Raw genomic sequence first — 922,746 nt, forward strand, 5'->3', positions numbered from 1 at the left:
ACTTACACCCGTACCCCTATCTTTCTTTTGAACAAGGTGATTTTAATTCCTTTTATTTTTCTGAAGAGATCTTGAGCACCCTCTCCCGCCCCAAAAATATAAGGGTTAGTGATCGGGCAACATTATTTAACCTGCTTATTGGTCTAAACGGCTATACCATATCGACAGGTGTCATTAACTATGAATTAAACAGTGATATCGTTGCTGTTCCTTTGCAGGTGGATGAAAAAATGATAGTGGGTTATATCACTCATAAAAGTGTCACAAATAGCCATTTGGCCAATGTTTATATTGACTATTTAAAAGAAACGATTGCTGAAGAACAGGGCTCGGATATAGTTTAAGGCTATACCAAGATATAGATTTTATGTGTTATCCTATGTCGCTTTCCCCATGCTACACTTACCTTAAAGTTAAGACGGAGGGTCATATAAGGGCTGCTTTCCAGTTGATGAAATTTAAAAAGGCCAGGAGAAATTCGTCGCCTCTTATAGTCCCGAAAATTATTTGAAAAGGGGAGATTTAAATGGGAACTAAGAAAATACCTTTCCGTGCCGATCATGTGGGGAGTTTATTGCGTCCACAAGTGATTCATCAGGCAAGGAAAGATGTCCAAGAAGGCAGACTTAGTGCTGAGGCATTGCGTGAAATTGAAACAACTGAAATCAAACGCATTGTTGATAAACAAATAGAAGTTGGGTTAGAGGCCGTTACGGATGGAGAATTCAGACGTCGTTTCTGGCATACCGATTTTTTGGAGCATCTAAATGGTGTGGAGGGGTTTGTTCCTGATAAAGGCTATGCCTTTAGAAAAGGGGAGACTGAGCGTTATGACATTCGTGTGAGCGGAAAAGTTTCTTTTAATCCAGACCATCCATTTATTAAAGACTTTATCGAATTTCAGAAAATAGTGGCAGGCCGAGCTGTAGCCAAACAAACGATTCCAAGCCCTAACCAATTGTTTAATAAAGGGGTTCGTAATAAAGCAATTTATCCAGACATTGAGGCTTATGCGGATGATGTGATCCAAACGTATCGAGATGTCGTTCAGGCCTTTTATAAGGCAGGATGTCGTTACCTTCAGTTTGATGATGTGTACATCGCCGGGCTTTCGGCACCCGATATCCCATTTAATGATGGTGATGTGACACGCGACACTCTCATTCAATTGGCTTTACGAGTTGTAAATGAAGTTCTGAAGGATAAGCCGGAAGATCTTTACGTGACCACACACCTATGCCGAGGTAATTATCGATCCGATTGGGCATTTTCAGGAAGTTACGATCTAATTGCTCCGACACTTTTTGCTAAAGAACAGGTAGATGGCTTCTTCCTCGAGTATGATGACGAGCGTTCAGGTGATTTTAACCCGCTGTCTTACATTCCTGAAGGCGGTCCTCGCGTTGTGCTTGGACTAATCACTTCAAAATTTGGTGAACTAGAAGATAAAGAAGTGATAAGGGCGCGAATTAAAGAGGCTTCTGAAAAGATACCGTTCGAGCAAATATGTTTAAGTCCGCAATGTGGATTTGCTTCCACACATCATGGAAATGAATTAACCGAGGATCAGCAATGGGAAAAGCTCCGTTTTATTGTTGAGTTATCAAAAGAATTATGGGGCACTAAAGTCAGTACGAATTAACTATTTCAGTAAGGCAGCGGTTGCTCCCGCTGCCCTTTTATATGGTTGAAGAGGAGGATTATTAGCTTTAAATAAAAAATTAGTTTTTCCCCTTTAGCGTGTATCTGTATCTGTAAAAGAATATATACTCAATAAGGCATGTTTCATAAAAAAGACATGCCTTATTTTACGAATTTTAAACCATGTTCAAAGAAAGCTGATAAAGGGATGACCCATAGATAGAGGAGGTACTATAATGGGATAGCTTTCTAGGACAGGATGCCTAAGCTAGTTCTTCAATAAGTTATAAAGCTAGTGAATGAATAAACTTAGAATTAATACAATAATTAAACCAACCACTGAGTTTGTCAGTTCGGATAAGCCCCAAGTCTTGAATGTGTCTTTAAGGGATAAACCGAACGTCTCTTTATATAACCAAAAAGCTGCATCATTAACATGAGTAATCGTATTACTGGCAGATGCCGTAGCTAATACCATGAGTTCCGGGCTAACATGGAAGGTTGGAATTAATGGTCCGACGATGCCTGCTGCCGTAATGGCGGAAACAGTGCCGGCACCGGTTGCTAATCTTAAGATTACGGTAATGATCCATGCAAGAATAAATGGGGAAATAGAAGAATGCTTCATTAATTCTGCTATGTAAGTACCTATACTGGTATCACCAATGATCTGTTTAAAAGCCCCGCCTGCACCAATGATAAACACAATCAGTGTAACAGAAGAAATGGCAGATGAAAATGAATCCATAATATCAGTCATTGATTTGTTACGACCGATACCAAAAGCGACTATAGCAACAAGGACTGCGATTAACATACTAATAATTTCATTTCCAAAGAAATTGATAATTTGATAGGCCACAGTTGCTTTCTCTATCCAAATATTTAAAATCGTTGCTGCAGTAATGATAATGGCTGGAATTAAAGGCACTAACACACTGATGCCAAAGCTCGGCATCTCCTCTTCAGTAAAGGATTTAGGTTTTGATAACAGAGTTGGAATTGGTATCTTGTCCAATCCTTTTAATAATTTTGGAAGAAGAATTCCGGAGCAAAGGATGGTAGGAACCGCAACGATAATTCCTAGAATATACGTCATGCCTATGTTTGCATGATACGCCTGTACTAAAGCGGTTGCGCCAGGTTGTGGTGGAAATAAGCTGTGTGCAGTTGTGGTGGCAGCGATCATAGACATGGCTAAAGGTAAAAAGGGAATTTCAGCCTCGATAGCGATACTTATAATTAATGGTGCTAAGGTAATAAAGGCCACTTCATAAAACATGGCGATACCGAAAATGAATCCGGTAATTATAATGGCCCATTTCACATTTTTCTTTCCAAACTTTTGAATTAATGTTTGAGCAACCCGTTGAGCGGCTCCAGAATCAGTCATGAGTTTTCCGATAACCACCCCAAAAGCTACAACGAGTCCTAAACTGCCAAGTGTTGAACCAAATCCATTCTGAATGGAGACAACTAATTTGTCGAGAGGTTCTTTTTCTAGTAATCCAAGCACAATTGCGGATATGAGCAATGCCAACATACTATTAACTTTAAATTTCATATTAAAATTAACAATATAGCAACTCCAACCGCTAACCATAGTAAAGGCATGTTGGGCCCCCCTAATAAAATTTTTTTAATCTCCAAGTTGGTATATAATAGTTTATTTTGATCCAGCATTCATATGACTGATAATAGAAATCTGTATAAAGCACTTTCCGTACATCATAGTCTTAGGAAATAAAAGAATAATGTTTTTCCTTTAGCTTTAAAGAGGTTAAGGTAAGTATGGAAAAAATAAAAGGATAAGAAACTAGTAATAAAAGGAGAATTGGAATTAATTATTCAAATATATTGACGTAAAAGATTGATATTGGTATTGGTATTTTTTCTTATTAAAACGGTGATTGATGGGATTTAAAAGGCTCTGTCGACTTTTTTAACAAGATAAAAGGAAGTAAAGGAAATTAACTTGTTTGTTCCATCAATAATGGATTAGTTTCAATAAATGTTGTTTTAGAAGACATGTATAATAAAAACGGAAATTATAACAAAAAGCTAAGCCCTTTTTTTAAAAAAAGCTCTGTTAATGTCCACTGTTCACTGTTGCTATTTAATTAGGAGAAAAAGCTCGCGGATTGCCAGTAGAAAGTGGGCCTGTTTTCGCCTGTATTAAAAGTTAATTACTTTTACTTATAATCAACACCTTTCTTTAACAGAACCATAATAAAAGGGATAAAAACAAGTAAGGTCCTCAAAAATCGATTAAAAAAAGTTGGTTCAAAAGCGAAAAAAATATAATAAATACTTGTAATTTTAATTTGAAAGCGCTATACTCCAAATAAAGTTGTAATAAAAGAACATTTATTGTTTTAAAGAAGGGGTTGCAATGGTGGGGGAGCTAAAAGTAGATAAAACGAATTCAGGCATCATAAATCGGGTATTAACAACCAATCTTGATGATTTTATTGAGATTGCGAAGGCACTTTCCACAGATATAAGAGTAAATATTTTTAAGCAGTTGATTAAAGGTAGTATGAATGTCAACGAAATATCAGAGATGTTTGAAATTCCACCCTCTACTGCGGCTGTAAATATTAAGAAATTAGAAGAAGCCAAATTAATTAAAACCGAGTTAATACCTGGTACTCGTGGGACACAAAAAGTTTGTGCTGCTGTTTACAGTCGAATCATTGTTGAAATGGAAGAGGGCTTAGAGTCAAAGAATAATGAAAACTTTGTTCTTACCCCAATGCCAATTGGCCACTTTTTTGACTCTAAAGTTGCACCGACTTGCGGTCTTTTAAATGAGGAAGGAATTATTGGTGAATTTGATGACCCAGGTTCCTTTTTTGACCCTAACCGTGTAAGCGCTAAATTAATTTGGTTTTGTAAGGGGTTTGTTGAGTACCGTTTTCCTAAACAAGCACCACATGGTACGACAATCACCAATTTGGAATTTACAATGGAGATTTGTTCCGAAGCGCCTTTACACAATTTAAATTGGCCTTCAGATATAACCATGTGGATCAATGGGGTTGAAATTGGAACATGGACCAGTCCTGGAGACTTTGGGGGAGAACGCGGGGTATTAACACCATCATGGTGGGGAACAGAAAACAGTCAATTTGGCTTGTTAAAAACATGGCGTGTAAATAATGAGGGTACTTTCATCGATGGAAGGAAGATTTCAAACTGCCAATTAAAAGATTTAAATCTTTTATCGCAATCCTATATAAGTATGAGAATTGGGTTAAAAGAGGATGCCCTTAATAATGGGGGAATTAATTTATTTGGCAAAGGGTTTGGAAACTATGATACCGACATTGTAATGAGACTCGACTATATTCAAAACTAATATTTGAGGGGGGTGATGTAAATAAAAAAAGGCCTAATCTGGTTTTTAGCATTTCTAGTTATATGCGGTGCAGGGGTGACGGCTATCGAACTTCATAAAAAGGGATTTGCAAGTAAGACAATTACTTATACTAACCCAGTTGGTGGTATAACAAATATTGGAGACCCTTTTATTCTTAAAGCTCAGAATAAGTATTATTTATATGCAACCTCTGACCCTTCTGAGGGATTTAGGGTTTGGGAATCTTCAAACTTAGTTGATTGGAGTTTACAAGAAAATTTAGCTTACGATAATCTTGATCAATCAAAAATATGGGCAAAAGGTGATTTTTGGGCTCCTGAGGTAGTTAAACATAATAATCAATATTATATGGTTTACAGTGCACGAAACGAGGGTGGGCATTTGCAGATTTCTATTGCGACGAGTAAAAATCCTCTTGGTCCATTTAAAGACCTAAGTACTGAGATTATTAAAGGAGAAGGTTCCTATATAGATGGAGATATCTTCATTAATTCAGACGGAACACCCTATCTTTATTATGTAAAGGATTGTTCTGAAAATATAATCGATGGAAACCATGTAAGCCAGATCTATGCTCAGAAAATGAATGACAATTTGACAAAAGTATTGGGGGAGCCCAAATTGTTATTACAACCGGACCAAGATTGGGAAGGCTTAAATGGGGATTATCAGTGGAATGAAGGGCCTTATATGCTCAAGCATGACAATAAATATTATTTGATGTATTCGGCAAATTATTTTGCAAGTTCAGATTATGCGATCGGTTATGCTGTGTCTGACAGTCCAATGGGGCCGTTTAAGAAAGCAGAGGAAAATCCAATCCTTAAAAAGGACCTTAAACACGGGATATCTGGACCGGGGCATAATAGCGTAACAGTTGGACCGGATGGAAAAACACTTTATATTGTTTACCATACTCATACCGATCCTAATAACCCAAGTGGTGATCGCCAATTAAATATTGATCGGCTTTATTTTGATTATGGTAAATTGAAAGTTGATGGACCAACTTATTCCCCGCAAAAAATAGTTATTAAATAAATTTAGATTGAAAAAAGTGAATCTTTTATGGAGGGTCAATTATATGAAAAAATGGTTTTCCTCTTTAGCATTATTACTTACTCTTTGTCTTGCGCTTGCAGGTTGTGGAAGTAACAATTCTTCAAATGGTAGTTCTAAAAGCAACAGTGGTGATGATGGAAATAAGGTCATTACTTTGTGGAGCAGTACGACTGGACCAGATGGTCAAAAAATACAAAAAACTATTGATCAATACAATGCTACTAACCCAGAATATAAAGTTAAACTTGTTACTATGCAAGGAACCACTTTTAATAGCAAGCTTGCATCAGTTACACGTTCTGGGCAAGGTGTGCCTGACTTAGCTCTAATTGCTTCTGAAAGCGTTTCTGCTTATCAGAGTCAAGGAATGCTAGAACCTTGGGATCAATATATTAAGGGAACTAAAGTGACTGCATCAAATTATTTAAAAGAAGCTTGGAATGTTGGAACTATTGGCGGTCAACAATATGGATTACCTTCAACTATGGGAACTTGGGTTATGTATTATAATCCTGATTTAGTTAATAAGTACTGCCCAGGCGCTGTAACTAATGGAGTTGTGACTTATAGTTCTATTGAAAAGTGTGGAGCAACAGCTAAAAATGATGGTATTTATTCTTACGGAAACGCGTGGGGAATGCAGAACTTTAATAACCTTTACTTACAGATGGGTGGACATTTCTCAGCTAATGGCAAGCCAACTATTGATACTCCAACAGCAGTTAAAACGATGCAAGAATTTAAAAAAATATATGATGAAGGGTATATGCCTAAAAAAGATGAAAATGCTGACCAATTATTTGAGCAAGGAAAAATTATATTTTTGCCTGAAGGTACTTGGATGTTAAGCGAATTTCAAAAGATTAAAGGCTTTAAGCCAGTTGAAACCTTTACACCTCAGTGGGATGCTTCCCATATTGTTCAAGCAAGCGGTGCTGACCAATTTGTTATGTTCAAGAGTAACGCAAGAACAGATGTAAAAGCAAAAGCTGAAGTTAAATTTATTCAGTGGTTGCAAGGCAACCAACTGACATGGGTTAAATCAGGAGCAAATCCTACTGCTTTAGCTATGTTAAACAACCCTGATTATACGAAGATGCCACAATCTTTCTTAATTAAAGATTCAAGTGCTCGCAATGCTATTAAAATAATTACAGATCCTGGTGCTTCTTATTCCTTTAGCGGAATTGACGGTGCATTTTGGGATATGGTCGACGGGAAAGCAGGTATCAATTCTAAACTAAAAGAAGTTCAACAGACTGTTAATTCTCAGATGGGGCAATAAAAAGGTGAAAAAGGAGGAAGTTCGTTTCCTCCTTTTCTCACTTTTAGTTTAAGAAAATTGAGGTGAGAGCAATGCCACACTCGCATACTGAAGTAGAAGAAAAAATTCAATATAAACCTAAGCAGTCAAAGAAGTTTAAATTAAATTTTTGGCCAGCTCTATTTGTGGGACCACATTTAATTATTTTTATTATCTTCTTTCTTATCCCTTCATTATATGGAATATATATAGCTTTTACAAAATGGAACCTGTTCACCAATCCACAATTTGTCGGATTCCAGAATTTCCATACAATTTTATTTGATAGTCAATCCAGTTTTTTTTCACAGTTTCGTAATGGATTAAAAAACACCTTTATATTTGTAGTGTTCTCTGTACCATTCTGTGTAATTGTTCCTCTATTAATGGCTACAGGGTTATCAGCTAAACCAAAGTTGCATCGCTTGTTTCAATCTATTTTTTATTTGCCCTCTCTTTTCGCGATTTCAGCGGTTATGATTATTTGGCAGTTTTTACTAAGTTTGTCTTATGGACCATTAAAAAACTATTTCCACTTCAATACGGATGTTTTAAATAATCAACCCTATGCTTGGATTGCAATTATTTTAGTCACAATTTGGTGGTCTATTGGGGGTAATATGGTTATTTATTTAGCTGCAATAAACGGAGTATCCAGGGAATTGTTGGAAGCGGCAGATCTAGATGGGGCAGGTTTATTTACCAAGTTCTTTAAAATAACGTTACCAGGTATTCGATACCAAATTTTATTTACAACGGTAATGACAACAATTGCTCAATTCAATATTTATGGGCAGCCACTAATGTTAACTGGTGGTGGACCTAACGAATCAACTAAAGTGTTATTAATGTACATTCAGGGAAATGCGTTTGGTCAGGGGGTTTCAATTGCAGGTATGTCCTCTGCGATGGCGGTTCTTTTAGGAATCTGCATTATGATCGTGTCAGCTTTCCAATTTATTATATTAAGAGATCGAGATTGAGGGTGAAGAACATGAAACAACAAACAACAGTTAAAATCGTGGCATTTATCCTTTTGTTAATTACTGCACTCTTTTGGATAACGCCTTTGATTTGGGCCTTCTTCACATCATTTAAATCAAATCAGGAAATTCAATCTATTGGTTTTAGTTTTCTTCCAATCCATTGGACAATCGGCAATTACAAGCAACTCCTTTTTAATAATTCTTCTGATCCTATTTTAAGATGGTTTCTAAATTCATTAATTATCTCAATTAGTAATACAGCATTAGTCTTAGTCGTTTGTTCGCTAGCTGCTTATGGGTATACGCGATTGACTTTTAAAGGGAGAGACTTGCTATTTACGATTCTATTAGGCTCTATGATGTTCCCAAGTGTTGTGAATATCATCCCGTTATATAGAGTTATGCAGACTTTTGGCTGGGTAAATAATTATTTAGCGGTTATTGTGCCTGGCGCCGCAAGTGTGTTTAATGTTTTCCTAGTCCGACAATTTGCCCTAGGAATCCCTAAAGCACTTGATGAATCCGCAAAAGTGGATGGAGCCAATGAGTTTCAGATTTTCTTTCGTATTATTTTGCCTCTATTAAAACCAGTCTTAACAGTTGTTGCTTTATTTAGTTTTACAGGTTCTTGGAATGACTTCCTGTGGCCATCTATTATTCTTAATAACGTTAATAGAATGCCAATTACCCCTGGGTTGCAATTATTACAGGGTCAGTATTTAACTTACCCAGGATTGGGAACAGCTGGTGCATTGATTGCTTTAATTCCATCTTTATTATTATATATCTTTGCTCAGAAGTATTTTATGCAATCCATGACCCTAACTGCTGGAGTTAAGGAATAGTAAAGTGAGGGAATAAAATGAAACGGACTTTTGAACGAACTGCAATCTATATTGCTTGCATTTGGCAGTTGGTTACGGGGAGCATAACGTTATTTTTCTATTCCTATCACCTCAAGGCTGAAGGTGATAACATGACCAATTTGTCTCCTCTTGAATCGGCAAGCGTTCATTCGGTTTTTAGCAATCTTTATACTTTTACAATTACCTATGGTTTATTTTTCATTGTCTTAGCTATTGTGAATTGTTTATTGACCCGCAGTACTGTTAAAGATCAATCCATTCAATTTAAAATGCCTACCTTTTGGTTGATCTTAGCGGTTATCTATTATTTTTTATCAGATTTTATAAGCGTATTTTTATTCTTGGCAGCAGGTATTATTGCATTTTCTAAAAATAAGCCTACAAAAAATTATTTCGATTTACAGACAGATTAGGTTTCTACACAAGAAAAAAGTGACATCCGAGAAAAAAGGAGTGGAGAAATATGTACCGTCAAGAATATCCTAGACCACAATTTGTGAGAGAACAATGGTTAAACCTAAACGGAGTATGGAGTTTTTCGTTTGACGATGAAAACGTAGGGACCAAAAATAAATGGTTTGACAGCAAAATTTGTTTTGATAATGAAATCAATGTTCCTTTTGCTTATCAAACTAAAATAAGTGGAATTCATGATCCATCTTTTCATGATCATGTATGGTATAAAAAGACCTTCTCACTTAATAAGGATTGGTCCAATCAAAGAATAATATTGCATTTCGGTGCAGTAGATTATAGAGCATGGGTATATGTAAATGGAAAATATGTTGGATTCCATGAAGGTGGACATACCGCATTTTCATTTGACATAACCGAGTATTTAACATGGGGTGAGGAAACAGTTGCACTCCATGTTGAGGATCCCTCAACTGATGAGACCATACCAAGAGGGAAGCAGTTTTGGCAGGAGGAATCAGATGCCATCTGGTATACCCGTACAACAGGGATTTGGCAAACGGTTTGGATTGAGCCTGTCAATTCTAATCACTTATCAAGTTTACGCTTAACTCCGGACGTTGATCAAGGAAATATTAATCTTGAATTTGAAGTATCTGGGGACCATCAAGATACGATGGTTGAGGTTGAAATTAAATTCAAAAATCAACTTGTTGTTAAAGATATGATTCTAGTTATAGAAAATTATAATGCAAGATCGATAAACCTATACAATCAATATATTTTTCGAACTGGCTTTCACCATGAAGGTTGGAATTGGTCACCAGAGAATCCAAATTTATTTGATATCAAATTAACATTAAAGAACTCTAGGGAAATACTGGATGAGGTCCAATCCTATTTTGGAATGAGAAAAATTCATACAGAGAATGGAATGGTGTATCTTAATAACAAACCTTATTATCAAAAATTAGTTTTGGACCAAGGCTACTGGCCAGACGGTTTATTGACTGCTCCGTCAGATGAAGATTTTAAGAAAGATATTATTCTTTCTCGTGAAATGGGCTTTAATGGCTGCCGAAAGCACCAAAAAGTTGAGGACCCTCGATTTTTATATTGGGCGGACAAATTAGGGTATTTAGTCTGGGGAGAATGTGCTGCATCTCCATCTTTTAGTGAAAAAGCAGCTTCTAGGTTAACAAAAGAGTGGGTGGAAATTGTAGATAGGGATTATAATCATCCTTCAATCGTTACTTGGGTTCCTGTTAACGAGAGTTGGGGTGTTCCGTATATTCGAACAAACTCTCAACAACAGCACCATTCTTTGGCGCTCTACCATTTAATCCATTCACTTGACACGACACGCCTTGTTATTTCGAATGATGGATGGGAACTGACGGAAACAGATATCTGTGCTATACACAATTATAATCACGGCAATGAAGAAGAAAAATTAAAATATATGGCATTTGAGGAATCCCTTTCTTCTAAAGATTCAATACTTTTGAGCCGTCCTGCAGGGAGAGGAATTTATGCAAATGGTTTCACTCATAGAGGCGAACCAATCTTGCTGACTGAGTTTGGTGGAATTGGATATAAAGTAGGGGAAGAACAGGGGTGGGGATATACGTCAGTTAAAGATGGTGAGCAATATTTAAAGGACTATGAAAGAATCTTAAATGCTGTTTATGCTTCAAAGATTCTACATGGATTTTGTTATACCCAATTAACTGATGTTGAACAGGAAATAAATGGATTACTAACCTATGATCGAAAGCCTAAAGTTGAGTTGGAGAAAATAAAAGAGATTAACAATAGATGGCATTCAACTATAATCACTGAATAATATTTGTATTAATAAAGAAATTGAGGATGACAGACGTCACTATGATATCTTTTCATCCTCACTTTTCCCATTGCACACGTTTCCTTGTAGGGACATCTTTGACATTCCACGTCGATCAATTATTCACTAAAAACATAGTTAATGTAATTCCGTTACTATATACTGTTCGATTAATATAATTAGTTGTATATCTATTTGGTGGTGGTAATACTTTAATGCTTTTGTTTTCCCATATATTTATTTGGTCAATATTTAAGTAAATTATATTAAAAACAAAAAAAGAACTAAAAAAACCAATAAAGTTTTAAAACCCCTACTAATTATTTTCACTTTTTTTAAGTTATTTAATAAAGCCAATGTAGGCTTCACCTCTAGTAATTAATAATAACCCGTATTTAGACCTCTACATTTTTTTAACATTAATTTTATAATTTTTTTCATTTAAAGAAGCCAATGTTTTCTTAACCTCTTGCATGACGTTTTGCTTTATTGAATTGATATATTTTTCGTTTCCCTTAATATTTATTTCAACAACCTGAGTTTGTGGTGTAACTATAATATGCCTCCTCGCTATTTAATATTTAGTTTATTGTGAGATTAGTATGGCCATACTGGTAAGAAACTATGAAAATACCAGGAGGCCAAACTAAATGAACGCGTTTGATCAGGACTACAATGTCTTTCAAGATGCCCTTAAAATTGAAGAACCATGGTACGTATTTCATCACGAATTAGATCGAGATACTGGTGAACTTCATATTTACTTGGAGTATCGTAGAGGTGCTCTATTTACATGCCCAAATTGTGGGTATGACCATTGCCATGTTCATGACATCCAAGATCAAGACCGAACATGGAGACATCTGGACTTTTGGCAATATAAAACCATCTTGCATGCCAGGATGCCACGTATCAAATGTATAGCGTGCGGTAAAATAAGAACGGTACACATTGATTGGGCAAGACCTGGCGGCGGTTTCTCCTTATTTTTCGAGTCATATGTGATGTCGCTGATGACAGAAATGCCAGTTGCGGCTGTTGCTCGACAAGTGGGTGAACACGACACCAGACTATGGCGTGTCTTTCATCATTACGTGGATAAGGGAATGAAAACCCTTGACTTCTCGAATGTTCAACGAGTTGCATTAGATGAAACCTCAAGTAAGCGAGGACATCAGTATGTGACGTTATTTGTTGATACGGATACCAAACGAGTGATGTTTGCCACAGAGGGAAAGGATTCTGGTACGCTTAAAAAATTCAAAGATTTCCTTGAGGACAAAGGGATTCCTCCGGGACAAATCGAAGAAGCCTGTAGTGATATGTCGCCTTCCTTTATCTCTGGAATCAGAGAGCACTTTCCTGAGGCTCATTTGACATTTGATAAATTCCACATCATGAAACTGGTCAATAAAGCCTTAGATGAGGTCCGGCGACAGGAACAAAGAGAACAGCCGATTCTAAAAAAGACACGTTTCCTTTGGCTAAAAAATCAAGGGAATCTCACCGAAAAACAACAAGAAAAAATGATAAAACTAAAGGACATGGAGTTAAAAACAGGTCGTGCTTACCGCCTAAAACTACTCCTACAAAAGTTATGGATCACCAATCGCTCCATCGCTGGGTTATACTTTGACGAGTGGTTGGATTGGGCCACGCGTTCAAGACTTCAGCCAATGGTTGACGTAGCTAAAACCTTAAAAGCACACAAACCAGGCATTTTAAGATGGTTCACCAGTAGGATGACCAATGGTCTACTTGAAGGGATCAACAGTTTGATTCAAGCAGCGAAACGCAAAGCTCGAGGATACAGGACAACCGAAAATCTGATAGCGATGATCTACGCAACCGTCAATAAGTTGGACTTTGGTTTATTGTATTATCGAGCCTATTAATCCCTTGTTAGCGTATAGACACCTGCTCAACTGCCCAATCGGTTGCCAAGTGCCTTTCTTGACGAGCGATTGGGCAGTTGAGAAACTATGAAAAGCTAACAGGGATAGTAGTCTAGGATTCTGTAACTAGATCTAACAGCTAAACACTAAACGGCGAGGAGCCTATAATATTTGCTTCATACCCTAAATTCTTTAAATTTACCATTATTTCATTGGTTATTTGCGCAGTTTCCTTGTTTTTCTCTATTACCGCATTACTTATGTTTGTCTCAGTATTAGCTTTTACTGGTTTTAAAAATCCTATAAAAGAAATACAGCCTAACATTATACATGCTGAGATAAATATCGGTAGAACCAATTTATAGTTTTTCATGATTTTAACCTCCTTCAAAAACCTCCTTTTAAATAAATTATGCCCGTATTTAGTTTTTATAACAAAATAAGCCCTCCGTAAAAGGAGGGCTCTTTTTCGTAGTAAGATCAATGGAAGGACGGCGAACCTTCATCTCTGGTGACTCACAAAAGCGAGCGTGTGGGGGACCTTTCCCACCTCAAAGACCTTACTATCATTAACTAATATTCGTATTATCTATAAATATAATACCCAAAAATGCTCAATTTGTAAACCTAACCGGACTCTAAATGCTGGAGAACGGAACAATTCTCCCTGTTCTTAACCGTTTTTTAATTTTATCAGATCCATTATGGAGATCGTAAAAACTGCTTAAATAAAGGTAACCAGAAGGATCTAATTTTATCGCCACAAGTAAATGATCAGTTAAAAACTTGTAAAGTTCAATACTGCTCGGCTCTTTAGGATTTTGACCGACATAATCAGGATTAGATATAATGTTTGGTATATCCCTGTGATAAGCAGCAAAAATGGCAGCGTGTTTGTTCTTTATATGCTTAATGGGGTACTGCCGACAAAACGCGGATATTATACGCTAATACATTATTTGGAAATAAAAACCCTGATTTTTCTACGCTAAGCAGAAGAATCAGGGTTTAATATTTTCTTCGTATTCTTTCGTTTTCTTTATTTCCAAATAATGTCATCTTCGAGTAACGCAGTCGTTAGTTAAATATCAAAGCCTTCTACGTCCAAGTCAAAAGAATAATATCTTAGAACTTTCTCATTTAACCAGTTTTCCAAAGGGACAATCCAAGGGCGAAACTTAATGTATTCTTTTACTTCATTAAAACGAACAAACTTAACTTCTACCACATCATCAGGGTCATTATTCTTCAAATCACCTAAGTCCGAAAGGCTAACTTCATAATAAACCTGCAAATACTGACCGTATTCTTTGGTTTTGTATTCAGTTATGAATGCTACATTCTCAACATTATTTATTCCTAAGCCTGTTTCTTCTAAAAGTTCCCTTTTTGCAGTCTCTAAAAAGGACTCTCCGCTTTCTGTTGAGCCTTTTGGCAATGACCATCCATACTTATCACGAACTAAAAGAATTTCATTATTTCTCGCATTTAAAACAATAATGCCACTCGCAAGATGATGGGACATTTTTTCACCTTCTTAATTTTCTTCTTAAAGTAATCTCCCTCTATAAAGAAAGGAAAAGCTGACCGTTACTTCAATAAGGAACGGCGATTGCCTTGTTCCACTAAAGCTTCCGTTAGCTGAATAGAAATTATTCAAAAAGGTGTTTTTTTAACGCATAATATACACCATCTTCATCATTAGATAATGTTACGTCATTGGCTTGCTTCTTTACTTCATCTGGTGCGTTTCCCATCGCAATTCCCATTCCTGCATATTCAATCATATCTAAATCATTAAATTGGTCACCTATTGCAATAATTTCTGATGGAGCAATGTTTAAGCTATTAGCAATTTCCTTTAGTGCATTTGTCTTATTAGCTTTCTTAAACATATACTCTTTCCAAAATTCGTTGCCAACTCTTAATCTCAATTTATTAGGTGGTTCAAGATGTTGCCAACCACCAATTTTAGAAGTGTCCATTATTGAAAACTTCATTACATTCTCAGACAAACTTAATATATCATCACAAGACGTATACTCTATACCAAACTCCTTACAATTTTCTTTGTGGTCTTGATTAATTGTTTCGACATAATAATTAAATGCTGTGACCACAGAAAATTGAACATTTAATTCTCGGCAAACCTTAATGAAATGGGATATATCATTAATTGAAAATGAGTTTTCACAAATTACCTCATTTGTTTTTCCGTCAATAGTGCAAGCACCATCATTGGATACCAATATTCCCTTATAATTGAGCTCATCCATAATTGGTTTTGCTTGCATATAATATCTACCTGTTGCTAAGACAACGTAGACCCCATCATCCAGTGCATTTTGAATAATTTGTTTATGTAAATCGGGTACTTTTCCTTTGCTATTTAACAAGGTTCCATCTATATCTAAAGCCACCATTTTATAACCCAAAAGCTCCAACTCCCACCTTTTTTAACCTGATTAATCACCCAATATAAAAGCAATGCTTATTGAACTCTACTGACCTTTAACGCAATAAGAGCTGCCCACATTGGCAACTCCTTGTTCCACTATTGCCCTCGTTAGTGGAATAATATAAAATCAAAAAGCCACAAAAAAAGGATGTTCTTCCTGATTTAAGCTCTTAATTATTCTTTCTCTAAAGTTAGACCATTTTACCATTTCCAATGCTTGTTCTATGGTAAAAAAGCCAACATCAAGACTCTCATTAGAGGTTTGAAAATCTCCACCTATTGCTTTTGCTAACCAACAAGTTGCACATACATTAGACTCTAAGTTTTGATAAATCCCACAAAACTTTATTACTTCTATATCGATCCCTGATTCTTCTTTAACCTCTCTCTTTACTGCTTCTTCAATGGATTCACCTAATTCAACTTGACCACCTGGTTGCTCCCAACCCCTACGTGGACCATTTATGAGCAGTATTTTACCTTCATCATTTAAAACCACAGCTCCAGCAGAAACATAATGATTTGGACCACTCAAATAATATCAGCCTCTCTGTATATTTTTTATTAACCTGAACCATAAGGAACGGCGACTCCATCTTAAATAAAGCACACCGTTTAACAAGGAATGTTCATCTTTGACTTAAAATAACTAAAAACCAACTGTTTCTTTGATGGTTGACCATTGGATTACAGGTTCAAATTCATTGTCAGTCATCATTGCTCCAACAAGAATATCATCAATGTTATTTTTAACATTCAAATAGTGTTCAAGAGTTAATTTGGTAATTTTTGAGGTATGTAAATCCAATAATTTATTTTTAGAAATCCAAAATAATTCCCCTTCGTCAGAAGGAATAAAGTCACTATGCTCTGTTTCTCCAAAGTAGACATACTGTTGACGTAATTCACCACTATTTTTCTCAAGCAGAATGTATTTCAGCCTAAAGTTATTAATTTCCTCTCTTTTAAATCCTGTTTCTTCTTCAATTTCTCTGTAACTTGCGTCCATTGGAGAATTGAGTTCATTAGTTTCCATATGACCTCCAATACCACCCCAAAATTCAAAATTGAAGATTTTACTCTTTTCTTTCTTCATCATTAACATCTTACCTTGATGAATTAAGAATGCGGTAGCCATTTGACGTACTTCCAACAATAACATCCCTTCCATAATTTCTACTTTTTTATTAAACTATCCTGAACCGATAGTTTAAGTGAAAACATTCACAATTTTTCTTATACTACTTATATATTAACATAAATATCCAATCATCCCTATAAAAGAAAACCCAATAACGGTCGTTTTAGGGAATACTTTCTTGCAATACAAAATAGGGGTGTAACTTCGGTTCCCTAGTTTCGCCAACAAAACGCAAATTTTGTACGCTAAGCACCTTGTTTTATAAAAATGGCCGATTTCCTGTACGCTAAGGAAGGATCGGCTTAATTTTTATTGTCCAAGTGGCCGTAATGAATTTATTTCTGGCACCTTTTTTGAATCAAAGTTATACTCCCCGAGAAAATTAATATGTTCCCATCCCAATGGGGAAACATGCTGTAATAAATCCTCTCGCAAAATTCCTTTTGATTTGAACAATTTAGTGGCTTCTGATAAATAAACAGTATTCCAAACGCTAATGGCATTAATCAAAATGCTTAATGCGCTGGCACGTTGAAGCTGATCTTGTAGTCCGCGTTCGCGTAACTCCCCTCTTTTTCCAAAGAACAACGCCCTTGCTAAGCCATTCATTGCTTCTCCTTTATTTAAACCACGCTGGATTCTACGTCTTAAAGATTCATCTGAAATGTAGTCTAAAATAAAAATAGTCTTTTCAATTCTACCCATTTCTCTTAAAGCAGTGGCCACTTTATTTTGCCGCGAGTAGGAGCCTAATTTCCCCATAATTAGAGATCCTGATACTTTCCCTTCTCGGATTGAGTGAATTAAACGTAAAACGTCGTCATAGTTTTCTTTAATGATCTTCGTATTAATGCGTCCACGTAGAATACCTTCTAACTTTGGATGATCACTTGGGTGACCCATAACATAAAGTTTAGTGTCAGACAAATCACGTAATCGTGGGGCGAATCTAAATCCAAGCAAGTGACTTAATCCAAAAACTTGATCTGTATAACCAGCTGTATCTGTATAATGTTCTTCAATGTTAAGGTCCGATTCATGATGAAGTAATCCATCAATGACATGGACAGCGTCTCTAGCATTTGTGTTAATTACTTTTGTATAAAAGGTTGAGAATTGATCACTCGTAAAGCGATAAATCGTTGCTCCTTTACCTGTACCATAATGGGGATTTGAATCGGCATGTAGGGAAGAGACCCCGACCTGGACTCGCATGCCATCAGATGATGAAGTTGTACCTTCCCCCCAATAGGAAGATAGAGTAAGTTTATGTTGGAAATTAACAAGCGTAGATTGGGCTCTTATCATTGCCTCTTCATACATTCGCCATGTATTTGCCAACTGATGATAACTAATTTTGGGTGTGGCATCTGCCATTTTGGCAAGACCAATGTTGGTTCCCATCGCCATAAGGGTGGCCATGAGGATCTCTTTTTCTTCGCCTTTTGGTTGCCGATTGGTCGAGGCGTGAATAAATTGCTTGTCAAACCCTGTCCAACTGGCTACTTCCATTAATAGATCAGTAAGTTTAATACGAGGAAGAACATTGTAAAGTGATAAACTAAAAGCACGAGCTTCTTCTGGAGTGTCTCTTTCTAATCGATCCACATGAAGTTTCTCCTTTTCAATATTTATTCCTTCTAGTGAATCCAGATTTTTCGAGATCCAGGTAAGTCGCTGATCTAGCGTATTAAACCTCTCTTGAGTGTAATTTTCAGCAGTCGCATTAACAGCCAGTCTTGTTCCAGTGCGTTGGTTAGCCCATTCCTCCTTAGAGACTAAATAATCTTCAAAATCTTTATGTAAACGACTTCCTACAACCCATATATCTCCTGATCGAATGTGATTTTTTAATTCGGTTAAAGCTGCCATTTCATAATATTGACGATTGATATCCCCATTCTCGTCATGGACGTGTTTCATCCAACGTTTAGGAACAAAATCCAGAGGGGCGTCTTCTGAAACCTTTCTTTTACCTGATTGATTCATATCATTTAAAAAGTGCAATGCATGTAGTAAAGGTTCCGAACCTTTAGTAGATCGAAATTCTAATGAGTTTAAGAACGTTGGCGTATATTTTCTAAGATAAGAGAATCGAGAACTTAATAAGTCAAGGTAATCATAGTCCATGGGTCTTGCTAATCGTTTTGCTTCTTCCACAGACTCAACAATTTTATCCCAGGGCATTACAGATTCAAGAGTAGTGAATGGATCTAATCCTTCCTCTCTTGCTTTAATAAGAGCCGTACCTATATCTGCGAAATGAACCACCTTTTCATTGACTGATTTACCGTTTTGTTTTTGTAATTCTTCTTGTGTTTTACGTCCTTTGGATTGTAAAATCATCATCTGGCGATCGTGAATTTCAATTGCTTGATCAATTAAGTCTTGACTAAGGGTCAAAAGATAGGCAACAAGAATTGCATATTTTTTCAGGTCTTTAAATCGACGAAAGGAGTGAGGTTCATATCGAGCTCCAATACGAGCTATTTGAAGAAAACGGTTAGGATGCAGGTCATTAATGGTCGAAGAAAGCTTGAGTTTACGTACAAATTCTAATCGTTCAATCACTTTTAAAAAGGCTTCTGGCGACGATTGCCCTGGAATTTCTCGAAGCCAAGAGAGGAGAGTCCTTTTGTTCTCTACAAAAGGGTCAATTAATTTATCTAACCCTTCCTTTTGCCAATCTGTTAGTGAATAGGTGAGTTGTGTAAAAATTTTTCTTTCTGCACGCTCACGAGTTTCCCATACTAATCTTTCTATGGTTGGAATAGCAGGAAGGATAACTTTTCTTTTACGCAAATTCTTGTCTTATTTCTTCTAGATGCTCGCGACGGGTGGGATCGCGTCTCGCATATAAGGAAAATACCTCTGGTTCAACGTTAAGTTGTTAGCTATAAATTGACAGAGAATTTCTGGCACCTCTTCTATGTCAGATAAAGAGCAGCCTGGATATCTTAAAATACATAATTGAACTGCAAATCCTAGTCGATTGTGATTTCGGCGGTGTCGGTTAATAACTTCAATGTCAGATTCTGAGAGCGTATAATATAAGGCTAATTCATCTTCAGTTGAAAAAGGCAAGCGTAAAAGTTCTTTACGCTGATCAAATGTGAGTAATTCTTTCCCTCTCAAATTTATCTCATCCTTTTCTTTTACATTTTTACCTTTGATAACGCATAAAGTAGCGTATTATAATAGCTTTTTTTTATTTATTTCCCTATATAAAGTCCCTTGTGAAATACCCGTAGCCTCTACAATTTCCTTAATGGAATATTCCTTGCTTTCATACATTCTTAATGCAATAGCAATTTTTGTTTGGTCAACTTTTGGCCTTCCTAATTTTTTACCTCTTTTTCTACTAGCCTCTAAACCTTCTTTTACTCGCTCTGCAATAAGGTTGCGTTCAAGCTCGGCAATAACACACATCATTTGGAACATAGCCTTCCCAGTAGAAGTTCGAGTGTCCATATTTTCCTTTAAAGACACAAATTGAACGTAAGCCCGAAATATAGAAAAAAGCGCACCTTTACGGTACGCATTACAAATAGCCGTATATTCTTGATTTTTTATCAAAAATACGGCTATTTGCCACATTCTAATTGGATATTCTGTGACCAAGGCATATATTGTTTTAGAATTTCTGGATCTCTATGAATATCTAAATTTGGCAGATCAGTTAGTAACTTTACAAGATACTGATAGAAATCGACGCCATTTGCTTGAGCGGTTTCTGCGAGGCTCAAACAAACGGCATTTGCTTGAGCACCAGCTTCACTTACGGAGTGAAGCCAATTTTTCCGACCAATAACACTTGGCCGAATGGCATTTTCAGCCGGATTATTATCAATTTCAATCCGGCCATCATTTAAGAATGCTTTTAAGCCATCCATCCGGTTAAACGTGTACTGAACAGCTTTTGCGATGGCGCTTTTCCCCAAGAATGGTAAGCCTTCAATCCACGCCAGTAATTTATCAACGATTGGCTTTGAATATTTTTGCCGTTGCTTGCGTCTTTTACTCGGAGGTAAGTGCTTGAATTGTCTTTCTAACCGATATAAATCATCACAAAATTTCACACCGGTTTTCCCATTCTTACTTTCTACTTTCAACCAATAACGTCGGACGTGGGCCCAACAATTCGCAAAGGTTACGCCTTTAATTTTGTCATAGGCGGAATAGCCATCGCAGATAATGGTTCCAGAAAAATCACCTAGAAAGTTTTCAAGAACAGAGCGAGAGCGCGATAACGAACTTTGGAACAAAATAATCGTGGGGCCTTGACTAGGGACACTTCGATAGACCCAATTGTAGGCGTTAGTCTGTCCGGATTTACCATCAGATCGGTTAATAATTTGTCCGTAAGTTTCATCAACATGTAAAAGAGATTTAGTCATTACGGCTTGTTTCATTTGTTCGTAAATAAGCAATAACCAATCCTGAGAAACACGGATAACCCAATTTGAAAGATTTTTATCATTGGTTTTTAGACCATATCGTTCCCATTCCTTTACCTGACGATAAAGGGGCAAGTATTGTATGAATTTATCATAGATCACTTTGGCAAGGACACTAGGACTTGCGAGACTCCGTTGAATGGGAGGTTGCGGGGATTTTCCGCGTTTAATCTGTGCTTTTTGATGTAAATCAGTTTTACATTCCTTACATTCATAGGCATGTTCAATGTGTTGAATTTTCTTCATTCTTGCTGGAACAAACTCTGCTTCTTCACGCGTAACGGTGCTACCAATTTCAATCATTTGCCCTTGACAACAGTCACAGACCAAATTTTCAGGGTGATGATGAACAGCTTCTATTTCAATACCGTCGTCCAGTGAATCGTTCCGTTTTTTATTTTGAGCTTTTCGTACAACAGTGTAAGAAATCGTCTGTTGGCTTTGTTCTTCTGTATGCTCAGGTTCGCTAAAAGATGGGTCATCCTCAAATAATGAAAATTGTCCCTCTGGACCGTTATATTTAGATTTCTCGGTTTTTGAACCATATAAACGCTTTGTTAAATGGCGAATTTGCTCGGTTAATGCTTCAATCTGTTTAGTTGATTGATCTAGCTTTTTTGATAGATCCTTGTTTTGTTGATTGGAATGATCCAATTGCTCTTCGAGAAGTCGTATTAACTTCTCGTTATTGTTAGAAGCATTACCCATACTATCACCACTTTTCCGATCGTGTCAGTTCTTCCTATTATACCATCTCGAATAGCGGTTGAAAGATAAAAATCTAATTTAAAATGCACTTGCCTGCGATCTTTGAATGGCTTTGGGTTGCTGGAGCGATAAACCTTCTAACAACCAGCGAAGCTCTTGTTGTGTTAGGTTACGTACTTCCTTTTCATCTTTCGGCCATTGAAGTTTTCCGTTATCCAATCGCTTATAAAGCATGGCAAATCCATTGCCATCAAAATACAAACACTTATATCGATCTTTACTTCGACCAGAGAACAGAAAGATGGAATCCCCATAAAGGTCAAGTTCGAAAGAATCTTGAATCAAAGTTGCGAGACCATCGATCCCTTTTCTCATGTCAGTCTTACCGCAAATAATATAAATGTTTTCCACATTTGTATAATCGTGTTTCATCGATTTTTCAGCTCCCTCATGACCGTTCGGATGATGTGCTCCTCAATGCCGTTATGGAAGGTAATTTCTGTAGTTGCCGTTTTGATCATGCACGTGGGACTTGAGGATAGAGCTAATGATTTTGCTGCTGCAGTACATTCGTTATGTAAAGTAACGGGGACGATAGTCAGTTTTTTCTCTAGCATATTAAAAGCACCTCCTTAAATTAATACATCAATCGTACCAGGAGGTGCTGCTGTTTTATATGCGTGATTTGAATTCGGGCTTACAATTGAACGCCCATATTTTCGAAATCTTGTATGATGTTTAAGATATCAATTGTTTTTCTACCTAACCTTGAAATACTCTCAACGACAACTGTATCCCCAGTACGTATTATATCCATCAATGTTAGTAGGCCTTGGCGTTCCTTTATCGTGCCTGTAAATTTCTCTTCTACTAATTTTTCACAACCATAATCGCTGAGCATGCTAATCTGACGATCAAGATTTTGATCTATTGTGGAAACTCTAGCATATCCAATAATCATAAGAAGCCTCCTATACAATGTAATGATTCCATTGTATAGGAGGCTTACTGTAACTTTTTGTAAAGGTAATTGGTAATAGTTTTTGTAATGATTTTTGGCAATATAAAAACCTTATAAAATCAAAAGGTTAAAACTGTAATGATGTTATTACAAAAAATATAGTTTTTGGTAACTGTTCTGCGAAAATAAATAATTATACGAGGTAGAACCGATTTAGCAGATATCGTATATTCCACGTTTTACCGACAATATCCATTTCTTAAATCTCCAAGAAATGTCGGTTTTACTGTTCAAAAAAATAGATTCCATATTTAGGATAAATAGAATATTATAGAAGAGTAGGTATATTTTGAAAAATACAGATGGAGGTTATTTATGAAACTTTTAATCAGTACTTTATCTCTTTTATTGTTACTAACGATTGGAGGGTTGAGTTCAGCTTTTGCAGATGATACCCCTCAACAAAATCTGCAACCTGGCCAAGATGGATATGTTGGGGCATTAAACGATCGTCCCTCTAACTCATTTACGACAAATTCAACTTCTAATTCTTCAAATGCAATTACCCCGAATATTATGCCTGGTCATTGGTATGATTACGAACCTTCAAGCATTAAGGTTTTGGTAAGAACTGGTAACAACCCAAGTGCCTCTGGGACAGTAAAAACTTACAATTTTGGTACATACCTTGATGATGTACTTCCGAATGAATGGGTAGCATCATGGCCATCTAATTCCCTAAAAGCTGGTGCAGTATCTGTAAGAAGTTATGCGTGGTATTGTACTAATTATCCTAAATATCCAAGTGTCGGTGCAGACTTGGACAATACTGTAAACTCTCAAGTATTTAAATCTGGTTCAGCATTAACCAGCACAACTAATGCTATTAAAGCAACAGTTGATGAGGCATTAGTTAACGTATATACTGAAGTACCTGGTTATTATAAGGCTGGTACATATGGTTCTGGAAGGGATTCATCGAGCTACAACATTAAGAATAACGCATATCAAAATGGTGAACATTATTGGGCCGATCAAGGAAAAACATATACTTGGATGCTCAGTTATTATTACCCTGGAACTTCAATCGTTTATGGTAGTGGAAGCGCATATTAATTAAGTATCTGAATCTCTTTAGGGGGGTAATAACTGCTTGAAACATTTAATTATTGGAGTAATGATTCTTTCATCATTACTTGTATTTTCGGCATGCAGTACAACAACAAAAACCAATACTGAAAAAAAAGTTACTTTAAATCAAGAGCAAAAAAGCACATCTGTAAAAGCAACGGAGACTTCCAGAAGTCAAAAAAGTAATATTATAATATCTTCAGATCCAAAAGCTAAAGAAACCATAGTTAATTTTTACCAATACCTAAACGAGCAAAAATACCACGAGGCGATAAAATTACTTGGTCCTCAGTTACAATTTGAAGGAAATCCCGATAATATCAAATACCTGAAGAATTATAAAAAGGCAACTTTCTTAGAACTAAAGGATATTTCTGATAACCCTGGGCTCATAGACAACGGTTACAGTAATTACTATGCTATTAAAATTTATTATGGGAAAATCAATGTAGAAGTTAGAGATCGCAATTTAGTACCAACCCTAGAAGGTATGAATTACAGGAAGTTTATACTTATTAAGAAAGACAAAACAAGTCCATGGTTAATAGATACAGATGAAGCTACCCCCCCAATTAAATAATAAATAAAAACTGATTTCCTTTGTTGGAGGTCAGTTTTTTTATCTTGACTGGGGCCACCAATAAAAGAATAACTTCAAGAACTAGATTTAATATTGAATAAAAATTGGCATTCCACGACTGTGTTTTTAAGTTCTGGAATGCTAATTTTTTGTTTATCAGGCTGATTCCAAAACTTTACTTTCATAAAACAGTGCCCCAATTTATCTATTTGCCAATAAAATTCATCCTTATGGCCGTTTTTGGACTTATCTCGGATTTACCCCTATTACACCCTTATCGTGGTAATAACAAGCAATTTTTGATTCAACTTGTCTTAACGTTGTAAACACGCGTTTTGTCGATGGTACCCCTAAAAGGGTTGTATTTAATAAGGATATCCCTAATTTACATGAATTTGTTTTAATAAATTAATTTTCAACAAAAAGCTCATTTCTTCTAATAAAAATGAGCTTTTTTAGAGCAGAATTCTTGATATCACTCATATGTGACTTTCATGTTAAAACCAGGTTTCCCTTAGCGTACAAAATTCGCGTTTTGTTGGCGAGACCCCTATATTAAAGTGATATATTTTCCCCAAATAGATTGAAAATAAAATAAGCTATTATATTTAAACAAAAGAAAATAAACAAATATATTATTTTAAACTTCAACCCTTTACTTTTTACCATCCAAATTGAAATTAGAATCCAATATATAATAAATGATAATGCTAAAATTATAACTGGAATAACATATAAATCCCTATATGTCATATATATAAACCAATTATGTTCCCATTCCCCATCTCGAAACGTTTCTACTAATAACCATTTAGAAGCAAAAACCCTCTGTTTAACCATGTAATCAGGTTTTAATTTAGAAAAATTTGTAAAGTGGTTAGGGCTTGTACTAGGTCTACCACTCATATTATAAAGCTCTATTTTGGAAATATATTTATTTTCATTTAGCTTTGCTCTTACTTCTTTCTTAATGTTAGGAGTCACTTTATCTTGTCTGGCTAGTTCGTCAAATAATTGATCAAATATGGAATCTTTTTTATTCATCAACTTCATATTGTATTCATTTATATGTACAGAAACAAAAGTTGAAATTAACAATATTGCAACGGCAACAAAAATCAGCCTTTTACCATTGAGCTTTTTATCAGAATTGAGGATTCTTTGAATTGGATGCATTTCATTTTTATTTTGTAAAGTATCCCTCGAATAATCTGTTGATTTCGCTTTAATTGATATGATCTTGTGTTTCTTTATTCCATCAGAAATCAACTTGTTTTTAGCATTTTCTAAAGCACTAGATTCAGTTTTTGCAGTTACAATTATTGCTTCAATTACAAAGGAGTTTTCTTGATAGTAACTTACTACATAATTGGGCATTTTTCCTCCAGGAATGTTGATGTTATTACTTTCTGATGAATCTTGTTGTTATTTGTGATTGAAAAACGAATAAATTATCCCCCATTTCGCTTTTAATTGCTTTTTTATTGTTCTATCTCTGAAACGTTCCCGGAGTTTAATTTATATACTTTTTGACATAAAGTTTCTATATCTGCTTTATGATGAGACGTTAATAAAATGGTTGCACCTCTTGCATTTTCTGCCTTAATTAATTCATAGACATTTTCAACTGATTCCTCATCTAATCCGTTCATTGGTTCATCTAATAAGATTAGATCTGGTTCTTCCATAATAGCTTGAGCGATAGCGAGCTTTTGTTTCATTCCTAGTGAATAGGCTCTAACTTTCCGCTTATCTTTTGGATCAAGTCCGACCTGTTGCATCGCTAATTCAATTTTTTCTGAAGATATTTTTTGTTGAATATCTGCTAAAAACTTTAGATTGTCGAAACCAGAATAGCTTTCTAGAAATCCAGGTTTTTCTAAAATAATGCGTGCATTTTTTGGAAATGAAATGGTTTGATGTAGGGTCTCTCCCTCTATTTGCACCTCCCCCGATGAAGGTTTTACGAGACCCGAAATAACTCGAAATAGCATCGATTTTCCGGATCCGTTATGCCCAACGAACCCCACAATCGTTCCTTTCTCTATATCCAATGTAACGTTATTTAGTATTTCTCTACCATTGATTTTTTTAGATACACTATTTAATTTAACTGCAGCAGTCATTTAAGATACCCCCTAAGATAAATCCATTTTCTTGGCTTTCATCACGATTAGATTAAACAATACAAAGATGGCAAACAATTCAACGAAAAAAACGAGTGGCAAAAATTGTTTTATTTGGTCTCTCATGCCGTAATAAAGTAGAATATAGGGTTTAATAATTCGTGCACCCGTATAAATGAGAAGACATAAAATTATTATGGCAACTTCAACAGTTGAATAAAGCTTAATTGTCAACCATAACAAAGCATGAATATACATGTTAAGTGACAAGCATAGAAAAACAACAAGCCATTGAAAATCCCAAATTATACGAGCATTAAAAAGTATTGAGATAATAAACGTAGTTGCCAATAATACTAATACATAGCATAAGGTTATCAGTAAACCTGTAACGAATTTTGTTTGCCAATAGAGTCTTAAATTCTTATAGCGCAGGATTTGATAGACTGAAACCATATGAAGTTTGGATTTCCAAATGATTTGTAAGATTATTAAATAGCCCATGCAAATTAAGATCCAATTGATCCATCCTAAAGGTAAATTTCCTGCCGAACCAAATAAAGCCATTAGAACGTAACTTGTAGTTATCTTAAAAGAGATTATCTTATCTAAAGATAACAACATGTCATTTAAAATAGATATCACAAAAATAATTAAACTTAGTTTGAACAAGTCAATTTTTAATAAGCGGAATTCTAACTTCAATAATTTCATTAGCTTACATCCCTACTATAAAAATCTATTCTAACTAACAGATTTTGAACAATATAGGTTAGCGCAACTATTAGAAATAGTAAGCAAAAGATAACGAATGGAATCGCACTTGGTCTTATATTAAAAATGGTTGGTATTACTGCAATTGTAAAACGATCAATGATTACAAGAGAAATAACAATTAGTAATGCCATAATCCTATTCGATCGTAGTTTAATAATAAGAAATAACAATCCGATAAATGTAATCACTAAGTAAAATCGAAGAGCTAATGAAAAAAGAGGAAGAACAGATAACAAAGAATGATGAAAGAAAATAAGATAGATAGTTAAGCTTGACAATAATATAAATAAAGTAAAAAGAAAAGCATTTAATAGAATAGATTCTATTTCATACAAGGCGATTTCACGCCTATAAGTATATCTCCTTATTTTTTCCCAATCGCTTGAGTCACCTTTTATTCCAATAAGTAATATGAATAAGGGATTGTAAAAATATTCAAACCTAATAATTAAGAAGAAGCTATTTATAGGGGATTCTGTTTTAAACCAATTTAGAATTGTGCCTAAAATAAATACTATGAGTATGGTGCCAAGAATTACGATAATGAACCTCATTTTTAACATTAAATCCTTAATTACATACCGTAGTACTTTGTTATTGAACATCAATAATCTTCCTCGCTCCTAAGGAATATATGGATGTAGTAAGAATAAATAATGCAACAAAGTCTATGACAAATGGTAAGTAAGTCAATTTTTCTACGGGCTGCCTCGGATCTAAGAAATTAAAAGGGTCCCAAGATAATAAACCAAGTAATGAAAATATAATCCATATTCCTAAATGGAGACACATTGGTGTGACTAAAATAAGATAACGATTCTTGATAAACAATGAAAAAGCTAAACCAAAACAAGAATAAATGCCTGCATATAAACCACCGATCAAAAAGTAATTGAGCATGTATAAATATGGTGAAATACATAATAATGATGAAAATATTTCTTTTTTTAATGATGGCCCGCTATTAAGTAAAACTGCTTTACCATGAATCATTTTGTTGTAAGATATTGAGAAGTTGGAATAATCCCATGTTCCTGTTATTAAGTTAAATATAACGATACCTATAATCAAGGGAACTATAAATAGCATAAATGGAATGATAAAAGAAAAAACAAATTTAGTAACGAAATAAGAGAAACTATTTTTTCTAGTCAATTGATAATTAAGATTGCCAGTTACCTTTTCTTTAAAAATGGTATCTACTATTGGTAAAGAGACTATAAGTGGATAAATAAAATAATAAAACGATGTAAAAAAATTTGGTGATTGACCAATCCAATATTCCCAAGGAGAAACAAGCGCCTTTGAATCAGGAAACTTAGCGAAACTGTCTTGGGCTATATTATAATCAATACGAAACTGTTTCAGATTGGCCCATAATCCAATGCTGACTAAGAGAATTAATGAACATAAACAAATATAAATTGTCTTATTCGTAAATACTTTCCTAACTTCAACTAACATAGTGTCCTCCGAATCAAGAAAATTTTCGAGAGCGTTTGATAATAAGACTCAAACGCTCTCGTTCCTTTATGGATAGCTTATAGATGAATCTGCTGCAAATGCGCCCTTAACAGTTGGAGTTGCTACACTAAAGTTTGCAGTCCATCCTCTTAAATCAAAGGTTTCATTTGCGTGCTTACCAGAGATTGGAAAGACATAATAAGAACCATCACCTAACGTCGTTTGTACTGATAACTGTTTAGATGAATTCCAAATATCTACATTCACTTTGTAGTCACCACTAACATCATTAATGGTAGTTATTGCACAGGAACTATCGATATTTGTATCACTTTGTAACTTTTTCCAATTTTGCATTATTGGTAGATCCTTAGTAAAACCTTTAAGTGTTGTATTGGCAAAAGCTGGTACGGCACTAAAAGCTATTCCAAAAATTAATCCAGTTAATAAAAATGCCTTTAACTTAAATTTCATGAAGTTAAATCCTCCTCTTCTTTTAATTTATTTAATGAATGCTGGCCAGCGTTTCAATCGCTATTCAAATTATCAATCTATTTAATTTTAGGCTAATATGAAGTAAATAAAAACCCTTTTTTGTAAAAAAAATCTTTTTTATCGATTTTTAAACCAACCTTACCTTCCTCTTAGACCTGATAAGAGTTTTTTGAAATTCCAGTTAACTCCTCAACTTGTTTGTAAAAATGTGTTCCTAATAGATTTAAAGCGTGCCCCCCCATTTAAGTAAGAGTGGGATTTACCGTTCCGTTCCGATAAATTTTAACGTAGCCCAGGTAGTTCAAAACAATAGAAGCGAATTAAAGAAAGTTTACAATTCTGATCTTGCTGCTACTGAATTGACAGGTTAGGTGATCCATATTCAGTCACTAGCGTTGCGTGAAGATAATACTAGTTTGTCAATAGTTTTTAGCTAAAAATAATTATTGTATATTTTGTAATATATGTTAATTTTTGTTTAAAAACACATAAAAAAACCTTATAATCAGGAGGAAGGTAGGTAATCCTGTCCAAATCCTAACTATAAGGAGTTCTCATGGACAAGCATACCATAAATACAGTTTTTAAGGAATACCTCCACCCCCTTAATGGAGAAGTTATCTCAAAGATGGTGGAGATAATGAAGATTGATAAATATGTAAAAAAGCTTGATAGTCTTACCTTTGCGAAGTTGTTTATATTTGCTCAAATCAACCAATTGGAGAGTCTCAAAATAATAAGTAATAAGGTGAATCGTATAAAGAAGCTCCAAAAGGAATTGGGGTTAAAAAGCATTAGTAAATCCCAATTATCTAGGAAGTTATCAGATATCCCATCAGAAATCTTCCAAGCGATTCTCCAACATCTTGTTCAACAGATACATCGAGAGTTTGGAAAAGAACAGGGCGACCGTTTGCTCGGAAAAATCCATCTTATTGATTCGTCAACGGTTTCCTTTTGTCTGAGTCAATATAAATGGGCAGTGTTCCGAACAACCAAAGGCGGCATAAAAATCCATACTCGCGTCGTTTTGTATGGTGAAGAAACAACACCAGATAAAATCATCGTGACACCTGCTCGTCCTGCTGATATGACTCAATTAGATTCGCTAATGGTCATTGAAGAAGGTGCCTTACATGTCTTTGATCGAGGTTATTTTGATTTCGAGAAATTCGATGAGTATTGTAAACAAAATAGTCGTTTTTGCACGCGTATTAAAGATAATACAATCGTCCATGTTATTGAAGAATTGCCAGTAGACCCGTCGTCTAACGTTCTTCGAGAAGCGATCGTTAAGCTTGGAAGAATGAAATATCCTCTTCGACTTGTGGAAACTTTGGATAGTCAAGGCAATAAACTAACCATCGTTATCAATGACGCAAAAATGAGCGCAGACGAAATTAGTGACCTCTATCGAAAACGATGGCAGATTGAATTATTCTTTAAATGGATGAAACAACACCTCAAATTAAAGAAGATGTACGGGACAAGTCAAAACGCTGTATATAATCAAGTTTATATCGCCATGATCACCTTCTGTTTAACCTTATTAATGAAGAAGAAGGTGCATTATCAAGGGACACTTCTCGATATGCTTGATTACATAGTTGATTATTGGTCAAACTGCTTTATAACGTTCTTAAAAGCGCTATTCAAAAAGCCAGAACGCTCTTCATTTGGTAGGCGAAAGCTTAAACACGAACAAATTTTCCAAGATACACTGGCACAATATGAAGAAGGAGAGGTGGACCATTTAAATGATTTAACTTATGATCCAATCTTATAAATGGAAAAAAATGGATAAGGATTACCTTCAAACACCCCCCTTTATCTTTTTGGCTCCTTCGTCATAAAAATATAAGACTGAATTTTCGGTTTTTAATCATTGGAATAATATTACATATTATTCCAATGATTACCGTTGACTTTGTGGCAATTTTTTTATGCAACGCTAGTGATATTCAGTCGACAGTTCGACTTTGTCATCATATATATCGATATATATGATGACATTTTTTTTGTTTGATATATATATAAAGATAGAGATTTTTAATTTTATTATTGTATAATAGATTAGGATTAAGATTAAATTCAACAACATATATATCATTATTGTTGTTGTTGAATTTATTGTCTAAAGGGGTGGGGAATTATGCCAGCTAAAATTATAAATTATTATAGAAAATAACTTAGCCAAATTCCTTATCGTAAAGGAATTTGGCTATTTTAATGGTACATCCCTCTTAACGGATTAGAATTCCGAAGTGTTGTGTGACCTTAAAGAATCAATTTAAGCACTCTTTTTCTTTTCTCCCAATTTTTCGATGTCCTCTAAGCTATGTCCGCGTGTTTCGGGAACGCATGTCCGGATAAATAAAACTCCAAGTAAACAAATGACGCCAAAGATTGCGAACACTGCTTCTTGAGACATTGAAGCGGTCATGATTGGGAATAGCAATCCAACTAAGAAAGAACCAATCCAGTTAAAGGATGAAGCCGTTCCTGATGCCCGTCCGCGAATGACCAGAGGAAAAACTTCTCCAACGATGACCCAAGTTAAAGGCGCCCACGTAAATGAATAAATAGCGACATAGATACTTAAAAAGGCAACGATCATCATTGGACTTGCATTAGGAATTAATGAATTCAATAGTGCAGGCAAGATAAAGGATAGACCCATAATAATTCCGCCCACTGTTAATAAAGTACGGCGATTAAATTTATCCGCAATCAATAGGAATACTAAAGAACCAACTACAAGAATAACCCCTTGAATAATGGGCCACATCAACGCAGAACTAGCTGAATGTCCAGTTGCCTTTTGTACAATCAAAGGAATGTAATAGAAGATAGCATTAGCACCTTGGAATTGTTGAAACGCTGCTACACCGACTCCGGCAATGACTAAATAACGATATTTACTACTAAGTAAAGTACCCCATGATGCTTTTTGATTGGCCTTGATTTCCACTTTGGCCGTTTCCTGAATTTGTTTGATTTCAGATTCAATTTCTTTTTGAGAGCGAATAAACCCTAACACCTTACGTGCTTCATCAAGTTTATTGTTCTTAATTAAAAAGCGTGGTGACTCTGGTAAACGTAATACTCCGAAAAATAAAATTAAAGCAGGAACCGCTGCCAAACTGAGCATTAATCGCCATGCCATTGTTTCAGGTAAATCTCTAAGTAAAAAATCAACAATGTACGAAAGGAGCATTCCAGAGACAATCATTGTTTGATTAATACCTGACAAACGTCCGCGTAAACGTGCAGGTGCCATTTCCGACATATAGGCTGGGACTAAAGCGGATGCAGCACCAACGGCTAGTCCTAATAAAATTCGAACAGCTATCAAGTAATATTGCCCATTATGAGGGGCTATCCCTGATAAAATGGATCCAACCACAAAAATTAAGGCTGAAATCAAGATCATTTTCCGTCGTCCTAAACGATCGGAAAGTTGTCCGGACAAAGCGCCTCCGAAAATAGCTCCAAACATAACGGCGGAGGTAATCCAACCGATAGATCCTGCGCTGTTTTGAAGGTGCCAATCATTTTCTAGAAAAGGCAAAGCACCTGTCATAACACCAATATCGTAGCCAAAGAGAATGCCGCCAAAGGCTCCAAAAAAGTAGATAAAGCTACTTGAGATTTTCTTTTCACCAACCATTAAAGTTCCCTCCTCATGATGTAAAAAACACATTTTATAAAATGTCCATACTAAAATTAGTGAGTGCTAGTTACTAGCTGCCCGCTATCGATGTTAAACCCCTTACAGATAACGGTTCCAATTAGGGGAATATAGAGATAATTTTTACTAGTATGCCTCCACTAACATTAAACCCCTTACAGATAACGGTTTCAGTTTAGTGTGGCGCTTTCATTTGCCCAGCCTTGATAATACAAGTATATTTTTATGTTCGTACATTTGTCAACAATAAAATTATATGTGCATACAAATTTAGCAAAAACTACCTCGCTTATTAACTAAAAGGAAAAAAGGATTCAGACAGATGGTCTATCTACCGAATCTAAATGAAAACCAGAAAATCGATTGAATGATCCGCTGAAGGGTGGTTGGTATTTGGGGAAAGAAGCGGATAATAGTTTAAAAGTTAATGAGGAACTAAAAGTACTTTGAAAGATAGGATGGAGGAATTTGCAGCCTACCTATTCTTTGTGAAAGATAATATAGATGATGCCTGAATGTTAGTTATACAGGATGGATGTTCTTCATAAAAAATATGCAGTTATTAATAATAAATAAGGGGTTGTAAGAATTGAAAATTGGCCATCCAATTCTTTTTGGAGAGGCCAACTAATGTGATTATTTAATTGTTGCTTTGTGGCGACACTTGACTTACTAGTCCAACGACCACCAAATGTAATCCTCTATCGATTTTCCTGCTTAGAAAGTTAGGATTAGGGTGAATCATAATATTAGTGATGAAACTCTTTAAAATTCGTCAGTACCTTCTATATTTAAAGGAGAGGTGCTGTTTTGTTTTTCATGAGCTTATTGGCATTTATTGCTAATGAGCCAATGATACTCGTCACAATCAAGATCTCGGGATATTAGCCCTTTTTGGCCAAGAGGCAAACTTATATATAAAGCACGTTACACCCCATCAATTTTCCTCTAAAATTGATTCTTCTTCGATTAATTCCTTTTCCTTTAATCTTCTTTTTGCCCGCACAAAAGAGACAAAATCGATTAATTCATCATTAGATAAACGTTTTCCATCTATTGAGAGCTTGTGGGAGTGGTTATTAATAAGTGAAGTAATGTCGATAATAGCCTCGGCCTCTTTTGCGCCTAATAAATAATCAACTGTTGTTTGAAATAAATTGGCAATTTGTAATAATGAGTGGAGGGAGGGTTCGCGGTATCCTGATTCGTAACCGGCGTAAGTGCTCTTGGCGATTCCTAGTTTGTCGGCCGTTTCTTGTTGGGACCATTGGCGCTCTTTTCTTAATACTGACAAACGTTCCAGCATGCTCTCGGGCCCCCCATCTTTTAATATTGGATTTATTATAACATTGGGAAATGGACAATACTATAATAAATATACGCGAAACGAGGACAATGTGTTGTTTTTTTGCCAATTAATTATATAATATCTAATATAAATACGCGTTGCGCGTAATTTTTGTCGCAAATAATGGCCGAGCCATTTTTTCGGGCTTCCTCGGTACCTTCCAGTGTCCATTGTGGATAACCAAGGACGCTCTGCGTTTTCTTACTATCTTTATTCAATGGAGATGTTGCGTGTGAAGAAGATTTTGCTGTTAGCTACCGGTGGAACAATTGCCTCTGTTGAGAGAAGTGAGGGGCTAGTTCCAGGATTATCTGTTGAAGAATTATTGAACTTTTTACCTAAATCAAGTGATAGCCATGTTGACGGTAAAATCTTAATGAATATGGATAGTACAAATTTGCAGCCAGAGCAATGGGTAACAATTGCTGATGCCGTCAATAGGCATTATCATGATTATGACGGCTTTGTCATAACCCATGGAACCGATACGTTGGCGTATACATCCGCAGCCCTTTCATATATGCTTCAGGATCTGGAAAAACCGGTTGTCCTGACTGGGTCGCAGGTTCCAATCAGCTTTAGTAAAACCGATGCCAAGAAAAATGTTTCGGATGCCATTCGGTTTGCCAGTGAGGCTATTGGCGGGGTGTTTGTTCTTTTTGATGGCCGGGTCATTCTTGGAACAAGGGCGGTCAAAATGAGAACAAAGAGTTATGATGCCTTTGAAAGTATTAACCATCCATACGTGGCTTACGTAAATGGAAATGAAGTTAACTACCAATGGAAACCTGATCGCAACTCAAAAACGTTTACTTTTAAACCTAATTTATGCACCGATGTCTTTCTGCTGAAATTGTATCCGGGCATGAAGCCTGAGACGTTTGATTTTCTAAAAGATTTATATAAAGGAATCATTATTGAAAGCTTTGGAAACGGCGGCTTGCCTTTTGAAGGAAGGAGCCTGCTTTCTAAAATAAAAGAACTTACTGAAGAGGGTATGCCCATCGTTATTACGACTCAATGTCTAGAAGAAGGGGAAGATCTGCTTCTCTATGAAGTAGGCAGGAAAGTCGCCCAGTATCAAGTGATTTTGTCCGGAGATATGAATACAGAAGCCATCGTACCCAAATTAATGTGGGCACTCGGACAAACTCAATCTCTGGAACAGGTTAAGCAAATCATCGAAACGCCACTAGCTGGAGACTTAACCGTTAAATCAGATAATGAGGATGAAAAATAGACATACGACCAATCTAAAGTTGGCTTGAATAGAGGAGACCCGATAACTATGTCAATCACAATGAGCCCAACACGTACTGAAAAAGATTTTTTAGGATCGAAGGAGGTCCCTGCCGAAGCTTATTATGGGATACAAACTCTTCGTGCGGTTGAAAACTTTCCAATTACGGGGTACCGGATTCATGAAGAATTAATTAAGGCAATGGCCATTGTGAAAAAGGCGGCAGCACTGGCAAATATGGATGTAAAACGGCTTTATTCCGGCATTGGAGAAGCCATTGTCAAAGCAGCTGACGAAATGATTGCAGGTAAATGGCATGACCAAATTATTGTTGATCCGATTCAAGGGGGAGCGGGTACCTCGATTAATATGAATGTGAATGAGGTTCTTGCCAACCGTGCTATTGAATTACTTGGTAAACAAAAAGGCGACTATTTTCAATGCAGCCCTAATACTCATGTAAATATGTCTCAATCGACGAATGATTCCTTTCCGACTGCCATTCATATAGCGGCACTTAACCTATTAGAAAAATTGCTTGCAACGATGGAGGACATGCATGCTGTTTTTCATCAAAAAGCTGAAGAATTCAATCCTTTTATTAAAATGGGACGAACTCATCTTCAGGATGCCGTTCCAATTCGGCTCGGTCAGGAATTTGAAGCTTATAGCCGAGTCATTGAACGTGATATTAAGCGGATCAAACAATCGCGGCAGCATTTATATGAATTAAACATGGGAGCAACTGCTGTTGGAACAGGATTAAATGCAGACCCTCGTTATATTGAATTAGTCGTAAACTATTTGGCAGACATCAGTGGGCTGCCTTTGGTCGGGGCGGAACATCTTGTTGATGCAACTCAAAACACGGATGCTTATACAGAAGTCTCATCGGCATTGAAAGTGTGTATGATGAATTTGTCAAAAATCGCCAATGACTTGCGATTAATGGCATCGGGTCCAAGAGCAGGCCTTGGTGAAATAAGTTTACCAGCAAGGCAGCCAGGTTCTTCTATTATGCCAGGTAAAGTTAATCCGGTTATGGCTGAACTCATTAATCAAGTAGCCTTTCAGGTTATTGGTAATGACCATACGATTTGTCTGGCATCGGAAGCGGGGCAGCTTGAACTAAATGTCATGGAGCCTGTTCTCGTCTTTAATCTTCTGCAATCGATCAGTATTATGAACAATGCGTTCCGAACGTTTACAGACAACTGTTTAAAAGATATTAAAGCCAATGAAGAGAGATTAAAAGAGTACGTCGAAAAAAGTGTTGGCGTGATTACAGCGGTTAACCCGCATCTTGGTTACGAGGTAGCCGCTCGGATTGCAAGAGAGGCGATTTTAAGCGGTGCCCCTATTCGCGAGTTATGTTTGAAATATAATGTGTTGACAGAAGAGGAGCTTAACTTAATCCTCGATCCTTATGAAATGACTCATCCCGGGATCGCGGGGGCTTCTTTATTGGAAAGAGACTAGTATTTTGAGTGCCCCATTAATTTTTTTACAAAACTAAAAGTCTTGTCTTACAGGGGCATAATGACATGCATCCATAAATGGAGTTGGTAGGAGTATGAAGGTTTTACAAGAAACACAAACGATTGTTCGTTATCAGGATCAAACAGGTGAAATAGTTTACGGAATAGTTGAGGGTGAGGAAGTTTTACAATTATCCAGTCCGTTTACTGAAATTGTAAATAACGAACTCAAACTTGATGGTATAAGACATAAATTGAGTGATATAAAAATTTTGGAGCCAGTCGAACCCTCAAAAGTTATTAATTTCGGTTGGACCTATGCTGAGCACGCAAAGGAGACCGGGGGAACGGCAAACCTCAAAGAGCCCTTTTTATTTTTAAAACCGGCATCTTCTTTGATTCCCAATGAAGGAACGATTGTACTGCCGACCGGTGATTTAACCAAGCAGGTAGAAATGGAAGGGGAAGTTGCCCTTATAATTGGGAAGCGCGGTAAAAATATTAAAGAAGAAGACGCATTGGATTATGTCTTTGGATGCACGATCTTTAATGATGTGACGGCAAGAGATCTTACAAAAACCGATCCCCAGTTTACACGAGGAAAAGGCTTCGACACGTTTGGTCCATTGGGTCCTTGGATCGTGACAGGTATAGATCCAACGCATTTACGAATTGTTACAACATTAAACGGAAAAACCGTCCAAGATGGTAATACAGATCAGATGTCCCTTTCCATCCCATACCTTATCAGCTGGGTTTCACAAATTATGACATTAGAGCCAGGCGATGTGTTGGCGACGGGTTCTCCTTCGGGCAGTTGCCCAATGAAAGCAGGCGATGTCGTAACGGTGGAAGTCGAGAAGATTGGTAAACTGCGTAATTATGTTATTTAAAAAGTAGTAGGAAATGGCCGTTTACTTTTCTGTAATGAAAGAGCGTGAACGGATATTGAGTTTTAATAATGAAAAGAAGGCATTAGGGATCCCTAATGCCTTTTTTGTTGTTCTAAGACTGACCAAAAGAGCAAGAATGAGGACGAAATGGTGGGTGATTTCTTGTTAAAATGAGTCCAATAAAACAATTAGAGAAAAGAATTTTATATTAATGCCAGAACTAATCTTAAAAAGGGGAAATCCCTCCATGAAAACTGTTGATTCAGCATAGGCCTATGGTGAGAGTGGGGGAAAGGGAAATTTTGCTCCCGGGTTAAAAGAAGATGATGAGAATAAAGACATTTTGAATCCTATTAATTTCTTTCTAAATAGATTAGCTTTACCTAGACAAACAAAGTGTTCTAAGCTTAAAGAATTAAGAGTAGGACGCTATAGTTGTGGAATGCTCTCTGTGGAGTGATTGCCTATCTAGAAAATAAGAGACCTCTCTTTTGTACGAGAACGATGCTAATGTGAAAGGCAGTGGGTTAAATGGCTTCTAATATCAACTTTACATTTGAAGAGATGTGGGAGAAAATTATCGCTTGTGACCGTAAATATGATGGGCTATTTTTTACGGCCGTAAAAACAACAAGAATATATTGTCGCCCTTCCTGCCGCTCAAGAAAACCCAAAAAAATAAATGTTGAATTTTACTTTGACATGAATAAGGTTGAAAAGGCAGGTTATCGTCCATGCAAAAGATGTCAGCCAGAAGTAGAGCATTCACCCAATATTGTGCTCGTCAGGAATATAGTAGCGTTCCTAGTCAATCATTATAAGCAAAATTTAATGTTAAAGGATATAGCGGATCAAGCCGGGTTAAGTCCTTATTATCTGGAACGTTTATTTAAACAAGAAACCTCTGAGACACCGCGTACGTATCTAGAGAAGATACGTATTGATAAAGCTGTCTATCTACTTAAAAGCACAGATTTGACGAACCTTGAGATTTGCTATGAAGTGGGGTTCCAAAGCCCTTCTAATTTTTATAAAGTATTTCGAAGTTTAAAAAACTGTTCACCAAGCAACTATCGAAAGGAACTTCAAAATGAATTGGATGGATTGTGAATCATCAATAGAAATTTTTCCTCCAAAAGAATTTAATTTTGAGGAGTGTTTAGTTTTTTTGGGAAGGTCTAATCAGGAAGTACTTCATCAAATTAAAGAGGGCTCAGTGTATAAATTAATAAAAGTGGATGACACTTTGATCTTATGTAAAATTGGGGCGTCTCTTAATTCTATGAAGGTTGAGTTTCCAATCAGTATTCCATCTAGCCACGCTCGTCAAAAGGTGGCCGAGTATATCTGGGAATGGTTTGATTTGGATCAGGAATTAGGGGAATTTTATCGATTGGCCGGACAAGATAAGATTTTAGAAACCCTTGTCTATAAATATTATGGACTACGGATTATGTGCATTCCTGATTTATTTGAGGCGCTTGTATGGGCGATTATGGGCCAGCAGATTAATTTGACCTTTGCTTACACATTAAAGAAGCGCTTCGTTGAACAATATGGAGAGAGTCTAACGTTCGAAGGGGAAACGTTTTGGTTATTCCCTTCATTTGAGAAAATAGCTTCGATAAATGTTGATGATTTAAGGAAGCTTCAATTTACGAATAGGAAGGCTGAATACATCATTGGGATCGCTAAAGCTATGGCAGGTGGCGGGTTAACTAAGGACTTATTGCTTCAGATGAAAGATTATCAGCAAATACAAAAATCATTAATGATGGTAAGAGGAGTCGGAGCATGGACGGCAGATTACGTCATGATGAAATGCCTGCACATTACCGCTTCCTTCCCAATAGCCGATGTTGGACTTCATAATGCCTTAAAGAATCTATTAGGTTTAGAGAGAAAACCGTCTATTGAGGAAATAAAGGAGTATGCACTAAATTGGCGAGGTTGGCAGTCATATGCTACCTTTTATCTTTGGAGGTCTCTACATGACAAAAATGTATAAAATGGATTATGAATCACCAATAGGCTTTATAGAAGTAATAGGTACCCATGAAGCTATCGTTTCCATTTTATTTTGCGAAAAGGATAAAAAGGAGAATGGTGTACAGACTGACACTCCTCCGGTTTTAATAGAATGCTATAACCAACTTGATGCCTATTTTAAAGGCAATCGTCGTGACTTTACCTTCCCTTATCAATTGGAAGGGACAAGCTTTCAAAAAACAGTATGGGAAGCTTTAATAGGTATCCCTTATGCGGAAACGGGGTCTTATAAAGAGATCGCCGTTGCCATTGGGAATGAAAAAGCGATCAGGGCTGTGGGAAGTGCAAATGGGAGAAACAAGTTAAGTCTTGTCGTCCCATGTCACAGAGTCATCGGTTCTAATGGGAAATTAACGGGTTATGCAGGAGGTCTATGGAGAAAGGCATGGTTGCTTCATCATGAAAAATCTTTTAAGGGATTATGAGATAAAGGTTACCATTATTTCCTGATTCCCTAGCCAAAACCATATTATTATGGAGCCTTCAACGCACAAAATGGGAGCGGCTCGCCCCCAGAATTGGTGTGATGGAGCCTTCAACGCACAAAATGGGAGCCCCTCTTAAAAAAGTGAGACTCCCATTTTTTTTAATTAAAAATCAAAGTGATCAGGGTCAGGTCCTACTCGGAGGTCCTGATTAAGCTGGTTAATTCGTTTTATATCTTCTTGTGAAAGTTCAAAATCAAATACAGTAGAGTTTTCGATAATCCGATGTTCCTTTGTAGATTTTGGTATAGTTATGACACCGTTTTGCAAATCCCAACGTAAAATGATTTGGGCAACTGTTTTATTGTATTTATTGGCAATTGACAGCAAATCGGGGTGATCCAATAATTGCCCTTGCATTAAAGGTGACCAAGCTTCCAGCTGTATACCATGTTTTTGGCAAAAGGCATGAAGGTCCTTTTGAGTTAATCGGGGATGGTATTCAACCTGATTGATCATGGGTTTTATTTCGGCTTCTTTCATTAATTCTTCTAAATGGTGAATTTGAAAGTTACTCACTCCAATAGCCTTTACCTTTCCTTCTTTATAAAGGGTTTCTAAAGCACGCCATGCCTCTTTATATTTTCCTTCAACAGGCCAGTGAATGAGGTATAAATTCAAATAGTCTAACCCAAGCTTATTTAGGCTTGTCGTGAAGGCGTTGAGCGTGGACTCATATCCTAGATCAGCATTCCAAACCTTGGATGTGATAAACAAGTCATCTCTAGAAATACCTGCTTCTTCTATTCCCTCGATAATAGCTTTACCAACGCCTTCTTCATTTCCATATATGGACGCTGTATCAATACTGCGATAGCCATGTTTTATAGCAACTTTTACAGCATTAATGAGTTCTGGTCCTTCCTCTACTTTAAATACACCTAATCCAAACCATGGCATTTTAATCCCGTTACTTAGTGTTGTTGTCGATTGCAAGTCAATTAACATAAAATAACCTCCTAGTTATTGAAATTTTTTTTGGAATTAAGAACAAGTTTGCTCCAACAAGCTGTTTGCCTTTGGATCTTGTGTCTCTAATCTTCTGCTCCACCCTGTCAACATAACGGCTGCCAGCACCATGAGTGAGCCAATCCAGGTCGTGTGAATAAGACCGAATGAATGGGTAATCAGCCCTCCAAGATAGGAGCCAAGTGCAATTCCAGCGTTAAAGGCAGCAATATTAATGGCGGATGCCACATCAACGGCTGTTGGTATGAATCTCTCCGCCAACATCACCGCATAGAGTTGTAATCCAGGTACGTTCATAAAAGCGAGAAGTCCCATAAAGAAGACTGTCATCAGCGCTATTGATTTATGAGGTGCTGTGAACAAGAAAATAAAGAGAATAATAGCCTGTACAATGAACATATAAAATAATGCTTTAAGTGGATTTTTATTGGTGAGTTTACCACCCAGCATATTACCAATGGCAATGGCAATGCCGTAAATGAGTAAAATAATGGAAACTAAATTTTCTTTAAAGCCAGTAATAGTAACTAAAATAGGTGATAAATAAGTAAAAACGACAAATGTTCCGCCATAACCTAAGGCAGTAATAATAAATATGAGCAACAGTCGGCTGTTCTTTAGTAGTTTAAATTGACTGCTAAAGGCTGTTGGGATTCCTTTCCGTAAGTCAGAGGGCACTAGAATACAGTTGGCAAGAAGAGCGATGATCCCAACGGCAGTAATTAGAACAAAAGCCATTCTCCATCCATATTGTTGCCCAATAAAGGTTCCTAAAGGCACACCCGTAACTGTAGCAATCGTTAGTCCTGAAAACATAATAGAGATGGCACTTGCTCTTCGATTTTCAGGAACTAAATCGGCCGCAATGGTTGAGCCAATTGACATGAAAATACCATGTGAGAGGGCAGAAATAACACGGCCAATAATCAATATACCAATTCCCGTTGCACATGCTGCGATACTGTTACCAGCAATGAAAACGATCATGATTAAAATTAATAAGGTCTTTCGGGGAATTTTTGAAGTAACTGAAGTCAGGACAGGCGCCCCAAAAGTAACTCCTAAAGCATACAAAGAGACCGTTAACCCTGCTATCGAAATGGGTATTTTTAAATCTGATGCAATAAGCGGCAGTAATCCAACACTAATGAATTCTGTTGTCCCAATTGCAAAGGCGCTCATCGCTAATGCTACAAGCGCAAATGTACTCCTTTTTCTATCTTTGGACATGTTCTCCTCCTGTTGTTTTTGGTATTTTATAAGTGAACTTGTAAAAAGTAGTCTATATAGATCATTTCAACCGGCAAATGCTATTATGGGATAGATCGAAATAAAAGGGAAGTACGTACTTTGAAGTGATATAGGCACCTTTTAGTAAGATAGGTACTTTTTAGTTCCTGTCTAATGGAGGAAATAGATGATGAAGAAAAAGAAATACAACATATCAGTTGAAGCAACACTTGAAGTGATCGGTGGAAAATGGAAATGTGTGATTTTATGCCATCTTACTCATGGCAAGAAGCGCACAAATGAATTGAAACGTTTGATGCCTAACATCACGCAAAAAATGTTGACTCAACAATTACGTGAGTTAGAGGAAGATGGCATCATAAACAGAATAGCCTATAATCAAATCCCTCCCAAAGTGGAGTATGAGCTAAGTGACTATGGATGGAGTTTAAAAAGTATTTTGGACTCGCTATGTGAATGGGGAGAAAGACACATTACTAAGGTATATGGAGACAAATTTGAGGTTTTAGAAGAAAATGTTCTTAATGAGCATCTGAAGGAATCTTAAACGGAATCAAAATTGAAAAGGTGAAAAAGATAATAAGCAGGTGAGCTTTTTGGGCAGGACGAGGCTGGGACAGAAGTAGTTGACGAATAGGAAAAACCGAACTTATTCACACCTTTTAACGTGTTGGGTTCGGTTTTTCATTTATAAGTTAAGTCATTGATGAAACGCTAGTCAAAATACATCGCTTTCCGTGTGCACGGCCCAAGCCTCTTCAACAAGGAAAACGCTTGCTTGCGGGGTCTTCTGACACGTGCTGTTCTCGCAGTAGTCTCTGTATTTTGGCTGCGCTTCCTATTTGTTTCTGTCCTTATAAACATTTATTGTTCGGAATTTAGGTCAGTTAGTTTTATTTTGTCCCAACTCTTCCTTGGATCTCCAATATTATGAATTTGCTCCAGGTCTTTCGTCTAATTAGCGATTACCTCGCCTTGTTATGTTAGGTAAATGGACTAAATAATTTTAAAATTACATCAATAATTTTAAGTGTTGATATTTCAATAGTTCTGATGATATAATAAGTTCGTTCAATAGACGAACAAAGTAGGAGGGATTCATAAAATGAAAGGCATTACAAAAACCTTATTTTCAGTTGTAAGCGCTTTGACTGTTTTGGCAGTTGCTGCAGGATGCGGGTCAAGCTCTAACGGTTCACAAAAATCTTCAGGAAAGGCAACGGTTACGATGTGGAGTGACGTAAGCGGGGATGCCAAAACTGCGATTGATAATGAAGTATCTCGCTACAACAAGTCCCAATCAAATATCACGATTGATTCACAATATTTCGAGTCCAATGCTTATAAACAAAAGCTTCAAATTGTTATGGGAGCTAAAAAGGGTCCGGATATTTTCAGTAACTGGGGCGGCGGCCGTTTAAATGACTTCATTAAGGCAAATGATGTTGTCGATATGACATCCTATCTTAAGAATAGCAAAACTAAATATTTGCCTTCCATTATGAAATCGGTTACGTTTGATGGAAAAATTTATGGAGTGCCACACGGTAACATCCAGCAAGTTAACTTTTTCTATAATAAAAGCTTATTCAAAAAATATGGCTTAACACCACCAAAGACTTGGGATGAACTCTTAAGTGATGTGAAAGTCCTTAAGTCAAAAGGAATTGCTCCAATTGCATTAGGCGGAGGAGACAAATGGCCAGACCTTATGTATTTTGAATACTTAGTAGACCGCATTGGCGGACCTACAGTGTTCCAAAATATTCAAGAAGGCAAACCAAATGCTTGGTCTCAGCCTGAAGTTATTCAAGCTCTTAAAATGATGCAGCAGCTTGCCAACGCAGGCGGCTTCGAAAGTGGTTTCAGTTCTGTCGGTTCTGGTAACGGAGAAGACGCAGCTCTTGTTTATACTAACAAAGCAGCAATGTGGTTAATGGGCAGCTGGGGTTACACAAGTATCTTGTCCGATGATAAGAGCTTTATCGACGATGGCAATTTAGGTTGGTTTTCTTTCCCGGCTGTCACTGGAGGTAAAGGTGATCCAGCTGATGTAGCAGGAAACCCAAGTGAATTCTATTCGATCTCTTCAAATTCTAAGAACAAAGATGCGGCTGCAAAGTTTCTTGTAAACGGTAACTTGGATAAGCAAAATGTTAAAGATTTGATTAACATTGGAAACGTTCCGCCCGTTCAAGGCATTGAGTCTCAGTTGAAGCAAGCAAAAGGCGGAGACTACATGACATTCTCTTATGATTTGATTAAAAATGCACCTTACTTCCAACAATCTTGGGATACGGCATTAAGTACTAAAACAGGTAATGAGTTAGATGATGATTTAAGCAAACTATTAATTAATCAAATGACTCCACAACAAGTAGCAGCCGACATGCAGAAGTTTAAAAATTAAAGATTATTTGGCAAGGGGGGGAACTCCCTTGCCAAATTTTTAAATGCTGAGGTGAAACGAGATGGGAACACGAATGAATTGGCAACGCTGGATAATGGTTATTCCAGCATTGGTTTTCTTTGCAATATTTGCAATCATCCCGATGTGTGTGGCGGTTTATTACACCGGATTAAATTGGGATGGATTAACCCCGCCTACTTGGGCTGGATTAAGTAACTGGGTGCAAGTTTTCCAAAATGGGGAGGCTTGGCAATCCACTAGGTTAACAATTGAATTAATGGTGTTATGTTGGATTACCCAAAATCCAATAAGTTTAGTATTAGGTGTATTTATGGCGGGAAAACAAAAACACAGAGCCGTCTTTGGGGTATTTTATTTTATCCCTCTGTTATTTTCGGCAGCTGCAATTGGTGTAACGTGGTCTTATATCTTAAATCCAAACTTCGGACTTGTAGATAGTTTATTAACCGCGTTGGGGGTTAAACAGCCTGTTAACTGGTTGGGAAGTCCTCATCTTGCTTTAATTAGTGTCAGTCTTGTTATTGCATGGCAATTCATTCCATTTAACTCTTTGCTGTATCAAGGTGGAGCCAAGCAAATACCTGAATCTATATATGAGGCAGCCAAAATAGATGGAGCAGGTCCTTTTAGAACTTTCTTTTCGATTACATTGCCCCAATTAAAATATACAATTGTTACATCATCGGTTCTAATTTTAACAGGGACATTGACTTATTTTGACTTGATTTATGTGCTTACGAGCGGGGGACCAGGAACATCCACTCAAGTTCTAGCTATGGACATGTACAAACAAGCCTTTATGAATAACAATATTGGAATGGGTAGCGTCATGGCCATAATTTTAGCTGTGTTTGGGCTTATCTTATCATTACTCATTTTGAAATTTACAGGATTTAATAATATGGAAAGTCAGAAGGAGGGGGCATAAAACATGGCTGCTCACACAAAGATTAAAAGTGGAAAAGGTTATAATGTGGCTTTTACTACTTTTGGTGTCATATGGCTGATTGTTTCTTTCTATCCTGTCCTCTATATTCTAATGTCTAGTTTGCGTACCCAAGATGGGTTCTTATCTGGCGGGCCAACTTGGCTGCCGACCTTGCACCCCACTTTTTCAAATTATGCAGCTGTTTTTCAATCGGGGTTTGGGCACTATTTTTTGAATAGCCTTATTGTTTCGGTCGTTTCAGTTGTGTTTATTGTTCTATTTTCATTGCTTTTGGCCTATGTCATTGTTCGGACCAAAAATCGTGCTGTAAAAATTATTTTCAATGTTTTCTTAGTTGGTTTGGCTTTACCCATTCAAGCTGCTATTATCCCGGTATACATCCTTATTACAAAATTAGGTATGTATGATACGCTTGGAGGAATCATTTTTCCTTCCATAGCATTCGGTATTCCAATGACATTATTGTTCTTAGTGAACTTTGTGAGAGAGATTCCTAACGAATTATATGAGTCAATGGGACTAGAAGGGGCATCAGATTTTCAGATGTTAAGACATTTGGTTACGCCACTAACTATGCCTTCGATCATTTCCATTGCAATCTATCAATTTATCTTAGCCTGGAATAACTTCTTGTTCCCTCTTGTACTAACACAAAGTGATAGTGTTAAAGTTATGCCGCTTGCTGTTGTTCAATTCCAGGGGGATCATACTATGAATATTCCGATTACAATGGCGGCGGTTACGGTCTCTGCATTGCCATTATTGTTAGCCTACATCTTCGGTGGTCGTTATATCCGACGAGGCATGATGGCTGGATTTGGCAAATAAAAACCTCAAAAGGAAACGGTATTCTTGGCTGTTGCTTAAGACTGTCGACAACCCCTAAAGACGGGCTAGTCGATGGTCTTTTTATATTTCTAATTTAGTATAGTTAGGGCGGCCTCTAAATATGCAGGTATCCACGAACCAACAGACGCCGATTAAACGAGGACGAGTTGAAATGATAGATTATGCCGATTATTTTGTACGAAGGATTGGGGGAGTCTCTTTTTAGAATAATCAATAGCTTAGCTAAACAGTTTATGAGGTGCCCTTATAGGTTTCGTTTCTCACTGTTCATAGGCTTTGGATAAAGACAGGCTTTACGTTACGGTAGAAGGAGGCAGTCCGAGGGACATGGCGTTCAATGGATGTATGAGGTATGAGTGAGGTTTAAAAGAAATGACTTCAACCAAGTTACTCACTATATGTAAGGATGGGTGAAGCTTGCCGATTAGAAACAAGTTATGGTTATTTAGGCTTCTTTTGTATTAACTGATACCTGAAGGAACTACCTAAATAATTACAGGCATTCACCTCGGTGAATGCCATGGCTTAAAAAAAGGGATACCCTGTGGTTCGGGTATCCCTTCTAAGTTTAGTTAAATCGCAGTTTGGTTGGCTTGTTCTGTTCCCAATTGTTGATCTTTATTTCTTAAATCAATTTCAATTTGCTCTAAGCTGCGTCCCTTTGTTTCAGTTACATAGAGCGTGACAAAGAAGAAGGCCAAGATCCCCATGACGCCATAAACAACAAATAGCATATTACCAAATCGATCAAGTAGAGACGGGAAGGTTAAAGAGACAAGCAAGTTGGCTCCCCAGTTTGCTACACCACTAATGCCAATTCCGAGACCACGTACGTTAAGAGGGAAGATTTCACCGATCATAACCCAAACAACAGGTCCCCACGTTGCAGCAAAGAAAACGATGTAAACTGCTAAGCAAGCTAATGTAATATAACCTGTGGCGCTAGAATGACCACCAAATTTAGTTAAGAGACCTAGTGCGAACAGACAAACAGCCATTCCGATGCTGCCTATTAAGAGAAGTTTCTTACGGCCAAGTTTGTCCATTAACCAAATAGCAAAGATCGTTACAATAACATTAATAATTCCAATTCCAATGGTACCTAAGAGGGCAGCTGAATCACCTAAACCAACTTTTGTAATGGTAGTTGGCGCATAATAGATAACAGTGTTACAACCTATGATTTGTTGGAAAACAGCAAGTCCAACTCCGACTATTAAAGCAGGGCGGACCCATTTTTGTTTCAGCATCTTCCAACCGCCGTTTTCTTCAGCATTGGTTTTCTTTATATCAGCAATTTCTTTTTCGACGCCAATACCCTTACGCAGATGTTGTAAAATGTTTCGAGCTTCTTGTTCACGATTTTGTTTTAAAAGCCATCTTGGGCTCTCTGGTAAAAAGAGCATCCCAATAAGTAAAATAATACCAGGAACGAAAGCAAGCCCGAGCATCCAACGCCAACCTTCAATAGGGGCAAAGATATAGTTGATAATATAAGCAATTAATATCCCAGTTACAATCATTAATTGATTAAGGCTGGATAATGCTCCGCGAATATTAGCGGGTGCCATCTCTGAGAGGTATAAAGGTACAAGGGCTGAAGCGCATCCAACGGCGATCCCTAAGACAATTCTAAATAAAATTAATACACCAGTACTTGGTGCTAAGGCGGTTCCAATTGCGCCTATACAGAAGATTGCGGCGGCAACCATCACGTTTTTTCGTCTGCCGTATTTATCCGACAAGCGGCCGCTAATCGCTGCACCAATCATTGCACCTACTAATATAGAACTGACGACAATTCCTTCAGTTAATGAAGTAAGACCTAGACTCTTCTTAATGTAGAGGATAGCACCAGAGATGACACCGGTGTCATAACCAAATAGCAATCCACCCAATGCTCCAAAGAAATAAATTAAGGCATTATTGACTTTCATATTTAATCCTCCTAAGTAAACGTATAGTTTTAAAAAGATTATTTAAATTAGTTAATTTGAGATTGAATTCGTTTACATGTTCGCATTAGGCAAACGCTAACAACATTCAATCAATCGATAGATGGGCAAACTCTTGATCAAGGTTCATTTAAATAAAAACGTATACATAATACGTTAAACGGTTACAACGAAACTTTGCGAAACTTAGTTTATTTGATCAACTATGTTTCGTAAATCTAATTTATCACGTCTGGGCAAAAAAATCAATACGCTTTCAATTAACTTTCTATTCTATTAAAAGAAGCACTGAAAAAGGGTGTGAATATTAAGAAGAAAACTACAATGAGGTTTTGCATAAGTGTACCCAAAGATTATAAATGGCATGAATTTATCTTAATTTTAATGATAGGGAAGGAGGGGAGAGGTGTTTGGCGGGGTCAATCAGTTTGAGTAAACATTTTGTGTACGTGTATACAAAATGTTTACTATGAGTGTACAAAAGCGTTTTCAAGTAAACAAACATGTATACTTCCCTTTGTTAAGGGTGTTTGCGTAGTTGTTGTTTTTGTAAACAATAATGTTTACAACGAAACGAAAAAGTTTACAAATAGATTACGGTTCTAATTTCGATCTTGTGACGCATTGTAGAATCTATTAATTTAATATAGGATAAGAGATGGATAGACTAGATTTACATAAAAGTAAAACGAAACTATTAAAAGAAAAGGGATGGTTTTAAGTGTCTAAGACTAGAATTGCGGCTGTAGACGTAGGTAACGACTCAATTAAAGCGATTTTTGGTGAGTTAGAGTACGAAATCAATATTCCTAACATCGTAGCAATAGATACAGAAGATCGCCCGGTAATTGGAATAGAAGAATTAGACAGTAAGAATCCGCTGGATGGAATTCACATCAAGGTACATTCACCAGCTTTAAAAGAAAATAATGAAATCTACCGTGTAGGGAGTTTGGCAACAAAGAGCGGTAATGCTACTGAGTTGGACTTAGGCAGTAATAAATCTGAAGAAGATCAAACATTGGTGATGCTATTTGCTACTCTCGCTCTGGATGCAGTCAAAGAAGAAAATACTGCGGCATTCCCAAGGACAAAAAATGTCATCGATGCGAATTACACATTAGGAACAGGTTTGCCTCTTCGTGAGATAAAAGAAGGTAAGGATGCTGGATATCGCTCCAAATTAATAGGCTCTGTTCATCAAGTGGAGTTTCTTGTAACGCCTAAATATCAAGGGATGAAAGTCAATATTAAATTTGATGAAGTAAAAGTCTATCCTGAAGGTTTTGCGGCTTATATCAATTTGGTGATGGACAATAACTTGAAGATCATCAATAAAGATTTAATTGATAAAAGAATTCTCATACAAGATATTGGCGGATTATCGACGGATATCGCGGTGATAAAAAATCGAACGGTTGATGATGACAGGGCTCAAGGATTCAATCTTGGGGTTTCTGAATCTTTAGACGAAATAAGAGAAGAAATTCGATCAAAGTATGGGATTGAATTAGACAGCCGCCTTGATGTCGTTGAAATTATCACGAGAAAAAATAATCGGAATCACATCATGGTTAAAGGAAGCCGGACAAGTGTTCATGAAATTACTGATCGGATCCTTCTAGAATTGGCCAAAAAGCAATACCGATTATTGCGCAATGTGTGGCAAAAAAATTCCCAAACAGAAATCTGCTATTTTGTTGGTGGAGGTGCCATTGTTTTAAAGGAATACATTAAAACATTAAATAACAATTTAGATGGTTACAATATTGAATTCTTTGAAGATGAAAAAGAGAGCATTTGGATGATGGCCAATGCATATTATAAACTTGTGACTGATTTTGTTAGAAAGAGTCAGAAACAAAAGGTACCTCAAGAAACAGTAAAGAATTCATAAGGTGATTGAATGAAAAAAACGTCTTCCAGTGAGATTCAGAGGGGCCAAGCTATCTCGTTTCGAATCCCGTCTGATACACCTGATCATTTAATAAAACAATTGAGTAAGCTAAAAGAAAGTGAAAGACGAAATTTTTCTAGTAAAATAGCTGAGTTTGTCATGCAAGGAGTCGGTCAGTCTATAACGAAGGAGAGGGAAACGATCACGATTCCCCTCCCCCATAAATTAAATAAGGCCCAAAGGAACTGGTTAAAGCATGAGCATTCTGAGGCCTTACTAGGGAGTATCGTTTATCAGTTATTGTCCAATCCTACCCGAGCAACAGCCTTGTTTACTTCCTTAAATAGCAATGCCTTAGATATCGATGAGGCGCTTTATTTGCAAGGGAATTCGAGTTTGGAAGAAGAGCCGATTGAATGGCCCCATTTGGATAATGATGAGCAGTCTTCGTTTCAAGAGACCTCCGCTACCAAGGATTTGGATGATGATATCGATCAGTTTGAGTTGGAAAGTGAGACAGATCCCCCTCTCATAGAAGCAGAAGAGGAAAGTGATGAAGGGGAAGAAGTAGAAGAGGATCTTGACAGTTTATTAGGAGATTTCCTTGCCAAAATGAATAATTAAGTAAAATAAAGCTGTCCCCACCAATCTTCATTTGAGGGACAGCTTTTTTGCTGCTTAGGAAATTTTCGAACTTGGAGAGAAGGGAATCTCGGCGTTAGCAATTTTGTTCCTTAACTCTTTTTTAGGCGCCTAACGAATTAATAAACGCTTGGACTTCATCTTTTGTTTTTCTATCCTTATTAACTAAACGACCCATTTCTTTTCCTTGATTAAATGCCACAAAGCTTGGAATGCCAAAAACATTTAGATCACTGCATAAGTCAATGAACTGATCACGATCAACATAGTAAAAGGTAAAGCGGCTGTTTTCTGATTCGAGTTCAGGTAAGAAGGGTTCAATAAATCGGCAATCAGGGCACCAATCTGCCGAGAACATGAGGATGACGCGTTCCTGATTAATAATGTCTTCATATTGGTTTATTGATTCCAGTTTATTCAATTTCAAGACCTCCATAAAGTAAGTTAAAATTATCATACAAAAAAAAGCCGCCAACTACAAAATTAGCGGTTTCCCTTAAAGAGTAGCGGAGAGGTTAGTCTAAGGACTTCAAATGGAGTTGTTGCTTTTTTAAAGATCCAGAATCAGAGAAGGCGCGATCGAGCGCATGATTCGACAATGATTGATCAGATGTGACATTTCCTGGGTAATAGTGACAATGTACTACATAGACGGTGAGTTCAGCAGAGGATAATTAGGACGAATAAAATGAAATTCCCGGAATATAATTTAACAAAAACGTTTTCACATAAGGGTTTAATGTAACATATATTACAGTAAAGTTATATATATATTTATATATATTAACTTAATTTAAACCTGGAGGTGATTTCTAATGAAGTGGGCACAGTGGTTAAATGCATTAATTGGGATCTGGTTCATCATTTCTCCTTGGACTCTTGGTTTCAGTCAGATTTCTATGGCAACTACGTTAAGTGTAATCTTCGGTGCAATCCTCCTAATCGTATCTTTTTGGGCAGCAGTACAAGAAAAGGCCGTTAATTGGTCATCCTGGCTAGGCTGGGTCTCGTTAATTATGGGTGTCTTGGTCATCGTGGTTTCGTTCTCCTTTAGCCTCTCTGCAGCAGCTATGTGGACGAATGCCATTCTTGGAGTGATTGTCGTTATCCTAGACTTATTTGCTATGGGTAAGTCAGAGTAAACTCATCACTTGGCCTAGGAACATAGGAATAATAAGTTTGGACTTTTGAGTTCTTAAAGCATTTAGGGCATCCTGTTAAATGGATGCCCTTTAAAGTTTTTTAAAACCCTTTAGAATTGTAAAACACTAGAGATATAGGGTATAATAAAGTTGGATAATGAGAAAATAGGCTCATATCTCTTTTTTATATTTAAGATAAAGATTAATAATGGTTAAAGATGATCTAGAAACTAATGCTAGACTGCAAAGCCAAAATAAGCGACGGGAAATCCTGTCCTTGTTTTGGTTTTTTTAATTGCATATTGTTGACTTAATGTGTGAGCTTAAATGACTTTAAAAGTTGGAAGGTATATTAAGATGCCCAAAGTAAATATACAACTAATTGATGTGGGTAAAAATAAAAAGTTGAAGGAGTACATTAAACAACAAAAGGAAAGTAATTTCAATTTATTTTCCAACAATAAGGAAGCGTTTTTAATTATCGATCGGCATGGCCATATTAGGCATGGAAATGTTTGGTGTTCTCGAATGGCAGGCTATTCTCAAGAAGAACTGCTTAAGAAGTCGATCTATGATTTGGTACCTCAAGAGGATATGTCCCTAAAGCCTTTTTTTAGTGAAGATATAGAGCAGTTTGCAGCTGATTTTTATATAAGAGGTGTAAGAGCTCCATTGCAAATTTCCTTTATTACGATACCTATATTCCATAATGATGAATTAATAGGAAAATATATGGTTTTAAAGGAAAGAAAAAAGGACCAGGAAAGTGAGCGGTCAGATACTCCTTATAACCAGTTGATCGATCATTCACCGTATGGAATTGTCCTTATTAAAAATGAATTAATAATGGATATAAATATGATGGGAAAGAAAATGATCGGGATTGAAGAAAAAAGAGAAGTCATAGGAAAAGATAGTTGTTCTTTAATTCCTGGTTCATTAAGAGAGGAATTTATCAACCGAATCAGATCCATTCAATCGGGGGATCAGATAGAACCTTGGAAACAAAAAATTGTAAAAGCCAATGGACTCATAACAGAGATAGACCTCCAAGCATCTCTTATTTGTTACAAGCATGAGGACATGATACAACTTATCATGAAGGAGTTAGATGGAGAGAGAAGCGTTACGGATTTGTCTTTATACATTGCAACAGGATTGGCCCATGAATTAAAAACACCCCTAATAAGAATAGAAGGCTTTATGGAGCTAATGAGAGTACTCACAAAAAATGAGGACATTTATTATGAGATTATTAAGGAAGATGTACAGCGCTTAAAGGACATAATCAAAGATGTTCTAATAACGGATTACCGCTTGTAGGCAAGAGAGGATATCTGGCCTTCGGAAATTTGTGTGGAAATTAAGTCAATCAAAAAGAAATTGCGATAATTTAAAACAGATGTTACAATAATTGTGACTAATGTCTTATTGTCATTAGTTCGTTAGTATTCATAGCCTTAACTAATTAATATAAAATATATTTTGTATGGTAAATGGTAGAAACTATTAAGTCTAATAGAGAGTCTAATCCATGGCCTAACTTCTATTTATAGAGGTTAGGCCATTTTTTATTATCTAAAGGGGAAATGAAAGTGATTCGAAATCATCAGTTCCAGCAACAAGATCTCCTCAAACTGAGCAGTTCAGTAAGTAAAATAATTAAGCGGTATTTTGGAAAAGGCCCGAGCAATTGTTACGCTACTTTTTATGAAGCGAGATTAACTATATATATTAACAAGTTTGCTACTCCAGCTGAGACTGTTTTGGTTCAAAATAACAAGATCGCTATAGCTCACTCATTTCGAATGGCTGTAATGGAGCATGTAGCAGAAGAAATTAAAGATAAAGTTGATTCTCTCTTTGGTGTCAGATTTGATTCACAATATAGTGATTGGGATTTTGAGTTGGATAGTGGGATTATTATGATGGAAAAGTGCAGTTCAAAGAAAGCGTTCCAAAACGTAGAAATGCCCTTATTAGCCAATCTTAAGAAACAAATCAATCAGGTCAGCGCCTTAGTACATAAGACACCCACAAATATAAGTGTATTTAAGGTAAGTCCCAAATTATATGGGGTAAAATGTGAAGGGGTTATGTATCAGATAGAAAAAACATTGTATGAAAAAGGTCATCTGGATATTTTGCATCAATGTTCAATCGAAATAAAAAAGAATTATCAAAAGCATTTGGATTCATTTGAAAAGGTGTTTGGGAGGACGATTGAAGGCTTATTTATAATTTGGGATTATAAAAATGAAGAGAATTATATCTTCTTTTCACTACAATAAACCTTACACATTAAGGTGAATTTTAACAGGGCTTATTAAACCGACATAAGAAATAGGTAGCTGAAACATGCATAGTGACTGTGCTTTGTGCATTCACCAAATAGTTCTCCAAAAAGTTGATTAAGAAAAAATTATAAGCGTGTATTTAAAACAAGAAGAGACAAATCTAAGCATGAAACCATTGGGGGTTATAAATATAATTAAGCCAATTATGGTAAAAATAGATATAGGAAATGTAAATAAATGACTTAAAACGTCTGTACTAGAGACTAACCATTGTAAGAAATAGGGTATAAAAGATCATAATTAAGCTGTCAATGAAAGAGGGATTAACATGAACCAAGACCTCCTGAATAAGTTAAGCAGCTACATCAGTAAGTTATTAAGAAGTACATTTGGAAGGGGACCGGAGTCCTGCCGTTGTACGATTAATGGGAAATTTATGGTCACTTATATAAACGGTTTTATATCCGCAATGGAAGAAGTCTTAATCAATCAGGGACAGGATGATCAGGTTAAAAAGGCTCGTAATGCAATCATGAACCATGTTCTCGATGAAGTTAAAGGTTATCTAGAATCTTCTATAGGCATTGACATTGAATTCTATTATCATGATTGGAATTTTCCAAGCAATTCTGGAATGATCTTTTTTGTTTTTAACCAAGAGCTAAAAGCGGAAGTAATTCAATCCAAAGTCAATTTAGCAGAACTCGAAAAGGAAGTTGCCCGTATTAGCATGCTCGTTCAAAAAGTACCAGATAAAATTAATATACACGGGATTTCTTCCTCCATCTATGTTGTTGAGCGAAGAGGTATCTTGATTCCAATTGAAAAAGCTTTAATAAACAAAGGCTTTAAAGATGAGTTGATAATAACAAAGGATAGTATAGAAAAATCCTATTTTTTCAGATATGGTAAATTTGAGGATATTTTTCATAAGGAAGTTAAAGATATCTTTATTGACTGGGATCTTAAAGCGGATAAATCGATTATGAGTTTTGTTTTAAAAACATGAATTAATCCCCAACCGACAAGAGTCGGGAGGGGATTTTTTTACTGAGCATTCTCATCATCAACCAAAGTTTATCTACTTAAGAAAAAGTTAAGAATAAGTAACCATAATTGATAGGGGCGATTCAACAATTATTAAGGAGATGGCGATGAAGACCATTTATCTGCATATTGGTTACCATAAAACAGCTACAACCTTTTTACAGCGCATTATTTTTCCAAAACTGAAGCAGCTTAATTACATAAACAAGACCGGTGAAGCCTTAAAAAGAATGAATCAAATTCGGACGAAAAAGCTTACTAAAAAAGAGATCGAGTCGTTTAGGAAATTTATTAACAAAAAGGATAATGGAAAGCCCATTTTAATATCGAATGAAGGGTTTTCAGGAAATCCTCTACATAGCAAAAAAACAAAGAAGCAATTTGAGGTGTTAGAGGATTTGCGAAAGATTTTCCCTCCCTCAGAGTTTGATGTTCATATAATAGTTGGCATTCGCGAGCAAGTCTCTCTCCTCACGTCTCTTTATTTACAATATATAAAAATGGGCGGGGTTCTTGACGGAAGTTCGTTCATCGAGCATTGTCAGCAAATAGGAGTGCTAGAAAACTTCAATTTTTTTCATACCCTGCATAAAATTGAAGAATTATTTGGCCGGGATCGTATGTATGTCATGGTCTATGAAAGGTTTCGCGATCAGTTTCGAGATGAATTGCTCCAACTGTTAAATTATATGGGTGAGAAAGAAATACCTGTGTACAAGGATGAGGAACAGCTTCGAAATAAAAGCCTTGGACAACTTCAATTAACGGTCACCAGAAGACTCAATAAACTTTTTAAAACATCGTTTAATCCTCAAGGGAAGTTCTCTTTCATTGAGGTGCCTGGACTAGGAACGCTCACTCCAAGACGACTTATTCAAAATAAATGGAGTAACAGGATTCATTATAAAAGTTACCGGTTTCCCATGGATAGGCAAACTGCGATCAAAGAAAGGTATGAAACCGGAAATAGGCGACTGTCAGAGGTCTATAACATAAGCTTGCCAGAGAATTATTACAGTGGGACAACAGAAAATGAAAATTAGCTTAATAGAATGCGGAAGGGCCATTCGTTCGAGAATGGTCTTTTTGAGCTTTTAGGGGGGACTCCCTTCTAATGAAAGAAGAACGCTTGAAGTGTCTATCCCCAAATTCAGTTTGACTGATGAATTTGGGACATCATGTCTGTTTTAGTAGCAAGTTTTTATTTGGATATCTGGAGAAGACAAAAGAAGATAAATAAATGAGATATATGAAGAATAAATATAAAGGTGATTCGAAATGAGTTTGGAGAATCATGAGTGTAAGATGAATTCCCAATCTAGAAAGACACACAGGCAGGGTTCTTTTAGAGGTGACTGACTAATTTATATAAGCACTTTTGTGATGAGGAGGAATCCGGAGTTGGAATACGTTGGGAAGAGTGTCATTCGAAAAGAAGCCTTTGATAAAGTAACGGGTAAGGCGAAGTACACGAATGATTATGGTGACCAAGGCACACTTCATGCGAAAATGCTGATCAGTCCTTATGCGCATGCTGCGATTACATCCATTGATTTTTCTGAAGCTTGGAAAGTCCCAGGAGTGAAGGCTATATTAGGGGATGAACCTTTTCCGTTAGTAGGGGAAGCGATTAAGGATAGACCTCCTATTGCCTATAAAAAAGTAAGGTATCATGGAGAACCTGTGGCGGTGGTTGTAGCGGATAATCTCATTTCAGCCAAAAGGGCAGTGGCTGCTATTAAAGTGACGTATGAGCCCCTTCCTGTTGTTAATTCACCCCGTGAGGCTTTTCAGAAACAGGCACATCTAGTCCATGAACACATAGAACGATATGAGAAAAATGAAAGTGTTTACCCAGTTCCAGGGACTAATATAGCTAATTTCACCAAAATTAGAAAGGGAGATCTAGAAAAGGGGTATTTGGAAAGCGATGTGACGGCCGAATTTAACGTGTCTTTTAACCCATCTGACCATGCGGCTATGGAAACGAGAAGTTCAACAGCAGAGATTAAGGCAGACGGAACGGTCGTGATTACGGCTTCTTCACAGGCCCCTTTTGCCATTAAACGATTAATGAATTGGTATTTTGGGATTGAATCGGGTAAAGTCATCGTGAATACACCGCTTGTTGGCGGCGCTTATGGAGGGAAGGCCTCTATTCAGCTAGAAGTGATTGCTTATCTGGCATCAAAAGCAGTTGGAGGCAGACCCGTAAAATTAACGAACACAAGGGAAGAAGATATGATTACTTCTCCTGTTCATATTGGGCTTGATGCCACCATTAAGCTTGGCGCAACGAAGGAGGGCCTGCTCAAGGCGGCCGAAATTACGTTTCTTTTTGATGGCGGAGCCTACTCGGATAAAGCGGTAGATATTAGTGTTGCAGGTGCAGTGGATTGCACAGGCCCTTATCGGATTGACAATGTCTGGTGCAATTCTTATTGCCTTTATACGAATCATCCGTATCCAGGTGCTTTTAGAGGGTATAGTCATTCAGAAGTCCTATTTGCATTTGAAAGGACTATGGATGTACTAGCTGAAAAACTGAACATGGACCCACTTGAGCTTCGTTCTATAAATGCCATTTTACCTGGGGATACATCGCCGACACAAGTGCCGTTGACTGCGAGTACATTAGGGAATTTATCCGAATGCATTAAGCGATTAAAAGAATTAATGCATTGGGAAGACGGCCAGAAGTCCGAAGTTAAGGGCAGGAAGGTGAGAGTAAAGGGCGTTTGCTGTATCTGGAAAAATTCAACTTTTGATACCGATGCGACATCGGGCGTCATCTTAACCTTTAACCCAGACGGGAGCATTAATTTGATGTCGGGTGTTGTTGAGATTGGAACAGGGACAAAGACCGTTCTGGCACAGATTCTAGCCGAACAAATGAAAATGGATGTCCAACAAATCCATGTCAAAATGCTCGTAGATACACAAACAACCCCCGAGCACTGGAAGACGGTCGGAAGCCGCGGTACCTTTATGGCTGGGAGAGCGGTAATTGAAGCGGCTAAGGATGCGAAGCGTCAGTTAAAGGAGCGGGCGGCCTTTGTGCTTCGCTCAAATGTCGAGGACTTGGAAGTGGCAAACGGCAAAGTCTTCCAAGCCGAACACCCCGAGGTGAGTATTGATATAAAAGATATTGCGTATGGTTATACCTTTCCTAATGGTCAAACAATCGGTGGTGAGATCATAGCAAAAGGAACTTATACGTATACCAATGCGACCCATTTGGACCCGGAAACAGGGAAAGGGAACCCTGGTCCCGAATGGTCAGTCGGTGCGCAAGGTGTTGAAGTCGAGCTGGATACGCGTGACTATACGTACCGCATTATAAAGGCCTATTCCGTTATTGATGTTGGGGGAGTACTTAATGAAAAGGCCGCTCTCGGCCAAGTGATGGGGGCCATGAGTATGGGGCTGGCTTTTGGCGGGAGAGAGACCTTTGTTATCGATCGCTATGGGAGAGTTTTAAATCCTCAACTCCGAACTTACCGGCCGCTTCGCTATGGTGAGCAGCCAGAGTATGTCGTCGAATTTGTCAAAACGCCATGTAAAGAAGCGCCTTATGGTGCAAGGGCAGTTGGCGAGCAGGGCTTGATTGGCATGCCGGCCGCTCTTGGCAATTGTTTATCCACGGCAATAGGTGTTCAATTGCGTTCCTTACCTCTAATCCCTGAACAGCTTTGGCGTGCCAGTAAGGAGAAACAACATGCTTCCATTTAATTTTGATTATTTCAAGCCTAAAACGTATCAAGAGGCTGTTAACCTATACCGCCGCTTTAAGGAACAAAACAGGACACCATATTATATTTCAGGAGGAACGGAGCTTCTAACTTTAGGGAGATTGGACCAGGATTATGCGGAAGTCGTTATTGATCTTAAAGGGATTTCTGACTATCAATCGATCGCCTTTAGTGAAGACTATCTCGTGATTGGGGCAGGGGCCAGCTTAACGGACATAGTAGAATCCGATGCTTTTCCCTTGTTAAGCCAAACAGCTGGTGATATTGCCGATCGAACAGCCCGTAACAAAATTACGATTGGCGGAAATATATGCGGGCAATTTTTTTATCGAGAAGCGGTCCTTCCGTTGTTACTTACAGAGTGTTATGTAGGGGTTGTGTCTGAAACGGGCATAACCTATTCGCCCATTCACCCACTATTTAATGGTCACATGATGTTGCAGGAAGGCTCCTTTATCTGTTCTTTATTAATTGACCGCAGCTATTTAACTCTCCCGCATATCAGTATTAAAAGAAGAATGCAGTGGGACATGGGCTATCCGCTTGTCACGGTCGCTGCTCTTAAGACAGATGAGGGCATTCGAATGGCTTTTAGCGGTGTTTGCCCTTTCCCTTTTCGATCAGATGAAATGGAAAGCAGGCTAAACGATACCCAATTACCAATAGAGGAGAGGGTAGAGCAGGCTTTAACCTATTTGCCATCGCCTGTGTTGAATGACGTAGAAGGCTCTTCTGATTACCGCCTATTTGTCTTAAAAAACACGATGTTCGATGCTATCCAGGCCATAGAAGGGAGTGCTCTTGAGTGAATGACCCTATATACACTTTTCTCTTGACTGTAAACGACGAGACAACACGTGTGACGGTTAGACCGGCTGATACATTGTTATATGTCCTGCGGGAGAAACTGGGCCTGACCGGGTCTAAACCGGGCTGTTTGAATGGCGATTGCGGGGCTTGCACCGTTTTAGTCGATGGGGTTCCCATGAAGTCTTGCTTAATGTTAGCGATAGAAGCTGAACAAAAAAAGATTACAACGATCGAGGGACTTCAGGATACCCCCATTCAACGAGCTTTTGTTGAGCAGTTTGCTTTTCAATGCGGATATTGTACATCCGGTTTTATAATGAATTGTCATGCCCTCGTGCAAACGAAGCCGAATGCAACGGAAGCAGAAATAAAAAAATGGCTGGAATCCAATATATGTAGATGTACGGGGTATGAGGAAATTAGCGAAGCAGTTCATTCTGTATTAGGAAACCTTGAGAGAGACACTTAATCCTTTAACTGAAAATAGGAAATAGAAACCCGTCTTTTAGGTCACCTTATTAATGTTTGGAAAACTGATTGGAAGGTGACCTAGATGGATGCACAGCGCGCGAAAGAAATTATAGATTCCCCCAGAACCATTCATGTTTTGTACGATGGGATGAAGGTCTATATACAAAATGTGAATGATGAAACAGAAATTGCAAGGGTTTATCCATTAGACAATCCCGAGTATATTCAAGATGTCCCGGTTGGCGAGTTAAATGAGGTACATTAATAGACGGAACTCATTCGAAGTCTGACGCCAACCTAAAAAAGGATCCTAAAAGCTTACAATAGCTTTTAGGATCTTTTTATATGATTTCCCAAACTTAATCTTTATAAGGGTCGATGGTTTGGATGGTTCCGTCTTCGTTATAGGTTAATTTAGTGTATTTGACGCTTCGTTTATGATCAATACCGCCTGATAAGGATGCATCATGATAAAATAAATACCATTTGTCTTCAACCTTTACGATTGAATGATGAGTTGTCCACCCCATGACAGGATTAAGAATCGTCCCTTTAAAAATATATGGACCTTGAGGATTCTGACTCATGGCATAGACAATTTTATGAGTCGTTCCAGTTGAATAGGAAAGGTAATAATACCCGTTGTGCTTATGAACCCAAGGTCCTTCAAAATAGCGTCGATCTTCATCACCAGCTAAGATGGGATTGCCTTCTTCATCAACAATCGAAATTTCTTTTGGAGCTTCTTTAAAATTAAGCATATCCTCCGTTAGTTCGGCCACTCTTGGACCAATAGCAGGCGCGGTTGGCGCAGGACCTTCCGCATCTGGAACGAAAGAACCTGTCTGCCATTTTTCTAATTGTCCTCCCCATAAACCGCCGAAGTAGATATAAGCCCGGTCATCCTCATCGACCAGTACGGCGGGGTCAATGCTAAAGCTGCCAGGAATATAATTTTCTTGAGGAGCGAAGGGACCGGCAGGGGAAGAGCTGGTTGCGACTCCAATTCTGAAAATCCCTTCATGATCGCGTGCTGGGAAAAACAAATAATAAGTATCATTCTTAAAGGCAGCATCAGGAGCCCATAATTGTTGCTTAGCCCATGGGATGTCTCTTAGATGCAGTGCCTCGCCATGATCGACACAAGGGGAATTAAAATCATCAAGTGAGAGCACATGATAATCCTCCATGGCGTATTGGTCTCCATTGTCATTAGAGGGGCCATCATGGTCAAGGTCATGGGAAGGGTATACATAAATCTTCCCTTCAAACACATGGGCGGAAGGATCAGCTGTAAAGATATGGTCAACTATAGGCGTATTAGGTTTTACAGATTTACTCATTTTACTCACTCCATTACGTTATTTATCAGGATAAAGGGCTTACAAAAAGGAATATCAAAAGTTTGTTTAATAAATAAACTAACTTAAACGTATCACAACTACTCAATATTATCAATATACAAAATAGCGTTACCAATTAGAGTATTCTCGTTACGCCTAACCCGTCAACCGGCCTATTAGAAGGCGGATAGCGAATCCACGTTACGCTCAACTGAAATAGGCGTAACGTCATTCTCTTATTTCGTCATTCTGGCCGGATTCGCGGCGTGTAGCGTATTCTCGTTACGCTCAACGGAAATAGGCGTAACGCCATTCCTTTATTTCGTCATTTCAGCCCAGTTTAGAGGCGTATAGCGAATCCACGTTACACTCAACTAAAATAGGCGTAACGTCAGTTCGTTATTTTTTTATTTTGGCCGGATTCGCGGGGGATAGCGTATTCTCGTTACGCACAACTAAAATAGGCGTAACGTCAGTTCGTTATTTGGTCATTCTGGCCGGATTCGCGGCGGATAGCGAATCCTCGTTACGCACAACTGAAATAGGCGTAACGTCAGTTCGTTATTTTTTTATTTTGGCCGGATTCGCGGGGGATAGCGTATTCTCGTTACGCACAACTAAAATAGGCGTAACGTCAGTTCGTTATTTGGTCATTCTGGCCGGATTCGCGGCGGATAGCGAATCCACGTTACGCTCAACTGAAATAGGCGTAACGTCATTCTCTTATTTCGTCACTTCAGCCCTGTTCGCGGGGGATAGCGAATTCTCGTTACGCTCAACTGAAATAGGCGTAACGTCATTCCGTTATTTTGTCATTTCAGCCGGATTCGCGGCGGATAGCGAATCCACGTTACGCTCAACCGAAATAGGCGTAACGTCAGTCTCTTATTTCGTCATTTCAGCCCTGTTCGCGGCGGATAGAGTATTCTCGTTACGCTCAACTGAAATAGGCGTAACGTCATTCTCTTATTTCGTCATTTCAGCCTAGTTTGGAGGCGGATAGCGAATCCACGTTACGCTCAACCGAAATAGGCGTAACGCCAGTCCTTTATTTTGGCATTCTGGCCGGATTCGCGGCGGATAGCGAATCCACGTTACGCACAACTGAAATAGGCGTAACGTCAGTTCGTTATTTTTTTATTTTGGCCGGATTCGCGGGGGATAGTGTATTCTCGTTACGCGCAACTGAAATAGGCGTAACGTCATTCCCTTATTTCGTCATTTCAGCCCAGTTTGGAGGCGGATAGCGAATTCTCGTTACGCGCAACTGAAATAGGCGTAACGTCATTCCCTTATTTCGTCATTTCAGCCCAGTTTGGAGGCGGATAGCGAATTCTCGTTACGCGCAACTGAAATAGGCGTAACGTCATTCCCTTATTTCGTCATTTCAGCCCAGTTTGGAGGCGGATAGCGAATCCACGTTACGCACAACTGAAATAGGCGTAACGTCATTCCCTTATTTCGTCATTTCAGCCCTGTTTAGCGGCGGATAGCGTGTTCTCGTTACGCTTAGCCGAAATAGGCGTAATGTCAGTTCGTTATTTGGTCATTCTGGCCGGATTCGCGGCGGATAGCGAATTCTCGTTACGCTCAACTGAAATAGGCGTAACGTCATTCTCTTATTTCGTCACTTCAGCCCTGTTCGCGGCGGGATAGCGAATCCACGTTACGCACAAATGAAATAGGTGTAACGTCATTCTCTTATTTCGTCATTTCAGCCCAGTTTAGAGGCGAATAGCGTGTTCTCGTTACACCTAAATAATTGTTGTGTAACGAGCATTACCTACCCGTGAAAATAAGTTCAATTTGGATGTTTAGGGTATAGGCTATCCCATTTTATTCATCTGTTGGCGCCGTAATATGATCTAGCAGTTGTTGGAGTGTAGCTATTCAGCTTAACATTTTCTGGGAAATAAAGATGAATCAAATAAAAAATCATGAGTCTACCAAAAGATAATGGGTAGGATTTAGAGACACTAGAAACAGCCTCTCTTAAGTCTTTCACAATCTGAACTCGTCAAGTGGTCTTTTCCAAATAAAACTTCCTAAAAGAGGGTCAATTAGAAATAGTTTATTAGATTTAGTCATGAAAATTAAAAATAGATATATAGTTATAATAGGGCATTAACTTAAGGGGCAGGTGGTGACGTTGTGGCATGCTGAGAAGACGAGCTAGAACGAGTGGACAAGTCATTCAAAGCACTTATGATTATGAGTCAAAATATGATGATCCAAAAGATGATGAAATCCAATTTGAGCAGGCGGGACAAAGGGTATCCTCGCCGCCTGTCAGACATCAGCTTGTTTGTAAACAAATAGGGGACAGTCTCTCAAAACGCTGTCAGGAGGACTTTGTTTTATTCTATTCTCCTATTGATTTGATTTTTTCAGAGGAAGTCATTGTTCAGCCAGATCTCCTTCTTATTTCCCGTCAGCGTTTTCCAAGCATAGTTAGAAACAGAGGGATTATAGGGCCGCCTGATTTGGTGGTAGAGGTTCTTTCTGCGACCTCTGTTAAAACGGATAAGGTGGACAAGCTGCATACTTATGCCTATCATGGGATTCCGGAGTATTGGATTGTCGACCCTAATTATCAATCTCTAGAAAAATATGTATTAGAAGGGGAATCGTATGGGTTTCCTGTCCTTTTTACACGTGATGAACGTGTGGATTCAAGTACGATCCCAAGCGCTGGGTTTTCAATGAATGAAATATTTGACGATTTGTTGGAAATTCCAGGAGACGATCATTTTTAATTTACTATTAACTCAAAGGGAAGGCTCGGCATTATAATCTGATCAAGGAAAAGTCCAATGCACGTCGCATTGGACTTTTTGCCTGATTTCTAATGGTTTAATTATACACGTTGCTCTTTTCGTGCAACACCGGTTTCATAGGCTGCTTTGACGACGGCAGCGCGGACACGTTCAACGACACGATCATTGAAAACGCTCGGAATGATGTAAGTTTCACTCAGCTCTTCATCAGAAACGACTGAAGCGATCGCTTTAGCGGCGGCAACCTTCATTTCTTCATTGATTTCTCGGGCTCGGCAGTCTAGCGCTCCCCGGAAGATACCTGGGAAACAAAGAACATTATTGATTTGGTTAGGATAATCCGAACGCCCAGTGGCAAGAACTCTTACATATGGCTCAGCCAGTTCTGGATCAATTTCTGGATTTGGATTGGCCATTGTAAAGACAATCGGGTCCTTTGCCATGCTTTTCAGGTCTTCAACAGTCAGAATGTTAGGCGCTGAAACCCCAATAAAAACATCTGCACCTGCAATCACCTCGGATAAAGTGCCTTTCAAATTTTCAGGGTTTGTTCTCTCGGCATATGTATTCCAATAAGGATTGTCATACTGGACATCGCGGTTAATGGCACCTTCGCGATCGACTCCTATAATATTGCGGACACCTGCTGAAAGAAGGATTTTTGTACAGGCTATCCCTGCGGCGCCAATTCCTGTGAAGACAACTTTTATATCTTCAATTTTCTTGTTCGTGATTCTTAATGCATTTAAGAGGCCGGCAAGCAGTACGACGGCTGTTCCATGTTGGTCATCATGAAAAACCGGTATGTCCAGCTCCTTCTTTAAACGCTCTTCAATCTCAAAGCATCGTGGTGCCGAGATATCTTCTAGGTTAATTCCTCCAAAAGCTGGAGCAACTGCTTTAATAGAACGAATGATTTCTTCGGTGTCTTGTGTATCTAAACAGATCGGAAACGAGTCAACATTAGCCATCTGCTTAAATAGCATGGCTTTTCCTTCCATAACGGGCATAGCCGCTAACGGACCAATGTTCCCTAAACCAAGGACGGCGGAACCATCTGAGATGACAGCGACCGTATTTCGTTTAATGGTCAAAGAATAGGCTTTCTCAGGCTCTTCTGCAATAGCTGTACATACCGTTGCGACGCCTGGTGTATACACTCGAGCGAGATCTTCGCGGTTTTTGATTTTAGTTTTAAGAGCCGTTTCAATTTTACCTCCAAGATGCATAAGGAAAGTTCGGTCAGAGATTTGTAAAACTTTAACGCCTTTTAACTGGGAGATCAAGTTGCCTAAGAGTTGACTATGTTTCAGGCCTTGCGCATTGATGGTAATATCTCGAACGGTATGCGTTTTGCTGGATGAAATAACGTCTACCCCAATAATATCTCCGCCAGCGTTACTGATCGCACTTGCTATTTCCCCAAAGGAAGAAACCTCAACATCCAACTGAAGTCGAACAATAATCGTTGTACTGGATCCTGTTCCAATTGCCATATGACCACTCCTTTACTTTTCTATTGTATTTCATCGTAATTTTTTTATGAAGGCAAGTCCTATCATACGTTTTGCCTGAAACACCACTTAAAACGGTACCTGAGAAAAGAGGCAAGTCATGATAGCGCCACCTGAGGGTGAGGTACCACTCTATTTTCCACTTCCCATCCCTATATTAATCTATCTATAAATGATAAGCGCTTACAAACTAAAATTCAATAAGAACATGGGCATTTGAGTAAATGTAACTATTATGGCATCACTTCATTTAAGGAAGAAACGATCGTCACCCAAGCGCGTTTATATAAAGTTGCCTCCAAAGAAGCGTGAAAGCTTAATTTGGAGGCGTGCAGGATGTAATGATTTAGCTATTATCGCTATGCTCTCTGCTAGGTAACTTATGGCTTTTATGAGAGTTCCCTTTTCGCTTACTATTTTTTTTCATTTGTTCTTGTTTCTCATGCAACTGTTCGACGTATTCATGTGTGTCTTCCAATTCAGATCCTCCTCATCACTTTAATCACTCTTAATGTTTCCTTGGTAAGGAATGATCATTCATCAATACCTGAGTGTTTGGGTGTTTTAGCGGAGATGACTAGGAAGAAGAGACGGTTGACAGTGCCCAGTAACCAAGTCGTGTCTTGTATCATTTTCTTAAAGGTTTCTTTTTGCTTGGCTGTTTTCGTAAACTTTGGTGTTTTTTTTGGCTCCAATAAGCTCGCTTTCCGCGGGCAATCCGAGCCTCCTCGGCAAAATACGCCTGCGGAGTCTCGCCTATTTAACCTATTTTTATCAACTAGCAACAATCTTTAAGAAAAGAGCCTTTTGCTTTAATGTTGGCTTCATTTACTTGCTGCCGGTCTGCGATTTCCAAAATGCTCATCGCCCCCCTATTCTCAAAGTTAAGGTTACTGTTTAGACGTAAAAAGACAAAATAAGTTTCGTTTTATTTTTGAAATAGTAGATGATTTTCGAAAAAAGGAACTGAAGTCTTCTTAATAGAGTTAGCCCTGAATGTGGATTCGTGCAATAATGAGTGGGGAGTGACCTCTTGTGGGGCTGTCCCCTGAAATAGAATAGGTAAGGAATGAGGGCGAACAATGAAGGATCTTTCTATAAATACAATCCTCGAGTGTATGGGAGAGTTGTTTTCAGATGAACTATCCATTGCGGTTGCCGATACGAAGGAATATATATTCTATAAGCCTAGTAAGCGAATTGATTTGAGAATTAAGCCAGGGCAACCCATAAAAGAAGGAACAATGGCTTATAAGGCGATACATTCAGGGCAAAAAGTCTCGGAGTTTATCGACCGTGATGTATTTGGGGTCCCTTATCATGGAATAGCCATGCCTTTTCTTAATAACGGTGTGCCGGAGGGGTGCGTCACGGCCATTTATCCGACGTTAACCAATGGAAAATCAGTCGTTACTCTTAAGACATTGGATGGCTGGGTCCCTATTCCTTTTGCAAAAGTCATTTATATAGAAGCGAAAGATAAAAAAACGCATGTTTATGCTCAGGATTTGGAAGGAACTCATAAGTATTCATTAAATGAATTTGAATTCTTTCTTCCAAAAGACTCCTTTATTAGATGCCATCGTTCTTTTATCGTTAATGTTAATCATATAAAGGAAATTTTCCCTGATATCCATTCAACTTTTCTCTTATCCATGAGCAATGGACAATCAGTGCCGGTCAGTCAAACTTATTCCAGTTATTTCCGAAAGTTATTGGGTTTCTAAAAAGTTTCTGCTTGAGGATACACTTTTTCTGTCTCATCCATTTATTTTGTGTTTTATAGTGAAAATTCAAATTTCTCCCATTAAATGGGTAGAATATTTATAACTATTTAACAAAGAAAAGAAGGTTTTACTTATGGATAATAAATGGGAGAGAATCAGAGACCATCGACTTATGGATCGAGTTGTGACACCAGAAGAAGCCGCCTCTTGGATCCAAAATGGGATGACCCTTGGATTAAGCGGCTTTACACGTGCAGGGGATGTGAAGGCGGTGCCCGTTGCATTAGTGAATCGGGTAAAAGAGGATCCGGATTTTAAAGTGAACGTCTATACTGGGGCATCATTAGGTTCAGATATTGATAAGCTTTTTACAGAAGCAGGAATTATTGGAAAACGGCTGCCCTTTCAAGCGGATGCAACGATGAGAAGCGGTATTAATCAGGGTGATCTACTATTTGTAGATCAGCATCTTTCGCATACTGCGGAGCTGATTCGCTCGAATGTGTTGGATATCGATATAGCAATTTTGGAAGCGATTGCAATCACGGAGGAGGGAATGGTTATCCCGACAACCTCCATTGGAAACTCCCTTTCTTTTGCCTTAAATGCCAAAACCGTTATTATTGAGATCAATCTGGCTCAATCCACTCAGCTTGAGGGTGTTCATGATTTATATGCACCTGGCAAACAAGGGGAGAGGCAGCCCATCCCACTAATTAAGGCGGACGATCGAATTGGGACAACGGGCATTTCAATTGATATTGAAAAGATAAAAGGGATTGTTTTCACAAGTCAGTTGGATTCACCTTCATCGATTGTTCCGCCTGATGAGGAAACAGAGCGCATAGCAGGGCATTTGATAGAGTGTCTACGTAATGAGGTCAAGGCGGGCCGGTTGACCAATGGATTGGCTCCATTGCAATCGGGGATAGGATCTGTTGCGAATGCCGTACTCCATGGGCTCTTACATTCAGAGTTTGAAAATTTGGAGGTTTATTCTGAGGTTTTACAGGATGCCGTATTCGAATTAATGGATGCCGGTAAGGTCAGGTTTGCCTCCTGTTGTTCCATTACGTTATCAGAAGACAAAATGAAACAGGTGTTTTCCGAGTTCGAAAAATATCGGGATAAGCTGATTATGCGTCCGCAGGAGATTTCCAACCATCCGGAAATTATCCGCCGTCTAGGTTTGATTGCCATTAACACAGCATTGGAAGTAGATATTTACGGGAATGTTAATTCAACACATGTATCGGGAACTAGAATGATGAATGGAATTGGCGGTTCTGGGGATTTTGCGAGGAATGCCCGACTTGCTATTTTTGTAACAAAATCAATTGCTAAGGGCGGTAAAGTATCCAGTATTGTGCCATTTGTCTCACATGTGGATCATACTGAGCATGATGTAGACATTATTGTCACGGAGTTTGGTTATGCGGACTTAAGGGGTCTTGCGCCAAGAGAAAGAGTCCCTTTAATTATAGAGAATTGTGCTCACCCCATGTACCGTGAGCAGCTTCGGGCTTACTACCAAGAAGCGCTAACACGCGGAGGCCAGACTCCCCATGTCTTAGAAAAGGCACTCTCTTGGCATATTAATTATGCAGAACGAGGAACTATGCTGGATAGTCAGGATAATTCATAAAAAAATATGGCGGGCTGTTGTCATGTTAGCATGATCACAGCTCGCTTTTATTTTTAGGATAAGCCGCTTTTAAAAGAGAAGAATTTTGCGGAAGCCCGCGTGTGAACAAGGCGGGATGATTGCTAGTAAAGCAATTTGGCTAAATTGTAAAATTTTTGTGAAAAAAATGAAAGCGTATTAAAAAACTGTCAACAATCCCTGTGACAAAAGTGTATTTAGAAGTGATTGAATGCCCTGTAGAGTCTACTTATAATAAAAGTGTGAATAACTTTACATCATTTTCAGCAATCATATGGATAGTAGCTTTCTTTATTAAATGAAAGCGTTTCTAAATTACACGGAGGTGCTAAGATGTCAGAAGTAGCACAAACTCGCCCAAGTGTCAGGGTGCGAGTCCAGAGACTGGGAAGTCATTTAAGCGGCATGATTATGCCGAATATAGGGGCATTTATTGCTTGGGGGCTTATAACAGCCTTCTTTATTCCAACAGGTTGGACGCCGAACGCAGATTTAGCCAAACTCGTTACTCCAATGATAACCTATTTATTGCCTCTTCTCATCGGTTATACAGGAGGTAAATTGGTATATGGTGACCGAGGGGCAGTCGTCGGAGCTGCGGCAACAATAGGTGTTATTGTAGGTTCGTCTGTCCCAATGTTCTTAGGGGCTATGATTATGGGCCCTCTTGGCGGTTACTGTATCAAGCAGGTTGATAAGCTGTTTAAGGAACGAATTCCTAATGGTTTTGAAATGCTGATTAATAACTTTTCAGCGGGAATTGTTGGTGCTGCATTAGGTATCTTTGCATTTTTCTTAATTGGCCCTGCAGTCAATTCGCTGAGCCATTGGCTGGCATCGGGTGTTAACTTCCTGATCAGTCACAATTTGATTCCATTAGCCAATATCTTTATTGAGCCGGCTAAAGTCTTGTTCTTAAACAACGCCATCGGTAACGGAATTCTAGTTCCCCTGGGTGCAGAACAAGCGAAAACAGCAGGTAAATCGATACTATTCTTGCTTGAAGCAAATCCAGGACCTGGTTTCGGACTCCTTCTTGCTTATTGGGTCTTCGGAAAAGGCAATGCTAGACAATCTGCCCCAGGCGCGATTATTATCCAATTCCTTGGCGGGATCCATGAGATCTATTTCCCTTACGTCTTAATGCGTCCGCTTCTTATCCTTGCTGTTATGGCAGGCGGTGTCGCTGGTACCTTTACATTTAGCATTTTGCATGTTGGATTAAATGCGGCAGCATCACCTGGTAGTATTTTTGCTGTATGGGCTATGTCTCCAAAATCATCTATTTTAGGGGTTACTATAGGTGTGCTTGTTGCAGCGGCTGTATCGTTCTTAGTATCGGCCCTCATCATGAAGACGACAAAAGATAAGTCGGCTGAAGGAGATTTGACAGCAGCAACATCAAAAATGGAAGAAATGAAAGGTAAAAAGAGCAGTGTAGCAGGTGCATTAACTGGTGCAGGAGCAGCTGAAGCGACTGGTCATATTGCTGGTCTTGATCAGGTTAATAAAATCGTGTTTGCCTGTGATGCAGGAATGGGCTCAAGTGCAATGGGGGCTTCTATCCTTCGAAACAAAGTGAAAAAAGCCGATTTGGATGTAGAGGTCACCAACACATCTATTAACAATTTGCCTGCTGATGCCGATATCGTCTTAACTCACAAAGATTTGACGGATCGTGCAAAGGTTAAATTGCCAAACGCTAGACATATTTCTGTAGAGAATTTCTTAAACAGTCCTAAATATGATGAGTTAGTAAATGAATTGAAAAATAAATAGTCCAACATAAAGGGTTGACCTTCTTAGGTCAGCCCTTTATAAAATGGTGTCAACAACTAATGCGACGAAATTAGATTAACATTCCTTTTGAAACAATAATTTTATTGTATTAATATAGAACTGTATGCCCATAATAATCTAAATTGTGTCAGAGGTCGGTTGGTGAGGTGATTTCATGTACGTGTCGGCGAGAGAAAGAGTCATAATAGAAACACTCCTTTCTCACCATGAGGAAATTACTGTAAAACAGCTTTCTGATGAACTGGGTGTGAGTGAACGGACTGTACATAGAGACTTAAAAGGTGTGGAAGATCTTCTTGAGAGAATTCAAATAAAATTGCTAAAAAAAGCAGGGGTCGGCATACAGCTTGAAGGCAGTCCGGAGAAGTTAGAGCAGCTCCAGCTCATGTTATTTAACCACTCACCGGTAGAGTATACACCTGAAGAAAGACAAACCATCATCCTGTGCACGCTTTTAGAAGCTGACGGTCCGGTTAAACTCGTAGCCTTGGCTAATGATCTAAAGGTGACGATGGTTACAGTCAGTCATGATCTTGATAAAATAGAGGATCGTCTTAACAAGTTTGGGCTTTCGTTACAGAAAAAAAGGGGTTATGGAGTTGAAATTATAGGCTCAGAAAACTCTAAAAGAAGAGCAATGGGCGCCATTATTACGGAAAACATGGACGAGATTGATTTTCTTTCTTTGGTAAGAGAGTCTATACAAAAGCAATCCCATTCCCAGACGGACACGATCTCAGAGAAGCTTCTTGGCCTTGTTGAGAAGCAGAAGCTTGTTATAGTGGAGAAAATTGTTGAGGAAGTAAATAAAGAGCGGGGTTATTTTATAGCCGACAGTGCTTACATAGGGTTAGTGGTTCATCTTGCACTTGCGTTAGAACGGATTGAACGTGGTGAACAAATTAAGATGGATCCGCATTATCTTCAATCCTTGCAGCTTTCACTCGAGTTTCCCATTGCTAAAAGGATGGTTGGGAAGCTTTCAGAGGTTTTTGGGTTAGAGATTCCGGAAGCGGAGATTGGCTATATCACCATGCATCTCCAAGGGGCAAAGTTAAGGCACGATAGAGAATATGTGATGGATACCCAAAATCTAGAAGCATCAGAAAAGGCAACCCTGTTAATAAAGTTCGTCGAAGAACAATATCAGGTCGATTTATCGAGTAATTTCTCACTTTTTTCAGGCCTTGTTACACACTTAGAACCGGCCATTTACCGAATGGAGCAAAACATGGGGATACACAATCCCTTGTTAGAACAAATTAAAAAAGATTATAAAGATTTGTTTGATGTCATCAAGCAGGGCGTTCAAGCCATTTTTACAAATATGGTCGTTCCGGATGAAGAGATTGGTTTTCTTGTCTTACATTTTGGGTCGGCTCTTTTGTCTCGTCCTGATGAGGGACTTAAAGCTTTGGTGATTTGTTCGACGGGAATTGGAACGTCTAAGATGCTAGCTTCTCGATTGAAGCGCGAATTCCCTGAAATCCAGCAACTTAGAAACGCCTCTTTATTTGAGGTCGACCAGTTGGGCACAGAGGATTACGATCTGGTTATTTCGACGATAAGGCTTCTTAATTTTTCTCGTCCTTATATTTTGGTTAGTCCAATCCTCAATCAGGAAGAGATTACAAAAATAAGGACCGCTATTCGTGAAAAGAAGGTTGAGGTATTGCTTCGAAAAGAGCCAAGACCGTCCGCTGAGCCTTTGTTTAAAGTTAATAACTTTAAACGATCGATTCAAATGTTTGATGAAATTAAAAGGATATCCTCTACCATCTTTGATATTCTTCAAGGATTTAAGGTGCTTGACTCTTCAAAGCGCACGCTCCATGAGACGCTTCAAGAGGTGTGCACGAGTCTTGAGGAAGAAGGGACCATTCAAAGGGGAGAGGCAGTAGTTCAGGCTCTTTTTGAAAGAGAACAACTTGGCGGTTTAGGAATTCCACAGTCTAAGCTTGCCTTGTTTCACACAAGAAGTGAAGATGTATTAAGGCCTGTCTTTTTGATTGTGAATTTAAAGACACCTTTTGACGTGATGTCTATGTCACAAGAAAGGATGCCTATTTCAAGGGTGTTAATATTAATGGCTCCTAATCAAATATCTCATCGGGAGTTGGAAATATTAAGTTATATAAGTGCTCTTCTTATAGAAAACAGAGAGAGCATCACCCTGTTTGAGCTAAAGGATGAGGCCCAAATTGCGCAGTACCTAAGCAGTAAGCTGAATGATTTATTTAATTGGAAACTTAAAGAATTGAGGGATTAAGGATGGCATTTGACGTATTAGCATTAGACAATATTCAATTAAACGCGAGCGCGAGTGATAAGAAAAGCGCTATTAAATTAGCAGGGGATCTATTGGTTGAACATGGTTATGTTGACCCAAGTTATGTCGACAAAATGTACGAACGAGAAGAATTAACATCAACTTATATGGGGAACTTTGTTGCCATTCCACATGGTACAGAAGATGCGAAACAAGCTGTCAAACATTCAGGGATTTCGATTGTTCAAATTCCAGAAGGCGTTGACTTTGGCGGAGGAAACATCGTGAAATTGGTATTCGGGATTGCTGGGAAAAATAATGAGCATTTAGACATTTTATCTAAAATCGCGATTGTCTGTTCAGAGGAAGAAAACGTTCAGAAATTAATTGAAGCCAAAACAAAAGAAGACATTGTTTCTCTTTTTGAAGGAGTTGCTGACTAAATGAAAGCCGTTCATTTTGGTGCAGGTAACATAGGAAGAGGTTTTATCGGCAAGTTGCTCTATCAGTCCGGCTACCATACAACGTTTGTTGATGTTAACGGAGCAGTTGTCGACCTACTGAATGAGAAGAAGAGCTATCAAGTCATTCTCGCTGATGAATCCCAGGAAACGGTCTTAGTTGAAGATGTCTCAGCCATTAACAGTCAAACTAATCCTGATGATGTTGTTCAAGCAATCGTTGAAGCTGACCTTGTCACAGCGGCAGTAGGTCCTCATATTTTACCGGCGATATCCGGCTTAGTTGCCAAGGGGCTTCAAGAGCGCTTGGCAAAAGGCGGCAAGCCGCTTAACATTATTGCGTGTGAAAATATGATTGGCGGAAGTTCCCTCTTAAAAGAAAAAGTGTACGAGAAGATCGACGACAATCAGAAAGGACAGTTTGATAAGCATTATGGATTTCCAAATGCAGCGGTTGACCGAATTGTACCCAATCAAAAAAATGAGGATCCATTGACAGTAAAAGTAGAGCCTTTCTATGAGTGGGTTGTCGAAGAGACAAAGCTGGTTGGAGAACGTCCAAAGGTTGAAGGCATTCACTTTGTCAGTGACTTAGAGCCATATATTGAAAGAAAACTGTTTACCGTTAATACAGGCCATGCGTCAGCTGCTTATCTTGGCTACCAAGCTGGAATCAAGACCATTGATCAAGCCATGAGCAATGATGCGATCAAAGAAGCGGTGAAGAAAACGCTTCAAGAAACCGGGCGCGTTTTAATTAAGAGATATGGGTTTGACGAAGCCACACATCAAGCCTATATCGACAAAATCATGAGCCGTTTTGTCAATCCATATATTACGGATGAAGTGACAAGAGTGGGGCGCTCTCCTATTCGGAAGTTAGGACCACAGGATCGGTTAGTGCGTCCGGCTACACAATATATTGAATTATTTGGTGAGCAACCTGAAAACTTAGCTAAGGTGATGGCTGCTGTTCTTCATTTCGATACACCAGATGACCCTGAAGCAGTAGAACTGCAAAATGTGCTAAAGGAAAAGGGTCCTGAAGAAGCGCTTGCCACCTATACAAAATTGCCAAAGGACTCCAGTCTTTTAAAATTAGTGGTTGAGCTTTTCTAAAAGAACAGATCAATCAAGAAGGAGTTAACTATGATTGAAAAAACATTTGAGGTCACTAGTGCCGCTGGTTTACATGCCCGGCCAACAACTTTATTAGTTGCTGAAGCGGGAAAATATAAATCGGACATGCAGCTTGAAAGTGGCGGAAAAAGTGTTAATTTGAAGTCAATAATGGGTGTTATGTCTTTGGGAATCACCCAAGGGACCGTTGTGTCAATAAAAGCAGATGGGGAAGATGAGGAAGAAGCCGTAAAGAAGGTCTATGAGTTGGTTCAAAAAGAGGGGTTGGGTAAGTAATGTCTACCAAAATTAAAGGGATTGCCGCTTCATCGGGTATCGCGATTGCAAAGGCATTTCTTTTGCAAAATGCGAGCAAAGAAGTTGAGAAAAAGACCATAAGTGACCCTGAAAAAGAATATGACCGCTTTGAGCAAGCCGTCACAAAGGCAAAGGCTGAGCTTCAAGACATAAGAGACCGTGCAGAGCGGGAAATGGGTGCTGAAAATGCGGCTATTTTTTCAGCACATCTATTAGTGCTAGAAGACCCGGAGCTGTTATCGAATGTTAAGACTAAAATTGATTCTGAAAAAGTGAATGCTGAATTTGCATTAAAAGAAGTAGCCGCTATGTTCATCTCGATATTCGAACAAATGGATAACGACTATATGAAAGAAAGAGCAGCTGATATTCGCGATGTTTCAGAGCGTGTCATTGCCCATTTGATGGGTGTGACCTTACATTCACCGGCATCGATCCAAGAGGAGGTCATCGTCCTAGCTGAAGATTTGACCCCTTCAGATACGGCTCAATTAAATCGACAGTATGTCAAGGGCTTTGCCACTAATATTGGCGGCAGAACGTCTCACTCAGCTATTATGTCCCGTTCGATGGAGATACCAGCAGTGGTCGGCACAAAAAAGGTCACTGCAGAAATAGAAAACGGAACGCTTGTTATTATTGATGGCATTGAAGGTTTGGTCATTGGGAATCCGACCGATGAACAGATCCAAGCTTACAAACAGAAGAAGGAAGCTTTCGACGCTAACAAAAAAGAGTGGGCCAAGTTAAAAGACCAGAAAACGGTCACCAGTGATCAGCATCATGTCGAACTGGCCGCGAACATTGGGACACCAAAAGATTTGCAAGGTGTAAGAGAAAACGGTGCTGAAGCTATCGGACTTTATCGAACTGAATTCCTTTACATGGATCGAGATAAACTTCCTACTGAGGATGAACAGTTTGCTGCCTACAAAGAGGTACTTGAGGGAATGGAAGGAAAGCCAGTCGTCATTCGTACCCTTGATATTGGCGGGGATAAAGAGCTGCCTTATCTAAACCTGCCGAAAGAGATGAATCCATTCTTAGGCTACCGGGCTATAAGACTTTGCCTTGATCAACAAGACATTTTCAGGACGCAGCTCAGAGCATTGCTTCGGGCAAGTGTATATGGGAATCTTAAAGTCATGTTCCCGATGATTGCAACACTTACTGAATTCCGAGAAGCTAAGGAAATTTTATTAGAGGAAAAAAGGAAGCTTCAAGAAGCGGACACACCTGTCTCTGACACGATAGAGATCGGGATGATGGTGGAAATTCCATCAACAGCTGTGAGTGCTGACCTTTTTGCTAAGGAAGTGGATTTCTTCAGTATCGGAACAAATGATTTAATCCAATACACGATGGCTGCTGATCGTATGAATGAACAGGTTTCCTATCTTTACCAGCCGTTTAATCCTTCGATCTTGCGTCTCATTAAGCTCGTAACGGATGCTGCCCATAAAGAAGGGAAATGGGTTGGAATGTGTGGAGAGATGGCAGGAGATCCTCTTGCCGTGCCAGTTCTACTAGCGATAGGTTTGGATGAGTTAAGCATGAGTGCCTCCTCCATTTTACCTGCAAGAACCCAGCTTCTTAGCCTTTCTAAGGAAGAGGCTGACAAGCATGTTGAGACCCTTCTTAACATGGATACAGCGGATGATGTTGTTAAGTACACAAAAGAGACATTTAAATTAGCTTAAGTGAATTTTTTTTGCACGTCCTCTAAGCGTTTAGGGGGCGTGTTTTTGTTCGCTTGGTCGACAAAAGGGAGCAGGAAAAGAAGACGGTACCCGAAATCGATCGAATAAGGGTGTGTCGTTTTAAACAAACTAACTATTAAGGAAATGAGAAACAACAAGTCGGATCAAATGGGGCATAAGAGAGAGTTTTTTATTTTTATATACGCTAAATAACGGGCTTGGATGCCGTTCTAGTAAGGAGGGGGAACATGTGACTAAAAAAGAAGATAACACGTGGATTGCCGCACAAACTTGGAAGAATCTATTGTTTGCGCATTACCCCGTTACTTATGAGGAAATTCGGCCGTTAGTGCCAGACTGTTTTTCTCTGGATCTTTACAAGAATCAGGCTTGGGTCAGCATTGTTCCCTTTTTAATGACAGGAATCCGGCTGAAGTATTTGCCAACACTACCGTTTACTCCTTCATTTCCGGAATTGAATTTACGCACTTATATAACTTATGAAGGGGAACCTGGTGTCTATTTTTTTACCATGGATGCTGAAAGCAAGGCGGCAGTGGCCATGGCCAAAATCTATAATATGCCTTATCTCTATGCAAAGATGTCCTATGGGATAAAAAATTCGGTTGTCGAGTTTAAAAGTGAACGGATCGACTCTCGTGCCAAAAAAGGAGTCTTCAAAGCGACTTACCAAGGGATGGGTGACACTTATCTTGCGGAACCCGGATCCTTGGAATACTGGCTGACTCAACGCTTTCTTTTTTTTCTCGAAAATAAAGGACAAGTCATTGGAGGACGGATCCGCCATCGGCAATGGCCGCTTCAAAAAGCCAACGTTACGATCCATGAGAACAGTTTAGGGGAGAGCGTTGGAATCACATTAAGTAAGGAGCCGGAAATTGTTGGCTATTGTAAGGAAATTCATGCGGTTAATTGGCTGCCCAAAAGGATAGGGCCTTGAAAGCTGAAGTCCCTTGAAGGACACTTGGCGTAACCTCAATGCTCGTCTGAAAACCGTTCTGACTAGATTTATTAACAAAATGGAATAATCTGTTCGTGAATCGAAATACTAATTTCTGATGAGGCTTTATCTTCCGGGTCCATTTATTTGGTGTGGTGACCAGGAAAGCCCAAATTGGAACTGTATTCAACCCAGTATTAAGAAAAAATGGATGAAGGAGGAATTGAGACAGTACCTTTAAAAAATTTTAAATTAAATACTGAAATCGATTTAATAAAAATTAATAATTTATTTACAAAATACTTAAAACAAATCGGGATAACTTATAGTATAATAGTCATGATTCGACAATGTGTACAATATTACACAATAAAACCATCAAAAACATTGGGGGGGAAATGGTATGAAAAACAAACTGATGTTGCTTTTATCACTTGTTTTGATTATCGGAATAATTTCTGGCTGCGGCTCAAGTTCTAAGTCCGGCCCAGACAAAAAGTCAAATGGTTCTTCAAGCAGCAAGACGATTGATGATCTTAAAGTAAGCTTCGTGCCATCTAAAGATCCAGATCAAATCATTACAGCAACAGATCCACTTAAGAAGCTTCTTAAAGATCAATTGAAAAAAGAAGGCTACACAGTTAACAAGGTAGATATTGATGTCGGTACTACATACGAAGCTGTTGGTGAAGCATTAGACGCTGGCACAACAGATATTGGTTTTATTCCTGGCGGTACTTATGTCCTTTATGACAAAGGTGCCGATGTTATCTTAACGGCTACTCGCGCTGGTTTGAATAATGATTCTGACAATCCAAAAGATTGGAATGATAACAAACCAACTACTGGGACTGACAAACAAGCTAGTTACTACCGCGCTCTTTTCATCGCTGGTCCATCTAAAAAGGGTCAAGAATTAGCTAAAAAAGTAAACAGCGGTCAACAATTAACTTGGAATGACCTTAACAGTGCAAACTGGGCTGTTATGTCTTCATCTTCATCTGCTGGTTACATCTATCCAACCCTTTGGTTACAAGATAAGTATAAAAAAGGTATTACAGATCTCGCCCACGTGACTCAATCTGATTCTTACGGCAGTTCATTTGCTCGCCTTGCTTCTGGTCAAGCCGACGTTATCGTGGTCTATGCAGATGCAAGAAGGGATTTTGAAAAATCCTGGACAACCGACTACAAGCGCTCTAAATCAATCTGGGATGAAACGAATGTCATTGGTGTCACCCAACCGATCTACAATGATACAATCAGCGTCAGCAAAAATGATCCTAAAATGACACCTGCATTCAAAAAGGCACTTCAAGATGCGTTCATCTCGATTGCCAAAACAGATGCTGGTAAAAAAGTTATAGCTGTCTATAGCCACGAAGGTTACAAAGTAGCTAAATCCTCTGACTATGATGGTGAAAGAAAAGCTCAAGAACTTCTTCAAAGCTTAAACAAATAAGTCCGATAATTAACAAGTTCACCTTATTTAAAAACCAAAAAGAGAGCATCTAAAATGGGATGTTCTCTTTTTTCAATCTATGCTATGATAAAATAGTACGTGCTTTCTCAGTTTTTAGAAATTTGCAAGTAAATTTATAGAATGGGGTATTACCATGATTGAGTTTATTGATGTTGAGAAAACCTACCCGAATGGCACAAAAGCCCTTAGCAATATTAATTTGAAGATTGATCAGGGTGAATTTGTAGCTGTTATTGGCTTGTCTGGTGCTGGTAAATCAACTCTGATTCGTTGTATTAACCGGATGCATGATATCACTAGCGGGACATTGAATGTAGATAAGGTTAATGTGACTAAGCTTAAAGGGAAGCAAGTTCGTCGCTTCCGAAGACGTATCGGAATGATTTTCCAATCTTTTAATCTTGTTACTCGTTCAACCGTTATCAAAAATGTTCTCGTATCTTTTGTACCCGATAATTCCTTCTGGCGTAAATTAACTGGATTTTACACAAAGGAGCAGAAAATTAAAGCATTGGAAGCTTTAGATAAAGTAGGCATTCTCGATAAAGCCTATGTTCGCGTTGACCAATTGTCTGGAGGTCAGCAGCAGCGTGTTGCGCTTGCTCGAACACTTGCTCAAAATCCTGATATTATCTTGGCCGATGAACCCATTGCCTCGCTGGACCCAGTGACAGCCAAAATTGTCATGGACGATTTTAAACGGATTAATAAAGAGATGAATATTTCCGTAATCATGAATATCCACCATGTTGAAATCGCTTTAGAGTATTGTGATCGCATCATAGGTATTCGAAAAGGTGAAGTGGTTTTTGATGGGGAAGCATCGAAAGTGACGAAGGAAATTCTCAGTGACATCTACGGGGGCAATCTAGAAGAAGCTTCTTTAGAGGAGAATTCTGCTTATGTATGATAAATTATTTCATCCTAAGAAAGTTGTTCTTCCAAACGGTAAGGTTGTTTTAGAAAAGCGTTCACGTGTCCCTTTTATTTTATTAATTATCATCATTGTAACCTATTTTTCAATTCGCTTTACAGATTTTAATTTTAAAGTTTTAGTGACCCATATTGGAGGATTTTTTACGATTATTGGGCAAATGATCCCTCCGCATTGGTCGTACATTGATAAAATTTGGAACCCTCTTTTTGACACTTTAAAAATGTCCCTTCTTGGTTCCTTGATTGGTGCAGTGCTTGCACTTCCCTTTGCTATTCTCTCTTCTTCAAATATTATTAAGAGTAAAATTGTGGTCGCTGTATTTAAAATCATTCTCAGCTTGCTTCGAACATTGCCAACACTGGTCTCCGCCTTGATTGCGACGTTTATCTTTGGGCTTGGGCCAATGGCTGGGACCGTAGCGATCTTGCTCTTCACTTTATCCTATGTAGGAAAATTGTTGTATGAAGCGATTGAAAATGTCGATATGGGCTCGTTTGAAGCAATGGAGTCCATTGGAATGACTCGAATTCAGGCCTTTCGCTATGCCGTCATTCCACAAGTCCTTCCAAGCTATCTTTCTCAGTCCTTATTCTGCTTTGAAGGAAATGTCCGTTATGCCGCTATTCTCGGGTATGTAGGTGCGGGTGGTCTCGGATTAATTATCAACGAACGCATTGGCTGGCGCGACTATTCAAGCGTTGGAATGGTCATTTTGGTCTTGGTTGTAACGGTATATATTATTGAAACCATCAGTGAGCATTTCCGGAAAAAGTTAATTTAAAGGAGTCGTACGTCCTATGACGACATTAGAAAAACAGCTTAAGTCTGCACCGAACAATCGACTGTATATCTTAACAGTGACAGTGATCGTCCTCGTCCTGTTTGGATGGTCTTTAACCTCTGTTAATAGTATCGATCAAAAGGGGATGAAGGTCGCTGGCAGTATTATCACTGGTATTTTGCATCCTGATTTATCTCTTTTATTAAACGTTTCTACTCAAAGTGTGCTTTATCTGCTTGTTCAAACGGTTGCCATTGCCTTTCTAGGGACATTAGTTGGTGCGATTTTATCCATCCCTTTCGCTTTCTTAGCCGCCTCTAATATCGTGCCTAAGCCAGTTTCATGGATTGTTCGATTATTTTTAATTCTTGTTCGGACAATTCCTGCCATTGTATATGGACTGATGTTTATTCGTGTAACAGGCCCAGGACCTTTTGCAGGGGTTTTGACTGTCGGGATCACGTCCATTGGTATGCTCGCCAAATTATATGTGGATGCCATTGAAGAGTTAGATACACGTGTACTGGAATCTATGACATCAATCGGATGTACAACGTTTGAGAAAATTCGCTATGGGATTCTTCCTCAACTGTTTTCGATCTTTCTTTCCGTCACTATTTATCGTTTTGACATGAATATGCGTGAAGCGTCGATCCTTGGTCTGGTAGGAGCAGGTGGTATCGGGGCACCCCTTATGTTTGCGATGAGTGGTTACAAATGGAATCAAGTGGGCTCCATTTTATATGGACTAGTCATTTTGATCTTAATCATTGAATTTATTTCCAATAAATTAAGAGCCAAGTTAGTAAACGGTTAATACAAAAAGAAGAACAGCGCCTAATGGCTAGCTGTTCTTCTTTTTTTTGTTGAAGTAAAATAAGAACGCCTTACCATAAGACTAGGTCATGGATAAGGCGTTAGGATTAAAAATCGTATTCGGCTTCCTTAGCTTCACGTATTTTAGCTGTAGCTTCTGTCAAAAGGATAGTGTCGTCTATTAATCGTTCGAGTCGATATCTGACATCATCATTAATGATCTCTTTATTGTAAAAATCCTTTTCCTCAATAAAGACATAGGTCTGAACAATGTGGGCTTTCATATAGGCTAAGATTGGTTTTAGCTGGTATTCCGGGATTAAGTAATGCTTGGCAGAACCGGCTGTTACCACAAGGCTTGTTACTTTATCACGAAAGGCATTTTGCGGAAGGAGATCAAACACGTTTTTCAAAGTGGCAGGGATTGATGCTTGGAAAATGGGTGTTCCAATGATAAGGGCATCCGCCTGCATAATGCTTTGGGTGACAAAGGCTGTGTCACCTTCATAGTCAAGATAATTCCTTCCATCGCTGAATTGAAGATCATAATCGGCAAGATCGATTAAGGTGACTTCGGCTTCAGAATACTTGGAATTGAGAATTTCAATGGCTAAATTCATAGCCGTTCTTGTTTTGGAACCAACGTTTGAACCGGATAATACAACCATTTTCAAACTAGCCACCCCCTATTTTTTGGCTGTATATTTCTTAATAGCAGGTAAAATCTCTGTGGCAATAAGCTCTATATTCTTTCTCAGACGATCAAATGGAACACCGCCAAAATCAATTTGGGCTGCGTAGCGCTGGTGGCCATACATTTCGTGCTGATAAAGAATTTTTTCAATAATCTCCTGTGGGCTTCCAATATTCATAATGTTATGGGGATCAATCCCTTGGGCATAGTGCTGTTTTGGAAAGCCTTGACCGTTTGTCTTTTTCATTCCCTCATTAATATGAGGATACGTATCTTTAAGTGCTTGTTGGGAAGTTTCTGCCGCATAGAAGAAACCAGCCGTTGCGATTGGAAGTTCATCTGGGTTATGTCCACCCATTCGAGCGGCCTCACGATAGGCATCAATGGTCCGTTTAAAAATAACAGCAGGACCGCCTAAATGAGCCATGAACATCGGAACACCGGCATATCCAGCTTTAATGGCGCTCGCGGGAGAACCGCCGACAGCACGCCAAATAGGGAGGAAACCATTCAGCGGTCGTGGCAACACTTTCGCATTTCTTAATGGTGCCCGGTACTCCCCTTCCCAATCGATTACTTCATTTTCATTGATTTTAAGCAGGAGGTCAAACTTTTCTTCAAACAAGGCTTCATAGTCGCGCAAGTTATAGCCTAACAAGTCAAAGAGACCGACCCTAGAGGCGCGTCCAGCAATAAGTTCCGCTCTTCCATTAGAAATCAAATCTAAGGTCGCAAAGTTTTCGTAAACTCGAACCGGATCCGATGTACTAATGATGGTTGAGGAGCTGGCAATTTTTATATTTTTGGTAGCTTGAGCGATCGCAGCAAGAACGACGGCATGAGCTTGCGTGACAAAATAATCTTGGTGGCTTTCACCTACGCTAAAGAAATCAAGACCTGCTTCATCAGCAAGTTTAGCATATTCTATGATATGTTGAACCCGTTCATGGGCTGAAATTCGTCCACCTGAAAGGGGGTCAGGCAAGTGGTCACCGAGCGTGTAGATGCCAAATTCCAGGCCTTTGCTCGGATCGATTTTATAGGTTTCCATCATGTGGATTAACGTCCTTTCCTAAACAAGAGATGAAAAAATTGAATAATGGAATAAATGATTCGGAGGCTTACTTACTTATTGTAAGCTAAAAGGATCCTAAAAATAAAACAAACTGCTTATGATTGGTTTTTTATCAACAGTGGCGGTCATGGACGATATCGATCAGAGCAGTAGCTCTCTAAAGATGAGTCCCTATCTAATTAGTATCTGATTTTTTTAATCGCTTATTAATAAAAAAGTGAAAAGCAGCAGTAAAGTTTTAGTTAGGACGGAAACCTGATCTTAGCCTCATCCCCTCTCAGGCTCAATCAGTTGTAGGCGTCGCAAACAGTTCAGCAAGCAGCAAGGTGGCGGCCCCAATGGCCGTGGCATGTTGGCCGAGCTCTGAAGGGAGAACAACGGTATGCTTGGCCTTCTCGGTTAAGACAAGCTTATGAATGGTGCCTCTAAGGCTTTCAAACACAAAGCCTTCCGCTTTAGCGACACCGCCGCCAATAATGATCCGATCGGGGTTAAGTACGTGTATTAAATTCGTTATCCCGACCCCGAGTGCTTTTCCAGCCTCAGCTAGTAACCGTCTTGCAAGTGTGTCCCCAAGTTTCGCGGCTTCATAGATCGACTCTCCTGATAATGGACCGCCATGCTTTGCGTTTTTCAAAAGAGTTTCCTGTCCGTCATTCATTGCATGTATGGCTAGGTCAACTAGTGCAGGGCCAGAAGCAATCGCTTGGAGGCATCCTTCATTGCCACATTGACAAAGAGGCCCGTTCAAATCAATAATCATATGCCCAATTTCCCCAGCTATGGAGTGACGGCCATGAAAAAGCTTCCCGTCATGAATAATGCCTGCTCCAATTCCCCGGCCGACATTGATACACACTAGAGATTGTGAACCGCGCCCTGCTCCGAACCAAAATTCCCCTAAAGCCATGGCTCTAACGTCATTTTCAACTTTTACAAGCACATTAAATTTATCTTCAAGATAATCTTTAATCGGGATATCCTTCAGATGCAGATTAGGAGCGAGTAGGGAGATGCCCTTGTCTACATCCACAATGCCGTGCATGCCAACCCCTATACCGAGTAATTTATCGATATGGATTGGATTTTTTCGTATAAAGTTCTCTATGTTTCTTGCCATAAGCTCAAGCAGGTCTGTACGGGTGACTCCTTTTGGGACGTCATCTTCAGCGGAATCGATGATTTCCCCATTTAAATCGGTCAGAACAAGTTTAATGGAGCTTGGGCCGACATCTAATCCCACCACTTGATAACTGGAAGCATTAATCACCAGTAGGGTTGGTTTACGCCCTCCTTTTGACTCGCCCTGCTCGCTTTCCATAACGAGTTCCATATCCAATAATTCTTTCACGAGGCTGCTAACGGTTGGAGGGGTTAATTGGGTTATTTTTGCCAGATCAGCCCTGGAAATGGGACTGCGCTGTCTAATGGTATTTAAGATAAGAGATCGATTTAAAGATTTCATTAATTGAAAGCTGCCAACAAGTTTACTCATTAGGATTCTCCTTGTACGGTTCCGATTGAATCTTAGTTAATAAATTAACTTTACTTAATAGGAGTATTATACCTTAAATAAGGCGGACGAACATCATAAATAGTATGAAAAGTTCTATAAAAGGGTTGATTCAGCAGCGATCCCAACCTATAATGAAACTAAGTAAAATTAATTAATAAAGTGATTAACTAGTTGGTTAATGCCTACATGACGATTAACGATAATTAAATGAGGAGGTTATGAGCTTGGCTGAATTAAGATATAACCCGCTGCTTAGAGATTGGACGATGGTGTCGGCCAAACGGCAAAACAGACCAAATATGCCTAAGGATTTTTGTCCTTTTTGCCCAGGGTCTGGAAAAGTGCCTGATCATTATGATGTCCATCTTTATCACAACGATTTTCCAGTGCTGTCTGAGAATCCTCCCGTTCCAGATAATGTGGGTGGAAAGCTTTATCAAACAAGAGAGGCTTATGGGCGCTGTGAAGTCGTCCTGTATTCACCGGACCATCATGCAACTATTCCTGATTTACCAAAAGAAAATATGCAAAAGCTTATTCAGTTGTGGTGTGACACCTTCTCCGAGTTAGAAAAGGATCCTAAGCATCAATATGTCATGATTTTTGAGAATCGTGGAGAAGAGGTAGGTGTGACAATGCCTCACCCCCATGGTCAGGTCTATGCATATCCGTTTATTCCTTTAAAGGTTAAGACAGAGCTTTCTTCTTGTCAGGATTATTATGAAGAAACAGGTCATAATCTGTTTGATGTCATGATTGAAGAAGAAAAAGCGTTTGGAGAGCGGGTCATTTTAGAAGGGAAAACCTTTATTGCCTACATTCCCTTTTTTACTGATTATCCTTTTGGTGTTCACCTTGTTTGTAAGACTAATAAAACGGCCATTACAGAGTTTACAAACGATGAGAAGGAAGAATTGGGGAACATGCTCCAAAGCTTAGTTGGAGGTATGGACTGCCTCTATAATCGTTTGTTCCCGTATATGATGGTCATGCATCAAAGGCCGTCAAACCTGGAGGACCCGAAGGACTATTACCGATTCCATATTGAATTTTATCCGCCATTAAGAGACAAAGATAAGATCAAGTACAATGCTTCGTCAGAGACAGGCGGCTGGGCAGCTGCGAACCCAACAAAGGTTGAGGAAACATCTACCCTTTTAAGAGATGCCATACAAGTTTATTTAAAAAAGAAAGGATAGGTTCTTGTGACACAATCCATTGAAAAATCACTCTTACAGAATTTCCAGGAGTATTTTGGGGAGAGCGACCAGCCTGTGCGTCTGTTCTTTGCACCGGGAAGAGTTAATTTGATTGGAGAGCATACCGATTATAACGGCGGATATGTCTTTCCAGCTGCCATAACCTTAGGCACTTATATGGCAGTAAGAAAACGCAATGATTCCAAATATGTGATGAAAAGTGACAATTTCCCAGGTAATCAAGTGGAGATCGATCAGTCGCTAATTGTTAATGATCCCAATGATGATTGGGGCAATTATCCTAAGGGAATTATTAAGGAATTGCTCGAATTGGGGGTGCCGCTTGCAGGAGCGGATCTTTTATATCACGGTAACCTTCCCAATGGGGCGGGCCTGTCGTCCTCTGCTTCGATTGGAATGGTAACCGCTTACGGACTCTCTCAGCTCGTTGATTTTTCTATCTCGACCAAAGAACTTGCCTTTTTGTGCCAGCGCATGGAAAACCGTTTTATAGGCGTCAATACAGGGATTATGGATCAAACCGCTGTTGGCTTTGGAAAGGCAAATCAAGCCATTTTACTTAATTGTAAGTCCTTTGAACTGGAAATGATTCCACTGAATTTAGGCGATTATAAAATCGTGATAACGAATACGAATAAACGCAGAGGTTTGGCGGATTCGAAATATAATGAACGCAGGCAAGAATGTGAAAAGGGATTGGCAGAACTTCAGCAGGTTAAGGCTGGTTTGACTTGTTTAGGGGATTTATCGCTAGAATTATTTGAAGAGCTTGAGGGGACTATTAAAGAACCTCTTATTAAAAAGCGTGTCAGACATGTTGTGACAGAGGACAACAGAGTTCTTCTGGCAGCACAGTATTTAAAAGAAGACCAATTAGAAGCGTTCGGTCAATTAATGATTGCTTCTCATCTTTCGCTTCGTGATGATTATGAAGTGACGGGTGCAGAGCTTGATGCTTTGTTTGAGTCGCAAAAAGCTGCTCCGGGCTGTATCGGGACAAGAATGACAGGAGCAGGCTTCGGTGGTTGTACGGTGAGTCTCGTCAATTCGAATCAATTAGACGCCTTTGAGCAGCAGGTTCAAGAAGCCTATTTTAACAGGACGGGTTTAACCCCTACCTTTTATATGTGTGAAGCAGGACCAGGCGTGCTTGAATTAGAAAAACAATCCAATTGATTTTTATAGAGTTTTTCGAAAGTTGAATCTAGCAGTAGAGGCCGAAAAGGACTAAAATGATAGAATGAGACAAGTTTAATTAAGGGAGACTGGATATGAAGGTTTTATCAGAAGTTTTTGGTCAGTTAGGTCAAGAAACAGTGATGAGTTATACACTCGAGAATAATAATGGGATGGCGATGACTTGCATTAACTATGGCTGTATTATTACGAAGATCCTTGTACCGGACCGGGAAGGGGAATTTGAAAATATTGTTTTGGGCTATGACCATCTTGAAGAATACCTTCACGACTCGCCTTATTTTGGAGCGGTTGTCGGCCGCGTGGCAGGTCGAATAAAAGGGGCCTCTTTTAAGCTGGGTGATCAAGTCTATCAGTTAGCTAAAAATGAATCCCCGAACCACCTTCATGGAGGAATTAAAGGCTTTAGTGATGTCGTCTGGCAGGCAAGCCCGTTTGAGAAAGAAGAGTCAGTTGGACTGGTATTCACTTATACAAGTCCAGATGGTGAAGAAGGGTATCCTGGGACAGTTAAGATGACCGTTACTTATACATTAACCAATGATAACTGTTTTAGAATTGATTATGAGGGAGAAACGGATCAAACCACCCTTTTAAATGTCACCAACCATTCTTATTTTAATTTAAGCGGGGATTTAAAACGGGATATTTTAGATCAGGAATTAACGCTTAAAAGCCATGCGTTTTATGAACTGGATGAAGAATTGCTCCCGACAGGCAAGCTTTTAAGTGTTGAAGGAACACCGTTTGATTTCCAGAATGGGAAGCAAATCGGAGCGGATATTAAAGAAGACCATCCGCAGCTTAAAGTAGGGAACGGCTATGATCATCCATTTCAGCTTTCTGAGAATCATAACGAGGAAATTGTTTTGGTTGATGAGGCAAGCGGTCGTAAACTGACGGTCGAAACGGACCAGCCGTGTGTAGTGGTCTATTCAAGCTCCACCATGGGGGATGATTTAACGATTCGAGGCGTTCAATCGAAACAATACTTAGGCATTTGCTTTGAAACCCAAGGTCCTCCTGATGCGATTCATCACCCTAACTTTGAATCCTGTGTATTAGAAAAAGGCGATGTCTATCGCACATCCACAACGTTTTCCTTTTCTACAATAAAATAAGACCAATCCGAAAAGCCTGATTTAATTGAAATCGGGCTTTTCTGCTTCTATGGGAATTTACGGCCATTCCAGGATGACAACGCAGGAGGCTAAGGTGTCTAATTTTTACAAAAAGAGAAACGCTCAGTCCATTCTTTCCATAAAATAACAGTAATCATTTTGGAAAGGATGATTTTTGTGCCGAAATTAAATGGAATTGATTGTTCGACACGTTTAAATGCCTCATCAATCTCAAAGTTAAAATCAGAAGGGATTAAATATATAGGGCGTTACCTTGGAGACAGTTGGAAGTCTATAGATCGAGAGGAAGCTAAAACTATAATTGACGAAGGACTCAGCATTGTGAGTATATGGGAGACCAACCCCACTTATGCGGATTATTTTACGAAAGCAAAGGGTATATCAGATGCTCAGAATGCTTATTCTTTTGCCCAATCATTAGGTCAACCGACGGGGAGTGCGATTTTTTTCGCGGTTGATTTTGATGCACAAGGTGATGCATTAACGGCGATTTCTGAGTACTTCTCTGGAGTCAAAGTAGGGCTTAAAGGTTCTTATAAGATAGGGGTTTACGGTTCCTATACGGTGTTGAATCATCTGTATAGCGAGAAGGCTTGTGATTTTTATTGGCAAACGACGTCTTGGTCACGAGGGCAGCAGGCTAAGTTCATAAGTATCCTGCAATACAGTCAGGATAGGACTTTGGCAGGTGTGTCTGTGGACTATAATGAGGTTCTAGACGGAAAGGGAGCATGGCGTAAGACCCCTGCAAGTTCTGGAAGCGGAACCCGTTCGTCAAGTTCAACTGCCCAACCCTCAAAGGAATCCACCAAGGAACCTTCAAAGAAATCCTCAAAGGCTACTCCAACCACTTATGTTGTAAAGCAAGGCGACACATTAAATGCCATAGCTGCGAAATTCGGAACAACCGTTCAAAAGTTGGTAAAGCTCAATGGAATAGAAAACCCCGACTTAATCTATGTCGGCCAGAAAATTAAGCTGAAAGCCACTAAAACTAGTTCATCAAAAGCAGGTTCCTCTGAGCCGAGCTATTATACCGTGAAAAAGGGAGACACCTTATCAAAGATCGCGGCGGAGTTTCATACAACCATAAAAGAGTTAATGGCTTTAAATTCGATACAGAACCCTGATTATATCCAAGCCGGTCAGAAGCTGAAGTTGCCTGGATCAAAGGCTAATACGGACTCTCCAAAGTATTATACGGTCGAAAAAGGGGACACTTTATCTGGAATCGCAGCAACGTACCATACAACCATTCAGCAATTAATGAGCTGGAATCACCTTCAAGATCCTGATCTAATCAAGGTGGGGGAGCGACTAAGGGTAAAATAAAAAAGGAATGTGGTAATACAGTCAGTAGACCCTTGTTTTCTTCACAAATAGAAAGACCTGCACTAGTTTCTGCTATTAGTGTAGGTCTTTTTATTTTAGAAGGCGATTGATTGGCGGTAATCAAACTCAAACATATTCAAATGTGTTCTTATAGACTTCAAACTGAACGATGACATTTGTTTTGGTAATATGGTTGATCATGTGAAGCTCTTTGATAAATTCAGTCAATTCATCGTAGGTTGAGTGAAAGGACTGGATTAAAAGCTGGTATTCCCCAGATGTCATCGTCACAAAGCGAATGGCTGGGTGTTTGACCAGAGCTTCTCTTACTTCTTGTAAATGGGTATTAGCGACACTCATTTGACTGATAGCAACCACCTTAATACCTAGTGATATAGGGTTGACTACCCCCGTTACCTTTAGGATGTCGTTATCAATTAAATTTTTGAAACGCGTCCGGATCGTTTTCTCAGTTACTTCAAGACGCTCAGCCATCTCAGAGAAGGACATTCGTCCGTCCTTTGAAAGTAGATGTACAATTCCCTTGTCTAAGTCATCCAAAATGTCTTGTTTCAATAATAGGTCACCTCTCAACTCTTTTTATAATTTCTTAGAATATACGTTTAAATTATAGCGAGAGATGAGTATTCAGCCAATAGTTATTCAATCATCTTCGGATCAAAGGCATCTCTTAGTCCATCTCCTATGAAGTTGAAGGAAAGAACGGTTAAGAAGATCATAATTCCAGGAAATAATGGATACCACCATGCCGTTAGCATAATTGTTATATTTTGGGCATCTTGCAGCATATTTCCCCAGCTTGGTGTTGGGGGCTGAATACCTAGACCTAGGAAGCTAAGGGTGGCTTCTGCCAAGATGACATACCCGATTTGGAGGGTAGCCGAAACAATAATTGGACCGATTGCATTTGGTAAGATGTGAGAGAAAATAATTTTAGAGCTTTTTACACCCATGGTTTTTGCCGCTAGGACGAACTCTCGTGTTCGAAGGGTAAGAAATTCACCGCGAACGAGTCGGGCTGTCCCGGTCCAGCTAAATAAGGCAAAGACAATAATGAGTGTTAATAGACTGCCTTGAAAAATGGTAACAAGCGTAATTAATAGAAATAAAGAGGGGAAGGAAATGATGATATCAACAAAGCGCATTAATAGAGCATCGATCCAACCGCCAAAATAGCCTGCAACCGCTCCAATGACTGTTCCAATTACGATTATACCGATAACCGATCCGAAACTTACCAGTAAAGATATCCGTGCTCCGTATAAAAGTCTTGCAAAGGTGTCACGCCCTAATGAATCCGTTCCTAACCAATATTTTTTGCTTGGCTTAGCCAGTTTATCCAAAAGCTCTTGATGGTCAGGGGAATGATGAGTTAAAAACGGGGCAAAAATAGCAGCCAACACGATAATTAATATAATGATAGACCCAAGAACGGCCAACTTATTTCTCATGAACTTTCTCACTGAAATTTTTAACATCGTTTCTGGTTTCTTGATTGTTACGGTGTTTAACGGAGTGGGTAGTGTGTTGTTAGTTAGTTTCGGTTCAAGCTGTGCCATGGAAATGTCCTCCTTTAATACTCAATTCGTGGGTCGACAATCGCATAAAGAATATCAGCAATGAGGTTACCTATGACAACAAGTGTTGCAGAAATCATAGTAAGTGCCATGATGACAGGATAATCTCGTTGGAAGGCGGCATCAAGGAACAAAAGACCAATTCCAGGCCAGTTAAAGATAGACTCGACAACTACCGCACCGCCAATAAAGGAAGGGATAATCAAACCGATAATCGTAATAACGGGCATGAGACTATTTCGAAGACCATGCTTATACACAACTCGACTTCCTCTAAAGCCTTTTGCTCGGGCTGTACGAATGTAGTCCTGTCTTAATACTTCAATCATGCTTGAGCGCGAATAGCGTGTTAGACCAGCCATATCGGCTGTTGCCAGCACAAAAGCAGGGAGGATGAGGTGATGGATTCGATCCCAAATGCTAAACGGTGCATTCAAAGTTTGGACACCGCCGGCTGGGAAAATCGGGTGCTGAACGGCAAAGAACATAAGAAGGACAAGGCCGATCCAAAAGTTAGGTGTTGCAATACCAAGAAAAGAAACCGTTGTAACGGTGTAATCTGTTATGGTATAAGGCCGTGTTGCAGATAGAATGCCAAATGGAATTGAGATGATAAAGGCAAGAAGAGCAGATACCACCATTAAAAGCAGTGTGTTAGGGAGTCGACTGAGTATTAAACTGCTTACTGTTACGCCTTGGTGAATAAGTGAGTCACCAAAATTCCCTTGCAACATCTGCCATAACCATTTGAAGTATTGAATGTAGACGGGTTGATCAAGTCCATAGGCATGGATAAAAGCTACACGATCTGATGGTTTAATATGCGGATCCATTAATAAAGAGGTAGGGTCACCCGGTGCTAAATGAATGATTGCAAAAGAGATAATGGATATGCCAAGTAATAACGGGATCGCCACCAAAATGCGTCGGATGATGTATGATGCCAAGTCGATCGCCTCCTAGAATCAGGCTAATGGAAGTTGGAAACGGGAAGGAAGAACCTCCCCGTTCCAAGCCTGAGCATTAGTTTTGTTTAATCCACCAATCTTTGATGTGGTAGTAGTCAGCTGCTGAGAGCTGTTGAACATTTTGTAGCTTAGGATTGTACATGATGTGCGCATTTGGATAGTACAAGAAGGAATAAGGTTGATCTTGAGCAATACCAGCTTGAATTTGCTTAATGACTTCTCCGCGCTTCGTTTGATCAGTAATGGATGTGTTTTCTGCCATTAATTTATCCATTGCCGGGTCTGAGTAATGGACAAAGTTGAGACCATTTTCAGCTTGTGAGGAAGCAAAGATTGCTGTTGGATCTGGGTCAACACTAAGAGACCAGCCTAAGATACAGGCATCGAACTTCCATGGTTTTGTCGTAACTTCTTGAATAAAGGCACTCCACTCTTCAATTTTTGGAGTGGCTTCCACACCAATTTGTTTCCACATTTGCTGAGCAACTTGAGCAATTTGCTCACGTGCTGTATTCCCTTGGTTCGTTTTAATAGTGAAAGAGAATTTCTTACCGTCTTTTTCTAATATGCCATCTGGACCAGGCTTCCAACCTGCTTCGGCCAGAAGTTTCTTAGCTTTCGCCGGGTTATAGTCAAAAGAAGGGACATCTGGATTGTATGCCCATTTTTCAAGTGGAGATCCAGGTGTGTTGGCGATTTTGCCATCCCCGTTTAAAACGGATTTAATTATTTTATTACGATCTAATGCATAAGTTAAGGCTTGGCGTACTTTAGGATCTTTGAACAAAGGATTCTGCTCATTATAACCAATGAATGTGTAGTCAAGAGCTAAGGTTGTTTGGATTTTAGCTTTACCTTGCTGGACAAGATTTTGGCCGGTTGCGAGGTCTGTTGATTGAAGATCCATATAATCAATATCGCCAGCTTGGAATTGGGTTAAAAGGGCGTTGGCATCTGGGACGATTTTGTAAGTGATCGTGTTGATGTGAGCCGGACCATCAAAGTAGTCGGGGTTCTTTTCAACCTTTACATATTGACCGTCTTTCCATTCAACAAACTTATATGGACCGGTACCAATTGGGTCTTTCGTGTTGAAGTCAGCCTTATCCATTTCTTTAATAGGCACATCCCCTAAAATGTGTTTAGGTAAAATCCCATAGGAACATGTTGTCGTTAGAAATGGTGCATAGGGTTCCTTTAAAGTAATTTGGACCGTTGAAGAATCGAGAGCCTTGATGTCTTTGATTTGTTCAAAATCAGAACCCCGCGCCCCCGTGTAATCTTTGCTTCTAGGAATGTTATAAGAGAATACGACGTCATCAGCTGTGAAAGGCTTTCCGTCTTGCCATTTGACGCCTGATTTTAAATGGAACGTGTAAGTTAAGCCATCTGATGAAACATCCCAGCTTTTTGCTAAGTCACCGACGGGTTTTAGGTTTTTATCCACCGTTGTGAGACCATTAAAGATAAAGCCTTCAATATCACCGCTTGGTATATCAGTAGAATAGTAAGGGTTAAATGTAGTTGGAGAACCGATCGAACCGACAATGAGGTCACCGCCGTCTTGCGGCTTTCCAGAACTTGTTTTAGTTGAATCCGTGTTTTTAGTGTCCGTTTGACTGCTTGTTTTACTTGTGCTGCCACAAGCGCTTAAGACGAGTGACAGGACAACAACGATAGATAATAAGAGTATAAGTGAACGACTCTTCTTCAAATGAAACCCTCCCCTAAATTAAAATGAGATAAAATGGATGCAAAAACTAACAGCCTATTAGACGAACTTCTGTCCATCCTTCCCCCCTCTCAAGTCAATTCATTATGTAGCACTTATCATCAAGAGTAGAGATGACAAGCGACAAAATGCTCAGTTGATTTTTCTTTAAAGGCAGGGATCACTTCTCGGCAAATATCCATCGCCATTGGACAACGTGTATGGAACACACAGCCGCTTGGAGGGTTGGCGGGACTCGGCAATTCCCCTTTCAAGACAATTCGCTCTTTCTTAGCAACCCCTTCTTTCATAGGCACAGGGACCGCAGAAAGTAAGGCTTGCGTATAGGGGTGTAACGGATTGCTATAAAGTGAATCTTTAGGTGCAACCTCCATCATTTTTCCGAGATACATAACAGCAACGCGATCACTGATATGACGGACAATGCTAAGATCATGCGAGATAAATAGGTAGGTGAGATCAAAGTCTTTCTGAAGATCCTGCATCAGATTAACAATTTGAGCCTGGATGGAGACGTCGAGTGCTGAGACGGCTTCATCGGCAATGATGAGATCCGGACGAAGGGCAAGCGCACGTGCAATGCCAATCCGTTGGCGCTGACCGCCCGAAAATTCATGAGGGTATCGGTTCATAAAACTAGAGTTAAGACCAACCGTTTCAAGCAGTTCCTGTACGCGTTGCTCCCTTTCTTTCCGATTATTAAGAATATTGTGGGTGTGGAGAGGCTCCATCAACGTTTTTTCTAAGGTTTTTCTTGGATTTAAGGAGGCGTAGGGATCCTGGAATATCATTTGAATATCACGGCGAACGGTTTTTCTAAGGTCATTTTCAGAGGCATGTGAAATATCTTTTCCCTTAAAGATAATTTGTCCGTCTGTTGGTTCATAAAGGCGAATAATGGATCGCCCGGCAGTTGATTTTCCACAGCCGGATTCTCCGACAATTCCAACCGTTTCCCCTTTTTTAACCTTTAACGAAAACCCATCCACTGCTTTTACTTGTCCAACCGTTTTTCTCATGACACCGGATTTGATAGGGAAATGTTTCTTTAAATCGTTGACTTCGAGAAGATAATCCTGATTGCTACCAAGGCCATTTTCTTGTGAAGTCTGTGTTTCTGTCGTCATTTCGCGGTCACCTCCACTTGGTCGTATAAGAAACAGCGTACAGAGCGGTTAGGTCCCATCGTTTTGAGTTCAGGTTGGGATTCGAAGCATTTCCCAAAGGCCTTCTTGCAGCGAGGTGCGAAGCGGCAGCCTGCTGGTAAGGCGTTCGGTGATGGAACGTTGCCAGGAATAGATTCCAGCCTTTTGATTTCCCCATCGAGGGAAGGAACAGAATTAATAAGGCCTTCTGTGTATGGATGCAAAGGCTTGGCAAACAAATTGGCGATTTCCGCTTCTTCAACGACTTGGCCAGCATACATGACAATAACCCGTTCGGCGAGCTCTGATACCACACCAAGATCGTGTGTAATAAGGAGAATAGAGGTATTGAATTTCTTGGTCAAATCTTTCATGAGTTCAAGAATTTGGGCCTGAATGGTTACATCTAAGGCGGTTGTCGGTTCGTCTGCAATTAAGAGCTTAGGGTTACAACTCATGGCTATGGCAATCATAACCCGTTGTCTCATTCCGCCTGATAGTTTATGAGGGTATTCATCTACTAAGGATTCAGCCCTTGAAAATCCAACCATTTCTAGAAGTTCAATGGCCTTTTGGCGTGCTTGAGCCCGGGGGATTTTTTGATGATACCTCAACACTTCAATAATCTGTTCGCCAATAGTTAAAACAGGGTTAAGGGATGTCATCGGTTCTTGAAAAATCATTGAGATGTCCTTGCCGCGTATTTTGCACATTTTCCCTTCGGAGGTTTTAACAAGATTGGTATCTTCCAACCAAATCTCACCATCGACAATTTCACCCCCAGGAGTTGGGACGAGCTTCATAATGGATAGAGAAGTCATGCTCTTTCCGCATCCTGATTCACCAACTAAGGCAACGGTCTCTCCTTTTTTAATGGAAAAGTCTACACCATCGACAGCAGGTGTCACCTCTTTTTTTGATTTGAAATAGGTTTTAAGATTATTAACTTTCAATAACGTTGACATGTTAGATCCCCCCTGCAGATTAAGTATGTATAAGATTGCTGACTGAATAAGACCAGTTCTTGAGATTTATTAGATGGTTTAATGTTAACGAGTTAATTATTCGGTCCTGATTTCAATAGCATAAATGCAAAGGTGTGCTTTATTTCGGATTGGTTAAAAAAATTCTATACATTTTTCTAAAATTTCGCAAGTATTAATTTATTAAAATTTCAAAAAATATTTTTCATAAATCGTTACATTATTAAAAAATTATTCCTAATATGTTAAAAAAATACACAATGAGTCGTTTGCTGGCTCGAAAGGAAACTTTCAAGAAAAAGATTCATAGTATACTTGTAACGGGATATCAAATGAATATCCATAACTTTGGCAGATAATCTTTCAAACGGTTCGGATGGTTCCTGAGTTGAAAACAAGAATCTTGCATCCTTTTTATGACTGGGTTAAATTAATAGTGTTAGCCGCTTTGTATCGAATTTGGTGTGATCAGGACAGGGCTAATCGGTTTGCATTTGTTAAACCATCCAACTTGACCAATTAGTAAAGTTTAAGAATGAGAGTGAGAGGTGAGGTCAGGTGCTTCCATTGATGACCAGAGTTAAAATCGTGTCAGACATTTTAAATTTGGACATGCCTATTGGGAAAGAAGCCTACATCATTGCTTATAATCGGCGCGTTGATATTGCCTATAAGTATTTAATTCGGGTTCCATCTATAAAGAAAAATTATTGGGTCGTCGAACAGGATATTCAACCATTAACGGATGCCGATACAACAGAAGACTTCTCCAAAGAGGCTGAAAATGTTCTCATCGACGTCGCTCTTCAAACAAAACAATTTAGTATTATAGATGAGATAAATGATTCAAAAAATCAAAACAAATAAGTCTGATTAAATTCAAATGCAGGGAAATAGTCTTAAAAATAAACACACAGCCAAGAGCAAAAGGCTGTGTGTTTTTGTGAACCGTTCGTTGCATTCATTTGAGAAATTGGAAGTCCTTTTTGGTTTTAGGCGTTTCTAAGAAAGCTTGAAGCAGTGCCTGTGTATTTCGGAGATCCTCAAGGTCAATCACTTCAACAGCTGAGTGTGCGTAACGTGAAGGAATGGATAAAACACCCGTAGGAACCCCTTGCTTTGAGGTATGCATTTCACCTGCGTCGGTTCCGATACCAGGGAATACCTCTAATTGGTAGGGAATTCCTGCTTTTTGGGCAACCTCTTCAAGTTTTCTTCTAACGTGGACGCTAGCAATTAAACTAAAATCCATGACCTTTATCCCAGGTCCTTCACCAAGGGCCAATGAATGGTCCATCATTTCTTCGGGAGTATCGCTTACTGCGGTGGTATCAATGGCAAGGGAGACATCAGGTTCTAATTGATAAGCCGCTGTTCTGGCACCTCGTAGTCCCACTTCTTCTTGGACAGAAAAAATACCATATACAGTGCCTTCTAAAGTCTCACGGTTTAACTGTTTTAATGTTTCATATAGAACGGCGCAGCCTGCACGATCATCAAAGCTTTTCCCAATTAATCGGTGATTGCCGAATGCCTGCATTTCCGTTTCATATGTAATGAAATCACCCACCCCAATACCGAGCTTCTGCACGTCTTCAGCATTATCTACCCCTACATCGATATAGAGCTGCCGATGATTCCTTACCTTTGAAGGGTCATCCCATTTCACCATATGAGCTGAGAGGGTTCCCATGACGCCATAACGAGGTCCGTGCTCCTTTGTTTGGATGACAACTTTACGAGCGAGTAAAAGACGGTCATCATGCCCGCCAAGCTTCTCAAAACGGAGAAGACCGTTTTTCTCAATCTTTTTAACAATAAAGCCCACCTCATCCATGTGAGCTGAGATGGCGACTTTTAATCCCTCTCTTTTTCCTTTGATTGTTACAAGGATATTTCCTAGCCCATCGACGTGCCAATCATCCACCCAATCCTTTACGGAATCAACTATAAATCTTGCTACACCATGTTCATGGCCACACGGACCTGAAATAGACGTTAACGCCTTTAAAAATTCTTCCACAATCTGTCATCCTCCCTTTTAAAAAAATTCAATCTTAAAAAAAGAGCATATTGTGTTTTAATATTTAGAATAGTTTACATGATTTGTTTGTAATAGGACCACTCTAAGGCATCGAGTTTTTTTGGTTGAAGGTTTGAATAAATCAAGGGAGTAACGTTCAAATTAAGATGAATAGGACTTTTGTATAGTCACTTGAGAGCATTGGAATAAGCAATTAGGAGAATGCCGATGTACAAAAAAAGACTGCTCATCTTAGTGATAAGCGTGCTGCTTATGTGTCTAATCATAGGTTCCAAAGGTCTTAAAGCTAAGGTTCCTCCATCTAGCCCTGTGAGCGGAGATATCTACATACACACAATGGCCCCTAGCTTTTCGTTAAAATCACTTAGTGGAAAGACTTATAATTTGGAAATGACAAAGGGTAAGCCCACTGTTATTAATTTCTGGGCGTCATGGTGCGGCCCATGCAATATGGAAGCGCCTGAGTTGTCGCAGCTCTATGATCAATATAAAGGGGCGTTTAACCTTTATGCGGTTAATTTGACGGATACGGAATGGTCCATAAAAGCTGTCAAGGCGTTTAAAGCTCGGTACCAATTTGCTTTCCCAGTATTACTAGACACTGACGGTAATGTTTCAGAACTTTATCACATTCGACCTGTCCCCACTACCGTTTTCTTAAATTCAAAAGGAGAGATAGTGGATCAAGTGCTTGGATATGGCGGTGAAGGAGTCCTCGAAGCTAAACTCCAAAAGCTGCTTAAAGGAGAGACAGACCCCAACTGAGAGGGAGCTGTCCTTAAAATAGTCATTCATTAGCGGCCCGCTTTCCTTCTATCTTGAAGGAAGGCGGGTTTGTACTTTACTTATTGGAAATTTAAATGAACTTATCCCGATTCCTAATGGTCCTTTTTTAATTGAGTAGGTAGGAAACTAGAAATAAAAGGGGTATGTCAATTATGGCGATTAAAATAGATGGAAGAGAAGCATTGACCGATAATGGGCAAATAGTCTTAACTAAAGTGCCAGAAATAACTATTAATTTCTGGATCGCCAAACTACTAACGACGGGAATGGGAGAAGTCTTTTCTGATTTCCTTGTCAAACAAATCAATCCCATAATGGCGGTGGGGCTTGGGGGATTGGGTCTTATCCTTTCTCTTTGGCTTCAATTCACAGTCAAACGTTATATGACATGGATTTATTGGCTGGTCGTTGTGATGGTAAGTATCTTCGGGACCATGGCAGCAGATACTGTCCATGTGGTTCTTGGTATCCCGTACTATATCTCAACAATTGGCTTTATGTTAGGACTATTCATCATTTTCTATTTATGGTATAGAATCGAGCATTCATTATCCATCCACAGCATTTATACAAAACGGCGCGAACTTTTTTACTGGCTGACGGTTTTAACAACTTTTGCCCTTGGAACGGCATGCGGTGATATGACTGCTTCAACTCTCCATTTGGGTTATTTGAGTTCAGGCATCCTTTTTCTAGTGCTTTTCATGATCCCTGCTTTGGGCGTTCGTTTCGCCAATTTTTCCCCAGTCTTTTCCTTTTGGTTTGCTTATATCATGACCCGTCCAGTTGGAGCCTCTTTTTCTGACTGGTTATCTAAACCCAAAAACGGAGGCGGTATGGGATTTGGGGACGGTCAAATTAGTTTAAGGCTAACCATTATCATAATATTAGTAGTGGGTTACCTGCATTTCACGAAGAAGGACCTGAGACTATCAAACTTAAAGTCTGAATAAAAGAAGAGACGCCTGATGGGAGAAGATCCCATGGGTGTTTTTTAACTTTACTTGCCGAAGCCTATACTTCTACTAGGTGTGATGAAAAATAATCTAATAGAAAAAGTTATTTTCGAACCTGAATATTAGGTAAATTTATCGGCTTGATTCGACAAAATTCCATTAAAAAATAGACTTTATTAAAAAATTTGTCTTTTTTAATAAAACCTAGTTGTCAGACTAGTTTTTTTCATATAAATTATAAGTTGGGGACACTTATATGATAAAATAGGTATACTATCCTTTAAATGGAAATGAGGGACACCTAGTTGCTAAAGGGTCTAAACATAGAAGGCAAAGCAATTGAGACGGTAAATATGAAAGGCATAGAGGTCTCCTTGTTAGCGTCCTCGCATGATGGAACCGAAGTTATTCGGCACCGCTTGGAAAAAGGCCATCGCTGGGGCATGACCCCTCAAGAAGGTTGGCAGGCTCTAGAATTTCTTTACATAACAGAAGGAAAACTATCACTTGTTGACTCAGACGATAGGTTTATATTCTCGAAAGGTGATCATCTTTATGGGAATCCAATAGAGGGATTTGCTATGTTTATTGCTGAGGAAGATACTGAGTTTATCTATGTTTGTAGTAAACCAGTTTTTCATCATTATAGTAAGGAAATAAAGGAATTGCTTCGTTTTGCTATTGAAGTAGAAGAAAAGGACGGATATACTTCAGATCACTGCCAGCGGATTATGGAACTTTCTATGGAAGTGGGAAAAGAGATGGAGTTATCACCGTATGAAATGTATTTACTTAATAATGCGTCCTTTCTCCATGATGTAGGCAAAATAAAAGTTCCCATAGAAGTTTTAAATAAAACAACTAAATTGGAGCCGTATGAATGGGAACTAATTAAATCACATACTACATTCGGCCGAGAAATACTTGAACAAACAGGTAATCCAACCTTAGCACAGGTAGGGAAAATTATTGAACAGCATCATGAACGGTATGATGGAAAGGGTTACCCTCATAGTTTAAAGGCATCAGAGATTAACCTGTTAGCAGCCATTATATCTGTGGTTGACTCTTATGATGCGATGACGACCGATCGGGTGTATCAAAAGGCTCGGTCCAAAGAAGAGGCAATTGAAGAAATTGTGAGATGCGGTGGCGAAAGGTATCATCCACTAGTGGTTGATGCCTTTTTAAAAATAATTAATCAATAAGGAGGAACAAGAAAAATGAAGAAATTAATGATTACACTCGTTGCTGTTTTTGGCTTGGCAGTTGTAGCAACAGGCTTTGCTGCGACTCAATCAGCATCTACAACTGGAAATCATGTGGCAAGTAGTGTGCCTCCAGTAGTAATGTATGGCGCTAATAGTATACCTCCAGTAGTAATGTACTAAAACAACCTTACTTAAAACCAGCCTTTTGAAGTCTCTCAGACTATCAAAAAGGCTGGTTTTTTGTTTGAGAAAACTATAGAGTTGTCCATTTATGTCAAATCATGGTAGATCTTTGTCGAGGTTACCCAACTAGCCCATGCAAAATCTTATTTCCACAGTATTTTACTAGCTTTATGCTAGGTCGGACATTAACTTCCTTATTTTGGACATCCCCCTTTATTTAGAATGCCACTTCCCATTTATACTCCTATAAATCAGTCTTATGTTCACCTATTCGCGGTTTTGTTTTAAATAAAGAAAAATAAAATTAGTAAATAAATCATTATTCCGAGTTGACGTATCGGAATATAAGGGTTTTAATAAAAGATAATATTGTTTTTTCTAAAAGTTAGTGGTCATTTGAGAAAGCTATCCTTTTGGCGAGGTGAATAGATTTGCAGTTAAAGGTCATGAATAGTCCTTTTAGTGAAGAGCAAGCCGATACGTTAAACAAGCTGCTGCCAAGTTTAACGGAAACTCAAAGAATTTGGTTGAGCGGATTTTTGGCAGCTGCTCCTCAATCATCAACCGTCTCTGTTCTGTCAGAAACAACAACTAATCTGCAGGCTCAAGAATCCGAATCCGCCCAGGCAAAGCCGGCAACTCGCGTCGTTACCATCCTTTTTGGGTCTGAGACAGGGAATTGCCAGTCGCTTGCAGAAGGGCTTAAGCAGCGGTTAGATGAACGAGGATTTCAAGTGGCTCTATCATCTATGGACGATTTTAAAACAAAAGAATTAAAGAAGGTAGAAGATTTATTAATTATTACAGCAACACATGGAGAAGGCGATCCGCCAGACAATGCGATCTCTTTTCATGAATTTCTGCATGGAAGAAAAGCGCCGAAGCTTGAGGGCGTTCGGTTCGCCGTCCTTGCTCTTGGGGATCTCTCGTATGAGTTCTTCTGTAAAACAGGAAAGGATTTTGACCAACGCCTTGAGGAACTCGGAGCTGAACGCTTATATCCTCGAGTGGATTGTGACATCGACTTTGATGACCCGGCTGCTGAATGGATAGAAGGCGTTTTAAAGACATTGGGAGAAGCGAACCAAGGAGCGGCTGCTCAAACGGCTCAAGATAATGGCCAATCGAGCACGGCTGCATCCGCTTATTCCAGAACCAATCCTTTTAAAGCAGAGGTATTAGAGAACCTCAATCTAAATGGCAGAGGGTCCAATAAAGAAACGCGTCATTTGGAGCTTTCGATTGAAGATTCAGGCCTTTCTTTTGAACCGGGTGACAGTCTTGGAATTTATCCTGAAAATGACACACCATTGGTTGATCAAATCATTAGTGAGATGGATTGGAATCCAGAGGAACCCGTAACCGTCGGCAAACAAGGGGATACCGCTCCTCTGCGCGAAGCTTTACTCCATCATTTTGAGATAACCGTTTTAACGAAGCCTCTATTGGAAAAGGCAGCTCAATACTCTGAGGCTAACGGTCTTCATGATCTATTAAAAGCAGGTCAAGAAGAGGCACTCCGTACTTATTTGGATGGGCGTGACGTGCTGGATCTCCTGCGCGACTTTGCCCCTTGGACATTTGGGGAAAGTGAGTTTGTTCAAATTTTAAGGAAAATGCCTCCGCGTCTTTACTCTATTGCAAGCAGTTATCAAGCAAATCCTGATGAAGTTCACTTAACAATCGGGACGGTCCGATATACCGCCCATGGCCGGGACCGTGCCGGTGTCTGTTCGGCACAAATTGCTGAACGAACGGAACCGGGGGAGTATATCAATGTGTACGTGCATAAAAATCCTAATTTCAAACTCCCTGAAAACCCAGACACCCCGATTATTATGGTCGGACCCGGGACAGGTGTCGCTCCGTTTCGTTCCTTCCTTGAGGAAAGAGAAGAACTTGAAGCGGAAGGAAAAACGTGGCTTTTCTTTGGAGATCAGCATTTTAGAACCGATTTTCTTTATCAAGTCGATTGGCAGCGCTGGTTGAGTGAGGGTGTTCTCACCCGCATGGATGTCGCTTTCTCTAGAGATACTGAAGAAAAAGTATATGTGCAGCATCGGATGCTTGAGAAGAGCAAGGAGTTCTATGAATGGCTTCAAGAAGGAGCTGTTGTCTATATTTGCGGGGATGAGAAGCACATGGCAAAGGATGTCCATGAGACGATCCTCTCGATTCTTGAGCAAGAAGGCGGCCTCTCACGTGAAGAAGCCGAAGCTTACCTGACTGAAATGCGCAAACAGAAACGTTATCAACGTGACGTGTATTAATTCTATTAAATTACTAATGGAGGGGAGAACCCTCCTTTTACTAGAAAGCGGGAGGGAGTTTCACAAATGGCAAAACAAGAAGAACTCGTCCAAGGTGGAAAGCCCAGTGAAATGGAAAAGATTAAAAAAGAGAGCAATTATTTAAGAGGGACCATTGCCGAAGGGCTTGAAGATCGAATTACTGGTGCCATCTCTGAAAAAGATAATCTATTGCTTAAGTTTCATGGGAGCTACCAACAGGATGACCGAGACCTGCGCAATGAAAGGCGCCGGCAGAAGCTTGAGCCTGCCTATTCCTTCATGATTCGTGTCCGTGTTCCTGGAGGCGTCTTGACACCCCAACAGTGGCTTGAAATGGATGCGATCGGGCAGAACTACGGCGGCAATACAATGCGGCTTACGACTCGTCAAACGATTCAATTCCATGGCATCATCAAATCAAATTTGAAAAAAACAATGCAGGATATCAATAAGGCCGTTATGACATCCATTGCGGCATGCGGCGATGTGAATCGTAACGTGATGTGTAATCCGAATCCTTACCAATCGGCTGTTCATGCAGAAGTGATGGAGTGGACGCAAAAAATTAATGATCATCTCCTTCCTCGTACTAAGGCTTATCACGAAATCTGGTTGGATCATGAAAAAGTGGTTGATTCACGCGATGATGAACCTATTTATGGTGAGGTTTATTTACCTCGTAAGTTCAAAATTGGTGTGGCTGTTCCTCCAACCAATGATGTCGATGTTTTCTCACAAGATCTAGGGTTAATCGCGATCTTGGAAGACGGGAAGCTTGCGGGCTTTAATATTTCAGTTGGCGGCGGCATGGGGATGACTCATGGGGATGACACCACCTATCCGCAAATTGGCCGAGTGATCGGCTATAGTCCTCTCGATAAAATTATTGAGGTTTGTGAAAACATCGTTAAAATCCAGCGCGATTTTGGCAACCGTTCTGATCGAAAACATGCAAGGTTTAAGTACACCATTGATTCACGTGGTCTTGATTGGGTGACCAATGAATTGAATGAACGCCTCGGTTGGAAACTTGAAGAAGCAAGAGAGTATCACTTTGATCACAACGGTGATCGCCTTGGTTGGCTTGAAAATGACGGCAAGTGGCATTTCACGATGTTCATTCAAAGCGGAAGAATAAAGGATGTTGAAGGCTACGAATTAATGACAGGACTTCGTGAAATTGCGAAGGTCCATAAAGGGGACTTCCGCGTAACGGGGAACCAAAATGTGATTATTGCCAATGTCTCAGCGAAAGAAAAGGCCAAAATCAATGAATTGATTAAAAAATATGGGTTAACGGATGGGAAACATTATACGGCTTTAAAACAAAACTCCATGTCCTGTGTAGCTTTTCCAACCTGCGGCTTAGCAATGGCAGAATCGGAACGTTACCTCCCATCTCTTTTAGATAAGCTGGAAGTGATCTTGGAAGAGACGGGTCTCAGAGAAGAAGAAATTGTGATTCGAATGACCGGCTGTCCGAATGGGTGCGCCCGCCCTGCGCTTGCCGAAATTGGCTTTATTGGAAAAGCACCAGGTAAATATAATTTGTATTTAGGCGGCGGTTTTGCCGGAGAACGCTTGAATAAGCTTTATAAAGAAAATATTGGCGAAGAGGAAATTCTCGATACACTCCGTCCTATTTTCGAAAGCTATGCCAAAGAACGGCAAGAAAATGAGCACTTTGGTGACTACGTCATACGTGCCGGAATTGTTAAAAAGGTAGAAAACGGAATGGACTTCCATAGTTAAATATAATTAAGACTTTGAGAGGCAACCGTCCTCAAAAGGTCCTTTCATTAGAAAACATGTGTTCACCCAGGTGAGGGCATGTTTTCGCTTTTTGCAGCATCACGTTCGATCCCCTCTACTCGTCTGTTCCCACGAAGATAAAATATTTATAGAGCAAAGGGGTTGAGTTAATTGATTCTTAGATGTATAATTCAAATCGTTCTATTTTAATTCATACTATTTAACTCGGAATAGGGGGAATAAAGATGGCAACATCTCGAATAGATGAAAGTCAACCGTCATCCAAGTCATTGGCTGAGCGATTGCCATCACCACAAAGTATCCTTATTGGTGTGGGGATTATTCTTGCGGTTGTTGTGGATCTATTAGCCTATCATTATGGTGGCTTAAATTTTGCGGTTCAAGTGGTATTAGGTTTATTGCTCGGACTCGCGTTATTCAATGCTCGTTTTGGTTTTACTTCTGCGTTTCGCCGCTTTTTGGCAGTAGGAAATGGAGAAGGAATACGTGCTCATATGGTGATGCTAGCCGTTTCCAGTACTTTTTTTGCGATCGTCTTAGCCAATAAAGCGAGCCTTTTCGGTGGAATTCCGGCAGGCTATGTTTCTCCGGTAGGAACAAGCGTGGTAGTGGGATCCTTTCTTTTTGGGCTCGGAATGCAGTTGGGTGAAGGCTGTGCATCCGGAACGCTTTATCACATTGGAGCCGGAAGAACAGAGAACTACTTTACCATTATTGGATTCGTTGTTGGTTCCGTATTAGGAGCTTGGAATTTTAATTTTTGGGTGAATGATACGCCTCATTTTCAAGCGATTTCTTTGGCTACATCAACCGGTTTAGGTTATACAGGAGCTTGGATCGTACAAATTGTTCTGTTTGCCTTGATTTACTGGATTACATTAGTCGTTGAGAAAAAACGGAAGCCGCCAAAAATGCATATTCCGCCAACGGCAACAGGCTGGAAGCGAATCTTCAGAGGATCATGGCCAATCATGGTTGCTGCTGTTGCACTTGGTCTTCTAAACGGATTAACCCTTTTAGTACGTAATCAGCCATGGGGAATTACGTCTGCCTTTGCTCTCTGGGGATCCAAAATAGCTCTTGCGGTCGGTATTCCGGTTGATCATTGGTCTTATTGGGCGGGTGACAAAGGGGCTGCCTTACATCAATCCATTTTTGCGGATTCGACAACCGTGATGAACTTTGGTGTTATCCTAGGTTCTTTCATTGCAGCGACTTCTGGCGGTTTATTTTTCTTAAGAAAACTGCCATTCAAAATGATTATCGCTTCCCTTCTTGGAGGCTTATTAATGGGGTATGGCGCTCGAATTTCGTTTGGATGTAATATCGGAGCTTACTTCAGCGGTATCTCCTCTTTTAGCGTCCATGCATGGGTCTGGCTTGTTTTTGGCTTTGTTGGATCCTATGTTGCTTTATACATTCGTCCTCTATTTGGGATGAAAAATCCAAAATCAAATGATCATTTTTGTTAAGAGAAAGTGCCCTGACCAGTAGGGCACTTTTTCACTAATAAGCGAAGTGCTGCTTTTGCCTTTTTATAGGATGGACAAACCATTTATAATGAAACTAAAAATGGTGGGTGAGTACATGTTTATTTATAGGAGCGATGAAATTAAGGAGATTGACCGGGATGCGGAAGCAAAGGGAATGGCACCTTTTACATTAATGGAAGTCGCGGGCCATGGGCTTTTTCTTAAAATCGCCAATGTGATACATAAAAGTGAGCCTGTTTTGGTCTTAGCTGGTAAAGGGAACAATGGCGGTGATGCCATTGTATTAGCGCGTTACTTAAATAATCAGGGGTATAAAGCAGACTTGGCATTCCCTTTAGGTCCTCCTAAAACAGAGACAGCCAAACGGCATCTCGATTATTACGAAGCCTCTGGTTATCATGTCGTCCCATGGACACCTGAAATCAAAGTAAGTGGGTGGCTCATAGATGGGTTGCTTGGAGTAGGTGCCAAACTTCCGCTGCGTGAAGAGATAGCGCTGGTGACTCTTTGGATGAATCAGCAGCAAGCAGCAATTATCGCGATTGATCTGCCAACAGGTGTCGATTCCGATACGGGCATGTATGATCCCAATTCGGTAAAAGCAGCTTATACGTTTTCTTTACATGGCTATAAACCGTCAGCATTTTTGCAGTCCGCTTCCGAGCAATTCGGTTCTTGTGAATGCGTCGATATAGGGCTTAAGCCAACAAGTCGGTGGCAAGTCTGGACAAAAGAAGCGGTGAGGGCGACGCGGCCTGATCGCCGAGAGGACAGTCATAAGGGAACTTATGGAACAGGTTTATTGGTAGCGGGGCAGGACGATATGCCGGGCAGTGCCGCCCTTGCGGCGATTGGAGCACTTCGCTTTGGTATAGGCAAGCTAAGTGTGTCCACGACTCGTCATGCTTCTTTGATCATTGGACAATTGGCACCGGAAGCGACTTTTATATATGAACCGCTTGAGAGCGATCATCTAGATGTCTATTCTGCCATTGCTATAGGGCCAGGACGCGATCTGGATGAAGGATTAGAAACGCTTATTGCGAAGGCTTTACAAACAGAAAAGCCAGTTATTTTAGATGCGGGAGCCTTGCAAAAACGTGATTATCCGAAACGAAAGGCTCCGACCATTGTGACGCCTCATCCTGGTGAGTTCGCTCGAATGACGGGCTATTCGATAAAGTCGATCCAATCGAACCGTCTAGAGCTTGCGAAGGCTTATGCGATGGCCAATCAAGTGGTTGTGGTTTTAAAAGGTCAGTATACAGTAGTGGCTTTTCCAGACGGAAGCGGACTGGTTAATCCAACCGGGAATCCAAGCCTTGCAAAAGGAGGCTCTGGTGATACATTAACGGGGTTACTCTTAGCGTCTCTTTCCTTTTATTCCAACTTGAAGGCAGGGGTGGCTAATGCCGTTTACATTCATGGCTTATGTTCAGATGAATGGATTAAGGAGAATGGTGAAACAGCGTTAGTTGCTCATGATTTTGCGAGCCTGCTGCCCAAGGTATTAAAGAAATTCGACATCTAAATTAGAGGAAAAAGTTTATAATAAAGGCTTCAAAGGACTTTAGTCCTTTTTTTGTGCTGAAGTGAGTCTGTTCTTCTAACTTTTAATGTCATAACATCAGGAGTCGAGTGTACGTGGAAAAACATTCAAGTGGTTATCGTTGGGTTGTCTTTGCGGTCGTCATTTTAACTTATAGTCTTATTGTAAGCCAGAGAACGGCACCAGGACTTATTACGGATCAACTGATGAAGGATTATGGGCTGGCTGCTTCAGCCATCGGGTTGCTATCTAGTATTCAATTTCTTGCTTATTCTGGTCTGCAAATCCCCATTGGTCTATTCTCGGATCGGTTTGGCCCTAATATTTTTCTTATACTAGGAACTTTAGTGAATGGGATTGGGACCGTCTTGTACAGTGTAGCGCCGAACGAGCCTTGTCTGTTAATCGCCCGACTATTGGTGGGGGCAGGTGATGCCACTATCTGGGTCAATCTGATTCTCATATTAAGCCAATGGTTCAGGGCGCAAGAGTTTATGAGTTTGATTGGGTTTGCTGGTATGGGCGGAAGTGTTGGTTTTTTATTAGCCACCTACCCGCTTGCAGCTTGGCTTTCTAGAGTCAGTTGGCACGTTCCCTTTTTGGTTGTTGGGATCATCCTCTGTCTCATGTCAGTAGCCCTATATGTTCTTTTAGTCCAATATCCTAAAGGTCGTCTTCAAGGGATTGGGCTCATTCAACCTATCGGGGGAGAGGCGAAGCGGGAAAAGCTTAGAATCGTTCTTTGGCGAGTTATCAAAGAAAGAAATGCTTGGGCAACCTTCTTGTGCCATTTTGGATTAGTTGGAACCTATGTCGGGTTTATCGGTTCATGGGCGGTACCCTATGGCATCCATGTGTATGGGTTAACACGTGGGCAAGCCAGTCAATTAATTATGATCGGTTTAGTGGGTGCGATCCTAGGTGCGCCTGCTTCGACGTGGTTAGCCAATCGATTCGGTTCGATTAAACGCCCGTACTCGATCATTCATATGATTGTGTTTATTTCCTGGGGTATATTCTTAGTTTTTGGAGGTCGACCGCCGTTTGCCCTCTTCATTCTATTATTTTTTATAATTGGATACGGGAATGGAGCCAGTTCTCTTACCTTTGCCGCGGTAAGACGGTTTTTTCATATAAGAGAAGTTGGCGTGGTTTCTGGTTTTGCCAATACAGGGGGCTTTTTGAGTGCCGTCTTATTACCGAGCCTTTTTGGTGCGGTTCTCGACCACTATCCTTCAACTAGTCTAACAGGGTATAAGGTTGGCTTCCTTATTCCTGTGTGCTTTTCATTGCTAGGTATCTTTGGCGGGTTTTTGTTAAAAGAGAGAAAGGTGATGGAGAGTAATTTGTAAAAATGTGGTAAAAGTTGATAAAATGGTACTTAAAAACCTCCGATAAGTGGGGAAAACGAGCTTAATTTTCTCAATACAAATTTCCTAATATAAGGGATACAATAAATATAGAAATGATTTATAGAATCCATGGAGTGGAAACCAGCATGAATGAACAGCTCGTTTTAAAAAAAGTGATAGAAGACATAAGCTCTCGGCTAAATCGTGAGCTTACTAAACAAGAATTAGATGTATTAGTTCAATCCATTTATAAAGTCAATAAGGAAAAGAACCCTCATTTTTGAGAGGGTTCTATTGCTATATGTCTACGATCGATTTCTTCTTTTAATAGTTTTATGAAATCATAGTCTAAGTTGTGTTCTATGGCGAGAGAGTAGGCTTCAATCAATCGGTCATCTGTTAAAAATTCCATTGTTTGTCCCTTCGTTTGGCATTTTATTTACTTATAGTAAGCGAAGCCATAAAATATTTCAATTAAAAGCACAAATTAAACTATTTTTTATTGGATGGCGGGAGGGCTACTGATGAAGCGTGCTCTTTTATTTAGTTTGATGACTGTCTTGTTCCTTGCTTCTTGCGGGACTTCTTCTGCTGCCGTCAGTTCTTCCATTATTGTGGTTAATAAAGGGTATACCAAAAGCCAGAACTCGTATTGGATCCAGGTGTATGATCCGAAAAATGCGAGGGATACCTTTAAGATCATTGTTAAGGATAAAATGGCATGGTCTTTGTTGAAAAATAATCAAGAGTACTTTTCAGTCTATATTAAAAAAGGAAATCAGAATGTCCTCAAACAAATTAGAAATGATTAATTGAATGCATCTAGAACGCTTTTTATAGAGTTGCAGATTATTATCTTATACAGAATCTATTACATCTCATTGTTATGGATCATTAAAAGATGTTTAGGAGCACTCCAAATGAAAAAGAAGTTCGTGTACAAGCATAATGCAATAGAAGAAACGTTATTTATTTATCTTCTCCTTTTTCTCCTAGTCATTTGCCCCATTCACCTTATCATGAATCTGTTTCTTCACTATCCAATTTCAGCCGATTATAAATGGATCGCTGCCTCTTTGTTTTGTTTTTTAGCTTTCTGGTTAGTTTTAAAAAAGATGGCCATTGAGAAAATCAAGTTCATCGTCTTTATCGCGATCGTTTATATGATCGTGTCAAAAATTGGGGTGACGTCGGGTCAGCATGTGCCTTCTTCAGCTTTTTATGTTTTTTTAGGTATTGTTTTGGTCAATTTTCTATATTCTGGGGTGGTGAACTGGACACTGTCCGTCTTACAGCTTTTAATGTTTCTCACGTTTTCCATTTGGAGTCCCTCTAATGGTTATATCTTACCGAGCGTTTTATCCAGATCCGAGTATCGGGATCCTTTTTTTGAAATTCTAATAGTGATGTTCGCGGCGACTATCTTTCTTTGTTCGTACTCTAATGCGCTTCGAAAAGAAAGACAGAAGCTTGAAGAAAAGAACCTTGTGCTTGAGCGTCTTTCAAAGGTGGATGACCTAACGGGGCTCTATAATCGCCGTTTTCTTTTTCAGTATATTGAGTCTTGTAATAAGAGTGAGCAACAGGTTTCGCTGCTCTTATTGGATATTGATAACTTCAAATCGATTAATGACCATTTCGGACATGAGACAGGCGATAAGGTATTAAAGCAGTTTGCGGAATGTCTCTCAAATGGTGTGAAAGGAATAGGAACGGCGGGACGCTATGGGGGAGATGAGTTCCTTGTCATTATTGAAAATGCTGAAACACATCAATTAAAGGATTTGGCGTTGGAACTCCTTAATCAAATCCACTCCTTCCCGTATCCTCATGACATTCGCTTGTCAGTCAGCGGCGGTATCGCTATCCTTGATGGCGACAAGAGTCTGAATGACGTTCTAGCAAGCGCTGACCGACTGCTATATAATGTTAAACGAACAGGGAAGAATAACATTTTATTAAGCGGTGATGCTAGCCCGGTAGCTTTATAAATGGGCTGCTTCTTGAAGCCGTTTGCTGGAGGCTTGGATCAGGCTTAGAGATCGGGGCTAAGCAGTAAAAACGATTAGTGAATCCTGGCTGTTTCAGACTGTCTTTCTCTAAAGAACACGGAGCACCTGCTTGTAATGGATGATCGAAGTCGAATCGGGTGGAGAGTTCCTATCTTGTGACACGTATTGAGATCCTCTACAAGCCTTGGAAATAATGGTTATTTTTCAGACAGAATGTTAGAAAGGACTGTTTCTAATAAAAAGGTATTTGAAGGCCCTTTTCATCTTTTTAATTATGAGTTTAGTCGCATTAAGCTTGTTGGCTTGTGCGGGGCAAAATCAACCAAAATCAAATCTATCCTCTCATTCTAAGAATACGGAAAAAACAAAGTCCTCTAATCCTAGTCCATCAAAGGGCAGCCAGGCTAAAAAGGATGAACCGCCCAAAACGGTTAAAACCGAGGCCACATTGTCAGCAGTAGGGGACGTCTTAATTCACACGCCTGTTTATAAGGACGCTCAGACTGGAAAGAATACGTACGACTTTAAACCCATGTTTACAAAGGTGAAGCCTTACCTTGAGGATTCAGATATCACGTTTGCTAACTCAGAAAGTATTATTGGCGGTGAACAATTAGGCTTATCCTCTTATCCTGCCTTCAATAGCCCTTTTGAAGTGGGGGACGCTTTAAAATCGGTGGGTGTTGATGTGGTTTCAATGGCCAATAATCATGCATTAGATAAAGGGGAACAAGGCATTCTAAATGCAACTAGCCACTGGAAGGATTTAGGAGTCGAGTATGTAGGCGCCAATAGAAATGAGAGTGACGCTCAGAGAATTAGGATTATAGAAAAGAACGGCATTAAGTTTGCTTTTCTGGCTTACACGTTTGGCACTAATGGCATTCAGGTTCCAAACGGGAAAGACTATTTAGTCAATTATATCGATAAGACTAAAATGCAAAAGGATCTGGAAAAAGCAAAAGCAGTTGCCGATGTGGTTGTAGTGAGTCTCCATTTTGGGGTGGAGTATCAACCGATGCCAAATGATGATCAAAAAGATATCGCTCAATTTGCGGTCGATCATGGTGCGGATATCATACTTGGCTCTCATCCCCATGTCCTGCAGCCTGTCCAATGGTTGACCGGCAAGGACGGACATAAAGCCTTTGTTATCTATTCATTAGGGAATTTTTTAGCCGGTCAGGAAACTCCTAATACACAAATTGGCGGGATATTGAAGTTAACCGTTGAAAAAACGCAAACCGGAGACCAGTCCTCTATTCAAGTTACAGATCCTGAATTCCTGCCGACTTATATTACGTACAAAAACTGGAAAAATTTTAAAGTCGTGCCAATGGACCAACTCACATCTAGTGACGCTCCCAATCCTAAACAGATCTATAAAGAGACAAAAGATCGAATGACTCATTGGGTTAAGGATTTGAAGTTTATCAAAACAAAATAAGCATCAAATAGCGTCATTACGAAGCCTGGAAAGAAAGGTGGGAGAATGCGCTATTTTTTTACAAGTGAATTGAGGGAAAAGCCTTTATTGCGCAGGTTGGGGGGGCAATCACCTCCCATGGTGCGCCTTGACGGATCCACCACCACACCAGAAAGCGGAAATAAGAGACCGACGTTACGCCTAAGTTCAAAAACAGGGCCAGAAAGCGGAAATAAGAGAATGACGTAACGCCTATTCCGGTTGAGCGTAACGAGGATCCGCTATCCTCCGCTAAACTGGGCTGAAATGCGGAAATAAGGGAATGACGTAACGCCTATTTTGATTGAGTGTAACGAGGATCCGCTATCCTCTGCTAAACTGGGCTGAAATGCGGAAATAAGAGAATGCCGTTACGCCTATTTCGATTGAGTGTAACGAGGCTACACTATTCTCTGCTAAACTGGGCTGAAATGCGGAAATAAGAGAATGCCGTTACGCCTATTTCGATTGAGCGTAACGAGGATCCGCTATCCTCCGCTAATCGGGGCCTAATCGCGCCAATAAAGGATTGCCGTTACGCCTATTTTGATTGAGCGTAACGAGGATCCGCTATCCTCCGCTAATCGGGTCAGATTGCGGAAATAAGGGAACGACGTTACGCCTAAATTAGATGAGCGTAACGAGGCTACGCTATCCTCCGCTAAACTGGGCTGAAATGCGGAAATAAGAGAATGCCGTTACGCCTATTTCGATTGAGTGTAACGAGGCTACACTATTCTCTGCTAAACTGGGCTGAAATGCGGAAATAAGGGAACGACGTTACGCCTATTTCGATTGAGCGTAACGAGGATCCGCTATCCCCCGCTAAACTGGGCTGAAATGCGGAAATAAGGGAACGACGTCACACCTATTTTTATTAGGTGTAACGAGAATACGCTATCGTCTGCTAAACTGGGCTGAAATGCGGAAATAAGGGAACGACGTTACGCCTATTTCGATTGAGCGTAACGAGGATCCGCTATCCCCCGCTAAACTGGGCTGAAATGCGGAAATAAGGGAATGCCGTTACGCCTATTTCGATTGAGCGTAACGAGGATCCGCTATCGTCCGCGAATCGGGGCCTAATCGCGCCAATAAAGGAATGCCGTTACGCCTATTTCAGTTGAGAGTAACGAGGCTACGCTATTGCCCCGGAAATGGACTTGTTAGGCAAGATAGGCGTAACGAGAGTACGCTAAATTCAGAATGTCTCTTAAGAAGTTATGTCCATGGAGGTTACACTTTTTGTGTGAGGTCTATTATAAGGCAAGTCATTCTGCTTTTCTAGGTTTAATCGGTATGTTCTGATTCTGAGATTGCCACTTGCGATTTTTAATAGTCGGTATTCTGGTGTGGTTAGTTTGTTCAGTAAGCGTCTGGCATAATGGGGGGTTATACCTAGATGGTCGGCTACTTCTTTTGGGGTAATGGGACGGAGAAGGCGGCGAGCAAATCGGACAATCTCTGCTTCAAGCCATGATAGTTCAATAGGGATATCGGTTGAGAGGAATTTACCGATGAAGGAAAGGACAAGCTGCTCGCAAAACTTAGGTTCATCAATAATTGACGGGTAGGCTATGGGGATAAAGATCCAACCATCAAGGGCTAATAATGAATGACGCATACATAGGTCCTTGAATCTTCTTTTATCAAGATCCTTAGCATGTGGACCATACCCTTGTATCTCAATGCCGCCTCTTACATTGCCTGGCATATAAGCGAAATCTAAATAACGGTAACCATTATGGAAATCTTTAACCTCCCATTCGGCATAAAGATGATCAAAATTACCCACAACAGGATACCAGATATGTTTTAGGAATGTCATAGAACCGTGCCCCAGCCCGCTTTTTAATCGTTCACGCCTCCTAAGGTTTTTTTCCTCTTGGATAGATGCCTCCAACCAATTTTGAAATGCTTCATCAAAACGTGACATTTGATCACAAGCCTTTCTTTTTTAATTATAATGGTAAAAATTAGAAACCAAAAGAACCGATGGGTTTAATAAATGAGGTCTTCTTTGTTTGGGGGGGAATCAGGATTCAGCATGGAACGAAGGAAAATTGTTTAGAAAAGGTGGACAGGTAAATAAGTTGTGGGGATTGGGGGGAGCAAGTTAGCGGAATACTGCCGAGGCTTGAGAAAACGCTAAAAAATGAGTTGGGAGAAAGGCGGTTAAATAACTTATTCGTGATTCAAAAAGATTTCCCTTCTTTTAATCTAAAAATATTCCTCTACGTGTTGATTGCGAGTTATTCTTGGCTCCGTGATAGGTTCTTGGGGAAATTTTCATACGGATGGAGGCCCAATTACCGATCTATTGAGCTAGTATTTTACACAAATAGAGTGGTTCATGCCGAAGACGTCATGAGTAAAGATCTAATTTTAGCCGTACAAAAAAAAGACAGTGAACGGTAAGTTCGCTGTCTTTTTCATCAAAGGGATTTGCAAGCGTTCAAAACGCATTTTTCATGTGGCTCGGGATTGAGTAATCCAACGATTCGGTGTCCTTTGCGTTTTAGGAATTGGATGTCAGCCGCCACAAGACGAGGTTCTGAGGCAACGATGACTATCGCCTTATTTGGAATCTCGGAATAATATCTTTTAAGATAAGCTGATGGAATGTTGAGTGCATTGTTAATAGGAGATTTATAGGATTGGTTGAAATCTCGCAAATCAAGAATAGCCATCTGGTCAAGATGGTCAGTTACGCCATTTTTTATCTCGAGGTAAGGAAGCTTTCGCAGATGCAGGGAGTTGAGGTATAGCTTAAGTGCAACACCTACAACCAGAATACCAATTATTATAAACATAATGCCTCCTTCAATCCTGTTTGCGAATAATCTATATAAAGGCTAAAATTTCGCGAAAGTTTTAGGTTAGAATTAACAGGTTATCGGGGTCATTATAACAGCATCTCCTGAAGAAAGGAAATATTAAGTGTTGGCTCTTGAAAGTGTAAGGATTCAGGGGGGTATGGCTTTTTTTTCCAGAAGAGAGGCCCGAGTTGCTTAGCACAAGACTTGAATCCTTATTTCATTCTGGAGCCGATTAAGATCAATAAAATACCAGCAAATATAATAAAAATCCTCATAAAAGAAATTTTTTCCGCTAGGCCTAATACCCCAATGGCAGTCGTGAGGATAAGGATACATGGGCCGACTAAGGCCAAAGAGCTATTAAGAACTAAGGCCTTACTGATATCATTGAGCCGAAATATGAAAATGGCAACCGTGATTTCAATTGTTCCGGATAATACACGAAGCAGTGACATGCCGACAATTGCTTTATCAAATTCATGAAACACCTTTCATACTTCCTCTCTTTTTATATCTGTTTTATTTATATGCTAAGGGTTGTCTCATTTAGGACTAGTTCCGTTAAAAGGGCTGGAGGAAGTGATAAAATGCATCTTATATTATCGGTAACGGTAATTTGGGAAACCTAATGAAACAAGGTATACTTTATTAATTGAAGAACAGTAGAAAAGAGGGATTGGGATGAAGTTATCTGGTCATACGGTTCTTATAACAGGTGGTGCGACAGGAATTGGGCGCGCTTTTGCGGAACGTTTTTTGAAAGCAGGCAGTAAAGTTATTGTTTGCGGAAGACGGGAGACAAGGCTTCAAGAGTTCAAAGAGCAGTTTCCAGAAGCGGCTACTTATTCTTGCGATTTGACCGAGGCTTCTGAAAGAGGGGCTCTTTTTGAATGGGTAATGAAGAACCATCCTGATTTGGACGTTTTGGTGAATAATGCTGGCATTCAGCAGCGGTTCAATATCTTAAAGGCCGATGCGATGAACGAATGGGACTATTTTAATATGGAAATTCGCTCAAATATTGAAGCGCCTTTTCATTTAGCTATGCTCTTTGCTCCGCATTTAGCTGAAAAGAAAGAGGCAGCGATCATTAATGTAACCTCAGGACTTGCTTTTACGCCAATGGCCATAGCTCCGATTTATTCGGCGACAAAGGCAGCCCTTCATTCTTTTACGATGAGTTTGCGGCTCCAATTGTCGCAAACGGCTGTTGAGGTGATTGAAGTTGCTCCGCCAGCTGTCAATACAGACTTAGGCGGCGTTGGTCTGCACACCTTTGGGGCAAATGTCGATGAGTTTGCGGATTCAATTTTTGCGGGGTTGGAAGAAGGGAAATTAGAGTTTGGCTTCGGGACATCAGCAAGAGCGTTGCGACTTTCAAGAGATGAGATTGATGAAACGTGTAAAGCCATGTATGAACGAATGAAATCCTCTATTGAATAATCAAAAAAGCCGATTCATGTCATAAGATGGACAGGAATTGGCTTTTAATTTTTCGGTCTTCTTTCTCGCTTAATTTTCAATTGTTCTATAGAATAATAGATAAAAATCAGGAAAATGGCTCTATTTGAGAGGGTGTTGGGGAATGGGCAATATTATGGAATGTGTACTGCCAGAAGGCTATTTGAATGAGAATAGTCTCTTTCGATGTGAAACGCTCTACGTTGGAACAAATGGACGGAAAGTAGAACGCTTTTTTCTGACGCCCACAGAAAGCTATATTTTTAAGCCGCTCACGAATCCAAGTCAATTCGGCAAAGAGAGATGGATTTATGAACAGGTTTTGCCCGATTTGAAGGTTCCTGCCCCCAAAATCGTAGCCGCCTCTCAGTCGGATAAACCCGAACATAGCTGGATTATTTTTGAGGATATGGGGGCATTGACCCATCAGTTTGAAGAAAAGAGTGTTCTTCAAATGGCGAAAACCATTGCTCATTGGCATGCCTTTCCAATTGATCATCTGAAGGTTTCTGGTCTTCTGGGACCTAAGCCGCCAATTGCTGAAATGATCGAGACGCTATTGGCTGAAAAGAGGAATCGTCTAAACTCGTCATCATTTAAACCCTATCAATCGGTGATAGCTAAAGTATTTAAGCATCTTAATGACTCGTTAAGTCAGGAACTAGTGTTTTCGCATGGTGATCTGCATCTCGGCAATTACGCTGCAAGTGGGAATCGGGTGGTGGTCCTGGACTGGGAGCATGCTCATCTTAACATGCGGTATTGGGATTTGTATCATCTCTTGGATCTTTCCCATCCTTTATTTCCTAAGACAGTCACCTCGGATTTGCGTGAAAAGGCGCTTGACGGCTATTTAGCAGCTGTCGACCAAACAGGGAGAAGGCTTGAGCGGGGGGCTTTTAAAAAGGATTATTACACATTTTCAGCGATCTTCTCGCTATGGATGCTTCTTTTAATCGAAAAGGACTTGAAAAATCCCCCAGAAAAATGGCCAAAGGAGTGCCTGCTTGCACAATGGGATGAAACGTTGACCGCGCTGATTCAATGTGCCGAACGGTTGGAATAGCCATTTGAATTTTTTTGGGCGTTCGGTGGCCTAACGCAGAAGAAGGATTGGGTTATGAACTTTCTCCCTCCTCGTTTTGCCAGCCCTTGCAAACATCGATCCAGTCCTTTGCCGAGGAAAAGGTACTCAAATCATCTAGATTCAGTTCAATGGCTGAATGTCGGCTTCCGCAAGCGGGAAAGACGGTATGAAATCGCTTGAGTGAGACATCTAGGTAAACATCCAAATCATGCGCGAGCCCAAAAGGACAGACACCGCCGATAGCATGTCCGGTCTGTTCTAGCACCTCCTCAGGACTTAGCATGCGTGCTTTCATTCCAAAAAAGTGACGAAACTTTTTATTATCAATTTTAGCATCCCCTGCTGCCACTACTAGGACTGCCAGATCATCAGAGCCTCTAAATGATAAGGTTTTAGCGATCCGCTCAGGCTCCACGCCAATGGTAGCGGCGGCTTCTTCAACGGTTGCACTGGAAGAATCAAATTCCATAATATCATTCTCACGGTTCCACTTTTGAAAATGGGCTTTCACACTTTCTAAAGACATGGCGTTCTCCCTTTCGTTCGTTAATAAAGAAAAGCGGCTAAGTATGAAAAACGATTCTCCCAAGTGGAAGAATCGTTTTGACGCTATTCCCGCAACTTGAATCAATCGGAGCGACAGGATTTGAACCTGCGACCTCTACACCCCCAGTGTAGCGCTCGTACCAAGCTGAGCCACGCCCCGGCATCATAATCTTATCTTACCAATTTATTAGACGGACATCAAGCGAATGATTCTGAAAGTTTAATTATCTCTTGGGGTGTTTTCAAGAGCTAATGGGAGTCTGATTGTTTGTAAGTGGGGTCTTTGAAAAAAGGGGTTCAGGTCAAAGTAAATTGAGCTTCCCCATGTTATAAGGTTTTTTCATCAGTTATAATGAATGAGAATTCTTGGATAGCCCAACTTGAGAGGATCAAATTTGTCAATCCGAGTCAAGCTTCTCAGGTGACGGGCAAATTGAAAGGCTGCAGAAGTAGAAATAGATTTAAAAAAAGGGGAGAAAAGCATGGTTAAGCGTTTTTTTTCGTATTATGTCCCGCATCGGCGACTGTTCATTATGGACTTCACTTGTGCGATTATTGTTGCTATTCTAGAACTGGGGTTTCCGCTTGCGGTTCAATGGTTTATCGATTCTCTGTTGCCGCATGGGAATTGGTCTACCATTGTATCAGTGAGTGCCGGACTGCTTGCACTCTATGTCGTCAGCACGTTCTTACAATTTATCGTGAGCTATTGGGGACATATGCTTGGAATTAATATTGAAACAGATATGAGACAAGAGTTGTTTGAACATGTTCAGAAGCAATCCTTTAAGTTTTTTGATAACGTGAAGACGGGGCATATTATGAGTCGAATTACCAATGACCTGTTTGATATAGGAGAGCTTGCTCATCATGGACCAGAGGATCTCTTTATTACGATTATGACGATTCTTGGTGCCTTTTTAATCATGCTCAGAATTAATATGACTTTGGCTCTTGTGACGGTTTGTGTATTGCCTTTTCTCACTCTATTGATTGTGATTTGTAATTTGAAAATGAATAAATCGTGGGATCGGATGTATGAGGATATTGGGAATGTGAATGCACGGGTAGAGGACAGTGTTTCCGGAGCCCGAGTTGTTCAGTCGTTTACGAATGAGCGCCATGAGATTTCCCTTTTCCGTAAGAATAATCAGACGTATCGAAAAGCCAAGCTTGGCGCTTATTTTACCATGTCCTATAGTGACGCAGGTATTTATATGTTGACTCGCTTTATGATGCTTATTGTCCTGGTGCTCGGGGCTTGGCTGAGCTTTAAGCACAGACTTTCTTATGGGGAACTGGTGAGTTTTGTTTTATATGTAAACGTATTGTTCAAGCCAGTTGATAAAATCAGTGCGTTAATGGAGCTTTATCCAAGAGGCATGGCAGGGTTTAAGCGATTCATGGACTTGTTAAGAGAAGAACCAGAGGTCGTCAATCGTGAGAATGCCATCGAGGCTTCCGAATTAAAAGGTGACATTCAGTTTGAGCACGTCCGATTCCAATATGATGATAATAAACCGGTGTTGAAAGGAATTGACCTAAGGATTCAAGCGGGAGAAACGGTTGCATTTGTCGGCCCGTCTGGAGCAGGGAAAAGTACGATTTGCACACTCATCCCTCGTTTTTATGATGTGAATGAAGGACGGATTACGATAGATGGAATTGATGTTCGTGATATGACGAAGGAATCCCTTCGTTCGCAGATTGGGATTGTTCAGCAGGACGTGTTCCTTTTTACAGGCACATTAAGGGAAAATATTGCTTATGGGAAGTTGAACGCGACAGATGAGGACATACAGGATGCGGCAAGACGAGCCCATCTGGAGGAGTTTATTCATTCCTTGCCGGACGGCTATGAGACCCAAATCGGGGAAAGAGGTCTGAAACTCTCAGGCGGTCAAAAGCAACGTATTGCCATCGCACGCATGTTCTTGAAGAATCCACCCATTTTGATTTTAGATGAAGCAACCTCTGCTCTGGATACCGAGACCGAAATGATTATTCAAAGTGCTTTGAATGAGCTTGCTAAGAATCGAACAACCTTGATTATTGCCCATCGACTGGCAACGATTCGACACGCGGACCGAATCGTTGTCGTCACAGAGGACGGGATTGCAGAGGAAGGCCGTCATGATGAATTAGTGGAAAAAGGCGGTGTGTTCGCAAACCTTCATCGTTTCCAGTACCAAATGCAATAATGAGAATAAAAGGGAGAGAGGCCGTGCCCTAGGAAAGCGATGTAGTTTAACTAGCGTTTCATAACTGACTTAACTTATAAATGAAAAACCGAACCCATCACGTTAAAGGTGTGAATAGGTTCGGTTTTTTCTATTCGTCAACTACTTCTCTGTCCCAGCCTCTTATAGTTTATTTTTCGTGACAAACGTCTAATTCCTAAAGGACAGGGTTCGTTCACTTTGGTTTAAGAATATAGTATATCTGACCATAGAATTTCTTTAGACTATTTCTATAAATATAGATCGTACAAAGTCGGAGGGAGAGCGATGATTGGAGACAATACAAGCAAAAACAGGGGAATGGAAATAGGTATTTATTCTTTAGCCGACTTATCCCCCAATCCTCATACTGGGAAGGCAATCAGTGCCGACCAGCGGCTTGAAGAACTCATTCAAGCGGCAAAACTTGCTGATGAAGCAGGCTTGGATGTTTTTGGATTAGGTGAGCATCACCGTTTAGATTATGCTATTTCGACTCCTGTAGTAGCTCTTTCAGCTATCTCACAAGTGACGAAACAGATCAAACTTACAAGCGCGACGACTGTCTTAAATACAGTGGACCCTGTTAGACTGTTTGAAGAATTTGCAACGCTTGATATTTTATCCAAAGGAAGGGCAGAGATTATTGCCGGTCGCGGGGCATTTGGCGAAGCTTTTTCATTGTTTGGCTATGACCGATCGCATTATGACCAATTATTTGAGGAACATCTGGATTTACTTCAGAAGCTAAATACATCCAAAAAAGTAACGTGGAGCGGGCGCTATCGAACACCCCTTCATGATGCAGAAATTGCCCCTCGCCCTGCCCAGAAAAAGATTCCTATATGGGTTGGCGTAGGAGGAACGCTTGAGAGTGCTTCCAGAGCAGGCCGATATGGAGCGGGCTTAGCGATGGGGATTTTGTTAGGAGACTGGCAACGCTTCAAGGCGCTCGCGGACCTTTACCGGCAGGCGGGTCAACAAGCAGGTTATTCGCCGACTGAATTACAAGTGGGCGTGACCGGTCATGCGTTTATTGGAAAGACGACTCAACAAGCGCTTGATGAGTATTATCCCTATCACGCTAATTATTGGATGACGCTGAATCAGCAACTGGGTAAGCCGACAACACCAGCGATCCGTGACGAATTCAATTTTCAAGCCTCACCCGATCAAGCCTTATTTGTAGGAAGCCCTCAGCAGGTAACGGAAAAAATTTTGCGCCAATATGAAGCGTTTGGGCATCGGCGTTTCTTAGCCCAGATCGACATTGGCGGCATGCCTTTTAAAACAGTTGCCAAGAATATTGAGCTTTTAGCCACCGAGGTTGCTCCTGCCGTAAGAAAAGCAACCCAGTCATAATTTTAAACAGGGTGGTTTGGCAAAACTTACTTATAAAGGGGCCTTAGCCAATTTCTCGAGGCTCCTTTTTATAAATCCGTAATCGGTTCAATAGGTGATATATCCTAGACTAAAGCTGCTCAGGCAATCGAAAGCCATCTCCAATTTTTAGCGAGCCCAGAAACACGGTGGCCTATGAATTATTTGAAGGGACTCGTTTTAGTGAAGGACTGGTTGGACCGGTTACTTTGCTGCTGAATAGTCTCTTTTTTCATTTGAGGGGGGTTTTTGTTAGGTGAATAGGAGCATTTTACATGTAGGGATGTCCTTGTATCGATTCAAGAAACGCGGGCATCCCTTGTTTCTTAGTGAGCTAACTTACTTGCTTTTATTTTTCTGGACTCTAATAAAGTTCAGCCCAACTAGTGTAAGCCCCCCCATGAAGCATGCAAAAACGGCCATGTAAGCACCGTCGGTCATTAGCCCTCACCTCCAAATTGAATCATCATCTTAGGAATTCCCCAAGTGGGTTGAAAACATTAGTGACGGGGTGCAAAGAGGATGATCGAGGCGCCGATTAGGCACACTGCTGCACCGATCCAATCATAACTATCGGGTGTTTTTTTATCGATCCACCAGCCCCATAAGATGGATAGGAAGATAAAAACACCGCCATAAGCGGCGTACACACGGCCGAAGGAAGGAAAAGCTTGGAAGGCAGCAATAATTCCATACAGGATGAGACTAATACCGCCTAATAGGCCTATGTAAAGCGGGTATCCGTCCTTAATCCACAGCCAGATCAAATAACCGCCGCCAATCTCAGTTATACCGGCTAATATAAATAAACCCATTGCCATGAACACTAAAGCGGCCTCCTTAATTAACTATCTCAGTTTATAGTCTAATCGAACTGGCTATATATGTCCTCCCAATGAAATGTTTATTAAAAAAATAAAAAACAAGCACTCTGATTCAATCAAAGTGCTCGTTTCCTGTTTGACCCACTTAGTTCCACCTGCTGAAAATCAAACCATTAAGGAAGGACATTCCCTGCTGCACGGAAGATTTCATACCATTCCTCACGGGTTAAAGTGATTTCGCTTGCTTTCACACAATCGGCTAAACGGCCCTCATTCATAGTTCCAGTGACAGGCTGCATGTTGGCCGGATGACGAAGGAGCCAGGCAATGGCAATCGTTGTGTTGCTTACATCATATTTCTTAGCGATTTCATCAATTTTTTGATTTAATTCAGGGAACTTGTCGTTATCAAGGAAAACCCCTTCAAAGAAACCATATTGGAAAGGGGACCATGGCTGAATCGTGATGTCATTCAACCGACAATAGTCAAGGATGCTGCCATCACGGTTGACTGCAGAATCGTTTTCCATGTTTACATTGAAGCCTTGTGAGATCATCGTTGAATTGGTAATACTCAACTGAAGCTGATTCGCTACAATCGGCTGTTTGACATATTTTTTTAGCAGGTTAATTTGCATAGGGTTTTGGTTGGAAACGCCGAAGTGGCGAACCTTGCCAGAACTCTCTAATTGATCAAAAGCCTCAGCTACTTCTTCTGGCTCAACCAATGTATCGGGACGGTGGAGTAGAAGGATGTCTAAATAGTCTGTTTTCAAACGCTTTAAAATACCGTCAACCGATGCCAAAATATGTTCTTTGGAGAAATCGAACATTCCTTTATCCGGTCTAATGCCGCATTTAGATTGAAGAATGATTTTTTCTCGGACGTCGTCACTCATATGAATAGCATCTGCAAAAATTTCTTCGCATGTCCCGCCGCCGTAGATATCCGCATGGTCAAAGAAATTGGCTCCAAGATCAAGTGCCTTCTGAACAAAACGTTCTGCTTGAGCTTTCTCCAGTGAATTTAAGCGCATGCAGCCTACTGCCACTACCGGTACTTCTAGATTACTAGTCCCAAGTTTAATCGTTCTCAACGCTCATTCCTCCTACTGATAGTCCGCCAAATAGCTAAACTTCACAGCCTAAAGCGGTTTCATTTTTGTATGTAAATCAATGGATGCCTCCATCCTTTATAATTGTGGCACAGAACAGGGAGGAATGACAAGGCGAATGCACTAAAGAAGTGTTAGTTAGCCTTTATTCGTTTTATTGTGAGAGCTGATCCTGTGTAACAAGTTGTTTGTTGGCGTACAAAAGTGTCGGTTGATGAAAAAGAAAGTGAACGACTCTAAGGCTAAGGGTGAGGGGCCGTCGTGCCTTGCTGCTTAATCCCATTATAAAGAGTCCTGGGGCTCTAGCCTTTGAATCTCAACGTCTTGCACGCCATGAAACTGAGCGAATGCCACCAAAGCTTGTGACAGTTTATTCTTAAGTGCAGAGGTGACCTTGATAGAAGGTTCAAGGTGCAGGAAACGGATGATGAGCTTGCCTTCTTTCCGATCGAGCAACGGGTCGACACGGCCAATAAGCTGATTACCATACAGGATGGGCATGGCGTACGGCCCGAATCGGCGCTTTACTTGAGGCGTGTAAATCTCCCATTTGTAATCAAAGTCGAAAAGATCCTGTACACGTTCACGGCTCCAGAGCAGGTTATCTAGAGGCGGTAAAAGGGTGATGGGGCCAATGGGCGAGCGAGATGACGAGGTGTTTGAAAGCTCCACAAGCCGTTCGGCATCTTCTGATAAGATAAAGTAGGGACGTTTGACACCAAATATTTCCAAGGGTATCAACAGCCCTTTTTGGACGCGGTGTTGGACCTCCGCTTGGCGCTTGGCAGCAGGCATCACATCCCAGCCAAAACGGGAATCTCGAGGATCGACGACTCGGTAAGCTCTTATGTATTTATCAATGAGTGCCTCTCGCGCCTTGTCAGTATCAATAGAATGGGCTTTTTCTAATAAATCCTTTGGAAGTGTCTGCTCAGTGATTCCAAAAAAGCGTTCGGTGCCTGAACGTTTGACGACACGAATCAGATCCGCATCGACTAGCAGATTGAGCGCATGAGAAGTTTCCTTTGTCTTAGGAGCTTGGTTGTCCCAATAACCATGGACTTTTGCTTCCGACTTAAAAACGCGTGAAGGGAGCGGCCCTTCTTTTTCCAACTGATCCATGATTCTTTTTACAACCTCTTTCATGGCATCTAATTCGGCTTTAACACGATTAAAGCGGCGCTCGCGAATCGTCTTGAAGAGGGGATAATCCTCAATAGGTAGGGTGCAGGCAGCATTAGCCCAGTATTCAAAGAGCCTTCCCTCGGAAAGAAGGGTGTCCAGTTGGTCAGGTTGAAACCCGGGAATGCGTGCCGCAAGTACGAGATTCTGATTGCGCTCGACCACTGACACGGGATCTAGCTGAACGCATTCTAGCTGCTTGATCACTTTTTCAATAGTATCAAGTGAAGGGCGTCTCTTAACCGTTTTTTTTACTGAAGGAAGAAGCCCTTGTCTCTCAAGAAGAAATCGCCTAATGGCTAACTTGTCCACCTTGAGTGTTGTCATAAATGTCACCACTTCTGTCATAAATAGTTACTTGCATCCATTTTGACTTATTATAACATTTTGTTTTATGAATATAAGTTCAATTTAAAAAGGGTGAGATCTTTATTTATAAAAGTGGTTGATGCTAGCTTCTGTTTCAACTATGATTTGGATTATATAAAAGTAGGGAGGGGGGAGGATGATGGTTTGGGCAGTTCCGTTAAAATTAGTAGTGGCAGCTCTTTTGGGCGGCATTCTAGGTCTGGAAAGAGAGTCTAAGCATAAGCCATTAGGGTTAAAAACCTGCATCGTGATTTCGGTGGCCAGTTGTTTGCTGACGATTGTCTCCATTGAGGTTTCTGTCTCTCATTATACTAATACACTCATTCGTGTAGACCCGATGCGGCTTGCTGCTCAAATTGTCAGCGGGGTCGGTTTTATTGGTGCCGGGGTTATTTTACAAAAAAACGATGCGATTTCCGGTTTAACAACAGCGGCTATTGTATGGGCGGCATCAGGTCTTGGCATTGCAGTAGGGGCCGGCTTTTACTACGAAAGTGTATTGGGTGTTTTATTGATATTCTTAGGGGTTAAGGTCATTCCATTTATTATGAAGAAGATCGGACCGGATGCCCTGCGTGAGCAAGGAATCAAAATTATTCTTTATGATGTCGAATCAGCCGATCTCATTCAGCCCATCGTAGAAGAGATTCGTCAGTTAAACATTCGGACAAAGCAGGTCAAACTATCTGGGACGGAAACCGGCCATCGGATCGACCTTCACTGTATGATAAGCGAAACAGGAGATTACGTGTTTGCCATTTATGATAAAGTGATCAAAATTCCGGGAGTTAAAAGGGCCCAGATTGAAGAGCTTTAATTGAGATACAGCCTGAAACGGGCACGAAATCCAGAGATAGCGTATCCTCGTTACGCTCAATCAAAATAGGCGTAACGTCATTCCCTTATTGGCGCGATTAGGCCCCGATTAGCGGAGGATAGCGTATCCTCGTTACGCTCAATCAAAATAGGCGTAACGTCAATCCCTTATTGGCGCGATTAGGCCCCGATTAGCGGAGGATAGCGCATCCTCGTTACGCTCAATCGAAATAGGCGTAACGTCATTCTCTTATTTTGGCATTTCAGCCCCGATTAGCGGAGGATAGCGTATCCTCGTTACGCTCAATTAAAATAGGCGTAACGTCATTCTCTTATTTCGGCATTTTGGCCGAGTTTAGCGGGAGATAGCGCATCCTCGTTACGCTCAATCAAAATAGGCGTAACGTCAATCTCTTATTTCCGCATTCCGGCCGAGTTTAGCGGGAGATAGCGCATCCTCGTTACGCCTAATAAAAATAGGCGTAACGTCAATCTCTTATTTCCGCATTTTGGCCCAGTTTAGAGGTGGATAGCGCATCCTCGTTACGCTCAATCGAAATAGGCGTAACGTCATTCTCTTATTTTGGCATTTCAGCCCCGATTAGCGGAGGATAGCGCATCCTCGTTACGCTCAATCGAAATAGGCGTAACGTCATTCTCTTATTTTGGCATTTCAGCCCCGATTAGCGGAGGATAGCGTATCCTCGTTACGCTCAATTAAAATAGGCGTAACGTCATTCTCTTATTTCGGCATTTTGGCCGAGTTTAGCGGGAGATAGCGCATCCTCGTTACGCTCAATCGAAATAGGCGTAACGTCAATCCCTTATTGGCGCATTTAGAACTTTTTATCCGAATAATTAGTTTTGTTAACGCTTAAATGAGTGTAGAATGGTATTAGGATTCTTAGACGAGCTTTACAATCTATGGATCTTGTTGATTATGAAAGGGGTTACTTACTGATGACAAGAAAAGTTAAGGTTGGGATTATTGGCTGCGGGGGGATTGCAAATGGGAAACACCTCCCAAGTTTGAGTCGATTAGAGCAAGTGGAATTAGTGGCATTCTGTGATATAGAAGTGGAGAAAGCTCTAAAGGCGAGTGAAAAATATGGGACAAGCGATGCGGCTGTTTACAAGGACTATGGAGAGTTGCTTAAAGATAGCTCGATAGAAGTGGTTCATGTGTGTACACCAAATGCTTCACACGCTGAAATTACGGTTGCGGCACTTGAAGCGGGTAAGCATGTCATGTGTGAGAAGCCAATGGCTATTAATTCTGAGGAAGCTAAGCTAATGGTTGAAGCTGCAAAGCGAACGGGAAAGAAGTTGACAATCGGTTACCAAAACCGCTTCCGTCAAGATAGTCAGTATCTCAAAAAGGTTTGCGAGCAAGGGGATTTAGGCGAGGTTTACTATGCTAAGGCCCATGCCATTCGCAGACGTGCTGTTCCGACCTGGGGTGTTTTCTTAGATGAAGAGCAGCAAGGCGGCGGACCGCTAATCGATATCGGGACCCATGCGCTTGATTTAACGCTTTGGATGATGAACAATTATAAGCCAAAGGCGGTCATGGGCTCGACCTTCCATAAGCTTTCTCAAAACAAGGAGGCAGCCAATGCTTGGGGACCTTGGGATCCTGAAAAATTTACGGTTGAGGATTCTGCTTTTGGTTTTGTAACGATGGAAAACGGGGCAACGATCGTCCTGGAATCCAGTTGGGCGCTCAATACGCTTGATGAAGGTGAGGCAAAGTGCTCACTCAGCGGGACGAAAGCAGGGGCGGATATGCGGGACGGCTTGCGCATTAACGGGGAAGCGTTTGGAAAATTATACACCAAGCAGATCGCTTTAGGTGCAGGCGGTGTTGCTTTCTATGATGGAAATGTAGAATCGGACGCGGATATGGAGGCACGCTTGTGGATTGAGGCAGTCGTCAATGACACAGAGCCATTAGTCAAACCGGAACAAGCACTTGTTGTCACACAAATTTTAGAAGCCATCTATGAATCTTCTAAAACAGGCAAGGCAGTTTATTTCTAAGGGGGGGCAGCCCCCTTTATAGGCTGCCATCTCTTAATCTTTTACTTTTCATCGCCAATCCGGCGGTAAGAGTCTTTGATAGTTGGTTGTGAGAAAGCGGTCATCAACCAAAGTAATTTGCCCAGTGTCCGTTTCTGAGCGAATCAATCGTCCGCCTGCTTGAAGCACTTTGTTAATTCCGGGAAAGACATAGGCATAGTCAAATCCGTTTTTCCCCATTTTATCAAAGTGGGTTTTGATCACATCACGTTCGAGGCCAATTTGCGGGAGACCAACGCCTATTACAAAAACCCCGTTCAAACGGTCTCCCTTCAAGTCAATTCCTTCTGAGAACATTCCCCCAAGAACTGAGAAACCTACAAAAGAGCCTTCTACTCTAGGTTGGAAATGGTTTAAAAATGCTTCGCGCTCCTCTTCAGCCATATTAGGATCTTGTAAGAGGGTCTCAATCTTTCCCTTTATCCGATTGAAATTATCATACAGATCGTCCATGTATTGATAGGACGGAGCAAAGACCAAGTAATTGCCAGGCCGCTTATTGATGGTCTCTTTTAAGAGTTCGGTAATTTTCTTTCTAGTCCGCTCGCGATCCTTATAACGAGTGGATAGGGGGTGAATCACGACCTGAACATTCTCTTTTGGAAAAGGGGAAGAAAGGGCAAGGCTATAGTCTTCATCTTCCTTTCCCAACATGTCTAAATAATATTGAAAGGGTAAGAGCGTAGCGGAGAAGAATACCTTTGAACGAAATCCCTTACTCACTTGCTGCAATTGAAAGGAGGGGTCCGTGCAGAACAAACGAATGTGGAGATCCCCGTTTACGATCTCGGATAATGTGACATATCGCTCATCATAAAGCTTGGACATTCGAATAAATGTTTGAGCGGCAAAATAGGCATCGAGAAGCTCTTCTTTAGTATCACTTTGCCCTTCTTTTAGCAGTTCAGACTCAGCCGTTTCTACGAATTTTTCTAACTTCTCCACCAGATCCTCAGGCATGTCCCGCTCAACTAGCCCACTTGAGTCCACTTTTTTACGCATGTTTAAAAAATAATCGTTAATACCGCGGCTCACCTGATAAAGTGTTTCATCTTTATATTTATAAAGCTTTTCCAAGGAGTAAAAACTTGTTTGTTTGAGTGACGCAGAATACATGTCTCTCGCTCGGTCAACGAGATTGTGCGCTTCATCAATCAAAATCGCGGCTTTCTTTTTCTGCTCCTCGAAATAGCGCTTAAGAGAGACACGCGGGTCAAAAATATAATTGTAGTCACAGATAATAGCATCAGCTTGATAGGCGACATCCAGTGAAAATTCAAATGGACAGATCGTATGTTTTCGCGCGTAGTCTTCAATGGTTTTTCGATCAATGAAGTGATTATTTACTAATAAATCGATCATGGCTTCATTTAAACGGTCATAATACCCATTGGCAAACTCGCAATATTCCTTTTGGCAGATCGCTTTTTCTTTAAAGCAGATTTTTTCCTTGGCGGTTAATGTGACCGTTTTTAATTGGAGTCCGTTAGACTGCATTAGGGAAAAGGCATCCTCGGCGGCTGTTCGAGTGATCGTTTTGGCTGTTAAATAAAAGAAACGCTCAATATGACCTTCTCCAATGGCTTTTACAGCAGGGAAGGCCGTCGACATCGTTTTCCCAATTCCCGTAGGAGCATTAGCAAAGAGATTTCGCCCTTCTTGAATGGTTTTATAAACACTGCCGGCTAATTGGCGTTGTCCAGCACGATAGCTTTTAAAAGGAAAAGGGAGGGCTTGAATGCTTTCGTTCCGATCGGTTAAATGATCCTTCATCAGGACTGCAAATGGGGCAAAGCCTGCGACCATTTCAAGCATAAAATCCTCCAAATCCTCAATGGACCAGACCTGACGAAAGCAGCGCTGCTCGTCTTCCTCTAAATTAACGTAACGAAGCTGAACGGTCATCTGCTGCTGCTGATTTTGGCTTGCATAAATATAGGCATAGCATTTGGCTTGTGCCCAGTGAACAGGGTATTCATTTTCCTCCAGAAGTTCTAGCTGCCTGTTTGTCGATTTGATTTCGTCTATGACAAGGGTGTCTTCTTCAAAAAGAATACCGTCACATCGGCCATCAATTGTAAACAGCAATCCTTCATAGGAAAGCTTGATTTGCAAAGAGACCTCTTTTTGATCCCCGGCGTTATAAAGCTTTTGCACCCTTTGATGGGCTTTGGTTCCCTCTGTCATGGTTGTCACCGTGCGAAACTTGGCGTCAATACTGCCGCTTCGATGCACATATTCCACTAATTGCCGAACTGAAACCATTACACGATTGGTCATAAACATCACCCGGTCATCTATAATTGACTTTTCATCTATTTTAACAGGTTTTAAAGGGGGAGGCTTATATAAAAAGCGTTTTATGGTTTGCAAAACTAAAAGGGCAGACCTAAGCCCGCTATTCGTTACTAGATTTTTTTCTCTTCTTTAATAATTGGGTTTCCGCTTTTATTAAGAGACTCGGTGTATTCGACAACGCCAATTTCACAGCCCTTACCAATTGTCACCCGTTTTCCGCGGACGATGGGTGCGCGAGTGTATTCAAGATTGATCAAGTCGCCTTCAATAACTTCAGCGGATAACTCGCCTTCGTTGTTGACAAAGGGGATGGAGGTTTTTCGTCTGATCAGGATGGTTTCTCCGCCGATTTCTTGAACCTTGCTTTGATTATATTTTAACTGGATGTCGATGTGGCCGGCGTTCAGCATGCCGTCGACCTCCAAGCTGCCTTTTAGTAAAAAGGTTTCATACTCAACATCGCCTCTTACGGTAATGGCACCTCTCACATCCGCATCTTCCCCTTTGAAATCTTTGCCTGTTTCTACAGTTCCGCGTACTTTGGCCTTTTGAACGGCTGCTTCCTCATTGATTGTCAGAGTCCCCGTTAGCTTCATATCTGCTGCATTAACGCTGCCGGTTACCTGTGATTCACCATATATTGAGCAAGTATCCGCCTTTAGAGTGCCTGAAACACGGCTCGTGCCGTAACTTTTGAAGGTTTGCGCTACTACATCACTTGTTATGGACCCCTCACCGCGAATGGTTACTTTATCGAAAGTTCCGCCACCTGAACTCCCGCTTCCATTTATTGAGATGTCATTTAAATCAGTCATCGGTTTTCCTCCTAAAGTTTTCTCGCTTCTTTTACATTTGAACCTTTTGAGTTCTGAAGAGTGCCTGTATATTCAACTAAACCAATGTCACAATTAGGACCGATGATGATATGTTCTCCGCGGACAACTTTGGCATGAGTGCCTTCAAGCTTAATAGTGTTTCCTTCGATTAAATCTGTTTCTAGTTGACCGGAAAGAAAGGGGGTTAAGAATTTTAAGAGTCCCCTTGTTTGAGCCCGAATATGAATATCTTGTCCGCCGATTTCTTTAGCTTTGCAGTTCCCATGGGCTTTAACGATGATTTGATCAGCATTAAGCAGGCCATCGATGGTAAAGGCCCCATCTGTTTTAAACTGCTCTACCTCACAATCTCCATGAATCGAGACTTTTCCATTTATAGTTAGCTCATTGCCTTTGACCGATCCATTCATTGTGGCATATCCGTTAATGGTCATGCGGTTCATCATGACGTCTTTTTCAATGAGCCCTTTTCCATCTATTTGCGCGGAGTCTGTTGATTGGAGACAGCCATTAATAGTTCCGGCACCGCTCATCGCCATTTTTTCTGTGTGAAGATTGCCAGTTACCGTTCCTTTTCCATTACTCTCAAAGGTTTGACAGGCTACATCTCCGACCACTTTGCCGGAACCGTTTAGCTCGACATGTCGAAAGGAACCTCCAGCAGATGACCCCACACCATTAATTGTTAAATCTTCCTTCGATAGAATTTCCATCATAGGTCCTCCTCACATCAATTTGGCTTTTAATTCTTCCATCATTTTTAATAGTGAAAGCTGCATAACAACCTTTGTTCCTTTGTCAAAAAAGAGGTCATCCGCACTTGATACAAGGAGACAGATGGATACACCAAGCTTTCTTAAGAAAAGAAGCACGCCATCCTTTTGTTTGACGGCAGGGTAATGCTGCTCCAGTACGTCAAGCACCAACCTTCCCTCATCTAGCTGGATATTTCCGGATTCAAGCATGCTTTCCAGAATATAGAGGTAAAGCGTTTGGTCCACACTAAAGGGCTTTTCCGGGTTAAGATCTTTGGCATTTTCAAGGAAAAAGGAGAGGACCGCTTGTGAAGCAATGCCCCTTTTTAAAAGATCATCGCTCCCAAGGTTAAGTTCTTTTATATTTGGAGAGAACATGGAGGCAAGATCATCGAGTGACAGATCATCCTTAAGTGTCTGTATTTTTTCAATGCGCTCTAGTATTTTATCTTTTGGGAAGAAGGTTTCCTGGCCGGTAAAAGTTGATTTTCGGATAAACCAATCCTCAGGGATTAAGTTCTTCCGCTTCCAGCGATACAATTGCCCGTAAGAAATGCCAGTTGCCTCGAGCAAGTCCTTTTTTGAGATTAAATCTTGAGTCACCTTAAATTGCTCCCTTCATTAGGTAATAATGTAACATAACAATGTTACGTTTGTAAAGAGGCCTGTTACGCTATTATAGGAGCGATTTGACCAAGAGTTATTTAGTTTCAGAGGAGAGGGTATGAGGAGGAGATATAGAGGGCGCTGTCTAAGTATCAAAGTGAATCTCTATCATGCTAATGATCGGCTAGTAGACGATCTTCGTAAATGCGAAATGGAACAGAAGAACCGTCCCTGTGTTCCATTCCTGCGTTCCATTTTTTAAAAAAGATTGTGAATTGTTTACCGTTTTATTATAATAGATTTTAGGTGATAGGTTTATTTTGAGATGATAGCGTTTTCTGGTGATTTACGGGTTGATTAATCTATAGTTTAAAAGAAACGAGGAGGGGATTTTATGAAAAAACTGGTATCAGGTTTTATAGCTCTAGCTTTGTTTCTCTCATTAGCCATTGGTGTTTCTGCAAAAGGACCAACACATGGAGATATATATCACCAAATTGACCAAGCTAATACGAAAATTCAACAGGATATTGTTCAAGCTGAGCGGCAAGCCAATAAGCTTCTTGATCAATATAATAAATCTGTTGCCAATACAGATTCGCAATCCGCTAAATATGCTCAAAGGACTCAAATCTACCATAATCATCTCGACCAGCTTGTAACTAAACTTCTCGATCAAACAAGTAAAATCGCCTCTAAGACAGAAGCGGCAGCACAAAGCCAAGGAATCACGGTGGAGTCATTCAATGAAACGGTCAATATTACGGGATATGGACAGGTTTTGGTTGATCCTATTCGAGTAGTTGGAAGAAATTAATAAGTTGAACCTTAAACTTAATTCAATATTGTAATAATTAATAATAGAGTTCATAATTCTTTATGAACTCTATTTTTCTAGTGTAGGGGTGTGACATCAATGGAAGGCTTTACGTATGGTAGAAAGGGTTCTTTTTTAGATCAAGTAAAATATGATTTCAATGAGATTCGATTATTGTCACGAGGTGGAAATGTCGAGGTTCTTACACAAACAATTGAAAAAGACAAGCTTTTTTATGTTTATCCATCTGAAAGTGACCATGTGTTCGAATTTTATTTTATTGTCTCAGGAAAGGTGCTCTGTGAATTAGATGATGAAAAAATTGAACTCAATGCACAGGATTATTTTTCCTCAAAAGGCATAAAAGCTCCCGTCTATTTTAAGGCCTTAACTGAAGTGACCCTTCTATGGGTGATTACAGAACCTACATTTATCCATATGAGTGAGGATATTTCATCTTTTATGGAGCTTGTTAAACAAGTTGAGAAAAAAGATCCATATACAGAATTGCACAGTGATCGTGTTGCCAATTATGCGGTTAAGGTAGCACGAAAAATGCGACTCAACCCAAAACAGGTTGATAATCTCATTTTGGCTTCTTATCTCCATGATATTGGCAAAATGAATGTCCCTGAAGAGATACTGAATAAGCCTTCTTCTCTAACCCTTGAGGAGTTTGATTTGATTAAGAAACATCCAAGGGAAGGCGCACAAATGTTAAAAGGGACTTATGATAATCTAGTACCTATTATTGATCAGCATCATGAACGCCTTAATGGAACGGGATATCCAGATGGCCTTAAAGGTGATGCCATTTGTCTTGAGGCTCGCATCATTGCAGTCTGTGATACGTTTGATGCCATGACCGAGGACCGTGCCTATCGAAAGGCCTTCTCAGCCCAATATGCCATGAATGAGTTGAAACGATTGTCTGGCATTCATTATGACGCGGCTGTAGTTGACGCTTTTGAATTGGTATTAAAGGAAGAAGGAAAAATCTAAAAGCAGGTGCCCCTTAAAGATCGGCTGAATCTATTTTAGGCAGCTTTCAAGGTGTCGCAGCGCATTTGCTTTAGGAATTTAAATGGTTGAAGGATTCTAAAAAGATTGATAATATAAAAATTCAGAGGGTTATGTGTGACTGACGATTAAAGTGGGGAACCACAGGGGAGCACATAATGAGAATTGCCGTTCGTCTGGGCACAGGAAGGCAGGGAAGTGTTACCCATGCCTTTTTCTGATTAAATTATTGGAAAAGGATGTTATAAAATGAAACGTGTTTACAATTTTTCAGCTGGTCCATCAATGCTTCCTTTGCCTGTGTTAGAAAAAGCCCAAAAGGAATTTTTGAACTATGCAGATTCTGGCATGTCAGTACTTGAAATGAGTCATCGATCGGGTCTTTTCACCGACATTATCTCTCAGGCAGAACATCTTCTAAGAGAGCTCATGAAGATACCGGATTCCTACAAAGTCCTGTTTATGCAGGGGGGAGCCTCACAACAATTTGCCATGGTCCCTCTCAATCTTCTAGTAAATAACAAAAAAGCAGATTTTGTGAATACAGGATCCTGGTCAAAAAAGGCGATAAGTGAAGCGAAAAAGTATGGAGAGGCCCGCGTTATTGCTTCTTCTGAAGAAGAGGGATTTACCTTTATCCCACAGGTTGACATGAGTTTGATTCATTCAGATGCGGATTATGTTCATATTACAACGAACAATACAATTGAAGGAACTGCCTATTCAGAAATACCGGATACAGGTGGGATTCCACTCGTAGCCGATATGTCATCAAACATTTTATCTGAGGTCGTTGATGTGTCCAAGTTTGGGCTGATTTATGCAGGGGCACAGAAGAATATTGGTCCAGCTGGTTTGACTGTGGTCATCGTTCGAGAAGATCTTATCGGCCGAGCTCAAGAGACCTGCCCAACGATGCTTGATTATAAAACTTTCAGTACAACGAATTCCCTTTATAATACACCGCCAACATTCTCGATTTACATGGCAAAGCTTGTCTTTGAATGGCTTCAAAAATTAGGTGGTCTCCCGGAAATAGAACGCCAAAACCGTGAAAAGGCGGATCTTCTTTATACATTCCTTGAGGAGTCTGAGCTCTTTTCTTCACCGGTCCGACCTGATAGCCGTTCTATTATGAACATTCCTTTTATCATTCCAGGTCGAGAGCTGGATGCACTCTTTGTTAAAGAGGCTAAGGCAGCAGGACTTGAAACTTTGAAAGGTCATCGGTCTGTCGGCGGAATGCGCGCTAGCCTTTATAATGCCATGCCTATTGAAGGGGTAAGAGCGCTAGTTGAGTTCATGAAAGAGTTTGAGGTCCGACATCGTTAACATGACTAGTAGGGAAGGGTGCCTATAGGATTGACTTAAGTAGGCAGCCCTTTTTTAAATATGTAAGTGTTTCTATTATTTTGATTATTGTTTTCTTGAATGGTATATTAACAGTGAAAATGAATAGACCGCCCTGCGAGAGAATGCTAACATCAAATGCTTTAGGTCTAAACTGGAGGCACTTGAGAATGAGTCGGGGGATCAAAGACGATTTCAATGGGTTTGAGCGATTACTAGTTGATGAATTCTGTCAGAAGCTTAATAGAGATCTAACAGGCGAAGAGAGGCAGTTTATAAGTTGGCTAAGTCGGAAAATGGAAGAAGATAGGGAGAAAAATGTGGATTCGTCAGGCTGAGGGTTCGAGTGGGATGTCACGCTTAATGATTTCCTTTTTGAGCAGTTGGATAAAATCCGGGTTAAGTTCATATAGGATTGACTTGTAATAGACTTCGATAAGGAATTCGTTTGAAAGATGTTCCATCGCGCTTCACTCCTAGGTCAAAAGGATGATTTATTCCATAGTTTACCGAAATAAAAATAGGAAATCAATACCATTTTAAATAAAATTGCTAGAGATTGACTTGTAAAATCGAAAAGGCTATTCCTGCTAACCAAATCCATACCCTTTTAACTCGTTGAAAGGGATGGAGGAGGGATGAAGGAATAGCCTCTCTTTGTTACTTGAACCCATCTATTTTAGATAGTTCTCTAAAGGGATAGAGCTCAAAGCCAAAAGTTTAAGAGAATGGCCTTATTTTAAGATTTTTTTCATATAAATTTGCTCAGTAAAGGACTTGAATCCCAGTTCATTAAGTATACTCACTATTTCCGTATTATTAGAACGGAAATTGAAGGTGAAGCGACGGATAGCCAAGTCCAATGGCTGGAACAGCTCTTTTAAACCGAATAGGGCAATTTCGTAGGCATCAGAACGACTAGGAGCTATCCCAGCAGAGAATAGGGCAATCGCACTTAGTTGGCCTTCAGAGTTATATTGTTTTTTATACAGGAAGTAGCCGGCCTCTCCACTAGAATCAGAAATGATAAGCAGCTCTCCATCTTTTCGCAAGGATTGCCATTGAGTTTGCCAAGGAACGTCATCATTAATGATGGATATTCTACTAGCCTCAATAGCCAATCTATTCTGAGCGTTGTAAGAACGGGTGGGCTGCCCTAGTATATCTTTAGACAAGGCTTCCTTGTTTTCAAGGAAAACGAGAGTATCCATGACTGAATAGCCGTATTGTTTGTATAGATTAATCGCCTTTATATTAGATGAAGCGGCTTCTAAGGTGGCAATCTCAATATTGTGTTCTTTATAAAGAGCAATAGCTGCGTCCATTAGGGCTTTGCCCACCCCCTGATGGCGATGCTCTAAGGCAACTCCTGTTCCCCCATTCCAAGCGACCTTTAGTCCATTTATTGTGCGCTGACCATTTAATAGAATTCCAATAGGCTGATGATCCTGAAAAGCTACAAGGGACAACTCTGGTGAAAGCTCTTCGGTGCCAAACCGTTGAATGAAATAATCAAGGGCCATTTTTTGATTATAGAGATAACCTTCGAAGCCTTTGTTCCAAGTGTCCAGTGCCTCAGTGAATGTGAGTTCCTTCAGTGGTTTTATGGTAATCATGGATGATCTCCCTTTTGAAATATTTGGAAAACGAGCGACACCTTTAAAGAACATTGAAGTAAACATAGTTACATGAAAATTCGCTTGCTAGAAGTGAAAAGCTTGGAAACCCCTATTAAAACTGACCTGTCAGTTTTTTTGAGCGCGAGGCTGAAATACAGCCTGAGTTCTTATTCTTTAGTTAGAAGTTTGGATAACGCTAATTGTTCATAGAGTTCTAAGACTTCTTTAAAAGGATAGTCATCTTCTTCGATAAGAAGGTTAATAAAAACGCCATCTTCAAAGGCGAAAAACATTTCAGAAAAATGCTCTGCATTAATGTTCCTGCGAAATTCCCCGTTATCTTGTCCTTCTCTAATAATATCAATTAGAAGGGTACGGTACATCTGTAAGCGTTCAAGCATTTTTTCCTTTAATTCAGGGTAGCGGGAAGCATTTATCCAGAATTCAAGTTGTACGGCTGCCCATTTTCTTGTCGGTTCGCTTTTATAGGGCATGCCTTTCTTAAGCTGAAAGAGTTGCTTCATTTTTTCGGAAGCACTCTTTGCTTCAGCCATGCTCTTCTTAAGGGTCACTAAATCGGCCTCAGTTGCTTTTTCAAGCAAGGTTAAATAGATCTCTTCTTTGCTTTTGAAATAATTATAGACAGCCCCTTTACTCATCCCGCTATGAGTGACAATGTCATCTACTGTAGCGGCATGATAACCTTTTTCAGCAAAACAAGTCATAGCGCTATCCAATAATGCCTTCTTTTTCTGTTCTTTATATTCATCCGACACTTTCGGGGACATTGTTTTCCTCCTTGCTTTAAATCTTAAAAGCCAGTTCGACATATTGGCTTATCCTGGACAAAAAACATCTCGTTAAGGATAGGCAAATAAGAAGAATCGGATACATTAATAAGACCATAACGAAACAAATGATGGAATGGGACACTTCCCATAATAAGGGAAGAGAAGTCCGAGACATTAAGTGAAAGGGCGACATCAAATGGCCCTTCTCCCAAAGCAGCCTTCTTGATGAATCCATCAATAACTTGAACATAGGTATTGGTCTCGTTCTCTGGGTAGAAACGGTCTTGGATCGTCAGTTTTAATCGGCAGGTCACATGTCCAAAGCGGCGATAGGACAGCTGGTTCAATAATAAAGGGATGTTTGTAACCCGATACATAAGACCAACCCCAGAGGTATGTGCTTCATGATAAACATGTGGAATAACTTCATCCGTATCATTCCTAGGGTCATTTAAGAAAAAGTGAAAATCCTCATCTTGTGTATGGATCACTACTCGATTGACTTGGTCTGCTTGGGAATGAAAGAAGGTTGAAAAGGCCTTAAGGGCATCCGGATGGTTATAAATGAGTTCCTCAACTTGTAAATCATTGATCATAGTATTAGTTTCATGAGCTTTTTTAAATGAAAAGGAGAAATAACCGAGCAATTCTCCATTTTCTTCATAGCCAATCACATAGTGACCAGGGCGGGATAATAATTGTTTATACTCACTTTCACTTTTTTCAATCATACCATGATGCTCACTAAAAAATCTTGTATAACAAGCTTTGACCAATGGCTGGTCAACTTGTTTTAAAAAGGAGAGGCGACTCTTATTTTTATAATCATGAAAAGCGGTGGGCTTTATTCGATAGCGAGACATTTTCGTACCATAACCAAATCCCATCTTTTTATAGAAGTCAGGGCGAAATGGGTATAACAGGGTGAGGGGGCACTGCTTCTGATTAAAATGGTTGATAAAAGAGGTTAGAAGCTCTTTAGCAACTTTTTCTTTTTTGTGAAGCAGGTCAACGCCAACAAACCCGACACCTCCAACAGGGTGCCTTTTACCATACAAGTTCATGACAAAATGATGCAATCTCATCGCTCCAATTAATTCTTGATCGTTATAGTAGCCATAGAAGTTGAGAGAAGGGTCGCTTTCCTGCATGGATTGGAATTGGTCAACTGTTACAGAAATACTTTTCTCATCATAAGAAGCTATCCCTGGATAAGCTCCATTTAATAATTCGACTAAACGCGGTATATCCTCTAGTGGAATTTTTTTAATAAGACGGCTCACAGACACTTCTCCTTTGAGGTTATTAATTGGATAATTAAAAAAGACTAATCAGTTTATTTTATTGTCTCCAATTGTATGAGAGTTGTCAATAGAAGCAAAAATAAAAAAATAGAACTTTTTGAATTTTGTAATGGTCAACTAACGTTAATTAAATGATTTAAAAAACAATACCCGATTTGGCGTTGTCAACCACCTCCTCTGTTCCTGATGCAAGGCCTTATCAATAACTGTCATTCATTTAATGTTGTTCTACGTCTCTATCTTGCCTTGTGACCTAGTCCGGATGCCCATTTTAAAGGCCGTTCCCAATTTTAATGATAAAGTTCGAAAATAATTAGTTAGGCGAGTTATTCCGACACAATTCTGTGAATTCCGACGCCTTTCTTCCTCCTTTTTAGGCAAATAGTCCCGATAAAACAGCTGAATTTTTAGTCCAATTCCTCTAAAGCTCGCTTTTTTACTGGAGTTAATTATTTTGTATAAAATGCAGGACCTTTTTTGCAATTATTCATTGGAAATTCGCGAATCGTTTATCTGAAAACTTATATTATTTGATCGTCTGATTAATAGGTGGATTGTTCAGATAGTTATTGTTTGTAAAATAAATTAAATTATACATATAATCATAATAATTAGATTAATTAGGATTGAAACCATTTTATGGCGGTGTGAACTGTGAGTTTTCTAATGGGAAATCAGAAAGAAAAGCGGGCAAAAATACTTAAAGAGGCAACTCGGCTTTTCTCGAAGAAAGGGTTTCCCGGAAACAGCCATTGTCGATAGTGCAACTGCGCTAGCCTATTAGTTTTGGTTCTGTTTTTACCTATTTATCTCTTTGTTCACTGTATTTTTACATAGGGGTTTGGGGGCAAAAGAAGTCCAGAACCAGTCATCTAGATGCTTTTGGATAGGATTGATAGAAAGTGGAGGATTTTGGTAATAAAGAGGTGTGGTTAGCACTCGGGTGTTGAGAGTGCTAGGAGAATAGAGTAAAATAAAGAAAGATAAATTGAGGAGGGATCTCACTTCATGACAACGGAAAAAAGAGAATTTCAAGCTGAATCGAAGCGCCTTTTAGACATGATGATCCATTCGATCTACTCTCACAAGGACATTTTTTTAAGAGAGTTAATCTCAAATGCAAGTGACGCTATTGATAAGATCTACTACAAGGCGCTCACCGATGACCGCTTAACCTTTAACCAAGATGATTACTACATTAAGATTGAGGCTGACAAAGCCGCGCGAACACTGACTATTAAAGATACTGGAATTGGTATGACTGCTGAGGAACTCGAAAGCAATTTGGGGACCATTGCAAAAAGCGGCTCTCTTGCCTTTAAAAAGGAAGTCCAAATGGAGGAGGGTCAATCTATTATTGGTCAGTTCGGTGTCGGGTTCTATTCAGCCTTTATGGTAGCAGATGTCGTTACCGTTTATACAAAATCCCTTGAGAGTGATCAAGGCTACAAGTGGGAGTCAGAAGGCGCAGATGGCTATACGATTGAGCCTTTTAATAAAGCGGATGTTGGAACAAAGATTGTTCTTAAACTAAAAGACAACACAGATGATGAAAACTATGATGAATTTCTAGATGAGTATCGATTAAAGCAAATCATTAAGAAGTATTCTGACTTTATTCGCTATCCTATTAAAATGGATGTGACAGTCAGTAAGCCAAAAGCGGATAATGAAGAGGAGTATGAGGACGTTCTCGAGGAGCAAACGATTAACAGCATGGTGCCGATCTGGCGTAAAAACAAGAGTGAATTAACTGATGAGGATTATGAAGCCTTTTATGCAGATAAGCATTACGGTTTTGATAAGCCGCTAAAACACTTGCACATTAAGGTGGACGGAGCTGTCCGTTATAATGCCATTCTATATATCCCAGAACAAATTCCATTTGATTACTATTCCAAGGAATTTGAAAAAGGTCTTGAGCTCTATTCCAATGGCGTCTTAATCATGGAGAAATGTGCTGAGCTTTTACCGGATTATTTCAGCTTTGTTAAAGGGATGGTGGACTCAGAGGACTTGTCATTGAACATTTCCCGTGAGATTCTGCAGCAGGACCGCCAGCTTAAGCTGATTGCAAAGAATATTAAGAATAAGATTAAGAAAGAGCTTCAAACACTGATTAAAGATGAGCGCGAAAAATATGAAACGTTTTATAAGGCATTCGGCCGTCAGTTGAAGTTTGGTGTCTATAACGATTTCGGAGCAAATAAGGATGACTTAAAGGATCTGCTCATGTTTTATTCGTCTACCGAAAAGAAACTGGTCACGCTGGATGATTATGTATCACGGATGAAGGAAGACCAAAAATACATTTACTATGCCACTGGTGAAAGCTATGATCGGATTGAGAAGCTTCCGCAAACTGAGCTTGTGGCAGACAAGGGCTATGAGATTCTTTACTTCACCGAAGACATCGATGAATTTGCCATTAAGATGCTCATGACTTATGAAGAAAAAGAATTTAAATCGGTTTCTAGCGGTGACCTCGGACTAAATGACGAGTCAGAAAAAGAAACGGAAACAGAGGAAAAAGATAATCAAGGATTGTTTGATAAGATGGGTGATATTTTGGCAGGACAAGTTAAAGCAGTCAAACTGTCAAAACGTTTGAAGTCCCATCCGGTTTGCTTAACAGCAGATGGCGAAGTGACTATTGAGATGGAAAAGGTTTTGAGCATGATGCCGGACAACCAACATGTAAAAGCCGATAAAATTCTCGAGATCAATCCAAACCACGAGGTCTTCCAATCACTTAAAGAGGCCTTTGAAAAGGATCAAGAGAAGCTCGCCCTTTATACTAAGCTTCTTTATAATCAAGCCTTGCTGATTGAAGGCCTGCCGATCCAAGATCCAGTTGCCTTCACAAACGACATTTGCAAAGTGATGGTTTAACAAACAAAAGGTACAACAGCCCTTCCTATGGCTGTTGTACCTTTTTAATGAAACAGGGGGACGGTTCTTGCGTTTCAAAATCTGCAAAAAAAGAAAACTAAAATATACTTAAGAATCTAGACACCAATCTAAGAGAAGGGTGGGATTGTTTGATTACCTACTCAGAGCTTGTCCAAAAGCAGCGAGCCTTATTTAGGAGCGGCCAAACGCGATCATTGGCTTTTCGTACCCAGGCATTGCGAAAGCTTCGTGAGAGCATACGTCGGCATGAACGCGATTTGACAGCGGCGCTCAAACAGGATTTAAATAAATCAGAATTTGAATCGTATTCAACAGAAATCGGTGTGGTCCTAGCGGAAATAGGGTTTACCTTAAAACATCTTAGAAAGTGGATGAAGCCAAGGAAAGTTAAGACGCCTATCACTCATTTGGGGTCAACCGGCTACATCTATCAAGAGCCTTATGGGGTGGCCTTGATTATTGCCCCTTGGAACTATCCATTTCAATTAGCTGTGGCTCCTTTAATTGGGGCGATAGCAGCAGGAAACTGTGCCATTCTTAAACCATCTGAGCTCACCCCTTGCACATCTGCGGTCTTGGCCAAGCTTATTAATGAGGCTTTTCCTGAAGACTACATTAGAGTGATCGAAGGGGAAGTGGAGGTCAGCCAAGCCCTTTTAAAGGAAGATGTTGATTATATCTTTTTTACAGGGAGTGTCCCGGTCGGAAAAATAGTGATGGAGCAAGCTTCAAAGAACTTAACGCCTGTTACGCTTGAACTCGGTGGGAAAAGCCCCTGTATTGTCCATGAGGAGGCTAATCTCAAGCTTGCAGCTAAGCGCATTGCATGGGGGAAGTTTATGAATGCGGGCCAGACCTGTATTGCGCCGGACTATCTGTATGTCCATCAACCTATTAAAGCCCTTTTTTTGGAAGAGCTAACTAAAGCAATAAAAGAGCTGTATGGAGCTCAGCCCATTCAAAATCCCAATTTTACTCATATTGTCAGTGAACGTCACTTTGACCGTTTAACCACCTTCCTGTCAAATGGGGATTTGTATTATGGAGGAGAGACCGACCGGGACCAGCTTGCTATTGCACCTACCATTCTGACCAACCTAGACTGGCAAGCCCCTGTGATGCAGGATGAGATTTTCGGTCCTATCCTTCCTGTGCTGGAGTTTACCTCCCTAACAGAAGTCTTAAATGGGGTGCTTGATCATCCCAAACCATTATCCCTCTATCTTTTTTCTGAGAATCAATCCGTACAGGAGACCGTTCTTCAAACGCTTTCCTTTGGTGGTGGCTGTGTGAATGACACGGTCTATCATTTTGCCTCTCCTTATTTGCCGTTTGGCGGTGTCGGGAGCAGCGGGATAGGCGCTTACCATGGTAAAGGCAGCTTTGACACGTTTAGTCACGAAAAGAGCGTGTTGAAGCAAACGACCCGCTTTGATCTTCCCTATCGCTATCCAAACGTGAAGAATGGCTTGAAAAAAATAAAACGATTCTTGAAATAAAACGAATGTATAAACAACGATTCCTAGCTATTAGTAAACAGGGTGTCCACCGAGGCGGACGCCCTGTTATTTATTCAGATTAATTTAATTTATATTTCCTTATTTTATTATAGAGTGTCACACGTGAAATCCCTAGCATCTTAGCGGCGGCTGACTTGTTTCCGTATGTCTTTTCAAGGGCTTGTTGAATCGTCTTAAGTTCTTCAAGATCCCCTCTTTGTGGAGCAAGTTCAATGGGGAGTGCTTCAGGTTGAGTGGGAGACTTTCTCCCATTCATCAATAGATTATTAGGTAAGTGATGGGGATGAATGCCATCCTCGTCAGCCAGTATGATCATGTGTTCAATTGTATTTCGCAGCTGCCGGATATTTCCCCCCCATGGATGGTGAAGAAACGTATACATGACTTCAGGTGCAATAGTAGGGATAGGACGATGATATTTGTTGGAAAACTCCTGAACGAACAATTGGACAAGCTCTGGAATATCCTCTATACGACTGCGAAGAGGCGGAATTTGAATGGAGACGACATTCAATCGATAATAGAGGTCCTGCCGGAAGGTCCCCTCAGAAATCATCTCCTCCAAATTCCGATTCGTAGCGGCGATGATCCGAACATCAAACGGAATAGCCTTCGTTCCGCCGACACGGTAATAGTCCCTCTCTTGAAGAACACGAAGCAATTTGACTTGAAGATCGAGTGGCAATTCCCCAATCTCATCTAAAAAAAGGGTGCCTCCTTTTGCTAGATCAAATTTTCCTTGTTTGCCTTCTCGAGCAGCTCCTGTGAAGGCTCCCTTTTCATATCCAAATAGTTCACTTTCAAACAAAGAGGCTGGAATAGCGCCGCAGTTCAAATCGACAAAGGGTTTCTTAGCTCTAGAACTGGCTTTATGAATAGCTTGAGCGAAAAGTTCTTTGCCGACACCGCTTTCACCATTAATTAAGACAGAGGCATCTGTTCTGGCCACTTTTTTGGCTAGCGTTATCGCTGACAAGAGTTCAGGACTTCTCCCTTTAATTTTGTGGAAGGGGTCATTGGCGTTAATGGTATCAATTTTTTGCTCAAGAGCTTGAATATAAGCGGTTTGGCTTGCAAGTCCTTCATTTAATCGGACTAAATCATTAATATTGCGTTCAACAGAAAGTCCTCCGACTTGCTGCTTATTGATTTCGATTGGCCTTGTGCTCACTAAGACATGGACATCTGAACGGGACTGGTTATATTGATGCTCTATAATGGTGCCGTTCTTTAAAGTATTCATAAGCATGAGGGATTCCTCTTTGAAGAAATCCGTGATGGGCTTACCGATGATCTCTTCTTGGTCGCATTGGTAGAGCTTTTCGGCGCTTTTGTTCCAAGATAAAACGATTCCATTTTGGTCGACAACGGTTACCGCATCTTCAACCGCTTGAAGAAGGGCTTCATAAAAGTGTGAAGTGGTTTGCCACAAATTATATAACGTGTGAGTCAGGAGAGAGTGCGGAATCCACCCCACATAATCTCCTTTAGAATTTATGAGGGCAATATCCTGACACAACATGGAAGGGTCCAGGGCTGACAAAAGCGTCTCTTGGGAGAGGGTCACCAAATGCTTGCGGGATGGGGTCTCATCCCATGGTAAGGCAATCGCGTTCAGGGTCAGATCAAATGGAATCAAATTTATCGCCTCCATAATAAGTGAGTGGTGAGTGGTGCCTTTTTCTATTAATCTATTAAAAGTAAAATTGAGAAATCAGAGATGGGTTGCTTCATGAATGTGAGCGTCATAGCGTTCTATTTGTGAAACAACCATTTACACGTGTAAATGCTATATTAACATAATCTTTACAATTATGTTTAATTACAGTTTACACTTTATTGGGGAATCCTTTCAATAGCGGGTTTTTAATGTTGGCATGAAAATTGCATAGTAATGGGTAGTAAGAAACGACTAATTATTTGGAGGGATTTAAAAATGGTTACAGCTTACCGTCACGAACCTTTCACAGACTTTACTATAGAAGAAAATAAGCAAGCGATTCAAGAAGCCTTAAGAAATCTTAACAGCCAGCTTGGTGAGCATTTTCCATTGGTCATTGGAGGAGAACGCATTCAAACGGAAGAACAGGTCATCTCCTATAATCCGGCTAATAAGACAGAGGTTATTGGAACGGTCTCAAAGGTGAATAAAGAGTTGGCCGAAAAAGCCATGCAAGTCGCTCTCGAAACCTTTGAAACATGGAAAAATTGGGATCCTGAATCACGTGCGCGCATTCTATTTAAGGCAGCGGCCATTATTCGTCGCCGCAAACAGGAATTCAATGCTTACTTGGTCAAAGAAGGCGGCAAGCCTTGGAAAGAAGCGGATGGTGAAACCGCGGAGTGCATTGATTTCTTAGAATACTACGGCCGCCAAATGCTTCGGTTAAAAAATGGTTCAAAAGTGAACAGCCGGGCCAATGAATTTAACACTTTTACTTATATTCCTCTCGGTGTCGGGATTGTCATTTCACCGTTTAACTTTTCATTAGCGATTATGGGTGGAACAACTGTTGCTGCAATCGTAACAGGTAACACCGTGTTGCTAAAACCATCTGATCGTACTCCTGTTGTTGCAGCTAAGTTTGTCGAGGTAATGGAGGAAGCCGGATTACCGGCAGGTGTTCTTAATTATATTCCTGGTGCTGAGCCAGAAATCGGGGATTATTTGGTTGGACATCCCAAAACTCGTTTTGTTTCCTTCACAGGTTCCCGTGCGGTTGGCTGCCATATCTATGAGCACGCAGCCAAGGTTCAGCCCGGTCAAAAATGGCTAAAGCGGGTTATCGCTGAAATGGGCGGTAAGGATACAGTTGTCGTAGATGAATCAGCAGACATCGATTTGGCTGTTGAATCCATTGTGTACTCTGCATTTGGTTATGCCGGCCAAAAATGCTCTGCAGGCTCTAGAGCGGTCGTTCATGAGAAGATCTATGATGAAGTGCTTGAAAAGTGTGTGGCACTGACTAAGACGTTAACCGTTGGCACCCCTGAGGAAGGTCAATATATGGGGCCGGTTATCGATAAAGGCCAATTCGATAAGATTATGAATTATATCGAGATCGGTAAAGGGGAAGGTCGTTTAGTAACAGGCGGCGAGGGTGATGACTCAATCGGTTACTTCATCCAGCCAACGATTATTGCGGATGTCGATGAAAAAGCACGGATTATGCAAGAGGAAATCTTTGGGCCAGTCCTTGCTTTCTGTAAAGCTAAAGATATGGATCATCTGATGGAGATTGCGAATAACACAGAGTACGGCTTAACAGGCGCCTTCCTTTCGAAAAACCAAGCTCATTTAGAGCGTGCCCGCCGTGAATTCCATGTCGGGAATCTTTACCTTAACCGTGGCTGTACAGCAGCGATTGTAGGGTATCAGCCTTTTGGCGGTTTCAACATGTCAGGAACCGACTCCAAAGCAGGAGGTCCGGATTACTTAATTCAGCACATGCAGGCTAAATCCATTGGTGAGCAGCTTTAATACTAGGGGATTACCCGAATTAGCCGTTTACCTTTGGGCAAACAAGCTCCAAAGGATTTGAATACTATTAAATTAAGAGACTAAAAAACTTTAGGTAAAGTAAATTGATCCCTGAGCGGTGCCGTTAAATTGTCTGTACCGCTCAAGTGTTCTATTTCCCTTAAAATAAGGAGGTTATGTTCATGTTGGCAGCCGTTTCTAAAAGTTTCTTCTATGCCTTATCAGAAAATAAATCATTAAATAAAGCGGCAAAAAAATGGGGATTTAGATTTGGTGCAGGACAGGTAGTGGCAGGAGTAGACATTGAAAGTGCCATTCGAAAGGTCAAGGAATTAAATGATCTAGGGATTACAGCTACACTCGATCATCTAGGAGAGTTTGTTTCAAGCCGTGAAGAGGCCACCGAATCAACCGATTATTGTATAAAAGTATTGGAAGCGATTGCTGAATCAGGTGTGAAAAGTACGCTTTCAGTCAAAATGACGCAACTTGGCTTAGACATTGATCAAGAATTTTGTTTTGAGAATATGTGCCGTATTCTTGAAACGGCCAAAACTCATGATCTATTTGTTCAAATCGATATGGAAGACTTTAAAAGATGCCAAATTACATTGGATATGGTTAAGCGTCTTCGCCAAACGTATGATAATGTTGGAACGGTTATTCAAGGCTATCTTTATCGATCTGAGGAAGATCTTGATCAGTTAAACGGGGTTGTGCTTCGATTAGTAAAAGGGGCTTATAAAGAACCGGCAGAAGTCGCTTTTCAAGAAAAGAGCCAGGTGGATGACAACTATTGGAAGCTTATTCAAAAACGGCTTCTAGAGGGTACGTTTACGGCCATTGGTTCCCATGACCATAACATAATTAATAAAGTTAAAGCCTTCGCCAAAGAGCATCATATACCTAATGATCAATTTGAGTTCCAAATGTTGTATGGCTTCCGAACTGAATTACAGGAACAACTGGTTAAGGAAGGGTATAACATGCGTGTTTATATTCCTTTTGGAACGGATTGGTTTGGTTATTTTATGCGCCGTTTGGCCGAACGTCCGCAAAATGTCAGCTTTGCCTTAAAAGGATTGTTATCAAAATAAGGCAGAAAATAGGAGGAGATGGCACTCCATACCCTCCTAACTTATTTCCTCTATTTTTTTTGAGATTAAAAGAAAGCGCTTTCCGATAGCCTTTTAGTAATAAAATAGAGCTTGCATGAATCTGTTAGGTTAGTAGGAGGTGACAACCGTTTAGATAAATGAGATTATACAGGATAATTAAACCAATAACGAAAGAGGGTATGAGATGAAAACGGAAGTCATTATTGCGTTAGGGATTTACATGGTCGCCATGCTTTTAATCGGATTTTGGGCTTATCGAAAAACGTCCACATTATCGGGCTACATGCTTGGAGATCGTGGTTTGGGTCCCGCGGTGACTGCTTTGTCTGCAGGGGCTTCAGATATGAGTGGTTGGTTAGTGATGGGTTTGCCGGGTGCGATGTATGCCACGGGAATTTCGAACCTGTGGCTACCCATTGGACTTACCATTGGTGCTTATTTTAACTATCGGTTGTTGGCACCAAGATTAAGGACTTATACAGAAGTGGCGAATGATTCGATTACTATCCCGGACTTTTTAGAGAATCGCTTTAACGATAAAACAAATATTTTGCGCCTTGTATCAGGACTGGTTATATTCGTCTTTTTTATCTTTTACACGTCTTCTGGTATGGTGTCAGGTGGAACCCTTTTTCAAAGTGCCTTTGGGTTAAATTACAAAGTCGGCCTTCTGGTTACAGCGGTCGTCGTCTTGCTATACACGCTTTTTGGCGGGTTCCTCGCGGTGAGTATGACCGATTTTGTTCAAGGAACGATAATGTTTATTGCTCTTATACTAGTCCCTGTTATAGCCTTTACTAAAGTCGGTGGTGTACATCCGGTCGTTCATGATCTAAGGACAATTGATCCTTCCCTTTTAAATCTATTCAAGGGGACATCAGTTCTTGGTATTATTGGCTTACTCGCTTGGGGACTAGGGTATTTTGGTCAGCCCCATATCATTGTACGTTTTATGGCCATTAAATCAGTTAAGGAGTTAAAAGCAGCGCGGAGAATTGGAATCGGCTGGATGATTTTAACTTTGCTTGGCGCTTCAGCAGTTGGGTTAGTCGGTATTTCTTACTTTGCTCATCATGGCGGAACCCTTAAAAATCCAGAAACTGTTTTTGTTCAGTTTGCGAATTTGCTCTTTAATCCAATTATCACAGGGTTTATTTTAGCCGCGATGTTAGCCGCGATCATGAGTACGATCTCGTCCCAATTACTGGTGACCGCTTCTGCATTAACCGAGGATTTTTATAAGACGTTTATCCATCGAAAGGATTCTGATAAAGTGTTAGTTTTGGTGGGGCGGCTTGCGGTTCTCTTAGTTGCAGTCATTGCGTTTCTCATGTCTTTAAATCCAAACAATACGATTCTTAATCTTGTCAGCCATGCTTGGGCAGGGTTCGGCTCCGCATTCGGTCCAATTATTCTGCTAAGTTTATTTTGGAAACGCATGAGTAAATGGGGAGCGCTTGCTGGAATGGTTGTGGGTGGTCTAACGGTTATTATTTGGGTATCAACGGGATTATCCAACACGTTATACGAAATGGTGCCTGGGTTTATTCTAAGCTGGGTGGCATCTTGGGTTGTTAGTCTCCTTAATCAGGAGCCCGCTAAAGAGATACAAGATCAGTTTAAGGAAATGGAAGAAAAATTGCATGCTTGATAGATTGAGACGGCGAACAGCCGTCTCTTTACTATTTTTGAGAAGACAGGGATAAGAGTTCCTTTAAGTGGGACAGACATAGACATTTATAGGTTGGAATATGTATTTAGTAGAGGGCTTAGGTGATTTATAAGAGCTTGGGAATCTCCTAAAATCTATATACGGCTTGTCCGTTTAACAAGTGATACACAGCATGAATCAGCGGTCTTAAAGCGAGTTGACTAGAGGGGAGGCCGGTATTTGGGAGCATGGGTTGGACTATGGTTAATCGGAAACCTGGTTTGCACGATTTGGGTGTTGATGGATGCCTCGGAAAAACGTGGAACTAAAATCGGCTGCTTATGGACACTTGCCGTCTTTCTTTTATTCCCAATAGGATTTATAGCTTATGTTTTGGTTCGAAAGACGGATTGAAAATGTCTGGCCTAAAGGAAGGCGCATACATTTTTTTCAGTTGGAAATGATCGACTTATTAAGAGAGAAGTCCGCCATTGAGCACTTGGCAGCAACCTATTGGACCCAAAAATGCGTAGGCCGCAAAAGGTGTTCTTTAGGATAAGCGGCCAAGTTTCAGGAAATCGCTAGTCTCTAAGTTAGCTCTTGATGGAGACTTCAAGAATAACACGAAAGAGGGCCAAAGCGGATTAGAATTTTAATCTAAAAAAGACAGGAGCGAGTAGCGAAACTCATTCCTGTCTTTTATTAAGGCCAATAGCTCCCGATTCGTCACTAGCTGCTGGCTGGACCGCCTGGCTTAAGAGATCTCGAATTTCGGTTAACAGCACCTCTTGGTTAGACGGAGCTGGGGTTGAATCTTGTTCGGCATTCTCTTTGCGTTTAAATCGCAGGTAGATCCTAACGATTAGGAAAAGAGTTAAGGCAACGATGAAGAAATCCACAACCGTTTGAATAAAGGTTCCATATTTGATAACGGCTGTTCCAAAATGGATGTTGAGTTTATCAAAGCCTAGCCCGCCCAATAAAACACCGATGATTGGCATGAGCATATCATTAACGAGTGATGTCACAATTTTGTTAAAAGCTCCGCCGATAATCACGGCAACGGCCAAATCCACAATGTTTCCTTTAAAAGCAAATTTTTTAAAGTCTTGCCACATAGCTTCTCACACCCTTTCTACAACTAACTATTTCTTTTCTTCATATAGTTTATACGTTTGCTAGTTAGAATTAAAAAGGGTACAGAGATATCGGTGTTCTTCGAAATAGAAAAGCGGTCTATCATCCCTAATAAATTCCTTTTTAAATCAAAAGATTAAAGAGTTTTGGATCCTTATTAATTTCGATGTAGGAGTAACCCTGTTTAACCATGCGTTCAATAAGAGGCTGATAATCCTCAGGTTGACTAAGTTCGATCCCGACAAGGACCGGCCCTTGATCCTTATTCGTTTTCTTAGTGTATTCAAAACGGGTAATATCATCTGTTTGACTTAACACGTTCTCCATGAATTCTCGAAGGGCACCGGGGCGCTGCGGGAAGTTAACGATGAAATAATGTTTAAGGCCTTCGTAGATAAGCGAGCGTTCTTGGATTTCCTGCATCCGGTTAATATCATTGTTCCCACCGCTGATGACACAGACGACGGTTTTTCCTTTTATTTTATCCTTATAAAAGTCGAGAGCAGCGACAGATAAGGCGCCGGCAGGTTCAGCGACGATGGCACTTTCATTATAGAGCTCTAAAATGGTGGTACAGACCTTTCCTTCTGGGACAAGTACAATATCATCAAGGAGCTCCTGACAAATCTCGCGTGTCAGTTGTCCAACCTGTCTAACCGCGGCCCCATCTACAAAAGTCTCCAGAGAGTCTAAGGGGATGACTTGGTTATGTTCAAGTGATAACTTCATCCCGGCCGCCCCAGATGGTTCTACGCCAATTACCTGTGTTTGGGGATTAGCACTTTTAACGTAGGAACCGACACCTGAAGCGAGGCCGCCCCCGCCAATTCCTAAGAAAACAAAATCCACTTGGTTGTTCATATCTGTCATTAGCTCAAGACCAACTGTGCCCTGACCGACAATGGTTCGATAGTCATCAAACGGATGGATGAAGGTCATGCCTTGCTGCTCGCACAAGGCTACAGCCTGATTATAAGAATCGTCAAATGAATCCCCTGTTAACACCACTTCAACGGCTTCACCGCCAAATAATTTTACTTGTGATACCTTAAGCCTTGGTGTTGTAGTAGGCATAAAGATTTTCCCTTTAATTCCGAGCGCTTTGCAGGCATAGGCCACTCCCTGAGCATGATTGCCGGCACTTGCACAGACAACGCCTTTTTGGCGCTCTTCCTCAGAGAGGCTCTGAATTAAATAGTAGGCACCTCGCAGCTTAAAGGATCGGACTAATTGAAAATCCTCCCGCTTTAAATAAACCTCACATTCATAGCGTTTAGATAGGATATCGTTTCTTTGTACCGGTGTATGGATCACAATATCTTTTAAGATATGATTTGCAATAAAAATATCCTTTACTTGAATATGCTTCACTTTTGTATTTGTCATGATACGACTCCTTTTTGTAAAATCCAGTTGCAACAGACCACTCCACTCGGAAAATAGGGGAATGATTCATTTTGATATAAAAAATAATAAATATATTCTAACATTTTAAAAAATCTTCTGCCAAGGTTATAAAAGTTGAATTTTTATAAAGGGGATAGCCCTAAAAAACGAACGCTTATAAGAGTCTGCCCTCGGACTGTAAAAGCAAATTCTGATGAAAAATTTTTTTAGCTAATCAATCAACTTTTTCACCACAACCCCTGCTTGAGAAAGCTCAGTGCGAATGAGTTTGGCAAAGCTTAAAGCATGAGGACCGTCACCGTGAAGGCATACGGTATCTGCTTGGATCAATACATCGGTATTTTGCTGTGTTTTAACCTTTCCTTCTAAGACCATACGGATAACCTGTGAAACGGCCTCTTGATCATCCTGAATTAAAGCATCGGGTGAACGTCTAGAGGTGAGCGTCCCATCCTCTTGGTAGGTTCTGTCGGCAAATACTTCGCTTGCCGTTTCGAGTCCAGCATCTCTTCCTGCTTCAATAAGCTTACTTCCGGATAAGCCAAATAGGATAAGGGAGGGGTTATAGTCATGAATCGCCTTAGCAATCGCTAGGGCCATATTGGTGTCAACCGAGGCCATGTTGTATAGGGCGCCATGAGGTTTGACATGCTGCATGTGTCCGCCTGCCACACGGATAAAGCCCTCTAAAGCCCCCAGTTGATAGAGGATAAGGTCATAAATCTCTTGTTCGGTTAGCTGCATCGGTCGTCTCCCAAAGCCGTTTAGGTCTGGAAAGCCTGGATGTGCGCCGATACCAATCCCTTTCTCGACTGCCATTTCAACCGTTTCCCTCATCGTTTTAGGATCGCCGGCGTGGTAACCGCAAGCAATATTTACAGAGGTGACGTAATCAAGCATGTCCCGGTCTTGGCCTAACGTATAAGCGCCAAAGCTTTCGCCAAGGTCACAATTTAAATCAATGCGTGACATAATAGCCTCACTCCTTTTACAGATTCTTGTATCTATTTTTTATAAAGATTGTTTTTGCTCCTTGCGGTGAGCGCGTCATGATAACATGGGAGCAGTTAAATGCCGAAGTCGTTGGTGAATAGCTGTTTTTAATAAAGTAATCTCTTTTTCCTGCTGGATGTCTGCAGTCTGAGCGTCTTCAAGGCTTGTTTCAATAAAACGAAGCGAATCGCCTGGCTTTGTTTGAGCAATCAGCGGCAAATCAACGGTTATGACATGGCCGATACATGGATAGCCCCCGATCGTTCCCCGGTCAGCCAGCAGAATAATTGGCATTCCATCAGGAGGCACTTGTATGGTGCCGGCTTGTATGGGTTCTGAAAGCCTTGAAATAGGAGCCTTTAAGAGAAGCGGTTCTCCCTCTAGACGGTAGCCCATCCGATCAGATTGCGGGGTGACGCGATAAGAGCCATTGAAAAGGGCGCTTTGGGAAGCGGGTGTAAATAACGAAAATTCATAGCTTGGGAGAAGACGTATAGCCGGCTCGTCTTTATAAGAGGGCCGGCTCGCGTGACTAATCCCCCAACTACACTCTATAAAAAAAGGACTGTCTGAGTTCTTAAAGCGATTCAGTATGTAAGCCCTTATGTAAGGATGGATTGGCCCGGTCAATAATCGATCGCCTTTTTTTAATGGCCGTCCCTCCATGCCTCCTAGACGTGCTCTCAGATAAGTGCTTTTACTACTTAGTACGGAAGGAACATCAATGCCACCCGCTATGCAGAGATAGGCGCGGGCTCCTGTTCCTTCTGGAAATCTGAGTTCCGTTCCCTTTTTAACAGCGATCGGCTTCCACATTTGTACAGGGTGGCCCTGAATAAGTGGCTGAAAGGGTCCTCCTGTGATGGCGATTAAAGCATCCTCATCAAACTGGATGATGGCGCCTGTTAAGGTGAATTCCACCCCTGCTTCAGTCTCGGCATTGCCAACTAAGAGATTTCCGATTCGTAACGCAATCGTGTCAACCGCTCCACTGACACTGACCCCTATGTTTTGATAACCGATTCGTCCTGAATCCTGTACAGTAGCCAAAGGGCCGGGACGCTGAACAATAATGGCCATGTTTACCCCTCCTCTTCATACGAAAGAAATTCTTCTTCACTTATGGGGACAAATTGAACGCGATCGCCTGCCTGAAGCCGGCTAGGTTCAGAGGCGGACGGATCAAAGAAGGTCATAGGTGTCCGTCCGATGATTTGCCAACCGCCAGGGGTTTCAAGTGGATAAAGCCCTGTTTGACTGTCAGCAATCCCAATGGAGCCTTTCGGAACCTTTAAGCGGGGTGTTTGCCGCCTTGGTGTATGCAGAGATTTGTCAAGACCGCCTAGGTAAGGAAAACCTGGCGCAAAGCCAATCATATAGACGAGATAGTTGCCGCTCGAATGGCGGTTGATTACCTCTTCAATGGTGCACTGATGGAAGGCTGCGACATCGGCTAAATCAGGTCCATAAGGTTCGCCATAACAAACGGGGATCTGAATTAGCCTATTGTAGGTGGATTCTCTTTCGGTTTTGACCGTTTGATTGATAAGGGTCTCTATTTCCTTTTTTAGTTTAAAGTAGGGTAAAACAAAAGACGCGGGATCGGCGCTGTTTATTTTATAAGGATCATAAGTTATTGTGAGTGATGTATAAGCGGGAACGATTTCTATAATACCCGTGATGGGGGAACTCTTTAACCGCTCTATAAAGTGTTGAACTTGCTGGTGCGTCTTTCTGCTGACTGTGTTTCCAAATCGTATGGTAAGGGCGCGGTCACCAGAAGGAAAGAGGACAACTCCGTCTTGGGAATCGCTCATAAAAGACACCTCCCGATAAATGAGCACATTTTATTTAATACTATCAAAGATTGAAAATAATCCAAGTTTTTTAAAATTAACTAGGGTTAAGAAGTTCGTAATGGTCCCGTTTTTATAATGGAAGTGAGCATAGGATCATTTACATATACTTAGACGTTTATCGGTTAATGGTTTACAATATTCTAAAAAAAAGGGGTGAGCGGTATGCCCAACATTCTGTTAACAGGATTTGAGCCTTTTGGAGGAGAATCGATTAATCCGTCTTGGGAGGCGGTTAAGCAGTTAGATAGAGCAAGTATTGAAGGCCATAACGTCGTGAGTCGGCTGATTCCGGTTGCGTTCGGAACATCCATTGACTTATTAAAGAAGTCTATTGAGGAGTTAAATCCAGCTATCGTTATTGCAGTCGGGCAAGCGGGCGGGAGGTCTGCTATTAGCGTTGAACGCGTGGCGATCAATGTGAGTGATGGAAGGATTCCTGATAATGAAGGCAGACAACCGGTGGATGAGCCAATTAATCCTAATGGGCCTGTTGCCTACTGGTCGACACTGCCAATAAAAGCAGTGGTCAAGGCCATTCGAGAGGAAGGGATACCGGCAGAAATCTCGCAGACAGCGGGTACTTATGTCTGTAACCACCTCTTTTATGGCTTAATGGATAGCTTGGCTTCTAGACGGGACATTCGCGGTGGTTTTATCCATATTCCTTTTATCCCTGAACAGGCTGTTCGTCACTCAGGCCAGCCCTCCCTTGGTTTAAGAGATATCATTAAGGCTATAGAGATAGCGGTTAGAACGACATTAACTTATGAGGCGGATATAGAAGCAATCGGCGGTTCTATCCATTAATTTTTCGACAAATAGAATCTCTTAATGCTATGTGGCATAAGAGATTTTTCTTTTGAATAAAAGGGATTGGAAAGGGCGTTTTCTTTGATTTCTTTCTGTTTTAATGTAAAATTCGGTATAATATAAAAATTAACAAAAAAGATGATCCCTTCTTTTTTAGTCTTTATGATGATAAGGAGCAACTTGTATGAAAAGGCAGTTAATGGAGATTCAACATGAGGTAACGGAGATCTTTAACCATCTTCATCTTCATCCTGAGACCAGCTGGAAAGAAGTTCAAACAACCGAATTTATTTATAAATTTTTAGAAAAGCACGGTGGGAGGGTGACTCGATTCTCTGATACTACTGGGTTAGTTGGCGAAATAGGAGAAGGAAAACGCTGTGTGGCGATTCGCGCAGATATGGACGCGTTATGGCAGGAAGTGGATGGCGTGTTTAAAGCAAATCACTCTTGTGGACATGATGCTCATATGGCCATGGTTTTAGGTGTTTTTTTACTCTTAAAGAAATTAGGGCATGATTTTAGTGGTCGAGTAAAATTTATTTTCCAGCCAGCTGAAGAAGTAGGAATGGGTGCTCTAAAAATGGTTGAAAAAGGTGTGGTGGACGATGTGGATGTCCTCTTTGGTGTCCATCTTCGCCCCGTGCAAGAGCTTCCGCTTGGAAAAGCGTCTTCTGCTATCCTTCATGGGTCGGCTCAATTTATTCAAGGGACGATCCGCGGGGAGGAGATGCATGGGGCGCGGCCGCATTTAGGGACGAATGCGATCGAAGTAGCTGCTTCCATTGTCCAGCACCTAAGTGTCATTCATGTGGACCCAAGAGTGCCTCATTCAATCAAGATGACCAAGCTTCATGCCGGTGGAGATAGCTTGAACATTATTCCTGGGTCGGCTTCGTTTGGCATAGACTTAAGAGCCCAAACCAATGAGGTCATGCAAGAAATTGAAGAGCAGGTCGGCCGTATTCTCCAGCAATTAGCTGAGTTGAACGGAGTAGAAATTACAGCGAAAAAACGGGGGTGGGTCGCTGCTGCAAAGGAAAATAAAGAAGCGGAAGCCATCATGAAAGAGGCCATTGGTCAAACACTCGGTTTTCAGAATGCTGTGCCGCCTTTAGTGACAACAGGCGGTGATGACTTTCATTTTTATACGATTAAACGACCGCAACTTAAAGCGACGATGCTCGGATTGGGATGCGACTTAGCCCCTGGATTACATCATCCAAACATGACTTTTAATCAGGAAGCCCTTTTTCATGGCATAGAGATTCTAACACGTGCAACTCTCTTAACCTTATAATTGAGTAAAACAGAAATCGCAGGGGGCCATTTATTTATGCTGCAGCTAGAGACCATCACACTAACAAAGTTAAAAATGAGGCTTAAATCGCCGTTTACAACGAGTTATGGCACCATGCAGGATAAAGTCTTTTTTCTAATTGAGATAACGGAGGCAAGCGGATTATCAGGCTTTGGGGAATCCGTTGCGTTTACGGCACCTTGGTATACAGAGGAGACTGTTGACACCTCTCTGCATATGATGAAGGATTTTTTGATCCCTTTACTGTTAGAGGCACCAATTGAGCATCCAGATGAGGTGTTTGAGCGCTTCAGAATCATTAGACGAAACAATATGGCAAAGGCTGCTCTCGAGGGGGCGGTATGGGATCTTTACGCGAAGAAGCAAGGCATTAGCCTTACAGAAGCATTAGGGGGCGTTAAGTCAGCTATTGATGTTGGCATTAGTATTGGGATACAAGAAAATCTGGATAAGTTATTTGAAGTCATCGAGGACAATGTCAAAAAGGGCTACCGCCGAATTAAAATAAAAATTAAGCCCGGAATGGATCTCTCCCTTGTTAAAGCCGTTCGTGAGACATTTCCATCGCTGCCTCTTATGGTGGATGCTAATTCTGCTTATTCCCTTGAAGACCTTCCTGTACTGAAACAATTGGACCCGTATGATTTGCTCATGATTGAGCAGCCGCTCTCCCACGATGATATCCTGGATCATGTCCAACTGCAAAAGGAAATCCAAACACCGATATGTTTGGACGAGAGTATTAATTCCTTTGATGATGCCCGGCATGCCATAGATTATGGCGCTGCAAAGGTCATTAATATCAAAATTGGAAAGGTCGGCGGACTTTCAGAAGCGAAGCGGATTCATGATTATTGCTTTGAACGGGGGGTGCCTGTCTGGTGCGGAGGGATGCTTGAAGCAGGTGTTGGCCGAGCGCATAATATTGCTCTAACAACCCTCCCAGGCTTTACGCTCCCTGGTGATACCGCGGCCTCCTCGAATTACTGGGAACACGATATTATTCAGCCAGAGGTGACGGTTGTTAATGGGCAAATACAGGTCCCTATAAAACCGGGAATCGGTTATGAGATAGATCGTGAGGCCGTTCGCGGATTCACGATTGAGGACTACTCCGTTACGAGACGAAAGTAGAACAAGAGTGTTAAGTAAGATAAAAAAATAAGTTTAGTAGAATCACTACAAACCTAAGAATATTTTTGTTAAACTTTAAAAAGGCTTAATTATCAGACGAATTATAATTCTGAAACGAGGGATGATGACCATGTCCAAACAACAAATTGGTGTTGTAGGTTTAGCTGTAATGGGGAAAAACCTTGCTTTTAATATTGAAAGCCGAGGCTATTCGGTTTCCGTTTATAATCGGTCGGAAGAAAAGACAAATCAATTAGTTGAAGAAGCAGCGGGTAAGAATGTAGTTGCGACTTATTCGATTGAAGAGTTTGTCGCTTCTCTTGAAACGCCGCGTAAAATTTTGATCATGGTAAAGGCGGGCGCCCCAACAGATGCGACTATCGAGCAATTGATACCACATCTCGATAAAGGAGATATCCTGATTGATGGGGGGAATGCCTATTTTGAAGATACACGCCGCCGCAGCCAAGCGCTTGAAGCAAAGGGCTTCCATTTTATCGGGACGGGTGTTTCAGGTGGAGAAGAAGGGGCATTGAAAGGGCCTGCCGTCATGCCTGGAGGCAAGAAAGAGGCCTATGAACTCGTCGCACCGATTCTAACGGCAATTTCAGCAAAGGTGAACGGCGACCCATGCTGTACTTATATTGGTCCAGATGGTGCAGGTCACTATGTGAAAATGGTACATAACGGGATCGAATATGGCGATATGCAGCTGATCTGTGAAGCTTATAATCTATTGAAAAATGTGCTTGGTCTTAATGCAGATGAGCTTCATGCTATTTTTAAGGAATGGAATCAAGGTGAGCTTGACAGTTATCTGATTGAAATCACGGCAGACATTTTTACGAAAAAAGATGACGAAACAGGCAAGCCTTTAGTCGACATGATTTTAGATACAGCAGGTCAAAAAGGCACAGGGAAATGGACGAGTCAAAGCGCCCTTGACCTTGGGGTACCTGTCTCCATCATTACTGAATCGGTGTTTGCCCGCTTTATCTCCGCTATGAAAGAGGAACGGGTGGCTGCAAGTAAAATCCTTTCTGGTCCATCTCCATCTTACAGCGGCTCAAAGGAAGAGTTAATTGAGGCGATCCGAAAAGCACTTTATGCAAGCAAAATCTGTTCTTATGCTCAAGGCTTCTCACAAATGCGTGCCGCTTCAGAAGCGAATGACTGGAACCTGCAATATGGCAACATTGCGATGATCTTTAGAGGCGGGTGTATCATTCGTGCGGCCTTCCTTCAGAATATTAAAGAAGCCTATGATCGTGATCCAGAGCTTAAGAACCTTCTCCTAGACCCTTATTTCAAAGAGATTATTGAAGGGTATCAAGGAGCGCTAAGAAAAGTGGTAGCGGTAGCGGTTGAAAACGGCGTGCCCGTTCCAGGTTTTTCAAACGCCATTGCTTACTACGACAGCTACCGTTCTGAAGTCCTGCCGGCTAATCTACTCCAAGCACAGCGCGACTATTTTGGTGCACATACTTACCAGCGAATTGACAAAGAAGGCATCTTCCACACCCAGTGGATGGACTAAAAAAGGGGAGGCTTGGGACAAAACTAAACTAACTGACTTAATACCGAACACTAAATGTTTATAAGGACAGAAACAAATAGGAAGCGTAGTCTAAATACGGAGACGCCAGTGGAAACAGCACGTGTCCGAAGACCCCGCAAGCAAGCGGTTTCCTTGCTGAGGAGGCTTGGGCCGTGCCCGCGGAAAGCGGCGTGTTTTGACTAGCGTTTCACAACTGACTTAATTTATAAATGAAAAACCGAACCCATCACGTTAACAGGTGTGAATAAGTTCGGTTTTTTCTATTCGTCAACGACTTCTGTCCCAGTCTCTTTTTTTCGGGTGATGATGTGAGAGTTATCGGTATTTACTTTTTTGCTGAGTCTATTTGTGTTATTTTATAGGAGTATAACTTGAATAGGAGATTTTTTTTTGAAACCTTTTTTCCGGAATCTCGTATTATTAACCAAAGCAGGTTATTGGCCTACACGCAATTAATAGAAAATCGAGAGTTTCTTTAAATGACTCGTTCCATAAATCCTTTATTAGGAGTGATGAAATGGCTATTTCACTAGTGAAAGGTCAAAAAATTGATTTAACCAAAGGCAATGCGGGGCTTACTTCTTTATTAGTAGGACTAGGATGGGATCCAGTTAAACGCGGTTTCTTCCAGCGTACCCCTAATATTGATTGTGATGCTTCGGTGCTAATGCTGAATCAACAAGGGCGTCTTGAGCGTCAAGAGGATGTTGTTTATTTTGGACATTTAGCAAGCAGTTGCGGGAGTGTTCGCCACACAGGGGATAACATTACGGGGGAAGGCGATGGAGATGATGAACAAATCATTGTCACCCTTAATCAGGTTCCAGACCGAATTCACCGTTTGCTTTTTGTTGTTAATATCTATCAATGTGTGGAGAGAAAACAAGACTTTGGTATGATTCAGAACGCCTTCATTCGGATGGTTGATCAATCAAAAAGACAGGAATTGGCTCATTTTAACTTGTCAGAAGACTATGCAGGAAGAACCGCACTTATTCCAGGAGAGATCTATCGCCATAACGGTGAGTGGAAGTTTAATGCTCTTGGTCAAGCGACGAATGATCGCTCTTTATCGGAAATAGCTCAGCGTTACACTTAATAGATCGAGTAAAACAGCGATCAGGATTTCATTTGTTTAAAAACGATTAAATGGAGGAATGAACGATGACGATTACACTTTCTAAAGGGCAGCGTATTGACTTAACTAAAACCAATCCCGGCTTGACAAAAGCCATTATAGGTCTCGGGTGGGATACGAATAAGTATTCAGGCGGTCATGACTTTGACCTTGATGCATCGGCTTTTCTAGCGGATGCGAGCGGTAAGGTCGTGAATGAACTGGAGTTTGTTTTCTACAATAACATGAAGAGTCCTGACGGCGGTGTGGAACATACAGGTGATAATCGTACGGGTGAAGGGGAAGGGGATGATGAACAAATCATCATTGACTTTCCGAAATTATCCAGTCACATTGAACGAATAGGGATCGCTGTAACGATCCATGAGGCTGATGTACGCAATCAAAATTTTGGCCAAGTTTCCAATGCTTTTGTTCGCGTTGTTAATCCAGAAACAGATGAAGAAATTCTTCGTTATGATTTGGGTGAGGATTTTTCTATCGAAACAGCCGTTATTGTCTGTGAGCTGTATAAACATCAAGGAGAATGGAAGTTCAACGCCATCGGAAGTGGCTTTTCCGGGGGATTGGCTGCTCTTTGCCGAAATTATGGGCTAGATGTGTAAGAGAAGTTTGATTGGCTTCTCTATTAGGCTCACTAAAGGAACATCAAAATAATAGAATGAGTTAAGGAGAATTAAATTCGATGACTGATTTCTTTCATCATCTATTTGCAACCTATGGTCAGTTTTTTTCAGCAAATGCAATAAAGGATATGGTAGCCGATCCAGGCAGCTGGGGCGTTGTCTTAAGTCTTGTGGTTTTAGAAGGTCTGCTATCTGCAGATAATGCGCTTGTTCTTGCTGTCTTAGTTCAGCATTTGCCTAAGAAAAGTCAGAAAAAAGCGTTGTTTTATGGAATTATTGGGGCTTACTTGTTCCGGTTTATTGCGATCGGTATCGGGGTCTTTCTCGTTAAATTTACGCTTATCAAAGTGCTTGGAGGACTCTATCTTTTATGGCTTGCTGGTAAGAACATCTTCAAGAAGGATGATGAAGATGGGGAGGTTGAGAACAAGGGTTTTGGTTTTTGGAAAACAGTGCTTGTTGTAGAATTAATGGATATTACTTTTAGCTTAGATAGTGTTATTGCAGCTTTCGGTGTTTCCAACAAAGTTTGGGTGCTGTTCCTTGGAGGGATTCTTGGGATTTTGATGATGCGCGGTGTCGCTCAGCTTTTCTTATTGCTTATTCAGAAATTCCCAGAGTTTGAAATGACCGCGTTTATTCTAATTGCGATCATTGGGATTAAGATGCTGCTAGGTGCCTTTGGACTTGATATCAGTGAATTTCTCTTCTTTGGCATTTTAGTTCTAGCCTTTCTTGCTACGTTTGTTGTCCATGCTATTAAAAAGGGATCATCAAACCATACCATCAGCAAGTAATCATTTTAGTATTAAAACCAATATAAGGTAAGGGGGATTCGCGAGACTCCTGCGGAAAAGAAACGGCTGTCCCGATTCGGGAAAAGGTAAGAGAGCTTGGCCGTTTTCTGCGGGAATTTAAGCGGATCCCTCTTTTAGTCTCTGGTTTCCGGATGCTTTGTCTATTTAAGCGGAGCGTCCTAGACAAACATAGAGCAAGGAAACAAAGAGACAGCTGGGCAAAAAGACTAGGAAGAAGTTCGGTTTTGCATGCAGGAATGGTATAATAATGATGGATAGAATCAGTGAAAACCCTAGGACTTCTAGGATCGAAATGAATTTGAATAAGAACATTCTGTTGACGAGTGATTTTGTTTCTTCGGAGAGGTGCCGACTCACCTTTTCTTTGAACATCAAAGAACCCCCCTCTATTCTTTACCTTAGAAATATGCAGATAGAGAAAAAGGTGTGACGATGGCGGTTTAGTAGACAAGGGTAATTGAGTCGTGATTCAAGCCGGCAGCCGTCATGATCCGGTCTTAGAGGGGGGCTAATAACCCGCTGTACGTTTAAGTTTGGGGTGGAATGCCCTTTAGGTGTCCAATATGTTCAGGGTTCGTTCTTCCGTATGAAGATAAATTCATTCAACGCTGAAAGATGTTTTCCCTTGAACTCGAATCATTGGATTGGAAAGGAAATGATCTTCTAATGACCATTCAACCTATTCCTGTTGATCTTCAAAAAGAGGATTGGAAAGAGATTCTAAAGAAACCATTGCCCCAAAGAAGCCGTTATCAGTTTGAACAAGATGACCTAATCTTTGAGCAAGTAGCAGGGCTCTTTTTGGGGTGTCCTATAGATGAAGAGAACTATCTGGAAGAGCTGTATGAGCTTGCTTATGAATCTGATTTTCCAGTTGTTTTGCTCAGTGAGACTTTGGACAAAACCATTGCGAACGAAACCTTCCGTGCTGTTCAGAAAATCATGATGATTCATCAGGAACAGAAAGGACTGTCGGTGAATCGATTTGTTGCTTTTATGGAAGGAGAGACCCTTTTTCCCTTAAAAGAAAGACCCGTTATCTATAGACATTTGCGGGTATGCTTTATAAAGATGCTGGCTCATTTTGAAAAACATCATCCCAATGGGTTAATGGATTCGAACTTAAGGCGTGTGGTCGTGGATACGGTAAAGTGGACAAAAAACCATATTGAAAAGTGGTTGAAACAAGATGATCTGGCAGAGCGCGTTCCTGCAATCATTTGGTATGGGGATGCTACAGAGAGCCAAGCTTATTTTTTATATTTTTTAATCTTATTAGGCTTTGATGTCCTCATCTTTCATCCTGAAGGCAAAAATAGTTTATCTGCGATCGGTGTCCAAGGGCTCTCTGTTCATACCTACCCATCGACGATGAAGCTTGTCCCTTTCCCTCATACCCGTCCGGCTCGCAAATCGACGGTAGCCAAAAAGGCGTCTCAAGAGCTCGATGAAGTCCTTCATTCGGATCAGTCACTGCTATATAAGCCTTGGCAATTTCGAAACTATCTCCCAGAAGTTATTACGCTTAAAACAACTTATGATGAAATCTTTTTAATCGCTAAAGAGAAGGCTTTTATTCGACCGAATTTCAAGGCTGCAAATGGTCGGATCTATATTCCAAGCTTATTCGCCAAGGTTTGTGGCATATCTGCTAATCAAAAAGAATTCTGGAGTCGTTTACAGGACTTGAAAGACCAGGAAATGACAGAAGTTATTACTCGCTTTCCTTTTACACCAGAGCCAAGGGGGAGTCAACTCTTCCACTACCGAGAGGCGCTTAAGAATGGTGTGCTCGATCCAGATCATATGGTCCATGCGGCGTGGTGGCGCTATAAGCATCTTCCTAATGGCTTGCAGTTTGGAATGGCTTCTGTGATCTCAAGGTATGTAGAGCTCGCAGCGATCAATAGACGTGAGGATGAAACATTAGAGGACCTAAAAGTGTATTTGTTTTCAGTTGCGCTCGCTATTCCCGAACGCTTCGTGAGGCTCCTTCAACAGTTTGATTACTCACAAACGGTACCCCAAATGATTGTTTTTAATGATGGAAAGAGCGGGAAGTTGTCCCGCGAGGATGCAGCCCTTTTATTACTTATGAATGAAATGGGACTTGACGTGATTTGTTATAACCCGACCGGTGAAAATGACTTAGAGTTTTATCTTGAACCGAAATTATTTGATTCCCATTGGTTAGAGGAAGTCAGTTTTGACGCCTCTTATGATTCTCGTATTTCGACATCAGGCTCACTATTTAAAAAACTTTTCAACAAATTATTATAAAGGAGAAGAGGCAATGTCAATGAATGAAACGAACCTCCAAGTTCTGGATCAGGATAAGAAAGAAGAAGCGCTGCAAAAAGCTAATGAGCTTCGAAACCAGCTTCGCCAACAACCTGAGGTCAAAGAGCTAGCTCGTACTTTAGATGTGAAAGATCAAATTGCTCTGCTTGAATTTGGTAAGGAACCCGCCAATGAAGTATCTAATTTTGCCAGCCGCGTTTTGAACACAGTAAAATCAAGCAGTATGGAAGAGTCGTCTGCCCTTTTGAAGAATCTTGGTAAGATCATGGATAAATTCGATGCCAAGGACTTTGCGGAAGAGAAGGGCTTCATGTCCAAGATCTTTGGTAAAGGAAAGAAGATGATTGATCGGATCATGTCAAAGTATCAAACAATGGGCGGTGAAATTGACAAGGTCTATGTCGAAATTAAAAAGTATGAAGATGAGATGAAAAAATCGACTAACACGCTTGAACAATTGTATGACGAGAATTTCAAATACTATCTTGAGCTCGAAAAATACATCGTCGCTGCTGACTTGAAGGCGGAGGAAATTAGACAGCAAAAGCTTCCGCAATTAGAGGAGAGAGCTAATGCAGGCGATCAGCTGGCAGCTATGGAGCTTGATTCAACGCGCAATGCTTTAGAGCTTATTGAGCAGCGTTCCTATGATTTAGAGATGGCTAAACAGGTTGCTTTTCAATCGGCACCACAGATTCGTATGTTGCAGCGCGGTAATACGAAATTAATTGCGAAAATCAATTCAGCTTTTGTAACGACCATTCCGATTTTTAAAACGAGTCTCATTAATGCGATTGCCGCTAAGCGTCAGAAATTGGTTGCTGACTCGATGAGTGAATTGGATCGTCGCACCAATGAAATGTTGATTAAGAATGCCCAAAATATCTCCACCCAAAGTGCGCAGATTTCTCGGCTTGCAGGAGCTTCCGGCATTAAAATCGAAACCATTGAGGAAACGTGGGGTATTATTGTTCGCGGTTTGGAAGAAACCAAAGCGATTGAAGATGAAAATAAACGTCAACGCGAAGACGGAAGACGCCGTTTAGAAGAAATCCAAGCCAATTACCAAAAGCTGAAAGAAAAGATGGCACCGCAACAATAATAGAGTTTTAAAAATAAAATTTGTATTAAAAAAATGGGATCAGCAAAACTCCTGTGGGTATCGCTAGTGACTTGTGATTCACCCACGGTAAGCGAGCTGATTCCTTTGTTTTACTAGCCCGAGTTGAAGGATATAGGTAGACCTGTTACTTGAAATTTAATCTTGATTCGACAGATTTCCTGGGAAATTCGACAGTATATCTTGATGGATTGTCAGTAAAATGGTGGAATCCTGTTGGATGTCTTGCTTTTGATAGGAGATGTAGGTTACTATAGAGTTAGTTTGCATTTTGAAAAGAGGGTTGTTATGTCAAAAAAATCAATCTATGGATTGACCTATGATCAGTTGACAGATTGGCTCTTAGACCATGGACAAAAGAAATTTCGTTCTCAACAAGTTTGGGATTGGTTATATAAAAAGCGTGTGACGCGTTTTTCAGATATGAATAACATCAATAAGGATCTCGTTCAATTATTAGAAGAGCATTTTGTTCTTCACACGTTGCAAGAAGAGATTAAACAAGCATCGAAAGACGGCACCATTAAGTTTCTATTTAAGCTAGAGGATGGTAACTTAATTGAGACAGTACTCATGCGCCATAAGTATGGCCTGTCGGTTTGTGTGACCACACAGGTCGGCTGTAACATTGGCTGTTCCTTTTGCGCAAGTGGTCTTTTGACAAAAAGTCGTGATTTAACAGCGGGTGAAATCGTTGAGCAAATTATGAATGTTCAACTCCACCTGGACCAAGAAGGACAGGAAGAACGTGTTAGTCACATCGTCGTTATGGGGATTGGGGAACCTTTTGATAATTTCACTAATCTCGTTGATTTCTTAACGGTGGTTAACGATCAACGCGGTCTTGCGATAGGCGCTCGCCATATTACGGTTTCAACAAGCGGTTTGGCTAAGAAGATCTATGAGTTTGCGGATCTCAACCTGCAGGTGAATTTAGCCGTTTCGCTTCATGCACCGAATAATGAGCTTCGCACGCAAATCATGAAGATTAACAAAGCCTTCCCGCTTGAAAAGCTGATGCCGGCTATTGATTATTACTTGGAAAAGACAAATAGACGGATTACCTTTGAATACATTCTTTTACAGGATGTTAATGATCATGAAAAAGAAGCGGTTGAGCTCGCCAAATTGCTTGAAAACAAACGCCACCTGTCTTATGTGAATCTTATTCCTTATAATCCGGTTGATGAGCATAATCAGTATCAGCGCAGTGGAAAAGACAGTGTTCTTGCGTTTTATGATACGTTAAAGAAACATGGGATTCAGTGCGGGATCCGTCATGAACATGGTACGGACATTGATGCGGCTTGCGGTCAGCTTCGGAGCAAGCAGATACGGAAAAGTCAGCGTTCAAAAACACGGACACGCGTAAGCTAAGAAAGCTTGCATGAATCGTATTCCTTGGGGTTAAGAGGCTCAGGAGAATCAGAGATGAGTGCTATTCAAATTTATGATTAAGCTGATCGCATAAAAAATAATCCCTGCCGAATATGGCAGGGATTTTTACTTTCTTAAGTGGAAATGGGCGTTGATTTGACCGCGCAAAAGCTCTTCGCGGATTTTTAACTTTTCTTTTTCAGTTAGAAAATCTTTTTTGATTTCTTGGGTCTGTACGCCTTCTTCGCGTTTATCAGCAATTTTTAGAAGGAGCTCAATATCAGCAAAGGAATATTTCCGTGTTCCTCGCTCGCTTCTTTCGGGAAAGATAAGTCCCCGTTCTTCATAATAGCGAATTTTTCGCTCAGATAAGCCTGTGAGTTCACTAGCGACTCCGATGGTAATGACTTTTTTTTCCTTATATGAAGACATAGTTCCCTCCCATCAAGACCTTCTCTCTGGCTGTCATTTTTTATATTATCTTATTTTTTAGGAGATTTAGCAAACTTAATGTAAGAAAATCTAACAAGGTTTCTGCTGCTTATGGAAGGGTTAGGAACTTTTTGTTAGGAAATAGGCGCGATTCGTGAAGGAAAAGGGAGGATTGGCTAATCATCCCCGAATTTGTTTAGAAACGTGTAAATGGGTGAGCAATTGTTCGAGCTCACTTAATGTGAGTTTACAAATAGAAGGATCGTCTGGGGCTACCATTTCTCCTTTGATAAGCTGTTTGATAATATCTTCCTTTTGTCTTTCAATGGCTGCTCTTAGCTGGTTGATCATAGGGGAGCCTCCTAATACCCGTTTTGTATCTTTCGCAATAGTTCATGGGCCTTGTTTCCGAGCCTAAGGATTAATTCCTCGAATAAGGCATCTCTCTTTAAATCAAGCTGGATAATTTCTTCCGCGAGTTCGCGTTCCTTATGAGAGTGTCTTTCTTTTAATTGTTCCACTATAAACGCCACCTTTTAATAAATTTTGAGTAAGAACGGCAGGATGGGGACAAGGAGTGAAAAGAGAAGGGCTGTTGTGGTCATGGCAACACTTCCCATTGCGCCCTCTTCCTCACCCCAATTCAAGGAGTGATGGGCTCCAAGCATTTGAGCAGAGGTTCCCATGGCTAGGCCTTTTGCGGCTTTACTTTTAATACCAAATCGATTAAGAAGTCTTGGTCCAATGATCAAAGAAACGAGTCCTGAAATAACGACAAATAGAATCGTCGTAGAGGCTAATCCCCCTAAGTCTCCTGATACAGTAAGGGCGATCGGGAGTGTCACCGTTTTAGGGATAAGTGACGCAAGGAGGTTGGTCTGAATGTTAAACAGGTGGGCAAGCGTTATGACAGACCCAATGCCAAATGCCGTACCAGCAGCAACGCCACCAATAATTTTTTTGAAGTCTTTCTTAAGCAAGGACAAATGCTTATAAATAGGTACAGCTAATGCAACGATGGTGAGCTGAAGAAAAGCGTTGACGACAGCATTTCCTTGCTGAAAGGCATTAGAATGAATATGGCATAGGCTAGCAAAGATTAGCAGGGTAAGCGTCACTGTATATAAAGGGTTCAACCAAGGCTTTGACCATTTCCGATAAATCCGAAGAAAAAGCAAGTAAAGAATTAGGGTTAAGGTGAGGCATAGAATGCTTAGATACGATAGACTAATCACGTTTTGTGTCTCCTTTTAGTTTTTCATAAAGCTCGACGGAAAAGGCAGTTCCTAATAGACAACAGAGGCTGCTGATAACCAAAACGAATAAAATATTCCATTGCAAAAAGTGAATCCAACCGTTAGAAAGGAATAAACTGACAATAGGCGGGATAAAGAGAAGGGTGAGATGTTTGATTTGGAAAGAAGCCAATTTTTCGACCCACTCTAACTTTATTACCCCTGTTACTAAACTAAGAAAGAGGAGAAGCATTCCCATCACGCTTCCTGGGAGAGGAAGGTGAAAGAGAGTTTTAATCCCCCATCCGATAAGATAAAAAATTAAGATAATGAGTGGCTGGATCACCAGTTGTCGCTTCATCAAGCCACCTTCTTCCTTTTCGTTGTAATTCAAGTTTAAGGGAGCGGGTAATAAATATCAGTCATTTTGTAATGAAATCTCACATGGTTTTTGATATTCAAGGTATGTTTGTTAGAAAATCTATTGAAAACGCTTTTATGAAGGGAATCAAATAAACTGTGGCGAACGTTTATAGTAGGATTACTGGTAAGTCAAACCTAGAGAAGGAGTGAAAGCTATGAGTGAAAAGTTAGCGATTCAGGATTGTTATCCAGATGATTATGCCTGGTGTTATGGATGCGGCCGTTTGAATCCAGAGGGGCATCATTTCAAAACGTATTGGGAAGAGGACCACACTAAAACGATTTATCAGCCCGACCCGGCTCATACTGCCATACCCGGTTTTGTTTATGGAGGGATCTTGGCTTCTTTAATTGATTGTGCGGGGACAGGGTCAGCTGCCCATGCTCTTCACCGTAAGGAGGGACATCAACTCGGAGACGGCAGTGTTCCACCACGCTTTGTCACGGCTTCATTAAATGTGACCTACTTAAAACCCACGCCGCAAACTGTCCCTCTAACCGTTATTGGTAGGGTCGAGGAGATTCACCCGAAGAAATGGAAAGTACAATTAGATGTTTTTGCACAAGAAGAAAAATGTGTGGTCGGTGAAGTGGTAGCGGTTGTCATGCCAGATACCTTTATAAAACCTATTGATAAGTAAGAAGCTCTAACCTTAACATCCATCTCTTTTTAGATAAAAAATCTCCCAGCTGGAAAAACTAATAAAGAACAAAGCTGGGAGGGTACATATTGATGCATCTAAATATAGCTAACTACATGACGATCATCCTGTTTGTTCTGTTTGTTATTTTAATCGTTTCCGCTTTATCTGCGTTCCTATCTTTATACAAAAAGGATCGTGCTCAAGAGGAACATCCGACTCTCCGTAATTACCCTGTATTAGGAAGAATGCGCTACTTTTTAGAAAAAATTGGACCTGAACTGAGACAATATTTATTTAACAACGACACCGAGGGTAAGCCTTTTAGTCGAGATGATTATGAGCATATTGTAAAAAGTGCTAAATACAAACGTGATGTGGCGGGATTCGGCTCGAAAAGGGATTTTGAAGGAGAAGGTTTTTATTTGCGCAATGACATGTTTCCTTTACAAATGGATGAATTGAAGCGTGATAAAGAGACGAAGGTACAAACGAAAAAATATGTGCTTCTAAAGGACACCTTGTTCACCCAACGAAAGGAAGAGCGGCGCGATGAAGTAGATGATGCTTATTTGCTTCATGAAGAGGACGCGGTGATTATAGGAGAAGGTCGTGTGGCCCATCCTTTTAAAATAAGAGGGCTGATTGGCATGTCAGCGATGAGCTTTGGTTCACTCGGGAACCATGCGATTACCGCACTGTCGAAGGGGCTTGGCCTAGTAAAGGGAACATGGATGAATACTGGTGAAGGGGGGCTCTCTCCTTATCATCTAAAAGGAAATGTCGACATTATCATGCAAATTGGGCCAGGACTTTTTGGCGTTCGGAATGGGCAGGGGGAGTTTGACTGGGACGAATTAAAGAAGAAAAATGAATTTCCGCAAATTAAAGCTTTTGAATTAAAGCTCGCACAAGGGGCAAAGGTTCGCGGTGGTCACATTGACGGTGAGAAAGTCACTCCTGAAATAGCAGAGATTCGAAAAGTGAAGCCCTATCAGTCAATTGACAGCCCAAACCGATTCAATGAGTTCCATGATGTGCCATCTATGTTTGATTTTATGGATAAAATTCGTGAAGTAACCGGCAAGCCTGTTGGCATGAAAATGGTGATGGGTAGCAATGATTCTGCCATTGAGCTTGCCCGTTATATGAAGGAGAGCGGTAAAGGGCCGGATTTTATTACAGTAGACGGTGGAGAAGGCGGAACAGGGGCCTCTTATCAGGAGTTGATGGATAGTGTCGGACTGCCGATTAAGTCGGCACTTCCTATATTGGATATAACCTTAAGGAAGTATGGTGTTCGAGACCGGGTTAAGATCATTTCATCTGGAAAGCTCTTCACGCCTGACCGAGTTGCTGTTGCTTTAGCGATGGGGGCGGACTTAGTCAATATAGCGCGTGGCTTTATGATAACGGTTGGCTGTATTCAAGCACTTAAGTGCCATTCGAACGCCTGCCCAGTAGGTGTTGCCACAACAGACCCAAAGCTGCAGCGTGGTCTTGTCATTGATGAGAAGAAGTATCGAGTGGTCAACTATGTTTTAACTTTGAGAAAAGGGTTGTTCCGCTTAGCCGCCGCTGCGGGAATTGATTCACCTGTCCGGTTTCGCCCGGATCATGTTTGTTATAAAAACGATGTTGGTGAAATCCAAACTCTTGTTGATATTAGAAAAAGTATAGAAAGACGGGTAGAAGAGGCTATGGCTTACCACGAGTCTAAAACGAGTTAACATAAAGAGGGACAGGTTCAGGCAAAGCCGTTGACCTGCCCCTTTCTTATTTAAAGAGCAGGCAATCCGATAAGACGAGTTCTTTGACAGAACAAGTGTGTTTAGTGAGAATGAAAAAAGGATTAGTTACTTACAAAAGGTAATGGATAGGTTTGAAGAATCGAAACAATCTATTTAAGGATTCTGCTCATTCGACCATCGCCTCGTATCTCAAAAGTTACTCGGAAACGTTACTTCGAAGCTTGCTTCACGGCACGTATCGGGGATCTAATGAAATACCGATGCGGCTCAACTTTTAGAAAAACATCCATTAGTCATTTATCATAAAGGGGGATCTGTGTGAAACACTTATTTATTAGAAAGTCAGAAGAAAGACCTGTTTTATTATTATTGCATGGGACGGGCGGGACGGAAGAATCGCTCCTCACGTTAGCTTCAATTATAGATAATGAGGCTTCCGTTTTAAGTGTTAGAGGGAATGTTCTTGAGAACGGGATGCCTCGTTTCTTTAGGCGATTACAAGAAGGGATCTTTGACGAAGAAGACTTGATTGCCCGGACCAAAGAACTGAATGATTTCTTAGACGAAGCGGCAGCGGAGTACAGCTTTGATCGTTGCAATGTCATTGGAGTTGGCTTTTCAAATGGAGCGAACATTGCCGGCAGCCTTTTGTTCCACTATAGTGATGCTCTAAAAGGCGCGATTCTCCATCATCCGATGGTTCCAAGACGCGGGATTGCCCTTCCTGATTTAACGGGCGTCCCCGTGTTTATTGGAGCAGGACATAATGATCCATTGTGTTCTGAAGAGGAGTCCTTGGAGCTGGCTGAATTACTTAAAGAAGCGGGTGCTGATGTTAAACTTCATTGGGAGAATCGCGGTCATCAATTAACACACACGGAAGCAGAGGCCGCTACTAAGTGGTTTCATGAACATTTCTAAGGAGGAGAGCTCACAAGTGTTAGGGATTGATCCAAACCAATTATCGGGTCGGGACAATTATAAATTTTTATCGGGAAGTATTATCCCTCGGCCGGTTGCCTTTGTGACGACGTTATCACCAAAAGGGGTTGTGAATGCTGCACCCTTTAGCTTTTTTAATATAGTGGCATCTGAGCCGCCTCTCATTTCCATCTCTGTACAAAGGGATGGAGAGCTGCAAAAGGATACGGCTGCTTATGCTCTAGAACGCGGCCAATTTGTCGTCCATATCTCAACAGAAACCCATATCGAGGAAATAAATAAAACGGCAAGCCGCAGAGAACGGGAGGAGAGTGAGCTAGACCTGACCTCCCTCCATACAACAGAGAGTGTCAGAGTAGAGGTTCCCGGAATTAAAGAAGCGCCGATTCGAATGGAATGCGTGATTGAAAAGGCACTCGAACTTGGCGGAACCGCTGAACAGGGTCCAACCTGTGATTTACTTATAGGGCGTGTCGTTTATTATCATATTGAAGAATCACTTTATGACAATGGGCGGATTGATCCATTTGGTCTAAAACCCGTTGCCCGGTTAGCCGGTAATGACTACTCCAAGCTAGGAAGTGTCTTTGAACTTATAAGGCCGAAATAGTTTAAGGAGGCCGAGGGGGACGAATCAAGAACCGTGGTTTACACCTAATCCCGAAATCAACCGTTAAAGCAGGGAATAACGTATCGTCGTTGCACTAAAAAAGTTAGGCTTAGCGAGACTACGCTATCCGCCTCGAAATGGGATAATTGCCTAAATAAATTGGCAAAGCGGGTCGATTGAGGGAGTGGGGACAGGCGGGTTTCCGTAAACGGGTGATTGGCAGAAGAAGGAGGGGTATCACGAAATGGTGTTACCCCTTCATTTTATAGCGTATGGCGGCCTTAATCATCTTTGTTCTCGAGGGTCTCGTCGTTTGCGCATCATCATAATGACGGCTCCAACAACCACGCCCATAAAAAGCAGGGCATACAGTGAAACGATCGACAATTTTAAAAAGAACCAGACTAAGAAGGCAATTAAAACCATGACAAATATCCACATGAGGCATTCCTCCTTCCTTTTTTGAAGGCTTTACGTTTAACTCAAATTATAATGAAAGGCTGTTTTCGTAAACTTTGTTGTTTTTTTTAGGCTCCAATAAGCTCGCTTTCCGCGGGCAATCCGTGAGCCTCCTCGGCAAAATACGCCTGCGGGGTCTCACCTGGATTGCTATTCCCGCAGGAGTCTCGCCTATTTCCACCTACTTTATATTAAATAGCAACAATCTTTTAGAAAAGAGCCTAATGAAAAGAGGAGGGCGTACCACCCGTCCTCTTTTTTTGTCCTATCAAAAAGTATAAACTTTCGCGTTTGCGATTATGGACGATAGTATAAGAAAAACTAAAGCATTCGCCAGGACTTGGCGATAAGCCAAGTTTTTCTAAGCGGTTCAGCGTTACTGAACTTGAGAATTAAACGACATGATCCATGCGGAGCCTAGTACGATGGTAATAACAAAGACAGCTCCAAAAATTAGAGCAACGACGTTGTAACGAGGCTTCTCGCTGTCACGAACGTGCATGAAGAAGAAGAGTTGGACAAGAAATTGAAGCACAGCCATGAGCATAATGAGGTTAATCTGCACACGGTGGCTGCCTATATCACCGAGGACGAGCCACAATGGAATTAGAGTTAAGACAATGGAACAGATAAACCCCAATATGTAGGAACCTGCTGAACCGCTGTGCTCTTCTGCATGCTGTGTGTGCTCGTGTGCCATTTACATCACCCCTATTAAATAAACCACTGTGAAAATAAAGATCCATACGGCATCGAGAAAGTGCCAGTATAATCCAACTATGAAAAGCTTACGTCTTGTAACAGCCGTTAATCCATGAATCCCCACCTGAATCAGGATCCCAGTCATCCAAATAATCCCAAGGGAAACGTGGCAACCGTGTGTGCCTACCAGTGTGAAGAAGGCAGATAGAAAGGCACTCCGTGTAAAGCTCGCTCCTTCAAGGGCCAAATTCGTAAACTCATTGACTTCAAAGTAAATAAAGCCAAGTCCCAAAAGGAGAGTGACAATAAGCCAGGCAATCATGGGCTTAACGCGACTTTTGTGCATCTCTAGTGTAGCCAACCCGCTTGTGAAACTGCTGGTTAAAAGCAAGAAGGTCTCAATGATAAAGCCGCGCACGTCAATAATATCTTTTGCTGTGGGTCCTCCGGCATAATTAGTCCGGAGAACCACAAAGGTAGCAAAAATGGATCCAAATAGAAGAACGTCAGAAACAAGGAAGATCCAAAAACCATCGATTTTTATCTGCTCATGGTCCCCGTGATGGTCATGAGCATGGCCGTGACCGTCTGTCATAACGTGGTCCATTAGAGTTCCCTCCCTAAACGTGCTTCGGTCGCGCGGATTTCTTCAACAGGAATATAATAATCCGTGTCATATTGGAAGGAGCGTGTGATCAGACATAATCCAACCCCGGCAAGTCCGATAACACCCATCCAAATCCAATGGAAGGTGAATCCGAAACCGGCAATGAAGAAGAAAACCCCCATGAAAAAAGGAATACCCGAATTTTTTGGATAATGAATCGGTTCAAGTGGTTCTTCTTTAACCAATTCTCTGTAAGCATCCTTTTCATTTTCCTTTTTCGCTTCCCACCAAGCGTCTTTCCCTACTCCTGTTACGTCAGGTACTCTGGCAAAGTTATAGTAAGGGGCCGGAGACGGAATGGACCACTCGAGAGTATGAGCATCCCAAGGATCCCCAGTTGTATCCCGCTCACCGTACTTTATGCTATAAACGATTTGCCAAACCTGAAATAGGAAGCCAATTGCCATGATGAAAGCGCCAATGGTTGACACCAAGTTATAAGGCGCCCAACCGCGGTCCCATCCATAGGTATAAATCCGTCGCGTCATCCCCATAAATCCAAGGGCGTATTGAGGCATGAAGCAGACATACCAGCCAATATTCCAGCACCAGAAGGCCCATTTTCCAAGCGTTAAATTCAGCTTGAAACCAAACATCTTCGGCCACCAATAGGTGAGGCCGGCAAACATTCCGAACACGGTTCCGCCAATTAGAACTTGGTGGAAGTGAGCAATAAGGAAATAGTTGTTGTGATATTGATAGTCCGCAGGGGCAACAGCAAGCATGACACCTGTTGCACCGCCTACTAAGAAACATGGAATGAAACCTAACGTCCATAACATGGGCTCGGTCATTTTAACTCGCCCTTTGTACATGGTGAGCAGCCAGTTGAATATCTTAACCCCTGTTGGAATCGCGATAAGCATGGTGGAGACGGCAAAGAAGGTATTGACATCAGCACCTGCGCCCATTGTGAAGAAGTGGTGAACCCAAGTGAAATAAGAATAGAAAGCGATGAGCATTAGAGATACGACCATTGAAGTGTAACCAAATGTCCGTTTTTTCGAAAAGACACTGACCACTTCTGAAAAAATTCCAAAGGCTGGCAAGACAACAATGTAAACTTCAGGATGCCCCCAGATCCAGAAGAGGTTGACATACATCATCGGGTCTCCGCCACCGGTCATAGTGAAGAAATGCCCACCTCCAAATCGGTCAAGGAATAAGAGAGCCATAACAATTGTTAGGACAGGGAAAGCCGCGATAATAATGATCGAAGTAGCCAAAATGGACCAAGTAAAAAGCGGCATATCCATAAGCTTCATACCAGGTGCCCGCATTTTCAAAATGGTGATTAAGAAATTAATTCCTGTAGCCAAACTTCCTATTCCAGAGATCTGAATGGACAGTATGTAGAAGTTTTCTCCAGGACCAGGATTTAAGGCAAGCTCCGAAAGCGGTGGGTAACCAACCCATCCTGCGTTTGGGGAACCCCCTATAACAAAGGAGAGGTTCAGTAACATAGCCCCCATAAAGAATAGCCAAAAGCTAATGGCATTCAAAAATGGATAGGCCACATCACGCGCGCCTATTTGAAGCGGAATCGCAATGTTCATCATGGCAAAGATGAGAGGCATGGCCATGAATAAAATCATGATCGTTCCGTGCGTGGTGAAGATTTCATTATAGTGCTCGGCTTCCAAGAAATGCATATTTGGATAAGCCAACTGAATCCTCATGAGTATGGCATCGACGCCGCCGCGGAAAAGCATCAGCAGCGCCGCAATGACGTACATGATCCCAATTTTCTTATGGTCAACCGTTGTTAACCATTCACGCCACAACCATCCCCACAATTTGAAATAGGTGAGAACAAATAGAATCCCTAAACTTGCGACGATAATTGAAATATCTGCCCCTAGAATCATCGGGTCACCTGTTACAAAAAAGTGTGAATTATTCATAAGTAACTCCTCCTTTCTCTCGGCTAGTCGGTACCGGACACACCTTCGCCATCTAGACTTGTAATGTCTTTATTCTTGTGCATATCAGTGTGGCGTCCGTATTTTTGAACCATCTTTTCAAAGCTATTTGCAGGGAACGATGAGAACGACAACTGTTTGGAAGTACCCGGTGCTGTAATAGCATCATATTTGGATTGGGTCATCGGCGGAGCGGTGGCTTTGACATGTTTCACCCAATTATTAAAATCGGCTTGAGATTTGGCAATGACGTTAAAACGCATATGGGCAAACTGTTCACCTGTGAAGTTGGCCCCAGTGCCAAAATAGGTACCAGGTTTGTCAGCTTGAAGCCAAAGCCGCATATTCATTCCAGCCATAGAGTATTCTTGACCGCCAAGTTCAGGAACCCAAAATGAGTTCATAGCAGAACCTGAAGTCAACTCAAATTGAACGGGAACACCAGCAGGGATTTCAACATAGTTGACCGTTGCCACCTTTTGATCTGGGTATTGAAAGAGCCATTTCCAATCAAGTGAGGTCACTTGAATCGTTATGGGTGTCTTGCCCGTAACTGGTGGTGGTTTGACCAGGGTGAAAATGGACTTTCCAGTGTAAATAGCTAAAAACGCGACAATTACAATTGGAATCCCCCACCAAATAACTTCAAGGATGGTGCTTTCTGACCAATCAGGCTCATATGGAGCGTTATTTCCGGGTCGGTCCCGAAAGCGGGAAACAATGAAGAAAAGCAAAATCATTACAGGGATAACGACAATCGCACATAGAATCATGGAAAGGATAATTAAGTTATATTCTTCCTTAGCAACAGGCCCTTGAGGGTTGAATACAACATAATTTTTGCTGCATCCCGAAAGAATTGTAGGGATGAGGGCAAACATGATCCATTTTAATGGTCTTAACTTCATCGAGGTTCTCCTCTCTTTTAACAAATTGTTAAAGTAGTGGGTCATGCTTTTAAAAAGAGTAGGGTTTAATAAGGGCGCCCCATTCCATTTGGTCAACACCTGAGAAAATTAAGGTGCATTCTTTTATTTAGAATGTCTAAAGATTCCAAGACTATACAAATTCAGGAGAAAAAAGTTTTGAAGAAGTGACGAAATTTGGAACAGATTATTTGTGTTCCAAGCTTGTCTGGATTTAAAGTAGGTATTGTGAATTTTCTTAAGTATCCACGTCTTTTTTTTCCTCTTTTTAATCATTTATCCGCAGTAAAAAAAGGAAGGGAAACAACGAAGCCTGTGTATTGAATAGTCAGAGTAACCGTGTTAGTTTAGAGGAATGACTTAAAAAACGATACCACTAAATGAACGCGTCTTATTTTATCTATAAAAATTAAGAGACGTTATAAAATAGAGAATGGGGGAGAAAAAGTGCAGGTTTCTTACAACAGAGGGCTAATTGTAGCGGTATTATTAGCAGGCTCTTTTATTGCCATACTCAACCAAACGCTGATGATTACGGCCATACCTCCGATTATGCAAGAAATGCATGTGACGGCTAATACGGCTCAATGGCTGACAACGGTCTTTATGCTTGTTAATGGGGTCATGATTCCGATCAGCGCTTTTTTAGTAGAAAAGTATACAACTAGACAATTATATTTAACGGCGATGATTATCTTTATTATAGGGACGTTGATTGCAGCGGTCGCACCTAATTTTGGGGTTTTATTAGTAGGGCGCGTCGTTCAATCAGCAGGGGCGGGCATCATCTTTCCACTTATGCAAACCATCTTTCTTCTTATATATCCGGCCAATCAGAGGGGGCAGGCGATGGGATTAGTCGGGCTGGTCATTTCCTTTGCCCCTGCCATTGGACCAGCTTTGTCAGGCTGGGTGATCGCCGCCTTCTCTTGGCGCGTTTTATTTATCATTATTTTGCCGATCGCGCTAATCGTTACGGTTGTAGGGGCGATCGCAATGAAAAATGTAACAGAGCAGACGAATCCAAAAATAGATGTCGTCTCCATGATATTGTCGACCTTAGGATTTGGCGGCTTGCTTTACGGCTTTACAGCAGCTGGGAATAATGGATGGGGCAGCAGTTCGACCGTGTTCTCTTTAAGCATTGGCGTCTTATCGCTACTCCTTTTTGTTACAAAACAACTGAGGATGGAGCAGCCGGTCTTGGAGTTTAGAGTATTTCGATATCCTATTTTTACGATTACAACTATTATCGGAATGATTGGCTTTTTGGGGTTGATTGGGTCCGAAACGTTAATTCCTCTTTTTATGCAAAATATGAGAGGTTACAGTGCGATGCAATCGGGAATTGCTATTTTACCGGGGGCATTGATTACAGGCTTTCTATCGCCATTAACGGGAAGGTTGTTTGACCGTTATGGCGCCAAGTGGCTGACAATTAGTGGTCTTATTATTATGACTGTAGCTACCTGGTTATTTTCAACACTCACGGTATCCACAACGATGTTTTTTATTACCATTCTTTACAGCATTCGAATGCTCGGTCAAGTGATGGTCATGATGCCGGCCTCTACAGCAGGGTTAAATGAGCTCCCTAGACGATTAATTCCCCATGGGTCAGCGATGGGGAATACGCTCCGCCAAGTGGCAGCATCTGTAGGGACTGCCATTCTAGTAACGGTTATGACGACAGCAGCAGAAGCGAACGCGAAGGCGCCTCATGGTATGACACCGGCCATTCTCGGTGTAAATCGTGCCTTCTTTATTGTATTGCTCCTAACAGCAGCCGCTTTATGTTTATCTTTTTTCATAAAGAAAACGAGTCCGCCTGAGGAGGAGATACTTCGCCTTCCCAAAACCTCTCGGGCAAAACGGGCCCGAGCCTAAAGTTAAGTTAAAGGAAACACCCAGGTTTGCTATAGAGAAAAATAGATCGTGAAAAGTAAGCCAAATGGCTTGAAAAGTTAAGGGTTCGGGGTTATTCTTGAAAGAAGGAAACAAGAAGATGGTAATGGATACAGGTACCCATATCGTAAAACTTGTTGGGTGCTCTTTTCTTTAATATAAAACCAAGTAATCTGATTTGAATTAGCGGAATTGATGGTCTGATTTTTCGGAAAGCTCGCTTTTTGTTTCGTCTCGGTTACTGATAGAACACTAAAAACGGGGGAAGCTAACCATGATTACTTATAATAGTTGGGGTGAAGCGGCTCATCCAAACTTTTCATACGATGATGCACTAAAAGGAAGTAAGAAGGTTTTGGAATGGGCCTATGAAGAATATGGTGAAGAAATCGTCTATGCCTGCAGTTTTGGCATTGAGGGGATTGTCTTAATTGATTTGATCAGTAAAGTTAATCCGACAGCAAAAGTTGTTTTTCTTGATACGGACTTTCACTTTAAAGAAACCTATGAGTTGATTGATAAAGTAAAGGCGATTTATCCAGCGCTTAATATTGTGATGCAAAAGCCTGAATTAACTCCAGGAGAACAGGCCGTTCAATATGGGGAGGCATTATGGAAGTCGCAGCCTGATCTTTGCTGCAGTATTCGAAAAGTGGAACCGTTGAAAAAAGTATTAACGGGTCCAAAGGCATGGCTTTCAGGTTTGAGAAGAGAACAGTCTGTCACTCGTGCTAATGTTGAATTTCTTAATTTGGATCATAAATTTAAAATGATTAAGGTTTGCCCTTTAATCCATTGGACTGAGGATGAGATTTGGGCGTATGTGAAAGCATTCGGACTGCCTTATAACCCGCTTCACGACCAAGGTTATCCAAGTATCGGCTGTGAATATTGCACATTGCCGGTGGCCGCTGGCGGGGATTCACGTTCAGGTCGCTGGTCTTCGTTTAATAAGACAGAGTGTGGTCTTCATACGAGATGAGACAGGATTTTTAAATAACTAAGGAGGAAGACTCGTGGCAACTTCAGAAAATATTGTTTGGCATTCCACATCTGTTACAAAGAAGGACCGTCAGAAAGCAAGTGGTGAGCGAAGTGCCATTATCTGGTTCACCGGACTGTCCGGTTCTGGGAAATCCACACTGGCTAATGCTGTTGAGGTCGAATTATTTAAGCGAAATGTAAAGACATACCTGCTAGATGGTGACAATATTCGCAGCGGTCTTAACAAGAATTTGGGCTTTTCTGAAGCCGATCGAAAAGAAAACATTCGTCGGATTGGAGAGGTCGCAAAGTTATTTGTGGATAGCAATACCATTGTATTGACGGCCTTTATTTCTCCTTTTATAGAAGATAGGGAAACAGTCCGACAGCTCGTTGAAGAAGGAGAATTTATCGAGATCTATGTGAAGGCTTCTCTAGAGGCTTGTGAGGGCCGTGATCCAAAGGGCCTTTATAAAAAGGCGCGTGCGGGTCAAATCAAGGATTTTACAGGAATTGATTCTCCTTATGAAGCACCCGAGCATCCAGATCTTGTTGTGGATACGGAAAAGGAAACAATCGAAGAATCAACCGCGAAAATTGTGGCGTTTTTAAAAGAGCAAGGAATTATTGAATAGTTAATTGTTCATTTTCAACAAGAAAGAAACCAAGGGAAGGAGGCCGACCGATGCTAGGCAAAGTTTACCTTGTCGGGGCAGGACCTGGTGATCCGGATTTAATCACGGTAAAAGGGTTGAAATGTATTCAGCAAGCAGATGTGATTGTTTACGACCGACTAGTCAATCAGGAGCTGTTAAACGAGGCAAAAGAGCAGGCGGAGTTAATTTACTGCGGTAAGTTGCCCAACCATCATACCCTTCAACAAGAGGCGATCAACCGTCTTTTGGTTTCCCATGCTGAAAAAGGTAAAATCGTGACCCGTTTAAAGGGAGGCGACCCCTTTATCTTTGGAAGAGGCGGGGAAGAAGCGGTTAAGCTTGCTCAGTATGGTATTCCGTTTGAAATTGTGCCAGGTGTGACGTCGGGCTCAGCTGCTGCCGCTTATGCAGGGATACCGCTGACTCACCGAGAATACAGCGGTTCTGTTGCCTTTATAACCGGTCATGAAAAAGCCGGGGAAGTGGATGAAAGCAAGTGGAAAACCTTGGCTAATGGGATCGATACTTTGGCCATCTATATGGGGGTACGGGAGCTGCCCAAAATTGTAGCGAACTTGGTGAAGCATGGAAAAGCCGCTGCAACTCCGATCGCTCTAATTGAATGGGGAACGACATCCAAACAGCGAACGGTCACCGGCACGCTTGAAACCATTGTGAGGCAGGCGGCAGAAGCCAAGATACAAAACCCAACGATGATTGTTATAGGTGAGGTTGTATCTTTACGAGAACAAATTCAGTGGTTCGATTCTCTTCTTAACAAACGGGTTCAGGAGGTCCTGTAATATGCAAGCCGTTCTCTATATCAGTCATGGAACCCGGGTAAAGAGAGGGGTCGATCAGGCTGTCACTTTTATCCAGTCTTGTATCGAGCACGTTCCTGTCCAGATCCAAGAGATTTGCTTCCTCGAATTAGTCAATCCTTCTATTAAAAAGGGAATTGAGAGATGTATTAAGCGCGGGGCTACCGATATATTGATTCAGCCCGTGCTTCTTTTAGCGGCGGGACATGTCAAGCAAGATATTCCAAGAGAAATAGCCGCGATCAGCAAAGATTACCCTGAAATTCGCTTTCACTTTGGTGATCCATTTGGTTGTGATTCTAAGATTATTGATATTCTATCTGACCGAATCTATGAAAAAGGGACTCCAGTCTTGGGGAATTCTGCCGTTTTGCTTGTTGGAAGAGGAAGCTCAGATCCAGATATTCAGGAGGCGTTTAAGGACATTAGTCAGCGCCTATGGGAGAAAGAAGCGATGCCTGTCAGTACTTGTTTTCTAGCAGCTTGTGAGCCTCTCCTTGGCACAGGTCTGAAGAATGCCAAAACCTCTCCCTTTAAGCAAATCTTTGTGATTCCCTATCTCATGTTTACGGGTCTTTTAATGAGGGAGATGGAGGAGGCCATTGAGGCGCTTCAATCTCCTGACCAAACCTTTTATCTTTGCCGGCCTCTTGGTTCTCATAAGAATCTGAGAACAGTCTTGGTGGACCGGGTTATGGAAGGTTTAAATTTAGAAGAGGTTGAAGAAGTAGGATGAGCGGGTATCCAATTGTTTTAGATATTAAAGGGAGAACAGCCCTCATCATAGGCGGCGGCCAAGTGGCTTTTCGAAAGATGGAAAACTTAGTCAGAGGGGAAGCAAGAGTGACGGTCATCAGTCCAAATCTTCACCCTTCATTTAAGGGGTATCTGGAAAGAGGAGAGATGACCTGGATTAAGAGGGACTATGAGGAGGGGGATGAAGAGACCGCTTTTATTGTCATTGCGGCAACTGATGACAAGGCGTTAAATGCAATCATTGCGAAGCGTGTCTCAGATCATCAGCTTCTAAATGTGGTCAGTCAGCCGAGCCTCGGGAATTTTTCCTCACCTGCTCTTGTTACGAGAGGTAAACTGACGATTGCCATTGCTACAGAAGGGGCAAGTCCATTGCTTACCAAAAGAATCAAGCAAGAGCTGGAAGAACGCTTTGAACCGGAATTTGACAAGTATGTGGATTTCCTCGGTCAGTGCCGAGCTCTAATAAAGAACGACCAACTTAAGGAGCAGGAAAAACACCTTTTGCTCAGCGCCTTGCTTGAGCCCATCTATCACTCCGAGGGAGAGCAAAAAAAAGTTCTTGATGATTATGAAGGTTTTAAAGCTAACTATCTATAAGGGCGCAGACTTTTCGATTAATTAGAGGAGTCGGCCTTTTTTACGTTCAAAGAGTAATGCCCGTTGGTACTATCGCGCTTTCCTGTTATTTTAGCAGACGAGTACAAAGCAACGATTATTTTTAAGATTAACGGCTTATTAATGGTGGTTTTGGCTGTTCTATTAATCGCTTGTTCAAAGAGGTCAGACGGTATGATTAGTGTGGTTTAAACAAGAGGATGACCTGTTCGGTTAATCTTTTTTTAGTGATAAAGAATGGTTGACAGCACAGATGTTATCGGAGTAAAGTAATAATTATAATTCCCGTCTGAAAAAGGGGAGTTTGTCCTCTTTAAAAAATTTAATACCTTCTCTTATCAAGAGTAGGCTGAGGGACTGGCCCGATGACGCCCGGCAACCGAAAAAAGGATTTTCCTTTTTCACGGTGCTAACTCCAGCAGAAAATTTTTCTGACAGATGAGGAACTTAACTTCTAGTTTTTAAGATTAGGTCTTTCTCGGTTGGAGAAGGACCTTTTTATTATTTTTAGAGGGCTGAATCTTTGCTTTTGTTTAATCTAAATATTTTTAAAAATAAAAAGGTTTTTTCAATCATTATGCAACATTTGGAGGATGGATAGGGATGAAATTAGAGACAAAATTGGTTCAATCAGGGAATCGGAGGGATCCGCAGACTGGAGCTGTTGTTCTTCCAATCTATCATTCGACAACGTACTCGCATCCGGCTCTCGGGACAAGCACGGGTTTTGACTACTCGAGATTGGATAATCCAACCCGCCGAGCTTTAGAAGAAACCGTCGCTTCTTTAGAAGGGGGTGCGACAGGGCTCGCCTTTGCGTCAGGCATGGCAGCGATTGCTTGTATATGTCAGTTGTTCAAGCCTGGTGACCACATTATCTCAAGTGATGATCTTTATGGCGGTACTTATCGTTTGTTTGAACAGGTTGTTAAACCCTATGGAGTCGACTTTACGTTTGTAGATACAAGGGAACAGTCAGCAATTGCCGAAGCCATTCGCCCAGAGACGAAAGCGATTTTTATTGAGACTCCGAGTAATCCTACAATGAAGATTTGTGATATTCAGGCATGTGTGGCTCTAGCTAAAAAACACGGAATATTAGTTATAGTTGATAATACCTTTTTGACACCTTATTTTCAGCGCCCATTAGAGCTAGGTGCCGACCTGGTTATTCATTCGGGTACCAAATATCTTGGCGGCCATAATGATGTTCTAAGCGGGATCTTGGTCGCAAAGGATGAGGAATTAGGAAAAAGTCTTCAATTCTATCAAAATTCACAAGGGGCTGTTCTTGGTCCGCAAGACAGCTGGTTAATGCTTCGCGGTCTTAAGACGTTAGCGCTAAGAATGGAAGCACATGAGACGAATACAAGACGTGTTGCTGAATGGCTACAGGATCACCCCATTATTAAGAAGGTCTATTATCCGGGGCTAAAGGATCATCCAGGACGTGCCATTCAAGAGAAGCAATCAACGGGGTATGGCGGGATGATTTCCTTTGATGTGGAGAATGCGGAGCTTGTCCCTCACATTTTGAAAGAGTTAAAAGTCATCACCTTTGCCGAGAGTTTGGGTGGTGTTGAATCGCTCATGACGTATCCTGCTGTGCAAACACATGCGGATATTCCAAAAGAGATCCGTGATGCGATTGGCGTGACCGATACACTTCTCCGATTCTCAGTAGGGATCGAACATATTGAGGACATTTTATCTGACCTGGATCAAGCCTTTAATAAAGCGAAGGGGAGCGTGAAACGATGAAGTTTGAAACGTTAAACCTACATACGGGAGTTGAGGTTGATGGGCAAACGGGAGCGGCAAGTGTTCCTATTTACCAAGCCTCAACCTTTCATCAGTTTGACTGGGATCAACCTCCTGAATTTGATTATGCCCGATCTGGAAATCCAACGAGACAGGCGTTAGAAAAAATCATCGCTGAACTGGAGGGGGGAAAGGCTGGCTTTGCATTTGCATCGGGAATGGCCGCAATCACGAGTGTCTTTTTAACCCTTGAAGCGGGAAGTCATGTGGTGGCCTGCGAGGATATTTATGGGGGGGCATTCAGAGCCCTTTCGCAAATTTTTCCTAGACTAGGGATTACAACTACCTTTGTTGACCTTACCGATCTCTCTCAACTAGAGAAAGCGGTCCGTCCAGAGACGAAAGCGATTTATATTGAAACCCCTTCTAATCCACAGCTTCGGGTTATTGACTTAAAAGCAGTGGCTCAATTTGCCAAAGAAAAAGGTCTATTGTCCATTGTGGATAATACCTTTATGTCACCTTATTTGCAGAACCCCCATGCCCTTGGCTGGGATGTTGTGATTCACTCTGCAACCAAGTTTATTGGCGGCCATTCTGATGTTGTAGCAGGACTCGTGACCGTTAACTCAGAGGAACTGTCGCAAAAAGTGTACCAGATTCAAAATGGTTTTGGCAGCATATTGGGTGTTCATGATTCATGGCTTGTGATGAGGGGAATTAAAACCCTTTCAGCACGGATGAAGCAAAGCCAGGAAACCGCGCAAAAGCTTGCCGCTTATTTTGATCAGCATCCGCTGGTTAAGCAGGTGTATTATCCTGGATTAGCGCATCACCCCGGTGCTCTCCTGCATCAATCGCAAGCTAAAGGCCCGGGAGCGGTTCTTTCCTTTGAATTGGAATCAGAAGAGGCGGTTCGCCGTTTAGTCGAACACCTTCGACTTCCGTTGTTTGCCGTCAGTCTAGGGGCTGTAGAAAGCATTCTTTCTTACCCGGCACGCATGTCTCATGCAGCGATGCCGCGTGAAGAACGGCATGCACGAGGGATATCGGATGGTCTTCTCCGATTATCGGTTGGACTAGAAGACACAGATGATCTGATTGCGGACTTCGACCAAGCCTTGGCAGCCATTGCAGCCGCAGCCTCTACAACAAAATAAATAATTGGTGGGGGCAGTCCTCTATTGACAGACTAACTGGTCGATGGGGTCTGTCCCTTCCTATGTCATGTTTTTCTAATTCTAATGGGGAAATGGGACACTGAATTTTAGGTTGCGGCATAGAGTGGCAGTAAGATCATTTTTTAACCCTGAATAAAAAAATAGGAATAGTGAGGTTATGAATGTGTCAAAGCCCTATATAAACCCTAAAATATCACCTGGCATTAAAAAGGGAAATCATTCTCTTGAAAGCCAATCTCCCAAAGTCGTTATTTACAGCCCTTTAAATGAATCGGTGACCCGATTAGAAGAACAGAATCAAGATGCCTTGAGAACCCTCTCTGACCTTAATCAGCTTATTAACAATCTTCTAGAGGTCACGTACATGGATTCCAAAAAAATGGACCAACTCAATAAGCAGCAGGATATATTAATCGACGGGCAGATTGAAGAGAAGCAGGAGAGGACGGAGCAATTAGACAAACTCCAATCGATCCAAAATCAATCCAATGACAAGCAAGAGGAAATGCACTCGCTTTTAAAAGAGGCGATCACTCGGATTCAGCAGAGCTCTGAGCAAATTGAAAGTCTGAAGGCGTCTATCCAGCTTGAAGAACTGAGTCAACGCCTAACGGAAGTGGCGGAACACATCCATGGATTGAAGGAGGAGAAAACAAGCGAGACAGAATCTGTGTTAGAAATGCAGTCTTTGCAAACCCTTCTTCTTGAAGAAATGTCGAGAAAGCAAGCCGAAATAGATAAAGAACAAAGGTCAGGTTTTATGAAGCTGCTTGAGAAATTAAACTTGATTAAACATGAGAATGATAAAAGCCATGATACTCAGCTTGAAAACCAAAAACTCATGGTCGATGCTTTGCATAAACTTATGAATGAAGAAGCTTTCATGAAGGAAATAAATGAATTAACCTCTAAATAAATGGGGAAATCTTGCTGAAGGGTAACGGGTTTGGTTTTGAGGTAGAAAACGTCAACAAATAAATTAAAAGGGATACTAATTCAAGAATGAATGGTATCCTTTATTTATTTCCATTTAAACGAACCCCTTCTTGCTGCAAACTGCTTATAACTGATGGGGGTTCAATAGGTCTTTTCAATTTTTTCAAGTAAATAAATGATTAATAAAATGAGCCAAGCGCCCATTTTAATAGGAATGCTCGCTGTCCAAATGACGGTTAAAACCAACAATATAACTAAGAAAATGACGGAAACACGTGTTGGTTTAAAGGACGTTGGTTGACGCGTCCGCTCTGGAATTAATAAACCAATCATAAAGGCTAAAACGAAAAAAGTAATCGCCCCTATTGTGCTCTGATTCACTAGACCGAATAAACAAGCCATTAGTGCTGAATATAAAAACTTAAAGGCCATCTTCCTTAAAAAAAGTCCCTCGGTTTCCCTCTTTTGCTTCTACAGCAGGATCCCCATCGTTTTTCTCAAGCGGCCCTTTTTTATGGAACAAGTAAGAGATAGATAGGATTAAAAGATAGACTATAGGGCATGTATGGTTTAGACGGACTGGGGGAACTTAAGGAATAGAAAACGGACTATTGGATTGTGGCACTTTCTTAGAAAAAACTCTAAGAATATAAATGTTTTGACTCCTTTTCCGGAAGGCTTGTTTAAACTGTCAAGGGGGAATGGATCGTGAAACTTTCAGGAGAGCAGGTCATTGAACTTCATGGTTTCAATAATTTAACGAAAACCTTGAGTTTTAATATGTATGATATTTGTTACACAAAGACAAAAGAAGAGCGTGAAGCCTACATAGAGTATATCGATGAACAATACAATGCGACGCGTTTAACCGAAATCTTGAATCATGTGTCAGAGATAATCGGTGCCCATGTGCTGAATGTTTCCAAACAAGATTATGTCCCTCAAGGAGCGAGCGTCACTCTTCTCGTTTCAGAGGGACCGATAACAGAGGTGCCGACCGAGCATCTGGCTGAAACGCCGGGGCCATTGCCAAAGTCTATTGTCGATCATCTGGATAAGAGTCATATTACGGTTCATACTTATCCGGAATATCATCCACAGGAAGGAATCTGCACGTTCAGAGCAGATATTGACGTATCGACTTGCGGAGAAATCTCTCCTTTAAAAGCCCTTAATTACCTCATTCATTCTTTTGATACAGACATTATGACAATGGATTATCGCGTTAGAGGCTTCACAAGAGATAAGACGGGGAAGAAGCTTTTTATCGATCATGAAATTAATTCGATTCAAAATTATATACCGGATAACGTAAAAGAAGACTATCATATGATTGATGTTAACGTCTACCAAGAACATATTTTTCATACTAAATGTAAGCTTAAGAACTTTGATCTCAATAATTACCTCTTTGGCTATACAAAAGAAAAGCTCTCGGAGAAAGAACAAATGACGATCACGAAGCAGCTTAAGAAGGAAATGGACGAGATCTTTTATGGGAAGAACATGGGGGTGGAATTTTAAAAGAACAGGCTCATGCACCAGAAGTTGGCATGAGCCTGTTTGTGATTCCAAAGGTTAAGCTTGAGCAAATCGCTTAAGAATTTCAATGATGACTTGAGTAGATTTTTCCATGTTATCAACCGAGGCATATTCGAACTTGCCATGGAAATTCTCTCCGCCAGTAAAAAGATTTGGGGTTGGCAGTCCCATATAGGAGATTTGTGACCCGTCTGTTCCTCCGCGAATCGGCTCAATTTTCGGCACAATTCCAAGTGACTTCATGGCGTCGCTCGCAATATCAACGATCTCCATAACAGGTTCAATCTTCTCACGCATATTGTAGTACTGATCATTCAGTTCAAGGGTGACCGCATCCTGACCGTATTTTTCTTGGAACCCGGCAACTAATGATTGGATGAAAGCCTTCCTTCCTTCGAAGGAGTCACGATCGAAATCACGGATAATATAATAGAGCTTTGTTTGTTCAACATCTCCGTTAAATGAAAGGAGATGGTAGAAGCCTTCATACCCGTCTGTATATTCAGGGGCTTCGTCTTTAGGAAGCTGTTCATGGAAAGCCATAGCGATTTTGCTTGAATGAATCATTTTTCCTTTAGCTGTACCGGGATGCACATTGGTTCCATTAAAGGTTAATTTGGCAGCAGCGGCATTAAAGCTTTCATATTGAAGCTCACCTAGTGGACCGCCGTCAACGGTATAGGCATAAGTGGCATCAAAGGCTTTGACATCAAAACGGTGAGGTCCGCGGCCAATCTCTTCATCTGGTGTAAAGGCGACACGCACTCGGCCATGTTTAATTTCTGGATGGTTCATCAAATAATTCATGGCCGTCATAATCTCAGCAATCCCTGCTTTGTTATCAGCCCCAAGCAGTGTTTGGCCATCTGTTGTGATGAGTGTATGTCCGACATATTGGGAAAGTTCTGGAAAATCCTGCGGCGACAGAACAATTTGAAGGGCTTCATTTAAAACGATGTCGTTGCCATCATAGGCTTCGACGACTTTTGGCTTTACACCTTTACCAGTAAAATCGGTTGCCGTGTCTAGGTGTGCCATGAAACCAATTGTTGGAACATCGTGATCGACATTGGACGGCAATGTGGCCATGACGTAAGCATTCTCATCAACCGTCACATCCTCCATTCCGATTCGCTTAAGTTCGTCCACTAGATGACGGGCAAGATCCCATTGGCCAGGTGTGGAAGGACAGGTTTCACTTTCTTCGTTAGATTGCGTATCGATCTTTGCGTATGTAGTGAGCCGTTCAATAAGCTCCGTTTTCATTATGGTCACTCCCTTTGTCCCATGATCAAATTAACAGATTAATTATATCATGTTTCAAGGAGACCAGTTGGATTCAAATGAGTGGCGATAAATAGAAAAAGTCGATCCAAGCAGATCATTATTTAGACCTGCTGAACCGACCTTTTTTATATTCATATTAGGACTAGCAGCATTTGGTAGGATAGCCGGGATCATTGACCACATTTTGATAAACAGGACGATAAATGTGTTGTGGAACATTAACAATGTTTTGTCTAGTAACAATGACTACAGGGTGAATATAAGGAACGACCCGTGGGACATAACAATCCCTTACGACATATTGTGGCGGACACTCTATTGGTCGGCATTGTTCGTTCATCAATCATCACCTCCATTACTGTTTACTATATTACATGCACGACCAAGGAAAATCGAAACGGACAAACGTCTAGTTATTGAAACATGGGGACGGTTCTCTTGTTTCAAGTAAACAAGAGAACCGTTCCCAAACAAAAAGCTGCCTTAAGGGGCAGCTTTTTATTTACTAATTCAATTAAGCAGGTGTTTCTACTTTATAGCCGGCTTCTTTCCAGGCACCTGTTCCGCCTTCGATAAAGGATACATCTTCAAAGCCCATTAATTTAAGTATATAAGCACCTAGGGCAGCTTGGCCGCCAGCACCGCATGTGATAATGACAGGACGTGTGCGATCGGCTAGGTCTGGGTCACGCAAGTTTTCCGGGAGTTCTAAATCAGCTCGAATAGGAAGCATCCCAAGAGAGATATTTTTACTGCTTGGAATTAATCCGCATGCACCAGCATCTTTTGCATCTTGAACATCAATAATGAGTGTGTTGGGGTTTGATTCCATTTTTTCTTTTGCCTCTGCTGAAGAGATCGCTGGGACATTTTCACGCGCCTTACCTACTAATTCAAGAAAAGTAATACCTTTTGCCATATGTAACGCCTCCTTTAAAATACTTCATTACAATATCCATTATAACGATTTCTATACCTTGACTTCAAAGCGGGAAGACTTATACTTCTGAAAAAAACTGACAGCGCTATCCTCTCAGATAGTCTGTCAGCTCTTTTTTGATTCAATTTATTTCACATTTAATGATAAGCCAAGGCCTTTAGCGACACGTTCACCGTATTCTGGGTCGGCTTTGGCAAAGTGTTCGATTTGACGCTCTTGAATGTCTTTGTTGACAGGCTTCATAGCTGCAACGATGTTGTTGATAAGGCGTTCTTTCTCATCCGCGCTCATTAAGCGATAGAGGTCGCCAGCCTGTGTATAGTGGTCATTGCTGTCATAAGCGACGCTGTCCGCATAACCAGATACTTCAAAAGATGGATGAGCATCTTCCGGTGATTCCGCTGGTCCATTAAAGCTGTTTGGCTCGTAGTTAACAGAGCCGCCGCCGTTGTCGTCAAAGCGCATAAAACCATCGCGTTGGTAATTGTTGACCGCTGCCTGTTTCGCTGCGTTAACAGGAAGAAGCTGATAGTTGCCGCCTAAACGGTAACGATGCGCATCGGCATAAGCGAACAAACGTCCCTGAAGCATTTTGTCAGGAGAAGCGCTAATGCCGGGTACAAAGTTACCAGGGGAGAATGCAGCTTGCTCCACTTCAGCAAAATAATTTTTCGGATTGCGGTCAAGAACCATTTTACCAACTTCGATGAGCGGGTAATCTTTGTGAGACCACACTTTGGTAACATCAAATGGATCAAAGCGATAGGTGTTAGCATCTTCAAGCGGCATAATTTGCACGTAAAGGCGCCATGAAGGGAAATTTCCCTCTTCAATCGAAGCATAAAGATCGCGTGTTGCATAATCAGGGTCTACACCGGCAATGCGCTGAGCATCTTCGGCGGTGAGGTTTTTAATCCCTTGCTCGGTCTTGAAGTGATACTTAACCCAGAACGATTCACCATCAGCATTCGTCCATTTGAAGGTATGACTGCCGTAACCGTTCATATGACGGTATGTAGCGGGTATACCGCGGTCTGAGAAAAGAATCGTTACTTGATGCAAGGACTCAGGAGATAAAGACCAGAAGTCCCAAACCGCATTAGGATCCTTGCAGTTTGTCGCAGGATTGCGTTTCTGTGTATGGATAAAATCAGGAAATTTAATAGCATCACGAATAAAGAAAACAGGGGTGTTATTCCCGACGAGATCATAGTTTCCCTCTTCTGTGTAAAATTTCACAGCGAAGCCGCGCGGGTCGCGCTCTGTATCGGCAGCCCCTTTTTCCCCAGCGACTGTCGAAAAACGAATGAAGAGAGGGGTACGGAGCCCGCGTTCAGATAAAAATTTTGCCTTTGTCCACTTAGTCACATCATTGGTTACTTCGAGGTATCCATATGCACCGGCACCTTTGGCGTGAACGACACGTTCAGGAATCCGCTCGCGGTTAAAGTGGGCGAGCTTTTCAATCAAATGAATATCTTGGATCAATGTCGGGCCGCGGGAGCCAGCTGTCCAAGAATTTTGATTATCAGCAACAGGGGCACCAGAAGCGGTTGTAAGTTTCTTTTGTTCCGTCACGGAATCTCCTCCTTAAAATTCTTTCTTTTATGTCAAAAACTGGCGAAAGGTCAAGTCCCATTAAGGCTTAGAAGGACTTTGGCCTTGTCGGCAGCTTGGACATACTCCTTTAAAGATAATCTGTGTGGTTTGAATCGCATAATCTGTGTCCTGCTCAATTTGGGATGTCCAATCTAAAGGCGGATGGGTGGTTACTTCATCAACCTTGCCGCATATCGTACATTGAACATGGTGATGTTCTTCGGTATTTCCATCGTAGCGGCTCGCAGAATCCCCCAGCTTTAACTCCCGTATAAGGTTCATTTCCGTTAAATAACGGAGGGAGTTATACACTGTTCCATAAGCAAAATGGAGGCCATGTTCATTCAATCGGGCAATGATATCTGAAGCAGTCGGATGATCGTGAGCAGAACGAATCACATCCAGAATGGCCTTTCTCTGAGGTGTTAAGTTGATTGACATATTAGGGCCCCCTTATAACTATATTTTAGACTTAGTCTAAATACAAGTCAATAGCTTTTTGAAAGTGAGTCCAAATATAGTAGTGAGACTTAGGAGGAAAAGCTCGGGTACCGTGAACCTAGGGCTATTTTAGTAGTTAGACGTAACGAGGATACGCTGTCGGCCGCGCAATGGGCCATCCGGGCAAATAGGTGTAACGAGAATACGTTATTACTAAAAAACGAGTTAAAATGACCAGAATCAGAGGGAATAGCGTAATGACGTTACCACTAATCTTGAAATCAGCCTCAAAACTGGCAAATAAGGAATCGTCGTTACACAAAAACTAAATAGACGTAACGTTGTGCCCTAAATAGATAAAAAACCGACCGCTCTCATTTGATCAGAAATGAAAGCAGGCGGTTTTTCTAATAGGCTCTGTTACTAGTGAACCTTTCATAACGAAAAATTCCTAGTAAAAGCAGAGGAAGCAGATCTATTTTGCTTTTATTAGAAGCAATGCCTGACTAATCAACAACGTCATTAACAAAGCCAAAAGCAGTTGTTATAGGGAAATTAAACTAATTTTTTCAGAAAAGGCAGGGCCTCAGTCATGCTTGAAACAACAAGATCGGCTGAATCAGGTGAACCTAGATTGTGATGATCGATATAAATAGTCGAGCAGCCAAGCGGTTGGACAGGACGAATTTCATTGAGCCAATTATCACCAATGCTTAGGATGTTGCTGTACTCAACGTTAAAGGTCTCTTTGACCGTTTCAAAGCGTTCGAGTGTGCGGACTGGTTTGCTTCCATTGAAAAGTTTAAGATGAAAGACTTTATCTAAACCAAGCTTTTGTAAGATCACTTCACTGTCCGCTTCAGGACTATTTGTCAGCAGCACGAGCTTCTTTTTACCATGAAGCGCTTCTAATACCTCTTTAAATCCAGGGATGGGGTCCATCTCATAGTCTGGTCCCATCATATATTCACGTGTTTCAAGGAAAGAGGCTTGTCCTTTTTGGGGGTCAAGGCCATAGTGCAGAGCAACCGAAACAGGAACCCACCATAGGTCCCCTACATTGACAAAACGGACTTGGTCCAACGTGATTGGCTCAGGGTAACGCTCCTGTAATTCATCAGATGAAAGGGGTTCCCCTTCCCACGTAAAGGCCTCTTGAACTCGGTTATCGAGTTGGACCAGTATTAAATCGTTAACGGCGTCATAAACCCGGCCCATTTTCAGCGTATGCTGATCTTGTTTGGCGAGTTCGTAGTCCTTTTTATAATTCGAAAGAACGTCAGGTGAGAGCTTCTCAGTGAGTCTTTCGGCATAATAATCAAAATGGTGGGTGTCTTCATAGAGCGTTCCATCCAGGTCAAAGACAATGACTTCTGTGTTAGATAAATCCATTATAGGCGTCCTCATTTCGTTATATATTATGATGGCTATGGTTTAAAGTGTACCTAAGGTCTTGCCGTATTTAAACAATGGCTTTAGTTACAGTTTACCATTTTTTTAATGACTTTCTATTCATTTCATAAATCCTGCTCTTATGCTTTCGTTGGTAAGGTCCTGAGGTAACAATGAATAGTCAGAAGGTCATAATGGCAAACTATACCAAAAATGAAATAAGGAGGAGCTCTTTTGGATGCCAACCGTGCAAGAGAGATTCTTGAAGCCAATTATATGATTCAAGTAAACTTGGCAGGAATTCCTGTGTTTATTCAAAAAGTGAATGAGGATGGTCTAACTGCACAAGTATTTCCACTGGATGAGCCTGACCATGAACAGGTCGTGACACTCAACCAATTAGAAGAAGGCTAATAGATGAGTTAGGCGGGCACCAAAACTAACTCTATTCGCCTCATCGGATGGCCTGCTTCTATGTAGGAAGCCGTTTAAGCCAATAAGGAATGCTCGTTACACAAAGGCCGATTAGACGTAACGTGGCTACGCTAACCTCCTGCAACTGGGCCGGAATGCCGAAATAAGGGAATGAGGTTACGCCTATTTCGGATGAGTGTAACGAGAATACGCTATCCTCCTCGGATCGGGCAGACGTGCCGAAATAAGGGAATGAGGTTACACCTATTTGGGTTGAGGGTAACAAGGATACGCTATCCTCCTCGGATCGGGCAGACGTGCCGAAATAAGGGACTGACGTTACGCCTATTTTGATTGAGCGTAACGAGGATACGCTATCTGCCGCGAAATGGGCCAGAATGCCGAAATAAGGGACTGACGTTACGCCTAATTCGATTGAGCGTAACGAGGCTACGCTATCTGCCGCGAAATGGGCCAGAATGCCGAAATAAAGGACTGAGGTTACGCCTATTTTGGATGAGCGTAACGAGAATACGCTAACGTCCGCGAAATGGGCCGGAATGCCGAAATAAGGGACTGACGTTACGCCTAATTCGGTTGAGGGTAACGAGGCTACGCTAACGTCCGCGAAACTGGGTGAAATGCCGAAATAAGAGAATGAGGTTACGCCTATTTCGATTGAGCGTAACGAGAATACGCTATCCGCCGCGAATCGGGCCGGAATGCCGAAATAAGGGAATGACGTTACGCCTATTTTGGATGAGTGTAATGAGAATACGCTATCCTCCTCGGATCGGGCAGACGTGCCGAAATAAGGGAATGAGGTTACACCTATTTGGGTTGAGGGTAACGAGGATACGCTATCCTCCTCGGATTGGGCAGACGTGCCGAAATAAGGGACTGACGTTACGCCTATTTTGATTGAGCGTAACGAGGATACGCTATCCTCCGCTAAACTGGGCCGAAATGCCGAAATAAAGGACTGAGGTTACGCCTAATTCGGTTGAGTGTAACGAGAATACGCTATCCGCCGCGAAATGGGCCAGAATGCCGAAATAAAGGACTGAGGTTACGCCTATTTTGGATGAGCGTAACGAGAATACGCTAACGTCCGCGAAATGGGCCAGAATGCCGAAATAAAGGACTGAGGTTACGCCTATTTGGGTTGAGGGTAACGAGGATACGCTATCCACCGCGAAATGGGCCAAAATGCCGAAATAAAGGACTGAGGTTACGCCTAATTCGATTGAGAGTAACGAGGCTACGCTATCGTCCGCTAAACTGGGTGAAATGCCGAAATAAAGGACTGAGGTTACGCCTATTTCGGTTGAGCGTAACAAGGATACGCTAACCTCCGCTAAACGGGCAGGAATGCCGAAATAAGGGACTGAGGTTACGCCTAATTCGATTGAGCGTAACGAGAATCCGCTATCTGCCGCGAAATGGGCCAGAATGCCGGAGTAAAGGACAGAGAATACGCTATCTGCCGCGAAATGGGCGACCTGAGTCATTAAGCGTAACGAGAATCCGCTAAAAATAGAGACTGCTGATGAGATCTGTATGTAATCGAATCGAGGGATCTGCATCGTGACGTCGTCCTTTGTTTTGTCTCTTAATCGTGGGGGGTAACGTATAAATAAAGGCTTTTGCAGGAAAGCAAAAGCCAAGGATTGTCTAATCGTTTATTCGTCTTCTTTAGAGTTTAGATACTCAGTTGGATGTTCAGGTGTTAGATATTCATTTGGAGAAGCGGATTCATCATGCGGGTTATGATTTTTAAACTGTGCTTTTCTTCCGTTGCGATATTCTCCGCCTTCTTGTTTGGTCAGGCTTTGCCCATTATTATCACTTCCAGGCAAGTTGTGACTCGTTTTTTCTCTGCGCTGATCCTTTTTGCCCATCTTACAGACCTCCTTTATTTTCTGATTTGTTAGTTTGGCTAAGAAATAAGCGATTATGCACCCATTCTATTTTTTAATCTTTTATTTCCGACTCTTCTTTTTTATTCTATACTTATGAAAGCAGATGAGAAATGGAGGGTTGAGGATGTTTTCTGAAAGTGCCGAAAACTTATTACTGAATATTCTTTATGTCACCTTGCCATTTTATTTAATTTTTATTTTTAATAAAGCGGACTTCAGTTTTCTTTTTAGTGATTCGGAAGCAGAACAGGTAGTGAAGGCTAAGGAAAAGGCCAAGAAATATCTCACCTTCCTTGGTATGTGTGTCCTTTTTCTTATGATGGGTTTTCCCATTGATGTGGTGCCCAATCACATCTTTGATCTAAGGCAAATACCGATCATCATTGGTTTTCTATATTTAGGCAGGAAATATGGTGTGGTTCTCTTTCTTACAGTCTTAGTGACGCGTTACATAATTGGCGGGAACGGGTTTTATGGAGCCCTTATTACCAATGCAGTCCTGCTGCTGTTATTGTTTCTTTTGGATAAAGTCTATGTAAGAAGCCGCATCAGTCGTAAAGTACTTATTGTGGTTGGGATGACGGTGTTTAGTGGATTGATTATGTTAGCCAATTCATTGATATTTAATGATTGGTTATTTGATAAGGAATCCTTTAGACCCGTTATTGGATCAATTGTTTATTTGACGTGTATTCAATCATTAGGACTTTGTGTTACGATCTTTTCCCTTGAAAAATTTAGAAATGATCAATTAGTGCGTGAACATCTACAAAAAATAGAAAAGTCCCAGATTGTGAGTGAACTGGCGGCTTCTGTCTCACATGAAGTTCGTAATCCGCTAACCGTAACAAAAGGTTTTTTGCAGTTAGCCCTTAAAGAAGACCTCGCGCCAACGGTAAAAGACTACTTAACCATGGCTCAAGAGGAACTGGTTCAGGCAGAAGAGATTATAAGTGATTATCTCACCTTTGCAAAGCCTGCCCTTGATAATCCTAAAGCTCTGTCTGTCAAAGAAGAATTGGAAAACCTAGGGAGGCTATTAAGCCCTTATGTGAATTTAAATGGGATCCGGTTAGAGATTCAAATAGAGGGTGGTTTATATATCCTAGGGGAATCCAAGAAATTTCATCAATGCTTGTCCAATATTATTAAGAATGCTGTTGAAGCAAGCGCTCCTGAAGGGAAAATTAACTTGAAGGCATTGGCCCAAGGGGAGGCGGTTCAAATTATCATCCAAGATAATGGCGTCGGAATGACACAAGAGGTTCTCAGGCGAATTGGCGAACCTTATTATTCCACGAAAGAAAAAGGGACGGGCCTTGGAATGATGGTCGTTTATAGTATAGTAATATCAATGAAGGGCTCCATTAATATTGAAAGTGAACGCGGCAAAGGCTCTGTCTTCACCCTAGCCTTTCCAAAAGCGACTCCTGAGCAAGGGGCAGCCATTTAAAATCGTATAAAACGATAAAGAGGTGGACAGGATGTCAGCACCTGACTTAATTATTCCGACCATTGAAACAGAGCATTATATTTTAAAGCCATTAGAACATAAGCACGCTGAAGCGCTGTTCCTTTTTTTAAGCGACAAAAAAACGATGCAGTTCATCACGCCGCATCCCGTAAAGACCTTGGCAGAGCTAGAGGACCAAATTAATGAACAGTTGGCGGCATTTGAAAATAAAAAGGAAATACCATGGGTTATTCAGGATAAAGCCACGCATTCGATTGTAGGGACGATCCGTTTTCATAAGCTAAGAAGCTGGCACAGAAGCTGTGAGATCGGGGTGGTTCTCTCCCCTCATTTTCAGCAAAAAGGTGTGATGACAGAAATCATGCCTTTCCTGCTGGATTACGGGTTCAAGAGACTACGCCTGAACCGAATCGTTGGTGACATTTTTGCAGGTAACCAAGGTTCCCGGAGATTGCTTGAGCGGTTTGGCTTTCAAAAAGAAGGCGTTATGAGGCAAACGGATTTTGATGGAGAAAGGTTTCATGATACAGTTGTCTATTCCATGTTAAAAGAAGAGTATGAGTTACGGATGGCTTCAGGGACAATCGACTCAAGGAAATGAAAGACAATCACATGATCTCCACATCATTAGTAAAAGAGAGAGGGCTTGTGATGGGATTAAGCACGCAAGAATCACTTAAATTAATGGATGTATGTTTATTAGCGGGAGAGATGCTGCTAAGGTCAGGGGCTGAAACGCATCGTGTCGAGGATACCATGACGCGAATGGCCGCTGCCTATACGGATGCTGCGACTCATAGCTTTGTGACACCAACCGGGATTGTTTTTTCAATTGATAAGGTTGACTCGACTAAGCTGGTACGTATTTTAGATCGCTCGACAAATCTTCATAGAGTTGTTCTTATTAATCAGCTGTCTAGAGAAATGAGCAAAGGATCCTACACCATTGATCAAGCCTATGAGGAACTGCAGAAGATTAAGCAGTCTAATCAAGGCTATCCTTTGGCTATAAAAATTGCGGCAGCAGCTATTTCCAGCGGTTGTTTTTTAATCATGTATAATGGCGTTTGGAATGATTTCCTTCCCGCATTGATTGCGGGCGGCATTGGCTACTCAGCCTTTTCATGGTTTCATTTTCTGGTTAAAATTAAATTTTTTGCGGAATGCTTGGCAGCACTGGTGATTGGCATTATCGCTTTGATCTTTGTGAAGGCGGGCTGGGGGCAGTCTCTGGATACCATTATTATTGGTTCGGTGATGCCTCTAGTCCCAGGAGTTCTGATCACTAATGCCATTCGCGATCTGATAGCAGGGCATTTGGTGGCGGGATTATCCAAGGGGATTGAGGCCTTCCTAACCGCTTTCGCTATTGGAACCGGAATTGCCTTCGTCTTGGCTTGGACTTATGGAGGGATGTCATGATTTGGCAAGCGTTGACCAGCTTTATTGGGTCTCTTATGTTTTGCATTATTTTTAATATCCCAAAATCCTCCCTTTTCAAATGCGGAATAGTTGGGATGCTTGGATGGGTCGTCTATTATGCCATGTCAATCCATCAGATCAATCCTGTTATGGCAACACTCTTTGGGGCTTTTACCGTCGCTATTATTAGTCAAATCATGGCGCGTTTATATAAAACGCCGATGATTATTTTTAGTGTCGCTGGGATTATCCCCCTTGTTCCAGGGGGAATGGCGTATGACGCAATGCGGCATTTTGTCAGTAATGATTATGCGACCGCAACGTCTTTAGCAGCAAGAGCCTTTATGCTTTCCGGTTCCATAGCATTCGGACTCATTTTTTCAGAAGTGCTTAATCAACTGTCCAGAAAAACAGGCAATCATAAACAAGACAACAATTAAAAAGAGATTCTTAATAAAAAACCAGGCCTTTAGCGGACTAGATGTGATGTCCTTTAAGGCCTGGTTTTTATCTACACTCGCCCCCATTTTGGAGGCGGCAAGTCTCTATTTTTGTGTGCAAACGGCTGTTGCCCACCAAATTTAAGGCGGTGTTCCCCATTTTGGTGGGAATCCCGCACTTACCCACCAAATTTGCAGCGACTGCCTCTATTTTCGTGTGCAACTAGCTCTTGAATAATTTCCTGCCGCTTTTACGAGGTTTTTTTACTATAAGGAGGCATAGGTGTAAGCGGTGAGAAGGGAGGCAGGCCAGAATCAAGGTTATTCAAGTAACTGAGGATATGTTCTTCAATAGAGATATCCAGCTGGTTCAATCCGATGTTCCCAAATAAGACATTAAACTCAAAGAAATAAGGATGGCCGTTTACCATCGCGACATCAAAACCTGCATGATCAATCCCAAGCTCATCGGCTACTCTTTCAACCAGGTCAATGGCTTCACGAGGGACCGGATCGTATGAAATTTCACCGCCTTGTGAAACATTATTGAGATGATTGCCATCACGGCCAATCCGCCAATAAGCACCAATAACCTTTTTCCCAACAAGAGTAATTCTCAGGTCACGGTCAATATCGAGCTTTTCTTGAACATATAACACGTCATTGCGTAAAGCGTAGTCACGGAGACCTTTTTCATTTTCAATAAGAAACACACCTCGCCCCATCGAGTTCCGTATTTCTTTAGCGATAAAAGGAAAGGAAAAGGTGTCTAATAGTTGCTCGATAGCACTTGGTGTGCTGGGATGAATCTCGGTATAAGGCATATGCTCAGGACAAATCGCTTGAAACACGCGCGTCATTTCCACCTTGTTATGACCCAAATGATAGGCAGCCATACTAGGAAACACTTTTTTGTGGAGACCGTAGACAAGCGTATTAACCTGCCAATACTCCGGAAAGAGAATCCAATCCGCTTGAAGGATCTCTTCTTTATGACGAAGCATATGCTCAGGTTTTATATATAAACTATCAGGAATACCAACCGTCCGAAGCGGGTTGAATGTGATGAACCTCATGGTGATTCTCCTCTAGGAAAAATGTTATCTAAACGAGATAATTATAAAATGCTTTGCGAAAAAAGCAAGCTTTATTTTAGAGGGGACTGTCCCCCTAAATCGCCTTTTCGGCTATTTTTAAAAAAACTCTCTATATAATGAGGGAGGGACTGACCCCCTTTAATTATTTGGACATGTTGTATATAATAGACAATTAAGTATTTGTTTTAGAGCGTTAATGCGGTGAATGTCGAAAGAAACAAAGAGGTTAATCTAAGAATGGGAGTGACCGAAGTGATAGAATCGGTTGGTTTTATTGGGTGTGGGAAAATGGCACAGGCCATGATTGCAGGGTTGGTTCATTCCAATCAAATTCATCCGAGCCGAATTATAGGGAGTGCCAGGACACAAGAAACGTTAGATGAGGTTAAAGAGGCCTACAATATAGAAACCACATTTAGGAATACAACGGTAGCTGAGTCCGTTGATTGTCTCATCCTATCTGTTCATCCAGGTGGGCATGAAGATGTCATCCAAGAGATCCGAACGGTTATTCGACCCGAAACCATCGTCATAACAGTAGCAGCCGGCATCACAATGAGTCAGGTTGAAGCCTATTTCAATAAAGCGGTTAAAGTGGTGCGGACTATGCCTAATACGCCTACTCTTGTGGGGGAAGGCATGACAGCCGTAAGTGTCAATGAACAAGTCACGGAGGATGAAAAAGAGGCAGTTATTAGCTTGTTATCGCATCTTGGAAAAGTAGAAGTTATTCCCGAAACTCAAATGGATGCCATACCGGCGATAAGCGGCTCCTCACCAGCTTACGTCTATATGATGATCGAGGCCATGGCCGATGGCGGCGTACGGGATGGACTCAGTCGTGACCAAGCTTATCGGTTAGCCGCACAAGCAGTACTCGGAGCTGCTAAAATGGTTCTCGAGTCAGGCATGCACCCAGGCGAATTGAAAGATAAGGTTTGCTCACCAGGAGGAAGCACGATCGCAGCTGTCTCGACCCTTGAAGAAGAACAATTCCGCGGAACCATCCTAAAAGCCATGGCCAGCTGCACCAACCGCATTCAGGAATTAAAGAAATGAAACGCGGGGACGGTTCTTGCGTTTCACGCCAACGCACCCACAGGTTTATATGAATGAACAGCCATCCAAGAGGCGTGCCTCCTGGATGGCTGACTACTTAGAGAACATGATGCTCACGAGCTTTGAGTGTAGCATGTTTTTTTTTATTTGGATTGAACAATTTCCTTTAAACGGGCAACAGGGTTGTTCGTATAAAGGCCACCGTGGTAGCAAAGGACTTTATCAATATCTAGATGAGTTAATTTTTCAACCGACTGCATAGCCGATTCCATGTCAGGTGTGACAGCCTCGCGGGGACCTTGTAACTGGCCGTTCTCATCTACAACTAGGGCGTCACCGGCAATCAAAAGTTTCTCTGATTCGACATAAAGGCTGATATGACCAGGCGTATGGCCAGGGGTGAAGACCACTTTGACACCTGGCAGGAAGCTGAGTTCCTCGCCATCAGCAAGAGCGTGATCGACTTTATTTACCTGAAGCTGAGAAAACTGAGCTTTCATTTTTGCGCCCACTTCTTCAGGCAGTGAGGCAAACATACTTTCAAAGCGAACGGGATCATATTTAATAAGAGGCTTGTCTCCTTCTATGTAAGGGATGTCCTCAGCGTGTGCATACACTTGGACCTTACCCTCAGAAGCTTTTAAAAGCTCTGTAAGACTGCCGATATGGTCGATATCTTGGTGAGTCAGAACAATCTGTTTAACATCAGATAAAGATTTCCCAATTTTGCTGAGGGCATCTTTGAATGCCTCTAATTGTCCGGGTACACCTGTATCAAAAAGTGTGACACCTTCATCATTCCAGATGGCAGTAGGGTAAATAATGCTGGGAGTACCAGAGAAATTCATAGAAAGCTCAAGGGCTTCAACATGATTGCCAATTTTCATAACAAGGTCGTTAAACGACCGTCACCTCCAAAATAAAAATATAGGTCACTTATTATTTTACAGTTAATCTTTTCTATTACAAAAAATATGAGTTCCTTTTCAAACTTTTTCTTATAAAATGGCATTGTTAAGCGCTTTAAATTTTAGTATAATTTTCCTAACTATGAGAGGAGCGTGATGTTTTATGTCGATTGTAAAACTAAGAAGTACTCAGAATGGTAATGGATTTTGCGGGGAGGACTTTTAGAGGTAGTGCCCTTTGGTCCTCCAACTATAAGGAGGAAACGGATTGTTTCATTTGGACGATTTAGGGTATTCCGCTTTCTTTGCGGAACAAGAAAGAACGAAGGATGATCGTTTAAAAGTGGGGCGAGTAGGTCTCGCTTCTAACGGGTTATATAAAGTGTTTTACGAAGAAGGCGAATGCTTTGCAGACGTAACGGGAAAATTTTATCATCATGTCACAGGAACCGCCGATTTTCCTTGTGTGGGGGACTGGGTGCTGTTCGAGCCTCTGCCAGGTGAATCAAAAGGGAGAATTCATAAGCTCTTTGAACGGAAAAGCCTTCTTTCGCGCCAGGTAGCAGGTGAAAGGGTTGAAGAGCAACTCATTGCGGCGAATGTCGACACGGTGTTTCTCGTGAGCGCACTCAACCAAGACTTTAATTTGCGCCGTTTGGAACGCTATCTCACACAAGTCTATGATAGCGGAGCGAATCCGGCCTTTTTGCTAACAAAAAGAGATCTATGTGAAAATGTAGATGAGAACATACGCACATTAGAAGAGATTGCGTTTGGGGTTCCTATTATTGCGGTGGATGCGCTTCACAATGAGGGAATGGAAGCCTTAGAACCTTATATACAAAGGGGAAAAACAATTTCTCTAATAGGCTCATCCGGTATCGGGAAATCAACCGTAGTGAATCAACTGCTCGGTGGGGTTTTCCAAAAAACTCAAGGGATTCGCGAAGAGGACGGCAAGGGGCGGCATACCACTACCCATCGAGAACTTTTTATTCTTCCCGGAGGCGGTGTTGTGATTGACACTCCTGGGATGAGAGAGCTCCAACTCTGGGCTGATGGAGATTCGGCCAAGGCGATCTTTCAAGATATTGAAGCACTTGAAAAAAATTGCCGATTCCGGGACTGCCAGCATAAAGGGGAACCGGGATGTGCGGTAGGGAAGGCCATTGAAAGCGGCGAACTGTCAGAGGAGCGCTATCAAAGCTATGTTAAGCTTCAAAAAGAGTTGGCTTTCCAAGAATTGAAAGAAAAATATGGAACCAACCGTGCTTCACGGATACAATCACAACGGTTTAGAAAATTGAAATAGACAATCAAAAGCTCCTTGAGGATGTTCTTCAAAGAGCTTTTTATTATGGGACTTGGCGGCTTAACGTGGTAGGCGGGACCCTCAAATGGTTTTGAATTTGAAAAGAAGCCTAGAATCTTTATAATAATAAGGGTATTACGTGAACTGGATTAGAGGACCAATTGGAAGAGGTGGATGATAAGTGAGTGTCTTAATCGCTGAAAATCTAACAAAATCCTATGGAGAGAAGCGGTTATTTGATCACCTCTCTTTTACTATAGAAGATCGGGATCGCATTGGATTAATTGGTGTCAATGGTACAGGGAAGTCAACGCTTTTAAAGGCAATAGCGGGCATTGAGCCTGCTGAAATGGGTGACATTCTTCATGCAAAGGCATTCAAGCTCGCCTATTTGCCGCAGGACCCTTCCTTTGATAAAGAAGAAACCGTGCTTGAGTATGTGTTCAGTGGAGACTCCCCAGTCATGAAAACGCTCAAGGCGTATGAAAAAGCTTTATATGATTTGGAACAACGGCCAGAAGATCCGGCTGTTCAAGCGCAATTCTCGAAAGCCCAGCAGAGGATGGATGAAGCGGATGCTTGGACGGCCAGCACACTGGCCAAAACCATCTTAACTCAGCTAGGGGTTAACTTTTTCAATCAATCTGTCCTAGAATTGTCAGGCGGGCAACGAAAGCGTGTGGCAATGGCTCAAGCACTTATTCAGCCGGCTGATCTGTTAATCCTTGATGAGCCGACCAACCATTTAGACAACTCGACCATCGAATGGTTAGAGAGCTATTTGCAGAGCTATCCAGGAGCTCTCCTTTTAGTCACGCATGATCGGTATTTCTTAAATCGTGTGACCACCCGAATTTTTGAACTGGATTCCGGGCAACTGTACCGTTACGAAGGGAACTATGAAGTGTTCCTAGAGAAAAAAGCGGTGCGTGAGGAGAAAGAACGTTCCAATGAGGAAAAAAGGCAAAACACATTAAGGCGCGAGCTTGCTTGGCTCAGGCGGGGAGCTAAAGCACGTTCAACTAAGCAGAAAGCACGCATTGATCGCGTACATGCCTTGCAAGAGGATGAACCGATGCAAAAGGGAGAGGCCATGGATATGGCGCTCGGCTCGCAGCGTCTCGGAAAGAAAGTCATTCAACTTGAAGAGGTAGCGAAAAAGGTCGGTACAAGCCTCCTTTTTCATGATTTTGATTATCTGGTCGTCCCTGGTGAGCGCCTTGGAATTATAGGACCGAACGGGAGCGGCAAGACGACACTTCTGAATTTAATGGCGGGTAGACTGACTCCTGACAGCGGACAAATTGAGATCGGAGAAACGGTTAAAATCGGCTACTACACACAAGAGAACCAAGAGATCAATTTGAATCTTAGAGTTATAGATTATATAAAGGAAGTTGCTGAGGTTGTCACCACAGCTGACGGAATCACGATTACGGTTGAACAAATGCTTGAGCGATTTCTCTTTCCTAGAAGTGCGCAGTGGAATAAGATTAGCCGCCTTTCTGGTGGCGAAAAGCGGAGGCTGTATTTATTAAGGGTGTTAATGGGAGAGTCCAATGTTCTTTTCTTAGATGAGCCGACCAATGATTTGGACACAGAAACCTTAAGCATTCTTGAAGACTACCTTGAACAATTCAGAGGGGTAGTCATTACCGTCTCCCATGACCGCTATTTTCTGGACCGAGTCGTCGAACATCTTCTAGTGTTTAATGGAAATGGGCAAATAGAACGGTTTGAAGGCAGTTATTCAGATTACTTAGAGCAAGGAAGAGAGCTAAGAGAAGCAGTTGTTAATGCGCCGAAACACAAATTGAGTGAAAAAAAACCTCAAAAAGAGAAGCGCAAAAAATTGTCTTATAATGAGCAAAAAGAATGGGCAGAAATTGAAGATAAGATTGCAAAACTTGAAAACCGAGTGAACGAAATTCAACTTGAAATAGAAAAATCAGGCAGCGACGCCGGCAAAGCAGCAGAATTGTTCCGCGAACAACAAACCGCCGAAGAAGCATTAGAAAAAGCAATGGACCGCTGGACAGAACTGTCACTATTAATTGAAGAAATAGAAGAATAACAAAAAGCGCCGCAAGACTGCGGCGCTTTTTCTGTTTGATGGTAGGCGCATAAAAAGTTGGGATGCGCAATCCGAGAAGGTTGGTGAAAAATCCAAGAAGGTGGGGCAAAATCTAAGAAGGTCGAAGAAAAATCCTAGAAGGTCAATCAAAAATCCAAGAAGCTTGCCCCAAAATGCCAGAAGGTTAAACGAGCGCCCCCTCGATAGGAGGAAAATCCAAGAAGGTGGGCGCAAAATCCAAGAAGGTCGAAGAAAAATCCGAGAAGGTCAATCAAAAATCCAAGAAGCTTGCTCAAAAATGCCAGAAGGTCACATTTGCGCCCCTCGATAGGAGGAAAATCCAAGAAGGTGGGCGCAAAATCTAAGAAGGTCGAAGAAAAATCCGAGAAGGTCAATCAAAAATCCAAGAAGCTTGTCCAAAAATGCCAGAAGGTCACATTTGCGCCCCCTCGATAGGAGGAAAATCCAAGAAGGTGGGCGCAAAATCTAAGAAGGTCGAAGAAAAATCCGAGAAGGTCAATCAAAAATCCAAGAAGCTTGCCCAAAAATGCCAGAAGGTCAAATGCGCCGCCAACAATAGGAGGAAACCTCAAACGCTCCCCCGCCACCAAGGCCAATCCCACCAATAAAATGTTAGTTTTTCTGATCTGTGGGGCTGTAATTTTCAATTGGCCAAATGATTTAGTGCTTTCTTGTTGGGACGAATGGTATGATAGTGGGTACAGCATACTAAACTGTAGTGACTAGAAATGTGGTGATCGATAAATGACATTCGACAAATTAGGTGTTTCTCAAGCACTTATTGAAAAGTTAAAAGAACAGGGGATTGCTCAGCCTACCCCGATTCAGGAGGAAGCTATACCGCTTTTATTAAGCGGAAGAGATGTTATTGGCCGTGCCGAAACAGGTTCGGGAAAAACAATGGCATTTGTTCTGCCTATTTTACAGCGGATTCAGCCTGAACAGCATCAGATTCAAGCGCTCATAGTGACACCCACCCGAGAGCTTGCGATTCAAATTACAGCAGAAATTAAGAAGTTAAATCCTGATCCAGGAGCCATACAGTTGCTTGCGGCATATGGCGGGCAAGATGTTGAAAAACAGCTTCATAAGCTGGAAAAAGGCGTACATATTGTGGTCGGGACGCCGGGACGCTTGCTTGATCATGTGAGAAGGGGCACGATCAAATTAGGTGGACTGCGAATGCTCGTTCTCGATGAGGCGGATCAAATGCTTCATTTTGGATTTTTAAAAGAAGTCGAGTCTCTCATACGATTGACGCCAAACAGTCGGCAAACGATGCTGTTTTCAGCGACAATGCCCGATCAAGTGCGTCAATTGTCTAAACAATTTATGCGGAATGCAAAGGACATCCGGATAAAAGCAACGGATGAATTAAAACCTGATATCAAGCAAATCGCCATTGAGACGACAGATCGTACTAAGTTTGACAAGCTTTGTAAAATTATTGATCAATTTCGTCCTTATTTGGCGCTTGTATTTTGTCGAACTAAGCGACGGGCGAGCCATCTTAACGAGTCGTTACTAGGAAAAGGCTATTTGTCTGATGAGCTTCACGGTGACCTGTCACAGGCTAAGCGCGAACGTGTCATGAAGCGATTCCGCGATGCGGAGATTCAAATTCTTGTAGCAACGGATGTGGCCGCTAGGGGTCTAGATGTCCAAGGGGTGACACATGTTATCAATTACGATCTTCCGGCGGACAAAGACAGCTACATTCATCGCATCGGCCGAACAGGGCGCGCAGGTGAATCTGGACTTGCGATTACGTTTGTTGGACCACGTGAGCATGATGAATTTCGGCGACTATATAAAGCAGTCAATGGTCAAATCACTTGGAAGGATATAGATGGAGGGACGCGACCGGCTCCGACTGTTAATGGCCATGACGCCCCGATGAAGTCTGATCGTCGCGAGCGGACGCCAAAGCGAGCTTCCGGAACACAGGGAAGGGAATCGCGAGAACGCACCAGCCGCATGGGTGAAGGGCGTTCTGCCTCTACCTCTAAGGGAAGAAGAGGAAGCGGAAGACCCGGTCAAGAACGTACCCCTGTTAATCGCGAGGAACGTTCGGGGCGACCTGAGCGCAACGATAATCGGCGCCCTTCTCAAAAGCCGGCATCACGTTCAAGAAATTCAAGGCGATCTTCAAGATAAGAGTTAACCGGTTAAGCGCGCATCCTTGGGGAGATTACCGAGGAGGCGCGTTTTAATAGGTAATCTGTCATTAAAGATGCTACAATATTTGTGGTAGTCTGAATAAAGCCTGGGAGGGATTCCATTTGAAAAAAAGACAGCTTGGATCAACCGATTTACATATTAGTGAACTCAGTTTTGGAACTTGGGCCATTGGCGGCAGCTGGGGCCATACAAATGATGCGGAAGCCTTGAGAGGCCTTGAGAAGGCAATGGAGGCCGGAGTTAACTTTTTCGATACGGCTGATGTTTATGGTGACGGCCACAGTGAAGAGCTCCTTGCAAAAGCTACAAAAGGCAAAGAGGACTCCATCTATATTGCGACGAAGTTTTGCCGAGCCGGTGATATCCATGATCCTGCCACTTATTCAAAAGAATCAGTTACGCGTTATGTAGAGGGAAGCCTGAAGCGTCTCCAGCGTGATCAGTTGGACTTGATTCAAATTCACTGTCCGCCATTTGAGATTCTAAAAAATGGGGACGTTTTCAATGTCTTAGATGATCTAAAACAAGAAGGTAAGATCCGCTATTATGGTGTAAGTGTTGAAACGGTAGAAGAAGGGTTATTTTGCCTTGAACAGCCAAATGTCAGCAGCCTGCAGGTCATTTTTAACTTGTTAAGGCAAAAACCGCTTGGTGAGCTGTTTCCTGCAGCCCTTGAGAAAAAAGTGGGCATTCTGGCACGTGTTCCGCTTGCCAGCGGCCTGCTCACAGGAAAGTTTACGAAAGAAGCTACTTTTGAAGCGGATGATCACCGTTCGTTTAATAAAAATGGTGAGGCCTTTAACGTTGGGGAAACATTTGGCGGGCTTGAGTTCGCTAAGGGTGTTGAATTAAGCCAACAGCTTCAATGGATTGCAGAGGGAAGAGGGAACATGACGCGTGCGGCTCTTCGCTGGATTTTGGACCAAGAAGCGGTCACAAGTGTCATTCCTGGCTTTAAAACAGTGGCTCAAGTAGAGGATAACTTAAAGGCAACTGAAGTACCGTCCTTTACAGAAGAAGAACAAGCCCGACTTGCTGAATTTTACCGCGATCAAGTCCATGCACATATTAGAGGGGTTTATTAATTAGCGCCTTTTCGGAATAGATGAGGTTCCCGTGGAAAGCGAGCCAAAAAACAATAAAATTAAATTAAGCTATTTAAAGAAGCCGGTCAGTTTCCTTAATAGGAGGAACTGTGCCGGTTTTATTTATTCTGGGGGAATAGCACACAATATAAGGGGCGAGGAGCATCAAAAATAAAGATTGTTGATGTCCATCTTGAGTAAACAAATTTATAGAAACATGTTATAATGTTGGGGAAAATACCTTTTTTCTAAAGGGTTGTACATACCAGAAGGACATTCGTGCCTTTTCGGTGGATGGTTTCCTCTTAATAAAGTAATAAAAACGGGTCACTAACGCTGTCTATTGATAAAACACTATTTTTTTTAATGGAGGGATTATAGATGGGAAGTCGAAAGTTGGATCAATTTCTTGAAGATAATTTGCAGGATTTAAAATCAAAAGGGCTTTACAATGAAATCGAGCCGCTTGAGAGTGCAAATGGGCCAATGATTCAAATTAAAGGTCAGTCCTTGGTGAATTTATCTTCTAATAATTATTTAGGTCTTGCAACCGATTCGCGCTTAAAAAAGGCGGCGAAGGATGCCATTGAAAAATACGGTGTAGGGGCCGGAGCCGTTCGGACGATTAATGGGACGCTTGATATCCATCTTAAGCTTGAAGAGAAGTTGGCTACGTTTAAACATACGGAGGCAGCGATCGCTTATCAATCCGGTTTTAATTGTAATATGGCGGCTATTTCAGCGGTTATGGACCAGAACGATGCGATTTTGTCTGATGAGCTTAACCATGCTTCGATTATTGATGGCTGCCGCTTATCAAAAGCAAAAGTGATTCGATTTAATCACTCTGACATGGAAGATTTAGATAAAAAAGCAAAGGAAGCAGTAGAGTCGGGCCAATACAATAAAGTCATGGTGATAACGGATGGCGTTTTTTCAATGGATGGGGATGTGGCAAAGCTTCCTGAAATCGTTGAAATTGCCAAAAGGTATGACTTGATTACTTATGTGGACGATGCTCATGGTTCAGGTGTCATGGGAAAAGGCTCGGGAACAGTCAGCCATTTTGGTCTTTCTGATCAAGTCGATTTTCAAATTGGAACCTTGTCTAAGGCCATTGGGGTTGTTGGCGGTTATGTGGCCGGAAAACAAATTCTTATTGATTGGTTGAAAGTAAGAAGCCGTCCATTCTTATTCTCCACCGCTCTGACACCAGCTGATGTAGCGGCTTGCATGGAATCGATTGACCTTTTGCTTGAAAGTACGTCGCTTAATGAAAAACTTTGGGAAAATGGAAGCTATTTAAAGGATGGACTCAAAAAGCTAGGTTTTAATATAGGAGTGAGTGAAACCCCGATAACACCATGTATCATTGGTGATGAGGTGAAAACACAGGCTTTTAGTAAGCGTCTGTATGAAGAGGGCGTGTACGCCAAATCCATTGTTTTCCCAACTGTACCTCGTGGGACTGGCCGGGTCAGAAACATGCCGACAGCAGCCCATACGAAAGAAATGCTGGATCAAGCCTTATCCGTTTATGAAAAAGTTGGGAAAGAACTTGGTGTCATTTAAATTCATACAATACTAATAAATTTATATTTTTTTCGGAGGCCATTCTTGTGGATAAAATACTTGTTACAGGAGCTCTTGGTCAGATTGGTTCAGAACTCACTATGAAGCTAAGGGAGATCTATGGGGCGGATCACGTGTTAGCAACCGATATTCGTCAAATTGAATCGGATGTCGTGCAATCAGGCCCGTTTGAAATTCTAGATGTTACTGATGGGAAGAGAATGCATGAACTTGCCAAGAATTTTAAGGCGGACACAATCATTCACCTGGCCGCTCTTCTCTCAGCAACGGCTGAACGGAATCCGCTTTTTGCCTGGAATTTAAATATGGGCGGTCTGCTTAATGCGTTAGAGGCAGCCAAAGAAACGCAAAGTCAACTTTTTGTCCCGAGTTCAATCGGGGCGTTCGGGCCGTCTACACCGAAAGATCAGACGCCACAGGTGACGATTCAGCGTCCTACCACCATGTATGGAGTCAATAAAGTGGCAGGAGAACTGCTCTGTGATTATTACTTTTGTAAATATGGCGTAGATGCAAGAGGTCTTCGCTTCCCTGGATTAATTTCCTATGTGACACCACCAGGCGGCGGGACTACGGATTATGCGGTTGATATTTATTATCAAGCGGTTAAAACTCGCAGCTATACATCCTTCATAGATAAGGGAACATTTATGGATATGATGTATATGCCGGATGCGCTGCAGGCTGTAGTCCAATTGATGGAGGCAGATTCCGATGCACTTCATCATCGAAATGCCTATAATGTGACCGCTATGAGTGTCGACCCGGAAATGATCGGTGCGGCAATTAGAACGCTTTTACCTGATTTTAAATTGGATTACAAGGTTGATCCGATCAGGCAAGCCATCGCTGAAAGCTGGCCGAATTCAATCGATGCAACGGCGGCCGCTGAAGAATGGGGCTTTACACCTATTTATACGCTTGAGAAGATGACACAAGATATGCTGCAAAAACTCAAACAAAAAGTCGGCTCTAAGTAGAGAGCCGGCTTTTTGCATTTTTAACTAGAGGGTGCCCCTCTAATTAAGAGGGATCAAGGAAAGAGATGTCAGAAAAATGACTTGGAGACCTTTTCAAAAAATGATATATTAAAGGTAATAATTGGTTTTGTAAAGAGATCTAACATAATTGAGATTACTTCCTAACCTATCTTAGTCTTTTTGGTTGGTAAAAAAGATAGATTGTGAAATGGGTTAAATGGAGGACCATTAGCCATATTGCCTTGAGGCTGCCTTATAGTAGACATGGTGCGTTCTTTAGGACGTCTTTTTTTATACTATCAAAACGTATAAGTTGTGCTTAAGATTCTAAGAGAAAAGAAGTGGATTTTTCGCAAAGCATGCATGATGAGAAGAAGTAAAATCATGAAGCAATTAAAGAGAATGATATGAGAAAGCCGAGTTTTTCTAATTAATGGATGGAAGTTCAATTATTCGTAGTAGCAAGGGGAGAGATTTATGGATAGATCTTCAGTAATAGCCCAAAATATGGATAGATCTTCAGTAATAGCCCAAAATAGGATGCTTAATATAAATGTCAATGAGATCCCTAGTATTCATTTTTTATTAGACAGTAACTTGACCATTCAACATCTTTCCCAAAAAGGCATCGAGGTTTTTGAACTTCCTGCTGATTACTACTTACATAAACTTAATTTTATGGATTTAGCTGCATTGACAGACCGAGCGTTGGTCCAAGATTATTTTGAAGTCCTTGAAGAAAATGAGATGAAAGAGAGCGGACTAAGATGCAGACTCGTTTCTCAAACTGGGAAAATAGAGTGGTATGACCTTCAAATGAGGCGCGGTCGAGATTCTGAAAATATAATATATTATAATGTTTATTGTCGGAACTGCACGAATATCGTCTTTTATGAGCAATTTTTGGAAAGCGAAAAAAAGATTATAGAAGCGATTGTGAAAAATTGGGGAATCAATGAGACCATGGATTTGATAGCGACAGAGGTCGAAATGATTACTAGTGGGACTTGTTCCATTATGCTTCTAGAAGATAAGGCGATTCATTTTTCGGCGGCACCAAGCCTATCCGCTGATTTTCATAATTGTGTTCTCGGATTTAAAATTGGTCCTGCTGAAAGTATGATTGGACAATTTTTATATCGACCAAGAGCGATTATGACTCCAGATATTAGACTAGATCCCATTTGGCTCCCTCACAAGGATAAAATTCTTGAGTGGGGCTTTACCGCCTGCTGGTCAAACCCTATCGTCGATCATAGCGATCAAGCAATTGGAGCCCTTGTCATATTTAACAGAGAGCCTCGTTCACCTTCCAAGTATGACCTTAAGGCAATCGATTTATTTTCCCATCTAGTGGAACTCGCGGTCAGGCATCATCAAATTCGCCAATCAGAACTCCAAAAAAGTGAAGAGATATACCGCATGATTGCGGAGAATACATCAGATATCATTGTCCTGTTCGATCGTGAGGGGACGATCACATATGCTTCACCTTCCATTCAAGAAATCTTTGGCTATGCCAACACGCTTATAACCGGAAAGAATATTTGGGATTCTGATATTTATATAGAAACCGAGAATAAAGAAAAGATCATGAAGGCCATTGGCTCCAAAATTAAAATGAACTTTGTCATGGAAACAAGGAACAATGAAGGTCGAAAAATGATTATCGAATCAAGCAGTTCGCCTATTTTAAATTCTGATGGCGAAATTGAAAACTGTGTCATTGTCTCCCGAGATATTACCGAACGCGAGCGGGCAAAACAAGAGATTGAACGCCTCCATTACCAAAATGATTCCATCCTTCATGCGGCCGGAGATGGAATATACGGGATTGACCCGGAAGGCTTGATTATCTTTTGCAACCATTCTGCCGCCACTATTTTGGGCTATGAGGCGAATGCCCTGATTGGAAAGTCGGTGCATCAAATTCTCCATATTCAACAAACGGGTCCGCTTGCGCAAATTCTCCGAACGAGCAAAATTTTGCGCTCTCTAAGAGAAAAAGAAACGTTTCAATCCGATCGGGAACTCTTTGTTCACAAAGAAGGTCACCTTATTCCGGTTGAATTCATTGCCTCACCTATCATGGAACACGGTGAAGTGACGGGAACAGTTGTCACGTTTCGGAATATCTGCGACCGATTAAAGCAGGAAGCGGAAGGGCAAAGAAAAGTGGAGAACTTCCGGAAACAGCAGCAAGCCCTTCAAGAGTTAAATGTGAACATTCATGATTATCCGCTCCATGAGGCGATAAAGATAATGAATGAAAAATCAGTTGAAGTATTGGATATTGATGGCGCAAGTGTCTGGATGTATTCCGAGGACAAACAGGAGTTAGTTTGCCAGGACTTGTTTGAACAGGATAAACAGAAGCATTCGAGTGGGAAACGCTTGGATGTTCTTCCAATCCCCAATTTTTACAAATCCATAAATCAGGATCGCGTATTTGTTTTAGACCGCGGGGATCACCTCTTAAAAGAATTTGTAGCACAGAACTTAAAAGCTAATCAAATTCATTCGGTTGTTGTGGCCCCTCTTTTTACAGGGAAACGATTAATCGGTCTTGTTGCGTTCTCTAAGAAAGAGAATCGTATGAATTGGGATTATGATGAGCAGAATTTTGTTAGAACGATGGCCGACCTTCTTCATTTACTCATTGAGAAGGATGAGCGATTGAAGACGGAAGAATTGCTCCGAAAGACAGAGAAATTGTCTGTTGTCGGGCAGTTGGCAGCAGGCGTTGCCCATGAAATTCGTAATCCATTAACCTCTTTAAAAGGGTTTTTGCAATTAATGAGCGATCGGAACGAATCAGAGGAACAAGAACAATTTTATGAGATCATGTTATCGGAGATTGATCGCATTCATTTTATATCGGGTGAACTCCTGCTGTTAGCTAAACCTCAGGCTCATCACTTTTCTGAAGTTGAACTTGTGAATATGTGTCAGCAGGTGCTTAAATTATTTGAAACAGAGGCCCATCTCCATAATGTTCAATTTGAATTCTATAATCAGATTGAGCACGAGGAGGCATGGATAGAGGGACAGCCTGATCAATTAAAACAAGTGTTGGTTAACATTATAAAAAATGGCATTGAGGCAATGAGCGCTTCTGGAGGAATCATGACGGTTTACCTCCGGCTTATAAATGGCTATTACGAAATAGCGATACAAGACCAAGGGGTTGGCATTTCAGAAGAGCGCATGGAGAAGCTTGGTGAACCTTTCTATACTACAAAGGAGAAGGGGACAGGCCTTGGGCTGATGGTGAGCTACCGCATTATTGAAGCTCATAGAGGAACAATAAAAGTAAAAAGTCAATTGAACGTTGGAACCACGATTAAGGTTCGACTTCCTCAAATAAATAAAAATGGTATAATAACTAACAGTCATTCATAAATGCTCTAAAAGGGTGACCATCCATAGTCATTTTGACACCTTAATTGACGCAGAATGTCCAATTAAGTCTTCAAGGGCATCGTTGTTTTTTTAGCTGCTTATTCTGCAGTTAATGACGATTAAGAAAAGGGGAATTTGTGAGTGGATATTGATCTGGAACTCTTGGAAAAAGAGGTTTTTAAGGAAGTCGTCTTGGAGGGTGATTTTGAGACCATTGCGATTTGGAGCGATGGGGATTGGTCCATCATGGCCTCTCTTCACTATAAAGAAAAAGTTGAAGAGGGCTTTAGTCCGATTTATTATCTGCGTAAGGCAGAGTTGACGTCAACTTTAATGACAACGGATCATTTGGAAGAGCTCATTTTGAGCATTGAATCAGAGCTTAATCAAACTTCCATGCCCATACAAGATTACTCAAATTAAAGCTTGTTTTCTTCTATGTGGGTGGGGTATGATTTGAGAGTGTGACACCCAAGTAAGTTACTTTTAAAGGAGTTGATCAGTCTTGAGTAGTCATCAGATAAACGAACCGGAACCGGAACCCAATTCGTTTTTGTTTTTAGACTGGAGAAGGCTGAGTCTCCATTTTATAGAGCTTACTTGTCAATCGGAAAATAGAAGATGATAGGATAAGAAAAAGAGGGCTTTAGCCATTATAAGTGGAATAGAAGCCGAGTTTTTCTGAAGGATCGGCACTGGACAATAAAGAGATTCTCTTAGTTGTCTGAACCCTTTGCTTTGGAACTCTATAAATTATTGATGAAGCCTTCTTCCAATTTTATTTTATAAAAGCTTATGCCTTATTTGGTTAAACTAATGGATAGGGTTGCTGCTTTTCTTGAGGAGGCTTGCAACATGCTCGAAATTTATTCAACAACGGATACAGGACTGCTGGAGAAACGTGAGGAAATGTCAAAAGGTTGCTGGGTCAACATGGTTCAGCCGACTGAAGAGGAAATTGTGCGTGTTTCAGAAACATTGGACATAGAAGTGGATTTTATTCGGGATGCGCTGGATGATGAAGAGCGCTCGAGAATTGATAGAGAAGATCATCATGTTCAAATTATTGTTGACTTCCCTTATATCACCCATGATGATGCCGGATTCCCGATCTATGAAACGATTCCGATGGGAATGGTCGTCACAGAGGATTATTTTGTCACCGTGTCTTTGCGTGAAACGCCTATTATAGATGATTTTAAACAGCGCAAGGTTCGTTCCTTTTTCACGTATAAGAAAACACGGTTTGCCTTGCAAATTTTATATGCGATCTGCACTTATTATTTAAAATATTTAAAGCAAATTAACAAGAAAACAAATGAGATTGAAAATGAATTGCATCAATCGATGAAGAATAAAGAGTTGTATGCCTTCTTGGCACTGGAAAAGAGCTTGGTTTATTTTACCACCTCTTTAAAATCAAACAAGATTGTTCTAGAGAAAATCTTGCGGGGCCATTACTTGAAGATGTATGAAGAGGATAAAGAACTGCTTGAGGATGTCATCATTGAGAACACACAAGGAATTGAAATGGCAGACACTTACAGCTCCATTTTAAGCGGCATGATGGATGCCTTTGCATCGGTTATTTCCAACAATCTCAACATTGTGATGAAGTTCCTAACTTCGATCACCATTATTTTATCCTTGCCGACAATGGTTGCCAGTTTCTATGGAATGAATGTTGATGCGATTCCCTTCCAACATTCCGCCCATGCATTTTGGATCACCATTTTAATATCGGCTGTTTTATCTTCAAGCGTTGCACTTGTTTTTTGGAAAAAGAAATATTTTTAACAAGAGGCTGGGTTTTGTCCCAGCCTCTTTTCATACTACAACAACATGCACCTGAAACAAAGTTGACTGAAATGGCTTTAAGGTGTTTTTTTATGGGTTGTTTCTATAAGCTTTGCTTAAAGGGAATCCGACTTAGGTCGGAGATAAAAACTCGTCCGAGGTGCGTGGAAGACGACAAAGGCTTCTTCTATACTTGAATCAAGGGGAAGGTCACGATAAGGTGACAATAGAAAGGGATAGTAAGATTAGCTTTACAGTCCGACTTAATGACGATCGTGATCATCTACTTTTTCTAATCAATCCACACACTATAAGGAGGACCTAAGGCAGATGCAATTAACCGGTAAATCAGTAATGGGTATCGTGTTTTTATTAATGGGCGCAGCTATTCTACTCAGAATGGTCTTCGTCCACCTAGCCTTTCTCATCAGTCTCGTCTTAGCTGCAGGATTGATCATTGCAGGCATCAATCAGCTAGTGAAGGGCAGGAAAATGTGGGGTTGGGGAATTCTCCTCTTTGGGCTCTTGGCTGTACTTGGAGCCGCGCATTTAGTTTTTCAATTGTTGCTAGCTTTTATCATTATCTTACTTGGGATCAAGTGGTTAGCACCAAAAAATGTGTGAAAGACCCGTCAGTTGAAGGATTATGATAACTTTAGTCCGAGTTAGGATAAGAATAAAAATAAACAAGGACCAGTTGTGTAAAAAAGAGGCGGATGTTTGAACTGCGAAGATTAGATAGATTCCAATTAAAAGAGAGGAGGCCTTCCAATGGGTCAGCACCAGATTATGGGCATCCTAGTTATTTTCATTGGCGTTGCCATTCTGTTAAATATTATCGGTCTCGCTTCTCTTTTGCTCGGACCGCTTATTTTATTAGCTATTGCTTTATTTTTTATCAAAAGAAAACACCCTATCATCGGGATTATAGTAGCTGTTATTGGGGCGTCGGTTTTTATTAAGCATGTGCTCCATTTTAATATAATAAGCCTTGCCATTTCTCTCGTTTTTGTTTACGCAGGGATTAAGCTTTTGATAGGGCAAGGAAAGGAACGCCGAAGAAAGCCATCGTCTAAAACTCAAAAAGAGAACCTCGACCTTCATTTTGATGAAGAGGAGTCGGACCAGAGCGATGAGGAACTAGACAAGACTAAGAAGGAAAAGAATAAAAAGAGCAGGAAGTCAGAAAAGGACGCCCAGTATGACGCAATCGGGTCCACTGTCCGAAGCTCGTTTATTGGTGATTATCATCTCATGGGCCGTCAGTTCGAACTTGAGGACCTAACGATTCGTAACGGTATCGGTGATGTGAAAATAGATCTGACCAAAGCGATCATACCAGAAGGGGAAACGGTGATCGTTGTTCAGGCTTGGATTGGTGATGTGGATATTTTCGTGCCATATGATCTCGATTTATCTGTCAGCGCTTCGGTTACGATTGGTGACCTTAACATTTTATCTGAGAAGCAAGGCGGCTTTGGCAGACAGGTCACAATAAAAACGAAAGACTACGAGTCATCCTCTCGTCGTGTTCGTTTAATCTTGTCCTTACTTATTGGGGATATTGATGTGAGGGTTCTCTAATGAAGGGAAAACGATTAGTTAATATACAATGGCGATTTATACGTTATTCGATTTGGATGTGTGCCGTTTGTACCCTATTAACAATCGGAATCCTTATGAGCCTTGGACATCTCTCCTTCAAGGATTTTTGGGAGGAGAAACTGTATGGTCTGCCAATGGTTATTTGGCTTCTCTTTGAGTTTCTATGTCTTGGGTTCATCTTTGGCTACACTTATGGGAATCTCTTAAAGAAGCGATTGGAACAGCTCGTTTCCGCGATTCTTTATTTTGAAAGAGGCACATTTTCCTATCGAGTCCCTGACTTAGGAGAAGATGAGGTCGGCCAAGTTGGGGGACATTTGAACCAAATGGCGGGTAAAATTGAAGCGCAAGTAGCAGCCTTGCAGAAACTCTCCTCGGAGAAGGCCTCCTGGAATACCGAAATGAAGCGACATGCGGTGAATGAGGAGCGTCAACGATTAGCAAGGGAACTTCATGATGCGGTCAGTCAGCATCTGTTTGCGATCTCGATGCTGTCCTCGGCCGTCCGTGAGACGCTTAGGAGAGATGTGGATGCAAGTGAGAAGCAAATTGAGACCATCGAAAAATTGGCGGGAATGGCACAAAATGAGATGCGGGCTTTATTGCTTCATTTAAGACCTGCTCATTTGGAAGGAAAGCCTTTAAAGCAAGGCATTGAGGAATTGCTTAAGGAATTTGCGGCTAAGCAGATGATTTCGATTAAGTGGGAAGTGGAGGATGTAAGGGGCTTGCCCAAAGGGGTAGAAGATCACCTGTTCCGAATTGTTCAGGAAGGCTTATCAAATATATTGCGTCATGCGAAGGCTTCCTCTGTTCAACTTCGACTTAACCGTGTCAATCAGCAGCTTTATTTAAAAATAATTGATGATGGTGTGGGATTTCGGCCGGAGAATCGAAAGGCCTCTTCCTATGGACTTAGTTCGATTGAAGAGCGGGTAACGGAAATTGGCGGGGTCTTCGAAATCGTTTCGCTCCCTGGTAAAGGGACACAAATAGAAGTGAAGGTACCCATTATTGAAGGAATTGGCGAGGAGGATGGAACGTGATTCGTGTCTTACTAGTGGATGATCATGAGATGGTGCGCCTTGGGCTTTCTGCTTATCTAGCCTCGCAGCCGGATATTGAGGTTGTTGGGGAAGCCTCAAGCGGGGATGAAGGGGTTCGGTTGGCATTGCAACATAAACCGGACGTTATTACGATGGACCTTGTCATGGACGGAATGAACGGAATTGAAGCAACCCGTCTAATTACGGAGAAGATGAAGGATGCGAAGATTATTGTCCTGACGAGCTTTATTGATGATGACAAAGTCTATCCAGTACTTGAGGCAGGGGCGCTGAGCTACTTACTGAAAACATCAAAGGCCCAGGAAATTGCCGATGCGATTCGTCAAGCTGCAAAAGGGGAGCCTGTACTCGCAACAAAAGTAACAGGGAAAATGCTCAATCGGTTTCGGAACGCTGGACCAAAGCTTCACGATTCTTTGACTGAACGGGAGCTAGAAATTTTAAAACTTATTGCGACCGGCCAGTCCAATCAAGAACTAGCAGACACCCTTTTTATAACGGTCAAAACGGTTAAGAGCCACTTGACCAATATTTTTAGCAAGCTAGAAGTCGAGGACCGAACGCAGGCAGCGATCTATGCCCATCGCAATGGTCTGGTGGAATAGGCTTGCCTTTTCTGCATAGCGAAGCCATTTTAGATTTTCCTTAATCTTGGTTGGACGGATTTGGGAAAACCCGACAAGAATATGCTCATCATCCAGAACCACAAATCCCCTTGTTCACCCTAGGCTCCTATCAAGTTTAAGAAAAGGTCAAAGAAAAACGTGTCACCCCCATTAGGGACTGACACGTTTTTTTATGAACCGAAAATGGTTTGATAAAGGAGAAAAAGATTTAAAGCAATTATGATAAAAGCAATCAGCCATGCGGCAAGGGTGGTCGCTTTTCGGTTGACCAGCTGACCCATCAGTGATTTCCGGCTAGTAAAGACAATCAGTGGGATTAAGGCAAAGGCAATCCCAAAGGAAAGAACAACTTGACTTAAAACAAGAGCATGCGTTGGATTAACCCCCAAAATAATAATTAAGAGCGGGGGGATCATGGTAATAAAACGTCGCAAGTAGACAGGAATTCTTTTGCGTATATAGCCTTGCATGATCACATCACCCGATAAGGTGCCGACTGATGAGCTTGAAAGTCCTGCTGATAGAAGGCCGACCGCAAACAAAATGGCAGCTATAGGTCCCATCAAGTGTCCGAACTGCTTGAAGGCGACGTCTAGATCTTCAATGACCAGGCCGTGTGAGTGAAATAAAGCACTGGCGACGATGAGCATGGCTCCGTTAATCACTCCAGCTATCAACATGGCGATTAAAATATCAATGAACTCAAACTTAAAGATTTTGATGCGCTGTTCTTCATTGTTTCCGACAATCCGCTTTTGTGTAAGTGCCGAGTGCAAATAGATCGCATGGGGCATGACGGTTGCGCCGAGAATACCCGCAGCGAGAAGAATGCTGTTCACACCCTGAAAATGAGGGATGGTCAAACCGGCTACAAGCGGCTGAAGAGCCGGCTGTGCAAAGATCACTTGCACACTGAAAGCAATGACGACGACAAAGACCATACAGGCAATGACCGCTTCTAACAAACGAACCCCTTTTCGCTGCAGTTCAAGAATGATAAAGGAAGCGACAGCGGTTATAAGAGCGGAAGGCAGCATTGGAATTCCAAATAAAAGAGTCAGGCCAAGGGCCGCCCCAATAAATTCGGCAAGATCGGTGGCCATGATCATCAGTTCGCCTTGAATCCAAAGCAGGACAGACGCCCAAAACGGAAAATGATCTCGTGAAACCTCAGGTAAATTTTGTCCAGTGGCAATTCCGAGCTTAGCGGATAAGGACTGAATGACGATGGCCATGATATTTGATAATAGAATGACCCATAAAAGCATATAGCCGTATTGTGAGCCGGCTTGGATATTGGTAGCAAAGTTTCCAGGATCTATATAGGCAACGGAAGCGATGAATGCGGGACCAATGAAAGGGAGAAGGCGTTTCAGTCCTTTTCCTTTAGCAAGGACAGAGTCTAGAGTTTCGGATTTTTTCTTAGATTGATCAAATCCTTTTCTCCGCTCTGCAGTATACAGTTGGTCACTCATATTTGAGCCCCCTTTTTTAGACAATGGTTATTTTTTTGCCCTAAGGCAAAACTAATGTATATAGTAAACAATATGCGAATATCGGGATATTTGCAACACTTTTGTTAGCATTTGGGTCATAATTTTGACTATTTCTCTTGGGAATTTGTATATAAGAAGATATCATCCTTGTGAGTCCAGCTTTTAAGCCTATCTTTTAACATTAATTTGATCCCGCTTAAACTTTAACTTAGTTTAGTTTGGTCAGTTTTTAGACGAATCTAGAAGGAAACTTTTTCATAAAAGTTCATTTTGGATCGATTATGGTATGTGTTAACACGTTTACGATAAAAATAAGGAAAAAAGTAAAGGTTGTATCAAATGCCGGAATTACCTGAAATGGAACATTACAAAAGGGTACTCGTCCCAAGGTTCGCGGGTAAAACACTGACTCATGTCAGGGTTGAACGTGAAAAATCGGTCAATCTTCCTATAGAAAATTTTATAAGCAAAACAGTTGGTCAGTCAATTCAACAGATTAGGCGCAGAGCGAAATACCTTGCCTTCTCTCTTTCAAACGGAAAAATCCTCCTCCTGCATTTGATGCTCGGCGGTAAGCTGTATTTTGGCAAAGAGGCGGACAGCCCTAATCATACAAAACAGATAATGCTTTATGCCGGAGAAGAAGCCTTGTTTTTTATCGGACTTCGATTAGGCTATCTCCATCTGCTCACAGAAGAAGAACTTGCTGCAGAGTGGTCGAACCTTGGACCTGAGCCCTTGTCTGACACTTTTACAGTGGCTGTTTTTATGAAACGGCTTAAGGCAAAGCGAGGGAAGCTTAAAGCCCTGCTTGTCGATCAAAGCTTTGTAGCGGGAATCGGCAATCGTTATTCAGACGAAATTTGTTTCGAGGCAGCCCTTCATCCTGGTCGAACGGCTCAATCATTGTCCGATCAAGAAATAGAAAGTCTCTTTTCAGCTATGAGAGGTGTTCTCTTAAGGGCAATCGATCAAGGGGGCTATATCGATCTCCCCATTTATTTAGGGGACCAAATAACAGGAGGGGCAGAGGAGCAGATGAAGGTCCATCGTCGCGCTGGGGAGGCTTGTATTCGCTGCGGTTATATAATAGTTGAAGAGAAAATCGCCTCTAAGAAGACCTCATTTTGTCCAAACTGTCAGCATTAATCCTTTTTTTCTAAGACTGAATTCTAAAAACGTTTTACTAAGCCCAAAAATGTCTGGTTGCTTTTGGTGTGTCAAAGTTGAAAAAACGGTTTCGAGCAGTCTACAATTGTAGAAAAAGCGGAAAGAGGAATCCAGATGACAAGTATACAAGCATGGCTTGGAAAAGGTCTTACCCCACAAGGCTTTATCGATTGGATGTCTAAAAATCAGGAGACGTTCAAAGACAATTATGGAAAAGTAACCTTTAATGAAGCGGATGAGGCTTTTTTTAACACCTTTAATAGAGATGGGGTTCGCTGCGCCATCATTGCGTCTGATTGGTGCGGAGATGTGGTGAGAAATGTGCCTGTTGTCTTTCAGTTTATGGAACAAGCCGGGATTCCGACTGAAGTTTTTATTTTAGAAGAAAATGATGAGCTCATTCAACCTTTTCTATTATATGGAGGGAAGTCTATACCGGTTGTACTCCTCACTAATGAGAAAGGAGAGGTCATTTATCGGTGGGGACCCCGCCCTGCTTACGTCCAGCAGCCAATGGCGGACTTCAAAGCTCTGAATTTAGATAGGGAATCGGATGAGTATAAGGAAAAAGTGAAGGACGTATACGCTGAAATGATGAAACGGTATGGTGAGGGAACGGGATATTACCGTTATATCATCGATGAGTTCAAAGATGTGCTGGGCAACTTATAAGTGTTAAATAAGGATGCCCTGATGAAAGGAGAGGCCAATGTGACCTATGATGTCATTGTCATTGGAGGCGGGCCATCTGGATTAATGGCCACTGTTGCAGCGGCGAGCTCTGGAGCCAAAGTGCTTTTAATTGATAAAGGGAATAAGCTTGGACGTAAGCTTGCGATTTCAGGTGGCGGGCGCTGTAACGTGACCAACCGTATGCCAATTCCTGAACTGATTAAGCATATCCCTGGTAATGGGAAATTTTTGCATAGTGCGTTTGCCACATTTAATAATGAAGATATTATCACCTTTTTTGAAGGATTAGGCATTCAGTTGAAGGAAGAGGATCTTGGTCGCATGTTCCCTGTGAGTAATCGGGCACAAGACGTGGTGCAAGCTCTTTTGGACAAAATTGAATCTCTAAAGGTTTCGATTAGAACAAATGCCCCGGTTGAAACCGTTCTTTATGAAGAAGAGGGGGCAGTCGGTGTCTTATTAAAAAATGGTGAAAAAATAAAAACACGGGCCGTTATTGTAGCAGTGGGAGGAAAGTCAGTCCCGCAAACGGGTTCAACCGGTGATGGGTATAAATGGGCCAAAATGGCGGGCCACACCATTACAGACCTTTACCCGACTGAGGTTCCTTTGACATCCTCTGAACCGTTTATTCAAAAGAAATTACTACAAGGATTATCTCTTTATGATGTGGCGGTTTCCGTGCTCGACCCTAAAGGAAAACCAATTATCACGCATCAATGGGATATGATTTTTACACATTTTGGATTGTCAGGTCCTGCTGTGCTTCGATGCAGTCAGTTTGTTGTTAAAGCCTTGAAGAAATATAAGACAGAAACCATTGATTTGGCCATTGATGTGAAGCCGGATCAAAATCAAGAAGAGCTCTTTCAATTATTAAATCAGTTAGCTAAAGAAGAACCGAAGAAGGCTCTGAAGAACGTCTGGAAAGGTATTATTCCAGAACGCTATCTTCTGTTTTTATTCGATCAAATGGGAGTTTCACTAGACTTAACGTACCATGAACTCCCGAAAACAGTGGTTCGTCAGTTGGCGGAATGGTTGAAGGGCTTTAAGATACGGGTAAATGGGACACTGCCAATCGAAAAGGCTTTTATTACAGGCGGCGGTGTCTCGCTGAAAGAGATCGACCCAAAATCAATGGCTTCGAAAAAGATGCCAGGTCTATATTTCTGTGGAGAGATATTAGATATTCACGGCTATACAGGCGGCTACAACATCACAGCTGCTTTTTCGACAGGGCATGCTGCCGGTGAACATGCGGCACAATACGCGCAAGCGACAGTGACATCCGTTTAATAAAGCGGGTCTTGATTGAAGAAAAGAGGGATAAGAATGAGTGAGAAAGCAACATTTGCAGGAGGCTGTTTCTGGTGTATGGTTAAGCCGTTTGATGAGCTTCCAGGGATTGAAAAAGTGGTGTCAGGCTATACGGGCGGCCATAAAGAAAATCCCACCTATAAAGAGGTTTGTTCCGATACAACGGGACATGTAGAAGCTGTCCAGATCACTTTTGATCCAGAGCTCTTTCCTTATGAAAAATTGCTTGATCTATTCTGGAAACAGATCGATCCAACTGATGAAGGCGGACAATTTGGGGACAGAGGCGAATCATATAAGACGGCTATTTTTTACCACAATGAGCGCCAAAGGGAATTGGCAGAGGCTTCTAAGGCAGATCTCGAAGCGAATGGGCCCTTCAATAAGCCAATTGTAACGGCTATTCGACCAGCTATGCCGTTTTACCCAGCAGAAGAGTATCACCAAGATTATTACCAGAAAAATCCGTTCCATTACAACCGTTATTATGAAGGCTCAGGGAGGAAAGGATTTACCGAAAGCGTCTGGCGCGTGAAGAAAGATGAGAACGAGCTTCGTGAGCGGTTAACACCGATTCAATATGAGGTGACCCAAAATAACGGAACTGAGCGCCCGTTTATGAACGAGTATTATGCTAATACGCAAGAAGGGATCTATGTTGATATCGTTTCGGGTGAACCGTTATTCAGTTCAACTGACCAATATGACGCTGGATGCGGCTGGCCTAGTTTCACTCGCCCTATACAAAAGGCGTTAATCAATGAGAAGATCGATCAAAGTCATGGTATGATTCGTACTGAGGTCAGAAGCAAATACGGGGACAGTCACCTTGGACATGTGTTTCCCGACGGCCCAGGACCGAATGGGCTGCGCTATTGCATTAACTCTGCCGCCCTGCGTTTTATTCCAAAAGACAAACTGGAAGAAGAAGGCTATGGGGAATACAGCGTTTTATTTAAGTGAAAACAGAAAGCTCTCCTTTTGTAAAAAGTAACTTAGAGAAGGGATTTTTTATACAAAATCTGCTCTTTAAGGAACATTTTACTTGCGGAGGGCTTGTTTTTTTGTTACAGCTTTTATTTTTTTGAAACAGTTCTATCACAATTCCATTTGATTCGGGAGGCTGTTTAAATGAACTTAAAAGGCGACGTTAAAACGAAATTTTCCTTTAATTTCAAGGGGTTATGCAATCGCTAACAAGAGTGAGCGGATTGGGTTTTCAGGCTGGGTGTTGTGAGGGATATCACAATCTAAGGAGAGAATTTGAACGAATAGCGTCGAAATAGTGACAAATTTGTGTAAAAGTTATGATGAAATCATGACACTCACGAAAATGGGGTTCGTGATAGAAAATCTGGTGGTATTATACAAATGCAGTTTCTTCGGGGTGGGCACACGCCATGAAGATTTTCTAATGTATTTTTACAGAGGGGGGAGAGCCTCAATATGAAAGTTGTCAAGTCTGTTTCTAAAGCTTCAGCTCTATTCCTATTATCCTTATTTTTCTTAACAGGATGCGACATCCCAGTCTTACAGCCAAAGGGGCCGGTTGGACGTCAAGAATACCATCTCATTCTTTGGTCTTTTGGACTTATGTCGGTCGTTGTACTGATCGTTTTTATTCTTTTTGCCGTAATGATTATCAAGTATCGTGCGAATCGTAAAGATACGACGAACTACGATCCTGAGAATCATGGGAGTGCCAAGCTTGAGGTATTATGGACGATTATCCCGATTATAATCGTTATTTTAATGGCAGTTCCAACTGTAACGTCGGAATACAACTTGCAAAAAAGTCCGACACCAAGTGTAAAACCGTTAACTGTTGAAGCAACGTCTATTCAATGGAAATGGGTGTTCAAATATCCTGAACAAGGGATATCAACCGTTAATGAATTGTACATTCCAAAAGATCGCCCTATTAAGCTAGTACTTAATTCACAGGATGCGATGGCTTCTTTCTGGGTGCCTTCTTTAGGCGGACAGATTTATACCATGACAGGTATGAACACACATATGTACCTGCAAGCTGATGAGATAGGTACTTTCCAAGGAAGAGCAGCAAACTTTAATGGGAAGAAATTTGCTGATCAAACATTTGATGTCGTTTCACAATCAAGTTCTGATTTTAACAATTGGGTGCAAACCGTGAAATCGACTAAACCAGCACTCACCATGAACGAATACAAAAAGCTTGAAAAACCAAGTGTTGTTGGAAAAATGGCTTTCTCGGCTTATCCTAAGCAGATTTCCAATGATGCAATGAATGCGAAGTTTGGCGGAATGGAAGGAATGCCTGGAATGTCCGATTCCTCTGAATCAAAGTCAAGCGATGATTCAGCGAAGTCTGGATCTAAAGCTGACGACATGTCAGGTATGTCTATGAAGGGAGGCAATTAACAACATGGACCAACTCATGCACTTCCTTACGCATAAGTTCTTTGTAACAGGAGAACCGATGATTTATGGCGCTGACGTTGCCATTGCCGTTGCAACCATCGGGATCCTTTTTGTCCTAACCTACTTTAAAAAGTGGAAATGGTTATGGCGTGAATGGTTGACAACGGTTGACCATAAGAAAATTGGGATCATGTACATTATTGCAGCGATTCTCATGCTTTTCCGCGGGGGGATTGACGGATTGCTCATGCGTTCCCAATTATCTTTCCCAGGGTTGAAGCTGTTGGATGCTCAACACTATAATGAAATTTTTACAACTCACGGAACCATTATGATTTTGTTTATGGCGATGCCGTTTATCATCGGTATGATTAACGTTGCAATGCCGCTTCAAATCGGGGCACGTGATGTCGCTTTTCCTTATTTAAATGCTATTAGTTTCTGGCTCTTCTTCTGGGCTGCTATGCTATTGAACCTTTCATTTGTAATCGGGGGTTCCCCAGATGCCGGTTGGACCAGCTATACACCGCTTGCTGAAAACGGTCTGGATCCAGGGCTTGGTGAAAACTTCTATCTATTAAGCTTGCAAATTACAGGTATTGGTACTCTTGCTTCGGGTGTCAACTTTGCCGTTACTATTTTAAAAATGCGTGCGCCAGGTATGAAGTTAATGCATATGCCAATGTTTACTTGGTCGACACTGATCACATCAGTTATTATTGTGTTCGCGTTCCCAGTCTTAACTGTTGCACTTGCTATGTTAACGATTGACCGTATTTTTGGAGCACACTTCTTTACGTCTACCGCAGGCGGGGACCCTATGATGTGGGCAAACCTCTTCTGGGTATGGGGACATCCTGAGGTATACATTGTTATTCTTCCAGCCTTTGGTATTTTCTCAGAGGTTATGAGTACCTTCTCAGGAAAACGTCTCTTTGGTTACAGTATGATGGTTTGGTCAATGGTGCTTATTTCAGCTCTAAGCTTTATTGTTTGGGTGCACCACTTCTTCACGATGGGTGCAGGACCAGCTGTTAATTCCTTCTTTGGTGTATCAACCATGTTAATTGCGATTCCAACAGGGGTTAAATTGTTCAACTGGCTCTTTACCTTACGTCATTCGAAAATACGCTTTACAGTGGCTCATATGTGGGCACTAGCGTTTATTCCAAACTTTGTTATTGGTGGTTTGACAGGTGTTATGCTTGCTGTTGCACCTGCTGACTATCAATATCACAATAGTTATTTCTTGATTGCTCACTTCCACTATGTCTTAATTGCAGGTACTGTATTCGGTATGTTTGCAGGACTTCATTACTGGTGGCCAAAGATGTTCGGTCACATCCTTGATGAGAAGCTCGGTAAAATTGCTTTCTGGTTATGGATGGTTGGATTTAACGTCTGTTTCTTCCCAATGTACTTTGTTGGTTTACAAGGGATGACACGTCGTATGTACACTTATCCAGCTAATGCCGGCTGGACATCTCTTAACTTTATTGAAACCATCGGCGCTTTCTTGATGGGTATTGGCTTCATCGTTATGGTGTGGATGATTATCTACAGCGCTCGTCATGGTGAACGCGATGTAACAGGCGATCCATGGGATGGTCGTACAATGGAATGGATGACTTCTTCTCCTGCTCCTGAGTACAACTTCGCTACCCTTCCAGACATGTCTGGAATCGACCGTTTCTGGTACATGAAGCAAGAAAAAGGTGCCGTTGAAAAATGGCGCAAACAAAAAATTGAAGAAATTCATATGCCTGATAACTCTGGCCGACCATTTATTATGTGTGTCCTCTTCTTTATAGCAGGCTTCGGTCTCTGTTTCGAATGGATTTGGCTCGCCATCGTTGGTCTTGCAGGAATTCTTCTCTTTATGGTGCTTCGTTCCTTGTTTGATCCAGACGAAGGTCATCATATTCCAGTTGATGTTATTGAACGCACTGAGCGTGAAGCGGGGAGGTTGTAAAAATGTCACATGCAGAAGCGGTTGATCCAAATGTGCCTTTAGAGTACTCAACAGAACATGGGCGCTTAAGAATCTTTGGTTTTTGGGTATTCCTTGGAGCCGAAATTGTCCTATTTGCCACATTGTTTACAACTTATCTCATCTATCTACATCACACTGCAGGCGGTCCAACAGCAAAGGATCTATTTGATGTTAAAGGGTTTACGATTGAAACCTTCTTGCTACTAACTAGTAGTTTTACTTGTGGGATTGCAACACATGAGCTTCGTCGCGGAAATCGCGGCGGGCTGATCGTGTGGCTCATAATCACACTGCTGCTAGGTGCAGGATTCGTAGGTATGGAGATTAATGAGTTTGTTGATTATGTTCATCAAGGGGCAACGATTCAAACAAGTGCGTTTTTATCAGGGTTCTTTATCCTAGTTGGAACACACGGTTGTCACGTTTCTCTTGGTATTTTGTGGATGATTTCAGTTATCATTCAAGTATCTAAGAACGGAATTAATTCAACAACTGCTAGAAAAGCTTTTATTGTCGGGATCTACTGGCACTTCTTAGATGTTGTCTGGGTCTTCATTTTTACAGCAGTTTATTTGACGGGGTTGGTGTTGTAACATGGAAAAAAATCAAACAGCACACTCAAACAGTCACCACGGTTTTCCTTGGAGTCACGTCATTGGTTTTATTTTATCGCTTGTCTTAACAGTTGCAGCGCTATGGATTGCGCTTAGCCTGAATCTGTCAGCGACCTCAACAATGGTGCTTATTATTATTCTAGCGATCTTCCAAGTCTTTGTTCAGCTTTTGATGTTCATGCACTTAAGAGAACAAGAAGGTGCGTTCCAAATTACGGCCATCAGCTTCGGCTTCTTCGTGGCTATTGCCGTTGTTGCTGGATCGATCTGGATCATGGAATACGGTTTATATTAATAGTGAAAGAGACTGTCCTAATGATTAGGGCAGTCTTTTTATATTATTGGTGACTTTTATAGAACAGTTAAAGGGCATTCTAACAAAAGAGAGTGCTTTTTTTGTGCCTATTTTGCCCGGGCTCAGGCAAAATTAGGGCGTGCTGACTGAGACTGTTCACTCGATTTGATTACTTATGATTGAAAATGATTATAATTGATTGATTTTGAAAGTTAAATCGCTTACAATAGGATGTGAGCCAATAGAGGAGGTGTCCGGATGTTAACCCCTGAACGTCATCGGGTCATCCTTGATTTAATAAATAACCAGCGTGTTGCAACGGTACAAGAATTAGCGGAAGCTACCTCAAGCTCAGAATCCACCATACGGCGTGATTTGCTGCAACTTGAAAGTGAAGGCAAGCTGACACGATTTCATGGTGGAGCGGAGAGTGTCAACATGCGATCAGAGGAGACCGCATTCATTGAAAAGGTGAACCAGAATCAATCGGAAAAAGCCGCAATTGGTCAATATGCTGCCAAATTGGTTCAACCTGGAGACTGTATCTATTTGGATGCTGGGACGACCACCGCGCAAATGATTCCTCACTTGAATTTAAATACTATAGTGGTGACAAACGGCTTGTCCGTCGTGGAAAGCTGTCTAATAAGAGGATTAAAAACGTATTTGGTCGGCGGTGAAATAAAAGAAAAAACAAGAGCTGTCATTGGCAGCGGAGCCGTTCTAAGTCTCCATGCCTATCGATTCGATAAATGTTTTCTAGGAATGAATGGGGTTGACCATCTTCATGGGTTTACAACTCCAGACCCAGAAGAAGCGAGTGTGAAGCAAATGGCTTTGAAGCTCGCAACAGAGTCATATGTCTTAGCTGATGCATCGAAATGGGGAAAGGTTTCCTTTTCATTTGTAAGCGATCTCGAATCAAGCACTCTGATTACAAATGCAGTCTCTGATATGGAGAGACTCAGAGCCATTCAGGCAAAAACACATGTAGAAGTGGTGACACAATGATCTATACCGTAACATTGAACCCATCTGTTGATTACTTTGTCCAACTATCGGACCTTAAGCTCGGTGAAGTGAATCGAGTGGTACAAGAGAAGAAGATGCCTGGCGGAAAAGGGATAAATGTGTCTCGAGTCTTACGGAGACTTCAAATAAGCAGTCAAGTTTTAGGATTTATCGGAGGCTTTACAGGTGATTACATTAAGAAGCGTCTAATGGATGAGGGAATTCCGTCTTATTTCATAGAAGTCCAAGGAGAAACTCGAATTAATGTAAAGGTTAAAGCCCAGCAGGAAACAGAGATCAACGGTGAGGGGCCACAAATCAACCCGAATCATATGGACGCTTTGCTGAAGCGATTGGCTCTGCTTGAAGAAGGGGATTGCCTTGTTCTTTCAGGATCAGTTCCAAAAACGATTCCAAACGGCATCTATGAAAAAATGATTAAGCAGGCGGGGGAGAATGGGGCGAAGACTTTGGTTGATACAACAGGGACTTCGCTAAAAGAAACACTTGCCCATCACCCTTTTTTGGTTAAACCCAATCATCATGAGCTTAATGATTATTATCAAGAAACGGCTCAAAGCGTGAAGGAACTAGTGGAATTAGCTAAGCGCCTTTTGAATGAGGGGCCTGAGAATGTCTTGGTTTCAATGGGAGGAGAGGGAGCGCTTCTAGTCAATGAAAGCGGTGCTTATTTAGCCCATGCGCCCGCTGGTGACGTTCAGAACTCGGTTGGCGCCGGTGACTCACTTGTAGCAGGCTTTTTGGGCGCTTATTCAAAGCATGGGGACCTTCTCGAGGCCTTTCAATATGGTGTCGCAGCTGGAAGTGCTACGGCCTTTTCTATGGATTTATGCACGCAGGAGAAAGTGGAATCACTTTATAAAAAAATCGAGATCCAGGCATTGTAAGATCGAAGAGGAGATGACCTATGAAAATTACCGATTTATTATCTATTGATACCATTCAATTAGATTTGGCTGCAAGTGATAAGTCAGGTGTCCTTGATGAACTGGTTGAAAAGCTTGACCGGGCAGGCAAGTTAACGAATAGACTTGATTTTAGAAGAGCAATTGATGCTAGAGAGGCTGAAACGACAACTGGGATCGGTGAAGGAATTGCGATTCCACATGCCAAAACGGCAGCAGTCAAAACACCTGCAATTGCCTTTGGTCGCTCAAAGTTAGGCGTTGATTACGAATCCCTTGATGGGGCACCGGCTCATCTTTTCTTTATGATTGCAGCAAGTGCTGGGGCGACGGATGAGCATCTAGAAACCTTGTCTAAACTCTCAACTTATTTAATTCATGCAGACTTCCGGGAACAGCTCTTACAAGCCAAAACCCCATCTGAAGTCGTGCGTCTATTTGAAGAAAAAGAGCGATCAGAGAGCGAAGAAGCGGAGGAATTCCCTGTTAATAAAGGTGCTAAGAAGTTAGTCGGTGTGACGGGCTGCCCAACCGGGATTGCTCACACTTATATGGCAGCGGATTCATTGAAAATGAAGGCCAAAGAGCTTGGCTATGAAATTAAGGTGCAAACAAATGGATCAACAGGTGTAAAAAATCAATTAACAGAAGACGATATCCGTGAGGCCGTTGGTGTCATCGTGGCAGCAGACACTAAAGTAGACATGGAGCCATTTGTTGGGAAACGAGTTGTCCAAGCACCTGTTACTGCAGGGATTCGAAATCCTGAAGGTTTAATCAATCAAGTGGTTAACGGAGAAGCACCGATTTATAGCGGTAATTCAAGTAAGGGCTACCAAGACAACATTTCAGATGCCAAGGCGGAACGCAAAGCAGGGCAAAATAGCTTTTACCGTCATTTAATGAATGGGGTTTCGTTCATGCTCCCATTTGTTGTAGGCGGGGGGATCTTGATTGCCCTCTCATTCTTTTGGGGGATTCATGCAACCGATCCAAAGTCGCCTCATTACAACTGGCTTTCAGCGACTCTAAATGACATTGGCGCGACACATGCTTTTGCGCTTATGGTTCCCATTCTTGCAGGCTACATCTCTTTTAGTATTGCCGATCGCCCTGGATTAGCACCAGGGGTAGTAGGCGGCTACATGGCTGCAACAAGCGGTGCAGGCTTCTTAGGAGGCTTAATTGCAGGCTTTTTGGCAGGTTATGCCGTACAACTTTTGAAGAAAGTATTCGGTTCTCTCCCACAAGCTTTAGAAGGCCTAAAGCCGGTTTTGATTTTTCCAGTATTAGGTATTGCGATTACGGGGATAATTATGGAACTGGTCGATGTACCGGTCCATGGGTTAATGACTGTGATTACTCATTGGCTAAACCATCTTGGTACAACTAATCTTGCCTTGCTTGGTATGATATTGGGCGGCATGATGGCGATCGATATGGGTGGGCCTTTCAATAAAGCAGCTTATACATTTGGTCTTGCTGCATTAAGCGCGGGCAACTATTTTCCTCAGGCAGCCACAATGGCAGGAGGAATGGTCCCGCCACTCGGGATGGCCATTGCGACAACTCTTTTTGCACGTAAGTTTTCAGAATCAGAGCTCAATGCAGGTCGCACAGCTTATGTTTTGGGGGCGTCTTTTATTACAGAAGGGGCGATTCCTTTTGCCGCTGCAGACCCAATTCGTGTTATAATTTCTAGTATAATTGGTTCGGCCACTACCGGTGCCCTTGTCTCGGGATTCAAAATTGGGCTTCGCGCCCCTCATGGCGGAGTATTTGTTATTCCGTTTGTTAATGGCAGCTCTTTGCTTTATTTGCTCTTTATTATTATTGGGGCTATTATTACAGGGGTTATTTATGGAGTTTGGAAGAAACCAATTATATAATTGGTGAAAACACATTAGGAGGATTTCTATGGCAGTAGAAAAAACATTTACAGTAATTAGTGATTCTGGTATTCATGCACGACCAGCAACAACGCTTGTTCAACGAGCAAGCCAATTTTCATCTGAAATTAACATCGTATCAGGTGACAAAACAGCTAATTTGAAATCTATTATGGGTGTCATGGCAATGGGAATTGGTAAGGGAGCTCAAATTACGATCTCTGCAGAAGGCTCAGACGAAGCAGATGCTCTGCAAGGGGTAGAAGAAGTGTTAAAAGCAGAAGGGTTAGCTGAATAAGTCTGCCTAGATAAAAGCAGGGGGCTCACTTAAAAAGTGGGCGCCTTTTTCTTTTCTCTGGAGACAGATCTTGCTGAAATATACAATAAAAAGCTCTCAAGGAAAATCCTTGAGAGCTTTTTGGGGGGCAAGCAGATCAAGATTGGTTGGACATGTATTATGTCGGCTGCACAATTATAGTAACATGATCTCGCAGGGGAAATTTTAATTATGGGAGCTTTTACATTTTTCTTCGATAATTCTGATTAAATCAAAACATGACCTGAAAACGCTTGATTTGTCATCTGATTTAGCCCTTGCTAGAGTGTCCTGTTACCATGAAAATAAGGCCGATTTGGGTGGGGAGTTGAGACCACCTCATTTCAAGGGCGGATAGCGAATCCTCGTTACGACTAAATGTTTTTGCGCTGCAGGATTGATTCGTTCCGTGGCACCTGTAAGCGCGCCTGAGAGGCCGTCTTCGCCATTAATCACAAAAATTGAGTTCATTTAAGGAAAGTTGTACCATAAAGTTATAGTACTGCAGCAAGTTAAATGATAAGAGGAGGCTTATAAATGGTTCACTCATTGCACGATACGGTGACATTAAATAATGGAGTCAAAATGCCTTGGTTTGGTCTTGGCGTCTATAAAGCTCAGGATGGGAAGGAAGTTCAACAAGCCGTCGAAACAGCACTTGAAGTGGGCTATCGTTCCATCGATACCGCCTCTTTTTACCAAAATGAAGAGGGTGTTGGGCAGTCGATTAAGGCATCGGGACTACCTCGTGAGTCTTTATTTGTCACAACAAAAGTTTGGAATGATCAGCAAGGTTATGAGGAAACTTTAAAGGCCTTTGAAGAGAGCCGAAAGAAATTAGGGCTGGACTATGTCGATCTCTATCTTGTTCATTGGCCAATTAAGGGTAAATACATAGAGACCTATCGTGCTCTCGAAAAACTTTATCAAGAGGGATGGGTGCGGGCAATTGGCGTCAGTAATTTTAAGGAGCATCATCTTGATGATCTGTTGAGCCACACCTCTATCGTTCCAGCGGTCAACCAGATCGAACTTCATCCTCGTTTGACACAAGAAGAAGTGCGCGCCTATTGCAAGGAAAAGGGAATTCAAGTCGAGGCATGGAGTCCATTAATGCGAGCACGCCTTTTTGAAGAACCGACGCTTAATCAATTGGCCAAAAAATATGGCAAGACACCTGCACAAATCATTCTTAGATGGGATTTGGACCGAGGGATTATTACGATTCCTAAGTCAGTAACACCTTCAAGAATTAAAGAAAACGCGGATGTCTTTGATTTTAGGTTAACCGAGGACGAGTTAAAGTTAATTGATGCTTTAAATCAAAATGAACGCACAGGGATGGACCCTGATAAAATGAGCTGAGTTTCTATTAAATGAGGTGGACAGCATGTCACAGAAACGAGTGGTAGTTATAACCGGGGCAGCCAATGGGATTGGAAAAGGGGTTGCCAAGGTGTTTGCTGAAAACAACGATCGAGTCGTTATTGCTGATGTTGTGGATGGAAGCATCCTTCAACAGGAAATCGAGCAGGCAGGGCAAGAAGCGATTTTTATCCAGACGGATGTCCGTGATCCAAAATCCATTGGAAGACTGTTTCAGCAAGTGGAGGAGCTATGGGGTCGAGTCGATGTCCTCATTAACAATGCCGGCGTATCCAGATTTGCGCCCTTTGAGCAACTGACTGTTGAAGTGTGGGAGGATGTGATCCAGACCAATCTAAGAGGGGCCATGCTCTGTGCCCAGGCGGCGTCCAAGCTCATGAAGAAAAAGGGAATTCATGGATCGATTGTAAACATGGCCTCTACTCGTGCCATCATGTCCGAGCCTAATTCAGAAGCTTATGCGGCAACAAAGGGAGGCCTGGTCGCCTTGACCCACGCATTAGCTGCGACTCTGAGCGAAGCGCGAATCACGGTGAATGCCATTAGTCCAGGATGGATTGAAACGAGACATTATGACACCTTGCGTCCCATTGACCATGAGCAGCACCTGTCAAAGCGGGTAGGGACTCCTGAGGATATAGCGCGGGCTTGCCTTTATTTAACGGATCCGCAAAATAATTTTGTAACGGGTATCAATCATGTGGTTGACGGTGGCATGACCCGGAAAATGATATACGAAGAATAAATGTTAGGATCGTTTTAGCTTAAGATTCCTCATTCAAAGGTGCAGCCACTTGATGAGGGTCTGTCCTCAAAAACACATAAAAACATTAAAGGGCGTTCATCCTATTCAAAGAGTCAATTTTTGTTAGGAGGATGGTCTATGAAAAAACATGAGGATGAACCAACCCTTGCTCCGGGAATTGATACAGAAGATGAGCTGAACGATGAAGCTACAGAAGAAGAAATCGAGGAAGGCGACACAACGACGGTAACACGGCTTGTCCTTGATGAAAATGATCCAAGCGGTGAGGATTAAAGGGGGTTCAAAATAGGCTGTCCTTTGGGAGTGGCTTTCCAAAGGGCAGCCTATTTATTTAAGAACTTTTGGGAGAATAGTTAGCAGCCGCTTGTTATTCATCATCGATATCAATCGTGTTCTGGGTCTTCGGATATTTAGGACCGCGAATTTCTAAGATACCATCTCGAAAACGGGCTTTCGTTTTTGAACGGTAGACTCGATAAGGTAATGGAATCGTTCGCTCTGCCTGTTGAAGACGCCTTTCACGTCGATAGTAATTGCTTGCTGATTGATCAATAAAGCGTTCATCGTTTATAACCGCAAGACGAATGCGATCGCCCAGTGTTTCGATATGGATTTGACTCTTCTTAACGCCAGGCAGCTCAGCTTTAACTACCCATTCGTCTTTGGTTTCGTAAAGGTCAACAGGAAAGCTCCTGCCCGTGTTAAAGGGGTGGTTTTGAAAGAAAGCGTCAATGGAGTCCAGAACGCCTCGATATTCTTCATTAATAAAAAATTCATCAATACGGCCTAAAATACCGCCAGAGAAAGGATTCATTGGCGGACCAGGCTGAGGTTGTCTTGGAACAGGTCGATTATTCTCTTCTCGTTCGGCCAAGAGACTCTCTCCTTTCATACTTTTCCTTTTATAGTTTATGAAAAGGAGAAATATCCGGTTATAGGCAAACACCTAAAAAATGCTCAGATATTAAAATGAAAAATTCTTTAAATTCCTACTTGTTTATCGAAGCGCTTTCAATTATAATCTTTTTATGAAAACGATTTCACAACATGGCAAAAAGTTCCTTGGGATTAGGGGGTGTAAAAAAAGGAGGAGTTGCATGACGAGAATTCAAGATGTTGCAAAGCTTGCAGGGTTATCACCGGCTACTGTTTCAAGGGTAATCAATAACCATCCTTATGTTTCAGAAGAGAAAAGGAAATTGGTCCATGAGGCTATGAAGGAACTAGGGTACGTTCCGAATTCAATAGCGAGACAGCTTCGCACCCAAACAAATGATGCTATTGCGGTCCTGATCCCAAGGCTTTCAAACCCTTTTTTCAGCAAACTTGTTGATTCAATGGAGACAATTGCGGCAGAAAACGGCTTTAAGCTGATTGTCTGCCAAACGCGGTCACAGAAAAGCAGGGAAATCACCTATTTAAACTGGTTAAAGACACGGCAAATTGGCGGTGTCATTATGGCCTCGAGTGAAAATGTCTGGGAGGTTATCAAGACCTATTGTGATTTTGGTCCCATTATTTTTTGCAATGAATATCCCCCCTTAACAGAGGCGCCCATTATTTACTTAAATCAATTTGAAGGCGGTTACATTGGAACGAGGCATCTCATTGAACGGGGTCATACCAAAATTGCTTTTTGCTATGCAGGCACTCAATTTACAAATATTAAAGAACGTTACTTAGGATTTAAAAAGGCTCATGAAGAATTTAATCTGCCAATCAATGAGAATTGGATCTTTGATGAAGCTTATGATACTAAGAGCGGTCAAGAAATTTTCTATAAAATTAAGGCACTAAAACAAAAGCCAACGGCCATATTTACTAGCAGCGATGAAGTGGCACTAGGGATTATTGCAGAATCAAAAAAAAATGCTGTTAAGATTCCAGAAGAGCTGGCTGTATTAGGTTTTGATGACCAGCCCATTGCTGAGCTAATGGACCCTGGTATTTCGACTATCTATCAACCGGTTGAACAAATTGGAAAAGTTTCCATTGAATTAATGTTAGACCTATTAAAAGGGGAACAAAAGCCGGAAACGTGTAAATTGGAGCTGCCACTGCATTTGGTGGTAAGAGGGTCAACCTAAGTAAGTGGTACTAGATGTGAAAACGATTTCATATCATGATTGGAGAAGTTCATTCCTAAAGGAGGATTTAAATGAGAGTCAAAAAGTTGAGCGTTTTAATGGTTATTATTTTAGCGTTTAGTCTATTCCTATCAGCTTGTTCGTCTTCAAAGGATAATGCATCTACCTCTGCTTCTGATAACTCAAGCAATGGGAAATCCAGTTCCGATTCATCCAGTAAAGATGTAACGATCGTTTGGGCGCGCGGGAAAGATACAACTAATGCGACAAAAGATATGCTTGCTGCCTTTGAGAAAAAGTATCCTCATATTCATGTCAAAGTACTAGAAGAGCCTAATGATACAGGCAAACAGCATGACGCCTATGTCACCGCTTTTAATGCCAAGTCATCTGCCATTGACGTCATCAATATGGATGTTGTATGGCCGGCAGAATTTGCTCAAGCGGGCTACACGCTCCCACTGGATCGTTTTATCCAACAGGATCATGTTGATTTAAGTCAATATAGTCAAGGGGCTTTGAGTGCCGCTCAGTTTAATGGTAAGCAGTGGGCATTACCGCTCTTTGTGGACGCAGGGGTCTTGTTCTATAGAACGGATCTTGTTAAAACCCCGCCAAAGACTTGGGATGACCTTATAGCTGACGCCAAACAATTACAAGGCAAAAATGGGACTAAATACGGGATGCTTTTACAGGCTGATCAATATGAAGGTCTTGTCTGTAATGCAGTTGAGTATCTAGGAAGCTATGGCGGTGCATTCATCAATAAAGATGGCAAGGTTTCAGTTGACACGCCTCAAGCTATTAAGGGACTTACAGAATTGAAGAAGATCGCTGTGGATTCAGGGATTACGCCAAGTAATATTACCAATTTCCAAGAGACGGATACCGATAATTCCTTTATTCAAGGCCAATCCGTGTTTGCTCGTAACTGGCCATACATGTGGGCAGATGCCAACGATAAAACGAAATCAAAAATTGTCGGCAAAGTTGGAGTTGCCGCTCTTCCTTCTGGTGACGCCGGGACTGCATCGGCTCTAGGCGGCTGGCAGATGGGCATTAACAAATATTCCAAACATCCGCAAGAAGCCTGGAAACTCGTTGAATTTATGACAGGGCTTGAGGGAGAAAAAATTCAATCGATCAGCGGCGGAAGCGCACCTGCCATTACAAGTCTTTACAGTGATCCTGATGTCCTTAAAGCGAATCCATTCTTTAAGCAAAAAGGGTTCCAAGAAGCTGTAGCCAATGCGACTTCACGTCCTGTTGCACCGAACTATCAACAAATCTCTAGCATTATTCAAATCCATGTATCTAAAATGCTCGCCGGTCAAGAAACACCAGCACAAGCGGCTGCTAATATGCAAAAAGAAATGGAAGCGGCAATGAAACAAAGCTAATAAATGGTTGGCCTTCACAAGTTGAAGGCCAACTCTTCTTAAAGAGGTGAGGAGCATGAAGAGACAGAAAGGTAATCGGAGAAAATCAGATTGGAAGGCAGCCTATCTATTAATGGCACCAGCCCTGATCTTAATTTTGGTCATTGCAGTTTATCCAGTCTTGCAATCGATGTATTTTAGTTTGTTTGATTACAAATTAAATGACCCGACTCAATCAAAGACAACCACTCATTATAGTATTGATCTCCAGCGCTATTTAAACGACATGCCCTTCCTAATGGGAGACATTCAGAATGATTTACCTAAAGTTACGGGTAAGGACCACGATGTATTTAATAAGGTGTCCAATCAATTAACGGCAATAGATAACAAGATTAAGAAGGAAACCGGAAGCCGTTATACGAAGGTCAACACGATTCTTAACAACTTTAAAACACCATCAGATGAACTCTCACAAGTAAGAATAAGCAAATCAACGGCCGTTGCCCTTCAGCAAACAGCCAATCAGGTCGAAAAGGAATTAGCACCTTATCAAGATTCGAAAGTCTTGACCAATGCCAAAAAAGATTATGGACTCGCAACAGGCTTAGGAGATGCCCTCATTAAACCGAATTTTATTGGCCTTCAGCACTATAAGACGTATCTCCAAGACCCTAGAATGTGGGCCGCACTCCTTCATACCGTTACGTTTACCATTATTTCAGTGTTCATTGAATTCGTTTTAGGCTTAGCGATCGCCTTGCTAATTAATAAGGCCTTTTTTGGCAGGGGGCTTATACGGGCTACGGTATTGGTTCCATGGGCTGTTCCAACAGCTATTTCAGCCATGATGTGGCGGTATCTCTATGATGGGCAAAGTGGAATCATTGCCAAGTTTTTTCAAAAGATCGGGATTATTCATGATATGGGGACTCTTTTAACCACCACAAATGGCGCTATGTCCTCGGTCATTTTGGCCGATGTGTGGAAGACGACCCCCTATATGGCATTACTCTTACTCGCAGGGCTACAAGTGATTCCAGAATCTCTTTATGAGGCCGCAGCGATTGATGGCGCGAATAAATGGAAACAGTTTGTCCGTATCACCCTTCCGCTATTGAAAACAAGCATTTTGGTCGCTCTGTTGTTCAGAACGTTAGATGCTTTCCGAGTGTTCGATTTAATCTACGTACTGACTGGAGGAGGGCCAGCGAATTCAACCGAAACGATCTCTATTTATGCCTACAAAGTGATGTTTTCACAAACCGACTTCGGAGGCGGTTCGGCGTTATCTGTCATTGTGTTCTTCTGTGTTGCAATCATTTCTATCATATTTGTCAAATTGCTAGGCTCAGAATTATTGCCAGAAGGCTCAAAGAATTAGAGGAGGGGAGAACATGCAAAAGAAAGCTGGCCCATTTTTTTATATATTCTTAGTGTTGTTTGTCTTCGCCGTTATTTTTCCGTTCCTTTGGGTGCTTCTTAGTTCTCTGAAGCCCCCATCGGAGCTATTCGGCAATCAGGCCTTCAATTGGTTTGCAGAGCATCCAACATTGAAAAATTACACAGATGTCTTTTTAAATTATCCGTTTTTAAATTACATGAAAAATAGTTTAATTGTAGCGGCTCTTACAACCATCATTGCGGTACTCTTTGCGTCGTTTGCAGCCTATGCACTTGCCAGGCTTCATTTTCCTGGGAAGACGGTAATATTGGGGTTAACTTTGTCGGTAACCATGTTTCCGCAAATTGCTACTTTATCCCCCATTTATATTATTTTAATGCATCTCGGTCTTACGAATAGTTATATCGGCCTGGTCATTCCGTATATAACTATCACGTTACCTTTGTCAATTTGGATTTTGGTGACTTTCTTTAGAAAGATTCCTCTTGAGCTCGAGGAATCGGCGAAAATTGACGGGGCAACTTTAATGCAAACGTATAGAAAGATTATTTTTCCGCTTGCTGTACCTGGAATATTTACAACGGCAATTCTTGCTTTTATTGCCGCTTGGAATGAGTATTTATTCGCCCTTACGATTAACTCGGACCAATCCCATATGACTGTACCGGTTGGAATTTCAATGTTCTCTGGTCAATACACGGTTCCTTGGGGAGAGATTTGTGCAGCAACAGTAGTTGTAACGGTTCCGTTAGTCGTCCTTGTTCTGATTTTCCAACGCCGAATTGTTTCAGGACTCACTTCAGGTTCAGTTAAAGAATAGACGGGTTCCTGAAGTGCTGCATTAGAGAAAAATGAAATTAAAAGGAGCGTTTTATATGAAAGTTACAGTTTGGAATGAGTTTCGCCATGAGCGAGAGCATGAGGAAGTTAGAAGTGTGTATCCAAATGGGATTCATGAGGTTATTGCCGAATTTTTACAAACGGCGGGCTTTGAAGTTGGGACGGCTACTCTTGACGAACCTGAGCATGGATTAACTGAAGACGTGTTAAGCCAAACAGATGTCCTTGTTTGGTGGGGACATATGGCCCATCATGAAGTGTCAGATCGCATTGTCGACAGGATTCATCAACGCGTCCTTGATGGAATGGGTTTAATCGTCTTACACTCCGGACATTTTTCTAAGATTTTCAAAAAGCTAATGGGGACGTCCTGCGATCTTAAGTGGCGTGAGGCCGGAGAAAATGAACGGTTATGGGTGGTTAATCCCAATCATCCAATCGTCCAAGGAATTGGGGAAACGATTGAGCTTGAGCATGAAGAAATGTATGGTGAGCACTTTGATATCCCAGCACCTGATGAGTTAGTTCTTGTTAGTTGGTTCAAAGGTGGAGAAGTGTTCAGAAGCGGATGTGTGTTCAACAGAGGCCAAGGCAAAATTTTTTACTTTAGACCAGGGCATGAAACATTCCCAACCTATTACCAGGAACCAGTTCAAAAGGTCATCACTAATGCCGCCCGCTATGTAGCACCAGTTAAACGAGACAAACCAGTATATGGGAATGCCCAACCATTGGAATCACTATAAGGAAAGGGGAGAGACTTTTTTGTGGGGACAGACCTTGGCTTATCTATCTAACTAAGCCAAGGTCTGTCCCCTCTAAGTCTGTCTCCTTAATAATTTTGTGGTAATATATAGGATATTCAGTTTTAGGAGGCGGAACAGGTGGAGCAAAACGCAAAGGTTATTGGATTTATTGGGACAGGCGTTATGGGGCAAGGGATGGTTCGGAACTTAATGAAGGCGGGTTATCGCGTTAATGTCTATAACCGAACAAAGTCAAAAGCAGATGCGCTTATTGAAGATGGGGCGGTTTGGATGCCTACGATCCAGGATATTTCTAAAAATTCAGATGTTATTATTACGATTGTAGGCTACCCTAAGGATGTTGAGCAGGTATACTTGGAAGACGGGATCGTGGCCCATGCGAAACAGGGAAGTACCTTAATTGATATGACCACCTCTTCACCAAAGCTTGCTGAGCGTATCTATGAAGAAGCTAAAGCGAATGGGCTTTCGAGTCTGGATGCACCGGTTTCCGGAGGCGATGTTGGCGCTCAAAATGGTAAACTTTCGATCATGGTAGGCGGCGATAAAAACGTGTTTGAAACCGTCCGCCCAATTTTTGAAGCTATGGGTCAAAACATCGTTTACCAGGGGCAAGCTGGGTCCGGTCAGCATACCAAATTAAGTAACCAAATTGCCATTGCCGGAACGATGCTTGGTGTCTGTGAAGCAATCGCTTATGCTGCTAAGGCTGGTTTGGATCCTGATCAAGTCCTAAAAAGCATTGCGGCAGGTGCAGCAGGGAGTTTCTCTCTTTCCAATTTGGCACCGCGCATGTTAAAAGGGGATTTTGCTCCTGGCTTCTATGTAAAGCATTTTATTAAAGATATGAGGATCGCCTTAGAGTCGGCTGAAGAATTGGGCTTATTGACACCAGGACTCGCTCTAGCTAAAAAAAGATATGAAGAATTAGCCGAACAAGGCGGCGAGAATTTTGGTACGCAAGCCCTTTACAAGCTTTATTTATAATACCTTTGCCAATTAACAGGGACAAGCCCCTCCAGACTTCTAGTTTAGAAGCAGGGGGAGCAGGTCCTTGTTCTTTGCTTTTAGCTAAAAATACGGACCAATTAAGAAAGTTAGTCCAAGTACATAGAGTGTCAGACAATAGATCAGGGCGGCTCGGGGTGACCAATTATCTGGCCGCAAGAAATGGGAGAAGAGATATAGGATCACCCAAAAGCCGAGCCCATAAATGATCGAGCGGAAGGCCGGTTCTAAAAACGGAGGCAGCTCTGCAGCGTGGCTTAAAACGTACTGAATCACATCGATCTGCGCTGCTAGAAAGACGATAAGCGATGCGGCCCTTATTCGATCACCATGGCCTTCAGCCCCCAACCATTTGGTTAAGATTAAGTAAAACATAAGCGGCGGCAGTCCTGAGAGAAGCAACAGGATCAGTAAACGGCCCATGTTGTCCATCGTTTGATTGGCCTTTCGAAAACCGTGGATAAGATCAGCAGGTTTAAGACTTAAGCTTTTCTTAGCGAGTTTTGGATCATGACTGGTAAACTGAAGGCGGTTCAAAACAGCTGTCTTTGGGCTGCTCCATAGAATATAATCATGGTTGGAATCGAGCCAGACGGGATGTGATTTTAGACTGAGCGAATCACTTCTTTTGTCAGCGATCCATGTTCCTTGTTGGGAAGGGTGCGCTTCATATAACGTGTGTTCAAAGGATTCTAGAGACCCTCCAACAAATAACAACGATGGCTGATTATTCTTTTGACTAAGCTGTAAATCGTTTATATAGTCAATCGCCGTTCCCGATTTCTCTTTTATTGTGAAAACCTGTGCTTTTGGATGGTTGATGATCCCAGAGTTTATTTGATTGTTTGGAATCGTCGAGCTCTCTAGCTTCACTTTGCCATTCAGCCCCTTAAAGGCCATGATCACAAGCGTATCTGTTTTGGTTTCGGTTACTTGGCTTGTGAGAAGGGTTTGTTCGGCAGACTCCTCTATATAACCCAATTTCATGACTTTATAGCCTTGGTCGCCTTGCGCTTTAACTAGAAAAAAGGTATACCGTTTTGTTTTAGGCTGCTGGGTCGTGATTAACAGAGTTTGCCCATTATCGGTCGAATGAATATCGACTATGGGTGAAGCAAAGCCCGCCATTTCATTGGTTTGACGAGTGGACGGCAGGAATGAGTATAGAAGATTGGACTTGGCATATAAAAGAGTCGAACCTGCCGCCTGGGCATGATCCCATTTTGAGGTGATGAGTACGGACTTCTTATGACTGTAGAAATAGAGCTTATCGGCCTGTTGATAGACAAATTCGTCTTGGTCCCCCCATATTAAAGCTTGAACGGTTCCTTTAACGGTAAAGGGCGTTTGCTGAATGATTTTAAGGGAAGGGTTAAGCTGGGTATAGAAAACGGTTTTCCCCTTTGCTGTATAAATATTAAAAGACGAGCCCGCATTATTAGTCAAGGGAGTAATGGCAGAGTCCAGCGGTTCTGAGGCCTCCAAAGGTCGGCTCCATCCTTCAGCTGGAAGCTTGCGGATACTCATTAATTGCGTATCTATTTGTAAGAAGAATAATAAAAGAATAAAGAGAATGGGAAATAAACCAAACAGGAGTCGCCTATACGTCATGAAAAGAACCTCCGTTAAACAGGATGGTGGAGAACCTGTCCCGAAGACAGGCTTATAGTCAATTAGATGATTGAACATGTAAAATTATGATAAAACCGCTCATACTTTCTTCTAACATATTGGTGGGCTTCATTGTTTTAAGGTATATTAGAATTATTAGAGTTGGTAGAAAAAAGGGAGTGCCTTCTTAAATGGCAAGGATTGGAAGAACTTTTTTAGGAGGGCGTATTGCGAAGAGCTTTCTCGCATCATTAATAACGGCATACATTTGCCAGACTTTTGATTGGCCGCCGCTTTTTGCAGTCATGACGTCCGTCGTCTCCATAGAAAATACCTCATCGGACAGCTTTAAGAAAGGGCTTGTGCGCTTTCCGGCATCAGCTATAGGAGCAGCCATTGCGATGGGGCTGGAGGCTTATTTTGGAGAATCCGCACTATCCTATACGCTTGCGGCGACGTTAACATTGATTGTTTGCATTCGATTAAAGCTGCATGACGGATTAGTCGTGGCCGTTCTGACAGCTGTTGCTATGTTGCCGGTTACATACGGAAATTATTTGGATTCGTTTGTTGTGCGGTTAGGCACGACGTTTACAGGGATCACCGTTGCCACACTCATTAATTATTTCGTCCTTCCGCCCAACTACTACACTAGGATTTTGGAAAGATCCGAGAAATTAGTAAAGGACTCTGCCAAATGGCTTGAACTGTTTTTCTATGGGGAACTCCCCGCTAAGCCCAGACTTCGGCTTGCCTATCAGAGCCAAGTCAAAGAATTGGATACAGCATTTAAATTAGTTCATTTTCAAAGAAGTGAGTGGCGGTATCATTGGCGAGGGAAGAAGAAGCTCCAATTGCTGAATCAATCCCAGCGCCTTTTAGAAATGATCCAGTCGCTTCAGCATCAGTTGGCTGATCTCATTTATGCCTCTTGCTCACCAAGACTTTTTAAAGGGACGGATCACGAAATCCTTTTAAATTATGGGAAAGAGTTAGTCGCTGCTATTGAGCAGATTGAGAAGCCTTTCAGCGCGTCTTATTTAGCGTCATTTGAGACATTGTGTTCATTATATGAAAGAGAAAAAGAAGTGGATGCCCATCAAAATGAAGATCACCCCCAGCTTCATCCAAGAATTAAACTTTTATATGATTTGTTTGATATTCACGATCTAATATGTGATATGAAGAAAAATTATCATAAATCCATTGCAAGAGAGGAGAAGCTGTCACATGATGAGCACACCATTTCCAATCGAGGCCTCGATCGATGAGCTTCAGCAAGCTTTAGAAAAAGGGGAAACGACATCGCTTAAATTGGTTCACTTTTATATGGAGCAAATAGCGACCTATAACCCCGTTGTGAATGCAGTGGCCGAAGTGAATCCAGATGCGGAGGCGATCGCTCAAGTGCTGGACGAAGAACGAAGAGTAAAGGGGTCGAGAGGGCCGCTTCATGGTATTCCGGTTTTACTCAAAGATAATATTGACACAGGCGATCACATGCATACAACAGCCGGGTCTATTGCGTTAAAAGATCATTATGCCAAAGAGGATGCAACGGTTGCGAGCAAACTGCGAGAAGCGGGTGCTATTATATTAGGAAAAGTGAATTTGACTGAATGGGCCAATTTCATAAGTGACCATATGCCAACCGGCTATAGTTCGCGCGGCGGACAAGTCCTTAATCCATACGGACCAGGAAAATTTGCTGTTGGCGGTTCGAGTGCGGGGTCAGCCGCTTCTGTCGCAAGCAACATGGCACCTATTGCGATTGGGACAGAAACATCGGGTTCTATTTTGAATCCAGCCTGTCAAAACAGCTTGGTTGGGATTAAACCAACCATTGGTTTGGTCAGCCGTAAAGGCATCATTCCGATTTCTCACAGTCAGGATACAGCAGGGCCTATTGCTAAGTCTGTCAAAGATGCGGCTATTTTGCTGAATGCCATTGTGGGTGAGGATGATCATGACCCCGTCACGAAGCTTGGGACAACACGTGGTCCAATCGACTATACGGATTTCCTGGATAAAGAAGGTTTGAAGGGAAAACGAATCGGGGTTCCAAGACCGCGCTTTTATGATGAGGTTGAAGAAGGGGTTCTAGCGGTCATCAACCAAGCACTTGAAGAGATGAAGGCGTTAGGGGCAGAAATTATAGATCCTGTGACCATTCCAGAAACAGAAGCAGAAAAGGGCCATGATGTGCTTATCTATGAATTCAAACCCGCACTTAATGCGTATTTAAAAGGGGTTGAGCCGCATGTCCCGGTTCATTCTTTACAAGATCTTGTGGCCTATAATGGGCGACATGCCGATAAGGCGCTCAAATATGGACAGGCTCTCTTTGAAGAGGCAGAACGCACGGAAGGGACTTTAGCGGAATCCGCTTATTTAAAAAGCCGTTTAGCTGACTTAGAGTACTCTAAAGGGATTGATCAGGTCATGGAAGAGCATCAATTAGATGCACTCGTCTTTTTCTCCAGCTGGGGATCAAGTATTGCTGCTAAAGGCGGGTATCCATCCATAGCCGTTCCAGTTGGGTTCTCAAAGGAAGGCGAGCCAATTGGCTTAAGCTTTACAGCACGTGCCTTTGAAGAGCCAAAATTAATGGCCATGACTTATGCGTTTGAACAGGCTTATCCTCACCGATTGCCTCCTGTTTTTGATGGTGAATAGAGTATCTTTTGACCGGCTAGAAAATACTTGAGCAGGACGATAAATTTAATGTGTTCGCTTAACTTATGTGAGGATGATTGAATGAAAAAGCAACCGACCATAGGGTTGATCGATGGCAGTCTTAGGTCTTGTCCTAGAACACCAAATTGTGTGTCGACCAATCATAGTGATTTAAACCGTCATATGCTCCCAATTGACTACAGTGGTTTAACCTTGGATGAAGCCAAGGGCATTTTATTTGAAGTGTTAAAGACCATCCCTAAAGTAGAAGTGGTGAAAGAAGAGGATGGCTATATTCACGCTGAGGCGAAGACGATGGTCTTTGAATACATACAAGATGCCGAATTTCTGTTTGATGAGGACGACAAGCAGCTTCATTTTCGGTCCGCCTCTCGCGTGGGCTATACGGATTTTGGAAGCAATAAACGGCGCATGCAATCCGTTGTGGCCCGCTTTTTGCGCAAACGAGATGAACATCTTGAGAAGCAGGCAGAAACAGACAAGCCTGCTACTTGAATAAACACCTCGCTTGGCAGGCTCGCGAAGGATCTCTTTTAATAGGAGGCTTCCTTTACGGATTATCTCCGAACATGCGGGCCTAGTTGGCTTGTAAAAACGAAAGAAAAAAGGATTGGAAATAATTTCGAGTTTAAAGGCGTTCAAATTGACACATCTTCTATATTGAAAGGGGTGTCAATAATGGACTTTCAAAATCCTTTTAATCCAATTGGAGGGGTTTTTCTAAACGCTGAGCCATTGGATATGAAGCTTGAGCATGACCGGTATGAGGTTTATGTAAATGGAGATTTTGTTGGAATTAAAACCCTTTTGACGCAAAATGAAGAGGTAACCGATTTAAATGATTTCTTGAGAGAGCAAGGGATTAAAGCCTTTCAAGCTAAGACGAATGGTGACCATTATGAGATTCATACGGACAAGATGGAAGAACCAATCAAAGATGCCTTACAGGTTTATTTACAAACTCGATAAAAAAGCAGATGTCCATTTTTTCAGGGGGGGGGAAGATCTCGTTTCTCTGGAAAAATGGTCTTTTTCTTTTTTGTGGGGACAGGCCACTGCTGAAAGAATAACTTCTCGGCAGGGGTCTGGCCACACCACTATAACGAAAGCTCTAATGGGTCAGTGGGTTAGATATGCAGGAGAACAACGGGGTATGGTATGATACGACTAAATAGAGACTGATTAAGGAGGATGAGAAAAATGAAGGTTTTTATGGTACTTGGAACATTAAATGCGTTTCTGTCTATCGCTTTAGGAGCATTTGGAGCGCATGGACTGAAAGATAAGCTCTCTGCAAAGTATCTTGATATATACCAAACAGGGGTCCACTATCATATGATTCATGCGCTTGGGCTTGTTATAGTAGGCATCCTATATATGACGCTAAACAAAAATCAACCGGTTCTGATGACCTGGACAGGGTGGCTGATGTTTGCAGGGATTGTTTTGTTCTCTGGAAGTCTTTATGTCCTTAGTTTAACGAAGGTATCTGTCCTTGGAGCGATCACACCTCTTGGAGGACTTTGCTTCTTAGCGAGTTGGCTGCTTCTAACCATTGCCATTATTAAAGCTTAATTATTTTTGTACATAAAAAAACGCCACAGTAAGGGAATAGCTTACTAAGGCGTTTTTTTTATAAATAAGTAGCAGGTCATCTAACGTCGATAAGGATAAGCGTAATTGACTACACCTTGGAAGACAACGTAATCAAGGTAGATTAAAGGAAGCAGATATCTTGTACCTGTTGCAACCTCTTTTAAAATAAGATGGTCACGTCCAGCGGCTTCAATGGTTCCTTTAAAGGACTTGGATTCATTGCCGCCAGCATGTTCAAAGGTCATATAGACAGTCACTTCTTTGTCTTTGTTCAGGCGGAGAATGTTCTCAATGTACGATTGTTCCTGTGCAGGCAGCGGAAGCGTCCCTCCTTGGGGGGCAGCAGGCGATGTGGCACCAGGTGTCCCTCCAGGAGTCACTGGAGCAGTCGTACTTGGAGGAACTGCTGCTCCAGTACTTGGCGTCTGTGGATAAGGGTAGTAGGGCATCGCACTTGGAGGTGGGGTTCCAGTGCCTTGGTTTCCATACTTTGGATGCAAATTCTGATTAGAGTAGCCGGATGGATAACCGGATGGATAACCAGATGGGTAACCAGTGTATTCTTCAGGCATATGTTTGTTCACTCCTTTATATCATCACCCCTAAAATTAAGGGTTATTGACTAATGAGCCTCTTGAAAGGTTAATAAATAGATGGACAAGTGGAGGCGGTTGTCACATAGAAACAGTGGTCTTTAAAACGACCGGCATTATATTGACCAAACCACTGAGTGCGGCACTCGGCCCCTGAGGCAGGACGGTAATAATAAAGGGAATATTCGGCTGGGTGGTAGCGCAAGCCCTTTAGCACATTTCTTGCTAATTTCTTTTCGTTCTCTCGTGCTCTTTGATAAAAGTAACTATGCTGCGTTGCTTCGAAGCCGCCAGGTGATTGGTAGACCATTTGGGAGATCGTCCTGACATCTTCAAAGTCTAGACAATCTGCCCGAACGCGATTAACCCCTACATTCCCTACTAAGAGTTCACCAAGATCGCCTTGGTCCTCGGCTTCCGCACGCATTAATCGAGCGAGTAAATCGACATCGCTTTCGTTGTACTGAATGACCGCCACGGTGTCACCTCCTGATGTCACTCATGCTGCCTAAATTCATGTGTATGTAAAAGCAGGATAAATATGAACCTGTTACACAAAAAAAGATAGCGCCAGAGGCACTATCTTTGAATGAATTTTAAATTAAGTTTCATCGAATGGGAAATGGACAAACGGGTCATCCGAGTTTTAAAGAGGTTAGACCGTAAGCCTATCCTTCAGTCGTTCTTTGTTTAAAAGGGACCCTACATAAAAGGCGCCAAATTCACCAAATCGCGCACTCACTTCATCAAATCGCATTTCATAGACAAGCTTTTTGAATTGAAGGGCATCATTGGCAAAAAGGGTAACGCCCCATTCCCAGTCATCAAAGCCAACCGATCCGGTGATAATCTGTTTAACTTTTCCAGCATAAGTGCGACCTATTAATCCATGTGATTTCATCAGTTCACGGCGTTCTTCCATTGAGAGCATGTACCAGTTATCGTTTCCTTCACGACGCTTGTCCATCGGATAAAAGCAGACATAATCGGTTTTTGGCAAGATAGGAAAAAGTCGCGGCTTTAATTTCGGTGACTCATAAGGATCGCCTTCAATGCCATTGGCTAGATAATTGCTCAATTCAACAACCGACACATATGAATAAGCCGGAATGGTGACTTCAGCCAGTTTTGTTTTATTAAAGGCTGTTTCAAGCTCATTCAACTCGACCATGGTTGGTCTAAGCCACATAAGCATGATGTCCGCCTTCTGCCCAATGATGGAATAGAAAGCATAACTGCCTTCCTTGTTCTGCTGGACCTGGTCCCATTTATCTAAAAAGGTATAAAATTCTTCTAAGGCTGCTGCACGTTCTTCGTTGGATAAAGCTTTCCAAAGGGTCCAATCAATCGTACGGAAATCATGGAGGCAATACCAACCATCTAATGTTTCTGCTGCTTCTGCCATGTTCGTCACTCCTTTTTCTAGTGGTTCTAGAATAAATAAGTAAGTTGTCTAGCTTTATTGTAGCACACCCATTTAAAAACAAGAAAAACGTGACACATGAGGGATTCAAACATTTAAAGATTACCTAATGCTTTTTCATTCCGTTCCACCATTCGCTCATAAAATCCTTGGAAATCACTCGCTTCTTCAAGTGTTAACTGAGAAGGGACGAGCTCCCCAAATTGGCTAAGCGTGTTATAAAAGTGAAGCATGAGATCTTGTACAGAGATCGGACAGCCGGTAAGCTCTGACAGAGAGGCCATAACTTCAGGACGGACAATCGGATAAGCAAAAGGTGTGTGATCGCCATCAAGGCTGGCTTTATAAAAGTCGCGAATTAGAGCAGCACGTTCGGTCCCGCTGCCTTCCGCACATAGATAAATTTGGACAGCTACCCCATGGCGGAGGCGCCGCTGGGAAATGCCAGCGAATTTTTTTCCATTCACGCTTAAATCATAACGTCCAGGGCAATAGGAGCCAACAATTTCCCGAGCTTCAATATTTTGGCTATATGACTTTAGCATATTTTGGACAAAGCGGGTCATTGTCTCATACCCATCATCGATCGAAATATGGCCTTCTCCTTCAGGCAAAATCAAAGATATATTTAGTACGCCTTCATCGAGCACAACGGCGAGCCCGCCTGAATTTCGCACCACCGTTTTATAACCTTGTGAATGAAGGTGTTCAATGCCTTTTTTGAGATGGGGTAAACGCGTATCTTGAATGCCAAGCACAACGGTATTATGATGCACCCACGTTCGTGCCGCACATGGGGAATCCCCTTTTCCGACGGATTGGCACAAACAATCATCAATCGCAAAGGATTGTTTGGCATCAAAAGAAGGGCCTAGTGTTGTTTGATCAATTATGCGCCATCTTGGCTGATGCAGCATGGACATTTGAAAAACTCCTATACTATTACATTTTCCATTGTTTGAAAATCCTAATTATTATACCACTCTTAAATAAAACTTGGGATAGAATAAGTCGTTTTCAAGGATCGACAAAAAAGGTATAATTAGGACAAATTGACTCACCGTTCTAATCATAAGCGGAGCCAAACAGGGACCCTGAAAACGTTGCTTAGATTAAGGCTTAGATCGTTTAAGCCAGATAGGATGTGACAAAGGATGAAGGATCCTTTTCAACAGCTTAAAGAAGAAAAAGTGTTTAAAGACCCTGTTCATCGTTATATACACGTCAGAGATACTTTGATATGGGACTTAATTGGCACAAAGGAATTCCAACGCTTGAGAAGGGTGAGACAGCTTGGGACAACCTTCTTAACCTTTCATGGTGCCGAACATAGCAGATTTAGTCATTCTTTGGGGGTATACGAGATTACTAGACGCATTGCTGATGTCTTTCAAGGGCGGCCTCATTGGGATAATAGCGAGCGTCTTCTTGCTCTGTCAGCTGCGCTGCTTCACGATGTGGGGCATGGGCCATTTTCGCATTCCTTTGAAAAAGTTTTTGATACGGACCACGAAGCGTTTACACGGGCCGTCATCTTAGGAGATACAGAAGTCAACCAGATCCTAAAAAGGGTAAGTCTTGATTTCCCAGCGAAGGTAGCCGATGTGATTGGGAAGACCTATCAGAATAAACTCGTTGTCAGCCTCATTTCTAGCCAAATTGACGCCGACCGTATGGATTATCTTTTAAGGGATGCTTATTTTACAGGTGTCAGCTACGGTCATTTTGATCTGGAACGTATCTTGCGGGTCATGCGTCCGAAAGAAGACCAGGTTGTTATTAAGCAATCTGGGATGCACGCGGTTGAGGATTATATTATGAGCCGATATCAAATGTATTGGCAGGTGTATTTCCATCCTGTAACGAGAAGTGCAGAAGTCATCCTTTCTAGAATCCTTCACAGGGCTAAAGCGTTAGACCATGAAGGCTTTGTATTTCAGGAAACACCGCAGCTTCTCATCCCACTTTTTAGAGGAGAGATGACTTTAGCGGATTATCTCCAACTGGATGAGTCTGTCATTATGTATTACTTTCAGCGCTGGCAATTCGAAAAGGATCCCATTTTGGCTGATCTATGCGATCGTTTTTTAACCAGGCGTCTTTTTAAATATGCTGAGTTTTCACCATCAAATTTCAATGTGTATGTTGAGTTGAAGGACAAGTTTAAGGAAGTGGGGATTGATCCTGATTACTATTTAATTGTGGATTCGTCCTCAGATCTCCCTTACGATTTCTATCGTCCTGGGGAGGAAGGAGAACGGCTGCCGATTCATCTTCTTATGCCGGACGGTAGGCTTCGCGAACTTTCTCGGGAATCCGATATTGTCGAAGCGATCTCCGGCAAGAAACGAACCGATCATAAGCTCTATTACCCAGCTGATTTTCTTGAAAAGGCTGAACTGCCACCGCAACTCAAACAAGATATTTTAAAGTTGCTGAATAAATAGGAGGGACCAATCATGCTTGATGAGCACGCCAAAGTACTGACGGTGCTGCAATATGCTGGTGAAATCATTGGAAGGAAGAAGCTTCAAAAAATAGTCTTTATCTTAAAAAAGCTCGGGTATCCATTTCGTGAAAAATATGGCTTTCATTTCTTCGGCCCCTATTCAGAAGAGCTGACCCTGCAAACAGAGGAGTTGGATAATCTCGGTTTTCTTAAAGAAACAAAAGAGAAGCAGGGCGGGTATCACCAATATCGGTATGAATTAACTCCCTCTGGTGAGACCTTTTTGCAAAATTTCAAGTTTTCCTTTTCTGGATTGGACGAGCTGGTTACACATCTGAATCAACAGCCTTCCAGGTTTCTTGAGTTAGTCTCAACGGCCTTATACTTTGAACAACTAGACGAGTCTGAGAAGCGAGAGAAAATCAAAACGGTCAAAGCCAAACAAAATTATACCGAGGATGAAATAGATCAGGCATTTGCCTTTATTAGAGATCTCAAAAAACGCTTAGTCTCTAAAACTACTTATTCATAAAAGTTATCAAACTAATAACGAAGCAAAATGCGGGACAGAAGCAGTTGACGAATAGAAAAAGCCGAACTTATTCACACCTTTTAACGTGATGGGTTCGGTTTTTCATTTGTAAGTTAAGCCATTTATGAAACACTAGTCAAAATACGTTGCTTTTCGCGGGCACGGCCTAAGCCACCTCAGCAAGGAAAACGCTTGCTTGCGGGGATCTTCAGACATGTGCGGTTCGAGCAGGAGTCTCCGTATTTTGACTGAGCTTCCTATTTGTTTCTGTCCTTATAAACATTTAGTGTTCGGAATTTAAGTCTATTCGTTTAGTTTTGTCCCAGCCACTTTGTGTTCCTATAAGCTTTTTTAAAAAGCATCTGACAATCACCCCCGTATAAGATTAGACTGACAAAGGGCTCTTAGGAGAGCATGTCCGAATGCGATTTTGGGACAACTTGAAAGAAAGTTGTCCATATCTTGGTTTTATCTGCATATAGTCAAAAGGACAAACTTTTTAAAATGAAGGTGTTGCCATGCCAAATGATTTAACCCTTTTAGCGGCGGTTGGATTGGGCATTCTTCATTCCATGGAGCCAGGTCATGGAAAGGGTGTGATGTCCGCTTATTTGTTATCGACACGTGCTAAAGCACTGCAAGCCTGTTTCTTAGGTTTAATAACGGCTTTATCTCATGCTCTTTCTATTTTCCTATTGGCCGGAATCGCCTCTCTAACGGTTCATCACGTCACTCCCACTGAATGGGTCCATGGTATAGAGGCTTTATCAGGTTTCTTTATTCTGATCATTGGGGTTTTACGGTTGATTCAGAGTGTAAAGCCGCATATTGTAACCGTAGGATCGTGGTCGGGTAAGACTGGTTCGATTATAAGCGCTGCTCATTCCACTGAAGGAGAAAGTCATGACCATCATGATCATGATCACGAGCACCATCATCATTTTCACTATCATCCAAAGAAGGCGCCGACTCGCTTAAGCCAATTTTTCTTAGTCGGGTTTTTGACAGGGATCATTCCGTGTCCAAGCGCTTTAGCGATCATCCTCGCTGCTGTCAGCTCGCATCAGGTGATGGTTGGCATTCAGTTGGTTGCGGCCTTTTCCCTAGGCGGTGCCCTCACTATGGCTAGTCTCGGATATATAATGAGCCGGACGAGCGGCAAAATCAGGGCAATCAATGAAGGGTTTATAAAGCTTTTGTCAATTGGCTCCGCACTGTTAATAATAGGGCTTGGAGCAGCCGTGACCATTAGAGCCAGTATCCATATCTGGCTCTCCATGTAAAAAAACTTTTTTAGTCATTCTGTTGACTTTCTAAAAAAGCTATGTATAATCAAGTAGTATAATAAAACGTGACACAATCAGTGACGAAGAGAGTAGTTGCGAAAGAGGCTATAGCGAATCAGGGATGGTGGAAGCCTGATGTCAATCACGCAATGAACCGCACTTCTGAGATGCCAGTCTGAATGAACAGTAGGGCTCGGCCGGGTCGCTCCGTTAAAGGCTTATGAGTGGATTCCGTTTCATACGGAATAATGAGAGTGGTACCGCGGATGAACAGCATTCGTCTCTTTTTTAATAAAAAGAGACGGGTGCTTTTTTAATTTTTTGGATGGTCTATTACATGTCTCTTTCACATATAAAAAACTCATGAATAAAAAATCAATGACAAAGAGAGTAGTTGTAATCGATTTGGCAAGCGATCCGGGGACGGTGTGAGCCCGGTACAGATCTTACAACGAAACGCACTTTGGAGATGTTCACTCGGAGGCTTGTCAAAGGCTTTAGAGTGGAACGGTTCGCCCCCGTTATAAGGTAAGAGTGGATCCCATAATATGGGGTAATAAGAGTGGTACCGCGGATGAACCCAACACATTCGTCTCTTTTTAAAGAGACGAGTGTGTTTTTTTATTGGGTCAAGAAACGACTTCTTTAGTTAAAAAATAACCGATAATGGTGCTGTCATAGAAGAAATATACGGAATACTGGAAAAAGGCGGTTAATTAAGAGAATAAAATGTGCGGTTTTGGAGGGAGAGGGAAATGAACACGATTAGAGTTGGGATTGTTGGAGCAAATGGGTACAGCGGAGCAGAGTTAATTCGGTTATTATCCGCCCATCCTCACGTTAGCGTTGAGGTATTGATTTCACATTCGACGAGCGGTTTTGCTATAAAAGAGGTGTATCCGCATCTCACAAACATTGTGGAACATACGTTGGAATCAATGGCGGTAGAAAAAGTAGCAGAGCAAGTGGATTTCCTCTTTTTTGCTACACCATCTGGAGTGAGTAAGGATCTTTTGCCAGTGTTTGTCGAAAAAGACGTTCTGTGCATCGATCTCTCTGGGGATTTCCGATTGCATAATGCCGAAAGCTATGCCGAGTGGTACAACCAGGAGCGAACAGATTCTAAACTGCTTTCAAAATCGGTTTATGGACTCACTGAATTTAACCGGGAGCAAGTCCAACAAGCTCGTTGGCTCGCTAACCCTGGCTGTTATCCGACAGCAACCTTGTTAGGTATTCTTCCGGCAATTAAGATGAATCAAATTGAGCCAAAAGGCCTTGTGATTGATGGGAAGTCCGGTGTTTCTGGGGCAGGGAGAAAAGCATCGCTTGCCTCGCACTTTGGAGAAACGAACGAAAATCTCAAAATCTATAAAGTGGGCAGGCACCAACACATTCCAGAAATTGAACAAATGATTGAAACGATAACGGGAGAAGCGATTCCTGTTACGTTTTCAACTCACCTCATTCCGATGACGCGCGGCATTATGTGTACGATGTATGCAAACTTAAAAGCGCCCCTTAAAACGGAAGAGATGGTCGCAAGCTACAAGGAATTTTACCAAAACGATTCATTCGTCAGAGTTAGGGAACCCGGTGTTTTTCCAGCGACCAAAGAGGTCTACGGTTCGAATTTCTGTGACATAGGCCTTCATGTGGATGAGCGAACGGGCCGTGTGACAATTGTTTCGGTGATTGACAATATGGTCAAAGGCGCTGCAGGCCAGGCTATTCAGAACATGAACCTCATGCTTGGCTTTGAGGAAACGACGGGTCTTAACTTTGTTCCTGTGTACCCATAACGACGATTGACAACATAGAAACTAACAAACTATTTTACCACCCCGGGGAGGGTTTAACTTATGACAGAGGCAAAGAGTTTAACGCTTGATAAAGATAAACAAACTAGTTTGACCGTTTTAGATGAAGGCGGAGTGACTTCGCCAAAAGGCTTTCGAGCAAGCGGTCTTCATTGCGGACTCCGCAAAACCCGCTTAGATCTTGGCTGGCTGTATTCGGATGTGCCAGCTGCAGCATGCGGTGTTTATACAACTAACGTCTTTCAAGCGGCGCCGCTGCTTGTGACGAAAGAAAGTCTCAGTCAAGAAAATAAGCTTCAAGCTATATTAGTTAATTCAGGAAACGCGAATGCGTGCACCGGTCAAGAAGGGCTTTCGAATGCCTATGAATCTCGCACTGACTTCGCCAAGCAATTCGGTATTCCAGAACATTATATTTCAGTCGTTTCAACGGGTGTCATTGGTCAGCAGCTGCCAATGGAAAAGCTGAAACAAGGAATTAAGAACATCGGAATACTCGAAAATGACGCGGCTTCTTTTGAAAAAGCGATTTTAACGACCGATACCGTAACGAAGCATCTCGCTGTGGAACTAGAGATTGATGGTAAAACGGTGACGATCGGCGGAGCGGCAAAAGGTTCTGGGATGATTCATCCGAACATGGCAACTATGCTTGGCTTTGTGACAACTGACGCCAATGTCGTTCAAGAAGATCTTTACGACGCATTAAAAGAAGTGACCAATTCAACGTTTAATATGATTACCGTTGACGGGGATATGAGCACAAACGATATGGTGTTGGTTTTGGCGAATGGCCTGGCTGGAAATGAACCTTTATCAAAGGCACATCCAGAGTGGGAGACGTTTAAGAACGGCTTAGCATTCGTGAGTGAGGCCTTAGCTAAGAAAATCGCACGAGATGGTGAAGGCGCGACAAAACTGATTGAAGTCCAGGTTACTGGAGCTCTAGAAGTTGAGGCCGCTAAAGTGATTGCCAAAACAATCGTTGGCTCAAGCTTAGTCAAAACAGCCATTTATGGGACGGATGCTAACTGGGGACGTATCATTTGTGCGGTCGGCTACAGCGGCAAACCGATTGATCCAACTAACATTCATGTGGCAATAGGTCCAGTGGAGGTTGTAAAAGACGGGGTTCCGCTTCCGTTTGATGAAGATATAGCAAAAGCCTACTTAGAAAATGAACATGTACAGATCTTTGTGAATTTGAATCAAGGGCAGCATACTGCAACAGCGTGGGGCTGTGATTTAACGTATGACTACGTCAAAATCAACGCGATGTATCGGACTTAAGGAGGGGGAAACGGTGAAAAAATACCTAGTCATCAAGAGTGGCGGGAGTATTCTTGACCAGTTGCCGGATTCCTTTTATCAAACGATTAAAGAGTTGAGTGAAGGAGATGAGTGGCAGCCGGTTCTAGTTCACGGCGGAGGCCCGCATATATCTCATCTTTTAACACAACTTGACGTTCCCATTGAATTTAACAGCGGCTTGCGCGTTACCAGTGAAGCAGTCTTAGATATTGTTGAAATGGTTTTATGCGGGTCGGTTAACAAACAAATTGTTCGAAATCTTGCGAACGCCGGGGCTAAAGCGCTCGGGATCAGTGGAATGGACGGCTCACTTCTTTATGCCGAACCGATGGATAAAACGGGCAGCCTTGGCTATGTAGGCGAGGTGACAAAGGTGGAACCAAGTGTAATTCAGGAAGTCGTCTCGCTCGGCTATGTACCTGTTGTCGCACCGCTTGCTTTAGGGGAGAACGGCCAACGGTATAACATAAACGGCGATCTCGCGGCGGCGGCTGTCGCCAAGGCACTGAATGGATCCCTCTGCTTCGTCAGTAATATTGACGGGGTGCTTGCCGAAGAAAAGGGCGAAAGAAGTGTTATTCCTGAATTGACTCAAGAGGAGGCAAGCGATCTTATTGTTCAAGGCATCATTTACGGCGGCATGATCCCAAAAGTACAATCAGCTCTCGACAGTCTCTTTGCCGGAGCTCAAGAAGTGGTCATTCTAAACGGATTAAAGGAACAAAGCTTGCGAGAGTTTACAGAAGGCAAACCAGTCGGAACACGATTCGTAAAAGCTTCAACTAAAAAGACGGTACGGAAGTAAAAGGAGGCTGTAAAGATGAGCAGTGAAACGACAACGATTAATCCATTAATGGCGACCTATAATCGCTTCCCACTCACTCTTGTAAAAGGAAAGGGCAGTCATGTTTGGGATGACAAAGGCGAACAATACCTCGATTTTACATCCGGCATTGCGACCTGTAATCTCGGTCACGTTCCTGAGACAGTCAAAAATGCCTTGCAGGAACAGTTGAATAACCTTTGGCATATTTCGAATCTTTACCATATTCCGAGCCAAGAAGCCTTGGCGAAGAAACTCACTGATGTAAGCTGCTTTGATCAAGTGTTTTTTTGTAACAGCGGTGCTGAAGCAAATGAAGGGGCCATCAAGCTTGCACGACGCTATGCACAAAAAGTGAAGAAGACAGACGCTTATGAAGTGGTCACTTTCACGCAATCCTTTCATGGGCGGACGCTTGGAACGCTATCTGCTACAGGTCAACCTAAAATACAGGATGGCTTTTATCCGCTCCTAAATGGATTCCGCTACCTGCCATACAATGATGTGGATGCACTAAAAGATCTTAAAGGTGATAAAACTTGCGCCGTTCTTTTAGAGCTCGTTCAAGGTGAGGGCGGCGTTATTCCAGCGGATGCGGATTGGATTCAAGCGCTAAAGCAAACTTGTGAAGACGAAGGGCTCCTCTTTATGGTCGATGAAATTCAAACAGGAGTCGGGCGGACAGGAACGCTTTTTGCTTATGAGCAATACGGAATTGAACCCGATGTGATGACTTTAGCCAAAGGGCTTGGTAATGGGATTCCAATCGGGGCCGTTTTGGCCAAAGCAGAAGTGGCTCAAGCCTTTGGTCCAGGAAGCCACGGCAGCACTTTTGGCGGTAACCCGATGGCAACGACATCCGGAGTGACTGTCTTAAAGGAAATGACGGAAACGGATGTTCTGGCACATAGCCAAATAATTTCTGAACTTTTATTTGCAGGGTTAAACGAACTTAAAGATAAATACCCCGATCAATTCCTGGATGTCCGAGGAAGGGGCTTATTGGTAGGTGTCCAAACGGCATGTCCAGCAATAGACATCGTCAATAAGGCAAGAGATAAAAAGTTGCTTGTGCTTGTAGCAGGGGCCAACGTCTTACGAATCTTACCGCCGCTTACCGCTACAGCAGAAGATGTCCAAACCTTTTTAAGTATTATGGAAGAGATCTTGAACGAAGGCTAGAAATAGAGGACTTACGGTATTCATCTCCGCGCCTCCCTTGACTCCCTGTAACGGACATTGACTCCGTTACAAGGAGAAAATGCTAGGGCTCTTCGGTGTAACGGACACTGACTCCGTTACAAGGGGAAAAGGAAGGCAACATGAACGAAAAAGTGTTAACGGACTGGATGTCCGTTAGAAATTAGAAACACCGGAAAAAGGGGCTGTAACGGACTGAGTGTCCGTTACAATGCCCGCTCACGGTAATGGGAGGACGTCCTCCCAAAGTCAAACAAAAATGGAGGCAGGCAGAAGTGAAAAAGGGTTATTTAGTCTTGGAATCAGGAGACCTCTTTGAAGGCACTCATGTAGGCCAGCACACTCATACAACGGGTGAAGTAGTATTTAATACAGGGATGACAGGCTATCAGGAAATGCTTACGGATCCTTCCTATGCCGGACAAATTCTCACTTTCTGCTACCCGCTCATTGGAAATTACGGCGTAAATAAGCAGGATGATGAGGGACCGGCCTTGCACTTATCCGGCGTTGTTCTGAGTCACCTGGCCACACAGCCGAGTCATTATTTATCAACCAAAACCTTTTTAAAACACATGAATGATTCAGGCATCCCAGTTTTGGCGGATGTCGATACTCGGGCAGTGGTTAAGAAAATCCGTCACGCCGGAACAATGAGAGGCGTTCTGACGCTTAACCCGGATGACGTTTCATTTACGCCGAAACTGCAAGGACTTGATTTAATCAAAAAGGTGTCTTCTGAAAAAGTCGAGCACTACAAAGGCAGTGGCCCACATGTTGTCTTAATCAATTATGGAAGCAAGAAATCAATCTTAACGGCCTTGCTTCATGCAGGCTGTGAAGTGACGGTTGTGCCTTATCATATAACGTTTAATGAACTTAAGTCATTAAAACCAACAGGTGTTGTCCTGAGCAATGGACCGGGCAATCCGATGGCTTTAAAGCCTTATTTTAACGAAATTAAGAAAATTTCAGAGACGTATCCGACGCTCGGTATTTGTTTGGGCCACCAGCTGATTGCACTCGCCCATGGTGCTGAAACAGAAAAATTACTGTTCGGCCATCGCGGCGGCAATCACCCTGTTAAAGAGTTAGAAACAGGGAAGGTGTGGATGACGTCCCAAAATCACAGCTTTGTTGTCAAAGAAGCAAGCATTGATACAACAAAATTTGAGGTCAGCTATCGCAACGTCAATGACAAGTCAGTGGAAGGGTTAAAAGCGAAGCACTTGCCAATCGAAACGGTGCAGTTCCACCCTGAAGCTCACCCTGGTCCAACTGACACGGAACACATTTTTGATCGTTTTATACACAAGATTAAACATGCAGGAGAGTCTAGCTATGCCATTACGTACTGATCTGAAAAAAGTATTAGTCATAGGTTCAGGCCCCATTGTCATTGGGCAGGCCGCTGAATTTGATTATGCCGGCACGCAAGCCTGTCTGGCATTAAAAGAAGAAAATATCGAGGTCGTCCTCGTTAATAATAATCCCGCTACAATCATGACCGATGAACAAATCGCTGATCACGTCTATATTGAACCGCTGACCCCTGAATCGATCGAAAAAATCATTCAGAAGGAAAAGCCTCAAGGATTAATTGGAACACTTGGCGGTCAAACCGGATTAAACCTCACCGTAGCACTGTCTGAACAGGGCATTCTTGAAAAATATAATGTCGAGCTGCTCGGCACTTCCTTAATCTCCATCCAAAAAGGTGAGGATCGGGAAATGTTTCGCCAATTAATGCTCGATATTGAAGAGCCGATTTGCGAATCAGAAATTATTCATTCTTTTGAAGAAGGGAAAGCCTTTGTCGAACAGATTGGTTATCCGGTTATCATCCGTCCCGCTTATACGCTCGGAGGAGCAGGCGGCGGTTTTGCCAATAACGAAGAAGAGCTTAAGCGAGTTTTAACAAGCGGTCTTTCCGCAAGTCCCATTCATCAAGTGTTGATTGAAAAGAGTATTAAAGGATGGAAAGAGATTGAGTACGAGGTCATGCGTGATGCCAATGATACATGCATCATCGTCTGCAACATGGAAAACATGGATCCGGTTGGTGTACACACTGGCGATTCCATCGTTGTGGCTCCTTCTCAAACGCTGACCGACAATCAATACCAAATGCTCCGCGCTTCATCGTTAAAAATTATCCGGGCGCTCGGCATTGTCGGCGGCTGTAATATTCAGTTCGCACTCGATCCCGTTTCAGAAGATTATGTCATCATCGAGGTGAATCCTCGTGTGAGCCGTTCTTCCGCTTTAGCATCAAAGGCAACCGGCTACCCGATTGCGAGAATGGCGGCCAAATGTGCGATTGGGTTTCATCTGGATGAACTCTTAAATCCTATTACGGGGAATACTTATGCATCATTTGAACCCGCTCTTGATTACATCGTCGTGAAACTTCCGCGTTTTCCGTTTGATAAGTTTACCGAAGCAGATCGGAAGCTGGGCACACAGATGAAGGCAACGGGTGAGGTGATGGCGATTGACCGGACCTTTGAAGGGGCTCTTAATAAAGGTCTTCGTTCCTTAGAATTAGGGCTGAACAGTCTTGAATGGAAGGGTTTTATGAGTGCCTCGGCGGATGAGTTGAAACTTAATCTCACAAATGCAACGGATCTTCGCCTGTTTGCCATTGCTGAGCTATTAAAACGCGGGGAATCCATTGAAACCATCCATGCGCTTACACAAATGGATCCATGGTTTTTATATGGTGTACAGAATATCCTCACCACTGAGAAAGAGCTCAGCAACACTGAATTTGCTCGCTTAACAGTGGATCAGCTCAAATCAGCCAAGCGGATGAACATTAGCGATGCCAGATTGGCACAGCTCTTATCTGTTACCGAAAAAGAGGTTAGTGAAAAGCGTAAAGGCTGGGGCATTCTTCCGGTCTATAAACTAGTCGATACGTGTGCAGGCGAGTTTGTAGCGGAGACCCCTTACTATTACTCCACCTGGCATGGGGAAGATGAAGCGCTCGTCAGTAATCGGCCCAAAATATTAGTCGTAGGCTCTGGACCGATTCGCATCGGACAGGGTGTTGAATTTGATTATTGTTCAGTTCATGCAACATTTGCCGTGAAGAAACTTGGGTTTGAGGCCGTCGTCGTCAATAACAATCCAGAAACGGTCAGCACGGATTATGCCACAGCGGACCGCCTCTACTTTGATCCGTTAACGTTAGAGGATTTACTGCACGTGATTGAAAAGGAAAACGTACAAGGTGTTTTGCTCCAGTTTGGCGGCCAAACGGCGGTTAATCTCGCAGAAAAACTTGAGGCAGAAGGTGTTCCGATTCTCGGAACCACAGCTGACATGATCGACGCATTAGAGGACCGGGAGCGATTTTATAAGGTGTTAAAGGAATTAAACATTCCTCACATTCAAGGAGAGATTGTCGAGAGTCCAGCCGAATTAAAAGAAGCGGCGGGCCGCCTCGGGTTTCCGATCCTTAGTCGACCTTCTTACGTCATTGGCGGTCAGTCGATGTTCATCTTTTATGATGAAGCAGAGCTTGACAGGGCCTTAACGTTTCATTTTCAGGATGACCGCATGTGGCCGCTGCTTGTTGACAGCTACCTTCCTGGTATGGAATTTGAAGTCGATGCCGTCAGTGATGGCAGTGACATTGTTATTCCTGGTATTTTTGAACATGTGGAGCGGGCAGGGGTTCACTCCGGTGACAGCACAGCGATCTTCCCACCTGTCAACTTGCCGGAATCGGTACAGCAGCTAGCGGTTACTTATACGGAAAAGATTTGCAAAGCTTGTTCGATTAAAGGTCTAATGAATATTCAATTTGTGTATGCCAATGAAACATTATATGTTCTGGAGGTTAATCCGCGAGCATCCCGAACGATTCCAATAATTAGTAAGGTGACCGGTTTTCCTATGGTCGAAGCCGCTGTTCGGGTCCAGCTCGGTCAGTCCGTCAAATCCTTTACTAAGGTGCAAGGCTTACTCACGCCGCCTGCCTACTATTCTGTCAAAGCTCCTGTGTTCTCCTCATCCAAGCTTAATGGGGTGGATCCGGTGCTCGGACCTGAGATGAAATCGACAGGTGAAAGCCTCGGTCTCGGTTATTCAGTCGGAGAGGCGCTGACAAAAGCCGTGTTTTTAGGAGAAGCGAATCCTTTCAGTCAATCGACAACTAAGAAGACCATTATTTGTTCGATTAATTCGCGAGAGCTTGAAGAAAGCTATGGTCTTATAAAAGAGCTGATTGAACGTGGATTTGACATGACGGCTACGGCAAAAACGGCTGAGTTTTATGAGCAAAAAGGACTTCCGATCAAGAAAAAGGTCTTAAGTGTTGAGGAAGTGGCTGAGGTCCTTCAATCCGGAGAGGCAGCGGCCCTTATCAATAGTCCGACAAATGGACGGAATCGGTCGACGTTCGGATTTCAAATCAGAGCCGAAGCCATTAGACATAAGGTCCCTTTAATGACCAGTCTCGATACGGTTAGGGCAGCCTTAACCTATGCTAACAGCACGACGAATGACCAAGTCAAAACACTAACAGCTTATCGCCAGGATTCTATGAAGGGAAGTGGCATTTATGTCTAATGCATTAAACGTTATGAAAATGAAGCAGAATCCTTTAACTTTAAAGGGAACTGATTTTATAAAGGTATCTGATTATTCAAGTGAGACTTTGACCGCATTGCTTGAGCAAGCCTATGAAATGAAGCGTCTGCAAAAAGAGGGGATCCCGCATCCTTATCTAAGCGGCAAAATTCTTGGGATGGTTTTTGAAAAATCTTCAACCCGTACAAGAGTGTCTTTTCAAGTTGGGATGAAGCAGCTCGGCGGGGATGCGATTTTTTTGAGCAAAAATGATATCCAGCTTGGGCGAGGCGAAACCATTTCTGATACAGCCAAAGTCCTGTCACGTTATGTGGATGGCATCATGATTCGAACTTTTGAACATGAGAAAATTCTAGAACTGGCAGAGCATGCGGATGTGCCTGTCATCAATGGGTTAACCGATCTTCACCATCCAGCCCAAACTTTAGCGGACCTATTAACGATTTACGAACATAAAGGGCAGTTCAAAGGGCTTAAACTGTGTTATGTCGGGGACGGTAATAATAACGTATGCCATTCCTTAATCGAAGGAGCGGTACTCGTCGGGATGGATGTTTCCGTCGCAAGTCCAGAAGGGTTTGAGCCGAATGCTGAGATTCTGGGTTGGGCCATTCAACAGGCTGAAGTCACTGGGAGCAGCGTGACCGTTACCGTCTCACCGGAGGAAGCAGTCAAAGGGGCAGATGTGATCGTCACAGATGTCTGGACCAGCATGGGCCAAGAAGAAGAAAAAGAAGCACGTCATCAAATCTTCAAGCCTTACCAAGTGAATGCCGAGCTTTGCGGGCAAGCCGATCCAGACTATATCTTCCTGCACTGTCTGCCGGCGCATCGCGGTGAAGAAGTGACAGCCGATATCATTGATGGACCGCATTCGGTTGTCTTCGACGAAGCAGAAAATCGTCTGCATGCACAAAAAGCCATTTTGAAAAACTTATTGGGAAGTTAATCACTTAGAGTATAAAATAAGACTAAAAATTTAAATAAAACCATTAAGAGGAGTGTTATAAAAAAATGGCAAAAGAAAAAATTGTACTTGCTTATTCCGGAGGGCTAGACACCTCTGTATCCGTTAAATGGATCCAAGAAAAATACGGCTATGATGTCATTGCACTGGGCCTTGATGTCGGTGAAGGAAAGGACTTAGAGGCAATCAAGCAAAAAGCGTTAAACGTTGGGGCGATCAAAGCGATCATGATTGATGCTAAAGAGCTTCTTGCCAAAGGTTATATTTTACCTGCTCTCAAAGCAAATGCGATGTACGAAGGCAAATACCCGCTTTCCTCAGCGCTTTCCCGTCCGCTTATCTCGAAGCTTCTGGTGGAAGTAGCTGAGCAAGAAGGTGCGGTTGCAGTTGCTCACGGCTGTACCGGGAAAGGGAATGACCAAGTTCGCTTTGAAGTCTCGATCCAAGCACTTAATCCTGATTTAAAGGTTGTGGCACCTGTTCGGGAATGGGGCATGACACGTGATGAAGAAATCGCCTATGCCGAAAAAAATGGAATTCCAATTCCAATCAATCTCGACAATCCGTTCTCGATTGATGCAAACATCTGGGGACGCGCTTGTGAAGCCGGCGTCTTAGAAAACCCATGGAATGAAGCCCCTGAGGCAGCCTATGACTGGACAAATCCGATTCATTTAACCCCGGATGATGCAGAATATGTTGAAATTGATTTTGTTCAAGGTGAGCCGGTTGCCTTAAACGGTGAAAAGATGGAGCTTGTTCCTTTAATTGAAAAGTTAAATGAGCTAGGCGGCCTTCATGGCGTTGGCCGGATTGATCACATCGAGAATCGTTTAGTGGGCATCAAATCACGTGAAGTCTATGAAAACCCAGCAGCCCTTATTTTAATTAATGCCCATAAAGAATTAGAGTTTTTGACTCTCCCTCGTGAGGTATCTCAATTTAAAGCTCAAATTGATCAAAAAATGGCTCAGATTATCTATGAAGGACTCTGGTATTCACCGCTTAAATCCGCTCTGGATGCGTTCGTGGATGAAACTCAAAAATATGTAACAGGGAAAGTACGTGTGAAGCTTCATAAAGGAACTCACGTTGTAGTGGGACGGACGTCCGATTATAGTCTATACAATGAAGAGCTCGCCACCTATACAAAAGGGGACGCTTTCGATCATAATGCGGCAGTAGGCTTCATCAAACTATGGGGACTTCCAACAAAAGTTTATTCAGAAGTACACAAATCCGAAGAAAAGCAGGAGGGTCAGTCTAATGAGCAAGCTGTGGAGCGGACGGTTCCAGAAGGAAACTAATAAGCTTGTCGAAGAACTGACAGCTTCCATTACTTTTGACCAAAAATTAGCCGATGAGGATATCGAGGGGAGTCTCGCCCATGTCCAAATGCTTGGCGAATGCGGAATTATCCCAGCAGAAGACGCCGAGAAAATTGCTGAAGGTTTAAAGGTTATCCAAAAGAAAATAGCGCAAGGCGAGGTCAACTACCTCGTCGCCCATGAAGATATCCATATGAATATCGAAAAAATGCTGACAGACGAAATTGGACCGGTTGCCGGAAAGCTTCATACGGGGAGGAGCCGCAATGATCAGGTGGCAACCGACATGCACCTGTATATGCGTCGCAAAACGGAAGGACTTATTGAACTTGTTGAAGCGGCGCAAGAGGCCCTCCTCACACAGGCTGAAGCGAATGTAGATACCATTTTACCAGGCTATACGCATCTTCAGCGGGCTCAGCCTATTTCATTTGCGCATCATCTTCTTGCGTATTTTTGGATGCTTGAGCGGGACAAGGGTCGCCTGCAGGACAGCCTTAAGCGAATCAATCTGTTGCCTTTAGGGGCGGGTGCCCTTGCTGGGACAACCTTTCCGATTAATCGGCAGCGGGTAGCTGAATTGCTAGACTTCGATGGGGTCTATCCAAATAGCTTGGATGCTGTCAGCGACCGTGATTTTATAGCCGAATTTTTATCGATTGCTTCGATTATGATGGTGCATCTCTCACGTCTCTCAGAAGAGCTTATCCTTTGGAGCAGCCAAGAGTTTCAATTCGTTGAACTCGATGATTCCTTCTGTACCGGCTCAAGCATGATGCCGCAAAAGAAAAATCCAGATGTTCCAGAGCTCATTCGTGGTAAAACCGGTCGGGTGTTTGGCAACCTTATCGGCCTCCTTACAGTATTGAAAGGGTTGCCGCTTGCTTATAACAAAGACCTGCAAGAGGATAAGGAAGGCATGTTCGACAGTGTTGAAACGCTCGAAGGAGCCCTTATGCTTCTCGCTCCTATGCTAGAAACGATGACTGTGAACACAAAAGCGATGCAGGAAGCCGTGACAAAGGACTACTCCAATGCAACTGACTTGGCTGATTACTTAGTCAACAAAGGCATGCCATTCCGTGAAGCCCATGAAGTCATCGGCCAGCTCGTTCATTACGGCATCAAGCACGGCAAATTTCTATTAGATCTCGACCTGAACGAATTCCAGTCATTCAGCGAGCTCTTCGACGATGCCGTCTATACCGTGCTCAAACCAGAAAACGTCGTCGCAGCCCGAAACAGCGAAGGCGGAACCGGCTTTGACCAAGTCAAAAAACAACTCCAACTAGCAAGAAACGCAGGGACGGTTCTTGCGTTTCATTCCAAGCAATGATTCCTTTTAGGGGGTCATTGTTTTTCTTTTTGGGGACACCGGTCGACAGATTCCCCTCTAACTAGGCGCGAAGGCCCGCTCTTTATAGAAATGAAATGAGCTGTCAGAAAAACAAACAGACCCACGAATCATCCTATGGGATGGGTTTTGGATGATGGTTTCTCAATAAAGTTGGCGATGATAGTGACATAGGACTTGAATGGACAGGCATTGAGCGCTTAAATTAGAAGAGGATGTTTTTTAACATTCATTTAAACTAAATTCAGGATCATTAATTTTGAGTGTGCAGCTCTTTACATAGGATGATTATTGGAGGGTCAAGTCATGAAAAGGAAGATTGTATTAACTGGAGGCGGATCGGCCGGGCATGTGACGGTTAATCTCGCGCTTATCCCAAAACTCCGTGAAGCGGATTGGGAAATCACTTATATTGGCTCAGTCAATGGGATTGAGCGAGAACTTGTAAGCGGGGTCGAGGGAGTCGATTACAAAAGTATTTCAACAGGTAAGCTTCGCCGCTATTTCGACTGGAATAACTTTAAGGACCCTTTTAAGGTGGTAAAAGGAATCTGGGAGGCCTATCGGATTATAAAAAAAGTTAAGCCAGACGTTGTTTTTTCAAAAGGCGGCTTTGTCTCGGTTCCGGTTGTACTGGGAGCCAAGCTGAATGGCGTACCAACCATTATCCATGAATCAGATATTACACCAGGACTTGCGAATAAACTTTCGATCCCCTTTGTAACCAAAGTTTGCACGACCTTTCCTGAAACGGCTAAGGCTCTTCCTGAGGCAAAAACAATCTATCTCGGGGCGGTTATCCGAGAAGAATTATTCAAGGGCGATGCGGCAAAAGGACGTCAATTTACTGATTTTACCAGGACGAAGCCAGTCCTCCTTATTATGGGGGGCAGTCTCGGTGCCAGAAAAATTAATCAGGCGGTTCGCGAAAACTTGGATGATTTATTGAAGGACTTTCAGATTGTTCATTTATGTGGGAAGGGAAATGTGGATGCCTCCCTGTCACGCAGAGGTTATCAGCAATACGACTATATAAAAGAGGAACTGCCAGACCTTCTAGCAATGGCTGACGTGATTATTTCACGAGCAGGCTCCAATGCGATCTTTGAATTTAAGGCGCTGAAAAAGCCGATGCTCCTGATTCCGCTCTCGCAAAATGCAAGCCGCGGTGACCAGGTGTTAAATGCGGAGTCCTTTAAAAAGTCAGGCTTTGCCGATGTCCTTTTAGAAGAAGACTTGAATCCAGAAACCTTTTTAGAAAAAGTGATGACTATTTATGCTAATCGGGAAGCTTATCAGAAGAAAATGGCGGAGGACCAAGGCGAATCTCCGCTGCAAAAACTCTATCAATTGATTGAGACAATGAGCCAATCGTCTTGAGTTATTAGGGTTTAACACTCTAAAGGAGCGGATAGGGGGCCGATTATGCGGCCGCCGCATTAAGGACAACGGCATCACAGAAAGAGGGGGGCCTATTTTCCGAGCCTCTTATGGTGACGTCCAGTGTCTATCAGGGCCACTTTTATTAAAACGATTAGATCATCATACAAGTGAAAATTTGAACATTGTTTGAACATTCTGTGTTGAACTTGTGTCGGCCTTTAATAAGACGTAAACTTAAGTTAAACACACATATTACTAGGTACAGAGCCTCGGGATCCCGTCTTCCCGAGGCTCTGTCCTCTATCGTGACAGCGCTCACCTTAAAAGTTTTAAATTAAGCTAAACAAGAAGGGATTTGCAGCAGACGAGATGTCCGTTACAAACCCCTTGCTTGCGGTTCGTTATTTACTTATCTAAGTCTTACCAGGAAAACAAATGCTTGACCCATTTCACGAGGCCGCCGCTCTTGTGTTGGTCATGCTTAAGCGAATCTGCCCCGTTTTTGCTCTGAGCGTCCTTAGCCGTCTGATCCGATTGGGTAGGTTCGGTACCCGCTAAGTAGTACGTTAATCGTGCGTTCTTTGCATCTTTAGAAGTTAATAAACCTGTGCTTGGGTCAACCCATGCCTTGACAACGCCATCAGGGGCTTTAAAAGCATCTCGCGGCTGTCCTTGAAGCACATCCTCCATATAATTAGCCCAAATCGATTTTGAATATCTTGAATCAGGATAAGTATTGATCGGCTTCCATTGTTTGTAACCCACCCAGACAGAGGTCGTTAGATTAGGTGTAAACCCGACCATCCAGCTGTCTGTGTCCGTTGAGCCCGTCTTAGCTGCAACCGTATGGGTCAGAATCTTACGGACACTGTTTCCTGTCACTGTTGAGTAGCCGTTTAATTTAGGATCAAATATACCCGTCATCATCTGGGATAAGACAAAGCTAGTTGCTGGATCAAGCACTTGTTTGCTGCTTGGCTTCCATTGATAGATCACATGACCGGATCGATCAACGACCTTTGTAATATAGTGCGGGGTCACTCGTTTTCCTAGGTCGGCAATGGTGCTGTAGGCATTTGCCATTTCCAAGACGCTGACTGGCTTCGTTCCGAGAGCGAGAGATGGGATCGGTTCAAGCGGGCTCGTAATGCCCATCTCCTTCGCGGTTGTAACGAGTTGATCCATGCCGATGGCCAGATTTGTTTTCACGGCATATATATTGTCAGACAGGGCCAAAGCCTGCATTAAGGTAATCGGACCGTTCGCATAATACCCGCCATAATTCTCCGGACTATACGGCTTTCCATTATCATAATGAAAAGTCGTTGGCGCACTCAATAAAGTTGTCGACGGTGTGAAATTATTTCGCAGTGCTGCGTAATACAAGAATGGTTTAAAACTGGAGCCTGGCTGCCGCTTACCTTGAACAGCAAGATTATAAGGATCTTCTTGGTAGTTCCGTCCGCCGATCATGGCTTTAACAGCACCTGTTTTAGGATCCATCGTCACGAGGGCTGCTTGAATTTTAGACTTCGGATTAATGACCTTTTTGACCCAATACTCCGCCTTTTTCTGCATATTGGCATCCAAAGTGGTATAGACCTTAAGCCCGGCTGTTGCAATTTGTTCGTTAGTCATGTTTAGCCGCTTGCTTAATTCCTGCTGAACTTCGTCTTGAAAATAGGGGGCCATTTCTTTAGTCCCTTTATGGGTGGTGACTAAAGTTAATTTCTCTTTATAAGCCTTTTCGGCCTGCGCTTTCGTTATGTCCCCGGCATTTACCATAGCATTAAGAATGAGCCGCTGTCTGGCTTTCGAACGATCAAAATCAACATCAGGCGCGTAGTAAGTGGGACCTTTAGGGATGCCGGCTAATAGCGCGGATTCTGCGAGATCAAGGTCTTTAGCATTTTTATTAAAATAGTACTTAGATGCGGCCTGAATGCCATAAGCGCCGTGGCCGTAATAAATCGTATTTAAATAACCTTCTAGGATTTGCGACTTAGAATAGTTCATTTCAAGCCTCATAGTGGTAAAGGCTTCAAGAAATTTCCGCTTCCAGGTTTTGTCATTTGATAGGAACAGGTTACGGGCATACTGCATCGAAATCGTACTCGCTCCTTGCGCCTTGGACAAGGTGGTAACGTCCTTTATTGCGGCCCCTGCCATCCGGCGAAGGTCAAAGCCGTGGTGGTCATAAAAATGTCTATCCTCAATATCAATGGTTGCCTGTTGCAGAGGCTTCGCGATATTTGAAAGTGAAACCCAATAGCGGTTTTGACTGTCATGCTCCGTCTCGCCAATCACTTCATCATTGGTCGAGTAGTAAACCGTTGTTTGCGGGACTTGGATCTTCGGAGCCCCCAGTATTTTCGCATAGAGCCAGAGACTCGCTAGGCAAAAAATGAGCAGGGAACAGAAGATCACGGCGGCACGAAAGGCCCATTTAAGAAAAGTTTTGGCTCGTTGTCTATGTTGTCCTGTCACAATCTCCATGATTGGCACCCTTTCTATGTAGAGCTCTAACATTCTTTAAGTTTAAAAGGTGAGGCACAAGCTCCCTTAAGATAGCTATGGACCGCTGAAAGGTTGTCCTGTTGAGGTTTTAAGTGGTCCAAGCAGCTAGAGGTTTTAGCTAGCACCTGACTTTTGTGAAAAACATGGTTGACTTCACTAACTATGCTTTTTTTTGAGTCCATAAGTGGTTCTATTATTTAATTAAGTATGCTTCAAGAGTGAGGAGATTAAACATGACTCAGCGCGTTTCGTGCGAAAAATAGCGAATGATGTAAAATTATAGTTTGCAATTGATACCTGTTCTACTATACTTTGTATGCTAGGGCTGTTTTTTATCCATATTAGAAAGGTGAAAAGTAAGGAGATTAGACGACCTGAGAAATCAGTAAACCAAGTTTGGTAAGCAATAGAACCCTCTAGGACTCAATTTAAAAATTCCATAGCTTTATATGGTGGTTTTTAGAAAAGCTTGGCTAGTCGCCAGGTGCTCAATGGTGAAAAGCCTTATAGTTTTTCTTATACTATCTTTTTGCAAGCGAGAACGCTGAAAGATTTGACTCTGATAGTATAAAAAATGAAGGAGTGGTTGCTGTGGAGCTTTGGTACACAGAAAAGCAAACAGAGGTATTCGGGATTACTGCAAAGATCAAACAGACCTTACATACGGAACAAACGCCTTTTCAAAAATTGGATATGCTCGAAACCGAGGAATTTGGAAATATGCTGACACTTGATGGGATGGTGATGACAACTGAACGGGATGAATTTGTCTATCACGAGATGGTCGCTCATGTCCCTCTTTTTACCCACCCTCATCCAAAGCAAGTGTTAGTAGTAGGCGGCGGTGATGGCGGGGTTATCCGGGAGGTTGTGAAGCATCCGGAAGTTGAAAAGGTCACCCTTGTCGAAATTGATGGAGCTGTGATTGAGCAATCCAAAAAGCATCTGCCTCATATTGCATCTGCTTTTGATCACCCAAAGGTAGAGGTTATTGTTGGAGATGGCTTCATGCATATTGCGGAAAGCCATAACGAGTATGATGTCATTATGGTTGACTCCACAGAGCCGGTTGGTCCAGCCGTCAAGCTCTTTGAAAAAGGCTTCTATGAAGGAATTTCCCGCGCGTTGAAAGCCGACGGGCTCTTCATTGCTCAGACAGATAATCCGTGGTTTAAAGCGGATTTAATCCGTCAAGTAATAGGCGATGTGAAGGAGATTTTTCCGATTACCCGTCTTTATACCGCAAACATTCCAACCTATCCGAGCGGACTTTGGACGTTTACAATGGGCTCCAAAGTCTATGATCCAATAGAAGTAGAAGAAGGACGGTTCCACGACCTAAAGACGAAGTACTATACAAAAGAATTGCACAAAGCGGCCTTTGTCCTGCCGAAATTTGTTAAGGATTTAGCGGGGGAATAAATGAAAAAAAGGATACAGTATGAAGGTTTAGAGGAGGAACAGATTTGATTTTTGATGAAGCGTATTCAGGTAAGGTATTTATTATGAGCCGGGCGAGTTATGATGACGCTCAGGCGGTTATTTACGGGATGCCGATGGATTATACAGTAAGCTTTCGGCCAGGCTCTCGTTTTGGTCCGGGACGCATCCGTGAAGCATCAATTGGTTTGGAAGAATATTCTCCCTATATGGACCGCCATTTGGAGGAGGTTCGCTACCATGACGCCGGGGATATTTTATTTCCGTTTGGTAATGCGGCCAAAAGTCTTGATTTAATTGAAGGGTATATTGATCAGCTTTTAAAAGACGGCAAGTTTCCTATTGGTCTTGGCGGTGAGCATCTTGTGACCTGGCCAATCATAAAAGCTTTTCATAAAGTGTACCCCGATCTTGTGCTCATTCATATTGATGCCCATGCCGACCTAAGAGAGGAATATGAAGGAGAAACGTTATCCCATTCTACACCTGTGCGAAAAGCCTGTAACCTTATGGGGGCAGAAAATGTTTACTCCTTTGGAATTCGGTCCGGAATGCGCGAGGAATTTGAATTTGCGAAGACGTCGGGCATGACGATGGAGAAATTCGAGGTAGCCGAGCCGCTCAAAAAGCATTTGCCTAAGCTTGCTGGGAGGCCAGTCTATGTTACGATTGATATCGATGTGCTGGACCCGGCTCATGCACCTGGAACAGGGACAGCTGAAGCAGGAGGCATTACATCCAAAGAATTGCTTGAAGCGATCCAGCTTATTGCTCATTCCGATGTGAAAGTGGTGGGAGCTGACCTGGTAGAAGTGGCGCCTCCTTATGACTCAGGAGAGCAAACCTCTATCGCTGCCAGCAAGTTTGTCCGTGAATATTTACTTGGTTTTGTAAAATAAAGGCTTGTCGGTAAACCGTTAAGAAAAAAAGAGAACCTTTCAAATGCAGGAGCCACTGATGGATCGAAATGCCCATTTTAAGTGGCAATTCTTGAGGGGTTCTCTTTAATTTTTATTCTGTTGGAAGTGCCAGCAGGGTGTCTTTAAAAAGAGGCCGCTTTTCTCACATGGAAGCTTCAAAAAGTAGGCTTTTAATAGTATTTTCCGCTTAGCTAGTATAAAATATAGTCTATATACCCTAAAATCTATTTAGGGTTTGTGACGTTTGGTTGGAATCGGGTAAAAGGGAGGATTTTTGTTGTTATGAAGAAGCATTCGATGGATCGAGCGCTTCGTTTTATTCTCATCGTCACACTGCTTTCGATTCCCTTAAGTGCCATCTTTGATGGAGCAACACTTTTTATGAACCAAGTCCCTTGGTTTCTTGGTATTCTAATCGTTATTTTCATTGTCCTATTTGGTGCCTTTTTTGATATGATTGGGGTAGCAGCAGCGGCAGCGGATGAACCGCCTTTTCATGCGATGGCCTCAAAGAAAATTCACGGGGCCCGCTTTGCTATTAAGATTGTCCGAAATGCAGAGCGCGTGGCTAGTGTATGTAGCGATGTAATCGGCGATATAGCGGGTGTATTAAGCGGTGCTGTTGCACTAGCTGTGGGTGAATCAATGGCTCATAATTTTGGTGTTGAGGGTTTTCTGGATGAAGTGTTTTCAATTGCCTTAACTGTCATGGCTACAGCTTTGACAATTGGCGCGAAGGCTTGTGGGAAAACGATTGCCGTTTACTACCCAACCACCATTATTCTTTTTGCTGCCCGTATATCAGGAGATGTTTTCCAGGCTTTTTCTCGAGAGGGCCAAAAGAAAAAGACCAAGAAACGGACGAATGTATAAAAGCCAAAAATTATGGCAACGGTTTTAAGATAAGCTTAACAATTGACGAAGAGCATGAGCGGTGAGGAAGGTATTATGTTAGAAGATATCCAAGTTGCCATTGATTTTACAAGCCGAAGAAAGCATCCGAATGAGCCTGCAGAAACGATTAGGTCTTCAATGAACGGTCAATTGCAGAAAAAGGGTGCCAGTTTCTATTTGAGCTATGTTGAATCAACTCCGGAATTAGGTCAGATGACTCACATGATCAAATTAGCGGATGATCAGGCACTTATTATGCGAAAAGGAACCACTAATATGCGTCTCCCTTTAACTTTGGGAGAAGAAACCACGGGCCAGTATCAAAGTCCTGTGGGGCCATTTGTGATAGCGGCAACTATGAAAGCTTATGAATTTAACTGGGATGAAAAGACCGGGGATGTGTTAATCACTTATGTTCTCCATTTGCAAAATGAATTCGCAGGTGAATTCTCACTCCAGTTTAAGTTAAAAGCCATTTAGTGTAAGCTATATATTGGGATTGGCTTGCTCACCATTTTTTAGACTGTATTCAATAAAATGTGTAAAGAACAAGGCGAAACGCGTTTTCATTCTAATTGGTGGAGATGTGTCTTGTTGTGGGTAAGTCTCAAAACCCATTCTTTTAAAAATACAGCTATTACATAAATCACACGAACGCCTACTCGGGATAAACGGGTCGCTTTAAGGTTTGTCAGGAATACAGGAGGAATTTTGGATGACGACGATCGTCGATAAAGTAAAGCAGCAGCTAAAGCATGAAATAGGACAAGCTGTATTAGCAGCAGGTCTTGCATCAGAGGCAGAGCTCCCAGAGGTTAATTTGGAGGTGCCAAAGGAAAAATCACACGGAGACTATGCCACCAATATGGCGATGCAGCTCGCCCGCATTGCGAAAAAGGCTCCGAGGCAAATTGCTGAGGCCATCGTGGCGCATATTAATAGAGAGAAGGCCTACATAGAGCGCATCGAAATTGCCGGGCCAGGCTTTATTAATTTCTATTTGGATACTCGTTTTTTAACAGCGTTAGTACCAACTGTCCTGCATGAAGGCCATCGTTATGGTGAATTGAATGTGGGTGAAGGAAAGAGCATTCAAATTGAATTTGTTTCAGCCAATCCAACCGGAAGTCTTCACTTAGGTCATGCCCGCGGTGCGGCAGTTGGGGATGTCCTGATTCGCGTGTTAAGAAAGGCAGGCTACAAAGCATCTGCTGAGTATTATATCAATGATGCAGGGAATCAAATTGATAATCTCGCACGGTCTCTTGAAGCTCGTTATAATCAAGCCTTGGGATTTGAGCAGGAGATGCCGGAGGACGGTTATCATGGTCAAGATATTGTTCAATTCGGAAAAGAATTAGCTGAATCAGAAGGGCAATCAATTCGTGAGATGTCTGAGAAAGACCGTCTCCAATATCTCCGTGATTTCGGAGTCCAACGTTTGATTCAAGCTATTCGTAAGGACTTGCAGGATTTTCGAGTACCTTTTGATGAGTGGTTTTCGGAAACGAGTCTCTATCAATCAGGAGAAATTGATACCGTTTTGGAGAAGTTGAAGGAAGCGGGCCATACCTATGAGGAAGATGGGGCATTGTGGTTCCGTTCCACTGAATTTGGGGATGACAAGGATCGCGTTCTTGTCAAAAGTGATGGCAGTTATACGTATTTAACGCCTGATATTGCCTATCATCAAAACAAGCTAAACCGCGGTTTTGACAAGTTGATTAATGTGTGGGGCGCCGATCACCACGGTTATATTCCGCGCATGAAAGCAGCGATTGAAGCGCTTGGTTATTCCAAAGAGCGCCTAGATGTTGTTATTATCCAATTGGTAAGTCTGTTCCAAAATGGTGAGAAAGTAAAAATGAGCAAGCGGACAGGCAAAGCGGTCACCCTTCGTGAGCTCATGGAAGAAGTTGGCATTGACGCGATGCGCTACTTTTTTGCCATGCGAAGTTCGGATAGCCATTTAGATTTTGACATGGATTTAGCGGTATCGAGATCCAATGAAAATCCTGTGTTCTATGTTCAATATGCTCATGCCCGGATCTGCAGCATGCTGCGCCAAGCGGAAGCCTATTTAACGGACAAGCCTGAAGAACTTAGCTTTTCTCATTTAACATCAGAGAAGGATATCGATTTGCTTAAGAAAATTGGGGAGTTTCCTGAAGCGGTGGCCGATGCAGCCGAGCGTCTTGCCCCCCAACGGTTAACGCAATATGTGTTCGAGCTGGCATCGACACTTCACAGCTTCTATAATGCTGAAAAAGTCATTGACTCAGCGAATGAGGAAAAAACAAAAGAGCGGATCGCCTTAGTAAAAGCTGTCCAGATTACCTTGCAAAACGGTCTTGAACTGATTGGTGTTTCAGCACCCGAAAAAATGTAACGAACGATTCCAAACGCCCCTTTCCTAATTGGGGCGTTTTTTTCATGAGAATAAACCTCAAGAATTTGGAAGTCTTGGTAATAAGCTTTTAGGTAGGCTTTGATTCACAGCTTTAGTTCGTGATTAGTTTAGGTCTTTGCAACAAACACTAAGAATGGAGAAGCAATCTCCATTTTTTTAATTTATAAGGAGGTGGCACGATGCCAAAGTTTGAAACCACAGATGGAGTAAAACTTTTTTACGAGTCGGTGGGGGAAGGACAGCCTCTGATTATGATTCACCCCCCTCTAATGGGGCATGTCGTGTTCAAGAACCAAAAAGAATTGGCTGAGCATTACCGCTTAATTTTTCTTGATTTGCGCGGTCATGGGCATAGTGATCGTCATGTTCAGAATGTATCAGTGCCTCGATTAGTTGAGGACCTGAATGAGCTGTTAACTCATTTGAATTTGCAGAAAGCAGCCTTTTTGGGCTATTCAGCGGGAGGAATCATCTGCCAAGCCTTTGCCAGTCATTATCCAGAAAAGGTATCCGCCTTAATTTTGTCAGGTGGCTTTTTGAAAGTGGATTCTCTCTTGTTGGATCTGGAGTTTAGACTGGGTATGGCGCTCTTAAGATGGAAGCGAAGAGGGCTGTTGTCTAAAATCATTGCCAAATCCCATAGCCAAAACCCAAGAGAGCAACAGGAGCTTTTTGATTATGGAACAAAGAATGACCCTGGTGTTGTCGAGGCCATGTACCGTGAACTCAAGAATTATGATGGAACACAAGTGGCCTGGCACTTAGAAAATGTCCCGATCTTGTTGATGTATGGCTCCAAAAGTTATTTGAAACGCTATTCGCAGCAAATGAAAACGCAAATCGACCATGCCAAACTGGCCTACATTGATAAGGGTAATCACCAATTGCCAACTCTTTTTTCTGGGCCGTTCAACAAGATCATTGACCAATTTTTGCGGAATGATACAAAAGCTGCTTTACAATAATACAAAAAGGTCGGCTCTCACTAGATTCTCACTGAGAGTCGACCTTCCTTTTTTTTGAGCACTTTCCAAGCGGCCCTTTTCCTATATCAAAGGAATAAACGGATAACAAAGAGCGGTTTTGCTTTTTTCAATCCAGGATCGCTGTTTTAGATCATCTAGTGTGATCTCGATGGCATTCATGAGGTCATCTTTTGTCTCATTTTCAAGTTTCTGAATGAAGGATTCGTCTTCAATAATAGTGTTCATTTCCAGGTTGAGAAAGAGGCTGCGTTGGTCAAAGTTGGCCGTGCCAAGATAACCTTGTTTCCCATCAATGATGAACACCTTCGCATGGTAGAAGCCGAGATAATAATGAAAGATCCGGGCCCCATTCTCTAGAAGGGGTTCTAGGTAGTGATAGGAAATGGGCTTAACAATTGGGTGGTCTTTTTTTGCAGGCAGAAGAATGGTAATGGCAACACCTCTCTTTAGGAGTTGTAACAGAAGCTCCATAACCCGCTGAGTGGGATTGAAGTAGGGAGATCCAATAAAAATACTCTTTTCTGCTTTTTCAAGCTGTTCAACAAAAAGGTGTTCCAAAGATTTCGTTTCTGGTGTTGCCATAATATGGACAAGTGAGGAGCCTGGCTGCAGCGGTGGGAAGTAATGGGTGTTCGAAACGATGGGAGCGCCAATCGCCTTTTCCCAATCGCTTATAAAACAGTTTTGGAGGTCTATTACATTTTCGCCGGTAACACGGACGTGATAATCGCGCCAATGCCCCATATGGCTGTCTCGGCCAATGTATTCATCCCCAACATTAAATCCGCCAAAATAGCCAATGTGACCGTCGATGATGGCAAGCTTTCGATGGTTGCGGATATTAATGGATTTAAATAAAGATTGCCATTTAGGGCGCTCAGAAAATTGAAGCTCAATCCCTTCTGAACGGATCGATTTTCTAACAGACCTTGGGAGGCCATGACTGCCAATGGCATCTAACAATAATCGAACCTGAACTCCGGACTGTGCTTTTTCCTTTAAAAGGTTAATGATGGTCTTCCCAAGCGCATCCCAGCGAAAAATATAAAAAGACAGATGGATATGATCCGTTGCATGGAGAATGTCATGCTGCAGGACATCAAAAAACTGTCGTCCATCGATAAAAAGTCTCAAATCACTCCTGCGTTTTGGGGGAGGAGAGGCATGAGGTTTCGGCTTAATTTGAAGAGCCCCCTCAATGAGGAGATAAACGGCAAAAATAACCCCGACTAAGAGAACGGTAATTAAAAGGCTGATTAGTCTTATTAACATGAATGAACTCCCCTTTTGTCGTGGTAACAGATGGCGTACTAGTATTAGATTATCCGAAAGTAGGCTTAAATAATTCAATCAGGAAAAAGGAATCGTCGTTACGCTTAAAAAAGTTAGGTGTAACGAGAATATGCTATGCCCCCAAAAAGTCCGCCGATTAGAGCCAATAGTGAATCGTCGTTACGCTTAAATAAGTTAGGTGTAACGAGAGTACGCTATGACCCCGAAAAGGCCGCCGATTGGAGCCAATAGGGAATCGTCGTTACACAAAAATGAATTAGGCGTAACGAGAATGCGCTATGACTCCCAAAATTCCGCCGATTAGAGCCAATAGTGAATCGTCGTTACGCTTAAATAAGTTAGGTGTAACGAGAGTACGCTATGACCCCGAAAAGGCCGCCGATTGGAGCCAATAGGGAATCGTCGTTACACAAAAATGAATTAGGCGTAACGAGAGTACGCTATGACTCCAAAAAGCCCCTCGATTAGAGCCAATAGCGAATCGTCGTTACGCTTAAAAAAGTTAGGCGTAACGAGAGTACGCTATGCCCCAAAAAGTCCCTCGATTAGAGCCAATAAGGAATCGTCGTTACGCTTAAAAAAGTTAGGCGTAACGAGAATGCGCTATGACTCCAAAAAGCCCCTTGATTAGAGCCAATAGTGAATCGTCGTTACGCAAAAATGAATTAGGCGTAACGAGAATGTGCTATTCGCGTTGAAAGGGGTCACTTTGGGAAGTTAGACGTAACGAGATTACACTATTCGGGCTCCTAATGGCCGTTCGAAGCTAAGTGTTAAGAGGAGACGCGCTATATTGGGCTGCAAAAACATGTTGTGCCAACAAGAAGTTAATGGCACGAGCGTTCTGATCTTAGTAATGTGCTGTTTCATAAAAAATAATGAATGAGTATTCACTCAGTTTCATATTCTGTGTTATAATCCATGTAACAGAATATTAGTTGATTTCAGTTTTGTGATGGCTTACATTGTAAAGGGTAAGGGTTTTTATGGATCGAGAGATGGTTTGGAGAAATGGAAAGGAGCTGTAGGGATGATACTGCAACTGGTTAACTGGCTCATTTTTTTAATCGTGTTAGGCTACGGCATTTATTTATTTGTTCATGTTATGAAAACACGTATTGCCTTTATTAAATTAGGAAAAAAGGCAGAGTGGGACCAAACTCTTAAAGAGCGCTTGAACGCCTTTCTTATTTATGTGTTTGGTCAGCGAAAGCTGCTTAAGGATAAAAAGAGTGGGACCATACATGTCATGATGTTTTATGGCTTTATACTGGTTCAATTCGGGGCCATTGATCTTGTCTGGAAGGGGCTCGCACCAGGACATCATTTGCCGCTCGGACCGGTTTATCCTTATTTTAAGTTTTTTCAAGAAATCGTCACTCTGATGATCATTGTTGCAGTTGTATGGGCGTTTTATCGTCGTTATATTGAAAAGCTTGTGCGGCTAAAAAGAGGGTTTAAGGCGGGGCTTGTCCTCTTATTTATCGGCGGTTTGATGTTCTCTGTTTTGATGGCCAATGGACTAGAGATGATTTGGCTTGGGGATCATGCCTCTTGGTGGTCGCCGCTCGCTTCAGCAGTCGCTTATATTTTTCAAGGATTGCCCTCTCAAGCGGCTGAAATTGGTTTCTATATTTTCTGGTGGATGCACTTGTTAGTCCTTTTGAGCTTTGCTGTCTATGTTCCGCAATCTAAGCACGCGCATCTTATTTTCGGACCTGTGAATGTTTTTCTGGGACGTACCCACAAAGTAGGGCGTTTAAAGTCCATCGATTTTGAAGATGAATCGCAGGAGACTTTTGGTGTCAACCAGATCAACGAATTCCAGCAAAGTCAGCTTATTGATTTGTATGCTTGCGTTGAATGCGGGCGCTGCACAAACATGTGTCCAGCAACAGGTACCGGAAAAATGCTTTCGCCAATGGACTTGATCGTCAAATTAAGAGATCATTTAACGCAGTACGGGGCATCGGTTACCTCTCGCACGCCATGGATGCCCGCTTACGCCTTTTCTCATACGACGGCCAATCAGCTGGCCAGAAACAGTCAAATGAGTCAGGGGCAACAAGAAGCTGCCGCTGGTCAAGGCGTTCTCATGGATGGGATCATTGGCAATGTCATTACCGAAGAAGAGATTTGGGCCTGTACGACCTGCCGTAACTGTGAAGATCAGTGTCCAGTGATGAATGAGCATGTGGATAAGATCATTGACCTTCGCCGTTATCTTGTTCTTACAGAAGGAAAAATGGATGCCGATGCTCAGCGTGCCATTACGAATATTGAGCGCCAAGGCAATCCATGGGGCTTAAGCCGCAAAGAACGTGAAAACTGGCGGGAAGGCCGTGATGACATTGAAGTAAGAACGGTTAAGGAAGTTGAAAAAGCAGGGGAAACCTTCGAGTATCTCTTCTGGGTCGGCTCCATGGGGTCTTATGATAATCGCAGTCAAAAAATTGCTCAGTCTTTGGCTAAGGTGATGAATGAAGCCGGTATTTCCTTTGCCATCCTCGGCAATAAAGAAAAAAATTCTGGTGATACGCCGCGCCGGATTGGGAATGAATTCCTCTTCCAAGAGCTCGCGCAAAAGAATATTGAAGAATTCAAGAAAAATGGCGTGAAGAAAATCATTACAGCAGACCCGCATGCTTACAATACTTTTAAAAATGAATATCCGGACTTTGGTTTAGAAGATGTTGAGGTGTATCACCATACCGAACTGCTAGACAGATGGATTAAGGAAGGCAAGATCAAACCAGTTTATCCTGTGAATGAGCGAGTAACTTATCACGATTCCTGTTATCTTGGCCGCTATAATGAGGTCTATGATCCGCCGCGTGAGATTCTAAAGAGCCTCCCGGGCATTGAATTGGTCGAGATGGAACGCAACCGTGAATCAGCTATGTGCTGCGGTGCAGGCGGCGGGATGATGTGGATGGAAGAAAAGGCGGGTCAACGTGTTAACGTGGCACGCACAGAGCAGGCCATTATGGTTAATCCAACCGTCATCAGCAGTGCCTGTCCGTATTGCTTGACGATGATGAGCGATGGAACGAAAGCGAAGGAAGTAGAGGATCAAATTTCGACTTTTGATATCGTGGAACTCGTCGAACGATCCATAACACCTCCAGCAAAAGAAGACCAAGCTGTTTAGGGAAATGTATGGTATACTGAAAATTAGAAAAGGGTGGGGTGAGACGCGCGGTTGTCTGCCCCTCTTCTATGGAACTATGCCGAGCGAGCGTTCAATCAGTTAAAGGCAACCTGATCAATGGACTCTGAGCGGGCGACCCTCATGAAACGAAAACAGACTTAAATGACCGCTATTTTTTTTAATTTACTATGAAAACGCTGTCAAAATAAACTTTATATAAATTAGGAGGAATGATTTTATGACCCATTCTGTAATTGTAAGCGCAGTCAGAACCCCTTTTGGGAAGATGGGGGGCGCATTAAGTCCACTTAAGGCTGTCGATTTAGGGGGAATGGTTATTAAGGAAGCGTTGAGGCGAGCAGAATTAGCAGGAGACAAGGTCGATGAAGTCATAATGGGGATGGTGCTTCAAGGCGGTCAAGGGCAAATCCCTTCTCGTCAGGCTTCCCGCTTAGCCGGCTTGCCTTGGGAGGTTAAAACAGAAACGATTAATAAAGTCTGCGCATCCGGTTTGCGGAGTGTGACTTTAGCGGACCAAATCATTCGTGCAGGCGATGCTGCGATCATTGTTGCCGGCGGAATGGAGTCCATGTCCAATGCTCCTTATTTTCTACCAAATGCTCGCTTCGGGTACCGCATGGGTGACCAGAAAGTGATCGATTTAATGATACATGACGGTCTAACCTGCACCTTCCAAAATGTTCATATGGGGATATATGGAAGCGAGACAGCCGCGAAGTACGGAATTACAAGGGAAGACCAGGATGCCTGGGCGTATAGAAGTCATCAGTTAGCTTCGAGAGCGATTGATCAAGGGATTTTTAAAGACGAAATTTTAGCTGTTGAAGTTCCACAGAGAAAAGGGGAATGCTTGACAGTCGATACGGATGAGGCGGTGCGCCGCGATACAACGCTTGAGAAGCTGCTAGCTCTAAAACCAGCCTTCAGCCCGGATGGAACGGTCACAGCAGGAAATGCACCAGGAATTAATGATGGAGCCGGTGCCCTAGTGGTCATGGATGAACAGGCCGCTGAAAGACAGGGGAAGGAGATCCTAGCGACGATCTTAGCCCACGAAGCTATTGCCGTTGAAGCTAAGGACTTCCCTGAAACACCTGGGCTAGTCATCAATCAGTTGTTAAAGAAAGCGGGTAGAAAAGTCGAGGACATTGATTTATTTGAAATTAATGAAGCCTTTGCGGCTGTCGCTTTAGCCAGCAACAAAATAGCAGAGCTTGATCCTGATAAAGTGAATGTAAATGGAGGAGCCGTTGCGCTTGGACATCCAATCGGGGCAAGCGGTGCTCGAATCCTCACAACACTTATATATGAGCTTAAGCGCCGGGGAGGCGGACTAGGAATTGCCGCTATCTGCAGCGGAGGCGGGCAAGGGGACGCGATCCTCGTCCAAGTCTAAGGCTTTTATAAAAGTTATAAATATACAAAGGTAGATTTTAAAGGGGGATGTAACATGAGTCAATCGATTAGTACGGTAATGGTCATTGGTGCGGGCCAGATGGGTTCTGGAATTGCCCAAGTAGCAGCAGCTTCCGGGTATGTCGTCATGCTTTTTGATACCAATCGGGAAGCCTTGGAAAAAGGAATGGCGGGCATTGCGTCTCGGTTAGCTCGTCAGGTTGAGAAAGGACGACTCAGTGAGGCAGACAGGCAATGCACATTAGCCCGGCTTACAAAGGTCAATAGTTTATCAGCCTGTAAAGATGCGGACTTAGTCATCGAGGCCGTTGTAGAAAATATGGAGGTCAAAACGTCGATTTTTAAGGAGCTTGATTCACTGGCACCTGCTCATGTGATCCTTGCTTCCAACACATCCTCATTGCCTATTACAGAAATCGCCGCGGTCACCAATCGTCCTGAACAAGTCATCGGCATGCATTTTATGAATCCGGTTCCGGTCATGCCATTAATTGAAGTCATTCGCGGTCTGCAAACGTCTGACGAAACGTATGAAATCATTAATGAAGCAGCGGCAAAATTAAACAAAACAGCGGTTCTAGTCAATGATTTTCCGGGCTTTGTTTCCAATCGAATATTGATGCCTATGATAAACGAAGCGATCTATACGGTTTATGAAGGGGTGGCAACGCCAGAAGCGGTCGACCAAGTGATGAAGCTCGGCATGAATCACCCAATGGGCCCACTGACTTTGGCTGATTTTATCGGTCTTGATACGTGTTTATATATTATGGAAGTACTCCAGGACGGATTTGGCGATGATAAATATCGCCCTTGCCCGTTGTTAAGAAAGTACGTCAAAGCAGGCTGGCTTGGAAAGAAAACGGGAAAAGGCTTCTACACCTATTCCTAAATACTTCCACGGGCATTAAAACGAAATTCATAAGAGGGCGGGTGCTAGCATGCATTTTCTCTTTACCGATGAACAAAACATGATGCGTCGCATGGTTCAGGAGTTTGCCAAAAAGGAAGTTGAGCCAGAGATTCCGAGAATGGAGAAAGAGGACCGTTTCCCAATCGAATTGGTAAAGAAAATGGGGGCGTTAGGTCTTATGGGGATTCCTGTCCCTGAAAAGTTTGGCGGCTCAGAGATGGATTTTATCTCATATATCATTGCCATTCATGAGCTCTCAAAAGTCAGTCCTGTTCTTGGGGTGATTCTCTCCGTTCATACTTCGGTCGGCACGTTTCCCATTCTTAATTTTGGAACGGTGGAGCAGAAACAACGGTTCATTCCTAAGCTTGCTTCCGGAGAGGCTATCGGGGCTTTTGCTTTGACAGAATCAGGAGCAGGATCAGATGCCGCCCATCTCCAAACACGAGCGGTTCGAGAGGGAAATGACTATTTGTTGAATGGCTCCAAGCTGTTTATTACGAACGGTGGAGAAGCGGATATCTTTATTGTTTTTGCCAAAACGAACGCCTCATTAGGTCATAAAGGGATCACGGGGTTTATCGTTGAGAAAGGCACCCCGGGATTCACTCATGGAAAAGCGGAACGAAAGATGGGTTTGCACGGCTCAAGCACGGTTCCTTTACAGTTTGAAAATGCCCGTGTACCGGTAGCCAATCGTTTGGGAGAAGAGGGCCAAGGCTTTCAAATTGCGATGGCTAACCTGAACAAAGGACGTATTGGCATAGCTGCTCAGGCGCTAGGCATTGCAGAAGGCGCTTTTGAGCATGCACGCACGTATGCGAATCGAAGAAAACAATTTGGCAAACCGATTGCCTCCCAACAAGCCATTGCTTTTAAATTGGCGGATATGGCCACCCGGATCGAGGCCGCCAAGCTTCTTGTCTATCAAGCAGCCGATCTCGTCAACCGCAACCAAGCTTGTACGAAAGAGGCCTCTATGGCTAAGCTTTGGGCCTCCAGGACGGCTGTCAAAACAGCAATAGAGGCTGTCCAAGTTTTTGGCGGTTACGGTTATACAGAGGAATACCCTGTCGAGCGTTATTTCCGCGATGCTAAGGTGACGGAAATTTATGAAGGCACGTCCGAGATCCAGCACATCGTTATTTCAAAACAACTATTAAATTAGCAAAAGGGGACTAACACAATGAATTTTAAATTAAGTGAAGAACATGACATGCTTCGCAAAATGGTCCGTGAGTTTGCGATTAAGGAAGTTGAGCCAACCGCCGCAGAGCGTGATGAAGAAGAGCGCTATGACCACTCTATTTTTGAAAAGATGGCGGAGCTTGGTCTGGCAGGTATCCCATGGGCTGAAGACTACGGCGGAATAGGCGCGGATTATCTCAGTTACTGCATAGCGGTTGAGGAACTCTCCCGGGTAGACGCTTCAATAGGCGTGCTCCTCTCTGCTCATACGTCACTTGCCAGCTGGCCGTTAAATAAGTTTGGTAATGAAGAGCAGAAACAGACCTATCTTCGTCCCCTTGCCTTAGGAGAAAAAATCGGGGCATACGGTTTGACGGAGCCGGGTTCAGGCTCAGATGCAGGCGGCATGAGGACAACAGCCAAGCGTGACGGAGACGATTATGTGATAAACGGCAATAAAATTTTTATTACAAATGGTGAAATAGCAGATATCTATATTGTGTTTGCGCTGACTGACCCTGAAAGCAAGCACAAAGGAACAACCGCCTTCATTATTGAAAAAGGAACCCCTGGCTTCTCTTTTGGAAAAAAAGAAAAGAAATTAGGCATTCGTTCCTCCCCAACTCTTGAATTAATCTTCGAGGATTGTCGCGTCCCTGCAAAAAATGTTTTGGGGAATGTCGGGGATGGCTTCAAAATTGCAATGATGACACTCGATGGCGGCCGAAACGGGATTGCCGCCCAAGCGGTTGGGATTGCCCAAGGTGCTTTAGACAAGGCAGTCGACTATGCAAAGGAACGCAAGCAATTCGGCAAACCTATTGGAAGCAACCAGGCTATTGCCTTTAAGCTGGCAGACATGGCCACAAAGATTGAGGCAGCCCGTCTATTAACCTATCAAGCCGCCTGGCTCGAAACTCAAGGCCTCCCATATGGCAAAGCTTCTGCTATGTCGAAGCTCTTTGCTGGAGACATCGCCATGGAAGTGACAACGGAAGCCGTGCAAATTTTTGGCGGATACGGCTACACAAAGGATTACCCAGTCGAACGCTACATGCGCGACGCCAAAATCACCCAAATATACGAAGGCACCAATGAAATCCAGCGCCTCGTCATTTCTCGGTACCTATTAAAAGACTGACTAAAACGTGTTAAAACCAAGGGTTGCCCTGGATCCCAAGGGTTGCCCAAGATCCAAGAAAGTTGGCCAAAAATCTGAGAAGGTGGCCGCAAAATCCGAGAAGGTCGGCCAAAAATCATAGAAGCTCACTCAAAAATCGAAGAAGCTCGATCCCAAGTCCAAAGTCAGGTCCAAAATCCAAGAAGGTCAGCCAAAAATCCGAGAAGGTGGCCGCAAAATCCGAGAAGGTCGGCCAAAAATCATAGAAGCTCACTCAAAAATCGAAGAAGCTCGATCCCAAGTCCAAAGTCAGGTCCAAAATCCGAGAAGGTCACCCAAAAATCATAGAAGGTGGCCGCAAAATCCGAGAAGGTCGGCCAAAAATCATAGAAGCTCACTCAAAAATCGAAGAAGGTCGATCCCAAGTCCAAAGTCAGATCCAAAATCCAAGAAGGTCTGCCAAAAATCTGAGAAGGTGGCCGCAAAATCCGAGAAGGTCGGCCAAAAATCATAGAAGCTCACTCAAAAATCCGAGAAGCTCGATCCCAAGTCCAAAGTCAGGTCCAAAATCCAAGAAGGTCAGCCAAAAATCCAAGAAGGTGGCCGCAAAATCCGAAGGTCGGCCAAAAATCATAGAAGCTCACTCAAAAATCGAAGAAGGTCGATCCCAAGTCCAAAGTCAGGTCCAAAATCCAAGAAGGTCAGCCAAAAATCCAAGAAGGTGGCCGCAAAATCCGAGAAGGTCGGCCAAAAATCATAGAAGCTCACTCAAAAATCGAAGAAGGTCGATCCCAAGTCCAAAGTCAGGTCCAAAATCCGAGAAGCTCAATCCAAGTCTCAGCCTCCCCAAAAATCCTAAAGTGAAGGGAGTGAATAATAGTATGGCGCAAAAAAATGTGGAGACGCAGGTCAAGGATGAAGAATTGATTCGCAAGCGGCGCAGTCAGCTTGTGCAGGCGGCTGTAAAACTTTTTACTGAAAAGGGGTTTCATAGAACGACGACCCGTGAAATTGCCAAGGCATCGGGCTTCAGTATTGGAACGCTGTATGAATATATTCGCTCGAAAGAAGATGCCCTCTATTTAGTTTGTGATGATATCTATACTCAATTTAGTGATCGTCTAAGGGATAGTATCGTCTTAAAAGAGGATGGGCTTTCAAGTCTAAAAGAGGCTATTGAGGCTTGTATTGACATGATGAATGACATGCAGGATGAGGTCTTAGTCATGTATCAAGAGGCTAAGTCTTTATCCAAGGATGCCCTCCCTTATGTGTTGAATAAAGAAAATGAAATGGCCTCATTTTTTGGAGATATTTTAGATTATTGTGTGGAATGCAAGGTCTTTCAATTGAGTGAGAAGGAAAAGACGTTGATTTCTCACCAAATCCTTGTCCAATGCCAAATGTGGGCGTTTCGCCGCTGGAGCCTGCATAGGGAGATGACGCTTGAAGAATTTAAGACGATTCAGGTCAAAACGATTTTTAACGGGTTACAAGCCTTCCGTCCTACAGGAACACCTGAACGTTCGAACACGGCCTTTTTATCGAGTTAATCAAAAATTAATAACGTTAAATTTAAGGAAATGGAGGGAAAGGTATGAGTCATGCTTTATATCAGCCTAAGCACCATGTGCGTTTTGTGACAGCCTCTAGCCTCTTTGATGGACACGATGCCTCGATTAACATTATGAGGCGCATTTTGCAGCAAGGCGGAGCGGAAGTCATTCATCTTGGGCATAACCGGAGCGTAGAGGAAGTCGTAAATGCCGCGATCCAAGAAGATGTTCAAGGGATCGCCATTTCATCTTATCAAGGCGGCCATATCGATTATTTTAAATACATGTACGACTTGCTTAAGGAACGCGGAGCCTCTCATATTCGCATATATGGGGGAGGCGGAGGGGTCATTATCCCGAAGGAAATCAGAGAGCTTCATGAGTATGGAATTGCCCGCATTTTTTCACCTGATGATGGGCGTGAACTCGGACTGGAAGGCATGATTAGTATCATGCTCAAAGACTGTGATTTCCCCACCGTAACAGACGTCACCGATGAGGTTGAGAGGACCAAAAAAGGCGATGTGTCCGCTCTGGCGCGACTCATCACGATTGCGGAAAATAGCCCTGAGCTTCTAGAAAAGTTGGAAGAGAAAGAAGCGGCCACTATTCCCGTGCTTGGCATTACGGGGACTGGAGGCGCTGGTAAGAGCTCGTTAACCGACGAACTCGTCCGCCGTTTCATTCGGACGTATCCAACAAAAAGGATTGCCATTCTTTCCATCGACCCAACGAAACAAAAAACGGGCGGGGCACTGCTCGGCGACAGAATCCGGATGAATGCCATCAATCATCCGAATGTGTTTATGCGTTCGATGGCGACCCGACAATCTAAATCAGAGTTATCGAATGCGATTCGTGAGGCTATTCAAGTAACGAAGCTTGCCCCATTTGATCTAATTGTAATTGAAACGAGCGGAATCGGCCAAGGGGATGCGGAAATCACGGATATTTCTGATGTGGCGATGTATGTGATGACGAGTGAGTACGGTGCTCCCTCCCAGCTTGAAAAAATTGACATGATTGATTTTGCCGATCTTATTTGTATAAATAAGTTTGATCGAAAAGGTTCGGAGGATGCGCTCCGAGATGTCAGTAAGCAATATCAGCGCAGTCACCTCTTGTTTAACCATCAGCCAAGCGAGATGCCAGTCTATGGTACGATTGCCAGTCAGTTTAATGATGCCGGAACGAATCGGTTGTTTGCAGCGCTTATGGAAATCATTAGGGAAAAGACGAAGAATGAGGATTGGGTAGTGCCGCATCAAGAGGACTTCAAAGTAAAAAAAGAAAGCGTTATTATTCCGCCAAACAGAACGAACTATCTGAATGATATCGTCCGTACGATAGTCGACTATAAAGCCTTTGTGCAGGAACAAGCCCGATTGGCCCGCCGCGCTTACCAAGTAAAAGGAACGCTTGAGGCGCTAAAAGAAGAAAGAGAGGTGGATCAGGGAGAACTCGCTGTACTCGAGCGTTATCAATGCAAATGGTGGGATCTCCTCCATGAGGATTCCAAAAAGATCCTTGAGAATTGGGATGACCTGAAGGAACAATACGCACAGGACCAATTAACTACTGTGGTACGCGGGAAAGAAATTGTAACAGAGCTTAAAACAAAAAGCTTATCAGGTCTCGCTATTCCGAAAGTCACTTTACCTAAATACCAAGATTGGGGCGACCTATTGACTTGGGTATACACAGAAAATGTCCCAGGCTCTTTTCCGTTTACAGCAGGCGTCTTCCCGTTTAAGAGAAAGGGTGAGGACCCAAAGCGCCAATTTGCTGGTGAAGGGACACCCGAGCGGACGAATCGCCGTTTTCATTACTTGTCAAAGGATGATCCGGCGAAACGCTTGAGCACAGCTTTTGACTCCGTTACTTTATATGGTGAAGACCCTGCCCGCCGACCTGATATTTACGGGAAGGTTGGAGAAAGTGGTGTCAGTGTCTGTACGCTTGATGATATGAAGAAGCTTTATGAGGGGTTCGATTTGTGTGCGCCGTCCACCTCGGTCTCCATGACAATTAATGGTCCTGCCCCAATTATTCTCGCCATGTTTATGAACACGGCTATTGATCAACAGCTTGAGAAATTTGAGGCAGAAGAGGGACGAAAACCGACTCCGGATGAGGCAAAAGAGATAATAGAATGGACGCTCCGAACGGTTCGTGGAACGGTTCAAGCGGATATTTTAAAAGAGGATCAGGGGCAAAACACCTGCATCTTCTCGACTGAGTTTGCTCTGCGGATGATGGGGGATATCCAGCAATATTTCATCGATCATGCCGTACGAAACTATTATTCGGTATCTATCTCCGGTTACCATATTGCAGAAGCAGGAGCAAACCCTATTTCGCAGCTCGCCTTCACACTTGCGAACGGATTTACGTATGTCGAATATTATTTAAGCCGAGGAATGAAAATTGACGACTTTGCACCTAATCTCTCCTTCTTTTTCTCTAACGGATTAGACCCAGAGTATACGGTTATTGGCCGCGTAGCCAGGAGAATATGGGCTACGGTCATGAAAAACAAGTATGGTGCAAACGAGCGGAGTCAAAAATTAAAGTACCATACACAAACCTCCGGCCGCTCCCTTCACGCACAAGAAATTGATTTTAATGATATCCGAACAACGCTTCAAGCGCTGATGGCAATCTTTGATAACTGTAACTCCCTTCATACCAATTCTTATGATGAGGCGATTACAACGCCATCTGAGGAATCGGTTCGCCGAGCGATGGCTATTCAAATGATTATTACCAAGGAACTCGGCTGGTCGAAAAATGAGAATCCACTCCAAGGTTCCTTTATCATTGAAGAGCTGACGGACTTAGTTGAAGAAGCGGTTCTCGCTGAATTTGACCGGATCAATTCGCGCGGCGGTGTTTTGGGAGCGATGGAAGTGATGTACCAGCGCGGGAAAATTCAAGAGGAATCTATGCATTATGAAATGCAAAAGCATTCGGGAGAGCTCCCTATCATCGGTGTGAATACTTATTTGAATCCCAATCCGCCAAAAGAGGAAGAACTCGACTTACAACTCGCTCGTGCGACCCGTGAGGAAAAAGAGCAGCAAATTGCTAATTTGGAGGCGTTTAAAGAAGCGCACATAGAAGAGGCAAGTAGAGCTCTAGAGCGTCTTAAGGAAGCGGCGCTTAATGGTGACAATATTTTTGAAGAGCTGATGAACACTGTAAGGGTGGCAAGCCTTGGTCAAATTACCCATGCACTTTATGAAGTGGGCGGACAATACCGACGAAATATGTAATAAGAAACAGGCAAGTGCCCTGGATAGACGAAAATGACACTCTTAAAGGTTACCGAGAAACGCGAAAAGGACTTCAAGCCATTTTTCTCAGTGATGCAGTATCAATTAACATTCCGTCCTGATAAATTGAAGTGACGTCTAATGCCTAATCGCGAATTCGGGGTCGCCGCCTTCAAGCGCCGAAGAAGACATGCACTGAATCCTCGGGTTAAAGGCTTGAGTGAGCCATGACGCGTCATGAGCGGGATGCTATTATGACTTAAAACAGACGGGAGAGCTTGACTCTCCCTTTTCCTGTTATATAATATACCCTCTAAAGGGAGTTTTTTAGTTTCGGTAACGTTCAGAGCAAGTTGGTTTTTGCTTGGCCTTGGTAGATAAAACTTGAAGAAACGATTTTTTTCGAAAAAAGCCGAAAAAAGTCGGAGGGTTTTTGCCAAAAATGGGGATTAGTATTTGCACTTGCGTCTGAAAGTTTATATAGTAGAGATTAGGATTTCTAAAACGTTCGATTAGTGATTGTTCGAAGGAGTGGGAGCATATGACACACCACGTGTCCGAAAAACCAATCTTAGAAAAAGTATATGAGTTGTTATCCAACGGGAAGCAACCAAGAACTTTTTATGAATTAATTGATGAAGTAGTAGATGAGAAGCTCCAAGGTGAAGGTCGTGCCGAATACTTGGCGCGTCTATATACGAATATGAATCTTGATGGTCGCTTTTTGAGCATCGGTGAAAACTTCTGGGGATTGCGTGCCTGGTATCCAGTCGAGCAGCGTACAGAAGAAGCAGCAGCCAAAATTGCAACAAAACGCAAGCGTCGTAAGGATGACGATGATTATGGCTTCGATGGTTTTGAAGACGACTACGATGATATCGATGACGATCTAGATGTTGACCTTTATGATGATGATGAGGACGATGATAGTGATGACGACGATCTCTTCGATGACGATTCAGACGATTCCTTTGATGAAGATGACGACTTCGTTGATGATGACGATGCAGAACTTGAAGACGACGACCTCGATGATGAGGACGAGGATGACGATGAAGAGTTGTTTGAAGATGATGAGGAAGATAATAAAGATTAAACTGTCTATTGCTATTCATCCTGTTCTTTGGTAAAATGGCATTTGGGCTAATGATTTTAATCCATTAGTGATTATAAATATAGACACCTACAAGTGGCCCCTCATTTAGTGAGGGTGTCACTTTTTTATTTGTTTTTTGACAATTTTAAGTCTTATATCGTGCATCAGAACAATCACTGGTTAACCGAAGATCAAAGTTTTGCTTAAGCGATGTCTTCCTATTGACTGCACCGAGATTTAGGCTTTATTGTAATGGAATTTGAACATACTAATTTTTAAAGGGGGAAACATTGTGGCAAAGTATATTTTTGTGACCGGTGGGGTTGTGTCATCTTTGGGGAAAGGGATTACGGCGGCTTCACTTGGTCGATTGCTCAAAAACAGAGGACTTAGTGTCACGATTCAAAAGTTCGATCCATATATCAACGTAGACCCAGGAACCATGAGTCCCTATCAGCATGGGGAAGTCTTTGTAACCGATGATGGAGCTGAAACGGACCTTGACTTGGGTCACTATGAGCGTTTTATTGATATTAATCTTAGTAAAAACAGCAATGTGACAACGGGTAAGATCTATTCCTCGGTTATTCGAAAAGAACGCCGCGGGGATTATCTTGGGGGAACGGTTCAAGTTATCCCTCATATCACGAATGAAATTAAGGATCGTGTCTTTCGGGCCGCTCGTGAAACACATGCTGATGTCATTATCACTGAGATTGGCGGAACGGTTGGGGATATTGAAAGCCTTCCTTTCCTAGAAGCTATTCGCCAAATCAAAAGTGATGTAGGCCGTGATAACGTCTTGTACGTTCACTGTACATTAATTCCATACTTAAAAGCAGCCGGCGAAATGAAGACAAAGCCGACACAGCATAGTGTCAAAGAACTTCGAAGCTTAGGGATTCAACCAAATGTGATCGTCGTTCGAACAGAAACGGAAATCTCACAGGACATGAAAGATAAGATTGCTTTATTCTGCGATATCGATTCTAAAGCAGTTATTGAATGCCGAGATGCGGAAACACTGTATCAAATTCCGCTTGACTTGCAGGCTCAGCACTTTGATGACATCGTTTTAAACCACTTGAAAATTCAAGCGCCTGAAGCTGACATGATGGAATGGTCGAAGCTGGTTGACCGTGTCCTAAATTTAAGCAAAACGGTAAAAATTGCGCTTGTCGGTAAATATGTCGAGCTCCAAGATGCCTATCTCTCTGTTGCTGAAGCTTTGCGCCATGCGGGTTTTGAATTTGATGCGGATGTCAAAATCAAGTGGATCAATTCTGAAAAGGTAACAGAGGGTAATGTCGAAAAACTTCTCGATGATGTCGATGGGATCTTGGTTCCAGGCGGTTTTGGAGACCGGGGAATTGAAGGTAAAATCTTAGCCATTCGTTATGCGCGCGAAAACAAAGTGCCGTTCTTAGGGATCTGTTTAGGTATGCAGCTCGCTTCAATTGAGTTTGCTCGGAATGTCCTAGGACTTGAAGGAGCACATACTGCTGAAATCAAACCAGAGACACCTTATCCAATTATTGATTTATTGCCAGAGCAAAAAGAAATAGAGGATATGGGAGGAACACTTCGTTTAGGCCTTTATCCATGCCGCATTGAAGAAGGCACGAAGGCTTATGAAGCTTACGGTGAGCCGGTGATCTATGAAAGACACCGTCATCGCTATGAATTTAACAATGAATATCGCGAGGAAATGGAGAAACACGGATTTCTGTTCTCAGGGACAAGTCCTGATGGTCGTCTCGTAGAAATTATTGAAGTAAAGGACCACCCTTGGTTCGTGGCTTCGCAATTTCATCCTGAATTCAAATCACGTCCAACCCGACCACAGCCTCTATTCCTGAATTTTGTTGAAGCATCGTTAAAGCCCATTACTGTAAAATAAAAAATAAGCCGGTCCAAGGTCATTGATGACCTTAGGACCGGCTTTTTCTATATAAAATTTAGCATGATAGAAAATCAACGCAGGAAAACGTGGCGACCGCCTTCGCTAAAGGCTTGGCGGCAACCACTGTTTGTGACCAAAAAATAGGTTATCATCAATCCCTTTTTAAATCGTTAAAGCAAAGCTTGTTCTGACACGATTTCCATCACTGAAAAATAAAGCAGATGATAGGTGAAGAGAAGGGTTAAGCTTTCGGGATGGCCCATTTTTCCAAAATCATCAAATGGAATAAGCGGTTCAGAGACTGGGACGGTTAAGCAGGCGTCGAACAGATCTCCAAACGGATCGATTATATCAGCGGAAAGAATGCCAATAATCTGAGCGCCGGACGGTTTAACCGATTTGATCAGGCGGATTGCCTCGTCTTCATAGTCTTTTTGCAGATAGAGGAGGAGCAAATCCCGTTCCGACAGTTGCTTTGTCGCCTCGTCATTTAAGAGGGGTTGGACGTTCGGCAGGGTGTTTTCACTTTTGGTGGCCTCCATAGATAAGAGAGGGATAGGGCTAAAATCATGGACGAAAATTTGCCCGTCTGAAGCGATTGTTTGAGCCAGTCGTCTCCCTGCCTCTTCAAGAACATCTTCATTTTCTTGGCTTACTTTTTCAAAAACCCCACGAAGCTGTGTAATATACATTTTCATATGTACGACCTCCATTTGTAAAAACATAGATATTTTTGCCTATTTATTGGATAAAAAGAAGGATTTTGGCCTTTTGTCACGAAAGCTATAAAAAGGTGTGTTCACATTGGATTCAAACGATTAAAAAATTAATGAATGACTGAAAGAAATTCTCAGAAACAACCATGATAGTTGAAGCCTAACATATAAATCTTCCTAATCAAAATACAAACTGAGGAGTTAGAGAATAATGGAGAATGCAACGAGTCAAGAGAATCTAGCAAACAAAAAAATATTGATCGTCGATGATCAATTTGGTATTCGGATTTTACTGAATGAAATTTTTCAAAAAATAGGCTATAAAACATATCAAGCAGCAAATGGCGTTCAAGCCCTTAATTTAGTACAGAATGAACGCCCGGACCTTATCATCCTTGATATGAAAATTCCTGGGATGGATGGATTGGAAATTTTAAAGCGAGTGAAAAAAATCGACCAAACAATAAAGGTCATCATTATGACGGCGTATGGTGAGCTGGATATGATTCAGGAGGCAATCGATAATGGGGCAATTACTCATTTTTCAAAGCCCTTTGATATCGATGAGATCATTGCTGCGGTCAAAAATGAGATTGGATAAGAAATCCTTTGTGCAGTCTCATTGAACCGTAAGCTTGAACAGGGCAAATTAGAATGAAAATGGGAACACCCCGTGCTTGGTAATTATTTCTTTTAACCCGTTTATTAAGCGAAGAAAACCCTTTCAATGATAGGGCTGTATTTTTTAATACTTTGGTCTCACGCATGGGTTATTTTCTGTGCTATAATATGGATTGCGATTGTTTAGCATAAGCTTCATTCTGAGATTTTCACACTTAATGTGGTTTGAATTTGAGGAGGGTATTTGTATGCCTATCGTGTCAATGACGGAGATGTTGAATAAAGCGAGAAAAGAGCAATACGCAGTTGGGCAATTCAATATTAATAATTTGGAATTTACTCAAGCGATTCTTCAGGCAGCTGAAGAAGAAAAATCGCCTGTTATCTTAGGGGTTTCCGAAGGTGCAGCACGCTACATGGGCGGCTTCAAATTGGTTGTAGCAATGGTTGAAGCCCTAGTCGAGGAGTATAACGTAACCGTTCCGGTTGCGATTCACTTGGACCATGGCTCTTCTTTTGAAAAATGCATGCAAGCCATTACAGCAGGCTTCACTTCAGTCATGATTGATGGCTCACATTACCCGCTTGAAGAAAATATTGCGCTGACTAAGCGTGTTGTTGATGCAGCACATGCTGTTGGTGTATCCGTTGAGGCTGAGTTAGGCCGAATTGGTGGACAAGAAGATGACCTTGTTGTAAACGATGCAGAAGCTGCTTACGCTATTCCATCTGAATGTAAGCAATTGATCGATGAAACAGGCGTTGACTGCTTTGCTCCAGCATTAGGTTCTGTCCATGGCCCATATAAAGGGGAACCAAATCTTGGCTTTGGACGCATGGAAGAAATTAAGAACATGACAGGTGTTCCGTTGGTCCTTCATGGCGGCACGGGCATTCCAACCAAAGATATCAAGAGAGCCATTGAACTCGGTCATGCGAAAATCAACGTTAATACTGAAAATCAAATCTCTTCTGCTAAAGTTATTCGTGAGGTGCTTGACAGCAAACCTGATCTTTATGATCCAAGAAAATATTTAGGACCAGCTCGCGATGCGATTAAAGAAACCGTCATGGGGAAAATGAGAGAGTTCGGTTCATCAAATAAAGCCTAATGCGTTTAGAATAGATCTTTATTTTTGTTAAAATGGCAGAAACCGTTAATGTTTGTTACCTTGTGTAAATCAGTTCTCTAAAAATGAGCAATGAAATAGACAAGTCCTGTGGGGAATGGGTCCTAGTGAGCCCCGCACAGGCTGTCTTTAGCCGAGGAGGCTTTCGATTCTTCGAGGGATCACGTTTGCCTGATTTTTAAAGCGCAACGTCACTTGAAAATCAGCTGATGCTAGCCTTCCTGTTTTTAACAAAACATATTAATATTGCCAAAAGGCACATGATTTTTTAATGATTTGTAGAAACTATCAAGTAAAAGGTCGTTTTTTGCTTTATGTTTAAGATAAGCGGCTGTTAAGGAAAAGGAGTTCAACATGGAGAAATTATTAATCGAAGGTGGGCATCGCCTCAACGGAACGATTCAAGTGAGCGGTGCGAAAAATAGTGCAGTGGCACTTATACCAGCTGCCATTCTTGCCAATTCGACCGTAACCATTGATCAATTACCCGATATTTCCGACGTACATCTGTTAAGTGAACTTCTAGAGGAAATTGGCGGAGAAGTAAGCTTTGAGGGCAATACGTTGACTGTTGACCCTTCGAAAATGGTCTCCATGCCGCTTCCTAATGGTCGGGTAAAGAAATTGCGGGCTTCGTATTATCTAATGGGAGCGATGCTCGGACGGTTTAATAAAGCGGTGGTAGGATTGCCAGGAGGTTGTAATCTTGGACCGCGCCCTATTGATCAGCACATCAAAGGTTTTGAAGCGCTTGGTGCCCGCATTACAAATGAACAAGGGGCCATTTATTTGCGTGCGGATGAACTGAGAGGGGCGCGCATCTATTTAGATGTGGTCAGTGTAGGTGCCACGATTAATATTATGCTAGCGGCTGTGAGAGCCAAAGGGCAGACTATTATAGAAAATGCAGCTAAGGAACCGGAAATCATCGATGTTGCCACTTTATTAACAAGTATGGGTGCTCGTATTAAAGGCGCAGGGACGGATGTGATTCGGATTGACGGAGTTGACGAGCTTCATGGCTGCCGTCATTCGATTATTCCAGACCGCATAGAAGCAGGGACTTACATGATCCTTGCAGCGGGCATGGGAGAACACGTTGTGATTGATAATGTGATTCCTCAACACGTCGAGTCTTTGACGGCAAAGCTTCGTGAAATGGGTGTGAAGGTTGAGGTCTTAGATGACCAAATTATCATTTCGCAAGGCAATGGCGCTTTTAAACGTTCAGATGTCAAAACACTGGTCTACCCTGGGTTTCCTACGGATTTGCAGCAGCCTTTTACTACCTTACTAACTCAAGCACTAGGGACCAGTCTTGTAACAGATACCATTTATGGGGCTCGATTCAAACATGTTGATGAGCTTAGACGCATGGGTGCAGAAGTGAAGGTTGAAGGAAGTTCGGCCATCATCACGGGTCCGACCCGCTTACAAGGTGCACGGGTAAGAGCGACTGATCTTCGTGCAGGTGCGGCTTTAGTTGTGGCTGGCACGATGGCAGAAGGGATTACCGAGATCATCGGTGTTGAACATATTGATCGTGGATACAGTAAAATGGTTGAGAAGCTTCAAGGCATTGGCGTCAAAATCTGGCGTGCGCCGCTTGCATTAGAAGAAGAAAAAAATGAAATAACGGTTCAGGACTAATATAGAAGTGATCTAAAGTCACCTTTGTGTTGCCGCCAGGGTCATTTTATGACGGCCGATTTTTTTAAGATATAACTTTGTTCAAGACAGCATCTTCAAGCAGGATGCTGTCTTGAAATTATGAGGCATTAGGCGTATAATTGATCGACGTTAGAAGTTTTCTTGCAAAAGGAAAATGTGTAGAAAACCCCACATGTTTCAATTCTAATTTTCTATCAGTCATCATGTTTGCTTGACGTGCCAAGCCGGCACTTGAGCTCTCTCCAATGAACACTTCGCCATTTCCTACAATTAATTGGCATCTAATCATAGCAATTGCATACAGCGTAAAATTAAATAAAGAGTGGTGGCATTATGGCAGTAACATTATCTGATCTTGAAAGTATGACGCTGAAAGATTTATATCAGCTTGCCCGAAATTATAAAATTTCTTATTATGGAAAGTTAACTAAACGAGAACTTATTTTCGCAATCCTTAAGGCTCGGGCTGAACAGGATGGTTTCTCATTTATGGAAGGTGTTCTTGAAATTATTCCTTCTGAGGGTTTTGGTTTCTTACGCCCTATTAATTATTCTCCAAGCTCGGAAGATATATATATATCTGCCTCACAGATCAGACGTTTTGATTTGCGAAGCGGAGATAAAGTATCTGGAAAGGTAAGACCCCCAAAAGAGAATGAACGGTATTATGGGCTTTTACATGTGGAAGCGGTTAACGGCGAAGATCCTGATACTGCAAAGGAACGTGTGCATTTTCCAGCGCTAACCCCCTTATATCCGGATAAAAAGATGACTCTTGAGGTAGACTCCAAGAAGCTTTCGACACGTCTGATGGACATTATAGCACCTGTAGGTTTCGGCCAGCGCGGTCTCATCGTAGCGCCTCCTAAAGCAGGTAAGACGATGCTTCTTAAAGAGATTGCCAACAGTATTACAACGAACCATCCTGATGTCGAGCTTATTGTCCTTCTTGTTGACGAGCGTCCTGAGGAAGTAACGGATATTGAGCGCTCTGTAAATGGCGATGTCGTCAGTTCAACTTTTGATGAGGTACCGGAAAATCATATTAAGGTTTCCGAATTAGTGCTTGAAAGAGCTATGCGGCTTGTTGAACATAAGCGAGATGTTGTCATACTTATGGATAGTATTACTCGTTTAGCGCGTGCCTACAACCTCGTTATTCCACCAAGCGGTCGGACTCTTTCTGGTGGTATTGACCCAGCTGCTTTTCACCGTCCGAAGCGGTTCTTCGGGGCAGCTCGTAACATTGAAGATGGGGGGAGCTTAACCATTTTGGCTACCGCTCTGATTGATACGGGCTCTCGTATGGATGATGTCATCTATGAAGAATTTAAGGGAACAGGAAACATGGAGCTTCACCTTGACCGGAAGCTTGCAGAGCGTCGCATCTTTCCAGCTATTGATATTCGCCGGTCCGGAACGCGTAAAGAAGAACTTCTCCTTGATAAAGAGCAATTGGATACATTATGGTCCATTCGTAAAACAATGGATGATTCCCATGATTTTGTGGAACACTTCTTTAAAAGCCTTAGAAAAACAAAATCCAATCAAGAATTTTTTGACCTCTTTGACAAGGGAAAGAACGGTCAAGCGTAATGAGGCTATAAGCAAGCCTGCACGAAGTCTATTCGATGTTAGGTTTTGAGTGTTGATCTTCGATAATTGAGATCTTGTCCCTGCGTCTACAAGATAATGCTCCGAAGAGGGCTTCCTCGGGACAAGCCTGCACGAAGTCTATTCGATGCTAGGTTTTGATTGTTGATCTTCGATAATTGAGTTCTTGTCCCTGCGTCTACAAGATAATGCTCCGAAGAGGGCTTCCTCGGGACAAGCCTGCACGAAGTCTATTCGATGTTAGGTTTTGATTGTTGATCTTCGATAATTGGATCTTGTCCCTGCGTCTACAAGATAATGCTCCGAAGAGGGCTTCCTCGGGACAAGCCTGCACGAAGTCTATTCGATGTTAGGTTTTGATTGTTGATCTTCGATAATTGGATCTTGTCCCTGCGTCTACAAGATAATGCTCCGAAGAGGGCTTCCTCGGGACAAGCCTGCACGAAGTCTATTCGATGTTAGGTTTTGATTGTTGATCTTCGATAATTGGATCTTGTCCCTGCGTCTACAAGATAATGCTCCGAAGAGGGCTTCCTCGGGACAAGCCCGCACGTAGCCTATTCGAGGAAGATTTTTCATGAGGTTGACTCGGGGGAGTGGGCTTGGTATAATTATTTCGATGTAAACTCTGTTTCTGGAAAAGGGGCAGGGCATAAAGGAGCTGAATGCGATGAAAACAGAAATTCATCCACAATACAATAAAGTACAAGTTATTTGTTCATGTGGCAACGAGTTTGAAACAGGTTCAACGGCTAAAGGTCCAATCCGCGTTGAGGTTTGCTCTGAATGCCATCCGTTCTACACAGGTCGTCAGCGTTTTGCTGAAGCAGGTGGCCGTGTCGATCGCTTTAAGAAAAAATACAATCTTAAATAAGTGGTTGTCCGCAGACAAGGATTCCTTGTCTGCTTTTTAATTAAAAAATGTCTGTTTTTATATAAGATCTTGTAAATAATACCGTAAACAGGTGTTTGTCCAGTTCTGTTAGCAAGAGGGTTTTCAGTACAAATCAAAGGTTAGGAGATTTTAAAGATGCAGAGCCACCCGGGTAGCGTAGAAGTCATTTGTGGAAGCATGTTTTCCGGTAAATCTGAAGAGTTAATTCGTCGCGTCAAGCGTGCAAGATACGGAAAAAAGAAAGTCCAGGTCTTTAAGCCGGTGATTGATAACCGTTATAGTGAGGAAGCGGTTGTTTCACATGATGGAGAGTCGGTTATGGCTATTCCGGTTCAACATGTTGAAGATCTCCTTGATCTTGTGAACGAAGATACGGATGTTGTGGCCATTGATGAGGCCCAGTTTTTTGATCAGACAATTGTTCATGTCGTCCGACAAATAGCGGATCGAGGTTATCGCGTTATTTGTGCTGGGTTGGATTTGGATTTTCGCGGGGAGCCGTTTCACCCCATGCCGGAGCTTATGGCTGAGAGTGACTATGTGACCAAACTGAATGCTATTTGTACAGAATGCGGTGAAACGGCTAGTCGAACTCAGAGGCTAGTCAATGGACAGCCGGCCAGCTACCATGATCCAATTATTATGGTAGGGGCATCTGAATCTTATGAGGCAAGATGCCGTGCCTGTCATGAGGTTCCAGGTCGTCCTGAAGGAATAGTCAGACGTGAAAGGGCAGCCCAGTCTTAAATCTTGTTTTACCGAGGTTTTGACCTTTGGACTTGGCCTATAATATAATAAAAACAAGTATTTTGATGATAACGCCGATTAAATCAATCGGCGTTTTTATTAGACCTTGTGTTTTAACGAATAAAATGGTTGTATGTATCTGATAGATTTAATCAACTATGTCTAATTGTAGAGGTGAGGCACGTGTTTGACCGCTTACAAGCTTTAGAAGATAGATATGAAAAGCTTAATCAATTGCTCTCAGACCCTGAGATCATAAGTGACTCGAATAAATTACGGGAGTACTCTAAGGAATCGGCTGATTTAGAGGAAACAGTCCGAACGTACAGGCAGTTTAAAGAGGCTGAACAGCAATTGAGAGATGCAAAGACTATGCTTGAGGAGGAAACGGACAGTGAGATGAAGGAGATGATTCGTGCTGAAATGAATGAATTGAGCACGGAACTTGAAACCCTTCAAGAACGCCTCAAGATTCTCTTAATTCCTAAGGATCCTAATGATGACAAAAACGTTATTGTGGAGATTCGGGGAGCTGCTGGCGGAGATGAAGCCGCCTTATTTGCCGCTGATTTGTATAAAATGTACACGCGTTATGCGGAATCTCAAGGCTGGAAAACGGAAGTCATTGAAGTTTCTCAAAATGAGGTTGGCGGCTACAAAGAAATTATTTTCATGGTAAACGGAACGGGAGCTTATTCAAAGTTAAAATATGAAAATGGTGCCCATCGTGTTCAGCGTGTCCCAGAGACTGAATCTGGCGGACGCATTCACACGTCGACGGCGACAGTTGCGGTTTTACCGGAAGCAGAAGAGGTCGAAGTCGAAATCCATGACAAAGATGTTCGGGTCGATACCTTTGCTTCAAGCGGACCAGGTGGACAGAGTGTTAATACCACGATGTCGGCGGTCCGGCTAACCCACTTACCAACAGGGATTGTCGTTTCGTGTCAGGATGAAAAATCACAAATTAAAAACAAAGAGAAAGCCATGAAAGTGCTCCGGGCGCGCGTTTACGATAAATTTCAAAAAGAAGCTCGAGCGGAGTATGATGCCAACAGGAAGTCAGCCGTTGGAACAGGAGATCGTTCGGAGCGAATCCGTACTTATAATTTCCCGCAAAGCCGAGTAACGGATCACCGCATCGGTTTAACACTTCAAAAGCTGGATCAGATTTTGCTTGGCAAGCTGGATGAAATTATTGATGCGTTAATTGTCGAGGAGCAAGCTAAAATGATTGAGCAGGCAGAAGCCCAATGAGCAGTAAACGAATCTTTGAAGCCCTGAATTGGGCTTCTTCCTTTTTAAAGGAAAGAGGCAGGGAGGCTAATGCAGCAGAATGGCTTCTCATGTATCGGCTAGAGCTATCCCGTTCCCAGTTGCTCATAAATATGAGGGAGTATTTAGAGGAGAAGGACCGGGAATGGTTTGAAGAAGCAGTCAAACAACATGGTGCTGGAGTCCCTGTTCAGCACATTATGGGAGAAGCTTCCTTTTATGGACGCCTATTTGAAGTCAATTCAGATGTTCTCATTCCTCGTCCTGAGACGGAGGAGCTTATTCAGGGAATTTTGGATCTTCGCCGTCAGCTTTTTGGAGACGCATTCGTATCTTATTGCGATGTAGGGACAGGCAGTGGAGCCATAGCCATTACATTAGCGCTCGAGGACCCAAATGCACATGTCACAGCTGTGGATCTCTCGAAGGATGCCCTAGAGATAGCTAAGAAAAACGCAGTGAAACTCGGTGCGGATATCGCGTTTGAAGAAGGAGACTTATTGCTTCCTTTTGCGGGGCAGAGAACGTTTGATATTGTGGTGTCCAATCCGCCTTATATTCCTTCTTCGGTAGTCGAAGAACTGGATATGCTTGTTCGGGATCATGAACCTCGGCTTGCTTTAGATGGAGGTGAGGATGGGCTAACTCCTTATAGACGGTTAGCAGAGCAGCTTCCTGGTGTCCTTAAGTCTCGTCCTTTCCTTATTGGATTTGAGATTGGTGAAGGACAAGGAGAAGCGGTAAAAGCGTTTTTGCAAGGGGCATTTGGAAAAGAGGTTCATGTTTCGATTCAAAATGATATTAATAAGCATGAGCGAATGGTGTTTGCCTGGATGAATACTTAAGCCTGTCGAAGTTTGACAGGCGTTTTTTTATTATTTTTATAGATTAATAGGTTTAATTTTGAATCTCCCGTCAATACTTGTTCCTAGTTAGATTTTAGTAAGGGCGGGAGAAAAAATGAGACAAAAAAGTATGGCCGCATTCATTCTTTTATTAGCAGTATTTATATTCTTTATGCAATTGGAAAAAAGTTTGGCAGCTCCTTCTGGCGGGCAAAAGATTCCTAAAGATGCGATTCGTCTTCGGATTCTGGCTAACAGCGATTCCGCAAAGGACCAAGCAGTAAAGAGAGAGATTCGGGATCAAGTGAATGCCAATGTGGAAACATGGGTGAAAGATCTTAAAACAGCGAAACAGGCGAAAAAAGTAATAACTGCCCACCTTGACGATATCCGTCAAACGGTGAAAGATAAACTTGATGAGGAAGGCATTAAAATGCCATATACTGTAACTCTTGGAGAGGCTAAGTTTCCGACAAAGATGTACGGTGGTTATGTGTATCCAGCGGGGATCTATCAAGCACTCGTTGTAACATTAGGTTCAGGACAGGGAGCTAATTGGTGGTGCGTCCTATTTCCACCACTCTGTTTTCTTGATTTTGCTAACGGTGATGCAGTCAAGCCTGACCCTCATGCGACGGCGCCTGCTTCAGCGAATACTTCGGTTAAAGGTTCTGCAGGAGAGGATAATCAAGTCCAAGTCCACTTTTTCTTCGTTGATCTGTTTAAAAATATCTTTAGTTTTTTTAAAGGCCTCTTCCATTCGGGTTAAGGATTAGGGCAAAAAATATGGAAAGGTCTAAAGGAGCCCTCTAGCACATAAAATGGTATAGGAAAAACGCAAAAACATGCACTTATCAAACCTTAACGTTTCGTGAACTTGTAAAAGGACGTGCGTGATGCCTGCCCTTTAGGGTGAGGACGGCTAGAATTGGAGGGCTACCAATGACAGTAACCATATCGATGGCCACTGAGATTGACCGGCCTAAAATAAAGACTTTTATTGAACGAGTTGGTTCAGAACTTAGGGATAAAGAGGCGTCACTCATTCAATATTTAGTGGCAAAAGATGGACAGGCAGACATTGTGGGTGTGCTGGGTTTCATCAAGGAAAATGAAACCATCCTTTTAAGGCATCTTGTCATTGATTCAAAGCGATGTGATATGGCAGTGCTCCTTCAAATTATTGAGCATGCAGTCGCCTTTGGGGCATCAAATAAGGCGAAACGGGTTTTATTTCTAACACCCGCACCGGCATCTCTATTTGAACCGCTTGGTTTCTCGGAAATAGAGGAAGAAAAGCTTGAAAAGTCCATTAAAGAATTGCTTCCGCTCGAACAATTAACCGCGCAAACAGCCCGTGTTTTAGTTCGCGAACTTGTTTAGTGATAAAAAGGGTGTGTCCTCTTAGCTGGAGAGGGCATACCCTTTTTGTTATACTTTAAGAAGTCTTTCGATCAAGTGATTAAGCCAAAGATGGGGTGACGGCTACTCTTTGTGAATAGTTTAAAAATCACATCCGTCTTACTTTCGAAAATAGGAATCAAATAAAAAATGAGAGATTTGTTCTTGAAATAGGATTTTATATAAGAGGTGACAGGTAATGACGCCAACAAAAGTATGGCATGTAGAAGCTTCTTCAAAGCTGTTGAATAGCCCCGATTTGATGGAAGCCGCTGATCTGTTAAAGAAGGAAGAGGTTGTCGCCTTTCCTACAGAAACCGTCTATGGATTAGGTGCCAATGCCTATTCTTCAGAGGCAGTTCAGAAAATTTATGAAGCGAAGGGACGACCTTCAGATAATCCGCTTATTATTCATATTGCTGAGGAAGCCATGCTGGCAGAAGTGGCTGCGGTAATTCCAGAATCCGCAAAAAAACTCATCGAACGTTTTTGGCCAGGGCCTTTGACTGTGGTCCTTCCAAAAAAAGGACCCTTATCACCTCTTGTGACGGCAGGATTAGATACGGTTGGTATTCGAATGCCCAATCATCCAATCGCTCTTGCGCTGATTAAACTGGCTGGAGTTCCGCTTGCCGCTCCATCAGCCAATCGTTCAGGCAAGCCGAGCCCCACTCAAGGCCGTCATGTGGTCCATGATTTGAAGGATCGTATTGCGGGTGTTGTTGATGCGGGCCCAACCGGTGTGGGAGTGGAGTCCACGGTCGTGGATTGTACAACCAATCCTGTGACGTTGCTTAGACCAGGAGGGATCACACTTGAGGAATTGGAAGACACCTTAGGCCCTATCCGAGTGGACCCTCATTTGGAAAAAAACACAGCTGTCCCCCGTTCCCCGGGAATGAAGTATACCCATTATGCTCCCAATGCCCCTCTCGTATTAGTGGAGTCTTTTGAAAAACTCGAGAAGCTGCTTAAGCAGGCAAAAGAAGAGGGGAAAGTGGTTGGGATATTAACAACTGAAGAACGGCAATCTTTTTATAAAGAAGCAGATTATGTATTAAGCTGCGGCAGACGCGCTGAACTGGCGACGGTTGCTTCTCATCTCTACGATTGCCTCAGGCAGTTTGATCAACTAAATGTTGATCTTATTTTGAGTGAAGCGTTCCCTGTTAAAGGTGTAGGTGAGGCGATTATGAACCGTCTTCAAAAAGCCGCCGGCGGTAATACAGTCAAGGCTGACTAATGTTAAGAGTCTTTGGGAGGAGTATGCGCTTAAACTTCTAAACGTTTCTGGACATGCATACCTTGAAATGAGGAATGTGAAGGAGGCGTAAGTATGGTTTCAAGTGCATTAATTGGCCAATTCGTGACGCTGCTCATGATGGCCATTGCTCTCGGGATGGATGCTTTTTCCGTCGGCATGGGTATGGGAATGTTGCAGCTGAGATTAAGGCAAATTGCCAAAATTGGATTTGTAATTGGACTTTTCCATGTGCTCATGCCATTTGCCGGAATTCTAATAGGTGAATATTTATCCGAACATTTTGGAGGATGGGCGGCGGTTGCCGGGGGCGTGCTTTTACTATTGTTAGGTGCCCAAATGATATTCTCTTCTTTTCAAAAAGAAGAGGCACCGCTTGTCCAACCAATTGGCTTTGGCCTCCTCCTCTTTGCTCTGAGTGTTAGTCTGGATAGTTTTTCAGTCGGCCTTAGTTTAGGAATTTACCGAGCAAAGGTCATTGTAACCCTCGTCTTATTTGGACTTGTCAGTATGGTCCTAACCTGGGTAGGATTGTTAATAGGAAAAAGATTCCAAAAGGTGATGGGGCAATACAGCGAAGTACTAGGAGGCTGCATCCTATTTGTTTTCGGACTCAAACTCTTGTTAAATTTATAGTTTAAACAAAAACGCCTATTATAGGTGTTTTTTATACGATCAGAAAGAAAAACTTCACGGGAGATTATGGGGATTGTTTTTCGTCGGGCAGTTCTCGTTAGTCTATTTTCTCAAACGGTTATTTTCGCAGGCGATAGCGTATCCTCGTTATGCTCCACCGAAATAGGCGTAACGTCATTCCTTTATTTCGGCACTCCGTCCGAATTTGCGGCGGTGAGCGTGCAAGGGTCTTTTAGTCGGAACGTTGGGCGATTAAAGGTTGCTTGTTTTAGGCCTTTAAATAATCTAAATACTAGATTGATTTAAGCTCAAAAAAATTTTAGTGAAATCAGACGCCTTAATGATACAATAAGTAAGTGTTTAATTGGATAAATTATTTTTGAAATGAGGACAACGATAGGGCAGGATCGGAGGTATGAATGATGAAAGAACGAATTTTATTTGTTTGCACAGGGAATACCTGTCGAAGCCCTATGGCTGAAACGATTTTAAACCATCATGGTAAAGATAGAGCAGAGGCAAAGTCAGCAGGGCTATTTGCTAACAAAGGCCAGGGTGCTAATCCACTGGCAGTGAAGGCTTTGGAGAAATTAGGAATACCGATGGGTGAACACCATTCACAGCCTCTCACTGGGGAGCTTGTGGATTGGGCAACGCTTATCTTAACCATGACACAAAATCATAAACAGTCACTAATTATGGATTATCCAGAAGCTATTGACAAAACCTATACTTTAAAGGAATATGTCTACGACCAGCTTGAACAAAATCGATTTTGGAAGAGCTGGCAAGAAGCGGTCTCAGAGCGAGAGGAAGCACGGCTCATTGTTGACCAATATGCCAAAGAAACAACAGGATTAGATGATGCCAAAAAAGAAGCGGTTGAACGCTTGCTAAAAGCAGAAGAGCGTGTTAAAACATTGGAAGAAGAGATTCCTAATTATGATATTAAAGATCCTTTTGGCGGGGATCTGGAGGAATATCAAACTGTTTCTCGTGAATTAGAATATCTAATTAGGCAATGGATGGAAAAAGAAGAAGAACAAGGCTAAAACAAGGATCACCTAAGAAAGGAAGTCGTTGCGTGGTGGAAGACCTTCAAGATATCGGTCGCCAGTTGGAGACTGTATTAAACGCATTAAATGACGCCATGCCTTTATCACATGAACATATTTTAATCGTTGGAGCAAGTACAAGTGAAGTGATTGGACAGCACATTGGTTCGGCAGGGACCGTTGAAGTAGCAAGTGCTATTTTTGGTGCCTTAAAAAGATTCCAGAGTCAAACAGGTGTTCAACTCGCCTTTCAATGCTGCGAACATCTGAATAGAGCGATCGTGGTTGAGAAAGAGACGGCAAAAGAGAATCGCCTGGAACAGGTTACAGTCGTTCCTGTCAGGTCAGCAGGCGGGGCGATGGCTGCCTATGCCTATCAAAAACTGGATCATCCCGTAGTCGTAGAGGCAATTAAAGGGGATTGCGGGATTGATATTGGGGATACCTTTATAGGCATGCACCTAAAACCTGTTGTGGTTCCTGTTCGCTGTGAGGTTAAAGAAATTGGACATGCTCATGTCACGATTGCTCGAACGCGGCCGAAGCTGATTGGCGGGGAACGAGCGGTTTACCCATCTCGGGAAACGGTTAATCACTTTTGATGACCACTAAAAAATAAAAGGGCTAGGTTAGGGAGGAAGAACGGATGACTTTTTTACAATCACAAGATGAAGCAGTATATGCGGCTATTCAAAAAGAGCTGGGCAGACAAAGAAATAATATTGAACTAATAGCTTCAGAAAATTTTGTAAGTCCAGCTGTTCTAGAAGCAGCGGGGTCTATTTTGACTAATAAGTATGCTGAAGGCTATCCGCAGCGCCGCTATTATGGGGGCTGTGAGTATGTTGATCTAGTAGAAGACCTGGCCAGAGATCGTGCTAAGCAATTGTTTGGTGCAGATCATGTGAACGTGCAGCCGCATTCTGGGGCACAGGCTAACATGGCTGTTTATTTTACGATCCTTGAGCATGGGGATACCGTGCTTGGAATGAATCTTTCTCACGGCGGTCACCTCACACATGGCAGTCCGGTTAATTTTAGCGGTGTTCAATATAATTTTGTCGAATATGGTGTTGATGAAGAGAGCCATCTAATCAACTATGAGGATGTCCGACAAAAAGCGATTGAGCATAAACCGAAACTGATTGTTGCGGGTGCCAGTGCCTATCCTAGAACGATTGATTTTGCGAAGTTTAGAGAAATCGCTGATGAGGTGGGCGCCTACCTCATGGTGGATATGGCTCACATTGCTGGACTTGTTGCAACCGGTCATCACCCGAACCCTGTTCCTTATTGTGATTTTGTCACAACGACCACTCATAAGACACTGCGCGGTCCCCGAGGCGGAATGATCCTTTGTAAAGAGGAGTTTGCTAAGAAGATTGACAAGGCGGTCTTCCCTGGTATACAAGGCGGTCCGCTTATGCATATCATCGCTGCTAAAGCAGTGGCGTTTGGCGAAGCCTTGCAAGATTCCTTTAAAAGTTATTCTGCCCAGATTGTATCGAATGCCCAGGCATTTGCTGAAGCGTTAAAAGAAGAAGGGCTGACACTTGTTTCAGGCGGAACGGATAATCATCTTGTACTTGTCGACCTCCGCAACATTCAGCTGACAGGTAAGGTGGCAGAAAAAGCATTGGATTATGTTGGAATTACAACAAATAAAAATACAATTCCTTATGATCCAGAAAGTCCGTTTACAACCAGCGGCATTCGGATGGGAACGGCGGCTGTTACCACACGCGGTTTTAAGGAAGAAGAGATGAAATTAGTTGCAGGGATTATTGCTAAGGTGCTCAAGAATCATGAGGACGAGAGCATCCTTAAGAAAGCAACCGAAGAGGTTCAAAAACTGACTAATCGCTTTACTTTATATCCTAACTTAGGTTAATAAGCTACTAATAGACTCAATATAGAGGAACCTCGTTGCCCTTTATGTTCGTTTGCGGTAACGGTGTTCCTCTTTTTTGTCTTGTCTGTAAATAAGTTTGAATTGGGTTAATAGGCTGATTTTTTTGCTTTAATACAAGGAAAATGACAAGAGTCTTCTTTAAATTTGAACAATGTGCAAATAAAACAAAGAAACATTGAACTCCGTGTCTTTTTTTTGTAAAATTTGTCGAGAGGCGTTATTTCAATATGAGTTTAATATACCTCGTTTTGAGGAATCCTAGAAAAAAATGCCATTTTAAAATGGCGTCTCAATAGGACTTTTAGACAAGAGTGGAGGAGAAAGATGGGACAAGTAAAGGTTTTAGATCATCCCCTGATTCAGCATAAGCTGACACATATTAGAGATCATCGGACCGGTACAAAAGTGTTTCGCGAACTTGTAGATGAGGTAGCGACTTTGATGGCGTTTGAGATTTCAAGGGATTTGCCGCTGGAAGCTATTACGATTCAAACACCTGTTGCAGAGGCAAAAGCCTATCAGCTATCGGGTAAAAAGCTAGGGGTTATTCCGATTCTTCGTGCTGGCCTCGGAATGGTGGATGGTATATTAAATCTGATCCCTCATGCCAAAGTCGGTCATATTGGACTGTATAGGGACCCAGAAACCCTTCAGCCAGTTGAATATTATTCAAAAATGCCATCCGACATTAATGAGCGTGAACTGATTGTCGTGGATCCAATGCTTGCAACGGGCGGATCAGCTTCAGCGGCATTAACGATGCTGAAAGAAAAAGGGGCTGTCAACATTAAATTAATGTGTTTGATTGCAGCGCCTGAAGGGGTTAAACAAATTCAAGAAGATCATCCGGATGTGGACATTTATCTGGCAGCATTGGATGAGCGTCTTAATGAAAAAGGATACATAGTACCGGGCCTTGGGGATGCAGGAGACCGCTTGTTTGGAACCAAATGATGGAAGTTGGTATTTAACGTAAGAAACGTTCAAGAAACTGCCAAATTTCATTGTAGGAACAAAAGTTGAATTCCATTACAATTAAAGAGGTTGAAAACGAATACTCATGTATGGTTTTTTCATTGACAACCAATAATCAGATTGATAAGATGTCATGGGGCAAGGACAATAAGAGGGCTTTCATTTTTTGCAAATGCTCTACGACTGGATTTCCTATGGGTCATTTTCTCTTTGTTTCAGTACTTGTTGGACATGTATGAACAAGTTATGGGGCTGCACTAATATTGAATTTATCAGAATGGTTTCTGGTGGTTTCAATAATTAGTAGAAACAAAGGGCAAAATGAAGCGTGCTAGGCTCTAAGAAAGCATCAATTACTTTAGGACGAAAAGGGTGGTTCAGGTGAAATTTGATCCGGAAAATCCTTATCGAACTATGGGGTTGATCGGAACACTCGGTGTTGAAATCACGGCCTTTATAATTGGCGGTGTTTATCTTGGAAAATACCTAGATCACGTGCTGAAGACCTCACCGGTTTTTCTTGTAATAGGAATATTTGGTGGAATGATTGTAGGCATTTTGAGTGCACTTTTTACACTAAAAGCATTTATAAAGGATGAGTCACATGAATGAATATACATCGTCACGGCGTCTCGTCCTTATCCTCACAAGCTTCATTTTTTTAGTCTCAATTCTTCTTTGGTATTTAACCCCTGCCAAGTCCTTTGTCGCCGGTTTTATCCTCGGAGGTTTGATCAGCCTCTACAATGTACTTTACCTAGGCAGACGCATAAAGCTTATCAGTCAGTTAATTATAGCGGGATCCCATAGAAGAGCGGGATTAGGATTTCTTAATCGAATTCTAATGGTCGTTTTCGGTGCCATTCTCGTTTATAAATTCCCGGAATGGTTGGATTATCGCTCGTATGTTCTAGGTTTGCCGCTATGCTATATTCTCTTACTGATTGCAACAGGTGTCACAATTAAAAAAGGTAAAGAACCATCATCACGAGAAGGGAGGGATGTTCTTGGAACTGACTCCGAAAATTAAGTTCCTGGGTCTTACATTTGATGTGACCGTCATGATTGGAACGCTCATAACAGCTATTCTAGTGTTGCTCATTGTATTAGTTGCAACACGCCGCAGAGAGATGCGTCCAAGAGGAGCACAGAACTTTGTTGAAATGCTCGTTGAATTTGTTCAAGGGATCACGAACATGATGCTCGATGCCAAGCGGGCCGAACGTTATCTTGGCTTTGCTTTCACAACGTTCCTATTTATTTTTATTGCAAATGAATTAGGAGTTATTGTGATGGTAACAGGGGCTGTACATCATCCGATGCCATCTCTCGGAATTACGGCTGATCTATTAAAGACCAACGATGAAATCAGCTGGTTTAAATCACCAACCTCTGATATTAACGTAACAGTGGCAATGGCTTTTGCGATTACGATTTATGCGCATTTTGCAGGATTGCTTAAGAGTCCAAGAGGATATTTTCGGCATTACTTTGAGCCATATGCTTGGATGTTACCTTTGCACATCATTGATGAAATTGCAAAGCCAACGACCCATGCAGCACGGCTGTGGGCAAACATTTTTGCAGGTGAAGTATTAATCATTATATTGCGAGAAGGAACTTTCTATTTAACGGGAATTCCATTAATGGCATGGATTGGTTTTTCACTATTCGTTGGAGCTATTCAAGCCTATATTTTCACAGTTCTCGCTATGGTTTATATTTCTCAGAAAATAGCAAGTGATCATTAGGATTGGGCTTGTACTAAAGAAGTTAACATCATAACTAAAAATTAATTTGGATCGATATAGGAGGACAATTAATATGTCTATGACAGTAATCGCAGGCGGTATTATGATCGCATTCGGCGCTCTTGCAGCCGGTTTAGGAAACGGTATTTTATTCAGTCGTTATCTTGAAGGAATTGCACGTCAACCAGAAGCACGTGGTACTTTATTTGGACAAGCGATGATCGCTCTTGGTCTTGTTGAGGCACTTCCAATCATTTCGATTGCGTTTGGTCTATTAGTGCTATTCGGCGTCATCGGCGGCTAATTAGTTTTATAGAAAAAAATCAAGTCGAAAGATACCTTATGGCGGCGGGCGCATTCCCGCCTTCTGTTCTACTATCAGAAAGTTTAAATCTCGCTGTTCGCGATTTAAGGATGATAGTATAAGAAAAACTAAGGCTTCCAACATTAAGGGTTTGGCGATAAGCTGAGTTTTTCTAATAAATAAAGAGTTGACCACCTCTGAAGGGAGTGACTGAGGCGTGCTGGAATTCCACTTAGGAAACATAATCTTTCAGTTAGTTGTGTTCTTGATTCTAATGGTTCTTGTATCAAAGCTTGCGGCTCGACCAGTTCTTGGCATGATGAAGAAACGTCAAGACTATATCGATGAGCAATTAAAGAGTGCTGAAGAAAGCCAAAAACAAGCTCAAGAGCTTCTTGAACAGCAACGCGCTGAATTGAAGAGAACGCGCGAAGAATCGAGTCAAATTATTGAAGCTGAGAAAAAACGTGCAGAAGCACAAGCAACTGAAATTATTAATGTTGCCAAAGATCGTGCTGAACGCTTAATAAATGAAGCAAAAGATGAAATTGAGACAGAACGTGTGAAAGCAGTAGCAACGCTTCGCGATGAAGTGGCACACCTTTCCTTGTTGCTTGCATCTAAAGTTCTTGAAAAAGAAGTGGATCGCAAAGCTCATGAAAAGGCGATTGACGACTTTGTCAAACAGGTGGGCGAAAGCCTATGAGCGAAGTGATCGCAAAGCGCTATGCACAAGCTTTATTTGATGTTGCGAAAGAACGCAGCACAGTTGATGCAGTAGAAGAGCAGCTGCAGGTTATTCAGCAGACGGTAAAGGAAAGTAAGGACCTTAATACGATGCTGAATCATCCTCGCATCAAGGGTGAGGATAAGAAAGCGGTTCTCGAACAAATTTTCAAAGATGAAGTGAATGCTGAAGTTCTTAATCTTCTCAAAGTTCTCGTTGATCGCGGGCGTGAAAGCCTTTTGAATGATCTTTCTGAAAGCTACACAGCCATTGCTAATGAGGCGAGAGGGATTGTCGATATGTATGTGACGACAGCAGAGCCTTTGTCTCAAGAAGACGAAGATAAACTTTCCAAGTCATTTGGAAATGTATTGAATAAACAGCTTCGGATCCATTCAAAGGTCGATGCGGGCGTCATTGGCGGTGTCCTTGTACGAATTGGAAACCGGGTTTACGATGGAACATTAGCGGGTAAGTTAACGCGTTTTCATCAGGAAATGAAAGCAAGCAGATAGGGGTGAACGTGACATGAGCATTAAAGCTGAAGAAATTAGTGCTTTGATAAAAAAGCAAATTGAGAACTACGATGCCACGATTCAAGTCAGCGACGTAGGGACGGTTACCGAAGTAGGTGACGGTATTGCTCGTATTCATGGTCTAGATAATGTCATGGCAGGTGAGCTCGTTGAATTCGCCAATGGCGTCATGGGTCTTGCGCAGAACCTAGAGGAAAGCAACGTCGGTGTTGTTATTCTTGGACCTTATCTTGATATTCATGAAGGCGACGAAGTAAAACGAACAGGACGCATTATGGAAGTACCTGTCGGTGAAGAACTTTTAGGACGCGTAGTGAACCCGCTCGGACAACCTATTGACGGCCGTGGTCCTATTAACACAACCCAAACACGTCCGATTGAAGGAAAGGCACCTGGTGTTATGGATCGTAAATCCGTACATGAGCCTCTTCAAACAGGGATTAAAGCAATTGACTCCATGATTCCAATCGGTCGCGGACAGCGTGAATTGATCATCGGTGACCGTCAAACAGGTAAAACAGCCATTGCGATTGACACTATTATCAACCAAAAGGCTGAAGGGGTTATTAGCATTTATGTAGCCATCGGCCAAAAAGAATCCACTGTTGCAGGGGTTGTTGAAACCTTGCGTGAACATGGGGCTCTTGAGAACACGATTGTTGTGTCTGCAGGTGCATCTGACCCAGCTCCTCTTCTTTACCTTGCTCCGTATGCAGGGGTAACAATGGGTGAGGAATTCATGTATAACGGCAAACATGTCTTGATCATTTATGATGATCTTTCTAAACAAGCGGTTGCCTATCGTGAACTTTCCCTCTTGCTTCGTCGTCCTCCAGGTCGTGAAGCTTATCCAGGGGATGTTTTCTATCTTCACTCGCGTCTTTTGGAGCGCGCTGCAAAGCTCAGTGACGAAAAAGGCGGCGGTTCAATGACCGCTCTTCCAATCATTGAAACACAAGCTGGAGATATTTCTGCTTATATCCCAACTAACGTTATTTCCATTACAGACGGACAAATTTTCTTAGAATCCCGTCTATTCTATTCTGGTGTACGTCCTGCAGTTGATGCGGGTTCTTCCGTATCCCGTGTTGGTGGGGCTGCACAAATTAAAGCCATGAGTAAAGTGGCAGGACGTCTTCGTACGGACCTTTCCTCTTTCCGTGAATTAGAAGCTTTTGCGCAGTTTGGTTCTGATTTGGACCGCGCGACTCAAGCCAAGCTTAACCGTGGACAGCGCACGATTGAAGTCATGAAACAAGACTTGCATAAGCCATATCCCGTTGAAAAACAAGTGGCAATTATTTTTGCCCTTACAAACGGTTATTTAGATGATATTCCAGTTGAAGATATTCAACGTTTCGAAAAAGGCTTCTTAGCTTACCTTGAGCAAAATGGTAATGATATCCTTTCTGGTATTCGTGAGACAAAGCAATTGCCAGATGCAGATGCCTTTAAATCAGCTATTGAAGCATTTAAGAAAACGTTCGCGGTATCTAATCAATAGAGGCACACTCGTTGGAAGTCCGATGAGCAAAAGTCATGGTTAATGTCATTAAGTGCATGACCAAATTGATTTTTCTCATTGGATTCCTTGCGATCCTCTGTCTTAAAGGTGGTGAAGAAGAGTGGCATCTTTGCGTGATATAAAATCGCGAATTAACTCGACGAAGAAAACAAGACAGATTACGAAAGCGATGGAGATGGTGTCGGCTGCCAACTTTAACCGTTCACAGCAACAAGCTGTTTCGTATATGTCTTATACAGAAAAACTGCGTCAAGTTGTAGGAAATATTGCGGCCGGCAATCAAGGCAGTGCTCAGCATCCTATGCTGAAATCTCGTCCGGTCAAAAAGACGGGTTATCTTGTAATTACAGCGGACCGTGGACTCGCTGGCGCTTATAACAACGCCGTATTGAAGCAGGCACAAACACTGATTGACAAGAATCATAAGTCTAAAGATGAATACACCATTATCGTTATTGGTAAAAAAGGACTCAAGTATTTCCAAAGCCGCAATATGCCTATTGCAGCGGAAATCACAGGCGTCCCTGAACAGCCAAGCTATGATAATGTGAAACACATAGCTAAGACGGCTGTCGGATTATTCGTTGATGAAGTGATTGATGAATTAATCATGGTCTACAACCATTTTGAAAGTGCCATTTCTCAGAAAGTAACCCATATGTTGCTCTTGCCTTTAACAGAAGTAAATGAAGGGCAGACTGCTGAAAAAGTGAGTTATGAGTACGAGCCATCGGCTAATGAAGTGTTAGAGACACTATTACCGCTCTATGCAGAAGGCTTAATTTTTGGGACCATTTTGGATGCAAAAACAGCTGAGCATGCAGCGCGTATGACAGCGATGAAGAATTCGACCGATAATGCATCGGAATTAATCGAAAAATACACTTTGTCTTACAACCGTGCACGTCAAGCGGCCATTACACAGGAAATTAGTGAAATTGTAGGCGGCGCAGCAGCACTTGAATAGAAAGTGATAGGAGGGAAAAGAATGAACAAGGGTCAAGTAACTCAAGTTATGGGTCCTGTTGTCGATGTTCGCTTTGAACATGGTCAACTGCCTGAACTAAACAACGCGATTAAAATTCAACATAAAGCTCAAGAAGCCAGTGAACACGATATTGACTTGACTTTAGAAGTAGCCCTTCACCTTGGCAATGATACTGTTCGTACTATTGCTATGGCTTCTACGGACGGGGTCGTTCGTGGTATGGAAGTCATGGATACAGGCGCTCCAATTTCTGTCCCAGTAGGTGAAGCGACACTTGGTCGTGTCTTTAACGTATTGGGTGAACCAATTGATCTTAAAGAGGATATTCCGGCCGATGTTCGTCGTGATTCGATTCACCGCGAAGCACCAGAATATCAAGACTTAACAACGAAAACAGAGGTCCTTGAAACAGGCATTAAAGTTATCGACCTTCTTGCTCCATACGTAAAAGGTGGTAAAATCGGTCTCTTCGGTGGTGCCGGTGTTGGTAAAACCGTCTTAATCCAGGAGCTCATTCATAACATTGCACAAGAACACGGTGGTATTTCGGTATTTGCTGGTGTTGGTGAACGTACTCGTGAAGGAAACGACCTTTACTTTGAAATGAGCGATTCTGGTGTTATCAAGAAAACAGCTATGGTATTTGGTCAAATGAACGAGCCTCCAGGTGCACGTATGCGTGTAGCTCTTTCCGGTTTGACAATGGCTGAATACTTCCGTGATGAGCAAGGCCAAGACGTGCTTCTCTTCATCGATAATATCTTCCGTTTTACTCAAGCCGGTTCAGAGGTTTCCGCGCTTTTGGGCCGTATGCCATCAGCGGTTGGTTACCAGCCAACACTTGCTACGGAAATGGGTAGACTGCAAGAGCGAATTACGTCAACGAAAAAAGGATCAGTTACGTCTATCCAAGCGGTTTATGTGCCAGCGGATGACTACACGGACCCAGCTCCAGCGACGACTTTTGCTCACTTAGATGCAACGACGAACCTTGAGCGTGCCCTTACTCAGATGGGTATTTATCCAGCTGTGGATCCTCTTGCGTCAACATCACGTGCATTAGCTCCTGAAATCGTAGGAGAAGAGCATTATGGTGTAGCTCGTCGTGTTCAAGAAACGCTTCAACGTTATAAAGAACTTCAAGACATTATCGCAATCTTGGGTATGGACGAATTATCAGATGATGACAAGCTTATTGTTAACCGTGCTCGTCGCATTCAATTCTTCTTATCCCAAAACTTCCACGTTGCTGAGCAATTTACAGGTCAACCTGGATCTTATGTACCAGTTAAGGAAACGGTTAAAGGGTTTAAGGAAATCCTCGAAGGAAAATACGATGATCTTCCAGAAGATGCGTTCCGCTTAGTTGGCCGCATCGAAGAGGTCATTGAAAATGCGAAGAACATGGAGCAAAACGCGTAATTAAGCGCGTTTTGACCATTGTTTTGCCAACCTAAAGGAGGGTTTGCGTTGAATACCATTTTAGCCAGTATCGTCACTCCTAACGGTAAGGTGTTTGAAGGCGATGTTCATATGGTGAGTGTTCGCGCGGTAGCCGGAGATATGGGTATTCTGCCAAATCACATGCCTGTCGTAGCACCTTTAAAAATAAGTGCTGTAAAACTAAAATCTTTTGATGCCGATCAATACGTCGCAGTGAGTGGTGGTTTTATTGAAGTGCGCGGTGACCAAGTTACGATTCTTACCGAGTCAGCCGAGCTGAAGAAAGATATTGATGTTTCACGGGCAGAACGTGCTAAGGAAGAAGCCGAACGCCGCTTATCTGAGCTAACTGAAGAATCACCAGAATACAAAGCTGTTCAAAATGACCTCAAGCGTGCTGAGAATCGTTTAGACATTGCGAGCAGACATTAAAAAACAAGGGATGAACTCCCTTGTTTTTTTATGGGGACAGTTCTTTACAAGCATTCACTCATAATGTGTGGGGACAGAACTCTTCAAACTGTTTATTCTCTCCGTAGAGGTCTGTCTCCAAAAAGAAAGGGGCTCTTAATCATGATGGAATTTGGGGTGCAGGCTGCCCTTAGCATTTTTATTCATTTAGTCATTCTCGTTTTAACCTGGTGGGCGGTTCAGTGTGTGAAATGGGATGTCTGGCTTAGACAGCCAAAAGGAATCCGGGCAAAGATTTTAATGATTCTTGTCACAATTGCCATCAGTGAACCAGTCGCCACGTTTATTGTTAATTACTTAAGTTGGTCAGTTCAACTACCACAGATATATAAATAATATTCTGACAAGATGGGGTCTTGGGCGATTTTCCATGTATGATCTTTCTCTTCAAGGAAACAATGTAAATAAGGAGAGGATGATAGACATGGGGAAACAAACAAAGACCCTAATTTTATGCTTTTTATGCTTTATGTTTATTGGTGCACTTACACCAACTTTGGCAAAAGGTAAGACGCAAGATACAAGTAAATTGCCGGAACTTATACATGTGTTAAAGGTGAATGGTGCCCACGTCAAGAACTGGTCGATCTACGCCAGACAACAGAACACCGATCTCCAAACGTATCAAGAGGTCCAAAGTGAGGCACGAACACTTAAGGAAGCGTTTAACAACTATAACTGGCAAGTAAAGAAAGAAAAAATGGATGTTCGATTTTTAGGAACAAAGAAAGATAAGGCATCTGCTCTTACTGAAAGCATTACATTACTCGCCTACCCCCAAAAAAACGCGTACCAAACGTATCTTATATATGAAATAAATGGAACAGGCTGGAACGCTTCTTATTGGACGAACCACTTGTCAATAGAGATAAACCAACAAGTGACAAAAATATTTGATGAGAAGACACAAATATTTGCTTGTGTGACAGGTGATTTCGGTGATAAAATGAATATTGTGCTTTCAAAAAAGTCAAATGCCATATTGAAAACTTTAAAGGCACACAAAATTGAATCTGATCATGAAAAAACATTTAGTTCGGTATCCGCATATACTGAATTATGGAAAGAACAAACGATTCAATCCAATGGTCGTTCCATTAACCTTCAATTAGGTTTAAGAAAGGTAGATGACAAAACGACCGTGACATTAGGAACACCTATAATTACGAGTGAATATTAATAAAATAGGTTGGCGTTTGGTGGCCACCCTTTTTTTGACAAGAATTGGACGCGGAGGGGAATACGTTGGAAAAAATCTTTGTCCGAGGCGGAAAGCGTCTTTCTGGCACTGTTCGTATAGATGGTGCGAAGAATGCCGTTCTTCCCGTCATAGCAGCAACGATTTTAGCATCAAGAGGCACGAGTCGGATTGAAAATGTACCTGCATTAGCAGATGTTTATACAATAAATGAAGTACTCCGACACTTAGGGGCAGAGGTTGAGTTTGAAGGTTCATCCATTACCATTAATGCACAAGGTAGTCTAGAAAGCGAGGCGCCTTTTGAATATGTCAGGAAGATGCGGGCCTCCTTTTTCATTATGGGACCCCTTTTGGCCCGCGTTGGTCACGCAAAGATTGCTTTGCCTGGCGGTTGTGCAATTGGTCAGCGCCCTATAGATCAACATTTAAAAGGCTTTGAAGCAATGGGCGCAACGGTTCAAATGGGTAATGGCTATATAGAAGCCAAAGTTCCACAAGGATTACAAGGCGCTAACATTTATTTAGACTTCCCAAGTGTTGGAGCAACTGAGAATATCATGATGGCAGCAGTACTTGCCAAAGGTGAAACCATCATTAATAATGCGGCACAAGAACCAGAAATTGAATGCTTGGCAAATTATTTGATCGCGATGGGCGGTAAAATAAAAGGCGCCGGCACGAGTACTATTCGAATTCAAGGTGTACGTTTATTAAAAGGCGTCTCTTTTGAAGTGATTCCAGACCGAATTGAAGCAGGGACTTATATGATTGCGGCGGCTATTACAGGCGGAAACGTTCTTGTAGAAAATGCTATTGCCGATCATCTAAGACCACTTATCGCAAAGCTTGAGGAGATGGGGGTCGAAATTCAACAAGAGTTGACGGGCATCCGAGTAATCGGCCCAGATATTCTAAAGCCTGTTGATATTAAGACACTTCCACATCCTGGATTCCCAACGGATCTTCAGTCGCAGATGATGGCTCTCCTATTGAAAGCAAAAGGAACTTCAATTATTACTGAAACCGTATTTGAGAATCGCTTTATGCATGTTGAAGAATTCCGCAGAATGAGCGCTGATATTAAGATTGAAAGTCGTTCAGCCATTATTAATGGACCTTGTCGACTTCAAGGTGCAGAAGTGGCGGCAACTGATTTGCGCGCTGGTGCAGCACTTGTTCTAGCGGGATTGGCAGCAGACGGAACTACTCGTGTCACTGATTTACACCATATTGATCGGGGTTATGTCGATCTTACGGGAAAACTACAGTCACTAGGCGCCTCCATTGAAAGATTGAGCGTTAAAGAGACCCCAGCAGTAACCGAAGAGGTTACCCCCAAACTCAACATGAAGCCCAAATTTGCATAAATCCATTTATTTTTTAAGGAGCCGCCTTTTACGGCTTCTTTTTTTGTGCGATTAGAAGCTTTTTCTAGGATTTGGATACCATCCGATTTTTTTCTAATTTTTTTGGCTAAATAGGAGATCTGTCTCGACCTCCTCCACCATTAGTTGACCCATTTTTGCTAGATATGGTTATAATTCAATATAATCAAGTCAGAGCTCGGATTATGACAAAAAAGCCGACTTGTAACAGAGTTGAAATCTATTGGCTCACCCCAAGCCGTTCTAAAGGCCTGTCCAACCCCATAAAATAAAACAAGTTATTATTTAGGGTCTTGGAGGTCTTTTTCATTGAAGAAACGATATCCCGTAATCATTGTAGCTGTTCTTCTGCTCACGATTCTCATTCTGCCATCGCTCATTGTCCTAAATGTCCATAAAGGAGAAGGCAAACAGGAAGCTGTAAAGGCTCCTAAAGTCAAGAGTGCAAATAAAGCAGAAGACAATCCCATTGCTGTCGAAACGGCGGCTCTCCCAGTAACCGTCTATCGCTCATCGTCAGGAACAGTAGATGATCTGACTCTTCACGATTATTTGGTAGGGGTTGTTGCCTGTGAAATGCCGGCCAATTTTAAAATGGAGGCTTTAAAAGCTCAGGCGCTTGCCGCGAGAACGTACGTCGTGGATCGTTTGCTGACCGATTCTTCGAGCGCAAAAGTACCTAAGGGTGTCAAAGCCAATGTTATCGATACAACTGATGATCAAGTCTATAAAAGTCCACAGCAATTAAAAGAACTGTGGGGTTCCGCGTACGCTTCTAAGATCAAACGAATTGAAGAAGCGGTCACGGCAACAGAAGGAGAAGTTATTACTTATAAAGGGAAGATTATTGGCTATCCTGCTTTCTTTTCGACAAGCAATGGCTATACAGAGAATGCCAATGAGTATTATGAAACCTCAATCCCTTACTTAAAAAGTGTACCTAGTAAATGGGACCTTAAATCACCAAAATATAAAACAACAATAAGTCTCACCGTTTCAAATGTGGAAGCTGCATTAGGCGTATCATTAGACTCAACCAATGGAGCAATCGGGGAAGTGAAGAAGTGGACAACAGGAAAGCGAATAGCGGATATAGAGATAAGCGGTCATGAGTTTACAGGGCGCGAGGTTAGAGAAAAATTAAACCTTAGATCCGCCGATTTTGTCATGAAAAGAGAGGGCAATGAGGTTCAAATTACCACTTACGGCTATGGTCATGGCGTGGGGATGAGCCAATATGGGGCTAATGGAATGGCGCAAGAGGGAAAGACCTACAAACAAATTGTTCAATATTATTATTCAGGTTCATCCGTCTCCAACATGGCCACTGAGTTAGCCCAAATTAAGGAAAAACTTTGAGTCTCTGAATTCACTTGAAGCTGTATTAAAGGTGAAATAGAAGACTTGTCGAAAAATAGTTAATAATTTATGAGATTATGTGTATAAACCTTTGGAAATCTGTTCAAACTGTTTCCAGAGGTGATAATCATGAAAGATGATAAGAGAAACCCGCAAGAAGAAAATTTAACTAAATTGCGAAAGGTCTCTAGAAAACGCTGGTTTTACCCTGCAATCTATCTTTGTGTTGCTGCTTTAGTGATGTCAGGTGTCTTATGGATGGAAAATGGAATCAATAAAAATACAAATCAATCAGATTCCAAAACATCTCATAATCAAACGGCATCCAGTCCAAAAACAAATAACGCGGCTGTTCCTGCAAACACACTGAACAAAGAAGTTTTAGATTGGCCAGTGTCTGACCCAAGTACTGTAACCATTGCCCAAAAATTCTATGATGCCAATGCATCACAGAAAGATCAAGCTGCCGCCCTTGTAAGATACGATAATACTTATGCACCGAACACAGGGATTAATCTTGTTTCTAAAGACAAGAAGTCCTTTGATGTAACGGCCGCTATGAGTGGAACCGTAACGGAAGCAGCTCAGGATCCTTTATTAGGCTATAAGGTTGAAATCTCACATAGTAATGGTGTGACAACCTTATATGAAAGCTTGGCATCAATCGATGTTCAAAAGGGTGACCGTGTATCTCAAGGTCAGTTAATTGGCGAAGCTGGAACAAGCAAATACTTTCAATCAATCGGTACCACGCTGCATTTTGAAGTAAGAAAAGATAATGTCCCAGTCAATCCAACTTCTTTCTGGGATAAAACGTCTTCAGATGTAACGGTAACGAAGAACCAACCAAGCCAAGCAACAATGAGCCAAAGCAGCTCTGGCAGCACAGGCAATGACAGCCAACAATCTAACAGCGATAACAATATGAATAACAGCACCGACTCATCACAAAGCACACAAGACTCTGCTAACTCGGATACGAATTCATCCGATAGCGGTGCATCTAACTAACATAGCGTTTAACTGTTATGACCATTGACCTAAAGTGTCAGTGGTTTTTTTTGTTCTAAAAACTAGTATGACACGATCAGGAAGAATTATGTATAAAAATTGAAATAAAAATGTCCAGTAAGGGCTATAGATTGATTCTATGGTTCACTCTTGAGTGAAACGGGAGAACCGTCCCCGCGTTTCATGTTGATTATCTTGAGTTTTTTTAATAATATGATAATAAGGGTAAAAATGGTAGACGATGAGTGAGGAGGCAATTATAAATGAGTATTAGTCCACCCAAAGATATTATTGCAACGTTTTCGATAGTCGGATATGATCCTGAAGCTGAAGAGTGGGGGGTGGCGGTACAATCGAAGTTTCTTGGGGTCGGAGCGGTTGTTCCCTATGCTAAAGCCGGAGTTGGGGCGGTGGCAACGCAATCATTGGCGAATACTTCTTATGGACCTGATGGACTAGCTTTAATCGAAAAAGGCTACACAGCTGAAGAAGCCATTCGCAGACTCGTGGAAAATGATCCAGATCGCGATCAGCGCCAAGTCGGGATGGTGGATCGGAATGGACATGCAGCTACCTATACAGGAAAAAATTGTTATGACTGGGCCGGGGGAATGACAGGTCCTGGCTTTGCTGCTCAAGGAAATATTTTAGTTGGAAAAGAAACAGTTATGGCAATGGGTGAGACCTTTGTCAAGTCAAATGGGTCTCTAGCAGAACGGCTGCTTACAGCACTTGCGGCTGGCCAAAGGGCTGGTGGTGATAAGCGAGGACGGCAGTCGGCAGCATTGCTTATTGTTAAAGAGAAGGGCGGCTATGGAGGGTATAATGACCGAGCGCTTGATCTGCGCGTAGATGACCACCCCACCCCGATTAAGGAACTTCGGCGTATTTTTGACCTTCATCAGCTGTATTTTTCAAAAAGTAAGAAAGAGGACATCATTCCAATCACTAATGACTTGAAGCTGGAAATTGTAGAAGAGCTTCTTCGAGTCGGTTACATAAAGGAAGAGACTATTCCAGAAAATGATGATCAATTTTATAAAGAATTGACGACCTTTTACCATACTGAAAATTTTGAAGAACGTGAACAAGAAAGAGGTTATATTGACTGGGCGGTAATGCAATTTTTAAAACAAATGTCCCCAATAAACAGAGGATAGGTGAAGAATGAAATTAGACGATACTGATAAACGTATTATTGAGCTCCTAGCACAAAATGGTCGAATGTCATATGTAGACATAGGAAAAGAACTTGGCCTATCCAGAGTATCCGTTCGTGAGAGAGTGAATCAGCTTTGTGAGTCAGGAGTCATTGAACAATTTAGTATTGTAATCAATTCAGAGTTGTTCGGAAAAACAGTCTCGGCTTTTTTTGAGGTGGATTGTGAGCCTAATGCATTGGTAACAGTCGCAGAAACACTAGTGAATCATCCGAGTGTCGCCAGCTGTTATCAAATGACCGGGCCAAGCACACTGCATATGCATGTTTTAGTGGATGATTTTAGTACGCTCGAAAAATTCATTAACGAAGAAATTTACACACTAAAAGGCATTACTCGAGTGGACAGCCATATTCTCCTTCGACGGTTTAAAAGTCGAAATGGTTTAAAATTATAACAAGTTGGATTTGATCAGACTGAATTTGGAGTTGAACTCCATGTTCAGTCTTTTTTTGTTGTATTTGTAAAGCAACAATATAAATGGAATTCTGTTCTCACCTTGTAAAGAAAAAGCATTAGGTGCATAAAAAAAATGTAACTACACACCACTTGAGAAGGCTTGCAATCGGTATTCCTTTAGCAATTTATTAAAATAAAGCGCTACCAAAAAGAAAGAATATATAACGAATTAAATATTTTTCGAATATACAGTTGATTAATAGGGTAACTTGTCATATAATTTTAAAATATAAAATTTAATTACGTTTGTTAATATATTACGGGTTTTCAATTAACATACGTAAGCAAAATTCCAATTTAGCGTAACAAAGGAGGAAGTTTTTGGTAAAATAGTAAACTTATTAACGAAGGAAAATTTTGAATATTACTTAACATTTGAAAAGAGGTGGTCGAATTGACGGCATTGATAGGCAGACGGATAGTCCAAATGATACTTTTATTATTTGGTGTTTCATTTGTCGTATTTATAAGCATGCATTTAGCTCCTGGGGATCCAGCCTCAATTATTGGCGGACCAACCGCCACAAAGTCCGATATCCTCAATATCCGGCATCGGCTTGGCCTTGATCAACCCATACTAGTTCAGTACTGGAATTACCTTGTCAATCTCCTCCACGGGAATCTAGGATATTCGTTTCAAACGCAGCGAACGGTATCAAGCGAAATTCTAACAAGACTCCCAAATACAGTCGAGTTAGCGATAGCGAGTGTTATTGTATCAATTATTATAGGTATTCCAGCAGGGATTATTTCAGCGCTTAAACAGAACTCATGGTTAGATGTTTTGAGCACAACGGTTTCTTTGGGCGGAATCTCAGTTCCTAACTTCTGGTTAGGAGCGATGTTAATTCTCATATTTGCCGTTCATTTTCAGTGGCTGCCAGTAGGTGGTTTGGATGCACCGATTTGGACATTGCAGGGTTTAAAAGAGATCCTCCTTCCAGCCTTTACTTTAGGAACCGGATCAGCCGCTATGATTGCAAGAATGAGCCGGTCCTCGATGTTAGAAATTATTCGTTCTGATTTTGTTCGAACGGCCCGAGCGAAAGGGGTCAAAGAACGAGTGGTAATATGGGTGCATTGTTTAAGAAATGCCATGATTCCAGTTATAACCGTTGTTGGGTTGAATTTTGGCTTCTTATTAGGTGGAACTATTATTACGGAACAAGTTTTTGCAATTAATGGAATCGGACGACTAATGGTGGAGTCTATTTCATCGAGAGATTTTCCAATGGTCCAAGGAGCAGTTCTTCTTGTTGCAGCCATATTTGTCGTTGTCAATCTAATTGTGGATATTGTCTACGTGCTCGTTGACCCAAGAATTAATTATGATTAATCACTAAAGGAAAGGAGGATGACCATGCAAACGGAAGTGAGTCCGCAGGTTTCTATTTCAGTAAAAAGAAAGCTTGGATTTCCAAAAGGGATACGCCTATTTCTAAGACACCGGCTGGCGGTTGTGGGTTTAGTCATTATTCTTGCTCAAATTGTTCTGGCACTTGGGGCCCATTGGTTTACTCCCTATGATCCTCTTGCTCAAGATCTATCGCACGCTAATCTAAAACCAGGAACACCTGGACATTGGCTAGGAACGGACAACTTTGGAAGGGATATGTGGTCTCGACTCATCTTTGGAGCAAGAATTTCATTGGCAGTCGGCTTTTCATCAGTTGTTTTTGGAACCGTCTTTGGTGTCATACTAGGTCTTTTAGCAGGGTATTATCGGTTGTTAGATGGAATCATTATGAGATTATCTGATTTAATGTTTGCTTTCCCTGGTATACTTCTTGCCTTACTTATTGTGGCGATCCTTGGCTCGAGCCTATTAAATGTCGTCATTGCCATTAGTATTTGGTCTGTGCCAAGCTGTGCAAGAATAGTGAGGGGCAGTGTGTTATCTGTAAAAAATAAAGAATATATAACAGCTATGAAATCATTGGGGGCAAGTGATTTTCGTATTATAGTCTGTCACATTCTTCCAAACTGTTTAGCTCCTATTATTGTGTTTGCTACGATGCACATGGCAACAGCCATTCTTTCAACTTCGTCTCTCAGCTTTTTAGGCTTAGGTGCTTCTCCTTCAACACCAGAATGGGGAGCGATGATTGCCGCGGGGCAACAGTATATGTGGCAAGCCCCTCACATGGTTATTGTTCCAGGAATCGCTATTATGTTGGTCGTCTTTGCTTTTAACGTTGTAGGGGATGCTTTAAGAGATATTCTTGATCCTAATTCAAACTAACTGAAAATTATAAAAAACAGGAGGGATTTATATGAAGAAAGCTTCTATAATTAAGCTATTAGCTGTCGTCTTCGTTTTAGGGCTTATCCTATCTGGATGCTCATCGTCGACATCAACGTCATCAAATGCATCAGGTTCAAACTCTGCCAGTAAAAATGCGCCACAAGAAATTACGTATGGCCAAACCTCAAAGGTGGTGGGTCTTTCACCCATCATGACAAACGACTCAGTTTCGCAAAACGTTATCAACCAAATCTATGAAACTTTGTTTAGAAGAGATTCCAAAACAAACAAAATTGAACCGCTGCTTGCAACTGGCTATGATAATCCAGATAAATTGACTTGGGTCATTCACCTTCGAAAAGGGGTGAAATTCCAAGATGGAACGCCTTTCAATGCCGAAGCAGTTAAGTATGATTTTGATAAATTCCGTGATCCAAAAACAGGTGCACCGCGGGGCTCTCTCCTAGCTGCTATTACAAGTGTGACGGTTAAGGATGATTACACAGTTGTTCTTAAAACAGCTAAACCATATGGTCCAATGCTAGCTGATCTATCGCATGGTAATGCCGCAATTGTCAGTCCAACGGCTGACAAAAAACAAGATCTAATGAAGAATCCAGTTGGTACAGGTCCATTTATGTTAAAAGAATGGGTGCCAGGGGATCATGTCACCCTTGTTAAGAATCCTAATTATTGGGGAAAAGCTCCAAAACTAGACAAAGTTACTTTTAAAGTCGTACCAGATGAAAACACCGCGATCTCAATGCTTCAAACTGGACAAATTGATTTTCTAGACAGTATTCCTGCCGAACAATGGGATCATGTTAAGTCATTGAACAATGTGACAACTGTCAAAAAAGCGGGAACACCTATTTCCTATCTCGCCTTTAACACCCAAAGAGCACCAATGAATGATTTGGCTTTTCGCCAAGCTGTTTCCTATGCGATTGATCGTGATGCCTATGTGAAACAATTAAATGGTCTCGGAACAAAATCCAATAGTATTATTGGACCAATGGTTTCTGGTTATGATCCTTCTGTAGAGAAGGAAGGGTACAATTATGATCCAGCTAAAGCGAAGAAACTCATTGATCAAAACGGCTGGAAAGGTAAAACCATTAATATGTTGGTTGCCAATACACCTAGCTATATGCAAATGGCCCAAATTGTTCAAGCCGATCTTAAGAAAGTCGGACTTAATGTTAAAATGACCACCATGGAATGGGGAACCTTCCTTGACGTTAGTAGAAAAGGGAACTTTGATATTACATTCCTTGGTTGGACAAACAGTACAGCTGATGGAAGTGAACTGCTCTATCCTAACCTTGCAACCGACAATATCGGGACGTCCAATATCCCACGCTATAGCAACAAGCAATTTGATGATCTTGTTAACCAATCTCGTTACTCTGTTGACCAAGATGTCCGCAATAAAGCATTAAACGAAGCGAATGAAATTGCGATTAAAGACGCACCTTGGGTAGTTATGGATGACAGTGATGTCTCACTTGCTTATAACAAAAACATTCAAGGGTTAGAAGTTAGTCCAGAAGGCAATTGGTATTTAAATAACGTTTATAGAAAGTAGGGATCTTATGACTGAGGAAATCCTCAACATCCAGGATCTCGCTATAGATTTTAAGACGGCTGAAGGTTCGCTTTCAGCCGTTCACAGCCTTTCTTTTTCATTGAAAAAAGGAGAGACGGTCTGTATTGTAGGCGAATCTGGATGTGGAAAAAGTATAAGCTCGCTTGCAATAATGGGATTGTTACCGAGCAACGGCCGGATTTCAAAAGGCAGCATTCTTTTTGAAGGGAAAGACCTTGGCCAATTAAAGCCTGAGCAAATGCGTAAAATTAGGGGGAATAAAATCTCGATGATTTTCCAAGAGCCGATGACTGCTCTTAACCCTGTTTTTACAATTGGCTTTCAGCTTCGGGAGCCATTAATGATCCATCAAGGGTTATCTAAGAAGGAAGCAAATAAGCGAGGAATTGAACTTCTGAAGCAAGTCGGTTTATCTTTGCCCGAACAGCGAATGAAACAATATCCTCATGAATTAAGCGGTGGGATGAGGCAACGTGTGATGATTGCGATCGCTTTAGCCTGTCATCCTCAGATTCTGATCGCCGATGAGCCTACGACGGCTTTGGACGTGACCATACAAGCGCAAATTCTAGATCTTATAAACGATCTTAAGGAACGGCTGCAAACAGGTGTTGTGATGATTACCCATGATATGGGCGTTGTGGCAGAGACGGCTGACCGAGTGGTTGTCATGTATGCCGGTGAAATTGTCGAAGATGGGTATGTGGAGGATATCTTTAACCATCCCCAGCATCCATATACACAAGGGCTTTTAGCTTCTGTTCCATCTGTTGATGGAGAAATAAAAGAATTGAAAGCCATTCCGGGATCAATGCCTAATATCAATGAAAAAATTGAGGGCTGCCGTTTTCACCCTCGATGTCCTTATGCTATGGATGCATGCCGCTCCAAAGCCCCCGATCTTTTCTCAGAAAAAGACCATCGAACAAGATGTTGGTTAAAGGCAGGTGAACCCGTTGGCGCAGGAAACACTCTTTCAAGTTAAAAATGTAAAAAAATATTATCCCATTAAAGGCGGCATGTTGCGTCGAACAAAGGCCGAAGTAAAAGCTGTGAATGGGGTTAGCCTTGATATTTTGAATGGAGAAACATTAGGCGTTGTCGGCGAATCAGGATGTGGAAAATCAACTTTAGGCCGTGCCATCTTAGGTCTTGAGCCTCTTACGGAAGGTCAGCTCATTTTTAAAGGGGATGAGATTCAGGGGCTATCGAAAAGCCAACTCAGACCATTTAAAAAATCGATGCAAATGATTTTTCAAGACCCATATGCCTCGCTTAACCCAAGACAACGGATCGGTCCTGCTATTGAGGAGGGGCTTAAAATTCATACCTCAATGGGATCTCGGGAAAGACGTGAGAAAGTAGAAGAGCTTTTAGTAGAGGTAGGGCTAAAAGCAGAATACTATGATCGTTTTCCTCACGAGTTCAGTGGCGGTCAACGCCAACGAATTGGGATTGCGCGTGCCTTAGCTCTTCAGCCTTCTTTCATCGTTTGTGATGAGGCGGTTTCGGCACTTGATGTTTCGGTTCAAGCTCAAGTTATTAATCTATTAAAAAAACTCCAAAGAGACTATGAGCTAACGTATCTATTTATTTCTCATGATTTAGGAGTGGTTCGTCATATTTCGGATCGTGTTTTAGTGATGTATCTAGGGAACATGGTTGAACTCGCACCATCAGAGGAGCTTTACGCCAACCCATTACATCCTTATACAAGAGCGTTGTTATCGGCTATTCCTCGAACAGAGCCGAAATCTAATCGAGAACGGATTAAACTTCAGGGTGAAATTCCAAGCCCGGCAGATCCGCCAAGCGGTTGTTCCTTCCATACACGTTGCCCATTAGCTACGGATATATGTCGCCAGGACAAACCGGAATGGCGCGAAGTCGGGAATAATCATTATGCTGCCTGTCACTTAGTCGATTAATTGAATGCCTTGTTTTGAAGAGTTATAGGTTTGGATGAGGGAGAGGGGATCGAAATGCTCCCTCCTTTTCATGTCTTAGTCCGCTTATTAAAAAGAAATGCGTATAAAACGTTGATTGCTAATCATAGCTTCGATTTAGGGGGAATTCATTATGGTACAGTTTGATCCGAATTATCATCCGTATGCTTCAAAACGCCCATCTTTTTATGCGAAAAACGGGATGGTGGCAACTTCACAACCTTTAGCCGCACAGGCTGGTTTGGAGATTCTTAAAAAAGGTGGCAATGCGGTCGATGCAGCCATCGCGACAGCCGCTTGTTTAACCGTTGTGGAGCCGACATCTAATGGAATTGGCGGTGATGCATTCGCCATTGTCTGGATGAAAAACGAGATGCATGGCTTAAATGCCAGCGGTCCTTCGCCAAAGGCTATTAGTATTGATGCTTTAAAAGAGCGTGGGATTGAAGAAATGCCGGTACATGGATTTACTCCTGTAAACGTACCGGGAACTCCTGCTGCCTGGGCCGCCCTTTCTAAACGATTCGGTCGCCTTTCTTTAACAGAAACGTTGGAGCCGGCTATTCGATTGGCAGAAGAAGGCTATCCGCTATCACCGACTCTTGGCAAGTTTTGGGCAGGGGCTTATCGTGCGTTTAAAAGCCGTTTACAGGAAGAGGAATTCTCACATTGGTTTGAGACGTTTGCACCTAATGGAAGAGCGCCAGAAGTGGGGGAAATGTGGTCCTCCAAAGGCCATGCCTCAACCCTTAGGTCAATTGCTGAAACAAATGCCGACTCCTTCTATCATGGAGAGTTAGCTGATAAAATCGATGCCTTCTCACGCCAATATAATGGCTTTTTAAGAAAAGAGGATCTTGAAGCATTTGAACCGGAATGGGTTAATCCTGTTTCAGTCAACTACAAAGGTTACGATGTATGGGAAATTCCGCCCAATGGTCAAGGAATTGTGGCCTTGATGGCATTAAATATTGTAGAAGGGCTTGAGATTAAGGAAAAAGAGAGTGTGGACACTTATCACAAGCAAATTGAGGCGTTAAAGCTTGCCTTTACAGATGGCAGAGAATACATTACCGACCCGAAAATGATGGCGCAATCCGTAGAAGGACTGCTATCAAAAACTTATGCAGCAGAGAGACGCGCCTTAATTGGTGAGGGAGCGATCACCCCTGAGGTGGGTCACCCGCCAAAAGGAGGAACGGTTTATTTAGCGACAGCGGATGGGGAAGGCAATATGGTTTCCTATATTCAAAGTAATTACATGGGCTTTGGCTCAGGTCTTGTCGTTCCTGGAACAGGGATTGCACTTGCTAACCGCGGGCATAATTTTTCTCTTGATCCGAACCACCAAAATGCTCTTGCACCTGGAAAACGTACTTATAACACAATAATCCCTGGTTTCTTAACAAAAGGCGGAAAAGCCGTTGGACCGTTTGGTGTTATGGGAGGCTTCATGCAGCCACAAGGGCATATGCAAGTTATCATGAATACTATTGACTTCCACCTTCATCCGCAGGCCGCTTTGGATGCGCCGCGTTGGCAGTGGATGCAAGATAAAGTCATCGCAGTTGAGCCGAATTTTCCTCATCACATGGCACAAGGATTGGCCAAAAAAGGCCATCAAATCAGAATTGAGCTCGAGCCGAATGGATTTGGCCGCGGTCAGATCATCTGGAGAGATCCAGAAACTGGTGTTTTAGTTGGTGGGACGGAGTCTAGAACGGACGGGACTGTAGCTGCTTGGTAAGACATCAGGAGTAACTAGCGATTTCAAGGATGAATTTCTCTATTTTAGGTGAAAGTGGCAAGGGGAAATCTTTCCCTTGTCACAGCACTTATGGTGAGTTTGTTATAAAAGTAACTAAAAGAGAGTTTGGTGGATATGAAATTATGGCAGCTTTGGATAGCATTTTTTCGAGCTGGTCTTTTAGGTTATGGAGGAGGTCCCTCTGCGATTCCGCTTGTTCATAAGGAAGTGGTTGACCGGTATAAATGGATGACGGATGATGATTTTGGCGATGTGCTTGCCCTTGCGAATGCTTTGCCGGGTCCCATTGCGACCAAGCTGGCAGGGTATGTTGGCTGGCGGGAAGCCGGTTTTTTAGGTATGCTGGTTTCGCTTTTAGCAACTTGTTTACCTACTATTCTTTTGATGATTATCCTTTTAGTTTTCTTAAGCTCTTTTCAAAACCAAGCATGGGTGAAGGGAATGACGCGGGCAGTTGTTCCGATTGTTGCGGTTATGCTTGGGACCATGACCTGGCAATTTTTTAGTAAATCCCAGAAAGAGATGGGCTGGGTCAAGGCAATTCTTCTTACTGCAGCCTGTTTTGTAGCTCTTCAAATTTTTGGAATACATCCTGCCATTATTATTGCTATTCTCTTATTGGCTGCATTACTGATCCCAAGCAAAAAAGAGGAAGTGAAAATGGAATCTGAGAAAGGGGTGAGCTAATGCTGACACTATGGCACCTATTTTTAGCCTTTTTTATTCCAGGGATCCTGGGTTATGGCGGCGGCCCCGCTTCGATTCCTCTTGTTGAACACGAGGTTGTTAATACATATCACTGGATGAATGTTGATGAGTTTAGCCGTGTCCTGGCACTCGGGAACAGTCTGCCAGGTCCCATTGCCACTAAAATGGCCGGTTACATAGGTTTCGTCAATGGTGGTCTTTTAGGCGGAGTGGCGGCTCTCTTTGCAACAGTTGCCCCATCCATGCTTCTTATGATTGTTTTATTAAAGATCCTTTATAAATTTAAAGACTCCCCTAAGGTAAAGCGCCTGACCCTGTTAATCCGCCCAACTATAGCGGTTTTACTTGGTCTCATGACCTATGACTTCTTGCACGACTCTGTAACAAAAAGCGGTTGGACACAATCCATTATCTTGGTTTTGGTTGGCTATATCCTCCTTGAACGCATTAAAATTCACCCAGCCTTCGTTATTGTCGCTGCCTTATGCTACGGTGCACTTTTAATGTGAGGGGACTGTCCCCTTTTTGTGCTGCCAGCAACCATTCAAAAAGCTAGAACCCTCTCGCATAAAGGGTTCTAGCTTTTTTAACTCTGTCCCCACTTACTTTAAAGTAACGAAGTGGTTATAAGGAAGGTAAGGGGATGGAGAAACGTTGAGGGGACTGTCCCCCCCATGACAAAAGTAGTTATAATTCGATATATTTCGAAAAAGGAAACAACCCTATAAATAGAGAATTTATATTTATATGAGTGTAATAAGATTAAGACTTTATTTTAAGGGGGAGAAGAGGATGAGTTTAATGAGAAGATGGAAGCGAAAGATGCTCACCGTGGCAGCTGCGAGCGCACTGGCAATTGGTGTAATGCCGCTTAGTACAACGCATGCGGCGACAGGTTCTGCAGCGTCTAGTGATGAGAGCATCCAGCAGGGGGTTGGCCAAGATATTTTGAGCAATGCCAATTATTTTGGGGATATGGATCCAAGCGCAGTTGTCCAAGTAGACATTGTTATGAAAGTGCAAAATCAATCCCAATTGCAAAAGTACATCAATGAAACCGTCACACCTGGAAACAAAAACTATCATAAGTACTTAAGTGTGGATCAATTTAAAGATTATTTTGCCCCAAGCACTTCACAAGTTAAAAAGGTAACAGATTATCTTAAATCCTTTGGTATTAAATCATCTGTCTATAAAGATAATTTGATCATTACCGCGACAGGGACGGTTGCTCAGCTTAATAAAGCTTTTAGTGTAGACATTCAAAAAGCAGGATATAAAGGAAAATCATTCCACGCCACTCGAAAGGCCCCAAGAGCCCCTAAAAAAGTAGCGGATAATATTTTATGTATTCTAGGCTTAAGCAACTATTCCAATTTAACTTCTAATGCTGTCAAACAAAAAGTGGATTCCCCGGCCAAAAGCAAGGATTCAAGCTATGTACCGGGTGAATTAACACCTCAAGATTTGATTAAGCAATATAATGTTCAAGGACTTTATGACGAAGGGGCAACGGGTAAGGGGCAAACGATTGGCATTGTGACTTTGGCTGATTTTAATACCCAAGATGCTAACACTTTCTGGGATAAAATGGGGATAAAAACAAAACCAAATCGAATCTCAAAGATTAATGTTGATGGTGGATCCGGTTGGGACGGGTACGATGAAACGGCTATCGATGTTGAACAATCCGGAGCCTTAGCTCCAGATGCCAACATAAACGTCTACGTGGCCCCCAACACGGATACTGGTTTCGTTGATGGATTTGCAAAAGCGATTAATGATAACGTGGCACAACAGATTTCTGTAAGTTGGGGAATGAGTGAAACGCTTATCACTCAAGCTGTCGAGGCTAATCAAGAAACACCTGAGTATGCAGACGTGTATAATCAACTCTTTATGCAGGCTGCCGCACAAGGGATTTCTATGTTTGCAGCAGCAGGGGATGCCGGAGCGTATGATACGGCTAGACAGGTAGACTATTATGATTTATCTGTAGATAACCCTGCTGACAGCCCCTATATTACAGCAGCAGGTGGGACAACCTTACCGCAAGACTGGATAGCTTCAACTGGTGATGAGGTGAAAGTGGATAAGGAACGAGCCTGGGGTTGGGATTATCTCTTTCCTCTATTGAACGACTTAGGCTTAGGTATGGATTCTGGCTATTATATTTCAGGTGGCGGTGGTGGCTTTAGTAAATATTTCGCGACCCCTGATTACCAAAAAGGTGTAAAAGGGGTTAATAAATATACTGGAGTGACAGATTTCACTATTAGTAGTGATTTAACCACAGCAACTGTCAATTCAAACCCAACACTAGTTAAAGGAACTGGGAAAGGAAGAAATGTGCCAGACCTTTCTATGAACGCTGACCCTGAATCCGGTTATCTTCTCTATTTGGGTGACGCGGGTACAGGAGATAACGGTGGATTCCAAGAGGGCTGGGGTGGGACAAGCTTTGTTGCACCACAACTGAACGGCCTATCCGCTTTAATTAATAGTGTGAATGGTGGCCGTGTCGGTTTCTGGAACCCGCAAATTTATCGTTTTGCTAAAGAAAACAATTCCCCATTAACGCCTTTAAATGACCAAGGGACAAGTAATGATAATTTATTCTTTACAGGAACACCTGGAACCCTCTACAATCAAGCGACGGGTTTAGGTACACCAGACGTAACCGCCCTAGCCAAGCATTTCTTTGCTGATGGAAAGGGCAACAACGGTCATGGTCACGGTCATGGACGAGGCCACCGCTAATAAGGTGAGTAAAAGGGCAGCTTACGAGCTGCCCTTTATTCGTTGTCTCTATAAGTTGGGGGAGGGTATTTGCTCTAAATTAATAAATTTGAGATTTTTTGAAATTAATAGTATTATTAAATCCGCACTATTTAATAGAGAATAGATTTTCAGAGGGGGAGTACATAATGAGTTTTAGCAGAAAGTGGAAGCGAAAGGTGCTGACCATAGTAGCAGCGAGTGCTCTGGCCGTTGGAATTGTCCCTGGGGTAACACATGCGGCTGCAGGGTCCGATGCCTCAAGTACAACTAAGGTGACGGTTCCACAAGGAATAGGCGCCAACGTCCTAAGTAACGCTGATTACTTTGGTGGCGAAGATCCAAGTGATGTCGTCACAATTGATGTCGTTTTAAAAGTTCAAAATAAGGATCAACTAGCGGACTATATCAATGAAACGGTAACACCTGGAAATAATAAATATCATAAGTTTTTAAATGTCTCACAATTTAAAGCAAAGTATGCACCAAGCCCAAATCAAGTTAATGCGGTTACGAAATACTTTAAATCGTATGGTATTCAAACTACCGCTTATCCAGATAATTTAATTGTTTCTGCAACGGGGACAGTGGCGCAGCTTAACAAAGCATTGAATGTTGATATTCAAAAGGCAAGTTATAAAGGGAAGTTTTTCCATGCTTCTAAGAAGGATCCAAAAGTTCCTTCGACTTTGGCCGACGCTATTTTGTGTATCCTTGGTTTGAGTGACTACTCTGGTTTTTCAACCAATACAGTTAAACCAGTCGTTAAGAATTCAACTAATACTGCAAATGATTTACATGGAAATCTCTCTCCACAAGATTTTGCTAACCAATACGATTTAAAAGGTCTATATGATCAAGGAGCAACAGGTAAAGGGCAAACGATTGGCATTGTAACTTTAGCTGACTTTGACACCAATTGGGCTTATACTTTTTGGAAAGAAGCCGGCCTAAGTGTGGATCAAAATCGAATCAACGAAATCAATGTTGACGGTGGTTCAGGTACAGATGGGGCAGAGGAGACAGCTTTGGATGTTGAGCAATCCGGCTCAGTTGCACCAGACGCTAAAATCAATGTTTACGTTGCACCGAATAACGATTCTGGCTTTGTCGATGGTTTTGCTAAGGCCATCAACGACAACCAAGCTTCATCACTATCTGTTAGCTGGGGACAAAGCGAAAGTTCGATCGACTACTTTGTGGATCAAGATTGGGAAACCCCTGCCTATGCTGAAGTCTTTAACCAATTGTTTATGCAAGCAGCTGCACAAGGGATCTCGACATTTGCTTCAGCTGGGGATTCAGGAGCTTATGATAATGCCCGTTTAGCTGGTTATAAGCCAATACTTCCTGGATTCACGGCTTATGATCTGACTGTTGATGACCCAGCAGATAGCCCATATATTACGGCAGCAGGCGGTACGACATTGCCAGTTGGAACTCCAGCAGCTCTCGGAGTTAAAAAAGAACGAGCATGGGGCTGGGATTACCTCCAACCTCTGCTTCAACAACTCGGATATGGTATCGACTCTGGTCTATACTTTGTTGGCGGCGGCGGTGGTTTCAGTAACATCTTCGCAACTCCAGATTATCAAAAAGACGTGTCAGGTGTTAACACTTATACGGGAATCACTGATTTTAATGTGACAGATGATAGCCCAACCGTTAATCAAGATCCTAAGCTTGTAACTGGAACTGGAACAGGAAGAAATATGCCAGACCTCGCTCTAAATGCCGACCCTGAATCCGGTTATGCGATTTATGGCTATGATGCCGATACGGATGCCGTTGATTGGTATGGAATTGGCGGTACGAGTGCTGTTGCCCCTCAATTAAATGGAATCACGGCTTTGATCAACAGCGCAGGCGGTGGTCGTGTAGGCTTCTGGAACCCGCAAATTTATCGTTTTGCTCAACAAGCCAACTCACCGTTTACCCCGCTTAACGATCAAGGAACAAGCAATGACAACTTGTACTACACTGGTACCCCAGGAACCCTCTATAACCAAGCAACCGGTTTAGGAACCCCTGATGTGACTAAGCTTGCTAAAGACTTTTTGGGGGACTGACCCCTTTTAGCGCTTAAAATAGCCAAACAAAAAGCTAAAACCCTTTTGAACAAAGGGTTTTAGCTTTTTTAGCTCTGTCCCCAGTTGCGTTAAAGCGCTGCAGTGTTTAGTGGGATTGCGTTGATAAATGAGCCTCTGGGGGGGACTGACCTCCTAACGATTTTTCTCAACAAACTCTTTATAAGCTTCAATGTTATAAAAATGGGAAAGGGTTTTGGCAGGATCAATAAGGGGACTTGCTTCTCCGTTTAGATAAAGGGAATAACTGCTCCATTTGTACTCTTCAGGAGATCTAACTAGATTGGCTTCCAAAGGATTTCGGTGGATGTAGCGACTGACTTCTAAGAAATAATGGGTATCTAAAATCAGCTTTGAACCATACCTGCCTTGAAAAACATGTCCATCCAGTTGGTGCATTCGGTTAAAATAAATGGCGTATTTCGTATGAGCTAGCTTCATAATATCACCAATATGGTGGTCACTTGTTTCAATTTGTAAGTGAAGATGATTGGTCATTAGGCAGTAAGAATGAACAATAAAGGGATATTTCTCTTTTACTTCTAATAAAATGGAGAGATATTTGGCGAAGTCCTTCGGGGTTAGGAAAATAGAAGAATGACGATTTCCTCGTGCATAGACATGATAGGTGGCACCTGGAAACCAATGGCGGATCCTCCGGGGCATAACACAAGTCCTTTCATTAAGTTTAATTACTATTTCGAGAAATAAAGAGGGAATTCCTTTATTTTGGGGGGACTGACCCCAATAAAGAGATCCCACCAATCAAACTCAGGTAAATTCCTTGCTCCAATAAGATTCTGCGAGTGTCAGCACTGTCCCCACATGCGTTAAATCGGTAAAGCAAATACCTGCTTTGTTGAGGAAAAGTAAAACGAGGGGGACTGACCCCCAAAAAATTAGGCATATCAACCCATCCCAAACAATAAAATGTTACAAAACTCACAATTCGGTTTGTTGAGAAGATTGCGGTTCTTTGTGTTGAGAGTCCGCGTGTTTTCTGGAAGTTTCTGTTCAAATCGACTGTTTTTATTACTATTGGGAGGCGAGTGGTGTGCACGATTACATCAAAGAGCGAACCATCAAGATTGGCAGGCATATCGTGGAGACAAAAAAGACAGTGCGAGTCATCGCCAAGGAATTTGGCGTCTCCAAAAGTACGGTCCATAAAGATCTGACCGAACGGCTTCCTATTATTAATGCTGAGCTTGCAAACGAAGTAAAAAACGTCCTTGATTACCACAAATCGATTCGACATCTAAGAGGCGGGGAAGCAACAAGAATGAAATACCGTCAAACGCTTGAGGAGGAAGAAGAAGCCAAAGTTGAGAAAGTGTAAGGCATCCCGGTGACTAGTCCATTAGTGACACCGTTTATTTCATATAAGAGAAAGTTAATTTATAGGGGCTAGTCTAACCCTTCATCAATTAAAGGCAATTATCCTGCCCTACCTTACTTATGTTATTTAAGACGAAGACATCTCTAGATTAAATCAATTTCATTCAAATAGAAGACACCACTTTATACCTCCTATCATTTTTATCCTTCCTTGCAAATGCCATTCTTCTATACCATCCATCCATTATTAAAAAAATTTGAATTAAATCATCAATGTTGGAAGATAAGTAAGCATCCCTTTAGAGGATGAAAAGCATAGCGAAACTAGAGAGCCGTTTCGTTCGGTCTTCTGGTTTCGCTATTTTTATAATCATTGTGAAGGCTTCTATTTCGGCGGGGGTTAACAGCTGAAAAACCCATTTTTTTGTCTTGAGAAGCTGCATATGACGATTCGACAGAAAGTTCACTATTCCGACAAAAGGTCAAGAAAGGAGCATAAAAAACGTTTTTTCAGAGTTCAGCTCTGCCCATTTAAATAAAACATCAATAGTGGGAGGAAAATAAGCATAAAATAAGTGTTTTTTTTAGCATTTTAGGTCTACGTGTTCTGAAAAGTTTATGATAGAATAGATGTAGCTTTGTCGAATTCTAACGAAATTTTAATGCTACTTGAATGAGAATATATTTAAATAAAAAATGTGTATAAACATGTTTTAGGGAGGATACGGAATGTTTTCTAGAGATATCGGAATAGATCTCGGAACAGCAAATGTTCTTATTTATGTAAAGGGGAGAGGTATTGTCCTGAACGAGCCTTCTGTTGTTGCGATCGACACTAAGACACAGAGGCCGCTTGCAGTAGGGGAAGAAGCACGCCGAATGGTCGGAAGAACGCCAGGGAATATTGTGGCTATTCGTCCCTTGAGAGATGGAGTTATTGCGGACTTCGAAATTACTGAAGTTATGTTGAAGCATTTTATCAATAAAATTAATGTCAAAGGTTTTTTGGCAAAGCCTCGTATTCTCATCTGCACCCCGACGAACATCACATCCGTTGAGCAAAAAGCGATTCGTGAAGCAGCAGAGAAAAGCGGAGGCAAGACCATCTATCTTGAGGAAGAGCCAAAGGTAGCAGCGGTCGGCGCAGGTATGGACATTTTCCAACCGAGCGGAAATATGGTTATTGACATTGGCGGTGGAACAACAGATATTGCGGTCTTGTCAATGGGTGATATCGTGACGGCTTCCTCTATTCGTATGGCAGGGGATAAGTTCGACCAAGAAATTCTCAATTATATCAAAAGAGAATATAAATTACTGATCGGTGAACGGACAGCTGAGGATATTAAAATCGCAGTGGCAACGGTCTATCCGGGTTCTAGAAATGAGGAAATCTCGATTCGCGGCCGTGATATGGTGTCAGGTCTTCCTAAGACACTTTCCATTACATCAAATGAAATTCAACGTGCCCTCGAAGAACCTGTTTCTTCTATTGTACAAGCTGCAAAGAATGTCCTTGAACGCACCCCTCCTGAATTGTCTGCTGATATTATTGATCGCGGGGTCATTTTAACAGGTGGAGGCGCACTGCTTCATGGTATTGACCAACTGCTTGCTTCTGAATTGAAGGTTCCAGTAGTGATTGCCGAAAATCCAATGACATGTGTAGCTGAAGGAACTGGGAAGATGCTTGAGCATCTCGATAAGCTGCCACGCACCAAATTCAACTGACACAAGGGAAATGGTGTAAAAACAGCCCTCTAGCCAGAGCGGCTTTTACACTATTCTTATAAAAATCCTGTCTGTCTTGCTCTTTTATGGTAATCTAATAATAGAATTTAAAAAGGGGACCACTTGAGGTGCCCTTCTATTTTTATGTGAAAGGGGAGTCTCGGGATGCCAACCCCTCTCGACCCTAACGACGAAAAGCCATTAATCGATTTACCAGATAAGAAACAAAAGGATCAACAGGAAGAACCGGAAAACCAAAAGCCGCTGAATCTTGATCGTATTTTGACTGAAGAAGAGGCGCTTGCCAAAGAGAAACCGACTCAAGGGACACCGGACGCTATGCCTGAAGAGAGCGACCCAGTTCAGGAATCAAATGGACAAGTATCCGAGAAACGCGGGAACAGTCCTGTCCAAGCTGAAAGGGCGACTAGTCTTGTTCAGGTGTCCGATTTGCCGGGAGAAGAAGAATCAGAGGACCAGATGGCGGAATCTGTTCCCGAGACAGTCGACAGTCCGGCTCAAGAAACAATGCAAGCAGCTGTTGGAGCACCTTCTCTCACTCCTTCAGATCCATCAAGTGAACCTGTTGGTCAAACGTCTCCATCATCTGCACCGGTACAAAGCCGAGAAACGTTAAGAAAACAACGCCTTAAGGAAGAACAGGCTCCTGAGGGAAGCAAGAAACAGAAAGAAAAAGAAGAAGAAAAGTCAAGGGCAGCTAAGTGCAAAAAAGAAGAGCAAGAAACGAAGCGATTGAAGGTTCGTCTTTTCCCTATTTGGTTAAGATTAGTGATCATTCTTGTCCTCTGCATAGTAGCCACAATAGGCGGTTCAATGGTAGGGTATGGCTTTATTGGAAAAGGAAATCCAATGGATGTCTTTAATCTGCATACTTGGACGCATATTCGGGATATTATTTACGCAAAAAAATAGGTAAGGTATATTGTCCTTAGAAAGGTGATATAAAATGTTAACATTAGAAGAAATCAAAGCTATTTTACCGCATAGATATCCATTCTTGTTAATCGATCGCATTCTTGAAGTAGAAGAAGGAAAGAAAGCAGTGGGTCTAAAAAATGTCTCCGGTAACGAAGAGTTTTTTAACGGCCATTTTCCTGACTACGCCGTTATGCCGGGTGTTCTAATAGTAGAGGCATTAGCCCAAGTAGGGGCCGTTGCCCTTTTGAAAAAAGAAGAAAATCAAGGCCGTCTTGCCTTCTTCGCTGGGATTGATAATTGCCGATTCAAACGGCAAGTAAGGCCGGGAGATCAACTTCACTTGGAAGTGGAACTCACGCGCGTTCGCGGCAAAGTGGGTAAAGGAAAAGGCGTAGCCACTGTCGACGGAGAGCTTGTCTGTGAGACAGAGATCATGTTTGCTCTTGGCGAGGCAGCAGTTGACTAAAAAGCCGATAGAGAGCCCCCCGTCCGAACAGGGCTGGGGGCTTTAAAGTTGTCATACATAAGAAATTAGGCAAGAATGCATGAAAACAATCCGTTTCGATCAATTTAAGGGTAAATCAGATTGTGACGTTTTCGACACTTTTTCTCATAATGCCCCATTGCATTGGCTAGATTGTCGACATATAATGTGTGTTATGATAGCTTAAATGTATGTGTTTTGGGCGCTTTGAAGGAGTAAGGCTGATTTGAAATGAGTTATTAAATGCGGGTTTCTTGTAGCCTTTATTCTGCGTCCTATAGGGGATTCGCAACTGTTTTGGGGTAAGACAAGAAAACAGGTTAATTTGGGTCCACTAAATTTGGGCGAAAAGACGGAGATGGTTTTCAGGAGGGGCCGGCAGCATGAGTCCCCGAGAGAAGACAGCGTCAAAATGGGATACAAGCTTTAGATTCAAAAAGAGATCGTTCTTTCAAAAGAAAGAAGGAATATATCATGAAACGAGTTTTAACATACGGAACGTTTGATATCTTGCATTGGGGTCACGTTCATCTATTAAAACGTGCAAGAGAATTAGGGGATCATTTAACTGTGGGTCTTTCCACAGATGAATTTAATAAGTTAAAAGGAAAAGAAGCTTACACGAACTATGATCATCGAAAGCTTGTGTTGGAGTCCATTCGTTACGTTGACCGGGTGATTCCAGAACGGAATTGGGAACAGAAGATTTCAGATGTCCTCGAATATGACATTGATATCTTTGTAATGGGAGATGACTGGGAAGGAAAGTTTGATTTTCTTAAAGACTATTGTCAGGTTATTTATCTGCCTAGAACATTAGGTGTTTCAACAACAAAAATTAAGCATGACTTATCTTCGTCCAATGGTTAGAGAACTTTTTATTTCTTTATACGTCCTTTTTGTTCGTTTTATTAGTACGATTTGCCGGTTATTTCCATTAAGAGACAGCATAACCTTCATGGTATCTTTTGAACAAAATAACCTTTATATTTATAACGAGATGAAAAGACAACAGGTTCCCATACCCTGTGTTTTTCTTTATAAAGGAAAAAACAAACAACGGTTTGATGAGCAAATAGGGATGTCATCCATTGAATTAAAGCTTTCAAATGTTGGAGACTTTATTAAAGCCATTTATCATCTCCAAACATCGAAGAAAGTGGTGGTCGATAATTATTTTGGGGAGCTTGCGGGGATCACCTTTAGAAAGCAAGTGGAATGCGTCCAGATCTGGCATGCAGCAGGTGCCGTTAAAACCTTTGGGTTCGAAGATAAGTCCACCTTGGAGCGCACAAATTGGGCCCAAAAGCGGTTTGCTAATGTGTATCAGCATTTTCACCGCATTGTCGTCGGCTCAGATGTCATGGCGGAACGCTTTTTGGCTGCCTTTCACTTACCGCCATCGGTCATCCTCCGAACAGGGGTGCCTCGAACCGATTTATTTTATAATGAAAAAGCTAAAGAACTGGCGATCCAGAAATGGACAACCCTTAATCCCGAGCTTTCAAAAAAGAAGGTTATCTTATACGCCCCTACCTATCGTGATCAAGAATTAGAGGCATTTCAGCTTGAATTAGATATAAGCGAGATGCAAAGGGCATTATCCGATCAGTATGTGTTGATTTTAAAGCTCCATCCCGCCATTAAGAATGATTTATCGTTCAGTGAGTTGGATGGTGGTTTTGTCATGAATTATTCTAATCAGGATATTAACGAACTCTTATTTATTTCGGACTTGCTTATAACCGATTACTCATCAATTCCTGTAGAATATTCCATACTAGAAAAACCGATGATCTTTTTTGCCTATGACGAAGATACCTATTTGAAAGACCGTGGCTTATGGGAACCCTATGAGACTTCTGTTCCCGGCCCGATTGTCCGAACAACAGCTGAGTTAATCCGAGTGATTAAGGAAGAGAGCTACGACCTTAGTGAGGTAAGAGCCTACTCAGAGGTTTGGAACAAATATTCAAAAGGTCAATCCAGTCGAAATATAGTGGAATATTTAATTCGGGAGGACAAATGAGGGAGTTGACCAAGGATGCGTCAGACAAGCCCAGAAAGGAATCTTTCATGAAATCAGCTTTAACGGTTATTAAGGAACAACTAAATAGCATTTATCTCATATTAAGACTGAGTACTTTTGAATTAAAAAGTGAAAACAATAACAATTATTTAGGCATCTTATGGGAAGTTATCAATCCTATGATACAAATTGGGATTTATTGGTTTGTGTTTGGGTTTGGTATTAGAAAGGGAAGCCTGGTAGATGGTCATATTCCATATGTTCAATGGATGATGGCAGGGATTTTGGTGTGGTTTTTTGTCAATCAAGGTATACTTACTGCATCACGTTCTATTTACACACGAATCCGAATGATTTCTAAGATGAGCTTTCCGATGAGTACGATCCCAAGCTTTATTATTATGACGAAGTTTTATCAGCATTTAGTTTTGGCGGGGATTGTGATTATCATCTTTCAATTTATGGGCGCTTTTGTTAATTTACATTATATAATGCTCCCTTATTTTATGTTTTGTACGATTGCTTTTCTTTTTGCCGTTTCGTTGCTCACATCAACGTTAACGACGATTATCCGAGACATTCAACAAATGCTTCAAGCAATTCTCCGGGTGTTGTTTTATTTAACGCCGATCCTTTGGGATTTGGAAGCACGATTAGAGGGTAAACACCAAATACTACTAATGATTGTTAAATTTAACCCGATATATTACATTGTAGAGGGCTACCGTGCCTCATTGCTTGGGACCTCTTGGTACTTGGTTTCGGATTGGAAATACACGCTTTATTTTTGGTGCCTAGTTATTGTCCTTTTGATCATTGGGGCATCAGTACATGTGAAATTCCGCGATCGCTTTGTGGATTATCTCTAATATGGATGTGACAGTATGAGCGAACTATCGGTAATAGTTGAGAATGTCTCAAAATGTTATAAAATGTATAACGGACAAAAAGAAAAAATTCTTGATCTCGTCCTGCCTAAGGGCTATGGAGAGAACTTCTATGCCCTTCGCAATGTTAGCTTCACGGCAAATAAAGGGGATGTGGTCGGGATTTTAGGGGTGAACGGTTCAGGGAAATCCACCTTGTCTAACATTATTTCTGGTGTTATCCCGCCGACCTCCGGAACGATTGAAGCCAAAGGGGAAACCTCTCTCATTGCGATTCAATCGGGGTTAGATAATGAACTAACCGGTCGGGAGAATATTGAATTGAAATGTTTGATGCTTGGGTTTAAAAAGAGGGAAATAATAAAACTGGAGCCTGAAATCATTGAATTTGCGGATATAGGGAAATTCATTGATCAGCCTGTTAAGAAGTATTCAAGCGGGATGAAATCGCGTCTAGGCTTCGCTATTTCAGTTACTGTTAATCCCGATATATTGGTGATTGACGAAGCATTGTCAGTTGGAGACCAAACCTTTGCTGATAAGTGCTTAAAGAAAATGCACGAGTTTAAAGAAGCAGGGAAGACCATCTTTTTCATCAGTCACTCCATTGGGCAAGTTAAGAATTTCTGTGAAAAAGCGCTGTGGTTAGAATATGGCGAAGTGCGTGATTATGGGACGGTTGAAGAGATCATTCCGAAATATGAAACCTTCATTAAAGAATTCAAAGCCCTGTCTGACAAAGAGAAAAAAGCTTATAAAGCTGAAGCGGTGAGAAAGCAAAGCGGTGTCGGGATACTTCAGTAGCCGTTCGCTATTAAGGAAAAATAAAGACACAAACAATAGTCTAATCTCATACCGATATTCCAATAAAAGGAGTTAATTTTTATGATATATGCAGAGATCTTAGCTGGGGGAAAAGGCACTCGAATGGGCAATATTGATATGCCTAAACAATTCTTGACCTTGAAAAGCAAACCGATCATTATTCACACTGTAGAAAAGTTCCTTTTAAATCAACGTTTTGACCAAATTATTATTGTGGCACCTAGAGAATGGATCCATCATACAAGAAGCTTGATAGACAAGTATCTAGGAAACCAAGAACGTCTTGTAGTGGTTGAAGGTGGAAGCAACCGAAATGAATCGATTATGAGCGGAATCCGCTATATTGAATCACAATTTGGTTTAACCGACGAGGATGTTATTGTGACGCATGACTCCGTCCGTCCGTTTCTCACTCACCGAATTATCGAGGAAAATATAAACGGAGCTATTGAATATGGGGCTGTTGATACGGTCATTGCCGCCTATGATACGATTATCGAATCCAAAGACGGGGAATTTATTACACAAATTCCTGTCCGTGATTATATGTACCAGGGACAAACCCCGCAAAGCTTTAACATTAAGAAGCTTGTGGCACTTTATCAAGGTCTCACTAATGAACAAAAAGAAATCTTAACGGATGCCTGCAAAATCTTTACGATTAATGACGAGGCTGTAAAGATTGTGAAGGGTGAATTATTCAATATTAAAATCACGACACCTTATGATTTGAAAATTGCGAATGCCTTATTCGAGGAGCGCGGTAGCAATGATTAATCAAGTCTATCGATTAGTATCACCTAGGCAGTTTGAAGTGGCCTACAAAGATCGTTCTCTGAATTCCGACCGGGTGGTCATCCGTCCGACCTATCTCTCCATTTGTGCAGCGGACCAGAGGTATTATACAGGTTCCCGCGACCAGGCTGTCATGGCGAAAAAGCTTCCTATGGCTTTGATTCATGAGGGGATCGGGGAAGTGGTTTATGATCCAAGCAATGAATTTAAAGTAGGGACAAGGGTGGTCATGGTCCCTAATACGCCAATTGAGACGGACGAAATTATCGGCGAAAATTACTTGCGTTCAAGCAAGTTTCGATCAAGCGGTTATGATGGCTATCTTCAAGATTATGTTTTTATGCAGCGCGATCGCCTCGTTGTCTTAGATCCTGAAATGAATCCTAATGTCATGGCTTTTACCGAGTTAATGACCATTGCCATGCACGCGATTACCCGTTTTGAAAAACGAGCCCATGTTAGACGTGAGGCATTTGGGGTTTGGGGAGACGGCAATCTTGGGTTTATAGCAGCACTGATGCTCAAGAAACTGTTTAAGAATGCAAAGGTGTATGTATTTGGTAAGACTGGCTACAAGCTGGATCACTTTTCCTTTGTTGACGAAGTGTTTACCATTAATAACATCCCTGAGGACATTCGTATTGATCATGGCTTTGAATGTGTGGGCGGGCTTGGAAGTGAATCCGCAATTAATCAAATGATTGATGTTATTCAACCAGAGGGTTCGATGTCGATTTTAGGGGTATCTGAAAATCCGATTAAGGTGAATACCCGTATGATTTTGGAAAAAGGGATTACGGTCATTGGATCAAGCCGAAGCGGAGCTCAGGACTTTCAAGACACCGTTGATTTCTTGAGAACTTATCCGGATGTTCTTGGCTATTTGGAGGCTCTGGTAAGTTCGGTTAATTCGGTTCGTTCCATACAGGATATCACTCAATGTTTTGAACAGGACTTAGCGACGTCTTGGGGTAAAACCGTCATGAAATGGGACATGTAACGAGTGCAATGCATAAGGAGAGGGGGCGAATGCTTGCAAGAACTTCGTTTTCTGCCGACCATAATGGCCAGCCTGTGCATTAGAATGGTGTTTACCTTTTTCAAAGTCTTTTATCCGGTCCAAAAGGATAGGGTAACCTTTGCTTCCTACCGATCTAATGTGTTAAAAGATAATCTCAAAGCCGTTTATGAGGAATGGAAGAATCAAAAGGAAGATGTACAGGCTGTTTTTTTATTAAAGCCTTATCGATCGGGATGGCTCGGAAAATGGGATTACTTATTCCATATGTTACGAGCCTGTTATTATTTGGCGACATCCCGTTATTTTGTCATTGATGATTTTTATTTTCCCGTTTATGTCGTGACTCCAAGAAAGGGAACGGACATCGTCCAATTGTGGCACGCAGCGGGTGCATTTAAGAAATTTGGGTACAGCACGGTGAATAAGAGTTTCGGCCCGAGCGAGGCTTACTTAAAACATGTCAAAGTACATTCGAATTATTCGTTTGTTATGGTCAGCTGTCAAGAGATTGTTCCCTTTTATGCGGAAGCTTTTAATATGAGTCCTAATCGCATTTTCCCTCTTGGCGTCCCAAGGACTGATTATTTTTACAATCAACAAGCCCTATCTAAGCTCAAACAATCTTTCTATAAAGCTTATCCAAATTTAATAGCGAAACGCCTTATTTTGTTTGCCCCAACTTTTAGAGGCGGGAGTCATGATCAAGGCGTCTTTGATTGTCCAATGGATTTGAATCAAATGAAAGACCAATTAGGAGATCGTTATGCATTGTTGATTCACCTTCATCCATACATGAGAAAAGGGATGCGCTTGCCTGATAACACAGAGGGTTTTGTCTATATGATGGATGGAGGGTATAATATAGAAGAGCTCTTGAGCTTAACCGATATTCTAATTACGGATTATTCTTCAATTATTTTTGACTACAGCTTGAGGGAAAAACCAATGGCTTTTTTTGCTCAAGACTTAGATGACTACGAAGAGGAGCGAGGGTTTTACTTTGATTATCGTTCCTTTATCCCGGGTCCTTTGTTTCAGAATACAGATAAGTTAGTTGAGTGGATCCAATCGGACGCTTTTAATATAGAGCAGGTCAAAGCATTTAAAGAACGCTTCTTTGATTATACGGACGGACATGCCAGCCGCCGTATCGTCCGCTTTTTATTAGAAGAAGCTGCAAGTCAACGAGACTTAAGGAGATTAAGATATGATTCGACGAGTTAAACGTGTAGTCAGACGGCTTATCGGAAGAAAGCCTCCAACAACCACCCAAACTAATGTGTTTAAGAGAACGGGCTCAATGCTTGAAGATGATGTGAATGTCGTCATCCGGAAAGACCGCATTGAGGAAACGCTTCCTCTGATAGAAGAAATGGTTGGGAAGGAAAGCCAGGTCATTCCACATCGAAAAGTGACTCTTTTATATTGGAATGGGCCAATCCTTGAAATTGAGGGGTATTACTATCTCGAAGGCGTCGAAATGAATAACGAGGACCTTGTCAAAAAAAGGCTTGTTCTAATCAATAGTGAATTCGAGAAGATTGAGCTTGCCCTTGTTGATATACCGGTCGATCAGCTCCAATCTCCCGAAGAGCTTCCTGAGAAATATAAATGGGCAGGCTTTAAAGGTAAGTTTAATTTATCGACACTTGACGGCGGAAAGCCGCTTCCTCAAGGAGAATATAAAGCTTATTTGCGGGTTGAAGTACAGGTATTTGGCAAATCTATTTATCATCGTCTATTCCCGCTAGGAAATATAGAGCATTTCCTAAAAGAAGGGTTTCATACGGCTAAGATGGAGTATTTCTCGGCTCGCCGAGAATTGCGATACAATCTGCTCGCGGTTTATAACAAAGAAACCAAAACCTTAATGATTAAGTCCAATAAACTAAAGGATATTGATCCGCAAGAGTTTGATACAGCACGTCTTGAAAAGCGAGGCTTTGTCTATAGAGTTCTTTATACACCACTGTTCCAAATGGCGTATAGGATTTTTTGTATGCTCCCAATTAAACCGAGAAAGCTGCTTTTTGCTTCGGATAGCCGGAGTGAGATCAGCGGGAACTTTAAGTTTGTTTATGATGAGATGAGGGAACGCGGTATTAACTTTGATTATAAGTTTATGCTGAAGCGTCATATCAGGGAAAAGAAATCTCTTAAAGAACTAATGACGCTTGCTTACCATTTGGCTACAGCCCGTTTTATTGTTATAGATGACTTCTTCCCAATGGTCTATCCGCTCAAAATTCGCCCGAAGGCTGATCTTGTTCAATTATGGCATGCGGTGGGGGCGTTTAAGACCTTTGGTTTTAGCCGAATTGGGCTTCCTGGGGGACCATCTCCTCGATCGAAAAACCATCGGAATTATACGAAGGCCATTGTCAGTTCTAAATCAGTCGCCAAGTATTATGCTGAGGGCTTCGGGATCAGTGAGGATAAAATTATTCCTACAGGAATTCCAAGAACCGATGTCTTCTTTGATCGTTCTTACCAAAATCAGGTCAGAGAAGATCTTTACAAACATTATCCGTTCTTAAAAGGGAAGAAGGTCATTACCTTTGCGCCGACGTTTAGGGGGAACGGGCAGCAATCCGCTCATTACCCAATGGAGGTATTGGATCTAGGCAAGCTCTATCATGCGCTAAAAGATGAGTATGTCTTTTTGTTTAAGATCCATCCATTTGTAAAGAATGACTTTAGTATTCCTTATGAGTACAGTGACTTTTTCTACGATTTTTCAGAGTACAGAGAAATTAATGATCTCTTGTTCGTAACCGATATTTTAATTACCGATTACTCATCCGTGTGCTTTGAATTTGCTCTCTTAAATCGCCCGATGATCTTCTATGCTTATGATGTTGAAGAGTATGTGGAAAAACGTGATTTCTATTACGATTATCACAAGTTCATTCCAGGGACGCTTACCCGTTCCACGGATGATTTAATACAGGTTATTCATGAAGAGCGATTTAACATGCAGCGAATTAAGCCGTTTGTCAACTATTTCTTCGATTATGTGGATGGGGAGTCAACCTCACGCGTGATTGATGAGATCTTCTTGGGTTTAGAGCCTGAAGAAGAGGTGCTTTCCAAGAAGGATTAAAAAGTGGTTGACACAGGACAACTTCTTGAGACAAAGTAGTAAACGAATCCAAAATGGTGTGTCCGGAGGTTACAAAGGGGGATTGGAGTTAATGAAAATTCGTAAGGCGATTATTCCAGCTGCTGGACTTGGTACGCGCTTGCTGCCAGCAACAAAGGCCCAACCGAAAGAAATGCTTCCAATTGTAGACAAACCCGCAATTCAGTACATTGTTGAAGAGGCCGTTTCTGCAGGTATTGAAGACATTATAATTGTGACAGGGAGAAATAAACGAGCGATCGAGGACCATTTTGATAAATCCTTTGAGCTCGAAACAATCCTTGAGTCCAAAGGAAAACAGCAATACCTCGATGAAGTTCGTTCGATTTCCAAGCTGGGGAATATTCATTATATTCGTCAAGGAGAAGCTTTGGGCTTAGGGCATGCGATCCAGTGTGCCAAAGGGTTTATTGGAAATGAACCCTTTGCTGTTTTATTAGGCGATGATATTGTCCGTTCTAACGTTCCTGCTATTGGACAATTAATGGACATCTATGAGAATTATGAAGCATCTGTTGTCGGTGTGAAAGAGGTCGAAGAAAAGGATGTTGAAAAATATGGCGTAGTCGCTATAAAAAACAGGGAAGGAAGCCTAATCGAGGTCGATTCTTTAGTAGAGAAGCCTCCGGTGGCCCTTGCACCTTCTAAGTTTGCTATTATGGGCCGTTATGTGCTCTCACCAGAAATCTTTGACATTCTAGAAAGCCAAGAGCCAGGTGCAGGCGGTGAGATTCAATTAACCGATGCGATTAATAAGCTCGCGCAAAAACAAAACGTCTATGCTTACAATTTTGAAGGAAGACGTTTTGATACGGGTGACAAAATTAGCCTTATCAAAGCAACGATTGAAATAGCGCTTGAAAGAGAGGATCTGAAAGAAGAGCTCTCTGCCTATCTCAATCAACTGACCAATCAATTTCAATTAAAATGAAAAAGAAATGAGAGTCGCCAAAGTTGGCAACTCTCATTTCTTTTAGACGTCTGATTTAGGAGCCAACTCAAAAACCGACCCCTTAAGAGGAATCGGCTGGTTTTAGGTTTTGGATTAATTTGAAGCACTGCTCGCGGAAGAGGTGCTGTCATCAGAAGCATTACTGCTATCAGAAGAACTGCTGTCAGAGGAATTCCCTCCATAGTTGGACATATCTAGCGTACCGTCTAATTCATCTTGGATCATTTGGCCCACTTTCTGTTTTTCTGCATCTGAAACGACTACATAGTCAAGGTTATTAATACGTTCGGGTGTCGCATAGACCTCATGAGTGTAGACGGTATCACGGCATTGTCGATAACTGACTGCCATGGATTTCATTTCATCAAAGGTCGCATTGGTTTTCACATTATCGCCGACCGCTTGGAGGATTTTATCCAAGTTAGTCAGGATTGTCGGACCAGCTGCTTTTTTAAGAATACCTTCAATGACAAGGCGCTGTCTAAGGTTTCGGCCAAAGTCTCCTTGAGGATCAAGGTGACGCATGCGGGCAAATCCAAGTGCGGCTCCACCATGAAGGGTAATGATCCCTTTTTTATAATGGTATCCCTTTTTATAATAGCCCTCGTCGTACCAATCGATTGGGTTATTGACGGTAATGCCGCCTACAGCATCGACTAGTTCTTTAAGCCCATTAAAGTTAATTTTGGCGACATAATCAATATTAATGCCTAGAAGGTTTTGAACAGTTGCAACGGACATGTCCACGCCGCCATAAGCATAGGCTGCATTAATCTTGTCATAATAATCGCCATTCCCTTTTCCGACAATCAGAGCCCGTGTGTCTCTCGGAATGCTTGTGAGAAGCATGGACTTGGTTTGCGGATTTAAAGTAGCAACAATAATGGTGTCTGACCGACCAGGGTCATTCGGACGTTCATCGACACCGAGTAGAAGAATGTTAATTGGTTTTTTGGTAATGGTAGGGCTTGGTTCAGTACTTTTGGTCGTGGTCGTATTATTAGTCTTGGTGGTTTTGACATCAATGTGCATTTCTTTCGCCGTATCTTTTATGGCGGTATACGCATGTACAAGATAGCCGCCAATCCCAATGATGAGTAGGAGTACGATGACACTGACCCATGTCAGAATTCGTCGTCTTCTCTTTTTGGGATCCCCATTTTTTCGCCCAGTACGTGTATCCATTCTATTCTCCTTTAGACCAGCTCACTTTGGCCAGTTTTTCTATTTCTATTTTAAAGTGAAAAGCACTTATGCTTGTTCTTATTTTTTGGCTAACAAGTTTGATTATACCTTGAATCTCGACAAAGTTCACGAATAGTTTTGAAAAAAAGTTCGGAATTGCTTATTTTGTCGAAAGGATGAAAAAAGGCCCGGCTCGGGACTTGCGAGCTGGGACCTTTGGACTAAACATTAAAATTAAGGTTTTTCAGGTATTTTAGGCTGTTTCTATGAGGGATGATCTGGATTAGGAACTGGATGAGTAGTGACCGGTACCGTCTCTTTCGCCTGTATGCTGAAATCAGCTAAGGTTTGGTGAGTTGCAGGATCTTTAATACTGATAAAGACTTGATCCTTGTTAAGGTCTGGTTGGTTTAGAAGATTTGAAAAACTCATTTTCGTTTCTTGAGCCTTAGGGCTTGTTTTGATATAGAAGGTGGATTCTAGTTGAAGGAGGCTCATCGTCTCGTTATAGGTCTTTACAATTGTTTGCTTATCCTGTGAATTTAGCGAATCCAGCTTGATCGCAGATAACTGATTAGAGAGCTTCTGGAGCTTAGGAATGACTTGAGACAAATTAAGGTCCAGACAATGTTTCATTAAGGTGTCCATTTCGTTTTGACTAAGACCAGACATCGCGATATTCCTCAAAGGAGATTCATCACTTGTCCCCCCCATAACCCATTGGCTCAACAGGTTGAGTTCTGAAGAAGGGCTAGTCGACTGAATACCGCTGCCGTCATTAGAAGGGGCAGACTGACTCTTGTCATTAGAGCCGCCAACTAACCAAGAGGGAAGCTGGTCAAGTGAAGATGTAGAATCATCAGAGGACGCAGGGGCCGATTTTCCTGCAGAGGCCGTATTTCCACTCTGAGATGAAGCATCGCTACCGGATATCGCCCCATTAGCCGGAGGGGTTTTTGGAATCAAGGACGCTTCATTTTTAATGATAGTGCCCATTACCTTAGGGATAGCAGCCATTGTATTTACTGCTTCCTTCCACTGATCAGGATGATTCGCCTTATACGTTTGTAATGGCCCGTAAATAAAGCCAATCAGTCCTGCTATGAGAATAAGTCGTACAATCGTTAGCATAGATATTCCTCCCAACAAAAGTATCGCCATATTAAGACAAAATAACACTTCGCTCTGCAGAAAAGAAGGGCATGGCAGGATTTCGGGAAAAACGTCGAAATCTATCTCAATAAACGGGTTGAAAAGGCATCTGTTTTCCCAATTTTTATCTAAAAGAATTATGATAAACTAATAAAGAGTCATAAAATTCAAACAAGAATAATTTCCGCGTAAGATGGCTCTGATCATTGGACAAGAGGATTTTAGCTTAGGCAGTCATCTGTTCAATTGGTAAATATAAGAGAGAGGCATAGGACTTGAGGTCTTTAGGCTGAAGTGAGGGATGCGATTGCTTGGACAATTATTATGATAAAAATAAGGTTGCATGAGACGCTGACTGTTTCACTTTGGTTATCTCAGGAAGAAGGTCTTTGGGGGGCACTCAATTGACCTGATCGGCCCGATTACCCTCATAACATCGGACGCGGACTGAATCTTCTTTGCAAAGGACAAGGTTGGTTGCCAAACCTACTTTGTATAAAGAAAAGGTGCATTTGATTGCTGAATCGATTCGCATAGAATTTTTAAAGGTTAAATCTTAAAGACTGTTCTAGATCTTCTTCATATTAAGAAGGAAATCTGGAAGAGTCCTTTTTTTATTCAAGGATTTTATGTTAAAAAATCTGGCGTGCACTCTGGCAAAAAAGTAGAGTGGGCAGGACAACAGTGAATCCATGTCGAAATAAACAGTTAAGTTAGTTTTTGAAAACAATGGCTGATCCCGATGAGTGTTTTGAAACCGCTGTATTTGCCCGTTTTTTCTGTAAGCATTTCAAAGTTCTTCATTCTCGATTGTTTTTAAGGGATATAAAACATGAAAAGTGAAAGTTTAAAAAGAAACGAGGGTTTACAATGGCAAACGAAAAAGTGATTGTCTTCCAAGGGGATAGTGTGACGGATTGCGGCCGCAACTATAAGGATCCCTATGAACTAGGAAAAGGATATGCGATGATAGCGGCATCGCTTTTGGCTGCAAGCGATACAGACACATCCTATACTTTTTATAATAGAGGAATCAGCGGCAATCGAGTTAAAGATCTAAGAGCGCGCTGGGAGGAGGATTGCATCGCTCTTAAACCAGATGTTGTCTCCATTTTAATTGGCATAAATGATTGCTGGCGCCGCTACGACCAAAACGATCCTACTTCCACCGAACAGTTTGAGTCGGGTTATCGAGAGCTTCTTGAACATACGAAGCAAACTGGAGCTGAAATTTTGTTGCTTGAACCTTTTGTCCTTCCTTATCCTGTGGACCGCGAAGCTTGGCGAGAGGACCTCGATCCAAAAATCCAGGTAGTAAGAAAGCTGGCACGTGAGTTTCAAGCCCCTTTGGTTCCATTAGACGGACTCTTTGCTTCTAAGCTATATGACAAACCTGCACCTTTCTGGGCTGAGGATGGTGTTCATCCCACTTATGCGGGCCATGCCATAATCGCTAAGGCGTGGCGGGATGCTTACCAAAAGCTGGAGAACCGGGCCGATTGATCAAAAAATAAGGGGAAGATTAACGTGGCCTTAATTAAATGTAATTTTTTTTTTCGAGGCACCGACGAGATGTCGAATCCCTAATTAATTTGTCTAACGATTTCCCACAATTTTTGAAAGGGTTTTCATAAATATTTGTAGAATACCTTTATGAAAAAGATTAAAGGGGGAACTTCCATGGAATCGAACACGCTTGCGATTAGTCAACGTCTTCAAGACTTCTTAGTAGGTACGAAAAAGATGTACATTAATGGTGAATGGGTTGAATCGGTCTCGGGAAAAACATTTGATACTTTGAACCCGGCAACAGGAGAAGTGCTAGCGACCCTTTACGAAGCAGGGCCTGAGGATGTCGATCGGGCTGTTCAGGCAGCGCGAGAGGCATTTGATAATGGTCCTTGGTCGAAAATAAGTGCCGCCGAAAGAAGCCGGTTAATTTATAAGCTGGCGGACCTAATGGAAGACCACAAAGAAGAACTGGCCCAATTGGATAGTCTCGATAATGGGAAGCCGATTCGTGAAACCACGAATGCGGATGTACCGCTTGCAATCGAGCATTTCCGTTACTATGCCGGATGGTCCACCAAAATTACAGGTCAAACCATTCCTGTAGCTGGTTCGTATTTTAACTACACGCGTCATGAGCCTGTTGGGGTTGTCGGGCAAATTATCCCTTGGAATTTCCCGCTCCTTATGGCAGCGTGGAAGCTTGGTGCAGCACTTGCAACCGGCTGTACAGTTGTCTTAAAACCAGCAGAGCAAACACCTCTTTCAGCTCTTTATCTCGCTCAATTGGCTGAAGAAGCCGGTATTCCTAATGGTGTGCTGAATGTCATTCCTGGTTTTGGTGAAACAGCAGGAGCCCCTCTGGTCAGCCATCCAAAAGTGAACAAAATTGCATTTACTGGTTCGACGGAAGTTGGAAAGCTCATCATGTCAGAAGCCAGCCGAACGCTTAAGCGGGTCACACTTGAACTTGGCGGAAAATCACCAAACATCATTTTACCAGATGCGGATATGTCTCGTGCGATTCCAGGTGCTCTATCGGGTATTATGTTTAACCAGGGCCAAGTGTGCTGCGCCGGTTCCCGTCTTTTTATTCAGAAAAAGGCGTTTGACAATGTCGTGGCCGATCTTGTGACCCACTCCAAATCCATTAAGCAAGGTGAAGGCTTACATCCTGAAACGGAAATGGGACCACTTGTATCTAAAGAGCAGCAAAATCGTGTGGTCAATTATATTAATCAGGGGAAGGCAGAAGGGGCTGAGCTTTTAACAGGGGGAACGTTCTCTGAGCGAGGCTATTTTGTGGAGCCAACCATTTTTGCTGATGTCGATGATAATATGACAATCAGTAAGGAAGAAATCTTTGGACCAGTTGTCTGTGCCTTGCCTTTTGATGATCTTGACGAGGTGATTGAACGGGCAAACAATACAGAATACGGGCTAGCTGCGGGTCTATGGACGGAAAATGTGAAACAGGCACATTATGTGGCAAATAAAATTAAAGCAGGTACGGTTTGGGTGAACTGCTACAATGTATTTGATGCCGCAAGTCCATTTGGCGGGTACAAAGCATCAGGAATTGGCCGGGAAATGGGTTCCTATGCGCTTAACAATTACACAGAAGTCAAAAGCGTTTGGATTAACATGGATTAAATCGTGCGGTGATAAAAGACTGTCCTATGGGGAGTAATCCTCCTTGGGACAGTCTTTTTTTATAAGATCAATTATAGACGCTCAAACGAAATCTCCTTGGATTCATAGCCATGTCTATCCGTTTCGTGTATACTCAAAATAAGAAAATCTGATGTGATTATTCTTTTAATCTAGTAATATATGAAATGATGATAATCTGCCTTTGTTTTTGGACTACAAGGTATGTGGGCGGATTCGGCCAGATACATCAAAGGGGGGACTATATTGATTGATATTCATAATCATATCCTGCCGAACCTAGATGATGGGCCACAGGCTGTAGAGGACGCACTTGAAATGGCCCGTTCGGCTTTCAGTCAAGGGATTACTCAAATCGTGGCAACCCCTCATCATAATCACCCAATGTTTAACAACCCGCGTTCAAAAGTTCTAGAAGCGGTTGATTTCTTAAATGATCAATTAAAGCGAGAAGCAATGGATTTGTCGATACTTCCCGGCCAAGAATGTCGAATTTCCGGGGAAATAATCGAAGACTATCAAAATGCTGAGATTCTTTCTGTTAATGAAAATGGGAAATATCTCCTCATTGAGTTCCCGTCTAATCATGTTCCTCGCTATACGGAACGTCTTTTTTATGATATTCAGGTGTCCGGATTGATTCCAGTCATTGTACATCCGGAACGTAACAGTGAAATTATTCAAAACCCTGACCGTTTATATGAATTAGTAAAGGGTGGCGCTTTGTCACAGGTGACGGCTGGGAGCCTAATTGGGAATTTTGGTAAGAAGATTGGCCGCTTTTCACTCCAACTGGTAGAGAGTGGTTTAAGCCATATCGTTGGATCAGATGCACACAATGTAACCACAAGGGGCTTCTGCTTAAGAGAGGCCTATGAAACGATTGAGGATCAATTTGGAATTGGGTTGAGAATGGAATTCGAGGAAAACGCTAATTTGATGGTACAAGGCGAGGCCCTCTATTTACAACCTCCAACCCCTATCAGACAAAAACGTTTTTTAGGCCTTTTCTAATTAGTTATTTAAAATCATAGTGTGGAGGTTAAAGGATGGCTATTTTAGTAACAGGTGGCGCTGGTTATATTGGCAGCCACACATGTGTCGAATTATTAGAAGCAGGGTATGAAGTGATTGTTCTGGATAATTTTTCAAATAGTGTTCCTGAAGCATTGAACAGAGTAAAAGACATTACGGGGAAATCGGTAAAGGTTTATGAGCTGGACCTACTCGATCGAATTGGCATGGAGGCCATTTTTGAAGATAATGAGATAGAGGCTGTTGTTCATTTTGCTGGCTTAAAGGCGGTTGGTGAATCTGTAGCTGAGCCGCTAAGATACTACCACAATAATATAACCGGAACGCTGATTCTCACTGAAACCATGCAAAAGTTTGGTGTAAAAAAATTGGTCTTCAGTTCATCGGCAACGGTTTACGGGACGGCAGAAACGGTTCCCCTCACAGAAGATACACCGCTTGGGGCAACGAATCCGTACGGCTGGTCAAAGCTTATGATTGAACAAATCCTTAGAGATTTATATGTTTCAGATAAGGGTTGGGGCATTGCCTTGCTTCGCTATTTTAATCCAATTGGGGCGCACAAAAGCGGTCGGATTGGCGAGGATCCAAATGGCATACCGAATAATTTGGTTCCTTACATTGCCCAAGTGGCCGTTGGCAAACGCCCTCATTTAAATGTATTTGGCAATGATTATTCCACCAAAGACGGAACAGGTGTCAGAGATTATATTCATGTGGTAGATTTGGCGAAAGGTCATATAAAAGCACTTGAGAAAGTAGCGACCTCGCCTGGTGTAGATGCCTATAATCTTGGAACGGGAAACGGCTATAGCGTACTTGAGATTATAGCAGCTTTCGAGAAGGCTTCAGGCAAAACGATTCCTTACCAAATCGTTGATCGCAGACCGGGAGATATTGCAGTCAGTTTTGCCGATCCACAGAAAGCCAAAAAAGAGTTAGGCTGGTCTGCTGAACTTGGACTAGAAGAAATGTGTGAAGATACTTGGAGATGGCAATCTCAGAATGAAAATGGATATAAAGAATAAAAAGTGCGAATCTCAGATTAAGTCAATTACGCACAAAAAAACGGAGAGTTAGGACTCCGTTTTTTTATTTATTCATTATCTAGATATTAGGCGGATCCAACCGAATATGGACAACCAAAGAGGAAAGCTGAGCAACATGCCCCAAAACAAACCCTTAAACAGATGACCTTCATAATCATGATGCATGGGCGAGACACCTCAATCGTTTTTAAACATTATAGACAAGTGATCGCGAAATTAGACCATGCCAGTGTGCTGCTTAAAGGCTGCTCAATTGAATGCTTCATCAAAGGCTCAAAGTTTTGAGGTATTGCTTTTTAACCAGCCCAATTGCCGTTTCTAAAGAGAGGAATCCATTCGCCCTCTTGTGTTTGGGCATCAATGTTAAGCGATTCCGAGCCGACCATGAAGTCAACATGTGTCAGACTTGAGTTAATGTGATGAGCTTCTAATTCTTCCTTGCTCATAGTGGTACCGCCTTCTATATTGAAAGAATAGGCCGTGCCAATGGCGAGGTGGCAAGAAGCGTTTTCATCAAAGAGTGTGTTATAAAAAATGAGACCGGATTGCGAAATGGGAGATTGATGAGGAACAAGGGCGACTTCGCCAAGGTAATGCGACCCTTCGTCTGTTTCAATCAAGTTTTCCAAAGTTTCTTCACCTGTTTCAGCAGACGCTTTGACAATACGTCCATTTTCAAAGGTAATGACGAAATCATTAATGACACTGCCTCTATAGTTAAGTGGTTTCGTACTCCTTACAACACCGTTTACACCATCTTTCTTCGGTGCAGTAAACACTTCCTCGGTTGGGATGTTTGGATGGCAATAAATGCCTTGTGCGGTTTCCATCCCGCCGCCGATCCAAACATGACGCTCTGGCAGCTCAAGCGTTAAATCCGTTCCTTCACCTGTATATTTAAGCGCTTTGAATTGTTGGGCGTTTAAATATTCAAGACGCTCTGTCAAACGGGCCCGATGTTCTTTCCAGCTTTGGATGGGGTCAGGTGTGGAGACACGGGTCACCTCAAAGATCGTTTTCCAAAGCTTTTCTACGGCCTCTTCCTCTGAAAGCGCTGGGAATACTTTTTTTGCCCATTCTGGAGTTGGAGTGGATACAACGGTTCGACTCACTTTTCCTCCCATGATAGCGTTTCTATAGGAATGTGTCGCCTCCGCGGCTGTTTTCTGCCAAGTGGCAAGGCGGGTTGGATCAACCCCTGTTAAAAGGTCAGGATTCTGGCTGAAAACCGTCATGAAGGCAGCTCCTTTTTCAACGAGGGTTTCCAATTTTTGAACTTCCCAATCTGGAAAGCTCTTAAAACTCTCATCGGGGGCCAGGTCATAACGGGCTCGGATTACTCCCTCATCTGACCAATCAATGATGACATCAAGTGCGCCAACTTCATAAGCTTTCCTGACGACAAAACGTACGAATTCTGCGGCATGGGTTGGGGCTGAAATATGTAAGATTTGCTTTTCTTGAAGATTCACTCCAATTTTAACAGCCAAATCGGCGTAACGTTCTAATAGAACCTCAAAATTTTCCATTCTAGTTCTCCTTTTTCTTCAGGTAAATCGTGCACTTCTTATTTTATCATGCGCTAAAAAGAAACAAAAAGATTTTATGAAAAATTGAATGAATTCCGCAATTGATTGTTATTTATTAGGAAAGGGACTGTTCAGATCCAAGGCGTTGCGATGTAAAAGCTTCAGAAGATCTCACAGCGTCCGTTATTTTTTACTCCCAAATAGTCAGATTTTGTGAGATAATTAAGAATATCTGTGGTTTGAGGGTGACAGGATGTCAAACATGGCAATTGGCATTGATATAGGTGGAACAAAAACAGCGATTGGGCTCGTCAATCAGGACGGCCAACTTATAGATAAACACGTTTTGAAGACAGAAGGGGAGAAGCCGCCTCATGAAATGGTGGCGCTTATAGCCAAAAGTGTCGACATGATTCTTAATGAAAATGGTTGTGACAAAGGGGCTGGATTATCCGGGATAGGGATCGGGGCACCGGGACCGATAGACATCATAAAAGGAGAGGTTACCTGTCCGCCTAATCTCCCCGCTTGGCGTGATACCCCTGTGGTGAAGTGGATGCAGCATTATTTCCCGAACACGCGCATTAGGCTAGAAAACGACGCTAACGCAGCAGCGGTTGCAGAGAAGTGGGTCGGGCAAGCCCAATCCTGTGATGACTTTGTCTATATGACGATTAGTACGGGAATTGGCGGCGGGTTTTACGTGAACAGCAGGCCCGTCTTTGGGTATCGAGGAAATGGCGGAGAAGTGGGCCATATTGTGGTGGATTCTTCAGGACCTCTGTGTACGTGCGGACAGCGCGGCTGCTTTGAAGCGATCGCATCTGGGACCGCCATTCAGGAACAAGGGTCTAAGCTTGCCGGACGAACGCTTACACCAAAAGAGATATTTGAACGTTACTTAGAAAAGGATCCGATCCTTCATCCATACTTAACCAATGTGTTTGAAAAAATTGGGGTCGGCTGTGTTACGATGATTAATCTGTTCGACCCAGAATTGATTGTGTTAGGCGGCGGAGTGACCAATATGGGAGAGCCGCTTTTTGCCGCAGCACGATCTTATACAGAAAAATTTGCCTTAAATCCAGCGGGCAGGAAAACGCCGATTGTTCCCTCTGGTTTAGACCAGGACACGGGGGTTATCGGTGCAGCGGCATTAATACAAGCCTTATGATAGGCAAAAGAAATAGGCCAATTTTTAAATAGGAGAGGAAGACCACTAATGGCAGAGCCCTTGTATTTAAAACCTGTATTTAAAGAAAGAATATGGGGAGGAGACCGTCTCCGTGATCGATTTAATTATGAAATTCCAACCCAGCAAACAGGGGAGTGTTGGGGAATCTCTGCGCATCCTCATGGGCCGTGTGAAATTCTGAATGGCCGTTTCAAAGGCTACACACTGGATCAACTATGGACAAGTCATCCTGAACTATTCGGACAGGATCCCTCAAAAGAATTTCCGCTCTTAACGAAGATATTAGACGCGAAAACCGATTTATCCGTCCAAGTCCATCCCAACGATGAACAAGCTCAAGAAATGGAACAGACGCCTTTTGGGAAAACAGAATGCTGGTATATCATTGATGCTGAGCCTGGTGCGGAGATTGTCTATGGGCATCATGCAGGAACCCCTGAAGAATTCAGGCAGAAGGTGGAAGAAGGAAAATGGGAGGATCTGCTTCGAAAGATCCCCGTTAAACCAGGAGATTTCTTCTATGTTCCAAGCGGGACAATCCATGCGATTGGCGGCGGTATTCTCATTCTCGAAACCCAACAAAGCTCTGACGTTACTTACCGAGTCTATGATTATGACCGCAGAGATCAGACTGGAAAGCCACGCGAGCTTCATATTGAACCGTCGATTGCGGTTACACGTTTTCCGCATAGTGATCCTGAAATCTCTGGGAAGACGATAAAGAGGGAAGGGGCTAGCTTCACGGAGTTTGTGAGGGAGCGTTATTTTACTGTAACCAAAGTGGATTTGGAGGGTGAGGTGTCTTTTCCTAAGGAGGCGGCCTATCTCCTATTTAGTGTCCTGGATGGGGAGGGGCAGCTTGAAAATGGCAACGAGAAATACCCCTTTAAAAAAGGCGACCATTTCATTGTGCCCGCAACGATACATGAGTTTAAGCTAAAAGGAAAGGCACAACTGATCGTCTCTCATCCCTGAATCAGTTGGGTGGGAAGACCTCTACTGAAAAAATTACTGCTCGGAAAGGGTCTGTTCCCACCTATACTAAGGGGAGTGGATGGGGAACCTCACCATCTTTAATAAATATAAAAAAATAAAACTATTTTAAATTTAATAAAATGTAATCGTATACAAAGTAAGGATTTCGTGTTTAACTTATTTAAAAGGGATAAAAGTTTTGGCTTTGGAGGTGTTCAATATGAAAATTGGGGTCATTATCGATTCCTTTCGTATGCCATTACGTGAAGCGATTAGAAAGGCTAAGGAAATGGGGGCTGAGGGCATCCAAATGTATGCCGTTTCAGGTGAAATGGCGCCAGAGTTTCTCTCGACAAAAGCTCGGCGTGACCTTCTTGCTTACATCAAGGACCATGGACTGGTGGTGTCAGCGGTTTGTGGCGATCTCGGAGGCCATGGCTTTGCTATCCAAGAAGAGAATCCCCTGCGGATTGAACGTTCTAAACGCATCTTAGACCTTGCAAAAGATTTAGAGACAGATGTCGTGACCACCCATATTGGCGTTATTCCTGAATCACCAGAACACGATCGCTACAAAGTTTTAGCAGAAGCCTGTGATATACTTGGCGATTACGCCGACCAATTGGGGGGCTCCTTTGCTATTGAAACAGGACCAGAGCGAGCGGAGGTTTTAAAAACATTTCTTGATTCCTTAAGTAGCCATGGCGTTCGAGTCAATTATGATCCCGCCAACTTTTTAATGGTAACAGGAGATGATCCGGTTCAAGGCGTCCATCTATTAAAGGACTATATTGTACACACCCATGCGAAAGATGGGAAAATGCTCAAGCAAACGGACCCTGAAATCATTTATAACTTTTTTGCTGAAGGGGGAATAGAGGACTTGCGTCTTGAAGATTATTTTCTTGAAACCCCACTAGGGCAAGGGGCTTTGGATTTTGCCCGGTATCATCAAGCACTTAGAGAGATTGGATATAAGGGCTTCCTTACGATTGAGCGGGAAGTGGGAGCCGATCCGGTCCGCGACATTCAAGAGGCAATTGCCTTTTTGAAAAAAACAATCTAATCTAATCTAATAAACCTTTAACTAGGAGAGGATTCTAATGAAACAATTAAATATCGGTGTTATTGGAGCGGGCTCCATTTCTGACATGCATTTAAGCTCTTACAGCAACAATCCATCTGTTCAGCTCATGGCCATTGCCGATATTAATCAAGAACGGGCGGAGCAAAAGGCAGAAAAATACGGTGTAAAGACGATTTATACCGATTATCAGGAGCTTCTTGAAAATCCGGACATTGAAGCCGTCAGTATTTGCACGTGGAATAATCTCCATGCTGAAATGGCGATTTCGGCTCTTGAGGCGGGAAAGCATGTCCTGGTTGAAAAGCCTCTTGCGAAAACGGTTGAACAAGCCATGGCCATTCAAGAGGCCGTGCAAAAATCAGGGAAGACTCTGCAGGTTGGCTTTGTCCGCCGCCATGCCTCGAATACGAAGCTAGTCAAGGAATTCATTGATAGCGGTGAGTTTGGCGACATTTACTACGGAAAGGCTTCGATCTTAAGACGACTTGGTAATCCGGGCGGTTGGTTCTCGGATATTGAGCGTTCCGGTGGTGGACCGGTCATTGACCTTGGCGTTCATATCATTGATCTGCTTTGGTACTTAATGGGTAAGCCAAAGGTGAAGTCCGTAAGTGGGAATACGTATAATAAACTTGGCAATCGGAAGAACATCCAGAATCTCTCTTTCTACAAAGCCGCTGACTATGACCCAAGTAAAAATACTGTTGAGGATTTGGCGAATGCCTTAATCCGTTTTGAAAATGGTGCCTCAATAATGGTCGATGTCAGCTTTACTTTGCATGCCAAGAAGGACGAATCGTCTGTCAAGCTGTACGGTGAAAAAGGCGGAGCGGAGATCGAACCTGAACTCGTCATTGTTACAGAAAAATTCAATACAATTATCAATGCCATTCCGCAAGTCGATAGCCTGGGCTTCAACTTTATTGAGGCATTCCAAAACGAAATCAATCATTTCGTTGAGGCAGTCCTTAGCAGCACCAAAACCAATTCTCCAGTAGAAGATGGCGTCGAAATCATGAAAATTCTCTCGGCCATCTACGAATCAGCAGCTAAAGGTGAAGAAATCCAATTTTAAAAGAGAGAGTCGAATCAAACTGTCTAAAGCACAGCAAAAATGAATCCTTTAGCCAAGGACGTTTGTGCTCAGGCGGAAGGTAACGGGACTACTCGGGTTCCCTTAATTTGAGAACAATAAGCATGTCCGAAAGTGAATAGTGAAATCATGTCACCAAATGAATAGGAGAGAAGGGGTATCCATGAAGCTTGGGTTAAGTACATACAGCTTGCTCCGAGCGATGCAGTCAGGTGAGATGACGGTCCTCGATGTGATTCAGTGGGTGAAGGAACAGGGCGGTGAGCATGTGGAGATCGTCCCTCTAGGGTATGATCTTGTAGAGACCCCAGAACTCATCCGGCAAATCAAGGAAAAAGCTGCTGAACAGGGCTTAAGTCTCTCAAACTATGCGATTAGTGCTAGTTTTATACAAGAAGACCGCTCGGAGTTCGAGGCTGAAATCGAACGGGTGAAGGAACATGTGGATATTGCCGCAGAGCTTGGGGTTTCAAGAATGAGGCATGATGTAGGCTTTCTGTCCCCGAAAGAAGCGGGGCTTGCTCGCTTTGAAAAGGACCTCCCTCAGATCATCGAAGCCTGTCAACGGATTGCGGATTACGCTGCACCTAAGGGGATTACAACGAGTATTGAGAATCACGGTTTCTACGTGCAATCCTCAGAACGGGTTCAACGCGTAATAGAAGGCGTGAACCGACCTAATTTTAAAACGACTCTAGACGTTGGTAATTTCTTATGTGTGGATGAGGACCCATTAGTAGCGGTAAAGAAGAATCTGCCCTATGCCTCTATTGTCCACCTCAAGGATTTTTATTATCGGAAAGACGGTGTGGATCGCCGTGACGGATGGTTCAAAACGGCGAACGGTAATCTTTTACGAGGCGCTATTGTAGGGCACGGAGATCTTCCTATGGTTGAGATTATTAAGGCAGTGAAAGAGTTTGGCTATGATGGGGATATTTCCATCGAATTTGAAGGGATGGAAGAATGCCGCCAAGCGTCAAAAATGGGAATGGATTTAGCGCACGCACTGTGGGACAGCATTTGAATGCTGGAGTTAGGTGGTGACAGACCTGTTTTACGATCAGCGTATAAACTTTCGCTGTAGCGAGTTAAGGATGATAGTAGAAGTAAAACTAAGGCTTCCGCCATTAAGGCCTTGGCGATAAGCCAAGTTTTTCTAAAGTCGTTATTCTTTCAGAAAAGGTCTGTCTCCCAAAAATAAAGCCGCTTTTTTCAAAAATAGACCGAGTCATGACACATATTCGTTAGAGTTGCTTAATATATAGTAAGGACTTTCTAATAAGTATATGGTGTGCAGTTATGTAAGCCCTTTCAAAGGGAAGGGAGAGAAATTTTATGAGGAAGGAAAGAGATTCATGCACCCTGAACAACAAGACCTACTCAATCAAATAAAACAGGATGGACAACTGCTGAAGAAGATTGTCCAGGAGGATGTCTCGTTTGATAAAATGAAATTGGCTCTCGGGCATATGAAAGATTGTTTCGAACAAGTAAAACCACATGTCCATGAGGGAGAGGGAGGAGATCAGCTCTATGAGGAGTGGCGCCAAGTCAGACACCATTTGATTCGTGCCTCTCGTATGCTTGAGCTGAAAGCCCCTCGGCTTGTACTTGAGTATGAAATCAAATGGCTGATTCTTAAACTCGCCCATTTTGAACAGCGGCTAAAAGGGGAACAGCCGCAAATCACCCTTGAAGAAAAACAATTAAAGGGCAGCGATTTATTTAATTTATAGTCACTATTTTTTAGGAGAAACGTATAGTGAAACTGAAATCGGTTTCGACTATACGTTACATAGGTTCGGTTGAGTGACGAAAGGGAGAAAGGGCAACTAATCAGAAATCGGTCTTTTAATCGTTTAAATGCAGTTGTCAGAATTGACTTTCCTTCTGCCCCTTAGCTATTATAATCTCATATGCTTTAACAAAGTAAGGGGGAGATGGGAAATTGCCTATTAAGATTCCTAGACAACTACCCGCTTGGAAGATACTTGAAAACGAACATGTCTTCGTAATGGACGAAAGTCGCGCGAACATGCAGGATATTCGTCCGCTGAATATAGTCATCCTCAATCTAATGCCTGAAAAAGAGAAAACAGAAACGCAGCTTATTCGCTTGCTAGCTAATACGGCTCTTCAGGTGAATATTACCCTTCTATATACCTCAACCTATGAAGCAAAAAATGTAAGTCCGAATCATTTAAACCAGTTTTATTCGACATTCTCTGATATCTCGCACCGCCGTTATGATGGTATGATTATAACGGGGGCTCCAATTGAAAAGCTCCCATTTGAAGATGTGAAATATTGGCAAGAACTAACCGAGATTTTAGAGTGGACAAAGACTCATGTCACCTCTGTCCTCCATATTTGCTGGGGAGCACAGGTTGCCCTCTATTATCATTACGGCATTGGAAAGCTCCCACGTGAAAGTAAGATATTTGGCGTTTTCGATCATACCGTATCGGATCTCAATGTTCCGCTTGTTCGCGGGTTTGATGAAATGTTTCTTGCACCGCATTCCCGTCATACAAATGTTGATGAACAAAAGCTAAAAAGCGATGATCGCCTTGTAGTCTTAGCAGAGAGTGAGGAGGCAGGGCCTCTCTTGATTCTTTCGAAGGATAACAAGCATGTCATGATTACAGGGCATTTGGAGTACGATGCGACAACACTCATGGATGAATATCAGCGGGATCAGGCAAACGGTCTCGCGATTGACCTGCCTGTTAATTATTTTCCAAGTAATGATCCAAGCCGAATGCCGTTAAATCGTTGGCGCTCACACGGTCATCTGCTATTTTCCAATTGGCTAAACTATTATGTCTATCAACAAACGCCTTACGATTGGGAATAAGCTAGGCTAGAGTACGAGTTTGATGGTCTAAGGGACTCCTGAGTCCGTTAGAACGTGAAATCACAGGGTTTAAAAAATTTAACGGACATACAGACCGGTAGAGAGTCAAACTAAGAGGTCAATGGACCAAAATGAGGCTGTAAGGGATTAAATGTCCGTTAGAAAACGAAGAACGTACAAAAGGGGTGTGTAACGGACTGAGTGTCCGTCACAAAATGAAAGCAGAAGCGAAATCCAAATAGAAAGCAGCCCCGGGGAACCGTATTCCTCGGGGCTGCTTTCTTTAAACACGGCCCGCTTGTTTGTATTGAGTGATGGCCTCATAAGCTTGGTGGATATCTTTGATCTTTTGGTTGGCTTTTTGTATGAAATCAGGTGAGCTTTGCTTGTGCAGATGACGGTCCGGATGATACTCCTTGATCAAGCGTCGGTAATTTTTCTTAATAGTCTCGATTGAATCGGATTCTGAACACCCTAGTAAGATAAAATGGCGGGTTATTTCGGGTATGTAGCGCGCACGTATTTGCTTAAATGGCGTACTTACTTTTAACACGTCAGCAGCATGCGAGATAATCGCGTTCTGCCGGTCATCAATGGGGTTATCAGCCAAGGCAATTTGGAATAAGTGGTCAATTAATTGAATCCGCTCCGACTCACTTTTAGGTAAAACGAGATGCAGTTGCTGAAGGATAGACGGGTAGCCATCAGGTGTTTGCTTGGCTAGGTTAAATAAGCGCCTTAATTCAGCCAGTTGGCGATCAGACGGCTGATAAGTTGATTTTAGAAGGCGGTCAACCACAAGAATTTCCTGCTTGGTCACAATTCCATCCGATTTCGTCATCTTCGCGAAGAGTTCGACGACTAAACGCATTTCCTTGGTGACACGGGCAAGAGGCTGTGTGTGAGACGCGCTCACTTTATTTTTGTATAAAGTCGATTGGCATGAAGAACAGGTCCATGTGCCACCCGTCTTTTTCATTTTGTTTTGGCAAGTCGGGCACGTGGCGCTTTTGGGAGATGACGTGAAAGACGCCCAGCCAAACACATCCTTTAAGAGGCTGACACTCGTGATCAGTATGAGAATGACAAATAAGAGCTGAATCATTCTTAAATCCTCCCTAAGATCTCTTACGTTCGGATCTTTTTAATAATAAAGATGAATTAATAAGTAATTTTACCATTTATATGCACGACTTATCCATATTAGGGAGGAAAAATCCTCACTATTTGTTCAATCTTCATGCTGATGCGATCGATTTTAGCGAAAGGCTCGGGTATTAAGAGGGACATCTCGTTTAAATAAACGTTTGTTTAAATTCTCCGTTTAAAGTTTAACTTCTTAGAGCTCCTCATCACCCGCTGCCTTCTAAACTTGATGAAACGCTAGGTAACCTAGTTAATGGGAAACGAAAAACAATTGGATAATCGGCAAAATTTGGTTAAAATAAAGAAGGATGTCCAACTAATGACATTTAAAGCAGAAAGCAAAAAGGAGTCGTTCTATGAAAGGGATTATTTTGGCTGGAGGAAGCGGCACGCGTCTTTACCCGCTTACACGGTCGGTGTCTAAACAATTACTACCAGTCTATGATAAGCCAATGATTTATTATCCGATTTCCATTTTGATGTTAGCCGGTATTCGCGACATTTTAATAATTTCAACACCACAAGATACCCCGCGTTTTGAGCAATTGTTAGGGACAGGAGAGGAATTAGGGATTCACCTGTCTTATGCGGTTCAGCCTTCACCTGATGGGCTCGCTCAAGCATTTTTAATCGGTGAGGACTTTATAGGCGAAGAGTCTGTTGCTCTCATTTTGGGTGATAACATATTCTATGGCCACGGTTTTACTGATCTTTTGACGAAAGCAGCCAATCGTTCGAGTGGTGCTACGGTGTTTGGATACAACGTGAAAGACCCCGAACGCTTTGGGGTCGTCGAATTTGATTCATCAGGAAAGGCAATTTCTATCGAGGAAAAACCAAAGCAGCCGAAATCAACCTACGCGGTTACAGGGCTCTATTTTTATGACAATGAAGTGGTTGAAATTGCGAAAAATATTCAACCATCTGAACGCGGCGAGCTTGAGATTACATCAGTCAATGAGGCTTACCTGAGAAAAGAGTCTTTAAATGTAGAATTGCTTGGGCGCGGCTTTGCCTGGCTCGACACAGGAACTCACGAGTCTCTGTTAGATGCCTCTAATTTTATTGAAACGATAGAAAAAAGACAAAGTCTGAAAGTGGCCTGTCTTGAAGAGATTGCTTATCGAAAAGGATACATAACCCGCGAGCAATTAATCGCTTTAGCGGAACCTTTAAAGAAAAATAATTATGGGGCCTATTTGCTCCAAGTGGCGAGCAGACCACGAGACATGGGAGGGGTCTATTCATGAAGGTCATGACAACCATTTTTGACGAAGCCTTATTAATTGAGCCTCAAAGCTTTGGGGACCACCGGGGATTTTTCATGGAAAGTTATAATGACAACCTCTATAAAGAGAACGGAATCAGCTATCAATTCGTTCAAGATAATCAGTCCTTATCTCGGGAAGCTGGGGTGTTAAGAGGCCTTCATTATCAACTCAATCCTAAGGCGCAAACAAAGTTGATTCGTGTTTTAACAGGTGCCATCTATGATGTGATTGTGGATATCAGAAAAGGATCCCCGACTTTTGGAAAGTGGCAAGGGTTTATCTTAAGTGAGCACAACAAGCGACAGTTATTGGTTCCAAAAGGTTTCGCTCATGGTTTTTGTACCTTAGTTCCAGATACGAATGTGTTCTATAAGGTGGATGAATTTTATTCTCAGGAAAATGACCGAGGCATTCTTTGGAATGATCCAGAGATTGGAATTGAGTGGCCGGTGAGCAATCCGATTCTTTCTGAGAAGGATACTAAGCACGCGGGAATCAGGGAAGCTGAGCATAACTTTGTTTGGAAAGAGGGAGTCCAATGAAGCTGTTAGTCACAGGTGGCGCAGGTTTTATTGCAAGTAATTTCATCCATTATTATTTGGACAAGCACCCTGAAGACCAAATCGTGAACCTCGATTTGCTGACCTATGCAGGGAATTTAGAAAATCTTAAAGATGTGGAAGATCATCCGAATTATACCTTTGTCAAAGGCAGCATTACCAATCGGGAATTAATTGAGCATGTGGTGAAAACTCATCAGATCGATACAATCGTGAACTTTGCAGCAGAGTCCCATGTGGATCGAAGCATTACGGATCCTTCTGTTTTTATTAAAACAAATGTCCTTGGAACAAGCGTCTTGCTGGACGTTGCTCGCGACTTAAAGATTTCTAAATATCTTCAAGTGTCCACGGATGAAGTGTATGGTTCACTCGGGGAGGAAGGGTATTTTACTGAAGAAACCCCGCTTGCGCCAAACAGCCCTTATTCGGCAAGTAAGGCATCGGCTGACCTACTAGTCAGAGCGTATCACGAAACCTATGGAATGAATGTGAATATCACCCGCTGTTCAAATAACTATGGGCCCTATCATTTTCCTGAAAAGCTTATTCCTTTAATGATCACGAATGCTTTAGAAGGAAAGGCGCTGCCTGTGTATGGGGATGGGAAAAATGTGCGTGATTGGCTCCATGTCTATGATCACTGTGCCGCTATTGATCTAGTTATTCATAAAGGACGCCCTGGCGAAGTGTATAACGTCGGCGGCCATAATGAAAAGCAAAACATTGAAATTGTCGAGCTCATTGTGGATCGGTTAGGAAAGTCCCGCGATTTAATCAAGTATGTCGAGGATCGTCTCGGGCACGACCGCCGCTATGCCATTGACCCGGCGAAAATTGAGACAGAACTCGGCTGGAAACCAAAATATACTTTTGAGACCGGAATTACAGAAACGATCCAATGGTATTTAGATAACGAAGATTGGTGGCGCCGAATTAAGTCAGGGGATTACATGGCCTATTACGAAAATCAATACGGTAAAAAAGGCGCCGGATTAGTCGAAATTCCAAGCGGGGCTCAAGGAGAGAAAACGAATGGCTAAGGTACTGGTAACGGGCGCTAAAGGTCAATTAGGACAGGACGTGGTCCGCTTATTTACGGAAGCGGGCCATGAGGTCATCGGACTAGGACGTGAAGATTTGGATATCACGAACAGTAACGATGTTTGGCGATGTTTAGAAGCACTGCGTCCAGAGGTCGTCATCCACTCGGCGGCTTATACGGCTGTCGACCAAGCGGAATCGGATGTGGAAGGGGCTTTTCTAGTAAACGCCTATGGTACGCGGAACATGGCGGCGGCCTCTGAAGCCGTAGAGGCAAAGCTCGTTTACATGAGCACCGATTATGTGTTTAATGGCGAATCCGACCAACCTTATAATGAATTCGAAGCGACCTCACCGCTTGGAGTTTACGGGAAGTCAAAGCATGCCGGAGAGCAATTTGTGCGTGAGCTCCATTCCCGCTTTTTTATCGCCAGAACTTCTTGGGTATTCGGAGCCCATGGAGGCAACTTTGTAAAAACAATGCTTAGGCTTGCAGAGACGCAGCCACAATTAAAAGTGGTCCATGATCAGCGCGGCTGCCCGACCTACACGGTTGATTTGGCCAATTGCCTATTGAAGATGATTGAAACCAGCCAATTTGGAACCTATCATGTTTCGAACTCAGGAGTCTGCACGTGGTACGAATTTGCTAAGACTATCTTCGAGAAGAAGGGCATTTCAATCGACGTGGTCCCTGTAACCACAGAAGAATTCCCGCGCCCCGCCCGGCGTCCGAAGAATTCTGCTTTCGACCACATGGCCCTTAGATTAAATGGATTTGAGGAACTGCCAGACTGGCAAAATGCCTTAGACCGTTTTTTAGATGAGGTAAAATAACACTGGGCTTTGCTTTGAGAACATGGCGCTCACAAAAGTCAGTGCTGTGCGCTCCTCCCTGATCGTTTTAGAAAAATAGTAAAAAGGCTGTCGAAATGGATTCGACAGCCTTTTAAAAGTAAGTAAGTCTATTTTTATAAGCAAGGAAGCCATGTGCTTTTCTTCGGAATTGGTGCGTGGACTACGGTCATTCTGTCAAGGCTGCCACTCCGCTCCACGGGCGGCGCAGCACAGATCACCGTAATAAGGGGTTCTTAGATGACTTCCGAGTTCCATAGCAGCAGATCAAATGCCCAGCGCTTTAGTGATGGCCGGCTAGCCTTGATTTTGTAAATCCTTTTAGTTTTTTAGTAAATAACTGGAATCGGGATTCAATCCCAACATCTTCTGCACGAATAAATTCTGTGTTCATAATGCCATCAAAATCAACGGGACGTAACTCGTACCAGCCTTTGACGCTTGGATAAAGGGTTAATTCGGTTCCTTTTGGATAGCGATTCACGACTAAAGCATTACGTGATGGGCGTGCATAGGTGATAACATCATTCTTTTTGGTTTTCATTTTTAGCATGTCAATCACTCCCGATAAAGATCAGATTACATAAAGTAGGTTGATTCAAGCTATCACGTGCAAACTTGATTTTTTGAAATCTAAATTAGTCAATCCCATTTTTTTATGTCAAGACTCAGATTGTTGCGAGGAGTTGTCCAATAAGGTTTGAAAGTGAAGGTTTTACCTAATAACTCCACGCCTTCAATTGGAGGATCGAGCTCGATATCTACTGAACGATGTGATCCCAGGCGGCGCCGAGAAACATAGGAATCCGCTTTAGCCTCAACAAAGAAATCCCAAGGACCGATAAGTATATCTTTAATAAGCAAATCCAGATAGTTCACAGTAAATCGGAAGCTGCCTTCTCGATCAGTTGGTTCTGAAGGAAAAGGGCATTCAAAACCCGTTTCTCTATGAACAGCAATGAGATGATAGGACAGCTTATAATTGGTTAACAAAGGTTGTGGAAAGAAACCCTCTAGTTGAAAGAATGCTTGGCCAAAGGATAATCCACTCAAAAGGACTTTAGACTTATTTTTATGAGTGACATTCACTTCAACATCAAACTCACGCTTATCCTCATTTTTCACAAAACGAGCAAAGAGTTGACCATTTTCGATCCGTGAGACATCGTTTGCCGTCAGATTCTCTAGGTGACGGTGGATGAAAAGAAGCTTCTCCAGGTCATTCTCTTGCACCAATTGAATGAAATAGTGATACTCAGGATTAAGTTCGTCTTTTATATCAGAAACATGTGTATCAATAAATTTCTGGGCTTCCGCAAGCCATAATTTTTTTTGCTCATCATTTAAAACGGAATTCGTTAATAAGTATTTTCGGAGTCGGCTGGCCCTAAAGAACCGATTTAAATAGGCAATTCGGAGTTCTCTCTTTCGCTCTTCAGATTGAACGCGCTCGTTAATGTATTCCATAATCCGATAAAAGGCGAAGAAAAATTGCTCGGCTGGAAAATATTTAAGACTCAGGTTTTCATCACCGCGTTTGACCACATAGTAATAGTCATAATCGCTAAGCACGGTGATCACTTTAGATTCAATGAAGCATTGCATCGTAAAGAGCTGATCCTCACCGACAACCGCTTTTGGATGAAATGTAAGTCCATGCTCACGCAATAACCCTAACCGGTACATTTTATGTGGGGCGAGCCCCATCACCAAGTTGTCCTTTACAATATCTGCTTGAGGCAGATTGCCTTTTTTGAACATCGATTGTGGCACCTTGCGTCCATTAACACCGACATAGCGCCCGTATATCACATCAGAATGATAAGCTTTGGCCTTATTATAAAACCGTTCAAGTGTTTCTTCCCCTAAGAAATCATCATTGTCTAAGAATAAGATGTATTCCCCATGAGCGGCCTCGATCGCATCATTTCTTGGAATCATCGGTCCACCTGAGTTTTCGGTTCGATTGATCAATTTTAGATTGGGTAATTGCTTCTCGAAACTTTTAATAACCTCTTCACTATTATCTGTCGAACAATCATTAATACATAATATTTCAAAGTCATCATAACTCATCGTTTGATTCACTAAGGAATCAAGCGTTACTTTGACATGGCGTGATGCATTATAAATAGGAATTGCTACAGAAACTTTAACCATTGAAATCCAACCTTCTTTGAAGAATTTTCGATCCTATGGCCACACTGCTTGGACCAAACAAGATCGGGTAATTGTTTCTGAAGGGGTATTTAGCGAGAAAACGACTTCTCGATTAACGAACAGGAGTGTTGGCTGTTTTATATTATATGTCCCAATTAAGCCATGATTAAATCGGCTGAACATCCGCTTATAAGGTAAAGGGCCTCCATTTGCGGGAAAAAATCAAACTGATATGTAAGAGCCATGTTTGGTTAATCGATTTTTTGTTACCCATGTCGTGTTCTCAGTTTACCCCCTCATCGTAACATTAAATCCTTTTAGTCCTTTTTCTTTAAAAATAATTTCAAAAAACTTGTTGCACCTATAGAAGGGTAGGGGATGAGTAAAAAATAACAAAGGTAAAGGTATCGTATTATTTGTGTCAAATGAAAGGACGACAAATAATGGAAATTGTTCAGGCTGAAAAAGTGACAATACCATGAACAGCATACTACTTAAATTGTCTGTCCTATGGTTACCAAACACTCTTCGAAACAAGTTGAAGATTTCTGGCCGTTGAAATGGTGGCGCCGGGTTTGAGCAGGAGGCCCGGCCCCACCATTAAGTAGGCGGGCCTAATCCAAGAAGGTTGAGGAAAAATCTGAGAAGGTTAGTCAAAAATCCTAAAAGGTTAGTCAAAAATCCAAGAAGGTCGGCTCAAAATCCGAGAAGGTCCAGCCCCGCCCATAAGTAGGTGGACGTGATCCTAGAAGGTAGAAGAAAAATCTGAGAAGGTTACTCAAAAATCCAAGAAGGTCCTGCAAAAATCCGAGTAGGTTGGCGCAAAATCCGAGAAGATCCAGCGCCGCCCATAAGCAGGCTGGACCCATCCAAGAAAGTTGAGGAAAAATCTGAGAAGGTTCCTCAAAAATCCTAAAAGGTTTGTCAAAAATCCAAGAAGGTCGGCGCAAAATCCGAGAAGGTCCAGCGCCGCCCATAAGCAGGCGGTCCCCATCCAAGAAGGTTGAGGAAAAATCTGAGAAGGTTACTCAAAAATCCTAAAAGGTTAGTCAAAAATCCAAGAAGGTCGGCGCAAAATCCGAGAAGGTCCAGCCCCGCCCATAGGCAGGCGGGCCTCATCCAAGAAGGCTGAGGAAAAATCTGAGAAGGTTAGTCAAAAATCCTAAAAGGTCCTGCAAAAATCCAAGAAGGTCGGCGCAAAATCCGAGAAGGTCCAGCCCCGCCCATAGGCAGGCGGGCCCCATCCAAGAAGGTTGAGGAAAAATCTGAGAAGGTTCCTCAAAAATCCTAAAAGGTTAGTCAAAAATCCAAGAAGTTCGGCGCAAAATCCGAGAAGGTCCGGCCCCGCCCATAAGCAGGCGGGGCACATCCAAGAAGGTTGAGGAAAAATCTGAGAAGGTTCCTCAAAAATCCTAAAAGGTTTGTCAAAAATCCAAGAAGGTCGGCGCAAAATCCGAGAAGGTCCGGCCCCGCCCATAGGCAGGCGGGCCTCATCCAAGAAGGTTGAGGAAAAATCTGAGAAGGTTCCTCAAAAATCCTAAAAGGTTAATCAAAAATCCAAGAAGGTCCAGCAAAAATCCAAGAAGGTCCAGCGCCGCCCGCCCACAAGACAAGCACCCCAATCCAACACGAAAACCATGCACTGACCTGGGTGAGTGCATGGTTTACATAAATAATCATGTATTAGCCTTTTCTTTGTGTCATTATAACTTTTAGGATGTTGTTAAATAGGGAGTCGAGGCGGACATCCTGTGTTCGGATAAATTCGGTGTTCATGATCCCATCGGTGTCAACCGGTCGGAGTTCAAACCATCCTTTGACGCTAGGGTAGGCACGCATGTTTTGTCCTTTAGTATAGTGCTGGACGACCAATGCTTTTTCAGAGGGGCGCGCGTAAGTTGTAACACTTGCTCTTCTTATTTTTATCTTAAACTCCTGGTGCTTTCGCCATTCTTTTCTTAATCGTTTCTTGAGTTTATTAAGCATCTTTCACCTCTAGGCTAAGCTGTCCGTCTGGTGTCGTCCAAAATGGCTTAATCATATATCTTCTGTTTAGTGGCCTTTGTGTAAAGGCCTTCTCAGCAATTATTTCGAATGGCTTCGAGCAAAGCCGGCAGCGATTTGTATAGCCGTTCAGTTTGGCTTCGACATATAAATCCCAAGAACCACTAAGAGATTCTCGTTTAAAAAGGTCATTATAGTCGATGGTAAATTTAAAACCATTTTTGCTGATTGAAGGCATGGATGGGAATGAATAGTGTTCATTAGATCCACGGTGGATAAAGGTCAATTCATAATCCATTTTATAACCGGACAACAAGCTTTGAAAAAACTGCCCCTCGATGGTCAAAGTTGTTTCCGTTAACTGAAATTGGTCAAGAACGAGGTTAGAGATATTCCAAGAGTTCACAACCAGTTCAACATCATAAGGCATGTTATTTTTTTTATTAACACCAATAAAACGGGCATAAATCTTCCCATCTTCTATCCGAGAGACATCCTGTGGGGTCACTTGTTCCACTTTTGAATATGCTTTTTTCAAAGTAGCCAAATTATTTTCTAAAGCAAGTCCAGCGAAAACGCGGTGGTTCAAATCAAGATGTGGCAAAACGTCTACGACATGAGTCTCAATAAATTTTTTTGCCTCGTTAAGCCACAATTTCTTTTCTGCATGGTTGAGAACCGATTTCGTTAGAAGATACTTCCTGAGCCGGCTTGCTTTAAAGAAGCGGTTTAAGTATTCGATCTTGAGTTTTCTCCTAAGAACGTCATCGGCTATGTGTTCATTCATATATGCCATTAAATGATTGAATGAGAAAAAAAACTGTTCAGCGGGAAAATACTTAAGACTGAGATTCTCATCCCCTCTTTTAACCACATAATAGTAGTCGTAATCGTTTAAAACGGTAATGACCTTCGATTTAATATAGCACTGCATTGTAAAAAGCTGATCTTCGCCAACCACTGCTTTTGGGTGAAAGCGAAGTCCATTGTCTCTTAACAGACCGACGCGATACATTTTATGTGGAGCTAAACTCCAAACCAATCTATCTTTTATAAGATCAGCTTTCAGCAAATTTCCCTTTTTGAACATGGACCTTGGAATTTTTCTCCCATTGACGCCCACATATCTGCCGTAAATAACGTCAGAACGATTGCGTACAGCCTGATTGTACAACCGCTCTAAAGATTCCTCTCCAAGAAAATCATCATTATCCAAAAATAGGAGGTAGTCGCCTTGCGCTGCCTCAATAGCATCATTTCTTGGAGTCATCGGTCCGCCAGAATTTTCTTTGCGATTGATTAATTTGAGGTTAGGGAGCAGAGGATAAAAGCTTTTAACAACCTCTTCGCTATGATCTGTTGAGCAATCATTGACACAAATGACTTCGAAATCCTTATGTGGCAAAGTCTGATGGACCAAAGAATCAAGTGTGACTTTTAAATGGCGTGCCGCATTATAGATCGGTATTGCAACCGTTACTTTAACCATGTCATTCTACCTTCTTATTTATAAGAATTTCGAGCAGGCCCTCTTCGTCAATCAGACAGCCCTCGGAGTCGATTGGCCAGCTTATTTATGAAAAGGGTGACTTTTAAATCAGTTCATTCATATCCTCAAGATAAATGAAGAAAATGGCGAATATGTCTATATTAGTCACCAAATCTTACAAAAAAATACATATTATAGATTAGATTATATAGGACGGCTTGAGGGAATGAAAGAGAATTAACGTGACATAAAACGAGGCGATTCGACAGTTTTCGCGAATGGGAATAATAGATTAAAAAGATGGGGACCCAAGCTAATGAGTGTGGGGTAACAGGAGAGAGGAAGTATAGAATTTAAAAAGTCTTAAGCGTACGAAAACCGCCTGCCCCAATTGGACGGCGGTTTCGTGATGCTCACATAAGTGGATGCCTAGAGTACTTTGCTTAAGAAAGATATTGTCCGTTCATTTTGCGGATTAGAAAAAATCTCAGAGGGGATATTTTCTTCAACAATATAACCGCCGTCCATAAAAAGAACACGGTCGCCTACTTCACGGGCAAATCCCATTTCGTGGGTTACCACAATCATAGTCATGCCTTCTTTGGCAAGATTCTTCATAACTTCGAGAACCTCTCCGACCATTTCCGGGTCAAGAGCGGAGGTAGGTTCATCAAAAAGCATGATTTTAGGTTCCATTGCTAAGGCACGAGCGATCGCCACACGCTGCTTTTGTCCCCCAGATAATGAGGCGGGATAGACATTGGCTTTATCGGCCAATCCAACCTTTCCAAGCAATTCAAGTGCTTTTTTCTTTGCGGCATCCGGCTTGATCTTCCGGACAATTTTCGGTGACAAGGTGATATTTTCAAGCACGGTCTTATGAGGAAATAGATTAAAATGCTGAAACACCATGCCGACTTCTTCGCGAATTTTGTCGATATTAGTTTTCTTATCGGAAATATCAACATCTTCTATATAAATATGGCCATCGGTAATGGATTCTAGAAGATTAATACAACGCAAAAAGGTAGATTTTCCGGAACCGGATGGGCCGATCACGACGACGACCTCTTGCGGTTTAATCTGGACATTAATATCTTTCAAAACAACGTGGTCACCGAAGGCCTTTTTTAAGTTTTCAACACGAATCATTCGGTAGCCAACCTTCTTTCAAGATAATTTAACAGCAAGCTCATGGAATAAGTTAAGACAAGATAAATGGCAGCGGCTGTGAAGTAAGGCTCCCATACGCGGTAATATTGACCTTGCATCGCTCGTCCCCAATACATGATCTCTTGACAGGCAATGATAGCCAAGAGAGAGGAGTCTTTAATCAAAACAATAAATTCATTTCCAAGCGGCGGAATCATACGTTTAAAAGCCTGTGGCAAAATAACATGGCGCATGGCTTGAACGTGACTCATTCCGAGAGAACGCGAGGCTTCCATCTGTCCTTTGTCGATGGACTGAATGCCGGCACGAAAGATTTCTGCGGTATAAGCAGCAGAATTCAAAGAGAGAGAAAGGATACCCGCAAAAATGGAGTTGGTTTTACCAATGATGAGCGGGACAAAACCGAAATGAATGATTAAAATTTGCACAAATAAAGGCGTCCCACGAAAGATCGTAATATAAAGACTGAACGGGAAAGCAAGCCATTTATTGCGCATTATTTTTCCAAGACCAATCAGCAACCCTAAAATAGTTCCAAAAAAGATACCAGCAAGAGAGAGACCGATCGTTAAAAGTGTTCCCTTAAGAAAAAACGGGGCATAAGCTGCGATGATGTCCCATCTAAAATTCATGTTAGAACCTCCAATCTAGAAGCCCATTCAAAAAACGTAACTGTCTACAATAAATTCCCTAAAAAGGAAAAAATAAGGGGGATTTTGACGGGCTTTAAAGTTAAATTGCGTAACACTTGCTCTGAACAAGGTTACGCAATCCGGTTTTACCATTTTATCTATTCAGCTTTTGCTTGTTCAGCTTTGATTTGAGCCAGGTCTGGATCTTTGCCGAAATTAGCTTTATAGATCTTCGCATACGTGCCATCAGAGATGATTTTCTTAATGGCTTTATTAAATGCAGGTACAAGCTTGCTGCCTTTAGGGAACATGATACCGTAATATTCACTTGGGAAGCTTGGATCGTCTACAATTTTGAGCTTCTGATCTGGGTTATTCTTGACGTAAGCCTGGACAACCCCGCTGTCTGCTACTACTGCATCTGCCCCATTGTTGAGCATTTCTTGAATGGCAAGCGGTGTCGTATCAAATTTCTTGATCTTAGAACTGTTTTTACCGAGGATTCCTTCAGCAATCGTTTGACCAGTTGTTGCGTTTTGGACGGCAATCGTTTTTCCTTTTAGATCCTTACCGCTGCTGATGGTGCTACCGTCTTTAATTAAGATTTCATTTTTAGATTGGAAGTAAGGAAGTGAAAAATCATAGGTTTGTTTGCGGTCATTGTTTATAGTGATTGCCGAAATACCAGCGTCAGCGTTGTTTCCTTCAAGTGCTGCGAAGGCTGCATCCCAACCTACATTATCCATCTTAACTTTGTAACCAGCATCCTTTGCAACAGCGTTCATAATATCAACATCAAAGCCCACCATTTTACCATTATCCATATTTTCAAATGGCGCATAAGAAGCATCTGTTACAACATGCAGCGTTTTTTCTGATTTTGTGCTGGAACTCCCATTATTACTGCTTGTCCCACAGCCAGCCAGCATGATAACTGACATGATGAGGAGAGCCATCACTAAAGAAAAGCTTTTTTTCATCATTTTTCCCCCTAATAAACATTTTGTCACTCTCCGTTACATTAAATCTCTCTTTTAAATTCCCCTAGAAATAATCAAATTATTAGAGCACCTATTAAGGAAAATTAATGACGGCAGAGATTTCTATGAGTTTTACTTTAATGTATTAATGAAAAGAAGGCAACTCAAAATTTCCATATTATTTGAAGGATTTAAAGAAATTTAGACAAGGTTAGACAAAAGTTAAGGATGAATGCGATTTCAATCAATTGCCGGCGCAAAATCCGAGAAGGTCCAGCGCCGCCCTTAAGTAGGTGGACGTGATCCGAGAAGGTAGAAGAAAAATCCGAGAAGGTTACTCAAAAGTCATAGAAGGCTAGCCAAAAATCCGAGAAGGTCGGCGCAAAATCCGAGAAAGTCCAGCGCCGCCCCCAAGCAAGCGTGCGTGATCCTAGAAGGTAGAAGGAAAATCTGAGAAGGTTACTCAAAAATCATAGAAGGTCGGCGCAAAATCCGAGAAGGTCCAGCGCCGCCCCCAAGCAAGCGTGCGTGATCCTAGAAGGTAGAAGGAAAATCTGAGAAGGTTACTCAAAAATCCTAGAAGGTCCAGCAAAAATCCTAGAAGGTCGGCGCAAAATCCAAGAAAGTCCAGCGCCGCCCTTAAGTAGGTGGACGTGATCCGAGAAGGTAGAAGGAAAATCTGAGAAGGTTACTCAAAAATCCAAGAAGGTCCACCAAAAATCATAGAAGATCGGCGCAAAATCGAAGAAGTTCCAGCGCCGCCCCCAAACAAGCGTGTCCAATCCTAGAAGGTAGAAGAAAAATCCGAGAAGGTTACTCAAAAATCTAAGAAGGTCCACCAAAAATCATAGAAGGTCGGCGCAAAATCCGAGAAGGTCCGGCTCCGCCCCCAAACAAGCGTGTCCAATCCTAGAAGGTAGAAGAAAAATCCGAGAAGGTTACTCAAAAATCTAAGAAGGTCCACCAAAAATCCTAGAAGGTCGGCGCAAAATCCGAGAAGGTCCGGCGCCGCCCCCAAGCAAGTGTGCCCAATCCGAGAAGGTAGAAGAAAAATCTGAGAAGGTTACTCAAAAATCCGAGAAGGTCCAGCAAAAATCCAAGAAGGTCGGCGCAAAATCCGAGAAGTTCCAGCGCCGCCCCCAAGCAAGCGTGCCCAATCCGAGAAGGTAGAAGAAAAATCTGAGAAGGTTACTCAAAAATCCGAGAAGGTCCAGCAAAAATCCAAGAAGGTCGGCGCAAAATCCAAGAAAGTCCAGCGCCGCCCCCAAACAAGCGTGCGTGATCCTAGAAGGTAGAAGAAAAATCCGAGAAGGTTACTCAAAAATCTAAGAAGGTCCACCAAAAATCCAAGAAGGTCGGCGCAAAATCCAAGAAGGTCCATCGCCGCCCCCAAGCAAGCGTGCGTGATCCGAGAAGGTAGAAGAAAAATCCGAGAAGGTTACTCAAAAATCTAAGAAGGTCCACCAAAAATCCTAGAAGGTCAGCGCAAAATCCGAGAAGTTCCAGCGCCGCCCCCAAGCAAGCGTGCCCAATCCGAGAAGGTAGAAGAAAAATCTGAGAAGGTTACTCAAAAATCCGAGAAGGTCCAGCAAAAATCCAAGAAGGTCGGCGCAAAATCCGAGAAGTTCCATCGCCGCCCCCAAGCAAGCGTGCCCAATCCGAGAAGGTAGAAGAAAAATCTGAGAAGGTTACTCAAAAATCCGAGAAGGTCCAGCAAAAATCCAAGAAGGTCGGCGCAAAATCCAAGAAAGTCCAGCGCCGCACCCAAACAAGCGTGCCCAATCCTAGAAGGTAGAAGAAAAATCTGAGAAGGTTACTCAAAAATCATAGAAGGTCCAGCAAAAATCCAAGAAGGTCGGCGCAAAATCCAAGAAAGTCCAGCGCCGCCCCCAAGCAAGTGTGCCCAATCCGAGAAGGTAGAAGAAAAATCCGAGAAGGTTACTCAAGAATCTAAGAAGGTCCACCAAAAATCCTAGAAGGTCAGCGCAAAATCCGAGAAGGTCCAGCGCCGCCCCCAAGCAAGTGTGCCCAATCGGGAATGCATCAATTTCTAACTTGCCCATTCCCGTTAATCACGTATTTGGTAGAGGTGAGGGCAGGGAGCCCCATTGGTCCGCGAGCGTGTAATTTTTGTGTACTGATGCCGATTTCGGCTCCAAATCCAAATTCATAACCGTCAGTGAAGCGTGTGGAGGCATTGTGGTAGAGAACGGCGGCGTCTACTCTGTTAAAGAAAGCCTGTACCTCTTTTTCATCTTCAGAAATGATGGCTTCCGAATGCTTGGTCCCATAAGTTTGGATATGAGAGATGGCTTCATCAAGATTACTTACCAGTCGAAGTGCAACGATTAAATCGAGATATTCGGTTGCCCAGTCATTCTCATTTGCTGGCATAAGGCTAGGATCAAAAACACGTGCCGCCTCATCAGCATGAATCTCCACCTGTTTATCTTTTAAAGCTTGGATTAATTTAGGAAGATGTTTGGCTGCCCATTTTTCATGGACTAAAATCGTTTCGGCTGCATTACAAACAGAGGGACGATGGGTTTTGGCATTGACAGCAATGGAAACGGCTATTTCAGGTTTGGCAGTTTCATCAATATAGATATGGCAATTGCCCACCCCGGTTTCTAGAACTGGAACGGTGGCTTGCTGCACAACGGATTGAATAAGAGACGCTCCTCCTCGTGGAATGAGTACATCTAAATAGTGATTCAGTTTGAACATCTGGGCAGCCGTGTCACGTGAAGTATCTTCTAAAAGTTGGACCGCCTCAGAGGGAAGGTCAGATTGATGAAGCGCACGATGAAGGACTGAGACAATGGCTTTATTCGAATGAATGGCTGAAGAGCTGCCTCTTAGCAGCACAGCATTTCCCGTTTTAAGACAAAGGCTTGTGGCATCAACGGTTACATTGGGCCGCGCTTCGTAAATCATGCCAATAACTCCTAATGGTACTCTGATCTTTCGAATGTGCAAACCATTAGGGCGATCCCACTCCTCGAGCGTTTCACCAATAGGGTCAGGGAGTTCCGCTACCTGTTTTAGGCCCTCTGCCATTTCCATAAGTCTTGTTTCTGTGAGTGTAAGACGATCTATCATGTGGTCTTGAACCCCCTGACTCTTTGCCAAGGCCAAATCCTTTTGGTTTTCTTCTAGAAGATAGGGGGATTCCTTCATTAATTGATCCGCCATTTTTAACAAAGCCTCATTCTTCTCCTTGGTTGAAGCTAAAGCGAGTGTTGCGGCTGCCTGTTTAACAAGGGCTGCCTTTTCATATAAATCAGTCATTTGTTTAATCTCCTCTCAGTTTATAGGGTAGCTTCGCAAATGGTCTGCTCAATTAGTGTAAGTGGAACGAGAGAACCGTCCCCGCGTTTCCCCGCGTTTCAAGTGGAACGAGAGAACCGTCCCCGCATTTCCCCGCGTTTCACAGCGTTTCATTGAGTGGGTACCCAATGGTCTCTGTGGATGACTTCTGGTCGGTGGTGGGGGGAGTGGTGTTTGATTGCTTGGCTGTGTTTGCCTTTTATGCGTTTTAAGTCTTCGGCGGATAAGGTGACTTGTCCTTTGCCGATTAATTGCCCCGCGTGGGTTAGGACCTCGACGACTTGGCCTTCATGGAAGTGGCCGCGCACTTCTACAACTCCTGCAGGAAGCAAACTTTTTCCTTTGTCTAAGAGAGCGTCAGCGGCACCGTTGTCTACCACAACTTGGCCGGAAACCTCTGAGTGAAGCTGAATCCACTGCTTTTTATTTTTTAAGGGCAAGGCATGAGGAGAGGAACCAACATATGTGCCATCGCCTTTTCCCTCGAGGACTTTGAGCAGCTTCTCAGGTCCTGAGCCCGTTCCGATAAACGAAGGGACCCCAAGATGCAAGGCGGTCTTAGAGGCTTCAATCTTGGAACGCATACCGCCTGTCCCGACTTTCGAAACCGCATCACCTGCTAAGGCAAGCTCCTTTTCTGTAATTTCGGGTAAAAATGAAAGGCGCTCAGCAGCGGCTGACTTTCTTGGGTCTTTAGAATATAGGCCATTTATATCTGTGAGAATAATGAGCCAATCGGCATGAACTAGGCCGCTGACTAGAGCAGACAATCGGTCGTTATCACCAAATGTGAGTTCCTCAATCGCGACGGAATCATTTTCATTAATAATTGGAACGACACCCCGCCTTAAAAGTTCCGATAGAGTGTTAAAGGCATTGGTGTATTGATCTTGAATGGAAAAATCATGTCGAGTGAGTAAGAGCTGAGCGGTCAATAAACCATGGGAGCGAAACTGGTCGGAGTAGTGCTGCATCAACAAGCTTTGTCCAACTGCCGCGGCTGCTTGTTTACCAGAAATTGTGACGGGGCGAGAGGGATAACCAAGAGCCGAGAAGCCGGCTGCAACGGCACCAGATGTGATTAAGAGAAGCTCATGACCCGCTTTTCTTAATGCCGACAAGGCAGCGACGTGTTCCGTCAGTTTGCTTTCCGATAACTGTCCATGTTCATCAGTCAATGAACTACTGCCTATTTTTACGACAATTCTTTGACGTCCCATTTTTTTTACGCCTCACTTTGTGTTTAAAGTAAAATAAAAACTCCTCCATCCTATAAAAGGACGGAGGAGCCGTGGTACCACCTTTTTTCAGAAATTCTTAGAACGAATGTCTGATCTTAAGCCCGTATCGTGGGAAACGGTTAGGTTTGCCTAACTGCTCATGGGCAGGTTCGATCCTCCATCAGTGGTGCACCTTTCAGCCAAGGGTGTACTCTCTAATCACCTGAAAAGACTTACTAATCCCAATCTTTGCATTGCGTATGGAATTGGCGTACATAGAACTTTAATGGATTAAATTATAGGTAAATTTAGTTTGTTCGTCAAGGATTGATTTTCAAGTAAAAGGCCTATGTTTTAGTGTGGTTGAGCGGAAAAAGTCGAATAAACAGGAAACTATTCCCCAGGAAATGACAACATGCAGATAACTTCGACAGTTGAAATCAAAAAACATATATGTTCTCATGGTTGCAAAGAGTAAAATGATCGAAATTTAGGGTGGGTTAATTTGGATTTAAAAATAAAAAGAGTTTATGAAGAGGCTGAGGAGAAGGATGGTATACGCATTCTTGTTGACCGATTATGGCCAAGAGGGGTAACCAAGGAGAAAGCAAAGTGCGATGTATGGCTTAAGCAAGTCGCTCCAAGTCCAACTCTTCGTAAAACGTTTGCCCATAAGCCTGAGCGGTTTGATGCATTTCGAGAACAATATATTCAAGAGTTAAGAACCGATCCAGAAAAAGGAAAACCCTTGGCGTTTATTCGGGAAAAATTAGTTCATGAGACCGTTACACTCGTTTATGCTTCAAAGGAAACTTTCTATAACCATGCAAACGTATTAAAAGATTTTCTGGAATGTAAGAAGCACTAAAAAAAGGGGTTAATCCTAATCACCCCCAATTTTTGCTTAATAAAATAGATTTTCAGGCTATTCATCGAGGATTCACACGGTGAGTCACTCACTCCTTATTTAATAAATGAGAGGGCGCCCTCAAAAATAAGTCTTTTGGGACACCCTCAAACAAATTAAAGATTATATTATCTGTAGCAGCACGGTTTAGGCATTTTTGGCATGTCTGTCTGAAAGGGGGTGATTATGTTTCTCTTTAAAAATAGCGACCAATAAAGCTATGCCACTTAAAACAAGTAAGGCACTAGTTACAAAAAACACATTAGAGATTCCATAGAGACTCGAAATAAAACCGCCGAGGGATGGGCCGATGATGTTCCCGAGAAAACGAACGCTTGTGTTATAACCCATGACCTCTCCTTGCATGGCAAGCGGGGTAACCTGGCGAATAAAGGCGACCAGGACAGGCAGTACACCGCCGATTGTAATTCCAAGGAAGAAGCGGATAATAACGAGCTGCCATATGGATGTGACAAACGCGCCAGGCAAATAGACGATGCCCGATAACAAAATAAGGATGACGAGAATTTTTTGATAGCCGATTTTATCGCCAAGTTTTCCCCAGTTTCGAGCAAACAGAAGATTCCCTAAGCCGGCTGCAGAAAAGGCGAGTCCCGAGAAGAAAGCCAAATTTTCAGGTCCGTGAAGATGACTGACGTAGAGAGCAAGGATGGGCTGAATACTGAAGTTGGCAATTTGGACGAATAAGGCGACCACCATAATCATGGTCAGCATCGGGTTGGTAATAATATGAGCAAGGACTTCTTTGGTGGAATAATTCTTTTGCTTACCTGTTTTTTCTTCGAGGCGAAATTCCTTAACACCGAATAAAACAAAGAAAGCGGCAATTAATAGAGTAATAGCTGTAAAATGGAACGTCATCTTAAATCCAACCGAATCGGCAAGTAATCCAGCAAGCATTGGACCAAGCAAGGTTCCCGCCACATTTCCTGTTTGCAGGGTACCGAGAACACGTCCGGCTAGATGCCTTGGCGTTTGGGTTGATATAAGAGCCTGTGACATGGAGATGAAACCGGTAAAGATCCCCATGAGGAAACGGAGTAAAAATAACTGAAAGACGGATGTGACAAAGCCCATTAAGAAAACAGACACGGCAAGGCCAAAAGCGGCAATCACAAGTATCTTTTTTCGCCCATGGCGATCGCCAAACCGTCCCCAAATGGGTGAAGCAATAAAGGCCATGACAAATGTAATCGCAAATACCCACCCCGACCATCGCTGAACATATTCAGGCGTATGGTGACCAAGTGTCTGAATATAGAGCGAGAGAAAGGGAATCACCATGGTCATGCTGCCGCCTATAAAAAAGTTGGCAAACCACATGATGATCAGATTCTGTTTCGCTGCTCGTTCATGCTGCAAGACATAACCCTTCTTTCCATTAAATTGTAAATACTTCGGAAACCTAACATTTCGGAAATCAAAATATATTTTACGCCTTTCTGTGCTGCTTGAAAAGAGTTCAGCTTTAATTCATTGCAAATTGATGAAAATAACCATGGGGACAGACGCCACCTGCAAGAGCACCTTATTGCCGGGGTCTGTCCCCACGCTCTAATTGCGGCAAAAGAAAAAGGCAAGTCGATTGACTTTGCCTTTTAATCTGTATATGGTTTTATTATTTTGTTTTGGGAGGTGCGCAGGAGGCTCTCTCAATAATTTCATGAGGGATAATAAAACGATTAGTGGGTAATTCGGTTTCTTTGATAAGCTGGAAGAGGGCATCCGTGGCACTGCTCCCAAGCTGAAAAATATTGATTTCGACAGAGGTTAGCGGTGGGGAACAATACTCGGAAATTAGCAAGTTATTAAAGCTGATTAACGAGATGTCTTCAGGGACTCGAACTGAGATTTCTGTGAGGGAACTCATAATCCCAAGAGCCATGATATCGTCCGCCACAATTAAACCGGTAGGGGGATCTTCCATTGACATCAGCAATTGCCCGGCTTGCCGTCCGCCTTCTTGAAGGAAATCTTGGTGGACAATATATTCATCTCTAATAGGAAGACCAGCTTGCGTGAGGGCTTGTTTATAACCATTTAGCCGGTCCGTTGTCACCACAAGCTCAGGAGCCCCCCCTATAAACGCACATTTAGTATGTCCTAAGTTAATCAGATATTGGGTCGCTTCAATGGCGGCTTGTATATTATCATTATCTACATGAGTAATTTGGTTTTCATTGATATAAGGCTTACCGATAAGGACAAAAGGAAATCTTAGTTTGATTAGCAAATCAACTAACTCGTCGCCAATTCGAGAGTATAACAGAATCAGTCCATCGACGCGGCGCCCGTGAACCATGCTAAGGACTTCAGCCCGAATTTCTTCTTTTGTAATACCTGTTGTCATATAAATACCATAATGGTTAGCATGTGCTTCTTTACTGATCCCCTGAATGACCTGAGGGAAGAATGGGTTTTGAAAGAGTTCCCCTCCAGAACCGGGGAGCACAATGCCAATGGTCTGAGCACTTTGATTAGCTAGACTTCGAGCATGATGGTTCGGATAATAGCCTAATTGTTCCATCGCTTCTCGAACCGTTCTCTTGGTTTTCTCACTGATCCTTGAGCTGTTAGCAATAACACGAGAGACCGTTGATGGGTTAACATTGGCAAGCTTTGCGACATCTTTTATAGTGACAGCCATTTTATTTCCTCCTTTATCATAAAGCCAAACAACCTGCTGATGCTTTAAAACGGTGACACCATTTGAGGAATTAAGGCATTTTTCTTGTCTTAGATGACAAATTTTAGAGAGCAAAAATCATAAAATTCGGCTTAATCAGATTCCTTTGCAAACGGTTGCATGGATTGACACAAAAATAAACGAAAATCATTTCCTATCAGATGAAGACTCACTAAAATTGATTCTAATTCTGATTGAATCGTTTGTCAATTAAGTTCCCCCAAATAGGTTAAACGTTTCCAAAAAAAATTATACGCTTACAAAAATGATTTGACTTGTTCAATCAAAACGTTTTATAGTTTTAGTGTCACAACTTTTTAAACATGAAGAGGTTTGGTTAAAATTTTATGGCTTAGCGTGGAGAATCCCTCACCTAACAACTAATTTTTATTTTTTAAAAGGGCTTCACCCCTTAGCGAGTGACGGATTGACTTAGTGGCAAAGGGTTGTGAGGATTTTATTTTGTCGATTTGTGCTAACGCTTGCACAAAAAGTTTTTTCATTAAGCAGGGTATTCGTATTAAAAAAGAACAGGTCTATAGTAAAGGGGCATATGTATGAAGCATCAATGGTGGAAAGAAGCAATTGCCTACCAAATCTATCCGCGGAGTTTTATGGATTCTAATGGGGATGGAATCGGGGATATACAAGGTATTATTTCTAAACTGGATTACGTTAAGAATCTTGGGATCGATGTCATTTGGATTTGTCCGATTTTTAACTCGCCAAATGATGATAACGGTTATGATATCAGTGATTACAAAGGTATTATGGCTGAATTTGGGACGATGGCTGATTTTGACGAACTTTTAAGTGAAGTTCACAAGCGCGGCATGAAACTCATTCTTGATCTTGTTATTAATCACACTTCGGATGAGCATCCTTGGTTTGTCGAGTCGCGTTCCTCTAAAGAAAATCCTTACCGTGACTACTATATTTGGAAAAAGGGAAAAGCGGGTAAGGAACCGAACAATTGGGAGTCTATTTTTGGTGGGTCTGCTTGGAAATACGATGAAGCGACCGATGAGTATTTCTTGCATGTCTTTTCAACCAAACAACCTGACCTCAATTGGGAAAATCAGACGGTGCGTCATGAACTCTATGACATGATTAATTGGTGGCTAGATAAGGGGATTGATGGTTTCCGAGTGGATGCGATTTCCCATATCAAGAAAGAAGCCGGCTTTCCTGATCTTCCCAACCCTAACAAGAAAAAATATGTCCCGTCCTTTGATGGACACATGAACCGTCCTGGCATTCAGGCGTTTTTAAAAGAACTCAAAGAGCATACGTTTGCACGCTATGACATCATGACGGTCGGGGAAGCGAACGGCGTCAAAATTGAAGAAGCAGATGAGTGGGTGGGCGAAGAGAACGGCATATTTAACATGATCTTCCAATTTGAGCATCTTGGTCTCTGGGGAAAGAGTGCTGAAGGCGGCTTGGACATCCACGCCTTGAAAAAAATATTCACGAAATGGCAAAAAAGTCTGGATGGAAAGGGCTGGAATGCACTTTTCCTAGAGAATCACGATCAGCCCCGATCGGTGTCAACATGGGGGGATGATGGAGAATATAGGGAGAAGTCCGCTAAATCCTTGGCAGCCCTATACTTTCTCATGCAAGGCACCCCATTTATTTATCAAGGTCAAGAAATTGGGATGACGAACGTTCAATTTGATTCTATTGATGACTACAATGATGTAGCCATTAAGAACATGTACAAAAGTGAGCGGGAGGAAGGCAAGTCTCACCTTGATATTATGAAAGTGATCTGGAAAAATGGCCGTGATAACTCCCGAACACCTATGCAGTGGTCGGACGCTGCCCAAGCCGGATTTACAACAGGAAAGCCTTGGATGACGGTCAATCCTAACTATCAGACTATCAATGTTGCAACTGAATTGACCAATCCAGATTCAGTCTATCACTTCTACAAATCACTGATCGATTTAAGAAAAGACAATGCGGTTCTAGTTTATGGTTCCTATGACCTTGTTTTAGAAAACCATGACTTTGTCTATGCCTACACAAGAAAGTTCAATGATGAAACGGTCTTGGTTTTATGCAACCTGTTTAATGAAGATGCAAAGGTAAACTTGCCAAAAGAATTAGTGAGTGAACAAGCAGAACTTCTTTTAAGCAATTACAGTCCAATAAAAACCGGACTTCCAAAGTCCCTCACATTGAATCCTTTCGAGACAAGAATCTATCGACTGGCTTAACTAAAGGTTAATTAGAATCTAGTAAACAAACAGATGGTTCGGCGCTAACCTGCTGGGGGGCAGAGTAGCTTTTTGTATAAATTGGATGACCTTTTCGGAAAGGGTGCCAATCTGCCAGGGGGGGCAGTGGACCTTCTTGGATAAATAGTCGACCTTTTCGGATTTTTAGCGGACCTTCTCAGATTTTTCACCAACCTTCTCGGATAATTGGCGGACCTTCTCAGATTTTTCGCCAACCTTCTCGGATAATTGGCGGACCTTCTTGGAAAGGGTGCTAATCAGCCGGGGTTCCAGTGGACCTTCTCGGATAAATAGTCGACCTTTTCGGATTTTTTGAGGACCTTCTCGGATTTTTCGCCAACCTTCTCGGATAATTGGCGGACCTTCTTGGAAAGGGTGCCAATCTGTCAGGGGGGGCAGTGGACCTTCTTGGATAAATAGTCGACCTTTTCGGATTTTTAGCGGACCTTCTCGGATTTTTCACCAACCTTCTCGGATAATTGGCGGACCTTCTTGGAAAGGGTGCCAATTTGCCGGGGTTCCAGTGGACCTTACCGGATAAAAGGCCAACCTTCTCGGATAGGTGTTAATTTGCCGGGGGGAGTGCCCGGAGTTTCCTATAAGAATAGCTTTTCACGAGGGTTTAGCTCATAAACTTTTTTAAAAGAGGTGATTCTATGAACTTGGGTGAAGATGTCCTGATTTTTATGGGAGTGTTGTTGGTCTTTTGGCTGGTGTTCGCGGTTTTTGTGAAACGACTGTACGGTGAAAAGCGGGTGATCTGTGCCTCATGTCATAGGAAGGTTAACTCTTTAGGAATGGCGAAATGCCCGAGGTGCGGAGGGTATTTGTATAAGGATCACATTGAAGATGATTATTATAAGCGGAATGGCCGATAGACTATTAAAGGGGGAGGGGGAGTTTTCGATATGAAAAAGAGACTATGGACAGCTTGTTTTTCCATTTGTTTGTCGCTCGTCATGTTGACGGGTTGTGCGACGGGTGCTTCTCAGTCAGCACCCAAATCGAAGGGGGCTCAAGCGGCAGCGGTTAAGGCACCAGTTTTTACTGAAACGGATTTTGCTCCTAATTCATCACATGATATTTACTATGAGATTTTTGTGCGATCTTTCGCGGACAGCAATGGGGATGGCATTGGCGATTTGAAGGGAATCACTGAAAAGCTATCATACCTAAAAAAGCTGGGTGTACAAGGGATTTGGTTAACACCGATCTTTGAATCACCTTCTTATCATGGCTATGATGTGACCGACTATTATAAAATCAATCCGGATTTCGGTACCGAAGCTGATTTGAAGAATTTGGTGAGCAAGGCCCATCAAATGGGAATAAAAGTGCTTCTTGACCTCGTTGTTAACCATACAAGTGATCAAAATCCGTGGTTCAAGAAGGCGCTCGCTGATGATCCGACTTATAAGAACTATTATATTTGGAAAAAGCCTGCCGATAGCCTAGATCAGCAGGGAGACTGGGGGGAGCAGGTTTGGCAGACTAATGGAGATCAGGTCTATGAAGGGGTCTTTGATAAGAGTATGCCAGACCTTAACTATGACAATCCAGTTGTCCGTCAGCAAGTGATTAAGATTGGTCAATATTGGCTGAAGAATGATGGTGTTGACGGCTATCGTTTAGATGCGGCGATGCATATTTATTCAAACTGGCAGTATCCCGACGCCGCAGAAAAAAATGCCCAATGGTGGACTGAGTTCTATGATGCGATGAAACAGGTGAATCCGAAAACATACCTAGTAGGGGAGGTATGGGATGACCCAACTGTTATCGCTCCTTATTTGAAGAGTGCTCTTACTTCGGGATTTAATTTTGACTTGTCGACTCAGATTCTTGATGCGGCAAAATCGGAATCAGATAACGGCTTGGTATCGAGGCTTGAGGCCATCCGATCATTGTATGCCAAGCAAAATTCTGATTTTAAGGATTCAACATTTATTACGAACCATGACATGGACCGAACCATGAGTCAGTTGAATGATAATGTGAATGATGCCAAAATGGCGGCATCACTTCTATTGACGCTGCCAGGCAACCCGTTTATTTATTATGGCGAGGAGATCGGCATGCAGGGAAGCGGACCCGATGAGGCCAAACGTGAGCCGTTTATTTGGTCATCTGATCCAAATGATAAAACCACGACGTCTTGGGAGCCGACAGGAGTAAACGATACAGGCAAGATAGCTCTGAATGTAGAAGAAAAAGATCCGAATTCTATGTACAATTGGTACAAAAACTTGATCTATGCCCGCCGCTCAAGTCCAATTTTGATGGATGGTGAGCTCCAAGATACGAATTATACAGTGGATGGACTCATTACGTTTAAACGTGTTCTTAATCAAAAGAGCTTGCTTGTCCTTACAAATATGACTGGAAAAGCGAAGTCTCTAAAGCTCTCAAAAGAAGATCGCTCGTACAAGAATGTGTATTTTGAGACGTCGAAAAAGGTGAAAACAGGAAAAACGATTAGTCTGCCAGCTTATTCAACTGTTATTCTATCTCCATAAGGGTTCCCAAAAAATCTAGCTTCTGCTCGTTAGCCAGACTTCTCCAATAGTGATCTCGCGTAATGGGTAAGGCGACGTCATCAAATAGTGATTCTCTCGTAAAGGGCAGGGCGACCTCATTCAGAGATGATTCCTTCTGTTGAGGTCTGTCCCCTTTCTAGTAAAAAATCCTTATATATCAAGGGTTTCAAAGATTTTATAAAAAAGTTAAAAAAACGCTTTCAAAATAGTTTCAAATGATTTATAATACAAATTGTACAAAGTGCAATCGTTTGCAAAGAAGTGATTAATTAAACGTTTATTTAATAAATGGCGGCGAATGCTAGTTTATTAAATAAAAAATAGGCTTTAGTGCAATCGTTTGCCAAAACCAAGGAGGAAACAATAGTGAACTTACAAAAAACAGTTAAAGTTTTAGCTAGTGGATTTATAGCTGTCACATTACTTGCTGCTTGTGGATCTAACAGCACCAGCAAATCTTCCGAGACTTCTACCAAAGCAAAAGATACAACCAAAACAGCTCAAACTGCAGAAGTTAAGCCGGAAGATGGTGCAAAATTAACGGTTTGGTACGACGATGGGGACAAAGGCTGGGCTACTAGTATTGCGAATCAATTCACTAAAAAATATGGGGTTAAAGTAACGCTTCAACAAGTGGCTTCAACTGATGCTCCGGCTAAAATGGAAAAAGATGCTTCAGCAGGTATTGGAGCCGACGTGTTCGTTGCGCCTCATGACCACACTGGTGAAATGGCATCTCAAGGTATTTTGTATCAAAATATGGATCCTGATTATTACAAGAAAAATGATATTTCTGCTGCTGTTACAGGGGTTTCTACAAATGATAAAGACGGTAAGTACACGATGTACGGTTATCCACTCTCCGTTGAAACTTATGCCTTATTCTATAATAAAGAATTAATGAAAAAAGAAGGGATTACTTCTGTTCCAACAACTTGGACCGAATTGTTTGCAGACGCTAAAAAGTTTAATGATGACACGTCTGTTAGCGGTAAACACTACGGCTTCATGATGGACGTTGGTAACGAGTATTACATGCAGTCCTTCTTATCAGCTTACGGCGGTTATGTATTTGGTAAGAACAACACTGATCCAACTGATTTAGGTTTGTCTGGTGCTCCTGCTGCTAAGACCGCTGACTTTGTGAATCAAATGCATGCGATTTTACCGCTTAACCAATCCAGTATCACGTCGAACGTTATGACGTCAATGTTCGATACAAATAAATTGATGTTTTATGTAGACGGTCCTTGGGCAATTGCCGGTCATACACAAAACAAAGTGAACTTCGGCGTTGCAACATTACCAAAACTTGATAACGGTAAATATCCGCAAACGTTTTCTGGTATCAAAGCGTTATATGTAAATGCTTATACGAAATATCCTAAGGCTGCTTATCTCTATGCTAAGCTTGCATCAAGTCCAGATGCTCTTGCCTTACGTTACAAAGATGATTCTCAAATCCCGGTTGCAAACTCTTTGATCAATAGCTCCGACATTAAGTCCAATCCAAATGTCCAAGCGATTTTGAAACAAGCTCAGCTTTCGGCTGTTCCAATGCCTAATATTCCTCAAATGCAGGCCGTTTGGACACCGATGGGAACCGCGTTTGTTACCGCTTGGAACAAACCAGACGGTAAAGTGCCATTTGAAAAAGCGGAAGCCCAAATTCAAACAGCCATCAAAGCTGAAACCAAGTAAGTTGATTTTCAACTGAATAAAACAATTAAATAAGGCTAGTATCTGTACAGATATTAGCCTTAATCCTTTAAAAATAAAAGGGGTGAGAGGGTTGAAACAGTCAACTAAAGCTGCTTGGCTTTCAGTCATTTTCATGGGGCTTGGTCAACTTTATAACAGACAATTTATAAAAGGAATTATTCTTTTTATTATAGAAGCTTATGCTTTAATTTTTGATTTACTGCCTTTTTGCCATAGCATGAAAGGACTTGTTACTTTAGGAACGCATACCCAGCACCAGGATGGGTGGACGATTGTTCCAGGTGATGATTCCATTAATTTAATGCTTATCGGAATTATTAACATTATTATTTTCGGCATTTTTGCTTGGGTATATGTGTTAAATGCAAGAGATGCTTATAAAAATGGTCAATTAAGAGATCAAGGTAAGAAACCAAATAACTTTAAGGAAACTTTGAAATTCTTATCCGGAAATGGTTTTCCGTACGTACTCTTAACTCCGTCACTTGTCATCACATTGTTCATTACGATGCTTCCTTTATTGTTCGGAATCATGCTCGCTTTCACTAACTATTCAAGTCCGAACCATTTGCCGCCGAAAAATTTGGTGCAGTGGACCGGTTTCCAAGCCTTTACTCAATTGTTTTCGATGAAGGGCTGGAGTTCAACCTTTGTCGGTGTCTTTACCTGGACCATTGTGTGGACGATCCTTTCAACACTAACCTGTTATTTTGTCGGTCTATTATTTGCTGTTTTTATCAACACACAAGGTATTCGTTTCAAATCATTTTGGAGAGGTATTTTCATTTTACCTTGGGCAATTCCGCAATTTGTCAGCATTCTCATTATGCATGACATGTTCAATGAAGATCTTGGTCCAATTAATCAGTACCTTCATATGCTTCATTTACCTATGGTTCCTTGGTTTTCCAATCCATTAGCTGCCAAAGCTTTGCTTGTAGTGGTTAACATTTGGTTTGGCTTCCCTTATTGGACGATGTTGATGAGCGGAATCATGACATCCGTTAATCAAGAGATGTATGAAGCTGCCGATGTGGACGGAGCAAGTCCGTTTTATAAGTTTAGAAAAATTACGCTTCCAGTGGTCCTCTTTTCGACGGCACCATTGTTAATCATGAGCTTCGCAGCGAACTTCAATAACTTCAATGTGATTTATCTGTTGACTCAGGGTGCACCAGCCAATAGTGATTATATGTACGCAGGGTCTACGGATATCCTGATATCCTGGATTTATAACATGACCTTAAATGTCGGTCAATATAACATGGCAAGCGTTGTTTCCCTATTAATCTTTATTGTCATTTCGATTGTGACAGCTTGGAACTTACTCCGAAGCCGAGCCTTCCGAGAGGAGGATATGATGTCATGACAACCCAAACACCTAAGAAACTCCGTGCCGGTAAAGCTCGCGGGTCACTTTTGGCTAAAACGTTTATTTATGTCATCCTGTCTCTTACCGTTATTACGATTATTTATCCTATTTGGTGGATTGTGGTTGGGGCATTAAACCCAAGCAATGGTCTTTATGCAGCAAGCATTATTCCAAAAGGATTAACACTTGAACATTTTATCTATTTGTTTACGCAGACAGATTATGCGATCTGGTTCAAAAATACGTTATATATTGCTGTTTGGAACACGATTATTTCAACTGTTTTAGTTATTACAGCGGCTTATGCCATGTCGCGGTTCCGCTTTAAGGGCCGCAAATATGGGTTGTTAACACTCATGATTCTTCAAGGCTTCCCTTCCTTTATGGGAATGATCGCCATGTTCACATTGCTCCAGCAATTGACCTGGTTTGGTCCTCATGGATTATTAAATAGCCTTTGGGGATTAATCATTATTTACGCCGGCGGGTCCATTCCATTTAACGTTTGGATGATCAAAGGGTATTTCGATTCTCTTCCAAAAAGTTTAGAAGAAGCGGCCAAAATTGATGGAGCAAGCAATACGAAGATCTTCTTTAAAGTGATGCTTCCGTTAGCGAAACCGATGATCGCTTTCGTTGCGGTGACCCACTTTATTGGACCATGGATGGATTATATTTTCCCTAGTATCGTGCTGACAACAAGCAACAAGTTCACGCTCGCTATGGGCTTATATTCCATGGTAACCGGCGAACAAAACACTCAGTTCTCAACGTTTGCAGCCGGAGCTGTTCTAGTCGCACTGCCGATCTCCATTTTATTCTTGTTATTCCAAAAGCAAATGACAGAAGGCTTAACGGCTGGAGCTAACAAAGGGTAATCCCCTTTGTGCTCCTTTCTTTTTTTACCAGGAAAGTATATTTGGCTTGGGCAAATGATCCTAAAGATTTATAATATTCTTGTTAGTTGTTAAAACAGGCCTCATCTCAGCATGTTTTAAGGTTCTCCGGCTGTCTCGAGGTTCGTTTATTCAGACAAAAAAAGAGAGGTCCTAAAATGAACGTAACAGTATGGAATGAAAATCGTCATGAACAAACGAGTGAACAAGTACGCGAAGTCTATCCAGAAGGCATTCATGGTGCCATTGCTGGTTTTTTAAGAAACGAGGAAGGCATTGAGGTTCAAACAGCTACATTAGATGAGCCGGAGCATGGCCTGACAGAAGATGTTTTACAAAACACGGATGTTCTTATTTGGTGGGGACATATGGCTCATCATGAAGTGAGCGATGAAGTGGTGGAAAAAGTAAAGCAGCGTGTGCTTGAGGGGATGGGTCTGATTGTCCTTCACTCAGGGCATTTCTCTAAAATCTTTAAAACGCTTATGGGGACAAGTTGTGATCTAAAGTGGAGAGAAGCGGATGAGACTGAACGTCTATGGGTCATTAACCCAGGGCACCAAATAGTAGACGGCATTCTTGAGTATATCGAGCTTGAAAAAGAAGAAATGTACGGGGAGCACTTTGATATCCCGGCACCGGACGAAGTGATTTTTACAAGCTGGTTCGAGGGTGGAGAGGTTTTCCGCAGCGGTTGTACGTTCTATCGCGGAAATGGAAAAATCTTTTACTTCCGACCAGGGCATGAAACTTATCCAACTTACTACAACAAAGATATTCAAAAAGTTATTACAAACGCGGTTAAATGGGCAAAACCAGCGGACCGCAAGCGCCCGGTCTACGGCAATGCCAAACCGCTTTCACCTATCGCTCCTAAAGGGGAATAAAAGTTAGGAAGATCAGTTAAGCGAACGAAAAAGCATAAGCGAGGGAGAGTGGGGGTGGGAATACAATCGCTCACTCTCCTAATTAATTTAGAAAAAAATAACTCCGGTAACCTAAAGGAGGGTGACGTAATGAAAGAAAAACTGAAGCTTGGTGTGATTGGAGCAGGAGGCATTTTTAGACATGCTCATGCTCCGGCATGGCTTTCACATCCTGAAATTGAGATAGTTGCAATCAGTGATCCAGTGGTGGAGGCAGCAGCGGCTTTCGCCAAAGAGCATGGGATTCCACAAGTGTTTAAGGATTATCATGACCTTTTAGCCCAAGAGGAAATCGATGTGGTCGATATCTGTACGCCGAACAGCCTGCATTCAGAGATTGCCATCGCCGCACTAAAAGCAGGTAAGCATGTGTTCTGTGAGAAGCCAGATGCCGTCAATGCGGAAGAAGCCAAAAAGATGGCAAGGACGGCGGGTGAAACGGGAAAAAGACTCATGGTTATGCGAAATAATCGCTTTAATCCGGCGTCCCAATTCATGAAAAAGTACGTCGATGCCGGTCATATGGGAGATATTTACACAGGAAGATGCGGTTGGATTCGCAGGCGCGGCATTCCAGGCCGAGGCGGTTGGTTCACGACGAAAGAGTTGTCTGGGGGCGGCCCGCTGATCGACCTTGGTGTCCATTTTATCGATGTCGCCATGTGGCTCATGGGGAATCCAAGGCCAGTAGCAGTGGTCGGTGCCACTTACAATAAATTTGCCAGTGCAGATGAGTTAGAAACAGGTACCTTTGATGTGGAAGACTTAGCCAGTGGTTTTATTCGATTTGAAAATGGTGCCACTTTGCAAATTGAATTCAGTTGGGCATCCAACGTTGAAGAAGAAATGAACTTCTATGAACTCCGCGGCACAAAATCGGGTGTCCATTTTAAAAATGGCGAGCTGAAAATTTTTTCCGAAATCGAAGGGACTTTAGTTGACATCATCCCTCGCCTGCCTGAACATAAGATCTCTGACCATACGAGTAACATTAATCATTTTGTTAATGTCCTTCAAGGGCGCGAGGAACCTATCCTTACACCAGAGCATGGTGTGCACATGATCGAAATCCTAACAGCTATTTATGAATCGGCCCGGCTTGGCCGGGAAGTTTTGTTGTAAATGGTGGGGACAGCCTCTACAAGCAGTCATTCTTTTAGTAGAGCTCTGTCCCCTATTTTTATTTAGGGAGTGAGGGAGGGCGGTTTGGCCGGGTTCTAACGGACATGGGCCTAAATGTCCGTCACAATAGAAAAATGACGAAAGAAGAGACTCTAACGGCCTGAAAAAATGCCCATTATGGCCAGCGATCAACCTAGGATTGGGCAGCACTTTTACTCCGGCTCTGCAATAACCCCATCAAAAGCGGCTTGGTAAATCGCGCGGATCTCGTCTTCACCAAGTGGGAGCGGGCTTCGGGCAAGCAATCTTTTTTGCTCGTGAGCATCTTCAGTGAGCTGGTCAAGAGCAGTTACTGGAATGTTATACTCTCCAAGGACAGCAGGTAAACCGACGTCTTTAACAAGTAACTCAAGCCTTCGGACACATTCATAGGAGGCCTCTTTCTCAGATAGAAAACTAGAATTACCACCTAACGCATTCAAAATATCAGCCATCCGCTTGGTGCAGCTTTTTCTAATATAGCCCATAACATAAGGAAGCAATACGGCATTTGCCTCTCCATGAGGAAGATGGAATTGACCGCCTAGCGGGTAGGCCAGGGCATGAACCCCTGCGACACCTGCATTAAAAAAGGCAAGACCTGCGATGTAGCTTCCATGACTCATGTCAGTCCGTGCTGCCTGGTCATCACCATTTGTTGCAGCTTTTTGTAGTGAGCGGCTGATCAGACGAATCGCTTGCAGGGCGAGTCCATCTGTTGTTGGGCCGGCATTGACCGATACATAAGCCTCAATAGCATGGGTGAGGGCATCGATACCTGTTGCGGCTGTGACCCGCGGCGGGAGCGAAACCGTTAAGGCAGGGTCGACAATAGCAGCATCAGCTAGGAGGTAATCATGCGTGACGACATCCTTAGAGGAATCTAATGATAAAACGGCAATGTTGGTGACCTCAGAGCCTGTGCCAGAGGTGGTTGGAATGAGAACCTTTGGGAGCCCTTTTTTTGTAATGGGTCTGATCCCGGTCAAATTTAAATACTCCTCAACAGGACCTTCGTGAACAGCAAGAACGGCCGCAAGCTTAGCTAAATCGAGGGAACTGCCGCCGCCAACACCAATGATCAAATCAAATTGACCTTCCCGTGTATAGTGGACTAACTTCTCTGCTGTTTCCAGAGGAGGCTCAGGAACAATATCTGTGTATAGGGTGTACGGAAGCTGCTGGCTATCGAGTAAGCTTGTCACCTGATCCAATAGACCGATTTGTTGGAGCAGAGGATCGGTGACAATGAGTAACCGCTTAGCTTCATGCTTCTCGATTTCTGGAGTCAAATATTCCAGAGACCCCCAACCGGTATAACTTAATGGAGTAAACACAAGTTTTGATACTGTCATATTATCTCTCCTTAAGTTGGTTTCAAGAAAGTGCGACTAACTATTTAATTCTCCACATAAGGCCGATTTCCTTGTTTGGCTACCTCATAGAATAAATAGCCAGTTGAACGGAGGTGCCTCATTAGGAGTTTCCGTAAGTCATTTTATGTATTTCCTTTTTGCGGATGAACCGTCACTTGTATGCTGGCGGGGATCGGATTACGAAAAAATTGATGATTAAAATGAAACGCGAGAACCGTCCCCAAGTGGTAAACTAATAGAAAAGGGGTGAGGAGAAATTATGTCAACCATTCGATTATTAGCTTTGGATATGGATGGGACCACTTTAACGTCTGATAAGGAAATCACTCTGTTAACTAAAAAGTGGATTCAAATGGCGGCGGCTTCCGGAATAACGGTTATGTTTGCTACAGGGCGTGGAGAGGAGCAAGTCGATCAATTTGCTGAGGAGCTTGAACTTAATATGCCAAAAGTCTTGCTTAATGGCAGCCTCATTCTTGATCAGAGCGGGAAGGTTATGGCTCGTTATTTTCTTGAACCTGATACAGTGAAGCACCTTTATCAATTAGCGCGTGACCATGGGACACATTTCTGGGGATACACCCTTCATGGGCGAAGGCTCCAGTCCGAATGGGATGAGGCTTGGCTGGATGAACCATGGCATAAGTTTGGTTTCCGCTCGGATGATCCTAATGTTCTGAAGGCTATTCGTGAGGATCTCTCAACCTATGATTCAATTGAGATTACCAGTTCATATTGGGATAACCTGGAGATCAATCCATTAGGTGTCAACAAGGCAATGGGTGTGCAGAAAATTTGTGATGAACTAGGCTACACGATGAATCAAGTTATGGCAATAGGCGATAGCCTGAACGACTTTTCCCTCATAAAAGAAGCTGGACTGGGCATAGCCATGGAAAATGCAGCCCCAGAACTCAAGGCCATTGCAACTGGCAGCACCAGTTCTAACAATGATCACGGGGTGGCTCTAGCTATCCAGCAATACTTGTTTAATAAATAGGCTCTTTTCAAAAAGATTGTTACTAGTTGATAAAAAAATAGGTGGAAATAGGTGAGACGCCTGCGGGAATAGCTAGCCAGGTGAGACCCCGCAGGCGTATTTTGCCAAGAAGGCTCACGGATTGACCGCGGAAAGCGAGCTTATTGGAGCCTAAAAAGCAACAAAATTTACGAAAACAGCCAATAAATAATATCGAAATACGTTTTTTAGTTATTCATGTCGTATCCTAGTATCTAGACGTGAACGGATTCATTAGTTGGAGTCGATTGCAAAAAGCCGCCCTTAGGGAAAATCGCATGGGAGGCGGCTGGAACAATACTAAGTAAAGGGGTAATCATATGGAAAAAAAGTATGCAAGAGAGTCACGTGTTGTTAAAACGAGCCGTGTATTTCCGACTCATACCAATAATCATGACACCCTTTTTGGCGGATTGTTAATGAGTTACATTGATGATATCGCTTCTATATCAGCAGCGCGACACTCAAGGAGAGAATGCGTTACCGCTTCAACCGATTCAGTTGACTTCCTTCGTCCCATTACACCGGATGACTCAGTGTGTCTCGAATCAGTTGTCTCATGGACCGGCCATACCTCTATGGAAGTATTTGTTAAAATTGTTGCTGAAAACCTGCGAACCGGCGAACGGCGAATTGCAGCAACCTCCTTTATCACCTTCGTGGCCTTGGATGACAACAAAAAACCAGTTGCAGTTCCACAAGTCATACCGGAAACCGAAGAGGAAAAGAAACTCTTCGCCACAGCAGAACGCCGAGCTGAAGCCAGACGAGCCCACCGCGAAGTCAGCCGAGAACTCGCCTCCACTCTCACAGTCGAACGATCATGGGAAAAATATAAATAACAATTACAAAAGTGCCGCCCGCGGGCGGCACTTTTATCATAAAGAAGAGATCGCACGCAAAGAAAGTGTCGCGCAGCCTCAAGCAAGAAGATGTTTGGGAAATCCCGAAAAAATAGGGCGCTAGTCAAAAGCACGAGGGTCCAATCCGAGAAGGTCCAGCGCCGGCCCCGGTTAAGAGGGTCCAATCCGAGAAGGTCAGCACAAAATCCGAGAAGGTCGGTGCTGGCCCCAGCCAAGAGGGTCTAATCTGAGAAGGTCAGCAAAAAATCCTAGAAGGTCGGCGCAAAATCCTAGAAGGTTGCCCAAAAATCATAGAAGGTCTGTCAAAAATCCGAGAAGGTCCAGCGCCGGCCCCAGCCAAGAGTGCCCAATCTGAGAAGTTCAACCAAAAATCCAAGAAGGTCGGCACAAAATCCTAGAAGGTTGCCCAAAAATCATAGAAGCTCTGTCAAAAATCCGAGAAGGTCCAGCGCCGGCCCTGGTCAAGAGTGTCCAATCCCAGAAGGTCAACAAAAAATCCCAGAAGGTCCAGCGCGCCCCCCGGTTAGAGGGGCCAATCCGAGAAGGTCAGCAAAAAATCCTAGAAGGTCCAGCGCCGGCCCTGGTTAAGAGGGTCCAATCTGAGAAGGTCAGCCAAAAATCATAGAAGGTCGGCGGAAAATCCTAGAAGGTTGCCCAAAAATCATAGAAGCTCTGTCAAAAATCCGAGAAGGTCCAGTGCCGGCGCCGGTTAAGAGGGTCCAATCTGAGAAGGTCAACCAAAAATCCGAGAAGGTCGGTGCAACATCCGAGAAAGTTGCCCAAAAATCATAGAAACTCTGTCAAAAATCCAAGAAGGTCCAGAGCCGGCCCGGGTTAAGAGTGTCCAATCCTAGAAGGTCAGCAAAAAATCCTAGAAGGTCGGTGCAACATCCGAGAAGATTGCCCAAAAAACATAGAAGCTCTGTCAAAAATCCGAGAAGGTCCAGAGCCGGCGCCGGTTAAGAGGGTCCAATCTGAGAAGGTCAACCAAAAATCCGAGAAGGTCGGTGCAACATCTGAGAAAGTTGCCCAAAAATCATAGAAACTCTGTCAAAAATCCGAGAAGGTCCAGTGCCGGCGCCGGTTAAGAGGGTCCAATCTGAGAAGGTCGGTGCAACATCTGAGAAAGTTGCCCAAAAATCATAGAAGCTTCGTCAAAAATCCTAGAAGGTCCAGCGCCGGCCCGGTTAAGAGGGTCCAATTTGAGAAGGTCAGCAAAAAATCCGAGAAGGTTGCCCAGAAATCCGAGAAGCTCTCTCAAAAATCCCAGAAGGTCCAGAGCCGGCCCCGGTTAAGAGGGTCCAATCTGAGAAGGTCAACCGAAAATCCAAGAAGGTCGGTGCAAAATCCGAGAAAGTTGCCCAAAAACCATAGAAGCTCTGTCAAAAATCCCAGAAGGTCCAGAGCCGGCGCCGGTTAAGAGTGTCCAATCTGAGAAGGTCGGTGCAAAATCCCAGAAGGTCGGCGCAAAATCATAGAAGGTTGCCCAAAAATCATAGAAGGTCTGTCAAAAATCCGAGAAGGTCTAGGGCCGGCCCCGGTTAAGAGTGTCCAATCTGAGAAGGTCGGTGCAAAGTCCCAGAAGGTCGGTGCAACATCCGAGAAGGTTGCCCAAAAATCATAGAAGCTCTGTCAAAAATCCAAGAAGGTTCAGCGCCGGCCCGGGTTAAGAGTGTCCAATCCTAGAAGGTCAGCAAAAAATCCCAGAAGGTCGGCGCAAAATCCTAGAAGGTTGCCAAAAAATCCTAGAAGCTCTGTCAAAAGTCCCAGAAGGCCCAGTGCCGGCCCCGGTTAAGAGTGTCCAATCTGAGAAGGTCGGTGCAAAATCCGAGAAGGTTGCCAAAAAATCATAGAAGCTCTGTCAAAAATCCAAGAAGGTCTAGGGCCGGCGCCGGTAAGAGGGTCCAATCTGAGAAGGTCAGCCAAAAATCATAGAAGGTCGGCGCAAAATCATAGAAGGTTGCCAAAAAATCATAGAAGCTCTGTCAAAAATCCGAGAAGGCCCAGTGCCGGCGCCGGTTAAGAGGGTCCAATCTGAGAAGGTCAACCAAAAATCCGAGAAGGTCGGTGCAAAATCCGAGAAAGTTGCCCAAAAATCCTAGAAGATCTGTCAAAAATCCAAGAAGGTCCAGAGCCGGCCCGGGTTAAGAGTGTCCAATCCTAGAAGGTCAGCAAAAAATCCAAGAAGGTCGGCGCAAAATCCTAGAAGGTTGCCAAAAAATCATAGAAGCTCTGTCAAAAATCCTAGAAGGTCCAGAGCCGGCGCCGGTTAAGAGGGTCCAATCTGAGAAGGTCGGTGCAAAGTCCCAGAAGGTCGGTGCAAAGTCCCAGAAGGTCGGCGCAAAATCCTAGAAGGTTGCCCAAAAACCATAGAAGCTCTGTCAAAAATCCCAGAAGGTCCAGCGCCGGCCCGGGTTAAGAGTGTCCAATCCTAGAAGGTCAGCAAAAAATCCAAGAAGGTCGGTGCAACATCTGAGAAAGTTGCCCAAAAATCATAGAAGCTCTGTCAAAAGTCCCAGAAGGTCCAGCGCCGGCGCCGGTTAAGAGTGTCCAATTTGAGAAGGTCAGCAAAAAATCCAAGAAGGTCGGCGGAAAATCCGAGAAAGTTGCCAAAAAATCATAGAAGCTCTGTCAAAAATCCGAGAAGGTTCAGCGCCGGCGCCGGTTAAGAGTGTCCAATCTGAGAAGGTCAGCCAAAAATCCGAGAAGGTCGGTGCAAAATCCGAGAAAGTTGCCCAAAAATCATAGAAGCTCTGTCAAAAATCCAAGAAGGTCCAGCGCCGGCGCCGGTTAAGAGTGTCCAATCTGAGAAGGTCAACCGAAAATCCAAGAAGGTCGGTGCAAAATCCGAGAAAGTTGCCCAAAAACCATAGAAGCTCTGTCAAAAATCCCAGAAGGTCTAGGGCCGGCGCCGGTAAGAGGGTCCAATCTGAGAAGGTCAGCCAAAAATCCCAGAAGGTCGGCGCAAAATCATAGAAGGTTGCCAAAAAATCATAGAAGCTCTGTCAAAAATCCGAGAAGGCCCAGTGCCGGCGCCGGTTAAGAGGGTCCAATCTGAGAAGGTCAACCAAAAATCCGAGAAGGTCGGTGCAAAATCCGAGAAAGTTGCCCAAAAATCCTAGAAGATCTGTCAAAAATCCAAGAAGGTCCAGAGCCGGCCCGGGTTAAGAGTGTCCAATCCTAGAAGGTCAGCAAAAAATCCAAGAAGGTCGGCGCAAAATCCTAGAAGGTTGCCAAAAAATCATAGAAGCTCTGTCAAAAATCCTAGAAGGTCCAGAGCCGGCGCCGGTTAAGAGGGTCCAATCTGAGAAGGTCGGTGCAAAGTCCCAGAAGGTCGGTGCAAAGTCCCAGAAGGTCGGCGCAAAATCCGAGAAAGTTGCCCAAAAACCATAGAAGCTCTGTCAAAAATCCTAGAAGGTCCAGAGCCGGCCCGGGTTAAGAGTGTCCAATCCTAGAAGTTCAGCAAAAAATCCGAGAAGGTCGGCGCAAAATCATAGAAGGTTGCCAAAAAATCCTAGAAGCTCTGTCAAAAATCCAAGAAGGTCCAGAGCCGGCCCCGGATAAGAGTGTCCAATCCCAGAAGGTCAGCCAAAAATCATAGAATGTCGGCGGAAAATCATAGAAGGTTGCCCAAAAATCCTAGAAGCTCTGTCAAGAATCCCCAGAAGGTCCAGCGCGACCTCAGACAAGAGGTTCAAAATTGTCTGGAAAGTCTATTGTATAGATAAAAAATCACAAAATGACTGTATTTTATCAAAATAAGAGAAGGGAAATTAGAATTTAAAGAGAATATAAGAAATAAGAAAATTTATGGAGGGGATTTATGGTAACTATAGTGAAGCCTCGAGATTACCCCATTGATCTAAGACAATTAGAGGCAATAAGACGAAATTATCGATTTAATGATGCGAAGAGTTTAGAAATCGAGTCGGAAATTATTAACAGAGAAATGGGATTTCGCGGAGAAAGGCAACTTGATTATTATCTGAGCATGATTACGGATGAGCCAATCTATGTTTTGCATAATTTAAGGCTCTGTGGGCAAAACATGTATTTTGAAATTGACACAATTTTGCTTTCTCCATTTTTTTGTCTATTAATTGATGTGAAAAATTATAAGGGACATCTATATTTTGACCAGTTATTAAAACAATGTATTAGAACCTACAAGGAAAATAAGGAAGGTATACAAGACCCTATTAGTCAATCTGAAATGCATCTTTATTGCATGCAAGATTTTTGGAAAAACAATAACTTACCGGTCACCACTTTTCTACCTCTTGTAGTCATTGCATTTGCCACCACATCGGTATCCACGAACCAAGGCCTCGAAAAAAATCTTCACCAAATGGTTATTCATTCACACCACTTAATTAAACGACTTCAAACTGTCTATAAGTCTCATCCCAAAAAAATCTTTACAAAAAATCAACTTCAAACTATTTCCAAATTTCTGCTTTCAAAACATGTACCTAAATGTCCAAGCGCAATGAAAAAACTGAGTCTGCAACCTACTGACTTTCATCAAGGTGTTCAATGTCCAAGTTGTAAATTGTTTTCGATGATTTGGAAGGTTGCTAAATGGTATTGCCCCTCCTGTGGTGCTATATCAAAAAATGCCCACTACCAGGCCCTCTCTGATTATTTCCTCCTTCACAATCCAAGTATTACTTCTGCACAATTTCAAAAAATGATGGATCTCCCCACCATGGACGTCTCGCGTCGGCTCCTTCAAAATGTTCAAGGTCTGCAAAAGATAGGGAATACCTATAACACCACATATGCACCCAAAACTCTTGACTGGTTAAGTACAGATGATGTACAAAACTCGCACTGAATCACCCCAAAAATCCCAGAAGGTCCAGCGTCAGCCCTGGTCAAGAGTGTCCAATCTGAGAAGGTCAACAAAAAATCCTAGAAGGTCGGCGCAAAATCCGAGAAAGTTGCCCAAAAATCCTAGAAGCTTCGTCAAAAATCCGAGAAGGTCCAGGGCCGCCCCTGGTTAAGAGTGTCCAATCTGAGAAGGTCAGCCAAAATCCTAGAAGGTTGCCCAAAAATCCTAGAAGCTTCGCCAAAAATCCGAGAAGGTCCAATGCCAGCCCCGGTTAAGAGTGTCCAACCTGAGAAGGTCAGCGCACCATCCGAGAAGGTCCAGCGCCGGCCCCAACCAAGAGGGTCTAATCTGAGAAGGTCAGCAAAAAATCCGAGAAGGTCGGCGCAAAATCCGAGAAGGTTGCCAAAAAATCCTAGAAGGTCTGTCAAAAATCCGAGAAGGTCTAGGGCCGGCCCCGGTTAAGAGTGTCCAATCTGAGAAGGTCAACCAAAAATTCTAGAAGGTCGGTGCAAAATCCGAGAAAGTTGCCCAAAAATCCTAGAAGATCTGTCAAAAGTCCCAGAAGGTCCAGCGCTGGCCCCAGCCAAGAGGGTCCAATCTGAGAAGGTCAACCAAAAATCCGAGAAGGTCGGCGGAAAATCATAGAAGGTTGCCAAAAAATCATAGAAGCTCTATCAAAAATCCAAGAAGGTCCAGAGCCCCCCCGGTTAAGAGTGCCCAATCTGAGAAGGTCAGCAAAAAATCCGAGAAGGTCGGCGCGCCATCCCAGAAAGTTGCCCAAAAATCCTAGAAGCTTCGTCAAAAATCCAAGAAGGTCCAGCGCACCCCCTGGTTAAGAGTGTCCAACCTGAGAAGGTCAGCAAAAAATCCGAGAAGGTCGGCGCAATATCCGAGAAAGTTGCCCAAAAATCCTAGAAGCTCTGTCAAAAGTCCCAGAAGGTCCAGCGCCGGCCCCGGTTAAGAGTGTCCAATCTGAGAAGGTTAGCACTAAATCCCAGAAGGTTGGCGCGCCATCCCAGAAGGTTGTCAAAAATCCCAGAAGGTCCAGTGCCGCCCCTGGTTAAGAGTGTCCAATCCCAGAAGGTCAGCAAAAAATCCGAGAAGGTCGGCGCACCATCCCAGAAAGTTGCCAAAAAATCATAGAAGCTTCGTCAAAAATCCCAGAAGGTCCAGCGCCCCCCCCCGGTTAAGAGTGCCCAATCTGAGAAGGTCAGCACAAAATCCGAGAAGGTCGGCGCACCATCCCAGAAAGTTGCCCAAAAATCCTAGAAGCTTCGTCAAAAATCCCAGAAGGTCCAGCGCACCCCCCGGTTAAGAGTGTCCAATCCCAGAAGGTCAGCCAAAAATCCCAGAAGGTCGGCGCAAAATTCAAGAAGGTTGCCAAAAAATCATAGAAGCACTGTCAAAAGTCCCAGAAGGTCCAGCGCCGGCCCCAGCCAAGAGGACCAAATCCAAGAAGGTCGGTGCAAAATCCCAGAAGGTTGCCCAAAAATCCGAGAAGCTTCGTCAAAAATCCAAGAAGGTCCAGCGCCGGCCCCAGCCAAGAGGGCCCAAGCCAAGAATCCCCTCCAAAAACCCCACAAAATTCCACCACCTCCAAGGCAAGGTGACTCCATCTTATCCCAAACTTCTCCAAAATGGCTTGACTCCATTGGCGTTCCGTTTTATCATTAGTTTTGTAAGTAGGCAAGTGTGAATTTACTGTCCGCTTGCGAGACAATTGGCAGCCGGTTAATGATGGTATCAGAAGGTTGCTTAATAATTTGAGGGCAATGCTTTGTCTAAGAAGACAACAACCCCGGAACTGTGCAAGTCGTTCCTTGGGTTGTTTTTTGTTTTTTTAAGAATGAATTCAACCTAGTATAGAGAAGGCGCGACGGTACTGATTTTTTTAAAACAAGGAATAGGAGGGGTTTGTGTGTTTAAAGAAGCGATTGATCACAGGCCAAAAGGTGCTTATGCGTATGCGTTTGATAAGGAGACGCTGCACATTAAGCTTCGTGCTAAGAAAGAGGATTTGAAAACGGTTACCCTTATTGGGGGAGATCCGTATGAATGGACCGAGGAGGGCTGGCAGTACAAACGTTTGCCTATGACGAAGGTGGGTACAGATGATTTGTTTGATTATTGGTTGGCTGTTGTGAAGCCGCCTTTTCGTCGCTTGCGTTATGGTTTTGAGATCAGCGATGGCAAGGCAAAGAGCACGTATACGGAACGCGGGTTCTTTGCGGATTCTCCAAAGGACACCAGCTATTATTTCTGCTTCCCATTTTTAAATGGTATTGATGTGTTCGATGCACCGGAATGGGTGAAGTCAACGATATGGTATCAAATCTTCCCTGAACGTTTTGCCAATGGTGATCCGTCCATTGATCCTGAAGGGGTGCTTCCTTGGGGCAGTGAAGAACCCAAGTCCAATAATTTCTTTGGGGGAGACTTTCAAGGGGTGATCGATCATCTTGATCATCTTGAAGACCTTGGCATCACGGGGCTTTACTTTACGCCGATTTTTAAAGCAACATCTAATCATAAATATGACACGATTGACTATTTAGAGATTGATCCACAATTTGGGGATAAAGCCACTTTCAAAAAAATGGTGGAAGCCTGCCATGAACGTGGGATTCGCATTATGCTCGATGCGGTGTTTAATCACTCGGGCTATTATTTCGAGCCGTTTCAAGATGTGCTTGAAAAAGGTGAGAAGTCCGCTTATAAAGACTGGTTCTATTTGCGTGAATTCCCTGTCGTTACAGAACCCAAACCAAACTATGATACGTTTGCCTTTACGCCGATGATGCCAAAGTTGAATACAGAGAACCCTGAAGTGAAGGCTTATCTATTAAAGGTTGGACGATATTGGGTAGAGGAATTTGATATCGATGGCTGGCGTTTAGATGTGGCTAATGAGGTCGACCACGCATTTTGGCGTGAGTTCCGCAAAGAAGTCCATTCTGTCAAACCCGACGTGTATATTTTGGGTGAGATCTGGCACGACTCGATGCCATGGCTCCAAGGTGATCAGTTTGATGCGGTCATGAACTATCGTTATACATCAGCTGCTTTGGACTTCTTGGCCAAAGAAGACATGGCTGCCGGTGATTTTGCGGATGAACTAACTCGTGTGTTTATGTCTTATCCAGAAAATGTAAATCAAGTCGCTTTTAACTTGCTCGACAGCCATGATACACCGCGCCTTCTCACACATTGTGGCGGGGACGGTAAAAAAGCCGATCTTCTTTACGTGACACAAATGACGGTTCCTGGTACCCCTTGTATTTATTATGGGGATGAAATTGGTATGGCAGGAGAAAATGATCCAGGATGCAGAGCTTGCATGATCTGGGATGAAGAGAAGCAGGACCGTGAGCGATTTGCCTTCTTGAAAAAATGGATTGCGCTTCGTGCGGCCCATCCTGTGCTCGGTTCAGAAGGGAATTTTGAGTTTCTGCCGGTCCAAAATGATGACATCGTCAGCTACAAACGGGAAAAAGAGGATGTGTCTTATTACATCGTGATCAACCGTTCAGAAGATGAGATTAACTGGCAAACTCCTAAGAAATTAGTTGGTAAAACTGTCAAAAATGTTTGGACAGGTGAAAGTCTAACTCTTGAAAAATCCGTGGTCCTCGCGCCGAAAAGTTTCTTTGTCTTCTTATTTAAATAAGCGACAAGAGACACATAATCCTAGCAAAAGAGAAGTGCCAATGCCCTTGTCAGTTGCTGCTGGGGCCAATAGGCTAGTTAATTTAACGAGCTGTCCGAAGTAGTCCGAATGATTAGGAGACTTGGGTTCTCGCAAAAATAAGAAAAGGTTCCCTTATGGGGAACCTTTTCTGCGTTATGTACTTTATCCATGGTATAAGGTGCCGTGCCAATTTGGGCTTCGATTGAGATCGGGTTCATGCTAATCGTCCCAACACCATTTTGCTCGAGCGGCATCACGCCGTTTTAGTTCGTCTATGAGACTCCTTCACCCGAAAAAGGCTAACTCCATTGACAAACGGAGAGTTCTCCGTTTATTATAAATGGTAGAGTTCTCCGTTTTATCTTACCTTAACAAAAAGGAGATGACAATAGATGCAAAATCAAAAAAACAGGAGGAGGGAACGAGCCCATGTCGAATCGTAATCCGTTTTCTTGGAGATTCGTAGCACCGCTTTACATGGGATCCACGCTTAATCCGATCAATAGCTCGATGATTGCCACTGCACTTGTGCCGATCGCCGCCTATCTGCATGTTTCCGTGGCTCATACGACACTCCTTGTTACGTCACTTTATCTTGCAAGCTCCATTGCTCAGCCGACTGCCGGCAAACTCTCAGAGGCGTTTGGACCTCGACGGGTATTCCTGACGGGTATCCTCTTAGTGCTATTAGGCGGGTTAATAGGAGGAATGGCGACCAATTTGACCATGCTGATCCTATCACGTGTCCTAATAGGAATTGGAACTTCAACAGCTTATCCTTCTGCAATGCTCCTCATTCGGAGACGTGCAGAAGCGGTGGGGATGGCTAAGCCGCCGGGAAATGTACTTGGTGCCCTTCAAATTGCCGGAGTTGTAACAGCCGCTGTAGGGCTCCCGATTGGCGGATTGCTTGTGGATGCTTGGGGATGGCGGACAACATTTTTAGTCAATATCCCGTTTTCACTCGTTGCATTTGTCATGGCCGCACTGTGGATTCCAAAGGATGAGATCATTGAAGGGGGAAAATCTGTGCGGGCGATTTCCTCTCGCATTGATACAACAGGCATCATTGGATTCGCTGCCACAATTAGCTCCCTTATGGTATTTCTGTTCTCATTACCTAATCCCTCTTGGCTGGCTCTTGCTCTGTCTGTTGTGCTTGGCCTTTTTCTTATCTGGTGGGAGCTGCGCGCGAAGCATCCTTTTATCGATGTACGTATGCTCGCTTCGAATCTCGCGCTCTCGCGGACTTATGCCCGGTTTGCCTTGATCACTTTGTGCATTTATACCGTCCTTTATGGTTTAACGGAATGGATCAGCGCCGCACGTGGAACGTCTGCACTCGAAGCCGGCCTTCTCATTCTACCTATGAGCATCCTTTCTGCTTTGGTCGTAGGTCCTGTGTCAAAGCGCAATTTGGTGCGCGGACCACTCATTATTTGTGCGGGATCCGCCATTATGGCTTCCATTGGCGTGCTCTTTCTCACCGCAGGCACATCGATCATTTGGATTCTGCTGATCACCTTGATCTTTGGAGTCACGATGGGCACAATGGCTAGCAGTAATCAAACCGCTCTCTACATGCAGATTACGTCAGACCAGATTGGGACAGCGTCAGGTTTGCTTCGTACTTTCGGTTACCTAGGTTCCATTGCTTCCTCTGCCTTAATCGGCATTGTCTTTCACAAAAAGGTTTCAGATGACGGTCTCCATCACATTGCTATTATAATGATCGCAGTCAGTCTCATTGCTCTTATCTTGACTCTTAGTGATCGTCGACTTAAGGTGATGAGTAAACAAGCGAGTACGCGATCTTAAATTATAGTTGTCAATCGAACGAAAGGGTCATAACTAGATAGGTCTTTTCAATAGAGAAGGTTTTTCCTGCGTGATATTGGATTGGGCTGTGTGCGGGTGAACCATTTATCTCCCGCAGACAGTGAGGCTTTACTTGTATTATAAAGTCGCCTATGTAAAACTAATTTAACTAATTTGGAAGGTGGTTTTTTTATGCGGATTAAATGGTTCGGACAATCTTCTTTTTTAATAACAACGGATGCAGGCACACGAATTCTGATTGATCCGTTTGATCGAATGCTCGGATACAAGATGCCAAAGCCGATCGAAGTGGATATGGTTGCCGTTACCCATAATCATAGTGACCACAATAAAATTCATGTGGCATCAGGCAACTATCTGTTGGTCAATGAACCAAAAGAATTCAGTCTTGAGGATGTGTCTGTGAAGGGGATTAAGACCTATCACGATAAAGCAAACGGAAAAAGGAGAGGACCCAATAATATATTTCGATTCGAAATCGATGGTTTGAAGGTCTGTCATTGCGGGGATTTAGGTCATTTATTAACAGACGAGCAAGTCAGAGCCATTGGCGAAGTTGATCTTCTAATGGTCCCGGTTGGAGGAAGGACGACCATCAATGCAGGAGAAGCGGTTCAAGTCATGCATCAATTGAAAGCAAAAGTGGCGATTCCTATGCATTATAGCACCAAAGCATTAGGAATACTTGGGAGAATCCTTTTCGAGAAGGTCGATAAATTTACTCAAGCCGCGGGCGTGCCCACAACCGAGGTGGCGCTGTTAAATGTTAACTCAGAAACCTTGCCAAACTATTCGGGTGTTATCGTAATGGATTATCTGTAAAAGGAAATTAATAAAAACATGCACTTCAGCATAAGTCACATTGGACTCGTAGGTGCTTCTTAGAGAACTTATAAAAAAACGCCGATGAAAAACCGCATGGACTAAAGCGCCCCATGTTTTTCACGTGCGGTTGATTATTGTTTCTAACAATATCATTTTTCAGGATGATGAGAAGGAAGGCATGAGTTTGTCCAAATTTAATGAGCAGACGACTTTAAATCAATTTAATAAAAAACTGATTACGCCATTGGTTTTGGGATCGATTTTAAATCCGATTAATTCTTCCATTATTTCAGTTGCTTTAATTCCTATTGGACAGGCGTTTGGGGCACCGACTTCGCAAACAGCGTGGCTTGTTTCTTCATTATATCTGGCTACAGCGATTGGGCAGCCAGTCGTAGGAAAATTAATCGATATTTTTGGTCCAAGACTGCTTTTTTTATTTGCCACGTCCTTAGTCGGGATTTCCAGTTTAATGGCGAGCTTTGCGCCAAATTTCTGGTGGCTGGTCGCAGCAAGAGTGTTACTCGGATTTGGAACTTGTGCAGGGTATCCTGCGGCCATGTATCTGATCCGAAGTGAGGCCGATCGAACAGGCGAAGAGAGTCCGGCGAGTGTGCTCACATTATTGGCCATAGCCAGTCAGACGATCGCAGTAGTAGGCCCAACCTTAGGCGGACTGCTGATTCAAGTCGGCGGGTGGCAAAGTACTTTTCTAGTTAATATCCCTTTGTCTTTAGCGTGTATCATCTTGGGTTACACGCGGTTTCCGAGATTTTCTAAAGAATGGGCTGAAGACAATCAAAAGTTAGCCTCCATTGATTTTATAGGAATTCTGACCTTTGGTATCACCTTAATATCAGCTCTTTTATTCTTAATGAGTCCAAGTTGGCATAAGAGCTTTCTAGTCATTATGGCGCTGATAGCAGGTAGCCTGTTTGCCGTTTATGAGTTAAAAGTTAAAAATCCCTTTATCGATATACGCGTGTTAAGCGGGAATGCACCTCTATTACTTACTTATACTCGAAGCTTATTTTCAGCCACCTTGTCCTACAGTGTTCTCTACGGCTATACTCAGTGGTTAGAAAAAGGCAGAGGACTGTCTCCCGCTCATGCCGGAATGTTGTTATTACCGATGTTCCTCATGTCAATTTTTATTTCGAGAATGACCGGGAAAAATCCGGCGATCTACATGAAACTGATCATTGGCAGCGTTGTTCAGTTCATAACAATGGTGCTCCTGTTTTTCACCAGCCATTCAAGCAGTCTTGTCTTTCTTATTTTGATTGCACTCGTTTTTGGAATTCCACAGGGCTTGCTTAGTTTGGCTAACCAAAACGCGGTCTATTTTCAGGCTTCTCCCAATCAAATGGGGGCCTCAGCCGGTTTGTTACGAACTTTCATGTATATGGGAGCCATGGTCACTTCTGTAGCAACGGGTTTGTTTTTAAAATCTGACGCGATCACAGAGGGCATGCACCATTTAGCCGTTTTTTGTTCGATAATAGGCTTTGCTTTAATTATGCTCACTTTATTCGACCGCTCCTTGGCAAAAGTTAGGAAGACGGCGCATTAATGAATAATTAATGCGCTCATTCTTGCTTCTTTAAAGTTGGCCGTGTGACCGTCCTTATTACTGGCTGTTTTCGAAAAATGTGCTGCTTTTCCCTTGAGCAAGAGGTGCCCAAGGAACAGCAGAATGAACAGTGTTCCAAACTTCGGCATTTTCGCAATAGCAGTAATCTTTTAGACTGGACGCTCTTTATTAGGTGAACGAATGAAGGCTTAGGAAAAAATTGTTTTGCAGGGCGGCATTGACAAGTCCTCCGTGAGCATCAAGTTTTTCTAAACTTGCAAAATAGGGTCCTCTCGGGAGAAAATAGGAAGATATCATTAGAGCCTGTGCTCAGGAGGAATTGAGATGCCTGGAGATGTAAACCTAAATTGGCGCAAGGCGCTCTTACAAGTGACCGATAGATTAGATGAAGCGGCTATTACTTATATGTTCATTGGAGAGGCAGCCTTGTTAGCGTGCGGGGCAGAACCGCCAAGCGGCCAGCCTTTAGAATGCGAATTTCAGTGGGACCAGCTGGAGGAAGCCCATCAGTTGTTTTTGCCATTCGGCGCGGGTCCTGTAACGAAAACGGAAACGGGTGCTCAGTTTACAGCAATCGTGGCAGGATCTCACTTGTTATTTTGGTGCCAGTGGAATCACGTCGTTCTCACCGACCCGGCCCGGATGGTTCAGGAATTCTCGGGCAAAAAGGTGTTTGTTGAGGCGCCGACCGCTATTATACATAGAACAAAAGAGACAGAACCTGAATTCAGACTGGCAAAAGCCTTCTTGAGCAGGCTGCAAAGTCAGAACACCGCTATCAGCCTGAATGCTTGGAATACAGGAACCTATGAGGCATGGGTCAATCGATTTGGGAACCCAGTCCAGTTAGGTGAGGCGATTCGGAAACAGCCCGAAAAACGATTGGTCACAGTGTCGCATTATCTTGGTAATTTGACGGGCAAAAAAGTGTTTAATTTAATGGGGTCCAACGCGATCAAAGGGGTGGCGATGGCTTGCCTCGGTGCGACGGTAACCGTTTTAGATCTCTCCGAAGAAAGCGGGACGTATGCTCGGGAGTTAGCAGAAGCAGCAGGAGTCTCATTAACCTATATCGTGGGGGACGTTTTAGAAACGGAGCAGCTGCCGAGTGAGGGGGCGGATCGGATTCTAATGGAACGCGGCATTCTCCACTATTTTGTCGATCTTCAGCCTTTAATGACGCGTGTGGCGGCATGGCTTGCAGATGGCGGCCGGTTTGTTTTGCAGGACTTCCATCCTATATCGACCAAATTGATTCAATCAAAAGGAAAGAAGCATCTGGTAAACGGCAATTATTTTGATCCAGCGATGCATCCATCGGCTGTGGCGACAAGCAAGTACACCGATCAAAATGAGACCAGCTATATCTATCAACGCCGCTGGACCCTTGCGGAAATTATGACAGCTGTTGCCCAGTCTGGCCTCAGGCTTGTTCAACTTGACGAACACCCTAACGAAAAACGCCATGACATGGGGATCCCAAAGCTTTTTACATTAGTTGCCGAAAAATCATAAAGTGGGGAACCTGTTACGCTGCCTTTAAGAAAAACGTTATAATGACGCTGCGATTCACTCGTAGTCCTTTTCATAAGTCAAGAGAGTTGCACGTATTGAAAAAGAGGCTAAAACAAAACTAAACGAACAGACTTAAATTCCGAACACGGAATGTTTATAAGGACAGAAACAAATAGGAAGCGTAGTCAAAATACGGAGACGCCTGCGGGAACAGCACGTGTCCGAAGAACCCGCAAGCAAGCATTTTCCATGCTGAGGCCGTGCCCGCGGAAAGCAACGTATTGTGACTAGCGTTTCATAACTGACTTAACTTATAAATAAAAAACCGAACCCATCACGTCAGAAGGTGTGAAAAGGTTCGGTTTTTTTCTATTCGTCAACTACTTCTGTCCCAGCCTGTTAGTTTTCAATTTTAAAATAGGAGAGAAAGTGGTTAAGCTCGTGCCCAATAAAGGAAATGGAGGACGTATCCACCCCTTCGTACAGGTTGTCAGGACGGCTATATAAAAGGATTTTTATAGCGGGATTAAGGCGGCGAACCAGTTGAATCACTTTATTAATCTGACAAACATCTTGGGGATTAATGTGTGCAAGGGTTAAATACTCCACATAATCCTTTTTTAAAATAGTAGACAAGCAGTCTTCAAGCCGCCCATCCATGTCCAGTCCATTCCTAAGAAAATAGGTTTGCCAGCTATTCACGAAAAGAACATCATGTAAGAGGCGAAGCGGGAACGCATGCAGCTCTTGCAGCGACAGAAACACAATGCCGAGGTTAAAGGTCGCCTGATAAGAGGGGGCATATTCGACGGTTTTTTGATTCATGATGTCAAAGCCTGCTTGAGTGGCGTTAGAAAAATCTGTTTCAGTGAGCTCGCCTTTAAGGAAACGCTGCCGGATTTCGATAGCCGCTCTTCCAAGAATGGAAAGATAGATGGTTTCCACTCGTTTGCCATCCGCAAGCTCCTCGAAATAAGCCAAAGCATTTGGGTGCAGGTGAATCAGACTATCAATAAAGGAGCTCCATAATTGCTTTTTCCATTGCTCTAAGCGATGGCTTTTCCAGCCGACCATTTTCATCGGTTGACCTTTATAGGCAGCAATAGAGGTGATTTGACCCGTCTCTCTTATTTGCAGCTGCAAATGGGCTCTTTCTTTTTCATTATGAAGAACCGTCTTTGCCCGGGTTCCATTCGTCAGAAAAAGCTCTGCCTGTGGTGGAAAGAGCTGCAGCAAATCGGCAAGCCGATACGTACAGGATGCACACAGCTTATCGCGGTCATTTAGTATAATTTCAAGTGCCCGGGATGGTGAAAGGGGATCCCGATAGGTCCTCTTCAGGGTTAAGGCAGAATATACATCCACAACGGAGATGATGCGCCATTCTTCGGACAGATCCTCTTCCGTTAATGAAAGAGGATAGCCAGAGGCATTAAGCCGTTCATGGTGAAGGAGGGCCAAGTGTCTGATTTCATCTGGGAATTGCAGAAGTTTGAGCAAGGCATAACCGAGGGAAGTATGTTTTTGGACCGTGATAAATTCAGACTCGGTTAACTTGCTTTGCTTGGAAAGGATCACACAAGGCAGCAGACGCTTCCCAATATCATGGAGCAGACATCCTAACGAAAAGCTGGAGAGATTTTTGACGCCTAATTGTCTGCCTAATAAAGTACCTAATAAAAACACATCCACTGAGTGGTAGTAAGAATAGTCATCCCATTCCTTTAAGTGCTGAAGCAATTGAAAGACAGAGTCATCCGACAAAAATTGACAAAAGCGGGTTTGAACAAATTGAAGCGCCTCTGAATCTTGAAGGATCGCCCCAAGGCGTCCATCTTGAGAAAGAGTGTCAATGGTCTCATTAAAGAGCTCTAAAAGCTGTGATTTCGTATGGGAATCTGTTTTTTCTTTATATAAAGGAAGGGTTTCAATAAATTCTATTAGAATGGATTGTGGCAATCCGGTAAGCTTGGATACATTATGAGAGAAAGATGCCACATCAACGAGCGCGTCATTTTCAAGTTGTTCATGCTGATCTAATAAGAAAACGTGGCGTTCTGACATGAAAGTGGCTCCAATCTACCAATTTTAAATAACATAGAAATTTGTCGAATTATAGAGAATTCTGTAAGCCTATATTAACAGATAGTGTAAGAACTTTAGTCGGAATTTGGTAAAAAAACTCTAAAAACAGGTAATTAGACCTATTCTCTGGAGTGTTTCTAGTAAAGAATAAATCAAAGAATGGGATTGCTTTGCGAGCCTACTCCTTGAAGCAACCTCGTGATTTCACATCTTCGAACGACTTCATGCTGGCTTGTCCCGAGAAAGCCCGCTACGTTAGGATAAGCTGGTAGACGCAGGGACAACAGCACTTTGCAAAGTACAAGATGGAGTTCCAAGACTTTTTTCTTCGTGCTGGCTTGCGCAAAACCCTCAACTTTTAATAAAGCCATTTTAAGCCCAGTTTTTTGTCTAATTCGCTAGGGCCTGGCGACTTCCTCTGATTGTGACTTTCTTGAAAGCCATTAGTAGTCCTTTAGGGCAACTTCGATATGTGACCCATAAATGAAAGAAGGTCATGAGGTGTCCTTTAGGGAAGGCCAAGTTTTTCTAAGAGGAATTTGTTTGGATGAATTAGGTGTAAAGTGATGAGGAGTGGAAAGTATGGGGCGTCTACTAAAAGGGCAACGCTTTTTGAGAGTCAACTGAATCCTGCTAACCAAGTGACTGAGCACGAAACAAGTGAGGATGGTCTGAGGACATGCAACTGCATTGGAAAAATGATTACCTGCAAGGATAGATTGATAGTCTCATTTTCGGAAAACTCCCCCTAACTATATAGTTTTATACCGTGAGCACGGATAAATGGATGGAATGCCTCCTTTCCGTCAAACGAATTGACTTTCAGAAGTTAGTTATTATTTCGCTAATCCCATCCCAATTTCCTTTGGTAGTTTTTCTCCTTTTTTCAGTGTGGTCACCGATTTTTCTCCTTTACTCTATATATTAAAAGGCGGCGCAAAAAAAATTCTTATGGGGTTGTTCTCTTGATGGGGAGTGTTGTGCATCAAATCCACTCCAAAAGAAAAGGGCATCAATAGCTTGCAAATGGCCTGCGAAAAGGAAGCTAAAGTAATGAGCAACAAAGTCTGCGAAGGGCGGCTTGAGAATAACAATAGCGGAACTTTATTGTGAGGATCTTTTAAGAAGAGAGGGGCTCTTTTTTTTACTTGCTGCTAGTATAACGATTGGTTATATTAAAACCAGTAATGAAGGACGAGGAGTGTGCTTGTCAGTAGTGGCAGAGCCAACCTGCAGGAGGATCTTGGACAGATTGTGGCAGTCTACTTAAGCGAGGTCCTCGGCAACACAGCCATTGATAGCCAATCATCGGCAGATTCTTCTCTGAAAGCGGTCTACTAAGTGTGCAGAAGGAGGCAAAAACGACGTATCAACGTTTTTAATTGCCTATCCGTTTTGAGAGGGATATAAGTGACTTTTTTGCGAAATGGGTTCAACTGATTGAAGCCAAAGCCGACCGCCTTGATCAAAGAAGACAGGAGGGAAACACGAAATGAATTCATTTGAATTTGAGAACATACACCTTTCGGAAGAGGAGGGAAGTTGGACGCTCGTTCTGGAGACTCGATTGGAGCATCCATGCAGCGAAGTCTGGTCTGCCCTGACAGAGAAGGCACGCATCCCAAAATGGGGGCCATTTAACCCGGATAGAGATCTGACCGAAAAGGGTCCGGTAAACTTGACCATGCTCGGAACACCCGAAGTTATGGAGACTCAAGGTGACGTACTTGAGGCTCGGGCCCCTCAGTTGCTGGTATTAAAATGGGGAGACGATCGTTTAAGCTGGGAACTCTCAAGTGAGGGCGATCAAACACAGCTTGTACTTCGCCATCACTTCAACGACCGCAAACAAGCTCCATCTTATGCGGCTGGGTGGCATCTCTGTCTAAAAGGCTTTTCGGGCCAGCTTGCGGGTAAAGACACCCCTTCAATGGCAGGACAAAACGCTTATCAGTACGGCTGGCAAGACTTGTATGAACACTATGCCAAGCTTTTAAGCATTGATTTGCTAAACGACTAGGAACTCACGTCTATACAAAACCAGTCTAATCGAATCTGGACAACTAAATGATGGAGAGGTGAAAAAAATGAGTGCACCGCTGCTAGTCTCCGAGTACCGAGGAGACCTCCTTGAAAACCTGCACCATGGCGTTATTTGCGGGATCAACGACAAGAAAGAGATCATTTATAGTAAAGGCGACCCCAATCATATGACTTTCTATCGATCTGCCATGAAACCGATTCAGGCGATCCCGGCTTTTAAAACAGATCTCATAACAACATACGGCTTGTCTTCAAAAGAAGCCGCCTTGTTTACCGCTTCTCATAGGGGAGAGTCCTATCATCAAGAAGCCTTGCGCTCCCTAATGACAAAATTACACCTGGAAGAAGACCTGCTTATTTGTCATGCGTCTTATCCTTTAAATGATGAACCCAAACATCAATGCTTGTGGGATCATGTCCCCAAACAAAAACATTTGCACAATTGCTCAGGGAAGCATCTTGGGTTTATTGCCACAGCCCGTGAAAGAGGCTTTGAACCGGAAACTTATTATGAACCAGAGCATCCTTTGCAGCAAGAAATTTTAAACTATTTGTCTGAGTTAGCAGAAATCGATAAAAATAAAATAGGTAAAGGGACGGATGGATGTGGTGTTCCTGTCTTTTCCGTTCCTTTATTTAATATGGCCTTATCCTATCTTAAATTTGTCTGCCCTGAAATGATTCCCGACTCAAGCACAAGAGCCGCAGTTCAAAAAATTGGTCAGGTGATGAATGACCATCCAGAAATGATTGCTTCCCATCAATTTGTCTGTACCGTGTTGCTCGAAGACCCTAACATTATTGCAAAAGGCGGCGCCCAAGGAGTCTATTGCTTTGCTCTGAGAGAAGAGAAGATGAGTTTTGCTTTAAAAGTGCTGAGCGGGTCAGAGCTCGTTTGGCCGCTCCTCATCGCCGGAATTCTCGAAGACATCCAATATAAAAATAAAGAAACGATTGAACGGTTAAAAGCCCTCCGCCCGTCCAACATTCTTAATGACAATGGCAAAGTCGTTGGAAGAATGATCGTGAACTTGTAATCGGTGCATTCAGGTAACAGGGTGGTGTGTTGTAGCTGAAGTTTGATTTCTAGCCGTGTGGGAAATGCAGGTAACGAGCATTAGCAGCGGCCTGCCAAGTTTGAATAATTAGGAGACCGTGTATGGAAATCGAAGTCATTGTTCAAAATGAGCAAGATGCACGCATAGCCGAGAAAGCAGGAGCAGACCGGCTTGAATTAGTTGCAACAATGGAGGAGGGCGGTCTGACTCCCAATCTGCGGGTCATTGAGCAAGTGTTAGCTTCCGTAAACGTCCCGGTTTTTGTTATGGTCAGACCTCACAGCCGTCATTTTTGTTATCGGGGAGCAGATTTAGAGGTCATCAAAGAGACTCTCTCTGTTGTTACTAACTGCCAGGCAGATGGCATCGTGTTTGGTTGTCTTAATGAAAAAAAGGAAGTAGATGTCCCGGTTTTGGAGACGGTGCTGTCCCTTAAAGGGGATTTGAAAATGACGTTTCATCGAGCTTTCGATGAGGTCATGGATCAAACAGCGGCCTATCAAACACTGTGCCGCTATTCATCTCGTATCGAGAGGATATTGACCTCGGGAGGAGCCGAAAAAGCAGGAGACGCTTTGGATCAATTAGAACATTTGATAGCACTGTCAAAAGAAGCAAGGGGTCCAGCCATCATGGTGGGCTCAGGGCTTCACCCCCAAACTTTCACGGCCATTCATAAGCGATTAAAGGCAGAAGCTTATCACTTTGGCTCCGGCGTACGCATTCATCAATCCTTTAATAAGACGATTGACCCCTCGCCAATTGAATGGTTAAAGGAAATTGAAACAGATTGATCCCTGAGCATGATCCGGGTTGTTGGCAGCTATCGTGGCCATGAAATGAGCTTGAGAACGGTAGGACACAAAGAAATTTTAAAAAATGGTTTCCTAAGCAACCTTTCATTGAAAAACTGTGATGAAGCTCACTTCGAAGGAAATCAAAAAAAGTTATAATAAGCTTGCGAATGGCCTTATGGGCATAAAACTCTATAAAGATGACTGAAGGAAGGAGGCTGAATGAACGGATGAAAAGTAAGTTAAGGACGATTTATGAGGAAATTGGTGAATCTACAATTTCACAATTGGTAGAAGCCTTTTATCCTAAGGTCTACAGCGATCCTGAACTTAGTCCATTATTTGTTGGTGATATGGACGAAATAAAAAGGAAGCAGAAGATGTTTCTCACTCAGTTTCTTGGCGGACCTCCTTTATACAGCGAAGAATTTGGTCCTCCTGCCATGAAGTACCGTCATCTGCGCTTTGAAATCACACCAAAACGAGCAGAATGTTGGCTGCGCTGCATGGGCGAAGCCTTTCAAGAAGTGGGATTACACAACCACCCAGCTGGCCCATTCTTCTATGAACGTCTAAAACAAGTAGCCGCTATCATGATTAATACTGAAGATACACATGACACCCATTCATGAATATGAATGGGTGTTTTTAATGGGTAAAGTGCTTTTTTCATGAGATCGCCTATGCGGCTAATTCTGCTGAACCTAAATTAGTAAATGTAGATCTAGGAGGAGCGCCATTATCATAAAAATGTCTATTTGTCCATGTCGTATAGGTTATATTTTGGTAATAACTGTAAAATTAGCGGTAATTATTTTTCGACATGCTTTATAGGAATGGATATGGGGGAAAGAGGCAGTGCCATGGATTGAGTGAGCCATCCTCGGCAAGTGGTTGACCATTTTTGCTCAAGCTGGCTTGATTTTCTCTCGGTTGTTGATTTGTTTTTAAAATGGTTAGACATAGCGAATTTCTTTGTCCTAAGACGATGAATGTCTTGGGATCGTTTCTTTTTTACAGATTGATACGCTCTAATGTTACAAGTTTGTAACAAGCGGAGAACAAAGCTTGGTTCACCAAGTGTTTCTCTTTTTACATTTGTAATGGGCATGTTTACCAAACCATTTTTGCATGATGATGTCTTATAATGGGGACAAGCAAATAACTTGACAACAAGAACATACATCAGAGGAGAGATGATAAGTTTATGAAACTTTCATTTAAAGTTTTGACAACTGCAGCCCTTCTTTCGACTACTCTTATAAGTGCAACGCATGCTCATGCCCAAGAAGTGACAGTAAAGTCCGGTGATTCATTATCTCTTTATGCGAAGCAATATAATGTGAATGTCCAGGATATTGAAACGCAAAATCATCTGACAAGTGATCGTATTTATGTCGGTCAAAAACTGAACATTAATCCATCTAATAAATATACTGTAAAAAGTGGAGATACACTTTGGAAGATTGCTCAAGTAAATGGTGTAACAGTGGACGAGCTAAAGGCGTGGAACGGTTTAACGAGCGATACACTCCAAATTGGTCAAACACTGAATCTTAGCTCAGCAGGTCAGACGGTATCAACGCAAGCTTCTGTTTCCACTGCTACCACTTATACGGTCAAATCAGGGGATACGTTATCCCAAATTGCCAAAAAGTATAGTGTAACAGTCGACCAGTTAAAAGCGTGGAATGGTTTAGCAAGTGACACCATTCGAGTTGGTCAAACGTTAAAGCTTAGTTCAGCGGGACAAGCTACAACAACTCAAGGTTCTGCTCAAACGTCTGCCGTTTATACGGTCAAATCAGGTGACTCTTTGTCCTTGATTGCCAAAAAATATAATATAACAGTCAATCAGTTAAAAGCTTGGAACGGTTTAACAAGTGATGTCATTCGGGTCGGACAAGTCCTTCATGTCTCATCAACACCAACTCAAGATCAATCTCAATCTAAAGCATTGGTTTCCGTGTCGGATCAAATTATTCAGGATGCCGAAAGCTACACGGGTGTACCTTATTTGTATGGTGGGTCTACGCCGAGCGGGTTTGATTGCAGCGGGTTTGTGAACTATGTTTACAATAAAGAAGGAGTTTCGATTCCTAGAACCTCCTCAGCTCTTTATTCTGGCGGAAGCAAAGTCTCAACCTTGCAAAAAGGGGATCTTGTCTTCTTCACGACCAATAGCACGGGAACAGTGTCCCATGTTGGAATTTATATAGGGAATAATCAATTTATCAGCGCAACAACCAGCAGCGGGGTAAAAATAGACAGCCTCTCAAGTACCTATTGGGGACCTCGCTATTTGGGTGCCAAGCGCTATTTGTAAAAATGGAATTTGTGAAACGGGAGAACCGTCCCTGCGTTTCAAGCCCCGCACAAGTGTGCGGGGCTGTTTTTAAAAATGAAACGAGAGAACCGTCCCCGCGTTTCAACCTAGGATTTGGCTGATCCGAGCAAGGGTGTCTTCGGAGAGTTTGATGCCGGATGCTTTGGCGTTTTCTTCGATTTGTTCGGGACGGCTGGCACCGACGAGGGCGCTGGAGACGTTGGGTTGTCTCAAGACCCATGCTAAGGCGAGTTGAGCCACGGTGATGTCGAGCTCCTGAGCCACTTGGGTCAGTTTGTCTACTTTTTCTAGATTTTCGTCAGTGAGAAGGTTGCTGAGGTCTTTTTCAGCGGCGCGGCTACCTGCTGGAGGTTGCTGGCCTTTTTTGTATTTACCGGTAAGGACGCCTTGTCCGAGCGGTGACCAGACGACTTGGCCAACGCCGTGCTTTTCACTGACAGGGATGACTTCTTTCTCGATTTTTGGCCAAAGCATGCTGTACTGCGGCTGGTTGGCGACAAAACGATCGAGGAGTTTTTTGTCAGCAAGGTGGGCGGCTTCGGTAATTTGTTCGGCGGTCCATTCGCTCACGCCGATATAGAGAACCTTTCCTTGACGGACGAGGTCATCGAGCGCACGTAAGGTTTCCTCAAGCGGTGTGCTTGGGTCGAAACGGTGGCAATAGTAAAGGTCAATATAGTCAACATCAAGGCGTTTCAAGCTGGCATTTGCCTGCTCTGTGATGTGTTTCCGGGAAAGCCCTTTGTCGTTAGGACCGTCGCCCATGTTACCGAACACTTTAGTGGCAAGTACATAGGATTCACGGCTGAACTTTTTGATGGCCTTTCCAACGACTTTCTCGGCCTCACCGCGCATATACACATTTGCTGTATCGAAAAAATTAATGCCTAGATCGTAAGCTTTGTGAATGGTGTTGATCGCATTTTCCTCAGCGACATAGCCGCCATAGGTTAACCAGCTGCCAAGGCTGATTTCACTGACTTTAAGACCAGTACGGCCAAGATTGCGGTATTCCATGTGGGAAACCTCCTTAGAATTAAAAAATGTCCTTCGTTTGGGATGGGTAATGACGGTTAGCTGTTGGGCGTTACGGAATGATTGATGTTGTCATGCCTGGGCAAGAGAACTCTAACCCGAGAGCTCTAATCCAGCGGCACTAGTATAAATGGCCCGCTGGCAAGAGCGAGCGGGCAGTGGGATGAACAATCGTATTAAGCTAAAATACCTTCGATTTTTTCAAGAACGTCAGCGCTGAGTTTAATGCCGGATGCTTTAACGTTGTCCTCGATTTGCTCTGGGCGGCTAGCACCAACAAGGGCACTGGCAACACCAGGCTGACGAAGGATCCAAGCGAGAGCAAGTTGAGGCATCGTGATCCCGAGCTCAGCGGCTATTGGCTTCAATTGTTCTACTTTTTGTAAGTTAGATTCTGTAAGCTGGTGATCGATCGCTTTCACACCTGAAGCAGCACGGCTGCCTTCAGGAGGGGCTTCACCAATTTTATATTTACCAGTTAATACACCTTGAGCAAGAGGGGAGAAGACAACTTGTCCAATACCATGCTTTTCACTGACAGGAAGAACAGACTCTTCGATATAGCGGTTGAGCATGCTGTATTGCGGTTGGTTCACGACGATGCGGTCAAGCAGTTTTTTGTCGGCAAGATGTACAGCATCTGTAATTTGTTCAGCTGTCCATTCACTGACACCAACATAAAGAACTTTTCCTTGGCGCACGAGGTCATCAAGAGCACGAAGCGTTTCTTCAAGCGGTGTATTCACGTCATAACGGTGGCAATAGTAGATGTCCACATAATCAACATCTAGGCGCTTCAAGCTGGCATGAGCCTGTTCCATAATGTGCTTACGGGAAAGCCCGCGATCATTTGGACCATCACCCATTGGCCAGAACACCTTCGTTGCAAGAACATAGGAGTCGCGTTGGAATTTTTTGATGGCCTTCCCAACAACCTTTTCAGCTTCACCTGTCATGTAGACGTTGGCGGTATCGAAAAAGTTGATTCCGAGATCATAGGCTTTATGAATTGTGTTCACCGCATTTTCCTCAGCAACATAACCAGCATAAGTGAGCCAGCTGCCAAGACTAATTTCACTGACCTTCAGACCAGACTTACCAAGACGACGATATTCCATACTGTAAGAAGCCTCCCAGAATATGTATTTGTGATGAGTAAACCTAAATTTGGACCACTAAAAACAAAGCAAGTCCAAATTATAAATCAATTCTATCATCTTACTAAAAACAAGGCTATGAAAACGCTTCTGAAACGCGGGTGAAACACGGGGACGGTTCTCGTGTTCCAGGAACAGGCGAAACGCGAGAACCGTCCCCGCGTTTCCATTGAACAAGAATGGGGACAGTACTCCTTATGAACAAGGAGTGCTGTCCCCAACTCTGTTTTTATTTGCGATTTGCCATAAATGCTTCAATTTCTTCGACAGTACGAGGAAGGTCAGGTGTGAGAACTTCGAAGCCATCCTCAGTAACGAGGACGTCATCTTCAATACGGATGCCGATGCCTTCTTCAGCAATGTAGAGACCCGGTTCAACCGTGATGACCATGCCTGCTTCAAGCTCACGAACGCGGTCGAGATTGCCGTAACTGCCGACATCATGCGTGTCGAGTCCAAGATAGTGGCTCACGCCGTGGAAGTAGTAGTTGAAAAGCTCGCTGTCTTCTTTAATAAGACCAATCGCTTTACACTCTTCAGCTAAGATTTCTTTCGTGCGCTCCTGAAGGGCATTGAATTTGACACCTGGCTTAATCATTTCAGTGATTTCACGAAGCGCGCGGAGGACGATGTTATAAATCGTTTTTTGGCGATCTGTGAACTTACCATTAAGCGGGTAGGTGTAGCTGATGTCAGCACTATAATAATTCCATTTTGCCCCAAGATCGAGAAGAATCAGATCTCCATCTTTTGTCGGACTGTTGTTTTTGCCATAGTGAAGAATGGTTCCATTTTCTCCAGCTGCCGCAATGGTGTGGAAAGCGTGATGCTTCACACCGCGAGTCTTCAAACCAAAATCGAAATAAGCTTCAATTTCGGATTCGTTCATGCCAGGCTTGGTATGAGTCATTGTAAATTTGATCGCTTCGGATGTAATGCGGCCCGCTTCTTTAATCTCGTCCACTTCTTCTTTAGACTTGATCACACGAAGCTCACAAATGGCGGGATACGCATTATGAATTTGTAAGTATGGGTAACGCGCCCCGATATCAGAAGCAAATTTTTGAGAAGCTGAAAGAGGCGCGTCCCAATGGCGGCGCTCAAGATCAAGATAGAGATGGGAATAAGAGTGCGAGATGAGAGCTCCTTGAAGGAAACCGTGAAAATCTTCTATGTATTGTACGGATTCGATACCGGAAGCAGCCATGGCCTCAGGCGCAGAGATCGTCTTACCTTCCCAGCGCTCACGAACAGGATCCGCTTTCTGTATGAATAAGGTTTCTTTTACCTTACCGTAAATCTTGTTGAGAACAAGGATGACCTTTGGTTCATCAATACCCGTTAAATAGTAAAAATTCAGATTTGGATAAAAATCATAGCCTTCATCGGCTGACTTATGAGGTGCTTCTCCTGCAAAGAACACGGCAAGCGAGCCCTCTTCTATTTGCTCAGCCAAGCGAGCCCGATTTCTTGTAAAAAAGCTTGACTCCATTATGACCCCTCACTTTCAAATAATTCGAACGCTTCTATTTTAACATAAAAATAAGGAAAAACCTTGTTGCGAAGCTTTAAAAAATGTCAGTGGTCAATGAAGTATTTTTGAAGGTGACGTACATAAATAGACAGAGCGTCCCGAACGTTTTTGGTGAATCCATTGCTTGCAGCTGATGAAATGGGCCCATTGTCAGACAGCGTCGAGTAACAGTAACCAAACAGGGATTGGCCGCGATGAATAAGTGGCCGCTACGATAAGAATAGACAGTCAAACATAGGGGGAACGACGATGATTAAAGTCAATAAATGGGGATTTACAGCGATTGCTGCCGTGACATTAGCTTTTTCACAGGGGGCAGGTCCTCTAACACACGCTTTTGCAGCGACAGGAGGGACGACAACCGCTCAGCAAACAACAGTTAATTCAGGCACAAGTGGTGATTCTACCTCGGTTAATACTGATTTAACCGCGACAAATACATCGGCTACCTCGATAAAGGAGCCAAAGCCGGGTTTATTGCCAGATAATTTCTTTTATTTCGTAAAGGCGATGGTTCAATCGATTAATCTCGCACTGACCACTAATGATACCGAAAAGGCAAAAAAGCTTGCCCATTATGCGGCCGTTAAAATTTCGGAAGCCAACGCACTTATGAAGGAAGGCAAGACAGACTTAGCAGAAGAGACGCTTCAAAAAGCGATTGACCTTCAGAACCAAGCGACCGATTTGACCGCAAGTGCTGCTGTTAAAGCTAACGGGTCAGCGTCATCAGACAACGGCACCACGAGCACAACGACAGCTGTTTCGGCCAATACAACCGCAACAAAGGATCAAACAACTGAAGCCAACACGATTAACACGAGTGATTCAACCGATGGATCGGCTGCAAATACAACAGCAGTGAGTTCAACTAACTCGGGCAGTGCTCTTCCAGTTGAGAGTGGCACTACAACAACAACTGCAGGAACATCAACCAATTCAGGCAGTGCTCTTCCTGTTGACAGCACTCAAATCAACCAAGCTAATCCTAACTTGAAACACAATATAGAAGCACTATTAGCTGCCCTTCAACACATCAAGAATCCAAAGGCACAAGCAGCTTTGTCTAAAACAATTGAAAAAAGCTTTGAAAAACTTGGTTTGAAGTTAGAAAAAGTAAACAACACGTATGTTGCCGAAAACACAAATGATGAGAAAGCGACTGATCAAAACGTATCGGATGATCAAGCCAAGTCTGATGTAAAAGCAGACCAAGAAAAACCGGCCACTGATGAGGACAGCAAGCAAGCGCCCCCTAAGAAACCTACATCAGAGAAACCAACATCAGAGAAATTAAAAACAACGGTCGGCCAAACGAAAAAAGAGGCTAAGAAGGACGTCAAGGAACTTGTCAAACATAAAGCCCAGCCACTTGTTAAGAAGGTGGCTAAGCAAACGCCAAGCCAAGCTAAACAAGTTAAAGCAGATGTAAAGGCAGATGTAAAAAAAACAGTTGATAAATTATCAGCAAAAGTTACCAAGCAAGCGATCACTCCAAAAAAGGTAAACCCACATCATGTTCTTCCAATCAAAAGTCATGCCAACGCGAAGAGTGAAAACCATGGACATAACAACTAAATAGTCACGTACAAAAAAAGAACCAGCGTGTCTGGTTCTCAGATTGTAAACAAAAGGCACTCTTTCCTAACCGAGTGCCTTTTGTCATGTCCTTTTTTAAAAGATATTGACTAGTGGCAAGTGTCTTGTGTCCAGCGTCGGCAGTACAGAAGTGATGCTGAGGTTTTCTACCTGACACTTATTAAACGACTTGAAGAAAACGGCAATAACGGTTAAAACAAATTATCTCGAAAATTTGTTAAAATTGAACCTAGAATCAATAAGTCTTTAACAATCTCAACTATTTTTTGAAATCTAAGCCAAATATCACTTTATGTCGTCTAATGAGTGAAGACAGTTAAAGGGGAGGAACAATTTTGGAAAATACAAATTAACAAATAATTTGGTTTTATGGAGGAGAAAAATGAAGACAATAAGATTCAAGAAATTAGTATTTATTGCTTTTATTGTTTTGCTGTTTATTTCTGGATGTGGGTCATCACAAATGAAGACCGCCGCAAATAAAAAAATGACAGTAAATAAAGATCTAGTAAAGTCTCCTAAGATCGGTGACACAGTTGTTGTTGGGAAAATGGTCTATAAAGTGAATAAAGTTCATACTACTGCTCAAGTTGGTCCTGATTCTCAGGTGGGACCGTCTGTTTTACCATTAAAAGCCAAGGGGAAATATGTGGTTATTAATGTGACAGTAAAAAACAATGGTGATGATTCCGTTGTTTTGAAAGATAATTTTTTAAAATTAAAAAAAGGTAAGAAAATGTTTGATACAGATTCAAAAGCAAGTCTCACGGCAAACCTAGATAAAAATCAACATATTAAAAATTTTTACAATCAAAATCTACTTCCGGGAAACAAAGCCACAATTAATATTGTTTTTGATGTCGCACCATCAGTTGCTTCATCACCGAACTTACTATTACAAGCTCAAGAGGGTGTGTCCGGAATGCACAGTGCTTTAATTGATTTAAAGTAATGGAAGTGCCAAAAAGGATTGACCCTTAAAGCAGGAATTGCTCTATTCTGCTGTCACAATTGAAATAATGTGAATCAGAATCAACGGGGAGCGTTAATAGTTTAGTGAAGAAACCTTTTCCAATTCGTGAAGGGTTAGTCTGTAAAAATTGATATACCGTGAATGGGAGTGGTCTTTTGGAAGAACTAGAAATCGAGATATTACCGCTAACACAAAATGAGTTTATTTTCTCTTCTATTGGTCCGATTTTCAAGAAAAAAAATATATATATCGTCATAGCTCTAGTTATTGTGTCGAATTTATTGGTGATTTATGGAAATAATCATATGCATTCAATAGCACTTTACCTTTTAATCGTAGTTTATGATATAGTTATGATTTGTTTATTCTGGTTTAAGCTACTGAGAGGGTATAAAAAGTATGTCATGGCTGCTAAACATGGAGCGAAATCATTTATTTCAATTACACAGGAACGAATTAAAATAAGTTCTACTATTGGAAAAACTGTAGAAGCAAGTTGGGGTGTCGTTACAGATATTAAAAATAAACCAAATATATTAGCTATTTATACGACTACAACCAAGAGAGCAATTGGAATTCCAAAGCGCTCATTTCACTCAGAGTTAGAGGCTGAGGAGTTTATTGGTAAAATGCAGGAATATTGGAAGAAAGATAAAATACTATAATCCTTAAATTGATTTGGTTACAACTTATTTATAGCCGACATAAAATATCCCTCATAGTCAATTATCATGGTAACGAACCTTGTTTACTAATTGTAAGGCATAAATCTACACCCCGTCACACGGTTGCAATTCGCTGATATAATCACTGTAATAGCGGTTTAGGTCCTGCTAAACTTCTTGTGTGTGGCGAGGGTGACCGGCTTCCTCAAGATAATGTTCCCAAACATGCCGTTGTATTAATTTCTTATAATCCTTATTCGGGTCCAACGCTATTGCATTCCACAAAGTAATTAGCGAAGGGGCTTTTTTTATGGAACTAGCGCCCAAAATGGTGGATAATAGGCTCTAGACAGAGAAATAATCAGAAACAAGTTCAAGAGAAATTTTTTTAATAGGAAACAAATAGAAGAGGATGGTAAGGACATGCAGCAAAGATGGCAACGGAATGAGGAGAACCTAAATAGCGGAGAGAAGAACCGGAAGCGGCTGAACAAGCGGGGGAAACGTCTATTCGTCTTGGGCGGGGCTTATTTATTAACAGCTGTTATAGGGATTTATGGGGTAGCCTCTCTCTTAAACCTCACGTCACCGACTACGAACCATTCGACTGCTAATGCGAAAAACTTGGATACAAGCATAAGCTCTAAATCAACCACGACCACGTCTGCCAAAAAAGAGACAACAACTAGTGGGAATTCATCAAGCGCCTCCGATTGGACCATTACGAATAAGTCAAATTATATAAAGATTACTGTACCTGTTGCCAATGTGAGGGTATCACCCAGCACAAATGCAAGCGTCCTAGAAAAGCTTACAGAGAACACGATTATTAAAATAACACGTGAAGCCAAGAAAGATGGTCAAATTTGGTACGGCTTTACAGGGGAAAAAGGTGATAGGTGGATTTCGTCTGATGTCGCACAAATAACGGACTCACCGAATGTCGTGATAAACACACCTGTTATAAGTCAGCTTCCAGAATTGCCAAGGGGCTGTGAAGTTACTTCTCTCGCAATGCTTCTTAATCAAGCGGGCGTAAAGGTAGATAAAATGACACTCGCCCAACAGATCAAAAAAGTCCCCTTCCATGACGGTTCTTATATTGGAAACCCCAATGACGGGTTTGTAGGAGACATATATAATCTAAAAAATTCGGGCCTTGGAGTTTACCATGGGCCAGTTGCCGACCTCGCCAAAAACTATCTAGGAAATAAAGTAGACGATATGACGGGTCAAGATTGGTCAGCCGTTGAAAAAAAACTTGACGAAGGCCATGCCGTTTGGGTCATTATCAACTCAACATTCAAGAAGCTCCCAGCTGATGATCCCTACTGGTATAACTGGAGTACAAGAGAAGGCCCACTAAGAGTCACCTACAAGGAGCACAGTGTCCTCGTCACCGGCTATGGACCCGACACCGTATTCGCCAACGACCCGCTCTCCGGAAAACAAAACGAACAACTCAACAAAACCGACTTCATAGCCGCCTGGAAACAAATGGGCAACCAAGCCATCTCATACTGAAACGCGGGGACGTGAAACGCGGGGACGGTTCTCGCGTTTCATTCACAGGACAAAACGCAGGGACGGACAAAACGCAGGGACGGATCTCGCGTTTCATTCACTGAAATCAAACCGAGGCGCTCCTTTAGTGAAACAGCCATTCACTAAGGGAGCGCCTGTTTTACATCCTCTAACTTGCTTGAAACCTCCAAAGGCCTCTTCCTTTTATTGTTTGGATTTATCTTCTTCCCCTTTGTCTCTCAAAATAGATTCCAGTCGTCAACCGACATTACCGCTTAGACTAATTCGTCTATTTCTAGTTGCCTACTTAAGAAGGCAGCCCCTGTTTCTGCTTTTTTGCTAAACCGTTCTCAGTATTTTCGATGGTCCAACCAGTCGACTTTTATCCATAACGGCATCGCTGTGTTCAAATTAAGACAACACTTAGGCAGTGTCGTCCGCCTTTTAGTTATACTTTTGTTCCTCCCTCTTTTCCTTGTCCATGATTGTAGATTGTCACCGCCACTATCCACAACTTTAGCCTCTTTACCATCTTCATTTTGTGAAACAGCCGCGTCACTATCCACATTTTCATCCTCTTTTCCACCGCTACCTGTTGATAGGGTGGCGCTATCCACATCTTTTTTTCTAGTTAATGATTAGTAGAGAAGAAAGCGGCTCTCTATTGACCAATTTTGCCTATTGATTGGCGTTTCTATCAACAGGTTTGTCACCGATTATAAATCATCCACAGTTCCCCGTCTTTGCCACCCTCATTTCGTGGAAAAACCGCGTCACTATCCACATTTTCAACCTCTTTTCCACCGCTGCTTGTTGATAAAGTAGAGCTATCCACACCTTTTTTTAGTTAATGATTAGTAGAGAAGAAATCCGGTTTCTATTAACCAATTTTGACTATTAAATGGCGTTACTATCAACAGGTTTGTCGCCGATTATAGATATCCACAGTTTCTCCCTTTTTGTCACTCTCATTTTGTGAAAAAACCGCGTCACTATCCACATTTTTGCCCTCTTTTCCACTGCTGCCTGTTGATAGAGCAGCGCTATCCACACCCTTTTTTCTAGATGGTGAATTAACCAATTTTGCCTATGATTGCCGTTACTATCAACAGGCTTGTCGCTCATTGTTCGTAGCTTTGGCCGTTCAATTTGGGGTGTGAGAACGATCTGAACGGAGTCCATTTCCTAATTGTGAAGAATCATGCTAAGATGATGAGAGATTAATTCAGAACATGAGGAAATACATATATTATAGAAGAATCACGTTATCAAGGAGTGGAAGAGATGATAGAAGCTCATAAATGTAAAAAAGTGATGGCGGTGTTTGGAACACGGCCGGAAGCGGTAAAAATGGGGCCGGTTGTGCTGGAGTTGCAAAAACAGGAGGATATGGAGACCATTGTGGCGGTAACGGCTCAGCACCGAGAGCTACTCGACCAAGTCCTTGATGCCTTTCATATTAAGCCCGATTTTGATTTGAAAATCATGAAGCAAAATCAAACGTTGAGTGAAATTACAACACGGGCACTTTTAGGGCTCGAGGCTATTATGAAAGAGGTTAAGCCCGATTTAGTGCTTGTCCATGGTGACACGACGACGACATTTGTAGCGGGATTAGCGGCTTTCTATCAGCAAATCCCGGTTGGCCATGTGGAAGCAGGCCTTCGAACTTATAATAAATACTCGCCATACCCTGAAGAAATGAATCGCTTGTTGACGGGGGTTTTGGCTGATTTGCATTTTGCCCCGACCGAGATGGCTGCTGAACATCTCCAAAAAGAAAATAAGCGTGCAGATACGATTTTTGTTACAGGAAATACAGCGATTGACGCCTTCAAATATACGATTATGGAAGACAAGCGTCATCCGATTTTAGAAAAAGTAGCGCCAGATGAGCGATTGGTCCTGTTGACAGCGCATCGCCGAGAAAACTGGGGCGAACCGATGGAGCAATTTTTTACAGCGATTCGGCAAGTTGTGGACGAACAGTCTGATGTCCACTTGATTTACCCCGTGCATCCGAATCCAAAAGTGCGTGAGCAAGCGGAAGCCATCCTAGGCAATCATCCTCGCATCGAGTTGATTCAACCGCTTGATCTGCTCGATTTCCACGCTGTTCTGCCGCATGCCTACTTGATCTTGACTGATTCGGGTGGCATTCAGGAGGAGGCCCCTCACTTCGGCATCCCGCTTATTGTGCTGCGCGATACGACCGAACGTCCAGAAGGTATTAAGGCTGGTACCGCGTTGCTTGCCGGTACAGACAAAAATGAAGTCTATCATCTAACCACCCGGTTGCTCACGGACACGGAGTTTTATAGCAAAATGTCAAAAGCCGTCAACCCATACGGCGACGGCAATGCCTCCAAACGAATTGTCGAACACATTCGAGCCTATTTTAATAAGCAATAAAATAGTTTCAAAAAAAGCTTCCAATCCACAGATTCGGTATTGGAAGCTTTTTATCATTGAGAGGCCTTTCAATTTGTGCTAGATCCCAGAAGGTTGAAGAAAAATGCTAGAAGGTCGCCCAAAAATCCGACCAAAAATGCCAGAAGGTCCATGACAAGCCTTTTCAATTTGATCAAGATCCGAGAAGGTTGAAGAAAAATGCTAGAAGGTCAGCCAAAAATCTAAGAAGGTCGCCCAAAAATCCGAGAACATCCTCAAAAAATGCCAGAAGGTCCATGACAAGCCTATTCAATTTAATCAAGATCCCAAAAGCTTGAAGAAAAATGCCAGAAGGTCAGCCAAATATCTAAGAAGGTCTCTCAAAAATCCGAGAACATCCGCCAAAAATGCCAGAAGGTCCATGACAAGCCTATTCAATTTGGTCAAGATCCAAGAAGGTTGAAGAAAAATGCCAGAAGGTCAGCTAAAAATCCAAGAAGGTCGCCCAAAAATCCGAGAACATCCTCAAAAAATGCCAGAAGGTCCATGACAAGCCTATTCAATTTGATCAAGATCCCAGAAGGTTGAAGAAAAGTGCCAGAAGGTCAGCCAAAAATCTAAGAAGGTCGCCCAAAAATCCGAGAACATCCGCCAAAAATGCCAGAAGGTCCATGACAAGCCTATTCAATTTGGTCAAGATCCAAGAAGGTTGAAGAAAAATGCCAGAAGGTCAGCTAAAAATCCAAGAAGGTCGCCCAAAAATCCGAGAACATCCTCAAAAAATGCCAGAAGGTCCATGACAAGCCTATTCAATTTAATCAAGATCCCAGAAGGTTGAAGAAAAATGCCAGAAGGTCGCCCAAAAATCCGAGAACATCCGCCAAAAATCCCAGAACCCCCACGGCCCCACCCGCCCAAACCACTACAAGCTGAAAATTCTCTCCATGCATCCCAATTTTTGTATAATGGATGCGCTGCCAACTCTATGTTTGCAGCGCATTATTGTCAAAGTGAGTTCCTGGTAAAAATTTAATAATAAAGACTTATTTAAAGTGAGAGGAATCGTGTTACACTACAATAGAAAAATAGATTTGTAGGATTCACTTTCCAATTCACTTTCACTTTTAATTCAATAATTTTGTAGGATTCACTTTCACTTTCAATTCAATACATTTTTGGGATTTACTTCCAATTCGTTTTTACTTCCAATCTGTTTTCACTTCCAATTCAATAAATATAGAAACAATCTAGCGCTCATCTTACTACAAATACAATAGGGCAGGAGAAATGAGATGGGGAACATTAAACGATTAGGGATAAGGGTGTCGGCATTAGTGTTGGGGCTTATTTGTCTAGTCGGGCAATGGCAGGGGACATTGGCTCATGCGGCGACCGATCAGAAGCAGTCAGCTGCGACGGGGGCGAGGACGTCGGGGAAGAGCACAACTAGCAAAAGTCAGCATCTCATTGTTATTTATAAAAATAATTCTGGTAAGGAAGCGGCGGATAACGCCGGTCAGGTCGAGCATCAGTTTAAATCAGTCAAGGCTGTTACGGTCAATACGGATGCGAAAGGCCTTGAGAAACTGAAAAGTAACCACGATATTGCCTATATTGCGCAGAATGTTACGCTGAAGACGCTTAGTATGTCAGATAAAAACCAAGGATTTAAAATTCTTAATACGACCACAACTAGCCAAAATACAGCCGCTTCGACTGCCTATAAGTGGAATGTGACTGCCCTTCAAGCACCAGCTGCCTGGAGTGAAGGGGATACGGGTGCAGGCGTTAAAGTGGCTGTCATTGACACAGGGATTGGTCCGAATAATAACATTAAGCTAGCAGGGGGCTATTCAGCCGTTTCCTATACGAGCTCTTATAATGACGACAATGGACATGGAACGCATGTCGCTGGAATTATTGCTTCACAATATAATAAAACCGTTGGCGTTGAAGGGATTGCGGCGGGTGTCAGCCTTTATGCGGTCAAAGCGCTTGACCAAAATGGCGACGGGGATCTTGATTCGCTTTTAAAAGCCATCGACTGGTGTATTACTAACAAGATGGACATTATTAATATGAGCCTTGGGACACCAACCAATTCAGCTGTTCTCCAATCTTTTATAGATAAAGCGTATAATGCAGGAATTACGATTGTTGCAGCTGCCGGAAATGAAGGCACGACCGCAAGCAGTAAGGACACAATGGATTACCCGGCAAAATACGATGATGTGATCGGAGTCACCGCTGTTGATTCATCGATGAAGTTCGCAAGCTTCTCATCTTCGGGCCCAACGGCAGAGGTTGCGGCACCGGGTGTTAATATTACGAGCACTTATCTTAATAACAATTATGCGGTAGGCTCCGGGACTTCTCAGGCAACACCGCATGTTACGGCACTATTAGCTTTATTAAAGCAACAGAACCCGACTCAGAGCAATGCCATGCTTCGAACGCGCTTGGACCAATTTTATACGACGGATTTAGGGGCAACAGGACGCGATACGTTATACGGCTATGGCTTCGCGCATTATGTAACGAAAGCCTCTGAACAAACCATTGAGCAAAATGCGATTCAGGCAGCCGTTACAAAAGCGGAACAAGAGAAGACGGCAGCGAATCTAGAAAATGCTGAAAACCTCTTGGCTCTTTTACCCGCAACCGATAGTCAAAAAGCAGCACTCCAATCTCGACTCGATGCGGTCAAGAGCTATGTCTCGCTTTTAACAAGTGCTCAGACAAAGGTTGCTGCTGCTGTGAAGTCCATGACGAAGGCCAATGTACTAGGGGCGCAGCAGGCCGTTGATCAGTTAGCAAATGATTCTAATAAGACGTCCTTGCAGCAAAAGCTAGACAGCGTTAAGGCGACAATGCTCGTAAATGCCAAAAAGCAAGTCGCTCTAGCAAAGAAAAGCTTGAAAAAAGCGGATCTGGAACGCGCTCAGGTCTTGGTCAATGAACTCTTAACTAACAAGGACCGCGAAAGCCTTCAAACAACCATTAACACGATAAAAAAAGCGCTTGTGACTAATGCCAGCCAAAAAGTAAGGGCAGCGGAGAAAGCTAAAACACGATCGAGCATCACTACCGCGACTACAGCGATCGAGCAGCTCTCGAGCGGTTCCACGAAAACGGCGCTAAGCAGGCGGATCGCGGCTCTTGAGAACAAATTGATTGCCACTGCCAAGTCAAAAGTGGCGCATGCTGAGAAATCTAAAACAAAAACAAATGTCGCAGCTGCCATAAAAGCAGTCAATCAACTGAAGAGCAGTTCAACTAAAACCTCTCTATTGAAAAGAATCAGGTCGGTTGAGGCGAAACAAGTACTGACCGCCAAATATGACTTAAAGAACTATAAAAAATATAAAACATCGCATTACCATTTTGTTACCGAGAGGGCCATTAATAATCTCCAACCTTCTTCAACGAAGACCTCTCTAATGAAACAATTCAAAGCCGTTTAATCAGCTTGAACTCTCCAACCCCTGAGTTAATTGATTCAGGGGTGATTTTTTTGGACATACCGATTATCTTAATTGTTTTTTAAGAATACTTTTCTAGACTAGGGTAAAACTAATGTGGTCGAATAGAAGGTTAAAGAAACTGATAGCCGTTTAGCTCTTGCTTTGAGCGGCATAAGCGGTCCGAACATCTGCTGCTTACACTTAAGTATCATCCTTCATACGAGAAAACTAGACTAGAGAACTAGTCTATCAAACTTGTGGATTCATAAGTATATATAAACTAGTTGTTTGGAGGGGGCAGATGGTGCAGAGAAAGAAAAAATGGTCAATGATGCTTGGCCGGTTCATGGGCTTAATTCTATTCCTATCGATTAGCACGGGATGCGGGACGGTTAAGGCATCAGCTCCCGTGAAGACGCCTTCTGACTCGACGTCCGCCATACATCAAGCTGCTGCTAAAGTGAAAACAGTAGCGACCAGTGGGAAACTAGCAACTGTTGATGAGAAGATCAAACAAGTGGATAATGTGGCAACAGATGCCCAGCTCTTAAAACAAAAGTGGCTGGAGTGGGAAAAAAAGAACACGCCCTTTTATACCTTTTACGATATTAATACGATCAACAAAAATATAGTGGTTACCGCAAGTACCGCTTCAATACGGAAGGAACCCAGTGTGGCCACAGATATCGTGAAACAGGTTCATCAAGGGGCTGTCTTTCATGCCATTGGTGAGGCCACAGTCAGAGACACGGTGTGGGATGAAATAAAGTTGACTGATAAAACGGTTGGCTGGATACGCGTATCCTTAACCGCTGTAACAAGTGTCGAGCCAGAGGGAACAACGGTCTTATTGGATGCTCCGATCATTTCGCAAATGCCGGAGCTACAGAGGGGCTGTGAAGTCACGTCGTTAGCCATGCTTCTAGGTCAGGCAGGGATAAAGGTAAGTAAAATGACGTTGGCTAAGCAAATAAAAAAAGTGCCGTTCACTCAAAACGGGCTAAGAGGCAATCCAAATGATGGATTTGTCGGCGATATTTACACGTTCAAAAATCCAGGTCTAGGCGTTTATCACGGACCGGTTTTGCAACTGGCCAAAAACTATTTGAGTGATGCGGTTGATTTGACGGGTTCAAACTGGTCGGCCATTGAAAAGAAACTGGTGGAAGGCCATGCTGTTTGGATCATCACCAACAGTTCATTCGGACCGCTTGCTAAGAGCGGAAGCAATCTATGGTACACCTGGCAAACCAAAGATGGCCCTCTATCCATCACCTACAAAGAGCATAGCGTCCTAGTGACCGGCTTTGACAAGGACTCGGTATACATTAATGATCCGCTCTCAGGTAAAAAGAATGAGGAAATCAGAAAGGATAGCTTTGTAGCGGCCTGGAAGCAGATGGGCAGCCAGGCGATATCCTATTAATCAATTTAATAATTGAATGAGGTCCGTGCGACAAAATCGTGTGGGCCTTTTCTTATCCTATTAGAAAGTTGTGCTTTAAGTGCCAGCAACATGTAAAACATAGAAGTACAATCATGAAGGGATTTTTTTGAAAACGTCCATAACGGAGGTTCGAGCACCATTTGGCGTGTGCCTGTCGTTCAAAGCGTGAAGGAGTAGGCTCGCTGCCGGAGATACTTGACGGCAAGCTAAGCCATCCTAATAAATCATAAATGGCAGGAACGTTTTCTATATAATTCAGATGGGATTGGAAGGTTTTTTCCAATGTGCGGTTCATGGGATACAAAAAAAGGAAGTTGGAAAAATAAAGTTAATCTATTATGTCAGGGTACCATTGCTGCAACTTAGGAGGAAACGATGGTGTTTAAACCGACAGCAGGAGAAATTTCGAATCTTTGGAAGTTTATTATAAGCAATGAAGCTCAGCTTTGTTTAATTGAACATTGGTTGTACCACGCTGAAGACAAGGAGTTAAAGGAGCTTTTGCAAAAGTCCAAGGATGTGGGAATCTGGATTGTCGATCAGGCTAAAGAATTATATACAAGAGCAGGCTTTCCTGAACCTATAGGCTTTAAACTCGAGACAGACGCTATGCCCAATGCTCCAAGAATGATGTCAGATAAACTAGTATTAGTGATGCTTCAAATTTTAGCCGAATACGGGGTATTTGGATATGGGTTAACACTCGGGAAAACAGAGACACCCGAAGTCCTTTCCTTTTTTTCAGATTGTCTAAATAAAGCCGTTGAGCTTTATCAGTTGAACACAGAAATTAATCATAAAAAAGGATACCGCAACCAACCCATCTATGTCCCGACGCCTTATTTCCCAGAAAATGCAAATCGAAAATCCTTTTTAGCCGGTTGGTGGGGGGACCAAAGACCCATTAACGCCTTAGAAATAGACAGTCTATTATTCAGTCTACGCGGCATTATATTGGCCAAAACGTTTTTCCTGATATTTTCTCAAATTGCCAAAGACCCTGATCTCAAGAAATTTTGCAATAGGGGGAAACACATAGCTGAAAAGCGTGTGGACCGAATCCAATTACTGAATAGTAAAGAAAACCTGCCGTACCAATCAACTTATGAAACAGAAGTGACCGATTCAATGATTTCACCCTTTTCTGATAAACTTATTATGTTTGAAACCGTTGGACTTGCCCAAATCGCTATTTCCAGATACGGGAACTCATTATGCTCGGTTGTGAGGAGAGACTTAGGGGCGATGTTTGCCCTCTACATAGCGGAAACCGGAACATTCCTCGATGATGGGCTAAAGCTAATGATCGATAAAAACTGGTTTGAGCAGCCTCCCCTTGCCATAGACCGAGAGCATCTCGGCAGTTAGAACAGGTTGTTCGGGGCGGTAAATGCGTTTCACGCCGATGCCAGTTTAGGGGACTGGCCTCTTTTGAAAGAATGACTGTTCGAAGAGGTCTGTCTCCCTCTCTATTTTTTTTTTTTTTTTTTTTTTTTTTTTTTTTTTTTTTTTTTTTGTCAAAATCATTCTTTAATCTTTTTTATTTTTGGAATTTTGATAGAATAAATTAAAGCTTAAGAAGCAGCACAGAATCTATTTAAACAAAAAGTGAGGACGTACCCGGGTGAATCAATTTGAATGGTATCTAGCAAACGTCTCTTTTATTGCAATTCCATTTTTCTTTTATCAATTATTTTGGATTAGTAGACCAAAAAATTTTAATAAGGATCTGATAATGTTTGCTGCAGCAAGTATAAGTGCACTGCTTTGTATGCGCTATCCAATCCATTTTGGTACGGGTATTAATTTTGATTTAAGAAATATAGTGCTCATTCTTTGTGTTCTTTATGGAAATAGTTATGTCAGTGTTCCTCTTTATCTATTGATGGTTGCTTATCGCTTTTTTATGGGAGGAATCGGGTCCTATATCTCTTTATCTTCAACGACATGCCTTCTTTTGGGGCTGATTCTATATAAAAAAAGGTACCATACCCTGGCCCTAAAGAAGAAAGTTTTATATAATATCTCATTCGCAGTAGGCTCCGCTCTGATAGTTATTACGGTAGCGTTTTTTATTTCAAATGAATCCTTGTTCAGTTTTCAAAAGGCATTGCTTTCATTAGTTTTATCAGAAGCTATAGGTATGTGGTTAATGACCTATTTTATTGAAACGACATTAAGCAATGCCTCCCTGCAAAAAAATATGATGATGGCGGAGAAATTAAAGGCAATCAGTGAACTATCGGCAAGTATCTCACATGAGGTTCGAAATCCGCTGACCGTAACAAAAGGGTTCCTTCAAATGCTTCGTGATCCAGATATTTCTTTAGATAGCAGACAGTTTTATGTGAAAATTTCTCTGACTGAGCTAGAACGGGCGGAGATGATCATTAATGATTATTTAGCTTTAACGAAGCCCCATAAGGAAGCGGTCATCTTAGCTAATCTGGAAGAGGATCTGGGGTATGTTCTAAATGTGATCAAGCCCTACTCTGCCATACATAATGTGAACATCAATCATCGAATCCATAATTCATTGCTCGTTCAATATGACCAAAATCAGTTGAGACAGTGTCTAATCAACTTAATGAAAAATTGTATTGAATCCATGTCTATGAATGGTGGGACGCTTAATGTTGAGATGGTTTCGGACGATAATCATGTGAAAATTAAGATTGAGGATACCGGAATAGGGATGACTAAAGAAGAAGTGAACCGATTGGGTGTCCCTTATTACACGACGAAGGAAAAAGGCACTGGACTTGGGATGATGGTCGCCTTCAGTGCCATCCATGCCATGAATGGCAAACTGAATATAGAAAGTGAAAAGGGAAAGGGCACTGTTTTTACTATTAAACTCCCTTCCCATCAACAAAAATAGCAACGAAGAAGGCTCATTCTTACAAATCGGGTAAAAGTATATCCAGAAGGTCCATGGCGCTTGATCATGAGGGAGCTTCGTTGGTCGTGGCGAAAGCGTAAAATGGAGCTGCATCATGTAAGGGCCTAGTAGCACCTGCTGATAGACTCGGTTACCGAGCTTATATAAAAAATAGAAGACTATGAAGGATTAGTGCGTCGCTAAACGTTCGGGGGTCGAGATGCCAGAGCGTTTTTATTTTTTCTAAGCGGTAAACGAGTGTATTTCGGTGAATGTGCAAGGCTTTGGCTGTGCTTTCGATGTCCTGGTCCAACTCTAAGAATAGTTGAAGAGTTTGCATGAGCTCTTCAGCTAGGGGCAGTTTGTCTCTCAAATAGTGTTCAATAAAGGAGGTTTTGGCAGCCTCAGGGACTTTATCAAGGAGTCGGAGGATGCCCCAATCCTCAATATGCATGACGTTCTGATCGCTCTTCTTTAACTCGATTAAGCGAAGGCATTGTTCAGCCTCCTCATAACTCTTCCGATAGCCCGGGATTGTTTCATAGGCACCCCCAATACCAATTGCACATTGGAGCTTTTTCTTATGAAGTTGATTTTCAATAAAAGTTCCGCTGGACATGGACGCCTTCTTTGAATATGCCTTGGCAGTTGGCAGACCTAAGGCAAAGAGTCCATTTCCAAGATGAGATAGGAAATGAGCGCTTGTATTCATGGAAAGAAAGCGCGACACGTTATCAATCATCTCAAACTTTTTATTTAATTGAGTTTGCGGGTGATCCAATCCGAACACTCTAATCAGAAGAATAGCACAGCTTTTTTGCACATCGATCCCCAAAAGACTGGCGCGATTGGCGAGTTCATTGACCTCAAGGTTCGATCGTTTGGTAAGATCCAGCAGCCATTCTTTGATTGATTCGCTTTCATATCGGAGTTTATCGATGAGATATTTCTGATTGATTAGCGTTTCAGTCGTCAATTTGACTATTTTAGCAATAGGAAGAACCGCTTTTGGATCGCCAGTTATTCCTACAACACCAATGCAGTTGCCATGCATATGGATAGGCAGGTTGACCCCCGGTTTCGCTCCCTTTTCCATTCGATCAATGATTTTTTCCCTGTTGCTTTGGACGACCTCAAGAGCTCCGCTATGTATGGACTGAATTCGGGCGGGGTCACTGCTCGCCACTATGATCCCTTCTTGATTCATGATGTTAAGGTGATAATTTAAGGTCAAATTGATTTTTTCAATAATCGGTTGAGCTAGTTCATAAGTGATTTCCACACCACCACTCCCCTATATGGTAATAAAACCCAATAATTCGTTAAAATGACGAAGTTCGAGACGGATTTTACAGAATAATTCGTATTTATTGTCAATGAATTTCGACTAATTACATGTTTTAATAAGAGTAGAACCATTTTAATTATACGGCAAACAAAGAAGGTTGATAAAGTGAATATCGTGATTTCTCCTGATTCCTTTAAGGGATCCTTATCTGCTTTAAAAGTAGGCGACACAATCGGTCAAGCGCTGAAAGAAAAGCATCCAGATTGGCAGTTTGACATTTTGCCAATGGCGGATGGGGGAGAGGGAACCGTCGATGCGCTCCTTTTTGCGACGAATGGGACCAAAGTGGAGCTTGAAGTGACAGGGCCTTTTGGAACAAAAATAACTTCTTATTATGGCGTTTTAGGAGATAACAAGACCGTTGTGATGGAGATTGCCAATACAGCCGGGCTCGTCTTGGTCGGTGAAGAAAGAGATCCGCTGAAAACAACCAGCTTTGGCCTTGGGGAATTAATTGGCCATGCGCTAAAAGAAGGCTACCGTGATTTTATTATTGGTTTAGGTGGAAGCGCTACCAATGATGGCGGTATGGGGTTGCTTCAGGCCTTGGGGATCACTTTTTTTAATCAAGAAGGGGAAGTGCTTTCGCCATGCGGTGCCTCACTTAATGATGTTTATGAAATTGATAGCTCTGGTCTAGAGCCCCGATTGAAAGAGGCCTTCTTCACGATTGCTTGTGATGTGGAGAATAGACTTTGCGGCGAGCAGGGGGCAACTTACATCTATGGCCCCCAAAAAGGATTAAAACCAGAACAACTAAAAGCAACCGACCGATCAATGAACAACTATGCCAATCTCGTTGAAGCAAAGTTGGAAAAAAAGGTTCAAGACATTCCAGGAGCCGGCGCGGCAGGCGGTCTAGGCTTTGCCTTTCTCATACTGGGAGCCGAATTGAAGTCAGGCGCCGCAATCGTTGCGGATGTACTAGGACTAGAAGAAAAGATCGAACACGCCGACTGGATCATTACAGGTGAAGGAAAAAGTGATGCCCAAACCTTATTTGGAAAAGTCCCCTACTATGTCGCCAAACTCGCCAAGACATACGACAAAAAAACAATTCTCATTTCAGGAAGCTTAGGAGATGGCCACGAAAAGCTCTATGATTGTTTTTTTAGCTGCCATTCCATCGTTTCAAAACCAATGAGCCTAGACGAAGCCATGGAACAGGCCGAACCACTCCTGTACGACGCCGCCCTGAATATCGGTAGTTATTTGAGGTTGACCTAGCAAAGTTCAATCGTAACAAGAAAAAGTAAACATTTTTTAGAAGGCGTGATTATCTAAAAAATGGAGAGCGGAGGATGATTCGATGAAACAGTTAAGCATTGCAACAATACCTGGAGATGGAATAGGAAATGAAGTAGTACCAGCAGCCATTGAAGTATTGGAGGCGCTGTCTGACATTCATGGTGGATTAAAATTTAAGTTTACTCATTTCCCGTATAATTGTCATTACTATTTAGAGCATGGTGTGATGATGCCAGAGGATGGACTTGAACAATTAAAGAATTTTGATGCCATTTTTCTCGGAGCAGTTGGGAACGCGAAATTGGTACCGGATCATATTTCCCTATGGGGACTATTAATAAAACTCCGTCGTGAATTTGAACAAGTCATTAATATACGTCCTGCAAAATTACTGAGTGGCGTTCAGTCCCCCTTGGTCAATCCAAAGGACTTCGATTTGATTGTTGTAAGGGAGAACAGCGAGGGGGAGTACAGTTCGGTAGGAGGAAGGATTTATAAAGATGAGGAAGAACTAGCCATTCAAAACAGTATCTTCTCAAGACGAGGGACGGAAAGAGCTATGCGCTATGCCTTTGAGCTAGCGAAGAAACGCAGGAATCACGTGACAAGTGCGACTAAATCCAATGGGATCTATTATTCCATGCCGTTTTGGGATGAAGTATTTAAAGATGTCGCAAAGGATTATCCAGAGGTGGCAACCGATTCCCAGCACATTGACGCACTAGCCGCCTTCTTTGTGACTCACCCGGATAAATTTGATGTGGTGGTGGCGAGTAATTTGTTTGGTGACGTGTTGACCGATTTAGGAGCAGCCATCATGGGCAGTGTAGGAATTGCTCCAGCGGCTAACATTAATGTGAATGGAAAATATCCTTCTATGTTTGAACCCGTTCATGGCTCCGCCCCTGATATTGTGGGCAAGGGTATTGCCAATCCATTAGGACAGATTTGGACAGCTAAGATGATGTTAGATCATTTTAATGAAGAGGAAATAGGCCATGTATTATTGGATGTTATTGAAAGCGTAACCCGAAATGGACTATTAACCCCGGATATAGGCGGCAACTATACAACGAAAGAAGTCACTGATGAAATCATTAAGAGATTAAAAGCCAGGGCTTGAAAAGAGGATTCAAATAAAACAGACGTGTACTAGGTAAAGATCGTTTAACCCAGAAGGTGAGTGCCCAAGTGTTCAAATTAAAAGAAAAAGCAGGTTCCCACAGAAAGTGAGCTTTTCGGATCGATTTACAAGAGGCTGGGGCAAAACGAAACTAACTGACTTAAATTCCGAACACTAAATGTTTATAAGGACAGAAACAAATAGGAAGCGTAGTCAAAATATGTAGACGCCTGCGGGAACAGCACGTGTCCGAAGACCCCGCAAGCAAGCATTTTCCTTGTTGAGGAGGCTTGGGCTGTGCCCGAGGAAAACGACGTATTTTGACTAGCGTTTCATAAATGACTTAATTAATAAATGAAAAACCGAACCCATCACGTTAAAAGGTGTGAATAAGTTAGGCTTTTTCTATTCGTCAACTACTTCTGTCTCAGCCACTTTGGAAATAAATGAAAGCGCTTGCTAAAATTTGACAAATATGAAGATGAGGAGTGGATCAATTGAGCCAGACACAAGAAGTGCCAGTTAAAAGTAGCGGCCCGACCCCAGTATGGAAGATGAAAATTGCAGGAATTAATGCCCCCATTTATTTAGGTATCGTCATTGTTGTTTTGATTGGTGTTTATATGCAAATCCTCCCGCAAAACATGGCCAGCGGGATCATCGTGTCCATGACCTTAGGGATTACACTTAGGTGGATTGGCGACCACATACCTATATTCAATACATTTGGAGGCGGCCCCATTTTATGTATCCTTATTCCGGCATTATTCATTTTCTGGGGAATCTTACCCGAAAGTGTCGGGAAGTTAACAGACAGCTTCTACAATGATATTGGTTTTTCTGATTTTGCCGTTACCGGAATTATAGTCGGAAGCATTCTAAGTATGGATCGCAGAATGTTAATGAAAAGTGGAATTCGATTTTTAATACCTCTTTTAGGCGGGGTTATCTTTGCATTAGGTCTGGGAGGACTTGTTGGCCAACTCTTGGGTTTTGGTTTTAAACAAACGCTCTTCTTCGTAGTCGGTCCTGTTATGGGCGGCGGGATGGCCGCGGGCGCTGTGCCGATGTCGCAAATCTTTGCAGCAAGCAGTGGAATGAGTGCAGGAGAGGTTTTAGCTAAGATTGCACCAGCGGTTATTGTCGGAAATATGCTTTGCATTTTAGCTGCCGGCATATTAAATGGACTTGGAAAGAGAAACAAAAAATATAAGAGTTTTACAGGAAACGGAGAAATGCTTAGGGTAAAAGGCGGAAAAGGCATTAACTTAAATGAAAAGGGAGATTCGTTGCCATTTTCGATGAATAGTTTAATTACCGGTCTTTTCTTCTCAATGGCCATTTATGTATTCGGTCAAATCCTAGGTAAATTGATTCCCGGGCTTCATCCTTACGTGTGGATTATTTTGGCCGCAGCCGCACTAAAAATCTTTAACCTTCTACCTTCTTCCATCGAGAAAAGTGCCGAGCATTGGTATAACTTTATAACAGCTGCCTGGGTACCGGCCATTCTAGTGGCAATCAGTGCGGGTATGGTCGATTTCCATAGTGTTATACAAATCGTCACGAATCCAAGTTATATTACTTTAACGATATTTACTATTATAGTAGCGGTGTTTGCCTCCGGTTTTATCGGTGTGTTAGTAGGCTTCTACTTCGTTGAGTCATCCATATCGGCAGGTCTTGGCATGGCTGACATGGGCGGTTCTGGGGATGTCGCTGTACTGAGTGCTGCGGAAAGAATGGAACTGATGCCTTATTTGCAAATCTCTTCACGTATCGGCGGAGCCATTATGCTGCTCATACTGTCCTTGCTGTCTTCATTCTGGATGTGACGTAATTATTTAAAGGCTAGAGGTGATCAAGGCAACGCTGATTTTCTTGGATACATGGATTAAATAGTGAATAGGCAAACCCGCATTTCGGGAGTAGAAAACAGATGTTTTTTGGAATTCAATATGCCATTATAAAAAAAGATTAAGGGTGAGGTTGCATGAAAATTACGGATATTGAAGTTATACCGGCGAATCGTTTCTTATATGTAAAGGTAGTGACAGATGAGGGGATAACGGGAATTGGCGAGTCAGGGGCCTGGGGGTTCTTAGACGCATCGGCAGAAGTCGTTAATTCCTTTAAAACCTATTTAGTTGGTAAAGATCCATTACAGATTGAACACCATTGGCAATATATGTATCGCTGTTTCCATTTTAGAGGTGCTGCCATAATGGGAGCTATTAGTGCGATTGATATAGCTTTATGGGATATTGCAGGTAAATGGTTCAATGTTCCTACCTATGTTTTATTAGGCGGGAAAGTAAGAGATAAAGTCAGAACCTACTATCATGTAATAGGTGATACAACGGAAGAACTTGTGAACAGTTGCCTAAAAGCAAAGGAACTTGGATTTACGGCTGTCGGACATTTATCTCCCTTTCTCGATGAATCAAGAGAGAAGCCTTATTTTGTTCCATATGCCAAAATGTTGAATGAAGCGGTAGACAGAGTTAGACAGATTAGAGAAGCCGTAGGAGATGATGTGGACCTTTGCTTAGAACTGCATAGAAGAATGAAGCCGGGAGAGGCCATTGCTTTCGCTCATGCCGTCGAGAAGTATCATCCTTTCTTCCTGGAAGACCCCATCACTCCAGATAACTTTGATTCCATGGCTCTCATCGCTGACAAAACCAATGTCCCTATTGCAACAGGCGAGCGCATTCATACGATTCAAGAATTTGAAATGCTTTTATCAAGAAATGCAATGGCTTATGCCAGAACAAGTGTCTGCCTGTGCGGTGGTATAACAGGTACAAAAAAGATTGCCGCAATAGCAGAAGCTCATGGGGTGCCAATCGTTCCCCATAACCCATTAAGCCCCGTGAGTACCGCAGCTTGTCTGCAAATCGCGGCGTCAGTAGAAAATCTAGTCATACAAGAACTTCCAGATCACGAAACAGTCTCGGCAACGGAACGTTTTACAAGTACCGATATACTAAAGGAAAACTTTAGACAAAGTGATTTAGTTACATGGGTACCAAAAGCAGTAGAAGGTTTTATCGATATTCCAGACAGGGTAGGCATAGGTACGGATTTAGTAGAAGGAATTCAAACGCTTTACCCTTATCAAAGAAGAGAAATCAATACAAGGCTTCATTTAGATGGATCCGTAGTAGACCAGTAAAATATAGCTTATCGGACATCTTGATACGAAAGAAAAATATAAAAACAGTGAAGCTCGGCATTGGAACAGACCAATGCCGAGCTTCACTGTTTTTAAAGATAGCCTAAAAAAACTTTACCGAACCTTTATCCGGAAGCCAGAAAGTTGAATACGCGCACCCTCAATTTGAGTGAAATCTGAGAAGGTCGGGGGGGGATCCGAGAAGGTCGGGGGGGGAATCTGAGAAGGTCAGGGGGAAATCTAAGAAGGGTGCGCCAAAATCCTAAAAGGTCGATAAAAAATCTAAGAAGGTCGACCAAAAAGCCCAGAACATCGCTCAAAAATGCCAGAAGGTTGAATGTGCGCACGCTCAATTTGAGAGAGATCCAAGAAGCTTGTCCAAAAATCCTAAAAGGTCGATAAAAAATCTAAGAAGGTCGACCAAAAATCCTAGAACATCGCTCAAAAATGCCAGAAGGTCGAATGTGCGTGCGCTCTATTTGAAAAGATCCGAGAAGCTTGTCTAAAAATCCCAAAAGGTCAATAAAAAATCCAAGAAGGTCGACCAAAAATCCTAGAACATCGCTCAAAAATGCCAGAAGGTTGAATGTGCGCACTCTCAATTTGAGAGAGATCCGAGAAGGTCAAGCTAAAATCCCAAAAGGTTGGGCTCAAATCCCAAAAGGTTGAGCCCAAATCATAGAACGTTGACCCAAAATGCCAGAAGGACAAATCCTCGCCATGTAATATAAGGGAAATCCGAAAAAGTGTATAAAGCACGCGTCACGGCAGGGTATCAGACGGCTTTTACAAGCGATGAAATGGGCATTTGGATAAAGTTGTCTCATCATCTCTTAGAAAATATTGCTTCCATTCATAATTGTCTTCTCTGCCATAGGTATTCAGATTAGGGTGAATGGGAGCTGTGTCGTAATTAGTAAGTCGTTTTCGGATATTGGATTTGATCTTGGCTGCTCGATTCTGTGATGAGTAGAAGTCAACAAGCACAGACCTTGGTGTAATCGCCAGCATCAAATAAGGAAATTGTCTGCTTTGACGGTTTTTATGAGCTGGTGTCCCGCAATAGACGAAGTACTGCTCATTGTGAAAGCAGAATTCCCATAACGTGTTGGCAGGGTCGGTAGGAATAGTCTTAGGCCAATCGAATTTATCTAGATGGCTGACTTGAGTAAGGTGTTCCCAGAAAATCTGCTCGTAGTCTTCAACCATTTTCGATTCTAATTGGTGATCCTTGTAAAATAAAATCAGGGATGTATAGCTTCCCAAGTCTCTATATTGTTTGGAATACGCTTCTAGAGCATTGGCAAGCTCTGAAACAGTTTCTGGGTCCCATGGCTCGGGTAAGAAGCCGTACCTAAACTGGTCAAGCTGATAACCTATGGTGGCAGGGATACAAGGGAATGGGTGATGCCTGTCTCTCATTTTTTCGGAAAATTTTCGGGCAGCATCCTTCTTCCACGATTCAAGATTTGATTGGAGTAGGGATTCCATTGTGAATAAGCGCATAGGGGGCCTCCTTTCTACCATTAAGGTATTCGCCCATAGAAGCTGGGTGCAAGGTTTAGTGTAAAATCCTTTTTAAATGAAAAAAATAGGGATGCCTTCTTGATGGATCCACAGAACATGTAAGTTCCCGCTATACACTTGGTGATTTCTCCCTTATATGTCTTTAAGGGCGAATGGGGCCAATTATGTCTGGCTAATTATAGAAAGAATTAACCTTTACGTAAAATCCGCAATTTTTCTCGATAATGTTTTTTTGGAAGAGGGGAGGATTTTAGTGTAAGCGTATAATGAAAACAGTTTCTTTTTAAAGGTTGGAAGAAAGACCTTTTGTTGACTTGTCAGAGCCGTGGTTTAGGACTATAATTAAAAAGTTGACGTTGACGTTATATTTTTAAAAGCTATATAAGTGACCAATAGACGTGTGTCAAGCTTTTGTATAACAGTTAGGGTGGAGGCACGCTATGGAAGAGAATTTTAAGATTGATGATGTGGCCAAGCAGAGCGGTTTAAGTAAACGGACGATCCGTTATTATGAAGAAATTGGTTTGTTGAAAGCACCGCCGCGAAGTAAAGGCGGCACTCGGATCTATTCACAAGAACATATTGACGCACTAGAGAAGGTCACCACTTTTAAAGAGGTTCTAGGTTTTTCACTTCAAGAGCTTCAACATTTTCTTGGGCTAAGAGAAACCTTTGAGCGCGAGAAGGAAAGGTATCGAAGAACCAAGGATCCAATAGGTCAAAAAGAGAAGCTGAGTGGAATTATCAACGCTCTAGATGAACAGATTCAAGTGATCGATGAAAAGATGAAGAAGCTGCTAAGTGTCCAAAATGACCTCATTGCTCTTAGAGAAAGGGCACGTGCTCAAATAGAAAAACTGGAACATGAAAATCCATCTGATTAGATAAATGGTTTTACGAAAAGGGCAAGGCCAGCTTGAAACCCCTAAATCACTCGGGCCGCTTCAAGGTTTGCGGCAGTACTTAGGAAAACGGTAAGGCACGCCCTTGCAGGAAAACTGTTCGCTCGTTTTTTATCTGGTCTTGGACATCGTGACTGATCAGGTGCATGCAGCTTTTTAAAGATAAAGAGGAGATGAGGAACCAATGGCTATTCAAAGCCAATATGAGCTATCAACTCAAAAAGAAGGTCAACCTATTGCGGTTTGGGCTGTCTTTTTTGCATCAATTATTGCCTTTATGGGATTAGGGTTGGTTGACCCGATTTTGCCAGCTATTTCACAACAACTTCATGCAACACCGAGCCAAGTGACCTTGCTCTTTACCAGCTATAATGCGGTAATGGCGGTTGCTATGCTTATTACAGGGGCTATTTCATCACGTATAGGCATTAAAATGACCTTGTTATGTGGTGTTGTCGTGATTGCGATTTTTTCCGCTGCGGGTGGTCTATCCAATAATATTTGGGCGATTGTCGGTTTTCGCGGCGGTTGGGGATTAGGAAATGCGCTCTTTGTCGCAACGGCACTTACAGCCATCGTTACTCTGTCTAAGGGTGGAACTGGAAAAGCGGTTGTTTTATATGAAGCGGCAGTAGGACTGGGAATTTCAGTTGGTCCGCTTCTTGGGGGAGAATTAGGGGCCATCACTTGGAGAGGGCCATTTCTAGGAGTCGCTGCTTTAATGGTGCTTGGATTTATTTTATTGGCGACCTTAATGCCTGGCCATAGAAAATTAAATGCTGGGAAACCCGCAAGTGAGAGAAAATCAACATCGCTGCTTGATCCATTCCGAGCGCTTAAACACCGCCCGATTGTGGTATTTGGTATTGCAGCTTGTCTTTATAACTTTGGATTCTTTACTTTGCTTGCCTATGCACCGTTTGTAATGGGACTTGATGCCCATGGATTGGGTTATGTCTTTATTGGCTGGGGCGTGTTGCTCGCCGTGACGTCTGTTTTTACGGCACCTAAGCTGCAACAGCGCTTTGGTACGATCACATCCATGTGTTTAATGCTCTTCTTGTTTGCTGTATTGTTGATTTCAATGGGGATCTGGACGAATACCCAGTGGTGGTTAATTGTCGCAGTTATCCTCGCCGGTGCGTTACTTGGTAACAACAATACATTGATTACGACAGCTGTTATGAATGCAGCGCCCATTGAGCGTTCAACAGCCTCAGCGGCTTACAGCTTTCTGCGCTTCTTAGGCGGAGCTGTGGCACCATTTCTTGCAGGTAAGCTTGCCGAGTGGTACTCACCGCATGTTCCGTTTATTGTCGGCGGGTGTTTTGTTCTCATTTCAGTTATCTTTGTTCTTTCAAACCGTCAACATGTTTCTCATGTTGACACAGTAGAGGCAGGCCATTAATCATTAAAAATGAGGGGGCTTCCAAATGAAAGTCAAAGAATTTATGATAACAGATGTTCATACCGTGAGCGAACCTGCGATGGTAAGAGATAGTCATCCGTATCCTATCCAAACACCATTTAAAAAAACTCCCAGTTCTAGACGAAGATAAGAAAGTAATCGGAGTCATCAGCAGAGGAGACATAATTAAAACCTCACCAACCTAATCATCGAAAACGAATAAACACCCAAAAACACGAGCCTCCCCACGGACGCTCGTGTTTTTTTTGAAACGCAGGGACGGTTCTCCCGTTTCATTCAAAAATGAAACGGGAGAACCGTCCCTGCGTTTTGTTTTATGCATAATTCTAATTTCGAACATCCATATTATAAAGAAAATCAGCTTTTAAATTTTGGTAAACATTGATTTTTTAGGCAGGATGAGTGGGAATGAGACGACTGAGAAAGATGGGCAAATTGAAACAATCACCACCTGGAAAGTTAGGCCAAGAACAGTCAATCCAAAAAGATTCCATTCAAGAAGAGGAATCCCGAGAAGAAGAGGCAAACCAAAAAGACTATTTCGGGAAACTTAGAAATTCAAGTGATTTTGTTTTAGTGGAGCATGGGAATTATCGCATCTACTACATCAAGCCGTTGATTAAGGCCGAGGTGGTCCAAAGATCCATTCTCCCCTTTTTGCCAGAGGGAAATGGGCTTCAGTTAGAAGAGATTAAACAAAAGCTCCCTATTGAAAAAAAACTTATCACTTCTGTTCCAAAAGATGTTCAGGACAGCTTATTACATGGGTTTATTGCCATCGAGTTACTCCACAAGAGTGAGAAGTTATTGCTGCTTGAAGCGATCGAGTCCAAAGCCAGACAAGTGACGATACCTGAAGTGGAATATAGTGTTGTCGGGCCAAAAGAGGCATTTGTAGAAGCGCTGGAAGTTAATTTGAATTTAATTCGGAAACGGATTCCTCTCCCCACACTAGTTGTGAAAAGCCTGAATGTTGGGCATGTTTCAAAAAGCCAAGTCGCTGTTTTATATATTGAAGGCATTGCCAATAAAGAAAATGTGAATACCGTTATTCAACGCTTAAAGGATATCGATTTTGATTTTATCGCAGACAGCTCATTTCTGACCCAAATGATTTCAGATAATAGTAATACACCTTTTCCTTTATTAATTGATACCGAAAGACCAGACCGAGTGGCGGCGGTTCTAAATGAAGGGAAAGTGGCGATCTTAGTGGATGGCTCACCGGAAGCGATTTATGGCCCGACGACCTTAGTCGAATTTTTCTCTTCATTCGAAGATTATTTCTTATCTTGGCCGATTGCTTCGTTCTTTCGATTAGTCCGTTTGTTTTCCGTTCTATTTTCTATTTTTATCACGCCATTGTATGTGAGTGTCATGACCTTTCATTATGAACTGGTACCAAGGGATTTGCTCAGTCCATTAATCACCTCCCGGCTTGTGGTTCCCTTTCCGCCCGTCTTAGAGACCTTAATCTTGGAGGTCACTATTGAACTTCTGAGAGAAGCAGGGGCTCGCTTGCCTAGTAAGGTCGGTCAGACAATTGGTATCGTTGGTGGTTTAGTCATTGGAACAGCCTCTGTAGAAGCAGGCTTGACCAGTAATGTCTTGCTCATCCTAGTTGCCTTAGCCGCACTGGCGTCTTTTATTACACCGGTCTATAGAATGAGCAACACGATCCGTTTATTGCGGTTTCCGCTAATTATTCTGGCAAGTCAATGGGGAATTATAGGGGTAACGCTGGGCTTTGTTATCATGGTCATCCATTTAATAAAATTGAAATCAATAGGTCGTCCATATTTAGAGCCAATATTTCCGCCGAGAGTCCAAGATCTGAAAGACTCCTTTATCAGATTGCCTTATTCAAAGCAAAAATTAAGACCTGTTCTAATGCAATCTGAGCGTACAAACCGAATGAAGCAAGGAACAGAATATAAGGATATCGATGAATAACCTTGGTGGGGGATCTTATGGGAACGGAAATTAAAAAAATAAATAAGATATCACCTTCACTGGTTTTTTACCTTATTCACTCCATGCAAATCGGGGTCAGTATCTTAACCTTTGAAAGCAGTCTAGCCAAAGCCGTCGAACAGGATGCCTGGGCGGTTGTTCTTGTATCAGGATTACTCATCCATGTGATCATCTACTTAATGTATAAGCTATTGAGCTACAAAGAAACAAGTCTTATTGCCATCCACACAGGGCTTTTCAAACCATTTATTGGAAACGGTTTGACGCTCATTTTTCTATTGTACTATTTGGGAATAGGTATTCTTGTTATCCGCATCTATATTGAGATCGTCCAAGTTTGGGTGTTTCCTGAGTGGAAGACCTGGTCGTTTGGATTGATTTTTGTCCTTCTTATTTATTCCATTATATCAGGAGGGTTTCGTTCGGTTGTAGGGATGGCCTTTTTTGGTGTCATCATTCCGATTTATTTAATATTTACCTTGTTTTTGCCGATTCACTATGCCCATTACACCCGGTATCTTCCCATTATGAATCACACCATGGGAGAGATGTTTAACGGAGTTTTTCAAGCTATCCCGCTGTTTATCGGAATTTCTACCTTATTATTTTATTATCCCTTTATAAATGAACCAAGGAAATCGCAAAAATGGGCGCATATGGGAAATCTGTTTTCCACCGTACTCTATTTGGCGGTGACACTCATTACAACCGCTTATTATGGAAGTGAACAATTAAAGAGATTGATTTACCCCTCTTTAGGAGTGTGGAAAATTGTTGAGCTTCCCTTTGCTGAACGGTTTGAATTTATTGGGGTGGCATCCTGGTTATTTGTCATTATACCGAACTGTTGTGTCCCAATTTGGTGTATCGGTTATAGTTTTAAGCAAATGTTTAAAATGCAGCACCGCGTTACACTCGTCTTGGTCCTTCTCGTTATTTATCCGGCAGTCATCCTGTTAAAAACACATACGCAAATCGAAATGTTCTCCTCTTGGGTCACGCGTTTTGGGATGGGGATTCTTTTCGGCTATGTGCCGTTTTTGACCGTTATACAAGTTTTAAAAAACAAATGGGGTAAGAAAGCATGAAAAAGCTAAGAACCTGGGAAATTTTAATTGGGCTGCTTCTTGTTGCACTTTCCTTTATGGGAGGAACCGTTCCTAAACAGATTATTGATGATGTGCGACTGGCGACAGCAGTGGGGTATGATTATAAAGACCCAAACAATTTCGTCGGAACGCTTGAGGCACCCGTTTTTAATCCCGATCTGACGTTAACTCAAGAAGTCTACAGCGATGTCGCACCCATCTCAAAAATGAATCGCAGAGAAATTAATGCTGAATCGCCTTATGTGGTGGTGAGCGGAAAGCTGCAGGCTGTTCTCTTTAATATCCCTTTAGCAAAACAAGGAATTATGAGCCGGATCGATACATTAAATAGGGATCCTTCCATTGGTGAGCGGATCTATTTAGCCATTGTTGATGGGAGCTCTAAGGAGTTATTAAGCAAGCAATATGAACAAAACCTAGATGATGGGACGTATCTTGCCGAATTAATGGAACAGAACAGCGAACAATCCTTCTTGCCTACAACCAATCTGCATGAGTTTTCGGTTTCCTATTATACAGAGGGGGTGGATGCCTGCTTGCCTCTATTGAAAGTCGTAGGAAATAAAATTCAGATTAAAGGCGTTGCCTACTTCAATAATGATAAATATAAGGGTTTTGTAAATAACAATGAGGCCATTTACTTAAAAATGCTGAAACAAAATTTTAAGAGCGGTTCTTTAATGGCTCGAAAATCAGGTTCCAAGACAATGATCAACATGGAAAATATAAAATCTTCAAGGAAATTTAAGGTAACCTATAAAAATGGACTGCCCCATGTGACCATTACAATCACGATTAGGGGAATTGTCACCGAAAGCTACAAATCAAACGGTATCAGCAATCAAGAAATTGAAGACATATTTGAGAAGAAAATTAAGCGGGTAAGCCGACAATTAATAAGCCGCTTTAAAAAAGAACACTCGGATCCAATAGAAATCGGTTATCAGGTTCGAATCCGAGACCGCAACTGGGACTATGAAAAATGGAAAAGTGAATATAAAGACGTCCCCGTAAAAGTAAAGGCACATGTCCAAATCATTGAAAAAGGTTTAAAGACATAGGGGGTCAAGGGTAAATTTGGTGGGGACAGATCTCTTCGACAGGGGTCTGTCCCCATCGATTCGTTATTTGGAATTTGTGGCAACCTCTAAAGGGTCAAAAGTCGTTTAGACTCTCTTCTCTATCCAGAGATAGAGTAGGTTTATCAAATTTCTAACCAATGGTAGATGATTTATGACTGGATTCAAGATAGTATAGTGTTATAACACGGTCATTAAATGATCGACATTGGAGGAAAAGGATGACTCATTCTTATTCGTATATTATAATCATTGCTTTAATTGCTTGGAGTATTTATAGGCGTGTCCGCCGAAATATAGGGTGGCAGCTTTTGTATCGAGGTAATTTGGTCTTTAGAATCATTTTATTTACTGTTGTTGGCCTGCTGTTTTTTGCTGAGGGAGTCGTCCATCCCATCAGTTTAATCTCTAATATTGCCGGGATTTTGGTTGGGTGCATCCTTGCTTATTATGGGATAACCTTAACTAAGCTTGAACAACGAGAAGGACGCGTCTATTACCTTCCAAACATCTGGATCGGCAGTATAGTCACAGTAATCTTTCTTGCTCGTTTTATCTATCGCTTTTACGGCCTATTTTCGAGCGGTGTTATGTCTGGACAATCAAGTAACATGCAAAATATGGGAATGACGATGGGGAATTCTTGGACGTCAGGTCTTATGTTAATCATGTTTGCTTATTATATTATTTATTATGTGGTTTTAATGAAAAAAGAGAAGCGGCTTGAGAAAGCAGTGGATTAAATCGTTTGTCGAGTTGAATGAGGGTGTTTAGACGTGGAGTACCAAAAAAGAAGAAGAGCCCTTTTATCCGCTTCAAGCATCCTGTTTGTCATGGCAGTGGACCAATTATTTATTGGGCCACCTCTGAAAATACTTCTAAGTGCGTTGATTTGGTTAACGTATGCAGGGCTTCTGTTCATTCGAAACAAATCGTGGACAAAAAAAGAATTAGTCCTTGCAGCCTCCCTTCTCGTTCTGGAAACCGCAGCGGGGCTCTATTGGTTCCATGAGATTCAATTGATCTACTTTCTCGCCATCATTCTTTTCATGGCTTCTGTCCAATTATCCAACCCTAAATCTCTTATTCCCTTGATGGCGGCTTTATTTATGGCCGCCTTGCTTTATCTTCATTTTGGTAGAGGCGATTTATTTAACCTGTTATCCTTTCTCTTTTTTTCCATCATCCTCTATGTATCGATCCGAATGAGAAGGCAAAGGAATGAGATGCATGAGTTAAATAAGCAGCAGCTGAACAAGTTGCAGGAAGCCTATGAACAGCTTCAAGAAGCTTCTGTTACCTCCATGCAGTACGCGGTTTTAGAAGAGAGGACACGCATTGCAAGAGAGATTCATGATGCGGTTGGGCATAGCCTGACTTCTTTGATCGTTCAAATGCAAGCGTTAAAATATATGATAAAAAAAGATACAGAGGAAGCAGCGAAGTCATTAGAAGAAATGCTAGTAGTTGCAAGGCACGGATTGAGTGATATTCGGACATCGGTCCACTCTCTTGCTGAAGATCAAATGATTTCTGGGGTCATGCCATTAAAAGCCTTGCTTTCAAGAATGGAAACATCTGCATCGATCGCCTCTCATTTTCATTCTGAGCTGAGTGACGAGGATTTGACGATGAATCAAAGTGTCATCTTGTTTAAGATCCTGCAGGAATCGATTACCAATATCATTCGCCACTCCGAAGCAACACGAGTCGAGGTCACTTTGATAAAAGAAAATGGGAACATAGTCTTATGCATTAGCGATAATGGATTGATCCGCTCAAACAGGACGTTTAAAGAAGGCTTTGGAATAAGAGGGATGAGGGCAAGGCTTGAAGAAAGAGGCGGAAAGCTGCATTATTCCATTTTGGAGCCAAATGGATTCAAATTGTGTGCGGAAATTCCAGAGGATTTATAAAAAGTTAAGACAGAGGAGGGATTAGGTGTCCGGAACAACAACGATTAAAGTGATGCTTGCAGATGACCAAACAATGATTCGGCAAGGCTTTGGCTACTGTATTGGTCTGCAAGACGACATGATCTTAATTGGCGAGGCCTCCAATGGAAAAGAGGCGGTGGAGAAGTCTCTGGAATGCCTGCCAGATGTTGTCCTAATGGATATCCAAATGCCAGAGATGTCCGGCATTGAAGCGACCAAAGAAATTATTAATCGGTTTCCCCAAACGAAGATTGTCATCTTAACAACCTTTGATGATCAAGAGTATATTTATCAAGGGATTCGTGCTGGGGCGGTTGGCTATTTGCTAAAAGACGCTGATGTTGAAGAAATGCTGGAGACTGTTCGCGCAGCCTATCGCGGTGAGGCCATTTTCAAAACAAGTTTAGCTTCTGATGTTCTTTTAAAGGTAGCGGCGAGCAATGAGGCAATGCCCGAGGTTCGTCATAAAGCCATTTTAAAAGAGTCCTTGACGGATCGAGAACAGGAAATACTCCAGGAGATGTCCTATGGATTAAGAAATGACCAGATTGCGAAAAAATTGTCAATAACCGAAGGCACGGTCAAATCACATGTGCATCGGATTTTGCAAAAATTTGGCTGCGAAGACCGGACACAGGTTGTCGTCATGGCACTAAGAAATCATATGGTCGAGTGACCGTCGCCCCAATTAGTATCCGATCGATAAAAGTGTTAATAGTCTTATTAAAAAGGAGCTGACCCAAGTTAAGCTCCTTTTTTATTATTTAGTACCTTGCAAAGAACAGTACCTAGTGATATAGTGGATCCATGAGTCATTCAATATAAAATGGTACTGGTTAATGAACAGTAGTTAACGTATAAAGAATAGGGTGATTGAACCGTGAACGTGCAATTTAAAAAAGGGGTTTTAGAACTTTGTGTGCTTGTCCTTCTCGATAAGCAGGACCGGTATGGCTATGAACTGGTCCAGGCGATTTCCAACCAAATTGAAATATCGGAAGGGTCCGTTTATCCGCTTCTTCGTCGCTTAACCAAAGAGGAGTATTTTACAACCTATTTGCAAGAATCTTCAGAAGGTCCTTCAAGAAAGTACTATAAGCTGACAGATAAAGGCAGAAGCTACTTGTATGAACTTATTGAGGAATGGAACGAGTTTTCACGCGGTGTTAATCAATTAATTAGAGAAGGTGTCCGTCATGACGAAAGATAAATTTTTGCAAGAACTAAAGACATTCTTAAAACGTTTACCTGAAAAAGAACGCACTGATATTTTACAAGACTATGAAGAGCACTTTGCTTTCGGGCTTGAAGAAGGGAAGTCGGAGGAAGACGTGGCGGCTTCCTTAGGTTCTCCAGAGCAAATCGCTAAAGAGCTTTTGGCGGATTATCACCTTGAAAAAGTAACCGCGAGTGCTACCGTTGGGAATGTTTTTCGGGCATTTTGGGCTGTCATTGGATTAGGCTTTTTCAATTTAGTGATTGTTCTCGGGCCTGCCATTGGCATAGCTGCCATCATTTTTTCAGGTTGGGCAGCAGGGGCATTCCTTGTTGTGTCACCGCTAATCGTCATGGTGGATGCCATCTTATATCCAAGTTCATTTTTACTCTTTAATCTATTTATTTCCTTAGCCTGTTGCGGAATTGGTTATTTTGTTCTTATCGGTATGCTTATTGTAACGAAGCTTGCGATAAGAGGGCTTATTGGTTACTTAAATTTCAATGTCTCATTAGTTAAAGGTGGTTTAAAGCATGAAAAATAAAAAGAGGCTTTCGATCTTCGCAGGAATCCTTATCGTAATTGGGATTGTAGGCAGTCTCGCTAGCTTTCATTCGACTGACCCCGTACCCGTTTCAGACAAAAAGGTGATTTCTAATAACACGATCTCAAATGTTATGATCGACACCGATAATGCGCGTGTGAACATCTATCCTTCAAAAGATAAGAACATCAAAGTAACGCTGGAAGGAAAAGTGTCAGCTAACATCAAAAGGCTACTAACAACGAATGTAAAAGGGAAAACGCTCAGAGTGACCTACAATGAAAAACAGCTTAGCTGGTTCAACTTCGATTTTACAGCCTTGAGACCCTTGACTTTGGCTATTTATTTACCAGAAAAGCAGTACGAGTCAGTAGGCGTTAAGAGTGACAATGGATACGTCACAGCCGAAAGTCTAAACACCACACATGCCGAGATCCACACTGACAATGGGCGTGTTTTCATAAGAGACAGCCATACCCAAACGATGACGGCGGAGTCCAACAATGGGCTGATGAACTTAACCAACATCAAAGCACAATCGGTTCAGTTAAAAACGGATAATGGAAGACTGAATCTCGACCATGTTGATGGAAAGCTAGAAGGAGAATCGCATAACGGCAGCATCTCTTTGATCACAAAAGACCTTGATCGAACTATCGATTTTACGACGGATAATGGAAGAATTACAATTAAAACCGAAAAAGACCCCACAAATGTTCAATTCAATGTTTCTGTCGACAACGGAAAAATCAATATCCTAAATAAATACACGGGGAACGCCGTTATAGGAAAAGGAAAAAATAGCATCCAACTCACCTCACATAACGGCAGCATCTCAGTCCAAAAATGAACCGCGGGTGTGGAACGCGGGGACGGTTCTTTTGGTTCATTGGAACGCAGAAACGCGGGGACGGTTCTGGTGTTTCAGTGTTCTTCTGTTTAGGCTACTAACAGACTGTCATGGGAGCAGGCAAACTCGGGCGAAGGGCTGTAACGGACATAGAGTCCATTACAGCCCATTTTTATATGGTTTTTAATTGATAGCTCCCTCTTCTAGTGTGGGGGCGATCCACCTATTTTTCCAGTCATTCTAAGATTTCCTCTTGGCTCTCCCCATAAGGAACACGATCATCCCAACAAGAACGACAATAATCACAAAAAGAAGGGCCACGCCAATCCATACCCACATCGGCTGGCCTTTATTGCCTGTTGCCGCTTGAGGAGGATTATATTTTTGGGCATACTGTTTGACTTCATTACTGCCGATGGTAAACTTTTTGGTCGCCTTTAGAGTGGTATCTCCAACTTTTCCATTAAGATGAATGAGGTAATTCCCATGATTCAGTGTTTTATTTTGCCATTGAATGGGATATCTGATTTTTGATTTTGGAGCCATGTTGAACGGGCCAAATTGACCACTAAAGAGCTTCTTTCCGTTGTTAGTTGAAACGGTATAGGTCCCCGTCACACCATCTTGAATTTTTTGAGAATCATTTGCCATCTCAATATAGGCTGTCCCTTTATTCGGTGCAAAGCCTGCATTTCCAACCACGAAATGAGACGCTGTCTTATTAGGCAAATTTAATTGAACCGCAACTGCAAAGACGGTCTCTGTTTTGATAACAAAATTAGCCTTTCCTTTACCCGCTTGTTGTTTGGTTTGGGTTTGAGTTCCTGGAATAGTAAAGAGGATGCCTCCAAGCAGGTTTTGTCCACCTGTATCGGGAACAGTGAGTTGAATCGGAACCACAACTGAAGAGGAAGGCGGGACCGTTACACTTTTTTCAACTTTCAAATAGTTGGCCATCTTAATAGCATCAGGTAAAAGGACAGCATCGGATGAGTCTAAATTCTGCTTGTACATCATTCCACCAGTAGGATTCGTAAAGGCATTAGCAGGTGCGATGCTAATTTTAACAGGCCTATCCTGATTATTGGTTATTTTTACGCTTAGCGTTTGTTTAGTATTGGCATGGACGGATAGGTCAAAGTAGCCTTTTGTTTGCGGATTTTGGTTTTTAGGATAGACCGGTCCAATGGTTAAGGGGATTGTGGAATCCTGAGCCATCGCTTTCCCATGAATGAATCCTGTGACTATCAAACAAAAAAGCCAAAAAGAGAGAAGTAGCCGCGCTGCTTTCATCATGAATCACCCCTGATTCTTTATCTTAACCAAGTTCTACTTTTTAATTAATATGTACATAAATGAATGGCCTAAGTCGAAACTAATAAAAAAGACAATAAAAAAACCATACCTATAAAAGGCATGGTTAAAATTCTATCTTAAATGAATCATGGTCCTGTTGTAACAGTAACAGCGACTGTGGAGGTATAAGTTCCAGCATACACATCTTTTGGATTAAGGGTTAGTGTCAAGGCATTATCCGGAAAACTAACGGTATAAGTGCCCATTCCACCATCAACAGCTGCACTTAAGAGCTTAAGACCTGCAGAATTATCAATGGTACCATTTTTCTTTGTAACCGTTGAAGCATCGCTGGAACCTGTTCCAGGCGTTACTTCTGTTGGTGATGCTAGGCTAAGAGAATCTGTTGGGAGTGTGTGCGAGCTATCAGAAGTTTTAAACGGAGTAGCTGAAACCACAACATTCCAACCAGCTCCCGTACCTCTTGCATCAGTTACTGTAAGGCTACCCATGCTGGCAGTAGTTGTTTGAACTGATCCGTCCAAGGTGACGGATGAAAAATCCCCAACAGTAGGGTCGGTTGTTACGCCAAGGTCTCCCCCAGTAATCGTGGTGCTTGCTGCAAAGGCAGATTTACTGCCAATAAAAACTGTACATACAAGTGCTAATGCAGAAACAGTGGATAAGAACTTTCTAGATGAGATCTTCATATTTATCGATTTCCCCTTTTTAATCGTTTTGAGATAAGATTTTTGTCCAAAAGCTAAAATCCTTCTAACTGATAAAAATGAAGAATATCGAATTAAACTTATAAAAGTTTAATCTTTCCATTCTTCGGTAACCCAGCCACCATTGTCTAAGACATTAGGTCTGTGGTTTTGCGTCATCGTCTTTCAACGATTTTGCCTTTTCGGAAATGAGAACGATTAAGACTCTCTTTGTCTATGTCGAATTTTGTCGTTCAACACTCACAAGTAGAATCTTACAACGGAATCCAGCTAAAGAATAGACATCAAATTTATCCAATAAATTTCCCTTAATTTGGTTAGCCATTATGAAACGCAGGGACGGTTCTGGTGTTCCACAATTTCAGTGAAACACCAGAACCGTCCCCATGTTCCATTATTGCCCCAAAACACTGAGAGATGCAGCATCCGATATATCTGTGACCTTTCCTTGGCTAAGATCAACTGCATAACGTCCATTGGTCGAAGAGTGACCAGATACTAATGTAGAATATCTTACAATATAGTAGTTATTGTACGTTTCTTCGAAGAGCACAAAATGATTCTTGTCTTGTACCAGATCATTTTTATCTCGCAAATAATCTTTAACTAAAGAAACAGCTTTGTTTTGATTGGCTTCTTCGATGGCCGCTTGATTTTGGCTGCCTTCATCAGACGCCTGATTCGTCACTTTATCTAGTTCGAAAAATGTACCGCCACCATATAAAATGAGTTTCTGGCTGTCCGAAGTAATAAATGAAACGAGGCAAAGTCCATTTGCGTCAGTGGCGTCAAGCTCCGTAACCGAATCCCCCGTAATTCCAAGTTGTTCAAAGTTAACTCGGTAATTGGTTGGAAAAGTGCTTTTGGCGATCACTTTCTTTGTATAAACAGGATGGGTTGCCGTATGTTTCATCACTTCAAAGTTGTCGCCAAAGCAAGTGACCTGATCCTTTGAAAGCACCAATTGTTTCCCTGTTATGGTCTGGATGTCGTTACTGCTATAAGTTCCCGCAGGCCCATAGGCGATTGCCTTCTTAATTTGCCATTGGCCGTAAAAAAAAATTTCACTTTCCTTCTTTTCGCTGGTACTTGTTGTGCCAGTAGCGGCGTCCCCCGTGGGCTGAATCGATTTCGGTGATTGCATAGACTTCCCAGTAGACTGATGGCTAGCTCCCGATGATTGGTTGGTTTTTGCAGATTGATCCGTTTGGCTGGATGATTCATGCCCTGATGGTTGCGATGTGACAGCCTTTTCAGATGATGCGCCGCAAGCAGACAACGTGACGAAAAGATAAGCGGATAAAACGGTGTAAATAAAAAATTTCAATTTTAAAACTCCTCCCCCCTTTCTCTATTCTAGCAAAACTTGGTAATTAGGTTAAGGGCTCCTCTCGATTTAGTGTTGGTTAGGAAATAAATTATCTGGTTATATTTGACAAGGAGCTTATGCGTATCCTGACAAATCCAAGCCGCCATTTTATCATGCCTGCCACTCCATGGTAAAAGCTTTGAGTCTATTCTCTCTACCCCCAACGTTTAGCGAGTTTAAGACGAATGGTGAACTTCCTCATAAAAAATGCAGTTAAGCAATTGTCCGAAGGCGTAAAAAAAGCGATCCCAAAGGAACCGCTCTTTCCAATTATAATTTGCAGAAATTCATTTAATAGGGCTTAGGCTGGCGGAAGTAGTTAGGCGTTTTCATTTCATTGTTATAGGATTGATGAAAAATATGGGTCGCTGCAGGGGATAAAGGGGGAATCAGCCAGGTCCAATTGCCGGTAACCGCTCTTCCGCTTTCCCGTTCCTTTTCCTCAAATTTTTTAAACTGTTGTGCCGCCGTATGGTGATCGACAATACTAACCCCATCTTCTTTATAAGAATAAAGAACTGCCGTATTAAGCTCTATAAGGGCCCTATCCTTCCAAAGAGAGGCACTATTTTTAAAATCCAACCCCATTAATCGTCCGACTGGCGGGAGCATATTATACCGATTTTCATCAGCAAAGTTTCTCGCGCCGATCTCCGTCCCCATATACCAGCCATTAAAAGGAGCAGCTGTATAAGTAATGCCGCCTATTTCAAGTTTCATATCCGAAATAATAGGAACGGCATACCATTTTAAATGTAACTCTTCAAATCCTTTAAGAGAAGGATGCCGAATTTGGACCTCAAGCAGAATCTCCTCTGGAATATCGGCTAATTTTGGCTGATTATTATTGATTTGTATGACTAATGGCAGGACATCAAATTTCCCAAACTTCGGTTCCCAGCCTAAATCTATACAAGCCTTTGTAAAAGCAATGGAGTGAGGATCCCCTATAATCCCATCTTCTGTTTGATAACCTGCATAGCGAATCAGTTGATGATTCCATATGCGCACGGTTTGATGAGGGGACTCCTGTGGAAAAATAGTGATGGTCGGGCGTATATGACCCTTATTAGTCGCATAGCGAATATGTTCAAAGAGAGCGTCAATCATCTCGTCTTCTGAGCTTAGGGTTCTTGCATCTATAACGTGTAAGCTTTCCCAAAACAACCTGCCAATGCAACGATTGCTGTTACGCCAAGCAGCTTTGGCCCCATATTCAAGCTCAGCTGCGGTATGCTCATAAAAGCCTTGACTATGTATCTGCTCACGGACTTCAACCAGTCTTTCCGCGGTCTCTCGGTCCGTTTTATTCAGCTCTTTATAACAAGTTCTAATAAATTCTGTGGCTTTCTCCAGTAAGTCGTTAGTCAAAAAGAATCCCCCTAAAATCATTCCTATTTTAAATCATATCATAGCGAAGACCAATCTAAAAAAGCTGTGATTTAAGTCATCTTGTGTTCATTTTTAATAGTCCGATCGTTAGTTTTCTAGTGGGGATGATTTATAAAACTCTAACAATTCAGTTCTGATTTTGTTAAATTGAATAGAGAAGGGGTTGAGTGGATTAAAACACAAACAGGGGGAACGGCCATTGATTAGATTAGATGAAATGAATGCAAGTGAATTCAATACGTATCTTAACTATGCGATTAGAAATTATGCGGATGAACACGTAAAGGCTGGCAACTGGAATGCTCATGAATCCATGAGTAAGGCAGCTAAAGAATTTGAACAATTATTACCAGAAGGAGAAAAAACGGCTAAGCATAAGTTCTTCGTGATTAGGGTGGGAGACCAAGAAGTGGGAATGATATGGCTTGCCGAACGGTCAAACCAAAAAGGATTTATCTATGACATCAATATCTGGGAAGGGTATCAAGGGCTCGGCTATGGGAAACAAGCCATGAAAGAAATCGAAGAAGTGGCAAGAAAACTGGGTTTGGAAAGCATCGGGCTTCACGTATTTGGACACAACCAAATCGCGCGTCGTTTATATGACAAGTTAGGATATATAGAAACGGACATTTTAATGGAGAAGAAGATTTAACGCACGGGTCGTTCACAAAAAAGTGCCGCCATGGGAATCCGCCCCCAATTCAGGCGAAAATTAAGCAAATAGCGAATCGACGTTACGCTCACTACCTCAAAATGGGCTAATAAGCGAGAATAAGGGAATGAGGTTACGCCTAAATTTTTTAGGCGTAACGAGAATATGCTATCGCTCCCGCAAAAGGCGGCTTGGCAAAATAGGCGTAACTCAGAACGCGCTATCGCCGTTAAAATGGGAGCAGTGGCGATGGGTTTCCGTCATAGAAGACGGAGAGGTGGTGCAGTGCCCGGGTGCAGCCTACGTAAAGCAGTTTGGCGTCACGGGGCTCCTTTTTATAGTTTTCTTCGGTTGCGTCAAGGATTAAAACGGCATCGAATTCTAGGCCTTTTGTGAGATAAATGGGCAGGATGGAAACGCCTCCTGCATAGGTTTGTTCGTCTCCGTTAAAGAGCGACACGTCAACGCCGCTTTCCAACAGAGATTCACCCAAGGCCAAACAGTCGGCTTCTGTCCGTGTCACAATGGCCAAGCTCTTTAGGCCTTTGGTTAATTCGTCTTGAATCCATTTTTTTACGGCTGTTTCTCGTAAGTCACGGTCAACCTGTTTTACCATCACTTCATCACCGCTTCGGAATACAGGACTGGCAAGGACCACAGGATCATAACCCTTTGTTAGGACGGCGTTAGCAAACTCAATGATTTCCATTGTTGAGCGATAACTTTTTTCCAACTCGAAACTGGAGACATTCTTGAAACAGCTTCGGAATTCTTCCCAGGAATCAATGCCTTTATAATCGTGGATGCCTTGAGACAAATCTCCTAATATAGTAAAGGAATGCTGAACGGTTTGATCCCTCAATAAGGCCACTTGAAATGGCGAAAAATCTTGGGCCTCATCAATCACCACATGATGGAATCGGTTTTGGTTTCCATTTAACCAAAAATGGATCAGAACTAAAGGCGGCAGATCTTCTGGAGTGACAACCTTATTTTTTAAAGAACGAATGGTGTCCTTTATTAAGGATTTTGGCATAAAGTCATTTAATAGATTTTCTTCCTCAGCTTGCTTGAGGAACGTTTGATAGAGCATAACCGGCTTGGCGGCGGGCCATTTCTTCAAATAGTTGCGAAGACTAAGCGTCGCCTTTTTTCTAAGATCGCTTTTCTTTGAAGGACTAACCTCTTTTAAGCGTGCATCAATCCAGCCTTTCATCCGTGTTACAAGACGTTCTCTCCGTATGGCAACAGGTTCGTTCTTAAAAGCTTCGATCCATTCATTCATTTGGGTGAGTTGAAGACGTTTTCCTTCCCAAGGTTCAAAATCGACACTTGGCAGAATCTGAGACTCGTAGGTAGTGAGACAGGTTTCTAACCATTGCTTGAACTTGGCGCTTCCTTTTATTCGGCCTGGCGACAGGGATCTTTGGTAAGAATGAAGGGGTGAAAACCATTCTGAGAGATTTTGAGAATGAGGCTCAAGCTTTAACGGTTCCTCTAAGAGCTCTAAAGCCCAGTCTTCAAAAGTCATTTGCTGAATGCCACCAACACCTAATTCAGGAAGGACATTGGAGATATAATCTAAAAACATATTATTGGGGGCAAAGATAATCATTTTTTCGGCTTTTATTTTTTCCCTATATTCATAAATAAGGTAGGCTAAACGATGCAAGGCAACCGTTGTCTTTCCGCTTCCGGCGACCCCTTGTATGATTAAAGCAGCATTTCGGGGAGCACGAATAATGGCATTTTGTTCCGCTTGAATGGTGGAGACGATATCCCGAAGTTTGTTGTCTTTGTTCTCACCCAATCGATACAATAAAAATTCATCTGAAAGGGAGGCTTCTTCTTGCCCTTTTACATAAACATCGACGACTCGCTCCAGTTCTTTCTGGCGAATCACAATATTCCGCTTGAGAAAAATGTCCCCATCTACAATTCCATCGGGTGATGTGTAATAGATATCCTCCTCTGCCCCTGTAAACGCATAGAAGAGACTGGCAATGGGGGCACGCCAATCAATGACAAGGAGATCTCCTTTTTGACCATCTGCGACACCGATTTTTCCTATGTACAAGGGTTTTGCTTCTTTCAAGCCTTCTTCTAGAAAATCAAGCCTGCCAAAATAGGGCTCGTTTTCCGCAAGCCGGAGCTGACTCCTTGACGTTTCACGTACCTCTTCAAGGATTTGTTCAGTAAAATCCTCGCCATGATAGGTTTCTTTTGACTCTAAATCAGCGAGTTGGCGTTTAATCTCTGCAGCGACTTTTTGGAGCTGCTGCTGCTCTTCACGATAGGCACTTTGAGACTCTTCCAAGTTCAGTTACCACCTTTTTTGAGAATTTCGCCATAATTTTCAGACGGAGATTTATCATAGCACAGAACCCCGGACGGTTCAAGGGGAAAGAGATCATGATCACACTTGCAACGGTGAAAAAATAGGTTTTTTTCTAAAAGATGAAACTCCAGCAGAAAGCGAGTCATTTTCGCTTTAATAAATAGCAAAAGGGTTTGCGAAAACAGCAAAAAAATAAGGCCCTTGCATAAAGCGAGGGCCGCTCGTTTTACATAATGATTAATTTCTGACCTGGAAAGATATAAGGGGATGAAAGATTGTTCGCTTTCATTAGGTTTTTAGTATTCGTATCATTTAATAAAGCGATATCCCAGAGCGTGTCCCCTTTTTCAACCGTATAGCTTTTGGTGGAAGAAGTGCTGACGGAAGCGATTTTTACCGTAGCGGTTGTGGACTGCTCAGAGATGACCAATTTCTGACCTGGAAAAATAAGTGATGATTTCAGGTTGTTCTGAGACATTAGCTTGGCTAATGAAAGCCCTTCTTTAGAAGCGATCTGAGACAAGGTATCTCCGCTTTTAACCGTATAGGTTTTTGAAGAGGCAGTGCTTGATGCAACCTTAGTAGAAGCGGTCTTATCAACTAAATCAGTAGTCTTTACAGTGGACTGGCTTTTATTAGAAACGGTAAGTTTTTGCCCCGGGTAAATCGTGTCACTTTTGAGGTTATTTAGCGTTTTTAATTGGCTGACCGTCACCTTATAGTTATTAGCAATGCCCCATAAACTATCACCTGACTTGACCGTATAGGTTTGCTGGGTGGTCGTTGATAGCGAAACAGGGGTTGTCTGCTGAGACGATGAAGTCGTTGCCTTTTGGGTTACGGTGGAATTGCCGGTCGTGCTGCTAGACTGTCCTTTTTTCACAATTAAGGTCTGACCGGCATAAATCATATCAGATTTGAGGTTGTTTAAGGTTTTTAATTCGGATACCGATAGTCCAAAGGTTTGACCAATGGCTGACAATGTATCGCCAGACTTAATCTTATAAGTTGATGAACTGCTGGACGTGGAACTTGAACTTGAAGTGGCAACCGTTGCATTAGATGACACGGTGGAACTAGACGCGGTAGTTAGAACTCTCCTAGCAGTCTTGTATACAGGTGACCAATAACTCGAGTTTATATTAGAAATTTCAACACCGGTTAAGAGGGCGCTAATCATTTGGTTTCCGCCAATATAGATCCCAACATGGTCAATAACCCCATCAGAATCGGTATCGAAGAAAACTAAATCTCCAGCTTTCAAGTTGGCTTTTGCAACAGCTGTTCCGACTTGTGATTGCATGACAGACGTTCTTGGCAGGGTAATGCCATTTTCCTTAAAAACCGTAGCCGTAAAAGAGGAGCAATCGAACTCATTGGTATCCCCAATGGGCGCTCCATAAACATAAGGTTTTCCTAAAAAGTGATTTCCTGTGCTCACAATATCTTGGCCAGAGGCGGCAAATGCCAGAGAATGTGCCGATAAAACAATCCCTCCCGCCAAGACAAGCGAAGCCAACGGTTTCTTTTTCATAATCTTGCCTCCTAAAAAATATGTAAAGACCAACACCACACTATTAAATTAATAGTATCATGTAAATAATAGAATAAAAGACACCTATAAAAAAAATTACCACATTTTGCCGAAAAATGGCTAGTGAAACGCAGAAACGCAGGGACGGTTCTCGCGTTTCACTATTAGTAATAGGGACGCAGGGACGGTTCTCCCGTTTCATTATTAATAATACTTATTAGAAAAAGGGGAAATTGGCTTACTCTAAAGCACGCACCTCATGTGACCTGTATACATTTTTAATGGGTGGGGACAGACCTCTTCGACCAGCCTTTCTTTCTGTAGAGGTTTGTCTCCAAAAAAAAGACAATTTTGAATGGGGGTTCTATTTGTGGATGAGAACTATCATGACTTAATCGGGGATATCTTAAAAAGTTCTGGTATGAAAGATAACATCCAAAGCAAGGGGAAGCCTTTACCTAAAAATTATTTACAAATGGATGTTTACCAAAATTTTCAAAAGGCTGCTAAGGAGGCGGGCTATTTACCCCCATGGCTAAAATTGCAGAGAGACATTTCAAAGCTTGTACAGACCTGCAAAACCCAGAGCGAGGTTGAAAAAATAAATGGGAAAATCAAGGAGTATAACAACATGTGCCCTTCAAAAATGCAAAGAATGCTCATAAGCCTAAACGACCTTGAACGAGCCAAAAGAGTATGGGATAACTTGGAATAGAGGAAGGGTTTTATGATGGATGGTTGCCATTTGTTAGCCGAACAAAAAAAGGAAAGAGAAACCCAATCGTTGAACAACATAAAATGGTTTCAGGAGGTTGCTAGTCCATTAAGATAGTGGGTGAGCACCTATTTTTTTTAGGTCTAGGTACCTATCTTTTATAAAAAGGTGCCTTTAATAGCCAACATTGTTCGTTTATTAAAAAAACTAACTTGAATACAATTAACGGAATAGTTAAACTAATAATGTATTTGGAAAGCGGTTACACAGAAAAGCGATAAAAGGAGGACTGTCCAAAAAATACATCAGGCTCATTCATCTTTTTTTATTGATTCCATGGATTTCAGAACAGGAGGCTTAAGATGAACAAAAAGTTTGGCTTCAAACACAGTATGTCAATTCTCATGGCGGTGATCCTGGCATTCGGAGCGCTTCTTACTCTCCCTGCCATTACCCCCGCACATGCCGAAAGCACCGACGTCAAAACAAAGTATACATTTGACTTCAACCCAGCGGACCAAGCTACGGAGCAATCCTGGTTTACTCCGTCATCCGCCTCCCAGGTTGCATGGAAGAGCGGCAGCGGGCTTGGTGTTGGGGATGATGATGTGCTTCAAGGCACCCATACCGGAACGGACTACACGAGTGCTAATAATGCGATTCGTTTGACACTGCCAGAGGCACTTCCCGCGGGCTATACTTACAACATTCAAGTATCCTTTTATGTTCCATCTGCACTCAACAAAGGTAAATCCACGATAACCGGACCCGGGGTTGTGTTAAACGGGGGATATTCCAATGGCCAATATAAGCTTCCTTCGAGTCCTGGAACTATTCCAATGGACACCTGGCAGACCGTCAACGTGACCACCCCTGTTATGACTGATGACCTAACGAGTGTCGACTTCCGTTTTGTGACCAATACCGCTGAAAATCATCCTGACGTTTGGTACATCGACCACATCGTAATCAGTCAAGTTGGCGATCCCAAGCCGGTACCCACATGGGATCTTAGCCTTCCGTCACTGGCTAATACCTATAAGGACAGCTTCTTAGTTGGTAATGTTATAGAGCCCAACCAGCTCGATACCAAAACGACCAACATGTTTAAGTCTTACTATAATGTTGTGACACCTGAAAACGCGATGAAGCCTGCTTCTCTAAGTACAGCGAAAGGCGTTTACGATTTCACAAATGCTGACTCCATTGTCAATTGGGCGGAGCAGAACGGAATCGCGGTTCATGGTCATACATTAGTCTGGTATCAGCAATCCCCAGACTGGCTGAACAAAAACTCAGACGGAACACCGTTAACACGGAGTGAAGCCCGCCAAAATCTCCATGACTATATCACAAAGGTTGCCGGACACTTCGCCGGAAAAGTCATTTCATGGGACGTTGTGAACGAGGCTTTGGACGGTGGTTCTCTCCCAGTCACCAATTGGAAGGATGACGCCAGAAAGTCTCCTTGGTATTTGGCTTATGCGAATGGGGCGGACACATCTAAAGGCGAAAGCGGTGCCGATTATATTTACGACGCATTTGTCTACGCTCGAGAGGCCGACCCGAACGCGATGCTTTACTACAACGACTATAATGAAACCGACGCCTGGAAGCGTGAGGCGATTGCGCAGATGGTGGAGGACCTTAACAAAAAATGGCTCAAAGACAAACGTAACACGGATCCAAGCCGCAAACTGATTGAGGGTGTGGGCATGCAGTCTCATTATTATACATCTGGTCCTGACCCATCCCAGGTTGAAGCCACTATCCAACGATTTATTCAGGCTGGGGTGAAGATTAGTGTATCTGAACTCGATGTCGGCTACGGTTCTTATGGCGGGACAGCTTACCCAACGCTGACTCAAGACCAGCAAGTCACCCAGGCCGACTATTACGCTCGCCTGTTTGAAATTTACAAAGCATATGCTGACCATATCCAGCGCGTAACCGTTTGGGGAAAGGCGGATTCACAGAGCTGGCGCAGCACCAACAGCCCTGTTCTTTTCGATAGCCTGTTCGCACCGAAACAAGCTTATTATGCAGTTCTTGATCCGAGCGGTTACTTGGAGAAGCAAGGGCAAACCCCGCGCCCACTCTATGACTTGACTGTCTCGACGCCAGGCGCGAGCTCACTTATTGCCGGTCTTCCTGCTGTCATAAATGTTAAAGCCGCCGCTGCTGATCTCGGCAACTACAAGTTGGTTGCTTACCTTACCAAGGACGGTGTAACATGCAGCGCTAAGTTCCCGCTATTCAACGGGAAAGGGAAAATCGTTATTCCGCGCGCACCTGAAGCTGGACAGTATAGTGTTGTCGTTGACGCTTATAATGGATCGACTCTCTTTGCTTCAAAGGCTGTTCCATTGACGATTGCTAAAAATAAGTTCGAAGTTAATGTTAGCGGAACAACGCTCAACTACAGTCTCGACCACGAAGGAAAGGCTGTATTTAAACCTACAGTGGATCAGCTCCATGCCATTCTCAATAGCGATTCACCAACCATCAAGATTGATCTAAGCGGTGATAAAAACGTGACCGGCATCCGGTTCACTGTCCCAACAGAGCCGTTTAAAAAGATTGATAAGACCCTTGAATTCACCGTTCTAAACAAAAGTTACAAGGTAAAGACGAAAACGATCTGGAACAACTCAGGTAAAACAAGAATTATCACGATTAATGCAAAAGGTCTATCCATTACAAATAACTAATCAGAGAAAAGGAGTCTCAAGCAATTGGGGCTTCTTTTCTAATTTGGAGAATGATGGAGAGCGAGTAAAACAAAGTGTCTATTTACTTCTTTCACCGCTACTGTATAATGATATTAAAGTGATATCACATTAATATCATGGAGGGGCTCGTATGAGGGAAAGATCGATCTTTAAAATGAATGGTTTTGCAGCGCTTATCATTGCTCTGGTTTGTATTCTTGGCGGGATTTATTTCATCTTCGGCGGATCAGTTGGAGGCGGGATAGGAGGAGTTGTTTTAATCATTATTGGTATCATTGTCGCCACCAGTTTAACGATTGTGCAGCCAAACCAAGCCAAAGTATTAACGTTCTTTGGGACGTATATTGGTGTTATTCGTGAACAAGGCTTGTGGGCAACGATTCCTTTCACTTTCAAAAAAAGCGTATCATTGCGCGTGATGAATTTTACAAGTGAACGGCTAAAGGTTAATGATCTAGAAGGAAATCCCATTGAAATTGCGGCGGTCGTAGTTTATAAAGTCAATGATTCGGCAAAGGCCTTATTTGATGTGGAAAACTATGAGACATTCATTCAAATCCAAAGTGAAACAGGGATTCGCCACATTGCAAGCCGATATGCTTATGATCTCTACGATGACGCAGGAGAAAGCACCCTTACGCTTAGGCAAAATAGTGATGAAATTGCAGACGTTCTGCTTCATGATTTGCAAAAGAGGCTGGACGTTGCCGGTGTCAGTGTGATTGAAGCCCGGATTATGCACTTGGCTTATTCGTCTGAAATTGCCGCTGCCATGCTGCAAAGACAACAAGCGAATGCGGTTCTGTCCGCTCGCAAAGTCATTGTTGACGGGGCTGTCGGGTTAGTAAAAGCAGCGATTGATCAGCTTCAAGAACAAGAAATTGTGGAACTCGATGAAGAGAAAAAAGCGCAAATGGTGAACAACTTAATGGTGGCCATTGTTTCTGAGAAAGGAACACAGCCTATAATTAATACCGGAACTATCTATTAAGGGTTGTGTTGGTGAATGAGCCGAAGAAAAGCCTTTCCGCTGCGGATCGATCCGCAGCTTTACGAAGTCCTGGAAAAATGGGCGCATGATGAACTGCGAAGTGTCAATGCTCAGATCGAGGTTATATTGAAAGAAGCTGCTAAGAAAGCAGGGCGGCTGAAAAAAGACTAACAATCGTTAAACAGGAAGAAAACACGCTAACAGCCTCTCATTTGAGCCAAAATGGGAGGCTGTTTTTCATATTGTGGCGGCCATTTAACAGAAGGGATGAACGCTAAAAACGAGTGGGTGACCGGTTGAAGGGACGTTCTCCCGAGGGGAAATAACTTGGATTAATTGTATAATTTGTTAACCCGCGAATTATCCTAATAAAAAAAAGGACCATTTTATGAAAAAGTATCAGCCTCAGAAGCGACTTTTACAAGCTATGCTAGGTCTAAATCTATTGATCATCATTCCACTGATTTTAAGAAAACATCCAATTAAGGATTGGGTGATTGTGTATTTATTTAACGCCGGTACAAATATCATAATAGATAATAGTTTAACGAAGAAGAAAATAGTTAAATATCCAATAAGGTTATTATCCAAAGTATATGATACACATCTATTATTTGATTATTTTTTGTATCCGACATTTACCATTTTATATAATCAGTGGTCGGTTAAAGATAAGCCTTTTATAATAATAGGAAAGCTTTTTCTTATGACCACCCCAGCATTCTTTATAGAGCTTTTGGCAGAAAGAAAAACGGATCTGGTTGATTGGAGCAAAAAGTGGAAATGGTATCATACATACTTTAGTATTATTTCAAAGTCATTAATAACAAGGCTTTTTATTGGTCTCTTGAGATGGGTAGAAAGATCACAGAGAAGTGATTAGTAGGATATAAAGGATCCGCCTGCTATCCAAATGGGACTTAGTGTTCACAGGGAGCCGAATGCTCAAGCTGCCTAAAGGGATAATCGATGTAAAAACCGACTATTAATGTCGGTTTTTTTTTGGCTTATTATAGTGTGAGGGCTAATTGAGATATTCCCTTAGCGCTTTCATTCACACTGCATAAGTGCAACGCCGAACGTCATCTTTATTTGGTTCATCGGAGTTTTAAAGGTTTATTCATATCACCTCAAATGTTAAAGTATAAATAATATTTATAATTATTTAGTCTTTTTGGGGGTGTCTTATTTGCAAGTTGAATTCATCATTCGAATTATCATTTCCGGAATCCTTGGTTGCTTAATTGGACTGGAGAGAGAAAGGCGATATAAGGAAGCAGGATTACGCACTCATTTCTTGGTTGCAATTGGGAGTTCCATCATTATGATTATCTCTAAATATGCTTTTAATGATGTTTTAAATGGAGACTCAACGGTATTAGATCCGAGTCGAATAGCTGCTCAAGTCGTCAGCGGGATCGGTTTCTTAGGGGCGGGAACAATACTGGTCCAGCGTCAATCTGTAAGGGGACTGACCACAGCAGCAGGATTGTGGGCGACATCAGGAATTGGATTGTCGATAGGGGCTGGAATGTACATTGTCGGAATTGTAGGGGCCTGTTTGGTTTTAATCGGTCTTGAATTACTCACCCATTTATTTCAACGGATTCTCCCCAACAAATCTTATCAGCTAATGGTTCAAACAAATTCAGATGATATTTCAACCATTATTGAACTGCTTACAGAATCAAATCTGACTATTTCTCAATATCAGGTGAAAATCAAACAGTCTGAGACAAAACCACAGTATCGCATTGATTTTAAGTTAAAGTTAGAAAAAGGAAAAGTTAATGAAAATACAATTACGAGTAAATTGCAAAAGTTGAATGGCATTTCTTCTATTGAATTTATAAATAGTTAAAAGGCTGGGAGAAACGTAGTTGATGACTAGAAAAAACCGAACTTATTCACACCTTTTAACGTGATGGGTTCGGTTTTGCTTTTATCATTTATGAAACGCTAGTCAAAATACGGCGCATTCCGCGCTCACGGCCTCAGCTTCCATAGCAAGGAAAACGCTTGCTTGCAGGGTCTTCGGACACGTGCTGTTCCCGCAGGAGTCTCCGTATTTTGACCACGCTTCCTATTTGTAAAAGTTTATTGTTCGGAATTTAAGTCAGTTAGTTTCGTTTTGCCCGGCCTTCATTTCATCAAGAGTTATTTGGCTCGTTTGAACAAAGCTTTGCCTTTGGTGTAGACGAATCTTTCCCATCTTGCTAACAAGCCGTTTCCATTTTCACCAGCTTCTATTTTAGCGGCGTGAGCTTTATGGAATTCTGCAACTCTTTTATTAGGTTGAGTTTGCCAATTGTTGGTCTTCTTATGGAGTTCCGCAACCCGCTCATGATGTTTGTTGTGCCAGGAAGCACCGTCAACATGGTTCATTCGTCTTTCCCTCCTTCAATTCAGTTGCTTATTTCACTTTATTATATCGCCAAGTGGGATAAAAAAGTAGACTTTGTAAAAAAATACTATGAGACAGTTGGTACAAAAGTGGCAATGGCTGCGCTTTATTTGAGCTGTTAAAACAGACAAATTAGGAAGTTTGTAAGAGCGGTGGTAACTTGCTCTTTTTTTTCGCAAGTGTGAACCTAATCCTCACATGCGGCGAATGGAGGCAAAATTTCTTCAAACGCCGCAACTGCGCCTAACGGGTTTACTTGTGAGATGCAAAACGCCAATTATCCCCTTAAATCACCCTACTATTCACAATAAAATCACAGAAAGAAAAGACTAGTAAACGTCAAAACAACCGAGTCTTTTGAGATTCGGTTGTTTTATTTTCATAAAAGGCAATCGATTACCTCTTTCATCAAATGGCTAGAACGAACTTTCTAAATAAGCGGAGAAATTCCGCTTATTTAGAAATCAACAGTGATAATAGCTAAAATAGACGGAAAAATTCCGCCTATTGAATCGAAAAACATGAAAATGGGTCATTTCTTTTTGTTTAAACGGAAAAACTCCGCTTATTTTAACTATCACAGGTTACTCTAAAATTTCTTGTTAACCATGACAGTCCGTTTTTTACTTTAAGAACCATTCGATAATCCAACTTTTATTTTAGCATATAGATCCAAATGGCTTGGTAATCACCCTACCTTTCACTTGCTCAATCATCGGTTAATTCACACACTTCCAATAATTATATCCACCCATGTAAATTAAACTGTGATTTACGGATGAAATGGTTAATCAACATTGATATTACAATACAAATCGCACGGTGAATGACTACGTGAAAAGCCGTGCGATTTACCTTGATAGTTAATTGTTTGCACCTCTGAAGTGAACCCGTTAAACTGCGCCATTGAGGTTATCTGTTAGAGCTACAAACGTTACGAAATGAGTCTTGCAAACAATAGCACGCAAAAAAAGAAACAGGAGAACCGTCCCCCTGTTTCCAAAAAAGAAACGGGAGAACCGTCCCCGCGTTTCATTCCCGCGTTTCATTCTTCTGGTTTTGATAATAGGATTTCTTTTTTTAGGAACCAACACAATAGGAATGAGATGATGGTGAGGATAAAGGCGCACATATAGATGTGTTGGAAGGCATCGACAAATAAAGTTTTAATAGTAGTTAGTAATTCAGGGGGCAGCCCTTTAGGAATGCCTGAAGCGGCCAGTCCACTCTTATTAGCGAGCATACCGGGTGGCAGTTTATTGCTGATCCCTTCTAGGTTCTTTGTAAGGGTCGAGGATAAAAGGTTACCAAATATACTTACCCCGACGGTCGCACCAATGGTTTGGAATAAAGGCACGGTTGCTAAAGCGACACCTTGGTGTTCTTTGGGCACCGATTCCTGAACAATCAGGTTGTCGCCACCGAACAGGGCACCGAGCCCAAGACCCGCTATTAAGAAGTAGATAATAATCTGAATAATAGTGGTGTGAATGTTAATATGGGCAAATAAATAAAAGCCAATAACAGGCATGATGAAGGCGATGCCGAAGAGCTCACGATACCTGACTTTTGTTAATAAGACCCCACAGACCATTGACGAAGCAATTGCTCCTACCATCATAGGCAAGGTTAAGTAACCTGCTTCAGTTGGCGTAAGTCCTAATACGTTTTGGGCGAAATAAGGGAAGGATGAGAAGGAGCCCATCAGCCCAAGACCAACAACAAAAACAATTAATGACAAGACTAATATGTTTCGATTTTTAAATAAAAATAATGGCATCATCGGTTCTTTTACTTTGGATTCGACCCAAATGAAGGCACCAATTAGAACAACACCTAGAATGAGTAATCCAACTATAAGAGGAGAGGTCCATGTATAGCCTTCATTTTCGATTAAGACAGGCGAAATTAGGAGGGAAATAATCCCAGTCATCAAGAGAAGGGAACCAGCCCAGTCAATGGTGACCTTCTGCCTCTTAGAAGGTTCCTTCAATCCAATGAATAAGAAGAGAGCGGCAAGGACACCAACAGGAATGTTAATAAAGAAAATCCAATTCCAGCTGGCCTGATCGACAAAGAATCCACCCATCAAGGGGCCGAGCAACATTGGAATAAACATAATCGGCCCCATAAAGCCTTGAACCTTTGCCCGTTGCTCGATCGGGAAGAGATCACCTGAAATCGTCATCGCTAAAGGCATCAGCCCCCCAGCTCCAAGTCCCTGAATCCCTCGACCGATCAAAAGAAAGGTCATCGAATGAGAAAATCCACAAACGATCGATCCCCCTATAAAAAGTCCTACAGCAATTAAATAAATCGGTTTTCGGCCGTACAAATCAGCGAGCTTTCCTAAAATCGGCATAAAGGAGGACATCGCGAGCATATAGACCCCAGCTACCCATCCATAAAGGGACAGACCGCCAAGATCCCGAATAATCGTCGGCAACGCCGTATTTACAACCGTTTCATCTAATTCAGAAAAAATCATCCCTAACATTAAACCAATTAAAACGAGAACCTTACTACTTTTATTCTCACCAAGCCTACCTTTAGAAGCAATTGTATTATCCACGGATTTAGTCCTTTCATTTGGTTATTAAGATATTTAATAGAATAAACATGAAGTATGAACTCTATATGAACAGAACGGAACGCGGGGACGGAACGCGGGGACGGTTCTCCCGTTTCATCATCCCAAGTTGAATCCCCTTGCAAGAACCCCACCCCGCTGTCATAAAATTTTTAAGAAAGAGACTATAACTAATGGACCGTTAAATGATTGTTTGCGGATCAATTAGTGTGATATGATTTTATGGTTAATTTTGGGAGGGGAGCAAGACATGCAATTAAAAGGTAAACAGATAAGCCCTGAATATGACCCTTGGGAAGCTTATCTTGATATTGAAGACTATCATCACATGGAATTAACGAATGTTGAATTTACAACCACCACACTTTGTAATATGCGCTGTGAACATTGTGCAGTCGGGTATACCTTACAAATCAAAGACCCAGAAGCACTTCCAGTTGAGTTGATGATACAACGCTTGGAGGAGATCCCTCATTTGCGTTCTATAAGTATAACCGGAGGGGAACCGATGTTGTCACTTGCCTCCGTTAAGAACTACGTGATTCCATTGCTTAAGTATGCCTCCACGCGAGGAGTCCGAACACAAATCAATTCTAATTTAACACTCAACCTGGAGCGCTATGAAGACATACTGCCTTACCTTGATGTTTTGCACATTAGCCACAATTACGGAGGGGTACAAGATTTCTCAGAGATCGGATTTGGGGCCTCAAAGAAAAATGTTTCTAACGCTGTTCGCGAGAAATTTTTCGAACGAATGGTAAGCAATGCAAAAATTTTAAGCGAGCGCGGTGTGTTTATTTCAGCTGAAACCATGTTGAACAGCCGTACCCTGCCTAATCTTGAAGCTATCCACAAGCAAATTGTCGAAATGGGTTGCAGGCGCCATGAAGTACATCCTATGTACCCAAGTGATTTTGCAAGTACCCTGAACCTCTTATCTTTAGATGAAATTCGAGACGGTATTCATCATTTATTAGATATAAGGGATAAAAACGTCTGGATGCTTTTTGGGACGTTACCGTTTTATCCATGCAGTGATAGCCCAGAAGATTTGAGGCTTATCTCACGTTTATATAATGAAGAAAATGTCACGGTCCGTAATGATCCAGACGGAAGGTCCCGACTCAACGTTAATATTTTCAATGGAGAGATTACTGTAACCGACTTCGGTGATGTTCCAAGCTTCGGGAATGTCCAAACAACAAAGCTAACGGAAGCTTATGAAAAATGGACACAAACCGAACATGCCAAAAGCATCCATTGCCACTGCCCAGCCGTCAAATGTCTAGGCCCTAACCTACTAGTCAAGGACACCTACTACAAGAACGTCGACTTTACCCAACGCAAAGCTTGAAACAGGGGGACGGTTCTCCTGTTTCATTCAGAGGATTAGCGAGAGACTTGGCGATCGCTGCGGCGGGTTGCCATTTGGGCAAGCTAATCAAGGTGAATTTGGCAGCACTCAGATTGTCTAGACTCCACGTTGTCACCTTTCTAATCAAACAGTAAACCTGAAGCAGCGGAACTTGACATAAGTTTCGCTGCTTCTTCCTTTTTTTTTCGCAGCCTCCCAACCGGTAAATGCGTCTGTCAGAAATCCCAATAAGCGGCTGCCCAGCACGGCAACTTCAAGCAGTAAAGGCCGTGAGTCGACAAACTAAAGGCGCTCATTTCCGTAGGATAGGACTTCCCGATTCCGACCGGCTGTGCTTCCTCAGGTCAGGGAATTCATTAATTTCTCTAAGGGCACAGGGGGACTGAAGTAATAGCCTTGGCCGATATCGCAATGATAGTACTTTAATAATTCTAATTGCTGCAAGGTTTCAATGCCTTCAGCAATGACTTCAAAACCTAGGCTATGCCCCATGCTTATAATGGTTTTGACAAGAGAAAGGGATTTTGGGCTTTCACACATCTTTTGAACAAAAGAACGATCGATTTTTAAAATGTCGATATCCATCTCGCTTAAAATACTAAGATTGGAGTAGCCCGTCCCGAAATCGTCCATCGAGACTTTGAGGCCCATTTTTTTCAGCTCTTTCACAATTTTAATGCTAGAAAACACGTCTTGCATAACGGTCTCGGTAATTTCGAATTCCAATAGAGAGGGGTTGCAGTGATTTCTTTCGATGATCTCTTTTGAAATAGTGACGAAGTTCGCATCCGTAAATTGCTTGACCGAAATGTTGAGCGCAATAGGTGTTTTTTTTAATTTGGAAGCATTTAGTTCGTTAGCGATTTTACAGGTTTGGTCTAAAACCCATTCACCCAATTTGACAATTAAACCAGAGTCTTCGGCCACAGGAATAAATTCAGTTGGAGGGATCATCCCCATTTCAGGATGAATCCAACGAATTAAGGATTCATAACCGATGATCTCATTAGTAAGCAGATGGACTTTTGGCTGGAAATAAAGAACAAATTGATTCTCTTTCAGGGCTTTTCTTAATTCGGTTTCAATGACAACAGTTCTGTTGGCCCTTTCTCCAATTGAGGCATGAAAAAATTTAAAATTATTTCGGCCGCTTTCCTTGGCATAGTACATGGCCAAATCGGCTGATTTCAATAATTCCTCCGCATTGTTACCATCATGAGGAAATTGGCTGATTCCTATACTTGGAGTCGTGAAGACCTCGATCCCCTTGATTAGCAGATTATCTGAGAACCTGCAAATGATATGTTGTGAAAGTTTTTCGGCGTCTGTTGGGTCCTCATGCCTTAATACAATAACGAATTCATCTCCACCATATCGAAAAATGTGTTCCTTGTTCTGAACACATTCGATTAAATAGTCGGTGGCTTTTTGTAACATGAGGTCACCATATTTATGACCTAACGTATCATTTATATTTTTAAATCGGTCAAAATCAATGAAAAAGATGGAGAGCGTCTCTTTGCTCGGATCTAACCTCCCTATTTGTTCATCGATATATTTATTTAAGGAGTTTCGATTTCGAAGCCCCGTTAACGAATCATAAAAAGCCAAGTATTTGACTTCTTGCTGTGAGAGAATTTTCTGGGTAATGTCAAACTGAATTTCTATATAGTTATAGGGCTTGCTCTCACCGTCTAATATAGGAACAATGGTGGTTTCAAACCAATGTGAATGACCATCTTTAGAAATCCTCTCCAATTCACCCTTCCAAACACGACCCGATGTTATCGTTTGGAGTAATTCTTTCATGGACGGATCACTTTTAAAATTTGGAATAAATAAGACTTGGGTCTTGCCAATTAACTCATCACGGGAGTATTGGTACATCTCACAAAATTGATCATTAACATAGATGATTTCACCGATTGTGTTGGTCATGCAAACAATGGCGGATTCGTCCAAGGCAAATTTAATATCCTGCAGATCTTTTAAGGCTTTATTCAATTCCATTTGGCCTTTCTTCTCATTCGTTCGGTCAATGATGGTGCCGATGATCACTTTCTTGTTGCTGATGGTGGTCACTACCGACCGAATTTCAATATCTCTCACATCTCCATTTTTGGTTACCATTAGAACATCTTCCGTGATGGTAGTTATGTTCGAGGCAAGCATCTGTGAGAGGTTGTATCGTGCAATCTCCTGACTTTCTTCAGCAAATAAATCAAGAAAATTCATAGTGGCTATTTCCTCGCGTGAAAACCCGAGAATCCTTTCGACTTCTTTGTTAATATAGGTCACTTTTCCGTCATCAAACATATAAACGCCAACCAAAGATTCTTCCGATATACTCCGATACTTTTCTTCTGCTTCCTTCAACCTTTCTTTCATTTTTTTCTCTTGAGTAATATCTCTTGCCACAACCAATACAGCTTCTTCATTTTCAAAGGTCGTTCGTATTCCCGAAGACATCACATCAATTAATGTGCCATCTAACTGTTTGAGTTTAAATTCAGTAGGAGACAATTCATGTGATTCATCAAAGAAAAGCTGTCTGATTCTCTGAATGGAAACGTTACGCTGTTCTTCTGTAAGAAAGGTTAATAAATTTTCTCCTATTACATCCTTTAGCGAATCAGCGCCAAATAGCTCCAATCCTTTAGTATTTGAATAAAGAATAACGTGATCTTTGATAATGATATTCGCAATGGGAGAGGCATCAATTAATTTTTTGAAAGTTATGCCTGATTCCATTTGTTGTGTAACATCGATGGTGACACCGTTTATTTTGATGAGTTTTCCATCCTTATCTAAAACAGGTGTTGCGTTATTTTGTATCCATTTTATCTTACCGTTCTTATGTACTATCCGATATTTGGAGGAATAAGGATGCCCTTTTAGGGTTTCAATTTGAAATTTCTGAGCAACAGGTTTGTCTTTCTTGTAGACAAGCGTTAACCACAAATGGGGATCACCATGAAACTCTTTTCTGGTATAGCCGTAAATTTGTTCACAGCCGCTAGATATATGTGAAGTCTTCGTTTTGCTCTCCCAAATCCAAAGCAAAATATGGCCATCTTCAAAAATATCATCAAACTGCTTCGAGTAATATCTTGCCTTATCGAACTGAAGACCCAAGAAATACATAGGAATAAATAAGATTATTGAAAGAAACACCTCAAAATGACTCATTTCATCTTGCTGAGCAAAATGGATCAACACCATTAAAACCGTATAAACAATAGCAAACAAAACCGCAAAAAATCTCCCTTGAAGGCCCATTCAGCGTCCTCTCCTTTTTGAAACATGGGGACGGTTCTCGTGTTTCATGAAACGCGGGTGAAACGCGGGGGTGAAACGCGGGGACGGTTCTCCCGTTTCATTTCTTTGCCCATGAAACAGAAACCTTCGAGCCAGATTTCCTGTCACCAAGCAAATTCACCCGAAATATGTAAATGTGAGCAAAGATCAGTCTAACTCAACGCGAGACTAATAAGATTAGTCTTAGCAAAATTGGAATGATTTATGAAACGCAGGTATGAAACGCAGGGACGGTTCTCGTGTTTCATATGAAACGTGGTTGGAGCGGAGGAGGCGTGTGAAAAGCGGGTATTGCGGTGGAACGCTGGAAACGCAGGGACGGTTCCCGCGTTTCCGTTTTATTGAGGCAGCCCAGAAGATTCGCTCAACCATTATTTTTAAGAGCCTATTGATTTTGATGAGCTCCAATGATACAACAATTAGCATAGACAACCACCTAGTTGGAATGGTTCTTTACTGAAAATGGGGTGAATAGACCTTTGTCTTTTTGATCCTATTTACTTGTCTATTCGGAAGAGAGCATAGGGACTCTAACCAACTGAAAGCAAAATGTGCTTATGAAGAGTTTGCCCAATAAGGAAGACCAAATGAGGGACATTATTTTAAAATCCTTAAAAAAGGTTAAGAATGAGTTCGAAGTAAAGATGCTCTACACCTCTGAATCAGGAGTAGAGTCTGGAGGGGGGGCTGATGGATACATAACGATTTAATTTTGACTGCTTTATCGATCAGAAAGTGATGGAAGTGAACATGAAGAGAACATACCATTAGCGTTGTCTTTGAAAAAAGCTTTTTATTACTCGAATGCCCTTGGAGACTTCGTAAAGAGAAGGAGGTCCTAATAGGCGAAACGAATTGTGTGTCAGTCCCTGAAAGTTTTTAATAGGTTGAGAGAACGTCCTCAATGGGTCCGTTCCTCATTGAGAAAACCCGCTTCGCCAGTAAAAGACGAATAACCTTAGTTTTCGTTTTTATTTCCTTTTCCATCCTTTTCCTGATTCTTGACTTTCTTCTCTTCCTTTAATGCTTGGTTCATAAGCTCAGCATATTCTAAGTGCCGGGCATACTCTTCATTGTAATGGGGGTCTTTAGGCTCCATATAATGGACCTCCTTAAATAATGATATCTCTACTATGTAAAATGTCTGAATGGGTTTCCTTTTATGCACACGTTCTAATAAAAAAACGAGCTTAGGGTGTGGATCGTTTTTGGCAGGGGGGATGGTGTGAAGTGCCCATCCAAGATTTGAATTCAATCTAATAAAAGAAATGGTAGGTGGTGATGGGATGCAATTAATAGGGAAGATCAAAGAAATGAATCGATATCCTGTTAAATCGTTTAAAGGGGAGACGTTGGACTCCACTAGGATTGAAAAAAATGGGGTATACGGTGACCGCTGCTTTGCTTTTATCGACGAGACTAAGAGTGGCTGGCATCGATACATAACGGCTCGACAAATACCGGCTATGCTAAGCTATCAAGCCCGATTAAGTCATGAAGGATTTAATGATCCATTTCCAAAATTACAAATCACCACACCTGAGGGCCATTTTTTAACTTGGAACGACGATTTATTGAAGGAAATTCAAGCCTATACCAAAAAGAAGGTCTCAATGATCAACCTGAAACCAACAGGCTCCGACCTGCTAGCTGTCGATGAAGCCAGTCTCTTAATTGTAACGACAGCTTCATTAAATAAACTAGAGCACTTGTGGGGTAAACCGTTAGACAGCCGACGCTTTAGAGCGAATCTTGTCATCGCTGTCGAGAACGAAGAACTCAATGAAAATGAATGGATCGGCAAAAAGCTGAAAATAAATGATGTGACACTTAGCATAGATTCATTTTGCGAAAGATGTGCCATGGTCACACTTGACCCCGAAACCATAGATCGTGACAAAAGCCTGCTCAAAACAATTAACGACGACATGAATTTAAAATTCGGCCTCTACGCCTCCGTAACCCAGACTGGCCACATCCACAAAGATGCCCCTGTGTATTTAATATGAAACGCGGGGACGGGTGAAACGCGGGGACGGGGGAAACGCGGGGACGGATCTCCCGTTTCACTCAGCGGTGAAACGCGGGGACGGATCTCTCGTTTCATTCAGCGTCGAACCGCGGGGACGGATCTCTCGTTTCACTCAGCGTCGAACCGCGGGGACGGATCTCTCGTTTCATTCAGCGTCGAACCGCGGGGACGGATCTCTCATTTCAAATAGGAGCGGAACCGATTTTAACGTATCCACGTTACGCTCAACCGAAATAGGCGTAACGTCAATCCATTATTTCGTCACTCCAGCCCAGTTAAGCGGAGGATAGCGTGTTCTCGTTACGCTCAACCGAAATAGGCGTAACGTCAATCCGTTATGTCGTCACTCCAGCCCAGTTAAGCGGAGGATAGCGTGTTCTCGTTACGCTCAACCGAAATAGGCGTAACGTCAATCCGTTATTTCGTCACTCCAGCCCAGTTTAGCGGAGGATAACGTATCCACGTTACGCTCAACCAAAATAGGTGTAACGTCAATCCGTTATTTCGACATTCTGGCCCAGTTAAGCGGAGGATAACGTATGCTCGTTACGCTCAACCAAAATAGGTGTAACGTCAATCCGTTATTTCGACATTCTGGCCCAGTTAAGCGGAGGATAACGTATCCACGTTACGCTCAACCGAAATAGGCGTAACGTCATTCCGTTATGTCGTCACTCCAGCCCAGTTAAGCGGAGGATAGCGTGTTCTCGTTACGCTCAACCGAAATAGGCGTAACGTCAATCCGTTATGTCGTCACTCCAGCCCAGTTAAGCGGAGGATAACGTATCCACGTTTCGCTCAACCGAAATAGGCGTAACGTCATTCGGTTATTTTGGCGTTCTGGCCCAGTTAAGCGGAGGATAGCGTATGCTCGTTACGCTCAACCAAAATAGGTGTAACGTCAATCCGTTATTTCGTCACTCCAGCCCAGTTTAGCGGAGGATAACGTATCCACGTTACGCTCAACCGAAATAGGCGTAACGTCATTCCGTTATGTCGTCACTCCAGCCCAGTTTAGCGGAGGATAGCGTATGCTCGTTACGCTCAACCAAAATAGGTGTAACGTCAATCCGTTATGTCGTCACTCCAGCCCAGTTTAGCGGAGGATAGCGTATGCTCGTTACGCTCAACCAAAATAGGTGTAACGTCAATCCGTTATTTCGACATTCTGGCCCAGTTAAGCGGAGGATAACGTATGCTCGTTACGCTCAACCAAAATAGGTGTAACGTCAATCCGTTATGTCGTCACTCCAGCCCAGTTAAGCGGAGGATAGCGTGTTCTCGTTACGCTCAACCGAAATAGGCGTAACGTCAATCCATTATTTCGTCACTCCAGCCCAGTTAAGCGGAGGATAGCGTGTTCTCGTTACGCTCAACCGAAATAGGCGTAACGTCAATCCGTTATTTCGTCACTCCAGCCCAGTTAAGCGGAGGATAGCGTGTTCTCGTTACGCTCAACCGAAATAGGTGTAACGTCATTCCGTTATTTCGACATTCTGGCCCAGTTAAGTGGAGGATAGTGTATGCTCGTTACGCTCAACCGAAATAGGCGTAACGTCCTTCCGTTATTTTGGCTTTCTAACCTATTATTTAGGTGGTCCAAAGAATCGCTTAAACGTCCGTTCCCCGACAAGTTTTCATCAGAAAGGAGACTGCCCATGATACAAATACTCAAGGCAAATCCCAGCCATGTATCCGGCATTGCCAAAGTTTGCAGTGAGGCTTATTGGGCCACTTACAAAGAGTTACGGAGCGAAGATTATATTAAAAAAATTATAAAAGAGTTCTATAATCATGAAAGGATCCAAAGGGAAGTAACGGAAACAAGCAGAGAATGGGGAGGCTATTTCGTTGCTGTTGAGGAGAACAAAGTAATCGGAGCAATTGGCGGCGGCATGATTTCTGATACGGCGGGGGAAGTGTTTGTTTTATACCTGGACCCGAGCAGACGCAATGAAGGAATCGGCACCATGTTGCTAGAAGTGCTTACAAAACAACAAAAAGAAGAGTTTCACGCCACCGAACAATGGGTGTCCGTAGCAAAAGGGAATCAAAAAGGCATCCCCTTCTATGAAGCAAAAGGCTTTAGTTTCAAACACGAGCAGAACGGATACGGCAACTCAGAAGGAGAAACCTACCGATCACTCAGATACTACCGCAAAATTTGAAACGCGAGAACCGTCCCCACGTTTCACTGTCCCCGCGTTTCCCCACGTTTCACTATAAAGGAGCCATCGATATAAATGAGTATAACTTTTAAAAAATGCACCTTTGAAGATTTACGCACGTTGCAAGACATTAGTTGTGAAACTTTTAATGAAACATTTAAGGATCAGAATTCACCGGAAAATATGGTGGCCTATTTGGAAGAGGCTTTTAACTCAAACCAATTGGAAAAAGAATGGAGCAATAGGTCTTCGGAATTTTTCTTGGTTTATTTTAACCATGAAGTTGCTGGCTATTTAAAGCTTAACACCAATGACGCTCAGTCCGAGGACATGGGGGATGAATCCCTTGAAGTCGAGAGGATCTATATCAAAAAACAATTTCAAAAACAGGGGCTTGGCAAATATTTACTAATGAAGGCGCAAGAAATCGCGCTAGAACGTAAGAAAAAGAAAATTTGGCTGGGTGTATGGGAGAAAAATGAAAATGCCATTGGCTTTTATAAGAAGCTGGGATTTGTACAAACGGGAACTCATCCGTTTTATATGGGGGACGAAGAACAAACCGACTTTATTATGAGTAAAACACTTGGTTGAATGTCCAGAAGAGGTGAACGGCCGTTTATATACCAACATTTTTTAAGGTGACCGACGTTGATGAAAGCGAGTAAAAACTTATGAATAAATGGCCAACTGTGCTGCACCGAAAGCCATGTCGTACAAAAGTTCCAGAGATTCAGCACCAATTTCCACGCTATGAAATGTCGAACCAAATTATCCACACAAAGGGGGGGAGGCCATGTCACGCGCACTCTATTTTGGCTTGTCCGGGCAAGGCCATCTGAATCCGTCGATCGGTCTTGTTAAAGAACTCGTCGGTCGGGGAGAGGAAATCATCTATTATGGAGGGGATGAAAACCAAGCAAAGATTTTAAAATCGGGTGCTCAATTTCGTTCTTTAGGCTTCAAAAAATCAAGGCAGGATAAGCGGGAAATTCAGGCGCTATTAAATCCCTTAGAGCGGGAGAATCGATTACTCCGCTATGTAGCCAGGACGCTTCCTATGGTTTTAAATCAAGTGAAAGAGGAGAAGATCGACTACATTATTTTCGATACTCAATTTGTTTTGGGAAAAATGATCGCGGAACAGCTCAGGCTGCCAAGTATTTCATTCTGCACGACGCTCGCCTTCTCTGAAAAAGTACGCGAGAGGATTCAGGGCCGTAGACTTGAGTTCACCCCTGATCCCGCCCTCCTGGAAGAACGGAGAAGGCTGCGCGAGTCTATCCAAAATCAATACCGTTTTTCATTTCCTGAGTCCATCATGTTTAATACGGGTGACATCACGCTTGTGTGTACGTCGGACTACTTTCAGCCGGACGATGGGAGTTTTCCAGATACGTTCAAATTTATCGGGCCATCGATAGTGGACCGCTACGATACGGGTGATTTTCCAATCGACAAACTGAAGGACCGCCGTGTTATCTATATTTCGATGGGCACGGTTGTCAATGAACAGCCTGAGCTCTATTCCCATTGTTTGAAAGCCTTCGCTGATCTGGAGGCATGGGTTGTGTTATCGATTGGACAGAAGCTTAACCCGGAAGATTTGGGTCCAATCCCCGCGAATTTCATCGTAGGAAATCACGTGCCTCAATTGGAAGTTTTACAGCATACAGACGTCTTTATTACGCATGGCGGGATGAACAGCACGATGGAGGCGCTCTACAATAACGTGCCCCTTGTCCTGAATCCTATCGGCGCCGATCAACCGGTAGTTGCCAAACGGGTCGAGAGGCTTGGAGCAGGGCTTATTTTAGACAAGTCGGAATTAAATCCTTTTGGGTTGCGAAAAGCGGTCAATGCCATTTTAGAGGATGAAAAATATGCCGTGAACGCCTCTAAGATTGGAGATTCCTTAAGACGAACAGGCGGTTACCGTCAAGGAGCAGACGAGATCTTTGCACTTAAAAAGTTAAAAAGCATTCTCTAATATCCTTGTGAGTCCCACCCTGCGCCTACTGCTGTTGAACGAGAGGTCGATGGCATTAGGCACTGCTGCCAACACTTCATTCCGTGCCCACACTTACATAGTCAAGAGCTGAAGATTTTAAAAAATCTCCGGCTTTTTTTATTTTAGCAAGGCAGAAAGACGCGCGACTGGGCCACCTCCTTTGCCAAAGCGCCTTTATCTCCATTGATCCGCCCCCCCGAAAAATCCTTTGCTGCTATCCGATCAATGTGTATTAAACGAAACATCGGGAAAAATATCGAGGAATTCGTTTGAAAAGGAGGCTGCGATATGGCACAACAACTGGCCGCTCATGAAGCTTGTGACCTACATGAAATCATTAATTTTAAAACCATTTGCTTAGCCCACTCCAAGCTCATACAAGGGCTTGTCTTTGATCAAGATCTGAAAGCACTCATGCAAAAGGATGTGGAGCAATCGATTCAGGCGCTTGCTGAACTCCAGGCGATTTATGAACGGGCGCCGTTTCAAGCCCCTGTTCCAGAAAGCCGACCCACGCCCATTATCAACTAAAAGGAGGGTTAAACCCGAATGAATCAGGATCATTTAGACCCCATTAATGCGCTGAATGTGACCGAACTCGCCGATACGACATTTGCGACCGATTTTCTCATTCGAGCAAAAGAGGGGGTCAGGAACTTGGCTGTCGCTTTAACAGAAACGGCCTCGCCTGACCTTCGAGCTGTCTTGCGAAAACAGCTGATGCAAGGAATCGCAATGCATCAAGAGATTACGGATCTCATGGTCAGCAAAAAGTGGTTCCATCCTCATGAACTCAAGGAACAGTATCAGTTAGACCAGCTCTCGGCCAAAAACACCATAATGATCGGCCAAATGAACTTATTTCCGGATGAGACGAACCGAAAAGGCTTGTTTGACCGGACACCAGATGAACACTAATTTTGGAGGTTACACGGGATGAAGGCTGTTACGTATCAAGGAATAAAAAATATTGAGGTTAAAGAAGTCGAAGATCCAAAGATTCAAAAGCCCGACGATATGATCATAAAAGTCACAAGCACCGCTATCTGCGGGTCTGATTTGCATTTAATTCATGGAATGATTCCGAACCTTCAAGAAAACTACGTCATTGGGCACGAGCCGATGGGAATTGTGGAAGAAGTGGGACCAGGCGTGACCAATGTCAAAAAAGGTGACCGGGTCATTATTCCGTTTAATATTGCTTGCGGTGAATGCTATTACTGTAAAAATCACTTAGAGAGCCAATGTGACAACTCGAATGATAATGGCGAAATGGGCGCCTATTTTGGTTTTTCAGGAACGACGGGCGGTTATCCCGGTGGACAAGCGGAATATTTGCGCGTCCCTTTTGCAAACTTTACTCATTTTAAGATCCCTGAGACCTGTGAAGAACCGGATGAAAAATTAGCGGTAATTTCGGACGCCATGACGACTGGCTTTTGGTCAGTTGACAATGCTGGGGTAAAAGATGGAGACACCGTTATCGTATTAGGATGTGGTCCCATTGGCCTTTTTGCCCAGAAGTTTTGCTGGTTAAAAGGGGCCTCTCGAGTGATTGCGGTGGATTATATCGATTATCGCCTCGAACATGCCAAACGCACCAACAAGGTTGAGGTCGTCAATTTCAAGGATTACGAATTTCCTGGGGAGCATTTGAAGGAAATGACAAAAGGAGGGGCTGATGTCGTCATTGATGCCGTTGGAATGGATGGGAAAATGACTGATCTAGAATTCCTTGCGAGCGGTTTGAAGCTTCAAGGAGGAGCCTTCAGTGCCTTTATTATGGCATCCCAAGCCGTTCGAAAAGGCGGAACCATTCAAGTAACCGGTGTCTACGGCGGGAAATATAATGGTTTCCCAATGGGCGATATTATGAACCGCAACGTCAACATTCGCTCGGGACAGGCACCCGTCATCCACTATATGCCTTATATGTTTGAACTGGTCTCAACAGGTAAAATCAATCCAGGCGATGTCATCAGCCACGTGCTCCCACTCAGCGAAGCCAAACGCGGGTATGAGATCTTTGATACAAAAACAGATAATTGTATAAAAGTCCTATTAAAACCTTAATTGGAGGTCTCGAATCTATGGATTACGCCTTACATGAACTGCTCGAACTTCAAGAAATCGCATCGTTTAAAACCATTTGCCTGACCAAATCCAAAACCATGAAAGCCTTGGTTTCCTGCCCGCAATTAAAAGCCATTATGCAGCAGGATGTCGACGTGTCAACACGTCAGTTACAAGAGTATTCCGCACTATTATCCAAGGCCAAAATCAATGCCATTCAATAGAAAGGAAATGACCACATGAACCCCATCGTCGAAAAACTAACCGGCATGAATGTCCTAACCGACCAAGTCATCGCCATGGATTTATTAAATGCTGCAAAAAGCGGAGTCCGCAACTACGCATTTGCCATAACCGAATCCGGAACACCTGAAATAAAAGAAACCCTCATGCGTCACCTAGAAGAAGCCCTCGACCTGCACGAACAAATCTCCAACTACTTAACAAAAAAAGGCTGGTACCACGCCCACGAACCCAACGAACAACTCATCCTCAACCTAAAAAACATAAACACCGCACTAAATCTCCCAGGTTGAAACGCGGGGACGGTTCTTGCGTTTCATTCCGGGGAAATCGGAGAAACGCGGGGACGGTTCTCCTGTTTCATACGAAAAGAATCTATTTAAGTTTATAACTTAGATAGATTCTTTTTTTCGCAAAACCGCCTGGGGGAGGAAGAGTTAGATGACGGGAACTTTTAACTCATTCCGCCTTGATTACACCTTTTGTTTGCCATATATGTCCGGTCATTCAACCAAACTTCCTGACCCCATCCCAAAGACTCTTTTTATGTTTTATGGTTTTTTAGAACCTATATCACTGGGCATGAGCGCATCGTCTGTGTTAATGACTTCCCAAGAAATGATTGTGGTGCTATCTCGAACATTTTTCTCTTTTATTTTATTTAACAAGGCAATAACACCTTCTTTAATTGGAACAGATTCAATCATATGGAATATATCTTTTGGTGAACTCAAGTTGGCATTCGGGCATTCAAGCAATCCATCTGTTGTCAAAAATAGTTGTGTTTTTCCTTTTCTCATTTCTTTTATACCTGTACTAAAACAAGGTATGGAATAATTAAAGGCACTTACTTGACCGATCCATTCATAAAAGCTTCTATGGTTCTGTTGATATTCACCTAAAGCGGAGAGCTCAGGGTGATTTAGATAGAGAGCACAATCGCCAATCGATAACCAAAAGATATATCGCCCTTTTCTACACACAATTAAACAAGCCGTTTCTCCCTTTATTTTTTGACATTCTTCTCTAAATTCCTTACTTGAGAATACAGATAGTAGGAAGTTATTAACCTCATGAAAAGCCTGATTGATCCTTAAATTCAATAAATCAATCAGCTTCTCTTGATTATATTTTATAGTGGAAATAATCAATTCAGCACTTTGAGCCGTGTTATGAGCATCAAGTAAAATAACAAATTCCCAATCTTCATCTGCCCAAATCAAACATCCATCTTCATTCTTGTATTGTCCCGCTGAAGAATTGCCTCCAAACCGACCAATTACCATATTGTTGCTGAATTCCAGAACATTTAATTCATCAATGTAATGTTTTTGGCTGCCTACCCACGAAAACTCATTCATCCCTTTTCACTTCGATCGTCTTCAGTCTCCAAAAAACTTTTTATCCGTTCGCAAAGTTCAATAACCTGTTCATTTCCTCCCATTGGCGCCTCTTCCCAACCGTAGACGGCCATTGGACCCCAAAATTCCTCAGGTGTATTAGGGTAACGGGCGACCAAATGCAGATGTAAATGGGGGACCGAATTACCTGAAACAAGCGCATAAATGTGTTCCGCCTTTTCACTTTCCTTTAAGGCCCTGCTTACTCTTGCCATAATAACACCAAAGGCCGTTGCCTCTTCCGTTGTCATCTCAGCAAGAGTTGGAACATGCCTTTTTAAATCGATCATTATGTGACCTAAGTAATTGGGCTGTCCACTTTTGTCAATATGGCCAACATACACATAGTCATCTTCGTAAATAGTTGTTCCCGCTGTTTTAATCATTCCCTTATGCTTATTACAAATAAAGCAATCTTGGTCCATGACCTACTCCTCCTAATCATTCTTGTTTATTAAGAAAGAAATAAAAAAATCCTACCGCCTCAAAAGAGACGATAAGATCGATTTACCGTGGTACCACTCTTCTTAGTTCGCTTATTGAAAAAAATATAAACAAACTATCTCAAAACTCGATGACGGAAGTGAACCGTATAGATTTACCTATCAATCTATCCACTCATAGGCGAGTTGGGGAATTTCATTGACTCTCTTTCACCAATAAAACAGCTCTCTAAACAATGAAATCGCCTTAATACTCCTAATCATAGTGTTTCATATATGGATAAGCCGAAATTTTATTAAAATTATAAATTGATAATCAAGTCTCGTCAAGTCAAATTATAGGGAACCAATCATCCGTTTAACTTGTGTGAAACTGCGCAACCAATTATGTGCCTACTGACAATGCTCGGGCAATAACCATTAGTAGAAAAACATCCAAATTTGTTGACATGAAAACACTGCCTTATGGGAAAAAGAGTGTCAGTGGGGCTACACGCAAAATGGTCCCAGAATTCATGCTCGTGACGGCTACGCCAATCGCAAACCTTAATCATTTACAGAATATAAATTCCAGTTTAAACTAGATAGGGATACAAAATACCCAATCATCCGATGTTTGGAGGTGTGCAGGCAGATGGAACTTCAAAGAACAAGACGTGCTTCACTTGTGGAGCAGGTGGTCCAACAGATGGAAGAGTTGATTGAATCGGGTGAATGGGAAGTTGGTTCACGAATCCCTAATGAATTAAGTCTTTCTAAGCAACTAGGGGTGAGCCGAAATACAATTAGAGAAGCGGTCCGCGCGCTTGTCTATTCTGGTCTTTTAACTGTCAAACAAGGTGATGGCACATTTGTTCACTCAAACAGTGCCCTCGAGGGAGTCTTGATGAGGCGACTTACACGAACGGATATCACAGAAACTCTGGAAGTCCGTTTTGCGCTTGAACAAGAAGCGGCGCAATTGGCAGCCTTAAGAAGAACGAATGAGGAGCTTGAAGCGTTGCGGAAGGTGCACAAAGACCTCATTTCGATCAATGTGGAAACGAATGGAAAAGACTACATTGAGGCAGATCTTACGTTTCACAGCCTTGTTGTCAAAAGCTCCCACAACCAGTTATTGATTGATTTATATGATTCGATCATGCAATCGGTTCGAGAATCAATAAGCGGTACGATTGGAAAAATAGAGAGGTTCGATCCTCATCCTACTTTTAATCAACAACTCATTGAAGCTATCGCTCAGAAAAAAACGGAGGCTGCGAGCCGCATTGTCCGTGATTATATTCAGGCCACTCAAACTGCTTGGGAGGAATTAGGAGGAGAAAAATGACACAACCATTTAATCAAGCAAAAGGTACAGCCATACGACGTGCATCTCGTGCGGGACTGGTTATGCTAGTTCTGGATGTTTTACTAGTCGCGGCTAATCTGCGGGCTCCGATAACAGGATTAAGTCCATTAATTGATGATATTCGTCAGGCAACGGGTATTGGGAATGCCTTAGCGGGATTACTGACCACATTGCCTTTACTTGCTTTTGCCGTATTTTCGCTGATTGCGCCGAAATTAGCAAGGCGTATCGGTATTGAAAGAACTTTATATATGGGATTAATTTTAATTGCTTTTGGCCTTATTTTTCGATTTTTGGCACCCGTTTGGATGTTATTTGTCGGAACGGTCTTTGCCGGAGTGGGGATCGCGATGGGAAATGTTCTCTTACCCGGCCTGATTAAGCGTGATTTTCCTGATAATGTTGGGATTATGATGGGGGCTTATGCGGTTGTCATGAATGGGATTGCTGCGCTGGCATCCGGAATCAGTGTCCCGCTAGCCGATGAATTAGGTCTTGGCTGGCACGGCGCACTGTCTATATGGCTACTATTAACAGTGGTGACTTTATTGATATGGATTCCGCAATTACGCTTGCAACATAAACCATCCGCTTCAGCATCGCTTAACGGAAAAGGGATGTGGCGGTCTTCCTTGGCTTGGCAAGTGACCTTTTTCATGGGATTACAGTCCCTCATGTTTTACACGATGATTGCTTGGCTGCCTTCTATTTTAAAAGTTGAAGGGTTTAGTGAATCCACCGCTGGATGGCTTTTATCCCTTATGCAATTTGTCAGTTTGCCTACATCATTTCTGACACCTATTATCGCTGGGCGTTTTAAAGGACAGAGGAGTCTTGTCACCGTAATAGAGATCGGCCTTCTTATCAGTTTCTTGGGGCTTTTGATTGGGAATACCTGGGTTAGTGTTATAAGTGTTCTGATCTTCGGATTCGTGGGAGGGGCAAGCTTCAGTCTAGCAACAATGTTCTTCGTATTACGCACCAAAACGTCCCATCAATCAGCCGAATTATCAGGAATGGCCCAATCGATCGGTTACTTACTAGCCGCCATCGGACCCACCTTGATTGGCCTCATTCACGACATCACCACCAGCTGGTCCGTCCCACTCATACTCTTGGTCATCACAGCCATCCTATTCTGGCTCGCCGGAATGGGCTCCGGAAAAAACACCTATGTAGAATGAAACACGGGGACGGATCTCGCGTTTCATTCGAATTCCGAATGAAACGAAGGGACGGTTCTGGTGTTTCATCTAGCACTCTTCACGCCGTAATGGACACACCTAAGAGGTAGCACGACCACGGCCCTGGCCCACTTTGAGCCGTGATTCAATGGCATTCAACTAAATTGGATAGGGTAACACCCATTTGTAAATGAACAAGCTGTTAGGCCGGCGACTAGAGAATACCATGGTATGAATTCAAATAAAAGGAGTGCGTGTCATGTATTCTGGCTATACAGCTCCATTTAATGGGTATTCCTATTCGCGGCCAGCTTATTTCTATACAACTCCCATTCAATGGGGAACCGCTGATCCGATAAACCTGGTAAACCGGGATGAGAGGCAAAAAGGCTCTTATTCTCCTCCGCTCCCAAGACCACCGGGCTCTCAGCATCCGAATACACCGCCTGGTCATGGCCATGGGCACGAAGCCGGGCCACCCACTGCACCACCGCCATCCTTCGTTCCCAAACAAAACGTAGAAACTCATGCTGTCAATTCAACGAATATTAGAAGATGTCTGTTCAGATATACGTACGTCCGCTTGAAAGGGCATGAACCATTTTGGTTTTATCCCACCTCCATTGGCCGCCACTCCGTTTCAGGATACCGGTGGACAGGACGAAGATGGCTTTATATGGGTCTAGACCTGCGACAAGTTATATCCTTTACTTGTTATTAGAACGAAGGGGACGGTTCTCCAGTTTCACTAAAACTGTGAAACGCGAGAACCGTCCCCACGTTTCACCCAGCGACTGTTAAGTTTGTTGATTAAAGGGGATACTTTTTATGACTTAAGTTCTAGAGGGTGTCGGTTATGGTTAAACGCGTGTTGCGTCATATCTACAATTTTTTTAACGGCCACTGTTACGTGGCTGTTCTTCATGGTTGGTTATTTACAGGATTTGGACAATTTTATAATAGCCAATATTTAAAAGGGTTACTATTTGCAATTCCTAATTATCTCAACAATCACCTGGGGCATCTGAATGAAGCCATTTTATATAGCTTTACGGGTGATATAGAAAAGTCCAAATTAGTTTTAAACTATCAATGGATTTTAAATTACCCATCCTTTTTTTCTTATGCCCACTGGGATGCTTATAAATCAGGTTACATAAGAGATAAAAATGAGAAACCACCCATCAGCCACTCGATCCCTTTTATTTTAAGTGCCATGTTTGCAACCGTCGGGATTACGTATGGAAGAAAAAACTACATAGGTCCCGTTTTCACAGGATTAGAATTCTATTTTATAGGATTATTTGTTGGAATCATTATCGTCAAAATCTCTAACATTTTAAATAAGGATTAGAAACGCGGAAACGCGGGGACGGTTCTCCTGTTTCATTGAAGTTTTGAAACGCGAGAACCGTCCCTGCGTTTCAGTCCCCGCGTTTCATTAATGCTGGGCGATTTACACGATTTTTAAAAATTGTTATGTCCAACTAGTACAAAAAAAATTTATTATCGTATTATAAATTATCCTTTAAGTAAAGGTGGTGTTACTTATGGCTTACGCAGGAGGCGGAATGGGAGCAGGTTTTGCTCTTATCGTTGTGTTGTTCATTCTTTTGATCATCGTAGGTACTTCATATGTCTACTAAGACTAAAACCACCTAGTCGTGTAGCCTTTTGATGACACCTTTTTCAAATAGCGCCCTACCGCTTAGGGCGCTATTTTTGTTGTGGAAAAACGCGGGGACGGTTCTCCTGTTTCACTCAAGCAGTGAAACGCGAGAACCGTCCCCGCGTTTCACTCGCGTTTCACTCGCGTTTCACTCGCGTTTCACTCGCGTTTCACTCGCGTTTCACTCGCGTTTCACTCGCGTTTCACTCGCGTTTCACTCGCGTTTCACTCGCGTTTCACTCGCGTTTCACTCGCGTTTCACTCGCGTTTCACTCGCGTTTCACTCGCGTTTCACTCGCGTTTCACTCGCGTTTCACTCGCGTTTCACTCGCGTTTCACTCGCGTTTCACTCGCGTTTCACTCGCGTTTCACTCGCGTTTCACTCGCGTTTCACTCGCGTTTCACTCGCGTTTCACTCGCGTTTCACTCGCGTTTCACTCGCGTTTCACTCGCGTTTCACTCGCGTTTCACTCGCGTTTCACTCGCGTTTCACTCGCGTTTCACTCGCGTTTCACTCGCGTTTCACTTGTTTGATGGGTTAGGATGAAACGATTCTTTATAGCATTTGATACAAAAGTGATACAACAGCACATCGATTAACATGATGAAGGTGTAGAGGGGCAATGAATAAATCAGTTTCCACCCGTGATAATTGTAGACGTGCAAGCGGTTGGCGATAAATTCAATTCCGATTGCAAAAAAGGACCAAGCAATTATATATAAAACGAAGCGAATCCCTTTTAAATGGAAGTAATCATAGAGGAAAATAAATAGGTAAACAAAAGGCGGGTAGATCGCATACATGATAAGGTCAAATAATTCGTATTTGCTCGAATCCGTTAAGTCGTAGAGATTGTAGGGGTTAACAGCGATGGTATGATCTAAAATCTTCGGCAATGCGATGCTATATAAAATCTGAATAGCGGTTATGACGGTTGGAAATCTCTTGGGTAAAAGGAGATAGAGAAAAATGCTTAAAACGATGATGATGATGATAAACCATTCGTTTTGATCGAAGTGTTTTGGTAAATATAGGATCATTTGTTTAATATCCTTTCGTCAATTGATGTCTGAACCATTTCCAGAATACGAACGCAATCACAACACAAAACGACCATTCTAGAAAGGAATAAAAGACATTCCAATGTCTATTTTGGAGAACGCCAATCCAAATAAAGATGTATTCAATTAAAATCAAGACTAAGACAGTCACCAATAAATGAATAGCGATAACGATTTTAGAGGTATAGGCTAAGATGAGGTTAAATGACCAAATGATAATTAGAGGATATAAAAATAATCTTTTTAAGGCATGTGTCCAAAATAAGGACAATTTTTGGGAAACGTGATAGTACTCTAAATTGACTGTAATGATAGACGAGATGGTGTGGTTAATAATCCAAACGAGAAACCAAAGGGAAATAATCTCTAACGCGGAAATTCTTCGTGCTTTAGAGAAGAAAAGGGTCCCGAGGATAAGTAAGATGTACAAAAAGATGGATAATATCATTTCCAATTTTCTCCCAATAGTTTGATTGATTTTGTTTCTAAGATTAAGATTACCTATATGCTAAGAATTATTTATAATAGTGAGGGACGGTTCGTGCGTTTTATTCGGTTTTCGAATGAAACGCGAGAACCGTCCCCATGTTTCGGTGAGGGGGATATAGTTGGATCAGACTTTTTTAAAGCAGAATAATCGCAGCGTTGAGCAGCATCCTGCTTCTCATGGCTTTCAATGGCTGTTTGGATTACTCTTAATTACTTTATCGACTGTTATATGGGGTTACAGCAATGTGGTGATTCGTCAAGGTGAGACAACGATTGCGCCAAGTGTGCTTTTGTGGGTTCGATTTGTGATCGCAAGCTTGATCTTGTCGCCTGCTCTATTTCGCCATTCTTTGTCGCTCAAGAGCTTGGTGACAGGGCTCGCAACAGGCAGTTTACTCGGAGTCGTTGTCCTGGCTCAAGGCTGGTCCATGCTGTCCGTACCTGTGGACGAAGTGGCTTTTATCACGTCTCTTTATGTGATTTTTACCCCATTCGGAATAGCCGCTATTCAAAGAAAGCTGCCTTCCAAAATGATATGGGGGGCCGTTCCTCTGAGTCTGATCGGTGTCGTGCTAATGATCGGGAAGCTGACCTTTCATTTGCAGATTGGGATCATCGGTTCACTTATTGCCGCCCTCGCTGCAACCGGGCAAATCATTGGGACCACATCGCTCGCAAGGACGGTATCTGCCGTCCAATTGGCAGCACTACAAGCAATCGGCGCGGGTCTATTCATGACACTAGTCGTCGGTGTGCAAGGGAGCATCTCCCCTTCGATTTATAAGGGGCTCTTTCAGTGGTCCATAACCGAATGGATCTGGATTGGATACTTAGCTGTTTTTTCTACTGTCGTTGCCATCTTCCTGCAATCTTGGGGGCAAAGAAGAGTGACCGCCACAGAGGCAGCCTTGGCTTTTAATATGGAGCCCGTATGGACAGCGGTCTTTGCCTGGGTGATTCTCTCCCAAGGCATGACGAGCATACAAATCATCGGCGCTGTATTAATTGTCGGAAGTCTAGCGGTGATCTCGAAGCCGAAACAGGCAGTGAAAAATCGCCTTGATTTATTACCAGAAAAATGACAGGACTGTCACATTCAGCCTGCCATTTTGTTAGTTCCGTACAATTGATCAAGCACGTGAAAAATTGAAAAAAGAGCTCACAAAAATGGAGATAAAAAGAGGCCGCCTTCAAAAGTAGAACTTTTGAGACGACCGCTTTTTTATTGACTAGTTTCTATTGTATGTTCTCCATAAAACTCATCAGCCCCATGTATGCAGAGACTCAAAGATTGGCGTAATGCCTTTTTTTGTATTCTGTTATTGAATAGTCAACCTTTTGAGGAACCTGAGCGTATACTTTTCGACTTATAAGGGTGTGATACTCTAAATCTCTTAATGGAGTGGGCAGTATTTTTCTCGGTTAAAACGCAAAGTTCCATGTGAAATAGATTACAGAATAACCTTTTTGCCTTTTCCATGATTTGAGCAAGACCACATGAGACGTTTTGCTTCCGCCCTAAAGCTGTCCTTTGATATACTATGATACATTAATGTGCCTAAGCATATGTTGGTTTTAAGGTAACGGTAAAGCCAAATGGAAATAGGGAGGTCCTTTATCATGACAAACACTCAATTAAATATAGGAATTATTCTGGGCAGCACGCGTCAAGGCCGTGTCAGTCCACAGGTCGGAGAATGGGTAAAAGGAATCGCTGACGGACGCGGAGACGCTAATTATGAAATCGTGGATATTGCGGAATATAATCTTCCATTTTTTGGGACAACAGATGGAACGGAGCCTGGGGTAGCAGCTTGGAATCAAAAACTTGCCAGCCTGGACGGGTTCGTCTTTATTGTTTCTGAATACAATCACAGCCTGTCAGGAGCGTTAAAAAATGCCTTGGATTCTGCTCGTGAGGCATGGAATAACAAAGCAGCAGGTATCGTCAGCTATGGGTCAACGGGCGGGGCTCGTGCCGCTGAGCATTTGCGTGGCATCTGTGCAGAATTGCTAATCGCGGATGTGAAAACTCATCCAACCCTATCTCTATTTACAGACTTTGAAAACTTCTCGACATTTAAGCCCGCTGACTTGCATCAAAGCAATATCCATTTAATGCTTGACCAGGTGAACGCTTGGAGCAGCGCCTTAAAAACATTAAGAAAATAAGCAACGATCATGATCCAAAAGAGAATCGGTTATCAGATACTGCCCCTGAGTAGTGGATGATAGTCGATTTTTTTATGCGGTCAACTGGTTGAAGGGAGTTTAAAAAACTTTTTTCAAAAAGTAAAGCCGCCTATTTGGCTAGCGACTTGCCATCGCCCTTTTGGTCACTTGAAAGGCTTGAATAACGAGTGCCTATCATGTAACATATATATTGAATTATGTAATATATATGTTGCACGTATGCTTTAAGGAAGTGAATAAATAAAGTGGACAATAACGTGAGAGTTGCGCGAGTTCAAATGAATCTCACCCAACAACAATTGGCTGAGAAGATTGGGGTGACCAGGCAGACAATCAGTCTAATTGAAAAAGGAACATACAACCCAAGCTTAAAACTATGTTTGGAAATCTGTTACGCCGTTAATAAAACACTCGATGAATTATTTTGGATCGAAAGGGAGAGGGGTTAATGATGAAAGGGTTTAATAAAATTAAGGATGAAAGGCTGCTCTTAATCCAGTTAAAAAATATTCGTATCGTCTTTTTCTTTCAAAACCTGTGTATGATCGCTTTGTTAGTCTATGACGGAATTAAAGATGGATTCGTGCAGGTCACACAAAATCCGTTATGGATCATTTGGGTCTTTTCAGCTGCTCTACTCGCCTTCCTCAACTTAAGAATTTCAGTAGAGATGGAATCGGGAAAACCAAATAAAAGGAAGGCTCCCTATTATGAAAAAGTAGGGATGTCGCTCGCAATTGGCCTCATCATCGGTTTGATTATGAGGCTGTCTGGCAGTCCGACTCGGGACTCATTAATAACGGGAAGTGTGATTTTTATTTGTGTGCTAATTCCAAGTTCGATCATTCATTATTTGAGAAAAAAACAGTCACAGGATTTTGATGATTAAACCAGGCTCACCTGTCACGAATGAGCCCCGCACAATTTTGCAGAAGAGAGAGGAGTGTTGAACCTGAATCACCTTGGTCAAATCGTCATTTTAAACGGAGCGCCGCGGTCTGGAAAATCAAGTCTGGCCTCTATTATTCAGGAGTCTTTTGATGGGGTTTGGATGAATTTAGGGGTAGATGCTTTCATGAAGATGACCCCGGACCGCTATCAGCCTGGAATAGGTTTGAGACCAGGAGGCGAACGCCCTGACCTGGAGCCCATTATAGAAATCTTGTATCAAGCCATGTACGAGTCGATCGCCGCCCACAGTCGCTTAGGACTAAATGTTGTAGTGGATGTTGGCCATCATGATTGTTATTCCACCTCGAGAGGAATTCTTGGTCACTGCGCTCAAGTGCTGAAGGATTTCCCTGTTTTATTTGTCGGTATCCGTTGTCCGTTAGAGATGATCATGGAGCGGCGACTGGCAACATGGAAGGCGGGTTACACAGAGGAGGGGACTGTCCCGCACCCGGTGAAACTGTGGCAGGAATCGGTTCATGTACCTGGAATCTATGATCTGGAACTTGATACATCGGTTTTGAGCCCGAAAGAAGGTGCAGCGCTTATCCGAGAGCGTTTAGAAAAAGATCCGTATGGCACAGCCTTCAAGCAAATAGCTGAGAATGACGAATCCCGCTAAACGAACGTGCGGGTCTTGATTGAGGGGGCTCTTCAGTGGCTGGCTCCGTTTTCGCGATCGGTTTGAGAATTAATAAGCGGAGAAATTCCGCTTATTAGATAAAAAGGAAGCGTGGTAAGCTGATTTAAGCGGAGAAATTCCGCTTAATGACACTTAATAAGCCAAAATCCAAGGCTTTGGATACGGATAAACGGAAAAACTCCGCTTATTTTTCAGGAAATAAGGGTATTTCCCAATTTAAACGGAAAAACTCCGCTTATTTTCCAAGCAGCGTCGTGGGGGGATAACAAAAGCCCCTCTTAAGCTGAGCTTTGAGGGACTTTCTGGATGGGGGCCGATGAAATTGTTTTTTTATTGAAAGCTAATAAGAGAAGCATGCCAAAAATGCAGACGGTACCCACCCATTGGAAGGCGCCAAAAGGTTCTTTTAACCAGAAAACGGTGGCGAGGACAGCCGAAAGAGGTTCAAGGCTGCCTAGAAGACTCGTCTCTTTTGGCGATAGACTTTTTAAACTTTCAATGAAAAACCAGAAGGCGATCATGGTCCCAAATAGGATGACAAAGGCCAAATATAAAGAAAACCTTAGGGGGATGGCAGTGAGATGGATTTGCCAAGCTGGGTGGATGAAGCTTAGGGCAACACCGCCGATTATCATGGCCCACCCGACAATAACAAGCGAATCGTATTTTTTCAGGAGATTAACCGCATATAGCGTGTAAAAGGCAGCCGCAACACCTGAAAGAATGCCCCAAAAGACAGCTGGTGTTGAAACAGATAATCGTGTTAGAGAGCCATTTGTTAATAAGAAAAAACAACCAACGATTGATAAACCAACAATCATCAGATCCCGTTTAGTTAAAACGGTTTGTTTGCGTAAAATTAAATAAATGATGATCATAACCGGTGACAGATTTTGCAGGAGGGTGGCGACCGCCGCATTCCCATAGTTAATGGCTGCCATATAAGTATATTGAACGCCGAGCATCCCAATTAGCCCAAAAATGATGAGCTGAGAAGCCGTCCTTTTGTGCTTCCAAACGCCAATGATTTGTGAGCGATTGTTGCCGCATGTTTTGATGGCTAGCAGTAAAAAGCCAGCGACAAGTAGACGGGTGGTCACAAGCCAATTGACATCGATTGAATACTCTTTAAAGAGTTCATTCGAAACCGTCCCGCCAATCCCCCAGAAAATGGTACCTATAATCACAAGAATGAACCCCTTCATTCTATTAGGCTTGATCATAACCACACACCCGCCTCTTATATAAAAATAATGTTATTATAGCTTTATAATAAAGGTCTGCCTCCTTTTAAAATACTGATATCGAATAAAAAAATATAAGGATATTGAGGTGGAGGTAATAGGATGAACCATTTTGAGATCGATCGAGATTTAAAAGAACTGACCAAACATCGAACGGTTGACCTACCTCTAGCTTGTTACGAGACAACCATTAATCAAAATATACATGGTCATATACCGCTGCATTGGCACGAAGAGATTCAATTTGTACGAATGATAAAGGGGGAAGCGGTTTTTAAAATAAATGGTGCTAGTATTTCAATTAGGGAAGGGGACGGATTATTTATAAATAGCGGTTGTTTGCATTCCGCTGAGGACTTCTATCCATCTAATGGCACCTATATTTGTTTAAATGTCTCACCGCATTTCGTTTTAAATCCAGAGCTTTATACCACCTATGTCGATCCTTACTTGCGAGCAACCAATTTGCCCTTTTTGCACCTGGAGGCTAAGGAACCTTGGGCAAAAAATATCTTAGAAGCCATTCTTCAAATCAAGCAATTCATCCAACAGCAATCCCCATTTTTTGAAATTGAGACGACGGTGCAGTTAACTTTAATTTGGCAAAACCTAATGGTTAATGGATTTCATCTGGAATATGATCCATTGAAAGTGCAAAAAGATCAGCGAATGAAGCAAATGCTGAATTGGATTCATCAACATTATACAGAAAAAGTGTTGTTAGAAGATATAGCGAAAGCAGGCCAGTTAAGCCGATCCGAATGCTGCCGATACTTCAAGCGAATCTTAAAGACAACACCATTGAATTACGTAACCAATTATCGCATTCGGCGAAGTTCAGTTTTATTAAAACAAACAGATGCGAGTGTTACAGAGGTTTCTTACCAAGTGGGATTTAACAGTACGAGCTATTTTATTGATCAATTCAAGAAAGTGATGGGGAGAACCCCATTAGACTATAAAAAATCTAACTAATATTTGGAGCCGTTTTTTGCAGGCGAGCCCCGTGTCCTGTGTTCACTGGCCGAGTTAAAAGAAAAACACCGCGTTTCCACGGTGTTTCATAATGGGAGCTATCATAGAACCTACTTTTCCAAGACGCCTTGTGAGTAGTTTTAGGAATGCTTAAATAAATCCTCCGTTGACACGTATGGTCTGGCCGGTGATCCATTCTGATTGCTCACTTGCTAAGAATTCGATGACATTGGCGATATCTTCTGGTTCTCCGATACGGCCGAAAGCAATGGATTTTCTAAGTCCTTCAAGTTGCGCCTCTGTTTTTCCTACATTGAATAGCTCGGTGTTAACGGGACCAGGCGCGACGGCATTAATGGTAATTTTCTTGAGCGCAAATTCTTTAGCCAGCTGCCGGGTGAATTGCTCCACAGCGCCTTTTGTTCCGGCATAGACACTGTAGGTCGGAAACATTTGCCCAACGACTGATGTAGAAAGATTAATGATTCTCCCTTTTTCCTCCATGTATTTCATCGCTTGTTGACAAGCAAAAAATGTCCCTTTTACATTCAGATTAAATTGCTTATCATAATCCTCTTCTGTCACTTCATGAATCGCTTTGTAGATGCTCACGCCGGCATTGTTCACGAGAATATCCACTTTTTTAAACGCCTCTAGTGTTTGGGCGAACAAGGCTTCAACACCTGCCACTTGGCTTAGATCAGCTTGAATGGCGATCGCTTCGCCGCCGTTTTGGTTGATGCCCTCGACAACCGCCTGTGCCTTTTCAGCATTACTTGAATAGTTGACAACGACTTTAGCTCCGAGATTCGCTAGCTGTTCCGCGATAGCTCGTCCAATGCCTCGCGAAGCTCCCGTGATAATCGCGACTTTTCCTGCTAATTTTTGCATCGTATTTTCCCTCTTTCTTTTTTAAATTTGGTATTTTGCAATCTTCTGTTGGATCTTTTTCAGATTTTCCTCAGCCTCACGAATGTGCTGCAGCACTTTGATTTCTTGCTGTTTCATCATTTCCAACCGCTCGGGAATGGTTTCATCGCCCATCATGGACCAATCAATGAATTGTTTAATCTCTTTGATCGGCATTCCCGTATTCTTCAAGCATAAAATCATTTCCAGATAGTTGAGGGCTTCCTCGTCAAATAGCCGATCTCCTTTCTCAGTTCTTTGGAGGAAGGGGAACAGGCCTTGATCATCATAGTAACGCAATTGAGAAACGGTTAAATCTTTCATTTTGGCAACTTGTCCGATCGTGTAAGTCATCATCGTTTTCTTTGGAAGAACGCCAAAGAGTCACCCCTTTCTATTAAGGATTTCCTATAGGCCAAAGCGAGCGGTTGACTAGAAGTTGCGCTGTTGTAAAAGTAAACTTGGTTTAGTTTTCTAATGGACAATTAAAAAGATACACCTTCAACCTTAGTTGAGGTCAAGGGTTTTGAAAAAAATGTTAAGAGATGCTTCTATTAATAGTGTCCAAAAAGAGTTAAACGCAAAGCCTCTCTTTCATGGATCGTGGGTTTGATCACACAAAAAAAACAAACAAACAGCCCTAATTCTTATTACCTGGGCTGTTAGTTTCTTTTTGTTTTAAATACCTGGATAGCATGTGTTGAATCAACAACAAATTTAATCTCAGAATTATAAATATTAGGGGATAGAGCAATCCAGAGTACCACCATTTCCAACCATTGTAATAAAAAAAATGGAGATGTACGAGGATCGTTTCATAGGTGATTGAGAAAATCGACCAAAAGACTATATAAAGTAGTTTCGTTTGAAGGGATTTGCCTGACGGGAAGAAGTTTAGAAACAGGGTGCTCACTGAAAAGTAAACGGCTGTGATAAAAAGGATGCTGGTCAATTGAACACCGTGTGACTCATATCCATATAAGTTGTATTTCAAATCAAAGATAAGGTCGAACGTTATTCCTAGCCAATAGGCAAAAAAGAAAGTCGAATAGATTTCTATAATCGATATTTTTTTGGGGATGAATATAGCAAGTAAAACCATTAGAGTCATCGTGCTATAGGCAAATACCATTATAAAACTCCCAACTAAAAGAAAATGAAATGGCTTGATCGTTAAGTATAATTAACGCCTTCAATCTTGGCATTAAATATTTTTTTTCTTAAAGAAACCCCTTTATTGGTATCGAGTATCTTCTGACCTACTTTCAAGAAATTCTCCAAGTCTTGTTCAGTTAAAAAACTCATTTTAAAAGGAAAGAAATCTTTTGTCGTTATCGTTTTTATGATCTTTTGGAAAATCTCTTCACCTGTAGGGGTAATCGTTACTTGTTTATACCTGTTACGCTTTGGATCTTGATTGACGGTTATAAATCCCTTGTCCTTTAATGGCTTAAGAAGTCTAGAAACGGTAGAGGTGTGCCAATAACCAATCTCACTAATTTCAGAAGGGGTTAGTGTTTTTTGATTCGTAGTAAGTATGAATAAAATATGCTGTTGGGCGGGTGAAATGTCGTAGATCCTCGCTAATTCGGCCCATTGCTCTTCCATACAAAAATATAACGACCTGACCATTAAAACAAGGTCCTGCTTATAACTGAAATTCAAGCGGATCCCCCTCATTTGTAGTTACACTTGTATTTACAACTAATCATGATTATTGCCCAATAATCGGGTGGATAAACACGAGGAGCGCCCCCCTTTTCTAAATAATGAAATTAAATTAAAAAGGTGTGAGAATGAAGAGGGAAAGACGATTTTAGAGAAGAACACTAATCCGCTTAAATTAAACGCCGTCACCCATTAGGAGTGCAGCAATTTAATGCAGCAAGACCTGCATTCCTTTTACATATATCTGAAAATGACTTAATAAACCTATGCGATAGCGCATCCTAATAAATAGAGAGGAAAAGAAAGAGGGGAAGACGCTTGATCAACACAATCAATTTATGACGTCGTCTTTTCGAGAAAACGAAGACGACTAGATGTTTTCCATCAAGCCATCTTCGTTCATTTTTATACCTGAAAGGGGGTTAGTTTGAATTCAATAGTTGTTCTCACAACTTCTAAAGGATTCTTTTTACAAGCTATCTTTATTCAAATGTCTGAACCACTTGAGGCTTTGTATATTAATTATTAGTAAAACCGGATACATTGGAATGGAAAACCAAATAGTCCAATTGTGATAATAGAAATAACTTAAATGAATCGATAATTCTTCATACAATGTACTAAAAAGTGCCCACATTCCTATGTATATTGCCTTTTTTAAAAGAGTGTTATTAAATGGATAAAAATTTAAAAAAATGCAATTTAAACCGGGGAAAAAACCTAAAATAACAAAAATATAACCCCAATCAACGCCTTTATTGAAGTAACCATATAAATCCAATTTTAAATCAAGGTACACATCAATAAACTGTTGAAAGGCAATAGCGAAAAATGAGGCATACAACATTTCGGCGCCTGTTAATCGCTTCGGCATAAAAAACCAGAAAACATTAATTCCCATAATTACTAAAACGAGTACAATCATTTCAGGTCCTCTCATCCTAAAGCTTCTTAACTTAATGCTTTATTCTGTTAGTTTATCCTATTTTTTGTAAAAATGACTGGGTGACCCTTAATAAGGTGCTTAGTGGTTGTAGGTGCCTATTCCTTTGGGGGTTATGAGAAAATATTTAAAAAAGTGTTAACGGATTCTCTATGTCGTAGGGAAAACACTTCCAAAGCGACTTCCTCGACATGGAGGAACCTTAGGAGAAGTTCATTAACAATAGAACGTCTAGGAGCAGGCTCTCTATGAGGAATGATGAATTTTTGTAAAGATATAACGAGATTTCAAATCTTGTTCCTATTTATTTAAAAGGGAGTTTTATCTAGACTCGAAAAGCTCGGGGGAAGAGGAGAGTTGAAAATGCTTTTTTCATTTTTGATGGATAAGAATTAGTGTTGTTAGCCTAACGACTCGGGATTTTAAAGTTAGTGGATGAGAATTAATCAGTCTCTTAGTTGAATCCAACTAGCTTCTTATCGTTCCGTGTGGTTTCTTCCCGACCATGTAACGACAATTCGGTGAAAGGGTGATTCTATGTTATCTCCTTCAACTAACATTCATAAGGCAAAATGGTTAATGGATAAGCTGTATCCGTTTGAAAGTTATTTGGCTGGAAGTGTTATCCCAGAAGGCTTTGAGGCCTACGCGCGGATTCTTCACCCGGCAACGAGCTTGAAGGATGGGCAACCGGTCACGTGGGCAGAGATTGCTCAATGGTCTGGGCGGATTTACCATCCAGAAATGCAATTTGAATCGATCGGAACGCCAATAAAAGGAAAGCGCTTAGCCGAAAAACCTTGGGATGGCCAGCTTCCCTACTCAATGCCGAACAGTCAATTAAAAGCATTGGCCAATCTCCTTGCTCCTTTTACCCAAACGCCGGATTCCATTTGGTGCCTAGTTTGGGAAGGGCGCGTCGGGCAACTAAAAAAAACAGGGCACCCACTTGTTAGTAAGCCCAATCGACGATATTACCTTTTCAATGGCTGTATTCATGATTTAGGGAGCGACGAGTTTGAGAAAAGCCGTTGTGAACCACCAGAATATTGGTTTCCTGAAGATAAGGCATGGTGTGTGGCTACGGATATGGATATATTTTGGACCTATGTTGGTGGTTCTTATGAATGTGTGGATTCCATATTGCACAGTCGTCAGTTAGAATCGGTCCCAGCCAAACTAAGGAGTGGACTGACCGTCGAATCTGATCGAATCAATTCATTAACTGACGCAGAAAGAGCAATGTGGCAGAATGGCTAACCAACGGCATGCAAGGGCTGTGAGATAAGTTCTGTGGGGGATGCTCAGCTTACAAATGGAGTTAATTTCTTTGTTGCTTGTTGCTTACGATAAATATTCAGAAGTTCGTCCAGTGATTGGCTGCATTTAATCGTCTCTTTATCAGTCAATCCTCTTGTTAATCCCAGGTTAATCATTTGGTCACGTTTTTTATTAATTAACTCTAAAAGATCCACTTTACCTGCCTCTTTCTACTAAATAAATTAAAACTACCTTTTTGATTATAAATTCTCACTCTAGAAACACAATCATTTCGACAAAACGAGTCATTTTTTTTATGACACATTTTTCACAATTTATTTACTTGACATTTTAAAACATATACTTATCTGATGAGACAAAAATAAACAGAAAAATAGAATTGTTGACAACCCCCGTCTGGAGCTTCAAAAACACGGGAAGGAAGGCCTGAATAATGCCTGGGCTCAGAGGGGCTGGTGCGGCTAATAGCGGGAAAGGGGAAATAGAGGAATGTCGTTACACTAAACCTTGTAAAGTGGTTAAAAAACGGGAAATAGAGGAATGACGTTACGCCTAATTTGGATAGGCGTAACGAGAATACGCTAATACCGAATATCAAGGCCGTTTTCAGAGGGAAGCGTAACGAGAATACGTTATTCGACACGAACGAGGATACATAGCGTAATGAGGATTGACTTTGGAAACGGTAAGATTATAGTATAGGGTAAATACAATTGAATATTAACCTGTCCTATGAAGAGGAGAAGTAGTTGAATTTAGCTTCATTACAGAAAGTTAGGGGAGCTGAGAGCCTAGCAAGAAGGAATTTAATGAATGGACCTCAAAGGAACAAGGGGAAATCGATAATGAGAGTATCTAAGTGGTGGGCTGCACCTTACAGCGGATAGAGTATGTTTGTACTTGAAAATGAGTGGTGTCGTGGTGTGGTTGGCAGTCATGACACAATTTAGGTGGCAACACGGATATCAACTCCGTCCTATTAATTTAGGTCGGAGTTTTTTATATTTTAAAATAAATGCTTAAGGAGAGGAACACGATGGCAAAGGAAATTTTATTAACGGGAGATCGCCCTACAGGTAAGCTTCATATCGGTCACTATATAGGCTCTTTGAAAAATCGCGTTCAGCGACAAGACCAGTACAACAGTTTCATTATGATTGCTGATCAGCAAGCTTTAACCGATAATGCAAGAAATCCCGAAAAAATTAGGATAAACCTTACTGAGGTGGCCTTAGATTACTTAGCGGTAGGCCTTGATCCCGCTAAAGTGACCATCTTTGTTCAATCACAACTTCCAGAGCTCAATGAATTGACTATGCATTATCTTAATTTAGTAACGCTCGCTCGGCTGAAAAGGAATCCGACGGTAAAAAACGAAATTAAGGAAAAGAATTTTAACGAGAGCCTGCCTGCTGGATTTCTGATTTACCCAGTCAGCCAAGCAGCGGATATAACAGCCTTCAAAGCAACGGTGGTTCCAGTTGGCGACGATCAGATACCCATGATCGAGCAAACAAAAGAAATTGTAAGAAGCTTTAATTCGATCTATGAAAAAGAGGTCCTAGTCGAACCCAATGCCTTACTTCCGGAAAAAGGTTCAGGGAGACTGCCTGGTATTGATGGGAAAGCCAAGATGAGTAAATCATTAAATAATGCCATCTACCTGTCAGACTCTCCAGACGTTATTCAAAAAAAGGTCATGTCCATGTACACCGATCCCAATCATATTAGGGTAGAGGATCCGGGTAAATTAGAGAACAACACAGTCTTCACTTACCTGGATGCCTTCTGCTCAGATAAAGTAAAACTCGAAGAAATGAAAGAGCATTATAGAAGAGGCGGCTTAGGAGACGTCAAAGTGAAACGTTATTTGAACGACATCCTCCAAGCAGAATTAGAACCTATTCGAAACAGACGGATAGAGTATGAAAAACAGATCGATTTTGTGTTAGAGATCTTGAAAAAAGGAAGTCAGACTGCACGTGCAGTGGCAGCAGAAACCCTATTTGAGGTAAGAGAAGCAATAGGCATTAATTATTTTAAATAATGAAACGGCAAAAAGTTGCTGGCTTTCCTTTTGATGGCCGAGCGACGGGCCTGTGAGACGACGACACATCAAAGCCCCCACTATTTCGAAGGGCATTTGTGTGTCACAGCAATGCTGATTAGTTGGCTGTCACACTAGATAGGGAAACATTGAGATCCATTCAAAGAATCCAAACAGAGCAAAACTCACCTAATAAATATTAGCTTTAATTCTATAACGTTAAGCTACTCATTGGAAAACGGTTAATAAGGGGAATAGAGTCATACTGTTGCGCTAAGTTATCGAAGCCGCAACGAGATACCTAAATAAAAAAGCCATTCTCGGGAAGGTCATCCTGAGAATGGCTTATATTTATGGGGAATTTGCTAATGCGGCACTGGATTTACTTCATGTCAGCAAAGGCGTTTTTTAGTTTATTGACGACGAAGTGGCTGCCGCCTTTCTTTTGGACATTTTCAATCATCATGGCAACGGTGAGGTGGGGCGCCTTTGTATCCATGGCGACAAACCAACCGTCCTCGCGTCCAGTCGTTCCTTGAGTTTCTTTGTACTCGGCGGTCCCTGTCTTACCAGCGAGTGAGACCCCGCTGATTTGCGGGTTGTAGCCTGTGCCTGACGGGGAGTTGACTACTTGAACGAGATCTTGATAAATGGTGCTTGCAATTTTTGGACTGATGACGTTTTTCTTCCAGTAGGCAGGTGCATCAGACGTTTGGATGAGTCTTGGCTGAATCAGATTGCCTTTATCAACAAAAACCGAGTAGTCGGTGGCAAGATGCAGCGGATTAACGCTCAGCTGGCCTTGGCCGTACCCCGAATTGGCAACGAGCAAGTCGGAGTCCAGTTTTCCGTTCTTAGAAATAGAAGAGGCCTCAAATGGATAATCAATCGGTAATTTCTCGCCAAAACCAAATTGGGTAAGTCCGTCAGCAAAAGCTTTGCCGCCTAACTTAAGAGCGGTCTTGGCAAAATAAATATTATCCGAATAAACCAACGCCTCCTGCAAATTGACACTTGGCAAACTGTCCACCCGGGTCACATGGTAATTTCCCCAAGAACCGTCCTTTTGCCAGGTTGTACCCTTAATTTTAAATGTGTCAGATGGAGTGATGGCCCTATTTTTAAGAGCAATGGCCGCGGTTAAAGGTTTGATAATGGAACCAGGCGTAAAGGTTTGGGTGAAACGATTTGTTAAAGGCTTCTTAGGATCATTTAGCAGTTTTTGATAGTCTGACTGCGACAGGCCGAGAACAAAAGCATTGGGATCAAAGGAAGGGGAACTGACGAGAGCCATGACATCACCGGTTGTCGGATTAATCGCGGCGGCTGTTCCTTCCTCACCTTTAAGTTGATTATAAATGGCTTCTTGCGTCTGGGTGTCGACCGTCAAATGAACATCTTTTCCATTGACCGGCGCTTTCTTAGCGACGGTGGACAATTTATTTCCATCCTTGTCAGTAATGTAAATTTCAGCTCCGTCGTGGGCACGAAGCGTGTTCTCCATGACGAGTTCCAAGCCTTGTTTACCTATGACTGAATGCTCATTGTATCCTTTACTTGCCGGCATTTTATCCAATTGTTCTTTGGTAATTTGACCAACATAGCCAGTAAGCTGGGCGCAGGCTTCACCGCAAGGGTACACTCGAGCCGGTGTTTTTTCCGTTAAAACGCCTGGAAGCTGGCTCGCTTTTTTAATCAAGTCCGTGCTCGAACTGCTCACCGTTTTGATGGGAACAAAGGTCTCCGGCGTCACCCAAGAGGCCTTGAGCTGTTGGCTGATATAATCTTTTGGGAAACCAATGAGTTTTGCAAGGGCAGGGAGGGTTTGATCCTCATGCCCCGACAGTTGTTGGGGATAGAGACCAATCTGAACGGCCTCTCCGTTAATCGCAAGACCCTTGCCATTACGGTCAAAGATCTGGCCGCGAGAAGCAGGTAATGTCGAAACACGGACCAGGTCCCCTTGCTTCAATTTGGAAAGAATCATGGCAGGTGTCCAATCAATGGTCCACTTCATTTGGTCTTTCTTTCCCACTTTATGTAAGGTCGTTTTTCCAGAAAAAGAGACAGGTCCCGCAACGGTAGTCATCTTGACATGATAAGTATAAGCGGTTTTCTCTAGTTTACTCGGATTTTCGGGCTTTTTCGGCTGGTCGAAGGTGACTTTAATGTTAGAGGCGTCCATGCCTTCGTAGATGTTTTTATAACGAGTAACAAAATCCTTTTCTGAGATGGATTTCTTGGATGCACTTGATAAATCCTTATACATACTGGAAAAATGTTGAGCGCCCCAGTCTTTGACAAACGCCTTCATCGCATCTTCCGGTTTGGGTGTCTTGGTACAGCCTGAGACAGCAATGACTAAAAAAAGAACCATGACTGCCCAAGCAACTAATCGTTTCATTTCAATAATCCTCTCTCCTTAATTTTGGCTATATTTGTTCTATCTTAAAATTATAAAACCTTCCTTTTACAAATTATTCTAGCCCATTCCCACCTATAAGTACAATGAACGGATTTCCATTTCAAGGGGTAGTTTATGCCCCAATTGACCTTCTTAAACGGGAGGGGGTGGGTAAATTGTGCTTGTGCTTGGGGCCGGGTGAGAGCTTCTGTGATTTTGCCTCCTTACATGTGGGCCGGGTGAGAGCTTCTGTGATTTTGCTCCCTTGCATGTGGGCCGGCTGAGAGGTTCTGTGATTTTGCTCCTCGCATGTGGGATGGCCAAGAGCTTCTGTGATTTTTGTGTCACCTTTTAAGATTTTTGACAAACCTTCTCGGATTTTTTAGTGACCTTCTCGGATAAATGGAGAACCTTCTAGGATTTTGCTCCCTTGCAGGTGGGCCGAGTGAGAGCTTCTCAGATTTTTGGCTGACCTTTTATGATTTTTGACAAACTTTCTCAGATTTTTTAGTGACCTTCTCGGACAAAAGGGGAAGCTTCTCGGATTTTGCTCCCTTGCAGGTGGGCCGAGTGAGAGCTTCTCAGATTTTTGGCTGACCTTTTATGATTTTTGACAAACTTTCTCAGATTTTTTAGTGACCTTCTAGGATAAATGGGGAAGCTTCTATGATTTTGGCTTCTTGCATGTGGGCCGGTCGAGAGCTTCTCAGATTTTTGGCTGACCTTTTAAGATTTTTGGCCAAGCTTCTCAGATTTTTTGGTGACCTTCTCGGATAAATGGGGAAGCTTCTCAGATTTCGCTCCCTTGCAGGTGGGCCGAGTGAGAGCTTCTATGATTTTTGTGTCACCTTTTAAGATTTTTGGCCAAGCTTCTTAGATTTTTTAGCGACCTTCTCGGATAAATGGAGAACCTTCTAGGATTTCGCTCCCTTGCAGGTGGGCAAGCCGAGAGCTTCTCAGATTTTTGGCAGACCTTTTAGGATTTTTGACAAACCTTCTCAGATTTTTTGGTGACCTTCTAGGATTTCGCTCCCTCGCAGGTGGCCGGGTGAGAGCTTCTGTGATTTTTGTGTCACCTTTTAGGATTTTTGACAAACCTTCTCAGATTTTTTGGCGACCTTCTCGGAAAAATGGGGAAGCTTCTCAGATTTCGCTCCCTTGCAGGTGGGCCGAGTGAGAGCTTCTGTGATTTTTGTGTCACCCTTTAAGATTTTTGACAAACCTTCTCGGATAAGTGGGGAACCTTCTCAGATTTCGCTCCCTTGCAGGTGGGCCGGTCGAGAGCTTCTGTGATATTTGTGTCACCTTTTAAGATTTTTGGCAAACCTTCTCGGATAAATGGGGAACCTTCTCGGGTTTTGCTCCCTTGCAGGTGGGCCGAGTGAGAGCTTCTATGATATTTGTGTCACCTTTTAGGATTTTTGACAAACCTTCTCAGATTTTTTAGTGACCTTCTCGGATAAATGGAGAACCTTCTAGGATTTCGCTCCCTTGCAGGTGGGCAAGCCGAGAGCTTCTCAGATTTTTGGCAGACCTTTTAGGATTTTTGACAAACCTTCTCAGATTTTTTAGTGACCTTCTAGGATAAATGGCCAAGCTTCTCAGATTTTGCTCCCTTGCAGGTGGGCCGAGTGAGAGCTTCTCAGATTTTTGGCTGACCTTTTATGATTTTTGACAAACCTTCTCAGATTTTTTAGTGACCTTCTCGGATAAATGGAGAACCTTCTAGGATTTCGCTCCCTTGCAGGTGGACCGGCTGAGAGCTTCTCAGATTTTTGGCTGACCTTTTATGATGTTTGACAAACTTTCTCGGATCTTTTGGTGACCTTCTCGGATAAGTGGGGAAGCTTCTCAGATTTCGCTCCCTTGCAGGTGGGCTGGCAGAGAGCTTCTCAGATTTTTGGCAGACCTTTTAGGATTTTTGACAAACCTTCTCAGATTTTTTGGTGACCTTCTCGGACAAAAGGGGAAGCTTCTCGGATTTTGCTCCCTTGCAGGTGGGCCGAGTGAGAGCTTCTCAGATTTTTGGCAGACCTTTTAGGATTTTTGGCCAAGCTTCTCGGATTTTTTAGTGACCTTCTCGGATAAATGGGGAAGCTTCTCAGATTTTGCTCCCTTGCATGTGGGCCGGGCGAGAGCTTCTCAGATTTTTGGCTGACCTTTTATGATTTTTGAACAAGCTTCTCAGATTTTTTAGCGACCTTCTCGGACAAAAGGGGAAGCTTCTCAGATTTCGCTCCCTTGCAGGTGGGCCGAGTGAGAGCTTCTGTGATATTTGTGTCACCTTTTAAGATTTTTGGCCAAGCTTCTCAGATTTTTTAGTGACCTTCTCGGATAAATGGCCAACCTTCTAAGATTTCGCTCCCTTGCAGGTGGGCCGGGAGAGAGCTTCTGTGATTTTTGTGTCACCTTTTAAGATTTTTGGCCAAGCTTCTCAGATTTTTTAGTGACCTTCTAGGATAAATGGGGAAGCTTCTATGATTTTGGCTTCTTGCAGGTGGGCTGGCTGAGAGCTTCTATGATTTTTGTGTCACCTTCTCAGATTTTTGACAAACCTTCTCGGATTTTTTGGTGACCTTCTAGGATATAAGGGGAAGCTTCTCAGATTTTTTAGTGATCTTCTCGGATAAATGGTCAATCTTCTAGGATTTCGCGCTGGATGCGTGAGTCTGGCCCAGGGCTTCTCGGATTTTGCGCCTTCCCAAATACTGACCTAACGCCATTGGGCGGCGGGTTAGATAGGAAAAAGGATTCCGCATGGAGGGCAATGCGGAATCCTTTTTAGTAGTGGGGCATTAGCTTGCTTTGTTTATGGGTTTTTCTTTTTCTTTTCCTTTTGTGCCTAGTTGGTAGAACCAGAATCCTAATAGGGCAAAGACGATGGGTCCGATAATAAGGGGAGCGTATTGGGCAACGGTTGTACCTGGTGATGGAATTAACGTTAACAGGATGGTTCCGACGACGGAAAACAATCCGATGCCTGCGATCGAGTAGGCTACCTTATTATTTTTTACCTTGAACGGTCTGATCGTTTGCGTGTCTTGTTTCCGCAATTTGATATAGGCACAGATCAAAAAGACATAAGGAATAAAGAAGGCAAGGGTAGCCATTAAGATCAGCATATTCAAAGCATCCGAAATGGTTGGGACGAATCCGGACAAGATTAAAATGACGGAGACGCCAACGGCTTGCCAAAGAATTAAGTTGGCCGGCATATTGGCCTTATTGATTTTGGTCAATGTTCTAGGAAGCAGGTTTTTCCCGCTTTTATAGAAGACGACAGTTGGATTCAAAATTAAGAAGGACAAGGCTCCGAGCATTGAAATGACAAAGCAGATTCCTAGAATTTGAGTGAGATGAAAAGGTAAATCAAATTGTTTCGTTATCTGGTCCGCAAATAGATAGAGTGCGGTTGCCGTTTGTTTAGGGTCAATGTTAATGACAAATTGGAAGGCGATGGTTCCTAGAATATAAACGCCTCCGATAATGGCAGAAGAGATCCAAATCGTTTTAGGAAATGTTTTTTGTGGTTGATGGACGTCTTCTGCAATCGTTCCAAGCATTTCCATGCCGGAAAAAGCGAACATTAAAGTTGATAAAAACATGACAGTATTCAGTGAAAGATTAGTTGGCATCATGGTGCTTGCTGTAAATTCCGTGGCCGAATGATGGCCGGTAAAAATGCTCACAAAACCAAAACCAAATATCAAAATGACGGGTACGATTAAACCAAGCGGCGTGCCGATAGCTGCAAGCTTTCCGCTCATCTGTGTTCCACGCAACGTTAACAAAGTCATCACCCAAAAAATGATAAGTGAGAGGAGGGTGGTTACCCATGTATTATTAATCAGTTGTTGCTGGTTAATGGCATACGCAATATTGACCGTTATGCCTAGGAGAAGGGACGGATAATACGTGAAATTCGCCACCCAATAAAACCAGCCGCACAGGAAGCTTGCCTTTTCACCAAATGCACGCTCTACCCATGCTGTGACACCGCCCTGGTCCGGGTAAGTCGTTGATAATTCCGCTACGATCAAACTTATGGGAATAAAATATAATAAGGCCGCGATCACCCAAAAAAGGATGGCAGAAGGACCGACTGTTGCGGCAAACGGAATGTTTTTCAAGCCTAATATAGTATTGATACTAATAATGGTTAAGGCGAAAACCCCAAGCTTCTTTCTTTCTGTCATTTTCATGATGGCTTCTCTCTTTTCTCTTATGATTCGATTAAGATGAACGTTATCATGGTACATAAGAAGGGTCAATCCGTTTGGTTAAAATAGCATTATTAAATGTATTAAGCTTTTTGCGTCAATTCAAAGTGTTTGGGTTTTGGAAGGGAATTCTTTGTGGGATGGGATCCTTGCCTTGCTATGTACGATAAAAAAAGAGCCTCTAGCGTATACGAACACCTAGAGGACTCTGCTATTAAGCGCTCATAAAAAGATGGCGATTTAGACAATTCGAATAAACGGAGCCCCAAAAGTTAGACTTTTGACCCCACCTCTAAAAAAGTAGCGACACTCTACCATTTTTTATCCAAGGACTTCTCAGTATTTCTCCGAATACGCCAAATCAAATACTCCGTCTGTAACTGTGACCAAACAAAACCACCAATCATTAAAGCGATATACATTTTTCGATCCTGTTTATTTTCAATACGCCTATTCCTGCCAAGGACGGAAAAAGAAGCAATAAACGTGACCACGACATGAATAATAATAGAAACAAAATATAGAGTTCTCAAGTTAGATCACCGACTCAAGGATTTTGTTCTTATTATGTCAGCAAATCAGTTTTCTATGTGTCATAGGATAGAGACTCTTAAAAATGTGCATCGTCTATTTCGAGCGGAAGGCGCGCTTGCCCACCATTTTTCTTGTGCGCATGGCGATTTTCGTGTGCAAGGTTGGTTTGCCCACCATTTTTTTGTGGCGGACGGCGATTTTCGAGTGCAGGGGTGGTTTGCCCACCATTTTCCTTGGGCATACGGAGATTTTCGTGTGCAAGGTTGGTTTGCCCACCATTTTTTTGTGGCGGACGGCGATTTTCGAGTGCAGGGGTGGTTTGCCCACCATTTTCCTTGGGCATACGGAGATTTTCGTGTGCAAGTGTGGTTTGCCCACCATTTTTCTTGTGCGCGGCCATTTTCGAGCGGAAGGCGCGCTTGCCCACCATTTCCCTTGAGTGTGTGGCCATTTTCGTGTGCAAGTGTCGCATGCCCCTCATTTTTTTGTGGCGCACAGCCATTTTCGAGTGCAAGGCTCGCTTGCTTACCATTCATTGCCTACGGGGGAGGGAGCATCTATTAATTTTTTGTGTAATGGAAGCTCCAATGCACAGGTAAAGAGGTGTTTCTTTCGATTAGTGGGCAATGAAGGCACCGACGCACACACCGCACACGAGGAAGGCAACGCCAACCTGAAAGAGGAAATGGTAGTTTGGCTAGGACAAAAGTACTCTATTGTGAGAATGTAACATATTTATGTATTTTTTTGGGATATTAAAGGATAGTTAAGTATAGTCAGGGGTGAACGTTGTGAAGAGAGTATTTTGGTTGGTTATTGCGGCTACTCTTTGTTTCATTTTGATCGACAGCAGGAGATCGAATCGATTTCGCTATTGGTTTTATTATTTGCGAAGACATCCTTTGTATTCTTTAAGAGAAAAGTTCAATTATGATCGCTAACTGATCTTTTATTTAAGAAAGAAAGGGAGATTTGTTGTTGAGTAGAACAGGTGAGCAGTTAACGGCAACGGAAATGGGGAAGCTTTGGGCTTCTTATCTTGGAAATTCAATGGGGGCATGCACGATTGGTTATTTTCTCAAACACGTGGATGACCCGGACATTAAGAAAATTCTAGAATTTGCTCTGGATTTGAGTCATGACTTTACCCGTACTATAAAAAAGATATTTGAAGAAAATGATTTTCCTGTTCCCGTTGGTTTTAAGGAAGAAGATGTTAATTGGGAGGCACCGAGATTATTCTATGATGAGTTTTACCTCCATTATTTACAGTACGTGGGAAAAGCAGGGATGAGTATATACAGTGTCGGGATTCCTTTGATCACCAATACGGCAATCAGGGATTTCATTGTTCATTGTCTTCATGAGACGACGAGATTAATGATGATGGTGAATGATCTTCTAAAGGCAAAAGGAAGATTGGAAAATGCGCCAAGTGTTACAAGTCCAAGACGAATTGATTATGTGGACAAGCAGAGCTTTCTGAAAGGCTATTTTGGAGATGTGAGACCACTTCATGGGTTAGAAGTGGCTCATCTATTTGGTTGTATTAATAATGATGTGACCAGTAAGGCGCTGATGCTTGGGTTTCTTCAAGGGGCTAAAACGGAAAAGGTGAAAAATTATTTCAAACGAGGTATTCGGCTCAATCAGAAACATATCGATAAGCTCTCGGCTAAGCTGAATGAAGATAACCTGCCAGCTCCGTCGTTACTAGACCATTTAGTGACGCCATCTAAAATACAGGTCTTTTCAGAAAAACTCATGATGTTCCATAAAATCGATATGTTTTCAATGAAAATTAGAGAATATGCCAATGGCGCTTCCCTTAATGGAAGAAGGGATATTGGAGCCATGTATACGAAATGTCAGATTGATGTGTCATTATATGTGGAAGACGGCGCCAACATCATGATCGATCATGCCTGGATGGAGCAGCCACCATTAATGATTGATCGCGGGATAAAAAAGTAAACGAGTGAAACGCAGGGACGGTTCTCCTGTTTCAGAAACAGGAGAACCGTCCCTTTGTCTCAATGATCGACATAGCGCCCGTGGTTGGGTAAGGCAATGGTGTCAAAATCCTTGGCTAGTTTTTCGAGGTTTTCGGCGAGCCAAGGACCAAAGGCAGGGCGTCCGTGTCCTGTGATAGTATAGTTTGGTTTTAAGGCAAAAAGAGCCTGAACCGATTTCTTGGCTTGCTCCCAATCGGTTGTTAAATAGCGGGGAGGCCCATAAATTTCAAGATCTTGTGTAATAACGTCCCAAAGATAATCCTGTCGGGTGGTGGTAAACGCATCTCCCGCAATCAAGAAGTGGTCGCTGTCCCGAAATAAGGAAATATGACCGGGAGAATGTCCAGGCGTCGGAATCCATCTCCAGCCAATTAGTCCTGGTACCGACCCGTCCTCAGGTAATGGATGAACTTTATCACCAAGGTTAATCGGCTCAGTGGGATACATAAACGATAACCTAGAGGACAAACCGCCTTCAACGCTAGAGTCCGGTCTTGGATAACTCTTTTGTCCTGTTAAATAAGGAAGCTCAAGCTCATGCGCAAAGACAGGGACCTCCCATTCGTTTACCAAGTCGATCAGTGCGCCAACATGGTCAAAATGTCCATGAGTCAGAACAATAAAAGTCGGTTTGGCTCCTTCGCCAAACATCTCCTCAACCTCTTTGATAATCATCTTCTCAGAATTGGGCATTCCAGCGTCGACAAGGACAAAGTCATTGCCTTCACCGGGCGATCCTACCATGCACAAATTGACAATCTTAGTTGTCAAACAATAGACATCGGCTGCCACTTGCTGTCCCTTGCCGTGTGCCACCGAGCTGACAGGAATGAATCGGTCAGTTGACGAGCTCCCTTGTATATCCATGGACACACCCCTTCTCTAATTTGAATACTGTCTTTTTGGCTGTCTAACGGACTCATGTCCGCTAGACTTTGAAATCCGGGGTCGGCTCCTGTAACGGACATCTGGCCCATTTAGGCGATCCGTTCACCTTGTAACTTTGACTCCGGTCAGATGGCCAATAGTAGAACCTGTCCTGTCGTCCTACGAATCGCTTGACATTAGGCAGCCGCCCTGCCGACGACGTCCTGCGAATCGCTTGGCATTAGGCAGCCGCCCTGTCTCGTCGTCCTACGATCCGCCCGGCATCTGTCAGCCGGCCGGGTTGCTGTTCCATCGTGGACTTCTTCTTGAAGTGCTGCATGCCGGCTTGCGGGAGTCTTTTGGACTAGATATCGGTTGTTCTCTATATAGTTACTATTCGTCAACCGTGGAATATTATGCGCTAAATTAGTGCGATCCACCGCTTGGCCATTAAGGCATTTTTAGAGAATGACTTTTGGGTGTCCATTTCAGCAAAGTTAGTTCTCATCAAATTTTTTTAAGAATTGAATCCGGTTGATTTCTTCGAGGTGAACTTCGGAGAGGCGCTCTAAAATCTTTTCCCCTTTACTTGTTAGTTCGACTAACACACTTCTTCCATCTGCCGGATTTTTTTTGCGATGGACTAACTCTAACTGCTCACAGCGATCGATGAGTCCCACACAAGAATGATGGGTAATCTGGAGCCTTTCTGCCAACTCGCGCGGAGTGGCAGCATTTCGATTGGGAAATCCCATTATCGCTAATAGTAATTGATGCTGCTGCGGGGTAATCCCGACTTCACGAGCAGCAGATTCACTAAAATTGAGGAACTTCCGTAATTGATATCTGAACTCAGAGAGATAGATATAGACATCTTTTGAAAGTGGCTTTTTCATAACGATCAACCTTCCTTATCTATCGATGATTATATCGTAAAAAGATAAGGATTGAAATTTATATCGTAATACGATACAATTTTTAAAAAGTATTAATCCGATTGTTTTTCTAGGGATTAGAGGAGGAGACAAAATGACACTTAGTGTACCGCATGGAGGAAAGCTGGTTGACCAAATTGTAAGAGAGCCGGATCAAAGAGATTTATTATTAAGAGCAGCAGGACAAATGATGAAAATTACAGTGGATTCCGCTAACTTAAATGATATTCATTGTATAGGGATAGGGGCCTTTTCCCCAATTAAAGGATTTATGAAAGAAGAGGATTATATAAGTGTTGTCAATGAGTTGAGGTTAGCGTCAGGGTTGATTTGGAGTATTCCCATTACCCTTGCCATAACAGAGGAACAAAGCCAACAGATTCCTATAGGGGATTCGGTCGCTTTACAGTCAAAAGAGGGAAACATCGTTGCCATACTTAAAGTAGAAGATAAATACACGCCTGATAAACAATTAGAAGCACTCAATGTTTATAAAACAACTGAGACTGCTCACCCAGGGGTCAAACGGATTATGGATCGCCCAGATATTTATATTGGAGGGGAAATTCAAGTCCTTGAAGAACCAACTGGAGCCCCTTTTGAACCTTTTTTCTTTACCCCAAAAGACACAAGAGAGAGGTTTCAAGAGAAAAACTGGAAGACGGTAGTTGGATTTCAAACGCGTAATCCGGTTCACAGAGCCCATGAGTACATACAAAAGACAGCCCTTGAGTCAGTGGACGGGTTATTCCTCAATCCTTTAGTGGGAGAAACGAAAGCCGATGACATTCCAGCGGATATCCGAATGGAAAGCTATCAAGTCTTACTCAAAAATTATTACCCAACAGAAAGAAGTATGCTCGGGATCTTCCCAGCTGCGATGCGCTATGCCGGTCCAAGGGAAGCGATCTATCATGCCATGATCCGCAAAAATTATGGGTGTACGCATTTTATTGTCGGACGTGATCACGCAGGTGTAGGGAATTATTATGGGACCTATGAGGCACAAGAAATATTTAGTCAATTTACAAAAGAGGAACTCGGAATTGAGCTCTTCTTCTTTGAACATAGCTTCTATTGCTACAAATGCAAGGGGATGGCTTCCAATAAAACATGCCCACATACGAAGGAAGACCGCGTCATCCTATCTGGAACCAAGGTTAGGAAAATGTTAGCTGAAGGAATCATGCCACCACCTGAATTTTCTCGGCGTGAAGTAGTGGAAGTCTTAATTAAAGGATTAAAACAAAGACAAACTATTTAACGCTCACAGATGATGGATTCCGGCAAAGTCTTTGATTCATTTCATGGAACTAAAAGGAATTCTGAAACAATAAAGAAAAAAAAGCACACAAATAAAACTGATAATGTAGGCAGAAATAGGCCGCTTATGATGCAGGTTTAACATCAGATACATTAACGAATAGAGAAGTAAGGACCAGCCTATGCCCCAACCGTTCTTATAAATGATAAAACGATTGGTGATACAGTATTCAATTAGAGTGGAACCAAGGACCCAGCAAGCAACATAAAGAAATTGCCATTTAAGGTTCTCTGGAAAATGGCTGAGATAGATTAAGGTGATAGTTGGTAAAACAACAAAAATAGTTAATAAGGTCATAAAAGTATGTTTGGGTATTAAGCCGGGCAGATATTCCCACAACGAGTGGTTGTAGGCAAGGATTTCATAAGTCAGATTCATCATTGAAACATAAAGCATAGTCGTATGGTAGGATTGCCAGTGCTTCCAATCACCGAAAAAATAAGTCAATAAGGCAGATATAATAATGATCACAACAGAGGCTAGCACGGGACCACCTTCCTTAATTTTACTAGCCTATCCACTTTAATAGAGAAAATTAATTGGTAATTTGAACCAATTATAAGTTTTGATGGTTTGTGAGAGGAAAAGGTTATTTTTGTTGGAATTGGCGGCTTCTTTGGAGACTACGGAGAAATTTGGAAGAGACGTGGCTGAGATTGAGCCTAAATGAGGATTAAGTAAGCGGCGAGTTTTGATGCACCTGATATCAAGGGGCTGAAACTCGCCTTTTGGTTTTTATAAAGAAGCAGGCTTACAGACCATCGATGAAGCGATATCACCTACCATCGGAGCTGTCTACGTCCTCAATATCCAGGGGCGTTCTTTTCCTTCTCCTCAATTACACGCTTCACGATCTCGTAGCACTCATTAATGTGGAGATGCCCGGCGATTTTCATCGAGGTAAATCCAATTCCGGCAGCTGCGATGGGACCGATAAAAGGGACGAATTTACCCAATGATTTAGCCGCCTCTTTTCCTGCCTGCTTTTTCAAATTTTTGAGAGCGATCTTCTTTAAAACGGAAATGCCGCGCTTCTTTAAGTAGTCATAAATGAGCTTTTTGCCGGTCTTATCTAACACCGTATAAATAATCGATTGGGAAACGTCATCTAACTCGTCCACGATCTCTGGCGTCAAACCAAACTTGGCATTTATCTTATTGGTTAGGTTCATTAAGATTCCAAAGTCAGAGGCAATGTCGACGCCGGGAAGAGGGATGGCCGAGATCGCCCCTGAAGCCGCCGCCCGCTTATTCACCATCGAAATGCACGCTCTCTTTATACGATCTAACTCCTCAATGCTCGCTGGAAAGCTCATACCTTCACCCTTTATATTGTGAATGAAATTATATAAATTAGTCTCTGCTTTTTAATAGGAATCATTCAATTTTGAAACGCGGCTGAAACGCGGGGGCACTGAAACGCGGGGACGGTTCTCCCGTTTCAATGAAGCGTCTCCAACTGAAACGCAGGGACGGTTCTCCCGTTTCAATGAAGCGTCTCCAACTAAAACGCGGGGACGGTTCTCCCGTTTCAATGAAGCGTCTCCAACTGAAACGCGGGGACGGTTCTCCCGTTTCAATGAAGCGTCTCCAACTAAAACGCAGGGACGGTTCTCCCGTTTCAATGAAGCGTCTCCAACTGAAACGCAGGGACGGTTCTCCCGTTTCAATGAAGCACCTCCAACTAGGCATATCAGGGTGTTAGGCACAGCAGAAAGTATTAAACAAACGTTTGATTAATGTATCCAGTACTCGATTAAAAGTGTAATTATGAAGTGTTGCTGGTCTCGTTTATATTATGGGAAAAATTATTTATTTGGAGACGATTTCATTTTATTTGTTCCCACAATAGGCTCTAAAAAAGTGGTACACTTATTTGATAGAAAGAAGGTGGTAGAGTGAAGAAGTTGATCACCATTTTTGTTGCGTTAGTGATTGTGGGGATACTGATCTGGTTTGGTTATAAAGAGGCAACGAATTATGTCGCTCAGAAAGTCGTTAACAAAGTGAGCCGGTCTCTGACACCAGAAGAAGTCGCTAAGTTGACGAATAATCCAGAATTGATACAGGAAGCCCAAGCCCATACACTTAAGCTTGATCCAAACCATCTCACTTTACAAGATAAAAAAGCACTCGTTAGTATCGTAACTAACGATTTCTCAGCAGCAGACCTCAAGGATATTGCCGTTAGAATAGCAAGAGGGAATTTAACACAAGCGGACAAGCAACAGCTCGTTGCTCAATATAAATCTAAGTTCTCACCACAAGACATCGACACACTCAAATCCCTTGCCGTTAAGATGATCGATAAGTGAAACGCAGGGAAACGCGGGGACGGTTCTCTCGTTTCATTAAGGGGAAACGCAGGGACGGTTGTCCTGTTCCAGTGAAGCGAGCAACAGAATAGCACTAAAAAATTGAACACTAGGAGAGGGCTATGTTAAAGGTTATAAAAGCAATACTCTTAATTGGCTCTTTGATTTTTATCTACCATTTCACGATGACGCCCACCGCAAATTTAGGGATCGGAACCAGTGCAACAGGAGGGGTCAATCTGGATCCATTTAAAATAATGGATGATTATCACCAGGCAAACGCCAGATATTTTATTATCAATGAGTTCGGCAATGTGGCTTTATTCATGCCGTTTGGCTTTTTTCTTCCGATGACTTTTAAGAAAATTAGAGCGTTTATGTTGGTTGTCTTTATAGGCTGCTTGTTGTCAATTTGTATCGAGCTCGCTCAATTAAAAATGCCAACAAGATGGACAGACATTGACGATGTCATTTTAAATACCACGGGTGCAGCACTCGGATGTATCGTTTTTAAGATTCTTCATTTATTTTATAAAATTCTTGAATTCATTTGGCGGCCAAGAAAGCCAAAGCGTCAATATAAGCATATGGCAAAATAAGAATTTAGAAAAAGAACACCCAATCGTAACTGATTTGGGTGTTCTTTTTTATTTATGCTAACTTTCAAAGGAAGTTTTGGAAATTCTAAGATCCTTTCTTAAACTTGGGTACATTTACTCATTTATTCTCCTTTTCACCATTTGTTGATAAATTTCATAGATTCATTGTTTATAATAGTCATTGTTAATAGAAAGGATGGAGCAGATTGCAAAGGTTAATTTTTATGTTGTTTGCGGGTTTCTTGTTATTCTCGCTTGGTTTTACAAGAGATGCTTCCGCCGCATCCAAGATGTATACGTGGACGCCGTCAAATCTTTATAAAGCAGCAACCGGGACGGCCTATTCTGCAAAAATTAATAGCGGTACAGCAGTAACGATTTACAGCAAATCGGGCAGCCGCTACAAAGTAAGTGCAGGCGGAAAAACAGGCTATATCCAAGCGTATAATATAACGGGCACAAAGACGAAGAAGACGGTCTATTTATCTTCCAAATTGTATACAACATCTTCTCACACTAAGTCTACCCATGTGTTAGCAGTCAACAAGACTGTATATGTTAAGGAAAGTGCAAATAGTATGTACCATGTCCATGTCATCGGCACTAATCAAAATGGTTGGATTTATAAAAGCCATTTTATCAAGCCGCAGGCAAAATATACATGGACCCCGTCCAAGCTATACACCTCTGCAACAGGAACATCGTATAAAAAGAAGGTTAACAGTGGAAAGGCTATAACAACCTTTAACGAGTCAAACGGTCGTTATCAGGTTACAGTTAGCGGGAGCACCGGTTATATCGTAGCCAACAACATAACCGGCACGCTGACGAAAAAAACGTTTTATGCGACTTCCAAACTGTATACGAACTCTTCCCATACAAAATATACATCGGTCCTCTCACCTAATGAACAAGTGTATGTGAAAGAAAGTGGAAATGGAATGTACCATGTCCATGTTATTGGCACAAATAAAAACGGCTGGATCTACAAGAGCCATTTTACAAAACCGGCCACAACGCCAAGCAGTGGGACAACGAGTTTGACACCGCCAAGCGGCGGAACACCAAGCGCGACGCCGCCAAGCAGCGGTTCTTCGGCTCCGCCAAGCAGTGGCACCACGAATTCGACGCCGCCAAGCAGTGGGACAACGAGTTCAACAACACCAAGCACAACGCCATCCACTACAACGTTAAATGGGTTGGATGTCAGCCACTATCAATCACTTACACAGACAAGTTTTAACAATCTTAAAAGTGATGGATACAGCTTTGTCATTATTAAAGCAACCGAAGGAACAACTTATACGGATCCGCAATTTTATACTTACTATAAGTATGCACGAAATGCTGGTTTATCGGTTCATGCCTATCATATGATCGGCAATTCGGCAGCAACAGCTGACCAGCAAATTGCGGAAGCGGAGCATTTTAATGATGTATTGTCCCAGACACAAGCACAAACTGGCTATGCTTTTACCGGCTATGCCTTTGAAGATGTGGAACAAACTCCAACCAACGGCATTGATTCAGACTGGTGGGAGAATGACTCTCCGGCATGCGTCAGTTCCTTTTTGAATGAACTGCAGGCGCTCGGGCAGACAAAAGTAGGAGTTTATGCAGCCTATTGGTATTGGACAACTTATCTCGAGAACAATACCAACACTTGGCCAAGCGATACAAAAATCTGGCTGGCCCGCTATAACACCACACTCGGGATGAATGCGGACATTTGGCAGTACACAAGCACCGGAACAATCGACGGTATTTCCGGTAATATCGATCTCGATGTCAGTTATGACAGTAATTTTTAATCTATTTAATCGCCCCTTGGTTCCTATCCGAACCGGGGGTTTTTTATGTAAAAAAATAAGGGGAACGGTGCAGCCGATCAAGGTCGAATATCGAGCGAGCCAGAATCATACCCTGGTAAAACGGGCCGTTTCACTGGCAGAAGTTTTCTAGAAATAGTAGGTTTATTGACAGTTAATTAAGGGAAGAGGGTAATGGGAGCACTTTCTCTTAGGGTGCAAGTCGTGTGATCCTCCACTAAAGATTGGACGAGCGAAAATGGAGAACGTATACACCACATGCTTTAGGAGGAGATCAGGCAAAACTAAATAAAGGGGTTTTTGGATGAGTGAAAACGAAACAAAAAAGAGAATGAGGCTTTCGAAGAGGAAACGATCAAAGGACCAATTACTTAAAGATGACATTTTGGTTGTGGACCCGGGAGCGGCGAGACAAGCGGTCGTGGGGACGGCGGTTGGAAACGCCATGGAGTGGTTTGATTTTGGGGTGTATTCGTATTTGGCGGCAACGATTGGAAAAGTCTTTTTTCCTGGATTGACGGGTTCTGCACAGTTAGTTTATAGTTTTGCAACATTTGCGATTGCCTTTCTTGTTCGTCCGATCGGCGGGATGGTCTTCGGGCCGCTGGGAGATCGAATCGGAAGGAAAAAAATCTTAGCGTTCACATTAATCATGATGGCGATCTCGACACTAAGTATCGGTTTTATACCGGGTTACGCCACTATAGGTGTAATGGCTCCAATTTTATTATTAGTTGCTAGGCTCGTTCAAGGCTTTTCAACCGGCGGAGAGTATGCGGGGGCGATGACGTTTATAGCGGAATCGACTCCAGATAAAAGTCGTGGGAGACTGGCAAGTGGTTTGGAAGTTGGAACATTAGTGGGTTATATCTTTGGCTCCGGCATTGTGACTTTGTTGACCTATCTGTTAAGTCCGCATGCTATGTTAGCTTGGGGCTGGCGCATTCCTTTTTTCGTGGCGGCACCGATTGGGATTATCGGTTTTTATTTGAGAAGTCACTTAGAAGAAACACCGGTCTTTGAAAAAATGGAAGAAGCAATCGAAGAAAAGAAAAAGAAACAGGTCTCAATCAAAGAGATTATCACCCATCATAAAAAGCCATTGATTGTCGGCATGATTTTAGTTTTCTTCTATAATGTTGTGGATTATGCGGTATTATCTTACATGCCTTCCCATCTGAGCAGCGTTCTGGGATACGGGGAAACAAAAAGTCTGCTGCTAATTTTAATCGTCATGTTCATCATGATCCCGATTACCTTAATAATGGGATACTTTGGCGATCGAATCGGCGGACGCCGAATTGTTCAAATGGGATTAATTGGATTAATCGTGTTGTCGATCCCATCGTTTTTATTAATTGACAATGGAAATAATGGCTTGGTTTTCTTAGGCCTCATGATTCTAGCGGTGTTTCTGGCCTCTTTCCAAGGGACAATGCCCGCGCTCTTACCATCTTTATTTTTCACAAACGTCAGGTATGGAGGACTCGCCATCACATATAATTTATCGGCCTCACTATTCGGCGGAACCGCACCACTCGTGATCGCCTGGCTCATCAACCTAACGTCCAACATCATGATTCCCGCTTTTTATCTGATCTTTTCGTGTGTTGTTGGCTTAATCGTTGTCTCCTTCTTTGTGGAAAACACATCAGGAAAAGCCCTTCGCGGATCCCCGCCTGCCGTTGCAGATGAAGACGAAATCCAAGAAGTCCTAGAACAACACGAAGAAGATCCCCTATGGTGGGAAGACGAACAAAAAGAAATTTATGACAAAGCTTGAAACGCGGGGACGGTTCTCTCGTTTCGTTTGGTGAACCTTGAAACGCGGGGACGGATCTCCCGTTTCATTTTGGTGAACCGGATGTGACTTTTGGCATGGAGATGCCTGAACCTTAAAATTACAAAACCAAAATAACAAAGGGCGGTTCTCTTGAAACAGGAGAACCGTCCCTTTTTTGAATAAAACACCTTAAAGTTACCCATTCTTTTTAATAATAGAGAAAGATGGGGGTCTAAAGATGGTTATTAAACGCTGTGCGAATTGTCGAGGCATTATCACCATGAAGAAGCATACCTCTAGGGATGGCCAACGCTATCACTATGTCAGATGCAACCGCTGCATGCATGAGAATTATGTGTTTTAATTTCTTTCTATTGGTATTTTACAAATTAAATGGTTAAGCCTCGGGTTTTAAACTCAAAAGGTTCGGTGATTGTTGTTGGGTTTTGGGACAATCCTAGAAGGTGCTGTGATTTTGCTAGAAGGTCAAAGAAAAATCCCAGAAGCTTGCTTAAAAATCTTAGAAGGTTGCTCAAAAATCCGAGAAGGTCAGTGCCAGGCCCAAAGCGAGAGGGCAAAATCCTAAAAGGTCTTGGGATTTTGCCAGAAGGTCAAAGAAAAATCGAAGAAGGTTGTCCAAAAGTCGAAGAAGGTTCACGTAAAATCTGAGAAGGTCAGTGCCAGGCCTCAAGCGAGAGGGCAAAATCCGAGAAGGTGCTGGGATTTTGCCAGTAGGTTGAAGAAAAATCCAAGAAGCTTGCTCAAAAATCTTAGAAGCTTGCTCAAAAATCCGAGAAGGTCAGTGCCAGGCCTCAAGCGAGAGGGCAAAATCCTAAAAGGTCTTGGGATTTTGCTAGAAGGTCGGAGAAAAATCGAAGAAGGTTGTCCTAAAGTCGAAGAAGGTTCACGTAAAATCTGAGAAGGTCAGTGCCAAACCAAAGGAAGAGGGCAAAATCCTAAAAGGTCTTGGGATTTTGCCAAAAGGTCGAAGAAAAATCTAAGAAGGTTGCTCAAAAGTCTTAGAAGCTTGCCAAAAAATCCGAGAAGCTCAAGTGCTGGCCACAAGCGAGAGGGCAAAATCCTAGAAGGTGCTGGGATTATGCCAGAAGGTCGAAGAAAAGTCCCAGAAGGTTGTTCAAAAATCCCAAAAGCAACCCTAGTCCCAATTCAACCAATCAACCAACTCAATAATCCCACATAAAAAGAGGAGTCCGCGACGGCGGGCTCCTCTTCACTTAAACGTTTATTTAAAATGTGACATGGTTTCTTCAAGGCTTGTTTGGTCGAGGACGACTTGGTCGTTGTCTCTTTGTAGAATGTCGTCATACATGGTTTGGGATGTACCTTTGATTTGGTAATACTTAATATGGGCAAGGTCGAGCTTTTTGACAGCTAGTCCGAAGCTAAGCATATCGGTTTGGGACATGTTAGTATCTGTTAAGAAATTGGACGATTGCTTAATCAGTGATGGCAAGTCGGCAATGTGCTGAGGCTTCATCGCGGTTTTAGCAATCCCCACTAGGGCACGTTCTTGAAGCTTTTGGCGACCGAAGTCTGTTCCTGGGACGGAATCCCGTTCATGGACGAGCTCGGTGACCATTTTACCATCAAGTTGCTGAGTGCCTTTTTTGATGACCATATCTTTATCTTCTTTATACCAAGGATGTGTAAAGGTCACGTCAAATGGGACGCTGATTTCAACTTTACCAAGGACATCAACCATAGATTTGAGACCGCCATAGTTCGTTTCGGCATAATAGTTGATTGGAACACCGGTCATCTGACTAATCGTCTGAACAGCCGCAACGATTCCGTCCTTTGGTCCTTTATCAGCTTGCTCAATATACTGAACACTCGTCAGTTTTGTATAGCCATATCCCGGTACATTAATTCGAGTATCCCTTGGGATGCTGACTGCACTGATTTTATTTGTATTAAAATCAACATGGATAAGAAGAATGGAATCCGTATGACCAAGCTTGTCTCCTTTTCGCTGATCCGAACCTAATAATAAGAAGTTAACGGTCCCTGTTTTAGGCTTGACATTAGAGCTACCTGGAGAAATGACCTTTGATGCTTTGAAATGATTGGCTGGGCTTAATTTATAGTAAGCAAATGCCACTCCGCCTCCTACTATAATGACGATGGCAAGAACACTATATAATAAACGTTTTAAAAATTTTCTACGGTTAGTTCTGCGGTGACTGCGAGTTTCCATGAAATCCCCCTATAACATAAGAAAGTGGACAAAAAATATACAATTAAGTTTCCATTATACTACATATTACGACAGTCTCATAGATTATGAGACGGTTTTTAAAAGTCTATTCATTACTTTGTCAAATTTACTGCTTAACAAAAGGGACCAGTATGGATCTATTTATCAGTTGGGAAATTCATTTTTTTTATCAATGATTGCACGCATGAACCTTGACTTAGAAGGGATTCTTGAATGAACCCATATCGAGTTTCATTATATAGGTCTAACTTATCGTTAGTATCTCCAAGGCTTGACAATGAATACATTTCCGTTGGCAGGGAAAATGCTTTTTTTAGTCCACTTCGATCATTCACCCAAAGAGACACTCTATTGTATTAATTCATATAAAAAACCCTTAAAGTTTTCACTTTAAGGGTCCAAGATAATTTTTACTTATTTAAAATGTGACATCGCGGCATTTAAGCTTGATTGATCAAGAATGACCTCTGAATTGTTGGCTTTCAAGATATCGTCATACATCGTCTTAGAAGCACCTTTTATTTGATAGTACTTAATCTGCTTAGTATCGATATCCTTCATCGCCATTCCAAAACTCAAAAGATCAGAATTTGACATGTTGGTCCCGATAAGGAAATCAGATTTTTTTTGGATAAGGTTTGGTAAATTTGTAATGTTGGCAGGTTTTAAACCTTCTTTAGCAATAGCAAGTAACACTTTTTCCTCGAGCACTTGACGGCTGTAATCGGAATGAGGAAGTGAATAACGTTCATGAACCATTTCAAAGACTTGTCTGCTTGTTAAAGTCTGAGTTCCAGCTTTGATATTCATTCCAATGTCTTCTTTATACCAAGGATGGGTAATTTTCACGTCAAATGGTACATCAACGGTTAGGTTACCACCTAGAGCATTAACCATAGCTTGAAGTCCATCATAGTTAGTTTCTACATAATAGTTAATTGGGACTCCTGTAAGTTCACTAACAGATTGAGCGGCAGCAACCATTCCCGCTTTTTGCCCCTTTGTTGCTTGTACAATATATTGAACACTTGTTAATTTGGTATAACCGTAACCAGCCAGGTGAACACGTGTATCACGAGGGATGCTGACAGCACTTATTTTATTTGTATTAAAGTTAACATGCATCAATATGATCGTATCCGAATGACCAGCAGAATTATTGCTTCGTTCATCTGAACCTAACATTAGAATGTTCATAGTACCTTGCTCTTGTTTAGGTGTATCACTAGATGAATTAGGAACAGACTTGGACTCAGTTCCTGATGTATCTGAGGTTATACTGGTTACATTTTTGAAGTGATTGGTTGGTTTTAGACTATTGTAAAAGTAAGCAGCTGCTCCACCACCCACTACAATGATTGCTATTACTATTATTAAAATGACTTTCGGCCATTTCTTCTTCCTTTTTTGTCTTCTAGCAGTTCTCTCCATATGAACCCACCCTAAATAGAATTTTAGAACTTTAGGACTAGTATATTACAAAAAACGACAAATTTATATATCTATTTTTCAAATGTTTTACATGTTATAGTTAGCTGCTAGATTGAACGTATATTAATAATAGGTTACATAATTTTTTAAAAAAAATGTTAAATAACGTCGGAAAAGAGTAGAAATTTCATTGTTTTCTATTACGTTTTCTATTAACCTATATTATATGTAATGAAATTTTAAAGAAACGAGGTGAGAATCATTAATTGGAGAAAAACAAGGCACTTTTCTTATGCTTTTGCTCTTATGTTCTTGATGTCTGCGTTTCTGTTTATTAACAAAGCGTCGGCGGCGTCTTCGGGTCAAACTTCTAATATTCCATTATCGGATAGTATATGGAATGGGGTATATTATTCGAACTCCGATTTTACTGGGAATGCTGTACCTATGACCACTCATACATTAAGCCTTGACTGGGGAAAAGGTGCTCCAGCAAAAGGTATTCCAGCTGACTATTTTTCAGCTATTTTTCAAAGACAAGTGTCAGTTACAGGCGGCACCTACAAACTTGAGCTATCAGCAGATAATAAGGCAGACGTCTATGTGGATGGCAACGAGGTTTTGAAGGCATCATTAACTACAGCCTCAAAGAGTATTTCACTGTCAAAAGGTAAACATACTATTCTAGTAAAATATGTCGAACATACTTTAGGGGCTCATTTAACCCTTACTATGACACATGTCGGAACGGATACCTCAACGTCATCTTCTTCGGATAATCAAGATCCCACAATTCCATTGTCAGATAGTATATGGAATGGGGCATATTATTCGAACTCCGATTTTACTGGGAATGCTGTACTTATGACCACTCATACATTAAGCCTTGACTGGGGAAAGGATGCTCCAGCAAAAGGTATTCCGGCAGATTATTTTTCAGCTGTCTTTCAAAGACAAGTGTCAGTTACAGGCGGTACTTACAAGCTGGATCTCACAGCAGATAATAAGGCAGACGTCTATATGGATGGCAACAAGGTTTTGAATGCATCATTAACTACAGCCTCAAAGAGTATTTCACTGTCAAAAGGTGAACATACTATTCTAGTAAAATATGTTGAACATACTTTAGGGGCTTCTTTAACGCTTACAATGACGCATGTCACGACTGACAGTGGATCGTCAACGAGTTCATCTCCTCCAAAGACCCCGGGGGTAACTCTTCCATTAACAGATACAGAATGGAATGGCGTTTATTATCCGAATCAGGATTTAACAGGGACACCAGTTAAAGCTTCAACTTCCTCTTTGGACTATGATTGGGGGTCTGGTGCTCCGGCTTCAGGTATCCCAAGTGATAATTTTTCAGCTGTCTTTCAAAGAAATATCTCATTTTCAGGTGATCCAACTGACCTAGAGGTATGGGCAGATGACGGAGCTCAGGTCTATTTGGATGATAAACTTGTCATTGACCAACTCAATAGCTCAACAGGAGGCTTTTGGCATAAAATAGTTACCCCTTCAAGCGGAGAACATAAAGTAGAAATTGTCTACGCTGATAAGACAGGGGATGCTAGTCTTCGGTTTGAGACAGGTTCACCTTATAGAACACTTGATCTTAAAGAACCATCAAATATTACAGCATCTGCGATTGAGAGCTTCTTAACCAAATACAATAGCCCGTTAGCAGACGATGCCTCAGCCTTTATCGATGCACAAAAAACATATGGGATCAATGCGACCTATCTCGTGGCGCATGCCATTTTAGAAACAGGATGGGGCAAGTCCCAGATTGCTGAGTACAAAAATAATTTGTATGGGTACAAAGCCTATGATGTTTGTCCATTTACCTGTTCGATGTACTTCCCGTCACAAGCCGACAGTATTAATTATGTCAGCTATAATGTGGCTAAGGATTATTTAAGTCCGTCCGGTTCCTATTACATTCCAGAGTATGGACCAAATCTTATTGGGATGAATACTTATTACGCAACTGGTTCGACTTGGTATAGTTCTATCGCGTCATTGATGGAAGAGATTCAGCCGTATAAAGATGTCGAGAGCTATTACAATTCAGCAAAAGAAATGAGTGTGACGTTGAAATCACCGGGTTCCTATGGCAGTGACATGCCTGCCTCTGTGACCAATCCTGATGAGGTCAACTTCCCTGGAGGTATAACGGCTACCGTTACAACCGATGGATTGAGCTTCAGATCAATACCTTATGTCTCGACAAGCACTTTAATTACATCTTTGGGTCTGAACACCAAAGTAACTGTGCTTGGGTACAATACCGATGTGAAATATAATTCGACTGGAAATTACGAATACCATTGGTACAGAGTTTCGGTGAATGGCAAGATAGGTTGGGTATACGGAATGTATTTGAATATACAAAACTTACTTCAAGTTGATGCCACATCGCTCAATATTCGAACTGAACCATCAGCCGGTGATACACCAACAATCACACCTGCTCTAACCAATGATCAATACGTTCAAGTGTTATTAGATTCAAGTGGTAAACCAATTGAAGAGAACAACTTCTATGAAGTTCAAGTGCCGGGTTCAACTACAATAGGCTGGGTATCAGCTGACTATGTTGACCTCATCACCCAATAATAGAAAACCGACTCGGGATTTCATGAGTCGGTTTCTTTTTTTAACATTAATTTTGGATACATCTAAGAATAAAGAAATGGTCATCCCTAAGAATTTGGTCATGGATTTGGTTGAAAGAATGGATAAAAATACAAAAGAATACTTTTTTTATTTTATACTAAAAAATGCCATTTTATAAAGGTTAACTAGCGATGTTAGTAAGAGGCAGATTGTGTCTAATTAGAAAATCAAGAACCGTGATAGATCTTGCCCTGAAGACAAGATTCTACAAAATTCCAATACAATTTGTCAGAAAATGTGATATAATATCGACGGTTGTTATTTGTTAGTCCTTTTTTACTATGGATTATGTTGGATTTATTAATCTCTACAATTCAATCAATGAAAAAGTAAATTTGCGAGCTGGGGGGAAGCTGTTTTGAAAAAAGTTAAAAAGGCGATAATTCCTGCTGCTGGTCTTGGTACGAGATTCTTACCAGCGACAAAAGCAATGCCAAAAGAAATGCTGCCCATTGTGGATAAACCAACCATTCAATATATTGTGGAAGAAGCGTTTGAATCTGGAATTGAAGATATCATCATCGTGACGGGTAAGGGAAAACGCGCAATTGAAGATCACTTTGACAATAACCTTGAGCTTGAGCAAAACCTGGAGAAGAAGGGTAAACATAAACTCCTACAAGAAGTTAATCGCTCATCCAATGTCGACATTCATTACATTCGACAAAAAGAACCTAAGGGTTTAGGGCATGCGGTTTGGTGTGCAAGAAAATTTATTGGTGATGAACCGTTTGCTGTTTTACTTGGAGATGACATTGTTCAAGCTGAAACTCCATGCCTTCGTCAATTAATCGACCAATATGAAGAAACTTTGTCTTCTGTGATTGGGGTACAAACCGTTTCAGAAAATCAAACCCACAGATACGGAGTTATTGATCCACTTTCGAATAATGGCAGACGCTATCAAGTAAATAATTTCGTGGAAAAACCAGCACCAGGAACAGCACCTAGTAATTTGGCTATTATGGGCCGTTATATATTAACACCGGAAATCTTTAGATTCCTCGATGAGCAGTTGATTGGTGCAGGTGGAGAAATTCAGCTAACCGATGCTATTCAAAGATTGAATGAGATCCAACGAGTATTTGCATATGACTTCGAGGGTGAGCGTTATGATGTCGGTGAAAAGCTTGGCTTCATTCAAACAACTCTTGATATCGCACTAAAGAACGATGGGTTGAGAGATGACTTGCTTGATTATATGAAGGACGTTTTAGAATACTATACGGTTCTCGAAAAATAAAGGTGTGAACACTACCTTGGTCATTGCGGGCCAAAAGGATGAGAGAAGCTTCCTTGTTAGAATGCTATTACTTTCTACTTTTTGGGTTGCGTGTGGATGGATAATTAACAACTATAAAAACAGAACAGTGACCATAGGTTGCGTATCCCTCGTTAATATTATTTTTGCAAGCTGTAAAGGGATCCAGAATCAATGGAAAATATTTGAAATTAAATATATCTAATTAGAAAGCCCTCTACTAAAACGGAATGACAACAGATCGTGCTTTTTAAAAGTTTATAAGGCAGGACAATAGGTTCTGTCTTTCTTTTATGTAATAAGGAGGAATTTTGTTTGGGGAGAGGTATAAAAGGATTTCTGAAATTCTTGATAAATTTTATTAAAAATAAACTATCACTTGCTCAAAAGCAGAAGCTCAAAAACATGATTAGTCCAAAACAAAGGGAACTTATTACGCGAATCATGACATCTAGACAAGATGCTGTTGAGAAAGAGATAAAAACGGCAAAACGTCTGTTTCTTAATTTAGGTTTTCGTGAGCGCGGATATGAAGCATTTATGGAAAAGGTGATGGACAGCTTTAATCCAAGTCTTCAGCAAAAAGCGATTTGGGAGCTAGCCGTTTGGCATTCTGATCAGTATACCAAAAAGGATGCAAAAAAGTCATTAGAATTATTAGAAAGACTGTCATCAAATGCTTCTACTGCTAGCGAGCACCCTGGATTTCTCGATCAAAGGGCCATTATTCATGCAGAAAATCATGAGTATCTTGGAGATAAAAAACGGGCTAGGGAAATCATCCGATCTGCACCCGGATATGGAAAAAATCCCGATTTATTTCTTGCAATGGCCAACACCTATGTGGAAGAGGGACGTCTTCATTGGATTAACAAAGCGCTTGACTTGTACAGTTTATCAACGGTTACTCTAAAAGATTCGTCTGGTCAGCCGTTTTTTGACTCTCTGTCAGTGGCATCCTCCGATAAAAACCAGCAGCAGGTGCAAAAAGAAAAAATAACGGTTATCATGCCGGTTTATAATTCGGAGCGGGTGATTGTGACAGCTATCCAGTCTGTGTTGAATCAATCATGGGCGAACCTGGAGGTTATTGTAGTGGATGACGGTAGTACGGACAATACCGTCGAAATAATTGAAGCCTTGTTGAAAAAAGACGATCGGCTTAATCTCATGAAGTCTTCCTCAAATGGTGGAGCTTATGCAGCTCGGAATACAGCCTTAAAAGTCGCGACAGGAGATTTCGTCACCACTCACGACGCGGATGATTGGAGTCATCCGAAAAAGATGGAGATTCAGATCCGCTATTTATTGGAACATCCAGCTGTAATTGGGAACACATCGCAGCAAGTGCGGGCGACGGATGATATGAAACTCTTCCGTAGAGGTAAGCCAGGCTACTATATCTTTGATAATATGTCTTCGTTCATGTTCAGACGCGAACGGGTGATGAACAAGTTAGGTTACTGGGATTCCGTACGTTTCGGAGCAGATTCCGAGTTGATCCGACGCATCAAACGCTTGTATGGTGAGAAATCGGTTGTAAATCTAAAAACCGGTCCGCTTTCCTTTCAACGTCAATCCTCTGAGTCTCTCACAGCTAATGATTTCTTCGGTTACCATGGGTATTTTATGGGAGCTAGAAAGGAATATTTTGAGAGCTTTAATTATTATCATTCTACAACTGACACTCTCTATTATGAGTTCCCGCTTACCAAACGGCCATTCGCAATTCCAGAGCCGATGAAGCCAGACCGAGCCTGTCATCCGTCACAAGTTCGTCATTTTGATGTCATTATTGTATCGGATTTTCGATTGGATGGCGGTTCTAATCTCTCAAATATTGAAGAGATCAAGGCTCAAAAAGAGAAAGGGATTCGAACTGGATTGGTTCAGTTGTCACGTTTTGACTATAATGCATCAAAGCCTATTAATCCCAAAATCAGAGAGTTGCTGGATGGTGAGTGTGTCCAGATGATTGTATACGGTGAGAATGTGACCTGTGATCAATTAATTCTCAGATATCCGCCGATTCTTCAGGAAAAGCAGATATATGTTCCAACCATCACAGCCAACGAGGTTCATGTGATCATCAATCAAACACCTTTAAGTGATTACGGGCCAAGCGGAGTCGTTCGTTACAATTTGAAAACTTGTCAAAAAAACCTAATCTATTATTTTGGGAAAAAAGGGGTTTGGTACCCAATCGGACCATTAGTTCGAGAGACGCTGCATCAGCATCATTCAGAGGAGCTTTCGGCTATTAACCTATCAAATGAGGATTGGGTCAATATCATTAACGTCGAAGAGTGGAGAAGGACATTCGTTGGCAGAGAACGGACAGGCAAGTTGAAGCTTGGACGCCATTCGCGTGATTCAGAGGTAAAGTGGCCATCAGATAAAAAAGAACTTCTAGCCATTTATCCTGATTCACCAAATTATGAGGTATACGTGATGGGAGGGGCTGAGACTCCCAAGAAAGTTCTTGGGAAGCTCCCACACAATTGGAAAGTCTATGATTTTGGTGCTATGGAGGCAAAAGAGTTTTTAGCCAAGCTCGATGTGTTTGTCTATTACACTCACCCGGATTGGGTGGAGTCCTTTGGTCGAGTCATTCTGGAGGCTATGGCGGTAGGTGTACCAGTGATCATTCCAACTCAATATAAGAAATTATTTGGTGAAGCGGCGATCTATTCTACTTCAGACGATGTCCAAACACACATTGATCAGCTAATGAAAGATCCCACTTATTATGAGCAGCAGGTAACAAAGGCTTTAGAATTTGTGGAAAAACAGTTCGGCTACACCAAACATTACAACCGGCTTCAAATAAAGCAGTGGTCGAAAGCTGCGGTTGAAATCTAACAGGATGGATTCTAGGGGGATGTAGGGTTGATTAAAATTGAAAATGCATTTTTATTAGATATTGCGTTGGGCTATCCTTTTGGAAAAGTCTGGTTTCCTTCTGATTTTCCAGAAGTCACTATTGAAGAGATCCCAAACACGTTCTTATTAAAAGGAAAACAACTGGCTGGGATCAAGCGATTAGTTGAGCAGAACGATTCCACGATAGCTCGTTCTATTGAAGGACTCATGAATCGTGCTGACGCGTTTCTCGCGATGCCACCAATTAGTGTCACACAAAAGAAAGACTTGCATGAGGGAACGACTTTAAATGACTATTGTTCGCTTGCGAAATACTGGTGGCCAAACTTAGACACTAAAAACGGTCTGCCTTACATCAGACGTGACGGTGAGGTTAATCCGGATTGTTATAATCAAAAATATGATCTCAATCGCCTAGATCGCTTTTCTGAAGCGACGCTAATACTTGGGCTTGCCGGCTTCATTACCGAAAAAAAGGTTTATTTGAACAAGGCAATGAGCTTGATTAAGACATGGCTGATTGACTCTGACACAAGACAGACCCCGCACTTTCGGTTTGCTCAAATTGTCCCTGGCAGAGATGCTGAACGTGCAACCGGCTTGATCGAAGCTAGAAGGTTAATTTATGTGTGTGAGTCGATCCAATTGCTAAAGCATGCGAATGCTGTTTCCGAACAGGACGAAAAAGCTCTGGTCGAGTGGTTCAGGGAACTCCTCACCTGGATGCTTGAAAGCCAGCAAGGACAAAAGGCATTAAAGCAAAAAAATAATATTGGCTTTTGGGTCGATTTACAGTGCTTAATTTATGCGAATTTCTGCGGTGAACGGAACAAAGCCAATAAGCTTATTAAAGATTTTTTACTTCCGAGAATCGAGGATCAGGTTGATGTGGACGGCAAGCTGAAGAGAGAATTGACACGAGCAATGCCCTATGATTATGCTGCCTTCACGTTAATGGCCCTCGCTGGTCTAAGTACGAGCAGTGAGCATAATGAAATTAAACTAGATGAGTATTCAAGCGAAGAAGGACGTAACTTCCAGAATGCATTTAAATGGTTTAATGCTGCCGTACACAATAATGACCTACAGGAGCCAAGTCTTTCTCTTGCCCGGTTTACGATTCTTCAACAAGAATTGGCGCAGTTAAGAGAAGAAATCCTGCAGCTTGAATCGCAATTAATCGGGGAACAAACTCAGTTAAACGCCGAGGCAGATTTGGACGACGAAGTCCGCTCAAGACTCACTGAACGTTTGGAGCGGGCTGAAAAGGAAAACGGTCGCTTAAGAGCAGAGCTAAACAACATTTACCGATCAATGATGAGTGCAGCGTTTCATTACAGAGGTACCGATTTTATATTTGAAGAACAAGCGAAGCGTCTGAAGGAATTAAACCGGGTTAGGAATAAAGATAAAGAGATAAATATAAAGCTAAAGGAAGAACTCGATCAGCTTCAGAATGACTATTTTAAGACTTTAAAAGACTTGCAAAGTCAAAAACAAGAAAATACAAGCCTTCAAACCCAAAAAGAGGAATTAAAGCTTGAATTAGAAAACCAGATGTTGTTGAATAAAGAGTTAATGAAACGGATTACCACAACGCTTTCTAACCGTGTGGAAAGAACCGAGAATCTCCTAGCCAATCTAACCAAGCAACTGGAGAGCAAGAAACAGAGCAATAGGGAAAAGCTAAAGGCGTTTGAACAAAAAGAGAAAAACCTGCTTGATTTAAATAAAAAGATCAAAACTCTCACGCGAGATAAAGATAGATACAAAAGGCTATTTAAAGAGGCCGCGCAAAGTAAAACATGGCGTTATACGTCCCCACTGCGAAAGGTACTCGATAATGTAAAGGGAAGATCCTAATTTAGGGAACGGTCATAGGTGATACTAAAATTTTATTTAAGGGAGATAAGTCGATTGAAAGAAACTGTTCACACCATTGAGGAGAATTTCCTAGATCGCGAAACCAAATTGGAAAAGCTACTGGAAGAAATCAGACAAGCACTTGCGAAGGAAGAAGCACTTGAACAAGAGTTAAACAAGAAATCAAAGAACATTGAAGCAGAAATTCGGGGTGCACAACAAATCTATAAATCTCTTGAAAAAGAAAGAAACAAATACAAGAACGGCTTTAATGAGATTCTAGATAGTCGCATATGGAAACTCTTGGAACCAGCTCGAAAAGTAGGCCGAATCGGTAAGAAAGGACCTGCTTTGAATGAAGCCGCCGTGGCTTTACAAGGAACAGAAGATCTAGCGGCATTAGCCGAACCAAAGAAAGCCGTCAATAGAAGAACTGCGAGTAAAAAAGTAACTAATAAAAACCTTCCTAAGAAGAAATGGCAGGTCAATGCTGACCGAAAAATTGAACGGGCTAAACGAAAACTCTTAAATCTTGGTTTTGTAGATACTGCTTATCAAGAACTCTTGAATTTTGTTGAGGATGACGATAAGACTTATTTACGAAAGGAAGCAGCTTGGCAACTTGCTCTTTTTCACGCGAATCAATACACAAAAGAAGATTCCAAAGCCTCCCTTCGTTTCCTTGAGATTGCAGAAGAAAAAGAGAAGGATCCGATTCGTATCCGTCAGATCAGTGTCATGAAGGCCGAGGCCTTAGAATTACTAGAGGACAGAGAACCGGCCAAAACCATCATCCGCAATGAAATGACAAAAGAAGAAACGATGGATTTATATCTAGCCTATGCAAATCTTGAGACCTCTCTTGAAAAACGTTTGGAATGGCTGAATAAAGGTTTGAGACTGCACGGAATATCAGGTGTGTCGATTAATCCCGACTTGAGCGCTACCCTATACGATTGCTTAGAGTCCGAACCCTCAGTAAAAAGTCAGCCAGCCCTAAGCGACAATCCGAAGGTAACGGTGATTATGCCGGTCTATAATGCAGAACAGGTAATTCAGACCTCACTTAACTCAGTTTTAAATCAAACGTATAAGAATTTAGAGGTGTTGGTTGTAGATGACTGCAGTCCTGACAACACTGCAATGATTGTGAAAGAATACATGTCCAAAGATACGCGTGTAAAGTTGATTCAGGCCGAGCAAAACGGCGGTGCTTATATGGCACGAAACCTAGGATTGAAAGAAGCAACCGGTGATTTTGTCACTTGTAACGATGCAGATGATTGGTCCCACCCGCAAAAAATTGAAACACAAGTGAGACACTTAGTCGAAAACCCATTAGTCATCGGAAATGAGTCTCAGCAGGCCCGTGCTACGGAAGACCTGAAGTTTTACCGCAGAGGAAACCCGGGCTACTATGTGTTTAGTAACATGTCATCCTTTATGTTCCGCCGCGAGAAAGTTATGCAGGCCATCGGCTATTGGGATTGTGTAAGGTTCGGAGCAGATTCTGAATTTCTCAAGAGGGTTAAGAAGCATTTTGGCGAAGAATCCCTCGTTGCTTTGGAGACGGGCCCTTTGACTTTCCAAAGACAATCAAGTGGATCTTTGACAGCTAACAGCGCGTTTGGCTATCACGGTTTCTTCATGGGTGTCCGCAAAGAATACTTTGAGGCTTTCAGCGCTTATCACAAAACTGGAAATTCCTTGTATTATGAGTTTCCAAAGGCTAAACGTGCCTTCCCTATACCGGAGCCAATGTGGCCGAAGCGTGAGGAAAAACGAGAAGAAGGCCGCCATTTTGATGTTATTCTGGTGTCTGATTTCCGTTTGGACGGTGGCTCTACTCTTTCAAGTGTTGAAGAAATTAAAGCTCACAAAGCGATGGGTCTCAAAACGGGATTAATTCAGATGTACCGTTATGATTACAATCCGAACAAAAAGATAAATCCGAAGGTCCGTGAGCAGTTAGATGAGAACTGTCAATTCCTATTCTATGGTGAAAGCGCTACTTGCGATCTGCTCATCTTAAGATACCCGCCAGTCCTTCAGGAGAAGCAAAGCTATGTACCTAATGTGACGGCGAAGAAGATTAATATCATCATCAACCAAACGCCGATGAGTGATTATGGCCCAGATGGAGTTGTCCGTTTCGATTTTCCAACCTGTCAGAAAAACTTGGTTGAATACTTTGGAAAGCCGGGCACCTGGTATCCAATAGGACCACTGGTCAGAGAAACACTCCATCAGTACCATGAAGCTGATTTGTCCGTGATTGATCTATCCGACAAAGATTGGGTCAACATTATTGATATTGAAGAATGGGATCGGATAACTCGCCCAGAAAAAGGTGGGCCAATAAAAATCGGCCGTCACTCAAGAGGACAATTTGTTAAATGGCCTGCAGATCCTAATGAAATCTTGTCGATTTATCCGGACGATGAGAAATATGAAATCCACGTATTAGGAGGAGCTGAGGCTCCCGAGAAGGCTTTAGGGGAATTGCCGTCCAACTGGCGCGTTCTGGAGTTTGGACAAATCCATCCTAAAGACTTTCTCAAAGATATAGATGTCTTTGTTTACTACACCCACCCGGATTGGGTCGAATCATTTGGCCGCGTAATCATAGAAGCAATGGCAGTGGGGGTTCCAGTCATCATCCCGCCGGTCTACAAAGACCTGTTTGGGGAAGCAGCTATCTATGCTGAACCAGCCGAAGTTAAAGCACAAATTGACTTACTAATGAACGATGATTACCTTTACGACCAACAGGTCAAGAAGGCCCATGAATATATCGAACAACGATTTGGCTACACTGCCCATGCGAGCCGAGTTAAAGCCGCACAAGTGGAATTTGCTCATTAAGATTTTACTTGTTTCTATAAGGTTCACCATCAAAGACTGACTTAACAGTAATGGCAAGCAGATCTATTAATAATCTAACAATCTATCGAAGGAAGTACCGGACATGACATTAGGAAGTGGAACGATTCATGTTATCATTGCGCCGTCACCATGGAATGATGACCCTTTGACTTATCGACGCCATCTATTGGCGAGCTTTTTGCAGAGCCTGCCGGAAACGAAGTGTGTTTATTGGATAGCTCCAGAAGTGACAGGCCGACCTAACGCACTCCAAAATTCGACCTTTAACGAAGAAAGGTTGCCGAATGGTGTGATTCAGATTAAGGTACCTGATTTTAAGAGTTTTGTCCGATATTCTCCCCTGTTTCAGAAGCGGTTCGCGAGTTACATCGATGGGAATTTAGAAAAAGCCACCACTAATTACCTTTGGTACACGTATCCGGCTTTTTCTAGCCTTACAAGACTGAACCTCTGGACTAAGGTCATCTATGATTGCAGCGACCGCTGGGGTGAGGCAGAGCAGGTGAGTCAGCCGCTTATGAACAAGTTAAAAAGACGGCTTATCTTTAGATCCGAGAAGAAAGTGACTCAGTCCTCGACTCGTATATTTACCTCCTCTGAGTTCTTAAAGGATAACTTAGAGAGCACGTATGAAGTCGATTCAGTCCTTGTTGAAAACGGGGTAGACCTTGCCCGATTTATGGAAGGAAACCAAATGCCGGAAAGGAAACAAGGGAGTCCAGTTTTTGGGTTTGTCGGTGGTTTGAAATCTTGGAAGATTGATTTTAGGCTTCTGGCTGAGGCTGCAAAAGCCAAACCGGATTGGGAGTTTGTTTTAATCGGATCTGCCACATATGGAGATATGGGCTCTGCCTATAAGGAAATGACCGAGTGTCAAAATGTGACCGTCAAACCTGCGGTGACTTATGATCAGATCCCTGAAGCCATCAGAGGCTTTCAGGTGGGATTGCTTCCTTATTTGGCAAATGACTATAATAAGGGAGTTTTTCCTTTGAAGTTTTATGAGTATTTGGCTTGCGGGTTGCCAATTGTTGGGACGGGCTTGCCTTCAACGATTGGCCATGTCAATCCAGGGATATATGAACATACGGATGGCAGTTTGGCGAACTTTTTAGAGGCCTGTGAACGTGCCCTTCGTTTCTCTCCTACCCAAAGAGAGAAACGAGTGGCCCTTGCGAAAGAGGCGGATTGGACTATTAAGTTGCCGTTTATTTGGAATCAGGTCAGTAAGAGCAAGTTGGGAATTTATCATGGGTGAATTATCAGTAAGTATTATTCTCCCTGTATACAATCGTGAGAGCTCGATCCAACGTGCGGTTGATAGTATCTTGGAACAAACGTATCAGGATTTCGAACTGATTATAATTGATGATGCCTCGAGCGATCAAACAGGAGAACTAATAAAAGCTTATAAAACCGACAAAATCTACTATATACGGCTTGAAAAAAATGTCGGAGCCGCTGCAGCACGAAACGTTGGTATTAAAGCTGCTCGCTATGAGTGGCTGTCGTTTCATGACAGTGATGATACGTGGCATCCGGAGAAGCTTGAAAAGCAAGTCGCTTTAATTGATCCTAAGGACGAGCACCCGCCGATCATTTATTGCAGTTTTTTTCGTGAAAAAAGCGGTAAAAGGGAATACATTCCGGAACCAAGTCCGTTTCCAAAAGAAGGAGATATCTTAAAATCACTTTTAATTAGAAACTTTATCTCAACTCAAACCGTCTTATTACGAAAGGATTATTTGACGGATGTTGGTTTGTTTGATGAGGAGATGCCCCGCTTTCAAGATTGGGAGCTTTGGATCCGGCTTGCCCAAAAATATTCGTTTCGCTGGTTGGATGAGCCGCTTGTTAATGTGTTCTACACCGAATCAAGTATTTCCTCAGAGATCGTGAAACTTCTCGAGGCCTTTCGCTTAATAATGACGAAACACTATCAGGTATACGAGGCTGCAGGAGCTTACTATGTTGCAAGTTTATTATTTTCATATGGGCATAATCTATGTCTAGCTGGAGATACTAAACAAGGACGGTATTATCTTCTGCGGGCGTATCGTGAGAATAAAGGCCTAAGAAAATCAGGGGTCTCCATATTAGTGAGTCTATTAGGTAAAAGAGGCTATTCTTTTATTTACTCATTATTAAAGAAATAACAGCTTTGGAGGGATTCCCTTCCAGGATGGGAGTAGCTTGCAAGATGAGTATCTCAGTGCATATTGTAACTTTTAATAGTGCTTCGTGTATCCTTCCATGCCTCGAGTCTGTCCTCCATCAGAACTGCTTGATTGATCGAATTATCATCGTGGATAACCAGTCAACTGATGGGACCATAGGGATGATTCTTGAGTGGCAGCAGTCTCATCCGGAGTTGGACTTGACTCTTATCCGTCAGCCGATAAACATCGGCTTTGCGCCAGCTCATAATGCTGCAATCTTGGAATCACAAACTGACTATGTATTGGTATTGAATCCAGATGTAGTTTTAACTGAAACCTATGTCTCGGAAATTCTCGATAAAATGGAGCGCTCACCAGAAATAGGAAGTGCGACGGGGAAGCTTTATAGGGATCTAGAAAAGAGGATTTTGGATTCAACAGGACTTCGGATTAAAAAAAATCGCCGGGTGTTTGACCGTGGAGCTGAAGAAATTGATGACGGTCAATGGGATGAACAGTTAGATGTATTTGGTGTATCAGGGGCTGCCGCTGTTTACCGAAGACGAATGATTGATCAATTGATGTGGAAGAATGAATTTTTTGATGAAGACTTCTTTGCTTATAAGGAAGATGTTGATGTCGCCTGGCGAGCTCAACTTTTAGGATGGAAAGCAGCCTTTGTGCCGGATGCGATCGCCTTGCACGCCAGAGGATGGAAGGAAGGCAGTCGTAAGGAGGTCCCGGTATTTATCAGAAGGCATTCTTATATTAATCGATATTTTTATATCTTAAAAAATGACACGCCAAGTTTTTGGCTCTTACATTCGCCTTACATTCTTTTCTTTGAAGGACTTTCCATATCATACACCCTATTAAGGGAAAGAGAGTTGCTCGCCGCCTGGCGCTCATTCTTTAATTTGAGGAAAAAAATGATTAAAAAAAGGGAAGCTAGACTCGAAAGGCAAACCGGCTCATATAAGCGAGTCTATCGATTTTTAGAATAAGCCTATTAATTGAAAATCATCGTTCTACTTATTTCATGTCATTACGTCTAGGATTTTATGAATAGTTATTTAGTTAATCAAGCAATCACTCTTTTTCAATGTCACAAAAAATAGTGATCTCGAGGGTACGCGTGTGCTTAGCATTTTAATTAAGTAGAAAACAAGTTCTGTTCTAATCAGTGGAAGGGGATACTTTGATGTGGAATACGCAACAGGGAGAAAAGAAAAACGCAAGAGGCAGCATGAAGACGGATAAGAAATTACTCAGCAATTTGAATCAGGTCGACTTAGGTTCGAGCAAAGTGCCTGACAAATTAAAAGAGGCTTGGTATTCCTTTAATGCAGATGGGTTTAAGTACGATTACGTTTACATGCCTTCAAAGGGAAAACGCTTATTTGTGCTTCTAAGTGGGTTTGCTGATCGCAAGAAGCTAGAACCGCCTGTTTTTCAGAGATGGACATGGTCGAGTATTTTTCCTGGTCATTGTCTTTACATTGCGGATCCCATTCTTAGCTCCTATGATAATCTCGGGATTGGCTGGTACATCGGAAACAAGGCGGAAAAGGTGATTTTAACGGTTGCCGAACTGATTAAAGAGTCTGCACAGAAACTTGGCATTCCATTGGAGAATGTCGTGCTTTATGCCTCTTCTGGCGGTGGTTTTGCAAGTTTGCAATTATCTGCACTGATTCCTGAACTTACGGCCATCGTTATCAATCCGCAAATTGATGTGACAAAGTATGATAATCGCAATGTTGAAAAACTTTTGAATACCTGTTTTGATGGCATGACCCGTGAGGAAGCAATTTCGGTTTACGAAAGTCGTTTCAGTGTCTTACCATTAATCGACAAAATAAAGGGTAACCAAATATTCTATGTACAGAACAAGTTAGATTCGCATCATTACGAGGTTCATTTTGGTGCTTTTGCTGAAAAAATCGGACTAAATGAGGCAAACGGCTATAAAAAGGATGCCATTGAAGTTTTTTTCTTCGAGGATCCCAAAGGCCATGCCGTGGCAGAACCAGCGGAACTGGTCAATGAGTTAATGGGCCGTATCCGTCAAAAGATCTGATAGCTTTTGCTATACAGAACGCTAGAAGGAAAAGTATGGAAGTGGATCTAAAATTGTACCCTTATGTCTTAGAGAACCGATACCATTGCTTAAACATAAATATTTGTCGATTCTTGACTTTTAATTATGTTATACTACAAGAGATTTAGAAACCAAACGTCATGGGGAGTTTGATCTATGGATTTAAGTATTATCATCGTGAACTATAATACAAGGGAGTTAACTCTTGAGGCCATACAATCAATCTATAAATCCATGATTGATTATCAGTATGAGATAATACTAGTCGATAATCACTCTTCGGATGACAGTGTGGTTCAGTTTAGAAAACATTACCCGGACATTACTTTGATTGAAAATAATGAAAACCTTGGCTTTTCCAAAGCAAATAATCAAGGTATTAAGGTGTCAAAAGGGCGCTATGTACTCCTTCTTAATTCAGATACAATAGTGGAGAAGGACACGTTACAGATTATGCTCGACTATATGGAGCAACACCCACACGTAGGTGCAAGCGGATGTAAGGTACTTCTGCCGGATGGGTCACTTGACCAGGCCTGCCGCAGAGGATTCCCAACGCCAAGTACTTCGTTCTACTATATGACAGGGCTAGCAAAGCTCTTTCCAAAGCATGAAAAATTTAATCGCTATCACTATGGCCATCTTGACATCGACATAGCTCATGAAGTGGATTGCTTAGTCGGTGCCTTTATGATGGTAAGGCAGGAAGTGATCGAACAGATCGGTTTGTTAGATGAGGATTTCTTTATGTATGGTGAGGATATCGATTGGTGCTACCGAATTAAAGAAGGGGGTTGGCACCTGAGTTATTATCCAGAAACAACAATCACCCATTATAAAGGAGCCAGCAGCCGGAAGAAGCCGATGAAAATCATCTACGAATTCCACAGGGCTATGTATTTGTTTCATAAAAAGCATTATCAAAAAGCGTACTCTTTTTTCATTAATCAATTTGTCTATATAGGCATTAGTTTGAAATTTTGCTTGAGTGTGGTTGAAAATCAAATCAAGGTTTTAAGGTGAGGATCTTATGATTAGAGGACATGAAAAATTAATTTCACAGTTATATGTGTTATTCGACCTTTTCTTTCTTCTTGTTGCGTTTGGTTTTGCCTGGCTCCTGAAATTTAATCCTAACTCGCCTTTTGCTTCTACTCTCAAGCACTTGCCGATGGCAGTCTATTTTGAATGGATTCTCTTCTACGGTATATGTGCCGTAACATTGGGCTATATCCTCAATTTGTATACAACTAAGCGAAAGAAAACCCTCATCACTGAAATGTCTCTGGTTATCCAGATTCATATATACAGCACCTTGCTTTTACTGAGCGTTCTCTTCTTTACGGGAACGGATCATTATTCACGTGGCTTTCTTATCATCTTTATTGTCAGTACCCTTGTATGCATTGGTTTGTACCGTTTGGCAGCCAAGATGACCTTGAGTATCTTAAGGCAAAAAGGCTTTAATAGACAGTATGTATTGATCGTAGGAGCAGGGAAGGTTGGGCGTAAGTTTTACCGGAATTTAGAGAACCATCCCGAGTTTGGAGTGGAGGTCTTTGGCTTCCTTGATGATAATCTGACGGAGCATAACCCCGAATATGCCGATTATAAACCCATTTTGGGGAGTCTGGATTTACTTGAAAGCATTATTGAAAAGGAAACCTTGGATGAAGTCGTTATTGCTTTACCATTAAGTGCCCACGAGAAATATAAAAAGATTGTCGCGATTTGTGAGAATGCAGGATTAAGAGTTCTCATCATTCCGGATTATTATGATATCTTACCTGCAAAGCCGCAGTTTCAAATGTTGGATGATCTTCCTGTTATTAACATTCGGGATATTCCTTTAGATGAAATTCGTAATCGATTATTTAAGCGTATGTTTGACATTCTTTTCTCCCTGTTTATTATTTTGATTACATCACCTGTTCTGCTGGCTATTGCTTTGATTGTCAAACTCACATCTCCTGGATCCGTGATTTTCAAACAGGAACGAGTGGGCATGAATAACCGAACGTTTGTCATGTATAAGTTTCGTTCAATGAGAATGGACGATGACAAGGTAAATAATACCTTTTGGACAGTTAAGGATGATCAGAGGCGTACGCCATTCGGTACATTTTTACGACGTACAAGCCTTGATGAATTGCCTCAATTCTTTAATGTCCTAAAAGGAGATATGAGTGTCGTGGGGCCGCGCCCAGAACGTCCGCACTTTGTGAACCTCTTTAAAGAAGATGTGCCGAAATATATGATCAAGCACCATGTTCGCCCCGGTATAACCGGCTGGGCACAGATCAATGGATTTCGAGGGGATACTTCGATTGTTAAGAGGGTTAATTGTGATTTGTTTTATATTGAAAATTGGTCATTCATACTCGATATTAAGATCATAGCTAAAACGATTATTACAGGTTTTGTGAATAAAAACGCTTATTAATAAGCAGGCGAAATCTATAAAGAAAGTAGACTAATCTATGAAATTTGTTTTACAAGTGATTAAAGAACAGCTTATGAGTCTCCATTTGATTTTTCGTTTAGCAGGGTACGAAATAAAGAGCACGTACCAGATGCACTATTTAGGAATTGTCTGGCAATTTTTGAACCCGGCGATTCAAATTTGTGCGTATTGGTTCGTGTTCGGTCTTGGAATAAGGGGTGGGGAACCAATCGGTGGTGATCCCTTTTTTGTTTGGCTGATTGTTGGAATTATCCCTTGGTTTTTCATCAGTTCTTCAATTACTCAGGGCTCCAACAGTGTGTATTCGAAGGTAGGTCTTGTGTCGAAGATGAATTTTCCGATCAGCGTGCTCCCTTCGATTACAATTGCGAAGAATTTCTATAACTTTCTCATGCTGTCGGTAGTGGTAGCCATCATCTTATTTGGATTTCATTTAAATCCTGGCATTTATCTGATTGAGTTACCTTACTATATCTTTGCTACCGTTTTTTTTCTATTTTCCTTAACTATTTTAACCTCAACTATTTCAGTCTTAGTTCGCGATTTCCAAACAGCAATCAATTCGGTAATCCGTCTATTAATGTTCCTTACGCCAATTATGTGGGATTCCCATAAACTGTCCGGTTCGCTTTATAACATTCTGAGATTAAATCCGCTTTTCTATTTAGTTGACGGGTTTCGCAATTGCTTGTTGCGTCATAAGTGGTTTTTCGAGGATCCGCGTTTGACGCTTTATTTTTGGTGCTTTACGCTATTAGTGCTGTTTACTGGAGCCTTTATGCACCTCAAATTTAGAGATAAGTTTGTCGACTATCTATAATGATGGAGGGCGAAATGACTAACCCAAAAATAAAACTGGAAAACGTGACAAAGACATACCAGTTGTACAACAAGCAATCAGAAAAAATTCTGGATATGTTTGTCAGTCGCAAGAAAAGAAATAATCGTACTTTTAACGCGTTGAACGGGGTATCTTTTGAAATCCAAGAAGGGGAGACCATCGGGATTATTGGGATCAATGGATCTGGAAAATCAACGCTTTCAAATATCCTGTCACAAATTGTGCCGCCGACAACGGGGGTTGTTGAGATAAATGGCGAGACATCTTTACTCGCCATCAATGCCGGTTTGGACAGGCAATTAACAGGTATGGAAAATATAAAATTAAAGTGTCTAATGCTTGGCTTTAAGAAGCAACAAATTAATGATATGATTCCGGAGATTTTGGAATTCGCGGATATTGGAAATTTTATCGATCAACCTGTTAAAAGCTACTCAAGCGGGATGAAGTCCCGTCTTGGATTTGCTATATCTGCTTATACGAATCCTGATATTTTAATCATCGATGAAGCCCTGTCTGTTGGAGATAAAACCTTTTATCAAAAATGTATAGATAAGATTGAAGAATTCAAAGCTACAGGTAAGACGATTCTTTTCATTAGTCACTCCATCAGTCAGATTCGCTCAATTTCCGATCACGTGCTTTGGCTTCACCATGGTGAGGTACGTGAGTTTGGTGAGACCTCGGACGTGTTGGAGAAATACGATAAGTTTATCAAGTGGTACAATCAGTTAACCAAGCAGGAACAGAAAGACTATCGTAGCGAAATGTTGAAGAATCAATCAATCGAGAAGGTCAAGGCGATGAGTTCAAGACGCTCTCAGCAGAAGAGGGAAAAGCGAAGCGGTAGTGGCGCGTTCCCAATCTTCTTCTTTTTATTACTGACTGTTTTAGCGGGGGCTTATTTGCTTAAAGCCACCCCACCAGCAAATGCACAACAGTCTAAGACAAGCAGTTCTTCCTCTTCGGCCGCCGGCAAGCACATGACAAAGAAGGCAACGACAAACGCTGTTCCAACAAGTGTAATGAGTGCAAAAGGTCTAATCAGTTCGGAAAATACTCAACTCTATTCGAACAAGCAGTTTACTAAAAAGGTAGGTTCCCTTGATTTTGCCTCTGAGGTTCTGGTAACGGAAAAGGTTGGAGATATGGGATATAAGGTGTCTTATAATGGTAACACGGCCTTTGTTAAGAAGGAGAACCTGTCTCTTATGAAGGACAATACGACCACCACTGATATTACCTATGATCAGCTATCCCCGATCTTCCCATCTGTGTTTATAAAATCGTACCAATACTATTTCACGTTTTTTGGTGAAAACTTGGAGCAAATCAAAAGCTCGTTTCAGGATACACCGAAAGAGGAGCAGGTTGGTGGGAGAGAGGCTCTTAATTATAACTACTATCAGTGTGAATATGTGTTCAATACGAGCGGCATTGCAGATACCTTAATTGTTTTGAACATCAATAGCAACGCCCCGATCATTAGTCAATTAAAGGCCAATGCTCAATTGACTTCTAGTGATGGTAACTTGATCTATGCATCAATAAAAGGCTATTCCGTGTTGCTTAATCTCAAAGACAACCAAGCAACCTTCAAAGCCATATCAGAATAAATGTTTTGAAAGTGGAAAAGATGCCGGTTTTTTCGATTGCATTTTCTTAGAAAGGTCTTTATTTGTCTGTTCAAGTTGAACCATAAATACCGACTTTAATAGGATTGCCTCAATTCTTTATGTAAAAAAAGGATTGAAAGTGTCGAAATAGGTCTATATACTTATAAAAGTAAGAATATGGATACTTGGACTTTTTAAATAGAAGATTAATATCTTAAAAGAATAAAAAGGGGATTTGTAGATGAAAATTGCGGTTGTGGGAACGGGTTATGTTGGACTATCCAATGCAATTCTTTTATCTCAACATAATGAAGTCGTGGCGCTGGATATCGTACAGGAAAAAGTGGACCTTATTAATCAACGAAAATCACCAATTATTGATGCAGATATAGAGCACTATCTGGCTGAGAGAGAGTTAAATCTAACGGCAACGACGAATGCAGAAGAAGCCTTTAATGGTGCCGATTATGTGATTATCTCAACACCAACGAATTATGATCCGGAGAAGAACTATTTTGATACGTCATCCGTTGAGTCTGTCATCAAGCAGGTTAAGCAAATGAATTCTGCTGCTGTCATGGTGATCAAGTCGACGGTACCGGTGGGTTATACGAAAACAGCGAGAGAAACGTTCCAAACGGACAATATTATCTTTTCACCTGAATTCTTGAGAGAAGGAAAAGCCTTATTTGATAATTTATACCCATCACGTATTGTGGTTGGTGAGCAATCGGAGCGGGCAGAAATCTTCGCGAACCTCTTAGAGCAGGGAGCTAAAAAAGAAGAAATCGACGTGTTGTTTACGGATTCTACAGAAGCTGAAGCGATTAAGCTTTTCGCGAATACGTATCTTGCGATGCGCGTTGCTTTCTTTAATGAATTAGATTCCTATGCTGAAATTCGCGGGCTGGATGCCAAGCAAATCATTGACGGAGTTGGACTCGATCCACGTATTGGTAGTCATTACAACAATCCTTCCTTTGGCTACGGCGGTTATTGCCTGCCTAAAGATACGAAGCAGCTTCTTGCTAACTATGATGATGTACCGAACAATATTATGGCAGCTATTGTGGAAGCCAACCGTACACGCAAGGATCACATTGCTGATATGATTCTGAAGCGAAATCCAACCGTTGTAGGTATTTATCGGTTGACTATGAAAACAAACTCAGATAACTTTAGGGCATCTGCCATTCAAGGCGTCATGAAGCGAATCAAGGCAAAGGGCGTCGAGGTGGTCGTCTTTGAACCTTATTACAATGAAAAAGAATTCTTCCATTCCAGAGTTCTTCATGATTTTGATGAGTTTAAAAAGATTAGTGACGTGATTGTCGCCAACCGTTTGTCCAGCGACCTTATGGACGTAAAGGATAAAGTCTATACACGCGACTTATTTAGCCGCGATTAACTAACATTACTTTTAAAGAGACCTGCTGTTGCGGGTCTCTTTTGTCATTTTTGGAAATCGCTGTTAATTTGCTAATGTGTCTATAACCTCTACTAAAATTATGTTAGACTAAGTGAGAAGTAAATTTGTCGAATTTTGTCGAATGATATTTTTATGATCATGAGTTTAGTAGAGGGGAGCGGGTTATGCAAAGGAAACTAGTTATCTTTTTAGGTCTCTTTTTATTTGGTTTGATTTTATGCCCAAAAGGAAGTTTTGCTGAAGATACGGATAGTACGACTAATGCGGTCAACTTTGCATCGGGCTCCAGTTATGATTTGATTGATTATAATGGCGAAGAGCAGAAGGTTGCTGTTAATGACGATGTGACGTTGACCTTAACAGGCTGGACTGATGCGACTAAAACAGCCGTTAAAGGGATCCTGGACGTCCAGACGTCTTCTTCTGAAGAAACGCAAAACATTACTTTGAAAGTGACAGATGTCTTACAGCATTTGGTGACGGCAGACAATCAAACTATTTATTTAAGAATAGATCAGGCTGATTCCTTTAAGGCTGAATCAGTCACACCACAAAACTTGCAAAATCAAAATACTGTTATGACCCAAAATGACAATGGAACGTCCATTGAAGAGGTCAAAACGGTCGATGAGTACGGTACGGTGATTAATAATCAAGGGTATAAGTATTATAAAACGGATGGAACGAATCAAAAGGTGGAAGTAACGAAAAGTGATTATGATGCTTTGAATACTCCTCCTTCTGTCACTTATACGGCCCATGTCCAAAGCTATGGCTGGATGAGTCCTGTTTCTGACGGGGCGCTCGCTGGAACAACCGGCCAGTCGAAACGTATGGAAGCTATTAAACTGTCAATTAAAAACGGACAAGACTTAAGCTTAACCTACTCTGCTCATGTCCAGAGCTATGGCTGGATGAACGAGGTATCAGACGGTCAGATGGCGGGAACGACCGGGCAATCAAAGCGTATGGAAGCTATTAAAATTAATCTGACAGGTACTCAGGCAGCCGATTATGATGTTTATTATCGCGTGCATGTTCAACATTATGGCTGGTTAGACTGGGCGAAAGATGGAGAACCTGCCGGGACTCAAGGGTATAGCTTGCGCATGGAAGCCATTCAGGTTGAGTTAGTGAAAAAAGGCGACCCTGCACCCGGTTCTACCGATCAACCTTTTATAGTAAAACCGCCGTCTGTTAATTATTCGTCCCATGTTCAAAGCTATGGCTGGATGCCTTCTGTCTCCGATGGCACACTGAGTGGAACGACAGGACAAGCGAAACGCTTAGAAGCGATTAAGATCCAATTAAAACATTCACCGTATTCAGGAGATATTGTGTATTCAACACATGTCCAAACTTATGGCTGGCTCAAAAATGTGTCCGACGGTGAATTATCCGGTACCACCGGTGAAGGTAAGCGAGTAGAAGCCATTAACATTAGTTTAACTGGTGACATCGCCAACTATTATGATGTCTATTACCGGGCTTATGTTCAGAGTTATGGTTGGTTAGGCTGGGCAAAAGACGGGATGAACGCTGGAACACAGGGGCTTGCTAAACGCATGGAAGCTATTCAAATCAAGCTCGTTCCTAAAGGCCAGGGCGATTCGGTCAGTGAAACGGATGCCTTCAAAAAAGCGATCAAAGTAAACCCCGTTCCTGAAGATCCAGCTGATCCTAGCAGTACAACAGGTAACAGCACGACAAACAACAGTACAACGAACAACAGCACGACAAACAATGACCCGACAAACGATAGCCCAACAAACGTATCCAGTGCTCAGGAACGACTGGTTTCTTCTGTTAGTTTTCCCGTTTATCGAAGTTATGATGAATTAGCGGATTACCAACTTAATTCAACGATTTATAATCCAAGCTATACAAGATACGATGTGTTAGGGTATGGCGATAAAGTAACGGTATTAAGTGAGGAAAATTACGCGGCTGAAATCCAGACAGCGGATGGTCTCGTAGGTTGGGTTCAGAAGGATTATCTTGTAAACAGTTTAACGGATGACATGTGGCTTGTAAAAGAAGGCCGAACGTTAAGAAGCAGTGCGGATGTCACGAGCGCGAACATCGGCTATATTCCGTCCGGCTCGATGGTATATTTGCTGGATAAAGTCACAACTTCCGGACCAACCTATACAGAATGGTACTACATCCAAACACAATCCGGTCAAAAAGGCTGGGTCTGGGGAGCATTAAGCACTTCAGGAAATCAAGGCTATGACCTCATTAAATATGAGGCATCTAAAGCAGGAACGGTCACCGATCAAGTGGATATCTTTACACCGCTCAATACGATGGCGGACGTGACCGCTGACCAAATTAACGCCTTTATCAATTATAAAACAGGTGGACAAACCACCGTTATGACCGGTATGGGCGAGGCTTATTTAACCGCTCAAGCTCAAAGTGGATTGAATGCCATCTATCTGTTGGCCCATTCCGGACTTGAAACCGGCTGGGGTACATCGGCAATATCCAATACCAAGTATAATTTTTATGGCATTGGTGCAATCGACTCTCAACCTGCTGAAGGAGCTTATGACTACTCTTCTCCAGAGGGCGGAATCATCGCCGGTGCTTGCTGGATCAGTGATAATTACGTGATCCGTTCTTGGGATACCGATGATACAATACCTTATTATCAACCAACCCTTGACAGCATGAGAAACGACAACAGCTGGCACCAATACGCCAGCGACGAAGCCTGGGCAGTCAAAATCGGCTATTTCATGCAGCAATTTTATGACTTCATTAATCAGTGAAACGCGGGGACGGTTCTCGCGTTTCTTTTTTTTTGGAACACGGTGGGAACACGGGGACGGTTCTCGTGTTCCATTTTTCTTTTTAAGTAGAAATTAATTCTCCTTCTTCAGGTAAGCACTGATCACATTTTGAGTGATCACCATGAAAGTCCTATCAGACTTTACTTTGGGTTGGCTAGAGCCAGGGAATAACAGATCGATTACGACTTCGAACCTTGAATTGATAAAGAAGTAAAAATAAAAACATAGTTTTGAGAACCGAAGTTTAATAGTTTTTAGACACACTGTATAGATTATTGAAGTTAATCTTCAGCAAGCGGATCAGATTGTGAAGTAATTCTAATTAGAAGTAGACAAATACTCGTAGCAATAAAGTAAATATATAAACAGAAATAATAGTTGAAGTGAAATAGAGTGGACTTTACAAAATCTTGCTGTTAGATTGGCTACCAATAGTCAAAGGATATATCAATTGGTAACGGTTGGGTCGCGCATGTAGACTAATAGAATAAAGTTAAAGCGATTACCAGCAATTAAAAAATACAATGTTTGGGTATTTAAGGAATTGGAAATTAGACAGAGCACGGCTTTAAATGAATTGGCAGAGGTATGGGGTAAATGAAATTTATGCTGTTAATATTTTTTTAAAACCTTATATTGATAATAAGGCGATAAGTTTAAAAAATTTACCTGTTTATATTTAACGCTTTAAAAAATATAATAAAAAATCATAATTACTTTAAAAGATAGACCTTTTGTTATATATTTTATCTATGAGGATAAAATAGAAGAGAGGGATAAAGTTGAAACAGTATCGATTTTCCCGAGAATTAAATCAAAGCATTGTTAATGGTATTTTAAATGGTTATAAAAGTTATGTTGAAGAGAGAAATGAAAAGCGAAGAACAATGAAAATTAGTGATGCCTATGCTTGGGTCAAAGGAAATCATATAGATGACCAGACGGCAATTGAATGTGAAGATATCGGAATCCTTTACAAAAAAGCAAGAGCGGGCTATACTTGGGGATATTTGCAATTTTCGTCTTCGGATAATAAGAGTATGTTTATTATTAAAAATGCTAAATACTTCAATCCAGATAATTTTCCAGGTGGAAAAACAATACACGGGGAACACATTCAAACTAGAGATCATGAAACTTATCTAAAAAAACTGTCAAGAATTAATGAAAATGTGGAGTTTCCTGAAGAATATTCGCTATTTGATGAATCACATGAATTTGAAATGCTTTCAATATTTGATGATCAAGTATTAAAATCATTGGAAGATGATGAGGTCACACAATTACAAAAAGAATATAGTAAATTCTATATTGTGACTTATGAGATTGATGAAGCCTTTTTAATTTCTAAAATTCAATTATGGATGCCTAATCCTGTTAATAATATTGCATATCTAGTTGAAGATTTATCTGAATTAATTGGGGAAAGTAATGTCAATCTTGCCGAACTCGATACGACTGTCTTGAATAATGATATTTATGATTACGATGACTCGATTACAGCAATCGACTTTGGAATTGCTATTGATGATGAAACTAAGAAAAGTAAGAAAGATGGACAAGGTTGAAATAAGTAGGAGGTAAATCGTTATGTTTGTTGGTAACAATTTGACTAACATTCGAATACTCCATGGTTATACAAGAAAGCAACTTGCCGATAGGCTTCAAGTTTCTGAGCAATCAGTCTGGCAATATGAGAATGGTTATACGACTCCGAAACTTGAAGTTATTAATAATTTGAAAAGAATCTTCAGCGTTAAAAGTAAATATTTTTTCTCTGAGGATTTTCTTGATAAAGATGGAAAATCGAATATAGATGCTAATCATATAGCCTATAGAGCGGATGTAATAAGCAGTATACAAAAAACGCAGAGTGAAGCCATGCATCTTGAATATCTAAACTCTTTTTTGAAAATTATTGAAGAAAGAATTCAATATCCACCAAATGAGATCGCCTTACTTAGAGATAAAATAATTGATTATATGAACAACACACAAGATGACAGAAAAACGATTATGAATAAGGCTGCGAGTATGGCAAGGGATTTCCTTGAGTTAGGTCCAACAAATGTCAATCTATTATTTGTATTGGAAAAAAAAGGAGCCTTTATTTTAGAGAAAGCTATTGGTGAGAAGATTGATGCCTATAGTTTGTGGTCTAAAGATAATCGGCCCTATATTATGCTAGGAAGTTTGAAAAAGTCAGCAGCTCGAAGAAATTTTGACTTAGCACATGAATTAGGCCATTTACTCCTACATTATAAAGTTGAGTTTACAACTTTAGAGAAGAAAGTGTACAGACAATATGAGAAAGAAGCGGACACTTTCGCCGAAACTTTTTTACTCCCAGAAAAGGAATTTAAGAAAGATTTTGTGTTATTATCTAGAAACTCCAACCCAGACTCGTACGCAGAATTGAAGAAAAAATGGGCTGTTTCTATTCAGACCTTAGCTTATAGGGCTCATGCATTAGGATATATTGATTATCAGAAATACAGGTATTTCAATATACAGCTAAATAAAAAAGGATATAAAAATAGTGAACCGCTGGATAAACAGCTAAAGATTAATCGGCCTGGAAAGATAAGAAGCATATTGGAATTACTCCTAGAAGAAGGCTATATCGAATTGGAATCATTACTTGACAGGCTAAAAGTAGATGTTGACTTCTTATCTAATTTACTTGGACTTGATATTGAATTTTTCAAGAAATATGAAAATAAGGCGGTAAAGAAATTTTCAGTGAAAGACTTAAATATAAAAGCAAAATAAATTCACATTGAAAAAGCCACTTGTCAGGTGAAACGCGAGAACCGTCCCCGCGTTCCGGTACGTACGGTCTTAAATGTAAAAAAGTATAATTCCCTTTATTTTTAAGGGGGTTATACTTTTTTCATTTCCTATTGTTTGTGTTGGTGGTTATATCCATTTATCAAACGTATCAAAAATAAACGCAAATAAAAGGTGGTAATAGACCCTGTGTCAGATTCATTTTTTCATCGTTTTTACGAAAATGCTTACATTCCTTTTTCATTAATTCTCCATTCAGTGAGTTGGTAGTGCCCAACTAAACAATCAAGTCCATTGAAAAAGTGAAAGTCCTACCAAAAGAAGGCCCAGCGCCTAATGAAATGCTTTATGTCTCTTGCACAAATGTAAGGGTTTTCTTGGCAACTAACATCTTTTCTTTTTAATTTATTTTAATTCGAGAAGAGAAGCTCGTTCCGTTCATGACAGTTTCATTAAAAATGGCACCGCTATAAGTTCTTAAGGGTAACTTATCTTTTTCCATTGAGCTAAGGTCTGATCTCAGGGGGCTCTGAGACAACAAGCCTTTCGCCAAGTTCACTAACGGTTCAACGTTCTCCTTACCTCATAATTGTAAAATTGATCCTCTTCTTTCTTAAACAAACAGATTCACTTTATCTCCAATCCTTTTGACTTTTTTTATTTTTCGTTTTTAAGTGATTTGAGGGATGGAACCAACAATTTACGATGAAAACCCACGCTTTCGTTTGTATTCATAATTCATAAAAATGAAAATATAATTGACAATATGACAGAAAACAAATAATATTGAAAGCGTAATCATATAACCGCTATTGATGTAATTTGGGGTTTATAGTTTGTGAGATTTTAAGGGAAGTGATAACGCTTTACAATTGAAATGGGTTGGTAAGGGCCAACCCAGTGAACTAGGAAAATGAATCTAATTGATTCGGTTATATGTGGATAATTTAAAAAAAGGCAACTCAAAGGGTCTGAACATTCAGACTCCAAACCCCAAATCCCTTTTTTCTGCAAGCAAGCATAAAAGTGACTCTCGACTTCTTAAAGAGGATTTGAAGGCACTAATCGTGATAATTGCAATCCTATTCAAATGGAAATTCGAGTGTCGGAGCAACTTATGTTTTACTCGTGCAATAATTAATGGATCTTATTACAAATGTTTGCGATTAATCCAGGAGGTGTACGAATGAAAGAGAACAAACGGATTTTAGGAATCATTCCTATAGGGGCAAGCAAGTATAGCTGGCTGACGCTATTAAATACTTGGATCACATGGGGACTAAATGTTGTGACATTCGCCATGATCTATGTCATTGGTTCTTCTGTGATTAAAACATATCATTTGTCACCTGCAACTTGGGGCTGGTTTGTTGCGGGTTATCTTGCTTTAAGGTTTTTTATCGATATACCATTAAACTTATTGAGTGATCGTTTGGGTTCAGGGTGGAAAAGGAAGTTTTTATGGTTTCCTGTTATGATTGAGTATTCTATTGTCGGTGCAATGATCGCGATTCCAGGACTAAGCTCAAATGTTTGGGCCTATTTTGTATTAATGCTGGGAGTAGCATTGGGGACTTCAGCAAGTGAAGCCATTGGGGTAATCGCAACCACTGAGTGGTGGTCAAAAGAAGAAAGAGGTTTCGCTGTTGGTTTGCATCATACAGGCTATCCAGTTGGAGCGTTAGTAGGGGGAGCCTTTGCATCCTTTATTTTTACACACTTTGGAGATTCAAGCTGGCGTCTTACCTATCTTGCTTCGCTTGCGACGGTACCATTCGCGATTTGGTATTGGTTTTTATCAACACGGAAAAATATTGAAGAGGTCTACGAAAATGTGGATAAACGCGGATTAACCCGGCCAAATGTTACGGGGGCAGGTTCACATTCATCATTTTCAGGATGGATTAATGTCCTAAAAATTCCGGAAGTATTGATTTCGGCAATTTGTTTGTTTTTATTTCAGGCGGTACAGAATGTTTTCATGACATCTTATCCGGAATATTTGTCTTTTGTCCATTCTTATTCTTATGCTGCTGTGGCTTCATTAAGTGTTGTTTGGACGATCACGGGGGCCCTATTCCAATTCTTATGGCCAGCCATTTCAGATAAAATTGGGCGGAAATGGATTATCATCTTCGCGGGAATATGGCAGGCAGCCATTATGTCACTTCTACTCGTATCGACTTCCGTTACAACGGTTATTTTGGTGCAACTTCTTTATGGTGTGACCGCTAATGCCGTGTTTCCATTACTTTTTACAACAAGTGCTGATGTGGCACCCGCGAACAGAACTGGGGCCGTACTCGGGGTGAACTTCTCTGCTACGTGGCTGGGTGCGTCAGTAGGGGCGATCATTTCTGGACAAGTGCTGCAATCTCTGGGGGGCTTTAATTCTTTAATGGGTTATCATGTTGTGTTCTATACGATGATTATTTTGTCAGCGTTTACAGCGCTTGTTCGGTTGTTTGGTAAGGAAACCAATCCCATTATGACAAAGCAAAAATTGAAACCGCTCGCTCGTGCTGAAAAAATGGATGCCTAACTTAGGTATAAAAAATGATTGGCAGGTGTTAAAGTTTGAATTACGTCTATAAAAGAAGCGAAGCGCTTATTCGTGAGATTAATGAAACAAAGATCAACTTTGCCGGTGTTTCTATCTGGAGCCTTGGACAGGCAGGAATAGTTATAAAAGGGACTCAGGAAGACGGGGTTCTATGTATTGACCCTTATTTAACTCATTCGATCGAGTTGGATAATCCAACGACTGAATTTGTCAGGGAATATGAGCCTCCCATTCCTCCTGAAGGCTTGCAGGGGGCATCAGGTGTTCTAATTACTCATTATCACGATGATCACCTTGATTTATCCACAGTAAAAGCTTTAAAAAAAGCTTCACCTGACACCGTTTTTGCTATTCCAGCCTCCCATTGCTCTATGGTCAAAGAGATGGATTGGGAATCTCAAAAGCTAATACCGGCAAAAGCAAATGAATCTTTTTCAATAGGAGGGTTTAAAGTCGAACCTATTCCTGCTGCGCATACACAATACGAAACAGATGAAGAAGGAAATCACTTTTATCTGGGGTATTGTATCACAGTGAACGGTATACGTGTGTATGATAGTGGAGATACAATTGTCACCGATGAATTAATCGAAAGTGTGAAGGCATTTAAACCGGACATCGCGATTCTGCCTATCAATGGCGGAGACTATTTTAGAACAAAAAGAGGCGTTATTGGCAATATGTCAGGCCGTGAAGCAGCCGATTTTGCTGCTGCCATTAATGCTGATATGGTTTTACCGGTTCACTATGACATGTTTCCTACAAATAGAGAGAACCCTGCCCATTTTGTTGATTATTTATTTCAGACATATAGAAGCCAGAAATTCCACATGATGCAGGTTGGTGAACGATTGATCTATATGAAGTAACGTGTTAAAAGGAACCGAATTAACCATAAAAAGGTTAAATTTTTAAGTTTATCTAAAGTAGAGTAGCAGCCCATCCTAGGTAAGGGTGGGCTATTATTTAGTTTTATAATTAAAAACGATAAGAAATGAAAAACGATATCAGGTTTGAATCACCTTTTGTTTTTATTTATTTTCGATAGTTTTCATTTTTCAGATAAAACCATTGACAATAATAACAAAAAGTGAAAAAATATAATTATCAAATAATTAGAGGGGTGATGACGTGAAAATTGGTGTAGGTGCAGATCATAATGCGTTCGAATTAAAAGAAGCCGTAAAAACATATATTGAAGGCTTAGGGCATGAAGTGGTCGATTATGGCTGTTATTCAAAAGACATGATTGATTACCCGGGTGTGGCATTTAATGTAGCCACCAAATTAAAAGAAGGAGAAGTTGAAAGAGCCCTTCTTTTCTGCGGGACCGGGATTGGTATGTCCATTGCTGCAAACAAAGTACCTGGGATCCGTTCTGCGCAGTGTCATGATCCTTATTCTGCAGAACGCGCTCAGCTTAGTAATAACGCTCAGATCATTACGATGGGTGCAAAAGTCATTGGAGAAGAGGCTGCCAAAAAAGTCGCTGAAGCTTATCTTAATGTCTCCTTCCAAGGCGGCAACTCGGGAAGAAAGATTGATCAAATCATGGATAAAGAGAAAGAATATATCGCTCAAGGTTCATGCTAAGTAACTTATTTTTATAAGAAAACCTTTCTTTTAAGGGAATCTTCTAGAGGAACCAGTGAACTCCTGAGTTATTAGGAAGCTTACTGTTCCCTTTGAGGATATATAGGCGTTTTCTCGGTTATCAAGGCTAATGAACTGAAAGGTTGACTTACTACATCTGAAGCACTTTTCTTTCAATATGTGTCTCCTTGGCCAATTAATACTAATTAGATAAATTGGTATTTTTCAAGACTGTATGACTGGGATATTAGGTGTACAGTCTTTTTTACACTTGAGAAACAGAACCGGATTAGTCAGGGCAATCGTCCTAAAATGGCATGGCGGGGATTTACAGGCCACAAATTTTAATGGGAGTCATTAAATTCAAAAGGGTGGTTCGTAAATAGAAAGCTATCTCTTTGATTTGCACCGTGACTTTTCTTGATGTTCTTCTTCTGAAGGAACCTATATAGACTTTAGGAACAATACGATTGATAGTGAACAATAGGATCTTGAATGGAGGGTCTGCTTTGGATGTTATAAGTATAGGGGAAACAATGGTTCTGTTTACTCCCGAAGCTCCAGGACAATTGCGCTATTCCAGGAATTATTCCTCGAAAATTGCCGGGGCTGAAACCAATACATTAATAGGACTTTCCAAGCTGGGACATCGCACCGGTTGGATTGGTCAGGTAGGAGCCGATGAGTTTGGAGCCTTCATCCTTTCAACAGTTCGCGGTGAAGGGGTTGATACGAGTCAAGTATTAAAAAATGAAAAGGCCCCTACAGGAGTATTTTTCAAAGAGTTACTTAATGAAGATAATGTTCGCATCCAATACTACCGAAAAGGTTCTGCGGCAAGTTTTATCGCACCCGATCAAGTAAGTGAGGACTATCTAGCAAAAGCTCAATATCTCTATTTGACAGGAATCACGCCTGCTTTAAGTGAATCTTGTAAGGAAGCGGTTTTCTATGCGATTGAGGCGGCCAAACGTCTTGGAAAAACCATTGTCTTTGACCCTAATATCCGTCATAAGCTTTGGGGGGACGAAGAGGCCAGAAAAACGTTGCTAGCGATCGTGGAAAAAGTGGACATTATGTTACCGGGTGTTGCTGAAGGGGAGTTTTTGTTTGGTACAAAAAATGTCCCTAAAATGGCTGAGCATCTTCACAAGCGCGGTGTCAAAACGGTTGTTATGAAACTTGGAAAAAAAGGCGCCTACCTTTCAACCGAGTTCGAACAAAAATTTATTCCTGGCTTTAAGGTTTCAAAAGTGGTTGATCCAGTTGGCGCGGGGGATGGTTTTTCAGCAGGATTCTTATCAGGTCTGCTTGACGGCTTATCCCTTGAAGAATCTGTGAAAAGGGCCTGTGCTGTAGGCGCCATGGTTATTACGGTCAGTGGTGACATTGAAGGTTTACCTGATCGAGAAAGGCTAGATGACTTTATGAGGGCTTCAACAACGGCAGAACGTGTTTCTCGCTAAGAAAGGAGTGTGGTTTTTTTGATGGAGACGTTGCAAGGCATTTTGACTCATAAAATTGTGGCTATTATACGACAGGCCGCTCCTAAAGATGTTTTGAAAATTGCCAATGCCCTCTATGATGGAGGGATACGTGTTTTAGAAATTACGATGAATTCACCAGGCGCACTTAAAGCCATTGAAGAACTGACCGATACGTTAGGTGACAAATTATTAGTGGGTGCCGGTACTGTATTGGACCCGGAAACAGCACGGGCAGCCCTTTCAGCTGGTGCGACATTTATTCTGTCTCCAACGGTTAACATCGAAACGATAAAAGTCACTAAGCGATATGGCGCTGTCAGTATACCTGGAGCCTTTACCCCAACTGAAATCTTAACGGCCTATGAAAATGGGGCTGATATTATTAAGGTATTTCCGGCCTCAATAGGTCCTGGATACATAAAGGACATTCGCGGACCCCTTCCGCATATTCCGTTATTACCAACTGGCGGTGTCAATTTAGATACGATCAAAGAATTTTCCAAAGCCGGTGCTGTTGGCTTTGGGATAGGAAGTTCTCTTGTTAATACGAAAAACGAGATTACAGAACTCTATCTAAAGGAATTAACAGAGAAGGCGAAGCAATTTGTTTCAGCTGTAAAAGCTTAAGTAAAGGAGTGAGTCACTATGAAGGTAACAGGCTATGAACTTTTTCAAGTCCCTCCTCGTTGGTTATTTCTAAAAATAGAAACGGATGAAGGCATTACAGGTTGGGGAGAACCTGTTGTTGAAGGAAGGGCGGAGACTGTTGGTGCGGCTGTAAAAGAATTGATGGAATACTTAGTAGGAAAAGACCCATTAAGAATTGAAGATCACTGGAGTACGATGTATCGTTCAGGGTTCTATCGGGGCGGCCCCATATTAATGAGTGCTATTTCTGGTATTGATCAAGCGCTTTGGGATATAAAGGGTAAGTATTTTAATGCTCCCATTTATCAACTTTTAGGCGGTGCGTGCCGCGACTCCATTAAAGTTTATTCGTGGATTGGCGGAGACCGGCCGTCAGAAGTGGGGGAAGCGGCCAAAGAAGCGGTGAAGACCGGCTTTTCTGCAGTGAAAATGAACGGGACTGAGGAACTTCAAATCATTGATTCTTATGAAAAAATCGATCAAGCCGTTGAACGGATGGCCGCTGTTCGTGAAGCTGTTGGGCCGTCTGTTGGAATTGGAATTGACTTTCATGGACGTGTGCATAAACCTATGGCGAAGATCTTAGCAAAGGAACTGGAAACGTATCGCCCTATGTTCATTGAAGAGCCTGTTCTTTCGGAAAACAATGAAGCCTTAAGGGAAGTGGCTCGTGCAGTAACTATTCCAATTGCAACAGGCGAACGACTGTTTTCGAGATGGGACTTTAAACACCTCTTATCAGAAGGTTACGTCGACATCATTCAACCTGATTTGTCCCACGCAGGCGGCATTACAGAATGTAAGAAAATTATTTCAATGGCAGAAGCCTATGATGTTGCGGCAGCTCCTCATTGTCCATTAGGTCCTATTGCACTTGCGGCATGCTTACAAGTGGATGCCACGTGCTATAACGCTTTTATTCAAGAACAAAGTTTGGGAATTCATTATAATCAAGGAAGCGATCTGCTGGACTATGTTGTAGATAAAAAGGTATTTGACTATGAGGATGGCTATGTCAAAATCCCAAACGGCCCTGGTCTTGGCATTGAAATAAACGAAATTCATGTAAGGAAGATGGCGGAAGAAGGCCACAACTGGAGAAACCCAGTATGGAGACATAAGGATGGCAGTGTTGCGGAATGGTAAATGAAAGCGAGTAAACGAGATAATTTCAGCTATAGTTCTATTAATCACCATCATCTACGTTTTAACGGGTTCACTTCAGAGGTGCAAACAATTAACTATCAAGGTAAATCGCACGGCTTGGCATAGTCATTCGGTACCGACCCCCAAAAGTTAGAGTGAAAAAATCTAACTTTCGGGGGTAACCACCGTTTCACATAGTCATTCACCGTGGACCTTTTCCAATCACAGTTTAATTTACATGGGTGGATATAATTAGTGGAGGTGTGTGAATTAACCGGTGATTGAGCAAGTGAAAGGTAGGGGGATTACTAAGGAATTTGGATATATCTGTTAAAATAAATGTTGGATTATCGAAGGCTTTGTAAAAAAAATGGTTCTTAAGGTAAAAACCGGGGTGTAATGGTTAACAAGAAATTTTAGAGTAACCTGTGATCGTTGAAATAAGCGGAGATTTTTCCGTTATCAACCAAAGTAGCGTTCAGTTCGTCATAAATAAGCGGAGTTTTTCCGCTTAAACAAAAAGAAATGACCCATTTTCATGTTTTTTGAGTCAATAGTCGGAATTTCTCCGTCTATTTTAGCTATTTTTGGTGCTGATTTCTAAATAAGCGGAATTTCTCCGCTTATTTAGAAAGTTCACTTTAGCCATTTAATGAAATAGGTAATAGATTGCCTTTTATGAAAATAATCAAACCGAATCTCAAAGGATTCGGTTGTTTTGACGTTTACTAGTCTTTTCTTTCTGTGATTTTATTGTGAATAGTAGTGTGATTGAAGGTGATAATTAGAGTTTTGCACCTCACAAGCGAAACCGTTATCTACGTTTGATGGTGTTTTTTATACTTACTAATAGCGTCCAACGAAATAAAAGATCAGAGAGGCCTCTAAATCCCCTCTGATCTTTTTTGAAACGAAATGGAGATTAGTTAACTTTAATTCTTTCGACCTTGCCAACTAGGAACAAGTAAGAAAGAGCGCCTATAAGAGCAATTGCACTGACGAAGACAAGGGCACCACCAAAGTTTTGGCTTTGGCCTACAATAGCACCTATGACGATAGGTGTGACGATACCGGAAAGGTTGCCTGCAAAGTTAAAGATACCGCCAGCCATACCTAAAAGTTCCTTTGGTGCAACATCTCCAATTAGTGTCCAGGAGATACCAGACATCCCTTGAGCAAAGAAGGCAACGGACATGATCGTTATAACAAGACCGATGTTTGTTGTGTAATTCGCAAGAACAATTGAACAAGCTAAGAGTAAGCCAATAATAATGGGTGTTTTTCGTCCAGCGCTATTTGAAAAGCCGCGACGGATCAGAAAGTCAGAGAAGGCTCCTCCAAATAAGACGCCTGCAAATGCCGCAATATAAGGGACCATTGAGTAAAAGCCGGCATGAATAATGGACATATGCTTATCTGTTACAAGATACGTAGGGAACCAAGTTAAAAAGAACCAAAGAGTTGTCGTAATTCCGAATTGGCCGATATAAATCCCCCAAAGTGTCCGTTTTTTAAGAAGAACACTCACTTTTGCCCAACTTAATTTTTCCTTCTCGCCAGTATCTTCACCCAGACCGCCGCCTTCGCGAATGTACTGAAGTTCTTCTTCATTTACTTTAGGGTGACTTTTTGGTTCACGTACGAGCTTAAACCATACGGGGACAAAGATCAGACCGATTGCACCAGTGGTAATAAAAATCGCTTGCCAGCCAAAAGAAGAAACAATCCAAGCTAGAATAGGTGTTAAGAAAGCTAATCCAACGTATTCGCCAGCCGTATAAATACCAGTAGCTAATGCTCGTTCTTGCCTAGGGAACCAAGTGGCAACTAAGCGGTTATTTGTAGGGAAGGCAGGTGCCTCAGAGAAACCAAGACCGAGTCTTAAGCCGAATAGTAAACCAAATCCTTTTGCAAAGGCTTGGAAAAACGTAAAGAGTGACCAGATAATTAAGGCCAATCCATAGGTTAAGCGTGGTCCTAATCTATCAAGAATAAATCCGCCTGGAATTTGCATGATAGCATAGGTCCAACCAAAGGCGGACATGATGAGACCTTCAGAAACGGCATTTAAGTGCAGGGCACTTGAAAGCTGTGGTGCTGCAATTGAGATATTCGTTCGATCCAAGTAGTTTAATGCAGTACTTAAAAATAAGACAAATAAAATAATGTACCGGGCTTTAGATCTCGTTTTAACTTGTTTTTTCCCAACAGGAGTCGATTCCTTTTTTAAGGTCATATTAGGTTACCTCCAAATATAGATGTTCCAATGTGAACGGTTTCATTATTGTGTTGTTTTTAAGCGCTTACTAAAGCTGAAAAAAAGAGCTAACAGCTTTAGAGCGCCAAGTCTTCTGCCTGCAGTCAATTTAAGAATTAAACCATCAGCTCCCTTACATCTTTTAACAAAATTCAATACATAAGAAAACGCAAGGGAGCCGATTAGATTAAAAACGGTTAAAGTCTATCTTATTAAAATTAACGAACGCCATTCATCTCGTAATAAGTCAGGTTAAAAGTGTTATTAGAGAACTTATCTTACAGTCTCAAGGTCTTTCTTGAGCCAATGAACGAGTTCTTCCTCACGTTCACGTTCCATTTGGGCTGTGAATTCAGGGCTCCATTCATAAAACCCTTTTCCTGTCTTCGGACCAATATGACCGTTATCCACTAACTCTTTCATTTGTGGGAAAATGTCTTTGCGATCACATAGGTCTTCGAAAAGGTAGGAAGTAATGGAAGCATTTGTATTAAGGCCGCCCATATCCATTGTCATAAATGGTCCCGTTACACCAAAACGTCGTCCAAGACTATATTTGATCGCGGCATCAATATCTTCCATAGAGGCAATATCTTGTTGAAGGATGTATTGAGCTTCTCTAAAAATGGCGTATTGCAGACGATTTCCAACTGAGCCTAATACGTCCTTTTTTACGAGAATTGGTTTTTTATTTAATGATTTTAGGAAGGCCATTGCTCGTTCAGCCGTTTCATCGGATGTATGTTCCCCGCGTACAACCTCAACCAGTGGCATTAGATGAGCGGGAAGCCAGAAGTGTGTCACGACACAACGGGAAGGATTTTTGGTTAATTTAGCAATTTCGGTGGCACTAAGTCCGGATGTATTGCTGCCAATAATCGTGCTTTCAGGCAGCATGTCATCTAATTGCTTGAAGTAGTCTTGTTTAAGTTCAAGAATTTCAGGGATGGCTTCAATGACGAATGTCGCGTCTTGGACACAGTCACTAAGTGAATCGGTGAATGTAATGGATTTAAGGATTTGTCTCTTCTTATCTTCGCCAAAGACTTCGTAACCAACTAGAGTATCTAATTTGCTCTCAAGCCCAGTTTTGGCACGCTCAATATCTTCCACGTTGGTTCCCCAAACTTTTACAGCGTGCCCGGCCCAGGCTGCAGTCAATGCAATAGAGTGCCCCATGATTCCGGATCCTACAATAGAGAGTTTTTCTTGACTAGACATGTTATTCCCACCTTAAATTAATGTTTGTTTTTAATCGTGCGTCTTACTAATTAAAGATCAAAATTTTCGAACAGCCACTTGATGTAAAAGCGTCTTCTCTTAACTGTTCACTTTACTGACTGTGATTGGTTTTAAATGTTTTACTACATAGTCGTGGACATTGTAAATAACGTGATCGGGATCGACAGCTGTTTCCGGTGTTTCTTCTTCAACCATAATCCAGCTATCATAACCGTAATCAACGAGTGATGTTACAATAGCAGGAAAATCAATATCTCCTTCACCCATCTTTGCCCATGTTAAGTTATTGGAGCAATCCTTGAAATGAACGTGTTTTATAATAGGAAGGTTTTCTCTTACAATATCAACCGGATTCATGCCGCCTGCTTTAATGTGGCCGGCGTCTGGGGTATAGCCGATGTACTTTGTATCTAATTCTTCAAAGAGAACTTGGTAATCGGATTCCGTTCTAAAATAAGAAGTAGCAGGGGAAGCCGGATGGAAGGAGGCGACAACTCCATTTTCATAAGCGCGTTTTCCTAGAGCATTCGCACAACGGATAATGTCTCTTTGTCTTTTTAATAGATGATCTCTATTAGGTCCCACTCTTGATGGAACATTTAGCTTTGCATTTGGAAAGTGTTTGACATAATCAATATAGAAATCAGCTCGTGCTCTTTCTTCATCTGATTCCTTATCGTTTAACCAAGTGAATGGCACTGTCAATGCCGCCAGTTCAATTCCTTTACGATCAAGTTTTTCTTTTAGCTTCTTAGGATCATTTTTGTATTTTCCTAATAAGGCATATTGCACATCAACACCTTGAAATCCCGAATCACTCACAACATCAATAATATGATCCAGGTTGTCAACTTCTTTGTCATAATCTAGTACCCATGTTGAGGTATGACACCCAAATTTAATGGTCATTGCCTAATCGCTCCTTTCAAAAATTAAAATAATAATTAAATGAATGCCAGAGTGCCAGGTAAAGAGTTAGCGTTTACATTATTAAATGGCGAAATATTTTGTCATTGAAATACCATTTGATCACATTATATACTCACTTGTTTTTCATTTCAATATATTTTTAAAAGTTATATTCGTCAAATAATTATCATTTTTCCGTTGACAATGATCATTTGATCATCATATAATAGCCAATATAGAAATTGCTCATTTATGAATGCGGTTACTTAAGGGTGTTTTTAAACTAGATTACTTTCATTTGAAAGGTCTTTAACGACTATATAATTTAACCATCGTAAGGTTAATGAAGGAGGAACCCTACTTGAAGTATTTTCTTAATCATAATGATGAAATAGTTAATGAGGCGTTAGAGGGGTTAATGGCTCTGACTCCTAATCAACATCTAAGTCGTATAGATGGTGCTCTTTCGGTTAGTTGTAAGAATGAAGGAAGAAAAGTGAAAATCATTATCGGTGGAGGAAGCGGTCATGAACCTTTATTCGCAGGTATGGTTGGACCTGGGATGGCTGATGCGGCGGTAATGGGATATGTATTTGCTGCTCCTAGCCCGATGGCCATTGTCAAAACGGCTAAAGCAGTCGCAAAGAACGGTGAGGATGTCATTGTTTTATACGGCAACTATTCTGGTGACGTTCTTAACTTTGACATGGCTCAAGAAGATCTAGAGGATGAAGGCATTAAGTCTGCTGCAGTAAGAGTTCATGACGAAATTGCATCGGCTGCTGTCGAAGATCGACAGCAGCGCCGAGGGACAGCTGGAGCAACCTTTGTGTTAAAATGCGTTTCGGCAGCGGCTGATCGTGGTCTTGAATTGGATGAAATTATACGAATAGCAGAGAAGGCGAATGAATATACCCGTACTATCGGTGTGGCAGCTGGAGCAGCGGATTCACCGTCAGACGGCCGCCCGATGTTCGAAATACCTGAAGGCAAAGTTGAAATTGGTATGGGGGTTCATGGTGAGAAAGGCGTTTTCGTTGGTGACTTTACAACAGCTGATGAAATTGTTGATCAAATGCTCCAAAGGTTATGGGCTGATTTTGAAGCCACCGAAACTCAATTAGAAGACGTGGCTGTTCTCATCAACGGGTTAGGCCGAACAACCCTACTAGAGTTGCTCGTTATTACTAGGAAAGTGAAAAACAGCCTGGCTGAAAAGCAAATTAAGGTTTCCTACTGCAATGCAGGGGAGTTTGAAACTTCACTAAATATGCACGGTTTTTCAATCACTTTAATGGCTTTAGACGAAGAATTGAAGTCTCTACTCTTTGAACCCGCCCAATCCTTTGGTTTTTCATTATAATAATAATTTCTCAATGCTTGGAGGAACATAATGATGCTAATACAAGAATGGAAAGACGCTGTTGTTCATGCACTTCAACTTGTTGTAGATCACGAAACGTATCTAGATGATCTCGATAAGTCACTCGGAGATGGAGACCATGGTACGACGGTTGCTCGCGGAATGCGCAGTGCGATTAAGGGATTAGAAGAAGAATGTGAATATGGTAATCAAGTCTTTGCGATAGTTGGGAATCGAATGCTAGAAGCCATGGGTGGCGCATCGGGAGTTCTTTATGGCGTATTCTTTCGTGCCTCTAGAAAGTGTTCGAAGCAATCCGAAATGACACCTGAGTACATTCTCGAATTATTCGAAACTGGCTTGCAAGAATTGAAGAAGAGAAGCGGTGCAAACCTAGGGGATAAGACAATGCTTGATGCCGTAGTTCCGGCGGTTGAAGCGGTTCGGTCTGCTGTAAAAGATGGAGAGACTGACGTTAGAAATACCTTGCGATTGGCGTTAGAAGGGGCCAAACAAGGAGCGGAATCAACAAAAGACATGCTAGCCCGTTTTGGGAGAGCCAAGTTTCTAGGTGAAAGATCCCGTTCCATTATGGATCCTGGTGCGGCATCCTTTACTTTATTCTTCGAAGGACTTTATTCGGGAGCCGCGGTTCAAAAAATTGGAGACGCTGAATAATGGCGGATGTTTACATTGGAACAAATTGGAAGATGAATATGGACCCTGATTTGACTACTGAATGGGCGAAGCATCTTCGAATGTATATGCTCCATGCCGAAAGTAAGCCAACCGTTTTTGTGATGCCGCCGTTTCCTCTGATTCCTCAATTGATGGAGGAACTGAAGGGAACAGACGTCTTGATCGGCGCGCAAAATTGCCATTGGGAAACAACCGGCTCTTATACCGGCGAAATTTCGCCTCGATTATTAGCCAAAATGGGTGTGGATATGGTGTTAGTTGGACATGCAGAAAGAAGAGCGCAGTTCAATGAAACCAATCAAATGATTCATAAAAAATTGAGTGCCGTTTTAAAAGAAGGCATGCGTGCTGTCCTCTGCATAGGGGAAGATCACACAGTAAAAGGAAAAGCCGATGAGACTGAACGTGTTTTGCGAGAACAACTCGAGATTGCCTTACAAGGGATAGAACTGACATCACCAGACCAGGTTATCCTCGCTTATGAACCGGTGTGGGCAATTGGAGAACATGGAGAAGATCCTGCTCCGGGTGAGATACGATCTTCCCTTGAGATAATTCGTCAAGTTTCCTATGAAATTTTAAGAGAGTATCCGCCAATTGTCTATGGTGGAAGTGTCAATCCCGACAATGCTCAAGAGTTGCTCGCGGTGCCTTTCGTAAATGGTCTATTTGTGGGAAGGCATGCACTCGATGGTGAACAGTTTACTCATATTGCACAGATAACGGTATCCGAAAGGGTAGAGAATGCATGAACGATCGTGAACAAAGGTTGCAAGATATAATAAAAATTGTTCAAGAGCATGATAGTATTTCAGTTGAGAGCTTACAAGATATTCTCGGAGTATCTGGTTCTACGGTTCGCAGTGATCTAAGGATTCTTGTTAAAGAGGGTAAAATCCAAAGGGAGCATGGGCGAGTCACTCGTGTCTCTGATATAGACTTAAATGACCAGGATGGATTACCTTCGTTTGAGCATCGACTTCAAATTAATCTTGAACAGAAAGAAAGGATTGCAAAAATAGCAGAATCCTTCATCAATAACAATGATTCCATCATTTTAGATGCAAGTTCAACCTGTTTTCTTCTTGCCAAACGACTAGTGAATTCAGGGAAAAACTTAACAGTTGTAACAAACAGTGTAAGTTCTGCTCAATTGCTGCACAAGAACCAAAGACTTCAAGTGATTCTTATTGGCGGAACTTTAGGCGTTCAAAATAATACAGAAGGAACATTAGGAATTAGTGTCTTTGAACATTTAAACATAAAAAAATGTTTTGTTTCTGGTTATGGCGTATCTGTTCAACAAGGAATTACAGACTTTAGCCTCTTGGAGATTGAACTAAAGAAGAAATTTGTAGAAGTGGCCCAGGAATCCTATGCGCTAGTAGACTCAAGCAAATTTGATGTCGTATCCGTCGGGACTTTTTGTTCACTCGATAAATTAGATGCCATAATAACTGACGATGAACTCCCAAATGAACTCACACAAAAATACCAAAACAAACTAACCATCATTAAACCATGAAACGCGGGGACGGTTCTCGCGTTTCACTCTTTTTGGAACACTGGAACGCAGGGACGGTTCTTGTGTTCCACTTTTTCTTTTTAAGTCGAAAATGGCTAGCCTTTCTGCTGGCAATCCGCGATCCTGGCTTATTATTCCCGCAAGAGGCTCTCCCATTCTGCATGAGAGTGGGTACATATTTCAGTGGAACACGGGGACGTGGAACACGGGGACGGATCTCGTGTCTCATTTTTTCTTTTTAAGTAGACATTGATTCGCCTTCTTCAGGCAGCTCTAATCTCATTTTGAACGAGCACCATGAAAGTCCTTTAGTTAGCGTTATTTTCTGCCTAGGGGAGCGAGTATTGGTTAATAGAAACAGGTATAGGAGAAGAGTATTAATGTAGTCACGTATGTTGTTGGCAATCAAAAAATGTAGCGTTTGGTAATTAATGAATTGGAAATTAGGATAGAACATAGCTTTACATGGAGTGGGGATGTGACTAGCAGGAGAGCCGTTAAAACCCTTTTCTGATGCATGTTATGGAGAATTGTATCCGCAGAGGCTCCATAACAAGACCTTAATTGTCACATTGGAAAAACCCTCAATTATTCAAAACTACAACCAATACAATTTTTAATACCTAAATAAACCCATTTATGTCATTATGTGTATTTCCATTAATGGATGTTCACTCGGCGCATTTTACCTGTCCAGTCCTAAGAATGTAATTTCTGGTACATTAAAATATAAAAAAAATATATTGACATGAGTTTAATAAATGGTAGAATAAAATTTGTTCACCAGATGTGGTAACGTTTCCACATCGGATTAAGCGCTTCTGCAGCGCATGTAAATGGTTGTCTCAGACACATGGAGGGTTAGTAATGGCTACTATAAAAGATGTTGCTCGTTTATCGAATGTCTCAGTCTCTACGGTATCAAGAGTCATTAATAGTAGTGGTTATGTAGCTAAAGAGGTTCATGAACGCGTTGTCAAATCAATGAAGGCGCTTAACTATCAGCCTAATGAAGTTGCAAGAGGTTTGGTAAGCAAGAAAACCTCTATAATTGGCCTAATCATTCCGGATGTGTCTAACCCATTCTTTTCAGATATTGCCAGAGGGGTAGAAGACAAAGCCATAATGAATCAATATAATGTCATGCTTTGTAATACGGACTGGCAGCTTGAGAGAGAAACGAATTACATAAAGTTATTGCAAGGAAAATGGGTAGAAGGAATCGTATTAGCAGGGACTCGGTCATTGGAAGCTGAACTAACATCTGTATTAGGGAACTTGCCCGTAGTGTTTGTTGATCGTAAGCCTTTTAATTCAGCGAGTGCGATTTGGAGTGATAATGAGCAAGGTGGTTATATGGCGACAAATCATCTCATTGAAAATGGATGTGAAAACATTGTCCACCTATCTGGTCCAAAAGACTCACCATCAGCTGTCGCTAGACGTACGGGTTTTTTAAAAGCAATAGAAGAACATCCTGAAGTAACTGGCTCAGTTATACAAGGGGATTTCCGATATAACAGCGGTTTCAGTTTAGCGTCAGATCTTTTCTCAAAAAAGGAATTTCCTGATGGGATTTTTGCTGGGAATGACTTGATGGCAGTTGGTGTGACTCAAGCAGCAAATAGATATAAGGTAAATATTCCCGAGGATATTAAGCTAATTGGATACGATAATATTGCGATGTCCCAATATGTCTATCCATCCATCAGTACCATTGCTCAATCAGGATATGAAATGGGTGGTATGGCACTCGAGTTGTTATTAGAATCCCTTGAAAGAAAAGAAAAGAGGGACGTTCAGCAAGAGTTTTCCCCTCAATTAATCATACGAAAATCTACTCAGAAGTAAGTTTTTTTTCGAGCAATGTGGTAACGTTACCACACTCCAGGAAAGGAAGAAAAAAATGAAGTCATCAGGGATTTTACATGGAGAAATGTCGAAAGTTGTAGCACTACTTGGGCATGGGGATACAATCGTGATCTCCGATTGCGGATTGCCCGTACCGCCTAATGTTCAATTAATTGATCTAGCTGTCACGACCGGAGTGCCCGATTTCCTGATTGTTCTAAAAGCGGTTACACAAGAGTTGCACGTTGAGGCATGTACGGTTGCGGAAGAGTTAGAGACAAATCCAACGTTACTTGAAAAGATTTCAAGCCTTATAAAATTAGAGCCTGAAAAAATTACGCATGAGAGGTTTAAAGAGGAAACACAAAGGGCAACTGCCATTATTCGAACAGGTGAATTTACCCCTTATTCGAATGTGATTCTAACAGCGGGAGTTCCATTTTAAATGGAGGTGTTATGAGTGATGAGCATTCTTAAGATGTCTGGAATATCAAAATCATTTGGGCCGGTTAATGTCCTGAAAAATGTTGATCTTGAGATTGAAACAGGTGAGGTCCTTGCTCTCTTAGGTGAAAATGGAGCAGGAAAATCAACCCTAATGAAGATTTTAACTGGCGTATACCATGCCGATCAGGGACAAATTGAAATCGACAACCAAATTGTAAGCGTTCAAAACATTTCTGATAGCCGGAGTCATGGTATTGAAATCATTCACCAGGAACTCAATTTATTTGAGAATTTATCAATTGCAGAGAATTTTTTGATAGGGCGTGAAGATAACTATCGAAATTCCTTTGGGTTAATTGACTATAAAAGATTAAGAAGCGATACAGCAGAGGCGCTTAAGAGAGTAAAACTCAAACGCTCGCCGATAGAAAAAGTATCGGGATTAAGTGTTGGTGAGCAGCAACTCATTGAAATTGCGAAAGCGCTTCAGTCAAATATTAAGTTTCTCGTTATGGATGAACCAACCGCTGCCTTGACTGAAACTGAAACAGAACGGCTTTTTGAGTTAATTGAGGATCTTCGTCAGAATGATGTTGGAATCGTATACATTTCTCACAGAATGGAAGAACTCTATAAAATTGCTGATAAAGTCGAGATCTTAAGAGATGGCGAATTGATTGGCACAAGGAAGATAACTGAAGTTAAGGAGCGAGAACTGATTCAGATGATGGTGGGTCGAGATGTGGAAGACCGCTATCCAAAAGCCCCAGCGAAAATAGGGAAGGAAATTCTAAAAGTAACCCATCTTACAACGAAGCAGGTTCATGATGTGAATCTGAACATAAAAGCAGGTGAGATCATTGGTTTGGGCGGATTAATGGGATCGGGCCGAACTGAAGTTGCCAGAGCCATAGCGGGAATCGATAAGATTAAAAGCGGAACCGTCATTTTTAAGGGAAATGAATGTAAGTTCAAAAACCCGAGTGAAGCGATACAAGCTGGAATGGCGTTCGTTACGGAGGATCGAAAGGGGCAAGGGCTCATTCTTTCTTTTACCGTTCGCGAAAATCTCTCGCTACCGACACTTGATAGAAGATCTGTCCTTGGATGGGTGAATAAAAAGGAAGAAAAGAAATTTGCTCAAGAATACATTCGTAATTTGCGTGTGAAGACATCTTCTGAAGAGCAAACGGCTGGGAGTTTAAGTGGAGGAAACCAGCAAAAAGTGGTTATTGGAAAATGGTTGGCAAGTGATCCTGACCTTCTAATATTAGATGAGCCAACACGGGGTGTGGATGTCGGAGCCAAACAGGAAATCTATCAACTGATGAACCAACTCGTCTCTCAAGGTAAAGGGATTCTAATGATTTCTTCTGATCTACCTGAACTTTTAGGGATGTGCGACCGGGTCTATGTGATGTATCACGGATCTACACAAGGTGAAGTGAAAGATAATTATCTGAATGAAGAAGACTTTATGACATTAGCAACAGGAGGGGCATTAAAATGAAAGAGTTTGTCAGACGCTACAAGCTTGGCCCATTAATTGGATTAATTATTCTTTTTATCATTATCTCCATTCTATCGCACCAATTCTTAACGTTAAGCAATTTAAGAAACGTGGCCTTGCAGACATCGGTCAATATGCTTCTTGCTGTCGGGATGACGTTTGTTATTTTGACATCGGGTATTGATTTATCAGTCGGTTCCACATTGGCCGTATCGGCTGTTGTTGGATCACTGGTCATGACCTCGGGCATTAATTTTGGCCTTGGCATCGTCATTGCTTTAATTGTAGGGATCTTAGCCGGTTTGATTAATGGATTATTTATCGCCTATGGACGTTTAGCACCCTTTATCGTGACATTGGGAACCATGACCTTGTATCGAGGCATTACTGAGATTCTGACACATGGAAGTCCGATCTATAATCTACCAAAAGGTTTTTCAGTTATAGGTACTGGAAGCCTTGTTGGGATTCCTATTCCCGTAATTCTTACTGTCATTGTTTTAATTGTAGCTTGGATTCTATTAAATCGATCCGTAACGGGTAGAAGAGTCTATGCGGTTGGGGGAAATGAAGAGGTAGCCAAACTCGCAGGTGTCCCAGTCAAGAAGTATCTCTTACTTGTCTATATGATCAGTGGTTTTCTCGCTGCGGTTGCAGGAATGATCTTGTCTTCCCGATTAGGCTCAGCAGAACCGACAGCAGGAAATGGTTATGAACTCGATGCCATCACTGCGGTTGTTTTAGGTGGAACGAGTTTGTTTGGGGGAGAAGGAACCTTAGTTGGTACGATTATTGGTGCTGCTATTCTAGGTGTCATCGATAATGGTTTAAATCTCTTAAATGTTAATTCCTTTTGGCAAGATGCTGTAAAAGGTGCCATTATTTTAATCGCGATTATGCTTGATCGCAAGAAACCAAATCAATGAAAAGGATTTAAAAGTGGTTTGATTATCGCTTTTAAAAATAAATTAAAGGGGTCTTATATAATGAAAAAGAAATTAAGCCTTATATTAGTTGCAGCATTAACAGCAGTTATGGTAACAGCATGTGGAAGCAGTTCATCTCAAAATAGCAGTTCAAGTTCCGATTCAAGTTCTAAATCGAACTCCAGTAGTCAAAAAACAGTCGGTCTTGCTGTCTCGACATTGAATAATCCATTTTTCGTTTCAATGCGCGATGGAGCTAAGAGTGAGGCAGATAAGAAGGGGATTCATCTTATTGTCGATAATGCAAATAATGATCAATCGACACAATTAAACCAAGTTCAAGATTTGATCCAGCAAAAAGTTGGTGCCATTTTACTTAATCCAGTTGACAGCCAAGGGTTGGCTCAAGCTGTTAAAATGGCTAATCAAGCCAATATTCCAGTTATTACACTCGATCGAAGTGTATCAAGCGGTAAAGTGACAACATTTATTGCTTCTGATAGTGTTAAGGCAGGAAAAATGGCAGCCGATCAAATTATTAAAGCATTAAATGGCAAAGGTAAAGTGGTAGAACTTCAAGGCGAGATCGGAGCTTCTTCTGAAAGAGATCGGGAAAAGGGCTTTGATAATGAAATTAAAACAGCATCAGGCATTCAAGTTGTTTCAAAACAATCGGCAGACTTTGATCGCAGTAAAGCACTAAATGTTATGGAAAATATTCTGCAAGCACATCCTGATGTTAATGCTGTATTTGCTCAAAACGATGAAATGGCATTAGGGGCATTAAAAGCTATTCAACAATCCAATAAGAAGAACGTAAAAATTGTAGGAATTGATGGAGAAGGCGAAGCCATTAAAAATGTAAATAATGGTTCGATGTATGCGGATATTGCTCAACAACCAAGTGTTGAAGGACAATTAGGCGTCGATAAGGCTCTTGACTTATTTAATGGCAAGAAACTCGATTCAACCGTTCCAGTTCCTCTTAAACTCGTTACAAAAGGCAGTTCTTTTAAAGGATTTTAAGGATGAATAGAATGAAAAAAACAGTTGTAATCGGAAGTATCAACATGGACTTAGTGAATAAAGTGCATGCCCATCCGCTTCCAGGTGAAACCATTCTTGGGTTGAATCTTGAGTATAGTCCTGGAGGAAAAGGAGCCAATCAAGCGGTTGCGACGGCTCGTGCTGGAAGTGACGTAACCATGCTTGGAGCAGTAGGGAATGACGAGTTCTCAAGGCGACTATTAGAGAACTTATCACGTAACCATGTCAACACGTCATTTGTTAAAACGACAGATGGCCCGACAAGTTTAGCGATCATTACGGTAGATGATCGTGGAGAAAATTCGATTATTGTTACGCCTGGAGCCAATCAAACCTTTTCTGAACACGATTTAATCCAGACTTTTGATGAAAAGGCTTTTGAAGACGTTCATTCCATTATTTTGCAAAATGAAATTCCATTAACGACAACATTGAAAGCAATTGAAATGGCCAATAGGAAAGGTATTCAGGTGATCTTTAATCCGGCACCCATTTCAAATATAGGATTAGAACACCTTGAACAAGTCGATGTTGTTATTCTTAATGAGACTGAGGCTCAAACTTTAACGGGGATGGATCTGGTCTACGATTTTAATAAAGAAAACGTACAAGAAGCTTTCCGTATGCTATTAAGATCTGGACCAAAGGCAGTGATTATTACATTAGGTGAACACGGTTCAATTTATGGGACTTATCAGACTGTTGAGGGTGGCCAAAATGAAGATCCTTCGTTCTTGCTCTGCCAAGATGGTTTGACCCTTATTAAAGAAGATGCTTTTAAAGTTAAGACGGTTGATACCACAGCGGCGGGAGATACTTTTGTAGGTGCCTTTTCTACAATGTATGAAACCCCTTCGGATGCAAAAGAAGCCCTTCGATTTGCAACAGCGGCTTCAGCGTTGGCGGTTACAAAAGAAGGGGCACAAGAATCAACCCCATACAAGGATGAGATATTAAAATTTTTAAGTGAACAACAGAGATAAAAGAAATATAGCAGTATGACATGTGCTCCCTTTTGGAATCCAGATCATCAACGTCTGGTGACTAAAAGGGATTTTTTTAGCCATTTACTGAGACACATGGCACCGTCAGCGAGCGCGAGCATATCCAATAAAATACGAGCAAGTCATAAATTCTGAAGTCATTGAGTAATCCTTATTAATGACTTGGTTAATTGGAGTGTTACAGTTCTCCTTCTTTTATGAGTGAAATGGCACCCTTTTACTAATTTTCAAAATAACTCTTCCCTCTCGAGTGGATTTGATTTACAATTAAATTAACTGAATAAGTTATTAACTAGGGGAGTCCAATAAGCTGGGCTGAGAAAGAAACGCGATGAAGTTTCTTGACTCTTTGGACCTGATCTGGATCATGCCAGCGTAGGGAAGTTAGTTAAGTAAAAGTCAAAGTTGCCATCGACTTCTTACATTTCAAGCTGGGTCCATTTATTTATGGATTCAGCTTTTTTACTTTGATTATCCACTACACGGTCAGTGACCGATCTCGTCTTCAAAAAAAGAAAGGAGGGATTTTTTTGATTGAGGAAAACCGATCGATTCAATCAGCAACGGGTCGAGCCGTTAGTCCTTCCCTATCCCTCACCCCAAATTAGGTCATCCTATCATGTCGAGATTAAAACCAATCGCCTGCTTCGTCAAATGGGAAGGGGGACATCCATGACAAAAGAGTTACACGCGATTACAAATGGTAAGTTGAATTTAGATGAGGTCACCTCAATCGCCCGGGACATCACGCCCTTTATCACATCGCTCCATATTCGAGAAAAGGATCGTTCTGAAGACGAAATAAGGCACTGGGTTGAGCACCTTCTACATCATGGTATTCCAAGGGAAAAGCTCATTCTTAATCGCCATTTTCAAATGGCGGGCGAGTATAGGCTCGGAGGCGTCCAGCTTCCCGCAAACTTTGCCCACAACCCATTGGATATTAAGAGGGCGTTCCCTTTCTTAAAAATAGGGGCTTCTGTACATAACTTATCTGAAGCCCTTTTCTATCAAAAAAGCGGAGCGGATTTCTTGTTGTTTGGAAATATCTATGAAACCACGTGTAAACCGGGCCTTAAGGGGAGAGGAATCTCTCAGTTGGAGGAGCTCGTGCATGCCGTGACCATCCCTGTCATCGCATTAGGGGGAATACGACTTGAGCATGTTCCAGAACTCATTGAATTAAACATCTCTGGAATAGCGGTTATGTCAGGTGTCATGGGAGCTCAGGATCCCGTGAAAGCTGTTCATCTTTACCAAGAAAAGTTAAAGGAAAGGAGTCGATTCAATGATACCAGAACCATTTGATTCGATTATTATCGGTGGTGGCGTGAATGGCTGTTCGATAGCCTATCATTTGGCAAAGCAAGGGAAAAAGGTATTGCTTTTGGAAAAAAACAAAATTGGGTCCGAAGCGTCGAGTGCAGCCGCTGGAATGCTTGGTGTGCAGGCGGAATTAGACGATCCGAATTCTCTTTTTGAACTCGCCAAGAAAAGCCGCGCCCTGTTTCCTGCCATTGCCTCCGAGATCCGAGAGGTCACGCATATAGATATTGAATTGATATGGAATGGTCAATTAAAGATCGCTGAAACGCGTGAACAAGTCATCCATTATAAGAAAATCGCAGACTGGCAAACGTCTATTGGAGAAAAGGCAGTTTGGCTAGAGCCTGAAGAGGTCTTAGAGCTCGAACCCTCGCTTTCTAACAACATTCACGGAGCGCTCTATTTTCCAGAGGAAGGACATGTATCGGCTCCTCAGCTCACACAAGGCTTTGCTAAAGCCGCCGCTGCTTTTGGGGCGGTCATCCGAGAATTTTGCGAGGTGCAAACCTTGCTTATTCAAGACGGAACTGTAAATGGCGTCCGGACTCCAACAGGTGATTTTTATGGTCAATCCATTGTAGTAGCAACAGGGGCGTGGAGTAGGAAATGGTTACCAGAGGGAATGAATGAGAAGAACGCTTATTTTCCTGTTAAGGGAGAAGCCTTTTCTGTTCAAACAAATGTCCCGCTTCTTAAACGGACGGTCTTTACAAAAGGGTGCTATATGGTCCCTAAAAAAGGGGGCGAACTGATCATAGGAGCCACTATGGAGCCGCATACGTTTGATAAATCGGTATCGGTTGAAGGCCTTTCGCAGCTTATGAATAAAGTGAAAACACTTCTCCCATTAATTGGGACGGCCACATTGGATCGCTTTTGGTCAGGTATACGACCGATGACCCCGGATGGTTATCCTTATTTAGGGGAACATCCTGAGTTAAACCACTTATTTTTTGCGGTCGGGCATTCCAGAAACGGCATTTTACTAAGTCCTATTACGGGAAAAAGTATGGCTGATTTAATACTTGGAAATACGCCGTCAGTTGATTTAACTGATTTTAAATTAACCCGCAATAAAAGTCAGGAGGTTATCCTTTGAAATTAACCATTAATGGAAGACTATTAGCCTTGCCGGAAACGGTTTCCAAAGTCTCTGATTTACTAAGTCACTTAGGCCTTGAGAACAAAGTCACGGTTGTTGAAGTTAACCATGAAATTATTGAAAAGGGAAAGCAAGCCGAACAAAACTTAACCGATGGTGATCGTGTTGAAATTGTTCATTTTGTAGGAGGCGGTTGAACATGCTAAAGATAGCAAACTATCAGTTCCAATCTCGTTTATTACTGGGTACCGGAAAATATTCTGATTTTCATCTCCAAAAAGAAGCGGTGAACATTTCTGAAACGGAGATCTTAACGTTCGCGGTCAGGCGTATGAATATTTTTGAAGCGAACCAACCTAATTTTCTTGAAATGATCGATCTTGACAACTATAAGCTCCTCCCAAATACGGCGGGGGCAGCGACCGCCGAGGAAGCGGTGAGAATTGCCAAGCTCGCCAAGGCGTCTGGGTTGTGTGATATGGTTAAGGTTGAGGTGATTGGGGATTCAAAGACATTATTGCCCGATCCTATTGAAACATATAAAGCTTGTCAAATGCTACTAGATGAAGGATTTATTGTCCTTCCTTATATATCGGATGATGTGGTCCTTGCTAGAAGACTTCAAGCTCTTGGCGTTCATGCGGTGATGCCAGGTGCGTCACCAATTGGGTCCGGTCAAGGAATCTTGAACCCCACTAACCTCTCTTTTATTATCGAACAAGCCGAAGTCCCTGTGATTGTGGATGCAGGAATAGGTTCACCCGCAGATGCGGCACGGGCAATGGAGCTTGGGGCAGATGGCGTGCTATTAAATACAGCAGTTTCTGGTGCCAAAGATCCTGTGAAGATGGCACTGGCGATGAAGCTGGCCATTGAGGCGGGGCGGTATGGATTTGAAGCTGGACGGATTCCAAAGAAGAAATTCGCAAGTGCAAGCAGTCCAACTGAGGGGTTGAGTCCTCTTTGATGAATGATCGCTATTCTAGGCAAACCCTTTTTGCTCCTATTGGAGAAAAGGGCCAAGAGAAACTTAAGCAAGCTCATGTTTTAGTCGTAGGGGCAGGGGCTTTAGGCACCCATCTTTCGGAAGGACTGGTTCGCGCAGGGCTAGGCAAACTCACGATAATCGATCGAGATTATGTCGAGTGGAGTAATCTTCAAAGACAACACTTATATACAGAAGAAGATGCGAGGATCCAAATGCCAAAAGCGATTGCGGCTGAAAAACGCTTGAAACAGCTTAATTCCGATGTTTCTGTACGAGGGATCGTGGCAGAGCTCGGGGTGCAAGAAATGGAGACGTACATTCCCCCTGTCGATTTAATGATCGATGCCACCGATAATTTTGAAACTCGGATGCTGTTAAATGATGCCGCCCAGAACTACAGCCTCCCATGGATCTACGGGGCCTGTACGGGCAGCTACGGATTAACGTATACGTTTCTGCCGGGCAGAACGCCTTGTCTCACTTGCTTGTTAGGAGCCCTGCCAATGGCCGGAGAAACCTGTGATACAGTGGGAATTATTAGCCCAGCGGTTCAAATTGTCACAGCGAATCAACTCTCTGAAGCGTTCAAACTTCTAGTTGGAGATTACGAGTCCCTTCGAGGAACCCTCTATTATTTTGATATATGGAAGAATGAACAGGCTTCTATTGACGTCTCCTCAATGAAGAAGAGGGATTGCCCATCATGCGGCGAATCCCGATCTTATCCGTACCTTAATGAGGACCATCATTCTAAAACAGCCGTATTATGCGGCCGCGACACGGTTCAAATACGACCACCGAAACTCCTGAATCTCGATCTGGACCAACTAGCCAACCAACTCAAATCAGTAGCAGAAAACATCAACATCAATCCCTACTTGATCCAATTTACAATAGATAAGCACCGTCTCGTCCTATTTAAAGACGGAAGAGTCCTTATCCACGGAACAAAAGACATCACAAAAGCCAAATCACTCTACAACAGATACATCGGCGGCTGAACTTATCGCGAAACGCGGGGTTGAAACGCGAGAACCGTCCCCTCGTTTCGCTTTTTTGGAACACGGGGACGGTTCTCGCGTTCCATTTTTTCTTTTGAAATTAGAAATCGCCTCGCTTTCTTTAGGGGAAGCTCCGCACCACCCCACAACTTGAATTCTCTCCATGAAATTCCTATCCCTTTTTAGGACGATGCCTTCATCTGAAAACGAGCTGGATTGTGGAGTGACTCTAATTCGCAGTAGACTGTTACTGCGCATTAAGAAAAGTTATGAATAGCAGGAGGATTTGGAGGATCCCTTTTTATAAAAAAACGTAATGGCGCCTTAATCGACGCCATTACAAAAGAGAGAGGCTGGGTACTACTGACGTGTCCAGGCGACAGTAGATAATATACAATATTTATGTTGATTTAATGACGAAACCGTTAAACGCATAAATTTCAAAGAGTTATTGATTAGATTCCTTGTTTATACTGTTAAACGTTTTAATAAAAGCTAATTTATACGCAGAAACGTAAATTAACAAATAGAAAGGAACAGAGTATATGTGCTTCCAATTTACGGGATCATAAATTCCCATCCATTTAAAAATTGGTTCTCCTATAAAAGATGTAATTAATGCATATATTAGCCCAATTAGCCAGTGATTAACTTTATAAGTAAATTGAATTAATAACATTATAGTGACTGGCATGAGGGAAAAATCATAGGGTAAATAGGATGGAATAGCAGGAGTAACTGGTTTGACATAATCCCATAAGGAAAGTTGCACGCCTATGTTGTCTAAAGTAACTGAGACAAGGCTAACAAACACGCCAACATATAATAATCTTCCTGTACTGTCCTTTTTTCTAACTATTATCCAAAATATCCAGGGGATAAGAGTAAGAGACATTCCAAGCCACCATTGCCAAGTATATAGAACTTCTGCTTTCCAAGAAGCAACCCGATGTATGTATGCTTTGTGAAAATCTTGAAATGATTTATCCATTCTCGATGTACTCAGAATATTCACCCCAAAAGTAAGTGATTTTATCTAGTTTTATTATTGCTTTGAATATTTTTTTTAGTCTAAATTTGTTTGGACTCGATGAAAAGTACGAGGAGATCTGATTAATGAACAATTCGACAATAAGGCGGAGTAGACCGATACTGCGCAGTCAAGAACTTCGAATTCAGATGACTTTTTGAAAGAATGTTTTAAGCTAACTAGGTAGCATTGTTTAATAAGAGCCTAGGAGATGATTGTTTATGGAGTGGGTAACATTGTTTGAAATGGATGGAGGGTATACTAGTGGACTTCAAAAGAAATTTGTTTTTTTAAAAGGTAAAGATATTAGATGCTGATTTCTGATCATGATAGGCTATATCGTATAACGGCCATCCTTACATGAGCAAAGACCGCACGGATCAATGTTAAAGAAGTATAAGTAAATATAGTCAGATACCAGAATATGTAAAGGTCACGGGAATAATTGAACAGCATTAGTGACCCCTTAAATTCTTATTGTTTATCCGTCTCGTTTTTTACCACCACAGCCAACTTAACGCACCGATAGCTGCTATAGAAGCAAGCGCAATTGGAAAACCAAAACCAAACCCCCAAGCATATACACCAGGTCCGTCTAATCCGTTAACTCCACCTGCACCATCAATAGGTTCAAGGTGAACGTGAGTGTTATCAACTCGACGAACGATACCTTGATGCATTGAACCGTCGTGGAGACGAATATTTACAGGCTTATTCATATGTTCTCTTTCTATTAAGTTACGATAATATTCGGGTCCCATCTTTTCCCTCCTCAATCTTAGAATAAGGTCACTTTGGTTGAGGGTTAAGTGACCTTTTCTTAAAATCAACTGTTAGTAAACGTAAGCAGTACCAACGATAATTAAAAGGATGAATAATACAACGATAAGTGCAAATCCTGCACCCATACCGCCTCCACCGTATGCCATTAACAATCCCCCCTTTTTTTAAAGAGTTAATACATACTATGTACTTGTGGAGATCGCGGAAAGGCGTTTGTCCTAAGCGTGACCTAATTTGGACTAATGGGAAACGCGGGGACGGTTCTTGCGTTTCGCTTTTTTGGAATGCGGGGACGGTTCTTGCGTTCCACTTTTTCTTTTGAAGTAGAAATTGACTCGCTTTCTTTTAGGGTCAAGTCCTGATCCACCCCCCAAGCAGGAATGCTCACATGAAAATCCTATCACTTTTTACTTCGTGCTAGCTTGTCCCGAGGAAGCTTGCGACAGAGCTCATCTTGTAGACGCACAGACTCGATCAAAGAATTAAAAACGGTGATGTTTGTCTTCGATTTTCTATGTATCGAAGGGCTGATTAACTAGTCTTTTTATCAGTGAATGACCAAAGTTGTCCAAGGGATGACAGGCTGTTTCCATTTAAAACCTTGTATTGTTAATGAAAACATCGTTTTGACAACCTAATTATTGAAGTTGATGTATATCTGAACTACATTTTTAGTACGAGCCCTTGTCTAAAAACGAGCCAGATTGTGGAGTAACTCGATTTCGCAGTAGACCCATACTGTTCATTTTACAAAAGGAAATTCAACAATCTGGTGCATTCCAAAATTGGATATGCGCTCTTTTAAAATTTGTGAAAAAATACAATAACCTTGTTTTGACAATTATAGATTAAATCATTATAATAAGTTGCGTTGCGACGCGTCGTATCACGACTTATTTTTAGAGGTGATATATTTTGCAAAATGAAATTAATTGGAGCAATTTCGCGGAAAATCTACAAGCAATCCATAAAACTTTACAGCAAGATATAGATAAAGAAATAGCTAAAAGTAAGATTACAGGCCCACAGCTAATGGTGCTTGATTCACTAGTGGATTGTAATGGTCTAACTATGAAGGAACTGAGCAAAAAGGTAGGACTAACACATAGTACAGTTTCTGGGATAGTAGACCGTTTAGAAAAACAAAACTTAGTGGAACGAAAAACTGACAAATCGGATAGGAGATACACACGTATTTACATTTCAGAACAAGTTAAGGACTACATTAAAAAGTTAATTCCAGATTATTATGGGCCTTTGCTTTCAAAAGTAAAGTCAGCGAAAAAAGAAGAGCAATTAATCATTACTGAAGGTATATCTAAACTGCGTGACCTTATTGATAAAAACATGAGTTAGGTTGAATGCTTTTATAAATGAAAGGTGAAGAAATTATGGCCTTTGTTGGATATTTGCCTATTGTTCTATATTTCCTATTAGAATTTAATAGAAGAAAACCTGTTAAAGAAGAAAAACAAAATCGTGGCTCTAGTTTTTATATTGGAGTAGCTTTAGGATTGATGATAACCATTCCAAAATTTATGTATTCCTTTACAGCAAATAAATATAATTCGTTGTTGTTTTCTGGTGTTATCGTTGGATTAATTGGAGTATGGATTAGATATTCTTCAATGAAACAATTGGGTAGATTTTACAGTAGGAATGTCGGAATGCAGGGCGAACATAAGTTAATTCAAAGTGGTTTATACAAATATATTCGTAATCCTGGTTATTTAGGGTCATTTTTGACATTTTTAGGATTTGCTTTATCTTCTTCTTCCTACGTTGCCATTATTATAAATATCATTTTATTTTTTCTTGCTTATTCGTATCGTATAAAAATTGAAGAGAGAGCTCTTGTGACACTATTTGGTGAACAATACAAACAATATATGTCCAAGACTTGGAGAATTATTCCGTTTCTATACTAGAGAATTAAAGAGAAAGTACAAAATATGTTTCTAAATTCATTTTAGCTTGTTCAAGTGAAGAGAGAAGAGAGCTTTGAAGAATGATGTTATTTAAACTGTATCCCTTACTGCGCAGTACAACGCTACAGCAAGAGATAAATGATAATCACCATGGCGCATTTCCAAATTAGGAAAGGTGTCTTTTTAATGCTTGCCCAGATTTGAAAAAAGCAAAAATATATAGGGGGGGTTGCTGAGATAAATTCTTGAAAAGCTGCCTTATCACAAGCTTAATTATAACGAAAATTGGTGGCGGAATATGAATCTAGTTTTACTAGACTTGTTTAATAAGATAAAAAAATACGGTTATTTTAACTAAAGATTTTCTTTAATCGAAATAACCGTATTTAAGATTTTAGCACTGTTCACACAGAGAAAAAAGTTACAATACTGTTTTCAAAGTAAAATGACCAAATGGATTATTTATATCCAAAATGTCAACTGTATAAGTGAATTTGAAAGGCCTTTTGGAGAAAGCAGGGAACAGTCTCTCATATTCAAAAATTAAGAACCATTAAAAAGCTAGAGCGGTGTCTTTGATGTAATCTGACCAACATCTAGCACAAAACTAACTAATAGAGGCTGGTTACATAAAGTAAGTACTCAATTAAACTATTTTGTAACAGGGCGGCTATGGGTAACTCTAATTCCCAGTAGACTCCTATTACGCATTTATAATTTTGATTTTTTATTTAGATAGTCTCTGACTTCTGCTATAGATAAACCGATTTCTTTCGCGAGGAGCATTAATTTAACCCACTCTTTATCTAAATTGCTTTCTTTGATTTCAGACATGGCTTTCCTCCAAAAATATTAAAAATACCTCAGGTAGCACAGCCATCTTAGTTAAAAACTTTAGACCTGTAGCTTTGCGTCCCACTCTTTAGAGAGGTTTGCTATTTTCTGAATTAAACATGCATTAAATTTATATCTTAAATATTACTATCTTTTCCGAAAATAAAAAAACAATTATAATTCGGCAGATTTCTACAAAAAAGTGATGTTTCTGATTAAAAGACCTAAAATACACAATAAAATAGCGCCCCGGTGGAGGACGCTATTTTGAGAAGGGTGGATAAATGGTCTACCCTAAATAAAACTAATTAATAAACGTAGGCAGTCCCTACGATAATCAACAAAATGAATAGAACAACGATTAGCGCAAATCCTGCGCCCATACCGCCGCCGCCACCGTAACAGCATTGGCCGCCGCCCATAGCTCCGTATCCCATTTTTTTCAACTCCTTTTGTTCTGGATACTTCATCATATGAACTTAAGAAGCTGAATGTAAGGGGCAAATGTTTGTTATATATGGAAAGGGCTATTTGATGACATGGGCTATCCTGTTAGGGGATCAGGATCTATATTGTCATTATTCATTAAGCAGAGCAATAGAGACTAATATTCACTCCCTTATTTTTCCACGTAGAATCTTTTTTGATAAATCCAATGGCATAAAAGGTAGATGCAAAATTGGATAGGTACAGAATACTCGTATTTCCAATGTATTGGTTCGTAAACATCTATCCATTGAAATAGTGGTTCTCCAATAAAGGATGTCCCTAAGGAAAATACGATTGCTTTTATAATAGGGCTTAATTTTGGTTGGAATTGCATGAGCGAAATGATCGTAACAGGCATTAAAGTAAAATCCCATGGGAAATAGGTTGGTACAATAGGAACTAAATTAAATCTATAACGCCATATTCCATATTGGTCACCCGTAACATCGAGTAAGACACAGAGAAGAATAATAATAAATGCGATATAAAGAAATCGATCTGTACTTTCTTTTTTTCTAAAGAAAATCCATAAAATCCAAGGCATTATCGTGAGGAGCAACCCGATCCACCATCTCCAGGTAAAAACAACGTCATGAACCCAAATGTCATTCACTTGGTAAACATTTTGGTTTAGCTTGTCAGACACGTTATCAATTTTTTGAATGATTTCTTGACTATTCGTCATTATAAGAACTCCAAATCTAAATGAACTCTAATTAAAGTTTGTCCTAAAAAAATTGATTAACACATAAACAGTCCGAGGATTTGGTTATAAATGATCCGATCTAAGAGACGATTGCATTCTAAGTGATCGTTTTTTCGTATCTGCCCAACATGACGAAACAAGTCATTTCGTTTATAAAAGAACGTCCCTTAAAGTAAAGAGGTTTTCACAATCGGGACCGTTAACGGAAAAACGACAATAGAAGCCTTCAATTATTATTAGCGATTCCCACATAGATGCCAATACACGTCAATGTCAAACAACTCTAGATTCATAAAATCATCTTCTCAATTAAGATGTGGTATGTTTATTTTACAATGAACATTTAAGGGGAGAATCAATGAACAAAACAGACCGTTTGTTAGCGATCGTGCTGAGGTTACAACGTAAAGACGTTGTACGGGCCGTAGATTTGGCGAGCCAATTTGAAACTAGTGTGCGAACGATCTACCGTGACATCGAGGCATTGTGTGAAGCGGGTGTTCCGATAATAGGGGCCCCTGGGACAGGCTATTCTCTTATGGAAGGCTATTTCCTGCCTCCAATTAGTTTCACGGTTCCAGAAGTCGTGAGTTTGCTGATTGGAACGGACTTTATCGAACAACGATTTGATGATGATTATCGCATCAAAGCTCAAGATGCTCGGAGCAAAATTGAGGCCATTTTACCAGAGAGTGTTCTCAATGAAACCTCTCGTGTACGTAAAGCAATGCGTTTGCTCATTTCTGATAAACCGGTTACTCAGTCAAAAGAAAAAGACTATCTAGAAAAGATACGTCGAGCGATATTAGATGAGAGAAAAATCGGCTTTCATTATACAAAAGGACTTGCAGATTCTGAAGGGGAACGACATAGTGTTCGTACTGTTGCTCCCTATGGATTGGTGTTAGTTGAAGGATCATGGATGCTCGTAGCCCGGTGTGATTTGCGCCAAGAAATTCGTCATTTTCGCTTGTCCCGAATGACAGAATTGATCGAGTTGAGGCAACGATTTGAATTCCCGATACAGTTTAACTTAAGCGAGTATACCCCGCTGGATGATAGACACTTACATGTCCGCCTTCGATTTAACCATGAGGTCGCTGATAAGGTAAAGGAATCGAGCTATCATTACATAGAGGAAATGGCAGAGCATCAAGATGGACTTATTGTGGTCTTACGTGTTCGTCACTTGGACGAAGTGCTGCAATGGGTCCTTAGTTGGGGAGCCGATGCGATTGTTTTGGAGCCTGAATCATTCAGAAGTCGGATTAGTGAGGAAGCTCAAAAAATCTTAAAACGCTACTGACATACTGGTGTCAGTAGCGTCATTTTATAATCGGAGTAAGTAAACATAAAGGGGTGAGAGATAATGCAAAGTAGGTCTTGCATCGGTTGGAGGAAACGGACCAATTAATTTCAATTGGATGAATTGAGCAACAGCCAGGCATCAAGCATGGTCGAGGAATCAAGTAAATCGGGCCTCTACGGAAGCTTCGCTGGTTCCGACCCAAAATATTGGATAAGATAGTGTATCGTTTATTATAGAAAGGATGGTATCTGTGAATTTTGCTTCTGTACGTATTATTACCGACGACGTGGATCGTCTTGTCAATTTCTATGAAAAAGTTATGGGTGTTTCGGCAGAACGTCCTGCGCCTGTCTTTGCCGAACTCGTTGTGCCATCGTGTACCCTTGCGATCGGTCATTCGCAGACGGTGCCGCTGTTTGGGACTGGTTCCGCAGTGGCGGCCGACAATCACTCCGTCATTATTGAGTTCCGTGTCCATAATATCGATGCCGAATACGAGCGCTTGAAACCGTTTGTAGATGAGTGGGTAAAGGAACCGACCATGATGCCATGGGGGAACCGTGCCATGTTGTTCCGTGATCCCGACGGAAACTTAGTCAACCTCTTCGAACCAGTGACTGAGGAGGCCATCAAACGGTTCAACGGAAGAAGTTGAAAGAAAAGCTTGAGCGAGCCTTCCATTTGGGGCGCCGTATGAAATTTTGACGAATGTGTCGTTATCATTTGTCTGGAGGTAACATCTATCTTCGTAAGATTAAACATTAAGAAGGCTTTGAACACGATTATCGGTGTTGTTTAAAAATGTTTATAGCACAAAATATGGAGCTTGACTTCAACTGTGGTTTAAGTCCTATAATGAGCCTGACACATCGTATCAGAGGATTTGAGGCGTTATAGAGAATGCTGATGATCTTGTCGATAGTTATTACCTGTTTGTATCTAAATAAAATACGAAAAGGAGCTCATTAACTATGAAAGCACTTGTCACTGGCGCAAATAAAGGAATCGGTTTCGAAATCGCTCGAAGTCTTGGAAAGCGGGGCTATGACATTCTCGTTGGGGCGCGTGATGAAGCCCGCGGGCAGGCAGCAGTCGAAAAATTTGCCGCAGAAGGCCTATCAGCGACGTTCATCAAGATTGATTTGAATGATTTAGACAGCTTACACGCAGCGGCTAAAAAGGTTAGCTCGCTCGATATTTTGGTCAATAATGCTGGAATTCCTGATAGTATCAAGCCTGGGCGCGCGGCGCTCGACCTCGCAAAGCATACCTTTGACTATACAACTGAGGATCTACGCACGACGATGGAAACGAATTTCCTCGGCACCCATGAACTCATGAAAAATCTGCTGACAGCTCTTACAGTCAACGCGAAAATCGTCAACATCACCGTCCCGATTTCGCCGACCGACTTTTGGCACCCGCTCGCTTATATTACGAGCAAAGCAGCACTCAATGTGATGACACTGACCTACGCTTACGAGTTCGAAAAAATGGGCAGCCATCGCCAAATTTTCGGTATCATGCCTGGCGCTGTTGCAACCGACTTGAACGGCATGGAAGCGGGTGTCCACGGCGGATTCGTCAAGTCTCCCGAAGCCGCCGGGCAAATGAGTACGGACATTATCCTGTCTGATAAAAATCAAAATGGCCAAATTATTCAGTACGATGGTAAGGTTGTTACAGATTATGAGATTCAGCTGAGAGACTAGAAACCTCAAAACTCTGTCATTGATACGACTTTGACCGTTCACTTAGGGTACCCTTCCTCGGGTGCCCTAAAAATTTTGCCTCATAGCCGTTAGGGTGAACCGTATCATAAGTAACTGAGGATTTTACCCAAATGCCTCTCCTTAAGTTGGGGCGTCTAGAATAGTATCGTTTTTCTTGATGAAAGAATGTGTTATTGAACTATCAAAATAACAGGTTGACAAATTTAGGAAATCTTTTAAACTAAAAATAGTTCTATCCCCAAATTTGAATGTTATATGATCTACACTGCAAGTCTTTACGATCTCCTATTCAGTTGCATTAACCCTCTATATTTCACACGCATTAATCCTCATTCATTTTCAATTCCTTTAGATGTACAAAACAGTTTCTATTATCAAATTTATTTGGTTAAGTTTTATTCCTAATCGTTCTAAAGTGTACTAGCGACAAAATTATTTGGTAGGAGAGGGATGCTATGGGATTTGAAGAAGAATACCAAGCCTTTATAGATGCCCACTTGCAGGCAAGAACCGGTGAACGACTGCGGCGCTTACAAGAGGGACATCAACAAGCTGAAGTTTTGTTTTTGAAGCAAGTGTGGTGGCCTTTATTTCACCATTTTCAGTATCTTCATCCAGAATATGAAGTCGATGATTTCAAAGATGGCAAACGATATTTGGATTTTGCTTATATTCGTCCCGCGATTCGGATTTGCCTTGAAATCGATGGGTACGGCCCTCACTTAAAGAACATAAGCAGATGGCAATTTACCGACAACCTGGAACGTCAAAACCAGCTGGTGATTGACGGATGGACCGTGATTCGTTTTTCATATGATCAAGTTAAAGAGAAGCCTCGCCGTTGTCAACAGATTGTTCAGCAAGTGATTGGCCGATGGTTGGGGGATGAACTGGATCATACATCATTGTCCTTTGTCGAAAAGGAAGTGCTTCGGTTAGCGATCCGGAAGGGAGAAGCCATATTCCCTAAAGAAGTCGAGAAGTATTTGAAGTTAAGTGACAAAACGGTAAAAAAGGTAATTTCTCGATTAGTCGATAAAAAGATGCTGATTCCCGCATCTGGAAATGTGAGGGTTCGCTCTTATCGGGTAGGGGATCAAGTTAATCACCCGATCCAATAAAAATAGACGGAGAAATTTCCCCTATTTAGTAAATAGCATTGAAAAGAGCCAAAATAGACGGAGGAATTCCGGCTATTGACTCAAAAGAACGGTGAAATGGGTAATTTTGCTTTGAATAGACGGAAAATCTCCCCTTATATCCCCCCGAAACGAGCTCCATTCTGTATCTAACCGGAAAATTTCCGCTTATTTTTATTATCACTGGTTACTCAATTAAGGATAAGACTTCTTTTTAGGAATGAATGGACTTAAAGAAGTTTAGTTAAATGTCATTTCAACAATCGGCTAGAATGTGAAGTTGACAGATTGGGTTTGGAAATATAAAATGAACGCATTCATATATGAATGCGTTCATTTTTTTAAGAGGATGAAGCTTGTGAGTAATCTTAGAGAAAAAAGGAAACTCGAAAATCAAAAAAAAATAATTCGCGCTGCTCGTCATCTCTTTTCAGGAAAGGGTTTTCAACAGACCACAATTTCCGAAATAGCAAGCGAAGCCCAAGTAGGGGTAGGAACCATTTATAACTATTATGCTTCTAAAGGCGTTCTTTTATTTGCCGTTTTTTCGGAGGACATGGAACATATGAGAGAAAGGAGTGAGCAAAGTGTTGATTTGAATAGTGGAAATGTTGTGGAGCTTCTTTTGGAGATAATGAAGGGTGCTATGGTGTTTTTTGAAATGTACCCTAAAAGATTTTGGAGGGAAATTCTGCATGTCATGACAGAAGAAACCGAAGAGATGATCACTCTGCGACAGGGCTTATTTGGATTTGACCAGGAAGTCATCTCATGGGTGGAAACCATTATAAAAGAACATTCTTTTTGTTTTAGAATACCTGTTGACAGCAAAATGGCGAGTCAGTCTTTGTATGGCTCCATGATAATGTTGGCGTTGTTTTTTATTTATGATGATGACATGACCTATGAACAATTATTAAGTCAGATCGAGCATCATATACAATTTATTTTTTTAGGGAAATTAAACGAGTCATAACAATGGGGAGGGGTTAGATGGTTTTAATTGCACAAACTATTAACAAAGTGTATAAAAGCGGGAAGACCGAGTTTCAAGCTTTAACCAATGTCAACTTGGCTATTAAAAAGGGTGAAATCGTGGTCATTCTTGGACCTTCTGGTTCAGGAAAGTCCACATTATTGAACGCTATTGGCGGGATAGATCGGATTGATCACGGTGAGATTTGGGTAGAAGATCAGTTGCTCACTAAAATGAATTCAAAACAACTAGTGGCGTACAGACGTAATGTGGTTGGCTTTGTTTTTCAAATGTATAACCTGATTCCAAATCTAACGGTATACGAAAATATTGAACTCGCAGCTAAAATTAGTGAAACCCCGCTATCGATTAAAGACATGATCAAAGCGGTTGGACTTGAGGGAATGGATAATCGTTTCCCAAGGGAATTAAGTGGTGGACAACAGCAACGGGTTTCCATTGCGCGTGCGATTGTTAAAAACCCAAGACTACTATTGTGTGACGAACCAACAGGTGCTCTTGATTCAATGACCTCCAAAGATATCCTTTCCTTAATCAAAAAGATAAATGAAATCTATAACACGACAATCCTTATCATAACCCACAATCAAGCGATTAGTCAGATGGCAGACCGTGTGATTACTCTCAAGGATGGTCGTGTCGAGACGGATCATGTAAATAAAGAGAAGCTGGACCCGGAAAGGATTGAGTGGTAATGACATTGGGTAATAAACTTTTTCGAACGATTTTAGAAAAAAAAGCCCAGTACTTATCCGCGTGGGTTCTTGTTGTCATAAGTTCCACACTCTTCTACTCGTGTACAGTTGCGGGTGCAAATTTAATTGACAATTTGAATCAATTTTTCACATCTCACCATGTAGAAGACGCGAGCTTTATTGTGCAAAAACCAATCCAAAATTTAACTGAGATTGAGAAAAAGTATGGGGTGACCATTGAACCACGTCATTCTGTCGATCTTCGCTTGGGCCAAAATACGACCATCCGTTTAATTAATGCGACCAAAACAATAGATCACTATGAAGTGACGAAAGGAACACCTCTTCAAAATAACCATGATATTCTTCTGGATCCAGGCTTTGCGAAATCCCATCATTATAAAATAGGCGATTATTTAACTCTGGGTGGAGAAACCTTTACTATTACAGGAACGATGGCTGTCCCTGATTATATTTATCCGCTTCAGTCTGTTTCGGGATATTTTAAAAATCCAAAGGTTTTTGGAATTGGAGTGGTAAAAGAAGCCGTTTTAAATAATTTGCCAAATGAGCATCCGTACTATAGTATCCGGCTTAACGGAACAGACAAGGCGGCACTTAAAAAAGAGTTGAATAACGATAACCACGTTGTTCAATGGATCGATAGAAAGGATAATAACCGTATTTCTTTTATAAAAGGCGATATTTCTGGGATTAAAGAAATGGGAGAAACATTCCCAATCGGTATTTTGCTCATTACCATTGTCATTATTCTAATTCTGCTTTGGCGCATGATTAAGAAGGAATATGTTCAAGTCGGGACACTCTATGCGTTAGGTTTTACCAAATTTGAAATTCTTCGACATTATCTATCTTATTCGATTGTTTTAGCATTAGCAGGTAGTATTGTTGGGACCATTCTAGGATGGTTTTGCCTCCCAGTTTTACTTTCTGTTTACGCTTCGTTTTATAATTTACCCGTCCTTACGATTAATCCTCATCTAAGCTATCTCTTGGTTAGCTTATTCTTACCACTCATTTTCTTTGTACCGTTAACCTATCTTTTAATCCATCGTGTTTTGAATAAGCCACCTGTTTTATTAATGAAAGGTGGTGAGATTAAAACAAAGGTGAATCGACTAGAAAAATCCCTTGTGAGCAAACGAATGCCATTTTCAATAAAATTTATCATTCGTGAGATCCTGAGGAACATCCCACGAGTGACCTTTTTAACTGTAGGGGTCGTTTTTGCGACACTCTTACTTTTAATAGGATTTGTTATGAAAGATTCATTCGGTTATTTAATCAATCAAGACTTTAAAAATGTGTACCATTATCAGAACGAATACATCTATAATCAATTGCAAACGATCCCTCCAAAACATGGGCAAGTCGCTTCTACCGCACCTTTTACTATAACGAACAAACAGGATCAATCCGTAACCATTACAGGGCTCCAATCTACGAATACAGCGATTCAGTTAAAAGATTTAAAAGGGCATCGTTTAACTTTTGATTCTGTTATTATAAACAAATCATTAGCGGATAAAATTGGAATTAAAGCAGGCGATACGATTTATGTTAAAAATCAGTTGAATAATCAATCATTCTCGTTAAAAATCGAGTATATTGCCAACTCCTATCTTGGAGATATGATTTACATGCCGCTTGATCGTTTTAATCAGAAAAATCATTATCCAATAGGGTCTTATATGGAAGTCTATGCCAATCAAAACTTAAATGTGGATCCCAGTCAGCTCGCCTCGACCCTCCACACTAAAGAAACGATCGATGGATATGAACAGATCTTAAAGCCGCTAAAATATGGGGTATGTGGGATTGCTATTGTAGCGGCAATTATAGCGATAATTATTATTTACATTTTAATTTCATTATTAATCGAAGAAAACACGTTTAAAATCTCTTTACTGAAAGTAATCGGATATGAGGATAGGCGTATTCAAAGAATGATGGTCGATTATAATTTCATTTTTGTGATCATTGGATTTCTAATTGGTATTCCATTTACCACCTATTCAATGTCTGTGATGATGACTTCGATTATGGCAGATATGAATTTGTCAATTCCTGTTAAAATAAACGCAATAAATATAGGGATCGGTCTATTCATTTTACTTGTTTCCTATTTTGTATCCATTCTTCTAAACCGGAGAAAACTGAACCAAATCTCAATGAAAGACGCAATTAACCGAAGTACTGAATAAAAATTTTAGATCATTAACAAGAAAAGGCTAACCTTAGGGGCTACACCCTCATTCCTTTTTTAACAAGGCGGTTTTCGCAAACTTTGTTGCTTTTACTAAAGCGAAAATCGCTCGCTTTCCGCGGACAATCCACGAGTCAGCCTACTGCTTGAAATGCCGTCATAGTTCAGTTTCTCGAAATAGCTTTGTGCTGGCTTGTCCCGAGGAAGTCTAGCGGAGCATTGTCTTGTGACGCAGGGACAACAACTATTTACTTATGGAACCATACTGCATGCCTTTTTAGTGCGATTCCTTATCTGAAAACGAGCCGAATTGTGGAGTAACTCTAATTCGCAGTTGACCTACACTATGCAAAAAGACGTTGCGTTAAAGGTATTTTCATATGGTAGAATATAGTGAATTACTTTTGACTAACAGATGTCAGTGTATGTCTCAACGAGGTTTTCTTACTTTGAGAATTTTTTGGGGTATGCGAATAATGTAAATCACCGTTGGGGTAATGGAGGAAATAGCTATGGGAAATAATGAACTCACTCAAGGGAAAATGATGCAATTATTAGATTGGTCATATGAAAAAGTACTGAATGGATTACCTGGTACTCCAGATATATATGAGTTAGCACAAAGTTATTTAAGGAAACACTCTTCTGTACAAAAAAGTGTAGATGCTCTAATAAGGAATCAAAATACAAAGGCAGCCACATCAGGCTTTCTAACAGGATTAGGAGGCTTAATAACGTTACCTGTAACTATTCCAGTTAATATTAGCTCCGTCATTTACGTGCAAATGCGAATGGTTGCTGCGATAGCTGTGATGGGTGGGTATGACCTCAAAGATGATCAGGTGAGAACATTGGTTTATGTTGCTCTTGCTGGGAATAGTGCTGTTGATATACTAAAACAAGCAGGAATTGATATAGGGAAAAAGGTGGCAGTCGCAGCTATTAAAAAAATACCGGGAACGGTGATTACCAAAATTAATCAAAAGGTCGGATTTCGACTTTTAACGAAATTCGGTGAAAAAGGGGCTGTTAATTTAGTTAAGATTGTACCTGTTGCTGGTGGAATTATAGGTGGAGCAGTAGATTTGGGTTCTACAAGAACAGTTGGAAAGGTAGCAAAGAAAGTCTTTATTTACAAGGAAGAAAAAATTGAATTGAGCTAAAGAATAGTTTAAGTAAACGGTTATTTTACATAAGGATTTGGACGGCGCACCACCTAACATCTCCATTATAAAGGACTTTTTCTTTGCATAAATAAAGATTTGTGAATATTGTTATTTTTTAATAGTGCAATTTAATTAATGCAACACTAGTGATACTTTATAGATATTTAATGGATGGTATAATAGGATCAAGAACAATTGGACGGGGGAGGAATTTGTGGAAGAAATCTTAAAACAAATTTTGAATGAACTAAAAGAAATGCGCTTAGACATAAATGAATTGAAACAAGGACAGAACAGGCTGGAAGTTGGGCAAGAAAAATTACAAAAGAATCTTGTCGATAGTTTAGGGTAATATACAGATAAAATTGTTGATCATGTCGATGAAAAAAACTGAAGTATTAAATAAAAGAGTCTACAAAGTAGAAACAGAGATTGAACGATTGAGCAGACAGTAAGGAATCATACAGCCCTTACTGTCTTTTAGTTTATATCTCAAAAATAACCGGAAATCTAAGTGTTATTCCACAGACAGGGCGCCATTCTTTAATAAGAAGGCGCCTTTCTTTATCGGGCTTGATCGTGGAGTACTCTTATATTACGTACTAGACGGAAACTGCGCAACAAATAAAGTGAGTTTGTGATAGCCAAATGAACTTGGAATTGGGTATTTATGTTAAAATATAATTAGCTTTGTAAAATAGTACTGGGAATAAGTCGCAACTGGGATAGAACAGCTTACCTTTCGTAGAAGGTACATGAAATATGAGGAATGCAAGGTGGACGAGACATAATGACTGCTATTTATATATTGGCTCTGAAATGAGATAGGGCAAAAGATTCATGATTTATTAAAGCATAAAAATTATAAACTCGACGCGGGACTAGTTTTTCCATGGGAAGAAGATAGAAGTATGACAAGACAGTAGTATGTCGGCTTGGAAAGAAGAAGATTTGGAGGATACATATGGGAAAGGATAATTTGGCTGAAAAAGTATTAGACTATTGGTATGCATTAGAATTTCTTTCACAGGATGCATATCCTGAAAGCCGGGATGTACAAAAAAGAATCGAGAGCCACAAAGAAAAGGTGCGCCTTGGAACAAGTATAAATAAAACAATATCCAATTTTATACCATTAAGTGGTAAGGAAGACTTATATGAAGTACTTTCGAAAGAGGCCAATGCATGTGGAATGAAAAAATGGGGAAATCTGACCATTTATATAGGCAAGGTAAAAAGGGAGAAGTGTATTGAGTGCATTTCAAAGATGTTACCATTTGATCCAGGGGATGAAAATAGACCAGAAAAAAGCACGGACAAGATTGCATGGGTTAGTTTACAACTTTCTCCGAATGGAAACTATATAGAGCATTCCTTATCCTTATCAACAATAATCTGGGCTCTTAATCAGATTAGAAATGCAAAGGGGAATATCTCCGATTCTCTGGATGACAAACTATATAACGATGCAATGGAAAAACTCGAGAAAAAGTTCTTTGATAAAGAATCTACAACAAACGCAAACAATAACGAGAGAAAAAAGCAGGAAACAAATACTTCTGAACAGAAAGCTGATGAGGAAGAAAAACTACAGGCATTTTCCGCAAGTGCCATTTCTCTTAAGAAGCTTCGTGATTTATATGAAGAAGTAGAGGAAAAATATATTAAAGGGAATATTCGGAATAAAGAAAATGATAAGAATGCCTATGAAGAGATTTATGGTATTAGTTATCAACTCTTTGCAGACGAGACTACCAAAAAGAAAAAAGAGGATGATAACTATCTTGGATTAAATCATGATTATTATTCAGATGATATAAAGCTTGTTATCGAGAGGGAGCGAAGTGGGGCATTAGTTAAAGATAGATACATGGGAAATGACATCCTAAAATACGTTACTGTATTAGAAGACGAAGATATGGCCAAGAATAATCGAATTAATTTGGTAGATCCAAAGAAGCAAGGAGAACAGGAGTATTTAAGTCAGATTAACGAAATCTTATCAGTTGAAAATGCACCTTTAGGAAAGTGGCCTTCAAGATTTATGCCTGCGTTTATGCAGCAAATGGCAGTGAATTTGGCTATCGGTAAAGGTACTTCTGATCTATATAAGGTGAATGGCAAGGTATTTTCTGTAAATGGCCCTCCAGGTACTGGAAAGACAACACTTCTTAAGGAAATCGTTGTAAGTAATATTATAGAGAGAGCTATTTTATTATCAAAATATGATGACCCTAACGATGCTTTTGTGCAGCATGATTTTATTCATGGAGAAAGAGAAGAAAACGCTTATTCTACATACACACGGCATTGGTATAGTTTGAAAAATGACGCGATTAATAACTATAGTATGTTGGTAACATCTTGTAATAATGCGGCTGTTGAAAATATCTCTAAAGAACTCCCTAAGAGTATGGTTGGTGATTTGGAACCGTTAGATGATGATTCAGAAGAATTAAGGAATATGCTCGTAGAGGTTGGAAAACTTTTTGATCCTGATAAATCGGGAGCTATTGAAACTACTCATCAAAAAGAGACCTATAAGGATGTCTATTTTACAAAGTATGCACAGAATCTCCTAGGTAATGATAAGGCATGGGGATTAATTGCGGCACCATTAGGAAAGAAATCTAATCTAAGTAATTTTTACAATCATGTGCTTAATCCATTGGGACGTGACTTTTATCAAAATAGAGAGATGGCGCCAAATAGAGTTAATTCATATAAGACTTCAAAAAAGAAATTTGAAGAACAGCTTAAAGTTGTAAGAGATATGCAGAATACTCTTAGAAAGGCCGGTAATTTATTTGCGCAGAAAGCAGCCGCAGAGCGAGTGGAGTATGAAACTGTTAAAAGCTGTAATGCTTTAATTGCAGCAAGCAGGGCAAAAATTAAAAGTGCAAAACAAGGGAAAACAGAATTAATTGCCAGAGAAGAAAAACATCGTACAAAAGCAGTTTCTTGTAAAACTGCGTTTCGTCAAGTAGATGAGGAACTCATCAACAAAAAAAGAGAATTGAAAACTGCTAACTTAAAGAGAACGGAATTTTTGGAAAAAGAAGTATTTACAAGAAAATCAGTGGGTGTATGGATAAGAATTTTTAGTAAGGCTAAATATGAAGCTGCAATGAAATTGGCCGATGAATATAAGAAAGACGCTGAGAATCAGAGGGTTCAAGTGAGTTCATTGGATTCAGAAATAAAACAACTTACGGAAACTTGCAAGTATGCAGAAGCTCTTTATAATCAGACACAACAAGAATATGATGAACTAAAAGAGCAGATTAATAGTAATATAAAAACTATTTCTGCAGAAGAAAAGAAGATTGTAGATTGTGAGTCAGAGATAGCCAAAGCCCATGCTGAATTCGAAAGTGTTAAGAAAGAGTATGAGTCTGAAATTGCTAAATTTGCAGGGGCAGATGCTGTAGATACAGGTCTGATAATAGATGAAGAATTTGTAAGACATTTGTTATCGAATGATGTAGATGAATCAACAATTGCACAGGTTTCAAACCCATGGTTCACGGAAAGATATAATCGCGAAAGAGAAAAATTATTTGGTTATGCCATGCGGATGAATAAGGAGTTTGTTGTATCTACTCATCACTGCAGGGATAATTTTGTTACTTTGTCTCATTACTGGGGATTAAAAGCAGGAGACGAAAACGAAAGAATTATTTTCCATAAAGAAGATAAGGCGGGATTGATTCCAGCTTTATTCCAAACCCTATTTTTATTAGTACCTGTGCTTTCATCCACATTCGCATCTGTTGGTACTTTTTTAAGGGATGTAAAGCACCCTGGGGTTATAGGAATGCTGGTTGTTGATGAGGCGGGTCAAGCTCAGCCACAAATGGCATTGGGTGCTTTATATAGAAGCCGTAGTGCTGTGATTGTTGGAGACCCTAAACAGGTTGAGCCAGTTGTCACAGATGATTTGATTCTTCTGAAGAAAGCTTATAGTGATGAGGCATTAAAGCCATACAAGAAAAAGTCTCTTTCTGTACAAGGATTTGCAGATCGTTTAAATACTTTTGGAACCTACTTAGACAACGGGACTGATTATCCAGAATGGATCGGATGTCCTTTGCTAGTACATAGACGTTGCATTTCACCGATGTATGATGTTTCAAATGAGATATCTTACAACGGTATTATGAAACAGCAGACACGATTTCCTGGATTGGAAAAGGAAAAAAAATTCATCTATGACAAATCGCAGTGGATTAATGTTAAGGGTTCGGAGAAAGGTAAAAAGAATCATTTTGTTGAAACTCAGGGACAAAAGGTCTGTGAGCTTTTAGAGATAGCATTTTCTAAGAATCCTGAACCAAGTATTTATATTATTAGTCCATTCACAACTGTTGTTTCTGGGATAAAGGACTATATTGAAAAATATTGCCGTACGAATAGGAATAAAACAAAGATTAACAGTGACTATATTCTTGATTATAATCAAAAGAAGATTGGAACAGTTCATACTTTCCAAGGTAAAGAGGCGGAAGAGGTTATTTTCCTTCTTGGTTGCGATACAAGCGAAGACGCTAAAGGTGCAATACAGTGGGTAAATAAAAACATCGTAAATGTTGCAGCCACACGTGCTAAATTTCGTCTATATGTGATTGGTGATGAAGATGCTTGGAAATCTTCTACATGCATCAGCATGGCAAAGGAAATAATTGATACGATGTCAAAGGAAATAATTGATACTTTGGCAATAAAGGAAATCAAGTCAATTCTTGAAGATAATTTGCCTGAGCAAAAAATGAAGGATGCTTTAGTTAAGGCTTCGAGAGGATTACCGTCAGTAACTGCGTTTTCAGTAATTGAAATAGAGGATGAAAATGGTGTTGTTGACTATAGTGTTGATACTTCGGGACTGATTAAAGGGTTAAAAGAGGAGTTTCTTAAAACAGATTTATCTAAAGGGCAACTTGAAAGATTTGGGTTTAACGATATGAAAGATTTGGATGGTTTCCCAATAAAGGTTAAAGAAAACCTGCTTCTTGCTATGAAGCTTTTCTTCATGCTAGAGCCGGTATACCAATTGAATAAACAGCTGGATGCGTCATGCTGTGCAATTCTTTTCTGCAAGGTAATGGAATTGCAAATGAAGGATTGCTTTACAAAGAGTTTAAAAGAAATCTTCCCTGATTATAAGGTTAAAGTAGCGGGAAAAGGAAGAGATAGAATTGCAATAAAAGATTCCGAAGATAAGGAACTGACATTGGGGACTTTTTATACAACTCTGAAAAATAATAGGGCAGAGCTTGGCCAAAGAATGAAGGTGATTGGCAAAAGCAAATATGATGAGGCTTGGTGGATCTCATTTGAAGACAAATTAGGCGATTTTATTAATAAGAGAAATAAGTGTTTCCATTCTGGTTTATTTAGTTGGAGGGAGCAGTCATTTTTATTATTTAATATGTTCAAGAATGGTGATGCGAATAACCAAAAACAAAATAAGTCAATTGGTGGAATCTTGTTTGAAAGTAAGGTAGGAAAGAATCTCGAACCCATTACTTGAAATAGAAATGGGTTTTGTTGAGTTGTATGCTTTTTATAAATGGCAAAGCTAGGGTCTGTTCGGGTGACCATTTTTCGTAAATTTAGTGTTACTTGAGTCCTCTGAGTCTAGGTAGGAGGACTTATTTTGCAGTGTAGACAAATACTTGAATCGATGCTAAGATCCTCTACGCTGAGCCAAAAATAGTATTGTTGTAAGAAATTCATATTATTATCACGCGGGAGCGGAGGTTCTATCAATCTGTTATTCGCGCCAGAAAACAAACCAAGTTGCTTATTGCAAATAATACAGAATTTATGACTAAGTTCATAAATGGATTGAATAATTACAAGAAAAAGGAATATAAATAGATCTAGTTGTTACACAGTACAACGCTAATGTTCAGTAGAGGTGTACATTAAACACAGGGGATCTTTTTCAGGGAATCATAGCCATAGCCAAATTCCTCAATAAAGACCAGAGGGATTTGGCTTTTATCTTTAAAAAGATTGTTGCGTTATACTCTGTGCGTCCTGCGATTACCAATTGATAGCCCTTGGCGGTTAGCATCAAATCTAACAGCAAGCTCTAATTCAAGGCATGACTGAAGCGATATGGGATGTCATATAGGCATTCCATTTGATCTAGCTTTGCGATAAGAATCGTAATCTCTCATGGGATTGGTTATGCCCCTACTTAGAGGGCGTCGCGCGCCGATTGACTTTAATACGCAGATAAGCGTCAGTAATCTTATAAAAATTAAAGTGTAAGCCGTTCAGGTACAGAATAATTGAAGCTCGATCCCCCCTCTTCAAAGACACCAATCTTTCCTTAAATCGACACGAATTGTTAAGATACTCTTGAATCCAACAAAGCGATCACCTCGAACCGTGTCGTCTAATAGAGAACGCTGTCTCTTCGTAATTTTACATTTTGGTAACAAAGATTAGAGGATTCCTAGTGTAGCAAGGGATTCTTATATTACAATTGTAATGTGTTTTTTTTCCATCTCATGAAACGCTTTCTCTGTTTTATAATAGGATCTAGTCAGGTAACTGAGAGATTTATCAAAACAAGGAGATCCGAACAGATGAAAAAATCTATCAAACTATTTACGACAGCAGCGTTTCTATCGACGACTCTATTAGGCGTAACACAGGCCCATGCACAGGAAATTACCGTAAAGTCCGGAGATACATTGTCCCTTTATGCGAAACAATATGGCGTGAGTGTAAAAGATATCGAATCTCAAAATAAGCTGACCAGTGATCTTATTTATGCTGGACAAACTCTTAACATTAATTCAACTTCATCCAATACATACACTGTAAAGTCGGGGGATTGCTTATCCGTTATTGCCAAAGCGAATGGCTTAACCGTTAGTAAGCTCAAAAGCTTGAACGGCCTTTCCAGTGATGTGATCTATCCAGGACAAACGCTTAAGCTTAGCTCAACCGGAACCACAACATCGACGACCACGACCACAGCGTCTAAAGCAACGACCACTTCTTCTAATTCGACAGCCACCACTTATAAAGTAAAATCCGGTGATTGCTTATCCGTCATTGCGAAAAAGTATGGCGTAACCGTTTCTCAGCTTAAATCATGGAATGGCCTCTCAAGCGATTTAATTAAAGTGGGTCAAGTCCTCAAGCTTACTTCATCTGGACAAACTCAAACTCAACCTGAAGTTAAAGCACAAACTGAATCGGTCACTCCTTTAGCCGATCAAATCATCAAAGATGCAGAAAGTTACATTGGTGTGCCATACAAATATGGCGGTTCTACACCAAGCGGATTTGATTGCAGCGGTTTAGTCAATTATGTCTTTGCTAAAGAAGGCGTTGCCGTTTCACGGACTTCTGCTTCTCTATACGCAGGTGGAAGCCATGTGTCCTCATTACAAAAAGGCGACTTAGTGTTCTTTACGACCAATGGTGCGGGCACCGTTTCTCACGTCGGCATCTACATTGGCAATAATGAGTTCATCAGTGCCACCTCTAGCCACGGCGTTATGATTAACAGTCTTTCCAATTCCTATTGGGGACCTCGTTATTTAGGCGCAAAACGTTATCTATAAAAAGAATAGAAATCAGCGAGCCACTTTGATTGTTAGGATCAAGGTGGTTTTTCTTAGTGGATTGATGCCGCACGAAAACTATCATATTTTATTCACCTCAATAGATCTATACTTTTGTCCGATTTACCCCACTGAACTTAGTTATGTCAACTATCTAAAAGAAATGAAATTTGAAGAGCCGTTAAACTTGCACACTAGAAGAGAGTAAGTGAAACGGAAGAACCGTCCCCGCGTTTCATCGATGTTCTATTTACCAGTTCAACGGAGCCGAAGCGTTCAAGTTCTTTGCCAATACTTATTTAGTTATCAAGTGGCTTTTTTTAACATCCTCACCATATTATTTGGAAGGTCTAGCTGCAGGGGCTGCTATTGCACACAGTTAGTTACCAATTGCCCTTAGAAGGTTATTGTTTCCTCGTGCTTGATTGTACGAAATCATCATCTTTTAGGATTCCTTTCTTCCGCCTCTGTTTGTATGCGAAAAGTGTGATGGAGAAATGTATCCTGAGTATTATAAAGGTATACATGGTCAGAAGTATAAACTATCAGATTATCTCTAACCAAAAAGGAACCGGGCTTAGTTTGCCCGGTTCTTCTTAAGATATTAAAACTATCAAACCAACTACAAAACCTAGAGTTGAGCGTTGTATACTTACAATGGAACGCTAGGGGAACTAAGGTTGATTTTTTGAACTTTCAGTGGGGAACACTCCACTTGATTTTCAGACCAGTTATTTCCTACACGTAATATCAAGAAATTTCTCTTTCACAAAAATAAGAGATTCTTCAATGTCTGAATCTAGTTTTGCTTCATCGGCATTTTCTGACAGGTCTCTCCAAACCTTAATATCCGAACCAACAATGCCCCCTGGACGGACGAAGGGTTCCATTACAACACAGCCATCATACTCGATATCGCGCAGAGCCTGCCCGATTTCGTCCCAAGGCATGTGTCCCTTTCCGGGTACTTTTCTGTTAGCTTCTCCAATATGAAAATGACCTAAGTGTTTTCCTGTATAGCGAATGGCATCTCCTAAAAGGTCCTCCTCAATATTCATGTGAAAACTATCCAGCATGATCTTCACGTTGTCACGGCCGATTTCTTCTACATAATCAACAGCTTCTTTGGCATCATTAAGTAGAAATTGTTCAAAACGATTTAACACTTCAATGAACAATGTGACATCGTAATTTAAAGCAAAATTTGCTAATTCTTTCATACTTTTAATGCTTTGTCGTTTAGCAACCTCTTTATTAATAGGAGATGAATAGTCAACTGGCCAATAGGAATAGATGGTCCCACCAATGGCATGAATATTCGCCTTGTTTAAAGCCTGAATGATTTTTTTCATGAATTGAATGCCGTTTTGACGTACGTTTTCATCTTTTGAAGAAACATCATATTCTTTAGGGAGACCGATCCCAGCAGTTAATGTGATGTTGTATTTCTCTGCTTCCTTTCTAAGGGCATGGAGTTCTTCATCAGACATATTGACGATTCCTGAAGCACCAACCTCTAAGACATCGAATCCTAAATCAGCCACTTTTTTTACGTACTTCAAATAGCTAGTGTTCCAATCCTGTTCCCAATATGCAAAATACGTACCGAATTTCATAAAATTTCCCCCTCATTTCAATTTTAAAAAGCAAAACTGTTGACTACATAAATGCTAACCTCATTGTGGTTAGGTTAAAATAGCGCTTTCCAAGTTATGTAGTGTAAACATCTAGACCTTGAGAAAGTACTAAATGGGACCATTTTTCCATTGTGCAACTCTGGGTTCTATGTTACTATATAATAACAAAGTAATAAAGGTATATTAATCATAAAAACTTTCACATAGATATGTCAAGTGAAAGAAAAAAGGAGGGAAGTATTATGGAGGCTGGAAAATTGGATAAATCCGTTCCTATTCCATTGTATTTTCAATTAAAGGAACTGATTTTGTCTGAAATAAAAAATGGGAATTATCCTGTAGGTAGTATGATTCCAACTGAAAATGAACTTATTAATTTATATAAGATTAGTCGGACAACTGTAAGGCAGGCTATAACTGAACTTGTTCAAGAAGGTTGGTTGTACCGAATAAAGAGTAAGGGAACCTTTGTTTCAAAACCTAAAATTAATCAAAGTTTTATCCAAGCAATAGGTTCGTTTAATGATCAAATCGCTCAATTGGGTCGGACGCCAAGCACTGAATTACTTGATTTCAAGGTGATTGATCCTCCTGAATTAGTGGTTGAAGAGCTTAAGTTGAAACCCAAAGAAAAAGTCATTTTTATTCATAGGAGACGTTTTGCGGATGATGAGCCTATTGTTATGGCGAAAACTTACCTCCCGTATAAAAAATGCCAGTTTGTCTTAGATCATGATTTAGAAAAGGAATCATTATATCCTGTATTAGCATCAACTACTGAAACACACATTTACAAAATACGTCGATTTATTGAAGCGGTAGAAGCAGAAGACTATGACGTAGATAATCTTAATGTTGTTGAAGGATCAGCGATTCAAAGATTCATTTCAACTGGCTATAACCAGATGGATGAACCTGTTGAGTACTCAATCGCGAGATACCGTGGTGATAGAAATCGCTTTGAAATTATCATCAACTCAAACAGTACCAGATAGAGACAAAAAACACTGTATAGTGACTTTTGTTAATTGGGAGAGCGTTAACTCTTCCAATCTTTTAACTAAAATTATCTGAATGTTCAATTTAGGTTTTACTATTAACCTATTGATTATTATTAGCGTATCGCCATTTTTAATTGTCATAGAAGATATTTTTTATTCTAGTTGAGTGTAAACGTTTTAATAGAAAGTGATAAACGGTATGAAATTTCGTCAAAGATTTGGAGGTGTAAAATGAAGAAATACATTTTGGCCCATGACTTAGGGACTTCTGGGAATAAAGCGACATTGTTCTCTGAAGACGGAAAATTGGTTGGCAGTCAAGTGGCATCCTATAGCACAGACTACTTTAACGGAACGTGGGCAGAGCAAGATGCGGAAGATTGGTGGGAAGCTGTCTGCAAAACAAGTAGAAGGCTCATTAGCACATTAGGGATTAATCCCAAAGATATAGCAGTTGTGAGCTTTAGCGGTCAAATGATGGGGTGTCTTTGCGTTGACCGATCTGGAAACCCTTTAAGAAGGGCTATTATTTGGGCAGATCAAAGAGCCAAAGAACAAGTTTCACAAATAGAGGAGTATATTTCGCAAAAAAAATTTTACAAAATTGTAGGACATCGAAATACACCTTCTTATGGGATTCAAAAACTCATGTGGATTCGGGACAATGAACCAGAAATCTACAATCAAACTTATAAATCATTAAATGCCAAAGATTATATTGTATTTCGTTTAACTGGAAATTTCTATACGGATTATTCGGATGGGAATAGTAATGGATGCTTTGATCTTAAGAATCTAAAATGGTCAGAAGAAATAATAGAATACGCAGGGATTGATGGAGATAAGCTTCCTGAATTAAAACCATCTACTTTTGTGGCAGGAAATGTAACCTCAAAAGCTGCAGAATTAACGGGTTTAGCTGTCGGAACACCGGTCGTCATTGGAGGCGGAGATGGTGTCACGGCTAGTGTCGGTGCCGGTTCAATAAGTCCGGGGAAAACCTATTGTTGTTTGGGAACGTCCGCTTGGATTACCACGGCGTCTGAGGAGCCTATTTTTGATGAAGAAATGAGAACGGTTACTTGGGCGCATGTGGTCCCCGGTCTTTACGCACCGAACGGCACCATGCAAACGGCTGGGGGAGCTTTTAGCTGGTTGAAAAATGAAATCTGCCAATTGGAAACTCATCAAGCTGAATTAGATAGGGCATCACCTTATGATTATATGAATGCCCAAATAAAGCAAAGTTCAGTCGGCTCAAATGGAGTTATTTTTCTTCCTTATCTTCTAGGAGAACGAGCGCCAAGATGGGATTCCGATGCCAAGGGCGCCTTTATTGGGCTCAAATCGGAGAATAATCGTAAAGATTTGATGCGAAGTGTTTTGGAAGGGGTTACGATGAATCTCTCTATTATTCTCGATATTCTTCGCCAACAAATAGATATTGAGGAAATGCTCGTAATCGGTGGAGGGGCTAAGGGAGGTGTTTGGCGACAAATAATGGCGGATGTTTTTAATGCTAAGATTTTGGTTCCAAATGTGCTTGAAGAAGCTGGTTCGATGGGAGCCGCTGTAACAGGTGGCGTTGGTATAGGATTATTTAAAGATTTTGAAGTTATTAATAAGTTTATTAAAATTAATAGCATTCAAACTCCAAATTTAAATGCAGTGAATGCTTATCAACCTGTAAAGGTTCTTTTTAATAAGTGTTATTTTGCATTAGAGTCTGTGTTTAAAGAAATGTAGGGGTATCAAAATAAAAATCTAAAACACCAAGAGATTTAAAGAGAAATTAAACAAATGGATGAGGTGCTTTTAGGAATTGATATTGGAACGCCTGCATGTAAGGTAGCAATTAATAGACAAGGAACTGCTTTAACTCAGTCTAATCCGACTTGACAAATTTACTAATCCAGGTTGGGTGGAACAAGATCCAGAAGAGTGGTGGAAAAGTATTTGTTTGAGAATCCAAGACACCGTTTCTTAGGCAAAGATCGATCTGCTCAAAATTTTAGCAATTTGATTTGCTGGTCAAGTTTGATCCGCTATTCCGATCGATGTCAGAATTATGGGATCCATTTTACAATACAAAGACCTATGAGTATGATCAGGAGCATGCTCAAGATATGGGGGGTTAACTATGAACCAGGTGAACCTGTAACAATTATTGAACTTGATGCATATTTGGAGAAGCTTGATCGTTTGATTGACGAAAGCGAGATTGTGGGATTATCTGGAAACACGCCGAAGTTCGCTTATAAAATTAATAATTTAACAGTAAAAAACAAAGGAGACTGGCTGTATGGAAATGTTAAAAAAGTTATTTTCGCTTGAAGGTAAAGTAGTAGTGATCACAGGTGGTGCACAAGGAATCGGAAAGGCAGTGGCGGAGCACATTGCAGCTGTTGGTGGTGAAATCGTTATCATTGATCAACAAGTTGAAAAAGCCGAAGAAACTGCCTTTGAGATTGGACAAAAATATCAAAGAAAAACGTTTGCAGTCGGTGCAGATGTCACAAAACCAGAAGAAGTTGCTCTTGCGATTGAGAAAGCAGATCGTGAAATGGGAAAACTTGATCTCTTATTTAATAATGCGGGTATTGTGCTTCAGAAACCGGTGGTCGAATTGAATCCAGAAGAGTGGAGGAAAGTTATTGATGTTAACTTAAATGGAATCTTCTTTGTTGCGCAAGCCTTTGGTCGATATTTAATTGAGCGAAATAAAGATGGGGCGATCGTGAATACAGCATCGATGTCTGGAACTATTGTTAACTATCCTCAACAACAAGCGTCTTATAACGCGTCAAAGGCTGGTGTAGTTCAACTTACTAAGTCCCTTGCTGTGGAATGGGCTGATAAAGGGATTAGAGTTAACAGTATAAGTCCAGGTTATATTTTCACTGAGCTCACCTCTTTTGTTAGAGAAGATTGGAGAGCTTTGTGGAAAGAATTGACGCCATTCAAACGTATGGGGAAGCCTGAAGAGTTAGCTGGTGCTGTCATATACCTATTGTCCGAATCGGCATCTTTTGCAACAGGAACAGATCTAATTATTGATGGTGGATTTACAATTGTTTGATTAATTTAATTCAATCCCTTTAATAGAGGAGTTATCCAATGGTAGACAGTATTATTTTTGATTTAGATGGAACGCTTTGGGATACGACCAATGAGGCAGCGAAGATTTGGTCAGAAGTAGCCTATAAATACAATGTGAATCGGCCAGTTTCAGCCGATCAGCTCAAAAAATTATTTGGTCTTCCAACCGAAATAATTGCTAGAAAGTTATTCCCAAATATTCCAAAGGAAGTTGCTATGGAAATAATGAATGAGAGCTGTGAGAAACAATGCCCTTACATTGAAGAGCAGGGGGGCATCCTATTCCCTGAGTTAATTAGGACATTAAATGTATTGAAGAATAAATTCCGTCTATTCATAGTGAGTAATTGTCAGGAAGGTTATATCCAAACCTTCATTAGAGCACATCATCTAGAAGGTGTTTTTGAAGACTATGAATACCCTGGGCGAACTGGATTATCTAAGTCCGAGAATATCCGCTTGGTTATTGAACGTAATAATTTAGAAGAACCGGTTTATGTTGGGGATACGCTAGGGGATGAGAAAGCCTCTAGAGAGGTGGGGATTCCATTTATTTACGCTAGATATGGGTTTGGGGAGTCAGATCACCACGATTATAGCATTGAAACTCTAATTGAATTAACTAAAATATCCTTCGAATTTAATTGAAGTTCATCTGTTTTTGAGGTTAGATATGAAAAGATAAAAAAATCACAAAATTAAAATTAGGTTATTGAAACCGCTGTCAACATATAGTATATTATACTTAACACATTACATTGTAATGTCATTACAATATAATGTAGTGAAAAACGGGATTATAGGAGGGTATTTATGAAGAAAAAGGGATTCGCTTTAATCTTAGTGATGGTAATGGCTATGTCACTACTAGCTGCATGCGGCTCATCAAGTACCAAATCAAGTAATTCATCGGGGTCAAGTAGTTCAACGGGGTCAAGCAATTCATCAACATCCAGCAATAAACAATTAAAAATAGGATTTGCAATTAAAACTCAAAATTCCCCTTACTTTGTTTCATTAGTAAATGCGGTGAAAAAAGATGCAAAAGCTCAAGGTTGGAGTGTCACTGTTTTGGATGCAAATAGCAGTACTCAAACTGAAGCCTCAAACATGGAGTCTTTTGTTGCTCAAAAAATGGATTTAATTTTCATAGATGCTATCGATCCTTCAGCAGCGGTTCCAGAAATCAATCAGGCAGCCGCCGCCGGTATTCCAGTAATTGCTCTTGATAGTGGTGTTGATCCTTCAGCAAAAACAGTTACTACTGTTTACTCCGATAATAAAGAGAATGGGCGTTTGGTTGGTTTAGCCTATGCAAAAAAGATGGCCAATAAGGCGATCAAAGCTGTTATATTAAGTGGGGCAAAAGGAAACGTCGCGGGTAAAGAAAGAAGAGAAGGGCTTTTTGCAGGAATTATTGAAGGAAAGACTGGTGTCTCTGAAGCAAAAGCTTGGAAAGAAGCAGCTACTTTTGATAACACTTTACTTTCAAAAGGAAAAGCAACAGACGCAACCGCCCATTTTTCTGTTCTTGGTCAAGGTTGGGGAAACTGGACTGAAGCTGATGGTCTAACAGCCGCAGAGGACTTAATTACGGCTAACCCAGATTTAACAACAGTGTTAGGTGAAAATGATCAAATGTTATTTGGAGCAATGACGGCGCTTAAGAATGCAGGGATCAGTGGTGTTGATCTAGTTGCAGCTTCTGATGGTGCCAAACAAGCAGATGATTTAATTAAACAAGGTAAATATTTTGGTACTGGATTGAATAGTCCGACAATAGTTGCTAGTACCGGAATGGGAATAGCAAAACAAATCTTAGTTGACGGTAAAAGTAAGTCAAGCTATCCAAAAATAACTCTAACTCCACCAGTAGCAGTTACAAAAGCAAATGTAAATAAATACTATAATGACGGTTTCTAAGATCACCAAATTTATTAAGCTTATAATTAATTATTCTAATTACTTAATGAATATATGAATTGGTTATTATTGAATTAGTGAAAGTAGTTGGATGGAAAGTCCTCCTTTTAAAAGAAAGAGGACTTTTTTAAAAAAAGGTATTTCTCACAGTTTAATTGTAGAATGGGGGGACTCAAAATGGGGCACGAATATGTTGTTGAAATGAGAAATATATCAAAAAGGTTCGGCGGAATTCAGGCCTTGCAAGATGTCTCGCTTAAAGTTAAAAAGGGGGAGATACATGCTTTAATAGGTGAAAATGGGGCGGGTAAATCTACTCTTATGAAAATATTGGCAGGAGCTTATCAAAATGATAAAGGTAATATTCTAATTGATGGGAAAGATGTCAAATTAACATCGCCAAAAATTGCAATGGATTTAGGGGTATCGGTTATTTATCAAGAACTTATGCTGGCTCCTGATCTTTCAGTTGCTGAGAATATATTTATTGATAATTTGGTCAGCAAAGGGATGATATTAAATTGGAAGAATCTTAGGAAGAGAGCTAAAGAGCAACTATCAAAATTAGGGTTTGATGATATAGACCCAGATGCAAAAGTTGAAACTTTAACGGTTGCTCGTCAACAGATTGTTGAGATCTGTAAATGTTTAGCTAGAAATTCTAAAGTTATCGTTTTTGATGAACCTACTGCAGTTTTAACTTTTTCGGAAATAGAAAAGCTGTTCGGGATAATTAAGCAACTTAAATCTGAAGGTGTAAGTGTTATTTATATATCTCACCGTTTGGAAGAACTATTTGAACTTAGTGATAATATTACTGTGCTCAAAGATGGAAAATATGTTGACACTGTTCCAACAGCATCGACTAACAAAGTAGAACTGGTTTCAAAGATGGTTGGAAGACAACTGACACAACTTTTTCCAAAAAGAAATGCAAAGATAGGTGATGAAATCCTAAAAGTTGAAAATCTATATGTTGGCACAACTGTCAATAACGTTAGTTTTACTGTTAGAAGTGGAGAAGTAGTAGGATTTAGCGGATTAGTTGGTGCAGGGAGAACAGAAGCAATGAGAGCAATTTTTGGGGCTGATAAAAAGGATTCAGGAAAAATCATTTATTTAGGAAAAGAGACAAATTTTAAAAGTCCTAAAGAAGCGATAGAAAATGGGTTTGGTTTGTTACCGGAGGATCGAAAAGGGCAAGGGCTGTTGGTGGAACAAAGTATAAGAGTGAATACTACACTAGCATCAATGAGAAAGATTAAAAAGCTTGATATTATAAATCATAGAAAAGAACGGGGTTATGTTGAGAAATTATTAAGTAGCATTTCAACAAAATATGGATCCATGGAGGATAAAACAAATAGCCTGAGTGGAGGTAATCAGCAAAAAATTTCACTTGCTAAATGGCTTTCTGCAGATTGTAAATGTATTGTTTTTGATGAACCAACGAGGGGGGTAGACGTTGGTGCAAAAACTGAAATTTATAAAGTTATAAATAAACTTGCTGAAGAGGGTGTAGGGATTATTATGATTTCTTCAGAAATGACTGAAATTATTGGAATGTGTGATCGAGCAGTTGTGATGCGTCAAGGCTCTATTGCAGGGGAAGTGAAAAAATCGGAGTTAAGTGAGAATAATTTAATAAAACTCGCGATGGGGGTCTAAAGGAATGATGGTAAATGAACCATTAAGAGATACAAAAACTGAAACTAGTAAACATATACCTAAAGAAACCAAACGATTTAATCCTAAAAAATTATTAATAGACAACAATACTTATATCATATTATTTATTTTAATTGTTATTAGTAGTTTACTTTCTAATACCTTTTTAACGCCTATGAATATTAGGAACATTGCATTGCAACAATCAGGGCCAATTTTAGTAGCAATTGGGATGCTGTTTGTCATTCTAACTGGTGGAATCGATTTATCGGTAGGGTCAGTAATGGCAGTTGGAGCAACAATATCAGCAATTTTAATTACTAATGACCACATGAACTTTCTTCTAGCAATACTTATTGCTATGATTGTAGGATTAATTTTTGGAATATTTACAGGTGCTTTAGTTTCTTATGCTAATTTCCAGGGGTTTGTAGCTTCTTTAGCAACTATGACTATTGCAAGTGGTTTTGCCTTTGTCTTAACAAAAGGAACACCTATTATGATCCCCCCTGGCACGTTGGATAATATTGTTAACCCGAAATTCTTTTATCCAATTATTATAATTGCGGTAGTATTAGCGATTCTCTTTGCGCTTATTCAAAGATACACTGGTTGGGGCAGAATTGTTATTGCAGTTGGAAGTAACCCAATTGCTGTACAACTTGCTGGGATCCGAACCAAAAGATATATAATGTCAACTTATGCTGTTTCTGGCCTGTTAGCTGCACTAGGTGGTGTTTTTATTGCAGCAAGATCAGCAACTGGAGATGCAACTATTGGAACGGGGGACGAATTAGATGCCATCGCAGCTTGTGTAATTGGAGGTGCAAGTCTTGCAGGTGGGAAAGGTTTTGTGTTTAAAACAGTTGCCGGGGCCTTAATTTTGGGGCTTATCGGGAATATTATGAATTTAATGGCTGTTCCTTCTTATCCACAGGATATTATTAAAGGATTCATTATCATAGCGGCTGTGTTATTGCAAATTTTTACAAGTAAGTCTGAGAAAGGCGTTTAAACTCTTTAAAATCAATGACTGTCTCTTTATTTTTAATACATTTACAATTTGTAAATTTTGAATATGAAAGGTCGGGGAGATCTAGTGAAGACCTTAGTGGTAAACGTTCAAGGGCAATTAGAGGTTAAAGAAATTCCTGTTCCGAGATTTAATTCTAAGCAAGCCCTCGTTAAAACAATAAGTTGCGGAATTTGTGGGACTGATTCCACTCTTATAAATTCAAGGTTCAAGGGATTTCCAAAAGATGTTTATCCCGTTATGCTCGGTCACGAAGGTGTTGGTCAAGTTGTAGAAGTTGGTTCAGAAGTAACCAGTTTTAAAATTGGTGATATTGTCTTATTACCCTTTAACGACCCGGATGAAGAATTATACGGGTCATTAGGCTCAGCATGGGGTGCCTTTAGCCAATATGGAGTCATAAACGATAAGGCTTGCTATAAAGATGATGAGATTCCTGAAGTTGCCTATGCTCAGCAAATTGTACCCGATGATATTGACCCTGTAGACGCGGCCATGCTTGTGACGCTTAGAGAAGTGCTTAGTAACATTAATTATTTTGGGATTGGAGCAAACGATAGTATTGTTGTTTTTGGGAGTGGACCTGTGGCTTTGACATTTACGAAACTATTGCAACTTAAAGGGATAAAATCAATTATTGGTATTGCTAGAAGTGAGGAAAAGAAAAAACTCTTAAGTGATAATGGGGCAACAACAGTCTTTAACAGTAGAGAAGTTAATATAGAACAATCTGTTAAAAGGTTATTCCAAAATGGTGTGAATTACGTCCTAGATGCTGTAGGGTCTACAGAAATCATTAATCAGGCAATGTCGTTAATTTGTGACAGAGGAGAAGTCCTTTGCTACGGTGTTCCTGGTGGTAATCAAATGCAGCTTGATTGGAGTAAGGCACCTTATAATTGGAAAATAAACTTTCAACAAATGCCTTCTAAGCATGAAGAAAGTGAAGCTTATGATCAAATCTTAGAATGGATAAGAAAAGGTAAAATTGTTTTGAAGGATTTTATATCAGATTACTTTGAATTTGAAAATATTTTAGAGGCCTTTGAACAAGTTTCTAAACATCAAATTGTTAAAAAGGCGATTATAACTTATTAATAGTTGGAACTGATAATTAGGGAGGGAAACGAATAATGCTACAAGCCATTATGATGGAACCCGGAAAAATTAAATTTAATGATGTCCCTGTACCAGAGGTAAAAACAGATCAAATTAAAATTAAGATACAGCGAATTGGGGTTTGTGGTTCTGATATTCATGTTAATCATGGGAAACACCCTTATACGAGTTATCCAGTTGTGCAGGGACATGAAATATCTGCTGAAGTCGTTGAGATTGGTTCGGATGTGAACCATATAAAGGTTGGAGATAAGGTAACCATTCAACCCCAAGTCGTTTGCGGGAAATGTTATCCATGTACTCATGGAATGTATAATGATTGCGAAGAACTTAAAGTCATGGGTTTCCAAACAACTGGTATGGCAAGTGAGTATTTTGTGGTCGATGCTAATAAGGCCCTCGCACTGCCACAAGATATGAGTTGGGAGCAAGGAGCTTTTATTGAACCATTAGCTGTTGCTGTCCATGCGGTTAGACGTGCCGGCGATATGATCGGGAAAAAGGTGTTGGTTTTAGGTGGAGGACCGATCGGAAATCTAGTTTCTCAAACTGCAAAGGCAATGGGAGCCGAATCTGTTCTAATTTCGGAATTGAGTCCGTATAGATTAGAAGTCGCCCGGAAATGTGGGATTGGTACAATCAATGCCCAAAATGAAGATTTACTAGATTCTATTATTAAAAATTTTGGTGAGGATCGAGCAGACTGCATTTTCGAGTGTATAGGAATTAGTCCGACTATTAATCAAGCCATTAATTATGCGCGTAAAGGAAGTACGATTGTTGTAGTAGGAGTTTTTGCAGATTTAAGTACGGTGAATATGGGCTATATCCAGGACCATGAACTATCTCTGCTTGGAAGTGCCATGTACCGGGAAGAGGATTATGTAAAAGCGATCGAACTCGTAAATGATCGGCTAATTGAATTAGATACTCTTGTCACCCATCGCGTGAAATTTAGGGATTACGCCGAAGCTTATAAGATTATAGATCAACAAAAAGATAAAGCTATGAAGGTAATTATTGAAATGGAGTAATTTTTAGGGGAGGTGGCGTCAACTATGTATATAAATGTATTTAATTCAGAGGAAGAAGTTGACCGATCCTCCGCAGAGGAATTAGCATCGGAGATTCGTCAAAATGATCATCTGAAACTGGGGCTAGCAACAGGGCATACCCCAATAGGTTTGTACAAGAATTTAGTCAAACTATACAATAATAATTTTATCTCTTTCAAAAATGTTACCACTTATAATATAGACGAATATATAGGTTTAGGAAGACAGGATGAGATGAGTTTCTATTCATTCATGCAAGAACATCTGTTTTCAAAAGTCGATCTTTCGGAGGAACGCATTCATATCCCAAATGGTCTTGCGACTGATGTGGAACAAGAAGCTGAACGATATGAGGAATTGCTAAATAATGCCGGACAGTTAGACGTTCAAGTCTTGAGTGTAGGGTTGAATGGGCATATTGGTTTTAATGAACCGAGTCCAACACTTCAAGCCAAAACGCATGTCGTTGAATTAACAGAAGAAACAAGGCAAGTAAATTCTAAGGACTTCTCTTCAATCTCTGAGGTCCCCTATAAAGCTATTACAATGGGGATTGGAACGATGATGAAAGCTAAAAAGATTGTGTTTATTGCTAAAGGTGAGGCAAAAGCATCTATTTTAAAGCAGGCTTTTACTGGGCTTATTGATCCTATGGTTCCAGGGTCATTATTACAGCTTCACCCAAATTTACATGTTTATCTTGATCGTCAAGCAGCTTCGTTATTGGAAGAAATACTTTAATTGAAAACCTGTGGGATTAGGTTTTTTTTAAAACGTAATGTCATAACATAATTACAATAAAAACTTTATAAATTGAATGGGAAAAGTCAGGAGTTGAATGGTTACTTATGGTGGGGAAAATATTAATTACACCAAAGTCTTATAAGAATTATAAAGAGGATGCTCATAGACTTCTGAAACAACAAGGTTACGAGATTATTGAAAATAATTTAGGCAGAACGATGACTGAAACTGAGATTATAGAAGCTGCTAAGGAAGATGTTGTAGGTATTATTGTAGGCGTGGATCCTCTTCCAAGCCAGGTACTTTCTGAGTGTAAGGCATTGCGTGCGATCTCAAAATATGGGGTGGGTATGGATAACATCGACCTAAAAAAAGCAGAGGAGTTAGGAATCAAGGTTCAAAATGCAGTAGGTACAAATGCTGTTTCTGTCGCTGAACACGCCATTGGGTTAATGTTTGCTTGTTCAAGACACTTATTTGAATTGGTGAGAGATGTTAAAGATTTTAGCTGGAATCGGAAAATTGGTTTTGAGTTAACGGAGAAAAAGTTAGGTGTCATCGGAGGCGGGCAAATTGGCAGAGAAGTTGCCAAACGCTCTGTAGGGATTGGAATGAATGTGACAATCTATGACCCTTACTTTAAAGATGGCGGATTTCTTGAGGAGTACGGGATCGAAAAACAAGATGATCTCTCGTTAGTGTTAGAGACTTCTGATCTTGTGACACTTCATCTTCCTGCAAATGAAGAAACCAAAGGCCTTATAAATAAAGAAACACTAAAGTTGATGAAATCAACAGCTGTCTTAATAAATACATCCAGAGGTGAGTTAGTCGTTGAATCCGATCTATATGAAGCTCTTGTAAATGAGGAAATTGCATTTGCTGCCCAAGATGTCTATTCTTCGGAGCCACCAAAACAAGGCGATCCATTAATTGGGCTACCCAACTTTCTTCTAACGCCGCATTCCGGAGCTTATACCCATGAGGCGGTCAAAAGAATGGTCATGATTTCCACTCAAAACCTTGTTAATCTATTAAATATGAAGATATGAAGGAGGGGTTAAGAAATGAACTCCCATGATAATGGGGAAGAAGAGGGAAAAATTATCACGGTAACCGGACCAATTAATCAATCAGAAATTGGATTTTGCCATAGCCATGAACATCTATTCTTAAAAGATGGGCAATCTGCATTAATTGATCCTGCTCTTAGAATTGATGATTTTGATAAAACGGTAGAGGAATTGACGCTATTTAAATCTGTAGGTGGGACGACAATCGTAGAGGCTCAACCGGTTGGGAGTGGCCGGAATAGTAAGTGGCTCTATGACGCTTCTAAAAAAACAGGCGTTCATATTGTCGCTTCAACAGGCTTTCATAAACTTATTTTTTATTCTGAAGATCATTGGATTCATACAGTAAACTGTGATAAATTAGCAGACTTATTTATAGATGAAATTCAAAATGGAATGTACACAGACGGCGAGAATGGATGGCCGAGTGAACAAATAAACGTAAAACCAGGGATAATTAAAACAGCATCCGATTATGAGGGGGTAGGTGGGAAAGTATATAGGCTCTTTAAGGCAGCCGCTATCGCAGCGGTTCAAACCGGAACCCCTATTATGAGTCATACGGAAATGGGGCGTTCAGCATTGGATCAAATTAAACTTTATACAGATTTGGGACTTCCTACTGATCAGCTCATTCTTTGTCACCTTGAACGAAAAATGGATAATGTCGATTATCTATTTCATGTTGCGAGCACTGGTGTGTATATAGAATTAGATACAATTGGACGTTTTAAATATCATTCCGATGAGGAAGAAATTGAAGTTATTGTCAAATTAATTGAAAAAGGCTATGAAGATCAAATCTTACTTGGTTTAGATACCACCCGGAAACGACTAAAAAGTTACGGTGGAGAATTAGGTCTAGATTATCTCGCCTTAAGTTTCCTACCTAAACTTGAGAACTATGGGGTTTCTAAAGAATTGATCCATAAAATGATGACAATCAATCCATCTAAAGCTTTTAGTAAAAGAAGATTTAATAATGGGGGAAAAAATTATAAATGAACTTACCAGATAAAGCTATACAACCAACTATGTATTTTATTGGTGTAACAACCACTCAGTCTTCAATAATGAAACTTTTTCCACTTTGGGCAGAAGTATTAGGACTTAAAAACGCTGTTCTAAAGGGGATAGATTTAGATATTCACGCAAATCCTCAAGATTATCGAGATGTGGTGAAATTCATCAAAAATGATGAACTTTCTCTTGGGGCTCTTGTTACAACTCATAAGATTGATCTTTACAATGCAGCGAAGGATCTGTTTGATTATTTTGATCCCTATGCAATGATATTTGGAGAACTCTCCTCCATTTCTAAATTAAATGGCAAATTGGAGGGCTATGCCAAAGATCCAATATCAAGTGGTCTTGCGATGGAGTCGTTTATTCCTAAGGACTACTGGAAAGAACATCAAGGTGAACTTTTCATTATGGGCTCAGGTGGAAGTGCCATTGCAATCTGTTCATACTTGTTAGATCCAAACAATGGGGATAATATTCCGACTCGAGTAGTTGTTTCTGATCTTAATCAATCACGTCTTGATGAAATTGAAAAAATTATCAAAGAAATCAATCCGAATATTGAGGCTGAATACTATATAACACTAGGTCCTGAACAAAATGATGCTAATCTTTCTAAATTAAAACCGAATTCTCTAATAATCAACGCAACAGGTCTAGGTAAAGATCGACCAGGATCCCCATTGACAAAGAAGTGTGTTTTCCCAAATAACAGTTTAGTTTGGGAACTGAACTATCGTGGTGAACGCGATTTTATGCATCAAGCGATCGCCCAACAAGAAGAAAAAGGGCTTCAAGTAGAAGATGGCTGGAATTATTTCATTCATGGATGGACACAAGTTATTGCAGAGGTCTTTCATATAGAGATAACTGAGGATCAAATTAAAGAAATTTCAGAGCTATCAAGTAAGATTAGGTAATTCTTTTTTGTAACTTAAAATGCTTTTAGAACTTTGCTTGATTTTAAATAAAAAACTGAGGTGACTAAGATATGAGGAGAAAAAGTGTGAAGCCATTCAATCTTGACTTTGATCTTTTAACAGGCTTATCTAGATCAAAAGAATCAACAAAGCGTCCGCTCTCAAAGATGAAAGGGATTTATTCGGATGCGGAGGCATTTCAAAACGTTCTTCAAAGCGACGACCCTTTAGTGTATGAATTCTATGAGCTCGACTTACCGGAGACGTCAGGAAATCTCCTATTCGGTACGAGTATCGTTTATCCAGGAAAAATAGGAAATGAATACTATATGACAAAAGGCCATTTTCATACGATTTTGGAAACTGGCGAAGTTTATTATTGTTTAAGTGGAAAAGGAGGAATGTTGATGGAGAACCCAGAGGGTGATTGGGATTTTCAAGAGTTTTCACCTGGTAAAGCAGTTTATGTTCCACCGCGTTATGCTCATAGGAGTATTAATGTGGGCTCAGAACCATTGGTGACATTCTTTACATTCCGTGCCGACGCAGGTCATGATTACGGAACGATCGAGACAAAAGGTTACCGTAAGCTTGTTGTGGATCTAGAGGGGCAATATGAAATTATAGATAATCCTAGATGGAATCAGTGAGGAGAATTCGATGACTAAGAAATGGGAAATCATCAAAAAAATTATGGATTCAGGACTCGTCGTAGTCGTTAGAGCAAGCAATGCAGATGAAGCTAAAAAAATAACAGAAGCCTGTTTAAAAGGTGGAGCAGCAGCAATTGAAATCACTTATACTGTTCCTGGTGCATCCCAAGTTATTGAAGAACTTGTTAAAGAGTATCAAAATGAGATTATTATAGGAGCAGGTACTGTGTTAGATCCTGAAACGGCAAGAATATCTTTACTCTCAGGGGCCGAATATGTGGTCAGTCCCCATCTAAACGAAGAGACTGTTAGCCTTTGCAATAGATATCAAGTGCCTTGTATGCCAGGGATTATGACCATTAAAGATGCTGTAAGAGCCATGGAACTAGGAGCAGATATTTTAAAAGTATTTCCAGGAGAGGCTTTTGGACCAAAAATAATCAAAGCGATGAATGGACCACTCCCTCAAGCTAATCTAATGCCAACTGGTGGTGTAAACCTTGATAATGTTGAAGAATGGATTAGTGCAGGGGCTGTATCAGTTGGAGTTGGAGGAAGTTTAACATCAAGTGCAAAAATAGGAGATTATAAAACAATTACAAATCTTGCATCCCAATTTGTCCATAAGATTGAAGAAGCAAGAAGTTTATTAAAATATGCTTGATAGATTAATGATTTTATCTTTGAACAACTAATACCGTTTGGGTCTTCTATCCATTAGACCTTAAATTTGAAGAACTTACATAGTGTATTAAACACAAATTTAGGCGCAAAACGTTATCTATAAAAAGAATAGAAATCAGCGAGCCACTTTGATTGTTAGGATCAAGGTGGTTTTTTGCTTTATAGAGCTCTTATAGTCTTACTAGGTTAACGTGTACCGTTAACTATATATCTTCAAGTTGGAGCTATTAAAAAAGTAAACCTCTTCACCAAAACGTAATAGCATTGGAGGTTTTATATGGAGTCGCGAGCAGGATCATTTTGATAGCGAGAGTTGCACTCGTCTATAATCAGACGACTTAGTTCGTACATCATGCCCGCTGTTTCTCTATGTCAAACTGGATATAGCTCTATCCTCACACTAAAGTCAAAAATTCTAACCTGACTACCACTAATGTTACTCATAAAAAGGTGTGATGGAACGGAAGAACCGTCCCCGCGTTTCATTTCCAAATTTTTGGGTTTATACTAGATTGAAAGTTGTGTATAATTATTGGGTACAATTGACTAGGGGGTTAGGGTATTGAAGAGAGTGAGAAAAGCGATTATTCCTGCGGCGGGTCTTGGTACGAGGTTTTTACCTGCAACGAAGGCTATGCCGAAAGAGATGCTTCCGATAGTAGATAAACCAACCATCCAATATATTGTTGAAGAAGCAATTGAGTCTGGTATTGAGGATATCCTCATTGTTACAGGTAAGGGGAAACGAGCTATTGAGGATCATTTTGATAATAACATTGAGCTTGAACAAAACTTAGAGAAAAAGGGTAAGCTCAAGCTTTTAGAAGAAGTTAATCGTTCCTCAAGTGTTGAGATTCATTATATTCGTCAAAAAGAGCCAAGAGGCTTAGGGCATGCCGTCTGGTGTGCAAGAAAGTTCATTGGTGATGAACCATTTGCAGTATTGCTTGGGGATGACATTGTTCAATCAGAAGTACCGTGCTTGCGGCAATTAATTGATCAATATGAACAGACGCTTTCCTCTGTAATTGGTGTCCAAACCGTTCCAGAAAATCAGACGCATCGTTATGGTGTTATTGATCCCATTTCTCATGAAGGAAGACGGTATCAAGTCAATCAATTCGTAGAAAAACCAGCCCCAGGGACAGCGCCATCCAACCTAGCCATAATGGGTCGTTATGTGTTAACACCAGAAATTTTTAGATTTCTCGATGAGCAACAAATTGGAGCGGGTGGTGAAATTCAGCTAACCGATGCTATACAAAAGTTGAATGAAATCCAACGCGTCTTTGCCTATGATTTTGAGGGCCAACGATATGATGTAGGTGAGAAACTCGGTTTTATTCAAACCACTATAGACATGGCTTTGAAAAATCAAGACTTAAGAGATGATATTCTTTCTTATATGAAGGAATTATTGGATCACTATTCTGTTATTCACAACTAATCTGATATTGAAAGACAGCTCTTTATTTAACTCCTCATACGTTTGGAAAGTGGGGGAGAGAGCGCAGTTCTGCATATAAGTAAAAGGAGATAGGTGTGTCTATCGTGTTATGGAACTCATCGTTATATTGATTTAGCCAACCACTTTGATTGTGATGATCAAGGTGGTTGTTTTCATTTTTAGAGCATGATGCAAGGTAGATGTCTACGTTTACCCACAAACATGAGGATGTTGCACTATAACTTGTTACTCCCACCATACAAGAATAAGTGGAACGGGAGAACCGTCCCCGCGTTTCAGAATCTCGCTAGTAAGGGACCGGTCCTTTTATTTTTTTGTTTTCTTATAATTTCTTATGGAATTAGAGTTCCCCCAATATTGTGTGCTTTACTTTATTGGGGCGGTTGAAGTTGATTGTCTTTTAATCAATGTAGATGGTAGGAGTAATTCTTGATAAGGTTTGTTGATATTTTCCATTCTCCATAAAAGTTGTTCCACGGCTATTTGACCATAGTACTCTAGATCAATTCCCATAGTCGTAATTTTTGGTGTAGCTATTCTAGAAAGTTGGCCATTATCATAACTACATACAGAAGCGTCATCAGGAACTTTTATATTTTTTAATTGGAGATGGGAACTGATTAAATACCCAAAACCATCATTTACACAAAACCAAGCGGTTGGTTGCTTTTTAAGATTGCTTATTAGTGATTCTGTGGCTGTATCCGTTTCTTCAACGGAATCAAAGATAAATTCCTCTTTAATTTCAATCCCATAAGTATTTAAACCTAACTTATATCCCTCTAATCGTTCATAATAGCTCGGTGAAAATTTGGTATTTCCGACGAAGGCAATGTCACGATGGTTTAACTGAATAAGATGTTCTACAGCTAAATAGGCGCCAAATCGATTATTAGTTAGAATTGAATCGACTTTAAGATGAGGATCGTGGTGATCGATGAGAACAGTTGGAAGACCGGTGTCCATCACTTTTTGAATGTACTCTCGGCTTAGGTGGGACATAATTATGACACCATCGATCTCTTGTAAATCAAACAAGGAAGGAAGTTTTAAATGGTCAATAGATTGTTGGTCAATTGACTTTATGAATAAATGCATGCCTCGTTTTTGAAGTTCTTTTTCGATGCTTAAATAGATTTCCCCAAAAAAGCCTTTTAATGAGATGGTGAAGTCAGAAGCAATTAAAGCGATATTCTGTGATTGTGCTTTCCCAGGTTTCTTACTTGGATAAGCATAGCCTAACTCATTTGCCACTTTTTGAACCAGTTGCCTTGTCTCCTCGCTAACGCCATCCTTTCCGGAAAGCGCCTGTGAGACCGAGTTCTTCGAAATATTTAAATGATCCGCAATATCCTGCATCGTAATTTTCTTTTTCATTTAAATTCATACCTTTTCTATTCTTTTTATAGTAACGTTACAATAATTAAATCACGTTACAAGACAATTTGCAATAAAGTTGTTGACAACCATTTTGTAATGATTAATAATGTATTTTGTAAGGTTTGAAAACACTTACAAATCATAATTCATATTGTTTGAGTAAGCCTAACAAATCTTAAAGGAGAATGAAAATGAGAAAATTCGCACCAATTGTCATGGTTGTCTTGATGCTATCGATAATACTCTCGGGTTGTTCAACCGGAAATAGTGCTTCCACAGGTAATAGTTCTTCTCAAACATCAAGTTCCAAGAACGGTAAAGTAACTATAACCTTCTGGGCAGCACCAAATCCAACTCAGGTAACTTATTGGAAAGATATGGCCAAAAAGTTTATGGCAGCAAATCCAAACATTGTTGTTAATGTAAGCCCTATGAAAGAAAGTCCAACTTCTGAAGCGAGTATTCAAGCTGCGATCGCTGGCGGAAATGCGCCAACTGCTTCTGAAAATATTTCACGTAGTTTTGCGGCTCAACTTGCTCAAAGTAAGGCCATTGTACCATTAGACCAAATGAATGGATATAACAAAATAATTAGTGAAAGACACATGAATAATACAATTCAAGGTTGGAAATTCACTGATGGTCATCAATATGTCCTACCAGTCTATTCGAATGCTATGTTATTTGCATGGCGAATCGATATTCTCAAGAAATTAGGGTTTAACCAACCACCAAAGACCTATAGTCAAGTTCTTGATTTGGCGGATAAATTAAAAGCTAAATACCCAAATAAATTTTTGTGGGCTTCGAATACGCTTGTAGATCCTACAGCTTATCAAAGATGGTTTGACTTCTTTATGTTGTATGATGCGGCATCAAACGGAAATTCTTTTATAAGCGGTAATAGTTTCGTAGCTGACGATAAAGCGGGCACTCAAGTTCTAGATTTGATGAGTCAGCTTCAAAAGAAAAATGCCTTACTTACTAGTCAGTCTAAAAATCCGTTTGAAACGGGTTTGGGCGTCTTTGAATCTCTTGGACCATGGTCATTTTCTACTTGGGATTCTAATTTTCCAAGTATGCAGTTGAATAAAACGTATGCCTTAAGCACACCTCCAGTTCCTGATAATTACAATTCTAGCACTGTGAAAACATTTGCGGATACAAAAGGAATCGCGATTTATTCTTCCGCTCCAAAACCAGAACAGCAAGCAGCGCTCAAATTTATTAGCTGGGTCTTCTCAAACCCAGAAAATGACCTGGAGTTGTTGAAAACAACGAGTTTACCTCCAGCAAGAGATGATTTAGAGTCAAATTCAACATTTAAGTCCTATTTTGAAGCACACCCTGAGATGAAACCATATGCAGCAGAAATTCCATACGCTGTCCCTTCAATAGATAATGCCAATTATAATAATTTGCAGACACTTATTGGAAATGATGCCTTCATTCCTGTCGTGAAAGGACAAACAACACCTCAAAATGGTTGGGACAAAATGAAGAGCGATATCAAGGGGGCCTTGAATTAAAATGCAAGGTAAAGGGCAAGGAAGGTTGGGCTGGCTATTTGCCAGTCCTTACCTTTTATATTCAATCCTATTTTTTGCCATACCATTAGTTTGGTCATTATTCTTATCCATAACAAATTGGAATTTGATTGCTCCTACATTTAATTTTGTTGGGTTTACCAATTATATAAATGCTTTAAAAAGTGCCGGCGTTCATTCTGCCTTTTTTGTTACTTTTAAATTTTTAATTGTATTTGTTCCACTGGTTTTGGTGATGTCCTTAATTGTCGCTTTTGTTGTCAATTCATTACCAAGATTTAAAGGACTGTTTTTAGTCGGATTTTTTCTCCCTTATTTGGCTTCAGGGGTTGTTTCGTCCCTTATTGTAAAAGGGTTACTTTCTTACAATAGCCCAATTAATTCAATGCTTAGAAATGATTTAGGTTTGAATATCAACTGGTTAGGGACACCTTTTTCTGCACTGGTTGTGGTAGCTGTTATTATCGCTTGGAAATTTACGGGCTATTACGCTTTAATTCTTACCTCAGGATTTGAGAGTGTTGGCAAAGAGGTATACGAGGCGGCTACCGTAGATGGGGTCAATGCTTGGCAACGTTTTTGGAAAATCACTTTTCCACTTCTTTACCCCGCTTTATATACAGTTGTGATTTTAGCTGTTGGAGTTACGTTTGGGATTTTCACTGAGGTGTATCAGTTAACTGGTGGGGGACCGGATAATGCGACTAATACATGGCAAATGGAGATTTTTACTCAGGCTTTTACAAACTTACAGGCAGGCTATGCCTCTGCGATTGCCATTATTGCCTCGGTTGTAACCTTTATTTCAATTTATATTATTAGAAAAGTCGTAGAACTGTGGGGGAAACGTAATGGTTGGGTCTAAACAAAGAGGCGTACCAATTCGATATTTGATAGCGACGATCCTATTGGTTGTTATGGTCTTTCCTTACATTTATATGGTTTTAAGTTCATTTGCAGTTTGGGATCAAGTTGACCAAAAACTCATTCCGACGCATTACACTTTAAAGTCTTATGAATGGTTACTTAGTGGAGGCCAAGGTGTGACGCCAATGCCATGGATCCATTCCTTTTTTAACAGTTTAATTGTTACAGCTGCTTCTACCTTCTTAATGATGCTTTTTGGTGTCATGGTGGCTTATGCCTTATCCAAGATGCAATTTAAAGGAAGAAAGACGATCGATAATATCATCTTATTTCAAATGTTCTTTCCAGCTTTAATTTTACTGATTCCTACCTTTTTAGTTGTTGAAAAAATGGGGTTATTTAACTCCTATTTAGGGATGATTTTGCCTAAAGCAGTAAGTCTATGGGCTATCTTCATGTATACGAACTTTTTTAAAGCGATACCGGATACTTATATTGAAGCGGCTCAGTTGGATGGCGCATCAACGTGGAAAATTATCTTTAAAATCGTTTTACCAATGTCAAAATCTATTACAACAGTTATTTTTCTTTTTCTCTTTATGGAAAGATGGACAGAACTTCTATGGGATATGATCATTACAAATGGTGATAAGATGCAGACGCTAAATGTCTTGTTATCTCAGATGTTCGGTCCATATGGACAATATCCTGGGCCGATGTATGCAGCCGGTGTCCTATTAACTTTCCCTATAATTATAATCTTTCTTATTTTCTCTAAGCAATTTAAGGAAGGAATGCAATTTACTCTTAAATAAGGGACGGATCGCTTTTTGGAACAGAATTGGTGGAAACAGGCAGTGTTTTATGAAGTCTATATTCCAAGCTTTTGTGACGGCAATGGGGATGGCATTGGTGATTTTAAAGGATTAACTTCTAAGCTTGATTACTTAAAAGAACTTGGCATTAATGGTATCTGGTTAACCCCATTTTATAAGTCGCCAAAAGTGGATAATGGGTATGATATTGCTGATTATTATCAAATTGACCAAGATTATGGGTCAATGGCGGATTTTGAATATTTTGTACAGATGGCCAATGAACGTCAAATCAAAGTGATTGCAGACCTTGTATTGAATCACACATCATCTGAGCATGCCTGGTTCCAAGAATCCAAACAGTCAAAAAATAATACTAAACGTGATTGGTACATTTGGAGAGATCCTGTTGTTCAAGGCCCTCCAAACAATTGGGAATCGTTTTTTGGAGGGACAGCCTGGGAGTATGATGAAGCAACCGACCAGTATTACTACCACGCCTTTGCAAAAGAACAAGTTGACCTGAATTGGGCAAACCCTGACGTCAAAAACGCAATGTTTGATGTCATGAAATTTTGGTTGGACAAAGGAATAGATGGGTTTCGTTTAGATGTCATTAACTTCTTAACGGTTAATCGTGATTTTAAAAATAATCCTTATAAAAACAATACGGATGAACAAATCCATCTATTCGATAAAGATCAGGAGGGCATTCTAGACCTTGTTAAAGAGATCTCTCAATTTGTCCATAGTTATCCTAGTAAGTTTCTTGTTGGCGAAGTGGGCTCAGAGGATTTGAATGTCTTGAAAGATTATTGTGGTCCTGGAAAATTAGATGTCGTCTTTAATTTCAATTTAGGGAGTCTCCCTAAATTTGATGCGGAATCGATTTTCTTGCAACTTAAGCAAATGGAACAGATCTATACTAATCAGCAGATTCCAACCTTGTTCTTTTCTAGTCATGATATGTCACGACATATTTCAAGATTCAGTAACGGTGATCGACAGGATGAGGAGGAACGGGCAAAACTTATAGCTGGACTAATGCTATCCGCTAAAGGTGTTCCATTTATTTACTATGGGGATGAGATTGGAATGAGGGATCTCATAATAGAAGATCCTTCAACACTAAAGGATGTTCAAGGAAAAATAGCCTATGAGTTTCTCATAAAATCGGGACATTCAAGAGAGGTTGCTTTAGAAGAAGCTAATAAAAAGGGAAGAGATAAATCTCGTTCGCCTATGCAGTGGGATCAGTCATCTTTCGCAGGCTTTTCGACTGCTGAACCTTGGATTCATCTCCCTAATAATTTCCATCTTAATACAGTTGAAAATCTAATACATGAACCTTTCTCTATATTGTGTTTTTATAGGCAACTAATAAAGTTGCGAAATGAGAATGACGTTATGCGACTAGGTTCTTATACACGATTAGAATACAAGAATCACCTGATCTATTTTATTAGAGAATACAATAATGAACGTGTATTGGGCATCTTTAATTTTGGGGGAATGAGCCAGTTTTTAGATTTGAAGGAACTCTACAAACACTCTTGGAAGCTATTAATTTCTAATAAAAGAAGCAGTCTGGAAAACCAATCAGAAATAGTCGTTCTACCCAATGAAGTTATAATAGCTTCTTTACTGGAGGATTAAAGAAAAATGGAAGCCAATCATATCAAAACGTGTGACGAACTACTTAAAGATTACTTGAGTAATAATGAATTTCCTCAGAACCCTGAAAAACTTGTATTTGCAGGTGTAGGAGATCGGGATGTCTACAACATTACTGCCCCGTTCGAAGACGATGGGGAGATCGTGATAGCTGGTCGTGTTGAATCACGAGATAGTGAACAATCCGAGGTCTATTTTTTTATCAATCAATCAAATGTATGGGTACCAAAATCTAATGCGCCGGTTTTACCATTACAAGATCCTTTTGTGACAAAGATTGCAGGACAACTAATTATAGGAGGCGTTCAAACCTTTCCGCACTCATCTATAGAAGGTGCACTTGGCTGGAGAACGGTCTTTTATAAAGGAGACAACTTAACTGGCCTGAAAGAATTTGCCAAAGGGCCTGATGGGATGAAGGATCTTCGCCTTATTCAATTAAGTGATGGGACAATAGGTGTTTTCACAAGACCTCAAGGTGATAAAGGTGGTCGAGGGAAAATCGGTTTTACACGTTTGGCTTCTCTTGATGATCTAACCATTGATGCCATTAATAATGCGCCTCTTTTAGACAATCAATTTACAGATGAGGAATGGGGTGGAGCCAATGAGCTTCATCTACTTAAAAATGGAAGCGTTGGGGTTCTTGGCCATATTGCTTGTTTTGATGATGAAGGCAATCGGCATTATTATCCAATGACGTTTGTTTTGGACCCTGAAACGGGAAGACATACTCCACTCCGGTTACTTACTACTCGAAGCCATTTTCTTCCGGGGGAAGCAAAACGTATGGACCTCATTGATGTTGTTTTTAGTGGAGGATTAATTAGAAAAGCCGACGGTAACGCTGAATTTTACGCTGGCATTAGCGATGCCGAAGCTCAAAAAATCACTGTCAAAGATCCGTTTTTGAAATTTGAAGTTTAATAATCAAACCAAGGTCGATGACGGTTAGGTATCAAGCTGAGAAATAGAAACCCTAGATTATTGGAAGAGGAGAAATAACCGTATGCATGTATATAGATATGAGGAAAACCCTGTAGTGGCACCAAAGGACGTCACCCCACATAGAAGTGATTTTGAAGTGATCGGTGCATTCAATGCCGGGGTAGCTAAATTTAAAGATGAGATCATTATGGTTCTCCGTATTGCGGAGCGGCCTATCAGTGTTGATCCGAATATTGTAAAGGCTCCGATCTATAATCCAACACGAAATGAATTAGAAATTTTTGATTTCCGCTTAGACGACACAGACTATGATTTCTCGGATCCTCGTGTCATTCGTAAAAAAGGAGATGCTTCAGGCTTTACTTATTTAACTTCTCTATCTTATTTAAGAATTGCCAGAAGTCAAGACGGGCACCATTTTGAAATTGATGATAAGCCTTTTGTTTATCCATCAAATGAATTAGAGACTTTTGGGGTTGAAGACCCACGAGTGACACAAATTGGGGATACTTATTATGTTTACTTTAGTGCCGTTTCTCCTGTTGGTGTTGGTGAATCATTAGTTTCAACCAAAGATTTTAAATCTCATGAACACCATGGCATGATATTTGCTCCTGAGAATAAAGACGTATTAATATTCCCGGAAAAAGTGAACGGAAAATATTATGCCATTCATCGCCCTGTCCCAAAAAGTATTGGACGACCTGAAATGTGGATTGCTGAATCGACGAACCTAAAACATTGGGGAAATCACAAGTTCCTATTAGGACTTCGTCAAGATGAGTGGGACAACGCTCGTATGGGAGGAGGAGCCGTGCCAATTAAGACTGATAAAGGTTGGTTGGAGCTTTATCATGGTGCGTCTCATGACCATAGATATTGTATGGGAGCTGTCTTACTTGATTTGAATGATCCAACTAAGGTGATTGCCCGGTCTAATCATCCCATTCTAGAACCAGAGGCAGATTATGAAGTGGAAGGCTTCTTTGGAAATGTGGTCTTTTCTTGTGGAGCAATTGTTGAAGGGGATGTTGTCAAAATGTATTACGGTGTGGCGGATACCTCAATGGCTTGCGCAGAATTAAGCTTGTCAGAGATTCTTGAATCTCTTATTTATATTTAAAAAATTTGGCCATGGTCGTTCATTCGGCATGGCTTTTTTAAAATTTTAACGAATGAGGGTCATGTAATGGAACTTAATGGAAATTGGAAGTTGCAATTTTTTGATGTGGGGGCAGAAAGGGACCTTGAAATTGCCTCACCAGAGTATATTGATTATTTCTGGATGAGAGCGCAAGTTCCTGGGGAAGTTCACTCCACACTTTTGAAACATCGCCTTATAGAGGATCCTTTTTATGGCCATAACGATTTGAAATGCCGATGGGTAGAAGAAAAGGTTTGGTGGTACAGAACGACATTTGAGTGGAAGGACAAATTTGAAAAGAGTGAACGTCTTGAGTTGATATTTGAGGGACTAGATACGTATGCAACGGTCTATCTTAACGGTGTTGAGCTTGGGTCAACTGAAAATATGTTTATTAGTCATACTTTTGATGTAACGAGAGAATTAAGAAAAGGTAAAAATGTACTGGCCGTAAAATTTGATCCAATCGATTTTAAGGTGAAAGACAAAACCCAATATTACTGGTCTGGATTTAGTAAGCAGCGGATTTGGACTCGAAAGGCCCAAAGTCATTTTGGTTGGGATTGGGGTCCGCGTCTCGTGAGTGCAGGGATATGGAAAAACGTCTTACTTCAAAAAAGAAAATGTGGAAAAATAGATTCAGTTTTTGCTCACACACTGGAAGTTTCAGAAGATCAAGCTATTGTGAAAGTGGAAATTGATACGTGCCTTTGGAATAAAAATATAAGCTATTATGTCGATGTAAAGTTAGTAAATGGCGAGGATGTTATTACGACAACTACCGGAATTATCAATGGAAAAGCACAAGTTAATCTTACTATCCAGAATCCAAAGCTTTGGTGGACTCATGATTTAGGAGAGCCGAACCTATATAACCTTCATGTTACTTTATTAGCGGACTCTCAAATTGTTGATAAGCAAACCGAACAAGTAGGAATTAGAACAACGGAGGTTAAACTTATTAATGATCGGGGGCAGCACTGTTTTACTTTTGTACTAAATGGAGTAGAAATTTTTGCCAAGGGTTCCAATTGGATTCCAATTGATAGTTTTATAGCGTCGACTCCCGATGAAAGGTACGTTCATTTGATAAAGATGGCGAAAGTGGCTAATATGAACATGCTTCGTGTTTGGGGAGGAGGAATTTACGAAAAGGATATTTTTTATAAAGAATGTAATCAGCAGGGGATCTTAGTCTGGCAGGATTTTATGTTCGCCTGTGCCCTATATCCAGACTATAATAAAAACTTCATGGATAATGTTCAAAAAGAAATTGTTAGTGTGGTCAAACGCTTGCGAAATCATCCCTGCCTTTCTATTTGGTGTGGAAATAATGAGAATGATTGGTTATACGAAGCTCTTTATTCCTCGGGTGAAATTACGGATCCTTTTTATGGAGAAAAAATATACCATGAGCTAATGCCAGAACTTCTAGAGGAGTTAGACCCCACAAGGCTATACTGGCCGAGTTCTCCATACGGAGGGAATGATCATAACTCTCGTGAACAAGGGGATACTCACAATTGGCAAGTTTGGCATGGCAATATAGAGCCTAGAACCTTTGGAGAGCCGCAGCAAGTCGATTATAGCGTGGAAGGGGTTTCTTTTAAAAAGTTTAAGCAGGATACTACGGCATTTGCGAGTGAATTTGGAATGCATGCCTCTTCCAATTTATTTACTCTGAAAAGTAATATTCCGGAAGATCAGTTTTATTGGGGAAGCGAAGAATTAGCCTATCGCAATAAAGATGTTCATCATCCGAAAGGGATCTTATTGATGGAGGGTTATACAGGTATTCCAGAAAATTTGGATCAGTATCTTAAATTCTCAATGTTAACGCAAGCGGAAGGACTAAAGTTCGGAATTGAACATTATCGTCGGAATAAATCTCAAACGAGTGGCGCACTTATTTGGCAATTAAATGATTGCTGGCCGGGAACCAGTTGGTCATTGATTGATTATTATCAGCTTCCTAAAGCGTCCTATCATTATGCTAGAAAGTTTTTCAGTCCCATTTTGTACACATTAGACTATCATCCAAGTGGCGTAATAGACCTATGGGGAATAAATGATCAATTAGAAGAATGGCAGGATGAATTGACGTTTATTGTTTCTGATTTTTATGGTAAGACCTACTTTAGTCAAAAGTACCCTATTACCATTAATTCAAATAGTACAACTAAAGTGGCTAGTTTTAATGAAAAAGATATTCTACAAGGCCTAGATCCGACTTGTGCGGTGATCGTCATTCGTGGGAAATCCAATCAAGTTGAAGATAATTTCTATTACTTTCGGGACCAAAAAGACATTCAATTACCAAAACCGAATCTACAGGTTCATATAAATAAGGAAGAACAATCATTGACCTTTACCTCAAAAGCCTTAACTCGAATGGTAACCATTGAAATGGAGATTGAGCAACTTATTCTAGAAGATAACTTCTTTGATTTATTGCCAGGTGAGGAAAAAACAATACAAATTAAGCAGCTTGAGAATAAAAAACTACCATGGGAAACACTTTCTGTTTCAACATATAATGATTTGTGACGCGTTTTACAAATGAATCTAAAATAAGATATTAAGGAAGTTAGGAAAGAGCCTAGTGCTGGCTAAATCAAATTAAAGAGTGACTTAAAATCTATCAATCCAATGTTAATAGAAATAGAAATATAGAGAGAGTGGGAAACTATGTCGGAACCGTTATTTTTAAAAACGGTCTTTAAAGAACGGATATGGGGTGGGAATAAACTATTTACTGAATTTGGTTATAATATTCCAACAGATACAACAGGAGAGTGCTGGGGTATTTCAGCACACACTAATGGACCGTCTGAAATTGTTAATGGGCCTTTAAAAGGTAAATATCTTGACGAAGTCTGGAAAACAAACCCAGAGCTATTTGGACACTTTCCATCTAAGGAATTCCCTCTTTTAACAAAAATTTTGGATGCTCGTACTGAACTATCGGTACAGGTTCACCCGGATGATCGTTATGCACAAAAAGTTGAGAAGGTTCCATATGGAAAATCGGAATGTTGGTATGTAATTAAAGCTGAACCAGGAGCAGAAATTGTCTATGGCCATCATGCCCAGTCACCTGAAGAATTTAGGGAAATGTCTAATGCGGGGGGGTGGGATAAACTTCTTCGAAAACTCAAGGTTAAGTCAGGCGATTTTTTCTATGTTCCAAGTGGTACAATTCATGCTATTGGTGGAGGGATTCTGATCCTAGAAACCCAGCAAAGCTCTGATATAACTTATCGTGTATATGATTATGATCGAAAAGATTTAAATGGGCTCTCGCGTGATCTGCACATTGAATCATCAATTTCGGTGACCACTTTTCCGCACCTTGATCCCGTCCTTGTTCAAAAAAGAAAAGAACTACAGGGAGCGGTTCTCACTGAACTGGTCTCTGAGAAAAACTTTACCGTTTATGATGTCTTACTGGATGGAAAGTTTTCTAAATCTCAAGAGTTCCCTTTTCTTCTAGTCAGTATCCTAGATGGAGAAGGGCAACTAACTACTAATGAAGGGAATTTTTTAATTAAAAAAGGAGATCACTTTATCCTGCCCGCGACAATTGGGACTTACACTTTTGATGGTAGATTACATGCCATCGCTTCACGCCCTTAAAACGATCAGTTTAATAATGGGTGAAACCTTTTACAAAATGAAAAGAGGAAGAAAAAAAATAAGATTGATTTGAAATAAGTACAAAAAATATTAGTGGGGTGGTACGTATGTACTACGGTGCAATAGAAGCAGGCGGTACGAAATTTGTATGTGCAATAAGTAATCAGCAGTTTGAAATAATTGAGAGAATAAGTATTCCAACGACAACTCCTACTGAAACACTCCACCTTGTCTTTAAATTTTTTGACCAGTTTCCACTGAAATCAATGGGAATTGGAACATTTGGTCCTATTGATGTTAATAAAAATTCAGGTACATATGGCTTTATCACCACAACCCCAAAAGCAGGGTGGGGTTACTTTGATTTTCTAGGTGCGGTAAAAGGGCGTTACAATATACCGATTGCTTGGACGACTGATGTAAATGCCGCAGCCTATGGGGAATACAAAAAAGGCAGTGCAATTGATAATAAGAGTTGTCTTTATTTGACGATTGGAACTGGAATTGGTGGCGGCGCAATCATAAATGGGGAAATTTTAGAGGGGCATGGGCATGCGGAAATGGGGCACATTTTAGTAAGACAACATCCAGATGATAGCTATAAAGGAGTTTGTCCTTACCATAATAATTGTTTGGAAGGTCTAGCGTCAGGGCCTGCTATTGAAGGAAGGTATGGCAAAAAGGGGTATGAACTTGAAAAGAATCATAAAGTGTGGGAAATGGAGGCCTATTATTTAGCGCAAATTTTAGTGGATCTAACCTTAACAATACGACCTGAAAAAATAATCCTCGGTGGCGGTGTAATGAAACAATGCCAGCTTTATCCACTCATTCGAAATGAATTCGCGAATTTAATGAACAATTATGTCCCAACACCCGATTTAAATCATTATATTGTGAGTCCAGGTTTAGGTGATAATGCAGGAATAATAGGCTCTCTTTTATTGGGTGCCGAAACTGAATAATAAAGCCCAACCAATTTCGGGCCTATTATGGTTCTTGTTAAAAACGAATGATTCAGGATAAAGATGTTACGTACGTTCAATGAAATGAGAGGCTACACTCCACCGAGTGGGTTTGACTGGACCAATGTTTGTCAGTTATGTCTGTGTTAAAGAGCGTGTAGCTGTCCCTTAGCTTTCCTCAACTCTCTTCACAGGCGGAAGTAAGGGATCTCTCTTTAGAAAAGGCGATCTCGTGTTCTTTACGACCAATGGTGCGGGCACCGTTTCTCACGTCGGGATCTACATTGGCAATAATGAATTCATCAGTGCCACCTCTAGCCACGGCGTTATGATTAACAGTCTTTCCAACTCCTATTGGGGACCGCGTTATTTAGGAGCAAAACGTTACCTATAAAAAGAATAGAAATCAGCGAGCCACTTTGATTGTCATGATCAAGGTGGTTTTTTGCGTTTGATGGAAAGCATTAACTATGGAATTTGGTTGATTGAGGTTCTATATCTAATAGCTGGATGACAATCCAACTATTACATCCTTTGAGGTATTTAGGTTCTACTTTGCCGACAGAACAGCTAATAAACAGAGACTGAATCCGAAGACTCCTGCTAAAATTTATGACGAATCATAGGAATAAGTTTTCGACAAAATTTAAAAAAGAAATCGCTTACTGTCCTTTTATGCAAGAGATAAGAGTCCATTTATATCAAAGAGTGTCGAATTTGGTCGAATTTCGTAACTAATTTCCTAGGAAAATAGACATAGAAAATATGGTAACTGAAGTCATTCTTATGGTAAAATTTTTCATGTGGAAAATGTTTATAGCATTCTTAAACACCAAACTCTTTTAGAATCAGGCCATAATGTGTTCCCATATGGAAGAAATTATATAAATTTACAATTTAATTACAGTATTCAATCGGCATAAACATGGTAGAATAGTCCCAGATTAAGTGAAACCACACATCTTCCTAGTCTTTATACTTAGTTATGCTATTTTGGTTTCCGGCAGTTATTAAGTAATTTAATCACTAGGAATGAAGGGTTGGGTTTAGGAATGACTAGATTTTTATTTACGTTAGAGTATGATGGGAAACACCACTATGAGGTACAGGATCAAATAGGAGCCGAGATGATAACTGCTGAGACGATTACACGGGCAGTTAAGGAATTGGCTAGCAAGAAAAAATTAAGAGTCGAAGCCTATGACCTTCTGGCAGATAACAGCTACCGAGTGTTTCTGTATAAAAGGCCTTTATTAAAGAAACCGATAAAACTTGTCTATAAAGTAATTATAGAAGAATAGAACCAAGTCATGTAAATGATGGGATTGTAGAAATATGTCGTCTCCTGAGCATCAGGACGTGGTATACTTTTAAAGGCAATTCAAACTTTCATGAAAATTGTAGGAGGCAGTTATGGAAGAGACGATTAGTTTACAGGAGATCTATCAGACTATTAAGAAACGGATAGTTCTTATCGTTATCATCACACTTCTAGCTACCGTTGCTAGCGGAATCTTCACCAAATTTTTTGTGACACCGAAATATGATGCATCCACTCAAGTGCTTGTCAATCAAGCATCTTCCAACCAAAATTCCCAAATTGACTATACCCAGGTTCAAACCAATGTTCAGCTAATCAACACGTACAGTGTGATCATTAAAAGTCCTACTATTTTAAACGAAGTGATTAGACAATTACATCTTAATCTAACTGCAGACGACCTTGGTGATATGATCACGGTTAACAGTGCAGAGAATTCACAGGTCTTTACCGTAACCGTTGAAAGCGATGGTGAGGCGAAGTCGGTTCGAATCGCCAATGCGGTAGCCTCTGCTTTTAAGAAAAAAATTCAGTCACTTATGAAAGTAGATAATGTTAGTATTTTATCGAAAGCATCTATTGCTGAGCATGCTTCTCCAGTGAAACCAAACTTAAAGATGAATGTAGCAATTGGTTTTGTTGTCGGATTAATGATTTCGATAGGGCTCGCCTTTCTGCTTGAATTTTTGGACAAGACGATTAAGACCGAAGAAGACATTGAACGTTATCTCGAATTACCTGTCTTGGGGGCCATTACTGAGATGGGTGATGTCAAAAGGCATCGTCATCAGGCAACAAGTGCATCAAAGGCTGTAAGGGGTGGACAAATTGGCATTTAAATCAAAGAGGCGTCGTACTGAAGGGGCAAGAAAAGAAAGAAGTTTGATCTCTCATTACAGTCCTAAGTCTCCTACTACCGAGCAATATCGGACCATCCGGACGAATATCGAGTTTTCTCAGGTGGATAAAACGGTGAGGACGCTTGTGGTCACGAGTGCCAGTCCTGGTGAAGGGAAATCAACAACAACCAATAACTTAGCGGTCGTGATGGCTCAGCAAGGGAAACAAGTTCTATTAATTGATGCCGATCTTCGTAAACCGACTACTCACTATACTTTCCGACTTGCGAATCAACAAGGATTGTCCACGGTTCTTACGAGACAAAGCACGTTAGAAGATACGATTCGGAAGACAGAAATTGACAATTTATTTGTGATGTCAAGCGGGCCGGTTCCACCTAATCCAGCCGAGCTATTAACATCTACGGCCATGAAAAAAATGATCGAACAAGCTAAAGAAGTCTTTGATGTGATTATATTTGACAGTCCTCCTGTCTTAGCTGTAACAGATGCCCAAATTTTATCTAGTTACAGTGATGGCACGGTTTTAGTGGTTGCCAGCGGCTCGACTGAAACAGAGAGTGCAAAACTAGCGAGAGATCTGCTGCTTAAATCACAGGCAAAGCTTTTGGGCGTTGTTTTAAATCGAAAATCAAAGAAGGATAAGAATGGTTATTATTACTATTACGGAAATAGTTGATTATGAATATCGATACTTTATTTAAGTTGCGGACGAGTGCGAAGGATTGAATAAAGGATCATATGTTAAAGTTGTTGAGATTTACTAGGTTTATTGGGTCATGTCTCCTAAACCCCTATCAAGTGGAGATACTCGGTTCTGCTGTGGGTCGATCTACGACCTTAGATGCTTGTCGTCACTAGCAGAATGTGAGGCGGGGTTGGATGCCCTACTAATCTATTCATTTTTTATAGCTAGAGTGCAGCCTACTAATTTGGTTAGTAGGCTCTACTGTGTCTATAAATGAACATTCAATATAAATGATGGAGGTATAGATATGAAAGTGAAGAAGGCGATTATTCCGGCTGCGGGGTTAGGAACGCGATTTTTACCAGCGACAAAGGCGATGCCTAAGGAGATGCTTCCAATCGTTGATAAACCAACGATCCAATATATTATTGAGGAAGCGGTTCAAGCAGGGATTGAGGACATTATTATTGTAACGGGTAAAGGAAAGCGCGCCATTGAAGACCATTTTGATCACGCCTTTGAGCTTGAGGATAATTTATTTAAAAAAGGAAAGCTAGAGTTACTTGAAAAAGTAAAGGAACCGGCAAAGGTTGAGCTTCACTATATCCGTCAAAAAGAACCAAAAGGTCTTGGACATGCCGTTTGGAGTGCTCGCAAGTTTATTGGAAATGAGCCGTTTGCTGTTCTTCTTGGTGATGATATTGTTCAAGCGGACCAACCGTGTATTGGACAACTCATGTCCCAATATGAACAAACGGGAGCATCCGTTATTGGGGTACAAGAGGTTCCATATGAAGAAACATCGCGATACGGAATCATTGCCCCAGGTAAACAGGATGGGCGATTATTCGAAGTCAATCAATTTGTAGAAAAGCCAAAAGATAGTCTCCCTTCCAATCTAGCTATTATGGGGCGTTATGTCTTAACACCTGAGATCTTTGAGTTCCTTGATAAGCAAGAAATTGGGGCTGGCGGCGAAATTCAACTGACTGACGCGATCCAAATGTTAAACGAAAAACAAGGTGTGTTTGCCTATAATTTTGAAGGGAAACGCTATGATGTTGGGGAGAAGTTAGGGTTTATTCTAACGTCTATTGATTTTGCCCTTCAACATCAAGAGTTGAAGAGTGATGTTCTTTCCCATTTAGAAGCGATCTTGCGTCATGAAGGCATCCTTGCTTAAACGAAAAAACTTGTTCGTTGAGAAAGTTACTATATTTATTTTGTAATAAGAGGTGTGAGGAGGGATTTAAATGGAGCCTCAGCGGATCGAGGCGGCGAGACGTTTTGTGAATGTCAACGCCAAAGATAATAGAGTCTATTTAATTATGAAAAGAACCATTGATATTCTAGGTGCACTTGTAGGACTTATTCTTCTATCTCCTCTTTTTCTTATTGTGGGTCTCTTAATTAAAACAGAAGATTCAAAGGGTCCTGTATTCTTTACCCAGAAACGAGTCGGGTTAAACCAAAAAGAATTTACGATGATTAAATTCCGATCGATGGTGGTCAATGCTGAGGAGATGCTGGCGTCATTAATGGAGCAAAATGAAGCGTCAGGTCTTATGTTTAAAATGAAAAACGATCCTCGTGTTTTAAAAATTGGAAAATTCATCCGGAAAACAAGTATTGATGAGCTTCCTCAGCTCATCAATGTGTTAAAAGGGGATATGAGTTTAGTGGGTCCGCGTCCTCCATTACCTTGGGAAGTAAACGAATATACGAGCTATGAATTACAACGGTTAACCGTAGTACCAGGCTGTACGGGCTTATGGCAGGTCAGCGGTAGAAGCAATATCGGATTTGAAGAAATGGTTGAACTCGATTTAACCTACATACAGAAGCGTGACTTCTGGTATGATCTCAAAATTATATTTAAAACAGTGATTTTGCTGTTTGGTTCAAATGACGCATTTTAATGAAATTGAAGTATGTATAGTATATATTTTAAATTATAGACAGTGAGATAGGTTTGGAATAATAATCAAATTATTAAATTTATTATTAAGGTTGATTAAAAAAGCAATCTGTATTCTTTACCACAATTTATAGTCTCCAAGAGATTTTTAGTTATTGCAAAAAAAAGTTAAGATTAAGGTTGGTAATTATTATGGAAAAGTTTTTGAAAAAAAATAAAGGAAATTTAAATATTAAAAAACCAAAAATATGTTTAGTTTCTTCATCAGGAGGTCATTGGGAACAACTCCAAAAGTTGCAACCACTCTTAGAAAAATATGAAGGTTTTATGGTAACGGAACAAACACGTTTTGAAGCAGAAGCAAAGTATTTTATGAGACAAACAGATTTAAAGGATAAAACTATGCCTTTTAAAATGTTATGGAATACAATTTATGCACTATTCATATGGTTCAAAGAATCACCAGATTTTGTAATAACAACTGGAACTATGGTTGCATTTCCATTCTATTTGTTATCAGTAGTTTTTAGAAAAAAATTTATTTTTATTGAGACCTTTGGTCGAGCAAATATGCCTACAGTTGCTGGGAAAATAATGGAGAAACATTCAGATTTATTCATTGTACAATGGGAAACGCAAAAGAAATTCTATAAAAAAGCAATATACGGAGGATGCCTTTATTGATTTTTGTAACAGTAGGTTCAAGAAACTATCCATTTGATAGATTGTTTATAAAACTTGACGAATTGTATGAAAAAGGTTTCTTAAAAGAAGAAATGTTTGCTCAGATTGGTGTTTCTAAATACAGACCTAAATATTTTGAGTTTAAAGATTTTATTTCACAAGAAGAATTTAAACAAAAAGTAGAAGAAGCTAGTATCGTAGTCAGTCATGGAGCATCAGGTTCAATTATGAAAGCATTGAATGCTGGTAAAAAAGTAATAGCTGTAACGAGATTGGAAAAATACGGAGAGCATATTAACGACCATCAAATACAGAATAATGAAGCATTTTCAATTAATGGGTATGTAATTCCTGTATTTGAAATGGAAGAACTTGAAAAAGCATTTCTATCAATTTACGAAGGAACCGATAATCTTAAATCCTGGAAGAATAGTGATCCAAAATCAATTATAAATATAATTGACAATTTCATTCAGGAGAATTGGTAATATGAAAAAAGTAAAGATTTTAGTAATACCAACTGGTGGTATGGGTTTAGATGGAATCACAACATCAGTACTAAATTATTATAGGAATTTTGATCGAAACAAAATTCATACAACGTTTATTGCAACTAAAATAAAATGTGATGATAAGTTATTTATAAATATTAGTCGAGAAATAGCTAATAACGGTGATAGTATTTATTACATTAATCGCTCGAAGAATGTTTTTGTTTACTTTGTGGAGTTAATAAGATTAATGTATAAAGGTAAATATGACTTAGTACACATCCATGGTAGTAGCAGTTTAATGTCAATTGAATTGCTTGCTGCAAAACTATCGGGAATAGAAGTTAGAATAGCACATAGTCACAATACTACATGTGAACACAAGTTAATAAATAAATTGTTATATCCATTTTTCTTATTTTTAACAACTTATAGAGTTGCTTGTGGTATAGATGCTGGAAGATGGCTATTCAAAAAGCATGATTTTACTGTAATACGAAATGGAATAGACTTCCGTGATTTTAAATTTGATAAAGAGAAGCGAAAGAAAGTTAGAGCAGAACTAGGAATTGAAAACAAAAGAGTAATAGGACACATAGGATCTTTTAATACTCAAAAAAATCATTCCTTTTTAATTGATATATTTAATGAAATTGTAAAATTAGACGAGGACTCTGTTTTAGTACTTATAGGTGATGGAAAGAAAAGATCGGAAATCGAAGAAAAAGCCAGTAAATTTTTATTTAAAAAAAATATATTGTTTTTGGGTCATAGAAATGATGTAGCTGATCTATTGAACGCCATGGATCTAATGATTTTACCTTCATTATATGAAGGTTTGCCTTTGGTATTAGTTGAGTGGCAAGCCATGGGAATAATCTCTTTAATATCAGATCGTATAACTAAAGAAATAGCTGTAACAGACTTAGTTAATTATGAGCCATTAGAAAGTGGTTCATCAAAATGGGCTAGAAAAGCATTAGATCTGTTGGATAAAAAGAAACCCTCTACAGATTATCCAAGTTTAGAGGAGTATGAAATTTCATGTAATGTACGGAAGTTAATGAGTTTGTATTATGAGTTAGTTAGTTGTTGATACTTTTTCGATAAGGAGTAAGGAGGAAATGATGAAGTTAACTATTGAAACTATAAGAATAAAGTTAAGAAGATACTATATGAAAAAAACATCTAATTTACGCAAAAAAAAAATCAAGAATACTGACTTTACTATTTTTTCGAATAATTGTTGGGGGGGGTTTGTATATCAAAGTTATGGTTTAGCATATAACTCACCAACAATTGGATTATTTTTTATGGCAGGTGATTATTTGAAATTTATATCAGAAGTTAATAAATGGGTGTATGCTGAACTTGAATTCATTAAACCAGAAAATTCGAAGTATTCATCGCATTTTAAGAACTGGGACAAATTTGGCACTTATCCTATTGGAAAATTTGCGGGGAGCGATATTGAAATACATTTCCAACATTATAATTCTGAAGATGAGGCTTATAATAATTGGAAAAGAAGGACAAATAGAATTAATTGGAATAAAGTTTTGTATAAGTTTAATGATCAAAATTTATGCACATCTGATCATATACGTAAATTTTCTAATTTACCACACAAAAATAAGATCTGCTTTACTAGTAAGGATTATAGTATTCCAAACACTTACCATATAAAATGTCCTAAAAGATACTCTGAAATTCAAACATCGTATGAACCTTTCGGGAATTCTAGAGTTATTAATGTAAATAAATTAATCAATTCTATAACGTAATTAAAACAATTTATGTTGTTTTGAAAAGAGCTGACTGGATATGGAACTAATTTCAATTATTGTACCCGTCTATAATGCAGAAAAATATCTATTACTGTGCGTTGAAAGTATTCTTAAGCAAACATATTCTAATATAGAGGTAATTCTTGTAGACGATGGATCAACAGATTCAAGTGGAAATTTATGTGATAAGTTTGCCGAAAAGGATAAACGTGTTAGGGTAATTCATAAAAAAAATGAGGGTTTAGGCCTTGCAAGAAATTCTGGACTTCACATAATCAATGGAGTGTACGTTACTTTTGTAGACGCTGATGATTATGTAGATGATAACTTAATAGAGCTTTTATACTCATCATTAATCAAAAATGGAGCGGATACTGTTATAGGTGGTTTTAAACGTTTTCTTGACTCAGGAGAAATAGTATACCTAGAGAAATATAATACTAGAAACTATAGTAATAATGACGTTATAAATGAATTGTTTATACGTATGTTAGGCAGTTCTCCTGAAAAATCAGACTCAATAAAAATGTCAGTTTGGAATGTACTTTATTCAACTGAATTAATTAAAAAGAACGACTTAAAATTTCCTTCAGAACGAGAATTCATCTCTGAAGATATAATATTTCACACGCAATATTTTCAATATTCATGTTCTACAGTTGTTATAGACTCTTGTGCTTATAATTATAGATTGAATAACAATTCATTAACAACTACTTATAAGTCTGATAAATTTTTCAAATGTAAAGTTCTTTATAATAGAATGAGAGAGAATTTGGAAAATCTCGAGTTGGATAATAGAGCTTTTAAGAGATTGCAAAGGCAATATTTCGTTTATATTAGATCATGTATTAAGCAAGAGCACACAAATCCATATTCAAAAGCTATTACAAATATAGGAGAAATATGTAAAGATGAACAGTTAAAAAGGATAATAAAAGAGTACCCAATAAAAAAATTAGGTTTCAAACAGAAGGTCTTTTTAAGGTTAATTAAATTTAAAATGGTAAGGGTTTTATTTTTTTGTGCAAAATACAAACTGATCTAGGAGAATTTTTTTTTTGTTCCAATAATTTATTATCATGAGAATTCACTTAGGAGTTTATATGGATAAAAAAGTAAGTGTAATTATACCTAATTTTAATGCTGCAGATTTCATTAGTGATTGTATTAATTCGGTATTAAAACAAACATATTCAAATATAGAAATAATTGTTGTTGATGATGGATCGACTGACAACTCATGGAATATCATACTTGATTTCAAGGTGAAACATAAGAATATTCTTGTCACTAGACAGGTGAATTCAAATGCATCCATAGCCAGAAATAGGGGGATCGATATGGCTAATGGTGATTATATTTTATTTTTAGATTCTGATGATATTTTATATAAGAGTGCAATTGAAATTCTGGTTCATAAAATTAAAACAACAGATTCAGATTTAATATTAGGAAATTTTGTTTTAACTGATAGCAAGGGAGAAGTTATTCACAATTATTCTATATCAAGAGATTATAAATACTCTGGTGACAAGTTTGATTATTTGGGCTGTGTTCCTAATCCATCGAATAAATTATTCAAATTAGAAATTATTAAAAATCATTCAATATACTTTGGTAATGTTAGGATTGGGCAAGATTTAAATTTCTTTCTAAAATATATGCTTTTTTGTAAAAAAATACAAACTGTAAATGCTAATATATATATGTGGAGAATGCTAGAATCAAGTGTGAGTAATCTAAAATCTTTTAGGATTTTAGATATAACTGAAAGCTTTAGAAATGTAGAAATGTTCTACAAATTAAATAATGCAAGTTCATTATATGATAAATATATAAAGATAATAGAGTATAGACACTATTATTTGCAGATGGAAAAGCAAAAAAAGTTTAGTAATAAAAAAGCAAGAAAAGTAATAGTGAATTTTTTTGAATTGCATTTAAACAACCTTTCTGTTGATAAATGCCATAATTTCTCTATTTACAAAAAGGATTATATAAAATGTAAGATGAAATTAAAATTTAAGACATTTTATATATCTAGGATTTATTATTGGTTGGATAAAAAGTTTGCTCGGAGGTAAAGAAGATGTTGAGTTATCTTAGTAAAATAAAAAAAATAGCAGATAATAGAATAGAGGAATTTAGCAGAATAGGACATGCAATAGAAGGATGTAATGGTCCATATAACAACAATGATACGCCAATTAGGAATTCAGCTCATTGGATAGTAGTTTATGGGTTTTTGTATGAAAATTATAAAGAAAAGAAGTATCTTGAAGTTTTAGCCATACTTGCTGAATACTTAGTAAAAAACGATAATTTTGGAGACTCAGGAGCAATCATATGCCGAAAAGACAAGAATTGTGATGATACAAATGGACTTATTGGCCAAGCGTGGGCAATAGAAGGGCTAATAACTGCATATAAGATATTAAGAGAAAAAGCATATTATGAAAAAGCTGTTTCAATTTTTTTCACACAGGAATTTGATGAAAAGATCTGTTTGTGGAGAATTGTTGAAGGTAATGGTAACAATACAGGTTTGGATTGGGTATATAATCATCAACTTTGGTTTGCGGCTGCAGGATCTTTAATTATTGATGTAATGTTTAATGAAAAAATTGACACTAGAATTCGAGCTTTTTTAGGTAATTACCGAGTAACTTTTGGTGTTCAGCCATCTGGCCTCATTTACCATTTAATTAATAATAAAAATAAATTTGTAAATAATGCAAAGTTTGGATTGAAAATGTTGTTGACGGATCTTTGTTTAACTAAGAAGTATAAAGAATTAGCGTATTTAGAAAAAGGATATCACCTTTTTAATTTATTTGGTTTTGCTTTATTATACAATAAATACAAAAATGCTGACATCTTTAAATCTCTCAAATTTAAACGTTCTTTAAAATATGGCGTTTCCCTTATAAATGAGTTAGGTGAAAATGAAGAAAATTTTAACAAATATAGTTATGCTTATAACTCACCTGCATTCGAATATCCTTTTATATCAAGAGTTTTCCATAAAGATGACGAGCTCGTTTATGAAAAATTATTGAAAATACATGATCACATTACATTCAGTGATACAACACTTCTATATGATAGAAATAACCATGATCCTGAAACTCTGACAGCACGAATGTATGAATTAATTAGGTACTATCAGATTAGCCATATTAAAAACAAGAGGCGATAAGGTGGAATCGGTGAATAAAAGGATCTTTAGTAGATGGCAACTTATATTATTTTTCATGTTGATTCCAAGTTTATTACCTGATTCATTATATCAATTTTCAATTATAACAGACGCTACCGCAATTGTTCGTTATTTATTACTAATATATTTAGTTTTAAATATATTTTATAAGCAAAGAAGATTCAGTTCGATATTATGGCTGATTTTGATTTCTCTGATTACACAAGTTATTTCTACTTATTATAATCCTACTGGAGACTTAGGTGAGTTTCTGAAATCCTGTCTTAAAATAATGGAGACATGTTTACTTTTTGATTGGGGAGTTAAGAAAAATTCAAAAGAGTTTATTAAAACATTATTATTTATATTGGAACTAGAGATTTATATTAATCTCATTACAATAATCGTTTTCCCTGGTGGAATGTATTCTTCAGGAGCTTATTCTACAAATTATTTTATGGGATATGACAACACACATATTCGATGGCAACTACCTGCTCTTGGGATTTCGTGCATATATTCATATGTTAATTATAGGAAAATTTCAATTCGAACAATAATACTATACATTGTTGTTTTGCTGTCCAATGTTCTTGTCTTTGCAGCAACCCCAATTATTGCAACTATAGGATTCGGATTAGGTTTAATATATTTATCAATGAAGTCAAAAAGAGGTTATCAACGAGGAATTAAGATATTTAGTATGAAAACAGCATTACTGTTTGGGATTGTTGGAAGTATTCTACTGATAGGCTCAACCAGTAATTCTTCTATTATTTCATTCTTTATTAATATATTTCATAAGTCTCCGACATTAAGCGGTAGAACTATAATTTGGCAAAATACTTTAGCTTTAATTTATCAAAAACCGTTATTGGGTTATGGTTATGAATTACCTGATGTTGTTAGTTTAAAACTGGTAAAAACAATAGGATTTGGGACAAACCCTCACAATTATTATTTACAACTATTGTATCAAGGTGGAATTATACTGGGTATTTTAGTAATTCTAATATATCTAATCATTGATAAGAAATTATCTAATTATAAAAATTCAACTGTTTCAAGTATCTTTGGAATCTGGTTTCTAATAATTGCTATAATGGGTACAACAGAACCTCAAGATGGTATATATCTTCAAATCGCTTGGGTATTAGCATATAATATTGAATTTATTCTTGATGAAACATTAAGAGATTTGTATAAAAAAAAGAGAAGAAAACTGGTTTGGAATTAATCTTAACTAGGGGATTTTTATGAAAAATAATTTGGTAAAAAATACACTTTTATTATCAATTGGCAATTTTGCTACTAAAGGGATAAATTTTTTGATGATTCCTTTTTTCAGTAGTTGGTTATCTACAGCTGATTATGGAACCTTTGATCTATTAAGTACTTATGTATCACTTTTAATACCTTTTATTACACTTTCAAGTTCAGATGCTATTTTTCGATTCGGTATTGATAAAAGTGAAATTTCAGAGAAGACCAAGTATATTACAAATGGTTTATTGCTAAATTTATTTAATACCTTCTTGTTCTCAGTTGTATTAATTATTTGTTACATTTATAATGATAAATTTACTATAATTCCATTTTTGTTTTTACTTATTAGTCAAATCATGATGAACTACTTACAAGGATTTCTTCGTGCAACAAAAAAACTGGAAATCTATTCATTCGCTAGTATAATTTCAACAGTTTTTATTGCTTTGTTTACAACTATATTGCTGTTGAAATATCATTTAGGCCTCACAGGTATCATAATTGGCTATGCTATAGGTTATTTTGTCGGATCAATATTTGTAATAATATGGACTAAACATTGGAAGTATTTAAGTTTGAGCAGTTTTTCCATTAGAAATATAAAAGAATTAGTAAAATACGCATTACCTTTAATACCAAACAATGTTTCATGGTGGATAATTAATGTTTCAGACCGAACAATTATTAATATATTTCTAGGTCCTGTTGCTAATGGGATCTATGCTATAGCTTATAAAGTTCCTAATTTTAGTGCTTCAATTTTTAATGTGTTTAGTATTTCATGGCAAGAAACCGCAACAGATTTAATTGATTATAAAGAAAGACATGTTTATTTTAATCAAGTATATAATAAGACAATTTCTATAATGATTTCATTATGTGGAGGTTTATTAACTCTAAATTATTTTTTATTTCATTTTGTTTTTGATAAACGATATTTCGATGCTTTATACATTTCTCCTATATTGATTACTTCTGTAATTTTCGTGTCATTGACTCAATTTTTTGGTGGGATACAGATAAGCTTGAAAAGGACAAAAGAAAATGGCTTTACTACTTTAATAGGGGCAATAATTAATTTAGCAATATGTTTAGGTTTAATTAAATTTTTTGGATTATACTCAGCGGCAATAGCTACTCTTATTTCTAATATTGTTGTAACGCTTATTAGGCAATTTAGATTGACTAGCAATATGAAATTCAAATTAGATAAAATAAATTATATATATATATTTATATACATTTATTTATTTGCAATTATTTATATAAGTCAAAATATAATTGTTAATTGTATAGATATTATACTTGCTATCATTTTGTTTGTAAGTGCTAATAATGAATTCTTATTGAAAATAAAAAAGAGACTTATCTTTTTGAAAGTTTAATTCGATTATATGAACAAAAATAGTAGTTTAATAATTTGTTGTTCTTAACTATTAGCAAGAAATCATAGCCACTGACGAGGAAAAATATATTAGGGTTTATTTGTCAATTTATTTGGTGATCAATTCAAATCTTAGTAGGGAAATAAAAAGAACCTTCTAATTTCATAGACTTGTTTAAGATAGGAAATCTCGATATGCTTTTACCTTATATAGTGTTACGGGCTCTTATATTAGAAATAAAAATTGCTGTTTTAAAACTAATAAAAATTAGCACAATACTGGATTATGGACATAACATTATAATTTGGAGGCAAATATAGTGATCAAAGATATAAACTTAAATAAGACTTATTTTGTGACTGGTGCTGCAGGATTTATAGGCTATTATTTAGCAGTTAATCTTTTGAAAATTGGATGTAATGTAATCGGGATTGACAACTTGAATGAATATTATGATATAAAACTAAAAATTTCTCGCTTGGAAAAACTTAAGTCGTATGAAAAATTCACTTTTGTAAAAGGGGATTTAATTGATAAAGTACTAATAACTGACTTATTTAACAAGTATAAGCCAAATATAGTGATTAATTTGGCAGCTCAGGCTGGAGTCAGATATTCAATTGAAAATCCAGATGTTTATATACAGAGCAACATAATCGGGTTTTATAATATATTAGAGGCTTGTAGATATTTTAAGGTTGACCACTTGATTTATGCATCATCTAGTTCTGTATATGGAGCTAATAAAAAAGTTCCTTTTGAGGAATCCGATTTTGTAGATAATCCGGTATCACTATATGCAGCTACTAAAAAATCAAATGAGTTGATGGCACATTCATATAGCCATCTTTATAATATACCTACTACTGGACTTCGCTTCTTTACAGTTTATGGGCCTATGGGGAGACCAGACATGGCTTACTTCAGTTTCGCAAATAAATATTTTTCTGGAGAACCTATTAGAATATTTAATAATGGAGATTTTGAGAACGATTTATATCGAGATTTCACTTATATAGATGACATTATAGAAGGAATTTCAAGGTTATTAAATAACCCTCCGTCTACTCCAATACCTCACAGAGTATTTAATATCGGTAATAATAAACCTGAAAAATTAATGAATTTCATTAGTACTTTGGAAAATGCTTTTTCTAATACTCTTGGTAGGGAAATTATATTTGAAAAGGTCTTCGAACCATTAAAAGCTGGAGACGTTCCAGCTACTTATGCATCGATAGATCTGCTTCACAATGAATTTTCCTTTAAGCCAAGTACAACAATTAAAGAGGGACTACAGAAATTTGCAGATTGGTATGCAAATTTCTATAATATTAAATAATGTTATTACCGTAATAATTTTTAATACATTAGATACTAGCTATAATCTAATAAATTTTCACATAATTGATTATCTGTATGTCGTTTCAAATAATGCATATAAACAGCACCTCCTAGTACTATAAATGTATTAATTTAGAGAGGTACTTTTCATAGTAAGGTAAGCCCGAAATAAAGAAAATTATGCACAAATAACGGTACACATCACGATAGTATTTCGTATATTTTTGATTTTAATTAAGTAAATGACTATTTTTATATAAAGATTGGATGTTTTTTGACCAAGGCATATATTGACTTATAATTTCTGGTCCTCTATGAATATCTAATTCTGGCAAATCCTTCTTATCCACTACAGTAATGTACCTAAACGTATCTATTAATGCTAAAATAGGAAATGGAGTATTATATTGTAGGCCCGAAATATAGAAAAAAGCGCACCTTTACGGTACGCATTACAAATAGCCGTATATTCTTGATGTTTTATCAAAAATACGGCTATTTGCCACATTCTAATTGGATATTCTTTGACCAAGGCATATATTGTTTTAGAATTTCTGGATCTCTATGAATATCTAAATTTGGCAGATCAGTTAGTAACTTTACAAGATACTGATAGAAATCGACGCCATTTGCTTTAGCGGTTTCTGCGAGGCTCAAACAAACGGCATTTGCTTGAGCACCAGCTTCACTTACGGAGTGAAGCCAATTTTTCCGACCAATAACACTTGGCCGAATGGCATTTTCAGCCGGATTATTATCAATTTCAATCCGGCCATCATTTAAGAATGCTTTTAAGCCATCCATCCGGTTAAAGGTGTACTGAACAGCTTTTGCTATGGCGCTTTTCCCCAAGAATGGTAAACCTTCAATCCACGACAGTAATTTATCAACGATTGGCTTTGAATATTTTTGCCGTTGCTTGCGTCTTTTACTCGGAGGTAAGTGCTTGAATTGTCTTTCTAACCGATATAAATCATCACAAAATTTCACACCGGTTTTCCCATTCTTACTTTCTACTTTCAACCAATAACGTCGGACGTGGGCCCAACAATTCGCAAAGGTTACGCCTTTAATTTTGTCATAGGCGGAATAGCCATCGCAGATAATGGTTCCAGAAAAATCACCTAGAAAGTTTCCAAGAACAGAGCGAGAGCGCGATAACGAACTTTGGAACAAAATAATCGTGGGGCCTTGACTAGGGACACTTCGATAGACCCAATTGTAGGCGTTAGTCTGTCCGGATTTACCATCAGATCGGTTAATAATTTGTCCGTAAGTTTCATCAACATGTAAAAGAGATTTAGTCATTACAGCTTGCTTCATTTGTTCGTAAATAAGCAATAACCAATCCTGAGAAACACGGATGACCCAATTTGAAAGATTTTTATCATTGGTTTTTAGACCATATCGTTCCCATTCCTTTACCTGACGATAAAGGGGCAAGTATTGTATGAATTTATCATAGATCACTTTGGCAAGGACACTAGGACTTGCGAGACTCCGTTGAATGGGAGGTTGCGGGGATTTTCCGCGTTTAATCTGTGCTTTTTGATGTAAATCAGTTTTACAGTCCTTACATTCATAGGCATGTTCAATGTGTTGAATTTTCTTCATTCTTGCTGGAACAAACTCTGCTTCTTCACGCGTAACGGTGCTACCAATTTCAATCATTTGCCCTTGACAACAGTCACAGACCAAATTTTCAGGGTGATGATGAACAGCTTCTATTTCAATACCGTCGTCCAGTGAATCGTTCCGTTTTTTATTTTGAGCTTTTCGTACAACAGTGTAAGAAATCGTCTGTTGGCTTTGTTCTTCTGTGTGCTCAGGTTCGCTAAAAGACGGGTCAACCTCAAATAATGAAAATTGTCCCTCTGGACCGTTATATTTAGATTTCTCGGTTTTTGAACCATATAAACGTTTTGTTAAATGGCGAATTTGCTCGGTTAATGCTTCAATCTGTTTAGTTGATTGATCTAGCTTTTTTGATAGATCCTTGTTTTGTTGATTGGAATGATCCAATTGCTCTTCGAGAAGTCGTATTAACTTCTCGTTATTGTTAGAAGCATTACCCATACTATCACCACTTTTCCGATCGTGTCAGTTCTTCCTATTATACCATCTCGAATAGCGGTTGAAAGATAAAAATCTAATTTAAAATACACTTGCCTGCGATCTTTGAATGGCTTTGGGTTGCTGGAGCGATAAACCTTCTAACAACCAGCGAAGCTCTTGTTGTGTTAGGTTACGTACTTCCTTTTCATCTTTCGGCCATTGGAGTTTTCCGTTATCCAATCGCTTATAAAGCATGGCAAATCCATTGCCATCAAAATACAAACACTTATATCGATCTTTACTTCGACCAGAGAACAGAAAGATGGAATCCCCATAAAGGTCAAGTTCGAAAGAATCTTGAATCAAAGTTGCGAGACCATCGATCCCTTTTCTCATGTCAGTCTTACCGCAAATAATATAAATGTTTTCCACATTTGTATAATCGTGTTTCATCGATTTTTCAGCTCCCTCATGACCGTTCGGATGATGTGCTCCTCAATGCCGTTATGGAAGGTAATTTCTGTAGTTGCCGTTTTGATCATGCACGTGGGACTTGAGGATAGAGCTAATGATTTTGCTGCTGCAGTATATTCGTTATGTAAAGTAACGGGGACGATAGTCAGTTTTTTCTCTAGCATATTAAAAGCACCTCCTTAAATTAATTCATCAATCGTACCAGGAGGTGCTGCTGTTTTATATGCGTGATTTGAATTCGGGCTTACCTTGTTCCTGACACCATTGGGTAATGCCCAATCCACTTGTTTTCCATGCATCAACACGTGTTTTCTATTTTATTTGTTTTTCTGAATGGGTCAATCTAATAACCTCCCAAAGAGTTTTCTAGGAAAATTATTACATGATTGACCTCAGATTCCTATGTGTGATTTATTTGACGCTTACGGGAAGATGAGGGGAACCTGAAGGAAAGTGTATCGGTAATTCAGCTCTTGAAGGAGTGCCTTAGTGTTTTGTCTTATCCAATTGAATATAGACCGATTTTTTTATTTCCAAAACTTGTTACCTTTAGGTGAAGGTTTTCAAAAAAAATAATTATAGATATTTTCTAAATTAATGTGATATTATTTTAATAGCTAGGAAACGCGGGATGTTGGTCTGGTAAACAATCATTTAAATAACTGATTAAACTCAATACCTCGTTAGCTGCAGCAACGCTGATATTTTAACGAGGTGAACGGAAAATGAAGAAAAAGATAATGTTGTTAGTAGCTATTATGGTACTATTATTACTCCTTCTAGGTGCGAGCACTGGTTTACTCGGGGTACACATCGTACTTAACTCAGGTAAACTATCTTCATACTTAACAGTTGTCATTACGATAATATTAAGTATAGTGGGTGGAGAGCTCCTTAAGCTCATCATAAAAAGGATGTCAGATTGAGTATTACTCAATAGGGAGACATTCCTCACCCACTTGGGGATTCCCCTAAGTTTGTTGTCAAAGGCAAATTAGGGAGAACGTAATAGATACCTAACATTATCAATTCCCATTAGAGGTCACCGTCAGCGTAGAAGGATTCTTTTCAAAACGTTTGCCCTAGACATTTGTGGAGAAAAGGGTCCTTTGTTGCTTTAATTGAGAAATTATTAGTAAGCGTAAAATAGTCCACACCTATTTCTTAGATGTGGACTAATGTTATGCTTTATTCAGGTTTATTTGGAACGCGACATTCCTTCGGTGTAAGTCAGTCGTTCGAGGTGTATAAGGGATGAATATTGTTTTGATGGACGTGCCGGTGAAGGAGCCTCGAGAGCGTGTGTTGTCTGCCCTTTATGCTAAAGGCGTGGGGAAGGTTCTCGAGTTTCCCAAAATAATAAATCAAGCAAATTGATGACGGCAGTTTAAAAGTATAATAAATAAGCGACTGGCTGTTGGCTAGTCACTTTTTATGTAGGTAGGGAAGTTGAGGGCTTCCCTCGTATAAAGAGTGGTTGGATGGTAAGAGATAGCTGCTTGCCTTGAAGGTTACCTAAACTCTCAACATATGCTTTTGTTTTTCTTTTAAATCGAAAGCATTATGATCAGCGCCAACACCAATCTGTTGGCCTTAAGTTTTAACCATTATCAATTTATTTATTTATTTACCTTCTTAACTCCCCATAGATGGATTGCTTTTCCTAACTCAGTATGTTCCTTGGCTGCTTCTTCAATACTTATTCCTTGTAGCACTGCGTCTATGGCCTGACGCATAGCACGAGCACCAGCCGTTGCTCCGTCAGGATGTCCTTGGATGGAACCACCTGGAGCCAAGATAATGTCCGTTCCCAAATCATTAATGAACAGTTCCGCTTGGCCCGGATGTACCCCTCCACCCAAAGATGGGAAGGTTGGTTTTAAATTATAGTAAGGAAGAGATAGTTCATGTGCTGTGCGAATATATTTCAGATACTCAAGTGGGTACCCTCCGTATGGGGTGTTCATCATAACAATGTCGGCACCGGCTAATCTCGGAAATTTACCTATTGCCAATGGAGAGGTCATGCCGCTGTTTTTCCCCTCGTAGAACATTCCTGAACTTGCATAATGCCCTAATACCGGTACTGGTACACTCTCAGAAACGGCTTGGAACATACTGTAACCTACTGCTGCAAAGTTGAGCATAATCAACTCAGCTCCAGCATCAACGACTCGCTTTACGTGATCTAACTGCCTATCGGCCCGTTCGGTAACATTCACTATGTATCTAGTTTTGTGACCAGTTTTCTCGAATACGGCTTTAGCTGCCTCATTGTAAAACCTTACACGTTCCTCAGCCCGACAAAATTCCGGGTTTCCTAGCAACTCATCATCTTTGATGAAATCAACACCGCCTAAGGCCGTTTCGTAAAATATTTTGGCCCCAACCTGGGGAGAGAATCCTATGCATGGCTTGATCATGTTTAGGACCAAGGGGCGATCTTCCACACCAGTTAGTTTCCTGAGACCTTCAATTCCAAATTTGGGACCGACAAATTGTTCAGATAAACTCTTTGGAAATTGAAGGTCAACGAGTTTTACCTGGGCTGATGTTGAAGCATCATTTCCTAGAAGTGTGGTAAGAATCATTGGAAAGGATGCTTCAAAATTAACATTTGGATAAGCAATTTGAATGAGATAAGTACGGGTTTGGGAGGTATGTTGAGAGCTCAGTTCAATTGGAGGTACATCTATAATATTGACAACGCGTCCCATGTGGTTTTCTCTCATTTCATCTGTTATTCCAGGAACTGGAACCCAAGTGCCAACTGTTTGACCAATGGCCATAGAAGAGGCCTTGGAAATCACATTACTATCGCTGTCTAATTCAATATAATAGGTTGCCAAAATAAAATCTTTATTGTGGATCTCTTCATGTAAGCTGAACAATTGGTTAGGGATCATTGAGTTTCTCCTTTCTTTCGTTGGCAAAAAAATTGGAAGAACATTTTGAATAATCCTGCTGAAATTTCTGGCATTCCACGCACTTCTGCCAATAAAGAGGCCATCTATGTGAGGCATTTGAATAAGCTCTGTTGCATTTTCAGAGTTTACACTCCCGCCATAAAGGACTGGAATATCCCACCCAATTTCTTTCCCAAACAGTTCCGCCAAGGTTTGTTTGATGAGTTTATGTTTTTTGTCAGCATACTCTTTAGTGGCAGGCACCCCGCTAGTTCCAATGGCCCAAACAGGTTCATAGGCAATCCAAAGTTGTTGAGCCATTGATGAGGTCACGCCTCGCAAGCCCAATTTTAATTGCCTTCGGATTGTTTCCTCAGCAATACCCCAATCCTTCTGTTCTAGCGTTTCACCGACACACAGCAAGGGAGTAAAACCATGGTGTAAAGCGCTTAGCACCTTTTTATTTTCTTCAATATCGGTTTCATGAAGAACATGTCTTCGTTCGGAGTGTCCAATTTCAACAATTTTAACCCCAACTTCCTTTAGCATGATTGGAGATATTTCACCGGTAAATTGACCATTATCTTCCCAACACATGTTTTGAGCACCAATCGATATATTTTCTGCGGGTATACATCTTACAGCACTGTCGAGGGTAATAAAGGAAGGAATCACAAACAATTCGAGTTCCTTCCGTGAAAGATCTTTTGTAAGCTCATTTAATTCCTTTAGAAATAACAACGTATCCTGAATACCTTTATACATTTTGGTATTTGTCCCGATGTAACATTTGTCCGTCCTCGCCATATACACACCTCCTCAAATAGGGATCTTCACAGAAGTGTAATTTCCTACCTAGAAAGCTCATCTAAAATACAATTGAATTCGGAAACAACTAATGTCTCTCTGCGGTACATTTATCTTGTGAAATAAGAAAATGCCAACTTTTTATCAACATTCAACAAGACTAAATAATGAATAGTTATATACAATTGCATTCAATACAACAAAAAGACACAACATAACACATCTATTAATTATTGTTATGATATATATTTAGAAAAATTACGGAGGTTCAGTGTACTTTTGTTACTAAATATTGTGCTATGGAGATAGGGAACATGGAAATCTAGTATGGAATAAAGCTTTTAACCATATGACATCATCTCCTAAAACTATCCTCTACTCGTTATCGTGAAAACTATCCGGCCTTCCCTCATCAAAAATACCACAATCAAATGATTGCAGAGCACTATGCCATTCCGGCCCTAGGGGTTTATCTGTAACTATTGCATTAATTTTGTCGAAGCCACAAATATGCATAAATGAGGTCTGGTTAAATTTTGAGAAGTCCGCCACCAGATATCGTTCCTTGGATCGTTCGATAATTGTTTTGCGAACTTGGGTCCATAATTCATTTGAATCAGTACAGCCGTTCTCAATAGAAAGAGAACGGCAGGATAAAAATGCTTTGTCTACATAATATTCCTTGATGGCTTTTTCAGCCCCAATACCGTAGAAGGCCTGCTCCTTGGCAGAGAGAAAGCCTCCAGCTACTATTAGGCGAATGTTACCTTGATGGGCCAAATAATTCGTTATTGTCAAAGAGTTGGTTACTAAGGTTAATCGCATGTCCTTAATTTCTTTTGCAATGTAAAATGCGGTTGTAGAGTTATCCAGAAAAATGACATCCCCATTGTTTATGAGGCGTTTACACTTTTCGGCAATAAATGTCTTACTCTCGACGTATACGGATGTTCGAATGGTTGAATCGATGAGATTTTCAACGCCGGATTGTATGAATGCACCCCCATAGGAGCGCATGAGTATACCTTCTTGTTCGAGAGCTCGAAGGTCGCGCCGAATTGTTTCATCAGTGACTTTAAACATTTTTGCAAGTTCGGCTACAGAGGCACTTTTTAAGGGTGGTGCCTGTCACCACCCGAATTGTGTCGAAAAATCGTTACCGAATCAATCTTGACAGCGTGTGTCATTCGGTTGATAATCAAACTATAGAACGTATGTTCGAAAGCGATTAGGAGGCTTGTCGATGACGACGGTGATTCCGAGTATTGGACTGAAAGGCATGGAAGGCTATGTGGTAGAAGTAGAGGTTCAGTTAGTTCCAGGTATAGAGGGGATGAGTATTGTGGGGTTGCCGGATGCATCGGTGAAGGAATCACGTGAACGCGTGTTGGCAACGCTTTATGCTTATGGGTGTGAGGTGTTGGACAAGAAGATCATCGTAAATTTATCCCCATCAGAGCAACGGAAAAATAGTCCAATTTTTGATTTAGCGATGGCTATAGGGATTATGAAAGAGAGTGGGTTTATTAAACAAGATATTCCGAAAGACGCCACTTTTTTGGGTGTTTTGTCGTTAGGTGGAGAGGTGAAGCCTGTTGAAGGGATGCTGCCAGCCATTTTATCTGCCAAAAGACAAGGATTTAAGGTCCTGTATGTCCCACCAATATTAGATGTTCCGATCCATAAGATTGAAGGAATTGAATGCCGTTTTGTGTATTCAATAGATGACGTTATCCCATCATTTTCGGGTCAGATGTCGACCTTTCAATTCTCCCAAGTTACCTCTCTTTCCTCGCCCCCCACTGCCTCTTTTAAGAAAGATTTCAAACAGGTGATTGGACATGAACAAGCGAAGCGGGCTTTGGAAATTTCCGCTGCGGGTGGGCACAATGTGTTGATGTCTGGTCCTCCTGGTTGTGGAAAGAGTTTGTTATCTGAATGTTATCCTTCACTTTTACCAAATTTGTCTCCAGAGGACTATTTTGAAGTGCTTTCCATCTATCAATTAGCGGGTGTGTCACCTTCCGCTCCGCATTTACCACCTTATCGGTCTCCTCATCATTCTGCATCTTCCGTCTCTTTAATTGGGGGCGGTTCTCACCCAAAGCCAGGTGAAGTGTCACTTGCCCATCGAGGCGTCTTATTTTTAGATGAGATGGCAGAATTCCCAAAGCGAACATTAGATATGCTGAGGCAGCCTATTGAAACTGGACGGGTCACCATAAGTCGAGCGACTGCGACCGTCATGTATCCAGCACGTTTTATCCTTCTTGGTGCCATGAATCCTTGCCCATGTGGATATTTGGGTTCCAATGAGGTGTATTGTACGTGTACACCGAACCAGATCCAATCCTATAGAAACAGAATTTCTGGACCAATCATAGACCGAATGGATATCCTGTTATCTTTATCTCCGGTTCAGCTAGATATTCAAGCCATGACGCGTAATGAGTCATCTGCTCAGATTGCCGAACGTGTGTTGGAGGCAAGAGAACGTCAACACAAACGGTATCAAGGCGAATCGTGGAACGGCACGGTATCGGTGGGCGACCTCTTAAAGAAGTGCCCTTTATCACCGCATCAAGAACACATGTTAAACCAAGCGTCCCGAAAACAGCAGTGGAGCACTCGAACCCAAGTAAAAATCATTCGATTAGCACGAACGATCTCGGATTTATTAGGATCACCGGAGGTAACCGATGAAGCCCTGTGGGAAGCGTTAACGCTCAGAAGATGGTCCTATTCCAAAGACATAAAAGTGAGTCGTGGGTCATAATGGGACGTTCAAAACGAAGCTGGTCACCGAATCATTTTTATCACGTCGTCATGCGTGGAAACCGCCGGGATGCATTATTCAGAGAGCCGACTGATTTTACGACCTATCTTCATATACTCGAAACGGTCCATGATAAAGCCCCTTTTGAACTTGCCTCGTATTGCCTCATGACCAATCACCTTCATCTCCTCATTCGTTCACACAGTCAACCACTATCTAAAGTGATGTCACTCCTTAATAAACGCTATGCCAATTACTACAATACCCGCTATCGCCTGACAGGACATGTGTATGAAAAACGATATTATTCCAAGATAGTGGATTCCAAAGAAGGGATGTTAGAGGTCAGTCGCTACATCCATCTTAATCCTGTTGAAGCCCGTATGGTGGAGTCACCAGAACAGTATACTTGGAGCAGTTATCGCTTCTTTCTGGATCATCCCATTATTCTTCCTCCATCCTATATGAAGACTTATATACTGCTGGATTATTTTACAGGATCACCTGAAGCAAGGAAAAGAAAGTATTGGGAATGGTGCCTTTCTTTAGATTGAGTACAACTAAAATAAACCGGTGAGTCTTATTTATTGAAACCTGTTGATTCAAGTTTTATATAACATGAGAAATTTATTCATCAATCATCTCGATTTTAATTTTAAATCCTTCATAACGCATGAGATATTCACCAAGTTCTTTCCATGAGAAAGACTTATCCTCTATTTTGATTAAAGGAAGGCTTCCGTCTGTATCTTGATCGTAGTCGATTTCCCCTTCATAGGTATAGACGCATTTTTTAGGTGTGATCTCCATGTAAGTGATTCCTCCTTTTTTGTTAGTACAATCCTATTTCTATTTTTCCTTGAAATCCATTATGATGATAGTGATACCAATTATAATAGAGGAATTGATAGTGGATGTATATACAGGCTACCAAAAAGTTATTAGATCAATTAGAGATCAAAGGAGCATCTCCTACTAGAGAAGAGGAGGCCCTTTTTACCTGGCACGCGAATCTCATCACGATTAATCGGAGAAAAACCGTTGTGCTTGTGAATGATGCCAGTCGTTATTGCTTAGTGCTATATGGAATGAAGAAAAAGGACTGGGAGTCATGGGAAACGCTGATCCTATCTGCCATACGTAAGGTGCTTCTTGATGAAGGAATTTCTGAAGAGGTGGTTGAACGCTATATAGAGCAGGCGGGATTGGTGGACACTTATAAGAGTAAGAATCGCCAAACCACTGCCTGGGTGAATAAAGCATGCGACTATGTTCAGTTGTTTGAATATGACTTTGATGAACACGCTTCTTTGGTACAGACGGAAATGAGTAAAAAAGTAAGCCGATATCTCGTTGGATTAGGTACAGGTACAAGTGACTATTTTGTCCCCTATGAACAAATGCTGAAGGATCTGGAAGCTTTTGCGGGAGGGCCAATCTTTAAAAGACAGGCTGTTGTTGTTCATATTCGAATGAGGCTTGAACACTTCCAAGTCTGGCGGCGTTTGTTGGTACCAACAGACATCAGTTTCTATTCTTTTCATGAGATCCTGCAGATCGCCTTCGGATGGACGAATTCCCATCTTCATGAGTTTGAGATTGTCTCGCTCAAAAATGAGAACAAGTCAATTGCCCTACTGGTACATGATGAAGAGGCTTTTGAATACGGGTATGAGACACCGATGTTTTGGGATACAGAAGTGCGTCTAACGGATTATCTCCCGCAGTTTCAGGTTGTCTATACGTATGATTATGGCGATAATTGGCAGCATGAGGTCGTCGTAGAAGACGTCCTTCAGGATTATGACAAACCCTTTGCTATTTGTTTAGATGGGGCTGGTGACCGTCCTCCAGAAGACGTCGGTGGTGAGGGCGGTTATGATGAGTTCAAGAAAGCTATGACCGATGACAGCCATCCCGAGCACTATAGCTTTAAAGAATGGGTAAGTACACAATGGGGTATAGAATTCGATTTAGATCATGTCAATCGTCGGTTGCGATATGTGTAAGCGGGGGACTTGATATTGTCGTAGTTAGCAAATGGAATTCACTAACATAAATTTGGTATAATTTAGCTGAGGTGATGGTAAATGAACACTTTAAGTGAAGAGGCTAAACAAGAATTAGTTAATGCATTAAATGGAAAGCAATCTGGGGTTTTTGTTGTAGATGGTAAATTAGTTTCCATTGAGATTGAGAGTAATGATTCTGATTCACATAATGATTTATCACATGAAGATTTATCACAGGAGATTGAAGGTTATCCTGAGTTAAAAGAATCATTGTTAAGGTATCTAGATAACCCTGGTATGAAGCGATTCAATGGAACTGAACTGAAAGCTAAGCGTCATGAAAAAAGAAAATTATAAGGGATTTAAAGTCCTTTTTACCGAAGAATTTGAATGGTGTTTAGACAAAATTCAACGATTTTTTTCTGAACAAGGGGAAGAAACCTTGCGTTGGTGGTACTCGAGAGAAGATGAAATCATCGAATACATTGAAACCAACCTTTCTGAAAATCCATTTATAGGTAGGGAAGTTGAGAGGGGGAGTTTTAAAGGTCTAAGAAGAATGACCTATGGGAAAAGCAAGCATGTCATGCTGAATTATATCATTTATTATGCTGTGTTTGAAAAAGATGGCTATGTAGATGTCATTAACATTCTCCCTTCAAGAACAGAACGTAAACGTATTCGGAAATAAGTGGATTCTACAGATAGTTTTTTGCATCAATAAAATATAATTTAGGAGCTTTTTGCATATGGGGATCCCGCTATATATGACAGGGGTTCTTTTTTATGCCAAAAAGAGGGAGGTGAAATCGGGGCATAAAGAGATGGTTACAGGCACGCCTCGGTTTTTAAGTTTTTTTATTATGAATCTTGTTATGGGCTTCCTCTCCTCAAAACATTTTCTGGAGGGTTCATTTTTTGGGTATAATCTTAGACAGTATGAATACTAAGAAAGGGAGACCGTTATGCCCACTTCACAAATTAATCCTTTTCTGATAAACCTTTTAAAGCATGAAGATCTAAAGGTGGAGGATTCACCGACAGTAAGTCAGTTACCAGGAAAATATACCCAACTCATTGTAAAGAATAAGAAATTGATTACGCCAATTATAAAAGAAAATCATCATATGATGACGTGTAAAAGCTGTGGTAGGAAAGGGAAATATGATGTCGGCCAATTAGTGATCAATGTGGAGGAAGAAGTGAAGCCTGCGCGTGCGTCTCGGCATATTCAAATGACTGGCTATTTTCGTTGTAAGCACTGCAATGCAGCGGGTGATTGGGAACTCCCAAGCAGCATTTATCTTCAATCTATAGTCAGTACCTTATCTATGGGCTCCTCAGAAACAACCATTGTGGGGAAGAGCCTTTTATTTGATGGAAGCTGGCATCTTTATTCAACAGATGCAGAGGTGCATTTATTGAGAATACTTGAGGAGAATCCGCATGATTCGTTTATTTGGAATCGACTTGTGTATTTTGCAATAGAAAAGTGCAGAGAAATGCAATTAAAAGTACAAAGTATTGCCACCCAAATTTTTTCGGTTTTAACGTGATTTTGACAATGCATTCGAAAGTCTATAACTCTCTCCTGAGAAGGTTAGAATGTGCGCATGATGGATCAGACGGTCAACTAAAGCTGCTGTTAACCTAGAATCAGTAAATATTCGATTCCATTGGCTAAACTCTAGATTTGAAGTGATGATCAAACTCTTTTGTTCATACCACTCTGCAATAAGTTGAAAGAGTAATTCGGAACCTTCCTTGCTAAAAGGAAGGTAGCCCATTTCATCTAAAATAACTAAATCAACCTTCTCGAGCCTCTTCCTAAATGCGTCTAATTTATTATTTCTCAAAGCGTGTTCTAACTGTTCTATTAGATGTGACACTCTAAAAAATCTAACTTCAAAACCCAACTCACATGCCTTGCGGCCTAGTCCGGTTGCCAAATGAGATTTGCCTGTTCCTGGCGAGCCAATCAATACCACATTCTGCTGTTTCGGTATAAAGTTTAGGCTCATCAATGAATCTTTATCTAATTGAGATGGAAAGCGGATATGATCATGCCATTCATAATTACTAATGGTCTTAGAGTCTAAAAACTTCGCGCTTTTTATGAGCCGTTGAACCTTCGCTTTTTCTCTTAGACGCAACTCTTCTGAAAACAATGCTTCTAAGTATTGTTCGGTTGAATTGAATGGTATTTTATCGTAGATGTCAGCGACATAAGCTAATCTCAAACCTTTGCACAAAGAACGAATTTGATCACTCATATGAGTTCACCTCCATCATCAGATGGAGCTAATGAGTCATACAAATTCCAGTTAACTCCATATGGATCTCCATTTTGTTCAGAAATCAAATCATAAAATTCTTCATTTATTCTCTTCATATCATGAGTCACCAAAAGGTTGACTAACTCTTTAAGTCTATCTTTTCTTAATGATAAATCGTCAACCATTAAATAATCTTTTATCCTACCGGGTAAATATCTCTGGTAACGTGAGTAGGCCACAATTCTTGGTTTTCGGATCCAATCTTTAACAACTGAAATCCATGGAATCGCTCGCTTATTATTCATATAAGGTCTGTAGTCTTCTAATAATATTTCACCGTTTGGTGAGACAGCTTTAAATCTATCCCAAGTGAGAATTAAATAGATACTCGAATAATTAGCTGCTCTCGGAATATGAATCAAAGCTTTATCTATTTGAGCCTCGTTGTATTTGTTCACTGTGATCTCATGTTCTTTGAAAACAGGATAGTTTTTTTGCGGTAACGCTAATAAATAGTTTGACTCTTGTTTCCAAAGCTCTTCAATCATAATTTCTTTTTCATAGTGCAGTCTCTTTCGATCATTGGATAACTGAACCCGAAGGGTTTCTGTTAACTCTTCAAAATTATTCATGACTGGAGAAACACTGAAAAAGTTATAACGAACATAGCCAACTTTATTTTCCACGTTTCCTTTTTCGTTTCCGCTGCGAGGATTACATACCTGTACATCAAAACCATAGTAATTCTTAAATTGTATAAAGGCATCTGTTAATTGAGCCTCAGCTGTTTTAGATCTTGTTTTCTTTACAGCGGGTGTTAAATTATCTATTCTAATTTTCCTTGGTACACCACCAGCTTGGTTAAATAGAATATTTAAACCTTGAAGAAAGCATTCCTGATTCTCTGAGGGTAGTGGGACGGCAAAAGCTGCATTACTATATGGGAATGACATAACTAGGGTATGTATATCTACAAATTCTCCATCTTTAACAGCTTCCATAATCCCAAAGTCCACTTGCGCTTCACTAGGTGGATGTTCCAGCCGATCAAAACCTCTATCCGTTCCATCCTCGTTATGGCTATTCTCCCAATCCGTTATAAAATAACAAACAGTTCTATAGGATCCTTTAAAACCCAATTCTTTAAGTTCTTTAAATAGCTCCTTTTTTGTGCGACGCAATTTTTTCTTTAACTTTAGATCCTCAATCAGCCAATCAGAAACGATCTCTCCCCAATGTTCTTGATACATCATTCCTTCTTTAGACTTTATCTTTGATTGGGGGATCTGATCTTCATCAGCGTATTTTTTAGCAGTTCGCCAATTGATTCCTAATGTTTCCTGGATTTTTGTTATCGATAAACCTTTGTTGTTTCGTAAGTGTTTGATACAATTAATATCAGACATTGCTAGCATCCTTCCGTTACCTCCACTGAATTGATTCGACACCAATAACAGTAGAGTGACTTGGGGTGGCTGGCAAGTCTTTTTTTTATTTACACTCTATTAATTAATAAAGTGCAGGACTCTGCATTTTTTCCTTTGCAAAGCTCTGCACTTTTATTTTGCCATACACAACTTGGAAATTTGTACAATAAAGGAAACAGGCCAGAGTTAGCGGCGAGTGTCTTTGAACATTCAATCTCTGTGGACCCAAGTCAAGTGGAATCTCACTTTACCTTGGGGGATTTGTTGTGCCAAATTGATCGGTTGGAAGAAGCGGGCTTTCATTTCCGCCAAATGCTCATCCATGCCGAATCCTACAATAAACTTCCGGCCTTAAAATTAAGGAGCTTGCTCGCAAATGGAATTGGACAATTACTTTTGATACATGAACAGACAAACGGTGACATTCCTTTTATACCTTCAATTGAAGAAGGACTGGACTCGGAAATAAGAGAGACATTAATGACTTTTTTGGAAGTGCCGCTTGAGATTGATCCTGATGATATCAAATCTTTTTTACCATTAGCTGAGATTTATATGGGTAACCATGCTAAAGAAATCCCTTCTTATAATAGAACATTTAAGTTAAAGAGTTCTTCAAACAAAGCATCCAGGCTAAAGAAGAAGAAAAGGAAGAAAAGATAGGGGTTGGTGCCTGCCACCAGCCGAATTACATACATCTGTATTTTTGAAAGAGAAAAGATTCTGAACGATAGTCGTTTGGTAATTTACGATAAAATCAGAGTCTAGTTTCTTAAACCCTTGCTGGTGCTGGATCGGAGCATAATTTTATGGAAAAATATGTAAATCTGTTCAAGAACTGACAGTCCCAAAAAATGTTCAGATTTGTCTAACGGTGTTCAGGTATGAGCACTACCCTCCTGCTGTAGTGCTGCATTTGTATTCTTTTTATTTATTGATACATTTTTTAAAACGAATGTAGTTGGTAAGAGAGAAATCCCTAATCTTTACCTTTAATTGTGTAATAAATAAGGATACCTAAACGGCGCTTAATACTGTATATTTAAGAGTAGTTTTTGTTTAATTACAATGATAGATAGTCTAAATGTAAACTAATGTATGTAAATTTGTTGGGTGGATCATAGGAGAAAGATAGAGGAGAACTATGAAGAAAAAAATGGAAAATAGTTGGTTTTAGCTTTTTAGGACTCATTATTCTTGTGACTGCAGCCATTGGAATTGAGTATTATCAGCTAAAGCCTACAAATCACTTCAAATCTGTTCCGGTTGTTTCTTCGGGGAAAAGTACAGGGAAAACCAGTACAAATCAGCAAAGCAATAAAAAGCAGTCAACTAATCCAAAAGACCTTGCGTTTAATGTTTTAATAATGGGTTCTGATGCACGACCGGGGGATAAGATTGGTCATTCCGACAGCATGCTGTTGGCACATGTTGATTTGGGAAAGAATCAAATCAATGTGGTAAGCATTCCGCGTGATACACGTGTCTACTTAGATGGTTACGGCTATACCAAACTGACAAGCGTCCAGTATATTTTACAGGCTACTAAAGGTCCTAAGCAAGGCATAGAAGGGGCCGTTAATGCGATCAGTAAATTGACAGGGGTTCCGATCAATTATTATGCGGAAACGAATTTTGATGGCCTTCAATCGATGGTCGATGCGGTTGGCGGAATCAATTTGGATGTACCAGAGACCATTAAAATCAATAACCAAGTGTTTCAGGCAGGCAATCATTTTGTTAACGGGAAGACGGCTTTAGCCATTGCTCGTGAACGCCATTCCGCTGCGGATGGCGATTATGCGCGGCAAATGGCTCAATTAGAAGTGTTAAAAGGGATTGGGAAGAGAGCGCTTAGCCCAAGTAATATTTCTAAGCTGCCTTCACTTGTTAAATCCATAAACAAATTTATGATTGGCACAAATATGTCCACATCCGATATGGTGAGTCTGGGTCTTGCTGTGAAGACTATTAATCCATCCAAACAAGTCCACTATCAGCAAATTCCTGGGACAGGGAAAGTTATGTACGATGATATTCTTAAAGCGAACAATGATGAGATCGTCATCAATCAGCAAAAAATGAAAAGCATTATCGCTAAAAATTTCTAATAAGACATTTTTAATTTCAATGAAGGGGTGTAACTAATTGCCTGAGAGTCAGGTGGTTAGTTATCACCTCTTTTTTGAGATGTCACGGAGGATATCTAATGACTAGTAAAAAGATTGAAAGTGAAGAACTAAGAGATCACCAAATAGACTGGAATACTAATGATTTAAAACAAATCCTACTAAAAGCTTTTAGTCTTGCAGAAAACTCAAAAAGCGTGACGACGAGAGAAATGACTCGTTTTATTGAGAAAGAAATAAATAGGCTGACTAAGATTTACCAATGATATTTGTCCACAAAAAGGTTGTTTTAAAGCTGAAAAAAATCGATCGGCTGTTTTTACAGCTTTAAAGCAGCCAACTCCAAAAAACATAAAGAATCTTGATAGAATTGCCGTCAGGGCTTCTCTAACACCTATTCCTTGGTTTAGCTTTCCCTTTGTATGAGGGAAAGGCTACCTGCCACAATACATAATGAGAAACTAATCAGGCAGTGACAAAGCAACGGCATGAAGACAGCCTTTTAGACATGACTAAGGGTTTAAAATTTCACATCCTGTCTGCTGTGAGTGTAAGGAACGAATGAAGTTTCCAGCTTTCATGTCTTATGAAAATCTCACAATACAAAACGATGTTCGGTGCATTTGTTTTTCAAGAATAGGATAAGAGATGGATAGTTCGAGAGGGTCTTGTCCGTTTTTGAAGTAGACAAGTGATTGGGTGGTTTTACTAGGATGAGGTTTAATCTGACGGACGTGCTGGTAGAAGATCCAATGGCAGTCATATTGGCTGGGTGAAAGAGTTGGAAAGGCGAAAATCCCTTTGTTTGGAGCAATGGGAATCGGGACCTTGTGCTTAGCACCAGTTTGATGAATCACCGCCAGGCGTCTCCCATCGTAAGTTGCCCCTCCCTCCATACAGGCTGGTTCGATCAACTCCAAAGGCCGCTTATTAACGTAAAGAACTTGATCGGTTTCATAGATAATGGTTTGATAATCGAAGTGCTTGGCTGGTGCTAATGCAGTCGTGTTGGAATTAATCTCGTAAAAATCGGAAACGTTTACATTTGTCATGAGGGATCGCTCCTTTAAATGGGGTGGGTAATGAGAAGAAATAGGTTTAGGTTTAAAAACGGTGGTAGGGAGAAGGGATTTCGGGTAGAAGTGCTAATTGTTTGTCTCTTTATCAGTTAATTCTTTTTTATATTTAATCATTTTCTGAAAGATATACGTGTTTTCTGGGGTGACTATTTGCTGAAGGGAAATTTCTAGTCCAACCAGGAGATTAACAAGAGTTTCAAAATCGAACGGTGAAAGCCCTCTTTCGATGAAACTAATTTGTTTATTAGATACACCAGATTTATGCTCAAGATCATAAATAGTCATATTCTTAGAGATACGAATCGCTCTAATTTCTTTTCCTATTTCAATTAAGAGTTCATTAAAATATCTCATAATAGTTAGTCTCCTTAATTTAATTATCAAGGGGACTATCTGGAATCTCCATTACCTGCAGGTAAAGTATTGGGAATATATGTAATTTATACTGAGCTTTTTTTGATAAAATGTTTTTGAAAAGCCAAGTTTATTTTAAATGATTAGAGCTTCTTCGATATTGCCGTTGGCGGTGAGATAGAGCGGGATTCCCTACAATAAGAGAAGAAGGGTGAGAGAAGGGAATGGCTAGCGTGTCAGTACGCTGTGACTCACTCATGGCGGGTGCGGCAGGCTTGTTTTCTTTTCATAGTAGAAGGGGGTTTAATGGGCGTGGTCTTTGAAAGGTCTGAGCGTCGTGGCTATCAAGGTTCACTTGGTGTCTAATATTACTCTAGCACTAATAGTTATTGTTTCACTATATCTTCTAGAGCCATGCCTCATCCTTTATAATAGAATTAGAAAAGAAACTTAAGATTAATGGGGTGATGGTATGTCATCTTTTTCAATTGTCATTCCAGCCTATAATGAAGCGGAATCTATAAAAGGTGTACTGACAGACTTGGTGGAAAGAACGGCTGCGGACATTATTGTGGTGGATGACGGCAGTACAGATGGAACGGCTGAATTGGTTGAGGCGATAGTGGGTGTAAGATTACTAAGACAAGCGGTAAATGGTGGGCCTATTCAAGCGATAATGGATGGAATGAAAGCAGCTAACCATCCGGTGGTCGTAACGATGGACGCTGATGGGCAGCACCCGATCGATCGGATAGACGCCATTGTCGAGCCAATTATGAGAAATGAGGCTGATCTCGTATTGGGGGTTCGCTCGGAATTGCCTAGACTCGGGGAAAAGGTGATGGCTAAGGTTGCCGGAGTGTCGGATGCTACAACCGGATTTAGAGCTTATAGAAAAGAACTCTATCCATTACTAGAAAACGACTATGTATACGGTGGCGTTAGTATTATACGCGCCAAACAACGAAATCTTAGACTATTAGAAGTACCCATTGAGGTTAATCCACGAGTGGCAGGTGCCTCTGTGCACTCGAATTGGAACATCCTTAAGAAATCCATGATATTTGCGATGGAGCGAGCATTAGGAAGGATTCACTGAAACGCGGGGACGGTTCTTGTGTTTCATGATTAACGATGATAATAAGTAACCTTTACTAGTTTCTAGGTGTGTGATACCCTTAATTTCGGTATGTCCAATTTTACTAGAATAGTTAATGTTTCTATATAAACGAACTAAAAGAATAAGGCCGCTGAAAGGGAAGGGAAAATGGAAGTATTTATTAACGGTAGGTTTCTAACGCAAAGAATTACCGGTGTTCAACGAGTTGCTCATCAAATCGTAAAAGCATTAGATCAAAAAGCAAAAGATCTTTCTTTTAATATAACGATTCTTACTCCTGAGCCTATTGATCACGATCAATTACCGCTCAAAAACATAGCCATCAAGAAAGTGGGATTTTTAAAGGGCCACCTTTGGGAACAGCTGAATTTGCCGTTTTACTCAAGGGGGAATGTTTTAATTGATTTCTGTAATACTGGACCCATCTTAAAAAGAAAGCAAATAGTCTATTTGCATGATGCCTCCATTTATTCGCAGCCAGATGGCTATTCAAAAAAGTTTATTTTGTGGTATAAATTTCTTTACACATTTTTATCCCGGTTTAGTCAACGCGTGATAACGGTATCTCACTTTTCAAAGGATGAGCTTATTAAGTTTCTGCCATCTTTAAAAGAGAAAACTAAAGTGACACACATCGCAGCCAATCATTTTGATAAAGTGGGTACGGACGAGAGCGTATTATCCCAATATCATATAGATAAAAACAATTATTTATTAGCAGTCAGCAGCTTGCATCCGAATAAAAACTTCAAGATTATCCTTGAAGCTCTGGAAAAGATGGAAACCTTTAAAGGTCAGGTTGTGATAGCGGGGAATAATGACAATAAGGTGTTCTCTAAGGTTAATTTTGATAACTCGGAAAATGTCAAAATGGTTGGATATGTCACTGATGAGCAGCTGAAATCACTCTATCAGAATGCTAAGGGATTTATCTTTCCTTCTTTATATGAGGGCTTTGGGCTCCCGCCTCTTGAAGCTATGTCTCAAGGCTGTCCCGTTATCGCCTCAACAGCTGCCTCTATCCCGGAAGTTTGTTCATATGGGGCCCTTTATTTTGATCCATATGATGCCAATGATCTTATTAATCAAATCAACCGGCTTTTTAACCATGAGGATGAATACAAATCGCTAAGAGAACAAGGTCTAAGACGAAGCAAGGAATTCTCCTGGGAGAAAACCACAGATGGTTTAATTGAAGAGATTAAGAGTATGTTGTAATAGCATCCTCTGTTTTGAAATGAGGGCTTATAAAAAACAAGAAAGGACGTACATCTATTTAAGATGTAGGTCCTTAATTATTTTCTAGAGTTTATCTCTCCTTATGACCTAAAAATACTGTAGTAGGGCTGAATAAACAAAAAAATTTGGTTATAAAATAAGGTGAAACTTTTAGGATAGAATTAATAAAATGGCATGGAAGAATGCTAAACATAAATTGGTAGGATTTGTATAGAATCAAAAAATAAGAGAGGTTGATAGGTTAATGCCAAGTTGGACTCTAGATGAAAATGAAAAATGCATAAGGAAGATGACAGATTATCGAGAGTATATGGAGACACACACCGAGGATAGATCTGTTTGGTGGACTAATTTTGTTGAGGAAAATAGAGATTACTTTAATGAAGTAATTTCCAATCATAATAATAGTTCAGCAGTGGGACAACATATGGACTACTTGGATGAAGTCACTGATGGTAGAAGACCTTTGGATAAAACAGCCAAAAAAGACCATTGTTATTTTGAAATATTACCTAAGGGTAAGCAATTTTTAGAAGGAATTTTTGTAGGTCTATATGATGTTCAGAGAAATTCTAATGTTGGTAATAGAAATTTAAGCAATAAGAAGAATAAGCCATCATCTAATAGCATAGAAGAGGTGTATTTATCAAAAGATGACTACGAATTATTTGAATGCTTCTTTCAGTACGGTGATATTGAACGTGCTGATTTGGTCTTTGTTGGACGAGAAGAAGGATTGGCACGTGAATCAGCTCAAAAAAATTTTGAGGAACGTCTAGAGTTATTTCGTTCTAATAATGATGGATTGGGATATATTGAGCAAGATAGAGATAAACTAGGTGGATTTTATGTCAAAGATATCGGTATCTATGACAGTGAGTCAGGGGACAGTCCTTTTGACCAAGTAATGCGCTATCAAACTCGTATAAAATATTTGTTAGATCATAACTTTAAACTAGGAAATAATCTAAAAAAGTATAGGGAAGACGTTCTTCACCGCCCGGACTCAAAAACTGCCATGTTTGATTATTTCCCTCTACCAAAACAAGGTAATTTCTCTTATCAGTTATCCGAAGAGCTACCATTTACCAAAAGAACATATTCGGAATATCAAAAAAGCGAACAATCTAGGCGGAAGAAACTTATTAAAGAAATGTATGATCGTTACCCTATGAAAGTTAGCTGGGTGTATGCAGGAATTGAAAATCATGGTTTCAGACTACAATCCGTATATGAAGATTTAGGATTTGAGTTTGAAGAAGAAATAAAAATTGAACCACATGAGGATTATAAAGATTTAGTGCCAAGAAGTAATAAAATTTCTCGCTTTTTTAAAATTGGAAAAAGAAAAGGAGAAAATCAATTTGTAATACTGACACCATTCTTAGGAAATAGGCAAATTAATAATGATGAAGTCGATGCAATCACTACTTGGGTTGCTGCATTCTTAAAGAAATAAATTATAAAGGCGCCCGCCAATGGGTGTCTTTATGCTTTACTCTTATCAAACTCTTTATAAGGGAACTCCTAATAAATACACTCTCTTTATTTAAACATTTTTATTGCTTCGTTTTTCTCAATTACAAGCTTTATTATTTGCAATATATTTTCTTAATATCTCTCTTGCTCTATACCTGTCATAAGGCATTTTACCAGCTGCTTTTTTAATTAGAGTTTCTGCATTTGAAGAGAGAGCTATATTGAGATAATCCAAAGCATCATTAACATTAGATAATGTTGCCCCTTGCATCGAAAAGTACCTCAATAAAAATAATTTTAAAATTTATAAATAATATTGACAATTCATTAAAAGTGTATTAACCTCTTTATTAGCGAAACGTTTAGCTAAACGTTTAGATGGTCGGTCGAAATTAATCGGCAGCGTTTTCAATCAACTGAAACGAATTAGTTGAACCGAGACCAAATCATCGGAGTCACATCGAATTGCAATCTGATGTAACTTCCCTTACTATACACATATAGCTAAACGTTTCGCTGGGAGTTGAGGATAATGGTAACAATTAAAGATGTAGCCAAAAAAGCTAATGTATCAATCGCAACAGTTTCAGCAGTCATCAATAATAACAAATTTGTTAGTGATCAACTGAAAGAAAGGGTTGAGCAAGCGATCCAAGAGATTGGGTATCGGCCTAATCGAGTGGCCAGAAGTTTGAAGAAGAAGGAAACTCATCTGATCGGTGTTGTTGTTACAGAAATTACGAACCCTTTTTATCCATTAATGTTGAAGGGTGTCGAGGATATTGCACTTTTAAATAAGTATAAGCCTATGCTTTGCACGACAGATGATGATTCCAAAAAAGAATTTGAACTCATTCAATCAATGGTTGATCAAGGCGTGGATGGTGTCATCTTAGCCACTGTCGATAAGGAACATTCACGCAGTGTCCAGTTTTTAGAACAAGAAAAGATTCCTCATGTTTTGATTAATAGAGCTCCATTTAATTACGACGGAAACCTAGTCAGAATCAATAGTTATCGAGTCGGGGAATTGGCCACGGAATTCCTGCTCAACCAAGGCCACAGGGATATTGCCATTATCGTTGGAAATCGTCTAAATAGTTGGGAACGTGAAAAAGGATTTAAAGAGACTCTTCTAAAACAGGGGATTGTCCCCAAAGATAATCGAATCATTCAGAGTGAATATAACATGAAAAGCGCTTATCGAGATATTCAAACGTTAATCGAAAAAGGTGACTTGCCTACAGCGATTTTTGCAGTAAGTGATGTCATGGCTTTCGGGACAATAAAAGCATTATTAGATCATGGCCTCAAAGTGCCTCAAGATATCTCAGTCATTGGATCCGATAACATCACATTTTCCGAGGACTTTCGGATTCCATTAACGACAGTGGATGCCAAGGCCTATGAGATTGGAAAAATGGGATGCAAACTGTTAGTAGACCTGCTCCAAATGAATAAAGAAGATAAGGGTACACAACAATTAATCGAGCCAGAACTAGTAATTAGAGAAAGTTGCCGTTCATTAATGACAACTAACTAACTAGATAATAAATTTACTGTTTTTTAATTTATTGTATTTTCGGATAATAAGAGGAGGATGAGAGATGATTGATTTAACAGGAAAAGTCACGATCGTTACAGGAGCAGCCAGAGGACTGGGTAAAGGTATTGCTGAAAAATTAGCTTCTTTAGGTGCACATGTTGTGGTTAGTGATATGAATCCAGAGGGAACTGAAGCAACAGTTTCTGAAATAACTAAGCGTGGAGATCGTGCTGAAGCGTTTCTTTGTAATGTGGCCAATAAAGAAGAAGCGAGATCTTTAGTTGAAGAGACCGTCAAGAAACATGGGAAACTCGACATTCTTGTTAATAACGCGGGAATAAACCGAGATGCCATGCTGCACAAGATGGATCATGAACAGTGGGATCGTGTGATTAGCGTTAACTTAACAGGCGTCTTTAATACGATGCAACCTGCAAGCGCTGTCATGAGAGAGCAAGAAAATGGGCGTATTGTAAATATCTCTTCAGCAAGCTGGCTTGGGAATGTCGGTCAGGCTAATTATGCTGCTGCAAAAGCCGGTGTGGTGGGCATTACAAAAACAGCAGCAAGAGAATTAGGCAGAAAAAATGTCACAGTGAATGCGATTTGCCCTGGATTTATCGATACAGATATGACACGCGGTGTTCCAGAAAAGGTATGGGACATGATGATTTCAAAAATTCCAATGGGAAGAGCCGGCAAACCTGAGGATGTGGCGAACTGCATTGCTTTCCTTGCTTCCGATCAAGCTTCTTACATTAACGGTGAAGTGATAAACGTTGGTGGAGGAATGGTTTTATAAAACCAATTTCCACAAGGAAGATCAAAATGAAAGCCCTTAATAAAGCTGCGGTTAGTGGTGGATGGCTCTATTCCAGAGATTTATTTTATTAGAAGCCTGAAGGTCGTGCTGATGCTATGACATTTGGTAAAGTTACTGGATGGGCGTCACCATCGTAGGAATCAAGAAGTATCGCAAGTAGTAAGGGGTGGCTGGCGGATTGCCCACGGAAAGCGAGTGCACTGGAGCGGAAATCAACAGTCAATTTTAACAGAACCTAATAAAATAGATTGCGTTTTTTGGATGTTTTGACAGCGCTATGATGAATTTGTTCAGTGAATGTCAAAATTGAAAGGGGGAATTGTGGGATGACAACAAAGATAAATGAAAAGGAGCTTGCAAGCAGCATCCCGGATGGAAGCACCATTGGTTTAGTTGGATTCGGCGGGATGGGACAATGCGACAAAATTTTAAAAGCCATCGGACATCAATTTACAGAAACGGGTTCTCCTCATGATCTGACTGTTTTTCACACTGCTGGGCAGTCAGACAAATCGAATGGCATTGAACATATTGCTAAAGAAGGTCTTCTTTCTCGGGTCATTGGCGGTCACTGGGGACTTGCTCCAAAGATGAGGGAGTTAATTGAGGAAAATAAAATTGAATGCCATTGCTGGCCCCAAGGCCAATTAACCCACTTATTACGGGCCATGGCCAATCGGCTTCCAGGTCAGCTTTCTCCGATCGGCCTTGGGACGTTTGTTGATCCCCGTGTTGAGGGGGGGAAGATCAATAATCGGGCAAAAGCCACAGATGATTTAATTAAAGTGATCCATATCGATCAGGAAGAACTTTTATTATATCCTTCTATCCCATTGGATTATGTGTTTATTCGTGCAACGAGTATGGATGAAGATGGGAATTTAACAACCGAAGAGGAGCCATTGAAGCTGGAAATTATTTCTGCTGCCCACGCTGCAAAAGCGTATGGCGGCAAAGTTATCGCTCAAGTCAAGTATCTCGCATCCAAGCAATCCTTCCATCCAAAAGATGTCGTTGTTCCAGGTTACCTCATCGATCATTATGTTCTCGTTGATGATCCGGAAACAGAACACCGGCAAGTTCCAAGTACGGTTTATTCACCTATATTCTCAGGGGATGTACGGACCCCAAATAGAAGTCTTGCACCTCTTCCCTTAAATGTGCGAAAGGTGATCGGCAGGAGAGCTGTGAAAGAGTTGATGCCATCTGCTGTAGTCAATTTAGGGATCGGGATACCTGGTGATGTTATTGGCGGAATTATTAATGAAGAAGGATTAAATGAATTTATGACATTGACCCTTGAATCCGGGATCGTAGGCGGCATCCCTGTAGGCGGCAATGAATTTGGAGTTGCCCGTAATGCCAGTGCGATTTTAGATCATGAGTATTTATTTGATTACTATCACGGTGCAGGGATTGACATTACGTTTATGGGAGCAGCTGAAATCGATGCCTTTGGTAATGTAAATGTCTCTAAGTTTGGTGATCGAATTGTAGGCTGTGGCGGGTTTATAGATATTACGCAATCTGCTAAGAGAGTGGTTTTTTGTACGACGTTTACAAGCGGTGGTTTAGACATCTTGATTAAGGACGGACAATTAAAAATTAATCAGGAAGGTAAATTTAAAAAATTAACAAAGCATGTCAATCAGATTACGTTTAGCGGAAAGTATGCCTCTGATCATTCAAAAGATGTGATGTATGTAACAGAACGGGCTGTCTTTGTTCTTACAAAAGATGGTTTGGTTTTAACAGAAATAGCCCCAGGGATTGACCTTCGTCAAGATATTTTGGACCAAATGGAGTTTGAGCCGATGATCGCAAGTAACTTGAAAGAAATGGATCCATCCATTTTTCAAGATATATTAAGAGAATCCGGTCAAGTGGAAGTCCATTAAAAAGAGGGAAGGCGAGATAATCATGAGTCAAAAATGGAAAGCAACCGCTTTAAGAATGGGAGAACTTTATGTTGAAAAGTCATCACTAACCTATCAAAAAGATGTTGGTGACTATTTATGGATCCCGATGTGGGCAACAGCTATAACAGATGGTACCCATAGCATTTTGGTGGATACAGGCATACATGATTTGAACTGGGTAGAAAAAAATATTGGTCCTTGCCGCCAAAGTGAGGATGAGTATCTTGTAGAGGCTTTAAATAAAGGGGTCGGATGGTCGCCAGACGATGTTGACATTGTCATCAATACGCATCTTCATTACGATCACTGTGGCAATAATCGTTTGTTTCCCAATGCCAAATTTGTTGTACAGAGAAGAGAGTGGGAAGCGGCCCATAATCCAATTCCTTGTCAGGAACCTATCTACTTTAATGAACTATTTGATACAAGTGCCGTCAATTATTTCAATTGGATATTTGTAGATGGCGAAGAAGAAGTTGTTCCGGGTGTCAAAGTCTTTTTAACACCGGGCCATTCAGAAGGACACCAATCTGTCTTAGTGGATACTGAAGAAGGTATATTGTGTGTCGCAGGTGACGTTTCGAATCTGATTGAAAACATTCAAGAAAATCTTCCAGCGGGGATTCTAACGTGTACCAAGGAAATGTATAAGGGAATGGAAGATGTAAGAGAAAGGGCAGAGCTGATCTTGCCTGGTCATGACCTTTATATTCAGAAATATCAAAATTCTAATTTTCCAGCCATCAAAAAAAGTTCTGTAAAAAAGTATGACAGGTAGAGAGGAAGTGGAGATATGACTATGAAAAATACCGCTGAACAAATCAATACACCTGTTAAATCCAAAAAAAGGATCGTCCCTCATGCACCTAAACTATCATGGGTGGCTTTACTATTCCTTTGGTTAATCTTTGCGATGAATGCCACCAGCAGAGAAATTATGAACCGGGTCATGCCGGCCATTGTGAATGAATATCACCTCTCAGCTGATGTTGTCGGGACAATCGTTTCCGTGATCATGGTTGCAACTGGAGCATTCTCGATTTTGGGGGCAGCATGGTCAGATAAAAAAGGTCAAGGTTGGGCCAGAAAATACAGTGGTATTTGGATGGCCTTAGGATATACGTTATTTTCTATTCTTACAGGGGTATCCGTTCTTACGTCAGCAGCAACCGGCTTTGTCATTTTGCAGGTTATCAAAAATGCTTTTGGCGGAGTAGGAGAGTCCATCGAAGTGACAACCGTATCAGAGTGGTGGCCGAAAGAAAGAAGAGGATTTGCATTAGGCGCTCACCATTCTGCGTATCCATGGGGGACTTTGTTTAGTGGTCTATTAATTTCTCTTATTCTATTACTTTCACATGGAAATTGGAGAATGCCCTTTCTTATTATCCCGTTATTAATTATCCCGATATACATTGGTTATTGGGTGTTCTCTTCCTCTAAAAACTTCAAGAGATATGAGCAGGACACTAAAAAAATGAATTTAACGCCTTCTCTTGAATCGGGACATGTACACGGGTCAAATAAAGGCGCAATTTTAGAATCCTTAAAGAATCCAAATATATTAGTAGGAACCCTTTGTGTACTTTTGGCAGAAGCAGCTTTTACAGGTCTTAATTTTTGGCTAGCCCCATATCTCGCCTTTGTTGGTCATTTCAGCTATGCCGCTGCAGCTGGCTGGTCAGTTGTTTTTACGATTACAGGTGGAATTGGTCAGATTTTTTGGGGAAGTATTTCCGATGTAATAGGTCGCAAGAGAACCATGTTGATTGCTTTTGCTTGGCTGACAATTGCATTAGTTCTCTTCCAATTCAGTGCATATAGTATTTTCTTATTAGTGGCTATTCAACTATTTGCAGGTTGTTGTACGAATGCCATTTTCCCAGTCATTTTTTCTCTAGTAACAGATTCCGCAAAAAAGGGTTATACCGGCACTGCGATGGGAATTGCCGAAACTGGGATGTACATCGGTGGTGCTTCTCCTTTAGTTTTGGGCTTCTTCATTAATGCCGGCGGCGGTTGGAATGCTCAAGGCGGTTATATTTCTGGTCTATACTTCTTAGCTTTCTGTATGATTGCTGCGTTCATTTTAACCATCTTCTTCACTAGAGAAACAGTTGGAAAAAGACGCGGAAAAGACTGGGCGTTAGTTGGTAAAAAATCTTGCGGAATTGATAAGTAATCTACGTAAAAGTTTAGTGTTGATTTAAACACTTCTATGCGGACAGTATGTACCTGCGTAATTAAAAGCAACCGTTTACTTACTAAATCAAACTTATCTATGAAATGTAACTATGAGTTATGAGAAAGGGAGTTCAAGTTTTGAAAGCTCATTTCATTAAGGCGGATCACGTAACAGATTTTATAAAAGATGGCAGTACCGTAGCGACTGTTGGGATGACATTAGTGGGGGCCTCTGAAGCTATTCTTAAAGAAATCGAAGAGAGTTTCTTAAATACAGGTCATCCCCGCAATCTCACGTTGGTTCATTCAGCAGGCCAAAGTGATCGGAAAGATGGCATTCAGCATTTTGCTCATGAAGGATTAGTGACAAGGATTATCGGCTCACACTGGGGGTTGCAGCCTAGGTGGATGGATATGATTGCCAATAATAAAGTGGAAGCGTTTTGTTTGCCCCAAGGCCAAATTGCCCAGTTATACCGATCGATGGCGTGCGGACTTCCAGGAAAGATGAGCAAAGCGGGGCTAGGGACTTTTGTCGATCCAAGGATTGAAGGTGGAAAAATGAATGAGAGATCAAAAGAATTAGAAGATCTCTCAGAAATTATCCACTATGACGAGGAAGAGTACATGTTTTATAAGAAAATCCCATTAGATGTCTGTATTATTCGAGGGACAACAGCTGATGAGATGGGTAATATTTCAATGGAAGAAGAGGCCATGAAGTTAGAGGTCTTGCCTGCGGTGCTGGCAACGAAACGATTTGGCGGGAAGGTAATCGTCCAGGTTAAACGGGTTGCTGAAACGGGGGCCCTCCATCCAAAAAATATTGTTGTTCCAGGTGTTTTTGTCGATGCAATTGTAGTTTGCGAAAATCCAGAGGAAGATCATCGCCAAACTTCATCCTGGTATTATGATCCTTCTTATTCAGGCGACTTAAGGGTTCCGCAGGACTCTATCCCCCCTTTGAGTTTAACGATTCGCAAGTTTATTGGCAGACGAGCGATGCTTGAAATTAAGAAAGGGGATGTGATCAATCTAGGGACCGGAATCCCAAATGATGTCATAGGAAAGATCGCTAACGAAGAAGGTGTTTCCAACGATTTTATGATCACGGTAGAATCCGGAATATATGGAGGAGTTCAGGCAGGCGGTATTGATTTTGGGATTGGCCAAAATGCTTATGCCATGCTCTCGCATGTTGATCAAATGGACTACTACAATGGTGCCGGTGTCGATGTGACGTTTATGGGTGCAGGTGAACTAGACGGTGAAGGCAATGTTAATGCGACCAAAATGGGGCCTTTATGTACGGGGGCAGGCGGCTTTATTGACATTACTCAAAACGCTAAAAAAGTCGTGTTTTGTGCAACCTTCAATACAGGGGGAGCCAAGATTGGCTTTGAAAATAGTCAAGTCAAGATTGAGGAAGACGGATCCATCAAGAAAATGGTTTTAAAGGTGTCACAGATCTCTTTTAATGGACAATTAGCCCGTGAAAAAGGCCAGGAGGTTCTCTTTGTTACAGAGCGAGCTGTTTTTAAATTAGTAAAAGAAGGTGTGATGTTGATTGAAATTGCACCGGGTGTGGATTTACAAAAAGATGTGTTAGATCAGATGGATTTTCAACCGATCATCAGCAGCGAGTTAAAGGTGATGGACAATCGGTTATTTGAAGATGGTGTATTTGGAATTAATGAGATAATGGCAGATTAATAGAGATTAGCAAATAACTGAAGTTTTATGATGAGTTTTATTAGGAGGGGAATTTAATGAGTGATTTAAAAGAAGTTGTAATTGTATCTGGTGCGAGAACGGCGATCGGGAAATTTGGTGGAAGTTTAAAAGATGTTCATCCGACTGATCTTGCAGCAACTGTTGTGAAGGAAGTTGTCAAGCGTGCGGGAGTGCCTTCGGATTGTGTCGATGAACTAATAGTTGGAAATGTTGGACAAATCGCTGAGAATGGTTTTATTGGCAGAGTGGTTTCCTTAAAATCAGATTTACCGGAGGAAACAACAGCCTATTCCGTAAACAGACAATGTGGCTCAGGCCTGCAAGCCATTGTCGATGCTATGCTTGAAATTCAGACGGGAAATGCAGATGTGGTGGTAGCTTGCGGAACAGAGAATATGTCCCAATTACCTTACTATGACAAGGGCTCTCGTTTTGGTTATAAGATGGGAAATGGTGTTCTAGAGGATGGACTATTAACGATTTTAACCTGGCCAGGCGGACCTTATCATAATGGTTTAACTGCAGAAAATGTTGCAGATCGTTACGATGTATCCCGTGAAGAACAGGATCAATTTGCTTTAAACAGTCAAGAAAAGGCACTGTCTGCGATTCAAAATGGAAAATTCAAGGATGAAATTGTCCCTATTGAATTAAAAGATCGAAAAGGCAATATCAGTATTTTTGATACAGATGAGCATCCTAGAGAAGGCGTCAACATGGAGAAATTAGCCAAGCTCAAGCCCGCATTTAAAGAAGGCGGTTCAGTTACAGCAGCGAATTCTTCAGGCATTAATGATGGCGCTGCGGCAGTTGTCATGATGTCGAAGGAAAAAGCAGAAGAATTAGGTGTAAAACCCATTATAACAATAAAAGGCTATGCTGTTGCAGGAAATAGTCCCGAAGTAATGGGGTATGCGCCTAAGTTGTCTACCGAAAAGTTAGCCAAAAAGTTAAATCTAGATTTAAAAGAAATTGAGATATTTGAAATCAACGAAGCCTTTGCTTCACAAGCGCATGCCGTTGTCAGAGACTTAGAGATTGACCCTGAAAAAGTGAATGTCAATGGTGGAGCCGTTAGTCTGGGCCACCCAGTCGGAGCAACCGGTACAATTTTGACCGTTAAAATGATGTATGAAATGCAGCGCTCTAACCTAAACAAAGGAATCGTCGCTATGTGTATCGGCGGAGGCCAAGGCATATCCGCCTACTTTGAAAGATGTGAATGAAGCAGGAAGCGTGGGGACGGATCTTTTAGGGGACAATCGGAAATTTTGCACGAGAGAAGGCATAACTAGCAGTTAGTTTCTGCCAATTGTGCCTTCTCTTAACCATAAGGAATCCATCATACCGCAAAATATTTGATTGCCCGAGAAGAATGAAGTCGCGGACCTCCCTCTATGGGAATTCATCGTTCCCCATCTTTTAGTTATTCTCTATTATTGGTGCTCTTAAAGATTTAGCGATGCTCATTTCAGCAATGTTTAATGATAGAATCGTGTAAAAGGGTACAGGATCCCTCCTCCCCACTAAAGAGGCTTTTATAAAAAGTTATTAAATTCGGCAACTTAAGGCAATCCAAAGCTTAGGACGGTGCCTGTCACCACCTGAATTTTGCCGAAAAATATATAGAACATATATTCCCATAAGAAGTTTCTCTGTGATAAAATTATGATAGCAACTACATAAAGCGGATGAGCGGTTGGCACTCCCTTATAGGAAAGGGGGTGTTATTAATGGTGACATTTGAAGCAATGAACATGCTCTTTCAATTTGGCATCTTCTTAGCCACGGTTTTAACAGCTATGGTTGGGATAATTGCGCTCGTCGCCAACAGAAAAAAGAAGTAATCGCCTCCGCTTGGGACTAGTGGAATTGGCGTTTACTTCTTTTTAGTAATGCTAGTTATCGTCGGTCAGCCGTTCTTGAAGCGGCATGTATGTTGCAACCGACTGAGCGTTCCAGCGCTCAGTCACTTTTTATTCTATAGTTATTATAGAAAAGATATTCATTGAAATCAATATTTAGGAAGTTGCTTATCACCACTCGGATTTTGTCGAAAAATCGTTATAGTAATGTGGAAGGTATGCTGCCAGCTATTTTGTCTGCCAAAAGACAAGGTTTTAAGGTTCTGTATGTCCCTCCCTTATTAGATGTTCCAATTCATAGGATTAAACGGATTGAAAGTCGATTTGTTCATTCAATAGAAGACGTGATCGAGTCCTTTTCGGGGCAACTGTCGACATTTCAGTTCTCGCACGTTCCCTCTTCTTCAGAACTGCCATCTTCCTCATTTAGAAAGATTTTAAACTCATGAGCGGGCATGAACAAGCAAAGTGGGCTTTGGAACTTTCCGCTGCGGGTGGGCACAATGTGTTGATGTCTGGACCACCTGGTTGTGGTAAGCGTTTGTTATCAGAATGCTATCCCTCTTTATTACCAAACCTATCACCAGAGGAACAATTTGAAGTGCTTTCTATTTACCAATTAGCGGGTGTATCCATTCCAGCACCGCATTTCGCATTTACCCCCTTATCGATCCCCTCATCATTCGGCCTTTTCTGTCGCTTTAATCGGTGGAGGGTCTCATCCAAGCCAGGTGAAGTGTCACTTGCCCATCGAGATGTCTTATTTTTAGATGAGATGGGGGAATTTCCTAATTGAACCTTAGATATGCAGAGGCAACCGATTGAAACTGGAAGGGTTACGATAAGCCGAGCCACTGCTACCGTCATGTATCACTCATAACAATCATCGTTACTCATTTTTTCGACTTCCATCAATAAAAATTTTCTATTTCCGACTTGGATGTATGAATGCCCTAGACAGAATTGCCTTTTTTTATTTGTTCTTATTCAACTCTTATAGGTTCCATCTACATCACCGACTTTGATTTGTTTGCTTTCATGATAAGTTAATGGGGAGTGTCTTTCATCACTTGAAGCGAATTCGTCCCTATTGTTAGGCTTTAAGAGAATCTAACTATACAAAGCGCTGTTCGGTGCAATTGTTTTCAAGAATAGGATACGAGATGGATAATTCGAGAGGGTCTTGTCCGTTTTTGAAGTAGACAAGTGAGTGGTTGGCTTTACTAGGATGAGGTTTAATCTGGCGGACGTGCTGGTAGAAGATCCAGTGGGAATTATACAGGGTGGGTGAGAGGGTAGGAAAGGCGTAAATCCCTTTGTTAGGCACAAAATAGGGATCGGGACCTTCGCTTGTCACCGCTTTGATGGATCACCGCCATGCGCCTTCCATCATAAGTTGACTCACCAGGGGGGAGGAGAAAATTAATAGGAAACGCGGCCATGTAAGTTATGTTAGTTGGAGCACTGCTCATGTCTCCATTTTTTTTTACTTGTCTAGATTATTTCTTTATTCGCTTTTAAATTTGGTATAGTGAAAGTAAACCTAAGCTCTATTAGTAGTAGCGTATCAGGGCAAGCTAGTAATGTGAAGGATCGGTATACATAAATGAGAGTCGTTTGTTGCGTTAAAAATCTTTATGTTAAGAGGAATTAAAAATGAAAAAGATTGCTTATTATATTTCAGATTATGGATTTGGTCATGGGGCAAGAAGTGTGGCTGTCATTCGTCGTTTACTTGAATGGTCTAAGGATGTTCACCTAACCGTTTGTACGTCTTATAGTTTGCCTTTTATCAAACGGTCCTTAGGGGATGATAACCAGCAAGTGGGCTATCGACATGTTGAGAATGATATCGGTTTTCGTTTGCTGCCAAACAGTGTGCTGCCGGATGTGGAGGGCTTTCGAGAAGACTATTTTAACTATATTGAGCGCTCCTCGAGTTATATTGAACAAGAAAAGCAGTTTTTACTAGAAAACGAGATTGACCTTGTCATAGGGGATATCCCGCCATTTCCGTTTGTTGCGGCTAAAGAGGCAAACATCCCAAGCATCGGCATCTCGAATTTTTCATGGTATACCGTGTATAAAGACTGGCTTTCACCAAGTGACTTGTCGGTGTCAAAGGAAGCCTATGAATGTATGGATCTGTTTATAGAGTTGGCGGGCAGTCAGGAGCCTCATTGGGGGAAATCGGAGCCCGTTCAAGTGGATTTCTTCTCACGACATATTGATCAAGAGCGTGTAAGCGATATAAGAAAACAAATAGACCCAACCGGAACTAAGCACATTGTTTATTTTGGCTTAGGAATGAAGATTCAAGTGGACCTCTTGCAGAACTTGCCTATTTGGCAAAGCCCCAATTGTTTGTTTATAGTGGCTAGTAATGCGGCGATTGAAGGCGATCATGTATTCAAGATACCTATTGAGGATACAGAAACCCAGAATTATATTGCGGCAGCTGATCTAGTTATTTCAAAGCCAGGATGGGGGACGCTCAGTGAGGCGATTCAAGGACATGTGCCGCTTCTCATCATCAACCGGTCGACTATGATTGAGGATCAAAACAATATCCGCTTGCTTCAAGACCGAGACCGTTGCGCCCTTATTAATTGGGAGGACTTTAAGCAGTTTACTTTGACTGACACGTTCTTGGCTGAAGTGAAGCAACAGGCTCACATACAGACAGCAGACGGTGAACAAGAACTTGACAAGATTGCGAAAACAGTCACGGGATGGCTGAAGTGAAACGCGGGGACGGTTCTTGCGTTTCACGAGTAGGCTTCAATAGTAAGACCCGCTTAAGCTTCAATCGCGGTGCGGATTGCACTCCCAATTAAGTTGTTATTTTAAGTTCCTCTCCCAAAACTGAACACGTTACTTTTGATATGTTAATTTACTTGTTATTTATAATGCTGATTTTTCGGTGTTATTTGGATTTTACCGGGCGTTTTGGAATTTTATGTAAAGCATTAGAGAATGTGAAGGTTTGCACTTAAAGAATAGGTTTAGAGGAAGAAATATTATAATAATTTTAAAGGGGAAATTTAATGAGTAATGAAAAGGTAAGAATTGAAGGGTTAGACTCAGAAAACTGGTACGAGTGTTGTGCATTAGAAGTATCCGAAGAACAAAGGGATTTTATCGAATCAAACGCTATTTCAATTGCACAGTCTAAATTTGAATCAACGCTTAAGCCTTATGCTATTTATTTCGAAGATCAAATTGCAGGGTTTTTAATGTTTAATTCAGTTCCAGAAGAATTGGATGGTTATTGGATTTATAGAATAATGGTTGATAAAAAGTACCAAGGCAAAGGTATTGGTAAAGCGGCAACCGAGTTGATGATCTCTGAAATGGCTAAGTTGCCAAATGTAAATAAAATTGTAGTGGGTTATCATCCAGAAAACCAAGGAGCACATAAACTTTATCAAAGTCTCGGTTTTATTGATGAAGGTGAAAGATTCGGAAAAGAAATGGCAGTCATCAAATACTTATGATGGACTGTGCCTGTCACCTCCCGAATCGTGATCGTGTTTTTAAAAAAAGAGCTTTTTATTAAAGTGATTTTTGATGTGGGTGGTGAATTAAAAAGATTTCAATCTGATTCATTGTTATTCGGTAAAAAACTTTATAGAAATGATCACCATTCTTCGGTCAACAGGCATTTTTTTAATAAGAACATGTCGACCAGGAATGTCAATTGAGAAATCCTGTTTTGTGAAATAGAATTGAATGGTTTCCTTTAAGTAAGCGGCTATTGGTGGAGTTCAATGCTATCTCTCCAACGATCTAAAGCGACTAAGGAAGTAATAGCTGATTTTCTCCATCCTATTTTCATGTGTTAGTTCTCTAACATTTATTTATGTCTTCTTCTGTTAGTATTGGATTGTTTTCATTTAAGGCTGCCATTAATTGCTTTTCCTCTTCCGGGTCTGTCACTTAATGACGGCAAATGAAGTTTTAACTATTGTATTAACAGCGCTAACTTTTGAGGCTGTTTATACCGCAACGATTGTTGCCATTGTCGTCGCAATAACAAAAAAGAAATAGCCACCCATAGCTTGACCGCTAGGTGACTATTTCTGTAGTAACTAAAAAGGTCAGTCGCCTCTTGCTGCGACATGTTAGTTGCAACCGACTGAGTGTTCACAGCACTCAGTCACTTTTTATTCTATGATTATTATAAAAAAGATATCCATTAAAATCAACTGTAGGTAAATTATGATGACTCTCTCTATTAAAAAAGAGGGCATGTAGGTTGGTGCCTGTCACCACCCGATTAGCCACGTCAACCATTGGCTGAAGCCTTGAACGACTGGCCCAATCCAACCACTCTTCAAAATACAACCCAGCGATTGATCGATTGGTAATCCATACTTTTTGTAGGAGCAGTTTTAGACGGTAAGCACGACCCGTTTTTAACTCCATGTCCTTCAGTTTAATCATTTTTTCTTGTTGCTTTTCAGGGAGGTTCCCTTGATTCTTTAACCAAAGGAAGCGTTTTAAAGGCTCGTTTTCCTTGTGGCTGCAGCCATTGGGTTTGAGGTTTACCAGCTAAAGCCGTCCAATCATTTCAAATCAGTACCTGTTGTTTCTTCGGGGAAAAGTACTGGTAAAACAAGTACAAATCAGCAAAGCAGTAAAAAGCAGTCAACTAATCCAAAAGACCTTGCCTTTAATGTGTTAATCATGGGTTCTGATGCACGTCCCGGTGATAAGATCGGTCATTCCGACAGCATGCTGTTGGCACATGTTGATTTAGGCAAGAACAAAATCAATGTGGTAAGTATTCCGCGTGTCTACTTAGATGGTTACGCCTATACAAAACTGACAAGCGTTCAGTATATTCTACAGGCTAAAAATGGTCCGAAGCAAGGAATAGAAGGTGCCGTCAATACGATTAGTAAACTGACAGGTGTCCCAATCAATTATTAGGCAGAAACGAATTTTGGTGGCCTTCAATCGATGGTGGATGCGGTTGGTGGAATCAATTTGGATGTACCGGAGACCATTAAAATCAACAATAAAGTCATTCAGGCAGGCAATCATTTTGTTAACGGTACCATGGCTTTGGCGATTGCTGTTTTATTTTGATTTTCCAGATGATTATGGTGAAACGCGGGGACGGATCTTGCGTTTCATAAGAAGGGTTCAATAGAAAGCCACGCCTATCAAAATAAGTCGTTCCGATTATAAGAATTCGCAGTAATGACTACCAGTATAATAAGCAGACAAAAGTTTGGGGGAGGGTGAGTTGATAAATAAGCGGAGAATTTCCCCTTAATTAAGAAATAGTGCTGAAAATAGCCTAAATAGAAGGAATAATTCCGCCTATTGGCTCCAGAAAGCGTGGATAGGAGGTATTTTGACCTGCTTAACCGGAAAAACTCCGCTTATATACACGCACTTGAGCTCGATTCTGCTGTTTAACAGGAAATTCTCCGCCTATTTTTGGTCGCGACCTCATTTTGGTAGCGTCAAACATGTCTTGCCCACCAATTTTGGGTCACGTCTCGTTGATTTTCGTGGGAAAGGGTGTCTGGTCCCACCAGCTTTGCGAACAGTTACCTATAAATTGAAAATACCCAAAAAAGTTGAATGAGAGAAAGGACTGTTAGAAGTGAATCGAAGCTTTATTTTATAGGGTAAACATAAGAATTGACAGCAAATGATTTTTTTACTATTATATGTTCAAATGTTTAAACGTTTAATCAATCGAAAAATAGATGTAAAACTTATATTTGCGGCTAACTTCCTACTAAGGAGTTTAGCGGCAAAACGCGCAAGGTCCGTTGCAAGATAACTTTCTGTATATTTAGTTTCAAAAAACTTTAAACAAAGGATGAATGAGGATGGGGCAGCAAGCGGTGGATGTATTTAGGAAATGTATTCCCTTATTTAATGCACTAAGTGACACGGCAAGGCAGGATATTATTCTGTTGTTAGCTGAACATGAACGGTTAAGTGTCAATGAAATTGCAGAACAATCCAACCTTTCGCGTCCAGCCATTTCTCACCATTTAAAAATCATGCGTGACAATGAACTGGTTAGGATAGAACAAAAAGGAACACAAAGGTATTACTCGCTTTCCTTAACGAATAGCGTTGAGAAATTAAAGCAGTTGATCGAGATCGTAGAGAAAGAATGTATCCAATAGAACTTGCTAATACGAGCGTCATGTTATAGGCTCAGACCATTCAGTGAAAGACAGGTTTTGTAAAAGTAGTAGATGGTTGGAATTTAGTGAAAGGGGAAATTCGATGAAGTATAGAAACAGGTCAATTAAAGAGGAGATAACGTTTATGAAAGCCATGATTATTGAAAAATATGGGAAGGTGCCACTTAAGCTCGCTGACATGCCCATACCTCCCATTGGAGAAAAGGATGTCTTAGTAGAAATAGTGGCTGCAAGTATTAATCCGGTTGATTTTAAAATAAGAGATGGCAAAGTGAAGATGCTGACTAAATACCATATGCCACTTATTATGGGGAATGACTTTTCAGGTGTAGTCAAACAAGTAGGAAAAGGGGTAAAGAAGTTTAAGGTAGGAGATGAACTATACGGTAGAGCTAGTAAGGGGAGAATTGGAACTTTTGCAGAGTATATTGCAATCGACGAAGAGGCCGTTGCTTTAAAGCCTAAAAATTTATCCTTTGAGGAAGCTGCCTCTATTCCTTTAGTTGGACTCACTTCTTATCAAGCCTTACATGATGTTTTACAGTTATCACCTGGGGAAAAAGTGTTAATTCAAGCTGGATCAGGCGGCATCGGTACCTTTGCTATACAGCTTGCTAAAGCAATGGGAGTGTATGTGGCAACAACCACAAGCAAAGCCGGGTATGAACTGGTCAAGTCACTTGGAGCAGATCAGATTATTGATTATAAGAAAGAACCGTTTGATGAGATGCTGCACAATTATGATGGGGTATACGATACAATCGGTGGGGAAACGTTGGAAAAAGCATTTAAAATAGTGAAACCAGGAGGACAAGTTGTTTCGATCTCCGGCCTGCCAAACGCCCGTTTTGGAATGGAATATGGATCAGGCTTCTTTAAAACCAACTTATTTCGACTGATTACTCGCCATCTAACGAAATTGGAAAAACAATACAATGTGACATACACGTTTCTATTTATGAAACCAAGTGGTGAACAGTTAGAAATCATTACGGAGTTAATTGAATCGGGAAAAATTAAGCCTGTCATTGATCGAATCTACCCATTTGAGGAAGCACAAAAAGCTTTGGATTACTCAGAAGCAGGCCGGGCAAAAGGAAAAGTTATATTGAAAATAAAATGATATAGGGAGAACCCTTCCTAAGAGAGGTGACTGAATTCAGGCTATAAAGCACCTCGTTTTGACCACTTTAATGGCATGGCGATACGTTTTTTGGACTAGAGTGCCGGACAGGTCAATAACTAAAATGACAGAAATTGAACCTATTTACTGTCAAAAGAGGAGGACAGCTTGTATCGTCAACTTTTGGACGAAATAGCTTAATAGTTTTAAAGCGATGGGGCTAGTTGCAAAAGGGCGTGGGACTGGTCGTGCAGTCCTTTTAGTTGCTTGGCGGCAGTTGCAGCAGCATTCGTAGAAAAGAAGGCGAACGAACTTCTCTGCACTTGTGTCGGTGATCAAATCGGCAACATGACAAGGTGAAAGGGCAGATTTGAGGCGTTGAGGCTCGAAGAAAGGATTCATTGGTAGAAAGGACAGAGGCTATTCTTTGTTTTATCCTTCACTTACCGCGGAATAAGGAAGACCGGTCTGGAAAGTGAATGGGTTATGGAAGAGCTTCAGTCTTTTGAGCAAGTGGTGAAGGCCTTTGAGCCGTTGATTAAGAAAACGATTCGTTATGCAGGGCTTCAGAAGGATTATGAGGATGCCTTTCAAATGGGGATGATTGCTTTATGGGAGGCCTATAAAAGCTTTGATCCGCTGAAAGGTTATTTCCCGGCGCATGCAAAAGCGCTTGTATATGGAAAACTCTTAACCTATAAAAGGAAAGAGAAGACCTACAACGAGCGCTATTCCTTGAATTCGAGTGAACTTGAAACGGATAACATCGCGCCGCCACCTGCATGGCAGCTTTCGCTTGAACTCGATCAATTTGGACTTAGTGAACGCGAGCGCTGCTGGCTTCTCTCCGTGTTTGAAGCTGGCTTATCCACTAAAGAAATCTCCCAAACGTATAACGTCTCAGAAAACACCGTCCGCACATGGAAAAAAGGAGCCGTCCGCAAGCTGAAGAAACAAGGCAGAGAAAAGGTCTACTTGGAGCAGAAATGAAACGCGGGGAACGAATGAAACGCGGGGACGGTTCTCGCGTTTCACTTTTTAGCAGAAAGTTGGAAGTAAGATACTTAGGTACCTTGAGAACGCGGCGGCTTTGTCCTTCTGCTTACCGTTCTAATAGGATGGATCATTAAGCACCCCCAAGTTATTGGGGGTGCTTCAACATGTCATTACGAGGGGAAAGGATTGGTATTGTCTTTTTACTGAATCGGTGTTATAGTGGGTGAGCGATGAGCTGATTGCATAAGTCGAGATTGACGCGCCTTTCTTAGGCAAGCACAAATGTGGAGTGCTGTCTCTCGCCGCAATATATAACGCATAAAAGACGTCCATTATGGGCGTCTTTTTACTTATCTCCATTCACCGGCATGTTTGAAATTTTCCTTTAGCCAATCCTCTAAAAATGTAATGCCTTCATTAATTCATCCCCATTCCAAAATATGTTTTTCTATCAAAAATAAACCGATCATGCACATTACTTTGATAGAATAGGGGGAATTTCCCTGTTTAGCACCAACCACCTCTTGCTAGAAAAGATCTTTTAGCAGCAACAGCGAAGTATTGGTTCAGGAAGAGTATACTCAAGATACCGATATGCCCCGTTTAATCTGTTTCTCATTAATCACTGGTTGCGTTGTTTGAGGTAAGGAATGAAATGAAAATAGGTTTCCCCGTATTTCGTATAAGATGTATAAACTACTAATCTCCTAGAAATAATTAATATAAAAGTATAGGAGATGGATAAGTTGAATCAAGTCGTTAATATTGATCAAGAGGAATCATTAATCCTAAATGGATTAAAAAAAATGATAAGTGAAGGGTACTTATTAGCTGTATTCCAAATAGGATTGGAGTTTATTGATGATTCAAATAAACAGGATCCAAACTTAGAGGACACCCTCTTAAAAACCACAATAAACTACATAGAACAAGCCTGTCAGCAAGTGTCAAGTTGTCAAAATTGTAATCAGGTTTATGAATGTCGTTATTGTAAGAATCCTTCGAATGACCGCTCCCTTGAGTTAAGCTGTAAATATTGTAAGGATTATTATATATTTCATGAAAAACAGCCCCATGTTACTTACTTCAATCTAAATGCATTGCGAAAAATTTCTAATTATCAGAGGTGGGGTAAGGGGTTAAAAATTGAATATTTTATTAGAGGAAATAAGTTTCCGGCTATATTGATGATTGGTAACGATGGTCCAAGATTAATATTAGAGGCCAACTATTTAAAAACAAGTCATGACGTGGAGTATTATTGGAAGAGATCAAAGGAAATAATCAAGGGGAAAGTAGATAAAGATACTGAAGGAATAAAGGTTGTTAAAGACAAAGGACAAACCAGGTATTATTTATTTCCCCTATAATAAATGATATGATGAAATTAATTATGTTTTATGGAGGTTTTTTATGAAGCATTTTGAAAAGCTGACGATTGAAATGTTTCGAGGATTGAAAAATGCAGAATTTCATGATCTTGGCGAAGTCAATTTATTCGTTGGAAATAATAACTCTGGAAAAACCTCTGCACTTGAAGCTATAGAATTGCTTTCAAACCCTTTTTCGGCAAAAAATTACTATAACATCTCTCGCTTAAGAGATCATACTTTTGGATTCCCAAGAGGAGGCCGATTACCGTTTATTGATTCTTTATTGTGGATGTTCCCACTGAATAGTGAAAAAAATCGAGATCCCATTAAATTTTCTGCTATAATAAAAAATCAAAAAATAGATGTTGGTATTCATGTTTCTGAAGAAGTCCAAGTGAAACTTGAAGCTGATCAAACAGATGAAAATACTCAATTTAATTTATTTGACGAGGATTCTCCAGAGACAATAAAAATTTTAAATCTCGAGGTAAACCGGAATGGAGAAATCAATAGAAAAACTAAATCACTTCTTTTTAGAGAAGATAATCTAATCATCAGGGATTTGGAAGACGAGGATACTTTAAAATCAACCATGATTACCCCTATTGACCATCGTTCAGGTTCTTTTTCGGTAAGGAAAATAAACGATGCAATCATCTCAGGAGACAAACCACGATTAATCTCAGCGCTTAGATTATTTGATAATAATATTAAAGGGCTAGAACTATTGCTTTCAAACAACAGAAACACAAAGTCACTACTTCCATATATCGATCATGAGGAATTAGGCCTGGTTCCAATAATGATGTTTGGCGATGGTTTGCGTAAAGCTCTTACGGTTGCTTCAGCCCTTATTGAATCACAAAATGGTATTATATTGATTGATGAAATCGAAACAGCTGTTCATACAAGTGTATTAGGAGAATTCTTTTCTTGGCTCATAGAAGCCTGTAAGATGTTCAAAGTTCAATTATTTGCTACTACACATAGTCTAGAAGCCATTGATGGAATTATCAGTGCCAGTAAAAAAGATGATTATAATTTAGTTGTATATCGATTGAGTAAAAACAATAAGACAACCGCTGTTAAAAGGTTTTCATCTAAGACCATTTCGTCTTTGCGATTTGAACTGGGTCAGGATGTGAGATAACGATGAAGTATTCTTATTTTGTGGTAGAAGGTATTCATGATGCAGCTGCCATAGGAAAATTATTAAAGGGGTTCCGTTTTAAACCAATTAGTCAAATAGATCAAGTTGATCCATTTTGGAAAAAAATTATACCACTTAAATTTCCATATCAGGGGGACTTGAATAAACGAATGCCTGCCCCCCATTTCTTTCAAACCCTCGAACACAGTGTTGCGATCCAGTATGCAGGTGGAGATTCAAAACTATATTCTACTTTGAGCGGAACTCTAGCTAATATTGGAATCGATGAATTGTTTTCAATAGGGATATTCTGCGATGCAGATGATAGTCAAGCAAAATCTAAATATCAGAGGCATTTTAGCCATATTAGAGAACACATAGAAGAGGATACGCTCAAAGAAATACTGCTCTCTTTAACCATTGGGGAAGTAGTGAAAGTTTCAGAGAACATAAATCTAGGAGTTTACATATTTCCAAATAATCATGACAAAGGTGTACTAGAGCATTTGCTCATTGATGGAGCCCGTACCTCCTATAATGATCTTCTTGAACGGGCAACTCATTATATAGAGAATGTGGATTCACAATTTAAGGAAAAATGGAAGCCGTATGACGCCTTAAAAGCCACAGTCGGTACAATTGCCAATGTATTAAAGCCCGGAAAATCAAATCAAGTTTCCATCCAAGATAATGATTGGATCACAGAAGAATCTATTCAAGCAAGTTCAGGGCTGACTCTACTTAAAAAATTTATAAAACAATTATTGGAGCTAGACTAGAATATCTTAGGGGTGATACGGTCACTGCCCGGAAAATATTATTTTGCGAAAATGTTCCCACGAAAATGGGTGATGTGATTATCACTTTATAGCGGTATTTGCTAGTCAACAACAGCATTCCATTTTCCATTTGTACAATTAATCCCCAAACCGAGGGGGGATGGAAAGTTGATGATGTTTTTAAAAGACACCCGAGTTACTTTCCAATACCAGGACCCTTTATTACTCTTTCAAAAAGTGGAAGAGTGCGTTTCTAGAAGAATCGTTTTAATGGTTCCAAAATCGCCCGCGGGAATTTTATAAGTACTATGGACATAATAATTGCCGTTACTGTTTGGTTGGGGACGGAATCGACAGTTATTAAGGTTAGTTCTTTTGAGGGTAAACCACTTCAAAATTTACTTTTTTCAATATTTCTTCTCTATCCATATCATGTATACTTATAACTCGACAGCCGGATTTAAGAAATTTGAGTACCTCTTCATGCGGCCAAAATAACTGATCCATAAAGCTTTTGAAATTCCTTCCCTTATTTATGGCTAAATTTATCCTTTCATTTCTCAGTTTTCCAAATTCCTCTGGATCGTCAAAAGTGGGTTTCAAACGCAACGCTAGGTCAACATCCCCTAATTTCTCTGCCTCTGTCAAATAACTTCCAAAAACCGCAACAGTCTCAACTTTGTAAGCAAAGTTACTTTCGTTCACTTTTTTTACTCTTTCTAGAAAATCATTTAGCTTTCGTTCAGCGGTTTTTCTCGAGAATCCAGGACCAGCTTTTGCATTTGTCAAAGCGTTTCCTTTTATTGTTTTGTCCCATCGATCATCTCCTTCCTTTTCGATATACCCTTGCCTTTCTAAGCATTTCATAACCTCTTCAGCTTCATCTAAAGTCACATTTAATTTTAGAGCGACAGTTTGGATATTAATAACTCCTTGACCAAAACTACGAAATAAATCTCTCATTTCCAAGATAGGGAACCCAGCAAGGATGTCTTCTTTATTTATACGCATTTGTCATGTCTCCTTCCGATGAATGGCCCACTCAGTCATGTTTTAATTCCACTATTAGTCTATTTAAAACAGTCGTGTTGTGCCAGGATGATTGGATATGTCATGATTTTTCGAAAGTGGCTTAAGAAGCAAGGGGACGAGTTTCCTAACCGATTCTTCCAATCAGAATGAAAAAGCCACGTCCCATGCTTCAAATGCTATTTAAAAAGGATTGAATAAATGGTATGGCGGCGCCTATAGTAACTCCATATTCAGGTGAACGGCTAATATATATAAAGGACTCATTACTTGGAAATGCCGTCCTTTCATCAACTTTTTCATGAAGAAGTTGAATATCACTTTCGTTTAGGTAAGGGGTGATATGTCCCCCTAGAATAAATTCTCTATTAATGACAAGATGAATATTGTTGATCGAAAGGGCCAGATGATCTAAAAAGGAATTCCATCTCTCTAAATATGAAGGTATTCCAGAACGTACCTGTTGGAAGAAAAATTCTAAGGATTCGTCCTCTTCTAGGAGTGCACTTACAGAACAAAGTGTCTCCATACATCCTCTTTTTCCACAGTAGCAAGGCAAGCCCTCGGGATCAATGGTCATATGTTCGACCGTGCCGCTAAACCCGTCTTTTCCCATATAAATTTGGTCGTTAATAATAATAGCTCCCCCAAGATGTGTACCAATTGATAGATAGACAGCATCACCAATATCATTTCTTATCCACAACTCTGTGGTTGCAGCACATTTTGCATCATGGAAAAACATGCAAGGATAAGTGAGGTGCTGTGAAAAAACATGAATATCCAGCCCTGTGCAGTTTAATATTTTTCCATATGTAATCGTTTGGCCATCCGTTGCTGTAAGAGCTTGTACGGCAAAACCAATTCCAAGAATCTTCCTTTTTTCCACATTAAGCGATGAGATGAACGCTTCTACAGCATCGCTTACCTCTTTGAAGTAACTGTCAACATTGGAATAGTCAATTGACAGCTCCTTTTTCTCAATTACAACCCCAAGCAAATCAATTGCTAAAATGTGAACCTTCTTTTTCAAAATTTCTACACCAATGCTAATTCGAGCCTTAGGACATATGGTATAGGCCGTTGCGCGCCTGCCAACGGAGGATTCAAATTGTCCACTCTTTGCAATCAAGTTTTCCTCTTCTAAACGAACCAAATTTTGAGTGACGGTTGGTAAACTCAAATGAAGTTGATTGGCAATTTCTTGTTTCGAAAGTTTCTCATTTTGATAAATGAGATGGTAAATCGATGAATAATTATTTTTCTTTATATCTTTAAATGTGATATTCGTGTCCATGGAAGTCCCTCATTTTACAAAATAAATTTATAAAAATAGTTGATTAATTATTTTTAAATATATCATAGCAGCTCATTTAATAACAGCCTTGGCAAGCTTTGGAATACCTTATGGTTTGTTCTATATTAGCCCGTATTAAAAATGTCTTGACTTTGTAGATCAATGAAATCGGCATTTCGTCGATCGCTCCAAGACTGACCTCTGAATTCATTCGGGTAGAGAAAACACGATTTGCGTTTTTTCTTATTGACACCCACCTAAAAACGCTTTATTATATAAATTAATTTTATAAAACCATTTAATAAAATACTTTTTGAAAAGAGGTATAATATGGGGATCCTTGAAAAAATGAGATTGGACGAGAAGAAAATTTTTGTTACAGGTGGTGCAAGGGGCATTGGTAAAAGTGTAGCCACTGCTTTTGCTGAAGCAGGAGCAGATCTAGCGATTGTGGATTTGGATTTTGAAGAAGCAAAAAGGACTGCTGCGGAACTCGAAGAAAATCATGACATTCAAGCCATTGCCATTAAAGCGGATGTCTCGAAGCCAGAAGATGTAGACGCCATGATTGTCAAAATACTGGATGCTTTTGGACGAATAGACGTTGCCTTCTGTAATGCGGGAATCTGTCTGAATGTCCCCGCTGAGGAAATGACCTTTGAACAATGGAAAAAAGTTATAGATATAAATCTTACCGGTGTCTTTTTAACAGCTCAAGCAGCTGGGAAAGTGATGTTAAAGCAAGGAGGCGGTTCCATTATAAATACTGCTTCAATGTCAGGACATATTGTGAATGTGCCTCAACCACAGTGTTCCTACAATGCTTCTAAAGCAGGTGTGATTCAATTGACAAAATCTCTAGCCGTTGAATGGGCAACAAAAAATGTTCGCGTAAATTGTATCAGTCCTGGTTATATCGGCACAGAACTTACATTAAATTCTCCGAGCTTAAAACCGCTAATTGAACAATGGAATCAAATGGCACCGCTTCACAGATTGGGTAAACCCGAAGAACTTCAGTCCATTTGTGTTTATCTCGCAGGGGATACGAGCAGTTTTACGACGGGGTCTGACTTTGTAGTAGATGGTGCTTTTACTTGTATTTAATGCAACTTATAGGGAAATCCATTATTTGGAGGCATTTATCTCCTTAGTTATGTAAGCGGAAACAACTTAGAGGTTTACCCAAATAAAAGCCGGCTTATTCTGAGAGCGAGTATAGAGACGGGTGTCTCGCGGCGGTCTTAAATAAGGCTGTCATCGCAATAGTGTTGCTCTTGAGCTTTGACGTTCAAGAGCAACGCCAACATGCTTTATGACTAACAGCAAAAACAAAGATGGAAGGTGAAGGCATGAGTTTAAGTCACATTAGAAGAGAAGATACTTTTTTTGATCGCATAGGAATTCCTTTTAATTTGCTATGGGGATTTGTTGGAATCACCATATTTATGATAGGTGATGGTCTCGAGCAGGGCTGGCTATCTCCCTATCTAATTAAGCACGGGCTTACTATGCAGCAATCTGCCTTTCTTTATTCTGATTACGGAATTGCCGTAACGATCGCTTCTTGGCTATCGGGGATTTTTGTTCAAACATGGGGACCGAGAAAAGCTATGACGGTAGGATTGACATCTTTTGTAATTGGGGCAATAGGGTTTATTGGTTGGGGAATTCCGCACCATAATTATCCTGTTATGCTGTTAACGTATGCTTTAAGAGGTTTGGGCTATCCTTTATTTTCTTACTCGTTTCTAGTTTGGATCACTTACAGAAGCCCAGAGAAGAAACTGAGCTCGGCTGTTGGTTGGTTCTGGTTTGTGTTTACTCTAGGCTTAAATGTTTTAGGTTCCTATTATTCAAGCTTTGTCCTTCCTAAAATTGGGGCTATCAACACATTGTGGAGTGCTCTTATATTTGTTTTGGCAGGTGCAATACTTGCTATTCTTATAAACAAAGATGAGTTTAGTGGGCAGAAACTCAAAAAGGGTGAATCTAAATTCAAAGAATTATCAAAAGGAATTACCATTGTATTTCAAAATCCTCGAGTTGGTATCGGAGGTCTAATAAGAACCATTAATACCACCGCATCGTTTGGATTTGTAGTTTTCTATCCTTCCTATGTAGAGAAGTTTGGCTATTCCATTTCGCAGTGGCTCAGCATTTACGGAACCTTATTCGCATTTAATATTATTTGTAATTTAATTTTTGGAATTGTAGGAGACAAACTGGGAAGAAGGACCACAGTTGCCTGGTTTGGCGGCGTATTAAGCGGCCTTTCTATAATTGCGATGTATTATGTTCCGCAGGTTTATGGACACAATTATTGGTTGTTGATGATTGTCGGTTGTTTGTTTGGAGCGGGTTTGGCTGGATATGTTCCATTATCAGCCTTGATGCCTTCCTTGGAACCGGAAAACAAGGGGGCTGCGATGTCAATTTTGAATTTAGGCGCAGGTTTGAGTTCATTTGTAGGACCTGGGCTCGTTTCCCTCTTCTTTAATCAAATAGGAACAATCGGGATCATGTGGATCTTTTCCATACTGTATTTTATAAGTGCTGGCTTAACGAACTTTCTTAAAGATAAAAGGGAAGCGGTTTCAGATGCTATAACAGAGCCAAATGCAGGCTGATCACTTGTAGGTACCTGCCACCACTGAAACGCGGGGGGAAACGCGGGGAAACGCGGGGACGGTTCTCGCGTTTCATGCAAATGCTAGTCACTGCCCGAAAGCATCTTACTAACTTATTCACTATTCCTCCTGCAGAGAAGCGCTGGTTTTTTGACACATGAACAACAATAAATATTAATTTAAATTAATAAACAAGCGCTCTGATCTTTCTTTTCTCACACTGATCAGTAAAGTGGCCCTCATTATAAAAAGAAATAGCCCCTCGTTATGGGGGCTATTTCTTATCGCTTTAAACTAAACTTCCAACATCTTTCTTAAAACAGGAAACCCAAACTCCGTCCTCGCGCTTCTATCGAATTGTCTCAATACTTCTATTCAGACATAATCCGAATCAAGTCATATTGGTAGAAACGGCGATTTCTTTGGCGGTCATCTCCATAAATCATATTTAGCCGAACAAGTTCGTTTAGGCTTTTTCTAATGGTAGGTGCAGCTAAATCCGTTGTGTCCATAAGCTGATTGACGCTTGCAATAGGATTTGAGAAGAGGACTTCCCAAACCTTTTTTGTAGAAGGCTGCTGTAATTTTGAAATGCCGGCGTTATAAAGCTTTTCAGCCTGGTCCAATTTTTCATAATGACTTTCTGCCATACGCATTGTAGCATCTAAGAAAAACTCAATCCAACTTCTCCAATCAGGTTCATGACGTCCAATTGATCTGACGCCGTTTAATAGTGCATAGTATCTAAAACGCTCGCGTTCAAGTTCTTCACTAATAAAAAAGAAAGGTGAATCTATTAAATTTGACTGTAGGAGGTAAAGAACAATTAGAATTCTTCCTAAGCGACCATTCCCGTCCAAAAAGGGGTGGATGGACTCAAATTGCCCATGGATAATGGCTGCTTTTATTAGAGGATGAAGCTCATTTTCCGTATCTTCTTTGCTATAAGGATTACCATTATATATAGTTCTAGATTTTTCATATAATCCGCCATTAATTGGGGCTCTGGAGGGATATAAGAGGCGTCCTTAATATTACTCGTGGGACCAATGAAATTTTGAACTTTTCTATACGCACCTGCTGAACTTGTGGACCCTAAGGAAGGGATGTTAGAGGTAAGACACACTATCCTTCGTAATTTTGTTGAATCTCGTCTAGGTATACGATGGAACCCAATCCATGGAGCCGTTCATCCTGTGGCCCCAATTAGACAGCCGCTGTCTTACTTAAAGACGACGGTTCTAATGGGTGCTATTTTGAGGGGATCAACATGAAAAAAGAAGGAAGTATAATGAGTCGTGTGGGTACAACTTCTCTGAATGGAACACAAGATGAACAGCCTCTTTTTATAGGCTAGAAAGGATCTCCCTGAGAAGTTAGAATTGGAAGTGAGCGGTTTGATGGATTCAAGCAACCATCCATTCTTCAATTAGGCAGATGGTTAGTAAATGATAGATAGTAAGGGAGCGGTGTAAAGCCATGTCCATATGTGATATCTGTAAAAAAACAAGAAGTTAAAGTTATCATGACGTACGATGATGGAGAAAAACATTTTTGTTTGGATTGTTACAACAAGTAAATGGAAACAGAACTTGATATGAAACTGACTCAACAACCGAAATCCTTTTCAGTTAATGATCCTAATGGACAAAGTCGAACTTTCCATGTGCAAGTCAGACTAGATCCAATTGGGATTTTTATGGAAGCTGAAGAAGAAGTGGATAATGGGTATGCGTTCAGTGTTCATGGTGAACGAGTTTGCAACCAAGCAGAACTGTTCGCAAAACTGGTAGACAAAGTAAGACGTGGGATCGAAACAAAGTATGTTACCGACTTGCACACTCCGGATGGCTACAAGATACAAGCTATCAAAGATGATCAAGTTGTTGGTAGATTGGATTACGATAAATGGAACGAGGATGGTCCATTGACAGTCATCGATGGCAGGCCTTATACATGGGAACAATTGGGGCGCTTGGTCAGACAGTTTGAAGGATTCCAATTTCAAATCAAGTTTTTTGATGTGACGGATGAAGTGGAGTGATAGGGGGGAGCCATCCTCCACTCTGAAATATGTAGCAAAATGAAACGCGAGAACCGTCCCCGCGTTCCATATATGCGTTCCTCAAATCGCACCAAAATCACCTCAGGTACAGGTGCCTGTCACCACCCGGATTTTGTTGACAAACTATTATTAGCTCAAGATTGAAGTGACCAGGGGAATTGGTCCGACGCTTTCATACCAAGATTCAAAATAGGGTTAATCTTGAACTCTTAAATTCTTAAGGCCATTTTCTTCAAATTCATCTTCATAGTATCCTTCAATTTCAAATAATTTACGTAGGTAATCTTCCGTTGTTTCAAATGTCTCTCCTGATTGTTTGATATCTCGTTTGGCTAATCGTGTAGGCAGCTCGTTCCAAAATACTTCATTATCATTAAAGTCAATAAGTGGCTGAAGGCGTTCCTCAAACTCCTGTGTGGGGAAATAGGCGTCTAATTTTTTGTCATAGGTAACCTGATCGTCATAACCAAAATCATTTGCAAATGAAAAAAAATAGTTGAAAAGATCATCGTACACCTTGATTCTATCATCATCCACTCGACCCGAATTAGCCGTCCATTCACCGAGATAAATGAGATCTAGTAAATGCTTGTATTGTTTATTAGTAATATTTAGTTTCACCCTGTAAAACTCCTTCTACAAACTCTTGTATTATCGTAAGTTTATCTAATTTTTAATAGAAATAAAAGCCTGTTATGAAACGCGAGAACCGTCCCCGCGTTTCAATGAAAAATTTCTAATGACAGATGTTCCAAATGGAAGTAAACTAGTTTTAGATAGTAAAATTCATTAGATCATACAAATAGATTAGGAAAGATAGAGGGGAAACTTTGAAGAAAAAGCGCAGATGGAAAATAGTTGGGTTTAGTTTTCTAGGAATCGTGATTCTTGTGGCTGCAGCCATTGGGTTTGAGGCTTACCAGTTAAAGCCGGCCAATCATTTCAAGTCAGTACCTGTTGTTTCTTCGGGGAAAAGTACAGGGAAAGCAAGTACAAATCAACAAAGCGGTAAAAAACAGTCCACCAATCCAAAGGACCTTGCCTTCAATGTTTTAATAATGGGTTCGGATGCCCGTCCCGGAGATAAGATCGGTCATTCCGATAGCATGCTGCTGGCGCATGTCGATTTGGGCAAAAAGCAAATCAATGTGGTCAGCATTCCGCGTGATACGCGTGTCTACTTAGAGGGTTATGGCTACACCAAACTGACAAGCGTCCAGTATATTCTTCAAGCTAAAAATGGTCCTAAGCAAGGCATAGAAGGAGCCGTCAATGCGATCAGTAAGTTGACGGGTGTCCCAATCAATTATTATGCAGAAACGAATTTTGATGGCCTTCAATCGATGGTCGATGCGGTTGGCGGAATCAATTTGGATGTACCGGAGACTATTAAAATCAACAATAAAGTCATTCAGGCAGGCAATCATTTTGTTAACGGAACGATGGCTTTGGCGATTGCCCGTGAACGCCATTCCGCGGCAGACGGCGATTATGCGCGGCAAATGGCGCAATTAGAAGTGTTAAAAGGGATTGGTAAGAGAGCGCTTAGCCCAAGTAATATTTCTAAACTGCCTTCACTTGTTAAATCAATCAACAAATACATGATCGGCACCAATATGTCCACTTCCGATATGGTGAGTCTAGGTCTTGCTGTGAAAACTATTAATCCATCCAAACAAGTCCACTATCAGCAAATACCAGGGACAGGGAAAGTCATGTACGATGACATTCTTAAAGCAAACAATGATGAGATTGTCATCGATCAGCAAAAAATGAAAAGTATTATCGCTAAAAATTTCCAATAGGGATGCTTTTTTCTGGTGTTAGGTGCTTTGTCACCACTCGAATGAACAAAAATTTCTTGAGTATTTATTGATTATCTTCAAATAAAGAGCTCGTTTTGTTGGACAAGTAAGAATGGGGAACTTGTTTTTGAAACACTTCTGCTAAGTCTTTAATTGGGCCACTTCTTGCATTTTGTGTGAGGTGGCTCTTCTTGTGTCCTTTTTACGGCTTATTTATATCCTCAATTTAAGGCAAATGATGAACGAACAAAAGGGAATGTTTGTTTTCTTTATAATAGGCTATATGGTGATATTAATGGGGATACCTCTACTAAATAGGAGCTTGAAACCTTTCAAGCACTTTTTGCGGGCACGGCAATACGTCCGCGCAAAGCGAGGGAATCGTCGTTACACGTCAAACGATTAGGCGTAACGAGTATACGCTAACCTCCGCGAAATGAGCAGGAAAGCCGAAATAAAGGATTGACGTTACGCCTATTTCGGTTGAGCGTAACGAGGATCCGCTATCCGCCTGGAACTGGGCCGGAAAGCCGAAATAAAGGACTGACGTTACGCCTATTTCGGTTGAGCGTAACGAGAATTCGCTATCCGCCGCTAAACGGGGCTGGAATGGCGAAATAAGGAAATGGCGTTACGCCTATTTCAGTTGAGCGTAACGAGGATTCGCTATCCGCCGCGAATCCGGCTAGAATGATCAAATAACGGAATGCCGTTACGCCTATTTCGGTTGAGCGTAACGAGAATTCGCTATCCGCCGCGAATCCGGCCGAAATGACGAAATAAGGAAATGGCGTTACGCCTATTTCAGTTGAGCGTAACGAGGATTCGCTATCCGCCGCTAAACGGGGCTGGAATGGCGAAATAAGGAAATGGCGTTACGCCTATTTCAGTTGAGCGTAACGAGGATTCGCTATCCGCCGCGAATCCGGCTAGAATGACCAAATAACGGAATGCCGTTACGCCTATTCCGGTTGAGCGTAACGAGAATTCGCTATCCGCCGCGAATCCGGCCGAAATGCCGAAATAACGGATTGACGTTACGCCTATTTTGATTGAGCGTAACGAGGCTACGCTATCGTCCGCTAAACGGGGCTGAAATGACGAAATAAGGGACTGCCGTTACGCCTATTTCGTTTGAGCGTAACGAGAATTCGCTATCCGCCGCGAATCCGGCCGAAATGCCGAAATAACGGATTGACGTTACGCCTATTTCGTTTGAGCGTAACGAGAATTCGCTATCCGCCGCGAAATGGGACGGAAAGCCGAAATAAGGGAATGCCGTTACGCCTATTTCGGTAGAGCGTAACGAGAATACGCTATCCGCCGCGAAATGAGCCGGAAATGCCGAAATAAAGGACTGATGTTACGCCTATTTTGGTAGAGCGTAACGAGGATCCGCTATCCGCCGCGAAATGAGCCGGAAAGCCGAAATAAAGGACTGACGTTACGCCTATTTCGTTTGAGCGTAACGAGAATACGCTATCCGCCGCGAAATGAGCCGGAAAGCCGAAATAAAGGAATGCCGTTACGCCTATTTCGTTTGAGCGTAACGAGGATACGCTAACCTCCGCGAAATGGGCCGGAAAGCTGAAATAAAGGACTGAGGTTACGCCTACCAGGAAGTTGACCAATAACGTATCCTTGTTACGCTTCTTATGTTAAAACGGGACGATTTTCCACATTGGTTAGACAACCACCCATTTTTGTTAAGTGTTTAAACATAAAAACAGTGCCCGAGAAAACTCATAGGTTAAATCTATACTTGGGAAGAAGGGAGTCGGCGTTAGCGATTTTGTTCTTGCTTATTAAGGGTGGCGCCTGTCACCACTCGGATTTTGTGCTTCGCGCGCCGGTTTGATAGATTCACCGTTATCCGGCGGAATGGCGTGATGGTGGGGCGAGGGGACTTTTAACCTAATAATAGGGAGACAGGCCCAGTTGAGCACCAGTATCCAAAAAAGTAAGTCTGCACCGTACAAGTGCTGTCACCCACCGAATTTTGCTGAATCAACCATTTTGTTATGATTAGAGGATCAAAGCCTATCAGAATGCTTTAGGAGAAGAAGCTCTGTACCCTAATTGATTGGAAGGACTTTAAGCCCATTACTTGGCTGAAGATGCCTTGATCCATTATCTTTTAAAGTACGTATCACCAAAAGCAAGTCATGTATGTTTCAAAAACATAGCCTAAAGGTACCCATAAGCCTTATATATCAATACTGTAGGGATTAGTGGCTTTAATCATGCTAAGATAATGGTACAGATGTATAAGTTTATAAATGACTAAACGAAAAAGGGGATACAGGTTATGAGCACATCTCAAATAACAATGAAAAACCCTACTTCCATTCTGCGTATTTTTGATGAGGAAAAAGCCAAAGAATTTTATTTGACCTTTTTGGGATTTAAGGTGGATTGGGAGCATCGTTTTGAAGAGAATTTCCCTTTATACATGCAGGTTTCTTATGGGGATTGTATAATTCATCTTTCGGAACATCATGGCGATTGCTGTCCTGGAGGCGCTATAAGGATTGAGACTGAAAACTTGGAGTTATTCCATTCAAAACTTTTATCAAAGAATTATAAGTATGCTCGTCCTGGCATTGAGACAACGCCTTGGCATACTCGGGAGGTTAGTATTAGAGATCCCTTTGGTAATCGAATTATCTTTTTTGAGAATCTGCAACATTAACGTTGCAATTTTAGGGGATTTATCACGTTGAATCTATCCGTATTAACTATATATCTTACAGCGTGATCACAAGAAGAAATGGGAGGCGTTTCTTCCCCCTCAAATATAGAAGCAAGGTGTTCTTGTTAGACAGTCTTTGAAAAAATTAGGAACGGGAAGGTGTAACATGACTTTAGCTGAAAAGGTCATTATTTCTCCATTAAAAAATGAGTTAATAAAGGATATCAATCAAACAAATGATTCTTTTAAAGTGTTTGGTAGAGTGGTCCCCAGTTTACAATCCGGGAAATGGTCTTATGAAGAGATTCTTTTTGATGAACCTAAGGAAATTCGTTTCCCTGATGATCACCTTGATTGGCATCAGTATATAAGCCGAGAAGATAAAGCTTTGTTTTTGGCGTACGTGAATACTACTTGCATTGGGCAAATTAGAATCATAAAGGATTGGAATCGTTTTTGTTATATCGAAAACATTGCTATTAAAAAGGAATATAGAGGATATCGAATCGGGAAACTGCTCTTACATAGAGCCGAAGAGTGGGCAAGCCAACGAAATCTTATAGGAATGTCCCTGGAAGCTCAGGATGATAACCTTGGTGCGTGCAGATTTTATGTGAAACAAGGCTTTGTACTGGGTGGGGTTGACACATTAAAGCAATCATATAATCCAAACATCGAAACCACTTTGTATTGGTATAAGTTATTTGAGGAACCGCTTGCTTAATGGAAGAATCATTCGTTCGGATGCAAGAGATGGAGATCATTTCTTTTAGCCAACTGAGCAAACCCATTAAGTCGAAATCGATTCGTTACAGGTCATTTTTTTCTTAACATGATATGATGGACATCATTAATAAGGAGTGAAGGCTATGCCGAAAATCAGGCGGAATGATCCTTGTTCTTGTGGGAGCGGGAAGAAGTATAAGAATTGTTGTGGAAACAATCAAGTGGTAAGTCTGGAGCGGATTTTACATCAGGAGATCATGGACTTGCAAGTAGAACTCATGGATTTTGCCTTAAAAAATTATGAAGAGGACATTTTTCTTTCAATTAAGGAAACTGAGATTCCATTTCAAAAGTTGGAGACTGAGTTGGGACAAGACTTGCATGTGTTCCTTTATATGATCTTAGCGAATTGGATCGTATTGGAAGTGGCGGTTGAAGAGGAGCAACGGATTATTGATCTTTTCATTCAACGAAAACTCCGACAAATTAAGCGGGAGCGTTTAAAGGCTATTCTCTTGTCTTGGAGGGAGGGGTTCTCTTTCGTTGGAAGACTTGTCTCAAAGGAACCGAGCGATCTGTTCCTTTTAAAAAATATAATGGATCAACAAGAAGTTAGGGTTCAGGTGTTGGAGCCCGAACGCTACAAAAATACGGAACTCAACAGTTTAATTATGGGGAATCTTCTCCCAATGAGTGGACAGGCCTTCACTTTTTTTGCGGCCTTTATGGATGTCCATCCTGAGGAATCCGATGAGGTTGAGGGCAGGATACGAGGGATTTACGATGAGCATCTCAATTCTTATGAGGATGACAGTCATAGTTTCTTCTCGGATCATTTTCCTGAAATACTGGCCAGTGTGTTTTTTGATAGAGAAAAGATGAGGTCACTCGCCTCCTATGAATGGGAAAATCCGGTTCATGGACTTGTCGCGGCCCTCTATTATGAGAAGATCTTGGAAGAGGAGTATGTCCCGGCGAATCTGATCCAATTTGGTTTGGAGTTATGGCAAACGTTTTGTTTAAGGAAACATCCAACAATAAGGAATCCTAAGTTGTTTGCTGCCGCTCTTCACTATCTGGTTAGTTGTTTGCTGCCATTTAACCAACCAACACAGAAACAGATTGCTCAAGCTTATGAGGTTTCGGCGAGCAGCCTTTCGACTAAATATCGGGAGTTAGAGAGCGTTTTAAAACAAGATATCGACGAATTTTTTGCTCATGAAGAGGAGGATGAGTCTCTTCCTGAACTAGAGTTGGAGAGCCCTCCGGATTCTATGTCAAAAGAAGAATGGGCCAAGGAGCTGCTCGATCAAGCTTATCAAGCAACAGGCAGAACCCAGATTAAGTTAGCCAGACAAGCCTTGAACCTAGATCCCAACAATCCTGACGTTTATCAGCTATTGGGTGATCTCACACCTAATTACAAAGAAAAATTGACTCTTTTCAAAACAGGAATGACGGTGGGGGAGAAGTTATTAGGAAAGAAGTTCTTTGAACAAAACAAAGGGTATTTCTGGGGGCTATGGGAAACAAGACCTTATATGCGAGTCAAGCTAAGCTATGCCGATACATTACTCGAATGTGGTGAGTATATAGAGGCTATTGCTCAATATAAAGAGTTGCTTGAGCTTAATGAAATGGACAATCAAGGCGTCCGATTTCCGTTATTTAAGGCGTATGTCGAAATACGGCGTTTAGACGAGGCTGAACAATTATTAGATAAGTATCCTGAGAAGAACGCCACCGCTTTATATAATCGCTGTCTTGTTGAGGGACTGCGTAACGGAAAAGGTACTAAATATAAGGAGCTCTTGGCCCAAGCTGAACAGCAAAACCCCTACGTGATGCGCTATCTGAACAAAGAGATAGACATGCCTCAAGAAATCCCCGAATCCTATAGACCAGGCGAACCAAGCGAAGCCATTCTCTACACTTACCTGTTTGGGCAACTGTGGTGGGAGAGCCGGTTGTAGGGGGTGTGGAACGCAGGTGTGGAACGCAGGGACGGATCTCGTGTTCCATTTTATTGGCAGTGGTGGGGGTGTGACGAAACCTGATGCCTTAGTACACTCAAAATTGTAGCCTTCTTAAGACGTTTCATGGCATTTGCAAAAGATCGTGTCTCGGGAAGCTTCCTTGAAACGGGATAATTCTTTTAGCAGACAATGGGGAGTTTCGCTTGAAGGAAGACCCAACAGACAGAAAACAACTGTCCGTTGGGTCTTCTTTCGGTGCTCGATCCTAATTTTATAATATCTCTAAATCGTAATTTTTTAGTCGCTCAAGATCAATGGGATTTATTTGGCTATCACAAATGAAGTAATCGAGATCGTTTAAACTAGCAAATGCAGCAATAGAACTCTTATTTATCTTACTATGATCAATTAAAGCAGCTACTCTTTTTGAATGCTTTACCATTTCCTTTTTTAATTCTACTTCATATACATTGAAATCGGTTAAGCCAGTATCAAAAGAAAAGCCATTTGCAGAGGTGAACATAATGTCAACATTAATTTGATTGAGAATGTTAATCCCTAAAGTGCCTTCTAAAGAGCTGGATCCGTTTCTTACAACTCCTCCAAGAAGAATAACAGTGATATTTGGGTTTTCTCTTAGTTCTAAAGCCGTGTAAATTCCACTCGTTAGAACAGTTAAACGTAATGAACTCTTTTTTAAAAGATCAGCAAGTTCTAATCCAGTCGAGCTGGCATCTAACAAAATACAGTATCCATTTGAAATTAATCCCAATGCTTTCTTTGCAATTTCCACCTTTTGCTCTTTATTTTTCTTTTTGCGGACCGAGAAAACGGTTTCATTATTTGGTGATTCAATTAGTACTGCTCCTCCGTGTGTTCGATTAAGTAGACCTTCTTCTTCTAACTTTGTCAGGTCTAATCTTAATGTAGCTTCCGATACTTTCGTTATATTAGACAGTTCTTTAACAGTAATTCGTTTTTTTTTGTTTAGTATTTCCATTATTTTAAGCCTGCGTTCTGAGGCAAATAGTTTGCTCATGACTCTCTCCACTTCCTAGTTTTTAATCGACATACGTTCTTTTATTCAATTGCTTACTCTATTGTATACGAATATTTTAATTAAAAATGGAGAAGAAGGCAAAAAAATTCTCAAAAATATAACTATTAGTCATCAATCAATTTTAAAATAGCTATCTTCTGCTTAATAAGCAACAGCGTAATTCGAGTCAAAACATAGTCAAACTATTGTACTGTTTGAAATTACAGGAATTCAATCATTAAATTAATTCAAACAAAAATAAATGATTAAAAACGATTAGATAAAATATGATAGTTAATAAAGGGATCAATAAAAAAAAGAGGAGTTAGGAGCGAAAAAAATCCTATATTTTAGCGGTTCAGCACAAATGTGATAGCAAAATAATCAAAATGTTTTATTTACAACGAATTATGAAAGAAAATGGAATTTAATAAAGATATTGACAATTAAAACAAACGAAGTATAATTGTAATTGAAAGTAAACGATTACAAAATAAATAGCAAACGATTACAAATTGAAAGAAAATGTGATTGTTCCTGAGGAGGGGTAACATGGTAGGAACAAACTCCATGGATTTGTCTGGGAGAACAGCCATTATTACTGGTGCCGGACAGGGACTTGGTGAAGCAATGGCAAAAGCATTAGCTCAGGTAGGCTCAAACATTGTGATTGCTGATATTAACGAAAAAAATGCACAAAAGACATCTGATCAGATTAAAGCAATGGGAGTAGAGAGTCTAGCCTATAAGCTCGATGTGACAAGAGAAGAACAGGTAGAAGATTTAGTTAAAATGGTTAAGGATGAATTTGGATCTATTGATATTTTAATTAACAATGCCGGTATCTGTCAGAAGGTTAAAACGGAAGAGCAAGACTTTGAAGACTGGAAACGAATTTTTGATGTGAATGTTCATGGCGTTTACTTGATGTCCAAGGCTGTAGGTAAAGTCATGATTCAACAAAATAAAGGTTCTATTATAAATATGGCATCCATGTCGAGCTTTATTGTGAATCGAGAGCCACAAAATGCTTATAACTCATCAAAGGCAGCAGTTGCTATGATGACAAAATGTCTAGCTTCTGAATGGGTCGATTATAACATTCGTGTAAATGCCATTGCCCCTGGGTATATGAGAACCGATATGGCAGAACCTCTATTTAAAAAGGGTGGAGAGCTTGAACATTTGCTAGAACTTGTACCTATGAAGCGATTAGGTGAACCTGAAGAGTTAGGGAGTTTAGCGGTTTACTTAGCTTCAGACGCTTCATCTTTTGCAACCGGTTCTGTAATTAATATTGATGGCGGTTACACAATTTGGTAAGGATCAAAAACAAATTGATTAATTGAGGGGAGACAAAATGATGAAAACAGAATCAGATGTAAAAATAATCAAAGTTGACTATCCAGAAACTATGAAAGCAATTGTTGCTTATGCACCAAGTGACTATCGCATTGAGGAAGTTTCAACACCTAGAATTGAACATGAAAAAGAAATTATTATAAAAGTGGAAGCTTGCGGAATTTGTGCAGGTGATGTGAAGGCCTATGCAGGTGCACCGAGCTTCTGGGGAGATGAAACACAACCTGCTTATATTAAGGCGCCAATGATCCCTGGGCATGAATTTATTGGTCATGTTGTCGCTAAAGGGGAAGCGGTTACAGATTTTGAAATTGGTGATCGTGTGATTTCTGAACAAATCGTGCCTTGTTGGGAGTGCCGTTTTTGTAAACATGGTCAGTATTGGATGTGTGAGAAGCATGACCTCTATGGTTTCCAAAACAATGTAAACGGTGGCATGGCCGAGTACATGAAATTTACCAAAGAAGCAATTAACTATCGTGTACCTGATGAACTACCAATTGAAGATGCCATTTTAATTGAACCATATGCTTGCTCACTTCATGCTGTGCAACGTGCCCAAATTAGTTACGGCGATGTTGTCGTGATCTCAGGTGCTGGTACACTAGGTCTTGGAATGGTTGGGGCCGCCAAAAAGTCTGGACCAGGAAAATTAATTGTGCTGGATATGAAAGAAGATCGTTTGGAACTTGCAAAGCAGTTTGGTGCAGATATTGTTTTAAATCCAGCTAAAGTAGACGTTGTTAAGGAAATTAAAGATATGACTGATGGATACGGCTGTGATATTTACATAGAAGCCACAGGACATCCAAAATCTGTTGAACAAGGTTTAAGTATGATTCGTAAGCTTGGCCGTTTTGTAGAATTTAGTGTCTTTAAAGATCCAGTTTCTGTGGATTGGAGTATTATCAGCGACCGAAAAGAACTTGATTTACTAGGTTCTCACCTCGGACCATATTGTTATGATTTAGTTATTGAAGGTATTCAAAATGGCGATCTCCCAACGAAAGGTGTTGTGACGCATCGCTTACCACTCGAAGAATTTGAAAAGGGTTTTGAACTAATGAAAACTGGAGAGAAATCCTTAAAAGTTATTCTTGAACCTTAATTGGAAAGAGGAAATAGGTCTCTAACCTATTTCCTCAGGTTAAAGCATTTTGTATAAACCAATTGAAAGGGTGAAAAAATGAATACGCTTCCAAGTAGCGGTAATGTTTTAGATCGAATAGGAATCCCTTCTAGAATTTTTTGGGGATATTTTGGTGTCATGATTTTTATGATGGGAGATGGTCTCGAGCAGGGATGGTTAAGCCCTTACCTTATTCAACATGGTCTTTCCGTTCAACAATCTGCAACTTTATTTACTGCCTATGGCGTGACCATTGCCATTTCTTCTTGGTTTTCTGGAGTTTTAGTTGATACTTTTGGAACGAAGCGAACGATGTTAGCCGGTTTAATCTTATATATTTTAGGATCGATTGGGTTCATTAGTCTAGGTATTCAGCATTTGCACTTTGGTGTGATGATTCCAACCTATGCGTTACGTGGATTTGGCTACCCATTGTTTGCTTATTCGTTCATTGTATGGATTGCCTATAGAAGCCCTCAGAACAAATTGGGAGCAGCAGTCGGTTGGTTTTGGTTTGTTTTTACTGGTGGCTTAAATGTGCTAGGTGCGTATTATTCGATATGGGCAATCAAACATCTTGGCCATATTAATACATTATGGAGTGCGCTTGTTTGGGTCATAATTGGAGCTATTTTTGCGCTTGTGATTAACCGAGATAAACTCGAAAAAAGAACGACTGCTTCTGGCAAAGATCAAGTAAAAGAACTCGTTAAAGGGATTACCATTGTTAAACTAGAACCTAAAGTAGGTATTGCCGGTATTGTGCGTATTATTAACCAAGCAGCTCAATATGCCTTTCCTGTTTTTCTACCAACCTATATGCAAGGTTTTGGTATTAACACAAATCAGTGGCTTGGAATTTGGGGAACCATTTTTATCTCGAATATTGCATTTAATTTAATTTTTGGATTTGTTGGCGACAAATTTGGTTGGAGAAATACTGTTATGTGGTTTGGTGGCGTTGGCTGTGGGGTCTTCACCTTAATGCTTTATTATACACCGCAAATTTTCGGTGGTAACATCTGGTTAATCCAAATTGTCGGTATTCTTTGGGGAGCCTGTCTAGCGGGTTATGTGCCACTTTCTGCTTTAGTTCCTTCTCTTGTTAAAAACGAAAAAGGGGCCGCCATGTCCATTTTAAATCTTGGCGCGGGCTTATGTGTATTTGTTGGGCCAGCTATTGTCGGGATCACATATGCTTCAGTTGGGGCCCAAGGTGTAATCTGGATTCTAGCCATTCTTTATTTCATAGGGTCTATTCTGACTAAGTTCGTTACACTTCCTAATAATGCGAAGACAGTGGAAATTTCTGCCGCAGAACGGCTTGCTCACTAATTAGCAAAAATACAAGATAAAAATAAACCAGTTCTTGGCAGAGCGTGGAGCTAAGCTGGTTTTTTTTTTTTTTATTCTGATGATCAAAGATTCAAATATGCTTTGGATATTTAAGGTTATGTATTAATTGAGTCAATTTCAATTTCCCAAGTATCAGCTGTAGTCCAACAGTATATAGTCTGAGAATGCTTTTGATCTACTATATGTTATACCCTTTTCAATGTAGAGTCCTATTGGCAATATGTTCAAACAAATTATATGGCACGAGACTTCCTTGTTTTTAACCCATCTGAAAGAGTAGCTTCCAAGGATTGATAAAACAATAATGTATCTTTTACTTAAAAAACTATGTAGGGGAGTAATAGAAATGTCCAAAGAACTCATTTATCAAGCACTTGAAGAAGGAGAAGGCATTTTAAATTTAGTTCCCAACTTCGTACCTCGCCGTTTTGGGGAAGCTGGATTTCGTTTACGGTTACATCCAGATGACTATTATCCTTATGGACTAAAAAGGGGAGCTATTAAAGAAAGATGGTTCTCTTCCGTAGTGAATTGCATAAATGGTGATGATGCACCTGAGGATGAGGGGCTAAGTTATGTAGCATTACTCAGTGATTCCAGTAAGAGATTTTTATTTAAGGAAGCCGTTGAGGTTTTGGGAGCGCAACTAATTGGTAAGGAATTGTACCAAAAACATGGAACATGGCCAATGTTTGCGAAGTTCTTTGATTTCAAAACGCCACTTTTTCACCATATCCACCTTATGCAGCATCATGCAGATCTTGTTGGGAAAATGGCAAAACCTGAAGCCTATTATTTCCCTTTCCAACTAAATAGTTATTCAGGTGAAGTGCCTGTTACCTATTTTGGATTTGATCCAAGTGTTACGAAGGAAGAGGTTAAAGAAAGATTATTGCAATTTGAGGAAACGGATAATCGGATTACAGAGCTTTCTCGCGCCTTTAGAATTCAACTGGGAACTGGCTGGTATGTTCCTGCTGGAGTGGTTCATGCACCAGGCTCTTTATTAACCTATGAACCTCAATTGAACAGTGATGTAAATGCTGTAGTAGAAAATGTCGTAGCTGCTGACCACTATCCGTACGACTTTTTAGTAGAAAATGTTCCTGAAGAGAAAAAACGTGATATTGACTTTATCATGAGTTTAATGGATTGGGAGAAGAATATTGATCCAGAGTTTAGAAAACACTATTTTAGACCGCCATTGCATGCGGCTGGTGAAGAGGGAATCTATGAAGAAAAGTGGATTTCTTATGGAAATGAATATATAGCTGCAAAAGAGTTGACCATTCAACCTTGCCAAACTGTGTCTATTAAAGACAGCACAGCCTATGGATGCATTTTAATCCAAGGACATGGGAAATTTGGTGTCTATAATGCGGAAGCTGCCCATATGATTCGCTTTGGTCAAATGACTGCTGATGAATTTTTTGTTAGTGAGGATAGAGCTAAAGACGGTGTCGTAATATCAAACCATAGCATAAGTGAACCACTGGTCATTCTAAAGCACTTTTCTGCTTCGACTAATAAAGAGGTGCCTCAATTATAAAAAATCAATAAAGCTTTTAATTAAAACAGTTAATCGTAAAAAAATTGATTAACTGTTTTAATTCTTTTAAGGAAATAGAATTTAGTATCGGTGGTGTACATATTGGATTTGTATGGAAGAAAGTGGTCAAGACGAGAAATTGAGAAGCATGTTGGAAGATTAGATCAAATCGGTGGGCTTCGACGAATGATATATAAAGAAGGACCGGAGGAAGGAGTGGAGCTCATTCAGGTTAGAACAGGAGGGGGGCTGACTTTCTACATTTCTCCGACACGTGGTATGGATATTTCACTGGAGGAATTTATGGGTTTTCCGATAAGCTGGCAATCCGCTAATGGCGATATCCATCCCTCCTACTATGATGCCCGAGGTTCTGAATGGTCAAGAACGGCAACTGGTGGGTTATTGATGACATGTGGTTTAACTCAAGTTGGAACATCAACCATTGATAATGGTGTGGAGCTGGGGCTACATGGACGGGCTCATCATATTGCTGCTAGACAGATAACAGCTGAAGGAAACTGGGTAGATAATGAATATGTGATGAAAGTAAAAGGAATAGTAGAGGAAACAACAGCGTTTGGAGACTATTTAAGATTGACCCGTGAATACAAAATTTTGCTTGGGAAAAATATAATTTATCTCAATGATACTGTTGAAAATTTAGGATTTTCACCAAGCCCTCATATGATCCTATACCACTTTAATTTTGGTTTTCCCTTTATAAATAAACTAACTAACTTCTCATTTCCGTCAACTAAAATTACTTCACGGGATCAAGGCGTTTCGACTGAAGGTTACGACCAATGGGGGGATCCGGAAATAGGTTACCAAGAAAAGGTCTACTACCATGAGAACCTTAACTCATATGAAATTATAAATGGGAAAAGAATGACAACTGTTTCAATTGCGAATCCTAACTTTCCTAGCCCTCATACTAAAGGTAACTGTCCATTAAAATTAGAACTATCATGGGATGCAGATCATTTACCGCTCTTTACACAATGGAAAATGAATGGGGCAGGTACAAATGTGCTAGGAATTGAGCCTGGCAACTGTCATGTTGAAGGGAGAAAAGCCGAAAGAGAAAATGGAACATTGATTGTGTTGGAACCTGGTAAATCGTTAACATATCCTTTTAGAATCGAGCTTGGAACGGCGCCTGTCACCTCTCGAATTTTGCCCAATCAGCCTTGAACCAAGATGAATGGTATTTCTGGGTTTTTAGGAAGATTTTAACAATATTTGGTGAAATGATCCTATTAAGTTATTAGTTGGGTTGTTTCACATAGAAAGCGCGCATCGTGTTCAGTCACATGTGCGCTCTATACATTTATGGGATCTGTTTTATTTTTCTAAGGTCTTAGAGCATTTTGTGGTAAATTAGAATGAGGGTGTTTCCGAAAGCGGGAACTTAATGTCAGGCTAGCGGAATAATTAATCGAGTCGATGACTATCTTGGATAACAGAGTGTTTGTTTTTTAAAGAAGGATTCGACCGAGTGCCGCGCATCATTCGGAGGCACTGATTCATTTAAAAAGTAACTTAGCGGAGGCATTATGCTAAAGGATTTCATCGAATTAGAATTTGGTCTTATAGTGGTGGTATTAATCACTTTATTCATATCGATCTTCACAGGAAAGTTCAAGTTTTTCATCTTCGTTCTCTTACTATTCATCCTCGTTAGTTTAATTTTTGTCCTCTACCTGTACCACTCCACCTACACACCGCTTTGAAACGGGGGGACGGTCCCCGTGTCCCACCACGACAAAGTGGAACGGAAGAACCGTCCCCGTGTTCCTATTTATTGATCAATTTGTTTCGGTATAGTCGTTTATCGGCGATGGTGTAGCATTCGTCCCAGGTGTGGCCGTCTCTGTTCCAAACGGCAAAGCCCACACTAATGCTATACCCATTTGAATCTGGGAATAAATTCGTTATGCGCTGCGCAAAAAGTTGGGGATCCCGAAGTTGGGTTTCCATGACAAGAACAAATTCATCGCCGCCGAGACGACCGACCAAATCAGATGAACGAACATGGTTCTTCAAGGTTTGGGCCACTTCAATCAAGGTTTTATCGCCTTCTAGGTGACCATAGCTATCATTGATGTGTTTAAAGTTATCAATATCAATGACCCCTATCATGACATGGTTTCCGTTCGTTTTGGCATTGGCAAGAAGAGATTGAGCCCGATCAAAAATGCCTCTTCGGTTTAACACACCTGTCAGTGAATCGTAACGGCTAAGCTCATCGGCCGTACGCCAAGCCAATAGCATATCGATAATGAGGGAAAGTTGCTTTACACAGAGAGAAATAACACTTTCATCTATATAGTCTTTATAGGTCGAACGCACGAGTATTAGCAATCCCACTGTTTGACCACGCGATGGGAGTTCCCAAATGCCGATTTGCTTGGAGTTTGATTGGACGACAAATGGAACATCTTGAACATCGAGCCATTTCCCACCATGTTCCTGGACAAATATATCTAATTCCTGCTTATTTGCATCTAGCATTGATTGTAATAAATCATCCAAGCCTTCGAATTTTCCCCATGGGTTATAGATCTTAAAAGGTTCAGATGCAGAAGGAAGTCGCTTTTTATAAACAAAGAAACCCGAATCCATTTGGAATAAGTCTCTAAATAATTCTGAGGCCTTTTGAAACACCTCACGTCCTCGTTTTAACTGTGACCATTCACTTGTTTCAGAGATAAAATGAGCTAATCGTTCATCATTCATCATTAAAGTTTCCTTCCTCTATAAGGCACTCTTCATTCATAAAGTAACTATCTATCAAAGTCAATCCGCTAATTATTGGAAGCTACTATTTGAAACGCGGGGACGGTTCTCGCGTTTCATCCGAAAATCAAAGAAGTTGAAATGGTTATTTCTAAGACAATCCCGAAAAGAAGATTAATAGAACAAACGTAACGAACATCAGGAGCTTGCCCCTCCTATACATTATTCGGTTCTAGCCTGTTCTATGAGGACAAATGTTGTGGTGAATTTTTATAAGATTTAAGAAGAAACCTTTAATGATGATACAAATAAACTCTAAACATAAACGTATCTCTAGGATACATTTATAATAAACAAACTTAAATACTTCCTTAGACTTAATTTTATCATAAAAATTACCAATTTTGGAATACAGGGACGGTTGTCGCGTTCCACTCGTGGGACGAGGGGACGGATCTCCCAGTTCGTTCGGAAATCGAAAGAAATTGAAACAGGGTAGGGGGCTTACGTGTGACCTGTTCGCACTACAACTCAATTGTAATAATTATAAGATTTTTCAGCCCCCCTACTTTTCTGTCATTTTGTGTAATAAAATGTAAGTCTAAGAGGAGGGATACACTTGGTTGACAGGGTTAACAACACTTTATCCAAATATTTAGTTCATCAGAGTCCGTATCTAAGTCCGACAATTAGCTTTTTTATTAAATACCGCTATCTTTTTTTCATCATATCTGTAATTGGAATCTGGTTTGATAAAAATGTGTCGAGTTCAATAGGCATTTATAGTTTAATCATGGTATTTTTTGGACTCGTGTATCCCCATCTTTGGCAAGGAATTCATCAAAGCTTCTTGGCAACCCTTCTTAGGTTCTATCATGGGCCAGAGGGATTTCCTGGTATTGATATATTTCTGTTTCAATGGTTAAGTTATTTGGCTATTTGGTTTGCGGTTTCATCACTGGTAAAGAAAAATAGTGAGCAAAAGGATAGACTCATAAGCATTACCACATCTTTTGCAGCGGTATTGGATGCAAGGGATAAATATACCGCCTTTCACTCTGAAAATGTGGCCAGGCTCTCTGTCATGATTGCTAAAGAATTGGGACTGCCAGACAAAGAGTGTAACCAAATTAAACTCGGGGCACATTTGCACGATATCGGGAAAATTGGCATCCCCGAGCATATCTTAAATAATCCCTCAAAACTCACCGAAGAAGACTACGAAATTATAAAAACCCATCCGATCCTTGGGTATAACTTTATAAAGGAATTAAAAGTATTTGAAAAACAGGGGGTTTTTGACGCCATTTTATACCATCATGAAAGGGAAGATGGGACCGGCTACCCTGAAGGCTTAACAAGCGGAGAAATTCCGCAGATAGCTAAAATCATTGCCGTTGCCGATTCATTTGATGCCATGACCTCAAGAAGAATCTATAGAAAAGAAAACAGCTTCGACTTTGCCGTCAATGAAATTATCAAGAATAAAGGCAACTGGTATGACACCCAAGTCGTCAATGCCTTTGAGCGAATCATCGAACGTGAAGGTGAGCGTCTCATAGCCGAAACAGGGGGACACTTCTCGCGTTAGGAAACAGGGGGACGGTTCTCGCGTTTCATGTAATCAAACGAAGAGGGCCCATTTGTTGTCATCAATAGAAACCTTTGTACATGGGAACAATTGGAACACAAGGTAAGAGCGTTTGAAAGATGTCAGATTCAAATGAAGCTTTAGGATCAAACAGATGAGGTGGGGGTATCCGCCTGGTGCCTGTTCGATTTGGAGTTGTTTTTTAGAAAATAGGTGTATTTTTGGCTGAGCAATGAGCTGATTGCATAAGTCGAAATTGACGCGTCCTCCTAAGGCAAGCGCAATGTGGAGTACCGTCTCTCACCGCAATATATAACGCACAAAAGACGTCATTCAGGGCGTCTTTTTACTTGTCATAGGGGCGGTGCCTGTCACCATCCGAATTAGGGTTGTTCCTTTATTCAACTATGATTATTTCTTTTGTATTCGTGTGTTGATGAAGACATGTGGGGCGTTTCCCTTTCTTTTACAGAATAGGGAAAGATGTTTTTTTTGTAGAACTATGTAAAAAAATCTATTATTTTGTCGGTGGATTTGGTAATCTATATAAGCTATTTGATAATTTATGGGGAGGAATGGGGAATATGGCTAGATAACCAGTCATTTCATCTTGCTTTTATAGATATAACGTTTTTGAGAAAGTGTTTCATTGATCGTCTCATACTTAAAGATGGACTAAATGAAAGAGCCTTCTTGGTTGTACTTATTTAACAAATGCCTAATTAAATGGAGGGGTTTATTTGAGTGGTGTTGCTCGTGGTATTTTCCCAATAGTGAGAAAAGTGAAAAATATCCCGTTGCTCATCACTGTTTTGATGATCGTTTTTATGGCGTATTCTTCTGTCACCAAAGCTGATTCTTTAGATAATCAGAAAGTTGTATTTGGGAATGGTGCTGACTGGATGAAATCTGGAACTGCGCTTAATGGAGATACACTAACGATTGATTTAGGCAGTCGCTTTTCCTATCTTGACCAAGGCTCTATTCAGTTAGAGGCCGAAACGCAAGGAAACGTAACTGCAACAGTGAATGGGTTAACCTTACAAATTACGATTCAAGATTTTGGTGAGTCAACAATAAAAGTCAAAGCAGTCGATAAAAATGGGAAAACAGAACAAGATCAGTTTCAATTGAATGTCACCAAAACCGGTGATATCAATGGGGATGGAATCATTAATCCTTCTGACGCACTTTATATTTACCAAGTGACAAGCGGAAAGATTTCCTTAAGCCCTGAACAGTTGAAACTGCTCGATATAGATGGAGACGGCAAAGTGACGAATGCCGATGCCAGCCTCTTGATGACGAAATATGTGGGTAAGCAAACAGACACAAATGTTAGTGAAGGCAATAATTTCTTTGTGACACTAACCGATGTCAATGATGCACCGATAGCGAATGATGATCAGTATTCGGTTGATGAAGATCATACCCTACAAATTGATACCGATCATGGCGTTTTAGCGAATGATGAGGATGTCGAAAAAGATACGTTAACAGCTCATAAGGTAAGTGATCCTTCTCATGGTTCCTTAACATTAAACGCAGACGGTTCGTTCAGTTATACACCTGATGCCAACTATAATGGGAAAGATACCTTTACCTACAAAGCAAATGATGGGGACTTGGATTCTGAGGAACAGACAGTAACGATTGACGTTAAATCGGTCAATGATGCTCCCGTTGCAAAAGCAGATAGCTTTATGGTCAATGAGGATGAAACCCTGACTGTTCAAGCAACTTCTTCTATTCTCGCCAATGACACGGACGTGGAAAACGATCCTCTCACAGCTGTTCTGGTAAACGGTCCTTCACATGGTACCTTATCCTTAAATCCAGATGGAACGTTTAGTTATACGCCGAACGCGAATTACAATGGGAAAGATACATTCACTTACAAAGCCAATGACGGTGAGCTCAATTCCGCTGAACAAACGGTAACCATTGATGTGAAACCAGTCAATGATGCGCCAATTGCCAAAGCAGACAGCTACACAGTCAATGAAGATGAAACACTTAATGTAAAGTCAGATGCGAGCCTTCTTGCAAATGACTCAGATGTCGATGGCGACAGCTTAACAGCCATTAAAGTAAGCGGCCCATCACACGGTACATTAAGCCTGAACGCAGACGGCACGTTCAGTTATACACCGGACGCTAATTATAACGGAAAAGATGCCTTCACTTATAAAGCCAATGATGGTGTGCTGAACTCCGATGTACAAACGGTGACCATTGATGTGAAATCAGTCAATGATGCGCCCGTCGCAAAAGCAGACAGCTACTCGGTTAACGAGGATGAAACATTGGCAGTAGATACTAATATTCTTGCCAACGATACGGATGTGGATGGCGATACGCTAAAATCTATTTTGGTAGACAGCCCTTCCCACGGAACTTTGGCCTTAAACTTAGATGGCACCTTTAGTTATACGCCAGATGCGAACTACAACGGAAAAGATACGTTCACTTATAAAGCCTATGACGGAGATCTCTACTCCAATAAGCAAACGGTAACCATTGACGTGAAACCCGTCAATGATGCGCCCGTCGCCAAAGCAGACAGCTATACGGTGAATGAAGATGAAACGTTAAATGTAAAGTCAGACTCTAGTATTCTTGCAAACGACTCAGATGTGGATGGTGACAGCTTAACAGCCATTAAAGTGAGCGGACCTTCCCACGGTACCCTAACTTGTAACGCAGACGGCACCTTCAGCTATACACCGGACGCTAACTATAACGGAAAAGATACGTTCACTTATAAAGCCAATGACGGTGTGCTGAACTCCGATGTACAAACGGTGACCATTGATGTCAAACCGGTCGATGATGCCCCAGTCGCAAAAGCAGACAGTTACTCGGTTAATGAGGATGAAACACTTAATGTAACGGAGGATACGAGTATTCTCGCCAATGACACCGATGTTGATAGCCCCACTTTAACGGCTATTTTGGTAAGTGGTCCCTCACATGGTACTTTAAGTCTAAACGCTAATGGCACATTCAGTTATATACCGGGTGCCAACTATAACGGAAAAGATACGTTTACCTATAAAGCCAATGACGGGGAACTTAATTCCGATGTGCAGACGGTAACCATTAATGTGAAACCAGTCAATGATGCGCCAGTTGCCAAAGCAGACAGCTATACGGTGAATGAAGATGAAACACTTAATGTAAAGTCAGACTCTAGTATTCTTGCAAACGACACAGATGTCGATGGCGACAGCTTAACAGCTATTAAAGTGAACGGGCCATCCCACGGAACTCTAACCTTTAATACAGATGGGACGTTCAGTTATACACCGTCCGCTAACTATAACGGAAACGATTCGTTTACCTATAAAGCCTTTGATGGGAATCTTTATTCCGAAGAGCAGACGGTAACCATTGATGTGAAACCAGTTAATGACCCGCCTGTTGCTGATCGTGTTTCCTTAAGTGGGAATACAGAAGTCGGAAGTACTTTAACGGGACATTATACTTACTCAGATATAGAAAATGACCCAGAAGGTACGTCCACCTATCAATGGTATCGAAGTGCCAATTCTGATGGAGTCGGTAAAGTCGCCATCTCAGGAGCGAATTCGATCGACTATACGCTTCAAGATGCTGATTTAGGCCAATACGTATTCTTTGCCGTCACACCAGTTGCGGCAACGGGTGCGCAAACGACTCAAGAGTATCTAAGTGGAGCAAGTGATCCGATAAAGCCGAAAGATATCACGCCGCCGACAGTGAATTCAGTCAGTCCAGCTAACCAAGCAACGGATGTTTCAACGACGGATGATCTTGTCGCAACGTTTAGCGAAAATGTCGTTGCCCAGAACGGTACCATTGCTATTCATAAGACAAGTGATGACTCTATCGTTGAATCCTTTAAAGCCAATGATACGGATCATGTGGTGGTTGACGCTAATAAAGTGACGATCAAACATTCAGACTTAGAACAAGGTGTAAGCTATTATGTCACGATTGATAAGAATGCCTTTACGGACATGAGCGGCAATGCTTTTGCTGGTCTAAGTGATCCAACAGACTGGACCTTTAAAACGGTTGTTCCAGTTACCTTAGCAGCAGATCCTTTAATACCAATGTCCGAAGATGATTTGAAAGATGGCAGCGGCAGTTATATCACCTTGCAATTAGATGGAGATTCTTTTAACGCGGGGATTTCTGCATCTGATTTCGTTTTGAACAATGCTCCTTCAGGGGTTAGTATCTTGGATGTCTATTATTTAGGCGATGGTTCGGCCGGTGTGTTTTTGGGCTATGACGGAACGGACTTTGACCAAAATATAACGAATTTCTCAGTGACAGCCAAAGCCTCTGCCACGAACAGTGGTCAAGAAGTCACGTCCAATCCGTTAACCATTACGGCTGATATTGAACCGCCTAGTGCTTATTTCTCACAATACGTGGATGGTGGAAATGGGGAAATTGCTTTTCAAATTAAGTCGTTTCCAGGGGATACAACGGGTTATACAATAGATATCTATAAGTGGATGAAAGCTACAAACAAAAAGTCAATAGAAACACTACCGGTTGATTATATGGTTGCTGGCCAACCGTATATTGTTATCGACTCTATATTCTACGACTTCTTTGATGTTACTCCTGCCCAATATTATAATGTGGATGATATGATATATGACCCCAATAACTATACGCTTAACGCAATAGTTTTAAAGAGAAATGGGGTAATAGTGGATGTTCTTGGAAATCCAAATAGTAATGGTCCGGATCAATTTTTGCCTGATGGCGGGACCTTGGTCAGAAACCCTAATTTAATTCATGGAAATACGATGTTTGTCAATGGTGAATGGCAGACATATCCTAAGGGGACCTATCAGTATATTGGACAATGAGAGAGAGGTTAATATATGAAACTAGCAGTGAATGTAATAAAACTCATGGCATTAGCCTTGCTCGTCGCTGTCCTTGTGCACCCTTTGAAATCTGAGGCGGCAGTGAACACATCAGCCCCTGATCTAACCATGACCATTGGGAATGTGAAAGGATATGTCGGCGATACCGTTGATGTCCCTGTCAAGATCAATAAGCCAAACAAGGGGATTGCGGCTTACGGAGTTGAACTTAATTATGACTCATCGGCTCTTGAAGTTGTGGGGATAAAAGAGGGATATGGCAGCGGGGACACCGCTGCTTGCTCCCAAAACAAGGAAGGCTGTTTCTGGTCATCTTATGATAATTCAAAAGGGTATTTGCGGACGGCATGGGCAGATACAACCGCGGGTGATCATCCGATTACAGAAACAACCACTCTTTTTACGGTAGAGTTTAAGATTAAGGATGGCAAAAAATTAGGAGCTAATCCTTTAACAGTCGATTCCTCTAATAAAGAATCGTTAAGTTTTTCGGATGTATCGAACCATCCTCTTAATGTTGAGGTGGAAAATGGTCAATTGACAACGGCAAAATCAAGCAACGCCGATCTATCAAGCCTCCAGTTAAGTAATGGTAAGCTAACTCCTGCTTTCTCAAAGACTGTTGACACCTACAAGGCGTCAGTAGCCCATTCGGTCGATTCTATCTCGATTGCGACAAAGGCGGAGGATGCCCATTCAACTGTTACTATTAATGGTAAGCCTGCTACTGATCAGTATTCTTTGGAAACAGGGGACAACACATTTAAAATTAATGTACAGGCCCAAGATGGAACATCCAAAGATTATACAATTAAAGTGACGAGAGAAAAGGATCAGACCACAGTTAATAATCAGACCGATTCCGGTAAGGGGACCCATGCTAGTACTGGAACGAGTCAAACCGATTCCAGTAATGGGACCCATGTTAAGACCTTGCCAAAAACAGGGGATGATTCTTATATTGATCGCTATTTAAATATAGGGATAGGTGCTGTAACAGCGGCTATTCTGATCACTCTAGTCATCTACTATCGAAAAAAGCGCATGACTCAAGATTAAAAGTAGAAAGTAAGGAAAAATACTAGTAGAGGGGCACTTGAGTGAGACTGTGCCTCTCTACTTTTCTAGTAGGTAGAGAAAATGAAAAAAACGGTTTCGATTATTATAACTGTATTGGTTTTAATATTGGCTGTATTGGTGTACTGGCGTCTTCATCGGATATATGAAGACAGGGTTAATCATTCGATAAGGATGAAACTCGAAAAACAGTTTGATACAGCTATTCAAACAAAAACGATCCCCAAGAACACCGATATGATTGGGGAAATCAAGATTCCTTCCTTATCCATTAATTATGTTATCCTGAACAAAACAACAGATAAGAATTTGGCAATATCCATCACTAAGCTAGCGGGACCAGCGATCAATCAAAAGGGTAATTTGGTATTAGCGGGGCATGATATGAAAAATGGCGACTTCTTTGGGAAGCTAAAAGGGATAAAAATCTCAGATAAAATTATCATAGAGGATCTAGCCGGACATAAGAAAACCTATCATGTCATCAAAAAATATAGCGTCAAAGATACAGACACTGCCCCGCTTAATCAAGATACAAAAGGCCAAACCCTACTCACCTTGCTAACATGCACCTATCTACCCAGCGACCGCCTCGTCGTTCTAGCTAAGTGAAACACGGGGACGGTTCTTCCGTTTCATTCAGACCAGACTCTGCGTGCCTCTCCAGACTTTGGAGCTGAGAAGAGACAGGTTCGTACAATTTTGGCACTAAAAGACTGATTGTTTAATCGGTCTTTTTTTTATGATACGGAATGAGGCATTTACTACGTAAGAGGTGTCTACGTAATTTGGACCTAAAGATAACTAAGATAAGACGCTCTTCCTGACGTGGAAGAGCGCCCAATTATTGATGGAATAGTAGGATGGGTTAAATACGAAAAGACGAGCATTTAGAATGCAATCGTCTTATAGATGGATAATTTCGTTGTCCTGTTAAATGCCCGTTTCTTAAGGTAAGGCTGCCGATTCTACTGGCAGCCCTAGTTTCATATACGTAAGTTCACCCATTGAGATGTTGCATCAAGTATTGTCCTGTTTTCGACTGCTCCGCATGGATGATCATCGAAGGCGTGCCCTCGAAGATCACCTGGCCGCCTTTGCTGCCCCCGTCTGGTCCCATGTCAATGATCCAATCAGCTTGACTGATCACATCAAGGTTGTGCTCGATCACAATCACCGTATTGCCTTCGTCCACAAGTCGGTTCATGATCTCGAGGAGGTGACTGATATCTGACATGTGCAGACCGGTCGTAGGCTCGTCCATCACGTAGATGCTCCCTTTCTTATGCAGTTCACTTGCTAGCTTGATACGCTGACATTCCCCGCCTGAGAGCGTACTGAGCGGCTGGCCCAGTGTTAGATAATCGAGCCCCACATCCTTCATTGCCTGGAGCTTCTTCACAACCGCTTTTAATTGAAAAAAGTTTAGGGATTCTTCGACAGTCATTTCTAACACGTCTGCAATGGACTTACCGTTGAGCTTGTAGGCGAGCACCTCTTCCTTGAACCTTTTTCCTCCGCATACTTCACATGGCACCTCCACACTGTCGAGGTAGGCCAAGTCTATAGACACAACGCCAAGTCCGTGGCAGTTCTCGCAAGCCCCCTTGGAGTTGAAGCTGAATAGACTTGCGTTGACTTTGTTCGCGGAAGCAAATGCTTTTCGTACATCATCCATCATGCCCGTATAGGTCGCGGGATTTGACCGAGTGGATACCCCTACTGCCGATTGGTCGATGATGATGGCATCTGGATGTTGGCTGAGGAACACTTCATTTATTAATGTACTCTTGCCCGATCCGGCGACACCGGTAACGACGGTCAGCGCACCGGTTGGAATATCTACAGAAACGTTCTGCAGGTTATGCAGTGAAGCATCTTGGACAGACAAGTTGCCAGTTGGTTGTCTGCATTCATGCTTCAGCTGAAGCGGCCGATTCATATAGTTGCCTGTCAGTGTGTCTGACGAAAGCAGACCTTCATAACTTCCTTCATAGACGATGGTACCGCCTCGGCTCCCGGCGTAGGGTCCGACATCAACAATGTGATCCGCCACCTTGATGACATCGGGATCATGCTCGACGACAATCACCGTATTACCCTTGTCGCGCAGGTTTTGAAGCACTCCATTTAACCGGTGCACGTCACGAGGATGCAAGCCAACGCTTGGCTCATCGAAGATATAAGTGACATCCACCAGACTGCCGCTCAGGTGCTTCACCATCTTAACGCGCTGCGATTCACCGCCGGACAATGTATCTGTCTCACGGTCCAGAGTTAAGTAGTCAAGTCCGATATCAACCAAATGCTGCAGCCGATCGATCAGTGGTTTGACGACAGGCGCGGCCGCCGCCTCATCAATCTCCTGAATGACACGGATAAGCTGTCCGACCTCCATAGAGGACAGCTCAGCAATGTTGCGCCCATTAATTCTGCAGTTAAGCGCAGCTTGACTGAGTCTCGCACCAAGACAGCTGGGGCAGAGTCCTTCTGAGATGAACGGCGCGACCGTTTGTTGTGTACGCTCTGAATACGCCTTCAGGTCCTTTTTAATGTATTTATTGGTGAACTTTTCGATAACGCCTTCCACGGTAAGATTCACTGTCTTCCCGCCAAAATTCGTAGGTACTTTTCTCGCCTTACTATATAGTAGTTGCTCCAGTTCCTCTGCGGAAAAATCACTTAACTTTTTATCGAGATCGAAGCCCAAGTTCACGAGCATATTCATTTCCATACTATTCGCTCCATATCCGGGCAGCCTGATTGCTCCTTCATTCAAGGACTTTGACATGTCCAAAGCCCTACTCATGTCGACTCGCATCCTGCGGCCGGTCCCATTGCATTCCGGACACATACCTAGAGGGTCGTTAAACGAAAACATAGAAGCAGGACCGACATAGGGACGCCCCACTCGGGAGTAGAGAAGACGAAGAAGAGGGGAGATATCGGTAATTGTGCCCATCGTGGAATGAGAACCGCCGCCCAAGCGTTTCTGGTCAACGATAACCGCCATGCTAAGATTTTCAATGGCGTCTGCATCCGGTTGTGGAACGCGTGGCAGAAAGTTACGGACGAACGTACTGAAGTTTTCGTTCAGCAGACGCTGAGATTCAGCGGCAATCGTATCGAAAACGATCGACGATTTGCCAGAACCGGACACACCGGTAAAAATAGTGATCGTGCGCTTGGGAATACGCAAAGAGACATTTTTAAGGTTGTTTTCTCGGGCACCGCGGATTTCTATAAATTCTTGGGTCATATGATAGCTTCCTTTACTCTTTTTAGATCTTTATCAAATGAAACGCCACTTAGGAGATTGATATCCCGTTTTTAATACAATGGATTCTCTTATTGCCTATATTTTTATACTAGCACAACACCTGGGAGTTATGATTCTTATCTTTTCTGAGGGAGTACCTGAATCCTTTGTACCGTACACATTGTATTGAGTGAACATGTAACTGACAAACTCATGCGTATTTTTCAGCTATCTTGGACTGCTTAAAAAATGTGAAAAAGCAGAGCGAATTCAACTCAAAGTGATGATCGCACTGCCCTTTTTTGTCCTTTTTTTATAAATGCATTTCTATATCTTTATTTCTTCACAACAGGAATCCACATTTCCCCAAAAACTAAACCGTTTCGATGCCCCATCATAACCATTGTATTTGGCCCACCAACATAGGCATAATCATTTAACTCTGCTAAGGCTTGTCCAAAGGCAATGGCAGGAAGCTGATTATTCAATTCATCAAATGTTTTGGCTTCCCCTTTAACAACAACGTAATCTCCCTTAGGAAATTGAATTACTTTCGCATTTTCAGGTGCCGCCGATGGTTCTGCTAAGACGCCAGCATGATGCATCATCTTGCCATTGATTGCCTCATTAACGGCAAAAATGTAGTCATTTTTGGCTATGGCTTTTAAAGCATCAAGTGTTCCATCAGCGCTTACCGCTTGCCAAAACTCTATTTTTTCCTTGTTCAATCCAGCAAAATCAGTGTAATGGCTCTTAAGTTCAGTGCCTAAGCCGATCACGGTAAAGCTGTCTTTTTCTTCTAGAGTATAATTTGCCATTTTTAAAACCGTCCTTTTTTAAAATTAACCAAATGACTTGTCCGCTTCATTCGATAATTATAATATATACTTAAATCATGTCAAAAAACGATACTGTTTAGGAGTGTCTATGAAAAAAGTTGAACGGATTAATGTCATCATGCGGTATATCAACAACCGTGCTCACTTTACAATTTCTGAAATCATGCAAGAATTTAACATCTCTCGTTCGACAGCGATCAGAGATATCAAAGAGATCGAAGCCATGGGGATGCCGCTTGTTTCTGAAGTCGGAAGGGATGGGGGATATTTTGTCATGACCAACTCTGTCCTGCCAGAAGTCCGCTTTACCGATAATGAGGTCAAAGCGCTTTTTATTGCCTTTATGGCTACTCGAAATCAACAGTTGCCTTATTTAAAGAGTCGCCAATCTTTAGCAGAAAAATTACTTAGCCTCATCTCAGAAAACCAGCAAGAGAATCTCGTCCTGCTCAATCAAATCTTGCTCTTTGAAGGGACCAACCCCCATAATCCCGACATACTTGATCTATCAGATACCCCTCATCCTATTTTAGAAAAATTCATTCAAACCCTTCTTTTGGATAGATATTTATGGATTACAATTGACGAAGAGAAGGCCATAAAGTCTTATCCTATTTATCTCCTGCACCTTTATCGGGAGAAAAGTCATTGGTTAATTGAAGGGTACGACTTAAAAGAAGAAAAGAAAAAGATCTTTTCAGTCAACCAACTCCAGGATGTCACGCCTTACTCGTCAAAAAAAAGAGTAACTGAGCAAGAGATTTTAGAAAAAGTTAGAAAGCAGGAAAAAGTTATCAACCTTGTCATTGAGCTGGGACCAAAAGCGATCGCTCAGTTCAAAAAATACCATCCTATAAAAGTAACACTTTCCTATACGAATCCTTATCACAGTACTGCCGTGCTCAAGACTTTTATCCATGTTAATAATTCTGAAGAAATAACCGAAATAGTAAATTGGCTCCTTTTCTTAGGTGAGGATATGAAGGTAAGGGAAATGCCAGAAAAAGTCCTAGCAGGTTTACAAGAGAGATTACACTTATATAGGGGCAATTGTTGAATAGCTACCCGTTCCTTTGAAACACGGGGACGGTTCTCGCGTTTCATTCAGTAATATAAGACAGTCAAATTGTATTTAAAAAAGAGTTGGGAAATGTAAAATGGCAGGGAGGGAGCTTATGAGGTGTTTATAAAGAAAATACCACTTCGGACTTGCAACTGCGACCACTTGACCTTTTAGCGCGCGCAGCCACTTCTGACCTACAACCGCGGCCACCTGATCCGTTCGGCAGCCGGCCACCTATCTCCGTTAGCACGTCTCCTGCAAAAGAAGGGCCTATGCTCTTATTGACTATATGTGCATATGAGCATATATTAAAAGGAGAAGGTTAAATGTTCATAAATTTATGAAAGGAGATTATAAATGAATTTCGATGAAGATGAAAAGAATAAAACGAATTCATTCAAAGTATTGAATGAGGAAACTCTTTTTATAGTTTCTCAAACTTTTAAAGCCTTATCGGATAACACAAGAATAAGGATTCTATTTTTACTTTCCCAAAAGGAATGTTCAGTAAATGAGATCGCTGAGGTATTAGGACTTCACCAATCCACCGTATCGCACCAGTTGAGCTTTTTGAAAAATCTCCGTTTGGTCAAGTTTAGAAGAGAAGGAACGACGATGTTTTATTCTAATGATGACCAGCATATTATCAACCTTTTGACACAAGCAATTGAGCATGCCTGTCACGATTAAATTCTTAAAAAAAGGAGATTTAATATGGAACAAAGTCACAATCACGATCATGATCACGATCATGGGGATGTATTCCACTCTCATGCACCGGCTGGAAAAATGAAGCTTGCCTTTTTTCTAACAGCCGTCATTTTAATTGTAGAATTTATTGGAGGGCTGATTTCACACAGTCTGGCTCTGTTGTCGGACGCGGGGCATGTATTGACTGACATAGGGGCAATCGGTCTGTCTTGGTATGCTATGAAGCAATCTGAAAAGCCCGCCAATGAAGGGATGACATTCGGGTATTATCGTGCGGGAATATTAGCGGCTTTTATTAACGGAATAACGCTAATTCTAATTACACTTTGGATTCTATGGGAAGCCGTGCATCGTTTTCAAAATCCAGAGCATGTGACTCCCACTTGGATGTTTATTAGTGCTGGAGTGGGATTAGCCATGAATCTCTATCTTGGATTAGGTATGCGTCATGAAGAGAACATTAATGTCAAAAGTGCTGTTTTGCATATGTTAGGAGACGCTGCGGCTTCTGCTGGTGTTATTGTTGGGGGTATCGTCATTGCCTTTACTCATTGGTACGTCATAGATCCCATTTTGAGCGTGCTTATTGCTTTGCTCATCGCATTTGGCGCTTGGAAAATTATTAAACAAACGGTCAGCATTTTGATGGAGGGAACTCCTAGTGGTATTGAAATTCCCAAAGTGGTAAACGCCATCTTATCTGTAAAAGGCATTCAGCATGTCCACGACTTACATGTTTGGACGATTACAAGCGGACGGAACGCACTTTCTTGCCACGTTGTTGTTGATGGGAAAATGATGGTTGAAGAATCTCAACAACTGTTGCGTGAAATCGAGCATCGATTAATTCACCTAGGGATTGGTCATGTAACTATTCAAACTGAAGATCCTTCCCATTTGCACGACGAATCAATCCTCTGTAACAACGACGCCATGCATGATCACCATCATTAATTAATGGTGGGGTAGAATGAGATCAATTATAAAAAGAGAGAAACCATCACGAACGAGGAAGGCATTCCAAAAAAAGGAGTTCTGTGACTGCGGTGAAACGCGGGGGTGAAACGCGGGGACGGTTCTCGCGTTTCCAATAGTCATTCATTGAAATACCCATTTTCATCTTTAGAGTATTCCGTATGAAATAATGGATCCCCCGAGAGGAAGGTCAATCCAAATGAAATTAAGAGATAGACAGTTAGAGGTCTTATGGATAGCCCGTATAGATTACTCAAGAAATAGTGGTATAAAGGAGCATGCTCATGATTTCTATCAGTTACTGTTAATTATTGAAGGAGAAGGTACTGTTAAATGCAATGGGCAGTTGTATCCTATAAGTTCAAAGCACTGTTATCTATTTAAAAAGGGAGTTCAGCATAGTTTCAGCTTTATAAATGATTCGATCACAATAGATATTAAGTTTTCATTATCGGAAGAACTTGAAGAGACCATCATGAAAAGTGAATGGGATGGGGGCGTCCAATTTGATAATGTTTCCTTATTTAAGGAATTAGTACAACTTTCAAGTTTAAATTTGAAGGAAGCCAATGATCTAGTGCCCTTCAGAGTTGATGTTGGATTTAAAGGAATCTTGCTAAAAATTCTACAGGATAAATTAACTGAAAATAAGTCTAATCAGGTCCCAGTGACTATCAGTGAATCGAATGAAGGCTTTCCGATGGTCCAATATTTAAAGCAAAATCTTTCGTCAACCATTAATTTGAAAGAAATGGCGGATCATTTTGGCTTTCATCCTCATTATCTAATTGAACTATTTAAAAAGAACTTAGGGACGACACCGATGCAGTATTTGCAAACTCTCCGTATTGAAAAGGCGAAGGAATACCTTGAATTTTCATCCCATTCCATTTCGGAAATTGCAGATTTGATTGGATTAACCCCCCAATATTTATCAAGGCTTTGTGTGGAACGCTATGGGAAGTCTCCTAGTAAAATTCGTGAACAAATGCGGACTGTTGTTGGAAAAGATATTATTCTCGAACAAGATTTTATGATAACTTCCCAGCCGGTTATCACAACTACTGAAAACATCTGAAGCTTTTAGTGAAGGGCGAAAAGGGAGCTATCAACGTCAACCTAGATAGTTAAAATAAGAACTGAGTTATTAGTAGGGGTTTCTAGGTCATAAAGCCATTGACTATTAGGGGGTGATGGGTATAAAAAAGACCCCTGATGATTACATCAGGAGCCACATCCTTTCAAACACAAATCTAGTGATGTAAATTTTTTTGGATGATTTCGAGGATTTCTTGATAACTAGCTTGATCTAATAGTTTTTTATTAAGTGGAGAGTTTACAAAAGCTTCTCCCCATTCAAGTGAGCCCGCGTATTTCGGAACAAGATGAACATGCAGATGGGAAACAAGGTCACCATAAATCGCATAATTAATCTTATCTGGCTGAAAGACTTCGTGTAGTGTTTGGGCTGCATTGGAGACATCTTTCATAAAGAACTGAAGCTCTTGATCATCCAATTGGAAGATCTCCGTAGCATGCTTGTCATAGGCAAGGATGCATCGGCCTTTATGGCTTTGGTCTTTGTTCAAATAGAGGGTGGATACGTTTAACTTTTTGACCTCAATCATTATACGTTCAAGTTCTTGATTCTTGCAGCAGTAAAAGCAATCTAGATGTTCATTCGTAGTAGTTCCAAGCGATTTAAGCATTTAAGGTTTTACCTCACAATCAATCATCACATGAATGGTTTTCCCGCTTCGTTCATCTCGTACTTTAAAAGCTTCTTCTATTTTTTCAAGAGGGAAAATATGTGTAATGGTTTCTTTGGTGTTCACTAGACCATCCATTACAAGGCGTAATCCTTCCTCGAAGAATCTTCTATTATCAATGTCACGCTTGGGCTCGGTAGACAAAATGTCTAAACGTTTTTTGTGAACTTTAAAGAAATCAATTGGCATATGGCTCGTTCCAATACACCCATACATGACAATACGCCCGTTTTGGGCAGCTGCATCAATGGCATCCACCATCCCGGCCCCCTCTAAAAGGCAAGGGATTACGACATCAAAACCGTCTGGAAAGTCTTTTCCTACTATATCCATTGTTTTTGTATCAGATGAAGGTAGTTTATAAGTATGTGTTGCTCCATATTTTTTTGCGAGTTCCAATTTTTCGTCGAATAGATCTGTAACGACAAGATTTCTCGGACTGAAAAGGCTAATAACTTGTGTCATTGCGAGGCCACTAACACCTTGACCCATAATCAGGACATTTTTATTTGGTGAAATTTCAGCGCGTTCAGCGGTATGAATGAGAGGGGGTAATACCTCTATTAGGGATGCTTCTATTAAAGGAAAATCCTTTGGTAAGACCTTGACTGCAAATGGGCTGCAGCAAACATACTCTGCAAATGCTCCCCATACATAACGTAACGCAACGTGATCTCCCTCTTTTAAACCAATCACATTTTCCCCAACCTTATCTATAATGCCAGCCACTTCATGACCTAGGCGGGTAGGATAAGTAAGGAATTCTGGTTCACGTGCCCCACGGTAAACCTCGAGGTCACTTCCACAGATTCCAACCCATTTCACCTTAATTCTGACTTCTTCTTCACTAGGTTCTGGGATAAGAGCCCTCTGAATGCTTATGGAACCAATGTCTTTCATAACAGCGCAAATTTGGGTGTCGGGACCTTCAGTTTCTACTAATTCCATTGGCGGAACGGTCATTTTTCGTACCATCTATAAAACCTCCAAAATAAAGTGTTGTTAAATCTCTTCTGTTGCTTGTGATATTAAAAGTTTAGGAGAAAGACTGTTAATTTTCCATGCCGAAAACTCATTTAAACTTAATCAAAAGTCATAAGTTTAATTTCCAAACACGTGATGTCACTCCATCGGCTGTCTTTTAACCGGATGTGTCCATATTGGAAAAGTCCTATAAAAACTCAATTCGAATACATTAATAGCCTTTTTATAGGTTCCATACATATGAGGGGAGTATGGAAAGTTATAGCCGTGGAGTCTTATAGGAACGATCAAGTAACCCGTTCCATAAGTGATAAAAAGTCGAAATAATAAACATCTGAGTTTTCGATAATAAAATATGGGTTTCCGATATAGCCTTATTCCATGCGTATAGACTAAAATTATGGCAAAGATAGTGAAAGGGGTTACAAAAATGATAAGCAGACAGGAATATGAACAAATAAGAGAAGAAGCACTAAGTTACCTTGAGAAAGCTAGCATCGTCCTTTCCCCGCAAGAAATAGAGTCATTCGAAGTGGCGGATTTTGGCTTAGGTCGAATTCGGGAGCTTGGTTTACAATTGGTTGTCTATGTAAATACCGATCGATATTGTGCAAAGGAACTTATTTTACTACCGAGACAAACCTGCCCTGAACATCTTCACCCTTCAGTAAATGGAGTTCTTGGTAAAGAAGAAACGTTCCGCTGTCGGAAAGGAACGGTCTATTTATATGTTCCAGGTTTAAAAACGGAAGATCCCAAAGCCATAATCCCTGATGGATATAGTGAATACTTAACTGTTTGGAATGAAATTGTGCTGAATCCTGGTGAACAATATACTATTCCTCCGCACACGGCCCATTGGTTCCAGGCGGGGGATGAAGGAGCCATTGTTTCGGAATTCTCATCAACCAGTACAGACGAAAATGATCGTTTTATAGATCCAAGAATAAATAGAATGCCTGTTGTCTCGGACTGAAACCTTAAGGAGTAAGAATCGTGGGTGTTGCAAAAAGAAAAACAAACAAGGCAACAAATCTGTTAATTTTATTTGTAATATTCAGTTATTAAAGGGGATTGAGGTGCAAACGAATGGGTAAAAGCATACCTTCAAAGCGTTGGGTTCGTATTATACCGGTAGCCTTATTAATGTACACGATTGCTTATATTGATAAATCAAACGTGAGTTTTGCTTTTTCAGGTATGGAAAAGGATTTGGGTTTTGGTGCTACCGTATCGGGTCTAGTTACAGGAATATTATTTTTCGGTTATCTCTTTACGCAAATGGCTGGCGGCTATATGGCATCACGAATGAGCCCAAAGAAAATTGTGTTTTATTTACTAATTATTTGGGGAATATTTGCAATGCTCACCGGATTGGTGCAAAACTTAACTGAACTGTTAACGGCAAGATTTCTCTTAGGACTAGCAGAAGGCGGCGTTTTCCCTTCCGTCATCGTTTTATTTAGTAAATGGTTCCCTAATAAAGAAAGAGCTAGAGCAACTGGCTACTGGATTCTCTGTCAAGCCATTGGATCAATTATAATGGCACCGTTATCAGGCTGGATATTGTATCTTTTCAACTGGCGATATTTATTTTTTATAGAAGGTGCTTTGCCATTGGTATGGGCCATTATTTGGTGGATCTTCATTTCTGACGATCCTAAGCAAGCAAAGTGGCTTTCAGAAGAAGAACGATCATATATACTTACAGAACTAGAAAAAGAACAAAAGGCTATAAATACTGGAAGTGAAAAAATATCTTATCCTAAGGCAATACGTGACAAACGCGTTTGGATTTTATTGTCTTACCTGTTTTTTGAACAAATTGGCTATTACGGAGTTAGCATGTGGTTACCAACTATAGTAAAGAGCTTTAGTCACCAAGGAAGTGTAGGGGTTGGTTATTTAACCGCATTGCCATGGATTGCTGCGATGATCGGGATCATTCTCAACTCAAAGCATTCAGATAAAACGGGTGAACGAATCAAACATGCTTCTTTTCCGCTTCTAATTGGTGCAGTTCTTTTGATCGTTTCTGTATTATTAGGCGCCTCTCATCCAGTATGGAGTTTGATCGTTACAATACTCGCTGTTGGGACAATGAACTCTTATAATGGAGTAGTTTGGGCTATTCCAGCTGCTATATTTACGTCAGAAAACTTAGGTGGAACCGTTGGATTTATAAACGGAATAGCAAATCTAGGTGGCTTCTTCGGACCATTTATTGTCGGATTCCTCATTCAATCAAGCGGTCACTTCATGTTTGGTACTATATTTAATGCTTTATGCCTAGTTATATCTGGCCTTGTCATCCTCCCACTTGCTACATCTGTTTCCAAACCAAAAGTAGCGCAGACCAAAGCCGTGTAGGATACGGGGACGGATCTTGCGTTTCACCCGCGCGCCAGCAAAGGGACACGGGGACGGATCTCGCGTTTCACCCGCGCGCCAGCAAAGGGACACGGGGACGGGATCTCGCGTTTCACCCGCGCGCCAGCATGGGACACGGGGACGGATCTTGCGTTTCACCCGCGCGCCAGCAAAGGGACACGGGGACGGATCTTGCGTTTCACCCGCGCGCCAGCATGGGACACGGGGACGGATCTTGCGTTTCACCCGCGCGCCAGCAAAGTGAAACGCGAGAACCGTCCCTGCGTTTCCTCGCGTTCCAATTGCATTCCGACTTAATATGTGCTAAGACAGAACTAGAGATTATAGGGATAGTGGTGTGGTGTTGATGATGATTACGGCTTTGTTTATAGCGCCTTATGCGGCGATGGAACCGTTGATTATGGATTGTTTAAGGGACGAGAATGGTCTTGATCTTCGTATAAAGGTTGGGAATTTGCAAGAAGGGGTGGCGCTTGCTAAAGAGGCGGAGGAGCAAGGGGTGGACGTCATTATTAGTCGTGGCGGAACCGCGAAGCTCATTGGCGAGGCGATTGATCTTCCTGTTATTGATGTGCCGGTTTCGGGCTATGATATGCTCCGCGTCTTGACGATTGCGAATGATTTTCCTCGAAAAAAAGCAATTGTTGGTTTCCCAAACATCACGCTTGGAGCCAAAGCGATTATTGACCTTTTGGAAATCCCTATTGATACGTTTACGATTAATGATGAGGCCGAGACGGAGCCGCTGTTGGCTCAATTAAAGCAAGAGGGCTATGAACTCATCATGGGGGACGTCGTGACCTTTGAAGCCGCTAACAAACTGGGGCTTTTGGGCATCCTCATTCAATCGGGGCGAGAGGCAATTCTGGATGCGTTTAAAGAAGCAAAAATGGTTTCAAAGTGGCTGGTTAAGCGAAAACAAGAGATCGACGGGCTAAGGACGCTTTTACAAGTGACGGCGGGTGATTTTATGGTGCTCTCCGAAGCGGGTGAAGTGGTCTATGAACAATGGAAGACCTTCTCCGAGAGACCTTTTTCTCCTCAATCCGTGACCTTTCTATCGGATGCCAAAAAACGAGAGGTGGTTCAGACCGATGGCACAAACGGGGAACACCTGAAGTTAGTCAAAACGAAGGTGGAGACCGAAAGAGGCACACTGCTTGTCTGCGAATGCACCCGTTTAAAACATGCTGAGGCAGCGGAGGAGCTTTTAAAGGTGAACGTCATTTCTCGACCGATGGTGATTCACCAAAGTGAGGCGATGACGACCTGCCTGAACATGATCAATCGCTATCTGTCTTATGACCAATTTGCTTTGATTGGACAGAGAGGGACAGGCAAGGAATTGATTGCTCAGTACATCCATTTTCACAAATTCCAAGGCAATGGCTTATTTGCCTCCGTTAAGGCAGAGGATGCCATTCGCCTGAAGCTCGAGCAAATCGATCCGGATATCCTAACGCTTTATATTCATTCGATTGAACTCCTGGACGAACTGTTAAGGGATGAATTAGGCCGTCGTCTGGCTGCTTTAAAGGATAGCGGGAAAGTGCTTATTTTTTCGACGATAGAAGAAGCCTCTCTTTGGGAAGTGAAAATTTATAAAGATGATATCATCCGCATTCCGATTCCAGCCCTTGCAGAAAGAAAGGAAGATCTGAAGGAACTGGTGACGTCCTTTATCCTTCATTTTAATCAAACGTTAGGGACCTCGGCAGTTCGCATCAATGATAAGGGCTTGGCTCTATTATCTCACTATCATTGGCCGGGGAATGTAGAGGAATTAAGGGCCGTTATTAAAGACGCGGTGCTGATGGAAAATGAATATGTCATTCAGGAACAACTGATTAAGCGGCTGTTGGAACGAAAACAGGCAGAGTCGGCGGATGTGCCGCTGGATTTGTTGAGCGGATCATTAGAGAGCATCGAGAAACGAATTATTGAAAAAGTCCTCGAACAAGAGGGGTATAATCAAACTAAAGCAGCGAAACGTCTTCAAATTAATCGCTCAACCCTCTGGCGGAAGTTGAAAAGTGATGATTAGGAAAAAATCGGATCATAGGTATCCTCGTGAAATCGAGAGCCTGTGATCTTTTTTTATGACTATCGAAGAACGGCATCGTGAGAGCATGCCCGCAGAAGCTTAACGGGTTTACTTGTGAGGTGCAAAACTCTAATTATCACCTTAAATCACGCTACTATTCACAATAAAATCACAGAAAGAAAAGACTAGTAAACGTCAAAACAACCGAATCTTTTGAGATTCGGTTGTTTTACTTTCATAAAAGGCAATCGATTACCTATTTCGTTAAATGGCTAGAGTGAACTTTCTAAATAAGCGGAGAAATTCCGCTTATTTAGAAATCAGCACCAAAAATAGCTAAAATAGACGGAGAAATTCCGACTATTGACTCAAAAAACATGAAAATTGGTCATTTCTTTTTGTTTAAACGGAAAAACTCCGCTTATTTACGACGAACTGAACCCTACTTTGGTTGATAACGGAAAAATCTCCGCTTATTTCAACGATCACAGGTGACGCTAAAATTTCTTGTTCAGTCCGTTTTTTACTTTAAGAACAATTCGATAATCTAACTTTTATTTTAACCTATATATCCAAATGACTTGGTAATCCCCCTACCTTTCACTTGCTCAATTACCGGTTAATTCACACACCGCCAATAATTATTTCCACCCATGTAAATTAAACTGTGATTTGATCGGTGATTTTCGGATGAAATGGTCCATAAACATTGATATTACAATAAAAATCGCACGGTGAATGACTATGTGAAACCCGTGCGATTTACTTTGATAGTTAATTGTTTGCACCTTTGAAGTGAACCTGTTAGCAGAAGCTCTGTGTGCTTTCTTTTAGTTCACAACGGGGGAAAGAGCTATAAGCTGGCGGATGGACATGTCCACCGAAGCTCTGCATCAATCACTTTCGCCCATTTCACACCGAGGGCGAAGAGCCATGGGTTAATGGTGTTTTAAAATGCAACGTTTTTCAAGTTTCGACAATATTTTTAAATGAAACCGTTGCATATTTTGTTGTAAACGGTTAAAATAAAAAATGTAATCGATTCCAATAATCAAATCGTTTAATTTTACAACACAGGAGATGATATAATGAGAATTAAGGCCGCTATTGACAAAGTTCCAGGCGGGATGATGCTCATCCCACTTTTAATTGGAGCTCTTATTCGTACCTTCTTTCCAGGCATTTTCGATTTACCTGAATTTCAAAGTTCTTTTACCGGTGAACTCTTAACCGGCTCTGGTGCTTTGCTAGCCGCATTTTACATTTGTTTAGGTTCAACCATTCGCTTCCAAGCGACCGGCTACATCCTTAAAAAAGGGGTTAGCTTATGGATTGGTAAAATTGGAACCGCCTTTATCATTGCCCTTTTAATAAAACTAATTTTTCCAGATCAAAACAACCTCTTCCTAGGGTTGTCCGCGCTCGCCATTGTTGCTGCTTTTTCCGATTCTAACGGTGGTCTTTATATGGCGCTTATGGGACAGCTTGGCAAAAAGGCAGAAGACGTGGCTGCTTACTCGATCATGTCACTTGAATCCGGCCCTTTCTTCACGATGTTAATTCTAGGTGTCGCTGGATTAGCTAAATTCCCGGTTCTTGCTTTCGTTTTTGCCATCCTTCCTTTAATTATCGGGATGATTCTTGGAAACCTTGATGATAAAATGCGTGAATTCTTAGGTAAAGCCCAAGACGTCATCATTCCTATGTTTTCATTGGCTCTTGGTGCAGGTATTAATCTAACCAACGTTGTAAAAGCAGGATTTTCAGGTGTTATTCTTGGCTTAGCTGTTGTCGTGATCACAGGTATCGTCTTGTTCACCATTGACCGTGTAACAGGTGGGAATGGTGTTGCGGGTGTGGCCGCTTCCTCAACGGCAGGAAATGCAGCCGCTGTACCGATGGCAGTAGCCGCTGTCTACACCGGTTATAGCAAAATTGCCGCAACGGCTACGCTTCAAGTAACCGCAGCGATTATTGTAACGGCCATTTTAACACCGATTTTGACAACTTGGATTGCCAGACGTTCGGAACGTCGGAGTGTAAGAGGGTAACTATCAGCAGAGAATGAAGGTGTAATGAACATGCAACGTTTTTACATTATTGCCGATGATTTAACAGGCGCCAATGATGCGGGCGTTCAGCTGTCGAAGATCGGGATATCCTCAACGGTTTTCTTAGACTTCAATGAGACATCGATCCAAGCAACCGAGGATGTTGCGATTATCGATACCGATAGTCGTGCAATCAATGAAAAAGCTGCCTATAACAAAATCTATGAAGCTTGTACGGTTTTTAAAAATCAAGGCTATGAGCATGTCTATAAAAAAATGGATTCTACTTTGCGAGGAAACGTAGCTGCCGAATTATCGGCAGTTGTTTCTGTTCATAGTCCGGAGTTGGTGGTCGTCGCACCCGCCTTCCCAAAAATGAATCGTCAAACCATTAACGGGCACCAATACGTCCATGGCGAGCTTGTTTCAGAAACGGAATTTGGCAAGGATCCCAAGACGCCTGTCATCGAGAGCTCCATTCCGAATCTTTTAAAACAAGGAACCGATGACCCGATTTGTCTCATTGATCGTGAGCTTCTAAATGGGGATAAGGATCATTTAAGAGCGCTCGTTTTGGAAAAAGTAAATCAAGGCCGTGTTTGGTTTGTGTGTGATGCTAAAACCGATGCGGATTTAAAAGCGATTGTTTCTGTTTTTGGCAGTCTTAATAAAAGAACGGTGTGGGCCGGGTCAGCTGGACTTATTGAGTTTTTACCGGAAGCTTTGCACCTCAAGAAAACGACGATGTGTGAACAGAGCGGGCTTGCCCTTTCTAAGACGCTCACCGTTTCTGCCAGTCTATCAAACGTGACGAAGCGGCAGCTGGAAACCGTCAGAACGATGTCCAATACCTATTTTATTGAACTCGATCCCGTTGAATTGGTGAAGAGCACGTATTCGTTAAAAGCGATCATTGACGAGCTTCTCGAGCATTCTGATAAGCAGAACTTTGTATTGTTTGTCGATTCCTCGGCTAATAATAGAGAAGCGACCAAACGATTGGAGCAAGAGCTTGTCTTATGCAAAACGCAAATTAGTGAAGCGATCTCTGAGGAACTTGGCAAAATCGCTAAAGTCGCAGTCATTGCGATGCCGGAGATTAAAGGCCTGATCCTCACCGGAGGCGACACAGCGAAAGCGATCTGCAATCATCTTAATATGACAAAACTGAAGTTATATACAGAAATAGAAATTGGGTTACCACTCGGGGAATTAAGCAGCGAAACGGTTTCGAGAACTTTTTGGACGGTCACTAAGTCCGGTGGTTTTGGAAACGAAGAGTCATTAAAAAATGTCTTGATCTATATGAGTCAGAAGGGATGAGTATCATGAATCAAACGAAGCCTGTTATCGGAATTACAATGGGGGATGCCGCAGGGGTTGGCCCTGAAGTCATCTTAAAAAGCCTTAAAAATAAAGAGATTTATGACATCTGTCGCCCTGTCGTGATCGGCGACCTTAAAATCTTAGAACGCGCTCAAAGCTATGTGAACACAGCTTTGAAATTTGAGAGCATTACAGAGGATCAAATTGAGACGCTCCCGTTTGAATTTGGAACCGTCTATTGTCTTGATCTCGATCTCGTCAGCGCCGATCTTCCGCTTGGTCAAGTATCCGCCGAAGCAGGACATGCGGCTTTTGAATATTTGGCAAAAGCGATTGACCTAGCCAATCACAAGCTTATCAGTGCCATTTGTACCGCACCACTTAATAAAGCAGCCTTGCATAAAGGCGGGCACATCTACCCAGGACATACCGAAATCTTGGCTGAACTCACCAACACCAAAGAGTTTTCCATGATGCTGTCTGCCCCTAACTTAAAAGTTATTCATGTGACCACCCACGTTGGGATTATCGATGCCGTTAATATGATCAATCCTGAACGCGTGTATCGCGTAATCAAACTCGCTCATGAAACCCTGACGAAATCTGGAATCGCCAATCCAAAAATAGCCGTTTGCGGAATCAACCCGCATGCCGGTGAGAATGGTCTCTTTGGCTACGGTGAAGAAGAAGAAAAGGTCGTTCCCGGCGTAGAACGTGCTCAAGCTGAAGGCATTAATGTTGTCGGGCCGCTCCCAGCCGACACCTTGTTCTTCCGCACGGTCCGCGGCGACTTTGACATCGTCGTTGCCATGTACCACGACCAAGGACACGGCCCAGTAAAAGTTCTCGGCCTTGACGCCGGCGTCAACATCACCGTCGGCCTTCCCATCATCCGCACAAGCGTCGACCACGGAACCGCCTTCGACATCGCCGGAAAAGGCATCGTCGAAGAAAAAAGCATGATGGAAGCCCTCCGCCAAGCCGTCGAACTCGCCCCTAAGTGAACCGCGGGGACGGATCTCCCGTTTCACCGTTGGGCGGGTTGAAACGCAGGGACGGATCTCCCGTTTCATCCGGAAATCGAATGAAACAGTTGAAGTTTTTTAGCTCGCTATAATTTTTTGCAAGAAAGAAGGCCTAACTGACAGGAAACGCTGTCTGTTGGGTTTTTTTTGTGGAACGCCTGGGTGAAACGCAGGGAATAAGGAACGAAAGCGAGGCTTACCCATGAAAAAGGCCGCCGCTCGGAAAATGGTGTGCAAGGGAGGCTTACCTACAAAAAAAGGGGCTGTAGCTCGGAAAATGGTGTGCAAGGGAGGCTTACCTACAAAAAAAGGGGCTGTAGCTCGGAAAATGGTGTGCAAGGGAGGCTTACCTACAAAAAAAAAGGAGGCCGCCACTCGGAAAATGGTGTGCAAGGGAGGTTTGCCCACGAAAACAGAGGCCGCAGCCGGGAAAATGGTGTGCAAGAGTTGGTTGCCCACGAAAACAGAGGCCGCAGCCGGGAAAATGGTGGGGAAAGGTTGGTTGCCCACGAAAAAGGCCTGGCTTCCAATGAACAGGGTGAGCAAACGAGGTTTGCTCACCCTGTTTCACTATCTATTCCGCTTCTCGAGTGAAACGGTAGAACCGTCCCCGCGTTTCCTCCCACCTGCGTCCCAGTGAAACGAGAGAACCGTCCCCGCGTTTCCCCCCCGCGTTTCCCCGCGTTTCAGGAGAAGATGTTATAGTTGTTTCTTCCGTTTTCTTTTGCTCTGTAGAGTGCGATGTCGGCGTGTTTCATTAGTTCGTGTCTATTAGTCCCATTTTCAGGATAAAAAGCGATGCCTATGCTTGAGGTGGTATGCAAGACATGTTCGCCGATTTCCCAAGGTTGTTGGAAGGAATCGATAATCCGGTGAGCAATGTGTAAGACATCTTGCTCTTTTTGGATTTCGGGGAGGAGGATAATAAATTCATCACCACCTAGCCTAGATAGGGTATCGCCATCTCGGAGACTGCCTCGCACCCTTTTCGCAAACTGCTTCAGCAACTCATCGCCAACATCATGCCCAAAGGTATCGTTGATTTGTTTAAATTTATCCATATCCATGAACATGACGGCCAGCTTTCGTCTGTAACGCTCCGCTTCTTTTATTGCTTGGTTCAATCGGTCTTTAAACATTCTTCGGTTGGGAAGTCCTGTTAAGGTATCGTGATAGGCAAAATGATTTAACTTTTCCTCATACATTTTTCTTTCCATGATTTCTCTGGAGACGATGAGGAAATGCTCAAATTGACCATTCTCCAAGAAGACAGGTGTGACTTTTGCTTCAAACCATATCCAATTACCCTTACAATCTCGGAATCGGTACTCAAATTTCCCTATTTCTTTCGTACGTAAAACGATTTGCAGCTGTTTTCTAATCGCTTCTATATCATCGGGATGTACCCAATCTCCTGCCCGCCTTCCTTCATAGACCTGTAAGGGGAATCCTAATACGGTTTCATGAGAGGGTGAAGCGTATTTAAAATAGCCGTCTTGACTGATAAGGCATACAAAATCTGTTATATTGTCGGCAATCAACCGATAGCGCTCTTCGCTTTCTCGTAGAGCTTCCTCTGAATGCTTTCGATCGTTTATGTTTCTTGCCACGACCAAAATATGAAGAATATTGCCGTTTTCATCATAAATAGGGTTTCCTCTGGCTTCAAACCATAGATACTGGTTGTTTTTTAAATTTTTTAAGCGGAATTCTTTGCTCACATTTTCTTTCGTTGTAACAGCCTCGTCAAAGAATTGCTGGACTTTCAACACATCATCGGGGTGGGCGGCATCACGGGCCAAGTTCCCCTGATATTCTTCAGGAGAAAGACCTAAGACATGTTCATGAGAGAGGGAGGCGTATAGGACCCTTCCTTCTAAATCCAAGACCCCTAACAGGTCGGACATGTTTTCAGCAATCAACCGATATTGTTCTTCACTATGACGCAGCGCCTCTTCTGATTGCCTTCTTCTCGTTAAATCATGAACCATCATTAAATAGGACGGTTTCCCGTTATAGTCCAAGGATATCCCTGTAACCTCTACATCGATTAAGGTGCCATCTAACCTTAAGAGCTTCTCTTCCGTAGGGGCGACCAGTATTCCTGTTCGGTCTAAATCTTGAATTCGCTCATCTACTAATCCTTTAAATTCGGGAGGGGAAAAATCAATAATGTTCTTTCCTTCTAAGTCTGATAAGGAAGCCGCTCCTAATAATTTAACGCAGGCAGGATTGGCATATTGAATATAGCCATCTTGATGGACAATGATGGGCTCTGGTGAAAGCTCAACCAGTCGTTTGTATCGTTTTTCACTTTCTTGTAAGGCCTTTTCCACCTTTTTTCTATCTGTAATATCTTCCAAGATAACTAAGGTAGCGGGTTGACCGTCATATTGGATACCGACACCGCCAATTTCAACGTCCAGAATCTCTCCGTCCTTCCGAATGATTCTTTCTTCTATTCTTGGCATCTCTTTCCCAATTTTAGCATGGGAGATCCGATCTTCTGAAATTTTAAAAAAGTCAGGATGGAGATAGGAATAAATAGATTGTCCGACTAAATGATCTTCGTTTGCCAATTTCAAAGCATATGGATTCGCAAAGAGAATGTGTCCATCTCGATGAATCACAATCCCTTTTGGTGAATATTCGACAACTCTTCGGTAGCGTTCTTCACTTTCTTTTAATGAGTTTTGTAATTGTTTTCGCTCTGTAATATCCCGGGTAATCTCTGCGGCTCCTAGTACCTGACCGTTTTTATCAACAAAAGGGGAGAAGGTTAAATCGACCGCAATCAATTGACCGTCTTTATTGGTGCGAAATGTTTCCATTTTGTTCACACACCTCTGATCAACGCCCGCTACCATGTCTTCTTGTTGCTTATAACGAAACTCAGGTATATTAGGCAAAGGCTTTCCTATTAATTCTTCCCGATTCCATCCATACAGTTTTTCAAATGCGGGATTCACATCGACCACATGTCCATTCACATCCAAAATGTCAATGGCATCCCCTGTAGAATAAAAAAGGGATCTCATTCGCTCTTCCATTTCATGCAAAGTATCTGTTGTGTGACGGAGCTCCGTTATGTCTTTAGCCACGCCAAACACGCCAATAATTTCACCATTCTCCCATAATGGGATGTTTTTCACTTGTAAGTAAACCTTTGAACCATTTTTGTGAAGTAATTGGGTTTCATATTCTGGAGAGTGGCCTTCAAGTACTTGATTAAAATATAAACGAGTTTCCTCTATATATTCAGGAACAATAAGCTCTTCATAATGGATGCCTTGGATCTCTTCTTTTCTATATCCAAACAGTTTAAGGGTTGCTTGATTGATTTCAATAATTATTCCATCTATAGATAAAATAAAGATGGCATCTGGGTTGTATTCGATAATAGATTTGAAGGTCTCAATCGATATTTCTTTTAGCCTTAAATTCATTGTCTCAGTTCTCCTTAGCCAATCCAGATGTCCTCGTACCTAAAGACCTGTGGCTCCTCAAATCCCTGACTCTCGTACAGGGCTTTCTCTTTATTTCGATTCTAAATCGTGAAACGTTACTCATTAAAAAATCTGGTTTGTCTTAGAATGAATCAAGTAGGCTGTTTATAAACCTAGTTTAATGAGGCTCAAATGGATAAAGTCACCTTAGCCACTGTTCCGTCGTCAAGCTTGCTCTCAAAGTCAATGGTTCCCCCTTGTTCTTGAACCATTTTCTGAGTCATCATTAAACCTAACCCTGTTCCTTTTTCTTTTGTATTAAAAAAAGGTTCACCGATCTTTTTGATCCGTTCATCAGGAATACCCGTCCCTTGGTCGATAAATTTGAGCTGAATAAAGTCTTGAGTTTGCCGGGAAAGTTGAATGGTGATCTTTCCGCCATTAGGCATAGCTTCCACTGCATTTTGTAGAATATTAATAAACACGCGTTTCATTTGATTGCCATCACAACAAATCATGGGTAAATCAGGAGCCAGCTCTTGTACGATCTCAATGTTATTCAAATGAGCTTGTGATTCAAACAAACGGATTACTTGTTGCAGGACGATTTTTATATCCAGTTTTTCTTTTTTTGGAGAGTGAGGTTTGGCGAAGGCCAAAAATCCATCTACAATAGCCTCTAAGTTAGAAATTTCACTTAGGATCGTATCTATATATAAAGGCTGAGCTTGATCCATTTGCTTATTGAATAATTGAACAAAGCCTTTGATGGCAGTAAGAGGATTTCTAATCTCATGGGCAACCCCAGCGGCCAATTGCCCCACCACTGAAAGTTTTTCTGATTTCAGAAGCATCTCTTCGGCTTTCTTTCTTTCGGAAATATCCCGTGCGACGACTAAAACATGCTTGATTTCATTCTCTTCATCCAATACAGGTGTTGCAACCCCTTCTACAAAGACCCAGCCCCCGTTGGCATGTTTAAATCGAAATTCGACGGGACAAGATGTTTTGGTTGAACTAATATTCAAATATTGTTGTTGAATTTGCGGAATGTCGTCAGGGTGGGCAAATTCAAATCCGCTAGACCCTTCATAAACAGCAGGGGGGAATCCTAATATGGTCTCATGAGAGGGGGAGGCATATTGGACGATTCCTTCTGTGTCCATGATCCCAATAAGATCGTGCATATTGTCTGCAATTAAACGATATTTTTCTTCACTTTGGCGAATGGCCTCCTCAGCCTGCTTTCTTGCTGTCAAATCGTGAGTGATCATTAAATAGGAAGGTGTTCCTTCGTAATTAAATGAAATCCCGGTTACTTCTACATCAATGAGTGTTCCATCCAAACAAATGAGTTTCTCTTCTGTAGGTGTTACTAGAATGCCTTCTCGATCCAATCGACGGATTCGTTCTTCTACCAAGTTTCTATAGTCAGGCGGAGAAAAATCACGGACATACTTACCAACTAATTCTTCTAAAGATGAAGCTTTTAGCAACTCGATAAAAGCAGGGTTTGCAAATTGAATGGTCCCATTTTGATGAACGACCATTGGTTCAGGGGACAGTTCTACCAATTGCCTATATTGTCTCTCGCTCTTTTGCAAAGCTTCTTCGGCAAACTTTCTTTGAGTGATATCGACACATGAGCTTATGACCTCAACGACTTGTCCACCTCTCCTAATTGGGCGTAAAGAGGCGGTATACCAAACACCGTTGAGCTCTCCCTCATAAGTGACATGTTCTTCACCTTCCCATGCCCTTTGGTAATAGTCGTAGTATCTGTCCGCCAAAGCTTTGGGAAGAAAATCATGAAGACTTTTGCCTAATAATTGTTCAGGGGTCAGTCCCATTCGGTATAACAATTCGCCATCACTTACTGTATAAATAAATGTTCCATCGTGTTTGATAAACTTAAGAATTAAGCCTTGTTGCTGCCGAACGGTGTCTCTTAATTCTTGCTGAGCCTTTTCCAGCGATTCTTCTAACCATTTTTGCCTATTGATATGTTGCGGAATTCCGTTGTGAGGGGTGATGCCTTCAATGCCATCAAATTTTTGTACGAGTTCATCAGGAGGCAGAGCTTTGGAAAAAAAGAACCCTTGAGCTTTGTTGCAAAGATTCTGTTGAAGGAAAATCAAATGGTCTCTTGATTCCACGCCTTCAGCGATGACCTCTATTTCTAATTGGTGAGCCATCGCAATAATGGCTTTGACTATAGTGGCATCTTTTCTGTCTGTTGTGCAAGACCGGACAAATGATTGGTCAATCTTGATTCGATCTATAGGGAATTCCTTTAGGTAATACAAGGAACTGTAACCTGTTCCGAAGTCATCCATGCTTATTTTGACACCAATGCGCTTCAAATCATTCAATATAGGAAAAACCTTATGGACATCCATCACCATGCTTTCCGTTATTTCCAATTCTAGGAACTCCGGAGAAAGCTCTGTCTCTTCTAATACTTGTTCGATCATGTCTACTAAATTAGGTTGATAAAATTGGGAAGCAGACAAATTGACGGCCATTATCATAGGAGGAAGTCCAGCCTCTTGCCAATTCTTACTTTGCTTGCAGGCCGTTCTTAATACCCATTCACCGATAGGAAGAATCATACCGGTCTGCTCCGCAAAAGGAATAAATTTTTCAGGCGAAATCATGCCTTCCTCTGGATGATTCCATCTGATTAAGGCTTCCACTCCTTCAATTTCACCTGTAACCAGATGAATTTTCGGCTGATAGTGAACAAGAAACTCTTCCCTCTCAAGTGCCAATCTAAGTGCAGCTTCCAATTGCCTTCATCCCTTCATTTTATCTCCCCAGAAACAGAGGGACGGTTCTCGTGTTTCATTCGCAAATCGAAAAGAAACACTCACATTTTATTTGACTATATAAAATTCCATTAGCATTAACAATAGGAAAGCAGTGCCACTTTTTAATAATGTTTCTAGGAGAACCTTCTTATTGAAACGGAGGGACGGTTCTTGCGGTTCACTCTCTGATCTAATAGTGATCGACCTTAATAAGAGGGGGAGAGGTGTCTCACATTGGCGTGTAAAATTGAATATGAAACAAATGAATTTGTGGTATCTGTCGCGATTTCAAGTGTGTTTTCTATAGCAAATAGGGAGGGAATCTTTTAGCATAGTGATGTTCAAAACTCTTAAGCCTTTTTTAGTGATCACATAACTTTCAGTGGATATTGGTATAATCCTCATAAGTGTTATAATGGCTATTTTTTCGGAAAAATATATAACTACATCCGCGCTTTTGAAACATTTTCCATCTGTTATCTTCAAGATTATGGGAAGCAAAGACTAATGCGAATGATGGATAGGAAAAAGAGGACTCAAAGATTGCGATGGTTAAGAAGTATTTAAGTGTATCGATTAATTATAATAGCGAAATGACACATTGAAGGGCAGGGCTTTTCTTAGCTGATCATGTAGTTAATAGAGTCTAAGTCAAACCGACGTGATTGGCGGGATAGAGGGCTTTTATAAAAGGGTTAACATTAAAGAATACTTAATGGATCGAGCCAAGCAATCTGTTCGAATCAATCATTTAAATCCTCAAGTAGAATTCGACAGCAGTGAGCGCAAGCGTCAAGTCATTCAAATCATCCAGGCCGTTATATAGAAGAAAAAACGTTTTGTGATTAAAGTTTCGGTCAGCTCATAAAGGTGATCGTAACAAATAGGGTGGGCTGCTAAAGAAGGTTAGTCTCATACATTGGCCCACCCAAACATACTCTTTGCCAAGTTTTATTTATTATATAAGGAAGATCGAACAAATTCGTCATCAGTCATAAGGTATTCGTGGCTTCTCATCATTGATGTTTGAAGTGATGCTGAAACATCTTCTACAGAATAAGAACAGACAGACATCAGTTCCATTTCATTAACACTATAGTTAGCACGATTTTCGAAGTCCACAATTTTCTTTAATATACCGTTATCGTCTCTCCATATCACTCTTGCCCATGTACGTACAGTAATATTATTCTTTAAAATTGGAGTAAGCACCTCACTAAAATGATGAACAATATTTTCTATATTAAAATCTCCATAATAATTGTAAAACATAAGATTATCAATATAATGTAGATTCTCCATCTTTTTCAGTGGAAAGAGACTTTTAATCCTTTTTTCAACCTTTTGGTAGGTTAAGTAGTCCTCTATTAATAGAATATGGTGGCCTCTATCAATCCCTCCTTTCGTATAGGCCACTAAGTTGTCAATATACTTATGCTCATCATTAAAAACGTATAGTATATGGGCTGAGTTTGAAACAGTTTGATATTTGGTTAATTCTAACATTTTTCACCGTATCCTCATGATGTTCTATATTTTAGGTTGTTTTGGCTCCAATAAGCTCGCTTTCCGTGGGCAATCCGTGAGCCTCCTCGGCAAAATACGCCTGCGGGATCTCACCTGGCTTGCTATTCCCTCAGGAGTCTCGCCTATTTCCACCTATTTTTTATCAAATAGCAACAATCTTTTAAAAAAGAGCCCTATTGTATTAGGTGGGAAACCTTAAGAAAAATTATAAATTCTCTTGTATAAACAAGGAAGGGAGTATTCGCTTCTTGGTTTGGTCGAATAAGGGAGAAACAACTAATTCAAAATCAGTCATTATATATGGATATTGTCTCATTAGCTTAATATAAATATCTGAGGATAACTCAGGAGCAATGTAAGAACGTACCAAGAATAATTCCTTGTAATTTAAGACTAAATTTTCCTTTTTTAAATAGATCGTTAACTCGTTAAACCAATCCTTGTTGTTATATCGTTTATCATTTGACCACATTAATATTGGAGGATTAAATCGTTCAAACCTAGTCATTAAAGATGACATTGTTTTAGCTAGTTCATCAAAAAAAATTTGGTTGAACTCTTCATTGTTAATAAATGTAAAATGACTTAAAAGGTCATAGTGAGCCATTTTTTTCCTTAGTTGTATTTTTATCTTGTTACAATTGTTAGCGCTATCAATAATTACGCAATAGCCTTTTTTATTAAAATTCGAGAATAAAAACATTAAAATGTTACGATAGTATTTTTCGTAGTCATTATATAGATATAACAATTTTCCAAAATTCAATTCGTTTAGATCAAAACTACTGTTTTCTAAAGAAGCATTTTGAAAAACACTATCCTTGTGGTTAGTTTGACCTTCAAAGAATTTACATGGATCGACATTTAAAATCCTTGCTATGCTATGAGCAACTGAAGGACTAGGGTTACGCTTTCCATTTTCAATCTGTGAATAGTAGCTCCGATCAATATAAACACAATTGGCTAACTGTTCCTGTGTTAATCCTCTTGACTTTCGGAGTTGGCTCAACCATTCTCTTTTCATTTTAGCCTCCTCCCACTTTCTAGAACTTAAAGTTTCTTGTTGAAAAGGGTTTTGGCAACATTCTTAATTCGAGTTTATATAGTTAATTAAAACACAAAAAATCTCTTAATAGTTCTGGTAATAATTATAAGTCTAACCAAAACTTGTTGTTTAGCTTTCCAACTTAGTTGGGTTAAATTTTAACAAAATTCTAAGTCTGAAAATGTGGCAAGATGCCACATTCTTCTTTTTTTTACCTAAATTTGTTGAAATTTATAGAGTAATCGTTACTATGTTAGATAGCTTGGGCTTTATAGTCAAAAACAGGCAGCATCTAAAATTAGACCAATTAGTCCAATTTCTATACAAGATGAAAGGTGCAAAATTATGGACTCTCTAAAAGATTGTTATTTAAAACTAAGTAAATTAAGAAGGGAAATGATTAAGAAAGGATTAGAAAAAGGTTTCAATCATGAAGATACCTTGGCAATCAGTAAAAAGATGGATGCTATTATTCTTGAAATACAAAAGGAAGAAAACAAACTCTGATTATAAGACTACTATCACCTTTTAATCAAAAATATGAAACAGAGCGTTAGGGGCATCTTTAATGAAAAGGATTAAAGGAAGGTAATCAACAAGAATTATTATGGAATTCCCCCAAAAGTAATGAGATACTTGTTTATCTATTTTTTGATGCTCTTTGTATTTTTGACTATAAAGGTGAAGTTATAAGAAAAGTAGCTCGTCACAAAAAAACTAGCCGCTTAACATTTGTGAACCTATTCATCTAAAGCATTCGCATTCAGATTGATAGAGGGGAATAAATAATTTATTAAATAATTAAATAAGCCATGAAAAGATTGGTTATAATTAGCTAAAGATAGATTCCATTTTGTAATCATAAGGAATGACTTATTTGAACCTCATTACACGTGTTATTTTACTAGTCATTTGGATAGGCGTGATGCTTTCTTTTATTTGGACTCATGATATTCATGGCGCACTATATTCCGTGCACTTTAATTTTGATATCAATCCCAATCCGCGTTTCCTTGATGTATTCATCTTCCAGGACTTCAACTATACGAGTCCCATTTTTTGGATTGCAAAACTCGCACACTTTTTTGGATTTGCTATATTTGATGGTTTGCTCTTTTGGCTGATTAAAAACAAAACCCTCACCTTATGCGGCTCCATTGCTTTTGCTATTTTCACTGAAATCCTGCAACTTTACTTTTATCGAGATGGCCGCCTCTATGACATGATGATCGACTCCCTTGGCGCCTTTCTTATGTATTTTATAATTTCCAAGAATTGAACGAGAGGTGAAACGCGGGAACGCGGGGACGGATCTCGCGTTTCATTTGTGAAGGCACCAGTGGAACGCGGGGACGGATCCCGCGTTTCATTTGTGAAGATACCTGTCTACTATCCAGCGAAAGCTAGGTTAACTCCGCATCTAAACAAAAGAGGGTGGGGTCCTTTTTTTACCTAATGGATGTTCAAATGGTGCTGTTAAATTACGTCATTTATCCGTTACTCAATTGAGTGAGCAACTAATTTGGTAATCTTTTAAAGGGATTTGGAAGGGGAGACAGATAGAGGTTTCCCTGATTTATTTGTTAGTAAGTAACCTTAAAAATAAGAGACAATAAAGGCGGGCACCTCTTTATAGAAGGGGATGAATGCTTCTTTCGACAATTGAAGGGTTGTTACTGTTGGATTAGTAGATCCTTACACGTGAGGTTGCGGTCCTCCTGCTTGATGTCTTCGTGCTGAAGTTGGAGAGGGTCATTGCTTTTGAGGTAGGGAGAATCGTGTTGAAAAAGAACGAACCAACCTATGGCTGATGGGCTAGGGACTATTTTAATAGTATTTAAAATAATTTAAGGACTAAAATCAATCCATACCGGTGTTTCACTCATTTGGAAGCACGCAGAAAAAGTGATCAAAGAGCAACGGGTACATCTAATGTACACCTTTTCAAATGAAGTTGGAATCAAACAAATGAAACAGGAGAACCGTCCCCGCGTTCCAGGAGAACCGTCCCCGCGTTCCAGGAATCAAATGAAACAGGAGAACCGTCCCCGCGTCCCATGAAACAATTGGCTTTTGGAATCGTCTAATTATCGGGTGAAAAATGCTTTGCTCGAAAAGGTTTAGGTGGACGTTGGAGAAAAGGCTTTTAATTGAAGCAACACTTCTGAAGGGGTCATAAGTGAAACAGCTTGGACACTAAGAAAAAAATAAGTGCCCAAATTGGAAGGGCCAGCATAGCTCCCCAAAAACAACCTTTTAAAGTTGAGTTCAGTTCCAATGAAAAGCACCTCCTGATTTTTACTTATATGATTCGCTGGACTGTTCTATTTAAGGGGAGTGGGGGAAGGGGGAAATGATGAAACACAGACAAAAACGAAAGGCGAAGCCGTGGCTCATTGCGATTGTTTCTATTGTGGCGGTTCTTATTCTTGGGATTGGCGGATATGCTTTCTACTTGTTTCATTCCGTGAACAAGACAGCGGCAGAGGTATATAAGCCGCTCAAGCAAGTGAAAACCGACACCCTTCATACACAGAAGGCCATTCAGCCAAAAAAAGAAAATCCAATTAACATTTTAATCTTGGGTGTGGATCAACGTCCGGGGGATTCTGGCCGATCGGATACCTTGATGGTAGCTTCCTTAAACCCACAAACGAACTCCATGATGCTGACGAGCATTCCGCGTGATACACAGGTCGATATCCAAGGGCATGGTGAAGCGAAGATCAATGCCGCTTATGCCTACGGGAGAGAGGACTTGGCTATTTCGACGGTTGAAAAGTATTTAAATATCCCCATTAATTATTATGTCGAAATGAACATGCAGGGTTTATCCGAGCTCGTCGATGCAGTCGGCGGCATTCAAGTGACTAATAAACTGGATTGGTATGATGAAGGCTATTATAAGAAGGGCTATCATTATAAAAAAGGGTTGCTGACGCTGAATGGCCCCAAAGCCTTGGGGTATGTCCGGAGGCGTCATTTAGATCCTCAAGGTGACTTTGGCCGTAACGAGCGCCAGCGCCAAGTCATCCAAGCCGTTATCGAAAAAGAAAAAAGTGTATTTGCCATTAAGGACGTCAGTAACATCCTAAACGCGATCGGCAACAACGTTCAAACCAACCTAACACTGAGCAACATGACCGAAATGGCCAAAGCCTACCTGTCCTGCAGCCAACACATCAAAACCTATGAAGTCAAAGGCACCCCCCAATACATCAAAGGAATCAGCTGGGTTATCGTCACCAAAAACGAATTCCAACACGTCCACAACATGATCACCAAAATGACAAATTGAAACACGGGGACGGTTCTCCTGTTCCACCCCCAACTCCCGCTCGCTTTAAACGAATGAGATTCGCGGTGAGCGGGGGAACCCTCGTGCTTAATAAGGCTATGGAGAGGTTGCTGATCTGGCTGATTGGATGTTCAATGGTCCAGATGTTTTAGCGCCTATCAATTAGGAATTGAATTCCTACAAAAAAATCTAATTTAGCACTAAACTATTTTAATCGATAGCCGATAAGTATTATGTTGTTCCATACGATAATGGCAAATTAGGAGAAATCCTATGGCGCAAAACTAAAGGGGCTAAGGTGTCTATCGCTATGCCAGCCAGTTACCGAATACGGAGGGAAAGAGAATGTTAATCGCTATTCTAATTGTATTAACATGGTTTCTTGTCAGTTTATTTTATTTAAGCCTCATGAAAGCAACTAAACGAGCAGATGTAAGAGGAAACGAAATTGCGAGTGATTTTTTTCACCGTGCGGATTCTGAAAAAAAGAACATCCTATAGATAAAACGGAGGGACGGTTCTCGTGGTTCATTGAAACACGAGAACCGTCCCTTTGTTTCACCCGTTGTTTCACCTTTTTTTATCCACGAGGTATTGGAATCCGTAAATGGCGAGGGATTTGAGCATAAAGAATGACAGGAATTGATATTTCTTCAATTTGACTAGTCTCATGATGCCCAATTTCTTTAAAATGCCCATTAACACATAGACAAATCCTGAATCTATTAGGACATTGACTAACATGAACTTTTTGAAATTCCCATAGGTGAATTTTAGTATCCATAAGGTTCCGATAAAGAAGGAGCCAACCATGTATGGATAGTCTTTCAAATAATATAAGATAGTACCTTTAGGGAATTGCCACCATTTTCGTTTATAAGCAAGGAAACTTTCAATGGACATGATCGCCTCAATAAAAATAAGAACTGGCAAAAACCGTTTCCAATCCGCTTTTTTAATAAATGGAGCGCTAATCCACGGAATAAAAGTCGAAACGAGTATGATTAACGACTTGATATTCAATAAGTATCCCCCCGAACCTTGTTTACAAATAGCATTTGCAGTAATTAACAAAATATCCCTTTTAATTCGTTCGGTTCAGTTTTAATGCTAGTTGGCTATCTTGCTATGGCTGACTTCACAAACTTTGCGGTTTTTTAATCAGCAAAACTGACTCGCTATCCGCGAGCCTCGTGTTTAGGCTGATTTTTTTGAGGAAACAAGCCGATACAATTTTATTCATAAGTTGGTCATACTAATCTTAAAGATCAATTTTAAGGAGTCTTTTTATGGGGGACTTAGTGAGTGACATTCAAAACCTATTTTCTGTTCAGGGTGATTTTTTCATCGGAAAAGAGGTAAAAGATAAGACGGCTATATATATCATGGGATTCAGCACCCTTATTGATTTACCTAAGTCTAACCTATATGTTCGACAAATCGCTGCCGCGTCTTCTTCCGTTAAAGAACTTTTTACTAACCTTAGTGACAAGCTGGATACGGATATAAACCAATTAAAAAAAGCGATATTAGATGGCAAATTGGTGATTATATCCGAGGGCGGCAAACATAATGCCATCGTAGATCCTGTTTCTCGAAATCTAACAAGAAGTGTTACGGAACCTCAAAGCGAAAGTCCACTCCAGGGCCCAATAGATGCTTTTGTTGAGGACATCGATATTAATATAGGGCTGATTCGAAAAAGACTGACTAGTGAACGCTTGTGTCATTGTTCCTATGAAGTCGGGGATCTTGGAAGCCGAAAAGTGTCCATGCTTTATGTCAAAGGAAGTGTTCCTGAAGATTTAATAAAAAAGGTAGACCAGCAAATTAAACAAATTGATGCAGATATTGAAACGGTTGATGACTTTAATAGAGTTTTTGGCCGTCGCCGGTTCAATCTTGTCAGTCATTTTTTTCAAACAGAACTCCCTAATCAGGCCACTCATTCATTAAGAACTAACCGAATTGTCCTTTTTTTAGATAATTATCCCTATGCACTCGTTTTTCCTCATCTATTATGGGATATGTTTAGTCCTTCCATTGATCGCGATTTCCCATCACTAGTGGCTTATGGGCTTCGAGCGTTAAGAGTGTTTGGGGTCATCGTGAATGTCCTGCTTCCAGCACTCTATGTTGCCATCATCTCCATAAATCCTGAAGTCCTAAAAATCGATCTTGCCTTATTTGTCTCGGAAAGCAGGCAGGGAATTCCGTTTCCTGCTTTACTTGAGACGATCATCATGGTGGGTTTGGTAGATTTAATCCTGGAAGCCATTGTGAGGCTTCCAAAAAGTGTCGGTCCAACTATTACAATGGTTGGAGGAATCATACTAGGACAAGCTATGGTAGAGGCAAAATTAGTTAGCACGTTATTAGTTATTGTGACAACTGCCATTGTTATTTCAGGTTCTGTCGTTTCAGGGATACCCAATTCCTTATATATCCGACTATTGAGATATCCAATTTTAATCATAGCCGCTATTTATGGCATTTTGGGTGTTTTTGCAGGGTTTCTCTTCATCATTGTCTATTTGGCGAGTTTAACATCTAACGGTATTCCGTACACAGCGTTTCGCATGAATAGAAAAGAGGATGCAAAATGAGTCGGAAATGGCAAATAGGATTTGTTTTCATCATCATGTATTTAAGTTTAAACCATTTGATGTATCCCAAACTCATATATGGGCTAACGGAGGCTGGTCACTGGGAGGTCGTTGTTTGCCAAGGGCTGCTTCAAATCACTTTAATAGGGATCTACATTAAGGGATTAAGCTATTTCCCCCAGCAAGATGTCATTGATATTTATTCGAAAATGGGGAAATTAGTGGCGTTTATTCTTCTGATACCGTTCGCTCTCTCTCTAACAGCGCTTATCGGATTGGATATACGGATACATACTGAAGCTATTAATTTGTTTTTTTTAAAGCGTACCCCTTACTGGTCGGTATTAGTCCTTCTATTCTTTATCACAACTTATACCGCTATGAATGGTTTAAGTACTATTTTGCGTTCTTCCACTTTTATTTTCTTTATGATCCTACCATTGCTGCTCTTTATCATTTGTTCATCTTTTATGAATTTTGATTGGCATAATGTTAGGCCGCTTTGGCACCCATCCTTGGACTTTTTATTAAATAAAAATTTCTTCCATCTCATGGGCTATTCCGCTTTCTTACCGCTAGGATTCATGACCTATAAAACCAAATTAACCTTTGGTTTTATTTTTCTAGAATGGGTATTTGTGATGATCATCTTTCTCTCCTTCACGTATATTCCTCTTCTGATATTTGGAGAAGAGTCAGTTGTCACCTTGTCTTTCCCTATGATGGAGGCCATGAACTCAGTGGATATCAAATGGGTCATGTTTAATCAGCAAACGATATTCTTAGGCTTATCATTGATCGGATTTACGATCATTAAAAATAGCGTTTTACTTTGGATAATTGGAAGGATCATGCAAAAGGTGTTGAAATGGAAAAGAGCCAAAGCCTCTTATTGGATTACGGCTTCTTCTGTGATCGCCTTTATTCTTGCCTTAATCGTTCCGAGTCGCTCTTGGACAGAAACCTTTTTTCTCTGGTGTTCTGGTGTTCTCGTCTATTTTATGATGATCATTCCGATCTCCATTCTAATCTATGGCTATGTCTTGAATAGGGGCAGGGTGCATTATGAAGAAAGTTAATAAAACGGTGATTTTCTCGATGCTCTTGTTAATCGTTCTCAGCGGATGCTGGGATAATAAAGATATAGATAAGAGGGTCCTTCCCCTAGTAATAGGGATTGCTAAAGGAGACAATCATGATTATGAGGTAACCGTACAGATTCCTATAACCAAATCAAGTGGGTTAATGTCGAGAATCGTAACCAGTAAAGCTCAGACTGTTTCAAGGGCACTTGGAGAAATACAGACTAACTCTGAAAATGCGGTCGATTACTCGCAAGTGCGATTAGTTGTTATTCAAAGGAATTTGGCCAGTAACCCAAAGGAATTAAAGCAGCTTATCAAGTTTTTGATGACCTCAAAGGAAATCCCTTTAAATGCACAACTGGCTTTTACGAATGAATCAACTGTCAAATTGCTGTCCAATATTAACAATAAGTTGGGTGTCGACGCCACTTCTTTATTCGATTATTTTAACAAAGGGGTTGGCTGGGCTCCAGGAATTTCAAACACGCGTATATGGGAAGCCTATCGCAGTCTATATTCCTATACGGATGACCTTACCATTCCTGTCGTTGATTCTGGAAAAGACACCGTCCTAATTTATAAAGGCGCAGCCGCTTTAAAAAAAGGTAGATTAACACAAACCGTTAATCTAGATGAAAACCAATTAATTAATTTGTTCAAAAACCATAATGCAGATGGCAAGATTGAAAATGTGGATTTTGCTAGTGTGATGGTAAAAAGAAGCACCATACGCAATCAAGCATTGATCGAAGGAAATACACCTACAGTGACCACAGACCTAAAGCTAAAAATAGACATTTTAGAAGTACACTCTGGAATCACCAATGACCAGATTAAACATAAGCTTGAAAAACTTATAGAAAAGCGATTCTACCACGTATTTAACCAATCCAAAAAGAACGAAACAGATCTCTTCGGATTTGGTCAATATTATCGCGGCCAAATTCCGTATGCCGATCTAAAAAACTGGAGAACAACCTACTACCCCAACCTAAAAGTCAACTTTCACGCCCAAGTCAGCAGCGAATGAAACACGGGGACGGATCTCGCGTTTCACCCGCATGGAACACGGGGACGGATCTCATGTTTCATTCACAGCAAACAGCTCCCACGGTGACCTTCACGGGGCTATCGTGGATGACTAAGGCTGTTTGTTGCTTTCCTTAAATCAATTAAAAATTAAATTTTTGAATAAAATGGCAATTCTCACAGGCTCTGCCAAGTTGCTCGTTCGTAATAGGATTGAAATAGTAAACCTCGTCATGACCACACACTGGACATTCAATGGCATATAAGAATTCTCTAGGGCCCAAAATGTTTTCTAACAACATGTTGAAATTCATTTGTGATCACCCTCTTTGTTTGTTAAATTCGACTATTAAATAAATTCGACGGTGAACCGTTATTTAGGTAGGGACTAAGGAATTCATTTCTGCGTAAAGAGTTGATCGTTACGAGGGGGCTGCTCTGTGCCGATCAGGCGGCCAGGGGGAGGAACCGGGCCAATTGTTCAATTGTTTTAAAAGCCGCCTGTGGCATGAAAGCTGCGTATGCTAAGCCCTGAGCGTCGACTGGCTGCCTTGCTACGCGGCCGAGTACCTAACGGAGGCGATTCTTTGCAAATGGCTGTTTTCGTAAACTTTGTTGTTTTTAGGCTCCAATAAGCTCGCTTTCCGCGGGCAATCCGTGAGCCTCCGCGGCAAAATACGCCTGCAGGGTCTTACCTGTCTTGCTATTCCCGCAGGAGTCTCGCCTATTTCCACCTATTTTTTATCAAATAGCAACAATCTTTTAGAAAAGAGCCTTGCAAATAAAAAAAGTCATTCTATCCAGCAATGAATAGAATGACTTTTTCTGTAAAAAATCCTATTTTCTTTCTTTCGCTGCCCTGGAAATAACTCCACACTTTGGATGGCTAGGGCTGACGCTACAACTCATTTCCTAGTGGCGGCGCCGTAAAAACACGCCATGAGAGGCTCGTTCGTTCTGCCTAAGCGACAGCCTTTTCTCTTAACTCCCGCGGTATGTTTGATAGCCGTAGGGAGAAACCAATAAAGGAATATGGTAGTGCGCCTTTAGATCCGATATCCCAAAGCGAATGGGGACCTGGTCCAGGAAGGGGGGAGCGGTTAAGGGGATCGCTGTCTCCCGAAAATAATCGCCTATGTTAAAAACTAATTCATAGGTTCCGATTTCCATTTCATCGCTCGCGAGTAAGGGGGCATCGATTCGTCCATCCGAATTGGTAAACGCTTTTCGAATGAAGCGTCGGCCGCCATTCGGTGTCTCTAAAAAATAGAGTTCAACCGTTACATGGGCTGCGGGTTTTCCGTGTGTTAAATCCAAAATATGTGTCGTCAGACCGGTCATGTTAGACAACCTTTCTATGGTTACTAGTGCTAAAACTCAGTTTGTTAAATCTAGGAAATTCAAAAAATAGGATCCAATCCGCAATCTTAATCCCCCAAAAAACTTCTGAATCTGTAATATACACCCAGGCACCCGGCTAACCAAATGCCAACCAAGACGCTGCTCAGGTAACGGGGTTCTTTTTAGCTGAAGCTAAGTTTTCGTTAAACTCCAGGTCACGGAAATTAAAATAGGACTCAAGGATCGCTGCCTTATCATCTAAGAAAAGCTGGTCGGCAACGGCTGTTACAAGTCTTGGGAGGCCAAATCGCATGCCCGATAAGGCGGAGGCCACAATGCCACAACTGATTAAAGCGGAATAATTAAATGTAAAAAGGCCATGCAGTGCGTGCTTGCTTTTCTCATCCCGGGCTTGCAAGGCAAAGCCAGGAGTCAGGTAAGGATGGGCATCAATTTGGGGATTTGCCAAATCCGCTGGTGCTTCATAGACATCCCCCCAGCGAAGAATATGCGGTTCAACCAGCTTCAACTCTGGACGCAAGGCGGGATCCGTAACAAGACCGGTGCTGACAATGATAAAGTCAAAGGTAAATTTTCCTTGAGGGGTGGTGACAACAACTCCCTCAGCGGTAGCCTCCACCTTTAACCAAGGGGCTGCCAAATGGAGGTGAAAACCTGGCCAGCTTGCCGCCCTCCCAAAAGTATCATTGGTTGGTGGTTGGTTGTTCTTGAAAAAATGGGCCATGACGGCGTATTTCTCTGAGTCCTCTAAACAATAATAGCGTTCAATAAGTCCAGAGGGTTCCATTTTTCTAATCGGATTAATTCTGGGCAACTCTTTTCGGCGTACAAAGACATGAGCCTCCTTAACTTCCGACGATAAAGCAAAGTTGGCGTTGTCAAAAGCGGAAGCCCCTCCTCCTAATATCCCCACTGTTTTTCCTTTAAGTGAATGGAAGTCGATCGGTTCAGAGGTGTGGGCGTAAAGGTGACGCGGACATTTTTCAGATATAAAAGAAGGGACATGCCATTCGCCGCCGCCCTGAATCCCAGTGGCGAGGACGACTTTACGGGCTAAAAGGGTGTTAGAGAAGGCACCGGCTCCTTCAACATGCAGCCGGTAGAGACCCTTATCAAACGGTTCGATTAACTTGAGTTGGACCTCATTTCGGACGGGGAGCTGCAAAACTTCCCGATACCAGCGTAGGTAGGCCATCCAGTCGCCGCGAGGGATTTTATCGATTGCCTCCCATGCAGTTGTCCCATATTGCGCCTCCCACCAAGAGCGGAAGGTAAGAGTGGGGATCCCATAGTCAATGGATGTCAGGTGCTTAGGCGTTCTTAAAGTAACCATTCTAGCGTACGTTTCCCACGGGCCCTCAAACCCCTCTGGATTTTCGTCAATCACGAGGAGGTTGGCTATTCTTTCGCGCAAGAGACCAAAGGCAGTGCCAAGACCGCTTTGCCCCCCGCCGACAATGATCACATCATACACATGACGCTCAGAATCTTTAACTGGGTGGACCCTATTCATTTTCCCAAAGGCGAGGCAAGCGAGATCCTTTTTGACTTGCTCATTTAAAGCTTCTAAGCTCAAGGTTCATCACCTCTTTCAATCATTTTGTACGGTTTGATAGGCTTTCCGCGAGCCTCCCCGGCTTTTCGATTAGCTGAGGAAAAATCAAGAAATTTCTTTGCTTAAGTTTGACTTCAAATCGACAGCGTCTATGGGTGCTTTAATGGGCTTATTCAGAATCAAATTTAAAAAAATGGCGGTCAGACTGCCGGCGATAATGCCATCACTGCATAAAATTTGCAGCGCTCCAGGTAAAGCGGCGAACAGATTCGGAACGACGGTCGCACCGAGCCCAATAGAGACCGAACAGGCAATGACTAAGAGATTATTGTTATTTGAAAAATCAACATCGTGCAGCATTTTAATCCCAGAAGACACGACCATTCCAAACATGATGACGGTTGCCCCTCCAAGAACGGCGGTCGGGATCATGGTGGCTAGCGCGGCTATTTTAGGAACTAGACCTAAGGCGATCAAAATCAATCCTGCCGCAATGGTGACACTGCGCTTCTTAATCCCAGATAGTTGAACCAGCCCCACATTCTGCGAGAAGGTGCTGTAAGGGAAGGCATTAAAAATCGCGCCGAGTGCAAAGGCTAATCCTTCTGTCCGATACCCGCGGATGATGTCTTTATTGGAAAGTGTTTTTCCTGTTATTTTACTGAGTGCAAGAAAGGCTCCTGTCGATTCCACCATAATGACGGACCCAACGATGAGCATGGTCAGGATGGGAACGAGATTAAAGGTTGGGACTCCGAAATAGAAAGGAGTGGGGACGCGGAACCATGAGGCACTCAGGACCGCTTGTGTATCTAATTGCCCCATAAAGCCCGCTGCGATCGTGCCGGCAATAATCCCAATCAAGACAGAAATAGCCCGGAGAAAGCCTTTGAAGAAGCGATTCATGATTAAAATGATGAGAAGGACACCAAAAGAGAGGACGAGATTGGCAGGAGAACCGAAATGAGCATTCCCTTCACCGCCTCCCATATTCTCAATGCCTGTTGGAATAAGCGATAAGCCGATGATCATGACCACCGTGCCCGTTACCACAGGCGGGAACACCTTTAATAATTTTCCATATAGATTAGAAAAAAGAATAATAAAGATACCGGCTGCAAGGATAGAACCATAGATGGCCGAAATGCCAAAGTGAGTGCCGATCGTAATCATCGGTGAGACGGCGACGAATGAGGTGCCAAGAACAACCGGCAGCCCAATTCCAACAAACCTAGTATTGATCGATTGTAAAAGTGTCGCTAAGCCGCAGGTCAGTAAATCAACCGCAATGAGAAGAGCCTGCTGCTGAGCGGAGAACTTCAAGGCTGCTCCAACAATAAGCGGAACTAAAATGGCACCGGCATACATAGCAAGAACATGCTGTAAACCTAAGGAAAAAATTTTGGATGGGCTAATTTTTTCGTTCATATCCGATCTCCCTTTTGTTAATGTCATAAAATCTAACATTGTTTGTTCTTATTAGTTACACAATAATGAAAAATGAGATAATTGTCATTGTGTAACTTCACTAAAAATTCCTTTCAACATTATTCACATTAAACAAAAGGGGCTGAAGCTGATTATATATGATTGTTTTTAACACGAGCTAGTTTGGCTGGGCATCTTCCAGAAGCTTTTGGATTCTTAAAGCAAGGCGAATCTGGAGCGTCGTTTCCGCGTCCTTTAGACTTCTCCCCAAGATTTCTTCGCATTTTTCAATCCGATAGACCACCGTGTTTCGATGCACAAAGAGTCTTTTGGCTGTTTCGGAGATTTGGCAATGGGTTTCTAAATAGACCGATAATGTCTCAAGCAGAGTGCGGGCTTCTTCTTTAGATGTCTGCATCAGCCCATTTAAGGCCAACATGTAGTAATTTTTCAAATCATCTTGTGGGATTTGCCGTAATAATGCCGTGATATCTTTCGTGTGATACGTGTGAATCGCGCCTTTTTGCTTAGATAGAGTCCCGTGGGCAAGGGCGTCCTTCGCCTCCTGATAAGCTTGCTTAACTTGTAAGAAATTCTGACATGAATTACTCACACCAAAAGAAAGGGATTCGCTGAAGTATTTGGAGACCGTTAACTGAATGTGTTTGAGCCTCGATTTGACAAAGTCAGTTGGGCGGCTTTGTCCTTCTCCAATCTCAAATAAAAGAAGGCAAGTTTCCCCCTTTTTGAAAAAATGGATGTTGGGCTCGGTGATTGACGTCATTTCGTTGTCCAGGAAATCAAACAGATCCTCTGTCTTTTCATGACTTTCCAAATAACTTTGGTGCAGGTCATCACTATCCATTTTTCCTAGTGCACATATGTAGGTTTGGTCCTTTTTTAAAGCGAATTCGGCTGCACGCCCTAAGATCTCGTCATTGGAAGTAATGCCTCCTTCTAAAAAGTTCATTAAAAAAACGTTCCGAACATTCCTCTCCTGTTGTTTGAGCGCATTCTCCTTGATGAGAGAAAAGGAAATGACATTGACCGCCTGTTCAATGGTCAACAGGCTCACTCGATCGGTTTGGTCGATTTCTCCTGCTAATACTAGAAAACCCGTCTTTCTTTCGCTGATTTGGACCCGAAACAATGTATAGGTTTGTTGGTCTACCAGAATCGAAAAGGATTCGGGGAGAATTGGGGGTGAAGGCAGTGCGACGGGTTCAAGCAGAAGAGGTGCAACATTACTTGATTGGAAAATGAGTTTAAAATATTGATTGACTAATTGGACGGGTCGGTTGATCAATTGAGATAACGAGTGAAGTAATGCCGGGATCCCTTTTCCTTGCATGATGATGTGGGTGAATTGCTTATGCGTCTCAAGGGCAAGCGTTAATTCTTTCGCTCTTTTATCGAGAATAGTATGGAAGGTGTGATTCACGATTTGGCCGAGTGAGAGATGTAAGGGTAATTCGATAAGGGGAAAATTTAAATCGTTGGCTAATTGAATCACGTCTTCAGGAATCTCTTCGATAAATCGCTTTGTCTTAATGCCTAATCCGGCGCAGCCTTGGTCGTTCATCATTTTTACGAGCTGAAGAAGTCGAGAAGGCTGGTCTTTGAGGTGATAAGCGGTTGTCACAAGAAATTCCTTCTCTTTTAAATAATGAACAATATCAGGTGCGTCCATCATATTGACCGATGCCACTTCACGCTCGATTCCGGATTCTCCTGCAATCAGCTGCATCCCCTGCAGCTCGGGAATGGTCAAAAGCTCTGTTATCTTCATGACGGATCGGCTCCTTGTTAAGAAATGTAACATTCTAAGTGATAGGTTAAAAAAAGTTTACCACAAATTAGTTAAGTTGCACAAAATAAAATGAAAATTTTTAAAAATATGCCAATGAGATTTGCTTGGGAGAGAGGTAAACTAAGTTTAAAGTGTTAGAAGATCTATCATGCAGTGAGGTGAAGACATGGCCATTCAAGAAATGAAACAGCTTTTACAAAATGGGCGGACAGGTGACCTGATTGAATGGCTGGCATCATTTGGTCGAACAGATCACGGAGGCGTCACACGGCTTTTATATTCGCCAGCTTGGAAGGAAGCCCAGCTGGCGGTTAAAGAAATGATGGATCAAACCGTATTAGACACTTATTTTGATTCTGTCGGAAATTTATTTGGCCGTTTGCCTGGCAGTGAGGCGATGGGAGAGACCATTTTGACCGGCTCCCATATTGATACGGTGATAGATGGCGGGAAATATGATGGGGCTTATGGGATTATGGCTAGTTTTCTTGCCGTGATGAGGCTCTATCAAACTTATGGTTTGCCGAAGAAAACCATTGAGGTGGTCTCACTATGTGAAGAAGAGGGCAGCCGTTTTCCCTTAACTTTTTGGGGGTCCCGTAACATCACGGGTGCGTATCATCTCTCGGCTGCACAGGGCATTCAGGATTCAAACGGGGTTTCATTAGTAGAAGCGATGAAACAAGCGGGCTTTGACCCCGATAATTATACTCCAGCTAGCAGAAGGGATATCGCGCGCTTTGTTGAAATTCATATTGAACAGGGGATTGTTTTAGAAAAAGAACAAAATCAGCTAGGGATTGTCACACATATAGTGGGGCAACGCCGATATACGATCACCATAATCGGAGAGAGTAATCATGCGGGAACAACACCTATGCCCTTGCGGAAGGACGCGGTGAGTACGGCGGCTTATTTGATTTCATTTTTAACCGAAAAGGCTAAGGAAGTAGACCGCAAGCTTGTTGCAACAGTTGGGAAGTTAAACGTTCAGCCTAATGTCCCCAACGTGGTGGCAGGTGAGGTAGAGTTTACGCTGGATATCCGTCATCACGAAGAAGCGGTGATCGGTCATTATTGCTCGGCGATTTTTACAGAGTTTCAACGTTTAGCTGAAAGTCTTCATATGGAAATAACCGTTTCGAAATGGCTGGATGTGAAACCTGTCGCGATGGACCAAGAGATGGGGAAGGTCATTGGTGAAATAGCCAATAAGAAATCGATTCGCTATCAGGAGATGATTAGTGGGGCGGGGCATGATGCTCAAGTTTTCGGTTCGGTTTGTCCGACAACTCTCTTATTTGTTCCAAGTCATCAAGGGATCAGCCATTCACCGAAAGAATGGACGTGTTTAGAAGATTTAGAGATAGGGATTGATATGCTAACGGCTGTTTTATATCAATTAGCCTATTAAAAGGAGTGCGAGGCAAGTGGGATATACTGATAGATTGTCACCGAAGCGAATCATCATGACACCTGGACCTGTTGAAGTGGATCCTCGTGTATTAAGGGCGATGAGTACACCGATTTTGGGCCAATTTGATCCAGAATTTACGAAACTCATGAATGAAGTTATGGCCATGCTCCGACAAGTGTTTCAAACGAAAAACCAATGGGCTTTTCCGATTGATGGGACGTCCAGATCGGGCATTGAAGCCTTGCTTTGCAGCCTCATTGAACCGGGGGACCGGGTTCTCGTTCCTATCTACGGGAGATTCGGGCATCTATTAGTCGAGATTGGCGAACGATACGGCGCTGAAATCTATACGTTGGAGTGTCCTTGGGGAGAGGTGTTTGACCCGCAGCAAGTAATTGATGAAATGGCGAAGGTTCAGCCTAAGATTGTCGCGCTCGTTCATGGCGAAACCTCGACGGGATGCATGCAGCCGCTTCGGGAAATTGGAAAGGCTTGCCGCAAGCAGGATTGTTTGTTTGTTGTGGATGCGGTGGCTTCCATTGGTGGTGTGGCTGTCAAAACGGATGAGTGGTTGATTGATGGTGTTGTTGGAGGGACGCAAAAGTGTTTATCCGTTCCTTCAGGGATGGCGCCGATTACTTATAATGAACGGATCGAAACGATTCTACTCTCTCGAAAAAAAGTGGAGCGCGGGATCGCGACAGAGGAGGATTTGCACTTCAGACGGACCCGGCATCCCATTTCAAGCAACTATTTTGATTTAAGTATGCTTCAAGATTATTGGGGACCGAGGCGTCTCAATCATCATACAGAGGCTACTTCTATGGTCTATGCCCTTCATGAAGGACTTCAGCTTGTTCTCGCAGAAGGGCTTGAACAGCGCTTTACCCGCCATCGGTTTCATGAAAAAGCGCTTATCGCGGGATTAGAGGCGATGGGACTACATCTGTTTGGTGATCCCGAGCATAAGCTGCCGTGTGTCACGTGTGTGGAAATTCCAGACGGAGTGGACGGTGAGTCGGTAAGACGTTTGCTCCTTGATTCGTTTGGCATCGAGATTGCTTCCTCGTTCGGTCCTCTACATGGAAAGATCTGGCGAATTGGCACGATGGGGTACAGCTGCCGCAAAGAAAATGTGCTTGCTGTTTTGGCCGGCTTAGAAGCTGTCTTAATTCGCCATAGCGCAAGTGTTAATCGTGGTGAAGCCCTGCAAGCTGCACTGGATGTTTATGTTTAGGACTCATTTCTAAGTGGATTTTGGCGGAAATAGGCGAGACAGCACGAGGTGAATTCAAGGTAGCGGGTTCCAAGTAGTAGCCTGAGTCGCGGATTGCCGTGGAAAGCGAGCCTAAAGAGCTTAAATTAAAAAACAACAAAGTTTAAAAAATCGATATAGAATTCTTTTTACTTAAGAAATGATCAAGAGGAAGTCACGAATCTGTGAAGCGAGGTTGTAGTGAACCGATTGATTGCAGCTGCCTCATGATGGTCTTCTTAGCTTTTTCTTCATAAAAAAATCACTTTAACAGGCAACGCTTTGGATCAAGTGAGTGAAACGGGAGAACCGTCCCCGTAAAGAGAGGTGGAATTGACATGTCTGATTTTGATCTCTTGATTCGTAACGGAATGGTTGTGTTACCAAACGAGGTAAAGAAGGTCGATCTGGCTATTAAAGAGGGGCGAATTATCAAGATTGGTGAACAGTTATCTGGAACCGCAAGTGAGGAATTGGATGTGAACGGCAAGACGATCTTCCCCGGCCTTATCGATGTCCATGTCCATTTCAGTGAACCGGGAAGGGAACATTGGGAAGGGTTTGAGACGGGTTCAAGGATGATGGCGGCCGGTGGATGCACAACCTACTTTGATATGCCCCTCAATGGGATTCCTTCCACAGTGGAGCAGGCGGCTTTTGAACAAAAAGCGGAAATCGGCAGCCGAAAGTCAGTCGTTGATTTTGCCTTATGGGGCGGACTTGTCCCTGGGAACATAAAGGACTTAAGAGGGCTTGCGGAGTCGGGGGTTATTGGATTTAAAGCTTTTCTATCGGATACAGGGAATGATGAATTTGAGCGGGCGGATGATCTGACCTTATTAGACGGTATGAAAGAAATCGCCTCCCTCGGAAAAATTTTAGCCTTACATGCTGAAAGTGCGCCCATAACCAATTGGCTTTTGCAGGAAAAGAAGGAAAAAGGGCTAATCAGCGCTGATAATTATTTGGAAACACGTCCGATTCTTGCTGAAGCGGAGGCGGTGGAACGGGCCATTTATTACGCGCAGCTAACAGGTTGCCCGCTTCATTTTGTCCACATCAGCAGTCAAGCGGCTGTTGAAAAAATTGAAGCGGCCAAGCAACAAGGCCTGGCGATTTCTGTAGAAACGTGCCCGCATTATCTCTTATTCTCTCATGATGATCTTGTGGAAAAAGGGGCGATTGCCAAATGTGCGCCACCTTTACGGAAGAAAGACGAGCAAAAACAATTAATTCGTTTATTAAGAGAAGGCAAGTTTGATATGGTGTCCTCTGACCACTCGCCTTGTCCTTATTCGATGAAGGACCCCGCCAAGCACACGTTATTTGAAGCCTGGGGTGGCATCAGCGGCGGACAATTCACCTTACTTTCCATGTTGGAGCTCGCTTTAGAGCATGAAATCCCTTTAACACAAATTGCCAAATGGACAGCGGAGATGCCGGCGCAGCGCTTTAATCTTGAAACGAAAGGAAAAATTGAAGTGGGCATGGATGCTGATCTTGCTATTGTTTCCTTCGAACCGTTCACAGTTCGTGAAGACAATTTTCATGCCAAACATAAACAAAGCCTTTATGTTGGCCACACCTTCCCATGCACCATCGAAGAGACCATAAATCGTGGAAAAACCATCTATAAAAATGGCAAACTCGTCAATCATGCAGCAGGAAAGCTATGGATCAACCGAACTGAAACCAAACCGAATCCCGTTTAACGTGATTCGGTTCTCGCAGTTTCTAAAGCCTGACGCGAGGAGACCACATTTATACGTTCAGGTGAATGGCCTCACGCAGTTTCTACTATAAAGCCCAAATCGAGGTGATCCCGCATGATGACGTTAAAAACATTAAATGACATGAGTGAATCTGATTTTGTTGATCAGTTAAAGGCTATATATGAGCATTCACCCTGGGTAGGGGAACGCGTTTTAAATAATCGGCCCTTTTTAACACTTGAGGCTCTTCATTCTGCGATGGTTCATGCCGTGATGGGAGCAACTAAAAGTGAACAGCTTCGGTTGATCAAAGCCCATCCCAACCTGGGTGCCAGAATTGCCATGAGCTCCTCTTCGGTATCCGAACAAAAAGGAGCAGGATTAAGCGAATTAACTGAGGACGAGTATCAAAGGTTTCAAGAAGCCAACCAAGCCTATATGGCCAAGTTCAACTTCCCATTTATCCTAGCAGTTAAAGGAAAAGATAAACATCTAATATACAAAGCATTAAAAGAACGCCACACGAACTCAATTGATGCCGAATTTAAAGAAGCCCTCCACCAAATCCACCAAATAGCCAGGCACCGCTTAGAAGCCATATTCAATTGAAACAGGGGGACGGATCTCGCGTTTCACTCGCCTTTGAAACAGGGGGACGGATCTCGCGTTTCACTCGCCTTTGAAACAGGGGGACGGATCTCGCGTTTCACTCGCCTTTGGAACAGGGGGACGGATCTCGCGTTTCACTCGCCTTTGAAACAGGGGGACGGATCTCGCGTTTCACTCGCCTTTGGAACGGGGGCGGATCTCGTGTCCCACTCACTTGATCCAAAACACTTTCCTGCACAATTGAATTTGGAGTGTGCGATCAAGCGGGGAGTGGGAATTGAACAGGCGGCTAGGAGTACAAGTAGTGGGTCTCCGGGTGTTGCATACAAAATAGAGTGTGCTTACATAAGGAAGTGGCAGTGCTTTTTCGAAATCAGATGGCCAGTGCTGATGAAAGAGGGACGAGATGAATACTCGTCCCTCTTTGGCGTTTGTGGTAACTTTCAACCGAATTGCTTGTCCAGTGCCCCGCAGACACGAAGGTTCTCTGGGCATGGTTGAGACGACGGCCGCGCAGCCAATCCATCCAAAGGGACAAGGGATAAAGCCGTGCGCCCATCTGAACGACTTAAGGGAACTACAGCGATGTTTCGTTTCCTAACCATCCTCTATCATAATTTGACTAATAATGGTGATAAAAGTGTCTGTTTTTCACGGAGAGTGTCAATTAATGACTAGTTTTCAGAAAAATTTAAAATAATATTGAAAACGCATTCAAACACAAGTATACTTTCATTAGTTTAGTAAATCTTTAGTAAATAAAACCAATGGGGTATGCAGATGACAACTATAAAAGATATTGCGGAAAAAGCAAAGGTCTCTTCTGCAACGGTGTCACGGGTTCTGAATAATGATCCGCTTCTTTCCGTGACGAAAGAAACTCGAGAAAGAATTTACCGGGTTGCAGAAGAACTGCATTATAAAAGCGGTAAACGTAAAGCAAAATCAGGAGCCCCCTTAAAAGATAAAAATCCTAAAATTGGCGTGGTTTACTGGCTGTCTCATGAACATGAACTGGCTGATCCTTATTTTTTATCGATTCGTTACGGGATGGAAAAAGCTTTTTCAGAACGAGGGATGCTAATCGAAAAAAGCGTCCGTGCGAATGAATGGGATGAATCCTTTCAATTTGACGGATTAGATGGTGTGATCGTCGTGGGGTATATCGGGTCTGAACTTTTAGAACGCATCTATCAGCAGGTTGAAACCATTGTGTGCGTGAATGAATCGCCGAATGATTTAAAATATGATTCCATCGTCATCGACCATCGAAAAGCCACAACTAAGGCACTTGCTCATTTAGAGGAGTTAGGACACAAAAATATAGGCTTTATCGGTGGAAGGATGCCAGAAAAACGCGTGGAAGGACGATTTGAAAGCTATAAAGCCTTTATGTCGAAGCTCGGCCAAGAACATTTAGTAAAAGAACAGGCTTATATCGGCGAATTCAACATGGAGGATGGATTTGCTCTTATGACTGAGGCGATCCAATCCAAGAATCTGCCAACCGCTTTCTTTATTTCCAGCGATTCTATGGCAGTTGGTGCCTTAAGGGCACTGCAAATGGCAAAGATCAAGGTGCCTGAAGAGGTGAGCCTCGTCGGATTTAATGATATTCCTGTCGCGAGCTTCACCAATCCGCCGCTTACCACGATTAAGATTGATTCTGAGCGGATGGGCGAGCTTGCCGTGAAACGAATCCTCGAGCAGATTGACTCAAAAGAGATGCCGTTAAAAATTGCCATTCCAACTGAATTAATCGTTCGAGGGAGCACTTGCTCGATTAAATGATTGTTCACATCTAATTTTTTTAAGGAGGTGAGACTCCACACTATTTTTAAAAAAACTTTCTCGTACTCGATTATGGCAAATCATTTAAGAAAAACTAAGCTTTCGCTAGGATTTGGCGACTAGTCCCGTTTTTCTGTAAAGGAGGTGGGCGGATAAGGAAGCGAGGTCAGCTTGATCAAACAAAAAAAGCCTTCATCGGCAAATGAAGGCAAGTAAACCTTTAGTAAACGTGTGAGTGTTCACTAGGCTTATAAGCGAATTATAGCAACCTAGGTTAGGAAACACAAAGTAAAAAACTTGGAAATCTTTCCGGTATTTTTTCAAAACATGGAGGGGAAATCCTGATGAAAAAATGGCATTTAGCAATTGTTATGATGTTAGCGCTTTCTTTGTTTTTAACCGGTTGTTCAAGCAGTAAATCCACTTCAAGCGGCGGTGGGAACGGAAAGGTTGTTACGCTCTCTCTCTATTCCACGATGTCTTCCGATGAATCCAAAACGATGGATAAGGTCATCGCCGATTTTGAAAAAGCCAATCCTAACATCAAGATCAATGCCAACTATCCAGGGGATAATTACGAAAACTTATTAAGGGTTAAAATGGCTGCTAATAAAATGCCCGACCTATTTGATACGCACGGATGGGCCCAGCTCAGATACGGAAATTATGTAGAAGACTTAAGAAATATGTCTTGGGTGAAAAATATGGACCCTGCCATTAAAGATATTTTGACGGATAAAAACGGTAAAGTGTATGCCTATCCTATTAATGAAGCAAAAGATGGCGTGACTTACAATGCAACACTCCTTAAAAAATATGGCATTACACCCCCTACAACTTTGAATGATTTTGTTAAAGCGCTTGAAACCATCAAGCAAAAAAGTCATGGAACAGTAACGCCATTATGGATTGCGGGTGGTGACAAGTACCCCATCGGCCAAATCTTTGACCAAATGGCCACCCCATACTTGATCACTGATTCAAATCACAGCTATGGTCAACAGCTTTTGGATGGAACCTTTAATTGGAATAAGTACACACCAGTCGCCCAAATGCTGAAGAATCTTCAAAACAAAGGCTTAATTAACCAAGATGCTCTTACTGCCAAAAGCACTCAAGCTAACCAATTAATGGCTCAAGGTAAAATTGGCTTTGCTTTTATTAATGGGTCGATTGGACCGGAAGCAACAAAGCTAAATCCTAACACTAAGGTCGGCTTGATTCCAACACCGGCTGTCTACAGCACGGATCAGCCTTCTTTTATTGGAGGGGAGCGTTACACCTTTGCTGTCTGGAAGGATTCGCCTTATAAAAAACAAGCTGAGAAGTTCATTGAGTTTATCTCTCAGCCTAAATATGCAAAAGAACTAGCTGAAGCGACTTCTTTGCCTGCTGGTCTTACTAACGTCAAAGCTAAAAATTACTATGCTTCCTATTATAAAGAATTTAGCAACATTAAAGTTCAGCCTTACTTTGACCGTGTTTACTTACCAAGCGGTATGTGGGATGTCATGGGGAATACTGGTCAACAATTGTTAAGCGGGACAATGACCGCATCCCAAGTGGCTACAAAAATGGGTCAGGAAGATGCCCGTTTGAAAAAGCAAACTTCAAAATAAGCCCACTATCAATTAAGGAAAGGGTGGGGGACATTTCCCCACTCTATTCCTTAGGGTAATGTCAATTTAGGAGTTGAATCGAATGAGTCATATGACAACCGAAACTCGGCTTGGTACTCATACCCCGACAAGGGCTGCACGCAAAAAGAGACATCAAGGCTCCCTTTTTTGGATGTATTTACCGGCCTTAGCGCTCGTCCTCTTTTTTATTGTCTATCCTTTTTTCAATGGATTGAAGATTTCCTTTACCGACTGGGATGGGTTCTCCCAAACCTTTGATTGGGTCGGATTTAGTCAATACAAGCGAATGTTTACCGATCCCAACACCTGGCTGGTTGTAAAAAACACCTTAATTTATGGCCTTTGCAGTACGCTGTTTCAGAATATATTTGGCCTTCTGTATGCGCTGCTTCTTAATCAACAAATCCGCTTCCGTAATTTTACAAGAATCATTGTCTATCTCCCTGTCATCATCAGTCCGTTCATCATGGGGTACATTTGGTATTTTTTCTTTGCTTTTCAAGGCGGTGCGTTGAACGACCTATTGAAATTCTTAGGTTTTCACCAAGTCAATGCGCTCGGTAACCCACATGCGAACATTTGGATTATTGTATTGGTGAATACGTATCAATTCGTCGGTGTTGCGATGATTATTTATTTAGCAGGTCTTCAAAGCATTTCGAAAGAGTATTACGAGGCCTCTCAAATTGATGGAGCCACACTATTCCAACAGTTTAAAAATATCACGTTTCCGCTACTAGCTCCTTCTATTACGATTAACATCGTTTTAAACATTATCGGTGGTCTCAAACTATTTGATGTGATTGTTTCATTGACTGGTGGGGGACCGGGTTATGCCTCTCAATCTATGTCGACCTATATGTATACCCTCTACTTTGATCAACAGGATGCAGGGTATGCGGCTACTCAGGGTGTATTAATGGCTGTCATCATCCTATTGCTAAGTCTAGTCGCCCTTGTGATCCTAAGAAGAAAAGAGGTTGAAGCCTAATGAGTCGAGCTTCTAAAAATTGGCTGTCTGTTCTTGTTCTATTCATTGCTTTAATCCATGTGATTCCATTCTATATTTTGATTACGATGTCGCTAAAGAAGAACAATGATTTTAGCTCCAGATGGGCCTTTCCCTCTCATATATCATGGGAAAACTTTAAAGATGCTTGGCAACAGGCAAGTCTAGGGCCAGCCTTCTTAAACACGGCGATTATCACCGTTATAGCAGGGGCTCTCCTCATTCTTGTTGGTTCACTTGCGGCTTATCCACTGGCAAGAAGACAAACACGTCTAAACCAGTATGTGTATGTCTTTTTCATCGCCATTATGGTGATTCCACCTCTTACTGCACTGGTTCCTTTATATAAGATGGTGGTGTCGATGGGCATGATCAATACGAGAACCATTGCCATTTTAAACAATATTGCTGCCTTCCTCCCGTTGACGATCTTCTTGTATTCGGGGTTCATAAAATCAACCATCCCTAAGGAGTTAGAGGAAGCGGCACTAATAGATGGGGCTACAACCATGGGGATTTTCTTTAAAGTGATATTTCCCTTATTAAAACCCGTTACGGCAACCGTCATCATTCTCTCAGCCGTTTATATTTGGAATGATTATCAATTTGCGATCTTCTTCCTTCAAGATAAATCCGTCCACACCTTAACCGTCGCTATGTCTAGTTTCTTTAGTTCAAATGTCGATAACTTAAACCTTGTTGCGGCAGCCGCCCTGCTTGCCATCCTGCCTATGACAATCTTGTTCTTATTCCTGCAACGCTTCTTCATCGAAGGCCTAGCGGCAGGCTCGGTCAAAGGCTAAGCTATTGAAAGCGTGGTAGCATGGTATCGGTCAAAAAGGTAAATCAACGGTGGTCTAGCTGTAGGCTCGGTCAAAGTCTAAGCCTTCGGGGCACAAACTTATTTAATAAATTTTTTTTGGTGGGAAAGTGGGTTGCTTCTTTAAGAGGTTAGCCTATAAAAATATAAACCTATATATGAGGAGAGATTCATTGTGGCAAAAATTACTTTCTTAGGTGCAGGTAGTACGGTGTTTGCAAAAAACGTTCTTGGCGATTGCATGCTCATTCCAGATATCGATTTCGAATTTGCCTTATTTGATATTGATCCCGAGAGACTTAAGGATTCAGAAAACATGCTGACGAACCTAAAGAAAACGACTGGCAGTTCCGTCCAGATTCGTGCCTATTCTGATCGTAAAGAAGCACTAAGAGGGGCTAAGTATGTCATTAACGCGATTCAAGTTGGCGGCTACGATCCATGTACCATCACGGATTTTGAAGTGCCTAAGAAGTATGGGCTAAGACAAACCATTGCGGACACGCTAGGAATTGGCGGCTTATTCCGTTCCCTTCGTACGATTCCTGTTGTTTTAGATTTTGCAAAAGATATGCAAGAGGTTTGTCCGGATGCGCTGTTCCTAAACTACACAAATCCAATGGCTACCATTACAGGTGCTATGATTCGGTACGGCGGTATTCAAACTGTTGGTTTATGCCATAGCGTTCAGGTTTGTGCGGATCATCTGCTCAAATCCTTAAACATGGATACCTCCAATCTTCAATGGAAGATTGCTGGAATCAATCATATGGCTTGGCTGCTTGAAATTACGCAAGATGGCAAAGACCTATATCCAGAAATTAAGCGACGCGCCAGAGAAAAACAAAAAGAAAAACATGATGATATGGTTCGTTTTGAACTCATGGAACGCTTTGGCTACTATGTAACGGAGTCTTCCGAGCATAATGCGGAATACCATCCGTATTTTATTAAGAGCCGTTATCCTGAATTAATTGAGAAATTTAATATTCCGTTAGACGAATACATTCGCCGCTGCATTAACCAGATTGATAGATGGAATGACATGCGTGATGAAGTCGTCCATAACCACAATCTCACTCATGAACGCACCCATGAATATGGTTCCCATATCATCGAAGCGATTGAGACGAACCATCCATTTAAAATTGGCGGCAACGTCCTCAATACCGGCCGTTTAATTAGTAATCTGCCAGAGAAAGCCGTTGTTGAAGTACCTTGCCTGGTCGATCGAAGCGGCATTTCGCCAACCTATGTCGGAGATCTGCCAGAGCAATTAGCTGCCCTGAATCGCACCAACATCAACACCCAACTGCTCACCATCGAAGCCGCCGTCACAGGCGATCGCGATAAAGTCTACCAAGCCGCACTTCTAGACCCGCACACTGCAAGCGAACTATCCATAGACGACATCGTTAAACTCTGCGACGACCTCATCGAAGCCCATGGCCACTGGCTCCCCCAATTCCACTCCAAAATTGGAACACGGGGACGGATCGGGTGAAACGCAGGGACGGATCCGGCGTTTCACTGGCATAGATGAATGATAATGATAGCTTGACGGAATACTCAAAGCATAGCAAGTGGGACGAGAATAAGGCTCGTCCCTTTTATTATGCTTTTGAGAGAATCTCACAAAACAAACCCGCTTTTGATGCCTTAGCTTATCCTGGATCAGGAGGAAGACTGGAAGCTTGCAAAATCTTAAGTGCTTTTACACTGTAATTAAAGGTTTTGTTACGATCTAATAATGTACCAAAAATAGGAAAAGATAAAAAAATCACCACTGTAGATTGGGGCTACAAGGATGTTTTTTCTTATCGTTTCTGTCATCGCTTTTAATTTAATTGCTATTTTTATTCCAAAACGAATGTCTGGTATTGAAATACTAACCACAACCTTATTCTCCTCCCTTCTAGAGAGTACTGTGAATATAATATTTGATTTTAAATATGATCTTTATGGTTATTTTAACAAAGGAGTTGATTTGGGAGGGTTTATCTATGTATTGGGTATTTTTCCCGCAGTAAACATAGTGTTTTTAAATTTGTTTCCGTTTAAAAGGAGTTTGGCTAGTAAGGTCACTTATCTTTTTTGTTGGTCTGTTTTGGCGGTCATTTTCGAATTATTATATTTAAGGACTAAGACATTTTACTATAACGGCTGGAAAATATCATATTCAATGGTGGCTTATCCGATCCTTTACATCATTTTGGTTTGCTTTTATAAATATGCTCACTATCTTTTAAAGAAATCATCCAAGTAGCAAGTATCAGGTGTTTCGCAAGCATGCCAGTAAGTGTGCGGGTTGTTGCCTCCTTACATGTCAACTTTTACAGGGGTGTGACCTCGTAAGCAGATGAAGCTCGTTTCCATTAAAAAACGTTTTTTTTATTTCCCTCTTTCTAACCTCTAAATATTTAGAAAGTGCTGTATCACTATCCAAAAAAGTACATTCTTTAAGTGCATAACTTCATCAACACTTTTACCATTAGCTTAATCCAATAAAGGGACGAGAGTAAGGTTCGTCCCTTTTGTTGTGGCTTCGAGAGACTCTCGCTTATCTCAATCCATACACCACGTAACTAGGAATATTGGTATAAGTTAGTTATAAGATAATAAAAAATTTGAATGATTGCAAAATAGCGGTTGTGTTTTTTGGCTTAATGAAATATTATTAATAATAACAACGTTGTTATATTGAAATGTCAGAAATGATAGCGCTTTATACAGGGGTTTCTAAGTTTTTTTAAAAAAATAACCAAATTAAAAATAAGGGAGAGTTGAAAGTGAAAAAATTAGTAGTTTTGTTTTTGTTGGTTGTTTCAGCCTTACTCGTCTTCACAGGTTGTGGAAGTCAATCAAGCACTGCTTCTAATTCTTCATCAAGTGGGGGAGATTCAGGCAAACAAATTACCTTGAGGTTTGCTTACTGGGGAGATCAAACTCGTGATCAATTGACTCAAAAAGTAATTAAACTTTACGAACAATCTCACCCTAATATTAAGATCATTCCAGAGTTTTCGGGTATGGATGGTTATTTTCAAAAATTAGACACTGAATTTGCTGCCGGTAATGCTCCAGATATCATTCAATATGGGGGCAATATTAACGATTATGTGAATAAAGGTGTTGTCCTTCCTTTAAACCAATATGAAGGTAAAGGCTTAGACGTTAGTAAGCATCCTAAAAGCATGCTGGACGCTGCTACATTTAATGGTAAATTGTATGGAGTTTGTATCGGTGTGAATGCTGGTGGTGTTTTAATCGATAAAACCCTTTTCAAAAAAGCCAATGTACCGCTTCCAAGTGATAATTGGACTTGGGATGATATGGAAAACATAGGTAAGCAGGTCACTAAAGGCTTAAACAATAAAGTATATGGCTTGTTAGCATTTGATGAAACTGGGTTTGGAACCTACTTAGCTCAAAGAAACAAAGTTGCTTTTGATAATACGACTAATAAAGTCGGTTATACCGAGAAAGACGTTCAAGATTGGTTCCAAATGTGGGAGAACATGAGAAAAGTGGGTGCAGCTGCACCAGCTGCTCTTCAAGCTCAAAACCAAACCGACCCTGCTCAATCCCTGATTGCTAAAGGTGACGTTGCCATGCAATTCGTTTTCTCGAACCAATACTCGTCATACATTGCTAATTCGAAGGATCAATTTGAGTTACATCTTCCACCAAACTCGGGTGGGACAACTGGTGTTGCTTTATTGCCTAGCCAATTCTTAGCTGGAAACGCTCACACCAAATATCCTAAGCAAGTCGCCGATTTCTTGAACTTCTTTGTAAATAATGTCGATGCTGGTAAAATTCTTGGAATGAATCGAGGTATTCCAGTTAATCCAGATGTCCGTGATGCAGTAGCTAAGACGGCATCACCAGAGGATCAGCAAGTATTAAATTATATTGATGAAGTAACCAAGACCTCCAAGGCAGCTCCTACACCAAACTATCCTGGTTATGTACAAGAGGAAGATCTATATAAACAAACAGATCAATCGATTGCTTTCCATAAGAAGTCGGTCCAAGCAGCTTCACAGGAATATTACACGAAATTACAACAAATTGTGAAACAAAATCTCAATCAATAAAAAGTAAAAAAACCAACAAGAGAGTCGGTTTACTGCCGATTCTCTAGTTAGTTTTCAATACTAAGGGGGATAGATATGTCAAAAAGGAACAAGAAAAACAGTGCGATTGCTTATGGTTTCTTAACACCTTGGTTAATTGGATTCTTTGGCTTGGTATTAGGGCCAATGATCGTTTCCCTTTATCTTTCCTTCACTCAATATAACCTTTTAACCGCACCGCATTGGGTCGGGTTTAGTAATTATAAAACCATGTTTCAGGATGATCCAAATTTTTGGAGTTCAGTTAGAGTGACGGCAGTTTATTGTGTTCTGTCGGTACCCACACAATTACTGGCCGCCTTACTCGTTGCACTTTTACTGAAAAAGGGAATCAAAGGGATCCGAATTTATCGAACGGTTTATTACCTTCCTTCGTTGTTGGGAGGAAGTGTCGCTATTGCAATTCTTTGGCAAAATATCTTCAACTCAGATGGAATATTTAATCGTTTCCTAGGTTTATTTGGCATTAAAGGGCAAGCTTGGATTTCGAATCCCGATTACGCCATTTATACACTTGTTCTTTTATCCATCTGGCAATTCGGGGCTTCTATGATCATTTTCTTAGCTGGCCTAAAACAAATACCTGAAGACTTATATGAAGCGGCTCAAATAGATGGGGCAAATCGATTTCATCAATTCAGAGCCATTACGTTACCCATGCTTTCACCGGTTATCTTTTTCAATCTGGTAATGGAAGTTATCAAATCGCTTCAGTCATTTACATCCGCTTACATTATTAGTGGAGGTACGGGTGGTCCGGTTAACTCTACTTTGTTCTATACCCTTTATCTCTATCAAAATGGTTTTGGTTATTTTAAAATGGGCTACGCAGCCGCAATGGCATGGCTATTATTGATTGTATTAGCTGTTATCACTGGTTTTCTTTTCTTAACATCCAGATACTGGGTTCATTATGAGGACGGGGGGATTAGATAACAGTGCAAAAAAAGAAGATAAAAGTTGGACGTGTTATTACTTACGTTGTTATAACACTTATCGGGATTATAATGCTTTACCCTGTGTTATGGCTGTTATCTAGTTCCTTTAAACCTGAAAATATTATTTTTAGTGAAGAAGGCCTTTGGCCGAGCCATTTTACATTACAAAATTATATTCAAGGCTGGCATATCATTGATGGCATGTCTTTTGGTCTGTTTTTTAAAAATTCCTTAATTATTAGTTCAATTAATGTTATAGCTAACCTCATTTCTTGTTCAATGGTGGCTTATGCATTTGCAAGACTGAATTTTCCGCTTAAGAAGTTGTGGTTTGGCTGTATGCTTATGACTTTAATGCTACCCGTACATGTTACATTGGTTCCACAGTATGCGATCTTTCATTATTTGGGTTGGATTAATACGTTTTTGCCGTTAACTGTTCCTAAATTTTTTGCCACAGATGCGTTTTTCGTTTTCTTGTTGGTTCAATTTATCCGTGGAATACCGAAAGAACTAGATGAAAGTGCCATCATGGATGGATGTGGAATTATCAGGATCTACTTTAAAATCGTCCTTCCTCTTGCGGTTCCGTCTCTTATCACAACAGCAATCTTTTCATTCATCTGGACTTGGGATGATTTCTTTTCGCAAATGCTCTATTTGAATAGTACCGATAAATATACCGTAACATTAGGATTAAAATTATTCCTAGATTCATCCGGAAATTCCGAATGGGGAGCCATGTTTGCGATGTCGGTGCTCTCTATTCTACCCATTACAATCATCTTCTTTTTCTTCCAAAAGTACATTGTGGAAGGCATTGCAACTTCAGGCATTAAAGGTTAATAAGCTTATAGATTGCAGCAATTATATTAATTATAAGGAAGTGGGTGATGGGAGTTGATTGAACGTCAAAAAGTCATTCAAAGGCACTTTCCTCATTACGACAAGCCTGAGCCTTTATCCCCATTATCTGTGGGAAATGGCCGCTATGCTTTTACAGCTGATATTACAGGGCTTCAATCATTTCCTAGGGATTATGAGGTTCCGTTGGGCCATCAATCTGAGTGGGCTTGGCATTTTAAGCAAAAACCGGAGCTTTATAATTTTGAAGATATAAAACTACAAAAATTAGAGACATATGGACGTCAAGTTCCTTATCCTCTTCGTCCAGAGGATAAGGAGGAAGCGTATCATTGGTTAAGACAAAATCCTCATCGCTTGAACTTAGGACAAATAGGCTTTCGTTTATTAAAAGAAAATAATGAAGTCGTTGTTTTGGCAGATTTAATAGACAGTGACCAGGTTCTCAACCTTTGGGAAGGGGTGCTGTACAGCCGTTTTTCTATTGAGGGTCAGCCTGTTTCGGTTATAACTGTCTGTCACCCCATTACGAACGAGATCGGTGTAAAGGTGAATTCTTCATTAATTTGTTCAGGACGCTTACAGGTCTTTATGAGATTCCCATCACCTGAAATCCCTTCAACAAGATGGGAGGAAGCTATTTTTCCAAATTATGAGGGGATTAAAGGACATCAAACGATAGTCTTGAGCCAAACAGAAGATTCGGTTCGAATTCAACGGAAACTTGATGAAGACAATTATGAAGTAGGCTGGCAGTGGAGTTCTGGTGATCTGCAACAGGTATCCACTCATGAATGGCGGCTTGTACCAGACAAGCAAGCAAAAGAATGTCGTTTTACGGTTTCTTTCGCAGCAGAAGTCCCTGAGAATCATTGCTTTGAGGCTATCTATAAAGCAAGTAAAGAACATTGGGAGCAATTCTGGATGTCAGGCGGTGCCATTGACTTTTCAGGAAGCACGGATTCTAGAGCTGCCGAATTAGAGAGAAGAGTCGTCTTATCCCAATTTTTAACTGCTGTTCACTGTGCAGGGTCCATGCCTCCTCAAGAGACAGGGTATATGTACAATAGCTGGTTTGGAAAATTCCACTTAGAAATGCATTGGTGGCATGGGGTTCATTTTGCCCTATGGGGAAGAGAAGAGTTGTTAGTCAAGAGTTTAGATTGGTATTTAACCCTCTTGCCATACGCAAAGCAATTGGCAGAGGAACAAGGTTATAAGGGAGCTCGCTGGCCAAAGCAAATAGGGATAGATAGGAAACAAAGTCCATCTCCAATTGCTCCGCTCTTGATTTGGCAGCAGCCACATCCGATTGCCTTAGCAGAGTATTACTATCGAGCCAATCCTAATAGAGAAGTATTAGTCAGATGGAAAGACATTATTAAAGAAACAGCGGATTTCATGGTGTCTTACGTGGTTTGGGAGGATGACAAACAGGCTTATGTACTAGGTCCGCCACTAATTCCCTCTCAGGAATGCCATGATCCAAACATGAGTAAAAATCCGCCTTACGAGTTGGAGTATTGGAAATTTGGGTTAGAATTGGCTGCAAATTGGATGGAACGTCTCGGTGAAGAAGGGAATCCAAAATGGTTGGATGTGTCAAGTCGACTGTCAATGCCTCCACATAATGATGGTGTTTATCTTGCCCATGAAAATTGCTCGAATACGTTTGAACAGTTTAATCATGATCACCCCTCGATGGTCGCGGCGTTGGGTCTCTTACCTGGACATTTGATTGATTCAGAAATGATGAGGCATACTCTCAAACGGGTCCAAACGGATTGGCAATGGGAAACAGCATGGGGATGGGATTTCCCAATGTGTGCTATGACGGCGGCAAGACTTGGAGAAGGGGATTTAGCCATTAATTTCTTACTAATGGATACAACTAAAAATACTTATTTACCAAATGGCCATAACTATCAAACTCCAAGCCTTTCGTGTTATTTACCTGGAAACGGCGGTCTGCTCACAGCCCTTTCAATGATGATCAGAGGCTGGGAAGGGACAGAAGATCAATCCTTACCGGGGTTTCCTAGGAATGGAAAGTGGAAGATTCAGTGGGAAGGTCTTCACCCGATGATTTGAGTGGTAAAGGAATGGAAGGAGAGTTTCAATGTTAAAGAAGGAAGACATCCAAATTCGTGACCCATTTGTTTATGTCGATCAGAAATCCCAAAAATATTATCTTTACGGCAGTACCGATAAGAATATTTGGGGGAAGGGGACAGGGTTTGATGTGTATGTGGGTGAAGATCTCGAGAATTGGGAAGGGCCATTTCCAGTCTTTCGTCCTGAAGACAACTTTTATTCAGATGAAAATTACTGGGCACCTGAAGTTCATAGCTATAAGGATCGCTTTTATATGTTTGCCACCTTTCTCAGAAAAGACAATGGAAGACGTGGGACGGGCCTATTAGTATCGGATGATTTAATGGGACCTTTCAAACCGCATAGCCAAGAGCCTGTGACTCCTAAAGAATGGAATTCCTTGGATGGAACGCTGTATGTAGATGAGGAAGGAACACCTTGGATGGTATTCTGTCATGAATGGGTTCAAGTGACAGATGGTCAAATCTGTGCTTTACAACTAAAGGAAGATCTAACGGGACCAGTCGGAGAACCGATTCTCCTTTTTCGCGCCTCTGAGGCAGGATGGCCAACTTCTTTTCAACACCGTCGTTTTCCAGGAGCTGAAAATTATGTAACGGATGGCCCTTTTGTAGTGACATTGCCTAATGGGGAGCTAGTCATGCTTTGGGCAAGCTTTATCAATAATGTATATGCCCAAGGAATTTCAAGATCGTTAACCGGTAAGCTTCTTGGACCATGGGTTCATGATAAAGAACCCGTTTACAAGGAAAATGGAGGGCATGGCATGATCTTTAAAACTTTTGACGGGGACTTTAAGTTGACTTTACATGCGCCAAATAGAACTCCAGATGAACGCCCCTTCTTTTTAGATCTTGGAACCCTTGAAAACGGTGAAATAAAAGTAAAGTAGCTCTCTATTTTTTAAACAATAACAACGTTGCCAAAACAGGAGGAAACCATTATGAAAAAGAAAACTTATGTGTTAGTCGGAACAGGCGGCCGTGCTGAATTCTTCTATGGAGCCTTAGCTAAAGATTATAGAGATTCTTCAGAGCTTATTGGATTTTGTGATATAAACCAAACTCGCATGGATTATGCTAATCATTTATTAGAGAAAAAATATAATTACAAGGCAGTTCCAACTTATAAGTCTCATGAATTTGAACAAATGATTCTTGATTTGAAACCGGAATATGTCATTGTCACCACGGTCGACAGGACGCATCATAAATATATTATAAAAGCGATGGAGTTAGGCTGTGATGTTATTACGGAAAAACCTTTAACGATTGACGAGGAAAAGGCTCAAGCTATTATTGATACTGTTAACCGAACGAATCGAAAGTTAAGGGTGACCTTTAACTATCGCTATGCGCCTCATAATACGAAAATTAGAGAATTAATTGAAGAAGGCGTAATAGGCAATGTTCACGCCGTTCATTTTGAGTGGCTGTTAAATACCGAACATGGAGCCGATTATTTTAGAAGATGGCATCGTGACAAGCGAAACAGTGGGGGCCTATTGGTCCATAAAGCGACCCATCATTTTGATCTTGTGAATTTTTGGCTACAATCTTATCCTAAAACTGTTTTAGCGATGGGCGATCTCATGTTCTATGGCCGAGAAAATGCGGAAAATCGTGGAGAAACGGTTTTCTATCAAAGAGCATTTGGCAGTGAGCAGGCGAAGAAGGATCACTTTGCTCTTCATCTTGAGGAAAACGATCATTTGAAAGCTATGTATCTAGATGCTGAAAAAGAAGACGGATATCAACGTGACCAAAGTGTCTTCGGAGATGGAATTAGTACAGAAGACACACTGGCTTTAATAGCTAAATTTAGAAATAAAGCCCTATTAACGTATTCCCTTCATGCCTATGCCCCATGGGAAGGCTTTAATGTGGTCTTTAATGGAACAAAAGGCAGAATTGAAGCAAAAATTGTAGAAAAATCCTATGTCAATTCAGGTGGAGAAAAATCAGATGAAGGGGCTTTAGAATCTAAAGTCATAACGGTTCATCCTATGATAGGTAAACCTTATGAAGTGGATATCGAAGAAGGAGAAGGCGGCCATGGCGGTGGTGATCCTGTCTTGCTTCGAGATATCTTTGGAGAAGCTGTTGAAGATCGTTTTAACAGAGCCGCTTCACATATTGATGGGGTTAAATCCATTCTGACAGGAATAGCAGGTAACCACTCCATTCGAACAGGTCAACCGGTTGATTTAGACACACTGGTTAAATTTTAGGGTATAATCAATATATTGCAATATATTGAAAAGTCTTATAGAAGTAAGTAAGGTAGGGGTCTTATAGAATTGGCAATAGAAACTACATCTAACACTTTTTGACGTTACATGGGAGGGATGACGGTGAATTTTAACGGCTTAACTGGCGGGGTATATCAGATCACCACTTGGATAGTGAAATTAGTTTATCTCAATATATTATGGATCTTATTTACGTTTCTTGGACTCCTAATAGTGGGGATCATGCCTTCAACCGCTGCTTTATTCGCTGTCATCCGGAAATTGATAATGGGAGAGGTGGATATTCCTATTCTTCCTACATTCTGGAAATATTACAAACAAGAGTTTCTGAGAATTAATTTATTGGGATTTGTTTTATGCTTATTGGGTGGAATTTTATATCTGGATATTTATTATTTTAGTAAAATTCATGATGGGATCTCTAGAATTGCTTTATATTTCTTCTTTGTCCTAGCCTTTTTTTACGCAATCTTAGTTTTAAATATTTTTCCTCTTTACGTACATTATCAATTAAAAATGTTCCAGTATATAAAGTTTGCTTTTCTACTTGGGATGTCTAACGTTATAGGGAATGTGATTACACTTGTTTCGATGATTGGAATCTATTTTATTCTATTACACTTCCCTACTACTTTCCTCTTCTTTAGTGTCAGCGGACTAGGATTTATTATAATGTGGGTTTCTTATAGGCGTTTCACTAAGATAGATGACCAAGGTCGATCAGAACTGATTATTAAAAACATGAATACTTAAGTTATTTAAAAGTAGGGGAAAACTTCCCTTTCTTAAATCCTTTAATCCCTTTCTAATAGTTATTTTCACGACAAGTTTAGTAGAAGCAACCTTTGACTACACGTTGTCTTATAGGCTTAAACAAGATGAATAATAACAAAAAAGAGGGTGTGCCTAGGGTTACCGCTGCTAGGACATCCTCTTTTTATTAATCTAAAGGTCGGCATGAAAGGGTAATGGTTAATTCCGGTTCCAGTTCTATTTTATTAGCAACCTCTTTTTCATCAATAACATCTAAAAGAAGTTCTGTTAACTTGTCTGTAATGGTATCAAGTGGAACACCGACTGTTGACAAGGGCATATCTAAACGATGCATATTTTGTATATTATCATAGCTGATGATGGAAAAGTCGTTAGGGATAGTCAGATTTTTTTCATGGATTGCTTGTTGGAGACCTTTTGAAAGCTCATAAGTCCCGCTAATAATAGCAGTTGGCTTTTCACCTGAAGCTTCTAATAGGTATCTAGCCGCCACATACCCATCATATTGGTCAAAATCATTTACGTAAATAATTGAATTTTTGGTTATTGGTAGCTCTAATTCTGCTAAAGCCTCTTTGAACCCTTTCACTTTTTCTCCTTGCAAGTGATCATTGATTCGGGCCCCTATGTAGCTAATATGTCGATGCCCTAGCTCATAAAGTGAATGAGTCGCTTTGTAAATGGCTTTGCGACGATTCACATCAACAAGCGGAAACAATGTCTCTTGATTGGAAATCCCGTAAGCAACAATAGGGACATTGGTAATCAAATCTGGATTTAAATTTTGGATATCAAAAGCAAGAATCGCATCAACATGATAACGATTAAAAATTTGCAAAGCTGATTCCACATCATTGATTGATATAAGGGTTGTATAATCGTACTCTTCAAGGCGTTTGTTAATCTTAGTGATTAATCTAGAAAGTACGATACGTTCAATCGTGGGCCAGATTACTCCAATTGTATTAGAGCGTTTTGACACAAGACTTCGAGCTGCAAGATTAGGCTGATATCCCAGCTCATTTGCGATTTGTTTAATTCTTTTTTTGGTAGGGGATTTGACGAGAGGACTATCTCTGAGGGCTTTAGAAACGGTGGAATAACTGACACCAGCAGCTTTGGCAATGTCTTTTATAGTAATACTCATACTTTATTCTCCCCTCACCACTGTTTTTTTTTCAAAAGCGCACTAACAACGTTGTTATCAAAATTATAACTTTTTGTTCAAAATTCAACAAGAAAAAATAAAACGGAGGGACGGTTCTCGCGTTTCACCTACACTGAGACAGAAGATGAAACGCTTCTTCCAATTGTCTTTCTTATTTATGATGTAATAGTGTTAAAATTGAATAAAATCAAGTTGGGCGTAAACAGAGAATTTTTTTAGAACGATAACGTTTATGTGGCTGCGAAGCTGAAACTAAACCTATCCATAAAAAAATTCCTACTGTTATATTTATTTAACGGGAGCGATCTTCAAGGCAGTTTTTACAATAATTAAAAAGGAGAAACATATGGATATTCGATTGTTAGGATCATCAGATGCAGAGCAGTATTGGAAATTAAGATTAGAGGCTTTGCAACAAAATCCAGAGGCCTTTGCCGCAAGTTATGAAGAAGTCGTAAAAAGACAAAACCCAATTGAAGGGGTCGCGCGTAATTTGGCAGCGGAAGGGACTTACACATTTGGTGCTTTTAATCATCATAACTTTTTAGTTGGTATGGTCACGTTGATGCAAGAAAAACCAATGAAACTTAGACATAAAGCTAATATTTTTGCCATGTATGTCAGCTTGGAAAGCCGGGGCCAAGGAATAGGAAAAGAACTTCTTACTGCTGCCATTAACCAAGCAAAATCAATTGATTCAATAGAAAAAATCCACTTAACAGTTGTAAAATCAAATGAAAATGCGAAGCGACTTTATACGAAATTAGGATTTGCAGTGTTTGGATTAGAAGAACGGGCATTGAAAATTAATGGAGAGTATTATGATGAAGAATATAGGGTGCTGCATTTGACTAAATGATCCGTCATAAACAGAAGAGTGGGGTGTCAAATTGGCAGAATTGACATTTTATAAGGATTATAAAAATGATGAGGCATTAAGAAGAAGCTTCGATGAGTTGGCCAATTTAGTTTTTGGTATTCATTTTGAAGAGTGGTATCAAATGGGGTATTGGAAAGAGCGTTATATTCCCTTTTCTTATGTTCAAGGGGGCAAAGTGGTAGCCAATGTTTCGGTAAACTTATTAGATTTTGTAATAGAGGGTGAGGAAAAAAGGGCCATACAAATCGGAACCGTGATGACCCATCCCGACTATCGAAATCAAGGACTTTCTAAGCGTTTAATGAACAGAGTATTAAAAGAATACGAAAACCACTATGATTTTATGTACTTGTTCGCTAATCAGAACGTTTTAGATTTTTATCCGAAATTTGGCTTTGAAGCGATCAATGACTATCCGTTTTCAATGGAGTATGCAGCAGGCCAAACAGAAGAAAGTGATTTGCGCAAACTAGACGGTCGTCATGCTGATGATCTTAACTTCATTTACACATTCGCATTAGATAGGGTGCCCGTTTCGAATCGTTTTGGTACGATCCATGATCAAGAACTGCTTATGTTTTATTGTCTGTATGTTTTTAATCATTGTATTTACTACATTCAAGATGAAGATGCCATTGTCATCTTTGAGCAAGAGGACAAGGAATTACATATTTTTGATATTATCAGTAAAAGAGAAATTCATCTTGCCAGTATTCTTTCAAAGATTTCGAGTCTAACTACGAATCGAATTATTTTCCATTTTACCCCGGATGATCGGGACATAAAGACTCAAGGAACTATTTATAACGGGGAGGATGCATTATTTGTAAAAACAAGGGATTCTATTAAATTTCCGTCTCAAGTTAAACATCCCCTCACCTCTAAAGCCTAAAGAAAAGTAACTGTGACCGCTTTTTCTAAAACGGCATACCTTTCGCTTTATTAGCAAATACAAGCAATTTAACCAAAAAAACGGATCTTCTGCGGGCATGATGACGAAGCATTCCGACTTAGCTATCGTGCTCGCCAATTCATCTAACCCCTCTAAGTCTATTTTTCCTAACCCTCTCATTTCGCAAAGAGGTAAAAAACTTTCGACAGAGCCTATAATTATAGGCGTTTGTTTGTTATAGATCTTAAAAATGACAAAGATTCAGCTCGTTCTTTGTCGATTTTTAGCGACTTTTGTATTGCGTTTTGATGGGTATTATTACCTAAAAAACTAGAAAAACAAATAGATGATATGGTAAAATACAGTATGTAATTAGTAGAAAAGTCCTAAGGGTCTGTCCCCTTAAATGTGAATGGATAAAATAAAAACACGCATGAGTCTAATAAAACTTTTATGGAGAACTCTAAGGTTAGAATTCGGAATATTGATATTTATTTTATCAAAAAAAGAAAGAAGAAGGGTTGGATCAGCGGTGGTGAATTATGTTTTTTTCTTAGAATATGATGGAAGACGTCACTATGAAGCGGGCCCAAATGCCAGAGTAGAGACGATTAAGGCAGGGACGACAGAAAAAGCCTTTAAGAAGTTTGCCAATAAGAAAAAGCTTAAACTTGAATCCTACGATTTGCTAGCCGACAATAGCTATCGGTTGTTTTTTTACAAAAAGCCACTCTTTAAGAAACCCATTGAAATTGTCTACAGAGCTACCCTAGAAAGCCAAAATCAAATAGTTAGTTAAAATGCTATGTATAAAAAAGAGGTAAGATGATTGCCAGAGACAGGTACAACCGGCCCCTGTCCCTGGCAGTCATCTTATTTTTTTTGGAAAACCGGTGGAACGCGGGGGTGGAACGCGGGGACGGATCTGTCGTTTCACAGAGTCCGCTAGATGGAACGCGGGGACGGATCTCTCGTTTCACGAGAGTCCGTCAATTGAAAAGCGCCGCCCCCACAGCAACTGAATGAAGCAAAGGGACGAGACGATGTCTCGTCCCTTTTTCCTGATTTAGTTGAATCTCAATATGCGAAATGCTGTTCGGTGCAATTGCTTTCCAAAAATGGGGAACGAAATCGGCAGTTCAAGCGCTTCTTGTCCGGTCGTGAAGAAAACAAGTGATTGGCCGGAGTGTGCAGGATGCGGTTGAATGTGGTGAACACGCTGATAGAAGATCCAATGACAGTCATAGTGGCTCGGTGACTGGGTCGGAAAGGCATAGATCCCTTGGTTTGGAGCAATTGGGAGGGGGACTTTGTGCTTGGCACCCGTGATTTTTACAGGTCAGGCAGTGAGAAGGCTAATAGAGGTGGTATCCGAGAGTAGACAATATCCGTTAAAAATTAACTAACTAATCTAATTATATATCGTTTATAGTCCGCTTTTCTGGATTAGTCAAGACTTAAAATGACATTTTTTGATAAAAAATACATGTTTCTCCTATGCGAATTCTTTTTGGCTAGCTTATAAGGGAAAGCAGCTCTTACTCTTGATGCTGCCATGCAGGTACTCCTTCCTTGCGATTAAATAGATATGTAACCGAAATTTAAAAGAATCGCCATTAAAAACATTGTCGAATTTTAGTATGATAGATTAGGAGAGAAAAAATAGTAAGAAATGGAGTTGAGATTCTGAAAAAAATAGTTTTGTCTTTTCTTATTGGTATTGGTCTTTTTTCGTTTGGGAGTCACCGTTCATTTGCTCAAACTCAAACTCCAATAAGTTTTGCCTATCTGTACGGGAGACCGCCCAGCTCATTTGAGGCATCGATTAATCGCACGAATGGTACGTTTAACCGTGTGTCCCCGACTTATTTTGGTGTCAATGCGGATGGATCTTTAGATTTAACATCAATAGATACACAGTTTATAAATGATATGCATCAAAAGTCTATTAAAGTGATTCCGAGACTAACAGCGGATTGGAATAAAAAGTTGGGTGAGAAGGCGCTTGCCAATCGCGAGGTTCTTGCCGCTCAGATTGCCAAGGCCGTTAATAAATATCATTTAGATGGAGTCAATGTCGACTTAGAGGATTTGGGACCATCCGATAAGCAAGCCTTAACCCAGTTAACCGCGCTCCTTAAGCAAAAATTAGGAAAGAAAGAAGTATCGGTCGCTGTTGCAGCTAATCCAGCGGGGTGGACGGCTGGATGGCAGGGTTCCTATGATGATAGGGCTCTTGCGAAGGTGTCTGACTATATTATCCTCATGGCTTACGATGAAAGCTATGCAGGAAGTGCCCCTGGCCCTGTTGCCGGATTGCCTTTTGTGACTAAATCGATTGATTACGCCTTGAATCAGGGGGTTCCAAAGGACAAGCTTGTCTTAGGTATTCCTTTGTACGGGCGTATATGGAACACCGATATGTCGGTTTCTGGAAGTTCAGTTCCTTTATATGAAGTCAACACGATTATGGCTAAATTCCATCCAAGTCTGACCTATTCGCAAAGCCAGCAAACGCCAGTCGCTACCTTTGCGGTTGGAAATAACAGCCACTTTCGATTAAACAGCTGGTCCGATCCTCTGCCGGTTGGCGTCTACACGCTTTATTACGAAAACCACGATTCCATTTCCAGTAAACTAAATGCCGTAACCGCCAACGATCTCGGCGGCTCCGCAGTCTGGAGCATTGGCCAAGACGACCCAGCCCTATGGACCTTCTACAAAGCCGCCCTAAACCCCATCCAAGGCATTCACTGAAGCCGTTGCAACGCAGAGGTTGGAACGCAGGGACGTGGAATGCAGGGACGCGTGGAATGCAGGGACGGATCTCGCGTTTCAGTGTGAGGAGGTTGGAACGCGGGGACGGATCTCGCGTTTCAGTCAGAGGAATATCAAGATGAAATAGACTTTTTAGGGACGGTTCTCCTGTTCGCTTTTGGAACAGGAGAACCGTCCCTTCGTTTCCTGCGTTTCAAAAAATTTTTCAAAGAAGTTCCTCTTTCTTGCACTTATTTTTGTTATACTGAATAGTGTGAAAATAGAGATGAGAGAGTGGTTGGGATGATGGGTTCTACTTTTAAGAAAATAGGCATGGTTGCTCTGGTGTTAGTGATTTTTTTAGTATATATGAAATTTAATGACTACAAGACGAAGCATTTCAAGGTGAATGCCAAGACTTTTCATGTTCAATCATCAAAAGCGGATCTGTTAAAAGATGAATTCAGTGCGATGCCATTACTAGAACCAGCCAATCAATATCATATTATGATGGATGAAAGCGTGGATGTCCCTCTTGTGAATATGCAGCGCACCCTTCATATCGAAAAAGCTTGGTTGAATGAAGGCTTCTTATATGTACTTTATAGTATTGATCTGCGAAATAGCGATAAAACACTGACTGATGTCCCCACATTAAGCTTTAATAAAATCCGACTCCACTTTTCAAACGGAAAAACAGTGGATGTTACGACCAATGAGGATCCCTCAGTCAACACGCCCTCTCGCTTAACTTATAATTATAAAGTCTACGATGAAAAATTACTTGGTCTTGAGGTAGACCCAGGTGCGTTGCAGTTGAAGGGTAATGAAAACTATATGGATGTCCTGAATAAAATTGACAAAGCGACCCTGCTCGATCCCACCTTAGAGGTGAAGGGACAGCCCAAAACGTCGCTTAGCAACATTTCCTTTCCCGTAAAGCTGAATCAGGATAAGTATTATGTAGGCTCCAATCCGATCAATAAAGAAATGAAGGTAAAAGGGACAACCATCCAGTTTACAAAAGTAAAAAAATATTATGATCATGATGAATTGGAATTCAAGACGCTTAACAATAAAAAACATTTAGTAAATTTAACCTATCAATTTCGGCCTGCTGATGGCGATTCATCTCCAGTGGATAAATTTTTGCCAGGTGATACGACAAGTTTAGACTTTAATAGCCATTCAGCCTATATGGAGGATTCTGGGGATCGCGTGCAAATCATCCCCCAAAAAGTGTCTTACAAATTGAATAAGTCGATAAAATTTACAATTACTCCGGAGATGTTTAAGAAGCTCTCCACCAATTATGGTGAGGAAAAAGTGGCGGATATACCAGGTGGACACATTTATTTTGGAATTGAAATGGAAGAGGATGGCTTTTTTTATTTGGGATTCAAAAGTGATTCAAGGAACGAAGCACAACCTACTGCATATGAATTTGTATCCAAAAATTTTGCGAGCAAAATGTCTAAGGAAGCACGGGATCAAACTACATTTATTACGTTTACCACTTTGGATGGAAAATCAATCGACCTAGATACACCCGATCAATTCTCTACAGATGAGGGGACTGGTGAAACCAAAACATTTTTTAGCCGCCCCAACGCAGACTCCCCCGAGAAAGGATTTAAAGTTGAAATAGACGGCCTCATTTATGAAGAACCCGTCAACACCAACCCCATCACCATATCCCTAAAATAAAACTGGGTGGGACGCGGGGATGGGGTTGGAACGCGGTGTTTGGGCTGGAACGCGGGGACGGATCTCTCGTTTCATTTTTTGCAGGAGGCATGGCCGGAACGCGGGGACGGATCCCTCGTTTCATTTTTTTGCAGGAGGCATGGCTGGAACGCGGGGACGGATCTCTCGTTTCATTTTTGCAGGGGGCATGTGGGGAAAGTTTCACCTTAAACTAAAAAGGAGAGCTACCCTTCTAGTGGGAGAGCTGTCGTCAGCTTTAAAGGGAATAGAACGGGCTCATTCTTCAGCGTTTCACGAACAAGGAGACTCCCTGAAACATACATTATAATGAGGGGGGGCGGAGAGGACAGCCCTATTAAATATAAATAGGTTTGCAAAGGATGGTTGTCGGCATGAGAACCTTTACGGTCGTTGTCTTTTTTCTTGTGTGTCTCTTTTTTGCTTTTGTGGTCGGGTTCTAGAATGTGGCAGATAACCCGAATCTTTATAGAGGACGTACCATAAAGTGGTCGCTTGGGAGCAGGGCAGGATGTCTATCTCAAGGGGCCCATTTTAGCGAGCGATGGGTTGAGGCAGGAGCAGGTGGCGGAAGTAGTCTATAGCGGGAGCTGGTGGCGGACGCGAGAGTTAGCACTAGATTGAAGAGGGGTCTGGACCTGAGCGAGCAATGATCAGGCAGAAACTTTGCTTGAATTTTAGCTCAAGATAGGGGTGGAGTCGACGTTGCTTGATCGGACCCCTTATGATACTTTAACTGATCTTTTTGAATGAAAAAAGACTACCTGATGGTTCTAGGCAGCCTCAAGTATTTACGCTTCAACGCGTTCTCTTGTGGTCACGATGTTGGATGGCGAGGCTGTAGTTTTGGAAGCTGCGCTCATCAGCTTCTTTTGCAACAGTCATAAGACTGAGATAAAAGAAGACGGCAAACAACCATAATACGACACACCAAATTGCAATTGTCATGGTACGCACCTCCGTTTTGGTAACTGGCTGGCATAGTGTTCCCTAAATCCACACTTTAGCCCCTAAAGTTTTGCGTCCTAAGATTTCCCTTAGTTTGCCTTTGTCTGACTAAGCGTACAGCAAAAAGATAAAAAAGCCTTAAGTCTCCATTGCATCTTTTTTTTCTAAGCAACTCTTTTGAAACGTTGTGGCATAGGTAAAATGAAATGGATTAAAATTTAATAGTATTAATGTAGTACATTTTCCGGTCCTTTGCAAGCGCTTTCTTAAAACTCGACAAAAGATTCTACTTTCTTACAAAGGTACTCGATAGTTTTCTATGAAGGTCACTGAAAAACCCAGAAGGTCAGTGAGTGCCGCCCCTAGGATGGCAGACATCCTAAAAGGTTAGTAAAAAATCTAAGAAGGTAGACGAAAAATCCGAGAAGGTCGGCTAAAAATCCAAGAAGGTCACTGAAAAACACCAGAAGGTCAGTGAGTGCCGCCCCTAGGATGGCAGACATCCTAAAAGGTTAGTAAAAAATCCAAGAAGGTGGACAAAAAATCCAAGAAGGTCTGCCGAAAATCCAAGAAGGTCACTGAAAAACCCCAGAAGGTCAGTGAGCGCCCACCCTAGGATGGCAGCAATCCTAAAAGGTTAGTAAAAAAACCAAGAAGGTCGGCCAAAAATCCAAGAAGGTTACCGAAAAACACCAGAAGTCCTCAGAGTGCCGACCCTAGGATGGTAGCAATCCTAAAAGGTTAGTAAAAAATCCAAGAAGGTCGGCCAAAAATCTAAGAAGGTCACCGAAAAACCCCAGAAGGTCAGTGAGCGCCCGCCCTAGGATGGTAGCAATCCTAAAAGGTTGGTAAAAGATCTTAGAAGGTAGACGGAAAATCCGAGAAGGTCAGCAAGTGCCGACCTAAAGTGACGAGTGAAACGGGAGAACCGTCCCCGCGTTTCGTCCCCGCGTTTCTCCCGCGTTTCCCGTCCTGCATTAGGGTATAATAGGGTTAGGTTATTTAGTGGTGTTTAGGTTGTGTGGAACAAGGGGACGGATCTCGCGTTTCATTTTTAATGTAGCTTTTGTGAGAAACATAATGGCCGTCCGAACAAAAGGAATGGAGTTTAGGAACATGTCTAAGAGTAATTCTAAGTTTTTGGCGATGACTTCGCTTATTTTGATGGCAATAGGGTTTATCGTTACCCTGTTCTTTCACCAAAATTTTTTATTGAAACTATTGCATGGCGGTTTTGAAGCGGGCTTAGTTGGTGGGCTCGCCGATTGGTTTGCTGTCACGGCGTTATTTCGCCATCCATTGGGTTTGCCGATTCCTCATACCGCCCTGTTGCCCAATAACAGGGAGAAAATGACAAAAGGGATCATCTCGATGGTGGAAGATAATTGGTTAAGCAAGTCGAGTATTATTGAAAAAATTGGCAAGCGGATTTCGGCTGAACAGCTAATTAGCCTCTTGGAAAAAGAAATAAGTTCTGAGAAGGCAAAGGAGACCCTCGCATCGTTACTAATTGAACTGGTAAAAAGTAGTGAAATAACGCCTATAGCAAACGGACTTGAGAAGGAATTGAAAAACTACTTTTTGTCTTTAAATTCAAAGAAGCTAATCGATTCACTGCTTCCTTTCTTGCTGGAACAGAAATTAGAGGAAAAGGGATTTGATTTAATCCTTAATAAGGCAAGTGAGTGGATTCAAAAAGAAGAGAATCGCAATAAAATTGGAGCGGCATCGCTAAAAGGTCTTTCTGGCCTTAAATTGGATGGCTTTTTACAATTTGCTCTTAATTCGCTTGTGAGTATGATGAGTGATGAAAAAATGGGGCAAATCCTTTCAAAATTGCTTATAAATGCAGCTGTAGATCTGCAGCAGAAGGATAATTCGCTAAGAAATGATTTGATCGCAACGATCAGGGGCGAAATTAGTCAACTAGGATCCAATGAAAAACTGATTGAATCCTTGGAAAGCTGGAAGAACGCGTGGATTAGCCAGCATGATCTCTCCAGTGAGATTGGATCCGTTCTGACAAAACTTAAACAAAATTTGATTCATATATTGGGGGATTCTAATAAAGTCGATCAAACCATTTACCCCTATGTTATGCAGGGTTTCGAAAAACTAAAATCAAATCCCGCCTTAATGGACAAGTTCGATGCGTGGTTAGAAAAAAGTGTCATTGATTTCATCGATAAGAATCATGAAAAAATTGGGGCCATGGTTAAAGAAAACTTGGACAAGTTAGATGACAACACCTTAACCTTATTAATTGAAGAAAAAGTCGGCAAAGACATCCAATGGATTCGAGTTAACGGTGCCGTCTGCGGCTTCGTCATCGGCATCATATTATCCCTTTTCTAATTAAAGGTGGAACACGAGGGTGAAACGCAGGGACGGTTCTCGTGTTCCATTGATTAAGTGGAACACGAGAACCGTCCCTTTGTTGCAAATGAAAGGAATGAAACGAGTGAAGTTAAATAAGATTCATCATATTGCTATTATTTGTTCGGATTATGAGGTTTCAAAGTCTTTTTATGTGAATGTACTAGGTTTAGAGATTTTGAAGGAAACATATAGAAGTGAGAGAGAGTCTTACAAGTTAGACTTAATGGTCAATGGTCATTATCAAATTGAGCTTTTTTCGTTTCCAAACAGTCCGGAGCGAGCGAGTTACCCGGAGGCAAGAGGGCTAAGACACTTGGCCTTTGAAGTGGAAGATGTAGAAGAAGCAGCGGCAGAGCTTCGGGAAAAAGCTGTTGAGGTTGAAGAGGTGAGATTGGATCCAATTACGGGGAAGAAATTTACCTTCTTTGAAGACCCAGACCACCAGCCCATAGAATTGTATGAGAGTTAAATCATAGAGTGAAACATAGGGACGGTTCTCGTGTTCCATTGGTTAAATGGAACGCGAGAACCGTCCCTGCGTTCATTCTGCGTTCATTTGAAGATGTACAAAAGCTTTACATTGAATTAACACTAGGTTTACATAGGTGTGTTAGAGTTAAGTCAACAAGTAAATAGGTGCCTTGGAGAGATCAGAGAGAGCGTTAATGAAGCGAGGGTTGTCTGTGCGTTTTGGACAGAGTACCGTTTGCTGGAATTAAGCTCTCTTTTTCTATGGGAAAGGATGAGGAAGTTGGAGGAGAAGGATAGGATATTAGAGGTTTTGCGAAGGGAACAGATCATTTTTTCAATAAAAACACCTAAAGCGCTGGATCATTTTCTTGAATCGGACATTACCATAGGATTCTTATTAGAAGGCAGTATTAATAATCTTCAAAATTACGTTAAAGTCTTGAAAAACAGAAATAAAATTGTTTTTCTTCATTTAGAAAAGGTGCAAGGTATTCGCGTTGATTTTGAAGGGCTTCAGTTTTTATCCCATTACATAAAGCCGCATGGCATTATTACGACCAAAAAACAGTTAATTCGATCTGCTAAAAGTTTGGGTTTTTGCACAGTCCAGCGTTTGTTCTTAGTTGATACTGATGCAGTCCAAAACGGGTTGCAGATTGCCAAGGAATTTCAGCCTGATTTTATTGAGGTTATGCCAGGGCTTATCTCATGTGTCTTTGGAAAAATTAAGCAAACCATTGATATCCCATTGATTACAGGAGGACTCATTAGCGATGAGGAGCAGATCCAAAAAGCCATCAATCATGGTGCGCTAGCCGTTTCAACAAGCCGACTTAAGCTAGGTCAAGCTTTTTTAGATAAGGGGTCTGACCCCTCAAAAGCTTCAAAGGGTTTTCTGCTTAATATATAGAGGGGGGTCTGACCCCCTAAAGAAGGAGCGGTGATGAGGATGGATAAGATGGTGGTTGCGAGGGCGCAGGGTGGTGTGGTGATGAGGGCGAGGAGTTCGCGGTTGTATCGCTTTACCCATTGGCCGTTCTTGCTGCCAGCTATGTTTTTTATCACGGTTTTTGTTTTTGTGCCAGCCATTTATGTGATTTATTTGAGCTTATTGAATTGGAACTTGTTGAGTTCGACTCCAAAGTTTGTTGGTCTGAAAAATTATGCTTTTTTGTTTCATGATACCTACTTCTTAACAGCGCTGAGGAATTCTGGGTTGGTGAGCGCGTCTATGGTGGTAGTCGCTCTTCCGCTCGGACTTGGTCTCGCGCTCTTAGCGGATATGGGCTTAAAGGGGACGCGCGTCTATCGAACGATCATTTTTACGCCTTATGTTATTCCGCTTGTGGCTTCTGGGCTGATTTGGTCGCTTCTCTTTGGTGACAGCGGGCTGATTAATCATCTTCTTGGTCTATTCGGAATCTCAGGTCCGAAATGGTTAGGCACTCAGCCTTATGCGCTGATCAGCATCATGGTTGTGACCATCTGGCAGTTTACGGGCTACTACATGTTGATTTTTCTTGGGGGTCTTCAGGGCGTTCCAATGGTTTTGAAAGAGGCAGCGCGAGTGGATGGAGCAGGAAATTGGGGCGTTTTTAAAACGGTGACGCTTCCGTCTCTGACACCCAGCCTTTTCTTTGCGGTCGTGGTCTGTATCATTCAATCGCTTCAGACGTTTGATCAAGTGTACATTATGACCAAAGGCGGTCCGGACGGCTCAACGACCACGCTCGTTTATTACATATTCCAGCAAGGATTTGGCATGTATAACATTGGCCCTGCGACAGCTGCTTCGGTTATCCTGCTTTTGATTCTTGGCTTTTTAACCTTTATTCAATTGCGAGTGAGTCAAAGATGGGTGGTGGAAGAATGAATCAGCACTCTTTAGTTAAAAAAGTAATGGGGCATGCTCTCTTGATTATCGCTTGTGCGTCTATTTTGATTCCAATTTACTGGATGATTGTCAGTGCGTTTGAGCCGAATTCAGATATTCTCTCAACGACACCGCACTTTTTCCCATCTCACTTTGCACCTGGGAATCTCTTAACGGCTCTTAAAGCCCAGCCTTTTGGCCGATTTTTTCTAAACAGTTGTATCATGAGTGCCCTCATTGTGTTTTGCCAAGTGGTGACTTCAAGCTTAGCAGCTTATGCTCTAGTCTTTATTCCTATGCACCGCAGTAAAGGATGGTTCTTTCTTATCCTGCTCGCCATGATGATACCGATGCAGGCTACTTTTATTCCTGTTTACCTCATTTTGAGTAAAGTGCATCTGATCAATACCTACATGGGACTGGTGCTTCCTTTTGCCGGGAGTGCTTTCGGAATCTTCCTTCTTCGACAAGGGTTTGTGTCGGTTCCTAAAGCGATCGTGCATGCTGCGCGAATTGATGGCGCATCGGAATGGCGTATCCTGGGCACTATTGTTTTGCCGAATGCCAAACCCATCATTATTACACTTGTCCTATTAAATTTCGTCTTCCATTACAATGACTTATTTTGGCCATTGATCTCGACGAACGCGGCTAACATGCGGGTCGTCCCAGTCGCTCTTTCTTACTTCCTAAGCCAAGAGCCAGGACAAACCCTTCAATGGAACCTGCTGATGGCAGCCGACCTTGTCACCATTTTACCCGCACTCGCCCTGTTCCTCCTTGGACAACGCTACATCGTCCGAGGGATCATGAGCAGCGCCGTAAAGGGGTGATGCCAGAAACAGAGAGACAGGTGGAACGCGGGGGTGGAACGCAGGGACGGATCTCGCGTTTCATTGAGAGTGCATGGAACGCGGGGACGGATCTCGCGTTTCAGAACGTTCGATCAGCCATTTCAAATTTAAGAGGGCCAAAACGGTTTTTAAAAAATTAAAATAAGCCCATTTTGAGGAGGGGAATAGGTTGAAAGCTTTTCCTTTGAAGGTAGTTTCGGCAGTTGTGTCATTAGGTATTCTTTTATCAGGATGCGGGACATCCGGCAATTCCGCTAGTACAAGCGGCACCGCAGGCAAAACAGCAGAATCTGGATCAAATAAAGTTGTTGATATTTCACTATGGTATGGAATTAGTGGGGATTTGGATAAGGATGTACAGAAGATGGTCAAGAAATTCAATGACGCTCACCCGGCTATACACGTTACGGCGACCTACCAAGGCAGCTATTCGGGCGGAGGACCTGAACAGCAAAAATTGCTTGCCGCTCTTGCTGCCGGCAACCCGCCTGACCTTGCTCAAATCGAAGTGAATTCCATGGGTGTTTTTGCAAACTCTGGGAAGTTAATGGATTTAACGGATTTTATGAAAAATAGCTCTGTTGATAAGCCAGATAATTTCTTAGACGGCATGTTGGTCAGTACGCAATGGAACGGCAAGTATTATGGCGTTCCGCTCAACCGAAGCGTTCCAGTCCTTTACTACAACAAAACGTTGTTTAAAAAAGCTGGTATTCAAGACCCTCCAAAAACTTGGGATGAACTCGCAGCGGATACCAAAAAATTAACAAGTGGCTCTGGCGACTCCAAGGTCTACGGTTATGGTCCGCTTGTTGACTGGTGGCCATGGGAATCAATGGCTTGGTCCTCAGGAAGTGAAATTCTTTCAAAAGATGGCAAAAAAGCCACCTTTAATACACCTGAGCTCAATCACGTCCTTACCCTTCAGCAAAATCTAGTCAAAAGCGGGGATGCCCTTGTTGAGACAGGGGACAATTATTGGACACTCATGACTAATGATTTTATTAACGGAAAAGTGGCTATGGATCTCGATTCTATTGGCAGTGCCGCGCAAGTTCAACAAGGTGTTGGCTCGAAGTTCGAATGGGGCACCGCTTATTTGCCAAGCGACAAAACCCTTAATGTACCTCCAGGCGGTGGTGACATGGCCATCATGAACGGCATTCCGCAAGATCATGTTAAGGCAGCTGAAACGTTTATTGAATGGTGGACTTCACCAAAACAAACACTTGAATGGTCACAATTAACCGGTTATCTGCCTGTTCAAAAAGATGCTGTTCAAGATCAATCTTACCAAAATTTCTTGAAGAAAAACCCGCAATTCAAAACAGCTATTGATGAGCTTCAATATCAAAAAGCAGCTCCTGCCTCCGAGCACCTGCTTAACGTCCTACAATACATGCAGCAATCCTTGCAAGGTATTTTTGACCAAGGGAAGCCAGTCGGCGACCAACTCAAAAAAGCCGTCGACCAAGCCAACAGCATCTTAGGTGGTTGACCTATGAAACGCGGGGACGGTTCTTCCGTTTCGTTGGTGAAACGTGGGGACGGATCTCGCGTTTCATTTGATAGCTTCAACAGATAGGGCAGCAGGAACCGTTTTACAGTGAAAGGTGAGCAAGATTTTTTTGCTTACCCAGCATTGAAGAGGACATTCTAGTTAAATCAAGAACGAGCACAGTGAAGGGTTCGCTGTGCTCTTTTTCTATTATCAGAAAGAAAAATATTGCTGGCTCTTGGGAAGCAGACCTCTGCTGAAAAATATTGCTCGAAAAGGTCTGTTCCTAACTATGAGAAGAAAAAGGGATTTTCACGGAAGACACACAAAGTATGCTCTAGTAATTTTGGCAATTCTTAGTCTTTCACCCCATACACCTTAGCGAATGGCTCTATTCTTAGATTATATTTTGGGAATTTTGAAGGACTTGTGACCTGAATGTAGAATAGTTTAAGATGATAACCTCCTCTCCCACTGAAACACAGGGACGGATCTCGCGTTTCATTTCATCTTTTCCTCGAAAAAAAGCTGGTTCTCGTCTCATTTCCTCCGATCGCCTCACTATTTTTTTCTAATTCCAATGAAAAAGTCTTTTTGCAAGGTCACCATGGGCAGACAAAAGAAATATTTTTTTGAAAGTGGTGATAAGTTGGTTCGTAATCCAAGAGTGAAAAGCAAAACGGGAGTCTATCATATTATGTGGAGAGGAGTTAATAGACAGGCTATTTTTCACGACGATCAGGACAGAAGGAAATTTCTTGATATCCTTAAAACCTATAAGAACAAAAATGATTTGAACATCTATGCTTGGTGTTTAATGAGTAACCATGTCCATTTGCTGATAAAAGAGGGGAATGAAGGGATTTCAGATACGATGAAGCGGATAGGGATTAGCTATGTTAATTATTTCAATTGGAAGTACCAAACAACAGGTTCTCTTTTTCAGGATCGTTTTAATAGTGAATGTGTTGAAGAGAGACCCTATCTACTAACTGTCGTAAGGTATATTCACCAGAATCCGTTAAAAGCTGGAATGGTCAGTCGCGCTGAAGATTGGAAATGGAGCAGTTGTAGTACTTACTATGGCAAAGTCCCTTATTCTGTTGACCTGTTGGATAGTGAGCTTGTTCTTGGATGCTTCTCCCCGCATATCGCAGAGGCAAGAGAAGCATTTCGAGCATTTAACGAAAGCTTGAATGATGATACATGCCTAGATGAAAAGCTGGTTAAAAAAAGGTTGTCCGATGAAGAGGCAAGAACAGCCATTCTAGAACTCATAGGTATTTATGAAATCACACAAATTAAGAGTCTGCCTAAGTCAGAGAGAGAAAAAGTGCTGTGAGAGATAAAAAGAATAAACGGCATCTCACTAGGCCAAGCCGCAAGAATTATGGGAATCTCAAAAACCCTTATCTTTCGAGCATAATTAAGTGCCGCTTGAAACGCAGGGACGGATCTCGCGTTTCAAGCAAAGCACCAAGTGAAACGCAGGGACGGATCTCGCGTTTCAAGCAAAGCACCAAGTGAAACGCAGGGACGGATCTCGCGTTTCAAGCAAAGCACCAAGTGAAACGCAGGGACGGATCTCACGTTTCAACCTAACATTCAAGTAATCGGCTACAAAATCAAAGAATTTAAATTAAGTACAAGAAATCCAAGGTATTCTATAGAATGGTCCTTCATTTTTTGTTTACAAAAAATAGAAGCGGCAGGACCGCTTCTTTAAGTAAAGTAATGTATTTATATTTATGAAACAGAAGAACCGTCCCCGCGTTCCACCCGCGTTCCACCCGCGTTCCACCGCGTTCCACCTGCGTTTATTTTAATAGTTTTAGGCTTGCTAGTCGGTCTGGGTAGTCGGTGATGATTGAGGTGACGCCAAGGTTCATCATGGTTTCTAGGTCGTTTATTTCGTTTACGGTATAGGGGTTGATGTCGATTTTATATTTTTTGCATGCCATGACGATTTCGGGACTAATATGTTTGAAATAGGGGTGAATGGCTACAGCACCTATATGTTTAGCGTACAGCCAAGGATCCACTAATTGCTGGGCATATAGAATGGCCACTTGGATATCGGGATCAAGCTGTTTTATATTCTTTAGACTAACATGATTAAAGGACGAGCAAAGGACTTGGTCATGAAGGCCATAACGATTAATTAAATCGACGACAGCGTCTTCTAATCCTGGGTATTCGACTATTGCTGTTTTAAGTTCAATATTGACAAAAATGCCTTGGCTTCTTGCCCAAATAAGAACGTCCTCAAGCAGTGGGATTTTTTCTCCCTTGAATTCTGGGGCAAACCAACTGCCAGCATCCAACTTAGAGAGTTCTGCAAAGGTGATATCTTTAATCCATCCCCTTCCATTAGATGTTCTATCCAATGTCTCGTCGTGCATGACGACAAGACTTCCATCCTTTGTTCTATGGATGTCCAGCTCAATTCCGTCTGTGCCAGCTTGTTTTGCCAATTCAAAAGCTATCAAGGTGTTCTCTGGAGCGGCGGATTTAAATCCTCGATGAGCTATAATCTTAGTTTTCATAAAATAGCCTCTTCCCCATTTAAAATTGATTCCATTCTGATTATATTTATATTATAGAATCAACTGGAGTATTAAAAAGAGCTCTATAGTTGAAATTACAAAAGCTTTACAAATAAATGGGAGGGCGCTTTTCTTAGTGACAGCACTTTGCTTGAAATTTCAATAAAAAGTCAAAGCTATGAGGGGACAGACGAGATTAGGCTGTTAAGATTTTATTAAGTTTATTAGTATATTATAGTGTAGTTCGTTTGCGAAAAGGGTTAGAGTGTTAGTAGGGATTTTATCTAACTTGGCGGCTTGGTAAGGGAACGAGTTGCAGGGGAAGGCATCCCGCCGAACTTTTTTGCAGAGCTATGACGTGGGCAATGAAACAGGAGAACCGTCCCTGTGTTTCCTGTGTTTCATTGAGCGAAGAAAATGAAACGCGAGAACCGTCCCTGCGTTTCAAGAGGGGATTGCGATTGATGTCTTTTCAGATGGTGTTTGTGTTGGTTATGATTGTGTTGATGTTGCTTGGGCTTTTGTTTGAGGTGGGGCGTCCGGATGTTGTGGTGTTTTCGGTTCTTGTTATTTTTTTGATAACGGGGATTTTGACACCGGATGAGGCGTTGAAGGGCTTCTCAAATGAAGGCATGATTACGATTGCGTTATTGTTTATTGTGGCTGGGGCCATTCAGAAGTATGGGCTGATTGATCAAGGAATGACGCGTTGGTTGAAGAAGAGTCGGTCTCGAATGGGGTCAATGCTGCGTTTTTTTATTCCAACTGCGTTGATGTCTGCCTTTTTGAACAATACACCAATTGTGGTTACATTTACTCCGATTATTAAAAAGTGGTGCGAGGACCGTGGGATTGCGCCATCTAAATTTTTGATTCCATTGTCTTATGTGACGATTTTGGGCGGAACGATGACGCTGATGGGTACGTCCACTAATCTGGTGGTTCAAGGTCTGCTTTTGGATAACGGCATTAAGTCGTTTAACTTGTTCACCTTGACACCGGTCGGAGTGGTCGTGGCGGTAGTCGGGCTTTTGTTCATTTTTTTAATAGGAATCAAGTTACTTCCCGAGCATAAGGGATTTGAGCAAAAGGTGCGTGAGGATTCACGTGAGTATTTAGCAGAAATGCGTGTAGATGACTCGTTTCCTTATGTGAATCAGAGCATTGACGCGGCGGGGCTGCGGAAGTTAAAAGGCTTGTATTTAATTGAAATTATTAGGGGCGAGGAACGGTTGTCACCGGTTCGTTCTTCTACGATTATACAGGCGGGCGATCGCTTAATTTTTACAGGTCTAATTTCAACTATTGTTGATTTACAAAGCGTTAAAGGGTTGACGCTTGAGACGGGGACGCATCTTGAACTAGATGATTTGAAAAAAGGGTCAAGTCTACTTGTTGAGGCAGTTGTGTCTCACAATTCTTCTCTGTTATCCAAAACGATTAAAAAGGCAAGGTTTCGCTCTAATTTTGATGCGGGGGTTATTGCGGTTCATCGTAATAATGAACGGATCAAAAGTAAGGTGGGCGATATTAGTCTAAAAGCGGGCGATACGCTGCTTTTGCTTGCGGGGTCAGATTTTATTAGAAAATACCAAGAGTCCAGTGATTTTTACGTTGTGTCTTCTATTGATACGCCTGACAGATTGAATCGAGATTTGAAAAAAGGGCTGTTATCTATTGGCATTCTTGTCGTGATGATTGCTCTGGTGACGCTTGGCTTTCTCTCCATGTTTAAAGCGATGGCCTTGGCGACCTTTCTTTTATTAGCAACCCGATTAATAACGCCAGTCGATGCCAAAAAATATATACAGTTTGATGTCTTACTTTTGATTGCAAGTTCCTTTGGTGTCGGATCGGCTATGACGACGACTGGTTTGGCCAAATGGCTTGCGGATGGGCTCATTGCCATTGGTCAACCGATGGGGTTATTTGTTATCCTTATCATGGTCTATCTATTAACAAATATTTTTACAGAGTTAATCACTAATAGTGCTGCTGCTGTGCTGATGATTCCGATTGGCTTGCAGATGGCTGATACGCTTCACGTCAGCCCGCTTGGTTTTGCCGTGTTGATTGCCATTGGTGCATCGGCAAGCTTTATCACGCCGATCGGTTATCAAACCAACCTTATCGTCTACGGACCAGGAGGCTATCGCTTCAAGGATTACGTTAAAATTGGCGTGCCATTAAGCCTAGTTATTATGATGACTACGGTCGTGATGGTCTACTGGATTTATTTTTAAAGCGAGAGAATGGCGGCCGCGACAACAGGCCAGCAGGTGCCGGAGATTAGGCGGCCGCGACAACAGGCCAGCAGATGCCGAAGATTAGGCGGCCGCGACAACAGGTCAGCAGGTGCCGAAGATTAGGCGGCCGCGACAACAGGCCAGCAGATGCCGGAGTTTAGGCGGCGCGACAACAGGTCAGCAGGTGCCGGAGATTAGGCGGCCGGGCGTGCTAACGGACAAGGTGGCGCAGTTTGCAGTTCACAGATTCAAGAGATGGCGGGTTCGGCACGCTCAGAGACTTGCTATTGGGCATTACAAATTTTTTAGGTAATTAAATTATTATGGGGGTACGCAAGATGACTGTTTCAAAAAATATTGTGTGGCATGATTCAAAAGTGACGAAGGAGGAGCGGCAGGAGCTGATGCATCACAAAAGTGCGGTGCTTTGGTTTACAGGTCTGTCCGGTTCCGGCAAGTCGACGATTTCGGTTGAGCTTGAGAAGGAACTGCATGCGCAAGGCATTCATACCTATCGCCTGGATGGAGACAATGTGAGACATGGGCTAAACAAGAATCTTGGTTTTAGTCCTGAAGATCGGACGGAGAATATCCGCCGGGTTGGCGAGGTCGCAAAACTTATGGTTGATGCGGGGCTCATCACATTGACGGCCTTTATTTCACCCTATCTTGAGGACCGGAAGCAAGTAAGGGACATAATGGAAGAAGGCGAGTTTATCGAGGTTTACGTGAAGGCGAGTGTTGAAACTTGCGAAGCACGCGATCCGAAGGGCCTTTATAAAAAAGCACGGGCTGGTGAAATCAAGGAGTTTACGGGCATCGATGCTCCTTATGAAGAACCTGTGAACCCAGAAATTGTTCTTGAAACGGGCTCGCTTTCGGTAGAGGAATCGGTAGCAGTCATTATTGACTATTTAAAAGCAAAGGGGTACTTGTATGAAACGAGCCGTTCAAGTCGCTGATTTATTTGACATTGCCTTAAGAGCTGGACAAGATATTATGGCGGTTTATGCGAAGGACTTTAATGTGGAGTACAAAGGGGATGATTCTCCTTTAACACTGGCTGATAAAAAGTCGCATTTAGTCATCTCTGAAGGGCTGGCGAAACATTACCCTGAGCTTCCTATTCTGAGTGAAGAAGGCCGGGCGATTCCTTATGAAGAGCGTAAGGATTGGGAACAGTTTTGGCTGGTGGACCCTTTAGATGGGACGAAAGAATTTATTAAGAAAAATGATGAATTCACGGTAAATATTGCGCTGATTGAGAATGGTTTTCCAACACTTGGAGTTATTTACGCCCCTGCTCTAGATGTCTTTTATTTTGGCATCCAAGGAAAGGGAGCTTTCAAGCTAGTTGAGGCATCTAAGAATGAAGTTTCGAGTGACCATGAGCTCATCGCTAAAAGCCGCCCGCTGCCAGAGGTTAAGAACCAAGATGTCCTGAATGTGGTTGCTAGCCGGTCGCATATGTCTGAAGAGACGCAGGCGTTTATTGATGAATTGAAAAAAGAAAACACAGTAGACGTCGTGTCTTCCGGCAGTTCATTAAAGTTTTGTTTGGTGGCAGAAGGAAAAGCGGATTACTATCCGCGTTATGCGCCTACAATGGAATGGGATACAGCAGCGGGACAAGCGATTGTCGAGGCCGCGGGAGGAACCGTTACTCGCTACGAGGACCAACAGCGTTTTTATTATAATAGAGAAAACCTGCTGAACGGCTGGTTTTTGGCCAAACGGTAAACTAAAAAAAAGAGAGGCCCACATTAGTCATTTCCAGGACTGATGTGGGTTTTTTTACTTTAGCAAGGCAGAAAATCCGATTTGGCTTGGCACTAGCCAAATCTTCTTTAAATGATATATAGTCTAGGCGGTTGCATATCTTTTTGAGTGAGGAAAAATCACACAGTTTTTTAGGAGGGGTTTAATGACGACGGATTTTAATGCTGAGCGGCCAAGAATACAAGGCTGGTTATTTGGCTTCACAATCGTATTATGGGTGCGAACGGTGACATCACCTCTTTCGATCACCCTTTTGCTTGTAGCGTTGGTGTCTGGTGGGGCTCCACAAATTGATTTCTCGCAAGTCTCGACATGGGCAAGCCTCCTGTTTGAACTCGGCTATGTTGTGCTGTCCATTCCCACACTTGTTCTTTTCTTAAGTAGAAATAAGTCCTTCTTATATTGGTTTATGTGTTTAGAGGCGTGGTCCGTCATTCATTACATCGTGTTAATGGTTCAATTGCCAAGTGAACCCAACTTAATAAACGGTATTGTGGGGATTGTGATTGATCTGCTTCTTGTTATTTATACCTTGAAATCAAAGCGGATGAAAGCCCACTTTGCCCGTTAAGTCTGAAAAAGCATGTGTAAACGAGTATCCGGAAAAATTAAGTTTGAGCGGAGTCTTTTAATAAAGGCGAAACCAGGCCGGCTTTCCGTGGCGGCAAGCAGCTTTTTCGTGTCTAACCAACAAGCAAATAGAAAATCAACATTAAACGTTAAGAATGATGTCAGCCTTTAAATTAACTTAAGTCCTCTGGAAAAAATGGATCTACTTTACCCGGTTCGAGTTCTGTTGAAATCCTTGTGCCTAAAAGATGGAAAAAAGAAACGAGAGAACCGTCCCCGCGTTTCAGCCTGAAAAAAGAAACGAGAGAACCGTCCCCGCGTTTCAGCCTGAAAAAAGAAACGAGAGAACCGTCCCCGCGTTTCATCCGCGTCCCAGGAATAAAAGCGGGTTCGATGGAAAAAATGAGGGAAAGGATTTTGTGAGGGGTATTGGATGGATAATTATAGTAATGATAATACGGCGAGAAGGTATCGGGCTCATGTGAGTGTTCTTGGGACGACACAAATTCATCTTAGAAATCCGTCTATCATTGGTTGGTGGAGTGCGGCGTTTCCGGGATTTGGGCATCTTCTTTTATCCAAATATCTTCGTGGATTTGTTTTGTTTATATGGGAAGTCGTGGTGAATTTAAATTCGCATCTTAATTTAGCTATGATTTATTCGTTTCAAGGTGAGATTGATAAGGCGAAGGATATTCTAAATACACGGTGGTTATTAATTTATATTCCAGTTTATATTTTTAGTATTTGGGATAGCTATCGGACAACTGTCGATATGAATAAAGTGTTTGTACTGGCAGAACGTGAGGAGCATCGGTTTAATTCCTTTAGTATAGGAGCACTTGAAATTAATTATTTGGATAAAAGAAATCCTATAATGGCGATCATCTGGTCGCTATTCGTCCCAGGCTTAGGACAACTATATATACATAGAATTGTCACAGCCTTCTTTGTCATTGTCTGGACCGTTATCTTTTTTTACTATTCTCATGGTCTTGAAGCCATTTCGCTTTTATTTTTAGGTGAGATAAGCAAGGGGCTACATCGGTTCTCAGTCCTGAATGGCTTCTCTTCTTTCCTTCTTTGTATGGGTTTTCAGTATTTGATTCTTATATAAACACAGTTGAGAACAACAAATTATTTGAGAAAGAACAACGCTCCTTTTTTAAAGAGCATTATCAATCCCGATCTTTTCAAGTTGTAAAGGGCAAAAGGTGAAATAGATTATGCAGTTATTTTCCGCATTTGAGCATGGGGTTTTTATAGAAATGGCCATTGCGGCATTGGAGAAAAAGGGGATCAAAAGTGAACAAATTTTTATTGTTCCCCTTGATAATCGTAAGGAGCCGCACAAAATTTTTGATGATCTGCATCGCTCTGATGGAACGTCTTTAATAGATATTGGTGTAGCTTTAGCAACTGCTTTTTCAGTTGTTGGAGCGAGCATCGGTTTTAAGCTCGCTTGGGGTCCCATTTATTGGGGGTTAATCGGTGCAGGTGCTGGATTTATTGTTGGGTTAGCTATTCGGTTAGTCACTGAGATAGTTCTCAAAAAGAAACGAAGACTGTTAAAAGGCAAACACTCTGAAGTCATTATGATCGTCAATTGTGTGGACTCACAAGGAGAGATGGTGGAGAATATTTTGTTTAGCCATTTTGCATTAGGCGTAGCCAAGGTCAAGTGATAGTCATAAAAACAGACGGTGTTTTCTGCGTTTCATCATGTTAGACGCTCCTGCTGGATATACTAGAAATCCGAAGCTATGTGGGGGTGTCGGTATGGCTATCATTTCAACTTATAAAAATGTGATTAATTATTTGTTTCTTGCAATTGAATTGGCAGGTTTAATGGCTTTATTTGTGACACATAACCATTTATTTATAGGGATGATTATCGGTAATTTTATTTTTTGGGTGATTTATCTCATTTTAGAAGCCAAATGGAATTGGTGTTTGCCCCTTTACATACGCATCATGGTGATTCTCTCAATTATAGGTAACGGAATTCTCGGCGGGGTGTTTAAGCTCTATCTTAACATGGCCATTTTTGATCAGCTCCTGCATGTTTTTGCGAGCTACTCGGTTGCCATTTGGGTCTATTATCTTGTCCAACAATTTGCAGGAGTGGTTCTTGCGAAAAGGAGATTGCATTTTGTGATCATCTTCTGTTTGGCGTTAGCCTTAGGTGCCGTGTATGAAATCATGGAATTCGGTGTTGATCATATGATTCAGTCAAAGCATAAAAATCAAGCCTCGCTCTATGACACTGATTTGGATCTCATCTCGGATTTAATCGGTGGACTGATCGCCTCTTTTCACTTTGTTCTCTCAAGTAAACTCAACCAATTTCTCATTTCGTTAAAACGCTTCAAAGGTGACTCGCCAGAAGAATAGCTGATTCATAAAAAAGTGAAGTTGGGTTTGCTGCTCATTGGAAAGGGCGGTATAGCTTGCTGAGAGGATGTAGATCAAAAGGTGCAAAGCCGGTCCCGAAAGAAAGGCGCTCATTTTTGGGGAAGGAGCGTCTGACGGGGCGAGGAAGACACTGCCTGAGAGGTCGAATGCTTGGCTAGGACAATAAACGTTTTTAGCGGAGAAAATGAAACGGGAGAACCGTCCCTGCGTTTCACCCCAAATAGAAGGCGGATTAGATGATAAGGGCTGTGCTCTAATGGTAAAATAAGACTTAGTGACATGGTCAGAAGGTGTTTGTAAAAGGGAAAAGATCACTTCGGGGGGAGAATAGTCTCTAGATGAAGGTACATAAAAAGTTAGATAGGAAACATTTACTGAGAAAGGCCATTACTATTCCAATTGGTGCTTTGTTGTCAGCTATTGGGCTTGAAATCTTTTTGGTTCCTAATCATATCCTTGATGGCGGGATTACCGGTATATCGATTATTTTAGCTTATGTCACACATTTTCCTTTAGGGGTATTTATTGGGGTTTTAAACCTACCCTTTATCATTATTGGATACAAGCAAATAGGAAAAACCTTTGCCTTTTCCACGCTTTACGCGATCATATGCCTCTCTATCTTTACCAGTATTTTTATTCCGATTCCGCAAATTACAACCGATCCTTTATTAGCCTCTGTTTTTGGTGGTGTGATTTTAGGGATTGGTGTGGGGATTGTAATTCGTAATGGCGGTTCTCAAGACGGGACGGAGATTCTTTCCATTCTTCTGAACAAAAAGACCCCTTTTTCAGTCGGTGAGATTGTGATGTTTGTCAACGTATTTATTTTAGGAAGTGCAGGCTTTGTCTTTGATTGGAACAGTACCATGTATTCGCTATTGGCTTATTTTATAGCGTTTAAGACGATCGATATTACCATCGAGGGCTTGGAACAATCGAAGGCGGTATGGATCATTAGTGATGTACATGAAGAAATCGGCGATGCCTTAAACAACCGATTAGGGCGCGGGGTTACTTATTTAAATGGACAAGGTGCTTATTCGCATGATAAAAAACAAGTGATCTTCACCATCGTGACTCGATTAGAAGAAGCGAAACTAAAATCAATAGTAGAGGACATCGACCCTAACGCCTTTCTTGCAGTAGGAGATATTCACGACGTTAAAGGCGGTAACTTTAAGAAAAGAGACATTCATTAAAACACATAAAAGCAGCGAACCTGAGATTCAGGTTCGCTGTTTTTATGTGTTTTAGGGGGTCAGACCCCCTTTCGTTTTCACCTTATATATAGGGTGAATTGGTGGAAATAGCCGGCAAAAGGTGTGTTGAGGGGTCAGACCCCTTGAAATAACTCTTGGGTTTGTTTTTTCTTTTTGTTGACGAGCAGGATACTTGCGACGATTAGGATGATGCCGACAAATAATAGTTTGGTGAAGGGTTCGCTTAGGAAGATGGTTCCTATGACCACGGCAAGCATCGGGACTAGGAAGGTGAAGGTGGCGACAACACTTGCGTCACCCGTTTTCACCAGCGTGACATAGAAGATCCATGAGATCGCGATTCCGAGTATGGCCCCAAAGGCAAGGCCGCTGAAATAAGTGCCGTTCCAAACAATGCTTGACCACTTTTCAGTCGAAAGTCCGCTTATCATAAGAACCACACCGCCAATTAAGCACTGGAGGGCGACCATCCAAAGCGAATCGACTGAATGGGCCATCTTTTTGGTGTAAATGGTACCGAATGCCCAGGATAGTGCGGATAATAAGCCGAATAGAATTCCTAAGATGGAGACATGGCCGGAGAACCCCTCTGCACTGACCGATATGACACCGAGAAATCCAAGAATCAGTCCGAGCACCTTGGTTAGCGTCATCGTTTCGCCTAACCATAGCCAAGCAAAAAGTCCAACTAAAATAGGTTGAAAATAAACAATAACTGAGAAGAGACCGGATGGAACCAATTTGAGCCCCTCTGTTTGCAGTCCATAAAATAACGTAATATTTAAAAGACCGGTGATCACATATATTTTCCAATTCTTTTTCCATTGGATTCGATCCCGTGTTTTCCAAATGAAGCCTGCTAAAAGAGCGCCGCCTAACAAACACCTCATCCCAGCAAAAAGCAATGGAGGCGTATAGACCAATGCTACTTTATAAATTGGCCAGGAGAGGCTCCAAATAATGATTAAACCCGCCATCATTAAAAACCATTTTGCTTTCATAACATCTTTTTCTCCTCATCCATATATTTATCCAACTTTAATGACTAAAGACTTTCTACAGTCTTAAAGCCCTTCTGTTTTTTTCTCTAAAAAATCAATAACTTTTACAGAATACGTCCTTTCGTTAAATATTTCAATTAATAAAGACTGGAGAGTTATGGCAATTTTTCATAACTACAGATTTCGTCGAATAGGTATTATAAAACAGCATGAACTATAAGTTGAAAGGAGAAATGGTCGAATGGCACAGGTACCAATTCCCGCTCAATTTAACATCAACATTCATATCATAAAAGTAAATTCCTTTGAAAATGCGTCTGCGATTAATGTTGGTAATAACTTATTAGCGGAATGGCAGAATTCAGATAAGAAAACAATGGGGATCGGACAAAATATGGGCGATGATGCCGCTTTTTTGGGGACTAAAAGCATGGTCGATGATCGGGATTATATGGATTCACCTGCTTCATTTGATTCGGAGATGCTGATTCCAGGATTAAAACCATGAGGTGGGATAATGATGTTCTTTAAACCAATGAATGTTAAACTTGATGCTCTTAAAGTCAACAACGTGGACCATTTAAGTGCTGTTTCCTTCGGCAGTACAGTGAAGATAGGGAAAAGCGTGCAGGCAAAAAAAAACCAAGGCTATGGTCAGCAGTTGGCCGATCACGTCTATCGAGCCTATAGCGTCCACTATTGTTTAGATGATGAGCATTCTGATAACCTGACAATTAAGACAGGGAAAATTTTATAATGATGTGCCTCATCATTACATACTGGGAGGAGATGGCATGTACCCTTCAGAACCTGTGACCATTTTCTTAGGTGTATTTAAAGTCAATGCCCTCGACCACTCTGCCGGAATATTCATGGGCCCCAGTATTCAACTTGATGTCATGGTTTCCTATAAACGAAATCAAGGCATCGGAGAACAAAACGGAGACTTCTCACCCATCACACTAACCGAAGCCTTTGTCATGGATAATGATTTTAATGATAACCACTCTGTGAAAAACAGCTTTTTATAGAAACGCAGGGACGGTTCTCCCGTTTCATTCCAATCGGGGGTGTACGTTGTGTCATCCTTTTCAGTCTTACTTTTTAGAAACCTATGGGAGGTGTGCGAACATGGTTTTCTTTTCACCAGTAGCGATTAATATGCTGTCTTTTAAAGTGAACGCGATGGATAATGAGGCCCTGATCAACTCAGGCACCTATTTTTCGGTTGATCGATTTATCTCTTATAAGCGAAATCAGGCGGTAGGAGAGCAAAACGGTGACATCTCACCTATTAACTTACCAATAACCTCTGTTTTAGATTCGGACGTCGCAGACAGCAATTCTGCCAAAAATAGTGTCTTTTAGAGTGCTCAGGTAGCCATTTAACAACTCCTGGACTTCAACTGCATTCAGGATAAGGGAAACGAATTTAATTGTGAGGGATGCCTTTCGCCTAGCGATCGGTATCCCTCTTTTAATGGTTTTATTAAGATATCCCCCGCTTCTTTCCAATGAATCATGGGTAGCCCTTAAACTATTAATTGACTAAATCAACTAAATATTTTATGCTAGATTCAACATTAAACATTCTGACTATTTAGGAGGAAGAATGAAAAAGAGCCCATATGTAGAAAAGATTAGGAAATTCAATCGGTATTATGCCAGTGTATTAGGTAAAATGGATCAAGAAATCTATAATAAACCTTTTCCTTTAACCGAGGCGCGAGTGATCACTGAACTCCATTTTAAAAAGGGCTGTACGGCAACAGCGGTTAGAGAAAATCTTGGAATAGACCGTGGACAGATGAGCCGAATCATTCAAAAATTTGAGGACGAAAAAATTATTGTTAAAAAGCAGGCATCAAAGGACAAACGCCAATATTTACTTTATCTCACTAATTATGGGGAAGAAATTTATAATGATTTAGTCGAGCATGCCAATTATGAAGTTGGAAAGATGATCCAAGAAAAGTCAAATCGTGAATTGACCAAGCTAATCACTTCTATGGAAGCGATTGAATCGATCTTAACTGAAGTGCCTCCTTTTCAATCAAAGGTATCCATTCGAACGTTTGAGCCAGGTGATGCTGGATTTGTCGCTTATCTTCACGGAGCATTTTATGAAAATACCTATCGTTTTGGCAAGATGTTTGACTATTACGTCATGAAGGGGCTAACGGCATTCATGGCGGATTCGGATGGAGGGGAGCTATGGATTGCAGAAGTGGAAGGTAAAAGGGCAGGTTCGATTGCGATTACGAAATCCGACGACAAGACCGCCCAACTAAGATGGTTTATTTTAGATGAAGCGTATCAAGGCATGGGAATAGGTAAGCAATTGATGGATACAGCCATGGCTTTCTGTAAAGGCCAAGGATACACCCATATCTTTTTATGGACGGTCAGTATTTTATATGCAGCCCGTCACCTCTATCAAACCTATCATTTTCAACTAACCGAAGAAAAACCTAATTATGAGTGGACCGGTTCGAAACTAATAGAAGAACGCTGGGACTTAGAATTAAAGTGAAACGCAGAGTGAAACGCGGGGACGGTTCTCCTGTTCCACTTTTAAACGAATGATTAAAATAGCCACCCATGGCGCGTTTGACGGAACCACCCCCAGATGAAAGAAACCTGGATGGCTTTAAAGTTTCAGCTATCCAAAACGCCTTATTTTCAGGGCAGCCAGGGAGCAAAGGTGGTGATTCAATGAATGTTGCTGAGATTAAGCACACACCTACGAACGGTTGTGGGGGGAGGCCCCTGAATGCCATTCAGACTAACGCGCTTAAGGTTGACCCTCATCTGTTAGATAAGGCCGATGACAAGCGCAGAGGATTGACGGTCATTTGCCGCCCGGCACAGGTGGTACAAAGGTCGGTCATGGACTTTTTGGACTAAGACCTTAGAGCCTTTTCATAAAATAGTTTGGAGATTCAGTATAGCCCTGTCTTGCATAAAACCTATGTGCATCCTTTCTTCTTGAATGACAATGAACTTCGATTCTGTCGCAGTTTCTTTTTATAGCCAAATCGGTGCAATGCGCTTCTATGTCACGCCCGATACCTTGACTTCTTATTGTGGAGTCTACAGCGAAATAGCTAATCCTTGCGAAGTCTCCTTTTAAAGCTAGTTGAGGAATATAATGAATTGAAATAAAAGCGATTACTTTCCCTGAAATTTCATAAACCAATAATTCTTCATCTGGATGATTAATAAGTGCTTCTATTTTCTCTCTTATAAAGCTTTCTGTATCATAGTAATCTAATTGTTCTAATAACCCACATACCGATTTCCAATCTCCAACCCTTGCTTTTCGAATTCCCAACCCCTATCACTCCTTAACTGAAATAGAATGCGTCAATGCTCTAAACGGGCCTTTCGTATTAATCAACTCTAGGCTAGCGTTAACAAAAATTCAGCGGCACCGATCAAAATACTCACAAATCTAATTGCTAATTAAGGTCTAAGCAACTAAAAAAATAAGGATGCTAATGGCTATTCGAAAAGCACCTCAATTATACAGCTAATTTAAATTCTCTCCCCAGATCGGCCTGTTCACCTCTAGGTTTTTCTTTTTTATAGACTAAAAATAAAGGAGGTGAGAAAGGCCAATTAAGGATCGTTTTCCTAGCTGAAGAGTCACCATTTTAGCGGGACAATTGCCATACATAGAATGGAGGTCGTTTAATGGGAACTCATCCGGTCCGCTTGACGTCATCTGAGGTGGGGGGATTATGGGCGAATTATGTTGTGGGATCCATGTTTGTTTGTGTTTATAACTATTACTTAGCGAAAGTCGAGGATCCAGAAATAAAAACCATCTTGGAGCGTGCTTTAAATTTATCTAGAGAGCATGTCCAGGTGGTAAAACAGATATTTGAAGAAGAGGGCCATGCAATCCCTTTAGGTTTTACTGAAGAGGATGTTCATCTCGAGGCGGCTAAACTTTTTTCGGATGACTTCTTTTTATATTATACCAATCAAATGGCAAAGGGTTCTTTGATCACTTATGGAGCCTTTTTGCAGAATACGTTTCGGGCTGATTGCCGAGCGTTTTTTACTTCATGCCTCACGTCTGCCATGGAGTTATTTAATGAGACCACCCAACTCCTACTTTCAAAGGGGCTTGAAGTCAGGTCCCCTTATATTCCTTATCTTAGAGATGTGACTATGGTTGAAAAACAACATTTCCTAGCAGGGTGGTGGGGAGAACAACGCCCTCTGACGGCTGCTGAGATTACGCATCTCTATTCCAATACTTTAAGCAATCATTTGGGAGCTGCGGTTATTACCGGCTTCGGTCAAGTCGCTCAGTCTCAGGAGATTCGAGCGTATTATAGAAGAGGTAAAGAGCTTTCCAAGAAGCAAGTGACTATTTTCAGTAAGTTTTTAAACGAAAATGATCTCCCCATTCCTGTATCCTTTGATGCCTATGTCTACGATTCAACAGAGCCTCCTTTTTCTGATAAATTAATGCTATTTCAGATTTCTATGATGACCGCTGCTGGGTTGGTCAACTATGGTTCGGCTCTTTCTGCAAGTCCGAGACGAGACATAGCCGCGGCCTATGTGCGTTTACAAGGTGAGATTGGCCTTTTCGCAGAGGATGGATTACAACTTCAAATTAGCCATGGTTGGCTGGAAAGGCCGCCGCATGCCATCAATCGAGAACAATTAATGAAATGACGGCAATAGGGGAGCGTTGTACTGTGCTGAAAAAGACCAACAAGGTAAAAGGTTTGAAAAGTCTACTCATGCGAAAAATCCAAGAATAGTTTATGACTTAACGTCCGGTATCCTAATGCATAAAGCTATTTTAGATAGGGGGGCTCGTAAGTCACTTTTTGGGGCCCTCAAGAAAATCACTTCCATCAAATGATTCTTGGGCGGCTTACCTTGGCATCCATTGATAACCTGCTACGCGAATTACTTCGAGCTTAGCTTGCCTGAAAGCCTATATCCGTCTTTCTTTAAAGCAAGTGGCATTGCCCCAACCAAAGAAGCTGATTATAGAGTGACTTCAAGCTGGCTGGTTCGTTCGGCGGATTCAACGGTGTGTTTCAACAGGGTGGCGATGGTTACGGGACCAACGCCGCCTGGTACTGGGGTAATGGCGCTTGCCGCTTTGTAACACGATTCATAGTCGACGTCCCCGATATTCCCTTTGTTATAGCCGGCGTCCAAAACCGCGGCGCCTTCTTTAAGCCATTCGCCTTTTATAAATTCAGGTTTTCCAACGGCTGCGACAACAATGTCGGCCAGCTTTAAGATTTCTGGGAGATTGACCGTTTTTGAGTGACAGGTCGTGACGGTCGCATTTTCGTTTAAAAGCAAGGCTGATACAGGTTTTCCTAAAATGGGACTCCTGCCCACGACAACGGCGTGTTTTCCTTCAAGAGGGATCTTATAAAAATTGATAATGCTCATTATGGCAGCAGGGGTGCAGGATGGAAATTCGCCAAAGCCTAATGCGGTTTGACCGTACCCCGCACTCGTTACCCCGTCGACATCCTTTTTGATCGCAATGGCTTCAAAGGCTTGCCGTTCATCAATGTGGGATGGAACGGGATGCTGAAGGAGAATCCCGTGAACGGAGTCGTCTTTATTTAACTCTTCAATGGCGTTAATTAACTCTTGTGTGCTCGTTTCCTCTGGAAGCTCGATTCGAATGGATTTCATTCCAATTCGTCGGCATGCATTCCCCTTCATTTTGACATACGTTTCTGAAGCGGGGTTATTTCCGACTAAGATCGTGGCGAGGCAAGGCACGATGCCTTTTTCTGAAAGAGCTTCAATGCGTTCCTTTAAATGGTCTTTGATGGCTTGAGCCACAACGGTTCCGTCTAAAATAAGTGGATTCATAGACAACCCTCCAAAAAGTGTAATAAAAAAGAGATAAGGATGCCTATATCCTTATCTCTGCCCAGACGACCCGACCTTATAAAAGCATAGCTCCCCTGTGGTTCATTCCACACATGTCGTCAGTTACTATGCCTTTCGTTTCTACCCCTAAGATAGTGGTTTCTTAAGAAAATGTCAATTCAAACTTAGAATAAACAACCGAATAATGGAAGTGAAATCTGATGGGAATCGGGAATGATTGCCCGGATAACGATACTGGCTGGCTCCGTTTCCGGGTGTTGTTCTTTTTGGGTACGGCTTATTTTAATGGCGTTTTAAATAAAAAGAGACTTACTCCGAGGGTTCATGACTGTAACCCTGCATCAAAAAGTTCTGATCAATAAAATTCTTTCATCCCTCCCATCATTTTTTAGGTTATCATAGTGGAAACAGGGGGGATTCCATGTATATTCCTAAGTCATTTAGAATAGAGGATGAAGATAGGATTCATGATTTTATTGAAACCTATAGCTTTGCGACACTTTTTTCCCAGCATAACGGTGAACCTTGGGCGACACATCTTCCGTTGGTCTTAAATAAGGAGGAGAGTGCGCTCTATTGTCACTTTTCTCTTGGTAATGAACAATGGAAGGATGTTGAAGGGCAACCGATTCTTGCTGTGTTTCAAGGACCCCACAGTTATATCTCGTCTTCTTGGTACGAAACAACAAAGGCCGTTCCCACTTGGAATTATGTAGCGGTCCATGTCTATGGTAAAGCGGAAATGATCAATGATGGAGAGAGTATCTCACGGGCTTTAAGTGAGTTGGTCCAGAAATATGAACAGCCGGATAGTTCTTACAAGTTAGAAAAAGTTGATCCTCATTATATCGAGCAATTAAGTAAAGGTATTGCCCCATTTAAAATTAAAATTGAAAGAATGGAAGCCAAAGCCAAATTAAGCCAAAATCATTCTGTTGAACGTCAGGAATTAGTCATTAAGCAGCTTGAGAAATCATCGGACCAAGATGCTCAACAGATTGCCACCTTGATGAAAGCCAATCTCGAAAAAAAGAAATAAGCCTGATTCTTACGTCAGCAGTCTTTAAAAAGGACGCCTATTTTTGGGTTAACCGTTCGATGGGTAGTCGATTGGAAGTCATTTACAGCATTGGATGGAGATCCTCGCGCAACTGGGGCCGTATCGGCGATGGACGTGCGATCAGCGCCCCTACATACGAATGAAGCCCCGCCAAGCCGGAAAATGGGCGATGGGGGTGGGCTGTCTTACTTTGATTTGTTCATAATAGGGGTGCCCATGTTGACAAGGATAAATCAGCCAACTAAGTTCCGTTCCATTCAGTTATGAGGTGGGAGCACCGGTCACTTTCTCATGCCCATGATTGGAGAATTTATCTGATAACGTTTTAAGGTTGAGTCGAGCAAATCAAAAAACAGCGGAAGGAGTAACATAATATGTACAAGCACATTATTTGGGATTTTGATGGTACGCTTTTCGATGCTTATCCTGTTATGGGAAAAGCGTTTCAAGTAACGCTGAGAGGGCGAGGGATTGAGGAACCATTGGATGCGATCATGAAGCAAATGAGAGTATCGATGGGGCATGCGCTTAAGCACTATGAAACAAAATACCACATAGATTCTGCTTTTATCGAGGACTATGAGAAGCAGAGAAAAGACAGGGAGTTGGCTTACATAAAACCTTATGAAGGAATCGAGGAGCTATGCCGATTTATTCATACCTCTGGTCGCCATAATTATTTATTTACACATAGAGGCGAATCGGCCATCACCTTTTTAAAGAAGTTTGGTTTATACAATTATTTTACGGATTGTATCACTTCAGAGCACGGTTTCGAGCGTAAGCCGAGTCCTGCTGGAATTGAATTTCTAATGGAAAAATATAAAATGAAACACTCTGAATCGATCATGATTGGTGATCGTGATTTGGATGTCCTGTCGGGAAAAAATGCCGGGATCAGCGGATGCTTCTTTACCGAGAGCCATGAATCCAGCAGTCATGCAGACTATACCATCCATGAGTTTCAACAGTTGTATCCAATTTTATAAAAAAGTTGGGACTTACAACCAGAGTCTCGTCCGCAAAAAGGGGGCACCAATCAACCACGTTTTACTCACGCCAAGGTAAAAAAGGAGCCCTGATTGCTCAGAGTTCCTTAGAACGTTCAGTTTGTACCGGTCTGTTGGTTTCTTTTAAGTAATGTCATGCACAAGAAGCAAAAGACAATCGTTCCGAGGCAGACAGCCCCTAGCATCATACGAGAGCCATAGGCATCAAAAATGTCACCGACGCCGATTGGCCCTAATCCGCTCCCTAAAAAAAGTGAAAAAGCAAAAACGGATACGGCGGTTGCACGACCGTTTGGCAATAAATCCGTCGCAAACGTCTGAAGGGTAGAATGGCAGTAACTAAAGCCGAAACCAAGAATAATAAAACCGACTGTTAGTGAAATGACACTTTGCCATCCCCAGATCACCCCGAATCCTAGGATCATTAAACCCGAACCAAGCATGGGCATTTTGGTTGTGCCAACACGGCTCAGCACCTTAGTTATGGTCTTACTTCCAATAAAAGCGCCAACACTATAAGTGGCGGTCAAGAGTCCGATGATGAGGTAGGATAAATGAAGGGTGGAAACGCCATAGACTCCAAGGAATGTGAACCCTCCGTAAAAGACGAGACCCTCACAGAGCACTAATCCATAAATTTGCCAAGACCGTTTGTGTTTAAAAAGCTCTATGTAACGCTTCAAGATAGGTGTTGGGTTTGGTTTAACTGGAATCGTTTCGCGGCCGCGCTCGCGAAAGATGGCTAATAGTGCGGGGATACAGGCTAACCCCAGTAAAAAGAAAAGGATGCGATAGGAAAAGAATTGGGCGACTAATCCGCCAATGACAATTCCCAATGCTTGGCCGGATGTTGAAAAGGACATAAAGAGGGCAATGGCACCTGGTCTTTCTGAAAGGTCAAACCGGTCGCCGATTTGTGCAAGAGTGGTAGGGATAATCCCAGCGGCAAATAGTCCGGTCAGAACGCGTAAGACTAACAGCCAAGAGAATACATGGGCCACACCGCATAACAGCGTGCCAAGTGAAAATAAACACAAAGCCATAAAGATGGTGCTGACCTTCCCGATTTTCTCAGCAATCGGACCATAAACTAATTGGAATACTCCATAGGGAATGGAATAGGCCGTCACAAGCAAGGCAACGGAAGACATGGAAGTGTGAAGACTGACTGCCATTGCCGGCAGCATGGGGGCAATGGCCCGATTATCGGCATTGACCAGAAAGCCGCCCAACCCAAGCGACAGCAGCATTTGTCTATTTCTTGAAGCATTCCTCTCCATACAAAAACTCCTTCTCTAACTATATAAACCTATGTAATCATTTTATCTTTTTTTATTCAAATAACTTGATTATGGAAAGTGGATCCAATTTTCTCATGCATTTAGAAAGCTAACTGTTATGTGGGTTGCCCTGCCCTAGTGTTAGGGGCAAACTAGTTATGGATTGGGAGGGACAGTCTTATGTCGGCTATCAAGATGCAAAAGTTCACTTCAAGCGACTTTTATGAGTATTTTCTTCTTGTTTCCAATGAGAGCGTAATGCGGATGATTACGGAACGGGCTATTCCATTTGATGAAGCCAAGGAAAACTATAAGAAGCTATTAAATCGCAATAATAGATACGAAGGTTTTGGCTCTTATAAGGTGTTGAATGAGGCGCATGATTTTATCGGACTTGGGAGTTTGATTTTAAATGAAAACACCTGTGAAGAAGCTGAATTGGGCTATATGCTGATGCCGAACTATTGGGGCAGGGGATATGGGAGCACGATTGCTAAAAGCTTAATCCGTCGAGCCGAAAGTGCCGGGCTCAAGCGGTTAACTGCCATCATTGATCCTCAAAATGGGCCCTCTAGAATAATCTTAATAAAAAATGGGTTTCACTCCGAAAAAGTGTGTGAGATCGATGGATTGCCCGGAGAAATATTAAGCAAGGAGTTATAATGCCATCATTTATTCTGATAGTTAATTTTTGGGACAGATTTCTACTGGAAAATAATTGCTCTAAGTGGTCTGTTCCCGGCATGCAGTTGTTTCTTTAAAAAGGATGGATTAGGGGGAATGGTAAGTGACTGATCAAGGAATGGCTCCAGAGTACCCTTATTATGCGGTTATTTTTACTTCACAGAGAACGGACGGTGACAAGGGTTATGGGAGAATGGCGAGGAAAATGGAGGAACTGGCCTCACAGCAGGAAGGATTCTTAGGAATTGAGAGTGCAAGGGATTCGGAACTTGGCATCACGGTCTCATATTGGGATTCCTTAGAAGCCATTCAAAAGTGGAAAGACCACGCTGCCCATCAGGTTGCCCAAGAAAAAGGAAGGACAGAATGGTATAAAAACTATAAGGTTAGAATTTGCAAAGTCGAGAGGGACTACTCGTTTGAACTCTAGAATTTTTAAAAAAAACTGAATGGCGACGATCAGAAAAATTGGAATCAGGCGGCTTAGGCCAATCGACCGATATTTTAACATAAAAAAGGAAAAGGCTTCCTGCGTATGGAATTAGATAAAAAAAGACGTCGGTTTGAAGTGGTTTATCGGGAGGAGATTCTCGTTAAACGCGGAACCTGCACGAATTCGTCCAAATCAAATTGGTCTGTTTGAATAAGAGAAAACAACGATGACTGTGAGCCAATCAAAACGATTCTGGGTGAAACAGCCATTTAACTCTTTTTAGTTAGGAAAAGTGTTGGGTTCATTTGGATTGATGAATGACCCAAGCTATCTTTTTGAAAAAGAGTCATTAAACGCTTGATCTTATAAATACTTTTGTTGTTAGCCATCATTGTGCAGGGAGTGGATTCCAATTCGTTCATCAACCCATTTAGTCAAAATGAAATCAAGGCTTCGTGATTTGGAGGCTTTTTTGTCAGCGGTAAGATTAAATACAGGGAGAAGCAGAAGAGAGCTTGTTCTTGATATTTTCAATTTAACAGAGAACCAATTAGATGAACTGTTGTTTTTCGGGATGTTTCAATTGGACAGCGATGCCGAACAACTCAAGCAGCAATTAAGGGAGCTGCGGCTGCTTGGTTTTGAAACTTTTATAAAAGAAGAATTGGAGCTTTTGCATGGATTCTATCCCTCTCATAAAGCTGTCAAATTTGAGCTGTTTCTTTTAGATGAGAAGGATGAGTTCGTGAAAACCAAGTTAGGTGGCGTCTCGGCTTTTACCGAATGGAATGGCAGGATGGTGTTTGTTGTAGAGCCGGATGAACGTGTACGCCAAACGCTCAAGTCCGTCATTACGCACGAATATCATCACCACTGGCGCATGAGCGCTCTAAAGGTAGCGAGTGAAGAGGAGAGTTTGCTGGACCGGCTTGTTTTAGAAGGACTGGCTGAGCATTTTGTCAGGCTTCGTTTAGGGGAAGAGTTCCTTGGCCCTTATAGAGAGGCGCTTTCTGAGGAGCAGGCAAGACGATTATGGGAAACCACCTACAAATACCATGTAGGTGAAATGGGGGATGCTGCGGACCCCTATATGTTTGGCCATCCGGATAATGGCCTGCCTTTTTGGGGCGGCTATGCTTTAGGCTATTATCTGGTGAAGTGGTATCTCGAGGAGCATGAGGAGATCTCGATTGAAGAGTTAACGGTGCTGCCATCTGAAGCTTTTATGATTTAAATCGAGGAGCTAAGCTTTGAGGCTATTTTGGGTCTCGTTGCTGATCTGCTGGGAGACTTGGTTTACATCAAAAAGTCTTTGAAAGAGCTGCTGCGGAGTTCACCCTCTGTGCGAATCGTTGGCTATATCGAAACCTCAGTTGAAAAAGCAGCTTTCCTTCTTGGTAGAATATGAGCGTCGTTATCATCTTCATTCGAATGAGAACTTGTTTCGCCAAAAGCTCTATCAAATCATTGCCGGATATTCCGAAGATGATGCGGCAGATGACCTAACGAAAGATCCCGTTTTTACTCAAATCATTGGCACAAATGCCTTGGCTTCTCAGCCTAGTTTATCTCGCTTTTTCAAACGATTTGATGACCAATTAGTGGAAGAATTAAACCAAGCGAATCAAGCACTTCTTGATAAGGTCCATCAGCACAGAGAATCTAAGGCTCTCATTCTAGATCTCGATTCAACGCATTCAGATGCCTATGGTGAACAAGAAGAATCAGCTTATAATGCTCATTACGGAACAGTGGGATTTCATCCATTGGTTGCCTTTGATGGTGTAACAGGTGACTTTCTTAAAGCTAAGCTACGCCCAGGGAATGTGTATACGTCAAACGGTGTGGTCGATTTCATTCAACCCCTGATTGAACATTACAACGAAACATTTCGACCCGGCAGGAAGTGCTTTTCTTCCGAGGAGGCTGAAGCGTTGCCCGCGGAAAGCGAGCCTATTTCCGCTTTCATAAATGGAAAAAGGTAAATGACACCAATCCAAGAAAAAGGCCAAAGAAACACGGGAGAAGTCTGCCCCCAAAAAGAAGAATGGTTTCCATATATTTGGAAACAGCTTCTTTAACGAGTAAATTCTTTTTCCTATTCTGTGAAGAATTTGAACCCTACTCGTTTTTGGCGAATGTCAGCATTTAATCACTGCGGTATGAATAATTCAGGTAGACCTTTATAGAGAATGTTTATATAAGAAATAATTAACTCTAGAATAGAGTGTAAAGTTTTACTCTTTAATGAGTAATGAGATTTCATTTTCACTTTAGGAGGAGTGCAATTTGTTGTCACATAGTTTTAGGTTTATATTAATTGTTATGTCTGTAGTTTTTTTACTATTTGGTTGCTCTAATAATCTTAATTCAAAATCAAATTTAGTAAAAAAAAGCAGTCATTTGTATCAAAAACAAACAAATAATATTGAATCAAAACAGGATGGGGAACTTATATCATTAAAGAAAATTAATATTCAGCAGATATATGATTTGCAATCATACCGCATGACATATTGGAGTGATGGGGTTAAAACAGTTGCTTACGTGGCAGCGCCAAAGGAAATAAATGTTGGATTATCGAAGACTTTGTGAAAAAATGGTTCTTAAGGTAAAAACCGTAGTGTAATGGTTAACAAGAAATTTTAGAGTCACCTGCGATCGTTGAAATAAGCGGAGATTTTTCCGTTATCAACCAAAGTAGCGTTCAGTTCGTCGTAAATAAGCGGAGTTTTTCCGTTTAAACCAAAAGAAATGATCCATTTTCATATTTTTCGAGTCAATAGTCGGAATTTCTCCGTCTATTTTAGCTATTTTTAATGTCGATTTCTAAATAAGCGGAATTTCTCCGCTTATTTAGAAAGTTCGCTTTAGCCCTTTAATGAAATAGGTAATCGATTGCCTTTTATGAAAATAATCAAACCGAATCTCAAAAGATTCGGTTGTTTTGACGTTTACTAGTCTTTTCTTTCTGTGATTCTATTGTGAATAGTAGGGTGATTGAAGGTGATAATTAGCGTTTTGCATCTCACAAGTAAACCCGTTAACTTTATTAAGGTATCGTCTTTTTCTTATTCAGCTAACGGTGATAATGTTTTTAGTTCCTAATTTATTGTTAGTCTAATAAAAAAAACTTACAAGTGATCAGACACAGCGCATACTATGAGTTCTCAAATTTTAGCCCATCCCACAATGTTTTTTTACGGTTAATTTTCGTGCCAATTTGAATTTATCTTTTTGTGTAGGAGGCGAACTTTTGAGGGCGTCTTCTTCTAATTGAAGCCTAAACCTAGCATAAAGGGCATGAGAGCCAAGATACTGATAAACATCAGAATTTGAATCGGTGCATATAGAAGCCTTTATCATTCAAATTCGGTATAACTCCATCTGTCTTCAAATAACAAGATCCCAAACGGTTTAACAAATTTATATAAGATTTCCACAATATAACTCGCTATTGATCATGATAATAACTGATCCTCGCCCTATTTCGTTATTGGACAGCCCCGCTGATGCCTGGGCTGCAGCCATTTTTTAAAATGATTGATCTTTTAATAAAAAATAGAAAAAACACATCCATTTTGTTTCAATGATGGATGCGTTTTTTTGATAAACAGCCTTTAAAAGTCTGGCGATAAATGAAGGTCAATCAAACGTTCACCTGAATTTTTCTTTGTTTTTATTCCTATTGTGCCTCGATGTCTTTTAATTTTCTCCATAACGTAGCACGGCTGATGCCTAGCTTTCGAGCGATTAAGTCTTTGTTGCCGTTGAGCTTTTCTAGATGGTTAAGGATGACCTGTTTTTCGATATCTTTAAGTGTTCCTTCATAACTAGGGGACATGGAACGCTTTTCAATAGCAGAGTTGTCTTGAACTTTATCATTCAGTTCGTTGATCATTTCAATAGAGACCATCTCTTTTGGAATATCAGTCTGCGAAAGAACCACGAATTTCTCTAATATATTTTCCAATTGCCGGATGTTACCAGGCCAAGAATAGTTTAAAAACGTATTAATCAGTTCGTTTGGTATGACGGGCTTTGGACAATTGTACCGATTGGAAAGCTTATTCAGCAGCTTGCTCACAAGTATTGGAATGTCCTCTTTGCGTTCTCTAAGAGGGGGGAGCGGAATAGTTAGCACGTTCAGCCGGTAGTAGAGATCCGCCCGGAATTTCCCTTCGCTGATGTCTTTTTGTATATCGCGATGGGTAGCTGCGATAACCCGAACATCGATACTAATGATCGAGCTTCCTCCAATGCGCATGATTTCACGCTCCTGAATCACACGCAATAGACGTGATTGCAATTCAAGAGGCATTTCACCAATTTCATCAAGGAAGATCGTACCGCTATGGGCCAGTTCAAAGAGCCCTGCCTTCCCATTTCGACTAGCCCCTGTAAAGGCCCCAGGCTCATAACCAAAAAGCTCACTCTCAAGTAGATTAGGAGGAAGCGCCCCACAGTTAATTGGAACAAAAGGCCGATTGTTTCGATTGCTTTGATTATGAATGCTTTGAGCAATTAATTCTTTCCCCGTACCTGTCTCTCCTTGAAGTAATATAGTCGAATCGGTTTGACTAAAATGAGTCACCTTTTCTGCCACATTTTTCATTGCCGGAGCAACCGCCACGAGATCCTTCAAGCTTTGTTTGGCGACAAATCCAGAATGGCTTAATTTACGGCGGATTTTATGCTCTAGCTTCTGAATGTGTGTGACGTCCTGTAAAGTCACGACCCAGCCTATTTTCTCATGGCCAACTACGATGGTTCGTTTCGAAACGGAAACGACGGAGTCCTGCAGTTTGGCAATTTCCCCATTAAATTCCTGCTTCTCATTTATTAAGTGAAGCAGCTCCTGTTCTGAATTCAAAGCGCTTTCTATTTGGTGGTTCATAAAAGAGTTAGGGTCTTGTTTAAGAAGAACGACTGCCCGATTATTCGCCAATATGATCTGAGAATCGTTGGAGATGATAAAGATCCCATCTTGGGCGGTTTCAAGAATCATTCGCAATTGCTCATTAATCTTCCGTTCCTGAAAACGCGCAAGAATGAGGTTTTCGGCCATATCGAAAGCTTCATGGACGCTTGAGCTAGATGGCATGAGCTTAATTCCAGGCAAGCCAAATTTTTTCGTGTAGTCGATGGACATTCCATCACCCACAACAAAATCGATTTGGTCTTCAATAGCTTTTCTAACCTGAAGATCTAAGTCATGCTCATAGGAGAAGACCGGGTAAATTTTAATATCAATATAGCTTCCGAGCTCACGATAATCACATATAATGTTTTCTACTCCAATGAGACCAATCTTTTGATAACGGGTCTTTAAGGAATGAACTGTTCTCAGGATATCGAGTACAGTCATTTTGACTTCCACGACAGGGATATGAAGCTTTTGTTTTAAAAGAGTGGCCTGGCCTCCTCGGGTAATTATGACCTCCGCCCCATTAGCTTCTTCTTGCTTAGCAATTGGAACCGTTTCTTCAAACGAAAAATCCCGATCGCTTTCTGGCGCATAAATTTTGTAGGAATCGCCGACAGCTGTCCGAACGGTATCAGCAAACTCCTTTGAAGGGGCAATGACGATAATTTGGCTCATTATAGAACGCCTCTCGTTTTCAATATTTTAACGCTGTTTCAAAATGAAACGGCTTATGTTTCAATTTTTATAAAAGTATATCATATTTGAATTTAGAAATGAGAGCGTTTTTTTGAAAATGAATGAAAGCGTATTTATTGATAAAAAAATATGGGAATCCGAAAACCCTTATTATTAAACTGTTTTCGCAAATAAGTAATTATTTTGTCGTTTTTTATTTTTATTTTTTTCTATTGTTGGCATGAAACTTGCATATAGAAAAGTGTGCGAAAGGAGGTCAAAGAAAGTGACTTTAGAAAAGCAAGAGCAGCTATCACAAAAATTGGTGGAAACAGGTAAGTATCTTTTAGCTAACCAGCTCGCATGGGGGACATCTGGAAATATCAGTGCTCGGCTAAATGACAAGCAAATGTTAATTACGGCTTCAGGTACAGAAATGGGAAGCCTCCAACCTAACGATTTTGCCTTCGTTAATTTTGAAACAGGTGACTGGGAGGGAGACCGTAAGCCATCTAAAGAAGTCCCTATGCATACAGGAATTTACCAAGTGCGTCAGGATGCTAATGTCATTCTTCACTCTTCACCGTTTTATACAACATTAATGGCATCAAGTGAGGAGCCGATTGTTTCGGAATTGTTTGTTGAAACGATGTACTTCCTTGAGGATGTTGCTTATGTAGACTATTTTCATCCTGGCACCGCTGAGTTAGGGGAGGCGGTTAAGGAACAAGCTGAAAATGGCCATGTCCTTATTTTGAGAAATCATGGGGTTATTCTTTTTGATGATTCGTTTTCAGATGCTGTTATGAGATTAGAAACCCTGGAAATGGCCTGCCGAATGATTATAACGGCAAAATCAGCAGGGATCCCATTAACAAAGATTCCCGATCAGGTGGTTCGTGATTTCTTAGAAAACGCGCGGTATAAACCTAGGAAGAGAATTTGGCAAAAGTAGAATTAAAAGGAATTAATCAATATTATTAAATCTACATCTACGAGGAAGTGTTATTGACATGAAAGCTGTTATGATAGATCGTCCTTATTCTGTAGTTGTTACTGATGTAAGTAACGCTCCTCTAGGGGACCACGATGTACGTATTCAAGTTAAGGCAGCCGGAATATGCGGATCGGATATTCATGCTTATAAAGGACTTCATCCATTTCGTCAGCCTCCCGTTATTATTGGCCATGAAATTTCTGGAGAAGTTGTAGAGCATGGCCGCCTGGTCACACGTGTCAAAGTGGGAGATAAAGTCACAGTTGAGCCTCAGGTAGGCTGTGGTAAATGTGAGCACTGCCTGCAAGGTGAAACGAACTATTGTGATCATCGTCAAGCACCTGGTATTGGGAATTGGTATGGCACCATGGCTGAAAACTTTGTCGCTCATGAAGATGTCGTTTTCGTCTTACCCCCAAATATGGATCACAAAGTGGGGGCGCTATCTGAACCACTTGCTGTTGGGGTTCATGCGATTCGTCAAGCTGATATTCAAATTGGGGATAAAGTGGCTGTTCTTGGATCAGGCCCGATTGGATTATTAGCTGTGGCTGTTGCGAAGGAAGCGGGCGCTACTACGATTCTTTCAACCGATGTCTTTGATTATTGCTTAGATACAGCTACAACAATGGGTGCCACGCACACGATTAACATTAGTGGAAAAGATAATTGGCTCGATAAAGCAAGGGAAATGATTGGTGGGTCCTTTGATAAAGTCCTCGTTGCGATCGGCGTCCCTGGCATTGTTAATCAGGCCCTTTCTCTCGTGAAAAAAGGCGGCCGTGTCGTGACTATTGCAATGTTCCATGGTGAGCAATCTCTAGATATCATGCAGCTTCAAGGTCAAGAAAAAGAATTAGTGGGCTGCTTCTGTTATACACGCGAGGATACGATCACCGCAGTTGATTTACTTGCTTCCGGCCGAATCCCAACAGATGCCATTGTTACGCACGTCTTACCTTATACGCAGGCGGCAGATGGTTTTAGAATGATGGAGAAAAAGGAAGATAATCCGCTTAAGATCCTTGTTACTTTTGACTAAGGGAAGCTTCCCTAAGAATGGAGGGAACGAAAATTGAAAAGTGAAGAACGTGTTCTAGCAACCTATTTGATTGAAACGCCTTATTCTTTGGAATACGCGGCAGAAGTTATGGCAGGTGAACAATCAACGGGTACATTTGTTTCAGTTCCTGGAGAAACAGAAGCCCTTAAGGAACAACACGGGGCTAAAATCGTGTCCGTTAAAGAAGTGGATGCCAGCTATTATCCGACATTGCCGGGAGCAAAGCCCCTAGTAAAAGATAAAAAGGCGGTTTATCACCGCGGACAGGTCGTGCTCTCGTTTCCTTTTCATAATTTTGGACCCTCCATCCCCAATCTTTTGGCAACGGTAGCGGGCAATCTGTATGAGCTTCGTGAGTTTTCCGGTCTCCGATTAATTGATCTTAAATTACCTGAAGCGTTTATGGATAAGTATTTAGGGCCGCAGTTTGGGATTGAAGGAACGCGCAGACTGGCGAATGTTTATGAGAGGCCTTTGATTGGTACGATTGTCAAACCGAGTATTGGACTGCCGCTAGAAGAACTAAGGGTTTTGGTTCGGCATCTGGCTCTTTCTGGTATAGATTTTATTAAAGATGATGAGCTCAATGCGAATCCTCCTTATGCACCTCTAAAGGAAAGAGTAAAGGTTGTGATGGAGGAAATAGAACGGGCTGCCGATCGAACCGGTAAGAAGGTCATGTATGCGTTTAATATAACTGGAGATATGGATGAATTAAGAGAAAACCACGATACAGTCGTCGCAGCGGGTGGAAATTGTGTGATGGTTGGGATTAATAGTGTTGGCTATACAGGTGTCTCTTATCTTAGAAACTACTCGCAGGTGCCGATACACGGACATCGAAATCAATGGGGGGCGATGACGCGATGCCCATTACTGGGGATGGATTTTCGGGTCTATCAAAAATTATGCCGTTTAGCTGGTGTGGATCATCTTCATACAAATGGCCTGGACAGTAAATTTTACGAGTCCAATGCAACTGTTATTCGTTCTGTGCAAGATTGCTTAACACCAATGTTCGGTGAGGACACCGTGATGCCAGTCCTTTCTTCGGGGCAATGGGCGGGTACCGCCATCGGCTCCTACAACGCGATGAAGACAGTCGACCTGATTCATTTGGCAGGCGGCGGGATTATGGCTCATCCTGATGGTGCAGCGGCAGGAGTTGAAAGTATGAAGCAGGGATGGGAAGCCGCATTAACCGGCTCTTCATTGGAAGCTTATGCCGAAACTCATCCCGAATTAGCTCGAGCTATAGAGAAGTTTGGAAAATAAAGTAAGCGCTTTTAAGAAATGGTTTGAAAACTTGTCTGGTAATCTTTCTTTTAAAAAAGACAAAGTATAATGGGAAGAGAATGTCATCTATTAACTTAAAACTATTAATAAATAATACAGAAAAAATTGACTAAAAATTAGGTGGTGTCACCATGTTGGCCAATAAAAAACAAGAACCGCTGGAGAATCCGACCGGGTTTAAACTTCCTGGATTACGCTGGTGGATGTTCTCATTCTTTATCTTAGTAATGATTATTAACTATATTGATCGATCGTCGATTTCAATCGCAATGCCTTTAATTAGTAAGCAGCTTCATATTAATTCCGTTACGATTGGTATTATCCTAAGTTCCTTTAGCTGGACCTATGCTCTAATGCAGGTTCCAGGAGGTTGGCTCGTAGATAAGTTGAAGCCGCGTAAGGTGGTCGCGACCAGTTTAATTGGTTGGGGGATTGCGGAAGCCCTTACAGGTTTTGCGACAGGTATTGCCACGTTAATGGGCATGCGTATGTTCTTAGGGATTTTTGAAGGTCCTGTTCAAAACGGTGCCAATACTTCTTTGATTCGCTGGTTGAGAAGACATGAACGTTCTCGTGGGAGCACGCTTGTGGACGGTGGCGGACCACTTGGAACGGCCATTGGCGGACTTTTTGTAACCGGTCTTATTATTTGGTTAGGCTCTTGGCGACTTGCATTCGGTGTCGTGGGTGCGATCACGGTATTGATTGGTGTCATTGCCATCCTATTTATGCGCAATAATCCGGCTGAACATCCTTGGATGACGGAGAAAGAAAAATTATATCTTTCAAAAATTGATGAGGAAGATGAAGAAGATGATGTAAAAGGGAAAGCGGGCAACTACTTCTTACATCTAAGCCCATGGATGCTTCTCCTTGCTTTCTTCGGTTATGATATCGTTCTATTTGGTCTTCTTACTTGGGCTCCAACTTATATTAGTCAGCAGCAGCATATTTCTCTTGGAATAACGGGTGTTTGGACATTTGTCATCTTTGGTGCCGGCTTCTTAGGTGAGGTTTTTGCCGGCCAATTAGCAGACTTCTTAATTAGAAAAGGTGCTTCTGCAAACGCGGTTTTACGGACGATGCTAGGATTTGCTGGAGTCGGCGTGGCAGTAGCTATCATTTTGGTTAACCATGTGAACACAGCGAGCGCTGCCATTCTATTAATTACACTTGCTAATTTCTTCCTTCGTTGGGGTGGATTATTCTGGAGTGTTCCCGCCCGACTTGCGGCGAAAAAGCATGTTGGTCTACTAACTGGTGCGATGAACTTCTCTGGAAATATTGCAGGGATCATCATTCCCATCTTAATTGGTTTTATTGTTCAAGCAACCAACAGCTATGCGGGGGTATTCGTTACGTTTGCGATTTCGGGTCTCCTTATGGCTATTGGATCTATTGGCATTAACTATTCAAGAAAAATAAACATCTAAGATACAGTGGTTTGGAGGGAAAAACATGCAGAGTGAAACGTCAAAGGAGAGTAGGCTCGTTCTTTCCTTTTATGGGGATGATTTTACGGGTTCAACAGATGCCATGGAATCCCTCACGATTAATGGATTACCAACCGTCTTGTTTCTAGAGGTTCCCGATCAATCCGTTTTAAGGCGTTTTCCGCATATTAAGTGTGTTGGGGTTGCTGGAAATAGCCGGGTCATGAGCCCTGAAGAAATGAAGCAGGAACTACCGTCAATTTTTAAAGGGTTAAAGAGCTTGGGCAGCGAGTACGTGCATTATAAAGTTTGCTCCACCTTTGATTCCTCAAAAACTATCGGAAACATTGCGACTGTTTTAGAAATTGGTCAAGAGGTTTTTGATTCTCAGGTCACGGTGCCAGTATTTGTCGCGTCACCTGACTTAAGACGCTACACCGTTTTTGGAAATCATTTTGCGGCAATGGGGGAGAACGTTTATCGATTAGATCAGCATCCTGTTATGTCAAGGCATCCTATAACGCCTATGTCCGAAGCCGATTTACGTGTCCTATTACAGGATCAGGGGTTAGCGGGACGCATTGAATTAATCAACGTGGTGGACTTAGAGCAGCCAATGGAAGCTTTAAAGCTGACTTTTAAGGGAAAGGTATCTGAAGAATCAAAAGCGGTTGTCTTTGATTCCTCAAGGAAAGAGCACGTGGATAAAGTGGGTGAGTTGCTTGCTTTATCCCGATATTCAGATGAACCCTTATTCCTAATCGGTTCATCTGGAGTCGGGCATGCCATTTCAGCTGTCCAGCAAGCGTCTATTGTTGAGGTCAGCAAACGCCCAGCCTTTAAAGAGGTTGATCAACTGCTTGTGGTTTCAGGGAGTTGTTCACCGGTTACGGAACAACAGCTTCAGTGGGCATTGACTAATGGTTTCGAGGGTATTCATCTGTCACTGCAAGAAGTCATGGATGACAAAAATGGTCAAGCAGCGATGCAGAACATTGTTGATAAGGCTTCTGAGATCGTTAAACACGGAAAAAGTGTGATTATCTATACCGCTCTCGGACCAGATGATCCAAGCATTAAGGAAAATCAGCGTGTCTTCAGAGAACGTGGCGCCTCCATTTCGGAGTCCAGCAAAATCCTCGGTTCTTACTTAGGTGAAGTCGCCAAGCTTGTCATTCAAGAGACCGGCCTTGAACGCTTAGTCGTTGCCGGCGGGGATACCTCCAGTTATGCTACAAGACAGCTCGGTATCTACGCATTAGAAATGGTGACGTCGATTTCACCAGGTGCCCCGTTGTCCAGATGTCACTCAGATGACCCGCGACTTGACGGATTAGAATTAGCATTAAAAGGCGGACAATTTGGCAGTGTCGACTATTTCGGCAAAGTCTTAACTTGTGCACCGAACTCGGTCCAGGCTTAAGAGAATCCTATAAAACCAGCTAAAAAGCAGGGAAGTCGAAGCCTATGACTTTCCTGTTTTTTGGTGGGGATAGACCACGACTGAAAGACTAACTGCTCTAAAGGAGGTCTGTCCCCGCTCGCTATTTAAGCCAGTTTTTTCGCAAGCCAGCACTAGCAGAGTCCCCTTGTATTTTAGCGTGGGGAGCGCTGTTTTATTGAATGTTTTAATTTTATTTTATTTCGAAAAAAGAAATTGTTTTTAAAAATACATCGTGCTAATATATAGTGACAAATCTCAATTTAGTCGATGAACGCTGTCCAATATTGCTGTCGTTTATCTTCTATAAGGAGGATGATTGTACGAGTTGCTTTTCTAATGTTAATAAAATTGTCATGCGAGTTGACAATTGGTAAATGACCTTGTGAATAATGAAAACCCTGGTTTAGTGTGCTTGAACCGTTAGATTATCGGCGGCTTAGGCAGGGCAAGTATGAGAAGTGAAATCTGTCCTAGAAAGGGTGTTTTATATCATTCTAAGGTTCGTTTTAAAAAGGGATCAGACGGTCGAAATGAGAAGCAAGGGTTAGGCTGTGTATCTCTTTTTTTATGTGGCCCTTTTTATATCTAACCATTGGTGAATCCAAGATTAAAAACGTATAAGGTTTACGGGTCGCATGATTGAGTTAAGTCTTATTAAATTTAGAGTCAGGCATGGAGTGAGACTATAAGCCTATGAAACTAGTCATCCAAATCCTTCGATTGGCAATCCCTTCTATTGCCACCTTTTCTTCTATGACATTTACTGGACTTCTTCTGTTAATGATCGTTGGAAAAATGGGTGCGGCGGCCATTGCGATCGTTGGTATTACGAACGTTCTCATGTATAACATGTGGGCCTTGTTTGCGGGGATTCAAGGGACCATCAATTATCTGGTGGCACAGAATTTTGGTTCAAAAACCATGGCACAAGGCAATCAGCGCATGCAAATCGCGCTTCTTTTTTCTACTGTTATTTCCATTCTTGTTTTGATTGCGAGTTTCATTACACCCCATGAATTTTTGAAGATGATGGGGGCTAATCCAACTATTTTGGCTCTCGGTACGACGTATTTTCAAATAAGAATGGCTGCCTTTATGTTTACGATATTTAATACGGTCTTCTTTGCTTACTTTAGGGCAATTGGGGATACTCGAACCCCTATGATTATTTCAATAATAAACAGTGCCACGGTTGTCATCTTAGCTTATGTTCTAGGCTACGGAAAATTTGGATTTCCGAATCTCGGTCTGCAAGGGGCAGCTTGGGGATTCCTTTGTGCTGAAGGGATTGCTTTTGTTTTATGCGCCTTCGTTTATTTTGCTGTCCTTAATAAAACCTATAAGACTCGTAAATGGGTATCCATTGAGCGCTATCAAGTCAAACTTATGCTGGTTGAGAGTGCGAAGCTGAGCACATTAGAATTATCCAACAGTCTCGGGATGCTTATCTTTACGAGCTGCATTACTCGGCTTGGGACGGTCGCGATTGCCGCCAATGAAATTGCTCTGAATATCCTTTCCTTTGGCTTTATGCCTTCGAATGGATTTGGCTCTGCTTCCACCATTGGCGTCGGCCAGGAAATTGGAAGGGGTCGAACACTTGAGGCAAGAAAGTTCGGTTTGGTCACCACTTACTTAGGGTTAGGCTTTATGACCTTGTTTTCGATTGGCTTGTTTTTATTTGCCTTACCGGTTGCAAAACTGTATACGCCAGAAGCCACGGTTTATTTGCTCGCGATTTCCTTGATTCACTTGGCTTCGTTTATCCAATTATTTAATGGGGCCGGGATTATTTTTGCAGGAGGACTGCGTGGGGTGGGGGATACCACCTTCCTGTCGCGAACCGCCCTGATCCTAAACTGGGTTCTGTTTATCCCTTGCACCATCCTGTTAACCTCCGTCTTTCACCTTGGTCAAGTAGGCGCCTGGACTTCATTGTGTTCATTGAACGTCTTACAAGGCCTCATAAACGGATGGCGCTATATGACCTACAAATGGACGTCAGCCAAAACACAAGGAGATACACCTGTCGTCTCATGGGTCAATTGAAACAGGGGGACGGTTCTCGCGTTTCAAAACGCGACAACCGTCCCCTTTTTGGTGCACTGTTTGCCTCCATTTCATTGAAAAGGCTTCACTTGGGTATAGTAATAACGACTATTTTTTAGGAGGTTATTAATGTGGATAAGCTGCTTGAAAATCAGGTTGCTTTCGTGACTGGAGCTGGTTCTGGGATCGGAAAGGCGGCTGCTTTAAAGCTAGCTGAAAATGGGGCTAAAGTTGCCTTAGTTGACTTACATAAAGAAAATGTGGCAGAGGTTCAAAAGCAAATTCAAGATTTGGGTAGCGAGGCCCTTGTTTTGGAAGCCAATGTCGCTCATCCTAAGGAAATGGAGAACGCCTACAAAAAAACGATGGACCAGTGGGGGAGACTGGACGTTGTTTTTGCGAATGCCGGCATTAATGGTGAAGTGGCCCCCATAGAGGATTTAAAACCAGAGGACTGGGAATTGACCATTTCGAATAACTTAACAAGTACTTTTTTAACGATCAAATACGCGATTCCTCACCTAAAGACAAAGGGTGGAAGTGTGATCATCACGAGCTCGATTAATGGAAATAGGACCTTTAGGGGCTTTGGCATGTCCGCCTACAGTACGTCCAAGAAAGGTCAGATGGGCTTTGGAAAGATGGCAGCACTCGAACTTGCCAATTATGGAATTCGAGTCAATATTATTTGTCCAGGTGCCATTGAAACCAATATCGGCGAGAACACGTGGAAAGAGAAAGAGAACTTGAAAAAAGTTGAAATTCCTATTAAATATCCTAAAGGGAGTCAACCGCTGGAGCATCATCCCGGAAAACCCGAACAAGTGGCCGACCTCGTTCTCTTCCTTGCCTCCAACCTGTCCAGCCACATAACCGGGAGCGAAATCTACATTGACGGCGCAGAATCACTATTGTAAGGGGGTCAGACCCCTCACAAGGTATTTTGGAGCATTTGAAGGCGCAGAGGGGACAGACCCCACCTAATATATAGTGCAAAAGGGTAGATGGTGCGGCTTAAGGGGTCAGACCCCCCTTAAGTTGATACTGTTTCGGTGTGGTTCCTGTGATCTTTTTAAAAACTCTGGTAAAGTGGCTTTGGTCGGTAAAATTAAGCAGGTTACTAATTTCTGTTAAGGTGTAATCTGAAAATGAAATCAGGGAGATCGCTTCTTCGATTTTTGCTTGATGAACATAATCCCGGATAGTGATCCCGACTTCCTTTTTAAACAGCTCGGATAGGTAGCTTGGGTGCAGGTTCACTTGTTTAACAAGGTCTTTAAGTGTTATTGGTTGATATACGTGTTTATAAATGAAGTTAAGGCATTTGGCAATAGGTTTAGAGTAGTGTTGTTCCCGTGTGTGATTGACTTGATCAATAAAGGTTAACATGCCTTCTTTGAATAGGGCATCCACGTTTTCTGGCTGATACGTGTCCTCGATTCTCTGAATATAGAGATCACTTAGAGTAAAAGCCGCTTCAGCATGTAACCCCCCCTTAATGGCGGATCGAGTTGCAACGGCAATTGCTGATATCGCTAAATTTTTTTTGCTCCTCAAAAAACTCGTCCTTGATAACATTCCTAATTCTTCTTCAGGTATTTTGTTTTGCCAATATAAAAAAGCCTCTTTGTCACCTTTCTCAATAGAATCGAAGAAATGCTGATCAAAAGACGGATCATGATGAAAGTGTTCGGACTGCCGATTTTGCGATAATAGGGTATCTTGTTTTTCAACTTCCTTCTCTTTAGGAGGTTGAATCTTTAAAAGGCCAATGACTTCTCGATTTAGGCGTTCTTCGTAGATCATGTAATGGAGAAGCAGGCCTAGGCTAGTCAATTGGTCTTGATTAAGGACAGTCATGTTCTGCAAGTCTTGCAAAGCCCCTTGCTTATCTCTTAAATCTGCAGAATCGTTGATTAACCCTTTTAATTGTTCCTCTCTCAGCTTAAATGGCAGAGTAGGACCTAAAAGGAGTACGCCATTTGGTGAATCAACACCTAAAATTGGTTGGACAAGAAAAAGCTCCGAGTGATGGGTCATGACCAAAATAGGCGTTTCTCTTTTTGGAGATAGGAATGAAGCAAGCTTCATTCGATGAAAGCTTTTTGTTCCATTCGAGATAGGCAAGTCAAAGACCAAATCGTGATACGAGTCTATATAAACGATTGGAATAATATAAGATTCAAAGATCACCTGACAAATGTTCCATATCTTTTGAGTAGACGTCATCATTACGACTTCCTCTCTATTAAATACATAAAAACGTACCGAATTTACTAAAATCATAACATAAATGGATTTGAAAAAGGGCTAAAATAAAATTAGAGAAAACGCTTCCTCGAAACTTTGAGATTCAGCCCCTTCTTGGAGGATCAGTCCTTTTCCATGTGAGTTTAGGGCTTTTCCTTGAGATTAGGTTTGGTTCCTATCGAGGAAGTTCGAGTTGAGATTTTGAGGAGGGTCAGTCAATGGAACGTGATTTAAAAGGACTTATTCAGCAAATGACATTAGAAGAAAAAGCTAGCTTTGCTTCGGGATTGGATTTTTGGCATCTACAAGGTCTTGATCGTCTCGGGATCCCATCGGTTATGGTGACGGACGGTCCGCACGGCTTGCGCAAACAAGCAGAAGGCTCCGATCATTTAGGCTTGTTTAATAGTGTTCCAGCCACTTGTTTTCCATCGGCAGCAGGACTTGCTTGTTCCTGGGACCGTGATTTAATTCAACAAGTTGGAGAAGCACTTGGTGAAGAATGTCAGGCTGAGAATGTTGCGGTTCTCCTTGGACCTGGTGCCAATATTAAACGTTCACCTCTTTGCGGGCGAAACTTTGAGTATTTTTCTGAAGATCCCTATCTTTCTTCGCAAATGGCAGCCAATCATATTAAAGGTGTCCAAAGTAAAAACGTAGGGACTTCCTTGAAGCATTTTGCAGTTAACAACCAAGAGCATCGCCGGATGACGACGAGTGCTGAAGTATCTGAGCGGGCTTTGAGGGAAATCTATTTGGCAAGCTTTGAAGGGGCTGTAAAGGAATCACAGCCATGGACAGTCATGAGTTCTTACAATAAAGTAAATGGGACCTTTGCTTCCGAAAATCCAAGACTACTCACGGAAATCTTGAGGGATGAATGGGGCTTTGAAGGGTTTGTGGTGTCTGACTGGGGAGCGGTTAATGAGCGCGTTGATGCGCTAAAGGCTGGTCTTGATCTTGAGATGCCGGCAAGCTATGGTGTGGGACAGACGAAGATCTTAGATGCGCTTCAAAATGGCTCACTTTCTGAGGAAACACTTGATCAAGCTGTTGAGCGAATTCTCTCTATTGTTTTTAGATTTGTTGATTCGAAAGACCAGAACGCTGCATTCGACAAAGAAGCTCATCATGATTTGGCACGTCAGGTTGCGAGTGAATGCATGGTGCTTTTGAAAAACGAAGACAGCATTCTCCCGCTCGATAAAAAAAGGCCTGTCTCGGTAATTGGTGCCTTCGCGACGAAGCCTCGCTACCAAGGCGGAGGAAGCTCCCATGTCAATCCGACCAAATTGGAAAACAGCTTAGAGGAAATAGAGAAAAAATGTGCAGGAAAAGCTAATGTCCTCTATGCAAAGGGCTATGATTTGGATCGTGATCAAACCAACGAAGAACTCCTCACTGAGGCAAAAGAAGCAGCTGTTCAATCCGATGTCGCCGTTCTTTTTCTTGGTCTTCCCGATCGCTATGAGTCAGAGGGCTATGATCGCGAGCATTTAAATATCCCGGCCAACCAGGTTGAATTGATCGAAGCAGTCTATGAGGTCCAAAAGAATATGGTTGTGGTATTAAGCAATGGGGCACCGATCGAAATGCCTTGGCTTGGTAAAGTAAAAGGCTTACTAGAAGGATATCTAGGCGGGCAGGGTCTTGGAGGTGCCGTTGCAGATCTCCTATTTGGATATGCTAACCCAAGTGGCAAGCTAGCTGAAAGCTTCCCACAAAAGTTGAGTGATAATCCATCTTATTTGTTCTTCCCGGGTGAAGGTGATCGCGTAGAGTACAAAGAAGATATCTTTGTTGGCTATCGTTATTATGACACCAAGCAAGTGAAGCCGCTATTTCCTTTTGGCTACGGGTTAAGCTATACGAATTTTAAATATAGTAATTTGAAGGTTGATAAAAAAGAAGCTCAAGAATCGGATCTTGTGACTGTTACGGTTGATGTCACGAACGCCGGAACACTCGCGGGTAAAGAGATTGTTCAGCTCTATGTTAAGGATGTGATAAGCTCTGTCGCGCGCCCTGAAAAAGAGTTGAAGGGATTTGCAAAAGTAGCTCTTGAAACTGGCGAAACTAAAACGGTGACGTTCACTCTAGATAGAAGGGCTTTTGCTTTCTACAATACTGAGTTAAAGGATTGGGATGTTGAAACAGGCGAGTTTGAGATCTTAATAGGAAAATCCTCACAGGACATCCTGTTAAGTGATTCGATTAAGGTTATTTCATCGAGAACACCAAAATTAACCGTACACCGCAACACAACGATCGGTGATCTTTTGAGTGATTCCGTTTTAGCTCCAGTTGCATCACAAGTACTGGCTAAATTAAATGAAAACAATCTACTCATGAGTGCAGCTGACGACGAAGAAGGGGCAGACATGATGGCCGCTATGATGAAATACCTGCCGCTTCGTGCACTTGTCGGATTCAGCCAAGGTACTATTACAGAGGAACAACTGCAGGAAGCCATTGATCAGTTGAATGCGGCTTATGAAGAGGAAGGCAATGTTTCTAAGTAACATTTGAAAAAATTAAAAAAGAAGGCTGACTCAGTTATCATCTACTGGGTCAGCTTTTTTTGTATAAAAAAAATTAATAAAGAAGGTGCTCGATTAAAAATCGGTACCTTCTTCTTGTTTAAAAGAAAAACTAATTTTTTAGCACCGAAATCATTAAAGTCATGATAAAACTTTCAAGAATCAAGAGATCGTTTTCTGTAGGCTGGTCACTCATGATATTTCGTCGTGTGGCTAATCTTTGAACTAAACCAAAAGTAGAATGGAGGAAAGTTGAACTCAACAGTTTTGGATTAATATCTTCTCTAAAAATCCCCTCCTCAATACCAGCCGTTAGGATTTTTTCAAATTTGTTATTTGCTCTAGAAGTGCGTATGAAATCCTCATATTTATGCTTCCTCGCTATTTAATATTTAGTTTATTGTGAGATTAATATGGCCATACTGGTAAGAAACTATGAAAATACCAGGAGGCCAAACTAAATGAACGCGTTTGATCAGGACTACAATGTCTTTCAAGATGCCCTTAAAATTGAAGAACCATGGTACGTATTTCATCACGAATTAGATCGAGATACTGGTGAACTTCATATTTACTTGGAGTATCGTAGAGGTGCTCTATTTACATGCCCAAATTGTGGGTATGACCATTGCCATGTTCATGACATCCAAGATCAAGACCGAACATGGAGACATCTGGACTTTTGGCAATATAAAACCATCTTGCATGCCAGGATGCCACGTATCAAATGTATAGCGTGCGGTAAAATAAGAACGGTACACATTGATTGGGCAAGACCTGGCGGCGGCTTCTCTTTATTTTTCGAGTCATATGTGATGTCGCTGATGACAGAAATGCCAGTTGCGGCTGTTGCTCGACAAGTAGGTGAACACGACACCAGACTATGGCGTGTCTTTCATCATTACGTGGATAAGGGAATGAAAACCCTTGACTTCTCGAATGTTCAACGAGTTGCGTTAGATGAAACCTCAAGTAAGCGAGGACATCAGTATGTGACGTTATTTGTTGATACGGATACCAAACGAGTGATATTTGCCACAGAGGGAAAGGATTCTGGTACGCTTAAAAAATTCAAAGATTTCCTTGAGGACAAAGGGATTCCTCCGGGACAAATCGAAGAAGCCTGTAGTGATATGTCGCCTTCCTTTATCTCTGGAATCGGAGAGCACTTTCCTGAGGCTCATTTGACATTTGATAAATTCCACATCATGAAACTGGTTAATAAAGCCTTAGATGAGGTCCGGCGACAGGAACAAAGAGAACAGCCGATTCTAAAAAAGACACGCTTCCTTTGGTTAAAGAATCAAGGGAATCTCACTGAAAAGCAACAAGAAAAAATGATTAAACTAAAGGACATGGAGTTAAAGACGGGGCGTGCTTACCGTCTAAAACTACTCCTACAAAAGTTATGGATCACCAATCGCTCCATCGCTGGGTTATACTTTGACGAGTGGTTGGATTGGGCCACGCGTTCAAGACTTCAGCCAATGGTTGACGTAGCTAAAACCTTAAAAGCACACAAACCAGGCATTTTAAGATGGTTCACCAGTAGGATGACCAATGGTCTACTTGAAGGGATCAACAGTTTGATTCAAGCAGCTAAACGCAAAGCTCGAGGATACAGGACAACCGAAAATCTGATAGCGATGATCTACGCAACCGTGAATAAACTTGAATTTGGGTTGTTGAACTATCGAGCTTATTAATTCCTTGTTAGCGTATAGACTCCTGCTCAACTGACAAATCGGTTGTCAAGTGGTCTCCTTGACGAGCGATTTGTCAGTTGAGAAACTATGAAAAGCTAACAGGGATAGTAGTCTAGTATTCTTTTACTATTTCTTACAGCTAAACACTAAACGGCGAGGAGCCATATTTATTTTGTAAATCAGGAGAAGGAATTGCGTTATGATAGGCGTGGTCAAACATGGCTGTAAATCGAATCTCTTCAGGATGTTCTTTTAAAAATAGATGAGGACTAAAAAAGTACACTTTTTGAAAAAAGAAATTGAAGTCAACAGTCATTTAATAAATTTTCCTTTATAATTATATATAAATCCTGTTTGTTTTTGGCTGTTTTCGTAAACTTTGTTGTTTTTTTAGGCTCCAATAAGCTCGCTTTCCGCGGGCAATCCGTGAGCCTCCTCGGCAAAATACGCCTGCGGGGTCTCACCTGGCTTGCTATTCCCGCAGGAGTCTCGCCTATTTCCACCTATTTTTATCAACTAGCAACACTCTTTTAGAAAAGAGCCTTGTTTTTATTAGAAAGGATGTTTTTGATGGCAGATTCAGTCAGCAAACCGTCTTGTTGTTCGGCAAACCGAAGTCAGATGATTTCATCCCAACCGATGACTCCTTTAGAGCGAAGCAATTCGACTAATGAAGGTAAGGGTATCTCAAAAGGGTTTATAAATAAAGAAAATATGATTTATATCCCAGGCGGAGAATTTCTGATGGGAACTGAAGACAAAGAAGGTTTCCCTTGGGATGGAGAAGGTCCGATAAGAAATGTAACTGTAAAACCATTTTATATTGATCCATATACTGTTACGAATCTTGAATTCAAACAATTTGTGGAGGTAACAGGGTATGTCACAGAAGCTGAAAAGTTTAAGTGGTCCTATGTTTTCCATTTGTTTGTTCCGAGTACAGGGGTGAAGGTATTAGGTTCCCCTCGGCAGACTCCATGGTGGCTCGCGGTTGAGGAGGCTTACTGGAAGCAGCCTGAAGGACCGGGCTCTGGAATTGAAGAAAGACTGGATCACCCCGTTGTTCATATTTCTTGGAATGATGCGCAGGCTTATTGTGATTGGGCGGGGAAAAGATTGCCCACCGAAGCGGAGTGGGAATTTGCAGCCCGCGGGGGATTGGTCCAAAAACGCTATCCTTGGGGTGATGATCTAACCCCCGATGGTAAACATATGTGTAATATATGGCAAGGTAAATTTCCTGTTGAAAATGATGCAAGTGATGGCTATGTTGGGACAGCCCCAGTGAAAACTTATGAGCCTAACGGGTATGGGTTATACCAGATTGTCGGAAATGTCTGGGAATGGTGTTCAGATTTCTTTAGCCCAACCTATCATAAAAGCGGTCAATGTGTAAATCCAACGGGTCCAGCTGATGGGACGAGTCGAACTATGCGCGGCGGATCTTATTTGTGTCATAAATCGTACTGTAATCGATACCGTGTAGCGGCCCGCAGTCAAAATACACCCGATAGCTCATCCGGAAATGTGGGCTTTCGTTGTGTGGCTGACGCTGAATCCTAAATTGTGAGAGTATGAGACACGGCTCAAGTTTGTACGTGCGTGTCATTTATCATGAGTCCATTATGTTCTTCCAGTAAGCCAATCTTTCTTAATAGATAGGAAAAAAGAGTTGCTGGAGAGGGGTGAAAGTTTTTTATGTCCTTAGGAAAGGGAAAAGAAGTCCTAGGAGAAAGTGTGAAATATGCGCAACAGCATTTAGCCAATGAAAGAACTTACTTAGCCTGGATTCGAACGGCTGTTTCCATTACGGGAGTGGGATTTCTTACAACTTCTTTGCACTTTACGATTAAGATGAGCTCTAACCATTTTATAAATCGGCTTGCTATTTTCTTAGGTATTTTTGCTTGCATAGTGGGCATCATAACAACTGCTATGTGTACCGTTACCTATTCAAGGAAGAGAAAAGAAATTATGCAAGGAATCTTTCTTCCTGCCAACTATTCTATTAATTTTTTGTCAATCCTATTAGTGGGCTTGATTTTAATCATCTTATTGTATCTGTCTTTATTGTTATTCAAATAAGTAATAAGAGGCTATCTCAAGGTCTAGCTTATGAGATTAGTCTCTTTTTAATTTAACTTTCAGTACAAGTGTTTCATGTGAAAGAACCGGGTTTTTGCGTTTAGATTTGTAAAACTGTAGGATAAAATAAAAGCAGCATTTAAATGGATAAAAAAGCCTCATGCAGGGTTAGATAAAGGAGAATCACAATGTTATTTATTGATAATAAGGGTATTACGGATGCGTATATGAATTTGGCGATTGAGGAATATGCTTTGAAAAATTTGGATCTTGATGAGTCGTATTTGCTTTTTTATATTAATAAGCCTTCTATTATTATTGGGAAGAACCAAAATACGATTGAAGAGATTAATGTGGATTATGTTGAGGCCAATGGCATTCAAGTGGTTCGCCGTTTATCAGGTGGCGGGGCGGTCTATCACGATTTGGGGAATTTGAGTTTTAGTTTTATCACAAAAGATGATGGCAATAGTTTCAGCAACTTCAAAAAGTTTACGGAGCCTGTGATCAAGGCACTACATAATTTGGGTGTTCCTGCTGAATTAAGCGGACGGAATGACATTGTTGTAGAAGGGCGCAAGGTGTCGGGTAATGCTCAATTTTTCACTAAAGGAAGATTGTTCAGCCATGGTACGTTGATGTTTAAATCAGAGATTGAGAATGTGGTATCGGCCCTTAAAGTAAGGAAAGATAAAATAGAATCAAAAGGAATAAAGTCGATTCGAAGCCGTGTGGCTAATATTTCGGAATTTCTCGATCAAGAGATGACAATGGATGAGTTCAAGGACGTTCTTTTGAAACATATTTTTGGGAGCACAGAGGCGATTCCAGAATATGTTCTGACTGATGAGGATTGGGCGAAGATCCGGAAGCTTTCCGAGGAGCGCTATCAATCTTGGGAGTGGAACTATGGGCAATCCCCCAAGTTTAATATCCAGCGGACGCATCGTTTCCCTGTTGGTGGAATTGATGTCCGGTTGGAGGTTAATAAAGGACTGATCGAGAATTGTAAAATTTACGGAGACTTCTTTGGAACACGTGATGTAGCGGAGATTGAGGCAAGATTAACTGGCCAAAAATATGAGAAACAAGTGCTCAAGGAGGCACTCGGTGGTCTCGACATCAAGTCCTACTTTGGAAATATAACAGAAGAAGAGTTTCTCAATTTGCTTTATTAATACGGAACCATGTAATCAGCCCTTGGGTCTATTCAGACTGTCGACAAAACCTTCTAAAAAGGATGAGTCGACAGTCTGTTTTTATAAAGGGGTCTGACCCCATCAAAAGTGTGATATTTTTTACTGTATAAATCAAGGGCATTGCTAAAATAAAGAAGAATTAGTTGTATGGTTTGGAAACGATAATTGAAATGAATGTGCCACAACGAGAGCGATAATGGTGAATGGATATAATTGGGTGGAAAGGCTATTTTATCTATAAAATAAATTTACGGGGGGATTCATATGGACAGCAGATGGGGGAGAATTCGAAACGAACACCTGAAAGACCGAGTGGTGACAGCTGAGGAGGCGGCCTCTTGGATTGAAAGCGGTATGACTCTCGGACTAAGCGGGTTTACGCGGGCTGGAGATGCTAAAGCTGTGACAACGGCTTTGGTCGGTCGAGCCAGACAAGATGATTCTTTTAAAGTGAATGTGTTTACAGGGGCTTCGCTTGGGGCTGATCTTGATAAGCTGTTTACAGAATCGGGCTTAGTTAAGAAACGCTTACCTTTTCAATCGGATGCCACCATGAGGAAAGGGATCAATCAGGGGGACTTATTGTACGTGGATCAGCATCTTTCTATGACAGCTGAGATGATTCGCTCAAAGGTGCTAGGCGTTGATGTCGCTATTGTGGAAGCGATTGCGATTACTGAGGATGGGATGATTATTCCCACGACATCGGTGGGAAATTCAATGGCCTTTGCTCTGAACGCGAAATCTATTATTGTCGAAATTAATATGGCGCAGCCTGCTCATCTTGAGGGCATTCATGACTTGTATGAGCTTGAAGAACAAGGGAAGAGGGGACCGATTCCGCTTGTCAAAGTAGAGGATCGAATTGGAAAAACGGGAATTCCGGTTGACTTAGAGAAAGTGCGAGGCATTGTTTTTACGAATCAATTCGATTCCCCTTCGCCGATCGTCATGCCGGATGAAGAAACGGAACGAATTGCGAGCCATCTTATTGAGTTCCTTCGTAGGGAAGTGAAAGCAGGGCGAATGACCAAATGTTTGGCTCCAATAGAAGCTGGTGTTGGGTCCGTATCCAATGCGGTTTTACATGGTCTATTGCATTCAGAATTTGAAGACTTAGAAATTTATTCTGAGGTGCTGCAGGATGCGGTCTTTGAACTGATGGATGCAGGCAAGGTGCGCTTTGCTTCTTGCTGCTCTATGACCCTATCAGAAGAAAGAATGAAGCAGGTTTTCTCGGAATTTGAAAAATATGAGCAAAAGCTAATCATGCGTCCCCAAGAAATCTCGAATCATCCGGAAGTGATTCGTCGATTAGGGTTGATTGCGATTAATACGGCTTTGGAGACGGACATATATGGGAATGTGAATTCGACGCATGTTCTTGGGACCAAAATGATGAATGGGATTGGCGGCTCTGGTGATTTTGCTCGAAACGCACGCCTTGCGATTTTTGTGACGGATTCAATTGCGAAGGGCGGAAACATATCGAGTATTGTGCCTTTTGTGTCACATGTCGACCACACCGAGCATGATGTCGATGTTCTTGTTACGGAACAGGGCTATGCGGACTTGAGAGGGTTAGCGCCGCGGGAAAGAGTGGAATTAATTATTAACAATTGTGCTCACCCTATGTATCGAGATCAGCTGCGAGCTTATTACAAGGAAGCTTTAACACGCGGCGGCCAGACGCCTCATGTTTTAGAAAAAGCCCTTTCTTGGCATATTTATTTTGCCGAGCGGGGAACCATGCTTGAAGAGGCCGAGATAACGGAATAGATTTTTATAAAATGAGCGTCTTACTGTCCTCTTAGGATGATGGTAAAACGCTTTTTTAGTATGGGTAAATCTTCCTTGTAGTTCTCGACTGATGATGAGTTTTTATGAAAGAAATTGACTTATTTCTCCGATTCACTAAAAAAACACTTTTCTGACAACTGAGGAAAATGTCTTTAGGATAAGGAAAAAAGTTGTGGATAATGAGGATTTCCACTTTTTACCTTTGCGAAAAATGTAAAATTATTGTTAAATTAGAAATTAGCGAGTTTTTTATATGCTCTCTAATGATGAGAGAGCTGAAAGTGGTAATGCTAATATAAGGTCAAGATTAAGGATTTAAAGGAGTTGTTTTCAAATGATAAGCGAAAACAAACAAAAGATTGTTGCAAGTGTGCCGCAAAGAGGATTCTTTGGGCATCCAAGGGGTCTCTTCACTCTGTTTTTTACAGAATTTTGGGAGCGATTCTCCTATTATGGGATGAGAGCAATCCTTGTTTATTATTTGTATTATAAGGTTTCACAAGGCGGGCTTGGGTTTAACCAAACACTTGCCTTATCGATTATGTCGATCTATGGTTCTCTAGTTTATATGTCGGGTGTCATAGGGGGCTGGTTAGCCGACCGGGTCTTCGGAACAACGAGAGCAGTGTTTTTTGGCGGGGTATTAATTATGTTTGGCCATATTGCCCTTTCGATTCCTGGAAGCAAAGCGATGTTCTTTATTTCAATGGTATTAATTGTGCTGGGCACAGGACTGCTTAAGCCGAATGTCTCAACTGTTGTGGGTGAGATGTATGCTGAAGGAGATCGTCGCCGCGATTCTGGATTTAGTATTTTTTATATGGGCATTAACTTAGGTGGCTTTGTTTCGCCTCTCGTAGTGGGAACACTAGGCATGAAGTATAATTTCCACTTAGGATTTGCATTGGCTGCCATTGGGATGTTTATTGGTTTGGTCGTCTTTGCTGTGACGAAGAAGGGCAGTTTAGGTCTTGCGGGCTCATTTGTTCCTAATCCTTTAACGTCATCTGAATGGAAACGGGTACTAACCATTTTTGTAATAGCTATCATTATTATTGCGATCATCCTTGGTGTGACCATTCCAGCTGGTCTTTTCACTTTCAATACGTTTATTAACTTGGTAAGTATTTTGGGGATTTTAATTCCAGCTGCTTATTTTGTAACCATGTATTTCAGCCGCAAAACAACGAAGACTGAACGTTCGAGAGTACTGGCTTACATTCCGCTCTTCATTGCATCGGTTATCTTTTGGTCGATTGAGGAGCAAGGGTCTACGATTTTGGCCGAATATGCGGACAAGCGTACCCAGCTTAATTTTGCGGGCATTCACATTATTCCAGCCTGGTTCCAGTCTTTAAATCCTTTATTTATCATCGTTCTGGCTCCAGTGTTTGCCTGGTTTTGGATGAAATTAGGGAGTCGTCAGCCTTCAATTCCCAGAAAATTCTCTTTTGGCCTTTTATTTGGCGGGCTTTCTTTTCTAGTCATTCTTCTCCCTGCATACCTTGGCGGCACTCATGCCTTGGTTAATCCGTTATGGCTTGCTTTGAGTTATTTACTTGCAGTTATAGGGGAGCTTAGTTTGTCACCTGTTGGACTTTCGGCAACGACTAAATTAGCGCCGGCTGCTTTTTCAGCGCAAATGATGAGCCTATGGTTCTTGTCAGACGCCGCTGCTCAGGCTCTTAATGCGGTTCTTGCAAAATTTTATTCACCGCAAACGGAAATGGCCTACTTCGGGACCATTGGCGCCGTTGCGGTCATTCTTGGCTTAGTTCTTTTTGCAATTGCACCAGTTATTCAAAGAGCGATGAAGGGTGTTAATTAGAATAACTGAATAAAAAAAACTCCGGACCACCGTGTTCCGAAGTAAAATGAGGGATCCCATGTCCTGTCGGCACAACTGACAGACATGAGATCCTTTTTTTGATTGAATGATTGCTTCACTCATCCGAATTTTGTGTTAAAATTTAACAAATCAGAAGAAAAAGAATGCTAGGCTGGCTGTAATAAAAATGGCGACGGACAATGACTTGAAGCAGCCGCTGCCCATGAACAAGGGTGAGGGGGAGCGCGGGGCCCACTGCGAAAAACACCAAGACAAGGCGTGTCAGGAGCCGAAAGCGTGTGATGGGGGCTCCAATGTACGGAATCTTGAGGAGCGCGGGGCCAACTGCGAAAAACACCAAGGTAAGGCGTGTCAGGAGCTGAAAGCGTGTGATGGGGGCTCCAACGCACGAAAACGAGGTGAGAGAGGAGCCGAAAGTGTGTGATGGGGGCTCCAACGCACGAAAACGAGGCGAGAGAGTGTCCGAAAGTGTGTGATGAAGGCTCCAACGCACGAAAACGAGACGAGAGAGAGGCCGAAAGCGTGTGATGAAGGCTCCAACGCACGAAAACGAGGCGAGAGAGAGGCCGAAAGTGTGTGATGGAGGCTCCAACGCACGAAAACGAGGCGAGAGAGGAGCCGAAAGTGTGTGATGGAGGCTCCAACGCACGAAAACGAGGCGAGAGAGAGGCCGAAAGTGTGTGATGAAGGCTCCAACGCACGAAAACGAGACGAGAGAGAGGCTGAAAGTGTGTGATGAAGGCTCCAACGCACGAAAACGAGACGAGAGAGAGGCCGAAAGCATGTGATGAAGGCTCCAACGCACGAAAACGAGGCGAGAGAGAGGCCGAAAGTGTGTGATGGGGGCTCCAACGCACGAAAACGAGGCGAGAGAGAGGCCGAAAGTGTGTGATGAAGGCTCCAACGCACGCAAACGAGGCGAGAGAGAGGCCGAAAGTGTGTGATGGAGGCTCCAACGCACGCAAACGAGGCGAGAGAGAGGCCGAAAGTGTGCGATGGGGGCTCCAACGCACGGAAACGAGGCGTGAGTGGATATAGAAATCGTTTCAGACACGGGAGTCATAGCGTTAAATCTAGAAAAAATGAACGAGGTGTTGGTCATGGGGGAAAATTGTCTTATTTGTCATCGAATCCAAATGATAGTGGATCAAACAAATCCATATTTTGTTGCGGAACTTAAAACGGGTTATGTGGTGATTGGGGATCATCAGTTGTTTAAAGGTTATACGTTATTTCTCTGCAAGGAACATCAACCAGAGCTGCATAGGCTGGATGAAGCGTTTAAGGCAGCCTTTTTAGTCGAAATGAGCCAGGTAGCGGAAGCGGTGTATAAGGCTTTTCAACCTGAAAAACTAAACTATGAATTACTGGGAAATGGGGATGCTCATATGCACTGGCACCTTTTTCCTCGCCGAAGCACGGATCCCGTAAATGGACCGGTTTGGTGGACAGACCGTGATGTCATGAGTTCAGACGATGTCAGGCCGACTGGAGAAGAGCTCGAAGCCATGAAATCCAACCTGTTAAATGAATTGAAGAACCTTCAACCGCTTTTAAAAACTTATAAAGATTAATAAGCCGTCGAACAAGAGATCACCAAAAAGGGTGGCTTCATAACGAATGGTTTAAAGTTCAGCTTAACAGCCTTTTTCTATATTTCCTGAGAGGATTGAATCAAATGAAAGTGGTGGCACCAGAGCCCTTTACTTACAAAGGTGGACAACGCGCGGTTCTTTTACTGCACGGGTTTACCGGGAGTTCTAGGGATGTCCGACAGTTAGGGCGGTTTTTACAAAAAAATGGTTACACCTGTCATGCCCCTATATATAAAGGGCATGGGGTTGGCCCGCATTCTCTTCTCGAAACGGGTCCAGAGGAGTGGTGGCAATCCGTTATAGAAGGCTGCCGTTTTCTAAGAGAAAATGGTTATCAAGAAATGGCCATAGCCGGACTCTCACTAGGAGCCATTTTTTCTTTGAAAGCAGGCTTAGAATGGCCGGTAAAGGGAATCGTCTCTATGTCTGCTCATGTATTGGAGAGAGAGCCAAATGCGTATTTCCAGCGCGTACTTGACTATGCAAGAAGGTATAAGACGTTTGAGGGGAAATCCGATGATCAGATAGCGGATGAAATGTGGCAGGTAGAGAACAGCACTATGCCGTCGTTAAAAGAGCTGCAAACCTTAGTTTTGGATATTGGCAGGCATCTCGAATCGCTGACTGTCCCGATTCTGATTTTACAGGGCAAGTTGGATGAGCCCATCTATCAAGAGAGTGCCGACATTCTTTATAAGACGGTCTCTTCTCTGAAAAAAGAGATCAGATGGTTTGAGCAATCGGGTCACCTTCTTACTATAGATAAGGAAAAAGAGGAGGCGTTCGAAGCGGTCGTCTCTTTTTTAAACTCGCTTGAATGGGAATCTTAAAGCTAGACAAAATACATCGCACCTGTGTAAAATTTTCTGGGAAATGAACTCGGCGACTTTCTTTTTCTAATAAAATGGTCTTAGAAGGTCGAACGTGATAAAATAGATGAGACTTTATTATGATGGAGAAGAGAAACAAAATGAGAATAGGTTTTTTTGATTCTGGGATAGGCGGTTTGACTGTCCTTCACCAAGCGCTTCGTTTCTTGCCGAATGAGGATTATATCTATTATGCGGATACTTGGCATGTTCCTTATGGGGACAAGCCAAAAGAAGAGGTCAAGGGCTATATTTTTGAGGCAGTCGATTTTATCGTTAAGCAAGGGGTGAAAGCGCTGGTCATTGCGTGCAATACGGCAACGAGCATAGCGGTTGAAGACCTTCGAAAAACGTATGATTTCCCTATTTTAGGGATTGAGCCTGCCGTCAAGCCGGCTGTTCAAAGCTGTGAACCCAAGCATAAAAAAGTATTAGTGCTCGCCACCCCTTTGACTTTAAAAGAGGAAAAGTTCCATAACCTTGTCAAGCGGCTTGGACAAGATGACCTGATCGACAGTTTGCCGATGCCTGGGCTTGTCCATTTGGCGGAGAATTTCCAATTTGACGATGAGGTGGTTCTGCCTTATTTGAAGGAGAAGCTCGCTCCATTTGATATCAACCAATACGGGACGGTCGTTCTTGGCTGCACCCATTTTCCTTTTTTCAAAAACAGCATCAAGAGGCTCTTCCCGGATGATGTTGAGATTATTTCAGGAAGTGTAGGGACGGCAAAGAATCTTGAACGTCATCTTGAAGCAAGAAATCTATTGGGCAATGGCACTGGAAATGTAATCTATTATCAATCGGGAATAAAAGTTGACGATCCTGCAACTTTAACAAAATATAAAGAACTCCTCCATAAGCTTGATTATAATTAAAAAAAGCCTAGAGGAGATCGCAAAACATCCACCAAGATTCTTGGTGGATGTTTTGTATTTGGCGACTCTGAGGACTATCAAAGAAAAGGGCGGCTAAGCATCATGAAGGCGGCGTTTTCTTATCTTCAAAGTTAGCGCTAATCCAGTGCAGGTGGGCAAGCTGTGTTTGCGCACGAAAACGGTGTTGCGCCTTGGGAAAAAGGTGGGCAAGCTGTGTTTGCGCACGGAAATAGCGCTGCGCTACCCACGATGAGTCGCCGCTCAGGTGATCCTGTGTGAATGATTGAAGAAACGAATGATGGTAAACCCATCATTTCCTGATTGAATCCATCATTTTGTGATATTAAAACAATCATATTTTTCTTGACAATGATTATGTAAACGCTTAACATGTACTTATAAGAACAGTAAATGATTGGTTTGAGGGGTTTTGATGATGAAAAAGACATCACGCGTCACTCATAAATTAATAGCAGCACGCACGGGTTTATCCATTGCGACTGTCGATCGCGCCCTCAATAATCGTGGGAACGTTAAACCGGAGACGCTTCAAAAAATTCTTGAGGCTTCTAAGGAACTGGATGACTCATTGAAGCAATCAACGCGTTTGCCAACTAGTAAGGAAGAGGTAACCATTGCCGTTGTCCTCCTTACCTATCCACAATTTTTCTGGAAGCAGATTGAGGAGGGTGTCCAAAGAGCAAGTGATGAGTTCAGTGAAATGGGTTTGAAGGTTCAGTTCTTTCATCTATCTGATGATGAGGCTGAAGCAAGCCTTGCTTCTGTAAAAGAAATTATGACTTCAGGACAATTTCAAGGGATGGCCTTACCTGCCTGGCATGATGGGTTAGTTGAACTCATTGATGAGGCTACAGATCAAGGTTTTCCGATTTGCACCTACAACTTAGATGCCCCAATGAGCAAACGGCTGTTTTATGTTGGATGCGATTACACCCAGGCTGGAAAGTTAGCCGCCGAACTTCTCTGCAAGGTGATTGGGAAAAAGGGAGAGGTTGTCTTGTTCACGGACTCCTTTACTTCCTTAATTTCACAACAAAAAATTGCCGGTTTTAGGGAAGGCTTAATGAATTTCCCTAATGTCAAATTAAAGGACCTTATAAAAATAGATCGGAATGTTTCTTTTGAGAAGCTTGAGGATTTAAAAAGGACCTTATCTAGCATCTCTGGCATGTATGTGTCAAACGCTGAAATGACCAGTGTGGCACAGCTCAAAAACCAGATGGATCAAGACATGGTCATAGTCGGTCATGATATGAGTCCTGCTATTTATAATCAAATGATGTCAGGCGGCATTACCGCAGTGATTGGTCAGGAAACAGAAACTCAAGGCTATCTAGCTGTAAAAACACTCTTTGATCATCTTGTTTTGAAAAAAGAAATCAAAGAACAAGCCCATATTACAAAGCTTGAAGTGATCATGAAGGAAAACGCCAAGTATTACGTTTAACTATTTGATGAATATGAAAGCGGTAACTATGGAAGTTTAGGTAAAAGAGGTTGCTGCTTCATATTTAAGGAGGTGAAGGCCCCGATAACCGCGATTTTTAAGGTGTTGTGACAACGTTTACAGTTTGAAGCATTCAAATACTTAGAGGAATTGACAGGGGGATATAAATTGAAAAAGCTATCGTTTGTAATGACGGGTTTACTCGCTACTTCACTTCTTTTGACAGGGTGCGGCTCTTCCAGTAATTCAGGGGGATCTGGCTCAGGCAACAGTAATCAAAAGGTAACGCTTAATTTCTTGCAAAACAAACCAGAAGTTGTTAAACAATGGGATAAAATGATTAAGGATTTTGAAGCGAAGAATCCGAATATCACCATTAAACAAATTAACCCGCCTAACACGGATACGACACTTCAAGCTGACCTTTCGAAAGGGCAAATGCCTGATATCGTCGCAATGGGTGCCGATGCAACCTATATCCAAATGGCCAAAGATAATGTCTTCATGGATCTTTCTGGGAAGCCTGAATTGGATAAAGTCTCCTCATCCTATACAAAAATGCTTGAAAGCGAAGTTGGCAAATCGAATCCTTATGCTTTGCCGTATACGGTTAATGCCGTTCCAATCATTTATAACGTTGATTTGTTTAAAAAGTATAATTTGACGGTTCCTAAAACTTGGAGCGAATTAATGGATGATGCTCAGAAGATTAAGGATGCCGGTGGTACACCGTTCTATAACGGATTTAAAGATGCTTGGACAACTGCTGGTATTTGGAACGCTTTAGCTGCTAACAATGAGCCAGCTACTTTCCAAAAGGACTTAGCTGCCGGAACAGCTAACTTTTCAAAAGCAGATGCAAAAGCAGCGGATATGATGAAGCAATTTGTCTCCTATGGACAGTCCAACCAATTTGGTACCGATTACAACACAGCAAATGTTAATTATGCAAAAGGCGATGCCGTCTTTTACGCTCAAGGGATCTGGACACTTCCTGTTATTCGCCAATCCAATCCTGATATTAAGTTAAGCACATTTGTTGTTCCAGCAACTGAAGATGCTTCAACTGTTAAGATGGTATCAGGTGTCGATTCGTTGATCGCTTTACCTGACTCAGGTAATAAAGCCAAAGAAGATGCGGCTATGAAATTCATTGATTATTTATTGACGAAAAAACCAGCGGGGGATTATGCCAACGTTGCCGGATTATTCTCAACGGTTAATGGCGTAACCAATAATGATGAAGCTCTTAAACCGCTGCAGTCCTACATTGACCAAGGGAAAGTTGTCGACTTTGATGACCACTATTACCCACCAGCAATGGCAGCAGGCAACCAATACGAGTCCGTACTTCAAGGCGCTTTATCCAAAGGTCAATCCAGCTCTCAGCTGTTGTCACAGTTGGATTCTCTCTATAAGCAAGCTTCTTCACATAAATAATTTTAGCGAATGACTTATACAAAATTAGATGGTAGGGAGCAATCCCTACCATTCATTTCAAATGCAGGAAGGTGTTAAGTATGGCGTGGTTTCGGAAAAATATAGCCTATCTCATCATGACGATACCAGCAATAGTCCTCTTCTTTTACTTCCATACATGGCCGACCTTAAGAGGGATCTTTCTAAGTTTTACTAACTGGAACGGCTTTGGTCCTTATACTTTTGTTGGTCTTAAGAATTATATGGATTTGTTTCATGATCACCAAGTTCTTCATGCCTATGGCTTTACGTTTATGTTCGCGGTTATAACGACGATTCTCGTTAATGTCATCAGTCTGAGTATTGCTGTGGCGCTGAATGCCAAAATTAAATTGACGAAAACATTCAAGGCGATTTATTTCTTGCCTTTTGTTCTAAGTACATTGATTGTTTCCTTCATTTTTAATTTTATTTTTTCTCATCTCATTCCGAATATGGCTCAACAATTTCATATCACGGCTTTGGCCCAAAATATTCTGGGAACACAATGGGCTTGGGTGGGAATTGTTGTGGTCGCGGTCTGGCAAGGGGCGGCGTTTAACGTCTTGTTGTACTTAGCCGGCTTACAGACGATTCCTGGTGAAGTTTACGAGGCATCCGCTATTGACGGAGCCTCACCTTGGCGGACTTTTTGGAGTGTTACGATCCCACTTATTGTGCCATTCTTAACGATTAACTTAGTTCTTGCAGCAAAAACTTACTTGCAAGTCTTTGACCAAGTTGTGGGGATGACCAATGGGGGACCAGGAAATGCGACACAATCCATTGCGTTTGTTATTTATACAAATGGTTTGGGTGGCGGAGAGCTCGCCTATCAATCCGCAAATGCAGTTGTGTTCTTAATTATCATGGTATGTATTGCCTTGTTCCAAATTAGAATGATGCAAAGAGGCGGTGACATTCAACTATGAGCCGAACTAAAACAAACTGGGTAGCCATGATTTATCTCATAATCGGTGCGATTTTCATTTTGTTCCCTATATATATGGCGATTATGGTGGCGTTGAAAAACCCTCAAGAGATCGCTCAGTCAATATTGGCCTTTCCATCCACCCTTCATTGGGGTAACTTTCCGAAAGCCATGGCTGTCACGCATTATTTCCATACGTTTTTAAACAGTGCGGTTATTACTTTCTTTGCAGTTGTGTTTAGTGTTTTATTTAGTTCAATGGTGTCTTATGCCATTGCGAGAAATATGAAAACGAAGCTCTTTAAATCGATTTATTATTATTTCTTTGCAGCCATGTTTGTTCCATTTCCAATCTTAATGCTGCCGCTTGTTCGACAAATGAGTCATATTGGCCTTGCCAATATTGTCGGGTTGATCGTTCTTTACCTGGTGTACGGACTTTCTCAAAATATCTTTCTTTATGTCGGTTATCTCAAGTCGATTCCAGTAGAACTTGAGGAAGCGGCTTACGTGGATGGTGCAGGAAAATGGACGATTTTTTGGAAGGTTATCTTCCCATTGATGTCACCCATGAATGCGACCGTTGCGATCTTAACTGCCATATGGGCTTGGAATGACTTTATGCTTCCAGTCGTCATGCTATCTGATCCAAACCAATACACCTTGCCACTCGTTCAATATGCCTTTCAATCGCAATACAGCACCAACTATAATTTGGCATTTGCCTCCTACCTTTTAGCCTTACTTCCTATGGTCATCCTTTACCTTATCTTCCAAAAATGGATCGTCAATGGCGTTACCCAAGGGGCCATTAAATAGGCAAAGGGAGCAAAGAGGAGAAGGTTGGCGAGAAACACATGGAGAAGATCCGGCCAGCCTAAACTAGAGGGCAAAATACAAGAAGGTCGAGCGCCAGCCTCAAGCAAGAGGGTAAAAACCAAGAAGGTTGGCGAGAAATCCAAGAAGGTACGCGAGAAATCCAAGAAGGTACGCCAAAAATCCCAGAAGGTCGACCAAAAATACAAGAAGGTCGACCAAAAATCATAGAAGGTCAACCAAAAATCTAAGAAGGTCGAGCGCCAGCCTCAGACTAGAGGGGAAAATCCCAGAAGGTTGGCCAAGAATCCCAGAAGGTTGGCCAAAAATCCTAGAAGGTACGCGAAAAACACAAGAAGGTCGACCAAAAATCATAGAAGGTCGACCAAAAATCGCAGAAGGTCGAGCGCCAGCCTCAGACTAGAGGGCAAAATCCCAGAAGGTTGGCCAAAAATCCCAGAAGGTACGCGAAAAACACAAGAAGGTCAACCAAAAATCCCAGAAGGTCGAGCGCCAGCCTCAGACTAGAGGGCAAAATCCCAGAAGGTTGGCCAAGAATCCCAAAAGGTGCGACAAAAACACAAGAAGGTCGACCAAAAATCATAGAAGGTCGACCAAAAATCCCAGAAGGTCGAGCGCCAGCCTCAAGCAAGAGGGTAAAAACCAAGAAGGTTGGCGAGAAATCCAAGAAGGTACGCGAAAAACACAAGAAGGTCAACCAAAAATCATAGAAGGTCAACCAAAAATCGCAGAAGGTCGAGCGTCAGCCTCAGACTAGAGGGCAAAATCCCAGAAGGTTGGCCAAGAATCCCAGAAGGTACGCCAAAAACACAAGAAGGTTGACCAAAAATCGCAGAAGGTCGAGCGTCAGCCTCAGACTAGAGGGAAAAATCCCAGAAGGTTGGCCAAGAATCCCAGAAGGTACGCCAAAAATACAAGAAGGTCGACCAAAAATCATAGAAGGTCGACCAAAAATCGCAGAAGATCGAGCGTCAGCCTCAGACTAGAGGGAAAAATCCCAGAAGGTTGGCCAAGAATCCCAGAAGGTACGCCAAAAATACAAGAAGGTCGACCAAAAATCATAGAAGGTCGACCAAAAATCGCAGAAGATCGAGCGCCAGCCTCAGACTAGAGGGCAAAATCCCAGAAGGTTGGCCAAGAATCCCAGAAGGTACGCGAAAAACACAAGAAGGTTGACCAAAAATCCTAGAAGGTCGACCAAAAATCCAAGAAGGTCGAGCGCCAGCCTCAGACTAGAGGGCAAAATCCCAGAAGGTTGGCCAAAAATCCTAGAAGGTACGCGAAAAACACAAGAAGGTCGACCAAAAATCCAAGAAGGTCAACCAAAAATCGCAGAAGGTCGAGCGCCAGCCTCAGACTAGAGGGAAAAATCCCAGAAGGTTGGCCAAAAATCCTAGAAGGTACGCGAAAAACACAAGAAGGTCGACCAAAAATCGCAGAAGGTCGAGCGCCAGCCTCAGACAAGAATGTCCACGCAAACTCATAATTAGATTAAACAGACTTGGAGTGATCCTGAAATGAAGTTTACAAATGGAAATTGGTTGAATCGTGAAGGCGTTGATATTCATTCGCTCGTAGAAGTGCATGAGGTTGTAAAAGAAGCTGATTCTTTAACGGTTTATGCGCCTTGCAAGCATATTGCCCATCGCGGTGCGACATTGGACGGTCCGTTGGTGACGGCTCGTTATTCGTCGCCAATGCCGGGCGTCATTCGTGTTCAATATGCTCATTTTAAAGGCTTGAAGCCAAAGATGCCTCAATTTGTGTTGAATGAAACGGACGCCTCGCCTAGTATTGCAGAAACAGAAGAAGAAGCCGTGTTAACAAGCGGGGAGTTATCGGTCAAGATCAACAAAGGCGATTGGTCGGTTAACTTTTACCACAATGATCAGCGTTTGACGGGAAGCGGGACGAGAAGTACGGCTTATATTAAAGAGGGCCAGGACGCCTACATGCGTGAACAGCTGGATCTTTCGGTTGGGGAAAACGTTTATGGATTAGGCGAACGGTTCACGCCATTTGTGAAAAATGGCCAGGTCGTTGATAGTTGGAACAAAGATGGCGGGACAAGCTCGGAGCAGGCCTACAAGAGCATTCCCTTTTATATAACAAATAAAGGTTATGGTGTTTTTGTTAATCATCCTGAGCTTGTGTCCTTTGAAATTGGTTCAGAAAGGGTGTCGCGCTCTCAGTTTAGTGTAAAAGGTGAGGAGCTCGACTATTTTATTATTGATGGCCCTGCGCTTAAAGACGTCATTCGCCGCTATACGGATCTCACTGGAAAACCCGCTCTTCCCCCAGCGTGGTCGTTTGGTTTGTGGCTCACGACTTCTTTTACAACGAATTACGATGAGGCCACTGTCAATCATTTTGTCGATGGTATGGCTGAACGCGATATCCCGCTTCGTGTGTTCCACTTCGACTGCTTTTGGATGAAGGAATTTGAATGGTGTAATTTTGAGTGGGATGAGCGCATGTTCCCGGACCCAAAAGGCATGCTAAGTCGCCTCAAGGCAAAAGGCTTAAACATCTGTGTTTGGATCAATCCATATATTGCGCAAAAATCCAAGCTGTTTGACGAAGCGGCTGAAAACGGCTATTTAATTAAGAGGCCTAATGGGGATGTCTGGCAATGGGATCTCTGGCAAGCGGGGATGGGGATTGTTGATTTCACAAATCCTGATGCCTGCAAATGGTTTGCCAGCAAGCTTCAGGCTTTGATTGATATGGGAGTGGATGCGTTCAAGACGGACTTTGGTGAACGGATTCCTACAGACGTTGTTTATTTTGACGGCTCTGATCCTTATAAAATGCACAACTATTATACTCAACTGTATAACAAGGTTGTCTTTGATTTATTGAAAGAAAATTTTGGTGAGGAAAAAGCGGTTTTATTTGCACGATCGGCTACGGCTGGCGGACAACAATTCCCGGTTCACTGGGGCGGCGACTGCAGTGCCAAATTTGAATCCATGGCAGAAAGCCTTCGCGGTGGCTTGTCTTTAAGTCTTTCTGGATTTGGATTTTGGAGTCACGATATCGGTGGCTTTGAGGAGTCCTCTACGCCAGACGTTTATAAACGCTGGGCAGCCTTTGGTTTACTTTCTAGCCATAGCCGACTTCACGGAAGCTCTTCGTATCGTGTGCCTTGGATTTATGATGACGAGGCCGTTGATGTCCTGCGCCACTTCACGAAATTAAAGTATCGCTTAATGCCATACTTACATGGTGCCGCTCGTCAGGCAGCTGAGACTGGCATTCCGGTCATGCGTCCAATGGTTCTTGAATTCCCTGAAGACCCAACGTGTGCGTATTTGGACCGCCAATATATGCTTGGTGATTCCCTTCTTGTTGCGCCTGTATTTAGTGAAGATGGTTATGTTTCTTATTATCTTCCTAAAGGGACGTGGACACACTTGCTTTCTGGCGAAAAGGTTGAAGGTGGCACGTGGCGAAATGGACAGTATGACTATATGAGTTTACCTCTTTTTGTACGGGAAAACTCTGTTGTAGCATTTGGAAATGTGACAGACAAACCGGATTATGACTACACAGAAGACGTCACCTTCCAAGTCTTTGAACTTGCCGATGGAGCATCTGTTCAGACAAAGGTCGAAGCTGAAGAGGGCAATCAAACCCTCACATTGACCTTAACTAAAAATGGTGATCAAGTGGTTGCCGAAACAAGTGGTTCCGGAAGTTGGTCCCTTCTTCTACGCGGCATTTCCGACGTTCAATCGGTTGAAAACGGCTCACCAATCGTTGAAACGCTTGGCGTCAAAATCAAACCAAAAAATGGCAAGGTTGTTATTAAGGGGGTCTGACCCCCTTTTAGCATTTGTGGGCAAGAAAAAGAGCAAAAGGGGACAGACCTCTCCTTAATATATAGTGTTTTTTGGGGGAAAAGGGACCATAGTGTGGTTTTAGGGGTCAGACCCCCACCCTATAGGAGGAATGGAAAATGGTTCGAGCTTGGTGGAAGGAATGTGTTGTGTATCAGGTTTATCCAAGGAGTTTTAGGGATAGTGATGGGGATGGGGTTGGCGATATCAGAGGGATTACGGAGAAATTAGGGTATCTCCAGAACTTGGGTATTGATGTGATTTGGCTGTCTCCTGTTTATCAATCACCTAATGATGATAATGGTTATGATATCAGTGATTATCAGGCTATTTTGGGCGAGTTTGGTACGATGGAGGACTTTGATGAACTTCTGGAGCAGGCTCATCAGCATGATATTAAAATCATGATGGATTTGGTTGTGAATCATACGTCCGATGAGCATCGTTGGTTTATTGAAGCGAAATCATCAAAGGACAACCCTTATCGTGATTTTTATATCTGGAAGCAAGGGAAAGACGGGCAGCCGCCTACCAACTGGGGAGCGGCCTTTGGGGGCAGTGCTTGGGAGTATGATGAATCAACGGATGAGTACTACCTCCATCTTTTCAGCAAGAAGCAACCGGACTTAAATTGGGAGAACCCGCGGCTGCGAAAAGCGGTTCAAGAGATGATGACGTTTTGGCTGGATAAAGGTGTAGACGGCTTTCGAATGGATGTCATTAACTTTATTTCAAAGGATCAATCCTTTCCAGATGGGGAAGTCAATGATACGGGGTATGGCGATGGCAGTCCGTATTATATGAACGGCCCTCGCATTCATGAATTTTTACATGAAGTTAATCAAAATGTCCTATCCAAGTACGATCTGATTACGGTTGGCGAGATGCCGGGAGTCAATGTGGAGCAGGCTAAGCTTTATACGGGAGAAGACCGTGATGAACTGCAAATGGTCTTTCATTTTGAGCACGTTGATGTTGGGAATGGAAAATTTGGAAAATGGACTCCTCAGCCTTGGAAGCTGACCGACCTTAAAGCCATCTTCTCGAAATGGCAAAACGGTCTTGAGGAAGACGGTTGGAACAGCTTGTATTGGAGCAATCATGATCAGCCGCGGGCGATTTCTCGGTTTGGAAATGACAGCGAGGCCTATCGAGTTGTTTCAGGCAAGATGCTTGCCACCTGCCTTCATCTGTTAAAAGGGACGCCGTACATTTATCAAGGTGAAGAAATGGGCATGACAAATGTTGAATTTCAGTCGATTGACGACTACCGAGATATTGAAACCTTGAATGCCTTCAATGATTTTACAGAGAAGGGGCTGCTGACAGAAGAGGAAATTAGGAAGGGGATTCATGAGAGAGGAAGAGATAATGCTCGTACGCCTGTCCAATGGTCAGCTGAGCCTCATGGTGGTTTTACAACGGGCGAGCCTTGGATTTCGGTCAATCCCAATTATAAAACCATTAATGCCGAGCAGGCGATGCTGGACCCGGATTCTATCTTCCATTACTACAAAAAGCTCATTCAATTGCGAAAAGAACATCCTGTTATCGTGTACGGAAACTACCAGTTGATTTTAGAAAATGATGAACATATATATGCTTATATAAGAGAATTTAACGGTGAAAAATTAGTTGCGATTTGTAACTTTTCCGAAGAAAATAGGACGTTTGAACTGCCAGAAGCTATTCAATTTAACTCCGAAAAATTGCTCATTTCCAACTATGAAGTAAACGTAGACGAGAATGTCCAGTCTTTTGAACTCAAACCGTATGAAGCAAGAGTGTATCAGCTTTATTGAAGGGACGGTTCTCCTGTTTCAGAAACGGGAGAACCGTCCTTTTATAAAAGGGGGCCATTCGATGTTGAAACAGTATGACTATCATGTTTGGGCAAATGAGCGTGTTTTCCATCATTTAAGAAGTCTTCCGGAGGGGGTCATTCATCAAAGCATTCAAAGTGTCTTTCCGACTGTGGCAACGGTGTTGGTCCATGTCTATTTGACTGAAACCATTTGGTTAAAAGTGATGGATGGCGAGCGCTTTGAAGCCATTGAAGAATATGTTCACAGAGATAAATGGACACAAGCTTTTTCTGGGGAGAGCCTTGAAGAAATCGAAACGTTATATGCCAAGCTTAGTTGGCGCTATCAGTCCTACTTCGAGAAGACCCCCGATCTGACAAAAGAAATAACTATTGAGCATCCTAAGTTTGGCCGCGTTACTCTTCCTATCTCTGAACTCCTTCAGCATCTCGTCAATCATGCTTCCTATCACAGAGGAAACTTAACAGCCATGCTCAGACAGCTAGGATTGGGAGGCATTTCGACCGATTATTTTCTTTATTTGGCCGACAATCAAAAAGGCTAAAAGGATAGCTGAGCTATGCTGGTATGACAAAACCATTAGGCCTGTATTAGAAGACTTGGCTGTTATCTATCAGATGGCACGACTGCTCGAAAACCCAACTTTTTACCTATTGATCATCAAGTTTTTTTTGATTTAGGTTGATTTTTTGACAGAATGGTTGAGGAACCTGTAGACATCCTGTATTTTAATAGTTAAAAGGCAGGATGGGGGAAGGATATGGAAATAAAACGAGATGATTTAACGGGAGCTGCCATCATTCATTTTATAAATGAGCATCTCGATAATATGGCAGAAAATTCACCGCCTGAGAGCATTCATGCCTTGGCTATTGAGGAGTTGCGTCAGCCAGAGATCACGTTTTGGAGTGCCTGGGACGGGGAAGAACTGCTTGGCTGCGGTGCCCTTAAAGAATTGGACCATCAGCATGGTGAAATTAAATCGATGCGAACGTCCCATGCTCACCGAAGAAAAGGAGTGGCTAAGCATATTCTTCAGTGTTTGATTGAAGAGGCGAGGCGGCGCGGGTACGAGCGACTCAGCTTAGAAACAGGATCGATGGCTGCCTTTGAACCAGCGCGGCGGTTATATTCAAGCTTTGGTTTCCGCTACTCTGACCCGTTTGCGGAATACAAGGAAGACCCAAACAGTGTGTTTATGACCATGAGATTAAGCGAGGAACAGTAAGATTCAGGAGGAGGCGTTTTATTTGTCGAACAAAGAGCATTACATAGCGGATCATGTTGAAACGAGCACAAAAAGGCTTATAGCATTGGATGAAGTCAAGGAGGCATTAGCCTTTTTAAAAGAGGACAATGAACGAACGGCCAACGAACAAATCGAGATTACGGCGGTTCCTGCTCCAACTTTTTCTGAGGAGACACGCGGGCAATTTTATAAAAAGAAGCTTGAAGCATTAGGCTTGGAAACTATTGAAGTTGATGAAGTGGGGAATATCTTTGGAATCAGAAGGGGTGTGGGGGACGGGCCTCGATTGGTTGTGTCGGCACATCTTGATACGGTGTTTCCTGATGGAACGGATACGGTGGCCAAATGGAAGGACGGCCGGATTTATGCGCCAGGGATTTCGGATGATGGCCGCGGTTTGGCTGTTGTCCTCACGTTAATTCGAGCATTAAAGGCGAGTAAGGTCGAGACAACGGGAGATATTCTTTTTGGTGTTACGGTGGGTGAAGAGGGACTTGGGGACTTACGCGGTGTCAAAGCCCTTTTTAAAAATCGTCAGGATATAGATGGCTTTATATCCGTTGAACCGGGCAGTCCGACTGAAACGACATATCTTGCGACGGGCAGTCTTCGCTATCGGGTGACGTACACAGGGCGTGGCGGACACAGTTTTGGTGATTTTGGAACACCTAGTGCTATTCATGCCATGGGTCGTGCGATTGCCATGATTTCCGATCTTGAAACATCCAGCGACCCTAAGACCACTTTTAATGTTGGAACGGTTTCGGGAGGGACAAGCGTCAACACCATCGCCCAGGAAGCGGTCATGGTGATTGATCTTCGTTCGACGTCTCAAGAGGAGCTTCTGGTATTGGATAAACGGGTGCTGGAAGTGCTTCAGCAAGCAGCGGATGCCGAAAATCGGCGATGGGAGTCTGATTCTATAAAAGTCAAAATCGAAGCGGTTGGCAATCGCCCAGCTGGTCAGCAGCCTGCTGATGCGGTGATTGTGCAGGCCGCTTTGGCAGCAACGAAAGCGATTGGATTTGAGCCAGAGTTAGATCCGCCAAGCAGCACGGATTCCAATGTGCCAATTAGCTTAGGCATCCCAGCGGTGACACTTGGAGGCGGTGGCGATTGCGGCGGGATCCACACCCTTGATGAATATTTTGATCCGACCGATGCCTATTATGGGCCGCAGCGCATTCTCTTAACTATTTTAAGTTTGGTTGGGGTTAGTGGGAAGGTCAGCCCGCTGCTTTAAAGGCGGGCGACTCATGTGCTTGGAGAATGAGGTTGCCTCTATTCTTGATTGGCGGTGACGTTGCGTCAAGTTGGTAAAAGGAAGTGTGGGACTCGTCTCATACCGTTCGCACAGGGATTTGCCAAGAAAGCTTCAATTACCGTTCGACCCTGTGCTAGCGATTTGGAATAACCTGGGATTTTGACAAACAAACATCTTCTGGGAATTAAAGTTACTGAGACGGGTCCTTTTGCGCCACGGGAAAATGGTGGGCAAGCAGGGGAGCTCGAAACCGAGTGAGTAGATGGACAAAATGGTGTGCAAGTGGGTCAGCTTGCGCACCATTTTTTTCTGGATTCTATGGAGGATTTGGTGGGCAAGTTTGGTTTGCGCACGAAAATAACGATGTCCCCCAAGAAAATGGTGGGTAAAACCAGTTTGCGCACCATTTTTTCAGAGTTCAGGGTGGATTTGCTGGGGTAATAGTAATGCACCAGGTCCATCATTTAGTTCTTTTGTTTCTGCGATAATCTCAAGGGATGTTTCATCATTGTCATCCAATGAATGGGTAAACAGACGTTACACTCATCGAATGTTTTTAAAATTATGAATTTATTGCATTGGGAGGAATGGAGGCGGGTATTGCGTTAATAGAATAAAGTTGGTTGAGTAGGGTTATTTGTTGATGAGGGGGCTGAGGCAGTTGAAGGTACGCTTGATGAACAGTGAAGGGGAACAAAAGCGAGTCGAAGTTGGGTTCAGTTGGACGACTTTCTTCTTTGGATTTATTCCGGCATTGGTTCGCGGAGACCTAAAATGGGCTTCTGTTTTGTTTATTTCTGCCGTCATTGTCGGCGTGTTTACACTGGGATTCGGGGCATGGCTGCCAGGCATTCTTTTTTCTTTCACGTATAACAAAATTTATATCAAAGACTTAATTGACAAAGGGTATAAACCGGCTAATGATGCTGATCGGGACGCTTTAGAAAGGCGAGGCGTATTCGTAAAAGAAAGAGACTACGTCGATCAATAAGGATCAGCCCCCGGAGAAGAGCGGGGGCTTTTCGTTGCAGGTCGGGAGCAAAGTGTGAAAGTATCAAGAAAACTATTAGAATGGAGGTCTCAAAGGATGAATGCGAATAGGTGTTCTCTTTTTATATTATTTTGTGTTAATATATAAGAGCAACGGCATCGCTTAAGTGGCGGCTGAACTCCCTTTATGAAAGGGGGTGAGGCTTTTGACGATGAATGAAGTCTGTTCAATTGTGATTGGTGCGTTAAGCTTGCAGGCAGGATACACGGCAACGATTGTGAGCATTGTGGTCGCCCTAACAAAAAAGAAATAGCCACCCAAAGCCAAATAGCTGGGTGACTGAAGTATCCTTGAAGATCAGCCGCTTGTTGCGGCATGTCGGTTGCACTTGACTGAGCGTTGCAGCGCTCAGTCTTTATCCTTATTAAATTATAAAAAAGTTATGCGTGAAAATCAATTCGCTTGAAAGAACAGTTGCTGTTATTTATGAGGATTTCGGCAAATGAAGATTTGTTCCTAATTATTTACCTTAAGAGAGCTTGAGCAGCTCTTATTTTAGCCGAACTCCGGCATTTTTGACAAGCACCACAAGCCCGCGTGAGGCGGGAACGAAAAGGCTTCTTCACGAGGTATTCAATCCGTAAGTTTATAATAGGCTTTGTACCAGGCAACAAAGCGCTTTATGCCTTCTTGGATCGTGGTCGTTGGCCGGTAGTGAATGGCGGCTTCTAAATCACTTGTGTCGGCATAAGTCACTGGAACGTCTCCCGGCTGGATGGGGACATTTTCTTTGATGGCACTTCTACCTAATTCCTTCTCGAGAACCGCCACAAATTCACTGAGTTCGACCGGCTGGTGGTTCCCTATATTAAAAACTTCATGAGGAGGAGTAGAAAGGGATGGCCCTTTTTGAAGTAAGCGTACAATGGATTCCACACAATCATCAATGTAAGTAAAATCCCTTCTCATATTTCCATGATTAAAAAGTTTGATAGGCTCTCCTTCTGTGATGGCTTTCGTGAAAGTGAACAGCGCCATGTCTGGTCTGCCCCATGGACCGTATACGGTGAAAAAACGCAATCCGGTAGTTGGAAGATTGAAGAGGTGACTGTAGGTGTATGCCAATTCTTCATTTGCTTTTTTCGTCGCTGCATATAAACTGATCGGTTGGTCAACACGGTCCTTAGTAGAAAAAGGGATGTGCTTATTATTGCCATATACGGAGCTTGATGAGGCATAAAGAAGATGTTGGATGTGATGCTTGCGGCAGCATTCTAGCACATTAGCGAAGCCGACAAGGTTGGATTGAATATAAGTGTCGGGATGGTCCAAACTGTAGCGAACGCCAGCCTGTGCGGCTAAATGGATCACGTGATCGAACTTAAATTGCTCAAAAACTAATTCCAACAACTCTTTGTTTTCAAGCGACCCTTTTAAAAAGGTAAAAGAAGATTCCTGTTTTAGAAGGTTTAGTCGATCTTGTTTTAAGGATGGATCGTAATAGTCATTGAGATTATCTAATCCGATGACCTGATAGCCCTCTTTTAATAGCCGAGCTGATAAATGGTAGCCAATAAATCCGGTACAGCCTGTTATTAAAATGGACGGTTGTTCTCCCATTCTTTTTCCTCCTTCCTCTAGTGTCTTCCAACTCCTTGATAGTCAAAGCCGAGCGCACGTATTTGAACTGGATCCAGGGCATTTCGCCCGTCAAACAGAAAAGGTCGAGAAATGAGCTGCCTGGCCGTTTTCCAATCCATTTCGACAATGTCTTTCCACTCGGTTACGAGGAGAATGGCATCAGCCCCTCTAACCGCCTCTAATGGTGTGGTGGCATAGGTCAGTGAGGGGTAGAGGGTTTTAACATTTTCAGTGCCTTTAGGGTCAAAGGCGGTGAGATGTGCGCCCTCTTTTAATAAAATGTCGATTAGGCGCAGAGCAGTAGCCTCTCTAATGTCATCTGTTTCTGGCTTAAATGTGAGTCCAAGGAGAGCGAGGTGTTTCCCTGTGAGTGAGCCGAGCTTGGCTTTTACCTTATTGATAAACCAATTGGCTTGGATGGCGTTCATTTGATCAACGGCTTGGAGCACCGGAAGTTCTGTCTGATTTTTTTCTGCTAGATGAAGTAGGGCTTTCACGTCTTTTGGGAAACAGGAGCCGCCATAACCAATTCCTGCATGTAAGAAATGCGGGCCTATGCGATGATCGAGGCCGATCCCCCTTGCGACTTCCCGGACGTCCGTCCCTAATGGATCACATAGTCTTGCTATCTCATTAATAAAGGAAATTTTGGTGGCCAAAAACGCATTGGAGGCATATTTGATCATTTCTGCATTTCTAGCAGTTGTAAACAGGCACTTAGAGAGATGGTCTTTATATAAACGTTTCATTTCAACTTCGGCCATGTTTGATTGACAGCCGATGACAATCCGATCAGGCTCTCTGGCGTCGTCCAAAGCTCTGCCCTCTCTTAAAAATTCAGGATTAGAGACGATGTCGAACGGTATAGATTTGCCGCGTTTTTCTAATTCAATTTCGATCCATTTTTTTACTTTTTCGCTGGTTCCAACAGGCACCGTGCTTTTGATTACGACGATTTTATATGACTTGAGGCATTGGCCAATCGCCTTGGAAACGGTTTCTACATAACGGAGGTCTGCCCCGCCTGTTGGCAATGAGGGGGTCCCAACTGTCATGAAAAGGAGATCGCAGTGCTCCATGCAAGGCGCCAACTCGGTTTCAAAGGTCAATCTATTTTGTTCAATGAGTTCCTGAAGAAGGGACTCAGCCCCTGCTTCATAGAATGGTAGAGTCGCTTTCTTAAGCTGGGTGATTTTGGCTTTGTCCGTGTCCATCACCCAGACATGGTGGCCCGCTTCACCAAAAGCAAGACTTGTCGTCATACCAACATACCCGGCACCAATAATCGCTATGTTCATCTCGTCACCTCGTTCTAACACTTTACGATAGATTACCGTATGCCGTAGGAGACACTAGCGTAACGGTGAACGCCTATGCCCAAACGTTTTTCCCTGACTAGGTATGTGATATTTTGGGGCGTCTGAGAGGTCTGCCGCCTGCTGCGGAAACCAGTTAGGGGCAACGGAAATAGGGAATCGAGGTTACATGGAAAACCATTAGATGTAACGAAAATACGCTATTCGCCTCCCCGTGGGTCCTTTGAGTAATTTAGGCGTAACGAGAATACGTTATCAGTCAAAAAAACAGTCTAAACGGCCCCCTATCTGAGGAAATAGCGTCATGACGTTACGACTAATCTTGAAATCAGCCCGAAAATGAGCCAATAAGAGCCGATAAGGAATCGTCGTTACACTCAAAAAAGTGAGGCGTAACGAAAATACGTTATCAGTCAAAAAACGTACCACGGCAATAAGTTCATTGGCTCGATTCAGTTTTACCTGTTTCTCTTCGAATGACTTCCTTCAAATAGTCGAGGAGGCTGTCTCTAAAATCAGGCCGCTGGAGTGCATAGTCAATTGTTGCGTGGATGAAGCCCATTTTATCGCCAAGGTCGTAACGTTCACCGTGAAATTGGTAGGCAAAGATGGCTTGAGTTTTGACCATTTTTATTAAGGCATCGGTTAACTGAACTTCGCCTTTTGAATCGGGTTGGATGTCTTTTAATATCTCAAAAATCTCCGGGCGTAAAATATAGCGGCCGATGATAGCGAGATTGGAAGGCGCCTCATCGGGCTGAGGCTTCTCCACAAATCCTTCAATATTAATGACATCTTCTTCAAGATTGCCCTTGGGATGAATAATCCCGTACTTAGGTACCTCGTAATCGGCCACTTTTTGGACACCAACCACTGAAGCATGGTAACGATTAAATAAATCAATTAGCTGCTTTAAGCATGGCGTTTCCGATTTGACAATATCATCACCAAGCAACACAGCAAAGGGTTCATTTCCTATGAAGCTTTTGGCGCATAAAATGGCGTCGCCAAGCCCTTTCGGTTCCTTTTGCCGGACATAATGAATCGTAGCTAATTGAGATACTTTTTGAACCTGTTCAAGCAGGTCGTGTTTATTTTTCTTCTGTAAGGTTTCTTCGAGCTCATAAGACTTATCGAAATGGTCTTCAATGGTGCGCTTGTTACGTCCGCTAATGATAATGATATCTTCAATTCCTGAAGCAATGGCTTCTTCAACGATGTATTGAATCGTAGGCGTATCTACTATAGGTAGCATTTCTTTTGGTAGAGCTTTAGTTGCTGGGAGAAATCGTGTGCCGAGCCCTGCTGCAGGAATGATCGCTTTTCTGATTGTCATTTCTGCAAACCCTCTTTTTATTTCCTTTTTGGTTATCCTATTCCGGCAATTCCAAATCGCGCCACTCCTAAACGAAACCCTTAAAAAATAGACGGCTAACATTTAATTGGCAGTCGTCCTCCAACCAAAGCAGGCATGAACACCGAGGCACCAAAGGCGGGTGATTCGCTGATAAATGAGCAGCCACAGGAAGCGTTTTTTCAGAAAAGGTGTTTTAGTAAAATGTTGCCGCTAGTTGCGTTCGCTTTCCGCGATCCCCCCTGCTGCTTCTCCTAGGTAAATGTCTGTTTTTAGGATTTGTATTAAGGAATGGTTTGATTTTCTATTAAAACCTGTGCGACTGACCCATACCGAGTATCCCGTTCAGACATAACTTATAAGAAATACTATGTGGTTACCCTAGAAAACCAATAGTTTTTTTAAAATTTTTTAGTAATTGGATACAGCTTATAGCTGTTTAAATAGGAGGGAGAATGTGTACCGAAAAATCGAACCATGGGTCGAAGAGGAGGAGCAACTGTCCACTCCCAATGATTTTCATATCCCGGATTATGTTAATGAAATCGCCCATGATGTACTCGGACATTACGATTTCCAAGTTCAGAGCATGGAGGTCGTGACAACCAAATCCGATAAAGGCGGGGCGATTTGGAAGCTTCAGACAAGCGATGGACCGAAAAGTTTAAAACTGCTTCATCGGGAGCCAGCTCGAAGTATGTTTAGTCTAGGGGCGCAGGAGTATCTCGTGAAGGAGAAAAAAGCCAGAGTACCGGCCATTGTAAGGACGAAGGAAGGACAGAACTATGTTGAAGCTGGAGGAAAGCTTTGGTTTGTTGCTGAGTGGATTGAATCGCTTCAGCCTGTGACCAAGGATCTAGAAGGGGCGAAACATCTTTGCCATGCACTTGGAGAATTTCATCATCTGACAAAAGGTTATACGCCGCCTCCTCAAGCAGATGTCGCCTCACGTCTGTATAAATGGCCGAAAAACTATGAAAAGACTTTGGTCAAGATGGATTGGTTCCGTCACCTAGCAGAAGCTTATAATGATATGCCTGCAAGCCCTGCTATATTAGCGGTTATCGATGAATTTGAGGAGCAGGCCAAAAGAGCGCTAGACCGCTTAAATCAGTCAAGCTATTTTAGGCTTATTGAAAAAGGAAACGAGGCATGGGGGCTTGTTCACCAAGACTATGGCTGGTCGAATGGTCAAATGGGCGCAGAAGGCATGTGGATTATTGATTTGGATGGTGTGTCTTATGATATTCCCATTCGTGACTTAAGAAAATTGATCTCGGGGACTATGTCTGATTTGTTTCATTGGGATACCGAATGGATTCGTGAAATGATTCGTGCCTACCATGAAGCCAATCCGATTACCGAAGAAGTCTATGAGTTGCTTATGATTGATTTGTCTCTGCCAAATGAATTTTATAAAAATATTAAAGAGATGGTTTATGAGCCTGAACTCTTTTTAAACGAAGAAACCAGGCAGCTCATTCAAACGATTGTGGAGATTGACCAAACCAAATGGCCGGTTTTAGAAGAAATAAAGAATGATTGGAAGGAGGGTCTATATTCGTGAAAATCCTGATGATTTGTACGGAGAAACTGCCTCTTCCACCTATAAGAGGAGGCGCTATTCAAACGTATATCGCGGGTGCCCTTCCGTATCTAAAAGAAGATCATGATATTACGGTATTAGGTGTAAATGATCCGGATTTACCGGATGATGATTTCATCGATGGCGTTCGCTATGTTCGGATACCAGGAAAACTGTTTGAGGTCTATAAAGAAGGCGTCGTCCATTTTGTCGAGTCAGAGGAATTTGATTTAATTCATATTTTTAACCGTCCAAGATTGGTCATGCCTGTTCGCAGCGTTGCCCCACATTCTACGCTTACACTCAGCATGCACAATGATATGTTCAAACTTGAAAAAATTGAGCCGGCGGAGGCCGAGCAGGCCATCGAAGAGGTATCCCGGATTGTGACGGTAAGCGATTATATTGGCAATGTCATCAAGAGTCAATATCCACAAGCAGAAAGCAAGTTGCAAACCATCTACTCTGGCGTTGATGTGGATCGATTTTTACCCGGAAATGATTCGCGCATAAAGAACAGACGTGAATCGCTTCGTCGGGAGCACGGACTTGAGAATAAAACAGTTCTTTTATTTGCCGGGCGTCTTTCGCGAAACAAAGGTGTCGATCGACTAATTAGAGCACTGCCAGAGTTATCGAAACGGCATAAGGATTTAGCGCTGGTTATTGTCGGAAGTAACTGGTTTAGCCAAAATAATGTCACGGATTACGTTGCTTATGTGAGGGCGCTGGCCAAAAAGCTTACGATCCCTGTTGTTCAAACAGGATTCGTCTCGCCATTTGAGATTCAAAACTGGTTTGCCGCAGCGGACCTATTTGTTTGTACGTCTGTTTGGCAGGAGCCGCTGGCAAGGGTGCATTATGAAGCAATGGCAGCTGCCCTTCCCATTGTGACGACCAACCGCGGCGGTAATGCAGAAGTCATTGAACTGGAGGAAAATGGCTTACTTGTAGAACATCCAGAAGATCCAAATGAATTTGTTGAGGCCTTAGATTATCTTTTATCTAATCGTTCGGTAATGAGACGGATGGGGCAAAGAGGGAGAGAGCTTGCCTTAACGAAATACACGTGGGATCGCGTTGCCTCTGACATTCTCGATGCCTGGGCCATTGCGAATGAAACCAGTCGTTCAGTTGAAAATCAACCTGTTAGTCTAATAGAGGAATTCAATGACAGCGAGGCTGCACTTGCTGAGGAACCTTATGATCATGTAGACCTTATGGAAGAGGTTGATGAGGCGCTATTAGAGCCTGACTTAAGCTTGCCAGTGAGTACTGGACCGCAATTTAACGATGAGATGGAAGAACTCGTTTCCTTTGATCGCAACAGAAGTCGCCATCGAATCGACGATGAACAGAACGATCAGCTTGAGTTCCAAGATAGCGATTGGGAAGATCATGAAGTTGAAGAGGAGACAGCCTTTGTCTCTTTCGCTGACGATGGTGTGTATGAGGAAGAACAAGCAATTGAACAAGAGAGCGAATCCTATAAGGTTTATAGTGAAGATGATGAAGACTTTTGGGAAGAACTGGAGACCTTCTTGTATGAAGACGAAGAGGATGATCTCACCAAGCGAAGGACCAATCGCTCTGAACCTCTTTTGCTAGGAAAATCAAATGGCGCTTCACGCAGAGCGAACACGCAACCGAAGACGAGAACAGAGTCAGTAGAGGAGAGCCGCCAGTTTGAAAAAGTCCCTCTCAGGCAAGTTGCCGTTACAAGATCTAGAAAGGACTCTTCAACTAGTGGAACCAGTAGATATCTTCTAAGATCAGACTTAGTTGCGTTGAGGCATTAAATAATCTCATCCGCTTACGTTTGAAGGGATGGGCACTAGCAAACTAAAAAGAGTTAATTAACACGATAACCTTAATCACAAGAGATCTGCATGGGAGCAAAATTCACCTTGCAGATTTTTTTGTGCGATTCAGAAAGGATTTTCGCAAAGTCAACTAGAAGCTCACTCCCGGCCGGCTCCCATGCAGGAGTAGGAGCGCGAACAAGAGCGCGAAATCTGAGAAGGTTGGCCATTTATCCGAGAAGGTCGCCAAAAAATCCGAGAAGCTTGTCCAAAAATCCTAAAAGGTCAGCCAAAAATCTGAGAAGCTCACACCCAGCCACATGCAGGAGCGCGAAATCCGAGAAGGTTGCCCATTTATCCGAGAAGGTCGCCAAAAAATCCGAGAAGCTTGTCCAAAAATCCTAAAAGGTCAGTCAAAAATCTGAGAAGCTCACACCCAGCCGGCTCCCATGCAGGAGTAGGAGCGCGAACAAGAGCGCGAATAAGAGCGCGAAATCTGAGAAGGTTGGCCATTTATCCGAGAAGGTCGCCAAAAAATCCGAGAAGCTTGTCCAAAAATCCTAAAAGGTCAGCCAAAAATCTGGGAAGCTCACACCCGGCCCCATGCAGGAGCGCGAAATCTGAGAAGGTTGCCCATATATCCGAGAAGGTCGCCAAAAAATCCGAGAAGCTTGTCCAAAAATCCCAAAAGGTCAGCCAAAAATCTGAGAAGCTCACACCCAGCCACATGCAGGAGCGCGAAATCTGAGAAGGTTGCCCATTTATCCGAGAAGGTCGCCAAAAAATCCGAGAAGCTTGTCCAAAAATCCTAAAAGGTCAGCCAAAAATCTGAGAAGCTCACACCCAGCCCCATGCAGGAGCGCGAAATCCGAGAAGGTTGCCCATTTATCCGAGAAGGTCGCCAAAAAATCCGAGAAGCTTGTCCAAAAATCCTAAAAGGTCAGTCAAAAATCTGAGAAGCTCACACCCAGCCCCATGCAGGAGCGCAAAATCTGAGAAGGTTGGCCATTTATCCGAGAAGGTCGCCAAAAAATCCGAGAAGCTTGTCCAAAAATCCTAAAAGGTCAGCCAAGAATCTGAGAAGCTCACACCCAGCCCCATGCAGGAGCGCGAAATCTGAGAAGGTTGGCCATTTATCCGAGAAGGTCGCTAAAAAATCCCAGAAGCTTGTCCAAAAATCCCAAAAGGTCAGCCAAAAATCTGAGAAGCTCACACCCAGCCCCATGCAGGAGCGCGAAATCTGAGAAGGTTGGCCATTTATCCGAGAAGGTCGCCAAAAAATCCGAGAAGCTTGTCCAAAAATCCTAAAAGGTCAGCCAAAAATCTGAGAAGCTCACACCCAGCCTTATGCAGGAGCGCGAAATCCGAGAAGGTTGCCCATTTATCCGAGAAGGTCGCCAAAAAATCCGATAAGCTTGTCCAAAAATCCCAAAAGGTCAGCCAAAAATCTGAGAAGCTCACACCCAGCCCCATGCAGGAGCGCGAAATCTGAGAAGGTTGGCCATTTATCCGAGAAGGTCGCCAAAAAATCCGATAAGCTTGTCCAAAAATCCCAAAAGGTCAGCCAAAAATCTGAGAAGCTCTCACCCGGCCCCAAGCAGGAGCGCGAAATCTGAGAAGGTTGGCCATTTATCCGAGAAGGTCGCCAAAAAATCCGAGAAGCTTGTCCAAAAATCCTAAAAGGTCAGCCAAAAATCTGAGAAGCTCACACCCGGCCACATTCCTAATTAAGCGGAATTTCTCCGCTTATTTATCAACGCTACTTTAGCGTCTCCTATTAAAGACAAAAGCTTGGGACTCCCCTCAAGCTTTTGTCTGCTAATTATAGTGTTAGTTAATTTGCGATTTAGACTTTCTCTCACGTTTTTGGAACGACTTATTTTGTTGCGTTTCCTTTTTAAAAAAATTAAGACGAGTTGATTACCACTCTAGTTTCTCGTCTTCTACTTCCTCAAAAGTTATCACTTCTACTTCGTCATCGTTTTCGCCCTCGTCGTCATCCTCGTCGTCGTCGTCGTCGTCGTCGTCGTCATCCTCGTCGTCGTCGTCATCCTCGTCCTCGTCGTCATCCTCGTCGTCGTCGTCGTCGTCATCCTCGTCGTCGTCGTCGTCGTCTTCGTCTACTTCGTCGTCGTCCTCATCCTCATCATCATCTTCGTCCTCGTCGTCATCAACTTCTTCTACGTCGTCGTCATCGTCATCGTCATCATTTTCTAATTTAAATTCGGTGTCGGTGTCATCGTCAAATTCTACTTTTACTTTTACTAAGCCATCAACTCCAGTAGCTAAAGCTTCTTTTACTGCTTCTAGGATGTCTTCGAAGGATGCTTCTTCATCTAAATGAAATCCATCTGGAAAATCAACGAGGACTTTCGTTTTTTTGACATGTTTGGACACAGTTCTTCCTCCTTAAATTTTAAATGCTTGTTCTCTAAAATAGGAAACATTTAATAGCCGGGCGAAATCCGCCCTCGCTGACTAATCGATAAGTTGTAAATTGAATGAGTTTTTGTCCTTTAACGTAAAAAGGGGACCCTTATCACTGTTCCTCCACGGGAACGATTTAGATAAATAGAGTAGGATTATGTTGGTTGGAGGCAGTATATAAAAAGTTATCGTCTACTTCTGTGTCTTCTTCTAGGACCTCTTCTTCTTCTTTTTCTACTTCTTCAACTTCAACTTCAACTTCAACTTCAACTTCTGCTTCGGTCACTGTTGGACCAACTGCAGATGTACAATCGGATTCATATTCCGATCTTGATTCGTCATCGAATTCAATTTTTATTTTTGTCGAGTTGCTCGATGGTGTTGCTAGAATCTTCTTAAGCACATCTTCAACAGATGCCTCTTCGCTTAAATTGAAACCATCATCAAAGTCCATAATGAGTTTCACTTTTTTAGCGAGTTTTGCCACGTTGTTCCCTCCTTTAAATTATCTTCCTGTTCAACTATAAGAGGGAGGTCAGAATATTAGGGGCTTCTACGTTAGGAAGGAAAGACTTTTATATAAATACTAATTTGTGTAGGATTATCCGAACGTATAAAGGAATTGGTTTAATCTTGGAAGGTGGATTATGAATGTACGTTATTCCCTCTTGGACACTTTTTATAGATAAACAGGTTATATATCTTTAGTAATAAAATATGTCTTAGTTTCGTTAGTGTTATAGGGCAAATCCACTAACTTATAAAAAAGTAACCAAAAAAGTAGAAGGCTTGCTTGTTAAAGGAAGTGGCGGTAATGGCAGTCTTATTCAGTTAGTCTTTGTTATTTTTCGTTCTGGTTATGAGAATAGATAGGCGGAGAAGTTCCGCCTAATGGATAAAAAGGAGGTTAAAGAAGCCGATATAAGCGGAAGATTTCCGATTAACGGCACTCAATCTGACCAAATCCTATGCTTTCGATACAAATAAACGGAAAAACGACCCTTATTTTTATAGAAATAAGGGCCGTTCCCAATTTAACCGGAATTTTTCCGTTTATTTTCACACACTAGAACTAACAGAAATTCGCCAATATGCTGTCTTTCTCGCAACACGGATTCCCATTCTAGACTGTTTTTGCCTGATCGTTCGGTAAGAATAGGGCCATCACGGATCCGAGTAATGGCAGCAGGGATAGGATCGTGAAGACCGCTGCGACTCCAAAGGCATCGGAAATGCTTCCCATGAAGACGGATCCGATACCGCCGGCGCCAACATTAAAGCCGATCGAAAGCCCTGATGCTAATCCAATATTCTGTGGCAGCATGCGCTGCATATAGACAACGCTCACGGAAAAGGATGAGAGGACGCTGAATCCGAATAATAATAGGTCGATGACGGAGAAGACTCCATGAACGTGCGGAAATAATAAGGCAAATGGTGTCGCGACAAGCATGGAAAAAACGAGAAGCCGCTTCATTCCAATTTTGTCGGACCAGAGACCGCCGAGAAAGGTACCTAGAGCCCCAGCGCCAACAAAGACAAAGCTCAATGTTTCTGATTGTTCGATGGTTAAGTTATGCAAATAAAACGGTAAAAAGACGACGACTCCGATTTGACACCAAGAACGAAAGATAATGACAAGGGATAATAGAAGGGCGCCTGAGATGTTATTGCTTTCCGTTCTTACTTGTTTACTTGTCTTTTGTGAATCAGACAGTTTCTTACGCATCCATGGAAGGATTTGACCAGTTAAAGGGAGTGACAATAGACCAACTGGAATTAACCAAAGCAGACCATGAATGCCAGTTCGCGATAAAACCAATGGGACCATGAGTGGCCCAAATGCTTGCCCAGAGTTTCCGCCCACCTGAAAGATTGCTTGTGCTAATCCTTTTTTTGAGCCTGAAGCAAGATGGGTTCCCCGGGAGGCTTCAGGATGAAAAGCGCCCGAACCAAGACCGCTGATCGATATAAAGAGCAAGAGCCATGGCAAGGAAGGGGCGAGACCCGTGAGCGCAAGTCCCATGATGGAACAGAATACACCGGCAGTTAACAGCCAGACACGTGGTTTTCGGTCGGCGAAGATACCAAAAAGCGGTTGAGAGGCCGATGACGTGAGATAGGACATCAGCACAATTAAAGTGGATTGTGTGTAATTCAGAGAAAAGGCCTGTTTATATAATACGACAAGGGCTGGCACCATACCCGTTGTCACCAAATCATTTAGAAAATGAGATCCACTGAACGTAAATACCGCACGCCGTGATATTGGCGTTTGGCCATGTTCCTGAGTCGCTCTGTTCGTTGCCAAATAAGTCACCTCAAATGATTGAAAAAATTATAGGATCGCTTGATTAACTAAAAACATCTTTTATTGTAATCCCTGAGCCAGCGACTGTCTATGCTCGAAGGTTTCAAATGACGTAAGGTTTTAGATAGAAATAACATGCCAATAGATTGGTAGTTAATGGATAGAAAGAATCGGTTTCTAAGGAGAAAGCCTTATTATTAAAGGCTTTGCCGTTCCTTGAAAAATGATTGGGTTGATTCTGTGGAATTTTTACATAATTAAATGTCTATTTATTAATCTTTTATTAAGAATTGATTGCTAGCTTTGTAATTATATTGAAATCATTTTAACTTTTTTATTAAAGGAGTGTTTGGAGATGGGAGTTAGTCAAGAGTCTTCTTTTGATGAAACGGAAGTAGAGGCGGGGCCGTCCCGTAACCGGCGATGGGGTCGCTGGATCGGCTGGGGGATTGTTATTATTGTCGTCTTGTTAGCGGCTTGGTGGGGTTATCATTATTATAAATCACATAAGACACGTGCTGCTGCAGGATCGTTTACCCCGACCGCTCAAGTGACGCGAGGAAATATCGATGTGACGGTGTCCGGATCGGGCAGTCTCCAGCCTGTTCATACGGCTACAATTACAGGCGCTAATCAGGAGACGATTGATACAGTGAAGGTAAAAGAGGGAGATAAAGTGAAGAAGGGTCAGGTGATTGCGACACTTGATTCATCCAGCACTCAGGATCAAATCAACCAAGATGAAGTTAATCTTCAGAAGGATCAGCTCCAGCTCTCACAAAACGAAGACCAGTTAACGGATTTAGAGAATGGAACAGCAACGACTGAAACGACGACAACCAGTCAATCAAATGGTCCAAACTCTGATCAAGGAACAAGTCAGAATTCTAACCAAAGCAGTACTAACACACAGGATCAAATTGATAACTTGAAAGTCACCATCGAAGAGGCTAAGCTGGATATTTCTCAGTTAGAATCAACGATCGCCTCTCTTAAGAAACAAGTGGCGAATGCGACGATTAAAGCACCAATTACTGGAACGATCGACACACTTGGCATTAAGAACGGGGATCAGGTTAGTTCTAGTACAACGGTTGCCACGATTACGAACTACTCAAGTATGGAATTGGTCACACAGGTCGATGAGCTCGATATTTCGCAAGTGAAGAAAGGTCAAACCGCTACGATCACGGTCGATGCTCTATCCGGTCAAAAGTTTACAGGTAAGGTTACAAAAATTGCAAAACAAGGAACATCCACGAATGGTGTTGCGACGTTTGATGTTACCGTGAAACTGGATTCAATTAAAAATGCTCTTTCAGGAATGACAGCAGAAGCCAGCATTCTAGTACAGTCGAAAAAGAATGTCTTAATGCTTCCGATCGAAGCCGTGCAAACAAATGGAACGAATCATTATGTGCTTCTTTCAGATGGAACTGGTTCTGGACAAGCTGGCCAAGCAACAGGATCGAGCGAGGGGTCTAGCGGTTCTAGCCATTCATCTGGTGAAGGTTATGGTAACCGCGGTTCGAACGGCTATAGTGGTAAAGCAAATGGCGCTGGCGGCTATTCACGCGGGGCAGCAGCAAGCGGCGGAACCTTTAAGATGCAGCCTGTTCAAGTGGGTGTGCATAACGATAATTATATTGAAATCACTTCCGGCTTAAGCGAGGGTGACGTGGTCCGAATTCCAAATACCACAACCTCTTCCTCTTCTTCTGCAACGAGTAAATTTGGCGGCGGTATGGGTATGATGGGCGGTAGCTTTGGAGGCATGAGCGGTGGCTTTGGAGGTATGAGCGGCGGTTATGGATCGCGCGGAAGAAGCTTTAGCGGCGGTTCAAGCGGTGTTGGCTCAAGCAGCGGAGGCTCGAGCAGCTCGAGTGGAGGGAGTAAGTAATGACCTCAAAGCGCGCATTAATAGACATTAAGAATTTGTCGAAGTTTTATAAAATGGGAGGTGAAACGGTGAAGGCTCTTAATAAAGTGAGCCTTACCGTTTCAAAAGGAGATTTCCTTGCCATTATAGGTCCTTCAGGATCAGGAAAATCCACGTTAATGAATATGATCGGTTGTTTGGACCTGCCAACTTCTGGTGAGTATTGGCTTGACCAGGAACCCATCAATCAGCTTAAAGACAATCAGCTTGCTCAGATTCGAAACCGAAAAATTGGCTTTATTTTTCAAAGCTTTAATTTGCTCTCTAAGCTCAATGCTCTTGAGAACGTCGAGCTTCCGCTTATCTATCAAGGCGTTCCGACTAAAGAACGGCATAAGGCCGCCTTTGAGGCATTGGAAAAAGTGGGATTAGGCGATCGGGCCCATCACCGTCCATCTGAGTTATCAGGCGGTCAACAGCAGCGTGTGGCTATTGCTCGGGCATTAGCGACGAATCCGCCAATTTTATTGGCCGATGAACCAACAGGCGCTTTGGATACGAAAACCGGGCATGAGGTCATGACCTTGATGAAGCAGCTCAATGAAATAGGGCACACCATTGTATTGATTACGCATGACCTGACCATTGCTGAACAAGCAAAGCGGGTCGTTCATATACAAGATGGGGTGTTGACAGAAGGGGGTGCTGTCACCCGTGAATATCGGTCAAGGGTTTAAAATGGCCTTCAAAAGCATTATGGGAAACAAGCTAAGGACGGTTCTCACGATGCTTGGGATTATAATTGGGGTTACATCTGTTATTACATTAGTTTCACTTGGTAAAGGAACATCAGCCGAGGTGAGTGAGCAGGTTCAAAGCCTCGGCTCCAACCTCCTAACAGTTAATATTATGGGGAGGGGCGCAACAACAACAATCAGCTATGACGATGCGATGTCCTTGCAGAAATTAACTGGTGTTCAATACGTGGCCCCTGTTAAACAGTCTTCAGAGACGATTAAATATGGGACAACAAGTGAAGATAATGTCAGCGTTATTGGGACGAACCAAGATTATTTGAATGTGCGTCAGTATCAGGTCGCTAACGGACGCTTTATTGCACCGATTGATTTAGAGTATTATCAAAAAGTTGCGGTTGTCGGCTCCACCGTTGCTCAGGAATTATTCGGTTTCACTAGTCCTGTGGGACAAAGCATTCAGATCAACGGAATCCATTTTACCGTTGTCGGATTGCTTCAATCAAAAGGCGATTCATCATCAGGTGATAACGATGATGTGGTCATGATTCCTGAAACAACAGCTGAGCGCATCTTTCAGTCTAAAGGGGTCGGAAGTGTCTATGTTCAGGCAACAGATGCTGACCAGACGAATCTGGTTGTGAATGAGCTCAATTACAAAATGAGTCAGCTCTTCCGTGGTGACACAGATAGCTATAGTGTGTTAAACCAACAAGATATCATCAATACGATGAGTTCTGTGTCGAATACACTTTCGATGGCTCTCGGCGGTGTTGCGGCGATTTCATTATTAGTCGGCGGAATTGGAATTATGAATATCATGCTTGTATCGGTGACGGAGCGAACGCGGGAGATTGGGATTCGTAAGGCAATCGGGGCGCGAAAACGGGATATCCTCCTGCAGTTTCTCATCGAATCGATAGCGATGAGCGGTATTGGGGGACTTCTAGGGATAGCGCTTGGGGTCGGCTTGACCTTTGGGATCGGCAAGTTTACAAGCATTACGGCCGTTTACTCAACGAATATCATTCTGTTATCGTTCTTCTTTTCATTGGCAATTGGCGTCATTTTTGGTATCTTCCCAGCTAATAAAGCAGCGAAACTGAAACCAATTGACGCACTTAAATTTGATTAATGATATAACAGCCATTTGGGGAGCTTATCTACATAAATAGGCTCCCTATTTATTTGCACACATTTTGTCAAATAAAGTCGATAAATATCGACTTGTTGTCTTGCTATCTACTTGATAGTTTTTGAAATGGTGGGTTAAAAGACCTATGATATTTATGGGTCTATTGGAGGTGTTCCCCTAAAAATGGTAAAAAGATCTAGTGGGTTTCAGGTGTGGAATGGAGTGGTTATCCATAAAATGTACGCCAATCGCCCCGTTTTAATCGGCTTATTTCAATATATGCCTTGTATATAAGGTATCGCGCCGATGCTTTCGAAGAGGATGAAAAATTTGTGGGGGTAAAATTAACCTAAAACCTAAAATGGGTCTTTTGTACTATTTAACTTATGGCGCGAATTTGATAGATTTATGTCATAAAAGATCGAGCGATACAGAGTCTTGCTTGATCTCGATAAAGGCAAAGCTGGTGAAAGCCAGTGACGCAAAGCTACAGGGGCTAAAGTGTTTGACACGATGCCAGCCAGTTACCGAAAGATCAGTGGGGCTATGTTTGTTATAGCGGAAACGGGTTATTTTGAACCCCCCACCTTTCGGAAAAAGGCGGGGGGTTTTTTCAATGAAGAAGGGGGGCTCGGATGGAATTAGTCAATGTGACTTCGGGCAAACAATTAGCTGGAAACGTAGAACAGGCTGCTACATTTGGCAAACGTCTTAAAGGTTTAATGTTTCGCCATCATTTATCTATGGATTCTGCCATGTATTTAGCACCATGCCGCTCTATTCATACGTTTTTCATGAAGTTTCCAATCGATGTCCTCTATGTGGATTCAGAAAACAACATTGTCAGTCTTGAAAAAAACATGCCGCCTGGGAAAGTTGGAAAGACAGTTCGTCACGCCAAGTACGTGATTGAACTGAATGCAGGCAGGATTGACCAAACCGACACACAAATTGGTCATAAGCTTGCTTTTGTTGGAAAAGGAAGACGCAGCAAACGTTAAAACTAAAAAACTACTAAATTTTAAAAAATCAAGGAGGATTTTTTATGTTAAACAAAATTAAAGGGTTATTCGTTGAAGAAGAAGGACAAGGTATGGCAGAGTACGGCTTGATCATCGGTCTAGTAGCGGTTGTGTTGATTGGATCAATCGTTATTTTTAGAAAGAACCTTGAAGATATGTTCTCTGGTATTAGCCTTTCAGATCCAGGGGACGCCAGTAATTAAATATTCCTATTAAAGGCATGCACTTTTATGTGAATGTTCAAAGAAGCTCTACGGTGAGGATCGTAGGGCTTTTTTTCAAGGTTTAAAAGATACAGAGAGGGTGAACGGCCGTGTGGTTGAATGGTCTGCTTCTTGTCGTTCTTGGAATATCGGTCTATACCGATTTAAAGAGCCGAAAAATTTATAACAAAGTGATTTTGCCTGCGCTCCTTGCAGCACTTGCGGTTAATAGCATGATCGGCGGCTGGAGAGGTTTCGATCATTCTTTGTTAGGATTATTAGTTGGTTTTTCGATTTTGCTCATCCCTTACTTTATGGGAGGGATTGGAGCAGGTGATGTGAAACTGCTTGCGGCTGTTGGGGCAATAAAAGGGACTATATTTGTTATACAAGCCTCAATCTTCATGGCCTTGATTGGCGGTGTCATAGGACTCTGTCTCCTCTTATTTAAAAAAGGTGTTATTAAAAACCTTATCAGCTTTTTATTAAGCAGGAGGGCAGGGGTCAAAACTCCCTTGTTTCTAGATAAAACGAAAAAATGGTTTCCTTATGGTGTTGCGATTGCCGGAGGTGCTGTTCTCGGACTGATCATGCATGGGTCGGTTTGGCTATGGAACTGAAAAATGGGCAGAAGTGCAAGAGGGGAGAAATTTCACCGTCTAAAGAAGATAAAAAGGCTTGTTTCACAGTCTTCAAAAGGCTGATGAAGAGAGAAGAGGGGCAATCTTTAGTCGAATTTGCGCTTACGGCTCCGATCCTCTTACTTTTAATGGCAGGCATTGTCAATTTTGGTTTTATCTTTTATACCTATCTAAATATGACTATTACAACCCAAGAGTCAGCCCGATTAGCCAGTCTTGGCAAGTCGGATTGTCAGGTGGGTGACTATATAAATCAAAATCTGAACGTTATGGGAGAAGACAAGCTGGTACTTCCCAGCTGCTCCACTTATAATACGACCTCTACCTCCAAATCATTGGTGGCAACGGTGAATCCGATTGGTTCGTCACGGAAATCGGGGGATACCGTTACGGTGACTTTAACGTATTCAATCAGCAACCTCACCCCCATTTTAAATCAATTTCTGAAACCTGTTACGCTCACCACAAAAACGAGCATACTTGTGGAATAAAAAAAATAAAACACGTTTTGACTAAACAAGACGGGTTGACCTCAATCCTTGAAAGCTGTTTTAGAGAGGATGAAACAAGGTCTACTGTGTCTAGAGCATAGATTCATGTGGATCAAGTACCAAACATCAGGTGCCTATACATCAAAGCTAGTAAAGCAGGTGAAGCTAATGAGACGATTCTTACTTTTATTATTGGCTCTTGTCATGGCAGGAGTTACGACTTATCTCTTTTATACCTATATGCAGAAGGCACCGTCACAGTCAGCAACGGCACCAGTTGACAGGGTCACTGTTGTCGTAGCGAAAGAATCAATTCCAGAAAATACGAAGGTGACCGATAAAATGGTGGAGCTTGCATCGGTCCCTAAAACAAGCCTTCAGCCTGATGCAGTTACTTCTTTGGATCAGGTGATTGGAAAGCTTACGAAGATCGATATTGAACCTAATGAAATGCTCTTAACCCATCATCTTGAATCCCTTAAAGACGCTGCCTTGCTTTCTCATAAAATTAAACCAGGCTATCGTGCTATTACATTACAGGCTAAAAACATATCTGATACGGTTGCTAATTTGGATCAGCCTGGTGATCATGTGGATGTCCTCCTCGAACAGAATGGAAAGCCTTCGACCTTACTCGTGTTAAGCAATGTCTTAGTTCTAGCGGTCGATGGGAAAATGACACCATCCACTAAAACCCCTGACATGAGCAGTCCCTATACGATGACAACACTTGAAGTCAATCTTCAGGATGCCATGAAGCTTGCAACGGCTGAGCAGAAGGGCGAGATCAAATTTATTCTTCGAAGTGCCATTCCTGCTTCTTAAGGAGGGAATCGTGTTCTATGGTAGATCAAGCCGCTATGAATTCAAAACGAAATAAAGGGGAATTAATTGTCGTTTGTGGAGCAAAGGGAGGGATCGGAAAAACGCTGATCTCGATTAACTTGGCCATTGCTCTTCAAAAGAATCGTAAGCAAGTTGCTTTATGGGATGGCGATTTTCAATTTGGAGACGTTGATATCTCATTAAATCTTCAACCCACTTTTACAATGGAGGAAGTGATTGAAAGCATGGACTCTTTGGACCAGTACTCGCTAGAAAGTTTAATGACTGTCCATGAAAGTGGTGTGGCGGTGCTTCCGGCGCCACGTCGTCCGGAATTTGCTGATCTAGTAACTCCGGCGATTCTCACAAAGACGTTGAACTTGTTGCTTGAGAGATATGAAAGAGTGGTTGTGGATACTGGGGCCGGGATAACTGAACAGAGTTTATCACTCTTAGAACAAGCTGACCAAATTTTGCTTGTTACCACTTCTGGTCTTTCCCCAGTAAAGCATACCAAATCGATCCTAGAGATTTTTGATGCATTAGAGCTTCGTGAGCGTGTGCGTGTCGTGATTAACCGTTCGACCATGGAGTCAATGGCACCCATTGAGAAAATACTTGAGACGCTTCAAATTGATACAGCTTATACAGTCCCCAATAATTTTTCAGTGGCACATGCTTCGCTTGACGAAGGCAGGCCGCTCACACTATATAAATCGAAATCCGATGTCGCCAGAGCCATTTTTAAGATGGCAGAGACCATGGAAACAGGCGCACCGATTGATCCGATTGTACCACCGAAAACCTCTTTTTTTAAAAAGCATTCTCTTAAACATTGAAAAAAGAAGGGACCGTGATACCATGGGACTTTTTGAACGTATGCAAAAAAAGAAACTATCTCAAACTGTGGCCTCTAATATAAACAATGACAACGGTTCAGCTCCCCAAGAAAAGGAGAAAGTGATCGTTGATGAAAAGACAGGGGCTCTTGAATATGAAAGACGCGCTCCTGTTGAACCGGAAGAAGAAACGCTGGACCTGCCTTTAAGGAGAAGGGTATCTTTTTCATCCAAAGACGAACAGGAGATTGCTCGAAAAGGTCCAGTTAAGGCTTCTCAAATAGAGCAAGAAATAGGGAGCACGACCTATTCCCCAAAACCAAAAGAAAAGTCTTGGGGGGAGCAGCAAGCACTTGATGAAGTCGATGTGAAGGGGGAGCATTCTCTTTCAGAAGGCAGCCATCGTGGTCAATCTGATCGCTTTTTGTCACTTGCTCAAGAGATGCAAACAGTGCTCTTAAAAGAATACGATGACCTAGAAATTAGGACGAGAAGCCCCGAAGAGTCTTACGGATTGTTTGAGGCTGGACCCGAGGTGTATAAGGGACATCAGGCGGTAAATGCGGCTGAGTTTTCGGATGAAAATCAGGTGCTTCAAGGGGAGAACCTATCAAGCCGCCCTATTGAGGTAAAAGAAGTGCCGGTAGCTGAGGACATGCCTCAAGCTTCCAAAACGCTTTCTATGAAGCTAAATGAGCACTTAAACGGTGAAAAGATCAGCTTGTCGGCTAAACTGCATTCTTCAAAGCCAGAACTTCCAACTGATAAATTGAAAAGTGAAACACACCGTTTACCTGATAAGCAGCAAAAACTTAAGGACGAACTCCAAAAAAGGATTATCAATGATTACCGCACGACTGATGTCTCTGAGATTATTGAGCAATTAGATAGTTTGGTGCTCGAGATTATTAAAGAAGACGATACCTTAAAAGGATCGATTGATCGCAAGCAGGTCGTTGAAGAAGTAACCAATGAGCTCAATGGATTTGGTCCCATTAATCCTCTTTTATTAGATGAAGAGATCTCCGAGGTGATGGTCAACGGTCCTCTTCAGGTATATGCCGAGAAAAAAGGGAAGCTGGTTCTAACCGATGTTCAGTTTCGTGACGATGAACATGTCATGAATATTATTGAGAGAATCGTAGCTCCGCTTGGGAGACGGATCGATGAGAGCAGCCCTATGGTAGACGCGCGCCTTCCGGATGGCTCGCGGGTGAATGCGATCATTCCGCCGCTTGCCCTCAATGGTCCGACGTTGACGATTCGTAAGTTCTCAAAGGATCCATTTAAGGTTTCGGACTTAGTCCGTTTTGGAACGCTCAGTGAGGAAATGGCAGTCTTTCTAGATGCCTGCATTAAGGCTCGTTTAAATGTTTTCGTCAGTGGCGGGACAGGTTCAGGAAAGACAACCACATTGAACGTTCTCTCGTCGTTTATTCCGGACGATGAACGAATTATAACGATTGAGGATGCGGCCGAACTGCAATTGAGCCAAGAGCATGTCGTATCACTTGAAACCCGGCCGCCAAATATTGAAGGAAATGGCGGCATCACGATTCGTGACCTTGTTCGAAATTCATTGCGAATGAGACCAGAGCGCATTATTATTGGTGAGGTTCGGGGAGCAGAGGCGCTTGACATGCTTCAAGCGATGAATACGGGTCATGACGGGTCTCTTGCTACAGGTCACTCTAATAGTCCAAGGGACATGCTGTCACGACTTGAAACCATGGTTATGATGGCTGGAATGGAGCTCCCGATTAAAGCCATTCGTGAACAGATTGCGGGTGCTATTGATCTGGTTATTCAGCAAACCCGATTGAAGGACGGTTCTCGTAAAATCACACAAATCACGGAAGTTCAAGGACTTGAAGGTGATATTATTGTCCTTCAAGACATCTTTACTCTTGAGCAACAGGGAATGGATGCGGATGGAAAGGTCATAGGTGACCTCGTCCCAACTGGCGTGCTTCCGACTTTTTATGAGCGGTTTGAATATGCAGGGATTAAGATTCCTAATTCCATCTTTTTTAGGACTTAACCATGAAGACTTCTTGATGGCCTTTATAAATCATATTTCCTGGAAAATTTTTAAGTGGTTTAAGTAAAACACAGCCCCCTTCAAAAGCTTGCGTTTAGCCAGTTTTTCAAAATAAGAAACGGAGTTGAGCCGTATGGCTGCCCTACTTTCTTCCTTTTTAGTTTTCACATTTCTCTTGTTTTCCTGGCTGCTCTTGACGTTTTTTAAAGGCAAAAAGGACGTCCGGAAACGGCTTGACTTTTATTTACAGTTAGAAGGGAATTCAATGGATGCGGTTGTGCATGAGACGAAGGCACGTCTGACGTTATCAGCAAAATTAAAGAGGATTAATAAGAGTCTTAAAAGCAGACTAACTATGAAAAGAAACAGTGATAAGCTCGTCGCTTTTCTCAGAAGTGCCGGTGTCCATTGGCAGCCGGGTGAATATATGGCGTTTCGGGTTATTGCTGCGATCATTGCTGCCGGGCTGCTTGACATCCTCCATGTAAGCTGGGTGCTGCCGATATTAGGAGCCTTTATTGGTTTCTTTTATCCAAAATTATGGGTATCAGGCAAACGAAAAAAACGATTGAAACAGTTTAATGACGGTTTGGCCGATATGATTTCTTCATTGATCAATTCGCTTCGGGCAGGCTTTAGCTTTCTCCAAGCTCTGAAAGCTGTAGAAGAGGAATCAGAAGAACCGATTAAGGGAGAAATTGGCCAGGTGTTAAAAGAAATGCAATACGGATCAAGCCTTGAAGAAGCTCTGAAAAATCTTTATGAGCGTGTGCCAAGCGATGATTTGGATATCCTCATACAAGCGGTATTGATTCAAAGACAAGTGGGCGGCAACCTGGCAACTGTTCTTTCGAGCATTGTTGAAACCATTAGAGAGCGAATTAAGCTTCAGGGTCAAGTGAAAACATTAACGGCTCAAGGTAAGATGTCGGGTATGGTGATCGGAGGCTTGCCGTTTGGGTTAGGCGGTATCATTTTTGTTATTTCGCCTTCTTATATGAGCGCACTGTTTCATAACGTTATTGGGATACTATTAATTAGTGTCGCAGTCGTATCAGGTATTATTGGATTTGTGCTGATCCAGAAAATAACGAAAGTGGAGGTGTAGACATGCTTTATTTTGCCTTTTTTGTTACGATCTTTCTCTTTTTGGCCGCGATTATTTTAGTTCCTGCTTCTAAACAAAAAAAGGCAGATCGGCTTGCAGTCTATCTGGATGGAGAACTTCCACAGGTAGCGTTGCTTGAAAAAGAAAAGACAAAAGGGCCCTCCTCATTCAATCTCTTAATTAAATCACTCTGGACAAGACTTGCCGCCTTATCTAAAAAGCGAGTCTCACCAAAGAAACTGGCTAGGCTTGAACTTAAGCTTTTAAAGGCAGGTTCGCCGATGAATATGTCGCCGATCGATTTCCGTCTTCTTCAATTAGTCTCTCTTTTAGGCGTGTCTCTTTTGTTTGGCGGTATGGCACTTGCGATGCATTTATCTGACACCTATATTTTTCTGCTTGTTTTGGTTGGAATCGTCTATGGCGCGATCCTGCCAACCACTTTGCTCAATTCCCGAATTAAACGGCGAGCCAAAGAGGCTTTGCGTGAACTACCTGATTTTGTAGATTTATTGACGGTCAGCCTTGAAGCAGGTCTAGGTTTTGATGCAGCTATCTCTAAGGTTATAGAAAAGCGGCAAGGGGTCTTATCTGATGAATTCCGTCTATGCCTTGACCATATCCGTCTTGGGAAAACTAGACGGGAAGGACTATTAGGGATCAAGCAAAGGCTAGAAGTTGAAGAAATTGCCACACTCCTTAACAGCATTGTCCGCGCCGAAAAGCTTGGGGTTGGGATGGTGCAGATTCTCCGTATTCAATCCGTAGATGTAAGGGAAAAGAGGAGACAGAGGGCCGAGGAAACAGCGATGAAGGCACCGATTAAAATGCTCTTTCCGCTTGTCATTTTCATTTTTCCTAGTCTTTTTATTACGATCCTTGGTCCGGCTGTTATACAAGCGATTAGTTCATTCAGTGGAAAATGAAATAGGGTGAAGCTATGGTGAGAAAACTAAAAGCTTTATGGCGGGATCAAAGCGGGCAGTCTCTTGTTCTTTTTGTTCTTTTACTTCCTATCCTCCTCGGAATGGCTGGATTAACCGTTGATGTGGGTTATTTCTATGTTGAAAAGCAGCATATGCAAAGTGCTGTGGATTCTTCTGCACTCTCAGGAGCTCAGACTCTTATCAATAATCCAGACAATGTTGATCAGGTAACCAAAGAAATTGGGGAGGATAATAATCTTAACCCAGGAAATATGGTCGTGACATCAGATACGTCTCAGAATACGGTTAAAGTCGAGTATTCCCAAGTTGTTCCAACCTTTTTTATGCGTGTTCTTAATATCGATTCAAGAACTATAAATGTGTCTGCAACTGCCCAGGCCTCTCAAATGCCGGGCTCTCAAGTTTTTAATTATACTATCTTCTCTAATGAAGATCTTACGATGTCTTCGAGTACTTTTGATGTAAAGGGCATGGTCCACGTCAATGGAAAATCAGGCATCTATACAAGCAGCAGTTATTTTGAACAACGTTTTGAAGCGGTGGGGCCATTATCTCAAGGAGGAAGGAACACCTTTTATCAGCTGGTGCAAAACGCGAGTCCTGTCTCAATGCCAACTTTTGATATTAATTATTATAAAAATAATGCCACGACCGTTTATTCGAGCAGCAAGAATTTTTCTAATACCCAATTAAATATTAACGGGATTGTCTTTGTAAATGGAGATGTGACCATATCTGGAAGCAGTATTACAGGTAATGGGACAATTGTAGCGACGGGGAATATGACTATTTCTTCGAGCAGTTTGACTTATTCGAGTGATCAAAATGCTCTCGGCTTCTTTTCGGGTAATGGAAATATTTCTTTATCATTTAGCAACGCCACGGTTAATGGATTTTTTTATGCACCCAATGGAACTATTAATGTTTCGGGTTCGAGTGCCACGTTTAATGGTGGACTTATTGCGGGGAACGGGGTTATTGTTTCTGGGAGTTCAATGAATTTTAATTATGATGCCAAAATTAAAACACTGCTTCCCCAGCAAAAAGCGACAGTCAAGTTGACTGAATAGGATTCGCTTTTGACTTAAAAGTAACAAATGAAAAACACATAAAAATGAGGATGAGAGGGTGGAGATGCCTTTCATCCTTATTTTTTTATAGGATCAGAAATAAAATTTTAGCAAGAATGACGCAGGCGAATTTTTTAGGAACAAAATTATAAGTGCAACTGGGCGACCGCCAAGTTTTCTTTACTGACCTTCCTCAGCAGTTAATCGACAAATATCGGATGAAAAGTTGTAGAAAAAAACTTATTCATGAAGGATTGAACGAGATTTTGGTGAACGATTCTTGCCCTTGACCATAAAATTCTATGGAATAATTAAATCAAAGGCTGACAAGTATAGATTAAGAGCGTAAATTTTGCGCTTGAAGTTTACCTCAGCAATGATCCATGCTCAAGAGAGTAAAGATAGGAGGGTGTATGTTCCAATGAGTAAATGGGGAACTAATCCGAAAGCGATCGTGACAAGGTTAGGGGTGTGTCTGGCCGTGTTGCTTGGTCTTCTAATAATTGGAGATCAGGTAATGGGAGACGTTTCAAAGCCGCAAGATGCGGATGCAGCCACATCTCGGGCAGGGGTGGTGGCGACTGAACAGGCAGGTGGCTTGAAGATGTCTAAACAGCCTCATTCAGACTCTAAGACGCTGTTGGTTATCCCAGATGGTCATTCCGTTCAAACGCTTTCTGAGCAGGACGGTTGGGCCTATATTTCCTATCAAGCTAAAGAAGGATATGTGCCCGCCAAGGCGATTCGCTATTACTCTCATTTTTCTATGAAAGAGGCTCAATCGATAACAGAACGCGTGATTGAGCAGCAGAGACAAACGTGGAAGACGAATTTGACAAAAGCTCAGATCCATACCATCATGGCACCGAACTTTACTCGAGAATACATAAATAAATACATGAATCAGCAGTTTCGGGCAGCGGGAAAAAGTAAGACAGGAACGCCGCTGTATCACATTAAAGAAACGGAAATCTATGGGTATGCAATTGATGCCTTTGAATGGACAGGAAAACACGGCACCGAAAAGCCGAAAGTGATATATTATGAGCAGGATGGGAAGGCTTATTTACAAATTTCCCAGTATCATGAAAATGAAGAAAGCGGCAATCATTTGAGCACTTTATATTTGACCAAAGCGGCACCGGACGCGAGCTGGAAGGTAACGGATTATATGACGGTTTATTAATCGGCTAAGGGAAATATGCCTTTTTTCTTATATAATTTAGGTATCAAATTAAGCGGGTGGATATGATGATACGTCAATAATACTCTTTGAATTTGAAGACATGGCTATAACGGTGTAGCCAGCTAAAGGAATTTCTGACAGAACGTGCTGTAATCGACAAAACTCGTGTAATTTTTCTCAAAAAGGCTCCTTTTTTCTTATTTCGTTTTTTAATAGAGATAAGAGAGAGGGTGGCTCAGCATGACCTATTATCATTCGGAAGATTTATTAAAAGAAATGGAAGCAGGCTCTGTCCATGCCTTTAATGCCTTTTATGAAAGCCATCGTGCTTATGTCTATAAATTAGCCAGTCAATTAACCCGCAATCATGCCGAAGCAGAGGATTTGTGCCATGATGTCTTTCTTGAGGTGTTTCAGAAGGCGGGGAATTTTGATCAGAGCCGCGGTTCGGTTCAGGCGTGGTTGACAATAAAAACGAAGAGTCGGTTTATTGACCGAACTCGAAGGGCAAAGCGATTCTTCCTAACACCCAATCCCTCTTACTATTCGGATTTCCACTTAGATGAGGGACCTGATCTTAACTTGATGAAAAATGAGAACATACATGAGCTATTCGAGGCGATTCGTCATCTCCCGGATGCTCAACAAGTGGCGCTGATCTCTAAGTATTTTAATGAGCATACCCAAAAGGAGATTGCTCATGCTATGAACAAGCCGCTCGGAACCGTTAAGTCACTTATTCGGTACGGGATTATTAATCTTCGAAAGCTATTAAACGAGCGCGGCTTTCTTGAGACTGAATTCGGTTCTAATTAGGCATAGGAGTCCCTCAAATGCGGTGAGGGGCTCTTTTCATATTTAAAAAGAATCCGTTTTGTTGAGACACGTTTAGGCATGCGCTCTTTCTTAATGCCCCTTTAACGCTGTCATCACCCGTCTAGGATCTGCAGGGCCTGGATGAGAGAGGGCATCCAGAATAAAAGGGTAGGCATTCTTGTTAAAAGAAATGGTGACATGTCCGGTTAGATCGGACGGGATATAGGTTTGCAGTTTGATATTGGTCGTTCGTCCTTTTTTTCCTTGAACAGCCGATTTTCCTGGGGCGTCGCTCAGAAAGGCGGAGGTGTAGGGAACCACTACTTCATCATATTGGGTCGAGATAACGGTGTAGGAAACCTTTCCGGGTGTCTCATCCCCTTGGTTGAGTTTTTGATAAAAGGGCGACCCTGTCGCCTGTTCTTCACACGAAGGGCATGTGCCTATCGACGCAATGGGATTGAACCAATTGCTGAGAGCTGTTCCATGATTGGATGGGACAAGTCCGATCAGATCGTCGACGACTCGGTCCCCTTTAAGAAATTTGATGAAATAGCGGGGCATCATGCCTCCTTGGCTATGGCCGATGATCGACACCTTTTTTGCTCTGGTATAAGTCATAACTTCTTTAATAAATTGCCTGAGTTCGCGGGCAGAGGCCGTAATGGAGCCGGCAGAAGGCTGACCCATAAACCAGCCATAGTTTAACGCATAGACACAATAACCTCGTTTGGCTAACTCCGGGGACAAAGAGAACCAGGTAAAATCCATGGTTTCCAAGGTGCCAGGTACAAGAATAATGGGTTCAGGATGTGAAGGCGTGAGCACGCAGCGAGGGTTGTTTGCTCCCTTCGGAGGTGTGCCTTGTTTCACTAAAAAGGAAGGCGCCTTCCCAGTTGGTACGGATTCGGCTTGAGCAGCAGAACTAGGATAAATTGACAGGATAATGGCAATAAGAAAGAGGGATAGACACAGCCCTTTTTTGTTGAACTTAAAGGAGGCTGACAACTCTTTGTAGCGGGTGATGGACATGCCTTTATCGACCATAACGAGACTCCTTCCATTTTACCACCTTAGTTTTGTTCAACTAACTCCTGTTTATTCGACAGGAATGCTTCCTTGTATGGGGGCCACACTAGCGGAACCTCGTTACCATTAAGCGGAGGAACGCGCCAATTTGAGGCGAATAGCGAATCCTCGTTCTTAAGTGGAGAAACAAGCTATTTGAGGGTGTATAGCGAATTCTCGTTACGCTCAACAGAAATAGGCGTAATGTCAATACGCTATCCGCCGATCAGAAGGAGATGGGCCGAAACCGGAACGGAGAGAAACGGGGAGGGAGCATCTCGATGGTGTTTCAAGTAGAAGGCTTGGTGCACTTGTGTTACACTTCTAGATAATGAATTCCTTAATGAGATGGTGGTTTTTATGACAACAGGAAAAGTTTTAGTCCTTGGTGTTCCTTTTAATAATCTTACCATGGAGCAGCTCCTGCAAAAATTAGAAGAGCACTTAGAGAATCAAGATAAAATTTTTATGGCAACGAGCAACCCTGAAATTGTGATGTATGCGGAAAAGGATCCGGAGTATCGAAAAATATTGACCGAAGCGGATTATAACATTCCGGATGGCATTGGGATTGTCAAGGCGGCAAAGCTGCTTAACCTCCCTATAGAGGAACGTGTGACGGGGTTTGATACCGTGATGCATTTGCTTGAGGTAGCCGACCGTAAAAGGTTAAAGCTTTATTTCTTGGGATCTACAGAAGATGTGCTGCAAAAAGCCGTTGAACGGACGAAGGCCAACTATCCTCATATAGATTTAGTGGGGGCTCGAAACGGTTTCTTTGATTGGCATGACCCAAGTATTGCGGAGGATATTCAAGCCAAGAAACCGGATATCATTTTAGTCGGGATGGGCTTCCCGAGACAAGAGAAGTGGATCTATGAGCATCTTCCTTCTTTTGAAAAAGGGCTGTTTATCGGAGTTGGAGGAACCATCGATATTTTGGCAGGGGAAGTCAAGCGCGCTCCTGCTATGTGGCAAAAATACAATGTGGAATGGCTCTACCGGCTGCTTTCGGATCCAACACGATTTAAGCGAATGATGGTTCTGCCTGTCTTTATGATGAAAATTTATGCAAAAAGATTAACAACTAAGCATTGAAAAACCCGTGCTCCATTGAGTAACGGGTTCACTTCAGAGGTGCAAACAATTAACTATCAAGGTAAATCGCACGGGTTTGGAATGAATTTCACCGTGCGATTTTTATTGTAATATCAATGTTTATTGACCCTTTCATCCGTAAATCACCTATCAAATCATAGTTTAATTTACATGGGTGGAAATAATTATTGGAGGTGTGTGAATTAACCGGTGATTGAGCAAGTGAAAGGTAGGGTGATTACCAAGGTATTCGGATATATCTGTTAAAATAAAAGTTAGATCATCGAAGACTTTGTGAAAAAAATGTTCTTAAAGTAAAAAACGGACTGTCATGTTTAACAAGAAATTTTGGAGTAACCTGTGATCGTTGAAATAAGCGGAAATTTTTCCGTTATCAACCAAAGTAGCGTTCAGTTCGTTGTAAATAAGCGGAGTTTTTCCGTTTAAACAAAAAGAAATGACCCATTTTCATGTTTTTCGAGTCAATAGTCGGAATTTCTCCGTCTATTTTAGCTATTTTTGGTGTTGATTTCTAAATAAGCGGAATTTTTCCGCTTATTTAGAAAGTTCGCCTTAGCCATTTAATGAAATAGGTAATCGATTGCCTTTTATGAAAATAATCAAACCGAATCTCAAAGGATTCGGTTGTTTTGACGTTTACTATTCTTTTCTTTCTGTGATTTTATTGTAAATAGTAGTGTGAATTAAGGTGATAATTAGAGTTTTGCACCTCACAAGTGAACCCGTGTTCCATTGAGCGCGGGTTTTTTCTTCATTATTTATAATAAAAAAAATCAGCATCTACTTTAATAGCAGCGCTGATTTAGATCTTAGCCTTTACTTTTGGAATGCTGAAGGACGAGTCGCTTAACAGCATTTACTAATGGCTTTTTGGAATGGAAGGAGGTAAACATCTCCATACTAAATCGAATCATGACCGTACCGGCAAGAAGGATAATGATCGACCCCCAAAGAATCGAACGGGAGAAAATGACTCCTGCAATACCGAAAAATAAGCTGATCAGAAAAATGATGTAAACCGTTGTTCCATGACTAAAGCCTAGTTCCATTAAACAATGATGTAAATGCCCTTTGTCCGGAGCCGAGAGCTTTTGGTGCTTAAGGGCCCGACGTATGATAGCAAACGATGTATCAAAAATAGGAACCGCAAGGACAACGATCGGAATAATGACTGAGAAGAACGTGATACTTTTAAATAAGCCGAGAATAGAGATAACTGCAATTATATATCCTATGAACATCGATCCAGCATCTCCCATGAATATTTTCGCTGGATGGACGTTGAAGAATAAGAAACCTAAAGTTCCACCGAGCAGCATCACGGAGAGGGAGATCGCTAACGTTTGATAATTAAGAATACCCATAACGAGGAGCGCCCCAAGAGCAATGGAGGATACACCGCTCGCCAAACCATCTAAGCCGTCAATCAAATTCATGGCGTTGGTTAAACCGACAATCCATAAAATAGTAAGTGGGTAGGAAAACCAGCCCAATTGTATATATCCAAAATGCGGAAGCTGTAAAGACGTAATTTTAACTCCATAGACTGTAACAATAACGGCAGCTATGATTTGAATCATCAGCTTGAGTCTTGGAGAAAGGCTAATTTTATCGTCAATGACACCCGTAATTATTAAGAGAAGTGCCCCAATAACGAAAGCCCATGTGCTTGGCATAAAAGGATGAAGATAAAGAAACCCGCTGAAAAAACCAATGGCAATGGCGATACCGCCTAAGTATGGCATGGCTTTCTTGTGTATTTTTCGATCTTCAGTGGGGCGATCGACAATATCTAATTTCACAGCAATAACCATCATTATTGGTGTTGAAATGACTGTCATTACAAGAGAAATGATAAAAGCAATAACCAGGTTCATATTTACACCTTCTTGTTTCACTTTTAAATTAGGTTGGATTAAAAAAGGATGTGCTATCCTTCTAAATTTTTGGTAATCCAGCCTAGGAAAATGAATGTGATCAAAAAATATTCCTTTAGGAGATTAAATGATGCTAACAATCCCCCTTGTGGTTCTGTAATCTTACTGAAAAAAACTTAATGTTTCGTTCACGAAATTTACATATAGATTATAAAATAAGGGGTTCACCAATTGTCAACATTTCATTAACAAAATTAACCTATTTTCTTGAAAAAGCCTATTTTTTTCATACAAGCTTTACAATCCATTTTTCATATTAATACTTTTAATGCAAAATGTATAGAACTTTTTTGTTAAACTACATGTATTTTTTACGACAAAGTACGCCAATATTAGGGGGGCAGCACCTCGCTTCTAAGCAGAAAAAATCCTTAGT

Annotated in this window: 796 protein-coding genes, 1 tRNA gene, 8 pseudogenes, 9 riboswitches and 4 other annotated features (1 of these 818 cut by a window edge); of the genes and pseudogenes, 591 read left to right on the forward strand and 214 right to left on the reverse strand. The window is 41.5% G+C overall.

Features of this window, described 5'->3' with window-relative positions:
• Together PU629_RS00275 and PU629_RS00280 are read left to right on the forward strand one after the other, a co-directional pair.
• A protein-coding gene (locus PU629_RS00275; RefSeq protein WP_275282262.1) for a LysR family transcriptional regulator crosses the window boundary here: on the forward strand, positions 1-344 show its final stretch. It extends 577 nt beyond the left edge of the window; the window shows 344 of its 921 coding nt (coding positions 578-921); the start codon falls outside the window, past its left edge; the stop codon is at positions 342-344.
• A 182-nt stretch (positions 345-526) separates the two neighbouring features.
• Positions 527-1,642, forward strand: a complete 1,116-nt coding sequence (locus tag PU629_RS00280; protein WP_275282263.1) for a 5-methyltetrahydropteroyltriglutamate--homocysteine S-methyltransferase — start codon at positions 527-529, stop codon at positions 1,640-1,642.
• A 291-nt stretch (positions 1,643-1,933) separates the two neighbouring features.
• Here PU629_RS00280 and PU629_RS00285 read toward each other — a convergent pair whose 3' ends face one another.
• Complete coding sequence (locus PU629_RS00285) at positions 1,934-3,181, reverse strand: gluconate:H+ symporter (RefSeq protein ID WP_275282264.1); 1,248 nt, start codon at positions 3,179-3,181, stop codon at positions 1,934-1,936.
• 852 nt (positions 3,182-4,033) lie between these two features.
• On the opposite strand from PU629_RS00285, the gene PU629_RS00290 reads away from it, so the two are divergent.
• From PU629_RS00290 to PU629_RS00325, 8 genes are all read left to right on the forward strand, one after another.
• On the forward strand, positions 4,034-5,002 hold the full coding sequence (locus PU629_RS00290) for an ArsR/SmtB family transcription factor (RefSeq protein ID WP_275282265.1): 969 nt from the start codon (positions 4,034-4,036) through the stop codon (positions 5,000-5,002).
• Between the two features lie 75 nt (positions 5,003-5,077).
• Positions 5,078-6,064, forward strand: a complete 987-nt coding sequence (locus tag PU629_RS00295) for a glycoside hydrolase family 43 protein (protein ID WP_275282266.1) — start codon at positions 5,078-5,080, stop codon at positions 6,062-6,064.
• A gap of 43 nt (positions 6,065-6,107) precedes the next feature.
• On the forward strand, positions 6,108-7,370 hold the full coding sequence (locus PU629_RS00300; protein WP_275282267.1) for an extracellular solute-binding protein: 1,263 nt from the start codon (positions 6,108-6,110) through the stop codon (positions 7,368-7,370).
• Between the two features lie 71 nt (positions 7,371-7,441).
• Positions 7,442-8,371, forward strand: coding sequence for a carbohydrate ABC transporter permease (locus PU629_RS00305; protein WP_275282268.1), 930 nt, complete (start codon positions 7,442-7,444; stop codon positions 8,369-8,371).
• Positions 8,372-8,382: 11 nt separating this feature from the next.
• Positions 8,383-9,219 (forward strand): carbohydrate ABC transporter permease, encoded by an 837-nt coding sequence (locus PU629_RS00310; protein ID WP_275282269.1) that lies wholly within the window; start codon positions 8,383-8,385, stop codon positions 9,217-9,219.
• A 17-nt stretch (positions 9,220-9,236) separates the two neighbouring features.
• The gene (locus tag PU629_RS00315) at positions 9,237-9,653 is read left to right on the forward strand and encodes a hypothetical protein (protein ID WP_275282271.1); all 417 of its coding nucleotides are present in this window, start codon (positions 9,237-9,239) and stop codon (positions 9,651-9,653) included.
• A 50-nt stretch (positions 9,654-9,703) separates the two neighbouring features.
• Positions 9,704-11,500 (forward strand): glycoside hydrolase family 2 protein, encoded by a 1,797-nt coding sequence (locus tag PU629_RS00320; RefSeq protein WP_275282272.1) that lies wholly within the window; start codon positions 9,704-9,706, stop codon positions 11,498-11,500.
• Between the two features lie 650 nt (positions 11,501-12,150).
• The gene (locus tag PU629_RS00325) at positions 12,151-13,395 is read left to right on the forward strand and encodes an ISL3 family transposase (protein ID WP_275282273.1); all 1,245 of its coding nucleotides are present in this window, start codon (positions 12,151-12,153) and stop codon (positions 13,393-13,395) included.
• A gap of 139 nt (positions 13,396-13,534) precedes the next feature.
• Here the strand turns inward: PU629_RS00325 and PU629_RS00330 are convergent, their stop codons facing one another.
• The 12 genes and pseudogenes from PU629_RS00330 to PU629_RS00385 form a co-directional block, all read right to left on the reverse strand.
• Entirely contained in the window at positions 13,535-13,768 is a 234-nt protein-coding gene (locus tag PU629_RS00330) for a hypothetical protein (RefSeq protein WP_275282274.1), read from the reverse strand.
• Between the two features lie 265 nt (positions 13,769-14,033).
• Complete coding sequence (locus PU629_RS00335; RefSeq protein WP_343076321.1) at positions 14,034-14,339, reverse strand: PBECR3 domain-containing polyvalent protein; 306 nt, start codon at positions 14,337-14,339, stop codon at positions 14,034-14,036.
• Positions 14,340-14,476: 137 nt separating this feature from the next.
• Entirely contained in the window at positions 14,477-14,920 is a 444-nt protein-coding gene (locus PU629_RS00340) for an NUDIX hydrolase (protein WP_275282275.1), read from the reverse strand.
• 127 nt (positions 14,921-15,047) lie between these two features.
• A complete protein-coding gene (locus tag PU629_RS00345; protein WP_275282276.1) occupies positions 15,048-15,830 on the reverse strand; it encodes a Cof-type HAD-IIB family hydrolase in 783 nt (260 codons plus the stop codon).
• 150 nt (positions 15,831-15,980) lie between these two features.
• Positions 15,981-16,388: an NUDIX hydrolase gene (locus PU629_RS00350; RefSeq protein ID WP_275282277.1), complete on the reverse strand. Its 408-nt coding sequence runs from the start codon at positions 16,386-16,388 to the stop codon at positions 15,981-15,983.
• A gap of 114 nt (positions 16,389-16,502) precedes the next feature.
• Positions 16,503-17,006 (reverse strand): NUDIX domain-containing protein, encoded by a 504-nt coding sequence (locus PU629_RS00355; protein ID WP_275282278.1) that lies wholly within the window; start codon positions 17,004-17,006, stop codon positions 16,503-16,505.
• A 297-nt stretch (positions 17,007-17,303) separates the two neighbouring features.
• Positions 17,304-20,135, reverse strand: a pseudogene (locus PU629_RS00360) (Tn3 family transposase).
• Positions 20,136-20,186: 51 nt separating this feature from the next.
• Positions 20,187-20,492: pseudogene (locus tag PU629_RS00365) on the reverse strand (recombinase family protein); the annotation flags it as partial.
• 86 nt (positions 20,493-20,578) lie between these two features.
• Positions 20,579-22,159: an IS66 family transposase gene (gene tnpC / locus PU629_RS00370; RefSeq protein WP_275282279.1), complete on the reverse strand. Its 1,581-nt coding sequence runs from the start codon at positions 22,157-22,159 to the stop codon at positions 20,579-20,581.
• A 78-nt stretch (positions 22,160-22,237) separates the two neighbouring features.
• Complete coding sequence (gene tnpB / locus PU629_RS00375) at positions 22,238-22,591, reverse strand: IS66 family insertion sequence element accessory protein TnpB (RefSeq protein ID WP_275282280.1); 354 nt, start codon at positions 22,589-22,591, stop codon at positions 22,238-22,240.
• Positions 22,588-22,776 carry a hypothetical protein gene (locus PU629_RS00380; RefSeq protein WP_275282281.1) on the reverse strand — a complete coding sequence of 63 codons (189 nt, stop codon included), beginning with the start codon at positions 22,774-22,776 and terminating at the stop codon, positions 22,588-22,590. The genes tnpB (PU629_RS00375) and PU629_RS00380 overlap by 4 nt, the downstream gene beginning before the upstream one ends.
• Before the next feature lie 86 nt (positions 22,777-22,862).
• Positions 22,863-23,120, reverse strand: a pseudogene (locus PU629_RS00385) (recombinase family protein); the annotation flags it as partial.
• Positions 23,121-23,495: 375 nt separating this feature from the next.
• Here PU629_RS00385 and PU629_RS00390 point away from each other — a divergent pair.
• On the forward strand, positions 23,496-24,236 hold the full coding sequence (locus tag PU629_RS00390; RefSeq protein WP_275282282.1) for a SpoIID/LytB domain-containing protein: 741 nt from the start codon (positions 23,496-23,498) through the stop codon (positions 24,234-24,236).
• 37 nt (positions 24,237-24,273) lie between these two features.
• Positions 24,274-24,831 (forward strand): DUF4829 domain-containing protein, encoded by a 558-nt coding sequence (locus tag PU629_RS00395; RefSeq protein ID WP_275282283.1) that lies wholly within the window; start codon positions 24,274-24,276, stop codon positions 24,829-24,831.
• A gap of 555 nt (positions 24,832-25,386) precedes the next feature.
• Here the strand turns inward: PU629_RS00395 and PU629_RS00400 are convergent.
• From PU629_RS00400 to PU629_RS22515, 6 genes are all read right to left on the reverse strand, one after another.
• Positions 25,387-26,208, reverse strand: coding sequence for a hypothetical protein (locus PU629_RS00400; protein ID WP_275282284.1), 822 nt, complete (start codon positions 26,206-26,208; stop codon positions 25,387-25,389).
• 104 nt (positions 26,209-26,312) lie between these two features.
• On the reverse strand, positions 26,313-26,957 hold the full coding sequence (locus PU629_RS00405) for an ABC transporter ATP-binding protein (RefSeq protein WP_275282285.1): 645 nt from the start codon (positions 26,955-26,957) through the stop codon (positions 26,313-26,315).
• A 12-nt stretch (positions 26,958-26,969) separates the two neighbouring features.
• Positions 26,970-27,671 carry a hypothetical protein gene (locus PU629_RS00410; protein WP_275282286.1) on the reverse strand — a complete coding sequence of 234 codons (702 nt, stop codon included), beginning with the start codon at positions 27,669-27,671 and terminating at the stop codon, positions 26,970-26,972.
• Between the two features lie 657 nt (positions 27,672-28,328).
• Positions 28,329-29,198 (reverse strand): NADH dehydrogenase FAD-containing subunit, encoded by an 870-nt coding sequence (locus tag PU629_RS00415; protein ID WP_275282287.1) that lies wholly within the window; start codon positions 29,196-29,198, stop codon positions 28,329-28,331.
• 66 nt (positions 29,199-29,264) lie between these two features.
• Entirely contained in the window at positions 29,265-29,672 is a 408-nt protein-coding gene (locus PU629_RS00420; protein WP_275282288.1) for a hypothetical protein, read from the reverse strand.
• 170 nt (positions 29,673-29,842) lie between these two features.
• On the reverse strand, positions 29,843-29,935 hold the full coding sequence (locus PU629_RS22515) for a hypothetical protein (protein ID WP_481900465.1): 93 nt from the start codon (positions 29,933-29,935) through the stop codon (positions 29,843-29,845).
• Positions 29,936-30,249: 314 nt separating this feature from the next.
• Here PU629_RS22515 and PU629_RS00425 point away from each other — a divergent pair, with 314 nt between their 5' ends.
• The gene (locus PU629_RS00425) at positions 30,250-31,479 is read left to right on the forward strand and encodes an IS4 family transposase (protein WP_275280603.1); all 1,230 of its coding nucleotides are present in this window, start codon (positions 30,250-30,252) and stop codon (positions 31,477-31,479) included.
• 504 nt (positions 31,480-31,983) lie between these two features.
• On the opposite strand, the gene PU629_RS00430 is transcribed toward PU629_RS00425, so the two are convergent.
• The gene (locus PU629_RS00430) at positions 31,984-33,363 is read right to left on the reverse strand and encodes a sugar porter family MFS transporter (protein WP_275282289.1); all 1,380 of its coding nucleotides are present in this window, start codon (positions 33,361-33,363) and stop codon (positions 31,984-31,986) included.
• A gap of 958 nt (positions 33,364-34,321) precedes the next feature.
• Positions 34,322-34,690 carry a helix-turn-helix domain-containing protein gene (locus tag PU629_RS00435; protein WP_275282290.1) on the reverse strand — a complete coding sequence of 123 codons (369 nt, stop codon included), beginning with the start codon at positions 34,688-34,690 and terminating at the stop codon, positions 34,322-34,324.
• Positions 34,691-34,964: 274 nt separating this feature from the next.
• Between PU629_RS00435 and PU629_RS00440 the strand changes: the two genes are divergently transcribed.
• From PU629_RS00440 to PU629_RS00465, 6 genes are all read left to right on the forward strand, one after another.
• A complete protein-coding gene (locus PU629_RS00440; protein WP_275282291.1) occupies positions 34,965-35,972 on the forward strand; it encodes an asparaginase in 1,008 nt (335 codons plus the stop codon).
• A gap of 48 nt (positions 35,973-36,020) precedes the next feature.
• On the forward strand, positions 36,021-37,451 hold the full coding sequence (aspA, locus tag PU629_RS00445) for an aspartate ammonia-lyase (protein ID WP_275282292.1): 1,431 nt from the start codon (positions 36,021-36,023) through the stop codon (positions 37,449-37,451).
• 94 nt (positions 37,452-37,545) lie between these two features.
• A complete protein-coding gene (locus PU629_RS00450; RefSeq protein WP_275282293.1) occupies positions 37,546-38,343 on the forward strand; it encodes a fumarylacetoacetate hydrolase family protein in 798 nt (265 codons plus the stop codon).
• A 531-nt stretch (positions 38,344-38,874) separates the two neighbouring features.
• Positions 38,875-39,453: a bifunctional transcriptional activator/DNA repair enzyme AdaA gene (locus PU629_RS00455; RefSeq protein WP_275282294.1), complete on the forward strand. Its 579-nt coding sequence runs from the start codon at positions 38,875-38,877 to the stop codon at positions 39,451-39,453.
• Entirely contained in the window at positions 39,434-40,351 is a 918-nt protein-coding gene (locus PU629_RS00460; protein ID WP_275282295.1) for a DNA-3-methyladenine glycosylase family protein, read from the forward strand. The genes PU629_RS00455 and PU629_RS00460 overlap by 20 nt, the downstream gene beginning before the upstream one ends.
• Positions 40,335-40,817, forward strand: coding sequence for a methylated-DNA--[protein]-cysteine S-methyltransferase (locus PU629_RS00465; protein ID WP_275282296.1), 483 nt, complete (start codon positions 40,335-40,337; stop codon positions 40,815-40,817). Before PU629_RS00460 ends, PU629_RS00465 begins: the two co-directional genes overlap by 17 nt.
• Positions 40,818-40,982: 165 nt before the next feature.
• On the opposite strand, the gene PU629_RS00470 is transcribed toward PU629_RS00465, so the two are convergent.
• Positions 40,983-41,825 carry an aldo/keto reductase gene (locus tag PU629_RS00470; protein ID WP_275282297.1) on the reverse strand — a complete coding sequence of 281 codons (843 nt, stop codon included), beginning with the start codon at positions 41,823-41,825 and terminating at the stop codon, positions 40,983-40,985.
• Between the two features lie 36 nt (positions 41,826-41,861).
• Positions 41,862-43,076 carry an MFS transporter gene (locus PU629_RS00475; protein ID WP_275282298.1) on the reverse strand — a complete coding sequence of 405 codons (1,215 nt, stop codon included), beginning with the start codon at positions 43,074-43,076 and terminating at the stop codon, positions 41,862-41,864.
• 190 nt (positions 43,077-43,266) lie between these two features.
• Between PU629_RS00475 and PU629_RS00480 the strand changes: the two genes are divergently transcribed.
• From PU629_RS00480 to PU629_RS00495, 4 genes are all read left to right on the forward strand, one after another.
• Positions 43,267-43,644: a winged helix-turn-helix transcriptional regulator gene (locus PU629_RS00480; RefSeq protein ID WP_275284525.1), complete on the forward strand. Its 378-nt coding sequence runs from the start codon at positions 43,267-43,269 to the stop codon at positions 43,642-43,644.
• A 558-nt stretch (positions 43,645-44,202) separates the two neighbouring features.
• Positions 44,203-45,507 carry an extracellular solute-binding protein gene (locus PU629_RS00485; protein WP_275282299.1) on the forward strand — a complete coding sequence of 435 codons (1,305 nt, stop codon included), beginning with the start codon at positions 44,203-44,205 and terminating at the stop codon, positions 45,505-45,507.
• A 73-nt stretch (positions 45,508-45,580) separates the two neighbouring features.
• Entirely contained in the window at positions 45,581-46,456 is an 876-nt protein-coding gene (locus PU629_RS00490; RefSeq protein ID WP_275282300.1) for a carbohydrate ABC transporter permease, read from the forward strand.
• Positions 46,457-46,459: 3 nt separating this feature from the next.
• A complete protein-coding gene (locus PU629_RS00495; RefSeq protein WP_275282301.1) occupies positions 46,460-47,305 on the forward strand; it encodes a carbohydrate ABC transporter permease in 846 nt (281 codons plus the stop codon).
• Positions 47,306-47,898: 593 nt separating this feature from the next.
• On the opposite strand, the gene PU629_RS00500 is transcribed toward PU629_RS00495, so the two are convergent.
• Entirely contained in the window at positions 47,899-49,263 is a 1,365-nt protein-coding gene (locus tag PU629_RS00500; protein WP_275282302.1) for a sugar porter family MFS transporter, read from the reverse strand.
• Positions 49,264-50,002: 739 nt separating this feature from the next.
• Here PU629_RS00500 and PU629_RS00505 point away from each other — a divergent pair.
• Both PU629_RS00505 and PU629_RS00510 read left to right on the forward strand, forming a co-directional pair.
• Entirely contained in the window at positions 50,003-51,178 is a 1,176-nt protein-coding gene (locus PU629_RS00505; RefSeq protein ID WP_275282303.1) for a ParM/StbA family protein, read from the forward strand.
• A gap of 9 nt (positions 51,179-51,187) precedes the next feature.
• Positions 51,188-51,802 carry a hypothetical protein gene (locus PU629_RS00510; protein WP_275282304.1) on the forward strand — a complete coding sequence of 205 codons (615 nt, stop codon included), beginning with the start codon at positions 51,188-51,190 and terminating at the stop codon, positions 51,800-51,802.
• A gap of 121 nt (positions 51,803-51,923) precedes the next feature.
• Here the strand turns inward: PU629_RS00510 and PU629_RS00515 are convergent, their stop codons facing one another.
• Positions 51,924-52,241 (reverse strand): thioredoxin family protein, encoded by a 318-nt coding sequence (locus PU629_RS00515; protein ID WP_275282305.1) that lies wholly within the window; start codon positions 52,239-52,241, stop codon positions 51,924-51,926.
• 394 nt (positions 52,242-52,635) lie between these two features.
• On the opposite strand from PU629_RS00515, the gene PU629_RS00520 reads away from it, so the two are divergent.
• The 9 genes from PU629_RS00520 to PU629_RS00560 all read left to right on the forward strand — a co-directional run bounded on the left by PU629_RS00520 (position 52,636) and on the right by PU629_RS00560 (position 61,604).
• Positions 52,636-52,962 carry an SPW repeat protein gene (locus PU629_RS00520; RefSeq protein WP_275282306.1) on the forward strand — a complete coding sequence of 109 codons (327 nt, stop codon included), beginning with the start codon at positions 52,636-52,638 and terminating at the stop codon, positions 52,960-52,962.
• A gap of 357 nt (positions 52,963-53,319) precedes the next feature.
• Positions 53,320-54,285 carry a PAS domain S-box protein gene (locus tag PU629_RS00525; RefSeq protein WP_275282307.1) on the forward strand — a complete coding sequence of 322 codons (966 nt, stop codon included), beginning with the start codon at positions 53,320-53,322 and terminating at the stop codon, positions 54,283-54,285.
• Positions 54,286-54,557: 272 nt separating this feature from the next.
• On the forward strand, positions 54,558-55,253 hold the full coding sequence (locus PU629_RS00530; RefSeq protein WP_275282308.1) for a Na-translocating system protein MpsC family protein: 696 nt from the start codon (positions 54,558-54,560) through the stop codon (positions 55,251-55,253).
• A 334-nt stretch (positions 55,254-55,587) separates the two neighbouring features.
• Complete coding sequence (locus tag PU629_RS00535) at positions 55,588-56,268, forward strand: Na-translocating system protein MpsC family protein (RefSeq protein ID WP_275282309.1); 681 nt, start codon at positions 55,588-55,590, stop codon at positions 56,266-56,268.
• 145 nt (positions 56,269-56,413) lie between these two features.
• On the forward strand, positions 56,414-57,349 hold the full coding sequence (locus tag PU629_RS00540; protein WP_275282310.1) for a sulfotransferase domain-containing protein: 936 nt from the start codon (positions 56,414-56,416) through the stop codon (positions 57,347-57,349).
• Between the two features lie 358 nt (positions 57,350-57,707).
• On the forward strand, positions 57,708-60,038 hold the full coding sequence (locus PU629_RS00545; RefSeq protein ID WP_275282311.1) for a xanthine dehydrogenase family protein molybdopterin-binding subunit: 2,331 nt from the start codon (positions 57,708-57,710) through the stop codon (positions 60,036-60,038).
• Positions 60,025-60,867 carry an FAD binding domain-containing protein gene (locus tag PU629_RS00550; RefSeq protein ID WP_275282312.1) on the forward strand — a complete coding sequence of 281 codons (843 nt, stop codon included), beginning with the start codon at positions 60,025-60,027 and terminating at the stop codon, positions 60,865-60,867. The genes PU629_RS00545 and PU629_RS00550 overlap by 14 nt, the downstream gene beginning before the upstream one ends.
• Entirely contained in the window at positions 60,864-61,337 is a 474-nt protein-coding gene (locus PU629_RS00555; protein WP_275282313.1) for a (2Fe-2S)-binding protein, read from the forward strand. Before PU629_RS00550 ends, PU629_RS00555 begins: the two co-directional genes overlap by 4 nt.
• Before the next feature lie 84 nt (positions 61,338-61,421).
• Positions 61,422-61,604 (forward strand): H-type small acid-soluble spore protein, encoded by a 183-nt coding sequence (locus tag PU629_RS00560; protein WP_275282314.1) that lies wholly within the window; start codon positions 61,422-61,424, stop codon positions 61,602-61,604.
• 94 nt (positions 61,605-61,698) lie between these two features.
• On the opposite strand, the gene PU629_RS00565 is transcribed toward PU629_RS00560, so the two are convergent.
• The gene (locus PU629_RS00565; RefSeq protein WP_275282315.1) at positions 61,699-62,682 is read right to left on the reverse strand and encodes a glycoside hydrolase family 43 protein; all 984 of its coding nucleotides are present in this window, start codon (positions 62,680-62,682) and stop codon (positions 61,699-61,701) included.
• 412 nt (positions 62,683-63,094) lie between these two features.
• On the opposite strand from PU629_RS00565, the gene PU629_RS00570 reads away from it, so the two are divergent.
• The 4 genes from PU629_RS00570 (at position 63,095) to PU629_RS00585 (ending at position 65,438) form a co-directional block, all read left to right on the forward strand.
• Complete coding sequence (locus PU629_RS00570; protein WP_275282316.1) at positions 63,095-63,670, forward strand: hypothetical protein; 576 nt, start codon at positions 63,095-63,097, stop codon at positions 63,668-63,670.
• Between the two features lies 1 nt (position 63,671).
• Positions 63,672-63,929, forward strand: coding sequence for a hypothetical protein (locus tag PU629_RS00575; protein WP_275282317.1), 258 nt, complete (start codon positions 63,672-63,674; stop codon positions 63,927-63,929).
• Positions 63,930-64,176: 247 nt separating this feature from the next.
• Positions 64,177-64,338 (forward strand): hypothetical protein, encoded by a 162-nt coding sequence (locus tag PU629_RS00580; RefSeq protein ID WP_275282318.1) that lies wholly within the window; start codon positions 64,177-64,179, stop codon positions 64,336-64,338.
• Between the two features lie 500 nt (positions 64,339-64,838).
• Complete coding sequence (locus PU629_RS00585; protein ID WP_275282319.1) at positions 64,839-65,438, forward strand: Uma2 family endonuclease; 600 nt, start codon at positions 64,839-64,841, stop codon at positions 65,436-65,438.
• Positions 65,439-65,539: 101 nt separating this feature from the next.
• Here PU629_RS00585 and PU629_RS00590 read toward each other — a convergent pair whose 3' ends face one another.
• Positions 65,540-66,955 (reverse strand): NAD-dependent malic enzyme, encoded by a 1,416-nt coding sequence (locus tag PU629_RS00590; protein WP_275282320.1) that lies wholly within the window; start codon positions 66,953-66,955, stop codon positions 65,540-65,542.
• A 364-nt stretch (positions 66,956-67,319) separates the two neighbouring features.
• Positions 67,320-67,451 carry a DUF4023 family protein gene (locus PU629_RS00595; protein WP_275282321.1) on the reverse strand — a complete coding sequence of 44 codons (132 nt, stop codon included), beginning with the start codon at positions 67,449-67,451 and terminating at the stop codon, positions 67,320-67,322.
• Positions 67,452-68,055: 604 nt separating this feature from the next.
• Between PU629_RS00595 and PU629_RS00600 the strand changes: the two genes are divergently transcribed.
• The 13 genes from PU629_RS00600 to phnE (PU629_RS00660) all read left to right on the forward strand — a co-directional run bounded on the left by PU629_RS00600 (position 68,056) and on the right by phnE (PU629_RS00660) (position 83,009).
• Positions 68,056-68,700: a LytTR family DNA-binding domain-containing protein gene (locus PU629_RS00600; RefSeq protein ID WP_275282322.1), complete on the forward strand. Its 645-nt coding sequence runs from the start codon at positions 68,056-68,058 to the stop codon at positions 68,698-68,700.
• 133 nt (positions 68,701-68,833) lie between these two features.
• A complete protein-coding gene (locus PU629_RS00605; RefSeq protein ID WP_275282323.1) occupies positions 68,834-70,345 on the forward strand; it encodes a succinyl-CoA:acetate CoA-transferase ScpC in 1,512 nt (503 codons plus the stop codon).
• Between the two features lie 351 nt (positions 70,346-70,696).
• Positions 70,697-72,142, forward strand: a complete 1,446-nt coding sequence (locus PU629_RS00610) for a PTS mannitol transporter subunit IIBC (protein WP_275282324.1) — start codon at positions 70,697-70,699, stop codon at positions 72,140-72,142.
• A gap of 175 nt (positions 72,143-72,317) precedes the next feature.
• Positions 72,318-74,432 (forward strand): BglG family transcription antiterminator, encoded by a 2,115-nt coding sequence (locus PU629_RS00615; protein WP_275282325.1) that lies wholly within the window; start codon positions 72,318-72,320, stop codon positions 74,430-74,432.
• Positions 74,433-74,434: 2 nt separating this feature from the next.
• Entirely contained in the window at positions 74,435-74,875 is a 441-nt protein-coding gene (locus PU629_RS00620) for a PTS mannitol transporter subunit IIA (protein WP_275282326.1), read from the forward strand.
• Complete coding sequence (locus PU629_RS00625; RefSeq protein ID WP_275282327.1) at positions 74,876-76,012, forward strand: mannitol-1-phosphate 5-dehydrogenase; 1,137 nt, start codon at positions 74,876-74,878, stop codon at positions 76,010-76,012.
• A gap of 30 nt (positions 76,013-76,042) precedes the next feature.
• Positions 76,043-76,309 (forward strand): phosphocarrier protein HPr, encoded by a 267-nt coding sequence (locus tag PU629_RS00630; RefSeq protein ID WP_275282328.1) that lies wholly within the window; start codon positions 76,043-76,045, stop codon positions 76,307-76,309.
• Positions 76,309-78,030, forward strand: coding sequence for a phosphoenolpyruvate--protein phosphotransferase (ptsP, locus tag PU629_RS00635; protein ID WP_275282329.1), 1,722 nt, complete (start codon positions 76,309-76,311; stop codon positions 78,028-78,030). The genes PU629_RS00630 and ptsP overlap by 1 nt, the downstream gene beginning before the upstream one ends.
• A 250-nt stretch (positions 78,031-78,280) precedes the next feature.
• Positions 78,281-78,991: a YqjF family protein gene (locus PU629_RS00640; protein WP_275282330.1), complete on the forward strand. Its 711-nt coding sequence runs from the start codon at positions 78,281-78,283 to the stop codon at positions 78,989-78,991.
• A gap of 403 nt (positions 78,992-79,394) precedes the next feature.
• Positions 79,395-80,453 carry a phosphate/phosphite/phosphonate ABC transporter substrate-binding protein gene (locus PU629_RS00645; RefSeq protein ID WP_275282331.1) on the forward strand — a complete coding sequence of 353 codons (1,059 nt, stop codon included), beginning with the start codon at positions 79,395-79,397 and terminating at the stop codon, positions 80,451-80,453.
• Between the two features lie 154 nt (positions 80,454-80,607).
• Entirely contained in the window at positions 80,608-81,384 is a 777-nt protein-coding gene (phnC, locus tag PU629_RS00650) for a phosphonate ABC transporter ATP-binding protein (protein ID WP_275282332.1), read from the forward strand.
• A complete protein-coding gene (gene phnE, locus PU629_RS00655) occupies positions 81,377-82,192 on the forward strand; it encodes a phosphonate ABC transporter, permease protein PhnE (protein WP_275282333.1) in 816 nt (271 codons plus the stop codon). The genes phnC and phnE (PU629_RS00655) overlap by 8 nt, the downstream gene beginning before the upstream one ends.
• Positions 82,193-82,208: 16 nt before the next feature.
• A complete protein-coding gene (gene phnE / locus PU629_RS00660) occupies positions 82,209-83,009 on the forward strand; it encodes a phosphonate ABC transporter, permease protein PhnE (protein ID WP_275282334.1) in 801 nt (266 codons plus the stop codon).
• 106 nt (positions 83,010-83,115) lie between these two features.
• On the opposite strand, the gene PU629_RS00665 is transcribed toward phnE (PU629_RS00660), so the two are convergent.
• The 3 genes from PU629_RS00665 to PU629_RS00675 all read right to left on the reverse strand — a co-directional run bounded on the left by PU629_RS00665 (position 83,116) and on the right by PU629_RS00675 (position 86,272).
• Complete coding sequence (locus PU629_RS00665; RefSeq protein WP_275282335.1) at positions 83,116-83,682, reverse strand: NADPH-dependent FMN reductase; 567 nt, start codon at positions 83,680-83,682, stop codon at positions 83,116-83,118.
• Between the two features lie 12 nt (positions 83,683-83,694).
• Positions 83,695-84,753, reverse strand: coding sequence for an LLM class flavin-dependent oxidoreductase (locus PU629_RS00670; RefSeq protein ID WP_275284526.1), 1,059 nt, complete (start codon positions 84,751-84,753; stop codon positions 83,695-83,697).
• A gap of 307 nt (positions 84,754-85,060) precedes the next feature.
• Positions 85,061-86,272, reverse strand: a complete 1,212-nt coding sequence (locus PU629_RS00675) for an ROK family transcriptional regulator (RefSeq protein ID WP_275282336.1) — start codon at positions 86,270-86,272, stop codon at positions 85,061-85,063.
• Between the two features lie 245 nt (positions 86,273-86,517).
• On the opposite strand from PU629_RS00675, the gene galT reads away from it, so the two are divergent.
• From galT to PU629_RS00695, 4 genes are all read left to right on the forward strand, one after another.
• The gene (galT, locus tag PU629_RS00680) at positions 86,518-87,492 is read left to right on the forward strand and encodes a galactose-1-phosphate uridylyltransferase (protein WP_275282337.1); all 975 of its coding nucleotides are present in this window, start codon (positions 86,518-86,520) and stop codon (positions 87,490-87,492) included.
• A 6-nt stretch (positions 87,493-87,498) separates the two neighbouring features.
• On the forward strand, positions 87,499-88,689 hold the full coding sequence (locus PU629_RS00685) for a galactokinase (protein WP_275282338.1): 1,191 nt from the start codon (positions 87,499-87,501) through the stop codon (positions 88,687-88,689).
• Between the two features lie 95 nt (positions 88,690-88,784).
• Positions 88,785-89,831, forward strand: a complete 1,047-nt coding sequence (locus PU629_RS00690) for an aldose epimerase family protein (RefSeq protein WP_275282339.1) — start codon at positions 88,785-88,787, stop codon at positions 89,829-89,831.
• 177 nt (positions 89,832-90,008) lie between these two features.
• A complete protein-coding gene (locus PU629_RS00695; protein WP_275282340.1) occupies positions 90,009-91,184 on the forward strand; it encodes a LysM peptidoglycan-binding domain-containing protein in 1,176 nt (391 codons plus the stop codon).
• Between the two features lie 126 nt (positions 91,185-91,310).
• Here the strand turns inward: PU629_RS00695 and PU629_RS00700 are convergent, their stop codons facing one another.
• The 6 genes from PU629_RS00700 to PU629_RS00725 form a co-directional block, all read right to left on the reverse strand.
• On the reverse strand, positions 91,311-91,760 hold the full coding sequence (locus PU629_RS00700; protein ID WP_275282341.1) for an Lrp/AsnC family transcriptional regulator: 450 nt from the start codon (positions 91,758-91,760) through the stop codon (positions 91,311-91,313).
• Positions 91,761-91,843: 83 nt separating this feature from the next.
• Positions 91,844-92,683 carry an oligopeptide ABC transporter permease gene (gene opp4C, locus PU629_RS00705; RefSeq protein ID WP_275284527.1) on the reverse strand — a complete coding sequence of 280 codons (840 nt, stop codon included), beginning with the start codon at positions 92,681-92,683 and terminating at the stop codon, positions 91,844-91,846.
• A gap of 95 nt (positions 92,684-92,778) precedes the next feature.
• The gene (locus PU629_RS00710) at positions 92,779-93,729 is read right to left on the reverse strand and encodes an ABC transporter permease (RefSeq protein ID WP_275282342.1); all 951 of its coding nucleotides are present in this window, start codon (positions 93,727-93,729) and stop codon (positions 92,779-92,781) included.
• Positions 93,730-93,805: 76 nt separating this feature from the next.
• Positions 93,806-95,464 carry a peptide-binding protein gene (locus PU629_RS00715; protein ID WP_275282343.1) on the reverse strand — a complete coding sequence of 553 codons (1,659 nt, stop codon included), beginning with the start codon at positions 95,462-95,464 and terminating at the stop codon, positions 93,806-93,808.
• A 119-nt stretch (positions 95,465-95,583) separates the two neighbouring features.
• Positions 95,584-96,609 carry an ABC transporter ATP-binding protein gene (locus tag PU629_RS00720; protein WP_275282344.1) on the reverse strand — a complete coding sequence of 342 codons (1,026 nt, stop codon included), beginning with the start codon at positions 96,607-96,609 and terminating at the stop codon, positions 95,584-95,586.
• A complete protein-coding gene (locus PU629_RS00725) occupies positions 96,606-97,592 on the reverse strand; it encodes an ABC transporter ATP-binding protein (protein WP_275282345.1) in 987 nt (328 codons plus the stop codon). The genes PU629_RS00720 and PU629_RS00725 overlap by 4 nt, the downstream gene beginning before the upstream one ends.
• A 588-nt stretch (positions 97,593-98,180) precedes the next feature.
• Between PU629_RS00725 and PU629_RS00730 the strand changes: the two genes are divergently transcribed.
• Entirely contained in the window at positions 98,181-98,477 is a 297-nt protein-coding gene (locus PU629_RS00730; protein WP_275282346.1) for a hypothetical protein, read from the forward strand.
• 94 nt (positions 98,478-98,571) lie between these two features.
• On the opposite strand, the gene PU629_RS00735 is transcribed toward PU629_RS00730, so the two are convergent.
• Positions 98,572-99,633, reverse strand: a complete 1,062-nt coding sequence (locus PU629_RS00735; RefSeq protein ID WP_275282347.1) for a M42 family metallopeptidase — start codon at positions 99,631-99,633, stop codon at positions 98,572-98,574.
• Between the two features lie 228 nt (positions 99,634-99,861).
• On the opposite strand from PU629_RS00735, the gene PU629_RS00740 reads away from it, so the two are divergent.
• The 10 genes from PU629_RS00740 (at position 99,862) to PU629_RS00785 (ending at position 111,532) form a co-directional block, all read left to right on the forward strand.
• Positions 99,862-100,419 carry a TlpA family protein disulfide reductase gene (locus PU629_RS00740; RefSeq protein WP_275282348.1) on the forward strand — a complete coding sequence of 186 codons (558 nt, stop codon included), beginning with the start codon at positions 99,862-99,864 and terminating at the stop codon, positions 100,417-100,419.
• Positions 100,420-100,592: 173 nt separating this feature from the next.
• On the forward strand, positions 100,593-101,393 hold the full coding sequence (locus tag PU629_RS00745; RefSeq protein WP_275282349.1) for a COG4705 family protein: 801 nt from the start codon (positions 100,593-100,595) through the stop codon (positions 101,391-101,393).
• Positions 101,394-101,701: 308 nt separating this feature from the next.
• Entirely contained in the window at positions 101,702-102,604 is a 903-nt protein-coding gene (locus PU629_RS00750; protein WP_275282350.1) for an HD domain-containing phosphohydrolase, read from the forward strand.
• A 15-nt stretch (positions 102,605-102,619) separates the two neighbouring features.
• Positions 102,620-102,787: a hypothetical protein gene (locus PU629_RS00755; RefSeq protein ID WP_275282351.1), complete on the forward strand. Its 168-nt coding sequence runs from the start codon at positions 102,620-102,622 to the stop codon at positions 102,785-102,787.
• 434 nt (positions 102,788-103,221) lie between these two features.
• Positions 103,222-105,060: an assimilatory sulfite reductase (NADPH) flavoprotein subunit gene (locus PU629_RS00760; protein WP_275282352.1), complete on the forward strand. Its 1,839-nt coding sequence runs from the start codon at positions 103,222-103,224 to the stop codon at positions 105,058-105,060.
• Between the two features lie 66 nt (positions 105,061-105,126).
• Complete coding sequence (gene cysI, locus PU629_RS00765) at positions 105,127-106,833, forward strand: assimilatory sulfite reductase (NADPH) hemoprotein subunit (RefSeq protein ID WP_275282353.1); 1,707 nt, start codon at positions 105,127-105,129, stop codon at positions 106,831-106,833.
• 245 nt (positions 106,834-107,078) lie between these two features.
• Complete coding sequence (locus PU629_RS00770; protein WP_275282354.1) at positions 107,079-108,326, forward strand: YeeE/YedE family protein; 1,248 nt, start codon at positions 107,079-107,081, stop codon at positions 108,324-108,326.
• Positions 108,327-108,441: 115 nt separating this feature from the next.
• On the forward strand, positions 108,442-109,878 hold the full coding sequence (locus tag PU629_RS00775; protein WP_275282355.1) for an NAD(P)H-hydrate dehydratase: 1,437 nt from the start codon (positions 108,442-108,444) through the stop codon (positions 109,876-109,878).
• Between the two features lie 113 nt (positions 109,879-109,991).
• Complete coding sequence (locus PU629_RS00780; RefSeq protein ID WP_275282356.1) at positions 109,992-111,248, forward strand: MFS transporter; 1,257 nt, start codon at positions 109,992-109,994, stop codon at positions 111,246-111,248.
• A gap of 146 nt (positions 111,249-111,394) precedes the next feature.
• On the forward strand, positions 111,395-111,532 hold the full coding sequence (locus tag PU629_RS00785; protein ID WP_275282357.1) for a hypothetical protein: 138 nt from the start codon (positions 111,395-111,397) through the stop codon (positions 111,530-111,532).
• Here the strand turns inward: PU629_RS00785 and sda are convergent.
• The gene (gene sda / locus PU629_RS22520) at positions 111,523-111,660 is read right to left on the reverse strand and encodes a sporulation histidine kinase inhibitor Sda (RefSeq protein ID WP_275282358.1); all 138 of its coding nucleotides are present in this window, start codon (positions 111,658-111,660) and stop codon (positions 111,523-111,525) included. The genes PU629_RS00785 and sda overlap by 10 nt on opposite strands.
• 112 nt (positions 111,661-111,772) lie before the next feature.
• Here sda and PU629_RS00795 point away from each other — a divergent pair, with 112 nt between their 5' ends.
• From PU629_RS00795 to PU629_RS00805, 3 genes are all read left to right on the forward strand, one after another.
• Positions 111,773-112,060: a hypothetical protein gene (locus tag PU629_RS00795; protein WP_275282359.1), complete on the forward strand. Its 288-nt coding sequence runs from the start codon at positions 111,773-111,775 to the stop codon at positions 112,058-112,060.
• A 108-nt stretch (positions 112,061-112,168) separates the two neighbouring features.
• The gene (locus tag PU629_RS00800) at positions 112,169-113,239 is read left to right on the forward strand and encodes a GGDEF domain-containing protein (RefSeq protein ID WP_275282360.1); all 1,071 of its coding nucleotides are present in this window, start codon (positions 112,169-112,171) and stop codon (positions 113,237-113,239) included.
• A gap of 295 nt (positions 113,240-113,534) precedes the next feature.
• On the forward strand, positions 113,535-114,707 hold the full coding sequence (locus PU629_RS00805; protein WP_275282361.1) for a CapA family protein: 1,173 nt from the start codon (positions 113,535-113,537) through the stop codon (positions 114,705-114,707).
• 1,231 nt (positions 114,708-115,938) lie between these two features.
• Here PU629_RS00805 and PU629_RS00810 read toward each other — a convergent pair.
• The 3 genes from PU629_RS00810 to PU629_RS00820 form a co-directional block, all read right to left on the reverse strand.
• The gene (locus PU629_RS00810; protein WP_275282362.1) at positions 115,939-116,661 is read right to left on the reverse strand and encodes a transcriptional regulator; all 723 of its coding nucleotides are present in this window, start codon (positions 116,659-116,661) and stop codon (positions 115,939-115,941) included.
• 499 nt (positions 116,662-117,160) lie between these two features.
• Positions 117,161-117,538 (reverse strand): hypothetical protein, encoded by a 378-nt coding sequence (locus PU629_RS00815; RefSeq protein ID WP_275282363.1) that lies wholly within the window; start codon positions 117,536-117,538, stop codon positions 117,161-117,163.
• Positions 117,539-117,756: 218 nt separating this feature from the next.
• Positions 117,757-118,032 carry a YqhV family protein gene (locus PU629_RS00820; protein ID WP_275282364.1) on the reverse strand — a complete coding sequence of 92 codons (276 nt, stop codon included), beginning with the start codon at positions 118,030-118,032 and terminating at the stop codon, positions 117,757-117,759.
• Positions 118,033-118,225: 193 nt separating this feature from the next.
• On the opposite strand from PU629_RS00820, the gene PU629_RS00825 reads away from it, so the two are divergent.
• Together PU629_RS00825 and PU629_RS00830 are read left to right on the forward strand one after the other, a co-directional pair.
• Positions 118,226-118,987: an SDR family oxidoreductase gene (locus PU629_RS00825; protein WP_275282365.1), complete on the forward strand. Its 762-nt coding sequence runs from the start codon at positions 118,226-118,228 to the stop codon at positions 118,985-118,987.
• A gap of 142 nt (positions 118,988-119,129) precedes the next feature.
• Positions 119,130-120,071 carry a phosphotransferase family protein gene (locus tag PU629_RS00830; protein ID WP_275282366.1) on the forward strand — a complete coding sequence of 314 codons (942 nt, stop codon included), beginning with the start codon at positions 119,130-119,132 and terminating at the stop codon, positions 120,069-120,071.
• A gap of 52 nt (positions 120,072-120,123) precedes the next feature.
• Here PU629_RS00830 and PU629_RS00835 read toward each other — a convergent pair whose 3' ends face one another.
• Both PU629_RS00835 and PU629_RS00840 read right to left on the reverse strand, forming a co-directional pair.
• Positions 120,124-120,618 carry a YbaK/EbsC family protein gene (locus PU629_RS00835; RefSeq protein WP_275282367.1) on the reverse strand — a complete coding sequence of 165 codons (495 nt, stop codon included), beginning with the start codon at positions 120,616-120,618 and terminating at the stop codon, positions 120,124-120,126.
• Between the two features lie 105 nt (positions 120,619-120,723).
• A tRNA-Pro gene (locus tag PU629_RS00840) sits at positions 120,724-120,798 on the reverse strand.
• 322 nt (positions 120,799-121,120) lie between these two features.
• On the opposite strand from PU629_RS00840, the gene PU629_RS00845 reads away from it, so the two are divergent.
• Positions 121,121-122,839 carry an ABC transporter ATP-binding protein gene (locus PU629_RS00845; protein WP_275282368.1) on the forward strand — a complete coding sequence of 573 codons (1,719 nt, stop codon included), beginning with the start codon at positions 121,121-121,123 and terminating at the stop codon, positions 122,837-122,839.
• A gap of 306 nt (positions 122,840-123,145) precedes the next feature.
• Positions 123,146-124,219 (forward strand): LLM class flavin-dependent oxidoreductase, encoded by a 1,074-nt coding sequence (locus PU629_RS00850; protein WP_275282369.1) that lies wholly within the window; start codon positions 123,146-123,148, stop codon positions 124,217-124,219.
• 518 nt (positions 124,220-124,737) lie between these two features.
• Here PU629_RS00850 and PU629_RS00855 read toward each other — a convergent pair.
• The 3 genes from PU629_RS00855 to PU629_RS00865 all read right to left on the reverse strand — a co-directional run bounded on the left by PU629_RS00855 (position 124,738) and on the right by PU629_RS00865 (position 127,685).
• Complete coding sequence (locus PU629_RS00855) at positions 124,738-125,058, reverse strand: YnfA family protein (protein ID WP_481900526.1); 321 nt, start codon at positions 125,056-125,058, stop codon at positions 124,738-124,740.
• A 176-nt stretch (positions 125,059-125,234) separates the two neighbouring features.
• Complete coding sequence (locus tag PU629_RS00860; protein WP_275282371.1) at positions 125,235-126,158, reverse strand: aldo/keto reductase; 924 nt, start codon at positions 126,156-126,158, stop codon at positions 125,235-125,237.
• 300 nt (positions 126,159-126,458) lie between these two features.
• Entirely contained in the window at positions 126,459-127,685 is a 1,227-nt protein-coding gene (locus tag PU629_RS00865) for a winged helix-turn-helix domain-containing protein (protein WP_275282372.1), read from the reverse strand.
• 178 nt (positions 127,686-127,863) lie between these two features.
• Here PU629_RS00865 and PU629_RS00870 point away from each other — a divergent pair, with 178 nt between their 5' ends.
• Positions 127,864-128,544 carry an MgtC/SapB family protein gene (locus PU629_RS00870; RefSeq protein WP_275282374.1) on the forward strand — a complete coding sequence of 227 codons (681 nt, stop codon included), beginning with the start codon at positions 127,864-127,866 and terminating at the stop codon, positions 128,542-128,544.
• 959 nt (positions 128,545-129,503) lie between these two features.
• Complete coding sequence (locus tag PU629_RS00875) at positions 129,504-130,583, forward strand: Gfo/Idh/MocA family protein (RefSeq protein WP_275282375.1); 1,080 nt, start codon at positions 129,504-129,506, stop codon at positions 130,581-130,583.
• Between the two features lie 48 nt (positions 130,584-130,631).
• Here PU629_RS00875 and PU629_RS00880 read toward each other — a convergent pair whose 3' ends face one another.
• The 4 genes from PU629_RS00880 to PU629_RS00895 form a co-directional block, all read right to left on the reverse strand.
• Positions 130,632-132,902 carry an ATP-dependent DNA helicase gene (locus tag PU629_RS00880; RefSeq protein ID WP_275282376.1) on the reverse strand — a complete coding sequence of 757 codons (2,271 nt, stop codon included), beginning with the start codon at positions 132,900-132,902 and terminating at the stop codon, positions 130,632-130,634.
• Positions 132,903-133,030: 128 nt separating this feature from the next.
• Positions 133,031-133,735, reverse strand: a complete 705-nt coding sequence (locus PU629_RS00885) for a cytoplasmic protein (protein WP_275282377.1) — start codon at positions 133,733-133,735, stop codon at positions 133,031-133,033.
• 11 nt (positions 133,736-133,746) lie between these two features.
• Positions 133,747-134,469, reverse strand: a complete 723-nt coding sequence (locus PU629_RS00890; protein ID WP_275282378.1) for a polymer-forming cytoskeletal protein — start codon at positions 134,467-134,469, stop codon at positions 133,747-133,749.
• 12 nt (positions 134,470-134,481) lie between these two features.
• A complete protein-coding gene (locus tag PU629_RS00895) occupies positions 134,482-135,114 on the reverse strand; it encodes a YhbD family protein (RefSeq protein ID WP_275282379.1) in 633 nt (210 codons plus the stop codon).
• Positions 135,115-135,511: 397 nt separating this feature from the next.
• On the opposite strand from PU629_RS00895, the gene PU629_RS00900 reads away from it, so the two are divergent.
• From PU629_RS00900 to PU629_RS00915, 4 genes are all read left to right on the forward strand, one after another.
• Positions 135,512-135,934 carry a hypothetical protein gene (locus PU629_RS00900; RefSeq protein WP_275282380.1) on the forward strand — a complete coding sequence of 141 codons (423 nt, stop codon included), beginning with the start codon at positions 135,512-135,514 and terminating at the stop codon, positions 135,932-135,934.
• Positions 135,935-136,033: 99 nt separating this feature from the next.
• The gene (locus tag PU629_RS00905; protein WP_275282381.1) at positions 136,034-136,936 is read left to right on the forward strand and encodes an HD domain-containing phosphohydrolase; all 903 of its coding nucleotides are present in this window, start codon (positions 136,034-136,036) and stop codon (positions 136,934-136,936) included.
• A 125-nt stretch (positions 136,937-137,061) separates the two neighbouring features.
• Positions 137,062-137,143: riboswitch (ZMP/ZTP riboswitch) on the forward strand.
• Between the two features lie 60 nt (positions 137,144-137,203).
• Positions 137,204-138,286 carry a 3-phosphoserine/phosphohydroxythreonine transaminase gene (gene serC, locus PU629_RS00910; protein WP_275282382.1) on the forward strand — a complete coding sequence of 361 codons (1,083 nt, stop codon included), beginning with the start codon at positions 137,204-137,206 and terminating at the stop codon, positions 138,284-138,286.
• 188 nt (positions 138,287-138,474) lie between these two features.
• The gene (locus PU629_RS00915; protein WP_275282383.1) at positions 138,475-138,642 is read left to right on the forward strand and encodes a hypothetical protein; all 168 of its coding nucleotides are present in this window, start codon (positions 138,475-138,477) and stop codon (positions 138,640-138,642) included.
• On the opposite strand, the gene PU629_RS00920 is transcribed toward PU629_RS00915, so the two are convergent.
• The 4 genes from PU629_RS00920 to PU629_RS00935 form a co-directional block, all read right to left on the reverse strand.
• A complete protein-coding gene (locus tag PU629_RS00920) occupies positions 138,634-138,768 on the reverse strand; it encodes a sporulation histidine kinase inhibitor Sda (RefSeq protein WP_275282384.1) in 135 nt (44 codons plus the stop codon). The genes PU629_RS00915 and PU629_RS00920 overlap by 9 nt on opposite strands.
• Before the next feature lie 270 nt (positions 138,769-139,038).
• Positions 139,039-139,920: a GNAT family N-acetyltransferase gene (locus PU629_RS00925; RefSeq protein WP_275282385.1), complete on the reverse strand. Its 882-nt coding sequence runs from the start codon at positions 139,918-139,920 to the stop codon at positions 139,039-139,041.
• 170 nt (positions 139,921-140,090) lie between these two features.
• A complete protein-coding gene (locus tag PU629_RS00930; RefSeq protein ID WP_275282386.1) occupies positions 140,091-140,711 on the reverse strand; it encodes a TetR/AcrR family transcriptional regulator in 621 nt (206 codons plus the stop codon).
• Positions 140,712-140,734: 23 nt separating this feature from the next.
• Positions 140,735-141,997, reverse strand: a complete 1,263-nt coding sequence (locus tag PU629_RS00935) for a GNAT family N-acetyltransferase (protein WP_275282387.1) — start codon at positions 141,995-141,997, stop codon at positions 140,735-140,737.
• 1,029 nt (positions 141,998-143,026) lie between these two features.
• Here PU629_RS00935 and htpG point away from each other — a divergent pair.
• Together htpG and PU629_RS00945 are read left to right on the forward strand one after the other, a co-directional pair.
• Entirely contained in the window at positions 143,027-144,910 is a 1,884-nt protein-coding gene (htpG, locus tag PU629_RS00940; protein ID WP_275282388.1) for a molecular chaperone HtpG, read from the forward strand.
• Between the two features lie 149 nt (positions 144,911-145,059).
• Complete coding sequence (locus PU629_RS00945) at positions 145,060-146,430, forward strand: aldehyde dehydrogenase (protein ID WP_275282389.1); 1,371 nt, start codon at positions 145,060-145,062, stop codon at positions 146,428-146,430.
• 79 nt (positions 146,431-146,509) lie between these two features.
• Here PU629_RS00945 and PU629_RS00950 read toward each other — a convergent pair whose 3' ends face one another.
• Positions 146,510-148,090, reverse strand: coding sequence for a sigma-54 interaction domain-containing protein (locus tag PU629_RS00950; RefSeq protein ID WP_275282390.1), 1,581 nt, complete (start codon positions 148,088-148,090; stop codon positions 146,510-146,512).
• Between the two features lie 297 nt (positions 148,091-148,387).
• On the opposite strand from PU629_RS00950, the gene pruA reads away from it, so the two are divergent.
• The 4 genes from pruA to PU629_RS00970 all read left to right on the forward strand — a co-directional run bounded on the left by pruA (position 148,388) and on the right by PU629_RS00970 (position 153,115).
• Entirely contained in the window at positions 148,388-149,932 is a 1,545-nt protein-coding gene (pruA, locus tag PU629_RS00955; protein WP_275282391.1) for an L-glutamate gamma-semialdehyde dehydrogenase, read from the forward strand.
• A gap of 182 nt (positions 149,933-150,114) precedes the next feature.
• Positions 150,115-151,029 carry a proline dehydrogenase gene (locus PU629_RS00960; RefSeq protein WP_275282392.1) on the forward strand — a complete coding sequence of 305 codons (915 nt, stop codon included), beginning with the start codon at positions 150,115-150,117 and terminating at the stop codon, positions 151,027-151,029.
• A 205-nt stretch (positions 151,030-151,234) separates the two neighbouring features.
• The gene (putP, locus tag PU629_RS00965; protein ID WP_275282393.1) at positions 151,235-152,701 is read left to right on the forward strand and encodes a sodium/proline symporter PutP; all 1,467 of its coding nucleotides are present in this window, start codon (positions 151,235-151,237) and stop codon (positions 152,699-152,701) included.
• 240 nt (positions 152,702-152,941) lie between these two features.
• Positions 152,942-153,115, forward strand: a complete 174-nt coding sequence (locus PU629_RS00970) for a hypothetical protein (RefSeq protein ID WP_275282394.1) — start codon at positions 152,942-152,944, stop codon at positions 153,113-153,115.
• A gap of 272 nt (positions 153,116-153,387) precedes the next feature.
• On the opposite strand, the gene mscL is transcribed toward PU629_RS00970, so the two are convergent.
• From mscL to pxpB, 5 genes are all read right to left on the reverse strand, one after another.
• A complete protein-coding gene (gene mscL / locus PU629_RS00975; RefSeq protein ID WP_275282395.1) occupies positions 153,388-153,819 on the reverse strand; it encodes a large-conductance mechanosensitive channel protein MscL in 432 nt (143 codons plus the stop codon).
• A 142-nt stretch (positions 153,820-153,961) separates the two neighbouring features.
• Entirely contained in the window at positions 153,962-155,224 is a 1,263-nt protein-coding gene (ilvA, locus tag PU629_RS00980) for a threonine ammonia-lyase IlvA (RefSeq protein ID WP_275282396.1), read from the reverse strand.
• A 231-nt stretch (positions 155,225-155,455) separates the two neighbouring features.
• Positions 155,456-156,217: a LamB/YcsF family protein gene (locus PU629_RS00985; RefSeq protein ID WP_275282397.1), complete on the reverse strand. Its 762-nt coding sequence runs from the start codon at positions 156,215-156,217 to the stop codon at positions 155,456-155,458.
• A gap of 75 nt (positions 156,218-156,292) precedes the next feature.
• On the reverse strand, positions 156,293-157,318 hold the full coding sequence (locus tag PU629_RS00990) for a 5-oxoprolinase subunit C family protein (RefSeq protein WP_275282398.1): 1,026 nt from the start codon (positions 157,316-157,318) through the stop codon (positions 156,293-156,295).
• Positions 157,319-157,320: 2 nt separating this feature from the next.
• The gene (gene pxpB / locus PU629_RS00995) at positions 157,321-158,055 is read right to left on the reverse strand and encodes a 5-oxoprolinase subunit PxpB (RefSeq protein ID WP_275282399.1); all 735 of its coding nucleotides are present in this window, start codon (positions 158,053-158,055) and stop codon (positions 157,321-157,323) included.
• A gap of 204 nt (positions 158,056-158,259) precedes the next feature.
• Here pxpB and pcp point away from each other — a divergent pair, with 204 nt between their 5' ends.
• The 10 genes from pcp (at position 158,260) to rlmN (ending at position 170,300) form a co-directional block, all read left to right on the forward strand.
• Positions 158,260-158,904: a pyroglutamyl-peptidase I gene (gene pcp / locus PU629_RS01000; protein ID WP_275282400.1), complete on the forward strand. Its 645-nt coding sequence runs from the start codon at positions 158,260-158,262 to the stop codon at positions 158,902-158,904.
• 187 nt (positions 158,905-159,091) lie between these two features.
• Entirely contained in the window at positions 159,092-160,207 is a 1,116-nt protein-coding gene (locus tag PU629_RS01005; protein WP_275282401.1) for a M20 peptidase aminoacylase family protein, read from the forward strand.
• Positions 160,208-160,243: 36 nt separating this feature from the next.
• Positions 160,244-161,362 (forward strand): o-succinylbenzoate synthase, encoded by a 1,119-nt coding sequence (gene menC / locus PU629_RS01010; protein WP_275282402.1) that lies wholly within the window; start codon positions 160,244-160,246, stop codon positions 161,360-161,362.
• A 130-nt stretch (positions 161,363-161,492) separates the two neighbouring features.
• The gene (gndA, locus tag PU629_RS01015) at positions 161,493-162,899 is read left to right on the forward strand and encodes an NADP-dependent phosphogluconate dehydrogenase (protein ID WP_275282403.1); all 1,407 of its coding nucleotides are present in this window, start codon (positions 161,493-161,495) and stop codon (positions 162,897-162,899) included.
• 538 nt (positions 162,900-163,437) lie between these two features.
• A complete protein-coding gene (locus PU629_RS01020; protein ID WP_275282404.1) occupies positions 163,438-164,019 on the forward strand; it encodes a TerD family protein in 582 nt (193 codons plus the stop codon).
• Between the two features lie 65 nt (positions 164,020-164,084).
• Entirely contained in the window at positions 164,085-164,663 is a 579-nt protein-coding gene (locus PU629_RS01025; RefSeq protein WP_275282405.1) for a TerD family protein, read from the forward strand.
• A gap of 80 nt (positions 164,664-164,743) precedes the next feature.
• Positions 164,744-165,481, forward strand: coding sequence for a TerC family protein (locus PU629_RS01030; RefSeq protein ID WP_275282406.1), 738 nt, complete (start codon positions 164,744-164,746; stop codon positions 165,479-165,481).
• Between the two features lie 687 nt (positions 165,482-166,168).
• Positions 166,169-167,782 (forward strand): YceG family protein, encoded by a 1,614-nt coding sequence (locus tag PU629_RS01035; protein ID WP_275282407.1) that lies wholly within the window; start codon positions 166,169-166,171, stop codon positions 167,780-167,782.
• Between the two features lie 19 nt (positions 167,783-167,801).
• The gene (locus tag PU629_RS01040) at positions 167,802-168,905 is read left to right on the forward strand and encodes a toxic anion resistance protein (protein WP_481900527.1); all 1,104 of its coding nucleotides are present in this window, start codon (positions 167,802-167,804) and stop codon (positions 168,903-168,905) included.
• Between the two features lie 306 nt (positions 168,906-169,211).
• Entirely contained in the window at positions 169,212-170,300 is a 1,089-nt protein-coding gene (rlmN, locus tag PU629_RS01045; protein WP_275282409.1) for a dual-specificity RNA methyltransferase RlmN, read from the forward strand.
• A 126-nt stretch (positions 170,301-170,426) separates the two neighbouring features.
• On the opposite strand, the gene PU629_RS01050 is transcribed toward rlmN, so the two are convergent.
• From PU629_RS01050 to PU629_RS01070, 5 genes are all read right to left on the reverse strand, one after another.
• On the reverse strand, positions 170,427-170,732 hold the full coding sequence (locus PU629_RS01050) for a MerR family transcriptional regulator (protein ID WP_275282410.1): 306 nt from the start codon (positions 170,730-170,732) through the stop codon (positions 170,427-170,429).
• A 180-nt stretch (positions 170,733-170,912) separates the two neighbouring features.
• A complete protein-coding gene (locus tag PU629_RS01055) occupies positions 170,913-171,083 on the reverse strand; it encodes a hypothetical protein (protein WP_275282411.1) in 171 nt (56 codons plus the stop codon).
• Between the two features lie 11 nt (positions 171,084-171,094).
• The gene (locus PU629_RS01060) at positions 171,095-171,253 is read right to left on the reverse strand and encodes a hypothetical protein (protein ID WP_275282412.1); all 159 of its coding nucleotides are present in this window, start codon (positions 171,251-171,253) and stop codon (positions 171,095-171,097) included.
• Between the two features lie 15 nt (positions 171,254-171,268).
• Positions 171,269-171,967 (reverse strand): LrgB family protein, encoded by a 699-nt coding sequence (locus PU629_RS01065; RefSeq protein WP_275282413.1) that lies wholly within the window; start codon positions 171,965-171,967, stop codon positions 171,269-171,271.
• Positions 171,960-172,328 carry a CidA/LrgA family protein gene (locus tag PU629_RS01070; RefSeq protein WP_275282414.1) on the reverse strand — a complete coding sequence of 123 codons (369 nt, stop codon included), beginning with the start codon at positions 172,326-172,328 and terminating at the stop codon, positions 171,960-171,962. The genes PU629_RS01065 and PU629_RS01070 overlap by 8 nt, the downstream gene beginning before the upstream one ends.
• A gap of 217 nt (positions 172,329-172,545) precedes the next feature.
• Here PU629_RS01070 and PU629_RS01075 point away from each other — a divergent pair, with 217 nt between their 5' ends.
• The 4 genes from PU629_RS01075 (at position 172,546) to PU629_RS01090 (ending at position 176,334) form a co-directional block, all read left to right on the forward strand.
• Positions 172,546-173,031 (forward strand): PaaI family thioesterase, encoded by a 486-nt coding sequence (locus PU629_RS01075; protein WP_275282415.1) that lies wholly within the window; start codon positions 172,546-172,548, stop codon positions 173,029-173,031.
• Between the two features lie 92 nt (positions 173,032-173,123).
• Positions 173,124-174,761 (forward strand): FMN-binding glutamate synthase family protein, encoded by a 1,638-nt coding sequence (locus tag PU629_RS01080; protein WP_275284528.1) that lies wholly within the window; start codon positions 173,124-173,126, stop codon positions 174,759-174,761.
• Between the two features lie 339 nt (positions 174,762-175,100).
• The gene (locus PU629_RS01085) at positions 175,101-175,703 is read left to right on the forward strand and encodes an alpha/beta hydrolase (RefSeq protein ID WP_275282416.1); all 603 of its coding nucleotides are present in this window, start codon (positions 175,101-175,103) and stop codon (positions 175,701-175,703) included.
• 16 nt (positions 175,704-175,719) lie between these two features.
• Entirely contained in the window at positions 175,720-176,334 is a 615-nt protein-coding gene (locus PU629_RS01090; RefSeq protein WP_275282417.1) for a flavin reductase family protein, read from the forward strand.
• A gap of 285 nt (positions 176,335-176,619) precedes the next feature.
• Here PU629_RS01090 and PU629_RS01095 read toward each other — a convergent pair whose 3' ends face one another.
• From PU629_RS01095 to qoxA (PU629_RS01115), 5 genes are all read right to left on the reverse strand, one after another.
• The gene (locus PU629_RS01095; protein WP_275282418.1) at positions 176,620-176,775 is read right to left on the reverse strand and encodes a hypothetical protein; all 156 of its coding nucleotides are present in this window, start codon (positions 176,773-176,775) and stop codon (positions 176,620-176,622) included.
• A 394-nt stretch (positions 176,776-177,169) separates the two neighbouring features.
• A complete protein-coding gene (cyoD, locus tag PU629_RS01100; RefSeq protein WP_275282419.1) occupies positions 177,170-177,493 on the reverse strand; it encodes a cytochrome o ubiquinol oxidase subunit IV in 324 nt (107 codons plus the stop codon).
• Positions 177,494-178,102, reverse strand: coding sequence for a cytochrome o ubiquinol oxidase subunit III (cyoC, locus tag PU629_RS01105; RefSeq protein WP_275282420.1), 609 nt, complete (start codon positions 178,100-178,102; stop codon positions 177,494-177,496).
• Positions 178,102-180,066 (reverse strand): cbb3-type cytochrome c oxidase subunit I, encoded by a 1,965-nt coding sequence (locus PU629_RS01110; protein WP_275282421.1) that lies wholly within the window; start codon positions 180,064-180,066, stop codon positions 178,102-178,104. Before PU629_RS01110 ends, cyoC begins: the two co-directional genes overlap by 1 nt.
• A 23-nt stretch (positions 180,067-180,089) precedes the next feature.
• Positions 180,090-180,992, reverse strand: coding sequence for a cytochrome aa3 quinol oxidase subunit II (gene qoxA, locus PU629_RS01115; RefSeq protein ID WP_275282422.1), 903 nt, complete (start codon positions 180,990-180,992; stop codon positions 180,090-180,092).
• Between the two features lie 465 nt (positions 180,993-181,457).
• Between qoxA (PU629_RS01115) and PU629_RS01120 the strand changes: the two genes are divergently transcribed.
• The 10 genes from PU629_RS01120 (at position 181,458) to PU629_RS01165 (ending at position 190,608) form a co-directional block, all read left to right on the forward strand.
• Positions 181,458-182,897, forward strand: coding sequence for an MDR family MFS transporter (locus PU629_RS01120; protein WP_275282423.1), 1,440 nt, complete (start codon positions 181,458-181,460; stop codon positions 182,895-182,897).
• A 292-nt stretch (positions 182,898-183,189) separates the two neighbouring features.
• Complete coding sequence (locus PU629_RS01125; protein WP_275282424.1) at positions 183,190-183,897, forward strand: phosphoadenylyl-sulfate reductase; 708 nt, start codon at positions 183,190-183,192, stop codon at positions 183,895-183,897.
• 34 nt (positions 183,898-183,931) lie between these two features.
• Positions 183,932-184,534, forward strand: a complete 603-nt coding sequence (gene cysC / locus PU629_RS01130; protein WP_275282425.1) for an adenylyl-sulfate kinase — start codon at positions 183,932-183,934, stop codon at positions 184,532-184,534.
• A gap of 50 nt (positions 184,535-184,584) precedes the next feature.
• Positions 184,585-185,358 carry a uroporphyrinogen-III C-methyltransferase gene (gene cobA, locus PU629_RS01135; RefSeq protein ID WP_275282426.1) on the forward strand — a complete coding sequence of 258 codons (774 nt, stop codon included), beginning with the start codon at positions 184,585-184,587 and terminating at the stop codon, positions 185,356-185,358.
• Between the two features lies 1 nt (position 185,359).
• Positions 185,360-186,112, forward strand: a complete 753-nt coding sequence (locus PU629_RS01140) for a sirohydrochlorin chelatase (protein WP_275282427.1) — start codon at positions 185,360-185,362, stop codon at positions 186,110-186,112.
• Positions 186,109-186,732 carry a precorrin-2 dehydrogenase/sirohydrochlorin ferrochelatase family protein gene (locus PU629_RS01145; protein ID WP_275282428.1) on the forward strand — a complete coding sequence of 208 codons (624 nt, stop codon included), beginning with the start codon at positions 186,109-186,111 and terminating at the stop codon, positions 186,730-186,732. Before PU629_RS01140 ends, PU629_RS01145 begins: the two co-directional genes overlap by 4 nt.
• A gap of 63 nt (positions 186,733-186,795) precedes the next feature.
• Entirely contained in the window at positions 186,796-186,942 is a 147-nt protein-coding gene (locus PU629_RS01150; protein ID WP_275282429.1) for a hypothetical protein, read from the forward strand.
• A gap of 140 nt (positions 186,943-187,082) precedes the next feature.
• A riboswitch (SAM riboswitch) is annotated at positions 187,083-187,195 on the forward strand.
• A 158-nt stretch (positions 187,196-187,353) separates the two neighbouring features.
• A complete protein-coding gene (locus PU629_RS01155; RefSeq protein ID WP_275282430.1) occupies positions 187,354-188,511 on the forward strand; it encodes a trans-sulfuration enzyme family protein in 1,158 nt (385 codons plus the stop codon).
• Positions 188,508-189,671, forward strand: a complete 1,164-nt coding sequence (locus PU629_RS01160; protein ID WP_275282431.1) for an aminotransferase class I/II-fold pyridoxal phosphate-dependent enzyme — start codon at positions 188,508-188,510, stop codon at positions 189,669-189,671. The genes PU629_RS01155 and PU629_RS01160 overlap by 4 nt, the downstream gene beginning before the upstream one ends.
• A gap of 178 nt (positions 189,672-189,849) precedes the next feature.
• Entirely contained in the window at positions 189,850-190,608 is a 759-nt protein-coding gene (locus tag PU629_RS01165) for a hypothetical protein (RefSeq protein ID WP_275282432.1), read from the forward strand.
• A 161-nt stretch (positions 190,609-190,769) separates the two neighbouring features.
• On the opposite strand, the gene PU629_RS01170 is transcribed toward PU629_RS01165, so the two are convergent.
• Positions 190,770-191,060 (reverse strand): hypothetical protein, encoded by a 291-nt coding sequence (locus tag PU629_RS01170; RefSeq protein WP_275282433.1) that lies wholly within the window; start codon positions 191,058-191,060, stop codon positions 190,770-190,772.
• 276 nt (positions 191,061-191,336) lie between these two features.
• Here PU629_RS01170 and speD point away from each other — a divergent pair, with 276 nt between their 5' ends.
• Positions 191,337-192,152, forward strand: a complete 816-nt coding sequence (gene speD / locus PU629_RS01175) for an adenosylmethionine decarboxylase (RefSeq protein ID WP_275282434.1) — start codon at positions 191,337-191,339, stop codon at positions 192,150-192,152.
• 54 nt (positions 192,153-192,206) lie between these two features.
• Here speD and pepT read toward each other — a convergent pair whose 3' ends face one another.
• From pepT to PU629_RS01205, 6 genes are all read right to left on the reverse strand, one after another.
• A complete protein-coding gene (gene pepT, locus PU629_RS01180) occupies positions 192,207-193,436 on the reverse strand; it encodes a peptidase T (protein ID WP_275282435.1) in 1,230 nt (409 codons plus the stop codon).
• Positions 193,437-193,599: 163 nt separating this feature from the next.
• Positions 193,600-193,797: a hypothetical protein gene (locus PU629_RS01185; RefSeq protein ID WP_275284330.1), complete on the reverse strand. Its 198-nt coding sequence runs from the start codon at positions 193,795-193,797 to the stop codon at positions 193,600-193,602.
• A gap of 174 nt (positions 193,798-193,971) precedes the next feature.
• Positions 193,972-194,376: a rhodanese-like domain-containing protein gene (locus PU629_RS01190; protein ID WP_275282436.1), complete on the reverse strand. Its 405-nt coding sequence runs from the start codon at positions 194,374-194,376 to the stop codon at positions 193,972-193,974.
• A gap of 147 nt (positions 194,377-194,523) precedes the next feature.
• Complete coding sequence (locus tag PU629_RS01195; RefSeq protein ID WP_275282437.1) at positions 194,524-195,975, reverse strand: catalase; 1,452 nt, start codon at positions 195,973-195,975, stop codon at positions 194,524-194,526.
• A gap of 60 nt (positions 195,976-196,035) precedes the next feature.
• Positions 196,036-196,437, reverse strand: a complete 402-nt coding sequence (locus PU629_RS01200; RefSeq protein WP_275282438.1) for a Fur family transcriptional regulator — start codon at positions 196,435-196,437, stop codon at positions 196,036-196,038.
• A 555-nt stretch (positions 196,438-196,992) separates the two neighbouring features.
• On the reverse strand, positions 196,993-197,829 hold the full coding sequence (locus tag PU629_RS01205; RefSeq protein ID WP_275282439.1) for an HAD family hydrolase: 837 nt from the start codon (positions 197,827-197,829) through the stop codon (positions 196,993-196,995).
• A gap of 234 nt (positions 197,830-198,063) precedes the next feature.
• On the opposite strand from PU629_RS01205, the gene PU629_RS01210 reads away from it, so the two are divergent.
• On the forward strand, positions 198,064-198,243 hold the full coding sequence (locus tag PU629_RS01210) for an H-type small acid-soluble spore protein (protein ID WP_275282440.1): 180 nt from the start codon (positions 198,064-198,066) through the stop codon (positions 198,241-198,243).
• Positions 198,244-198,301: 58 nt separating this feature from the next.
• Here the strand turns inward: PU629_RS01210 and PU629_RS01215 are convergent, their stop codons facing one another.
• The 3 genes from PU629_RS01215 to PU629_RS01225 form a co-directional block, all read right to left on the reverse strand.
• Complete coding sequence (locus PU629_RS01215) at positions 198,302-198,529, reverse strand: hypothetical protein (RefSeq protein WP_275282442.1); 228 nt, start codon at positions 198,527-198,529, stop codon at positions 198,302-198,304.
• Positions 198,530-199,184: 655 nt separating this feature from the next.
• The gene (locus PU629_RS01220; protein ID WP_275282443.1) at positions 199,185-199,829 is read right to left on the reverse strand and encodes a hypothetical protein; all 645 of its coding nucleotides are present in this window, start codon (positions 199,827-199,829) and stop codon (positions 199,185-199,187) included.
• A 96-nt stretch (positions 199,830-199,925) separates the two neighbouring features.
• Entirely contained in the window at positions 199,926-200,144 is a 219-nt protein-coding gene (locus PU629_RS01225; protein ID WP_275282444.1) for a hypothetical protein, read from the reverse strand.
• 145 nt (positions 200,145-200,289) lie between these two features.
• On the opposite strand from PU629_RS01225, the gene PU629_RS01230 reads away from it, so the two are divergent.
• From PU629_RS01230 to PU629_RS01245, 4 genes are read left to right on the forward strand one after another with little or no spacing between them, the layout of a single operon-like run.
• Positions 200,290-201,618: an ATP-binding protein gene (locus PU629_RS01230; RefSeq protein WP_275282445.1), complete on the forward strand. Its 1,329-nt coding sequence runs from the start codon at positions 200,290-200,292 to the stop codon at positions 201,616-201,618.
• Positions 201,619-201,649: 31 nt separating this feature from the next.
• Positions 201,650-202,240, forward strand: a complete 591-nt coding sequence (locus tag PU629_RS01235) for a GNAT family N-acetyltransferase (RefSeq protein WP_275282446.1) — start codon at positions 201,650-201,652, stop codon at positions 202,238-202,240.
• A gap of 50 nt (positions 202,241-202,290) precedes the next feature.
• Entirely contained in the window at positions 202,291-203,061 is a 771-nt protein-coding gene (locus PU629_RS01240) for a threonine/serine exporter family protein (protein WP_275282447.1), read from the forward strand.
• Positions 203,058-203,501 carry a threonine/serine exporter family protein gene (locus PU629_RS01245; protein WP_275282448.1) on the forward strand — a complete coding sequence of 148 codons (444 nt, stop codon included), beginning with the start codon at positions 203,058-203,060 and terminating at the stop codon, positions 203,499-203,501. The genes PU629_RS01240 and PU629_RS01245 overlap by 4 nt, the downstream gene beginning before the upstream one ends.
• Positions 203,502-203,752: 251 nt before the next feature.
• On the opposite strand, the gene PU629_RS01250 is transcribed toward PU629_RS01245, so the two are convergent.
• Positions 203,753-204,577 carry an ATP-grasp domain-containing protein gene (locus tag PU629_RS01250; protein ID WP_275282449.1) on the reverse strand — a complete coding sequence of 275 codons (825 nt, stop codon included), beginning with the start codon at positions 204,575-204,577 and terminating at the stop codon, positions 203,753-203,755.
• 258 nt (positions 204,578-204,835) lie between these two features.
• On the opposite strand from PU629_RS01250, the gene proC reads away from it, so the two are divergent.
• Positions 204,836-205,657: a pyrroline-5-carboxylate reductase gene (proC, locus tag PU629_RS01255; RefSeq protein ID WP_275282450.1), complete on the forward strand. Its 822-nt coding sequence runs from the start codon at positions 204,836-204,838 to the stop codon at positions 205,655-205,657.
• A gap of 143 nt (positions 205,658-205,800) precedes the next feature.
• On the opposite strand, the gene PU629_RS01260 is transcribed toward proC, so the two are convergent.
• Entirely contained in the window at positions 205,801-206,544 is a 744-nt protein-coding gene (locus PU629_RS01260; protein ID WP_275282451.1) for an MBL fold metallo-hydrolase, read from the reverse strand.
• A 289-nt stretch (positions 206,545-206,833) separates the two neighbouring features.
• Here PU629_RS01260 and rsgA point away from each other — a divergent pair, with 289 nt between their 5' ends.
• Complete coding sequence (gene rsgA, locus PU629_RS01265; protein ID WP_275282452.1) at positions 206,834-207,877, forward strand: ribosome small subunit-dependent GTPase A; 1,044 nt, start codon at positions 206,834-206,836, stop codon at positions 207,875-207,877.
• Between the two features lie 181 nt (positions 207,878-208,058).
• Positions 208,059-209,951, forward strand: a complete 1,893-nt coding sequence (locus PU629_RS01270) for an ABC-F family ATP-binding cassette domain-containing protein (RefSeq protein ID WP_275282453.1) — start codon at positions 208,059-208,061, stop codon at positions 209,949-209,951.
• A gap of 395 nt (positions 209,952-210,346) precedes the next feature.
• Here PU629_RS01270 and PU629_RS01275 read toward each other — a convergent pair whose 3' ends face one another.
• Entirely contained in the window at positions 210,347-210,562 is a 216-nt protein-coding gene (locus PU629_RS01275; RefSeq protein WP_275282454.1) for a hypothetical protein, read from the reverse strand.
• Between the two features lie 154 nt (positions 210,563-210,716).
• Here PU629_RS01275 and PU629_RS01280 point away from each other — a divergent pair, with 154 nt between their 5' ends.
• The 11 genes from PU629_RS01280 to PU629_RS01330 all read left to right on the forward strand — a co-directional run bounded on the left by PU629_RS01280 (position 210,717) and on the right by PU629_RS01330 (position 224,287).
• Positions 210,717-212,129 (forward strand): DEAD/DEAH box helicase, encoded by a 1,413-nt coding sequence (locus tag PU629_RS01280; protein WP_275282455.1) that lies wholly within the window; start codon positions 210,717-210,719, stop codon positions 212,127-212,129.
• A 125-nt stretch (positions 212,130-212,254) separates the two neighbouring features.
• The gene (locus PU629_RS01285) at positions 212,255-213,238 is read left to right on the forward strand and encodes an aldo/keto reductase (protein ID WP_275282456.1); all 984 of its coding nucleotides are present in this window, start codon (positions 212,255-212,257) and stop codon (positions 213,236-213,238) included.
• A gap of 381 nt (positions 213,239-213,619) precedes the next feature.
• Positions 213,620-214,810 carry a glycine C-acetyltransferase gene (locus tag PU629_RS01290; protein ID WP_275282457.1) on the forward strand — a complete coding sequence of 397 codons (1,191 nt, stop codon included), beginning with the start codon at positions 213,620-213,622 and terminating at the stop codon, positions 214,808-214,810.
• A gap of 47 nt (positions 214,811-214,857) precedes the next feature.
• A complete protein-coding gene (locus PU629_RS01295) occupies positions 214,858-215,811 on the forward strand; it encodes an L-threonine 3-dehydrogenase (protein WP_275282458.1) in 954 nt (317 codons plus the stop codon).
• A gap of 477 nt (positions 215,812-216,288) precedes the next feature.
• A complete protein-coding gene (locus tag PU629_RS01300) occupies positions 216,289-219,213 on the forward strand; it encodes a PAS domain S-box protein (RefSeq protein WP_275282459.1) in 2,925 nt (974 codons plus the stop codon).
• Positions 219,214-219,354: 141 nt separating this feature from the next.
• Positions 219,355-219,636: a hypothetical protein gene (locus PU629_RS01305; RefSeq protein WP_275282460.1), complete on the forward strand. Its 282-nt coding sequence runs from the start codon at positions 219,355-219,357 to the stop codon at positions 219,634-219,636.
• A gap of 432 nt (positions 219,637-220,068) precedes the next feature.
• Complete coding sequence (locus PU629_RS01310) at positions 220,069-221,010, forward strand: magnesium transporter CorA family protein (protein WP_275282461.1); 942 nt, start codon at positions 220,069-220,071, stop codon at positions 221,008-221,010.
• Between the two features lie 330 nt (positions 221,011-221,340).
• Entirely contained in the window at positions 221,341-221,634 is a 294-nt protein-coding gene (locus PU629_RS01315; RefSeq protein ID WP_275282462.1) for a hypothetical protein, read from the forward strand.
• A gap of 147 nt (positions 221,635-221,781) precedes the next feature.
• Entirely contained in the window at positions 221,782-222,594 is an 813-nt protein-coding gene (gene liaF, locus PU629_RS01320) for a cell wall-active antibiotics response protein LiaF (protein ID WP_275282463.1), read from the forward strand.
• Complete coding sequence (locus PU629_RS01325) at positions 222,594-223,661, forward strand: HAMP domain-containing sensor histidine kinase (protein ID WP_275282464.1); 1,068 nt, start codon at positions 222,594-222,596, stop codon at positions 223,659-223,661. The genes liaF and PU629_RS01325 overlap by 1 nt, the downstream gene beginning before the upstream one ends.
• Positions 223,658-224,287 carry a response regulator gene (locus PU629_RS01330; RefSeq protein WP_275282465.1) on the forward strand — a complete coding sequence of 210 codons (630 nt, stop codon included), beginning with the start codon at positions 223,658-223,660 and terminating at the stop codon, positions 224,285-224,287. The genes PU629_RS01325 and PU629_RS01330 overlap by 4 nt, the downstream gene beginning before the upstream one ends.
• A gap of 191 nt (positions 224,288-224,478) precedes the next feature.
• On the opposite strand, the gene PU629_RS01335 is transcribed toward PU629_RS01330, so the two are convergent.
• Entirely contained in the window at positions 224,479-225,783 is a 1,305-nt protein-coding gene (locus PU629_RS01335) for an Nramp family divalent metal transporter (protein ID WP_343076300.1), read from the reverse strand.
• A gap of 360 nt (positions 225,784-226,143) precedes the next feature.
• On the opposite strand from PU629_RS01335, the gene mutM reads away from it, so the two are divergent.
• The 15 genes from mutM to PU629_RS01410 all read left to right on the forward strand — a co-directional run bounded on the left by mutM (position 226,144) and on the right by PU629_RS01410 (position 240,856).
• Positions 226,144-226,953, forward strand: coding sequence for a DNA-formamidopyrimidine glycosylase (mutM, locus tag PU629_RS01340; protein WP_275282466.1), 810 nt, complete (start codon positions 226,144-226,146; stop codon positions 226,951-226,953).
• A 135-nt stretch (positions 226,954-227,088) separates the two neighbouring features.
• A complete protein-coding gene (locus PU629_RS01345; RefSeq protein WP_275282467.1) occupies positions 227,089-227,646 on the forward strand; it encodes a thioredoxin family protein in 558 nt (185 codons plus the stop codon).
• A gap of 21 nt (positions 227,647-227,667) precedes the next feature.
• A complete protein-coding gene (locus tag PU629_RS01350) occupies positions 227,668-228,966 on the forward strand; it encodes a BaiN/RdsA family NAD(P)/FAD-dependent oxidoreductase (protein ID WP_275282468.1) in 1,299 nt (432 codons plus the stop codon).
• A 36-nt stretch (positions 228,967-229,002) separates the two neighbouring features.
• On the forward strand, positions 229,003-229,950 hold the full coding sequence (msrA, locus tag PU629_RS01355; protein WP_275282469.1) for a peptide-methionine (S)-S-oxide reductase MsrA: 948 nt from the start codon (positions 229,003-229,005) through the stop codon (positions 229,948-229,950).
• Between the two features lie 483 nt (positions 229,951-230,433).
• Positions 230,434-231,387: a cytochrome aa3 quinol oxidase subunit II gene (gene qoxA / locus PU629_RS01360; protein ID WP_275282470.1), complete on the forward strand. Its 954-nt coding sequence runs from the start codon at positions 230,434-230,436 to the stop codon at positions 231,385-231,387.
• 16 nt (positions 231,388-231,403) lie between these two features.
• On the forward strand, positions 231,404-233,359 hold the full coding sequence (gene qoxB / locus PU629_RS01365) for a cytochrome aa3 quinol oxidase subunit I (RefSeq protein WP_481900493.1): 1,956 nt from the start codon (positions 231,404-231,406) through the stop codon (positions 233,357-233,359).
• A 2-nt stretch (positions 233,360-233,361) separates the two neighbouring features.
• On the forward strand, positions 233,362-233,973 hold the full coding sequence (gene qoxC, locus PU629_RS01370; protein ID WP_275282472.1) for a cytochrome aa3 quinol oxidase subunit III: 612 nt from the start codon (positions 233,362-233,364) through the stop codon (positions 233,971-233,973).
• A gap of 1 nt (position 233,974) precedes the next feature.
• Entirely contained in the window at positions 233,975-234,289 is a 315-nt protein-coding gene (gene qoxD, locus PU629_RS01375) for a cytochrome aa3 quinol oxidase subunit IV (protein WP_275282473.1), read from the forward strand.
• A 258-nt stretch (positions 234,290-234,547) separates the two neighbouring features.
• On the forward strand, positions 234,548-235,300 hold the full coding sequence (locus tag PU629_RS01380; protein ID WP_275282474.1) for a DeoR/GlpR family DNA-binding transcription regulator: 753 nt from the start codon (positions 234,548-234,550) through the stop codon (positions 235,298-235,300).
• Positions 235,297-236,208: a 1-phosphofructokinase gene (gene pfkB, locus PU629_RS01385; RefSeq protein WP_275282475.1), complete on the forward strand. Its 912-nt coding sequence runs from the start codon at positions 235,297-235,299 to the stop codon at positions 236,206-236,208. The genes PU629_RS01380 and pfkB overlap by 4 nt, the downstream gene beginning before the upstream one ends.
• Before the next feature lie 20 nt (positions 236,209-236,228).
• Positions 236,229-238,115, forward strand: a complete 1,887-nt coding sequence (locus tag PU629_RS01390; RefSeq protein ID WP_275282476.1) for a PTS fructose transporter subunit IIABC — start codon at positions 236,229-236,231, stop codon at positions 238,113-238,115.
• Between the two features lie 28 nt (positions 238,116-238,143).
• The gene (locus tag PU629_RS01395) at positions 238,144-238,413 is read left to right on the forward strand and encodes a phosphocarrier protein HPr (protein ID WP_275282477.1); all 270 of its coding nucleotides are present in this window, start codon (positions 238,144-238,146) and stop codon (positions 238,411-238,413) included.
• A gap of 555 nt (positions 238,414-238,968) precedes the next feature.
• Positions 238,969-239,796, forward strand: coding sequence for an aldo/keto reductase (locus tag PU629_RS01400; protein ID WP_275282478.1), 828 nt, complete (start codon positions 238,969-238,971; stop codon positions 239,794-239,796).
• A 25-nt stretch (positions 239,797-239,821) separates the two neighbouring features.
• On the forward strand, positions 239,822-240,562 hold the full coding sequence (locus PU629_RS01405; RefSeq protein ID WP_275282479.1) for an SDR family NAD(P)-dependent oxidoreductase: 741 nt from the start codon (positions 239,822-239,824) through the stop codon (positions 240,560-240,562).
• 138 nt (positions 240,563-240,700) lie between these two features.
• Positions 240,701-240,856 (forward strand): hypothetical protein, encoded by a 156-nt coding sequence (locus PU629_RS01410; protein ID WP_275282480.1) that lies wholly within the window; start codon positions 240,701-240,703, stop codon positions 240,854-240,856.
• A gap of 94 nt (positions 240,857-240,950) precedes the next feature.
• Here the strand turns inward: PU629_RS01410 and PU629_RS01415 are convergent, their stop codons facing one another.
• Positions 240,951-241,457: an Hsp20/alpha crystallin family protein gene (locus PU629_RS01415; protein ID WP_275282481.1), complete on the reverse strand. Its 507-nt coding sequence runs from the start codon at positions 241,455-241,457 to the stop codon at positions 240,951-240,953.
• Positions 241,458-241,680: 223 nt separating this feature from the next.
• Between PU629_RS01415 and PU629_RS01420 the strand changes: the two genes are divergently transcribed.
• The 6 genes from PU629_RS01420 (at position 241,681) to PU629_RS01445 (ending at position 248,048) form a co-directional block, all read left to right on the forward strand.
• Entirely contained in the window at positions 241,681-242,670 is a 990-nt protein-coding gene (locus PU629_RS01420; RefSeq protein ID WP_275282482.1) for a LacI family DNA-binding transcriptional regulator, read from the forward strand.
• Between the two features lie 71 nt (positions 242,671-242,741).
• Complete coding sequence (locus PU629_RS01425) at positions 242,742-244,070, forward strand: ABC transporter substrate-binding protein (RefSeq protein WP_275282483.1); 1,329 nt, start codon at positions 242,742-242,744, stop codon at positions 244,068-244,070.
• A gap of 55 nt (positions 244,071-244,125) precedes the next feature.
• Positions 244,126-245,433, forward strand: a complete 1,308-nt coding sequence (locus PU629_RS01430; RefSeq protein WP_275282484.1) for a carbohydrate ABC transporter permease — start codon at positions 244,126-244,128, stop codon at positions 245,431-245,433.
• Between the two features lie 13 nt (positions 245,434-245,446).
• Positions 245,447-246,274, forward strand: coding sequence for a carbohydrate ABC transporter permease (locus PU629_RS01435; RefSeq protein WP_275282485.1), 828 nt, complete (start codon positions 245,447-245,449; stop codon positions 246,272-246,274).
• Between the two features lie 55 nt (positions 246,275-246,329).
• Entirely contained in the window at positions 246,330-247,040 is a 711-nt protein-coding gene (locus PU629_RS01440) for a ThuA domain-containing protein (protein WP_275282486.1), read from the forward strand.
• Between the two features lie 183 nt (positions 247,041-247,223).
• The gene (locus tag PU629_RS01445) at positions 247,224-248,048 is read left to right on the forward strand and encodes an NAD(P)-dependent oxidoreductase (protein WP_275284331.1); all 825 of its coding nucleotides are present in this window, start codon (positions 247,224-247,226) and stop codon (positions 248,046-248,048) included.
• An 84-nt stretch (positions 248,049-248,132) separates the two neighbouring features.
• Here the strand turns inward: PU629_RS01445 and PU629_RS01450 are convergent, their stop codons facing one another.
• Complete coding sequence (locus tag PU629_RS01450; protein WP_275282487.1) at positions 248,133-249,680, reverse strand: hypothetical protein; 1,548 nt, start codon at positions 249,678-249,680, stop codon at positions 248,133-248,135.
• A 191-nt stretch (positions 249,681-249,871) separates the two neighbouring features.
• Here PU629_RS01450 and PU629_RS01455 point away from each other — a divergent pair, with 191 nt between their 5' ends.
• From PU629_RS01455 to PU629_RS01475, 5 genes are all read left to right on the forward strand, one after another.
• Positions 249,872-250,951: an FUSC family protein gene (locus PU629_RS01455; protein WP_275282488.1), complete on the forward strand. Its 1,080-nt coding sequence runs from the start codon at positions 249,872-249,874 to the stop codon at positions 250,949-250,951.
• A complete protein-coding gene (locus PU629_RS01460; protein ID WP_481900466.1) occupies positions 250,911-252,356 on the forward strand; it encodes an amidase family protein in 1,446 nt (481 codons plus the stop codon). The genes PU629_RS01455 and PU629_RS01460 overlap by 41 nt, the downstream gene beginning before the upstream one ends.
• 81 nt (positions 252,357-252,437) lie before the next feature.
• A complete protein-coding gene (locus PU629_RS01465; RefSeq protein WP_275282489.1) occupies positions 252,438-252,872 on the forward strand; it encodes a DUF1499 domain-containing protein in 435 nt (144 codons plus the stop codon).
• Positions 252,873-253,055: 183 nt separating this feature from the next.
• Complete coding sequence (locus PU629_RS01470) at positions 253,056-253,346, forward strand: hypothetical protein (RefSeq protein WP_275282490.1); 291 nt, start codon at positions 253,056-253,058, stop codon at positions 253,344-253,346.
• A 231-nt stretch (positions 253,347-253,577) separates the two neighbouring features.
• Positions 253,578-253,952: a DUF423 domain-containing protein gene (locus PU629_RS01475; protein WP_275282491.1), complete on the forward strand. Its 375-nt coding sequence runs from the start codon at positions 253,578-253,580 to the stop codon at positions 253,950-253,952.
• An 80-nt stretch (positions 253,953-254,032) separates the two neighbouring features.
• Here the strand turns inward: PU629_RS01475 and gerQ are convergent, their stop codons facing one another.
• The 4 genes from gerQ to lipL form a co-directional block, all read right to left on the reverse strand.
• Positions 254,033-254,545: a spore coat protein GerQ gene (gene gerQ / locus PU629_RS01480; RefSeq protein WP_275282492.1), complete on the reverse strand. Its 513-nt coding sequence runs from the start codon at positions 254,543-254,545 to the stop codon at positions 254,033-254,035.
• Between the two features lie 70 nt (positions 254,546-254,615).
• Positions 254,616-255,044, reverse strand: a complete 429-nt coding sequence (locus tag PU629_RS01485) for a cell wall hydrolase (protein ID WP_275282493.1) — start codon at positions 255,042-255,044, stop codon at positions 254,616-254,618.
• Between the two features lie 177 nt (positions 255,045-255,221).
• A complete protein-coding gene (gene hemQ / locus PU629_RS01490; RefSeq protein WP_275282494.1) occupies positions 255,222-255,971 on the reverse strand; it encodes a hydrogen peroxide-dependent heme synthase in 750 nt (249 codons plus the stop codon).
• Between the two features lie 113 nt (positions 255,972-256,084).
• Entirely contained in the window at positions 256,085-256,912 is an 828-nt protein-coding gene (gene lipL / locus PU629_RS01495; protein ID WP_275282495.1) for an octanoyl-[GcvH]:protein N-octanoyltransferase, read from the reverse strand.
• Between the two features lie 231 nt (positions 256,913-257,143).
• Here lipL and PU629_RS01500 point away from each other — a divergent pair, with 231 nt between their 5' ends.
• The 13 genes from PU629_RS01500 (at position 257,144) to PU629_RS01560 (ending at position 275,038) form a co-directional block, all read left to right on the forward strand.
• Positions 257,144-258,436 (forward strand): HD domain-containing protein, encoded by a 1,293-nt coding sequence (locus tag PU629_RS01500; RefSeq protein WP_275282496.1) that lies wholly within the window; start codon positions 257,144-257,146, stop codon positions 258,434-258,436.
• Positions 258,437-258,448: 12 nt separating this feature from the next.
• A complete protein-coding gene (locus PU629_RS01505) occupies positions 258,449-258,970 on the forward strand; it encodes a YwgA family protein (protein ID WP_275282497.1) in 522 nt (173 codons plus the stop codon).
• A 518-nt stretch (positions 258,971-259,488) separates the two neighbouring features.
• On the forward strand, positions 259,489-260,253 hold the full coding sequence (locus PU629_RS01510; protein ID WP_275282498.1) for an urease accessory protein UreH domain-containing protein: 765 nt from the start codon (positions 259,489-259,491) through the stop codon (positions 260,251-260,253).
• Positions 260,254-260,324: 71 nt separating this feature from the next.
• Positions 260,325-260,544, forward strand: a binding site (T-box leader).
• Between the two features lie 81 nt (positions 260,545-260,625).
• Positions 260,626-260,856, forward strand: a binding site (T-box leader).
• A 155-nt stretch (positions 260,857-261,011) separates the two neighbouring features.
• Entirely contained in the window at positions 261,012-262,058 is a 1,047-nt protein-coding gene (gene argC, locus PU629_RS01515; protein ID WP_275282499.1) for an N-acetyl-gamma-glutamyl-phosphate reductase, read from the forward strand.
• Positions 262,059-262,118: 60 nt separating this feature from the next.
• On the forward strand, positions 262,119-263,366 hold the full coding sequence (gene argJ, locus PU629_RS01520; protein WP_275282500.1) for a bifunctional ornithine acetyltransferase/N-acetylglutamate synthase: 1,248 nt from the start codon (positions 262,119-262,121) through the stop codon (positions 263,364-263,366).
• A gap of 13 nt (positions 263,367-263,379) precedes the next feature.
• Positions 263,380-264,192, forward strand: a complete 813-nt coding sequence (gene argB, locus PU629_RS01525) for an acetylglutamate kinase (RefSeq protein WP_275282501.1) — start codon at positions 263,380-263,382, stop codon at positions 264,190-264,192.
• A 15-nt stretch (positions 264,193-264,207) separates the two neighbouring features.
• Positions 264,208-265,392, forward strand: a complete 1,185-nt coding sequence (locus tag PU629_RS01530) for an acetylornithine transaminase (protein WP_275282503.1) — start codon at positions 264,208-264,210, stop codon at positions 265,390-265,392.
• 293 nt (positions 265,393-265,685) lie between these two features.
• Entirely contained in the window at positions 265,686-266,768 is a 1,083-nt protein-coding gene (locus tag PU629_RS01535; protein WP_275282504.1) for a carbamoyl phosphate synthase small subunit, read from the forward strand.
• On the forward strand, positions 266,752-269,988 hold the full coding sequence (carB, locus tag PU629_RS01540) for a carbamoyl-phosphate synthase (glutamine-hydrolyzing) large subunit (protein WP_275282505.1): 3,237 nt from the start codon (positions 266,752-266,754) through the stop codon (positions 269,986-269,988). The genes PU629_RS01535 and carB overlap by 17 nt, the downstream gene beginning before the upstream one ends.
• Positions 269,981-270,958, forward strand: coding sequence for an ornithine carbamoyltransferase (gene argF / locus PU629_RS01545; RefSeq protein ID WP_275282506.1), 978 nt, complete (start codon positions 269,981-269,983; stop codon positions 270,956-270,958). Before carB ends, argF begins: the two co-directional genes overlap by 8 nt.
• A 65-nt stretch (positions 270,959-271,023) precedes the next feature.
• Positions 271,024-272,283: an argininosuccinate synthase gene (locus PU629_RS01550; protein WP_275282507.1), complete on the forward strand. Its 1,260-nt coding sequence runs from the start codon at positions 271,024-271,026 to the stop codon at positions 272,281-272,283.
• On the forward strand, positions 272,243-273,640 hold the full coding sequence (gene argH / locus PU629_RS01555) for an argininosuccinate lyase (RefSeq protein WP_275282508.1): 1,398 nt from the start codon (positions 272,243-272,245) through the stop codon (positions 273,638-273,640). The genes PU629_RS01550 and argH overlap by 41 nt, the downstream gene beginning before the upstream one ends.
• A 324-nt stretch (positions 273,641-273,964) precedes the next feature.
• Positions 273,965-275,038: an undecaprenyldiphospho-muramoylpentapeptide beta-N-acetylglucosaminyltransferase gene (locus PU629_RS01560; protein ID WP_275282509.1), complete on the forward strand. Its 1,074-nt coding sequence runs from the start codon at positions 273,965-273,967 to the stop codon at positions 275,036-275,038.
• Between the two features lie 423 nt (positions 275,039-275,461).
• Here the strand turns inward: PU629_RS01560 and PU629_RS01565 are convergent, their stop codons facing one another.
• Positions 275,462-277,537, reverse strand: a complete 2,076-nt coding sequence (locus PU629_RS01565) for a transglycosylase domain-containing protein (protein WP_275282510.1) — start codon at positions 277,535-277,537, stop codon at positions 275,462-275,464.
• Between the two features lie 612 nt (positions 277,538-278,149).
• Between PU629_RS01565 and speE the strand changes: the two genes are divergently transcribed.
• The 6 genes from speE to PU629_RS01595 all read left to right on the forward strand — a co-directional run bounded on the left by speE (position 278,150) and on the right by PU629_RS01595 (position 284,187).
• Positions 278,150-278,980 carry a polyamine aminopropyltransferase gene (gene speE, locus PU629_RS01570; RefSeq protein WP_275282511.1) on the forward strand — a complete coding sequence of 277 codons (831 nt, stop codon included), beginning with the start codon at positions 278,150-278,152 and terminating at the stop codon, positions 278,978-278,980.
• Positions 278,981-279,024: 44 nt separating this feature from the next.
• Positions 279,025-279,897 (forward strand): agmatinase, encoded by an 873-nt coding sequence (gene speB, locus PU629_RS01575; RefSeq protein ID WP_275282512.1) that lies wholly within the window; start codon positions 279,025-279,027, stop codon positions 279,895-279,897.
• A 303-nt stretch (positions 279,898-280,200) separates the two neighbouring features.
• Positions 280,201-280,791, forward strand: a complete 591-nt coding sequence (locus tag PU629_RS01580; protein ID WP_275282513.1) for a CNNM metal transporter family protein — start codon at positions 280,201-280,203, stop codon at positions 280,789-280,791.
• A 75-nt stretch (positions 280,792-280,866) separates the two neighbouring features.
• Positions 280,867-281,292 (forward strand): YwiB family protein, encoded by a 426-nt coding sequence (locus PU629_RS01585; RefSeq protein WP_275282514.1) that lies wholly within the window; start codon positions 280,867-280,869, stop codon positions 281,290-281,292.
• A 235-nt stretch (positions 281,293-281,527) separates the two neighbouring features.
• Positions 281,528-283,201, forward strand: coding sequence for an arginine--tRNA ligase (gene argS, locus PU629_RS01590; protein ID WP_275282515.1), 1,674 nt, complete (start codon positions 281,528-281,530; stop codon positions 283,199-283,201).
• 200 nt (positions 283,202-283,401) lie between these two features.
• Positions 283,402-284,187 (forward strand): alpha/beta fold hydrolase, encoded by a 786-nt coding sequence (locus tag PU629_RS01595; RefSeq protein ID WP_275282516.1) that lies wholly within the window; start codon positions 283,402-283,404, stop codon positions 284,185-284,187.
• Positions 284,188-284,268: 81 nt separating this feature from the next.
• Here PU629_RS01595 and cls read toward each other — a convergent pair whose 3' ends face one another.
• Positions 284,269-285,480 (reverse strand): cardiolipin synthase, encoded by a 1,212-nt coding sequence (gene cls, locus PU629_RS01600; protein WP_275282517.1) that lies wholly within the window; start codon positions 285,478-285,480, stop codon positions 284,269-284,271.
• Between the two features lie 463 nt (positions 285,481-285,943).
• Between cls and PU629_RS01605 the strand changes: the two genes are divergently transcribed.
• The 10 genes from PU629_RS01605 (at position 285,944) to PU629_RS01650 (ending at position 301,137) form a co-directional block, all read left to right on the forward strand.
• Positions 285,944-286,132, forward strand: coding sequence for a hypothetical protein (locus PU629_RS01605; RefSeq protein WP_275282518.1), 189 nt, complete (start codon positions 285,944-285,946; stop codon positions 286,130-286,132).
• Positions 286,133-286,531: 399 nt separating this feature from the next.
• Positions 286,532-288,652, forward strand: coding sequence for a (Fe-S)-binding protein (locus PU629_RS01610; protein ID WP_275282519.1), 2,121 nt, complete (start codon positions 286,532-286,534; stop codon positions 288,650-288,652).
• Between the two features lie 238 nt (positions 288,653-288,890).
• The gene (locus PU629_RS01615; protein WP_275282520.1) at positions 288,891-290,069 is read left to right on the forward strand and encodes an acetyl-CoA C-acetyltransferase; all 1,179 of its coding nucleotides are present in this window, start codon (positions 288,891-288,893) and stop codon (positions 290,067-290,069) included.
• Between the two features lie 54 nt (positions 290,070-290,123).
• The gene (locus PU629_RS01620) at positions 290,124-290,981 is read left to right on the forward strand and encodes a 3-hydroxybutyryl-CoA dehydrogenase (RefSeq protein ID WP_275282521.1); all 858 of its coding nucleotides are present in this window, start codon (positions 290,124-290,126) and stop codon (positions 290,979-290,981) included.
• 49 nt (positions 290,982-291,030) lie between these two features.
• A complete protein-coding gene (locus PU629_RS01625; protein ID WP_275282522.1) occupies positions 291,031-292,170 on the forward strand; it encodes an acyl-CoA dehydrogenase in 1,140 nt (379 codons plus the stop codon).
• Between the two features lie 18 nt (positions 292,171-292,188).
• Positions 292,189-293,331, forward strand: coding sequence for an acyl-CoA dehydrogenase (locus tag PU629_RS01630; RefSeq protein WP_275282523.1), 1,143 nt, complete (start codon positions 292,189-292,191; stop codon positions 293,329-293,331).
• 860 nt (positions 293,332-294,191) lie between these two features.
• The gene (locus PU629_RS01635; RefSeq protein WP_275282524.1) at positions 294,192-294,863 is read left to right on the forward strand and encodes a TetR/AcrR family transcriptional regulator; all 672 of its coding nucleotides are present in this window, start codon (positions 294,192-294,194) and stop codon (positions 294,861-294,863) included.
• A 44-nt stretch (positions 294,864-294,907) separates the two neighbouring features.
• Entirely contained in the window at positions 294,908-298,141 is a 3,234-nt protein-coding gene (gene icmF / locus PU629_RS01640) for a fused isobutyryl-CoA mutase/GTPase IcmF (RefSeq protein ID WP_275282525.1), read from the forward strand.
• 541 nt (positions 298,142-298,682) lie between these two features.
• A complete protein-coding gene (gene rpoE, locus PU629_RS01645; RefSeq protein WP_275282526.1) occupies positions 298,683-299,237 on the forward strand; it encodes a DNA-directed RNA polymerase subunit delta in 555 nt (184 codons plus the stop codon).
• A gap of 292 nt (positions 299,238-299,529) precedes the next feature.
• The gene (locus PU629_RS01650; protein WP_275282527.1) at positions 299,530-301,137 is read left to right on the forward strand and encodes a CTP synthase; all 1,608 of its coding nucleotides are present in this window, start codon (positions 299,530-299,532) and stop codon (positions 301,135-301,137) included.
• Positions 301,138-301,310: 173 nt separating this feature from the next.
• On the opposite strand, the gene PU629_RS01655 is transcribed toward PU629_RS01650, so the two are convergent.
• Positions 301,311-301,838, reverse strand: a complete 528-nt coding sequence (locus tag PU629_RS01655) for a DUF2529 family protein (RefSeq protein ID WP_275282528.1) — start codon at positions 301,836-301,838, stop codon at positions 301,311-301,313.
• 229 nt (positions 301,839-302,067) lie between these two features.
• Between PU629_RS01655 and PU629_RS01660 the strand changes: the two genes are divergently transcribed.
• The 43 genes from PU629_RS01660 (at position 302,068) to PU629_RS01870 (ending at position 345,397) form a co-directional block, all read left to right on the forward strand.
• Positions 302,068-302,457 carry a response regulator gene (locus PU629_RS01660; protein ID WP_275282529.1) on the forward strand — a complete coding sequence of 130 codons (390 nt, stop codon included), beginning with the start codon at positions 302,068-302,070 and terminating at the stop codon, positions 302,455-302,457.
• A 268-nt stretch (positions 302,458-302,725) separates the two neighbouring features.
• Positions 302,726-303,589 (forward strand): class II fructose-1,6-bisphosphate aldolase, encoded by an 864-nt coding sequence (gene fba, locus PU629_RS01665; protein ID WP_275282530.1) that lies wholly within the window; start codon positions 302,726-302,728, stop codon positions 303,587-303,589.
• A 372-nt stretch (positions 303,590-303,961) separates the two neighbouring features.
• On the forward strand, positions 303,962-305,257 hold the full coding sequence (locus PU629_RS01670) for a UDP-N-acetylglucosamine 1-carboxyvinyltransferase (protein WP_275282531.1): 1,296 nt from the start codon (positions 303,962-303,964) through the stop codon (positions 305,255-305,257).
• Positions 305,258-305,611: 354 nt separating this feature from the next.
• Positions 305,612-306,874 (forward strand): transcription termination factor Rho, encoded by a 1,263-nt coding sequence (rho, locus tag PU629_RS01675; RefSeq protein ID WP_275282532.1) that lies wholly within the window; start codon positions 305,612-305,614, stop codon positions 306,872-306,874.
• 688 nt (positions 306,875-307,562) lie between these two features.
• Positions 307,563-307,766: a 50S ribosomal protein L31 gene (gene rpmE / locus PU629_RS01680; RefSeq protein WP_275282533.1), complete on the forward strand. Its 204-nt coding sequence runs from the start codon at positions 307,563-307,565 to the stop codon at positions 307,764-307,766.
• Between the two features lie 156 nt (positions 307,767-307,922).
• Positions 307,923-308,534 carry a thymidine kinase gene (locus PU629_RS01685; RefSeq protein ID WP_275282534.1) on the forward strand — a complete coding sequence of 204 codons (612 nt, stop codon included), beginning with the start codon at positions 307,923-307,925 and terminating at the stop codon, positions 308,532-308,534.
• A 183-nt stretch (positions 308,535-308,717) separates the two neighbouring features.
• Positions 308,718-309,791, forward strand: a complete 1,074-nt coding sequence (gene prfA, locus PU629_RS01690; RefSeq protein WP_275282535.1) for a peptide chain release factor 1 — start codon at positions 308,718-308,720, stop codon at positions 309,789-309,791.
• Positions 309,788-310,654 (forward strand): peptide chain release factor N(5)-glutamine methyltransferase, encoded by an 867-nt coding sequence (gene prmC, locus PU629_RS01695; protein WP_275282536.1) that lies wholly within the window; start codon positions 309,788-309,790, stop codon positions 310,652-310,654. Before prfA ends, prmC begins: the two co-directional genes overlap by 4 nt.
• A 115-nt stretch (positions 310,655-310,769) precedes the next feature.
• Positions 310,770-311,423 (forward strand): stage II sporulation protein R, encoded by a 654-nt coding sequence (spoIIR, locus tag PU629_RS01700; RefSeq protein WP_275282537.1) that lies wholly within the window; start codon positions 310,770-310,772, stop codon positions 311,421-311,423.
• A gap of 173 nt (positions 311,424-311,596) precedes the next feature.
• Positions 311,597-312,037 carry a GNAT family N-acetyltransferase gene (locus PU629_RS01705; protein WP_275282538.1) on the forward strand — a complete coding sequence of 147 codons (441 nt, stop codon included), beginning with the start codon at positions 311,597-311,599 and terminating at the stop codon, positions 312,035-312,037.
• Positions 312,038-312,254: 217 nt separating this feature from the next.
• Entirely contained in the window at positions 312,255-313,298 is a 1,044-nt protein-coding gene (locus tag PU629_RS01710; protein ID WP_481900467.1) for an L-threonylcarbamoyladenylate synthase, read from the forward strand.
• A gap of 93 nt (positions 313,299-313,391) precedes the next feature.
• On the forward strand, positions 313,392-313,952 hold the full coding sequence (locus PU629_RS01715) for a manganese efflux pump MntP (RefSeq protein ID WP_275282539.1): 561 nt from the start codon (positions 313,392-313,394) through the stop codon (positions 313,950-313,952).
• Positions 313,953-314,374: 422 nt separating this feature from the next.
• Positions 314,375-315,004 (forward strand): low molecular weight protein arginine phosphatase, encoded by a 630-nt coding sequence (locus PU629_RS01720; protein ID WP_275282540.1) that lies wholly within the window; start codon positions 314,375-314,377, stop codon positions 315,002-315,004.
• Between the two features lie 98 nt (positions 315,005-315,102).
• A complete protein-coding gene (locus PU629_RS01725) occupies positions 315,103-315,609 on the forward strand; it encodes a TIGR01440 family protein (RefSeq protein ID WP_481900494.1) in 507 nt (168 codons plus the stop codon).
• A 44-nt stretch (positions 315,610-315,653) separates the two neighbouring features.
• Positions 315,654-316,898 carry a serine hydroxymethyltransferase gene (gene glyA / locus PU629_RS01730; RefSeq protein WP_275282542.1) on the forward strand — a complete coding sequence of 415 codons (1,245 nt, stop codon included), beginning with the start codon at positions 315,654-315,656 and terminating at the stop codon, positions 316,896-316,898.
• Positions 316,899-317,243: 345 nt separating this feature from the next.
• On the forward strand, positions 317,244-317,873 hold the full coding sequence (gene upp, locus PU629_RS01735; RefSeq protein WP_275282543.1) for a uracil phosphoribosyltransferase: 630 nt from the start codon (positions 317,244-317,246) through the stop codon (positions 317,871-317,873).
• Between the two features lie 402 nt (positions 317,874-318,275).
• The gene (locus PU629_RS01740; RefSeq protein ID WP_275282544.1) at positions 318,276-318,506 is read left to right on the forward strand and encodes an AtpZ/AtpI family protein; all 231 of its coding nucleotides are present in this window, start codon (positions 318,276-318,278) and stop codon (positions 318,504-318,506) included.
• Positions 318,499-318,924, forward strand: a complete 426-nt coding sequence (locus PU629_RS01745) for an ATP synthase subunit I (RefSeq protein WP_275282545.1) — start codon at positions 318,499-318,501, stop codon at positions 318,922-318,924. Before PU629_RS01740 ends, PU629_RS01745 begins: the two co-directional genes overlap by 8 nt.
• Positions 318,902-319,645, forward strand: coding sequence for a F0F1 ATP synthase subunit A (gene atpB / locus PU629_RS01750; RefSeq protein WP_275282546.1), 744 nt, complete (start codon positions 318,902-318,904; stop codon positions 319,643-319,645). The genes PU629_RS01745 and atpB overlap by 23 nt, the downstream gene beginning before the upstream one ends.
• Before the next feature lie 79 nt (positions 319,646-319,724).
• The gene (gene atpE, locus PU629_RS01755) at positions 319,725-319,949 is read left to right on the forward strand and encodes a F0F1 ATP synthase subunit C (RefSeq protein WP_275284334.1); all 225 of its coding nucleotides are present in this window, start codon (positions 319,725-319,727) and stop codon (positions 319,947-319,949) included.
• A 217-nt stretch (positions 319,950-320,166) separates the two neighbouring features.
• Entirely contained in the window at positions 320,167-320,655 is a 489-nt protein-coding gene (atpF, locus tag PU629_RS01760) for a F0F1 ATP synthase subunit B (protein ID WP_275282547.1), read from the forward strand.
• Positions 320,652-321,191 (forward strand): F0F1 ATP synthase subunit delta, encoded by a 540-nt coding sequence (locus PU629_RS01765; RefSeq protein ID WP_275282548.1) that lies wholly within the window; start codon positions 320,652-320,654, stop codon positions 321,189-321,191. The genes atpF and PU629_RS01765 overlap by 4 nt, the downstream gene beginning before the upstream one ends.
• Before the next feature lie 13 nt (positions 321,192-321,204).
• Positions 321,205-322,716, forward strand: a complete 1,512-nt coding sequence (gene atpA, locus PU629_RS01770; protein ID WP_275282549.1) for a F0F1 ATP synthase subunit alpha — start codon at positions 321,205-321,207, stop codon at positions 322,714-322,716.
• Positions 322,717-322,837: 121 nt separating this feature from the next.
• Positions 322,838-323,704 carry an ATP synthase F1 subunit gamma gene (gene atpG, locus PU629_RS01775; RefSeq protein WP_275282550.1) on the forward strand — a complete coding sequence of 289 codons (867 nt, stop codon included), beginning with the start codon at positions 322,838-322,840 and terminating at the stop codon, positions 323,702-323,704.
• 21 nt (positions 323,705-323,725) lie between these two features.
• Positions 323,726-325,147 carry a F0F1 ATP synthase subunit beta gene (gene atpD / locus PU629_RS01780; RefSeq protein ID WP_275282551.1) on the forward strand — a complete coding sequence of 474 codons (1,422 nt, stop codon included), beginning with the start codon at positions 323,726-323,728 and terminating at the stop codon, positions 325,145-325,147.
• A gap of 48 nt (positions 325,148-325,195) precedes the next feature.
• A complete protein-coding gene (locus PU629_RS01785) occupies positions 325,196-325,600 on the forward strand; it encodes a F0F1 ATP synthase subunit epsilon (RefSeq protein ID WP_275282552.1) in 405 nt (134 codons plus the stop codon).
• Between the two features lie 141 nt (positions 325,601-325,741).
• Positions 325,742-325,975, forward strand: coding sequence for a DUF1146 domain-containing protein (locus tag PU629_RS01790; RefSeq protein WP_275282553.1), 234 nt, complete (start codon positions 325,742-325,744; stop codon positions 325,973-325,975).
• 88 nt (positions 325,976-326,063) lie between these two features.
• Entirely contained in the window at positions 326,064-326,819 is a 756-nt protein-coding gene (locus tag PU629_RS01795) for a YwmB family TATA-box binding protein (RefSeq protein WP_275282554.1), read from the forward strand.
• 65 nt (positions 326,820-326,884) lie between these two features.
• Complete coding sequence (gene murA, locus PU629_RS01800; protein WP_275282555.1) at positions 326,885-328,207, forward strand: UDP-N-acetylglucosamine 1-carboxyvinyltransferase; 1,323 nt, start codon at positions 326,885-326,887, stop codon at positions 328,205-328,207.
• Positions 328,208-328,534: 327 nt separating this feature from the next.
• On the forward strand, positions 328,535-329,584 hold the full coding sequence (spoIID, locus tag PU629_RS01805; RefSeq protein ID WP_275282556.1) for a stage II sporulation protein D: 1,050 nt from the start codon (positions 328,535-328,537) through the stop codon (positions 329,582-329,584).
• A gap of 129 nt (positions 329,585-329,713) precedes the next feature.
• Positions 329,714-330,595, forward strand: a complete 882-nt coding sequence (gene spoIIQ / locus PU629_RS01810) for a stage II sporulation protein SpoIIQ (protein WP_275282557.1) — start codon at positions 329,714-329,716, stop codon at positions 330,593-330,595.
• Positions 330,596-330,858: 263 nt separating this feature from the next.
• Positions 330,859-331,755 carry a DUF1028 domain-containing protein gene (locus PU629_RS01815; RefSeq protein ID WP_275282558.1) on the forward strand — a complete coding sequence of 299 codons (897 nt, stop codon included), beginning with the start codon at positions 330,859-330,861 and terminating at the stop codon, positions 331,753-331,755.
• A 7-nt stretch (positions 331,756-331,762) separates the two neighbouring features.
• Positions 331,763-332,212: an Lrp/AsnC family transcriptional regulator gene (locus PU629_RS01820; RefSeq protein WP_275282559.1), complete on the forward strand. Its 450-nt coding sequence runs from the start codon at positions 331,763-331,765 to the stop codon at positions 332,210-332,212.
• A 456-nt stretch (positions 332,213-332,668) separates the two neighbouring features.
• Entirely contained in the window at positions 332,669-333,610 is a 942-nt protein-coding gene (nikB, locus tag PU629_RS01825; RefSeq protein ID WP_275282560.1) for a nickel ABC transporter permease, read from the forward strand.
• Between the two features lie 24 nt (positions 333,611-333,634).
• On the forward strand, positions 333,635-334,516 hold the full coding sequence (locus tag PU629_RS01830; protein ID WP_275282561.1) for an ABC transporter permease: 882 nt from the start codon (positions 333,635-333,637) through the stop codon (positions 334,514-334,516).
• A 31-nt stretch (positions 334,517-334,547) separates the two neighbouring features.
• Positions 334,548-336,107, forward strand: coding sequence for a glutathione ABC transporter substrate-binding protein (locus PU629_RS01835; protein ID WP_275282562.1), 1,560 nt, complete (start codon positions 334,548-334,550; stop codon positions 336,105-336,107).
• Between the two features lie 7 nt (positions 336,108-336,114).
• Positions 336,115-337,113, forward strand: coding sequence for an ABC transporter ATP-binding protein (locus PU629_RS01840; RefSeq protein ID WP_275282563.1), 999 nt, complete (start codon positions 336,115-336,117; stop codon positions 337,111-337,113).
• A complete protein-coding gene (locus tag PU629_RS01845; RefSeq protein ID WP_275282564.1) occupies positions 337,085-338,056 on the forward strand; it encodes an ABC transporter ATP-binding protein in 972 nt (323 codons plus the stop codon). Before PU629_RS01840 ends, PU629_RS01845 begins: the two co-directional genes overlap by 29 nt.
• A gap of 151 nt (positions 338,057-338,207) precedes the next feature.
• Positions 338,208-339,821, forward strand: coding sequence for a gamma-glutamyltransferase family protein (locus PU629_RS01850; RefSeq protein WP_275282565.1), 1,614 nt, complete (start codon positions 338,208-338,210; stop codon positions 339,819-339,821).
• A 135-nt stretch (positions 339,822-339,956) separates the two neighbouring features.
• Positions 339,957-340,529, forward strand: a complete 573-nt coding sequence (locus PU629_RS01855; protein WP_275284335.1) for a chromate transporter — start codon at positions 339,957-339,959, stop codon at positions 340,527-340,529.
• Positions 340,529-341,059, forward strand: a complete 531-nt coding sequence (locus PU629_RS01860) for a chromate transporter (protein WP_275282566.1) — start codon at positions 340,529-340,531, stop codon at positions 341,057-341,059. Before PU629_RS01855 ends, PU629_RS01860 begins: the two co-directional genes overlap by 1 nt.
• 283 nt (positions 341,060-341,342) lie before the next feature.
• Positions 341,343-343,310, forward strand: coding sequence for a S53 family peptidase (locus PU629_RS01865; RefSeq protein ID WP_275282567.1), 1,968 nt, complete (start codon positions 341,343-341,345; stop codon positions 343,308-343,310).
• A 167-nt stretch (positions 343,311-343,477) separates the two neighbouring features.
• Positions 343,478-345,397, forward strand: coding sequence for a S53 family peptidase (locus tag PU629_RS01870; protein WP_275282568.1), 1,920 nt, complete (start codon positions 343,478-343,480; stop codon positions 345,395-345,397).
• A gap of 153 nt (positions 345,398-345,550) precedes the next feature.
• On the opposite strand, the gene PU629_RS01875 is transcribed toward PU629_RS01870, so the two are convergent.
• Positions 345,551-346,081 carry a transposase gene (locus tag PU629_RS01875; protein ID WP_275282569.1) on the reverse strand — a complete coding sequence of 177 codons (531 nt, stop codon included), beginning with the start codon at positions 346,079-346,081 and terminating at the stop codon, positions 345,551-345,553.
• A 388-nt stretch (positions 346,082-346,469) separates the two neighbouring features.
• On the opposite strand from PU629_RS01875, the gene spoIIID reads away from it, so the two are divergent.
• The 13 genes from spoIIID to galU (PU629_RS01940) all read left to right on the forward strand — a co-directional run bounded on the left by spoIIID (position 346,470) and on the right by galU (PU629_RS01940) (position 359,537).
• Entirely contained in the window at positions 346,470-346,754 is a 285-nt protein-coding gene (gene spoIIID / locus PU629_RS01880; RefSeq protein WP_275282570.1) for a sporulation transcriptional regulator SpoIIID, read from the forward strand.
• Positions 346,755-347,482: 728 nt separating this feature from the next.
• Complete coding sequence (gene mreB, locus PU629_RS01885; RefSeq protein ID WP_275282571.1) at positions 347,483-348,484, forward strand: rod shape-determining protein; 1,002 nt, start codon at positions 347,483-347,485, stop codon at positions 348,482-348,484.
• A 165-nt stretch (positions 348,485-348,649) separates the two neighbouring features.
• Entirely contained in the window at positions 348,650-349,417 is a 768-nt protein-coding gene (locus PU629_RS01890; protein WP_275282572.1) for a DNA-directed RNA polymerase subunit beta, read from the forward strand.
• Positions 349,418-349,451: 34 nt separating this feature from the next.
• A complete protein-coding gene (gene fabZ / locus PU629_RS01895; protein ID WP_275282573.1) occupies positions 349,452-349,889 on the forward strand; it encodes a 3-hydroxyacyl-ACP dehydratase FabZ in 438 nt (145 codons plus the stop codon).
• 492 nt (positions 349,890-350,381) lie between these two features.
• Complete coding sequence (gene tagD, locus PU629_RS01900; RefSeq protein ID WP_275282574.1) at positions 350,382-350,777, forward strand: glycerol-3-phosphate cytidylyltransferase; 396 nt, start codon at positions 350,382-350,384, stop codon at positions 350,775-350,777.
• Positions 350,778-350,865: 88 nt separating this feature from the next.
• Positions 350,866-351,936 (forward strand): CDP-glycerol glycerophosphotransferase family protein, encoded by a 1,071-nt coding sequence (locus PU629_RS01905; protein WP_275282575.1) that lies wholly within the window; start codon positions 350,866-350,868, stop codon positions 351,934-351,936.
• Positions 351,937-351,983: 47 nt separating this feature from the next.
• Positions 351,984-352,805 carry an ABC transporter permease gene (locus tag PU629_RS01910; protein ID WP_275282576.1) on the forward strand — a complete coding sequence of 274 codons (822 nt, stop codon included), beginning with the start codon at positions 351,984-351,986 and terminating at the stop codon, positions 352,803-352,805.
• 15 nt (positions 352,806-352,820) lie between these two features.
• Positions 352,821-353,627, forward strand: a complete 807-nt coding sequence (tagH, locus tag PU629_RS01915) for a teichoic acids export ABC transporter ATP-binding subunit TagH (RefSeq protein WP_275282577.1) — start codon at positions 352,821-352,823, stop codon at positions 353,625-353,627.
• Between the two features lie 81 nt (positions 353,628-353,708).
• Positions 353,709-354,425: an IspD/TarI family cytidylyltransferase gene (locus PU629_RS01920; RefSeq protein WP_275282578.1), complete on the forward strand. Its 717-nt coding sequence runs from the start codon at positions 353,709-353,711 to the stop codon at positions 354,423-354,425.
• Positions 354,418-355,443, forward strand: a complete 1,026-nt coding sequence (locus PU629_RS01925) for a ribitol-5-phosphate dehydrogenase (RefSeq protein ID WP_275282579.1) — start codon at positions 354,418-354,420, stop codon at positions 355,441-355,443. The genes PU629_RS01920 and PU629_RS01925 overlap by 8 nt, the downstream gene beginning before the upstream one ends.
• A gap of 33 nt (positions 355,444-355,476) precedes the next feature.
• Complete coding sequence (locus PU629_RS01930; protein WP_275282580.1) at positions 355,477-356,688, forward strand: CDP-glycerol glycerophosphotransferase family protein; 1,212 nt, start codon at positions 355,477-355,479, stop codon at positions 356,686-356,688.
• A complete protein-coding gene (locus PU629_RS01935) occupies positions 356,672-358,567 on the forward strand; it encodes a CDP-glycerol glycerophosphotransferase family protein (RefSeq protein ID WP_275282581.1) in 1,896 nt (631 codons plus the stop codon). Before PU629_RS01930 ends, PU629_RS01935 begins: the two co-directional genes overlap by 17 nt.
• Positions 358,568-358,658: 91 nt before the next feature.
• Positions 358,659-359,537, forward strand: a complete 879-nt coding sequence (gene galU / locus PU629_RS01940; RefSeq protein WP_275282582.1) for a UTP--glucose-1-phosphate uridylyltransferase GalU — start codon at positions 358,659-358,661, stop codon at positions 359,535-359,537.
• Positions 359,538-359,651: 114 nt separating this feature from the next.
• Here the strand turns inward: galU (PU629_RS01940) and PU629_RS01945 are convergent, their stop codons facing one another.
• Positions 359,652-360,743 (reverse strand): LCP family glycopolymer transferase, encoded by a 1,092-nt coding sequence (locus PU629_RS01945; RefSeq protein WP_275282583.1) that lies wholly within the window; start codon positions 360,741-360,743, stop codon positions 359,652-359,654.
• Between the two features lie 264 nt (positions 360,744-361,007).
• Positions 361,008-361,874 carry a hypothetical protein gene (locus PU629_RS01950; RefSeq protein ID WP_275282584.1) on the reverse strand — a complete coding sequence of 289 codons (867 nt, stop codon included), beginning with the start codon at positions 361,872-361,874 and terminating at the stop codon, positions 361,008-361,010.
• An 891-nt stretch (positions 361,875-362,765) separates the two neighbouring features.
• On the opposite strand from PU629_RS01950, the gene PU629_RS01955 reads away from it, so the two are divergent.
• From PU629_RS01955 to galE, 4 genes are all read left to right on the forward strand, one after another.
• Positions 362,766-363,398 carry an SGNH/GDSL hydrolase family protein gene (locus PU629_RS01955; protein WP_275282585.1) on the forward strand — a complete coding sequence of 211 codons (633 nt, stop codon included), beginning with the start codon at positions 362,766-362,768 and terminating at the stop codon, positions 363,396-363,398.
• Positions 363,399-363,575: 177 nt separating this feature from the next.
• On the forward strand, positions 363,576-365,057 hold the full coding sequence (locus PU629_RS01960; protein WP_275282586.1) for an aldehyde dehydrogenase family protein: 1,482 nt from the start codon (positions 363,576-363,578) through the stop codon (positions 365,055-365,057).
• 264 nt (positions 365,058-365,321) lie between these two features.
• Positions 365,322-366,089, forward strand: coding sequence for a tyrosine-protein phosphatase (locus tag PU629_RS01965; protein WP_275282587.1), 768 nt, complete (start codon positions 365,322-365,324; stop codon positions 366,087-366,089).
• Positions 366,090-366,124: 35 nt separating this feature from the next.
• Positions 366,125-367,138: a UDP-glucose 4-epimerase GalE gene (gene galE / locus PU629_RS01970; protein ID WP_275282588.1), complete on the forward strand. Its 1,014-nt coding sequence runs from the start codon at positions 366,125-366,127 to the stop codon at positions 367,136-367,138.
• Positions 367,139-367,455: 317 nt separating this feature from the next.
• Here the strand turns inward: galE and PU629_RS01975 are convergent, their stop codons facing one another.
• Positions 367,456-368,688, reverse strand: a complete 1,233-nt coding sequence (locus tag PU629_RS01975; RefSeq protein WP_275282589.1) for an aminopeptidase — start codon at positions 368,686-368,688, stop codon at positions 367,456-367,458.
• Positions 368,689-368,950: 262 nt separating this feature from the next.
• On the opposite strand from PU629_RS01975, the gene PU629_RS01980 reads away from it, so the two are divergent.
• The 7 genes from PU629_RS01980 (at position 368,951) to metA (ending at position 375,898) form a co-directional block, all read left to right on the forward strand.
• Positions 368,951-369,862, forward strand: coding sequence for an ROK family protein (locus tag PU629_RS01980; RefSeq protein ID WP_275282590.1), 912 nt, complete (start codon positions 368,951-368,953; stop codon positions 369,860-369,862).
• 48 nt (positions 369,863-369,910) lie between these two features.
• On the forward strand, positions 369,911-370,858 hold the full coding sequence (manA, locus tag PU629_RS01985) for a mannose-6-phosphate isomerase, class I (RefSeq protein WP_275282591.1): 948 nt from the start codon (positions 369,911-369,913) through the stop codon (positions 370,856-370,858).
• Positions 370,859-371,078: 220 nt separating this feature from the next.
• Positions 371,079-371,924, forward strand: coding sequence for a sugar phosphate isomerase/epimerase family protein (locus tag PU629_RS01990; RefSeq protein WP_275282592.1), 846 nt, complete (start codon positions 371,079-371,081; stop codon positions 371,922-371,924).
• A gap of 37 nt (positions 371,925-371,961) precedes the next feature.
• A complete protein-coding gene (locus tag PU629_RS01995) occupies positions 371,962-373,020 on the forward strand; it encodes a Gfo/Idh/MocA family protein (protein ID WP_275282593.1) in 1,059 nt (352 codons plus the stop codon).
• 181 nt (positions 373,021-373,201) lie between these two features.
• Positions 373,202-374,065: a sugar phosphate isomerase/epimerase family protein gene (locus PU629_RS02000; RefSeq protein ID WP_275282594.1), complete on the forward strand. Its 864-nt coding sequence runs from the start codon at positions 373,202-373,204 to the stop codon at positions 374,063-374,065.
• Between the two features lie 331 nt (positions 374,066-374,396).
• Complete coding sequence (locus tag PU629_RS02005) at positions 374,397-374,777, forward strand: hypothetical protein (protein ID WP_275282595.1); 381 nt, start codon at positions 374,397-374,399, stop codon at positions 374,775-374,777.
• A gap of 212 nt (positions 374,778-374,989) precedes the next feature.
• Complete coding sequence (gene metA, locus PU629_RS02010; protein WP_275282596.1) at positions 374,990-375,898, forward strand: homoserine O-acetyltransferase MetA; 909 nt, start codon at positions 374,990-374,992, stop codon at positions 375,896-375,898.
• A gap of 283 nt (positions 375,899-376,181) precedes the next feature.
• Here the strand turns inward: metA and PU629_RS02015 are convergent, their stop codons facing one another.
• Positions 376,182-377,003 (reverse strand): TerB family tellurite resistance protein, encoded by an 822-nt coding sequence (locus PU629_RS02015; protein ID WP_275282597.1) that lies wholly within the window; start codon positions 377,001-377,003, stop codon positions 376,182-376,184.
• 397 nt (positions 377,004-377,400) lie between these two features.
• Between PU629_RS02015 and rfbA the strand changes: the two genes are divergently transcribed.
• From rfbA to rfbD, 4 genes are read left to right on the forward strand one after another with little or no spacing between them, the layout of a single operon-like run.
• On the forward strand, positions 377,401-378,294 hold the full coding sequence (gene rfbA / locus PU629_RS02020) for a glucose-1-phosphate thymidylyltransferase RfbA (protein WP_275282598.1): 894 nt from the start codon (positions 377,401-377,403) through the stop codon (positions 378,292-378,294).
• Positions 378,291-378,857 (forward strand): dTDP-4-dehydrorhamnose 3,5-epimerase, encoded by a 567-nt coding sequence (rfbC, locus tag PU629_RS02025; RefSeq protein WP_275282599.1) that lies wholly within the window; start codon positions 378,291-378,293, stop codon positions 378,855-378,857. Before rfbA ends, rfbC begins: the two co-directional genes overlap by 4 nt.
• A complete protein-coding gene (gene rfbB, locus PU629_RS02030; RefSeq protein ID WP_275282600.1) occupies positions 378,854-379,918 on the forward strand; it encodes a dTDP-glucose 4,6-dehydratase in 1,065 nt (354 codons plus the stop codon). The genes rfbC and rfbB overlap by 4 nt, the downstream gene beginning before the upstream one ends.
• On the forward strand, positions 379,911-380,756 hold the full coding sequence (gene rfbD / locus PU629_RS02035; protein ID WP_275282601.1) for a dTDP-4-dehydrorhamnose reductase: 846 nt from the start codon (positions 379,911-379,913) through the stop codon (positions 380,754-380,756). The genes rfbB and rfbD overlap by 8 nt, the downstream gene beginning before the upstream one ends.
• Before the next feature lie 301 nt (positions 380,757-381,057).
• Here the strand turns inward: rfbD and PU629_RS02040 are convergent, their stop codons facing one another.
• From PU629_RS02040 to proB, 10 genes are all read right to left on the reverse strand, one after another.
• A complete protein-coding gene (locus tag PU629_RS02040) occupies positions 381,058-381,327 on the reverse strand; it encodes a hypothetical protein (protein WP_275282602.1) in 270 nt (89 codons plus the stop codon).
• Positions 381,328-381,416: 89 nt separating this feature from the next.
• Complete coding sequence (locus tag PU629_RS02045) at positions 381,417-382,934, reverse strand: glycosyltransferase family 2 protein (RefSeq protein ID WP_275282603.1); 1,518 nt, start codon at positions 382,932-382,934, stop codon at positions 381,417-381,419.
• A 1,683-nt stretch (positions 382,935-384,617) separates the two neighbouring features.
• Positions 384,618-384,920 carry a hypothetical protein gene (locus PU629_RS02050; protein ID WP_275282604.1) on the reverse strand — a complete coding sequence of 101 codons (303 nt, stop codon included), beginning with the start codon at positions 384,918-384,920 and terminating at the stop codon, positions 384,618-384,620.
• Positions 384,913-386,427: a glycosyltransferase gene (locus PU629_RS02055; RefSeq protein ID WP_275282605.1), complete on the reverse strand. Its 1,515-nt coding sequence runs from the start codon at positions 386,425-386,427 to the stop codon at positions 384,913-384,915. The genes PU629_RS02050 and PU629_RS02055 overlap by 8 nt, the downstream gene beginning before the upstream one ends.
• A gap of 429 nt (positions 386,428-386,856) precedes the next feature.
• Positions 386,857-387,579: an amino acid ABC transporter ATP-binding protein gene (locus PU629_RS02060; protein ID WP_275282606.1), complete on the reverse strand. Its 723-nt coding sequence runs from the start codon at positions 387,577-387,579 to the stop codon at positions 386,857-386,859.
• Positions 387,576-388,232 carry an amino acid ABC transporter permease gene (locus PU629_RS02065; protein ID WP_275282607.1) on the reverse strand — a complete coding sequence of 219 codons (657 nt, stop codon included), beginning with the start codon at positions 388,230-388,232 and terminating at the stop codon, positions 387,576-387,578. Before PU629_RS02065 ends, PU629_RS02060 begins: the two co-directional genes overlap by 4 nt.
• Before the next feature lie 158 nt (positions 388,233-388,390).
• Complete coding sequence (locus tag PU629_RS02070) at positions 388,391-389,212, reverse strand: basic amino acid ABC transporter substrate-binding protein (RefSeq protein ID WP_275282608.1); 822 nt, start codon at positions 389,210-389,212, stop codon at positions 388,391-388,393.
• 1,472 nt (positions 389,213-390,684) lie between these two features.
• Positions 390,685-390,843: a hypothetical protein gene (locus tag PU629_RS02075; RefSeq protein WP_275282609.1), complete on the reverse strand. Its 159-nt coding sequence runs from the start codon at positions 390,841-390,843 to the stop codon at positions 390,685-390,687.
• 412 nt (positions 390,844-391,255) lie between these two features.
• Positions 391,256-392,503 (reverse strand): glutamate-5-semialdehyde dehydrogenase, encoded by a 1,248-nt coding sequence (locus PU629_RS02080; protein ID WP_275282610.1) that lies wholly within the window; start codon positions 392,501-392,503, stop codon positions 391,256-391,258.
• Between the two features lie 149 nt (positions 392,504-392,652).
• A complete protein-coding gene (proB, locus tag PU629_RS02085; protein WP_275282611.1) occupies positions 392,653-393,762 on the reverse strand; it encodes a glutamate 5-kinase in 1,110 nt (369 codons plus the stop codon).
• Positions 393,763-394,267: 505 nt separating this feature from the next.
• Here proB and PU629_RS02090 point away from each other — a divergent pair.
• The gene (locus PU629_RS02090; RefSeq protein ID WP_275282612.1) at positions 394,268-394,630 is read left to right on the forward strand and encodes a DUF488 domain-containing protein; all 363 of its coding nucleotides are present in this window, start codon (positions 394,268-394,270) and stop codon (positions 394,628-394,630) included.
• A gap of 186 nt (positions 394,631-394,816) precedes the next feature.
• Here the strand turns inward: PU629_RS02090 and PU629_RS02095 are convergent, their stop codons facing one another.
• Both PU629_RS02095 and PU629_RS02100 read right to left on the reverse strand, forming a co-directional pair.
• A complete protein-coding gene (locus PU629_RS02095; RefSeq protein ID WP_275282613.1) occupies positions 394,817-396,052 on the reverse strand; it encodes an MFS transporter in 1,236 nt (411 codons plus the stop codon).
• Between the two features lie 256 nt (positions 396,053-396,308).
• The gene (locus tag PU629_RS02100) at positions 396,309-397,337 is read right to left on the reverse strand and encodes a LacI family DNA-binding transcriptional regulator (RefSeq protein ID WP_275282614.1); all 1,029 of its coding nucleotides are present in this window, start codon (positions 397,335-397,337) and stop codon (positions 396,309-396,311) included.
• 596 nt (positions 397,338-397,933) lie between these two features.
• Between PU629_RS02100 and PU629_RS02105 the strand changes: the two genes are divergently transcribed.
• The 7 genes from PU629_RS02105 to PU629_RS02135 all read left to right on the forward strand — a co-directional run bounded on the left by PU629_RS02105 (position 397,934) and on the right by PU629_RS02135 (position 408,197).
• The gene (locus PU629_RS02105) at positions 397,934-399,601 is read left to right on the forward strand and encodes a glycoside hydrolase family 13 protein (protein ID WP_275282615.1); all 1,668 of its coding nucleotides are present in this window, start codon (positions 397,934-397,936) and stop codon (positions 399,599-399,601) included.
• Between the two features lie 929 nt (positions 399,602-400,530).
• Positions 400,531-402,138, forward strand: coding sequence for an alpha-amylase family glycosyl hydrolase (locus tag PU629_RS02110; protein WP_275282616.1), 1,608 nt, complete (start codon positions 400,531-400,533; stop codon positions 402,136-402,138).
• Positions 402,139-402,525: 387 nt separating this feature from the next.
• Entirely contained in the window at positions 402,526-403,860 is a 1,335-nt protein-coding gene (locus PU629_RS02115) for a sugar ABC transporter substrate-binding protein (protein ID WP_275282617.1), read from the forward strand.
• 82 nt (positions 403,861-403,942) lie between these two features.
• Positions 403,943-405,250 carry a carbohydrate ABC transporter permease gene (locus PU629_RS02120; RefSeq protein WP_481900468.1) on the forward strand — a complete coding sequence of 436 codons (1,308 nt, stop codon included), beginning with the start codon at positions 403,943-403,945 and terminating at the stop codon, positions 405,248-405,250.
• Positions 405,247-406,131: a sugar ABC transporter permease gene (locus tag PU629_RS02125; protein ID WP_275282619.1), complete on the forward strand. Its 885-nt coding sequence runs from the start codon at positions 405,247-405,249 to the stop codon at positions 406,129-406,131. Before PU629_RS02120 ends, PU629_RS02125 begins: the two co-directional genes overlap by 4 nt.
• A 176-nt stretch (positions 406,132-406,307) precedes the next feature.
• Positions 406,308-407,036, forward strand: a complete 729-nt coding sequence (locus PU629_RS02130) for a ThuA domain-containing protein (RefSeq protein WP_275282620.1) — start codon at positions 406,308-406,310, stop codon at positions 407,034-407,036.
• A 129-nt stretch (positions 407,037-407,165) separates the two neighbouring features.
• The gene (locus tag PU629_RS02135; RefSeq protein ID WP_275282621.1) at positions 407,166-408,197 is read left to right on the forward strand and encodes a Gfo/Idh/MocA family protein; all 1,032 of its coding nucleotides are present in this window, start codon (positions 407,166-407,168) and stop codon (positions 408,195-408,197) included.
• A 212-nt stretch (positions 408,198-408,409) separates the two neighbouring features.
• Here PU629_RS02135 and PU629_RS02140 read toward each other — a convergent pair whose 3' ends face one another.
• A complete protein-coding gene (locus PU629_RS02140) occupies positions 408,410-409,591 on the reverse strand; it encodes an iron-containing alcohol dehydrogenase (RefSeq protein ID WP_275282622.1) in 1,182 nt (393 codons plus the stop codon).
• 280 nt (positions 409,592-409,871) lie between these two features.
• Between PU629_RS02140 and PU629_RS02145 the strand changes: the two genes are divergently transcribed.
• From PU629_RS02145 to PU629_RS02180, 8 genes are all read left to right on the forward strand, one after another.
• The gene (locus tag PU629_RS02145) at positions 409,872-410,612 is read left to right on the forward strand and encodes a Cof-type HAD-IIB family hydrolase (RefSeq protein WP_275282623.1); all 741 of its coding nucleotides are present in this window, start codon (positions 409,872-409,874) and stop codon (positions 410,610-410,612) included.
• Between the two features lie 338 nt (positions 410,613-410,950).
• On the forward strand, positions 410,951-411,472 hold the full coding sequence (locus PU629_RS02150) for an acyl-CoA thioesterase (RefSeq protein ID WP_275282624.1): 522 nt from the start codon (positions 410,951-410,953) through the stop codon (positions 411,470-411,472).
• A gap of 3,844 nt (positions 411,473-415,316) precedes the next feature.
• Positions 415,317-416,330 carry a nuclease-related domain-containing protein gene (locus PU629_RS02155; RefSeq protein WP_275282626.1) on the forward strand — a complete coding sequence of 338 codons (1,014 nt, stop codon included), beginning with the start codon at positions 415,317-415,319 and terminating at the stop codon, positions 416,328-416,330.
• Positions 416,331-418,245: 1,915 nt separating this feature from the next.
• Entirely contained in the window at positions 418,246-419,994 is a 1,749-nt protein-coding gene (locus tag PU629_RS02160) for an alpha-glycosidase (protein ID WP_275282627.1), read from the forward strand.
• 450 nt (positions 419,995-420,444) lie between these two features.
• On the forward strand, positions 420,445-421,833 hold the full coding sequence (locus PU629_RS02165) for an MFS transporter (RefSeq protein WP_275282628.1): 1,389 nt from the start codon (positions 420,445-420,447) through the stop codon (positions 421,831-421,833).
• A 192-nt stretch (positions 421,834-422,025) separates the two neighbouring features.
• Complete coding sequence (locus tag PU629_RS02170) at positions 422,026-422,676, forward strand: MBL fold metallo-hydrolase (RefSeq protein WP_275282629.1); 651 nt, start codon at positions 422,026-422,028, stop codon at positions 422,674-422,676.
• 187 nt (positions 422,677-422,863) lie between these two features.
• Positions 422,864-424,252 (forward strand): MFS transporter, encoded by a 1,389-nt coding sequence (locus PU629_RS02175; RefSeq protein WP_275282630.1) that lies wholly within the window; start codon positions 422,864-422,866, stop codon positions 424,250-424,252.
• Positions 424,253-424,597: 345 nt separating this feature from the next.
• A complete protein-coding gene (locus tag PU629_RS02180) occupies positions 424,598-425,788 on the forward strand; it encodes a class I SAM-dependent methyltransferase (protein WP_275282632.1) in 1,191 nt (396 codons plus the stop codon).
• A 399-nt stretch (positions 425,789-426,187) separates the two neighbouring features.
• Here the strand turns inward: PU629_RS02180 and PU629_RS02185 are convergent, their stop codons facing one another.
• Positions 426,188-427,852, reverse strand: a complete 1,665-nt coding sequence (locus PU629_RS02185; protein WP_275282633.1) for an HD-GYP domain-containing protein — start codon at positions 427,850-427,852, stop codon at positions 426,188-426,190.
• Positions 427,853-429,076: 1,224 nt separating this feature from the next.
• Between PU629_RS02185 and PU629_RS02190 the strand changes: the two genes are divergently transcribed.
• The 5 genes from PU629_RS02190 (at position 429,077) to PU629_RS02210 (ending at position 432,400) form a co-directional block, all read left to right on the forward strand.
• Entirely contained in the window at positions 429,077-429,214 is a 138-nt protein-coding gene (locus PU629_RS02190; protein ID WP_275282634.1) for a hypothetical protein, read from the forward strand.
• Positions 429,215-429,365: 151 nt separating this feature from the next.
• Positions 429,366-429,893 carry an SRPBCC family protein gene (locus PU629_RS02195; protein ID WP_275282635.1) on the forward strand — a complete coding sequence of 176 codons (528 nt, stop codon included), beginning with the start codon at positions 429,366-429,368 and terminating at the stop codon, positions 429,891-429,893.
• Between the two features lie 67 nt (positions 429,894-429,960).
• Positions 429,961-430,953: an asparaginase gene (locus PU629_RS02200; protein ID WP_275282636.1), complete on the forward strand. Its 993-nt coding sequence runs from the start codon at positions 429,961-429,963 to the stop codon at positions 430,951-430,953.
• A gap of 122 nt (positions 430,954-431,075) precedes the next feature.
• Complete coding sequence (locus PU629_RS02205; RefSeq protein WP_275282637.1) at positions 431,076-431,768, forward strand: copper homeostasis protein CutC; 693 nt, start codon at positions 431,076-431,078, stop codon at positions 431,766-431,768.
• Positions 431,769-431,998: 230 nt separating this feature from the next.
• Complete coding sequence (locus PU629_RS02210) at positions 431,999-432,400, forward strand: globin domain-containing protein (RefSeq protein WP_275282638.1); 402 nt, start codon at positions 431,999-432,001, stop codon at positions 432,398-432,400.
• Between the two features lie 179 nt (positions 432,401-432,579).
• Here the strand turns inward: PU629_RS02210 and PU629_RS02215 are convergent, their stop codons facing one another.
• Positions 432,580-432,879, reverse strand: coding sequence for a hypothetical protein (locus PU629_RS02215; RefSeq protein ID WP_275282639.1), 300 nt, complete (start codon positions 432,877-432,879; stop codon positions 432,580-432,582).
• A gap of 96 nt (positions 432,880-432,975) precedes the next feature.
• Here PU629_RS02215 and PU629_RS02220 point away from each other — a divergent pair, with 96 nt between their 5' ends.
• On the forward strand, positions 432,976-434,094 hold the full coding sequence (locus PU629_RS02220; protein ID WP_275282640.1) for a C40 family peptidase: 1,119 nt from the start codon (positions 432,976-432,978) through the stop codon (positions 434,092-434,094).
• A 102-nt stretch (positions 434,095-434,196) separates the two neighbouring features.
• Here the strand turns inward: PU629_RS02220 and PU629_RS02225 are convergent, their stop codons facing one another.
• The 3 genes from PU629_RS02225 to PU629_RS02235 all read right to left on the reverse strand — a co-directional run bounded on the left by PU629_RS02225 (position 434,197) and on the right by PU629_RS02235 (position 437,799).
• Entirely contained in the window at positions 434,197-435,132 is a 936-nt protein-coding gene (locus tag PU629_RS02225; RefSeq protein ID WP_275282641.1) for an aldo/keto reductase family protein, read from the reverse strand.
• A gap of 194 nt (positions 435,133-435,326) precedes the next feature.
• Complete coding sequence (locus tag PU629_RS02230) at positions 435,327-436,268, reverse strand: aldo/keto reductase family protein (RefSeq protein WP_275282643.1); 942 nt, start codon at positions 436,266-436,268, stop codon at positions 435,327-435,329.
• A 268-nt stretch (positions 436,269-436,536) separates the two neighbouring features.
• Positions 436,537-437,799: an aminopeptidase P family protein gene (locus PU629_RS02235; protein ID WP_275282644.1), complete on the reverse strand. Its 1,263-nt coding sequence runs from the start codon at positions 437,797-437,799 to the stop codon at positions 436,537-436,539.
• Between the two features lie 291 nt (positions 437,800-438,090).
• On the opposite strand from PU629_RS02235, the gene PU629_RS02240 reads away from it, so the two are divergent.
• The 9 genes from PU629_RS02240 (at position 438,091) to PU629_RS02280 (ending at position 452,785) form a co-directional block, all read left to right on the forward strand.
• Positions 438,091-439,419, forward strand: coding sequence for a DUF5667 domain-containing protein (locus tag PU629_RS02240; RefSeq protein ID WP_275282645.1), 1,329 nt, complete (start codon positions 438,091-438,093; stop codon positions 439,417-439,419).
• A 403-nt stretch (positions 439,420-439,822) separates the two neighbouring features.
• Positions 439,823-440,392, forward strand: coding sequence for a DUF4352 domain-containing protein (locus PU629_RS02245; protein WP_275282646.1), 570 nt, complete (start codon positions 439,823-439,825; stop codon positions 440,390-440,392).
• A 176-nt stretch (positions 440,393-440,568) separates the two neighbouring features.
• Positions 440,569-441,078 (forward strand): hypothetical protein, encoded by a 510-nt coding sequence (locus PU629_RS02250; protein WP_275282647.1) that lies wholly within the window; start codon positions 440,569-440,571, stop codon positions 441,076-441,078.
• 423 nt (positions 441,079-441,501) lie between these two features.
• Positions 441,502-442,602, forward strand: a complete 1,101-nt coding sequence (locus PU629_RS02255) for a C39 family peptidase (protein ID WP_275282648.1) — start codon at positions 441,502-441,504, stop codon at positions 442,600-442,602.
• A 1,284-nt stretch (positions 442,603-443,886) separates the two neighbouring features.
• Positions 443,887-445,014, forward strand: coding sequence for a non-hydrolyzing UDP-N-acetylglucosamine 2-epimerase (gene wecB, locus PU629_RS02260; RefSeq protein ID WP_275282649.1), 1,128 nt, complete (start codon positions 443,887-443,889; stop codon positions 445,012-445,014).
• A gap of 1,271 nt (positions 445,015-446,285) precedes the next feature.
• Positions 446,286-448,457, forward strand: a complete 2,172-nt coding sequence (locus tag PU629_RS02265) for a S8 family serine peptidase (RefSeq protein WP_275282650.1) — start codon at positions 446,286-446,288, stop codon at positions 448,455-448,457.
• 301 nt (positions 448,458-448,758) lie between these two features.
• The gene (locus PU629_RS02270; protein ID WP_275282651.1) at positions 448,759-449,883 is read left to right on the forward strand and encodes a C39 family peptidase; all 1,125 of its coding nucleotides are present in this window, start codon (positions 448,759-448,761) and stop codon (positions 449,881-449,883) included.
• A gap of 396 nt (positions 449,884-450,279) precedes the next feature.
• The gene (locus PU629_RS02275) at positions 450,280-451,272 is read left to right on the forward strand and encodes a DUF3231 family protein (RefSeq protein ID WP_275282652.1); all 993 of its coding nucleotides are present in this window, start codon (positions 450,280-450,282) and stop codon (positions 451,270-451,272) included.
• Between the two features lie 256 nt (positions 451,273-451,528).
• Positions 451,529-452,785, forward strand: a complete 1,257-nt coding sequence (locus PU629_RS02280) for an ATP-binding protein (RefSeq protein WP_275282653.1) — start codon at positions 451,529-451,531, stop codon at positions 452,783-452,785.
• Between the two features lie 160 nt (positions 452,786-452,945).
• On the opposite strand, the gene PU629_RS02285 is transcribed toward PU629_RS02280, so the two are convergent.
• Positions 452,946-454,067, reverse strand: coding sequence for a CdaR family transcriptional regulator (locus tag PU629_RS02285; protein WP_275282654.1), 1,122 nt, complete (start codon positions 454,065-454,067; stop codon positions 452,946-452,948).
• 171 nt (positions 454,068-454,238) lie between these two features.
• Here PU629_RS02285 and PU629_RS02290 point away from each other — a divergent pair, with 171 nt between their 5' ends.
• The 4 genes from PU629_RS02290 (at position 454,239) to PU629_RS02305 (ending at position 459,682) form a co-directional block, all read left to right on the forward strand.
• Complete coding sequence (locus PU629_RS02290) at positions 454,239-455,360, forward strand: glycerate kinase (RefSeq protein ID WP_275282655.1); 1,122 nt, start codon at positions 454,239-454,241, stop codon at positions 455,358-455,360.
• Positions 455,361-455,442: 82 nt separating this feature from the next.
• Positions 455,443-456,504, forward strand: coding sequence for a tartrate dehydrogenase (locus tag PU629_RS02295; protein WP_275282656.1), 1,062 nt, complete (start codon positions 455,443-455,445; stop codon positions 456,502-456,504).
• Between the two features lie 497 nt (positions 456,505-457,001).
• Entirely contained in the window at positions 457,002-458,339 is a 1,338-nt protein-coding gene (locus PU629_RS02300) for a 2-hydroxycarboxylate transporter family protein (protein ID WP_275282657.1), read from the forward strand.
• A 158-nt stretch (positions 458,340-458,497) separates the two neighbouring features.
• A complete protein-coding gene (locus PU629_RS02305; RefSeq protein ID WP_275282658.1) occupies positions 458,498-459,682 on the forward strand; it encodes a mandelate racemase/muconate lactonizing enzyme family protein in 1,185 nt (394 codons plus the stop codon).
• A 786-nt stretch (positions 459,683-460,468) separates the two neighbouring features.
• Here the strand turns inward: PU629_RS02305 and PU629_RS02310 are convergent.
• A complete protein-coding gene (locus PU629_RS02310) occupies positions 460,469-461,188 on the reverse strand; it encodes a YqcI/YcgG family protein (RefSeq protein ID WP_275282659.1) in 720 nt (239 codons plus the stop codon).
• Between the two features lie 461 nt (positions 461,189-461,649).
• On the opposite strand from PU629_RS02310, the gene PU629_RS02315 reads away from it, so the two are divergent.
• The 13 genes from PU629_RS02315 (at position 461,650) to PU629_RS02375 (ending at position 472,249) form a co-directional block, all read left to right on the forward strand.
• Positions 461,650-462,093 carry a MerR family transcriptional regulator gene (locus PU629_RS02315; protein ID WP_275282660.1) on the forward strand — a complete coding sequence of 148 codons (444 nt, stop codon included), beginning with the start codon at positions 461,650-461,652 and terminating at the stop codon, positions 462,091-462,093.
• A gap of 202 nt (positions 462,094-462,295) precedes the next feature.
• Positions 462,296-463,519 (forward strand): MFS transporter, encoded by a 1,224-nt coding sequence (locus PU629_RS02320; RefSeq protein ID WP_275282661.1) that lies wholly within the window; start codon positions 462,296-462,298, stop codon positions 463,517-463,519.
• Between the two features lie 25 nt (positions 463,520-463,544).
• A complete protein-coding gene (locus tag PU629_RS02325; protein ID WP_275282662.1) occupies positions 463,545-463,670 on the forward strand; it encodes a hypothetical protein in 126 nt (41 codons plus the stop codon).
• Positions 463,621-463,725 carry a CBS domain-containing protein gene (locus PU629_RS02330; protein WP_275284336.1) on the forward strand — a complete coding sequence of 35 codons (105 nt, stop codon included), beginning with the start codon at positions 463,621-463,623 and terminating at the stop codon, positions 463,723-463,725. Before PU629_RS02325 ends, PU629_RS02330 begins: the two co-directional genes overlap by 50 nt.
• A 223-nt stretch (positions 463,726-463,948) precedes the next feature.
• Positions 463,949-465,493, forward strand: coding sequence for a spore germination protein (locus tag PU629_RS02335; RefSeq protein ID WP_275282663.1), 1,545 nt, complete (start codon positions 463,949-463,951; stop codon positions 465,491-465,493).
• Between the two features lie 17 nt (positions 465,494-465,510).
• On the forward strand, positions 465,511-466,602 hold the full coding sequence (locus PU629_RS02340; protein WP_275282664.1) for a GerAB/ArcD/ProY family transporter: 1,092 nt from the start codon (positions 465,511-465,513) through the stop codon (positions 466,600-466,602).
• Complete coding sequence (locus tag PU629_RS02345) at positions 466,599-467,684, forward strand: Ger(x)C family spore germination protein (RefSeq protein ID WP_275282665.1); 1,086 nt, start codon at positions 466,599-466,601, stop codon at positions 467,682-467,684. The genes PU629_RS02340 and PU629_RS02345 overlap by 4 nt, the downstream gene beginning before the upstream one ends.
• 239 nt (positions 467,685-467,923) lie before the next feature.
• On the forward strand, positions 467,924-468,445 hold the full coding sequence (locus PU629_RS02350) for a CcdC protein domain-containing protein (RefSeq protein ID WP_275282666.1): 522 nt from the start codon (positions 467,924-467,926) through the stop codon (positions 468,443-468,445).
• A 33-nt stretch (positions 468,446-468,478) separates the two neighbouring features.
• Positions 468,479-469,618, forward strand: a complete 1,140-nt coding sequence (locus PU629_RS02355; RefSeq protein WP_275282667.1) for a sensor histidine kinase — start codon at positions 468,479-468,481, stop codon at positions 469,616-469,618.
• 52 nt (positions 469,619-469,670) lie between these two features.
• Positions 469,671-470,315, forward strand: a complete 645-nt coding sequence (locus PU629_RS02360) for a response regulator (RefSeq protein ID WP_275284337.1) — start codon at positions 469,671-469,673, stop codon at positions 470,313-470,315.
• Between the two features lie 204 nt (positions 470,316-470,519).
• Positions 470,520-470,849, forward strand: a complete 330-nt coding sequence (locus tag PU629_RS02365; RefSeq protein ID WP_275282668.1) for a PadR family transcriptional regulator — start codon at positions 470,520-470,522, stop codon at positions 470,847-470,849.
• Positions 470,836-471,399: a DUF1700 domain-containing protein gene (locus tag PU629_RS02370; RefSeq protein WP_275282669.1), complete on the forward strand. Its 564-nt coding sequence runs from the start codon at positions 470,836-470,838 to the stop codon at positions 471,397-471,399. Before PU629_RS02365 ends, PU629_RS02370 begins: the two co-directional genes overlap by 14 nt.
• Entirely contained in the window at positions 471,389-472,249 is an 861-nt protein-coding gene (locus PU629_RS02375) for a DUF4097 family beta strand repeat-containing protein (protein WP_275282670.1), read from the forward strand. The genes PU629_RS02370 and PU629_RS02375 overlap by 11 nt, the downstream gene beginning before the upstream one ends.
• Before the next feature lie 240 nt (positions 472,250-472,489).
• Here PU629_RS02375 and PU629_RS02380 read toward each other — a convergent pair whose 3' ends face one another.
• The 4 genes from PU629_RS02380 to PU629_RS02395 all read right to left on the reverse strand — a co-directional run bounded on the left by PU629_RS02380 (position 472,490) and on the right by PU629_RS02395 (position 477,013).
• A complete protein-coding gene (locus PU629_RS02380) occupies positions 472,490-473,545 on the reverse strand; it encodes a WxL protein peptidoglycan domain-containing protein (protein WP_275282671.1) in 1,056 nt (351 codons plus the stop codon).
• Between the two features lie 146 nt (positions 473,546-473,691).
• Entirely contained in the window at positions 473,692-474,255 is a 564-nt protein-coding gene (locus tag PU629_RS02385) for a WxL domain-containing protein (RefSeq protein ID WP_275282672.1), read from the reverse strand.
• 123 nt (positions 474,256-474,378) lie between these two features.
• A riboswitch (cyclic di-GMP riboswitch) is annotated at positions 474,379-474,462 on the reverse strand.
• A 205-nt stretch (positions 474,463-474,667) separates the two neighbouring features.
• A complete protein-coding gene (locus tag PU629_RS02390; protein WP_275282673.1) occupies positions 474,668-475,600 on the reverse strand; it encodes a hypothetical protein in 933 nt (310 codons plus the stop codon).
• 333 nt (positions 475,601-475,933) lie between these two features.
• A complete protein-coding gene (locus tag PU629_RS02395; protein ID WP_275282674.1) occupies positions 475,934-477,013 on the reverse strand; it encodes a nitric oxide synthase oxygenase in 1,080 nt (359 codons plus the stop codon).
• Between the two features lie 220 nt (positions 477,014-477,233).
• Here PU629_RS02395 and PU629_RS02400 point away from each other — a divergent pair, with 220 nt between their 5' ends.
• On the forward strand, positions 477,234-477,689 hold the full coding sequence (locus PU629_RS02400; RefSeq protein WP_275282675.1) for a GNAT family N-acetyltransferase: 456 nt from the start codon (positions 477,234-477,236) through the stop codon (positions 477,687-477,689).
• Between the two features lie 229 nt (positions 477,690-477,918).
• Here PU629_RS02400 and PU629_RS02405 read toward each other — a convergent pair whose 3' ends face one another.
• Positions 477,919-480,006 carry a HelD family protein gene (locus tag PU629_RS02405; RefSeq protein WP_275282676.1) on the reverse strand — a complete coding sequence of 696 codons (2,088 nt, stop codon included), beginning with the start codon at positions 480,004-480,006 and terminating at the stop codon, positions 477,919-477,921.
• 247 nt (positions 480,007-480,253) lie between these two features.
• Positions 480,254-481,561, reverse strand: a complete 1,308-nt coding sequence (locus tag PU629_RS02410; protein ID WP_275282677.1) for a LysM peptidoglycan-binding domain-containing protein — start codon at positions 481,559-481,561, stop codon at positions 480,254-480,256.
• A 370-nt stretch (positions 481,562-481,931) separates the two neighbouring features.
• On the opposite strand from PU629_RS02410, the gene PU629_RS02415 reads away from it, so the two are divergent.
• The 6 genes from PU629_RS02415 to PU629_RS02440 all read left to right on the forward strand — a co-directional run bounded on the left by PU629_RS02415 (position 481,932) and on the right by PU629_RS02440 (position 487,860).
• A complete protein-coding gene (locus tag PU629_RS02415) occupies positions 481,932-482,276 on the forward strand; it encodes a DnaJ family domain-containing protein (RefSeq protein WP_275282678.1) in 345 nt (114 codons plus the stop codon).
• A gap of 362 nt (positions 482,277-482,638) precedes the next feature.
• Positions 482,639-484,987 carry an endo-1,4-beta-xylanase gene (locus PU629_RS02420; protein ID WP_275282679.1) on the forward strand — a complete coding sequence of 783 codons (2,349 nt, stop codon included), beginning with the start codon at positions 482,639-482,641 and terminating at the stop codon, positions 484,985-484,987.
• A 151-nt stretch (positions 484,988-485,138) separates the two neighbouring features.
• The gene (locus PU629_RS02425; protein WP_275282680.1) at positions 485,139-485,999 is read left to right on the forward strand and encodes an SPFH domain-containing protein; all 861 of its coding nucleotides are present in this window, start codon (positions 485,139-485,141) and stop codon (positions 485,997-485,999) included.
• Positions 486,000-486,014: 15 nt separating this feature from the next.
• Complete coding sequence (locus PU629_RS02430) at positions 486,015-486,170, forward strand: type II toxin-antitoxin system antitoxin (RefSeq protein WP_275282681.1); 156 nt, start codon at positions 486,015-486,017, stop codon at positions 486,168-486,170.
• 217 nt (positions 486,171-486,387) lie between these two features.
• Positions 486,388-486,882 (forward strand): CBO0543 family protein, encoded by a 495-nt coding sequence (locus tag PU629_RS02435; RefSeq protein ID WP_275282682.1) that lies wholly within the window; start codon positions 486,388-486,390, stop codon positions 486,880-486,882.
• A gap of 306 nt (positions 486,883-487,188) precedes the next feature.
• On the forward strand, positions 487,189-487,860 hold the full coding sequence (locus PU629_RS02440; protein WP_275282683.1) for an MgtC/SapB family protein: 672 nt from the start codon (positions 487,189-487,191) through the stop codon (positions 487,858-487,860).
• Between the two features lie 296 nt (positions 487,861-488,156).
• Here PU629_RS02440 and PU629_RS02445 read toward each other — a convergent pair whose 3' ends face one another.
• Both PU629_RS02445 and PU629_RS02450 read right to left on the reverse strand, forming a co-directional pair.
• On the reverse strand, positions 488,157-488,384 hold the full coding sequence (locus PU629_RS02445) for a hypothetical protein (protein WP_275282684.1): 228 nt from the start codon (positions 488,382-488,384) through the stop codon (positions 488,157-488,159).
• A gap of 1,064 nt (positions 488,385-489,448) precedes the next feature.
• Positions 489,449-490,975 (reverse strand): MDR family MFS transporter, encoded by a 1,527-nt coding sequence (locus tag PU629_RS02450; RefSeq protein ID WP_275282685.1) that lies wholly within the window; start codon positions 490,973-490,975, stop codon positions 489,449-489,451.
• Between the two features lie 268 nt (positions 490,976-491,243).
• On the opposite strand from PU629_RS02450, the gene yfkAB reads away from it, so the two are divergent.
• Positions 491,244-492,350: a radical SAM/CxCxxxxC motif protein YfkAB gene (gene yfkAB, locus PU629_RS02455; RefSeq protein ID WP_275282686.1), complete on the forward strand. Its 1,107-nt coding sequence runs from the start codon at positions 491,244-491,246 to the stop codon at positions 492,348-492,350.
• Between the two features lie 360 nt (positions 492,351-492,710).
• Here yfkAB and PU629_RS02460 read toward each other — a convergent pair whose 3' ends face one another.
• Positions 492,711-495,650: a sensor domain-containing protein gene (locus PU629_RS02460; RefSeq protein ID WP_275282687.1), complete on the reverse strand. Its 2,940-nt coding sequence runs from the start codon at positions 495,648-495,650 to the stop codon at positions 492,711-492,713.
• 997 nt (positions 495,651-496,647) lie between these two features.
• Positions 496,648-496,788, reverse strand: a complete 141-nt coding sequence (locus PU629_RS02465; RefSeq protein WP_275282688.1) for a hypothetical protein — start codon at positions 496,786-496,788, stop codon at positions 496,648-496,650.
• 187 nt (positions 496,789-496,975) lie between these two features.
• On the opposite strand from PU629_RS02465, the gene PU629_RS02470 reads away from it, so the two are divergent.
• The 9 genes from PU629_RS02470 to PU629_RS02510 all read left to right on the forward strand — a co-directional run bounded on the left by PU629_RS02470 (position 496,976) and on the right by PU629_RS02510 (position 504,509).
• Positions 496,976-497,698 (forward strand): MOSC domain-containing protein, encoded by a 723-nt coding sequence (locus PU629_RS02470; RefSeq protein ID WP_275282689.1) that lies wholly within the window; start codon positions 496,976-496,978, stop codon positions 497,696-497,698.
• A 1,681-nt stretch (positions 497,699-499,379) separates the two neighbouring features.
• Positions 499,380-499,889 (forward strand): GNAT family N-acetyltransferase, encoded by a 510-nt coding sequence (locus PU629_RS02475; protein WP_275282690.1) that lies wholly within the window; start codon positions 499,380-499,382, stop codon positions 499,887-499,889.
• A 75-nt stretch (positions 499,890-499,964) separates the two neighbouring features.
• Positions 499,965-500,483 carry a spermidine/spermine N(1)-acetyltransferase gene (gene paiA, locus PU629_RS02480; protein WP_275282691.1) on the forward strand — a complete coding sequence of 173 codons (519 nt, stop codon included), beginning with the start codon at positions 499,965-499,967 and terminating at the stop codon, positions 500,481-500,483.
• A gap of 202 nt (positions 500,484-500,685) precedes the next feature.
• Positions 500,686-501,879: a macrolide family glycosyltransferase gene (locus PU629_RS02485; RefSeq protein ID WP_275282692.1), complete on the forward strand. Its 1,194-nt coding sequence runs from the start codon at positions 500,686-500,688 to the stop codon at positions 501,877-501,879.
• A gap of 309 nt (positions 501,880-502,188) precedes the next feature.
• Positions 502,189-502,431, forward strand: a complete 243-nt coding sequence (locus tag PU629_RS02490; protein ID WP_275282693.1) for a spore gernimation protein GerQ — start codon at positions 502,189-502,191, stop codon at positions 502,429-502,431.
• An 18-nt stretch (positions 502,432-502,449) separates the two neighbouring features.
• Positions 502,450-502,818: a spore coat protein gene (locus tag PU629_RS02495; RefSeq protein WP_275282694.1), complete on the forward strand. Its 369-nt coding sequence runs from the start codon at positions 502,450-502,452 to the stop codon at positions 502,816-502,818.
• 18 nt (positions 502,819-502,836) lie between these two features.
• Positions 502,837-503,973, forward strand: coding sequence for a zinc-dependent alcohol dehydrogenase (locus tag PU629_RS02500; protein ID WP_275282695.1), 1,137 nt, complete (start codon positions 502,837-502,839; stop codon positions 503,971-503,973).
• Positions 503,974-503,990: 17 nt separating this feature from the next.
• Positions 503,991-504,197, forward strand: coding sequence for a hypothetical protein (locus PU629_RS02505; RefSeq protein WP_275282696.1), 207 nt, complete (start codon positions 503,991-503,993; stop codon positions 504,195-504,197).
• Between the two features lie 15 nt (positions 504,198-504,212).
• Positions 504,213-504,509 carry a spore coat protein gene (locus PU629_RS02510; RefSeq protein WP_275282697.1) on the forward strand — a complete coding sequence of 99 codons (297 nt, stop codon included), beginning with the start codon at positions 504,213-504,215 and terminating at the stop codon, positions 504,507-504,509.
• 258 nt (positions 504,510-504,767) lie between these two features.
• On the opposite strand, the gene PU629_RS02515 is transcribed toward PU629_RS02510, so the two are convergent.
• Positions 504,768-505,577, reverse strand: a complete 810-nt coding sequence (locus PU629_RS02515) for a PP2C family serine/threonine-protein phosphatase (RefSeq protein WP_275282698.1) — start codon at positions 505,575-505,577, stop codon at positions 504,768-504,770.
• The gene (locus PU629_RS02520) at positions 505,574-506,041 is read right to left on the reverse strand and encodes an HIT family protein (protein ID WP_275282699.1); all 468 of its coding nucleotides are present in this window, start codon (positions 506,039-506,041) and stop codon (positions 505,574-505,576) included. The genes PU629_RS02515 and PU629_RS02520 overlap by 4 nt, the downstream gene beginning before the upstream one ends.
• A gap of 61 nt (positions 506,042-506,102) precedes the next feature.
• Positions 506,103-506,332: a binding site (T-box leader), on the reverse strand.
• Positions 506,333-506,693: 361 nt separating this feature from the next.
• On the opposite strand from PU629_RS02520, the gene PU629_RS02525 reads away from it, so the two are divergent.
• The 5 genes from PU629_RS02525 to PU629_RS02545 all read left to right on the forward strand — a co-directional run bounded on the left by PU629_RS02525 (position 506,694) and on the right by PU629_RS02545 (position 510,240).
• Positions 506,694-507,389, forward strand: coding sequence for a FadR/GntR family transcriptional regulator (locus PU629_RS02525; RefSeq protein WP_275282700.1), 696 nt, complete (start codon positions 506,694-506,696; stop codon positions 507,387-507,389).
• A complete protein-coding gene (locus PU629_RS02530; RefSeq protein WP_275282701.1) occupies positions 507,386-508,594 on the forward strand; it encodes a CynX/NimT family MFS transporter in 1,209 nt (402 codons plus the stop codon). Before PU629_RS02525 ends, PU629_RS02530 begins: the two co-directional genes overlap by 4 nt.
• A 259-nt stretch (positions 508,595-508,853) precedes the next feature.
• Positions 508,854-509,315, forward strand: a complete 462-nt coding sequence (locus PU629_RS02535; RefSeq protein WP_275282702.1) for a hypothetical protein — start codon at positions 508,854-508,856, stop codon at positions 509,313-509,315.
• 135 nt (positions 509,316-509,450) lie between these two features.
• The gene (locus tag PU629_RS02540; protein WP_275282703.1) at positions 509,451-509,948 is read left to right on the forward strand and encodes a hypothetical protein; all 498 of its coding nucleotides are present in this window, start codon (positions 509,451-509,453) and stop codon (positions 509,946-509,948) included.
• Positions 509,949-510,144: 196 nt separating this feature from the next.
• Positions 510,145-510,240 carry a YjcZ family sporulation protein gene (locus PU629_RS02545; protein ID WP_275282704.1) on the forward strand — a complete coding sequence of 32 codons (96 nt, stop codon included), beginning with the start codon at positions 510,145-510,147 and terminating at the stop codon, positions 510,238-510,240.
• 545 nt (positions 510,241-510,785) lie between these two features.
• On the opposite strand, the gene PU629_RS02550 is transcribed toward PU629_RS02545, so the two are convergent.
• Positions 510,786-511,304: a hypothetical protein gene (locus PU629_RS02550; RefSeq protein ID WP_275282705.1), complete on the reverse strand. Its 519-nt coding sequence runs from the start codon at positions 511,302-511,304 to the stop codon at positions 510,786-510,788.
• A gap of 4 nt (positions 511,305-511,308) precedes the next feature.
• Entirely contained in the window at positions 511,309-511,773 is a 465-nt protein-coding gene (locus PU629_RS02555) for a hypothetical protein (RefSeq protein WP_275282706.1), read from the reverse strand.
• Positions 511,774-511,933: 160 nt separating this feature from the next.
• On the opposite strand from PU629_RS02555, the gene PU629_RS02560 reads away from it, so the two are divergent.
• Positions 511,934-512,896, forward strand: a complete 963-nt coding sequence (locus PU629_RS02560) for a DMT family transporter (RefSeq protein WP_275282707.1) — start codon at positions 511,934-511,936, stop codon at positions 512,894-512,896.
• 202 nt (positions 512,897-513,098) lie between these two features.
• On the opposite strand, the gene PU629_RS22525 is transcribed toward PU629_RS02560, so the two are convergent.
• Positions 513,099-513,227, reverse strand: a complete 129-nt coding sequence (locus tag PU629_RS22525; protein ID WP_481900495.1) for a winged helix-turn-helix transcriptional regulator — start codon at positions 513,225-513,227, stop codon at positions 513,099-513,101.
• A 207-nt stretch (positions 513,228-513,434) separates the two neighbouring features.
• Between PU629_RS22525 and PU629_RS02565 the strand changes: the two genes are divergently transcribed.
• The 4 genes from PU629_RS02565 (at position 513,435) to PU629_RS02580 (ending at position 515,580) form a co-directional block, all read left to right on the forward strand.
• Positions 513,435-513,986, forward strand: coding sequence for an NADPH-dependent FMN reductase (locus PU629_RS02565; protein WP_275282708.1), 552 nt, complete (start codon positions 513,435-513,437; stop codon positions 513,984-513,986).
• A 299-nt stretch (positions 513,987-514,285) separates the two neighbouring features.
• Positions 514,286-514,456 (forward strand): helix-turn-helix transcriptional regulator, encoded by a 171-nt coding sequence (locus PU629_RS02570; RefSeq protein ID WP_275284338.1) that lies wholly within the window; start codon positions 514,286-514,288, stop codon positions 514,454-514,456.
• Entirely contained in the window at positions 514,456-514,896 is a 441-nt protein-coding gene (locus tag PU629_RS02575; RefSeq protein WP_275282709.1) for a branched-chain amino acid ABC transporter substrate-binding protein, read from the forward strand. The genes PU629_RS02570 and PU629_RS02575 overlap by 1 nt, the downstream gene beginning before the upstream one ends.
• 54 nt (positions 514,897-514,950) lie before the next feature.
• The gene (locus tag PU629_RS02580) at positions 514,951-515,580 is read left to right on the forward strand and encodes a chloramphenicol phosphotransferase CPT family protein (RefSeq protein WP_275282710.1); all 630 of its coding nucleotides are present in this window, start codon (positions 514,951-514,953) and stop codon (positions 515,578-515,580) included.
• Between the two features lie 299 nt (positions 515,581-515,879).
• Here PU629_RS02580 and PU629_RS02585 read toward each other — a convergent pair whose 3' ends face one another.
• Positions 515,880-516,824 (reverse strand): DMT family transporter, encoded by a 945-nt coding sequence (locus tag PU629_RS02585; protein ID WP_275284339.1) that lies wholly within the window; start codon positions 516,822-516,824, stop codon positions 515,880-515,882.
• Positions 516,825-516,947: 123 nt separating this feature from the next.
• Here PU629_RS02585 and PU629_RS02590 point away from each other — a divergent pair, with 123 nt between their 5' ends.
• Positions 516,948-517,820 (forward strand): helix-turn-helix transcriptional regulator, encoded by an 873-nt coding sequence (locus tag PU629_RS02590; RefSeq protein ID WP_275282711.1) that lies wholly within the window; start codon positions 516,948-516,950, stop codon positions 517,818-517,820.
• 150 nt (positions 517,821-517,970) lie between these two features.
• On the opposite strand, the gene PU629_RS02595 is transcribed toward PU629_RS02590, so the two are convergent.
• From PU629_RS02595 to PU629_RS02610, 5 genes are all read right to left on the reverse strand, one after another.
• On the reverse strand, positions 517,971-518,711 hold the full coding sequence (locus tag PU629_RS02595) for an SDR family oxidoreductase (protein WP_275282712.1): 741 nt from the start codon (positions 518,709-518,711) through the stop codon (positions 517,971-517,973).
• Between the two features lie 21 nt (positions 518,712-518,732).
• Positions 518,733-519,083: a MerR family transcriptional regulator gene (locus PU629_RS02600; RefSeq protein ID WP_275282713.1), complete on the reverse strand. Its 351-nt coding sequence runs from the start codon at positions 519,081-519,083 to the stop codon at positions 518,733-518,735.
• A 286-nt stretch (positions 519,084-519,369) separates the two neighbouring features.
• Positions 519,370-519,861, reverse strand: a complete 492-nt coding sequence (locus PU629_RS22530; protein WP_481900469.1) for a CBO0543 family protein — start codon at positions 519,859-519,861, stop codon at positions 519,370-519,372.
• 41 nt (positions 519,862-519,902) lie between these two features.
• A complete protein-coding gene (locus PU629_RS02605; protein WP_275282714.1) occupies positions 519,903-520,394 on the reverse strand; it encodes a MarR family winged helix-turn-helix transcriptional regulator in 492 nt (163 codons plus the stop codon).
• 472 nt (positions 520,395-520,866) lie between these two features.
• A complete protein-coding gene (locus tag PU629_RS02610) occupies positions 520,867-521,322 on the reverse strand; it encodes a CBO0543 family protein (protein ID WP_275282715.1) in 456 nt (151 codons plus the stop codon).
• A 555-nt stretch (positions 521,323-521,877) separates the two neighbouring features.
• On the opposite strand from PU629_RS02610, the gene PU629_RS02615 reads away from it, so the two are divergent.
• Positions 521,878-522,600 carry a hypothetical protein gene (locus PU629_RS02615; RefSeq protein WP_275282716.1) on the forward strand — a complete coding sequence of 241 codons (723 nt, stop codon included), beginning with the start codon at positions 521,878-521,880 and terminating at the stop codon, positions 522,598-522,600.
• Between the two features lie 44 nt (positions 522,601-522,644).
• On the opposite strand, the gene PU629_RS02620 is transcribed toward PU629_RS02615, so the two are convergent.
• The gene (locus PU629_RS02620) at positions 522,645-522,815 is read right to left on the reverse strand and encodes an aspartyl-phosphate phosphatase Spo0E family protein (protein WP_343076301.1); all 171 of its coding nucleotides are present in this window, start codon (positions 522,813-522,815) and stop codon (positions 522,645-522,647) included.
• Between the two features lie 529 nt (positions 522,816-523,344).
• Positions 523,345-523,603: a binding site (T-box leader), on the forward strand.
• Between the two features lie 54 nt (positions 523,604-523,657).
• Between PU629_RS02620 and trpS the strand changes: the two genes are divergently transcribed.
• Positions 523,658-524,668 (forward strand): tryptophan--tRNA ligase, encoded by a 1,011-nt coding sequence (trpS, locus tag PU629_RS02625; RefSeq protein WP_275282717.1) that lies wholly within the window; start codon positions 523,658-523,660, stop codon positions 524,666-524,668.
• Positions 524,669-525,050: 382 nt separating this feature from the next.
• Here the strand turns inward: trpS and PU629_RS02630 are convergent, their stop codons facing one another.
• From PU629_RS02630 to PU629_RS02640, 3 genes are all read right to left on the reverse strand, one after another.
• The gene (locus PU629_RS02630; protein ID WP_275282718.1) at positions 525,051-527,072 is read right to left on the reverse strand and encodes a penicillin-binding transpeptidase domain-containing protein; all 2,022 of its coding nucleotides are present in this window, start codon (positions 527,070-527,072) and stop codon (positions 525,051-525,053) included.
• A gap of 2,795 nt (positions 527,073-529,867) precedes the next feature.
• A complete protein-coding gene (locus PU629_RS02635; protein ID WP_275282719.1) occupies positions 529,868-531,274 on the reverse strand; it encodes an APC family permease in 1,407 nt (468 codons plus the stop codon).
• A gap of 628 nt (positions 531,275-531,902) precedes the next feature.
• Positions 531,903-532,289: a hypothetical protein gene (locus PU629_RS02640; RefSeq protein ID WP_275282720.1), complete on the reverse strand. Its 387-nt coding sequence runs from the start codon at positions 532,287-532,289 to the stop codon at positions 531,903-531,905.
• 515 nt (positions 532,290-532,804) lie between these two features.
• Between PU629_RS02640 and PU629_RS02645 the strand changes: the two genes are divergently transcribed.
• Complete coding sequence (locus PU629_RS02645; RefSeq protein WP_275282721.1) at positions 532,805-533,800, forward strand: DUF3231 family protein; 996 nt, start codon at positions 532,805-532,807, stop codon at positions 533,798-533,800.
• Between the two features lie 59 nt (positions 533,801-533,859).
• Here the strand turns inward: PU629_RS02645 and PU629_RS02650 are convergent, their stop codons facing one another.
• Both PU629_RS02650 and PU629_RS02655 read right to left on the reverse strand, forming a co-directional pair.
• Positions 533,860-534,708: an MBL fold metallo-hydrolase gene (locus PU629_RS02650; protein ID WP_275282722.1), complete on the reverse strand. Its 849-nt coding sequence runs from the start codon at positions 534,706-534,708 to the stop codon at positions 533,860-533,862.
• Between the two features lie 497 nt (positions 534,709-535,205).
• On the reverse strand, positions 535,206-535,604 hold the full coding sequence (locus tag PU629_RS02655; RefSeq protein ID WP_275282723.1) for a MarR family winged helix-turn-helix transcriptional regulator: 399 nt from the start codon (positions 535,602-535,604) through the stop codon (positions 535,206-535,208).
• A gap of 133 nt (positions 535,605-535,737) precedes the next feature.
• Between PU629_RS02655 and sat the strand changes: the two genes are divergently transcribed.
• Positions 535,738-536,907 (forward strand): sulfate adenylyltransferase, encoded by a 1,170-nt coding sequence (sat, locus tag PU629_RS02660; RefSeq protein ID WP_275282724.1) that lies wholly within the window; start codon positions 535,738-535,740, stop codon positions 536,905-536,907.
• A gap of 36 nt (positions 536,908-536,943) precedes the next feature.
• Here the strand turns inward: sat and PU629_RS02665 are convergent, their stop codons facing one another.
• Both PU629_RS02665 and PU629_RS02670 read right to left on the reverse strand, forming a co-directional pair.
• A complete protein-coding gene (locus PU629_RS02665; protein WP_275282725.1) occupies positions 536,944-537,453 on the reverse strand; it encodes a CBO0543 family protein in 510 nt (169 codons plus the stop codon).
• A gap of 317 nt (positions 537,454-537,770) precedes the next feature.
• Complete coding sequence (locus PU629_RS02670; protein WP_275282726.1) at positions 537,771-538,283, reverse strand: hypothetical protein; 513 nt, start codon at positions 538,281-538,283, stop codon at positions 537,771-537,773.
• 582 nt (positions 538,284-538,865) lie between these two features.
• Here PU629_RS02670 and PU629_RS02675 point away from each other — a divergent pair.
• From PU629_RS02675 to PU629_RS02695, 5 genes are all read left to right on the forward strand, one after another.
• A complete protein-coding gene (locus tag PU629_RS02675) occupies positions 538,866-539,282 on the forward strand; it encodes a hypothetical protein (RefSeq protein ID WP_275282727.1) in 417 nt (138 codons plus the stop codon).
• Positions 539,283-539,404: 122 nt separating this feature from the next.
• Positions 539,405-539,881 carry a VanZ family protein gene (locus PU629_RS02680; protein WP_275282728.1) on the forward strand — a complete coding sequence of 159 codons (477 nt, stop codon included), beginning with the start codon at positions 539,405-539,407 and terminating at the stop codon, positions 539,879-539,881.
• 206 nt (positions 539,882-540,087) lie between these two features.
• Positions 540,088-541,692, forward strand: a complete 1,605-nt coding sequence (locus PU629_RS02685; RefSeq protein ID WP_275282729.1) for a glycoside hydrolase family 25 protein — start codon at positions 540,088-540,090, stop codon at positions 541,690-541,692.
• A 322-nt stretch (positions 541,693-542,014) separates the two neighbouring features.
• Positions 542,015-543,493 carry an MFS transporter gene (locus PU629_RS02690; RefSeq protein ID WP_275282730.1) on the forward strand — a complete coding sequence of 493 codons (1,479 nt, stop codon included), beginning with the start codon at positions 542,015-542,017 and terminating at the stop codon, positions 543,491-543,493.
• Between the two features lie 238 nt (positions 543,494-543,731).
• Positions 543,732-543,857 carry a hypothetical protein gene (locus tag PU629_RS02695; RefSeq protein WP_275282731.1) on the forward strand — a complete coding sequence of 42 codons (126 nt, stop codon included), beginning with the start codon at positions 543,732-543,734 and terminating at the stop codon, positions 543,855-543,857.
• 879 nt (positions 543,858-544,736) lie between these two features.
• On the opposite strand, the gene PU629_RS02700 is transcribed toward PU629_RS02695, so the two are convergent.
• Positions 544,737-545,711 carry an LCP family protein gene (locus tag PU629_RS02700; RefSeq protein ID WP_275282732.1) on the reverse strand — a complete coding sequence of 325 codons (975 nt, stop codon included), beginning with the start codon at positions 545,709-545,711 and terminating at the stop codon, positions 544,737-544,739.
• 435 nt (positions 545,712-546,146) lie between these two features.
• A complete protein-coding gene (locus PU629_RS02705; protein ID WP_275282733.1) occupies positions 546,147-547,163 on the reverse strand; it encodes an LCP family protein in 1,017 nt (338 codons plus the stop codon).
• Positions 547,164-547,415: 252 nt separating this feature from the next.
• Between PU629_RS02705 and PU629_RS02710 the strand changes: the two genes are divergently transcribed.
• The 23 genes from PU629_RS02710 to dgoD all read left to right on the forward strand — a co-directional run bounded on the left by PU629_RS02710 (position 547,416) and on the right by dgoD (position 582,370).
• A complete protein-coding gene (locus PU629_RS02710) occupies positions 547,416-549,782 on the forward strand; it encodes a PA14 domain-containing protein (RefSeq protein WP_275282734.1) in 2,367 nt (788 codons plus the stop codon).
• Positions 549,783-550,200: 418 nt separating this feature from the next.
• Positions 550,201-551,085, forward strand: a complete 885-nt coding sequence (gene galU / locus PU629_RS02715) for a UTP--glucose-1-phosphate uridylyltransferase GalU (RefSeq protein WP_275282735.1) — start codon at positions 550,201-550,203, stop codon at positions 551,083-551,085.
• A gap of 333 nt (positions 551,086-551,418) precedes the next feature.
• The gene (locus PU629_RS02720; protein WP_275282736.1) at positions 551,419-553,965 is read left to right on the forward strand and encodes a glycosyltransferase; all 2,547 of its coding nucleotides are present in this window, start codon (positions 551,419-551,421) and stop codon (positions 553,963-553,965) included.
• A 27-nt stretch (positions 553,966-553,992) separates the two neighbouring features.
• On the forward strand, positions 553,993-555,849 hold the full coding sequence (locus tag PU629_RS02725) for an alginate lyase family protein (protein ID WP_275282737.1): 1,857 nt from the start codon (positions 553,993-553,995) through the stop codon (positions 555,847-555,849).
• 54 nt (positions 555,850-555,903) lie between these two features.
• The gene (locus PU629_RS02730) at positions 555,904-558,714 is read left to right on the forward strand and encodes a glycosyltransferase (RefSeq protein ID WP_275282738.1); all 2,811 of its coding nucleotides are present in this window, start codon (positions 555,904-555,906) and stop codon (positions 558,712-558,714) included.
• Between the two features lie 103 nt (positions 558,715-558,817).
• Positions 558,818-559,993 (forward strand): glycosyltransferase, encoded by a 1,176-nt coding sequence (locus PU629_RS02735; protein WP_275282739.1) that lies wholly within the window; start codon positions 558,818-558,820, stop codon positions 559,991-559,993.
• Positions 559,986-560,891: a glycosyltransferase family 2 protein gene (locus tag PU629_RS02740; RefSeq protein ID WP_275282740.1), complete on the forward strand. Its 906-nt coding sequence runs from the start codon at positions 559,986-559,988 to the stop codon at positions 560,889-560,891. The genes PU629_RS02735 and PU629_RS02740 overlap by 8 nt, the downstream gene beginning before the upstream one ends.
• A 44-nt stretch (positions 560,892-560,935) precedes the next feature.
• Positions 560,936-561,898 carry a glycosyltransferase family 2 protein gene (locus tag PU629_RS02745; RefSeq protein WP_275282741.1) on the forward strand — a complete coding sequence of 321 codons (963 nt, stop codon included), beginning with the start codon at positions 560,936-560,938 and terminating at the stop codon, positions 561,896-561,898.
• A 197-nt stretch (positions 561,899-562,095) separates the two neighbouring features.
• Positions 562,096-562,974: an alpha/beta hydrolase gene (locus PU629_RS02750; RefSeq protein ID WP_275282742.1), complete on the forward strand. Its 879-nt coding sequence runs from the start codon at positions 562,096-562,098 to the stop codon at positions 562,972-562,974.
• 177 nt (positions 562,975-563,151) lie between these two features.
• Positions 563,152-564,018 carry a glycosyltransferase family 2 protein gene (locus PU629_RS02755; RefSeq protein ID WP_275282743.1) on the forward strand — a complete coding sequence of 289 codons (867 nt, stop codon included), beginning with the start codon at positions 563,152-563,154 and terminating at the stop codon, positions 564,016-564,018.
• 7 nt (positions 564,019-564,025) lie between these two features.
• The gene (locus PU629_RS02760; protein ID WP_275282744.1) at positions 564,026-565,438 is read left to right on the forward strand and encodes an undecaprenyl-phosphate glucose phosphotransferase; all 1,413 of its coding nucleotides are present in this window, start codon (positions 564,026-564,028) and stop codon (positions 565,436-565,438) included.
• 37 nt (positions 565,439-565,475) lie between these two features.
• Positions 565,476-566,279 (forward strand): ABC transporter permease, encoded by an 804-nt coding sequence (locus PU629_RS02765; protein ID WP_275282745.1) that lies wholly within the window; start codon positions 565,476-565,478, stop codon positions 566,277-566,279.
• A gap of 14 nt (positions 566,280-566,293) precedes the next feature.
• A complete protein-coding gene (gene tagH, locus PU629_RS02770; protein WP_275282746.1) occupies positions 566,294-567,916 on the forward strand; it encodes a teichoic acids export ABC transporter ATP-binding subunit TagH in 1,623 nt (540 codons plus the stop codon).
• Positions 567,917-568,157: 241 nt separating this feature from the next.
• On the forward strand, positions 568,158-569,324 hold the full coding sequence (locus PU629_RS02775; RefSeq protein ID WP_275282747.1) for a nucleotide sugar dehydrogenase: 1,167 nt from the start codon (positions 568,158-568,160) through the stop codon (positions 569,322-569,324).
• 185 nt (positions 569,325-569,509) lie between these two features.
• Positions 569,510-572,122 (forward strand): glucosaminidase domain-containing protein, encoded by a 2,613-nt coding sequence (locus PU629_RS02780; protein WP_275282748.1) that lies wholly within the window; start codon positions 569,510-569,512, stop codon positions 572,120-572,122.
• 803 nt (positions 572,123-572,925) lie between these two features.
• Complete coding sequence (locus tag PU629_RS02785; protein WP_275282749.1) at positions 572,926-573,711, forward strand: spr1630 family ClpXP-sensitive toxin; 786 nt, start codon at positions 572,926-572,928, stop codon at positions 573,709-573,711.
• A 22-nt stretch (positions 573,712-573,733) separates the two neighbouring features.
• Positions 573,734-574,915 carry a spr1629 family repressor/antitoxin gene (locus tag PU629_RS02790; RefSeq protein WP_275282751.1) on the forward strand — a complete coding sequence of 394 codons (1,182 nt, stop codon included), beginning with the start codon at positions 573,734-573,736 and terminating at the stop codon, positions 574,913-574,915.
• 1,204 nt (positions 574,916-576,119) lie between these two features.
• Positions 576,120-577,475 carry an MFS transporter gene (locus PU629_RS02795; protein WP_275282752.1) on the forward strand — a complete coding sequence of 452 codons (1,356 nt, stop codon included), beginning with the start codon at positions 576,120-576,122 and terminating at the stop codon, positions 577,473-577,475.
• Positions 577,476-577,510: 35 nt separating this feature from the next.
• Positions 577,511-578,365, forward strand: coding sequence for an MBL fold metallo-hydrolase (locus PU629_RS02800; protein ID WP_275282753.1), 855 nt, complete (start codon positions 577,511-577,513; stop codon positions 578,363-578,365).
• A 262-nt stretch (positions 578,366-578,627) separates the two neighbouring features.
• Positions 578,628-579,089: a ribose 5-phosphate isomerase B gene (gene rpiB / locus PU629_RS02805; protein WP_275282754.1), complete on the forward strand. Its 462-nt coding sequence runs from the start codon at positions 578,628-578,630 to the stop codon at positions 579,087-579,089.
• A 509-nt stretch (positions 579,090-579,598) separates the two neighbouring features.
• Positions 579,599-580,555 carry a sugar kinase gene (locus tag PU629_RS02810; protein WP_275282755.1) on the forward strand — a complete coding sequence of 319 codons (957 nt, stop codon included), beginning with the start codon at positions 579,599-579,601 and terminating at the stop codon, positions 580,553-580,555.
• 21 nt (positions 580,556-580,576) lie between these two features.
• Positions 580,577-581,203: a bifunctional 4-hydroxy-2-oxoglutarate aldolase/2-dehydro-3-deoxy-phosphogluconate aldolase gene (locus tag PU629_RS02815; RefSeq protein ID WP_275284341.1), complete on the forward strand. Its 627-nt coding sequence runs from the start codon at positions 580,577-580,579 to the stop codon at positions 581,201-581,203.
• An 18-nt stretch (positions 581,204-581,221) separates the two neighbouring features.
• Complete coding sequence (dgoD, locus tag PU629_RS02820; protein WP_275282756.1) at positions 581,222-582,370, forward strand: galactonate dehydratase; 1,149 nt, start codon at positions 581,222-581,224, stop codon at positions 582,368-582,370.
• Between the two features lie 922 nt (positions 582,371-583,292).
• Here the strand turns inward: dgoD and PU629_RS02825 are convergent.
• From PU629_RS02825 to PU629_RS02835, 3 genes are all read right to left on the reverse strand, one after another.
• Complete coding sequence (locus tag PU629_RS02825) at positions 583,293-584,606, reverse strand: MFS transporter (RefSeq protein WP_275282757.1); 1,314 nt, start codon at positions 584,604-584,606, stop codon at positions 583,293-583,295.
• A gap of 294 nt (positions 584,607-584,900) precedes the next feature.
• A complete protein-coding gene (locus PU629_RS02830) occupies positions 584,901-585,848 on the reverse strand; it encodes a 3-hydroxyacyl-CoA dehydrogenase family protein (protein WP_275282758.1) in 948 nt (315 codons plus the stop codon).
• Between the two features lie 99 nt (positions 585,849-585,947).
• Positions 585,948-586,778 (reverse strand): sugar phosphate isomerase/epimerase family protein, encoded by an 831-nt coding sequence (locus tag PU629_RS02835; protein ID WP_275282759.1) that lies wholly within the window; start codon positions 586,776-586,778, stop codon positions 585,948-585,950.
• A gap of 361 nt (positions 586,779-587,139) precedes the next feature.
• Here PU629_RS02835 and PU629_RS02840 point away from each other — a divergent pair, with 361 nt between their 5' ends.
• The 15 genes from PU629_RS02840 to PU629_RS02910 all read left to right on the forward strand — a co-directional run bounded on the left by PU629_RS02840 (position 587,140) and on the right by PU629_RS02910 (position 601,567).
• Entirely contained in the window at positions 587,140-588,141 is a 1,002-nt protein-coding gene (locus tag PU629_RS02840; RefSeq protein WP_275282760.1) for a dihydroxyacetone kinase subunit DhaK, read from the forward strand.
• A gap of 30 nt (positions 588,142-588,171) precedes the next feature.
• Positions 588,172-588,819, forward strand: a complete 648-nt coding sequence (dhaL, locus tag PU629_RS02845; RefSeq protein ID WP_275282761.1) for a dihydroxyacetone kinase subunit DhaL — start codon at positions 588,172-588,174, stop codon at positions 588,817-588,819.
• The gene (locus PU629_RS02850) at positions 588,819-589,592 is read left to right on the forward strand and encodes a triose-phosphate isomerase family protein (protein WP_275282762.1); all 774 of its coding nucleotides are present in this window, start codon (positions 588,819-588,821) and stop codon (positions 589,590-589,592) included. The genes dhaL and PU629_RS02850 overlap by 1 nt, the downstream gene beginning before the upstream one ends.
• Positions 589,589-590,365 carry a DeoR/GlpR family DNA-binding transcription regulator gene (locus PU629_RS02855; protein ID WP_275282763.1) on the forward strand — a complete coding sequence of 259 codons (777 nt, stop codon included), beginning with the start codon at positions 589,589-589,591 and terminating at the stop codon, positions 590,363-590,365. Before PU629_RS02850 ends, PU629_RS02855 begins: the two co-directional genes overlap by 4 nt.
• Before the next feature lie 867 nt (positions 590,366-591,232).
• On the forward strand, positions 591,233-592,216 hold the full coding sequence (locus PU629_RS02860) for a LacI family DNA-binding transcriptional regulator (RefSeq protein WP_275282764.1): 984 nt from the start codon (positions 591,233-591,235) through the stop codon (positions 592,214-592,216).
• A gap of 55 nt (positions 592,217-592,271) precedes the next feature.
• The gene (gene rbsD / locus PU629_RS02865; protein WP_275282765.1) at positions 592,272-592,661 is read left to right on the forward strand and encodes a D-ribose pyranase; all 390 of its coding nucleotides are present in this window, start codon (positions 592,272-592,274) and stop codon (positions 592,659-592,661) included.
• Positions 592,662-592,679: 18 nt separating this feature from the next.
• Positions 592,680-594,173, forward strand: coding sequence for a sugar ABC transporter ATP-binding protein (locus tag PU629_RS02870; RefSeq protein WP_275284342.1), 1,494 nt, complete (start codon positions 592,680-592,682; stop codon positions 594,171-594,173).
• On the forward strand, positions 594,170-595,099 hold the full coding sequence (locus tag PU629_RS02875) for an ABC transporter permease (protein ID WP_275282766.1): 930 nt from the start codon (positions 594,170-594,172) through the stop codon (positions 595,097-595,099). Before PU629_RS02870 ends, PU629_RS02875 begins: the two co-directional genes overlap by 4 nt.
• 60 nt (positions 595,100-595,159) lie before the next feature.
• Entirely contained in the window at positions 595,160-596,125 is a 966-nt protein-coding gene (locus tag PU629_RS02880; protein WP_275282767.1) for a D-ribose ABC transporter substrate-binding protein, read from the forward strand.
• A gap of 11 nt (positions 596,126-596,136) precedes the next feature.
• Positions 596,137-597,129 (forward strand): ribokinase, encoded by a 993-nt coding sequence (locus tag PU629_RS02885; protein ID WP_275282768.1) that lies wholly within the window; start codon positions 596,137-596,139, stop codon positions 597,127-597,129.
• 305 nt (positions 597,130-597,434) lie between these two features.
• Positions 597,435-597,549: riboswitch (TPP riboswitch) on the forward strand.
• Between the two features lie 273 nt (positions 597,550-597,822).
• Entirely contained in the window at positions 597,823-598,458 is a 636-nt protein-coding gene (locus PU629_RS02890; RefSeq protein ID WP_275282769.1) for a thiamine phosphate synthase, read from the forward strand.
• Complete coding sequence (gene thiO, locus PU629_RS02895) at positions 598,439-599,575, forward strand: glycine oxidase ThiO (protein ID WP_275282770.1); 1,137 nt, start codon at positions 598,439-598,441, stop codon at positions 599,573-599,575. The genes PU629_RS02890 and thiO overlap by 20 nt, the downstream gene beginning before the upstream one ends.
• Positions 599,572-599,775, forward strand: coding sequence for a sulfur carrier protein ThiS (thiS, locus tag PU629_RS02900; RefSeq protein ID WP_275282771.1), 204 nt, complete (start codon positions 599,572-599,574; stop codon positions 599,773-599,775). Before thiO ends, thiS begins: the two co-directional genes overlap by 4 nt.
• A 2-nt stretch (positions 599,776-599,777) precedes the next feature.
• Positions 599,778-600,545: a thiazole synthase gene (locus PU629_RS02905; protein ID WP_275282772.1), complete on the forward strand. Its 768-nt coding sequence runs from the start codon at positions 599,778-599,780 to the stop codon at positions 600,543-600,545.
• Positions 600,545-601,567, forward strand: a complete 1,023-nt coding sequence (locus PU629_RS02910) for a thiazole biosynthesis adenylyltransferase ThiF (RefSeq protein ID WP_275284343.1) — start codon at positions 600,545-600,547, stop codon at positions 601,565-601,567. Before PU629_RS02905 ends, PU629_RS02910 begins: the two co-directional genes overlap by 1 nt.
• 448 nt (positions 601,568-602,015) lie before the next feature.
• On the opposite strand, the gene PU629_RS02915 is transcribed toward PU629_RS02910, so the two are convergent.
• The 3 genes from PU629_RS02915 to PU629_RS02925 all read right to left on the reverse strand — a co-directional run bounded on the left by PU629_RS02915 (position 602,016) and on the right by PU629_RS02925 (position 603,526).
• Positions 602,016-602,558: a CBO0543 family protein gene (locus PU629_RS02915; protein ID WP_275282773.1), complete on the reverse strand. Its 543-nt coding sequence runs from the start codon at positions 602,556-602,558 to the stop codon at positions 602,016-602,018.
• Between the two features lie 536 nt (positions 602,559-603,094).
• Positions 603,095-603,358: an LSm family protein gene (locus tag PU629_RS02920; protein ID WP_275282774.1), complete on the reverse strand. Its 264-nt coding sequence runs from the start codon at positions 603,356-603,358 to the stop codon at positions 603,095-603,097.
• Positions 603,359-603,430: 72 nt separating this feature from the next.
• Positions 603,431-603,526 (reverse strand): YjcZ family sporulation protein, encoded by a 96-nt coding sequence (locus PU629_RS02925; RefSeq protein WP_275282775.1) that lies wholly within the window; start codon positions 603,524-603,526, stop codon positions 603,431-603,433.
• Positions 603,527-604,295: 769 nt separating this feature from the next.
• Between PU629_RS02925 and PU629_RS02930 the strand changes: the two genes are divergently transcribed.
• Entirely contained in the window at positions 604,296-604,736 is a 441-nt protein-coding gene (locus PU629_RS02930; protein ID WP_275282776.1) for a MarR family winged helix-turn-helix transcriptional regulator, read from the forward strand.
• A gap of 17 nt (positions 604,737-604,753) precedes the next feature.
• A complete protein-coding gene (locus tag PU629_RS02935; RefSeq protein ID WP_275282777.1) occupies positions 604,754-605,308 on the forward strand; it encodes a methyltransferase family protein in 555 nt (184 codons plus the stop codon).
• A 711-nt stretch (positions 605,309-606,019) separates the two neighbouring features.
• Here PU629_RS02935 and PU629_RS02940 read toward each other — a convergent pair.
• The 3 genes from PU629_RS02940 to PU629_RS02950 form a co-directional block, all read right to left on the reverse strand.
• Entirely contained in the window at positions 606,020-606,142 is a 123-nt protein-coding gene (locus PU629_RS02940) for an anti-repressor SinI family protein (RefSeq protein ID WP_275282778.1), read from the reverse strand.
• 29 nt (positions 606,143-606,171) lie between these two features.
• A riboswitch (cyclic di-GMP riboswitch) is annotated at positions 606,172-606,255 on the reverse strand.
• 195 nt (positions 606,256-606,450) lie between these two features.
• Positions 606,451-606,579 carry a YjcZ family sporulation protein gene (locus PU629_RS02945; RefSeq protein WP_275282779.1) on the reverse strand — a complete coding sequence of 43 codons (129 nt, stop codon included), beginning with the start codon at positions 606,577-606,579 and terminating at the stop codon, positions 606,451-606,453.
• Positions 606,580-606,761: 182 nt separating this feature from the next.
• Entirely contained in the window at positions 606,762-607,316 is a 555-nt protein-coding gene (locus PU629_RS02950) for a CBO0543 family protein (protein ID WP_275282780.1), read from the reverse strand.
• A 379-nt stretch (positions 607,317-607,695) separates the two neighbouring features.
• On the opposite strand from PU629_RS02950, the gene PU629_RS02955 reads away from it, so the two are divergent.
• From PU629_RS02955 to PU629_RS03005, 11 genes are all read left to right on the forward strand, one after another.
• A complete protein-coding gene (locus PU629_RS02955; protein ID WP_275282781.1) occupies positions 607,696-608,643 on the forward strand; it encodes a helix-turn-helix transcriptional regulator in 948 nt (315 codons plus the stop codon).
• 253 nt (positions 608,644-608,896) lie between these two features.
• Positions 608,897-609,301 carry a VOC family protein gene (locus PU629_RS02960; RefSeq protein ID WP_275282782.1) on the forward strand — a complete coding sequence of 135 codons (405 nt, stop codon included), beginning with the start codon at positions 608,897-608,899 and terminating at the stop codon, positions 609,299-609,301.
• A 316-nt stretch (positions 609,302-609,617) separates the two neighbouring features.
• Positions 609,618-610,358, forward strand: coding sequence for an SDR family NAD(P)-dependent oxidoreductase (locus tag PU629_RS02965; RefSeq protein WP_275282783.1), 741 nt, complete (start codon positions 609,618-609,620; stop codon positions 610,356-610,358).
• A gap of 476 nt (positions 610,359-610,834) precedes the next feature.
• On the forward strand, positions 610,835-611,500 hold the full coding sequence (locus tag PU629_RS02970) for a DNA-binding response regulator (RefSeq protein WP_275282784.1): 666 nt from the start codon (positions 610,835-610,837) through the stop codon (positions 611,498-611,500).
• A gap of 376 nt (positions 611,501-611,876) precedes the next feature.
• The gene (locus PU629_RS02975; protein WP_275282785.1) at positions 611,877-612,494 is read left to right on the forward strand and encodes a TetR/AcrR family transcriptional regulator; all 618 of its coding nucleotides are present in this window, start codon (positions 611,877-611,879) and stop codon (positions 612,492-612,494) included.
• A gap of 17 nt (positions 612,495-612,511) precedes the next feature.
• The gene (locus PU629_RS02980; protein ID WP_275282786.1) at positions 612,512-613,210 is read left to right on the forward strand and encodes an ABC transporter ATP-binding protein; all 699 of its coding nucleotides are present in this window, start codon (positions 612,512-612,514) and stop codon (positions 613,208-613,210) included.
• Positions 613,210-615,435, forward strand: a complete 2,226-nt coding sequence (locus PU629_RS02985; protein WP_275282787.1) for an FtsX-like permease family protein — start codon at positions 613,210-613,212, stop codon at positions 615,433-615,435. The genes PU629_RS02980 and PU629_RS02985 overlap by 1 nt, the downstream gene beginning before the upstream one ends.
• Positions 615,436-615,949: 514 nt before the next feature.
• On the forward strand, positions 615,950-616,600 hold the full coding sequence (locus PU629_RS02990; RefSeq protein ID WP_275282788.1) for an EcsC family protein: 651 nt from the start codon (positions 615,950-615,952) through the stop codon (positions 616,598-616,600).
• A gap of 217 nt (positions 616,601-616,817) precedes the next feature.
• Positions 616,818-616,955: a hypothetical protein gene (locus tag PU629_RS02995; protein WP_275282789.1), complete on the forward strand. Its 138-nt coding sequence runs from the start codon at positions 616,818-616,820 to the stop codon at positions 616,953-616,955.
• Positions 616,956-617,567: 612 nt separating this feature from the next.
• Positions 617,568-622,133: a DEAD/DEAH box helicase gene (locus tag PU629_RS03000; protein WP_275282790.1), complete on the forward strand. Its 4,566-nt coding sequence runs from the start codon at positions 617,568-617,570 to the stop codon at positions 622,131-622,133.
• Positions 622,134-623,202: 1,069 nt separating this feature from the next.
• Positions 623,203-624,192, forward strand: coding sequence for a C40 family peptidase (locus PU629_RS03005; protein ID WP_275282791.1), 990 nt, complete (start codon positions 623,203-623,205; stop codon positions 624,190-624,192).
• Positions 624,193-624,923: 731 nt separating this feature from the next.
• Here PU629_RS03005 and PU629_RS03010 read toward each other — a convergent pair.
• Positions 624,924-625,808, reverse strand: coding sequence for a D-psicose 3-epimerase (locus tag PU629_RS03010; RefSeq protein ID WP_275282792.1), 885 nt, complete (start codon positions 625,806-625,808; stop codon positions 624,924-624,926).
• A gap of 263 nt (positions 625,809-626,071) precedes the next feature.
• Here PU629_RS03010 and PU629_RS03015 point away from each other — a divergent pair, with 263 nt between their 5' ends.
• From PU629_RS03015 to galU (PU629_RS03095), 17 genes are all read left to right on the forward strand, one after another.
• On the forward strand, positions 626,072-626,824 hold the full coding sequence (locus PU629_RS03015; protein ID WP_275282793.1) for a GntR family transcriptional regulator: 753 nt from the start codon (positions 626,072-626,074) through the stop codon (positions 626,822-626,824).
• A gap of 237 nt (positions 626,825-627,061) precedes the next feature.
• Positions 627,062-628,576 (forward strand): xylulokinase, encoded by a 1,515-nt coding sequence (gene xylB, locus PU629_RS03020; protein ID WP_275282794.1) that lies wholly within the window; start codon positions 627,062-627,064, stop codon positions 628,574-628,576.
• A gap of 210 nt (positions 628,577-628,786) precedes the next feature.
• A complete protein-coding gene (locus tag PU629_RS03025) occupies positions 628,787-629,164 on the forward strand; it encodes a hypothetical protein (RefSeq protein WP_275282795.1) in 378 nt (125 codons plus the stop codon).
• Positions 629,133-629,909, forward strand: coding sequence for a glucose 1-dehydrogenase (locus PU629_RS03030; RefSeq protein WP_275282796.1), 777 nt, complete (start codon positions 629,133-629,135; stop codon positions 629,907-629,909). The genes PU629_RS03025 and PU629_RS03030 overlap by 32 nt, the downstream gene beginning before the upstream one ends.
• A 38-nt stretch (positions 629,910-629,947) precedes the next feature.
• Entirely contained in the window at positions 629,948-630,577 is a 630-nt protein-coding gene (locus PU629_RS03035) for an HAD family hydrolase (protein WP_275282797.1), read from the forward strand.
• 165 nt (positions 630,578-630,742) lie between these two features.
• Complete coding sequence (locus PU629_RS03040; RefSeq protein ID WP_275282798.1) at positions 630,743-631,852, forward strand: substrate-binding domain-containing protein; 1,110 nt, start codon at positions 630,743-630,745, stop codon at positions 631,850-631,852.
• Positions 631,853-632,029: 177 nt separating this feature from the next.
• Positions 632,030-633,520, forward strand: a complete 1,491-nt coding sequence (locus PU629_RS03045) for a sugar ABC transporter ATP-binding protein (RefSeq protein WP_275282799.1) — start codon at positions 632,030-632,032, stop codon at positions 633,518-633,520.
• A 4-nt stretch (positions 633,521-633,524) separates the two neighbouring features.
• A complete protein-coding gene (locus tag PU629_RS03050) occupies positions 633,525-634,535 on the forward strand; it encodes an ABC transporter permease (protein WP_275282800.1) in 1,011 nt (336 codons plus the stop codon).
• 84 nt (positions 634,536-634,619) lie between these two features.
• Positions 634,620-635,651 carry a zinc-dependent alcohol dehydrogenase gene (locus tag PU629_RS03055; RefSeq protein ID WP_275282801.1) on the forward strand — a complete coding sequence of 344 codons (1,032 nt, stop codon included), beginning with the start codon at positions 634,620-634,622 and terminating at the stop codon, positions 635,649-635,651.
• Between the two features lie 35 nt (positions 635,652-635,686).
• Entirely contained in the window at positions 635,687-636,706 is a 1,020-nt protein-coding gene (locus tag PU629_RS03060; RefSeq protein ID WP_275282802.1) for a zinc-dependent alcohol dehydrogenase, read from the forward strand.
• A gap of 24 nt (positions 636,707-636,730) precedes the next feature.
• A complete protein-coding gene (gene nagB / locus PU629_RS03065) occupies positions 636,731-637,468 on the forward strand; it encodes a glucosamine-6-phosphate deaminase (RefSeq protein WP_275282803.1) in 738 nt (245 codons plus the stop codon).
• A gap of 107 nt (positions 637,469-637,575) precedes the next feature.
• Entirely contained in the window at positions 637,576-638,523 is a 948-nt protein-coding gene (locus PU629_RS03070) for a phosphoglycerate dehydrogenase (RefSeq protein ID WP_275282804.1), read from the forward strand.
• Between the two features lie 15 nt (positions 638,524-638,538).
• Entirely contained in the window at positions 638,539-639,549 is a 1,011-nt protein-coding gene (locus PU629_RS03075; protein WP_275282805.1) for a phosphotriesterase family protein, read from the forward strand.
• Positions 639,546-640,487 (forward strand): shikimate dehydrogenase family protein, encoded by a 942-nt coding sequence (locus tag PU629_RS03080; RefSeq protein WP_275282806.1) that lies wholly within the window; start codon positions 639,546-639,548, stop codon positions 640,485-640,487. The genes PU629_RS03075 and PU629_RS03080 overlap by 4 nt, the downstream gene beginning before the upstream one ends.
• A gap of 86 nt (positions 640,488-640,573) precedes the next feature.
• The gene (locus tag PU629_RS03085) at positions 640,574-641,137 is read left to right on the forward strand and encodes a glucose-6-phosphate isomerase (protein ID WP_275282807.1); all 564 of its coding nucleotides are present in this window, start codon (positions 640,574-640,576) and stop codon (positions 641,135-641,137) included.
• A 10-nt stretch (positions 641,138-641,147) separates the two neighbouring features.
• Positions 641,148-641,804 (forward strand): bifunctional 2-keto-4-hydroxyglutarate aldolase/2-keto-3-deoxy-6-phosphogluconate aldolase, encoded by a 657-nt coding sequence (locus PU629_RS03090; protein WP_275282808.1) that lies wholly within the window; start codon positions 641,148-641,150, stop codon positions 641,802-641,804.
• A 582-nt stretch (positions 641,805-642,386) separates the two neighbouring features.
• On the forward strand, positions 642,387-643,271 hold the full coding sequence (galU, locus tag PU629_RS03095; protein WP_275282809.1) for a UTP--glucose-1-phosphate uridylyltransferase GalU: 885 nt from the start codon (positions 642,387-642,389) through the stop codon (positions 643,269-643,271).
• 387 nt (positions 643,272-643,658) lie between these two features.
• On the opposite strand, the gene PU629_RS03100 is transcribed toward galU (PU629_RS03095), so the two are convergent.
• Entirely contained in the window at positions 643,659-644,669 is a 1,011-nt protein-coding gene (locus tag PU629_RS03100) for a substrate-binding domain-containing protein (RefSeq protein ID WP_275282810.1), read from the reverse strand.
• 188 nt (positions 644,670-644,857) lie between these two features.
• Here PU629_RS03100 and PU629_RS03105 point away from each other — a divergent pair, with 188 nt between their 5' ends.
• The 25 genes from PU629_RS03105 (at position 644,858) to PU629_RS03225 (ending at position 671,212) form a co-directional block, all read left to right on the forward strand.
• A complete protein-coding gene (locus tag PU629_RS03105) occupies positions 644,858-646,201 on the forward strand; it encodes an ABC transporter substrate-binding protein (protein WP_275282811.1) in 1,344 nt (447 codons plus the stop codon).
• A 1-nt stretch (position 646,202) separates the two neighbouring features.
• The gene (locus PU629_RS03110; RefSeq protein ID WP_275282812.1) at positions 646,203-647,084 is read left to right on the forward strand and encodes a carbohydrate ABC transporter permease; all 882 of its coding nucleotides are present in this window, start codon (positions 646,203-646,205) and stop codon (positions 647,082-647,084) included.
• On the forward strand, positions 647,071-647,901 hold the full coding sequence (locus tag PU629_RS03115) for a carbohydrate ABC transporter permease (protein ID WP_275282813.1): 831 nt from the start codon (positions 647,071-647,073) through the stop codon (positions 647,899-647,901). Before PU629_RS03110 ends, PU629_RS03115 begins: the two co-directional genes overlap by 14 nt.
• A gap of 15 nt (positions 647,902-647,916) precedes the next feature.
• Positions 647,917-649,557 (forward strand): glycoside hydrolase family 13 protein, encoded by a 1,641-nt coding sequence (locus PU629_RS03120; protein WP_275282814.1) that lies wholly within the window; start codon positions 647,917-647,919, stop codon positions 649,555-649,557.
• A 6-nt stretch (positions 649,558-649,563) separates the two neighbouring features.
• Positions 649,564-650,502 carry an MTP-1 family protein gene (locus PU629_RS03125; protein ID WP_275282815.1) on the forward strand — a complete coding sequence of 313 codons (939 nt, stop codon included), beginning with the start codon at positions 649,564-649,566 and terminating at the stop codon, positions 650,500-650,502.
• Positions 650,503-650,584: 82 nt separating this feature from the next.
• Positions 650,585-651,646, forward strand: coding sequence for a BtaManbiosPhlase (locus tag PU629_RS03130; RefSeq protein ID WP_275282816.1), 1,062 nt, complete (start codon positions 650,585-650,587; stop codon positions 651,644-651,646).
• A 66-nt stretch (positions 651,647-651,712) separates the two neighbouring features.
• Positions 651,713-654,214 carry a beta-mannosidase gene (locus PU629_RS03135; protein ID WP_275282817.1) on the forward strand — a complete coding sequence of 834 codons (2,502 nt, stop codon included), beginning with the start codon at positions 651,713-651,715 and terminating at the stop codon, positions 654,212-654,214.
• Between the two features lie 141 nt (positions 654,215-654,355).
• Entirely contained in the window at positions 654,356-655,303 is a 948-nt protein-coding gene (gene manA, locus PU629_RS03140; RefSeq protein WP_275282818.1) for a mannose-6-phosphate isomerase, class I, read from the forward strand.
• A gap of 107 nt (positions 655,304-655,410) precedes the next feature.
• The gene (locus PU629_RS03145; RefSeq protein ID WP_275282819.1) at positions 655,411-656,268 is read left to right on the forward strand and encodes an ROK family protein; all 858 of its coding nucleotides are present in this window, start codon (positions 655,411-655,413) and stop codon (positions 656,266-656,268) included.
• Positions 656,269-656,500: 232 nt separating this feature from the next.
• Positions 656,501-656,662 carry a C40 family peptidase gene (locus tag PU629_RS03150; RefSeq protein WP_275282820.1) on the forward strand — a complete coding sequence of 54 codons (162 nt, stop codon included), beginning with the start codon at positions 656,501-656,503 and terminating at the stop codon, positions 656,660-656,662.
• Positions 656,663-657,320: 658 nt separating this feature from the next.
• Positions 657,321-657,569: a hypothetical protein gene (locus PU629_RS03155; RefSeq protein ID WP_275282821.1), complete on the forward strand. Its 249-nt coding sequence runs from the start codon at positions 657,321-657,323 to the stop codon at positions 657,567-657,569.
• A gap of 112 nt (positions 657,570-657,681) precedes the next feature.
• The gene (locus PU629_RS03160) at positions 657,682-658,428 is read left to right on the forward strand and encodes a YveK family protein (protein WP_275282822.1); all 747 of its coding nucleotides are present in this window, start codon (positions 657,682-657,684) and stop codon (positions 658,426-658,428) included.
• Positions 658,418-659,128: a CpsD/CapB family tyrosine-protein kinase gene (locus tag PU629_RS03165; RefSeq protein ID WP_275282823.1), complete on the forward strand. Its 711-nt coding sequence runs from the start codon at positions 658,418-658,420 to the stop codon at positions 659,126-659,128. The genes PU629_RS03160 and PU629_RS03165 overlap by 11 nt, the downstream gene beginning before the upstream one ends.
• A 316-nt stretch (positions 659,129-659,444) precedes the next feature.
• Complete coding sequence (gene galU / locus PU629_RS03170) at positions 659,445-660,320, forward strand: UTP--glucose-1-phosphate uridylyltransferase GalU (protein ID WP_275282825.1); 876 nt, start codon at positions 659,445-659,447, stop codon at positions 660,318-660,320.
• Between the two features lie 70 nt (positions 660,321-660,390).
• Positions 660,391-661,056 carry a sugar transferase gene (locus PU629_RS03175; RefSeq protein ID WP_275282826.1) on the forward strand — a complete coding sequence of 222 codons (666 nt, stop codon included), beginning with the start codon at positions 660,391-660,393 and terminating at the stop codon, positions 661,054-661,056.
• Between the two features lie 191 nt (positions 661,057-661,247).
• Positions 661,248-661,739 carry a PssD/Cps14F family polysaccharide biosynthesis glycosyltransferase gene (pssD, locus tag PU629_RS03180; protein WP_275282827.1) on the forward strand — a complete coding sequence of 164 codons (492 nt, stop codon included), beginning with the start codon at positions 661,248-661,250 and terminating at the stop codon, positions 661,737-661,739.
• Positions 661,736-662,227 carry a glycosyltransferase gene (locus PU629_RS03185; protein ID WP_275282828.1) on the forward strand — a complete coding sequence of 164 codons (492 nt, stop codon included), beginning with the start codon at positions 661,736-661,738 and terminating at the stop codon, positions 662,225-662,227. The genes pssD and PU629_RS03185 overlap by 4 nt, the downstream gene beginning before the upstream one ends.
• A gap of 1 nt (position 662,228) precedes the next feature.
• Positions 662,229-663,326: a glycosyltransferase family 1 protein gene (locus tag PU629_RS03190; protein ID WP_275282829.1), complete on the forward strand. Its 1,098-nt coding sequence runs from the start codon at positions 662,229-662,231 to the stop codon at positions 663,324-663,326.
• 31 nt (positions 663,327-663,357) lie between these two features.
• Positions 663,358-664,014 carry a DUF1919 domain-containing protein gene (locus PU629_RS03195; protein WP_275282830.1) on the forward strand — a complete coding sequence of 219 codons (657 nt, stop codon included), beginning with the start codon at positions 663,358-663,360 and terminating at the stop codon, positions 664,012-664,014.
• Positions 664,015-664,054: 40 nt separating this feature from the next.
• The gene (locus PU629_RS03200) at positions 664,055-665,065 is read left to right on the forward strand and encodes a glycosyltransferase family 2 protein (RefSeq protein ID WP_275282831.1); all 1,011 of its coding nucleotides are present in this window, start codon (positions 664,055-664,057) and stop codon (positions 665,063-665,065) included.
• A gap of 58 nt (positions 665,066-665,123) precedes the next feature.
• Complete coding sequence (locus PU629_RS03205) at positions 665,124-666,104, forward strand: glycosyltransferase family 2 protein (protein ID WP_275282832.1); 981 nt, start codon at positions 665,124-665,126, stop codon at positions 666,102-666,104.
• A gap of 5 nt (positions 666,105-666,109) precedes the next feature.
• Positions 666,110-667,219: a hypothetical protein gene (locus PU629_RS03210; RefSeq protein WP_275282833.1), complete on the forward strand. Its 1,110-nt coding sequence runs from the start codon at positions 666,110-666,112 to the stop codon at positions 667,217-667,219.
• A gap of 1 nt (position 667,220) precedes the next feature.
• A complete protein-coding gene (locus PU629_RS03215; protein WP_275282834.1) occupies positions 667,221-668,456 on the forward strand; it encodes an O-antigen ligase family protein in 1,236 nt (411 codons plus the stop codon).
• Positions 668,457-668,475: 19 nt separating this feature from the next.
• Positions 668,476-669,870: a lipopolysaccharide biosynthesis protein gene (locus PU629_RS03220; protein WP_275282835.1), complete on the forward strand. Its 1,395-nt coding sequence runs from the start codon at positions 668,476-668,478 to the stop codon at positions 669,868-669,870.
• A gap of 319 nt (positions 669,871-670,189) precedes the next feature.
• Positions 670,190-671,212, forward strand: a complete 1,023-nt coding sequence (locus PU629_RS03225; protein WP_481900470.1) for an NAD-dependent epimerase/dehydratase family protein — start codon at positions 670,190-670,192, stop codon at positions 671,210-671,212.
• A gap of 497 nt (positions 671,213-671,709) precedes the next feature.
• On the opposite strand, the gene tnpC (PU629_RS03230) is transcribed toward PU629_RS03225, so the two are convergent.
• The 5 genes from tnpC (PU629_RS03230) to PU629_RS03250 form a co-directional block, all read right to left on the reverse strand.
• Entirely contained in the window at positions 671,710-673,290 is a 1,581-nt protein-coding gene (gene tnpC, locus PU629_RS03230) for an IS66 family transposase (RefSeq protein WP_275282836.1), read from the reverse strand.
• A 78-nt stretch (positions 673,291-673,368) separates the two neighbouring features.
• A complete protein-coding gene (gene tnpB, locus PU629_RS03235) occupies positions 673,369-673,722 on the reverse strand; it encodes an IS66 family insertion sequence element accessory protein TnpB (RefSeq protein ID WP_275282837.1) in 354 nt (117 codons plus the stop codon).
• Entirely contained in the window at positions 673,719-673,907 is a 189-nt protein-coding gene (locus PU629_RS03240; RefSeq protein WP_275282838.1) for a hypothetical protein, read from the reverse strand. Before PU629_RS03240 ends, tnpB (PU629_RS03235) begins: the two co-directional genes overlap by 4 nt.
• A 1,455-nt stretch (positions 673,908-675,362) precedes the next feature.
• Positions 675,363-677,456, reverse strand: a complete 2,094-nt coding sequence (locus PU629_RS03245) for a triose-phosphate isomerase (RefSeq protein ID WP_275282839.1) — start codon at positions 677,454-677,456, stop codon at positions 675,363-675,365.
• 375 nt (positions 677,457-677,831) lie between these two features.
• The gene (locus tag PU629_RS03250) at positions 677,832-678,473 is read right to left on the reverse strand and encodes a DeoR/GlpR family DNA-binding transcription regulator (protein WP_481900496.1); all 642 of its coding nucleotides are present in this window, start codon (positions 678,471-678,473) and stop codon (positions 677,832-677,834) included.
• Between the two features lie 226 nt (positions 678,474-678,699).
• Between PU629_RS03250 and PU629_RS03255 the strand changes: the two genes are divergently transcribed.
• Together PU629_RS03255 and PU629_RS03260 are read left to right on the forward strand one after the other, a co-directional pair.
• Complete coding sequence (locus PU629_RS03255) at positions 678,700-680,232, forward strand: YifB family Mg chelatase-like AAA ATPase (RefSeq protein WP_275282841.1); 1,533 nt, start codon at positions 678,700-678,702, stop codon at positions 680,230-680,232.
• Complete coding sequence (locus PU629_RS03260) at positions 680,232-680,786, forward strand: transposase (RefSeq protein WP_275282842.1); 555 nt, start codon at positions 680,232-680,234, stop codon at positions 680,784-680,786. The genes PU629_RS03255 and PU629_RS03260 overlap by 1 nt, the downstream gene beginning before the upstream one ends.
• Positions 680,787-680,859: 73 nt before the next feature.
• Here the strand turns inward: PU629_RS03260 and PU629_RS03265 are convergent, their stop codons facing one another.
• The gene (locus tag PU629_RS03265) at positions 680,860-681,042 is read right to left on the reverse strand and encodes a DUF7713 domain-containing protein (protein ID WP_275282843.1); all 183 of its coding nucleotides are present in this window, start codon (positions 681,040-681,042) and stop codon (positions 680,860-680,862) included.
• A gap of 104 nt (positions 681,043-681,146) precedes the next feature.
• Here PU629_RS03265 and PU629_RS03270 point away from each other — a divergent pair, with 104 nt between their 5' ends.
• From PU629_RS03270 to PU629_RS03285, 4 genes are all read left to right on the forward strand, one after another.
• Positions 681,147-682,241 (forward strand): plasmid pRiA4b ORF-3 family protein, encoded by a 1,095-nt coding sequence (locus PU629_RS03270; RefSeq protein WP_275282844.1) that lies wholly within the window; start codon positions 681,147-681,149, stop codon positions 682,239-682,241.
• 81 nt (positions 682,242-682,322) lie between these two features.
• Complete coding sequence (locus PU629_RS03275; RefSeq protein ID WP_275282845.1) at positions 682,323-682,601, forward strand: hypothetical protein; 279 nt, start codon at positions 682,323-682,325, stop codon at positions 682,599-682,601.
• Positions 682,582-682,935, forward strand: coding sequence for a type II toxin-antitoxin system RelE/ParE family toxin (locus tag PU629_RS03280; protein ID WP_275282846.1), 354 nt, complete (start codon positions 682,582-682,584; stop codon positions 682,933-682,935). The genes PU629_RS03275 and PU629_RS03280 overlap by 20 nt, the downstream gene beginning before the upstream one ends.
• 274 nt (positions 682,936-683,209) lie before the next feature.
• Positions 683,210-683,800 carry a hypothetical protein gene (locus tag PU629_RS03285; protein ID WP_275282847.1) on the forward strand — a complete coding sequence of 197 codons (591 nt, stop codon included), beginning with the start codon at positions 683,210-683,212 and terminating at the stop codon, positions 683,798-683,800.
• Here PU629_RS03285 and istB read toward each other — a convergent pair.
• Together istB and istA are read right to left on the reverse strand one after the other, a co-directional pair.
• Positions 683,792-684,517 carry an IS21-like element helper ATPase IstB gene (gene istB, locus PU629_RS03290; RefSeq protein WP_275282848.1) on the reverse strand — a complete coding sequence of 242 codons (726 nt, stop codon included), beginning with the start codon at positions 684,515-684,517 and terminating at the stop codon, positions 683,792-683,794. The two genes, PU629_RS03285 and istB, sit on opposite strands and share 9 nt — an antisense overlap.
• Positions 684,514-685,935: an IS21 family transposase gene (gene istA, locus PU629_RS03295; RefSeq protein ID WP_275282849.1), complete on the reverse strand. Its 1,422-nt coding sequence runs from the start codon at positions 685,933-685,935 to the stop codon at positions 684,514-684,516. The genes istB and istA overlap by 4 nt, the downstream gene beginning before the upstream one ends.
• Before the next feature lie 276 nt (positions 685,936-686,211).
• Between istA and PU629_RS03300 the strand changes: the two genes are divergently transcribed.
• The 3 genes from PU629_RS03300 (at position 686,212) to PU629_RS03310 (ending at position 688,342) form a co-directional block, all read left to right on the forward strand.
• Positions 686,212-686,610, forward strand: coding sequence for a hypothetical protein (locus PU629_RS03300; RefSeq protein ID WP_275282850.1), 399 nt, complete (start codon positions 686,212-686,214; stop codon positions 686,608-686,610).
• A gap of 536 nt (positions 686,611-687,146) precedes the next feature.
• A complete protein-coding gene (locus PU629_RS03305) occupies positions 687,147-688,058 on the forward strand; it encodes an LCP family protein (protein ID WP_275282851.1) in 912 nt (303 codons plus the stop codon).
• A 98-nt stretch (positions 688,059-688,156) separates the two neighbouring features.
• A complete protein-coding gene (locus PU629_RS03310; protein WP_275282852.1) occupies positions 688,157-688,342 on the forward strand; it encodes a hypothetical protein in 186 nt (61 codons plus the stop codon).
• Positions 688,343-688,660: 318 nt separating this feature from the next.
• Here PU629_RS03310 and PU629_RS03315 read toward each other — a convergent pair whose 3' ends face one another.
• Both PU629_RS03315 and PU629_RS03320 read right to left on the reverse strand, forming a co-directional pair.
• Complete coding sequence (locus PU629_RS03315; protein WP_275282853.1) at positions 688,661-689,128, reverse strand: competence protein ComK; 468 nt, start codon at positions 689,126-689,128, stop codon at positions 688,661-688,663.
• Positions 689,129-689,221: 93 nt separating this feature from the next.
• Positions 689,222-689,509, reverse strand: a complete 288-nt coding sequence (locus PU629_RS03320) for a helix-turn-helix domain-containing protein (RefSeq protein ID WP_275282854.1) — start codon at positions 689,507-689,509, stop codon at positions 689,222-689,224.
• 472 nt (positions 689,510-689,981) lie between these two features.
• Between PU629_RS03320 and PU629_RS03325 the strand changes: the two genes are divergently transcribed.
• The 3 genes from PU629_RS03325 (at position 689,982) to PU629_RS03335 (ending at position 693,327) form a co-directional block, all read left to right on the forward strand.
• On the forward strand, positions 689,982-690,608 hold the full coding sequence (locus PU629_RS03325; protein WP_275282855.1) for a glycosyltransferase family 2 protein: 627 nt from the start codon (positions 689,982-689,984) through the stop codon (positions 690,606-690,608).
• A 168-nt stretch (positions 690,609-690,776) separates the two neighbouring features.
• Positions 690,777-691,847, forward strand: coding sequence for a glycosyltransferase family 4 protein (locus PU629_RS03330; protein ID WP_275282856.1), 1,071 nt, complete (start codon positions 690,777-690,779; stop codon positions 691,845-691,847).
• A 265-nt stretch (positions 691,848-692,112) separates the two neighbouring features.
• Positions 692,113-693,327, forward strand: coding sequence for a hypothetical protein (locus PU629_RS03335; RefSeq protein ID WP_275282857.1), 1,215 nt, complete (start codon positions 692,113-692,115; stop codon positions 693,325-693,327).
• A gap of 117 nt (positions 693,328-693,444) precedes the next feature.
• On the opposite strand, the gene PU629_RS03340 is transcribed toward PU629_RS03335, so the two are convergent.
• Positions 693,445-693,618 (reverse strand): hypothetical protein, encoded by a 174-nt coding sequence (locus PU629_RS03340; RefSeq protein WP_275282858.1) that lies wholly within the window; start codon positions 693,616-693,618, stop codon positions 693,445-693,447.
• Positions 693,619-693,879: 261 nt separating this feature from the next.
• Between PU629_RS03340 and PU629_RS03345 the strand changes: the two genes are divergently transcribed.
• From PU629_RS03345 to PU629_RS03385, 9 genes are all read left to right on the forward strand, one after another.
• The gene (locus tag PU629_RS03345) at positions 693,880-694,890 is read left to right on the forward strand and encodes a LacI family DNA-binding transcriptional regulator (RefSeq protein WP_275282859.1); all 1,011 of its coding nucleotides are present in this window, start codon (positions 693,880-693,882) and stop codon (positions 694,888-694,890) included.
• A gap of 64 nt (positions 694,891-694,954) precedes the next feature.
• Positions 694,955-695,695 (forward strand): 3-oxoacyl-ACP reductase FabG, encoded by a 741-nt coding sequence (gene fabG, locus PU629_RS03350; protein WP_275282860.1) that lies wholly within the window; start codon positions 694,955-694,957, stop codon positions 695,693-695,695.
• Between the two features lie 347 nt (positions 695,696-696,042).
• Entirely contained in the window at positions 696,043-697,614 is a 1,572-nt protein-coding gene (locus PU629_RS03355) for an acyl CoA:acetate/3-ketoacid CoA transferase (protein ID WP_275282861.1), read from the forward strand.
• A 22-nt stretch (positions 697,615-697,636) separates the two neighbouring features.
• On the forward strand, positions 697,637-698,413 hold the full coding sequence (locus PU629_RS03360) for an N-acyl homoserine lactonase family protein (protein WP_275282862.1): 777 nt from the start codon (positions 697,637-697,639) through the stop codon (positions 698,411-698,413).
• 15 nt (positions 698,414-698,428) lie between these two features.
• A complete protein-coding gene (locus PU629_RS03365; protein WP_275282863.1) occupies positions 698,429-699,817 on the forward strand; it encodes an MFS transporter in 1,389 nt (462 codons plus the stop codon).
• Positions 699,818-699,957: 140 nt separating this feature from the next.
• Positions 699,958-701,532, forward strand: a complete 1,575-nt coding sequence (locus PU629_RS03370) for an acyl CoA:acetate/3-ketoacid CoA transferase (RefSeq protein ID WP_275282864.1) — start codon at positions 699,958-699,960, stop codon at positions 701,530-701,532.
• Between the two features lie 56 nt (positions 701,533-701,588).
• Positions 701,589-702,779, forward strand: coding sequence for a thiolase family protein (locus PU629_RS03375; RefSeq protein WP_275282865.1), 1,191 nt, complete (start codon positions 701,589-701,591; stop codon positions 702,777-702,779).
• A 507-nt stretch (positions 702,780-703,286) separates the two neighbouring features.
• Positions 703,287-703,400, forward strand: coding sequence for a putative holin-like toxin (locus PU629_RS03380; protein ID WP_275282866.1), 114 nt, complete (start codon positions 703,287-703,289; stop codon positions 703,398-703,400).
• 463 nt (positions 703,401-703,863) lie between these two features.
• The gene (locus PU629_RS03385) at positions 703,864-704,214 is read left to right on the forward strand and encodes an ATP-binding protein (RefSeq protein WP_275282868.1); all 351 of its coding nucleotides are present in this window, start codon (positions 703,864-703,866) and stop codon (positions 704,212-704,214) included.
• Between the two features lie 318 nt (positions 704,215-704,532).
• On the opposite strand, the gene PU629_RS22535 is transcribed toward PU629_RS03385, so the two are convergent.
• Positions 704,533-704,775, reverse strand: a complete 243-nt coding sequence (locus tag PU629_RS22535) for a competence protein ComK (RefSeq protein WP_481900471.1) — start codon at positions 704,773-704,775, stop codon at positions 704,533-704,535.
• Positions 704,776-705,074: 299 nt separating this feature from the next.
• Between PU629_RS22535 and PU629_RS03390 the strand changes: the two genes are divergently transcribed.
• Both PU629_RS03390 and PU629_RS03395 read left to right on the forward strand, forming a co-directional pair.
• Entirely contained in the window at positions 705,075-706,163 is a 1,089-nt protein-coding gene (locus PU629_RS03390; RefSeq protein WP_275282869.1) for a glycosyltransferase, read from the forward strand.
• A 302-nt stretch (positions 706,164-706,465) separates the two neighbouring features.
• Positions 706,466-706,915 (forward strand): GNAT family N-acetyltransferase, encoded by a 450-nt coding sequence (locus PU629_RS03395; protein WP_275282870.1) that lies wholly within the window; start codon positions 706,466-706,468, stop codon positions 706,913-706,915.
• 658 nt (positions 706,916-707,573) lie between these two features.
• On the opposite strand, the gene PU629_RS03400 is transcribed toward PU629_RS03395, so the two are convergent.
• Positions 707,574-707,972, reverse strand: coding sequence for a transposase (locus PU629_RS03400; RefSeq protein WP_481900497.1), 399 nt, complete (start codon positions 707,970-707,972; stop codon positions 707,574-707,576).
• A gap of 126 nt (positions 707,973-708,098) precedes the next feature.
• On the opposite strand from PU629_RS03400, the pseudogene PU629_RS03405 reads away from it, so the two are divergent.
• From PU629_RS03405 to PU629_RS03435, 7 genes and pseudogenes are all read left to right on the forward strand, one after another.
• Positions 708,099-708,512, forward strand: a pseudogene (locus PU629_RS03405) (LCP family protein).
• A 758-nt stretch (positions 708,513-709,270) separates the two neighbouring features.
• Positions 709,271-709,576 (forward strand): ArsR/SmtB family transcription factor, encoded by a 306-nt coding sequence (locus tag PU629_RS03410; protein ID WP_275282872.1) that lies wholly within the window; start codon positions 709,271-709,273, stop codon positions 709,574-709,576.
• 145 nt (positions 709,577-709,721) lie between these two features.
• Positions 709,722-710,720 carry an NADP-dependent oxidoreductase gene (locus PU629_RS03415; RefSeq protein ID WP_275282873.1) on the forward strand — a complete coding sequence of 333 codons (999 nt, stop codon included), beginning with the start codon at positions 709,722-709,724 and terminating at the stop codon, positions 710,718-710,720.
• 486 nt (positions 710,721-711,206) lie between these two features.
• The gene (locus PU629_RS03420; protein ID WP_275282874.1) at positions 711,207-711,710 is read left to right on the forward strand and encodes a sigma-70 family RNA polymerase sigma factor; all 504 of its coding nucleotides are present in this window, start codon (positions 711,207-711,209) and stop codon (positions 711,708-711,710) included.
• Between the two features lie 752 nt (positions 711,711-712,462).
• Complete coding sequence (locus PU629_RS03425) at positions 712,463-713,086, forward strand: hypothetical protein (RefSeq protein ID WP_275282875.1); 624 nt, start codon at positions 712,463-712,465, stop codon at positions 713,084-713,086.
• Between the two features lie 43 nt (positions 713,087-713,129).
• Positions 713,130-714,239, forward strand: a complete 1,110-nt coding sequence (locus tag PU629_RS03430; RefSeq protein ID WP_275282877.1) for an AAA family ATPase — start codon at positions 713,130-713,132, stop codon at positions 714,237-714,239.
• Between the two features lie 2 nt (positions 714,240-714,241).
• Positions 714,242-715,018, forward strand: coding sequence for a DUF3226 domain-containing protein (locus PU629_RS03435; protein ID WP_275282878.1), 777 nt, complete (start codon positions 714,242-714,244; stop codon positions 715,016-715,018).
• 366 nt (positions 715,019-715,384) lie between these two features.
• Here PU629_RS03435 and PU629_RS03440 read toward each other — a convergent pair whose 3' ends face one another.
• Both PU629_RS03440 and PU629_RS03445 read right to left on the reverse strand, forming a co-directional pair.
• Complete coding sequence (locus PU629_RS03440; protein WP_275282879.1) at positions 715,385-716,029, reverse strand: hypothetical protein; 645 nt, start codon at positions 716,027-716,029, stop codon at positions 715,385-715,387.
• 190 nt (positions 716,030-716,219) lie between these two features.
• Positions 716,220-717,344: an ROK family transcriptional regulator gene (locus tag PU629_RS03445; RefSeq protein WP_275282880.1), complete on the reverse strand. Its 1,125-nt coding sequence runs from the start codon at positions 717,342-717,344 to the stop codon at positions 716,220-716,222.
• A 330-nt stretch (positions 717,345-717,674) separates the two neighbouring features.
• On the opposite strand from PU629_RS03445, the gene PU629_RS03450 reads away from it, so the two are divergent.
• Both PU629_RS03450 and PU629_RS03455 read left to right on the forward strand, forming a co-directional pair.
• On the forward strand, positions 717,675-718,451 hold the full coding sequence (locus tag PU629_RS03450; RefSeq protein WP_275282881.1) for an SDR family oxidoreductase: 777 nt from the start codon (positions 717,675-717,677) through the stop codon (positions 718,449-718,451).
• Positions 718,452-718,696: 245 nt separating this feature from the next.
• Positions 718,697-719,974: an MFS transporter gene (locus tag PU629_RS03455; protein ID WP_275282882.1), complete on the forward strand. Its 1,278-nt coding sequence runs from the start codon at positions 718,697-718,699 to the stop codon at positions 719,972-719,974.
• Positions 719,975-720,345: 371 nt separating this feature from the next.
• On the opposite strand, the gene PU629_RS03460 is transcribed toward PU629_RS03455, so the two are convergent.
• Positions 720,346-720,834, reverse strand: a complete 489-nt coding sequence (locus PU629_RS03460) for a Fic family protein (protein ID WP_275282884.1) — start codon at positions 720,832-720,834, stop codon at positions 720,346-720,348.
• A gap of 6 nt (positions 720,835-720,840) precedes the next feature.
• Positions 720,841-720,972: pseudogene (locus tag PU629_RS22540) on the reverse strand (hypothetical protein); the annotation flags it as partial.
• A 581-nt stretch (positions 720,973-721,553) separates the two neighbouring features.
• On the opposite strand from PU629_RS22540, the gene PU629_RS03465 reads away from it, so the two are divergent.
• Positions 721,554-722,018, forward strand: coding sequence for a DUF7686 domain-containing protein (locus PU629_RS03465; protein ID WP_275282885.1), 465 nt, complete (start codon positions 721,554-721,556; stop codon positions 722,016-722,018).
• Between the two features lie 216 nt (positions 722,019-722,234).
• Here PU629_RS03465 and PU629_RS03470 read toward each other — a convergent pair whose 3' ends face one another.
• The gene (locus PU629_RS03470) at positions 722,235-722,660 is read right to left on the reverse strand and encodes a hypothetical protein (RefSeq protein ID WP_275282886.1); all 426 of its coding nucleotides are present in this window, start codon (positions 722,658-722,660) and stop codon (positions 722,235-722,237) included.
• A 209-nt stretch (positions 722,661-722,869) separates the two neighbouring features.
• On the opposite strand from PU629_RS03470, the gene PU629_RS03475 reads away from it, so the two are divergent.
• Positions 722,870-723,844, forward strand: a complete 975-nt coding sequence (locus tag PU629_RS03475; RefSeq protein ID WP_275282887.1) for an LCP family protein — start codon at positions 722,870-722,872, stop codon at positions 723,842-723,844.
• Between the two features lie 1,316 nt (positions 723,845-725,160).
• Here the strand turns inward: PU629_RS03475 and PU629_RS03480 are convergent.
• Entirely contained in the window at positions 725,161-725,475 is a 315-nt protein-coding gene (locus PU629_RS03480) for a hypothetical protein (RefSeq protein ID WP_275282888.1), read from the reverse strand.
• A gap of 677 nt (positions 725,476-726,152) precedes the next feature.
• Between PU629_RS03480 and PU629_RS03485 the strand changes: the two genes are divergently transcribed.
• The 3 genes from PU629_RS03485 (at position 726,153) to PU629_RS03495 (ending at position 729,235) form a co-directional block, all read left to right on the forward strand.
• Complete coding sequence (locus PU629_RS03485; protein WP_275282889.1) at positions 726,153-726,536, forward strand: glyoxalase superfamily protein; 384 nt, start codon at positions 726,153-726,155, stop codon at positions 726,534-726,536.
• 166 nt (positions 726,537-726,702) lie between these two features.
• On the forward strand, positions 726,703-727,260 hold the full coding sequence (locus PU629_RS03490; protein WP_275282890.1) for a GNAT family N-acetyltransferase: 558 nt from the start codon (positions 726,703-726,705) through the stop codon (positions 727,258-727,260).
• A gap of 145 nt (positions 727,261-727,405) precedes the next feature.
• Complete coding sequence (locus PU629_RS03495; protein ID WP_275282891.1) at positions 727,406-729,235, forward strand: SEC-C metal-binding domain-containing protein; 1,830 nt, start codon at positions 727,406-727,408, stop codon at positions 729,233-729,235.
• Positions 729,236-729,509: 274 nt separating this feature from the next.
• Here the strand turns inward: PU629_RS03495 and PU629_RS03500 are convergent, their stop codons facing one another.
• A complete protein-coding gene (locus PU629_RS03500; protein ID WP_275282892.1) occupies positions 729,510-730,277 on the reverse strand; it encodes a DeoR/GlpR family DNA-binding transcription regulator in 768 nt (255 codons plus the stop codon).
• A gap of 552 nt (positions 730,278-730,829) precedes the next feature.
• Between PU629_RS03500 and PU629_RS03505 the strand changes: the two genes are divergently transcribed.
• The 5 genes from PU629_RS03505 (at position 730,830) to PU629_RS03525 (ending at position 736,870) form a co-directional block, all read left to right on the forward strand.
• Complete coding sequence (locus tag PU629_RS03505) at positions 730,830-731,600, forward strand: SDR family NAD(P)-dependent oxidoreductase (protein WP_275282893.1); 771 nt, start codon at positions 730,830-730,832, stop codon at positions 731,598-731,600.
• Positions 731,601-731,637: 37 nt separating this feature from the next.
• Positions 731,638-732,747, forward strand: a complete 1,110-nt coding sequence (locus PU629_RS03510) for an MDR/zinc-dependent alcohol dehydrogenase-like family protein (protein WP_275282894.1) — start codon at positions 731,638-731,640, stop codon at positions 732,745-732,747.
• A 78-nt stretch (positions 732,748-732,825) separates the two neighbouring features.
• Positions 732,826-734,103, forward strand: coding sequence for an MFS transporter (locus PU629_RS03515; protein WP_275282895.1), 1,278 nt, complete (start codon positions 732,826-732,828; stop codon positions 734,101-734,103).
• A 367-nt stretch (positions 734,104-734,470) separates the two neighbouring features.
• The gene (locus PU629_RS03520; protein ID WP_275282896.1) at positions 734,471-735,673 is read left to right on the forward strand and encodes a cupin domain-containing protein; all 1,203 of its coding nucleotides are present in this window, start codon (positions 734,471-734,473) and stop codon (positions 735,671-735,673) included.
• Positions 735,674-735,775: 102 nt separating this feature from the next.
• The gene (locus tag PU629_RS03525; RefSeq protein ID WP_275282897.1) at positions 735,776-736,870 is read left to right on the forward strand and encodes a DUF4432 family protein; all 1,095 of its coding nucleotides are present in this window, start codon (positions 735,776-735,778) and stop codon (positions 736,868-736,870) included.
• A 603-nt stretch (positions 736,871-737,473) separates the two neighbouring features.
• On the opposite strand, the gene PU629_RS03530 is transcribed toward PU629_RS03525, so the two are convergent.
• Positions 737,474-738,418: a GGDEF domain-containing protein gene (locus tag PU629_RS03530; protein ID WP_275282898.1), complete on the reverse strand. Its 945-nt coding sequence runs from the start codon at positions 738,416-738,418 to the stop codon at positions 737,474-737,476.
• A 616-nt stretch (positions 738,419-739,034) separates the two neighbouring features.
• Here PU629_RS03530 and PU629_RS03535 point away from each other — a divergent pair.
• From PU629_RS03535 to PU629_RS03550, 4 genes are all read left to right on the forward strand, one after another.
• The gene (locus tag PU629_RS03535) at positions 739,035-740,006 is read left to right on the forward strand and encodes an HD-GYP domain-containing protein (protein ID WP_275282899.1); all 972 of its coding nucleotides are present in this window, start codon (positions 739,035-739,037) and stop codon (positions 740,004-740,006) included.
• A 740-nt stretch (positions 740,007-740,746) separates the two neighbouring features.
• Positions 740,747-744,877, forward strand: a complete 4,131-nt coding sequence (locus tag PU629_RS03540) for a cadherin-like domain-containing protein (protein WP_275282900.1) — start codon at positions 740,747-740,749, stop codon at positions 744,875-744,877.
• A 15-nt stretch (positions 744,878-744,892) separates the two neighbouring features.
• Positions 744,893-745,957, forward strand: coding sequence for a cohesin domain-containing protein (locus PU629_RS03545; RefSeq protein ID WP_275282901.1), 1,065 nt, complete (start codon positions 744,893-744,895; stop codon positions 745,955-745,957).
• A gap of 81 nt (positions 745,958-746,038) precedes the next feature.
• Positions 746,039-746,587, forward strand: coding sequence for a sortase (locus PU629_RS03550; protein WP_275282902.1), 549 nt, complete (start codon positions 746,039-746,041; stop codon positions 746,585-746,587).
• Positions 746,588-746,975: 388 nt separating this feature from the next.
• On the opposite strand, the gene PU629_RS03555 is transcribed toward PU629_RS03550, so the two are convergent.
• Both PU629_RS03555 and PU629_RS03560 read right to left on the reverse strand, forming a co-directional pair.
• A complete protein-coding gene (locus PU629_RS03555; RefSeq protein ID WP_275282903.1) occupies positions 746,976-749,234 on the reverse strand; it encodes an excinuclease ABC subunit UvrA in 2,259 nt (752 codons plus the stop codon).
• A gap of 335 nt (positions 749,235-749,569) precedes the next feature.
• Entirely contained in the window at positions 749,570-750,052 is a 483-nt protein-coding gene (locus PU629_RS03560) for a GyrI-like domain-containing protein (RefSeq protein WP_275282904.1), read from the reverse strand.
• A 109-nt stretch (positions 750,053-750,161) separates the two neighbouring features.
• On the opposite strand from PU629_RS03560, the gene PU629_RS03565 reads away from it, so the two are divergent.
• The 4 genes from PU629_RS03565 (at position 750,162) to PU629_RS03580 (ending at position 753,900) form a co-directional block, all read left to right on the forward strand.
• Complete coding sequence (locus tag PU629_RS03565; RefSeq protein ID WP_275282905.1) at positions 750,162-751,130, forward strand: helix-turn-helix transcriptional regulator; 969 nt, start codon at positions 750,162-750,164, stop codon at positions 751,128-751,130.
• A gap of 363 nt (positions 751,131-751,493) precedes the next feature.
• Positions 751,494-751,826, forward strand: a complete 333-nt coding sequence (locus PU629_RS03570; RefSeq protein ID WP_275282906.1) for an ArsR/SmtB family transcription factor — start codon at positions 751,494-751,496, stop codon at positions 751,824-751,826.
• A gap of 24 nt (positions 751,827-751,850) precedes the next feature.
• Entirely contained in the window at positions 751,851-752,801 is a 951-nt protein-coding gene (locus PU629_RS03575) for a cation diffusion facilitator family transporter (protein ID WP_275282907.1), read from the forward strand.
• A gap of 220 nt (positions 752,802-753,021) precedes the next feature.
• On the forward strand, positions 753,022-753,900 hold the full coding sequence (locus PU629_RS03580; protein WP_275282908.1) for an AraC family transcriptional regulator: 879 nt from the start codon (positions 753,022-753,024) through the stop codon (positions 753,898-753,900).
• A gap of 175 nt (positions 753,901-754,075) precedes the next feature.
• Here the strand turns inward: PU629_RS03580 and PU629_RS03585 are convergent, their stop codons facing one another.
• Positions 754,076-754,531, reverse strand: coding sequence for an HIT family protein (locus tag PU629_RS03585; protein WP_275282909.1), 456 nt, complete (start codon positions 754,529-754,531; stop codon positions 754,076-754,078).
• Complete coding sequence (locus PU629_RS03590; protein ID WP_275282910.1) at positions 754,532-755,566, reverse strand: zinc-dependent alcohol dehydrogenase; 1,035 nt, start codon at positions 755,564-755,566, stop codon at positions 754,532-754,534.
• A gap of 439 nt (positions 755,567-756,005) precedes the next feature.
• Between PU629_RS03590 and PU629_RS03595 the strand changes: the two genes are divergently transcribed.
• The 6 genes from PU629_RS03595 to pdxA all read left to right on the forward strand — a co-directional run bounded on the left by PU629_RS03595 (position 756,006) and on the right by pdxA (position 764,391).
• Positions 756,006-756,551 (forward strand): D-lyxose/D-mannose family sugar isomerase, encoded by a 546-nt coding sequence (locus tag PU629_RS03595; RefSeq protein ID WP_275282911.1) that lies wholly within the window; start codon positions 756,006-756,008, stop codon positions 756,549-756,551.
• 113 nt (positions 756,552-756,664) lie between these two features.
• On the forward strand, positions 756,665-757,945 hold the full coding sequence (locus tag PU629_RS03600) for an MFS transporter (protein ID WP_275282912.1): 1,281 nt from the start codon (positions 756,665-756,667) through the stop codon (positions 757,943-757,945).
• A gap of 367 nt (positions 757,946-758,312) precedes the next feature.
• Positions 758,313-760,010 carry a PrpR N-terminal domain-containing protein gene (locus tag PU629_RS03605; protein WP_275282913.1) on the forward strand — a complete coding sequence of 566 codons (1,698 nt, stop codon included), beginning with the start codon at positions 758,313-758,315 and terminating at the stop codon, positions 760,008-760,010.
• A 1,088-nt stretch (positions 760,011-761,098) separates the two neighbouring features.
• A complete protein-coding gene (locus PU629_RS03610; protein WP_275282914.1) occupies positions 761,099-762,061 on the forward strand; it encodes a 2-keto-3-deoxygluconate permease in 963 nt (320 codons plus the stop codon).
• A gap of 30 nt (positions 762,062-762,091) precedes the next feature.
• Complete coding sequence (locus tag PU629_RS03615; RefSeq protein ID WP_275282915.1) at positions 762,092-763,384, forward strand: four-carbon acid sugar kinase family protein; 1,293 nt, start codon at positions 762,092-762,094, stop codon at positions 763,382-763,384.
• A 5-nt stretch (positions 763,385-763,389) separates the two neighbouring features.
• Complete coding sequence (gene pdxA / locus PU629_RS03620; protein WP_275282916.1) at positions 763,390-764,391, forward strand: 4-hydroxythreonine-4-phosphate dehydrogenase PdxA; 1,002 nt, start codon at positions 763,390-763,392, stop codon at positions 764,389-764,391.
• Between the two features lie 707 nt (positions 764,392-765,098).
• Here the strand turns inward: pdxA and PU629_RS03625 are convergent.
• The 4 genes from PU629_RS03625 to PU629_RS03640 form a co-directional block, all read right to left on the reverse strand.
• Positions 765,099-767,858 (reverse strand): PAS domain S-box protein, encoded by a 2,760-nt coding sequence (locus PU629_RS03625; RefSeq protein WP_275282917.1) that lies wholly within the window; start codon positions 767,856-767,858, stop codon positions 765,099-765,101.
• A gap of 188 nt (positions 767,859-768,046) precedes the next feature.
• Entirely contained in the window at positions 768,047-770,647 is a 2,601-nt protein-coding gene (locus PU629_RS03630) for an EAL domain-containing protein (protein ID WP_275282918.1), read from the reverse strand.
• A 972-nt stretch (positions 770,648-771,619) separates the two neighbouring features.
• Positions 771,620-772,174: an MEDS domain-containing protein gene (locus tag PU629_RS03635; RefSeq protein ID WP_275282919.1), complete on the reverse strand. Its 555-nt coding sequence runs from the start codon at positions 772,172-772,174 to the stop codon at positions 771,620-771,622.
• Positions 772,175-772,400: 226 nt separating this feature from the next.
• Positions 772,401-773,219 carry a helix-turn-helix domain-containing protein gene (locus PU629_RS03640; RefSeq protein WP_275282920.1) on the reverse strand — a complete coding sequence of 273 codons (819 nt, stop codon included), beginning with the start codon at positions 773,217-773,219 and terminating at the stop codon, positions 772,401-772,403.
• 366 nt (positions 773,220-773,585) lie between these two features.
• Here PU629_RS03640 and PU629_RS03645 point away from each other — a divergent pair, with 366 nt between their 5' ends.
• The 4 genes from PU629_RS03645 (at position 773,586) to PU629_RS03660 (ending at position 777,039) form a co-directional block, all read left to right on the forward strand.
• Positions 773,586-773,747, forward strand: a complete 162-nt coding sequence (locus PU629_RS03645; RefSeq protein WP_275282921.1) for an aspartyl-phosphate phosphatase Spo0E family protein — start codon at positions 773,586-773,588, stop codon at positions 773,745-773,747.
• 370 nt (positions 773,748-774,117) lie between these two features.
• Entirely contained in the window at positions 774,118-774,519 is a 402-nt protein-coding gene (locus PU629_RS03650; protein ID WP_275282922.1) for a VanZ family protein, read from the forward strand.
• 1,074 nt (positions 774,520-775,593) lie between these two features.
• Positions 775,594-776,538 carry an LCP family glycopolymer transferase gene (locus PU629_RS03655; protein ID WP_343076303.1) on the forward strand — a complete coding sequence of 315 codons (945 nt, stop codon included), beginning with the start codon at positions 775,594-775,596 and terminating at the stop codon, positions 776,536-776,538.
• Between the two features lie 243 nt (positions 776,539-776,781).
• Positions 776,782-776,867, forward strand: a riboswitch (cyclic di-GMP riboswitch).
• A 16-nt stretch (positions 776,868-776,883) separates the two neighbouring features.
• Positions 776,884-777,039, forward strand: coding sequence for a hypothetical protein (locus tag PU629_RS03660; protein ID WP_275282923.1), 156 nt, complete (start codon positions 776,884-776,886; stop codon positions 777,037-777,039).
• 69 nt (positions 777,040-777,108) lie between these two features.
• Here PU629_RS03660 and PU629_RS03665 read toward each other — a convergent pair whose 3' ends face one another.
• Entirely contained in the window at positions 777,109-777,561 is a 453-nt protein-coding gene (locus PU629_RS03665; protein ID WP_275282924.1) for a hypothetical protein, read from the reverse strand.
• Positions 777,562-777,827: 266 nt separating this feature from the next.
• On the opposite strand from PU629_RS03665, the gene PU629_RS03670 reads away from it, so the two are divergent.
• The 3 genes from PU629_RS03670 to PU629_RS03680 are packed head-to-tail and all read left to right on the forward strand — an operon-like array spanning position 777,828 to position 781,259.
• The gene (locus tag PU629_RS03670; RefSeq protein ID WP_275282925.1) at positions 777,828-779,144 is read left to right on the forward strand and encodes a spore germination protein; all 1,317 of its coding nucleotides are present in this window, start codon (positions 777,828-777,830) and stop codon (positions 779,142-779,144) included.
• Positions 779,141-780,223, forward strand: coding sequence for a GerAB/ArcD/ProY family transporter (locus PU629_RS03675; RefSeq protein WP_275282926.1), 1,083 nt, complete (start codon positions 779,141-779,143; stop codon positions 780,221-780,223). The genes PU629_RS03670 and PU629_RS03675 overlap by 4 nt, the downstream gene beginning before the upstream one ends.
• On the forward strand, positions 780,210-781,259 hold the full coding sequence (locus tag PU629_RS03680) for a Ger(x)C family spore germination protein (RefSeq protein ID WP_275282927.1): 1,050 nt from the start codon (positions 780,210-780,212) through the stop codon (positions 781,257-781,259). The genes PU629_RS03675 and PU629_RS03680 overlap by 14 nt, the downstream gene beginning before the upstream one ends.
• 980 nt (positions 781,260-782,239) lie before the next feature.
• On the opposite strand, the gene uraH is transcribed toward PU629_RS03680, so the two are convergent.
• The 4 genes from uraH to PU629_RS03700 form a co-directional block, all read right to left on the reverse strand.
• Complete coding sequence (gene uraH / locus PU629_RS03685; RefSeq protein ID WP_275282928.1) at positions 782,240-782,599, reverse strand: hydroxyisourate hydrolase; 360 nt, start codon at positions 782,597-782,599, stop codon at positions 782,240-782,242.
• A gap of 163 nt (positions 782,600-782,762) precedes the next feature.
• Positions 782,763-784,196 (reverse strand): FAD/NAD(P)-binding protein, encoded by a 1,434-nt coding sequence (locus PU629_RS03690; protein WP_275282929.1) that lies wholly within the window; start codon positions 784,194-784,196, stop codon positions 782,763-782,765.
• 84 nt (positions 784,197-784,280) lie between these two features.
• Positions 784,281-785,603 (reverse strand): nucleobase:cation symporter-2 family protein, encoded by a 1,323-nt coding sequence (locus PU629_RS03695; protein ID WP_275282930.1) that lies wholly within the window; start codon positions 785,601-785,603, stop codon positions 784,281-784,283.
• Between the two features lie 178 nt (positions 785,604-785,781).
• The gene (locus PU629_RS03700) at positions 785,782-787,392 is read right to left on the reverse strand and encodes a PucR family transcriptional regulator (RefSeq protein WP_275282931.1); all 1,611 of its coding nucleotides are present in this window, start codon (positions 787,390-787,392) and stop codon (positions 785,782-785,784) included.
• A 187-nt stretch (positions 787,393-787,579) separates the two neighbouring features.
• Here PU629_RS03700 and allC point away from each other — a divergent pair, with 187 nt between their 5' ends.
• The 17 genes from allC to PU629_RS03780 all read left to right on the forward strand — a co-directional run bounded on the left by allC (position 787,580) and on the right by PU629_RS03780 (position 808,726).
• Complete coding sequence (allC, locus tag PU629_RS03705) at positions 787,580-788,827, forward strand: allantoate deiminase (protein ID WP_275282932.1); 1,248 nt, start codon at positions 787,580-787,582, stop codon at positions 788,825-788,827.
• 55 nt (positions 788,828-788,882) lie between these two features.
• Entirely contained in the window at positions 788,883-790,067 is a 1,185-nt protein-coding gene (locus tag PU629_RS03710) for a pyridoxal-phosphate-dependent aminotransferase family protein (protein WP_275284346.1), read from the forward strand.
• Positions 790,068-790,423: 356 nt separating this feature from the next.
• Positions 790,424-791,797, forward strand: coding sequence for an allantoinase (locus PU629_RS03715; protein WP_275282933.1), 1,374 nt, complete (start codon positions 790,424-790,426; stop codon positions 791,795-791,797).
• A gap of 114 nt (positions 791,798-791,911) precedes the next feature.
• Positions 791,912-792,406: a 2-oxo-4-hydroxy-4-carboxy-5-ureidoimidazoline decarboxylase gene (gene uraD / locus PU629_RS03720; protein WP_275282934.1), complete on the forward strand. Its 495-nt coding sequence runs from the start codon at positions 791,912-791,914 to the stop codon at positions 792,404-792,406.
• Positions 792,407-793,186: 780 nt separating this feature from the next.
• A complete protein-coding gene (locus PU629_RS03725) occupies positions 793,187-794,197 on the forward strand; it encodes a LacI family DNA-binding transcriptional regulator (RefSeq protein ID WP_275282935.1) in 1,011 nt (336 codons plus the stop codon).
• Positions 794,198-794,541: 344 nt separating this feature from the next.
• The gene (locus PU629_RS03730) at positions 794,542-795,816 is read left to right on the forward strand and encodes an ABC transporter substrate-binding protein (protein WP_275282936.1); all 1,275 of its coding nucleotides are present in this window, start codon (positions 794,542-794,544) and stop codon (positions 795,814-795,816) included.
• A gap of 82 nt (positions 795,817-795,898) precedes the next feature.
• On the forward strand, positions 795,899-796,828 hold the full coding sequence (locus tag PU629_RS03735; protein ID WP_481900472.1) for a carbohydrate ABC transporter permease: 930 nt from the start codon (positions 795,899-795,901) through the stop codon (positions 796,826-796,828).
• Complete coding sequence (locus PU629_RS03740; protein WP_275282937.1) at positions 796,828-797,649, forward strand: carbohydrate ABC transporter permease; 822 nt, start codon at positions 796,828-796,830, stop codon at positions 797,647-797,649. Before PU629_RS03735 ends, PU629_RS03740 begins: the two co-directional genes overlap by 1 nt.
• Positions 797,650-797,841: 192 nt before the next feature.
• Entirely contained in the window at positions 797,842-799,170 is a 1,329-nt protein-coding gene (gene melA / locus PU629_RS03745) for an alpha-glucosidase/alpha-galactosidase (RefSeq protein WP_275282938.1), read from the forward strand.
• Between the two features lie 366 nt (positions 799,171-799,536).
• Entirely contained in the window at positions 799,537-799,932 is a 396-nt protein-coding gene (locus PU629_RS22455; RefSeq protein ID WP_343076312.1) for a CBO0543 family protein, read from the forward strand.
• A 523-nt stretch (positions 799,933-800,455) separates the two neighbouring features.
• Positions 800,456-801,766, forward strand: coding sequence for an ABC transporter substrate-binding protein (locus PU629_RS03750; protein WP_275282939.1), 1,311 nt, complete (start codon positions 800,456-800,458; stop codon positions 801,764-801,766).
• A gap of 75 nt (positions 801,767-801,841) precedes the next feature.
• On the forward strand, positions 801,842-802,741 hold the full coding sequence (locus tag PU629_RS03755) for a carbohydrate ABC transporter permease (protein ID WP_275282940.1): 900 nt from the start codon (positions 801,842-801,844) through the stop codon (positions 802,739-802,741).
• Positions 802,742-802,743: 2 nt separating this feature from the next.
• Complete coding sequence (locus PU629_RS03760; protein ID WP_481900473.1) at positions 802,744-803,589, forward strand: carbohydrate ABC transporter permease; 846 nt, start codon at positions 802,744-802,746, stop codon at positions 803,587-803,589.
• Positions 803,590-803,643: 54 nt separating this feature from the next.
• Positions 803,644-805,698, forward strand: a complete 2,055-nt coding sequence (locus PU629_RS03765; protein WP_343076304.1) for a glycoside hydrolase family 65 — start codon at positions 803,644-803,646, stop codon at positions 805,696-805,698.
• A gap of 28 nt (positions 805,699-805,726) precedes the next feature.
• Positions 805,727-806,614 (forward strand): glycoside hydrolase family 43 protein, encoded by an 888-nt coding sequence (locus PU629_RS03770; protein ID WP_275282941.1) that lies wholly within the window; start codon positions 805,727-805,729, stop codon positions 806,612-806,614.
• Between the two features lie 51 nt (positions 806,615-806,665).
• On the forward strand, positions 806,666-807,952 hold the full coding sequence (locus PU629_RS03775; RefSeq protein ID WP_275282942.1) for a Gfo/Idh/MocA family oxidoreductase: 1,287 nt from the start codon (positions 806,666-806,668) through the stop codon (positions 807,950-807,952).
• 123 nt (positions 807,953-808,075) lie between these two features.
• Complete coding sequence (locus PU629_RS03780; protein WP_275282943.1) at positions 808,076-808,726, forward strand: YesL family protein; 651 nt, start codon at positions 808,076-808,078, stop codon at positions 808,724-808,726.
• 187 nt (positions 808,727-808,913) lie between these two features.
• Here PU629_RS03780 and PU629_RS03785 read toward each other — a convergent pair whose 3' ends face one another.
• A complete protein-coding gene (locus PU629_RS03785) occupies positions 808,914-809,894 on the reverse strand; it encodes a LacI family DNA-binding transcriptional regulator (RefSeq protein ID WP_275282944.1) in 981 nt (326 codons plus the stop codon).
• 367 nt (positions 809,895-810,261) lie between these two features.
• Here PU629_RS03785 and PU629_RS03790 point away from each other — a divergent pair, with 367 nt between their 5' ends.
• The 3 genes from PU629_RS03790 (at position 810,262) to PU629_RS03800 (ending at position 812,486) form a co-directional block, all read left to right on the forward strand.
• Positions 810,262-810,774 (forward strand): GNAT family N-acetyltransferase, encoded by a 513-nt coding sequence (locus tag PU629_RS03790; protein ID WP_275282945.1) that lies wholly within the window; start codon positions 810,262-810,264, stop codon positions 810,772-810,774.
• A gap of 31 nt (positions 810,775-810,805) precedes the next feature.
• On the forward strand, positions 810,806-811,687 hold the full coding sequence (locus tag PU629_RS03795) for a GNAT family N-acetyltransferase (protein ID WP_275282946.1): 882 nt from the start codon (positions 810,806-810,808) through the stop codon (positions 811,685-811,687).
• A gap of 532 nt (positions 811,688-812,219) precedes the next feature.
• A complete protein-coding gene (locus tag PU629_RS03800) occupies positions 812,220-812,486 on the forward strand; it encodes a hypothetical protein (protein ID WP_275282947.1) in 267 nt (88 codons plus the stop codon).
• A 267-nt stretch (positions 812,487-812,753) separates the two neighbouring features.
• Here PU629_RS03800 and PU629_RS22545 read toward each other — a convergent pair whose 3' ends face one another.
• Positions 812,754-813,017: a competence protein ComK gene (locus PU629_RS22545; protein ID WP_481900498.1), complete on the reverse strand. Its 264-nt coding sequence runs from the start codon at positions 813,015-813,017 to the stop codon at positions 812,754-812,756.
• Between the two features lie 371 nt (positions 813,018-813,388).
• Here PU629_RS22545 and PU629_RS03805 point away from each other — a divergent pair, with 371 nt between their 5' ends.
• Both PU629_RS03805 and PU629_RS03810 read left to right on the forward strand, forming a co-directional pair.
• Positions 813,389-814,444, forward strand: a complete 1,056-nt coding sequence (locus PU629_RS03805) for a glycosyl hydrolase family 18 protein (protein ID WP_275282948.1) — start codon at positions 813,389-813,391, stop codon at positions 814,442-814,444.
• A gap of 303 nt (positions 814,445-814,747) precedes the next feature.
• Positions 814,748-816,151: a hypothetical protein gene (locus PU629_RS03810; RefSeq protein WP_275282949.1), complete on the forward strand. Its 1,404-nt coding sequence runs from the start codon at positions 814,748-814,750 to the stop codon at positions 816,149-816,151.
• An 816-nt stretch (positions 816,152-816,967) separates the two neighbouring features.
• On the opposite strand, the gene PU629_RS03815 is transcribed toward PU629_RS03810, so the two are convergent.
• On the reverse strand, positions 816,968-817,117 hold the full coding sequence (locus PU629_RS03815; RefSeq protein ID WP_275282950.1) for a hypothetical protein: 150 nt from the start codon (positions 817,115-817,117) through the stop codon (positions 816,968-816,970).
• A gap of 15 nt (positions 817,118-817,132) precedes the next feature.
• A riboswitch (cyclic di-GMP riboswitch) is annotated at positions 817,133-817,226 on the reverse strand.
• Positions 817,227-818,233: 1,007 nt separating this feature from the next.
• Here PU629_RS03815 and PU629_RS03820 point away from each other — a divergent pair.
• The 7 genes from PU629_RS03820 to PU629_RS03850 all read left to right on the forward strand — a co-directional run bounded on the left by PU629_RS03820 (position 818,234) and on the right by PU629_RS03850 (position 825,534).
• Positions 818,234-819,472 carry a DUF445 domain-containing protein gene (locus tag PU629_RS03820; protein WP_275282951.1) on the forward strand — a complete coding sequence of 413 codons (1,239 nt, stop codon included), beginning with the start codon at positions 818,234-818,236 and terminating at the stop codon, positions 819,470-819,472.
• A gap of 97 nt (positions 819,473-819,569) precedes the next feature.
• A complete protein-coding gene (gene gloA2 / locus PU629_RS03825) occupies positions 819,570-819,965 on the forward strand; it encodes an SMU1112c/YaeR family gloxylase I-like metalloprotein (protein ID WP_275284350.1) in 396 nt (131 codons plus the stop codon).
• A gap of 282 nt (positions 819,966-820,247) precedes the next feature.
• Complete coding sequence (locus tag PU629_RS03830) at positions 820,248-820,877, forward strand: glycerol-3-phosphate responsive antiterminator (protein WP_275282952.1); 630 nt, start codon at positions 820,248-820,250, stop codon at positions 820,875-820,877.
• 39 nt (positions 820,878-820,916) lie between these two features.
• Positions 820,917-821,840, forward strand: coding sequence for a carbohydrate ABC transporter permease (locus tag PU629_RS03835; protein WP_275282953.1), 924 nt, complete (start codon positions 820,917-820,919; stop codon positions 821,838-821,840).
• Positions 821,837-822,673: a carbohydrate ABC transporter permease gene (locus tag PU629_RS03840; RefSeq protein ID WP_275282954.1), complete on the forward strand. Its 837-nt coding sequence runs from the start codon at positions 821,837-821,839 to the stop codon at positions 822,671-822,673. Before PU629_RS03835 ends, PU629_RS03840 begins: the two co-directional genes overlap by 4 nt.
• A gap of 190 nt (positions 822,674-822,863) precedes the next feature.
• On the forward strand, positions 822,864-824,192 hold the full coding sequence (locus PU629_RS03845) for an ABC transporter substrate-binding protein (protein WP_275282955.1): 1,329 nt from the start codon (positions 822,864-822,866) through the stop codon (positions 824,190-824,192).
• A 697-nt stretch (positions 824,193-824,889) separates the two neighbouring features.
• Positions 824,890-825,534, forward strand: a complete 645-nt coding sequence (locus PU629_RS03850; RefSeq protein WP_275282956.1) for a transposase — start codon at positions 824,890-824,892, stop codon at positions 825,532-825,534.
• Positions 825,535-826,009: 475 nt separating this feature from the next.
• Here PU629_RS03850 and PU629_RS03855 read toward each other — a convergent pair whose 3' ends face one another.
• A complete protein-coding gene (locus PU629_RS03855) occupies positions 826,010-826,738 on the reverse strand; it encodes a glycerophosphodiester phosphodiesterase (protein ID WP_275282957.1) in 729 nt (242 codons plus the stop codon).
• Positions 826,739-827,202: 464 nt separating this feature from the next.
• Between PU629_RS03855 and PU629_RS03860 the strand changes: the two genes are divergently transcribed.
• From PU629_RS03860 to PU629_RS03895, 8 genes and pseudogenes are all read left to right on the forward strand, one after another.
• Entirely contained in the window at positions 827,203-828,981 is a 1,779-nt protein-coding gene (locus PU629_RS03860) for an SLC13 family permease (protein WP_275282958.1), read from the forward strand.
• A gap of 341 nt (positions 828,982-829,322) precedes the next feature.
• The gene (gene cysC, locus PU629_RS03865; protein ID WP_275282959.1) at positions 829,323-829,946 is read left to right on the forward strand and encodes an adenylyl-sulfate kinase; all 624 of its coding nucleotides are present in this window, start codon (positions 829,323-829,325) and stop codon (positions 829,944-829,946) included.
• Complete coding sequence (cysQ, locus tag PU629_RS03870) at positions 829,921-830,724, forward strand: 3'(2'),5'-bisphosphate nucleotidase CysQ (RefSeq protein ID WP_275282960.1); 804 nt, start codon at positions 829,921-829,923, stop codon at positions 830,722-830,724. Before cysC (PU629_RS03865) ends, cysQ begins: the two co-directional genes overlap by 26 nt.
• A gap of 184 nt (positions 830,725-830,908) precedes the next feature.
• On the forward strand, positions 830,909-831,334 hold the full coding sequence (locus tag PU629_RS03875; protein WP_275282961.1) for a hypothetical protein: 426 nt from the start codon (positions 830,909-830,911) through the stop codon (positions 831,332-831,334).
• A gap of 432 nt (positions 831,335-831,766) precedes the next feature.
• Positions 831,767-832,551: pseudogene (locus PU629_RS03880) on the forward strand (hypothetical protein).
• An 8-nt stretch (positions 832,552-832,559) separates the two neighbouring features.
• Complete coding sequence (locus PU629_RS03885) at positions 832,560-833,018, forward strand: hypothetical protein (RefSeq protein ID WP_275282962.1); 459 nt, start codon at positions 832,560-832,562, stop codon at positions 833,016-833,018.
• 94 nt (positions 833,019-833,112) lie between these two features.
• Positions 833,113-833,727, forward strand: coding sequence for a DUF2238 domain-containing protein (locus PU629_RS03890; RefSeq protein WP_275282963.1), 615 nt, complete (start codon positions 833,113-833,115; stop codon positions 833,725-833,727).
• A gap of 359 nt (positions 833,728-834,086) precedes the next feature.
• Positions 834,087-834,950: a YitT family protein gene (locus PU629_RS03895; protein ID WP_275282964.1), complete on the forward strand. Its 864-nt coding sequence runs from the start codon at positions 834,087-834,089 to the stop codon at positions 834,948-834,950.
• A 134-nt stretch (positions 834,951-835,084) separates the two neighbouring features.
• Here PU629_RS03895 and PU629_RS03900 read toward each other — a convergent pair whose 3' ends face one another.
• Complete coding sequence (locus PU629_RS03900; protein WP_275282965.1) at positions 835,085-835,972, reverse strand: DMT family transporter; 888 nt, start codon at positions 835,970-835,972, stop codon at positions 835,085-835,087.
• Positions 835,973-836,213: 241 nt separating this feature from the next.
• Between PU629_RS03900 and PU629_RS03905 the strand changes: the two genes are divergently transcribed.
• From PU629_RS03905 to PU629_RS03925, 5 genes are all read left to right on the forward strand, one after another.
• Entirely contained in the window at positions 836,214-836,480 is a 267-nt protein-coding gene (locus PU629_RS03905) for a hypothetical protein (protein ID WP_275282966.1), read from the forward strand.
• Between the two features lie 12 nt (positions 836,481-836,492).
• Positions 836,493-836,729, forward strand: coding sequence for a hypothetical protein (locus PU629_RS03910; RefSeq protein WP_275282967.1), 237 nt, complete (start codon positions 836,493-836,495; stop codon positions 836,727-836,729).
• Positions 836,730-836,766: 37 nt separating this feature from the next.
• Complete coding sequence (locus PU629_RS03915) at positions 836,767-837,003, forward strand: hypothetical protein (RefSeq protein WP_275282968.1); 237 nt, start codon at positions 836,767-836,769, stop codon at positions 837,001-837,003.
• A 100-nt stretch (positions 837,004-837,103) separates the two neighbouring features.
• Positions 837,104-837,340, forward strand: coding sequence for a hypothetical protein (locus PU629_RS03920; protein ID WP_275282969.1), 237 nt, complete (start codon positions 837,104-837,106; stop codon positions 837,338-837,340).
• A 244-nt stretch (positions 837,341-837,584) separates the two neighbouring features.
• Positions 837,585-838,505, forward strand: coding sequence for a bifunctional helix-turn-helix transcriptional regulator/GNAT family N-acetyltransferase (locus tag PU629_RS03925; protein ID WP_275282970.1), 921 nt, complete (start codon positions 837,585-837,587; stop codon positions 838,503-838,505).
• 378 nt (positions 838,506-838,883) lie between these two features.
• Here PU629_RS03925 and PU629_RS03930 read toward each other — a convergent pair whose 3' ends face one another.
• A complete protein-coding gene (locus PU629_RS03930) occupies positions 838,884-839,306 on the reverse strand; it encodes a GNAT family N-acetyltransferase (protein WP_275282972.1) in 423 nt (140 codons plus the stop codon).
• Positions 839,307-839,668: 362 nt separating this feature from the next.
• Here PU629_RS03930 and PU629_RS03935 point away from each other — a divergent pair, with 362 nt between their 5' ends.
• The gene (locus PU629_RS03935; RefSeq protein WP_275282973.1) at positions 839,669-840,667 is read left to right on the forward strand and encodes a DUF3231 family protein; all 999 of its coding nucleotides are present in this window, start codon (positions 839,669-839,671) and stop codon (positions 840,665-840,667) included.
• A gap of 321 nt (positions 840,668-840,988) precedes the next feature.
• Here PU629_RS03935 and PU629_RS03940 read toward each other — a convergent pair whose 3' ends face one another.
• Complete coding sequence (locus PU629_RS03940; RefSeq protein WP_275282974.1) at positions 840,989-841,843, reverse strand: bifunctional 5,10-methylenetetrahydrofolate dehydrogenase/5,10-methenyltetrahydrofolate cyclohydrolase; 855 nt, start codon at positions 841,841-841,843, stop codon at positions 840,989-840,991.
• A 52-nt stretch (positions 841,844-841,895) separates the two neighbouring features.
• A riboswitch (ZMP/ZTP riboswitch) is annotated at positions 841,896-841,980 on the reverse strand.
• Between the two features lie 305 nt (positions 841,981-842,285).
• Between PU629_RS03940 and PU629_RS03945 the strand changes: the two genes are divergently transcribed.
• Complete coding sequence (locus PU629_RS03945) at positions 842,286-842,903, forward strand: FMN-binding negative transcriptional regulator (protein WP_275282975.1); 618 nt, start codon at positions 842,286-842,288, stop codon at positions 842,901-842,903.
• Between the two features lie 395 nt (positions 842,904-843,298).
• A complete protein-coding gene (locus PU629_RS03950; RefSeq protein WP_275282976.1) occupies positions 843,299-843,913 on the forward strand; it encodes an HAD-IA family hydrolase in 615 nt (204 codons plus the stop codon).
• A gap of 116 nt (positions 843,914-844,029) precedes the next feature.
• On the opposite strand, the gene PU629_RS03955 is transcribed toward PU629_RS03950, so the two are convergent.
• On the reverse strand, positions 844,030-845,214 hold the full coding sequence (locus PU629_RS03955; protein ID WP_275282977.1) for an MFS transporter: 1,185 nt from the start codon (positions 845,212-845,214) through the stop codon (positions 844,030-844,032).
• Between the two features lie 180 nt (positions 845,215-845,394).
• Between PU629_RS03955 and PU629_RS03960 the strand changes: the two genes are divergently transcribed.
• The 5 genes and pseudogenes from PU629_RS03960 (at position 845,395) to PU629_RS03980 (ending at position 848,926) form a co-directional block, all read left to right on the forward strand.
• Positions 845,395-845,877 carry a GNAT family N-acetyltransferase gene (locus tag PU629_RS03960; RefSeq protein ID WP_275282978.1) on the forward strand — a complete coding sequence of 161 codons (483 nt, stop codon included), beginning with the start codon at positions 845,395-845,397 and terminating at the stop codon, positions 845,875-845,877.
• A gap of 139 nt (positions 845,878-846,016) precedes the next feature.
• Positions 846,017-846,328, forward strand: a complete 312-nt coding sequence (locus tag PU629_RS03965; protein WP_275284351.1) for an antibiotic biosynthesis monooxygenase family protein — start codon at positions 846,017-846,019, stop codon at positions 846,326-846,328.
• A 475-nt stretch (positions 846,329-846,803) separates the two neighbouring features.
• On the forward strand, positions 846,804-847,565 hold the full coding sequence (locus PU629_RS03970; RefSeq protein WP_275282979.1) for a DUF2268 domain-containing putative Zn-dependent protease: 762 nt from the start codon (positions 846,804-846,806) through the stop codon (positions 847,563-847,565).
• 175 nt (positions 847,566-847,740) lie between these two features.
• Positions 847,741-848,271: pseudogene (locus tag PU629_RS03975) on the forward strand (transposase); the annotation flags it as partial.
• Positions 848,272-848,620: 349 nt separating this feature from the next.
• Positions 848,621-848,926: a hypothetical protein gene (locus PU629_RS03980; protein ID WP_275282980.1), complete on the forward strand. Its 306-nt coding sequence runs from the start codon at positions 848,621-848,623 to the stop codon at positions 848,924-848,926.
• Positions 848,927-850,016: 1,090 nt separating this feature from the next.
• On the opposite strand, the gene PU629_RS03985 is transcribed toward PU629_RS03980, so the two are convergent.
• Positions 850,017-851,933 (reverse strand): sigma 54-interacting transcriptional regulator, encoded by a 1,917-nt coding sequence (locus PU629_RS03985; protein WP_275282981.1) that lies wholly within the window; start codon positions 851,931-851,933, stop codon positions 850,017-850,019.
• Positions 851,934-852,219: 286 nt separating this feature from the next.
• Here PU629_RS03985 and PU629_RS03990 point away from each other — a divergent pair, with 286 nt between their 5' ends.
• From PU629_RS03990 to PU629_RS04020, 7 genes are all read left to right on the forward strand, one after another.
• The gene (locus PU629_RS03990; protein ID WP_275282982.1) at positions 852,220-852,888 is read left to right on the forward strand and encodes a class II aldolase/adducin family protein; all 669 of its coding nucleotides are present in this window, start codon (positions 852,220-852,222) and stop codon (positions 852,886-852,888) included.
• A gap of 58 nt (positions 852,889-852,946) precedes the next feature.
• Positions 852,947-853,972: a zinc-dependent alcohol dehydrogenase gene (locus PU629_RS03995; RefSeq protein ID WP_275282983.1), complete on the forward strand. Its 1,026-nt coding sequence runs from the start codon at positions 852,947-852,949 to the stop codon at positions 853,970-853,972.
• Positions 853,973-854,005: 33 nt separating this feature from the next.
• On the forward strand, positions 854,006-855,268 hold the full coding sequence (locus PU629_RS04000) for a ribulose-bisphosphate carboxylase large subunit family protein (protein WP_275282984.1): 1,263 nt from the start codon (positions 854,006-854,008) through the stop codon (positions 855,266-855,268).
• 152 nt (positions 855,269-855,420) lie between these two features.
• Entirely contained in the window at positions 855,421-856,722 is a 1,302-nt protein-coding gene (locus PU629_RS04005) for an MFS transporter (protein ID WP_275282985.1), read from the forward strand.
• Between the two features lie 25 nt (positions 856,723-856,747).
• Complete coding sequence (locus PU629_RS04010; protein ID WP_275282986.1) at positions 856,748-858,145, forward strand: four-carbon acid sugar kinase family protein; 1,398 nt, start codon at positions 856,748-856,750, stop codon at positions 858,143-858,145.
• Between the two features lie 714 nt (positions 858,146-858,859).
• The gene (locus PU629_RS04015) at positions 858,860-860,215 is read left to right on the forward strand and encodes an MATE family efflux transporter (RefSeq protein WP_275282987.1); all 1,356 of its coding nucleotides are present in this window, start codon (positions 858,860-858,862) and stop codon (positions 860,213-860,215) included.
• A 131-nt stretch (positions 860,216-860,346) separates the two neighbouring features.
• On the forward strand, positions 860,347-861,132 hold the full coding sequence (locus tag PU629_RS04020) for an SDR family oxidoreductase (RefSeq protein WP_275282988.1): 786 nt from the start codon (positions 860,347-860,349) through the stop codon (positions 861,130-861,132).
• Positions 861,133-861,229: 97 nt separating this feature from the next.
• On the opposite strand, the gene PU629_RS04025 is transcribed toward PU629_RS04020, so the two are convergent.
• A complete protein-coding gene (locus PU629_RS04025) occupies positions 861,230-862,447 on the reverse strand; it encodes an AraC family transcriptional regulator (RefSeq protein WP_275282989.1) in 1,218 nt (405 codons plus the stop codon).
• A 236-nt stretch (positions 862,448-862,683) separates the two neighbouring features.
• On the opposite strand from PU629_RS04025, the gene PU629_RS04030 reads away from it, so the two are divergent.
• Complete coding sequence (locus tag PU629_RS04030) at positions 862,684-864,987, forward strand: glycoside hydrolase family 3 C-terminal domain-containing protein (protein WP_275282990.1); 2,304 nt, start codon at positions 862,684-862,686, stop codon at positions 864,985-864,987.
• Between the two features lie 479 nt (positions 864,988-865,466).
• Positions 865,467-866,711 (forward strand): ISL3 family transposase, encoded by a 1,245-nt coding sequence (locus PU629_RS04035; protein WP_275282991.1) that lies wholly within the window; start codon positions 865,467-865,469, stop codon positions 866,709-866,711.
• A 139-nt stretch (positions 866,712-866,850) separates the two neighbouring features.
• Here the strand turns inward: PU629_RS04035 and PU629_RS04040 are convergent, their stop codons facing one another.
• Positions 866,851-867,027, reverse strand: a complete 177-nt coding sequence (locus PU629_RS04040) for a hypothetical protein (protein ID WP_275282992.1) — start codon at positions 867,025-867,027, stop codon at positions 866,851-866,853.
• A 254-nt stretch (positions 867,028-867,281) separates the two neighbouring features.
• On the opposite strand from PU629_RS04040, the gene PU629_RS04045 reads away from it, so the two are divergent.
• The 18 genes from PU629_RS04045 to PU629_RS04130 all read left to right on the forward strand — a co-directional run bounded on the left by PU629_RS04045 (position 867,282) and on the right by PU629_RS04130 (position 890,852).
• Positions 867,282-868,274, forward strand: a complete 993-nt coding sequence (locus PU629_RS04045) for a formylglycine-generating enzyme family protein (protein WP_275282993.1) — start codon at positions 867,282-867,284, stop codon at positions 868,272-868,274.
• A gap of 135 nt (positions 868,275-868,409) precedes the next feature.
• On the forward strand, positions 868,410-868,796 hold the full coding sequence (locus PU629_RS04050) for a YidH family protein (RefSeq protein ID WP_275282994.1): 387 nt from the start codon (positions 868,410-868,412) through the stop codon (positions 868,794-868,796).
• A 188-nt stretch (positions 868,797-868,984) separates the two neighbouring features.
• Positions 868,985-869,974, forward strand: a complete 990-nt coding sequence (lplA, locus tag PU629_RS04055; RefSeq protein ID WP_275282995.1) for a lipoate--protein ligase — start codon at positions 868,985-868,987, stop codon at positions 869,972-869,974.
• A gap of 285 nt (positions 869,975-870,259) precedes the next feature.
• A complete protein-coding gene (locus PU629_RS04060) occupies positions 870,260-871,774 on the forward strand; it encodes a succinyl-CoA:acetate CoA-transferase ScpC (RefSeq protein ID WP_275282996.1) in 1,515 nt (504 codons plus the stop codon).
• Positions 871,775-872,129: 355 nt separating this feature from the next.
• A complete protein-coding gene (locus tag PU629_RS04065; RefSeq protein ID WP_275282997.1) occupies positions 872,130-873,623 on the forward strand; it encodes a peptide MFS transporter in 1,494 nt (497 codons plus the stop codon).
• Between the two features lie 1,049 nt (positions 873,624-874,672).
• Positions 874,673-875,218: an HIT family protein gene (locus PU629_RS04070; protein ID WP_275282998.1), complete on the forward strand. Its 546-nt coding sequence runs from the start codon at positions 874,673-874,675 to the stop codon at positions 875,216-875,218.
• A gap of 104 nt (positions 875,219-875,322) precedes the next feature.
• The gene (locus PU629_RS04075; RefSeq protein ID WP_275282999.1) at positions 875,323-876,069 is read left to right on the forward strand and encodes an alpha/beta hydrolase; all 747 of its coding nucleotides are present in this window, start codon (positions 875,323-875,325) and stop codon (positions 876,067-876,069) included.
• Positions 876,070-876,209: 140 nt separating this feature from the next.
• Entirely contained in the window at positions 876,210-876,986 is a 777-nt protein-coding gene (gene murI, locus PU629_RS04080; RefSeq protein WP_275283000.1) for a glutamate racemase, read from the forward strand.
• Between the two features lie 436 nt (positions 876,987-877,422).
• Positions 877,423-878,454, forward strand: coding sequence for a LacI family DNA-binding transcriptional regulator (locus PU629_RS04085; protein WP_275283001.1), 1,032 nt, complete (start codon positions 877,423-877,425; stop codon positions 878,452-878,454).
• A 168-nt stretch (positions 878,455-878,622) separates the two neighbouring features.
• Positions 878,623-879,894 (forward strand): ABC transporter substrate-binding protein, encoded by a 1,272-nt coding sequence (locus PU629_RS04090; protein WP_275283002.1) that lies wholly within the window; start codon positions 878,623-878,625, stop codon positions 879,892-879,894.
• An 80-nt stretch (positions 879,895-879,974) separates the two neighbouring features.
• Positions 879,975-880,844: a carbohydrate ABC transporter permease gene (locus PU629_RS04095; RefSeq protein ID WP_275283003.1), complete on the forward strand. Its 870-nt coding sequence runs from the start codon at positions 879,975-879,977 to the stop codon at positions 880,842-880,844.
• Positions 880,841-881,662, forward strand: coding sequence for a carbohydrate ABC transporter permease (locus PU629_RS04100; RefSeq protein ID WP_275283004.1), 822 nt, complete (start codon positions 880,841-880,843; stop codon positions 881,660-881,662). Before PU629_RS04095 ends, PU629_RS04100 begins: the two co-directional genes overlap by 4 nt.
• 1,535 nt (positions 881,663-883,197) lie before the next feature.
• Positions 883,198-885,504 carry an alpha-xylosidase gene (gene yicI, locus PU629_RS04105; RefSeq protein WP_275283005.1) on the forward strand — a complete coding sequence of 769 codons (2,307 nt, stop codon included), beginning with the start codon at positions 883,198-883,200 and terminating at the stop codon, positions 885,502-885,504.
• A gap of 137 nt (positions 885,505-885,641) precedes the next feature.
• Positions 885,642-887,324: a glycoside hydrolase family 13 protein gene (locus PU629_RS04110; RefSeq protein WP_275283006.1), complete on the forward strand. Its 1,683-nt coding sequence runs from the start codon at positions 885,642-885,644 to the stop codon at positions 887,322-887,324.
• A gap of 61 nt (positions 887,325-887,385) precedes the next feature.
• Positions 887,386-887,892, forward strand: a complete 507-nt coding sequence (locus tag PU629_RS04115; RefSeq protein WP_275283007.1) for a DinB family protein — start codon at positions 887,386-887,388, stop codon at positions 887,890-887,892.
• 216 nt (positions 887,893-888,108) lie between these two features.
• Positions 888,109-888,576, forward strand: coding sequence for a GNAT family N-acetyltransferase (locus tag PU629_RS04120; protein ID WP_275283008.1), 468 nt, complete (start codon positions 888,109-888,111; stop codon positions 888,574-888,576).
• 22 nt (positions 888,577-888,598) lie between these two features.
• Entirely contained in the window at positions 888,599-889,840 is a 1,242-nt protein-coding gene (locus PU629_RS04125) for a M20/M25/M40 family metallo-hydrolase (protein WP_275283009.1), read from the forward strand.
• Positions 889,841-890,522: 682 nt separating this feature from the next.
• A complete protein-coding gene (locus tag PU629_RS04130) occupies positions 890,523-890,852 on the forward strand; it encodes a DUF2628 domain-containing protein (protein ID WP_275283010.1) in 330 nt (109 codons plus the stop codon).
• Positions 890,853-891,485: 633 nt separating this feature from the next.
• On the opposite strand, the gene PU629_RS04135 is transcribed toward PU629_RS04130, so the two are convergent.
• The 3 genes from PU629_RS04135 to galU (PU629_RS04145) all read right to left on the reverse strand — a co-directional run bounded on the left by PU629_RS04135 (position 891,486) and on the right by galU (PU629_RS04145) (position 895,145).
• Positions 891,486-892,472: an NAD-dependent epimerase gene (locus PU629_RS04135; protein ID WP_275283011.1), complete on the reverse strand. Its 987-nt coding sequence runs from the start codon at positions 892,470-892,472 to the stop codon at positions 891,486-891,488.
• A 17-nt stretch (positions 892,473-892,489) separates the two neighbouring features.
• On the reverse strand, positions 892,490-893,791 hold the full coding sequence (locus PU629_RS04140; protein WP_275283012.1) for a UDP-glucose dehydrogenase family protein: 1,302 nt from the start codon (positions 893,789-893,791) through the stop codon (positions 892,490-892,492).
• Between the two features lie 457 nt (positions 893,792-894,248).
• A complete protein-coding gene (galU, locus tag PU629_RS04145; protein ID WP_275283013.1) occupies positions 894,249-895,145 on the reverse strand; it encodes a UTP--glucose-1-phosphate uridylyltransferase GalU in 897 nt (298 codons plus the stop codon).
• Between the two features lie 475 nt (positions 895,146-895,620).
• On the opposite strand from galU (PU629_RS04145), the gene PU629_RS04150 reads away from it, so the two are divergent.
• Entirely contained in the window at positions 895,621-896,730 is a 1,110-nt protein-coding gene (locus PU629_RS04150) for a CotS family spore coat protein (RefSeq protein ID WP_275283014.1), read from the forward strand.
• Positions 896,727-897,980: pseudogene (locus PU629_RS04155) on the forward strand (glycosyltransferase family 4 protein); the annotation flags it as partial. The gene PU629_RS04150 and the pseudogene PU629_RS04155, both read left to right, overlap by 4 nt.
• Before the next feature lie 2,490 nt (positions 897,981-900,470).
• Here the strand turns inward: PU629_RS04155 and PU629_RS04160 are convergent.
• The 3 genes from PU629_RS04160 to PU629_RS04170 all read right to left on the reverse strand — a co-directional run bounded on the left by PU629_RS04160 (position 900,471) and on the right by PU629_RS04170 (position 903,288).
• Positions 900,471-900,947 carry a hypothetical protein gene (locus PU629_RS04160; protein ID WP_275283016.1) on the reverse strand — a complete coding sequence of 159 codons (477 nt, stop codon included), beginning with the start codon at positions 900,945-900,947 and terminating at the stop codon, positions 900,471-900,473.
• Positions 900,948-901,113: 166 nt separating this feature from the next.
• On the reverse strand, positions 901,114-901,464 hold the full coding sequence (locus tag PU629_RS04165) for a hypothetical protein (RefSeq protein ID WP_275283017.1): 351 nt from the start codon (positions 901,462-901,464) through the stop codon (positions 901,114-901,116).
• A 636-nt stretch (positions 901,465-902,100) separates the two neighbouring features.
• Positions 902,101-903,288, reverse strand: coding sequence for an MFS transporter (locus tag PU629_RS04170; RefSeq protein ID WP_275283018.1), 1,188 nt, complete (start codon positions 903,286-903,288; stop codon positions 902,101-902,103).
• A gap of 355 nt (positions 903,289-903,643) precedes the next feature.
• Here PU629_RS04170 and PU629_RS04175 point away from each other — a divergent pair, with 355 nt between their 5' ends.
• The 15 genes from PU629_RS04175 (at position 903,644) to PU629_RS04245 (ending at position 918,246) form a co-directional block, all read left to right on the forward strand.
• Positions 903,644-905,188: an efflux RND transporter periplasmic adaptor subunit gene (locus PU629_RS04175; RefSeq protein WP_275283019.1), complete on the forward strand. Its 1,545-nt coding sequence runs from the start codon at positions 903,644-903,646 to the stop codon at positions 905,186-905,188.
• Positions 905,188-905,904, forward strand: a complete 717-nt coding sequence (locus PU629_RS04180; RefSeq protein ID WP_275283020.1) for an ABC transporter ATP-binding protein — start codon at positions 905,188-905,190, stop codon at positions 905,902-905,904. The genes PU629_RS04175 and PU629_RS04180 overlap by 1 nt, the downstream gene beginning before the upstream one ends.
• Positions 905,882-907,057: an ABC transporter permease gene (locus tag PU629_RS04185; RefSeq protein ID WP_275283021.1), complete on the forward strand. Its 1,176-nt coding sequence runs from the start codon at positions 905,882-905,884 to the stop codon at positions 907,055-907,057. The genes PU629_RS04180 and PU629_RS04185 overlap by 23 nt, the downstream gene beginning before the upstream one ends.
• Positions 907,058-907,503: 446 nt before the next feature.
• Positions 907,504-907,589, forward strand: a riboswitch (cyclic di-GMP riboswitch).
• A 103-nt stretch (positions 907,590-907,692) separates the two neighbouring features.
• Entirely contained in the window at positions 907,693-908,058 is a 366-nt protein-coding gene (locus tag PU629_RS04190) for a DUF192 domain-containing protein (RefSeq protein WP_275283022.1), read from the forward strand.
• Between the two features lie 44 nt (positions 908,059-908,102).
• On the forward strand, positions 908,103-908,282 hold the full coding sequence (locus PU629_RS04195; RefSeq protein ID WP_275283023.1) for a Flp family type IVb pilin: 180 nt from the start codon (positions 908,103-908,105) through the stop codon (positions 908,280-908,282).
• Positions 908,283-908,392: 110 nt separating this feature from the next.
• On the forward strand, positions 908,393-908,902 hold the full coding sequence (locus PU629_RS04200) for an A24 family peptidase (RefSeq protein ID WP_275283024.1): 510 nt from the start codon (positions 908,393-908,395) through the stop codon (positions 908,900-908,902).
• Positions 908,893-909,414 (forward strand): TadE/TadG family type IV pilus assembly protein, encoded by a 522-nt coding sequence (locus tag PU629_RS04205; RefSeq protein ID WP_275283025.1) that lies wholly within the window; start codon positions 908,893-908,895, stop codon positions 909,412-909,414. The genes PU629_RS04200 and PU629_RS04205 overlap by 10 nt, the downstream gene beginning before the upstream one ends.
• A gap of 168 nt (positions 909,415-909,582) precedes the next feature.
• Entirely contained in the window at positions 909,583-910,239 is a 657-nt protein-coding gene (cpaB, locus tag PU629_RS04210) for a Flp pilus assembly protein CpaB (protein WP_275283026.1), read from the forward strand.
• Positions 910,240-910,256: 17 nt separating this feature from the next.
• On the forward strand, positions 910,257-911,078 hold the full coding sequence (locus PU629_RS04215) for a CpaE/TadZ family protein (RefSeq protein WP_275283027.1): 822 nt from the start codon (positions 910,257-910,259) through the stop codon (positions 911,076-911,078).
• 682 nt (positions 911,079-911,760) lie between these two features.
• Positions 911,761-913,119, forward strand: a complete 1,359-nt coding sequence (locus PU629_RS04220; RefSeq protein ID WP_481900499.1) for a TadA family conjugal transfer-associated ATPase — start codon at positions 911,761-911,763, stop codon at positions 913,117-913,119.
• A 265-nt stretch (positions 913,120-913,384) separates the two neighbouring features.
• Positions 913,385-914,227 carry a type II secretion system F family protein gene (locus PU629_RS04225; RefSeq protein WP_275283028.1) on the forward strand — a complete coding sequence of 281 codons (843 nt, stop codon included), beginning with the start codon at positions 913,385-913,387 and terminating at the stop codon, positions 914,225-914,227.
• Between the two features lie 2 nt (positions 914,228-914,229).
• Positions 914,230-915,153 (forward strand): type II secretion system F family protein, encoded by a 924-nt coding sequence (locus PU629_RS04230; RefSeq protein WP_275283029.1) that lies wholly within the window; start codon positions 914,230-914,232, stop codon positions 915,151-915,153.
• Between the two features lie 14 nt (positions 915,154-915,167).
• Positions 915,168-916,244, forward strand: coding sequence for a pilus assembly protein TadG-related protein (locus tag PU629_RS04235; protein WP_275283030.1), 1,077 nt, complete (start codon positions 915,168-915,170; stop codon positions 916,242-916,244).
• A gap of 421 nt (positions 916,245-916,665) precedes the next feature.
• Positions 916,666-917,430 (forward strand): SH3 domain-containing protein, encoded by a 765-nt coding sequence (locus tag PU629_RS04240; RefSeq protein ID WP_275283031.1) that lies wholly within the window; start codon positions 916,666-916,668, stop codon positions 917,428-917,430.
• A 240-nt stretch (positions 917,431-917,670) separates the two neighbouring features.
• A complete protein-coding gene (locus PU629_RS04245; protein ID WP_275283032.1) occupies positions 917,671-918,246 on the forward strand; it encodes an RNA polymerase sigma factor in 576 nt (191 codons plus the stop codon).
• 90 nt (positions 918,247-918,336) lie between these two features.
• Here the strand turns inward: PU629_RS04245 and PU629_RS04250 are convergent, their stop codons facing one another.
• Complete coding sequence (locus PU629_RS04250; protein WP_275283033.1) at positions 918,337-919,293, reverse strand: esterase/lipase family protein; 957 nt, start codon at positions 919,291-919,293, stop codon at positions 918,337-918,339.
• A 381-nt stretch (positions 919,294-919,674) separates the two neighbouring features.
• On the opposite strand from PU629_RS04250, the gene PU629_RS04255 reads away from it, so the two are divergent.
• On the forward strand, positions 919,675-920,412 hold the full coding sequence (locus PU629_RS04255) for a WecB/TagA/CpsF family glycosyltransferase (RefSeq protein ID WP_275283034.1): 738 nt from the start codon (positions 919,675-919,677) through the stop codon (positions 920,410-920,412).
• An 830-nt stretch (positions 920,413-921,242) separates the two neighbouring features.
• Here PU629_RS04255 and PU629_RS04260 read toward each other — a convergent pair.
• On the reverse strand, positions 921,243-922,310 hold the full coding sequence (locus PU629_RS04260) for an MraY family glycosyltransferase (RefSeq protein ID WP_275283035.1): 1,068 nt from the start codon (positions 922,308-922,310) through the stop codon (positions 921,243-921,245).
• Positions 922,311-922,746 lie beyond the last annotated feature (436 nt).

This window comes from Pullulanibacillus sp. KACC 23026 (assembly GCF_029094525.1).
GTDB lineage: Bacteria > Bacillota > Bacilli > Bacillales > Sporolactobacillaceae > KACC-23026.

What these genes read in the sequence shown, in the direction of transcription:
- PU629_RS01715 (WP_275282539.1), top strand. Translation starts at nt 313,392, where the DNA reads ATGGTTTCAAGTGCATTAATTGGCCAATTCGTGACGCTGCTCATGATG.
- mutM (WP_275282466.1), top strand. Translation starts at nt 226,144, where the DNA reads ATGCCGGAATTACCTGAAATGGAACATTACAAAAGGGTACTCGTCCCA.
- PU629_RS00855 (WP_481900526.1), bottom strand. Translation starts at nt 125,058, where the DNA reads ATGGCAATGGGTTTATTTATATTAGCCGGTATAACTGAGATTGGCGGC.
- PU629_RS02145 (WP_275282623.1), top strand. Translation starts at nt 409,872, where the DNA reads ATGTCAACCATTCGATTATTAGCTTTGGATATGGATGGGACCACTTTA.
- PU629_RS01550 (WP_275282507.1), top strand. Translation starts at nt 271,024, where the DNA reads ATGGCAAAAGAAAAAATTGTACTTGCTTATTCCGGAGGGCTAGACACC.
- PU629_RS02570 (WP_275284338.1), top strand. Translation starts at nt 514,286, where the DNA reads ATGAATCTCACCCAACAACAATTGGCTGAGAAGATTGGGGTGACCAGG.
- PU629_RS01995 (WP_275282593.1), top strand. Translation starts at nt 371,962, where the DNA reads ATGAAACAATTAAATATCGGTGTTATTGGAGCGGGCTCCATTTCTGAC.
- argF (WP_275282506.1), top strand. Translation starts at nt 269,981, where the DNA reads ATGTCTAATGCATTAAACGTTATGAAAATGAAGCAGAATCCTTTAACT.
- PU629_RS01230 (WP_275282445.1), top strand. Translation starts at nt 200,290, where the DNA reads ATGTTTTCTGAAAGTGCCGAAAACTTATTACTGAATATTCTTTATGTC.
- PU629_RS00480 (WP_275284525.1), top strand. Translation starts at nt 43,267, where the DNA reads ATGAAGAAAAAGAAATACAACATATCAGTTGAAGCAACACTTGAAGTG.
- PU629_RS02050 (WP_275282604.1), bottom strand. Translation starts at nt 384,920, where the DNA reads ATGCTTAATAAACTCAAGAAACGATTAAGAAAAGAATGGCGAAAGCAC.
- PU629_RS03395 (WP_275282870.1), top strand. Translation starts at nt 706,466, where the DNA reads ATGAGTAATGAAAAGGTAAGAATTGAAGGGTTAGACTCAGAAAACTGG.
- PU629_RS03725 (WP_275282935.1), top strand. Translation starts at nt 793,187, where the DNA reads ATGACAACTATAAAAGATATTGCGGAAAAAGCAAAGGTCTCTTCTGCA.
- PU629_RS02525 (WP_275282700.1), top strand. Translation starts at nt 506,694, where the DNA reads ATGGAACTTCAAAGAACAAGACGTGCTTCACTTGTGGAGCAGGTGGTC.
- PU629_RS02970 (WP_275282784.1), top strand. Translation starts at nt 610,835, where the DNA reads ATGGGATTTGAAGAAGAATACCAAGCCTTTATAGATGCCCACTTGCAG.
- PU629_RS01245 (WP_275282448.1), top strand. Translation starts at nt 203,058, where the DNA reads ATGATTTGGCAAGCGTTGACCAGCTTTATTGGGTCTCTTATGTTTTGC.
- PU629_RS00490 (WP_275282300.1), top strand. Translation starts at nt 45,581, where the DNA reads ATGAATTGGCAACGCTGGATAATGGTTATTCCAGCATTGGTTTTCTTT.
- PU629_RS01615 (WP_275282520.1), top strand. Translation starts at nt 288,891, where the DNA reads ATGACCCATTCTGTAATTGTAAGCGCAGTCAGAACCCCTTTTGGGAAG.
- PU629_RS03910 (WP_275282967.1), top strand. Translation starts at nt 836,493, where the DNA reads ATGTTCTTTAAACCAATGAATGTTAAACTTGATGCTCTTAAAGTCAAC.
- PU629_RS02135 (WP_275282621.1), top strand. Translation starts at nt 407,166, where the DNA reads ATGAAAGAAAAACTGAAGCTTGGTGTGATTGGAGCAGGAGGCATTTTT.
- PU629_RS03195 (WP_275282830.1), top strand. Translation starts at nt 663,358, where the DNA reads ATGAAGTTAACTATTGAAACTATAAGAATAAAGTTAAGAAGATACTAT.
- PU629_RS00900 (WP_275282380.1), top strand. Translation starts at nt 135,512, where the DNA reads ATGAAAAAACTGGTATCAGGTTTTATAGCTCTAGCTTTGTTTCTCTCA.
- PU629_RS02425 (WP_275282680.1), top strand. Translation starts at nt 485,139, where the DNA reads ATGAGGGAAAGATCGATCTTTAAAATGAATGGTTTTGCAGCGCTTATC.
- PU629_RS02195 (WP_275282635.1), top strand. Translation starts at nt 429,366, where the DNA reads ATGAATTCATTTGAATTTGAGAACATACACCTTTCGGAAGAGGAGGGA.
- rfbD (WP_275282601.1), top strand. Translation starts at nt 379,911, where the DNA reads ATGGCTAAGGTACTGGTAACGGGCGCTAAAGGTCAATTAGGACAGGAC.
- PU629_RS03060 (WP_275282802.1), top strand. Translation starts at nt 635,687, where the DNA reads ATGCTACAAGCCATTATGATGGAACCCGGAAAAATTAAATTTAATGAT.
- atpA (WP_275282549.1), top strand. Translation starts at nt 321,205, where the DNA reads ATGAGCATTAAAGCTGAAGAAATTAGTGCTTTGATAAAAAAGCAAATT.
- PU629_RS03115 (WP_275282813.1), top strand. Translation starts at nt 647,071, where the DNA reads ATGGTTGGGTCTAAACAAAGAGGCGTACCAATTCGATATTTGATAGCG.
- PU629_RS01250 (WP_275282449.1), bottom strand. Translation starts at nt 204,577, where the DNA reads ATGAGGTTCATCACATTCAACCCGCTTCGGACGGTTGGTATTCCTGAT.
- rbsD (WP_275282765.1), top strand. Translation starts at nt 592,272, where the DNA reads ATGAAGTCATCAGGGATTTTACATGGAGAAATGTCGAAAGTTGTAGCA.
- PU629_RS01850 (WP_275282565.1), top strand. Translation starts at nt 338,208, where the DNA reads ATGGTACAGTTTGATCCGAATTATCATCCGTATGCTTCAAAACGCCCA.
- manA (WP_275282591.1), top strand. Translation starts at nt 369,911, where the DNA reads ATGGCAGAGCCCTTGTATTTAAAACCTGTATTTAAAGAAAGAATATGG.
- PU629_RS02520 (WP_275282699.1), bottom strand. Translation starts at nt 506,041, where the DNA reads ATGGACCAAGATTGCTTTATTTGTAATAAGCATAAGGGAATGATTAAA.
- PU629_RS04040 (WP_275282992.1), bottom strand. Translation starts at nt 867,027, where the DNA reads ATGACTGTTGACTTCAATTTCTTTTTTCAAAAAGTGTACTTTTTTAGT.
- PU629_RS03420 (WP_275282874.1), top strand. Translation starts at nt 711,207, where the DNA reads ATGGAAGAGCTTCAGTCTTTTGAGCAAGTGGTGAAGGCCTTTGAGCCG.
- PU629_RS02705 (WP_275282733.1), bottom strand. Translation starts at nt 547,163, where the DNA reads ATGGAGAGAACTGCTAGAAGACAAAAAAGGAAGAAGAAATGGCCGAAA.
- upp (WP_275282543.1), top strand. Translation starts at nt 317,244, where the DNA reads ATGGGACAAGTAAAGGTTTTAGATCATCCCCTGATTCAGCATAAGCTG.
- PU629_RS02745 (WP_275282741.1), top strand. Translation starts at nt 560,936, where the DNA reads ATGAGTATCTCAGTGCATATTGTAACTTTTAATAGTGCTTCGTGTATC.
- PU629_RS01670 (WP_275282531.1), top strand. Translation starts at nt 303,962, where the DNA reads ATGGAGAAATTATTAATCGAAGGTGGGCATCGCCTCAACGGAACGATT.
- PU629_RS02385 (WP_275282672.1), bottom strand. Translation starts at nt 474,255, where the DNA reads ATGAAGATCTCATCTAGAAAGTTCTTATCCACTGTTTCTGCATTAGCA.
- PU629_RS00885 (WP_275282377.1), bottom strand. Translation starts at nt 133,735, where the DNA reads ATGACTGATTTAAATGACATCTCAATAAATGGAAGCGGGAGTTCAGGT.
- PU629_RS01400 (WP_275282478.1), top strand. Translation starts at nt 238,969, where the DNA reads ATGGTTCACTCATTGCACGATACGGTGACATTAAATAATGGAGTCAAA.
- PU629_RS00460 (WP_275282295.1), top strand. Translation starts at nt 39,434, where the DNA reads ATGAATTGGATGGATTGTGAATCATCAATAGAAATTTTTCCTCCAAAA.
- PU629_RS01410 (WP_275282480.1), top strand. Translation starts at nt 240,701, where the DNA reads ATGAAAAAACATGAGGATGAACCAACCCTTGCTCCGGGAATTGATACA.
- glyA (WP_275282542.1), top strand. Translation starts at nt 315,654, where the DNA reads ATGACTTTTTTACAATCACAAGATGAAGCAGTATATGCGGCTATTCAA.
- PU629_RS03580 (WP_275282908.1), top strand. Translation starts at nt 753,022, where the DNA reads ATGAAATTAAGAGATAGACAGTTAGAGGTCTTATGGATAGCCCGTATA.
- spoIIR (WP_275282537.1), top strand. Translation starts at nt 310,770, where the DNA reads ATGAGACAAAAAAGTATGGCCGCATTCATTCTTTTATTAGCAGTATTT.
- PU629_RS00400 (WP_275282284.1), bottom strand. Translation starts at nt 26,208, where the DNA reads ATGCCCAATTATGTAGTAAGTTACTATCAAGAAAACTCCTTTGTAATT.
- msrA (WP_275282469.1), top strand. Translation starts at nt 229,003, where the DNA reads ATGAGTGAGAAAGCAACATTTGCAGGAGGCTGTTTCTGGTGTATGGTT.
- PU629_RS01260 (WP_275282451.1), bottom strand. Translation starts at nt 206,544, where the DNA reads ATGAAAATTGGCAATCATGTTGAAGCCCTTGAGCTTTCTATGAATTTC.
- PU629_RS01405 (WP_275282479.1), top strand. Translation starts at nt 239,822, where the DNA reads ATGTCACAGAAACGAGTGGTAGTTATAACCGGGGCAGCCAATGGGATT.
- PU629_RS01815 (WP_275282558.1), top strand. Translation starts at nt 330,859, where the DNA reads ATGAGTATTAGTCCACCCAAAGATATTATTGCAACGTTTTCGATAGTC.
- PU629_RS03625 (WP_275282917.1), bottom strand. Translation starts at nt 767,858, where the DNA reads ATGAATTTAAGGCTAAAAGAAATATCGATTGAGACCTTCAAATCTATT.
- PU629_RS04215 (WP_275283027.1), top strand. Translation starts at nt 910,257, where the DNA reads ATGGTAGATCAAGCCGCTATGAATTCAAAACGAAATAAAGGGGAATTA.
- PU629_RS02045 (WP_275282603.1), bottom strand. Translation starts at nt 382,934, where the DNA reads ATGGTTAAAGTTTCTGTAGCAATTCCTATTTATAATGCATCACGCCAT.
- PU629_RS01165 (WP_275282432.1), top strand. Translation starts at nt 189,850, where the DNA reads ATGAATGTGTCAAAGCCCTATATAAACCCTAAAATATCACCTGGCATT.
- PU629_RS00535 (WP_275282309.1), top strand. Translation starts at nt 55,588, where the DNA reads ATGAACCAAGACCTCCTGAATAAGTTAAGCAGCTACATCAGTAAGTTA.
- rfbA (WP_275282598.1), top strand. Translation starts at nt 377,401, where the DNA reads ATGAAAGGGATTATTTTGGCTGGAGGAAGCGGCACGCGTCTTTACCCG.
- PU629_RS03920 (WP_275282969.1), top strand. Translation starts at nt 837,104, where the DNA reads ATGGTTTTCTTTTCACCAGTAGCGATTAATATGCTGTCTTTTAAAGTG.
- PU629_RS01315 (WP_275282462.1), top strand. Translation starts at nt 221,341, where the DNA reads ATGCAATTAACCGGTAAATCAGTAATGGGTATCGTGTTTTTATTAATG.
- PU629_RS02140 (WP_275282622.1), bottom strand. Translation starts at nt 409,591, where the DNA reads ATGACAGTATCAAAACTTGTGTTTACTCCATTAAGTTATACCGGTTGG.
- allC (WP_275282932.1), top strand. Translation starts at nt 787,580, where the DNA reads ATGGCCATTCAAGAAATGAAACAGCTTTTACAAAATGGGCGGACAGGT.
- PU629_RS02475 (WP_275282690.1), top strand. Translation starts at nt 499,380, where the DNA reads ATGATACAAATACTCAAGGCAAATCCCAGCCATGTATCCGGCATTGCC.
- PU629_RS03440 (WP_275282879.1), bottom strand. Translation starts at nt 716,029, where the DNA reads ATGCGTATAAATAAAGAAGACATCCTTGCTGGGTTCCCTATCTTGGAA.
- PU629_RS04205 (WP_275283025.1), top strand. Translation starts at nt 908,893, where the DNA reads ATGGAACTGAAAAATGGGCAGAAGTGCAAGAGGGGAGAAATTTCACCG.
- PU629_RS03000 (WP_275282790.1), top strand. Translation starts at nt 617,568, where the DNA reads ATGGGAAAGGATAATTTGGCTGAAAAAGTATTAGACTATTGGTATGCA.
- phnC (WP_275282332.1), top strand. Translation starts at nt 80,608, where the DNA reads ATGATTGAGTTTATTGATGTTGAGAAAACCTACCCGAATGGCACAAAA.
- PU629_RS01225 (WP_275282444.1), bottom strand. Translation starts at nt 200,144, where the DNA reads ATGGGCAAAAAGGATCAGCGCAGAGAAAAAACGAGTCACAACTTGCCT.
- PU629_RS02495 (WP_275282694.1), top strand. Translation starts at nt 502,450, where the DNA reads ATGAATCAGGATCATTTAGACCCCATTAATGCGCTGAATGTGACCGAA.
- PU629_RS03015 (WP_275282793.1), top strand. Translation starts at nt 626,072, where the DNA reads ATGGAGGCTGGAAAATTGGATAAATCCGTTCCTATTCCATTGTATTTT.
- PU629_RS02155 (WP_275282626.1), top strand. Translation starts at nt 415,317, where the DNA reads ATGGTAACTATAGTGAAGCCTCGAGATTACCCCATTGATCTAAGACAA.
- PU629_RS03945 (WP_275282975.1), top strand. Translation starts at nt 842,286, where the DNA reads ATGTATATTCCTAAGTCATTTAGAATAGAGGATGAAGATAGGATTCAT.
- PU629_RS03655 (WP_343076303.1), top strand. Translation starts at nt 775,594, where the DNA reads ATGATGAAACACAGACAAAAACGAAAGGCGAAGCCGTGGCTCATTGCG.
- dhaL (WP_275282761.1), top strand. Translation starts at nt 588,172, where the DNA reads ATGATGCTAATACAAGAATGGAAAGACGCTGTTGTTCATGCACTTCAA.
- PU629_RS03310 (WP_275282852.1), top strand. Translation starts at nt 688,157, where the DNA reads ATGACTAGTAAAAAGATTGAAAGTGAAGAACTAAGAGATCACCAAATA.
- PU629_RS04110 (WP_275283006.1), top strand. Translation starts at nt 885,642, where the DNA reads ATGGTTCGAGCTTGGTGGAAGGAATGTGTTGTGTATCAGGTTTATCCA.
- PU629_RS02110 (WP_275282616.1), top strand. Translation starts at nt 400,531, where the DNA reads ATGAAAAAGAGACTATGGACAGCTTGTTTTTCCATTTGTTTGTCGCTC.
- PU629_RS01445 (WP_275284331.1), top strand. Translation starts at nt 247,224, where the DNA reads ATGGGGCAAGGGATGGTTCGGAACTTAATGAAGGCGGGTTATCGCGTT.
- PU629_RS03810 (WP_275282949.1), top strand. Translation starts at nt 814,748, where the DNA reads ATGATGGGTTCTACTTTTAAGAAAATAGGCATGGTTGCTCTGGTGTTA.
- rpmE (WP_275282533.1), top strand. Translation starts at nt 307,563, where the DNA reads ATGAAAACAGAAATTCATCCACAATACAATAAAGTACAAGTTATTTGT.
- PU629_RS02185 (WP_275282633.1), bottom strand. Translation starts at nt 427,852, where the DNA reads ATGTCAGAACGCCACGTTTTCTTATTAGATCAGCATGAACAACTTGAA.
- PU629_RS22515 (WP_481900465.1), bottom strand. Translation starts at nt 29,935, where the DNA reads ATGGGGGGGCACGCTTTAAATCTATTAGGAACACATTTTTACAAACAA.
- PU629_RS01990 (WP_275282592.1), top strand. Translation starts at nt 371,079, where the DNA reads ATGAAAATTGGGGTCATTATCGATTCCTTTCGTATGCCATTACGTGAA.
- PU629_RS01235 (WP_275282446.1), top strand. Translation starts at nt 201,650, where the DNA reads ATGTCAGCACCTGACTTAATTATTCCGACCATTGAAACAGAGCATTAT.
- PU629_RS00450 (WP_275282293.1), top strand. Translation starts at nt 37,546, where the DNA reads ATGAAGGTTTTACAAGAAACACAAACGATTGTTCGTTATCAGGATCAA.
- PU629_RS02780 (WP_275282748.1), top strand. Translation starts at nt 569,510, where the DNA reads ATGCAAAGGAAACTAGTTATCTTTTTAGGTCTCTTTTTATTTGGTTTG.
- PU629_RS02420 (WP_275282679.1), top strand. Translation starts at nt 482,639, where the DNA reads ATGAACAAAAAGTTTGGCTTCAAACACAGTATGTCAATTCTCATGGCG.
- tnpB (WP_275282837.1), bottom strand. Translation starts at nt 673,722, where the DNA reads ATGAAACACGATTATACAAATGTGGAAAACATTTATATTATTTGCGGT.
- PU629_RS02545 (WP_275282704.1), top strand. Translation starts at nt 510,145, where the DNA reads ATGGCTTACGCAGGAGGCGGAATGGGAGCAGGTTTTGCTCTTATCGTT.
- PU629_RS00630 (WP_275282328.1), top strand. Translation starts at nt 76,043, where the DNA reads ATGATTGAAAAAACATTTGAGGTCACTAGTGCCGCTGGTTTACATGCC.
- PU629_RS01020 (WP_275282404.1), top strand. Translation starts at nt 163,438, where the DNA reads ATGGCTATTTCACTAGTGAAAGGTCAAAAAATTGATTTAACCAAAGGC.
- PU629_RS01425 (WP_275282483.1), top strand. Translation starts at nt 242,742, where the DNA reads ATGAGAGTCAAAAAGTTGAGCGTTTTAATGGTTATTATTTTAGCGTTT.
- PU629_RS02225 (WP_275282641.1), bottom strand. Translation starts at nt 435,132, where the DNA reads ATGGAATACCGCAATCTTGGCCGTACTGGTCTTAAAGTCAGTGAAATC.
- PU629_RS00850 (WP_275282369.1), top strand. Translation starts at nt 123,146, where the DNA reads ATGATTGGAGACAATACAAGCAAAAACAGGGGAATGGAAATAGGTATT.
- PU629_RS01070 (WP_275282414.1), bottom strand. Translation starts at nt 172,328, where the DNA reads ATGAAGCGACAACTGGTGATCCAGCCACTCATTATCTTAATTTTTTAT.
- PU629_RS02080 (WP_275282610.1), bottom strand. Translation starts at nt 392,503, where the DNA reads ATGACTGATTTATATGAAAAGGCAGCCCTTGTTAAACAGGCAGCCGCA.
- PU629_RS00915 (WP_275282383.1), top strand. Translation starts at nt 138,475, where the DNA reads ATGAGTCGGGGGATCAAAGACGATTTCAATGGGTTTGAGCGATTACTA.
- PU629_RS03030 (WP_275282796.1), top strand. Translation starts at nt 629,133, where the DNA reads ATGGAAATGTTAAAAAAGTTATTTTCGCTTGAAGGTAAAGTAGTAGTG.
- PU629_RS00930 (WP_275282386.1), bottom strand. Translation starts at nt 140,711, where the DNA reads ATGTCCCCGAAAGTGTCGGATGAATATAAAGAACAGAAAAAGAAGGCA.
- PU629_RS01560 (WP_275282509.1), top strand. Translation starts at nt 273,965, where the DNA reads ATGAAAAGGAAGATTGTATTAACTGGAGGCGGATCGGCCGGGCATGTG.
- PU629_RS02230 (WP_275282643.1), bottom strand. Translation starts at nt 436,268, where the DNA reads ATGGAATATCGTCGTCTTGGTAAGTCTGGTCTGAAGGTCAGTGAAATT.
- galU (WP_275282825.1), top strand. Translation starts at nt 659,445, where the DNA reads ATGAAAGTGAAGAAGGCGATTATTCCGGCTGCGGGGTTAGGAACGCGA.
- PU629_RS03345 (WP_275282859.1), top strand. Translation starts at nt 693,880, where the DNA reads ATGGTAACAATTAAAGATGTAGCCAAAAAAGCTAATGTATCAATCGCA.
- PU629_RS04260 (WP_275283035.1), bottom strand. Translation starts at nt 922,310, where the DNA reads ATGAACCTGGTTATTGCTTTTATCATTTCTCTTGTAATGACAGTCATT.
- phnE (WP_275282333.1), top strand. Translation starts at nt 81,377, where the DNA reads ATGTATGATAAATTATTTCATCCTAAGAAAGTTGTTCTTCCAAACGGT.
- PU629_RS01905 (WP_275282575.1), top strand. Translation starts at nt 350,866, where the DNA reads ATGGTATCTTTTGAACAAAATAACCTTTATATTTATAACGAGATGAAA.
- PU629_RS02340 (WP_275282664.1), top strand. Translation starts at nt 465,511, where the DNA reads ATGGGAACGGAAATTAAAAAAATAAATAAGATATCACCTTCACTGGTT.
- PU629_RS01635 (WP_275282524.1), top strand. Translation starts at nt 294,192, where the DNA reads ATGGCGCAAAAAAATGTGGAGACGCAGGTCAAGGATGAAGAATTGATT.
- PU629_RS02500 (WP_275282695.1), top strand. Translation starts at nt 502,837, where the DNA reads ATGAAGGCTGTTACGTATCAAGGAATAAAAAATATTGAGGTTAAAGAA.
- PU629_RS01705 (WP_275282538.1), top strand. Translation starts at nt 311,597, where the DNA reads ATGACAGTAACCATATCGATGGCCACTGAGATTGACCGGCCTAAAATA.
- PU629_RS00475 (WP_275282298.1), bottom strand. Translation starts at nt 43,076, where the DNA reads ATGTCCAAAGATAGAAAAAGGAGTACATTTGCGCTTGTAGCATTAGCG.
- PU629_RS01325 (WP_275282464.1), top strand. Translation starts at nt 222,594, where the DNA reads ATGAAGGGAAAACGATTAGTTAATATACAATGGCGATTTATACGTTAT.
- PU629_RS00520 (WP_275282306.1), top strand. Translation starts at nt 52,636, where the DNA reads ATGAAGTGGGCACAGTGGTTAAATGCATTAATTGGGATCTGGTTCATC.
- tagH (WP_275282577.1), top strand. Translation starts at nt 352,821, where the DNA reads ATGAGCGAACTATCGGTAATAGTTGAGAATGTCTCAAAATGTTATAAA.
- PU629_RS03330 (WP_275282856.1), top strand. Translation starts at nt 690,777, where the DNA reads ATGGAAGTATTTATTAACGGTAGGTTTCTAACGCAAAGAATTACCGGT.
- PU629_RS03610 (WP_275282914.1), top strand. Translation starts at nt 761,099, where the DNA reads ATGAGAATTAAGGCCGCTATTGACAAAGTTCCAGGCGGGATGATGCTC.
- PU629_RS02180 (WP_275282632.1), top strand. Translation starts at nt 424,598, where the DNA reads ATGCCTGGAGATGTAAACCTAAATTGGCGCAAGGCGCTCTTACAAGTG.
- PU629_RS03220 (WP_275282835.1), top strand. Translation starts at nt 668,476, where the DNA reads ATGAAAAATAATTTGGTAAAAAATACACTTTTATTATCAATTGGCAAT.
- PU629_RS03205 (WP_275282832.1), top strand. Translation starts at nt 665,124, where the DNA reads ATGGATAAAAAAGTAAGTGTAATTATACCTAATTTTAATGCTGCAGAT.
- cysI (WP_275282353.1), top strand. Translation starts at nt 105,127, where the DNA reads ATGGCAAAACAAGAAGAACTCGTCCAAGGTGGAAAGCCCAGTGAAATG.
- sat (WP_275282724.1), top strand. Translation starts at nt 535,738, where the DNA reads ATGACACTTAGTGTACCGCATGGAGGAAAGCTGGTTGACCAAATTGTA.
- PU629_RS01870 (WP_275282568.1), top strand. Translation starts at nt 343,478, where the DNA reads ATGAGTTTTAGCAGAAAGTGGAAGCGAAAGGTGCTGACCATAGTAGCA.
- PU629_RS00990 (WP_275282398.1), bottom strand. Translation starts at nt 157,318, where the DNA reads ATGGCCATTATTGTTCAGCGTCCCGGCCCTTTGGCTACTGTACAGGAT.
- PU629_RS01095 (WP_275282418.1), bottom strand. Translation starts at nt 176,775, where the DNA reads ATGTGGATATTTGTCATGGTTTTAATTGCCTTCTTAGTCTGGTTCTTT.
- PU629_RS01505 (WP_275282497.1), top strand. Translation starts at nt 258,449, where the DNA reads ATGCTTGATGAGCACGCCAAAGTACTGACGGTGCTGCAATATGCTGGT.
- ilvA (WP_275282396.1), bottom strand. Translation starts at nt 155,224, where the DNA reads ATGACAAATACAAAAGTGAAGCATATTCAAGTAAAGGATATTTTTATT.
- PU629_RS03560 (WP_275282904.1), bottom strand. Translation starts at nt 750,052, where the DNA reads ATGGCAAATTATACTCTAGAAGAAAAAGACAGCTTTACCGTGATCGGC.
- PU629_RS01220 (WP_275282443.1), bottom strand. Translation starts at nt 199,829, where the DNA reads ATGCAGATCCCTCGATTCGATTACATACAGATCTCATCAGCAGTCTCT.
- PU629_RS04120 (WP_275283008.1), top strand. Translation starts at nt 888,109, where the DNA reads ATGGAAATAAAACGAGATGATTTAACGGGAGCTGCCATCATTCATTTT.
- PU629_RS01830 (WP_275282561.1), top strand. Translation starts at nt 333,635, where the DNA reads ATGCAAACGGAAGTGAGTCCGCAGGTTTCTATTTCAGTAAAAAGAAAG.
- qoxB (WP_481900493.1), top strand. Translation starts at nt 231,404, where the DNA reads ATGCACTTCCTTACGCATAAGTTCTTTGTAACAGGAGAACCGATGATT.
- pssD (WP_275282827.1), top strand. Translation starts at nt 661,248, where the DNA reads ATGGAAAAGTTTTTGAAAAAAAATAAAGGAAATTTAAATATTAAAAAA.
- PU629_RS01630 (WP_275282523.1), top strand. Translation starts at nt 292,189, where the DNA reads ATGAATTTTAAATTAAGTGAAGAACATGACATGCTTCGCAAAATGGTC.
- PU629_RS04115 (WP_275283007.1), top strand. Translation starts at nt 887,386, where the DNA reads ATGTTGAAACAGTATGACTATCATGTTTGGGCAAATGAGCGTGTTTTC.
- PU629_RS00795 (WP_275282359.1), top strand. Translation starts at nt 111,773, where the DNA reads ATGAAGCGTGCTCTTTTATTTAGTTTGATGACTGTCTTGTTCCTTGCT.
- PU629_RS02815 (WP_275284341.1), top strand. Translation starts at nt 580,577, where the DNA reads ATGGAGACGTTGCAAGGCATTTTGACTCATAAAATTGTGGCTATTATA.
- PU629_RS02445 (WP_275282684.1), bottom strand. Translation starts at nt 488,384, where the DNA reads ATGAACCATGTTGACGGTGCTTCCTGGCACAACAAACATCATGAGCGG.
- PU629_RS03940 (WP_275282974.1), bottom strand. Translation starts at nt 841,843, where the DNA reads ATGAATCCACTTATTTTAGACGGAACCGTTGTGGCTCAAGCCATCAAA.
- PU629_RS01110 (WP_275282421.1), bottom strand. Translation starts at nt 180,066, where the DNA reads ATGAATAATTCACACTTTTTTGTAACAGGTGACCCGATGATTCTAGGG.
- PU629_RS03255 (WP_275282841.1), top strand. Translation starts at nt 678,700, where the DNA reads ATGACGACGGTGATTCCGAGTATTGGACTGAAAGGCATGGAAGGCTAT.
- PU629_RS02470 (WP_275282689.1), top strand. Translation starts at nt 496,976, where the DNA reads ATGCAATTAATAGGGAAGATCAAAGAAATGAATCGATATCCTGTTAAA.
- PU629_RS02205 (WP_275282637.1), top strand. Translation starts at nt 431,076, where the DNA reads ATGGAAATCGAAGTCATTGTTCAAAATGAGCAAGATGCACGCATAGCC.
- PU629_RS00430 (WP_275282289.1), bottom strand. Translation starts at nt 33,363, where the DNA reads ATGGTTGGTGAAAAGAAAATCTCAAGTAGCTTTATCTACTTTTTTGGA.
- PU629_RS03380 (WP_275282866.1), top strand. Translation starts at nt 703,287, where the DNA reads ATGGTGACATTTGAAGCAATGAACATGCTCTTTCAATTTGGCATCTTC.
- PU629_RS02380 (WP_275282671.1), bottom strand. Translation starts at nt 473,545, where the DNA reads ATGATGAAAGCAGCGCGGCTACTTCTCTCTTTTTGGCTTTTTTGTTTG.
- PU629_RS02535 (WP_275282702.1), top strand. Translation starts at nt 508,854, where the DNA reads ATGTATTCTGGCTATACAGCTCCATTTAATGGGTATTCCTATTCGCGG.
- PU629_RS02070 (WP_275282608.1), bottom strand. Translation starts at nt 389,212, where the DNA reads ATGAAAAAAAGCTTTTCTTTAGTGATGGCTCTCCTCATCATGTCAGTT.
- PU629_RS02990 (WP_275282788.1), top strand. Translation starts at nt 615,950, where the DNA reads ATGGGAAATAATGAACTCACTCAAGGGAAAATGATGCAATTATTAGAT.
- PU629_RS00330 (WP_275282274.1), bottom strand. Translation starts at nt 13,768, where the DNA reads ATGAAAAACTATAAATTGGTTCTACCGATATTTATCTCAGCATGTATA.
- PU629_RS02870 (WP_275284342.1), top strand. Translation starts at nt 592,680, where the DNA reads ATGAGCATTCTTAAGATGTCTGGAATATCAAAATCATTTGGGCCGGTT.
- PU629_RS04240 (WP_275283031.1), top strand. Translation starts at nt 916,666, where the DNA reads ATGAGTAAATGGGGAACTAATCCGAAAGCGATCGTGACAAGGTTAGGG.
- PU629_RS03835 (WP_275282953.1), top strand. Translation starts at nt 820,917, where the DNA reads ATGGATAAGATGGTGGTTGCGAGGGCGCAGGGTGGTGTGGTGATGAGG.
- PU629_RS00865 (WP_275282372.1), bottom strand. Translation starts at nt 127,685, where the DNA reads ATGACAACACTCAAGGTGGACAAGTTAGCCATTAGGCGATTTCTTCTT.
- PU629_RS01925 (WP_275282579.1), top strand. Translation starts at nt 354,418, where the DNA reads ATGATTAATCAAGTCTATCGATTAGTATCACCTAGGCAGTTTGAAGTG.
- PU629_RS01170 (WP_275282433.1), bottom strand. Translation starts at nt 191,060, where the DNA reads ATGGCCTTTAAGTTTTTATATTCAGCACTAATGGCTTGTTTATTCGGT.
- PU629_RS00425 (WP_275280603.1), top strand. Translation starts at nt 30,250, where the DNA reads ATGGACAAGCATACCATAAATACAGTTTTTAAGGAATACCTCCACCCC.
- PU629_RS02305 (WP_275282658.1), top strand. Translation starts at nt 458,498, where the DNA reads ATGAAAATTACGGATATTGAAGTTATACCGGCGAATCGTTTCTTATAT.
- PU629_RS02320 (WP_275282661.1), top strand. Translation starts at nt 462,296, where the DNA reads ATGGCTATTCAAAGCCAATATGAGCTATCAACTCAAAAAGAAGGTCAA.
- PU629_RS01580 (WP_275282513.1), top strand. Translation starts at nt 280,201, where the DNA reads ATGAAGAAGCATTCGATGGATCGAGCGCTTCGTTTTATTCTCATCGTC.
- qoxC (WP_275282472.1), top strand. Translation starts at nt 233,362, where the DNA reads ATGTCACATGCAGAAGCGGTTGATCCAAATGTGCCTTTAGAGTACTCA.
- PU629_RS01380 (WP_275282474.1), top strand. Translation starts at nt 234,548, where the DNA reads ATGTTAACCCCTGAACGTCATCGGGTCATCCTTGATTTAATAAATAAC.
- PU629_RS00325 (WP_275282273.1), top strand. Translation starts at nt 12,151, where the DNA reads ATGAACGCGTTTGATCAGGACTACAATGTCTTTCAAGATGCCCTTAAA.
- PU629_RS03390 (WP_275282869.1), top strand. Translation starts at nt 705,075, where the DNA reads ATGAAAAAGATTGCTTATTATATTTCAGATTATGGATTTGGTCATGGG.
- PU629_RS01420 (WP_275282482.1), top strand. Translation starts at nt 241,681, where the DNA reads ATGACGAGAATTCAAGATGTTGCAAAGCTTGCAGGGTTATCACCGGCT.
- PU629_RS02735 (WP_275282739.1), top strand. Translation starts at nt 558,818, where the DNA reads ATGACATTAGGAAGTGGAACGATTCATGTTATCATTGCGCCGTCACCA.
- PU629_RS03840 (WP_275282954.1), top strand. Translation starts at nt 821,837, where the DNA reads ATGAATCAGCACTCTTTAGTTAAAAAAGTAATGGGGCATGCTCTCTTG.
- PU629_RS03635 (WP_275282919.1), bottom strand. Translation starts at nt 772,174, where the DNA reads ATGTTAGAATTAACCAAATATCAAACTGTTTCAAACTCAGCCCATATA.
- PU629_RS00830 (WP_275282366.1), top strand. Translation starts at nt 119,130, where the DNA reads ATGGGCAATATTATGGAATGTGTACTGCCAGAAGGCTATTTGAATGAG.
- PU629_RS04255 (WP_275283034.1), top strand. Translation starts at nt 919,675, where the DNA reads ATGACAACAGGAAAAGTTTTAGTCCTTGGTGTTCCTTTTAATAATCTT.
- tagD (WP_275282574.1), top strand. Translation starts at nt 350,382, where the DNA reads ATGAAACGAGTTTTAACATACGGAACGTTTGATATCTTGCATTGGGGT.
- qoxA (WP_275282470.1), top strand. Translation starts at nt 230,434, where the DNA reads ATGAAAGTTGTCAAGTCTGTTTCTAAAGCTTCAGCTCTATTCCTATTA.
- PU629_RS02055 (WP_275282605.1), bottom strand. Translation starts at nt 386,427, where the DNA reads ATGGTTAAAGTAACGGTTGCAATACCGATCTATAATGCGGCACGCCAT.
- sda (WP_275282358.1), bottom strand. Translation starts at nt 111,660, where the DNA reads ATGGAATTTTTAACAGATGACCGATTGATTGAAGCCTACTCTCTCGCC.
- PU629_RS04245 (WP_275283032.1), top strand. Translation starts at nt 917,671, where the DNA reads ATGACCTATTATCATTCGGAAGATTTATTAAAAGAAATGGAAGCAGGC.
- PU629_RS03700 (WP_275282931.1), bottom strand. Translation starts at nt 787,392, where the DNA reads ATGAAGATAACAGAGCTTTTGACCATTCCCGAGCTGCAGGGGATGCAG.
- PU629_RS01855 (WP_275284335.1), top strand. Translation starts at nt 339,957, where the DNA reads ATGAAATTATGGCAGCTTTGGATAGCATTTTTTCGAGCTGGTCTTTTA.
- PU629_RS02270 (WP_275282651.1), top strand. Translation starts at nt 448,759, where the DNA reads ATGGTGCAGAGAAAGAAAAAATGGTCAATGATGCTTGGCCGGTTCATG.
- PU629_RS03925 (WP_275282970.1), top strand. Translation starts at nt 837,585, where the DNA reads ATGAAAAAGAGCCCATATGTAGAAAAGATTAGGAAATTCAATCGGTAT.
- PU629_RS00405 (WP_275282285.1), bottom strand. Translation starts at nt 26,957, where the DNA reads ATGACTGCTGCAGTTAAATTAAATAGTGTATCTAAAAAAATCAATGGT.
- PU629_RS03660 (WP_275282923.1), top strand. Translation starts at nt 776,884, where the DNA reads ATGTTAATCGCTATTCTAATTGTATTAACATGGTTTCTTGTCAGTTTA.
- PU629_RS01395 (WP_275282477.1), top strand. Translation starts at nt 238,144, where the DNA reads ATGGCAGTAGAAAAAACATTTACAGTAATTAGTGATTCTGGTATTCAT.
- PU629_RS02875 (WP_275282766.1), top strand. Translation starts at nt 594,170, where the DNA reads ATGAAAGAGTTTGTCAGACGCTACAAGCTTGGCCCATTAATTGGATTA.
- mscL (WP_275282395.1), bottom strand. Translation starts at nt 153,819, where the DNA reads ATGTGGCAAGACTTTAAAAAATTTGCTTTTAAAGGAAACATTGTGGAT.
- PU629_RS03915 (WP_275282968.1), top strand. Translation starts at nt 836,767, where the DNA reads ATGTACCCTTCAGAACCTGTGACCATTTTCTTAGGTGTATTTAAAGTC.
- PU629_RS03190 (WP_275282829.1), top strand. Translation starts at nt 662,229, where the DNA reads ATGAAAAAAGTAAAGATTTTAGTAATACCAACTGGTGGTATGGGTTTA.
- PU629_RS03895 (WP_275282964.1), top strand. Translation starts at nt 834,087, where the DNA reads ATGAAGGTACATAAAAAGTTAGATAGGAAACATTTACTGAGAAAGGCC.
- PU629_RS02150 (WP_275282624.1), top strand. Translation starts at nt 410,951, where the DNA reads ATGGAAAAAAAGTATGCAAGAGAGTCACGTGTTGTTAAAACGAGCCGT.
- PU629_RS01960 (WP_275282586.1), top strand. Translation starts at nt 363,576, where the DNA reads ATGGAATCGAACACGCTTGCGATTAGTCAACGTCTTCAAGACTTCTTA.
- PU629_RS02240 (WP_275282645.1), top strand. Translation starts at nt 438,091, where the DNA reads ATGATTAAAGTCAATAAATGGGGATTTACAGCGATTGCTGCCGTGACA.
- PU629_RS02775 (WP_275282747.1), top strand. Translation starts at nt 568,158, where the DNA reads ATGAAAATTGCGGTTGTGGGAACGGGTTATGTTGGACTATCCAATGCA.
- PU629_RS03790 (WP_275282945.1), top strand. Translation starts at nt 810,262, where the DNA reads ATGGATATTCGATTGTTAGGATCATCAGATGCAGAGCAGTATTGGAAA.
- PU629_RS04015 (WP_275282987.1), top strand. Translation starts at nt 858,860, where the DNA reads ATGAAACTAGTCATCCAAATCCTTCGATTGGCAATCCCTTCTATTGCC.
- PU629_RS02510 (WP_275282697.1), top strand. Translation starts at nt 504,213, where the DNA reads ATGAACCCCATCGTCGAAAAACTAACCGGCATGAATGTCCTAACCGAC.
- rfbB (WP_275282600.1), top strand. Translation starts at nt 378,854, where the DNA reads ATGAAGCTGTTAGTCACAGGTGGCGCAGGTTTTATTGCAAGTAATTTC.
- PU629_RS02485 (WP_275282692.1), top strand. Translation starts at nt 500,686, where the DNA reads ATGTCACGCGCACTCTATTTTGGCTTGTCCGGGCAAGGCCATCTGAAT.
- argS (WP_275282515.1), top strand. Translation starts at nt 281,528, where the DNA reads ATGACGACGATCGTCGATAAAGTAAAGCAGCAGCTAAAGCATGAAATA.
- PU629_RS03875 (WP_275282961.1), top strand. Translation starts at nt 830,909, where the DNA reads ATGACGACGGATTTTAATGCTGAGCGGCCAAGAATACAAGGCTGGTTA.
- tagH (WP_275282746.1), top strand. Translation starts at nt 566,294, where the DNA reads ATGACTAACCCAAAAATAAAACTGGAAAACGTGACAAAGACATACCAG.
- PU629_RS01655 (WP_275282528.1), bottom strand. Translation starts at nt 301,838, where the DNA reads ATGAAAATGTATATTACACAGCTTCGTGGGGTTTTTGAAAAAGTAAGC.
- PU629_RS04065 (WP_275282997.1), top strand. Translation starts at nt 872,130, where the DNA reads ATGATAAGCGAAAACAAACAAAAGATTGTTGCAAGTGTGCCGCAAAGA.
- PU629_RS01455 (WP_275282488.1), top strand. Translation starts at nt 249,872, where the DNA reads ATGGCAAGGATTGGAAGAACTTTTTTAGGAGGGCGTATTGCGAAGAGC.
- galE (WP_275282588.1), top strand. Translation starts at nt 366,125, where the DNA reads ATGGCTATTTTAGTAACAGGTGGCGCTGGTTATATTGGCAGCCACACA.
- PU629_RS01920 (WP_275282578.1), top strand. Translation starts at nt 353,709, where the DNA reads ATGATATATGCAGAGATCTTAGCTGGGGGAAAAGGCACTCGAATGGGC.
- galU (WP_275283013.1), bottom strand. Translation starts at nt 895,145, where the DNA reads ATGACAATCAGAAAAGCGATCATTCCTGCAGCAGGGCTCGGCACACGA.
- PU629_RS00845 (WP_275282368.1), top strand. Translation starts at nt 121,121, where the DNA reads ATGGTTAAGCGTTTTTTTTCGTATTATGTCCCGCATCGGCGACTGTTC.
- PU629_RS03775 (WP_275282942.1), top strand. Translation starts at nt 806,666, where the DNA reads ATGAAAAAGAAAACTTATGTGTTAGTCGGAACAGGCGGCCGTGCTGAA.
- PU629_RS03900 (WP_275282965.1), bottom strand. Translation starts at nt 835,972, where the DNA reads ATGAAAGCAAAATGGTTTTTAATGATGGCGGGTTTAATCATTATTTGG.
- lplA (WP_275282995.1), top strand. Translation starts at nt 868,985, where the DNA reads ATGTTATTTATTGATAATAAGGGTATTACGGATGCGTATATGAATTTG.
- PU629_RS03210 (WP_275282833.1), top strand. Translation starts at nt 666,110, where the DNA reads ATGTTGAGTTATCTTAGTAAAATAAAAAAAATAGCAGATAATAGAATA.
- PU629_RS03315 (WP_275282853.1), bottom strand. Translation starts at nt 689,128, where the DNA reads ATGACAAATGTAAACGTTTCCGATTTTTACGAGATTAATTCCAACACG.
- PU629_RS00565 (WP_275282315.1), bottom strand. Translation starts at nt 62,682, where the DNA reads ATGAGTAAATCTGTAAAACCTAATACGCCTATAGTTGACCATATCTTT.
- PU629_RS00615 (WP_275282325.1), top strand. Translation starts at nt 72,318, where the DNA reads ATGTACGTGTCGGCGAGAGAAAGAGTCATAATAGAAACACTCCTTTCT.
- PU629_RS02350 (WP_275282666.1), top strand. Translation starts at nt 467,924, where the DNA reads ATGACTCATTCTTATTCGTATATTATAATCATTGCTTTAATTGCTTGG.
- PU629_RS02610 (WP_275282715.1), bottom strand. Translation starts at nt 521,322, where the DNA reads ATGATTGTACTCGTTTTAGTAATTATGGGAATTAATGTTTTCTGGTTT.
- PU629_RS02235 (WP_275282644.1), bottom strand. Translation starts at nt 437,799, where the DNA reads ATGGAGTCAAGCTTTTTTACAAGAAATCGGGCTCGCTTGGCTGAGCAA.
- PU629_RS22530 (WP_481900469.1), bottom strand. Translation starts at nt 519,861, where the DNA reads ATGGTATTTGCCTATAGCACGATGACTCTAATGGTTTTACTTGCTATA.
- PU629_RS00730 (WP_275282346.1), top strand. Translation starts at nt 98,181, where the DNA reads ATGACCAGAGTTAAAATCGTGTCAGACATTTTAAATTTGGACATGCCT.
- cysQ (WP_275282960.1), top strand. Translation starts at nt 829,921, where the DNA reads ATGAAACGAGCCGTTCAAGTCGCTGATTTATTTGACATTGCCTTAAGA.
- menC (WP_275282402.1), top strand. Translation starts at nt 160,244, where the DNA reads ATGCTGCAGCTAGAGACCATCACACTAACAAAGTTAAAAATGAGGCTT.
- PU629_RS02005 (WP_275282595.1), top strand. Translation starts at nt 374,397, where the DNA reads ATGCACCCTGAACAACAAGACCTACTCAATCAAATAAAACAGGATGGA.
- PU629_RS02200 (WP_275282636.1), top strand. Translation starts at nt 429,961, where the DNA reads ATGAGTGCACCGCTGCTAGTCTCCGAGTACCGAGGAGACCTCCTTGAA.
- PU629_RS04135 (WP_275283011.1), bottom strand. Translation starts at nt 892,472, where the DNA reads ATGGGAGAACAACCGTCCATTTTAATAACAGGCTGTACCGGATTTATT.
- PU629_RS01510 (WP_275282498.1), top strand. Translation starts at nt 259,489, where the DNA reads ATGCCAAATGATTTAACCCTTTTAGCGGCGGTTGGATTGGGCATTCTT.
- PU629_RS01720 (WP_275282540.1), top strand. Translation starts at nt 314,375, where the DNA reads ATGAAAGAACGAATTTTATTTGTTTGCACAGGGAATACCTGTCGAAGC.
- thiO (WP_275282770.1), top strand. Translation starts at nt 598,439, where the DNA reads ATGATACCAGAACCATTTGATTCGATTATTATCGGTGGTGGCGTGAAT.
- PU629_RS02860 (WP_275282764.1), top strand. Translation starts at nt 591,233, where the DNA reads ATGGCTACTATAAAAGATGTTGCTCGTTTATCGAATGTCTCAGTCTCT.
- PU629_RS01440 (WP_275282486.1), top strand. Translation starts at nt 246,330, where the DNA reads ATGAAAGTTACAGTTTGGAATGAGTTTCGCCATGAGCGAGAGCATGAG.
- PU629_RS02615 (WP_275282716.1), top strand. Translation starts at nt 521,878, where the DNA reads ATGTTATCTCCTTCAACTAACATTCATAAGGCAAAATGGTTAATGGAT.
- phnE (WP_275282334.1), top strand. Translation starts at nt 82,209, where the DNA reads ATGACGACATTAGAAAAACAGCTTAAGTCTGCACCGAACAATCGACTG.
- PU629_RS01430 (WP_275282484.1), top strand. Translation starts at nt 244,126, where the DNA reads ATGAAGAGACAGAAAGGTAATCGGAGAAAATCAGATTGGAAGGCAGCC.
- PU629_RS02915 (WP_275282773.1), bottom strand. Translation starts at nt 602,558, where the DNA reads ATGGATAAATCATTTCAAGATTTTCACAAAGCATACATACATCGGGTT.
- htpG (WP_275282388.1), top strand. Translation starts at nt 143,027, where the DNA reads ATGACAACGGAAAAAAGAGAATTTCAAGCTGAATCGAAGCGCCTTTTA.
- PU629_RS00485 (WP_275282299.1), top strand. Translation starts at nt 44,203, where the DNA reads ATGAAAGGCATTACAAAAACCTTATTTTCAGTTGTAAGCGCTTTGACT.
- PU629_RS02670 (WP_275282726.1), bottom strand. Translation starts at nt 538,283, where the DNA reads ATGAGCTTTCCAGCGAGCATTGAGGAGTTAGATCGTATAAAGAGAGCG.
- nagB (WP_275282803.1), top strand. Translation starts at nt 636,731, where the DNA reads ATGTATATAAATGTATTTAATTCAGAGGAAGAAGTTGACCGATCCTCC.
- PU629_RS03740 (WP_275282937.1), top strand. Translation starts at nt 796,828, where the DNA reads ATGAGTCGAGCTTCTAAAAATTGGCTGTCTGTTCTTGTTCTATTCATT.
- PU629_RS04195 (WP_275283023.1), top strand. Translation starts at nt 908,103, where the DNA reads ATGTTAAACAAAATTAAAGGGTTATTCGTTGAAGAAGAAGGACAAGGT.
- PU629_RS03450 (WP_275282881.1), top strand. Translation starts at nt 717,675, where the DNA reads ATGGGGATCCTTGAAAAAATGAGATTGGACGAGAAGAAAATTTTTGTT.
- PU629_RS02550 (WP_275282705.1), bottom strand. Translation starts at nt 511,304, where the DNA reads ATGATCCTATATTTACCAAAACACTTCGATCAAAACGAATGGTTTATC.
- PU629_RS00675 (WP_275282336.1), bottom strand. Translation starts at nt 86,272, where the DNA reads ATGAGTAAACTTGTTGGCAGCTTTCAATTAATGAAATCTTTAAATCGA.
- PU629_RS01865 (WP_275282567.1), top strand. Translation starts at nt 341,343, where the DNA reads ATGAGTTTAATGAGAAGATGGAAGCGAAAGATGCTCACCGTGGCAGCT.
- PU629_RS04010 (WP_275282986.1), top strand. Translation starts at nt 856,748, where the DNA reads ATGCAGAGTGAAACGTCAAAGGAGAGTAGGCTCGTTCTTTCCTTTTAT.
- PU629_RS00340 (WP_275282275.1), bottom strand. Translation starts at nt 14,920, where the DNA reads ATGTCCCATCATCTTGCGAGTGGCATTATTGTTTTAAATGCGAGAAAT.
- PU629_RS00745 (WP_275282349.1), top strand. Translation starts at nt 100,593, where the DNA reads ATGGCGATTAAAATAGATGGAAGAGAAGCATTGACCGATAATGGGCAA.
- PU629_RS01790 (WP_275282553.1), top strand. Translation starts at nt 325,742, where the DNA reads ATGATGGAATTTGGGGTGCAGGCTGCCCTTAGCATTTTTATTCATTTA.
- rpoE (WP_275282526.1), top strand. Translation starts at nt 298,683, where the DNA reads ATGACACACCACGTGTCCGAAAAACCAATCTTAGAAAAAGTATATGAG.
- PU629_RS02635 (WP_275282719.1), bottom strand. Translation starts at nt 531,274, where the DNA reads ATGAAAATGACAGAAAGAAAGAAGCTTGGGGTTTTCGCCTTAACCATT.
- PU629_RS01500 (WP_275282496.1), top strand. Translation starts at nt 257,144, where the DNA reads ATGAAGGATCCTTTTCAACAGCTTAAAGAAGAAAAAGTGTTTAAAGAC.
- PU629_RS02315 (WP_275282660.1), top strand. Translation starts at nt 461,650, where the DNA reads ATGGAAGAGAATTTTAAGATTGATGATGTGGCCAAGCAGAGCGGTTTA.
- PU629_RS01840 (WP_275282563.1), top strand. Translation starts at nt 336,115, where the DNA reads ATGACTGAGGAAATCCTCAACATCCAGGATCTCGCTATAGATTTTAAG.
- PU629_RS02530 (WP_275282701.1), top strand. Translation starts at nt 507,386, where the DNA reads ATGACACAACCATTTAATCAAGCAAAAGGTACAGCCATACGACGTGCA.
- PU629_RS03935 (WP_275282973.1), top strand. Translation starts at nt 839,669, where the DNA reads ATGGGAACTCATCCGGTCCGCTTGACGTCATCTGAGGTGGGGGGATTA.
- wecB (WP_275282649.1), top strand. Translation starts at nt 443,887, where the DNA reads ATGATAGAAGCTCATAAATGTAAAAAAGTGATGGCGGTGTTTGGAACA.
- fabG (WP_275282860.1), top strand. Translation starts at nt 694,955, where the DNA reads ATGATTGATTTAACAGGAAAAGTCACGATCGTTACAGGAGCAGCCAGA.
- putP (WP_275282393.1), top strand. Translation starts at nt 151,235, where the DNA reads ATGAAAACGGAAGTCATTATTGCGTTAGGGATTTACATGGTCGCCATG.
- uraH (WP_275282928.1), bottom strand. Translation starts at nt 782,599, where the DNA reads ATGACCGGTCTGACGACACATATTTTGGATTTAACACACGGAAAACCC.
- PU629_RS00925 (WP_275282385.1), bottom strand. Translation starts at nt 139,920, where the DNA reads ATGATTACCATAAAACCACTGAAGGAACTCACATTCACTGAGGCACTG.
- PU629_RS02980 (WP_275282786.1), top strand. Translation starts at nt 612,512, where the DNA reads ATGGTTTTAATTGCACAAACTATTAACAAAGTGTATAAAAGCGGGAAG.
- PU629_RS00890 (WP_275282378.1), bottom strand. Translation starts at nt 134,469, where the DNA reads ATGGAAATTCTATCGAAGGAAGATTTAACAATTAATGGTGTGGGGTCA.
- PU629_RS02065 (WP_275282607.1), bottom strand. Translation starts at nt 388,232, where the DNA reads ATGAATTTTAGATGGGACATCATCGCAGCTTATGCCCCGTTTTTTCTT.
- PU629_RS00455 (WP_275282294.1), top strand. Translation starts at nt 38,875, where the DNA reads ATGGCTTCTAATATCAACTTTACATTTGAAGAGATGTGGGAGAAAATT.
- murI (WP_275283000.1), top strand. Translation starts at nt 876,210, where the DNA reads ATGAGAATAGGTTTTTTTGATTCTGGGATAGGCGGTTTGACTGTCCTT.
- PU629_RS03465 (WP_275282885.1), top strand. Translation starts at nt 721,554, where the DNA reads ATGGAAACAGAACTTGATATGAAACTGACTCAACAACCGAAATCCTTT.
- PU629_RS01470 (WP_275282490.1), top strand. Translation starts at nt 253,056, where the DNA reads ATGGACTTTCAAAATCCTTTTAATCCAATTGGAGGGGTTTTTCTAAAC.
- rfbC (WP_275282599.1), top strand. Translation starts at nt 378,291, where the DNA reads ATGAAGGTCATGACAACCATTTTTGACGAAGCCTTATTAATTGAGCCT.
- PU629_RS01435 (WP_275282485.1), top strand. Translation starts at nt 245,447, where the DNA reads ATGCAAAAGAAAGCTGGCCCATTTTTTTATATATTCTTAGTGTTGTTT.
- PU629_RS02955 (WP_275282781.1), top strand. Translation starts at nt 607,696, where the DNA reads ATGAACAAAACAGACCGTTTGTTAGCGATCGTGCTGAGGTTACAACGT.
- PU629_RS03275 (WP_275282845.1), top strand. Translation starts at nt 682,323, where the DNA reads ATGAACACTTTAAGTGAAGAGGCTAAACAAGAATTAGTTAATGCATTA.
- PU629_RS03080 (WP_275282806.1), top strand. Translation starts at nt 639,546, where the DNA reads ATGAACTTACCAGATAAAGCTATACAACCAACTATGTATTTTATTGGT.
- PU629_RS03770 (WP_275282941.1), top strand. Translation starts at nt 805,727, where the DNA reads ATGTTAAAGAAGGAAGACATCCAAATTCGTGACCCATTTGTTTATGTC.
- PU629_RS02125 (WP_275282619.1), top strand. Translation starts at nt 405,247, where the DNA reads ATGACAACCCAAACACCTAAGAAACTCCGTGCCGGTAAAGCTCGCGGG.
- PU629_RS03550 (WP_275282902.1), top strand. Translation starts at nt 746,039, where the DNA reads ATGAAAAAAACGGTTTCGATTATTATAACTGTATTGGTTTTAATATTG.
- PU629_RS04060 (WP_275282996.1), top strand. Translation starts at nt 870,260, where the DNA reads ATGGACAGCAGATGGGGGAGAATTCGAAACGAACACCTGAAAGACCGA.
- qoxA (WP_275282422.1), bottom strand. Translation starts at nt 180,992, where the DNA reads ATGAAGTTAAGACCATTAAAATGGATCATGTTTGCCCTCATCCCTACA.
- PU629_RS04085 (WP_275283001.1), top strand. Translation starts at nt 877,423, where the DNA reads ATGAAAAAGACATCACGCGTCACTCATAAATTAATAGCAGCACGCACG.
- PU629_RS03950 (WP_275282976.1), top strand. Translation starts at nt 843,299, where the DNA reads ATGTACAAGCACATTATTTGGGATTTTGATGGTACGCTTTTCGATGCT.
- PU629_RS00540 (WP_275282310.1), top strand. Translation starts at nt 56,414, where the DNA reads ATGAAGACCATTTATCTGCATATTGGTTACCATAAAACAGCTACAACC.
- pfkB (WP_275282475.1), top strand. Translation starts at nt 235,297, where the DNA reads ATGATCTATACCGTAACATTGAACCCATCTGTTGATTACTTTGTCCAA.
- PU629_RS03410 (WP_275282872.1), top strand. Translation starts at nt 709,271, where the DNA reads ATGGGGCAGCAAGCGGTGGATGTATTTAGGAAATGTATTCCCTTATTT.
- PU629_RS03485 (WP_275282889.1), top strand. Translation starts at nt 726,153, where the DNA reads ATGAGCACATCTCAAATAACAATGAAAAACCCTACTTCCATTCTGCGT.
- lipL (WP_275282495.1), bottom strand. Translation starts at nt 256,912, where the DNA reads ATGTCCATGCTGCATCAGCCAAGATGGCGCATAATTGATCAAACAACA.
- PU629_RS03435 (WP_275282878.1), top strand. Translation starts at nt 714,242, where the DNA reads ATGAAGTATTCTTATTTTGTGGTAGAAGGTATTCATGATGCAGCTGCC.
- liaF (WP_275282463.1), top strand. Translation starts at nt 221,782, where the DNA reads ATGGGTCAGCACCAGATTATGGGCATCCTAGTTATTTTCATTGGCGTT.
- PU629_RS02170 (WP_275282629.1), top strand. Translation starts at nt 422,026, where the DNA reads ATGCGGATTAAATGGTTCGGACAATCTTCTTTTTTAATAACAACGGAT.
- pruA (WP_275282391.1), top strand. Translation starts at nt 148,388, where the DNA reads ATGGTTACAGCTTACCGTCACGAACCTTTCACAGACTTTACTATAGAA.
- PU629_RS02220 (WP_275282640.1), top strand. Translation starts at nt 432,976, where the DNA reads ATGAAACTTTCATTTAAAGTTTTGACAACTGCAGCCCTTCTTTCGACT.
- PU629_RS01200 (WP_275282438.1), bottom strand. Translation starts at nt 196,437, where the DNA reads ATGTCAATCAACTTAACACCTCAGAGAAAGGCCATTCTGGATGTGATT.
- PU629_RS03175 (WP_275282826.1), top strand. Translation starts at nt 660,391, where the DNA reads ATGGAGCCTCAGCGGATCGAGGCGGCGAGACGTTTTGTGAATGTCAAC.
- PU629_RS02760 (WP_275282744.1), top strand. Translation starts at nt 564,026, where the DNA reads ATGATTAGAGGACATGAAAAATTAATTTCACAGTTATATGTGTTATTC.
- PU629_RS00880 (WP_275282376.1), bottom strand. Translation starts at nt 132,902, where the DNA reads ATGACCAATCGTGTAATGGTTTCAGTTCGGCAATTAGTGGAATATGTG.
- PU629_RS02835 (WP_275282759.1), bottom strand. Translation starts at nt 586,778, where the DNA reads ATGACCATTAAATTTGGGTGTCATACCTCAACATGGGTACTAGATTAT.
- PU629_RS02855 (WP_275282763.1), top strand. Translation starts at nt 589,589, where the DNA reads ATGAACGATCGTGAACAAAGGTTGCAAGATATAATAAAAATTGTTCAA.
- PU629_RS02505 (WP_275282696.1), top strand. Translation starts at nt 503,991, where the DNA reads ATGGATTACGCCTTACATGAACTGCTCGAACTTCAAGAAATCGCATCG.
- PU629_RS04005 (WP_275282985.1), top strand. Translation starts at nt 855,421, where the DNA reads ATGTTGGCCAATAAAAAACAAGAACCGCTGGAGAATCCGACCGGGTTT.
- atpE (WP_275284334.1), top strand. Translation starts at nt 319,725, where the DNA reads ATGACAGTAATCGCAGGCGGTATTATGATCGCATTCGGCGCTCTTGCA.
- PU629_RS03890 (WP_275282963.1), top strand. Translation starts at nt 833,113, where the DNA reads ATGGCTATCATTTCAACTTATAAAAATGTGATTAATTATTTGTTTCTT.
- PU629_RS02335 (WP_275282663.1), top strand. Translation starts at nt 463,949, where the DNA reads ATGAGACGACTGAGAAAGATGGGCAAATTGAAACAATCACCACCTGGA.
- PU629_RS00960 (WP_275282392.1), top strand. Translation starts at nt 150,115, where the DNA reads ATGTTGGCAGCCGTTTCTAAAAGTTTCTTCTATGCCTTATCAGAAAAT.
- galU (WP_275282582.1), top strand. Translation starts at nt 358,659, where the DNA reads ATGAAAATTCGTAAGGCGATTATTCCAGCTGCTGGACTTGGTACGCGC.
- PU629_RS01565 (WP_275282510.1), bottom strand. Translation starts at nt 277,537, where the DNA reads ATGGAGATTGTGACAGGACAACATAGACAACGAGCCAAAACTTTTCTT.
- PU629_RS01160 (WP_275282431.1), top strand. Translation starts at nt 188,508, where the DNA reads ATGAAGTTTGAAACGTTAAACCTACATACGGGAGTTGAGGTTGATGGG.
- PU629_RS00770 (WP_275282354.1), top strand. Translation starts at nt 107,079, where the DNA reads ATGGCAACATCTCGAATAGATGAAAGTCAACCGTCATCCAAGTCATTG.
- PU629_RS03365 (WP_275282863.1), top strand. Translation starts at nt 698,429, where the DNA reads ATGACTATGAAAAATACCGCTGAACAAATCAATACACCTGTTAAATCC.
- gloA2 (WP_275284350.1), top strand. Translation starts at nt 819,570, where the DNA reads ATGAAACGAGTGAAGTTAAATAAGATTCATCATATTGCTATTATTTGT.
- PU629_RS00800 (WP_275282360.1), top strand. Translation starts at nt 112,169, where the DNA reads ATGAAAAAGAAGTTCGTGTACAAGCATAATGCAATAGAAGAAACGTTA.
- PU629_RS01345 (WP_275282467.1), top strand. Translation starts at nt 227,089, where the DNA reads ATGACAAGTATACAAGCATGGCTTGGAAAAGGTCTTACCCCACAAGGC.
- PU629_RS03820 (WP_275282951.1), top strand. Translation starts at nt 818,234, where the DNA reads ATGTCTAAGAGTAATTCTAAGTTTTTGGCGATGACTTCGCTTATTTTG.
- PU629_RS00870 (WP_275282374.1), top strand. Translation starts at nt 127,864, where the DNA reads ATGATGGTTTGGGCAGTTCCGTTAAAATTAGTAGTGGCAGCTCTTTTG.
- prmC (WP_275282536.1), top strand. Translation starts at nt 309,788, where the DNA reads ATGAGCAGTAAACGAATCTTTGAAGCCCTGAATTGGGCTTCTTCCTTT.
- PU629_RS03010 (WP_275282792.1), bottom strand. Translation starts at nt 625,808, where the DNA reads ATGAAATTCGGTACGTATTTTGCATATTGGGAACAGGATTGGAACACT.
- PU629_RS03570 (WP_275282906.1), top strand. Translation starts at nt 751,494, where the DNA reads ATGAATTTCGATGAAGATGAAAAGAATAAAACGAATTCATTCAAAGTA.
- PU629_RS03730 (WP_275282936.1), top strand. Translation starts at nt 794,542, where the DNA reads ATGAAAAAATGGCATTTAGCAATTGTTATGATGTTAGCGCTTTCTTTG.
- PU629_RS03035 (WP_275282797.1), top strand. Translation starts at nt 629,948, where the DNA reads ATGGTAGACAGTATTATTTTTGATTTAGATGGAACGCTTTGGGATACG.
- PU629_RS02565 (WP_275282708.1), top strand. Translation starts at nt 513,435, where the DNA reads ATGACAAACACTCAATTAAATATAGGAATTATTCTGGGCAGCACGCGT.
- PU629_RS01625 (WP_275282522.1), top strand. Translation starts at nt 291,031, where the DNA reads ATGCATTTTCTCTTTACCGATGAACAAAACATGATGCGTCGCATGGTT.
- PU629_RS00470 (WP_275282297.1), bottom strand. Translation starts at nt 41,825, where the DNA reads ATGTTAATTGACTTGCAATCGACAACAACACTAAGTAACGGGATTAAA.
- PU629_RS03530 (WP_275282898.1), bottom strand. Translation starts at nt 738,418, where the DNA reads ATGATGAATGATGAACGATTAGCTCATTTTATCTCTGAAACAAGTGAA.
- PU629_RS00920 (WP_275282384.1), bottom strand. Translation starts at nt 138,768, where the DNA reads ATGGAACATCTTTCAAACGAATTCCTTATCGAAGTCTATTACAAGTCA.
- PU629_RS00525 (WP_275282307.1), top strand. Translation starts at nt 53,320, where the DNA reads ATGCCCAAAGTAAATATACAACTAATTGATGTGGGTAAAAATAAAAAG.
- PU629_RS02275 (WP_275282652.1), top strand. Translation starts at nt 450,280, where the DNA reads ATGGTGTTTAAACCGACAGCAGGAGAAATTTCGAATCTTTGGAAGTTT.
- PU629_RS03575 (WP_275282907.1), top strand. Translation starts at nt 751,851, where the DNA reads ATGGAACAAAGTCACAATCACGATCATGATCACGATCATGGGGATGTA.
- PU629_RS00605 (WP_275282323.1), top strand. Translation starts at nt 68,834, where the DNA reads ATGGATAATAAATGGGAGAGAATCAGAGACCATCGACTTATGGATCGA.
- PU629_RS02655 (WP_275282723.1), bottom strand. Translation starts at nt 535,604, where the DNA reads ATGAAAAAGCCACTTTCAAAAGATGTCTATATCTATCTCTCTGAGTTC.
- PU629_RS00725 (WP_275282345.1), bottom strand. Translation starts at nt 97,592, where the DNA reads ATGTCAACGTTATTGAAAGTTAATAATCTTAAAACCTATTTCAAATCA.
- argH (WP_275282508.1), top strand. Translation starts at nt 272,243, where the DNA reads ATGAGCAAGCTGTGGAGCGGACGGTTCCAGAAGGAAACTAATAAGCTT.
- PU629_RS01835 (WP_275282562.1), top strand. Translation starts at nt 334,548, where the DNA reads ATGAAGAAAGCTTCTATAATTAAGCTATTAGCTGTCGTCTTCGTTTTA.
- PU629_RS02880 (WP_275282767.1), top strand. Translation starts at nt 595,160, where the DNA reads ATGAAAAAGAAATTAAGCCTTATATTAGTTGCAGCATTAACAGCAGTT.
- spoIIQ (WP_275282557.1), top strand. Translation starts at nt 329,714, where the DNA reads ATGAAAGATGATAAGAGAAACCCGCAAGAAGAAAATTTAACTAAATTG.
- PU629_RS01620 (WP_275282521.1), top strand. Translation starts at nt 290,124, where the DNA reads ATGAGTCAATCGATTAGTACGGTAATGGTCATTGGTGCGGGCCAGATG.
- PU629_RS01475 (WP_275282491.1), top strand. Translation starts at nt 253,578, where the DNA reads ATGAAGGTTTTTATGGTACTTGGAACATTAAATGCGTTTCTGTCTATC.
- PU629_RS00645 (WP_275282331.1), top strand. Translation starts at nt 79,395, where the DNA reads ATGAAAAACAAACTGATGTTGCTTTTATCACTTGTTTTGATTATCGGA.
- PU629_RS00835 (WP_275282367.1), bottom strand. Translation starts at nt 120,618, where the DNA reads ATGTCTTTAGAAAGTGTGAAAGCCCATTTTCAAAAGTGGAACCGTGAG.
- PU629_RS00610 (WP_275282324.1), top strand. Translation starts at nt 70,697, where the DNA reads ATGTCAGAAGTAGCACAAACTCGCCCAAGTGTCAGGGTGCGAGTCCAG.
- PU629_RS02680 (WP_275282728.1), top strand. Translation starts at nt 539,405, where the DNA reads ATGTTAAAGGTTATAAAAGCAATACTCTTAATTGGCTCTTTGATTTTT.
- PU629_RS03325 (WP_275282855.1), top strand. Translation starts at nt 689,982, where the DNA reads ATGTCATCTTTTTCAATTGTCATTCCAGCCTATAATGAAGCGGAATCT.
- PU629_RS02370 (WP_275282669.1), top strand. Translation starts at nt 470,836, where the DNA reads ATGACGAAAGATAAATTTTTGCAAGAACTAAAGACATTCTTAAAACGT.
- cobA (WP_275282426.1), top strand. Translation starts at nt 184,585, where the DNA reads ATGCTAGGCAAAGTTTACCTTGTCGGGGCAGGACCTGGTGATCCGGAT.
- PU629_RS03785 (WP_275282944.1), bottom strand. Translation starts at nt 809,894, where the DNA reads ATGAGTATTACTATAAAAGACATTGCCAAAGCTGCTGGTGTCAGTTAT.
- PU629_RS03960 (WP_275282978.1), top strand. Translation starts at nt 845,395, where the DNA reads ATGTCGGCTATCAAGATGCAAAAGTTCACTTCAAGCGACTTTTATGAG.
- PU629_RS02695 (WP_275282731.1), top strand. Translation starts at nt 543,732, where the DNA reads ATGGTTATTAAACGCTGTGCGAATTGTCGAGGCATTATCACCATGAAG.
- manA (WP_275282818.1), top strand. Translation starts at nt 654,356, where the DNA reads ATGTCGGAACCGTTATTTTTAAAAACGGTCTTTAAAGAACGGATATGG.
- PU629_RS03245 (WP_275282839.1), bottom strand. Translation starts at nt 677,456, where the DNA reads ATGGCGAGGACGGACAAATGTTACATCGGGACAAATACCAAAATGTAT.
- PU629_RS02555 (WP_275282706.1), bottom strand. Translation starts at nt 511,773, where the DNA reads ATGATATTATCCATCTTTTTGTACATCTTACTTATCCTCGGGACCCTT.
- PU629_RS02325 (WP_275282662.1), top strand. Translation starts at nt 463,545, where the DNA reads ATGAAAGTCAAAGAATTTATGATAACAGATGTTCATACCGTGAGCGAA.
- PU629_RS02310 (WP_275282659.1), bottom strand. Translation starts at nt 461,188, where the DNA reads ATGCGCTTATTCACAATGGAATCCCTACTCCAATCAAATCTTGAATCG.
- PU629_RS03265 (WP_275282843.1), bottom strand. Translation starts at nt 681,042, where the DNA reads ATGGAGATCACACCTAAAAAATGCGTCTATACCTATGAAGGGGAAATC.
- PU629_RS00590 (WP_275282320.1), bottom strand. Translation starts at nt 66,955, where the DNA reads ATGGCAATTGGAACAGGATCCAGTACAACGATTATTGTTCGACTTCAG.
- PU629_RS04250 (WP_275283033.1), bottom strand. Translation starts at nt 919,293, where the DNA reads ATGGTCGATAAAGGCATGTCCATCACCCGCTACAAAGAGTTGTCAGCC.
- PU629_RS00600 (WP_275282322.1), top strand. Translation starts at nt 68,056, where the DNA reads ATGAAGGATCTTTCTATAAATACAATCCTCGAGTGTATGGGAGAGTTG.
- PU629_RS00825 (WP_275282365.1), top strand. Translation starts at nt 118,226, where the DNA reads ATGAAGTTATCTGGTCATACGGTTCTTATAACAGGTGGTGCGACAGGA.
- PU629_RS02740 (WP_275282740.1), top strand. Translation starts at nt 559,986, where the DNA reads ATGGGTGAATTATCAGTAAGTATTATTCTCCCTGTATACAATCGTGAG.
- PU629_RS03075 (WP_275282805.1), top strand. Translation starts at nt 638,539, where the DNA reads ATGAACTCCCATGATAATGGGGAAGAAGAGGGAAAAATTATCACGGTA.
- PU629_RS03715 (WP_275282933.1), top strand. Translation starts at nt 790,424, where the DNA reads ATGTCTGATTTTGATCTCTTGATTCGTAACGGAATGGTTGTGTTACCA.
- PU629_RS03585 (WP_275282909.1), bottom strand. Translation starts at nt 754,531, where the DNA reads ATGCTTAAATCGCTTGGAACTACTACGAATGAACATCTAGATTGCTTT.
- PU629_RS01660 (WP_275282529.1), top strand. Translation starts at nt 302,068, where the DNA reads ATGGAGAATGCAACGAGTCAAGAGAATCTAGCAAACAAAAAAATATTG.
- PU629_RS04140 (WP_275283012.1), bottom strand. Translation starts at nt 893,791, where the DNA reads ATGAACATAGCGATTATTGGTGCCGGGTATGTTGGTATGACGACAAGT.
- PU629_RS00810 (WP_275282362.1), bottom strand. Translation starts at nt 116,661, where the DNA reads ATGTCACGTTTTGATGAAGCATTTCAAAATTGGTTGGAGGCATCTATC.
- PU629_RS04180 (WP_275283020.1), top strand. Translation starts at nt 905,188, where the DNA reads ATGACCTCAAAGCGCGCATTAATAGACATTAAGAATTTGTCGAAGTTT.
- PU629_RS02650 (WP_275282722.1), bottom strand. Translation starts at nt 534,708, where the DNA reads ATGGATATACAAGGGAGCTCGTCAACTGACCGATTCATTCCTGTCAGC.
- PU629_RS02040 (WP_275282602.1), bottom strand. Translation starts at nt 381,327, where the DNA reads ATGCTAAAAATGAAAACCAAAAAGAATGATGTTATCACCTATGCACGC.
- PU629_RS03965 (WP_275284351.1), top strand. Translation starts at nt 846,017, where the DNA reads ATGGCTCCAGAGTACCCTTATTATGCGGTTATTTTTACTTCACAGAGA.
- PU629_RS01300 (WP_275282459.1), top strand. Translation starts at nt 216,289, where the DNA reads ATGGATAGATCTTCAGTAATAGCCCAAAATATGGATAGATCTTCAGTA.
- PU629_RS03360 (WP_275282862.1), top strand. Translation starts at nt 697,637, where the DNA reads ATGAGTCAAAAATGGAAAGCAACCGCTTTAAGAATGGGAGAACTTTAT.
- PU629_RS02575 (WP_275282709.1), top strand. Translation starts at nt 514,456, where the DNA reads ATGATGAAAGGGTTTAATAAAATTAAGGATGAAAGGCTGCTCTTAATC.
- uraD (WP_275282934.1), top strand. Translation starts at nt 791,912, where the DNA reads ATGATGACGTTAAAAACATTAAATGACATGAGTGAATCTGATTTTGTT.
- PU629_RS00420 (WP_275282288.1), bottom strand. Translation starts at nt 29,672, where the DNA reads ATGAAATTTAAGTTAAAGGCATTTTTATTAACTGGATTAATTTTTGGA.
- paiA (WP_275282691.1), top strand. Translation starts at nt 499,965, where the DNA reads ATGAGTATAACTTTTAAAAAATGCACCTTTGAAGATTTACGCACGTTG.
- PU629_RS01030 (WP_275282406.1), top strand. Translation starts at nt 164,744, where the DNA reads ATGACTGATTTCTTTCATCATCTATTTGCAACCTATGGTCAGTTTTTT.
- PU629_RS02920 (WP_275282774.1), bottom strand. Translation starts at nt 603,358, where the DNA reads ATGGGACCCGAATATTATCGTAACTTAATAGAAAGAGAACATATGAAT.
- PU629_RS03905 (WP_275282966.1), top strand. Translation starts at nt 836,214, where the DNA reads ATGGCACAGGTACCAATTCCCGCTCAATTTAACATCAACATTCATATC.
- PU629_RS01910 (WP_275282576.1), top strand. Translation starts at nt 351,984, where the DNA reads ATGAAATCAGCTTTAACGGTTATTAAGGAACAACTAAATAGCATTTAT.
- PU629_RS03735 (WP_481900472.1), top strand. Translation starts at nt 795,899, where the DNA reads ATGAGTCATATGACAACCGAAACTCGGCTTGGTACTCATACCCCGACA.
- PU629_RS02015 (WP_275282597.1), bottom strand. Translation starts at nt 377,003, where the DNA reads ATGATTCAGCTCTTATTTGTCATTCTCATACTGATCACGAGTGTCAGC.
- PU629_RS00415 (WP_275282287.1), bottom strand. Translation starts at nt 29,198, where the DNA reads ATGTTAGTTGAAGTTAGGAAAGTATTTACGAATAAGACAATTTATATT.
- PU629_RS00310 (WP_275282269.1), top strand. Translation starts at nt 8,383, where the DNA reads ATGAAACAACAAACAACAGTTAAAATCGTGGCATTTATCCTTTTGTTA.
- PU629_RS01125 (WP_275282424.1), top strand. Translation starts at nt 183,190, where the DNA reads ATGATTACTTATAATAGTTGGGGTGAAGCGGCTCATCCAAACTTTTCA.
- PU629_RS00300 (WP_275282267.1), top strand. Translation starts at nt 6,108, where the DNA reads ATGAAAAAATGGTTTTCCTCTTTAGCATTATTACTTACTCTTTGTCTT.
- qoxD (WP_275282473.1), top strand. Translation starts at nt 233,975, where the DNA reads ATGGAAAAAAATCAAACAGCACACTCAAACAGTCACCACGGTTTTCCT.
- PU629_RS02755 (WP_275282743.1), top strand. Translation starts at nt 563,152, where the DNA reads ATGGATTTAAGTATTATCATCGTGAACTATAATACAAGGGAGTTAACT.
- PU629_RS03755 (WP_275282940.1), top strand. Translation starts at nt 801,842, where the DNA reads ATGTCAAAAAGGAACAAGAAAAACAGTGCGATTGCTTATGGTTTCTTA.
- PU629_RS01585 (WP_275282514.1), top strand. Translation starts at nt 280,867, where the DNA reads ATGTTAGAAGATATCCAAGTTGCCATTGATTTTACAAGCCGAAGAAAG.
- cpaB (WP_275283026.1), top strand. Translation starts at nt 909,583, where the DNA reads ATGAGACGATTCTTACTTTTATTATTGGCTCTTGTCATGGCAGGAGTT.
- PU629_RS00805 (WP_275282361.1), top strand. Translation starts at nt 113,535, where the DNA reads ATGAGTTTAGTCGCATTAAGCTTGTTGGCTTGTGCGGGGCAAAATCAA.
- PU629_RS04230 (WP_275283029.1), top strand. Translation starts at nt 914,230, where the DNA reads ATGCTTTATTTTGCCTTTTTTGTTACGATCTTTCTCTTTTTGGCCGCG.
- tnpC (WP_275282279.1), bottom strand. Translation starts at nt 22,159, where the DNA reads ATGGGTAATGCTTCTAACAATAACGAGAAGTTAATACGACTTCTCGAA.
- PU629_RS03355 (WP_275282861.1), top strand. Translation starts at nt 696,043, where the DNA reads ATGACAACAAAGATAAATGAAAAGGAGCTTGCAAGCAGCATCCCGGAT.
- PU629_RS03455 (WP_275282882.1), top strand. Translation starts at nt 718,697, where the DNA reads ATGAGTTTAAGTCACATTAGAAGAGAAGATACTTTTTTTGATCGCATA.
- PU629_RS03860 (WP_275282958.1), top strand. Translation starts at nt 827,203, where the DNA reads ATGTCTTTTCAGATGGTGTTTGTGTTGGTTATGATTGTGTTGATGTTG.
- istB (WP_275282848.1), bottom strand. Translation starts at nt 684,517, where the DNA reads ATGAGTGATCAAATTCGTTCTTTGTGCAAAGGTTTGAGATTAGCTTAT.
- PU629_RS01005 (WP_275282401.1), top strand. Translation starts at nt 159,092, where the DNA reads ATGAAAAGGCAGTTAATGGAGATTCAACATGAGGTAACGGAGATCTTT.
- serC (WP_275282382.1), top strand. Translation starts at nt 137,204, where the DNA reads ATGAAACGTGTTTACAATTTTTCAGCTGGTCCATCAATGCTTCCTTTG.
- atpD (WP_275282551.1), top strand. Translation starts at nt 323,726, where the DNA reads ATGAACAAGGGTCAAGTAACTCAAGTTATGGGTCCTGTTGTCGATGTT.
- PU629_RS00585 (WP_275282319.1), top strand. Translation starts at nt 64,839, where the DNA reads ATGCTGAGAAGACGAGCTAGAACGAGTGGACAAGTCATTCAAAGCACT.
- PU629_RS02885 (WP_275282768.1), top strand. Translation starts at nt 596,137, where the DNA reads ATGAAAAAAACAGTTGTAATCGGAAGTATCAACATGGACTTAGTGAAT.
- PU629_RS00625 (WP_275282327.1), top strand. Translation starts at nt 74,876, where the DNA reads ATGAAAGCCGTTCATTTTGGTGCAGGTAACATAGGAAGAGGTTTTATC.
- PU629_RS02255 (WP_275282648.1), top strand. Translation starts at nt 441,502, where the DNA reads ATGCAGCAAAGATGGCAACGGAATGAGGAGAACCTAAATAGCGGAGAG.
- gerQ (WP_275282492.1), bottom strand. Translation starts at nt 254,545, where the DNA reads ATGCCTGAAGAATACACTGGTTACCCATCTGGTTATCCATCCGGTTAT.
- PU629_RS03160 (WP_275282822.1), top strand. Translation starts at nt 657,682, where the DNA reads ATGGAAGAGACGATTAGTTTACAGGAGATCTATCAGACTATTAAGAAA.
- PU629_RS01190 (WP_275282436.1), bottom strand. Translation starts at nt 194,376, where the DNA reads ATGGCAAAAGGTATTACTTTTCTTGAATTAGTAGGTAAGGCGCGTGAA.
- PU629_RS01025 (WP_275282405.1), top strand. Translation starts at nt 164,085, where the DNA reads ATGACGATTACACTTTCTAAAGGGCAGCGTATTGACTTAACTAAAACC.
- PU629_RS01350 (WP_275282468.1), top strand. Translation starts at nt 227,668, where the DNA reads ATGAAAGGAGAGGCCAATGTGACCTATGATGTCATTGTCATTGGAGGC.
- rho (WP_275282532.1), top strand. Translation starts at nt 305,612, where the DNA reads ATGGCAGTAACATTATCTGATCTTGAAAGTATGACGCTGAAAGATTTA.
- PU629_RS02100 (WP_275282614.1), bottom strand. Translation starts at nt 397,337, where the DNA reads ATGGCTGTCACTATAAAAGATGTCGCAAAGCTTGCCAATGTTAACCCA.
- PU629_RS03615 (WP_275282915.1), top strand. Translation starts at nt 762,092, where the DNA reads ATGCAACGTTTTTACATTATTGCCGATGATTTAACAGGCGCCAATGAT.
- pepT (WP_275282435.1), bottom strand. Translation starts at nt 193,436, where the DNA reads ATGAAAACGGAGCTTATTGAACGGCTCACTACATACGCAAAGATCGAT.
- PU629_RS01725 (WP_481900494.1), top strand. Translation starts at nt 315,103, where the DNA reads ATGCCTTTATCACATGAACATATTTTAATCGTTGGAGCAAGTACAAGT.
- PU629_RS03250 (WP_481900496.1), bottom strand. Translation starts at nt 678,473, where the DNA reads ATGCGCTCCTATGGGGGTGCATTCATACAATCCGGCGTTGAAAATCTC.
- PU629_RS02950 (WP_275282780.1), bottom strand. Translation starts at nt 607,316, where the DNA reads ATGACGAATAGTCAAGAAATCATTCAAAAAATTGATAACGTGTCTGAC.
- PU629_RS03375 (WP_275282865.1), top strand. Translation starts at nt 701,589, where the DNA reads ATGAGTGATTTAAAAGAAGTTGTAATTGTATCTGGTGCGAGAACGGCG.
- fba (WP_275282530.1), top strand. Translation starts at nt 302,726, where the DNA reads ATGCCTATCGTGTCAATGACGGAGATGTTGAATAAAGCGAGAAAAGAG.
- PU629_RS01530 (WP_275282503.1), top strand. Translation starts at nt 264,208, where the DNA reads ATGAGCAGTGAAACGACAACGATTAATCCATTAATGGCGACCTATAAT.
- PU629_RS02345 (WP_275282665.1), top strand. Translation starts at nt 466,599, where the DNA reads ATGAAAAAGCTAAGAACCTGGGAAATTTTAATTGGGCTGCTTCTTGTT.
- PU629_RS00510 (WP_275282304.1), top strand. Translation starts at nt 51,188, where the DNA reads ATGAAAAAAACGTCTTCCAGTGAGATTCAGAGGGGCCAAGCTATCTCG.
- PU629_RS01185 (WP_275284330.1), bottom strand. Translation starts at nt 193,797, where the DNA reads ATGAACGAACAATGCCGACCAATAGAGTGTCCGCCACAATATGTCGTA.
- PU629_RS01860 (WP_275282566.1), top strand. Translation starts at nt 340,529, where the DNA reads ATGCTGACACTATGGCACCTATTTTTAGCCTTTTTTATTCCAGGGATC.
- PU629_RS00290 (WP_275282265.1), top strand. Translation starts at nt 4,034, where the DNA reads ATGGTGGGGGAGCTAAAAGTAGATAAAACGAATTCAGGCATCATAAAT.
- PU629_RS01935 (WP_275282581.1), top strand. Translation starts at nt 356,672, where the DNA reads ATGATTCGACGAGTTAAACGTGTAGTCAGACGGCTTATCGGAAGAAAG.
- PU629_RS03320 (WP_275282854.1), bottom strand. Translation starts at nt 689,509, where the DNA reads ATGAGATATTTTAATGAACTCTTAATTGAAATAGGAAAAGAAATTAGA.
- icmF (WP_275282525.1), top strand. Translation starts at nt 294,908, where the DNA reads ATGAGTCATGCTTTATATCAGCCTAAGCACCATGTGCGTTTTGTGACA.
- hemQ (WP_275282494.1), bottom strand. Translation starts at nt 255,971, where the DNA reads ATGGCAGAAGCAGCAGAAACATTAGATGGTTGGTATTGCCTCCATGAT.
- PU629_RS03045 (WP_275282799.1), top strand. Translation starts at nt 632,030, where the DNA reads ATGGGGCACGAATATGTTGTTGAAATGAGAAATATATCAAAAAGGTTC.
- PU629_RS02410 (WP_275282677.1), bottom strand. Translation starts at nt 481,561, where the DNA reads ATGAAAAAGAAACCGTTGGCTTCGCTTGTCTTGGCGGGAGGGATTGTT.
- PU629_RS02700 (WP_275282732.1), bottom strand. Translation starts at nt 545,711, where the DNA reads ATGGAAACTCGCAGTCACCGCAGAACTAACCGTAGAAAATTTTTAAAA.
- PU629_RS01945 (WP_275282583.1), bottom strand. Translation starts at nt 360,743, where the DNA reads ATGGATACACGTACTGGGCGAAAAAATGGGGATCCCAAAAAGAGAAGA.
- PU629_RS01875 (WP_275282569.1), bottom strand. Translation starts at nt 346,081, where the DNA reads ATGCCCCGGAGGATCCGCCATTGGTTTCCAGGTGCCACCTATCATGTC.
- PU629_RS00410 (WP_275282286.1), bottom strand. Translation starts at nt 27,671, where the DNA reads ATGAAATTATTGAAGTTAGAATTCCGCTTATTAAAAATTGACTTGTTC.
- PU629_RS02245 (WP_275282646.1), top strand. Translation starts at nt 439,823, where the DNA reads ATGAAGACAATAAGATTCAAGAAATTAGTATTTATTGCTTTTATTGTT.
- cyoC (WP_275282420.1), bottom strand. Translation starts at nt 178,102, where the DNA reads ATGGACCACGTTATGACAGACGGTCACGGCCATGCTCATGACCATCAC.
- PU629_RS03385 (WP_275282868.1), top strand. Translation starts at nt 703,864, where the DNA reads ATGAGCGGGCATGAACAAGCAAAGTGGGCTTTGGAACTTTCCGCTGCG.
- PU629_RS00690 (WP_275282339.1), top strand. Translation starts at nt 88,785, where the DNA reads ATGAAGGTTTTATCAGAAGTTTTTGGTCAGTTAGGTCAAGAAACAGTG.
- pxpB (WP_275282399.1), bottom strand. Translation starts at nt 158,055, where the DNA reads ATGAGCGATTCCCAAGACGGAGTTGTCCTCTTTCCTTCTGGTGACCGC.
- PU629_RS00380 (WP_275282281.1), bottom strand. Translation starts at nt 22,776, where the DNA reads ATGCTAGAGAAAAAACTGACTATCGTCCCCGTTACTTTACATAACGAA.
- PU629_RS00670 (WP_275284526.1), bottom strand. Translation starts at nt 84,753, where the DNA reads ATGGAAACCTATAAAATCGATCCGAGCAAAGGCCTGGAATTTGGCATC.
- rlmN (WP_275282409.1), top strand. Translation starts at nt 169,212, where the DNA reads ATGTCAAAAAAATCAATCTATGGATTGACCTATGATCAGTTGACAGAT.
- PU629_RS03445 (WP_275282880.1), bottom strand. Translation starts at nt 717,344, where the DNA reads ATGGACACGAATATCACATTTAAAGATATAAAGAAAAATAATTATTCA.
- PU629_RS04045 (WP_275282993.1), top strand. Translation starts at nt 867,282, where the DNA reads ATGGCAGATTCAGTCAGCAAACCGTCTTGTTGTTCGGCAAACCGAAGT.
- PU629_RS03600 (WP_275282912.1), top strand. Translation starts at nt 756,665, where the DNA reads ATGGGTAAAAGCATACCTTCAAAGCGTTGGGTTCGTATTATACCGGTA.
- PU629_RS02075 (WP_275282609.1), bottom strand. Translation starts at nt 390,843, where the DNA reads ATGGAACTTCTCGGATTTTGCGCCGACCTTCTTGGATTTTTGCTGGAC.
- PU629_RS02910 (WP_275284343.1), top strand. Translation starts at nt 600,545, where the DNA reads ATGAATGATCGCTATTCTAGGCAAACCCTTTTTGCTCCTATTGGAGAA.
- PU629_RS01765 (WP_275282548.1), top strand. Translation starts at nt 320,652, where the DNA reads ATGAGCGAAGTGATCGCAAAGCGCTATGCACAAGCTTTATTTGATGTT.
- PU629_RS03105 (WP_275282811.1), top strand. Translation starts at nt 644,858, where the DNA reads ATGAAAATGAGAAAATTCGCACCAATTGTCATGGTTGTCTTGATGCTA.
- PU629_RS02130 (WP_275282620.1), top strand. Translation starts at nt 406,308, where the DNA reads ATGAACGTAACAGTATGGAATGAAAATCGTCATGAACAAACGAGTGAA.
- PU629_RS04095 (WP_275283003.1), top strand. Translation starts at nt 879,975, where the DNA reads ATGGCGTGGTTTCGGAAAAATATAGCCTATCTCATCATGACGATACCA.
- PU629_RS02590 (WP_275282711.1), top strand. Translation starts at nt 516,948, where the DNA reads ATGAACCATTTTGAGATCGATCGAGATTTAAAAGAACTGACCAAACAT.
- PU629_RS01595 (WP_275282516.1), top strand. Translation starts at nt 283,402, where the DNA reads ATGCCAAAGTTTGAAACCACAGATGGAGTAAAACTTTTTTACGAGTCG.
- aspA (WP_275282292.1), top strand. Translation starts at nt 36,021, where the DNA reads ATGTCAATCACAATGAGCCCAACACGTACTGAAAAAGATTTTTTAGGA.
- gndA (WP_275282403.1), top strand. Translation starts at nt 161,493, where the DNA reads ATGTCCAAACAACAAATTGGTGTTGTAGGTTTAGCTGTAATGGGGAAA.
- PU629_RS03050 (WP_275282800.1), top strand. Translation starts at nt 633,525, where the DNA reads ATGATGGTAAATGAACCATTAAGAGATACAAAAACTGAAACTAGTAAA.
- PU629_RS03520 (WP_275282896.1), top strand. Translation starts at nt 734,471, where the DNA reads ATGTCCAAAGAACTCATTTATCAAGCACTTGAAGAAGGAGAAGGCATT.
- PU629_RS02430 (WP_275282681.1), top strand. Translation starts at nt 486,015, where the DNA reads ATGAGCCGAAGAAAAGCCTTTCCGCTGCGGATCGATCCGCAGCTTTAC.
- PU629_RS03130 (WP_275282816.1), top strand. Translation starts at nt 650,585, where the DNA reads ATGCATGTATATAGATATGAGGAAAACCCTGTAGTGGCACCAAAGGAC.
- xylB (WP_275282794.1), top strand. Translation starts at nt 627,062, where the DNA reads ATGAAGAAATACATTTTGGCCCATGACTTAGGGACTTCTGGGAATAAA.
- PU629_RS03240 (WP_275282838.1), bottom strand. Translation starts at nt 673,907, where the DNA reads ATGCTAGAGAAAAAACTGACTATCGTCCCCGTTACTTTACATAACGAA.
- PU629_RS03695 (WP_275282930.1), bottom strand. Translation starts at nt 785,603, where the DNA reads ATGAACGAAAAAATTAGCCCATCCAAAATTTTTTCCTTAGGTTTACAG.
- PU629_RS02265 (WP_275282650.1), top strand. Translation starts at nt 446,286, where the DNA reads ATGGGGAACATTAAACGATTAGGGATAAGGGTGTCGGCATTAGTGTTG.
- PU629_RS03680 (WP_275282927.1), top strand. Translation starts at nt 780,210, where the DNA reads ATGAAGAAAGTTAATAAAACGGTGATTTTCTCGATGCTCTTGTTAATC.
- proB (WP_275282611.1), bottom strand. Translation starts at nt 393,762, where the DNA reads ATGGGACGTCAAAGAATTGTCGTAAAAATAGGCAGTAGTTCATTGACT.
- carB (WP_275282505.1), top strand. Translation starts at nt 266,752, where the DNA reads ATGCCATTACGTACTGATCTGAAAAAAGTATTAGTCATAGGTTCAGGC.
- ptsP (WP_275282329.1), top strand. Translation starts at nt 76,309, where the DNA reads ATGTCTACCAAAATTAAAGGGATTGCCGCTTCATCGGGTATCGCGATT.
- PU629_RS03595 (WP_275282911.1), top strand. Translation starts at nt 756,006, where the DNA reads ATGATAAGCAGACAGGAATATGAACAAATAAGAGAAGAAGCACTAAGT.
- PU629_RS00785 (WP_275282357.1), top strand. Translation starts at nt 111,395, where the DNA reads ATGAATGAACAGCTCGTTTTAAAAAAAGTGATAGAAGACATAAGCTCT.
- argJ (WP_275282500.1), top strand. Translation starts at nt 262,119, where the DNA reads ATGACAGAGGCAAAGAGTTTAACGCTTGATAAAGATAAACAAACTAGT.
- PU629_RS00320 (WP_275282272.1), top strand. Translation starts at nt 9,704, where the DNA reads ATGTACCGTCAAGAATATCCTAGACCACAATTTGTGAGAGAACAATGG.
- PU629_RS01075 (WP_275282415.1), top strand. Translation starts at nt 172,546, where the DNA reads ATGAGTGAAAAGTTAGCGATTCAGGATTGTTATCCAGATGATTATGCC.
- PU629_RS00305 (WP_275282268.1), top strand. Translation starts at nt 7,442, where the DNA reads ATGCCACACTCGCATACTGAAGTAGAAGAAAAAATTCAATATAAACCT.
- PU629_RS02465 (WP_275282688.1), bottom strand. Translation starts at nt 496,788, where the DNA reads ATGGAGCCTAAAGACCCCCATTACAATGAAGAGTATGCCCGGCACTTA.
- PU629_RS03285 (WP_275282847.1), top strand. Translation starts at nt 683,210, where the DNA reads ATGCCCACTTCACAAATTAATCCTTTTCTGATAAACCTTTTAAAGCAT.
- PU629_RS01820 (WP_275282559.1), top strand. Translation starts at nt 331,763, where the DNA reads ATGAAATTAGACGATACTGATAAACGTATTATTGAGCTCCTAGCACAA.
- PU629_RS00905 (WP_275282381.1), top strand. Translation starts at nt 136,034, where the DNA reads ATGGAAGGCTTTACGTATGGTAGAAAGGGTTCTTTTTTAGATCAAGTA.
- PU629_RS02830 (WP_275282758.1), bottom strand. Translation starts at nt 585,848, where the DNA reads ATGTCTAGTCAAGAAAAACTCTCTATTGTAGGATCCGGAATCATGGGG.
- PU629_RS00390 (WP_275282282.1), top strand. Translation starts at nt 23,496, where the DNA reads ATGAAACTTTTAATCAGTACTTTATCTCTTTTATTGTTACTAACGATT.
- PU629_RS03850 (WP_275282956.1), top strand. Translation starts at nt 824,890, where the DNA reads ATGTGGAGAGGAGTTAATAGACAGGCTATTTTTCACGACGATCAGGAC.
- pdxA (WP_275282916.1), top strand. Translation starts at nt 763,390, where the DNA reads ATGAATCAAACGAAGCCTGTTATCGGAATTACAATGGGGGATGCCGCA.
- PU629_RS03005 (WP_275282791.1), top strand. Translation starts at nt 623,203, where the DNA reads ATGAAAAAATCTATCAAACTATTTACGACAGCAGCGTTTCTATCGACG.
- PU629_RS02825 (WP_275282757.1), bottom strand. Translation starts at nt 584,606, where the DNA reads ATGACCTTAAAAAAGGAATCGACTCCTGTTGGGAAAAAACAAGTTAAA.
- PU629_RS03605 (WP_275282913.1), top strand. Translation starts at nt 758,313, where the DNA reads ATGATGATTACGGCTTTGTTTATAGCGCCTTATGCGGCGATGGAACCG.
- PU629_RS01955 (WP_275282585.1), top strand. Translation starts at nt 362,766, where the DNA reads ATGGCAAACGAAAAAGTGATTGTCTTCCAAGGGGATAGTGTGACGGAT.
- PU629_RS01145 (WP_275282428.1), top strand. Translation starts at nt 186,109, where the DNA reads ATGAGCGGGTATCCAATTGTTTTAGATATTAAAGGGAGAACAGCCCTC.
- PU629_RS03815 (WP_275282950.1), bottom strand. Translation starts at nt 817,117, where the DNA reads ATGACAATTGCAATTTGGTGTGTCGTATTATGGTTGTTTGCCGTCTTC.
- PU629_RS01975 (WP_275282589.1), bottom strand. Translation starts at nt 368,688, where the DNA reads ATGGAAAATTTTGAGGTTCTATTAGAACGTTACGCCGATTTGGCTGTT.
- PU629_RS01685 (WP_275282534.1), top strand. Translation starts at nt 307,923, where the DNA reads ATGCAGAGCCACCCGGGTAGCGTAGAAGTCATTTGTGGAAGCATGTTT.
- PU629_RS03670 (WP_275282925.1), top strand. Translation starts at nt 777,828, where the DNA reads ATGGGGGACTTAGTGAGTGACATTCAAAACCTATTTTCTGTTCAGGGT.
- fabZ (WP_275282573.1), top strand. Translation starts at nt 349,452, where the DNA reads ATGTTAACATTAGAAGAAATCAAAGCTATTTTACCGCATAGATATCCA.
- PU629_RS02540 (WP_275282703.1), top strand. Translation starts at nt 509,451, where the DNA reads ATGGTTAAACGCGTGTTGCGTCATATCTACAATTTTTTTAACGGCCAC.
- PU629_RS03495 (WP_275282891.1), top strand. Translation starts at nt 727,406, where the DNA reads ATGCCGAAAATCAGGCGGAATGATCCTTGTTCTTGTGGGAGCGGGAAG.
- PU629_RS00720 (WP_275282344.1), bottom strand. Translation starts at nt 96,609, where the DNA reads ATGACGACAGAAACACAGACTTCACAAGAAAATGGCCTTGGTAGCAAT.
- PU629_RS03500 (WP_275282892.1), bottom strand. Translation starts at nt 730,277, where the DNA reads ATGAGCAAACTATTTGCCTCAGAACGCAGGCTTAAAATAATGGAAATA.
- PU629_RS01605 (WP_275282518.1), top strand. Translation starts at nt 285,944, where the DNA reads ATGACTCCAAAAAGCCCCTCGATTAGAGCCAATAGCGAATCGTCGTTA.
- PU629_RS03135 (WP_275282817.1), top strand. Translation starts at nt 651,713, where the DNA reads ATGGAACTTAATGGAAATTGGAAGTTGCAATTTTTTGATGTGGGGGCA.
- PU629_RS01465 (WP_275282489.1), top strand. Translation starts at nt 252,438, where the DNA reads ATGAAAAAGCAACCGACCATAGGGTTGATCGATGGCAGTCTTAGGTCT.
- PU629_RS02585 (WP_275284339.1), bottom strand. Translation starts at nt 516,824, where the DNA reads ATGATCAAGCCTAATAGAATGAAGGGGTTCATTCTTGTGATTATAGGT.
- PU629_RS01795 (WP_275282554.1), top strand. Translation starts at nt 326,064, where the DNA reads ATGGGGAAACAAACAAAGACCCTAATTTTATGCTTTTTATGCTTTATG.
- PU629_RS00875 (WP_275282375.1), top strand. Translation starts at nt 129,504, where the DNA reads ATGACAAGAAAAGTTAAGGTTGGGATTATTGGCTGCGGGGGGATTGCA.
- PU629_RS03280 (WP_275282846.1), top strand. Translation starts at nt 682,582, where the DNA reads ATGAAAAAAGAAAATTATAAGGGATTTAAAGTCCTTTTTACCGAAGAA.
- PU629_RS04220 (WP_481900499.1), top strand. Translation starts at nt 911,761, where the DNA reads ATGAAGCTAAATGAGCACTTAAACGGTGAAAAGATCAGCTTGTCGGCT.
- PU629_RS04225 (WP_275283028.1), top strand. Translation starts at nt 913,385, where the DNA reads ATGGATGCGGTTGTGCATGAGACGAAGGCACGTCTGACGTTATCAGCA.
- PU629_RS04050 (WP_275282994.1), top strand. Translation starts at nt 868,410, where the DNA reads ATGTCCTTAGGAAAGGGAAAAGAAGTCCTAGGAGAAAGTGTGAAATAT.
- PU629_RS04030 (WP_275282990.1), top strand. Translation starts at nt 862,684, where the DNA reads ATGGAACGTGATTTAAAAGGACTTATTCAGCAAATGACATTAGAAGAA.
- PU629_RS04075 (WP_275282999.1), top strand. Translation starts at nt 875,323, where the DNA reads ATGAAAGTGGTGGCACCAGAGCCCTTTACTTACAAAGGTGGACAACGC.
- PU629_RS03100 (WP_275282810.1), bottom strand. Translation starts at nt 644,669, where the DNA reads ATGAAAAAGAAAATTACGATGCAGGATATTGCGGATCATTTAAATATT.
- PU629_RS03675 (WP_275282926.1), top strand. Translation starts at nt 779,141, where the DNA reads ATGAGTCGGAAATGGCAAATAGGATTTGTTTTCATCATCATGTATTTA.
- PU629_RS03510 (WP_275282894.1), top strand. Translation starts at nt 731,638, where the DNA reads ATGATGAAAACAGAATCAGATGTAAAAATAATCAAAGTTGACTATCCA.
- PU629_RS02940 (WP_275282778.1), bottom strand. Translation starts at nt 606,142, where the DNA reads ATGTCTGAAATCAAAGAAAGCAATTTAGATAAAGAGTGGGTTAAATTA.
- PU629_RS02360 (WP_275284337.1), top strand. Translation starts at nt 469,671, where the DNA reads ATGCTTGCAGATGACCAAACAATGATTCGGCAAGGCTTTGGCTACTGT.
- argC (WP_275282499.1), top strand. Translation starts at nt 261,012, where the DNA reads ATGAACACGATTAGAGTTGGGATTGTTGGAGCAAATGGGTACAGCGGA.
- PU629_RS03145 (WP_275282819.1), top strand. Translation starts at nt 655,411, where the DNA reads ATGTACTACGGTGCAATAGAAGCAGGCGGTACGAAATTTGTATGTGCA.
- PU629_RS00740 (WP_275282348.1), top strand. Translation starts at nt 99,862, where the DNA reads ATGTACAAAAAAAGACTGCTCATCTTAGTGATAAGCGTGCTGCTTATG.
- PU629_RS04235 (WP_275283030.1), top strand. Translation starts at nt 915,168, where the DNA reads ATGGTGAGAAAACTAAAAGCTTTATGGCGGGATCAAAGCGGGCAGTCT.
- PU629_RS03545 (WP_275282901.1), top strand. Translation starts at nt 744,893, where the DNA reads ATGAAACTAGCAGTGAATGTAATAAAACTCATGGCATTAGCCTTGCTC.
- PU629_RS00560 (WP_275282314.1), top strand. Translation starts at nt 61,422, where the DNA reads ATGGATGCACAGCGCGCGAAAGAAATTATAGATTCCCCCAGAACCATT.
- PU629_RS03855 (WP_275282957.1), bottom strand. Translation starts at nt 826,738, where the DNA reads ATGAAAACTAAGATTATAGCTCATCGAGGATTTAAATCCGCCGCTCCA.
- PU629_RS01710 (WP_481900467.1), top strand. Translation starts at nt 312,255, where the DNA reads ATGACGCCAACAAAAGTATGGCATGTAGAAGCTTCTTCAAAGCTGTTG.
- PU629_RS02945 (WP_275282779.1), bottom strand. Translation starts at nt 606,579, where the DNA reads ATGGGATACGGAGCTATGGGCGGCGGCCAATGCTGTTACGGTGGCGGC.
- pcp (WP_275282400.1), top strand. Translation starts at nt 158,260, where the DNA reads ATGCCCAACATTCTGTTAACAGGATTTGAGCCTTTTGGAGGAGAATCG.
- PU629_RS03955 (WP_275282977.1), bottom strand. Translation starts at nt 845,214, where the DNA reads ATGGAGAGGAATGCTTCAAGAAATAGACAAATGCTGCTGTCGCTTGGG.
- trpS (WP_275282717.1), top strand. Translation starts at nt 523,658, where the DNA reads ATGGCAAAGGAAATTTTATTAACGGGAGATCGCCCTACAGGTAAGCTT.
- PU629_RS02965 (WP_275282783.1), top strand. Translation starts at nt 609,618, where the DNA reads ATGAAAGCACTTGTCACTGGCGCAAATAAAGGAATCGGTTTCGAAATC.
- tnpC (WP_275282836.1), bottom strand. Translation starts at nt 673,290, where the DNA reads ATGGGTAATGCTTCTAACAATAACGAGAAGTTAATACGACTTCTCGAA.
- PU629_RS00775 (WP_275282355.1), top strand. Translation starts at nt 108,442, where the DNA reads ATGTTTATTTATAGGAGCGATGAAATTAAGGAGATTGACCGGGATGCG.
- PU629_RS02165 (WP_275282628.1), top strand. Translation starts at nt 420,445, where the DNA reads ATGTCGAATCGTAATCCGTTTTCTTGGAGATTCGTAGCACCGCTTTAC.
- PU629_RS01080 (WP_275284528.1), top strand. Translation starts at nt 173,124, where the DNA reads ATGCATCTAAATATAGCTAACTACATGACGATCATCCTGTTTGTTCTG.
- PU629_RS00495 (WP_275282301.1), top strand. Translation starts at nt 46,460, where the DNA reads ATGGCTGCTCACACAAAGATTAAAAGTGGAAAAGGTTATAATGTGGCT.
- PU629_RS04175 (WP_275283019.1), top strand. Translation starts at nt 903,644, where the DNA reads ATGGGAGTTAGTCAAGAGTCTTCTTTTGATGAAACGGAAGTAGAGGCG.
- opp4C (WP_275284527.1), bottom strand. Translation starts at nt 92,683, where the DNA reads ATGTTAAAAATTTCAGTGAGAAAGTTCATGAGAAATAAGTTGGCCGTT.
- PU629_RS02750 (WP_275282742.1), top strand. Translation starts at nt 562,096, where the DNA reads ATGTGGAATACGCAACAGGGAGAAAAGAAAAACGCAAGAGGCAGCATG.
- PU629_RS00550 (WP_275282312.1), top strand. Translation starts at nt 60,025, where the DNA reads ATGCTTCCATTTAATTTTGATTATTTCAAGCCTAAAACGTATCAAGAG.
- PU629_RS02925 (WP_275282775.1), bottom strand. Translation starts at nt 603,526, where the DNA reads ATGGCATACGGTGGAGGCGGTATGGGTGCAGGATTTGCACTTATCGTT.
- PU629_RS02905 (WP_275282772.1), top strand. Translation starts at nt 599,778, where the DNA reads ATGCTAAAGATAGCAAACTATCAGTTCCAATCTCGTTTATTACTGGGT.
- PU629_RS01390 (WP_275282476.1), top strand. Translation starts at nt 236,229, where the DNA reads ATGAAAATTACCGATTTATTATCTATTGATACCATTCAATTAGATTTG.
- PU629_RS03565 (WP_275282905.1), top strand. Translation starts at nt 750,162, where the DNA reads ATGAAAAAAGTTGAACGGATTAATGTCATCATGCGGTATATCAACAAC.
- PU629_RS04100 (WP_275283004.1), top strand. Translation starts at nt 880,841, where the DNA reads ATGAGCCGAACTAAAACAAACTGGGTAGCCATGATTTATCTCATAATC.
- PU629_RS03505 (WP_275282893.1), top strand. Translation starts at nt 730,830, where the DNA reads ATGGTAGGAACAAACTCCATGGATTTGTCTGGGAGAACAGCCATTATT.
- PU629_RS03590 (WP_275282910.1), bottom strand. Translation starts at nt 755,566, where the DNA reads ATGGTACGAAAAATGACCGTTCCGCCAATGGAATTAGTAGAAACTGAA.
- PU629_RS02210 (WP_275282638.1), top strand. Translation starts at nt 431,999, where the DNA reads ATGAAAAGTAAGTTAAGGACGATTTATGAGGAAATTGGTGAATCTACA.
- istA (WP_275282849.1), bottom strand. Translation starts at nt 685,935, where the DNA reads ATGCTAGCAATGTCTGATATTAATTGTATCAAACACTTACGAAACAAC.
- yfkAB (WP_275282686.1), top strand. Translation starts at nt 491,244, where the DNA reads ATGCAATTAAAAGGTAAACAGATAAGCCCTGAATATGACCCTTGGGAA.
- PU629_RS02630 (WP_275282718.1), bottom strand. Translation starts at nt 527,072, where the DNA reads ATGAAACGATTAGTTGCTTGGGCAGTCATGGTTCTTTTTTTAGTCATT.
- PU629_RS02460 (WP_275282687.1), bottom strand. Translation starts at nt 495,650, where the DNA reads ATGGGCCTTCAAGGGAGATTTTTTGCGGTTTTGTTTGCTATTGTTTAT.
- PU629_RS01890 (WP_275282572.1), top strand. Translation starts at nt 348,650, where the DNA reads ATGCCAACCCCTCTCGACCCTAACGACGAAAAGCCATTAATCGATTTA.
- PU629_RS01155 (WP_275282430.1), top strand. Translation starts at nt 187,354, where the DNA reads ATGAAATTAGAGACAAAATTGGTTCAATCAGGGAATCGGAGGGATCCG.
- cyoD (WP_275282419.1), bottom strand. Translation starts at nt 177,493, where the DNA reads ATGGCACACGAGCACACACAGCATGCAGAAGAGCACAGCGGTTCAGCA.
- PU629_RS01310 (WP_275282461.1), top strand. Translation starts at nt 220,069, where the DNA reads ATGCTCGAAATTTATTCAACAACGGATACAGGACTGCTGGAGAAACGT.
- PU629_RS03335 (WP_275282857.1), top strand. Translation starts at nt 692,113, where the DNA reads ATGCCAAGTTGGACTCTAGATGAAAATGAAAAATGCATAAGGAAGATG.
- PU629_RS03260 (WP_275282842.1), top strand. Translation starts at nt 680,232, where the DNA reads ATGGGACGTTCAAAACGAAGCTGGTCACCGAATCATTTTTATCACGTC.
- mreB (WP_275282571.1), top strand. Translation starts at nt 347,483, where the DNA reads ATGTTTTCTAGAGATATCGGAATAGATCTCGGAACAGCAAATGTTCTT.
- PU629_RS01205 (WP_275282439.1), bottom strand. Translation starts at nt 197,829, where the DNA reads ATGGATTTATCTAACACAGAAGTCATTGTCTTTGACCTGGATGGAACG.
- proC (WP_275282450.1), top strand. Translation starts at nt 204,836, where the DNA reads ATGGGAGTGACCGAAGTGATAGAATCGGTTGGTTTTATTGGGTGTGGG.
- PU629_RS00465 (WP_275282296.1), top strand. Translation starts at nt 40,335, where the DNA reads ATGACAAAAATGTATAAAATGGATTATGAATCACCAATAGGCTTTATA.
- PU629_RS01950 (WP_275282584.1), bottom strand. Translation starts at nt 361,874, where the DNA reads ATGCTAACGATTGTACGACTTATTCTCATAGCAGGACTGATTGGCTTT.
- PU629_RS00815 (WP_275282363.1), bottom strand. Translation starts at nt 117,538, where the DNA reads ATGTTTATAATAATTGGTATTCTGGTTGTAGGTGTTGCACTTAAGCTA.
- PU629_RS03885 (WP_275282962.1), top strand. Translation starts at nt 832,560, where the DNA reads ATGCAGTTATTTTCCGCATTTGAGCATGGGGTTTTTATAGAAATGGCC.
- PU629_RS01040 (WP_481900527.1), top strand. Translation starts at nt 167,802, where the DNA reads ATGAATGAAACGAACCTCCAAGTTCTGGATCAGGATAAGAAAGAAGAA.
- PU629_RS02490 (WP_275282693.1), top strand. Translation starts at nt 502,189, where the DNA reads ATGGCACAACAACTGGCCGCTCATGAAGCTTGTGACCTACATGAAATC.
- PU629_RS02375 (WP_275282670.1), top strand. Translation starts at nt 471,389, where the DNA reads ATGAAAAATAAAAAGAGGCTTTCGATCTTCGCAGGAATCCTTATCGTA.
- PU629_RS02690 (WP_275282730.1), top strand. Translation starts at nt 542,015, where the DNA reads ATGAGTGAAAACGAAACAAAAAAGAGAATGAGGCTTTCGAAGAGGAAA.
- PU629_RS00620 (WP_275282326.1), top strand. Translation starts at nt 74,435, where the DNA reads ATGGCATTTGACGTATTAGCATTAGACAATATTCAATTAAACGCGAGC.
- PU629_RS03415 (WP_275282873.1), top strand. Translation starts at nt 709,722, where the DNA reads ATGAAAGCCATGATTATTGAAAAATATGGGAAGGTGCCACTTAAGCTC.
- PU629_RS03125 (WP_275282815.1), top strand. Translation starts at nt 649,564, where the DNA reads ATGGAAGCCAATCATATCAAAACGTGTGACGAACTACTTAAAGATTAC.
- PU629_RS03645 (WP_275282921.1), top strand. Translation starts at nt 773,586, where the DNA reads ATGGACTCTCTAAAAGATTGTTATTTAAAACTAAGTAAATTAAGAAGG.
- PU629_RS01140 (WP_275282427.1), top strand. Translation starts at nt 185,360, where the DNA reads ATGCAAGCCGTTCTCTATATCAGTCATGGAACCCGGGTAAAGAGAGGG.
- PU629_RS01055 (WP_275282411.1), bottom strand. Translation starts at nt 171,083, where the DNA reads ATGATCAACCAGCTAAGAGCAGCCATTGAAAGACAAAAGGAAGATATT.
- tnpB (WP_275282280.1), bottom strand. Translation starts at nt 22,591, where the DNA reads ATGAAACACGATTATACAAATGTGGAAAACATTTATATTATTTGCGGT.
- PU629_RS03710 (WP_275284346.1), top strand. Translation starts at nt 788,883, where the DNA reads ATGACACCTGGACCTGTTGAAGTGGATCCTCGTGTATTAAGGGCGATG.
- PU629_RS04025 (WP_275282989.1), bottom strand. Translation starts at nt 862,447, where the DNA reads ATGATGACGTCTACTCAAAAGATATGGAACATTTGTCAGGTGATCTTT.
- PU629_RS00280 (WP_275282263.1), top strand. Translation starts at nt 527, where the DNA reads ATGGGAACTAAGAAAATACCTTTCCGTGCCGATCATGTGGGGAGTTTA.
- PU629_RS03490 (WP_275282890.1), top strand. Translation starts at nt 726,703, where the DNA reads ATGACTTTAGCTGAAAAGGTCATTATTTCTCCATTAAAAAATGAGTTA.
- PU629_RS01050 (WP_275282410.1), bottom strand. Translation starts at nt 170,732, where the DNA reads ATGTCTTCATATAAGGAAAAAAAAGTCATTACCATCGGAGTCGCTAGT.
- PU629_RS02000 (WP_275282594.1), top strand. Translation starts at nt 373,202, where the DNA reads ATGAAGCTTGGGTTAAGTACATACAGCTTGCTCCGAGCGATGCAGTCA.
- PU629_RS02435 (WP_275282682.1), top strand. Translation starts at nt 486,388, where the DNA reads ATGAAAAAGTATCAGCCTCAGAAGCGACTTTTACAAGCTATGCTAGGT.
- PU629_RS03640 (WP_275282920.1), bottom strand. Translation starts at nt 773,219, where the DNA reads ATGAAAAGAGAATGGTTGAGCCAACTCCGAAAGTCAAGAGGATTAACA.
- PU629_RS00435 (WP_275282290.1), bottom strand. Translation starts at nt 34,690, where the DNA reads ATGCTGGAACGTTTGTCAGTATTAAGAAAAGAGCGCCAATGGTCCCAA.
- PU629_RS04035 (WP_275282991.1), top strand. Translation starts at nt 865,467, where the DNA reads ATGAACGCGTTTGATCAGGACTACAATGTCTTTCAAGATGCCCTTAAA.
- PU629_RS01335 (WP_343076300.1), bottom strand. Translation starts at nt 225,783, where the DNA reads ATGAGTGACCAACTGTATACTGCAGAGCGGAGAAAAGGATTTGATCAA.
- PU629_RS03430 (WP_275282877.1), top strand. Translation starts at nt 713,130, where the DNA reads ATGAAGCATTTTGAAAAGCTGACGATTGAAATGTTTCGAGGATTGAAA.
- PU629_RS00755 (WP_275282351.1), top strand. Translation starts at nt 102,620, where the DNA reads ATGAAGAAATTAATGATTACACTCGTTGCTGTTTTTGGCTTGGCAGTT.
- PU629_RS22455 (WP_343076312.1), top strand. Translation starts at nt 799,537, where the DNA reads ATGTCTGGTATTGAAATACTAACCACAACCTTATTCTCCTCCCTTCTA.
- PU629_RS01280 (WP_275282455.1), top strand. Translation starts at nt 210,717, where the DNA reads ATGACATTCGACAAATTAGGTGTTTCTCAAGCACTTATTGAAAAGTTA.
- PU629_RS04190 (WP_275283022.1), top strand. Translation starts at nt 907,693, where the DNA reads ATGGAATTAGTCAATGTGACTTCGGGCAAACAATTAGCTGGAAACGTA.
- cls (WP_275282517.1), bottom strand. Translation starts at nt 285,480, where the DNA reads ATGTTAATAAGACTAATCAGCCTTTTAATTACCGTTCTCTTAGTCGGG.
- PU629_RS02850 (WP_275282762.1), top strand. Translation starts at nt 588,819, where the DNA reads ATGGCGGATGTTTACATTGGAACAAATTGGAAGATGAATATGGACCCT.
- PU629_RS00315 (WP_275282271.1), top strand. Translation starts at nt 9,237, where the DNA reads ATGAAACGGACTTTTGAACGAACTGCAATCTATATTGCTTGCATTTGG.
- PU629_RS03995 (WP_275282983.1), top strand. Translation starts at nt 852,947, where the DNA reads ATGAAAGCTGTTATGATAGATCGTCCTTATTCTGTAGTTGTTACTGAT.
- PU629_RS01290 (WP_275282457.1), top strand. Translation starts at nt 213,620, where the DNA reads ATGGGAAGTCGAAAGTTGGATCAATTTCTTGAAGATAATTTGCAGGAT.
- PU629_RS01980 (WP_275282590.1), top strand. Translation starts at nt 368,951, where the DNA reads ATGGCAATTGGCATTGATATAGGTGGAACAAAAACAGCGATTGGGCTC.
- PU629_RS03340 (WP_275282858.1), bottom strand. Translation starts at nt 693,618, where the DNA reads ATGCAAGGGGCAACATTATCTAATGTTAATGATGCTTTGGATTATCTC.
- PU629_RS02985 (WP_275282787.1), top strand. Translation starts at nt 613,210, where the DNA reads ATGACATTGGGTAATAAACTTTTTCGAACGATTTTAGAAAAAAAAGCC.
- PU629_RS03515 (WP_275282895.1), top strand. Translation starts at nt 732,826, where the DNA reads ATGAATACGCTTCCAAGTAGCGGTAATGTTTTAGATCGAATAGGAATC.
- PU629_RS03155 (WP_275282821.1), top strand. Translation starts at nt 657,321, where the DNA reads ATGACTAGATTTTTATTTACGTTAGAGTATGATGGGAAACACCACTAT.
- yicI (WP_275283005.1), top strand. Translation starts at nt 883,198, where the DNA reads ATGAAGTTTACAAATGGAAATTGGTTGAATCGTGAAGGCGTTGATATT.
- PU629_RS02515 (WP_275282698.1), bottom strand. Translation starts at nt 505,577, where the DNA reads ATGAATGAGTTTTCGTGGGTAGGCAGCCAAAAACATTACATTGATGAA.
- PU629_RS01450 (WP_275282487.1), bottom strand. Translation starts at nt 249,680, where the DNA reads ATGACGTATAGGCGACTCCTGTTTGGTTTATTTCCCATTCTCTTTATT.
- PU629_RS03040 (WP_275282798.1), top strand. Translation starts at nt 630,743, where the DNA reads ATGAAGAAAAAGGGATTCGCTTTAATCTTAGTGATGGTAATGGCTATG.
- dgoD (WP_275282756.1), top strand. Translation starts at nt 581,222, where the DNA reads ATGAAGGTAACAGGCTATGAACTTTTTCAAGTCCCTCCTCGTTGGTTA.
- PU629_RS02765 (WP_275282745.1), top strand. Translation starts at nt 565,476, where the DNA reads ATGAAATTTGTTTTACAAGTGATTAAAGAACAGCTTATGAGTCTCCAT.
- PU629_RS02935 (WP_275282777.1), top strand. Translation starts at nt 604,754, where the DNA reads ATGAAAGGTGAAGAAATTATGGCCTTTGTTGGATATTTGCCTATTGTT.
- PU629_RS00500 (WP_275282302.1), bottom strand. Translation starts at nt 49,263, where the DNA reads ATGAAAGTCAATAATGCCTTAATTTATTTCTTTGGAGCATTGGGTGGA.
- PU629_RS03270 (WP_275282844.1), top strand. Translation starts at nt 681,147, where the DNA reads ATGTATATACAGGCTACCAAAAAGTTATTAGATCAATTAGAGATCAAA.
- PU629_RS01745 (WP_275282545.1), top strand. Translation starts at nt 318,499, where the DNA reads ATGAATGAATATACATCGTCACGGCGTCTCGTCCTTATCCTCACAAGC.
- PU629_RS02060 (WP_275282606.1), bottom strand. Translation starts at nt 387,579, where the DNA reads ATGATTCGTGTTGAAAACTTAAAAAAGGCCTTCGGTGACCACGTTGTT.
- PU629_RS02795 (WP_275282752.1), top strand. Translation starts at nt 576,120, where the DNA reads ATGAAAGAGAACAAACGGATTTTAGGAATCATTCCTATAGGGGCAAGC.
- PU629_RS01240 (WP_275282447.1), top strand. Translation starts at nt 202,291, where the DNA reads ATGGGATTAAGCACGCAAGAATCACTTAAATTAATGGATGTATGTTTA.
- PU629_RS02295 (WP_275282656.1), top strand. Translation starts at nt 455,443, where the DNA reads ATGAAACAGTTAAGCATTGCAACAATACCTGGAGATGGAATAGGAAAT.
- PU629_RS02600 (WP_275282713.1), bottom strand. Translation starts at nt 519,083, where the DNA reads ATGACTTACACGATCGGACAAGTTGCCAAAATGAAAGATTTAACCGTT.
- PU629_RS02790 (WP_275282751.1), top strand. Translation starts at nt 573,734, where the DNA reads ATGTTTGTTGGTAACAATTTGACTAACATTCGAATACTCCATGGTTAT.
- PU629_RS01610 (WP_275282519.1), top strand. Translation starts at nt 286,532, where the DNA reads ATGATACTGCAACTGGTTAACTGGCTCATTTTTTTAATCGTGTTAGGC.
- PU629_RS00985 (WP_275282397.1), bottom strand. Translation starts at nt 156,217, where the DNA reads ATGTCACGCATTGATTTAAATTGTGACCTTGGCGAAAGCTTTGGCGCT.
- PU629_RS02890 (WP_275282769.1), top strand. Translation starts at nt 597,823, where the DNA reads ATGACAAAAGAGTTACACGCGATTACAAATGGTAAGTTGAATTTAGAT.
- PU629_RS03070 (WP_275282804.1), top strand. Translation starts at nt 637,576, where the DNA reads ATGGTGGGGAAAATATTAATTACACCAAAGTCTTATAAGAATTATAAA.
- PU629_RS01460 (WP_481900466.1), top strand. Translation starts at nt 250,911, where the DNA reads ATGATGAGCACACCATTTCCAATCGAGGCCTCGATCGATGAGCTTCAG.
- PU629_RS03110 (WP_275282812.1), top strand. Translation starts at nt 646,203, where the DNA reads ATGCAAGGTAAAGGGCAAGGAAGGTTGGGCTGGCTATTTGCCAGTCCT.
- PU629_RS02105 (WP_275282615.1), top strand. Translation starts at nt 397,934, where the DNA reads ATGAAGCATCAATGGTGGAAAGAAGCAATTGCCTACCAAATCTATCCG.
- PU629_RS03090 (WP_275282808.1), top strand. Translation starts at nt 641,148, where the DNA reads ATGACTAAGAAATGGGAAATCATCAAAAAAATTATGGATTCAGGACTC.
- PU629_RS03555 (WP_275282903.1), bottom strand. Translation starts at nt 749,234, where the DNA reads ATGACCCAAGAATTTATAGAAATCCGCGGTGCCCGAGAAAACAACCTT.
- PU629_RS03200 (WP_275282831.1), top strand. Translation starts at nt 664,055, where the DNA reads ATGGAACTAATTTCAATTATTGTACCCGTCTATAATGCAGAAAAATAT.
- PU629_RS03985 (WP_275282981.1), bottom strand. Translation starts at nt 851,933, where the DNA reads ATGAGCCAAATTATCGTCATTGCCCCTTCAAAGGAGTTTGCTGATACC.
- PU629_RS02595 (WP_275282712.1), bottom strand. Translation starts at nt 518,711, where the DNA reads ATGCAAAAATTAGCAGGAAAAGTCGCGATTATCACGGGAGCTTCGCGA.
- PU629_RS02215 (WP_275282639.1), bottom strand. Translation starts at nt 432,879, where the DNA reads ATGCCCATTACAAATGTAAAAAGAGAAACACTTGGTGAACCAAGCTTT.
- PU629_RS01035 (WP_275282407.1), top strand. Translation starts at nt 166,169, where the DNA reads ATGACCATTCAACCTATTCCTGTTGATCTTCAAAAAGAGGATTGGAAA.
- cysC (WP_275282959.1), top strand. Translation starts at nt 829,323, where the DNA reads ATGACTGTTTCAAAAAATATTGTGTGGCATGATTCAAAAGTGACGAAG.